The 920,104-nt window shown below is 60.5% G+C and carries 831 protein-coding genes, 8 tRNA genes, 3 rRNA genes, 1 other RNA gene and 3 pseudogenes (2 of these 846 cut by a window edge); 365 read left to right on the plus strand and 481 right to left on the minus strand.

Features of this window, described 5'->3' with window-relative positions; translation table 11 throughout:
* On the plus strand, positions 1–984 hold the 3' portion of the coding sequence (locus OQ248_RS03640) for a tripartite tricarboxylate transporter permease (RefSeq protein ID WP_265812049.1). 531 nt of this gene lie to the left of the window's left edge; the window shows 984 of its 1,515 coding nt (coding positions 532–1,515); its start codon lies beyond the left edge, outside the window; the stop codon is at positions 982–984.
* Complete coding sequence (locus OQ248_RS03645) at positions 977–2,011, plus strand: AbrB family transcriptional regulator (RefSeq protein ID WP_265812050.1); 1,035 nt, start codon at positions 977–979, stop codon at positions 2,009–2,011. The genes OQ248_RS03640 and OQ248_RS03645 overlap by 8 nt, the downstream gene beginning before the upstream one ends.
* 66 nt (positions 2,012–2,077) lie before the next feature.
* Here the strand turns inward: OQ248_RS03645 and OQ248_RS03650 are convergent, their stop codons facing one another.
* Complete coding sequence (locus tag OQ248_RS03650) at positions 2,078–2,518, minus strand: hypothetical protein (RefSeq protein ID WP_265812051.1); 441 nt, start codon at positions 2,516–2,518, stop codon at positions 2,078–2,080.
* 155 nt (positions 2,519–2,673) lie between these two features.
* On the minus strand, positions 2,674–3,369 hold the full coding sequence (gene ung, locus OQ248_RS03655; RefSeq protein ID WP_265812052.1) for a uracil-DNA glycosylase: 696 nt from the start codon (positions 3,367–3,369) through the stop codon (positions 2,674–2,676).
* A gap of 132 nt (positions 3,370–3,501) precedes the next feature.
* Here ung and OQ248_RS03660 point away from each other — a divergent pair, with 132 nt between their 5' ends.
* A complete protein-coding gene (locus OQ248_RS03660) occupies positions 3,502–4,614 on the plus strand; it encodes an enoyl-CoA hydratase/isomerase family protein (protein WP_265812053.1) in 1,113 nt (370 codons plus the stop codon).
* Positions 4,615–4,689: 75 nt separating this feature from the next.
* On the opposite strand, the gene OQ248_RS03665 is transcribed toward OQ248_RS03660, so the two are convergent.
* The 5 genes from OQ248_RS03665 to OQ248_RS03685 all read right to left on the minus strand — a co-directional run bounded on the left by OQ248_RS03665 (position 4,690) and on the right by OQ248_RS03685 (position 13,380).
* A complete protein-coding gene (locus OQ248_RS03665; RefSeq protein WP_265812054.1) occupies positions 4,690–10,242 on the minus strand; it encodes a calcium-binding protein in 5,553 nt (1,850 codons plus the stop codon).
* Between the two features lie 2 nt (positions 10,243–10,244).
* The gene (locus tag OQ248_RS03670; protein WP_265812055.1) at positions 10,245–11,105 is read right to left on the minus strand and encodes a hypothetical protein; all 861 of its coding nucleotides are present in this window, start codon (positions 11,103–11,105) and stop codon (positions 10,245–10,247) included.
* A gap of 46 nt (positions 11,106–11,151) precedes the next feature.
* Positions 11,152–12,351 carry a glycosyltransferase family 4 protein gene (locus tag OQ248_RS03675; protein ID WP_265812056.1) on the minus strand — a complete coding sequence of 400 codons (1,200 nt, stop codon included), beginning with the start codon at positions 12,349–12,351 and terminating at the stop codon, positions 11,152–11,154.
* A gap of 203 nt (positions 12,352–12,554) precedes the next feature.
* Positions 12,555–12,944 (minus strand): hypothetical protein, encoded by a 390-nt coding sequence (locus OQ248_RS03680; protein WP_085710220.1) that lies wholly within the window; start codon positions 12,942–12,944, stop codon positions 12,555–12,557.
* 178 nt (positions 12,945–13,122) lie between these two features.
* Positions 13,123–13,380 (minus strand): hypothetical protein, encoded by a 258-nt coding sequence (locus OQ248_RS03685; protein WP_265812057.1) that lies wholly within the window; start codon positions 13,378–13,380, stop codon positions 13,123–13,125.
* 207 nt (positions 13,381–13,587) lie between these two features.
* Here OQ248_RS03685 and OQ248_RS03690 point away from each other — a divergent pair, with 207 nt between their 5' ends.
* The 7 genes from OQ248_RS03690 to OQ248_RS03720 all read left to right on the plus strand — a co-directional run bounded on the left by OQ248_RS03690 (position 13,588) and on the right by OQ248_RS03720 (position 18,604).
* Positions 13,588–15,075 carry a sensor domain-containing diguanylate cyclase gene (locus OQ248_RS03690; RefSeq protein WP_265812058.1) on the plus strand — a complete coding sequence of 496 codons (1,488 nt, stop codon included), beginning with the start codon at positions 13,588–13,590 and terminating at the stop codon, positions 15,073–15,075.
* Positions 15,076–15,080: 5 nt separating this feature from the next.
* Positions 15,081–15,299 carry a cysteine-rich CWC family protein gene (locus tag OQ248_RS03695; protein WP_265812059.1) on the plus strand — a complete coding sequence of 73 codons (219 nt, stop codon included), beginning with the start codon at positions 15,081–15,083 and terminating at the stop codon, positions 15,297–15,299.
* 33 nt (positions 15,300–15,332) lie between these two features.
* Positions 15,333–16,025 (plus strand): pseudouridine synthase, encoded by a 693-nt coding sequence (locus OQ248_RS03700; RefSeq protein ID WP_265812060.1) that lies wholly within the window; start codon positions 15,333–15,335, stop codon positions 16,023–16,025.
* A 316-nt stretch (positions 16,026–16,341) separates the two neighbouring features.
* A complete protein-coding gene (locus OQ248_RS03705) occupies positions 16,342–17,229 on the plus strand; it encodes an alpha/beta hydrolase (protein WP_265812061.1) in 888 nt (295 codons plus the stop codon).
* A gap of 169 nt (positions 17,230–17,398) precedes the next feature.
* Positions 17,399–17,472, plus strand: a tRNA-Gly gene (locus OQ248_RS03710).
* A gap of 228 nt (positions 17,473–17,700) precedes the next feature.
* Positions 17,701–17,868 carry a hypothetical protein gene (locus tag OQ248_RS03715; RefSeq protein ID WP_265812062.1) on the plus strand — a complete coding sequence of 56 codons (168 nt, stop codon included), beginning with the start codon at positions 17,701–17,703 and terminating at the stop codon, positions 17,866–17,868.
* 319 nt (positions 17,869–18,187) lie between these two features.
* Positions 18,188–18,604 (plus strand): type II toxin-antitoxin system HicB family antitoxin, encoded by a 417-nt coding sequence (locus OQ248_RS03720; RefSeq protein WP_265812063.1) that lies wholly within the window; start codon positions 18,188–18,190, stop codon positions 18,602–18,604.
* 446 nt (positions 18,605–19,050) lie between these two features.
* On the opposite strand, the gene OQ248_RS03725 is transcribed toward OQ248_RS03720, so the two are convergent.
* The 3 genes and pseudogenes from OQ248_RS03725 to OQ248_RS29035 form a co-directional block, all read right to left on the minus strand.
* On the minus strand, positions 19,051–19,371 hold the full coding sequence (locus tag OQ248_RS03725) for a hypothetical protein (RefSeq protein WP_265812064.1): 321 nt from the start codon (positions 19,369–19,371) through the stop codon (positions 19,051–19,053).
* Between the two features lie 88 nt (positions 19,372–19,459).
* Entirely contained in the window at positions 19,460–19,660 is a 201-nt protein-coding gene (locus tag OQ248_RS03730) for a tail protein X (RefSeq protein WP_265815060.1), read from the minus strand.
* A pseudogene (locus OQ248_RS29035) lies at positions 19,640–19,897 on the minus strand (phage tail protein); the annotation flags it as partial. The gene OQ248_RS03730 and the pseudogene OQ248_RS29035, both read right to left, overlap by 21 nt.
* 124 nt (positions 19,898–20,021) lie before the next feature.
* Between OQ248_RS29035 and OQ248_RS03740 the strand changes: the two are divergent.
* Complete coding sequence (locus tag OQ248_RS03740) at positions 20,022–20,420, plus strand: hypothetical protein (protein ID WP_265812065.1); 399 nt, start codon at positions 20,022–20,024, stop codon at positions 20,418–20,420.
* An 80-nt stretch (positions 20,421–20,500) separates the two neighbouring features.
* On the opposite strand, the gene OQ248_RS03745 is transcribed toward OQ248_RS03740, so the two are convergent.
* Complete coding sequence (locus OQ248_RS03745; protein WP_265812066.1) at positions 20,501–20,869, minus strand: DUF6124 family protein; 369 nt, start codon at positions 20,867–20,869, stop codon at positions 20,501–20,503.
* Between the two features lie 518 nt (positions 20,870–21,387).
* On the opposite strand from OQ248_RS03745, the gene OQ248_RS03750 reads away from it, so the two are divergent.
* A complete protein-coding gene (locus tag OQ248_RS03750; protein ID WP_265812067.1) occupies positions 21,388–22,116 on the plus strand; it encodes a class I SAM-dependent methyltransferase in 729 nt (242 codons plus the stop codon).
* Positions 22,117–22,158: 42 nt separating this feature from the next.
* On the opposite strand, the gene tam is transcribed toward OQ248_RS03750, so the two are convergent.
* Both tam and OQ248_RS03760 read right to left on the minus strand, forming a co-directional pair.
* Positions 22,159–22,929 (minus strand): trans-aconitate 2-methyltransferase, encoded by a 771-nt coding sequence (gene tam, locus OQ248_RS03755; protein WP_265812068.1) that lies wholly within the window; start codon positions 22,927–22,929, stop codon positions 22,159–22,161.
* A 162-nt stretch (positions 22,930–23,091) separates the two neighbouring features.
* A complete protein-coding gene (locus tag OQ248_RS03760; RefSeq protein ID WP_265812069.1) occupies positions 23,092–24,177 on the minus strand; it encodes a type I restriction endonuclease in 1,086 nt (361 codons plus the stop codon).
* Between the two features lie 213 nt (positions 24,178–24,390).
* Between OQ248_RS03760 and OQ248_RS03765 the strand changes: the two genes are divergently transcribed.
* Complete coding sequence (locus OQ248_RS03765) at positions 24,391–24,801, plus strand: low affinity iron permease family protein (RefSeq protein ID WP_085710209.1); 411 nt, start codon at positions 24,391–24,393, stop codon at positions 24,799–24,801.
* A 46-nt stretch (positions 24,802–24,847) separates the two neighbouring features.
* Here the strand turns inward: OQ248_RS03765 and OQ248_RS03770 are convergent, their stop codons facing one another.
* The 8 genes from OQ248_RS03770 to OQ248_RS03805 all read right to left on the minus strand — a co-directional run bounded on the left by OQ248_RS03770 (position 24,848) and on the right by OQ248_RS03805 (position 30,670).
* On the minus strand, positions 24,848–25,351 hold the full coding sequence (locus tag OQ248_RS03770) for a DUF4142 domain-containing protein (RefSeq protein WP_085710208.1): 504 nt from the start codon (positions 25,349–25,351) through the stop codon (positions 24,848–24,850).
* Between the two features lie 75 nt (positions 25,352–25,426).
* Positions 25,427–25,582 carry a KGG domain-containing protein gene (locus OQ248_RS03775; protein WP_082302357.1) on the minus strand — a complete coding sequence of 52 codons (156 nt, stop codon included), beginning with the start codon at positions 25,580–25,582 and terminating at the stop codon, positions 25,427–25,429.
* Between the two features lie 117 nt (positions 25,583–25,699).
* Positions 25,700–27,049, minus strand: coding sequence for a diguanylate cyclase (locus tag OQ248_RS03780; protein ID WP_265812070.1), 1,350 nt, complete (start codon positions 27,047–27,049; stop codon positions 25,700–25,702).
* Between the two features lie 77 nt (positions 27,050–27,126).
* On the minus strand, positions 27,127–27,765 hold the full coding sequence (locus OQ248_RS03785; RefSeq protein ID WP_265812071.1) for a LysE family translocator: 639 nt from the start codon (positions 27,763–27,765) through the stop codon (positions 27,127–27,129).
* A gap of 60 nt (positions 27,766–27,825) precedes the next feature.
* The gene (gene fos, locus OQ248_RS03790) at positions 27,826–28,242 is read right to left on the minus strand and encodes a fosfomycin resistance glutathione transferase (RefSeq protein WP_265812072.1); all 417 of its coding nucleotides are present in this window, start codon (positions 28,240–28,242) and stop codon (positions 27,826–27,828) included.
* Between the two features lie 3 nt (positions 28,243–28,245).
* Entirely contained in the window at positions 28,246–28,965 is a 720-nt protein-coding gene (locus OQ248_RS03795) for a hypothetical protein (protein ID WP_265812073.1), read from the minus strand.
* A 35-nt stretch (positions 28,966–29,000) separates the two neighbouring features.
* On the minus strand, positions 29,001–29,738 hold the full coding sequence (locus tag OQ248_RS03800) for a hypothetical protein (protein WP_265812074.1): 738 nt from the start codon (positions 29,736–29,738) through the stop codon (positions 29,001–29,003).
* 20 nt (positions 29,739–29,758) lie between these two features.
* Positions 29,759–30,670: a LysR family transcriptional regulator gene (locus tag OQ248_RS03805; protein WP_265812075.1), complete on the minus strand. Its 912-nt coding sequence runs from the start codon at positions 30,668–30,670 to the stop codon at positions 29,759–29,761.
* Positions 30,671–30,748: 78 nt separating this feature from the next.
* Here OQ248_RS03805 and OQ248_RS03810 point away from each other — a divergent pair, with 78 nt between their 5' ends.
* From OQ248_RS03810 to OQ248_RS03820, 3 genes are all read left to right on the plus strand, one after another.
* Complete coding sequence (locus OQ248_RS03810) at positions 30,749–31,237, plus strand: DMT family transporter (RefSeq protein WP_265812076.1); 489 nt, start codon at positions 30,749–30,751, stop codon at positions 31,235–31,237.
* Positions 31,238–31,445: 208 nt separating this feature from the next.
* The gene (locus tag OQ248_RS03815; RefSeq protein ID WP_265812077.1) at positions 31,446–32,684 is read left to right on the plus strand and encodes an aminotransferase class I/II-fold pyridoxal phosphate-dependent enzyme; all 1,239 of its coding nucleotides are present in this window, start codon (positions 31,446–31,448) and stop codon (positions 32,682–32,684) included.
* A gap of 17 nt (positions 32,685–32,701) precedes the next feature.
* Positions 32,702–33,868 (plus strand): MFS transporter, encoded by a 1,167-nt coding sequence (locus OQ248_RS03820; protein WP_265812078.1) that lies wholly within the window; start codon positions 32,702–32,704, stop codon positions 33,866–33,868.
* Here OQ248_RS03820 and yiaY read toward each other — a convergent pair.
* The gene (gene yiaY, locus OQ248_RS03825; RefSeq protein WP_265812079.1) at positions 33,865–35,013 is read right to left on the minus strand and encodes an L-threonine dehydrogenase; all 1,149 of its coding nucleotides are present in this window, start codon (positions 35,011–35,013) and stop codon (positions 33,865–33,867) included. The two genes, OQ248_RS03820 and yiaY, sit on opposite strands and share 4 nt — an antisense overlap.
* Before the next feature lie 154 nt (positions 35,014–35,167).
* Between yiaY and OQ248_RS03830 the strand changes: the two genes are divergently transcribed.
* Positions 35,168–36,187, plus strand: a complete 1,020-nt coding sequence (locus tag OQ248_RS03830) for a DUF4917 family protein (protein ID WP_265812080.1) — start codon at positions 35,168–35,170, stop codon at positions 36,185–36,187.
* Here the strand turns inward: OQ248_RS03830 and OQ248_RS03835 are convergent, their stop codons facing one another.
* Complete coding sequence (locus tag OQ248_RS03835; RefSeq protein ID WP_085710196.1) at positions 36,188–36,730, minus strand: XRE family transcriptional regulator; 543 nt, start codon at positions 36,728–36,730, stop codon at positions 36,188–36,190.
* 108 nt (positions 36,731–36,838) lie between these two features.
* On the opposite strand from OQ248_RS03835, the gene OQ248_RS03840 reads away from it, so the two are divergent.
* Both OQ248_RS03840 and OQ248_RS03845 read left to right on the plus strand, forming a co-directional pair.
* On the plus strand, positions 36,839–37,621 hold the full coding sequence (locus OQ248_RS03840) for an aldolase (RefSeq protein ID WP_134825758.1): 783 nt from the start codon (positions 36,839–36,841) through the stop codon (positions 37,619–37,621).
* A gap of 26 nt (positions 37,622–37,647) precedes the next feature.
* Positions 37,648–38,529, plus strand: a complete 882-nt coding sequence (locus OQ248_RS03845; RefSeq protein ID WP_265812081.1) for a dihydrodipicolinate synthase family protein — start codon at positions 37,648–37,650, stop codon at positions 38,527–38,529.
* 62 nt (positions 38,530–38,591) lie between these two features.
* Here the strand turns inward: OQ248_RS03845 and OQ248_RS03850 are convergent, their stop codons facing one another.
* Positions 38,592–38,936: a YegP family protein gene (locus OQ248_RS03850; protein WP_248738066.1), complete on the minus strand. Its 345-nt coding sequence runs from the start codon at positions 38,934–38,936 to the stop codon at positions 38,592–38,594.
* Between the two features lie 22 nt (positions 38,937–38,958).
* Positions 38,959–39,540, minus strand: coding sequence for a DJ-1/PfpI family protein (locus tag OQ248_RS03855; protein WP_265812082.1), 582 nt, complete (start codon positions 39,538–39,540; stop codon positions 38,959–38,961).
* 169 nt (positions 39,541–39,709) lie between these two features.
* Between OQ248_RS03855 and OQ248_RS03860 the strand changes: the two genes are divergently transcribed.
* Positions 39,710–40,624: a DMT family transporter gene (locus tag OQ248_RS03860; RefSeq protein ID WP_248742805.1), complete on the plus strand. Its 915-nt coding sequence runs from the start codon at positions 39,710–39,712 to the stop codon at positions 40,622–40,624.
* On the opposite strand, the gene OQ248_RS03865 is transcribed toward OQ248_RS03860, so the two are convergent.
* The 4 genes from OQ248_RS03865 to OQ248_RS03880 all read right to left on the minus strand — a co-directional run bounded on the left by OQ248_RS03865 (position 40,614) and on the right by OQ248_RS03880 (position 44,101).
* Positions 40,614–41,846 carry an SAM-dependent methyltransferase gene (locus tag OQ248_RS03865; RefSeq protein WP_265812083.1) on the minus strand — a complete coding sequence of 411 codons (1,233 nt, stop codon included), beginning with the start codon at positions 41,844–41,846 and terminating at the stop codon, positions 40,614–40,616. The genes OQ248_RS03860 and OQ248_RS03865 overlap by 11 nt on opposite strands.
* A 312-nt stretch (positions 41,847–42,158) precedes the next feature.
* Positions 42,159–42,776 (minus strand): TPM domain-containing protein, encoded by a 618-nt coding sequence (locus OQ248_RS03870; RefSeq protein ID WP_265812084.1) that lies wholly within the window; start codon positions 42,774–42,776, stop codon positions 42,159–42,161.
* Positions 42,777–42,804: 28 nt separating this feature from the next.
* Entirely contained in the window at positions 42,805–43,479 is a 675-nt protein-coding gene (locus OQ248_RS03875; protein ID WP_265812085.1) for a YgcG family protein, read from the minus strand.
* A 13-nt stretch (positions 43,480–43,492) separates the two neighbouring features.
* Positions 43,493–44,101, minus strand: a complete 609-nt coding sequence (locus OQ248_RS03880) for a LemA family protein (RefSeq protein ID WP_265812086.1) — start codon at positions 44,099–44,101, stop codon at positions 43,493–43,495.
* Positions 44,102–44,361: 260 nt separating this feature from the next.
* Between OQ248_RS03880 and bglX the strand changes: the two genes are divergently transcribed.
* Positions 44,362–46,653 carry a beta-glucosidase BglX gene (gene bglX, locus OQ248_RS03885; protein ID WP_265812087.1) on the plus strand — a complete coding sequence of 764 codons (2,292 nt, stop codon included), beginning with the start codon at positions 44,362–44,364 and terminating at the stop codon, positions 46,651–46,653.
* A gap of 54 nt (positions 46,654–46,707) precedes the next feature.
* Here bglX and OQ248_RS03890 read toward each other — a convergent pair whose 3' ends face one another.
* The 5 genes from OQ248_RS03890 to OQ248_RS03910 form a co-directional block, all read right to left on the minus strand.
* Positions 46,708–47,865, minus strand: coding sequence for a phosphatidylserine/phosphatidylglycerophosphate/cardiolipin synthase family protein (locus OQ248_RS03890; RefSeq protein WP_265812088.1), 1,158 nt, complete (start codon positions 47,863–47,865; stop codon positions 46,708–46,710).
* Between the two features lies 1 nt (position 47,866).
* Positions 47,867–48,457, minus strand: coding sequence for a YceI family protein (locus OQ248_RS03895; RefSeq protein WP_134825748.1), 591 nt, complete (start codon positions 48,455–48,457; stop codon positions 47,867–47,869).
* 81 nt (positions 48,458–48,538) lie between these two features.
* Complete coding sequence (locus OQ248_RS03900; RefSeq protein ID WP_265812089.1) at positions 48,539–48,841, minus strand: amidase; 303 nt, start codon at positions 48,839–48,841, stop codon at positions 48,539–48,541.
* Positions 48,838–49,917 (minus strand): serine hydrolase, encoded by a 1,080-nt coding sequence (locus OQ248_RS03905; RefSeq protein ID WP_265812090.1) that lies wholly within the window; start codon positions 49,915–49,917, stop codon positions 48,838–48,840. Before OQ248_RS03905 ends, OQ248_RS03900 begins: the two co-directional genes overlap by 4 nt.
* A 31-nt stretch (positions 49,918–49,948) precedes the next feature.
* Positions 49,949–50,854: an acyl-CoA dehydrogenase family protein gene (locus OQ248_RS03910; RefSeq protein ID WP_265812091.1), complete on the minus strand. Its 906-nt coding sequence runs from the start codon at positions 50,852–50,854 to the stop codon at positions 49,949–49,951.
* Positions 50,855–51,007: 153 nt separating this feature from the next.
* Here OQ248_RS03910 and olsB point away from each other — a divergent pair, with 153 nt between their 5' ends.
* Together olsB and OQ248_RS03920 are read left to right on the plus strand one after the other, a co-directional pair.
* Positions 51,008–51,763 (plus strand): L-ornithine N(alpha)-acyltransferase, encoded by a 756-nt coding sequence (gene olsB, locus OQ248_RS03915; protein WP_085712985.1) that lies wholly within the window; start codon positions 51,008–51,010, stop codon positions 51,761–51,763.
* Positions 51,763–52,557, plus strand: a complete 795-nt coding sequence (locus tag OQ248_RS03920) for a lysophospholipid acyltransferase family protein (RefSeq protein ID WP_119427273.1) — start codon at positions 51,763–51,765, stop codon at positions 52,555–52,557. The genes olsB and OQ248_RS03920 overlap by 1 nt, the downstream gene beginning before the upstream one ends.
* A gap of 14 nt (positions 52,558–52,571) precedes the next feature.
* On the opposite strand, the gene OQ248_RS03925 is transcribed toward OQ248_RS03920, so the two are convergent.
* Positions 52,572–53,144, minus strand: a complete 573-nt coding sequence (locus tag OQ248_RS03925) for an ACP phosphodiesterase (protein ID WP_265812092.1) — start codon at positions 53,142–53,144, stop codon at positions 52,572–52,574.
* A gap of 171 nt (positions 53,145–53,315) precedes the next feature.
* On the opposite strand from OQ248_RS03925, the gene OQ248_RS03930 reads away from it, so the two are divergent.
* The 3 genes from OQ248_RS03930 to OQ248_RS03940 are packed head-to-tail and all read left to right on the plus strand — an operon-like array spanning position 53,316 to position 55,898.
* Complete coding sequence (locus OQ248_RS03930) at positions 53,316–53,618, plus strand: helix-turn-helix transcriptional regulator (RefSeq protein ID WP_007957866.1); 303 nt, start codon at positions 53,316–53,318, stop codon at positions 53,616–53,618.
* A gap of 34 nt (positions 53,619–53,652) precedes the next feature.
* Positions 53,653–54,816: an MFS transporter gene (locus OQ248_RS03935; RefSeq protein WP_119427271.1), complete on the plus strand. Its 1,164-nt coding sequence runs from the start codon at positions 53,653–53,655 to the stop codon at positions 54,814–54,816.
* A 32-nt stretch (positions 54,817–54,848) separates the two neighbouring features.
* Positions 54,849–55,898 carry an alkene reductase gene (locus OQ248_RS03940; RefSeq protein WP_119427270.1) on the plus strand — a complete coding sequence of 350 codons (1,050 nt, stop codon included), beginning with the start codon at positions 54,849–54,851 and terminating at the stop codon, positions 55,896–55,898.
* 240 nt (positions 55,899–56,138) lie between these two features.
* Here the strand turns inward: OQ248_RS03940 and emhR are convergent, their stop codons facing one another.
* Positions 56,139–56,771 carry an efflux system transcriptional repressor EmhR gene (gene emhR / locus OQ248_RS03945; protein ID WP_114881735.1) on the minus strand — a complete coding sequence of 211 codons (633 nt, stop codon included), beginning with the start codon at positions 56,769–56,771 and terminating at the stop codon, positions 56,139–56,141.
* A gap of 267 nt (positions 56,772–57,038) precedes the next feature.
* On the opposite strand from emhR, the gene emhA reads away from it, so the two are divergent.
* The 3 genes from emhA to emhC are packed head-to-tail and all read left to right on the plus strand — an operon-like array spanning position 57,039 to position 62,821.
* A complete protein-coding gene (gene emhA, locus OQ248_RS03950; RefSeq protein WP_265812093.1) occupies positions 57,039–58,196 on the plus strand; it encodes an efflux RND transporter periplasmic adaptor subunit EmhA in 1,158 nt (385 codons plus the stop codon).
* Positions 58,197–58,199: 3 nt separating this feature from the next.
* A complete protein-coding gene (gene emhB / locus OQ248_RS03955) occupies positions 58,200–61,364 on the plus strand; it encodes an efflux RND transporter permease subunit EmhB (RefSeq protein WP_265812094.1) in 3,165 nt (1,054 codons plus the stop codon).
* On the plus strand, positions 61,361–62,821 hold the full coding sequence (gene emhC / locus OQ248_RS03960; protein ID WP_085712977.1) for an efflux RND transporter outer membrane subunit EmhC: 1,461 nt from the start codon (positions 61,361–61,363) through the stop codon (positions 62,819–62,821). The genes emhB and emhC overlap by 4 nt, the downstream gene beginning before the upstream one ends.
* Before the next feature lie 62 nt (positions 62,822–62,883).
* On the opposite strand, the gene OQ248_RS03965 is transcribed toward emhC, so the two are convergent.
* The 4 genes from OQ248_RS03965 to OQ248_RS03980 all read right to left on the minus strand — a co-directional run bounded on the left by OQ248_RS03965 (position 62,884) and on the right by OQ248_RS03980 (position 66,861).
* A complete protein-coding gene (locus tag OQ248_RS03965) occupies positions 62,884–64,833 on the minus strand; it encodes a DUF692 family multinuclear iron-containing protein (RefSeq protein WP_265812095.1) in 1,950 nt (649 codons plus the stop codon).
* A gap of 15 nt (positions 64,834–64,848) precedes the next feature.
* Positions 64,849–65,913, minus strand: a complete 1,065-nt coding sequence (locus OQ248_RS03970) for an HEXXH motif-containing putative peptide modification protein (RefSeq protein WP_265812096.1) — start codon at positions 65,911–65,913, stop codon at positions 64,849–64,851.
* Between the two features lie 111 nt (positions 65,914–66,024).
* Positions 66,025–66,501 (minus strand): GNAT family N-acetyltransferase, encoded by a 477-nt coding sequence (locus OQ248_RS03975; RefSeq protein WP_265812097.1) that lies wholly within the window; start codon positions 66,499–66,501, stop codon positions 66,025–66,027.
* 99 nt (positions 66,502–66,600) lie between these two features.
* A complete protein-coding gene (locus tag OQ248_RS03980) occupies positions 66,601–66,861 on the minus strand; it encodes an Os1348 family RiPP precursor (RefSeq protein WP_265812098.1) in 261 nt (86 codons plus the stop codon).
* A 586-nt stretch (positions 66,862–67,447) separates the two neighbouring features.
* Here OQ248_RS03980 and OQ248_RS03985 point away from each other — a divergent pair.
* Both OQ248_RS03985 and OQ248_RS03990 read left to right on the plus strand, forming a co-directional pair.
* On the plus strand, positions 67,448–68,704 hold the full coding sequence (locus OQ248_RS03985) for an OprD family porin (protein ID WP_265812099.1): 1,257 nt from the start codon (positions 67,448–67,450) through the stop codon (positions 68,702–68,704).
* A gap of 177 nt (positions 68,705–68,881) precedes the next feature.
* A complete protein-coding gene (locus OQ248_RS03990; protein ID WP_265812100.1) occupies positions 68,882–69,688 on the plus strand; it encodes a methyltransferase domain-containing protein in 807 nt (268 codons plus the stop codon).
* Between the two features lie 51 nt (positions 69,689–69,739).
* Here OQ248_RS03990 and pcaC read toward each other — a convergent pair whose 3' ends face one another.
* The 11 genes from pcaC to pcaR form a co-directional block, all read right to left on the minus strand.
* Positions 69,740–70,132 (minus strand): 4-carboxymuconolactone decarboxylase, encoded by a 393-nt coding sequence (pcaC, locus tag OQ248_RS03995; protein ID WP_265812101.1) that lies wholly within the window; start codon positions 70,130–70,132, stop codon positions 69,740–69,742.
* A 10-nt stretch (positions 70,133–70,142) separates the two neighbouring features.
* Positions 70,143–70,934, minus strand: a complete 792-nt coding sequence (gene pcaD / locus OQ248_RS04000) for a 3-oxoadipate enol-lactonase (RefSeq protein WP_265812102.1) — start codon at positions 70,932–70,934, stop codon at positions 70,143–70,145.
* 12 nt (positions 70,935–70,946) lie between these two features.
* On the minus strand, positions 70,947–72,311 hold the full coding sequence (locus tag OQ248_RS04005) for a 3-carboxy-cis,cis-muconate cycloisomerase (protein ID WP_265812103.1): 1,365 nt from the start codon (positions 72,309–72,311) through the stop codon (positions 70,947–70,949).
* A gap of 46 nt (positions 72,312–72,357) precedes the next feature.
* Positions 72,358–73,653 (minus strand): MFS family transporter, encoded by a 1,296-nt coding sequence (locus OQ248_RS04010; RefSeq protein ID WP_114881728.1) that lies wholly within the window; start codon positions 73,651–73,653, stop codon positions 72,358–72,360.
* A gap of 193 nt (positions 73,654–73,846) precedes the next feature.
* Positions 73,847–74,413, minus strand: coding sequence for a protocatechuate 3,4-dioxygenase subunit alpha (pcaG, locus tag OQ248_RS04015; RefSeq protein ID WP_265812104.1), 567 nt, complete (start codon positions 74,411–74,413; stop codon positions 73,847–73,849).
* Between the two features lies 1 nt (position 74,414).
* A complete protein-coding gene (gene pcaH / locus OQ248_RS04020) occupies positions 74,415–75,119 on the minus strand; it encodes a protocatechuate 3,4-dioxygenase subunit beta (RefSeq protein WP_007957831.1) in 705 nt (234 codons plus the stop codon).
* Positions 75,120–75,155: 36 nt separating this feature from the next.
* Positions 75,156–76,361: a 3-oxoadipyl-CoA thiolase gene (gene pcaF, locus OQ248_RS04025; RefSeq protein ID WP_265812105.1), complete on the minus strand. Its 1,206-nt coding sequence runs from the start codon at positions 76,359–76,361 to the stop codon at positions 75,156–75,158.
* Positions 76,358–77,137, minus strand: coding sequence for a CoA-transferase subunit beta (locus OQ248_RS04030; protein ID WP_265812106.1), 780 nt, complete (start codon positions 77,135–77,137; stop codon positions 76,358–76,360). Before OQ248_RS04030 ends, pcaF begins: the two co-directional genes overlap by 4 nt.
* The gene (locus OQ248_RS04035) at positions 77,137–77,994 is read right to left on the minus strand and encodes a CoA transferase subunit A (RefSeq protein WP_003222404.1); all 858 of its coding nucleotides are present in this window, start codon (positions 77,992–77,994) and stop codon (positions 77,137–77,139) included. Before OQ248_RS04035 ends, OQ248_RS04030 begins: the two co-directional genes overlap by 1 nt.
* Before the next feature lie 187 nt (positions 77,995–78,181).
* On the minus strand, positions 78,182–79,528 hold the full coding sequence (locus OQ248_RS04040) for an MFS transporter (protein ID WP_265812107.1): 1,347 nt from the start codon (positions 79,526–79,528) through the stop codon (positions 78,182–78,184).
* 294 nt (positions 79,529–79,822) lie between these two features.
* A complete protein-coding gene (gene pcaR, locus OQ248_RS04045) occupies positions 79,823–80,665 on the minus strand; it encodes a pca regulon transcriptional regulator PcaR (RefSeq protein ID WP_007963153.1) in 843 nt (280 codons plus the stop codon).
* A gap of 644 nt (positions 80,666–81,309) precedes the next feature.
* Between pcaR and OQ248_RS04050 the strand changes: the two genes are divergently transcribed.
* Together OQ248_RS04050 and OQ248_RS04055 are read left to right on the plus strand one after the other, a co-directional pair.
* Positions 81,310–81,510, plus strand: coding sequence for a hypothetical protein (locus tag OQ248_RS04050; RefSeq protein WP_007957826.1), 201 nt, complete (start codon positions 81,310–81,312; stop codon positions 81,508–81,510).
* A 375-nt stretch (positions 81,511–81,885) separates the two neighbouring features.
* The gene (locus OQ248_RS04055) at positions 81,886–83,361 is read left to right on the plus strand and encodes an inorganic phosphate transporter (protein ID WP_085712967.1); all 1,476 of its coding nucleotides are present in this window, start codon (positions 81,886–81,888) and stop codon (positions 83,359–83,361) included.
* A gap of 657 nt (positions 83,362–84,018) precedes the next feature.
* On the opposite strand, the gene ccoM is transcribed toward OQ248_RS04055, so the two are convergent.
* The 3 genes from ccoM to OQ248_RS04065 all read right to left on the minus strand — a co-directional run bounded on the left by ccoM (position 84,019) and on the right by OQ248_RS04065 (position 84,927).
* Positions 84,019–84,135: a cytochrome c oxidase subunit CcoM gene (gene ccoM / locus OQ248_RS29010; protein WP_007959205.1), complete on the minus strand. Its 117-nt coding sequence runs from the start codon at positions 84,133–84,135 to the stop codon at positions 84,019–84,021.
* 147 nt (positions 84,136–84,282) lie between these two features.
* Positions 84,283–84,444: a hypothetical protein gene (locus OQ248_RS04060; protein ID WP_167443762.1), complete on the minus strand. Its 162-nt coding sequence runs from the start codon at positions 84,442–84,444 to the stop codon at positions 84,283–84,285.
* A gap of 141 nt (positions 84,445–84,585) precedes the next feature.
* Complete coding sequence (locus tag OQ248_RS04065; RefSeq protein ID WP_265812108.1) at positions 84,586–84,927, minus strand: aspartate-semialdehyde dehydrogenase; 342 nt, start codon at positions 84,925–84,927, stop codon at positions 84,586–84,588.
* A gap of 241 nt (positions 84,928–85,168) precedes the next feature.
* Here OQ248_RS04065 and rapA point away from each other — a divergent pair, with 241 nt between their 5' ends.
* Positions 85,169–88,015: an RNA polymerase-associated protein RapA gene (gene rapA, locus OQ248_RS04070; protein ID WP_265812109.1), complete on the plus strand. Its 2,847-nt coding sequence runs from the start codon at positions 85,169–85,171 to the stop codon at positions 88,013–88,015.
* Positions 88,016–88,082: 67 nt separating this feature from the next.
* Here the strand turns inward: rapA and OQ248_RS04075 are convergent, their stop codons facing one another.
* On the minus strand, positions 88,083–89,432 hold the full coding sequence (locus OQ248_RS04075) for an MFS transporter (RefSeq protein ID WP_347710544.1): 1,350 nt from the start codon (positions 89,430–89,432) through the stop codon (positions 88,083–88,085).
* A 302-nt stretch (positions 89,433–89,734) separates the two neighbouring features.
* Between OQ248_RS04075 and OQ248_RS04080 the strand changes: the two genes are divergently transcribed.
* A complete protein-coding gene (locus tag OQ248_RS04080; RefSeq protein ID WP_119427285.1) occupies positions 89,735–90,088 on the plus strand; it encodes a YkgJ family cysteine cluster protein in 354 nt (117 codons plus the stop codon).
* Between the two features lie 148 nt (positions 90,089–90,236).
* The gene (locus tag OQ248_RS04085; protein ID WP_265812111.1) at positions 90,237–92,519 is read left to right on the plus strand and encodes a bifunctional diguanylate cyclase/phosphodiesterase; all 2,283 of its coding nucleotides are present in this window, start codon (positions 90,237–90,239) and stop codon (positions 92,517–92,519) included.
* Here the strand turns inward: OQ248_RS04085 and OQ248_RS04090 are convergent.
* On the minus strand, positions 92,410–93,306 hold the full coding sequence (locus tag OQ248_RS04090; RefSeq protein WP_265812112.1) for an NAD(P)-dependent oxidoreductase: 897 nt from the start codon (positions 93,304–93,306) through the stop codon (positions 92,410–92,412). The genes OQ248_RS04085 and OQ248_RS04090 overlap by 110 nt on opposite strands.
* Before the next feature lie 197 nt (positions 93,307–93,503).
* Between OQ248_RS04090 and OQ248_RS04095 the strand changes: the two genes are divergently transcribed.
* Positions 93,504–95,705 (plus strand): hypothetical protein, encoded by a 2,202-nt coding sequence (locus tag OQ248_RS04095; protein WP_085712961.1) that lies wholly within the window; start codon positions 93,504–93,506, stop codon positions 95,703–95,705.
* A gap of 294 nt (positions 95,706–95,999) precedes the next feature.
* Here the strand turns inward: OQ248_RS04095 and OQ248_RS04100 are convergent, their stop codons facing one another.
* Complete coding sequence (locus OQ248_RS04100) at positions 96,000–96,305, minus strand: DUF2288 domain-containing protein (protein WP_265812113.1); 306 nt, start codon at positions 96,303–96,305, stop codon at positions 96,000–96,002.
* On the opposite strand from OQ248_RS04100, the gene OQ248_RS04105 reads away from it, so the two are divergent.
* From OQ248_RS04105 to OQ248_RS04150, 10 genes are all read left to right on the plus strand, one after another.
* Positions 96,304–96,645: a hypothetical protein gene (locus OQ248_RS04105; RefSeq protein WP_265812114.1), complete on the plus strand. Its 342-nt coding sequence runs from the start codon at positions 96,304–96,306 to the stop codon at positions 96,643–96,645. The genes OQ248_RS04100 and OQ248_RS04105 overlap by 2 nt on opposite strands.
* Positions 96,646–96,657: 12 nt before the next feature.
* A complete protein-coding gene (locus tag OQ248_RS04110) occupies positions 96,658–97,785 on the plus strand; it encodes a branched-chain amino acid ABC transporter substrate-binding protein (protein WP_085712959.1) in 1,128 nt (375 codons plus the stop codon).
* A 231-nt stretch (positions 97,786–98,016) separates the two neighbouring features.
* Positions 98,017–98,940 carry a high-affinity branched-chain amino acid ABC transporter permease LivH gene (gene livH, locus OQ248_RS04115; protein WP_085729918.1) on the plus strand — a complete coding sequence of 308 codons (924 nt, stop codon included), beginning with the start codon at positions 98,017–98,019 and terminating at the stop codon, positions 98,938–98,940.
* The gene (locus tag OQ248_RS04120; protein WP_085712957.1) at positions 98,937–100,193 is read left to right on the plus strand and encodes a high-affinity branched-chain amino acid ABC transporter permease LivM; all 1,257 of its coding nucleotides are present in this window, start codon (positions 98,937–98,939) and stop codon (positions 100,191–100,193) included. The genes livH and OQ248_RS04120 overlap by 4 nt, the downstream gene beginning before the upstream one ends.
* Positions 100,190–100,957: a high-affinity branched-chain amino acid ABC transporter ATP-binding protein LivG gene (gene livG, locus OQ248_RS04125; RefSeq protein WP_265812115.1), complete on the plus strand. Its 768-nt coding sequence runs from the start codon at positions 100,190–100,192 to the stop codon at positions 100,955–100,957. Before OQ248_RS04120 ends, livG begins: the two co-directional genes overlap by 4 nt.
* The gene (locus OQ248_RS04130; protein ID WP_003222380.1) at positions 100,958–101,659 is read left to right on the plus strand and encodes an ABC transporter ATP-binding protein; all 702 of its coding nucleotides are present in this window, start codon (positions 100,958–100,960) and stop codon (positions 101,657–101,659) included. It abuts the gene before it with no gap.
* A gap of 157 nt (positions 101,660–101,816) precedes the next feature.
* Positions 101,817–102,125, plus strand: a complete 309-nt coding sequence (locus OQ248_RS04135) for a DUF2282 domain-containing protein (RefSeq protein ID WP_085712955.1) — start codon at positions 101,817–101,819, stop codon at positions 102,123–102,125.
* A 25-nt stretch (positions 102,126–102,150) separates the two neighbouring features.
* Positions 102,151–103,038 (plus strand): DUF692 domain-containing protein, encoded by an 888-nt coding sequence (locus OQ248_RS04140; RefSeq protein ID WP_265812116.1) that lies wholly within the window; start codon positions 102,151–102,153, stop codon positions 103,036–103,038.
* The gene (locus tag OQ248_RS04145; RefSeq protein WP_265812117.1) at positions 103,035–103,793 is read left to right on the plus strand and encodes a DNA-binding domain-containing protein; all 759 of its coding nucleotides are present in this window, start codon (positions 103,035–103,037) and stop codon (positions 103,791–103,793) included. Before OQ248_RS04140 ends, OQ248_RS04145 begins: the two co-directional genes overlap by 4 nt.
* Positions 103,790–104,263, plus strand: coding sequence for a DoxX family protein (locus OQ248_RS04150; RefSeq protein ID WP_265812118.1), 474 nt, complete (start codon positions 103,790–103,792; stop codon positions 104,261–104,263). Before OQ248_RS04145 ends, OQ248_RS04150 begins: the two co-directional genes overlap by 4 nt.
* Here the strand turns inward: OQ248_RS04150 and OQ248_RS04155 are convergent.
* Complete coding sequence (locus tag OQ248_RS04155) at positions 104,254–105,168, minus strand: LysR family transcriptional regulator (protein ID WP_265812119.1); 915 nt, start codon at positions 105,166–105,168, stop codon at positions 104,254–104,256. The two genes, OQ248_RS04150 and OQ248_RS04155, sit on opposite strands and share 10 nt — an antisense overlap.
* A gap of 103 nt (positions 105,169–105,271) precedes the next feature.
* Here OQ248_RS04155 and OQ248_RS04160 point away from each other — a divergent pair, with 103 nt between their 5' ends.
* Positions 105,272–105,871 carry a short chain dehydrogenase gene (locus OQ248_RS04160; RefSeq protein WP_085712951.1) on the plus strand — a complete coding sequence of 200 codons (600 nt, stop codon included), beginning with the start codon at positions 105,272–105,274 and terminating at the stop codon, positions 105,869–105,871.
* Positions 105,872–105,914: 43 nt separating this feature from the next.
* Here OQ248_RS04160 and OQ248_RS04165 read toward each other — a convergent pair whose 3' ends face one another.
* On the minus strand, positions 105,915–106,274 hold the full coding sequence (locus tag OQ248_RS04165) for a hypothetical protein (protein ID WP_265812120.1): 360 nt from the start codon (positions 106,272–106,274) through the stop codon (positions 105,915–105,917).
* Positions 106,275–106,437: 163 nt separating this feature from the next.
* Between OQ248_RS04165 and OQ248_RS04170 the strand changes: the two genes are divergently transcribed.
* Together OQ248_RS04170 and OQ248_RS04175 are read left to right on the plus strand one after the other, a co-directional pair.
* Positions 106,438–107,091: a hypothetical protein gene (locus tag OQ248_RS04170; RefSeq protein ID WP_265812121.1), complete on the plus strand. Its 654-nt coding sequence runs from the start codon at positions 106,438–106,440 to the stop codon at positions 107,089–107,091.
* 95 nt (positions 107,092–107,186) lie between these two features.
* On the plus strand, positions 107,187–108,800 hold the full coding sequence (locus OQ248_RS04175; RefSeq protein WP_265812122.1) for an NAD(P)/FAD-dependent oxidoreductase: 1,614 nt from the start codon (positions 107,187–107,189) through the stop codon (positions 108,798–108,800).
* Positions 108,801–108,866: 66 nt separating this feature from the next.
* On the opposite strand, the gene OQ248_RS04180 is transcribed toward OQ248_RS04175, so the two are convergent.
* Positions 108,867–109,961: a PLP-dependent cysteine synthase family protein gene (locus OQ248_RS04180; RefSeq protein ID WP_119427240.1), complete on the minus strand. Its 1,095-nt coding sequence runs from the start codon at positions 109,959–109,961 to the stop codon at positions 108,867–108,869.
* A gap of 246 nt (positions 109,962–110,207) precedes the next feature.
* Here OQ248_RS04180 and nhaA point away from each other — a divergent pair, with 246 nt between their 5' ends.
* From nhaA to OQ248_RS04195, 3 genes are all read left to right on the plus strand, one after another.
* A complete protein-coding gene (nhaA, locus tag OQ248_RS04185; protein WP_085729906.1) occupies positions 110,208–111,395 on the plus strand; it encodes a Na+/H+ antiporter NhaA in 1,188 nt (395 codons plus the stop codon).
* Between the two features lie 121 nt (positions 111,396–111,516).
* Positions 111,517–112,713 carry an S-type pyocin domain-containing protein gene (locus OQ248_RS04190; RefSeq protein ID WP_265812123.1) on the plus strand — a complete coding sequence of 399 codons (1,197 nt, stop codon included), beginning with the start codon at positions 111,517–111,519 and terminating at the stop codon, positions 112,711–112,713.
* Positions 112,714–112,723: 10 nt separating this feature from the next.
* Positions 112,724–112,975 carry a pyocin S6 family toxin immunity protein gene (locus OQ248_RS04195; protein ID WP_265812124.1) on the plus strand — a complete coding sequence of 84 codons (252 nt, stop codon included), beginning with the start codon at positions 112,724–112,726 and terminating at the stop codon, positions 112,973–112,975.
* A 75-nt stretch (positions 112,976–113,050) separates the two neighbouring features.
* Here the strand turns inward: OQ248_RS04195 and OQ248_RS04200 are convergent, their stop codons facing one another.
* Positions 113,051–113,515, minus strand: coding sequence for a glycine zipper 2TM domain-containing protein (locus OQ248_RS04200; RefSeq protein ID WP_007969461.1), 465 nt, complete (start codon positions 113,513–113,515; stop codon positions 113,051–113,053).
* A gap of 168 nt (positions 113,516–113,683) precedes the next feature.
* On the opposite strand from OQ248_RS04200, the gene OQ248_RS04205 reads away from it, so the two are divergent.
* Complete coding sequence (locus tag OQ248_RS04205; RefSeq protein WP_085712943.1) at positions 113,684–113,920, plus strand: hypothetical protein; 237 nt, start codon at positions 113,684–113,686, stop codon at positions 113,918–113,920.
* A gap of 5 nt (positions 113,921–113,925) precedes the next feature.
* Here the strand turns inward: OQ248_RS04205 and pdxH are convergent, their stop codons facing one another.
* The 5 genes from pdxH to dinG form a co-directional block, all read right to left on the minus strand.
* Complete coding sequence (pdxH, locus tag OQ248_RS04210) at positions 113,926–114,573, minus strand: pyridoxamine 5'-phosphate oxidase (protein WP_265812125.1); 648 nt, start codon at positions 114,571–114,573, stop codon at positions 113,926–113,928.
* A gap of 24 nt (positions 114,574–114,597) precedes the next feature.
* Positions 114,598–115,689 carry an OmpA family protein gene (locus OQ248_RS04215; protein WP_265812126.1) on the minus strand — a complete coding sequence of 364 codons (1,092 nt, stop codon included), beginning with the start codon at positions 115,687–115,689 and terminating at the stop codon, positions 114,598–114,600.
* A 113-nt stretch (positions 115,690–115,802) separates the two neighbouring features.
* Entirely contained in the window at positions 115,803–116,948 is a 1,146-nt protein-coding gene (locus OQ248_RS04220; protein WP_265812127.1) for a serine hydrolase domain-containing protein, read from the minus strand.
* Positions 116,949–117,042: 94 nt separating this feature from the next.
* On the minus strand, positions 117,043–119,388 hold the full coding sequence (locus OQ248_RS04225) for a beta-galactosidase (protein WP_265812128.1): 2,346 nt from the start codon (positions 119,386–119,388) through the stop codon (positions 117,043–117,045).
* 95 nt (positions 119,389–119,483) lie between these two features.
* Positions 119,484–121,628 (minus strand): ATP-dependent DNA helicase DinG, encoded by a 2,145-nt coding sequence (dinG, locus tag OQ248_RS04230; protein ID WP_114881706.1) that lies wholly within the window; start codon positions 121,626–121,628, stop codon positions 119,484–119,486.
* Between the two features lie 99 nt (positions 121,629–121,727).
* Here dinG and OQ248_RS04235 point away from each other — a divergent pair, with 99 nt between their 5' ends.
* Positions 121,728–122,192, plus strand: coding sequence for a CopD family protein (locus tag OQ248_RS04235; RefSeq protein ID WP_265812129.1), 465 nt, complete (start codon positions 121,728–121,730; stop codon positions 122,190–122,192).
* 50 nt (positions 122,193–122,242) lie between these two features.
* Here OQ248_RS04235 and OQ248_RS04240 read toward each other — a convergent pair whose 3' ends face one another.
* The 4 genes from OQ248_RS04240 to OQ248_RS04255 all read right to left on the minus strand — a co-directional run bounded on the left by OQ248_RS04240 (position 122,243) and on the right by OQ248_RS04255 (position 124,942).
* On the minus strand, positions 122,243–123,001 hold the full coding sequence (locus OQ248_RS04240) for a collagen-like protein (protein ID WP_265812130.1): 759 nt from the start codon (positions 122,999–123,001) through the stop codon (positions 122,243–122,245).
* The gene (locus OQ248_RS04245; RefSeq protein ID WP_114881704.1) at positions 122,994–123,272 is read right to left on the minus strand and encodes a DUF1145 domain-containing protein; all 279 of its coding nucleotides are present in this window, start codon (positions 123,270–123,272) and stop codon (positions 122,994–122,996) included. The genes OQ248_RS04240 and OQ248_RS04245 overlap by 8 nt, the downstream gene beginning before the upstream one ends.
* Positions 123,273–123,435: 163 nt before the next feature.
* Positions 123,436–124,158, minus strand: coding sequence for an OmpA family protein (locus OQ248_RS04250; RefSeq protein WP_085712934.1), 723 nt, complete (start codon positions 124,156–124,158; stop codon positions 123,436–123,438).
* An 88-nt stretch (positions 124,159–124,246) separates the two neighbouring features.
* Positions 124,247–124,942 carry an OmpA family protein gene (locus OQ248_RS04255; protein ID WP_085712933.1) on the minus strand — a complete coding sequence of 232 codons (696 nt, stop codon included), beginning with the start codon at positions 124,940–124,942 and terminating at the stop codon, positions 124,247–124,249.
* Between the two features lie 199 nt (positions 124,943–125,141).
* On the opposite strand from OQ248_RS04255, the gene OQ248_RS04260 reads away from it, so the two are divergent.
* Genes OQ248_RS04260 through OQ248_RS04275 form a run of 4 tightly spaced genes read left to right on the plus strand, consistent with a single transcriptional unit; the run spans position 125,142 to position 126,859 of the window.
* Positions 125,142–125,639, plus strand: a complete 498-nt coding sequence (locus tag OQ248_RS04260) for a DUF6231 family protein (RefSeq protein WP_065261926.1) — start codon at positions 125,142–125,144, stop codon at positions 125,637–125,639.
* 4 nt (positions 125,640–125,643) lie between these two features.
* Positions 125,644–126,120: a YchJ family protein gene (locus OQ248_RS04265; protein ID WP_085712932.1), complete on the plus strand. Its 477-nt coding sequence runs from the start codon at positions 125,644–125,646 to the stop codon at positions 126,118–126,120.
* Positions 126,121–126,161: 41 nt separating this feature from the next.
* On the plus strand, positions 126,162–126,647 hold the full coding sequence (locus OQ248_RS04270; RefSeq protein WP_085712931.1) for an LEA type 2 family protein: 486 nt from the start codon (positions 126,162–126,164) through the stop codon (positions 126,645–126,647).
* Positions 126,648–126,652: 5 nt separating this feature from the next.
* Positions 126,653–126,859, plus strand: coding sequence for an SEC-C metal-binding domain-containing protein (locus tag OQ248_RS04275; RefSeq protein ID WP_265812131.1), 207 nt, complete (start codon positions 126,653–126,655; stop codon positions 126,857–126,859).
* A gap of 142 nt (positions 126,860–127,001) precedes the next feature.
* Here the strand turns inward: OQ248_RS04275 and OQ248_RS04280 are convergent, their stop codons facing one another.
* Positions 127,002–127,565: a cysteine hydrolase family protein gene (locus tag OQ248_RS04280; protein WP_265815062.1), complete on the minus strand. Its 564-nt coding sequence runs from the start codon at positions 127,563–127,565 to the stop codon at positions 127,002–127,004.
* Between the two features lie 139 nt (positions 127,566–127,704).
* On the opposite strand from OQ248_RS04280, the gene OQ248_RS04285 reads away from it, so the two are divergent.
* From OQ248_RS04285 to pdeM, 11 genes are all read left to right on the plus strand, one after another.
* Positions 127,705–128,349 carry a glutathione binding-like protein gene (locus OQ248_RS04285; RefSeq protein WP_119427228.1) on the plus strand — a complete coding sequence of 215 codons (645 nt, stop codon included), beginning with the start codon at positions 127,705–127,707 and terminating at the stop codon, positions 128,347–128,349.
* A gap of 144 nt (positions 128,350–128,493) precedes the next feature.
* The gene (locus OQ248_RS04290) at positions 128,494–130,944 is read left to right on the plus strand and encodes a penicillin acylase family protein (RefSeq protein ID WP_265812132.1); all 2,451 of its coding nucleotides are present in this window, start codon (positions 128,494–128,496) and stop codon (positions 130,942–130,944) included.
* A gap of 434 nt (positions 130,945–131,378) precedes the next feature.
* A complete protein-coding gene (locus OQ248_RS04295) occupies positions 131,379–132,413 on the plus strand; it encodes a ligase-associated DNA damage response exonuclease (protein WP_265812133.1) in 1,035 nt (344 codons plus the stop codon).
* Entirely contained in the window at positions 132,410–134,095 is a 1,686-nt protein-coding gene (locus OQ248_RS04300) for an ATP-dependent DNA ligase (protein ID WP_265812134.1), read from the plus strand. Before OQ248_RS04295 ends, OQ248_RS04300 begins: the two co-directional genes overlap by 4 nt.
* A 219-nt stretch (positions 134,096–134,314) precedes the next feature.
* Positions 134,315–135,097, plus strand: coding sequence for a transporter substrate-binding domain-containing protein (locus OQ248_RS04305; RefSeq protein WP_065259277.1), 783 nt, complete (start codon positions 134,315–134,317; stop codon positions 135,095–135,097).
* 57 nt (positions 135,098–135,154) lie between these two features.
* Positions 135,155–135,883 carry an ABC transporter permease gene (locus OQ248_RS04310; RefSeq protein WP_065259276.1) on the plus strand — a complete coding sequence of 243 codons (729 nt, stop codon included), beginning with the start codon at positions 135,155–135,157 and terminating at the stop codon, positions 135,881–135,883.
* Positions 135,880–136,590, plus strand: coding sequence for an ABC transporter permease (locus OQ248_RS04315; RefSeq protein WP_085712925.1), 711 nt, complete (start codon positions 135,880–135,882; stop codon positions 136,588–136,590). The genes OQ248_RS04310 and OQ248_RS04315 overlap by 4 nt, the downstream gene beginning before the upstream one ends.
* Positions 136,591–136,602: 12 nt before the next feature.
* Positions 136,603–137,721 (plus strand): succinylglutamate desuccinylase/aspartoacylase family protein, encoded by a 1,119-nt coding sequence (locus OQ248_RS04320; RefSeq protein ID WP_265812135.1) that lies wholly within the window; start codon positions 136,603–136,605, stop codon positions 137,719–137,721.
* Between the two features lie 13 nt (positions 137,722–137,734).
* A complete protein-coding gene (locus OQ248_RS04325; RefSeq protein ID WP_085712923.1) occupies positions 137,735–138,499 on the plus strand; it encodes an ATP-binding cassette domain-containing protein in 765 nt (254 codons plus the stop codon).
* Positions 138,500–138,558: 59 nt separating this feature from the next.
* Positions 138,559–141,045, plus strand: a complete 2,487-nt coding sequence (locus OQ248_RS04330; RefSeq protein ID WP_265812136.1) for a ligase-associated DNA damage response DEXH box helicase — start codon at positions 138,559–138,561, stop codon at positions 141,043–141,045.
* Positions 141,045–141,701 carry a ligase-associated DNA damage response endonuclease PdeM gene (gene pdeM, locus OQ248_RS04335; protein ID WP_265812137.1) on the plus strand — a complete coding sequence of 219 codons (657 nt, stop codon included), beginning with the start codon at positions 141,045–141,047 and terminating at the stop codon, positions 141,699–141,701. The genes OQ248_RS04330 and pdeM overlap by 1 nt, the downstream gene beginning before the upstream one ends.
* A 39-nt stretch (positions 141,702–141,740) precedes the next feature.
* Here the strand turns inward: pdeM and OQ248_RS04340 are convergent, their stop codons facing one another.
* Positions 141,741–141,950: a hypothetical protein gene (locus OQ248_RS04340; RefSeq protein WP_065259270.1), complete on the minus strand. Its 210-nt coding sequence runs from the start codon at positions 141,948–141,950 to the stop codon at positions 141,741–141,743.
* Positions 141,951–142,056: 106 nt separating this feature from the next.
* The gene (dcd, locus tag OQ248_RS04345; protein ID WP_007954988.1) at positions 142,057–142,623 is read right to left on the minus strand and encodes a dCTP deaminase; all 567 of its coding nucleotides are present in this window, start codon (positions 142,621–142,623) and stop codon (positions 142,057–142,059) included.
* A gap of 354 nt (positions 142,624–142,977) precedes the next feature.
* Here dcd and OQ248_RS04350 point away from each other — a divergent pair, with 354 nt between their 5' ends.
* Positions 142,978–143,187 (plus strand): cold-shock protein, encoded by a 210-nt coding sequence (locus OQ248_RS04350; RefSeq protein ID WP_002554837.1) that lies wholly within the window; start codon positions 142,978–142,980, stop codon positions 143,185–143,187.
* 120 nt (positions 143,188–143,307) lie between these two features.
* Here the strand turns inward: OQ248_RS04350 and OQ248_RS04355 are convergent, their stop codons facing one another.
* Positions 143,308–144,315: a DUF481 domain-containing protein gene (locus OQ248_RS04355; RefSeq protein ID WP_265812138.1), complete on the minus strand. Its 1,008-nt coding sequence runs from the start codon at positions 144,313–144,315 to the stop codon at positions 143,308–143,310.
* Positions 144,316–144,450: 135 nt separating this feature from the next.
* Here OQ248_RS04355 and OQ248_RS04360 point away from each other — a divergent pair, with 135 nt between their 5' ends.
* The 4 genes from OQ248_RS04360 to OQ248_RS04375 all read left to right on the plus strand — a co-directional run bounded on the left by OQ248_RS04360 (position 144,451) and on the right by OQ248_RS04375 (position 149,239).
* Entirely contained in the window at positions 144,451–144,834 is a 384-nt protein-coding gene (locus tag OQ248_RS04360) for an MGMT family protein (RefSeq protein WP_265812139.1), read from the plus strand.
* Between the two features lie 43 nt (positions 144,835–144,877).
* Positions 144,878–146,437 carry an AmpG family muropeptide MFS transporter gene (locus OQ248_RS04365; RefSeq protein WP_114881691.1) on the plus strand — a complete coding sequence of 520 codons (1,560 nt, stop codon included), beginning with the start codon at positions 144,878–144,880 and terminating at the stop codon, positions 146,435–146,437.
* A 115-nt stretch (positions 146,438–146,552) separates the two neighbouring features.
* Positions 146,553–148,268 carry a proline--tRNA ligase gene (locus OQ248_RS04370; RefSeq protein WP_265812140.1) on the plus strand — a complete coding sequence of 572 codons (1,716 nt, stop codon included), beginning with the start codon at positions 146,553–146,555 and terminating at the stop codon, positions 148,266–148,268.
* A gap of 17 nt (positions 148,269–148,285) precedes the next feature.
* On the plus strand, positions 148,286–149,239 hold the full coding sequence (locus tag OQ248_RS04375) for a hypothetical protein (RefSeq protein ID WP_085712916.1): 954 nt from the start codon (positions 148,286–148,288) through the stop codon (positions 149,237–149,239).
* 48 nt (positions 149,240–149,287) lie between these two features.
* Here the strand turns inward: OQ248_RS04375 and dinB are convergent, their stop codons facing one another.
* A complete protein-coding gene (gene dinB / locus OQ248_RS04380) occupies positions 149,288–150,349 on the minus strand; it encodes a DNA polymerase IV (RefSeq protein WP_114881690.1) in 1,062 nt (353 codons plus the stop codon).
* A gap of 280 nt (positions 150,350–150,629) precedes the next feature.
* Between dinB and OQ248_RS04385 the strand changes: the two genes are divergently transcribed.
* From OQ248_RS04385 to OQ248_RS04400, 4 genes are all read left to right on the plus strand, one after another.
* A tRNA-Met gene (locus tag OQ248_RS04385) sits at positions 150,630–150,706 on the plus strand.
* A gap of 279 nt (positions 150,707–150,985) precedes the next feature.
* A complete protein-coding gene (gene mprF, locus OQ248_RS04390) occupies positions 150,986–153,625 on the plus strand; it encodes a bifunctional lysylphosphatidylglycerol flippase/synthetase MprF (protein ID WP_085712914.1) in 2,640 nt (879 codons plus the stop codon).
* A complete protein-coding gene (locus OQ248_RS04395) occupies positions 153,625–154,917 on the plus strand; it encodes an AcvB/VirJ family lysyl-phosphatidylglycerol hydrolase (RefSeq protein WP_114881688.1) in 1,293 nt (430 codons plus the stop codon). Before mprF ends, OQ248_RS04395 begins: the two co-directional genes overlap by 1 nt.
* Positions 154,918–155,651: 734 nt before the next feature.
* Positions 155,652–155,984 (plus strand): DUF3077 domain-containing protein, encoded by a 333-nt coding sequence (locus OQ248_RS04400; protein ID WP_265812141.1) that lies wholly within the window; start codon positions 155,652–155,654, stop codon positions 155,982–155,984.
* A gap of 67 nt (positions 155,985–156,051) precedes the next feature.
* Here the strand turns inward: OQ248_RS04400 and OQ248_RS04405 are convergent, their stop codons facing one another.
* On the minus strand, positions 156,052–157,953 hold the full coding sequence (locus OQ248_RS04405) for a potassium transporter Kup (RefSeq protein ID WP_192552987.1): 1,902 nt from the start codon (positions 157,951–157,953) through the stop codon (positions 156,052–156,054).
* 449 nt (positions 157,954–158,402) lie between these two features.
* Between OQ248_RS04405 and rimO the strand changes: the two genes are divergently transcribed.
* The 6 genes from rimO (at position 158,403) to tsaA (ending at position 163,449) form a co-directional block, all read left to right on the plus strand.
* Complete coding sequence (gene rimO / locus OQ248_RS04410) at positions 158,403–159,740, plus strand: 30S ribosomal protein S12 methylthiotransferase RimO (protein WP_085712910.1); 1,338 nt, start codon at positions 158,403–158,405, stop codon at positions 159,738–159,740.
* A gap of 111 nt (positions 159,741–159,851) precedes the next feature.
* Positions 159,852–160,325, plus strand: coding sequence for a GNAT family N-acetyltransferase (locus OQ248_RS04415; protein WP_114881685.1), 474 nt, complete (start codon positions 159,852–159,854; stop codon positions 160,323–160,325).
* A 190-nt stretch (positions 160,326–160,515) separates the two neighbouring features.
* Positions 160,516–161,226 (plus strand): rRNA pseudouridine synthase, encoded by a 711-nt coding sequence (locus OQ248_RS04420; RefSeq protein ID WP_265812142.1) that lies wholly within the window; start codon positions 160,516–160,518, stop codon positions 161,224–161,226.
* A gap of 73 nt (positions 161,227–161,299) precedes the next feature.
* On the plus strand, positions 161,300–161,767 hold the full coding sequence (locus tag OQ248_RS04425; RefSeq protein ID WP_265812143.1) for a DUF1456 family protein: 468 nt from the start codon (positions 161,300–161,302) through the stop codon (positions 161,765–161,767).
* A 126-nt stretch (positions 161,768–161,893) separates the two neighbouring features.
* The gene (locus OQ248_RS04430) at positions 161,894–162,664 is read left to right on the plus strand and encodes an SDR family oxidoreductase (RefSeq protein WP_265812144.1); all 771 of its coding nucleotides are present in this window, start codon (positions 161,894–161,896) and stop codon (positions 162,662–162,664) included.
* A gap of 86 nt (positions 162,665–162,750) precedes the next feature.
* Complete coding sequence (tsaA, locus tag OQ248_RS04435) at positions 162,751–163,449, plus strand: tRNA (N6-threonylcarbamoyladenosine(37)-N6)-methyltransferase TrmO (protein WP_265812145.1); 699 nt, start codon at positions 162,751–162,753, stop codon at positions 163,447–163,449.
* A 157-nt stretch (positions 163,450–163,606) separates the two neighbouring features.
* Here tsaA and fpr read toward each other — a convergent pair whose 3' ends face one another.
* Complete coding sequence (gene fpr / locus OQ248_RS04440) at positions 163,607–164,386, minus strand: ferredoxin-NADP reductase (RefSeq protein WP_003222277.1); 780 nt, start codon at positions 164,384–164,386, stop codon at positions 163,607–163,609.
* Positions 164,387–164,530: 144 nt separating this feature from the next.
* Here fpr and OQ248_RS04445 point away from each other — a divergent pair, with 144 nt between their 5' ends.
* Positions 164,531–165,457 (plus strand): LysR family transcriptional regulator, encoded by a 927-nt coding sequence (locus OQ248_RS04445; protein ID WP_085712905.1) that lies wholly within the window; start codon positions 164,531–164,533, stop codon positions 165,455–165,457.
* Here OQ248_RS04445 and OQ248_RS04450 read toward each other — a convergent pair.
* The 3 genes from OQ248_RS04450 to OQ248_RS04460 all read right to left on the minus strand — a co-directional run bounded on the left by OQ248_RS04450 (position 165,454) and on the right by OQ248_RS04460 (position 167,514).
* Positions 165,454–165,816 (minus strand): diacylglycerol kinase, encoded by a 363-nt coding sequence (locus OQ248_RS04450; protein WP_003222276.1) that lies wholly within the window; start codon positions 165,814–165,816, stop codon positions 165,454–165,456. The two genes, OQ248_RS04445 and OQ248_RS04450, sit on opposite strands and share 4 nt — an antisense overlap.
* Positions 165,817–165,891: 75 nt before the next feature.
* Positions 165,892–166,542: a response regulator transcription factor ErdR gene (gene erdR / locus OQ248_RS04455; RefSeq protein WP_085647827.1), complete on the minus strand. Its 651-nt coding sequence runs from the start codon at positions 166,540–166,542 to the stop codon at positions 165,892–165,894.
* Positions 166,543–166,770: 228 nt separating this feature from the next.
* Positions 166,771–167,514, minus strand: a complete 744-nt coding sequence (locus OQ248_RS04460; protein WP_085712903.1) for a tRNA-uridine aminocarboxypropyltransferase — start codon at positions 167,512–167,514, stop codon at positions 166,771–166,773.
* Between the two features lie 189 nt (positions 167,515–167,703).
* On the opposite strand from OQ248_RS04460, the gene OQ248_RS04465 reads away from it, so the two are divergent.
* Complete coding sequence (locus tag OQ248_RS04465) at positions 167,704–168,129, plus strand: PA3611 family quorum-sensing-regulated virulence factor (RefSeq protein WP_119427211.1); 426 nt, start codon at positions 167,704–167,706, stop codon at positions 168,127–168,129.
* Here OQ248_RS04465 and OQ248_RS04470 read toward each other — a convergent pair whose 3' ends face one another.
* A complete protein-coding gene (locus OQ248_RS04470) occupies positions 168,130–168,324 on the minus strand; it encodes a hypothetical protein (RefSeq protein WP_085712901.1) in 195 nt (64 codons plus the stop codon).
* A gap of 354 nt (positions 168,325–168,678) precedes the next feature.
* Here OQ248_RS04470 and OQ248_RS04475 point away from each other — a divergent pair, with 354 nt between their 5' ends.
* On the plus strand, positions 168,679–169,797 hold the full coding sequence (locus OQ248_RS04475) for a TIGR00730 family Rossman fold protein (RefSeq protein ID WP_265812146.1): 1,119 nt from the start codon (positions 168,679–168,681) through the stop codon (positions 169,795–169,797).
* Positions 169,798–169,868: 71 nt separating this feature from the next.
* On the opposite strand, the gene recX is transcribed toward OQ248_RS04475, so the two are convergent.
* From recX to OQ248_RS04695, 44 genes are all read right to left on the minus strand, one after another.
* A complete protein-coding gene (gene recX, locus OQ248_RS04480) occupies positions 169,869–170,339 on the minus strand; it encodes a recombination regulator RecX (RefSeq protein WP_085712899.1) in 471 nt (156 codons plus the stop codon).
* A gap of 8 nt (positions 170,340–170,347) precedes the next feature.
* Positions 170,348–171,406: a recombinase RecA gene (gene recA / locus OQ248_RS04485; protein ID WP_085712898.1), complete on the minus strand. Its 1,059-nt coding sequence runs from the start codon at positions 171,404–171,406 to the stop codon at positions 170,348–170,350.
* An 83-nt stretch (positions 171,407–171,489) separates the two neighbouring features.
* Positions 171,490–171,990: a CinA family protein gene (locus OQ248_RS04490; protein WP_085712897.1), complete on the minus strand. Its 501-nt coding sequence runs from the start codon at positions 171,988–171,990 to the stop codon at positions 171,490–171,492.
* 68 nt (positions 171,991–172,058) lie between these two features.
* Positions 172,059–172,577, minus strand: coding sequence for a lysis system i-spanin subunit Rz (locus OQ248_RS04495; protein ID WP_265812147.1), 519 nt, complete (start codon positions 172,575–172,577; stop codon positions 172,059–172,061).
* Positions 172,556–173,122: a glycoside hydrolase family 19 protein gene (locus OQ248_RS04500; protein WP_265812148.1), complete on the minus strand. Its 567-nt coding sequence runs from the start codon at positions 173,120–173,122 to the stop codon at positions 172,556–172,558. Before OQ248_RS04500 ends, OQ248_RS04495 begins: the two co-directional genes overlap by 22 nt.
* Before the next feature lie 114 nt (positions 173,123–173,236).
* Complete coding sequence (locus tag OQ248_RS04505; RefSeq protein ID WP_265812149.1) at positions 173,237–173,683, minus strand: hypothetical protein; 447 nt, start codon at positions 173,681–173,683, stop codon at positions 173,237–173,239.
* Positions 173,684–174,577, minus strand: a complete 894-nt coding sequence (locus OQ248_RS04510) for a phage tail protein (RefSeq protein ID WP_265812150.1) — start codon at positions 174,575–174,577, stop codon at positions 173,684–173,686.
* A 22-nt stretch (positions 174,578–174,599) separates the two neighbouring features.
* Positions 174,600–175,166 (minus strand): tail fiber assembly protein, encoded by a 567-nt coding sequence (locus OQ248_RS04515; protein WP_265812151.1) that lies wholly within the window; start codon positions 175,164–175,166, stop codon positions 174,600–174,602.
* Between the two features lie 7 nt (positions 175,167–175,173).
* On the minus strand, positions 175,174–176,268 hold the full coding sequence (locus OQ248_RS04520; protein WP_265812152.1) for a phage tail protein: 1,095 nt from the start codon (positions 176,266–176,268) through the stop codon (positions 175,174–175,176).
* 129 nt (positions 176,269–176,397) lie between these two features.
* The gene (locus OQ248_RS04525; protein WP_265812153.1) at positions 176,398–176,913 is read right to left on the minus strand and encodes a phage tail protein; all 516 of its coding nucleotides are present in this window, start codon (positions 176,911–176,913) and stop codon (positions 176,398–176,400) included.
* Positions 176,910–178,067, minus strand: a complete 1,158-nt coding sequence (locus tag OQ248_RS04530) for a phage tail protein (RefSeq protein ID WP_265812154.1) — start codon at positions 178,065–178,067, stop codon at positions 176,910–176,912. The genes OQ248_RS04525 and OQ248_RS04530 overlap by 4 nt, the downstream gene beginning before the upstream one ends.
* 11 nt (positions 178,068–178,078) lie before the next feature.
* Complete coding sequence (locus OQ248_RS04535) at positions 178,079–178,678, minus strand: putative phage tail protein (RefSeq protein WP_265812155.1); 600 nt, start codon at positions 178,676–178,678, stop codon at positions 178,079–178,081.
* Positions 178,666–179,712: a baseplate J/gp47 family protein gene (locus OQ248_RS04540; protein ID WP_265812156.1), complete on the minus strand. Its 1,047-nt coding sequence runs from the start codon at positions 179,710–179,712 to the stop codon at positions 178,666–178,668. Before OQ248_RS04540 ends, OQ248_RS04535 begins: the two co-directional genes overlap by 13 nt.
* On the minus strand, positions 179,702–180,100 hold the full coding sequence (locus OQ248_RS04545; protein ID WP_096819584.1) for a phage GP46 family protein: 399 nt from the start codon (positions 180,098–180,100) through the stop codon (positions 179,702–179,704). Before OQ248_RS04545 ends, OQ248_RS04540 begins: the two co-directional genes overlap by 11 nt.
* Entirely contained in the window at positions 180,100–180,609 is a 510-nt protein-coding gene (locus OQ248_RS04550) for a phage baseplate assembly protein V (protein ID WP_265812157.1), read from the minus strand. Before OQ248_RS04550 ends, OQ248_RS04545 begins: the two co-directional genes overlap by 1 nt.
* A gap of 133 nt (positions 180,610–180,742) precedes the next feature.
* Complete coding sequence (locus OQ248_RS04555; protein ID WP_265812158.1) at positions 180,743–181,792, minus strand: phage baseplate assembly protein; 1,050 nt, start codon at positions 181,790–181,792, stop codon at positions 180,743–180,745.
* Positions 181,793–181,795: 3 nt separating this feature from the next.
* A complete protein-coding gene (locus OQ248_RS04560; RefSeq protein WP_169429098.1) occupies positions 181,796–183,031 on the minus strand; it encodes a DNA circularization N-terminal domain-containing protein in 1,236 nt (411 codons plus the stop codon).
* On the minus strand, positions 183,018–185,123 hold the full coding sequence (locus tag OQ248_RS04565) for a hypothetical protein (protein WP_265812159.1): 2,106 nt from the start codon (positions 185,121–185,123) through the stop codon (positions 183,018–183,020). Before OQ248_RS04565 ends, OQ248_RS04560 begins: the two co-directional genes overlap by 14 nt.
* A 145-nt stretch (positions 185,124–185,268) precedes the next feature.
* Positions 185,269–185,565, minus strand: coding sequence for a phage tail assembly protein (locus OQ248_RS04570; protein ID WP_003222226.1), 297 nt, complete (start codon positions 185,563–185,565; stop codon positions 185,269–185,271).
* The gene (locus OQ248_RS04575) at positions 185,562–185,909 is read right to left on the minus strand and encodes a phage tail tube protein (protein WP_007908779.1); all 348 of its coding nucleotides are present in this window, start codon (positions 185,907–185,909) and stop codon (positions 185,562–185,564) included. The genes OQ248_RS04570 and OQ248_RS04575 overlap by 4 nt, the downstream gene beginning before the upstream one ends.
* Positions 185,910–185,976: 67 nt before the next feature.
* Complete coding sequence (locus OQ248_RS04580; protein WP_265812160.1) at positions 185,977–187,473, minus strand: phage tail sheath subtilisin-like domain-containing protein; 1,497 nt, start codon at positions 187,471–187,473, stop codon at positions 185,977–185,979.
* Positions 187,473–187,652: a DUF2635 domain-containing protein gene (locus OQ248_RS04585; protein ID WP_007954893.1), complete on the minus strand. Its 180-nt coding sequence runs from the start codon at positions 187,650–187,652 to the stop codon at positions 187,473–187,475. Before OQ248_RS04585 ends, OQ248_RS04580 begins: the two co-directional genes overlap by 1 nt.
* Entirely contained in the window at positions 187,649–188,233 is a 585-nt protein-coding gene (locus OQ248_RS04590) for a hypothetical protein (protein WP_265812161.1), read from the minus strand. Before OQ248_RS04590 ends, OQ248_RS04585 begins: the two co-directional genes overlap by 4 nt.
* Positions 188,234–188,294: 61 nt before the next feature.
* Positions 188,295–189,323, minus strand: coding sequence for a phage late control D family protein (locus tag OQ248_RS04595; RefSeq protein WP_265812162.1), 1,029 nt, complete (start codon positions 189,321–189,323; stop codon positions 188,295–188,297).
* A gap of 9 nt (positions 189,324–189,332) precedes the next feature.
* Positions 189,333–189,545: a tail protein X gene (locus tag OQ248_RS04600; protein WP_265812163.1), complete on the minus strand. Its 213-nt coding sequence runs from the start codon at positions 189,543–189,545 to the stop codon at positions 189,333–189,335.
* Positions 189,538–189,921, minus strand: a complete 384-nt coding sequence (locus tag OQ248_RS04605; RefSeq protein WP_265812164.1) for a phage tail protein — start codon at positions 189,919–189,921, stop codon at positions 189,538–189,540. Before OQ248_RS04605 ends, OQ248_RS04600 begins: the two co-directional genes overlap by 8 nt.
* Positions 189,918–191,975, minus strand: a complete 2,058-nt coding sequence (locus OQ248_RS04610) for a phage tail tape measure protein (protein WP_265812165.1) — start codon at positions 191,973–191,975, stop codon at positions 189,918–189,920. Before OQ248_RS04610 ends, OQ248_RS04605 begins: the two co-directional genes overlap by 4 nt.
* A 260-nt stretch (positions 191,976–192,235) precedes the next feature.
* Complete coding sequence (locus OQ248_RS04615; RefSeq protein ID WP_119427187.1) at positions 192,236–192,817, minus strand: phage tail assembly protein; 582 nt, start codon at positions 192,815–192,817, stop codon at positions 192,236–192,238.
* A gap of 176 nt (positions 192,818–192,993) precedes the next feature.
* Positions 192,994–193,500, minus strand: a complete 507-nt coding sequence (locus OQ248_RS04620; RefSeq protein ID WP_085712871.1) for a phage major tail tube protein — start codon at positions 193,498–193,500, stop codon at positions 192,994–192,996.
* On the minus strand, positions 193,500–194,666 hold the full coding sequence (locus tag OQ248_RS04625; RefSeq protein ID WP_114881658.1) for a phage tail protein: 1,167 nt from the start codon (positions 194,664–194,666) through the stop codon (positions 193,500–193,502). Before OQ248_RS04625 ends, OQ248_RS04620 begins: the two co-directional genes overlap by 1 nt.
* A gap of 2 nt (positions 194,667–194,668) precedes the next feature.
* The gene (locus OQ248_RS04630; RefSeq protein WP_039771239.1) at positions 194,669–194,854 is read right to left on the minus strand and encodes a hypothetical protein; all 186 of its coding nucleotides are present in this window, start codon (positions 194,852–194,854) and stop codon (positions 194,669–194,671) included.
* Between the two features lie 101 nt (positions 194,855–194,955).
* Positions 194,956–195,471 carry a DUF4376 domain-containing protein gene (locus tag OQ248_RS04635; protein ID WP_265812166.1) on the minus strand — a complete coding sequence of 172 codons (516 nt, stop codon included), beginning with the start codon at positions 195,469–195,471 and terminating at the stop codon, positions 194,956–194,958.
* Between the two features lie 9 nt (positions 195,472–195,480).
* On the minus strand, positions 195,481–198,903 hold the full coding sequence (locus tag OQ248_RS04640) for a phage tail protein (RefSeq protein WP_265812167.1): 3,423 nt from the start codon (positions 198,901–198,903) through the stop codon (positions 195,481–195,483).
* On the minus strand, positions 198,904–199,539 hold the full coding sequence (locus tag OQ248_RS04645) for a phage tail protein I (RefSeq protein ID WP_085712868.1): 636 nt from the start codon (positions 199,537–199,539) through the stop codon (positions 198,904–198,906). It lies immediately after the preceding gene.
* Entirely contained in the window at positions 199,536–200,531 is a 996-nt protein-coding gene (locus tag OQ248_RS04650) for a baseplate J/gp47 family protein (RefSeq protein ID WP_265812168.1), read from the minus strand. Before OQ248_RS04650 ends, OQ248_RS04645 begins: the two co-directional genes overlap by 4 nt.
* Positions 200,528–200,860 carry a phage baseplate protein gene (locus OQ248_RS04655; RefSeq protein ID WP_221398820.1) on the minus strand — a complete coding sequence of 111 codons (333 nt, stop codon included), beginning with the start codon at positions 200,858–200,860 and terminating at the stop codon, positions 200,528–200,530. The genes OQ248_RS04650 and OQ248_RS04655 overlap by 4 nt, the downstream gene beginning before the upstream one ends.
* A gap of 14 nt (positions 200,861–200,874) precedes the next feature.
* Positions 200,875–201,483, minus strand: a complete 609-nt coding sequence (locus tag OQ248_RS04660) for a phage baseplate assembly protein V (protein WP_265812169.1) — start codon at positions 201,481–201,483, stop codon at positions 200,875–200,877.
* A gap of 3 nt (positions 201,484–201,486) precedes the next feature.
* Complete coding sequence (locus OQ248_RS04665; protein WP_265812170.1) at positions 201,487–202,008, minus strand: hypothetical protein; 522 nt, start codon at positions 202,006–202,008, stop codon at positions 201,487–201,489.
* A 73-nt stretch (positions 202,009–202,081) separates the two neighbouring features.
* Positions 202,082–202,420: a phage holin family protein gene (locus OQ248_RS04670; protein ID WP_064593815.1), complete on the minus strand. Its 339-nt coding sequence runs from the start codon at positions 202,418–202,420 to the stop codon at positions 202,082–202,084.
* A 143-nt stretch (positions 202,421–202,563) separates the two neighbouring features.
* Positions 202,564–202,986: a tail fiber assembly protein gene (locus OQ248_RS04675; RefSeq protein WP_265812171.1), complete on the minus strand. Its 423-nt coding sequence runs from the start codon at positions 202,984–202,986 to the stop codon at positions 202,564–202,566.
* 51 nt (positions 202,987–203,037) lie between these two features.
* Positions 203,038–203,460, minus strand: a complete 423-nt coding sequence (locus OQ248_RS04680; RefSeq protein ID WP_265812172.1) for a tail fiber assembly protein — start codon at positions 203,458–203,460, stop codon at positions 203,038–203,040.
* Between the two features lie 169 nt (positions 203,461–203,629).
* Positions 203,630–204,055: a tail fiber assembly protein gene (locus OQ248_RS04685; RefSeq protein ID WP_265812173.1), complete on the minus strand. Its 426-nt coding sequence runs from the start codon at positions 204,053–204,055 to the stop codon at positions 203,630–203,632.
* 203 nt (positions 204,056–204,258) lie between these two features.
* Positions 204,259–204,447, minus strand: coding sequence for a hypothetical protein (locus OQ248_RS04690; protein ID WP_134825654.1), 189 nt, complete (start codon positions 204,445–204,447; stop codon positions 204,259–204,261).
* Positions 204,448–204,596: 149 nt separating this feature from the next.
* Positions 204,597–205,331: an XRE family transcriptional regulator gene (locus tag OQ248_RS04695; RefSeq protein WP_085712860.1), complete on the minus strand. Its 735-nt coding sequence runs from the start codon at positions 205,329–205,331 to the stop codon at positions 204,597–204,599.
* A 210-nt stretch (positions 205,332–205,541) separates the two neighbouring features.
* Between OQ248_RS04695 and mutS the strand changes: the two genes are divergently transcribed.
* Positions 205,542–208,124 (plus strand): DNA mismatch repair protein MutS, encoded by a 2,583-nt coding sequence (mutS, locus tag OQ248_RS04700; RefSeq protein ID WP_265812174.1) that lies wholly within the window; start codon positions 205,542–205,544, stop codon positions 208,122–208,124.
* A gap of 163 nt (positions 208,125–208,287) precedes the next feature.
* Complete coding sequence (gene fdxA / locus OQ248_RS04705) at positions 208,288–208,611, plus strand: ferredoxin FdxA (RefSeq protein WP_007908827.1); 324 nt, start codon at positions 208,288–208,290, stop codon at positions 208,609–208,611.
* Positions 208,612–209,123: 512 nt separating this feature from the next.
* On the opposite strand, the gene rpoS is transcribed toward fdxA, so the two are convergent.
* From rpoS to OQ248_RS04745, 8 genes are all read right to left on the minus strand, one after another.
* Entirely contained in the window at positions 209,124–210,131 is a 1,008-nt protein-coding gene (gene rpoS / locus OQ248_RS04710) for an RNA polymerase sigma factor RpoS (protein WP_007954831.1), read from the minus strand.
* A gap of 106 nt (positions 210,132–210,237) precedes the next feature.
* On the minus strand, positions 210,238–211,119 hold the full coding sequence (locus tag OQ248_RS04715) for a peptidoglycan DD-metalloendopeptidase family protein (protein WP_265812175.1): 882 nt from the start codon (positions 211,117–211,119) through the stop codon (positions 210,238–210,240).
* Positions 211,120–211,330: 211 nt separating this feature from the next.
* On the minus strand, positions 211,331–211,966 hold the full coding sequence (locus OQ248_RS04720; RefSeq protein ID WP_169432601.1) for a protein-L-isoaspartate(D-aspartate) O-methyltransferase: 636 nt from the start codon (positions 211,964–211,966) through the stop codon (positions 211,331–211,333).
* Between the two features lie 41 nt (positions 211,967–212,007).
* Positions 212,008–212,757, minus strand: coding sequence for a 5'/3'-nucleotidase SurE (gene surE / locus OQ248_RS04725; RefSeq protein WP_265812176.1), 750 nt, complete (start codon positions 212,755–212,757; stop codon positions 212,008–212,010).
* Positions 212,745–213,803 (minus strand): tRNA pseudouridine(13) synthase TruD, encoded by a 1,059-nt coding sequence (gene truD / locus OQ248_RS04730; RefSeq protein WP_085712855.1) that lies wholly within the window; start codon positions 213,801–213,803, stop codon positions 212,745–212,747. Before truD ends, surE begins: the two co-directional genes overlap by 13 nt.
* Positions 213,800–214,273 (minus strand): 2-C-methyl-D-erythritol 2,4-cyclodiphosphate synthase, encoded by a 474-nt coding sequence (gene ispF / locus OQ248_RS04735; RefSeq protein ID WP_102717203.1) that lies wholly within the window; start codon positions 214,271–214,273, stop codon positions 213,800–213,802. Before ispF ends, truD begins: the two co-directional genes overlap by 4 nt.
* Positions 214,274–214,326: 53 nt before the next feature.
* Entirely contained in the window at positions 214,327–215,172 is an 846-nt protein-coding gene (gene fghA, locus OQ248_RS04740; RefSeq protein WP_265812177.1) for an S-formylglutathione hydrolase, read from the minus strand.
* Between the two features lie 55 nt (positions 215,173–215,227).
* The gene (locus OQ248_RS04745; RefSeq protein WP_265812178.1) at positions 215,228–216,340 is read right to left on the minus strand and encodes an S-(hydroxymethyl)glutathione dehydrogenase/class III alcohol dehydrogenase; all 1,113 of its coding nucleotides are present in this window, start codon (positions 216,338–216,340) and stop codon (positions 215,228–215,230) included.
* 116 nt (positions 216,341–216,456) lie between these two features.
* On the opposite strand from OQ248_RS04745, the gene OQ248_RS04750 reads away from it, so the two are divergent.
* Positions 216,457–217,353, plus strand: a complete 897-nt coding sequence (locus OQ248_RS04750) for a LysR substrate-binding domain-containing protein (RefSeq protein WP_085712852.1) — start codon at positions 216,457–216,459, stop codon at positions 217,351–217,353.
* Here the strand turns inward: OQ248_RS04750 and ispD are convergent.
* The 23 genes from ispD to rpsB form a co-directional block, all read right to left on the minus strand.
* Positions 217,350–218,057, minus strand: a complete 708-nt coding sequence (gene ispD / locus OQ248_RS04755) for a 2-C-methyl-D-erythritol 4-phosphate cytidylyltransferase (RefSeq protein ID WP_265812179.1) — start codon at positions 218,055–218,057, stop codon at positions 217,350–217,352. The two genes, OQ248_RS04750 and ispD, sit on opposite strands and share 4 nt — an antisense overlap.
* Positions 218,054–218,332, minus strand: a complete 279-nt coding sequence (ftsB, locus tag OQ248_RS04760; RefSeq protein WP_003222158.1) for a cell division protein FtsB — start codon at positions 218,330–218,332, stop codon at positions 218,054–218,056. Before ftsB ends, ispD begins: the two co-directional genes overlap by 4 nt.
* Before the next feature lie 171 nt (positions 218,333–218,503).
* Positions 218,504–219,793: a phosphopyruvate hydratase gene (gene eno / locus OQ248_RS04765; RefSeq protein ID WP_007954808.1), complete on the minus strand. Its 1,290-nt coding sequence runs from the start codon at positions 219,791–219,793 to the stop codon at positions 218,504–218,506.
* A gap of 156 nt (positions 219,794–219,949) precedes the next feature.
* Positions 219,950–220,795: a 3-deoxy-8-phosphooctulonate synthase gene (gene kdsA, locus OQ248_RS04770; protein WP_007954807.1), complete on the minus strand. Its 846-nt coding sequence runs from the start codon at positions 220,793–220,795 to the stop codon at positions 219,950–219,952.
* A 5-nt stretch (positions 220,796–220,800) separates the two neighbouring features.
* The gene (locus tag OQ248_RS04775) at positions 220,801–222,432 is read right to left on the minus strand and encodes a CTP synthase (protein ID WP_011332696.1); all 1,632 of its coding nucleotides are present in this window, start codon (positions 222,430–222,432) and stop codon (positions 220,801–220,803) included.
* Positions 222,433–222,706: 274 nt separating this feature from the next.
* Positions 222,707–224,035 (minus strand): tRNA lysidine(34) synthetase TilS, encoded by a 1,329-nt coding sequence (gene tilS, locus OQ248_RS04780; RefSeq protein ID WP_265812180.1) that lies wholly within the window; start codon positions 224,033–224,035, stop codon positions 222,707–222,709.
* 146 nt (positions 224,036–224,181) lie between these two features.
* Complete coding sequence (locus OQ248_RS04785) at positions 224,182–225,129, minus strand: acetyl-CoA carboxylase carboxyltransferase subunit alpha (protein WP_085712849.1); 948 nt, start codon at positions 225,127–225,129, stop codon at positions 224,182–224,184.
* A 140-nt stretch (positions 225,130–225,269) separates the two neighbouring features.
* The gene (dnaE, locus tag OQ248_RS04790) at positions 225,270–228,791 is read right to left on the minus strand and encodes a DNA polymerase III subunit alpha (protein ID WP_085712848.1); all 3,522 of its coding nucleotides are present in this window, start codon (positions 228,789–228,791) and stop codon (positions 225,270–225,272) included.
* Positions 228,792–228,867: 76 nt separating this feature from the next.
* Entirely contained in the window at positions 228,868–229,494 is a 627-nt protein-coding gene (rnhB, locus tag OQ248_RS04795; RefSeq protein WP_085712847.1) for a ribonuclease HII, read from the minus strand.
* A gap of 11 nt (positions 229,495–229,505) precedes the next feature.
* Positions 229,506–230,636 carry a lipid-A-disaccharide synthase gene (lpxB, locus tag OQ248_RS04800; protein ID WP_265812181.1) on the minus strand — a complete coding sequence of 377 codons (1,131 nt, stop codon included), beginning with the start codon at positions 230,634–230,636 and terminating at the stop codon, positions 229,506–229,508.
* A 2-nt stretch (positions 230,637–230,638) separates the two neighbouring features.
* Entirely contained in the window at positions 230,639–231,415 is a 777-nt protein-coding gene (gene lpxA, locus OQ248_RS04805; protein WP_085712845.1) for an acyl-ACP--UDP-N-acetylglucosamine O-acyltransferase, read from the minus strand.
* Entirely contained in the window at positions 231,412–231,852 is a 441-nt protein-coding gene (fabZ, locus tag OQ248_RS04810) for a 3-hydroxyacyl-ACP dehydratase FabZ (protein WP_003222142.1), read from the minus strand. The genes lpxA and fabZ overlap by 4 nt, the downstream gene beginning before the upstream one ends.
* Positions 231,853–231,958: 106 nt before the next feature.
* Positions 231,959–233,014, minus strand: coding sequence for a UDP-3-O-(3-hydroxymyristoyl)glucosamine N-acyltransferase (gene lpxD / locus OQ248_RS04815; RefSeq protein ID WP_265812182.1), 1,056 nt, complete (start codon positions 233,012–233,014; stop codon positions 231,959–231,961).
* 3 nt (positions 233,015–233,017) lie between these two features.
* A complete protein-coding gene (locus OQ248_RS04820; protein ID WP_003222140.1) occupies positions 233,018–233,521 on the minus strand; it encodes an OmpH family outer membrane protein in 504 nt (167 codons plus the stop codon).
* Between the two features lie 45 nt (positions 233,522–233,566).
* Positions 233,567–235,954, minus strand: coding sequence for an outer membrane protein assembly factor BamA (gene bamA / locus OQ248_RS04825; protein WP_114881640.1), 2,388 nt, complete (start codon positions 235,952–235,954; stop codon positions 233,567–233,569).
* Between the two features lie 74 nt (positions 235,955–236,028).
* Positions 236,029–237,381, minus strand: coding sequence for a sigma E protease regulator RseP (gene rseP / locus OQ248_RS04830; protein WP_085729810.1), 1,353 nt, complete (start codon positions 237,379–237,381; stop codon positions 236,029–236,031).
* Positions 237,382–237,434: 53 nt separating this feature from the next.
* Positions 237,435–238,625 (minus strand): 1-deoxy-D-xylulose-5-phosphate reductoisomerase, encoded by a 1,191-nt coding sequence (gene ispC, locus OQ248_RS04835; protein WP_114881639.1) that lies wholly within the window; start codon positions 238,623–238,625, stop codon positions 237,435–237,437.
* Positions 238,622–239,428 carry a phosphatidate cytidylyltransferase gene (locus OQ248_RS04840; protein WP_265812183.1) on the minus strand — a complete coding sequence of 269 codons (807 nt, stop codon included), beginning with the start codon at positions 239,426–239,428 and terminating at the stop codon, positions 238,622–238,624. Before OQ248_RS04840 ends, ispC begins: the two co-directional genes overlap by 4 nt.
* A complete protein-coding gene (gene uppS / locus OQ248_RS04845) occupies positions 239,428–240,183 on the minus strand; it encodes a polyprenyl diphosphate synthase (RefSeq protein WP_248744299.1) in 756 nt (251 codons plus the stop codon). The genes OQ248_RS04840 and uppS overlap by 1 nt, the downstream gene beginning before the upstream one ends.
* A gap of 14 nt (positions 240,184–240,197) precedes the next feature.
* Entirely contained in the window at positions 240,198–240,755 is a 558-nt protein-coding gene (gene frr / locus OQ248_RS04850; protein ID WP_085688727.1) for a ribosome recycling factor, read from the minus strand.
* Positions 240,752–241,495 carry a UMP kinase gene (gene pyrH / locus OQ248_RS04855; RefSeq protein ID WP_011332683.1) on the minus strand — a complete coding sequence of 248 codons (744 nt, stop codon included), beginning with the start codon at positions 241,493–241,495 and terminating at the stop codon, positions 240,752–240,754. Before pyrH ends, frr begins: the two co-directional genes overlap by 4 nt.
* A gap of 209 nt (positions 241,496–241,704) precedes the next feature.
* Entirely contained in the window at positions 241,705–242,568 is an 864-nt protein-coding gene (tsf, locus tag OQ248_RS04860; RefSeq protein ID WP_085712838.1) for a translation elongation factor Ts, read from the minus strand.
* Between the two features lie 203 nt (positions 242,569–242,771).
* Entirely contained in the window at positions 242,772–243,509 is a 738-nt protein-coding gene (gene rpsB, locus OQ248_RS04865) for a 30S ribosomal protein S2 (protein ID WP_003222119.1), read from the minus strand.
* 373 nt (positions 243,510–243,882) lie between these two features.
* Between rpsB and map the strand changes: the two genes are divergently transcribed.
* The 5 genes from map (at position 243,883) to OQ248_RS04890 (ending at position 250,489) form a co-directional block, all read left to right on the plus strand.
* On the plus strand, positions 243,883–244,665 hold the full coding sequence (gene map / locus OQ248_RS04870; protein WP_011332681.1) for a type I methionyl aminopeptidase: 783 nt from the start codon (positions 243,883–243,885) through the stop codon (positions 244,663–244,665).
* Positions 244,666–244,705: 40 nt separating this feature from the next.
* A complete protein-coding gene (locus OQ248_RS04875) occupies positions 244,706–247,408 on the plus strand; it encodes a [protein-PII] uridylyltransferase (RefSeq protein ID WP_085712837.1) in 2,703 nt (900 codons plus the stop codon).
* A gap of 43 nt (positions 247,409–247,451) precedes the next feature.
* Entirely contained in the window at positions 247,452–248,651 is a 1,200-nt protein-coding gene (gene dapC, locus OQ248_RS04880; RefSeq protein ID WP_265812184.1) for a succinyldiaminopimelate transaminase, read from the plus strand.
* A gap of 167 nt (positions 248,652–248,818) precedes the next feature.
* Entirely contained in the window at positions 248,819–249,547 is a 729-nt protein-coding gene (locus tag OQ248_RS04885; RefSeq protein ID WP_265812185.1) for a M12 family metallopeptidase, read from the plus strand.
* A 183-nt stretch (positions 249,548–249,730) separates the two neighbouring features.
* Complete coding sequence (locus OQ248_RS04890) at positions 249,731–250,489, plus strand: hypothetical protein (RefSeq protein WP_265812186.1); 759 nt, start codon at positions 249,731–249,733, stop codon at positions 250,487–250,489.
* A gap of 24 nt (positions 250,490–250,513) precedes the next feature.
* Here the strand turns inward: OQ248_RS04890 and OQ248_RS04895 are convergent, their stop codons facing one another.
* A complete protein-coding gene (locus OQ248_RS04895) occupies positions 250,514–252,145 on the minus strand; it encodes a Na+/H+ antiporter (RefSeq protein ID WP_265812187.1) in 1,632 nt (543 codons plus the stop codon).
* Between the two features lie 260 nt (positions 252,146–252,405).
* On the opposite strand from OQ248_RS04895, the gene OQ248_RS04900 reads away from it, so the two are divergent.
* The 4 genes from OQ248_RS04900 to OQ248_RS04915 all read left to right on the plus strand — a co-directional run bounded on the left by OQ248_RS04900 (position 252,406) and on the right by OQ248_RS04915 (position 255,495).
* A complete protein-coding gene (locus OQ248_RS04900; RefSeq protein ID WP_042607053.1) occupies positions 252,406–252,714 on the plus strand; it encodes an arsenate reductase in 309 nt (102 codons plus the stop codon).
* Between the two features lie 31 nt (positions 252,715–252,745).
* A complete protein-coding gene (gene dapD, locus OQ248_RS04905; protein ID WP_265812188.1) occupies positions 252,746–253,780 on the plus strand; it encodes a 2,3,4,5-tetrahydropyridine-2,6-dicarboxylate N-succinyltransferase in 1,035 nt (344 codons plus the stop codon).
* Between the two features lie 108 nt (positions 253,781–253,888).
* Positions 253,889–255,094 carry a cysteine desulfurase gene (locus OQ248_RS04910; RefSeq protein WP_265812189.1) on the plus strand — a complete coding sequence of 402 codons (1,206 nt, stop codon included), beginning with the start codon at positions 253,889–253,891 and terminating at the stop codon, positions 255,092–255,094.
* Positions 255,091–255,495: a SufE family protein gene (locus tag OQ248_RS04915; RefSeq protein ID WP_265812190.1), complete on the plus strand. Its 405-nt coding sequence runs from the start codon at positions 255,091–255,093 to the stop codon at positions 255,493–255,495. Before OQ248_RS04910 ends, OQ248_RS04915 begins: the two co-directional genes overlap by 4 nt.
* Positions 255,496–255,520: 25 nt before the next feature.
* Here OQ248_RS04915 and tcdA read toward each other — a convergent pair whose 3' ends face one another.
* Entirely contained in the window at positions 255,521–256,339 is an 819-nt protein-coding gene (gene tcdA / locus OQ248_RS04920; RefSeq protein ID WP_085702578.1) for a tRNA cyclic N6-threonylcarbamoyladenosine(37) synthase TcdA, read from the minus strand.
* Between the two features lie 273 nt (positions 256,340–256,612).
* On the opposite strand from tcdA, the gene OQ248_RS04925 reads away from it, so the two are divergent.
* The 4 genes from OQ248_RS04925 to OQ248_RS04940 all read left to right on the plus strand — a co-directional run bounded on the left by OQ248_RS04925 (position 256,613) and on the right by OQ248_RS04940 (position 261,831).
* Positions 256,613–259,204: a glycosyltransferase gene (locus OQ248_RS04925; RefSeq protein ID WP_265812191.1), complete on the plus strand. Its 2,592-nt coding sequence runs from the start codon at positions 256,613–256,615 to the stop codon at positions 259,202–259,204.
* Positions 259,205–259,416: 212 nt separating this feature from the next.
* Positions 259,417–260,568: a succinyl-diaminopimelate desuccinylase gene (gene dapE / locus OQ248_RS04930; RefSeq protein WP_265812192.1), complete on the plus strand. Its 1,152-nt coding sequence runs from the start codon at positions 259,417–259,419 to the stop codon at positions 260,566–260,568.
* Positions 260,568–261,377, plus strand: a complete 810-nt coding sequence (locus OQ248_RS04935; protein ID WP_265812193.1) for a putative RNA methyltransferase — start codon at positions 260,568–260,570, stop codon at positions 261,375–261,377. Before dapE ends, OQ248_RS04935 begins: the two co-directional genes overlap by 1 nt.
* Positions 261,378–261,453: 76 nt before the next feature.
* On the plus strand, positions 261,454–261,831 hold the full coding sequence (locus OQ248_RS04940) for a hypothetical protein (RefSeq protein WP_007954752.1): 378 nt from the start codon (positions 261,454–261,456) through the stop codon (positions 261,829–261,831).
* A gap of 138 nt (positions 261,832–261,969) precedes the next feature.
* Here the strand turns inward: OQ248_RS04940 and OQ248_RS04945 are convergent, their stop codons facing one another.
* Entirely contained in the window at positions 261,970–262,179 is a 210-nt protein-coding gene (locus OQ248_RS04945; RefSeq protein WP_007954750.1) for a cold-shock protein, read from the minus strand.
* 237 nt (positions 262,180–262,416) lie between these two features.
* Here OQ248_RS04945 and plsB point away from each other — a divergent pair, with 237 nt between their 5' ends.
* From plsB to OQ248_RS04960, 3 genes are read left to right on the plus strand one after another with little or no spacing between them, the layout of a single operon-like run.
* Complete coding sequence (plsB, locus tag OQ248_RS04950; RefSeq protein ID WP_265812194.1) at positions 262,417–264,921, plus strand: glycerol-3-phosphate 1-O-acyltransferase PlsB; 2,505 nt, start codon at positions 262,417–262,419, stop codon at positions 264,919–264,921.
* A 51-nt stretch (positions 264,922–264,972) separates the two neighbouring features.
* Positions 264,973–265,371, plus strand: a complete 399-nt coding sequence (locus tag OQ248_RS04955; protein ID WP_265812195.1) for a YbaY family lipoprotein — start codon at positions 264,973–264,975, stop codon at positions 265,369–265,371.
* Between the two features lie 25 nt (positions 265,372–265,396).
* Complete coding sequence (locus tag OQ248_RS04960) at positions 265,397–266,086, plus strand: DUF4197 domain-containing protein (protein WP_248744291.1); 690 nt, start codon at positions 265,397–265,399, stop codon at positions 266,084–266,086.
* Here the strand turns inward: OQ248_RS04960 and OQ248_RS04965 are convergent.
* The 3 genes from OQ248_RS04965 to OQ248_RS04975 form a co-directional block, all read right to left on the minus strand.
* Complete coding sequence (locus OQ248_RS04965; RefSeq protein ID WP_265812196.1) at positions 266,083–267,474, minus strand: Fic family protein; 1,392 nt, start codon at positions 267,472–267,474, stop codon at positions 266,083–266,085. The genes OQ248_RS04960 and OQ248_RS04965 overlap by 4 nt on opposite strands.
* Positions 267,475–267,963: 489 nt before the next feature.
* Complete coding sequence (locus OQ248_RS04970) at positions 267,964–271,032, minus strand: efflux RND transporter permease subunit (RefSeq protein WP_265812197.1); 3,069 nt, start codon at positions 271,030–271,032, stop codon at positions 267,964–267,966.
* Between the two features lie 6 nt (positions 271,033–271,038).
* Positions 271,039–272,139, minus strand: a complete 1,101-nt coding sequence (locus tag OQ248_RS04975) for an efflux RND transporter periplasmic adaptor subunit (protein WP_085712820.1) — start codon at positions 272,137–272,139, stop codon at positions 271,039–271,041.
* Positions 272,140–272,233: 94 nt separating this feature from the next.
* Here OQ248_RS04975 and OQ248_RS04980 point away from each other — a divergent pair, with 94 nt between their 5' ends.
* Positions 272,234–272,869, plus strand: a complete 636-nt coding sequence (locus OQ248_RS04980; RefSeq protein ID WP_114881558.1) for a TetR/AcrR family transcriptional regulator — start codon at positions 272,234–272,236, stop codon at positions 272,867–272,869.
* A gap of 45 nt (positions 272,870–272,914) precedes the next feature.
* On the opposite strand, the gene OQ248_RS04985 is transcribed toward OQ248_RS04980, so the two are convergent.
* Positions 272,915–273,694: a class I SAM-dependent methyltransferase gene (locus tag OQ248_RS04985; RefSeq protein WP_170931586.1), complete on the minus strand. Its 780-nt coding sequence runs from the start codon at positions 273,692–273,694 to the stop codon at positions 272,915–272,917.
* A 96-nt stretch (positions 273,695–273,790) separates the two neighbouring features.
* On the opposite strand from OQ248_RS04985, the gene OQ248_RS04990 reads away from it, so the two are divergent.
* On the plus strand, positions 273,791–274,405 hold the full coding sequence (locus tag OQ248_RS04990) for an energy transducer TonB (protein WP_265812198.1): 615 nt from the start codon (positions 273,791–273,793) through the stop codon (positions 274,403–274,405).
* 12 nt (positions 274,406–274,417) lie between these two features.
* On the opposite strand, the gene OQ248_RS04995 is transcribed toward OQ248_RS04990, so the two are convergent.
* The 6 genes from OQ248_RS04995 to ppc all read right to left on the minus strand — a co-directional run bounded on the left by OQ248_RS04995 (position 274,418) and on the right by ppc (position 280,973).
* Complete coding sequence (locus tag OQ248_RS04995) at positions 274,418–275,254, minus strand: isocitrate lyase/phosphoenolpyruvate mutase family protein (protein WP_265812199.1); 837 nt, start codon at positions 275,252–275,254, stop codon at positions 274,418–274,420.
* Positions 275,255–275,284: 30 nt separating this feature from the next.
* Positions 275,285–276,145, minus strand: a complete 861-nt coding sequence (locus tag OQ248_RS05000) for a DUF72 domain-containing protein (RefSeq protein WP_265812200.1) — start codon at positions 276,143–276,145, stop codon at positions 275,285–275,287.
* Positions 276,145–276,453, minus strand: a complete 309-nt coding sequence (locus OQ248_RS05005) for a hypothetical protein (RefSeq protein ID WP_085712814.1) — start codon at positions 276,451–276,453, stop codon at positions 276,145–276,147. The genes OQ248_RS05000 and OQ248_RS05005 overlap by 1 nt, the downstream gene beginning before the upstream one ends.
* Positions 276,454–276,626: 173 nt before the next feature.
* Positions 276,627–277,301, minus strand: coding sequence for a tRNA (adenosine(37)-N6)-threonylcarbamoyltransferase complex dimerization subunit type 1 TsaB (gene tsaB / locus OQ248_RS05010; protein WP_265812201.1), 675 nt, complete (start codon positions 277,299–277,301; stop codon positions 276,627–276,629).
* Positions 277,302–277,394: 93 nt separating this feature from the next.
* On the minus strand, positions 277,395–278,042 hold the full coding sequence (gene adk, locus OQ248_RS05015) for an adenylate kinase (RefSeq protein ID WP_085712812.1): 648 nt from the start codon (positions 278,040–278,042) through the stop codon (positions 277,395–277,397).
* A 300-nt stretch (positions 278,043–278,342) separates the two neighbouring features.
* On the minus strand, positions 278,343–280,973 hold the full coding sequence (gene ppc, locus OQ248_RS05020; protein WP_265812202.1) for a phosphoenolpyruvate carboxylase: 2,631 nt from the start codon (positions 280,971–280,973) through the stop codon (positions 278,343–278,345).
* Between the two features lie 213 nt (positions 280,974–281,186).
* Here ppc and OQ248_RS05025 point away from each other — a divergent pair, with 213 nt between their 5' ends.
* The 3 genes from OQ248_RS05025 (at position 281,187) to OQ248_RS05035 (ending at position 283,147) form a co-directional block, all read left to right on the plus strand.
* Complete coding sequence (locus OQ248_RS05025; RefSeq protein ID WP_085688799.1) at positions 281,187–281,531, plus strand: pilin assembly protein; 345 nt, start codon at positions 281,187–281,189, stop codon at positions 281,529–281,531.
* Between the two features lie 367 nt (positions 281,532–281,898).
* Positions 281,899–282,303, plus strand: a complete 405-nt coding sequence (locus OQ248_RS05030) for a DUF4398 domain-containing protein (protein ID WP_085697302.1) — start codon at positions 281,899–281,901, stop codon at positions 282,301–282,303.
* A gap of 55 nt (positions 282,304–282,358) precedes the next feature.
* A complete protein-coding gene (locus OQ248_RS05035) occupies positions 282,359–283,147 on the plus strand; it encodes an OmpA family protein (protein ID WP_085712811.1) in 789 nt (262 codons plus the stop codon).
* Between the two features lie 293 nt (positions 283,148–283,440).
* Here the strand turns inward: OQ248_RS05035 and OQ248_RS05040 are convergent, their stop codons facing one another.
* The 14 genes and pseudogenes from OQ248_RS05040 to OQ248_RS05105 all read right to left on the minus strand — a co-directional run bounded on the left by OQ248_RS05040 (position 283,441) and on the right by OQ248_RS05105 (position 299,036).
* Positions 283,441–283,770 (minus strand): hypothetical protein, encoded by a 330-nt coding sequence (locus OQ248_RS05040; protein WP_119427141.1) that lies wholly within the window; start codon positions 283,768–283,770, stop codon positions 283,441–283,443.
* Positions 283,767–284,672 (minus strand): alpha/beta hydrolase, encoded by a 906-nt coding sequence (locus tag OQ248_RS05045; protein WP_114881550.1) that lies wholly within the window; start codon positions 284,670–284,672, stop codon positions 283,767–283,769. The genes OQ248_RS05040 and OQ248_RS05045 overlap by 4 nt, the downstream gene beginning before the upstream one ends.
* A gap of 58 nt (positions 284,673–284,730) precedes the next feature.
* Positions 284,731–286,008, minus strand: coding sequence for a flavohemoglobin expression-modulating QEGLA motif protein (locus OQ248_RS05050; protein WP_085712808.1), 1,278 nt, complete (start codon positions 286,006–286,008; stop codon positions 284,731–284,733).
* Positions 286,009–286,041: 33 nt separating this feature from the next.
* Positions 286,042–286,596 (minus strand): hypothetical protein, encoded by a 555-nt coding sequence (locus tag OQ248_RS05055; protein WP_265812203.1) that lies wholly within the window; start codon positions 286,594–286,596, stop codon positions 286,042–286,044.
* Positions 286,597–286,751: 155 nt separating this feature from the next.
* Positions 286,752–287,456, minus strand: coding sequence for a TetR family transcriptional regulator (locus OQ248_RS05060; protein ID WP_011332647.1), 705 nt, complete (start codon positions 287,454–287,456; stop codon positions 286,752–286,754).
* A gap of 118 nt (positions 287,457–287,574) precedes the next feature.
* Positions 287,575–289,077, minus strand: a complete 1,503-nt coding sequence (lysS, locus tag OQ248_RS05065) for a lysine--tRNA ligase (RefSeq protein ID WP_119427139.1) — start codon at positions 289,075–289,077, stop codon at positions 287,575–287,577.
* Between the two features lie 68 nt (positions 289,078–289,145).
* Positions 289,146–290,241 (minus strand): peptide chain release factor 2 gene (gene prfB, locus OQ248_RS05070; RefSeq protein WP_114881547.1). Its coding sequence is split into 2 segments (ribosomal slippage): positions 289,146–290,168 and positions 290,170–290,241, totalling 1,095 coding nucleotides; the frame shifts between segments, so codons are not numbered across the junction.
* A gap of 257 nt (positions 290,242–290,498) precedes the next feature.
* Positions 290,499–291,577: pseudogene (locus OQ248_RS05075) on the minus strand (PleD family two-component system response regulator).
* 48 nt (positions 291,578–291,625) lie between these two features.
* The gene (locus OQ248_RS05080) at positions 291,626–292,636 is read right to left on the minus strand and encodes a chemotaxis response regulator protein-glutamate methylesterase (protein WP_265812204.1); all 1,011 of its coding nucleotides are present in this window, start codon (positions 292,634–292,636) and stop codon (positions 291,626–291,628) included.
* Positions 292,633–294,927: a hybrid sensor histidine kinase/response regulator gene (locus tag OQ248_RS05085; RefSeq protein ID WP_265812205.1), complete on the minus strand. Its 2,295-nt coding sequence runs from the start codon at positions 294,925–294,927 to the stop codon at positions 292,633–292,635. The genes OQ248_RS05080 and OQ248_RS05085 overlap by 4 nt, the downstream gene beginning before the upstream one ends.
* Entirely contained in the window at positions 294,924–295,607 is a 684-nt protein-coding gene (locus tag OQ248_RS05090; RefSeq protein ID WP_265812206.1) for a chemotaxis protein CheW, read from the minus strand. The genes OQ248_RS05085 and OQ248_RS05090 overlap by 4 nt, the downstream gene beginning before the upstream one ends.
* Positions 295,604–296,881 carry a CheR family methyltransferase gene (locus OQ248_RS05095; protein ID WP_265812207.1) on the minus strand — a complete coding sequence of 426 codons (1,278 nt, stop codon included), beginning with the start codon at positions 296,879–296,881 and terminating at the stop codon, positions 295,604–295,606. The genes OQ248_RS05090 and OQ248_RS05095 overlap by 4 nt, the downstream gene beginning before the upstream one ends.
* Positions 296,878–297,414 carry a chemotaxis protein CheW gene (locus OQ248_RS05100; protein ID WP_265812208.1) on the minus strand — a complete coding sequence of 179 codons (537 nt, stop codon included), beginning with the start codon at positions 297,412–297,414 and terminating at the stop codon, positions 296,878–296,880. The genes OQ248_RS05095 and OQ248_RS05100 overlap by 4 nt, the downstream gene beginning before the upstream one ends.
* Entirely contained in the window at positions 297,414–299,036 is a 1,623-nt protein-coding gene (locus OQ248_RS05105) for a methyl-accepting chemotaxis protein (protein ID WP_085712799.1), read from the minus strand. The genes OQ248_RS05100 and OQ248_RS05105 overlap by 1 nt, the downstream gene beginning before the upstream one ends.
* 528 nt (positions 299,037–299,564) lie before the next feature.
* Here OQ248_RS05105 and OQ248_RS05110 point away from each other — a divergent pair.
* The 7 genes from OQ248_RS05110 to OQ248_RS05140 all read left to right on the plus strand — a co-directional run bounded on the left by OQ248_RS05110 (position 299,565) and on the right by OQ248_RS05140 (position 309,715).
* Positions 299,565–300,080 (plus strand): Hcp family type VI secretion system effector, encoded by a 516-nt coding sequence (locus OQ248_RS05110; protein WP_007949952.1) that lies wholly within the window; start codon positions 299,565–299,567, stop codon positions 300,078–300,080.
* A gap of 128 nt (positions 300,081–300,208) precedes the next feature.
* Positions 300,209–302,287 (plus strand): type VI secretion system tip protein TssI/VgrG, encoded by a 2,079-nt coding sequence (gene tssI / locus OQ248_RS05115; RefSeq protein ID WP_265812209.1) that lies wholly within the window; start codon positions 300,209–300,211, stop codon positions 302,285–302,287.
* A gap of 2 nt (positions 302,288–302,289) precedes the next feature.
* Entirely contained in the window at positions 302,290–303,084 is a 795-nt protein-coding gene (locus tag OQ248_RS05120) for a DUF4123 domain-containing protein (protein ID WP_265812210.1), read from the plus strand.
* The gene (locus tag OQ248_RS05125) at positions 303,081–306,881 is read left to right on the plus strand and encodes a hypothetical protein (protein WP_265812211.1); all 3,801 of its coding nucleotides are present in this window, start codon (positions 303,081–303,083) and stop codon (positions 306,879–306,881) included. Before OQ248_RS05120 ends, OQ248_RS05125 begins: the two co-directional genes overlap by 4 nt.
* A gap of 164 nt (positions 306,882–307,045) precedes the next feature.
* Positions 307,046–307,945: a hypothetical protein gene (locus tag OQ248_RS05130; RefSeq protein WP_265815065.1), complete on the plus strand. Its 900-nt coding sequence runs from the start codon at positions 307,046–307,048 to the stop codon at positions 307,943–307,945.
* A gap of 281 nt (positions 307,946–308,226) precedes the next feature.
* On the plus strand, positions 308,227–308,937 hold the full coding sequence (locus OQ248_RS05135) for a hypothetical protein (protein ID WP_265812212.1): 711 nt from the start codon (positions 308,227–308,229) through the stop codon (positions 308,935–308,937).
* A 61-nt stretch (positions 308,938–308,998) separates the two neighbouring features.
* Positions 308,999–309,715 carry a permease gene (locus OQ248_RS05140; protein ID WP_265812213.1) on the plus strand — a complete coding sequence of 239 codons (717 nt, stop codon included), beginning with the start codon at positions 308,999–309,001 and terminating at the stop codon, positions 309,713–309,715.
* A gap of 262 nt (positions 309,716–309,977) precedes the next feature.
* Here OQ248_RS05140 and OQ248_RS05145 read toward each other — a convergent pair whose 3' ends face one another.
* Complete coding sequence (locus tag OQ248_RS05145) at positions 309,978–310,700, minus strand: tellurite resistance TerB family protein (protein ID WP_265812214.1); 723 nt, start codon at positions 310,698–310,700, stop codon at positions 309,978–309,980.
* Positions 310,701–310,876: 176 nt separating this feature from the next.
* Here OQ248_RS05145 and OQ248_RS05150 point away from each other — a divergent pair, with 176 nt between their 5' ends.
* From OQ248_RS05150 to OQ248_RS05185, 8 genes are all read left to right on the plus strand, one after another.
* Positions 310,877–311,791: a LysR family transcriptional regulator gene (locus tag OQ248_RS05150; RefSeq protein ID WP_065259672.1), complete on the plus strand. Its 915-nt coding sequence runs from the start codon at positions 310,877–310,879 to the stop codon at positions 311,789–311,791.
* 102 nt (positions 311,792–311,893) lie between these two features.
* Positions 311,894–313,381: a gamma-aminobutyraldehyde dehydrogenase gene (locus OQ248_RS05155; protein WP_265812215.1), complete on the plus strand. Its 1,488-nt coding sequence runs from the start codon at positions 311,894–311,896 to the stop codon at positions 313,379–313,381.
* Positions 313,382–313,463: 82 nt separating this feature from the next.
* Positions 313,464–314,615, plus strand: a complete 1,152-nt coding sequence (gene ydcS, locus OQ248_RS05160) for a putative ABC transporter substrate-binding protein YdcS (RefSeq protein WP_114881536.1) — start codon at positions 313,464–313,466, stop codon at positions 314,613–314,615.
* A 302-nt stretch (positions 314,616–314,917) separates the two neighbouring features.
* Complete coding sequence (locus OQ248_RS05165) at positions 314,918–315,955, plus strand: ABC transporter ATP-binding protein (protein ID WP_248738206.1); 1,038 nt, start codon at positions 314,918–314,920, stop codon at positions 315,953–315,955.
* A gap of 1 nt (position 315,956) precedes the next feature.
* Positions 315,957–316,892, plus strand: coding sequence for an ABC transporter permease (locus tag OQ248_RS05170; protein WP_007954664.1), 936 nt, complete (start codon positions 315,957–315,959; stop codon positions 316,890–316,892).
* On the plus strand, positions 316,882–317,691 hold the full coding sequence (locus OQ248_RS05175) for an ABC transporter permease (RefSeq protein ID WP_265812216.1): 810 nt from the start codon (positions 316,882–316,884) through the stop codon (positions 317,689–317,691). The genes OQ248_RS05170 and OQ248_RS05175 overlap by 11 nt, the downstream gene beginning before the upstream one ends.
* Before the next feature lie 50 nt (positions 317,692–317,741).
* A complete protein-coding gene (locus tag OQ248_RS05180; RefSeq protein ID WP_265812217.1) occupies positions 317,742–319,166 on the plus strand; it encodes a gamma-aminobutyraldehyde dehydrogenase in 1,425 nt (474 codons plus the stop codon).
* 146 nt (positions 319,167–319,312) lie between these two features.
* Positions 319,313–320,797, plus strand: a complete 1,485-nt coding sequence (locus OQ248_RS05185; RefSeq protein ID WP_248744473.1) for an amino acid permease — start codon at positions 319,313–319,315, stop codon at positions 320,795–320,797.
* A 76-nt stretch (positions 320,798–320,873) separates the two neighbouring features.
* On the opposite strand, the gene OQ248_RS05190 is transcribed toward OQ248_RS05185, so the two are convergent.
* Together OQ248_RS05190 and OQ248_RS05195 are read right to left on the minus strand one after the other, a co-directional pair.
* Positions 320,874–321,275, minus strand: coding sequence for a type II toxin-antitoxin system VapC family toxin (locus tag OQ248_RS05190; protein ID WP_179692533.1), 402 nt, complete (start codon positions 321,273–321,275; stop codon positions 320,874–320,876).
* A complete protein-coding gene (locus tag OQ248_RS05195) occupies positions 321,275–321,520 on the minus strand; it encodes an AbrB/MazE/SpoVT family DNA-binding domain-containing protein (RefSeq protein WP_065259664.1) in 246 nt (81 codons plus the stop codon). The genes OQ248_RS05190 and OQ248_RS05195 overlap by 1 nt, the downstream gene beginning before the upstream one ends.
* A 511-nt stretch (positions 321,521–322,031) precedes the next feature.
* Between OQ248_RS05195 and OQ248_RS05200 the strand changes: the two genes are divergently transcribed.
* On the plus strand, positions 322,032–322,544 hold the full coding sequence (locus tag OQ248_RS05200; RefSeq protein WP_265812218.1) for a Bro-N domain-containing protein: 513 nt from the start codon (positions 322,032–322,034) through the stop codon (positions 322,542–322,544).
* Between the two features lie 99 nt (positions 322,545–322,643).
* A complete protein-coding gene (locus OQ248_RS05205) occupies positions 322,644–322,847 on the plus strand; it encodes a hypothetical protein (RefSeq protein WP_265812219.1) in 204 nt (67 codons plus the stop codon).
* A 10-nt stretch (positions 322,848–322,857) separates the two neighbouring features.
* Here OQ248_RS05205 and OQ248_RS05210 read toward each other — a convergent pair whose 3' ends face one another.
* Entirely contained in the window at positions 322,858–323,043 is a 186-nt protein-coding gene (locus OQ248_RS05210) for a hypothetical protein (RefSeq protein ID WP_039769577.1), read from the minus strand.
* A gap of 403 nt (positions 323,044–323,446) precedes the next feature.
* Here OQ248_RS05210 and OQ248_RS05215 point away from each other — a divergent pair, with 403 nt between their 5' ends.
* Positions 323,447–325,075 carry a glucan biosynthesis protein D gene (locus OQ248_RS05215; protein WP_265812220.1) on the plus strand — a complete coding sequence of 543 codons (1,629 nt, stop codon included), beginning with the start codon at positions 323,447–323,449 and terminating at the stop codon, positions 325,073–325,075.
* A 121-nt stretch (positions 325,076–325,196) separates the two neighbouring features.
* Here the strand turns inward: OQ248_RS05215 and OQ248_RS05220 are convergent, their stop codons facing one another.
* From OQ248_RS05220 to OQ248_RS05235, 4 genes are all read right to left on the minus strand, one after another.
* Positions 325,197–325,730, minus strand: coding sequence for a GNAT family N-acetyltransferase (locus OQ248_RS05220; protein WP_265812221.1), 534 nt, complete (start codon positions 325,728–325,730; stop codon positions 325,197–325,199).
* A gap of 91 nt (positions 325,731–325,821) precedes the next feature.
* Complete coding sequence (locus tag OQ248_RS05225) at positions 325,822–326,928, minus strand: NADH:flavin oxidoreductase/NADH oxidase (RefSeq protein WP_265812222.1); 1,107 nt, start codon at positions 326,926–326,928, stop codon at positions 325,822–325,824.
* Positions 326,929–327,166: 238 nt separating this feature from the next.
* Positions 327,167–328,876 carry a single-stranded-DNA-specific exonuclease RecJ gene (recJ, locus tag OQ248_RS05230; RefSeq protein WP_265812223.1) on the minus strand — a complete coding sequence of 570 codons (1,710 nt, stop codon included), beginning with the start codon at positions 328,874–328,876 and terminating at the stop codon, positions 327,167–327,169.
* A gap of 54 nt (positions 328,877–328,930) precedes the next feature.
* Positions 328,931–329,473, minus strand: a complete 543-nt coding sequence (locus OQ248_RS05235) for a YaeQ family protein (protein ID WP_007954646.1) — start codon at positions 329,471–329,473, stop codon at positions 328,931–328,933.
* Between the two features lie 146 nt (positions 329,474–329,619).
* Here OQ248_RS05235 and OQ248_RS05240 point away from each other — a divergent pair, with 146 nt between their 5' ends.
* Together OQ248_RS05240 and OQ248_RS05245 are read left to right on the plus strand one after the other, a co-directional pair.
* A complete protein-coding gene (locus OQ248_RS05240; protein ID WP_265812224.1) occupies positions 329,620–330,819 on the plus strand; it encodes a CaiB/BaiF CoA-transferase family protein in 1,200 nt (399 codons plus the stop codon).
* Between the two features lie 13 nt (positions 330,820–330,832).
* A complete protein-coding gene (locus tag OQ248_RS05245; protein WP_265812225.1) occupies positions 330,833–331,726 on the plus strand; it encodes a TIGR02285 family protein in 894 nt (297 codons plus the stop codon).
* Between the two features lie 173 nt (positions 331,727–331,899).
* Here OQ248_RS05245 and OQ248_RS05250 read toward each other — a convergent pair whose 3' ends face one another.
* The 7 genes from OQ248_RS05250 to xerD all read right to left on the minus strand — a co-directional run bounded on the left by OQ248_RS05250 (position 331,900) and on the right by xerD (position 339,046).
* On the minus strand, positions 331,900–332,181 hold the full coding sequence (locus OQ248_RS05250) for a DUF3509 domain-containing protein (RefSeq protein ID WP_119429023.1): 282 nt from the start codon (positions 332,179–332,181) through the stop codon (positions 331,900–331,902).
* A gap of 164 nt (positions 332,182–332,345) precedes the next feature.
* Entirely contained in the window at positions 332,346–332,753 is a 408-nt protein-coding gene (locus OQ248_RS05255) for a DNA-binding protein (RefSeq protein WP_265812226.1), read from the minus strand.
* 118 nt (positions 332,754–332,871) lie between these two features.
* Entirely contained in the window at positions 332,872–334,245 is a 1,374-nt protein-coding gene (locus OQ248_RS05260; RefSeq protein WP_265815066.1) for a transporter substrate-binding domain-containing protein, read from the minus strand.
* Positions 334,246–334,364: 119 nt separating this feature from the next.
* Positions 334,365–335,774 (minus strand): threonine synthase, encoded by a 1,410-nt coding sequence (gene thrC, locus OQ248_RS05265; RefSeq protein WP_265812227.1) that lies wholly within the window; start codon positions 335,772–335,774, stop codon positions 334,365–334,367.
* A 66-nt stretch (positions 335,775–335,840) separates the two neighbouring features.
* The gene (locus tag OQ248_RS05270) at positions 335,841–337,145 is read right to left on the minus strand and encodes a homoserine dehydrogenase (protein ID WP_011332618.1); all 1,305 of its coding nucleotides are present in this window, start codon (positions 337,143–337,145) and stop codon (positions 335,841–335,843) included.
* A gap of 131 nt (positions 337,146–337,276) precedes the next feature.
* The gene (gene dsbC / locus OQ248_RS05275; RefSeq protein ID WP_085711641.1) at positions 337,277–338,008 is read right to left on the minus strand and encodes a bifunctional protein-disulfide isomerase/oxidoreductase DsbC; all 732 of its coding nucleotides are present in this window, start codon (positions 338,006–338,008) and stop codon (positions 337,277–337,279) included.
* Positions 338,009–338,149: 141 nt separating this feature from the next.
* Complete coding sequence (gene xerD, locus OQ248_RS05280; protein WP_265812228.1) at positions 338,150–339,046, minus strand: site-specific tyrosine recombinase XerD; 897 nt, start codon at positions 339,044–339,046, stop codon at positions 338,150–338,152.
* Positions 339,047–339,154: 108 nt separating this feature from the next.
* Here xerD and OQ248_RS05285 point away from each other — a divergent pair, with 108 nt between their 5' ends.
* A complete protein-coding gene (locus tag OQ248_RS05285; protein ID WP_265812229.1) occupies positions 339,155–340,966 on the plus strand; it encodes a sodium:proton antiporter in 1,812 nt (603 codons plus the stop codon).
* Positions 340,967–341,080: 114 nt separating this feature from the next.
* Here the strand turns inward: OQ248_RS05285 and OQ248_RS05290 are convergent, their stop codons facing one another.
* From OQ248_RS05290 to ffh, 6 genes are all read right to left on the minus strand, one after another.
* Complete coding sequence (locus OQ248_RS05290; protein ID WP_114881518.1) at positions 341,081–341,494, minus strand: acyl-CoA thioesterase; 414 nt, start codon at positions 341,492–341,494, stop codon at positions 341,081–341,083.
* A 91-nt stretch (positions 341,495–341,585) separates the two neighbouring features.
* On the minus strand, positions 341,586–341,936 hold the full coding sequence (gene rplS / locus OQ248_RS05295; protein WP_009047143.1) for a 50S ribosomal protein L19: 351 nt from the start codon (positions 341,934–341,936) through the stop codon (positions 341,586–341,588).
* Between the two features lie 45 nt (positions 341,937–341,981).
* Positions 341,982–342,734, minus strand: coding sequence for a tRNA (guanosine(37)-N1)-methyltransferase TrmD (trmD, locus tag OQ248_RS05300; RefSeq protein WP_085711645.1), 753 nt, complete (start codon positions 342,732–342,734; stop codon positions 341,982–341,984).
* Positions 342,735–342,736: 2 nt separating this feature from the next.
* Positions 342,737–343,273, minus strand: coding sequence for a ribosome maturation factor RimM (gene rimM / locus OQ248_RS05305; RefSeq protein WP_085711646.1), 537 nt, complete (start codon positions 343,271–343,273; stop codon positions 342,737–342,739).
* A 5-nt stretch (positions 343,274–343,278) separates the two neighbouring features.
* Positions 343,279–343,530 carry a 30S ribosomal protein S16 gene (rpsP, locus tag OQ248_RS05310; RefSeq protein ID WP_003198088.1) on the minus strand — a complete coding sequence of 84 codons (252 nt, stop codon included), beginning with the start codon at positions 343,528–343,530 and terminating at the stop codon, positions 343,279–343,281.
* A 248-nt stretch (positions 343,531–343,778) separates the two neighbouring features.
* The gene (ffh, locus tag OQ248_RS05315; protein WP_085711647.1) at positions 343,779–345,155 is read right to left on the minus strand and encodes a signal recognition particle protein; all 1,377 of its coding nucleotides are present in this window, start codon (positions 345,153–345,155) and stop codon (positions 343,779–343,781) included.
* A 209-nt stretch (positions 345,156–345,364) separates the two neighbouring features.
* On the opposite strand from ffh, the gene ccsA reads away from it, so the two are divergent.
* From ccsA to OQ248_RS05330, 3 genes are all read left to right on the plus strand, one after another.
* A complete protein-coding gene (gene ccsA / locus OQ248_RS05320) occupies positions 345,365–346,177 on the plus strand; it encodes a cytochrome c biogenesis protein CcsA (protein WP_085711648.1) in 813 nt (270 codons plus the stop codon).
* Between the two features lie 12 nt (positions 346,178–346,189).
* Complete coding sequence (locus OQ248_RS05325) at positions 346,190–347,431, plus strand: transporter associated domain-containing protein (RefSeq protein WP_265812230.1); 1,242 nt, start codon at positions 346,190–346,192, stop codon at positions 347,429–347,431.
* Positions 347,432–347,666: 235 nt separating this feature from the next.
* On the plus strand, positions 347,667–348,983 hold the full coding sequence (locus OQ248_RS05330) for an MFS transporter (protein WP_265812231.1): 1,317 nt from the start codon (positions 347,667–347,669) through the stop codon (positions 348,981–348,983).
* A gap of 46 nt (positions 348,984–349,029) precedes the next feature.
* On the opposite strand, the gene purT is transcribed toward OQ248_RS05330, so the two are convergent.
* The 5 genes from purT to OQ248_RS05355 form a co-directional block, all read right to left on the minus strand.
* The gene (purT, locus tag OQ248_RS05335; protein ID WP_114881514.1) at positions 349,030–350,211 is read right to left on the minus strand and encodes a formate-dependent phosphoribosylglycinamide formyltransferase; all 1,182 of its coding nucleotides are present in this window, start codon (positions 350,209–350,211) and stop codon (positions 349,030–349,032) included.
* Between the two features lie 100 nt (positions 350,212–350,311).
* Entirely contained in the window at positions 350,312–350,779 is a 468-nt protein-coding gene (locus OQ248_RS05340; protein WP_114881513.1) for a preQ0 transporter, read from the minus strand.
* A 219-nt stretch (positions 350,780–350,998) separates the two neighbouring features.
* On the minus strand, positions 350,999–351,211 hold the full coding sequence (locus OQ248_RS05345; protein ID WP_248744458.1) for a DUF1289 domain-containing protein: 213 nt from the start codon (positions 351,209–351,211) through the stop codon (positions 350,999–351,001).
* Positions 351,208–351,732: a gamma carbonic anhydrase family protein gene (locus OQ248_RS05350; protein ID WP_034154816.1), complete on the minus strand. Its 525-nt coding sequence runs from the start codon at positions 351,730–351,732 to the stop codon at positions 351,208–351,210. Before OQ248_RS05350 ends, OQ248_RS05345 begins: the two co-directional genes overlap by 4 nt.
* A 47-nt stretch (positions 351,733–351,779) precedes the next feature.
* Positions 351,780–352,379, minus strand: a complete 600-nt coding sequence (locus OQ248_RS05355; protein ID WP_119429034.1) for a CoA pyrophosphatase — start codon at positions 352,377–352,379, stop codon at positions 351,780–351,782.
* A 147-nt stretch (positions 352,380–352,526) separates the two neighbouring features.
* Here OQ248_RS05355 and OQ248_RS05360 point away from each other — a divergent pair, with 147 nt between their 5' ends.
* The 7 genes from OQ248_RS05360 (at position 352,527) to nagE (ending at position 361,186) form a co-directional block, all read left to right on the plus strand.
* Positions 352,527–353,078, plus strand: coding sequence for an NUDIX hydrolase (locus OQ248_RS05360; RefSeq protein ID WP_096819233.1), 552 nt, complete (start codon positions 352,527–352,529; stop codon positions 353,076–353,078).
* A 103-nt stretch (positions 353,079–353,181) separates the two neighbouring features.
* Entirely contained in the window at positions 353,182–353,697 is a 516-nt protein-coding gene (locus OQ248_RS05365) for a L,D-transpeptidase family protein (RefSeq protein ID WP_085711656.1), read from the plus strand.
* Positions 353,698–354,027: 330 nt separating this feature from the next.
* Complete coding sequence (locus OQ248_RS05370; protein ID WP_007954613.1) at positions 354,028–354,759, plus strand: GntR family transcriptional regulator; 732 nt, start codon at positions 354,028–354,030, stop codon at positions 354,757–354,759.
* A 29-nt stretch (positions 354,760–354,788) separates the two neighbouring features.
* Entirely contained in the window at positions 354,789–355,895 is a 1,107-nt protein-coding gene (gene nagA, locus OQ248_RS05375) for an N-acetylglucosamine-6-phosphate deacetylase (RefSeq protein ID WP_265812232.1), read from the plus strand.
* Complete coding sequence (locus OQ248_RS05380) at positions 355,876–356,898, plus strand: SIS domain-containing protein (RefSeq protein ID WP_265812233.1); 1,023 nt, start codon at positions 355,876–355,878, stop codon at positions 356,896–356,898. The genes nagA and OQ248_RS05380 overlap by 20 nt, the downstream gene beginning before the upstream one ends.
* A gap of 35 nt (positions 356,899–356,933) precedes the next feature.
* Positions 356,934–359,447 (plus strand): phosphoenolpyruvate--protein phosphotransferase, encoded by a 2,514-nt coding sequence (ptsP, locus tag OQ248_RS05385; protein ID WP_265812234.1) that lies wholly within the window; start codon positions 356,934–356,936, stop codon positions 359,445–359,447.
* A gap of 23 nt (positions 359,448–359,470) precedes the next feature.
* Positions 359,471–361,186, plus strand: coding sequence for an N-acetylglucosamine-specific PTS transporter subunit IIBC (gene nagE / locus OQ248_RS05390; RefSeq protein WP_265812235.1), 1,716 nt, complete (start codon positions 359,471–359,473; stop codon positions 361,184–361,186).
* Positions 361,187–361,798: 612 nt separating this feature from the next.
* On the opposite strand, the gene OQ248_RS05395 is transcribed toward nagE, so the two are convergent.
* Both OQ248_RS05395 and purL read right to left on the minus strand, forming a co-directional pair.
* Positions 361,799–362,110 (minus strand): YqfO family protein, encoded by a 312-nt coding sequence (locus OQ248_RS05395; protein WP_265812236.1) that lies wholly within the window; start codon positions 362,108–362,110, stop codon positions 361,799–361,801.
* Positions 362,111–362,115: 5 nt separating this feature from the next.
* Positions 362,116–366,012 (minus strand): phosphoribosylformylglycinamidine synthase, encoded by a 3,897-nt coding sequence (gene purL, locus OQ248_RS05400; RefSeq protein ID WP_265812237.1) that lies wholly within the window; start codon positions 366,010–366,012, stop codon positions 362,116–362,118.
* A 285-nt stretch (positions 366,013–366,297) separates the two neighbouring features.
* On the opposite strand from purL, the gene mltF reads away from it, so the two are divergent.
* Positions 366,298–367,758, plus strand: a complete 1,461-nt coding sequence (gene mltF, locus OQ248_RS05405; protein ID WP_085711664.1) for a membrane-bound lytic murein transglycosylase MltF — start codon at positions 366,298–366,300, stop codon at positions 367,756–367,758.
* A 143-nt stretch (positions 367,759–367,901) separates the two neighbouring features.
* Here mltF and pdxJ read toward each other — a convergent pair whose 3' ends face one another.
* From pdxJ to lptF, 8 genes are all read right to left on the minus strand, one after another.
* Positions 367,902–368,645: a pyridoxine 5'-phosphate synthase gene (pdxJ, locus tag OQ248_RS05410; protein ID WP_265812238.1), complete on the minus strand. Its 744-nt coding sequence runs from the start codon at positions 368,643–368,645 to the stop codon at positions 367,902–367,904.
* Between the two features lie 46 nt (positions 368,646–368,691).
* Entirely contained in the window at positions 368,692–369,381 is a 690-nt protein-coding gene (gene recO / locus OQ248_RS05415; RefSeq protein WP_265812239.1) for a DNA repair protein RecO, read from the minus strand.
* Between the two features lie 168 nt (positions 369,382–369,549).
* Positions 369,550–370,452 carry a GTPase Era gene (era, locus tag OQ248_RS05420; RefSeq protein ID WP_011332590.1) on the minus strand — a complete coding sequence of 301 codons (903 nt, stop codon included), beginning with the start codon at positions 370,450–370,452 and terminating at the stop codon, positions 369,550–369,552.
* Entirely contained in the window at positions 370,445–371,134 is a 690-nt protein-coding gene (rnc, locus tag OQ248_RS05425; protein ID WP_085711665.1) for a ribonuclease III, read from the minus strand. Before rnc ends, era begins: the two co-directional genes overlap by 8 nt.
* Positions 371,135–371,316: 182 nt before the next feature.
* On the minus strand, positions 371,317–372,171 hold the full coding sequence (gene lepB, locus OQ248_RS05430; RefSeq protein WP_065261873.1) for a signal peptidase I: 855 nt from the start codon (positions 372,169–372,171) through the stop codon (positions 371,317–371,319).
* Positions 372,172–372,180: 9 nt separating this feature from the next.
* On the minus strand, positions 372,181–373,977 hold the full coding sequence (lepA, locus tag OQ248_RS05435; protein ID WP_085711666.1) for a translation elongation factor 4: 1,797 nt from the start codon (positions 373,975–373,977) through the stop codon (positions 372,181–372,183).
* Positions 373,978–374,150: 173 nt separating this feature from the next.
* Positions 374,151–375,212, minus strand: coding sequence for an LPS export ABC transporter permease LptG (gene lptG / locus OQ248_RS05440; RefSeq protein ID WP_085711667.1), 1,062 nt, complete (start codon positions 375,210–375,212; stop codon positions 374,151–374,153).
* Complete coding sequence (gene lptF, locus OQ248_RS05445; protein ID WP_265812240.1) at positions 375,205–376,326, minus strand: LPS export ABC transporter permease LptF; 1,122 nt, start codon at positions 376,324–376,326, stop codon at positions 375,205–375,207. The genes lptG and lptF overlap by 8 nt, the downstream gene beginning before the upstream one ends.
* A 308-nt stretch (positions 376,327–376,634) precedes the next feature.
* On the opposite strand from lptF, the gene OQ248_RS05450 reads away from it, so the two are divergent.
* The 5 genes from OQ248_RS05450 (at position 376,635) to rlmF (ending at position 383,220) form a co-directional block, all read left to right on the plus strand.
* A complete protein-coding gene (locus OQ248_RS05450; protein WP_265812241.1) occupies positions 376,635–378,125 on the plus strand; it encodes a leucyl aminopeptidase in 1,491 nt (496 codons plus the stop codon).
* 60 nt (positions 378,126–378,185) lie between these two features.
* The gene (locus OQ248_RS05455; RefSeq protein WP_265812242.1) at positions 378,186–378,614 is read left to right on the plus strand and encodes a DNA polymerase III subunit chi; all 429 of its coding nucleotides are present in this window, start codon (positions 378,186–378,188) and stop codon (positions 378,612–378,614) included.
* An 8-nt stretch (positions 378,615–378,622) separates the two neighbouring features.
* Entirely contained in the window at positions 378,623–379,018 is a 396-nt protein-coding gene (locus tag OQ248_RS05460; RefSeq protein ID WP_265812243.1) for a DNA polymerase III subunit chi, read from the plus strand.
* Positions 379,019–379,217: 199 nt separating this feature from the next.
* On the plus strand, positions 379,218–382,064 hold the full coding sequence (locus OQ248_RS05465; RefSeq protein ID WP_134825574.1) for a valine--tRNA ligase: 2,847 nt from the start codon (positions 379,218–379,220) through the stop codon (positions 382,062–382,064).
* A 133-nt stretch (positions 382,065–382,197) separates the two neighbouring features.
* Positions 382,198–383,220 (plus strand): 23S rRNA (adenine(1618)-N(6))-methyltransferase RlmF, encoded by a 1,023-nt coding sequence (gene rlmF / locus OQ248_RS05470; protein ID WP_265812244.1) that lies wholly within the window; start codon positions 382,198–382,200, stop codon positions 383,218–383,220.
* A gap of 124 nt (positions 383,221–383,344) precedes the next feature.
* Here the strand turns inward: rlmF and OQ248_RS05475 are convergent, their stop codons facing one another.
* Positions 383,345–383,626 (minus strand): HU family DNA-binding protein, encoded by a 282-nt coding sequence (locus OQ248_RS05475; RefSeq protein ID WP_003221909.1) that lies wholly within the window; start codon positions 383,624–383,626, stop codon positions 383,345–383,347.
* 396 nt (positions 383,627–384,022) lie between these two features.
* On the opposite strand from OQ248_RS05475, the gene yejK reads away from it, so the two are divergent.
* Both yejK and OQ248_RS05485 read left to right on the plus strand, forming a co-directional pair.
* Positions 384,023–385,027, plus strand: a complete 1,005-nt coding sequence (yejK, locus tag OQ248_RS05480) for a nucleoid-associated protein YejK (RefSeq protein WP_007957356.1) — start codon at positions 384,023–384,025, stop codon at positions 385,025–385,027.
* Positions 385,027–385,377 (plus strand): glutaredoxin family protein, encoded by a 351-nt coding sequence (locus OQ248_RS05485; protein ID WP_085729721.1) that lies wholly within the window; start codon positions 385,027–385,029, stop codon positions 385,375–385,377. Before yejK ends, OQ248_RS05485 begins: the two co-directional genes overlap by 1 nt.
* 31 nt (positions 385,378–385,408) lie before the next feature.
* On the opposite strand, the gene OQ248_RS05490 is transcribed toward OQ248_RS05485, so the two are convergent.
* From OQ248_RS05490 to OQ248_RS05530, 9 genes are all read right to left on the minus strand, one after another.
* Positions 385,409–386,344, minus strand: coding sequence for a glutathione S-transferase family protein (locus OQ248_RS05490; protein WP_265812245.1), 936 nt, complete (start codon positions 386,342–386,344; stop codon positions 385,409–385,411).
* Positions 386,345–387,085: 741 nt separating this feature from the next.
* A complete protein-coding gene (locus tag OQ248_RS05495; RefSeq protein WP_265812246.1) occupies positions 387,086–387,388 on the minus strand; it encodes a GIY-YIG nuclease family protein in 303 nt (100 codons plus the stop codon).
* 39 nt (positions 387,389–387,427) lie between these two features.
* Positions 387,428–387,901: a nuclear transport factor 2 family protein gene (locus tag OQ248_RS05500; protein WP_265812247.1), complete on the minus strand. Its 474-nt coding sequence runs from the start codon at positions 387,899–387,901 to the stop codon at positions 387,428–387,430.
* Between the two features lie 101 nt (positions 387,902–388,002).
* Entirely contained in the window at positions 388,003–389,307 is a 1,305-nt protein-coding gene (locus OQ248_RS05505; RefSeq protein WP_265812248.1) for a CynX/NimT family MFS transporter, read from the minus strand.
* The gene (locus OQ248_RS05510; protein WP_265812249.1) at positions 389,297–389,956 is read right to left on the minus strand and encodes a FadR/GntR family transcriptional regulator; all 660 of its coding nucleotides are present in this window, start codon (positions 389,954–389,956) and stop codon (positions 389,297–389,299) included. Before OQ248_RS05510 ends, OQ248_RS05505 begins: the two co-directional genes overlap by 11 nt.
* A gap of 137 nt (positions 389,957–390,093) precedes the next feature.
* On the minus strand, positions 390,094–390,858 hold the full coding sequence (locus OQ248_RS05515) for an amino acid ABC transporter ATP-binding protein (RefSeq protein WP_003221897.1): 765 nt from the start codon (positions 390,856–390,858) through the stop codon (positions 390,094–390,096).
* An 11-nt stretch (positions 390,859–390,869) separates the two neighbouring features.
* Positions 390,870–391,967 carry an amino acid ABC transporter permease gene (locus OQ248_RS05520; protein ID WP_085729716.1) on the minus strand — a complete coding sequence of 366 codons (1,098 nt, stop codon included), beginning with the start codon at positions 391,965–391,967 and terminating at the stop codon, positions 390,870–390,872.
* A 10-nt stretch (positions 391,968–391,977) separates the two neighbouring features.
* Entirely contained in the window at positions 391,978–393,159 is a 1,182-nt protein-coding gene (locus tag OQ248_RS05525; RefSeq protein ID WP_085729715.1) for an amino acid ABC transporter permease, read from the minus strand.
* Positions 393,160–393,224: 65 nt separating this feature from the next.
* Complete coding sequence (locus OQ248_RS05530; RefSeq protein ID WP_265812250.1) at positions 393,225–394,256, minus strand: amino acid ABC transporter substrate-binding protein; 1,032 nt, start codon at positions 394,254–394,256, stop codon at positions 393,225–393,227.
* Between the two features lie 467 nt (positions 394,257–394,723).
* Between OQ248_RS05530 and OQ248_RS05535 the strand changes: the two genes are divergently transcribed.
* The 5 genes from OQ248_RS05535 to OQ248_RS05555 all read left to right on the plus strand — a co-directional run bounded on the left by OQ248_RS05535 (position 394,724) and on the right by OQ248_RS05555 (position 399,916).
* Positions 394,724–395,380: an alpha/beta fold hydrolase gene (locus OQ248_RS05535; protein WP_085711686.1), complete on the plus strand. Its 657-nt coding sequence runs from the start codon at positions 394,724–394,726 to the stop codon at positions 395,378–395,380.
* Between the two features lie 110 nt (positions 395,381–395,490).
* The gene (rhlB, locus tag OQ248_RS05540; RefSeq protein WP_085711687.1) at positions 395,491–396,969 is read left to right on the plus strand and encodes an ATP-dependent RNA helicase RhlB; all 1,479 of its coding nucleotides are present in this window, start codon (positions 395,491–395,493) and stop codon (positions 396,967–396,969) included.
* A 125-nt stretch (positions 396,970–397,094) separates the two neighbouring features.
* The gene (locus OQ248_RS05545; protein ID WP_265812251.1) at positions 397,095–398,039 is read left to right on the plus strand and encodes an ornithine cyclodeaminase family protein; all 945 of its coding nucleotides are present in this window, start codon (positions 397,095–397,097) and stop codon (positions 398,037–398,039) included.
* Positions 398,040–398,053: 14 nt separating this feature from the next.
* Positions 398,054–399,181, plus strand: a complete 1,128-nt coding sequence (locus OQ248_RS05550) for an FAD-binding oxidoreductase (RefSeq protein WP_265812252.1) — start codon at positions 398,054–398,056, stop codon at positions 399,179–399,181.
* A 93-nt stretch (positions 399,182–399,274) separates the two neighbouring features.
* On the plus strand, positions 399,275–399,916 hold the full coding sequence (locus tag OQ248_RS05555; protein WP_085711690.1) for a PAS domain-containing protein: 642 nt from the start codon (positions 399,275–399,277) through the stop codon (positions 399,914–399,916).
* 133 nt (positions 399,917–400,049) lie between these two features.
* On the opposite strand, the gene OQ248_RS05560 is transcribed toward OQ248_RS05555, so the two are convergent.
* The 6 genes from OQ248_RS05560 to OQ248_RS05585 all read right to left on the minus strand — a co-directional run bounded on the left by OQ248_RS05560 (position 400,050) and on the right by OQ248_RS05585 (position 405,148).
* Positions 400,050–400,826: an ABC transporter substrate-binding protein gene (locus OQ248_RS05560; RefSeq protein ID WP_265812253.1), complete on the minus strand. Its 777-nt coding sequence runs from the start codon at positions 400,824–400,826 to the stop codon at positions 400,050–400,052.
* A gap of 181 nt (positions 400,827–401,007) precedes the next feature.
* Positions 401,008–401,460, minus strand: coding sequence for a molybdopterin synthase catalytic subunit MoaE (moaE, locus tag OQ248_RS05565; RefSeq protein WP_085711692.1), 453 nt, complete (start codon positions 401,458–401,460; stop codon positions 401,008–401,010).
* Between the two features lie 3 nt (positions 401,461–401,463).
* Entirely contained in the window at positions 401,464–401,706 is a 243-nt protein-coding gene (gene moaD, locus OQ248_RS05570; RefSeq protein ID WP_265812254.1) for a molybdopterin converting factor subunit 1, read from the minus strand.
* Positions 401,703–402,176: a cyclic pyranopterin monophosphate synthase MoaC gene (gene moaC, locus OQ248_RS05575; protein WP_007957321.1), complete on the minus strand. Its 474-nt coding sequence runs from the start codon at positions 402,174–402,176 to the stop codon at positions 401,703–401,705. Before moaC ends, moaD begins: the two co-directional genes overlap by 4 nt.
* Before the next feature lie 102 nt (positions 402,177–402,278).
* Positions 402,279–403,673, minus strand: a complete 1,395-nt coding sequence (locus tag OQ248_RS05580; RefSeq protein ID WP_085711694.1) for a PhoH family protein — start codon at positions 403,671–403,673, stop codon at positions 402,279–402,281.
* 350 nt (positions 403,674–404,023) lie between these two features.
* A complete protein-coding gene (locus tag OQ248_RS05585) occupies positions 404,024–405,148 on the minus strand; it encodes a polysaccharide deacetylase family protein (protein ID WP_265812255.1) in 1,125 nt (374 codons plus the stop codon).
* Positions 405,149–405,287: 139 nt separating this feature from the next.
* On the opposite strand from OQ248_RS05585, the gene yaaA reads away from it, so the two are divergent.
* The 13 genes from yaaA (at position 405,288) to OQ248_RS05650 (ending at position 423,550) form a co-directional block, all read left to right on the plus strand.
* Complete coding sequence (gene yaaA / locus OQ248_RS05590; protein WP_265812256.1) at positions 405,288–406,067, plus strand: peroxide stress protein YaaA; 780 nt, start codon at positions 405,288–405,290, stop codon at positions 406,065–406,067.
* 810 nt (positions 406,068–406,877) lie between these two features.
* The gene (locus OQ248_RS05595) at positions 406,878–408,194 is read left to right on the plus strand and encodes a UDP-glucose/GDP-mannose dehydrogenase family protein (protein WP_085711697.1); all 1,317 of its coding nucleotides are present in this window, start codon (positions 406,878–406,880) and stop codon (positions 408,192–408,194) included.
* A gap of 83 nt (positions 408,195–408,277) precedes the next feature.
* On the plus strand, positions 408,278–409,759 hold the full coding sequence (gene alg8, locus OQ248_RS05600; RefSeq protein WP_162803455.1) for a mannuronan synthase: 1,482 nt from the start codon (positions 408,278–408,280) through the stop codon (positions 409,757–409,759).
* Positions 409,760–409,794: 35 nt separating this feature from the next.
* A complete protein-coding gene (locus OQ248_RS05605) occupies positions 409,795–410,964 on the plus strand; it encodes an alginate biosynthesis protein Alg44 (RefSeq protein ID WP_119429974.1) in 1,170 nt (389 codons plus the stop codon).
* A gap of 9 nt (positions 410,965–410,973) precedes the next feature.
* Positions 410,974–412,485 (plus strand): alginate biosynthesis TPR repeat lipoprotein AlgK, encoded by a 1,512-nt coding sequence (gene algK / locus OQ248_RS05610; RefSeq protein ID WP_279309473.1) that lies wholly within the window; start codon positions 410,974–410,976, stop codon positions 412,483–412,485.
* Entirely contained in the window at positions 412,482–413,963 is a 1,482-nt protein-coding gene (locus OQ248_RS05615; RefSeq protein WP_265812257.1) for an alginate export family protein, read from the plus strand. The genes algK and OQ248_RS05615 overlap by 4 nt, the downstream gene beginning before the upstream one ends.
* 26 nt (positions 413,964–413,989) lie before the next feature.
* Positions 413,990–415,576, plus strand: coding sequence for a mannuronan 5-epimerase AlgG (gene algG, locus OQ248_RS05620; protein ID WP_265812258.1), 1,587 nt, complete (start codon positions 413,990–413,992; stop codon positions 415,574–415,576).
* A gap of 10 nt (positions 415,577–415,586) precedes the next feature.
* A complete protein-coding gene (locus OQ248_RS05625; protein ID WP_248744431.1) occupies positions 415,587–417,038 on the plus strand; it encodes an alginate O-acetyltransferase in 1,452 nt (483 codons plus the stop codon).
* Between the two features lie 8 nt (positions 417,039–417,046).
* Positions 417,047–418,171 carry a mannuronate-specific alginate lyase gene (locus tag OQ248_RS05630; RefSeq protein ID WP_265812259.1) on the plus strand — a complete coding sequence of 375 codons (1,125 nt, stop codon included), beginning with the start codon at positions 417,047–417,049 and terminating at the stop codon, positions 418,169–418,171.
* A 348-nt stretch (positions 418,172–418,519) separates the two neighbouring features.
* Positions 418,520–420,085: an MBOAT family protein gene (locus OQ248_RS05635; RefSeq protein WP_265812260.1), complete on the plus strand. Its 1,566-nt coding sequence runs from the start codon at positions 418,520–418,522 to the stop codon at positions 420,083–420,085.
* Between the two features lie 10 nt (positions 420,086–420,095).
* A complete protein-coding gene (locus OQ248_RS05640; RefSeq protein ID WP_265812261.1) occupies positions 420,096–421,271 on the plus strand; it encodes an alginate O-acetyltransferase in 1,176 nt (391 codons plus the stop codon).
* Between the two features lie 14 nt (positions 421,272–421,285).
* Positions 421,286–421,942, plus strand: coding sequence for an alginate O-acetyltransferase AlgF (locus OQ248_RS05645; protein ID WP_265812262.1), 657 nt, complete (start codon positions 421,286–421,288; stop codon positions 421,940–421,942).
* A gap of 156 nt (positions 421,943–422,098) precedes the next feature.
* Positions 422,099–423,550: a mannose-1-phosphate guanylyltransferase/mannose-6-phosphate isomerase gene (locus OQ248_RS05650; protein WP_265812263.1), complete on the plus strand. Its 1,452-nt coding sequence runs from the start codon at positions 422,099–422,101 to the stop codon at positions 423,548–423,550.
* An 80-nt stretch (positions 423,551–423,630) separates the two neighbouring features.
* Here the strand turns inward: OQ248_RS05650 and OQ248_RS05655 are convergent, their stop codons facing one another.
* Positions 423,631–426,378 (minus strand): RHS repeat-associated core domain-containing protein, encoded by a 2,748-nt coding sequence (locus tag OQ248_RS05655; RefSeq protein WP_265812264.1) that lies wholly within the window; start codon positions 426,376–426,378, stop codon positions 423,631–423,633.
* 181 nt (positions 426,379–426,559) lie between these two features.
* On the opposite strand from OQ248_RS05655, the gene OQ248_RS05660 reads away from it, so the two are divergent.
* Positions 426,560–427,024: a multidrug transporter gene (locus tag OQ248_RS05660; RefSeq protein ID WP_265812265.1), complete on the plus strand. Its 465-nt coding sequence runs from the start codon at positions 426,560–426,562 to the stop codon at positions 427,022–427,024.
* A 35-nt stretch (positions 427,025–427,059) separates the two neighbouring features.
* Positions 427,060–427,884, plus strand: a complete 825-nt coding sequence (locus OQ248_RS05665; protein ID WP_265812266.1) for an SDR family oxidoreductase — start codon at positions 427,060–427,062, stop codon at positions 427,882–427,884.
* A 7-nt stretch (positions 427,885–427,891) separates the two neighbouring features.
* Here OQ248_RS05665 and OQ248_RS05670 read toward each other — a convergent pair whose 3' ends face one another.
* Positions 427,892–428,773, minus strand: a complete 882-nt coding sequence (locus tag OQ248_RS05670; protein WP_265815069.1) for a LysR family transcriptional regulator — start codon at positions 428,771–428,773, stop codon at positions 427,892–427,894.
* Positions 428,774–428,882: 109 nt separating this feature from the next.
* On the opposite strand from OQ248_RS05670, the gene OQ248_RS05675 reads away from it, so the two are divergent.
* Together OQ248_RS05675 and OQ248_RS05680 are read left to right on the plus strand one after the other, a co-directional pair.
* Positions 428,883–430,253 carry an MFS transporter gene (locus tag OQ248_RS05675; RefSeq protein ID WP_265812267.1) on the plus strand — a complete coding sequence of 457 codons (1,371 nt, stop codon included), beginning with the start codon at positions 428,883–428,885 and terminating at the stop codon, positions 430,251–430,253.
* Positions 430,250–430,648, plus strand: a complete 399-nt coding sequence (locus tag OQ248_RS05680) for a DUF4440 domain-containing protein (protein ID WP_265812268.1) — start codon at positions 430,250–430,252, stop codon at positions 430,646–430,648. Before OQ248_RS05675 ends, OQ248_RS05680 begins: the two co-directional genes overlap by 4 nt.
* Positions 430,649–430,692: 44 nt before the next feature.
* On the opposite strand, the gene OQ248_RS05685 is transcribed toward OQ248_RS05680, so the two are convergent.
* The 4 genes from OQ248_RS05685 to OQ248_RS05700 form a co-directional block, all read right to left on the minus strand.
* Complete coding sequence (locus OQ248_RS05685; RefSeq protein WP_265812269.1) at positions 430,693–431,556, minus strand: HlyD family secretion protein; 864 nt, start codon at positions 431,554–431,556, stop codon at positions 430,693–430,695.
* A 10-nt stretch (positions 431,557–431,566) separates the two neighbouring features.
* Positions 431,567–431,767, minus strand: coding sequence for a DUF1656 domain-containing protein (locus OQ248_RS05690; protein WP_003221811.1), 201 nt, complete (start codon positions 431,765–431,767; stop codon positions 431,567–431,569).
* Positions 431,757–433,949, minus strand: coding sequence for an FUSC family protein (locus tag OQ248_RS05695; protein ID WP_265812270.1), 2,193 nt, complete (start codon positions 433,947–433,949; stop codon positions 431,757–431,759). The genes OQ248_RS05690 and OQ248_RS05695 overlap by 11 nt, the downstream gene beginning before the upstream one ends.
* A gap of 139 nt (positions 433,950–434,088) precedes the next feature.
* Positions 434,089–435,588 (minus strand): efflux transporter outer membrane subunit, encoded by a 1,500-nt coding sequence (locus tag OQ248_RS05700; RefSeq protein ID WP_265812271.1) that lies wholly within the window; start codon positions 435,586–435,588, stop codon positions 434,089–434,091.
* 182 nt (positions 435,589–435,770) lie between these two features.
* Between OQ248_RS05700 and OQ248_RS05705 the strand changes: the two genes are divergently transcribed.
* From OQ248_RS05705 to OQ248_RS05715, 3 genes are all read left to right on the plus strand, one after another.
* Positions 435,771–436,739, plus strand: a complete 969-nt coding sequence (locus tag OQ248_RS05705) for a LysR family transcriptional regulator (protein ID WP_085711718.1) — start codon at positions 435,771–435,773, stop codon at positions 436,737–436,739.
* Between the two features lie 584 nt (positions 436,740–437,323).
* The gene (locus OQ248_RS05710) at positions 437,324–438,298 is read left to right on the plus strand and encodes a D-glycerate dehydrogenase (RefSeq protein WP_265812272.1); all 975 of its coding nucleotides are present in this window, start codon (positions 437,324–437,326) and stop codon (positions 438,296–438,298) included.
* Positions 438,299–438,433: 135 nt separating this feature from the next.
* A complete protein-coding gene (locus tag OQ248_RS05715; RefSeq protein WP_265812273.1) occupies positions 438,434–438,943 on the plus strand; it encodes a DUF2165 domain-containing protein in 510 nt (169 codons plus the stop codon).
* Between the two features lie 20 nt (positions 438,944–438,963).
* On the opposite strand, the gene OQ248_RS05720 is transcribed toward OQ248_RS05715, so the two are convergent.
* The gene (locus OQ248_RS05720; protein WP_265812274.1) at positions 438,964–439,866 is read right to left on the minus strand and encodes a DMT family transporter; all 903 of its coding nucleotides are present in this window, start codon (positions 439,864–439,866) and stop codon (positions 438,964–438,966) included.
* Between the two features lie 143 nt (positions 439,867–440,009).
* Here OQ248_RS05720 and OQ248_RS05725 point away from each other — a divergent pair, with 143 nt between their 5' ends.
* Positions 440,010–440,885, plus strand: coding sequence for an AraC family transcriptional regulator (locus OQ248_RS05725; protein WP_265815071.1), 876 nt, complete (start codon positions 440,010–440,012; stop codon positions 440,883–440,885).
* On the opposite strand, the gene OQ248_RS05730 is transcribed toward OQ248_RS05725, so the two are convergent.
* The 6 genes from OQ248_RS05730 to OQ248_RS05755 all read right to left on the minus strand — a co-directional run bounded on the left by OQ248_RS05730 (position 440,886) and on the right by OQ248_RS05755 (position 447,189).
* Positions 440,886–443,315, minus strand: a complete 2,430-nt coding sequence (locus tag OQ248_RS05730; protein WP_265812275.1) for a TonB-dependent receptor — start codon at positions 443,313–443,315, stop codon at positions 440,886–440,888. It abuts the gene before it with no gap.
* Positions 443,316–443,419: 104 nt separating this feature from the next.
* Positions 443,420–444,409, minus strand: coding sequence for a FecR family protein (locus OQ248_RS05735; RefSeq protein ID WP_265812276.1), 990 nt, complete (start codon positions 444,407–444,409; stop codon positions 443,420–443,422).
* Positions 444,406–444,972 (minus strand): RNA polymerase sigma factor, encoded by a 567-nt coding sequence (locus OQ248_RS05740; protein ID WP_119426751.1) that lies wholly within the window; start codon positions 444,970–444,972, stop codon positions 444,406–444,408. The genes OQ248_RS05735 and OQ248_RS05740 overlap by 4 nt, the downstream gene beginning before the upstream one ends.
* A gap of 1 nt (position 444,973) precedes the next feature.
* Positions 444,974–445,297, minus strand: coding sequence for a DUF3325 domain-containing protein (locus tag OQ248_RS05745; RefSeq protein ID WP_265812277.1), 324 nt, complete (start codon positions 445,295–445,297; stop codon positions 444,974–444,976).
* Positions 445,298–446,887, minus strand: a complete 1,590-nt coding sequence (locus tag OQ248_RS05750) for a PepSY-associated TM helix domain-containing protein (RefSeq protein WP_265812278.1) — start codon at positions 446,885–446,887, stop codon at positions 445,298–445,300.
* A complete protein-coding gene (locus OQ248_RS05755) occupies positions 446,884–447,189 on the minus strand; it encodes a DUF3649 domain-containing protein (protein ID WP_119426748.1) in 306 nt (101 codons plus the stop codon). Before OQ248_RS05755 ends, OQ248_RS05750 begins: the two co-directional genes overlap by 4 nt.
* Before the next feature lie 175 nt (positions 447,190–447,364).
* Between OQ248_RS05755 and OQ248_RS05760 the strand changes: the two genes are divergently transcribed.
* From OQ248_RS05760 to fecA, 3 genes are all read left to right on the plus strand, one after another.
* A complete protein-coding gene (locus OQ248_RS05760) occupies positions 447,365–447,853 on the plus strand; it encodes a sigma-70 family RNA polymerase sigma factor (protein WP_085730110.1) in 489 nt (162 codons plus the stop codon).
* Complete coding sequence (locus tag OQ248_RS05765) at positions 447,850–448,779, plus strand: DUF4880 domain-containing protein (RefSeq protein WP_265812279.1); 930 nt, start codon at positions 447,850–447,852, stop codon at positions 448,777–448,779. The genes OQ248_RS05760 and OQ248_RS05765 overlap by 4 nt, the downstream gene beginning before the upstream one ends.
* A gap of 92 nt (positions 448,780–448,871) precedes the next feature.
* Positions 448,872–451,205, plus strand: a complete 2,334-nt coding sequence (gene fecA / locus OQ248_RS05770) for a TonB-dependent Fe(3+) dicitrate receptor FecA (protein ID WP_265812280.1) — start codon at positions 448,872–448,874, stop codon at positions 451,203–451,205.
* Between the two features lie 116 nt (positions 451,206–451,321).
* Here the strand turns inward: fecA and OQ248_RS05775 are convergent, their stop codons facing one another.
* Both OQ248_RS05775 and OQ248_RS05780 read right to left on the minus strand, forming a co-directional pair.
* The gene (locus OQ248_RS05775; RefSeq protein WP_085711730.1) at positions 451,322–451,729 is read right to left on the minus strand and encodes an HPF/RaiA family ribosome-associated protein; all 408 of its coding nucleotides are present in this window, start codon (positions 451,727–451,729) and stop codon (positions 451,322–451,324) included.
* A gap of 200 nt (positions 451,730–451,929) precedes the next feature.
* Positions 451,930–452,877: a LysR substrate-binding domain-containing protein gene (locus OQ248_RS05780; RefSeq protein ID WP_085711731.1), complete on the minus strand. Its 948-nt coding sequence runs from the start codon at positions 452,875–452,877 to the stop codon at positions 451,930–451,932.
* 135 nt (positions 452,878–453,012) lie between these two features.
* Here OQ248_RS05780 and OQ248_RS05785 point away from each other — a divergent pair, with 135 nt between their 5' ends.
* The 3 genes from OQ248_RS05785 to OQ248_RS05795 all read left to right on the plus strand — a co-directional run bounded on the left by OQ248_RS05785 (position 453,013) and on the right by OQ248_RS05795 (position 456,271).
* A complete protein-coding gene (locus OQ248_RS05785; RefSeq protein WP_265812281.1) occupies positions 453,013–454,389 on the plus strand; it encodes an L-serine ammonia-lyase in 1,377 nt (458 codons plus the stop codon).
* A gap of 63 nt (positions 454,390–454,452) precedes the next feature.
* A complete protein-coding gene (locus OQ248_RS05790; RefSeq protein WP_119426743.1) occupies positions 454,453–455,754 on the plus strand; it encodes an HAAAP family serine/threonine permease in 1,302 nt (433 codons plus the stop codon).
* A gap of 199 nt (positions 455,755–455,953) precedes the next feature.
* Entirely contained in the window at positions 455,954–456,271 is a 318-nt protein-coding gene (locus OQ248_RS05795) for a DUF3509 domain-containing protein (protein WP_265812282.1), read from the plus strand.
* On the opposite strand, the gene OQ248_RS05800 is transcribed toward OQ248_RS05795, so the two are convergent.
* Positions 456,268–456,768 carry a phosphate-starvation-inducible PsiE family protein gene (locus tag OQ248_RS05800; RefSeq protein WP_003221775.1) on the minus strand — a complete coding sequence of 167 codons (501 nt, stop codon included), beginning with the start codon at positions 456,766–456,768 and terminating at the stop codon, positions 456,268–456,270. The genes OQ248_RS05795 and OQ248_RS05800 overlap by 4 nt on opposite strands.
* 293 nt (positions 456,769–457,061) lie before the next feature.
* On the opposite strand from OQ248_RS05800, the pseudogene OQ248_RS05805 reads away from it, so the two are divergent.
* A pseudogene (locus OQ248_RS05805) lies at positions 457,062–457,301 on the plus strand (YebG family protein); the annotation flags it as partial.
* 171 nt (positions 457,302–457,472) lie between these two features.
* On the opposite strand, the gene OQ248_RS05810 reads toward OQ248_RS05805, so the two are convergent.
* Complete coding sequence (locus OQ248_RS05810; protein ID WP_265812283.1) at positions 457,473–458,492, minus strand: Glu/Leu/Phe/Val dehydrogenase dimerization domain-containing protein; 1,020 nt, start codon at positions 458,490–458,492, stop codon at positions 457,473–457,475.
* 184 nt (positions 458,493–458,676) lie between these two features.
* On the opposite strand from OQ248_RS05810, the gene OQ248_RS05815 reads away from it, so the two are divergent.
* A complete protein-coding gene (locus OQ248_RS05815) occupies positions 458,677–459,480 on the plus strand; it encodes a transglutaminase family protein (protein WP_265812284.1) in 804 nt (267 codons plus the stop codon).
* Here OQ248_RS05815 and OQ248_RS05820 read toward each other — a convergent pair.
* The 4 genes from OQ248_RS05820 to hmgA form a co-directional block, all read right to left on the minus strand.
* Complete coding sequence (locus OQ248_RS05820) at positions 459,404–460,801, minus strand: aromatic acid/H+ symport family MFS transporter (RefSeq protein WP_265812285.1); 1,398 nt, start codon at positions 460,799–460,801, stop codon at positions 459,404–459,406. The two genes, OQ248_RS05815 and OQ248_RS05820, sit on opposite strands and share 77 nt — an antisense overlap.
* Before the next feature lie 81 nt (positions 460,802–460,882).
* Positions 460,883–461,521 (minus strand): maleylacetoacetate isomerase, encoded by a 639-nt coding sequence (gene maiA / locus OQ248_RS05825; protein ID WP_265812286.1) that lies wholly within the window; start codon positions 461,519–461,521, stop codon positions 460,883–460,885.
* 12 nt (positions 461,522–461,533) lie between these two features.
* The gene (fahA, locus tag OQ248_RS05830; RefSeq protein WP_265812287.1) at positions 461,534–462,838 is read right to left on the minus strand and encodes a fumarylacetoacetase; all 1,305 of its coding nucleotides are present in this window, start codon (positions 462,836–462,838) and stop codon (positions 461,534–461,536) included.
* Between the two features lie 3 nt (positions 462,839–462,841).
* Positions 462,842–464,137: a homogentisate 1,2-dioxygenase gene (hmgA, locus tag OQ248_RS05835; protein WP_265812288.1), complete on the minus strand. Its 1,296-nt coding sequence runs from the start codon at positions 464,135–464,137 to the stop codon at positions 462,842–462,844.
* Positions 464,138–464,300: 163 nt separating this feature from the next.
* Here hmgA and OQ248_RS05840 point away from each other — a divergent pair, with 163 nt between their 5' ends.
* Positions 464,301–465,083 carry an IclR family transcriptional regulator gene (locus OQ248_RS05840; protein ID WP_265812289.1) on the plus strand — a complete coding sequence of 261 codons (783 nt, stop codon included), beginning with the start codon at positions 464,301–464,303 and terminating at the stop codon, positions 465,081–465,083.
* Positions 465,084–465,101: 18 nt separating this feature from the next.
* On the opposite strand, the gene OQ248_RS05845 is transcribed toward OQ248_RS05840, so the two are convergent.
* The 9 genes from OQ248_RS05845 to OQ248_RS05885 all read right to left on the minus strand — a co-directional run bounded on the left by OQ248_RS05845 (position 465,102) and on the right by OQ248_RS05885 (position 478,017).
* Complete coding sequence (locus OQ248_RS05845; RefSeq protein WP_265812290.1) at positions 465,102–467,495, minus strand: DUF6543 domain-containing protein; 2,394 nt, start codon at positions 467,493–467,495, stop codon at positions 465,102–465,104.
* Between the two features lie 179 nt (positions 467,496–467,674).
* Entirely contained in the window at positions 467,675–470,218 is a 2,544-nt protein-coding gene (locus OQ248_RS05850) for a LuxR C-terminal-related transcriptional regulator (RefSeq protein WP_265812291.1), read from the minus strand.
* Positions 470,219–470,357: 139 nt separating this feature from the next.
* Positions 470,358–471,734 (minus strand): DUF1329 domain-containing protein, encoded by a 1,377-nt coding sequence (locus OQ248_RS05855; RefSeq protein ID WP_170931627.1) that lies wholly within the window; start codon positions 471,732–471,734, stop codon positions 470,358–470,360.
* A 14-nt stretch (positions 471,735–471,748) separates the two neighbouring features.
* Positions 471,749–473,542 (minus strand): DUF1302 domain-containing protein, encoded by a 1,794-nt coding sequence (locus tag OQ248_RS05860; protein WP_265812292.1) that lies wholly within the window; start codon positions 473,540–473,542, stop codon positions 471,749–471,751.
* A gap of 532 nt (positions 473,543–474,074) precedes the next feature.
* Complete coding sequence (locus tag OQ248_RS05865; RefSeq protein ID WP_265812293.1) at positions 474,075–474,986, minus strand: SDR family oxidoreductase; 912 nt, start codon at positions 474,984–474,986, stop codon at positions 474,075–474,077.
* Between the two features lie 152 nt (positions 474,987–475,138).
* On the minus strand, positions 475,139–476,041 hold the full coding sequence (locus OQ248_RS05870) for an alpha/beta hydrolase (RefSeq protein ID WP_265812294.1): 903 nt from the start codon (positions 476,039–476,041) through the stop codon (positions 475,139–475,141).
* On the minus strand, positions 476,041–476,823 hold the full coding sequence (locus OQ248_RS05875; protein WP_265812295.1) for a class II aldolase/adducin family protein: 783 nt from the start codon (positions 476,821–476,823) through the stop codon (positions 476,041–476,043). Before OQ248_RS05875 ends, OQ248_RS05870 begins: the two co-directional genes overlap by 1 nt.
* Positions 476,824–476,954: 131 nt before the next feature.
* Positions 476,955–477,641 (minus strand): LrgB family protein, encoded by a 687-nt coding sequence (locus tag OQ248_RS05880; protein WP_265812296.1) that lies wholly within the window; start codon positions 477,639–477,641, stop codon positions 476,955–476,957.
* On the minus strand, positions 477,631–478,017 hold the full coding sequence (locus OQ248_RS05885; protein ID WP_265812297.1) for a CidA/LrgA family protein: 387 nt from the start codon (positions 478,015–478,017) through the stop codon (positions 477,631–477,633). The genes OQ248_RS05880 and OQ248_RS05885 overlap by 11 nt, the downstream gene beginning before the upstream one ends.
* Positions 478,018–478,112: 95 nt before the next feature.
* Between OQ248_RS05885 and OQ248_RS05890 the strand changes: the two genes are divergently transcribed.
* Positions 478,113–479,000, plus strand: coding sequence for a LysR family transcriptional regulator (locus OQ248_RS05890; protein WP_265812298.1), 888 nt, complete (start codon positions 478,113–478,115; stop codon positions 478,998–479,000).
* Here OQ248_RS05890 and OQ248_RS05895 read toward each other — a convergent pair.
* On the minus strand, positions 478,990–479,445 hold the full coding sequence (locus OQ248_RS05895) for a flavodoxin (RefSeq protein ID WP_265812299.1): 456 nt from the start codon (positions 479,443–479,445) through the stop codon (positions 478,990–478,992). The genes OQ248_RS05890 and OQ248_RS05895 overlap by 11 nt on opposite strands.
* 153 nt (positions 479,446–479,598) lie before the next feature.
* On the opposite strand from OQ248_RS05895, the gene OQ248_RS05900 reads away from it, so the two are divergent.
* Together OQ248_RS05900 and OQ248_RS05905 are read left to right on the plus strand one after the other, a co-directional pair.
* Entirely contained in the window at positions 479,599–480,075 is a 477-nt protein-coding gene (locus tag OQ248_RS05900; RefSeq protein ID WP_265812300.1) for a PAS domain-containing protein, read from the plus strand.
* A 54-nt stretch (positions 480,076–480,129) separates the two neighbouring features.
* Complete coding sequence (locus tag OQ248_RS05905; protein WP_114881443.1) at positions 480,130–480,735, plus strand: hypothetical protein; 606 nt, start codon at positions 480,130–480,132, stop codon at positions 480,733–480,735.
* A gap of 3 nt (positions 480,736–480,738) precedes the next feature.
* On the opposite strand, the gene OQ248_RS05910 is transcribed toward OQ248_RS05905, so the two are convergent.
* Entirely contained in the window at positions 480,739–481,698 is a 960-nt protein-coding gene (locus tag OQ248_RS05910; protein WP_265812301.1) for a MerR family transcriptional regulator, read from the minus strand.
* Between the two features lie 221 nt (positions 481,699–481,919).
* Between OQ248_RS05910 and OQ248_RS05915 the strand changes: the two genes are divergently transcribed.
* The 6 genes from OQ248_RS05915 to OQ248_RS05940 all read left to right on the plus strand — a co-directional run bounded on the left by OQ248_RS05915 (position 481,920) and on the right by OQ248_RS05940 (position 484,907).
* Entirely contained in the window at positions 481,920–482,489 is a 570-nt protein-coding gene (locus tag OQ248_RS05915) for an antibiotic biosynthesis monooxygenase (protein ID WP_265812302.1), read from the plus strand.
* Positions 482,490–482,545: 56 nt separating this feature from the next.
* Positions 482,546–483,256 (plus strand): dihydromonapterin reductase, encoded by a 711-nt coding sequence (folM, locus tag OQ248_RS05920; RefSeq protein ID WP_265812303.1) that lies wholly within the window; start codon positions 482,546–482,548, stop codon positions 483,254–483,256.
* Positions 483,257–483,278: 22 nt separating this feature from the next.
* Positions 483,279–483,839, plus strand: coding sequence for a GTP cyclohydrolase I FolE (gene folE, locus OQ248_RS05925; RefSeq protein ID WP_085711759.1), 561 nt, complete (start codon positions 483,279–483,281; stop codon positions 483,837–483,839).
* On the plus strand, positions 483,840–484,211 hold the full coding sequence (gene folX / locus OQ248_RS05930) for a dihydroneopterin triphosphate 2'-epimerase (protein ID WP_007957207.1): 372 nt from the start codon (positions 483,840–483,842) through the stop codon (positions 484,209–484,211). It abuts the gene before it with no gap.
* Between the two features lie 68 nt (positions 484,212–484,279).
* Positions 484,280–484,576, plus strand: a complete 297-nt coding sequence (locus tag OQ248_RS05935; RefSeq protein WP_085711760.1) for a DUF1244 domain-containing protein — start codon at positions 484,280–484,282, stop codon at positions 484,574–484,576.
* Positions 484,569–484,907: a HopJ type III effector protein gene (locus OQ248_RS05940; protein WP_265812304.1), complete on the plus strand. Its 339-nt coding sequence runs from the start codon at positions 484,569–484,571 to the stop codon at positions 484,905–484,907. The genes OQ248_RS05935 and OQ248_RS05940 overlap by 8 nt, the downstream gene beginning before the upstream one ends.
* Positions 484,908–484,970: 63 nt before the next feature.
* On the opposite strand, the gene trxB is transcribed toward OQ248_RS05940, so the two are convergent.
* On the minus strand, positions 484,971–485,933 hold the full coding sequence (gene trxB, locus OQ248_RS05945; RefSeq protein WP_085711762.1) for a thioredoxin-disulfide reductase: 963 nt from the start codon (positions 485,931–485,933) through the stop codon (positions 484,971–484,973).
* Positions 485,934–486,245: 312 nt separating this feature from the next.
* Here trxB and cysZ point away from each other — a divergent pair, with 312 nt between their 5' ends.
* Both cysZ and OQ248_RS05955 read left to right on the plus strand, forming a co-directional pair.
* Positions 486,246–486,998, plus strand: a complete 753-nt coding sequence (gene cysZ / locus OQ248_RS05950) for a sulfate transporter CysZ (protein WP_114881439.1) — start codon at positions 486,246–486,248, stop codon at positions 486,996–486,998.
* A 42-nt stretch (positions 486,999–487,040) separates the two neighbouring features.
* The gene (locus OQ248_RS05955; protein WP_265812305.1) at positions 487,041–488,261 is read left to right on the plus strand and encodes a glycosyltransferase family 1 protein; all 1,221 of its coding nucleotides are present in this window, start codon (positions 487,041–487,043) and stop codon (positions 488,259–488,261) included.
* Here the strand turns inward: OQ248_RS05955 and OQ248_RS05960 are convergent.
* The 3 genes from OQ248_RS05960 to OQ248_RS05970 form a co-directional block, all read right to left on the minus strand.
* Positions 488,230–489,333, minus strand: coding sequence for an NADH:flavin oxidoreductase (locus OQ248_RS05960; RefSeq protein WP_265812306.1), 1,104 nt, complete (start codon positions 489,331–489,333; stop codon positions 488,230–488,232). The two genes, OQ248_RS05955 and OQ248_RS05960, sit on opposite strands and share 32 nt — an antisense overlap.
* 157 nt (positions 489,334–489,490) lie before the next feature.
* Positions 489,491–489,973, minus strand: a complete 483-nt coding sequence (locus tag OQ248_RS05965; RefSeq protein WP_007959082.1) for a glutathione peroxidase — start codon at positions 489,971–489,973, stop codon at positions 489,491–489,493.
* A gap of 122 nt (positions 489,974–490,095) precedes the next feature.
* On the minus strand, positions 490,096–490,581 hold the full coding sequence (locus OQ248_RS05970; RefSeq protein WP_085711766.1) for a peptidylprolyl isomerase: 486 nt from the start codon (positions 490,579–490,581) through the stop codon (positions 490,096–490,098).
* Here OQ248_RS05970 and OQ248_RS05975 point away from each other — a divergent pair.
* The 3 genes from OQ248_RS05975 to OQ248_RS05985 all read left to right on the plus strand — a co-directional run bounded on the left by OQ248_RS05975 (position 490,550) and on the right by OQ248_RS05985 (position 493,947).
* The gene (locus OQ248_RS05975; RefSeq protein WP_085711877.1) at positions 490,550–490,876 is read left to right on the plus strand and encodes a DUF3565 domain-containing protein; all 327 of its coding nucleotides are present in this window, start codon (positions 490,550–490,552) and stop codon (positions 490,874–490,876) included. The genes OQ248_RS05970 and OQ248_RS05975 overlap by 32 nt on opposite strands.
* Before the next feature lie 61 nt (positions 490,877–490,937).
* The gene (gene pta, locus OQ248_RS05980; protein WP_265812307.1) at positions 490,938–493,037 is read left to right on the plus strand and encodes a phosphate acetyltransferase; all 2,100 of its coding nucleotides are present in this window, start codon (positions 490,938–490,940) and stop codon (positions 493,035–493,037) included.
* A 4-nt stretch (positions 493,038–493,041) separates the two neighbouring features.
* The gene (locus OQ248_RS05985; RefSeq protein ID WP_085711768.1) at positions 493,042–493,947 is read left to right on the plus strand and encodes an acyltransferase; all 906 of its coding nucleotides are present in this window, start codon (positions 493,042–493,044) and stop codon (positions 493,945–493,947) included.
* Positions 493,948–494,481: 534 nt separating this feature from the next.
* Here the strand turns inward: OQ248_RS05985 and cysN are convergent.
* The 3 genes from cysN to OQ248_RS06000 all read right to left on the minus strand — a co-directional run bounded on the left by cysN (position 494,482) and on the right by OQ248_RS06000 (position 498,215).
* Complete coding sequence (gene cysN, locus OQ248_RS05990; RefSeq protein ID WP_248738299.1) at positions 494,482–496,380, minus strand: sulfate adenylyltransferase subunit CysN; 1,899 nt, start codon at positions 496,378–496,380, stop codon at positions 494,482–494,484.
* Positions 496,381–496,389: 9 nt separating this feature from the next.
* Positions 496,390–497,307: a sulfate adenylyltransferase subunit CysD gene (cysD, locus tag OQ248_RS05995; protein WP_007953546.1), complete on the minus strand. Its 918-nt coding sequence runs from the start codon at positions 497,305–497,307 to the stop codon at positions 496,390–496,392.
* Positions 497,308–497,456: 149 nt separating this feature from the next.
* On the minus strand, positions 497,457–498,215 hold the full coding sequence (locus OQ248_RS06000) for a Nif3-like dinuclear metal center hexameric protein (RefSeq protein ID WP_248738300.1): 759 nt from the start codon (positions 498,213–498,215) through the stop codon (positions 497,457–497,459).
* A 103-nt stretch (positions 498,216–498,318) separates the two neighbouring features.
* Here OQ248_RS06000 and algW point away from each other — a divergent pair, with 103 nt between their 5' ends.
* Positions 498,319–499,473, plus strand: a complete 1,155-nt coding sequence (algW, locus tag OQ248_RS06005; protein ID WP_085711771.1) for a Do family serine endopeptidase AlgW — start codon at positions 498,319–498,321, stop codon at positions 499,471–499,473.
* A gap of 49 nt (positions 499,474–499,522) precedes the next feature.
* Here algW and hisC read toward each other — a convergent pair whose 3' ends face one another.
* The 10 genes from hisC to OQ248_RS06055 form a co-directional block, all read right to left on the minus strand.
* Positions 499,523–500,575 carry a histidinol-phosphate transaminase gene (hisC, locus tag OQ248_RS06010; protein WP_265812308.1) on the minus strand — a complete coding sequence of 351 codons (1,053 nt, stop codon included), beginning with the start codon at positions 500,573–500,575 and terminating at the stop codon, positions 499,523–499,525.
* A gap of 2 nt (positions 500,576–500,577) precedes the next feature.
* Positions 500,578–501,903 carry a histidinol dehydrogenase gene (hisD, locus tag OQ248_RS06015; RefSeq protein WP_085711773.1) on the minus strand — a complete coding sequence of 442 codons (1,326 nt, stop codon included), beginning with the start codon at positions 501,901–501,903 and terminating at the stop codon, positions 500,578–500,580.
* Positions 501,904–502,028: 125 nt separating this feature from the next.
* Entirely contained in the window at positions 502,029–502,664 is a 636-nt protein-coding gene (gene hisG, locus OQ248_RS06020) for an ATP phosphoribosyltransferase (RefSeq protein WP_007953554.1), read from the minus strand.
* A 127-nt stretch (positions 502,665–502,791) separates the two neighbouring features.
* Positions 502,792–504,057, minus strand: coding sequence for a UDP-N-acetylglucosamine 1-carboxyvinyltransferase (gene murA, locus OQ248_RS06025; protein WP_265812309.1), 1,266 nt, complete (start codon positions 504,055–504,057; stop codon positions 502,792–502,794).
* A gap of 22 nt (positions 504,058–504,079) precedes the next feature.
* On the minus strand, positions 504,080–504,319 hold the full coding sequence (locus OQ248_RS06030) for a BolA family protein (RefSeq protein ID WP_007953556.1): 240 nt from the start codon (positions 504,317–504,319) through the stop codon (positions 504,080–504,082).
* A 115-nt stretch (positions 504,320–504,434) separates the two neighbouring features.
* Positions 504,435–504,740, minus strand: coding sequence for an STAS domain-containing protein (locus OQ248_RS06035; RefSeq protein WP_265812310.1), 306 nt, complete (start codon positions 504,738–504,740; stop codon positions 504,435–504,437).
* Complete coding sequence (locus tag OQ248_RS06040; protein ID WP_085711776.1) at positions 504,737–505,387, minus strand: ABC transporter substrate-binding protein; 651 nt, start codon at positions 505,385–505,387, stop codon at positions 504,737–504,739. The genes OQ248_RS06035 and OQ248_RS06040 overlap by 4 nt, the downstream gene beginning before the upstream one ends.
* Before the next feature lie 11 nt (positions 505,388–505,398).
* Entirely contained in the window at positions 505,399–505,866 is a 468-nt protein-coding gene (mlaD, locus tag OQ248_RS06045; protein ID WP_085711777.1) for an outer membrane lipid asymmetry maintenance protein MlaD, read from the minus strand.
* Complete coding sequence (gene mlaE / locus OQ248_RS06050) at positions 505,866–506,663, minus strand: lipid asymmetry maintenance ABC transporter permease subunit MlaE (protein WP_114881430.1); 798 nt, start codon at positions 506,661–506,663, stop codon at positions 505,866–505,868. The genes mlaD and mlaE overlap by 1 nt, the downstream gene beginning before the upstream one ends.
* Positions 506,663–507,472, minus strand: a complete 810-nt coding sequence (locus tag OQ248_RS06055) for an ATP-binding cassette domain-containing protein (protein ID WP_085711779.1) — start codon at positions 507,470–507,472, stop codon at positions 506,663–506,665. The genes mlaE and OQ248_RS06055 overlap by 1 nt, the downstream gene beginning before the upstream one ends.
* Before the next feature lie 275 nt (positions 507,473–507,747).
* Between OQ248_RS06055 and OQ248_RS06060 the strand changes: the two genes are divergently transcribed.
* The 10 genes from OQ248_RS06060 to OQ248_RS06105 all read left to right on the plus strand — a co-directional run bounded on the left by OQ248_RS06060 (position 507,748) and on the right by OQ248_RS06105 (position 514,774).
* Positions 507,748–508,722 carry a KpsF/GutQ family sugar-phosphate isomerase gene (locus tag OQ248_RS06060; RefSeq protein WP_085711780.1) on the plus strand — a complete coding sequence of 325 codons (975 nt, stop codon included), beginning with the start codon at positions 507,748–507,750 and terminating at the stop codon, positions 508,720–508,722.
* On the plus strand, positions 508,723–509,247 hold the full coding sequence (locus OQ248_RS06065; protein ID WP_039769294.1) for an HAD family hydrolase: 525 nt from the start codon (positions 508,723–508,725) through the stop codon (positions 509,245–509,247).
* An 8-nt stretch (positions 509,248–509,255) separates the two neighbouring features.
* Entirely contained in the window at positions 509,256–509,828 is a 573-nt protein-coding gene (gene lptC, locus OQ248_RS06070; RefSeq protein WP_119426705.1) for an LPS export ABC transporter periplasmic protein LptC, read from the plus strand.
* On the plus strand, positions 509,815–510,360 hold the full coding sequence (lptA, locus tag OQ248_RS06075; RefSeq protein ID WP_119426704.1) for a lipopolysaccharide transport periplasmic protein LptA: 546 nt from the start codon (positions 509,815–509,817) through the stop codon (positions 510,358–510,360). The genes lptC and lptA overlap by 14 nt, the downstream gene beginning before the upstream one ends.
* Positions 510,360–511,085 carry an LPS export ABC transporter ATP-binding protein gene (gene lptB / locus OQ248_RS06080; protein ID WP_007953572.1) on the plus strand — a complete coding sequence of 242 codons (726 nt, stop codon included), beginning with the start codon at positions 510,360–510,362 and terminating at the stop codon, positions 511,083–511,085. The genes lptA and lptB overlap by 1 nt, the downstream gene beginning before the upstream one ends.
* Before the next feature lie 186 nt (positions 511,086–511,271).
* Positions 511,272–512,765: an RNA polymerase factor sigma-54 gene (locus OQ248_RS06085; RefSeq protein ID WP_085711783.1), complete on the plus strand. Its 1,494-nt coding sequence runs from the start codon at positions 511,272–511,274 to the stop codon at positions 512,763–512,765.
* Positions 512,766–512,838: 73 nt separating this feature from the next.
* Positions 512,839–513,147, plus strand: a complete 309-nt coding sequence (raiA, locus tag OQ248_RS06090) for a ribosome-associated translation inhibitor RaiA (RefSeq protein ID WP_007953578.1) — start codon at positions 512,839–512,841, stop codon at positions 513,145–513,147.
* Positions 513,148–513,158: 11 nt separating this feature from the next.
* Entirely contained in the window at positions 513,159–513,623 is a 465-nt protein-coding gene (gene ptsN, locus OQ248_RS06095; RefSeq protein ID WP_085711784.1) for a PTS IIA-like nitrogen regulatory protein PtsN, read from the plus strand.
* A 2-nt stretch (positions 513,624–513,625) separates the two neighbouring features.
* The gene (gene rapZ / locus OQ248_RS06100; RefSeq protein WP_096818961.1) at positions 513,626–514,483 is read left to right on the plus strand and encodes an RNase adapter RapZ; all 858 of its coding nucleotides are present in this window, start codon (positions 513,626–513,628) and stop codon (positions 514,481–514,483) included.
* 15 nt (positions 514,484–514,498) lie between these two features.
* A complete protein-coding gene (locus OQ248_RS06105; RefSeq protein ID WP_265812311.1) occupies positions 514,499–514,774 on the plus strand; it encodes an HPr family phosphocarrier protein in 276 nt (91 codons plus the stop codon).
* Positions 514,775–514,814: 40 nt separating this feature from the next.
* Here OQ248_RS06105 and OQ248_RS06110 read toward each other — a convergent pair whose 3' ends face one another.
* The 6 genes from OQ248_RS06110 to pmbA form a co-directional block, all read right to left on the minus strand.
* On the minus strand, positions 514,815–515,708 hold the full coding sequence (locus tag OQ248_RS06110) for a ZIP family metal transporter (protein WP_265812312.1): 894 nt from the start codon (positions 515,706–515,708) through the stop codon (positions 514,815–514,817).
* Between the two features lie 30 nt (positions 515,709–515,738).
* The gene (locus tag OQ248_RS06115; RefSeq protein ID WP_096818954.1) at positions 515,739–516,350 is read right to left on the minus strand and encodes a superoxide dismutase; all 612 of its coding nucleotides are present in this window, start codon (positions 516,348–516,350) and stop codon (positions 515,739–515,741) included.
* A 1-nt stretch (position 516,351) separates the two neighbouring features.
* A complete protein-coding gene (locus OQ248_RS06120; RefSeq protein WP_085711789.1) occupies positions 516,352–516,792 on the minus strand; it encodes a hypothetical protein in 441 nt (146 codons plus the stop codon).
* A gap of 27 nt (positions 516,793–516,819) precedes the next feature.
* Positions 516,820–518,196, minus strand: coding sequence for a class II fumarate hydratase (locus tag OQ248_RS06125; RefSeq protein ID WP_265812313.1), 1,377 nt, complete (start codon positions 518,194–518,196; stop codon positions 516,820–516,822).
* Positions 518,177–518,584, minus strand: a complete 408-nt coding sequence (locus tag OQ248_RS06130) for a FagA protein (protein ID WP_085711791.1) — start codon at positions 518,582–518,584, stop codon at positions 518,177–518,179. Before OQ248_RS06130 ends, OQ248_RS06125 begins: the two co-directional genes overlap by 20 nt.
* 160 nt (positions 518,585–518,744) lie before the next feature.
* Positions 518,745–520,097 (minus strand): metalloprotease PmbA, encoded by a 1,353-nt coding sequence (pmbA, locus tag OQ248_RS06135; RefSeq protein WP_192552901.1) that lies wholly within the window; start codon positions 520,095–520,097, stop codon positions 518,745–518,747.
* 102 nt (positions 520,098–520,199) lie between these two features.
* Between pmbA and yjgA the strand changes: the two genes are divergently transcribed.
* Positions 520,200–520,724, plus strand: coding sequence for a ribosome biogenesis factor YjgA (gene yjgA, locus OQ248_RS06140; RefSeq protein ID WP_085729605.1), 525 nt, complete (start codon positions 520,200–520,202; stop codon positions 520,722–520,724).
* 51 nt (positions 520,725–520,775) lie between these two features.
* On the opposite strand, the gene tldD is transcribed toward yjgA, so the two are convergent.
* From tldD to mreB, 8 genes are all read right to left on the minus strand, one after another.
* Positions 520,776–522,218, minus strand: coding sequence for a metalloprotease TldD (gene tldD / locus OQ248_RS06145; RefSeq protein ID WP_265812314.1), 1,443 nt, complete (start codon positions 522,216–522,218; stop codon positions 520,776–520,778).
* A gap of 5 nt (positions 522,219–522,223) precedes the next feature.
* The gene (locus OQ248_RS06150; protein WP_192552900.1) at positions 522,224–523,084 is read right to left on the minus strand and encodes a carbon-nitrogen hydrolase family protein; all 861 of its coding nucleotides are present in this window, start codon (positions 523,082–523,084) and stop codon (positions 522,224–522,226) included.
* Positions 523,085–523,142: 58 nt separating this feature from the next.
* Entirely contained in the window at positions 523,143–526,946 is a 3,804-nt protein-coding gene (locus tag OQ248_RS06155; protein ID WP_265812315.1) for a YhdP family protein, read from the minus strand.
* A gap of 75 nt (positions 526,947–527,021) precedes the next feature.
* A complete protein-coding gene (gene rng, locus OQ248_RS06160; RefSeq protein ID WP_065260839.1) occupies positions 527,022–528,479 on the minus strand; it encodes a ribonuclease G in 1,458 nt (485 codons plus the stop codon).
* 58 nt (positions 528,480–528,537) lie between these two features.
* The gene (locus tag OQ248_RS06165; protein WP_265812316.1) at positions 528,538–529,134 is read right to left on the minus strand and encodes a Maf family protein; all 597 of its coding nucleotides are present in this window, start codon (positions 529,132–529,134) and stop codon (positions 528,538–528,540) included.
* Positions 529,135–529,196: 62 nt separating this feature from the next.
* Positions 529,197–529,688 (minus strand): rod shape-determining protein MreD, encoded by a 492-nt coding sequence (mreD, locus tag OQ248_RS06170; protein WP_265812317.1) that lies wholly within the window; start codon positions 529,686–529,688, stop codon positions 529,197–529,199.
* Positions 529,688–530,821 carry a rod shape-determining protein MreC gene (gene mreC, locus OQ248_RS06175; protein WP_265815072.1) on the minus strand — a complete coding sequence of 378 codons (1,134 nt, stop codon included), beginning with the start codon at positions 530,819–530,821 and terminating at the stop codon, positions 529,688–529,690. The genes mreD and mreC overlap by 1 nt, the downstream gene beginning before the upstream one ends.
* A gap of 141 nt (positions 530,822–530,962) precedes the next feature.
* Positions 530,963–532,000 (minus strand): rod shape-determining protein MreB, encoded by a 1,038-nt coding sequence (gene mreB, locus OQ248_RS06180; RefSeq protein WP_002555108.1) that lies wholly within the window; start codon positions 531,998–532,000, stop codon positions 530,963–530,965.
* 211 nt (positions 532,001–532,211) lie between these two features.
* Between mreB and gatC the strand changes: the two genes are divergently transcribed.
* The 6 genes from gatC (at position 532,212) to OQ248_RS06210 (ending at position 537,428) form a co-directional block, all read left to right on the plus strand.
* Positions 532,212–532,499 (plus strand): Asp-tRNA(Asn)/Glu-tRNA(Gln) amidotransferase subunit GatC, encoded by a 288-nt coding sequence (gatC, locus tag OQ248_RS06185; RefSeq protein WP_007953612.1) that lies wholly within the window; start codon positions 532,212–532,214, stop codon positions 532,497–532,499.
* Positions 532,500–532,515: 16 nt separating this feature from the next.
* Positions 532,516–533,967, plus strand: a complete 1,452-nt coding sequence (gene gatA, locus OQ248_RS06190; protein ID WP_265812318.1) for an Asp-tRNA(Asn)/Glu-tRNA(Gln) amidotransferase subunit GatA — start codon at positions 532,516–532,518, stop codon at positions 533,965–533,967.
* Positions 533,968–533,977: 10 nt separating this feature from the next.
* Positions 533,978–535,423: an Asp-tRNA(Asn)/Glu-tRNA(Gln) amidotransferase subunit GatB gene (gatB, locus tag OQ248_RS06195; protein WP_114881417.1), complete on the plus strand. Its 1,446-nt coding sequence runs from the start codon at positions 533,978–533,980 to the stop codon at positions 535,421–535,423.
* Positions 535,424–535,571: 148 nt separating this feature from the next.
* Positions 535,572–535,946 carry a septal ring lytic transglycosylase RlpA family protein gene (locus tag OQ248_RS06200; protein ID WP_248743966.1) on the plus strand — a complete coding sequence of 125 codons (375 nt, stop codon included), beginning with the start codon at positions 535,572–535,574 and terminating at the stop codon, positions 535,944–535,946.
* 46 nt (positions 535,947–535,992) lie between these two features.
* On the plus strand, positions 535,993–537,054 hold the full coding sequence (locus OQ248_RS06205) for a calcium/sodium antiporter (protein ID WP_265815073.1): 1,062 nt from the start codon (positions 535,993–535,995) through the stop codon (positions 537,052–537,054).
* Complete coding sequence (locus OQ248_RS06210; protein WP_265812319.1) at positions 537,051–537,428, plus strand: carboxymuconolactone decarboxylase family protein; 378 nt, start codon at positions 537,051–537,053, stop codon at positions 537,426–537,428. The genes OQ248_RS06205 and OQ248_RS06210 overlap by 4 nt, the downstream gene beginning before the upstream one ends.
* A gap of 7 nt (positions 537,429–537,435) precedes the next feature.
* Here OQ248_RS06210 and OQ248_RS06215 read toward each other — a convergent pair whose 3' ends face one another.
* From OQ248_RS06215 to kdgD, 5 genes are all read right to left on the minus strand, one after another.
* Positions 537,436–538,377 carry an AEC family transporter gene (locus OQ248_RS06215; protein WP_085711802.1) on the minus strand — a complete coding sequence of 314 codons (942 nt, stop codon included), beginning with the start codon at positions 538,375–538,377 and terminating at the stop codon, positions 537,436–537,438.
* A 305-nt stretch (positions 538,378–538,682) separates the two neighbouring features.
* Positions 538,683–540,236: a galactarate dehydratase gene (gene garD / locus OQ248_RS06220; protein ID WP_119426689.1), complete on the minus strand. Its 1,554-nt coding sequence runs from the start codon at positions 540,234–540,236 to the stop codon at positions 538,683–538,685.
* Between the two features lie 11 nt (positions 540,237–540,247).
* Positions 540,248–541,612, minus strand: coding sequence for an MFS transporter (locus OQ248_RS06225; protein WP_085711879.1), 1,365 nt, complete (start codon positions 541,610–541,612; stop codon positions 540,248–540,250).
* Between the two features lie 98 nt (positions 541,613–541,710).
* A complete protein-coding gene (locus OQ248_RS06230; RefSeq protein ID WP_265812320.1) occupies positions 541,711–543,150 on the minus strand; it encodes an aldehyde dehydrogenase family protein in 1,440 nt (479 codons plus the stop codon).
* Between the two features lie 61 nt (positions 543,151–543,211).
* Positions 543,212–544,123, minus strand: a complete 912-nt coding sequence (gene kdgD / locus OQ248_RS06235) for a 5-dehydro-4-deoxyglucarate dehydratase (RefSeq protein ID WP_265812321.1) — start codon at positions 544,121–544,123, stop codon at positions 543,212–543,214.
* Between the two features lie 236 nt (positions 544,124–544,359).
* Between kdgD and OQ248_RS06240 the strand changes: the two genes are divergently transcribed.
* From OQ248_RS06240 to OQ248_RS06250, 3 genes are all read left to right on the plus strand, one after another.
* Positions 544,360–545,658 (plus strand): phospholipase, encoded by a 1,299-nt coding sequence (locus tag OQ248_RS06240; RefSeq protein WP_265812322.1) that lies wholly within the window; start codon positions 544,360–544,362, stop codon positions 545,656–545,658.
* An 11-nt stretch (positions 545,659–545,669) separates the two neighbouring features.
* Positions 545,670–545,861 carry a hypothetical protein gene (locus OQ248_RS06245; RefSeq protein WP_119426685.1) on the plus strand — a complete coding sequence of 64 codons (192 nt, stop codon included), beginning with the start codon at positions 545,670–545,672 and terminating at the stop codon, positions 545,859–545,861.
* A gap of 102 nt (positions 545,862–545,963) precedes the next feature.
* A complete protein-coding gene (locus OQ248_RS06250; protein ID WP_096818914.1) occupies positions 545,964–546,338 on the plus strand; it encodes a hypothetical protein in 375 nt (124 codons plus the stop codon).
* Between the two features lie 4 nt (positions 546,339–546,342).
* Here OQ248_RS06250 and OQ248_RS06255 read toward each other — a convergent pair whose 3' ends face one another.
* The 4 genes from OQ248_RS06255 to OQ248_RS06270 all read right to left on the minus strand — a co-directional run bounded on the left by OQ248_RS06255 (position 546,343) and on the right by OQ248_RS06270 (position 550,834).
* Positions 546,343–547,089, minus strand: a complete 747-nt coding sequence (locus OQ248_RS06255; protein WP_085711808.1) for a FadR/GntR family transcriptional regulator — start codon at positions 547,087–547,089, stop codon at positions 546,343–546,345.
* Between the two features lie 105 nt (positions 547,090–547,194).
* Positions 547,195–548,922, minus strand: a complete 1,728-nt coding sequence (locus tag OQ248_RS06260; RefSeq protein ID WP_265812323.1) for an ABC transporter ATP-binding protein/permease — start codon at positions 548,920–548,922, stop codon at positions 547,195–547,197.
* A 96-nt stretch (positions 548,923–549,018) separates the two neighbouring features.
* Positions 549,019–549,579, minus strand: coding sequence for a response regulator transcription factor (locus OQ248_RS06265; RefSeq protein ID WP_003221630.1), 561 nt, complete (start codon positions 549,577–549,579; stop codon positions 549,019–549,021).
* The gene (locus OQ248_RS06270; RefSeq protein ID WP_007953651.1) at positions 549,572–550,834 is read right to left on the minus strand and encodes an ATP-binding protein; all 1,263 of its coding nucleotides are present in this window, start codon (positions 550,832–550,834) and stop codon (positions 549,572–549,574) included. Before OQ248_RS06270 ends, OQ248_RS06265 begins: the two co-directional genes overlap by 8 nt.
* Positions 550,835–551,060: 226 nt before the next feature.
* Here OQ248_RS06270 and OQ248_RS06275 point away from each other — a divergent pair, with 226 nt between their 5' ends.
* A complete protein-coding gene (locus OQ248_RS06275; protein WP_265812324.1) occupies positions 551,061–551,780 on the plus strand; it encodes an SIMPL domain-containing protein in 720 nt (239 codons plus the stop codon).
* A 186-nt stretch (positions 551,781–551,966) separates the two neighbouring features.
* On the opposite strand, the gene OQ248_RS06280 is transcribed toward OQ248_RS06275, so the two are convergent.
* The gene (locus tag OQ248_RS06280) at positions 551,967–552,326 is read right to left on the minus strand and encodes a DUF6124 family protein (RefSeq protein ID WP_265812325.1); all 360 of its coding nucleotides are present in this window, start codon (positions 552,324–552,326) and stop codon (positions 551,967–551,969) included.
* A gap of 913 nt (positions 552,327–553,239) precedes the next feature.
* Between OQ248_RS06280 and OQ248_RS06285 the strand changes: the two genes are divergently transcribed.
* The 9 genes from OQ248_RS06285 to OQ248_RS06325 all read left to right on the plus strand — a co-directional run bounded on the left by OQ248_RS06285 (position 553,240) and on the right by OQ248_RS06325 (position 565,864).
* Positions 553,240–554,841, plus strand: a complete 1,602-nt coding sequence (locus tag OQ248_RS06285; protein WP_265812326.1) for an ABC transporter substrate-binding protein — start codon at positions 553,240–553,242, stop codon at positions 554,839–554,841.
* A 260-nt stretch (positions 554,842–555,101) separates the two neighbouring features.
* Positions 555,102–556,724, plus strand: coding sequence for an ABC transporter substrate-binding protein (locus OQ248_RS06290; RefSeq protein ID WP_085711814.1), 1,623 nt, complete (start codon positions 555,102–555,104; stop codon positions 556,722–556,724).
* 295 nt (positions 556,725–557,019) lie between these two features.
* On the plus strand, positions 557,020–558,618 hold the full coding sequence (locus tag OQ248_RS06295; RefSeq protein WP_265812327.1) for an ABC transporter substrate-binding protein: 1,599 nt from the start codon (positions 557,020–557,022) through the stop codon (positions 558,616–558,618).
* 178 nt (positions 558,619–558,796) lie between these two features.
* A complete protein-coding gene (locus tag OQ248_RS06300) occupies positions 558,797–560,209 on the plus strand; it encodes an OprD family porin (RefSeq protein ID WP_085711816.1) in 1,413 nt (470 codons plus the stop codon).
* A gap of 78 nt (positions 560,210–560,287) precedes the next feature.
* The gene (locus OQ248_RS06305) at positions 560,288–561,883 is read left to right on the plus strand and encodes an ABC transporter substrate-binding protein (protein WP_134825477.1); all 1,596 of its coding nucleotides are present in this window, start codon (positions 560,288–560,290) and stop codon (positions 561,881–561,883) included.
* Positions 561,884–561,956: 73 nt separating this feature from the next.
* Entirely contained in the window at positions 561,957–562,967 is a 1,011-nt protein-coding gene (locus OQ248_RS06310) for an ABC transporter permease subunit (protein WP_119426677.1), read from the plus strand.
* Positions 562,968–562,978: 11 nt separating this feature from the next.
* Complete coding sequence (locus OQ248_RS06315; protein WP_085711819.1) at positions 562,979–563,905, plus strand: ABC transporter permease subunit; 927 nt, start codon at positions 562,979–562,981, stop codon at positions 563,903–563,905.
* Between the two features lie 10 nt (positions 563,906–563,915).
* Positions 563,916–564,884, plus strand: coding sequence for an ABC transporter ATP-binding protein (locus OQ248_RS06320; protein WP_085711820.1), 969 nt, complete (start codon positions 563,916–563,918; stop codon positions 564,882–564,884).
* Complete coding sequence (locus OQ248_RS06325; protein ID WP_114881404.1) at positions 564,884–565,864, plus strand: peptide ABC transporter ATP-binding protein; 981 nt, start codon at positions 564,884–564,886, stop codon at positions 565,862–565,864. The genes OQ248_RS06320 and OQ248_RS06325 overlap by 1 nt, the downstream gene beginning before the upstream one ends.
* A 106-nt stretch (positions 565,865–565,970) precedes the next feature.
* Here OQ248_RS06325 and OQ248_RS06330 read toward each other — a convergent pair whose 3' ends face one another.
* The 3 genes from OQ248_RS06330 to OQ248_RS06340 form a co-directional block, all read right to left on the minus strand.
* Complete coding sequence (locus OQ248_RS06330; protein ID WP_265812328.1) at positions 565,971–566,228, minus strand: hypothetical protein; 258 nt, start codon at positions 566,226–566,228, stop codon at positions 565,971–565,973.
* Between the two features lie 156 nt (positions 566,229–566,384).
* Entirely contained in the window at positions 566,385–567,620 is a 1,236-nt protein-coding gene (locus tag OQ248_RS06335; RefSeq protein WP_265812329.1) for an MFS transporter, read from the minus strand.
* A gap of 208 nt (positions 567,621–567,828) precedes the next feature.
* Positions 567,829–569,412 carry a peptide chain release factor 3 gene (locus OQ248_RS06340; protein WP_085608055.1) on the minus strand — a complete coding sequence of 528 codons (1,584 nt, stop codon included), beginning with the start codon at positions 569,410–569,412 and terminating at the stop codon, positions 567,829–567,831.
* Between the two features lie 357 nt (positions 569,413–569,769).
* Between OQ248_RS06340 and OQ248_RS06345 the strand changes: the two genes are divergently transcribed.
* The 4 genes from OQ248_RS06345 to OQ248_RS06360 are packed head-to-tail and all read left to right on the plus strand — an operon-like array spanning position 569,770 to position 573,195.
* On the plus strand, positions 569,770–570,459 hold the full coding sequence (locus OQ248_RS06345; RefSeq protein ID WP_170931630.1) for an ABC transporter permease: 690 nt from the start codon (positions 569,770–569,772) through the stop codon (positions 570,457–570,459).
* A 21-nt stretch (positions 570,460–570,480) separates the two neighbouring features.
* Complete coding sequence (locus tag OQ248_RS06350; RefSeq protein WP_265812330.1) at positions 570,481–571,374, plus strand: glycine betaine ABC transporter substrate-binding protein; 894 nt, start codon at positions 570,481–570,483, stop codon at positions 571,372–571,374.
* A 13-nt stretch (positions 571,375–571,387) separates the two neighbouring features.
* Complete coding sequence (locus OQ248_RS06355) at positions 571,388–572,041, plus strand: ABC transporter permease (RefSeq protein ID WP_085729571.1); 654 nt, start codon at positions 571,388–571,390, stop codon at positions 572,039–572,041.
* Positions 572,038–573,195 (plus strand): ABC transporter ATP-binding protein, encoded by a 1,158-nt coding sequence (locus OQ248_RS06360; protein WP_265812331.1) that lies wholly within the window; start codon positions 572,038–572,040, stop codon positions 573,193–573,195. The genes OQ248_RS06355 and OQ248_RS06360 overlap by 4 nt, the downstream gene beginning before the upstream one ends.
* A 53-nt stretch (positions 573,196–573,248) precedes the next feature.
* Here OQ248_RS06360 and OQ248_RS06365 read toward each other — a convergent pair whose 3' ends face one another.
* Together OQ248_RS06365 and OQ248_RS06370 are read right to left on the minus strand one after the other, a co-directional pair.
* Entirely contained in the window at positions 573,249–574,169 is a 921-nt protein-coding gene (locus OQ248_RS06365; protein ID WP_265812332.1) for a hypothetical protein, read from the minus strand.
* 96 nt (positions 574,170–574,265) lie between these two features.
* Positions 574,266–575,177, minus strand: a complete 912-nt coding sequence (locus OQ248_RS06370; protein ID WP_265812333.1) for a hypothetical protein — start codon at positions 575,175–575,177, stop codon at positions 574,266–574,268.
* A gap of 883 nt (positions 575,178–576,060) precedes the next feature.
* On the opposite strand from OQ248_RS06370, the gene OQ248_RS06375 reads away from it, so the two are divergent.
* On the plus strand, positions 576,061–577,224 hold the full coding sequence (locus tag OQ248_RS06375; RefSeq protein ID WP_039769212.1) for a type III PLP-dependent enzyme: 1,164 nt from the start codon (positions 576,061–576,063) through the stop codon (positions 577,222–577,224).
* 44 nt (positions 577,225–577,268) lie between these two features.
* Here OQ248_RS06375 and OQ248_RS06380 read toward each other — a convergent pair whose 3' ends face one another.
* From OQ248_RS06380 to OQ248_RS06395, 4 genes are all read right to left on the minus strand, one after another.
* On the minus strand, positions 577,269–578,180 hold the full coding sequence (locus OQ248_RS06380; protein ID WP_265812334.1) for a hypothetical protein: 912 nt from the start codon (positions 578,178–578,180) through the stop codon (positions 577,269–577,271).
* Between the two features lie 12 nt (positions 578,181–578,192).
* Positions 578,193–580,412 (minus strand): alpha-xenorhabdolysin family binary toxin subunit A, encoded by a 2,220-nt coding sequence (locus OQ248_RS06385; RefSeq protein ID WP_265812335.1) that lies wholly within the window; start codon positions 580,410–580,412, stop codon positions 578,193–578,195.
* A 234-nt stretch (positions 580,413–580,646) separates the two neighbouring features.
* Entirely contained in the window at positions 580,647–581,405 is a 759-nt protein-coding gene (locus OQ248_RS06390; protein ID WP_265812336.1) for a tetratricopeptide repeat protein, read from the minus strand.
* Complete coding sequence (locus OQ248_RS06395; protein ID WP_085729567.1) at positions 581,406–582,086, minus strand: Fe2+-dependent dioxygenase; 681 nt, start codon at positions 582,084–582,086, stop codon at positions 581,406–581,408.
* Positions 582,087–582,293: 207 nt separating this feature from the next.
* On the opposite strand from OQ248_RS06395, the gene OQ248_RS06400 reads away from it, so the two are divergent.
* Positions 582,294–584,612 (plus strand): TonB-dependent siderophore receptor, encoded by a 2,319-nt coding sequence (locus tag OQ248_RS06400; protein ID WP_265812337.1) that lies wholly within the window; start codon positions 582,294–582,296, stop codon positions 584,610–584,612.
* Positions 584,613–584,744: 132 nt separating this feature from the next.
* Complete coding sequence (locus tag OQ248_RS06405; protein WP_265812338.1) at positions 584,745–587,273, plus strand: sulfite reductase flavoprotein subunit alpha; 2,529 nt, start codon at positions 584,745–584,747, stop codon at positions 587,271–587,273.
* A 55-nt stretch (positions 587,274–587,328) separates the two neighbouring features.
* On the opposite strand, the gene OQ248_RS06410 is transcribed toward OQ248_RS06405, so the two are convergent.
* The 4 genes from OQ248_RS06410 to ptsP (OQ248_RS06425) are packed head-to-tail and all read right to left on the minus strand — an operon-like array spanning position 587,329 to position 594,477.
* Positions 587,329–588,870, minus strand: coding sequence for an alkaline phosphatase D family protein (locus tag OQ248_RS06410; protein ID WP_265812339.1), 1,542 nt, complete (start codon positions 588,868–588,870; stop codon positions 587,329–587,331).
* A 59-nt stretch (positions 588,871–588,929) separates the two neighbouring features.
* Entirely contained in the window at positions 588,930–590,663 is a 1,734-nt protein-coding gene (locus OQ248_RS06415) for a PTS fructose-like transporter subunit IIB (RefSeq protein ID WP_265812340.1), read from the minus strand.
* Between the two features lie 11 nt (positions 590,664–590,674).
* Positions 590,675–591,616, minus strand: coding sequence for a 1-phosphofructokinase (pfkB, locus tag OQ248_RS06420; RefSeq protein ID WP_265812341.1), 942 nt, complete (start codon positions 591,614–591,616; stop codon positions 590,675–590,677).
* Positions 591,616–594,477: a phosphoenolpyruvate--protein phosphotransferase gene (ptsP, locus tag OQ248_RS06425; protein WP_265812342.1), complete on the minus strand. Its 2,862-nt coding sequence runs from the start codon at positions 594,475–594,477 to the stop codon at positions 591,616–591,618. The genes pfkB and ptsP (OQ248_RS06425) overlap by 1 nt, the downstream gene beginning before the upstream one ends.
* A gap of 306 nt (positions 594,478–594,783) precedes the next feature.
* Here ptsP (OQ248_RS06425) and cra point away from each other — a divergent pair, with 306 nt between their 5' ends.
* Positions 594,784–595,779 (plus strand): catabolite repressor/activator, encoded by a 996-nt coding sequence (gene cra / locus OQ248_RS06430; protein ID WP_265812343.1) that lies wholly within the window; start codon positions 594,784–594,786, stop codon positions 595,777–595,779.
* Positions 595,780–595,782: 3 nt separating this feature from the next.
* Entirely contained in the window at positions 595,783–596,559 is a 777-nt protein-coding gene (locus OQ248_RS06435) for a TatD family hydrolase (RefSeq protein WP_265812344.1), read from the plus strand.
* On the opposite strand, the gene OQ248_RS06440 is transcribed toward OQ248_RS06435, so the two are convergent.
* The 5 genes from OQ248_RS06440 to OQ248_RS06460 form a co-directional block, all read right to left on the minus strand.
* Positions 596,560–596,949 (minus strand): hypothetical protein, encoded by a 390-nt coding sequence (locus OQ248_RS06440; RefSeq protein ID WP_134825462.1) that lies wholly within the window; start codon positions 596,947–596,949, stop codon positions 596,560–596,562.
* Between the two features lie 153 nt (positions 596,950–597,102).
* Complete coding sequence (locus OQ248_RS06445; RefSeq protein WP_265812345.1) at positions 597,103–599,133, minus strand: methyl-accepting chemotaxis protein; 2,031 nt, start codon at positions 599,131–599,133, stop codon at positions 597,103–597,105.
* Positions 599,134–599,317: 184 nt separating this feature from the next.
* A complete protein-coding gene (gene ampE / locus OQ248_RS06450; RefSeq protein ID WP_265812346.1) occupies positions 599,318–600,154 on the minus strand; it encodes a regulatory signaling modulator protein AmpE in 837 nt (278 codons plus the stop codon).
* Entirely contained in the window at positions 600,151–600,711 is a 561-nt protein-coding gene (ampD, locus tag OQ248_RS06455) for a 1,6-anhydro-N-acetylmuramyl-L-alanine amidase AmpD (protein ID WP_265812347.1), read from the minus strand. Before ampD ends, ampE begins: the two co-directional genes overlap by 4 nt.
* Positions 600,712–600,775: 64 nt before the next feature.
* Positions 600,776–602,965: a DUF1631 domain-containing protein gene (locus OQ248_RS06460; RefSeq protein WP_265812348.1), complete on the minus strand. Its 2,190-nt coding sequence runs from the start codon at positions 602,963–602,965 to the stop codon at positions 600,776–600,778.
* 254 nt (positions 602,966–603,219) lie between these two features.
* On the opposite strand from OQ248_RS06460, the gene nadC reads away from it, so the two are divergent.
* Positions 603,220–604,068, plus strand: a complete 849-nt coding sequence (gene nadC / locus OQ248_RS06465; protein ID WP_265812349.1) for a carboxylating nicotinate-nucleotide diphosphorylase — start codon at positions 603,220–603,222, stop codon at positions 604,066–604,068.
* 51 nt (positions 604,069–604,119) lie between these two features.
* Here the strand turns inward: nadC and OQ248_RS06470 are convergent, their stop codons facing one another.
* Positions 604,120–604,419 carry a DUF6388 family protein gene (locus tag OQ248_RS06470; RefSeq protein ID WP_085729552.1) on the minus strand — a complete coding sequence of 100 codons (300 nt, stop codon included), beginning with the start codon at positions 604,417–604,419 and terminating at the stop codon, positions 604,120–604,122.
* A gap of 276 nt (positions 604,420–604,695) precedes the next feature.
* Between OQ248_RS06470 and OQ248_RS06475 the strand changes: the two genes are divergently transcribed.
* Positions 604,696–605,199, plus strand: a complete 504-nt coding sequence (locus tag OQ248_RS06475; protein WP_265812350.1) for a hypothetical protein — start codon at positions 604,696–604,698, stop codon at positions 605,197–605,199.
* A gap of 7 nt (positions 605,200–605,206) precedes the next feature.
* Here the strand turns inward: OQ248_RS06475 and OQ248_RS06480 are convergent.
* From OQ248_RS06480 to rlmE, 16 genes are all read right to left on the minus strand, one after another.
* Positions 605,207–605,282 (minus strand) — tRNA-Thr (locus OQ248_RS06480).
* A 129-nt stretch (positions 605,283–605,411) separates the two neighbouring features.
* Entirely contained in the window at positions 605,412–607,517 is a 2,106-nt protein-coding gene (pnp, locus tag OQ248_RS06485) for a polyribonucleotide nucleotidyltransferase (RefSeq protein WP_007953735.1), read from the minus strand.
* A gap of 193 nt (positions 607,518–607,710) precedes the next feature.
* Positions 607,711–607,980 carry a 30S ribosomal protein S15 gene (gene rpsO, locus OQ248_RS06490; protein WP_085698397.1) on the minus strand — a complete coding sequence of 90 codons (270 nt, stop codon included), beginning with the start codon at positions 607,978–607,980 and terminating at the stop codon, positions 607,711–607,713.
* Positions 607,981–608,095: 115 nt separating this feature from the next.
* Complete coding sequence (gene truB / locus OQ248_RS06495) at positions 608,096–609,013, minus strand: tRNA pseudouridine(55) synthase TruB (RefSeq protein WP_007953739.1); 918 nt, start codon at positions 609,011–609,013, stop codon at positions 608,096–608,098.
* 4 nt (positions 609,014–609,017) lie between these two features.
* Positions 609,018–609,416: a 30S ribosome-binding factor RbfA gene (gene rbfA / locus OQ248_RS06500; RefSeq protein WP_119426654.1), complete on the minus strand. Its 399-nt coding sequence runs from the start codon at positions 609,414–609,416 to the stop codon at positions 609,018–609,020.
* Positions 609,417–609,576: 160 nt separating this feature from the next.
* A complete protein-coding gene (gene infB / locus OQ248_RS06505; RefSeq protein WP_085711845.1) occupies positions 609,577–612,096 on the minus strand; it encodes a translation initiation factor IF-2 in 2,520 nt (839 codons plus the stop codon).
* 27 nt (positions 612,097–612,123) lie between these two features.
* Positions 612,124–613,605 (minus strand): transcription termination factor NusA, encoded by a 1,482-nt coding sequence (gene nusA, locus OQ248_RS06510; RefSeq protein WP_003221546.1) that lies wholly within the window; start codon positions 613,603–613,605, stop codon positions 612,124–612,126.
* A gap of 47 nt (positions 613,606–613,652) precedes the next feature.
* The gene (gene rimP / locus OQ248_RS06515; protein ID WP_065260004.1) at positions 613,653–614,111 is read right to left on the minus strand and encodes a ribosome maturation factor RimP; all 459 of its coding nucleotides are present in this window, start codon (positions 614,109–614,111) and stop codon (positions 613,653–613,655) included.
* 138 nt (positions 614,112–614,249) lie between these two features.
* Positions 614,250–614,326, minus strand: a tRNA-Met gene (locus OQ248_RS06520).
* Between the two features lie 97 nt (positions 614,327–614,423).
* Positions 614,424–614,509 (minus strand) — tRNA-Leu (locus OQ248_RS06525).
* 22 nt (positions 614,510–614,531) lie between these two features.
* A complete protein-coding gene (gene secG / locus OQ248_RS06530) occupies positions 614,532–614,915 on the minus strand; it encodes a preprotein translocase subunit SecG (RefSeq protein ID WP_011332406.1) in 384 nt (127 codons plus the stop codon).
* A 4-nt stretch (positions 614,916–614,919) separates the two neighbouring features.
* Positions 614,920–615,675 (minus strand): triose-phosphate isomerase, encoded by a 756-nt coding sequence (tpiA, locus tag OQ248_RS06535; protein ID WP_119426653.1) that lies wholly within the window; start codon positions 615,673–615,675, stop codon positions 614,920–614,922.
* 65 nt (positions 615,676–615,740) lie between these two features.
* Positions 615,741–617,078, minus strand: a complete 1,338-nt coding sequence (gene glmM, locus OQ248_RS06540) for a phosphoglucosamine mutase (protein ID WP_119426652.1) — start codon at positions 617,076–617,078, stop codon at positions 615,741–615,743.
* 16 nt (positions 617,079–617,094) lie between these two features.
* Positions 617,095–617,946 carry a dihydropteroate synthase gene (folP, locus tag OQ248_RS06545; protein WP_265812351.1) on the minus strand — a complete coding sequence of 284 codons (852 nt, stop codon included), beginning with the start codon at positions 617,944–617,946 and terminating at the stop codon, positions 617,095–617,097.
* Positions 617,947–617,954: 8 nt separating this feature from the next.
* Complete coding sequence (ftsH, locus tag OQ248_RS06550; protein WP_085711849.1) at positions 617,955–619,865, minus strand: ATP-dependent zinc metalloprotease FtsH; 1,911 nt, start codon at positions 619,863–619,865, stop codon at positions 617,955–617,957.
* Positions 619,866–620,067: 202 nt separating this feature from the next.
* Positions 620,068–620,697 carry a 23S rRNA (uridine(2552)-2'-O)-methyltransferase RlmE gene (rlmE, locus tag OQ248_RS06555; protein ID WP_085711850.1) on the minus strand — a complete coding sequence of 210 codons (630 nt, stop codon included), beginning with the start codon at positions 620,695–620,697 and terminating at the stop codon, positions 620,068–620,070.
* 101 nt (positions 620,698–620,798) lie between these two features.
* Between rlmE and OQ248_RS06560 the strand changes: the two genes are divergently transcribed.
* Positions 620,799–621,107 carry a YhbY family RNA-binding protein gene (locus OQ248_RS06560; RefSeq protein ID WP_011332401.1) on the plus strand — a complete coding sequence of 103 codons (309 nt, stop codon included), beginning with the start codon at positions 620,799–620,801 and terminating at the stop codon, positions 621,105–621,107.
* Positions 621,108–621,116: 9 nt separating this feature from the next.
* On the opposite strand, the gene OQ248_RS06565 is transcribed toward OQ248_RS06560, so the two are convergent.
* The 4 genes from OQ248_RS06565 to carA form a co-directional block, all read right to left on the minus strand.
* Complete coding sequence (locus tag OQ248_RS06565) at positions 621,117–621,521, minus strand: MFS transporter (protein ID WP_265812352.1); 405 nt, start codon at positions 621,519–621,521, stop codon at positions 621,117–621,119.
* A 28-nt stretch (positions 621,522–621,549) separates the two neighbouring features.
* Positions 621,550–622,026: a transcription elongation factor GreA gene (gene greA, locus OQ248_RS06570; RefSeq protein ID WP_085711852.1), complete on the minus strand. Its 477-nt coding sequence runs from the start codon at positions 622,024–622,026 to the stop codon at positions 621,550–621,552.
* Positions 622,023–625,244, minus strand: a complete 3,222-nt coding sequence (carB, locus tag OQ248_RS06575; protein ID WP_085711853.1) for a carbamoyl-phosphate synthase large subunit — start codon at positions 625,242–625,244, stop codon at positions 622,023–622,025. Before carB ends, greA begins: the two co-directional genes overlap by 4 nt.
* 126 nt (positions 625,245–625,370) lie before the next feature.
* On the minus strand, positions 625,371–626,507 hold the full coding sequence (gene carA, locus OQ248_RS06580; protein ID WP_265812353.1) for a glutamine-hydrolyzing carbamoyl-phosphate synthase small subunit: 1,137 nt from the start codon (positions 626,505–626,507) through the stop codon (positions 625,371–625,373).
* A 288-nt stretch (positions 626,508–626,795) separates the two neighbouring features.
* Here carA and OQ248_RS06585 point away from each other — a divergent pair, with 288 nt between their 5' ends.
* Positions 626,796–628,211 carry a DNA cytosine methyltransferase gene (locus OQ248_RS06585; RefSeq protein ID WP_265812354.1) on the plus strand — a complete coding sequence of 472 codons (1,416 nt, stop codon included), beginning with the start codon at positions 626,796–626,798 and terminating at the stop codon, positions 628,209–628,211.
* Position 628,212: 1 nt separating this feature from the next.
* Here OQ248_RS06585 and OQ248_RS06590 read toward each other — a convergent pair whose 3' ends face one another.
* The 5 genes from OQ248_RS06590 to grpE all read right to left on the minus strand — a co-directional run bounded on the left by OQ248_RS06590 (position 628,213) and on the right by grpE (position 633,889).
* Positions 628,213–628,983 (minus strand): PmeII family type II restriction endonuclease, encoded by a 771-nt coding sequence (locus tag OQ248_RS06590; RefSeq protein WP_265812355.1) that lies wholly within the window; start codon positions 628,981–628,983, stop codon positions 628,213–628,215.
* A gap of 79 nt (positions 628,984–629,062) precedes the next feature.
* Entirely contained in the window at positions 629,063–629,869 is an 807-nt protein-coding gene (gene dapB, locus OQ248_RS06595; RefSeq protein WP_265812356.1) for a 4-hydroxy-tetrahydrodipicolinate reductase, read from the minus strand.
* Between the two features lie 9 nt (positions 629,870–629,878).
* Positions 629,879–631,003: a molecular chaperone DnaJ gene (gene dnaJ, locus OQ248_RS06600; protein ID WP_085711856.1), complete on the minus strand. Its 1,125-nt coding sequence runs from the start codon at positions 631,001–631,003 to the stop codon at positions 629,879–629,881.
* 297 nt (positions 631,004–631,300) lie between these two features.
* On the minus strand, positions 631,301–633,217 hold the full coding sequence (gene dnaK, locus OQ248_RS06605) for a molecular chaperone DnaK (protein ID WP_085711857.1): 1,917 nt from the start codon (positions 633,215–633,217) through the stop codon (positions 631,301–631,303).
* Positions 633,218–633,319: 102 nt separating this feature from the next.
* Positions 633,320–633,889: a nucleotide exchange factor GrpE gene (gene grpE / locus OQ248_RS06610; protein WP_085685597.1), complete on the minus strand. Its 570-nt coding sequence runs from the start codon at positions 633,887–633,889 to the stop codon at positions 633,320–633,322.
* A 240-nt stretch (positions 633,890–634,129) separates the two neighbouring features.
* Between grpE and recN the strand changes: the two genes are divergently transcribed.
* Entirely contained in the window at positions 634,130–635,803 is a 1,674-nt protein-coding gene (recN, locus tag OQ248_RS06615) for a DNA repair protein RecN (protein WP_265812357.1), read from the plus strand.
* A gap of 75 nt (positions 635,804–635,878) precedes the next feature.
* On the opposite strand, the gene fur is transcribed toward recN, so the two are convergent.
* Complete coding sequence (fur, locus tag OQ248_RS06620; RefSeq protein ID WP_064119476.1) at positions 635,879–636,283, minus strand: ferric iron uptake transcriptional regulator; 405 nt, start codon at positions 636,281–636,283, stop codon at positions 635,879–635,881.
* A 97-nt stretch (positions 636,284–636,380) separates the two neighbouring features.
* On the opposite strand from fur, the gene OQ248_RS06625 reads away from it, so the two are divergent.
* The gene (locus OQ248_RS06625; RefSeq protein ID WP_085711859.1) at positions 636,381–636,908 is read left to right on the plus strand and encodes an outer membrane protein assembly factor BamE; all 528 of its coding nucleotides are present in this window, start codon (positions 636,381–636,383) and stop codon (positions 636,906–636,908) included.
* 61 nt (positions 636,909–636,969) lie between these two features.
* Here the strand turns inward: OQ248_RS06625 and OQ248_RS06630 are convergent, their stop codons facing one another.
* From OQ248_RS06630 to OQ248_RS06640, 3 genes are read right to left on the minus strand one after another with little or no spacing between them, the layout of a single operon-like run.
* Positions 636,970–637,284, minus strand: coding sequence for an RnfH family protein (locus OQ248_RS06630; protein WP_085711860.1), 315 nt, complete (start codon positions 637,282–637,284; stop codon positions 636,970–636,972).
* Positions 637,277–637,711: a type II toxin-antitoxin system RatA family toxin gene (locus OQ248_RS06635; protein WP_003221509.1), complete on the minus strand. Its 435-nt coding sequence runs from the start codon at positions 637,709–637,711 to the stop codon at positions 637,277–637,279. Before OQ248_RS06635 ends, OQ248_RS06630 begins: the two co-directional genes overlap by 8 nt.
* Positions 637,712–637,718: 7 nt before the next feature.
* Positions 637,719–639,122 (minus strand): sodium-dependent transporter, encoded by a 1,404-nt coding sequence (locus OQ248_RS06640; protein WP_114881374.1) that lies wholly within the window; start codon positions 639,120–639,122, stop codon positions 637,719–637,721.
* A 119-nt stretch (positions 639,123–639,241) separates the two neighbouring features.
* On the opposite strand from OQ248_RS06640, the gene smpB reads away from it, so the two are divergent.
* A complete protein-coding gene (gene smpB / locus OQ248_RS06645) occupies positions 639,242–639,724 on the plus strand; it encodes an SsrA-binding protein SmpB (RefSeq protein WP_007953781.1) in 483 nt (160 codons plus the stop codon).
* A 50-nt stretch (positions 639,725–639,774) separates the two neighbouring features.
* Here the strand turns inward: smpB and OQ248_RS06650 are convergent, their stop codons facing one another.
* Positions 639,775–640,542, minus strand: a complete 768-nt coding sequence (locus OQ248_RS06650) for an FCD domain-containing protein (protein WP_265812358.1) — start codon at positions 640,540–640,542, stop codon at positions 639,775–639,777.
* A 261-nt stretch (positions 640,543–640,803) separates the two neighbouring features.
* On the opposite strand from OQ248_RS06650, the gene OQ248_RS06655 reads away from it, so the two are divergent.
* The 12 genes from OQ248_RS06655 (at position 640,804) to OQ248_RS06710 (ending at position 655,640) form a co-directional block, all read left to right on the plus strand.
* The gene (locus OQ248_RS06655) at positions 640,804–642,498 is read left to right on the plus strand and encodes a lactate permease LctP family transporter (RefSeq protein WP_265812359.1); all 1,695 of its coding nucleotides are present in this window, start codon (positions 640,804–640,806) and stop codon (positions 642,496–642,498) included.
* A 161-nt stretch (positions 642,499–642,659) separates the two neighbouring features.
* Complete coding sequence (locus tag OQ248_RS06660; protein WP_265812360.1) at positions 642,660–643,484, plus strand: (Fe-S)-binding protein; 825 nt, start codon at positions 642,660–642,662, stop codon at positions 643,482–643,484.
* Positions 643,481–644,935: a LutB/LldF family L-lactate oxidation iron-sulfur protein gene (locus OQ248_RS06665; RefSeq protein WP_096818796.1), complete on the plus strand. Its 1,455-nt coding sequence runs from the start codon at positions 643,481–643,483 to the stop codon at positions 644,933–644,935. Before OQ248_RS06660 ends, OQ248_RS06665 begins: the two co-directional genes overlap by 4 nt.
* Positions 644,935–645,606, plus strand: a complete 672-nt coding sequence (locus OQ248_RS06670) for a lactate utilization protein C (protein ID WP_265812361.1) — start codon at positions 644,935–644,937, stop codon at positions 645,604–645,606. The genes OQ248_RS06665 and OQ248_RS06670 overlap by 1 nt, the downstream gene beginning before the upstream one ends.
* Positions 645,603–648,425, plus strand: a complete 2,823-nt coding sequence (locus tag OQ248_RS06675) for an FAD-binding and (Fe-S)-binding domain-containing protein (protein ID WP_265812362.1) — start codon at positions 645,603–645,605, stop codon at positions 648,423–648,425. Before OQ248_RS06670 ends, OQ248_RS06675 begins: the two co-directional genes overlap by 4 nt.
* A gap of 130 nt (positions 648,426–648,555) precedes the next feature.
* Positions 648,556–648,834 (plus strand): hypothetical protein, encoded by a 279-nt coding sequence (locus OQ248_RS06680; RefSeq protein ID WP_085711868.1) that lies wholly within the window; start codon positions 648,556–648,558, stop codon positions 648,832–648,834.
* 95 nt (positions 648,835–648,929) lie between these two features.
* Positions 648,930–649,319: a transfer-messenger RNA gene (gene ssrA, locus OQ248_RS06685) on the plus strand.
* 67 nt (positions 649,320–649,386) lie between these two features.
* Positions 649,387–649,869, plus strand: a complete 483-nt coding sequence (locus OQ248_RS06690) for a cysteine hydrolase family protein (protein WP_265812363.1) — start codon at positions 649,387–649,389, stop codon at positions 649,867–649,869.
* 253 nt (positions 649,870–650,122) lie between these two features.
* Positions 650,123–652,495 carry an NERD domain-containing protein/DEAD/DEAH box helicase gene (locus OQ248_RS06695; protein ID WP_265812364.1) on the plus strand — a complete coding sequence of 791 codons (2,373 nt, stop codon included), beginning with the start codon at positions 650,123–650,125 and terminating at the stop codon, positions 652,493–652,495.
* A gap of 450 nt (positions 652,496–652,945) precedes the next feature.
* Positions 652,946–653,311: a hypothetical protein gene (locus OQ248_RS06700; RefSeq protein ID WP_114881365.1), complete on the plus strand. Its 366-nt coding sequence runs from the start codon at positions 652,946–652,948 to the stop codon at positions 653,309–653,311.
* A 235-nt stretch (positions 653,312–653,546) separates the two neighbouring features.
* Positions 653,547–654,134 carry a ribosomal protein S5-alanine N-acetyltransferase gene (gene rimJ, locus OQ248_RS06705; RefSeq protein ID WP_265812365.1) on the plus strand — a complete coding sequence of 196 codons (588 nt, stop codon included), beginning with the start codon at positions 653,547–653,549 and terminating at the stop codon, positions 654,132–654,134.
* 69 nt (positions 654,135–654,203) lie between these two features.
* Positions 654,204–655,640, plus strand: a complete 1,437-nt coding sequence (locus tag OQ248_RS06710; protein ID WP_265812366.1) for a glycosyltransferase family 39 protein — start codon at positions 654,204–654,206, stop codon at positions 655,638–655,640.
* Between the two features lie 64 nt (positions 655,641–655,704).
* On the opposite strand, the gene OQ248_RS06715 is transcribed toward OQ248_RS06710, so the two are convergent.
* Together OQ248_RS06715 and OQ248_RS06720 are read right to left on the minus strand one after the other, a co-directional pair.
* On the minus strand, positions 655,705–656,526 hold the full coding sequence (locus tag OQ248_RS06715) for a phosphatase PAP2 family protein (RefSeq protein WP_265812367.1): 822 nt from the start codon (positions 656,524–656,526) through the stop codon (positions 655,705–655,707).
* On the minus strand, positions 656,523–657,194 hold the full coding sequence (locus tag OQ248_RS06720; RefSeq protein ID WP_134825438.1) for a histidine phosphatase family protein: 672 nt from the start codon (positions 657,192–657,194) through the stop codon (positions 656,523–656,525). Before OQ248_RS06720 ends, OQ248_RS06715 begins: the two co-directional genes overlap by 4 nt.
* 254 nt (positions 657,195–657,448) lie before the next feature.
* Between OQ248_RS06720 and OQ248_RS06725 the strand changes: the two genes are divergently transcribed.
* Together OQ248_RS06725 and OQ248_RS06730 are read left to right on the plus strand one after the other, a co-directional pair.
* Positions 657,449–659,368: a methyl-accepting chemotaxis protein gene (locus OQ248_RS06725; RefSeq protein ID WP_265812368.1), complete on the plus strand. Its 1,920-nt coding sequence runs from the start codon at positions 657,449–657,451 to the stop codon at positions 659,366–659,368.
* Between the two features lie 469 nt (positions 659,369–659,837).
* Positions 659,838–660,221: a hypothetical protein gene (locus OQ248_RS06730; protein ID WP_265812369.1), complete on the plus strand. Its 384-nt coding sequence runs from the start codon at positions 659,838–659,840 to the stop codon at positions 660,219–660,221.
* A 109-nt stretch (positions 660,222–660,330) separates the two neighbouring features.
* Here OQ248_RS06730 and OQ248_RS06735 read toward each other — a convergent pair whose 3' ends face one another.
* From OQ248_RS06735 to OQ248_RS06760, 6 genes are all read right to left on the minus strand, one after another.
* Positions 660,331–661,704 (minus strand): DUF1329 domain-containing protein, encoded by a 1,374-nt coding sequence (locus OQ248_RS06735; RefSeq protein ID WP_265812370.1) that lies wholly within the window; start codon positions 661,702–661,704, stop codon positions 660,331–660,333.
* 144 nt (positions 661,705–661,848) lie between these two features.
* Entirely contained in the window at positions 661,849–663,807 is a 1,959-nt protein-coding gene (locus tag OQ248_RS06740) for a DUF1302 domain-containing protein (protein ID WP_265812371.1), read from the minus strand.
* Positions 663,808–663,852: 45 nt separating this feature from the next.
* Entirely contained in the window at positions 663,853–665,139 is a 1,287-nt protein-coding gene (locus tag OQ248_RS06745) for a phospholipase (RefSeq protein WP_265812372.1), read from the minus strand.
* A 255-nt stretch (positions 665,140–665,394) separates the two neighbouring features.
* Entirely contained in the window at positions 665,395–666,963 is a 1,569-nt protein-coding gene (locus OQ248_RS06750) for an FGGY-family carbohydrate kinase (protein WP_265812373.1), read from the minus strand.
* Between the two features lie 20 nt (positions 666,964–666,983).
* Positions 666,984–668,579 (minus strand): glycerol-3-phosphate dehydrogenase/oxidase, encoded by a 1,596-nt coding sequence (locus OQ248_RS06755; protein WP_265812374.1) that lies wholly within the window; start codon positions 668,577–668,579, stop codon positions 666,984–666,986.
* 5 nt (positions 668,580–668,584) lie between these two features.
* The gene (locus OQ248_RS06760) at positions 668,585–670,180 is read right to left on the minus strand and encodes an FAD-binding oxidoreductase (RefSeq protein WP_265812375.1); all 1,596 of its coding nucleotides are present in this window, start codon (positions 670,178–670,180) and stop codon (positions 668,585–668,587) included.
* 211 nt (positions 670,181–670,391) lie between these two features.
* On the opposite strand from OQ248_RS06760, the gene OQ248_RS06765 reads away from it, so the two are divergent.
* Complete coding sequence (locus OQ248_RS06765) at positions 670,392–671,420, plus strand: AraC family transcriptional regulator (RefSeq protein ID WP_134825428.1); 1,029 nt, start codon at positions 670,392–670,394, stop codon at positions 671,418–671,420.
* On the opposite strand, the gene OQ248_RS06770 is transcribed toward OQ248_RS06765, so the two are convergent.
* From OQ248_RS06770 to OQ248_RS06810, 9 genes are all read right to left on the minus strand, one after another.
* Positions 671,417–671,785: a glyoxalase superfamily protein gene (locus tag OQ248_RS06770; protein ID WP_085713218.1), complete on the minus strand. Its 369-nt coding sequence runs from the start codon at positions 671,783–671,785 to the stop codon at positions 671,417–671,419. The two genes, OQ248_RS06765 and OQ248_RS06770, sit on opposite strands and share 4 nt — an antisense overlap.
* A 117-nt stretch (positions 671,786–671,902) precedes the next feature.
* Positions 671,903–673,360, minus strand: coding sequence for a D-aminoacylase (locus tag OQ248_RS06775; RefSeq protein WP_265812376.1), 1,458 nt, complete (start codon positions 673,358–673,360; stop codon positions 671,903–671,905).
* 25 nt (positions 673,361–673,385) lie between these two features.
* A complete protein-coding gene (locus tag OQ248_RS06780; protein WP_265812377.1) occupies positions 673,386–674,024 on the minus strand; it encodes a YdcF family protein in 639 nt (212 codons plus the stop codon).
* Positions 674,021–674,728: an HAD family phosphatase gene (locus tag OQ248_RS06785; RefSeq protein ID WP_265812378.1), complete on the minus strand. Its 708-nt coding sequence runs from the start codon at positions 674,726–674,728 to the stop codon at positions 674,021–674,023. Before OQ248_RS06785 ends, OQ248_RS06780 begins: the two co-directional genes overlap by 4 nt.
* Positions 674,694–675,869 carry an MFS transporter gene (locus tag OQ248_RS06790; RefSeq protein WP_265812379.1) on the minus strand — a complete coding sequence of 392 codons (1,176 nt, stop codon included), beginning with the start codon at positions 675,867–675,869 and terminating at the stop codon, positions 674,694–674,696. The genes OQ248_RS06785 and OQ248_RS06790 overlap by 35 nt, the downstream gene beginning before the upstream one ends.
* Before the next feature lie 64 nt (positions 675,870–675,933).
* Entirely contained in the window at positions 675,934–677,655 is a 1,722-nt protein-coding gene (locus OQ248_RS06795; RefSeq protein WP_265812380.1) for a carbamoyltransferase C-terminal domain-containing protein, read from the minus strand.
* Between the two features lie 417 nt (positions 677,656–678,072).
* On the minus strand, positions 678,073–678,966 hold the full coding sequence (locus OQ248_RS06800; protein ID WP_265812381.1) for an NAD-dependent epimerase/dehydratase family protein: 894 nt from the start codon (positions 678,964–678,966) through the stop codon (positions 678,073–678,075).
* Between the two features lie 103 nt (positions 678,967–679,069).
* Positions 679,070–679,981: a LysR family transcriptional regulator gene (locus OQ248_RS06805; protein WP_007953823.1), complete on the minus strand. Its 912-nt coding sequence runs from the start codon at positions 679,979–679,981 to the stop codon at positions 679,070–679,072.
* A 60-nt stretch (positions 679,982–680,041) separates the two neighbouring features.
* Positions 680,042–680,632: an NAD(P)H-dependent oxidoreductase gene (locus OQ248_RS06810; RefSeq protein ID WP_265812382.1), complete on the minus strand. Its 591-nt coding sequence runs from the start codon at positions 680,630–680,632 to the stop codon at positions 680,042–680,044.
* A gap of 203 nt (positions 680,633–680,835) precedes the next feature.
* On the opposite strand from OQ248_RS06810, the gene OQ248_RS06815 reads away from it, so the two are divergent.
* Positions 680,836–681,150: a putative quinol monooxygenase gene (locus OQ248_RS06815; RefSeq protein WP_114881344.1), complete on the plus strand. Its 315-nt coding sequence runs from the start codon at positions 680,836–680,838 to the stop codon at positions 681,148–681,150.
* Here the strand turns inward: OQ248_RS06815 and OQ248_RS06820 are convergent.
* Complete coding sequence (locus OQ248_RS06820) at positions 681,140–681,904, minus strand: sulfite exporter TauE/SafE family protein (RefSeq protein ID WP_265812383.1); 765 nt, start codon at positions 681,902–681,904, stop codon at positions 681,140–681,142. The genes OQ248_RS06815 and OQ248_RS06820 overlap by 11 nt on opposite strands.
* A gap of 82 nt (positions 681,905–681,986) precedes the next feature.
* Between OQ248_RS06820 and OQ248_RS06825 the strand changes: the two genes are divergently transcribed.
* The 5 genes from OQ248_RS06825 (at position 681,987) to OQ248_RS06845 (ending at position 684,910) form a co-directional block, all read left to right on the plus strand.
* On the plus strand, positions 681,987–682,868 hold the full coding sequence (locus tag OQ248_RS06825) for a LysR substrate-binding domain-containing protein (protein WP_265812384.1): 882 nt from the start codon (positions 681,987–681,989) through the stop codon (positions 682,866–682,868).
* Between the two features lie 45 nt (positions 682,869–682,913).
* Positions 682,914–683,489, plus strand: coding sequence for an NAD(P)H-dependent oxidoreductase (locus OQ248_RS06830; RefSeq protein WP_265812385.1), 576 nt, complete (start codon positions 682,914–682,916; stop codon positions 683,487–683,489).
* 52 nt (positions 683,490–683,541) lie between these two features.
* Positions 683,542–683,919, plus strand: a complete 378-nt coding sequence (locus OQ248_RS06835) for a MerR family transcriptional regulator (protein WP_265812386.1) — start codon at positions 683,542–683,544, stop codon at positions 683,917–683,919.
* A gap of 146 nt (positions 683,920–684,065) precedes the next feature.
* A complete protein-coding gene (locus tag OQ248_RS06840) occupies positions 684,066–684,575 on the plus strand; it encodes a flavin reductase (protein WP_007953834.1) in 510 nt (169 codons plus the stop codon).
* Between the two features lie 59 nt (positions 684,576–684,634).
* A complete protein-coding gene (locus tag OQ248_RS06845; RefSeq protein ID WP_085713206.1) occupies positions 684,635–684,910 on the plus strand; it encodes a LysR family transcriptional regulator in 276 nt (91 codons plus the stop codon).
* A gap of 52 nt (positions 684,911–684,962) precedes the next feature.
* Here OQ248_RS06845 and OQ248_RS06850 read toward each other — a convergent pair whose 3' ends face one another.
* The 7 genes from OQ248_RS06850 to OQ248_RS06880 all read right to left on the minus strand — a co-directional run bounded on the left by OQ248_RS06850 (position 684,963) and on the right by OQ248_RS06880 (position 694,153).
* Entirely contained in the window at positions 684,963–685,520 is a 558-nt protein-coding gene (locus OQ248_RS06850; protein WP_265812387.1) for a chorismate lyase, read from the minus strand.
* A 75-nt stretch (positions 685,521–685,595) separates the two neighbouring features.
* Positions 685,596–685,961, minus strand: a complete 366-nt coding sequence (locus OQ248_RS06855) for a helix-turn-helix domain-containing protein (protein WP_085713204.1) — start codon at positions 685,959–685,961, stop codon at positions 685,596–685,598.
* 129 nt (positions 685,962–686,090) lie between these two features.
* The gene (locus tag OQ248_RS06860; RefSeq protein WP_265812388.1) at positions 686,091–687,569 is read right to left on the minus strand and encodes an efflux transporter outer membrane subunit; all 1,479 of its coding nucleotides are present in this window, start codon (positions 687,567–687,569) and stop codon (positions 686,091–686,093) included.
* Positions 687,570–687,578: 9 nt separating this feature from the next.
* The gene (locus OQ248_RS06865; RefSeq protein WP_248738386.1) at positions 687,579–690,656 is read right to left on the minus strand and encodes a MexW/MexI family multidrug efflux RND transporter permease subunit; all 3,078 of its coding nucleotides are present in this window, start codon (positions 690,654–690,656) and stop codon (positions 687,579–687,581) included.
* A complete protein-coding gene (locus OQ248_RS06870; protein ID WP_085713201.1) occupies positions 690,653–691,753 on the minus strand; it encodes an efflux RND transporter periplasmic adaptor subunit in 1,101 nt (366 codons plus the stop codon). Before OQ248_RS06870 ends, OQ248_RS06865 begins: the two co-directional genes overlap by 4 nt.
* A 136-nt stretch (positions 691,754–691,889) precedes the next feature.
* Positions 691,890–693,047 (minus strand): oxidoreductase, encoded by a 1,158-nt coding sequence (locus OQ248_RS06875; protein ID WP_114881338.1) that lies wholly within the window; start codon positions 693,045–693,047, stop codon positions 691,890–691,892.
* Between the two features lie 230 nt (positions 693,048–693,277).
* Positions 693,278–694,153: an NAD(P)-dependent oxidoreductase gene (locus OQ248_RS06880; protein ID WP_265812389.1), complete on the minus strand. Its 876-nt coding sequence runs from the start codon at positions 694,151–694,153 to the stop codon at positions 693,278–693,280.
* A gap of 155 nt (positions 694,154–694,308) precedes the next feature.
* Here OQ248_RS06880 and OQ248_RS06885 point away from each other — a divergent pair, with 155 nt between their 5' ends.
* On the plus strand, positions 694,309–695,445 hold the full coding sequence (locus OQ248_RS06885; RefSeq protein ID WP_265812390.1) for an LLM class flavin-dependent oxidoreductase: 1,137 nt from the start codon (positions 694,309–694,311) through the stop codon (positions 695,443–695,445).
* 100 nt (positions 695,446–695,545) lie between these two features.
* Here the strand turns inward: OQ248_RS06885 and rfbA are convergent, their stop codons facing one another.
* The 5 genes from rfbA to OQ248_RS06910 all read right to left on the minus strand — a co-directional run bounded on the left by rfbA (position 695,546) and on the right by OQ248_RS06910 (position 701,906).
* Positions 695,546–696,469, minus strand: coding sequence for a glucose-1-phosphate thymidylyltransferase RfbA (gene rfbA, locus OQ248_RS06890; RefSeq protein WP_085734075.1), 924 nt, complete (start codon positions 696,467–696,469; stop codon positions 695,546–695,548).
* Between the two features lie 42 nt (positions 696,470–696,511).
* Positions 696,512–697,594: a dTDP-glucose 4,6-dehydratase gene (rfbB, locus tag OQ248_RS06895; RefSeq protein WP_265812391.1), complete on the minus strand. Its 1,083-nt coding sequence runs from the start codon at positions 697,592–697,594 to the stop codon at positions 696,512–696,514.
* Positions 697,595–697,658: 64 nt separating this feature from the next.
* Positions 697,659–699,836: a prenyltransferase/squalene oxidase repeat-containing protein gene (locus OQ248_RS06900; RefSeq protein WP_265812392.1), complete on the minus strand. Its 2,178-nt coding sequence runs from the start codon at positions 699,834–699,836 to the stop codon at positions 697,659–697,661.
* A gap of 22 nt (positions 699,837–699,858) precedes the next feature.
* Positions 699,859–701,109, minus strand: coding sequence for a hypothetical protein (locus tag OQ248_RS06905; RefSeq protein ID WP_265812393.1), 1,251 nt, complete (start codon positions 701,107–701,109; stop codon positions 699,859–699,861).
* Positions 701,106–701,906 carry a DapH/DapD/GlmU-related protein gene (locus tag OQ248_RS06910; RefSeq protein ID WP_265812394.1) on the minus strand — a complete coding sequence of 267 codons (801 nt, stop codon included), beginning with the start codon at positions 701,904–701,906 and terminating at the stop codon, positions 701,106–701,108. The genes OQ248_RS06905 and OQ248_RS06910 overlap by 4 nt, the downstream gene beginning before the upstream one ends.
* Before the next feature lie 739 nt (positions 701,907–702,645).
* Here OQ248_RS06910 and OQ248_RS06915 point away from each other — a divergent pair.
* On the plus strand, positions 702,646–702,990 hold the full coding sequence (locus tag OQ248_RS06915; RefSeq protein WP_265812395.1) for a cupin domain-containing protein: 345 nt from the start codon (positions 702,646–702,648) through the stop codon (positions 702,988–702,990).
* Between the two features lie 76 nt (positions 702,991–703,066).
* Here the strand turns inward: OQ248_RS06915 and mmsB are convergent, their stop codons facing one another.
* Both mmsB and OQ248_RS06925 read right to left on the minus strand, forming a co-directional pair.
* Positions 703,067–703,954 carry a 3-hydroxyisobutyrate dehydrogenase gene (gene mmsB, locus OQ248_RS06920; RefSeq protein WP_085713193.1) on the minus strand — a complete coding sequence of 296 codons (888 nt, stop codon included), beginning with the start codon at positions 703,952–703,954 and terminating at the stop codon, positions 703,067–703,069.
* Between the two features lie 9 nt (positions 703,955–703,963).
* A complete protein-coding gene (locus tag OQ248_RS06925; RefSeq protein ID WP_011332335.1) occupies positions 703,964–705,490 on the minus strand; it encodes a CoA-acylating methylmalonate-semialdehyde dehydrogenase in 1,527 nt (508 codons plus the stop codon).
* Between the two features lie 149 nt (positions 705,491–705,639).
* On the opposite strand from OQ248_RS06925, the gene OQ248_RS06930 reads away from it, so the two are divergent.
* Positions 705,640–706,587 (plus strand): LysR family transcriptional regulator, encoded by a 948-nt coding sequence (locus OQ248_RS06930; protein ID WP_114881330.1) that lies wholly within the window; start codon positions 705,640–705,642, stop codon positions 706,585–706,587.
* Here the strand turns inward: OQ248_RS06930 and OQ248_RS06935 are convergent.
* The 13 genes from OQ248_RS06935 to OQ248_RS06995 form a co-directional block, all read right to left on the minus strand.
* A complete protein-coding gene (locus OQ248_RS06935; RefSeq protein ID WP_265812396.1) occupies positions 706,584–707,084 on the minus strand; it encodes an OmpA family protein in 501 nt (166 codons plus the stop codon). The two genes, OQ248_RS06930 and OQ248_RS06935, sit on opposite strands and share 4 nt — an antisense overlap.
* Entirely contained in the window at positions 707,084–708,352 is a 1,269-nt protein-coding gene (locus OQ248_RS06940; protein WP_265812397.1) for a diguanylate cyclase, read from the minus strand. Before OQ248_RS06940 ends, OQ248_RS06935 begins: the two co-directional genes overlap by 1 nt.
* A complete protein-coding gene (locus tag OQ248_RS06945) occupies positions 708,349–708,924 on the minus strand; it encodes a YfiR family protein (RefSeq protein WP_265812398.1) in 576 nt (191 codons plus the stop codon). Before OQ248_RS06945 ends, OQ248_RS06940 begins: the two co-directional genes overlap by 4 nt.
* Positions 708,925–709,043: 119 nt before the next feature.
* On the minus strand, positions 709,044–711,149 hold the full coding sequence (gene recD, locus OQ248_RS06950) for an exodeoxyribonuclease V subunit alpha (RefSeq protein WP_265812399.1): 2,106 nt from the start codon (positions 711,147–711,149) through the stop codon (positions 709,044–709,046).
* Positions 711,146–714,835 (minus strand): exodeoxyribonuclease V subunit beta, encoded by a 3,690-nt coding sequence (recB, locus tag OQ248_RS06955; protein WP_265812400.1) that lies wholly within the window; start codon positions 714,833–714,835, stop codon positions 711,146–711,148. The genes recD and recB overlap by 4 nt, the downstream gene beginning before the upstream one ends.
* A complete protein-coding gene (gene recC, locus OQ248_RS06960) occupies positions 714,832–718,284 on the minus strand; it encodes an exodeoxyribonuclease V subunit gamma (protein WP_265812401.1) in 3,453 nt (1,150 codons plus the stop codon). The genes recB and recC overlap by 4 nt, the downstream gene beginning before the upstream one ends.
* Positions 718,285–718,437: 153 nt before the next feature.
* A 5S ribosomal RNA gene (gene rrf / locus OQ248_RS06965) occupies positions 718,438–718,553 on the minus strand.
* Between the two features lie 149 nt (positions 718,554–718,702).
* Positions 718,703–721,593, minus strand: a 23S ribosomal RNA gene (locus tag OQ248_RS06970).
* 245 nt (positions 721,594–721,838) lie between these two features.
* A tRNA-Ala gene (locus OQ248_RS06975) sits at positions 721,839–721,914 on the minus strand.
* Positions 721,915–721,944: 30 nt separating this feature from the next.
* Positions 721,945–722,021: transfer RNA gene (locus OQ248_RS06980), tRNA-Ile, on the minus strand.
* Between the two features lie 81 nt (positions 722,022–722,102).
* A 16S ribosomal RNA gene (locus OQ248_RS06985) occupies positions 722,103–723,639 on the minus strand.
* Together the 16S, 23S and 5S rRNA genes with 2 tRNA genes alongside form the textbook arrangement of a ribosomal RNA operon.
* 633 nt (positions 723,640–724,272) lie before the next feature.
* The gene (locus OQ248_RS06990; protein ID WP_085711290.1) at positions 724,273–725,766 is read right to left on the minus strand and encodes a CoA-acylating methylmalonate-semialdehyde dehydrogenase; all 1,494 of its coding nucleotides are present in this window, start codon (positions 725,764–725,766) and stop codon (positions 724,273–724,275) included.
* Positions 725,767–725,842: 76 nt separating this feature from the next.
* Entirely contained in the window at positions 725,843–727,192 is a 1,350-nt protein-coding gene (locus OQ248_RS06995; RefSeq protein ID WP_265812402.1) for an aspartate aminotransferase family protein, read from the minus strand.
* Positions 727,193–727,331: 139 nt separating this feature from the next.
* Here OQ248_RS06995 and OQ248_RS07000 point away from each other — a divergent pair, with 139 nt between their 5' ends.
* The 6 genes from OQ248_RS07000 (at position 727,332) to OQ248_RS07025 (ending at position 733,718) form a co-directional block, all read left to right on the plus strand.
* On the plus strand, positions 727,332–728,252 hold the full coding sequence (locus OQ248_RS07000) for a LysR family transcriptional regulator (RefSeq protein ID WP_007958517.1): 921 nt from the start codon (positions 727,332–727,334) through the stop codon (positions 728,250–728,252).
* A gap of 94 nt (positions 728,253–728,346) precedes the next feature.
* On the plus strand, positions 728,347–728,997 hold the full coding sequence (locus OQ248_RS07005; protein ID WP_085711287.1) for a TetR/AcrR family transcriptional regulator: 651 nt from the start codon (positions 728,347–728,349) through the stop codon (positions 728,995–728,997).
* A 7-nt stretch (positions 728,998–729,004) separates the two neighbouring features.
* Positions 729,005–729,586, plus strand: a complete 582-nt coding sequence (locus OQ248_RS07010; RefSeq protein ID WP_265812403.1) for a YigZ family protein — start codon at positions 729,005–729,007, stop codon at positions 729,584–729,586.
* A 537-nt stretch (positions 729,587–730,123) separates the two neighbouring features.
* Positions 730,124–731,674, plus strand: coding sequence for an ABC transporter ATP-binding protein (locus OQ248_RS07015; RefSeq protein ID WP_265812404.1), 1,551 nt, complete (start codon positions 730,124–730,126; stop codon positions 731,672–731,674).
* Between the two features lie 11 nt (positions 731,675–731,685).
* Positions 731,686–732,792 carry an ABC transporter permease gene (locus tag OQ248_RS07020; protein ID WP_265812405.1) on the plus strand — a complete coding sequence of 369 codons (1,107 nt, stop codon included), beginning with the start codon at positions 731,686–731,688 and terminating at the stop codon, positions 732,790–732,792.
* The gene (locus OQ248_RS07025) at positions 732,792–733,718 is read left to right on the plus strand and encodes an ABC transporter permease (RefSeq protein ID WP_265812406.1); all 927 of its coding nucleotides are present in this window, start codon (positions 732,792–732,794) and stop codon (positions 733,716–733,718) included. Before OQ248_RS07020 ends, OQ248_RS07025 begins: the two co-directional genes overlap by 1 nt.
* Here OQ248_RS07025 and OQ248_RS07030 read toward each other — a convergent pair.
* The gene (locus OQ248_RS07030; protein ID WP_265812407.1) at positions 733,715–734,131 is read right to left on the minus strand and encodes a hypothetical protein; all 417 of its coding nucleotides are present in this window, start codon (positions 734,129–734,131) and stop codon (positions 733,715–733,717) included. The two genes, OQ248_RS07025 and OQ248_RS07030, sit on opposite strands and share 4 nt — an antisense overlap.
* Before the next feature lie 83 nt (positions 734,132–734,214).
* Here OQ248_RS07030 and OQ248_RS07035 point away from each other — a divergent pair, with 83 nt between their 5' ends.
* From OQ248_RS07035 to OQ248_RS07045, 3 genes are all read left to right on the plus strand, one after another.
* On the plus strand, positions 734,215–734,565 hold the full coding sequence (locus OQ248_RS07035) for a MerR family transcriptional regulator (protein WP_265812408.1): 351 nt from the start codon (positions 734,215–734,217) through the stop codon (positions 734,563–734,565).
* A gap of 35 nt (positions 734,566–734,600) precedes the next feature.
* On the plus strand, positions 734,601–735,287 hold the full coding sequence (locus OQ248_RS07040; RefSeq protein WP_265815074.1) for an SDR family oxidoreductase: 687 nt from the start codon (positions 734,601–734,603) through the stop codon (positions 735,285–735,287).
* Positions 735,288–735,470: 183 nt separating this feature from the next.
* Positions 735,471–736,829 carry an 8-oxoguanine deaminase gene (locus OQ248_RS07045; RefSeq protein ID WP_265812409.1) on the plus strand — a complete coding sequence of 453 codons (1,359 nt, stop codon included), beginning with the start codon at positions 735,471–735,473 and terminating at the stop codon, positions 736,827–736,829.
* Positions 736,830–736,888: 59 nt separating this feature from the next.
* On the opposite strand, the gene OQ248_RS07050 is transcribed toward OQ248_RS07045, so the two are convergent.
* Positions 736,889–737,980, minus strand: a complete 1,092-nt coding sequence (locus OQ248_RS07050) for a calcium:proton antiporter (protein WP_265812410.1) — start codon at positions 737,978–737,980, stop codon at positions 736,889–736,891.
* Positions 737,981–738,266: 286 nt separating this feature from the next.
* On the opposite strand from OQ248_RS07050, the gene OQ248_RS07055 reads away from it, so the two are divergent.
* From OQ248_RS07055 to OQ248_RS07065, 3 genes are all read left to right on the plus strand, one after another.
* Positions 738,267–739,340: a BMP family ABC transporter substrate-binding protein gene (locus OQ248_RS07055; RefSeq protein ID WP_265812411.1), complete on the plus strand. Its 1,074-nt coding sequence runs from the start codon at positions 738,267–738,269 to the stop codon at positions 739,338–739,340.
* Positions 739,341–739,471: 131 nt separating this feature from the next.
* Positions 739,472–740,437: a 2-oxoglutarate and iron-dependent oxygenase domain-containing protein gene (locus tag OQ248_RS07060; RefSeq protein ID WP_265812412.1), complete on the plus strand. Its 966-nt coding sequence runs from the start codon at positions 739,472–739,474 to the stop codon at positions 740,435–740,437.
* A gap of 80 nt (positions 740,438–740,517) precedes the next feature.
* On the plus strand, positions 740,518–741,471 hold the full coding sequence (locus OQ248_RS07065) for an adenosine deaminase (protein WP_011332312.1): 954 nt from the start codon (positions 740,518–740,520) through the stop codon (positions 741,469–741,471).
* Between the two features lie 48 nt (positions 741,472–741,519).
* Here the strand turns inward: OQ248_RS07065 and OQ248_RS07070 are convergent, their stop codons facing one another.
* From OQ248_RS07070 to OQ248_RS07080, 3 genes are all read right to left on the minus strand, one after another.
* Positions 741,520–742,899, minus strand: coding sequence for an MFS transporter (locus OQ248_RS07070; protein ID WP_265812413.1), 1,380 nt, complete (start codon positions 742,897–742,899; stop codon positions 741,520–741,522).
* 126 nt (positions 742,900–743,025) lie between these two features.
* Positions 743,026–743,760 carry a helix-turn-helix transcriptional regulator gene (locus tag OQ248_RS07075; RefSeq protein ID WP_265812414.1) on the minus strand — a complete coding sequence of 245 codons (735 nt, stop codon included), beginning with the start codon at positions 743,758–743,760 and terminating at the stop codon, positions 743,026–743,028.
* A 307-nt stretch (positions 743,761–744,067) separates the two neighbouring features.
* Positions 744,068–744,997: a LysR family transcriptional regulator gene (locus tag OQ248_RS07080; protein WP_265812415.1), complete on the minus strand. Its 930-nt coding sequence runs from the start codon at positions 744,995–744,997 to the stop codon at positions 744,068–744,070.
* Positions 744,998–745,113: 116 nt separating this feature from the next.
* Between OQ248_RS07080 and OQ248_RS07085 the strand changes: the two genes are divergently transcribed.
* The 3 genes from OQ248_RS07085 (at position 745,114) to OQ248_RS07095 (ending at position 746,793) form a co-directional block, all read left to right on the plus strand.
* On the plus strand, positions 745,114–745,407 hold the full coding sequence (locus OQ248_RS07085) for a putative quinol monooxygenase (RefSeq protein ID WP_265812416.1): 294 nt from the start codon (positions 745,114–745,116) through the stop codon (positions 745,405–745,407).
* A gap of 32 nt (positions 745,408–745,439) precedes the next feature.
* A complete protein-coding gene (locus OQ248_RS07090; RefSeq protein ID WP_265812417.1) occupies positions 745,440–746,453 on the plus strand; it encodes a zinc-binding alcohol dehydrogenase family protein in 1,014 nt (337 codons plus the stop codon).
* A gap of 166 nt (positions 746,454–746,619) precedes the next feature.
* A complete protein-coding gene (locus OQ248_RS07095; RefSeq protein WP_265812418.1) occupies positions 746,620–746,793 on the plus strand; it encodes a hypothetical protein in 174 nt (57 codons plus the stop codon).
* A gap of 11 nt (positions 746,794–746,804) precedes the next feature.
* Here the strand turns inward: OQ248_RS07095 and OQ248_RS07100 are convergent, their stop codons facing one another.
* Together OQ248_RS07100 and OQ248_RS07105 are read right to left on the minus strand one after the other, a co-directional pair.
* Positions 746,805–748,007: a multidrug effflux MFS transporter gene (locus tag OQ248_RS07100; protein WP_265812419.1), complete on the minus strand. Its 1,203-nt coding sequence runs from the start codon at positions 748,005–748,007 to the stop codon at positions 746,805–746,807.
* A 117-nt stretch (positions 748,008–748,124) separates the two neighbouring features.
* On the minus strand, positions 748,125–748,322 hold the full coding sequence (locus OQ248_RS07105; RefSeq protein WP_085711270.1) for a cation transporter: 198 nt from the start codon (positions 748,320–748,322) through the stop codon (positions 748,125–748,127).
* A 148-nt stretch (positions 748,323–748,470) separates the two neighbouring features.
* Between OQ248_RS07105 and OQ248_RS07110 the strand changes: the two genes are divergently transcribed.
* From OQ248_RS07110 to cueR, 3 genes are all read left to right on the plus strand, one after another.
* A complete protein-coding gene (locus OQ248_RS07110; protein WP_265812420.1) occupies positions 748,471–748,854 on the plus strand; it encodes a hypothetical protein in 384 nt (127 codons plus the stop codon).
* A gap of 110 nt (positions 748,855–748,964) precedes the next feature.
* A complete protein-coding gene (locus OQ248_RS07115) occupies positions 748,965–751,358 on the plus strand; it encodes a heavy metal translocating P-type ATPase (protein ID WP_265812421.1) in 2,394 nt (797 codons plus the stop codon).
* Positions 751,355–751,768, plus strand: a complete 414-nt coding sequence (cueR, locus tag OQ248_RS07120) for a Cu(I)-responsive transcriptional regulator (RefSeq protein ID WP_265812422.1) — start codon at positions 751,355–751,357, stop codon at positions 751,766–751,768. The genes OQ248_RS07115 and cueR overlap by 4 nt, the downstream gene beginning before the upstream one ends.
* Here the strand turns inward: cueR and OQ248_RS07125 are convergent.
* Together OQ248_RS07125 and OQ248_RS07130 are read right to left on the minus strand one after the other, a co-directional pair.
* Positions 751,722–752,939: an MFS transporter gene (locus OQ248_RS07125; RefSeq protein WP_265812423.1), complete on the minus strand. Its 1,218-nt coding sequence runs from the start codon at positions 752,937–752,939 to the stop codon at positions 751,722–751,724. The two genes, cueR and OQ248_RS07125, sit on opposite strands and share 47 nt — an antisense overlap.
* Before the next feature lie 56 nt (positions 752,940–752,995).
* Positions 752,996–753,892: a PA4780 family RIO1-like protein kinase gene (locus OQ248_RS07130; RefSeq protein ID WP_085711266.1), complete on the minus strand. Its 897-nt coding sequence runs from the start codon at positions 753,890–753,892 to the stop codon at positions 752,996–752,998.
* Positions 753,893–754,336: 444 nt separating this feature from the next.
* On the opposite strand from OQ248_RS07130, the gene OQ248_RS07135 reads away from it, so the two are divergent.
* Positions 754,337–756,283, plus strand: coding sequence for a methyl-accepting chemotaxis protein (locus tag OQ248_RS07135; RefSeq protein WP_265812424.1), 1,947 nt, complete (start codon positions 754,337–754,339; stop codon positions 756,281–756,283).
* A 230-nt stretch (positions 756,284–756,513) separates the two neighbouring features.
* On the opposite strand, the gene OQ248_RS07140 is transcribed toward OQ248_RS07135, so the two are convergent.
* Positions 756,514–757,791, minus strand: coding sequence for an acetyl-CoA C-acetyltransferase (locus tag OQ248_RS07140; RefSeq protein ID WP_085711264.1), 1,278 nt, complete (start codon positions 757,789–757,791; stop codon positions 756,514–756,516).
* A gap of 177 nt (positions 757,792–757,968) precedes the next feature.
* Here OQ248_RS07140 and OQ248_RS07145 point away from each other — a divergent pair, with 177 nt between their 5' ends.
* The 4 genes from OQ248_RS07145 (at position 757,969) to OQ248_RS07160 (ending at position 763,873) form a co-directional block, all read left to right on the plus strand.
* Positions 757,969–759,321 (plus strand): 3-oxoacyl-ACP reductase, encoded by a 1,353-nt coding sequence (locus OQ248_RS07145; RefSeq protein WP_265812425.1) that lies wholly within the window; start codon positions 757,969–757,971, stop codon positions 759,319–759,321.
* Between the two features lie 2 nt (positions 759,322–759,323).
* Positions 759,324–760,178 (plus strand): MaoC/PaaZ C-terminal domain-containing protein, encoded by an 855-nt coding sequence (locus OQ248_RS07150; RefSeq protein WP_265812426.1) that lies wholly within the window; start codon positions 759,324–759,326, stop codon positions 760,176–760,178.
* A gap of 348 nt (positions 760,179–760,526) precedes the next feature.
* Positions 760,527–762,068, plus strand: a complete 1,542-nt coding sequence (locus tag OQ248_RS07155) for a collagen-like triple helix repeat-containing protein (RefSeq protein ID WP_265812427.1) — start codon at positions 760,527–760,529, stop codon at positions 762,066–762,068.
* A 134-nt stretch (positions 762,069–762,202) separates the two neighbouring features.
* Positions 762,203–763,873, plus strand: a complete 1,671-nt coding sequence (locus OQ248_RS07160; protein ID WP_265812428.1) for a POTRA domain-containing protein — start codon at positions 762,203–762,205, stop codon at positions 763,871–763,873.
* Between the two features lie 81 nt (positions 763,874–763,954).
* Here OQ248_RS07160 and OQ248_RS07165 read toward each other — a convergent pair whose 3' ends face one another.
* The 3 genes from OQ248_RS07165 to OQ248_RS07175 form a co-directional block, all read right to left on the minus strand.
* Complete coding sequence (locus OQ248_RS07165) at positions 763,955–764,362, minus strand: response regulator (protein ID WP_085732763.1); 408 nt, start codon at positions 764,360–764,362, stop codon at positions 763,955–763,957.
* A gap of 63 nt (positions 764,363–764,425) precedes the next feature.
* Complete coding sequence (locus tag OQ248_RS07170) at positions 764,426–764,638, minus strand: Flp family type IVb pilin (protein ID WP_265812429.1); 213 nt, start codon at positions 764,636–764,638, stop codon at positions 764,426–764,428.
* Between the two features lie 117 nt (positions 764,639–764,755).
* Entirely contained in the window at positions 764,756–764,965 is a 210-nt protein-coding gene (locus OQ248_RS07175) for a Flp family type IVb pilin (protein WP_085711257.1), read from the minus strand.
* A 331-nt stretch (positions 764,966–765,296) separates the two neighbouring features.
* Between OQ248_RS07175 and cpaB the strand changes: the two genes are divergently transcribed.
* The 8 genes from cpaB to OQ248_RS07215 are packed head-to-tail and all read left to right on the plus strand — an operon-like array spanning position 765,297 to position 772,750.
* The gene (gene cpaB / locus OQ248_RS07180) at positions 765,297–766,238 is read left to right on the plus strand and encodes a Flp pilus assembly protein CpaB (RefSeq protein WP_265812430.1); all 942 of its coding nucleotides are present in this window, start codon (positions 765,297–765,299) and stop codon (positions 766,236–766,238) included.
* Positions 766,239–766,258: 20 nt separating this feature from the next.
* On the plus strand, positions 766,259–767,482 hold the full coding sequence (locus OQ248_RS07185) for a type II and III secretion system protein family protein (protein WP_265812431.1): 1,224 nt from the start codon (positions 766,259–766,261) through the stop codon (positions 767,480–767,482).
* Positions 767,479–768,669, plus strand: a complete 1,191-nt coding sequence (locus OQ248_RS07190) for a pilus assembly protein (protein WP_265812432.1) — start codon at positions 767,479–767,481, stop codon at positions 768,667–768,669. Before OQ248_RS07185 ends, OQ248_RS07190 begins: the two co-directional genes overlap by 4 nt.
* The gene (locus tag OQ248_RS07195) at positions 768,666–769,934 is read left to right on the plus strand and encodes a CpaF family protein (protein WP_265812433.1); all 1,269 of its coding nucleotides are present in this window, start codon (positions 768,666–768,668) and stop codon (positions 769,932–769,934) included. Before OQ248_RS07190 ends, OQ248_RS07195 begins: the two co-directional genes overlap by 4 nt.
* A gap of 18 nt (positions 769,935–769,952) precedes the next feature.
* On the plus strand, positions 769,953–770,837 hold the full coding sequence (locus OQ248_RS07200) for a type II secretion system F family protein (protein ID WP_265812434.1): 885 nt from the start codon (positions 769,953–769,955) through the stop codon (positions 770,835–770,837).
* A 1-nt stretch (position 770,838) separates the two neighbouring features.
* Positions 770,839–771,723 carry a type II secretion system F family protein gene (locus OQ248_RS07205; RefSeq protein ID WP_265812435.1) on the plus strand — a complete coding sequence of 295 codons (885 nt, stop codon included), beginning with the start codon at positions 770,839–770,841 and terminating at the stop codon, positions 771,721–771,723.
* Positions 771,724–771,738: 15 nt separating this feature from the next.
* Positions 771,739–772,461 (plus strand): tetratricopeptide repeat protein, encoded by a 723-nt coding sequence (locus OQ248_RS07210; RefSeq protein WP_265812436.1) that lies wholly within the window; start codon positions 771,739–771,741, stop codon positions 772,459–772,461.
* A 16-nt stretch (positions 772,462–772,477) separates the two neighbouring features.
* Complete coding sequence (locus OQ248_RS07215; RefSeq protein ID WP_085711249.1) at positions 772,478–772,750, plus strand: DUF3613 domain-containing protein; 273 nt, start codon at positions 772,478–772,480, stop codon at positions 772,748–772,750.
* A gap of 50 nt (positions 772,751–772,800) precedes the next feature.
* On the opposite strand, the gene OQ248_RS07220 is transcribed toward OQ248_RS07215, so the two are convergent.
* Together OQ248_RS07220 and OQ248_RS07225 are read right to left on the minus strand one after the other, a co-directional pair.
* The gene (locus OQ248_RS07220) at positions 772,801–773,577 is read right to left on the minus strand and encodes a response regulator transcription factor (protein ID WP_279309474.1); all 777 of its coding nucleotides are present in this window, start codon (positions 773,575–773,577) and stop codon (positions 772,801–772,803) included.
* A gap of 125 nt (positions 773,578–773,702) precedes the next feature.
* Positions 773,703–774,173, minus strand: coding sequence for a prepilin peptidase (locus OQ248_RS07225; protein ID WP_085711248.1), 471 nt, complete (start codon positions 774,171–774,173; stop codon positions 773,703–773,705).
* A gap of 75 nt (positions 774,174–774,248) precedes the next feature.
* On the opposite strand from OQ248_RS07225, the gene OQ248_RS07230 reads away from it, so the two are divergent.
* Both OQ248_RS07230 and OQ248_RS07235 read left to right on the plus strand, forming a co-directional pair.
* Positions 774,249–774,695 (plus strand): TadE/TadG family type IV pilus assembly protein, encoded by a 447-nt coding sequence (locus OQ248_RS07230; RefSeq protein WP_265812438.1) that lies wholly within the window; start codon positions 774,249–774,251, stop codon positions 774,693–774,695.
* Complete coding sequence (locus tag OQ248_RS07235) at positions 774,692–777,442, plus strand: ATP-binding protein (protein ID WP_265812439.1); 2,751 nt, start codon at positions 774,692–774,694, stop codon at positions 777,440–777,442. The genes OQ248_RS07230 and OQ248_RS07235 overlap by 4 nt, the downstream gene beginning before the upstream one ends.
* Here OQ248_RS07235 and OQ248_RS07240 read toward each other — a convergent pair.
* From OQ248_RS07240 to OQ248_RS07260, 5 genes are all read right to left on the minus strand, one after another.
* A complete protein-coding gene (locus OQ248_RS07240) occupies positions 777,439–779,436 on the minus strand; it encodes a pilus assembly protein TadG-related protein (RefSeq protein ID WP_265812440.1) in 1,998 nt (665 codons plus the stop codon). The two genes, OQ248_RS07235 and OQ248_RS07240, sit on opposite strands and share 4 nt — an antisense overlap.
* A gap of 146 nt (positions 779,437–779,582) precedes the next feature.
* Complete coding sequence (locus OQ248_RS07245) at positions 779,583–780,140, minus strand: DUF4136 domain-containing protein (protein WP_265812441.1); 558 nt, start codon at positions 780,138–780,140, stop codon at positions 779,583–779,585.
* Between the two features lie 54 nt (positions 780,141–780,194).
* The gene (locus tag OQ248_RS07250) at positions 780,195–780,806 is read right to left on the minus strand and encodes a DUF4136 domain-containing protein (RefSeq protein ID WP_265812442.1); all 612 of its coding nucleotides are present in this window, start codon (positions 780,804–780,806) and stop codon (positions 780,195–780,197) included.
* 12 nt (positions 780,807–780,818) lie between these two features.
* The gene (locus tag OQ248_RS07255; protein ID WP_248738456.1) at positions 780,819–781,568 is read right to left on the minus strand and encodes a methyltransferase; all 750 of its coding nucleotides are present in this window, start codon (positions 781,566–781,568) and stop codon (positions 780,819–780,821) included.
* Positions 781,568–781,870, minus strand: coding sequence for a MazG-like family protein (locus OQ248_RS07260; RefSeq protein ID WP_265812443.1), 303 nt, complete (start codon positions 781,868–781,870; stop codon positions 781,568–781,570). The genes OQ248_RS07255 and OQ248_RS07260 overlap by 1 nt, the downstream gene beginning before the upstream one ends.
* A gap of 145 nt (positions 781,871–782,015) precedes the next feature.
* Here OQ248_RS07260 and OQ248_RS07265 point away from each other — a divergent pair, with 145 nt between their 5' ends.
* The gene (locus OQ248_RS07265) at positions 782,016–782,309 is read left to right on the plus strand and encodes a hypothetical protein (protein WP_085711241.1); all 294 of its coding nucleotides are present in this window, start codon (positions 782,016–782,018) and stop codon (positions 782,307–782,309) included.
* 37 nt (positions 782,310–782,346) lie between these two features.
* Positions 782,347–783,696 (plus strand): MATE family efflux transporter, encoded by a 1,350-nt coding sequence (locus tag OQ248_RS07270; protein ID WP_265812444.1) that lies wholly within the window; start codon positions 782,347–782,349, stop codon positions 783,694–783,696.
* Here OQ248_RS07270 and OQ248_RS07275 read toward each other — a convergent pair.
* The 11 genes from OQ248_RS07275 to OQ248_RS07325 all read right to left on the minus strand — a co-directional run bounded on the left by OQ248_RS07275 (position 783,690) and on the right by OQ248_RS07325 (position 794,232).
* Positions 783,690–784,565, minus strand: a complete 876-nt coding sequence (locus tag OQ248_RS07275) for an alpha/beta hydrolase (protein ID WP_265812445.1) — start codon at positions 784,563–784,565, stop codon at positions 783,690–783,692. The two genes, OQ248_RS07270 and OQ248_RS07275, sit on opposite strands and share 7 nt — an antisense overlap.
* A 17-nt stretch (positions 784,566–784,582) precedes the next feature.
* Positions 784,583–785,377, minus strand: a complete 795-nt coding sequence (locus OQ248_RS07280; RefSeq protein ID WP_265812446.1) for a DUF4123 domain-containing protein — start codon at positions 785,375–785,377, stop codon at positions 784,583–784,585.
* Entirely contained in the window at positions 785,374–786,717 is a 1,344-nt protein-coding gene (locus tag OQ248_RS07285) for a contractile injection system protein, VgrG/Pvc8 family (RefSeq protein WP_265812447.1), read from the minus strand. The genes OQ248_RS07280 and OQ248_RS07285 overlap by 4 nt, the downstream gene beginning before the upstream one ends.
* 232 nt (positions 786,718–786,949) lie before the next feature.
* Positions 786,950–788,863: an arginine decarboxylase gene (gene speA, locus OQ248_RS07290; protein ID WP_114881280.1), complete on the minus strand. Its 1,914-nt coding sequence runs from the start codon at positions 788,861–788,863 to the stop codon at positions 786,950–786,952.
* 219 nt (positions 788,864–789,082) lie between these two features.
* The gene (locus OQ248_RS07295) at positions 789,083–789,454 is read right to left on the minus strand and encodes a translation initiation factor Sui1 (RefSeq protein ID WP_065260252.1); all 372 of its coding nucleotides are present in this window, start codon (positions 789,452–789,454) and stop codon (positions 789,083–789,085) included.
* Between the two features lie 187 nt (positions 789,455–789,641).
* Positions 789,642–790,199: an NUDIX hydrolase gene (locus OQ248_RS07300; RefSeq protein ID WP_114881278.1), complete on the minus strand. Its 558-nt coding sequence runs from the start codon at positions 790,197–790,199 to the stop codon at positions 789,642–789,644.
* 3 nt (positions 790,200–790,202) lie between these two features.
* Entirely contained in the window at positions 790,203–791,270 is a 1,068-nt protein-coding gene (locus tag OQ248_RS07305; RefSeq protein WP_085711234.1) for a DUF2333 family protein, read from the minus strand.
* Between the two features lie 136 nt (positions 791,271–791,406).
* Entirely contained in the window at positions 791,407–791,883 is a 477-nt protein-coding gene (locus OQ248_RS07310; protein WP_265812448.1) for a hypothetical protein, read from the minus strand.
* Complete coding sequence (locus OQ248_RS07315) at positions 791,880–792,386, minus strand: Hcp family type VI secretion system effector (RefSeq protein WP_265812449.1); 507 nt, start codon at positions 792,384–792,386, stop codon at positions 791,880–791,882. The genes OQ248_RS07310 and OQ248_RS07315 overlap by 4 nt, the downstream gene beginning before the upstream one ends.
* Entirely contained in the window at positions 792,365–793,084 is a 720-nt protein-coding gene (locus OQ248_RS07320) for a hypothetical protein (RefSeq protein WP_265812450.1), read from the minus strand. Before OQ248_RS07320 ends, OQ248_RS07315 begins: the two co-directional genes overlap by 22 nt.
* Positions 793,084–794,232, minus strand: coding sequence for a hypothetical protein (locus OQ248_RS07325; protein WP_265812451.1), 1,149 nt, complete (start codon positions 794,230–794,232; stop codon positions 793,084–793,086). The genes OQ248_RS07320 and OQ248_RS07325 overlap by 1 nt, the downstream gene beginning before the upstream one ends.
* A gap of 324 nt (positions 794,233–794,556) precedes the next feature.
* Between OQ248_RS07325 and gcbA the strand changes: the two genes are divergently transcribed.
* The 13 genes from gcbA (at position 794,557) to OQ248_RS07390 (ending at position 811,329) form a co-directional block, all read left to right on the plus strand.
* Complete coding sequence (gene gcbA / locus OQ248_RS07330; RefSeq protein WP_085711233.1) at positions 794,557–796,227, plus strand: diguanylate cyclase GcbA; 1,671 nt, start codon at positions 794,557–794,559, stop codon at positions 796,225–796,227.
* 51 nt (positions 796,228–796,278) lie between these two features.
* Entirely contained in the window at positions 796,279–798,225 is a 1,947-nt protein-coding gene (locus OQ248_RS07335; protein ID WP_265812452.1) for a methyl-accepting chemotaxis protein, read from the plus strand.
* Between the two features lie 174 nt (positions 798,226–798,399).
* Positions 798,400–798,855: a type II 3-dehydroquinate dehydratase gene (gene aroQ, locus OQ248_RS07340; protein WP_064585783.1), complete on the plus strand. Its 456-nt coding sequence runs from the start codon at positions 798,400–798,402 to the stop codon at positions 798,853–798,855.
* Positions 798,856–798,879: 24 nt separating this feature from the next.
* A complete protein-coding gene (accB, locus tag OQ248_RS07345) occupies positions 798,880–799,347 on the plus strand; it encodes an acetyl-CoA carboxylase biotin carboxyl carrier protein (protein WP_007951023.1) in 468 nt (155 codons plus the stop codon).
* Positions 799,348–799,364: 17 nt separating this feature from the next.
* Entirely contained in the window at positions 799,365–800,723 is a 1,359-nt protein-coding gene (gene accC, locus OQ248_RS07350; RefSeq protein ID WP_085711231.1) for an acetyl-CoA carboxylase biotin carboxylase subunit, read from the plus strand.
* Between the two features lie 166 nt (positions 800,724–800,889).
* Positions 800,890–801,768: a 50S ribosomal protein L11 methyltransferase gene (gene prmA / locus OQ248_RS07355; RefSeq protein WP_085732735.1), complete on the plus strand. Its 879-nt coding sequence runs from the start codon at positions 800,890–800,892 to the stop codon at positions 801,766–801,768.
* Positions 801,769–801,798: 30 nt separating this feature from the next.
* Positions 801,799–803,070: a DUF3426 domain-containing protein gene (locus OQ248_RS07360; RefSeq protein ID WP_265812453.1), complete on the plus strand. Its 1,272-nt coding sequence runs from the start codon at positions 801,799–801,801 to the stop codon at positions 803,068–803,070.
* Between the two features lie 185 nt (positions 803,071–803,255).
* Positions 803,256–804,266, plus strand: coding sequence for a tRNA dihydrouridine synthase DusB (dusB, locus tag OQ248_RS07365; protein WP_085711228.1), 1,011 nt, complete (start codon positions 803,256–803,258; stop codon positions 804,264–804,266).
* On the plus strand, positions 804,263–804,583 hold the full coding sequence (gene fis, locus OQ248_RS07370) for a DNA-binding transcriptional regulator Fis (protein ID WP_003186237.1): 321 nt from the start codon (positions 804,263–804,265) through the stop codon (positions 804,581–804,583). The genes dusB and fis overlap by 4 nt, the downstream gene beginning before the upstream one ends.
* Positions 804,584–804,665: 82 nt before the next feature.
* Positions 804,666–806,273: a bifunctional phosphoribosylaminoimidazolecarboxamide formyltransferase/IMP cyclohydrolase gene (gene purH, locus OQ248_RS07375; RefSeq protein WP_265812454.1), complete on the plus strand. Its 1,608-nt coding sequence runs from the start codon at positions 804,666–804,668 to the stop codon at positions 806,271–806,273.
* A 189-nt stretch (positions 806,274–806,462) separates the two neighbouring features.
* A complete protein-coding gene (gene purD / locus OQ248_RS07380; RefSeq protein WP_265812455.1) occupies positions 806,463–807,755 on the plus strand; it encodes a phosphoribosylamine--glycine ligase in 1,293 nt (430 codons plus the stop codon).
* 102 nt (positions 807,756–807,857) lie between these two features.
* The gene (locus OQ248_RS07385) at positions 807,858–810,635 is read left to right on the plus strand and encodes a hybrid sensor histidine kinase/response regulator (RefSeq protein ID WP_265812456.1); all 2,778 of its coding nucleotides are present in this window, start codon (positions 807,858–807,860) and stop codon (positions 810,633–810,635) included.
* A 97-nt stretch (positions 810,636–810,732) separates the two neighbouring features.
* Positions 810,733–811,329, plus strand: a complete 597-nt coding sequence (locus tag OQ248_RS07390; protein ID WP_085732729.1) for a MarC family protein — start codon at positions 810,733–810,735, stop codon at positions 811,327–811,329.
* A gap of 71 nt (positions 811,330–811,400) precedes the next feature.
* On the opposite strand, the gene OQ248_RS07395 is transcribed toward OQ248_RS07390, so the two are convergent.
* The 5 genes from OQ248_RS07395 to cobG all read right to left on the minus strand — a co-directional run bounded on the left by OQ248_RS07395 (position 811,401) and on the right by cobG (position 823,220).
* Entirely contained in the window at positions 811,401–818,564 is a 7,164-nt protein-coding gene (locus OQ248_RS07395; protein ID WP_265812457.1) for a TcdA/TcdB pore-forming domain-containing protein, read from the minus strand.
* 304 nt (positions 818,565–818,868) lie between these two features.
* Positions 818,869–820,572, minus strand: a complete 1,704-nt coding sequence (cobJ, locus tag OQ248_RS07400) for a precorrin-3B C(17)-methyltransferase (protein ID WP_265812458.1) — start codon at positions 820,570–820,572, stop codon at positions 818,869–818,871.
* The gene (locus OQ248_RS07405; protein WP_096819953.1) at positions 820,572–821,303 is read right to left on the minus strand and encodes a precorrin-2 C(20)-methyltransferase; all 732 of its coding nucleotides are present in this window, start codon (positions 821,301–821,303) and stop codon (positions 820,572–820,574) included. The genes cobJ and OQ248_RS07405 overlap by 1 nt, the downstream gene beginning before the upstream one ends.
* Positions 821,303–821,929, minus strand: a complete 627-nt coding sequence (locus OQ248_RS07410) for a precorrin-8X methylmutase (RefSeq protein ID WP_085609238.1) — start codon at positions 821,927–821,929, stop codon at positions 821,303–821,305. The genes OQ248_RS07405 and OQ248_RS07410 overlap by 1 nt, the downstream gene beginning before the upstream one ends.
* Positions 821,922–823,220 (minus strand): precorrin-3B synthase, encoded by a 1,299-nt coding sequence (gene cobG, locus OQ248_RS07415; RefSeq protein WP_279309475.1) that lies wholly within the window; start codon positions 823,218–823,220, stop codon positions 821,922–821,924. Before cobG ends, OQ248_RS07410 begins: the two co-directional genes overlap by 8 nt.
* A gap of 144 nt (positions 823,221–823,364) precedes the next feature.
* Between cobG and cbiE the strand changes: the two genes are divergently transcribed.
* The 26 genes from cbiE (at position 823,365) to OQ248_RS07545 (ending at position 849,654) form a co-directional block, all read left to right on the plus strand.
* The gene (cbiE, locus tag OQ248_RS07420) at positions 823,365–824,576 is read left to right on the plus strand and encodes a precorrin-6y C5,15-methyltransferase (decarboxylating) subunit CbiE (protein ID WP_265812459.1); all 1,212 of its coding nucleotides are present in this window, start codon (positions 823,365–823,367) and stop codon (positions 824,574–824,576) included.
* Entirely contained in the window at positions 824,569–825,666 is a 1,098-nt protein-coding gene (locus tag OQ248_RS07425; RefSeq protein WP_265812460.1) for a cobalt-precorrin-5B (C(1))-methyltransferase, read from the plus strand. The genes cbiE and OQ248_RS07425 overlap by 8 nt, the downstream gene beginning before the upstream one ends.
* On the plus strand, positions 825,663–826,391 hold the full coding sequence (locus OQ248_RS07430; RefSeq protein WP_265812461.1) for a cobalt-precorrin-6A reductase: 729 nt from the start codon (positions 825,663–825,665) through the stop codon (positions 826,389–826,391). Before OQ248_RS07425 ends, OQ248_RS07430 begins: the two co-directional genes overlap by 4 nt.
* 254 nt (positions 826,392–826,645) lie before the next feature.
* Positions 826,646–826,936 (plus strand): addiction module antidote protein, encoded by a 291-nt coding sequence (locus OQ248_RS07435; protein ID WP_265812462.1) that lies wholly within the window; start codon positions 826,646–826,648, stop codon positions 826,934–826,936.
* 97 nt (positions 826,937–827,033) lie between these two features.
* A complete protein-coding gene (locus OQ248_RS07440; protein WP_249482517.1) occupies positions 827,034–827,435 on the plus strand; it encodes a DUF2946 domain-containing protein in 402 nt (133 codons plus the stop codon).
* Between the two features lie 48 nt (positions 827,436–827,483).
* Positions 827,484–827,963: a copper chaperone PCu(A)C gene (locus tag OQ248_RS07445; RefSeq protein ID WP_085711213.1), complete on the plus strand. Its 480-nt coding sequence runs from the start codon at positions 827,484–827,486 to the stop codon at positions 827,961–827,963.
* 21 nt (positions 827,964–827,984) lie between these two features.
* On the plus strand, positions 827,985–828,425 hold the full coding sequence (locus tag OQ248_RS07450; protein ID WP_265812463.1) for a DUF2946 domain-containing protein: 441 nt from the start codon (positions 827,985–827,987) through the stop codon (positions 828,423–828,425).
* A gap of 84 nt (positions 828,426–828,509) precedes the next feature.
* Positions 828,510–830,630 (plus strand): TonB-dependent copper receptor, encoded by a 2,121-nt coding sequence (locus OQ248_RS07455; protein ID WP_265812464.1) that lies wholly within the window; start codon positions 828,510–828,512, stop codon positions 830,628–830,630.
* Between the two features lie 128 nt (positions 830,631–830,758).
* The gene (locus OQ248_RS07460; RefSeq protein WP_265812465.1) at positions 830,759–832,138 is read left to right on the plus strand and encodes a PepSY domain-containing protein; all 1,380 of its coding nucleotides are present in this window, start codon (positions 830,759–830,761) and stop codon (positions 832,136–832,138) included.
* A 161-nt stretch (positions 832,139–832,299) separates the two neighbouring features.
* Complete coding sequence (locus tag OQ248_RS07465) at positions 832,300–834,426, plus strand: TonB-dependent receptor (protein WP_265812466.1); 2,127 nt, start codon at positions 832,300–832,302, stop codon at positions 834,424–834,426.
* A gap of 222 nt (positions 834,427–834,648) precedes the next feature.
* Positions 834,649–835,437, plus strand: a complete 789-nt coding sequence (locus OQ248_RS07470) for an ABC transporter ATP-binding protein (RefSeq protein WP_265812467.1) — start codon at positions 834,649–834,651, stop codon at positions 835,435–835,437.
* Complete coding sequence (locus OQ248_RS07475; RefSeq protein ID WP_265812468.1) at positions 835,434–836,381, plus strand: ABC transporter substrate-binding protein; 948 nt, start codon at positions 835,434–835,436, stop codon at positions 836,379–836,381. The genes OQ248_RS07470 and OQ248_RS07475 overlap by 4 nt, the downstream gene beginning before the upstream one ends.
* Positions 836,378–837,388, plus strand: a complete 1,011-nt coding sequence (locus OQ248_RS07480) for an iron ABC transporter permease (protein WP_085609224.1) — start codon at positions 836,378–836,380, stop codon at positions 837,386–837,388. Before OQ248_RS07475 ends, OQ248_RS07480 begins: the two co-directional genes overlap by 4 nt.
* Before the next feature lie 45 nt (positions 837,389–837,433).
* Positions 837,434–837,733: a hypothetical protein gene (locus OQ248_RS07485; RefSeq protein ID WP_102620101.1), complete on the plus strand. Its 300-nt coding sequence runs from the start codon at positions 837,434–837,436 to the stop codon at positions 837,731–837,733.
* Between the two features lie 225 nt (positions 837,734–837,958).
* Complete coding sequence (gene urtA, locus OQ248_RS07490) at positions 837,959–839,224, plus strand: urea ABC transporter substrate-binding protein (RefSeq protein ID WP_265812469.1); 1,266 nt, start codon at positions 837,959–837,961, stop codon at positions 839,222–839,224.
* 216 nt (positions 839,225–839,440) lie between these two features.
* Positions 839,441–840,943, plus strand: coding sequence for an urea ABC transporter permease subunit UrtB (urtB, locus tag OQ248_RS07495; protein WP_265812470.1), 1,503 nt, complete (start codon positions 839,441–839,443; stop codon positions 840,941–840,943).
* Entirely contained in the window at positions 840,943–842,022 is a 1,080-nt protein-coding gene (urtC, locus tag OQ248_RS07500; protein WP_265812471.1) for an urea ABC transporter permease subunit UrtC, read from the plus strand. The genes urtB and urtC overlap by 1 nt, the downstream gene beginning before the upstream one ends.
* Positions 842,023–842,045: 23 nt before the next feature.
* Positions 842,046–842,888 carry an urea ABC transporter ATP-binding protein UrtD gene (urtD, locus tag OQ248_RS07505; RefSeq protein ID WP_170931617.1) on the plus strand — a complete coding sequence of 281 codons (843 nt, stop codon included), beginning with the start codon at positions 842,046–842,048 and terminating at the stop codon, positions 842,886–842,888.
* Between the two features lie 132 nt (positions 842,889–843,020).
* A complete protein-coding gene (gene urtE, locus OQ248_RS07510; RefSeq protein ID WP_085711201.1) occupies positions 843,021–843,719 on the plus strand; it encodes an urea ABC transporter ATP-binding subunit UrtE in 699 nt (232 codons plus the stop codon).
* Between the two features lie 30 nt (positions 843,720–843,749).
* Positions 843,750–844,589, plus strand: coding sequence for an urease accessory protein UreD (locus tag OQ248_RS07515; protein WP_265812472.1), 840 nt, complete (start codon positions 843,750–843,752; stop codon positions 844,587–844,589).
* Positions 844,590–844,814: 225 nt separating this feature from the next.
* Entirely contained in the window at positions 844,815–845,117 is a 303-nt protein-coding gene (gene ureA / locus OQ248_RS07520) for an urease subunit gamma (protein WP_039766748.1), read from the plus strand.
* A gap of 9 nt (positions 845,118–845,126) precedes the next feature.
* On the plus strand, positions 845,127–845,660 hold the full coding sequence (locus OQ248_RS07525) for a GNAT family N-acetyltransferase (RefSeq protein ID WP_265812473.1): 534 nt from the start codon (positions 845,127–845,129) through the stop codon (positions 845,658–845,660).
* Positions 845,661–845,665: 5 nt separating this feature from the next.
* A complete protein-coding gene (locus OQ248_RS07530) occupies positions 845,666–846,199 on the plus strand; it encodes a GNAT family N-acetyltransferase (RefSeq protein ID WP_265812474.1) in 534 nt (177 codons plus the stop codon).
* Positions 846,199–846,504: an urease subunit beta gene (locus OQ248_RS07535; protein WP_096819774.1), complete on the plus strand. Its 306-nt coding sequence runs from the start codon at positions 846,199–846,201 to the stop codon at positions 846,502–846,504. Before OQ248_RS07530 ends, OQ248_RS07535 begins: the two co-directional genes overlap by 1 nt.
* A gap of 149 nt (positions 846,505–846,653) precedes the next feature.
* Positions 846,654–848,354, plus strand: a complete 1,701-nt coding sequence (gene ureC, locus OQ248_RS07540; protein WP_265812475.1) for an urease subunit alpha — start codon at positions 846,654–846,656, stop codon at positions 848,352–848,354.
* A 172-nt stretch (positions 848,355–848,526) separates the two neighbouring features.
* Positions 848,527–849,654 (plus strand): HAMP domain-containing sensor histidine kinase, encoded by a 1,128-nt coding sequence (locus OQ248_RS07545; protein ID WP_265812476.1) that lies wholly within the window; start codon positions 848,527–848,529, stop codon positions 849,652–849,654.
* Positions 849,655–849,659: 5 nt separating this feature from the next.
* Here OQ248_RS07545 and OQ248_RS07550 read toward each other — a convergent pair whose 3' ends face one another.
* Both OQ248_RS07550 and OQ248_RS07555 read right to left on the minus strand, forming a co-directional pair.
* On the minus strand, positions 849,660–849,965 hold the full coding sequence (locus tag OQ248_RS07550) for a chaperone modulator CbpM (RefSeq protein WP_119429418.1): 306 nt from the start codon (positions 849,963–849,965) through the stop codon (positions 849,660–849,662).
* Positions 849,966–849,988: 23 nt separating this feature from the next.
* The gene (locus tag OQ248_RS07555; RefSeq protein ID WP_265812477.1) at positions 849,989–850,939 is read right to left on the minus strand and encodes a DnaJ C-terminal domain-containing protein; all 951 of its coding nucleotides are present in this window, start codon (positions 850,937–850,939) and stop codon (positions 849,989–849,991) included.
* Between the two features lie 292 nt (positions 850,940–851,231).
* Between OQ248_RS07555 and OQ248_RS07560 the strand changes: the two genes are divergently transcribed.
* Positions 851,232–852,506: an Hsp70 family protein gene (locus tag OQ248_RS07560; protein WP_265812478.1), complete on the plus strand. Its 1,275-nt coding sequence runs from the start codon at positions 851,232–851,234 to the stop codon at positions 852,504–852,506.
* A gap of 111 nt (positions 852,507–852,617) precedes the next feature.
* Here OQ248_RS07560 and OQ248_RS07565 read toward each other — a convergent pair whose 3' ends face one another.
* The 3 genes from OQ248_RS07565 to OQ248_RS07575 all read right to left on the minus strand — a co-directional run bounded on the left by OQ248_RS07565 (position 852,618) and on the right by OQ248_RS07575 (position 855,127).
* A complete protein-coding gene (locus OQ248_RS07565) occupies positions 852,618–853,631 on the minus strand; it encodes an AI-2E family transporter (protein ID WP_085711192.1) in 1,014 nt (337 codons plus the stop codon).
* A 332-nt stretch (positions 853,632–853,963) separates the two neighbouring features.
* Positions 853,964–854,269 (minus strand): PsiF family protein, encoded by a 306-nt coding sequence (locus OQ248_RS07570; RefSeq protein WP_065258819.1) that lies wholly within the window; start codon positions 854,267–854,269, stop codon positions 853,964–853,966.
* A gap of 63 nt (positions 854,270–854,332) precedes the next feature.
* Positions 854,333–855,127 (minus strand): helix-turn-helix transcriptional regulator, encoded by a 795-nt coding sequence (locus OQ248_RS07575; RefSeq protein ID WP_085711295.1) that lies wholly within the window; start codon positions 855,125–855,127, stop codon positions 854,333–854,335.
* A gap of 98 nt (positions 855,128–855,225) precedes the next feature.
* Between OQ248_RS07575 and OQ248_RS07580 the strand changes: the two genes are divergently transcribed.
* On the plus strand, positions 855,226–856,119 hold the full coding sequence (locus tag OQ248_RS07580; RefSeq protein ID WP_114881242.1) for a DMT family transporter: 894 nt from the start codon (positions 855,226–855,228) through the stop codon (positions 856,117–856,119).
* Here OQ248_RS07580 and OQ248_RS07585 read toward each other — a convergent pair.
* The 3 genes from OQ248_RS07585 to OQ248_RS07595 form a co-directional block, all read right to left on the minus strand.
* Positions 856,116–857,006 carry a triacylglycerol lipase gene (locus tag OQ248_RS07585; RefSeq protein WP_265812479.1) on the minus strand — a complete coding sequence of 297 codons (891 nt, stop codon included), beginning with the start codon at positions 857,004–857,006 and terminating at the stop codon, positions 856,116–856,118. The two genes, OQ248_RS07580 and OQ248_RS07585, sit on opposite strands and share 4 nt — an antisense overlap.
* A gap of 91 nt (positions 857,007–857,097) precedes the next feature.
* Entirely contained in the window at positions 857,098–857,403 is a 306-nt protein-coding gene (locus OQ248_RS07590) for a multidrug efflux SMR transporter (RefSeq protein ID WP_007950617.1), read from the minus strand.
* Positions 857,404–858,042, minus strand: a complete 639-nt coding sequence (locus OQ248_RS07595) for an NAD(P)H-dependent oxidoreductase (RefSeq protein ID WP_265812480.1) — start codon at positions 858,040–858,042, stop codon at positions 857,404–857,406.
* Positions 858,043–858,150: 108 nt separating this feature from the next.
* Between OQ248_RS07595 and OQ248_RS07600 the strand changes: the two genes are divergently transcribed.
* Both OQ248_RS07600 and OQ248_RS07605 read left to right on the plus strand, forming a co-directional pair.
* Entirely contained in the window at positions 858,151–859,080 is a 930-nt protein-coding gene (locus OQ248_RS07600) for a LysR substrate-binding domain-containing protein (protein ID WP_265812481.1), read from the plus strand.
* 90 nt (positions 859,081–859,170) lie between these two features.
* The gene (locus tag OQ248_RS07605; RefSeq protein ID WP_085711185.1) at positions 859,171–859,701 is read left to right on the plus strand and encodes a ferritin-like domain-containing protein; all 531 of its coding nucleotides are present in this window, start codon (positions 859,171–859,173) and stop codon (positions 859,699–859,701) included.
* A 101-nt stretch (positions 859,702–859,802) separates the two neighbouring features.
* On the opposite strand, the gene OQ248_RS07610 is transcribed toward OQ248_RS07605, so the two are convergent.
* Positions 859,803–861,878 (minus strand): AsmA family protein, encoded by a 2,076-nt coding sequence (locus tag OQ248_RS07610; RefSeq protein WP_265812482.1) that lies wholly within the window; start codon positions 861,876–861,878, stop codon positions 859,803–859,805.
* Positions 861,879–862,253: 375 nt separating this feature from the next.
* On the opposite strand from OQ248_RS07610, the gene OQ248_RS07615 reads away from it, so the two are divergent.
* The 7 genes from OQ248_RS07615 (at position 862,254) to OQ248_RS07645 (ending at position 867,496) form a co-directional block, all read left to right on the plus strand.
* Complete coding sequence (locus OQ248_RS07615; RefSeq protein ID WP_085711183.1) at positions 862,254–862,760, plus strand: hypothetical protein; 507 nt, start codon at positions 862,254–862,256, stop codon at positions 862,758–862,760.
* Between the two features lie 174 nt (positions 862,761–862,934).
* Positions 862,935–863,567 (plus strand): TetR family transcriptional regulator, encoded by a 633-nt coding sequence (locus tag OQ248_RS07620; RefSeq protein WP_007950628.1) that lies wholly within the window; start codon positions 862,935–862,937, stop codon positions 863,565–863,567.
* A gap of 204 nt (positions 863,568–863,771) precedes the next feature.
* Positions 863,772–864,272, plus strand: coding sequence for an urease accessory protein UreE (gene ureE / locus OQ248_RS07625; protein ID WP_265812483.1), 501 nt, complete (start codon positions 863,772–863,774; stop codon positions 864,270–864,272).
* A complete protein-coding gene (locus tag OQ248_RS07630; protein ID WP_265812484.1) occupies positions 864,269–864,943 on the plus strand; it encodes an urease accessory protein UreF in 675 nt (224 codons plus the stop codon). The genes ureE and OQ248_RS07630 overlap by 4 nt, the downstream gene beginning before the upstream one ends.
* A gap of 23 nt (positions 864,944–864,966) precedes the next feature.
* On the plus strand, positions 864,967–865,581 hold the full coding sequence (gene ureG, locus OQ248_RS07635) for an urease accessory protein UreG (protein ID WP_007950645.1): 615 nt from the start codon (positions 864,967–864,969) through the stop codon (positions 865,579–865,581).
* A 27-nt stretch (positions 865,582–865,608) separates the two neighbouring features.
* Positions 865,609–866,181 (plus strand): HupE/UreJ family protein, encoded by a 573-nt coding sequence (locus OQ248_RS07640; RefSeq protein WP_102620118.1) that lies wholly within the window; start codon positions 865,609–865,611, stop codon positions 866,179–866,181.
* Positions 866,182–866,362: 181 nt separating this feature from the next.
* A complete protein-coding gene (locus tag OQ248_RS07645) occupies positions 866,363–867,496 on the plus strand; it encodes an AGE family epimerase/isomerase (RefSeq protein WP_265812485.1) in 1,134 nt (377 codons plus the stop codon).
* A gap of 38 nt (positions 867,497–867,534) precedes the next feature.
* Here the strand turns inward: OQ248_RS07645 and OQ248_RS07650 are convergent, their stop codons facing one another.
* The 10 genes from OQ248_RS07650 to OQ248_RS07695 all read right to left on the minus strand — a co-directional run bounded on the left by OQ248_RS07650 (position 867,535) and on the right by OQ248_RS07695 (position 878,692).
* Positions 867,535–868,440 carry a cation diffusion facilitator family transporter gene (locus OQ248_RS07650; RefSeq protein WP_265812486.1) on the minus strand — a complete coding sequence of 302 codons (906 nt, stop codon included), beginning with the start codon at positions 868,438–868,440 and terminating at the stop codon, positions 867,535–867,537.
* A gap of 174 nt (positions 868,441–868,614) precedes the next feature.
* Positions 868,615–869,379: an SDR family oxidoreductase gene (locus OQ248_RS07655; protein WP_115076362.1), complete on the minus strand. Its 765-nt coding sequence runs from the start codon at positions 869,377–869,379 to the stop codon at positions 868,615–868,617.
* 757 nt (positions 869,380–870,136) lie between these two features.
* Positions 870,137–870,853, minus strand: coding sequence for an ABC transporter ATP-binding protein (locus tag OQ248_RS07660; RefSeq protein ID WP_007950655.1), 717 nt, complete (start codon positions 870,851–870,853; stop codon positions 870,137–870,139).
* Entirely contained in the window at positions 870,850–871,722 is an 873-nt protein-coding gene (locus tag OQ248_RS07665) for an ATP-binding cassette domain-containing protein (RefSeq protein WP_065258801.1), read from the minus strand. The genes OQ248_RS07660 and OQ248_RS07665 overlap by 4 nt, the downstream gene beginning before the upstream one ends.
* Entirely contained in the window at positions 871,719–873,020 is a 1,302-nt protein-coding gene (gene livM / locus OQ248_RS07670; RefSeq protein ID WP_085711177.1) for a high-affinity branched-chain amino acid ABC transporter permease LivM, read from the minus strand. Before livM ends, OQ248_RS07665 begins: the two co-directional genes overlap by 4 nt.
* 3 nt (positions 873,021–873,023) lie before the next feature.
* Positions 873,024–873,938 carry a branched-chain amino acid ABC transporter permease gene (locus tag OQ248_RS07675; protein ID WP_007950661.1) on the minus strand — a complete coding sequence of 305 codons (915 nt, stop codon included), beginning with the start codon at positions 873,936–873,938 and terminating at the stop codon, positions 873,024–873,026.
* Between the two features lie 145 nt (positions 873,939–874,083).
* Positions 874,084–875,217, minus strand: a complete 1,134-nt coding sequence (locus OQ248_RS07680; RefSeq protein ID WP_085711176.1) for an ABC transporter substrate-binding protein — start codon at positions 875,215–875,217, stop codon at positions 874,084–874,086.
* 364 nt (positions 875,218–875,581) lie between these two features.
* The gene (locus tag OQ248_RS07685; protein ID WP_265812487.1) at positions 875,582–876,865 is read right to left on the minus strand and encodes an FAD-binding oxidoreductase; all 1,284 of its coding nucleotides are present in this window, start codon (positions 876,863–876,865) and stop codon (positions 875,582–875,584) included.
* 173 nt (positions 876,866–877,038) lie between these two features.
* Positions 877,039–878,529, minus strand: a complete 1,491-nt coding sequence (locus tag OQ248_RS07690; protein ID WP_265812488.1) for an aldehyde dehydrogenase family protein — start codon at positions 878,527–878,529, stop codon at positions 877,039–877,041.
* Positions 878,530–878,539: 10 nt separating this feature from the next.
* Positions 878,540–878,692, minus strand: a complete 153-nt coding sequence (locus tag OQ248_RS07695) for a hypothetical protein (RefSeq protein WP_158593104.1) — start codon at positions 878,690–878,692, stop codon at positions 878,540–878,542.
* Here OQ248_RS07695 and OQ248_RS07700 point away from each other — a divergent pair.
* The 3 genes from OQ248_RS07700 (at position 878,691) to nadE (ending at position 881,759) form a co-directional block, all read left to right on the plus strand.
* Entirely contained in the window at positions 878,691–879,596 is a 906-nt protein-coding gene (locus OQ248_RS07700; protein WP_119429434.1) for a LysR family transcriptional regulator, read from the plus strand. The two genes, OQ248_RS07695 and OQ248_RS07700, sit on opposite strands and share 2 nt — an antisense overlap.
* A gap of 107 nt (positions 879,597–879,703) precedes the next feature.
* Positions 879,704–880,927 (plus strand): nicotinate phosphoribosyltransferase, encoded by a 1,224-nt coding sequence (pncB, locus tag OQ248_RS07705; protein WP_114881226.1) that lies wholly within the window; start codon positions 879,704–879,706, stop codon positions 880,925–880,927.
* A gap of 4 nt (positions 880,928–880,931) precedes the next feature.
* Positions 880,932–881,759, plus strand: a complete 828-nt coding sequence (nadE, locus tag OQ248_RS07710; protein WP_007950678.1) for an ammonia-dependent NAD(+) synthetase — start codon at positions 880,932–880,934, stop codon at positions 881,757–881,759.
* A 56-nt stretch (positions 881,760–881,815) separates the two neighbouring features.
* Here the strand turns inward: nadE and azu are convergent, their stop codons facing one another.
* Positions 881,816–882,262, minus strand: a complete 447-nt coding sequence (gene azu / locus OQ248_RS07715; protein WP_065258792.1) for an azurin — start codon at positions 882,260–882,262, stop codon at positions 881,816–881,818.
* Positions 882,263–882,601: 339 nt separating this feature from the next.
* On the opposite strand from azu, the gene OQ248_RS07720 reads away from it, so the two are divergent.
* Together OQ248_RS07720 and OQ248_RS07725 are read left to right on the plus strand one after the other, a co-directional pair.
* A complete protein-coding gene (locus tag OQ248_RS07720) occupies positions 882,602–883,189 on the plus strand; it encodes a TIGR00730 family Rossman fold protein (protein ID WP_192552781.1) in 588 nt (195 codons plus the stop codon).
* A 68-nt stretch (positions 883,190–883,257) separates the two neighbouring features.
* The gene (locus OQ248_RS07725; RefSeq protein ID WP_085701299.1) at positions 883,258–883,437 is read left to right on the plus strand and encodes a hypothetical protein; all 180 of its coding nucleotides are present in this window, start codon (positions 883,258–883,260) and stop codon (positions 883,435–883,437) included.
* Positions 883,438–883,506: 69 nt separating this feature from the next.
* Here the strand turns inward: OQ248_RS07725 and OQ248_RS07730 are convergent, their stop codons facing one another.
* The 4 genes from OQ248_RS07730 to OQ248_RS07745 form a co-directional block, all read right to left on the minus strand.
* Positions 883,507–884,400 (minus strand): transglutaminase family protein, encoded by an 894-nt coding sequence (locus OQ248_RS07730; RefSeq protein WP_265812489.1) that lies wholly within the window; start codon positions 884,398–884,400, stop codon positions 883,507–883,509.
* Positions 884,400–886,886, minus strand: a complete 2,487-nt coding sequence (locus OQ248_RS07735) for a circularly permuted type 2 ATP-grasp protein (protein WP_265812490.1) — start codon at positions 886,884–886,886, stop codon at positions 884,400–884,402. The genes OQ248_RS07730 and OQ248_RS07735 overlap by 1 nt, the downstream gene beginning before the upstream one ends.
* A gap of 88 nt (positions 886,887–886,974) precedes the next feature.
* Entirely contained in the window at positions 886,975–890,250 is a 3,276-nt protein-coding gene (locus tag OQ248_RS07740) for a transglutaminase family protein (RefSeq protein ID WP_265812491.1), read from the minus strand.
* A 211-nt stretch (positions 890,251–890,461) separates the two neighbouring features.
* The gene (locus tag OQ248_RS07745; RefSeq protein WP_085711167.1) at positions 890,462–892,774 is read right to left on the minus strand and encodes a YgiQ family radical SAM protein; all 2,313 of its coding nucleotides are present in this window, start codon (positions 892,772–892,774) and stop codon (positions 890,462–890,464) included.
* 161 nt (positions 892,775–892,935) lie between these two features.
* Here OQ248_RS07745 and OQ248_RS07750 point away from each other — a divergent pair, with 161 nt between their 5' ends.
* On the plus strand, positions 892,936–895,515 hold the full coding sequence (locus tag OQ248_RS07750; RefSeq protein WP_265812492.1) for a hypothetical protein: 2,580 nt from the start codon (positions 892,936–892,938) through the stop codon (positions 895,513–895,515).
* Positions 895,516–895,524: 9 nt separating this feature from the next.
* Here the strand turns inward: OQ248_RS07750 and dnaB are convergent, their stop codons facing one another.
* The 7 genes from dnaB to rnr all read right to left on the minus strand — a co-directional run bounded on the left by dnaB (position 895,525) and on the right by rnr (position 902,837).
* Positions 895,525–896,922 (minus strand): replicative DNA helicase, encoded by a 1,398-nt coding sequence (dnaB, locus tag OQ248_RS07755; RefSeq protein ID WP_085711165.1) that lies wholly within the window; start codon positions 896,920–896,922, stop codon positions 895,525–895,527.
* Positions 896,923–897,041: 119 nt separating this feature from the next.
* Positions 897,042–897,488, minus strand: a complete 447-nt coding sequence (rplI, locus tag OQ248_RS07760; protein WP_003186385.1) for a 50S ribosomal protein L9 — start codon at positions 897,486–897,488, stop codon at positions 897,042–897,044.
* 19 nt (positions 897,489–897,507) lie between these two features.
* The gene (locus OQ248_RS07765) at positions 897,508–898,398 is read right to left on the minus strand and encodes a hypothetical protein (RefSeq protein WP_085711164.1); all 891 of its coding nucleotides are present in this window, start codon (positions 898,396–898,398) and stop codon (positions 897,508–897,510) included.
* A 37-nt stretch (positions 898,399–898,435) separates the two neighbouring features.
* Entirely contained in the window at positions 898,436–898,666 is a 231-nt protein-coding gene (rpsR, locus tag OQ248_RS07770; RefSeq protein ID WP_002551829.1) for a 30S ribosomal protein S18, read from the minus strand.
* A 28-nt stretch (positions 898,667–898,694) separates the two neighbouring features.
* A complete protein-coding gene (rpsF, locus tag OQ248_RS07775) occupies positions 898,695–899,123 on the minus strand; it encodes a 30S ribosomal protein S6 (RefSeq protein WP_007950702.1) in 429 nt (142 codons plus the stop codon).
* Positions 899,124–899,442: 319 nt separating this feature from the next.
* A complete protein-coding gene (gene rlmB, locus OQ248_RS07780; protein ID WP_265812493.1) occupies positions 899,443–900,210 on the minus strand; it encodes a 23S rRNA (guanosine(2251)-2'-O)-methyltransferase RlmB in 768 nt (255 codons plus the stop codon).
* The gene (gene rnr / locus OQ248_RS07785) at positions 900,207–902,837 is read right to left on the minus strand and encodes a ribonuclease R (RefSeq protein WP_265812494.1); all 2,631 of its coding nucleotides are present in this window, start codon (positions 902,835–902,837) and stop codon (positions 900,207–900,209) included. The genes rlmB and rnr overlap by 4 nt, the downstream gene beginning before the upstream one ends.
* Before the next feature lie 225 nt (positions 902,838–903,062).
* On the opposite strand from rnr, the gene OQ248_RS07790 reads away from it, so the two are divergent.
* The 3 genes from OQ248_RS07790 (at position 903,063) to OQ248_RS07800 (ending at position 905,913) form a co-directional block, all read left to right on the plus strand.
* Positions 903,063–903,149, plus strand: a tRNA-Leu gene (locus OQ248_RS07790).
* Between the two features lie 188 nt (positions 903,150–903,337).
* A complete protein-coding gene (locus tag OQ248_RS07795) occupies positions 903,338–904,348 on the plus strand; it encodes an extracellular solute-binding protein (protein WP_134825291.1) in 1,011 nt (336 codons plus the stop codon).
* Positions 904,348–905,913, plus strand: coding sequence for an iron ABC transporter permease (locus OQ248_RS07800; RefSeq protein ID WP_265812495.1), 1,566 nt, complete (start codon positions 904,348–904,350; stop codon positions 905,911–905,913). Before OQ248_RS07795 ends, OQ248_RS07800 begins: the two co-directional genes overlap by 1 nt.
* 41 nt (positions 905,914–905,954) lie before the next feature.
* On the opposite strand, the gene OQ248_RS07805 is transcribed toward OQ248_RS07800, so the two are convergent.
* The 12 genes from OQ248_RS07805 to OQ248_RS07860 form a co-directional block, all read right to left on the minus strand.
* The gene (locus tag OQ248_RS07805) at positions 905,955–907,889 is read right to left on the minus strand and encodes a methyl-accepting chemotaxis protein (RefSeq protein ID WP_265812496.1); all 1,935 of its coding nucleotides are present in this window, start codon (positions 907,887–907,889) and stop codon (positions 905,955–905,957) included.
* A 140-nt stretch (positions 907,890–908,029) separates the two neighbouring features.
* Positions 908,030–909,319: an adenylosuccinate synthase gene (locus OQ248_RS07810; RefSeq protein WP_085711159.1), complete on the minus strand. Its 1,290-nt coding sequence runs from the start codon at positions 909,317–909,319 to the stop codon at positions 908,030–908,032.
* 54 nt (positions 909,320–909,373) lie between these two features.
* Complete coding sequence (locus tag OQ248_RS07815; RefSeq protein WP_265812497.1) at positions 909,374–910,561, minus strand: ATP phosphoribosyltransferase regulatory subunit; 1,188 nt, start codon at positions 910,559–910,561, stop codon at positions 909,374–909,376.
* A 313-nt stretch (positions 910,562–910,874) separates the two neighbouring features.
* On the minus strand, positions 910,875–911,744 hold the full coding sequence (gene hflC / locus OQ248_RS07820) for a protease modulator HflC (RefSeq protein ID WP_027611416.1): 870 nt from the start codon (positions 911,742–911,744) through the stop codon (positions 910,875–910,877).
* Complete coding sequence (hflK, locus tag OQ248_RS07825) at positions 911,744–912,916, minus strand: FtsH protease activity modulator HflK (protein WP_085711157.1); 1,173 nt, start codon at positions 912,914–912,916, stop codon at positions 911,744–911,746. Before hflK ends, hflC begins: the two co-directional genes overlap by 1 nt.
* Before the next feature lie 96 nt (positions 912,917–913,012).
* Entirely contained in the window at positions 913,013–914,314 is a 1,302-nt protein-coding gene (hflX, locus tag OQ248_RS07830; protein ID WP_064379099.1) for a ribosome rescue GTPase HflX, read from the minus strand.
* A gap of 12 nt (positions 914,315–914,326) precedes the next feature.
* Entirely contained in the window at positions 914,327–914,587 is a 261-nt protein-coding gene (gene hfq / locus OQ248_RS07835; RefSeq protein ID WP_007902656.1) for an RNA chaperone Hfq, read from the minus strand.
* A 93-nt stretch (positions 914,588–914,680) separates the two neighbouring features.
* Positions 914,681–915,652 (minus strand): tRNA (adenosine(37)-N6)-dimethylallyltransferase MiaA, encoded by a 972-nt coding sequence (gene miaA, locus OQ248_RS07840; protein WP_265812498.1) that lies wholly within the window; start codon positions 915,650–915,652, stop codon positions 914,681–914,683.
* Entirely contained in the window at positions 915,652–917,559 is a 1,908-nt protein-coding gene (gene mutL, locus OQ248_RS07845; protein ID WP_248738525.1) for a DNA mismatch repair endonuclease MutL, read from the minus strand. The genes miaA and mutL overlap by 1 nt, the downstream gene beginning before the upstream one ends.
* Positions 917,556–918,992, minus strand: a complete 1,437-nt coding sequence (locus OQ248_RS07850; protein WP_085711154.1) for an N-acetylmuramoyl-L-alanine amidase — start codon at positions 918,990–918,992, stop codon at positions 917,556–917,558. The genes mutL and OQ248_RS07850 overlap by 4 nt, the downstream gene beginning before the upstream one ends.
* On the minus strand, positions 918,993–919,463 hold the full coding sequence (tsaE, locus tag OQ248_RS07855) for a tRNA (adenosine(37)-N6)-threonylcarbamoyltransferase complex ATPase subunit type 1 TsaE (protein ID WP_119429449.1): 471 nt from the start codon (positions 919,461–919,463) through the stop codon (positions 918,993–918,995).
* A protein-coding gene (locus tag OQ248_RS07860; RefSeq protein ID WP_265812499.1) for an NAD(P)H-hydrate dehydratase crosses the window boundary here: on the minus strand, positions 919,451–920,104 show its final stretch. Its footprint extends 846 nt past the window's final position; the window shows 654 of its 1,500 coding nt (coding positions 847–1,500); its start codon lies off the right edge, out of view; its stop codon occupies positions 919,451–919,453. Before OQ248_RS07860 ends, tsaE begins: the two co-directional genes overlap by 13 nt.

Below are 920,104 nucleotides of genomic sequence, written 5' to 3' on the forward strand. Positions count from 1 at the left end.
GGTCTGTTCCTGTCCAGCGTCGGCATCGACGCCAACAGCGGTGTTTACCGCTTCACCGGCGACAACATTCACCTGACTGACGGCATTCAGTTCGTGGTGCTGGTACTGGGCCTGTTCTCGATCAGCGAAATCCTTCTGCTGCTGGAGAAAACCCATCGCGGTCAGGAAGCGGTGAAAGCCACCGGGCGGATGATGTTCAACTTCAAGGAAGCGGCGTCGGTGTTCGTGGTGAACATCCGTTGCGGCCTGCTCGGTTTCATCATGGGCGTATTGCCTGGCGCCGGCGCGACCCTCGCCAGTGCCGTGGCCTACATGACCGAGAAACGCATCGCCGGAGCCAGCGGCAAGTTCGGTCAGGGCGACGCGCGCGGCCTCGCTGCGCCGGAAACCGCCATCGGTGCCTCCGCTTGCGGCGCGCTGGTGCCGATGCTGACCCTCGGCGTTCCGGGTTCGGGCACCACCGCGGTGATGATCGGCGCCCTGTCGCTGTACAACATCACTCCGGGCCCGCTGCTGTTCCAGCAACAGCCGGACATCGTCTGGGGCCTGATCGCCTCGCTGTTCATCGCCAACATCATGCTGGTGATCCTGAACATCCCGATGATCCGCATCTTCACCCGCATCCTCGCTGTGCCGAACTGGGCGCTGGTGCCGGTGATCGCGATCATTACCGGGATCGGCGTGTACGCCGTGCATGCCACCACGTTCGACCTGTTCCTGATGGTCGGCATCGGCATATTCGGCTACATCCTGCGCAAACTGGATTTCCCGCTGTCGCCGGTCCTGCTGGGGTTCATCCTCGGTGGTCTGATGGAGCAGAACCTGCGTCGTGCGCTGTCAATCTCCAACGGTGCGCTGGAAATCCTCTGGTCGAGCCCGATCACCTTCGGCGTCTGGGTGCTGACCGCGATCATGTTGCTGATGCCGCTGCTGCGTATCTGGCGCAAACGTTCGGTCGCGCGGCGCGCAATTGCCGATGTTTGATCGGTCCTTCAAAACCTGGTGGGGAACCCCGCTGGTCGGTCTGCTGGGCGGTTTCATCGCCAGCCAGATCGGCTGGCCGCTGCCGTGGATGGTCGGCTCGTTGCTGGCGATCATCCTGGTGCGCTGCCTGACCCCGTGGCAACTCACCGAAATCCCTGGCGGCCGCAAGTGCGGCCAGTGGATCGTCGGGATCGGCATCGGTCTGCACTTCACCCCGCTGGTGATGGAGCAGGTGCTGAGCCACTTCGGCCTGATCTTTTTCGGGGCACTGGTCACCAGCCTGTCGGCTGTAGTCGGCGTGTGGCTGATGCGCCGCACCGGCGAGGATCGCGCCACGGCGTTTTTCTCCAGCATGCCCGGCGGATCCGGCGAGATGGTCAACCTCGGCGCACGCAACGGCGCGATGCTCAGCCATGTCGCGGCCGGGCAGAGTCTGCGGGTGCTGGTGGTGGTGCTGTGTGTGCCGGCGGCATTCAAATATCTGCTGGGCGATGGCGCCCCGATTTCTCACGCGGGCAGCGTCGACTGGCGCTGGCTGGCGATTCTTTTTCCGGCGGGCGGTTTGCTCGCGTGGCTCTGGCAACGTCTGCGCCAGCCCAATCCGTGGCTGTTCGGGCCGTTGCTGGTCAGCGCGGCGGTAAGCATCGGTTGGGATCTGCACATCGGCCTGCCCAACGGCGGCAGCCAGATCGGTCAGTGGCTGATCGGCAGCGGACTGGGCTGTCACTTCAACCGGCAGTTCTTCCGCCGAGCGCCGTCGTTCATGGGGCGAACTTTGATTGGCACGGCGCTGACCATGTTGATCGCGACACTGGCGGCGCTGGGACTGAGTGCAATGACCCATCTGGATCTGCGTTCGCTGACCCTGGGCATGATGCCCGGCGGAATCGCCGAGATGAGCCTGACGGCGGAAACCCTGCAACTGTCGGTGCCGCTGGTGACGGCGATGCAGGTGATGCGGTTGTTGTTCGTGTTGTTTCTGGCGGAACCGTTGTTCAAATACTGGAACCGGTCTTCACAAAACTAATAAAGCCCTGAACTGAACAGAGAGAAAAACGCCTCGACTTTCTCATATCGAGGCGTTTTTACGATATCAAACAGAAGAGATATCGAATTTACCCAGGAACACTTCAACCAACTCTCCCGTACCTTCTCGCTCCGCGACGAAACGGAATTCCGAGGCTTGAAACCTGACGAATGGCAAGAAACTAGTGAGTTGGATTTCACCGCTGACGGCATGGAACTGCTCGTTAGAACCTGCAGAGACATAATATCGAACAGGGATACCCGACGAACCCAATTGATAAGTTCCGCTTTGAATATCCGTGGGTAACGTAAAGATTAACCCACTGTAATAGCCAGGTTGCTCCACGAGAGCGGACACTTCAAAAGTCGGTCCCTCCATGCGGACATTCACGTAATCTGTATCGAATGTGCTTCGCGGATCCTCCGGAGGCCAGCGTCTTGTTTTCGCGAAAAGATTTCCGGTTCCCTTGGGCAACGCTTTGATTTGCTCAAATGTTAGCTCTGACATAGCAAACTCCTCCACTAATCGACGTCTGCACGCAACTGCATGCAGGTATTCAATTAGGCAGGGGCTCACGAACTCCGTCTACTGTCAGAAATAACAGGTTATCTACGCTATCGGACGAACGGCCCCTTCATTCGGGATATCCCTTGTGGATCAACTCACACAATGGAAGGCAGGCGCCACTCGATCGGCGCTTCGCCGTTCTGCTCGAGGAACTTGTTGGTGCGGCTGAAGTGCCCGCAGCCGAGAAAGCCGCGATAGGCCGACAGCGGCGACGGGTGCACCGAAGTCAGCACCAGATGCTTGGTGGCGTCGATCAGCTTCTGCTTGCTCTGGGCATGGGAGCCCCAGAGCATGAACACCAGATGCGGCTGCCGCTGGCTGACCACTTCGATGATCCGGTCTGTAAAGAACTGCCAGCCCTTGTCCTTGTGCGCGTTGGCATTGGCGCGCTCGACGGTCATGGTGGTGTTGAGCATCAACACGCCCTGATCGGCCCAGCTCTGCAGATAGCCATGGTTGGGGATGTCGATGTTCAGGTCGCGCTTCAACTCTTTATAGATGTTGACCAGCGACGGCGGCGCCGGCACGCCCGGTTGCACCGAGAAGCACAAGCCGTGGGCCTGGCCCGGGCCGTGGTACGGGTCCTGGCCGAGAATGACCACTTTCACCTTGTCCAGCGGCGTCGAGTTCAGTGCATTGAAAATCAGCGGTCCCGGCGGATAGATTTCCTTGCCGGCCGCCCGCTCCTGCTGCAGAAAATTGCGCAACTCTGCCATATAGGGCTGGTCGAACTCAGCACGCAGTGCCTCCTTCCAGCTCGGTTCGAGTTTGATACGGTCGTCAGCAGTCATGGTCATACCCGGCAAAAACAATGGGGCGAACCCTAGGAAAGCCGACCACGCTTGTCAATTGATCTGACGCAGATCCGGCACTTTCCCACACAGCGATCATACTGATCGTTCAAATTCCCGATCGAGGTCACGATGAATCTGCACTTCGAAGAACTGACCGGCACCGACGGCGCGCGTATCGGCGTAGCCACTCTGGATGCCGAGAAGTCGCTCAATGCGCTGTCCCTGCCGATGATCCATGCCCTGAGCGACAGACTGAACGCCTGGGCCAAGGATCCGCAAATCGTCTGCGTGCTGCTGCGCGGCAACGGCGCCAAGGCCTTCTGTGCCGGTGGCGAAGTGCGCAGTCTGGTGGAAGCCTGTCGCGCCCATCCCGGCGAAGTGCCGCCGCTGGCTGCGCAGTTTTTCAGCGCGGAATACCGTCTCGACTACAGCCTGCACACCTACCCGAAACCGTTGATCTGCTGGGGTCATGGTTATGTGCTCGGCGGCGGCATGGGCCTCTTGCAAGGTGCGCACATCCGGATCGTCACGCCGAGCAGTCGATTGGCAATGCCGGAAATCAGTATCGGCCTGTACCCGGATGTCGGTGCCAGTTGGTTTCTGTCGCGCCTGCCGGGCAAGCTCGGTTTGTTCCTGGGCCTGACCGGCGCGCACATGAATGGCCGCGATGCGCTCGATCTGGATCTGGCCGACCGCTTCCTGCTCGACGAACAGCAACAGGAACTGATCGATGGCCTGCTGCAACTGAACTGGCAGGAACAGACCGCGATGCAGCTCAACAGCTTGCTGAAGGCTTTGCAGCAGGAAGCTGTGGCGCAAATGCCTGAGGCGCAATGGCTGCCGCGCCGTCAGGCAATCGATGATCTGCTGGATGTCAGCGACGTGAGCTGCGCCTGGAAAGCCATCAGCCTGCAACGGGACAGCAACGACCTGTTGATTGCCCGGGCGGCGAAAACCATGAATGAAGGCTCGCCGCTGACCGCGCATCTGGTCTGGGAACAGATCGTCCGCGCCCGCCATCTGTCGCTGGCCGAAGTCTTTCAGATGGAATACACCCTGAGCCTCAATTGCTGCCGGCATCCGGAGTTCAGCGAAGGGGTTCGCGCGCGACTGATCGACAAGGATCACAAACCGCACTGGCATTGGCCGGACATCACACGGGTGCCGGAAGCTGTGGTCGAGGCGCACTTTCACAAGGTCTGGGAGGGGCGACATCCGTTGGCGGATCTGTCGCAGTACTAAAACCGATCGTTACCCGCGATGGCAGTCTCTGAGCTCTGTCGCGGGAAGCTCGAGTCCAACGCGAATTGGCTGCGATCAGGCATTCAACTGGTAAAACTCGATTATTTCCTTCATGGCCTGTACCGACTCTTCATCATTTTTCGACAAGATATCCTCTACATCCCGTAACGGAGGTAGAGGGTGTAAAAGCTCAGCGAATTGATTCGCCGTGTAGTCTTGAACGACTCCATCTTCTCCTTGAACGCTGATGAAGCTGATAGCAGCATCACCCCCTGAAAAGTGTCCGGAGACACGAATCTTTGGAGACACGCCATAACTGACTACGATGACGAGATCATCCTGCTCTCGGTGAAACTTGAGTTGATCAATCGACAGCCCGATTTCTGAAAAATCTATACCGTCAGTTCCCCCGCCTGCATTGATTACCAAGTCTCGCCCGAACCCATCGTATTTATACACATCATTACCCGCGCCACCGGACAAGGTGTCATTGCCAGCCCCGCCGTAGAGAACGTCATCGCCTGAACTGCCGCAGAGCAGATCATCTCCTTGCATTCCCCTTATTTCACCAGCCCCGCTGAGGGTGTCATTACCGCGACCACCCACGAGCGGCAGAAAATGATTGTCTCGGAAAGACTTGACCTGAGCAGCGCCTTGAACGTTGATGCCGTGATGATAAGTATCGGGTGCAATGCCTGATCGACTGACGAGGTCTTTGAAACTGATGCTCGATCCGTCGGAAAACCTCACTCTTTCAATTCCCGAACCACTGAGATCATTCGGACGGGGCAAAACGATTCGTACTTTTTGAGTTCCGCCCCATCCGATATCGAGTGTCGTATACAGCATCCGGGCCCGAGGCGGCTGGCGATAAACACTGCGTGGTGGAGCGGGTAACAACTCAATATTTACCGCTTCAATCAATACCGCCCCCCAGCTTAACTGCAACTTGGCCGGCTTCGCCTCATCCGGAAGTATGACGGTATCTATATCAAGCCCCCCGAACTCGTCACTCCATCCGGAAGACCCAACCTCAGGATTCAAAAACACCGGGGCAAGCACGTCCGCAATAAGGGTGGTTGCGCCATCATGCGCCTCAACGATGTAAGTGTCCGGACCGCTTTCGCCGTAAAGCCAATCCTCTCCCGGTCCACTGACCAAATAATCGCCCCCCGCAGCCCCAAGTAATGTGTCGTTGCCTGCGCCAGCCGATAGAAACGCACCCGGGATTCTGTCGTTAACCTCGCCATACTCAAGCACAGAACCGGCATAGGTCGCGATCAAGTCATCTCCTGCACCGCCATGAAAGAGATTTCCCACCTCGAGATTTACCCTGCCGCCAGCGTCACTACCATGAACAGTTTTATGTTTGATCGTTTGGGTAGTCGTACTCCAACGAAACGCTCTAAGAACAGTTTCATGACTTTCAAAACTTCCAGCGGGATAGACGTACCACCCCTGAATGGCGCCCGAGGAGTCTCTGTCTTCAACGACGGCGTCACCTGAATTTAACGAAAACCCCGAATAACTCGAGCCCGATGGATAGTACTCTGGCTTTTGTTTCGGCAATTGAGCCGTTTCAGTTTTTACAGGTTTGAACGTGGTTTTCGTTGCAGAGATTAAGGTCTTTTCACTAACTATGGCTTCAGCGGCAATAGCTCCCATCCACTCAGGTGTCCTGGAGAGAAATCCGGCTTCGACGTCATCACGGATCAGTTCGGCGCTAATGACATAACCACTTTCGTCGGTAGCAATATGACTTCTAACCCACACGCCCTGAGCGTTCAGTGCAAATCCTGATGCCTGCCTGTCCGCGGAGCGCTTCGCTTTCAGCTCCGAAAGATAAAGGCTGTCCCAGTCGGTGTGACGACCTGTCTGAACACTACCCATCTCAACAGACGCAGCTGCGTCAGATAAATGCTCGACTGCCATTCCATCATTCCGAGTGCCTGGCGCTTTTCCTCTTTCAGATACCGTAGTTATTGTCGCGAACGGCTCCGTAACATCCGCTGAATGAACTGTTAATTTGATTAAATCCTGAAAATCCAGGATCACCCCATCCTTGAACCTGAACGTCGAATCCATCCATTTTTCATGGTGACGAATCAGAATCGCGTCACCACCTCCATTCGACAGGCGCAATGCAGTGCCCGAATCGAGATTTACAATCTCGGCCTGCAAATTCTCCGCGGAAAATCCAGCGCCAAAACTTACGATATTGTTGCCACCTGTATCGGTAACGACATCCAGTCCATCCCCCACTCCGAAATAGAAAACATCGTTACCTTGCATCCCTTCCAGATAATCGTTGCCGGCGCCACCATCGAACACATTATCGCCAGGGCCGCCGCGTAAATGATCGATTCCCTCCCCGCCAACCAACGTGTCGTTTCCTCCACCGCCCAGCAAAGTGTCGTTGCCAGAACCGCCATCAAGATAATCAGCGCCATGTTCCGCTTCGGATGTTTGCTCGTAGTCACCCATCAAAAAGTCATCGTCGGCACCACCCAAAAGCGTATCGGCGCCCAAACCTCCCCAGAGCGTATCGTTTCCTGCATCACCTTGAATGTGGTCATCGTTGGTTCCGCCCGCTTTCAAGCCAGGCTCATCACCATCCAGAGCATCTGCACCTGATCCACCTATCAGAGTGTCAGAGCCACCCAGTCCACGGAGTGTGTCGTCTCCCTTACCGCCATCAAGATAATCATCACCGTGATAACGAACCGGGTGTTCATGGTAATCACCGACCAACTCGTCGTTACCGCCGCCACCGAAAAGCGAATCATCGGCACCGCCGCCCCAAAGGGTGTCATTTCCCTCGCCGCCATCCAGAAAATCACTTCCGAAAAAGTCTGCGGCATCACCCGCAACGCCTGGCAGCACCTCGTCATCACCTTTCAGGACATCATTGCCACTGCCACCGTACAACACGTCGCTACCACCGTTACCGGCAAGAAAGTCATCGCCGCTACCACCCACCAACAAATCGTTGCCATGATGCCTGCTGTCGAGACCGCCACCCCAATCCAGATTGTCGCCCAGCAAGGTGTCACTGCCACTCCCGCCAGCCAGCGTGTCATTACCTTCCCCGCCGGACAGCGTGTCGTCGTCACTGCCGCCATCAAGCAAGTCATCTCCCCAGCCGCCATTCATAAAGTCTTGGCCACCCTGGCCATAGAGAACATCGTTGCCGCCCTCCGAGGGACGACTCAATGAGGACTTGTCAAAGACAGTACGCATGCTGATAACGCCATCGACAAGTGGAACATCGACGCGTCTGACGCCCCAGCCTTGCTCATGTGATCCAGTCGTCTCATCACCGGATAAATTGTCATCACCAGCGCCCCCGATCAGCGTGTCCCGGCCGTTCCCACCGAGCAGCACATCTCGCGAAGCAGTGCCGACAAGCAGGTCATCACCCGGCCCGCCATCCAGCCAATCGCCACGGCTGGTCTTTCCCTTGGTTGCATCGGCAAAGGCCTTTTCCAGCGTCGACGGCTTGTCGCCGAATAAACGATCGTTACCTTCCTTGCCGAACAGTCGATCAGACCCGCCAAGTCCAACGATGAGGTCGTCTTTCGGTGATCCGTAAAGCAAATCGGCTTTGTTCCTCTGCTTGACGTTGGGCATAAGCAGGGCGTTGCCCAACTCATCATAAGAAGGTTGATCCCCACGAACATTCGGGTCGCTATCTTTAACTTTCCAGTCGCCTTGAAGGATCAGATCGGGAGCAGAGAACGTCTGGCCCTGGTAATCAGGAAGATCAATGCCGAGCATCCCCGGCGCGAAGTTCTTTACGACGATGAGGTCGTTCGGTCCGTATTTGATGTTCAGCGTGTTTTCGCCCAGATCTTCAATGAGCGTCAAAGTGATCGTTCGATCTTCCGTCAGCCAGATATTGCTGAGCGGAGCACTGCGCTCAAGGGCCGGGATTGGAAGTCCATTTATCAGCAGCGCGTCATCAACGTCCGCCTCAAAGATCTCGTCTATCCCATCTCCGCTGGAAAACTCATAGCGATCCTTCCCCGATCCACCGGCCAGAAAGTCATTGCCCCTGCCACCCACCAAAACATCATTACCCGCCATCCCGTACAACACGTCGTTCCCTTCGTCTCCTGTTATAGAGTCGTTCCCGCTACCCGCCTGGATAACGTCATTACCGGACAGCCCACTGATTGAATCGTTGCCGCCACCGCCGTAAAGATGATCGGTATTTGCCCCGCCACCGAATGATCGTCCGCCGTTATCACCAAACATGACCAGGGGGTTCGCGACGCCTGTGGTCATCGGCGCCTGTTTGCCCGACGCCAAATCCGAATAGGAAAAGGTCTGGACAGTGTTTCGACCGAATGACCCATTGGTTCGGGAAATCAGCCGGGCCAGCATTTCAGAGCGATCAGCAAGCCATTGTTCAGTGATGAAGCCCTCCCCCGTTTCGGGATCGTAAAGCTCCAGTCCGCGTCCGGAAAAACCATCGGATCGTTCGATCACGATTTCACTTAATTGCTGGAGAGAATTGCGTAACGCGACGCCGATGGGCGTTGCCTGGGCGGCCAACATGGCCCAGTCGCTGGCGCTGCCGTACTCGCCAATGGTTCTGGTAACGATGCTTTGAGATTGAGACGGAGAAAATGCGGAGAAAAATGTGTAAGCGCTGGAGGCGAAGGTTTCATCGGTGGTAGGCGTGGCGGCCGAATTTCCGTCGTATGTCCGCCTGAGCATGTCAAAGAAGTCATTCAGGTTATATCGCAATATCAGGCTGACAATAGGTGAAATGGGCGTACCTTTCACCACGTGCTGAATAAGCGGATTGATGCTGCCGCTGGCAAGAGCGATATTTATCTGTTCGGGCAGGACTGAAAACAGACTTTCGACGATATTCAGTCCGAAGTTTTTGATCACTGCCTGCAAGGCTATACCGTATGAATCCACGGCAAACAGAATATTCTTTAAGTCATCTAGCCTGTTGAACCTGGCAAGACCATGATTCCCTTTTATATGAGAATCCGGGTCACCGGCGGAGATCAATCGCCAGGTTTCATAGGGTTTTTCTCCACCCAACAGGCTGAAGCCGATTGTTCCAGACCATCCCGCATTACGACTGGTAGCCGTATCAATATCACCAACATCTTGACGAAATAATACTCTACCAATAGCGCTTGCATCGATTGCTGCAATTTGGCTTATGGTGGGCACAGTCCATGGCGCCAAACCATGTTCAACGGAGCCTTTTATCAGCGTATTCATGAGATTGACAGCCACCTGATTAGATGACTCTTGCATCTTATAATCACTGAATTTTCTATTTAGCCTTAACTCCCCCTGCCGCAGGGTATACGCTCGGATCAACGCAGAGTAAGCGCCCACTCCGCCATTTGCATCAATTGCCACATCGAGCCAAAGTTTGGCATCTTTAAAAATGCCCATTACGTTCTCATCGAACGCAGAACCGTCTAAAATCTTTTCATCCAGGATATTTGACAATGTGCGGTAAAGTGCAACACAGCTTCGCCCCTCCACTGCCATCGCAAAATACTCTTCCTCCTCGACATTGAATTCCATTCCCTCACAAAGATTTGCAGCCTGCAAAATTGCCGATTTTTCCGAATCACTGAATATATAGCTCATATTTACTTCCCTGTAATAATTGAATGTGAAAGATAGTCACTGACAGCCTTAAGCGCTTCTGGAGCACCCCGCAAACCCTCGGTACCCAAATGTATACGAGCATCCCCACCTGCAAAGTCGAAATGGTGCAACCCGACCGTACAATGCGTACGCAAACTCCCAAACTCCAAATTCTCCAGCTGCTCCTTATTCATTTTCAAAAGATAGGCTTTACTCAAACCGCTTGCAGAAGCTTTAGATTCTGGCGAATTTAAACCTTCACAATTTATCTTCCGTGGCGTTCCATCACGCCGACGCCAGTCGCGCATAACAAAAATTCGAACAGAGAATTCATTTTTGATACTGGGTGGAGGCGCGGTAAGCCAAAGTTCCAGGCCTGGATAATTTTTCAGCTTAACAATCAGTTCATCCGGCCAATTCACATGCCGCCCGCCCATATTGTGCGGTGCCGTGGTATCCCTTCTTGTGAAAAGCCTGGCGGTAACGTGGAAATGCGTCCAGCTGCTGGGTGGTTCTACCCCAAGAGTTTCATACACAGGTAACAGTTCTTTTCCCGTCCACCAGAATGACCCATCAAGAAGATCGGCAATACAGGAACCGTCGCTCCTTAATGTCGATCCAAAATGGAACCCGGGAATCCTTGTCCGGTCCAGCAGACTGCCGCCAAGGATAGGGACCTGCTCCATACCCGCCAGTTTCCTGCTGCACTCCCCCTGTTTTTTCTGATAAATCGCCCGCTTTTCTGCAGCCTCTTCCCACCGGATATAGAAATCAACCATCCAATAACAGATCGCTAGCAACAGTCCATATTTAACCGCCCGTCTGCACTGACGAAAAACTTCCTTGCGAGACATCTTCAGCATTTCAAATCTCCATTTTAAAATGATCACTCACGTCACTCGAGACAACTCACTTCATCAACTCATTGAACACTTCGAAGTAGCCGCTTACTCCTTTAACCACATCGAATTCGCTTGCTTTCAACCTCGCCGCGTCCTTCATAGACTCAAAGCCACCGAAAGACGTTAAAACCCTGCACACTGCCGAGGCGATTCCTTCAGCGTCAAAAAAGTCCACAAGTATTCCGTTAGCTCCACTCTCGATAATTTCCCGTACAGGAGCGGTATCTGAGCCGATGACAACACAGCCAGACGCCATTGCCTCCAATAGAGACCACGACAGTACAAACGGATATGTCAAATACACGTGAGCCTTTGAAAGACTCAGAACCGATCTATATGTTTGATAAGTCAACTTCCCCACAAAGTGAACCCGGGAAATATCAACATCCACTTCCGCGAGCATCTTGCTCCGCCAGTTCGGGTATCCAACGGGCATCCGTCCATAACTGACACCCTCTCCGCCTATTACAATAATTTGCGCATTCGGGCATATTTCCTGGATACGAGGAATGGCTCGCATAAAACTATGAAACCCACGATACGGTTCAAGATTTCTGGCGACATAAGTCACAACAGGCTGACCTGCTGTTATCGTGCACCCGTCAGACAAAGTTACGGACTTTAAATTTTCCGAATCAGCAACCTGAACAACACCTTCGTGAATGACGCGAATTTTAGACTGATATGCTTTCGGAAAAAGGCTGCGCTGCCATTGTGTAGGTGCAATGCCGACATTACATTGCTCGATATTCAAAAGATGCATCGAATTCAAGATTCCGAGCCTTGAAAACGCATCGATCGCACAAGGAAACTCGGGATCGAAATCAGAGTCCGCTCCTTGCGCTCGATAATAGTATTCGCACAAATGCACAAGAGGCACTTCCGGATACACATCCTTGACGAATAGCGTTTCTCCCCACCCTGGATGTGCGAGTATTACATCAGGCCGAAAACCTGCCTGATTAAGCCCCAACAATATTCTTTTAACTTGCTGCCCATCGGAAACAGCCTCTTCACACTTATGTAAACAAGCATGAGCGCCGTAAATATTTTTTCTTGATGGCCTATATCGATACAACTTCACACCAGCAACACCTGGCGCCGTATCGCGCCCAACTGCTACGACTACCAGACGCCTGTGCAATGCTTCCAACGCCACATGACGAAATTGACCGGGAAAATTTTGATGAATGATAAGAAGATTCATATCTGAGCAATATCCCGCGCTTACACACCTCCCTGAAATTGAAGTTTTTCAACATCAACGTATGCATACAAACGCTAACAAATGTTCAGAAATAAAACTGTAGGAGGGTTCCGAGAACCTATTAGGAGATGGTTCGATACACCTTATTGCCGAAAAACAGGCAAAAAAAAGCGGCGCTCAATGCGCCGCTTTTTTGCGGGGGGTTACCAGCGGTTACCGCGCCAGTGATCGCCGCGGTCATGGTTACCACGACCGCGGTGATCGTCCCAGCCGCCACGACGGTGGCCATCCCAGCGTCCGCGATCATCGCCGTGCCAGCGGCGGCTCTCGTAGTAGCGCGGGGCCGGTTGGTAGTACCGGGGCGCCGAGTAATAACGTGGCGCCGGTTGGTAATAGCGTGGTGCTGGCTGGTAGTAGCGCGGGGCTGAATAGTAGGTGCTGCCACCGCTGTAATAAGTGCCGCCACCTGTGTAGTAAGCCGGTGCGGGTGATGTGTAGACCTCTGACCTGTAATAGCTGTCTCCGTAGGAATAAGGGACGCAACCGGCAACGGAAAAAAGCAACGCGGCAAGCAGAAGAATTCGGCGATACATGGCGGCCTCCTGGACCGCGGGTAGCCACACCAGCGACGCTGGCAGGCGTCAGTCTTTCATTCGGCGACTGACGAGATATCTGACAGCGTTTTCCGAATCTGGTGCGTTTCTGTAACAAGTTGAAACATGTGAATTATGAAACCTTGTTCACGATAACGACGCCGCATTCAGCCGCTGATCAGTGGTGCCCACCATGATAGCCACCGCGATAACCTCGCCCGTAGCCTCGATACCCGTAACCGCCATAGTAGTAACGTGCGCCGCCGTAATAGCGCGGGCCGTAGTAGCCACCGTAGTAATAGGGCGAGTAATAGCCTGGATAGTAATAAGGCGCGGAGTAAACGTCGTAGCCGCCACCATAGTAGTAACAACCGGACAGCCCAAGCCCGAGCACTGCTCCAAGCAGCACCCGACGCAGCAATTTTGAAATACGCATGACGGCCTCCTGAAAGACCTGCGACAGCAGTCGGCACAGACCGGCTGACAAGAGTTTTGACTGGCAAACCGCAACCGAGTGCCAACTTCAAGCGCCCGTCGGATCAGCGGCGCAACAGGCTGCTCATTTCAGGCAAATATGCCGCAACCTTTTCCCCGCCACTGCCACTAGAATGCTGCCATCGGGCCACCGTCAACGGAATTGCCAATGCCGCTCAGATCTGCGTTTTACTCCCAACGTTCGCTGGTATTGACGCTGGTCGCCCTCCTCGGCGCAGGCTTCCTCGCCACCTCGCTGCTCAGCTACTACGCCTCGCGCGCCTCGATCCGCGACAACATCGTCAACACCGAACTGCCGCTGACCTCCGACACCGTTTATTCGGAAATCCAGAAAGACCTCGTCAGACCGATCCTGATTTCCTCGATGATGTCTCGCGACACCTTCATGCGCGACTGGGTGGTGAACGGCGAGAAAGACAGCGACCAGATGACCCGCTACCTCGACGAGGTCATGACCCACTACGGCGCCTACACCGCGTTCTTCGTCTCCAACAGCAGCCACACCTACTACCACGCCAAGGGCGTGCTCAAGCAGGTGAAGATCGACGAGCCACGCGACGCCTGGTACTTCCGCGTGCGCGACATGAAAGATCCCTACGAGATCAACGTCGACCCAGACCTGGCCAACAAAGACAACATGACCTTTTTCATCAACTACAAGGTCTTCGATTACAACGATCGCTTCATCGGCGCCGCTGGCGTGGGACTGACCGTGGATGCGGTGATCAAGCTGATCGACAAGTATCAGCAGCGCTATCAACGCAGCGTTTACTTCGTCGACACTTTCGGCCGACTGGTACTGACCGGCGCCGAAGGCGGGCCGGAAGGTGCGCGGGTCGGGAAAAGCCTGACGGATCTCGACAGCATGAAAGGTCTGGTCAGCCAGTTACCCAAGCCCCACAGCGGCAGTTACGAATATTCCGCCCACGGCCAGGGACATTTCCTCAACGTGCGGTTTATTCCGGAGCTGAACTGGTACCTGTTCGTCGATAAACGCGAAGACGGTGCACTGAGCGAGATTCGCCAGTCGCTGTACCTCAACCTGCTGATTTGCCTGCTGGTGACGCTGATCGTGCTGGCGCTGGTCAATCGCCTGATCAAACGCTATCAGGACAAGATCCACGCCCAGGCCACCCTCGACAGCCTCACCGAACTCCCCAACCGCCGGGGCTTCGACCTGCTCGCCGGGCAGGCCTTGCAGGAAGCCCATCGCGAGCCGAAACCGCTGACGGCGCTGCTGCTGGATCTGGATCACTTCAAGGTGTTGAACGACACCTACGGACACATGGCCGGCGATCAGGTTTTGATCGGTTTCGCCCGGGACCTGCAAAGCTGCCTGCGCCATTCCGACATCGTCTGCCGTTGGGGCGGTGAGGAATTTATCGTTCTGCTGAAGGACACTGACGGTGAGACCGGTCAGAAGATTGCCGAGAAGATCCGCCAGCACGTCGAACAGCATGAATATGCCTACAACGGTCACACCCTGAATCTGACGGTCAGCATCGGAGCCACCACCCTGCAACGGGATGACACCTTGCACAGCCTGCTGTCCCGGGCCGATCATGCGATGTACCGGGCCAAACAGACCGGCCGCAATCGCATCTGCGTGGAAATGCATCAATCGACCTATGCCTGAGCCCCATGAACAAACCTGACCTCTGCCCGGCCTGCGGCGCCCGCAACGACTGCACCCTGGCCGACCCGCGCACCGCTGACCGCGCCTGCTGGTGCTACGGCGTGTCCATTGACCCGGCAGTGCTCGAAGCCCTGCCGCCGGAACTGCGCGACAAGTCCTGTCTGTGCCCGCGTTGCGCCCGGGTCGAGGCGCAACTGCAAGCGGCCAAGCCATCGATCCCGTAAGATGCGCGCCCCGCTCCCTGCCGATTCCTGATCATGCGTGTCGATCGTTTCCTCAGTAACCTGCCCCGCTTCAACCGCAAGCAGGTTCGCCTGTTGCTGGTGGAAAAGCGCGTGCGCATTGACGGAAAAGTCGTCAGCGATCCCCACAGCGAAGTCCTGGAATTCAGCCGCGTCGAAGTCGACGACGAAGTGCTGCAAACGGGGAAACCGGCGCGCTACTTCATGCTGCACAAACCCCAGGGTTGCGTCAGCGCGACGCGCGATCCCGAGCATCCGACCGTGCTCGACCTGATCCATGAACCGGACAAGGACGACCTGCACATTGCCGGGCGTCTGGACTTCAACACCACCGGGCTGATGCTGATCACCAACGACGGCAGCTGGTCCCGGCGCCTGACTCAGCCCCAGACCAAACTTCCGAAGGTCTATTACGTCGAGACCGAGCAGGAGATCGGCCCGGAATATGCGATCAAGTTCGCCGAGGGGATCTACTTCGCCTTCGAGGACCTGACTACCCAACCGGCGCAGCTGGAGCTGCTCGGCCCGCGAACGGCGCGGTTGAGCATCGTCGAAGGTCGCTACCATCAGGTGAAGCGCATGTTCGGTCACTTCAACAACAAAGTGCTGCGCCTGCACCGCGAATCCATGGGCCTGCTGCACCTGGATAACGCGCTAAAACCGGGCGAATACCGCGCCCTGCGCACCGAAGAGATCCATTTGTTCTAAGCCGCCGACCGCTCAGCAGAAGTTGTCGAACAATTTACCAACGGCACTTGCGCGATCCGGATCCCCCTGCTTGAATCAGGACGTCGGCCAAATTGTGACCGATGAGTCACACATAACTTCTAAGAAACCTTTTGCCGGTAGAGAGCCCTCAGGGCTCCGCCTCAGCCGGCAAATTGCCCGCCAATAACAATACCCGTCGACCTGCCGTTCCGGATCGACATGGGCTCCAAAATTCCAGGCGTATGCCTACCTGTCACAAAGCTCGTGCAATCTCTATTTGCGCGCATACCCGCTTGCTTGCCAGGAGTCTTATGACATGAGGCCAGAAATCGCTGTGCTGGATATACAGGGTCAGTATCGGGTTTACACGGAGTTCTATCGCGCAGACGCCGCGGAAAAGACCATTATTCTGGTCAACGGCTCGATGGCCACGACTGCGTCGTTTGCACAGACCGTGAAAAATCTGCACCCGCAATTCAACGTGGTTTGCTACGACCAGCCCTACGCGGGCAGGTCGAAAGTCCACAATCGCCACGAGAAACATCTGACGAAAGAAGTCGAAGGTCTGATCCTGCTGGAGCTGATCGACCACTTCGCCGCCGAACATGTTTTGTCGTTTTCCTGGGGTGGCGCCGCGACCATGGTCGCTCTCGCGCACCAGCCCCGGCGCATCGAAAAAGCCGTGATCAGCTCGTTCTCTCCGGTGGTCAACGCGCACATGCTCGACTACCTGGAGCGCGGCGTCGAATGCCTCGGCAAACGCGACGGCGACCGGGTGGGCCACTTGGTCAACAACACCATCGGCAAGCACCTGCCGTCGTTGTTCAAGCGCTTCAACTATCGCCACGTGAGCAGTCTCGCCGAGCACGAATACGGGCAGATGCACTTTCACATCAGCAACGTGCTGAACAGTGATCGCCAGTGCTATCTGAACGCGGCGAAGAAGATCAACGTGCCGGTGCTGTTCATGAATGGCGAATGGGACGAATACACCGCCGCCGAAGACGCCCGGCTGTTCGGCAACCACGTGGCGCAAAGCACCTTCACCACCCTGCAGGCCACCGGGCACTTTCTCGACATGGAACACAAGTCCGCTTGCCGGGACAGCCAGAACGCCTTACTCGGTTTCCTGAAACCTGCACAGCAGCCTATCAGCCGAACGCGTCACCCGTTTACTCAGGATCACCATGCATTGGCCGTTTGAAACAGTGTCGTCGCGAGCAAGCCTGCGGGTCTGAGATAAAGCCGTCCTCCAGCCCGCAGCACTTGCCCGCGATTGACCGATCCGGCTCTGATTCAGGCTTTTCCGCTCGCCACACGCAAAGAAAACTTCAAATCCGTGGCCGAGTCTGGTACAAAGTCAGCCGCTCTGAGCGGGTGTCGTATAATGGCATTACTCCAGCTTCCCAAGCTGATAACGAGGGTTCGATTCCCTTCACCCGCTCCAATCGAATTCATGTCCTGCGTCGTGGTTTGACGGGGGATGAAAAAAACCGGCCTTGATGGCCGGTTTTTTTGTGTCTGGAGTTTGAGGTCAACTGCTTGTTCGGCAAAGAACAATTCAGAAACACACCGTTGATTGCAGTTACGCTATTCCTCCTTATGTTTAGCCGCCAGAGAAGCATATGAGGTATGACCTAATGGCTATGCTTGGGATAAATCACGGAGTAACCCCATGTTTTCCATGAAACCCGGCCCCCAAAAAGAGTACACGAGTCCATTCGCAGACTTCATTCGTAATGCGAAATCGGAAGAAAAGAAGCGCGTTTACAGTGAAGTGCTGACCGAAGCCACCAAAAAACAGAATGAAGTGATGCTGGCTGCGCGTGAAAAGCAAGCCTGATTACGTTAGTGGATATCCAAAATTGCCCGGCCAAGTGCCGGGCTTTTTCATTCTGACGTTGGCGTGGTTCTCAAGCTTTTGCACGAAAAAGAATACGAGAGTCTCGCGCGGATCATTACGGGGGAGAAATTCAGTAGACCGACGTAGATGGCCGTTTTTTGAGGCCTGATGTCTAATGACACGCAAGCTAGTTTTGAACCATTCAGAAACAACACGTTGATTGAATTCTCCCCGGCTGCGCTTACGCTCCTGACAATCAGGCACTCATGTCGTGAGCGCTCTTATATCGAAGCGTTTGGCCTCAAGGGAAATAATCCGCATGCTTTATCCAATCGCAATATCCCCCAGCGAAGGCGACACAACATGGGGTGTTGAAGTACCAGACTTCCCCGGTTGTTTCTCCGCCGGAAACGATCAGGACCATGCGTTGGAAATGGCCAAAGAGGGGATACAAACCCACATCGAGATTCTCGCTGAGAGCGGTGCCGTGATACCTGCCGCCAGCAAGGTCAGTAACCATGTTTCCGATCCGAGGTTTGAAAACTGCGTATGGGCGTTGGTGGATGTGGACATCAGTCAGTGCCTGGGGAGTACGCAAAAGATCAACATCACACTCCCAGGCTATTTGTTGAGCCGCATAGACCTTCACGTCAGCCAGCATCCGGAGGAAAAGAGTCGTTCCGCGTTTTTGGCTTCGGCTGCGTTGCGTATGTTGGCTCGAACCCGATGGATATGATCTGCACGGAAAACCTGCCATGAACAGCGATACCATCCGTAACCGAAAAGACCTGAACATTGCATTTGCTCGGATGGAAAAGCTCTGGGGGGGCTGAACCCGGATCGTCCGATGGAAATGAACTGGAAAACCTCGCAGTGCTTATCGAGCAATACGAGAACGAGCACTATCCAATGCCCACTGAAAAGAACGACATCCGAACGAACGACCAGTAATCCTGTAGGAGTCGCCATTGCATCAGGATCACCCCGAAATGGCCCACGACTAAAATTCATATCGGAAACAATGGCGAGGTTGACCGTGGCGCTGGCAGTGGCACCGATGTCGATCAGTTGGAGCCCTGCGCACCTTGAAGATTTATACGAAACAACCTTGTCCAATAAAAAGCCCGCACAAGGCGGGCTTAATAGGTTTCATCTTTTCTGCTAGCTACATGGCATTGCAGATCAGTCGGTTTTAACGATGGTCAGGCTGTCTTCTCCAACAGCAATAACACTGTTGCAAACGGGGCAAGCAAAAACGTCTGTATCAGGGACAGGCAACAGCTTGGTACAGGTAGGGCAGTTGCCGACCAGAAAGGATTCCCGAAAACCGAAAATCTTTGTAAAAACCGCAAACACCATCACCAATGCCAAAATCCAGCCGATCACTGGGATCAAAGCTAATAGAGCTATTACTGCAACGGAGACGACGAACCAGATGATGCGATGAGGGATTTCTTCTTTGATACTGCGTTTGACTTCTCTCAGTTCTGTCGACTTTTCCATGTAATAGCGCTCGCATTTTCCTAAAAATGACAAGTCTATCGGTGCCGGATTCATCTAGCAAATTGCTATCACAAATCCAGGCGACATTTCAGCCACACAGCATCACCTCACTGTCGTCGGGCGCCGGCAGATCCGGCAGCTCGATCACGATGCCGGCGCGATACGGTTGCGGCTCGTCGGCCATGCCCTGATTAGCATCCAGCACCGCCTCGACCGTTCCGTTCAGGTGAACATAAGCGTGGTAACACAGGGTGTCGAGCACGTCGCCATAGCCGGTGGTCAGCGTCAGCGGTAGCTGCTGCGCGCCGAGGCGGCGCAGAGTGTCTAGTTGCTTGATGCCACCTTTGAAGCCCGGAAAGATCGCGCCCTTGAGGGTGATCTTTTCTTCACCGATGCCCACTGAAAAGAACAACATCCGAACGAACGACCAGTAATCCTGTAGGAATCGCCGCACACAAACATGGCGTGATGCTCGCCATGTTTTCAGATGTTTCCCAGCGATCAGTTCTTGAGATTCCGCTAGCATTCGCACGCCCAAGAGGACGCTTGGGGTTAACGGACGTACTCAACAAGGACGACTCATGCTTTCTTCCGCACGCTTGGGCGATAAACACGTTTTTTCATTGCCAAGACATGGGGAGATGTAGTCCGTGTCCACGAATGCAAGTAAGCGACGCCCGCTCTATATCGTTATGCGGGTACTTATTCTGGTGGTGTTGACGTATCTGGTTGGGTACGTCGCAGTGCCACGCGTCGAGATTGATTTCTCGAAAGAAGGCACAGGGGATTTGAGGTTTGTGCTGAATACGCAAAATGAGATCTTTCACGGAAACCTTGCCCCCGGAGAGTCTACGGGCGGACCAGGGCATCTGTTTCCCGATGATGATTTTTTTATGGAATTTGATTGGCGTAATTCCGGGCAGAACCATTGCATCAGGATCACTCCGAAATGGCCCGCGACTAAAATTCATATCGGGAACAATGGCGAGGTTGACCGTAGCGCTGGCAGTGGCACTGATGTCGATCAGCTGAAGCCCTGCTCACCTTGAAGATTTATACGAGACAACCTTCGTAAAGAAAAACCGGCTCAATGAGCCGGTTTTTTTATGCCTGCCAGAACAGCTGCAATTCAGCTCTTCACCTCAATATGATCCAGCGCCTGATTCACTGCCAATTCCCCCAGCATCACGACTTGCGCGATCCCCAGCGCTGTCCTGCGATGGGACGGTTCGAGCACGGCGGCGAAGTTGCTGAGCATTTCGCTGGCCGAGCCCAGGGATTCGCTGGCGTTGGCCAGCAGGGATTCGGTGTTGTAGGCCGGGTTGGCGAAGTACATCGGTTCAGGCTGGTTGGTCGTGCCCATGACATGGGCGCCGGGGCAGAGATAGTGATCGAGGGCGCGGTTGGCGGCGTCGTTGAGTTTTCTGGAGTCGATTGAGGTGTAGGGGGACGTTGGGTCGGTTTCGACTTCAGGTGGGTTCGGAGTTGGTTTGAACATGATTTCATCTCTCAAAGTACAAGTTTGAGCTGACCCATTCGGTTCCACGCGAAAGGAGGCAGCTGTACGCAGGTTGGAACCCGGGGAGAGACAACCCGGCAGACCCGAAGGTCTCCCGCGCACAGCCGCCATAACAGAGTGCACACATTCAAGGTGCGCAGCATACGTCATGAATAACGATTGTACGTTCCAACTCTCCTCGGGGTTCCAATCCCGATCGCCGATTCATCAGCGACCCTCACAGGCTAGAGCCCGCACTTCCGACGGACAACCTGAAAACCTTGTGGGAAGGATCAGTAAACAGGACCCACTCTTTAAACATCCCGAATCGAAAAACCACGTTTACAGATCCCCAACACTCCCTCGGTTCTCACGCTCGTCACGACCCGCTAGCATTTCCCCATCACCCACCACCCTCCCCCTGCGCGGCCATCGACGAATACGCGCCATCACGTTTCGAGGGACTTCAGATCGTGGCCGTTGAGCCACCCGAATCAAATTCAAACGAGCACCAAACCATGACCCAGAACATCTACGACGACCCCGAATTTTTCCAGGGCTACAGCCAGATGAACCGCTCCATCGGCGGCCTCGATGCCGCGCCGGAATGGCCGGCGCTGAAAGCCTTGTTGCCCTCCCTGCACGGTTTGCGGGTGGTGGATCTGGGCTGCGGCTACGGCTGGTTCTGCCGCTGGGCCAGCGAACAGGGTGCAGCCGACGTGCTGGGGCTGGATGTCTCGGAGAAAATGCTCGAACGGGCGCAGGAAACCACCTCGGCCGCGAACATCCGCTACGAACGTGCCGACCTGGAACAGCTCGACTTGCCTGCGTGCACTTTCGATCTGGCCTACAGCTCACTGGCCCTGCACTACATCAAGGATCTCTCGGGGCTGTTCGCCAAGCTGCATGCGGCGCTTAAACCCGGTGCGCACTTCGTGTTTTCCATTGAGCACCCGATCTTCATGGCGCCGCGCAATCCGGGCTGGCTGATCGACAGCGAGGGCAACAAGCGCTGGCCGCTGGACAGCTATCAGATGGAGGGCGAACGGGTTACGAACTGGCTGGCGGACGGAGTGATCAAGCAGCATCGTACGGTCGGCACGCTACTCAACGCGTTGATTGGCGCAGGCTTCACGATTCAACACGTCAACGAATGGGGCCCGAGCGATGACGAAGTGGCCGCGCAACCGGCGCTCGCCGAAGAACGCGAGCGGCCGATGATGATGCTGGTCGCCGTACAGCGCTGACCGCAAAAAGAAAGGGCCGATCCCAATCGGCCCTTTTTCATTTCAACGTGTGGCGACGATGAACAACCGCGGAAACGGCAACAACACCGACCCATCCGCCAGCGCCGGATAAGCCTTCGCAACCTCCGCCAGATAGCGCGCCAGATACTCCGCCCGCTCCGCTTCCGTCAGCGGGCTGAGGAACGGAATCAAACCGCTGCCCTTGAACCACTCGACTACACCTGAAGCGCCGCCCGCCAGTTGATGGTGATAGGTGGTGCGCCACACATCGACCCGCGAGCAATGCGGACGCAGCATCGAAAAGTAAGCACTGGCATCCGCCATCTCGGTCCGCTGCCCCGCCGCACCGGCCAGTTTGCTGGCCCACGGCCCGCTGGCAGCCACTTCACGCATCAATCGATGGGACGGCTCGTTGAGGTTGTCCGGCATCTGAATCGCCAGACTGCCACCCTGCGCCAGCTTGCCCGCCAGCGCCGGCAACAACGCCCCGTGATCCGGCACCCACTGCAACACCGCGTTGGCGAAAATCACATCGAATGGCCCCGCATCCGCCCATTTATCAATGTCCGCCACCTCGAACCGCAACTGCGGCAGTCGCTTGCGCGCGGCGTCGATCATGTCCGGCGAACTGTCGAGGCCCTGCACGTTCGCCCCCGGGAAACGCTCCACCAGCAGCTCGGTCGAGTTGCCGGGGCCGCAACCGATATCGACCACGGAGCGCGCCTCCCGCGTGGGAATCGCCGCCAGCAGGTCTCGGGCCGGGCGGGTGCGTTCATCTTCGAAAGCGACGTATTGTTTGGCGGACCAGGTCATTGCGTTCTCCTGTCAGGACTTTTGCAGTGGTTCGCTACGATACATCGACTCCCTGTGCATTCCCTATCCGACTTAAGACGTGGCGGCATTGAGTATTTATTTTCGAGGACCTCGCTTCCATAAAAAAACCGGCCGATGGCCGGTTTTTTGAAAGACTCCGCACTAGTCGTAATAGCCAACTGTCTTCTTCAACTGCTCCGAATACTCGTAGATATCGTCTACCGAGCTAATGGGATGGCGAGTTTCGTTTTTCTCTTCGTCGAAAATGCCAATGTACTTTTGCGAACGATTGAAGTGCAGGCGACAAATCGGTTTCCGATTGTTGTCATCGAGCAAGATTCCGAAATAGCTCTGTGTGTCACGTTGTACGATTCGTTTGGCATCGACAATCGATCGAACGACCGCCCGAACGATGTGATAACCCTCGAGCTCTTCCAGAGTGGTCATGATCTTGTCGTCTGACTCATCACGAGGCTCGACCGGATCTGTTCCACTGGCTACCGTCGGAATAGATGCCAATGCCGGCTGGATCGCCCCACTCATGGCGGACTTGAGACGATCATTGATCTGATCATTCAGGAACTGTACGACTGCCTTTCTCGTCAGCTCATGAAACTGATCCCGCACCTTCTGCGTAATAACCCCGTCGTAGACTCGGGAAGCAAAAACTTTAACGAAGTCGTCATCCGGTTTGGTGACCTGCGAGGCGATGACCTTCTTGATCTGGCTGACGTATTTCAACTCACCTGCGGCATTGATGATCGACTCGACGTCGAATGCGGACTTGGTGAGCTTGATGAGTTCTGGCACCGAATACTCATCGATATCCAGAAGATCCAGTTCAAGGAAGGGCTTCTCATCCATCTTGTTCGGCGCATCCAGATCGGTGAAGAACTTGTAGACCTGGCCGTTGGTGAGGATGGAGATCCTGGCACTGGTGACGTGGAAATAACGGAACAGCTGCGAGGCGTGATTGATGTGCAAGGGTTCGCCGATCTTCTTGCACTCAATGAGGATCTGTACTTCTCCCTCTTTCATGATCGCGTAATCGATTTTTTCGCCCTTCTTCGTGCCGATGTCGCAGACAAACTCCGGCGTCACCTCTGTCGGGTCGAATACGTCGTAACCCAGAACAGTACTGATGAAGGGCATGACAAACGCATTTTTTGTCGCCTCTTCAGTCTGGATTGCAGCGCTCTGCAACCGGACTTTGGCGGCAAGACTGGCTAACTTTTCGAAGAATTCCATGAGCGGCCTCTGACTGGGTTTCTATCCGTGCACTCGCATGCTGGCAAATTGATTGCCATTTGATCGTAGACGCAAACCTAGACAATGAAAGTCTTCCAGCTAAAACCCTGATGCAGGGCAATCATTTCCCATCGACCGAAAGCATCGGCAAGCAGAATTTTCCTCCCTCCCCCGCTGTCTGAATTTCAAGCTCCCCCCACAAGGAACACCGCCATGAAATTCGCAAAGATTTCCCAGACGCTCGCACTCTGGGCCGGCAGTCCGAAGACGTTCATGGGGGCTTTGATTCTGATCGGGTTGTGGGGGTTGAGCGGGCCGATTTTTCATTTCAATGACACCTGGCAGCTGATCATCAACACCTCGACCACGATCATCACGTTCCTGATGGTGTTCCTGATCCAGAACACCCAGAACCGCGATACCGACATCCTGCATTTGAAGATCGACGAGTTGTTGCTGGTAACCAAAGAAGCGCAGAACGCGATGCTCGGGCTTGAGGCGCTGGATCTCAAACAACTTGAAGCGTTGCGCAAACACTACCGGGCATTGGGTGAAGGCGAGGTTTTCAACCTTGACGGGTTAGGTGAAAAGAGCAAACCGAAGCAGGACCTGAATGACTGCTGAGCAAAAAAAAACGGCGCCTTGAGCGCCGTTTTTGTTCGACCCGGTTTCAGCGACTGGCTTGCAGCGCTCGCGCCATTTCCAGATGGCTTTGCAGTTTCGGCAGGGTCTCGTCGGCGAAAGCCTTGATCTCCGGCACGTCGGTGGTCTGGGCTTCCTGCTGGATCTGTTCGATGGCTTCTTCCGTGGCCTTGACCTGGCTCGCGGCGTAAGCCTGATCGAAAGACGCCCCGTCCTTCACTTCCGGAATCAGCGCTTTGGCCTTGTCGGCGATTTCTTCACGGGGGGCGATGGGCAAATCCAGTTTTTTAGCGATTTTCGCCAGATGCTGGTTGGCCGTGGTGCGGTCGTTGATGACCACGATGGTGTAATCCTTGACCTCTTTGGATTCGGCCTTGCTGTGGGCCTGGCGACTGGCCTCGATGTCGGCCATGCCTTTGGCCGAGGCTTCGTTGATGAAGTCGGCGGGCGACTGGGCAAATGCGCTGCCGGCACTCAAGCCCAGCAGGGTGACAAAACTGATATTGCGTACTCGGGTGGCCATCCGGCTCATGGTCGCGCCCTCCTTCTCGGCAAATTCAAGCGGGAGCTTGCGCCCCCGCCTCTCAATCAAAACAACCTTCGCCGACTACTTCGATTTCTGAGCGGGCTTGCGGCCCATTTCAGTTTTAGGTTCTTTATCGACAGTCGTGGTGGTGGTTTTCCCACCCTTGCGACCGGCTTCAGAGGCCTTCGTTCGATCGTTGGCAAAGTTTCCCGAGTTCGAGTTTCTTGAGTTAGGCATGATTCTCTTCCTCTTGGTGTTGATCGTCAGCGAGCAGATGCCCGCCTGGATTGAGAATTCGCCAACCCCCAAAGGTTTAGAAAAGTTGCCGTTGCCGCGACGAACGGCGGCCGCCAGTCAGATATCCCGCGCCCGATGATTTTCCCGTTTGGCGGCGTACATGGCCTGATCGGCGTGGCGAAACAGTTGCTGCTCGTGATGACCATGTTCGGGAAAACGCGCGACGCCGATGCTCGGTTCGATGTGCAGGTTGTGCCCGTCGAGACGCATGGGTTGCACCAGCACCTGTCGGATTTTTTCCGCCACGCTGTCGGCATCGTCGGGGGCGTGGACGCTGTGCAGCAGCACTACGAATTCGTCACCGCCGATGCGCGCCACGGTGTCGGTCTCGCGCACGCAGCCCTTGAGGCGGTTGGCCACGGTCTGCAGGAGCATGTCGCCAACGCCGTGGCCGAAGGTGTCGTTGACCTGTTTGAAGCGATCCAGATCGACATACAGCAGCGCCATGTGCCCCGATGTTTCCCGAGCGCTGGCCAGTGCAGCCTTCAGTCGATCACGCAACAATTCGCGATTGGGCAATTGGGTCAATTGATCGTATTGCGCCATGCGCCGCAGGCGGGCGTGCAATTGCTGGCGTTCGATGGCGGTGGCGACCTGGGCGCAGACGTATTGCAGCAGTTCCTTGTCGCGCTCGGTGTAGCGTTCGCCGCCGGGTAGGCTTTTGACGATCAGCGCGCCGATGGTGCCGTTCTTCGAGTTCAACGGCACACCGAGCCAACACGGTGATTGCTGCCCTGCCACCAGCGCTTCAAACCCTGCCGGGGCCTGCGGGCAATCCGGGGTCAGCAGAATCGGCTGGCCGCTGCGGATGACCTCGGCGCACAGCCGACCGGTCACAGTGCCGGGTTGCTCCGGTTGCAACTCGTCATCGTCGACGTGATAGGGGAAATTCAGTTTTGCGCAGTGTTCGTCGTACAGCGCCACGGAAAAATTCAGCGCCGGCAACCACTCGCCGATGATCGTGTGGATGCGTTTGAACAGCGCCAGCAGATCCTCCGCCGCATGGGCCGCTTCGGAGATCGCATACAACGCGGCCTGACGGGACTCGGCCAGTTTGCGCTCGGTGATGTCCCGGGCCACGGCGATGCGCAGCTGATCGACTTCCGACCAGCGCGCCGACCAGAGGATGTGCACAAGGCTGCCGTCCTTGCGCACGTAACGGTTTTCGAAATTGTGCTTGGGCTCGCCGCCCATGATGTCCCTGGCGGCGGCCAGGGTGCGCTCACGGTCGGCGGGATAGACGTAGTCGATCATCGACTGGCCGATCAGCTCGTCAGGGGTGTAGCCGAGAATCCGCTCGCAGGCTGCGCTGACAAAAACGAAGCGACCTTGTTTGTCGACCGCGCAAACGGCGTCCAGCAACAGATCGATGTAACTCGCCAAGGGCGCAGAATTTCGGCTTTCCATGGTTCAGCGTGGGTGTCCGGGCAATGCAGCACTGATCAACCGTCCCTGACCTCGACCTCGCGTCCCAGCGATTTTTTTCAAGTCTTGCTCGGCATCAGCCCCGGCAACGCGTGCACCAGAGCATTGATGGCGAAACCGATGAACATTACCCCGCACAACCGGGTGATGGCCAGTTCATGGCGCTGATACAGCGTCCGCACCTGACGGGCGCCGACAACGCCAATGAGAATAGCGTAGGCGAGCAATCCGCCGAGGAAACTCAAAGCGATCAGCATCGGCAGCATCGACCAGTTGAGCAGTTCGGCGCGACTCGACAGCAGCGCGGTGAATGTCGCAACCGCCACCGGGTAGGCCTTGGGGTTGGTCAGGCCGAACAGGATGCCGTGCCAGAACGGCTGACGCGCCGCGCCCTGGGGTTGGTTGCCATTGCTGCGTTTGGCCCGCACTGCGCGCCAGCCGAGCCAGAACAGGTACAGACCGCTGAGTACACCGAGCACATCGAACGCGGTACTGCCGATTTCCCGGGCGCCGACAATCGCGATCAGCGCGGTGCTGCACCAGATCACATCGCCCAGCAGATGCCCGCACAGGAACCCCGCCCCGGCCCGACGACCGCGCGCGGCACCAATGCCGAACACCGCCAGCACACCCGGTCCCGGCGTGATGCCGTAGATGAAACCCGAGGCCAGCACGGCCATAAGCAACGATGGAGTCATGGAATACCTGCAAGCGCCGGAAAACGTGGCCGCCAGTCTATCCCAGCGGTTTGTGAATATTCACGACTCGTTGAAAAAACGCATCCCCGCGTAGGGCTTTTGCCGACACGCGGCCAGACGCGAGGCCAAATCGCCGACATGGGCTTCGAGCTTGTGCCCGTCCGGGTCGAGGAAGTAGAACGACGCACCTTCGCTGCGGTTGTCGCGCCATTCCTGCACGTTGGCGGCGCGAAGCTGTTGCACGAACAGCGGGAAATCCGCAGCGCCGAGGCTGAAGGCGTAGTGGGTGTAGTCGGCGGCGGGCTCGGGTTGGCGTTGCGCATCGAGGGACAGGCACAACCACAGGCCCGGGAGCGAGAGATAGGCACCGGCATCCCACGTGGCCTCGACTTGCAGCTTGAGGACGTCGCGGTAAAACGTGAGGCTGCGATCCAGGTCGCTGACGGCGAGGGTCAGGTGGTTGAGGCCGGTGAGCATCGGTCAGTAACCTCGCAGGTCTTCGGGGAGGGTGTATTGCTTGCCGTCGTAGGTCAGGGTGATTTGGGTGTTCTTCAGGTTGGTGGTTTTGGAAACGCACTCTTTGCCTGACTGGGTCGATGTGTACACCACGCCACTTGAGGACACGATCAGATCAGCGAAACCGTTATGGCTGGACGAGCCGATTTCCACGCTTCTGAGGATTTTCGTGTCCTTGGTGTCGCACTCACCGCCACCCTCGCCAAATTCCTTGCGAATGACCAGACCTTCGAGCACCGGTCTCAACTTGGCGCCTTCGCGTACATACAGCGCCAGATCGGTTTTCGCGTAGGGGTTGGCCCGAGAAAGCTGATCGGCAAACTTCGTACGCAGGCCAAATGCGCGAACGTCGGACGCCAGGCGGTAGCGAGCCGTGTCGATGGTCAGGTCCTCGAAACGGATGGCATCGGAGTTGTAGGCTCCAGGCTTGGCGTAAGTCGCCAACGGCTTGGCATTCGCGGCGTTGAGGAGCGACAACTCCAGATCGAACACGCCGTCGTGATCACCTTCGGAGTCGGACACGAATGTGGATTTTGCCGAGATCGCCTTGTCCGGGAAGGCCGGCCACACTTTGCAGCGTGACAGGGAGTGACCGTCGAATTTCTTTATCTCACAGGCGGCGTGGGCCTGAGTGGTGACGGCCAGAAAGCCGAGGGCGATGAAAAGTCGGGTTGGGGTGAGCATTGTTCTTCCTTGAAATAAGTCGCGTTGGTTCTGTATCACTCGATGGCCTGGAAACCTTTAGGCAATACGTAGGATTTTCCGTCGTAGCGAAGGGTTGTCAGCACAGGTTTACCGGCTGTGGTTTTTTCTTCACAAGTGTCTGGATCACCTTTTCCAACAACTCCCGTCGTCACCGATTTGACGATCAGATCGGCGTAACCATGAGAACTGGTCTTTCCAATTTCGATAGTGCGCAGGGTACTGGCACGTTCGCCCGCACAATTTCCATCCCATTCTCCGTTGTAGCGATACATCACAAGCCGATCCAGAACTGGCCGTAACGTGTCGCCCTCTTTCACGTAAAGGGACAGCGAAGTCTCATCCATGGGATTGACGCGGGAAGAGCCTTTGAAAACGACCCGTACACCAAAGGCCCGAATTTCAGGGGTCAATTTGTAGCGCGCGGTATCGAACTCCACACTTTCCAGCGCGAAGGCATCGGACAAGAATGCAGAAGGCTTGTAATAGGTGGCCAGAGGTTCTGAACCTTCGACCGAAACGACAGAAAGAGCAAGGTCGTAACTACCGACATCACCGGTTTTGCCATACACCGGATCCGGCTCGAATTTAGAAACAGCCTTGAGTGTCAATCCGGAATACGCCGGCCACTCTTTGCAAACAGAAAAATCCCGCTTGTTCGCCACCTGCGCAGGCACACAATCAGCCAACACCTGCCCCGCCATCAACGCCCCGCATAGCACCAGACACCCCATCACCCCAGACTTCACTGTCACGCCCCACTCCTTGATGTTTTTCAGCCGCGCACTATCCCCTCCCCGATCCGCCGATTCAACCAGTTCAACGCCTGATCCCCACCCCGCCGCTTGTGCCATGCCGAGACAAAGGTGAACGGTGCGATCTCGAACGGCGGTGGCACGACGATCAGCGCCTCCTCATCAATATCATTCAACGCCCGCGAAGCCACCGTGAGGATCAGATCCGTGCCACTGATGAACTGCGGCGCAACGCTCCAGTGCGGCAGGCTGACGGCGACGCGGCGGCGCTCGCGCAGGGCGGTCAGGGTACGTTCGATTTCCGGGGTGCCGCTGCCGCGCATTTCCAGCAAGACGTGGGGACGGGAAAGGTAGGTTGGCAGGTCGAGAACACCACCGGCGGGAAGGCTTTGACGATCCAGCAGGCAGACGTAGCGCTCTTCGAAAAGCGGCGTGCTGCACAACTCACCGGGCAATTCCGGGAGCACACCGGCAGCGAGATCAATATCGCCGTTGAGCAGCCCTTCGACCATGCCCTCGCGGCTGGCGTGGCTGATTTGCAGGTCGATGCCCGGTGCTTCGCGGCGCAACGTACGAATCAGGCCGGGCAGGATGATCGCCGCGCCATAGTCCGACATCGCAAGCCGAAAGGTCCGGCGGGCGCTGGCTGGGTCGAAGGCGTTCGGCGCCAGCAGCGATTGCACCTGAGCCAGGGCCTCGGCCAGAGGTGCAACCAGTTCCAACGCTCGGGCGGTAGGCACCAGCCCCGAACCGGCCCGCACCAGCAGCGGATCACCGAGCAAGTCGCGCAATCGGGCCAGCGCATGGCTGACCGCCGGTTGGCTCAAGTGCAGACGCTCGGCCGCACGGGTGACGTGCTGCTCGCCGAGCAAGGCGTCGAGGATCACCAGCAGGTTGAGATCGATGAGCCGAAGATCATTCATCTGATGCATGTTCCGCATGACAAAACAGAATTTAAATCTGCGCGACGAATACCCTAGAGTCCAGCAAAACCTTGCTGGAGAACGATCATGAGTACGTTGCAGTGGGCCGGTCTGTTGCTACTGGCGGCAGTGGCCGGGGCTGTCGTCCCGTTTCAAAGTGCAATCAATACCAATCTGGCCCGAGGGTTGGGCCATCCCTTGTGGGCGACGTTGGCGTCATTGCTGGTCAGCGTGCTGGTGTTGTTGCCGGTGATTATCGCGCTGCGCTTGCCATTGCCATCGCTGGCATTCATCGGCAAGGCGCCGCTGTGGATGTGGGCCGGTGGCGCGTTCGGGGTGTGTTTTGTGGCACTGGCAGTGGTGTTGGTGCCGAAACTCGGGGCATCGGGTTTTGTCGCGCTGGCATTGGCCGGACAGGTGCTGGCATCGATGGTGCTGGATCACTTCGGATTGTTCGGGCTGCTGGAGAAGCAACTCACGTTGCCCCGGGTATTTGGCGCGGTGTTGCTGATGGCGGGCGTGGTGCTGATCCAGTTTTCCCTGGCGCTGGAAAAAAGCGCCACCGCTGCTGGATAACAGGGCAAAGGTAAGCCCTTCACTACCAGGGTCGTCGGGCATTTCACCGCCTTACAACCCTGCGGGGTATCGCCCTACAAGCAAAACTCCAACAGCCCTCAGCGTTATCGGATACGGCCGATTCTGACCCGAAGTCGCGCTCTGTAAAGTCTGGCAACACACACAAATTGAAACACCCCATGGATTGCCATGCTCAAGGAGAGCTGCTTTGAACCATCTGCCCGATACCACCGCCCATACCTTCACCAACTACCGCAAAGTCATCGCGCTGGCCGACCACGACTGGGAGGCCGCCGAAGCCGGAAAAATCGCGGCCCTCAACGTCGAAGTCAAAGGCTGCAACCAGTTGCTCGATCAGCACGGGCGCCAGTTTCATCATTTCTGCACCACGTCCTATCTGGGCCTGGATCACCACCCCGCCCTGCTGGAAGGCGCCATCGCGGCATTACGTGAAACCGGCACACTGCGCGTAGCCAACTCGAAAAACCGCTGCAAACTGGCGCTGCTCGACCGATACGAAAGCGAACTGTCGCAATTGTTTGGCGCCGTGTGTCTGAGCACTCTGTCCTGCAGCGCCGCGAGTGCGGGGATCCTGCCGCTGCTGGCCAGCGGTGTGTTCACCCAGGGCCGTCCGCCGGTGATGGTGTTCGATCGTCTGGCTCACTATTCGATGAATCACCTGAAGGCCAGTTGCGCCGACGAAACCCAGGTATTGACCTGCCCCCACAACGACATGGATTTTCTCGAATCGGTGTGCCAGCGCCACACAACGGTCGTCTATATCGCCGACGGTGCCTACAGCATGGGTGGTGTGGCCAATCTGGACGGTCTGCTGTACCTGAAAGAACGTTACGGTCTGTTTCTATATCTCGATGATTCTCACGCGTTGTCGGCGGTCGGCAGCAATGGCGCCGGTCTTGTGCGGCCAAGAATGCCGACGCTGGATGAGGACTGCCTGATCGTCGCGTCACTGGCCAAATCGTTCGGGGCCAGCGGCGGGCTGGTGATGCTCGGGAATGAGCGGCAGCGGAAACTGATCCAGCGTTACGGCGGGCCGAGCAACTGGTCGCAAAGTCTCAATTGCGCGGCCATAGGTGCAGGCCTTGCCTCGATCCAGCTGCATCGCAGTGCAGAGCTGCGCGCGTTGCAGGTTCGGCTCCAGGCCAATATTCGCCTGTTCGACAGTCTGGTGAGCACCGAGCAGCACGGCAGCCCCATGGCCATTCGCCTGATTAACTGCGGCGAGGCCGCGCTGGCCACTCGCATCGCCATTGAACTGGCCGAACACGGCTTTTTCACCAGCGCCGTGTTTTTTCCGGTGGTGGCTCAAGGTAAAGCCGCGATCCGCGTGACCCTGCGCGCCGACATGGAATCGACACTGATCCATCAATTCTGTGATTTGATCACCGGACTGTTACTGACTCACCGCGGCCATCGCGACCGCTGAACCTTCACGGACGACTCATGAACCCCGGCCTCATCCTGCTCATTACCTGCTCCACCGTGTTCCTCGCCCAGTTGGGCATGAGCATTTACCTGCCGGCGTTGCCGCAGATCGCCGGGCATTTGCAAGTCGATGCAACGCAGGTTGCTTGGGGCTTGTCGCTGTACCTGATCGGCATGGCATTGCCGATGTTGCTCTGGGGCAGCCTTGCACAACGCGTCGGACGCAAACCGGTGCTGCTGGCGGCGCTGGGGATTTATGGGCTGGCGAATCTGGCGTTGCCGCTGGGTTCGACGCTGGAGTCGTTCCTGCTGTTGCGACTGGTTCAGGGGATCGGCGCCAGCGGTATTTCGGTGATGGCGCGGGTGCTGATCCGAGACAGTTTCCGGGGCGATCTGCTGGCGAAGGCGTTGTCGTGGATTTCGATTTCGTTTGTGGTCGCGCTCGGGATCGGGCAATACGCCGGCTCGCTGATCCAGGTGACGCTGGGCTGGCAGGCGATCTTCCATCTGCTGGGTGCGGTCAGCCTGTTGATGGCCGTGATTGTTTCGCGCCTGAGTTTTCCAGAACTTGTCGAAGCGCCTACAACCGCTTCGCCCTGGGCGGTCTATCGAATGATTCTGGTCCATCGAGCGTTTCTTCTACCGGCGCTCGCGGGCGGTCTGGGTTACGGCGTGATCATCGCGTTCAACAGCGCTGCTCCGTTGATTCTGCAAGGCCCGTTCAACTGGTCGACGACCGACTACGGACTGTTGGGCTGGCCGATCAGTGCGGCGTATTTTCTGGGGGCGCTGGCGGTCAATCGCTTTGTCTTGCGCACCGGTCAGCACTGGTTGATGGCATTGGGAGTGGGATTGGTGATGGCCGGAAGCGGGGTGATGCTGGCGGGCAGCCTGTTGGCCAGCGCCGTTGCCTGGCTGCTTTGGTTGCCTTACTGCGTCGCCGTGTTCGGCCAGTCGCTGAACTATCCGATCAGCCTGTCACGGGCCAACGATGGCGCGCCGATTGCCGGCGCTTACGCGATGGCCCTGAGCGGTTTCATTCATCAATTGATGGCCGCACTGATCGGCGCGGTGGCCAGCCTGCTGGCCGGTCCACACGCATGGCCGCTGTCGCTGCTGTGTTGCATTCTGGCGGCGGGCGCGGTGCTCTGCACGAGGTTCACGCCCGAGCGCCAGTCCGCTTAAAACGCGCTGCGGAAAATCTCCTCGATCTGCCGCTGATCCGCCGCCCGCGGGTTGGTGAAACCGCAGGCGTCTTTCAGGGCATTGGCGGCAAGAACAGGGATGTCGGTGCATTTGGCGCCGAGGTCACGCAAGCCGCCGGGGATGTCGACGTCTTTGGCCAGGCAGCGGATCGCGTCAATCGCGGCTTTTGCGCCCTCCTCCGGGCTGAAACCACGGATGTCAGCGCCCATGGCGTGGGCCACATCGGTGAGGCGATCGGCGCAGACCAGCGCGTTGAACGTCTGCACATGGGGCAGCAACACCGCGTTGCACACCCCGTGAGGCAGGTCGTAGAAACCGCCCAACTGGTGCGCCATCGCATGCACGTAGCCGAGCGAGGCATTGTTGAACGCCATGCCGGCGAGAAACTGCGCGTACGCCATGTTTTCCCGCGCCGCCAGATCGCTGCCGTCGCGTACCGCCAGACGCAGGTTGTTGCTGATCAGGGTCATCGCTTTCAGCGCGCAGGCATCGGTGATCGGGTTGGCGGCGGTGGACACGTAGGCTTCGATGGCATGGGTCAGCGCGTCCATGCCGGTGGCGGCGGTCAGGCTTTTCGGCATGGCGACCATCAGCGCCGGATCGTTGACCGACAGCAGCGGCGTGACATTACGGTCGACGATGGCCATTTTCACGTGGCGGGTTTCGTCGGTGATGATGCAGAAGCGGGTCATCTCGCTGGCCGTGCCGGCGGTGGTGTTGATGGCGATCAATGGCAGTTGCGGCTTGGCCGATTGATCGACTCCTTCGTAGTCACGGATCTGCCCGCCGTTGGTCGCACAAAGGGCGATGCCCTTGGCGCAGTCGTGGGGCGAGCCGCCGCCGAGTGACACGACGAAATCACAGCGGCTGTCCTTGAGCAGCGCCAGCCCGGCCTCGACATTGGTGATGCTCGGGTTGGGTTTGGCGCCGTCGAAGATCACCGAATCGATGTCCTGCATCGCCAGTTTCTCGGCGATCATCGTCGCCACGCCAGCCTTGGCCAGGCCGGCGTCGGTAACGATCAGCGCCTTGCGAAATCCGTAGTTGCGAATCGCATTCATGGCTTCGTCGAGGCAGCCGCTGCCCATGATGTTTACGGCGGGAATGAAAAAGGTGCTGCTCATGGCGCGTCTCCTGACAGGGGCCGGATCGACTCCTGCGATCCGGCGGATGCATACAGGATCGACCGATCGGTCACGGCAGATGTTGATCTGGCTCAATGCCCGCTCGTGATAAAGTCGCCGCCCATCTGCCCCTTGTTTTGAGACGTGCCCTGCAATGACCGATTTTCTGGATGTCGACGCCACCCTCGAAGACTGGAACGCGTTACGCGCCACCACTGACTTCAGCGGCTTGCTGGTGGGCAACGGCGCCAGCCGCGCGGTGTGGGACGATTTCGGCTATGACTCGCTGTTCGAAAACGCCCGCACGGTGGAAGAAAAGCCCCTGAGCCCGTCGGAACTGAGCGTGTTCGACGCCATGCAGACACGCAGTTTCGAGCAGGTGCTCGGCGCGCTGAAAACCACCAGCCGGGTCAACAAGGCACTGGCCGTCAGCTCGGCCGCACCGCGCAATCGCTACTACGCGATCAAGGAAGCGCTGATCAATGCCGTCCACGATTTGCACATTCCGTGGCGACTGGTCGAAGCGTCGACCCTGACGATCCTGAACCGCGAACTGGCCAGTTATCGAACGGTGTTCACCACCAATTACGACCTGCTCAACTACTGGGCGCTGCAACACCGGGGCGAGGCCATCGATGACCTGTTCAACGGCCCCGACGCGAGCTTCGATCTGTGCGAAAGCCACACTGAAAAACCGCGTCTGCTGTACCTGCACGGCGGCCTGCATCTGGTACGCAACCAGGACGGCAGCGCCCGCAAACTGACCGCGACCGAAGGCACGCTGCTCGGCAGTTTCGCGATCAACAACACCCTCAAGACCCTCGACGACGTGCCGCTGTTCGTCAACGAAGGTCCGAGCGCGGACAAGCTCAAGACCATCCGCAGCTCCGATTATCTGTCGTTCTGCTACGACCAGTTGCTCGAACATGGCGACAGCCTGTGCATCTTCGGCCACGCCCTGGGCGAGCAGGACAGCCACATCGTGCGTGCCCTGCGGCTGGCGAAACCGAAAACCGTGGCGATCTCGATCTACCCGCGCAGCGCGGCGTTCATCCAGCACCAGAAGCGGCATTACGCGAAGGTGTTCGAGGGCACGGGCGCCGAATTGCGGTTCTTTGATTCCAAAAGCCACGCGCTGGGGAATCCGAAGCTGTCGGTGCCCGTCGAAGTCTGATCACTCTTCGCTGCTGTGCACGACCACCAGCAGTTGTGCCTGCTCCTCGCCCACCGAGCGGATCCGGTGCGGTTTCTGCGCATTGAAGTGCAGCGCGTCGCCCCGTTCCAGCAGTACCCGTTCGTTCATGAAGTCCACTTCGACCCGGCCTTCATGGACGAACAGAAACTCCTCGCCCAGATGTTCCTTGAAGGTCTTGTCGGTGAATTCAGTCGGCGGATAGATGATGAACGGCAGCAAACTGCGCTCGCTGACCTGATGGGCCAGCACCGCATAGCCGGGGCTGTGATCGTTGGCCGCCAATGACTGGCGTTCGTGGCTGCGCACCAGGCTGTAGCTGTCGAGGCTGACGTTGTCTTCAGAGAACAGCTCCTCGACCTTCACATTCAGCGCTTTCGCCAGTTTCAACGCAGCGGCAATCGACGGCGTGTTCAACCCGCGCTCGACTTTCGACAGATAACTCTTGGTCATGCCGGATTTCTCGGCCAGTGCCTCAAGGGTTACGCCAAGTTTTTTTCTCAATAATTTCAAACGGATAGACATGCGAAGCGATTATTCCAGCAAAGGAAAGACGATTTGTCCTTGCCAATGACACAAAGTGTCATATAGCCTCTTAAGTGTCATCCATGGCAACCACCACAGGACACGGATATGGCGAAGACATTAGCACTACCCAAAGACCAACTGGTCAAGCAAGCGCTGACCCAGATGCAAAAAAGCCTGGCGGATAATACGTGGACGGACCGGCAAAAGCTGGCCCTGACCTGCCGGATCCTCTTCGAAAACGGCCACGATTCGGGCCTGGCCGGGCAGATTACCGCCCGTGGCCCGCAGCCGGGCACTTACTACACCCAGCAACTGGGGCTGGGGTTCGATGAAATCACCGCGAGTAATCTGCTGCTGGTCAACGAAGACCTGGAAGTGCTCGAAGGTCACGGCATGGCAAACCCCGCCAACCGTTTCCACAGCTGGGTGTACCGCGCCCGGCCGGATGTGAACTGCATCATCCACACTCACCCGACGCACATTGCCGCGCTGTCGATGCTGGAAGTACCGTTGCAGATTTCCCACATGGACCTGTGCCCGCTGTACGACGACTGCGCCTTCCTTGAAGGCTGGCCGGGCGTCCCGGTCGGTAACGAAGAAGGCGAACTGATTGCCGGGGCGTTGGGCGACAAACGGGCGATCCTGCTTTCCCACCACGGTCAGCTGTCCACCGGCACGACCATCGAGGAAGCCTGTGTCATCGCGCAATTGATCGAGCGCGCCGCCAAACTGCAATTGCTGGCCATGGCCGCCGGGACGATCAAACCGATCATTCCCGAACTGGGTCGCGAGGCCCATGACTGGGTCTCGAAACCCAAACGCCACGCCGCGGCCTTCAACTACTACGCCCGGCAGAACCTGCGCCAGCACGCCGATTGCCTGAACTGAATACCTCATCCTTGCGGAGCACTCTCATGTCCAACATTCACGGCATCATCGGCTACACCATCACCCCGTTCGGCGCCAACGGCGAAGGTCTTGACCTGCCGGCCCTCGGACGTTCGATCGACCGCCTGATCGCCGGCGGCGTCCACGCCATCGCGCCACTGGGCAGCACCGGCGAAGGCGCCTACTTGAGCGACGCTGAGTGGGACCAGGTCGCCGAATTCAGCATCAAACACGTGGCCAAACGGGTGCCGACCGTGGTCAGCGTATCCGACCTGACCACCGCCAAAGCGGTGCGTCGCGCACGCTTCGCCGAAGCCCATGGCGCCGATGTGGTGATGGTGCTGCCAGCCTCCTACTGGAAGCTGACCGAAGCGGAAATCCTCGCCCACTACCGCGCCATCGGCGACAGCATCGGCGTGCCGATCATGCTCTACAACAACCCGGCCACCAGCGGCACCGACATGTCGGTGGAGCTGATCCTGCGCATCGTCAACGGCGTGGAAAACGTGACCATGGTCAAGGAGAGCACCGGCGACATCCAGCGCATGCACAAGCTGCAACTGCTCGGCGAAGGCCGGGTGCCGTTCTACAACGGCTGCAACCCGCTGGCACTGGAAGCCTTTGCGGCCGGGGCCAAGGGCTGGTGCACGGCGGCGCCGAACCTGATTCCGCAACTCAACCTGGATCTGTACGAAGCCACGCTGGCGGGGGATCTGGGCAAGGCGCGGGAATTGTTCTACCGCCAGTTGCCGCTGCTGGATTTCATCCTCAAGGGTGGTTTGCCGGCGACGATCAAGGCCGGGCTGCGTGACACCGGGCTGGAAGTGGGTGATCCACGCCTGCCGGTGTTCCCGTTGAGCGAGGCCGGGCGCAATCAGTTGCAGGCCATTCTCAAAACCCTGCGCTGATCCTCAAGCACGACACAAACCCTGTGGGAGCGAGCTTGCTCCCACAGGGTTTTGTGCTGGATTCAAAGTACCGGCAGGGTTTTGTCCTTGATCACCTTCGTCGGCCCGTTGCTCTTCACGGCAGCGATACCTTTGGCACACGCGGCTTCCGATGAATAGGATTCGCTGCTGCCAATGATCTGGTGATTGGCCGCCTTGAGATTGAAGTACGGATGGCCGTCCTTCGTCGTTTTCTTCTCGTAGCGCTCATCCAGCGGACTGTTGCCCTGCACCGCCGCGATACCGTTTTCGGCGGCACTGTGAGAGGTGTACAACTCGCTGGTCAGAATGGTTTCGGCATTCGCCGCTTTCAGCACGAACCTGAACTGGCCGTTGCTGCTTTTGCTCAATTCATACCATCCGGACATGCTGCGTCTCCTTATCGATGGGTCACAGGGTGATTTTAGTCCCGAGTAGTCCCAGGAAACCGGCCAGCCATTTCGGATGCGCCGGCCAGGCAGGCGCGGTGGCCAGATTGCCGTGGACATGGCCGTCCGTGACCGGAATATCGATGTAGGTGCCGCCGGCCAGCCGCACTTCCGGGGCACAGGCCGGATAGGCGCTGCATTCGCGTCCTTCGAGAATCCCCGCCGCCGCCAGCAGTTGCGCGCCGTGACAGACGGCAGCAATCGGCTTGCCGGCCTTGTCGAAAGCCCTCACCAGTTCCAGAACCTTTTCGTTCAGCCGCAGGTACTCCGGCGCACGGCCACCGGGCACCAGCAACGCGTCGTAGTCCTTGGCATCGACCTTGGCGAAATCGAAGTTCAGGGCGAACTGGTGACCGGGTTTTTCGCTGTAAGTCTGATCGCCCTCGAAATCATGGATCGCGGTGCGCACGGTCTTGCCGGCGGCTTTGTCGGGGCACACGGCGTGGACGGTGTGACCGACCATTTGCAGGGCCTGGAACGGCACCATCACTTCGTAGTCTTCGACGTAATCGCCGACCAGCATCAGAATCTTTTTCGCGGCCATGGACAGGACTCCTCTGGTGAATGCACAGGAGTATTCAAAGTAGTCCAAGAGCCGCGCCAGCGTCCGCAAACTGTATGGATAACTCTGCGCCTGACTGTAACAGCACGATTGGCGCGCTTTGTGGCTAGATGAATGCACCTCCCTGCCACCTTCGAATCTGGTTGCCATCATGTCTTCGCGCGAAAACACCGGCATGGCCCTGGGCCTGCTCGGCGTTGTGATCTTCAGCCTTACCCTGCCCTTCACCCGCATCGTGGTGCAGGAACTGCATCCGTTGCTCAATGGCCTCGGCCGTGCGTTGTTCGCGGCAATTCCGGCGGCGTTGCTGCTGTTGTGGCGACGGGAAAAGTGGCCGACCTGGCAACAGGTCAAAGGCCTGAGCCTGGTGATCGCCGGGGTGATTCTCGGTTTCCCGGTGCTGTCGGCGTGGGCCATGCAAACCTTGCCGGCGTCCCACGGCGCGCTGGTCAACGGTTTGCAGCCACTGTGCGTGGCGCTGTATGCCGCGTGGCTGTCCCACGAGCGTCCATCGAAAGCCTTTTGGGCCTGCGCCGCGTTGGGCAGTGCGTTGGTGCTGGGTTATGCGTTGTACACCGGCGCCGGCAGCATTCAGGCCGGTGATTTGCTGATGCTGGGTGCGATTGCGGTGGGTGGTCTGGGATATGCCGAGGGCGGGCGTCTGGCCCGGGAGATGGGCGGCTGGCAGGTGATCTGCTGGGCGCTGGTGCTGTCGACGCCGTTGCTGATCGGCCCGGTGCTGTATCTGGCGTTGCAGCATCAGGGCGCGGTGTCGACGAAAACCTGGTGGGCCTTTGGGTACGTCGCGCTGTTCTCGCAATTCCTGGGTTTCTTCGCCTGGTACGCCGGGCTGGCCATGGGCGGCATTGCCCGGGTCAGTCAGATCCAGCTGTTGCAGATCTTCTTCACCATCGCGTTTTCCGCGCTGTTCTTCGGCGAACATGTGGAGCCGATCACCTGGCTGTTCGCCTGCGGGGTGATCGCGACGGTGATGCTCGGACGCAAGACGGCGGTGCGCCCGGCTCAACCGGGCACCCTACCAGCCGGGGTTCAGCTCAAGCCTTGAGCGGCAGCAAACCATCGGCGAGCAGCAGGGTTTCCAGACAATGCTCGCTGATGTGGTAGAACGCCTTGAGTTCCTGAATCTTCACCAGCAGCTGAGTCGGGTCCACCGGCTCGGCGCGCTTCACGGCGAGGATCATCTTGTTCTTGTTGGTGTGTTCCAGCGAGATGAACTCGAACACTTTGGTCTCGTAACCGCAGGCTTCGAGGAACAGCGCACGCAGGCTGTCGGTGACCATTTCCGCCTGCTGCCCGAGGTGCAAACCGTATTGCAGCATCGGCTTGAGCAGCGCCGGGCTCTGGATCTGCAGGCGAATCTGTTTGTGGCAGCACGGCGAGCACATGATGATCGCTGCGCCGGAACGGATGCCGGTGTGGATCGCATAGTCCGTGGCGATGTCGCAGGCATGCAGGGCGATCATCACCTCCAGCTCGCTCGGTGCCACGCTGCGCACATCACCGCATTTGAACACCAGCCCCGGGTGGTCGAGTTTCTGCGCGGCGGTGTTGCACAGGTTGACCATCTCTTCGCGCAGTTCGACGCCGGTGACCTCACCCTCGGCCTTCAGGGTGTTGCGCAAATAGTCATGAATGGCGAACGTCAGGTAACCCTTGCCCGAACCGAAATCCGCCACCCGCACCGGTTTGTCCAGGGCCAGCGGCGAGGACGTCAGGGCATGGCTGAAGACTTCGATGAACTTGTTGATCTGCTTCCACTTGCGCGACATCGCCGGGATCAGCTCGTATTGCGCATTGGTCACGCCCAGATCCTTGAGGAACGGACGGCTCAACTCAAGGAAGCGGTTTTTCTCGCGGTTATGCTCGGCGGACGGCACTTCACGCAATTGCTGGGGTTTGCTCATGAACAGCGAGCTCTTGCCCTTTTTGCTGTATTCGAGCTGGGCTTCGTCGGTCAGTGTCAGCAAATGCGCATTTTTGAACGATGCCGGCAACAACTCGGCAATCGTCGCCACGGCGTCTTCCAGCGGCAGATTCTTGGTGATGTCGCGGGTCTTGTAGCGATAAACGAACGACAGATTCGGCTGCGCCTTGACCGTCACCGGTTTGATGATGATCCGCTGCAGGTCCGCTTCTTCGCCGACGTACTTGGCCAGCACCAGTTTGATGAAACCGTTCTGTTCGAGGCTGGTTTGCAGCAGCTCGATGAACCGGGCGTGGTGATCGGGCGCCGGTTTGGCAGATGCGGAAGGAGCGGTAACGGACATGGGAAAAAGCGGCCTCGGACGGGCAAATCGGGAATGGGCGCTAGTTTAGGGGGGATGGGGATTGGGGACACGCTCTTATTTACCGAACGGCGTTTAAAAGCGGCCCTCACCCTAGCCCTCTCCCAGAGGTAGAGGGGACCGATTGGGGGATATTGAGGAGATACACCGACTTGAACGATTGGTTTTGAATCCATAATCGACTCGGTATTTCAGGTCGATGGATTGCGGCAGATAACTCGATCGGCTCCCTCTCCCCTCTGGGGAGAGGGCTGGGGTGAGGGGTGGCTCTCAAGCCAAACGCAAAAATCAAAGCTACCCCAACACCACCAACCGATTCGGCAATTCGTTCCTCACCTGCGTCACCGGCACATGCACCTTGAGCAACTCGCCGCACGCCTCGATGCAGGTCACGAATCCTTGCAACGTCTGACCCTGCCGCACCTGCTCGGTAAACGCCGCGACAATCGAATCCCAGCTCTTGTCGTCCAGCCGTCTGGAAATCCCTTCGTCCACCAGGATCTCCACATAGCGCTCGGCCTCGCAGACAAAAATCAGCATGCCGGTGCTGCCCACCGTGTGATGCAGGTTCTGTTCGAGAAACTGCCGACGCGCCAGGTTCGAGGCGCGCCAGTGCCGGACATGGCGCGGGATCAGATGAGTGGTGACCTTCGGCAGACGAAACACCAGGCACAGCACGACAAAACTGACCCACTGCACCAGCAACAGGCTGTGCATCGTCAGCCAGCCGGTCAGGTAATGCAGGACGCCCGGCACCACCAGCGCCAGCAGGCTGGCCCACAGCAACGGAATGTACGCGTAGTCATCGGCGCGGGCCGCAAGCACCGTCACCAGTTCGGCGTCGGTGTCGCGCTCGACCCGGGCGATGGCCTCGGCGACCTTGCGTTGTTCGTGTTCAGTCAGTAATGCCATGTCGTGAAGTGCCTGCTCGTTATTGTTATCACCAGCCGCCGGAGGAACCGCCCCCGCCTCCGGAGCCGCCCCGGCCGACGGGAAGGATACCGAGCATCTGGCAGACAAAAACAGTCAGGATGAACAACATCACCAGAAATACGAAAATTCCCGGGTGCCGCGAGACAAAGTCGTCCGAAGGATCGCCGGACGATTCGTACACGGTGGAAGGCTCGTCCAGCGGACTGCCGCCCAGCACCACCAGCATCGCCGCCACGCCATCGCTGATGCCTTTGCTGTAATTGCCGGCCTTGAACGCCGGCGTGATCACCTGATGAATGATCACTGAACTCTGGGCGTCGGTCAGGCGATCCTCCAGACCGTAGCCGACTTCGATGCGCAACTTGCGCTCGTCCCGGGCGACGATCAGCAAGGCGCCGTTGTTCTTGTCCTTCTGGCCGATGCCCCAGTGCCGGCCGAGTTCGACGCCGTAGTCCTCGATGGTGGCGCCTTGCAGGTTCGGCAAGGTCACGACCACCAGTTGCTCGCCGGTCGCCTGCTCGTGGGCCTGCAACTGCTGGCTCAATTGCGTGCGCACCGCCGGCTCGATCATCTGCGCATCGTCCACCACCCGCCCGGTCAGCGCCGGGAGGGTCAACTCGGCCCGGGCGCTGACGGCGAACAGCCACAGCATCAGCACCAGGCCCATCTTCAACGCACGCATGGGCATCACCGGCTCAGAACTTCACTTCCGGGGCCTTGTCCGCGCCGGGGCTGGTGGCTTCGAAGGTCTCACGGATCGGCAGGTCGCTGTACATCACGCTGTGCCACAGGCGACCGGGGAAGGTGCGAATTTCGGTGTTGTACTTCTGCACCGCCAGAATGAAATCCCGGCGGGCCACGGCGATGCGGTTTTCGGTGCCCTCAAGTTGCGATTGCAGGGCGAGGAAGTTCTGGTTGGCCTTGAGGTCCGGATAACGTTCGGACACCACCATCAACCGGCTCAAGGCACCGGTCAGCTGATCCTGGGCCTGCTGGAACTGCTTGAGTTTTTCCGGGTTGTCGAGGGTGCTGGCATCGACCTGGATCGACGTCGCCTTGGCCCGGGCCTCGACCACCGCCGTCAGCGTGGCCTCTTCATGCTTGGCATAGCCCTTCACGGTTTCCACCAGGTTGGGGATCAGGTCGGCGCGGCGCTGGTACTGGTTCTGCACCTGGCCCCAGGCGGCCTTGGCCTGTTCGTCGAGGGTCGGGATGTTGTTGATGCCGCAAGCGGTCAACAACGTGGCCAGCACCAGCAAGGTGGCGACCTGCAAACGCGAGCGGTAGACAGGACTGACATTCATCGTTCGGGAGCTCCCTTGCACATTTCATGAATGATCGCGCGTGAAACCTTCTGGACCGGCTCTTGGGGCATAATCGCCCGCGCCACTGGATTGCAGCGGGCCGATGGGCTAAAAAGAGGCCCTGCGCGATCACGTCGCCGAAACTGGCGCCGTACATTCGGCTGTCGTTTTTTGAATCAGCACCCGAACAACAATAGTCGCTCCCTAAATTTTGGCTGGCCGGCGTTGTAACGCCGTTTAGGCCCTTGAGAAAACTATTCATGAAGAAGCTGTGTTTGCTGGGCCTGTTCGTCAGCCTGGCCAGTCATCAGGTACTGGCCGCCACGACGCCGGTACCTCTGGAAAACAAGGACGCGTTCATCAGTAACCTGATGAAACAAATGACCCTCGACGAGAAGATCGGCCAGTTGCGCCTGATCAGCATCGGCCCGGAAATGCCCCGCGAACTGATCCGCAAAGAGATCGCCGCCGGCAACATCGGGGGCACGTTCAACTCGATCACCCGCCCGGAAAACCGTCCGATGCAGGACGCTGCCATGCGCAGCCGCCTGAAGATCCCGATGTTTTTCGCGTACGACGTGATCCACGGTCACCGTACGATTTTCCCGATTCCACTGGCCCTCGCGTCGAGCTGGGACATGGACGCCATCGGCCAGTCCGGGCGCATCGCCGCCAAAGAGGCGGCGTCCGACAGCCTCGACATCACCTTCGCGCCGATGGTCGACATCTCCCGCGACCCGCGCTGGGGCCGCAGCTCCGAAGGTTTCGGTGAAGACACCTACCTGACCTCGCGCATCGCCAAAGTCATGGTCAAGGCCTATCAGGGCGACACGCCGAGCGCGGCCGACAGCATCATGGCCAGCGTCAAGCACTTCGCCCTGTACGGCGCGGTCGAGGGTGGTCGCGACTACAACACCGTCGATATGAGCCCGGTGAAGATGTACCAGGATTACTTGCCGCCATACCGCGCTGCGATTGATGCCGGCGCCGGCGGCGTGATGGTCGCGCTGAACTCGATCAACGGCATCCCGGCCACCGCCAACACCTGGCTGATGAACGACCTGTTGCGCAAGGAATGGGGCTTCAAGGGCCTGGCGGTCAGCGACCACGGCGCGATCTTCGAACTGATCAAGCACGGCGTCGCCGCCGACGGTCGCGAAGCGGCGAAGCTGGCGATCAAGGCCGGCATCGACATGAGCATGAACGACACCCTGTACGGCAAAGAGCTGCCGGGGCTGCTCAAGTCCGGCGAGATCGAACAGAAAGACATCGACAACGCCGTGCGTGAAGTCCTCGCGGCCAAGTACGACATGGGCCTGTTCAAGGACCCGTACCTGCGCATCGGCAAGGCTGAAGACGACCCGGCGGACACCTACGCCGACAGCCGACTGCACCGTGCCGAAGCCCGCGAAGTGGCGCGTCGCAGCCTGGTGCTGCTGAAGAACCAGAACGAAACCCTGCCGCTGAAGAAAACCGCGAAAGTCGCCCTGGTCGGCCCGCTGGCCAAGGCGCCGATCGACATGATGGGCAGCTGGGCCGCCGCCGGTCGTCCGGCGCAATCGGTGACCCTGTTCGACGGCATGAGCAACGTGATCGGCGACAAGGCGAACCTGATCTACGCCCGTGGCGCCAACATCACCAGCGACAAGAAAGTCCTCGACTACCTGAACTTCCTCAACTTCGATGCGCCGGAAGTGGTCGATGACCCGCGCCCGGCCAACGTGCTGATCGACGAGGCGGTAAAAGCCGCGAAGGACGCTGACGTGGTGGTCGCAGCCGTGGGCGAATCCCGTGGCATGTCCCACGAATCGTCGAGCCGTACCGACCTGAACATCCCGGAAAACCAGCGCGAGCTGATCCGTGCCCTGAAAGCCACCGGCAAGCCGTTGGTGCTGGTGCTGATGAACGGCCGTCCGCTGACGATCCTTCAGGAGAAAGAACAGGCTGACGCGATTCTGGAAACCTGGTTCAGCGGCACCGAGGGCGGCAACGCCATCGCCGACGTGCTGTTCGGCGACTACAACCCGTCGGGCAAACTGCCGGTGACCTTCCCGCGTTCCGTGGGCCAGATCCCGACTTACTACAACCACCTGAGCATTGGCCGGCCGTTCACGCCGGGCAAACCGGGCAACTACACCTCGCAGTATTTCGATGACACGACCGGGCCGCTGTTCCCGTTCGGTTTCGGCCTGAGCTACACCGATTTCGCCCTGAGCGACATGGCGCTGTCGTCGACCACCCTGAACGCCACCGGCAAGCTCGACGCCAGTGTCACGGTGAAAAACACAGGCAAGCGTGACGGCGAAACTGTGGTGCAGCTGTACATCCAGGACGTCACCGGTTCGATGATCCGTCCGGTCAAGGAACTGAAGAACTTCCAGAAAATCATGCTCAAGGCCGGCGAGCAGAAGGTCGTGCACTTCACCATCAGCGAAGATGACCTGAAGTTCTATAACGCCCAGCTCAAGTACGCGGCAGAGCCTGGCAAGTTCAATGTGCAGATCGGCCTGGATTCCCAGGACGTGACGCAGCAGAGCTTTGAGTTGCTGTAACGGTTAAAGCTAACCGATCGTTCCCACGCTCCGCGTGGGAACGATCAACTGCGACTAGCCGCGTCTGTCCAGCAAGTTGACCACCACCCGATCCACCCAGCCCCAGATCCGCTGCTTCACCCGCCGCCACAACGGCCGGCGCTGCCATTCCTCCAGACTCACCTGCTGACTCAGGCCGAAGTCCTTCTCGAAACTCGCCACCACCGCTGCCGTCAGTGACGGATCCAGCGCCTCCAGATTCGCCTCAAGGTTGAAGCGCAGATTCCAGTGGTCGAAGTTGCACGAACCGATGCTCACCCAATCGTCCACCAGCACCATTTTCAGGTGCAGGAAACACGGCTGGTATTCGAAGATCTTCACTCCGGCCTTGAGCAGGCGCGGATAGTAGCGATGCCCGGCGTAGCGCACCGACGGATGATCGGTGCGCGGCCCGGTCAGCAGCAGGCGCACATCGAGGCCACGGGCGGCAGCCTTGCGCAGGGAGCGGCGGATTTTCCAGGTCGGCAGGAAGTACGGCGTGGCCAGCCAGATGCGCTTCTGGCCGCTGTTCAGGGCGCGGAACAGTGATTGCAAAATATCGCGATGCTGGCGGGCATCGGCATAGGCCACGCGGCCCATGCCCTCGCCCGTGTCGGGTACGCGCGGCAATCGCGGCAGGCCGAAATTCGCATGAGGTTTCCACGCGCGGCGATGGCGGTTGGCAATCCATTGGCGGTCGAACAGCAGTTGCCAGTCGAGCACCAGGGGGCCGGTGATGTGCACCATCACTTCGTGCCATTCGCTGGTGTCGTGGCCCGGCCGCCAGAACTCGTCGGTGAGCCCGGTGCCGCCGACCACCGCCAGACGCTGATCGACCAGCAGCAGCTTGCGGTGATCGCGATAGAAATTGCCGACCCAGCGCCGCCAGCTCAAACGATTGTAGAAACGCAGCTCGACGCCGGCGAGGGTCAGGCGCTGACGCAGGGTCAGAGTGAGCGCGAGGCTGCCGTAATCATCGAACAGGCAACGCACCCGCACGCCCCGCTCGGCCGCCAGCACCAGCGCCTGAATCACGGTTTCGGCGCAGGCGCCGGCCTCCACCAGATACAGCTCCAGTTCAATCTGCTCGCGAGCGCTGGCTATTTCCTCCAGCATGCGCGGGAAAAATTGCGGACCGTCGATCAACAGTTCGAAGCGATTGCCGTCCCGCCACGGGAACACTGCGCCGCGCATGTCAGCGCGCCGTGAAGATCAGCACCGCACCCACCGGCACCGACAGACTGATGGCCGACAGGCCGGCCATTTTGCGCAGGTTTTCCAGGCCCGGCAGCAGATCGAAATCCTCGGCGCTGATCACCAGCGGCTCCAGGGTCACCACTTGAAAGCGTCGGTCATCGAGACGCGTGGCGAGCAGTTCGGCAGGGTATTCATGCTGTTTGCCGTGCAGGTTGACGGTCAGCGGCAAACGTAACTCAAGTTGCGCGCCAGGGGCCAGATCGTTGATCGGGCGCAGGTCGATTTGCGTGGTGATGGTCGCCTCGGGGAATTGCTCGATCTGGAACAGCTCCTTGCGCATGCGCTCGTCGCGCAGCGGGATGCCGCTGTTGATCGAATCCAGCTCGACCTCGACTTCGGCGCGGCCATCGGGATCGACCTTGCCGTGCAACACCAGAAAGCGCTGCACTTCAGAAATATTGGCGTTTTTCGTGCTGACGAACGACAGCCGCGATGACTCGCCGTCCAGATACCAGTTGGCCTGGGCCGGCAGCGCGGCGGCGCCCAGCAGCAGGCCGGCGAAGGCGTTGCACAGAGAACGGTTGAACATTCAAGACTCGTGGGGCCGATAAACCTGCACGAACCTTAACTGCCTGAAGCCGGGATGCAAACCGGTAGTTGATTTTGCCGATCAGGGCTTGAGGCGACAGCCCTGGCGTTCGCCCTGCCATTGGGCGCTGTTGGTACGGCCCATGCCACTAGCGCTGACGAGTTTTTGCGTGCTGTCATCGGTCAATTCGCTGGGCAACCACTGCTTCACGTAGCCCCGGCAATATTCGGCGTCATTGTTCATCACGTAGCGGCACGAACAGTATTCCTTGGCGGTGTAGGCGCTGATGATGTCGGGGAAGGCCCACAGGTTTTCCCGTTCATGCCAGCCCCAGCCGAGCAGCACGACAAGCAACACCAGCAGGATGCGTCTGAACAGTTTCATGGCCGCACCGCCCCGAGCACGCGCTTGAGCAATTCGTTGTGGCGATAGCTGCCGTCGCGGTCATCGCCGTAGCGCACGATCACCAGTTTTTCACTCGGGATCACGTACAGCGCCTGGCCCCAATGGCCGAGGGCGGCGAAGGTGTCGGGCGGTGCGTCGGGCCACGGCGAGGGCGCGCCGTCCGCCGGGCGATTCAACCACCAGTGGCCGCCGGGCACGGCTTCGTCCTGATTAGCCTTGTAGCCGGCGAAGGGCTGGCGGTTGAACGCGACCCAATCCTTGGGCAACAACTGTCGGTCGTTCCAGCGTCCGTCCCGTTCCATCAGCAGGCCGATTCGCGCCAGATCCCGGGCCGTCAGGTAGGCATAGGAAGACGCGACGAAAGTGCCCGTGGCATCGGTTTCCCAGGTGGCGTGGCGGATGCCCAACGGATCGAAAAGCGCTGTCCATGGATAGTCCGGATAGCGCTGCGGGCCGACGATGGTTTTCAGCGCGGCGGCCAACAGATTGCTGTCGCCGCTGGAGTAGCGGAACGCCTGACCCGCTGGCGCGTAGCTGTCGTGATCGGCAGTGAAGGCGGCCATGTCGCGGTGGCCGCGGGTGTAGAGCATCGCCACCACCGAGGATTTCAGCGGGGCGTATTCGTAGTCTTCCTGCCAGTCGATGCCCGAGGCCCAGTGCAGCAGATCCTGGATTTTGATGGCCGGGTGTTTTTCCAGCACCGGGTAAAACTTCGCCGCCGGATCATCCAGCTTGAACAAGCCTTCGCCGTAGGCCACGCCAAACACCGTGGCCACCAGGCTTTTGCTGATCGACCAGGTCAGGTGCGGGGTGTCGGCGGTGGTCGCAGCGGCGTAGCGTTCGTAGATGAGCTGACCGTCGCGGATCACCAGCAAGGCGTCGGTGCGGATGCCTTTGCGGGTGTTGTCATCGCGGGTCGGGAAGGCATAAGCCTCCAGTGCTTCGACGGCCGAACCGGCGATTTTCGGACCGGTCGGCCATTGCTCGCCCGGCCATTGTTCGGCCTGAACCGTGAAGCTGATCAGCAGCAGAAACAGGGACAGGCCTTTGAACATGGTGAGGGCTCTGGGGATGAACCTGCCAAGACTAGCCGGCGTTCATGACAGATGTGTTTTGGCTTGCCGCCAACGCCTTGGCCAGCCGTTTGGCCCGCGCGCCCGCTGCCAGCTGCATCAACGCCTGATCGCGCTGCCACATCGCCGCCCACTCCGGATGACTGTCGCGCAATGCCTGATCGATCTCCGGCTTGAGCCCGTCGAACTGCGCAAACAAGCCACCGAGCAACACATGCCCCGCCGGATTGTTCGGCGGCTGCCGACTGACCTCCGCACACCCGGCCAATAGCGCCAGCAAGCGCAATTGCAGCGGCTGCGGCCAGCCACTGTCCTGACCGACGCCGTACAGCCATGCGGTCATTGCGCTCAACACGTAAACATCTTCAAGGGTGCGGAACGGTTTGACGTAAGCGTCCCAACCGTCCCCGGCGAGCAGTTCGCACAGAGCGTCGTCGAGATGCAGCCGACCATGGCTGATGTCCGGCATCAATGGCAGTGCCGGGAGTTTTTCCACCCGCACGCCGGATTCGCCGGGGTACACCACCGCCAGGCTCAGGCGCGGTGATTCGCCGGGTTGCTCACTGCGGGCCGCGATCAACAGCCAGTCCGCCGCGTCGCCGGCGGTGACGAAATCCTTTTGCCCGTTGAGGCGCAAATCTGTCAGCCGGGTCTGCATGTCCGCCGGCCGCAGGCTGCGCTGTTCGGTCGCACACAACGCGCCGAGGCTCGGCGGCGCGCTCGGCCAAAGCATCCGCAACGCCGCCTGATAACCCACCAGAAACGCCAGCCCCGGCGTCGCCATCCGCCGCCCTCCCGCCACCGCCAGTTCGAACGGCGTGACGCTGCCCAGTTGATGCAGCAGCGTGGCGAAACCCTCCGCCAGATCGGCAACGGCGGGCAGGCGTTCGCGACATTCAAGCAGGGTCGACCAGGTCATCAGAGGCTCCTCGTGGGCTGTCATATAAGCATCACCAAACATTCATGGCGATGACACCGGGGCTACATAGCCTGACTTTGCACAACACAGCTGCATAAAGAAAGTCGATCGGCTGTAACCCACGACGGGTTAAAGGCCCGTACGGAGATTCAAATGACTCAGATCGCCCGCATCAGCGACACCGGCAATGAACGCCGCCTGCAAGCCGAACGCCTGATCGGCGCCGAGGCCTTGCAGCAAGCCCAGGCCCTGCGTTTCAACGTGTTCAGCGGCGAGTTCAACGCCAAGCTGAAAGGCGCGGAACTGGGTCTGGACATGGATGACTATGATGTTCACTGCAGCCACATCGGCGTGCGTGACCTGAACACCGGCCGCCTGGTGGCGACCACCCGTTTGCTCGATCACACCGCCGCCAGCAGCCTGGGCAAGTTCTACAGCGAAGAAGAATTCAGCCTGCACGGCCTCGCCGGTCTGCAAGGCCCGATCCTGGAAATCGGCCGCACCTGCGTCGACCCGGCCTACCGCAACGGCGGCACCATCGCTGTGCTTTGGGGCGAACTGGCCGAAGTCCTCAATCAGGGCGGCTACAGCTACCTGATGGGTTGCGCGAGCATCCCGATGCAGGACGGCGGCGTACAGGCCCACGCGATCATGCAGCGCCTGCGCGAACGTTATCTGTGCACCGAACACCTGCGCGCCGAACCGAAGAATCCGCTGCCAACGCTGGATCTTCCTTCGAACGTGATCGCCGAAATGCCGCCGCTGCTCAAGGCCTACATGCGCCTGGGCGCGAAGATCTGCGGCGAGCCATGCTGGGACGAAGACTTCCAGGTCGCCGATGTGTTCATCCTGCTCAAGCGCGACGAACTCTGCCCGCGCTACGCCAAGCACTTCAAGGCGGCCGTGTGATGAGCCGGCTGCGGGTGTACGCGCGGATCGCACGGGTGCTGCTGGTGGTGACGCTGGGTTTGAGCATGGCCAGTGTCTTCGGGGTTTTCGAACGTCTGGGGCTGGCTCATTCGATGCAACGCCGGCAGCGCTGGTCGCGGTTTTTCATGGCGCGCCTAAGCAATGCCCTGCCCTTTCGCGTAACCGTGCACGGTGAGCTGCCGAAACAGCCGATGCTGTGGGTCAGCAACCATGTGTCGTGGACTGACATTCCGCTGCTCGGCATGCTCACGCCGCTGTCGTTTCTGTCCAAGGCCGAAGTGCGCACCTGGCCGGTGGCCGGCTGGCTGGCGGCGAAGGCCGGCAGCCTGTTCATTCGTCGCGGTTCGGGCGACAGCCAGTTGATCCGCAAGCAGATGACCCGTCACCTGCAAACCGATCATCCGCTGCTGATGTTCCCGGAAGGCACCACCACCGACGGCCGCTCGCTGCGCACCTTTCATGGTCGTCTGCTGTCGGCGGCGATTGATTCGGAAGTGATGCTGCAACCGGTGGCGATCCGTTATCTGCGCGATGGAGAGATCGACACGCTGGCACCGTTCATTGGCGACGATGATCTGCTGTCGCACCTGATGCGCCTTTTCAGCAACGATTGCGGCGATGTGGAAGTTCACCTGCTCAAGCCGATTGCCTGTCAGGGTCGGGAACGCGCGGCGCTGGCGTACGAAGCCCAGCAAGCGGTACAGAAAGCATTGTTCGGCGAGGTGGCCAAACCGGCCGAACCGCGTCGCGCAGGCGAACTGATCGCTGCCTGATCGTCCTCCTCTGCCTACAGCTGCTGGCCTGCGAAGTCCTGCAGCTGTGGGTAGAACAAGCGAAAGTCGTCACTGAGCGGTTCATACAAGCGCCGCAACTCCTGCATCGCCCCCGCCAGTTCTTCAGGCTTGCTCAGGCGCCGGGAAATCCCGCGCAGCACCTGTTCCAGCATTTCGAATTCCTGATACGAACCCAACCAGTCATTGGCCACCATGTGCGGGGCGATCTTCGCCAGGCGCTCGGGCAATTGCCGCTCGCTGGACAGCACGCGATAAACGTCCGTGGTGAATTGCCCCAACGGCCGGTCGGCATACAACGCCCAGTCCCGGGCCAGGCAATGGTCGAAAAACACGTCGAGGACGATGCCGGCGTAACGGCGGCGGGTCGTTGAAAAACGCGCCAATGAAGCGTCGACCAAAGGGTGGCGATCGGTGAACACGTCGATCTGACGATGCAAGGTAATTGCCGCTTCGATCTCAGGGTCGAACTGCCCTTGCAGCCGTCCTTTGACGAAATCGCCATACAGACTGCCGAGCAGTTGACCGGGGCGCTGGCCACCGAGGTGCAAATGTGCGAGATAGTTCATGGGCGCAGCTTAGCACCGCGCCCGCGTTTGTTTACACCTCACATATCGTTATAACCCGATATACCGATTTATGCGGTCGTCAGATCGAATTCATATTGGTATATCGCGAAATACCGATTTAAAGTTCGCCTCATCGCGATATAGCGCTACACACATCACGAGCAACCAGCCATGAACATTGACCTCGACGAAATAATAAAAGCCCTGGCACACCCAGTACGGCGAGACATCCTCAACTGGCTGAAAGACCCGAAAGCCCAGTTTCCGGAACAGATCCACAACCACGAGTACGGCATCTGCGCCGGGCAGATCGACCAACGCTGCGGCCTGTCGCAATCGACCGTCTCCGCCCACCTGGCCACCCTGCAACGGGCCGGGCTGATCAGCAGCCAGAAAGCCGGGCAGTGGCACTTTTTCAAACGCAACGAGGACGTGATCCAGGCGTTCCTCAGCACTCTCAGTAAAGAGCTCTGACCCTTAACGTCAGCCAGCCGAAAAGGACTAAATGATGCCCCTCTCGCTCCTCATACTCGCCCTGAGCGCCTTCGCCATCGGCACCACGGAATTCGTCATCATGGGCCTGTTGCCCGATGTGGCGGCGGATCTCGGCGTGTCGATCCCCGGCGCCGGCTGGCTGGTGACCGGTTACGCCCTGGGCGTGGCCATCGGTGCACCGTTCATGGCGATGGCCACCGCCAAACTGCCGCGCAAGGCTGCACTGGTGGCGCTGATGGGCATCTTCATTATCGGCAACCTGCTCTGCGCCATCGCCACTGACTACGAGGTGCTGATGTTCGCCCGAGTGGTCACCGCCCTGTGTCACGGTGCGTTCTTCGGCATCGGCTCGGTGGTGGCGGCCAACCTGGTGGCGCCGAACAAACGCGCTTCGGCCGTGGCCCTGATGTTCACCGGCCTGACCCTGGCCAACGTACTCGGCGTACCGCTGGGCACCGCCCTCGGTCAGGAAGCCGGCTGGCGCTCGACCTTCTGGGCAGTGACCGTGATCGGTGTGATCGCGCTGATCGGCCTGATCCGCTTCCTGCCGGCCAAGCGTGACGAAGAAAAACTCGACATGCGCGCCGAACTGGCCGCGCTCAAAGGCGCCGGGATCTGGCTGTCGCTGAGTATGACTGCATTGTTCGCCGCCTCGGTGTTCACTCTGTTCACTTACGTCGCACCGCTGCTGGGTGATGTCACCGGCGTCTCGCCCCGTGGCGTGACCTGGACCCTGATGTTGATCGGCCTGGGCCTGACCGTCGGCAACATCATCGGCGGCAAGATGGCCGACAAAGGCCTGGCCGCGACGCTGATCGGCGTGTTCATTGCCATGGCCGTGACCTCCACCGTCCTGACCTGGACCAGCATTGCGCTGATCCCTACCGAAATCACCCTGTTCCTCTGGGCCACCGCGTGTTTCGCCGCCGTGCCGGCCCTGCAAGTGAATGTCGTGACCTACGGCCAGGCCGCACCGAACCTGGTGTCGACCCTGAACATCGGCGCCTTCAACGTCGGCAACGCCCTCGGCGCCTGGGTCGGCGGCAGCGTCATCGCCCACGGCTACGGCCTCACCAGCGTTCCCCTTGCCGCTGCGGCGCTGGCGATCCTGGCCCTGCTGGTCACCCTGATCACATTCCGCCGGAACGGTAATCCCGAGCTGGCCACCGCTAACTGATTCACTCACTTACTTCACGAGGGTTGTATCTCATGGCAACAATTTTCGATCCGATCAAACTGGGCGACCTCGAGCTGTCCAACCGCATCATCATGGCGCCGCTGACCCGCTGCCGCGCCGACGAAGGCCGCGTACCGAACGCGCTGATGGCCGAATACTACGTACAACGCGCCTCTGCCGGCCTGATTCTCAGCGAAGCCACCTCGGTGACCCCGATGGGCGTCGGCTACCCGGACACCCCGGGCATCTGGTCCAACGATCAAGTGCGCGGCTGGACCAACGTGACCAAGGCCGTTCACGCAGCCGGCGGCAAGATCGTCCTGCAACTGTGGCACGTCGGGCGGATTTCCCACCCGTCGTACCTGAACGGCGAAACCCCGGTTGCACCGAGCGCCATCCAGCCTAAAGGCCACGTCAGCCTGGTTCGCCCTCTGGCCGACTTCCCGACGCCGCGCGCGCTGGAAACCGCTGAAATCGCTGACATCGTCGACGCCTACCGCGTCGGTGCGGAAAACGCCAAGGCCGCCGGTTTCGACGGCGTGGAAATCCACGGCGCCAACGGCTACCTGCTCGACCAGTTCCTGCAAAGCAGCACCAACCAGCGCACCGACAACTACGGCGGCTCCCTGGAAAACCGTGCCCGCCTGCTGCTGGAAGTGACCGACGCAGCGATCGAAGTCTGGGGAGCCGGACGTGTCGGCGTACACCTGGCACCACGCGCCGACTCCCATGACATGGGCGACGACAATCTGGCCGAGACCTTCACCTACGTCGCCCGCGAACTGGGCAAGCGTGGCATCGCCTTTATCTGCTCCCGCGAGAAAGAAGGCACCGACAGCCTCGGCCCACAACTGAAAGAAGCCTTCGGCGGCGCGTACATCGCCAACGAGCGCTTCACCAAGGACAGCGCCAACGCGTGGCTGGCCGAGGGCAAGGCTGACGCCGTGGCGTTCGGCATCCCGTTCATTGCCAACCCGGACCTGCCGGCCCGTTTGAAGGCCGACGCGCCGCTGAACCAACCGCACCCGGAAACCTTCTACGGCAAAGGCGCGGTCGGTTACCTCGACTACCCGACGCTGTAAGCCACACCGCAGAAACGCAAAAAGCCCCCGACTCGTGAGAATCGGGGGCTTTTTATTGGGCGCGGGGTTCGCGAATCGCTCACAGGTTTGACACAAAATCCCTACAAAATACGTAGTTCGCTACGTATCAACTCGATGGGTTGAGGTATATAAAAGCAATCCACTGCGGCGAGGCGAACGAACAGGGATCTTCATCCGCCTCCTTCATTGACATAACCTGATCCAATTACGCATTTTGTTTCATTTGCGCAGGCTGGGGCTCCAGCGCAGCATGTCCAGCCCTGTATCGACCCAGCGCTCGGCTTCGGCGTACAGCTCGAAGCTGTCCGGGGCCAGCAGCCACTGATACAGGATGCCATCGATAAAGGCGTGAATGCTGATGGCAGCGCGAGCGGTGTCGAGGTCCGCCGGCAGTTGCCCACGATTGACCGCATTACTCAATGTCAGCGCGATCCGCACATTGCAATCGAGGCTGGCGGTCCGGCGCTGTTGGCGCAGGTCGCACATTTCATCGGTGAATTCGCACTTATGAAACAGAATTTCGTTGATACGCCGGGTCTTCGGGTCCAGCGCAACTTGATGAAACAAATGAATCAGCAGCTTGCGCATGCAGCCCAGCGGGTCGGGTTCGTCCTCGCTTTCGCTGGCCTTGGCCAGTTCATCCAGCGGCTCGTGCAGCGTATCGAGCATCGCCTGCAGCAAATCGGCCTTGTTGCTGAAGTGCCAGTAGATGGCGCCACGCGTCACGCCGGCCAGGCTCGCGATATCGGAGAGCGTGGTGCGGGCCACTCCCCTCTCAAAGAAAGCTTTTTCGGCGGCTTCCAGAATCTGGCTTCGCGTTTCCTGAGCTTCCTCTTTGGTACGACGAACCATGGCAGTAAAACCTCAAACAGGATGTTTCAGGGATGGCTGAATATCCGCTGAATAAAAAGGGGTGGATCTCTCGCGGATCGACTCCCCCGGCCTACAATTTCAGACCTTGCGACGACTTTTGTAACCAGGTGGGTGCGCGGCAAAGGTATTTACAAACAACCATGAACGTAAGTATATTCCTTAGCAAGCTACTTATCCACCCGGCACCCATTTTTTACCCTTCCACACTTCTTGTGCGCTTTTCGCGCGCCTGACCCGAGGATCTTCATGCAATTCAAGCCAGCTGTTACCGCTCTGGTCACTGCCGTCGCCCTGGCATCGCTGCTCAGCGGATGTAAAAAGGAAGAGGCGGCTCCCGCCGCACCACCTCCTCAGGTCGGCGTCGTCACCCTGCAACCACAAGCCTTTACCCTGACGTCGGAACTTCCGGGCCGCACCAGTGCGTTCCGCATCGCTGAAGTCCGCCCACAGGTCAACGGCATCATTCTCAAGCGTCTGTTCAAGGAAGGCGGCGATGTCAAAGCCGGCCAGCAGCTGTATCAGATCGATCCGTCGGTCTATGAAGCGACCCTGAAAAGCGCCGAAGCCAACCTGCGTTCGACCAAGTCGATCTCCGATCGCTACAAGCAACTGGTCGACGAGCAGGCCGTGAGCCGTCAGGAATACGACACCGCCGTGTCCAACCGCCTGCAATCGGAAGCTTCGCTGCAGAGCGCGCAGATCAACGTGCGTTACACCAAGGTCTACGCGCCGATCTCCGGGCGTATCGGTCGTTCTTCGGTCACCGAAGGCGCGCTGGTCAGCAACGGCCAGACCGATGCGATGGCGACCATCCAGCAACTGGACCCGATCTACGTCGACGTGACGCAGTCCTCGGTCGAACTGCTGGAACTGCGTCGCGAACTGGAAAGCGGCCGTCTGCAGAAGGCCGGTGACAACGCCGCGGCGGTCAAGCTGACCCTGGAAGACGGCAGCCAGTACAAGCTCGACGGTAAGCTGGAATTTTCCGAAGTGTCGGTCGATCAGACCACCGGTTCCGTGACCCTGCGCGCCGTGTTCCCGAACCCGGATCACACCCTGTTGCCGGGCATGTTCGTCCACGCGCAATTGCAGGCCGGTGTGAACAGCGCCGCGATCCTTGCACCGCAGCAAGGCGTGACCCGCGATCTCAAAGGCACCCCGACCGCGCTGGTCGTCGGTGCGGACAACAAGGTCGAACTGCGTCAGCTCAAGGCCAGCCGCACCGTCGGCAGCCAGTGGCTGATCGAAGACGGTCTGAAAGCCGGCGATCGTCTGATCACCGAAGGGCTGCAATTCGTCAAACCGGGTGTTGAGGTCAAACCGACCGAAGCGACCAACGTCGGCAAGAAGAACCCGGCCCCCGCTCAGGCAGCTGACAAAGCCGCCGGCGGCAAAGGGGAGTAATCCATGTCAAAATTTTTCATCGACCGTCCGATTTTCGCCTGGGTAATTGCCCTGGTGATCATGCTGGTCGGGGCACTTTCGATCCTGAAGCTGCCGATCAACCAGTACCCGAGCATTGCGCCACCGGCCATTGCGATCTCCGTGACCTACCCGGGTGCTTCGGCACAGACGGTCCAGGACACCGTGGTCCAGGTGATCGAACAACAGCTCAACGGTATCGACAACCTGCGTTATGTGTCCTCGGAAAGTAACTCCGACGGCAGCATGACCATCACCGCGACCTTCGAGCAAGGCACCAACTCCGACACCGCGCAGGTCCAGGTCCAGAACAAGCTGAACCTGGCCACCCCGCTGTTGCCGCAGGAAGTGCAGCAACAGGGTATCCGTGTGACCAAGGCAGTGAAGAACTTCCTGCTGGTGATCGGCGTGGTATCGCGTGACGGCAGCATGAGCAAGGACGACCTGTCCAACTACATCGTGTCGAACATGCAGGACCCGATTTCGCGGACCGCCGGTGTCGGTGACTTCCAGGTCTTCGGTGCCCAGTATGCGATGCGCATCTGGCTCGACCCGGCCAAGTTGAACAACTTCAACCTGACCCCGGTCGACGTGAAAACCGCGATTGCGGCGCAGAACGTCCAGGTCTCGTCCGGTCAGCTCGGCGGCCTGCCAGCCGTGCAAGGCCAGCAGCTGAACGCCACGATCATCGGCAAGACCCGCCTGCAGACCGCCGAGCAGTTCAAAGAGATTCTGCTCAAGGTCAACAAGGACGGCTCGCAGGTTCGCCTCAAAGACGTCGCAGACGTCGGCCTCGGTGGCGAAAACTACGCCATCAGCGCCCAGTTCAACGGCAGCCCGGCTTCCGGTCTGGCGGTAAAACTGGCCAACGGCGCCAACGCCCTCGACACCGCCAAGGCACTGCGCAACACCATCGACAGCCTCAAGCCGTTCTTCCCGCAAGGGATGGAAGTGGTGTTTCCGTACGACACCACCCCCGTGGTGACCGAGTCGATCAAGGGTGTGGTTGAAACCCTGGTCGAAGCGATCGTGCTGGTGTTCCTGGTAATGTTCCTGTTCCTGCAGAACTTCCGCGCCACGGTCATCACCACGATGACCGTGCCGGTGGTATTGCTCGGTACGTTCGGCATCCTCGCGGCCGCCGGTTTCAGCATCAACACCCTGACCATGTTCGGCATGGTTCTGGCCATCGGCTTGCTGGTGGACGACGCCATCGTCGTGGTGGAAAACGTCGAGCGGGTGATGAGCGAAGAAGGCTTGTCACCCAAGGAAGCTACCAAGAAGTCCATGGGACAGATCCAGGGCGCCCTGGTCGGTATCGCCCTGGTGCTGTCGGCGGTACTGCTGCCTATGGCGTTCTTCGGTGGCTCCACCGGTGTGATCTACAAGCAGTTCTCGATCACCATCGTTTCGGCCATGGCGCTGTCGGTACTGGTTGCGCTGATTTTCACCCCGGCGCTGTGCGCCACCATGCTCAAGGCGATTCCGCACGGTGAACACGGCACCCCGAAAAAAGGTTTCTTTGGCTGGTTCAACCGTGGTTTCGACCGCAGCGTCAAAAGCTATGAGCGTGGCGTTGGCAACATCCTGCGTCACAAGGCCCCGTACCTGCTGGCTTACCTGATCATCGTCGTCGGCATGATCTGGCTGTTCCTGCGTATTCCATCTTCCTTCCTGCCGGAAGAAGACCAGGGCGTACTGTTCGCCCAGGTGCAGACCCCGGCCGGCTCCAGTGCCCAGCGCACTCAGGTGGTCGTGGATGAAATGCGCGAGTTCCTGCTGCGTCCGACCAAGGATGGCGGTGAAGGCGATGCCGTAGCGTCGGTGTTCACCGTAACCGGCTTCAACTTCGCCGGCCGTGGCCAGAGCTCGGGCATGGCGTTCATCATGCTCAAGCCGTGGCACGAACGGAACGCCGACAACAGCGTGTTCAAACTCGCCGCCCGCGCCCAGCAGCACTTCTTTACCTTCCGCGATGCGATGGTGTTTGCCTTCGCTCCGCCAGCGGTACTGGAGCTGGGCAACGCCACCGGTTTCGACGTGTTCCTGCAAGACCGTGCCGGTATCGGTCACGATCAGCTGATGGCCGCGCGCAACCAGTTCCTTGGCATGGCGGCGCAGAGCAAGGTGCTGTCGCAGGTGCGTCCGAACGGTCTGAACGACGAGCCGCAGTTCCAGCTGGAAATCGATGACGAGAAGGCCAGTGCACTGGGCATTACCATCGCCGACATCAACAACACCCTGTCGATTGCGCTGGGCAGTAGCTACGTCAACGACTTCATCGACCGCGGTCGGGTGAAGAAGGTGTACGTGCAGGGCCAGCCGGACTCCCGCATGAGCCCGGAGGACCTGAAGAAGTGGTACGTACGCAATGCCGCCGGCACCATGGTTCCGTTCTCCGCGTTTGCCAAGGGCGAGTGGATCTACGGTTCGCCGAAGCTGTCGCGTTACAACGGTGTGGAAGCAATCGAGATCCTCGGCGCCCCGGCGCCTGGCTACTCCACCGGTGAAGCCATGGCCGAGGTCGAGGCGATTGCCGCCAAGCTGCCAAAAGGTGTCGGTATCTCCTGGACCGGTCTGTCCTATGAAGAACGTCTGGCAGGCTCGCAAGCGCCGGCACTGTTCGCGCTGTCGCTGTTGATGGTGTTCCTGTGCCTGGCGGCCCTCTACGAGAGCTGGTCGATTCCGATCGCCGTCGTGCTCGTCGTACCGCTGGGGATCATCGGGGCATTGCTGGCGACCAGCCTGCGCGGTCTGTCCAACGACGTGTACTTCCTGGTAGGCCTGTTGACGACTATCGGTCTGGCGGCGAAAAACGCCATTCTGATCGTCGAATTCGCCAAGGAACTGCACGAACAGGGCAGCAGCCTGCGCGATGCCGCCATCGAAGCTTGCCGCATGCGTCTGCGTCCGATCATCATGACGTCCCTGGCGTTCATCCTCGGCGTGGTGCCTCTGGCGATTTCCACCGGGGCAGGCTCAGGTAGCCAGCACGCAATCGGCACTGTGGTGATTGGCGGTATGATCACTGCCACCGTACTGGCGATCTTCTGGGTCCCACTGTTCTTCGTCACTGTGTCGTCCATGGGTCAGCGCAAAATCGCTGGCGAGGATGACACCAAAGAAACTCCTAAAGAGGCTGGCCAATGAGCAAGTCGCTACTCTCCATCGCAGTCGCCGCCTTCGTGCTGAGCGGTTGCTCGCTGATACCGGATTATCAGCAGCCTGAAGCACCGGTGGCCGCGCAATTCCCGCAGGGCCCGGCGTACTCGCCGGCCCAGGCACCGGCGCAGGCCGCTGCCGAGCAGGGCTGGAAGCAGTTTTTCCATGACCCTGCCCTGCAACAGCTGATCCAGGTTGCCCTGGAAAACAACCGCGACCTGCGTGTCGCGGCGCTGAACATCGACGCCTACGCGGCTCAATACCGCATCCAGCGTGCCGACCTGTTCCCGGCCGTCTCGGCCAATGCCAGCGGCAGTCGTCAGCGGGTTCCGGCCCGTGCATCGCAGACCGGTGAAGCGAACATCACCAGTTCCTACACCGCCACCGTCGGCATCAGCGCCTACGAGCTCGACCTGTTCGGTCGGGTTCGCAGCCTGAGCGAGCAAGCGCTGCAACAATACTTCGCCACCGAAGAAGCGCGCCGCAGCACCCAGATCAGCCTGGTGGCCAGCGTGGCCAACGCCTATCTGACCTGGCAGGCCGACAAGGAACTGCTGAAGCTGACTCAAGACACCCTCGGTGCCTTCGAGGAAAGCTACAAGCTGACCAGCCGCAGCAACGAAGTCGGTGTGGCTTCGGCGCTGGACCTGGCGCAGTCGCGCACTTCGGTCGAGAACGCCCGCGCCCAACTGGCGCGTTATACCCGCCAGGTGGCCCAGGACGAAAACAGCCTGACCCTGCTGCTCGGCACCGGCGTGCCGGCCAACCTGCAAGCGGCCAAACCGCTGTCGGATGACCTGCTCAGCGATGTGCCGGCCGGTCTGCCGTCGGATCTGCTGCAACGTCGTCCGGACATCCTTCAGGCCGAATACAACCTGAAGGCCGCCAACGCCAACATCGGCGCGGCCCGTGCAGCATTCTTCCCGAGCATCAGCCTGACCGCCAACGCGGGCAGCCTGAGCCCGGACCTGTCCGGCCTGTTCAAGGGCGGTTCGGGTACGTGGCTGTTCCAGCCGCAGATAAACCTGCCGATCTTCAACGCCGGCAGCCTGCGCGCCAGCCTCGACTACGCCAAGATCCAGAAGGACATTGGCGTGGCGAACTACGAGAAGTCCATTCAAACGGCCTTCCAGGAAGTCGCCGACGGCCTGGCCGCGCGCCAGACCTACACCGAGCAGTTGCAGGCCCAGCGTGATTTCGTCGCCGCGAACCAGGACTACTACCGTCTGGCCGAGCGTCGCTATCGCATCGGCGTCGACAGCAACCTGACCTTCCTCGATGCCCAGCGTCAGCTGTTCAGCGCCCAACAGGCCCTGATCACCGACCGCCTTGCGCAACTGACCAGTGCGGTCAACCTGTACAAGGCACTGGGTGGTGGCTGGAATGCGCAAACCGCGCAGAACGAGCCGCTGAAAGAAGAAGCGCCGAAGATGAAGTTGTTCTGATCGTCTCGCGATAAACAAAAAGCCCACCATCCGGTGGGCTTTTTGTTGTCTGCACAACGCCTTCAGCCGCCGACACCGTTGAGCAGAAACACCGTTTCTTCCAGATAATCGAGCCCCAGGCGGTTTTCGAACATTTCATCGCGCAGCGCCGCCGTGGTGAAGCACCCAAGATTCAGGGCCGTAGCCACCAGTGAAAACGTCTGGCTCAGGTGTCCGGCATCCATCAGCGCCACCCGCAGCGCGCGGCTGAACTCGTACTTCCAGGCCAACCGCTCGACCCGCGCGGTGGACACGAATACCGCGGCCGCATCCTTCACCCAGGGTTGCCCGCCACTGGCCTCGTTGATCCAGGTACTAGGATCTTCCCGCGACAGCAACTCCAATCCGTGACGACGTACGGAGTAGTGATAAAGCCCCCGCTCAAAACCCTGCACATTCATCAGCACCGCATACACCTCTGTGGCTTGCAGCGAACCGCCGGAGGGTGAGGTTTTCTTCAGAAAATAGTCACCCATGCCGTTCGGCTCCATCGCCGTCACGCCCCAGGTGTAATAGAGCAGCAAGGACAATTGCGTCGGGCTCAACGGCTTGCCGCTGAACGCCCGAGAGGTACGCCGGGCGCACAACGAATCGAGCAGCGTCGTTTCGGCGAGAGTCTCGCCGGGCACCAGCAGCGGATTTTCCAGAGCGATGAAGGGATGAGAGTGATAGTCCTTGAAGGACGACGGTTGACGCTGTTGCGAGGCCTTCTGTTCCAGCTCGGCCTCAAGCTCGACGACGCTGACATAGGGTGTCTGCAAACCGGTACGGGTGCTGAGGTAAAACTCCAGCGCCGCTTCCCAGCGGGACCAGAGCCGGAGCGGCTGCCTCTGCGCCCCGTCCGGCGGGCCGTCTATCGTTTGCACAATCCCGTGACTCACCAGCGCCTGCAAAAAAGCCAGGTGACTGCCCTGCCCCGGGCTGTTCAAAATACCCGGCAGCATCAGCGCACTTTCCAGCGTGTGCGGAATCATGAAGTGGTTCAGCAGTGGCAACAAAGTCAGGCAGAACTCCAGACTCAGGCCCGACTGCCGATCACGCAGTACAAATGATGAAGGCCCGACACTGAACCATACGTTTTCCCTGAGTTTGAGCAGCGAGCCAGGCTCAAGGGCCGGGGTTTCCTGCACTGGCGGAGGCACGCGCCCCTGCCAGAACAGCACCCTCGGCTTGAGACGCTTGATGTCGCGAATCAGGACCTCCAGTTGCGCATCATCGGTTCTGTCGGCGATATCCCACTCCAGCGTCACCGCCCGGAGGGGAGACACCGCAAACAACTGCGTCAACAGATCCCAGTCCCGACGCGGATGCCCGGTGTGGATTTCAATCAACCGGTCCAGCGGCAACGAACGCAGATAGTCTTTCAGGTCATAACCCAGCGCTTTGGCGGTGGTGATGGCGCTGTCCAGATCCAGCAAAAACCCCGCATGGCTGCGTTGCACCACGCTGGAAATGAATTCGCCTTCCGGCTGCTCGTGGGCGTCGGCCAATGCAAACAGGCGAGGCGCGTTTTCCAGTACCAGCGGCGTCGCGGTCAGTGCTTGCAGCTCAAGGGCGTTGGCGACCACCGTGTCGGCCACTTCCGCCGCCAGGGTGGGCAAAATGAAGTGCTGGGTGTCACCACCGTGAAACCGCGACCAGGAAATGTGCTCCGCCAGCCAGGGTGAGCGGGTTCTGTCGCACAGCCGTCGGGTCATCTGCAGAAACTCGCGATCCATCGCGATGCCTACACTGCCCAGAGACAGGCTGGACGAATGCAGCAGACTGGGCGTCTGCTCCCCCACTTCAAGCAGGCGTGGCTCGAGGATGCTGTGGGTCGGTTGAAACTCCAGGTAATCGAAATACGGCAGACCTTCGGCGAGGATCCGTTCGAGGGCCGGATCGACTGCATGATCCGCCACCCGGTGACGGGGCAAGTGATACTCCAGCCCTACCCCGGCCTCGGGAAACCGCGAAGCATCAAACATCGTCATGATTGCCTCCCGGGCTCAGGCCGTCGCACCCAATACCGGTGGCGTCGTGGGCAATGGCGTCGCAGCGGCCAGCCGCCCGGCGTATTTGCACTCCATGGCCCGCACCTCGGCGGCAAGGTTTTCCAGCAACTGGCGCCCGTGGGGCGTGAAATCCTCACTGCCTTGAAGGTCCGGCAAGGCCCGGATCAGCCCCCGCAGGATGAACAGCAGACGGTTCTGTGCCCGCTGCAATTCCTCGTCGGAACGCGACCGCACCCGCTCCATGTACTTGACCAGCGCGATGTACACGTAAAACGCATGAAAGTAGCCATACAGGTCACGTTTCTGGCCCGACCACGGCAAGTTGAATGACGCTTCCTGCGAAGCATCGGGGTCGACAATCGCAGACACCTCGACGACGTGATAAAGCAACTGGTGAGTCGCCTCATGCACCAGGGATTCCTCAAGATCGAGGATCGAGTCGTCCCGGCTCGCCAGAAGGATGACGCCGGTGTAGCGCGAAGCCGAACAACTGCGAAAGGTACCGTCCGGCAGGTAGCAAATCGACTTGATCAGAGACTTCATCTGCTCACGGCAGGCCGGCCAGGTGTGTTCGATCCGCAACAGGGCAATCTTCACCACGTCAGCGAAGAACCGGCTGGAAACACTGCCGCGCTCCAGGCGCTTGCGGGTCGCCTCGTCTTCCGGAAACTCATAACTGGGCGGCGTGGCCTGCATGATCAGCGGGTCGGCGTCGAACCGGTAGACCGGCGGATCGTTCTGAACCATGCCCGACTTGCTTCGGGCCTTGACCCGGTCGAGCATGTCGGGGAATTCCAGCAATAGCTTTTCCAGTTCGGCAGTACTCTCTGACTTGCCGACCAGAACGTGATTGGTTGAACGAAACGCCTGCCCGGTCCATATCTGAAAAACCGGATCGTTGATAATCAAAGCCTGTTCACGGGGTGGCAGCAATACAAGTTCCACCGCCCGGTCGAAAAACACCGACAACCGCGATTCCCCGGAAAACAACTTGAACAGTTCGGCATATAAAACCATGAAGATGGTGAAACGATTGCGACTGACATGTTCAAGTAACATTTCAAATCTTGAATATCTGGCATCAGCAAGAAATGTGTTCCCTTTAAACAAGTCATCTACCGTCGAATCAAGTTCGCCGTGGTTTCCAATATCCATTTTTCAACCATCCTTTCAGGCAGGCGGCAATGGTTTCGCCATGGTCAGACTGGCGATGTCATAGCCCAATTGTTCATAAAGACCACGCGCCGGCAGGTTGCGGCCAAACACATGCAGACGCATTTCCTCGCAGCCGTTCTGGCGAGCCCAGGTTTCGGCGGCCAGCATCGATTGCCGGGCATGACCCTGACGGCGCTCGCCAGGCTCGATGTAGATATCCAGGATGAAGGCAATCGGCTTTGCACCGACATGCCTGCGGGCAATCCACAACTCTCCGATGCGTCGCCGGTTGTCCCTGATTACCCAGAGCTGATGGCTTTCGGTCAGCCTTCCCTTGTCCAGCAACTGTGCGAAAGCCGTGGCGGATCGGTGTGGGGCCTCTGCCTGACTCCACTCTCCCGAGGCGACCATGCCCTGGGCGTACTCCTCGACCGCCCTTTCGGTGAACGTCACAAAGTCCGCGTCGTCCATGGGAATCAAGGTGACTGACATACGTCGCTCACTCCCTGTGCAAACACTTTGCAATCGGGCCATTTGGCGCGCACAGAGCCGGATCGCCGCTCCACGACACGCCAAACAGCCCCCCGGGCATCAGTCCATCCGTGCCTGAATCTGTTGTTGCTGGTCAAATATTGCAGCCGCTCCCAGCTTGTCGCGAATACCCGCCCCGGCGGTGCCCAGTTTTGCCACATCAATACTCTTGACGGCGCCCAGTTCGGATGCGCTCAGATGCACACCGATGCCCTTGGCCGCGCCTTCAGCATCCTTGTGCAACTGTTCCGCAAAGTCCTTATCAATAAGGGCGCGACCGACCACCGTCGCGAGACGTTCCTGATTCACTTTTGCAGGCATGTTATCTCTCCTTGTTATCAATAATTAATCCTCTCGAGAGCGACAATTAACCTCCCTGCCCCTTTCGAGAATTTTGAATATAGCAATGCCTGTTTCCTTTGCCAGTTACAACACAACTTCCCGTTAAACCTTTTCACGATAAGCGATAACGCCAATTATTAAGTTGAATCCGCGATGACTTACATAACCATTACTGCAACCATTGCTGTAGGTAATTTCCTACCACCAAAGAAATAAGCACATCCACAATCGCCATTAATAGAACACCATCGAAACAACTCGTTAATACGAAACATAAACACGGGATTTCATTAAGAATGCGCTGAGAACGGAAAGTAAAACCATCGTCGATTAGCGTTCGATAATCGCACAAAACCCTGTTTACCCCGATTGAATACCCGTGCCGATCCCCCTCACCATTGCCCACACCAACAAAACCAATAAGAACAGGTTCACCCCCATGACCACGCGTCCTCCCCGCTCGGGCTGATCCCGCCCTTCGTTCCATCGAGTCCGTTTCTTGTCTGCAACTTCCGGTTGCGGCTGCGAACTGCTTCATCCCAAACAATTAGAGAGACCCGAGCCCATGACACGTTCTACAAAACCTTGCGCACTCAGTCTGATCGCCTTGGCATTGACCGGCATCGCTTTGCCTGTGGCCGCCGAAGAGACGGGGTTCATCGACGGGGCCAAGGCCGACCTGAACCTGCGCAACTTCTACATCAACCGCAATTTCACCAACCCGACCAAGGCCCAGGGCATGGCGCAGGAATGGACGCAGAGCTTCATCCTCGACGCCAAATCCGGTTTCACTCAGGGAACGGTCGGTTTCGGCATGGACGTATTGGGGTTGTACTCGGTGAAACTCGATGGCGGCAAAGGCACGGGGGGCACGCAACTGTTACCGCTGGATCATGACGGTCGCCCGGCGGACACCTTCGGCCGCACCAACGTGGCGTTCAAGGCCAGACTGTCGCAGACCGAAATCAAGGTCGGCGAATGGATGCCGGTACTGCCGATCCTGCGCTCGGACGACGGTCGCTCGCTGCCGCAGACCTTTCGCGGCGGGCAGATCACCTCGAAGGAAATCGACGGCCTGACCCTTTATGGCGGCCAGTTCCGCGCCAACAGCCCGCGCGACGACAGCAGCATGAGCGACATGTCGATGTTCGGCAAACCGGCGTTCACCTCGGATCGCTTCAACTTCCAGGGCGGCGAATACGCATTCAACGACAAGCGCACGCAGATCGGCCTGTGGAACGCCGAGCTCAAGGACATCTACAGCCAGCAATACGTCAACCTGATCCACAGCCAGCCGCTCGGCGACTGGACCCTGGGCGCCAATCTCGGTTTCTTCTACGGCAAGGACGACGGCAGCGCCCGGGCCGGCAAGCTCGACAACAAGACCTGGTCGGGGCTGTTCTCCGCGCGCTACGGCGGCAACACCTTTTACGTCGGCCTGCAGAAACTCACCGGCGACAGCAACTGGATGCGGGTCAACGGCACCAGCGGCGGGACCCTGGCCAACGACAGCTACAACTCAAGCTATGACAACGCTCAGGAACGCTCCTGGCAAATCCGCCACGACTACAATTTCGCTGCCCTCGGCATCCCCGGCCTGACCCTGATGAACCGCTACCTCAGCGGCGACAACGTGCACACCGGCACCATTACCGACGGCAAGGAATGGGGCCGCGAATCGGAACTGGGCTACACCGTGCAGAGCGGCACGCTGAAGAACCTGAATGTGCGTTGGCGCAACTCGACCATGCGCCGTGACTACAGCAACAACGAGTTCGACGAAAACCGGGTGATCGTCAGCTATCCGATCAATCTGCTCTAGAGGGCTGCGCCATCCGTCAGGATTCATGGATCGTCACCCATCGTTGAGTACAGTGGATGCACCTGAAGGACTCAGGCGCTCCACCCTTCCCGCTTCCGTTATCTGTTGATGTTGGTCCCCCGGGACTTGAGCCAGGCTGTCACCGGAAGACACTGCCGATCATCGGAGGACCACCTCATGATCACTCGAGTCAAACCGGCTCCCGATTGGGATGCCAGGGCGTATCAGCAGTTTTCCCGTCTCAGGCAACAACCGGTCGATGAACTGCTCGGCCGCGTCGATCTGCACAATCCTCAACGCATCTACGACCTCGGTTGCGGCACCGGGATTGCCACGAAGGTTCTGGCAGATCGCTGGCCCCGGGCAGATCTCAAGGGCATCGACAGTTCGCAAGACATGCTTCAGATCGCCCGCTGTCTGCCGATCAAGGCGCGCTGGCAACACGCCGAGTTGCAACACTGGAAACCCCGCAAGCCGGCCGACCTGCTGTTCGCCGCTGCCGTGCTGCATTTCATCAATGACCATCAAACGCTGTTGCCGGGATTGCTCCGCCACCTCAACCCCGGCGGATGCCTGGCGGCCCACATGCCGGACTGGCGCGATGCGCTGTGGTATCGCCTGATGCTCGATACCCTCGAGGATGCCGGCCCCGGTGGCCATCCGCTGGGCAGCCCGCAACTGCGCCAGCGCCTGGCGGCGCGGCCGTTGTTGTCACTGGAGGATTACTACCGTTTGCTCGCACCGCTGACCCGGTCGCTGGATATCTGGGAAACCGAGCAATTGCAGGTGGTCGACGGCAAGTCACCGGTTTATGACTGGGTGAAAGTGTCGGCGCTACGGCCGGTGATGCTGGGGCTGACGCCGGAGGAACAGGCGCGCTTCATCTATCACTACCTGATGCGGGTGCATGCGCATTATCCGCAGGAGGACGACGGGCATACGCTGTTTCCGTTCAAACGGATTTTCATTGTCGCCAAGGTGTGAAATTCAAAGGATCGCAGCCTTCCACAGGCTGCGATCCCTCGAATTCAACGATCACTCACGTGATTCGGTACCCAACTCATCCCACACCGATTCGGCCAGATGAAACGTCGCATTCGCCGCCGGAATCCCGCAGTAGATTGCGCTCTGCATGATCACTTCCTTGATCTCGCCACGGCTCACGCCATTGTTGGCCGCTGCGCGCAGGTGCAATTTGAGCTCACCCTCGCGGTTCATGCCGATCAGCATGGCGATGGTGATCAGGCTGCGGGTGTGGCGCGGCAGGCCCGGGCGGGTCCAGATGTCGCCCCAGGCGTGCCGGGTGATCATTTCCTGGAACTCCGAGTTGAACTCGGTCAGCGTGGTCAGGCTGCGATCGACATGGGCATCGCCGAGCACCGTGCGGCGCACTTGCATGCCGTCGTCATAACGTTGTTTTTCGTCCACGGAAATCTCCTCAGGCGGCCAGCAGGAATGTCAGCACGCGGTCGCTGAACGCGTCGCCGGCCTGAACGTTGGAAAGATGTGCGGCATAGAATTCGGCGTACTCGGCGCCGCGCACATGCTCCTGAATGAAGTGCCCGCCGGACGGTGGCGTCACTGCATCTTCCGAGCCGGCAATCACCAGCAACGGAACCGTGATCGACGCCAGTTGATCGCGGAAATCCGCATCGCGCACTGCCGCGCAGTTGGCGGCATAACCTTCAGGATTGGTGGCCGCGAGCATGTCGGTGATCTGCTTGGCCGCTGCCGGATTGGCCGCCGAGAAGTCCGGGGTAAACCAGCGGGCAATCGACGCATCGCGCAACGCGACCATTGCCGCCGGGCCGTCGCGCAGCACGGTTTCGATGCGCGGATTCCACACCGACGGATCGCCGATTTTCGCCGCCGTGTTGCAGACGATCAGTTTGTTAATGCGCTGGCCGGCGTTGATCCCCAGCCACTGCCCGATCAGGCCGCCCATGGACAGACCGCAGAAATGCGCACGTTCGATGTGCAGCGCATCCAGCAGCGCCAGCACGTCGCGGCCCAGTTGCTCGATGCTGTAAGGGTCCGGCGTCACCAGCGACTGGCCGTGACCACGGGTATCGAAGCGCAGCACGCGAAAGTGTTCGGTGAACGCTGGCATCTGCGCGTCCCACATGTGCAGGTCGGTGCCCAGCGAGTTGGACAGCACCAGCACCGGCGCATCGACCGGGCCCTCCAATGAGTAATGCAGTTCGCCATCGGCGAGTTGAACGAAAGCCACAGCCCTCTCCTTTCAATCAGACAATGCGTTGTGTTCGGCCAGCGCCCGCTCGACCCAGACCTGCGCCTGACCGAGGTAACGGGCGGGATCGAGCAGGTGATCCAGTTCGGTTGCGCTGAGCTCGGCGGTCACTTGCGGCTCGTCACCGAGCACCGCACGCAGATGGCGTTGTTCGGCCACCGCCCGTTTGCAGCATTGTTCGAGCAGATGATGCGCGGTGTCGCGGCCGACCCGTTGCGCGAGCACGATGCTCACCGCTTCGGCCAGCACCAGACCTTGGGTCAATTCCAGGTTGCGGCCCATGCGCGCGGCATCGACTTCAAGACCCTCAGCCAGCAGCCGCGCCTGTTGCAGCGCGCCCGACACCAGGCAGCAGATGTCCGGCAAGGTTTCCCACTCGGCGTGCCACAGACCGAGGCTGCGTTCGTGTTCCTGAGGCAAGGCGCTGAACAGCGTCGAGACCAGCCCCGGCACGCGGGTGGCTGCGCCAATCAACACCGCCGCGCCCACCGGGTTGCGCTTGTGCGGCATGGTCGAGGAACCGCCCTTGCCCGGCGCCGACGGTTCGAACACTTCCGCCGCTTCGGTCTGCATCAACAGGCTGATGTCGCGGCCGAGTTTGCCGAGGCTGCCGGCGATCAGAGCGAGCACTGCGCCGAACTCGACAATGCGATCACGCTGGGTGTGCCAGGGTTGTTCCGGCAGGGTCAGTTGCAGTTCTTCGGCCAGTGCGCAGGCAATCGGCAGCGCCTGTTCACCCAACGCCGCGAGGGTGCCGGACGCACCACCGAATTGCAGCACCAGCAGCCGTGGCTTGAGTTCGCGCAAACGCTGACGGCTGCGAGTGATCGCGCCAAGCCAACCGGCGATCTTCATACCGAGAGTGACCGGCGTTGCGTGTTGCAGCCAGGTACGTCCGGCCAGCGGCGTGGCGGCGTGGCGCTTGGCCTGGGTCGCGAGGGATTCGGCCAGTTGCGCCAACTCCCCTTCGATCAGCGCCAGCGCCTGACGCAATTGCAGCACCAGCCCGGAATCCATCACGTCCTGGCTGGTGGCACCCAGATGCACATAACGTTCGGCTTCAGCATCGGATGCCGCGATCCGCTTGCCCAATGCCTTGACCAGCGGAATCGCCGAATTACCCGCCGTGGCGATGGCTTCGCCCAAGGCTGCGAAATCAAACAACTCGGCGCGGCAGGCGTTTTCAATTGAGGCGACAGCACTGGCCGGAATCACCCCGACCCGCGCTTCGGCCCGGGCCAGCGCCGCTTCGAAGTCGAGCATAGCCTGCACCCGGCCCTGATCGCAGAACACCTCGCGCATTTCGCGGGCAGTGAAATAGGCATCGAACAATTGATTGCCCGGTCGCTGAGTCATAAACAGTCCTTGCCGGCGCGGGCCATCGCGGCCCGCGCACTTCGGTTTAGAGATCGTGGTGCAAATATGCGGCCTGTTTCGGCAGGCGCAGGCTGAACAGGAACGCCACCGCCATCATCACCGTGACGTACCAATAGAAGGCGTTTTCCATGCCCCCGGCCTTGAGGCTCAGAGCCACATATTCCGCCGAACCGCCGAAGATCGCGTTGGCCACCGCATAGGCCAGGCCGACGCCAAGGGCGCGGACTTCCGGCGGGAACATTTCGGCTTTCACCAGGCCGCTGATCGAGGTGTAGAAACTGACGATCGCCAGCGCCACGGTGATCAGCACAAAGGCCAGGAACGGGCTGCTGACGCTTTTCAGGCTCAGCAGGATCGGCACGGTGAACAGCGTACCGAGGGCGCCGAACCAGAGCATTGAGTTACGCCGGCCGATCTTGTCGGCGAGCATGCCGAACAGCGGCTGCATGCACATATATAAGAAGAGCGCGCCGGTCATGATGAAGCTCGCGGTCTTGGCGTGCATGCCGGCGGTGTTCACCAGGTACTTCTGCATGTACGTGGTGAAGGTGTAGAAAATCAGCGAGCCACCGGCGGTGTAACCCAGCACGGTGATAAACGCGGCTTTGTGATCGCGGAACAGCGCAGCGATGCTGCCGGCGTCCTTGTGTTCACGGGTTTCCTTGTTGGTGGTTTCTTTCAGGGTGCGACGCAGAAACAGCGAAATCAGCGCCGCCACCGCCCCGACCACGAATGGAATCCGCCAGCCGTAGGCCCGCAGTTCGTCTTCAGAAAGAAACTGCTGCAGGATCACCACCACCAGCACCGCCAGCAGTTGCCCGCCGATCAGCGTCACGTACTGGAACGAGGCGAAGAAACCGCGCTGGCCCTTGAGAGCGACTTCGCTCATGTACGTCGCCGTGGCGCCGTACTCGCCGCCCACCGACAAGCCTTGCAGCAGACGCGCGAACAGCAACAGCACCGGCGCCCAGACGCCGATGCTGTTGTAGGTCGGCAGACAGGCGATGAGCAACGAGCCGAAGCACATCATCAGAATCGAGATCAGCATCGAATTCTTGCGCCCGTGCTTGTCCGCTACCCGGCCGAAGATCCAGCCGCCGATCGGTCGCATCAGGAACCCGGCCGCGAACACGCCAGCGGTGTTGACCAGCTGCACCGTGGGGTTGTCCGAGGGGAAAAATGCCGGGGCGAAATAGATCGCGCAGAAGGCGTAGACGTAGAAGTCGAACCATTCGACGAGGTTGCCGGACGAGGCGCCGACAATCGCGAAGATACGCTTGCTGCGCTCTTCGCCGGTGTAATGAGAGGTGGTGGTTGTCATTGTTTTTCACTCGATAGGGACAGTGAGAGTCTAGACACACTTCGCAACAGTCCCGTTCCACAGATACTCAAGCGCTGCAAATCCCTGTGGGAGCGGGCTTGCCCGCGAAAGCGGTGGGTCAGCCAACTCAATGGCGACTGACACACCCTCTTCGCGAGCAAGCCCGCTCCCACAAGGGATGTGTGGTGGTGTTCTAGTAATCGAAGAAGACGGTTTCCGCGTCAGTGCCCTGCAGGATCACATTCCACTGATAGACACCCTCTGCATCCGGCTTCGCCAGCAACGTGCTGCGGCGCTCGGCCGGTACGCATTCGAGCAGCGGATCATTGACGTTCGCCGGATCGCCCTCGAAATAAATCCGCGTCAGCAAATGCTTCACCAGCCCGCGCGCAAACACCAGCAACACCAGATGCGGCGCCTGGGTCGTGCCTTTCAGGCCTTCGACCGTGCCCGGTTTGATCGTGGTGAAACGGAAACGCCCTTCGGCATCCACCGGTACCCGACCGAAACCTTCGAAATTCGGGTCCAGCGGTTTGGCCTGCTCGTCTTCCGGGTGATCGTATTTGCCGGCGGCGTTGGCCTGCCAGACTTCGAGCATGGCGTCGTTGACGACATCGCCGTTGCCGTCCACCACCTGCCCTGTGATCGCCACGCGCTGGCCGAGGGTCAGTTCATTGGCGAGGTTTTCACGGTTCAGCCAGGTCAGGCCGATGTGGTAATACGGCCCGACGGTGTGGGACGTGGTCGCAGTCAGGGTCATCTCATTTCTCCATCGGCGTGGCTTCGCGGCCGCGCAGCACGATGTCCCAGCGATAAGCGAGGGCGTAGGACGGAATGGTTTTTTCCAGATCGAAAGCGGCGATCAGGCGTTCCTTGGCCGAAGTGTCCGGCACGCAGTTGTAGATCGGGTCGTAGGGCAGCAGCGGATCGCCGGGGAAATACATCTGCGTGACCAGACGCGTCAGGATGCTCGGCCCGAACAGCGAGAAATGCACGTGCGCCGGGCGCCAGGCGTTGTGGTGGTTGCCCCACGGATAGGCGCCGGGCTTGATGGTCTGGAACTGATACCAGCCGTCGGCGTCGGTCACGGTACGGCCGGTACCGGTGAAATTCGGGTCCAGCGGTGCGTCGTGCAGATCACGGGCATGGTTGTAGCGGCCGGCGGCGTTGGCCTGCCAGATCTCCACCAGAATCCCCGGCACCGGCAGACCGTCTTCATCAAGCACACGGCCGTGAATGATGATCCGCTCACCCAGCGGTTCGCCCTGATGCTGGGCAGTCAGATCGTTGTCGGTGTCGGCCACTCGTTCGGCGCCGATGGTCGGGCCGGTGATTTCCGACAGCGAATGCGGCAGGAACACCAACGGCTTGGACGGCGAGCGCAGATTGGTGGATTGATAATTCGGGTGCAGGTATGGCGGCTGGGTGCCTTCCTGCGGGCGGCGGTAACCAGGCTTGTCAGTCATTTCGCTTTCCTCTGTTCTTGTTCGTCACGGCTTGCGTCAGACGCGTTCGATGGCCAGGGCCAGACCCTGGCCGACACCAACGCACATGGTCGCCAGACCTTTCTTGCCACCGGTCTTTTCCAGCTGATGCAGGGCGGTCAGCACCAGGCGCGCGCCGCTCATGCCCAACGGATGACCGAGGGCAATCGCGCCGCCGTTCGGGTTGACTTGGGCCGCGTCGTCCGCCAGTCCCAGTTCGCGTAATACCGCCAGACCTTGGCTGGCAAACGCTTCGTTGAGTTCGATCACATCGAAATCGCTAACTGCCACGCCAAGGCGTTCGGTGAGTTTGCGCACCGCCGGCACCGGGCCGATGCCCATCACCCGTGGTGCAACGCCGGCACTGGCCATCCCGAGCACTTTGGCGCGGGCGGTCAAACCGTGTTTTTTCACAGCTTCAGCCGAAGCCAGAATCAGCGCGGCGGCACCGTCATTCACACCCGACGCGTTGCCGGCGGTGACGGTCTTGTCCGGGCCATTGACCGGTTTCAGTCTGGTCAGGGCCTCAATTGTCGTATCGGCGCGAGGATGTTCGTCCTGGCTGACCACAGTTTCGCCTTTCTTGTGGGCGATCCGCACTTCGACGATTTCCTCGGCGAAGTAGCCGGCAGCCTGGGCGGCGGCCGTCCGTTGCTGACTGCGCAGGGCGAAAGCGTCCTGATCTTCGCGGGAAATTTCGTAATCGTCGGCGACGTTGTCGGCGGTCTGCGGCATTGCGTCGACGCCATACTGCGCCTTCATCAACGGGTTGATGAAACGCCAGCCGATGGTGGTGTCTTCCAGCTTCATGTTGCGCGAGAACGCCGCATCAGCCTTGCCCATCACGAACGGCGCGCGGGACATCGACTCGACGCCGCCGGCAATCGCCAGCTCCATTTCACCGCTGGCGATGGCGCGGAACGCCGTGCCGATGGCGTCCATGCCCGACGCGCAAAGGCGATTGAGGGTGACGCCGGGAACGCTCTCCGGCAGACCGGCCAGCAACAGCGCCATGCGCGCCACGTTGCGGTTGTCTTCGCCGGCCTGGTTGGCGCAGCCGAGGAACACTTCGTCGAGGGCGCTCCAGTCCACCGACGGGTTGCGTTCCATCAACGCCTTGATCGGCACGGCGGCCAGGTCGTCGGCGCGAACCGCCGCCAGACCACCACCGAATCGGCCGATGGGGGTACGAATCGCATCGCAGATATAAACGTCGCGCATCATGCTTCTCCCGGTGCCTGGCCGTGGGCCGCTGCGGTGCGGGCTTCTAGATCGCGCAAAGCGCTCAGCTCGACCTCGGTCGGTTCGGCAGTGGTGGCCACGCTGTCGGCAAAACGGATGGCCCAACCGGTGGCGGCGACCACTTGCTCGCGGGTCACGCCCGGGTGCAGTGCGGTGACCACGAACTCATTGGTGCCCTCTTCCGGTTCCATGATGCACAGGTCAGTGATGATGCCGACGGGACCCGCACCCGGCAGGCCCAGGCGTTTACGCGAATCGCCACCCTCGCCATGGCCGACCGAGGTGATGAAATCGAGCTTGTCGACAAACGAACGCGCCGACTGCTTGAGGATGATCAGCACGCTTTTCGCGGAACCGGCGATCTCCGGCGCACCACCGGCACCCGGCAGACGCACTTTCGGCTGATGGTAATCACCGACCACCGTGGTGTTGATGTTGCCGAAACGGTCGACCTGCGCCGCGCCGAGAAAACCGACGTCGATGCGCCCGCCCTGCAGCCAGTAGCGAAAAATCTCACCGGTCGGGACGACGGTGTCGGCGGTTTCCGCCAGCTCGCCGTCACCGATCGACAGTGGCAGTACGCTGGGTTTCGCGCCGATCGGGCCCGACTCGTAGATCAGCACGACGTCCGGCGAAGAGGTCAGCCGCGCCAGGTTGGCGGCTTTCGACGGCAGGCCGATGCCGACGAAGCACACCGAACCGTTCTTCAGGCGACGGGCCGCTGCAACGGTCATCATTTCATTGGTGGTGTAAGTCATTACTTGGCCTCCGAAGCAGCGGCCAACTTGGCCTGGAACTCGCTGAAGTCAGCGCAGCCATGGATGTATTCGTTGATCCACGCGGTAAACGTCTCACGGTCGCGGGCGATCGGGTCCCACGCCTGGTAGAAACGATTGTCACGCTCGGTGTAACCGTGGGCGTAGGACGGATGCGCGCCACCCGGTACGTGGCAAACTGCGCTCAAGGCCCAGGTCGGCAGTACGCAGGCGTTCATCGGCGCATTGAGGTTGTCGACAATTTCTTCGACGGTGACGATGCAGCGCTTGGCGGCCAGTGCGGCTTCTTTCTGCACGCCGAGGATGCCCCACAACAGCACGTTGCCCTGACGGTCGGCCTTCTGGGCGTGGATCACGGTCACGTCCGGGCGCACCGACGGCACCGCTGCCAGCACTTCACCGGTGAACGGGCACGTCACGGATTTGATCAGCGGGTTGACCTTCGGCAGGTCGGAACCGGCGTAGGCCCGCAGCACCGCGAACGGTAGGCCGGAGGCGCCGGCGACGTAGGCATTGGCCAGGTCGGCGTGGCTGTGCTCTTCGATTTCCAGCGCGTGTGGCCATTGTTTCTCGACCGCGTCGCGCAGACGGTGCAGCGAACCCACGCCAGGGTTGCCGCCCCAGGAGAAGATCAGCTTGCGTGCACAACCGGCGCCGATCAGCTGGTCGTAGATCAGGTCAGGCGTCATCCGCACCAGGGTCAGATCTTTCTTGCCCTGACGAATGATTTCATGACCCGCCGCCGTAGGGATCAGGTGAGTGAAGCCTTCGAGCGCGACGGTGTCGCCGTCGTTGACGAATTGCTTCACCGCGTCGTGCAGCGAAAGGATCTCAGCCATGGAGCGGGCTCCCGTTTTTGTAGTGGATCGCCAGTGATAAAAAGGCGCGAGGTTGTGCGCCGGAGTCACTGAAGATTAAGCCGCTGATTTTCGCCAAACAATCCGATAATCGACTGAGTGTTCGTTTATCGAACAGATTGTTATCAACCTAATGATCACCCCGAGTGCGGGGCGATCAACCCCGGTATCAGGTCGCGTCCGCGTGACTGACCAGGCCCTTGATCACCACCGCTGCCGTGGCCAGCCCCGCCGGGATCACCAGCGCCGTCAGCACCTGTTCGAAATTCCAGCCTAGGCCAAGCAGGGTCGCACCCATCCACGCCCCGAGAATCGCACCGAAGCGGCCGATCCCGAGCATCCACGACACCCCCGTCGCCCGGCCCTGGGTCGGATAAAACCGCGCGGCCAGCGACGGCATCGCCGATTGCGCACCGTTGACGCACATGCCCGCCACCAGCACCAGCGTCGCCAGCAGCGTAATGTTGCCCAGGCTCTGCCCAACCGCGTAGGCAAACACCCCGGCCAGCAGGTAGAAAATGCCGATGACCTTGTGCGGATTGAACCGGTCCATCGCCCAGCCTACGCCGACCGCGCTCAACACCCCGCCGAACTGGAACAACGCGCCGATGAAGGCCGCCTGCTCCATGCTCGCGCCACTGTCGCGCATGAGGGTCGGCAGCCAACTGGTCAGCAGGTAAACGATCACCAGGCCCATGAAGTAGGTCAGCCACAGCAGCAACGTGCCGACGCTGTAGGTGCCGGAGAAGATCACCGCGAACACGTTGCGGGCTTTTACGGTTTTCTGTTCCGGGACACTGAAACTCGCAGCCTGAGCGACGGTGGCCGGGTCAATCGGCGCGAGGGTCTTGCGCACTTTGTCGGTGCCACGATTACGCACCACCAGATAACGCGCCGATTCCGGCAGCCAGACCAGCAACACCACGGCGAGGATCAGCGGCAGAATCCCGCCGATCAGCAACAGGCTGTGCCAACCGAACGCCGGGATCAGCTTGGCCGAAATGAATCCGCCACCCGCCATGCCAAGGTTGAAGCCGCAGAACATGCTGGTCACCAGCAGCGACTTCTTGCGTTCCGGGGTGTACTCCGACAGCAGCGTGGTGGCGTTCGGCATGCCGGCGCCCAGCCCCAAACCAGTGAGGAAGCGCAGCACCAGCAATTGCTCGACGTTGGTGGCGTAGGCCGACGCCAGGCTGAAAGCGCCGAACAGAAATACCGCGCCGACCAGTACGACTTTTCGCCCGAAGCGGTCAGCCAACGGCCCGGAGCCAAGGGCGCCGAAGACCATGCCGATCAGCGCGGCGCTCATCACCGGGCCGAGACTGGCGCGATCAATTCCCCAGTCCTGGGACAGGGCCGGCGCGATGAAACCCATGGCCGCCGTGTCGAGGCCATCGAGGAACACAATCAGGAAACACAGAATCACCACCCGCCACTGATAGCGGGAGATCGGTTGAGCGTTGATGAAGGACTGCACGTCGAGGCAGTGACCTACAGCGGACTGAGGCTGGTTCATTATTTTTATTCCACGCAAAAAACGCAGTCGAACGGCGACCGGCCAAAGACTGGCACGGACACAAGCATATAAGGAGGGAATCGGGCGTTGCGCTAAAACCGGCAACAGGAACGGGAGCGGCGACAGTCGGGGAACGTGCGCATGGGAAGTTGCCTCTTGTCATTATTATGGGAGTCGACGATCCGGCGGGCTCATTCACAACAGCGCCGGATGACGCTGCCGCGACATTAATGATCCGGGGGTTTTAGCGTCAATTCGATAAACGCAACTCTGTGCGTTTATCGAACAGCTTCATCAGGCGAACAACTGCGCGCTGAGGTCACGACTGGCGCTCAGCAGCCCCGGCAGAAAGCGTTGTTCCAGTTCGGTACGGCTGACGCGACCGGCGTGTGTGCTGACGTTGAGCGCAGCCACCACCTGGCCGGAGGCGTCATACACCGGCACCGCAATCGAACGCAGGCCCTGTTCAAGCTCCTGATCGACGATGCACCAGCCCTGCTGCCGCACTTCCTGCAGACATTCGAGCAAGGACTCGGGGGTGTGCAGCGTGCGACTGGTCTTGGCCACCAGTTCGGCATGGTCGAGGTACTCGCGCAGCGACGTGTCGTCCAGCGCCGCCAGCAGGATCCGGCCCATGGACGTGCAATACGCCGGCAGCCGCCCGCCCACCGACAAGTCCACCGAAATCAGGCGCTGGGTGGTGGCCGAGCGCGCGATGTAAAGAATGTCGTCGCCTTCCAGCGTGGCCATGTTGCAGGCTTCGTGCAATTGTTCGCTCATACGGTCGAGGTACGGCTGGGCGGAGACTGCCAGCGGCGTCGAAGACAGATAGGCGTGACCGAGGGTCAGCACTTTGGGCAGCAACGAATACGTGCGCCCGTCGGTGGTGGCGTAGCCGAGTTTGATCAACGTATGCAGGCAGCGGCGTACGGCGGCGCGGGGGATTTCCGTACGGTGGCTGATCTGGGCGATGGTCAAGTGGCGCTTGCGCTCCTGAAACGCCTGGACCACGGCCAGGCCTCGGGCCAGGGAAGTCATGAAGTCCGGATCGCCGGTCAGGGCCTGGATGCGTTTGGCCGGCGAGGCGACGATCGGCGGCGCTACCGAGGTGAAGGAATTGCGCATTTGATCGTTCATGTCAGGTCCTTTTTTCTTGTTCGGATCAACGGCTATACAAGCGGCTCGCAGACAGATGCACAAGCGCCAGATCGCCAACACCGGGCGATTATCGAACCGTCGACCGATAATCGCAAACGCGCCCTCCAACCCGGATGAAGCGACTCTGTAAAGTTTCCAACGCGATATCACTCATGCGCCCGGCCCCCTTAGTTGATCGACTAAATGACGCCAGAAACACAACACCCGGAAACAACGACGCAACTACCGGTAAAAGTTGCGAGTCACAAAACAATCACACATCCGGAACCGTTTTTAACTTGGCAAAGATAGTCAATCCCGAATCGGCCGCTATAATGCACCTCAATGGCGTCGCACTTTTATTGGCCGTCGACGTCATTCGCTGAGGTAATGTCCATTGCCTTCAGCCCCGGCCAGCGCCTGATGATCATCACCCATGCACCGCCAGCGCGCTCGCTGAAACAGGAAACTGATGCTGCGTCAGTTTTAATCTGGTGCCGTAGCCGCCTGTAACATGGAAGTCTTGACCGCCCTGCCGATATTACCGCTGCCTGTCCAGGCCGCGTCTTGTTGGCGAACCGGTTCAATCGATTCGTTGCAGTGCGTTTCACCAGACATTTATCTCAACTCATACAGGTAGCACTGTGACGAAAGACGAACTGCGCGCGGAACTTGAGCGCCAGGAACAACGTTACAAGGAAGTTTACGGCGGGGAAGTCACCACCTACGCCGCTCAGCCGGAACCGGAACGCAAAGCCTGGCGTAAACGCCCGACCGTTCAGGATCAGGTCTTCCAGCAAGAACTGAAAAAAATGGAAGAGGAACTCAAAGCCGAAGAGCCTTGATGCCTTCCTTTGAGACTTTCGAGGGTAAGCGTACTCACCGGGTTACAAGCACGGTGGACTGACGATGCCTTGCGCGCCCGCTACCCGCGGGCAGCGGCCAACTCCCCTGTATTGCACAGGTCTGGAGCATGTCAGACACGTTTCTCAGATATTTCATACACGCTTCTGCCCCCTCCCGCCCCCCGGCCAATCCGCCGGATCTTCGCATTTTTATCAATCGAATCAAGGCCTTGCAAAACCCTCCAAAAAGCTTGGGTAATGCACCTTGATACAAATTAATTTGGCGAAGAAGGTTACCGATGAGCAGGTAGGGGATCGATTTCCAGTCTTTTCTGGCATAATCGCGCCCCCTTATGACCGGGTCAGAAAACCTTCATGATCGATTTATTCAGCGGACTGGATGCCTGGGTGCTTGTGAGCCTCCTGCTCGCCCTGACATTTGTCCTCGCCTTCGAGTTCATCAATGGATTTCATGACACCGCTAACGCGGTAGCCACTGTTATCTACACCAAAGCGATGCCGCCTCACCTGGCGGTGTTCTTCTCGGGCGTGTTCAACTTCCTCGGCGTATTGCTGGGCGGCGTCGGCGTGGCGTATGCCATCGTCCACCTGCTGCCGGTAGAACTGTTGATCAACGTGAACACCGGCCATGGTCTGGCAATGGTGTTCTCGCTGCTCGCCGCCGCCATCGCCTGGAACCTGGGCACCTGGTACTTCGGTATCCCGGCTTCCAGTTCCCACACCCTGATCGGTTCGATCCTCGGTGTCGGCCTGGCCAACGCCCTGATCAACGACATTCCGCTGGGTGATGGCGTGAACTGGCAGAAAGCGATCGATATCGGTGCTTCGCTGGTGTTCTCGCCGATGGCTGGCTTCCTGGTAGCCGCACTGGTGCTGATCGGCCTGAAGTGGTGGCGCCCGCTGTCGAAAATGCACAAGACCCCGGAACAACGCCGCAAGATCGACGACAAGAAGCATCCACCGTTCTGGAATCGCCTGGTCCTGGTGATGTCCGCCATGGCCATGAGCTTCGTGCACGGCTCCAACGATGGTCAGAAAGGCATCGGCCTGATCATGCTGGTCCTGATCGGTATCGTGCCTGCGCAGTTCGTGCTCGACCTGAACAGCACCACCTATCAGATCGAACGCACTCGCGACGCAACCCTGCACCTGAGCCAGTTCTACCAGCGCAACGCCGCCACCCTCGGCGAATTCCTGGCCCTGGGCAAAAGTGTCGAAGGCGACCTGCCGGAGAAATTCCGCTGCAATCCGCAGCAGACCGAACCGACCATTTCCGCCCTGCTCCACACCCTCAAAGGTGTATCGGACTACCACTCGCTGCCGGCGGAAAGCCGCATCGAAGTGCGCCGCTACCTGCTCTGCCTGGACGACACCGCGAAGAAAGTCGCCAAGCTCCCGGGCCTGGAAGCGCGTGAAAAAGCCGACCTGGACAAGCTGCGCAAAGACCTGACCACCACCACCGAATACGCCCCGTTCTGGGTGATTCTGGCGGTCGCCCTGGCCTTGGGCCTCGGCACCATGATCGGCTGGAAACGCGTGGTCCTGACCATCGGCGAGAAAATCGGCAAGCAAGGCATGACCTATGCCCAGGGCATGTCGGCACAGATCACCGCAGCGAGCATGATCGGCCTGGCCAACATCTTCAGCCTGCCGGTGTCCACCACCCACGTCCTGTCCTCGGGCGTGGCCGGCACCATGGTCGCCAACAAAAGCGGCCTGCAAGGCGGCACGGTGAAAACCATCCTGCTGGCCTGGGTCCTGACCCTGCCGGCCACCGTGGCCCTGTCGGCCGGCTTGTTCTGGCTGGCGTCGAAGGCGCTGGGCAGCTGATAGATCGTGGTAATGAAAAAGGCGTGATTCGAGAGGATCACGCCTTTTTTGTTGGTTTTAGAAAGGGAATACAGAGCGTGGAATGGTTAACATCAAAAGCGCCCTCACCCCAGCCCTCTCCCGGAGGGAGAGGGAGCCGACCGAGTTGATTGAGCAAGGTACGCCGACCTGAAATACCGAGTTGAACTCAGGCTAAAAACCAAAGCCCCGCAAAAGCTATATGCCCCCCCTCACCACTCAACACGATGAGCGTTAGCTCGAGTACCGCTTTTGACGTGCCGGCCCCTTCGGCAGGCTGAGTGGAGGGATTTATCCGGGGGTGGGGGTGGGCGCGTAGCGCCGTTCGACGAAGTCGAACACATCGAGAGGAGGTGCAGCGAAGCAAACCGGAGGCGATGCCCCCGGATGAATCCCGGAACGAAGGAACACCGAGCCTCAGCGAGGTGCCGAACGCCGGGGCCAAGCCTTTTGGTTACTTTTTGGCGTTTGAAAAAGTGACCCGCTGTAAGAGCGGAACCGCCAGTGGCAACACCCGCAGAAACGGATATTCACAAAGAACACCCAAAGCATGGTCGGCCCAAAGGCCGCCAAGAAGACAAAAAAAAGGGCAACCGAAGTTGCCCAAAATGCCTTGCGTGCTCATCAAACCCGGAAGAACTAAGGCTTCTTGCGCTTATTCGCATCCTTCCAGATAAAAAATCCAAACCCTGCAAAAAACAGAACCATGAGCCCAACCGTCAGAACCCCGGCAAACACCACGTTATCGAAAAACATGACTGGCCTCCTGGCCCCTGCTTTGCTGCGATGGAGCTAAGTTAACCAATCAGGCAGGCGCAGGAATTGACCGGGATCAATACCGGTCAAGGTGCGGAGCAAAGGAAGGGAAATAACTGACCTGCATCAACGGATACAGGGGGGAGATCAACGCTTTTTCGGTTTGTTTTTCGACTTTTTCTTCGGTTTTCCCAACGGCATGGCCTGTTCGAAGGCCTTGCGCACTTCATTCAGGCGTTTTTCGTTGAGGTCGTGAACCCGCTTGGCGCGTTCGGTGCTGAGGTCGATCAGTTTGTCGTCTTGGCTCATGGCGTTCGATGCATCGCTTGGACTGAATCACAACTGCCGGACCACCGACAGGACTGCGCCAATAATGCGGCCTCGCGCCGGCGCTGACCAGTCATCGACGTACAACAAATCGTGTATTCAAGACGCGGTGGTCGGGCGGCCTCAGATCTCGATGTCGACCCACAGGCCCTGACGCGGCTGGTCTTCCATCAGCGGCACCACCGGCACGGTGTTGTCGGCATTGAGTTCGGTGCCCGGCACGGCGAGGTGTTCTTCCGGATCTTCGTCGGCTTCGTGCCGGCGACGCTCACGCTCCTGCTGGCGGCGCTGCTCTTCGCGAAGCAGATAACCGTCCTCTTCAGGATCGCGCTTTTGCAGGTCGATGGTGCTTTCGTTGGAGCTTTCCTGCACCGGCACCACCGGGGGAATGTCCGGCCGCTGGCGGATCGGGTCCTGCTGGGATGTGATCGGCACGGCGCTCAGGGGGAGCATCGGTGGCAGCATATGAAGGGTCTCCTGTCAGCAGGCTATCGGCTGCGGCATCGGGGCCTTGAGCCATCGGTCGAAAACTTGTGACCGGGTTGGCACTCAATCGTGCCGCCAGCGCTCCTGAAACCGACGCATGACCTAATCTTCCCTCAGTCGGCCGTCGGCATTTAATAGCCGTACGCGACGCCTAATCCTTTGGCCTCAGGGCCTCATTCCGTTAAGATAGCCCGCTTTTTCAAGGTGGGAGTCAGGCAGCATGGCGCAGCAGTATCAACCGGGGCAACGCTGGATCAGTGACAGCGAAGCAGAGCTTGGTTTAGGCACCGTTCTGGCACAGGACGGCCGCTTGTTGACCGTGCTTTACCCGGCCACTGGCGAAACCCGCCAGTACGCGCTAAGGAATGCGCCTTTGACCCGCGTGCGATTTTCGCCGGGCGACTCCATCACTCACTTCGAAGGCTGGAAGATGACCGTGCGCGAAGTCGAGGATGCCGATGGCCTGCTCGTCTATCACGGCCTGAACGCCGAGAACGAAGCCGTCACCCTGCCGGAAACCCAGCTGTCGAACTTCATCCAGTTCCGTCTGGCCAGCGACCGTCTGTTCGCCGGGCAGATCGACCCGCTGTCGTGGTTCTCCCTGCGCTACCACACCCTGGAACACACCAGCCGCCAATTGCAGTCCTCGCTGTGGGGCCTGGGCGGCGTGCGTGCGCAGCCGATCGCGCACCAGTTGCACATTGCCCGTGAAGTCGCCGACCGCATCGCGCCACGGGTATTGCTGGCGGACGAAGTGGGCCTGGGCAAGACCATCGAAGCCGGCCTGGTGATTCATCGCCAGTTGCTCTCCGGCCGCGCCAATCGCGTGCTGATCCTGGTGCCGGAAAACCTCCAGCACCAATGGCTGGTGGAAATGCGCCGCCGCTTCAACCTGCAGGTTGCGCTGTTCGACGAAGAACGCTTCATCGAAAGCGATGCCTCCAACCCGTTCGAAGACACCCAGCTGGCCCTGGTGGCCCTGGAGTGGCTGGTCGAAGACGAAAAGGCCCAGGACGCGCTGTTCGCCGCCGGCTGGGACCTGATGGTGGTCGACGAAGCGCACCACCTGGTGTGGCACGAAGACAAGGTCAGCCCGGAATACTCCTTGGTCGAACAGCTTGCCGAGACGATCCCGGGCGTGCTGCTGCTCACCGCCACCCCGGAACAACTGGGTCAGGACAGCCACTTCGCCCGTCTGCGCCTGCTCGACCCGAACCGTTTTCATGACCTGGCCGCCTTCCGCGCCGAAAGCGAGAACTATCGCCCGGTGGCCGAAGCCGTTCAGGAGCTGCTGGACAAGGGCCGCCTCTCGGCCGAAGCGCACAAGACCATTCACGGCTTCCTCGGCAACGAAGGCGAAGCCCTGCTGACCGCCGTCAACGATGGCGACAGCGAAGCCAGCGCCCGCCTCGTGCGCGAACTGCTCGACCGCCACGGCACCGGCCGCGTGCTGTTTCGCAACACCCGCGCCGCCGTGCAAGGTTTCCCGGAGCGCAAGCTGCATCCGTACCCGCTGCCGTGCCCGGACGAATACCTCGAACTGCCGCTGGGCGATCACGCCGAGCTGTATCCGGAAGTCAGCTTCCAGGCTCAGCCGGACGCTACCGAAGAAGAACGCTGGTGGAAATTCGACCCACGTGTCGAGTGGCTGATCGATCAGCTGAAAATGCTCAAGCGCACCAAAGTGCTGGTGATCTGCGCCCACGCCGAAACCGCGATGGACCTGGAAGACGCCCTGCGCGTGCGTTCCGGCATCCCGACCACGGTGTTCCATGAAGGCATGAACATCCTCGAGCGTGACCGCGCCGCCGCCTACTTCGCCGACGAAGAGTTCGGCGCACAGGTGCTGATCTGCTCGGAAATCGGCAGTGAAGGTCGCAACTTCCAGTTCGCCCACCACCTGGTGCTGTTCGATCTGCCGTCGCACCCGGACCTGTTGGAGCAGCGGATCGGTCGTCTGGACCGGATCGGCCAGAAACACATCATCGAACTGCACGTGCCGTATCTGGAAACCAGCCCGCAAGAGCGCCTGTTCCAGTGGTATCACGAAGCACTGAACGCATTCCTCAATACCTGCCCGACCGGCAACGCCTTGCAGCATCAGTTCGGCCCGCGCCTGCTGCCGCTGCTCGAAGAAGCCGACGACGGCGAGTGGCAGACGCTGATCGACGAGGCGCGCACCGAGCGCGAGCGTCTGGAAGCCGAGCTGCACACCGGCCGCGACCGTCTGCTGGAGCTGAACTCCGGCGGCGCCGGCGAAGGTGACGCGCTGGTCGAGGACATCCTCGAGCAAGACGATCAGTTCGCCCTGCCGATCTATATGGAAACCCTGTTCGACGCGTTCGGCATCGACAGCGAAGACCACTCGGAAAACGCCCTGATCCTCAAGCCGAGCGAAAAGATGCTCGACGCCAGTTTCCCGCTGGGCGACGACGAAGGCGTGACCATCACCTACGATCGCAACCAGGCGCTGTCGCGCGAAGACATGCAGTTCATCACTTGGGAGCACCCGATGGTGCAGGGCGGCATGGACCTGGTGCTGTCCGGTTCGATGGGCAACACCGCCGTCGCGCTGATCAAAAACAAGGCGTTGAAGCCAGGCACCGTACTGCTGGAACTGCTCTACGTCAGCGAAGTGGTTGCGCCACGCTCGCTGCAACTGGGCCGTTACCTGCCGCCGGCCGCCCTGCGCTGCCTGCTCGATGCCAACGGCAACGACCTGTCGGCCCGTGTGGCATTCGAAACCCTGAACGACCAGCTGGAAAGCGTGCCGCGCGCCAGCGCCAACAAGTTCATCCAGGCTCAGCGCGATCAGTTGACGCCACGCATCAATGCCGGTGAAGACAAGGTCACCCCGCGTCACGCCGAGCGCGTGGCCGAGGCCCGCCGTCGTCTGGCAGCCGATACCGATGAAGAACTGGCGCGCCTGACCGCGTTGCAGGCGGTCAACCCGACCGTACGCGACAGCGAACTGGTGGCCCTGCGCAAACAGCGCGAGCAAGGCCTGGCCATGCTCGACAAGGCTGCGCTGCGACTCGAAGCAATCCGGGTGCTGGTCGCAGGCTAAACCGCCCTGCTACATCGCCAAAAACGAAAAGGCCCGCAGCGATGCGGGCCTTTTTGTTTGTCTGAAGTTACGCAGTCACCGCTGCGCCATCCGCCTCCACCACTGCCGACAACCCCTCCTTCATTCGCTTCGCATCCCGCACAAAGCACCGCGACGCCAGAAACAGAAACACCATCGTAAAGAACAGCGCCACCGGGATCAGGTACATCGCGTCATGCAGGCCGACAGCCTTGAACGCCTCGGTCATTTGCTCGGCCCCCGCCGAAATCATGGCCGACTTGGCAAAGTGATCCGACAAACCGCCCACCACCACCGGCCCCAGACCGCCGCCGAGCAGATACAACCCGGCAAAGAACAGCGCCATCGCCGTGGCCCGCAGGCGCGGTTCGACCACGTCCTGAATCGCCGTGTAGACACAGGTGTAGAAGTTATAGGCAAACAGCCAGCCGACACTGAACAGCGCGACAAACACACCGATCTCGATCCGTCCGGCATGCAGCGCCCAGGCGGTGCACACCGTCGAGATGATCAGACTGAACGCCGCAAACAACAGCCGGCCGCTAGCCACGCGCTGGTGAATCTTGTCGGCGATCCAGCCGCCCAGGGTCAGGCCGATCAATCCGGTCACCCCGACAATCATCCCGGTGGCCACCGCTGCCTCCTGCAATGGCATCAGGAAATAGCGCTGCAGCATCGGCACCAGAAACGAGTTGCAGGCATAGGTCGCAAAGTTGAAGCACAACCCCGCCAGCACCAGCCACAGGAACGTCGGCACCGCCAGCACCCGGCGGATCGGCTTGTCGACTTTCTCTTGCGACACCTGCACGGTTTCTGCCGCGCCGCGCTTGGGTTCCTTGATGAAGAACATGAACACCGCCAGCAGCAGCCCCGGCACGGCAGCGATGAAGAACGGCGCACGCCAGCTGTCGAACGCCTTGACCATCGCGCCGATGGTGAAAAACGCCAGCAGCAGCCCCAGCGGCAGGCCCAGCATGAAAATCCCCATGGCCCGCGCCCGACGGTGGGCCGGGAACAGGTCACCGATCAGCGAGTTGGCTGCGGGTGCGTAACTGGCCTCGCCGATGCCGATGCCCATGCGCACCAGCAGGAAACTCCAGAAACTGCCGACCAGACCGTTGACCGCCGTCAGCGCGCTCCAGGTCGCCAGCCCCCAGCCCATCAGTTTGCTGCGCGAGCCGGTGTCGGCCATGCGCCCCAGCGGCAGGCCGGCAATCGCATAGACAATGGTGAACGCAGTGCCGACGATCCCCAGCTGAAAGTCGCTGAGGTGCCATTCCATGCGGATCGGCTCGATGATGATCGCCGGGATGGTGCGATCGAAGAAATTGAACAGGTTGGCGAGGAACAACAGGAACAGAATGCGCCAGGCATTCGCCGCTTGGGTCGAGTTCTGCATGGGTCCGTCTCTTTTATTGTTATAGGGCTTCACTGCCGACGCATCCGAGCCCGGAACCTGCAATCTAGTCACGGCCGTCGGGGCTGTCTGTGATCATTCGCCAGCCTGATAGGGAGCCATGGCACTGTAACGAAACGTAAGCCCTTGAAAAGGCTCGAATCCCCCTAAAACCGGGGGTTTTGCGGAAAAATCCGGCAATGAAAAAATACTTTCGCGCCCCCCTTCCCAACGCCGTGGCAAAGCCTAGAATGGCCGCCGGATCCGTCCGGATCCAGCCGATCAATCCCTTTGATGCCCCTCCCATGTCCGATGTCAGTCCGTGTCTGAATTGCGGTGCCTGCTGTTCCCATTTTCGTGTGTCATTTTTCTGGGGTGAATGCGCATCCTCCGGCGGAACCGTGCCTGATGAACTGGTCACCCAGATCACGCCCAGCCGGGTCGCCATGATCGGTACCGACCGCAAGGCGCCGCGCTGCACCGCGCTGGAAGGCGAAGTCGGAAAGGCCGTGAGTTGCACGATCTACGACAAGCGCTCCAGCCCCTGCCGCGAGTTCGAGGCATCGTGGGAAAACGGCGAGCAGAACATTGATTGTGACAAGGCCCGCGCCCGTTTCGGCCTGCCGCCGTTGCAACCGCACTGGAACGAGGTCGCCTGAGCCTTAGCGCCAATCGCTATGGCGCTCATGCCAAAATCATTAGAACCAATGTGCCACCACGGCTTGCGCCCCGAAATCGGCCTCTATACTGCATTCATTCGCCTGCGTTGATGACGCAGTAAGGAAGCACTCAGAGACGGGGCATGCTATGGAGTGGCTTGGTTTGCAGTTTGTTGCCGAGCTGCCGGAGAGCGGGCAGGTCATCCTCAATTGCACACACAACCCCTTGCTGGTGCTGGTCGCCTATCTGGTGGCGTGCGCCGCGAGTTTCGCCACCCTCGACATGGCGGAACGCGTCGGCCATGCCGAAGACCCCGGATCGCGCCGGCTCTGGCGCTGGATCGGCGCCACTTGCCTGGCCGGCGGCATCTGGGCCATGCATTTCATCAGCATGCTGGCGTTCCAGACACCGATCGACATCCAGTACGACCTGGCCATTACCCTGTTCTCCCTGGTGATCGCCGTGCTCGCCTCCTGGCTGGCGATGCACACCCTCAGCGAACCGCAGCCCAGTCTGCTGCAATACTTCAAGACCGCCATCGTCATCGGCCTGGGCATTGCCGGCATGCATTACGTCGGCATGGCCGCCATGCAGTCCGCCGCCACCGCCTACTACGAGCCGACCCTGTTCGGTCTGTCGATCCTGATTGCCATCGGTGCCAGTTTCGCCGCGCTGTGGGTGGCCGGAAATTTGCGTGAAGGCAGCGGCCTGCACAACCAGATGCTCAAATACGTGGCCACCCTGATTCTCGGGGCCGGCATCATCAGCATGCACTTCACCGCCATGGCGGCGCTGCACTTGGTGCTGCCGGAGGGCAACATTCCCACCCTCAGGGCCGAAAACAGCCATCTGCAACTCGGGCTCACGGTTGCCTTCATCACACTGTTGATCCTCGGCAGTGCCATCAGCGCTGCACTGGCCGACAAGAAACTGCAGAACAAGGAGCAAGATCTGCGCCGGGTCAACATGTTGCTCAGCCAGCTCGATCAGGCGCGGATGTCGCTGCAACAGGCCGCCAATTACGACGCCCTGACCAACCTCATCAACCGTCGCGGCTTCAACCAGCTCTTTGCCGAAAAGCTCAGCCAGAAATCCACCGAGGGCGGCATGCTCGCGGTGATGTTTCTCGACATCGACCACTTCAAACGCATCAACGATAGCCTCGGCCATGATGCCGGTGACGAGTTGCTCAAGGTCATCGCCCAGCACATCAAAGGCTCGGTGCGCGGTCATGAAGACGTGGTCGCGCGTTTCGGCGGCGATGAGTTCTGCATCCTCATAGGCCTGCGTGACCGCGAAGAAGCCCGCAACCTGGCCCAGCGCATCATGCTCAAGATGAAGGAGCCGATCGAACTGGCCGGGCGGCGCATGGTGATGACCACCAGCATCGGCATCAGCCTGTTTCCCGAAGACGGCACCACCTGCGATGAACTGCTCAAGCACGCGGATCTGGCGCTTTATCAATCCAAGGGCGCAGGGCGCAACGGCGTGCACTTTTTCGATTCCAACCTGAAAAACCGCGCCAGCCTGGAACTGCAACTGGAGGAAGAACTGCGCCATGCCCTACGCGAAGAGAACGGGTTGATGCTGTATTACCAGCCGATCTTCGAACTGAAGACCGGCAAGGTCACCAAGCTCGAAGCACTGATTCGCTGGCAGCATCCGGTGCATGGCCTGCTGACCCCGGACCGTTTTATCGCCATCGCCGAAAACAACGGTCTGATCGCCGAACTCGACAACTGGGTGCTGCGCAAGGCCTGCGAAGACCTTGGCGAACTGTCGCGCCATGGCTGTGACGAATTGAAGATCGCCTGGAACTGCTCACCCCTGAATCTGGCCCGGGAAGAACTGGCCAATGAAATCGAACGCGCCTTGCGCAGCGCCGGGGTCGCCCCTGAACGCCTTGAGCTGGAGGTGACCGAAAACGCCCTGATGGGCAACATCGCCAATACGCTGGTGCTATTGCGGCAGATCCGCGCCCTGGGCGTGTCGCTGTCAATCGATGACTTCGGCACCGGTTATTCGTCCCTGGCCTATCTCAAACGACTGCCGCTCAACACCTTGAAGGTCGACCGCTCCTTCATCCTCGACATTCCCAAGGCCACCGCCGACATGGAAATCGTCCAGGCGATCATCGTCATGGCCCACACCCTGCACTTGCAGGTGGTCACCGAAGGCGTGGAAAGCCTGGAGCAATACGAATTCCTCGAGCGCTCCGGCTGCGACTTCATTCAGGGTTACCTGCTCAGCCGTCCGGTGCCGCTGCACGAACTGCGCCCGGTCCTCGAAGAGATCAATCAGCGCAAACACGCCCACTCGGTCAATCCGCTGACGCTGGCTCGCGGTACATTTTCACCAGTGTCGATGGATCTCTCTCCAAAAAGCCCTGCGCCCCATGCAGGCGCATCAGTTGTGCGGCCAATCCGCTGATCGGCGTGGCCGAGCCGACTTCACGGGAAAACTTCACCGCCGTATCGAGATCCTTGAGCAGCGTGCGCACATGCCATTTCACCGGTTCGAAACGGCTTTCGGCCATTTGCGGGGCGAGGATCTGCAGCGGCTTCGAATCGGCGAAACCACCGGCCAGCGCCTCGGCAATCAGGCTGGCGTCGACCCCGGACTGCTCGGCCAGCGCGACCACTTCGGCGATCACCAGCGCATTGCAGGCAACGATCATCTGGTTGCAGGCCTTGGTCACCTGGCCGGCACCAATGCCGCCCATGTGCGTGACGCGCTGACCGAGAGTGAGCAACACCGGGCGAACCCGATCAAGATCTGCGGCATCACCACCGACCATGATCGCCAGGCTGCCGGCCTCCGCACCGACGACGCCGCCGGACACCGGTGAGTCGAGCCAGGCCATGCCGTTCTTTTGCGCCAGTTCTGCTGCCATCTCGCGGGTCGCCGTCGGTTCAAGGCTGGAAAAGTCCACCAGCAGCTGACCGTTTCTTGCGCCTTCAGCAACACCGGCCGGACCAAACACCACCTCGCGAACCACCGCCGTATCGGCCAGGCAGAGCATCACCACGTCGGCCTGCCCGCACAGTTCGGCCGGGGTCGCGACTTGCCGGGCACCCGCCTCCACCAGCGGCGCGCACTTGTCCGGGTTGCGGTTCCACACCGTCAGCGGATAACCCGCCGCCAGCAGACGCCGGCACATCGGCAGCCCCATCAGTCCGATTCCGGCAAACCCCAACGAAGGTAGCGTTGACATCATTTAGCCTCCTTTTGATTAAAGATCGCCGAATAATGGCCGATCCATCATCAATCAGGAAAGGACTCCCCCGTGCGACACACAGGCAAAGACCCTGACGCACGGGCCAAATACGCGCAGCAAAAAGACGCGAGATTCCCATTCCGTGAGGCTCGACGACAGTGGTCGCCGAGCCAACCAGTCCAGGTAAATGGCGCACAATGACTTCTAAAAACAATCCGGCCACTGCGGTATCCGATCTGACCCTGAGCCCTGCGGCGAACAGCCCTGCCCCGATGAAGCCATTGCCTCCTTCGCGCCCTCTGGGCACCCAGCAATACCTGTACTTCACCGAAACCAACACCGACCGCATCCTCGATAACCTCGATGGCCTGCGTGACCTGGTGTTCCCGCGCCCGCCGCACCTGGAAGGTGACAACGAGCAGCACAACGACCAGGAATTCCCGTCGGTGTGCCTGATCGGCCTCGGTCGCTGCGGCTCCAACATCGCCCTCGACGTGGCGGAGCTGGTGTACAACGCGCGCAAGTTCTACCTCAACGAATTCAACAACGAAGACCGCGTGGCTGACCGCCGCCTGGCCTCCGACAAAGGCTACAGCCCGGCCCAGTGGATCAAGCAGAACCTGCGGATCGGCCCGAACAAGTCGACCAAACCGGTGTTCCTGGTCGAGCCGCTGGTGATGCTCGGCGACCTGGACAAGGACATTGCCGGACGCATCCGTTTCTCGCGAAAGGGCGAAAAGAGCGGCTTCCTGCGCGACTACAGCAAAATGAAGATCATGGACTTGTCCGAAGTCCACGCCGGTGGCGCCGGTAACGCGCCGATCCTCGGCCAGTACCTGGCGAAGATCATCCTGAACAAGGACACCCAGCGTTTCTCCAGCCCTGACTGGAAAATGATCCACTCGTACCTGATCGACAGCTGCGGCATCAAGGCCAACCAGTCGCGCCTGTACTTCTCGATCTTCAGTGCCGGCGGCGGTACCGGTTCGGGCATGGCCTCGGAATTCGGCCTGGCCCAGCAGCACTCGTACATGAACAAGACGTTCGACACCAAGCCGATGGACGAACATGACGGCAAGAGCGGTCATTCGTTCGTGTTCGAGCCGATCTTCACCAGCGGCATCTGCGTGCTGCCGAACATTTCCGACCACCGCAGCGAAATGTCCGAGGCGCTGCACATCAACGCCGGTCGCCTGCTGTGCAAATACCTTTCGGAAGAATGGGATTTCTCGTACAACTTCGCCAACGAAGACAGCAGCGAAGCCAGCGTCATGGGCCGTATTCGCCCATGGAACGCGATGATGCTGATCTCCAACGACATCATGCGTTACGCCGAAGAAAGCGATGACGGCAACATCCAGAACATTGATGTCAATGCGATGGAGAAGCACGCCAACCAGTACATCTCGCAGCAGATCTTCAACATTCTGACGGCCCAGGCCGTCACCACCGACTACGACCAGAACTATTTCCGTCGCGCCGGCATCGACATCGGCGAGACCATTCGCCTGGACGCCAACGACCTGTTCATGAGCCTGGCCGGCCCGGTGGCGATTGCCTACGCCGAATCCGTGGTGCCGGAAACGCCGCCGCCGAGCAGCGACAAGTTCAAGGTGTTCGACAAAGAGCCGCAGCGCCTGAACATCGACGACCTGTTCTTCCGCTCGATCGACCTGCCGCACTTCAACAAGGTCACCCAGGCGATCGAAGGCATCAGCCTGCTGCCGATCGAATCCAAGCGCTACCGCGCGTCGCTTGAGCAGTACAAGAATTCCGGCTACGACGCCGCCGCGCTGCACGACCTGCACTTCTTCAAGAACTGCTCGTCGGTGGTCTCGATCGTTTCGCTGCCGAAAGACTACAAGCTGTCGTACATGGACCTGAACCGGTTGAAGACCCACCTCAACAGCCTGTTCCCCAACACCACGCTCAAGCGTTACGCGCTGGTGATCGGTGCTTCGGCCAACCTGTCGCTGACCACCCTGATCGCCAAGAGCCCGTGCCTGTCGGACGACTTCCTGACCCTGATCGTGGCGTTCATCAAGCGTTGCTTCGCGAAGAATCCGTACCGTTTCGACGAGACCCTCGACAACTCGATCCTCGACTTCATCATCAATGAAGAATTCGACGAAGAACGTATCGATGACCTGCTCAACGAATTCGAGAACCCGGCGAAGATCCTCGATACCAACTGGTACGCGATCAAGCCGATGTACGAGAAGAAGTACCGCGAGCTGATCAACGACAAAGAGAAGTTTGTCTCGATCAACGACATTCGCCTGTCGCGCGACTGCGTGAAGAAGTCGATCAAATACCTGCGCGAGATCTATCGTCACCGGATCGGCAAGACCAAGGTCATTTCGCTGAATAACCATACTGGCAAGACTTACTCGGTCTGACACCGGACCGAGGCGACCCCATCGCGAGCAGGCTCGCTCCCACATTGGAATGCGTTTCCCTGTGGGAGCGAGCCTGCTCGCGATGAGGCCCTCGAATTCCCCGATTTATTCAGCCTTTCCAACATCCCGAAACAATTAAGCAGCCGTTAGGCTGCTTACTAAACTGTGCCCGTTACGTTTACGTCACCGTTATGCCACCCGCGCTTGTGGCATTTCTCTACGGCAACGTGCCATCACGCTACTCGGCTACACACTTTTCCTCGGCCATCATGCGCACCAACGAGGTGCACCCCCTCAGGCCGACGCCCTTTCCTGGACCAGAATCCACGGCCGGACCACCACCGCCCACATCTCGGGATCACGTTCGAAAATATCCAGCGCCCGCGTTTCAGACAGCTTGGCGACCTTGTCTTCGGCCAGCCAGGCAGCGACTTTCTCGCCCTGATCCGACGCCACGGCCTCGGCCACGGCGATCAAATCCAGGTCAGTGTCGACCCACAATAGGGCACCCTGGGCGTAGAAGCGCTCCAGCTCTTTCCAGGTAATAGATGCGGTTTCACCAAGCAGCTTGGCATAGAGGGTGCTAGGTTCTTGATTCATGGGACTGTCCGGAAAAGAAATCGGCGCGAATGATAACGTCGGTGGTCCGGCAGAAAAACCCGGTAGCAAAAGGCTGCACCGAACGAAAAGCGCAGGAAAGCCAAGGAATGCTGATGATTGGGGCATAAGCCCTCTGAAAGCCCCGCCGCAATTCTGTCTTTTTCTTTCATTAAAGCGACATCTCCAGAATTTGCCCCTGGGCGCCAGCTTCCCAGGCCAACAACCGGCGCTCTACACTGTACCGGTACAGTTGCCGGGGGCATTTCCGGAAGATATCGCGAAGATATCCAGCCCGGTTCTGCTGCTACGGCGTCAGGACTCTAAAAAAATACAACAGTAAGAGTGGAGCACTATGACTAAGGCTACTAAGCAGATTTCCAAACTGTTTGCCGCTATGGTACTGGCCGGGGTTGCCAGCCATTCGTTCGCAGCTGACACCATCAAGATCGGTATCGCCGGCCCTAAAACCGGCCCGGTAGCCCAGTACGGCGACATGCAGTTCAGTGGCGCCAAAATGGCCATCGAACAGATCAACGCCAAGGGCGGCGTCGACGGCAAGAAGCTCGAAGCCGTTGAATACGATGACGCTTGCGATCCGAAACAAGCGGTAGCCGTTGCGAACAAGGTCGTCAACGACGGCGTCAAGTTCGTGGTCGGTCACCTGTGCTCCAGCTCCACTCAGCCTGCTTCGGACGTTTACGAAGACGAAGGCGTGATCATGATCACCCCGGCTGCCACCAGCCCGGACATTACCAGCCGTGGTTACAAAATGGTGTTCCGCACCATCGGTCTGGACAGCGCCCAGGGCCCTGCCGCCGGTAACTACATTGCCGATCACGTGAAACCGAAAATCGTTGCTGTCCTGCACGACAAACAGCAATACGGTGAAGGCATCGCCACCGCCGTGAAGAAAACCCTTGAAGGCAAGGGCGTCAAGGTTGCCGTGTTCGAAGGCGTGAACGCCGGCGACAAAGACTTCTCCTCGATGATCTCCAAGCTCAAGCAAGCCAACGTCGACTTCGTCTACTACGGCGGCTACCACCCTGAGCTGGGCCTGATCCTGCGTCAGTCCCAGGAAAAAGGCCTGAAAGCCAAGTTCATGGGTCCGGAAGGCGTGGGTAACGACTCCATCTCGCAGATCGCCAAGGACGCGTCCGAAGGCCTGCTGGTGACCCTGCCGAAGTCCTTCGACCAGGATCCGGCCAACCAGAAACTGGCTGAAGACTTCAAGGCGAAGAAAGAAGACCCGAGCGGCCCGTTCGTGTTCCCGTCCTACTCGGCGGTTGAAGTGATTGCCCAGGGCATCACCGCTGCCAAATCCGAAGACCCTGCGAAAGTGGCGGCCGCCATTCACGCCGGCACCTTCAAGACCCCTACCGGCGACCTGAGCTTCGACGCCAAGGGCGACCTGAAGGACTTCAAATTCGTGGTCTACGAGTGGCACTTCGGCAAACCTAAAACCGAAGTTTCGCCTCAGTAAGGCGCTGCCTGACTGACTGCCAATAAAGCCCACGGCGTGCCGTGGGCTTTGTTTTACGAATGTATTGGGCCGCGCTGGCGTGATCCGCCAGTCTCCCCACCTGAAAATCTCAAAACCGTCATCAGCGGTTCGCTGGCAAAACCCGGATTCGAAGTGGATAAAGATCCACGGGGCCGGGCGGGAAAATGACTCCACCAGTGAAATGCGTATCAGGTTTTTAGGAGCGCTGTAATGCCTGACATCTATCACTTCTTCCAACAGCTGGTTAATGGCATGACCATTGGCAGCACGTATGCCCTGATCGCCATCGGCTATACGATGGTCTACGGCATCATTGGAATGATCAACTTCGCCCATGGCGAGGTGTACATGATCGGCTCCTACGTGGCATTCATCGCCATCGCCGGGCTGTCCATGATGGGACTCGACAGCGTTCCGCTGTTGATGACCGCCGCTTTTCTCGCAACCATCGTCGTGACCAGTGCCTACGGTTACAGCATCGAACGGGTCGCCTACCGCCCCTTGCGCGGCAGCAACCGTCTGATCCCGCTGATCTCCGCCATCGGTATGTCGATCTTCCTGCAGAACACGGTTCTGCTGGCGCAAGACTCCAAGGACAAATCCATCCCCAACCTGATCCCCGGCAACTTCTCCATCGGGCCAGGTGGCGCACATGAAGTGCTGATTTCCTACATGCAAATCGTGGTGTTCGTGGTGACCCTGGTCGCCATGCTCGGTCTGACGCTGTTCATCTCCCGCTCTCGCCTGGGCCGCGCCTGCCGCGCCTGTGCCGAAGACATCAAGATGGCCAACCTGCTGGGCATCAACACCAACAACATCATCGCCCTGACCTTCGTCATCGGTGCTGCGCTGGCGGCCATCGCGGCCGTGCTGCTGAGCATGCAATACGGCGTGATCAACCCGAACGCCGGTTTCCTCGTCGGCCTCAAGGCCTTCACCGCCGCGGTACTGGGCGGCATCGGCAGCATCCCCGGCGCCATGCTCGGCGGGCTGGTGCTCGGTGTGGCGGAAGCCTTTGGTGCCGATATCTTCGGCGACCAGTACAAGGACGTCGTGGCGTTCGGCCTGCTGGTTCTGGTGCTGTTGTTCCGGCCAACCGGCCTGTTGGGTCGTCCGGAGGTTGAGAAAGTATGACTAGGAATCTTAAACAGGCGCTGTTCAGCGCCCTGCTGGTGTGGGCGGTGGCCTACCCGGTACTCGGTCTGAAGCTGACCATCGTCGGCATCAACCTCGAAGTGCATGGCACCAGTACCTCGACACTGATCACCATCGCCGTCTGCTCGGTATTGATGTTCCTGCGCGTGCTGTTCGACCAGCAGATCGGCGCGGCGTGGAAATCCTCGCCGAGCCTGCCGAAGATGCCGGCCAAGGCCAGCAGCTTCCTGACCCTGCCGACCACCCAGCGCTGGATCATCATTGCGTTGATCATCGGTGCACTGGTCTGGCCGTTCTTCGGTTCTCGCGGCGCGGTGGATATCGCGACGCTGGTGCTGATCTACGTGATGCTCGGCCTGGGACTGAACATCGTGGTCGGCCTGGCAGGCCTGCTCGACCTCGGTTACGTCGGCTTCTATGCCGTCGGCGCCTACAGTTATGCGCTGCTGTCGCACTACTACGGCCTGAGCTTCTGGATCTGCCTGCCGATCGCCGGACTGATGGCGGCCACCTTCGGCTTCCTGCTCGGTTTCCCGGTCCTGCGTCTGCGCGGTGACTATCTGGCGATCGTGACGCTGGGCTTCGGTGAAATCATCCGTCTGTTCCTGCGTAACCTCACCGACATCACCGGCGGCCCGAACGGCATCAGCAACATCGAGAAGCCAACGTTCTTCGGTCTGACCTTCGAACGTAAAGCCGCCGAGGGTTTGCAGACGTTCCACGAATACTTCGGCCTGGAATACAACTCGATCAACAAGGTGATCTTCCTGTATCTGGTGGCGTTGTTCCTGGCGCTGTTCGCGCTGTTCGTCATCAACCGCCTGCTGCGCATGCCTCTGGGCCGTGCCTGGGAAGCGTTGCGCGAGGACGAGATCGCCTGCCGTGCATTGGGCCTGAACCCGACGCTCATCAAGCTCTCGGCATTCACCCTGGGCGCCTGCTTCGCCGGTTTCGCCGGCAGCTTCTTCGCCGCCCGTCAGGGTCTGGTGACGCCGGAGTCCTTCACCTTCATCGAGTCGGCGACCATTCTCGCCATCGTGGTGCTGGGCGGCATGGGCTCGCAGCTGGGTGTGGTACTGGCGGCGGTCGTGATGATCCTGCTGCCGGAAATGATGCGTGAGTTCAGTGAGTACCGCATGCTGATGTTCGGCGCCCTGATGGTGCTGATGATGATCTGGCGACCTCAAGGTCTGCTGCCCATGCAACGTCCTCACATGGAGCTGCGCAAATGAGCCGCGAGATCCTGAAAGTCGAAAATCTGAGCATGCGCTTCGGCGGCCTGCTGGCGGTCAACGGCGTGGCCCTGACCGTGAAAGAGAAACAAGTGGTGGCGCTGATCGGGCCTAACGGCGCGGGCAAGACCACCGTGTTCAACTGCCTGACCGGTTTCTACAAGCCGAGCGGCGGCAGCATCAAGCTCGATGGCGAGCCGATCGAAGGCCTGCCAGGCCACAAGATCGCCCTCAAGGGCGTGGTGCGCACCTTCCAGAACGTGCGGTTGTTCAAGGACATGACGGCGGTCGAGAACCTGTTGATCGCCCAGCACCGTCACCTAAACACCAACTTCCTGGCCGGTCTGTTCAAGACCCCGGCGTTCCGCAAAAGCGAGCGCGAGGCCATGCAGTACGCCGAGTACTGGCTGGACAAGGTCAACCTCAAGGAGTTCGCCAACCGTCCGGCCGGCACCCTGGCCTACGGTCAGCAGCGCCGTCTGGAAATCGCCCGCTGCATGATGACCCGTCCACGGATCCTCATGCTCGACGAACCGGCCGCCGGTCTGAACCCGAAGGAAACCGAAGACCTGAAGGCGCTGATCAGCGTGCTGCGTGAAGAGCACAACGTCACCGTGCTGCTGATCGAACACGACATGAAACTGGTCATGAGCATTTCCGACCACATCGTCGTGATCAACCAGGGCACGCCTCTGGCCGACGGCACGCCGGAACAGATCCGCGACAATCCTGAAGTGATCAAAGCCTACCTGGGGGAAGCGTAAATGCTGCAGTTCGAAAACGTTTCCACCTTCTACGGCAAGATCCAGGCCCTGCACAGCGTCAACGTCGAAGTCCGCCAGGGCGAGATCGTGACGCTGATCGGCGCCAACGGTGCCGGCAAGTCCACCCTGCTGATGACGCTCTGCGGTTCGCCGCAGGCCCACAGCGGCAGCATCCGTTACATGGGTGAGGAACTGGTCGGCCAGGACTCGTCGCAGATCATGCGCAAGAGCATCGCCGTGGTGCCGGAAGGTCGTCGGGTGTTTGCCCGTCTGACCGTCGAAGAAAACCTGTCCATGGGCGGCTTCTTCACCGACAAGGGCGACTATCAGGAACAGATGGACAAGGTTCTCGGACTTTTCCCACGCCTGAAAGAACGCTTCAACCAGCGCGGCGGCACCATGTCCGGCGGTGAACAGCAAATGCTCGCCATCGGCCGGGCGCTGATGAGCAAGCCGAAACTGCTGCTGCTCGACGAGCCGTCGCTGGGTCTGGCACCGATCATCATCCAGCAGATCTTCGACATCATCGAACAGCTGCGCAAGGACGGTGTGACGGTGTTCCTGGTCGAACAGAACGCCAACCAGGCGCTGAAAATCGCTGACCGTGCGTACGTTCTGGAGAACGGCCGGGTGGTGATGCAAGGCACCGGTGAAGCGCTGCTGACCGACCCGAAAGTGCGCGAGGCGTACCTCGGCGGTTGATGGATCGCTTCAAACAAAAAACGGCCTTCGGGCCGTTTTTTTTGAGCTTTGAAAATTATTTTCGCGATCGCTGTAACGCATCACCAGGTCGTTTCTCTAGAGGGGTAAGCAAGCGCACATCGCTTGTTCCAACCCAAGTTGAAACCGGAGAAACATCATGACTGCTACCACCCGCACCCTGTCCGCCACCGCCCTGGTTCTGGCCCTTGGTTCCGCCCTGAGCATGGCCGCCGTTTCGACCGTCCAGGCGGCCGACAACAGCAACATGGAAAAATGCTTCGGCGTGGCCATGAAAGGTCATAACGACTGCGCCGCCGGCGCCGGCACCACCTGCGCAGGCACGGCGAAAATGGATTACCAGGCCAACTCCTGGAAGTTCGTTCCGAAAGGCACTTGCACCACCACCGAAAGCAAGACTTCGCCGACCGGTTTCGGTCAGATGGAAGCCTTCAAGGCCAAGTCCTGATCCGGAGGCTGCCCGAGTGTCGATCATGATCACTTCCTGCGACCATGCCTTCCCCCGCACTCGGGCAGCCCTCACCGGGCTCCCGCCCCGTGCCGGGCTGGGGCTCAAGACCGGGCACTTTCGTGAAGTGCTCGGTTCTCTACCGGACATCGGCTTCTTCGAAGTCCACGCCGAAAACTACATGGTGGCCGGCGGCCCGTTTCATCATTTTCTGGGTTTGATCCGCGAGGCGTATCCGCTGTCACTGCATGGCGTCGGCTTGTCCATCGGTGCCGAAGGCCCGCTGGATGTCCAACACCTCAAACGCCTGAGCGCGCTGATCGAGCGTTATCAACCCCAATCCTTTTCCGAACACCTGGCCTGGTCGAGCCACGGCCCGGTGTTTCTCAATGATCTGTTGCCCCTGGCTTACGACACGCCGACGCTGAATCGCGTCTGCGATCACATCGACCAGGTGCAGAACACCCTTAAGCACCCGATGCTGCTGGAAAACCCGGCGACCTATCTGGCGTTCCAGCGCTCGACGATCGACGAAGCGGAGTTCATCCGTGAAGTCATCCGGCGCAGCGGCTGCGGTCTGTTGCTGGACGTGAACAACGTCTATGTCTCGTGCATCAACCATCAACGCGATCCCCTGGCCTACCTCGACGCACTGCCGCTGCATGCAGTTGGCGAGATCCATCTGGCGGGGTTTGCCGAAGATTCCGACAGCCTCGGCGATCGCCTGTTGATCGACGATCACGGCGCACCGATCGATCAGACCGTCTGGTCGCTGTACCGACAGGCGCTGGAACGCGTCGGCCCGGTGGCGACGCTGATCGAACGGGACAATCAGGTGCCGGCCTTCGACGTGCTGCTGGCCGAGGCGCAACAGGCCGACGCGCTTCTGCTTTGCGCAGGAGGTCGGCAATGAGCACCCAAGCCGTGTTCAGCGCCGCACTGCTCGATGTCGGCCTGCCCTGCCCCGACGGATTGTGCAGCGCCAACGGGGCCGATCCGGCCAGCCGATTCGCGGTGTACCGCAACAACGTGCAAGGCTCGTTGAGCAATGCACTGGCCGACAGTTATCCCGTGGTGAGGCAGTTGGTGGGAGAGGAATTCTTCCGCGCCATGGCCGGCGTTTTCATTCAAAACCACCCACCACGAAGCCCGCTGATGAGCGACTACGGCAGTGAACTGGCGGACTTCATCAGCGGATTCGAACCGGCGTCGAGCGTGCCTTACCTGGCCGATGTCGCGCGACTGGAACGCCTGCGCACGCACGCCTACCACTCCGCCGATATTGCGCCGCTCAGCCAGGATCGGATCGCTGCGGCCTTCGCGGATCAGGAAGGCCTGAGTCGCTTGCAAATCGGTCTGCATCCTTCGCTGCATGGGCTCGGTTCAGCCTTTGCGGTGGTGGATATCTGGGCCGCGCACCAGCAAGACGCCACGTTGGCCGGGATTGATCTGAATCAGGCCCAACACGCGCTGATCCTGCGCAACGGGCTGGAGGTCGAGGTGTTCGCCGTGGATCCCGGCGCCAGCCAGTTCATCGGCCAGCTAAAGGCCGGCCTGTCACTCACCCAGGCGCTGGAGTCCGCAGAAGCCTTCGACCTCAGCCAGACCCTGGCCCTGTTGATCAGCCGCCAGGCCATCACCCATTTACATCACAAGGTTTCGCCATGAACAGCCTCATTGCCCGCGCCATCGCGCTGCTGGAAAAAATCCCTCACAGCCTGATCGCCTTCATCGCGCGTTTTTCCATCGCGGCGGTGTTCTGGAAATCCGGGCAGACCAAGGTCGAGGGCCTGGCCATCGACCTGATCGACGGCACGCTCCAGATTGGCTGGCCACATCTGGCGGACTCGACGATTCCGCTGTTCCAGAGCGAATATCACGTCCCGCTGCTGTCACCGGAAATCGCCGCGCATATGGCGGCGTTCGCCGAACACTTTTTCCCGATCCTGATCCTCGTCGGCTTCGCCACGCGATTCTCGGCGCTGGCATTGCTGGGCATGACGCTGGTCATCGAGCTGTTCGTGTATCCCGACGCCTATCCGACTCACGGAACCTGGGCGGCAGTGTTGCTGTACCTGATGACCACCGGGCCGGGCAAATTGTCGATCGACTATCTGATCGCCCGGCGTTACCGCTGAAGCCGGTCGAGCGCCTCACCACTGCGCTTGAACCAGTCGATCAGATAATCCGCCAGCACTTGAGTGCGCTTCGGCAACCCGCCCTGATACGGATGCACCAGGTACATCGGCATGCGCCGGGTCTGAAAATCCCGCAGGAGCCAACGCAATCGGCCGTCAGCCAATTCCGTCTGCAACAGATAGGACGGCAGGCGGGCGATGCCGGCGCCAGCGAGTGCGGCTTTTTTCAGCAGGCTGTAGTGATTGCTGGCGAACGGCCCCGACACCCGCACCCGCAACAGCTCGTGCTGCTGGTGATACAACCACTCTTCGCGACCACCGTAGTGACTGTTGAGCAAACAACGATGTTCGGCCAGCGCCTGTGGTGTCGGCGGTTCGCCGAAACGCTCAAGATAGGCCGGACTGGCGCAGGTCATTTCCTGCCAGGCCAGCAAAGGCTTGGCCACCAGTCGCTCATCGTTGGCGACGTCGGTGCGGATCGCCAGATCAAAGCCATCGCGGGAGAGATCGCGGTAGCTGTTGTTCAGCTCCAGCTCGATCTGCACTTCGGGGTATTTCTGCGAAAACTCCAGCACCAGGCCGTCGAAGAAGATTTCCCCCAGCGACACCGGAACCGTCATACGCACGGGACCTGCCATATCGTCCTTCAAACGCGCCAATGCCTGACGCGCCCTTTCCACCTGGACTACAAGCGCCTGAGCCTGGGGCAACAGCGCCGCACCGGCCGCCGTCAGGCTCAGCCGACGTGTGGTGCGTTGCAGCAGCACCACGGAAAACTGCGCCTCCAGCTGACTGATGCGCTTGGACAATTGTCCCTTGCTGCACCCCAGTTGCTGCGCCGCCAAGGTAAAACTGCCGGCCTCGATCAACACCGCGAACGCCGCCAGATCATCCATCTCGCTCATGGATTGTTTCCATTTGAAAACCAAAGGTTGCCCATTAGCGCGCTTATCAGCGGAAAAAACCACTCTAGACTGAAATCTCGTTCAATCACTTGAGGCAAGCACGATGAAAATTCTGTTGATCGGTGCCGGCGGCACCATCGGTTCGGCCGTGGACAAAGAGCTGTCGCAGCGTCACGAAGTCATTCGCATCGGTCGCAGCAGCGGCGATTTCCAGGTGGATATCAGCGACAGCGCATCGATCCGCAAGCTGTTCGAAAAGACCGGCAAGTTCGACGCCCTGGTCTGCGCCGCCGGCAACGTGACCTTCGCCCCGCTGGGCGACATGAACGAAGACAGCTTCGCCCTCGGCCTGAAAGACAAGCTGATGGGCCAGGTCAATCTGCTGCTGATCGGCCGTGAATTCGCCAACGACGGCGCATCGTTCACCTTCACCACCGGCGTCCTCAGCCACGACCCGATCCGCAGCGGTGCTTCGGCGGCACTGGTCAACGGTGCACTGGACAGCTTCGTCCGTGCCGCCGCCATCGAGCTGCCACGGGGCCTGCGCGTGAACTCGATCAGCCCGACCGTGCTGGTGGAAGCCATGGGCAGCTATGCCCCGTACTTCCGCGGCTACAAGCCGGTTCCTGCGGCGGATGTGGCATTGGCCTACGCCAAAAGCGTCGAAGGTCTGCAGACAGGTCAGACATTTCACGTGGGCTGAAAAGCCTCGGCATGCGGCGCTGGGTCAGCGTCGCATCAAGGTTTTAATGCTCCAGCAGCGTCGGAAGCAGCTTGCTGGCGACCTCGCGGGGCACGCTTATCATCAGACTCGGGCCTTTGATTACCGATTGAATCGTTGCGCTCGACACTTGAACGCCGTTGATGGACAGCTGCAGGGGTTGATGCAGTCCCTCGGTCGTCACCCGCTGCAGGCGATGCTGCGCATCCGGGCTCAAGGTGACACTGAGCTCGACGACATGCGGATTCGGATCATCGATTCGTTTGAGCTCGAGGCTCATTTCGGAGAAATCCGTCTCCGATGAAAAAGCAATTTCTGCCGCCATCGACGGCCATGCAGCCATCATTGCCAGTACCGCCAATAGCACCCTGCCTGATCCTTTCATAAAAACCTCGCGCATCCAAAAGGCGGACAAGGTACGGCCAAATGTCCTTCGTCCCGACTTCCAAAGTTAAGCCAAATGTTTCCGCTACGTGGCAAATCCAACTCATGGTTGTGATAAGCGGTCAGCCTGCGTAACGTGGCGGCACTTGTCTGGAGAGCCGAAGATGCGTGTTGCCCGTTCCTTGATCGTTGTTGCCCTGCTCCCTCTGTTTGCCGCGTGCCAATTGTTCGACGGTGCGCGGACCAGCGCCTCCCACGTCGGCCAGACGCGGATGCAGGGCCAACTGACCGCTGCCGACGGCAAACTGGTGTTCCAGGCCTGCGGTGAACAACGCCAGTACGTGGTCAACGACATCGGTGGCACCAGCATTCTGCAAGAGGCCGCCACCCTGGCCGACCAGCAGGGCAAGCTGTTCGCCGACGTGCGCGGCAAGATCGCCGGTGACCGTCTCGACCTGACCCAGCTGTACCGCGTCGAACGCTCCGGCACCGCTTGCGATGACCCGAACTTCAAGCAACTGATCCTGCGCGCCGCCGGCCATGGCCCGGAATGGAACGTCAAGGTCAGCGGCAAAGGCATGGTCATCGACCGCGAAGGCCAGCCACCGCTCGCTGTGCCCTATGTCGAAGAGCAACTGGGCGACGGCCGTTTCAACCTCAGCAGTGAAGCCAACAACCAGCGCATCGAGCTGTGGGTGGCGCCGCTACGCTGCGTCGACAGCAACACCGGCAGCGTGCAGCACATGAGTGCCGAGTTGCGTATCGACGGCAAGGTGCAGCGCGGTTGCGGGTATTTCGGCGGTTCGCGCAACGACTGATCGTTTTACCCTCACGGGATCCGGCCGTTGCGGCTTATAATCGCTGCCTTCAAACGCCCTGGCGCAGTTGTGCGCCCCGCGAACCGGATCCTGTCATGTTACGAATCACCGAACTCAAGCTGCCGATCGACCATCCCGACGAAGACTTGCGCGCCGCCATCGTGCAACGCCTGGGCATCGCCAGCGATGACCTGCTCGACTTCACCTTGTTCAAGCGCAGCTACGATGCGCGCAAAAAGTCTTCCGAACTGTGCTTCATCTACACCATCGACCTCGAAGTGCGCGACGAGGCCAAAGTGCTGGGCAAGTTCGCCGATGACCGCAACGTCAACGTGGCGCCGGATGTCAGCTACAAATTCGTCGGCCAGGCGCCGAGCGACCTGAGCCAGCGTCCGATCGTGGTCGGTTTCGGCCCGTGCGGGATCTTCGCCGGCCTGCTGCTGGCGCAGATGGGCTTCAAGCCGATCATCCTCGAACGCGGCACCGAAGTGCGCCAGCGCACCAAGGACACCTGGGGCCTGTGGCGCAAAAGCGTACTCAACCCCGAGTCCAACGTGCAGTTCGGCGAAGGCGGTGCGGGCACGTTCTCCGACGGCAAGCTTTACAGCCAGATCAAGGATCCGAAATTCCTCGGCCGTAAAGTCTTGCACGAGTTCGTCAAGGCCGGCGCGCCGGAAGAAATCCTCTACGTCAGCAAGCCGCATATCGGTACGTTCCGTCTGACCGGCATGGTCGAAACCATGCGCGAAGAAATCCGCGCCCTGGGCGGCGAAGTGCGCTTCCAGGAACGCGTCACCGACGTGCTGATCGAAGACGGCCAACTGGTCGGCGTCGAACTGGCCAGCGGCGAAACCCTGCATTCGAAACACGTGATCCTGGCGCTGGGCCACAGTGCCCGTGACACGTTCCGCATGCTCCACAGCCGTGGCGTGTTCATGGAAGCCAAGCCGTTCTCGGTAGGTTTCCGCATCGAGCACCCGCAATCACTGATCGACCGCGCGCGACTGGGCAAATACGCCGGCCACCCCAAATTGGGAGCCGCCGACTACAAACTGGTGCACCACGCCAAGAACGGCCGTTCGGTCTACAGCTTCTGCATGTGCCCGGGCGGCACCGTGGTGGCGGCGACTTCCGAGCCGAACCGCGTGGTCACCAACGGCATGAGCCAGTACTCGCGTAACGAGCGCAACGCCAACTCCGGCATCGTCGTCGGCATCACCCCGGAAGTCGATTATCCGGGCGGCCCGCTGGCCGGGATCGAGTTGCAGGAGCATCTGGAATCCCACGCTTTCATCCTCGGCGGCAGCGATTACAAGGCGCCGGCGCAACTGGTCGGCGACTTCATCAACGGCACGCCGTCTACCGAGCTGGGCGAGGTTGAGCCTTCGTACAAGCCGGGCGTGGCGCTGGGCGATCTGGCCCTCGCGCTGCCGGACTTCGCCATTGAGGCGATCCGTGAGGCGCTGCCAGCGTTCGAGAAGCAGATTCGCGGTTATTCGCTGCACGATGCAGTGCTGACCGGGATCGAGACGCGGACTTCGTCACCTCTGCGGATCACACGCAACGAGTCGCTGCAGAGCATGAACGTCAAAGGTCTGTTCCCTGCCGGTGAAGGCGCGGGTTATGCGGGCGGGATTCTGTCGGCGGGCGTTGACGGGATTCGTATCGCGGAAGCTGTGGCGCGTGACATCCTGGGCCTCGAGGCCTGATACGCCTAACCTGAAACGATGCAAAAAACTGTGGGAGCGAATTCGCTCCCACAGTCGTATTCGGCGTCAGATATTGGCGCGCAGCACCGAGGCCGGCAGCGCTTCACCCCTCTCGGCACTCGCCGCCACAGCCGCCATCAATCCTTCCAGCTCATAGCCCTGCGCCTTGAGCCACGCCGGATCGTAATAGGTGTCTGCGTAGCGTTCGCCGCCATCGCACAGGATCGCCACGATCGACCCCGACTCCCCCGCCGCTTTCATCTGCTGCGCCGCCATCAGCGCGCCGATCAGGTTGGTGCCACTCGACCCGCCCACATGCCGGCCCAGACGCTGCGCCAGGTAATGCATGGCCGCCAGCGACAAGGCATCCGGCACCTTGACCATCGCATCGATCACCTTCGGCAGGAACGACGCCTCCACCCGAGGCCGGCCGATGCCTTCGATCCGCGAACCGTGGTCCAGACGCAGGCTGGCATCACCGGTCTGGTAAAAGTCGAAGAACACCGAACGCTCGGCATCGGCGCACAGCACGCGGGTGCAATGCTGGCGATAGCGCACGTAACGCCCGAGGGTCGCGGTGGTGCCGCCGGTGCCGGGGCTGGAAATCAGCCACGCCGGGCATGGGTGCTGCTCGTAGCGCATCTGCTGGAAGATCGACTCGGCGATGTTGTTGTTCGCCCGCCAGTCGGTGGCGCGTTCGGCGTAGGTGAACTGGTCGATGAAGTGCCCGTCGTGTTCGCGGGCCAGACGTTCGGATTCGGCGTAGATCTGGGTCGGATCGTCCACCAGATGACTTTTGCCACCATAGAAGGCGATCTGGGCGATCTTCTCCTTGGACGTGGTCGCCGGCATCACCGCAATGAACGGCAGCCCGAGCATCCGCGCAAAGTACGCTTCGGAAATCGCCGTCGAACCGCTGGACGCCTCGATCACCGGCGCGCCGGGCTTGAGCCAGCCGTTACACAAGGCGTAGAGAAACAGCGAACGGGCCAGCCGATGCTTGAGGCTGCCGGTGGGATGGCTGGATTCGTCCTTGAAGTACAACTCGATGCCCGGGAACCCCGGCAGCGGCAAGGGGATCAGGTGGGTATCAGCGCTGCGCTGGAAGTCAGCTTCGATGATCCGGATGGCTTCGCGGGCCCACTGTCGGTTGTCGCTCATGGCTGTTGTTCTCGTTGAATCGGGCAGAAGTGCCTTCACAGGCTTAGCTCCCAAGCTTAGGAAAAATCCCACCGCACTGACAGATACAGCTGAGCTTCAATACCTTTGGCAACTGCTAGGCTCTGCTGCAGGTCTGGCATGCGCCTTGTAACCATATATAACAAAAAAGAATATAACTTTTGTTTTAACAACTAACAGTACGGGTTAGGGTGTCCCACCTTTTGACTTTATCGATGGAGAGCGACCTTGCCTCTGCGTAGCACTTTCACGCGTTTCTTTCAGTTGGAAGCTGCCAGCGGTCTGTTACTGATCGCCGCGGCCATCCTGGCTCTAATCATCAACAACTCGCCGCTGTCGTGGCTGTACACCGGCCTGCTCGACACCCCGGTGGTGGCGCAGATCGGCGCGTTGAAAATCGCCAAACCCCTGCTGTTGTGGATCAACGACGGCCTGATGGCGCTGTTCTTCCTGCTCATCGGCCTGGAAGTGAAGCGCGAAGTGCTCGACGGCCAGCTGTCTAAACCGTCGCAGATCGTCCTGCCCGGCGCGGCGGCCATCGGCGGCATGCTGGTGCCGGCGCTGATCTACTGGTTCCTCAACCGCGACAATCCGGCCGCCCTCGACGGCTGGGCGATTCCGACCGCCACCGACATCGCCTTCGCCCTCGGCGTGCTGGCCTTGCTCGGCAAGCGGGTGCCGGTGTCGCTGAAGCTGTTCCTGATGACCCTGGCGATCATCGATGACCTTGGCGCCATCGTGATCATCGCGATCTTCTATTCCGGCGAACTCTCGACCCTGTCGCTGGGCCTGGCGGCGGCGTGCATTGCGGCGCTGGTGGCGATGAACCGGCTGGGGGTGGTCAAGCTCGGACCGTACATGATCATCGGCCTGATCCTGTGGGTCTGCGTGCTCAAGAGCGGTGTCCACGCGACGCTGGCCGGCGTGACCCTCGCGTTCTGCATCCCGCTGCGCACGAAAAACGCAGAGCCTTCGCCGCTGCTGACCCTGGAACATGCGCTGCACCCATGGGTGGCCTACGGCATCCTGCCGCTGTTCGCCTTCGCCAATGCCGGCCTGTCGCTGACCGGTGTGACCGCCGAAAGCTTCACCCACCACGTACCGATGGGCATCGCCGTCGGCCTGCTGCTGGGCAAGACCATCGGCGTGTTCGGCCTGACCTGGCTCGCCGTGAAAACCGGCATCGCCGCCCTGCCCCAGAACGCCAATTGGGGCCAGGTGCTGGGCGTGGCGATCCTCTGCGGGATCGGCTTCACCATGAGCCTGTTTGTCGGCTCGCTGGCCTTCGTGCCGGGTGCCAGTGAATACGCCGGAATGGACCGGATGGGCATTCTCACCGGCTCGGTGTTCGCAGCATTGATCGGTTATGCGGTGACCCTGGCGGCAAGCAGAAAGAACACCGCGCTACCTTCCTGATGCCGTAGCGAACAATCCCCACGTCTTTAGAGACGCGTCCTACAGCCACGATTTTTCTGCTTCGTTAACGTCGTGCAGCCCCTTTCGAGGGGCTGCCGATGCATGAACGAAAGGACAATCAGTGGCTGGTCAAAAGGACATTCCCCGGGTTCCTAACCCACCGGCAGGCGACGGCCATCACGTCACCTACCGCTACCTGACGGCCACCGAGCTGGCCGATCAGGACGAACGACAAAACAAGTACGACGCCATGCTGGCGAGACAGGACGCCTTCGAGCGCAGCCGCGAGGTCGCGGCGAACAAGCCTGAGTCGGTGCGTGCCGGCTGTGTGTTCGCCAAGTCCTGCAAGTTGCCGGACGCGATCATCGATTACTCGAATCCTTCGGGGATGGTGCCGACTGACAGCCTGAAAGATTACGGCGAGGTCGCCTGGCTCGGTGCTCGTGAAGTTGACGATGCAGGCCTGCTGAATCTTGAAACCATCAGCGGCAGCACGGTTTCACTCGAAATCGGCAGACTTGCACTCAGGGCACCGGCACTCGCGCTTCCAACGATCACGGCACTCGGGGCTGGCGGAGTTGCCTTACTCTCGGGCCTGGTCGCCGCGCTCTGGACGCCAACCCTCGGCGACAGCGCCCTCTACACCGAAGACCAGTTGCGCGCCCTCAAACAGGCTCGAACCCGCGTGCGCCTGCACGTCGAACAGCAGGCCGACGGCAGCCTCAAGGGTTACGGCTTCTACACCGGCAAGAACCGCGACTGGGAAATGGTCGATGTCGCGCAGTTCGCTGCTCGCGGTAACCGGTTTGTTGCAGACCTTGGCGAAGGCATCGAGCTGATCTGGACGCCCGCAGTGGACGGCTCCGACATCCTCGGCATCCCCGCGCTGGAGGCCGCTCCGCAAGCACCGCATATCTGGGTGTACCCACCGACGAAAGCGGCGGACGGGATTCTGGTGAATCCGGTTTATCCGCCGGAGTATCGGGATTTCATTTTGGTGTTTCCGGCGGATTCTGGAGTTAAGCCGTTATACATCGTTCTCAGCCAGCCCCCCGACCATGCTTATTACGGTCATCCAAAAACGCTACCAGCGTTCCCTGATGCAATCAGGGTGAAGTCCAAGTCATCGGTTCGAGGTGGAGGAAAGCGGCGAGCACGTTGGGTAGACCGTAAAGGCCGGATTTATGAGTGGGATTACAAAAGTAATGCAGTAGAAAAATACGACAAACTAGGAACCACACATTTGGGGGAGTTCAATCACCTTACAGGCGAGCAAATCGGTCCCGCAGAGCCAGATAGAAGAACCACTAAGAATTAAGGATAAAACCATGCTCTACCTTTCCATAACCGGCTTTTACCCAGATGACGTCCAAGACGACACACTGCAGTTCGAGTTAGATATCGACGGCAGCGAAATGAATGAAAAAGTTGCACAGCTCATTGAGTCCAAGCCCCTGAGCGAACTGGAGCCTGGCGAATTGTTACTGAGCAAAGATCAGGTAACGGCACTGGAGGCCCTTCTAAATGTCAGCTTCCCGAAGGGTCTGGAATATTTTATGGGCACCTGTGCCAAGTACTGACACTACAAGCCGGCAACAAACAAAAAACCCCGACCAGTCACCTGATCGGGGTTTTTCTTTACCGCTCGTTCCCGCTTAGTGCGAAACGCGGCTGGTCCCGCCGACAGTCGAAATCCGTACGCGCTCGCCGACGCGGAACACTTCATTCTCCTGCACTTGCTGCACGTAGGCGCGCATGCTGCCGTCGTCTTCGCGCACGGTGATTTCAACACCTTGAGTACGGGTCAGGCCTTCTTCGGTGGCGGAACCGATCAGGCCGCCGGCCACGGCACCGATAACGGCTGCAACGATGCTGCCTTTACCGCCGCCGATGGCGCTGCCGCCGACACCGCCGACCACTGCACCGGCTGCGCCGCCGATCGGGGTCTTGGTGCCTTCGATTTTCACCGGACGCAGGGATTCGATGGTGCCCATGCGAATCGTCTGCACGCGACGCGCTTCGTCACGGGAGTAGGAGTCACCGGTCAGGCTCGATTGGCAGCCGGTAAGCAACATCGCCATCGTGGAAAAGGAAGCAACCAGCAGAACAGACTTACGCATAGGATCAACTCCAAAGGACAGGTATTCATTAAACTCCGCAGCTTGACGCCTGTCACGGCGCCGCCCGGATAAATTTGGTTTCATTCAGGCCCGGTACAGGGCCTCCACGAACTCACCCAACAGTAGCGCCAAAATACAGAGCTTGCGCCGCCGACCCCAAGGATTTTCATGGATTACTTCATCATTGTCGTCACAACCGTCGCCGGTTTGTACTTCCACTGGTGGTTGTACGTACGGATCAAACGCTGGATGGACCGCGATCTGGCATTGTCGCTGGCCGGCAAGGATGAAGGCAAACGCGCCTACATGCTCGAACGGCTGGCGCAAGCCCGATCACAGAAGATCAGGCGTCGGGACCTGCCGAAGTGGCTTGAGGCCGCTGCGGCAGGCTATCCCGCTCGGTAGACTGCTTAAGGTGCCAGACGTTCAAGAATCCAGTCGGCGCCCTGCAAACGGTAGTTGAGGCGATCGTGCAGGCGGCTGGCGCGCCCCTGCCAGAACTCGATGCGCTCCGGCAGCAAACGGTAACCGCCCCAGTGTTCCGGGCAATCGGGCTGGGTGTCGGTGAAGCGTTGCTCGGTAGCCTTGAGCAAGTCTTCCAGCTCACTCCGGCCGTTGATCACCCGGCTCTGAGGGGAAGCCCAGGCACCCAGTCGGCTGCCCAACGGGCGCACCTGATAATAGGCGTTGGACTCCTGCGGCGTGACCTTCACCACTCGCCCTTCGATGCGCACCTGGCGCTCCAGGGTCGGCCAGAAGAACGTCATGGCCGCGAACGGATTCGCGGCCAGATGCTGGCCCTTGGCGCTTTCGTAGTTGGTGAAGAAGGTGAAGCCCTGCTCGTCCAGGCCCTTGAGCAGCAGAATGCGGCAGTGCGGACGCCCGTCCGCATCGACCGTGGCCAGGGTCATGGCGTTGGCCTCCACGGGCGCCTGCTCGGTTTTCACCGCGTCGGCGAACCACTGGTGGAACAGCGCAAAAGGCTCGGCCGGGGCTTGCGCCTCGGTCAGGCCGTCCCGGGTGTAATCACGACGCATATCTGCCAGAGCCTGGGTCATGGCGCATTCCTTTTCGTTAGCGGATCACTGTTTTGCCGCGTCGGTCGCCGCGACTTTCTTGTCGCTGGCGGCGGCTTTGGCTGGAGCGGTTTTCTTCGCCGGGGCCTTCTTCACGGGAGCCTTGGCTGCGGCCTTCTTGGCCGGTGCCTTTTTGGTGGCCGGGACAGCAGCCTTCTTCGCCGCAGGTGCCGGAGTCACAGGCTTGGCGACTGGCTTGACGTCCTGGGCAGCGACCATGGTCACCGGCTTCGGTGCCGGCATGTTGTACTTGCTCAGCAGCGCGACCATGGTGTTCTGCGGGGTCACCAGCAGTTCGACACGACGGTTCAGGGCACGACCTTCAACGCTGTCGTTGGCCGCACGCGGGGCATCGGCGCCCATGCCGCGCAGCATCAGGCGATCACGCTGCAAGCCGCTCAGGCGGAAGATTGCCGCCACCGACTGGGCACGTTCCTGGCTCAGTTTGGTGTTGTCTGCTGCGACACCGGCGTTGTCGCTATGGCCGAGCACCAGGACCGCGGTTTTCGGGTCGGCTTCGAGGATCTTGGCGATATTGGTGAACGGGCTCAGGGTCACCGGCAACAGCATGGCCGGGCGTTTCGGGTTGAACGAACCTTCAACCGGCGCGGTCACCACGAGGACGTTTTCACGGCGCTCGAATTGCAGGTTGCTGCCCTTGATCGCGTCACGCAGGCGCGGCTCGTAGTCGTCGAGCCAGGCCTGGGTCACTTTCGGGTCAGGCATCGGCACGGCTTTGGCGGTGTCCTGGGACTTGCCGCCGAACGGCCACCACCACTTGGTGCCGGTATCGGCATCAGCCTTGGCGACAACGGCAGGCGCGGCTTGCGGTTTGACTTCGGGCTTCACGTCGGCCTTGTCGGCCGAATCGTCGGAGCCGAACGGCCAGTACCAGTGGCTGCTGCTCTCGGTCTTGGCGACAGGGGCTGTAGCGGCGGGTTTCACCGGTGCAGGTGCAGGTGCCGGCTCCTTGGCCGCGACCTTGTCGGAGGAGCCGAACGGCCACCAGCTGCCGCCATCGGCGTCATTCTTGGGAGTCTGAGCGCAACCGGTGATCGCGAAACACAGGGCCAGAGCGAGAGTTTGTTTGGACGACATTGGAAACCCACAAAAATTAGTAATGGACAATCAGAGGACTTTCGCCCGGATAAACAGACGCTTTGAATCGAAAAGCCGAATGAGGTTCCGGCCCTGGAACCTCCAGTAACGTTTTACAGACAAGTGGCAAGTACCCGCGCCAGCTTCTGCGCGCGCGGATCCATCAAGACGTACGGCCCAAGGGTATTTGTCACAAATCCGAAGGCCACATCGTGCTCCGGATCAGCAAAACCGATGGAACCGCCCGCCCCCGGATGCCCGAACGCCCTTGGGCCGAGGCCATAGGTGGCGTTCGGCACATCAGGTTGATCGAGCATGCAACCGAGACCAAAACGGGTGCGGGTCAGCAAGGTCTTGTCCTCGCCGAGGCTGTGTTCACGAGTCAGTTCGTCGAGCATTTCGCTTTCCAGCAGGCTGCCGTCGAGCAGACCGGCGTAGAACCCGGCCAGGCTGCGCGCATTGCCGTGGCCGTTGGCCGCCGGTTGTTGCATGCGCCGCCATTCCGGCTTGTTGGTGCTGGTGAGCACCGACGGCGGATTGGTGAAGGCTCGGGTGGTCATGGCGGTGGGTTCACGCATCGTGACTTGCAGCAGGCGCTGGGCGGCGGCATCGCCGACATTGCCCTTGCCACGGGCGATATGCGCGACGCGGTAGAACTCTTCGTCGGCCAGGCCGACATGGAAATCCAGCCCCAGAGGTTTGGCGACTCGAGCCACAATGGATTCACCCGGCCCACGGCCGTCGGCCCGGCGCAGCAACTCGCCAACTAGCCAGCCGTAGGTGATCGCGGCATAACCGTGACCGGTGCCCGGTGTCCACCACGGCGCTTCGGCCGCGAGGGCGTCGACCATGGTTTGCCAGTCATACAGGGCTTCGGGGGCCAACAATTCGCGCAGGGCCGGCAGACCGGCCTGATGGCAAAGCAATTGGCGCAGGGTCACGGACTCCTTGCCGGCAGCGGCGAACTCCGGCCAGTAACGGGCGACCGGCGCATCGAGTTGCAACTTGCCTTCGGCCACCAGTTGCAGCGCAGTGACGGCCGTGAAGGTCTTGGTGCAGGAGAACAGGTTGGCGATGGTGTCGCTGTGCCAGGCTTCGCTGCCGTCCTTGTCGGCGGTGCCGGCCCAGAGGTCGAGGACGGTTTCCCCGCCGACCCGGATGCACAACGCGGCGCCACGTTCCTGGGGATCGTCGAACAGTGCCGCGAAGGCTTCGCGCACCGCTTCGAATTGAAGCTCGTAATGTCCCTGAATCTGCACCCGCAACTCCCCCGCGAAAACGCTCTACAAAGTGGCCCGCATTGTTCCAGCCCTTGAGGGTTTTGGGAACAGCGGCGGGCCGGGCGGTCCTGCCTTAATGACCGTTGCCGGAGTGCCCGCCGGTATGGCCGGCGCCCTGCCCCGGGCCTTTGCCGGCTTCGCCCTTGCGGCCGCCTTCGGTCTCGTGACCGGCCTTGTCCGCCGCCGCAGCGGCTTTCTCGGCTTCTTTGCCGAGTTGATCGAGGGTCGCCAGATTGCTCTTGCGCACGGTGTCGACGAAACCCTGATACGGCAAGTCAGTCACGCCCACCAGACCGAAGTGACCGTTTTCGCCATCGAGCAGACGCCCGGTCACCGGTTGATCGAGGTACTGGAACCAGTGCACGCCGACAATCGACGGCTCGCTCAACGCCTGTTTGAGGAAGTTGGCGTAGGCCGGGCCACGATCCTCTTCCTTGTTCAACGGCGTCACGCCGCCCCAGAACGGGCCGCGATCGGTGGAGCCGAAGTTGAATTCGGTGATCAGCACCGGTTTGTCGAGGCTGCGCAGGGCGGCGAAGTCATAACCGTCCTGCGGTTTCAGGGTGTACATGTTGAAGCTCAGCACGTCGCAATATTGCGCGCAGGAGGCCACGGCTTCCGGGGTGCTGATGGCGAAGCGACCGCCCAGCAACAACTGGTTCGGCGCGTGCCATTTCAGCGAGTCGGAAATGGTCTTGAAGTAGGTGTCGGCGAAGACCTTCTGGAAGTATTTGAAGTCCGCCTCGATTTCCGGGTGTTCCGGATTCGGCAACGGTGCCTCGAACCCCGGATCCTCCATCAATTCCCACGCCGGCAGATCGATACCCCAGGCCTTCGACAGCCCCGCCTGATTGCGGTACTTGTCGCGCAACTGCTTGAGGAACGCACGCTTGGCCGGTACGTCGGTGGTCATTTTCAACGTGCCGTAGGCCAGCGCGTAACGCGACTTCGGATCATCACCGGGACCGGCCCAGGCCAGTTCGTTGTCGGCGAAGTAGCCGATCAACCACGGATCGTCGCGGTGATCGCGGGCGGCAATCGCCACGGCGCGCTCGGTGGCCATGGCGAAACGCGGATCGAACGGGTCAGGCATGCCGCCCCACCAGTCGTTGCCGGTGCTGATGCTGGTGTAATCGCCGACGATCGACAACGGCAAGGTGTACGGCACGCGATCGGCGTCGCCCAGTTGCGGTGCGCTCCAGTTGCCGACGGTATTGAAGCCCCACGCCTGCAGGCGGTCCAGGGTATGACCGGTCCACTTCTGCTCGTCGATGGCGGCCTTGCATGGCGGCTCAGTCGCCGCCGGAGTTGCGCAAGGTTCGCCATAAAGGCGCTGCAGGTTGGCGCCATAGAAGTCGTACCAGCGTCCGTTGCCATAGCCACGGCCCTGATCGGCCCCGTTGCCGCCACGGTTGTCGCCCTCACCGAAGTGAATGGCCAGTGGCTCGTCGGGTTTGGGCAGGGACTCGAACATGTATTCGCGACCGGCCACGTAGGTCTGGTTGACCTCGGGGCTGACGGTGTTCACGCCCAGGGAATAGAACGGATGGCCCTCCGGCGTCACCAGATACCAGCGACCGTCGAGTTTTTCGGTGCGGAAGAAGCCGCTGGCCTTGAACGTCGGGCCTTTGTTCAAGCCGCCGAACTTGTCCAGCGACGACTTCTCGCGTTCGGCCAGCCAGGTTTTCAGCTGTTGCTGTTCCCTGGCGGCAGCGGATTTCAGTTGTTCGTCATTGGCGACTTTCTCCGGCCATTTGCTGCGGGTCGACTGACCGTAGGCATCCACCAGATTGCCGTAGGCGGCTTTGATCACCTCGCCCTCATCCTGCACGCCGAAGCGCTCCAGCAACAGGCTTTGCGCGGCTTTCGGCTGGTCCATCGACAAGCTGACGGATACCACCTGACTGCGATCCAGCTCACCGCTGCTGCTGGCCAGCAGGATGCGCTGCCCGTCGATGGTCATCGGCATCAACGGCCCGGCTTTCATGCCCTGGCTCAGCGGCGAAGTGGCGGTCAACGGTACGAGCAAGGTCTGCGCCGGGCCGGCCGGCAGATCAACGCGGCTGACCAGGGTCTTGCCGTCGTTGCTCTGGATCTGTACGTAAACGGTCACCGCCCAGTTCATCGCGCTCTGGATGCGCAGGCTCATCATCCCGGACTGCGACCAGTCCCAGGCACCGGTCTGCGGGGTCAGGCGCAAGGTCGGGCGCGCCACCGGGTTGAAGGTCACCCGACGCAACACTTCGCCCTCGGGCGTCTGCTCGGCGTTGGCTTGTGGCAGGTCGGCGTTTTCGGTCGCCACTTTCACCACATCGGCGGGGCGGACAAAGTTGAACAAGGTCTGCTGCCCGGCAGGTGCCGCCAGCAAAGGCGCAGCGAAAACCAGGGCAAAAAGGGCAGGCAACGAACGACGAATCATGAGAACGGATTTCTCCCTAACGACCAGCAATGGCCAATGGAAAAGCGATGGCGTAGAGATAGACAACGCGGCGGGCAAAACTGCCCACCGATGTCTCAGGATATTTCACGACGGAAAGGAGGCAACGCATTGAGGATCGCCTTGCCATAGCGCTGGGTGACCAGTCGCCGGTCCAGCAAGGTGATGGTGCCGCGGTCTTCTTCGGTACGCAGCAGGCGACCGCAGGCCTGAACCAGCTTCAGCGAGGCGTCGGGCACCGAGATTTCCATGAACGGATTACCGCCCCGGGCCTCGATCCACTCCGACAGCGCAGCCTCGACCGGATCGTCCGGCACCGAGAACGGAATCTTGGCAATCACCACGTGTTCGCAATAAGCCCCCGGCAAATCCACCCCTTCGGCGAAACTGGCGAGGCCGAACAGCACGCTGGAATCGCCGCCATCGACCCGCGCCTTGTGTTTGTTCAGGGTTTCCTGTTTCGACAGGTTGCCTTGAATGAACACTTGCTTGCGCCAGTCGCGGTCGAGGCCGTCGAACACGTCCTGCATCTGTTTGCGCGAAGAGAACAGCACCAGGCTGCCTCGCGAACCTTCGACCAGCTCCGGCAGATCGCGGATGATCGCGGCGGTGTGGGCGGCGGCATCTCGCGGGTCGGCCTTCAGGTCCGGCACCCGCAACACACCGGCATCGGCGTGATGGAACGGGCTCGGCACCACGGCGGTGACGGCTTTTTTCGGCAGGCCGGCACGCATGCGGAAACGGTCGAACGTGCCGAGGGCAGTCAATGTCGCCGAGGTCACCAGACAGCCATAGGCCACGTTCCACAGACTGCGGCGCAAGGTTTCGGCGGCCAGGATAGGGCTGGCGTTGACCTCGATGTCGAACAGCGAACCGCTTTCGGCCAGGGTCAGCCAGCGGGCCATCGGCGGGCTCTCTTCCGGGTCTTCGGCGGTGAACGCGGTCCACAGCTCCCAGTTGCCGGAGGCACGGGACAACAGGCTGCCGAACAGTGGATACCATTCTTCGGCCTGGTTGCTGGCGATGCCGATGTTGACCTCGCCGTCCATGCCTTCCTTGAGCAGGTCGGTCAGGCGGGTGAACAGGTCATTGAGACGGGCGTAGCCTTTCTTCAGCTCGATGCCCATCTCGCGCATGTGCTCGGGAATCACCCCGCCGATGAAACGATGGCGCGGGCGCTCGCGGCCTTCGACATCTTCGCCGGGCTTGAAGTCGGCGATCTGTTCGCAGGCGGTGAACATGAACTGCTGCTGGGTCTTGATCTCCCGCGCCAGCTCCGGCACCTGCTCGATCAGTTTGCCGAGATCGCCCGGCAGCGGATGCTGGGCCAGCAGTTTGGTGAGGTTCTTGGCGGTGGTTTCCAGCCAGTCGGCCGTTGAGCGCAGGCGCGTGTAATGGGCGAAGTGGCCGATGGCCTTGTCCGGCAGGTGATGGCCTTCGTCGAACACATAAATGGTGTCGCGCGGATCGGGCAACACTGCCCCGCCGCCCAGCGCCAGGTCGGCCAGCACCATGTCGTGGTTGGTGACGATCACGTCGACCTTGCCCATGCCTTCGCGGGCCTTGTAGAAGGCGCACTGGCCGAAGTTTGGGCAATGACGGTTGGTGCACTGGCTGTGATCGGTGGTCAGGCGCGCCCAGTCGGCGTCTTCCAGCGCGTTGGGCCAACTGTCGCGGTCGCCGTCCCATTTATTGCCGGCGAGCTTCTCGATCATGCTGGTGAACAGCTTCTGGCTGGCCTCGTCGACCTCGATCTTGAAGCCTTCTTCTTCGAACAACTGTGCCGTGGCAGTCTGCGCGTGGCCTTCCTGCAACAGCATGTCGAGCTTGGACAGGCACATGTAACGGCCACGGCCCTTGGCCAGGGCAAAGCTGAAATTCAGCCCGCTGTTGCGCATCAGGTCGGGCAAATCCTTGTAGACGATCTGCTCCTGCAGGGCGACGGTCGCGGTGGCGATCACCAGGCGCTTGCCGGCGAGTTTCGCCGTGGGGATCGCGGCCAGGCTGTAGGCCACGGTCTTGCCGGTACCGGTGCCGGCTTCCACCGCGACAATCGCGGGGTCGCCACTGCGCCGGCCTTCGTCGTCGGTATCGATATCCCCGAGGACCTTGGCGACTTCAGCGATCATCAGGCGCTGGCCGTAACGCGGCTTAAGGCTCTTGGCCTCTAGAAAACGCGAGTAGGCGCCCTGGATCGTGGTTTTGAGTTCAGTGCTGATCATTGAGTGTCGGGCGCAAAAAACGCTGGATAAATTTTCAGTGGTTCGGATCGGCCGCTATCATACCCCGCTAATCAATCCTGCGCAGATCGGAGTACCCCAATGACACCTTTTAGCCTCGTTTACCCCCTGCATGTCCTCGCCGCCCTGGTGTGGGTCGGCGGCATGTTTTTCGCCTGGATGGTGCTGCGCCCGGCCGCCGTGAAGGCTTTGGACGGTCCCGGACGACTGACCCTGTGGGTGGAAGTATTTCAAGGTTTTTTCCGCTGGGTGTGGGGTGCGGTGATTCTGCTGCCGGTGACCGGGGTCGGCATGTTGCATCTGCAGCACATCGGCTTCGAGACTGCGCCGAAGTATGTGCAGGTAATGATGGGGTTATACGTGGTGATGACCGCGCTGTTCATCCGGGTTCAGGGGCTGATGCTGCCGGAATTGCGCACGGCGGTTCAAGCGAAGGACTGGCCGGCGGGTGCGGCGGTGCTGGGGCGGATTCGCAAAGTGGTGGGGTTCAATCTGTTGGTCGGGGTATTGCTGGTAGCAATTGCCGCGGCGCGGCCGTCGTTCTGAAGTCATGCTGATCGTTCCCACTCAGTGGGAACGATCAGACAGGGAATGGCTTACAGGCGCTGAACCGTAACCGAACCCGCCGCACCGGCCGGCCCCGGTTGACCATCAACCCCCGGCTTGCCGCTCTTGCCGCCATCGGCGCGATACACCAGGCAGCCCTTGGACTTGCCACCGGCGCCCGGTTTGCCACCTGGCCCCGCCGCCCCGCCGGCACCACCGGCCACGTCGACCTTGATCAGCTCCGCCGGAAACTCCCGTGGCACTTCCAGGCGCACCAGCGCGCCCGGCGCACCCGGCTGGCCGTTGCTGCCATCACTGCCGTCGAAGCCGTGCCCGGCCTGGCCCCAGGTGCAGCCCGGTTCCTGACCGTTGGCCCCGTCGAGCCCGACGAAACCCGGCGCTCCGGTGCCGCCACGGGCATCGACGATCAGCCGTGGAGCCTCCAGCGTCTTGAATTGCAGGTTCAGGTTACGCCCGGCGCGAGCCGCTTTTTCATAAGTGCCCGGCGCGCCGTGGGCCGTGATGCGGCTACCGTCGGCAAACCGGGCGCGGATGACTTTCATGTCCAGCGCCTGTTCGCCCGGCACGATGGCAATACGCGCCTCATGGCCCAACTGCAGTTCGCCGACGCTCAGCTCGGTCACGTTCGAGGGCACCAGCAAGGTGCCGTAATCGGCGACCACCAGTTTTTCCAGCTGCAACGTGCTGGCCGTGTTGGGCAGACGCATCAGGGAGTTGGCTTCGACACTGACCACCTGGGCGCAGGCCAGGGGACTGATGAATGCAGCGAGCAGGCAGAGTTTACGCATGGGAAGCCTCCGGAGCGGCCGGGGCCGGGATGGTTTGCAGGTGGAAAACGCCGAACAGCAGGACACGGCCACGATCACGCCATGGGTGCGGCCGCCCCTTGAGGCTGGCGTTGCACAGCAGCACTTCCAGGAGGTGGATGGCCAGCAGCAGGACGCCAGCCAGATTGACCAGCAGATGCAACGGATGAACAAACGGCACCAGCTGATTGGCCAGTACCACGCAGCAGAACACCAGGGTCAACAATCGCCCCAGCCCACAGAACACCTTCATACGCTCCCCCGTGTTGCGAATTATTCTTTGGGCGCACAGTAACGGCTTCCGTACGGGATAAGCCAGAGGGGCAAATAAAAAAGTTCCGGGCACTCGTCGGATGGCTGCCGGCTCGACGTTGATCGTCGACCGACAGCTCTAGCCTGCGGACTACAGAAGAGTCCTAGCGATTGATGTGCAGTTCCACGCGGCGATTTTTCGCGCGCCCTTCTTCGGTCTCGTTGTCGGCGACCGGTTCACGCTCGCCGCGCCCTTCACTGGTGAGTTTTTCCGGCGCCAGCCCCTGGCTCAACAGATAGGCTGCCACGCTGCTCGCGCGACGTTCCGACAAAGCCTGGTTGTAGGCATCGGTGCCCTTGCTGTCGGTGTGGCCGATCACCTTGATGCTCACCACGTCGGCATTGCGCAACTTGTCCATCAGCGCATCAAGCTGGCTTTTCGCGGCCGGGGTCAGGTCGGACTTGTCGAACGCGAACAGCACGTTGCCGGCATCGCTCAGGGTGATGACTTCGGATTGCGGGGCCGGCTCGGCCGGTTTCTCGGTGACCGGGTATTGCGGCAGCGGACAGCCGCGATGATCGACCGGTGTGTTCGGTGGAGTGTCAGGGCAACGGTCGCGGCGGTCGAACACGCCATCGCCGTCTTCGTCGCCATCCTGGGCATAACAGATCAGCCCGCCGGTGAGGATACCCAGTGCCGCGCCACCTGCGGCCCAGCCACCGTTTTCAATGGCGCCGAGACCGCCGCCGACCAGTCCGCCAATGACGCTGCAGATCGGCCAGGTACGTTGATTGAGGGGGGCAGTGCCATCGCTGTGGGTAGCGCAGCCGGTCAACAGGCTGCCGGCCAGCAGCACCGGTAAGACGGACCGTGAGAGAACACTCATATGAAAGCTCCTGTGTCACCGGCCCATACCGGTTACACAGGAGTAAAGACCCGCATCCGCGACTGCACAAGCCGCGGATGCGAGGGCGTCAACGCTCGATTTTGATTTCCGTGCGGCGGTTCAACGCGCGGCCATCGGCGGTTTTGTTGTCCGCCACTGGCTGGCTTTCACCGGCACCGGTCACCGAAACGAAGCTTGAACGTGGCACACCATCATGGATCAGATATTCAACCACCGAGTGCGCGCGACGATCCGACAGTTTCTTGTTGTAGGCATCACTGCCCACGCTGTCGGTATGACCGGTCACGGTCAGCCGCGCCGTGCTCGATTCCTGCTTCAGGCGCGTGGCGACCTTGTCGAGCACCAGCTTGTCGGAAGGCGTCAGGGTGGCCTTGTCGAACTGGAAGTGCACATCGCGGATGACGATGGTTTCTTCCTTGACCACTACAGCTTCTTCAACCACAGGTGCAGGGGCCGGGAATGGGCAGCCGTCTGCGTCGACCTTGGTGCCGCGAGGCGTGTGCGGGCACTTGTCGCGACTGTCCGGCACACCGTCGCCGTCTTCATCGCCATCACCGTGCACCCAGCAATAGGCTGCCGCCGTACCGCCGACGAGTAATGCGCCATAGCCTGCCCATGCAGAGCTTTCCGTCGCGCCGAGACCCGCACCGACGACACCGCCGACTGCCGCACAGGTCGGCCAGTCGGTTTTCTGCAAACCTGCGCAACCAGTCAACACACTGGTTAGCAGAACCAAGGGTAATGCTGTCCGAACTATGCTCATCTAGTTTTCTCCTGAGGGATCGGCTTAGAACCGATTCAGGGAGTAAAGACCGGAGTTTTAATCTCCGCCAGCAATAGGCCACTGCTGTTTGCGAGCGTGTTCACAGGACTTCGAGGCATTTGCCGCAAACCCGCAGAACAGAGATCTAGGCCTCGACGCTCGGGCAGGCTAGTCTTGGCGATCTGATTGAGGAGCTTCGATGAACGTCGCGATTTCTTCCCGCACGCCACAGCAGGCACTGGCCGCTCTGCTCGACCGCTACGCCCCGGCACGTCTGCTGCTGATCGGCGCCAGCGAATTTCCGGCACTGGCCGCTTTCAAGGATGCGCACCCGGACACTTGCGTTGCTCACGCCGCGCCCGGTGCCTTGCCCGCAGACCTCGCTGCACAGCGCTTCGATCTGGCGCTGGTGGTCGATTGCCTAGAGCATCTGCCCAAGCGTGATGGCCTGAATCTGCTGGGCGGGATCCGCAACCTCAACGCCAGCCGCATCGCCGTGCTGGCCGACCTGCCGGCCAGCGGCTGGCAGGAAACCGATTTCTACTCTCTGGCTCTGCAGGCCAGCGAACGCTTCGCCCGGGATGAACAGGTGCTGACCCTGTTCACCTATGATCTGCTTGACTACAAACAAGTCCCCGACTGGCTCAACTCGCGGTTCTGGGCCAATCCGGAAAACTTCGGGAAATACTGGTGGTAATGCAATGAGTACAGCCATTTGCCCCTGCGGCAGCGGCAACCTGCTGGATGCCTGCTGCGGCCATTATCACGCCGGCCATCCGGCACCTTGCGCCGAAGCCCTGATGCGTTCGCGCTACAGCGCCTACGTGCTGGGCCTGATCGATTATCTGGTGGCGACCACCCTGCCCGCCCAGCAGGCCGGGCTGGATCGGCAGTCGATCAGCAACTGGAGTGCATCGAGCACCTGGCTTGGCCTCAACGTGGAAAGTTCGGAAGTCTTCGGCGGCCAGCCGGAACACGCCTTCGTCACCTTCACTGCACGCTGGCACGACAGTCAGGGTGAGCACAGTCACCGCGAGCGCTCCTCGTTCGTGCAGAACGGCGGGCGCTGGTACTTCATCGACCCGACCGTGCAGCTCAAGCTCGGGCGCAACGACAGCTGCCCTTGCGCCAGCGGGCAGAAGTTCAAGAAGTGTTGCGCGGGCTATTTCGGCGCGTGAGGTGAGTGGCGACTAGACTGGGCGCAAAAGGGAGTTCTGCGATGGTCGGTCAATGGCACACATTCAAAGCCTTCACGCTGCTGCTGTTTCTGGGGCTCGGCGGCTGTGCCTCATGGTTCGCCGACGACACCCTCGACCCCGCCGTGCACCTGGTGAAAGTCGAAGTGGTGCGCGCCAAACTGCTCGAGCAGAAATTCATCCTGCACTTTCGCATCGACAATCCCAATGACAGCGAGCTGACCGTGCGCGGACTGGAATACCGCGTACACCTGGCGGACATGCTGCTGGCCGAGGGCGAGCATGAGCACTGGATCACCGTCGGCGCCAAAAGCAGTGCTTTCTATAAGGTGCCGATCCGCACCAACCTGTGGCCGAAGGTCAAGGACGTGGTGAAAATGCTGAAGAATCCACACCAGCAGGTTCCCTACCGGCTGCAAGGCGAGATGGAAACCGGTTTATTCATCGCCCACTACGTGCACCTGGAGCGCAATGGCGTGATAATCCCCGCCGATTTGATTACGGAGTGACCCCGATGACCCAGCAACCTCATGTCCATGGCCCAGACTGCAACCACGATCATGACCATCACCACCATGATCACGACCATGGCCATGTCCACGGCCCGAACTGCGGCCACACCCACCAGGAACCGGTGCGCAATGCCCTGAAAGACGTCGGCCGCAACGACCCTTGCCCGTGCGGCAACGGCAAGAAATTCAAGAAGTGCCACGGCGCTTGATGTTTCAGGTGAATATTTTCTTCGCCTGATACACCGCCAATCGCGAGCAAGCTCGCTCCCACAGGGATCGCGTTCCATCAGGAGCAACTCGGTCGAATGTGGGAGCTGGCTTGCCAGCGATGAGGCCAGCAACTTCCCCCGATCAGTATAAGACTGCCGCAAGAATTTCAGCGCTGCTGACCACCGTCGCATACTCCCCATCCAGATTCCCCAGCGACATGGCATGCACCTCTTCAGCCGTACGCAGCGTGCCGAAATAATCGGCCTTGTCGAAGGTAAAGCACGCATCCTCCGCCACCCACGCCTCGAACCCCAGATTGCCCGCCGTGCGCGCCGTGGACTCCACCGAATTGTTCGTGACCACGCCGACGATGACCAATTGCCCGATCCCGGCCTCATGCAACTTCACTTCAAGCCCCGTCGCACAAAAGGCGTCCGGCACCTGTTTCCGGATCAGCCACTCGCCGTCCTGCGGCAAAAACCTTTCCTGAAATTCCACGCCTGACTGCTCGGGCCAGAACACCGAATCCGGCGAGCGCGACAGGTGCTGCACGTGAATCACTGGCCGCCCGCAGCGCCGCCAAAAAGTCAGCAGTTCGAGGATCCGTTCTTCGGCCAACGGATTATTCCGTCGCCCCAGACGCGGCTCCAGAATGCCTTTTTGCTGGTCGATGATGATCAGTGCAGCGTTGGCCTGAAGCTCCATGGCGATTTTTCTCACGCGCGGTCATTGAATTTCCCGTACTTGAGCATCACCTCCTGTCACTAAGCAAGCTATCGAACGCACACAGGACAACCTGAAGCCGGCGTTTACTGTCCGTACCCTTCCTGATTTGGAGCTTTCCATGATCGACCTGTATTACTGGACCACGCCCAACGGCCACAAGATTTCCCTGTTCCTCGAAGAGGCCGGCCTGCGCTACAACGTGCACCCGATCAACATCAGCCAGGGCGAGCAGTTCCAGCCGCACTTCCTGAAGATCGCGCCGAACAATCGCATTCCGGCCATCGTCGATCATGAGCCGGCCGATGGCGGCGAGCCGTTGTCGCTGTTCGAGTCCGGCGCCATCCTGCTGTACCTCGCGGAAAAGACCGGGAAGTTCCTGCCCAAGGATCTGCGTGGCCGTCAGGTGGCGCTGCAATGGCTGTTCTGGCAGATGGGCGGGCTGGGGCCGATGGCCGGGCAAAACCATCATTTCAGCCAGTTCGCTCCGGAAAAAATCCCCTACGCGATCAAGCGCTACATCGATGAAACCGCACGTTTGTACGGGGTGCTGGACAAGCAACTGGCCAACAATGAATTCGTTGCCGGCAGCGAGTACAGCATCGCCGACATGGCGATCTACCCGTGGATCGTCTCGCACAAATGGCAGAGTCAGAACCTCGAAGACTTCCCGAACGTGCTGCGCTGGTTCAACCACATCAAGGATCGCCCGGCGACCGTGAAGGCCTACGCGCTGGTGCAGAAGATCAATCCGCCGAAGGCTTGAGTGACCCGGCCTGATCGTTCCCGTTCGCGGGAACGATCAACGGGAAGAAATAACCGCTCGCCCCGCTTGCGCGGCCCCCTCCTGCTCACTAACGTAGCGGCTTTATTGCGCCCCCAGCCTCTACACCCCCGCAGGAGCTTTGCCATGGCCTCGCCAGCCCTTTCACATTTTCTTCCCCGGTTCGGCGTTGCCGCAGCAGTGACCGGTGTCCTGAGCCTCTCCGGTTGCCAGACCTGGAACGCTCAGGACTCCCTCCCGCCGACCTCCGGTGTACAGCCGCTCAAGGGCCTGGCGCAGAACGTTTCGGTACGCCGCAATGCCATGGGCATGCCGCTGATCGAAAGCAACAGCTTCCACGACGCCTTGTTCGCCCTCGGTTATGTGCACGCCAGCGACCGCATCAATCAGATGGTCACCCTGCGCCTGCTGGCCCAGGGGCGTCTGGCGGAAATGTCCGGCGCGTCGATGCTCGACGCCGACCGCTACATGCGCGCTGTCAACCTGAAGAAAAGCGCCGGCGAGCTGTACAAGGCCTCGTCGCCACGGCTCAAGCGCTTCTTCGAAGTCTATGCGCGGGGCGTCAACGCCTACCTGTTCCGCTACGCCGACAAGTTGCCGGGGGATCTGGCCTCCAGCGGCTACAAGCCTGAATACTGGAAACCGGAAGATTCGGCGCTGATCTTCTGCCTGCTGAACTTCAGCCAGTCGGCCAACCTGCCGGAAGAAATCGCTTCGCTGGTGCTGGCGCAGACCGTCACCACCGACAAGCTCGCCTGGCTGACCCCGTCCGCCCCCGACGAAAACCTGCCGGTGGCCGAAGCCGACAAGCTGCAAGGCATCAAGCTCAACGGGCAGATTCCGGGCCTGAGCGAGCTGAGCAACGCCAGCGAACAACTGGCCGCAATGAACCTGCTCGGCGCCAGCACTTCGAACAACTGGGCGATTGCCCCGCAACGCAGCCGCAGCGGCAAGAGCCTGCTGGCCAGCGACAGTCATGGCCCGCTGGCCGCGCCGTCGCTGTGGAGTTTCGTGCAGATTCACGCGCCGAAATACCAGGCCGCCGGTGTGACCGTGGCCGGTCTGCCGATGGTGCTCGGTGGTTTCAACGGCAAAGTGGCGTGGAGCGCGACCAGCGTCTTCGGCGACAACCAGGACCTGTTCCTGGAAAAAATCCGACGCCAGGGCAGCAACCTGACCTACGAGGTCAACGGCAAATGGCAGCCACTGGGCGTGCGCAACGAAACCTATTTCGTCAAAGGCCAGCGGCCGATTCGTGAAGCGGTGTACGAAACCCGCCACGGCGCATTGCTCAACAGTGCTCAGGCCGCTGTACAGGGTGCTGGCTTCGGTCTGGCGTTGCAGACGCCGAGCTTCACCGACGACAAATCCCTCGATGCGTTTTTCGATCTGAGCCGCGCGCAAACCGCTGAACGCGCCTCGGACGCCAGCCGGGAAATCCGTGCCATCGCGCTGAACCTGGTGTTTGCCGACGCCAGCAATATCGGCTGGCAGGTCACCGGGCGCTTCCCGAACCGCCGCGAAGGCGAAGGCCTGCTGCCGTCGCCGGGCTGGGACGGTCGCTACGACTGGGACGGTTACGCCGACCCGATGCTGCACCCGTACGATCAGGATCCGGCGCAGGGCTGGCTCGGCACCGCCAACCAGCGGGTCATCCCTCACGGCTACGGCATGCAACTGTCCAACTCCTGGGCCGCACCGGAGCGTGGCGAGCGCCTCGCGGAACTGGCCGGCAGCGGTAAACAGGACGGTCGCAGCATGATCGCCATGCAGTACGACCAGACCACCACCTTCGCCGCCAAGCTGAAGAAGATGTTCGAATCCCCGGGCATGGCGCAGCCGCTGAAACAGGCGATCGACGCCCTGCCGGAAGCCGACCGCAGCAAGGCCCGCGAGGCCTACACCCGCTTGATGGCGTTCGACGGCAAGCTCAGCCCGACCTCCGCCGATGCGGCGATCTACGAGTTGTTCCTGCAGGAAAGCATGAAGCAGATCTTCCTCGACGAACTCGGCCCGCAGAACAGCCCGGCGTGGAAAGCGTTTATCGCCAACGGCGACTTGTCCTACTCGGCGCAGGCCGATCACTTGCTGGGCCGTGAGGACAGTCCATTCTGGGACGACGCCCGCACCCCGCAGAAAGAAGACAAACCGACCATCCTCGCCCGCAGCCTGGCAGCGGCGATCAGCGCCGGCGACAGCCAACTGGGCGGCGACCGCAAAGCCTGGCAGTGGGGCAAATTGCACCGCTACGAATGGAAAAACGCCAACGGCCAGACCGTTCGCGGTCCGATCGCTGCGGGTGGTGACCACACCACTCTGAACACGGCGGCGTTTGCCTGGGGTCAGGACTTCAACACCACCCGGGCGCCGTCGATGCGTTTCATCGTCGATTTCAGCCAGAGCGAACCGCTGATGGGCCAGAACGGCACGGGGCAATCGGGTAACCCGGCCAGTCCGAACTACCTCAACGGGATCGATCCCTGGCTGAAGGGCCAGTACATCGGTTTGCCGATGCAGCCGCAGAACTTTGAGCGGGTGTATGGGAAGACGCGGTTGACGCTGACTCCCGGGAAATAGGATTAAAGATCAAGAGCCCCCTCACCCTAACCCTCTCCCGGAGGGAGAGGGGACCGATTGGGGGATGCTTCAGCCTTACATCGACCTGAAAGTGTCTCACCGAATCCATAATCGACTCGCTTTCACAGGTCGATGCACCTCGCCAGACACCTCCGTAGGCTCCCTCTCCCCCGGGAGAGGGGACTGACCGTGGGATATTTGAGAAGTACACCGACGTGAAAGATCTCAGCGAATCCATAGTCGATTAGATCTTACAGGTCGATGTACCTTCGCCAGACATCTCGGTCGGCTCCCTCTCCCCCCGGGAGAGGGCTGGGGTGAGGGCTGGATCTCCCCGCCAACAAATTTCTTCCGTCCTACTCCCGCAAAATCAATCGAACTTCTGACTTCGCGCAAACCTCATAGCTAACAAGTCCCTCCATTCCGGTAACGCCATGGACCTTGTTATCGCCCGCCCCGAAGGCCTGTACTGCCCCGCCGGGGACTTCTATATCGATCCGTGGCGCCCGGTCGAGCGCGCGGTGATCACCCATGCCCACGGCGATCACGCCCGCACCGGCAACGCACACTATCTGGCGGCCAGCGCCGGCGAAGGGATTCTGCGTGCGCGTCTGGGTCAGGACATCAACCTGCAATCACTTGAGTACGGCCGGCGCCTGACCCACCACGGTGTCACCTTGAGTTTTCATCCTGCCGGACACGTTCTGGGCTCGGCTCAGGTGCGACTCGAATACGGCGGCGAAGTCTGGGTCGCCTCCGGCGACTACAAAATCGAACCCGACGGCACCTGCGCGCCCTTCGAACCGGTGCGCTGCCACACCTTCATCACCGAATCGACCTTCGGCCTGCCGATCTACCGCTGGCAGCCGCAGGCGCAGGTGTTCGGCGAGATCAATCAGTGGTGGCAGGCGAATATCGAAGCCGGCAAAACCAGCGTGATGTTCTGCTACTCCTTCGGCAAGGCCCAGCGCATCCTCCACGGCATCGACGAAACCCTCGGCCCGATCCTCAGCCACGGCGCGGTGGAACCGCTGAACCGGGTCTACCGTGAGGCCGGGGTGTATCTGCCGCCGACGATCTACGCCGGCGACGTGAAGAAAAACGATCCTTTGATGCGTCAGGCGCTGGTCATCGCCCCGCCTTCGGCGGGTGGCAGCAGCTGGATGCGGCGTTTCGGCGACTACAGCGACAGCTTCGCCAGCGGCTGGATGCGCTTGCGTGGCACCCGTCGGCGGCGCGGCGTGGATCGTGGTTTCGTGCTCTCGGATCACGCCGACTGGCCCGGCCTGCTGTGGGCCATCGAGCAGACCGGCGCCGAACGGGTGATGGTTACGCACGGCTCCATCGGTGTGCTGGTCCGCCACCTGCGCGAACAAGGCCTGGACGCTCAAGGCTTCAACACCGAATACGGCGATGATGAACAGGACAACCTCGCCGTCGAACCCATCGTCGCCGAGGTGCAGCCATGAAAGACTTCGCCGGGTTGTACGCTGAACTCGACGCCACCACCTCCAGCAACGCCAAACTCGCGGCCATGCAGGCCTATTTCGCCCAGGCGGAACCGCAAGATGCCGCGTGGGCGGTGTACTTTTTGTCCGGCGGACGGCCTCGGCAACTGGTGCCGGTGCGGATCCTGCGCGAACTCGCCGTCGAAGTGTCCGGACTCACGCCATGGCTGTTCGAGGAAAGCTATCAAGCAGTCGGCGATCTGGCGGAAACCATCTCGCTGGTTTTACCGGAAAACCCGCACACCTCCGAAGCCGGCCTCGCCGAATGGATCGAGCACAAGCTGTTGCCGCTGCGTGGTGAAACTCCGGAATACCTTGCTCGTCAGTTGCCAGCGCTGTGGGCGCAACTGGATCGGCCGAGCCTGATGCTGTGCATCAAACTGATCACCGGCAGTTTCCGCGTCGGTGTCTCCAAATTGCTGGTGACTCGTGCGCTGGCCTCCATGGCCGGGCTGGACAGCAAACGCGTGGCGCAACGGCTGGTGGGTTACACCGACTTGTCCAACCGGCCGGACGCCGCCAGCTACCTGAAACTCATCGCCCCGGAGTCCAGCGACGAACACGCCCAGCGTGGCGGCCAGCCGTATCCGTTCTTTCTCGCCCACGGCCTGTCGCAACCGGTCGAGCAGTTCGAAGACTTGCTCGGCCCGGCCAGCAACTGGCAGGTGGAGTGGAAGTGGGATGGCATCCGCGCGCAGGTGGTCAAGCGTGACGGGCGGTTGTGGATCTGGTCCCGTGGCGAGGAACTGGTAACCGAACGCTTTCCCGAACTCGACTCGCTGGTTGAAGGTTTGCCTGACGGTACGGTGATCGACGGCGAAATCGTGGTCTGGAAAAACACCCGGCCTGACGCCGAAACCTTTGATCCGGACTCGACAGCGCCACCAGCGGTGCAACCTTTCGCCCTGCTCCAGCAACGGATCGGTCGCAAGACACTCGACCGGAAAATCCTCGAAGACGTACCCGTGGTGGTTCTCGCCTACGACCTTTTGGAGTGGCAGGGCGAAGACTGGCGCAACCAGCCGCAGATCAAACGGCGTGAACAACTGGAACAGGTCATCGCCCGCTGCAACAACCCGGTACTGCTGCCCTCCCCGGTGCTGACCGGCAGCGACTGGTTCGACCTCGCCCGGCAGCGCGAAGCTTCCCGGCGGCTGGGGGTCGAGGGCATGATGCTCAAGGCCCGCGACGCGATGTACGGTGTCGGGCGCACCAAGGACATGGGCGTGTGGTGGAAGTGGAAGGTCGACCCGTTCAGTGTCGACGCGGTGCTGATTTACGCCCAGCGCGGCCATGGCCGGCGCGCCAGCCTGTACAGCGATTACACCTTTGCGGTGTGGGACGGGCCGCCCGGTTCCAGCGCCCGCGCCCTGGTGCCGTTCGCCAAGGCTTATTCCGGCCTGACCGACGAGGAAATGCGCGAGGTCGACAGCATCGTGCGCAAGACCACCGTGGAAAAGTTCGGCCCGGTCAGCAGCGTGACGCCAAGCCTGGTGTTCGAACTGGGTTTCGAAGGCATCGCCCTGTCGCGCCGGCACAAGAGCGGCATCGCCGTGCGCTTCCCGCGCATGCTGCGCTGGCGCCAGGACAAGACCGTGGAAGAAGCCGACAACCTGGCGACCTTGCAGAATCTACTGGTCTGATCCCTGCCCCGGAAAAGCCCTTCCTGCGCTAGAAGAGTGCATCCGATTTTCCGTGCCCGTTTTCGGGCATTCCTCCCGCTGCGCCCTCCCTTCCTACACCTTTTAAAACACTTGTTCGGGACTCTGGTTCGGAAATTGCTACTTTCTATAAGTCGTAAGCGTTCCAGTAACAATAATTCTGCGCCACAAGCGCTCATATTGGTTCTTAGGGATTGAATAATGAAAAAAGCATTGCTGACCCTTTCTGCACTGGCGTTGTGCATGGCCGCCGGCTCCGCGCTGGCCAAGGAATACAAAGAGCTGCGTTTTGGCGTCGATCCTTCCTACGCACCGTTCGAGTCGAAAGCGGCCGACGGCAGCCTGGTGGGCTTTGACATCGATCTGGGCAACGCGATCTGCGCCGAGCTGAAGGTCAAGTGCAAGTGGGTCGAAAGCGACTTCGACGGCATGATTCCGGGCCTCAACGCCAATAAATTCGACGGTGTGATCTCGTCGATGACGGTAACACCGGCCCGTGAAAAGGCCATCGACTTCTCCAGCGAGCTGTTCTCCGGCCCGACTGCCTACGTATTCAAGAAGGGTTCCGGCCTGACCGATGACGTCGCTTCGCTGAAGGGCAAATCCGTCGGTTACGAGCAAGGCACCATCCAGGAAGCCTACGCCAAGGCCGTGCTGGAGAAGGCCGGGGTGAAAATCCAGGCCTACGCCAACCAGGACCAGGTCTACGCCGACCTGAAAAACGGCCGCCTCGACGCCTCGATCCAGGACATGCTGCAAGCCGAACTGGGCTTTTTGAAGTCGCCGGACGGTGCCGCGTACGAAGTCAGCAAGCCGGTTGACAGCGAATTGCTGCCAGCCAAAACCGCTGTCGGTATTAAGAAAGGTAACAAAGAGCTGAAGGCGCTTTTAGATAAAGGTATCAAAGCGTTACACGACGATGGCAAATACGCCGAGATTCAAAAGAAACACTTTGGCGATCTGAATCTGTACAGCGGCAAATAATGCACCGGCGCCCATCCTTCGATGGGCGCCTTTTTCATCCGCTCAGGTTGCTGATTTATGTTCGAAAACCTCTTACAAAATCTGGGGCTCTCCGCCTTCAGCCTCAAGGGCTTCGGTCCGTTGCTGTTGGAAGGCACCTGGATGACCATCAAATTGTCGGCGTTGTCGCTGCTGGTGGCCGTGTTGCTCGGCCTGCTGGGCGCCAGTGCCAAACTGTCCAAATCAAAACTGCTGCGCCTGCCTGCCCAGCTCTACACCACGCTGATTCGCGGGGTGCCGGACCTGGTGCTGATGCTGTTGATCTTCTACAGCCTGCAAACCTGGCTGACCGCGCTGACCGACGTCATGGAGTGGGATTACATTGAAATCGACTCCTTCACGGCCGGCGTGATCACTCTGGGCTTCATTTATGGCGCGTACTTCACCGAAACCTTCCGCGGCGCGATCCTCGCCGTGCCACGGGGTCAGGTTGAAGCCGCCACGGCCTACGGCCTAAAACGCGGCCAGCGCTTTCGCTTCGTGGTGTTCCCGCAAATGATGCGCTTCGCCCTGCCGGGCATCGGCAACAACTGGATGGTGATGCTCAAGGCCACCGCGCTGGTGTCGATCATCGGCCTGGCGGATCTGGTCAAGGCCGCCCAGGATGCCGGCAAAAGCTCCTATCAACTGTTCTACTTCCTGGTACTCGCCGCCTTGATCTATTTGCTGATCACCAGTGCCTCGAACGTCATCCTGCGCTGGCTCGAACGTCGCTACGCCGCCGGTGCCCGGGAGGCCGTACGATGATCGAACTCCTGCAGGAATACTGGAAACCCTTCCTTTATACCGACGGCAACAACATCACCGGGCTGGCCATGACCCTGTGGTTGCTCAGTGCGTCGATCTTCATTGGTTTCATCGTGTCGATCCCGCTGTCGATTGCCCGGGTTTCCCCGCACTTCTACATTCGCTGGCCGGTGCAGTTCTACACTTACCTGTTCCGGGGCACGCCGCTCTATATCCAGCTGCTGATCTGCTACACCGGGATCTACAGCCTGGCCGCCGTGCGCGCCCAGCCGATGCTCGATGCATTCTTTCGCGATGCGATGAACTGCACGATCCTCGCCTTCGCCCTCAACACCTGCGCCTACACCACGGAGATTTTCGCCGGGGCGATCCGCAGCATGAACCACGGCGAAGTCGAAGCGGCCAAGGCCTACGGCCTGACCGGCTGGAAGCTGTATGCCTACGTGATCATGCCGTCGGCGCTGCGTCGCTCGCTGCCGTATTACAGCAACGAAGTGATCCTGATGCTGCACTCGACCACCGTGGCGTTCACCGCAACGATCCCGGACATCCTGAAAGTCGCGCGGGACGCCAACTCGGCGACCTACCTGACCTTCCAGTCGTTCGGCATCGCCGCGCTGATCTACCTGACCATCACCTTTGCGCTGGTCGGCCTGTTCCGTCTTGCCGAACGCCGATGGCTGGCCTTCCTCGGGCCGACTCACTAGGACCTCTCTGCAATGCGCCACCAGATACATGACCTGCTGGCCCCGCTGCCGGGGACCGCACGACAGATCCACAGCTTTCACTTCGGCCCGGACAAGGCCAAAGGCAAAATCTATATCCAGTCCTCGCTGCACGCCGACGAACTGCCCGGCATGCTGGTGGCCTGGCACCTCAAGCAGCGTCTGGCGGAGCTGGAAGCCGCCGGGCGCCTGATCAGCGAAATCGTGCTGGTGCCGGTGGCCAACCCGGTCGGCCTCGAACAAGTGCTGATGGACGTGCCGCTGGGCCGCTACGAACTGGAGAGCGGGCAGAATTTCAACCGCTGGTTCGTCGACCTCAGCGAAGAGATCGGCAACGAAATCGAATCGCAACTGTGCGACGACCCGCAGCGCAACCTCGAACTGATCCGCACCAGCCTGCGCAGCGCCCTCGCCCGCCATACCGCCACGACTCAGCTGCAATCCCAGCGTCTGACCCTGCAACGGCTGGCCTGTGACGCGGACATGGTGCTGGACCTGCACTGCGATTTCGAATCCGTGGTTCATCTCTACACCACGCCCGAGGCCTGGCCCCAGGTCGAGCCGCTGGCGCGCTACATCGAATCACAGGCGAGCCTGCTGGCCACCGACTCCGGCGGTCAGTCGTTCGACGAATGCTTCACCCTGTTGTGGTGGCAATTGAAGGAGCGCTTCGGCGAGCACTTCGAGATCCCCCTCGGCAGTTTCTCGGTGACGGTCGAGCTGCGCGGCCAGGGCGACGTCAGCCATCCCGTGGCCAGTCGTGACTGCCAGGCGCTGCTCGATTACCTGACTCACTTCGGCGCCATCGCCGGCGCCTCGAAACCGCTGCCGGAGCTGCCATTCCCGGCCACTCCGCTGGCAGGCGTCGAACCTGTCACCACGCCGGTCGGCGGCCTGCTGGTGTACACCGCCACGCCCGGGCAGCATCTGGAAGCCGGGCAGCAAATCGCCGAAATCATCGACCCGATCAACGATCGGGTCACGCCAGTCCATTGCACCGCTTCCGGTCTGCTCTATGCCCGCTCACTGCGGCGCATGGCCACGGCCGGTATGGTGATCGCCCACATCGCGGGCGCCGAAGCCTATCGCAGCGGCTATTTACTTTCGCCTTGAGGATGCCTGTCCCATGTACAAACTGACCGTAGAAGGCCTGCATAAAAGCTATGGCGACCATCAGGTGCTCAAAGGCGTTTCGCTCAAAGCCAAAACCGGTGACGTGATCAGCCTGATCGGCGCCAGCGGCTCGGGCAAAAGCACCTTTTTGCGCTGCATCAACTTCCTCGAACAACCCAACGACGGCGCCATGAGCCTCGACGGCCAGGCGATCCGGATGGTCACCGACCGCCACGGCATGCACGTCGCCGACGCAGAGGAACTGCAACGCTTGCGCACTCGCCTCGCCATGGTGTTTCAGCATTTCAACCTGTGGAGCCACATGACCGTGCTGGAAAACATCACCATGGCCCCGCGCCGGGTGCTGGGTTGCAGCAAGGCCGAGGCCGATGATCGCGCCCGGCGTTATCTGGACAAGGTCGGCCTGCCGGCCCGGGTCGCCGATCAGTATCCGGCGTTCCTTTCCGGTGGCCAGCAACAACGGGTGGCCATCGCCCGGGCCCTGGCCATGGAGCCGGAAGTCATGCTGTTCGACGAACCGACCTCGGCGCTCGACCCGGAACTGGTCGGCGAAGTGCTCAAGGTGATTCAGGGCCTGGCCGAAGAAGGCCGGACCATGATCATGGTCACCCACGAAATGAGTTTTGCGCGCAAGGTGTCGAGTCAGGTGCTGTTTCTGCACCAAGGGCTGGTGGAAGAAGAAGGCGCGCCGGAAGACGTGCTGGGCAATCCGAAAAGCGAACGCCTGAAGCAATTCCTCAGCGGCAATCTCAAGTAAAACTATTGCCCGGCCGGCGCGGTCACTGAAGGAACACCTTCAGAGCACACGTCGCCGGCATGGGCACTTCCACCGACTTCGCCAGACACTGGTTCAGCGCCCGAGGCTGGAAGCCATTCGCCTTTCAGAAGCAGGTGTGGACGGCGGTCAAGCGTGGCGAGTCGGGACTGCTGCACGCCAGCACCGGCGCCGGTAAAACCTACGCGGTGTGGTTTGCCGCGCTCGATCGCTTTGCCCGCTCCGGGCCTGCCGCAGAGACAACCCGCAAACGCCCGCCGCCTGCCGAACCGTTGACCGTCTTGTGGATCACACCGATGCGGGCACTGGCCGCCGACACCGCGCGTGCCCTGCAAACACCGCTGGACGATCTGCACATCCCCTGGAGCGTCGGCCTGCGCACCGGTGACACCGGCAGCAGCGAACGCGCCCGGCAAAACCGGCGTCTGCCGACCACGCTGATCACCACCCCGGAAAGCCTGACCCTGATGCTCGCCCGCGCCGACGCGCAAATGGCGCTGTCGACCTTGCGCATGGTCGTGGTCGATGAATGGCACGAATTGCTTGGCAACAAACGCGGCGTGCAACTGCAACTGGCCCTCGCCCGCCTGCGGCGCTGGCATCCGGGGCTGATCGTCTGGGGTGTTTCCGCGACGCTTGGCAATCAATCCCACGCCGAACAGGTGTTGATCCCACAGGGCGGTGGCGTGAGTGTTCAGGGGCAAAGCGAAAAAACGCTACGGGTCGATACCTTACTCCCACCGCAGATCGAGCGTTTTCCCTGGGCCGGGCATATCGGTCTGAAGATGTTGCCGCAAGTGGTTGTCGAACTGGACGTCTGCGCCAGCAGCCTGGTGTTCACCAACACCCGGGCGCAGTCGGAAATCTGGTATCAGGCCTTGCTGGAAGCGCGGCCGGACTGGGCCGGGTTGATTGCCTTGCACCACAGCTCGCTGTCCCGCGAGACCCGGGACTGGGTCGAGCAGGCGTTGAAGAATGGTCAGCTCAAAGCGGTGGTCTGCACTTCGAGTCTGGATCTTGGAGTGGACTTTCTACCGGTGGAGCGGGTACTGCAAATCGGTTCAGCCAAAGGCGTGGCGCGTCTGATGCAGCGTGCCGGGCGCTCCGGACATGCACCTGGGCGAGAGTCACGGGTGACGCTGGTGCCGACTAACAGCCTGGAGCTGATCGAAGCGGCCGCCGCCCGCGATGCCGTGGCGCAGCAGCGGATTGAGCCGCGACTGTCACCGCACAAACCGCTGGATGTGCTGGTCCAGCATCTGGTCAGCATCGCCCTGGGCGGTGGTTTTATTCCCGATGAGCTGTACGAAGAAGTCCGTGGTGCCTGGGCTTATCGCGACCTGACGCTGGCGGAATGGGCCTGGGCGCTGGCATTCGTACGCCATGGCGGGATGTCGCTGACGGCGTACCCGGACTACCGCCGGGTCGAGCCGGATGAGCACGGAATCTGGCGCGTCCCCGATGCCCGGTTGGCCCGGCGGCACCGGATGAGCATCGGCACCATCGTCAGCGACGCCAGCATTCATCTGAAATTCTGGAGCAAGGGCGGAGGCGGCAAGCAACTGGGCAGCGTCGAGGAAGGCTTCATCGCTCGCCTCAAACCCGGTGATGGTTTCCTGTTCGCCGGACGCTTGCTGGAACTGGTGCGGGTGGAAAACATGACCGCCTACGTCAAACGCAGCACCGCGAAAAAAGCCGCCGTGCCGCGCTGGAATGGCGGGCGCATGCCGCTGTCCAGCGAACTGGCTGAAGCGGTGGTCACACGGTTCAGCGCCGCAGCACTCGGTGAGTTTGCCGGCCCGGAAATGCAGGCCTTGCGCCCGCTGCTGGAAACGCAGATGAGCTGGTCGGGCCTGCCGACGGCCGACAGCCTTTTGGTCGAGGTGCTGAAATCCCGCGAAGGCTGGCATCTTTTCCTATACCCGTTCGCCGGACGTCAGGTGCATCTGGGGCTGGCCAGTCTGCTGGCGTGGCGGGTCAGCCAGCGCCTGCCTGTGACCTTCTCGATAGCGGTCAATGATTACGGACTGGAATTGCTCAGTGCCACGCCGGTTGACTGGTCTGTGCAACTGGATGGCGCCCTGCTCAGTCCCGAGGATTTGTTGAAGGATGTGCTCGCCAGTCTCAACGCGGGCGAGCTGGCGTTGCGCAGATTTCGGGAAATCGCCCGGATTGCGGGCCTGGTATTCGCCGGTTACCCCGGCGCGCCAAAAAGTACCCGTCAGGTGCAGGCCTCCAGTGGGCTGTTCTTCGAAGTATTCAAACAATACGACGCCGACAATCTATTGCTGGCGCAGGCCGGGGAAGAAGTCTTACGGGAAGAACTGGATATTCGTCGACTGGAACAGACCTTGGAGCGAATCAACCGGATGAAACTGGACATGCACCTGATCAAACGTCCTACACCGCTCGGCTTCCCGCTGCTGGTGGAACGCATGCGCGAAAGCATGAGTTCGGAAAAACTCGCCGACCGCATCCGGCGCATGGTCGGCGATCTGGAGAAAACCGCTGACAAGGGTCAATCCTGATGGGCGCGCCCTACCCTGTGCATCTGGCGGGCGAAGAACTCTGGCTGTTGCCGGAAAAGGCGCTGTATTGGCCGGCGCAACAGGCGCTGCTGATTGCTGATGTGCATTTTGGCAAGGCTGCCGCTTACCGGCGCCTGGGGCAGCCGGTGCCGCAGGGCACCACGGCGAGCAACATTGCAGTGATCGAGGAGTTGCTGGCCAGGCTGCCGTGTCGGCAACTGATCTTCCTCGGTGATTTTTTGCATGGCCCCGGCTCCCACGCCACCGGCACCTTGCAGGCATTGGCGCAGTGGCGGGCGCGTCATGCCGATCTCCCGATCACGCTGATTCGCGGCAATCACGATAAACGTGCCGGCGATCCGCCGCAGGCGCTGAATATCCGGGTGGTGCCGGAGCCGTTACTGCTTGGGCCCTTCGCGCTGCAGCACGAACCCGATCCGCACCCTGAACAGCATGTCCTCGCCGGGCACGTGCATCCGGTTTATCGATTGAACGGCAAGGGGCGCCAGCGTCTGCGGCTGGCGTGTTTCAGTCTGGGAGAACGCATCAGCCTGCTGCCGGCGTTCGGTGCCTTCACCGGCGGTTATCCGGTGGAGAAGGAAGACAGCTGTCGGATCTTTGTCATTGGAGACAACGAAATATGGCCCGTGAGCTGAAGTCCTGTTCAGGATTCAGTCGACGGGCCATACATTCAATCACGCGACGGGCGCAGGTGGTGGTTTGTCCGGGAGCGTAGGCTCGCCGGGCTCGGTCGGTTCTTCGTTGGGGGTGTCGGGATCAGGCTGGTGAGGAATTCCGCCAGCCAGAGTGACGGGCGGGTGTGCCAACAAGGACCAGGCCAATACGCCAACCTGATTGGGCTCGAGCCTTGCCAGTTCGGCAGTGATTTGCGGATCGATCTTCATGGAGCACTCCTCGGCGAAGGCCCGTCCCTCTGTTCGCGAAACGGGCAGTACACCCCATAGAGTGTCTACCCGCCGAAGAATTCCCGGTAACTGCCGGATGGACGGCTCAGGTGCGCGGCAGGGTCACGCCACGCTGGCCCTGGTACTTGCCCGCACGGTCCTTGTAGGAGACTTCGCATTCCTCGTCGGACTCCAGGAACAGCATCTGCGCCACACCTTCGTTGGCGTAGATCTTCGCCGGCAGGTTGGTGGTGTTGGAGAACTCCAGGGTCACCTGGCCTTCCCACTCAGGCTCGAGCGGAGTGACGTTGACGATGATGCCGCAACGGGCGTAGGTGCTTTTGCCCAGGCAGATGGTCAGCACATTGCGTGGAATACGGAAGTATTCAACGGTCGTGGCCAGGGCGAAGGAGTTCGGCGGGATGATGCAGACATCGCTGTGGACATCGACGAAGCTGCCGGCGTCGAAGTTCTTCGGATCGACGATGGCCGAGTTGATGTTGGTGAACACCTTGAAATGGTTGGTGCAACGCACATCGTAGCCGTAGCTCGACACACCGTAGGAGATCACCCGGCTGTCGTCGCTGCCACGTACCTGGCGCTCGACGAACGGTTCGATCATGCCGTGTTCCTGCGCCATGCGGCGAATCCACTTGTCCGATTTGATGCTCATGGCGGGGTGTCCTGAATAGCGAGGTGGAAAAAATCTGTCCGGCATCTTACCGGGCGCGCCGCCGGGTTCAAAGTCCAGGGTGCAAATCTCGCCGAACATGCAGGAAATACGCGGCTTCGCGACGAACCGTCACACCGCCGATCCTTAAAACGGAGAAACCTTCGCAAGAAGCATTGGCACGTTCCGGAAAAAGGGTTAAGGTGGCGCCACTGTGCTGCTTGTGTCACTGAGAATCTCTACACGATATGTTGAATTTCGATCCAACCATCTACAAGAATTTTTCCTGCTCTTTGCACTCAGTCTCGGCCAGGGTTCTTCCTGAGTCGCAGTTATCTTTGTTCAAGGAGTTACACCATGTCTAATCGCCAAACCGGTACCGTTAAGTGGTTCAACGATGAAAAAGGCTTCGGCTTCATCACTCCACAATCCGGTGACGACCTGTTCGTTCACTTCAAAGCTATCCAGTCCGACGGCTTCAAAAGCCTGAAAGAAGGCCAACAGGTTTCTTTCATCGCTACCCGCGGTCAGAAAGGCATGCAAGCTGAAGAAGTACAAGTTATCTAACTTGTAGCTTCCTGGCTAAGAAGCCCCGCCCTCAAAAGCGGGGCTTTTTTGTGGGTGCCTGTTTTGTACAGGCAAAAAAAAACGCAGCCCGACAAAGGCTGCGTTTTTTTGTGTGCGGCGTTACCAGGCCACGCCAAACCCGGCGGTGTAGCGGGTCTTGTTCAGATCCGCATCCTTGGTGCCACTGATGATGTCACGCTCGGCCTTGAGGTTGAGCGAGGCCCAGTCCGTCACCTTGTAGCGCAGGCCCACTTCCGAATCCAGGGCATAGTTGGCAACGTCCGACAGCGGCTTGCCAATCTCGCCGGTGGTGAAGAACTGCACCTTCTTGCCGATCAGGTAGCGGTTGTAGTCCCACTTCATGGCAACGGAATAGAAGTTGTCCGTGCCGCCGTCGCTGTACTCGTAATCGGTGCGGTTGAGCAGCGAGCCGAGGGAGAACGCGCCGAGCTCGTCATCCCAGAACTGATAGCCCGGACCGGTACCGACCACCCGCTGGCGTGACAGCTCTTCGACGTAATCACGTTTGTAGTTCAACCGTCCCTGCCAGAACCACTTGTCAGTCAGGAAGCGGTCCAGTGCATATTCGGCGCGCCAGTTGTTGGTGGTCACCACCTCATCCTGGACTTCACGGTTGTACTCGCCCTCGGCGGTATGACGCCAACGGCCATGGCGCGCCGAGGTCTTGAAGCCGATGTCGTAGTCATTGGTGTCTTTTTCGGCACGCTGATAATCCAGGGCCAGATCGACATTGCCCTTCCACACCAGATCCTCGACCACGGGTTTTGGCTTGAGAATCTGCTGAATGCTCGCCAGCTCGACGGTTTTCGGTGCCTCGCCGTTGGCCAGGGTGACCTTGCCATCGCCAGCGGCAGTCAGCGACTTGGCCTTCTCGCCGCTGTAGGCGTCCTGTTTGACCAGCAGTTCCTGATCGCTTTCCAGGGTCTTCACCTGTTTCCAGTCGATGGTGACCGCGCCGGCGTACTGGGTCTGGACCAGCAACTTGCCGCCGTCGAACAGGGTGATTTTGCCGCTCAGCTTGTCTCCGTTCTTCAACCAGACGGTATCGGCAAGTAAGGGCGTGGACGCACTGAAGACAGCAAGGCACAACAGGGTTCTGGACAACATAAGCGAATCGGAAGCTCGGGTTTGCGAAAAAAGGGGCGGCATTATCCGTAGGAATAATCCTCTGACAAGGAGTGACCCGGCTATTTCTGTTGAGTTCATTTCTCAATTGCCCGATCACGGATTAACCTTTAATCCATGAATCGACCCTGTTCAGGAACGGCGCGCGTGACAGACCCGATACAAGCCTGCGAAAACGATCCGCAAATCCGACGCACGGCACTCTACTCGACCCTTGCCCAGGTACCTGAGGGCAAGGTGGTCAGCTATGGTCAGTTGGCCGAACTGGCCGGGTTGGGGCGCGCCGCCCGCTGGGTCGGCCGCACTCTGAGCCAGTTGCCGGGCGACACCAAGCTGCCCTGGCACCGCGTACTCGGTGCCGGCGGTCGGATCAGCCTGCCGGCAGGCAGCCCTTCGGGTGATGAGCAGCGGGCACGATTGCGTATGGAGGGCGTTACGATCCTGAACAATCGTGTGGATATTCGGCGCCATGGCTGGCGTCCGGTAGAGCACAGCGGTTAGAGTGCGCGCTTTGTTTTCGCAATCTTGAGGCAGACTTCAGCCCATGCCCCGTAAAACCTGGCGCGCCGCGCTCGCCGCCTATGCCAGTCCTTCGACGCTCGTGCTGTTGTTGCTGGGTTTCGCCGCCGGCCTGCCGTACATGCTGGTGTTCTCGACACTTTCGGTCTGGCTGCGTGAAGCCGGTGTAGCCCGCGAGACGATCGGCTATGCCAGCCTGATCGGTCTGGCCTATGCCTTCAAATGGGTCTGGTCGCCGCTGCTCGACCAGTGGCGCCTGCCGTTGCTCGGCAAACTCGGCCGACGCCGTTCGTGGCTGGTGCTTGCGCAATCGCTGGTGATCCTCGGCCTGATCGGCATGGGCTTCTGCGACCCGCAGAAACACTTGTCCTGGCTGATCGCCATTGCCGTGATCGTCGCCTTCGCTTCCGCCACCCAGGACATCGCCGTCGACGCCTATCGACTGGAAATCGCCGAGGACAACCGCCAGGCCGCCCTCGCCGCCAGTTACATGTCTGGCTATCGGGTCGCAGCCCTGCTGGCAACGGCTGGCGCACTGTTCTTCGCCGAAGGTTTCGGTTCCACCGGTTTCAACTATCAACACTCCGCCTGGACCGGCACTTACGCGCTGTTCGGCGCCTTGATGGTGCCTGCGCTGATCACCACCCTGCTGATGCGCGAGCCGCCAGTGCCGCTGCGTACCCAGTTGCAGGCCGGGCGCTACACCTTCATGCACCAGCTGATGTCGGTGTTCGTGCTGATCGTCCTGCTGGTTTCCGTACCGGCCATGTTCACCCAGCTCTACAACACCGATTTCGCCAGCGTGCTGTTCGGCACCATGAGCCCGCTGGACCTGCTGCTGGAAGACCGCGCATTCCTGCGCGCCATCCTCTACACCCTGCTGACCGGCCTGTGCCTGTCGACCATGGGTCGCCGTGGCCTGGCGCCAGTGCTGACGCCGGTCAACGACTTCATCCTGCGCTACCGCTGGCAGGCCCTGCTGCTGCTCGGCCTGATCGCCACCTATCGCATGTCGGACACTGTGATGGGCGTGATGGCCAACGTGTTCTACATCGACCAGGGCTTCACCAAGGACCAGATCGCCAGCGTCAGCAAGATCTTCGGGCTGATCATGACCCTTGTGGGCGCCGGCATGGGCGGCCTGTTGATCGTGCGCTTCGGGATTCTGCCGATCCTGTTCATCGGCGGTGCAGCGTCGGCAGCCACCAACCTGCTGTTCGTGATGCTGGCGGACATGGGCCCGAACCTGCAGATGCTGGTGGTGACCATTTCCCTCGACAACTTCAGCTCGGGCATGGCCACTTCGGCGTTCGTCGCCTATCTGTCGAGCCTGACCAACCTGAAGTTCTCAGCGACCCAGTACGCCCTCCTCAGCTCGATCATGCTGTTGCTGCCACGCCTCATCGGCGGCTACTCCGGGGTCATGGTGGAGAAGTTCGGCTATCACAACTTCTTCATCATCACGGCGGCGCTCGGCGTGCCGACCTTGGTACTGATCGCCCTGCACTGGTTCCAGGAGAGTCGTCGCGAAGGCCCGACACCGACACCGGAACCCGTGTCGACACCCGTCGCCGAAGAGTCGTAAGACATCTCGCACCCGGCGGGAGGGTTTCCGCCGGGCCTGCACTTCTGTACGTCGGCAACTCTCGCCGGTACACTGCTCCGTCATTTCCAGTCATAGCAACCGACAACGGCCAACCATGCGCACCAGTCAATTTTTGCTCGCCACACAGAAAGAAACGCCTTCCGACGCGGTCGTCATCAGCCATCAGCTGATGCTGCGCGCCGGCATGATCCGCAAACTCGCCTCGGGCCTGTACACCTGGCTGCCGATGGGCCTGCGGGTAATGCGCAAGGTGGAAGCCATCGTTCGCGAAGAGATGAACGCCGCCGGCTCTCTGGAAGTGTTGATGCCGAGCACCCAACCGGCCGAGCTGTGGCAGGAATCGGGGCGCTGGGAAGAATACGGCCCTGAGCTGCTGCGCATCAAAGACCGTCACGGTCGCGACTTCTGCGCGGGCCCGACCCACGAAGAAGTGATCACCGATCTGATGCGCAACGAGTTGAGCAGCTACAAGCAGCTGCCGATCAACCTGTACCAGATCCAGACCAAGTTCCGTGACGAAATCCGCCCACGCTTCGGCTTGATGCGCGGCCGTGAATTCATCATGAAGGACGCGTACTCGTTCCACGCCGACCAGGCATCGCTGCAGGTCACCTATGACCGCATGCACGAGGCGTACTGCAACGTGTTCACCCGTCTGGGCCTGAAATTCCGTCCGGTCGAAGCCGACAACGGTTCCATCGGCGGTGCCGGCTCCCACGAATTCCACGTGCTGGCCGAGTCCGGCGAAGACGATATCGTCTTCAGCAACGGCTCCGACTACGCCGCAAACATCGAGAAAGCCGAAGCCGTACCGCGTGAAACCTCCCGCGCTGCGCCGGCCGAAGAACTGCGTCTGGTCGACACTCCGGACACCAAGACCATCGCGGCCCTGGTGGAAAAATTCGGTCTGCCGATCGAAAAGACCATCAAGACCCTGATCGTACACGCCGAGGAAGAAGGCAAGCTGATCGCCCTGATCATCCGTGGCGACCACGAGCTGAACGAAATCAAGGCTGCCAATCAGCCAGGCGTCGCCAGCCCGCTGGTCATGGCGTCCGATGCAGAGCTGCGTGACGCCATCGGCGCCGGCGCCGGTTCCCTCGGCCCGCTGAACCTGCCGCTGCCGATCATCATCGACCGTTCGGTCGAGCTGATGAGCGACTTCGGCATCGGTGCCAACATCGACGACAAGCACTACTTCGGCGTGAACTGGGAGCGTGACCTGCCGGTTCCGACCGTGGCCGACCTGCGCAACGTCGTGGCCGGCGACCCGAGCCCGGACGGCAAGGGCACCCTGGAAATCAAGCGCGGCATCGAAGTCGGACACATCTTCCAGCTGGGCAACAAGTACAGCAAGGCGATGAAGTGCGAAGTGCTGGGCGAGAACGGCAAGCCTGTGACCCTGGAAATGGGTTGCTACGGCATCGGCGTGTCCCGTGTGGTGGCTGCGGCCATCGAGCAGAACAACGACGAGAACGGCATCATCTGGAGCGACGCCCTGGCGCCATTCCAGATCGCCCTGGTACCGCTGCGCTATGAAACCGAGCAGGTGCGCGAAGCCACCGACAAGCTGTACGCGGAACTGACCGCGGCCGGCTTCGAAGTGCTGCTGGACGATCGCGACAAGAAAACCAGCCCGGGCATCAAGTTCGCGGACATGGAGCTGATCGGCATTCCGCACCGGATCGTGGTCAGCGACCGTGGCCTCGCCGAAGGCAACCTGGAATACAAGAGCCGTACCGAAGGCCAGGCGCAAGCGCTGCCGGTTGCCGACGTACTGTCCTTCCTGCAGGCCCGTATCCGCCGCTGAAACCAGATAGAGTCCTCATGTTCAAGCGAAACACCTTAGGCCTCGGTGGTGCCGCCCTGTGCGGCACCCTGCTGGTCAGCGGCTGTGCCAATCACATGTCACAGCGCAGCGAGCACGAAGAGCGGGTCGAGCGAAAGCTGCTCGATCACAGCCTGCAGATCGATGTCGGTGAGCCTAAGGTGCTTGAGCTGCCGCAGAGACGCGTAAAGATCAACGAGCAGAAAACCTTCGAAGTCACTGAATACGAAGTGACCCGTCGTTATGACCGCTACACGCCTTACCAGCCCTGGCGCGAAATCTACGAGATTCCGCTGGGTGCCGTGGCGGTGGTGGCCGGCGTCGGGGCCAACGTGGTCAACGTGTTCGCCTTCGGCACCCTGCCGGACAGCGTGACCAAGGACTGGCTGAGCTACGGGTTCGCCGGGCTCAACCCGTTCATGAACGTGCAGTCCCACGGTCGTGCACAGCAGAACCTGGCCGGTATCGATGAAGTCCAGCGCGACAAGCGCATGGAGTATTCGAGCCTGCCGTGGAGCGAGCGTCCGGTGCAGGTCAAGGCCGGCAAGCAGACCTTCGACATGACCACCGACCGCAACGGCGTGCTGCGCCTGAACCTGCTGGACAGTCCGTTCGCCGAAAACGATCTGAACCATGTCGGCAAACTGCAGATCAGTGTCGAGGACGCCAAGGATGACGTGCATTCCGACTCGTCCCTGACGATTAGCAGTCACTTGCGTGGCAAGCTGCTGGAAGCCCACGGCCTGATATACGACGATCTGGAAGACGACGAAGTGAGCCAGTGGGTGCACCGGGTCAAACGTCTTTCGGAACTGGGTCTGGAAGAAGAAGCCAGCGAGCTGGAACAGAGCCTGATCGAGCTGACACGCAACGATCCCGAGTTGCAGGCCGAGTTCCTCAAGTCGCTGACCAAGGATGCCGGGCGACTGGTGGCGGACCCCGGTCCGAACTGACAACGCTTATAGAAGAGCCCGAACCCGTTTCGGGCTTTTTTATATGCGCTATCGCTCGAACAACTCCATCTGCTCGAACCCGCCGCGCAAATCCTCAAGCCGAACCCCCACCCCAAGCAGCCGCACCGGTTTGCCACCCCGATTGAACGCCTGCGTCAACATCAACTGATAACTGCCCAGATCCCGCCCTGCCCCGGCCTGCTCCAACGTGGTCTGGGTGAAGTCATGGAATTTCACTTTGACAAACGGCTTGCCCGGCCGGTAGCTGCTGTCGATCCGCGCCATGCGGGTTTTCAGGGTTTCCAGCAATTCAGGAAGCTTGTCCAGACAACTACGCAGATCCGGCAGATCCACGTCGTAGGTGTTTTCCACACTGATCGACTGACGACGGCTGTCGTTATGCACCTGCCGTTCATCTATCCCACGGGCCAGGCTCCAGAGTCGCTCGCCAAAACTGCCGAATTCGCGCACCAGAGCCAACTTGTCCCACTCGCGCAGTTGCGAGCAGTCGTTGATGCCAAGCTTGCCCAGTTTGTCCGCAGTGACCTTGCCGACGCCGTGCAACTTGCTCACCGGCAGACCACTGACGAAGTCTTCGACCTGATCCGGGGTGATGACAAACAGGCCGTTGGGTTTTTTCCAGTCGCTGGCGATCTTGGCCAGAAACTTGTTCGGCGCCACCCCGGCCGAGACCGTGATGTGCAATTGATTGGAAACCCGGCGCCGGATGTCCTGGGCGATCCGCGTGGCGCTGCCACCGAAATGCGCACTGTCCGAGACATCGAGGTAGGCTTCGTCCAGCGACAGCGGTTCGATCAGGTCGGTGTAATCGCGAAAGATCGTGTGAATTTCCTTTGATGCCTCGCGGTAGGCATCCATCCGCGGCTTGACGATGGTCAGGTCCGGGCACAGTTTCAAGGCATGCCCGGAGGACATCGCCGACCGCACGCCGTAAGCCCGCGCCTCATAGTTGCAGGTGGCGATCACCCCGCGCCGGTCCGCCGAACCACCCACCGCCAGCGGTTTGCCGGCCAGACGCGGATCGTCACGCATCTCGATGGCGGCGTAGAAACAGTCACAGTCGATGTGGATGATTTTTCGCTGGGTCATGACAGAAAAGGAAACGTGGCAAGCCGGATAGGCAGTATCTCACTGACACCTGTATATAGCACCAGTGGTATGAAGCTTCTTTTCCAGAGGTAGGAAAGGTCCGTTGAATTTATTTTCTCAATCGGAAATCGCTGACCAATAGAGCTGAAACCCGCGTCCTGCCTGACCTGCGGCCCCGCCAGCGGCCTCGAAAAATAGCTAACCAATTGAACCAGAACAGATTTTATCCGGATTCAAGGTTGACACCCCGGCGATCCTCTGTAGAATGCCGCCACACAGACGCGGGATGGAGCAGTCTGGTAGCTCGTCGGGCTCATAACCCGAAGGTCGTCGGTTCAAATCCGGCTCCCGCAACCAAACATCAAAAAAGGCTGCTCGAAAGAGTGGCCTTTTTTGTATCTGTGGAAAAAGTCCTTTCGCAACAATGATCTGTCATCGTGCAGTGAACCGCTCAGGATCTTCAGACCCGCCGAGTTGCGACTATGCTTGAGTCGCAGGCAAGAGGTCTGCAATCCGAGACCTGCCCTCGCCGATACCCGACGAGAGGCGTAGTATTTTGTGATTATTTTTTTCTACAGGGATTGGTAACTTGGCTGGATACCCCCATCCTGTCGCGCACAATCCAAGAGGTGATTGATGCGCGCCAACTCGTCTGATCCACAAGACACCCTCACCGTGAATCCATCGATCAAGCCCGAGCGCATGCGCTTGCTGGATCGAATCAGCAAATACCGGCAACCGATTGGTCTGGCGGTCACTTTGCTGTTGTTCGCTATCGCGCTGATTGCCTGTCGCCATCTGCTCAGCGAACTCGACCTCTATGCCTTGCACGACTCGATTCTCGACGTGCCGAAGCCGGCCCTGCTGGGCGCTTTCGGCGCGACTGTCGTCGGCTTCATCATTCTGCTGGGCTACGAATGGTCGGCCAGCCGCTATGCCGGCGTGACCATCCCGCCGCGCACGCTGGCACTCGGTGGCTTCACGGCATTCGCGATCGGCAACGCCATCGGCCTGTCGATGCTGTCCGGCGGCTCGGTGCGTTACCGTTTATACGCACGGCTTGGCCTGGGCGCTTCGGAAGTCGCGCACATGACCCTGTTTGCCAGCCTGTCGCTGGGATGCGCCCTGCCACCGCTGGCGGCGCTGGCCACACTGAGTGACCTTCCAGCCGCTTCCCAGGCGCTGGGCCTGTCCGAAGGACTGTTGGCCACGATTGCCTCTGCCGTGCTGTTGCTCGGCGCGATCCTGGCCATGGGCATTTATCGTCGGCGTCTGCCGGAACAGCCTTACCGCGACAATCTGCTGGTCAAGGTCGGTCGCCGCACCCTGCGCCTGCCGGGCCGCCGCCTGACATTCCTGCAACTGGTCATCACCGCCCTCGACGTCGCCGCTGCCGCCACCGTGTTGTACATGTTGCTGCCGGAAGCACCGCCATTCGGCGCATTCCTGCTGGTGTACCTGCTGGCCTTGGCTGCCGGCGTGCTCAGCCATGTACCGGGCGGTGTCGGGGTTTTCGAAGCGATTCTGCTGGCCGCCTTCGCCGACAAGCTCGGCGCAGCACCGCTGGCCGCCGCCCTGCTGCTCTATCGCATGATCTATGTGGTGCTGCCATTGCTGGTGGCCTGCGTACTGCTGCTGATCAATGAAGGTCAGCGGCTGTTCCAGACCCAGACCATGCGCGCCGCTTCCGGTCTGGCTGCACCGATCCTCGCGGTGCTGGTGTTCCTGTCCGGTGTTGTGCTGCTGTTCTCCGGCGCCACCCCTGAAATCGACACGCGTCTGGAACACATCGCCTACCTGATTCCCCATCGTCTGGTCGATGCCTCGCACTTCGGCGCCAGCCTGATCGGCGTGCTGTGCCTGATGCTCGCCCAGGGCCTGCGCCGCCGACTGTCGGCGGCGTGGATGCTGACCACCATCCTGCTGCTGGTGGGTGCCCTGCTCTCACTGCTCAAGGGTTTCGACTGGGAAGAAGCCACGTTGATGACTCTCACGGCAGCGCTGCTGGGGGTCTTCCGTCGTTCGTTCTATCGCCCGAGCCGTCTGACCGAAGTGCCGTTCTCGCCGCTGTATCTGGTGGCGAGCCTGTGCGTACTCGGTGCTTCGACCTGGCTGCTGCTGTTCGCCTACCAGGACGTGCCGTACAGCCATCAGCTGTGGTGGCAGTTCACCCTCGACGCCGATGCCCCGCGCGGTCTGCGTTCGCTGCTCGGCGCTGCGGTGCTGTTGCTGGTGATCGCCCTGACCTGGCTGCTGCGCACCGCCCGCCCGGTGATTCATCTGCCGACCCCGGACGAACTGGAACGCGCCTCCAAGGTGCTGATGGCCTCCTCGCAACCGGACGGCGGCCTGGCCCTGACCGGTGACAAGGCGCTGCTGTTTCACCCCAACGACGAGGCCTTCCTGATGTACGCCCGTCGCGGCCGCAGTCTGGTGGCGCTGTACGATCCGATCGGCCCCGGCCAGCAACGGGCGGAAATGATCTGGCAGTTCCGTGACCTGTGTGACATCCACCATGCCCGTCCCGTGTTCTATCAGGTGCGCGCCGAGAACCTGCCCTACTACATGGACATCGGTCTGACCGCGATCAAGCTCGGTGAAGAAGCCCGGGTCGATCTGCATCGCTTTGACCTGGATGCCAAGGGCAAGGAGATGAAGGACCTGCGCTACACCTGGAACCGTGGTACCCGCGACGGTCTGTCGCTGGAGATCTTCGAGCCGGGCCAGGCGCCGATGGATGAGCTCAAGGTGATTTCCGATGCCTGGCTGACCGGCAAGAACGTACGCGAGAAAGGCTTCTCCCTTGGCCGTTTCAGCGACGATTACCTGAAGCATTTCCGCATCGCGGTGATTCGCTTCGAAGGCCGCCCGGTGGCGTTCGCCAACCTGCTCGAGACTTACAGCCATGACCTGGCCAGCCTCGACCTGATGCGCTCGCACCCGGACGCCCCCAAGCTGACCATGGAGTTTTTGATGGTCGGCCTGATTCAACATTATAAGAGTCACGGATACGCGCGTTTCAGCCTGGGCATGGTGCCGTTGTCGGGGTTGCAACCCCGTCGTGGTGCACCGCTGACCCAACGTCTGGGCTCGATGGTTTTCCGCCGTGGTGAGCAGCTGTACAACTTCCAAGGCTTGCGCCGCTTCAAAGACAAGTTCCAGCCTGACTGGGAACCCCGTTATATGGCAGTGCCCGCCGGACTCGATCCGCTGGTGGCACTGGCCGATACTGCTGCCCTGATCGCGGGCGGCTTGACTGGATTGGTGAAACGCTGATGATTCAACGCTCCCTGAAGTACATCCTGGCCGCGCTGATTGTGCTGGCCGTGATTGCCGGCGGCGGTTACTGGTACCTCAAACGCCCGGCACCGGAACCGACCCTCGAACAGCTCACGCCGGCTGACGGCACCGTCATGACACGGGTCATTCCCGGCACCAAGCCCAAGGCCCAGGTGCTGGTGGCGGTCGAGGACGACAAGAAACTCACCGACAATCAGCTGACCACCCTGAGCCGCAGCGCCTCGGCGCAGATCGTCCAGGTGATTCTGCCCAAGGACTGCCTGCTGCAGAGCCGCGCACTGCAAAGCGGTCTGCGCGAACTGAACGGCCCGGCGACCCTGGTCAGCGGCATCGGCCCTGGCGCGGTGCTGGCCTGGCGCTGGCTGTCGGAACAGAAGGACGACAAGGCCCAGGCCGTGTCGGTCGACCTGGCGCTGGAAAAAGGCGGCTGCACTCACCTGCTGCCAAAATCCGCCGCCCACGGCCACTGGCTGGTGGCCTGGAACGACAACCCGGACGACACCAGCGCCGGTTTCGTGCGCGATCAACCGAATGCCGAAACCAGCATCAGCGACTACGACATCAACCTGCCGCAAGTGCTGAACAACGAACTGCGCAAGATCCTCGTCGGTGGCGACAAGGCCAACGGCGGCCTGCAGATCCCGGTGGTGGAAGTCCCGGCCGGCCAGGCCAAGGACACCGTGACCCTGTTCCTGTCCGGTGACGGCGGCTGGCGCGACCTCGACCGCGACGTGGCCGGTGAAATGGCCAAGATCGGCTATCCGGTGGTCGGCATCGATACCCTGCGTTACTACTGGCAGCACAAGAGCCCGGAACAGAGCGCACTGGACCTGACCGAACTGATGCAGCACTACCGTCAGAAATGGGGCACCAAACGCTTCATCCTGACCGGTTACTCGTTCGGCGCCGACGTCCTGCCGGCCATCTACAACCGCCTGCCGGAAACCGAGCAGCAGCGCGTCGACGCAATCATCCTGCTGGCCTTCGCCCGCACCGGCAGCTTCGAAATCGAAGTCGAAGGCTGGCTCGGCAACGCCGGTAAAGAAGCCGCCACCGGCCCGGAAATGGCCAAACTGCCACCGGCCAAGGTCGTGTGCATCTACGGTGAAGAAGAGAAGGATGAAAGCGGCTGCACCGACAAGACCGCGGTGGGCGAAGCGGTGAAACTGCCTGGCGGCCACCACTTCGACGAGAACTACCCGGCGCTGGCCAAGCGTCTGGTGGATCTGATCGAGAAGCGTCAGAGCAAGGATCAGCCGGCAGAGTGATCTGAGGCGCTCCAATGAAAAGCCCCCGCAACCTCACGGTTGCGGGGGCTTTTTCATTCTCGGAGCTCCCACAGAGAACCATACAGAACTCAGCTGACTGTCAGCGCTTCCTGGACATACCTCGCCCGCATGTCGTCATGGCTAATCGCTTGAGCCGGATTGAAATTGATCAATCGTGCCTCGGCTACCTCTTCAACCCGGAGATTCTCGCGTTCATCCAGCCTTTCTTGTTTCAAGCATTTCTTCATGAACACCCTTCTCCAAGATGTCGCCTTTCACTCGAACTGCCCTCAGTCCTGGGACAAAGGACAGTTGCCAAGCGAAGCTAATTAAAGAATCAACACCTGCTTAGCGCATTGATTCTGTCCGACGCATAGTTTCGCTTACTTCCGGTGGCGCAATATCAGATGACGTCCGAGTACCTTGTAGGCAAACTCCTAATCTCGTGTTTGGGCACTTTGCCGCCCTGTTGCACTGTTTTTTGACGGGATACTCTCCGGAGGTCGCTGACCCTTTCAGCGATCGGGTGTGGTAACCCGGATAAACCAGCGCAACAGCGCCCCATTCACAATCACAGGCACTTTCATGCCTGTGATTTCGGTTTATGGCAGCTGTGCGTGGGACGCCTCCGGGCGTGCCGGTTTCCTTGGTTCCCGGTTTACCACCCTGCGTACAGCTGCCTCCCTTTCGTGTGGTAACGGAAGTTGCAGCTCCTCGAACCAAGGAGTAACACCATGACCGAAACGAAATCGTTTACACCCACAGACCTTACAACCATCGGCTTCACCTCCTTTCTCTACGGCTCTGGCTCCGATCAAGCGTTTTTCAATGTCCGCTCTGGCGTCCCCATCGTCGAAGCCCTGTCACAGGCTTCAGATCTGTTGTTCCTCGCCAAATCCTTCGCCGAGGATGCCGCCTACGATAAAGAAAACGACCGCCACGCCTGGGCTGCGCATTACCTGACAATCATGGGCAAGGCCTTGATGGATGATGTGACGAAATCCCTGATGCCACGAGCAGCGCGGACAAAAACCGAGTCTGAAGCAGAATTGCCAGAAAGCATCTAAAGGCACAGAAACGAAAAAGCCCCTGCCAACCAAAAGGCTGACGGGGGCTTTTCATTCAAGGCAGGACCTACATCTCCACCTGCGTCCCCAACTCGATCACCCGGTTCAGCGGCAGATTGAAGAACCGCAGGTTGCCGTTGGCATTCTTCAACATGAACGCAAACAGCGCCTCGCGCCAACGGGCCATGCCTTCGAGTTTCGAGGCGATGACCGTTTCGCGGCTGAGGAAGTAGGTGGTGCGCATCGGGCTGAAGTCGAGGTCGTCCAGATGGCACAGCTTCAGCGCCTGCGGCACGTCCGGTTCGTCGGTGAAGCCGAAGTGCAGGATCACCCGGAAGAAGCCTTCGCCGTGGGCTTCGACTTCGAAGCGTCGCGATGGCGGGACGCGCGGGATGTCTTCGTACACCACAGTCAGCAGCACAACCTGCTCGTGCAAGACCTGGTTGTGCAGCAGGTTGTGCAACAGCGCGTGTGGCACGGCGTCGGAGCGGGCGGTGAGGAACACAGCCGTGCCCTGAACGCGGTGTGGCGGCTGCACGCGGATACTGCTGATGAAGATCGGCAGCGGCAGAGCGCCTTCGTCCAGACGTTCGACCAGCAACTGCTTGCCGCGCTTCCAGGTGGTCATGAGGATGAACAAGGCGATACCGGCGACCACCGGAAACGCACCACCCTGGACGATCTTCGGTACGTTGGCGGCGAAGTACAGCCCGTCCACCAGCAGGAAACCGATCAGCACCGGCACGGCCAGCACCGGCGGCCATTTCCACAGCAACAGCATGACCGCCGACACCAGAATGGTGGTCATCAGCATCGTCCCGGTCACCGCCACGCCGTAGGCCGAGGCCAGGGCGCCGGAGGACTCGAAGCCCAGCACCAGCAGGACCACGCCGACCATCAGCGTCCAGTTCACCGCACCGATGTAGATCTGCCCCTGCTCATCGCTGGAGGTGTGCTGGATGTACATGCGCGGAATGTAGCCGAGCTGGATCGCCTGACGGGTCAGGGAGAACGCACCGGAAATAACCGCTTGCGAGGCGATCACCGTGGCCAGGGTCGACAGGCCCACCAGCGGAATCAACGCCCAGCTTGGCGCCAGCAGGTAGAACGGGTTGCGCGCGGCTTCCGGGTTGTCCAGCAGCAAGGCGCCCTGACCGAAGTAATTGAGCACCAGCGCCGGCAGCACCAGCAGGAACCACGCCCGGGCGATCGGCTTGCGACCGAAGTGGCCCATGTCGGCGTACAGCGCTTCGGCACCGGTCAGCGCCAGCACCACGGCGCCGAGAATCGCCACGCCCATGCCGGCGTGCACCATGAAGAAACGGATGGCCCAGATCGGGTTCAGCGCCTTCAGCACTTCCGGGGAATGGCTGATGCCGTACACGCCGAGGGCGCCGAGCACCAGGAACCAGGTGACCATGATCGGCCCGAAGAGAATGCCGATCCGCGCCGTACCATGACGCTGGATCAGGAACAGGCCCACCAGCACCACCAGCGACAGCGGCACGACCCAGTGGTCGATACCATCGAACGCCAGACCCAGACCTTCAATGGCCGAGAGTACGGAGATCGCCGGGGTGATCATGCTGTCGCCGTAGAACAGCGCCGCACCGATCAGGCCGCAGACCACCAGCAGCGAACGCAACTTCCTGCGCTCCCCCGCCGCCCGTCGCGCCAGCGCGGTCAGTGCCATGATCCCGCCTTCGCCCTGGTTGTCGGCGCGCAGGACGAACATCATGTACTTGATCGAGACGACCCAGATCAGCGACCAGAAGATCAGCGACAGAATGCCCAGCACTCCGTCGTGATTGACCGGTACGCCGTAACCGCCGGAAAACACTTCTTTGAGGGTGTACAACGGGCTCGTGCCGATGTCGCCGTAAACTACCCCGACTGCCGCGACCAGCATGCTCAGCGGTTTTGCAGCCGAATGCTCGGCGCCCGCCGCCTGACTACTTGCCTGACCCATCCAACACTCCTGATTTCCAGACCGGCTTCTTTGAACGAAGCACTATGCTTTTTGATGCAGCATGCGCTGTTTTACCTGTTGTTACAGTCGTTTTGTTGACTGTAAAAAATTGGTAAAGCCCAACGGCGCGAAGCATAGCGCAGCACTCGTCGTATTTCCCTGCATAAAGCTGGTCAAGTGCGCTGCTCATCGCTAGAATTGCGCACTTTTTGATCAGAGGCGCACGAAACGTCCTGTCTCGCGAATCACTGCTGCTTTTTGACGGCGCCTGTTGTCGCCATGCTGCGTTGCCGCTTCTCGCCATAGCGCGCTATGACTCGGCGCGGCGCCTTGCCTGGCAACAACAGGCACTCGTCAAAAAACAGCGGATTCACGAGACAGGACGTAAAGCGCCCGTCCGTCGGCTTCCGCCATCAGGCAAGCGACGTCACAAAACACCGAGGTTAGACATGTCCACCACTCCTGCGCCGGCCAATCCAAAGGTTGGCTTCGTATCTCTGGGTTGCCCGAAAGCACTGGTCGACTCCGAGCGCATCCTGACCCAGCTGCGCATGGAAGGCTATGACGTGGTGTCCACCTATCAGGACGCCGACGTGGTCGTGGTCAACACCTGTGGCTTCATCGATTCGGCCAAGGCCGAATCGCTGGAAGTCATCGGCGAAGCGATCAAGGAAAACGGCAAGGTCATCGTGACCGGCTGCATGGGCGTGGAAGAAGGCAACATCCGTGACGTGCACCCGAGCGTGCTGGCCGTCACCGGTCCGCAGCAGTACGAGCAAGTGGTCAACGCCGTGCACGAAGTCGTGCCGCCGAAACAGGATCACAACCCGCTGATCGACCTGGTGCCGCCGCAAGGCATCAAGCTGACGCCGCGCCACTACGCGTACCTGAAGATTTCCGAAGGCTGCAACCACAGCTGCAGCTTCTGCATCATCCCGTCGATGCGCGGCAAACTGGTCAGCCGTCCGGTCGGCGACGTGCTCGACGAAGCCCAGCGTCTGGTCAAATCCGGCGTGAAGGAGCTGCTGGTGATCTCCCAGGACACCAGCGCCTACGGCGTTGACGTCAAGTACCGCACCGGTTTCTGGAACGGCGCGCCGGTGAAGACCCGCATGACCGAACTGTGCGAAGCGCTGAGCACCCTCGGCGTCTGGGTCCGTCTGCACTACGTTTACCCGTACCCGCACGTCGACGAACTGATCCCGCTGATGGCCGCCGGCAAGATCCTGCCGTACCTGGACATCCCGTTCCAGCACGCCAGCCCGAAAGTCCTGAAATCGATGAAACGCCCGGCGTTCGAAGACAAGACCCTGGCGCGGATCAAGAACTGGCGCGAAATCTGCCCGGACCTGATCATCCGTTCGACCTTCATCGTCGGCTTCCCCGGCGAAACCGAAGAAGACTTCCAGTACCTGCTGGACTGGCTGACCGAAGCCCAGCTCGACCGCGTCGGCTGCTTCCAGTACTCGCCGGTCGAAGGCGCGCCGGCCAATGACCTGAACCTCGACATCGTCCCGGACGACGTCAAGCAGGATCGTTGGGAGCGCTTCATGGCGCACCAGCAGGAAATCAGCTCGGCCCGCCTGCAAATGCGCATCGGCCGTGAAATCGAAGTGCTGGTGGACGAAGTCGACGAACAAGGTGCGGTCGGCCGCTGCTTCTTCGACGCCCCGGAAATCGACGGCAACGTATTCATCGACAACGGCAGCAACCTCAAGCCGGGCGACAAGGTCTGGTGCAAGGTGACCGACGCCGACGAATACGACCTCTGGGCCGAACAGATCTAAACGCGAAAAATACGAAAAGCCCCGCTCTCTTTTACGAGATGCGGGGCTTTTTTACGGCTATCGTTTGTGAGGGGAAGGACTCCCTCATTAATGACAAAGAGGCTATCGGGCATGCGCCACCATTCGGTCATTCACACGCCGAAACTCAGTGATTATCAGGAACTGACCCGGGTCTGGGAGGCCTCGGTTCGCGCAACCCATGATTTCCTGCCGGACAGCTACATCGAGCTGCTGCGCAATCTGGTGCTGACCCGCTACCTCGATGCGGTGATGCTGATCTGCACCAGGGACAGCCATCAGCGCATCACCGGGTTTGCCGGCGTGGCGGCGGGCAAAATCGAAATGCTGTTCATCGACCCCGAGCATCGCGGCCAGGGCCTGGGCAAGAAGCTGCTCAATTATGCGATGCAGCACCTGAACGCCGATGAACTGGACGTCAACGAGCAGAACCCGCAGGCCCTGGGCTTTTACTTCAAACAGGGGTTCGAGGTGATCGGCCGGTCGGAAGTCGATGGCATGGGCCAGCCTTATCCGTTGCTGCACATGCGGTTGCGCCAGAACCAGCAACGCTCGCAACACGGCTGACACGACAGAAATCGGCTGTGGGAGCGAGCCTGCTCGCGATGGCGGTCTGTCATCCGACATTGATATCGAGACTAAAGGCCTCTTCGCGAGCAGGCTCGCTCCCACAAAAAGCCAAGCGGTAAAAATCGTTCCGGGCTTAACCGGCGCCAGGCAGGTACAATGCCCACCCCTTTTTTGTTACGGCCCTGTCATGACTGACCCGATTCGCCTCTCCAAACGCCTCATCGAACTGGTCGGTTGCTCCCGCCGGGAGGCCGAGCTGTTCATCGAGGGCGGCTGGGTCACCGTGGACGGCGAAGTCATCGACGAGCCGCAGTTCAAGGTCGGCGACCAGAAAGTCGAGCTCGACAAGGACGCCAAGGCCACCGCGCCGGAGCCGGTGACCATTCTGCTCAACGTGCCGGCGGGCATGGATGTCGACACCGCGATGCAGTCGCTGAGCGCCGACACCCTCAGCGAAGAACACCGCTACGGCAAGCGTCCGCTGCGCGGGCATTTCCTGCGCCTGACCGCCAGCGCCGACCTGCAACCCAAGGCCAGCGGCCTGCTGGTGTTCACCCAGGACTGGAAGGTGCTGCGCAAGCTCACCGCCGACGCGGCCAAGATCGAGCAGGAATACGTGGTCGAAGTCGAAGGCGACATGGTCGCCCACGGCCTCAATCGCCTGCAGCACGGCCTCACCCACAAGGGCAAGGAACTGCCGCCGGTCAAGGCCAGCTGGCAGAACGAAAACCGCCTGCGCTTCGCCATGAAGAACCCGCAGCCGGGCATCATCGCTCAATTCTGCGAAGCGGTCGGGCTGAAGGTCGTCGGCGTCCGCCGTATCCGCATCGGCGGCGTATCGATCGGCAAAGTGCCGGCCGGCCAATGGCGCTACCTGTCCGGCAAAGAGAAGTTCTAAGGCCTCCGTTGCCGCCACACATTCCGGCATCGCGCCTGCGCGGTGCCCACAGCGAACGATCAGGATTGCAAACATGGTTCATAACGACGTACTGCGCAGCGTGCGCTACATGCTCGACATCAGCGACAAGAAAGTCGTCGAAATCATCAAACTCGGTGGCATGGACGTCACGTTGGCTGATGTCGTGACGTATCTCGACAAGAAAGAAGAAGACGATGAAGGTTTCGTGCGCTGCCCGGACGAAGTCATCGCGCACTTCCTCGACGGTCTGGTGATCTTCAAGCGCGGCAAGGACGAAAGCCGTCCGCCGCAGCCCATCGAAGTGCCGGTAACCAACAACATCATCCTGAAAAAGCTGCGCGTGGCCTTCGAACTGAAAGAAGACGACATGCACGCGATCCTCAAGTCTGCCGATTTCCCGGTATCCAAGCCTGAGCTGAGCGCACTTTTCCGCAAGGTCGGCCACACCAACTACCGCCCGTGCGGCGACCAGTTGCTGCGCAATTTCCTCAAGGGGCTGACGCTGCGCATTCGCGGCTGACCTTGAAAAAACGGCGACTTCGGTCGCCGTTTTCATGCATGGCCCTTCATTCCCTCGAAAAATAGTGGCTCCGCTTTTCGCGGCCGGCGACTAGGGTGTACTGAACCCTAGCCCTCAGGATTCGCCATGCACCCGTATTTCTCCCTGCAAGGCCGCACTGCCCTGGTGACCGGCGGCACCCGTGGTATCGGCAAAATGATCGCCAAGGCCTTTGTCGAGGCCGGCGCCCGCGTGTACGTCTGTTCCCGTGACGCTGAAGCCTGTCATCAGACCGCTGAAGAACTCGGTGCCCTGGGCGCTTGCGAGGGCGTGGCGGCGAATCTGGCGACTGAAGAAGGCGTAAAAGAGCTGGCGGAGCGACTGGGCGAGCAGATCACCCATCTGGACATTCTGGTGAACAATGCCGGCACCACCTGGGGCGCGCCGCTGGAGAGCTACCCGGTCAAGGGCTGGGAGAAGGTCATGCAGCTCAACGTGACCTCGGTGTTCAGTTGCATCCAGCAGTTTCTGCCGCTGCTGCGCAAGGCCGGTTCGGCAGCCAATCCGGCGCGGATCATCAATATCGGCTCGGTGGCCGGGATCTGTTCCTTCGGCGAGCAGGCCTACGCTTATGGGCCGAGCAAAGCGGCGCTGCACCAACTGTCGCGCATTCTTGCCCGGGAACTGGTGAGCCAGCACATCAACGTCAACGTGATTGCGCCGGGACGCTTCCCGAGCAAGATGACCCAGCACATCGGCAGCGACCAGCAGGCACTGGCCGAAGACACCGCGCTGATCCCCATGAAACGCTGGGGACGCGAGGAAGAGATGGCGGCGCTGGCGATCAGCCTGGCGAGTACCGCCGGGGCCTACATGACCGGCAACATCATTCCGCTGGATGGCGGGTTTAGCCTGTAGATACGCGAAGAGGCCAGATCTGTCAGCACCAGACTTGAAGCCTGCCGGGTTATCATGCCCGCCCTGCTCCGTTTCGAATGCAAACCATGACTTACAGCGTCTCCCCCATCGGCTTCGTCCGCTCCTGCTTCAAGGAGAAGTTCGCCATCCCGCGTCAGCCGCAACTGGCCCCCGCCGCCCGTGGCGTGCTGGAGCTGGTGGCACCGTTCGACCAGGGCGATGCAGTGCAAGGACTGGAGCAGGTCAGTCACGTCTGGCTGCTGTTCCTGTTCCATCAGGCGCTGGAAGACAAGCCGCGCCTCAAGGTCCGCCCTCCCCGTCTGGGTGGCAACAAGTCCATGGGGGTGTTTGCCACCCGCGCCACGCATCGGCCAAACGGCATCGGTCAGTCGGTGGTGAAACTGGACAAGGTCGAGGCCGATCGCCTGTTCATCTCCGGCATCGACCTGCTGGACGGCACGCCGATTCTCGATATCAAACCCTACGTGCCTTACGCCGATATCATCGCTGACGCCTCCAACAGCATCGCCAATGCCGCGCCGCAACTGATCGACGTGCAGTGGGCGGACGCGGCGCTGCAACAGGCGCACACGCACGCTCAGCGCCTTGCCGAGCCTTTGGTCGAGTTGATCGAGCAATGCCTGGCCCAGGATCCGCGTCCGGCCTACCAGACACCCGCACCGGAGCGTGAATACGGCGCGCAGTTCTGGGATCTGGACGTGCGCTGGCATTACCCGGCACCGGAGCAGATCCGCGTCCTGGAAGTCATCCCCGCCGAAGCGTGATCCCCGGAAACGAAAAAGCCCGCGCTGCCTTCTCAGGCAACGCGGGCTTTCTTGTGTGGGAGAGAGCTTGCTCGCGAAGGCGGCGTGTCAGTCAACATAACTGCTGAATGTTCTACCTTATTCGCGAGCAAGCTCGCTCCCACAGATTTGAATGTGCTTACTTCTCGACGAACGCTCGCTCGATCAGGTAGTCACCCGGCTCACGCATACGCGCCGAGATCTTCAGGCCGAAGCTGTCGAGCACTTCGCTGGTCTCGTCGAGCATGCTCGGGCTGCCGCAGATCATCGCGCGGTCGTCCTGCGGGTTGATCGGTGGCAGACCGATGTCGCTGAACAGCTTGCCGCTGCGCATCAGGTCGGTCAGACGGCCCTGATTCTCGAACGGCTCGCGAGTCACGGTCGGGTAGTAGATCAGCTTGTCACGCAGCGCCTCGCCGAAGAACTCGTTCTGCGGCAGGTGCTCGGTGATGAATTCGCGGTAGGCGACTTCGTTGACGTAACGAACACCGTGAACCAGGATCACTTTCTCGAAGCGCTCGTAGGTTTCAGGGTCCTGAATTACGCTCATGAACGGCGCCAGACCGGTGCCTGTGCTCAGCAGGTACAGGTGCTTGCCCGGGTTCAGGTCGTCCAGGACGAGGGTGCCGGTAGGCTTCTTCGAGATGATGATCTCGTCGCCTTCCTTCAGGTGCTGCAGCTGCGAGGTCAGCGGACCATCAGGCACCTTGATGCTGAAGAACTCGAGATGCTCTTCCCAGTTCGGGCTGGCGATCGAGTAAGCACGCATAAGCGGGCGGCCGTTTGGCTGTTGCAGGCCGATCATCACGAACTGACCGTTCTCGAAGCGCAGGCCCGGATCGCGGGTGCACTTGAAGCTGAACAGAGTGTCGTTCCAGTGATGAACACTGAGGACACGCTCGTGGTTCATGTTGCTCATGTACGTGGGACTCCTGGAGATTGATCTGCGCTTGCCCGGCTCGCGTTGAAGGATGCCGACGGTGCGCAATTGCATCGCATTCTAATAGCGCCGACAATATCTGTTAACTGGATTATTAAGATAAGGGTTATCGGTTATATCGATATGCGATTTACTCTTCGTCAACTGCAAGTCTTCGTCGCTGTCGCCCAGCAGGAGAGCGTGTCCCGTGCTGCGGGTCTGCTCAACCTGTCGCAATCGGCCGCCAGCACTTCCATCACCGAACTGGAGCGTCAATCCAGCTGCCAGCTGTTCGATCGCGCCGGCAAACGCCTGAGCCTCAACGCCCTCGGCAAACAATTGTTGCCGCAAGCGGTGGCCATGCTCGATCAGGCCAAGGAAATCGAGGACCTGCTAAACGGCAAATCCGGTTTCGGTTCGCTGTCGGTGGGCGCGACCCTGACCATCGGCAATTACCTGGCCACCCTGCTGATCGGCGGCTTCATGCAGCGTCATCCGGAAAGCCAGGTGAAGCTGCACGTGCAGAACACTGCCAATATCGTGCAACAAGTGGCGCATTACGAAATTGATCTGGGTCTAATCGAAGGCGATTGCAGTCACCCGGACATCGAAGTGCAGAGCTGGGTCGAGGATGAACTGGTGGTGTTCTGCGCCCCGCAACATCCATTGGCCAAACGCGGCAGTGCGACCATGGAGGAGTTGACCCACGAAGCGTGGATTCTGCGCGAACAAGGTTCAGGCACCCGCCTGACCTTCGATCAGGCCATGCGTCACCATCGCAGTGCGCTGAATATTCGTCTGGAGCTGGAACACACGGAAGCGATCAAGCGCGCCGTGGAATCGGGTCTGGGGATTGGCTGCATCTCGCGTCTGGCGCTGCGAGATGCTTTCCGGCGCGGCAGTCTGGTGCCGGTGGAGACGCCGGATCTGGATCTGGCGCGGCAGTTCTACTTCATCTGGCATAAACAGAAGTACCAGACTTCCGCCATGCGCGAGTTTCTCGACCTGTGCCGCGCCTTCACCGCCGGGGTCCAGCGCAGCGACGAGATCGTCCTGCCGACAATCGCTTAAAGCAGAATCACCGCCCATACCAGGGCAATCATGCTCAGTGCCACGAATTGCGCGGCGCTGCCCATGTCCTTGGCGTTCTTGGACAGCGGGTGCAGTTCCAGGGAAATGCGGTCGATGGCCGCCTCCACCGCAGAGTTCAACAGCTCGACGATCAGCGCCAGCAGACACACGGCAATCAGCAACGCCTGCTCGACACGGCTGACATTCAGGAAGAACGTCAGTGGAATCAACACCACGTTAAGCAGCACCAGCTGACGGAACGCCGCTTCGCCGGTGAAGGCTGCGCGCAGGCCGTCCAGCGAGTAACCGGATGCGTTGAGGATGCGTTTCAGGCCCGTCTGGCCCTTGAAAGGTGACATAAAGTAAACAACCGACCAAAAAGAAGTGGGGAAGCTAGTTCAACGAAAGTCAAAAAAGCGTGAAGACGCCAGCCTTTACTGGCTTGGAATTGACTCAAGTTGTTGCAAGAGTAAAGCCGCCTGAGTGCGAGTCCGCACGTTCAACTTGCGAAAGATCGCCGTGACGTGGGCCTTGATGGTCGCTTCCGACACACTCAACTCATAGGCAATCTGCTTGTTGAGCAGGCCTTCACAGACCATGGTCAACACCCGGAACTGCTGGGGCGTCAGGCTCGCCAGGCCATCGCTTGCGGCTTTGGCTTCATCCGAAACGCTGACGGCTTCGAACGCCTGTGGCGGCCAGAATACGTCGCCGTCCAGCACTTTGCGCACCGCTTCCTGAATCACGCTCAAGTCGCTCGACTTGGGAATGAAACCGCTGGCACCGAACTCCCGCGACTTGACCATCACCGAAGCTTCTTCCTGCGCCGAAACCATCACCACCGGAATCTGCGGGTACTGCCCGCGCAACATCACCAGCCCGGAAAACCCGAAAGCGCCCGGCATGTTCAGGTCCAGCAGCACCAGATCCCAGTCGGCCTTCTCGGTCAGGCGGGCTTCCAGCTCGGCGATGCTCGCCACTTCCACCATTCGTACATCCGGACCAAGGCCCATCGTCACCGCTTGATGCAGTGCGCTACGAAAAAGAGGGTGATCATCGGCAATCAGGATGTCGTATGTGGCCATTTTTCAAATGATCCTGTTTTTGATGGCAGACCCGATGCATTCGGGGCTCACCAAGGCAAATCAAGATGCCGGCGCTTGTGCAGCGGCATCCACAGGGGCACGTTCAACGCCAATCACGGACAAAACGGCGTTTCAAACCTTGGCCGCACCCCAATCGGCGCCAAGCATGCCCAGCGAAGCCGGGGTGGTCAAGCAACACGGCCACTGCTTTAGCAGTATGGGCCAGGATCAGGCCGGCACCGGCTGCGGGTTGGCTATAAAAGGCAGCAACTCGGCATGGGCCGGTGTCGACACATTCACTTCAAGCTGCTGCTTGGCGCCCAGGTAATGCTGGCTGAACACATCGAAATAGGCGTCCAGCGCGGAGGCGGCATCCGTATCACCCGCCAGTTCCAGACACAGCGCCGCCACTTCGGCGGTGCACAAGTGCTCGCTGCGGGTCGAACGGCGCAGGCGATAGCGCGACAGTTTGTCGGGCAACAGACTGAGGATCGGCAGGCGATCGAAGTACGGGCTTTTGCGGAAGATCTTGCGCGCCTCGGTCCAGGTCGCGTCCAGCAGAATGAACAGCGGACGCTTGCTGCTATCGAGATCCACGGTGTTGGTGACCCGCGAAGGCTCTACATACTCGCCGGGAAACACCAGATAAGGCTGCCATTGCGGGTCGTTCAGCAGCGCCAGCAGTTGCTCGTCGGGTTCGGTTCGCGACCAGATGAAGGCGTGATTGTCCCGCACGATGTCGGCGATCAGCCAACCGGTGTTGCTTGGCTTGAACACTTCCTTGCCGGTCATGATCAGGCAGACACCGGAGCGGGTTTCCACGGTCGGCCGCCAGGCGCACAGGCAATGACTGATGATTACCCGGCAGTCGCGGCAACGTTCGGAGCGAAAACCACGGGCCTGAATCGGCTTGATGCCCTCGTCCTCGCGCTGATCGCGCAGGCGGGCCACGGCGTTGGGGGCATGGTTCATTGCGGGCGACGCCGACTGACAGGAAAACTCGACACGAACAACTCTCGGCAAGGCAATAAAGGCCGGCAGTTTATCAGAGCAGCGGGCACAAGCCTGTACCCTCCCGACCGGCTCCCCTATAATTCGCCGCCACTGAACGCACAGCCCCGGGGCTGGTCGAACCACCAGTCACTGAATCAGGAGAGTTTCATGCTGCGCCTTATCGTTCCTACCGCAGCCATTGCGCTGGCGTTGTCCTTCAGCGCACAGGCTGCGTCCCTGAAAGAGCAGAACCTGAACAAAGAGCTGCAAAACGTCGCCGCACAAAGCAGCGTCGGTACACCACGGGCGATCAACGAAGACATCCTCGATCAGGGTTACACCGTTGAAGGCACCACGCTGATCAACCACCTGAGCGTCCAGGCAAGCCATGCCGACAAGATGCGCGCCGATCCCAAGGCCGTGTACTTCCAGCTGGGGGCTTCGGTCTGCAACAACCCGTCGTACCGCAAGCTGATGGCCAAGGGCGCCGTGATGCGCTATGACTTCAGCGAAGTGAAGACCAACCGGGCAATCGGTTCGGCCAGCTATCAGGAATCGGACTGCCCGAAAGCAGGCCCGGCGAAGAAGAAGTAATCAACGAGAATTGGCGCGCCGCTGTTCATCCTCGGCGCGCAGTTCGGCCAGCAAGGCCTGCAGATAGCGCGAGCGGCGCTCCCCTCCCGAAAGACGTCGGCAGCACTCCTCTTCGAGACTGACATGATTGGTCTCGGCCGATGCCTTCAACATTCGATACAGCTGCGTATCGATCTCCAGAATGACTCTGGTCATGTGTCCCGCCTCCTTGCCACCCGCAAATCCTTGAATCGCGTGCACCTTGCGTACGCTCGCTGACGCAAAGTTGTCGTACGGCGCCTTTAACTTAGTAAATCAGAGCATTTTGCCCTCGGTGCGCCATCGGACGAGCGGTGAAAGCACTTCGCAAAACCACAATAAGCAGTTGCCAGGCAAGACTTTGTGGCGCAATGCTCAATGAGCGAGAAATGCTTTGAGGGTCTAGATTCAAAGTATTCCCGATCATTTTATCAACGGCAGGAAAGGAGCTGCCGGACGTTTGTTTTTCTTGCAGCGCGGCACTGACGCCGCACGTCAGGGCCGAAGGCTCTGTGCAGAAGGAGAAGTTGCATGCCTTACCAACCGAATGACCTGCTCAGCCGTCATTTTCAGGAAAGCGGCCACGACCTTACCGGCAAGGTCGAAGAACAACTCAACCTGGTTTCCCCCAACAGCCCGAACATTCCCATCTACCGCGACATGATCCTGACCGTGCTGCGCATGGCCCAGGAGGATCACAACCGCTGGAATGCCAAGATCACCCTGCAAGCCCTGCGGGAGCTGGAACAGGCGTTTCGCACGCTCGAACAGTTCAAGGGCCGGCGCAAGGTCACCGTATTCGGCTCGGCGCGCACGCCCGTCGAGCATCCGCTGTACGCCATGGCCCGAGAACTGGGCGCAGCCCTGGCCCGCTCAGACATGATGGTCATCACCGGTGCCGGTGGTGGAATCATGGCCGCCGCCCATGAAGGAGCCGGCCGCGATCACAGCCTGGGATTCAACATCACCCTACCCTTCGAACAGCACGCCAACCCTACCGTGGACGGCACCGGGAACCTGCTGCCGTTCCACTTTTTCTTTACGCGCAAACTGTTCTTCGTCAAGGAGGCCGATGCACTGGTGCTGTGCCCTGGCGGTTTCGGTACGCTGGACGAAGCGCTGGAAGTGCTGACCCTGATCCAGACCGGCAAGAGCCCGCTGGTGCCGGTGGTGCTGCTGGACGCGCCGGGCGGCACGTTCTGGCAAGGGGCGCTGGATTTCATTCGCCAGCAACTGGAGGACAACCGTTACATCCTGCCAACTGACCTGAAACTGATGCGCCTGGTCTACAGCGCTGAAGAGGCGGTGGAACAGATCAATCAGTTCTACGGCAACTTCCACTCCAGCCGCTGGCTCAAACGGCAGTTCGTGATTCGGATGAACCACAAGCTCAGCGACCGGGCCCTGGACCACATGCAGGAAGCCTTCGCCGATCTGTGCCTGAGCGACCGGTTCCATCAACACGCCTATAGCGCTGAGGAACACGACGAGGTGCAATTCAGCCATCTGGCGCGATTGTCCTTCGCCTTCAACGCCCGGGACCATGGGCGCCTGCGAGAACTGGTGGACTTCATCAACCTGCCGGAAAACTGGGCCCAATCCAGACCACAAACGGCGCAACCCTCCCGAGAACCGTCAAAGGTAATCTGAAGGCAAAAAAAAGCGGCCCGCTATCGAAATAGCGGGCCGCTTTTTATTTTTTGATTGAAGCTGGAACCGATTTAATCGTCCATCCCTCTGCCGCTGAACAAGCGGTTGATCATCTCCATCGAGAACCCCCGATACGCCAGAAACCGGCCTTGTCTGGCTCGTTCCTTGGCGTCTGCGGGAAGCTGCCCGGAGAATTTCCGTTGCCAGGTGTCTGTCAGTTGCTCTTGCCAGTTGATACCGCTCTCACGCAAGGCAAGTTCGATATCGGCACGCTGCAGGCCACGCTGGCTCAGTTCTTCACGAATCCGTAACGGGCCGTAACCTGAACGGGCGCGGTAAGAAACAAAGCTTTCCAGATACCGGGCTTCGGAAAGCAGCCCTTCTTCCGTCAATCGGTCGAGGGCTGTTTCGATCATTTCGGGTGGAGCGCCGCGCTGACGCAGTTTACGCGTCAGCTCGACTCGACCATGCTCGCGACGTGCGAGCAGGTCCATTGCGGTTCGCCGCACCGCGACGAGGGTATCGAGTACGGCGGTTGTCATCGGTGCAATCAGATATCAGCGTCAGCCAGGTCGTCTTCGGTCTCGGTGACCGCAGAAGCCTTGGAGTCGGCAATCACAGCTGGCGACAGCAGTTTGTCACGCAGTTGCTTCTCGAGCTTCGCCGCGACTTCCGGGTTGTCTGCCAGGAACTTGGCCGAGTTGGCCTTGCCCTGACCGATCTTGGTGCCTTCGTAGGCATACCAGGCGCCGGACTTCTCGACGAAACCGTGCAGCACGCCCAGGTCGATCATCTCGCCGTTCAGGTAGATACCCTTGCCGTAGAGAATCTGGAACTCGGCCTGACGGAACGGCGAAGCCACCTTGTTCTTCACGACCTTGACGCGGGTTTCGCTGCCGACCACTTCGTCGCCTTCCTTCACCGCGCCGGTACGGCGGATGTCGAGACGAACCGAAGCGTAGAACTTCAGCGCGTTACCACCGGTGGTGGTTTCCGGGCTGCCGAACATCACGCCGATCTTCATGCGGATCTGGTTGATGAAGATCACCAGGCAGTTGGCGTTCTTGATGTTACCGGTGATTTTACGCAGCGCCTGGGACATCAGACGGGCTTGCAGGCCCACGTGCATGTCACCCATTTCGCCTTCGATTTCAGCCTTCGGTACCAGTGCCGCCACGGAGTCGACGATGATCACGTCAACGGCGTTGGAGCGCACCAGCATGTCGGTGATTTCCAGGGCCTGTTCGCCGGTGTCCGGCTGGGAAACCAGCAGGTCGTCGACATTGACGCCCAGCTTGCCGGCGTACTCAGGGTCGAGGGCGTGTTCGGCGTCGACGAATGCGCAGGTCGCGCCGGCCTTCTGGGCTTGGGCGATCACGGACAGCGTCAGTGTGGTTTTACCGGAAGATTCAGGACCGTAGATTTCAACAATACGACCTTTTGGCAGGCCGCCGATGCCGAGCGCGATGTCCAGACCCAGAGAGCCGGTGGAAATGGCCGGGATCGCCTGACGGTCCTGATCGCCCATACGCATTACGGCACCCTTGCCGAATTGACGTTCGATCTGACCCAGGGCCGCAGCCAAGGCTTTCTTCTTGTTGTCGTCCATTAAAGTCCTCACGTAATCAATAAGGCCTGACGGCCAACACCTGTATAAGTAGCCAGTATTATTCCACAGCGTTCGCGGATCGCCTACCCCTGATTTTCGATTTCTCGTGCCGCTAGTCGCAGCAGGCCCTCTAGCGCGGCCTTCACCGTTTGTCGGCGGACTTCGTCGCGGTTGCCGGGGAAGTGTTGCACCTCGCTGGAAACCGCGTCGCCGACACCCCAGGCCAGCCACACCGTGCCCACCGGCTTGTTCGGCGAGCCGCCGTCCGGCCCGGCGATACCACTGACCGCCACGGCAAACCGGGCACGACTGTGTTTCTGCGCACCGCGCACCATCGCCTCGACCACCTCGCGACTGACCGCACCCACCGTCCCGAACAGTTCGGCGGGCACATTCAGTTGCTGGGTTTTCTGGCGGTTGGAGTAGGTCACATAACCGGCCTCGAACCAGGCGGAGCTCCCCGGGATCCGGGTAATCGCTTCAGCGATGCCGCCGCCGGTGCAGGACTCGGCCGTGGTGACGTGGGCATTGAGCAACTGCAGGCGTCGGCCAAGTTCGGCCGCCAGTTGGGTGAGGTCTTTCACGGCACTCTCCGGATCGGGTGGAATGCCTACCACCGTACACGAGCCGGTTGCGCTTTCAATACACAGACTCATTCAAAATGTGCAGGCGCCAACGCTCTGATATAGGCCTGACAGGCCTGCAGGGCAATCAGTCCGCGATCGCCTTCGCCGGTGATGGCGACAATTCGTTGAGCATGCGCCGGGTCAAGTCGGGCGCGTACGGTTGCATGATCCACGCCGCCGGTGCCGGAGGCGGCTGGCACGCCGCAGCCTTGGGCAGCGTCGCCTGCGTCGATGAGGACTGACAGGCGCAGATCAGCAGTGGCAAGGCGATCGCGCAGGCGATCCTGATCACGTTGGGCATCGCTGAGTGCTCGATAGTGGGTTTGTTCACTGGCCGCGAGCCGTTGCTCCAGGGCCAGACGCTTGTCCTGCTCGGCCTGTTGCGCCGTGGCAGCAGTCTGAGTCAGTTGGTTGAGGGTTTCGGCATGCCGTCGGGCCTGCTCGGCCAGTTGGCGACCGTAGCGCCAGTCCTGGAACTGCCAGGCCAGTGCGGCAGCCCCCAGAACCAGCAATACAACACCGGTTACACGCCAGGAGATGGACATAGCACCGCCCTCGCCCGCGCCCAGAGATCCAGGCGATCCTGCAAGCCGTTCAATCCGCCGTTGATTCGACGGGTGATGGTGTTGAACTGATCGCGGTCCGCCAGTTCGTTCAGACCGTTCAGCTCCCAGAACCACGCGGCGGACTCCGCCGCCCATTGCGGTTGCTCGAGCAATTCAGGCAACGACAACAGACGCTCATCGCCAAACAGCCCGAGACTGCACTGGCGATAGTTGGTGCGGCCGGTGATCTGGATCAGCCCGCGACCGCGATACTTCTGTCCGTCACCATCGGCTTCCGGCGTGTTGCCCAGGCGCAGGGCCAGCGTCCCCGTGTCGTACTTGCTCAGATACTGGTTGTCGCCCAGTTCGCGCACGTAGCGCAGTTGCCCGGACTCATGGCCGACCTGAGCGAGAAACGCAGCGACGCGCTTGGGCGTATCGATGCGATGACGCGCCATGGCGTCGTTGAGCGGTGAAACAAAAACGCCCGCTTGGGAGCGGGCGTTGGGCATGATGTTGCTGAGGTTGTTTTCAGTGATTTGCATAATGCTTGATCCTCCCTGGATGTGCTGCGATTGAATCATGACTGGAGACCAGGGCCTGCCAGCCATTTCTTTCCGGAGTTTTCTGCGCCAGCATCCTTGTGAAATACAGAGGGCTCAAAGTGCCGTTGCCAACCAGCGCGGCGCCACCGGACGATGCTCGCTGAACGGGAAAAACGAAGCCTGTGGCCAGTCCCGCAGCGCGCGCCGAAACACTTGCAGCTCGGCATATTGCTCGGTGGTCAGCGTGGTGCCCCCGCCGTCCTCCAACTCATCGCGGTCGCGGGCCACCAGGCCATCGGTGGCTGCCAGTTGTGCGGTTCGCCAATTGCGTTCGGTTTCGCCCGCCTGTTCTGCCGAAGGAGGCGGCGGATCGACCAGTATCGGATAACCGGTTTGCGCATCCACACCGATGACTTTCGCAGTGACCGCCAGTTGCTGGAGCAATGAAATCCAGTAGGCCTTGGGAATTTCGATGACGTCGTCCGGAATGTCCGACGAATTGATTCCCGGCACATAAACCCCTCGGGTACGTGCACTGAATAAAACGTTGAAGTCGTTCATTTAATAGCCCTTGGCAAAATAAAATACGGTCCAGCCAGCCGCGACCTGGTTGAGCGCGTTGCGTACTTTCAAGCGAACGCCTTGTTTGGTGGCCGAGCCGCCGATAACAATGACCATGGCGCCGTCACCGCCAACATGAGTGGCGACACACGAGAAAAACGCATTCGGGAAGGAAATCGGGAAACTGACCCACATTTCACCATTGGCATCGGTAGTACCGAATCCCCATTGATCGATGTTTCCACTGGCATGTTTCTGGTATCCAGGGTTACCAGACCAGCCGGAAAACAGCGCGGCATATTTCAGACTGGCCGTGCCGTAAACCGTCCAGATACCGTTCTCTTTGACAACGTTGGCACTCTCGCCGCTGTTCATCACAATCGAGCTCAGATAGGCGCCTTGCGGACTTATTTGCGTATTGCCCATGCAGGCAATGGTGATCGCTGCGTTGCTGCGACAGTGAAAGCCGATCGTCGCGCCGTTGGGCAAGTTGAGGATGTCCGGCAAGGTCACGGTGTATGCCGAGTTGCCGCCCAGGCCGATTGAACATCCGACATCCGCGGCCGTCAGTTGTGTGGCCGCAGACACACCGCGCGCGCCGGCATAGTTGCCAAGTGCGCGCTGGACAAACTCGGACGTCGCCGCAGAACGACTGACATCGAATGGCGCAGCCGTCTGGAACAGTTGAGAGCTGCGAAGTGCCCCCAGCAATTGCGTATTTGACGCCTCGCTCGGCGTCAGACCGCCGGCACGCACAACACCCAGAATTTCCTGTGTAACACCGTTGCCCCAACTGGCTGGAATCAACGATCCCGGTTTACCTGTGACCAGGTCTTCATCAACAAACCGGCCATTGACCAGGCCGGCGCTCGGGACGCTGTTTGGATAGTCCATTGCACTTCTCCCTGTGTGGAAATCAGATGTTCACCGTTGTGCCGGGCACAACGGGCCAGGTGATTTCCTCGGGGAAACCAGTCTGTTTTTCGATACGGTTCAGTTCCACGCTGTAGAGCTTCCATTCGAGCAACTGCAGTTGCTCTTCGTGGCTGGCGTCGCCGATGTCTTCGGCGTATTGCAGGGGCGCAATGCGCAGGACAGCGTCACGCAGCAGCGCGTCACGCGTCTCGCCGGCCTGTTGGCTGATACTGGCCAGACGGACTTGCGCATCCAGTTGCCAGGCGTTGTCGCGCCACACATGGAACTCTCCGGGCCAGGGTTGCGCCGTCAGGGTGTCGGGCAACTCGCCCAACTCATTCCAGATCTGTTGCGCGCCGCCGTCCTTGCGATAGACCAGACCACGTCGGTCAATCACCTCTCGCGGTACTCCATTGATCAACGCCCAGGCGTGACCGCTTTCCAGTTCAGGCAATTCGAACGATAACTGGACTGCGTTACTGGGCAGTTGAATACCGATACCTGGCGTCACGAAAAACTCGACAGGCCCGGACAAGGCGCCCGAGCCATCAAACAGATAATTGAACATAGGTACCTCAGATGAGTTTGATACGGCCGGGATAGGCGATGTTGCGCGGGCGGGACTTGAAGGCCAGCAGCAGGGTATTGGCAGCATCACGCTGGTAAGTCGTATTGGCAGGGAAAATGGGGCCGCCATTGAGTAGCCCGGATACGTATTGCGGCTCTTCACGGGTTTCGGCACCGAAGCCGGTCAGACTGTCCGACCAATACGCTCCGACCGCACCGCTGCCATTTGCGCCTTGGGCGTAGGAGTGAATCGAACCGCCCTGAAAGGAACCCATGGCCCGTGCCGCGTCCACGCCCCGGCCCTCGTCCAGCACTCGCAGAAACTCGCCTCGCCCTTCCGGGCCGCGGAAGGTCGCCGCGCCGTCGCCCGAAGTCCATTTACCTTCGTTGCCTGCACGCGCCGCTTCAGTGCCCAGCATTCCGGAGAGCTGGGCGTGATCCCACAGCCACGGCCACTCGACACGCTTCATGACGGTGCCGTTGAGCGCTCCGTAACCACCAGGGCTGAGCGACATGGTTGTCTCGAAAAACGGCCGGCCAAGGGGGGTGTTGTCGAAGCGACCGACTGGCCACCAACTACCAGCGCCGTCGCTGCGCAAATGCCACCAGTCACCGCCGCCCATCAGCACCAGAAACGGATAACCGCTCGCAGACAAATGCGTGTGAAAACGGATCCGGTCGGTTCCGGATGCCTGCACCACCATTCGATTGCCGCTGTTGTCGACACGACGAACAATCACGTCGCGCACACCCAGTCCGACAGTGGCGCCGGGCAAGGTGATCGTCGTGGCACCGGGGCTGCCATCGATCAGTACCAGACCGAGTTCCTGATCAATCAGTGCCTTCGAAGCGGCAAGCCGTGTCACCACCGAACGCATTGGGCTGGCGGCACCGATGATCGATTGAATGGCTTTGAACAACTGGCCGGTATCGACCTCGTTGGCCGTCATTCCGGCACCGTCGATCACGTTGAGAATTTCTTGTGTAACGCTGTTGCCCCACACCGCCGGAATTAAAGAACCCGGCGTGCCTGCCACCGGGTTTTCGTCGACGAAGCGGCCGTCGACCAGGCCGACGCTGGGGACGCTTTTTGGATAATCCATGGGATGTTCGTTCCTCTGTCATGACAAATGAAACGTTGCAGCGCGAAGGCTTTCGCAACGGCGCAAACGCTTCTGTTCCTGAAAATAAAAAGCCCACGGCGACGTGGGCTTGGGTGAGGCGGGATGCGATTACGGGTTGGTGTTGTCCGTCAGTCCACGAATGGCCAGCAGCACTTCGTCCGTGGCGGCACGCGCCTGTTCCAGCTGATTTTTGCTGGCGTACTCACGGATCCGGGTCTTGGCCTTCAGGCGCAAGGTGCGCAGGGTCAGCAGGCTGTCGCTGACCTGAGCGCCCTTGTCGAGGATCTGCTCGGCCGCCTGTTTCGCAGACCTGCCTTTGGCGACCCACGCGGCCACGGACAGCGGCACTTCCTTCTTCGGATAACCGGCGTCCTGAAAGGCCTGAGCGTCAAGGACTGCCTGGGCATACTCCAACGCCTTGAGCGGGTCACCGGCCAACACGCTGCGTGCACTGTCGGCGGCAGCATCGACCCGGGCACAGAGGCGTGCGGTTTCCTGTTGTTCCAGCAGCGCGACTTTCTCAGGGTTGACGACCCATTGTTCACCGTCCCAGTCATGGGTGGCGGACGGCTGCGCAGGACGCAACTCTCCATCGATCTGATGCAGTTCCTGAATGACGATCATCGAATGAGCTCCCACGACAGCTGAACGTTCACAGCTTCGCTAAAGTTGATCGGAATACCGGCGTTGTAATCGGTCACCGGATGGCTCTTGATGCCCATGCTCAGCAACAGCTCATCGCTGTCGGCGCTGGCCTGTGCCAGGTTGTGTTCGGCCTGATAGGACTGCCAGAGCGAGCGCACATTGGCGTGATCGAAACTGGCGGTCAGTGTCGAAACCGTGACGTCATTGACGATGTTGTTGGTGAAGATGACGCACGGTTGTGCGGTGGCAGGATTCCAGCCTCCGGCATTATTGGAAACGCCTGTGGATACGGGCGAAAGGTAGCTGTAGTTGCCGCCGGCCCATCCAGTCGAAGGAAACGCAACCGTCGTAACAGCGGTCGACGATGGCGTCGGGTTACCCACCACCAGCCGCGCAGCGCGGGCATGAGGATCCAGCGGCAGAAACACGGCTCCCGTGCCGTTGAGCGTTTGCGCCCAGGTCAGGCGTGCCCGGTTATAGATCGCACGCACAACCGGTACCGAGCCCGGTGCACCCGTAACCACCCAGGCCAGGCACATGTCCAGCACCGAACTCTGGAAACCACCGCCGGCAGCACCATTGACCGTGCCCTTCAGAGTGTCGGGCGCCACGTCGTAAATCGTCCCGCGCTGCATGTAGAACGTCAGTGCACCACTCACCACCTGCGCCCGCAGAAAGTAACCCGAACTCGGCAACAGATCGGCGCTGCTCCAGGCCTGAGTGGTGAACGTCCGCGAACGTCCCAACTGCCCCGCCACCACTTCCTGACCGATGCTGACGTAAACACCCGCCGGCACCGACACCCGACCGCCACTGGTCGAGGCGGCAGCCGGCGTGATCGGCATCCGCGCATCCGTAGTGGCAACGGTTGGCAACGGCAACGCCGCCAGCGGCAGCGCCAGATCCTGATTCCAGCCCTTGGCCGTCACCGTCTGAATCGCCTGCAGCAACTGATCGTATTTCTTCTCGTCCGGGGTCAGATCCCCGGCCTTGATCACGTTGAGAATTTCCTGCGTGACACCGTTACCCCAGTCCGCCGGAATCAACGATCCCGGCGTCCCGGTCAGAGGGTTTTCATCGATAAATTTCCCATTCACCAGACCGGCGCTGGGCACACTCTTCGGATAATCCATTGCGTTATTCCCTAGTCATAGTTGATGTGCACCTTGGTATGCGCCGGCGCCGCCCGGTGAATCAGGCACTCGAGCGCCGAACCCGGATTCACGCCGAAGCGTTCGCCCCAGTAACTCGCGCCAAAGCGCCGGCCGAGCAGCAGGCGGCCGCCGGTGTTGAGCGTCCACATGAACTGCGCTTCCCAGGTGCCCCAATGCGCCGCGCCGAAGCGCGAACGGCCCATGCGCGGGGCTTCGAGTTCGGTGATGGTGGCGTTGGGGTAACCCTGGCTTTTGGCGATTTCCAGGTAGTAGCCGACGGCCTGGCTGCCGACCGCGAGCAAGCGGCGGCGCACGGCCAGGCGACGGTCATCGAACAGCGGTGTGGCGCCGAGGCACGGATCGGGCAGGTTCATCACCTGCTCCCAGTCCGGCACCAGTTCGCTGACGCCGGCCGGGTCCATTTCGTTGAGCAGGTCGGCAGCGCGGACATCGAGACGTGCCAGTTCGGCAGCGACGCCTTGCAGCACCTCATCCAGCTCCGGCACCCGCTCCGGGTCCCATGCCGGGCCGCTGGGCAGCAAGGCGCGCAGTTGCGCCTGGTATTGCGCGGCGGATCTTATGCCCCCCATACGCAACCTCCGAAGGTGAGCAGTTCGCTTTGACCGGCAGGCACGTCAGCGGCCGGCGCGGTCAAGGTGTGATCGTACTCACCGCCGGCGCTGCTGATGGCTTCGCGAATATGGCTGATCAGCAACGGCACACCCAGGTCGGCTTCACGGTTGTGCAGGTCGCGCAGCTGCGCTTCGACGGCGGCGCGCACGGCGGTGGTGTCCGGGTTGACGCTCTTGAAGCGGTACACCACCGGCACTTGAATCGGTCGCTGCACATGCACTTCCGCCGTCACCGGTCGCAGCGGTTCGATGTAGTCCTGGACTTCCGCCAGTTGCTCGTCGTTGGGCACCGGTTGCGGATCTTCATCACGCATGATGAACACCGTCACCGTGCCCGGCCCGAGCAGGCCACCACGGCACCAGGCGCGAGTTACGCCAGGCACTTCCAGCGCCCAGGTTTCGTAGTCGCTGGCCGAGCCGCCGTGGGGGATGACGCGATAGGAACGGATCACCCGCGAACGCAGCGACTCCAGACTCTCCCGCGCTACGCCGCCGCTAAGGCCTGGCGCCAGCACGACAAAACTGTTGCCGACCACGCCGGTCACCGGCTGCACCGGAGTCAGCGCCAGTCCGGCATCGGCATTGCCTAGGCTGCCGGCCTCCAGCGCCGCGATGGTGGTGGTGTTGCTGCCATTGACGGTGGTGCGCGCGATGGTGACTTTGTAGGTACGGCCATCGCTCGATTGCAGCAACGTATCAACGTCCAGCACAGCGCCCGCGGTCGCGGTAAAACTGACGCTGCCGGTGGCGACTTGCGCCGGTTTGCGCGGCTGGTTCAAGCGCAGTGCAGCGATGCGTTCCAGGGTCGATTCGTCGGCGGTGTCGGGCAGGATCTGCTCGGCAATCCAGTCAAGGTAGCCATACAGACCATAAGCGGCACCACCGACGGTGCGGGCCAGGACTTGCGCATCGGACTGGCGCAGCGAATCGCCGGCCAGGTCGCTTTGGGTGCGCTTGATCAGCACCGGCAGCGAAGGGGTTTCAAACGGCATAGATCACCTGCCAACTGTTATCGGGGTTGATGTCCAGGCGTTCGCCGTCGGCCAGGGTCAGGACCGTGCGCAGGTTCAGGCGCTGGGCATCGAGGCGTTCGCTGATGATGTCGATGGCGCTGCAGTGGCCGTCATCGATCAGCCATTGCAGGGCTTCGCGGGCATAGAACTCGGCGTCCATCTGGGTCTGCCGGGTCAGCTTGACCCTGCGCAGCAGCCACAGCCGCGAGCCGATGCGATCGTCGGCCACGGTAGGAAAGGTGTCGCCCCACCAGCCGTAACGCTCCTCGTCGTCAAGAGCATCGTCGTCGGCCGCACGGCGCCAGGAGAACAGGCTGATCAGCACTGAACGGGTCAGCGCGGCGTGAAGGTTCTGACTGAAAAGCATCACTGACCTCCCGCCGGCACGCCGGTCTGGCCGCTGCCACCCTGCACGCCGCCATGCACGTGCTTGATCTGGCTGATGCCGCCGGCCAACTGATCACCTTTGGAAACGATCTTGCCGGTCTGGTTGATCACCGGTGTGTCGAAGTTCACGGCGGTGCTGGCGCGGATGTTGAGGGTGGAGGTTTCGATATCGATGATCCGCCCACGCCTGAAGTGGATCTTGTCGCCTTCGTCGGTGTAGATCGCCACTTCGCCGGCCGCCAGCGATTGCAGGCGATAACGGCGGTCAGCGACCACCAGCGCGATGGCGTGGGAACGGTCGCCGCCAAGAAAGGTGACGACGCCTTCGGCACCGGCCAGCGGGTGGCTGGTGAAGCCGTAGGGTTCGAAGTGCTCCATGTCGTCGTTCACTTCACCGGCGGTAAGGCGCATTTGCAGCGATTGCAGCTTGGAGGCCGAACTGGCGAGCACGACAGTGCCGCGCGCCAGCAGGCGTGTCAGTAGGCTCATAGGGTTTTCCTTGGAATGTCAGCCCGCCGCCCACCTGTGGGAGCGAGCCTGCTCGCGATGGCGATCTGGCAGACACTTCTGCACTGACAGGTCTACCGCTATCGCGAGCAGGCTCGCCCCCACAGAGGCGATGTCAGGCTGGTGGCTTTTTCGGTGGGGTCGGATTGGCGTCGAAGGTATGCGGTGGCGCCACTTGCAGGGTGGTCACCGAACCTTGCGCCGACAGCGAGTACGTCACCTTGGAAATCAGCATGTCTTCATCGAACCCGAGCACCGGATCCTTGACCCGCACCAGGGTGTTGTGACGCCACAGGTCACCGTTGGACTGACGCCAGCCCTGTACCTGATAAGTCGTGGTCAGCGCCCGGCCCATACGCGTCGCGCTCTCCCATTGCGCCCGTTGCTGGGCCAGTTCGAACGTCAGTTGCGAGCCTTCGTTGATGATCGTGGTACGCCGGCGTTTGAAACTCAGGTCGGCCGCTGTCGATTCCACTTCGCTGGCCGCCGCCCCGCTCTTCTTGTCGTTGCCCTTCTGCTGACCGATCACCCGGTACTCGGAAAACACCTGGCTGAAATCCATCGGCGCATTGGCCGAAAGAATGTTCTTGCCCAGCTCCAGCGCGTCACTGGCGCGACCGGCACTGCCGGGTTTGGCGAGTACCAGCCGGCCTTCGGCGTCATCGGTGGAAAACACCCGGTACAGCGAGAGCAGACGATCGATCGACTGAAACACCGTTTCACCCGGGACGATCGTGTGTTTGCTCAGACGTGCAGTCTCGGGAATCTCGTTGACCACAAACTGCGAGTATTCCCCGGCCAAGGCCTGGACGATGTTCAACAGCGATTGATCCTGCCATTGGCCAGGGATGTTTCGCGCCGCACAATCCACCAGATCCTGGGTCTTGGAACTGCCTTCGATGCTCAGGCTGATCTGCCGCCCGTCATAACTGATCGGGGCCTTGAACACATAACCGGTGAGCACCAGATCCTGGCCGATCCGCACTTCGCACGGGTCGCCGGCCTTGATCCGCTGATCCACGGTCTGCCCCGGCCATTGCCAGGTGATGTCGAGTTTGAAGGTGCGGAACTGGCGCTCCAGGTCCGCGGTGATCTCCACGCTTTTCCAGCCACCATATTCCATGCTGTCGACGGTCAGCGTCACGCGGTTGTCAGTCTCGTTCATGACTCACTCCCTGGAAACCTTGACTTCGTTGGGTGAGAAGCTCGGATGAGACAGACCATTGCGCTGAATGACCTCGGTCACCCGAGTGGCGTCGCCAAACTGCTTGTAGGCCACGACCAGCGCCGGAAAGGTTTCCTGGAAGGTTTTGCTGACCAGTCGCACACCGGACGAAGCCACGGCCTTGAGGTGCGCGATCAGCGCTTCCTTTACGTCGGCGATGGCCTGATAGTGCGCGGGATCGGCCTTGTCCTGAGCCTTTTGCAGCGCTTCGATCAGCTCTTTTTGCAGCGCTTGCAGATCGTCGGTGACCGGCACTTCCTGACGGCTGACCGGCTGTTTCGACTGTTGGTCCAGCGAAGGCGTCGACGACAGTTTCACCGGCGTCGACGCCACCGGCATCGAGGCTACCCATTGCGCCGCTTTGACGATCAGGGTGTCCTGCACCAGATTGGCCAGGGCCTGCGCCGCAGCGGTGGTGTCCTTGCCGGTGGTGATCTTCGGGGCGTCGGCCTTGCGGATGGCTTCGATCTGTTGGGACACGTCGGCAATCACGCCACGGTAGCCCTCCTTCGCGAATGCCTTCAGCTCTTTGATATCGCCGAGCAAGCCCTTGAACTCCGCAGCCACTTCCTTGGGCAGTTCCTTGACGGCCCTGACCAGTTCGGTGATCTGCTTGTATTGCGCGATCAGCGGCTTGAGTTGCTCCTTGATCACGTCATACACACCGGTGAGGCTGTTGCGCAGGTTGGCGATGCCGATCCGCGCCGCCTTGATCAGGGTCATCGCCTGTTCAAAGCGCGCCACCGCCGAACCGAGCAAACCGTCGGCCTTGATCAGCAGGACTTTCTGCGTGCTGACCGTCGCCGTCGGAAACGGCAGCGGCCGGTCCGGGTAGAACTTCAGGGTGAAGGTCACCATCCCGCCGTCCTGGCGGGTGTGGGTCATGTCGCACTCGCCGACCTTGACCTGCAAGCGGCCCAGCCACGGATGCACCAGCTCGCCGCTGCCCTGCTCCAGGGCCTGGAGCAGCTTGTCGCGCTGCTCCAGGCAATCGGCACCGATGATGAACGCCGTCAGGTCGTGGGTCTTGGCCTGCTGGCCGAGATCCTCGAAAAACGGCAGGTCGCGTTGCGGGTATTCGTGCAACTGCCCTTTGCGACCGACCGGGGTTTTCGCCTGGTCGATCCAGAAGCCGACACCGCGAAAGGATGCCGGCAACAAACGGTCACGCCAGTTCATTGGAACCTCCTGCCGATAGCGAGCGATAGCCGATGCGCGAACTGAGCGCCAGCCCCGGTTGATTGGTTTGCGGTTGATCGGTGCGCAGCCCCGCCGGTGCATTTTCGAAGCGGACCGTCAGGCCGCCTTCGAGTTGCGTGCGGTTGTTGGCGGCGCTTTGCTGGATCAGGGCGCTGGAGGATTGCGGCAAAGGACTGGCCATCGCTGACGAGCCGGAAGCGGCCGCCGGGGATTGCCCGGTGATCGTCGCCACAACGCCGGAAAAATTGCCATTGAGCAATTCCCGGATCGGTGCGACGACACTCTGCAGCCTTGCCCACAGTTCGCTGAACCAGCCGAGGACCGGCTCCCAGGCTTGCTTGATCGACTCCATCGGCGATTGACTGAACAGCGCGCCGAAGGTGCTCGTGACGGATTGCGTATCCGTGGTCAACAATGCCCACAAACCGGAAAAGTACCCGGTCACGCCATTCCAGGCTGCGGTTGCCGATTCCACGGGCAACACGTCGAACACGCTGCGCAGATTATTCTGCAGCTCGACCATCGAAGCCCGCAGGACATCCCAGAGCGCCGAGAACACTCCAGCCACCGGTTGCCAGGCAGTTTCAATCATCGCGACCGGGGATTGTGTGAAGATCGATTTGACCTGTTCCCACTGCGTCGCTGCATTTGCCGCCACGCCACCGACCAGATCACCGAGCAGATTCTTGACCGGCTCCCAGACCTGAGTCATCGCCTGCATGGGCGACCAGGTGAACTGCGCCTTGAGCTGTTCGACTCCCGCTGCGGCACTGGCCATCGCGCGGTCGTAGAAATCACCGACGACGCTGCCGGCCGTTGCCAACGCTTTATTCATCACCTCACGAGGCGAGAAATAGAAGGTCTCCTTGAGTTTCTCGATGCCCGCCGTGGCACTCGCGATTGCTCGACTGCAGAAATCGCTGACGACGTTACTGGCTGTAGCCAACGCTTTGTCCATCACCTCACGAGGCGAGAAATAGAACGTCTCCTTGAGTTTTTCGATCCCTGCCGTTGCGCTCGTGATCGCTCGATTGCAGAAATCGCTGACGACGCTACTGGCTGTTGCCAATGCTTTGTCCATCACCTCACGGGGCGAAAAGTAAAATCTCGCCTTGAGTTTCTCGATGCCTGCCGTGGCACTGGCGATTGCTTGCGAGCAAAAATCACTGACTACCGTACTGGCCGTTGCCAGTGCTTTCTCCATCGCCTCTCGAGGCGAAAAGGAAAACCTCGCCTTGAGTTTTTCGATGCCCGCCTCGGCACTTGCCACCGTATCGTTGAAGAAGCTCACTACGCTGTCGAGGCCGGCAAAAAACAGTTGGCGTGTTTCATCCCATGCTTTGTGAAACGATGCCGCCATCAAGTCCAGAACCTCGCTGACTTTCGCGATCCCGGCATCGAACGCATCACCGGTGGCAGTCCAGAACTTGCTGAAGACCCCGGAAATCGAAGCCCAGTTATTGCTGATTAGACGCGCGCCAATCACGATGACCGCCACCGCCGCAGCAATAGCCGCAGCAATCAGGCCGATCGGTGAAGTCAGGATCCCCAACACCGCGACAAGCCCCATCGCACCCACTGTCACCACCGTGAACGCCACGGCCGCAGCCGCCAGTCCCTCGACGAGGTACGGGTTGTTCGCGACGAACTGGCCAACCGAGGTGATCACGGGCGTCAACGCCGTGACGATGCCGTTGACGGCCGGCAGCAGCGCCTGACCGATATTCAGCGAAACCTTGTCCAGCGCCTCGTTGAACTTATTGAGGTTGGCGGAGGTTTCGCCCTGGACGATCTTGGGGACTTTCAGCCCCTTGTTCGCCCGGACTTTTTTCGCCAGTGCATCCTGCGCTTCGATGGCCTTTTTGATGCCGTCCTGAAACGGCTTGAGCAGGCCACCTTCGGCGATGAAACCGGCGACGTCCAGCGGCTCGAGGCCGCTGTCTTCCATGCTTTTCTTGAATGCTGCGACCTTGCCGCGCAGCCCCTTCATCTCGGTCTCCATTTTTTCGGCGCCCTTGAGCACCACGAGCATGTTGACCGTGACGGGGAAGTTCTGCGGGATCAGGCTCAATTGTGTATTAGCCATCACTGCACCTGCTGCATCGCATTGATCCGTTGCGCGTGCTCCAGCGATTCGCGAAGCACATCCAGTGGCCTGGCCATCATCTGTTCGGGGTCAACCTTCCAGAACCAGGCCAGGTCATAGGCGACCGAAATCAGGTCGGTGATGGCTCCGACGCCGCACTCATGAAAAAACTCGCAACGGCCCAGCTCAACGCGTTGAGGTCAGCCAGGTCCAGCTGGTTGACCGACGACGGAGGAATGCCGGCGCACACGGCGATGTATTTGGCCGCCACGTCCATGTCGAGGCTGACCTCTTCGCTCTTGTCGATCTTGTACGGCAGCGCCTTGATCGCTCGCACCTCCTGCACCGTTGGACGGCGCAGGACGAGTTCGGTCAGGGGCTCGCCGTGAGCTTCGATCGCAACTTGAAGCTTCACGGCGCCGCTCATTGCCAGGTCCCCTTGATGCCTTCGAATTTCAGTTCGATGGTGGCGTCATCGCCTTTGGAGACTGGTTCTTCGACCAGGTAGGCACCGGCCAGTACGTAGACTTTGCCGTTGCTGAATTCGCAGGTGACGGTGATGTCGGTGCCTTCGATCAGCTTCTTCAGCGGGAAGTCGGCGGTGTGCAACGCGGTCACCTTGAACGATGGCGCGATGTCGGTTTCCTTGTAGAAACCAGGTACGACGGTTTCGCGTTTGACGGCCATCAGCGGGGCTTCGCAGCCGCCGTTGATGGTCAGTTGTGCACCGTCGACCTTGACGTAGCAGGTGCCTGCAATCAGTTGACCCATGGTGTTACTCCCTTCAAATAAAAAGCCCACGCAAGGTGGGCTGGATTCACAGATTCAAACGGGCCGATCAGGCAACGTCGTCGTACTGCAGACGGAACTGGTTGAGCAGTGCGAACACGCGCAGACCGTTGATGTAATCAGGCGGGAACAGCACGTTCACGCGGCTCGGGTCCTGCACGTCGCGCTCGACGATCAGGTGCTCGGCGAACAGCTCGGCGTTTTCCACGTGGCCTTCCAGTTCGAGCTTGGCGTACTGGGCGATCAGCTCACCGCGGATGGTCGCCGGGGTAACGATCGGCTGGCCGGCGCCGAAGCGGCTGCCGTCGGAGGCCAGTTTGTGACGACCGTACTTGCTGGTGATCACGCTTTGCAGACGACGCACGATGAACGCCGACTGGTGCATGGTTTCGCTGTCCAGGTACGAGTTGTCGGCCTGGCCGTAAGCGTTCTTCTGATAGGTGGTGATCGAGCGCTGGATGCGCACGTAGCCGCCTTCGTAGTACGCGGTGGCGATGCCGTAGTTGAGCAGCGACTGACGCTCGGTCAGGGTGAAGCGCTCGCTGGCCGGAGCCGGATCGACGCCCGGCAGGCTGCCGCTCTGGGTCGGACGGCTGGCGTCGGCAGAGATGAACACCGAAGTACGTGCAGCCAGTGCAGCGGCTTGTACCCACACCGGTTGCGGAACGCCCGGCTCCAGCGCCTGAATGGTCATGTGCTGGTCGTTGCGTGCCTGACCGGCTGCCACCAGAGTGCCGACGGTGCCGCGCTTGGCGCTGTAGACGTGACCGAACAGTTGCTTGGCCCAGGACCAGCGACCGGTGCTGTCGTCCATCACCGCTTGCCAGGTGTTGAGGGTGGCCAGGTCGGACCATGGCAGTGCGATGAATTCGAACGGCTCGTCACCCAGTGCGGCAACGGCCGCCACTTGATCCGGCACACCGACGCCGCCGGTCATGGCGGTGATGGCGGTGGTCAGGCCGGCCGGGGTTTCTTCGCCGTTGCTTTTGCCCAGGCGATTGAATTGCAGGCTGATGTCGTTGCCGCTCTCGCCGGTCCATTTGGCGTTCAGGGTTACCACGCCTTCGGCAGCCGCAGCGCTCACCGGCAGATCGGCGGTGGCATTGATTTTCTGTGCCAGGGCGGTGGCCGCCTGGGCAGCGGTGGCACCGTTGACCACGGTAGCCTGCACACGCGCACCGCCGACATACAGGTTGAGCAAACCAGCCTGAGTCGCGGTGCCGGTCAGGGTCAGCACGCCTTTGGCGATGGCGCCGGTGGCGTTGTGCAGCGGCAGGCACCAGATCTCACCGATCGGGTCGGCCTTGCGGAAGGTCTCATACATCGACGCCAGCATCGAACCCTGGCCGCCAATGCTCTTGGCCAGTGCCACGCTGGAAACCAGCACCAGTTTGCCGACTTCGCTCGGGGCGATGTTGTCGTTGACCTGCGCCACGATCAGGCGGCGCATGGACGAGGACGCGCTATTGGCGGCCGAGTTGTCCATTTCGGCATAGAACAGCGGTACACGAATGTCCGCAGGAATGTTGCTGAATCCGATCGCCATTATTTGGCTCCCTTTTGTTTAGCTGTTGCGGTTTTGAGGGTGATATCGCCGTCGGCCAGACGCCGGCGCCACCAGGCGCTGTCCAGCACTTCACGGCCTTCCAGTGGCAGCAGGTCGCCTGCTTCCGGGTCCGGCACGGCACGGCCGGCGGCCGGCACTACGGTGATGCGGTTGCTCATGGGGTTACGTCTCCAGAGAAAGTCATTTCCACGCGCCCGTCAGGGCCGGGATGTTTCAGGTTGGGATCGGCCGGGTCGATCGCATCGACCCGCACGGTGACCCCGGTAAAGGACGACAAACCGTCCAGTTCGCGTTCGTGCCAACTCTCCGCAGGCTGACTTGGCAGATTGCGGCCCAGCTGGAACTCGGCAAAAAATCGCAGCCGGTAAAACGCGCGGCTGCTGTTGATCGAGACCGTTTCGCCGCCGTCATAAACGATGGCGCTGTAGTCCGAACCGGGTTTGAAACCCACCAGCGCACGCCACAGTTCGGCGCGCAGGTCGTGCAACAGATCCAGCGCTTTTGTGGCATCCGTGGCGTCGAGCACCAGGACGATTTCGAAACGGTCGCGGATCGGCTGGCTGGCGGAGTTCTGTGCGGTGCTGGCGCTGGCCAGGTCGGCCAGCGGTAAAACGTGGGCCGACGGTGTCGACAGATCCGGGTTACCTTGCAGCATCGCCAGGTCGACACCTGTCGCGATATGGCCGGCAAGGCTTGGGCATTGCGCACGCAGCTGCGTGAGGATCGGGGAGATCTTCATGGGGAGCGTTCCAGGTTTTGGGAGTGACCACCGTGAGGGGTGTGGTGGTGAGATCGGGGGATCAGTCCTTGGCTTTTGCCTCGGGATCCCGGCCGTTTGCTTCGATCAGGCAGCGATAGCTTTCTTCGGGCTTGCCGCTGGCAGTCACCTTCTCGATCGACCAGCGACCGCGCATGAAGTCCGGCCAGGTGTCATCGAGCACCAACAGGCCTTCGGCAACCAGCAGCGGATCGCCCGGGCACGTGACCTTCAGCTTGTATTTCTCGCGCAGCATCTTGCGCACTTCGGCTTCGCCGATGGCTTTGGCTTCTTCCACACTGGCCTGCTTCTGACGAACGACCTTGTAGGGCGCCGAGCCGGTTTTGACCTCCACCTGTTTGCCGGCATTGGGGTCCCAACAACAGACTTTACAACCCTGATTCTGGGTGCGGGCGGTCTCTTCCAGCGTGGCGCTGATGAAGGCGTGATCGCCCGGCCGATTGTTGTGGGTCACCGACAGCCTCACATTCGGTATCACCTGACCCGACAGGTTTTTGAGCTGCGCCGGTTTCGCCAGTACGTAGAGGTCGTTGAACGGTTTGGCCACCGCGTCGTACTTCTTCGCCAGTCGTGTGATGAAGCCCATGTCGGTTTCGTTCGACTGGTCGACATGAGCGATCCTGATCAGCGCCAGTTCGGGATCGACGCGCGGCGAGAAACCGTGCGGCTCGACCAGTTTGCGAAACAGCCCGCCAAGCGTCGTGGGGCCATGACTGGCCGTGCGCCGTTCCTTGAATCCGGTTTCGTCCTTGCCGCTGAAAGGCGCGGCTGTCGCGACCAGCGTCAGGCGCAGCGGGAACAGCGTCGGTGTCAGTCGAGTGACCTTGAACTGGCCCTTTTCGACCAGCCCGGTCTCCAGATACCCCACCCGCAGGCCGATGGTTCCGCCCAGGGTCGGCAAGCCTTCAAGGCCTTCCAGGTCGAGTACCAGCGTCAGTTGATCGGACTCCATCCCCGCGGCATCGATGTGTTCCCAACTGATCAGGCGCTGGTTCAGCAGGTCCTTGTTGGCGCCGTAGATTTCAATCGCCGGTGTAAATCCCTGTGCCATGCCGCCTCCTTAATCCCAGGCCAGAACCGGTCTGATCGCCGCCGGTTTGCTATCGAGTTCCGGGAGTGTCACCCAGACACCCGCCGACAGGATCGGACCGTGTTCGGCCAGTGTCGGGTTGAGTTTCCACAGGGCTTCTTCGGCGCTGTCATCGCTGCGACCGGTTTCGCGGTACAACAACAGATTCACCGAATCGCCGGCCACGCTTCGTACCTTACGCATTGTTGAACTCCGTCAATACGATCACCCACTTGACCACCATCGCGGTGCCGTCATCGATGACCTCGCTCTGGTTTTCGTCGATGCTGGTGATCCGCCACAAACCCCAGTTGCGACCAATGCCGTCAATCAACGGAAGCGGTGCTCTCAACGCTTGCAGCGCCCGCAGCTCATCGAGCCGGTCCATCGCCACGGCATACATCGAGGTGCCGCCAATGGTCAGGGTTTCGGGCTTCTGCCCTGTCTGATGGGCTTTGGGCTTGCTGTTGAGGATCTGCAGCTCGGTCCAGCCGCCATCGGATTTTCGCGACAGCGTGCTGTACGCAAAATCCCGGGACAGTCCGAAGATGAAACTGCCCAGTGCCATTTGTTGTTTCATCGGGCGACTCCATCGGTCAGGGCTGCGTCACGGCGAGTGGCGAGCGGGTTGTTGGTCAACAGCGGCAGGAACTGGCCGTGGAACTGCCCGCTCAGTTGCTGCCCGATGATCGTGCGAATCTGCTCGGCAGTATCCGGTGCCGGGCAGGTGACCTGGATCAGTGGGGAGAAGGTGACTTGCTGGTTTTGACTTTGGGTGGGAGCGTTGACCAGGTTTTTCGCGACATCTCCCGGCGCAGCGAGTTTGTCGGCTGGCGGGTCTGCGAGTGCTTCTCCCACCAATGAGCCGAAATATCCACCCGCGATACTCCCGATGGCAGTACCGAAACCTGGAAGAATAAACGAGCCGACCAGAGCGCCAATGGCTGTCCCCGCCAGCTCACCTTTTGCGCTTCCCACCGCTTTTTCATCGCCTTCACGCACGCCTTTGAGCCCTGTGTAAGCGGCGTGCGCCACCATTAACGGGACAGCGACCTTACCCACCAAAGGTGCCATCCGGGACAGCATCGGCATGACCTTGGGTCCGAAGCTCCGCACTGCAGGCAAGACCCTGGCAGACGCACGTTTGATCGAAGGCATGACCTTCATCGCTGCACCGCGCAGTCGACTGCCCAGGCTTTGACGAACAGCGGGCGTGCGGGGCCGGGCACCTTTCGCAGAGGCTTTGGCCTGCTTGCCCTGACCCGACTTGCGAGCCGATCGTTTCTTTTTGCGACCGCCGCCGTTGTCATCGTCACCGGTGATCAAATCGCCGACTTCGGACGGTAAACGTGCTGCGGCCAGGCGCAGAAGTCTCGTGGAGACCGCATCAAGCACGGCCGACACGCCGGTTTTCAGAGCGCCCGCCACGAACGGCGTGGCAGCCACACCCAGCAATGTCAGTGCAGCGGTGACAAACGGGAAAGTTTCGGCGGCTGCGCTCAGTCCATTGACCACCGCAGTGAGCCCGATGGCGAAGCCGTCCGTCACCGGGGCCAATGCATTGCCGACTGCCGTGGACAGCCGGTTGAGACTCGCATCCAGCGCATTCCAGCGTCCCTGCGATGTATTGCCATAAGCCTCAGCGGTTTTTCCCGCCGAGTCTGCATACAGGGACTTGTCAGCAACCAGCTTGAACGCCGTTTGAACATCCTCAGGTTTCTTCAACAACTCGAGGATTGCATCGTTATTGCCAAACAGCGTATTAGTCAGCGAAGCCTGTTTCTCTTCAGGCTGTTGCTTGAGTTGTTCCAGAACCAGCTTGATCGTTTCGGGTGCATCGCCACTCAATCCACGCGCTAGCGACTCCGGGTTCAGACCTATGTCGGCCCAGGCCGAACGCTGCGCCGACGATGCGGACTCTCCCTTGCCCAGAACCGTCGTGAAATTCTTCAGCGCCGCTGCGGCATCTGTCTTGCTGGCGCCGCTGTTGAGGAACGCCGCCGCCAGTGCAGCCACTTGCTCGGGTGTCATCCCGACAGCCTTGGCACCCTCACCGGCGCTTTGAACAACGGAGCCGATGTCGGCGGCTTTGACGTTCAGGCCACTGTTGCCAAGGTAGTTGGTCGCGTCTGCCAGACTCTGGCTCTGCACCCGATCAAGCTTCAAGGCGGTGCGCCAGCCCGACAACATTTCGCCAGCCGCCTTGACATCGATCCTGAAGGCCGAGGCATTGATGGCCGCATCACGGGAGAAGTCCTGTAACGCCTCCGTTTTCTGCTCGCCCTGCAGGCCATCACTGATGCCGGACCGCAGCCCTGCGAGCTGCACTTGCAGCAGATCCGCGCCAGTAACCCCGCTGGGGGCAACCCGTTTGTCACTGGCGATTTCCAGGTTCTTTTCCGAGAATGCCTGAAGTGATTCGTTGCTCAGGTGCAGCAGCTGATTAAACTCAACCAGTGCCGTCTCGTTGGCCATCGCCGATTGCAGTGTTTTCGGTGGTGGGCGCTGCTCGATTTCCGCCTTGAGTTTTGACTTCGGCTCACTATTGGCGGCTGGCGGTGCCGTGACGACCTTGAACAACGACTGCTGGCTGACCAGCAGTTCCCGCAGCTTGATCTGTTCCTGCGTGAGCAAGCGAATATCCACGCTGGCCAGGGACAGCGCCAGGTTCAGATCCTGCAGCGATTTGCCGGGGTTGGCCGTGAGTGCGTCCGCCGTATTGCCACTCTCACCGGCGTTCACGAGCGCATATCTGCTCTGTGCCATGCCGCTCTACTCCTGTTTCACGCCAAGGCGAGTGATCGCTATGTCGTAGCGGCGCAACGCCTTTTCGGCGTCCCACTCCAGAATTTCCGCCTCACTTACCGGGTAAATGAGTGGCACGATATCGAGGATTACTTCGATGTCGCGTTCTGAAAGAAGGCCGCCGGCTGGTTTAAAAAATCGTCGATGCGCACCTGCAATTGCGTCCAGTCAGGGACGCTCATCAGAGCCAGATCGGGGATCATCAGGCCGGTGCAATGGGCGGTGATGAACTCGGCGCGTTCCTTGGCCGTTTTCAGTTTCTTCATCACCTTGGTGGCCCGCAGCGCCGGCATTTCCAGGCTCAGCGAGGTCACGGTGCGGCCGGTCACGGCGAGCGGCTGCAGCAGTTGCACCTGGTCGGGATCGTCGGATTTTTCCGCGTCTTCGACCTGGTCGAGAAAGTACGACGCCGGACGGGTCGACATCTCGTGTACGTACTGCGCAATGGTCACGTAGTCCGGACGCTTGAGCTGGTCGAGCTCCTTGACCGACAGCCCGGTGGCCAGCAGCGCCAGTTCGAAGAACTGATCGTCTTCGTCATCGCCGGCGCGTTCCAGCGCTTCTTTCTGGGCGGCGTAGAAGAGGGGCTTGAGCTGGATCGATTCGATCTGCGAGCCGTCGTCACCGGTGATCGGCGACAGCAGGTCATGCTTGGGTGGCATCCACGACATGAATGAATTCCTTGGTGATTCTTGAGGGGGTGTTGCAGTCCCTTGTGGGAGCGGCGGTGCGACGATTCGACTTGCCCGCGATGAGGTCGGCACATTCAACAATGATGTTGATTGATCCACCGCCATCGCGGGCAAGCCCGCTCCCACAGGGTTTGTGCACGGTCTGCCAAAAAGGCTTACGGCATCAGTACCGCACGACGGGCATCACCGAGGATGTCGACGCCGTTGAGCACGAACTTCTGGGTGCGCACGTCGATGTCGATCACCGGGATGCCGTTTTCCAGGCGGGTGTAGGTGCGGCAGGAGAGCTCCAGGGTGGTCTTGGGTTTCTCGCCCATTTTGATCGTGCCCTCATCGAGGATCTTCAGCTTGCCGCCCACGGTGTGGTAGGTGAACCAGGTGTTGCCGTCCTGATCCTGACCGGCTTCGCGCACGTTCAGCAGGATGTCTTCGCCCAGCTTCACACCCAGTGCAAGCATGATTTCCGGGCCGGTGCCCTGCAGGATCAGCTTGGCGCCGAGGGCCTTGGCGCTCTTGGCCATTTCCTCGACGATGAAGCGGCCGCCGGTCATGTTTTCCACGTCGAATTCGATCTTCGGCGGAGTGAATTCCTCCACGGTCGCCGACAGCGGCAGGCCTTGCAGGGTGGCCGCGATGGCCTGGCGATTACGGTTGGTAAACATTAGAGAACGTCCTCCAGGAACTGCTCGATGATTTCATCGCGGGCGTTGAGTTGATAAACCATGTGTTCGTTCGGCGCGTAGCGGCCGTAGTCGATGACCACGTACCAGGTGCCGTTCTTGTACTTCTCGACGCTGTTGAGTTCCGGGTGCAGGTAGACGCTGCCGCCGGGAATGGTTTCGTCGGCGACCAGGGTCTGCAGCCAGTCGTTGATGCGTTTGACTTCCTGATCCATGAACGACTTGGTCAGGTTCTTGGCCATGGCTTTCTGGCCGGCCTTCACCAGCTTGCGGCTGATGGCATCTTCCAGACCGACGTAGCTGATGAACTTGCCGGTGATCGAGCGGTTGCCCAGCAGCGAGAAGCCGCCAAGGATGGTGCGGGCGTAATAGCTGACGCCGTAGCGGTTGAGCAGATCGCCTTCGGTGGAGGTGTCGAGGATGTTGTACTCAACGACCCGGGACACGTCTTCGGCGTAGGTCACCTGGTTGCCCGGGCTTTCCCATTGCTTGACCTTGGCCAGTGCGGCAATCGCCAGACTGGATGGTGCGAGGAAGACGTTTTTCTTCGCGGCTTTCGAGTAAACAGCCGGCATGTTATGCACCACCAGGCAACGGTCGAAACCGAGGTCAGCGCCGCCCAGTTCCTGGCTGTAAGTCACCTGGTCAGCGACCGAAGCGTCCTTGCCGTCCAGCACCACACGGGCCTTGATGCGCTTGCCGAACGAGGCAAACTCGCTGGCCACCGCCTTGGTGCCGGTGAAGCCCGGCGCGCCAATAATGGTCAGGTCTTCCGGGACGCTGCCCAGTGCCGCCAGACCGAGTTTGCGGCCAGTGGCTGGCTCTATGCCGCCGATCACTGCGTTGACGGTGTCGGCCGGGGTCGCGCCCGCCTCGACGATCACCACGTACACCGGCACCTTGACCACTTTGAGGATCTGGTAAACCGCGTGGTACAGGGTGCCCTCTTCCGCGCCGGTCGGATCGAGCAGCGCGTGGGTGGTGAAGCTGTTGATGCGAAACGGTGCGTTGCGCGGAATCAGCGGATCGGCTTTCGGCGCGGTGCCGACCAGACCGATGACGTTGTCACCCAGGCCACCCATGGCCTCGGGGGATTCGGTGGCATTGACGGTAATGCCGTTGTGCTCGAAGTTCAGAACCTCAGCCATATTCAGTCAGCCTTCTTGGCAGCGGCCTTCACGGCCTTGGTGGTAGGTGTTTTCAGCTCCAGTCGACCGGCGCTGTGCAGGGCACTGGCCTCGACATCGAGCAGATCGAGTTCCTGGCCGACGCTCGACCAGTGCCCACCGCCGGTGGGGAATGGAACGAGCACGGTGTAGGTTTGGCGGGTTGCCATTTTTCGTTTCTCCATAAACGGGAAAGCCCCTCAAAGGGAGGGGCTTGGCGGGTGTTGATTGTTTGTTTGGGGGAAAGAAAACGCCCCGGGGTGCGGGGCGTTTATTTGAGATCTGCGGTATCGGGCGACGATGAATCCGGCCAGCCTTCGGCAAGCATTTCGTCGTGGTACTCGCCTGCCTCGATTGCGCGTAACAATGTCAGTTCGCGGTCAAAACAGGCCTGTACGTGCGCCCGCACGGCTTTCGCAATTTCGATAATCTGCGCAGCGCCAATCTCGACGAATCCCTTCGCTGTTTTGAAATTGCAGCGGTATTCAGGATCGAGAATGGCTGAGAGCCCGGTGCTTGCGATCAGCGCCTGGCTGTCGCGAGTTGTCTCGATCAGCAGCTCGCCAACCGACACGCCAGAGGCTTCCCGGCGGAATCGCTCGGCAGCAATGACGTCTTCTTTTGAGACCGGGATATTTCCGGTTTTTGAAGCGATATAGGCCAGATAGCGGTCATCGTCATCCGTAACGACGCCCTGGTTTGGCCAATACGCCTCATCTTGCGGCTCTGCAAAAACCGCCGTCACGGCAAGCTGGTGCTCGTCCGTAAATTGGACATAGATGCTCATAGGTCAGCCTTAAAATGTATATGCCGAGATGTTGATGCTAAAGGTTGCGATACCCACATTCGCCGTCAGGGTGTGATACAGCGTCTGAGGACTTGTCAGCGGCAGAAGCGGAAAAGGACTTTGAGGGCCGCCGTTTGCAGCGCCCGAGGGATTGCAAGCGAACTGTACGGAGCCCACACCATTTTCACCGCCCAAGGTTCCATAGGTATTGGCACCAGCCGAGGCGTTGGAAAGCCCAATGAAGCCTTGACACTGTTTTGCATTCATCGGAACAGCGGAAGCCACCGAGAACGGCGTATAGCTGGACCTGCCGCCCTGTGTCGACAACACTTCCTTGCCATTACCGGAGAACATTCGGCTTTCCTGATAACCATTCGGAAACTGGCCGCTGGCGTTCGTTGGCCACACCCCGATCAGCGCCGAGTAGGTGTAACCCGCTGGTGGAGCCGATCCACCGTACATAACAGGCGCCACAGCCGACGTGCAGTTCCACGCCATCACGCCCTGGGCCTCGGTTACCGGGTTGTAGAAGGCATAGAGGGCCACATAGCCATTGACTGGCGCGGCCCCTGCATCCATGGCCCCGAGGCCCTTGGCTGCCGACGCCAGATCAACCAACTGGCTGAAGTTTCGCAGGGTGCGCGTCTTGCCATTGGCATTGCCGACAACAACCTCCGCCACCTTGATCGTTCCGGACGACGACGCGACCGAAATCTGCATCTTGTCGCCACGCATGCTCCCTACAAGCGGGCCATTGCTGGAGGCGGTTTCAATGGCAGCTGCGAGTGCGGCGATATCGATCGTTCCCTGATTGACCGGTGCGTTCCAGGCTTTGATGCACCACATGACGCTGATGTTTCGTGGGCGAGTACCAACAAGGTTGCCACGCTCAAACATCAACGGTGTGTCTAAAAAGGACTTCCCAGGGTTGTCAGCCGTGCTGACGGTAATGCCGGTTCCCGGATACATGGCCTTGTTGACCACGTCGCCACCAACGTATGAATGAGCATTTTCGCTAAGGGTCGGGCCCAGCGTGAATGCAACTGTGGTGTCTTGCAGCGCCTTGAGATCAGGAGTTGTCGCGTCAGTCGCCAATAGCGTTGCCTTCTGGAAACTTCCGAGCTCCCGTCCAGCGTCCACTCCTCGTCCATGATCCCAACCTCGCAGGAACTCACCGCGAAACTCTGGCAGGCGGAAATTGCCCGCGCCTTCGTCCCCTTTGTTGAACTTTGTTCCGAGATACGCCGCCAGATCCGGATAGGTCGCAGTGCTCTGCACACTGCCATCCAGTTCCAGATAGCCGGCAGGAACGACACCCGTTGGAAACGACAGAACAGCACCCACCGGAACAGAAGATTTAAGCTGCGAGACTTCCTTGGCCAGTGCGGCTACGTCGATGCTGCCCTGATTGATCGGCGCGTTCCAGGCCTTGATGCACCACATGACGGCGAGGTTTCGAGGACGGGTTTCAGTGCCGCCTTTTTCCGCTGCAGGACCGTGAATGCTTGAGGTCAGCGTTGCCCCCAACACCCCGGCTCCCGCTGGCCTGGAGATCGGCGCCAGGTTGCTGAAGCTACCTACCAGATTGCCAGCAATGGGATTAGGCACGCCTCCGGCATCGGCAGTCAGAACCGTGTGGTAGTGATCGACCATCGACTGGCCTTGACTCGTACCGATCCCGCGGCCTGCATCCACTCCGCGCCCGTGATCCCAACCTCGCAGGAATTCACCGCGCGATTCAGGCAAGCGGAAGTTTCCTGAGCCCTCATCACCCTTGTTGAACCTGGTACCAAGATTCGCCGCCAGATCCGGATAAGTCGCAATGCTCTGCACACTGCCATCCAGCTCAAGAAACCCGGGAGGCACGATCCCCGTCGGGAACGCCATGACAGCGCCCACCGGAACGGCCGAACCTAGCCGAGAAACTTCCTTGACCAGTGCCGCTACATCGATATTTCCCTGATTGACCGGGGCGTTCCAGGCTTTGATGCACCACATGACGGCCACGTTGCGGGGGCGGGTTTCAGTATCTCCGGTGTTGACCGTGGTATGTGTATTCAGCATCTGACCGGCATCACCAGTATTGGTACCCGATATAAATGCACCTGGGGATACACCGGCCTGGGTACCGTTAACGGTACCGCTCTGCCAACCACCTGCTGGATCCATGGTCGCTGCGACGCTATCAAAATATCGGTGGTTGTGTGCCTTGAACGCTTCGGTTTGCGCAGTACCAAGCACTCGGCCCGCATCCACCCCCCGCCCATGATCCCAACCGCGCAAAAATTCCCCGCGCGCTTCCGGCAACCGGAAATTCCCGACACCCTCATCGCCCTTGTTGAACTTGCCGCCCAGATAGGCGCTCAAGTCCGGGTAAGTCGCGCTGCTCCTGACGCTGTTGTCCAGCTCGAGAAAACCCGGCGGCGCTGTATCGACCGGGAACGCCACAATCGAACCCACCGGCAAAGCGGATGCCTTGGCAATCAGCGCTTCGACTTCAGCCTTGGTGTAGGAGTCCTTGATGCCGAAACCGGCCAGCGTGTCAGGATTCGAGCCGGCCGTCGCGCGGCCATATTCATCGACGCTCAGACTCTTGTAAGTCCCGGCGGCAATCCCGGTGCGCCCTGCGAGCATCTTGAATGTCAGCGCAGTGGTGCCGAGGGTGATCGGCGCGTTCGTGGTCAGGTGCCACAGCGAATCACCGTTGAGCGTGCCCTCTTCCACCATCACCGTCAGGCCCGGGGTGACCTTGGCGCTGACGTTGGCATCGTTGGCCCGAACCCAGTCACCATTGGCGACGATCCACAGGCCGTTGTCCTTGGCCAGGGTCTGATTCGGCAGCAATACGCGGTCGCCGGCAATCACCGCCACACCGTCGATCTGCTGCGCACCGTTCAACACCACGTTGGCGGTGGCGGCGACGCGCACCGATTGCTTGCCATCGAGTTTGCCGAGTTCTTCGGCGAGGTAGCTCATGACCCACGCACGAGTGGCCTTGACCACGGTGTCGTCGATCAGCAGCGTCACCAGCGAGGCATTGCTGGTCTCGAAAATCGAGCGGATGTAGAACTCTTTGCCCGAGCCGGACGTGGCCAGTACCGGTTTGAACGACTCCGGGTATTTGACGATGGCATAGAGAATGCCGGTGTCGGTCCACAGCCCGGCTTCGCGCACATACCAGCCGCCGACGTCCGGCGGGATGGTGACTTCGGCGAGCAGCCAGCTCGGATTTTTCTCGTCCTGGAACAGCGCGTTGAGTGGTCCGCGCCAGACTTCGCGTTTCAGCGCAGTAGCTGTCGCGGCCGGGTTGTAGACCGCGCCACCGCCATCGCCGACGGAAATCTGCGTCAGCTTGATCGGCACGCCCGCCGCCTTGCAGGCGGTTTCGTAGGCAATCCCTGCGTTGGTGAGCAGGGTGTAATAGTCAGCCATTCAGGCCCCCTGAGGATAAATAGTGGATGTTTCGACGGTGTAGAGACCGGCCGCCATGAAGGCTTCACCGGAGGTTTCGAGGCCTTCGAGGAACACCGGATAGACCGTGGTCAGTTCGCCGCAGAAGGTCGCGGCGCCAATCACATGAGAGCCGAAGGCGCTGAGGCCGACCGACACCGACAGCACGTCCCGTTCGCTCTTGGCATCGGCCAGACGTCGGTCGAGACGGGCATCGATTTCTTCGCTGTAGGGTTGTTCGCTGAAGGCCCGCACGGAAAAACTGTAGGGTTCGCCGGGCGGTGTCTGTTCGTACCAGGCGCGGACTTCAGGCCTCAGTTGCAATCCCTTGGCGGCGTTTTCCAGTGCTTTGCGGGTACCGGCCTGACGCGCGGTGGGCCAGGCCAGTTCGACGGTCAGGCGCTTTTCCGCCTCCGGTGCGTCGGTGCTCCATTCGGCCACGCCGCGATCCGCTGCGAGATACGGCAGGAACGCGACCGGTGTTTCGCTCGGGTTCATCAATTCGGGAAACGGCGGCACGATGCGGTCCAGCAAGGTGCCGAAACCGATGTCGAGCGCCCGTTCCAGTGCCGAGCTGTTGGCCGGCAGCAGGGTCGGACGCGGTGTCTGGTCCGTCATAGCGTCTGCACCTCGACCTCGACCGCCGTGCAGTACGGCGCTTGAAACGCGCTACACACGATGGGTGTCAGCGGTTCAAGAATCTGCAACTGCACGGCGCCGGCACTGTGCAGCGTGTAGTCGATCCAGCTCGGGTCGACCCGGCCTTCCAGACGATGGCAACTGTCGGCGTAGGCCTGCAAATGCTGCTCGGCGGCGACTTTGGTCAGGCCCGAATCCGGGCCGGAATTGATCTTCGCCACCACGCGGATCTTGTAGCGCTGAATATCGGCGCCCTTGACCGTGACCTTGTCGGTTTCCGGGCAGACATCGGGCCGGGCGAAGTGTTGGCGCACGCCGTCGAGCAATGCGGCGGACGGTGTGCCGTCGGCGTCGCGGGACAGCACAGTCACCTGCACTTCTCCGGGGGCCGTGCGACGGCCATTGCCATCCTTGACCTGTGCGGCGAGGCCGTCCGGGGCGAAGCTGTAGGTGACGTCGACGACGCCGGCATCGGTGGATTCGACTTTCACCACCGGCCGTTCACCGAGGGTGAAGACTTCGCGGCGGTACTGCATCCGCGAACCCGCCGCCGGGGCATGGGGCGCCAGGTAGTAGCGCAACCGGGCGTCATCGTCGCTTTCGTAAATCGCCGGCACCGGCGGGAACGCCGCCGGGTCGCCCGGGTCGAGCAACTGTCGCTCCAGGCCCATGTCCGCCAGCCGCGCATCGAGGTTGCTGCCGGAGGCCCACCACGCCAGCATCTGCTTGATCCGGGCGTTGTATTTGCGTTCGTGGCTTTGCAGGCGAACGCAAAACGCTTCGAGCGCCATCGTCAGCAATTCGCTCTCGTTTTGCAGGCTGGTCTTGAGTTTCGCAGCACTCTGCGGCGAACGGGTACCGACGTACTCGAGGACGAAGGTCTTGAACTCGGCCAGCAAATCCTCGAAGGCCTCGACCTTGATCAGCGAAGGTTCGGCCAGCTGGTTCTGGCCAGGGATCAACATGCTCATGTCACGACCTCGAAAGTCTGTTGGCGGTTTTTCCAGGTCCCGGCGAAACGCAGCAGCAGGCCGGCGCCCTGTCGGGTGGCGACGATCACGCCGGGCTGGAAATCGCCGATGCCGTTCTGCGGGTTGTAGAACGCCTGCGCAGCGTGGCTCTGGGCCAGAAGCAGGACGTCATCGCCGAGGTTCTGCCCCAGCAGCGTGGGGATCAACGAACCATAAAGGGGCCTTTTTTGCCGGGTGCCCAGCGGCGTGGTCAGGGCTCGTGTCGCGCGCTGCACGAATTGCAGCCAGTCGTCGACGGTGGCCCCGCTGTCTCTATCGATTCCGATCATGGGAGGCTCTTGATTCAGGGGCTGATGACGCGACCCTGGTGATCCACCAGCGGGCCGCTGAAGTGCACGCCCGAGGCGTCGATGGTCAGGCCGGTGGCGCCCAGTTGCAGATTGATCGCTTGCGGCGTCATCGCCAGCCGCGCCGGGCCGATACTCAGCTCAAGCGCTTCGCGAGTGCCGCTGAACGCGGCCGGACCGTTTTGCCAATGCAGGGTATGCGTGGCGTCGTCGTAACCGCTTTCACTGCCATCGACATGCACCCGACGCGTCAGCGTGGGGATGGTCGCAACGGGTGGAAAGCGGTCACTGTTCAAGCCGAACAACGCCACGCTTTGCGCACCGCTTTCGCCGCTGCCGTAGTTGAACAGCAGACACTGCTCGCCCACGCTGGGTATCCGCGATTCGCTCTGGGCGCCGGCGCTCGGGTTGAAGAACTTGATCGCCGGCGTGAGCAATCCACCGTGGCTGACCTTGCAGGTGTTGCTCGCAGCGTCGACCTCCTGACAGAGGCCGATACGGCAAAAACTCTCGGCGCGCCGGTGCAGGTCTTCGATCTCCGCTTCCATCTCCGCCAGGCGTTCGATGATCGGGCCCAGCTGCATGCGCAGTAACGCGTCGAACATCGGTCAGGCCTCCAGCGAGGTGTATTGGTCGGGGTCGTCGATGTCGCTGACTTCCCAGGTGCGGGCGAATTTCGGGGTGCCGAGCGGATCGTCGAGCAAGGTCGGACCGAGGTAGAGGGTCTGGTTGAAAGTCAGGGTCCAAGCCTTGTTGGGCTGATCGGCGCGAATCGCCAGTGACGGCAAACCATCAAGATTCACAGGTAGATCGCACTGATCGCCGGGCAGGCCCCAGCGGTTATCGGTGATCAGGTTTTTCAGGGCGGCGATCAGGTCACACGCGGCAAACGCGGTGGCGGAAACCGCCGGAATGACCTGCAGCGACAGCGTCAGCACATGGGCTATTCGCCCGTTGACAGCGCGTTCTCCCGGTGCATTGCGTTCGATGTCGATCAGCACCCAGGCCTTGTCGCCGGGGGCCGTGAAGTCATCGTGAGTGCCGACTTGCACGTTCAGGTCGGCGTTGTTGCGCAAGGCTGTCGCCATTGCCGTGAACAGCTGCGAAGGCTGCTGAACGGGTGTGGGCATGCTTGACCTCCTTTTCTGATGTCCACGCGAAGTCCCGCCGCACAAGGTGCAGCGAGGCAGGAAAGTGAAAGATTTACTGTGAGTCGCGGGGCGGTATCTCGCAGACGCCGATGCGCTTGGCGGCCCAGCGTTCATAAAGACCGATGGCCACGTCAGCGCCGGCCATTGCCGTCAGGCAACCGATCGCACACGCGGCCCAGATGGACATACCGGCGGCATACAGCAGCATGATCGCCGACACCCCGCAGATAACGCAGGCCCCGGAACGCAACGCCAGACGCCTGATCAGCGCCCAGCCACGCGCGCCCTCCTTGTCGGCACGCCACATTTCGCCGGATACACCGCCCACCAGGGCGAGCAGGATGACCAGCCAGATCGGCATGTCCGCCAACGCTTGTTGCTCGTTTGTCATGTCACGCCTCCGTGGGTGATTGATGAGTGATGTGTGTTGGGTTCAATCGTTTTCTCTTGAGGTAGGCATTCCAAAAAGCCCGGCAATCAGCCAGGCTTTTCAGTAATGCATTCCTGGAGCCGGGACTTGATCGGCGCTGCGAATCAGAAAGGAGCAACCGGCCAAATGATCTGCGGAAATACGGCGTTGTTTTTCACTTCACTCAAGGCGACGAAATACTGCTTGAAGGCAACCAGTGCCGCTTCATCAGCCGGGGTGGCAACTCCCAGATCCAGTTTGTATTGCAGAGGGTTGAAGTCGAGCCAGCGCTCTGCCTCGTCAAAATGCAGTTGCATGCGACCGTTGGTGAAAATCTCCTGCTCTGCGGCAGTTGTCTCAAAGTACTCTTCGCCGGCAGGCCCCCACTGCATCTTCATCCCCGGTTGTACAGCGTCGTTACCGGTGATGTCTCGCCACACGGAACCCGGTTCGGCAGCCGGTCTGGCAGGCGCCTCCCCCTCAATGTCCAGAACCTGAAGAACGACGGTGTAACCCGACGCAGTCAATGTCAGTGCGTATCGATTCATTGCAATTTCCTTATCAGCGGTTCTAAAGCAAACCCGGCTAGTGGATGTCTGTCAGTACGGAGCCACAGGCCAGACAATGTTCGCCGGGTAACCCGGTTGCTTGTCGATGTCGCTGACAGCGATGGAGTAGACCTTGTGAGCCAGCAACCTGGCCTCGTCATCAGCGGAGGCCACGCCGGTGTCTACTTTGAACTGCAGGGAGTTGAGCAGCAGCCAGTTGGCGGCCACGTTCAGCAGTTGCCATTTGTTCATCTGCGCCTTGTCGATGAGTTCCTGCTCGGTCGGCGGTGGCGGCACATAGGCGGCAAAGGTCCAGACACCGTCGGTTTTGGTGGCGACCCAGCCCAGTTGCACTTCAGGGTGATCAGTCACTTCTGCCCAGATAATGCTTGGGTGAAACATCTGCGTGATGTCACCGTCGGTTTCAAAAAACTCGACAATTCGATCCTGATCAACACGTCCATATCGGCGCATGATTTTTCCTTTTTTCCGCGTTATTCAATAAGTGATTTATCGATGTGCAATGCACCGTTGAACGGGTGATGCACTGGGTATCGATGCTGGTGCCTCAGGCAGGCATTCCAAAAAAGCCCGGCGCAATGGCCGGGCTTTTCAGTAATTCGCTCTCGAGAGTGGTGCTGAATCAGAAAGGCGCTACCGGCCAGGTCACCGTGTATGGGTAACCCGATTGTGTTTTCACTTCACAGACCGCTACGTAGTACTGCTTGTAAGCCAGCAGAGAGTTTTCCTCCTCCGGTGTGGCAATGCCCATATCCAGTTTGTATTGCAGCGGGTTGAGCATCAGCCAGCCTTCTGCGGCTCCCAGCAAGGAGCGAACGCGAGTGGCAACGATTTCGACTTGATCCTGGTAGGTTGGCTCGGAGAAGGCCCAACCATTCACCGTGTACTCAGCTTTCCACCCGATTTGAATGGGCGTGTCGACGCTGGTCTCGACCCAGAAGCCCGATGCTCCTGGCGGGATCGATGGCATTTGCTCGGCATCCACAAATTGCAAAACCTTTGCAAAGGGGATCAGGTTGTTCGTTTCGATCAAGACATAACGAATCATTAATTCTTCCTTGTTGCTGATGATCAGCTCGGTTGTTTTCGAACTCTGCGAACCGGTGGTGCAAGTGACCATTTCAGGCAGGCATTCCAAAAAGCCCGGCGCAATGGCCGGGCTTTTCAGTAATGCGCTCCTTCGCCTTCCTTCAATCCTGTGTACGTGAAGGAAGCTGACTTTTCGGCGCTACTGGCGCGGTACGAGTCCGTTCAAATTGTTTTTCCGACCGCGGTCCCTGCCCGCCGGATAACTGCTTCTGGTGCTTTACGCTGCACACCCGGGTCAGTTGCCAACCCTCTGAACCGTTGAGGCCGGTTCATCGCTGCCTGTTCTTGTGGAACTAAAGAGCTGTTGTTGCCAGCCGCTTTGTCGAGCGGCTTGGTGGCAAGAATATGCATGCATGCATATCCAGTCAATGCGCAAATGCATTTATTTATGCATAAGAATTGCGCAGATGCATGAAAGCCCCGCCAATCAAGGGTTTGTCCGGTTTTCTACAGGCGAAAAAAAACCCGCCGTGGGCGGGTTTTATCTGAGAGAGGGATCGTTACCGGGCGTACATGCCCCACCAGAAGACATGACCGAGGATGACGATCTGCTCTTCCTGCATATCCTGGAAGCTGTAGTCCTCGTCCGGATGCTCGTCGCGATTGAAGCTGCGCAGGCGGATACCGGTTGGCAGGCGATAGAGCTGTTTCACCCGCAACTGACCGTTATGGTTGATCGCGTAAAGGTCGCCATCGATGATGTCGCCGATCCCGCACTTGCCCGCGTTCACACCGACGGTGGCGCCGTCACGCAGCACCGGCAACATACTGTTGCCCCGCACGGTCACGCATTTGGCCTGGTCGAACTGAACGCCGTTATGGCGCAGGCTGCGCTTGCCGAAGCGCAGGCTGGAGCGCTCGCTCTCTTCGATGACGAATCTTCCTGATCCAGCAGCCAATTCAACCTCGCGAAGGAAGGGCACCGACACCTCGTCGTCATCGACGGGCGTGTCATCGTCCCACAGGCTTATGTCCTTGAGTTCGGAATGCAACTCCTCGCGCCCGCCGCCCGCGACCGGCGCAACATCCGCGCGCCCGCGCAACTGATCGGTACTCACGGCGAAGTACTCGGCGATCTTGGAGATGTGCTTATCCGAAGGATCGACGATCTTCCCGCTGAGAATCCGCGAGAGAGTGGATTGAGGCACGCCGGTGCGACGGTGGAGCTCCGTGGGGGAGATCCCGTGCTGATCGAGCAGTGCTCTTAAGACGGAGGATACGTTGCGTTTTTGCATAACGCGCATAGTGCTTGAAGTTTTTCGGGAAGACAAATGCTGATTTGCATAAATCGTGCATAGTCGACCTTTTTACGCCAGATAGATGTCACCCGGCCGCGATGCCTGCGTCCGACAGACTGCCCATGGTAACCTTGCGCCCATCGCGGAAAAGCCCGGCGACTGCCCCGCTTTTGCCCCACACCTTCCAACGAGTTACCTGACAATCCGATGAATAAAGCCGTCTCCGACCTGTCCTCCCACACCCCGATGATGCAGCAGTACTGGCGCCTGAAGAATCAGCACCCGGACCAGCTGATGTTCTACCGCATGGGCGACTTCTACGAGATCTTCTACGAAGACGCGAAGAAGGCGGCCAAGTTGCTGGACATTACCCTGACCGCTCGCGGGCAGTCGGCGGGTCAGGCGATTCCGATGTGCGGGATTCCGTATCACGCGGCGGAAGGTTATCTGGCGAAACTGGTCAAGCTCGGCGAGTCGGTCGTGATCTGCGAACAGGTCGGCGACCCGGCCACCAGCAAGGGCCCGGTCGAGCGTCAGGTGGTGCGGATCATCACCCCGGGCACAGTCAGCGATGAGGCATTGCTGGATGAGCGTCGCGACAACCTGATCGCGGCAGTGCTGGGCGATGAGCGTCTGTTCGGCCTGGCGGTGCTGGACATCACCAGCGGCAACTTCACCGTGCTGGAGATCAAGGGCTGGGAAAACCTGCTGGCGGAGCTGGAGCGGGTCAACCCGGTCGAGTTGCTGATCCCGGATGACTGGCCGAAGGACCTACCGGCGGAAAAACGCCGTGGCGTTCGTCGCCGTGCGCCGTGGGACTTCGAGCGCGACTCGGCGCTGAAAAGTCTTTGCCAGCAATTCTCGACCCAGGATCTCAAAGGCTTCGGCTGCGAAACGTTGACCCTGGCCATCGGCGCTGCCGGTTGCCTGCTGGCGTATGCCAAGGAAACCCAGCGCACCGCCCTGCCCCACCTGCGCAGCCTGCGCCACGAACGTCTGGACGATACCGTGGTGCTGGACGGCGCCAGCCGCCGCAACCTGGAACTCGACACCAACCTGGCCGGTGGCCGCGACAACACCCTGCAATCGGTGGTCGACCGTTGCCAGACCGCCATGGGCAGCCGTTTGCTGACCCGCTGGCTGAACCGCCCGCTGCGCGATCTGACCGTGCTGTTGGCTCGCCAGAGTTCGATCACTTGCCTGCTCGATCGCTATCGCTTTGAAAGCCTGCAACCGCAGCTCAAGGAAATCGGCGACATCGAGCGGATTCTGGCGCGGATCGGTCTGCGCAATGCCCGTCCTCGCGACCTCGCTCGCCTGCGTGACGCACTCGGGGCCCTGCCTGCACTGCAAGTGGCGATGACCGACCTGGAAGCGCCACACCTGCAACGCCTGGCCACCACCACCAGCACTTACCCGGAACTGGCGGCGCTGCTGGAAAAAGCCATTATCGACAACCCGCCGGCAGTGATCCGTGACGGCGGTGTGCTGAAAACCGGTTACGACAGCGAGCTCGACGAGCTGCAATCACTGAGCGAAAACGCCGGTCAGTTCCTGATCGATCTGGAAGCCCGGGAAAAGGCCCGCACCGGCCTGGCCAACCTGAAAGTCGGCTACAACCGCATCCACGGCTACTTCATCGAACTACCGAGCAAGCAGGCCGAATCGGCACCGGCGGACTACATCCGTCGTCAGACCCTCAAGGGCGCCGAGCGCTTCATCACGCCAGAGCTGAAAGAATTCGAAGACAAGGCGCTGTCGGCCAAAAGCCGTGCCCTGGCTCGCGAGAAGATGCTTTACGAAGCGCTGCTGGAAGACCTGATCAGCCAGTTGCCGCCATTGCAGGACACCGCTGGCGCACTGGCTGAACTGGATGTGTTGAGCAACCTCGCCGAGCGTGCTCTGAATCTCGATCTGAATTGCCCGACCTTCGTCAACGAACCCTGCATGCGCATCACCCAGGGTCGTCACCCGGTGGTCGAGCAAGTGCTGACCACGCCGTTCGTGGCCAACGATCTGAGCCTGGACGACAACACCCGGATGCTGGTGATCACCGGCCCGAACATGGGCGGTAAATCCACCTATATGCGCCAGACTGCATTGATCGTGCTGCTGGCTCACATCGGCAGCTTCGTGCCGGCAGCCAGTTGCGAACTGTCGCTGGTGGACCGGATTTTCACCCGGATCGGCTCCAGCGACGACCTGGCCGGCGGACGCTCGACCTTCATGGTGGAAATGAGCGAAACCGCCAACATCCTGCACAACGCCACCGAGCGCAGCCTGGTGTTGATGGACGAGGTCGGTCGCGGCACCAGCACCTTCGACGGTTTGTCGCTGGCATGGGCGGCGGCCGAGCGACTGGCACATTTGCGTGCCTATACTCTATTTGCAACGCACTATTTCGAACTGACCGTGTTGCCGGAAGCCGAGCCTCTGGTGGCCAACGTGCATCTCAACGCTACCGAGCACAACGAACGCATCGTGTTCCTGCACCATGTGTTGCCGGGGCCGGCCAGCCAGAGTTATGGCCTGGCAGTGGCACAACTGGCCGGTGTACCGAGCGAAGTCATCGTGCGCGCACGCGAGCATCTGAGCCGCCTGGAAGACACCGCACTGCCCCATGAGGCGCCAAAGCCTGCCGTCAAAGGCAAACCGGCGACGCCGCAGCAAAGCGACATGTTTGCCAGCCTGCCGCACCCGGTACTGGATGAACTGGCCAAACTGGATCTCGATGACGTGACGCCGCGTCGGGCGCTCGAAATGTTATATGCACTTAAGAACCGGATCTAAGCACCGAAGAACCGGATATAACGCAAACGGCTTCAAGCTGTTAGAATCTCGCGCGGTTCGGGATGCTGCTGGCTATTAGCCTGGCTGGCAGACATCGCTCCCGAACCTGGCGACCCCAACCGTGAAGGGGCAACGCTGCCGCCGCCTGAGGAGAAAATTAGAAATGACCTTCGTCGTCACCGACAACTGCATCAAGTGCAAGTACACCGACTGCGTAGAAGTCTGTCCGGTGGACTGCTTTTACGAAGGCCCGAACTTCCTGGTGATTCACCCGGATGAGTGCATCGACTGCGCCCTGTGCGAACCGGAATGTCCGGCCGTCGCGATTTTCTCCGAGGACGAAGTTCCGGAAGAAATGCAGGAGTTCATTCAGCTGAACGTTGAGCTGGCCGAGATCTGGCCGAACATCACCGAGAAGAAAGAATCGCTGCCGGACGCCGAAGAGTGGGATGGCGTCAAAGGCAAGATCAAAGACCTCGAACGCTGATCTGTCCCGCGTTTGAAGAAAAGGCCCCTTGCGGGCCTTTTTGTTTTTCCGGGTTTTGCTTTTCTTCGGGCAAAAAAAAGGGGCGGTTTGACCCGCCCACATTTTTTCCCTATTCCCTGTGTTCCTTTTCATCGTCCTGATGAATCGCGTCCTGCGATGTCCATTCCCTTCCTCCTTGAAGGGCGTGTCTATCCGTCGACACAACCCAGATACTAAAGAGTTCCCCATTTCGGGCAACCGGTCCGTTCCGGTAAAACCTCCTGTCATAAGCATTTAATGTTTATAAATATCTATATAAATCAAAAACTTATCCATGACCTCCCAGCCCAATGGATGTCTTCCGCAGTGTAAAAATAACGAACACTTACGAAAGAGTAAGCCAGGGCTTACACCGCGAGACTACAAACCTGGGAAACGACGACCGGTCGTCAGGTTCCAGGCCGCTCGCCAGAGCCAGACAACAAAAAGCCCCGAACCAGTCGGGGCTTTTTGCGGGCGATCATGCAGGAGGCTTACTGAAACAGCGACTCGCTCGACAGGCCGTTTTTCTCGAGGATCTCACGCAGGCGCTTGAGGCCTTCCACCTGGATCTGTCTCACCCGTTCCCGGGTCAGGCCGATCTCCAGGCCTACATCTTCCAGCGTGCTGCTCTCGTGACCGCGCAGGCCGAAGCGGCGGACCACCACTTCGCGTTGCTTGTCGGTCAGCTCCGATAGCCATTGATCGATGCTCTGCGACAGATCGTCGTCCTGCAGCAGTTCGCATGGATCGGTCGGACGGTCATCCGTAAGGGTGTCCAGCAGGGTTTTATCCGAATCCGGACCCAGCGAGACGTCGACCGAAGAAACCCGCTCGTTCAGGCCCAGCATGCGCTTGACCTCGCCCACCGGTTTTTCCAGCAGGTTGGCGATTTCTTCGGGTGAAGGTTCGTGATCGAGCTTTTGCGTCAGCTCCCGTGCGGCCCGCAGGTACACGTTGAGCTCCTTGACCACATGGATCGGCAGCCGGATGGTCCGGGTCTGATTCATGATTGCGCGCTCGATGGTCTGACGGATCCACCAGGTCGCGTAGGTCGAGAAGCGGAAGCCGCGCTCGGGATCGAACTTTTCCACCGCGCGGATCAGCCCGAGGTTGCCCTCTTCGATCAGATCCAGCAGCGACAGCCCCCGATTGACGTAACGCCGGGCGATCTTGACCACCAGCCGCAGGTTACTTTCAATCATGCGCTTGCGCCCGGCAGGATCGCCACTTTGCGACAGACGCGCAAAATGAACTTCTTCCTCCGGGGAGAGCAATGGGGAAAAGCCGATTTCGTTGAGGTACAGCTGCGTGGCATCGAGTGCCCGAGTGTAGTCGATGTACTTGTGTTGCTTAAGTGAAGCGGAGTGTTTGGATTTGGCACGAACGGAAGGTGGAGCAGCCCCTTCATCATTCGACATCGAATCCGAATCGATGCCGGTCTCCATCAGGAGAACCTCATCGTCGATGTCAAACTCCGGCACTTCTTTACTGAGAGCCATTGTTATAGTCCTTTGGTGAGTTCGACCCCAAGCTCAAGCGACGCCTTTATCCTTGGCAACGCTGGAGCCTGTCCCCTCTACGCGACGGAACAGGCTGGTCTGCAAATCAACGTCTTGGCAGGAACTGCAGCGGATCTACAGGTTTACCTTGTCGGCGAATCTCAAAATGCAGTTTCACCCGGTCTGTACCCGTTGACCCCATTTCGGCAATTGTCTGTCCGACTTTGACCTGCTGCCCCTCCCGTACCAACAGCCGACGGTTGTGTCCGTAAGCACTGACGTAGGTTTCGCTGTGTTTGATGATGACCAATTCGCCGTAGCCCCTTAAGCCACTCCCGGCGTAAACCACCGTCCCATCAGACGCAGCTAAAACAGGCTGTCCCAAATCTCCGGCGATATCAATTCCTTTATTCAAACTACCGTTTGAAGAGAATTTACCAATCAGAATGCCATTAGATGGCCATCCCCAGCCGGTCGGGGCCGGGCCCGGTGGAGGCAATGGAGCCGGTGCCGGCTTGTTGGCGACGGACGGTACAACGGTCGTGACAGCCGCCCCGGAACCCGTGGTTGTGGTGGTCGTGGTGCCATTCGCCTGGCGCCGGATTATCGTGGTTTTGCTCGACGAGGACGGCGCCGAACCGCTGTTGCTCACCACCGCTGTCGACGTTGAACCCGGGCGTCCATCGAAGCGAATCGTCTGACCCGGGTGAATCGTGTACGGCGTAGGAATATTGTTCCGGGCAGCGAGGGCTTTGTAGTCCCAGCCGTAGCGAAACGCGATGGAAAACAGCGTGTCACCCGGACGGACTACATACTGTCCGGTCGTCACTGTAGGACGCTGGGCGACCGCATTGTTGCGATCGACGACCCGAACGTTGTTCGATTTGGTGCTGGAGCAACCGACCAGCAAGGTGCTCAAGACAAGGCCAGTCACCAGGCGCTGAAAGCTCGTGTTACCCATACGCTGCGCAATGACTGTGAGACTCACCCGCCGCTCCCTTTGTGGTGGCTGAAAAATGTGGAATGCCGATTTCGGCGTGTAACTTCGCAAGTATAACGGGCGAATCCGGCTTTACCTTTAATGAAGCGTTATCGCTCGGCGCACACGTTTGCTTATGGACGATGAATTCTGTTTAAACAATCGGTGCCGCTGTAAGACAGATGCACTCGCAAGGAATTCAGCGCCGAAAAACAAATGCTCAGGCCAGCGGCCCATTGAGCAATGGCACGAAACGCACCGCCCCGAGAACGTGTCGGGAGAAGCCGTTTTCTTCGCGCACGATCAACATCAATTGCTGAACTTCGCCTGAGCCGACCGGGATGACCATCCGCCCGCCCGGTGCCAACTGATCGAGCAGCGCCTGGGGAACATCGGTCGCCACCGCCGTAACGATGATGCCGTTGTACGGCGCCAGCGCAGGCCAGCCTTCCCAGCCATCGCCCCAGCGGAACACCACGTTGCGCAGGTTGAGCTCGACCAGGCGTTCCTTGGCCCGGTCCTGCAGCACCTTGATCCGCTCGACGGAGAACACCCGTTCAACCAGTTGCGACAACACTGCGGTCTGGTAACCGGAACCGGTGCCGATCTCCAGCACCTTGTCCAGCGGCCCCGCCTCGAGCAGCAACTCGCTCATGCGCGCGACCATATAAGGCTGGGAGATAGTCTGGTTGTGGCCGATCGGCAGCGCGGTGTCTTCATAGGCACGGTGCGCCAGCGCTTCGTCGACGAAGAGATGGCGCGGCGTGCGGCGGATCACTTCCAGCACGTTCGCGTTGGACAGTCCTTCTTCATACAAACGCTGAATCAGGCGTTCACGGGTGCGCTGGGAGGTCATCCCGATGCCGCTGCGCAACCGGTCGTCTTGTTCACGAGCCATCAGTTGAGCCCCTCCAGCCAGCCGTCGAGACTCCTGAAAGCATCATTGAAGGTGCGATCGAGCTGCAACGGAGTGATGGAAACGTAGCCCTGCATCACCGCATGGAAATCGGTACCCGGCCCGCCGTCCTCTGCATCGCCGGCAGCGGCGATCCAGTAACCGGCCTTGCCACGGGGATCGACCACTTTCATCGGCGCTGCCGCACGGGCGCGATGGCCCAGGCGCGTCAGCTGAATGCCGCGAATGTGATCGATGGGCAGATTGGGAATGTTCACGTTCAGTACCGTGCGCGGTGGCAGATCGAGCCCGGCGTGGGCCTCGACCAGTTTGCGCGCAAAGTAGGCAGCGGTGGGCAGATTGTCCACCTGCCGGGAAGCCAGCGAGAAGGCAAACGATGGGCGCTCGAGAAAACGACCTTCGAGCGCCGCCGCCACTGTCCCGGAATACAACACATCGTCGCCCAGGTTGGCGCCGAGGTTGATGCCCGAAGCCACCATGTCCGGTTCGCGCTCCAGCAAACCGTTGAGCCCCAGGTGTACGCAGTCGGTCGGCGTGCCGTTGAGACTGATGAAACCGTTGGCCAGGTATTGCGGGTGCAGCGGACGATCCAGCGTCAGCGAACTGCTGGCACCGCTCTTGTCCTGTTCCGGGGCGATAACCACGCATTCGGTGTAATCCGCCAGCGCAGCATAAAGCGCGGCAAGACCGGGCGCAGTCACCCCATCGTCGTTAGAAATCAGAATACGCATGGGCTGTCCGTCTGCCCCACCGGCACCAGATCAACGAGTTCGCGCACCAATACGGTGGCGAAGCATCCGGCCGGGAGGACGAATTCCAGTTGCAGAATGTCAGGCTCGGGATAATGCCACGTCAACCCGCCAATGGGCAGCCGCAGGATACGACGTTCGTGGCTCATACCGGCATTAATCAACCAATCGCGCAGATCCGCCTCGCGTGCGGCAATAGCCTGCTCCAGATCATGGACAGCACCGGCGGCCGGTGAGTCACCTTCGCCCCACTGCGGGCCGGTCGGATGCAGATCGAGAATCGCCAGGCGCGGGTCGCTGCACTCGGCAACACCCGCCGGGAAAAAGCTGCGGCTGTCAGTGAACGCCAGCAGATCGCCAACCTGGGCGCGCTGCCAGGTGCCATCGGCAACACGCGCCGCCAGCACCTGGTTGAACAGAAAACTGCGTGCGGTCGACAGCAGGCGCGAACGCACATTGCGCTGCTCCGGCAAAGCCTTGCGCGCCGCCCATGAACGGGCATCGACGACGTTGCCACCGTCATGGCCGAAACGCTGGGCGCCGAAGTAGTTCGGGATGCCTTGTTTGGCAATCAGTTGCAGACGCTCGTCGATGGCGGCCTTGTCGCCATTGAACTGGGTCAAGCGCAAGGTGAAACCGTTGGCCGAATGCGCGCCGCGTTGCAGCTTGCGCTTGTGGCGCGTGGTCTTGAGGATCTTCAGCGTGTCGTTTTCCGCCGCCGACAGGTCCGGGTCAGCCTTGCCCGGCAATTGAACGCTGAACCACTGGCGGGTCAGCGCCTGACGGTCTTTGAGACCGGCATAGCTGACCGTGCGCAACGGCACGCCGGCCGCCTTGGCGATGCGGCGTGCCGCTTCTTCGGTGTTCAAACCGCGCTTTTCCACCCAGATCCACAGGTGCTCGCCATCACCGCTGAACGGAATGTCGAGGACTTCATCGACCTGGAAATCTTCGGCGATGGCTTTCAGTACCGCGGTGCCGAGGGCGTCGCCATAGGCCCGCGGGCCGAGCAGTTGCAGTTCGTTCATGCGCGCAGCAACAAGGCAACGGAATGCACGGCGATGCCTTCTTCGCGACCGACGAAGCCAAGCTTCTCGGTAGTGGTGGCTTTCACGTTCACTTGATCCAGTTCTACTTGCAGATCCGCGGCAATCAGCGCGCGCATCGATTCGATATGGGGGGCCATTTTCGGGGCCTGGGCAACGATCGTGTTGTCGACGTTGCCGACTTTCCAGCCTTTGGCGTGAATCAGGCTGACCACATGACGCAACAGCGCACGGCTGTCGGCGCCCTTGAATTGCGGGTCGGTGTCCGGGAAATGCTTGCCGATATCACCCAGCGCCGCCGCGCCGAGCAAGGCATCGCTCAAGGCATGCAGCAGGACGTCACCGTCGGAGTGAGCGAGCAGCCCGAAGCCGTGTGCGATTCGCACGCCACCCAGAGTAATGAAATCGCCTTCAGCGAAACGGTGCACATCATAGCCGTGGCCAATACGCATAAAAAAACGCCCCGAATTTTGTCAGGGCGTGATTCTACCTGCTTTGTCAGGCGTTAGGCGCCTAGAGCGCGTGCGTGATGCTGCAAGTGGTCGTCTATGAAGCTGGCGATGAAGAAATAGCTGTGGTCGTAGCCAGGTTGCAGCCGCAACGTCAGCGGATGACCCGCCTGTTTTGCCGCTTGTTGCAGAGCTTCGGGCTTGAGCTGGGTGGCGAGGAAGTCGTCGCGGTCACCCTGATCGACCAGCAATGGCAGTTTCTCGTCGGCCTCGGCGATCAGCGCACAGGCATCCCACTCGCGCCACTTCGAACGGTCTTCGCCCAGATAACGGGAGAACGCCTTCTGACCCCACGGGCAATCCATCGGATTGTTGATCGGCGAAAACGCCGACACCGACAGGTAACGCCCCGGATTGCGCAAGGCACAGACCAGTGCACCGTGACCGCCCATGGAGTGGCCGCTGATGCTGCGTTTGTCCGACGCCGGGAAATGCGCTTCAACCAGTGAGGGCAATTCCTGCACGACGTAGTCATGCATCCGATAGTGCCGCGACCACGGTTCCTGCGTGGCATTCAGGTAGAACCCGGCACCGAGGCCGAAATCCCACGCGCCATCAGGGTCACCCGGTACATCGGCGCCACGAGGGCTGGTGTCCGGCGCCACGATGATCAACCCCAGTTCGGCTGCCATGCGCATGGCGCCGGCCTTCTGCATGAAATTCTCGTCCGTGCAGGTCAGGCCCGACAGCCAGTACAGCACCGGCAGCTTGCCGCCCTGCTCTGCCTGCGGCGGCAGGTACACGGCAAACACCATGTCGCAGCCCAGCACATCGGAGCGATGGCGATAGCGCTTGTGCCAGCCGCCGAAACTCTTCTGACAGGAGATGTTTTCCAGACTCATGTAGGACTCCTACGCAGCCACGGCTGCGCATTGGCAGCCGTGGCATCGCGATTGATCAGAAATGAATGACGGTGCGGATGCTCTTGCCTTCGTGCATCAGGTCGAAGGCCTTGTTGATGTCTTCCAGGCCCATGGTGTGGGTGATGAAGGTGTCCAGCGGGATTTCGCCGGTCTGAGCCATGTCGACATAGCTTGGCAACTCGGTACGACCACGCACGCCACCGAACGCCGAGCCGCGCCAGACGCGACCGGTCACCAGCTGGAACGGACGGGTGGCGATTTCCTGGCCGGCACCGGCCACGCCGATGATGACCGACTCGCCCCAACCTTTATGGCAGCACTCCAGGGCCGCACGCATCAGTTGCACGTTGCCGATGCATTCGAAGGAGAAGTCGACGCCGCCGTCGGTCATGTCGACGATCACTTCCTGGATCGGACGATCGAAATCTTTCGGGTTCACACAGTCGGTAGCACCCAGTTGCCTGGCGATTTCGAACTTGGCCGGGTTGATATCGATGGCGATGATGCGCGAGGCCTTGGCCTTCACCGCACCAATCACGGCCGACAGGCCAATGCCGCCGAGACCGAAGATGGCCACGGTGTCACCCGGTTTGACCTTGGCGGTGTTGATCACTGCACCGATACCGGTGGTCACGCCGCAACCGAGCAGGCAGACCTTTTCCAGCGGCGCGTCCTTGGAGATCTTGGCCACGGAGATTTCAGGCAGCACGGTGTACTCGGAGAAGGTCGAGGTACCCATGTAGTGGAAAATCGTTTGGCCCTTGTAGGAAAAGCGCGAAGTACCGTCCGGCATCAGACCTTTACCCTGAGTGGCGCGAATCGCCTGACACAGATTGGTCTTGCCCGACTTACAGAATTTGCACTGGCCGCACTCCGGGGTGTACAGCGGGATCACGTGGTCGCCGACGGCCACCGAGGTCACGCCTTCGCCGATCGCTTCAACGATGGCGCCGCCTTCGTGACCGAGGATCGACGGGAAGATACCTTCCGGGTCAGCGCCGGACAGGGTGTAGGCGTCAGTGTGGCAAACCCCGGAAGCCACCACGCGCAGCAACACTTCACCGGCCTTGGGCATGGCGACATCGACTTCTACGATTTCCAGCGGCTTCTTGGCCTCGAAGGCAACGGCGGCGCGCGACTTGATCATGCTGACTCTCCAGTGAATCCATTGAATAAAAAAACAGACTGGCAGTGTAGTCCAGCGCCGATTGATGAATAATCAGGACAAAAGCAAAACATTATTGCCATACAGGGATAATCCCGATGTCCGAAAACCGCTGGGAAGGCATCGACGAGTTCGTTGCCGTTGCCGAATGCAGCCAGTTCACCGCGGCTGCCGAACGCCTGGGCGTTTCCTCCTCGCACATCAGTCGACAAATCGTACGGCTGGAAGAACGTTTGCAGACACGTCTGCTCTACCGCAGTACCCGGCGCGTCACGCTGACAGAAGCCGGCCAGACGTTCCTGCAACATTGTCAGCGCCTGCAGGACGGCCGCGAAGAAGCATTGCGTGCCGTCGGCGATCTGACCAGCGAGCCCAAAGGCATGCTGCGCATGACCTGTGCCGTGGCTTATGGCGAGCGGTTTATCGTGCCGCTGGTGACCCGGTTCATGGGGCACTACCCGCAACTGCGCATCGATATCGAACTGACCAACCGGCAACTGGATCTGGTGCACGAAGGCCTGGACCTGGCGATTCGTCTCGGGCGTCTTCAGGACTCCCGCTTGGTGGCGACCCGCCTGGCCCCACGGCGCATGTACCTCTGCGCATCGCCGTCCTACCTCGAACGGTACGGTCGGCCACACAGTTTGTCGGAACTGAGCCGGCACAATTGCCTGATCGGCAGCTCGGATATCTGGCAGCTGGAACAGAACGGGCGAGAATTTTCCCAGCGGGTACAGGGAAACTGGCGCTGCAACAGTGGGCAAGCGGTGCTGGATGCGGCGCTGCAAGGCGTGGGTTTGTGTCAGCTGCCGGACTATTACGTGCTGGAGCACCTGCACAGCGGTGCATTGATCTCACTGCTGGAGGCGCATCAACCGCCGAATACGGCGGTGTGGGCGTTGTATCCACAACAACGGCATCTGTCGCCGAAGGTGCGCAAACTGGTGGATTTTCTCAAGGAAGGTCTGGCCGAACGACCGGAGTACCGGATTTAACGACGGTTGGCCCAGCGCTGGCGCAACCATTCCAAGTCTTCCGGGCGGGTGACTTTCAGGTTATCCGCACGGCCCTCGATCAGACGCGGCGCCATGCCGGCCCACTCCATCGCCGAGGCTTCATCGGTGATCACCGCGTCGGCCACCAGACTGTCCGCCAGCGCGCGGTGCAGTGCACCGAGACGGAACATCTGCGGCGTATAGGCCTGCCAGATCACGCTGCGATCCACGGTTTCCACCACACGACCGTGCTTGTCGACCCGCTTGAGAGTGTCGCGTGCCGGCACGGCCAACAGGCCACCGACCGCATCGTTTGCCAGTTCAGCAAGCAATTTGTCGAGATCGTCACGGCTCAGATTAGGCCGTGCCGCATCGTGCACCAGCACCCAATCCTCATCGTCGGCACCTTGCGCGTGCAGATGCAGCAAGGCGTTGAGCACCGAACCGGAACGCTCGGCGGCGCCATCGACCCGTTGAATGCGCGGATCGCTGGCGCTGGCCAGGTTCGGCCAATAAGGATCATCGACAGCAAGACTGACCACCAGCCCCTTGAGGCTCGGGTGATCGAGGAAACAGCCGAGGCTGTGTTCAAGAATTGTGCGCCCACCCAGTTGCAGGTATTGCTTGGGACGGTCCGCGGCCATACGGGCACCGACGCCCGCAGCAGGAATCACGGCCCAGAAGGCCGGCAGGGAATCGATCATTGGGCCAACTGGTAAAGGGTTTCGCCGTCCTTGACCATGCCCAGTTCGTGACGAGCCCGCTCTTCAACGGTCTCCATGCCTTTCTTCAACTCGCTGACTTCAGCGTCCATCACCCGGTTGCGCTCCAGCAGGGCTTCGTTCTCGGCGTGTTGATCAGCGATCTGCTGATTCAGTTCGGCGACCTGCGCCAGACTGCCATTGCCCACCCACAGGCGGTACTGCAGACCGGCCAGCAGCAAGAGCAAGACGAGAAACAACCAGTAAGGACTGCGCATCGAATATCAGGTATCCAGTGAAAAAAGACAGCCACGCAAAAACTTTGAAGCATCTGATAGCACGAAGCCTGGAATATCCAGGCTTGTGCATATAAGGCATCAGATTAGTGGCAAATCCATCGCTGTCACGACTTTTCCGACACAATCCGGTGTCTTTTTACCATCTACAACTTAACCGCGAAACTCGGAGCGACCGTTGTACTTGGCTTTGCCATTCAACTGCTCTTCGATACGCAGCAGTTGGTTGTACTTGGAAACGCGGTCAGAACGGCACAGCGAACCGGTCTTGATCTGGCCAGCCGAAGTGCCCACGGCCAGGTCGGCGATGGTCGAATCTTCGGTTTCGCCCGAACGGTGCGAGATCACGGCGGTGTAACCGGCAGCCTTGGCCATCTGGATGGCTTCCAGGGTTTCGGTCAGGGTGCCGATCTGGTTGAACTTGATCAGGATCGAGTTGGCGATCTTTTTATCGATGCCTTCTTTCAGGATCTTGGTGTTGGTCACGAACAGGTCGTCGCCAACCAGTTGGGTCTTCTCGCCGATCTTGTCGGTGAGGATCTTCCAGCCAGCCCAGTCGGACTCGTCCAGACCGTCTTCGATGGAGATGATCGGGTAACGCTCGGTCAGGCCTTTCAGGTAGTCGGCGAAACCTTCAGCGGTGAACACCTGGCCTTCGCCGGACAGGTTGTACTTGCCGTCTTCGAAGAATTCGCTGGCCGCGCAGTCAAGGGCCAGGGTCACGTCGGTGCCCAGCTTGTAACCGGCGTTGGCAACGGCTTCGGAGATCACTTTCAGTGCATCTTCGTTGGAAGCCAGGTTCGGCGCGAAACCGCCTTCGTCACCGACGGCAGTGCTCAGGCCACGAGCTTTCAGCACAGCTTTCAGGTGATGGAAAATCTCGGTGCCCATGCGCAGACCTTCCGAGAAAGACTTGGCGCCAACCGGCTGAACCATGAATTCCTGGATGTCGACGTTGTTGTCGGCGTGTTCGCCACCGTTGATGATGTTCATCATCGGAACCGGCATCGAGTACACACCCGGGGTGCCGTTCAGGTTGGCGATGTGTGCGTACAGTGGCAGGTCCTGATCCTGTGCAGCCGCCTTGGCCGCAGCCAGGGAGACGGCGAGGATGGCGTTGGCGCCCAGGGTTGCCTTGTTTTCGGTACCGTCGAGCTTGATCATCGCGTGGTCCAGGGCTTTCTGGTCGCTCGGGTCGGTGCCCAGCAGCAGATCGCGGATCGGACCGTTGATGTTGGCTACCGCCTTGAGCACGCCCTTGCCCAGGTAACGGCTCTTGTCGCCATCACGCAGCTCGAGCGCTTCACGCGAGCCAGTGGATGCACCGGACGGCGCGCAAGCGCTGCCGATGATGCCGTTGTCGAGAAGCACGTCCGCTTCCACGGTGGGATTGCCACGGGAGTCGAGAACTTCACGACCTTTGATGTCGACGATTTTTGCCATTGTTGTAAACACTCCAAAGTTGACGAAAACGACGCAGCTAGAGGAAATCTTTTGACCGTCGGCAAGTGGTGTACAGCGGGCAGCTTGCAGACGACAACGCTCATACCCGGGGGCATGAGCGACAAATCGTGCGGTACTTTACCGGAGAATTGAGGTTTACGCGGTTTCTACCGTCGGAAAACTCTTCACCAGTTCGTCCAGGGCTTTGAGCTGGGCCAGGAATGGCTCCAGTTTGTCCAGACGCAAGGCGCAAGGGCCGTCGCATTTGGCATTGTCCGGATCCGGGTGCGCTTCGAGGAACAGACCCGCCAGCGACTGGCTCATGCCCGCCTTGGCCAGGTCGGTGACCTGGGCGCGGCGACCGCCGGCGGAGTCGGAACGACCGCCAGGCATTTGCAGCGAATGGGTCACGTCGAAGAATACCGGGTACTCGAACTGCTTCATGATGCCGAAGCCGAGCATGTCCACCACGAGGTTGTTGTAGCCGAAACTCGAACCACGCTCGCAGAGGATCAATTGATCGTTACCCGCTTCCACGCACTTGTTCAGGATGTGTTTCATTTCCTGAGGCGCGAGGAACTGGGCTTTCTTGATGTTGATGACGGCATTGGTCTTGGCCATTGCGACGACCAGATCGGTCTGGCGCGACAGGAAGGCCGGCAGCTGGATGATGTCGCAGACCTCGGCGACGACCGCGGCCTGGTCAGGCTCGTGGACGTCGGTGATGATCGGCACGCCGAAAGCTTGTTTGATGTCCTGGAAGATGCGCATGCCCTCTTCCAGGCCTGGACCGCGATAGGAGGTCACAGAAGAACGGTTGGCCTTGTCGAAGCTGGCCTTGAACACGTAAGGGATACCGAGCTTTTCGGTGACCTTCACGTACTCTTCGCAAACCTGCATGGCCATGTCACGGCTTTCCAGCACGTTCATGCCGCCGAACAGCACCATGGGTTTGTCGTTGGCAATCTCGATGTCGCCGACGCGGATGATCTTCTGTGCCATCGGGGTTACGCCTTCTTCTGGTGTTGAGCCAACGCTGCTTTCACGAAACCGCTGAACAGCGGGTGACCGTCACGCGGAGTCGAGGTGAATTCCGGGTGGAACTGGCAAGCGACGAACCATGGATGATCCGGAGCTTCGACCACTTCGACCAGCGCAGCATCGGAAGAACGACCGGAAATCTTCAGGCCGGCCTCGATGATTTGCGGCAGCAGGTTGTTGTTCACTTCGTAACGGTGACGGTGACGCTCGACAATCACATCCTTGCCGTAGCAGTCGTGCACCTTGGAGCCGGCTTCGAGCAGGCATTCCTGAGCGCCGAGGCGCATGGTGCCGCCCAGGTCGGACGCTTCGGTACGCACTTCAACGGCGCCGGTGGCGTCTTCCCACTCGGTGATCAGACCGACAACCGGATGGCCGCTGGCACGATCGAACTCGGTGGAGTTGGCGTCTTTCCAGCCCAGCACGTTACGGGCGAACTCGATGACCGCCACTTGCATGCCCAGGCAGATACCCAGGTATGGAACTTTGTTTTCGCGAGCGTATTGAACGGCAGTGATCTTGCCTTCCACGCCACGCAGACCGAAGCCGCCCGGTACGAGGATCGCGTCAACGCCTTCCAGCAGCGCAGTGCCCTGATTTTCGATGTCTTCGGAATCGATGTAGCGCAGGTTGACCTTGGTGCGGTTGGTGATGCCGGCGTGACTCATCGCTTCGATCAGCGACTTGTAGGCGTCCAGCAGCTCCATGTACTTGCCGACCATCGCGATGGTGACTTCGTGCTCAGGGTTCAGCTTGGCATCGACGACCTTTTCCCATTCGGACAGGTCGGCGCCATTGCATTGCAGGCCGAAACGCTCGACGACGAAATCGTCCAGACCCTGGGCGTGCAGCACGGCCGGGATCTTGTAGATGGTATCGACGTCTTCCAGGGAGATCACCGCACGCTCTTCAACGTTGGTGAACAGCGCGATCTTGCGACGCGACGACACGTCCACCGGATGGTCGGAGCGGCAGATCAGCACGTCTGGCTGCAGGCCGATCGAACGCAGCTCTTTTACGGAGTGCTGGGTCGGTTTGGTCTTGGTTTCGCCAGCGGTGGCGATGTACGGAACCAGGGTCAGGTGCATCAACATCGCGCGCTTGGAACCGACTTCCACACGCAGCTGGCGGATGGCTTCGAGGAACGGTTGCGATTCGATGTCGCCAACGGTACCGCCGATTTCCACCAGGGCCACGTCGGCATCGCCGGCACCCTTGATGATGCGACGCTTGATTTCGTCGGTGATGTGCGGAATCACCTGGATGGTTGCACCCAGGTAGTCACCACGGCGCTCTTTGCGCAGCACGTGCTCGTAGACACGGCCGGTGGTGAAGTTGTTGTTCTGGGTCATGGTCGTGCGGATGAACCGCTCGTAGTGGCCCAGATCCAGGTCGGTCTCGGCGCCGTCGTGGGTGACGAACACTTCACCGTGCTGGAACGGGCTCATGGTGCCCGGGTCGACGTTGATGTACGGATCCAGCTTCAGCATGGTGACCTTAAGCCCCCGCGCCTCCAGGATGGCCGCCAATGAAGCCGATGCAATGCCTTTCCCCAAAGAAGAAACAACACCGCCCGTGACGAATATGTAGCGCGTCATGAAAAACCCTAGAAGTCTGCGTTAAAGCGGTCCGAGCCGCCGGGGAAAGCGAAGGAAGGCCGAAGCCCCCGATCACCTGCATTAATCACAGTGCACCTTTCAAAAAAACCGCCGCGTTGGGACAGACCGGAAGTGAAAACACCGGTACGTTGCTCGCTACACATTTTTTGGAATCGCCCAGCAAAGACTGCTTGGTAATCGGCAACTCCTGCAATTCAGGCGAATCCACAGAAGTTGTATCAAGAAGGGAGCGTAGTCTACCGGAATGCCCCCTTCATCTCAAACCTTGATCTTCGTCAGAAGGCTGCCAATGCAATCGCCAGCCCTCCAGTGCATTGCCATCGAGCCCCGGCAGGTTCGCCACGGCGAGCAATTCTTCACCGCGAAACAGCAGCGGCAATCTGCCACGCACAAAGGCCGGCACCGCGCGCTCATTGAGCAGGCGCTTGAGATCGCGATGTCCGCGATCCGCCAGATGCATCACCTCGCCGCCCTGCCGATAGCGGATCCGCAGCGGCCCTGCGGGAGTCTGACCGCTGAACATGACACGCCCGTTATCGGGCAAGCGTAGCGCCAGCGACGTCTCGCGCCAGTCGCCGCTGACCACCGGCGTGCGCAGCCAATGGCCGCTGAGCCACCACAGACGACCGGCGCTGCGGTGCAACTCGCCATCTGCCAGACGCCAGACCGGAGCGGCATCGTGACCGGCATCGCGCAGATCGATCCAACCCGACCAATGGTCGGTATCCGGCAGTCGGGTGAGCGGTTCAAGCCAGTGACTGAGTGCATTGCGCTGGCGCGCATCGGACAACCCGGCGATGACCGCGAACTCAAGCGATGGCAATCCCGACCATTCGAACTCCCTGGGCAAGCTCGCTTGAGCCAGATCGATCTGCGCCAGTTCATCGAGCAAACCTTGCGCCTCCCGCAAATGCGCCCCACTGCGGGCCATGCTGGCGTGTGCCTGCGGCCAGCGACCGGTCAGCAGCGGCATGACCTGATGGCGCAGATAGTTGCGCGAGAACTGTCGATCCTGATTCGACGGATCCTCCACCCAACGCAGACCATGATCCCGCGCATAGGCTTCCAGTTCGGCACGCGGGATATCGAGCAACGGCCGAACCAGACTGCCCTGCCCCAACGCTCGTTGCGCCGGCATGCCGGACAGGCCGCGCACTCCGGCGCCACGCAGCAACCGGAACAACAGCGTTTCAGCCTGATCGTCGCGATGCTGTCCGGTCAGCAGCACATCATCGGCCTGAGCCGCCGCACTGAACGCCGCATAGCGCGCATCCCGTGCCGCGCGCTCTACACTCGCCCCCGGCTGCACCTGCACACGCACCACTTGCAACGGCACCGACAGTTCGTCGCAGACATCCTGACAATGCGCCGGCCACGCATCGGCCGCAGCCTGAAGGCCGTGATGAACATGAATGGCGCTTAGCGCCGGAAGGGATTCGGTTTTGGCGAGATTGGCCAGGAGGTGCAGCAGAACGGTGGAGTCGAGGCCACCGGAGAAGGCGATGCGCCAATGGGAAGCACCGAGCCAGGGCTTGAGATTGCGCAAAAGCCTGGAAGGCAAATCAATCGAGGGCTGACCCATTTTTCTACCTTTTCACAAACCAAAAGTGGGAGCGGGCTTGCTCGCGAAAGCGTTGAAACAGCCAACACAGTTGTTGAATGTTACATCGCATTCGCGGGCAAGCCCGCTCCCACAGTGTTTTGCATCGATGGCCGAAACGGCTCGACTTAGAGACCGTAGCTCATCAGACGATCGTAACGACGCTTGAGCAGCGCTTCGTTGTCGAGCTTCTTCAGCATCGCCAGTTGCGAGCTCAGCTCGGCACGGATCGAGGCAGCAGCAGCCGCCGGATCGCGGTGAGCGCCGCCCAGAGGCTCGCCGATCACTTTGTCGACGATGCCCAGACCTTTCAGACGCTCGGCGGTAATGCCCATCGCTTCAGCGGCATCCGGCGCCTTTTCTGCGGTTTTCCACAGAATCGAAGCGCAACCTTCCGGCGAGATCACCGCGTAGGTCGAGTACTGCAGCATGTTCAGCTGATCGCAGACACCGATTGCCAGTGCGCCGCCGGAACCACCTTCACCGATAACGGTGGCGATGATCGGGGTTTTCAGACGAGCCATGACGCGCAGGTTCCAGGCAATTGCTTCGCTCTGGTTGCGCTCTTCGGCGTCGATGCCAGGGTAGGCGCCCGGAGTGTCGATGAAGGTCAGGATCGGCATCTTGAAGCGCTCGGCCATCTCCATCAGGCGGCAAGCCTTGCGGTAGCCTTCCGGGCGCGGCATGCCGAAGTTGCGGCGTACCTTTTCGCGTACTTCACGGCCTTTCTGGTGACCGATCACCATCACTGGCTGGTCTTCCAGACGTGCCACGCCGCCCACAATGGCCGCGTCGTCGGAGAAGTGACGGTCACCGTGCAGTTCGTCGAACTCGGTGAAGATGTGCTCGATGTAGTCCAGGGTGTATGGACGTTTCGGGTGACGTGCCAGACGTGCGATCTGCCAGCTGGTCAGCTTGCCGAAGATGTCTTCGGTGAGCGTCTTGCTCTTGTCCTGCAGGCGGGAGATCTCATCGCCGATATTCAGCGAATTGTCATTACCGACCAAGCGCAACTCTTCGATCTTGGCTTGCAGGTCGGCGATCGGCTGTTCGAAATCCAGGAAATTCGGGTTCATAGGCGTCCGTCTTGGGTCGTGTCCCAAGTGAGCTTGGGGCCGGCCGGTTGTCTATTCGCGCCCTACCTTAAGGGAGAGGCGCGCTGAGGTCGAGATTAAAAATTCAGGTTGTGGGCAGGCGGTTCGGTCTCACCTGCCGGTCAACGGTATTGGAGGAAGACGTTGTCTCGCCCGAACTGGTCACGCAGGGCTTGAATCAAGGCATCCGCCGGGTCGATCCGCCAGGTCTCGCCAAACTGCAGCAAGGTCTTCGCATCCGGGCTGGTGTATTCCATGGTGATCGGGCACGCCCCGCGATGACGCTTGAGCAAATCCCCCAACCAGCGTAGCTGATCGCCTTTCAGGTCCTGGGTCTGCAGCTTCAGGCGCAGGCTCTCGGCCAGATTGGTGCGCGCATCTTCCATGCTCATCACCCGCTTGACCCTCAGGCGCAGGCCGCCGGAGAAGTCATCGTTGCTGACCTCGCCTTCGACCACCACCATCGCATCGGTCTGCAGCAGTGATTGCGCGGAGTGGAACGCATCGGCAAACAGCGACGCCTCGATCCGCCCGGAGCGGTCGTCGAGGGTGATGAAACCCATCTTGTCGCCCTTTTTGTTCTTCATCACTCGCAGGGCAATGATCATCCCCGCCACGGTCTGGGTGTCCCGGGCCGGTTTCAGGTCGATGATGCGCTGGCGGGCGAAACGGCGGATTTCGCCTTCGTATTCGTCGATCGGGTGGCCGGTCAGGTACAGGCCGAGGGTGTCTTTTTCACCCTTGAGGCGTTCCTTGAGCGTCAGCTCCTTGGCCTTGCGATGCAGCGCGTAAACGTCTGCGTCTTCCTCGACGAACAACCCGCCGAACAGGTCGGCGTGACCACTGTCGCGGGTGCGTGCAGTCTGTTCGGCCGACTTGATCGCCTCTTCCATCGCCGCCAGCAGCACAGCGCGGTTGCGGTCGATGTTGGCCTGATAAGCCTTCTGCTCGTCATGGAAGTACGGGCCGAGGCGATCCAGCGCACCGCTGCGGATCAAGCCGTCCAGCGTACGCTTGTTGATGCGCTTGAGGTCGACCCGGGCGCAGAAGTCGAACAGATCCTTGAACGGACCGGCCTGACGCGCTTCGGTAATCGCTTCCACCGGACCTTCGCCGACGCCTTTGATCGCGCCCAGGCCGTACACGATGCGGCCCTCGTCGTTCACCGTGAACTTGAACTCCGAAGTGTTCACGTCCGGCGCGTCGAGGCGCAGCTTCATCGTGCGCACTTCCTCGATCAAGGTCACGACCTTGTCGGTGTTGTGCATGTCCGCCGACAGTACCGCGGCCATGAACGGCGCCGGGTAGTGAGCCTTCAGCCAGGCGGTCTGGTACGACACCAGGCCGTAGGCGGCGGAGTGGGATTTGTTGAAGCCGTAACCAGCGAATTTCTCCACCAGGTCGAAAATGTTACCGGCAAGATCCGCGTCGATATTGTTCGACGCACAACCCTCAATGAAACCGCCACGTTGCTTGGCCATTTCCTCGGGTTTCTTCTTACCCATCGCCCGACGCAGCATGTCCGCACCACCAAGGGTGTAACCGGCCATGACCTGGGCGATCTGCATCACCTGTTCCTGATACAGGATGATGCCGTACGTCGGTGCCAGTACCGGCTGCAAGCCTTCGTACTGGTAATCCGGGTGCGGATACGCAAGCTCCGCGCGACCGTGCTTGCGGTTGATGAAGTCATCCACCATGCCGGACTGCAGCGGCCCCGGACGGAACAGGGCCACCAGTGCGATAAGGTCTTCGAGGCAGTCGGGCTTGAGCTTTTTGATCAGCTCTTTCATGCCACGGGATTCAAGCTGGAACACCGCAGTGGTTTCAGCTTTTTGCAGCAACTGATAGGTTGGCTTGTCATCCAGCGGGATGAACGCGATATCCAGCGGCGGCTCGTTGACCTTGGCGCGGTCGCGGTTGATGGTTTTCAGCGCCCAGTCGATGATCGTCAGGGTGCGCAGGCCGAGGAAGTCGAACTTCACCAGACCGGCCGCCTCCACGTCGTCCTTGTCGAACTGGGTCACCAGACCGTCGCCGGCCTCGTCGCAATAGATCGGCGAGAAGTCGGTCAGCTTGGTCGGCGCAATCACCACGCCACCGGCGTGTTTACCGACGTTACGCACCACGCCTTCGAGTTTGCGCGCCATCTCCCAGATTTCTGCAGCTTCTTCATCGACCTTGATGAAGTCGCGCAGGATTTCTTCCTGCTCGTAGGCTTTTTCCAGGGTCATGCCGACTTCGAACGGAATCATCTTCGACAGACGATCCGCCAGACCGAACGACTTGCCCTGGGCCCGCGCCACGTCCCGCACCACAGCCTTGGCCGCCATGGAACCGAAGGTGATGATCTGGCTTACGGCGTTGCGGCCGTATTTTTCGGCCACGTAGTCGATTACCCGGTCGCGGCCGTCCATGCAGAAGTCGACGTCGAAGTCAGGCATGGATACCCGTTCCGGGTTAAGGAAACGTTCGAAAAGAAGGTCGTATTCCAGCGGATCGAGGTCGGTGATCTTCTGCACATAGGCCACCAGCGATCCGGCACCCGACCCCCGGCCCGGGCCCACCGGCACGCCGTTGTTCTTGGCCCACTGGATAAAGTCCATCACGATCAGGAAGTAACCGGGGAATCCCATCTGGATGATGATATCCAGCTCGAAATTCAGCCGGTCGACATAGACCTGGCGCTTGGCCTCGTAATCTTCGGTGGTGTCCTTGGGCAGCAGCACGCTGAGGCGCTCGTCCAGACCATCGAACGATACCTTGCGGAAATACTCGTCGATGGTCATGCCATCGGGAATCGGATAGTCCGGCAGGAAGTGCTTGCCCAGCTTCACGTCAATGTTGCAGCGCTTGGCGATTTCGACGGTGTTTTCCACCGCGTCGGGCAGGTCGCTGAACAGCTCGGCCATTTCCTCGGCGCTTTTCAGGTACTGCTGATCGCTGTAATTCTTCGAACGACGCGGATCGTCGAGGGCCCGGCCCTCACCGATGCAGACGCGGGTTTCGTGGGCGGCGAAGTCTTCCTGCTTGATGAAGCGCACATCGTTGGTGGCGACCAGCGGCGCACCGAGTTTCTCGGCCAGGGCCACAGCACCGTGCAGTTGCTCTTCGTCGTTCGGGCGATTGGTACGCTGGATTTCCAGATAGAAACGATCCGGGAAGACCGACATCCACTCACGGGTCAGGACTTCGGCCTCGGCGGGGTTGCCGCCGATCATCGCCATGCCGATCTCGCCTTCTTTCGCGGCGGACAGCATGATCAGGCCTTCGTTGGCCTCGGCCACCCACTCGCGCTCGATGATGATCATGCCGTTGCGCTGACCATCGATGAAGCCACGGGAAATCAGCTCGGTCAGGTTGCGATAGCCCAGGGCGTTCATGACCAGCAGGCTGATCCGGCTCAGCGGACCATCCGGATCCTTGTTCGACAGCCACAGGTCGGCGCCGCAGATCGGCTTGATCCCCGCGCCCATGGTGTTTTTATAGAATTTGACCAGCGAACACATGTTGTTCTGGTCGGTAACCGCAACGGCCGGCATGCCCATGCCGGTCAGGGCCTTGACCAGCGGCTTGATCCGCACCAGCCCGTCGACCAGGGAGTATTCAGTGTGCAGGCGTAGATGAACGAATGAAGCCGGCATAGTGATCCTGTCCAGTTACATAGAGACAACAAGGCCCGGATTGTACCGGGCCCCGAATAAAACATCAGCCTCGCCGCTAAACCTGCGTGAGACCTTCAAGCGCCTCGTAAGCCTGCCGCACGGGGGCAAACGAACGCCGGTGAATCGGCGTCGGCCCGAGGCGCACCAGCGCTTCCAGATGAACGGGCGTCGGATAGCCTTTATGGCCGCCGATGCCGTAACCCGGGTAGATCAACTCGAACGCCGCCATTTCGCGGTCGCGACTGACCTTGGCCAGAATCGATGCGGCGGCGATGGCCGGGACCTTGCTATCGCCCTTGACCACCGCTTCGGAACGCATCGGCAGTTTCGGGCAGCGGTTGCCGTCGATCATCGCCAGTTTCGGCTGGATATGCAGACCCGCAACGGCGCGCTGCATCGCCAGCATGGTGGCGTGCAGGATGTTCAGTTCGTCGATTTCTTCGACTTCGGCGCGGGCGATGCACCAGCTCAACGCCTTTTCGCAGATTTCGTCGTAGAGCTTTTCACGCTTGGCTTCGGTCAGCTTTTTCGAGTCGTTGAGACCAAGAATCGGCCGGTTCGGATCGAGGATGACTGCTGCCGTGACGACCGCGCCGCACAAAGGGCCGCGACCGACTTCATCAACGCCGGCCACCAATTCTTCGACTTCGGCGACCAGGGTGAAATCCAGGCCCATCTGCATGCTTGTCTTGCTCATCGAGTTTGACCGATCAAGTTCAGAACGGCGTCAGCCGCCTGATTGGAGGCGTCCAGGCGCAGGGTGCGGTGGATCTCATCGAAGCCGCGAGTCTGTTCTTCACCGCCGTCGATCAGCGGCGACAGGGTCTGGGCCAGTGCCTCGACCGTAGCATCATCCTGCAACAATTCCGGCACCAGCAACCGCTGGGCCAGCAGGTTCGGCAGGGAGACGTACGGGCTCTTGACCATGCGTTTGAGAATCCAGAACGTCAGCGGCGCAAGACGATAGGCCACGACCATCGGGCGCTTGTAGAGCAGCGCCTCAAGGGTCGCCGTGCCCGACGCGATCAGGACCGCGTTGCACGCTGCCAGCGCCAGATGGGACTTGCCGTCTAGCAGGGTCACCGGCAGGTCGCGACCGGCCAGCAGCTCTTCGAGCTGGGCCCGACGCTCCGGGTTGGCACATGGAATGACGAAGCACAAACCCGGACGCATGGCGCGCAGGCGTTCGGCGGTATCGAGAAACAGCGCGCCCAGACGACTGACTTCGCCGCCCCGGCTGCCCGGCATCAAAGCCACCAGCGGACCGTCAGGCAAACCCAGTTCGGCTCGCGCAGCGGCGCGATCGGCTTCCAGTGGAATGGTATCGGCCAACGTATGGCCGACGAACCGCACCGGTACGCCCTTCTCTTCATAAAACCTGGCTTCGAACGGCAGCAGCGTGAGCATCAGGTCGCAGCCTTCGCGGATCTTCAACACGCGCTTCTGCCGCCACGCCCATACCGACGGGCTGACGTAGTGCACGGTCTTGATTCCGGCCTGACGCAGCTTGAGTTCGATGTTGAGGTTGAAATCCGGCGCATCGATGCCGATGAACACATCCGGCTTCTGGGCGATCAGGGTGGCGATCAGGTCTTTGCGGCGCTTGAGCAGCTCACGCAGCCGACCGAGAACCTCGACCAACCCCATGACCGACAGGCGCTCCATGGGGAAATAGGAATTCAGGCCTTCGGCCTGCATCAGGGGGCCACCGACGCCGATAAACTCGACCGCCGGATGCTGTGCCTTGAGGGCACGCATCAGACCGGCGCCCAGAATATCGCCGGAAGCCTCACCCGCCACCAGCGCAATACGCAGATTGGCCATGATCAGCGAGTGATGCCGCGAGACGACGACTGGATGGAGTCACGGAACACCGCAACTTCCGGGAACTGGGCGGCGGGCTCGGCCAGTTCGGCCAGCGCTTGCTCGACAGTCAGCCCCTGGCGATAAACGGTTTTGTAGGCGCGGCGCAGGGCGTGAATCGCATCCTCGCTGAAACCACGACGACGCATGCCTTCAAAATTCATGCTGCGAGCTTCAGCCGGGTTGCCGAACACCGTAACGAACGCCGGGACGTCCTTGCCGATGGCCGTTCCCATGCCGGAAAAGCTGTGGGCACCGATGTGGCAATACTGATGCACCAGCGTGAAGCCGGACAGGATCGCCCAATCCTCGACATGCACGTGGCCGGCCAGTGCCGTGTTGTTGACCAGAATGCAATGGTTGCCGATGACACTGTCGTGACCGATGTGGGCGTAAGCCATGATCAGGTTGTGATCGCCCAGGGTGGTTTCCGAGCGATCCTGAACCGTGCCACGGTGAATCGTCACGCCTTCACGGATAACGTTATGGTCACCGATCACCAGACGGGTCTCTTCACCCTTGTACTTGAGATCCGGCGTGTCTTCGCCTACCGAGGAAAACTGGTAGATGCGATTGTGCTTGCCGATTCGGGTCGGACCTTTAAGGATCACGTGTGGCCCGATCACTGTTCCCTCGCCGATTTCCACACCTGCGCCGATGATCGACCACGGGCCGACCTCGACACCCTCGGCCAGTACGGCCGAAGGATCGATGATTGCGCGAGGGTCAATCAAACTCATAGCTTGCGTTCCGCACAGATGATTTCAGCGGAGCAGACCGGCTTGCCATCGACCGAAGCCTGGCATTCGAACTTCCAGATCTGACGCTTGCAGCTGATGAACTTGGCTTCGAGGATCAACTGGTCACCCGGCAGCACCGGCTGACGGAAACGCAGTTTGTCGGAACCGACGAAATAGTAGAGGGTGCCATCGGCCGGTTTCACATCGAGCATCTTGAAACCGAGGATCCCGGCAGCCTGAGCCATTGCTTCAATGATCAACACGCCCGGCATGATCGGGTGCGCAGGAAAGTGGCCATTGAAGAACGGTTCGTTGATGCTGACATTCTTGTAGGCGCGAATGCGCTTGCCTTCCGTATCCAGTTCCACCACCCGGTCCACCAGCAGGAACGGGTAACGGTGAGGCAGGTATTCGCGAATCTCGTTGATGTCCATCATTTCGGGGGGAAGCCTATGTAAAGATTGGGAGCGCGACTGACGCGCACTCCTCTAGCAAATCAAGGAGGCAGTCCAGAGGCTGTGCACACTTGATATGGAAATGGTATCAGCCTTCAGATGAAGCGTTACCGCCAGGGGTCACTTCCCCTGCCTGCTTTTCCAGCTGTCGCAAGCGTCGCGCGATGTCATCGAGCTGACGGATGCGTGCCGCGCTTTTGCGCCACTCGGCAGCCGGCTGCATGGCCGTACCGGAAGAATAGGCGCCCGGCTCGGTAATCGAGTGAGTCACCATGGTCATCCCGGTCAGGAATACGTTGTCGCAAATATCGATGTGCCCTACCAGGCCGACACCACCGGCGAGCATGCAGTGCTTGCCGATCTTGGTGCTGCCGGAAATCCCCACGCACGCGGCCATGGCAGTGTGATCACCGACCTGAACGTTGTGGGCGATCTGAATCTGGTTGTCGAGCTTGACGCCGTTGCCGATCACGGTATCGGCCAACGCACCGCGGTCGATGGCGGTGTTCACGCCGATCTCCACATCGTCGCCGATGGTCACGCCACCGATCTGGGCGATTTTCTGCCAGATGCCTTTCTCGTTGGCAAAGCCGAAGCCCTCACCACCAAGCACAGCACCTGACTGAATCACCACTCGCTTGCCGATACGTACGTCGTGATACAGCGTGACACGCGGAGCCAGCCAGCCGCCTTCGCCGATTTCGCTGCGGGCACCGACAACGCAATGTGCGCCGAGCGTCACGCCCGCCCCGATCCGTGCACCTGCCTCGATCACCACAAAGGGACCGATGCTGGCAGTCGGATCGACCACGGCATCCGGAGCGATCACTGCCGACGGATGGATACCGGCTGCAGCTTTCGGCTTCGGATCGAACAGGTGAGAAATGCGTGCGTAAGCCAGATAAGGATCCGGCACCACCAACACATTCCCGGCATAACCTTCGGCATCAGCCGCCTTGAGCAGCAATGCCGCCGCTTGCGAGCCGGCCAGGTATTTGCGGTATTGAGGGTTTGCCAGAAAGCTCAACTGAGCTGGGCCAGCCTCCTGCAAGGTGGCTAGCCCAGTAATTTGCTTCTCGGGATCGCCACTCAGGGTGGCACCGAGGAACTCGGCCAACTGGCCGAGCTTGATAGTCACGGTCATGGGTTACTTCAGCTGATTCATGCGCTCGATAACCTGGCGCGTGATGTCGTACTGAGGTTTGACATCGATCACTGCGCCACGCTCGAACACCAGGTCAAAACCACCTTTCTTGATGACTTCTTCCACTGCGCTATCCAGTTTCGGCTTGAGCTGCTTGAGCATTTCACGGTCAGCAACAGCTTTGGCTTCGTTCAGTTCCTTGGACTGGAACTGGAAGTCACGGGCCTTTTGCTTGAATTCCAGCTCCAGACGCTCACGCTCGCCCTGCTGCATCTTGTCGCCGCCAGCCATCAGACGATCCTGGATACCCTTGGCGCTGCTTTCCAGCGTCTTCAGTTTGGTCAGTTGAGGACCGAACTTCTTCTCGGCATCCACGGCGTACTTCTTGGCCGCATCGGACTCCAGCAGAGCCATCTGATAGTTCAGAACAGCGATTTTCATGTCGGCAAATGCCGGGCCTGCCACCAGTACGGAGGCCAGGAGAACCAATTGAGTCAACTTACGCACGATGCACTCCTACAAAATCCATTGTCGTTATCTTGGGTCAGACGCTTAGAACGTCTGGCCGAGGGAGAATTGGAACACTTGAGTTTCAGCGTTATCCGGTTTCTTGATCGGTGTGGCCAACGCGAAGCTCAAAGGACCCAGTGCGGTAACCCAGGTCACGCCGACACCGACGGAACTGGCCATGTTGCTCAGGCTGATGTCGTTGCACTGTGTATTGGCCTTGGAACCATCGGCGTTTGTGGTCGACTTGCAAGTCGAGTCGAACACGTTACCGACGTCCCAGAATACCGATGTACGCAACGAACGCTGATCCTTCACGAACGGCAGCGGGAACAGCACCTCGACACCACCCTGGATCAACACGTTACCACCGAATGGCAGCGGATCCTGATCCGGGTCGGCAAGCGTACCGGCGTTACCGGTAACCGCCTGACCGCGGCTCGGCGTACTGCGCGGACCCAGGGTACTGTCTTTGAAACCACGTACCGAGTTGAAACCACCAGCATAGTAGTTTTCATAGAACGGCAAGCCGTCCGTCGAACCGTAACCGTCGCCATAACCCAGCTCGGTGTGCAGACGCAGGGTGTAGTTTTCGGTCAGTGGCTGGAACAGCTGGCCACGGTAATCCAGTTTGTAGAACGACAGGTCACTGCCAGGAATCGTCGTTTCCAGGGTCAGGCTCTGCGAACGGCCGCGGGTTGGCAGCACGCCTTTGTTCAGAGTGGACTCGGACCAGCCGGCCGATGCCTTGAAGTTCAGGTACTGGTCGCCTTCGCGCTTAACGAAGTCGAAAATTTCGTCAACGGTGTAGGTACCGGTCTTGATCTTGTCCTGTTGAGCGGACAGGCCGAAGGTCAGGCGCGAAGTCTCGCTGATCGGATAACCGACGTTCACGCCGGCGCCCAGGCTGTCTACCGCATAGCTTGCTACGTCGACGTCGAGGTCTTTGTAGTCGGTGGTGCGATAGAACGCGTTGTAACCCAGACTCACGCCATCGGCGGTCCAGTAGGGGTCAACGTAGCCGAAGTTGTAACGGCTCTGGTATTGGCTACGGGTCAGGCCGACGCTGACGCGGTTACCGGTACCGAGGAAGTTGTTCTGGGTGATCGAGCCACCGAGGATCAGACCGGCACTCTGGGCAAAACCGACGCTGGCAGTGATCGAACCGGAAGCCTGCTCTTCAACCGCATAGTTCACGTCAACCTGGTCGTCGACGCCCGGAACAGCCGGAGTCTCGACGTTCACTTCCTTGAAGAAGCCCAGACGTTCAAGACGAGTCTTGGACTGGTCGATCAGGTAGGTCGAAGCCCAGCCACCTTCCATCTGACGCATTTCACGGCGCAGCACTTCGTCTTCGGACTTGGTGTTGCCACGGAAGTTGATGCGGTTGACATAGGCTCGCTTGCCCGGATCGACAGCGAACAGGATGTCCACGGTGTGGTCGTCATCGTGCGGCTGCGGAACGCCATTGACGTTGGCGAAGGTGTAGCCCTCGTTACCCAGACGACGGGTGATCAGTTCCGAGGTGGTGGTCATCAGCTTGCGCGAGAACACCTGGCCTTTTTGCACCAGCAGCAGCGACTTGACCTGGTCTTCAGGGACTTTCAGGTCACCACTGAGCTTGACGTCACGAACGGTGTACTTCTCGCCTTCGTTGACGTTGACGGTGATGTAGACGTGCTTCTTGTCCGGGGTGATGGACACCTGGGTCGAAGCGATATCCATGTTGATATAGCCGCGGTCCAGGTAGTAGGAACGCAGACGTTCCAGGTCACCGGAAAGCTTTTCACGGGCGTACTTGTCATCGTTCTTGAAGAACGACAGCCAGTTGGTGGTCTTCAGTTCGAACAGGTCGGTCAGGTCTTCCTCAGGGAAAACCGTATTGCCCACCACGTTGATGTGCTGAATGGCAGCGACGGTGCCTTCGTTGATCTTCACTTTCAGGCCGACACGGTTGCGCGGCTGCGATACCACTTCGGTATCGACGGTGGCCGAGTAACGACCTTGCGCAACGTACTGGCGTTGCAGCTCGTTACGCACGCCTTCGAGGGTCGCACGCTGGAAGATCTCGCCTTCGGCCAGACCGGATTGCTTGAGGCCCTTCATCAGGTCTTCGGTGGAGATCGCCTTGTTGCCTTCGATCTCGATGCTCGCGACCGATGGACGTTCAACGACCGTGATCACCAGAACGTTGCCTTCGCGGCCCAGCTGGATATCTTGAAAGAAACCGGTTTTGAACAACGCACGAGTGGATTCCACCAGGCGACGATCATCCGCCTGCTCGCCGACGTTCAACGGCAAGGCACCAAAGACGCTACCCGCGGAGACCCGCTGGAGGCCATTGACGCGAATATCAGAGATAGTGAAGGACTCGGCGTGAACTTCGGCGATCATCAATACGGTGAGAACCGCAGTTAGCAGCAGACGTTTCATGAAGTCCTTTCTTATTCCAACTGGCAATAAACAAACTGCCGCAAAATGCGGCAGATTCGCAATTCAGCGAAGCGTTACAGTCGACCCAGATCGTTGACCAGAGCAAGCAACATCACCCCGACCACCAAACTGATACCGATCTGTATCCCCCAACCTTGCACCCGATCCGACAAGGGACGACCACGCGCCCACTCGATCAGATAAAACAACAAATGCCCCCCATCCAGTACAGGAATAGGCAGCAAATTCAGAACCCCCAGGCTAATACTCAGATAAGCAAGGAAATTCAGGAAATCAGCAACGCCCGACTGGGCAGAAGCGCCCGCCACTTTAGCAATGGTTATCGGTCCACTCAAGTTTTTTACCGAGAGCTCGCCGAACAGCATTTTCTTCAGTGAATCCAGCGTCAGCACGCTCATGGTCCAGGTACGACGGGCGCCCTCGCCAATCGCGGCCAAAGGACCATAACTGACCTCGCGGATCATCTCCGGTGGCCAGTCGACAGCTTTCACTCCCGCCCCCAGATAACCACTTGGTGACTTGCTTTCGCCGCGCGCCGCCAGCGTCACGGGGACGTCGATTTGAGCACCGTCGCGCTCGACGTGCAGCATGATTTTGGTATCAGGACGCGTACGAACGGTGTCGACCACTTGTTGCCAGTCATCCAGCGCCTTGCCGTCCAGTGCCAGCAGACGGTCACCGGTCTTCAACCCGGCTGCCTGGGCCGGGCCTTTCGGATCGAGCTCAGCGAGAATCGGCGGCAACGCTGGACGCCATGGGCGGATACCCAGAGAGCGAATCGGATCCGGCTCGTCAGCACCCTTGAGCCAGTGATCCAGCGCAAGCTCACGCGGCGAATCAGCCGTAGAGCCCTGCTCACGCACCAATACCTGCAAGGAACCGCTTTCCCCCAGGCGACGTACCAGTTGCAGATTGACCGCTGCCCAGCCCGAAGTCGGCTCGCCGTCGATGGCAACGATTTCCTGACCTGCATTCAGACCGGCTTTCGCAGCGATACTGCCGGACTCGACAGCACCGATGACGGGACGTACCTGTTCGCTGCCGAGCATGGCCAGCACCCAGAAGAACACCATGGCCAGCAGGAAGTTGGCGACCGGGCCAGCAGCCACGATAGCAATACGCTGACGAACGGACTTGCGATTGAAAGACAAATGAAGCTGATCAGCGGGCACTTCACCTTCACGCTCATCGAGCATCTTGACGTAGCCACCCAACGGAATGGCAGCAACGACAAATTCTGTCCCCTGCTTGTCATGCCAGCGCAGCAACGGCATGCCGAAGCCCACGGAAAAACGCAGGACCTTGACGCCACAGCGACGCGCGACCCAGAAGTGGCCGAATTCGTGAAAGGTGACCAGCACACCCAGGGCGATCAGGGTGCCGGCAATCATATAGAGCGCGCTCATCTACTTTCTCCGCAATCCTGTTCTATGCCGCGTGAAGCCATGTACCGCAGGGTCTATCGACCGTGACGAGTCAGCCACTGCCCGGCGAGCGTACGTGCTGCCGCGTCCGCCGTGAACACCGCATCGAGATCATTCAGAGCAACCACCGGCTCGAGGTTCAAGACCTCCTCGATGATACTCGCGATTTCGAGGTAGCGAACCCGCCCGTCGAGAAACGCCGCCACCGCGACTTCATTCGCGGCATTGAGCATGGCAGGTGCACTGTTGCCGGCCTCGGCCGCCTGACGGGCGAGCCGCAGGCACGGGAAGCGCTCTTCATCGGGCGCTTCGAAGTCCAGGCGCGCGATGGCAAACAGGTCCAGTGGCGCCACGCCCGAATCAATGCGTTCAGGCCAGGCCAGCGCATTGGCGATCGGCGTACGCATGTCGGGATTACCCAGCTGCGCCAATACCGAGCCATCTACGTAGTCGACCAGAGAGTGAATCACGCTCTGTGGATGGATCACCACTTCGACTTGCGACGGCCGGGCATCGAACAGCCAGCAGGCTTCGATCAGTTCGAGCCCCTTGTTCATCATGCTGGCCGAATCCACGGAAATCTTGCGACCCATGGACCAGTTAGGATGGGCACAGGCCTGGTCGGGAGAAACATGCGCCAGTTCGGCCATCGGCGTCTGCCGGAAAGGACCACCCGAGGCTGTCAGCAAAATCCGACGCACACCGACATTGCTCAAACCACGAGCGAAATCCTGCGGCATACACTGGAAAATCGCGTTGTGCTCACTGTCGATGGGCAGCAGGACCGAACCGCTCTTGCGCACAGCCTCCATGAACAAGGCGCCGGACATGACCAACGCCTCCTTGTTCGCCAGGAGAATTTTCTTGCCCGCCTCGACAGCGGCGAGGGTCGGTCGCAGACCGGCGGCGCCGACGATGGCCGCCATCACGGCATCCACCTCAGGGGCTGCCGCGACCTGACACAAACCTTCCTCACCCACCAGCACCCGGGTCGACAGGCCGGCGGCACGCAAATCGTCCTGCAAACCACGGGCTGCCGCGACTTCCGGCACCACAGCGAACTGCGGCACATGGCGTACGCACAAGGCAAACAGCTCGCTCAGACGCGTAAAGCCACTGAGCGCAAACACCTGATAACGCTCAGGGTGACGAGCGATGACATCCAGAGTGCTCAGACCGATCGAGCCGGTTGCCCCCAGAACAGTGACCTGTTGTGGGCGGCTCACGGTGCAGCCATCCACAACAGCACGGCGAATACCGGGATCGCGGCCGTCAAGCTGTCAATGCGATCCAGTATGCCGCCATGACCCGGCAGCAGATTGCTGCTGTCCTTGATACCGGACTGACGCTTGAACATGCTTTCAGTCAGATCGCCCACCACCGAGATGAACACGATCAGCGCAGCACCAATCAGGCCTTTGAACAGTTGCGCCACTGTCCAGTCACGAAACAGAGCGACCAGCGTGGTGATGACGAGGCTCAGCGCCAGGCCGCCATACACGCCTTCCCAGCTTTTGCCCGGGCTGACTTGCGGGGCCAGCTTGCGCTTGCCGAATGCACGTCCGGAAAAGTAGGCCCCGATATCGGCGCCCCAGACCAGCACCATCACCGCCATGATTAACCAGTTACCCAGCGGATACTGCTTGATCTGAACCAGCCCTTGCCAGGCCGGCAGGAGAATCAGCAGGCCGATCACCAGTTTGCTGGCGGCACTGGCCCAGCGCTCGCTGGAGCGCGGATAGGTCAGCACCAGCCAGGTCGCTACTACCCACCAGATCACCGAAGCACCGAGCACCCAGGGCGCCAGCCCCGGCAGGATGTACATGACGAACAGCATCAGCGCGACGACTGCCGCATAACCAACGCGAAACGATTGCGCGGTGAAACCGGCCAGGCGCGCCCATTCCCAGGCACCCAGACTGACAACCAGGCCGATGAACAGCGCAAAACCGGAACCCTCGAGCAGGAAAAATCCGCCCAGTGCGATCGGCAGCAGGATCAGCGCAGTGATGATTCGTTGTTTAAGCATTAAACCCGGGCTCCAGCTTCGATCTGCTCGCTCGTTTTACCGAAACGGCGCTGACGCGAAGCGAAATCGGCCAGCGCATTACGCATGGCATCGTGTTTGAAGTCCGGCCAGAACAGGTCGGAGAAGTACAACTCGGCATAGGCCAGTTGCCACAGCAGGAAGTTGCTGATGCGGTGCTCGCCGCCAGTGCGGATGCACAGATCCGGCAGCGGCAGGTCACCGGTCGCCAGACAGGTTTGCAGCAGACCCGGGGTGATGTCTTCCGGCCGCAGGTGCCCGGCCTGAACTTCACGAGCCAGGCGCTGCGCAGCTTGCGCGATATCCCACTGACCGCCGTAGTTGGCGGCGATCTGCAGGATGAAGCGATTGGCACCCGCAGTCATTGCCTCAGCTTCACGCATGGCGGCCTGAAGCTCAGGATGAAACCGCGAACGGTCACCAATGATGCGCAGGCTGATGTTGTTGTCATTGAGGCGCTTGGCCTCACGACGCAGCGCCTTGAAGAACAGATCCATCAGGGCACTGACCTCATCGGCCGGGCGCTGCCAGTTTTCACTGGAGAAGGCGAACAGCGTCAACACCTCGACCCCGGCCTCGGCACACACCTCGATCACCGCCCGCACAGCGTCTACACCCGCTTTATGCCCGGCGACACCCGGCATAAAGCGTTTTTTCGCCCAGCGATTGTTGCCATCCATGATGATCGCGACATGGCGCGGCACCGCGGACGGCGCAGTCTGCTTGGTCTTTTCCATTTAAAGCTCGACCCTTATACGGCCATCAGATCCGCTTCTTTTTCCTTGGTAGCCGCGTCGATATCAGCTTCAGCCTTGTCGGTCAGCTTCTGGATATCAGCCGCCGCACGGCGCTCTTCGTCTTCGCTGATTTCCTTGTCCTTGACCAGCTTTTTCAAGTCACCCAGTGCATCACGGCGAATGTTGCGCACGGCAACGCGAGCATCTTCAGCCGCTGCGCGCGCCTGTTTGGTGAAGCCCTTACGGGTTTCTTCGGTCAGCGCCGGCATGGAAACCAGCAGCAGCTCGCCAAGGTTGGTCGGATTGAGGTTCAGACCGGCGTTCATGATCGCCTTGTCGACCGCCGTGAGCATGTTGCGCTCGAACGGCACGACCTGCAGGGTCCGGGAGTCTTTCACCGTTACGTTCGCGACACCGCTCAAAGGGGTATCTGCACCGTAGTAAGGCACCATCACGCTACCCAGAATGCTCGGGTGAGCCTTGCCGGTACGAATCTGGCCGAATGCATGACTCAGCGACTCGATCGACTTCTTCATGCGCTCTTGGGCGTCTTTCTTGATTTCGTTGATCATTGTTGAACTTCCTCGATCAGGGTTCCTTCAGCGCCGCCGTGCACGATGTTCAGCAGGGCGCCGGGCTTGTTCATGTTGAATACGCGCAATGGCATCTTGTGATCGCGGCACAGGCAGATGGCCGTCAGATCCATTACGCCCAGCTTGCGATCCAGTACTTCATCGTAAGTCAGATGATCGAACTTCTCGGCATGCGGGTCTTTGAACGGGTCGGCGGTGTAGACGCCATCGACCTTGGTTGCCTTGAGCACGACGTCCGCGTCGATCTCGATGGCACGCAGGCAGGCTGCCGAATCCGTGGTAAAGAACGGATTGCCGGTACCGGCCGCGAAAATCACCACGTCCTTGGAGTTCAGGTGGCGCATGGCCTTGCGACGATCATAGTGATCGGTCACACCGACCATGGAAATGGCCGACATCACGATGGCCGAGATATTGGCACGTTCCAGCGCATCGCGCATGGCCAGGGCGTTCATCACAGTGGCCAGCATGCCCATGTGGTCGCCAGTGACCCGATCCATGCCGGCCTTGCTCAGCGCTTCACCGCGGAACAGGTTGCCGCCGCCGATCACCAGACCGACCTGAACGCCGATGCCGACCAGCTGGCCGACTTCCAGCGCCATGCGGTCAAGCACTTTCGGATCGATCCCGAACTCTTCCGAGCCCATCAGGGCCTCGCCGCTAAGCTTGAGTAGAATGCGTTTATAGCGAGCCTGATAACCACTGCCCTGCTGAGCCATTGCGAATCTCTCCTGCGGCGTATTTAAAAATTCTTTGCGAGCTGTTTGCAGCTGCGTTCACTCTAGCGTGGCGCTGCTTCAGCGCCATCGGAACATGGCTTTGTAAGTCAGTTCCAAGGGGAAACCAATTAAAAATTGGTAACCCTATCTGAAAAGAGGCTGCGCGCGTGAGCGGGCAGCCTCTTTCGGGCGACAGTTGAAAAACCGTCTTACTGCTTGGCGGCAGCCACTTGAGCGGCAACTTCGGCAGCGAAGTCATCAACTGGCTTCTCGATGCCTTCGCCTACTTTGAAGTAGGTGAAGGAAACGATTTCGGCACCGGCTTTCTTCGCCAGCTCGCCAACCTTGACTTCAGGGTTCATGACGAAAGCTTGCTCTTTCAGCGAGGCTTCGGCTTTGAACTTGGTGATACGACCGTTGATCATGTTCTCAACGATGTTTTCCGGCTTGCCGGCGATCTTGTCGGCATTCAGCTGCAGGAATACGTTCTTCTCCCGCTCGATGGCCTCGGCGGAGATTTCCGACGCGTCCAGGAACTCCGGGTTCGAAGCTGCAACGTGCATGGCGATGTTCTTGGCCAGGTCGACGTCGCCGCCTTTCAGAACAACCACTGCACCAATCTTGTTGCCGTGCAGGTAAGCGCCTACAACGTCACCCTCAACACGCGCCAGACGACGGATGTTGACGTTTTCGCCACACTTGGCAACCAGGGCTTCACGAGCAGCTTCACGCGAAGCGATCAGCGGTGCCGCGTCGGTCAGTTTCTGAGCGAAGGCTTCTTCGAGGCTTTCGCTGACGAAGTTCTTGAAGTCGTCCTGCAGGGCCAGGAAGTCGGTCTGCGAGTTCACTTCCAGCAGAACGGCGGATTTGCCGTCAGCCTTGACAGCGATGGCGCCTTCAGCGGCAACGTTGCCGGCTTTCTTGGCAGCCTTGATCGCGCCCGAAGCACGCATGTCATCAATGGCTTTTTCGATGTCGCCGCCAGCCTTTTCCAGGGCTTTCTTGCAATCCATCATGCCTTCGCCGGTACGCTCGCGCAGTTCTTTGACCAACGCTGCAGTAATTGCTGCCATTTTCAAATTCCTCTTGGATAGGTTTTCAACCATTCCACCCGATCGAACGGGCGTTCAATTCTTCCCGAACCACCTTGTAGCCGCTGCACGTTACAGATACAGGGCGAGCGCTGCCACAAGTGGGCGCCAACAGATGGTTTTCGAGGTGGCAAAAAGGGGGCCAAGCCCCCTTTTTGCTTACTGAGTCAACGCCAGGGCGTCAATTACTCAGCTGCAGCCTGAGTTTCTTCAGCTGCGAATTCAACAGTACCGCCAGCAACGTTGTTGCGACCACGGATAACTGCGTCAGCCATCGAACCCATGTACAGCTGGATAGCGCGGATTGCGTCATCGTTGCCTGGGATGATGTAGTCAACGCCTTCCGGGCTGCTGTTGGTATCGACAACGCCGATGACCGGGATGCCCAGCTTGTTGGCTTCGGTGATCGCGATGCGCTCGTGGTCAACGTCGATCACGAACAGTGCGTCTGGCAGACCGCCCATGTCCTTGATGCCGCCCAGGGAGCGATCCAGTTTCTCAAGATCACGGGAGCGCATCAGCGCTTCTTTCTTGGTCAGCTTGGCGAAAGTACCGTCTTCGGCTTGTACTTCAAGGTCACGCAGACGCTTGATGGAAGCACGGATGGTCTTGAAGTTGGTCAGCATGCCGCCCAACCAGCGGTGATCGACGTACGGCGAACCGCAACGTGCTGCTTCTTCAGCAACGATCTTGCCAGCGGAACGCTTGGTGCCGACGAACAGAATCTTGTTTTTGCCCTGGGCCAGACGCTCTACGAAAGTCAGAGCTTCGTTGAACATTGGCAGGGTTTTTTCAAGGTTGATGATGTGAATCTTGTTACGCGCGCCGAAAATGTACTTGCCCATTTTCGGATTCCAGTAACGGGTTTGGTGACCGAAGTGCACACCGGCCTTCAGCATATCGCGCATATTGACTTGGGACATGATAGTTCCTTGATAAGTCGGGTTGGGCCTCCACGTATCCCAATGACCAACCCCTGATCCGAGGATCAAAGGCACCCAGGTCATCGTGTCGACACGTGTGTGGGTTAATGCTCCCGGGGCTATCCCCGGAAAGCGGCGCATTTTATACCACAGCAAGGCCGCAAACGGAACCCGGAATCTTTAATCCCGTCAGGGACATGGATGCCGGCCCCTTGGAATCGGCCTTGCGCGCACTATTGTATAGAGAGAAGCGATGCACGCAGGCGCGGATTTGCGCCTTTGGTCTGTTAGAATCGCGTTTTTCAGGGCTGCCAGGCGAAAACCGCCGCCCTGTCCGTATCAGCAAGCGCCGTCGAGCGCAGAGAGAGCCTGTATGACCGTCACCCTCAAAACTCCCGAGGACATCGCTGGCATGCGTGTCGCCGGCAAACTGGCCGCCGATGTGCTGGAAATGATTGCCGAACACGTCAAGCCGGGCGTGACCACCGATGAGCTGAACCAGATCTGCCACGACTATATCGTCGACGTGCAGAAAGCCATCCCTGCCCCGCTCAACTACAAGGGCTACCCGAAGTCGATCTGCACCTCGATCAACCACGTGGTCTGCCACGGCATCCCGAACGACAAGCCGTTGAAAAACGGCGACACCCTGAACATCGATGTCACGGTGATCAAGGACGGCTACCACGGCGACACCAGCCGCATGTTCCACGTCGGCACCGTACCGGTCTGGGCCGAGCGTCTGTCCCAGGTCACCCAGGAATGCATGTACAAGGCGATCGAGATCGTCAAACCCGGCTGCCGCCTCGGCGACATCGGCGAGATCATCCAGAAGCACGCTGAAAAGAACGGTTTCTCCGTGGTGCGCGAATTCTGCGGTCACGGCATCGGCAAGGTGTTCCACGAAGAGCCGCAGATCCTGCACTACGGCCGCGCCGGCACCGGCATGGAACTGAAGGCCGGCATGACCTTCACCATCGAGCCGATGATCAACCAGGGCAAGGCCGACACCAAGGTACTGGGCGACGGCTGGACCGCGATCACCAAGGACCGCAAGCTGTCGGCACAGTGGGAACACACTTTGCTTGTCACCGACACCGGCTACGAGATCTTCACCCTGCGCAGCGACGACACCATTCCGCGCATCTCGGCCTGATCCAGACACCGTTCCCAGCCTATAGAAGGAAAGCCAATCGATGCCGCAGGTGGATCCCGAACTCTTCGACCGCGGCCAGTTCCAGGCTGAACTGGCCCTGAAAGCGAGTCCCATCGCGGCGTTCAAGAAGGCGATCCGCCAGGCCCGCGAAGTGCTCGATGCACGCTTTCGCAGCGGCCGCGACATCCGGCGGCTGATCGAGGATCGCGCCTGGTTCGTCGACAACATCCTGCAAAAGGCCTGGGACCAGTTCAACTGGAGCGAAGACGCCGACATCGCGCTGGTCGCGGTCGGCGGCTACGGTCGCGGTGAGCTGCACCCCTATTCCGACATCGACCTGCTGATCCTGCTGGACAGCGCCGACCACGAAATCTTCCGTGATTCCATCGAGCGCTTTCTGACGCTGTTGTGGGACATCGGCCTGGAAGTCGGTCAGAGCGTTCGCTCGGTGGACGAGTGCGCCGAAGAGGCCCGCGCCGACCTGACGGTGGTCACCAACCTGATGGAAAGCCGCACCATTTGCGGCCCCGAGCGTTTGCGCCAGCGTATGCTCGATGTCACCAGCACCGCCCACATGTGGCCGAGCAAGGAATTCTTCCTGGCCAAACGCTCCGAGCAGAAGGCCCGCCACCACAAATACAACGACACTGAATACAACCTGGAACCCAACGTCAAAGGCTCGCCCGGCGGACTACGGGATATCCAGACAATTCTGTGGGTTGCCCGGCGTCAGTACGGCACCCTGAACCTGCGCGCCCTGGCCGGCGAAGGTTTCCTGGTCGAGAGTGAAAACGCCCTGCTGGCGTCGTCCCAGGAATTCCTCTGGAAAGTACGCTACGCCCTGCACATGCTGGCTGGCCGCTCCGAAGACCGCCTGCTGTTCGATCACCAGCGCACCATTGCGGGGCTGCTGGGATTTGAAGGTGACGACGCCAAGCAGGCCGTCGAAAACTTCATGCAGCAGTACTTCCGCGTGGTGATGAGCATCGCCCAGCTCAGCGACCTGATCATCCAGCACTTCGAGGAAGTCATCCTCGCCCCGGAAGACGAAGCGCCGCCGCAGCCGATCAACTCGCGCTTCCAGCTGCACGACGGTTACATCGAGGCACGCAACGACAACGTATTCCGCCGCACGCCGTTCGCCATGCTCGAGATCTTCGTGCTGATGGCCCAGCAGCCGGAAATCAAGGGCGTACGCGCCGACACCATTCGCCTGCTGCGGGAAAACCGTCACCTGATCGACGACAACTTCCGCAACGACATCCGCAACACCAGCCTGTTCATCGAGCTGTTCAAGTGCAAGATCGGCATCCACCGCAATCTTCGACGAATGAACCGCTACGGCATTCTCGGGCGCTACCTGCCGGAATTCGGTTTCATCGTCGGGCAGATGCAGCACGACCTGTTCCACATCTATACGGTCGATGCCCACACGCTGAACCTGATCAAACACCTGCGCAAATTGCAGTACTCACAGGTATCGGAAAAATTCCCGCTGGCCGCCAAGCTCATGGCCAAACTGCCGAAGCCCGAACTGATCTATATGGCGGGCCTGTACCACGACATCGGCAAGGGCCGGCACGGCGACCACTCGGATATCGGCGCAGTGGATGCCGAGGCGTTCTGCCAGCGCCATCAACTGCCAGTGTGGGACAGCCGCCTGATCGTCTGGCTGGTGCAGAACCATCTGGTGATGTCGACCACCGCCCAGCGCAAGGACTTGTCCGACCCGCAGGTGATCCATGACTTCGCCCAGATCGTCGGCGACGAAACCCGCCTCGACTACCTGTACGTGCTGACCGTCGCCGACATCAACGCGACCAACCCGACCCTGTGGAACTCCTGGCGCGCCAGCCTGTTGCGCCAGCTCTACACCGAGACCAAGCGCGCCCTGCGTCGCGGACTGGAGAACCCGGTGGATCGCGAAGAACAGATCCGCCAGACCCAGAGCGCAGCGCTGGACATTCTGGTGCGCGGCGGCACCGATCCGGACGACGTCGAGCAATTGTGGGCGCAACTGGGCGACGACTATTTCCTGCGTCACACCGCCGGCGACGTGGCCTGGCACAGCGATGCGATCCTCCAGCAGCCAGCCGACGGCGGCCCGCTGGTGCTGATCAAGGAAACCACCCAGCGCGAATTCGAGGGCGGTACGCAGATCTTCATCTATGCCCCGGACCAGCACGATTTCTTTGCCGTGACCGTGGCTGCGATGGACCAGCTCAACCTGAACATTCACGACGCCCGGGTCATCACGTCCAGCAGCCAGTTCACCCTCGACACCTATATCGTGCTCGACACCGATGGCGATTCGATCGGCGACAATCCACTGCGGATCAAGCAGATCCGTGACGGCCTGACCGAAGCCTTGCGCAACCCGGACGACTACCCGACCATCATCCAGCGTCGGGTGCCGCGCCAGCTCAAGCACTTTGCGTTCGCACCACAGGTGACGATCCACAACGACGCCCAGCGTCCGGTGACGGTGCTGGAACTCACCGCCCCCGACCGCCCGGGCCTGCTGGCCCGGATCGGCGGGATTTTCCTGGAGTTCGATCTGTCGCTGCAGAACGCCAAGATCGCCACCCTGGGCGAGCGGGTGGAAGACGTGTTCTTCATCACCGACGCCCACAATCAGCCGCTGTCCGATCCGCTGCTGTGCAGCCGTTTGCAGGATGCCATCGTCGAGCAGCTCAGCGTCAATCAGGAACCCGATATCAAACTGTCGCGTATCAGCATTTGATTACGCGCCCGGATTCAACCGCTTTGCACGAGACCCCGCACCGATGAACAACGCTCTGACCCAGTTGCAGCCCTACCCGTTCGAAAAGCTCCGCGCCCTGCTCGGCAGCGTCACGCCGAACCCGGACAAGCGCCCGATCGCGCTGTCCATCGGCGAGCCGAAACACCGTTCGCCAAGCTTTGTCGCCGAAGCGCTGGCCAACAACCTGGATCAGATGGCGGTGTACCCGACCACTCTCGGCATCCCTGCCCTTCGCGAAGCCATCGCCGCCTGGTGCGAGCGTCGTTTCAACGTGCCGAGCGGCTGGATCGACCCGGCGCGCAACGTGCTGCCGGTCAACGGCACCCGTGAAGCGCTGTTCGCGTTTACCCAGACCGTGGTCAACCGTGGCGACGACGCGCTGGTGGTCAGCCCGAACCCGTTCTATCAGATCTACGAAGGCGCGGCGTTCCTCGCCGGGGCCAAGCCGCACTACCTGCCATGCCTGGATGAAAACGGCTTCAACCCGGACTTCGACGCGGTATCGCCGGACATCTGGAAACGCTGCCAGATCCTGTTCCTGTGCTCGCCGGGCAACCCGACCGGCGCGTTGATTCCGGTCGACGTGCTGAAAAAACTGATCGCCCTGGCCGACGAATACGACTTCGTGATCGCCGCCGACGAGTGCTACAGCGAACTGTACTTCGACGAACAGACGCCACCGCCAGGCCTGCTCAGCGCCTGCGCCGAACTGGGTCGCAAGGACTTCAAACGCTGCGTGGTGTTCCATAGCCTGTCCAAGCGCTCGAACCTGCCGGGCCTGCGTTCCGGTTTCGTTGCCGGAGATGCCGACATCCTCAAGGGTTTCCTGCTGTATCGCACCTACCACGGTTGCGCGATGCCGGTTCAGACCCAACTGGCCAGCGTTGCCGCGTGGAACGATGAAGTGCATGTGCGCGCCAACCGTGCGCTGTATCGCGAGAAGTTCGACGCCGTGCTGGCCATCCTGAGCCCAGTGATGGATGTGCAGCGTCCGGATGGCAGCTTCTACCTGTGGCCGAATGTGCAAGGCGATGACGCCGCGTTCTGCCGCGATCTGTTTACCGAAGAGCACGTCACTGTGGTGCCGGGTTCGTACTTGTCCCGGGATGTCGACGGGGTCAACCCGGGGGCCGGGCGCGTACGCATGGCGCTGGTCGCACCTCTGGCGGAGTGCGTGGAAGCGGCCGAGCGTATCCGTGACTTCGTACTGCGTCACAAGTAACGCCTGAACGCCCGTGCCGGGCAATCCGGCAAGGGCGCCTCATACATCGGGTTACAGATCCTCCAACTATTTATCTCACCTACCCTCCGGCCAGACGTTAGTCTTGAGCCGCGCCCATCTCTGCGCCCAGACAAACTCAAAACTTAAACTTCAAGGAAGAAGTGCAAATGAACGATCTGCTGGATTGCCAACTCATTCAATGGCCCGATGATCAAGCCGCTTATACGGCAGCCATCAATGAAAACCCTGCCAATGCCGGTACAAGCTCCGGAACTCGACGTAAACGCTCCGTCGTTAACTATTCGAAACTATGGGCCAACGGCCGAACCTTGAAAGTTGCCTTCATGGATTCACCGGATGCCGACCACAAGAACAGGATTATCGCTGCGGCCAGGCAATGGCTGCCGCACATCAACCTGAAGTTTGAATTTGTCGACGACTTGAAAGGCGACATCCGGATTGCAACAAAAAACAATAACAACAGTTCGATGCTGGGCACCGACGCTCTATTGATTCACCCCGACCACCCCACCATGAATCTTGGAGTCAAACCGGAACATGAAGACTTCGAGGTAATCGTGATCCACGAATTCGGCCACGCATTAGGTGCAATGCATGAACATCAGCACCCAAGGGCGAATATTCCGTGGGATAAGCCAAAGGTCTACGAGTTCTACAAGAGTCGGGAAATGAACCCGCTCACCGAGGAGCAAGTCGACAGGAACCTGTTCGCATCCTTCGACACACTGGACGCGATCTACACCTCCTACGACCGGAAATCGATCATGCATCATCCGGTGGCAAATACATTGACGATGGGGAACTGGGAGGTACCGATCAACCGCCGGATCAGTAGAAAAGACAAACGACTGATGCGATTGCTTTATCCAAAATAAACAACTGTTGTCGACACACAAATTTCGCCAGGCGCAACACCTGGCGAACTTTCAATATCACGCAACACAACCCGACTTCATTAACCCCGCACTCTCCCTTAACTTTCACCATCCTGTTATCCGGCTCAACTTTCTCGGAATAAATAACAGCCTATGGAATCAACATCAGCACGGACACTTAGCATGAACCCCGCAACACTTTGCCTTACAGAAAAAACGGTTTCGTTCCAACGCGCTTATGAAGTCGCGATCAACGAGAACCCAGCCAATGAAAAAACTTCGGCATCCACTCGTAAAAAACGAGCCGTCGGGAAACACGGTTACTTCTGGGCACCAGGCCGGACCTTGCGCATCGCGTTCCTGAGTGGTGATCAAGCGTTCAAGGATGCCGTCAAAGCTGCGGCCAACAACTGGCTGCCCCATATCAACCTGACATTCGATTTTGTCGAGGGCGAGTCAGGGGATATCCGTATCAGCAGCGAACCCGGCATTTACTGGTCGATGATCGGAACCAACGCGCTGCTGATCGAAGCAGAAGAGCCCACCATGAGGCTGTCCCCGGAGCACCGCCTCGCCCCGGCAGTGTTCGCCGCCAATGTCATGCATGAGTTCGGACATGCCCTGGGCGCCGAACATGAGCACCTGCATCCCGAGTCGAACATCCCTTGGAACAAGCCTGCGGTCTACGCTGCACACTGGGTGGACGAAAACGCCGACGAAGACGACTACGCCCGCCGATCTGTCGATGCACGGTACTTCAACCTGCTCGACGCGAGCGATTTCGACTACTCGCCTTACGATCCGAAATCGATCATGCATTACGCCGTGCGCCAGAAATGGACCCACGGCGACTTCAAGATCGATCTGAATCTGGTGCTCAGCGATAAGGACAAGGCGTTCATGGCGAAGGCCTATCCCTACCCCGCTGCACAAACGGCGTAATCAGCACGGGGCAGGTCAATGCGATTACTTGACCTGCCCCAGATTCGCCTCACTCAAATCCAGCTCGCCCAACACCTCCCGCAACACGTCATCGCCGATCTGGTGCTGACGGCTCAGGCTGTACAACTCAAGGCGTTGCGCGCGCAGCGCCTTGAGACGCAGGCGGCGTTCAAGCAGGTCCATCTGGAATGCCAGCGCCTGGGCTTCGGCCGAGTCGTTGAACACCTCCAGTTGATGGCGATACTCGGACATGATTCGCGCCTTGAGCTCGGCCGACAGCGCCGCTTGCGCAGCGTCCTGCGGATTGACCTCTTCGACCTCCAGCGCATGGATCGCCGCTTCGGCGGTCTTGCGCCAGGCGTCGCGGACCTCCTGGCGACGCTTGTCGTCGGGGCTTTTCTGGATCCCGCGCAGCAGTAACGGCAAGGCGATGCAGGCTGCCACCAGCGACATCAGGATCACACCGGCGGCGATGAAGATCAGCAGATCACGTTCGGGAAAGGCCTCGTTGCCCATCAGCATCGGCACCGACATTACGCCCGCCAGGGTCACCGCACCGCGCACCCCGCCGACGGTCAGCAGCCAGCAGGATCGGGCGGTGGGCACTTGAGTCAATTCACCCTTGCCGCGCAAACGGCGCAGCAGCACGGACAGACGCCAGATGCTTTGTACCCAGATGAAGCGCAGCAGCACCAAGGCAAGGAATATCGCCACCACGTCGAGGCAACGATAAAGCAGCGTCGGCCACAATGAGGTTTCGTGGCTGACCACCGCCTTGATGATGTCCGGCAATTGCAGACCGAGCAGCAGGAAGATCAAACCGTTGAAGGCAAACTCCAGCAACGACCAGACACTGCGGTTGAGCAAGCGGGTGCTGGTCTGACGCGGCAGCAGGTCGAGCCAGCTCTGCATCATCCCCGCCGCCACCGCCGAGAGAATGCCCGACGCGCCGAGCCGTTCGGCCAGCACATAAGCGGCAAACGGCAGCAGCAACATGAACACCACGTGGGTCGCCGGATCGTCCCAGCCCCGGGCGATCATCCATGCGCGCAAACGGCCCACCAGCCAGCTCAGCGCGACACCGACCGCCAACCCGCCCACCGCCACCAGCACAAACGTCAGGCTCGCATTGGCCAACGAGAATGCACCGGTAACCGCCGCCACCAGAGCGAACTTGAAGGTCACCAGACCCGAAGCATCATTCATCAACGCTTCGCCTTGCAGCATGTGCATCAGCGGTGTCGGCAAGCGGTTCTGCGAAATCGCAGACACCGCCACGGCGTCGGTGGGCGACAGCACCGCCGCCAGCGCGAAGGCCACCGGCAATGGAATCGTCGGCAACAGCCAGTGAATGAAATAGCCGGCACCGACCACGGTAAACAGCACCAACCCGACCGCCAGCGTCAGCACCGGCCCGCGCAGGCGCCACAATTCGCGCTTGGGCATGCGCCAGCCATCGGAGAACAACAGCGGCGGCAGGAACAAAAACAGGAACAGCTCGGGATCCAGAGCCACATGCAGGCCAAGTGTTGGCCAGGCCAGCAAGGCCCCGGCGGCAATTTGCACCAAAGGCAGCGGCAACGGGATGACCCGTCCGACCAGACGCGAAACGCTGACCAGCATCAGCAGGATCAGGACGGTATAAGCGGTTTGCATAAAGCGGAAATCCCGGACAATCGACAGCGTTGAACTGCCATATTAGCCGCTTAGGCTGTGGCTGACCGTTGCACCTATGTCGCACATCGGTGGACGGCGGCCAGTGACAATGGGACAAACCCCGGCCAGCGGCGACGCCGAAACCGTCCGGTCGTGGCATAATCCGTCACCTTTTCTTTCCGGCAACCTGTAAAGGGGGCGATTCCTTGACCGTTTCAAGCAAAACGTTGCACCTTTTCGGCATCAAAGCCTGCGACACCATGAAGAAGGCGCGCACCTGGCTCGATGAACACGCTGTCAGCTACGACTTCCACGACTACAAAACCGCCGGCATCGACCGTGAACACCTGACCCAATGGTGTGACGAACACGGCTGGCAAACGGTGTTGAACCGCGCAGGCACGACCTTTCGCAAGCTCGACGACGAACGCAAAGCCGATCTCGACCAGTCGAAAGCCATCGAACTGATGCTCGCTCAACCCTCGATGATCAAGCGCCCGGTGCTCGATCTCGGTGACCGAACCCTGATTGGCTTCAAGCCAGATATCTACGCGGCCGCGCTCAAGTAAGCAGCCCGTCACTTTTTGTAGAGGTATTCACATGTCCAACTCCCTGTTCAGTATCGCCTTCGGCGTCGGCACCCAGAACCGTCAAGGCGCATGGCTGGAAGTGTTCTACGCCCAGCCGCTGCTCAATCCTTCGGCCGAACTGGTCGCTGCCGTTGCACCGATCCTCGGTTACACCGAAGGCAACCAGGCCATCAGCTTCACCACCGCACAGGCCGCACAACTGGCTGAAGCCGTGAAAAGCATCGACGCCGTCCAGGGCAAACTGCTGACCCGTCTGGCCGAAAGCCACAAGCCGCTGGTTGCCACCCTGCTGGCTGAAGACGCTCAACTGAGCTCCACCCCTGAGGCGTACCTGAAGCTGCACCTGCTGTCCCATCGTCTGGTCAAGCCGCACGGCGTGAGCCTGGCCGGGATTTTCCCGTTGCTGCCGAACGTAGCCTGGACCAGCCAGGGCGCCATCGACCTGAGCGAACTGGCCGAGCTGCAACTCGAAGCCCGTCTGCGCGGCGAGCTGCTGGAAGTGTTCTCGGTGGACAAGTTCCCGAAAATGACCGACTACGTGGTTCCGGCCGGCGTGCGTATCGCTGACGCCGCACGTCTGCGTCTGGGCGCCTACGTGGGCGAAGGCACCACCGTGATGCACGAAGGTTTCATCAACTTCAACGCCGGCACCGAAGGCCCGGGCATGATCGAAGGCCGCGTCTCCGCTGGCGTGTTCGTCGGCAAGGGTTCGGACCTGGGCGGCGGTTGCTCGACCATGGGCACCCTGTCGGGCGGCGGCAACATCGTGATCAAGGTCGGCGAAGGCTGCCTGATCGGCGCCAACGCCGGTATCGGTATCCCGTTGGGCGACCGCAACACCGTCGAGTCGGGCCTGTACGTGACCGCCGGCACCAAGGTGGCGCTGCTGGACGAAAACAACAACCTGGTCAAAGTGGTCAAGGCCCGTGAACTGGCCGGCCAGACCGACCTGCTGTTCCGCCGCAATTCGGAAACCGGCGCTGTGGAATGCAAGACCCACAAATCGGCGATCGAACTGAACGAAGCGCTGCACGCTCACAACTAAGCAGCACATTGATAACCTGTGGGAGCGAGCCTGCTCGCGAAGCTTTTTGGCGTCCTCAAGGACGCCTTCGCGAGCAGGCTCGCTCCCACAGGGTCAGGCGTATACCACATGATGATTCCCTCCCCCTGGCGCGCCGATTTCCCGGCCATCGCCGCCCTGCAACGGCAAGACCAGACCTATCTGGACAACGCCGCCACCACACAAAAACCCCAGGCTCTGCTCGACGCGCTGGCGCATTACTACGCCAATGGCGCGGCCAACGTGCACCGTGCGCAACACTTGCCCGGCGCTCACGCCACGCAGGCGTTCGAGGACAGTCGCCTGAAGGTCGCCCAGTGGCTGAATGCCGGTGACAGCGGGCAGATCATCTTCACCCACGGCGCCACCAGCGCGCTGAATCTCCTGGCTTATGGCCTGGAACATCTTTTCCATCCGGGCGATGAAATTGTCATCAGCGCCCTGGAGCATCACGCCAACCTGCTGCCGTGGCAGCAACTGGCACAACGTCGCGACCTGAAACTGGTGATCCTGCCGCTGGACGATGACGGTGTGATCGACCTCGCCGCCGCCGTTCACCTGATCGGTCCGCGCACCCGCCTGCTGGCGGTCAGCCAGTTGTCCAATGTGCTCGGCGCCTGGCAACCGTTGCCGGCGCTGTTGGCGATGGCCAGGGCGCAAAACGCGCTGACGGTGGTTGATGGCGCTCAAGGCGTGGTCCACGGCCGCCATGACGTGCAGGCACTGGGTTGCGACTTTTATGTGTTTTCCAGCCACAAGCTTTACGGCCCCGATGGCCTCGGCGTGCTGTTCGGGCGCAACGAAGCGCTCGAACAACTGCGTCCGTGGCAGTTCGGCGGCGAAATGGTACTGGAAGCCAATTATCACGAATCCCGTTTCCGCCCTGCTCCGCTGGGTTTCGAAGCCGGAACGCCGCCGATTGCCAGCGTGATCGGCCTCGGCGCAACCCTCGACTACCTCGCCGGTCTGGATCTGGACGCCGTGTCCGCCCACGAAGCCGCGCTGCACGACTACCTGTTGCGTGGCCTCGCCGCTCGCAATGGCATTCGCCTGCTGGGCAAACCACAACTGGCGCTGGCCAGTTTTGTCGTCGAAGGCGTGCACAACGCCGATCTCGCGCATTTGCTGACCGAACAGGGCATCGCCGTGCGTGCCGGTCACCACTGCGCGATGCCGCTTCTCAAGCACTTCGAACTGGCCGGGGCGATTCGTGTGTCGCTGGCGCTCTATAACGACTCCGAAGATCTGGAGCGCTTCTTTGAAGCGCTGGATCAGGCGCTGGAGTTGTTGCGATGAGCCTGCCGGTCGAGGCTGCCGAAGCCCTGCAAACCTTTCAGAACGCCGCCGGCTGGGAACAACGGGCGCGTTTTCTGATGCAGTTTGGTGATCGCCTGCCGCCGTTGAGCGATGGGGACAAGTGCGAGGCCAACCGGGTGCATGGCTGTGAGAGTCAGGTGTGGCTGGTCGGCGAGTTGCGCGATGGCCACTGGCAGTTCGCGGCAAGCAGCGATGCGCGGATGATTCGCGGATTGGTGGCGTTGTTGCTGTTGCGGGTCAACGGTTTGACCGCCGGGGAGTTGCAGCAGGTGGATCTGCCAGACTGGTTCAATCAACTGGGGTTGTCGCGACAGCTGTCGCCATCGCGCAGCAATGGCCTGAATGCCGTGTTGCAGCGGATGAACGAGCTGGCGCAGTAAAAGGGCTGCTGCGCAGCCCTCTGCTTCAGGCCTGAGGCTTGACCCGATCCGCCGGGCGCCGGACGCCTGCGACAATCTTGTCCACAGCCTTGGTCGCCGCGACCATACCGAACGTCGCCGTTACCATCATCACCGCGCCAAACCCGCCGGCGCAGTCCAGCTTCACGCCGTCGCCGACAAAACTCTTCTGCAGGCAAATGCTGCCGTCCGGTTTCGGATAGCGCAGCTGTTCGGTGGAGAACACGCACGGCACGCTGTAGTGACGGGTCACGGTGCGCGAAAAGCCATAGTCGCGGCGCAATGTCGAGCGCACTTTCGAAGCCAGCGGATCGTTGAAGGTGCGGTTGAGGTCGCAGACCTGAATCAGCGTCGGATCGATCTGCCCGCCGGCGCCACCGGTGGTGATGATCTGGATCTTGCGGCGCTTGCACCAGGCGATCAGCGCGGCCTTGGCGTTGACCGCATCGATGCAGTCGATCACGCAGTCGATGTTCGGCGTGATGTATTCGGCCATGGTGTCGCGGGTGACGAAGTCCGCCACGGCGTGCACCTTGCAGTCCGGGTTGATCCCGCGCAGACGTTCGGCCATCACCTCGACCTTGGGTTTGCCGACGGTGCTGTCCAGCGCGTGCAACTGCCGGTTGGCGTTGCTGACGCAGACATCGTCGAGGTCGAACAGGGAAATCTCGCCCACCCCGCAACGGGCCATGGCTTCCGCCGCCCAGGAACCGACGCCGCCAACGCCGACAATCGCCACGTGGGCGGCGCGCAGACGCTCCATCCCTTCAATGCCATACAAACGGGCGATGCCTGCAAAGCGCGGATCTTCTGTACTCATGACCATTACCCCAAAAACCGGCGCGCATTATAGGGCCGTCGGCGGCCAAGAGCACCTTTGCGCTATGAACGGCGAACCTGCCTGCTTTAATTAAAGCTGCACGTAACAAAGATTTGCCTTACATGCTGAAACGAAAGAACTTAAGTCGGGTTGGATTGCCCAACGTCCGGCATTTCCCTGTCTGTTGTAGGACTCGGCGAACTGCCGGTGTAGGATGCGCGCCCTCAGGCGTCAACCAGCCGACCCTTCGTTCCACAGACCTTGGAACCCGACACAGCTATGTCATCGCGTAAATTTGGACTCAACCTGGTGGTGGTTCTGGCAATCGCCGCCCTGTTCACCGGTTTCTGGGCGCTGATCAACCGCCCCGTCTCCGCGCCGAACTGGCCGGAGCAGATCTCCGGTTTCTCCTATTCACCGTTCCAGCAAGGACAGTTCCCGCAGAAGGATCAGTATCCGACTGACGACGAAATGCGCCGCGACCTTGAGATCATGAGCAAGCTGACGGACAACATCCGCATCTACTCGGTCGACGGTTCCCTGCAAGACATCCCGAAACTGGCTGAAGAATTCGGCCTGCGCGTGACCCTGGGGATCTGGATCAGCCCCGACCAGGAACGCAACGAACGGGAAATCACCCGTGCCATCGAACTGGCCAACACCTCACGCAGCGTGGTTCGTGTGGTGGTCGGTAACGAAGCGATCTTCCGCAAGGAAATCACCGCCAAAGAACTCAGCGTGCTGCTCGACCGCGTGCGTGCTGCGGTGAAAGTGCCGGTGACCACCTCCGAACAGTGGCACGTCTGGGAAGAACACCCGGAACTGGCCAAGCACGTCGACCTGATCGCCGCGCACGTTTTGCCTTACTGGGAATTCATTCCGGTGGACAAGGCCGGGCAGTTCGTTTTCGACCGCGCCCGCGACCTGAAAAAGATGTTCCCGAAAAAGCCGCTGCTGCTGTCCGAAGTGGGCTGGCCGAGCAACGGCCGCATGCGCGGTGGCGCCGATGCGTCGCCGGCGGATCAGGCGATCTACCTGCGCACGCTGGTCAACAAACTCAACCGCCAGGGCTTCAACTACTTCGTGATCGAAGCATTTGACCAGCCGTGGAAGGCCAGCGACGAAGGTTCGGTCGGCGCCTACTGGGGCGTGTTCAACGCCGCGCGCCAGCAGAAATTCAACTTCGAAGGCCCGGTGGTGGCGATCCCGCAATGGCGCGTGCTGGCCATCGGTTCGGTGGTACTGGCGCTGTTGTCGCTGACCCTGCTGATGATTGACGGCTCGGCCCTTCGTCAGCGCGGCCGTACATTCCTGACCTTTATCGCGTTCCTCTGCGGTTCGGTGCTGGTGTGGATCGGTTACGACTACAGTCAGCAATACAGCACGTGGTTCAGCCTGACGGTGGGTTTCCTGCTGGCGCTCGGTGCGCTCGGGGTGTTCATCGTGCTGTTGACCGAGGCCCACGAACTGGCGGAGGCGGTGTGGATTCACAAGCGTCGCCGTGAATTCCTGCCGGTGGTCGGCGATTCGGACTACCGCCCGAAAGTCTCGATCCACGTGCCTTGCTACAACGAGCCGCCGGAGATGGTCAAACAGACCCTCAACGCCCTGGCCAACCTCGATTACCCGGACTTCGAAGTCCTGATCATCGACAACAACACCAAGGACCCGGCGGTCTGGGAGCCGGTGCGCGACTACTGCGAAACCCTCGGCCCGCGCTTCAAGTTCTTCCACGTTTCGCCCCTGGCCGGTTTCAAGGGCGGCGCGCTGAACTATCTGATCCCGCACACCGCCAAGGACGCCGAAGTGATCGCGGTGATCGACTCCGACTACTGCGTGCATCCGAACTGGCTCAAGCACATGGTGCCGCACTTCGCCGACCCGAAAATCGCCGTGGTGCAGTCGCCGCAGGACTACCGTGACCAGAACGAAAGCACCTTCAAGAAGCTCTGCTACGCCGAATACAAAGGTTTCTTCCACATCGGCATGGTCACCCGCAACGACCGCGACGCGATCATCCAGCACGGCACCATGACCATGACCCGGCGTTCGGTTCTGGAAGAACTGGGCTGGGCCGACTGGTGCATCTGTGAAGACGCCGAACTCGGTCTGCGCGTATTCGAGAAAGGCCTGTCGGCGGCGTATTACCACGACAGTTACGGCAAGGGCCTGATGCCGGACACCTTCATCGACTTCAAGAAACAGCGTTTCCGCTGGGCCTACGGTGCGATCCAGATCATCAAGCGCCACACCCGCAGCCTGCTGCGCGGCAAAGACACCGAACTGACTCGCGGCCAGCGTTACCACTTCCTCGCGGGCTGGCTGCCGTGGGTGGCCGACGGCATGAACATCTTCTTCACCGTCGGCGCGCTGTTGTGGTCGGCGGCGATGATCATCGTGCCTCAACGGGTCGACCCGCCGCTGCTGATCTTCGCGATCCCGCCGCTGGCGCTGTTCGTGTTCAAGGTCGGCAAGATCATCTTCCTGTACCGTCGCGCCGTGGGCGTGAACCTCAAGGATGCGTTCTGCGCGGCACTGGCCGGCCTGGCGTTGTCGCACACCATCGCCAAGGCGGTGCTGTACGGCTTCTTCACCAGCAGCATTCCGTTCTTCCGCACGCCGAAAAACGCCGACAACCATGGCTTCTGGGTGGCGATTTCCGAGGCCCGGGAAGAGCTGTTCATCATGCTGCTGTTGTGGGGCGCGGCGCTGGGGATTTACCTGGTGCAGGGCATTCCGAGCAACGACATGCGTTTCTGGGTGGCAATGCTGCTGGTGCAGTCGCTGCCGTACGTGGCGGCGCTGATCATGGCGTTCCTGTCGTCGCTGCCGAAACCTTCGGCGGCACCTGAACCGGCACCTGTCGTCTAATTCCTCGACGAAGCACTAAACGGCGGCCAATGGTCGCCGTTTTGCTTTAAGATAACCGCCATTTTGCAGGGCCAAGGCCCCGATGGCCTGCCACCAGACCTGTGGGAGCGAGCTTGCTCGCGATGAGTCCGTCACATTCAACACTTATGTTGAACAGGACATCGTCATCGCGAGCAAGCTCGCTCCCACATTTACAGCATCCGGAGTTTTCCATGACGGCCCACGCCGACCTTTCGCCGACCCTCCAACTCGCCATCGACCTGATCCGCCGTCCGTCCGTGACGCCGGTCGACGCCGATTGCCAGAAGCAGATGATGCAGCGCCTGGGCGATGCCGGTTTCACCCTTGAGCCGATGCGCATCGAAGATGTGGATAACTTCTGGGCGACTCACGGCAAAAACGACGGCCCGGTGCTGTGCTTCGCCGGCCACACCGACGTGGTGCCGACCGGTCCGGTGACCGCCTGGCAGATCGACCCGTTCAACGCGGTGATCGACGAACACGGCATGCTTTGCGGCCGTGGCGCGGCAGACATGAAAGGCAGCCTGGCCTCGATGACTGTGGCAGCCGAGCGCTTTGTCGCCGACTACCCGGATCACAAGGGCAAGGTCGCGTTCCTGATCACCAGCGACGAAGAAGGCCCGGCGCATCACGGCACCAAGGCTGTGGTCGAGCGTCTGGCAGCCCGTAACGAGCGTCTGGACTGGTGCATCGTCGGCGAGCCATCGAGCACCACGCTGGTGGGCGATGTGGTGAAGAACGGTCGTCGCGGCTCCCTCGGCGCCAGACTGACCGTGCGCGGCGTGCAGGGCCACGTGGCCTATCCGCACCTGGCGAAGAACCCGATCCACCTCGCTGCCCCGGCCCTGGCCGAGCTGGCCGCCGAGCACTGGGATCACGGCAACGACTTCTTCCCGCCGACCAGCTTCCAGATTTCCAACGTCAATTCCGGCACCGGCGCGACCAACGTGATTCCGGGCGATCTGGTGGCGTTGTTCAACTTCCGTTTCTCCACCGAATCGACCGTCGAAGGCCTGCAGAAACGCGTCGCCGACATCCTCGACAAGCACGGCCTGGACTGGCACATCGACTGGGCGCTGTCCGGTCTGCCGTTCCTCACCGAGCCGGGCGCGCTGCTCGATGCAGTGTCGTCGAGCATCAAGCAGATCACCGGTCGCGAGACCAAGGCGTCCACCAGCGGCGGCACCTCCGATGGCCGTTTCATCGCGACCATGGGTACGCAGGTTGTTGAACTGGGCCCGGTCAATGCGACCATCCACCAGGTCAACGAGCGCGTGCTGGCGGCCGATCTCGACGTGCTGACCGAGATCTACTACCAGACCCTGATCAAGTTGCTCGCCTGATGCTTGCGTGTCCGATCTGCAATGAACCGCTGAACGCGGTGGACAACGGCGTGGTCTGCCCCGCCGGCCACCGCTTCGACCGTGCGCGTCAGGGTTACCTGAACCTGCTGCCGGTGCAGCACAAGAACAGCCGCGATCCCGGCGACAATCAGGCGATGGTCGAGGCCCGCCGCGACTTCCTGAACGCCGGCCACTATGCGCCGGTGGCCAAGCGCCTGGCGGAACTGGCGGCCAGTTATGCGCCGGCCCGCTGGGTCGATATCGGTTGTGGCGAGGGCTATTACACCGCGCAGATCGCCGAGGCTTTGCCCGATGCTGACGGTTACGCGCTGGATATCTCGAAGGAAGCGGTCAAACGCGCCTGCAAACGCAATCCTTCGCTGACGTGGTTGATTGCGAGCATGGCCCGTGTGCCTTTGGCTTCCGGCAGTTGCCAGTTTCTGGCCAGCGTCTTCAGTCCGCTGGACTGGGAAGAGGCCAAGCGCCTGCTCAGCGTCGGCGGTGGCCTGATGAAAGTCGGCCCGACCAGCGGCCATCTGATGGAGCTGCGCGAACGCCTGTACGACGAAGTGCGCGAATACACCGACGACAAGCACCTGGCCCTGGTGCCGGAAGGCATGGCGCTGGCGCACAGTGAAACCCTCGAGTTCAAGCTGACGCTGGACAAGCCCGAGGATCGTGCCAACCTGCTGGCGATGACACCCCACGGCTGGCGCGCCAGTGCCGAGCGCCGTGCGGCGGTGATCGAGCAGACCGAGCCGTTCGTGACCACCGTGTCGATGCGCTACGATTATTTCGTTCTTCAATAACTTTTGGACTCGGGCAAGCAGCCCGGGGCCGGCTAAATCCGCGAATGGATTTTTCAGACCCGCAGTGAGGATATCCATGCGCCAACCGGACATCGAGATTTACCTGAAAGACGCCGACGTCGACCACAAGGCCATTTCCGCCTGGCTGGGCGCCGCCCTTGGCCCGTGCAGCGACTGGGTACAGAAAGGTCAGACCTACAAGTGCAAGGCCGGCAACATCCCGGTGACCTGGCTGCCGAAAGCCGTGGGCAAGTGGAACAGCCTGTACCTGGAAAGCGACCAGACGCCATGGGACGACGACATCGCCTGCGCCCGTGCAGCGTTTGCCGCGCTGAACGTCGAAGTGCGCTGCGCGCCGGGGACGTGGGTCGAGGAAGAAGGTGAGGAAACGGCGGATCGCTGGATCCGGATCAGCGCCGACGGTGAAGAAGAGATCACCTGGAAAACTGCGTAAAACCAGCAGCACAGAACCCATGTGGGAGCGGGCTTGCTCGCGAATGCGGTGTGTCAGTCGATATCAATGCTGACTGACACATCGCATTCGCGAGCAAGCCCGCTCCCACAATGATTTTCGGTGTTCTGAAGATTTGCGTTACAGGCCTACAACATCCTCGGCCTGCAACCCCTTCTGCCCTTCCACCACCGCATATTCAACCTGCTGACCTTCGGTCAGCGAACGGTGGCCTTCACCGCGGATCGCGCGGTAGTGCACGAACACGTCCACCCCGTCTTCGCGCTGAATGAAGCCGTAGCCCTTGGCGTCGTTGAACCACTTCACGTTGCCGGTTTCACGTGTTGCCATCTGTTCATACTCCTTTTTTATTATTGAACAGGCTTTTCGCAGGAAAGCCTTTGCGGAACGTCAGCCTGCGTCCGACGTCCATAAAAGGGCCCCGGCGACAGACCGCCGAGTATATGACAGGCGGCAAAACTCTCAACAGGAGATTACTTCGCCGCTTTTTTGCCGATTTTCGAGTAATCCGGCAAACTGTCGACCGCCCGAGCAAACGCTCGGTTTATCCACTCACGCAGAAGCCGTATGACCCGTTCCCCGTTCCGCCGTCTTGTGTTTGGCACCTTGCGCCGACTGTTGTATCTCTGGGTTCGCTCCGAGACGATCAACCAGTCGTCCTTCACCCTCAACCTCGACCGCAGTCGTCCGGTGTTCTACGTCCTGCAAAACCCATCGCTCACCGATCTGGCGGTGGTCGACACCGAGTGCACCAAGGCCGGTCTGCCGCGCCCGGTGTTGCCAGTGTCCGTGGGTTCACTGATCGAACCGGCGGCGTTCTTCTACCTGACGCCGGACCCGGACTGGCTCGGCCGCCAGGACAAGCGCGGCGCACCGCCGACCCTGACCCGACTGGTCAGCGCCCTCAGTCAGAATGCCGCCGAAGATGCGCAGATCATTCCGGTCAGCGTGTTCTGGGGCCAGTCGCCGGATAGCGAAAACAGCCCGTGGAAACTGCTGTTCGCCGACAGCTGGGCCGTCACCGGGCGCCTGCGTCGGCTGCTGAGCATCATGATTCTGGGGCGCAAGACCCGCGTGCAATTCTCCGCGCCGATCCACCTGCGCGAACTGATCGAACACAACAAGGGCCACGAGCGCACCGTGCGCATGGCTCAGCGAATCCTGCGGGTGCACTTCCGCAATCTCAAGGCTGCGGTAATCGGCCCGGACATTTCCCACCGCCGTAACCTCGTCAAAGGTCTGCTCAACCAGCCGCTGGTCAGGCAAGCGATCCTCGATGAAGCCGAGCGCGAAAACATCTCCCCGGAAAAAGCCAAGGCCCAGGCCCTGCGCTACGGCAACGAGATCGCCTCGGACTACACCTACACCGCGATCCGCTTTCTGGAAGTGGTGCTGAGCTGGTTCTGGAACAAGATCTACGACGGGATCAAGGTCAATCACATCGAAGGCGTGCAGAAGGTTGCCCAAGGTCACGAAGTGATCTACGTGCCGTGCCACCGCAGTCACATCGACTATCTCTTGCTGTCGTACTTGCTGTTTCGTAACGGCCTGACCCCGCCGCACATTGCCGCCGGGATCAACCTCAACATGCCGGTGATCGGCAGTCTGCTGCGTCGTGGCGGTGCGTTCTTCATGCGCCGCACGTTCAAGGGCAACCCGCTGTACACCTCGGTGTTCAACGAATACCTGCATACCCTGTTCACCAAGGGTTTCCCGGTCGAGTACTTCGTCGAGGGCGGCCGCTCGCGTACCGGGCGCATGCTGCAACCGAAAACCGGGATGCTGGCGATCACCATGCGCAGCTTTCTGCGGTCCTCGCGGATGCCGATCGTGTTCGTGCCGGTGTACATCGGCTACGAGCGCGTGCTTGAAGGGCGGACTTACCTCGGTGAACTGCGTGGCGCGAGCAAGAAGAAAGAATCGATTTTCGACATCTTTAAAGTCATCGGCGCGCTCAAGCAGCGCTTCGGCCAGGTGGCGGTGAACTTCGGCGAACCGATCAAACTCGCGGAGTTCCTCGACAGTGAGCAGCCGGGCTGGCGCCAGCAGGAGCTGGGCCCGCAGTTCAAACCGGCGTGGCTCAACGAAACCACCAATCGCCTCGGCGAAAAAGTCGCGCAGCACCTGAACGAAGCGGCGGCGATCAACCCGGTCAACCTGGTGGCGCTGGCGTTGCTGTCGACCACTCGTCTGGCACTGGATGATCGGGCCATGGCGCGGGTGCTGGATCTGTATCTGGCGCTGTTGCGCAAGGTTCCGTACTCGCCGCACACCACGTTGCCGGAGGGTGATGGCCGGGCGTTGATCGAGCATGTGAAGGACATGGATCTGCTGTCCGAACAGAACGATGCGCTGGGCAAGATTCTCTATCTGGACGAACAGAACGCCGTCCTGATGACCTACTACCGCAACAACGTGCTGCACATCTTCGCCCTGCCGGCGTTGCTCGCGAGTTTCTTCCAGAGCACTTCGCGCATGAGCCGCGAGCAGATCCTGCGCTACACCCGTGCGCTGTATCCGTATCTGCAGGCGGAGTTGTTCATCCGCTGGAACCTGGACGAACTGGATGCGGTGATCGATCAGTGGCTGGAGGCGTTCGTCGAACAAGGCCTGCTGCGTTTCGAGAAAGACGTGTACCTGCGCCCGGCGCCGAGCTCACGGCATTTCGTGCTTCTGACTCTGCTGTCGAAGAGCATCGCCCAGACCCTGCAGCGCTTCTACATGACCGTATCGTTGTTGCTCAACGCCGGCCAGAACACCATCAGCGCTGAGGAACTGGAAGACCTGTGCACGGTCATGGCCCAGCGTCTGTCGATCCTGCATGGACTGAACGCGCCGGAGTTCTTCGACAAGAGCCTGTTCCGCCACTTCATCCAGACGATGCTCGATCTTGACGTTCTGCGTCGCGACGAAGCGGGCAAGTTGAGTTATCACGAACTGCTTGGAGAACTGGCCGAAGGTGCGGCGAAACGGGTGTTGCCTGCGGAAATTCGATTGTCGATCCGTCAGGTGGCGTTGCATCGCAGTGAAGATGCGGCCGATCAGCCCGCCACCCCTGCGCAGAGCGACTAAATTCCTACAGGCGCCAGGCTTCTTCTGGCGCCGTCGATATGGAGATATCCGATGAAAAAACTATCCCTGCTGGCCGCAGCCACTTTGCTCAGCGCCTGCCAATCGACCTCGCCAGCCGGCAAGGCCAGCCTCGACGGCGAAGTGTTCTACCTGCAACGCATCGCCCTGCCACCAAGCGCGACCTTGAGTGTAAGCCTGCAGGACGTTTCGCTGGCCGATGCGCCGGCTGTCGTGCTCGATGAACAGAAAGGCCCGATCAAGGGACAAGTGCCGCTGCCGTTCCATTTGAGCTACGATCCGGCACAGGTCAAACCCGGCCACCGCTACTCGGTCAGCGCACGCATCGAGGTTAACGGCGAGCTGATGTTCATCACCACCGAAAACCATGCCGTGCAGCTTGATGGCAAGGATCCGCAGCCACTGAAGATCCGCGTCGACGCCGCCCGCTAACGCTCTTATGAACAAGGAAGCCTTGATGCTCCGCCCTACCCTTCGCTTCGCCGGCCTGTGTGCGGGCCTGATGATCTCCGCCAGCGCCATGGCCCTGTCCCTCAGCGACCTGTCGCAAGGCGACGCCACCGGCGGCCTCAAGGATGCCCTGACCCAGGGTGCGCAACTGGCCGTCAAACAACTCGGCACCCCCGGTGGCTTCAGCAATAACCCGGACGTAAAAATCGAACTGCCGGGCAAACTCGGCAAAGTCGCCGGCAAGATGAAAGCGTTCGGCATGGGCGCCCAGGTCGATGAACTGGAAACCGCCATGAACAAGGCCGCGGAAACCGCCGTGACCCAGGCTCAGCCGATCCTGGTCGACGCCGTGAAGAAAATGAGCGTGGCCGACGCCAAAGGCATCCTCAGCGGTGGCAGCGACTCCGCCACCCAATACCTGGACAAATCCAGCCGCGAACAAATCCGCGCCAAGTTCCTGCCGATCGTCAAACAGGCGACCGACAAGGTAGGCGTAGCACAGAAGTACAACTCGTTCGCCGGCCAGGCTGCGACGTTGGGTGTGGTCGACGCGAAGAGCGCCAACATCGAAAGCTACGTCACCGAACAAGCGCTGAACGGCCTGTTCGAGATGATTGGCAAACAGGAAGAAACCATCCGCAAGAACCCGGCCGCTGCGGCGACGAGTCTGGCGAAGAAGGTGTTTGGCAGCCTCTAGGCCAACGCTGCACGGGAGCGAGACAACTCGCTTCCGTCCTTCAACACACTGGCTGGACTGCGTAAAAAGAACACCCACTCGCTGCCCATTTTCCTTTTCTCGAAGACCTGTAATTCGACCAGTCCATTCAGGGCCGACATCGCAGTGCTGCAAGAACAACCCAAGTGTTCCCTCACGTTGCTCGCCGTAAACTCCTTCGCCACTCCGCTCTTGGCCACCTGATACAGCGCCCGCTGCCTTGGCGTCAGCCGCTCGAAAAAACCCGACGCCATCAGCCAGCGCTCAAAGTCTTCCGTGAACGCCAGGCTTTTGCGGTAGACATCCGTGAAGCGACTGACCGCACGCTGAATCACCGAACACTGAAACTCGATGAAATACGTCAGATCCAGTTCATCGGCCTCGCTATGCAAATACGACCGTCCGTACTTCACCGGCGCATTGCGCAGCAAAGGACTGATCGCAATGTAGCGAAATGCCGAAAACTCGTGCTTGAACATGAACCAGTAGAACAACGCCCTCGCAACCCGTCCGTTGCCATCGCGAAACGGATGTTCGTAGCCCAGAGAAAAATGCAGCGTGATCGCCTTGATCAACGGGTGCAGGTAGTCCTTTTCTTGAGGTGAACCGAGTGGCTGATTGATCCAGCGCATGAGCCTCTGCAAACGCATCACCAGCCCGACAGCGGGCGGCGGTGTATGCACCGTGTTGCCCTCGCCATCCTGTACCACCACTTCATCGTTCGTCCTGAACAAACCGGGACTGTATTGCGCGTCATCGATCCCCTCGACGCCCACCCGATGCATTGCCGCAATCAAGTCGACGCTCAAGGGTTGATAACGGTTTTCCCAGGCGAAATTCATCATCCTGTAATTGCCCATGACCATGCGTTCATCCGGCGTGCGGGGCTGCCGTTGATACTTGAGCATGTCCTTGGCAACTCGCGTGGTCGTTGCCGCACCTTCCAACTGGCTGCTGGCGATCACTTCGTCTTCGATCAGATCATTGAGCAAATAACTGAAATGCGACCGTTCGCCAATCTGCCCGGTCATGCATTCCAGCGAAGCGGAAGTCGTCTGCAGATCGACGGCCGAAAGGGTTTTCCGGGCCGATGGCGTCAGCAAATACTTGCCCCACTGCGGCGGCTCACCCAATGGCAGGAGATTGATGTACTGCGCAGCCCTCGCCCTCTTCACCAACGCCCAACACAAACGAGCGTCCAGCCCCGGCGCCCAGCGATAGCGCAAATCCTCGAGAGACAAATAACGCCCCCGATCATCGAGAGGCTTGAGCAGCGCCAGATAATCCCCCAGATGCTGCTTGTGCGGCGCCCGCGCCAACAAGTCGAACACCGGATCGGACCGTCCTTTCAATACTGGCGGCTTCTTCATGAAAAACCTCTCGACCACTCATAAAAACAGAGAACCGAGTACAACACCCAGACCAGACGGCCTCAATATCAGAAAATTCTGAAAAAGCTGTAAGAGACACCGCAGCATGCGGCACAGCCGCCCCACTCAACACGATGAGCGTTAGCTCGAGTACCGCTTTTGACGTGCCGGCCCCATCGGCAGGCTGAGTGGAGGGATTTATCCGGGGGTAGGCGCGAAGCGCCGTTCGACGAAGTCGAACACATCGAGAGGAGGTGCAGCGAAGCAAACCGGAGGCGATGCCCCCGGATGAATCCCGGAACGAAGGAACACCGAGCCAAAGCGAGGTGCCGTACGCCGGGGCCAAGCCTTTTGCTTACTTTTCGGCGTTTGGAAAAGTGAGCCGCTGTAAGAGCGGAACCGCCAGCGGCAACACCCGAAGCAACGGATATTCACAAAGAACACCCAGAGCCTGGTCGGCCCAAAGGCCGCCACGCTCAACAAAGCAAATCAACCGTCCCGACGAACCCTGAACCAAGCCGCATACAACGCCGGCAAAAACAAAAGCGTCAAAGCAGTCGCCACAATCAACCCGCCCATGATCGCCACCGCCATCGGCCCGAAAAACACACTGCGTGAAAGCGGAATCATCGCCAGCACCGCCGCCAACGCCGTCAACACAATCGGCCGGAACCGGCGCACGGTCGCCTCAATGATCGCCTGCCAAGGCTTCAGGCCCGCCGCAATATCCTGCTCGATCTGATCCACCAGAATCACCGAGTTGCGCATGATCATCCCCGACAGCGCAATCGTCCCCAGCATCGCCACAAACCCGAACGGCTGACGGAACACCAGCAGAAACAGCGTCACCCCGATCAGCCCCAGCGGCGCCGTCAGAAACACCATCGCCGTGCGCGAGAAACTGCGCAACTGCACCATCAGCAAGGTCAGGACCACGACAATGAACATCGGCACGCCGGCGTTCACCGACTTCTGCCCGCGCTCGGAATCTTCTACGGTGCCGCCGACGTCCAGCAGATAACCGTCAGGCAATTCGGCACGGATCGGATCGAGGGTCGGCTGGATCTGTTTCACCAGCGTTGCCGGTTGCTCCTTGCCATAGATATCGGCCCGCACCGTCACAGTCGGCAGTCGGTTGCGATGCCAGATGATGCCTTCCTCGAAGCCATATTCCAGCGTGGCAATCTGCGACAGCGCGACGCTGCGACCGTTGTCGGTCGGCACCGCCAGACTCGGCAGCAGCGACAGTTCGGTGCGCTCATGCACGGTGCCGCGCAGGAGGATTTCGATCAGTTCGTTGTCTTCGCGGTACTGGCTGACACTGGAACCGGTCAGCGAGCTCTGAAGGAATTTCGCCAGGTTCGCCGTGCTGACGCCCAGGGCCCGGGCGCGATCCTGATCGATGTTCAGATACACGACCTTGCTCGGCTCTTCCCAGTCCAGATGCACGTTCACTACGTGCGGATTCTCGCGCACCTTGGCCGCGACTTTCCGGGCCAGCGCACGGACCTCTTCGATGTGCTCGCCCGTGACGCGGAACTGCACCGGATAGCCAACCGGCGGGCCGTTCTCCAGTCGCGTGACCCGTGAGCGCAGGGCCGGGAATTGTTCGTTGAGGGTATCGATCAGCCACGTCCGCAGCGCTTCACGCTCCTCGATGGTTTTCGCCAACACCACGAACTGGGCAAAGCTCGCTGCCGGCAGTTGCTGATCCAGCGGCAGATAGAAACGTGGTGAGCCAGTACCGACGTAGGCCACGTAATTGTCGATGCCGGCGTGATCCTTGAGCATCGCTTCCAGTCGCTTGACCTCTGCGGTGGTGTTGGCCAGCGAAGCGCCTTCCGCCAGTTTCAGATCAACCATCAGCTCCAGTCGGTTGGAGGCCGGGAAGAACTGCTGCGGGACGAACTTGAACAACATCACCGAAGCGACAAACAGCCCCACCGTCAGCACGATCACCGTTTTACGCCGACGCACGCACCACTCCACCAGACGTCGAACCCGCTGATAAAACGGTGTGGCATAAGGATCCGGCTGACCGTCACCACTGCCGTGTTTGGCCGCGTGAATTTTCGCCAGGTCCGGCAGGAGTTTTTCCCCGAGGTACGGCACAAACATCACCGCCGCCACCCACGAAGCCAGCAACGCGATGGTGACGACCTGAAAGATCGAGCGGGTGTATTCACCGGTGCCGGACTGCGCGGTGGCAATCGGCAGGAACCCTGCGGCGGTGATCAGCGTACCGGTGAGCATCGGGAATGCGGTGCTGGTCCAGGCGTAACTGGCCGCCTTGATCCGGTCGAAGCCCTGCTCCATTTTGATCGCCATCATTTCCACGGCGATGATCGCGTCGTCCACCAGCAAGCCCAGCGCCAGCACCAGCGCGCCGAGGGAAATCTTGTGCAGCCCTATGCCGAGGTAATACATGCAGGCGAAGGTCATCGCCAGCACCAGCGGAATGGTCAGCGCCACCACCATGCCGGTGCGCACGCCAAGGGAGAAGAAGCTCACCAGCAACACGATGGCCAGCGCTTCGACCAACACCTGGACGAACTCGCCGACTCCACTTTTCACCGCCGCCGGCTGATCGGACACCTTGCGCAGCTGCATGCCGGCCGGGAGGTTTTTCTGGAGGCGGGAGAATTCGGTTTCCAGGGCCTTGCCCAGCACCAGAATGTCGCCGCCGTCCTTCATCGCTACCGCCAGCCCGATCGCGTCTTCGCCCATGAAGCGCATGCGTGGCGCCGGCGGATCGTTGAAACCGCGCCGCACGTCGGCGACATCGGAGATGCGGAAGGTACGATCACCGACCCGGATCGGGAAGTTCCGGATCTCGTCGACTGTCTGAAAATTCCCCGAAACCCGTAGCTGTAATCGCTCGCTGCCGGTCTCGAAGAAGCCGGCGGTGGACACCGCGTTCTGCTCTTCCAGCGCCTGCTGGACTGCCGCCAGCGGCAAGCCGAGGGTGGCGAGTTTGACGTTGGACAGCTCGACCCAGATCTTCTCGTCCTGCAGCCCGAGCAAGTCGACCTTGCCCACGTCCTTGACCCGTTGCAGCTGGATCTGGATGCGGTCGGCGTAATCCTTGAGCACGGCGTAGTCGAAACCGTCGCCGGTCAGGGCGTAAATATTGCCGAACGTGGTGCCGAATTCATCGTTGAAGAACGGGCCCTGAATGCCCGGCGGCAAAGTCTGGCGGATATCGCCGACCTTCTTGCGCACCTGATACCAGAGGTCCGGGATCTCCACCGAATGCATCGAGTCGCGGGCGATGAAGGTGACCTGTGATTCACCGGGACGGGAGAACGAAACAATGCGTTCGTACTCACCGGTTTCCATCAGTTTCTTTTCGATGCGCTCGGTGACCTGGCGCGAGACTTCCTGCGCTGTGGCGCCGGGCCAGCGGGTCTGGATGACCATGGCCTTGAAGGTGAACGGCGGGTCTTCACTCTGGCCGAGTTTGGTGTAGGACAAGGCGCCGACGATGGCCAGCAAAAGCATCAGGAACAGTACGATCTGGCGATTACGCAGCGCCCATTCGGAAAGGTTGAAGCGCATCGGGACTTACTCCTTGTCCGCCAGATTGACCACACGGTTGGAGCGATCCACGGGACGCACCTGCTGCCCTTCCAGCAGCACATGCACGCCGGCGGCCACGACCCAGTCGCTGGCGTTGAGGCCTTCGAGCACCGGCACGGTTTTCTCGCCGAACGGGCCGATGCGCACGGGCGTCTTTTTCAAGGTGTTGTTGGCGCTGACGACCCAGACGTAGGTCGCGCCGTTTTCAGCGGTCAGGGCCGAGAGCGGCACCGACAGCGGGATCACGTCGGCGGTCTGGACGAACACCCGGGCGCTCTGGCCGAGTTCGACAGGCACGTTGCCGGCGGTGAAGGCGATGCGGGCGGCGAAGGTTCGGGATTTCGGATCGGCCGCTGGCGACAGTTCACGGATTTTGCCGGCGAAGCGCTGGTTCGGTTGCGTCCACAGCTCCACGGACACAGGCTGGCCGACCTTGAACCGGCCGAAGCTTTGCTCCGGCAGGCTGATCGACACTTCGCGTTCGCCATCGGTGGCGAGGGTGAATACGGTCTGCCCGGCGGCGACCACTTGCCCGACTTCCACCGAACGCTTGGCGACCACACCGTCCTGAGGCGCGCGCAATACGGCGTAACTGGCTTGATTGGTCGAGACGTTGAATTCGGCTTTGATCTGTTTGAGGCGGGCCTCACCGGAGCGGTAGAGGTTTTCGGCATTGTCGTAGGCCGAGCGGCTGACCATCTGCCGTTCCATCAGGGTCTTGTAGCGGTCACGCTCGGCGCGCACCAGATTCAGATTGGCTTCGGCGGCGGTGACCTGGGCGCGGGTGGCTTCCAGTTGCAGGCGTACGTCCTGCGGATCGAGTTCGGCCAGGGGTTGATCGGCCTTCACGCGCTGGCCTTCCTCGACCAGTCGTCGGCTGACTTTGCCGCCAATGCGGAACGCCAGATCCGGTTCATAGCGGGCGCGAACCTCGCCCGGATAACTTTCCATCGCCTGCGCCGAAGGCTCTGGCTGTACCACCATGGCCGGTCGCACGCTGACTGGCGTCACCTCTTCCTTGCCACATGCCGACAATAAAAACGCCAGAGTGACTGGCACCGCAAAGGACAACGCATGGCGGAACATGGTGAAGGACCTTTCGCTAAGGAGGCTTGGAATATTTATACTGGCCGGTATGTTATTAATAGCAAACTCACCAGTCCAGTATTAAAAGCGAAGAATGTCGAACAATCTTTCAGCTCCAAACGGCCCCGGCCGCCCGAAGGATCCGGCCAAGCGCCAGGCGATTCTCGAAGCGGCGAAAATCCTGTTCCTGAGTCACGGCTATGCCAACACCAGCATGGACGCGGTGGCCGCCGAGGCTGGCGTGTCGAAGCTGACGGTCTATAGCCATTTCAATGACAAGGAGACGCTGTTTTCCGCCGCCGTCGTGGCCAAATGCGAGGAGCAATTGCCGCCGCTGTTCTTCGAATTGCCGGACGGCATCGCGGTGGAAAATGTGTTGCTGAACATTGCCAGAGGCTTTCACCACCTGATCAACAGCGATGAGTCGGTGAACCTGCATCGCCTGATCATGGCGCTGGGCAGTCAGGATCCGAAGCTGTCGCTGATCTTCTTCGAGGCCGGCCCGCAGCGCATGGTGCAAGGCATGGAGCGACTTCTGCGGCGGATCGATGAAACTGGTGCGCTGCGCATCGACAACCCGCACAACGCCGCCGAGCATTTCTTCTGCCTGATCAAGGGCGCGGGGAATTTCCGGTTGCTGTATGGCTGCGGTGAACCACTGACCGGCGAGGCGGCGGAAAGCCATGTGCAGGAAGTGGTCGAGCTGTTCATGCGGGCCTATCGACCCTGAAAATAAAAATCCCACGCCATGCGTGGGATTTTCTTATGCGACGGCTCAGGCCTTGAGCGCTTTCTTCGGGTAGATGTCGTAGCGGCTGGATTTGCCATCCAGCGCATGGCTCGGCTTCGGCCCTTCGATGCACGGCGCCTTGCGCGGGCGCTTGACCACCACCCGGTGCGTGGCCAGCGCCAATGCCGCTTCAAGCAGGGCCGGTGCATCCGGATCGTCGCCCACCAGCGGGCGGAACAGGCGCATTTCCTTCTTCACCAAGGCGGTTTTCTCGCGGTGCGGGAACATCGGGTCGAGGTAGATCACCTGCGGCGGCTCGCCTTCCCAGTTGCGCATCACATCGATGGAGTTGCCTTTGAGCAGGGTCATCCGCGCCACGATCGGTGCCACGTCGAAATCTTCCGCCGCCCGGGCCAGGCCATCTTCCAGCAGCGCGCCGATCAGCGGTTGACGCTCGATCAGGCTCATCTCGCAGCCCAGGCTCGCCAGCACGAACGCATCCTTCCCGAGCCCCGCCGTGGCATCCAGCACCCGCGGACGCACGCCCTGGGCGATACCGACCGCCTTGGCGATCATCTGTCCACTGCCACCACCGTACAACCGACGATGGGCCGCACCGCCCTCGACGAAGTCGACCCGCACCGGGCCCGGCGCATCCGGCCCCAGTTGTTGCAGCTGCAAGCCCTGCTCGCCGACCTGCAAGGCAAACTCGCCGTCGGCCACCTGCAACGGCAGATTCAGGCGCTGCGCCCACTGCTCGGCCTGCGCTTCGAACGTCGGGCCGAGGGCTTCGACATGGATGCGGCAGGCCGCAGGTTGCTCAATCATGGAAAACACGCTCAAAAAAGTTAAGGATCGGCAAAAACCGCCGATAACCCAATCAACGCGCATTTTGCCAGAGCTGAGCGTCGACCGAAAAAAATGTCAGGCATTCTTCCCACATCGATTGGCTACATTTCGCCCACAGGCGATTTCAGCCGTCATAACACTCAAGCATTGGGCGGCGTCAGCCACCTGTGGCAGGATTTCTTTGCCCAGGCACTGGCCGAACAATCGAGTGATGTGGTGCCGGCCTGCGGGACATTCCCACCGGTCGATCTGGAAAGCCCTGAAGAACCGACTGTCGGCAGCGAACTGCACGCCCACATCATCGACCAGCGCGAATGCGATGTAGTGGAAACCCAGGTACGCCCACCCGAGCCGCTGTTCCTGCCGATTGCCGAAATCGATATGACACTGGCCGAGCCGTACCCACCGTTCCCGCCGGAAGACATCAAGACTCAGCAAAAGCAGCAGGACTTCGACAGCAGCTGGGTTCGTCCTGTCGTGATCAACAACGGCCAGCCGATTCCGGAACCGGGCCCTGCCCCGCAGAAAAAGCCGCTGTACCTGCCGATCGCCGAGTTCGACCTGGATCTGCTGCAACCTTACCCGCCGTTCCCGCCGGAAGAGATCGTCGAACAGCAGAAAGCCCTGGACTTCGATAACGGCTGGGTACGCCCGATCGTTCAGCAGAACCTGCGCATCGCCGCCTGATCCCGCCTCGCTTCAATCCTTGAAGAATTGATTGGCCTTGGCGTACGGCATCGAACGCGAAGTGAAACCGAACGTGCCCGATTGCTGGATTTCCTCGGCAGCCCGGAAGAATTCGCCAAACGCCGCCAGCGCCAGCGCCGAGCCGGTACTGATGCGCTTCACACCCATTTCTTCCAGTTGCAGCACGGTCAGTTTCAGGCTACCGGACATCAACACGTTGACCGGTTTCGGCGCCACTGCGCGCACCACCGCCAATACTTCTTCAGCCGTCCTCAAACCCGGAGCATAGAGCACGTCGGCCCCTGCTTCGGCGAACGCCTGCAGGCGGCGAATGGTGTCATTTATATCCGGATTGCCGTGCAGGTAGTTTTCCGCGCGGGCCGTCAGGGTGAAGGGAAACGGTAAGGTTCGAACAGCGGCAACGGCGGCTTCGACCCGTGCCACGGCGTGTTCGAAACAGTAGATCGGAGCGTCCGGACGGCCAGTGGCATCTTCGATCGAGCCACCCACGGCGCCCGCTTCGGCGGCGCGCAGCAGGCTTTGCGCCGACTCGGCCGGAGCGTCGGCAAAACCGTTTTCCAGATCCACCGCCACGGGCAGATCCGTGGCTGCAGCAATTGCCCGAACATTATTCAGGGTTTCTTCGAGACCAAGCGCGCCATCGGGTTTGCCCTGGGAAAACGCATAACCGGCACTGGTGGTCGCCAACGCTTGGTAGCCCAGACTGGCAAGCATCTTCGCGGAACCGGCATCCCACGGATTGGGAATCACGAAAATCCCGGGACGTTCATGCAAGGCTTTGAAGGCTTCGGCTTTACGGACTTGTTCTTTGCGGGCTTGGGCGTCCATCGGCAGGCTCCTGGGCAGAAAAAATCCGCCTCAGAGCAAACCAAGTTGCTCGGCGGCGGGTTCTCTGTATAGCTCAGGCAGCGATGGCAGGCCAGGCAAACGTTGCATCAGCTGTGCATGGAATCGCTGCGCGAGTTTGGCCGCCAGGATGTTATCGGCGGTGTGCAGAAAGATGTAAGGCGTGCGGCCCTCTTCGATCCACTCGGCAATCTTCGCCACCCACGGCACCAGGAACGGATCGTTGGCCTCAAGCTCGGGATGGCCGATGAAGCGCACCTGCGGGAATTGGGTGAACGCTGCCGGGCGGGTTGGCACGCGGGGCTTTTTCGATTGAGCGTGGATTACCGAAGACTCGGTGGACAGGCAACTGAACAGCGCGCGCGGATCGAGGCAGATGCGCTCCACACCGCGATCCAGCAGCAGGCGATTGAGCAGGCGTTCACTTTCGCCCTTGGCGAAGAACTGCTCATGGCGCACTTCCACCGCCAGCGGTCGATCAAACGCGTCGATGAAGGCTGCGAGCTCTGGCAAACGTTGTGGAGTGAAGCTTTTCGACAGTTGCAGCCACAGTGGCGATACGCGTTCGCCGAGCGGGCCAAGCAGCTGGATGAAGGTTTCGGCGGCGGTCAGTTGATCGCGCAAGTCACCGTCGTGGCTGATGTCGCCGGGGAATTTGGCGGTGAAGCGAAAGTGTTCGGGCATGACCTCGGCCCAACGCTGCACGGTGGCCGGCGACGGACTGGCGTAGAAAGTCGTATTGCCTTCCACGGCGTTGAACACTTGCGAATAGAGACCGAGGAAATCGGAGGTCTTGGCGTCTACCGGATACAGATACTCGCGCCAGGCGTTTTCACTCCAGGACGGGCAACCGAGGTAGTAAGGCAGATCCATCAGATGTACAGATCGAGGCCCAGCACGTCTGCGTCCCAATCGACAAAACCGGCGGTGCTCAGGTAGCTGGCCAGGGCCATGGCCACGCTTTTCTTCATCGCACGGTGATAAATCATGTCTTGTTGGCGGGCGGGCAGATTGCTCAGGCGTTGCGCGGAGGCCTTGGCGGCGCGGGCAGCCAGTTGCGCTTCGGTGGGGAATTCCAGCTCGCCTTCAATATCCTCGACGGATTCATCCAGCGCCGGATTGCCTTTGCGAGGCTTGCGCTTGATGGGGTAGGAATGAGTGGAAACGCCGTCTATACGCATAAAGTCATGCTCGGTATCGATGATGGCAATTTAGCGGCACCTGACCGACTTAGCAAATCGCCGAGTGATAACTAGAACACATAAAAGACAAAAGGTTTAAAGCGCGGGGTTGGAAACGGACGATTGGCAGGCATTTGCAAGACCCTGCGGCGAATGCCACAGGGTCGAAATCATCAGCGGGCTTTCGGCGTGGCGACTTTATCGCGCAGGTAAACCGGCTGGGCGTCGTCGGCCGGAATCGACTCGCCACGTTCCCAGGCGAATCGCGCCAGCGTCAGCAGATCTTCGGCGTGGGGCAACATGCCCGCATCGGAACCGCTCAGGCTGACAGCGATGCGTTCGCCGTAGCCCCAACCGGTGCCGGCTCCGAACCAGTCGCCAGCCGCATCGTCCGGCAGCGCGGCGACTTCCGGCGGCAGCACCGCCTCGGTGCCGACCAGACGCATCTCCCCGGCCGTCTCGCGGTAGCAGCCCCAATACACTTCATCCATGCGCGCATCGATGGCCGCTGCGACCTGGCTCACGCCGTGTTCGCGATAAGCGCGTTGCGCGAGTACCGCGAGGTTCGACACCGGCAATACCGGACGATCCAGCGCGAACGCCAGGCCTTGCACCACGCCGATGGCGATCCGCACACCGGTGAATGCGCCCGGGCCGCGACCGAAGGCAATCGCGTCCACCGCTTGCAGCGTGGTGCCGGCGTCGGCCAGCAATTGCTGGATCATCGGCAGCAGTTTCTGCGCGTGCAGGCGCGGGATCACCTCGTAATGGCTCGTGACCTTGCCGTCATGCAGCAAGGCAACGGAGCAAGCTTCAGTCGCGGTGTCCAGGGCCAGCAAGGTGCTCATCGATGTGTCCGTAAATCAGGTGGGGAAAAGTGCGCCAGTATAAACAACTACGGCCCGCAAGCGGGCCGTGGATGATGCAGCGGATCAGGTTTTTCAGCTCAGAGCTTCAAGAACCTTGGCGGTGATCGCTTCAACCGAACCGACACCCGGGATGTGGCTGTACTTCGGCTTGCCGTTGGCGGCCGACAGCTTCTGGTAGAAATCCACCAGCGGTTTGGTCTGCGAGTGATAGACCGACAGGCGATGACGCACGGTTTCTTCGGTGTCGTCCTTGCGCTGCACCAGTTCTTCACCGGTGATGTCGTCTTTACCGGCAATCTTCGGCGGGTTGTAGACGATGTGGTACACGCGGCCGCTGGCCTCGTGAACGCGACGGCCAGCGATACGCTGAACGATTTCTTCGTCTTCAACGGCGATTTCAACCACGGCATCCAGCTCGACACCGGCGGTCACCAGCGCTTCAGCCTGAGGAATGGTGCGCGGGAAACCGTCGAACAGGAAACCGTTGGCGCAGTCAGCCTGAGCGATGCGGTCCTTTACCAGTGCGATGATCAGGTCATCCGACACCAGGCCGCCGGCATCCATGATGCTCTTGGCCTTGATGCCCAGCTCGGTGCCGGCCTTGACCGCAGCACGCAGCATGTCGCCGGTGGAGATTTGCGGAATGCCGAATTTCTCGGTGATGAACTTAGCCTGAGTACCTTTACCGGCCCCGGGAGCTCCCAGCAGAATGACGCGCATTAGATGTGCTCCTCAATTTTTTTATAAAAAGCTTTTGCAAAACAACGGATTCGCCTCATGGGGCGAAATCCTGGAAATAGGGTCGTGACCGCCCAAACGGCCAGAGGCTGACCAAGATACACAGCAGGCTGCGCCCACACAAGACGCCAAAAGTCGGAGAAACCGGCGCCTGCCGCGACCTTGCGACGCGGTTCCCCAAGTCGCAACCCCATCATTAACTGTCGCTTGCCCGCATTTTTCCCACGCTCGATAAACGGCACCCGACGTTTGCCCCGGGTGCCCCGCCCCACGCAGAAAACCTTAGCCGGTATTTCGCAAACCGGCGGCAATCCCCGCCACAGACACCAGCAACGCCTGTTCTACCGGGCTGTCCTGCTCGACGTTCGACTGTCGCGAACGCGCCAGCAGTTCGGCCTGCAATAGATGCAGCGGGTCGAGATAGGTGTTGCGCAGGCGGATGAATTCCAGGGTGTCCGGGCTATGTGCCAGCAGTTGCGACTGACCGGTCAGGCCGAGGACCACGGAACATGCCTGCGACAATAGGTCGCGTAAGTGCACACCCAAAGGTAACAAGTCCGACTCCACCAGTCGCTCGTCGTAGGACAGCGCAATGTCGGCGTCGGCCTTGGCCAGGACCATTTCCAGCATGTCGATGCGGGTGCGGAAAAACGGCCACTGCTCGCGCATCTGCCCCAGCAGCTCGCCTTCGCCGCGCTCCAGCGCCTTGCTCAGCGCCGTTTCCCAGCCGAGCCACGCAGGCAGCATCAAACGCGTCTGGGTCCAGCCGAAGATCCACGGAATCGCCCGCAGGCTTTCGATGCCGCCGGCGCGACGCTTGGCCGGACGGCTGCCCAACGGCAAACGTCCCAGCTCCTGCTCGGGTGTCGACTGGCGGAAATACTCGACGAATTGCGGATTTTCCCGGACCACGGCGCGATAGGCCGCCACACCGTCAGCGGCCAATTCGTCCATCAGATGACGCCATTCGGGTGTCGGTGGCGGCGGTGGCAGCAGGGTCGCTTCGAGCACGGCAGCCAGATAGAGATTGAGGTTTTGCTCGGCGATGTCCGGCAGGCCGAATTTGAATCGAATCATTTCCCCCTGCTCGGTGGTGCGGAAGCGTCCAGCCACCGAACCCGGCGGCTGCGACAGAATCGCCGCGTGAGCCGGGCCGCCGCCACGGCCCACGGTGCCACCGCGACCGTGGAACAGCAGCAGTTCGACTTGCTGCTCGCGGCAGATTTCCACCAGCCGCTCCTGAGCCCGATATTGCGCCCAGGCCGCTGCGGTGGTGCCGGCGTCCTTGGCCGAGTCGGAATAACCGATCATCACTTCCTGCGGGCCTTGCAGACGTGCGCGATAACCCGGCAGCAGCAACAGACGCTCGATCACCGGGCCGGCGTTATCGAGGTCCGCCAGGGTCTCGAACAACGGCACCACGCGCATCGGCCGCAGAACACCAGAGTCCTTCAGCAGCAGTTGCACCGCGAGCACATCCGAGGCGGCACCGGCCATGGAGATCACATAGGAACCCAGCGAAGCCCCCGGCGCGGCGGCGATTTCCTTGCAGGTGGCGAGCACTTCGGCGGTGTCTGCCGAAGGCTTGAAATGCGCCGGCAGCAGCGGTCGTCGGTTCTGCAGTTCGCGGGTCAGGAAGCTGATGCGCTGTTCTTCATCCCAGTCTTCATAGCGACCAAGGCCGAGGTAGTCAGTAATTTCGGTCATCGCTGCGGTGTGTCGCGACGAGTCCTGACGCACATCGAGGCGCACCAGGAACAGGCCGAAGGTCACGGCCCGACGCAGGCAATCGAGTAACGGTCCGTCGGCGATCACACCCATGCCGCACTCGTGCAGCGAGTGGTAGCACAGCTCCAGCGGATCGAGCAGATCGCGATTGTTGTGCAGCACATCGGCCGGTGCCGGGGTGGTTGCGGTCAGCGATGCATGAGCCCAGTTGCGTGTGGCGCGCAGGCGTTCACGCAATTGCTTGAGCACCGCGCGATAGGGTTCGGCGCTGTCGCCGGCCTTGGCCTTGAGCGCGTCGCTGGCTTGCTGCATCGACAGTTCGGCGGCCAAGTGATCGACATCACGCAGGTAAAGATCCGCCGCCATCCAGCGCGCCAGCAACAGCACTTCGCGGGTCACGGCAGCGGTCACGTTCGGGTTGCCATCGCGGTCACCACCCATCCACGAAGCGAAGCGGATCGGCGCGGCTTCCAGCGGCAATCGCAGGCCCGTGGCCGCAAACAGTGCCTGATCGGCCTTGCGCATATGGTTGGGAATCGCCTGCCACAGCGAATGCTCGATCACCGCAAACCCCCACTTGGCTTCGTCCACCGGGGTCGGTCGGGTGCGGCGAATTTCTTCGGTGTGCCAGGCTTCGGCGATCAGGCGTTGCAGGGTGTTGTGGATCTGCTCGCGCTCGGCGCTGGTCAGGTCGCGGTGATCTTGGGCGGCCAGTTGCGCGGCGATCGCGTCGTACTTCTGGATCAGCGTGCGCCGGGCCACTTCGGTGGGGTGCGCGGTCAGCACCAGTTCGATTTCCAGTCGTGATAACTGCCGGGCAAGGGAGTCGGCGCTGTGCCCTTCCTCGCGCAAACGGGCGAGCAATTCCGGCAGCACACGGGACTCGAACGGTGCGGCTTGCGACTCTTCGCGGCGATGAATGAGCTGGTACTGCTCGGCGATGTTCGCCAGGTTGAGAAACTGGTTGAACGCCCGCGCCACCGGCAGCAATTCGTCTTCGCTCAGCTGATTGAGGCTGGCGCTGAGTTCGGCATCCATCGAGCCGCGCCGGTCAGCCTTGGCGCCCTTGCGGATCTGCTCGATCTTGTCGAGAAACGCCTCGCCGTACTGGTCACGGATGGTGTTGCCCAACAGCTCACCGAGCAGGTGAACGTCTTCGCGCAAGCGTGCATCAATATCGGTCATCAGCATCTCTCCAGCAGTAATCGGTGACGGATCGCAAGTGAGTGGATGAACAGAGAGTGCCGCTCTGCAACGCTTCTTACAAGCAGACGACGAAGGGACTTTAAACCTTGCGCCCTGAAGCTAGTCTCAACAGTAAGCCCCACAACGGCTGCCGCCGCCTGACGGCGGACACTCACCCAGACCTGCCACGAGCAGGTGCGACATGAGGTCATCATGAAAATCCGTGAACTCGCCCAGCATTGGGAAGAAACCGCCAAGGGTCGCCTGACCGATACCGGCTACACGATTCATCTGGATGTGGAGGCCGCCGCGCGCCTGGCGGCGATTGCCGAGATGTACCCCAAACGCCATGCCGAAGAACTGCTCGGCGAACTGATCGGCGCGGCGCTTGAAGAGTTCGAGGCGAGCCTGCCGTATGTGAAAGGTTCGACCGTGGTTGCCACCGACGAGGAAGGCGATCCGCTGTATGAAGATGTCGGCCCGACCCCGCGTTTTCTCGCGCTGTCGCGGCGTCATCTGCACGACTTGTCGACCGCAGCCGGCAAGCAAAAACACTGACACAACATAAATCGAAACGTGGGAGCGAGCTTGCTCGCGAAAGCGGTTTGTCAGGCACTGTAGTGGTGACTGATCCGACGCTATCGCGAGCAGGCTCGCTCCCACATTGACTGTATTCAAACTCAAAAATCACACGCCTTATTACTCCCGCGCGTACCACTCTCCCCCGCCAAAGTTCCCGGTTTAGAGCCCTGTCCATTCGGTCAGAATATTTTTTGGCGATGAGCCATCTTTTCTGAACTTTTAAAAAAAGCCTTCGGTCGGAACAGGTAACCACGCCTGGAACGAGCGTTTCAAAACGCACTTGCACATGACGGTTGCGGCTCCGCTACCAGGATGGATTTCGAAGCTTCCAAGGAGTTAACCAATGGAGTTGAAGACCATGAAGACCCAAACCTCGTTCTCCCACCTGCGCGGTCTGAAACTGGCCGCCCTGGCTATCGGCACCAGCTTCGTGCTGGCCGGTTGTGCCGGTAATCCACCGACCGAGCAATACGCGGTGACTCAATCGGCCGTCAACAGCGCGGTCAGCGCCGGCGGTACCGAGTTCGCCGCCGTGGAAATGAAGCAGGCGCAGGACAAGCTCAAACAAGCCGAAATCGCCATGCACGACAAGAAGTATGACGAGGCTCGCACGCTGGCCGAGCAAGCCGAGTGGGATGCCCGTGTTGCCGAACGCAAGGCTCAGGCGATGAAAGCCGAACAGGCTGTGAAGGATTCCCAGAAAGGTGTTCAGGAACTGCGTCAGGAAAGTCAGCGCACCGTGCAGTAAGCGCGCATCCCGACCGCAAGGCTGAATCTCTTATCGATAGAAAGGACGAACGATTATGCGTAAACAACTGATGATCCCCGCTCTCCTGGCCGCAAGCGTTGCCCTGGCTGCCTGCTCGACGCCACCGAACCCGAACCTGGAACAGGCGCGCACCAACTACGCCGGCCTGCAGGCCAACCCACAGGCGAGCAAGGTGGCGGCACTGGAAACCAAGGACGCCAGCGATTACCTGGACAAGGCTGACAAGGCCTATCTGGACAAGGAAAACGCGGCCAAGGTCGACCAACTGGCCTACCTGACCAACCAGCGCGTGGAAGTGGCCAAGCAGACCATCGCCCTGCGCACCGCTGAAAACAACCTGAAGAACGCCGCTGCCCAACGTGCCCAGGCCCGTCTGGATGCCCGTGATCAACAGATCAAACAGCTGCAGGACAGCCTCAACGCCAAGCAGACCGATCGCGGTACGCTGGTGACCTTCGGTGACGTGCTGTTCGCCACCAACAAGGCCGACCTGAAATCCAGCGGTCTGGTGAACATCAACAAACTGGCACAGTTCCTCCAGGAAAACCCGGACCGCAAAGTGATCGTCGAGGGCTACACCGACAGCACCGGCGCCGCTTCGTACAACCAGTCGCTGTCCGAGCGTCGTGCGACCTCGGTGCAGGTTGCGCTGATCAAGATGGGCGTCGATCCGTCGCGCATCGTGGTGCAGGGCTACGGCAAGGAATACCCGGTCGCGGATAACGGCAGCGTCTCGGGCCGTGCGATGAACCGTCGGGTGGAAGTGACCATTTCCAACGACAACCAGCCGGTGATGCCGCGTTCGGCGGTTAGCTCGAACTAAGCGTCACGCGGTAACGAAAAAAGCCCCGCCTGAATTGATCAGGCGGGGCTTTTTCTGTTTGAGGTGTTCGGCCTGCAATGGGTGGGGGTAGCTGAGATCGCAGCCCCTCACCCCAGCCCTCTCCCTGAGGGAGAGGGAGCCGATAGAGAGATGCTCTAGAAATACGTCGACCTGACGGTGATTTACCGAATCCATAATCGACACGTTTTTTCAGGTCGATGTATAGCGCAAGACAACTCGGTCAGTCCCCTCTCCCTCTGGGAGAGGGTTAGGGTGAGGGGGCGCCGGCGGAATCACTCTTCGAGCTTCTGCGGGGTTTCCTGCCCCATGCAGCGCACAGCCTTTTTCTGCGCGTTGATCAGCACCCCGGTCAGCCCTTTCTGTTCGGTGTCGAACAGCACCAGCACGCCATCGATGCACTGCGCCACTTGCGGCGCCGGGTCCAGGGAGACTTTGTAATCTTCGCCGGGAATGGTCTTGAGCATGGTGAATTCGTTGAGCAGCAACGCATCCTCGGGTTTGGCGAAGTGCAGGTAGCCGTAGTACCACAGGGCGCCGACGGTGCCGAGGATGCTGCAGATACCGGTGATGATCAGCGGGATGGCGTTGCGTTCTTCACTCATTGCGGACTCTCGTTTTCAGAATTCGGAGGTTGCGGGTAATTCGGGACTTCGCCGAGGCGGCGTAGGCCGTTGAAATGCTCGGGATCGTCAAGGTAACGCAGCATGACCTGACGCCACACCGGATCGCCGAAGGTCTGCACATGGCCACCGCGAGTCAATTGCAGGACCCGGGGCGGCGGCGCAGCTTGATACAGACGGATGCCATTGGAAAGTGGCACCAGCGGATCGTCGATGCTGTGGAAGATCAGTTTCGGCACGCCTTTGAGCTGCGGCATCGAGTTGATCGCACTGTCGCTGTCCGGCACCAGCCACGACAGCGGCACCTGGAATGGCCAGGTCATCCACGACGTGCTGAGGGCGTATTGGCCGACGCTGCGGTAACTGGCCGGAACCCCGTCGAGCACAAAGGCCTTGAGCTGTTTTTGTCTTTCCGGATGTTGCACCAGCCAATGCACCGCCATCGAACCGCCGAGACTCTGGCCGAGCAGGATCAACGGCTTGCCTTTGACTTCCGGCGCCTTGTCCAGCCAGGCAAATGCGGCGTCGATGTCCTGATAGATCGCCGGCAGGCTCGGCTTGCCCTCGGACAGACCGTATCCGCGATAGTCCACCAGCAGCACCTGATAGCCGTTTTTCGGCAACCACCAACTGCCGCCCAGATGCATCGGCAGGTTGCCGCCGTTACCGTGCAGGTGCAACACCGTGCCCTTGACCTCGACGCCGGGTTTGGCCGGCAGCCACCAGGCGTTCAGCTTGAGGCCGTCGGCGGTGGTCAGGGTGACGGTGCGGTATTCGAGTTTGGCCTTTTCCGGGGTGAATATCTGGCCCGGCTCGGGGTAGAACAGCAAAGAGCTGCAACCGCCGAGGGTCAGGAGCAGGCAGAGGATGCCGAGGATTCTCATCCGGTGAAACCTCGCAAGGTTCGGATTCCCGCGCGCAGCGCGGGAATGATCAATGGGCCTACAGGATGTTGGAGTAATCGGCCTCGATCCGGTCCAGGCTCAAGTGATTGAGGAAGTTGGAGAAGCACATCCACGCCGACAACGCGTTCATGTCACGGAACTGGTCCGGCAGGTATTTGGGCGGTACCACCAGGCCTTCATCCACCAGTTGCCGCAGGGTTCGCATGTCCTCCAGCGTGGTCTTGCCACAGAACAACAGCGGAACCTGCTCGAGCTTGCCCTTGCGCACGGCCAACTGAATGTAGTTGTAAACCATGATGAAGCCCTTGAGGTAGGACAAGTCTTTGGTGAATGGCAGACCGGTCGGCGTCGATCCACGGAACACCCGACTGGCGTTGCCGTAGCTTTCCGCCATTTCGAAGCCCTGCTCACGGAAGAACTCGAAAATCTGCAGGAAGTCCGCGCCCTCCTCCACCATATGAATGGCGCGTGTGCGGTTGGTCAGCTTGCGCAGGCGGCTCGGGTAGGAGGCGAAGGTGATGATTTCCATCAGGATCGCCAGACCTTCCTGAGTCACCGTCGACGAGGGCGGGCCCTTGGACAGGAAGGTGCAGATCGGCTGGTTCAAACCGTTGAGCGTGGTACCGACGTGCACCAGGCCTTCGTGGACCTCCAGCGCGCGCACGTCGCGGTCATTGAACATCGCATCGGTGCGGATCTTGATGTAGTCGGCGCCCGCCGCCGCGTCGGCGACGATACCGTCGGACTCGAACACGCGGATGGTTTCCTCGGCCTCGCCGAACACCTTGTTCAGGCGTGTTTGCAGCAAGTGCACGGCGTCCTTGGCGGTGAGGATTTTCGGTTCGTCCTTCAGGTCGCCACGGCCGTCGATGTTGTTCAGGTAGTCGGACATCATCAGGCCGAGGTCGGCCAGGGTCGGGTCACCGGCGTGGAACGCATCGGACGCAGCGCCATACAGTTCCTGGGAAATCAGGCCGAAATCCTCGGTGCCGCGCGCTTCGAGCATGCGCACCACCATCCGGTATTCCTTGCACATGCGGCGCATGATCTGGCCGACCGGGTTGAACTGGCCGAGCTGGCGGGTGATGTCGCGCTCGATGTTCTGGAATTCCAGCTTGACCTTGCTCGAATCGAAGGACAGCGGCCGGTTGAGGTAGTAGTCGCGATCCACCGCCGGCAATTCCTTGCCTTTGGCCTTGAGGAACCCCTTGCGAATGTTCTCGTCCCACTTGACTGCGTCAAGGACGCGAATCGGCGTCTGCGCCAGCACAATGCGATCGGACAGCGTGCGTATCGTCTGCTGGTAATCGTCCACCCGAAACTCCTGTAGAAAACGTGACGAACTGAATTATTTGGCCTTGGCCTGATGCTGGTAGCGCGCCGCTTCGACGAAAACGTCGGAATTGGCCGGGTCGTCGAGGTAAGCAAAGACCTTATCCAGCGGACTGTCGACCTGCACGCCTTGACCGTCATCGGTCGGGAAGCCCTGGCCGTCGAGGGTTTTCTGCGCGATGGCCTGGTTGATCTGTTCGAGATCGAGGTTGTAGATCACCAGTTCATGTTTGTCGGTGATCTCGAAACCGGCGATGGTGAAGTGCCCGCCATATTGCGCCGGCACCTTCGCTGACAGATACCAGCGGTTGCCATGACGCGACACAGTGAATGGGTAGGCTTCCCGCTCATGGGGACGGGCCTTGAACCATGTGACCGCCTGATAGCGGTCATTGCCCAGGCGCGTGAGTTCCAGACTCATCGGCTCGCCCCAGGCATTGGTGCTCGCCCATTCGCCGAGCAGGCCCTTGGGCGCCGGCTCACGGGCAGGCAGCGGATCCTTGAAGGTCACCAGACAACCGCTGAGCAGCAGGAACGACAGCGCGATCAACGCGCCACGCCAGGCTTTCATTCAACACTCCCTAGAACCTGAAACACCTTCCCCTGTGGGAGCGGGCTTGCTCGCGAAAGCGGTTTCACATTCAACACTTCAGTTGACTGACCCACCGTATTCGTCGGATCGCCGCCCGGAGCAAGCCCGCTCCCACAGAGAACCTCCATCGGCTATCAGACCGACGCGAGTACCAGATGCATATAGCGCGTCAGAATGCCGAGCATGTCCTCTTCGGCCAAAGGCTCGGCGTCGTTGAGCAGGCCCTGATATTCCATCCGTCCGATAATCGCCGTCAACACCTTGGCATCCTGCTGCGGTTCGCGCGAGCCCAGCACCTGGAACAACTGGCAGGTGCCCTGCAACAGAATCTGCTGATGGGAACGTACCAGTTCCGCCAGACGCGGATTGAGCAGCGCTTCCTGACGGAACGCCTGTTCGGCCATCAAATGCTCGCGGCGGTTGACCAGTTGCCGGTGCACGTAGTCGGCCATCAGCCGGGCGATATCGTCGGCCAGTTGCGAGCGCGACTCCGGGCTGCCGTCGCCGCTGACCACCATTTCGCGCAACAGGCCTTCGTTGTTGATCCACAGCTTGGCCATGTAGGCCGCGCTGCGTTCGACGTATTGGGCGAAGGTATCGGTGAGCAGGTCATCGATGTCCTTGAAGTAATAGGTGGTGGCCGACAACGGCACACCGGCCTCGGCCGCCACCGCACGGTGACGCACGGCGCGCACGCCATCGCGCACGACAATGCGCATCGCCGCATCGAGAATGTCCTGCCGACGCTGCTCGCTGCCCTGTCGGCTGGCCTTGCGGCCCTGGTACTGAACACTTTCAGCGACCGCAGTGGCGATACCCGCTGCACCCTCTTGAGCCATTGCACCGATCACGACAGGACTTCCTCTGTTGTTTTTTTCAAAAGTAACCATTTGATACGTTTGTACCAGACAGGCAATAAAAAGCCGCCCATTTCAGGCGGCTTTTTTATTGAAACACTTACGCTTGCGGCCGCATGTGCGGGAACAGGATCACGTCGCGGATCGACGGCGAGTTGGTCAGCAACATCACCAGACGGTCGATACCGATACCTTCACCGGCCGTTGGCGGCATGCCGTACTCCAGCGCGCGAACGAAGTCGGCGTCGTAGTGCATGGCTTCGTCGTCGCCGGCGTCCTTGTCGGCCACCTGCGCCATGAAGCGCTCGGCCTGGTCTTCCGCGTCGTTCAACTCGGAGTAGGCGTTGGCGATTTCACGGCCGCCGATGAACAGCTCGAAGCGGTCGGTGACGTTCGGGTTGTCGTCGTTGCGACGGGCCAGCGGCGACACTTCGAACGGGTACTGGGTAATGAAGTGCGGCTGTTCCAGCTTGTGCTCGACCAGCTCTTCGAAAATCATCACCTGCAGCTTGCCCAGACCTTCGAAGCCCAGCACCTTGGCGCCGGCCTTCTTGGCGATGTCGCGCGCCTTGTCGATGTCGTTCAGGTCATCGGCGGTCAGCTCAGGGTTGTACTTGAGGATCGAGTCGAACACCGACAGGCGTACGAACGGCTCGCCGAAGTGGAACACCTTGTCGCCGTACGGCACGTCGGTGCTGCCCAGAACCAGCTGCGCCAGCTCACGGAACAGTTCTTCGGTCAGGTCCATGTTGTCTTCGTAGTCGGCGTAAGCCTGGTAGAACTCCAACATGGTGAATTCAGGGTTGTGACGAGTCGAAACGCCTTCGTTACGGAAGTTGCGGTTGATCTCGAACACTTTCTCGAAGCCGCCAACCACCAGACGCTTCAGGTACAGCTCCGGCGCGATACGCAGGAACATTTCCATGTCCAGCGCGTTGTGGTGGGTTTCGAACGGCTTGGCGGCGGCGCCGCCAGGAATGGTCTGCAGCATCGGCGTTTCGACTTCGAGGAAGTCGCGCTTCATCAGGAAGCTGCGGATGTGCGCGATCACTTGCGAACGAACGCGGAAGGTCTGGCGCACGTCTTCGTTGACGATCAGGTCAACGTAACGCTGACGGTAGCGCTGTTCGGTGTCAGTCAGGCCGTGGTGCTTGTCCGGCAGCGGGCGCAGGGATTTGGTCAGCAGGCGCACGCTGGTCATCTCGACGTACAGGTCGCCCTTGCCGGAACGGGCCAGGGTGCCTTCGGCGGCGATGATGTCGCCCATGTCCCAGGTTTTCACCGCGGCCAGGGTTTCTTCAGACAGGGTCTTGCGGTTGACGTAGACCTGGATGCGACCGGTCATGTCCTGGATCACCATGAACGAGCCACGGTTGAGCATGATGCGACCTGCAACCTTGACCGGGATCGCAGCCTCTGCCAGCTCTTCCTTGGTCTTGTCCGCGTACTGTTTCTGCAATGCTTCGCAGTAGTTGTCGCGGCGGAAGTCGTTCGGGAAGGCATTGCCCTTGGCGCGCTCGGCAGCAAGCTTTTCCTTGCGCAGGGCGATCAGGGAGTTTTCTTCCTGTTGCAGGGCTTGCGAATCGAGTTGTTGGTCGCTCATGTCTTTAAATTTTCCATCACAGGTTCGTTGCCCCCGCCGGTGACGGGGGACTTGAGGTCGGGTGAAGCTTACAGCCCCGATTTCAGGCTGGCTTCCAGGTATTCGTCGATGTCGCCGTCGAGCACCTTGTCGCAGTCACTGCGTTCGATGTTGGTGCGCAGATCCTTGATCCGCGAGGCATCGAGCACGTACGAACGGATCTGGTGACCCCAGCCGATATCCGACTTGGTGTCTTCCAGCGCCTGGGACGCCGCGTTGCGCTTTTGCATTTCCTGCTCGTACAACTTGGCCCGCAGCATTTTCATGGCGGTGTCCTTGTTGGCGTGCTGGGAACGTTCATTCTGGCAGCTGACCACGGTGTTGGTCGGTACGTGGGTGATACGTACGGCCGAGTCGGTGGTGTTTACGTGCTGACCACCGGCACCGGAGGAACGATAGGTGTCGATCCGCAAGTCTGCCGGGTTGATTTCGATTTCCACCTTGTCGTCGATCTCTGGCGAGACGAAAACCGCGGAGAACGAGGTGTGGCGACGGTTGCCGGAGTCGAACGGGCTCTTGCGCACCAGACGGTGCACGCCGATCTCGGTGCGCAGCCAGCCAAAGGCGTATTCGCCCTTGATGTGCACGGTAGCACCCTTGATCCCGGCGACTTCACCGGCCGACAGCTCCATGATGGTCGCGTCGAAACCGCGTTTGTCGGCCCAGCGCAGGTACATGCGCAGCAGGATGTTGGCCCAGTCCTGGGCTTCGGTGCCGCCGGAACCGGCCTGGATGTCCAGGTAGGCGTTGTTCGGGTCCATCTCGCCGCTGAACATGCGACGGAATTCGAGTTTGGCCAGGGACTCTTCGAGACCTTGAAGGACTTCGACGACGTCGTTCACGGCGCCTTCGTCGTTCTCTTCGACGGCCATGTCGAGCAGCTCGCGGGAATCGGCCAGGCCGGTGGCCAGCTCGTCCAGGGTGTCGACGATCTGCGCCAGCGCCGAGCGCTCGCGGCCCAGTTCCTGGGCGTATTCAGGTTTGTTCCAGACTGCAGGATCTTCAAGCTCGCGATTGACTTCGATCAGACGCTCATGCTTTTGATCGTAGTCAAAGATACCCCCGAATAGATTCGGAGCGCTCGGACAGGTCCTTGATGGTGTTCAGGATCGGGTTGATTTCCATGACGGGCAGCACTCGTTGGCGAACTTTTGAAAGCCGGCGAGTATAACGTAATCAAGCTGTCACGGCAGCCCGTCTGGCGGCTTCGGGGGGAATGGCTTGAGGTTTTCTGTCTGGGTTGAGATTGCCTGCCCTCACCCTAGCCCTCTCCCAGAGGGAGAGGGGACCGATCGGGGGATATTCGAGAGATACCCCGACGTGAAATAGTTTTACTGAATCCGGAACTGCCGAGCTTGCAGATCCATAATCGACGCGGTCGATCAGGTCGATGTATGACGCCAGACACCTCGGTCGGCCCCCTCTCCCTGTGGGAGAGGGCTGGGGTGAGGGCGAGCCATTACTCGATTCCCACCTGGTTGCGCCCGTTGTTCTTCGCCAGATACAGGCCACGGTCCGCCGCCGAGATCAGCAACCGGCAGTCGCTGCCCGCCTCCGGCACCATGGTCGCCAGGCCGATGCTGATGGTCAGGCTCGCCCCTTCGGCCGGAGCATTGTGCGGAATCTTCAGCGCCGCCACGGTCTGACGCAGCTTCTCCGCCACCAGCCGCGCACCGCCCGGCGAGGTGTTGGGCAGCACCAGCGCAAACTCTTCGCCGCCATAACGCGCCGGCAGGTCGGACGGCCGGGCGCTGGCCTCGCGGATCGCCGTGGCGACCTTGCGCAGGGCTTCATCGCCCTCGACGTGACCGAAGGTGTCGTTGTAGGACTTGAAGTAATCGACGTCGATCATCAGCAACGACAACTGGCTCTGGTCGCGCAGCGAGCGACGCCATTCCAGCTCCAGGTACTCGTCGAAGTGCCGGCGGTTGGACAGCCCGGTCAGGCCATCGGAGTTCATCAGGCGTTGCAGCACCAGGTTGGTGTCGAGCAATTGCTGCTGGCTGACCCGCAACGCACGATAGGCCGCGTCCCGTTGCAACAGAGTCATGTAGGAGCGCGAGTGATAGCGGATGCGCGCCACCAGCTCGATGTTGTCCGGCAGTTTCACCAGGTAATCGTTGGCCCCGGCCGAGAACGCCGCGCTCTTGATCAGCGGGTCCTCCTTGGTCGACAGGACGATGATCGGAATGTCCTTGGTCGCCGGGTGATTGCGGTATTCGCGCACCAGGCTCAAGCCGTCGAGGCCGGGCATCACCAGATCCTGCAGGATCACCGTCGGCTTGATCCGCACGGCGTGGGCCACGGCCTGATGCGGGTCGGAGCAGAAGTGAAAGTCGATGTTCTCTTCATTCGACAGCCCGCGGCGCACGGCTTCGCCGATCATCGCCTGATCGTCCACCAACAACACCATGGCGGCGTTCTCGTCGGTTTTGATGTCATCGATCTGTAAGTCATTCATGGGCGGTCACCTGAGTGCTGCGGGGGCCTGGATTGCGGAGTAATGCGTTCATTTGGGGAAAATCTCCAGCAATCGTGGCGCTATCTTTTCCAGTGGACGGATTTCTACGGCTGCATCGATGGCCGCGGCGGCCTTGGGCATGCCGTACACCGCACTGCTTTGCTGATCCTGCGCGATGGTCAGGTAACCCTGTTGGCGCATGAGCTTAAGCCCTTGAGCCCCGTCGCGTCCCATCCCGGTCAATAAAACCCCTACGGCGTCACCGTTCCAGTAATTGGCGACGCTTTCGAAAAACACGTCGATCGAGGGGCGGTAGATCTCGTTGACCGGCTCGGCGGTGTAGGCCAGCGTGCCGTTCTTGAGTAACCGGATGTGATGATTGGTGCCGGCCAGCAACACCGCGCCGGCCTGCGGCGGCTCGCCTTCCCGGGCCAGGCGTACGTCGAGGCCGCTGGCGCTGGCCAGCCATTCGGCCATGCCGGCGGCGAACACCTGATCGACATGCTGCACCAGCACGATGGCCGCAGAAAAGTTGCGTGGCAGGCCTTTGAGCAAGACTTCAAGCGCCGCCGGGCCGCCCGCTGACGAGCCGATCGCCACCAGACGCTGGCACGACCCGGAATTGCGCGGTGTTGTCTGGGCCGGGCGGGCGCGAGCGGTTTTCTCGCCGATCAGCCAGCCGATATTCAGAATCTTGCGCAACAGTGGCGCGGCCGCCTGCTGCGCATTGCCGGCGCCAAGGGCCGGGGTGTCGACCACATCCAGCGCGCCGTGGCCCATGGCCTCGAACACCCGGTGCACATTCTGCTGGCGGTCGACCGTGACAATGACGATGGCGCAGGGGCTCTCGGCCATGATGCGGCGGGTGGCCTCGACGCCATCCATCACCGGCATGATCAGGTCCATCAGGATCAGGTCCGGGGTGTTCTCCGCGCACAGCCGCACCGCTTCGGCGCCGTTGTTGGCGACCCACACCACCTGATGCGCCGGCTCGAAGGCCAGCGCCCGGCGCAGGGCCTCCACCGCCAGGGGCATGTCGTTGACGATTGCGATCTTCATGCCCGCGCTCCTCCGATGAGCTCAACCACTGCGTCGAGCAGGGCATCGTCATGAAAACTGGCCTTGGCCAGATAATAGTCCGCCCCGGCATCCAGTCCACGGCGCCGGTCTTCTTCGCGGTCCTTGTAGGACACCACCATCACCGGCAGTGATTGCAGGCGATTGTCGCGGCGCAGCAGCGTCACCAGTTCGATGCCGTCCATGCGTGGCATGTCGATGTCGGTGATCAGCAGATCGAAATCCTCGGAGCGCAAGGCGTTCCAGCCGTCCATGCCGTCTACCGCGACGGCGACGTCGTAGCCACGATTGAGCAGCAACTTGCGTTGCAGCTCGCGCACGGTGAGCGAGTCATCAACCACCAGAATCCGTTTGCGCGCGGCTTCTGCGGCCTGATTGCCATGGCGGGCGATGCGTTCCAGACGCCCGGTGTTCAGCAACTTGTCCACCGAGCGCAGCATGTCTTCGACGTCGACGATCAACACCACCGAACCGTCGTCGAGCAAGGCCCCGGCAGAAATGTCCTGCACCTTGCCCAGCCGCTCGTCCAGCGGCAGCACCACCAGCGTGCGCTCGCCGATGAAGCGTTCGACCGCAACGCCGTAGATCGCATCGCGCTCGCGGATCACCACGACCTTCAGCGTGTCGCCGCTGTTCTGGCTTGCCGGGCGCTGCAGCAACTGACTGGCCGCGACGAGCCCCACATGCCGGCCCTCGTGCCAGAAGTGCTGGCGGCCCTCGACCTGCACGATATCGTCCGGCGCCAGATCGCACATGCGCTCGATGTGCGCCAGCGGGAAGGCGTAGGCCTCGTCGCCGACTTCCACCACCAGACTGCGAACCACCGACAGGGTCAGCGGCACTTCGAGATGGAAGCGACTGCCCTCGCCCGCCGTTTGCTCCAGCACCACCGCACCGCGCAACTGGCGGACCATGTGCTGAACGGCATCGAGGCCGACGCCACGACCGGACACCTCGGTGACCTTGTCCCGCAGACTGAAACCCGGCAGGAACAGGAACGTCAGCAGCTCTTCTTCGCTCAGCTGAGCGGCGGTTTCCGCCGGCGACAACTGACGTTCGACGATGCTGCGGCGGACCTTTTCCAGATCCACACCGTTGCCGTCATCGCTCAACTCCAGCACCAGCAGCCCGGCCTGGTGCGAGGCGCGCAGTCGGATCAACCCTTCCTCGGGCTTGCCTTTGAGCAGACGTTCTGCCGGTGTTTCGATGCCGTGATCGACCGCGTTACGCAGCAGATGGGTCAGCGGGGCTTCGAGTTTTTCCAGCACGTCGCGATCAACCTGGGTTTTCTCGCCTTCGATCTCCAGCCGTACCTGCTTGCCAAGGCTGCGACCGAGGTCGCGCACCATCCGTACCTGACCGGACAGCACGTCGGCAAACGGCCGCATGCGGCAGGCCAGCGCGGTGTCGTAGAGCACTTGCGCGCGCTGACTCGCTTGCCAGGCAAACTCGTCGAGTTCGGCGTTTTTCTCCGCCAGCAATTGTTGGGATTCAGCGAGCAGTCGCCGCGCATCCTCCAGCGCCTCTTGAGCTTCGAGGCTCAGGGCATGCTCCTTGAGATGCACGTTGAGACTTTCCAGCGCCCGCAGGCCGTTGTTCTGCATGCGCTTGAGGCGCTGCATCGTGGCCAGGTGCGGTTTGAGACGCTGGGTTTCCACCAGGGATTTACTCGACAGATCGAGCAGGCTGTTCAGGCGTTCGGCGGTGACCCGCAGCACCCGCTCGCCACCTTCGGTGGTGCGTTTGCTCTTGCGTAGCGCAGGCTCTGGCTCGGCCACCTCGACGAGGATTTCAACGGGCGCCTGTTCAGCCACTGGCGGTGGCTGAAGCTGCAACTCGGCCATCGGTGGTGCGCTCGGAGCGGCGGCCACCACGGCCGGCGCCGCCGGATCGAGCAAACCACCCATCAACACCACGTAAGCCTCAATGTCCGCCGGTTGCGGGCCATTGGCCGGGGTGGCGATGCGCATCAGCAAATCGGTGCCCTGCAACAACGCATCGATATGCTCCGGGCGCAGGAACAGCCGCCCTTCCTGCGCGCTGACCAGACAATCTTCCATCACGTGGGCAACGCTGACGCCGCTGTCGATGCCGACGATCCGCGCCGCACCTTTCAACGAGTGCGCCGCCCGCATGCACGACTCAAGCTGATCGGCCTGGGTCGGATTGCGTTCCAGCGCCAGCAGCCCGGCACTCAGGACCTGGGTCTGGGCTTCGGCTTCAAGGCTGAACAGCTCCAGCAGGGAGGCGTCGCGCATTTGCTCGGGGGTCATGTGAGGCTCCGGGAGACGGCGGACAACAACTGTTCTTCATCCAGCCAACGCAGGCTGCGACCTTTGAATGGCAACACGCCTCGAGTGTATTTGGCACTGGCCTGCACCCCGGAACGCGACGCGGCATCGAGGATTCGTTCGTCGATGGCGTGAATCCCGTCGACTTCGTCCACCGGCACCACCACCGGCCCGCCCTTGGCGGCGATGATCAGCATGCGCGGCATGATCCGTGCGCCGGTCGCCGGAGCGGCGTTACCGTCGAGGTCGAGCAGTTCGACCAACGACAGGCACGCCACCAGCGCGCCGCGCACGTTCGCCACGCCGAGCAAGGCCCGGGACCGCTGGTGCGGCAGGGAGTGAATCGCCTGCAACGGCGCGACCTCCACCAGACTGCGGGTGGCCAGTCCGAGCCATTCTTCGCCAAGACGGAACATCAGCAGCGAACGGGTTTTCAGCTCGGTTTCAACCTGGCTCGCCACCGGGTCGCGCTCGTCCTGCTGCAACGCATAACGGTCGAGCAGGCGCGTGGCGGCAGCGGAATACACCGAGCAATTGCGGCAATGAATGTGTTCTTCCAGCAGCGGGCAAGACTTGTCGCCGTGGATGCCGATGCGGTTCCAGCAATCGTCGATGGCCCGGGCGTCTTCGTGGGTGACGTTCAAGGTGTCGGACGGGATCATCGTTTACGCTCACTGTCGGCGGTGCGGCCGCTGCGGGCGGCGCGCTCCTGCAATCGTCTGGCACCGGCCGTGTCACCCTGGGCCTGCAGCAACGCGGCCAGGTGCATCAAGGCTTCGGGATGTTGCGGTTCGAGGTACAAGGCTTTGCGATAGTAACTCTGGGCTTCGAGAGCAGAGCCGGCGACATCACTGAGCAGCCCGAGCCAGTAAAACACCTGAGCCACCGGTTCATGACTGCGCAAATACTGTTCGCACGCGGCACGGGCCTCGGCGCTTTTGCCTTCGTTGGCCAGGGCGGCAATGTTGGCCAGCAGGGTCGCCGCGTCGGGATTCGGGCTTTTGGCGGTGGCGGGCAACGGCGTCACAGCGGCAAACGGGCGATTGCGCACCGGCGGCGGTGGCGTGCTGCGAACCGGTTGGCGCACGGGCAACGGGGTCGGGATAGCGACCGGCATCGGCAGCGGTTCGGGCTGCGGATCGCTGTGGCGACTGAACGCGAAAGACTGCGGGATGCCGATCGAACGCATGCCCAGCCGCCCGAGCAGACTGCCCTCGGCGGGGCCGATAAACAGCACGCCGTCGACGTGGGTCAGGCGCTTGAGCACGGCGAATACCTGTTGCTGGGTCGGCTGATCGAAATAGATCAACAGGTTGCGGCAGAACACGAAATCGAACGGCGGCTCGTTGACCAGCAATGCGGGATCAAGCACGTTGCCCACTTGCAGACGCACCTGCTCGCGGACGATTTCATTCACCCGATAGCCCTCGTTCTCGGCGAAAAAATGCCGCTCGCGAAAGTCCAGTTCCTGACCGCGAAACGAGTTCTTGCCGTACAACGCCCGCCGCGCCTTGTCCACCGACAGGGGGCTGACATCCATGCCATCGACCTTGAACTGATGGGGCTTGAGGCCCGCATCGAGCAACGCCATGGCAATCGAATAGGGTTCTTCACCGGTGGAGCACGGCAGGCTGAGAATGCGCAGCGCCCGCATGTTGTTCAGTTCGGCCAGGCGTTTGCGCGCCAGTTTCCCCAAGGTGGCGAAGGATTCCGGGTAACGGAAAAACCAGGTTTCGGGGACGATCACCGCCTCGATCAGCGCCTGCTGTTCGTCCCGCGAGCCTTGCAAGGTCTGCCAGTACTCGTCGGCCGTGACCATCTGCGCCAGGATGATGCGCTGGCGCACCGCCCGCTCGATGATTGCCGGCCCTACCGAAGCGACGTCGAGCCCGATGCGTTCCTTGAGGAAATCGAAGAAGCGCTGGTCGCTGCTCATGGCAGATCCTCAAGCCGTGCCGGATCCAGCGGCGGCGTCGGGAACAGCAGCGGGCGCACGGTATCGTCGAGCAAATCGTTGACCCGCACCCATTGCACCAAGCCCCGGGCGTCTTCACGCACCGGACCGAGGTACGGCGCCTGACGATTGTCGAGGCCGTAAGGCTGGAAGTCATCCGGGTTGCAACGCAGGGTGTCGGTGGCCTGTTCCAGGATCAACCCGAGCCATTGCGAGGGTTGCGAATCGTCGGCGCGATAATGCACCAGCACCAGTCGTGTGCTGGTGCGCGCTTCGGCTGGTTGGCCGAACGTCAGGGCACTGAGGTCGATCACCGGCACCACCGAACCGCGATAGGCGAACACTCCCGCCACCCAGTGCGGCGCCCGGGCAATCGGCTTCAGCGGCAGGCGCGGCAGCACTTCCGCCACCTCCGTGGCGCGCAGAGCGTAGCGTTCGTTGCCGATGCGAAACAGCAGGAACAACGCCTGCTTCGCCACCGGTGCAGCGCTGCGTTTGGCGATGATTTCGCTCATCAGACTTTGAATCGCGAAACGCCGCTGCGCAGGCCCACGGCCACCTGGCTCAGTTCGTCGATGGCGAAACTGGCCTGACGCAACGACTCGACCGTCTGGCTGCTGGCATCCCCCAGTTGCACCAGCGCGTGGTTGATCTGCTCGGCACCGGTGGCCTGGGCCTGCATGCCTTCGTTGACCATCAACACTCGCGGCGCCAGCGCCTGCACCTGATGGATGATCTGCGACAGTTGCTCGCCGACCTGCTGCACTTCGGCCATGCCGCGACGCACTTCTTCGGAGAACTTGTCCATGCCCATCACCCCGGCGGACACCGCCGACTGAATCTCGCGGACCATCTGCTCGATGTCGTAAGTCGCAACAGCCGTCTGATCCGCCAGACGCCGCACTTCGGTGGCGACCACGGCAAAACCGCGACCGTACTCGCCGGCCTTCTCCGCTTCGATTGCGGCGTTCAGGGACAGCAGGTTGGTCTGGTCGGCGACCTTGACGATGGTCACGACGACCTGATTGATGTTGCCGGCCTTCTCGTTGAGGATCGCCAGTTTGGCGTTGACCAGATCCGCCGCGCCCATCACCGAGTGCATGGTGTCTTCCATGCGCGCCAGGCCTTGTTGCCCGGAACCGGCGAGCACCGAAGCCTGATCGGCAGCGGTGGAGACTTCGGTCATGGTGCGTACGAGGTCGCGGGAGGTCGCCGCGATCTCGCGGGACGTTGCGCCGATTTCGGTGGTGGTGGCGGCAGTTTCGGTGGCGGTGGCCTGCTGCTGTTTGGAGGTAGCGGCAATCTCGGTCACCGAGGTGGTGACCTGCACCGACGAGCGCTGGGCCTGAGACACCAGCGAGGTGAGCTCGGTCATCATGTCGTTGAAGCCGGTTTCCACGGCGTTGAATTCGTCCTTGCGGCCCAGGTTCAGGCGCGAACTCAGATCGCCGGTGCGCATGGTGTCGAGAATCCGCACGAGCAGGTTCATCGGGGCCATGATCGCGCGCATCAGCAGAAGACCGCACAGGCCGGCGGCCAGCACGGCCACCAGCAGGGAGATGCCCATGCTGACTTTCGCCGCCGCGACCGCGTCGTCGATGTTGTTCATGGCTTCATCGGCAACGGCCTTGTTCTCGCGAATGATGTCGTTGAGTTTCATGCGGCCGGCGGTCCAGGCCGGGGTCAGCTGTTCATTGAACAACTTCGCGGCCGCGTCCTCCTGATTTCGCACATGCAGGTCGAGCACCTGCGCCTGAATCTTGTTGTAGTTGAGCACGTCCTGCTTGAACACGGTGTACTCGGCCCGGTCCTCGGCAGTGGTGACGGTGCTTTCGTAGTTGCCCATCTGCTCGTTGAGACGCGCTTCGAAAGACTTGAAGTCCGCGGCGTCTTCGGCACTGATTCCCTGGCCTTTTTTCAGGCCCAGCAACTCCTGGGTCTGCAGATAGCTGTCGACCCAGGCACTGCGAATCATCGAGCTGAAATACACACCCGGCACTGCGTCCTGACGCACGCTCTGCTCGCCGGCTTCGATCTTCAACAACCGTGAATACGAGACGACCACCATCAACAGCATGATGGCGATAATCACCGCAAAGCTCGCCAAAATGCGTTGGCGCAACGTCCAGTTCTTCACAGTCAGTCCTCGGGGCCAGATCGAAATTGCGGGGGAGTATAGCTGAGGGCGGTGTTTCATTTATAAGACGGTTTGCCGCGCTCGCGCCGCCCGAGCGTAAACGGGACGGGCTCTGGATAAGGACTTTCAAGGAATCGCGGGGCAACGTGCCAGTGGCGCAATGGCAAAAAGGGGCGATGGATTGGCCATTTCTGCAACGGAGAGGTCTGGCACTGACATAGCCATGTGCCATGGTGCGCAACTTCTTGCGCACTTGTTTCGCAAAATCTCCGCCTGATTCCGCTACAGCCCCCGGGTTCCGTCGCCTGTAGCCAAGTGCGCAACTTCTTGCACACCACTGCGCAAGAAGTTGCGCACTTTTGGCCTTAAATTGGCATGAAACATCTTGAAACATGCACTAAACAGCAGTTTCACCCCCGTATCACGGAGACTTTGGAAAACCTGGCACGGTCCTTGATATAGCTTTGGCACCCACCGGGCGATTTCGCCTCCCGGGCACCCTAACTTTATCCGCAAGGAGCACCTCCCATGGCAACACCAGCGTACATGTCGGTTACCGGCGAAAAACAAGGCCTGATCACTGCCGGCGCCTTCACTGCCGATTCCGTTGGCAACACCTACCAGGAAGGCCACGAAGACCAGGTCATGGTTCAGGCTTTCACCCACGACGTGATCATCCCGCGTGACCCGCAATCCGGTCAGCCAACCGGTCAGCGCGTGCATAAGCCAGTTGTGATCACCAAGGTCTACGACAAGGCTTCGCCGCTGCTGCAAGCCGCTCTGACCTCCGGCGAGCGCATGAGCGAAATCGTTATCCAGTGGTACCGCACTTCGGCTCAAGGTACCCAAGAGCACTACTACACCACCAAACTGGAAGACGCGATCATCGTCGCCATCAACAACAAAATGCACAACTGCCAGGATCCAGGCAACGCGCACTTCACCCACCTGGAAGAAGTGCAGTTCACCTACCGCAAAATCACCTGGACCCACGAAGTATCCGGTACTTCGGGTTCCGATGACTGGCGTGCTCCAGTCGTTTAATTACGGCTGATCGTTTCAAGCATCGGCCAGCTCTGCTGGTCGATGTTGTTTACGCCCCTCCAGAATTTCGCGCGCGTTGACCGCTCTTGCGGTTGACGGGCGCCGCTGTACAGCACGAGGAACAAGGGATGTTCGCGCCGGCCAATGAAACCCACTTTGCCCTGACCATCGAAGGGCTTTCCACCGATTTCCAGGTGTTTACCCTCACCGGTCGGGAAGCCATCAGCCAGCCGTTTGCCTTCGAGGTGGAGCTGGTCAGTGAGCAGCCGTCGCTGGACCTCGAAACCCTGCTGCACAAACCGGCCTTCCTGCAGCTGTCGCCCGACGGCAGCGGCATCCACGGCCTGATCGACCGCGCCGCACAAGGCGATTCCGGCAAGCGCCTGACGCGCTATTCCGTGACCCTGCGCCCGCAGCTTTCGTACCTGGCGCACCGGATCAACCAGCGGATCTTCCAGAACCTCAGCGTGCCGAAAATCATCGGCAAGATCCTCGAAGAACACGGCATCCAGGGCAACGCCTATGAATTCCAGACCGGCTCGATCTACCCCGAGCGCCTCTACTGCGTGCAGTACGACGAGTCGGATCTGCATTTCATCCAGCGCCTGTGCGAAGAAGAAGGCATTCACTACCACTTCCAGCACAGCGCCACGGCGCACAAGCTGGTGTTCGGCGACGACCAGACGGTGTTCCACAAACTGGCGCCGGTGGCCTATCAGCAGGACTCCGGCATGGTCGCCAGCGACCCGGTGATCAAGCGTTTCGACCTGCGCCTGGAAACCCGCACCAGCCGCACCACCCGCCGCGACTACGACTTCGAAAAACCGCGGATCACCCTCGAAAGCGAAAACCGTGGCGACGCCCTGCCCGACCTCGAGGACTACGACTACCCGGGCCGTTTCGTCGACCGCGAGCGCGGCAAGCACCTGGCCAAACGCGCCCTTGAGCGCCACCGCGCCGACTTCCAGCTCGCCGAAGGCAAGAGCGACCAGCCGCTGCTGGTCAGCGGCCATTTCCTCGCGCTGAAGGAACACCCGAAGGCCAAGTGGAATGACCTGTGGCTGCTCACCGAGGTCCACCACGAAGGCAAGCAACCGCAAGTGCTGGAAGAGTCCGTCACCAGCGACACCACCGCACTGAAAGACGACTTCCATCAGGGCTACCGCAACCGCTTCCAGGCCACCCCGTGGGACGTGCCGAACCGCCCGCCCCTGCGCCACCCGAAACCGCGCATCCTCGGCAGCCAGAGCGCCGTGGTCACCGGCCCGCAAGGCCAGGAAATCCACTGCGACGAATACGGCCGGGTGAAAGTCCAGTTCCACTGGGACCGCGACGGCCTGGCCGACGACAAGACCAGTTGCTGGCTGCGCGTCTCCAGCGCCTGGGCCGGCGCCCAGTACGGCGGCATCGCCATCCCGCGTATCGGCATGGAAGTGCTGGTGACCTTCCTCGAAGGCGACCCCGATCAACCGTTGATCAGCGGCTGCCTGTACCACAAGGAAAACACCGTCCCCTACGCGCTGCCGGCAAACAAGACGCGCACCACCTTCAAGACCCTGAGCTCGATGGGTGGCGGCGGCTTCAACGAACTGCGCATCGAAGACAAGAAAGGCCAGGAACAGATCTTCCTCCACGCCCAGCGCGACTGGGACGAGAACATCGAACACGACCAGAAAATCCGCGTCGGCAACGAACGCCACGACGTCGTGGAAAAGAACAGCTACACGGAATTCAAGGCCGAAGAACACCACACCGTCTACGCAGACCGCAAAGTCGAAACCCGCGCCAACGACCACCTCACCGTAGGCGTGAACCAGCACATCAAGATCGGCACCGGGCAATTCATCGACGCCGGGCAGGAAATTCACCTCAGCAGCGGGATGAAGGTGGTGCTGGAAGCTGGCGCTGAACTGACGCTGGTCGGTGGCGGCAGCTTCATCAAGATCGATGGCGGCGGCGTGACCATGAGCGGGCCGGCGATCAACATCAACTCGGGTGGTGGACCGGGGAGCGGCACGGGGGCGGCGCCGTTGATGCCGGGGCCGTTGAAGCAGGCGGATACGGATAAGCCAGGCATGCTTTTGCAGCAGCGTCTGCGTGAAAATGTGCCCATTGTTGAACTGTGCCAAAAACCCAAAGGTGGGACGCCAATGGAATGCCCATTGACAGATTGCCCCTGCAGGAAAGCCTTGATGGCGGGAGCATAGACATGAGTATTTCGGTATTGCTGGAACGCACGGACGACCTATTGGAAAAACTCTACCAACAGTTGCCCGATCCTAATCCAACCCTTTTGTTCGATTCGACTGAGCTGCAAGCGTACTCGGAACAAAGTCCGATCTGGCTTGAGTCGACATCCAGCGCTTTCATTATCGAACAAATGCGCGAGTCGCCTTCAGCATGGCCAGGGCTGATCATAGAAAGCCAGGCATCCGATGAAAATCTGTTGGCACACCTTCGGCATATTCTGTTTATACGTTTCGACACCGAGCGCAAAGGGGTGCTTCGCTATTCCAACCCAAGAACAGCGAGCTATTTCTTTACCGTTAAGAACGAGACGACGCCCTGCACCTGGATGGGTCCTATCAACCGGATGAGCTGGTATGGCGGTACATGGTACGACTTGGCAAACAACTCACTTCACTGGTTCAGTGTAGAGAATGGGAATACGCGGGACTGGAAAAAAAACGACGGTCTGAACTCTCTGCATCTTGATGTGCTTCATGAACAAGCCTTGCAGCGGCAACAGAAAGAACATTTTGTCTATGTGTGGTGGCACAAGCAGAGCGACGCATCGCTGGCTGAGGCAGCCCAATTCCTGGATGAAGGCATCGCAGATGGTTTCATAGAACCGCAAGAGTTGAACAAATACTTATCGCTACGTGCCAGTTACCCGAACACACAAACTCCAATGATTCCCAAGTGTGGTAGTGGCGAAGATCGCCTGGGCCTTCTGCAGCAATATCTAAGTAGCAATTTCGAGGACAAGGAGTCTCTGACATGAGTAAACCCGTTGGGAGTTTAAGCTCTGGTCCGGCTTGCGAAACATCCAAGGTGATCGTCCAAGTCATAGGCAAGGACCATCCTGCGACTCAGAGAGTAGTGTTGTGTGATCCTGCCGACAAAGTTCAGAAGGCACAGACGGAACCGCAGGAAAAAGAAATTTGCAGTAGCGTTTTGCATGTATGGAATTGCACCGGTGAAGCCAAACGGAAACTCTGGCTGGAAATCGACTCGACGCAGGGTAAACCCATCCGGTTGCCCCTGCTTGCTGATGTTCGATCAACCCCACGCGAATCTGACGTTCAGTGGAACCAACTCGTACCCGTTCTACCTTTCGTTTCGCTTCCCGGCTCAAAAAGTGCGTATGACCACGGCACACCAGTGCTGGCTCGGGCAGGGTTCATCTATGTCTTCTACAAAGGCAAACTATGGCGTGAACTGGAGGTTCGAATCCTTGAAGGGAAAACGACATATCACGACGTGGACATTGCTCACTACCGGCAAGAAAAGACATTTAAAACAGGTGAACGAAAAGTCACTGGGGTAGCGCTGGAAGATATTTGGATACCTTCTCTCTGGAACAATCAGAGAGTGCTAGATCTACAGATGTGCTTTTCTGAAATACAACTACACGCCGCTCGCCTGCAACGTTTTGAGGAAGATAGCCGTTTGCGCAGCCAACGCTGCAAGAACCCGCAAAATCTGACTTGCTCCAACAAGAGCTTTAAAGACCTGTACACCGGTAAGCCCGATGGCAAGGCTATGCTTGAGGCATTTTCAAATTTCAATGTTCACAACTACGCCAATAGCACCGCAGCGGCGCAGGCCACCGTCGTCAAACGCAATCTCGAAAGCGGTTGTTTTCCAGTCAGCGTGGCAGCACCTCAACGATCGCGCGAGCCAGGCTATGAAGGACTACTCGATCATCCTGGCCGCTATCTGTGTGATCTCTCTGGACAATTCCCTGTTACAGCTAGCCAGAAAGCCAAAACGTTCCTCCAAGCGTGTACCAAAGGCACATCAGAAAATAACGATCCAGTGCAGCGTACCGAACTGCTCGAGTTGAGTGCGGTAGCTGATGCATTAGTTGCATCAATGCCGGCACCAGCCGCCTCTGACAACAAGGAGGCGCCTCCCGACGTATGGATAGCCCAAGCCAGCGTTGCAGATACGCTAACCAAGGCAAGACAACGGCAAATCTGTGGTGTACTGCTGGAAGATCCACGCTACCGGCTCAGACATCTGAAGAGTCGTTTGGAAACCCATCAGGAACTGCTAAAACTTTGCGCACGTCATGCGACCCAACAAGCCAACCATGCCAGTGCCCTGCTCATACAACAGCTGGTAGTACCCCGTAATCTACAAGGCAAATCTAACCCGTTGCATGCGAGCCTTGAAAAAGTTGGCGGTACTGGAAAGCAGCGAATCAATCAGTGCACCGCTGTTCTGGAACGAACGATGGTCTGGCAGCACATGAATAGTGCTCAGAATCTACTGACTGAAAGCTTGCAACAGGACGTTACACAACAAACCCTGGCCGATCATCTGAGCCTTGATGGCTTTGACTACTTGTCTGCTCTGTTCGTCATCAGCCAAACGATTGCTGCACTTGCGGCCCCCCCCTCGCGTCTTGATCCTCTGGCGCCAAGCGGTGACGTAGTCGATGCCGTAAGCGGTGTAACTCTGTACAGCCCTAAAGCCACACCGGGGCAACAGTGGTTGGCTACTTTGGCCAATAGCGCCGAAACGCCGTTACACCTAATGTTCTGGCCTGAATGCGATATGGAACGCGCCTGCAAACCCTATCAAGTGCCGCAGCCGGAAAAAAACAAAGGGGATGGAAAGTACCGCGCTTCTGAGCTAGCGAAGCTTGAGAACAAAGTCCCACCCGCTGCTGCCCAGCTAACCACGATGGATGCCGATATCGTGGCCAACCTTTTGGCGGGCGCCAGCCTCGATAGTTTTCTGATAACTAGCGGCAAGAATATCAGTAGCGCGCTTCTCGGCATCTACGACACGCTTCAATCGGCCGTGGAAAATGCGCTTGCCGCCACCCTGCCGTCGCGGGAGGCGTTCAATCAGGCGTCAGCCGATGCCGATGCAAGTAATGACGCCCGAAACCGGGCAAATGATCGGATGCAAAAGACACGTGACCGATTGGCAGAACGCGCGCGCCCCGTCAATGTGAAGCTGCACGCACGAGGAGTGGAGCAGCTTCGCAGTATGATGCCGAACACATTCGGTCCCGCCTACTTCATGCGTCGAGGAGCCGTCACGCAAAGCTATTATCTCTTTGGTCTGGAAGATCTTCCTACCCGCGAGTCCGTACCCGTAACGTACTACGGAGAGTTTTTGGACAATAAAGGGAAACTTCTAGGCAGTACCGATCGAACGCGTCTGCCTGAAACCGGCGTCTTAAGCTCCGAACATTTGGTGCTGGCAATCCCGCGCAATCATAGTACTGCACAGTTAGTCAGAAACATGAACCAGCAACTTACGGCTGCCCAGCTTTCCAATACGGCATCCGATGCCGCGAATGCGCGGGTCGTACAGACCGGATCCGCTCTCACTGATGCCGTGAACCAACACAGAACTCGCAATAATGCCCCTGTATTCCGCATTTTAAATTCACGCCCATTCTCAATAGCAGTACTGATGCTTGAAATGTGGAATGTGAATGCAGAGTTGCAAGGCAGGGAAGCCGCTAGCAGGGAGAAGAATAAAAACCGAGTCCGATTGGGGGTTTTGGCGGCAGGAATGGACCTGATCATTGCGATGGAGTCATTGACCGTAAAACTGGTTGGAACCCAATCCGCGCTCGCGTTAGCCCGAAAACCGATTTACGACTTGGCAGACAGCAATGTAAAAAAGTGGATCGGCAAAGCCCTGACTGAACGACTAACACAAAAAATCACGGCTCGATTGATCACACAATCATTCTCGGGAATCATTTTTGCTGGCATAAGCATTTACGATGCCTGGTATGCCTGGCAATGGAATGACAACGCGATGTATGGATACTTGCTGATGGCTGGCGGTGCTGCAGCTGGAGTGGTTGCCGGAATGGCAACGGGTGCGGCGAGTGCGGGTCCGGTGCTCGGACTGACCCCTTTGGGTTGGCTGGCACTCTTGCTCATTGGCACTGGAGCAGGCTTGGTACTTTGGCTCAGTAGCACTCCACTGGAGGATTGGCTCCTGAACGGCCCTTTTGCATCGAAGGGTGAGGAAAACGCCAAGCATCTTAAAGACCCGCAAGAGGCTTTTTATCGATTGATCGGGTTACTTTCCGGTATCGGAATTTCGGTGAAGCCAAACACGCTTTTTGATCCCAACGCAAAACTTGACATACATTCGGAAAATCCTTTTGAAGTCCGTAATGCCAATACAGTGATTCGTATCGAAAGCAGACTGCCCGGACTTATCGGAAGCATAGGCAACATTGGCATTCAGGCCGAGTGTCGAATTCGTGAAGTAGTGACTACCAATTTTCGAGGATCACCATTATCAACTCAGAAAAACGTATCTGGCAGCCCTCCTGTTTATAAAGCGCAGCGTGTATACATGGATGCGCTGGAACTGTACGTTGACACTCCAGAAATGATCACCACACCCAAAAAGTCGACAGGGTACGAATGGGCCGTACGTGCACAGTTCGTTCTAAAAAATCAGTCTGAAACACGTTACTTTCCAGCACCCAGTGTAAAAGACCCTACTCGTTTTAGCGCAGCATATGCCAAGGCAGACTTCAACAAAACCAACCGCCCATTCTGGGCCGACGAGCAGACGAACAAGGCCTGAACATGTCAAAAGACGCTGAACCGCAGCTTTACTACTCTGAAGAAGCTTACCGGGCAGACCGCATCCCCGTGCAAGCAGACTCAGCGAAGCGAAGCCCCCTTCACAAACTAACCGGCACGCGCTTGCCTTGGGGTCACACGCAAGATGTGGTTCCAGAAAACATAATGGAAGATCCAAAACCAGAAAGTATGCGTTTTTGGGAGCAATGGGAGAAAGAAAAGGCAGAGATGAAAGCGAATGGGAAATACGTGCCACGCCCATTCGAAGATGTGGAGCTGCACTGTAAATATGATCATGAGCGGTTCCGTTTTGCTCAATTGCCCTTTCGATCTCAGTTCTGGCTCTCGCTCAGAACCTTTTGCAAGTGGGGGATGATCATTCTCCTCCCATTATGTTTTCTGATTGATTCGCTATTTGAAATGGACTCATCTGAATTCAACATAAGAGAGCTCACAAACAACTCCATTACATTACTCATTATAAAAATATTACTCCCACCTTGGATAATTAGCAGCATCATTGTCAATTACTTCCCGAAAGTCTGGTTTCGACCTCCCAAAGGGCCGCTATGGGAATTGAATCGTGTTACAGGACAGGTGACGATTTTCAATTGCGCGCGTGCAAAAATACAAAATAAAACCGCTGACATGGTTGCACCATTTCACGAATTCGATGCCTATATCGTAACGTCACCAGATCGCCAAGGATTGCCCACGAATGGGTTACAACTCGCTCATCGCTATAGTAATACCACCATTAATCTGAGCGCCCTGATAACCCCTGACAATACGACACAAAGACCCTGTGCGCTCTGGGATTTCTTGCAAAATTTTATGGACACCCAACGTCCACTGCCTGAAATCCCGATGTATGAACCCTATCGAAACTCGGATCCAACGACTTTTGAACATGATAAAAAAAATGGTCGACCAGCGCGTTATTGGATCGATATGGACAACGATACTTTCAAAGCAAAAGTTAAGGAAATGCTTGAAAAAATCGACACCATAGATACATTTGCTCGCCCGAACCTTATGGCAAAAGCAGTCAAATACATTGATTAGACATTGTTTGGTCAGGGAAGATATTGGACAGATGGTGACAGATCTACTTCCTGAAAAAAGCTGTCATCATTTCCATACAACGAAAACTCTGCATCAGAAAATCCAGAAACAACATCTACACTTCAGAATCGTCACCAACTGAAACTCGATAAAGAAGACGCCGAAGATCAGAAACACACCCGTATTAGCCCATTGAATAGTAGCACTCTGATCGTACAAAACTGGGTAGCCGCAAAGATGCCGCAGTGCCCCCGTTAATTAATTAAAGAAAACCACAAACAATGGAATTAAAAAACGACACGACCCCTTCAGAAAAACCATTAAAAAATCAGGAAAAAACCCTGATGAAATGGACGATAAAAGCCAAACCCCGGGATACAACCAACATGGACATCGGCATGGCAATTATTATAGCCATCGGTGTAGCGGCGATAATAAATGGTATCCACGAGTCTTATATCCTCAACCTATCAGAAGAAAATGGCTCCATTTTCCTGAATCTTCATGCTGGTACAATCTGGACTTTGGCAGCCACCTACCTTTGGATTCTTGTCGTTCATCAAAAAAAGACATATACCTATACTATTACCGAAACAGTGGGAACCGAGGAATCTTCAGTAAACTTTCCAAAGTCTGCTCATGCCGTATTCAAGGCCATATCGGCGCTTTTTTTCATAATTATTATCGCAACCATTATCTATAGCCCTTCATCGGCTTTAATACTCGCAGCCCCTGCAGGGATGGCCTTGATAGCAGCAAAATTTTTTCTTACCTGGAATAACACTCCGAAAATAGAAGAATCATCCGAATGGAAAGAATACAAGTTCGTCACCATCGATAAAAAAAGACGTTTAATCGTAGCTCAATACACCGACATCATGATCGGCTTCGAGGCCAGGCTTCCCGAAAGCTTATTTGCAGAATACTTATCAACACTTAAAAAACTACTTCCGAAAGATGCAGTTTTTGCGGAAAAAGATTGGATGTGGTGAACTACCAAACCGAAACATCGAAACCTGCGCGATGATCTGGCCGTAGCGGAATAATACGAACATGACAAAACCCTGTGACAACTCATTCAACCAGATTTCATGCAGAGCCTTTGAAGAAGAATCAAGTGCACATGAACGCATCCTTATGGAATGGTCGACAAAAACAATAAAATCTCCACCTAAGGAAATCATGAAAGCACAACTTTGGCTTTTTGCTGGCGCGACGCTAATGAATATTTTTGTAACGGCCATCACTTGGAATAACCTGCCACAATATACGCTTGGACTTTTGTCGATGTATATATTTTCGTACGCACTGACCATTTACTTCATATTTATATTACGCCAAAAAACAGTATTCAATTACTCCATCACAGAGAATCATGGAAAAGTCGAACATTATCGGCACTACCCAGAATCTTCCGGAACCATTTTCAAAAGCCTCGCTATTTTTATAATATTATTTTTCTCAGGCGTTGCGATTTATACAGGGTCCTTGGCCTTTATGATCGGCCCGGCAGCTATTGCTCTTGGAGCGGCAAAATCCCTTCTCGGCTGGAAAAACAAAATAACCAACTCGCGCAGCTCCCCTTGGACGGAATATAATTTTGTAACTATAGATCGGTCCAGGCTCATGATAATCATCCATAGAACCAACCAATCAGTGGGATTCGAAGCACGCTTCCAAAAAACGGCTACATTCGATCGTTACTTGAGAACTTTGAAAGCAGTACTACCAAGCAGCGCCATATTCACAGAAAAAAATTGGCAATGGTAATTATTGAAATAACTTATAATCACACTGACTACTTATCTAAATATATAAAAGATAGAAAGGTGACAGATCCATTTTCTAACAAATGGATCTGTCACCTTTTCCTTGATCCGAGAGCACCGTTGCCGCTGCCCACTTATACTTACCTGGGTTTCAGTGGCGGCATGCCCCAGGTGCTCTCATGGTAAATGACGCCGGGTGGACCATTTATGGCTGCGGTCATGACGTTCTGGAACCTGCCTAACCGCCTCGTCGAATTCACAACCTAAAAAGTTGCCTGACGCACCTGCCTCTCCAACTCCACCTTCAACCCCGGCTCAAGCTTCAACTGCCGCGCCAGTTCGTCCAGATAGCTCTTCTCCATGAAGTTCTCCTCATCCACCATCATCACGCTCGCCACGTACATCTCGGCGGCCATCTCCGGCGTGCTTGCCGCGCGGGCGACGTCGGTGGGGTCGAGGGGTTTGTTGAGTTCGGCGTGGAGCCAGTGTTTGAGTTCCTGATCGTTGTCGAGTTTGGTGAATTCGCCTTCGATCAGTTGGCGTTCGCGGTCATCGATGTGGCCATCGGCCTTGGCGGCGGCGACCAGGGCTTTGAGGATGGCCTGGCTGTGTTGTTCGACTTGCGCCGGTGGCAGGCGATCGAGGGTTTGCGGTTCGCTTTGCGGAGCTGTGCCTTTTTGCGCGTTCCAGTTGCCGTAGGCTTTGTAGGCGATCACGCCCAGTGCGGCGAGGCCGCCGTAAATAGCGACTTTACCGCCAACCTTGCGGGCTTTTTTGCTGCCCAGCAGCAGGCCCATGGCGCCGGCCGCCAGGGCACCGCCGCCGGCGCCTGACAGCAAGCCGCCAAGTGCGCCATTACTGGAAGATCCGCCCAGCAAGCCGCCCAGACCACCGGCAGCCGGTTTGTTCTGCGCCCCGCCCGCCTTGTTCTGCAGCAGTTCCTGGCCGGATTTGAGGAGTTGATCGAGCAATCCACGGGTGTTCATGTTCCGCCTCCAAACAGGGGTTATCCGGATCAATAAGGCCCTCAGCCTAGTTCGAAAGTGCCCGTCACTTGGGTGCGAGTGTGCTTCCAGATGTTGCCTGGCCTCCCGCAGCCCTTCGCGAAAATAGATATACACTCGAGGCAATCTATAAAAACCGCCCACCGGGTAAACCTTCCATGATGACCTTGCGTCAGATCCGCCATTTCATCGCCGTGGCCGAGACCGGCTCGATCTCCGCCGCCGCGCAAACCGCGTTCATTTCCCAATCGACCCTGACCCTGGCCATCCAGCAACTGGAGGAAGAAATCGGCGTCAGCCTGTTCAACCGCCACGCCAAGGGCATGACCCTTACTCATCAGGGACATCAATTCCTACGCCAGGCGCACCTGATTCTGGCCACCGTGGACAACGCCAAACGCAGCCTGCAACAAAGCACCGATCAGGTCGCCGGGCAGTTGATCGTCGGGGTGACCAGTCTGGTGGCAGGTTATTACCTGGCGGATTTGCTCACCCGTTTCCAGCGCGCCTATCCCAATGTCGAGATCCGGGTGATGGAGGACGAGCGGCCATACATCGAGCATTTGCTGGTCAGCGGCGAGATCGATGTCGGTGTACTGATCCTCTCCAACCTCGAAGACCGCCACGCGTTGCAGACCGAAGTGCTGACCCATTCGCCGCACCGCTTGTGGCTGCCGGCCCAGCATCCGTTGCTGGAACACGACAGCATCAACCTCGCCGACGTTGCCCGGGAGCCGTTGATTCAACTGAACGTCGACGAGATGGATCGCAACGCTCAACGCCTTTGGCGTGGCGCCGGACTGCAACCGAAGATCACCCTCAGAACCGCGTCCACCGAGGCCGTGCGAAGTCTGGTAGCGGCGGGATTGGGCGTTTCGATCCAGCCCGACATGACGTACCGACCGTGGTCGCTGGAAGGCGACATCATCGAGGCCCGGCCAATTGCCGACCTCAGCCAGACCCTCGACGTCGGTCTGGCCTGGCGTCGCGGCACCGCACGCCCCGCGTTGGTCGATCCGTTCCTGACCGTGGCCCGCGAACAGCCTCACGGCGGACGCAAGCCATCTATTTAATCGAATGCCACCTTCAGTATTTAGAATTTGTCGACCCCGGAGCCGCGCACTAGTCTTGCTGCATCTATAAGACGGTCGGCTCCCGGATCCACGGGAGCAAAGATGACCACACAAGAAATGAGATCACGGAAAATGGCTGGCGCGCAGACCCACATGCACACCGCGTTGCTGATCGACGGCGAACTGGTCGCCGGTCAGGGTTTTGTCGAGCCGATCCTCAACCCGGCCACCGGCGAAGTCCTGACCCAGATCGCCGAAGCCAGCACCGAGCAAGTCGAAGCCGCCATCCTCGCCGCCCACCGCGCCTTTGCCGAGTGGTCGCGCACCACCCCGCAACAACGCTCGAACCTGCTGCTGGAAATCGCCAACGCCGTCGAAAAGCACGCCGACCACCTCGCCCGCCTCGAAGCCCTGAACTGCGGCAAGCCGCTGCACCTGGCCCGGCAGGACGACTTGACCGCGACCGTCGATGTGTTCCGCTTCTTTGCCGGCGCCGTGCGCTGCCAGACCGGCCAGCTCAGCGGCGAATACGTGCCGGGCTACACCAGCATGGTGCGCCGCGATCCGATTGGCGTCGTCGCGTCGATTGCGCCGTGGAACTACCCGATCATGATGGCCGCGTGGAAAATCGCCCCGGCCCTCGCCGCCGGCAATACGCTGGTGTTCAAGCCGTCCGAACATACGCCGCTGTCGATCCTGGCGCTGGCTCCGGCACTGGCCGAGATCCTGCCGCGTGGGGTGATCAACATTGTCTGCGGTGGCGGCGAAGGCGTTGGCAGTCATCTGGTCGGCCACCCAAAAGTACGCATGGTGTCGCTGACCGGCGACATCGTCACCGGCCAGAAAATCCTCCAGGCCGCCGCCAAAACCCTCAAGCGCACGCACCTCGAACTCGGCGGCAAGGCCCCAGTAATCGTGTGCAACGATGCCGATCTCAAAGCCGTGGTCGAAGGCGTTCGCACTTATGGCTATTACAACGCCGGGCAGGACTGCACCGCCGCGTGCCGGATCTACGCCCAGGCAGGAATTCACGACAAATTGGTCGCCGAACTCGGCGCGGCGGTCAGCAGCCTGCGCTTCGCCGGCAAACGCGACGCCGACAACGAGATAGGGCCGCTGATCAGCACCCGCCAGCGCGACCGGGTGGCCAGTTTCGTCGAGCGCGCCCTCGGTCAGCCGCACATCGAACGGGTGACCGGCGCAGCGGTGCATTCCGGCGCCGGGTTCTTCTATCAGCCAACCCTGCTGGCCGGTTGCAAACAGAGCGATGAAATCGTCCAGCGCGAAGTGTTCGGCCCGGTGGTGACCGTGACCCGCTTCGATGAACTGGCGCAAGCGGTGGACTGGGCCAACGACTCGGAATACGGCCTCGCCTCGTCGGTGTGGACCCAGAACCTGGACAAGGCGATGCAGGTCGCCGCGCGCCTGCAATACGGCTGCACCTGGATCAACAGCCATTTCATGCTGGTCAGCGAAATGCCCCACGGCGGCCTGAAACGCTCCGGTTACGGCAAAGACTTATCCAGCGATTCGCTACAGGACTACAGCGTGGTGCGGCACATCATGGCCCGCCACGGCCAGCATCTCTGACTACGCTAATAACAAGCCGCTGACGGCATGCTCCACCGCGTTCACAACTGCCCCGACCATAATTTAAAGAAGAGGGTTCACCATGTTCGTGCACAAGACCGCACTGCTCAGTGCAATCACCACGGCCCTGCTGGCCAGCGCCAGCCTGCAGGCCGCCGAGCCGCTGAAAGCCGTCGGCGCCGGCGAAGGCCAGCTGGATATCGTCGCCTGGCCCGGCTACATCGAACGCGGTGAAAGCGACAAGGCCTACGACTGGGTGACCGGTTTCGAGAAGGAAACCGGCTGCAAGGTCAATGTGAAAACCGCCGCCACCTCCGACGAAATGGTCAGCCTGATGGCCAAGGGCGGTTACGACCTGGTGACCGCGTCGGGCGATGCCTCGCTGCGGTTGATCGTCGGCAAGCGTGTGCAACCGATCAACACCGCGTTGATCCCGAACTGGAAATCCCTCGACCCGCGCCTGAAAGACGCGCCGTGGTACGTGGTCAACAAACAAACCTACGGCACCCCGTACCAGTGGGGCCCGAACGTGTTGATGTACAACACCAACGTGTTCAAGACCGCGCCGACCAGCTGGAACGTGGTGTTCGAGGAACAGAACCTGCCCGACGGCAAGCCGAACAAGGGCCGCGTGCAGGCCTACGACGGCCCGATCTACATCGCCGATGCGGCGTTGTACCTGAAATCCACCAAGCCTGAGCTGGGGATCAAGGATCCGTACCAGCTCACCGAAGATCAGTACAAAGCCGTGCTGGAATTGTTGCGCGCCCAGCAGAAGCTGATCCACCGCTACTGGCACGACACCACGGTGCAGATGAGCGACTTCAAGAACGAAGGCGTGGTCGCGTCCAGCGCCTGGCCGTATCAGGTCAACGGCCTGATCAACGACAAACAGCCAATCGCCTCCACCGTGCCGAAAGAAGGCGCCACCGGTTGGGCCGACACCACCATGCTGCACGCCGAGGCCAAGCACCCGAACTGCGCTTACAAGTGGATGGACTGGTCGCTGCAGCCGAAAGTCCAGGGTGATGTGGCGGCGTGGTTCGGCTCGTTGCCGGCGGTTCCGGCGGCGTGTCAGGGCAGTGAGTTGCTCGGTGCTGAAGGCTGCAAGACCAACGGGTTTGATCAGTTCGACAAGATCGCCTTCTGGAAAACCCCGCAGGCTGAGGGTGGGAAGTTTGTGCCGTATAGCCGGTGGACGCAGGACTACATTGCGATTATGGGCGGTAGGTAACTCTCTATAACAACGCGGTCTGCCCCCTTTCCCCCTCGCCCCCCTTGGGGGAGAGGGTTGGGCGGGCGGCGTGCCGATGAGGGGGTGGCTTTTGACTTTGCTTTTGAAATTGGAGCAATGCCTGAAATAGCTGCCCTCACCCCCCGCCCTCTCCCGGAGGGAGAGGGAGCCTAAAGCGGACCGCGTCAGACCTACCCAAAAGTGGTGAGCCAACACCGGCATACACCGCCAAACGATCCAGTTTTTTCAGAAGTCCAGGCAGGGCCGCTGCGACGGCCCTCGCCTTTTTGGAGCACCGCACCATGACGCTTGCAGTCCAGTTCACCAACGTTTCCCGGCAGTTCGGCGAGGTGAAGGCCGTTGACCGGGTTTCCATCGATATCCAGGACGGCGAGTTCTTTTCCATGCTCGGCCCTTCCGGTTCGGGCAAGACCACATGCCTGCGCCTGATCGCCGGGTTCGAGCAACCGAGCGCGGGTTCGATCCGCATTCACGGCGCCGAAGCCGCCGGTCTGCCGCCCTATCAACGCGACGTCAACACGGTATTTCAGGATTACGCGCTGTTCCCGCACATGAACGTGCTGGACAACGTCGCCTACGGATTGAAAGTCAAAGGTGTGAGCAAGACCGAACGCCACAAACGCGCCGAAGAAGCCTTGGACATGGTCGCCCTCGGCGGCTACGGCGCGCGCAAACCGGTGCAGTTGTCCGGCGGCCAGCGCCAGCGTGTCGCCCTCGCCCGCGCCCTGGTCAATCGTCCGCGAGTGCTGTTGCTGGATGAGCCGTTGGGCGCCCTCGATCTGAAGCTGCGCGAGCAGATGCAGAGCGAACTGAAGAAGCTGCAACGCCAGCTCGGCATCACTTTCATCTTCGTCACTCACGATCAAACTGAAGCGCTGTCGATGTCCGACCGCGTGGCCGTGTTCAACAAGGGTCGCATCGAGCAGGTCGACACCCCACGCAATCTGTACATGAAACCCACCACGACTTTCGTCGCCGAATTTGTCGGCACTTCGAACGTGATTCGCGGTGATCTGGCGCGTCAGCTCAGCGGTCATCCGCAGCCGTTTTCGATTCGTCCGGAACACGTGCGTTTCGCCGAAGGCCCGTTGGCCAGCCATGAAATCGAAGTCAGTGGTCTGCTCCACGACATCCAGTATCAGGGCAGCGCCACGCGCTATGAACTGACCCTGGAAAACGGCCAGACCCTGAGCATCAGCCACGCCAACAATCAATGGATCGACAGCAGCGCGCAGCACCAGACCGGCCAGCGCATCAGCGCTCGCTGGGCGCGGGAAGCGATGATTCCGTTGCACGACACCGTCGCGAGCGGGGTGTGACATGACCGCTCTCGCCCTCCCTCAATCGGCGCCGCTGCGCAGGTTTTCCAACCTGCTCTACCGCAAGCCGAACCTGTACCTGTCGATGCTGCTGGTGCCGCCGCTGCTGTGGTTCGGCGCGATCTATCTGGGCTCGCTGCTGGTGCTGTTGTGGCAAGGTTTCTACACCTTCGACGACTTCACCATGGCGGTCACGCCCGACCTGACTCTGGCCAATTTCGCCGCACTGTTTCAGCCGTCGAACTTCGACATCATCCTGCGCACCCTGAGCATGGCCGTCGTGGTGTCGATCGCCAGCGCCATCGTCGCGTTCCCGATTGCCTACTACATGGCGCGCTACACCACCGGCAAGACCAAGGCGTTTTTCTACATCGCGGTGATGATGCCGATGTGGGCCAGTTACATCGTCAAGGCCTACGCCTGGACGCTGCTGCTGGCCAAGGGCGGTGTCGCGCAGTGGTTCGTGCAGCACCTGGGGCTGGAGCCGGTTCTGCAGTTCATTCTGGGGATTCCCGGGGTCGGCGGCAGCACCTTGTCGACCTCGCACCTGGGCCGGTTCATGGTGTTCGTCTACATCTGGCTGCCGTTCATGATCCTGCCGATCCAGGCCTCGCTGGAGCGCCTGCCGCCGTCGTTGCTGCAAGCCTCCGCCGACCTCGGGGCCAAGCCACGTCAGACCTTCATGCAGGTGATTCTGCCGCTGTCGGTGCCGGGGATTGCCGCAGGTTCCATCTTCACGTTTTCGCTGACCCTGGGCGACTTCATCGTGCCGCAACTGGTGGGCCCGCCGGGCTACTTCGTCGGCAGCATGGTCTACGCGCAGCAAGGCGCGATCGGCAACATGCCGATGGCTGCGGCGTTCACGCTGGTGCCGATCGTGCTGATCGCCATCTACCTGTCCATCGTCAAACGACTGGGGGCCTTCGATGCACTCTGAAAAGGCCTCAACTGGCTTAAAAATCGCAGCCTGGGGCGGGCTGGTGTTCCTGCACTTCCCGATCCTGATCATCTTCCTCTACGCCTTCAACACCGAAGACGCGGCGTTCAGCTTTCCACCGAAAGGCTTCACGCTGCACTGGTTCAGCGTGGCGTTTTCCCGGCCAGACGTGCTGGAAGCGATCAAGCTGTCGTTGCAGATCGCGGCCATCGCCACGCTGATCGCCATGGTGCTCGGCACGCTGGCTTCGGCGGCGTTGTACCGTCGGGACTTCTTCGGCAAACAGGGCATTTCGCTGATGCTGATCCTGCCGATTGCGCTGCCGGGGATCATCACCGGGATCGCGCTGCTGGCGACCTTCAAGACGTTGGGGATCGAGCCGGGGATGTTCACCATCATCGTCGGCCACGCGACCTTTTGCGTGGTGATCGTCTACAACAACGTCATCGCCCGTTTGCGCCGCACTTCGCACAGCCTGATCGAAGCGTCGATGGATCTCGGCGCCGACGGCTGGCAAACCTTCCGCTACATCATCCTGCCGAACCTCGGCTCGGCGTTGCTCGCCGGCGGCATGCTCGCGTTTGCGCTGTCGTTCGATGAAATCATCGTCACCACCTTCACCGCTGGCCATGAACGCACCTTGCCGCTGTGGTTGCTCAACCAGTTGAGCCGCCCACGGGACGTGCCGGTGACCAACGTCGTGGCGATGCTCGTGATGCTGGTGACCATGCTGCCGATCCTCGGCGCCTACTACCTGACCCGGGGTGGCGAGAGCGTGGCCGGCAGCGGCGGCAAATGATTTCCCTGACCTTTCCCACCCTGAATTTGCAGTAGAAAGAGGACAACAACATGCAAACCAAACTCTTGATCAACGGCCAACTGGTCAACGGCGAAGGCCCGGCGCAACCGGTACTCAACCCGGCGCGCGGCGAAGTGCTGGTGGAAATCAACGAAGCCACCGAGGCCCAGGTCGATGCCGCGGTGCGCGCTGCCGACAGTGCCTTCGCCGAATGGTCGCAGACCACGCCGAAAGACCGTTCGCTGCTGCTGCTGAAACTCGCCGACGCCATCGAAGCCCACGGCGAAGAACTGGCCAAACTGGAATCGGACAACTGCGGCAAACCCTATAGCGCCGCGCTGAACGACGAGATCCCAGCGATTGCCGACGTGTTCCGTTTCTTCGCCGGTGCCAGCCGTTGCATGAGCGGTTCAGCCGGCGGCGAATATCTGCCCGGCCACACCTCGATGATCCGCCGCGACCCGGTGGGCGTGATCGCCTCCATCGCGCCGTGGAACTACCCGCTGATGATGGTCGCCTGGAAAATCGCCCCGGCCCTCGCCGCCGGTAATACCGTGGTGCTCAAGCCGTCGGAACAAACCCCGCTGACTGCGTTGCGTCTGGCCGAACTGGCGTCGGAAATTTTCCCGGCCGGCGTGCTCAATCTGGTGTTCGGGCGTGGGCCGAGCGTGGGCAGTCCGCTGGTGACCCATCCGAAAGTGCGCATGGTGTCGCTGACCGGTTCCATCGCCACCGGCTCGAACATCATTTTCAGCACTGCCGACAGCGTCAAACGCATGCACATGGAACTGGGCGGCAAGGCCCCGGTGATCATCTTCGACGACGCTGATATCGACGCGGCGGTCGAAGGCATTCGTACCTTCGGTTTCTACAACGCCGGCCAGGACTGCACTGCCGCGTGCCGGATCTACGCCCAGCAAGGCATCTACGACAAGTTCGTCGAAAAACTCGGCGCGGCGGTCAGCAGCATCAAGTACGGCTTGCAGGATGACCCGTCGACCGAACTGGGGCCGCTGATCACTGCCCAGCATCGCGACCGGGTGGCCGGGTTTGTCGAGCGCGCTGTCGCGCAATCGCACATCCGCTTGATCACCGGCGGCAAGGCTGTGGAAGGCAATGGCTTCTTCTTCGAACCGACCGTGCTGGCCGATGCACAGCAGGACGACGAAATCGTCCGTCGCGAAGTGTTCGGGCCGGTGGTGTCGGTGACCAAGTTCACCGATGAAGCCCAGGCGCTGGAATGGGCCAACGATTCGGACTACGGCCTGGCGTCCTCGGTATGGACGGCGGATGTAGGACGCGCCCATCGACTGTCCGCGCGGTTGCAGTACGGCTGCACTTGGGTGAATACGCACTTCATGCTCGTCAGCGAAATGCCCCACGGCGGTCAGAAACTGTCCGGCTACGGCAAGGACATGTCCATGTACGGGCTGGAGGACTACACCACGGTTCGGCATGTGATGTTCAAACACTAAAAGTATCCCCCCCGGCTTCAAGGCAGAAACCGGTCATCCGCATCACCAGGCATTCAAAACAATAACTACCGATCCGGGCGGCGCTCACCAAGCCCCGCCACGGTTTCGGCCATCCGAAATCTGCCGATTTCACGGAGCAAACACACATGAGTGCATCACCCGATCTCTCAGCCGCCGTTGCCGACAGCGATGCCGAACAACTGCGCCAACTGGGCTACACCTCCAACTTCAACCGCAGCATGAGCCTGTGGGAAAACTTCGCGCTGGGCTTCACTTATCTTTCACCGGTCGTAGGGGTTTATACCCTGTTCGGCCTGTGCCTGGCCGCCGGCGGTCCACCGATGTTCTGGGCCTATTTGCTGGTCGGCTGCGGGCAATTACTGGTGTGCCTGATCTTCGGCGAAGTGGTTTCGCAGTTCCCGATTTCCGGTGGCGTTTATCCTTGGGCGCGGCGGCTGGTGGGCAAGAAATGGGCATGGATGGTCGGCTGGATCTACTCCATCGCCCTGTGCGTGACCATCGCCGCCGTGGCGGTCGGCGCCGGCCCGTACCTCGCCGCCATGCTGGGTTTTGAGCCGAGCAACAACACCAACATCGTCATCGCCCTGGTGCTGACACTGTTCGCCACCTTGGTGAACCTTAGCGGCACCAAAGTGCTGGCGCGGATCGCCATGTTCGGCTTCCTCTGCGAACTGGTGGGCGCAGTGATCGTCGGCGTGTACCTGCTGATTTTCGAGCGTCATCAGCCGATCAGCGTGCTGTTCAACACCTTCGATATCAGCGTCGACGGCTCCTACCTGCCGGCGTTCCTTACCGCGTCGCTGGCGGGGATGTTCCTCTACTACGGCTTCGAAGCCTGCGGCGACGTCGCTGAAGAAACCCCGAACCCGAGCAAGAAAATCCCGGTGGCCATGCGCATGACCATCTACATCGGCGGCATCGCCGCGATGTTCGCTTGCCTGGCACTGATCCTCGCCGTGCCGGACATGCAGGCGGTGATCAACGGCACCGACAAGGACCCGGTCACCACCATCCTCAACAACGCCTTCGGCCCGGTCGGTTCGAAAGTGGTGATGGGCGTGGTGATGATTTCCTTCATCTCCTGCGTCATCAGCCTGCAAGCGGCGGCGAGTCGTCTGCTGTATTCCTACGCTCGTGATGAAATGGTCATCGGCAGCCGACTGCTGAAAAAGATTTCTCCTACGACCCAGGTGCCGGTTGCTGCGCTGTTCGTGTCCGGCGTCCTGCCTGGCCTGATCATCGCCCTCGGCTTCTTCCTGCAAGACGCCGTAGCCACTATCGTCAGCTTCGCCGCCATCGGCATCTACCTCGCATTCCAGATGATCGTCCTCGCCGCCCTGTACGCCCGCAGCAAAGGCTGGAAACCCAGCGGCAAATTCACCCTCGGCGCCTGGGGCTGGCCGGTGAACATCGGCGCGCTGGTGTACGGCGTCGGCGCAATCATCAACATGGCCTGGCCACGCACGCCGGATGCAGCGTGGTACATCAACTACGCGATGGTGCTAAGCACGGTGATCGTGATTGGACTGGGGTTGGTTTATATGTGGATTGGCAAGCCGTATGACCATGGGAAGGCGCCGGCTGGGGATGCGTGGAAGGTGAGTCGCTAAACACAATCGCCCCGGAAGTTCAGATACTTCCGGGGCGATATACGAAATCCAGGTTACTTAAAAACGCACCTACAGATCAGGAAGGTGTAATCAACTCGACGGAGGGGAAGTAATTGCGGTAGCGCTTAGAGTCACGTGTCAACAACGGCAGTTTTTTTACAGCTGCATGAGCACCAATGAAAAAGTCCGCCAACACATTGTGTTTTCCTCCGCCTACCTTTCGATAACGAACGAACGCTTTACCAGCCAAAAAGAGCGCAGGTCGCGGGATTTCCTGCATGACTAAGCCGAGCTGATTAACCACCCCATCCAGGGCTTCAAACGTTGAAAACGTCTGGGATAACTCTGCATAGACGATCGGGTTAATGACCAACTCATGAATTAGCGACTGAGCGCGAAGTTGCTGGATAGACCAGTCAGCCCAAGCTGGGTCGTCCTCCAAAACGTCAATCAACACATTGGTATCAACCAACACCATTAATCATCACCCCGAAGCAACGCCATCAAATCATCGGTCCGCCATTTGATATCGGCTTTGCCACGAACAGCATCAAATCGATCCGGAATTTTCGCTTTGCCTGCATCGGGCTTCGCACTGTGCAATACCACCTCTCCCTGCTCATTGACACTGAACTCAATCGCCGAGCCCGGCGTGAGATGCAAGGCATCACGGATTGGCTTGGGAATCGTCACTTGGCCCTTACTCGTCATGGTTGTCGTCATGTCATGCTCCTTGAGTATTACTCGCCACACCAACGTAATACTTGGTTTCGGGATCTGCAACCGCCGCTGATCGTAGGACTATTCCGACCGATTTAAAGGACGACAGCGCAGTGCTTTAAAGCGTTTTGCTCTGACGATAAACAGCTGCCATAGGTAGCAGTGACCCGCCCTGAAACAAGCGGTAACTGGAAACCGAATATTGGATCGTCGGGAAGAAGACCTGAGGTTCGTTCCGTGGACTCGAATGAATATAGGAAAATTTGTGGCTCAGGGGCCGCCTCTCTGCAGAACATGCAAAAACAGGAATTTCCTACAGACGCTGCCTTCGAGAAAGATCTTCGATTCCTACAACAAGCGTCGATTAACCGGGCTTGGCACCATAGGCACCTGACCGATACGCTTCTTTTCGGCAGCGAAGTCAGCAGCCCGGTGTCGAAGCCGGAACAAAATCAAAATGGCGCAACCGCACTCATACGAGTGGCGGCTCTATTCTCAATATTGGAGTCGACGAATGCCCAATCAAACTCAAAATCCCTCTAAAGATCATCCTTACTTCATCCCCACCGTATTCACCCGCCACAACCGCTTCCTCCACGCCCTTCTGCTCGATCACCAAGCCTGGTTTTGCGCTCAGGATCTGGGCCGCATGATGGGTCATCCCTTGAACTCACGCGTCACGCTCAAACTCGACCCCGACCAACGCCGCACCGTCCGCCTGCGCAAGTACGGCAAAGTCGTGGAGACACCGATGGTCAGCGAATCCGGCATGTACGCGCTGCTCGTCCATCATTTCATTCCGGAAAACCGCAACCTGCGGCAATGGCTGAGCAATGAGGTGATTCCCATTTTGCGAGAAACCAGCTCAGCGATAGCGGAAAACTGCCCGAGCCTGAGCTCCGTGCATTGGGCCGGCGTCACCGTGCCGCTGCTGCACTGGCAACAACAGGCCTGGGTGAAATGGCGTGATATACCGGAATTAGTGTTTGGTCAGCAGCCCTATCAGGTATCGGGGAGATGTAGCTGACGGCCTCACTTGGGCCAATGAAAAAGGGGCGGACTCCAGAGTCCGCCCCTTCAATGCTCACGATCTACCTCGACCAATTTCTGAACGAGTCCCTAGCAGATGCACAACGTCATCCCTGCAGTACCGCCCATTCTGGAAATCATCCCGAGCGACGAGGGTTTTGCTGAAGACTACCTGCAAAAACTCGTCAAACAATGCGCGGTTGCCGAGCATCTGCACGCAATCCATGTCGGCATCACCGATGCTGACGCGGGTAAGTTGATTGATCTGGCCACCGTGAAGGCCAAATGGCTTTCACGGTGAACCTCCTGCTTCAAAACCGCGAAACACTCCTCATCGCATCCACCAGATACCGCATCGCAATCCGGTCGCTTTCCGACAACTCCCGGTAACGCTCCACCAGTTTCAGTTCGTCAGGACTGAGCCGGCGTCTTCGCCGGACGTTGGTGAGGCAGGGAAAGATGCCCAACATTTCGGTGATGCCTTGTCCTTTTGCCATGGACGTTGTCCTTTTCCAGTACGTCAGAATTATTCCAAAACCGCATCGCCCTGCTCCCTCAAGCAGCGATTTGAGTCCTGCCGGTCGGGTTAGTCGTGACCGGCCATGCCCATAGAATAGAAATTAAATCGGCGCTGAAAAGCGGTTTTTAGAGTAATTAGTCGAAAAAAGCAGATATGCCCTGTAAATCAGAAAAGGCTGTGGGATAAGTAACCGTAACGTCTTGTTTCATTGAGACGCTGTCGCCGTGTAATCAATGAATTTTGCAAAATCAGCGAACGGATTAAGCTAGCGCGCATCTGTTACTAGTCCGTAGCGTTTGGCCGAAGGCTTGTCCGAACCGTAATTTCTGATCCAGTACGTGCCAGGAACGGCGCGGGATTGTCCACGACAGGTTGTATCTATGCACCGCAGGAATTTGCTCAAAGCGTCCATGGCCATTGCGGCCTACACCGGCCTTTCCGCCTCCGGCCTGCTCGCCGCGCGCGCCTGGGCCGCCTCTGGCGGTGCCGCCGACGGTGAAGCCCAGGCCTTCGACTTCGAAACGCTGAAGCGCCAGGCCAAGCAACTGGCCGGCAGCGCGTATCAGGACACCAAACAGGTGCTGCCGCCGACCCTGGCGACCATGACCCCGCAGAACTTCAACGCGATCCGCTACGACGGCGAACACTCGCTGTGGAAGGAGAACAAGGGTCAGCTCGATGTGCAGTTCTTCCACGTCGGCATGGGTTTCCGTCAGCCGGTGCGCATGTACAGCGTAGATCCCAAGTCCCGTACGGCTCGCGAGGTGCATTTCCGCCCTCAGCTGTTCAACTATGAAAACACCTCGGTCGACACCCAGCAGCTCAAGGGCGACCTGGGTTTTGCCGGCTTCAAGCTGTTCAAGGCACCGGAGCTGGATCGCCATGACGTGGTGTCGTTCCTCGGCGCCAGCTACTTCCGCGCCGTGGATGCCACTGGCCAATATGGCCTCTCCGCCCGCGGCCTGGCCGTCGACACCTACGCCAAGAAGCGCGAAGAATTCCCTGACTTCACCAAGTTCTGGTTCGAGACCCCGGATCAGAACGCGACCCGCTTTGTGGTCTACGCCCTGCTCGACTCGCCGAGCGCCACCGGAGCCTATCGTTTCGACATCGATTGCCAGGCCGAGCGCGTGGTGATGGAAGTCGACGCCCACATCAACGCCCGCACCGCCATCGAACAACTGGGCATCGCGCCGATGACCAGCATGTTCAGCTGCGGTACCCACGAGCGCCGGATGTGCGACACCATCCACCCGCAGATCCACGACTCGGATCGTCTGGCCATGTGGCGCGGCAACGGCGAGTGGATCTGCCGCCCGTTGAACAACCCGGCGACCCTGCAATTCAACGCCTTCGCCGACACCGATCCAAAAGGTTTCGGTCTGGTGCAGACCGATCACGAATTCGCCAATTATCAGGACACCGTCGACTGGTACAGCAAGCGCCCGAGCCTGTGGGTAGAACCTACAACCGCATGGGGCGAAGGCTCCATCGATCTGCTGGAAATTCCCACAACCGGCGAAACCCTCGACAACATCGTCGCGTTCTGGACGCCGAAAAAACCAGTGGCCGCCGGCGATTCGCTGAACTACGGCTACAAGCTCTACTGGAGCGCCCTGCCGCCGGTCGGTACGCCGCTGGCACGGGTGCATGCGACCCGTTCGGGCATGGGTGGATTCGTCGAAGGCTGGGCACCCGGCGAGCATTACCCGCCGGTCTGGGCCCGTCGTTTCGCCGTGGACTTCACCGGTGGCGGTCTGGATCGCCTGCCGCAGGGCACCGGGATCGAACCGGTGGTCACCTGTTCCAACGGCAAGGTGCAGGATTTCAGCGTACTGGTGCTGGATGACATCAAGGGTTACCGGATCCTGTTCGACTGGTACCCGACCAACGACAGCGTCGATCCCGTGGAACTGCGCCTGTTCATCCGTACCAACGACCGCACGCTGAGCGAAACCTGGTTGTACCAGTACTTCCCGCCGGCGCCGGACAAGCGTAAGTACCCTTGATGATTCTCTGGCGTCAGATCGGGCCTCATCGCTGGCAAGCCAGCTCCCACATGGGTATCGATTGATCACAGAGCTTGTGTACAACAGAAAACCTGTGGGAGCGAGCTTGCTCGCGATGGCGTCAGTCCAGGCGACAGTAAAAGTGGATATCGTGAGGTTCGAGTGCAAACAACTCGGGATCCGGTTGCTTCAATAACCGGCAACCCTGGTGCTGGTAGAACTCCACGGTATTGCGCGACTCGGTCGCCGAGACGTACAACGCCTCGGCGCCGACCTCTCGGCCATGCTCGCAAGCCAGGGCAAACAAGCGCCCGCCCAATCCCTGCCCGCGCCAGTCACGGCTGATGTGCAGGAACTTCAACTGCCGCATCTTCAGGCCCTGATTGTGAATAACCCGGTTATCCACAACCACCGCCGCCACCATTGTCTCGCCATCGAAAAGTCCGTGTAGCCAACCGCCGCTGCGCCAACACTTTTCCAATACCCGCGCATTCTCCTCCGCCTCCCCTTCGGGCCATCCGCGCATGTCAAAACGCGCCAGATACAGAATCAGCTCAGCGTTTTCCACGCGATAACATTCCTCAACCAACTCACTGCGGTCGATCAGCGCCAGCAGCGGCAAGTCCGATTCAGTCAGCACTCGTTCGATCAACATTGCAGTCCATTCCCTTGCGATTCCGGACGGCAGACAAGAAAAAACCCGCCGGTTCAATGGCGGGTTTTATAGGCTTTGCGGCAGGTCGGAATCAATCCCGCAAATCAGACTCGTGAATCGGCTGATCCCGATGGGTCGCACGTTGATACTGCGCCGGCCACACAGCTTTGCGGCCGCCCAGGTCATCATCGGCATGCAGCGGCCAGTACGGATCACGCAGCAGCTCTCGGGCGAGGAAGATGATGTCGGCCTGACAGGTTCGCAGGATGTGCTCGGCCTGGGCCGGTTCGGTAATCATTCCCACGGTGCCGGTGGCGATGCCTGACTCCTTGCGCACCCGTTCGGCGAAGCGCGTCTGATAACCCGGCCCCACGGGGATTTCGGCGTTGACCGCCGTGCCCCCCGAAGACACATCGATCAGGTCAGCCCCCAAGGCTTTCAGGCGTCTCGCCAGCTCCACGGTTTCATCGGGGTTCCAACCGTCTTCCACCCAGTCGGTGGCCGACAGGCGGACGAACACAGGGAGTTCTTCCGGCCATACGGCACGTACCGCCTCGGTCACTTGCAGCACCAGACGAATGCGGTTTTCGAACGAACCGCCGTACTGATCGCGGCGCTGGTTGCTCAGTGGTGAAAGAAACTGGTGCAGCAGATAACCATGCGCCGCATGCACTTCGACCACACTGAAACCGGCGGTCAGCGCACGTTTGGCCGCGGCCACGAAATCCTGAATGACTTGGGCGATCTGCCCCTCATCCAGCTGTTTCGGCTGGGTGTGCTGCGGGTCAAAGGCAATCGGCGAAGGACCGACCGGGGTCCAGCCGCCGTCATCCGGTTTGACGCTGCCGTGCTTGCCGATCCATGGCCGATGGGTGCTGGCCTTGCGCCCGGCGTGGGCCAGTTGAATGCCGGCCACTGCGCCCTGCGCATTGATGAATCGGGTGATGCGTTGCAGCGGTGCGATCTGTTCGTCGTTCCACAGGCCCAGGTCTTCGGCGGTGATCCGCCCGTCAGCCGTGATCGCCGTGGCTTCGGTAAATACCAGGCCCGCGCCCCCCACGGCACGGCTGCCGAGGTGCACAAGATGCCAGTCGTTGGCCAGGCCATCGACGCTGGAGTACTGGCACATGGGCGACACGGCAATGCGGTTGGGCAGGGTCAGTTGGCGAAGGGTAAAAGGTTCAAGCAGCAGACTCATGGGGCACCTCTCAAATCAGTGGGCAGGCTCCAGGGTTCTGTTTGAAAAGTCGACGAGTGACATTAAAAAGGTGCAGCACCCGCCCCCGCGGGCAAAAAATTCGACAAGACGTCACAAGGCCAATCAAGCAGTGCTTAGAGCCTAGTCGACATCCGGGGATGAGGGAGGGTTCAGAGTGATTCTGTGTGTGTAAGTCCGCTGTCGTCGGAACGCCGCCCGGAGCAAGCTCGCGAAAGGGTCAACGCGGTTCGATATGCGCAATCATCAATTGCACGGTTTCATTGCCGCGAAACTCGTTGAGATCGAGCTTGTAGGCCAGTTCGACCCATTTGATCGTCGGGTTCGGCCAGATATCGCGATCGATGCCGAAGGCGATGCCATCAAGCTTCACCGAACCGCATTCGGTTTTCAGCACCACTTTGAGGTGCCGCTCGCCGACCACTCGCTGCTCGACCAACTGAAACACGCCGTGAAACAGCGGCTCCGGGAAATGCTGGCCCCACGGCCCGGCGTGACGTAAAGCGCGGGCCAGTTCCAGATGAAATTCTTCGACCGCCAGCGTACCGTCCGACAGCAGGCGCCCGGTCAGATCTTCTTCACGAAGTTGCCTACGCACCTCGGCGTCGAAGGCCTCGGCAAACAACGGAAAATTCTCCTGCGGCAAGGTCAGGCCGGCCGCCATCGCGTGGCCGCCGTACTTGCTGATCAAATCCGGATGCTGCGCCGCCACCACGCTCAGCGCATCACGGATATGGAAACCCTGCACCGAACGCCCCGAGCCCTTGAGCAAACCGTCGCCAGCATCGGCGAACGCGATGGTCGGGCGGAAATAACGCTCTTTCATCCGCGAAGCCAGAATACCGATCACACCCTGGTGCCATTCCGGATCGAACAGGCACAACCCGAACGGCATCGACTCGACCGGCAAGTCCTTGAGCTGGGCCAGCGCCTCGCGCTGCATGCCCTGCTCGATGGATTTGCGATCCTGGTTCATGCCGTCCAGTTGCGCGGCCATTTCCCGTGCCAGCGCAGCGTCTTGAGTCAGCAGGCACTCGATGCCCAGGCTCATGTCATCCAGACGCCCCGCCGCGTTCAGGCGCGGGCCGACGATGAAACCGAGGTCGGTCGACGTAATGCGCGAGGCTTCACGCTTGGCCACTTCCAGTATCGCCTTTATCCCCGGCCGCGCACGCCCGGCGCGAATCCGCTCCAGACCCTGATGCACCAGAATCCGGTTGTTGGCATCCAGCGGCACCACGTCGGCAACGCTACCCAGCGCCACCAGATCCAGCAGTTCGCCGATGTTCGGTTGTGGTTTGCTCTCGTACCAGCCAAGGCTGCGCAGGCGCGCGCGCAAGGCCATCAATACATAGAAAATCACTCCGACCCCGGCCAGCGCCTTGCTCGGGAACTCGCAGCCGGGCTGGTTCGGGTTGACCAGCGCATCGGCCTGCGGCAGTTCATCGCCGGGCAAGTGGTGATCGGTGATCAAAACCTTCAGACCGTGACGCTTCGCGGCCGCCACACCTTCGACGCTGGAAATACCGTTGTCGACGGTGATCAACAGTTGCGGCTCGCGGGTCATCGCGACTTCGACGATTTCCGGGGTCAGACCATAGCCGTATTCAAAGCGGTTCGGCACCAGATAATCGACGTGCGCCGCGCCCAGCAGGCGCAAGCCAAGCACGCCCACGGTGCTGGCCGTCGCGCCGTCGGCGTCGAAGTCGCCGACGATCAGAATCCGTTGACGCTGCTCCAGCGCCGTCACCAGCAGGTCCACCGCCGCATCGATCCCCTTGAGCTGCTGGAACGGAATCAACCGCGCCAGGCTCTTGTCCAGCTCCGCCTCGGACTGCACGCCCCGCGCCGCGTACAGGCGGGTCAGCAGGGGTGGCAGTTCACCAAGAAACGGCAGAGTGGCGGGCAACGGGCGAGGATCGATACGCATGGGGTGACAGAAGCTTCTCTTGAATACGTGGGATTTTTCGGGAGTAACGCGGACTTAGCCGCGCTCGCCTTGCAGCCAGGTGAGCTGGACTTCGTGCTGGCCGCGATCATCGGTGACGAAGATCGTGCCTTCACTGATCATCACGTCCCACTTGATGACGCGGGGCATGTCCTGGGCCAGGGTTTCCAGCACTTCCTGAGGAACAGCGGCAATGTTGACGTTCTTCAGGTTTTTGATCGCCGGGATCACCTTGCCTTCCCAGACGCGCAGACTGCCGTAGGCCAGCAGGCTGGTGCGCTCGGTGCGACGGGAGCACCAGGTCAGGCGATCCGCGTCCGGCTGGCCGACTTCGATCCAGTGCAGGACGCGGTCATCCAGGCTCTTTTCCCACAACGCAGGTTCATCGACGTCCGACAGACCACGACCGAACGACAGCTGCTCGTTGTACCAGAGCGCGTAGGCCAACAGGCGTACGGTCATGCGTTCTTCGGTTTCCGAAGGGTGACGGGCGATGGTCTGCTTCACGTTCTCGTAGACGCTGCGGTCTAGATCGGTGAGGTTCAGTTCGAATTTGTAGGTAGTGGACGGCTGGGCCATGAACGGGCTTCTTGATACGAGGAAAGTCGGCAAGTCTAACCGATGCTGTAGGCAATCCACGAATTGATGGCGATCAACCTTGCGCGACTGACAGCCGGCTATGTTAAAACGCAGTATCTGCTCAGCCTTGTCCTACAGGATTTCGCATGCCGTTCGCCAACAAACCACTCAGCGGTCTGAAAGTCATTGAATTGGGTACCTTGATTGCCGGGCCGTTTGCCTCGCGCATTTGCGGCGAGTTCGGTGCCGAAGTGATCAAGATCGAATCGCCGGACGGCGGTGATCCGCTGCGCAAGTGGCGCAAATTGTATGAAGGCACCTCGTTGTGGTGGTTCGTCCAGGCCCGCAACAAAAAGTCCCTGACGCTGAACCTCAAACACCCCGACGGTCTGGCGATCCTGAAAAAGCTGCTGGGCGAAGCCGACATCCTGATCGAGAACTTCCGCCCCGGCGTGCTGGAAAAACTCGGCCTGAGCTGGGAAACCCTGCACGCACTGAACCCGAAACTGGTGATGGTGCGCCTGTCCGGTTTCGGTCAGACCGGACCGATGAAGGATCAGCCAGGTTTCGGTGCGGTCGGCGAATCCATGGGCGGCCTGCGCTATATCACTGGCTTCGAGGACCGGCCACCAGTGCGTACCGGAATTTCCATCGGCGATTCGATTGCCGCCCTGTGGGGTGTGATCGGCGCGTTGATGGCCCTGCGTCATCGCGAGGTCGACGGCGGGCTTGGCCAGGTCGTTGATGTGGCGCTCTACGAAGCGATCTTCGCCATGATGGAAAGCATGGTGCCGGAGTTCGATGTGTTCGGCTTCATTCGCGAGCGTACCGGCAACATCATGCCGGGGATCACGCCCTCCTCGATCCACACCAGCGCCGACGGCAAACACGTGCAGATCGGCGCCAACGGCGATGCGATCTTCAAGCGTTTCATGCTGATCATCGGTCGCGAGGATCTGGCCAATGACCCGACACTGGCGAGCAATGACGGGCGCGACACCCGCCGTGACGAGTTGTACGGCGTGATCGATCGCTGGGTCAATTCGCTGCCGCTGCAAACCGTGCTGGACCTGTTGAATCAGGCCGAAGTCCCGGCCAGCCGGATCTTCAGCGCCGAAGACATGTTCAACGATCCGCAGTACCTGGCCCGGGAAATGTTCCTGCAGGCCAAACTGCCGGACGGCAAACCTTTCAAGATGCCGGGCATCGTGCCGAAACTCTCTGAGACACCCGGCACGTCCGAATGGGTCGGACCGCAGCTCGGTGAACACAATGCGCAGGTACTCCACGATCTTGGCTACGACGAGAAGCAGATCGCCCGGCTGCGCGAAGACGGAGCCATTTGAGCTGAAGCGCCTGATGCCCTCGGCCTCGAACCGCGCCCATCACTGGTGGACGTGGCGGTTGTTCGGCCTGCTATTCTTGCTGGCGTTGCCAGCATGGGCACAGGCCAAGCCAACGCTGATCTGGCTGCTGCGTGACCTGCCGCCGCTGACCATTCTCGAAGGTCCGAAAAAGGGCCAGGGCGTCATCGATCAACTGATGCCGATGCTGATAGCCGGCATGCCGCAATACGAACACACCCTGATGCGGGTCAACCGTGCCCGGGGCCTCCAGATGCTCCATGAACATCCGTTTGCCTGCGATCCGTCGCTGCTCTGGAACAGGGAGCGAGCACAGTGGATCGCGTTCTCCATCCCTGCTTTCCGCGCAGTCAGTAATGGTCTGGTGGTTCGCCGCAAAGATCGCGAAATGCTGGAGCCTTTTCTGGTCGAGGAACAAGTCGATCTGTCGGCGTACCTGGCCAACGGCGAGAGAAAAGTCGGGGTGGTGGCCGAACGAAGTTACGGTGAATACGTCGACAATCTGCTGCGTCAGGCACCGATTGGCTCGCTGACGCCGCACTATGGCAACGATGCTCTCAGCAGCCTGCTTTCGATGCAGCGACTGGGTCGACTGCAAGCCGTACTGGGTTACTGGCCGGAAATCCGTTATCAGGCGCGTCAGGTTCAGATCGCCGAAGACGAGCTGGAGTTTTTCCCCGTTCACGGTGCGGAAAAGTACATCTCGAGCCATGTCGGCTGCACCGATACCACCCAGGGTCGCCAGGCAATCCGCGAAATCGATCAACTGCTGCGCACCCTGCCCCACGAACACCTGAACCAGCTCTACGCCCAGTGGCTCGACCCTGAAATGCGCCCGGACTACCTGGAGCAGGCACGGATGTTCTTCCAGCAGCAGGCCGCGCAGTAAACACCGGGCAAAAGAAACCCCGAGAAGTGGGGAGACGACTCGGGGTTAAACGTGGTCTGTATCAAAGACCCGTAGCAGCAAGCGACAAGCACCGGAGCACAATGCTTGATCCTGCTGTTATGGGGTCTGACTGACCTGGGCGCAGGAAGGTTCCCACAAAAGTCCCATCAGTTTCAGAGCAGCGGGCGCTTGTCGCGGGCAACGTTGCGCAAGGCAGCGATCACACAGGGTTCCAGCCGGCCTTCGGCGATCAGGATGTCTCGATGCAAGCCATCGACCACATCCGTCAGTTGGCGCTTGTCGCTCAGCTGCGCCCGATTGAATTCACGTTCCACCACAATGGCGCCACTGCCGTTCTTCAGTGTCACCAGGCATTCGCCCTGCAGACCGCGAGGGGTCAGCGTTACCTGATACGGGCTCAGAGCCTCACCGAGCAATAGACTGATACTTTCCATCTCGATCTCCACTCAATAGTCCGAAAACACAGTGCCTGGGGCGTGTCCACAGTAAATGACCACCGGCCCGAGAAGAAAGTTCTGCATATCGGCGGCCTCTGCGGGAGCGTCACCGACCTGTCGGAGCATGCATGGAGAAGATGACAGAAAAATAACCGATGGTTTCAGGCGCTGACCGAACGTCGGGGCGACGACAGATAGCGGTCGAGCAGATTGCGCATCAGCACCGCCGAAACCGGCGTGTACAGTCGGCCCAGCAGCTGCATCCCGCTCTCCTCCAATAAAGATTCCAGATCGGCCAGTACGCTGGGAGCCACCACCCCCAGCAGAATCAACGCTCGAGCGTCCCGTCGGGCAACCAGATGGTTGATCAGTGCCAGCCCCTCACCACTTTTGAGCTGCGGATTGCAAATGGCGATATCGACAGCCCCCCGACGATCCAGCGAGCGCTTTGCCGCTCCCAGCGAAGGCGCGGTCAACACGTCGTAGATTCCAATGGCATTGAGCATCTGGTGCAACGCCATCAGCTGAAACGGATCGGGTTCGAGAAGCAGGATTTTGAGCGAGCGCATTGGACGACCTCTTGCACGACAATCGCGGTTTCTCGCCGCAGTGGCTTGTCACTCTAGGGCAGTCGTCCTAAGCCTCCCATCAGAAAAGTAGCCAGGTTTTATAGGACATTTCCGATCTTCAACGCAGACATCGACACCCGCTATCGGTCTGCCTCTGAATGATGTCCGTCCAGCCCCCCAACAATCCGCGCAGCGCCCCATCAGCGCCATAAAAAGGGACCGTCCACTGATAGACCTGCCGAGAACCGCCCTTGAACATCAGCTGCCGTCTGCTGAAGCGCGTCTTACGGGTGCGCAGTTGCACCATGAACTCATCATGAAGCATCAATGCGGTGGCCTGCGGAAGCACGTCGAGCTCACACAGCGTCCGCCCCTGTGCCTGTTCAAAACGCACGCCAAGCGCCTCTTCATAACTGCGATTGCACATGATCAGGCGCCCCTGCAGGTCACGCACGAACACCGGATCCGGCATGGCATCGATCAACGCATGCTGAAAGGCCAGTTGATCGCCCAGATCCTCCTCCACCTCACGTCGCTGCTTGATCTCGACAGCGAGCCGCCGACTCCATAGCAGCGAAAACAGGCCGAACACGCCGAGCACGCCCATGCCCCAGCATCCCCACTCGAGCATTCGCGTCCCGAGCGAAGGCGACGGAGCGGGAGAAATGCCGTCCAGCCATTTCAGGCGCATTGCACGCAATTCGGCTGCCGAAAAGGCTCCAAGGGCTTTGTTGAGAATGCTCAGCAACTCAGGCAAGCCCTTGCGCACGGCCAGATGATCTGCCTCCCACTTGCCCTCCACCAGACCTCCGACCTTCAGCAGACCCGATGGAAACAACTGCGCACCAATCTCGTTTTCGATCGTGGCGTAAGCCTCGCCACTCTCCACCACCGCCCGGGCCTCGGCGTAGGTCTTGACCGAGCGTATTTCGATCAGCGGATGGTCGCGCCGGATACTGTCCTCCAATGCATGCCTGGCCGGCAGCACCAGAACCCGCTTCTCCAGCTCTTCAAGCGACTGCACCGCTGGCTCACCTGCACGCCCGACGAACACCCAGCCTGCACCGCCGAAGGCATGACTGAAATCGAGAAACTGCCTGCGCTCCTCGTTCATCGCCAGCGTGGTACTGATGTCGGCGACGCCACTTTCGAGCCGCTCCAGCATGTGGTTGGTGGAGAACGACTCCTGATGCACGAACTGCAAACCGGTCATGGCGCTGATGTGCTTGAGCACATCGTTGTTCAGGCCGCTCCAATGACCGTGTTCGTCCTGAAACAGATACAAGGGATACTGCACCGAGGCGACTGTCACCGTGGGGTTTTCACGAATCCACTGTTGCTCTTGCGCGTCCAGCTCAATGGGCTGGATGTTCAACTCTGCCCCTTCTGAATGCATCGTCAGATGGGCCGCCTCCGCCAATTGCAGCAGCCCCGACAACCCCCAAAAAAACAACCAGCACAACGCCGGCTTCCATCCTGAATAAAACCGCATTGCCACATCCTTCGTCATCGACTCGCCCGTCCTTCGTGGGCGAAACACGCGCAGTGTGGCATGCAAAAACAAGAAAGCCCGTCAGGAGACGGGCTTCAAAATGTGACAGCTTTCAGGGCTTAAAGCGGCTTGCCGCGATTGCCATGCTGGCTGACAAAGGCTTGCACGGCTTTCAGCTCGTTTGCCAGAACGGTGCAGCGCTCTTCTCTCTCAAACAAATCAGAAAGATGTGCAGGTAGTTCGAGAGCTTTTCCTACACCGGCTTTCTCCACCGCGTCCGGGAACTTGACCGGATGCGCCGTACCCAGGATCACCATCGGGATATCCAGGCTGCGACGGCATTCACGAGCGGCTTTCACGCCGATGGCGGTGTGCGGATCCAGCACTTCACCGGTCTGCTCGTAGACTTCGGCGATGGTTTCGCAGGTTTGCGCATCGTCCACGGCCAGCGAGTCGAACAGTTTGCGGGCTTCGGTCCAGCGTTCCTGTTCGACGCTGAAACCGCCGCCCTGCTTGAACGAGTCCATCAGGCCGGCAATCGCCGCGCCGTTGCGACCGTGCAGGTCGAACAGCAGACGTTCGAAGTTCGACGAGACCATGATGTCCATCGACGGCGACAACGTGGCGTGCAGGGTTTCCTTGACGTACTGGTTGCCGCTCATGAAGCGGTGCAGGATGTCGTTGCGGTTGGTGGCGACGATCAACTGGTTGATCGGCAGGCCCATGTTGCGTGCCAGGTAACCGGCGAAGATGTCGCCGAAGTTGCCGGTCGGCACCGAGAACGACACCGAACGTGCCGGGCCGCCCAATTGCAGGGCTGCGTGGAAGTAGTAAACGATCTGGGCCATGATCCGCGCCCAGTTGATCGAGTTCACTGCCACCAGACGGGTGCCCTTGAGGAAGCTCTGGTCGGCGAAGCTGGCCTTGACCATTTCCTGGCAGTCATCGAAGTTGCCTTCGATGGCGATGTTGTGGATGTTCTCGCCGAGGATGGTGGTCATCTGCCGACGCTGCACTTCGGACACACGGTTGTGCGGGTGCAGGATGAAAATGTCGACGTTTTCGCAGTGCTTGCAGCCTTCGATGGCGGCCGAACCGGTATCACCGGAAGTGGCGCCGACGATTACCACGCGCTCGCCGCGTTTTTCCAGCACGTAGTCGAGCAGACGGCCGAGCAGTTGCAGGGCGAAGTCCTTGAACGCCAGGGTCGGGCCGTGGAACAGTTCCATGACCCATTCGTTGCCGTTGAGCTGGCGCAGCGGTGCGACGGCGCTGTGAGCGAACACACCGTAGGTTTCTTCAAGAATCTTTTTGAAATCGGCGTCCGGAATGCTGCCGGTAACGAACGGGCGCATGACGCGAAATGCCAGCTCGTGATACGGCAGGCCGGCCCAGGAAGCGATTTCTTCCTGGGTGAAACGTGGCAGGTTTTCCGGAACGTACAGACCGCCGTCGGTGGCGAGACCGGCCAGCAGGACGTCTTCGAAATTCAGGGCCGGTGCCTGGCCGCGGGTACTGATGTAACGCATGACTGACTCCAATGGACAGTGTTCACAACACCGGGCCCGCAGACGGGCCCGGTGAAGGAGATCGGCTTAGTTCAGGTGCTCGACACGGATCCGCACGACCGGACCGACAACACCCGCCAGGGCTTCGAGGGCGGCGATCGCATCGTTGATGTGCTGCTCCAGTACGCGGTGGGTCAGCAGGATCATCGGCACCAGGCCGTCGTGTTCCTCGACTTCCTTCTGCATGATCGACTCGATGTTGATGCCGCGCTCCGAGAGGATGCTCGCCACCTGAGCGAGTACGCCCGGGTGGTCCTTGGCCTGGATGCGCAGGTAGTAGGCGCTTTCGCAGGCTTCGATCGGCAGGATCGGATGGGCCGACAGCGAGTCCGGCTGGAAGGCCAGGTGCGGCACGCGGTTTTCCGGGTCGGAGGTCATGGCGCGAACCACGTCCACCAGGTCGGCAATCACCGACGATGCGGTCGGCTCCATGCCGGCGCCGGCGCCGTAGAACAGGGTCGAACCGGCAGCATCGCCGTTGACCATTACCGCGTTCATTACGCCGTTGACGTTGGCGATCAGACGATCGGCCGGGATCAGCGTCGGGTGTACGCGCAGCTCGATACCGGCGGCGGTGCTGCGTGCCACGCCCAGGTGCTTGATGCGGTAGCCCAGCGCTTCGGCGTAGTTCACGTCGGCGGTGGTCAGCTTGGTGATGCCTTCGGTGTAGGCCTTGTCGAACTGCAGCGGCACACCGAACGCGATGGACGCCAGGATCGTCAGCTTGTGCGCTGCGTCGATGCCTTCGACGTCGAAGGTCGGATCGGCTTCGGCGTAACCCAGCGCCTGCGCTTCGGCCAGCACGTCTTCGAAGGTGCGACCCTTCTCGCGCATTTCGGTGAGGATGAAGTTGCCGGTGCCGTTGATGATCCCGGCGACCCAGTTGATACGGTTGGCGGACAGGCCTTCACGGATCGCCTTGATCACCGGAATGCCGCCGGCTACCGCCGCTTCGAACGCCACGATCACGCCTTTCTCGCGGGCCTTGGCGAAAATTTCATTACCGTGAACGGCAATCAGAGCCTTGTTCGCGGTGACCACATGCTTGCCATTCTCGATGGCCTTGAGTACCAGCTCGCGGGCAACGGTGTAGCCGCCCATCAGCTCTATGACGATGTCGATCTCAGGGTTCGTGGCCACTTCGAAGACATCGTTGGTAATCGCAATACCGGTCGTCTGGAACTGAGGCTTTGGCGTGCGCATGGCAATTTGTGCCACTTCGATTCCACGCCCGGCACGACGAGCGATTTCCTCGGCGTTGCGCTGAAGTACGTTGAAGGTTCCGCCACCGACGGTCCCTAACCCACAGATGCCTACTTTGACCGGTTTCACTGTGAACTCCCCATAAAACGGCCGACGCGAGGCCGGCCGTGAAAACAACCGCGCAATCGCGGCTCTCTATTGATGACCCGGCCATGTTGCCGCCGGGCCACGCTCGTCACGCCTTGGCGCGACGATGCGAATTACTTCGCGCCCAGCGCCAGTTTGGCGACTTGTGGCGCAGGCTGGTAGCCCGGAATGACTTGTCCGTCAGCCAAAACGATGGCCGGCGTGCCGTTCACGCCGATCGACTGACCGAGGGCGAACTGTTTGGAAACCGGGTTCTCGCACTTGGCAGCCTTGATTTCCTTGCCATCGACCATCTTGTCCATGGCGGCCTTCTTGTCTTTCGAGCACCACACGGCTTGCAGTTGCTCGTCACCCGGCGAGCCCAGGCCCTGACGCGGGAACGCCACGTAACGCACTTCGATGCCGCGCTTGTTCAGCTCAGGCACTTCGGCGTGCAGCTTGTGGCAGTACGGGCAAGTGGTGTCAGTGAACACGGTGATGTGCGACTTGGTCTCGCCCACGGCCGGGTAAACCACGGTCTCGGCGACCGGAATGCCGTTGATCAATTTGGAAATGCCCAGGCGTTCGGTCTTCTCGGTCAGGTTGACCGGTTTGCCGTCCTTGAGCTGGAACATGTAGCCCTGAACGATGTACTGGCCGTCGGCGCTGGCATACAGCACGCGACTGCCCTTGAGCTTGACTTCGTAAAGGCCCGGCAGCGGGCTGGCGGTGATGGTGTCCACCGGAACGTCGAGCTGGAGGTTTTCCAGGCTCTGGCGGATGGCTTTGTCGGCCGCATCATCGGCGACGGCAAAGGTGCTGACCAACGCAATGGCTGCGGCGGCGAAAATCTGGGTCAGACGCATGTGAACTCCTGAAGGCGGACAAATGGAACGATCAGAACGCCCGTGCCGGAACACCGGGTCATAACCGTCCATCGTGCAAACCGGCAAAGCCTACCACATAAGGCTCCCGTGGCCGAATGCGCCTGTCGCAAGGCAGAACGCTCAGCCACGCGGGTGATGTCTGGCGTGCAGATCCTGCAACCGCGCCCGGGCGACGTGCGTGTAGATCTGCGTGGTCGACAGGTCGCTGTGGCCCAACAGCATCTGCACCACGCGCAAGTCGGCGCCATGGTTGAGCAGGTGCGTCGCGAAGGCGTGACGCAGTGTGTGCGGCGACAGCGATTTGCCGATCCCGGCAACCTTGGCCTGATGCTTGATGCGGTGCCAGAAGGTCTGGCGAGTCATCTGCTCGCCGCGCTGGCTTGGAAACAGCACATCACTCGGGCGCCCGCCCAGCAACTCGCCGCGACCATCGCGCAGGTAGCGCTCGACCCAGACAATCGCTTCCTCGCCCATCGGCACTAGCCGCTCCTTGCTGCCCTTGCCCATCACCCGCAACACGCCCTGCCGCAGGTTGACCTGCTCCAGGGTCAGGCTGATCAGCTCGGTCACCCGCAACCCACAGGCGTAAAGGACTTCGAGCATGGCACGGTCGCGCTGGCCGATGGCTTCGCTCAAATCCGGTGCCTTCAGCAGCGCTTCCACGTCGGCTTCCGACAGTGATTTGGGCAACGGCCGGCCCAGTTGCGGCATGTCGACGCGCAAGGTTGGATCGACCGAGATCAGTTTTTCTCGCAGCAAATAGCGATAAAAGCCACGCACGCCCGAGAGAAATCTCGCGGTGGAACGGGGTTTGTAGTTCTGCTCCAGACGCCAGGTCAGGTGATCAAGGATCAACTCGCGACCCGCGTTGATCAGCTCGAGGTTTTTCTCCTGCAGCCAGCCGTTGAACAGCGCCAGATCGCTGCGGTAGGCATCGCGAGTGTTATCGGACAGGCCTTTCTCCAGCCACAGGGCATCGAGGAATTGGTCAATCAGCGGGTGGTCGATGGCAGGCATGGGCACTCTGGGCGCGCCGGCAAAAGCACGACGCGCAAATAAACAGTGAACGGTTGAAAGGCTCGCTAGTCTTTCATAGCCCGCTATTTCAAGGAACAGGGAGCTTCAATGAACGAGCAGCAAATTCTCTTGGCCTTCGGCGGTATCGGTGCTGCCGCTCTGGGCTGTCAATGGCTGGCGTGGCGGCTGAAGTTGCCGGCGATTCTGTTTCTGCTGTTGACCGGCATTCTCGCCGGCCCCGTGCTGGGCTGGCTCGACCCACAGGAAATGTTCGGTCCGCTGCTGATGCCGCTGGTGTCGCTGGCAGTGGCGCTGATCCTGTTCGAGGGCAGCCTGACCCTGCACCTGTCGGAGTGGCGCGAGATCGGCAGCGTCGTGCATCGGCTGGTGACCCTCGGTGCGCTCTCGACCTGGATAGTGATTGCGGTGGCGACTCACTGGCTGCTGGGTTTCGACTGGCTGCTCGCCATCCTGTTCGGCAGCCTGACCCTGGTGACCGGCCCGACCGTGATCGTGCCGATGCTGCGCGTGGTACGACCGAAGGCTTCGATCGCCAACATCCTGCGCTGGGAAGGGATTGTGATCGACCCGATCGGCGCGCTGCTCGCGGTGGTGGTCTACAGCTTCATCATTGCCCGCACCGAAGGCCATGGCCTGGAACAGAGCCTGCTCACCTTCGGCGGGGTGATTGTCTGCGGCAGCGCGTTCGGCATCGCCGGTGGCTGGCTGCTCGGCACGATTATTCGACGCCAATGGCTGCCGGAGTATTTGCACAATCTGGCATCGCTCGCCGCCGTGCTGGGGATATTCATCGCCGCCAACCAGACCATGCACGAATCCGGGCTGCTGGCGGTGACGCTGATGGGCATGTGGCTGGCGAACATGAAGGGCGTGGATGTGCGGCACATCCTGCACTTCAAGGAAAACCTCAGCGTGCTGCTGATTTCCGGGTTGTTCATTCTGCTGGCGGCTCGGCTGGACCTGCACGCGCTGATCGGTCTCGGGCCACTGGTGCTGATTTTGTTACTGGTGATCCAGCTGATCGCCCGCCCGCTGAACGTAGTCTTGAGTACCGCCGGTTCGAGCCTGAGTTGGCGTGAGCGTGCATTGTTGTGCTGGATCGCCCCGCGCGGGATCGTCGCGGCGGCAGTCTCGGCGATCTTTGCGATTCGCCTGGATGAAGCAGGCCATGAAGGCGCGCTGTTGCTGGTGCCGCTGACCTTCGCCGTGATCATCGGCACCGTCGTGCTGCAAAGTGCGACCGCCCGACCACTGGCGCGCCTGTTGAAGGTGGCGGAACCGGCACCCAGCGGTTTCCTGATCGTTGGTGCAAACGGCCCGGCGCGCCTGCTCGGCAAGTCCCTGCAACAACTGGGCAGCCGGGTACTGCTCACCGATTCGAGCTGGGAAAACATTCGGGCAGCGCGCATGGAGGGCTTGCCGACCTACTTCGGCAATCCGGCCTCGCAGCACGCGGATGCGCATCTGGATCTGGTGGGACTGGGACATTTGCTGGCGCTGTCACCGTCCGGCGAACTCAATACGCTGGCAGCCATGCGCTTTCGACATGACTTTGGCCATCAACGCCTGTTCGGACTGGCCAGTGGTCATGAAAGCCGGCGCAGCGACAAGCACCGCGCCAGCCTGGAACATCGCGGCAATCAACTGGGGAGCGAGGCGCTCACTTACGCCAGGCTGGCCAGCCAGTTGGGCCAGGGCGCCGATCTGTATAGCACGACGCTGACGGACGGGTTTGGCTGGGACGATTACCGGGCGCTGCATGGCAACCGCGCGACACTGCTCTTCATGCGCGATGACAGCGGTTGGGTGCATGTGGTGACGCCGGAGACCGTGCTGAAACCGGGGCCGGGGTGGACGTTGCTGGCGTTGATTCAGCCTGAGATCAGCGGCGGCGCATAAACCCAATCGCGGGCAAGCCCGCTCCCACAAGGTTCGTGTCGATCACAGAAATTGTGTCCGGCACAGAACCTGTGGGAGCGGGCTTGCCCGCGAATGCTGCGGCTCGGTGCCGGGTCAGGCCGCGAAACCTGGCAACACGGGCACTGGCCGCTTGTCATCATCAATGGCAACGAAGCTGAACTGCCCGTGAATGGCTTTCTCACGCCCGTCGCAGCTCATGCTTTCAACGAACACTTCCACCTCGACCTTGAGGCTGGTGTTGCCGACCTTGATCACCCGCCCGACCAGCTCGACGATGGAACCTGCCGGGATCGCATGGTTGAAATCGATCCGGTCGGTGGAGACCGTCACCAGCGGCAGACGGCAGAAACGCGTGGCGGTGATGAACGACACTTCATCCATCCAGGCCAGGGCGGTGCCGCCGAACAGGGTGTTGTGGTGATTGGTGGTCGGCGGGAAGACCGCCTTGGTCACGCGGGTCACCGAGAGTTCGGTGCGGCGTTCGATTTCTTGCTCGCGAGATGTCATGGATACGGCCTGAAGCAATGGTGCTGTGGATAAATTGCGGACAACAAAAAAGCAGCCCGTAGGCTGCTTTTTTCTGCATCGGAAGCTGGACTTAAGCCAGTTTTTCCTTGATGCGAGCTGCTTTACCCGACAGGTCGCGCAGGTAGTACAGCTTGGCTTTACGTACGTCACCGCGACGTTTGACAGCCATGCTGTCGATCTGCGGGGAGTAGGTCTGGAAAGTACGTTCTACGCCAACACCGTTGGAGATTTTACGAACGGTGAACGCACTGTTCACGCCGCGGTTACGCTTGGCGATTACAACGCCTTCGAACGCTTGCAGACGGGAACGATCGCCTTCCTTCACTTTCACCTGAACGACAATGGTGTCGCCCGGGGCAAAGGCTGGGATCTCTTTGGTCATCTGCTCTGCTTCGAGTGCAAGGATGATTTTGTTGGTCATGCTGTGCTCCTAAGGTAAATCGTCGGATCTACCATCGATACGTTGTTAACTATCGTCCCGCTCGCGGATGTATTCCTCGAGCAGCTTCTTCTCTTCTCCAGAAAGCGAGCGGCTTTCCAGAAGATCGGCGCGTCGTTCATAGGTCCGACCAAGGGACTGCTGTAAACGCCAACGCCGGATGTGTGCGTGATTGCCACTTAGCAATACGTCGGGAACACGCTGATCCGCATACACCTCCGGTCGGGTGTAGTGCGGGCAATCCAGCAAACCATCCGTGAAGGAATCTTCCTCCGCGGAGTCCGCATGCCCTAAAGCTCCGGGCAGCAGTCGTGTAACCGCATCTATCAGGACCATCGCCGGCAGCTCGCCGCCAGACAGGACATAGTCCCCAATCGACCACTCTTCATCGACATGAGCATCAATAAAACGCTCGTCAATGCCTTCATAGCGACCGGCAATCAGGATCAATGCATCCGATTTAGCCAGTTCGCGTACCGCCGACTGAGTCAGTTGACGGCCTTGGGGGGACAGGTAAATCACCTTCGCCGCCTCCCCGGCTGCTGCCTTGGCCTGAACCAGAGCATCTTCCAGGGGCTTGATCTTCATCACCATGCCCGGACCACCGCCAAACGGGCGATCGTCCACAGTGTGATGCCGATCCGTCGTGTAATCCCGCGGATTCCAACAGGTCAGCTGCAAGAGCCCCTGTTTGACCGCTCGACTGGTGATGCCGTAGTCGCCGATGGCGGAAAACATCTCGGGAAACAAACTGATCACTTCTACGCGCAAGTTAGCCACGCTTAGAAGTCCGCGTCCCAATCCACCTTCATCTCGCCCGCTGCAAGGTCGACTGCCAACACGCATTGCTCCGTATAGGGCAACAGGCGTTCGCGATCATCCAGGCTGCCAGCGCAAGGCTTGACTACCATTACATCATTGGCGCCGGTTTCCAGAAGATGATCGATTTTCCCGAGCAATTGCCCAAGTGTGTCGATAACCTTCAGACCTTCCAGCTGGTACCAGTAGTACTCGCCTTCGGTCAATTCAGCGAACAGGCTGCGCGGCACGCAGATCTCGTAACCGGCCAGAAGACGAGCTTCTTCACGATCATCAAGACCCTTGAGCTTTGCGACCAGGAACTTGTCGCTCCCACGTCCACTGACCAGCTCGACCTGTTTGACATTACCTTCGCGCTTGAGCGTCCAGGTTTTGTACTGCAACAGGTTTTCAGTCGGATCAGTAAAGGAATAAACCTTCACTTCGCCGCGAACGCCGTGAACAGAATAAATTTTGCCAATAACGATCAAATCATCGGCAACAGCAGGCGTCGCGTTCATATTGCTCAGGCCGCAGCCTTAGCCGATTCCTTCAGCAACTGAGCAACACGCTCAGAAGGCTGTGCACCAACGCTCAGCCAGTAGGCTACGCGCTCTTGGTTCACGGACAGACGAACTTCCTGACCACGGGCAACAGGGTTGAAGAAACCAACCTGTTCTTTGTGGGAACCGTCACGCGGGTTGCGGGAGTCGGTTACGGTCAGGTGGTAAAACGGGCGCTTTTTGGAGCCGCCAAGGGCAAGACGGATTGTTAGCATGTGAACATCGTTCCTGTAGTCGGTGCTGCAAATCTAAATGCACAGCGGGCATGGGTGCCCGAAAGGCCGCATATTCTAAGGAATATCCGGACTTTTGCAAATGACTTTTTCCGGCGCCTATGGCATGCCGTGCTGATTTGCGGTAGAGCCGTCAATGAAAACGGCCAGTCAGCTCCCGCCGTATGCGGGTTTGCTGTGGATCCCGCATCCATGCGGGACTGCGCCGGTGCGACGACCGGCGAGTTCTTTTACAGTTTTGGCATGCCGCCGCCGGGCAGCATTCCGCCCATGCCGCGCATCATTTTCGCCATTCCGCCCTTGGCGGAGAATTTCTTCATCATCTTCTGCATCTGCTTGTGCTGCTTGATCAAGCGACCGATGTCCTGCACCTGCGTGCCGGAGCCCATGGCGATCCGGCGCTTGCGCGAACCGCTGATCAGCTCGGGATCGCGGCGCTCGGCCGGGGTCATGGAATTGATGATGGCTTCCATCTGCTTGAACTGCTTCTCTGCCGCACTCTGGGCGTTGCCCATCTGCGACAGGTTGACGCCACCGATGCTCGGCAGCTTGTCCATGAGGCCGCCGAGGCCGCCCATGTTCTTCATCTGTTGCAGCTGATCGCGGAAGTCTTCGAGGTCGAAGCCCTTGCCCTTCTTCAGCTTCTTGGCCAGTTTGTCGGCCTTGTCCTTGTCGAGGGTCGCTTCAGCCTGTTCGATCAGGCTGAGCACGTCGCCCATGCCGAGGATCCGCGAAGCGATACGCTCAGGGTGGAACGGGTCGAGGGCTTCGGTCTTCTCGCCCATACCGATGAACTTGATCGGCTTGCCGGTGATGGCACGCACGGACAGTGCGGCACCGCCACGGGCGTCACCGTCGACCTTGGTCAGGATCACGCCGGTCAGCGGCAGTGCATCGCCGAAGGCCTTGGCCGTGTTGGCGGCGTCCTGACCGGTCATGGCGTCAACCACGAACAGGGTTTCGACCGGATTGATCGCGGCGTGCAGCGCCTTGATCTCGCCCATCATCTCTTCGTCGATGTGCAGACGACCGGCGGTATCGACGATGACCACGTCGATGAATTTCAGTTTTGCTTCTTTAATAGCCGCGTTGGCGATGTCGACCGGTTTCTGGCTCAGGTCGGACGGAAAGAACGTCACGCCGATGTCGTTGGCCAGGGTTTCCAGCTGTTTGATAGCAGCAGGACGATAGATGTCCGCCGACACGACCATGACCGACTTCTTCTTGCGCTCTTTAAGGAAGCGCGCCAGTTTGCCGGCGGTAGTGGTTTTACCGGCACCCTGCAGACCGGCCATCAGGATGACGGCAGGCGGCACGGCACTCAGGTTCAAGTCTTCGTTGGCCGCGCCCATCAGGCTTTCGAGTTCGGCCTGGACGATCTTCACGAACGCCTGGCCCGGCGTCAGGCTGCGCGACACCTCGGTGCCGACAGCGCGTTCCTTGACCGAATTGACGAAGTCCTTGACCACCGGCAGGGCAACGTCGGCTTCGAGCAACGCCATGCGCACTTCACGCAGGGTGTCTTTGATGTTGTCTTCGGTCAGTTTCGCCTTGCCGGTGACATGGCGCAGCGTCTGCGAGAGACGGTCGGTTAAGTTTTCAAACATTGCGCGATCCTTTCAGGCCCTGTGTAGACCGGGATAATGGCGGCCCGGACCGGAATCAACATGTACTCGGCGAGCCTGCGGCGTGGGCAGGTCGCGGATTATAGCGAAGACTGCGTCTGGCGGACACCTCGCTGTCAGCTTGCCGGTCTTTCGTGCGATGACCGTTCTATGCCAAACTCAGCGCCTTTCGGGCTTGCCTAACAGGATTTATGCTCCCCTTGTCACCGAGTTTGCTGACCACCCTCGCCGCCGCCCTTCTCTATGCCGCTGCGACCCTTTATCAGGGCACCCGCCTGGCCACCGGCGCCAAGGCCAACAAGCGCCTGCTGGTCACGCTTGGCGTGCTCGCCGTGCTGGCCCACAGTGCCAGCCTGCTGACTCACCTGCTGACGCCGATCGGTCTGGGCCTGGACTTCTTCAGTGCGTCGAGCCTGATTGCCGCAGCGGTCATCGCCCTGACCCTGCTGGCCTGCTCGCGGATCCCGGTGGAAAACCTGCTGGTCCTGCTGTTCCCGCTGGGGGCGATCACCGTGTTACTGGCGCAGTTTGCGCCGACCGGCACCGTGCAGATCATCGACGAAGAGCCGGGCATCCTCGCGCACATCCTGCTGTCGATCCTTGCCTACGGCATGTTCACCATCGCCGTGTTCCAGGCGTTGTTGCTGCTGGTGCAGGATCACCAACTCAAGAACAAGCACCCGTCCGGGCTGATCAAGAACTTCCCGCCGCTGCAAACCATGGAAAGCCTGCTGTTCGGCTTCCTCTGGGCCGGCTGGACGCTGCTGTCGCTGTCGCTGATTTCCGGCTGGCTGTTCGTCGAGAACCTGTTTGCCCAGCACCTGGTGCACAAGACCCTGCTCGCCTGCCTGGCCTGGATCGTGTTCAGCGTGCTGTTGTGGGGCCGCAACCGCCTGGGCTGGCGCGGCCACAAAGCGATCCGCTGGACCCTCGCCGGTTTCTGCCTGCTGATGTTGGCGTATTTCGGCAGCAAACTGGTCCGTGAATACATCCTGCACATCTGACGGGCGGCATAAATGGACGGTTTGCCCATAGGGCCGATGCTCGCGGTATTTGTCCTGCTGATTCTCTGGTCGGGGTTGTTTACCGCCATCGAAGTGGCGCAACAGCATCTGCTGGCACAACGCACCGCGTCGCGTGCCAGTGACAAGCCACTGGCAAAACTCAGCTTTCCGCTCGACAGCCTGATCCTGTGCAACACCCTGTGCCGCGCGCTCGCCGTGGTGCTTGCCACGCTGCTGGCGATTTTCCTCTGTGAAGAAAACGGTCCCTGGGCAGCCACCCTGGGTGCCGGCGCCGTATTGCTGGTGTTTGCCGACTATTTCCCGCGTACCCTCGCCCAACGTTATCCGGACGCCGTGCTGTCATTCGGCAACACGTTGCTGGCAGTACCGCTGAAAGTGATCTATCCGCTCGCATGGCTGCTGAGCAGCATCAGTGGTTTGCTGTTGCGTCCGCTGGTGCGCAAGCCTCAGGTCGTGCAGCAGAGCGAAGACGACGTCCCGCCGGAACGCCATGACGACCCGGAACATCCGTCACGCACGCACCCGGTTTCCGGTATCCACGCGCTGGACAACATCACGGTCAACGACATCCTGGTGCCGCGCAGTGACGTCGACGGCATCAATCTTGACGATCCGATCGAAGAGATCATCGAACAGTTGCGCCACAACAAACGCACGCGCCTGCCGGTCTTCCACAGTGACATCAACCAGGTCGAGGCGGTCCTCAATACCCGGCAGGTCCGTCATTTGCTCGACGATCACAGCCTGACCCGCGAAGCCTTGCTGGCCGCCAGTTACGAGCCGTACTTCGTCCCGGAAAGCACACCGCTGCAATTACAACTGCTGAACTTCCACAAGCAGCAGCGTCGCCTGGGCATGGTGGTGGACGAATACGGCGAAGTGCTGGGGATCGTCACCCTGGAAGACATTCTCGAAGAAATCGTCGGAGAATTCGAAAGCGAGCACAGCCTCGACAACCCGCACATCCATCCGCAGGCCGACGGGCGCATGGTAATCGATGGCGCCGCCTCGATCCGCGAGCTGAACAAATGCCTGGGCTGGCATCTGCCCAGCGACGGCCCGCGAACCCTGAATGGCCTGGTGACCGAAGCGCTGGAAACCATTCCGGAAAGCGCGGTGTGCCTGAAGATCGGCCGCTATCGCCTGGAGATCCTCGAAACCGAGGAAAACCGCGTGAGCAAAGTGCTCATCTGGCACACCACCTCGGCACCGGCACTCACTCCCGTCCGCTAGCTCGCCCCTTGTTCAATCGTTAGCCACCTTCCTATAATCGCGGTGCTTACCCAAGCCCCGCCGAACCCCGTGCTTACCCCGCACCCGACAGGTTCCGGCCGGTTCATCGCCGCTTTCCGCATCACACCGACGACTGTTCCTACCTGAAACAGCGCTCGCGCCCTATCCCACATCCCCGGGTAGTCGACCATAATAATTCGCTCCAACGGAGCTCATGACTGTCAGGGATCACCGCATGACGACCAGTACCGCTTACAGCGACACCGCGCCGACCCAACCGACCAATTCCGCCACCCGAGTGGCCACCGCGAGCTTCATCGGCACGGCCATCGAGTTCTACGACTTCTACGTCTATGCCACCGCCGCCGCACTGGTAATCGGGCCGGTATTCTTTCCGCAGACGTCCGGCACAGCGCAGATGCTCTCTGCATTCCTCACCTTCGGTATCGCCTTTCTCGCCCGCCCGCTGGGTTCGGCGCTGTTCGGGCATTTCGGCGACCGGATCGGGCGCAAGTCCACACTGGTGGCCTCCCTACTGCTGATGGGTGTCTGCACCACGCTGATCGGCGTGCTGCCGGGTTACGACAGCATCGGGGCGTGGGCGCCGATCCTGTTGTGTGTGCTGCGCTTCGGTCAGGGTCTCGGACTGGGCGGTGAATGGGGCGGCGCGGCATTGTTGGCCACCGAAAACGCGCCGAAAGGCAAACGCGCCTGGTTCGGCATGTTCCCTCAGCTTGGCCCTTCGATCGGTTTTCTGGCAGCCAACGGCCTGTTCCTGACCCTGGCCATGACGCTCAATGACGAACAGTTTCGCAGTTGGGGCTGGCGGATACCGTTCCTGCTCAGTGCGGTACTGGTGATGGTCGGGCTGTACGTGCGCCTCAAACTCCACGAAACGCCAGTGTTCGCCAACGCCATCGCCCGCCAGGAGCGAGTGAAAGTGCCGCTGGTCGAGCTGTTCAGCCAATACTGGGCACCGACGCTGCTGGGTGCTGCCGCCATGGTCGTCTGCTATGCGCTGTTCTACATCTCGACGGTGTTTTCCCTGAGCTACGGCGTGTCGACGCTGGGCTACAGCCGCGAGACATTCCTCGGTCTGCTGTGCTTCGCCGTGTTGTTCATGGCAGCCGCGACACCGTTGTCGGCCTGGGCCAGTGATCGTTATGGACGTAAGCCGGTGCTGATCGTCGGCGGTGTGCTGGCGATTCTTTCCGGATTTCTGATGGAGCCGTTGCTGACTCAGGGCTCGACCTGGGGCGTGGCGCTGTTCCTGTGCATCGAGCTGTTCCTGATGGGCGTGACGTTCGCCCCGATGGGCGCGCTGCTGCCGGAACTGTTTCCGACACACGTGCGGTATACCGGTGCATCTGCAGCCTACAACCTCGGCGGCATCGTTGGAGCCTCGGCGGCGCCGTTCTTTGCGCAGAAACTGGTGGCGATGGGTGGTTTGAGTTATGTCGGCGGGTATGTGTCGGGGGCGGCGGTGCTGAGCTTGATCGCCGTGCTGTGCCTGAAGGAAACGCGCCATAACGACCTGAATCAGGTGTCGTAGGCGCAAAGATCGCTCCCGCACGGGCGGGAGCGATCAGACAGCGGGATTACAGCTCTACAACGACCGCCTGGGAAGCACGGGTCGCCTTGGCACGAGCGGCCTCGATCGACTCATCACGCGCCAGTGCCACGCCCATGCGGCGCTGGCCGTTGACTTCAGGCTTGCCAAACAGACGCAGCGCGGTATCCGGCTCGCTCAGCGCAGCGCCAAGATTGGCGAATGCGGTCTGGGTCGACTGACCTTCCACCAGAATCACCGCCGAAGCCGATGGGCCGAACTGACGGATCAGCGGCACCGGCAAACCAAGGATTGCCCGGGCGTGCAGGGCGAACTGTGACAGATCCTGGGAAATCAGGGTCACCAGACCAGTGTCGTGCGGGCGCGGCGACACTTCGCTGAACCACACCTGATCGCCCTTGATGAACAGCTCGACGCCGAACAGGCCACGGCCACCCAACGCCTCGGTCACGGCTTTGGCAACGCGCTCGGACTCAGCCAGAGCAATCGGGCTCATGGCTTGTGGCTGCCAGGATTCCTGGTAGTCGCCCTTCTCCTGACGGTGACCGACCGGTGCACAGAACGTGGTACCACCGATATGACGCACGGTCAGCAGGGTGATTTCGTAGTCGAAATCGATGAAGCCTTCAATGATCACGCGACCTTTACCGGCACGACCGCCTTCTTGTGCGTAGTCCCAGGCTTTCTGCACGTCATCGGCGCTGCGCAGCAGGCTCTGGCCTTTGCCCGACGAGCTCATTACTGGCTTGACGACACACGGGAAACCCAGGTCTTCAACGGCTTTGCTGTAGTCCTCGAAGGTGTCGGCGAAGTGGTACGGCGAAGTCGGCAGATCCAGCTCTTCGGCGGCCAGACGACGGATGCCTTCGCGGTTCATGGTCAGTTGCGCGGCGCGCGCGGTCGGGATCACGGTGAAGCCTTCGGCTTCCAGTTCGACCAGAGTGGCAGTGGCGATGGCTTCGATTTCCGGCACGATGAAGTGCGGCTTCTCGGCTTCGATCACCGCACGCAGGGCGGCGCCGTCGAGCATGTTGATCACGTGGCTGCGATGGGCGACCTGCATGGCCGGCGCATTGGCGTAACGGTCAACGGCGATCACTTCAACGCCCAGGCGTTGCAGCTCGATCACCACTTCCTTGCCCAACTCACCACAGCCACACAGCAATACGCGGGTCGCGGTCGGCGACAATGGAGTTCCGATACGGGTCATCTCAGGTCCTCAAAGAAGCGGATCATCGAGGAAAGCAACGCCAGACGCGCTTTCCATGGGGAGAAAGCGCGGCATTTTACATGAACCTGAGGGTTTGGCTTCAGCCGGCGACAGCCTGTTTGCGTTCGCGCCAGGCCATGATCAGCCAGACCGCCGTCACACCGGCGAACTTCGAGGCCAGGGCGGTGATGATCACCGGCGGTGTCAGCAGGTCGATCATGCCAAAGAAGATGAAGGTGTCGAGGGGAATGCTCAGCGCCGAACTGATCCACAGACGATCACGCAACGGACGCTTGGTGATGCTGAACACCAGCCAGTCGATGCACTCGGACACCGCGAACGCCGTGGCACTGGCCAGCGCAATCGATGGATCGGAGGTGACATAGGACAGCACCAGCGCCGCCAGCATCGCCACAATCGCGCCGTGGCCAAAACGGATCTGAACCATGTCGCGCAGCACGAACACCAGCCCGCCCCAGGCCGACCAGATGATGTCCAGGTGCGGCGCGGTGGAGAAAGCGAAGTTGATCAGCACGACGCTACTGATGTAGGCGATGAGGAAAATCATGGGGAGCGACCTGTCAATTTGGCGCACAGGTTACTGGACCCGAAGATCAAGAGCCACCCCCTCACCCCGGCCCTCTCCCCCAAGGGGGCGAGGGGGAAAGGGAGCAGATCGGGGGCTTTTCAAATCTTGAGTTCGACTCGGTATTTCAGGCCGATGTAGATCGGAAGAACAGCTCGGTCAGTCCCCTCTCTCTTCGGGAGAGGGCATTTTAAAGGTTGATTACGACTTCGAAGAAGGCAACATCCAAATCAAACCACTCGCCTTAGCCCGCTCATGGCACAACCCCAGTACCACCCGCCGCTCGTCGTTGGTCATCCGGCTCCAGCGGGTGATTTCCTCGACCGTGCGCTGACAACCGGTGCAAATGTCATCCTCGTCCAGCGCACAAATGCTCACACACGGCGAGGCGACGGGTCTTTCCGGGGTTGTCATTCTTCCTGCTCGACCAGATCGCGCGCATAGCGCTGGGAGTTATGCACATAGTGCGCGGCGCTGGCTTCGAGCATCTTTTTCTGCGGCTCGGTCAGTTCGCGCACCACCTTGCCCGGCGAGCCCATCACCAGCGAACCATCGGGAATTTCCTTGCCTTCACCGATCAGCGAATTGGCGCCGATGATGCAGTTCTTGCCGATCTTCGCGCCGTTGAGGATGACGGCGTTGATGCCGATCAGGCTGTAGTCGCCGACCGTGCAGCCGTGGAGCATGGCGTTGTGGCCGATGGTCACGCCGGTGCCGATGGTCAGCGGAAAGCCCATGTCGGTGTGCATCACCGTGCCATCCTGCACGTTGCTGTTCTTGCCGATCAGGATCAGTTCGTTATCGCCGCGCAGCACGGCGTTGAACCAGACGTTGGCGCCCTCTTCCAGCTTGACCTTGCCCACCAGCACGGCGTTGGGGGCGACCCAGCTCTGCGGATGGGTTTCGACGCGGGCGTCGCCCAGGCGATATTTCATCTTGTTTTCCTCAGGGCTCACGATGGCTGGCCATTCGAACGATGGCTTCAGGTATTGATAAAGCTTTTCGGCGGTCGATGCAGGCTGATTCTGGCGTCATAGAGCAGGTTGATCAACTCGACGATCATGATCGCCGTCAGCCCCCAGATCTTGTATTCGCCGTAACGATAGCTCGGTACGTACCAACTGCGACCCTGATAGTCGATGCGGTGGGTGTGTTCGCGCGGATCCTTGCGGAAGAATTCCAGGGGCACACTGAACACCGCAGCGATCTCGGCATCATTGGCCTGATATTCGACAAAATCGGGAATCACCCCGACATACGGCGTGACCTTGATGCCATGCAGGGAAATCAGCGGGCTGAGCGGGCCGATCACTTCGACCAGGCCGGGCGGCAGGCCGATTTCCTCTTCGGCTTCACGCAGGGCGGTGAAGATCAGGTCCGGGTCTTCCGGGTCACGCCGTCCGCCAGGGAAGGCGACTTCGCCACCATGGGTCGAGAGCCCGCTGGCACGCAGGGTGAGGACAAGCTCGGGTTCGTCACTGCGAGTAATCGGCACCAGGACGGCGGCCTCGGGGAAACGCGTGTCGGTCTCCAGCGTGCGCGGCGTGTGATTGCTTACCCGGTGCAGTAGCTCGTCCAGCATAAGTGTTCTCGATCTGTGCCTTGCCCTGCATCATGCACCAATCAATGCGGCCGCCCAAGCCCCGAACAGGGGTCATGTCGCGAAACGACAACTTGCCGACTGACACCGCTGCACGCCAAGATAGGCGCAGCATTCAGGAACCCCAGCATGAAATTTTGCAGCCAGTGCGGCAACCCGGTGACCCAGCGCATTCCCGAAGGCGACTCGCGGCTGCGATTTGTCTGCGACAGCTGTCAGACCATTCACTACCAGAACCCCAATATCGTGGCCGGCTGTGTGGCGACCTGGGGCAGTAAAGTCCTGCTCTGCCGCCGCGCCATCGAACCACGCCTCGGTTACTGGACGCTGCCCGCCGGGTTCATGGAGAACGGCGAGACCATCGAGCAGGCCGCCATCCGCGAAACCGCCGAAGAAGCCTGCGCCCGGGTACGCAACCTGAGCATCTACACCCTGATCGACGTGCCACACATCAGCCAGGTACATGTGTTCTTTCGCGCCGAACTCGCAGATCTGGATTTTTCCGCCGGCCCCGAAAGCCTCGAAGTGCAACTGTTCGACGAAGCGCAGATTCCATGGGACGAGCTGGCTTTCCGCACAGTGGGCCGTACCTTAGAATGCTTCTTCGCTGACCGCCGCGCCGAGACTTACCCCGTGCGCTCGGAATCGATTCCGCCGCTCGCTCAGCCGGCCATCACTTGATTTCAGCGCCAGCCGGCCGATAACCCGCGTGCGCAGCCCGCGACAGCGCCTGCATAAGATCTATAAATAAATTATCTGCATCACCTTCTGGGGAATCGTTTCAATGCGCTGGTTGCTTGCCCTGTTTTGCCTGTCGTTCGTCACCGTCTCCCAAGCGTCGTTCGTGACCACCGTGACGCCTTCGAACACCCCGCTCATCGAAAAAATACTGGTACTCAAATCGGCTCATCAACTGCAGTTGATCGCCGACGGCAAACCGCTCAAGAGCTATCGCATTTCCCTGGGCAAGGGCGCGAAGAAAGGTCCGAAACTGATTGAAGGCGACAAGCGCACACCCGAAGGTTTCTATTGGATCGACTGGCGCAAGACCAGCGACAAATTCAACCTGTCGATGCACATCTCCTACCCGAACATCAGCGACTCCGCCCGCGCCCGCCGCGAAGGCGTCGAGCCTGGCGGCATGATCATGATCCACGGCACGCCGGACTCCGCAGAGAACCCGGAAAACCTGTTCCACACCCTCGACTGGACCGACGGCTGCATCGCCATGCGCAACGTCGACATGCGCGAAGTCTGGAACCTGGTGCCGGACGGCACGATGATCGAAATCCGCCCCTGATTCTGTCACCAGGGCACCTGCTCTCTCCGGGCCGCGAAGCGGCCCTTTCCCCTGACCATTGGTCGCCCGCAAAAAAATAAATGCAAAAGATCGCAGCCTGCGGCAACGCCGGAACGGTGATACCACTTTCACCCACTGGAACTGCCGCAGACTGCGATCTTTTGCGTTCCAGCACCCACCTCTAATACCACTTGAAACCACCCGTTCTCAAACACCCGATCCAAAAGGCCTACAGGCCTTTCCGCTGCGTTGACATGGTATTCAAGTGGTATTAGTTTTCGCCGAAACAGCGAGCGACAACAATCCAATATCAGCTCCGGAAGTGCCTGCATGAACGATCTCCACGCCCTGCGCCCTGACGACTCCCAGCCGACGCCGCTGTACCTGCAACTGGCGCGCAACCTGGAAGCGGCGATTCATGCCGGCCAGTGGAAAGCCGAACAGGCGATGCCGTCGGAGCGCAATCTCAGCGAAATGCTGGGGATTTCCCGAGTCACCGCGCGCAAAGCGCTGGAAGTCCTGCTCGATCAAGGTTTGATCCGCCGCCTGCAAGGCTCCGGCACCTTCATCACTCCGCGCCTTGAACAACCGCTGTCACGTCTGTCGGGCTTCAGCGAAATGCTCCGTCTCAAGGGTTTCGTGCCCAGCTCGCAATGGCTCGAGCGGGAAATCACCCTGCCCACCCACGAAGAATTGATCCGCCTCGGCCTGTCGCCGAACGACAAGGTCGCGCGCATGAAACGCCTGCGCAAGGCCGACGACACGGTGATGGCCATCGAGATGAGCACCCTGCCCGCCTCGATCATGCCCAAGCCGCAAGTGGTGGGCGATTCCCTCTACGAACACCTCGACAGCATCGGCAAGCCGATCGTGCGCGCCTTACAGCACATCCAGGCGATCAACGCCTCGGACGAGTTCGCCGCGCTGGTCGGCATCGCCCCCGGCACCGCGATGCTGCTGATGACCCGGGTCGGCTACCTGGAAGACAACACGCCGATCGAAGTCACCGACACCTATTGCCGCAACGACTACTACGACTTTGTTGCAGAGCTGCGCCGCTGACCGGCAGCCAGGCCAAACGAGAGAAGCGAATGTCCGAAGACAACATCCTCACCGCTGACGGCTGGATTCGCGGCCGGCTGATCCACGAACACGGCAGAGTCGTGTCCATCGAAGGCGTGCCCTGCGATCCGGCGGACAACGACCTGCCTTACCTGCTACCGGGTTTCATCGACCTGCACGTTCACGGCGGTGGCGGCAAAGACATCATGGAAGGCACCAGCGCCTTCGAGACCATCACCCGGACCCACGTGCGTTTCGGCACCACCTCGCTGTTGGCCACCACCATGACCGCGCCGAGTGCCGAGATTGCCAGCGTGCTCAAGGATGTCGGCGAATTCTGTGAGCAGCGTCCGAAAGACGCCGCCCGGGTCCTCGGCGTTCACCTCGAAGGTCCGTACATCAATCCCGGCAAACTCGGTGCGCAGCCGAACTTCGCCCACACCGCATTGATGGCCGAAGTCGAAGAGTATCTGGCACTGGCGCCGATCCGGGTGATCACCATCGCCCCGGAAATCGCCGGTCACGACGGTTTGATTCGTGAACTGAGCCGCCGTGGCATCCGCATGCAGATCGGCCACACCCTCGGCAGTTACGAGGAAGGCGTCGCTGCTCTCGAAGCCGGCGCCACCAGTTTCACTCACCTGTACAACGCCATGAGCCCGCTGCATCACCGCGAACCGGGCATCGTCGGTGCCGCCCTCGCCCACGCCAAATTCGCCGAGCTGATTCCGGACTTGCTGCACGTACACCCCGGCGCGATCCGCGTGGCCCTGCGTTCGATCCCGTGCCTGTACTGCGTCACCGATTCGACCGCCGCCGCCGGCATGCCCGACGGCGAGTACAAGCTCGGCAGCCACACCGTCACCAAATGCCTGGGCGGCGTGCGCCTGCCGGACGGCACGCTGGCCGGTAGCACCCTGACCATGGATCAGGCTTTGCGCAATCTGGTGAAGATCGGTCTGCCGATCGCCGAGGCCTCGCAACGTCTTTCGCAATTCCCCGCCGACTACCTCGGCATCACCGAACGCGGGCGCCTTGCACCTGGCGCCTGGGCCGACTGCGTGCGGCTGGATCGCTCACTCACACTGACCGCCGTCATGGTCGAAGGAGAAGACATTGACTTCAAAAATGCTTGAGGAGGCGCTGTCCTCGTTCGAGGCCGTGCAAGCCCAACTGCAACAGCTCGATGCTTCGATGATCGAGATCGCCGGGCGCCTGCGCCGTCAGCCGCCGCAAGTGGCGATGACTGTCGCCCGTGGCAGTTCCGATCATGCGGCGAGCTACTTCGCCTACCTGACCATGCAGCAACTGGGGATTCCGGTGGCGTCGCTGCCGATGTCGGTGGTGACCATGCAACAGGCGCCGTTGAAGGTCAGCGGTCAGGTCGCGTTCGCGTTTTCCCAATCGGGGCAGAGCCCGGATCTGGTCAACAGCCTGCGTCTGCTGCGCAAGCGCGGCGCCTTGAGTGTGTCGATGGTCAACGCCTCCGACTCGCCGCTGGAGGCCGCATGCGAGTTCAGCCTGCCGCTGCTGGCCGGCACCGAAAGCAGCGTCGCCGCGACCAAGAGTTTCATCGCCACCCTCAGCGCCAGTGCCCGCCTGATCGCGCACTGGAAAGAAGACAGCGAATTGCTGGAGGCGCATAACGCCTTGCCTGCCGGCTTGCGCGAAGCCGCGCAACAGGACTGGAGCCTGGCCATCGACGCCCTGCGCGATTGCGAACGTCTGATGGTGATCGGCCGTGGCGCCGGTTTTGCCATCGCCCAGGAAGCCGCGCTGAAATTCAAGGAAACCTCGGCCATCCAGGCCGAAGCCTTCAGCAGCGCCGAAGTGCGTCACGGCCCGATGGCCCTGATCGACGCCAACTACCCTTTGCTGGTGTTTGCCCCACGCGGCGCCGAGCAGGCCGGTCTGCTGAGCCTGGCGGCGGAAATGCGTCAGCGTGGTGCCCGTGTACTGCTGGCGGCGCCGGATGATGTGCTCGAACGCGACCTGACCCTGAGCCGTGCCGAACACCCGGCACTCGACCCGATCCTGGCGATCCAGAGTTTCTATGTGATGGCCGCCAACCTGGCCGTGGCCCGTGGCATGGACCCGGATCAGCCGCGCCACCTGAGCAAAGTCACCCGTACGCACTGAGTCCGAACCGAACGTTTTCCTGATGAGACCGAGCCATGCACAACAACAATAAAGAGCTGACTTTAAGCGCCCCGCTCAGCGGCCCGGTGCTCACGCTCGCCAAAGTTCCGGACGCGGTGTTCGCCAGCGGCGCGATGGGCGACGGCATTGCCATCGATCCGCTGAACGACACCCTGTACTCGCCTTGCGCCGGCGTGGTGATCCATGTCGCCCGCACCGGCCACGCCCTGACCGTGCGTGCCGACAACGGCGCGGAAATCCTCCTGCACCTGGGGCTCGACACCGTCGAGTTGCAGGGCGAAGGTTTCTCGATGCTGGTCAAGGAAGGCACCCGGGTCAGCAGTGGCCAGCCATTGCTGCGCTATGACCTGGACAAGGTCGGCCGTCAGTGCAAAAGCCTGGTCAGCCTGTTGATCCTGACCAACAGCCAGGACTTTCAGGCGCGGCCCATCACTCTGAAAACGGTGAAGGTCGGCGAACCGCTGCTGCACATCGTCGCCCGTCACGGCACGGCGGCGAACGCGGAAGAATCCGGTGGCCCTGAAGTTCACGGTCATGTGCGGGTCGCTCATCGTGGCGGTCTGCATGCTCGTCCGGCGGCGTTGATTCGCCAGACGGCACAAGGTTTCAAGAGTCAGTCGCAGCTGCATTTCGCCGGCAAGTCGGCACCGTGCAACAGCCTCATCGGTTTGATGGGCCTGGCGATTGGCGAGCAGGACGAAGTGCAAGTCAGTTGCCAGGGTTCCGATGCGCAAGCGGCGCTGCAAGCCTTGCTCAACGCAATGGCCACCGCCCTGCCCGACGATCACCACGCTGCCGCGCCGGTTGTTTCTGCACCACGCAATCGCCCGGCCGAGGCCGGCGTGTTGCACGGTGTGTGCGCTGCACCGGGTCTGGTCGGCGGGCCGTTGTTTCGCCTGAACGCGATCAGCCTGCCGGCGGACGCCGGCAATCATCAGCCCGAGCAACAATTGCAGATCCTCGACACGGCGCTGAATCAGGTTCGCAGCGAAATCAACGGCACCCTCGCCCAGGCGAAAAAACAGCGTAATGCCGACGAAGAAGCAATCTTCGCCGCGCACTTGGCGCTGCTGGAAGACCCGGCCCTGCTCGACGCCGCACAGCAATCGATTGAAACCGGCACTGCGGCGACTCACGCCTGGAGCCAGTCCATCGACACGCAATGCGAAGTGCTGCAAAACACCGGCAGCCCGTTGCTCGCCGAGCGTGCCAACGATCTGCGCGATTTGAAACAACGGGTTCTGCGCGCCCTGCTCGGCGAAGCCTGGCATTACGAAGTGCCGGCCGGCGCCATCGTCGCCGCCCACGAATTGACCCCCTCGGACCTGCTGCAACTGAGCGCGCAAGGTGTCGCCGGGCTGTGCATGGCCGAGGGTGGTGCAACGTCACACGTGGCGATTCTGGCCCGTGGCAAAGGCCTGCCGTGCATGGTCGCACTGGGCTCGGCGCTGCTCGATCAAACGCAAGGCCAATCGGTGGTGCTCGACGCCGACGGCGGACGCCTCGAACTGACACCGAACACCGAGCGTCTGGCCGAAGTCCAACAAGCGCAAATCGACCGTCAGCAACGTCGCGATGCACAGCAAGCCAAAGCCCATCTGCCGGCCCAAACCCGCAATGGCGTGGCCATCGAAGTGGTCGCCAACGTCGCCTCCAGCCATGAAGCGGCGGATGCGTTTGCCAATGGCGCCGATGGCGTCGGCCTGCTGCGCACCGAGTTCCTGTTCGTTGATCGCCACACCGCTCCGGACGTCGAAGAGCAACGCGCCGCCTATCAAGCGGTGATCGATGCCATGGGCGACAAATCGGTGATCATCCGCACCATTGACGTCGGTGGCGACAAACAGCTCGACTATCTGCCGCTGCCAGTGGAGGCCAACCCGGTGCTCGGTCTGCGCGGTATTCGCCTGGCCCAGGCCCGTCCGGAAATCCTCGATCAGCAACTGCGTGCCCTGCTGCAAATGAGTCCATTACAGCGCTGCCGGATCCTGCTGCCGATGGTCACCGAGGTCGACGAACTGCTGCACATCCGCCAGCGGGTCGATGCGTTGTGTCTGGAACTGGGCATCAATCAACGTCCGGAAATCGGCGTGATGATCGAAGTCCCGGCCGCCGCGCTACAAGCCGAACAATTGGCCGAACACGCGGACTTCCTGTCCATCGGCACCAACGACCTGTCGCAATACACCCTGGCCATGGACCGCGACCACGCCGGCCTCGCCGCACGGGTCGATGCCTTGCATCCGGCGCTGCTGCGCCTGATCGCCATGACCTGCGAAGGCGCGGCGGTGCATAAACGTTGGGTCGGCGTCTGTGGCGCCCTGGCTTCGGATCCGCTGGCGACGCCGGTGTTGATCGGCCTGGGCGTGACCGAACTCTCGGTGAGCCCGGTACAAATTGGTGAAATCAAGGATCGCGTGCGCCAGTTGCACGAAGCCGAATGCCAACGCCTCGCCCGGGACTTGCTCAAGCTGAGCAGCGCCGCCGCGGTGCGTCATGCCTGTCATCAACATTGGCCTCTGCGCTAACAAAAACAACAAGGACAAACGCCATGTACCAACTCTTCATCGAAGGCTTGCAACGCCTCGGCCGGGCGCTGATGCTGCCGATCGCGATCCTGCCGATTGCCGGCCTGCTGCTGCGCCTGGGCGATACCGACCTCTTGAACATCGCGATCATCCACGACGCCGGTCAGGTGATCTTCGCCAACCTGGCGATGATCTTCGCAATCGGCATCGCGGTCGGTTTCGCCAAGGATAACAACGGCACCGCCGGCCTGGCCGGGGTGATCGGTTACCTGGTGATGATCTCCACGCTGAAGGTACTCGACGCCAGCATCAACATGGGCATGCTCGCCGGGATCGTCAGCGGCCTGATGGCCGGCGCGCTGTACAACCGCTTCAAGGACATCAAACTGCCGGAATACCTCGCGTTCTTCGGCGGCCGGCGTTTCGTGCCGATCGTCACTGGTTTTGCCGCAGTGGGCCTGGGCGTGGTGTTCGGCTACATCTGGCCGCCGATCCAGCACGGCATCAACAGCTTCGGCAGCCTGATGATGGAAAGCGGCAGCTTCGGCGCCTTCGTCTTCGGCGTATTCAACCGCCTGCTGATCGTCACCGGCCTGCACCACATCCTCAACAACATGGCGTGGTTCGTGTTCGGCAACTTCACGGACCCGACCACCGGCGCCCTCGTCACCGGCGACCTGTCGCGTTACTTCGCCGGCGATCCGAAAGGCGGCCAGTTCATGACCGGCATGTTCCCGATGATGATCTTCGGCCTCCCCGCCGCCTGCCTGGCAATGTACCGCAACGCCCTGCCGGAACGGCGCAAGGTGATGGGCGGGATCTTCCTGTCGATGGCCCTGACCTCGTTCCTGACCGGCGTCACCGAGCCAATCGAATTCGCCTTCATGTTCCTCGCACCGCTGCTGTATCTGGTGCATGCGCTGCTGACCGGCCTGTCGATGGCGATCACCAACGCGCTGAACATTCATCTGGGCTTCACCTTCTCCGGCGGTTTCATCGACATGGTGCTCGGCTGGGGCAAGTCCACCAATGGCTGGCTGGTGATTCCGGTGGGCCTGGCCTATGCGGTCATCTACTACGCGGTGTTCGATTTCTGTATCCGCCGCTTCAACCTGAAGACTCCGGGGCGTGAAGACGTTGCCACCGCCGACAAAGCGGTTCTTGCCGAAAACGAGCGTGCCGGCGCATACATCAAGGCACTCGGTGGCGCAGAGAATCTGGTGACTGTTGGCGCATGCACCACGCGTCTGCGACTGGAAATGGTCGATCGCAACAAAGCCTCCGATGCCGATTTGAAAGCGCTGGGCGCCATGGCCGTTGTGCGTCCGGGCAAGGGTGGGAGTTTGCAGGTGGTTGTCGGGCCAATGGCCGACAGCATTGCCGACGAAATCCGCTTGGCGATGCCCGCATTGGGCCAGGCCGTAGTGGCTGCTCCTGTTGCGGTCATCGAAACCAGCGAACCGATTGCAGTCGCCACACCGCTGGCACAGCAATGGCTGAGCGCCCTGGGCGGCAGCGACAACGTGCTGCAACTGGACTGTATCGCCATGAGCCGGATTCGCCTGCAACTGGCCGATGGCAAGGCGCTGTCGGAAAGCCGATTGAAAGAGCTTGGATGTCTGGGTGTGAGCGCGCTGGAAGATGGCGTGTGGCACTTGCTGGTGGGCGAGCGGGCGCAGAGCTTGAGTGCGGCGTTGGAGGGGTTGGTTAATCGGAGTGAGGTGAGTGCGAAGGTTTAGGGCTACCACTGAATCGATGGGTGAGAGGTGATTTGACGCATCTTTGTACGGACTCAGAATCCCCCTCACCCTAACCCTCTCCCAAAGGGAGAGGGGACTGACCGAGTTGTTTTGGGGAGGTACGCCGACGTGAAATACCGAGGTGAACTCGGGTTTTAAAACGTATGCAACTCCTCTCCAGCTTTGATCTTTTAGCTTTGGCTTTGGCTTTGGCTTCCACCACTCAACACAATGAGCGTTAGCTCGAGTAAGGCTCTTGATCTTTTGGCCCCATCGGCAGGCTGAGTGGAGGGATTTATCCGGGGGTGGGAGCGCAGCGACCGTGCGGCGCAGCCGCATGCATCGAGAGGAGGTGCAGCGAAGCAAACCGTAGGCGATGCCCCCGGATGAATCCCGGAACGAAGGAACGCCGAGCCACAGCGAGGCGCCGAACGCAGGGGCAAGCCTTTTTGGTTACTTTTGAGGCGTTTGTCAAAAGTGACCCGCCGTAAGGGCGGAACCATAATCCGCAACACCCGAAGAAACGGATATTCACCCAATCCCAAACCCCAAAAACCAAAAAACCCGCTGAAATCACTCTCAGCGGGTTTTCATTTCAGCAGCCAAGGAAGATCAAAAATCCTCCAACCGCCAAACCTCATAAGCCGGCGTCTCGTAAGGATGGCTGGCCTTCAAAGCCCCCACCACCCCACGAATCAACTCATCACCAACGACAAGCTCAACCTTCCACTCCTCGACCCGCTCAACCCGCCCCGCCTCACCAATGAACGGCTGACTGCCGTCCAGAGGTCGAAACTGGCCCAGACCAAGCACCTGCCACGCACAGTGGTCATAGTCACCGATCCGCCCGCCACCGGCAGCGAATACAGCGTCCTTGACCACCTCGACATGACTGTCGGGAACAAAAAAAGCGAGCTTGTACACAGCGCTTAGTTCACCCACACACGAGCGTTACGGAACATGCGCATCCAAGGAGCGTCTTCGTTCCAGTCTTCCGAACGCCACGAGTTCTGCACGGCACGGAACACACGCTCCGGGTGCGGCATCATGATCGTTACGCGACCATCGCGGCTGGTGAGGCCGGTGATCCCGCGCGGCGAGCCGTTCGGGTTGGCCGGGTAGGCTTCGGTGACCTTGCCGTGGTTGTCGACGAAACGCATCGCCACGCAACCGGACAGATCGGCTTCGAGCAGTGCCTCTTCGCTTTCGAATTCGGCATGGCCTTCACCGTGAGCGATGGCGATCGGCATGCGCGAACCGGCCATGCCCTGCAGGAAGATCGAGTTCGATTCCTGGATCTGCACCATCGCCACGCGCGCTTCGAACTGCTCGGAGCGGTTGCGCACGAAGTGCGGCCAGAACTCGCTGCCCGGGATCAGCTCGTGCAGGTTGGACATCATCTGGCAACCGTTGCACACGCCGAGGGTGAAGCTGTCGTTACGCTCGAAGAAGCCCTGGAACGCATCGCGGGCACGGCTGTTGAACAGCGCGGACTTGGCCCAGCCTTCACCGGCGCCGAGTACGTCGCCGTAGGAGAAACCACCGCAGGCCACCAGACCTTTGAACTCGTTCAGGTCGACACGGCCGGCCAGAATGTCGCTCATATGCACGTCGATCGCGTTGAAACCGGCGCGATCAAACGCCGCCGCCATTTCCACCTGACCGTTGACGCCCTGCTCACGCAGCACGGCAACCTGTGGGCGAATGCCTTTCTTGATGTAAGGCGCGGCGATGTCCTGGTTGACGTCGTAGCTCAGCTTGACGCTCAGGCCCGGATTGTCTTCTTCCAGCAGGACGTCGAATTCCTGTTGGGCGCAGTCGGCGTTGTCGCGCAGACGCTGGATCTGGTAGCTGGTCTCGGCCCACTGACGCTGCAGCAGACGACGCTGGCCTTCGAACACGGTGTCACCGTTGAAGGTGATGTTGATCTGGCCGTTGTTGATCGGCTGACCGATCACGGAAACGCAGTCGCCCAGACCGGCCGCGCTGAATTGCGCGAGGATGTCCGGGGTGGCGTCCTGGCGAACCTGAATCACCGCACCCAGTTCTTCGTTGAACAGGATGGCGGCGATTTCAGCGGCGTTTTCCGCAACGCTGTCGAGGTTCAGGCTCAGGCCGCAGTGGCCAGCGAAGGCCATTTCCACCACGGAGGTCAGCAGACCACCGTCGGAGCGGTCGTGGTACGCCAGCAGGTGACCGTCGGAGTTGAGACCCTGGATCACGGCGAAGAAGGCTTTCAGGTCTTCGGCGTCGTCGACGTCCGGAGCCTGTTTGCCAAGCTTGCCGTGAACCTGCGCGAGGATCGAGGCGCCCATGCGGTTCTGGCCGCGGCCGAGGTCGATCAGGATCAGGTCGGTGGTGCCCTTGTCCATGCGCAGTTCCGGGGTCAGGGTCTGACGGATGTCAGCCACTGGCGCGAAACCGGTCACGATCAGGGACATCGGCGAGGTCACGGTCTTGTCTTCGCCGTTGTCGTTCCAGCGAGTGGCCATGGACATGGAGTCCTTGCCCACCGGAATGGTCAGGCCCAGCTCTGGGCACAGTTCCATGCCGACCGCTTTCACGGTGTCGTACAGACGCGCGTCTTCACCCGGGTGGCCAGCAGCGGACATCCAGTTCGCCGACAGTTTGATGTCGGAGAGCTTGTTGATGCGCGAGGCCGCAATGTTGGTCAGGGTTTCGCCGATGGCCATGCGGCCCGACGCCGGAGCGTCCAGCAGCGCCAGCGGAGTGCGCTCGCCCATCGCCATCGCTTCACCGGTGTAGACGTCGAAGCTGGTGGCGGTGACGGCCACGTCGGCCACCGGAACCTGCCATGGGCCGACCATCTGGTCACGGGCCACGAGGCCGGTGATGGTGCGGTCGCCGATGGTGATCAGGAAGCTTTTGCTCGCCACGGCCGGGTGATGCAGGACGCGCTCGATGGAGTCGGCGATGTCGAGGTTCGACGGATCGAAGTCATCGCCCAGCTCGGCTTCGCGAACCACCGAACGGTGCATGCGCGGCGCCTTGCCCAGCAACACTTCCAGTGGCATGTCCACAGGGTTGTTGCCGAAGTGGCTATCCGTGACAGTAAGCTGCGGCTCGGCGGTGGCTTCACCGACGACGGCAAACGGGCAACGCTCGCGTTCGCAGATGGCCTTGAAGCGCTCGAAGTCGGCCGGGCCGACTGCCAGAACGTAACGCTCCTGGGATTCGTTGGACCAGATTTCGTGCGGGGCCATGCCCGGCTCGTCGTTTGGAATGTTGCGCAGTTCGAAACGGCCACCGCGGTCGCCGTCGTTGACCAGCTCCGGGAAGGCGTTGGACAGACCGCCCGCGCCCACGTCGTGGATAAAGCTGATCGGGTTCTTGTCGCCGAGCTGCCAGCAACGGTCGATGACTTCCTGGCAGCGACGCTCCATTTCAGGGTTTTCACGCTGAACCGAAGCGAAGTCCAGATCCGCCGAGCTGGTGCCGGTGGCCATGGAGGAGGCAGCGCCGCCGCCCAGACCGATCAGCATCGCCGGGCCGCCGAGGACGATCAGCTTGGAGCCGACGACGATCTCGCCTTTCTTGACGTGCTCTTCACGGATGTTGCCCATGCCGCCAGCCAGCATGATCGGCTTGTGGTAACCGCGAACTTCATCACCGTGCGGAGTGGTGATCGACTGTTCGAAGGTACGGAAGTAGCCGGTCAGGGCCGGACGACCGAATTCGTTGTTGAACGCGGCGCCGCCCAGCGGGCCTTCGATCATGATGTCCAGCGCGTTGACGATGCGCTCAGGCTTGCCGTACGGCACTTCCCACGGCTGTTCGAAGCCCGGGATCTGCAGGTTCGACACGGTGAAACCGGTCAGACCGGCCTTCGGCTTGGCGCCACGGCCGGTTGCGCCTTCGTCGCGGATCTCGCCGCCGGAACCGGTGGACGCGCCCGGGAACGGAGCGATCGCGGTCGGGTGGTTGTGGGTTTCGACCTTCATCAGGATGTGCACCGGCTCCTGCACCGCGCCGTACTGGCGGGTTTCCGGATCCGGGAAGAAGCGGCCGGCAACGTTGCCGACGATCACCGAAGCGTTGTCCTTGTAAGCGGACAGCACGCCTTCGCTGTGCATCTGATAGGTGTTCTTGATCATGCCGAACAGGCTTTTTTCCTGGCTCTCGCCGTCAATATCCCAACTGGCGTTGAAGATCTTGTGACGGCAGTGCTCGGAGTTGGCCTGGGCGAACATCATCAGTTCGATGTCGTGCGGGTTGCGCTTGAGACCGTTGAAGGCGTTGACCAGATAGTCGATCTCGTCTTCGGCCAGGGCCAGGCCCAGCTCGACGTTGGCCTTCTCCAGCGCGGCGCGGCCACCGCCAAGGATGTCGATGGCGGTCAGCGGCTTCGGTTCGGCGTGGCTGAACAGACCGGCAGCCTGTTCGAGGTTGCCCAGAACGATCTGGGTCATGCGGTCATGCAGTACGTCCGCGATCTGCTGCGCCTGAGCGTCGCTGAACTGACCGGCCACATAGAACGCGATACCGCGCTCCAGGCGCTGGATCTTGCTCAGGCCGCAATTGCGGGCGATGTCGCTGGCCTTGCTCGACCATGGCGAGATGGTGCCGAAACGCGGCAACACCAGGAACAGACGACCGGTCGGCTCTTGAACCGGAACGCTTGGACCGTACTTCAGAAGGCGCGCAAGCACCTGCTGTTCGTCGCCGGTCAGGACGCCGGTGACTTCGGCGAAGTGAGCGAATTCAGCATACAGGCCACTGACAGCTGGAACCTTCTGGCTCAGTTGCTCAAGGAGTTTGCTGTGGCGAAAGGCAGAAAGGGCAGGAGCGCCGCGCAGGATCAACATCTTCGGGACAGCCTCGGGAAGGGGTGTGCTTTGAGGCCGTGCATTCTAGCCTAAACCGCCCTCAACATCACCCGAAACGCTACGCACGGTTGCACTCGGACCTCAATCTGTGTTTCTGCCTCTGAAGTCAGATTTGGAGCCTGCGGGACAACAGCTTATTTTTTCTGTCACAAAATGCTGTCCGGCCCCATTCCTGCGGGGTTGCGGGCGCTTTTTCAATCGCTAGCAGACTACCCCTCCACTGTCGAGATATGGCGCCCGTTGCGCTTTGCGTATACTGCGCACATGTTTTCCCCAACGGCTTTGCGTCCGCGGTACGCCAAATGGCTGATCGCTACCGGACTCTTCCTGATGCTCAGTGGCTGTGTTGATAAACCCAACACACTCGAGCGCGTAAAGGAGGATGGTGTGCTGCGGGTGATCACCCGTAACAGCCCCGCCACCTACTTTCAGGATCGCAGCGGCGAGACCGGCTTCGAATACGAGCTGGTGAAGCGCTTCGCCGACGATTTGGGGGTGGAGCTGAAGATCGAGACCGCCGACAACCTCGACGACCTGTTCGACCAGATCGGCAAGCCCAACGGCCCGGTACTGGCTGCCGCGGGTCTGGTCAGCAGTGAACAGCGCAAGAAGCAGGTGCGCTTCTCCCATTCCTACCTCGAAGTCACCCCGCAGATCATCTATCGCAACGGCCAGTCCCGGCCGACCGACGCCAGTGAACTGGTCGGCAAAAAGATCATGGTGCTCAAGGGCAGCACCCACGCCGACCAGCTCGCCGAGCTGAAACAGAAATATCCCGGGATCGAATACGAAGAGTCCGACGCCGTCGAGGTGGTCGACCTGCTGCGCATGGTCGATGAAGGCCAGATCGACCTGACCCTGGTCGATTCCAACGAAGTGGCGATGAACCAGGTGTACTTCACCAACATCCGCGTCGCCTTCGACCTCGGCGATGCCCGCAGCCAGAGCTGGGCCGTGGCCGCCGGTGAAGACAACAGCCTGCTCAACGAGATCAACAGTTATCTGGACAAGGTGCAGAAGAACGGCACCCTGCAACGCCTGAAGGACCGCTACTATGGCCACGTCGACGTCCTCGGCTACATGGGCGCCACGACCTTCGCCCAGCATTTGCAGCAGCGCCTGCCCAAGTACGAACAGCACTTCAAGACCTACGCCAAGAAAGAGAAAGTCGACTGGCGCCTGCTCGCGGCCATCGGTTATCAGGAATCGCTGTGGCAACCGGCCGTCACTTCGAAGACCGGCGTGCGCGGCCTGATGATGCTGACCCAGAACACTGCACAGGCCATGGGCGTGTCCAACCGCCTCGATCCGAAGCAGAGCATCATGGGCGGCGCGAAGTACCTGGCCTACATGAAGGATCAACTGGATGACTCGATCCAGGAGCCGGATCGTACGTGGTTTGCACTGGCTGCCTACAACGTCGGCAGCGGTCACCTGGATGACGCGCGCAAACTGGCGTCCCGGGAAGGCCTGAATCCGGACAAGTGGCTGGATGTGAAGAAGATGCTGCCACGCCTGTCGCAGAAGCAGTGGTACAGCAAGACCCGCTATGGCTACGCCCGTGGCGGCGAACCGGTGCATTTCGTGGCGAACATCCGTCGCTACTACGACATCCTGACCTGGGTGACCCAGCCGCAGCTTGAGGGCGATCAGGTCGCCGAAGGCAATCTGCATGTGCCGGGGATCGACAAGTCCAAACCGGCGCAGGAAAACCCGCCACTTTAGTCCAGCCACCCCTAAATCAAATGTGGGGGCGGTGATGCGGCAATCCGACTTGCTCGCGAAAGCGGTTCAACATTCAACGACTACGTTGGCTGTCAGATTGCTTTCGCGAGCAAGCCCGCTCCCACATTATTTTGTGTAGATGTTTAGGCCTTTGCGGCTGCCAGAATCAACGCCTTCATCTCCGAAACCGCCGACTTGAAGCCGACGAACAACGCATGCGCCACCAGCGCGTGACCGATGTTCAGTTCGTTGATGCCCTTGATCGCCGCCACGGCTTCAACGTTGTGATAGTGCAGACCGTGACCGGCATTGACGATCAGGCCCTGGGCCAGACCAAACGCCACGCCGTCCGCCACACGCTTGAGCTCTTCAGCCACTTCGGTCGGCGTTTCGGCATCAGCGTAACGCCCGGTGTGCAGCTCGATAGCTGGAGCGCCGACCCGTTTCGAGGCAGCGATCTGCCGCTCGTCAGCGTCGATGAACAGCGACACTTCGCTGCCGATCGTCGACAGACGCTCCACCGCAGCCTTGATCCGCTCCTCCTGCCCCGCCACGTCCAGACCGCCTTCGGTGGTCAGCTCCTGACGGGTTTCCGGTACCAGGCAGATGTGCGCCGGACGGATGCGCTCGGCGAACGCCATCATTTCTTCGGTGACGCCCATTTCGAAGTTCATGCGGGTTTGCAGCACATCCTTGAGCAACAGTACGTCGCGCTCCTGGATATGGCGACGGTCCTCACGCAGGTGCACGGTGATGCCGTCGGCGCCCGCCTCTTCCGCGTCCAGCGCAGCCTTGACCGGATCCGGATAGCGTGTGCCCCGAGCCTGACGCAGGGTGGCGACGTGGTCGATGTTCACGCCAAGAAGAATGCGATTGCTGGTGGTCACGGATGCGCTCCTGAAGGGAAAGATTCGGCGCACAGCATACACGGGGCTACGGTTTGCGAAACAGCTCGCGACTGACGAGGGGGCGACCGCCAAGGTGAACAGCAAGTGCCTGGCGCATCAAGCGTTTGGCGGCGGACAACGCGCCCGGGGCCGACCAGTCCGCTTCAGCCATGGCCAGCAGTTCGGTGCCGTTGAACAAACCGGGTTGCAGCAGGTAGACCCGCTCGAGTCCGGCGTCCACTTGCAAGCGATAGAGGCCGTCCGCAGCGATGGGCTCGTCATTGATATCGGTGCTCAGGGAGAAGCCATAACCGAGGTCGTCGAGCAGGCGCCATTCGAAGGAACGCAGCAGAGGTTCCAGTGGCCGGCCTTCGGCGAGGGCCAGCAGCGTGGCGGCGTAATGATCGAACACCGCCGGATGTGGATCCTCGGCCGGCAGCAGGCGGATCAGCAATTCGTTGAGATAGAGACCGCTGAACAGCGCCTCGCCAACCATCCAGGTCGCGTTACCAACACTCTCCATACGCCCGACGTTCTTCAACTCGCCCTTGCCGCGAAATTCCACTTCCAGCGGCACGAATGGTCGCGCCAGCGTTCCGGCCTTGCCCCGCGCGCTGCGCAACACTGCCCGCAGCCGACCTTGCGGCGTGAGGAAGTCCACCAATGCACTGGTTTCGCGGTAGGCGCGGGAGTGCAGGACGTAGGCGGGTTGGGCGGGAGGTGGGCTTTGCGACATTGAATTCTCGATGACGAAATGCAGTTTTAAACACAACCCAAAACTACTGTGGGAGCGGGCTTGCTCGCGAAAGCGGTGAATCAGTCAAAGTATATGTCGACTGATACTGCGCATTCGCGGGCAAGCCCGCTCCCACAGGGGGTTCTTTGATGTCGCAAAAAACCGGTGTTACAGGTCGCCGTAACCCAGCGAACGCAGCGCGCGCTCGTCATCGGACCAGCCGCCTTTCACCTTGACCCACAGGTTGAGCATGATCTTGGAGTCGAACAGTAGCTCCATGTCCTTGCGCGCCTCGGTGCCGATGCGCTTGATGCGCTCGCCCTTGTCGCCAATGATGATTTTTTTCTGGCCGTCACGCTCGACGAGGATCAACGCATGGATGTGCAGTGTTGCACCCTGCTGCTTGAACTCTTCGATTTCCACGGTGATCTGGTATGGCAGTTCGGCGCCGAGCTGGCGCATGATCTTCTCGCGAACCAGTTCGGCTGCTAGGAAGCGGCTGCTGCGGTCGGTGATCTGGTCTTCCGGGAAGAAGTGATCGTTCTCCGGCAGGTGATCGGCGATGACCTTTTCCAGCGCGTCGAGGTTGTGCCCCTGTTGCGCCGAGATCGGAATGATCTGCGCGTTCGGCAGCTGTTCCTGCAACCAGGACAGGTGCGGCATCAGCTCGGCCTTGTCCTCGATGCGGTCGGTCTTGTTCAGTGCGACGATCAGCGGGCCGGTCACGTACTGCACGCGCTCCAGGACCATCTGGTCTTCTTCGGTCCACTTGGTGCGGTCGACCACGAAGATCACCACGTCAACGTCTTTCAACGCTGCCGAGGCGGTCTTGTTCATGTAGCGGTTCAGGGCCTTTTCACCGCCCTTGTGCATGCCGGGGGTGTCGACGTAGATCGCCTGCACGTCGCCTTCGGTCTTGATCCCGAGCATGTTGTGGCGAGTGGTCTGCGGCTTGCGCGAGGTGATCGCGAGCTTCTGGCCGAGGATGTGGTTCAGCAGCGTGGACTTGCCCACGTTCGGACGGCCGACGATGGCAACGTAGCCACAGCGAGTTGCGTTTGTATCAGTCATTGCCATTCTCCACACCCAGGGCAATCAGTGCTGCGGCGGCCGCTACCTGTTCGGCAATGCGACGGCTCACACCCTGACCCCGGCTTTTTTCATTCAATAGGACAACTTCGCACTCGACGAAGAAGGTACGGCAGTGCGGCTCGCCCTGGATATCCACGACTTCGTAGCGTGGCAGCTCGCAGCCGCGCGATTGCAGGAATTCCTGCAGGCGGGTCTTCGGATCCTTGTTGGTGTCAACCAGCGTCAGACCTTCGAACTCGCCGGCCAGCCAGGCCAGGACGCGCTCGCGGGCGACTTCCATGCCGGCATCGAGATAGATCGCGCCGATCAGCGCTTCCAGGGCATCGGCCAGAATCGACTCGCGACGGAAACCGCCGCTTTTCAGCTCACCGGAACCAAGACGCAGGTATTCGCCCAGATCGAAACCACGGGCCAATACTGCCAGGGTCTCGCCTTTCACCAGACGTGCGCGCAGACGCGACAACTGGCCTTCGCGGGCCAGCGGGAAGCGCTCGAACAGGGCTTCACCGGCGACGAAGTTGAGGATCGCATCGCCGAGGAACTCCAGGCGCTCGTTGTTGCGTCCGGCAAAACTGCGGTGCGTGAGGGCCAGGACCATCAGTTCCTGGTCCTTGAAGGTGTAACCGAGCTGACGCTCGAGACGGCTGAGAGAAACGCTCACGGTTTGACCACGCTGAGTTCGTGGCTGGATTCCACCGCCATCGCCGGGATACGGCGCAGGCCTGGGACAATTAACGCTGTGTTCAAAAATGACGTCCTGAATATCGTGGCTTCATGCCCCGGAGCCGGTTGTGCCGACGCCAGAAATGCATTCGGCGCTGTGGTCAACAGCGCCGTGATTGTTTACTTGATCAGGCCGACCCGCGAGAAATTCGGCAGGTGGCTGAGTTTCGGTTCCGGCCAGCTCATCCAGACCGCGAAGGCCTTGCCGACGATGTTCTGGTCGGGAACCATGCCCAGCAGATCCTTGGGAATGTTCGGGTCATCCCAGTAGCGACTGTCGTTCGAGTTGTCGCGGTTGTCGCCCATCATGAAGTAGTGCCCGGCCGGCACGGTCCAGGTATGGTCCGGCGTGGCGCGGTAGCGGCTCATTTCCTTGCGGATCAGGTGCTCGGCGGCGCCGAGTTTTTCTTTGTAGAGCTCCGCGCTGCCGAGGGTGCCCGGCTCGGAGCCGACCAGTTGCTCGGCAATCGACTCGCCATTGACGAACAGACGCTTGTCGGCGGTGTAACGCACCGTGTCGCCCGGCAGGCCAACCACACGCTTGATGTAGTTGACGTTCGGGTCGCTCGGGTAGCGGAACACCATCACGTCGCCGCGTTGCGGATCACCGACTTCGATGACTTTCTTGTCGATCACCGGCAGGCGGATCCCGTAAGAAAACTTGTTCACCAGAATGAAGTCGCCGACGTCCAGGGTCGGTTTCATCGAGCCGGACGGAATCTGGAACGGTTCCACCAGGAACGAACGCAGCACCAGCACGATGAACAGCACCGGGAAGAACGACTTGCCGTATTCGACCAGCAGCGGCTCCTTGTTCAGCTTCTCCACCACCAGCACATCAGGCTGGCTGACGCTGCCCTGATAGGAAGCGATGGCGGCGCGCCGACGCGGTGCCAGGATCAACAGATCGAGCAACGCCAACAGGCCGCAGACGAACACGGCGATAACCAGCAACAGCGGGAAATTTAGTGACATAGGACCTGACTATTCCAACCTGAGCACAGCAAGGAAGGCTTCTTGTGGAATTTCCACGTTGCCGACCTGCTTCATGCGTTTCTTACCGGCCTTTTGCTTCTCGAGCAGTTTCTTCTTACGACTGACGTCACCGCCGTAGCATTTGGCCAATACGTTCTTTCTGAGCGCCTTGACGGTTGTCCGGGCGACGATCTGACCGCCAATGGCGGCCTGGATGGCCACGTCGAACATCTGACGAGGAATCAGTTCTTTCATCTTCTCGGTCAGCTGGCGACCTTTGAAGTGCGAATTGTCACGGTGCACGATCAACGCCAGGGCATCGACCTTGTCGCCGTTGATCAGCACGTCCAGTTTCACCAGATTAGCCGATTGGTAACGATCGAAATGGTAGTCCAGCGAAGCATAGCCGCGGCTGGTGGATTTCAGACGGTCGAAGAAGTCGAGGACCACTTCGTTCATCGGCAGGTCGTAGGTCACCTGGACCTGATTGCCGAGGAACAGCATGTCGACCTGGACACCGCGTTTTTCGATGCACAGGGTGATGACGTTGCCCAGGTGCTCCTGCGGCACCAGGATGTTGGCCCGCACGATCGGCTCGCGCATGTCTTCGATGGACGACACGTCCGGCAGCTTCGACGGGTTGTCGACGTAAATCGTTTCACCGGTTTTCAGCACCAGTTCGAAGATTACCGTCGGCGCCGTGGTGATCAGGTCCAGGTCGTATTCGCGCTCCAGGCGCTCCTGGATGATTTCCATGTGCAGCATGCCGAGGAAGCCGCAACGGAAGCCGAAGCCCAGGGCGTCGGAGCTTTCCGGGGTGTACTGCAGCGACGAGTCGTTCAGGGTCAGCTTCTGCAGCGCTTCGCGGAAATCCTCGAAGTCGTCGGAGCTGACCGGGAACAGACCGGCGTAAACCTGTGGCTGGATGCGTTTGAAGCCTGGCAGCACTTCAACGTCCGGGGTGGAGCTGAGGGTCAGTGTGTCACCGACCGGCGCACCGTGAATGTCCTTGATGCTGGCGATGATGAAGCCCACTTCGCCGGCCTTCAGGTCAGCGGTGGCGGTGTGTTTCGGGTTGAAAACACCGACGCTGTCGACCAGGTGCACCTTGCCGGTGGACTTCACCAGGATCTTGTCGCCCTTCTTCACGCGGCCATGACGCACGCGTACCAGGGAGACAACGCCCAGGTAGTTGTCGAACCAGGAGTCGATGATCAACGCTTGCAGCGGATCTTCGATGTTGCCGGTCGGCGCAGGAATGGTGGCGACCAGACGCTCGAGCACTTCGTCGACACCCAGGCCGGTCTTGGCGCTGCAGGTGACGGCGTCGGTGGCGTCGATGCCGATGATCTTTTCGATCTCGTCCTTGACGCGGTCAGGCTCGGCCTGCGGCAGGTCGATCTTGTTCAGTACCGGCATGACCTCCAGGCCCTGCTCGATCGCGGTGTAGCAGTTGGCCACGGACTGGGCTTCTACGCCCTGACCCGCGTCGACCACCAGCAAGGCACCTTCACACGCGGCCAGGGAACGGCTGACTTCGTAGGTGAAGTCGACGTGGCCCGGGGTGTCAATAAAGTTCAGCTGGTAGGTAACGCCGTCTTTGGCCTTGTAATAGAGGGTAACGCTGTGGGCCTTGATGGTGATCCCGCGTTCGCGCTCCAGCTCCATGGAATCCAGTACCTGGGCTTCCATTTCACGCTCGGCCAGGCCACCGCACATCTGGATGAATCGGTCAGCCAGCGTCGACTTGCCATGGTCAATGTGGGCGATGATGGAGAAATTGCGGATATGACTCAAATCACTCACGGATCAACACTCAAAAAGGCTGCAGGCTTGGCCCGCCGAAAAATAGCCGGGAATTGTACCTGATACACGGCGCAAGCGTCACGTTCGCCTGTCACCCGGATTGCATGCAAAAACGCCCCGGTCTGGCGACCGGGGCGTTTTTCAAGGTTGAAGCCAGGGTGAAACCTTGTTCATCAACCGGCTCGACGCAGCAACCAGACACCCGCCAGTGCACAGACGCCGGCCGGTACCAGCACCGCGAACAGCGGCGAGAAGCCGAACACCAGGCTGGATGGACCCAGCAGATCCTGGACGATCCGGAAGGTGAACCCCACCAGCACACCGGTGAACACTCGCTGCCCCAGGGTCACCGAACGCAACGGGCCGAAAATGAAGGAGATCGCCATCAGCACCAGCGCAGCGGTCACCAGCGGCTGCAACACCTTGACCCAAAACGCCAGCCAGTAACGGCCATTGCTCAGCCCCTGATCCGCCAGGTAATGGATATAACCCCACAGGCCGCTGATCGACAGCGCTTCCGGTGCCATGACCACGGTGTTCAACAGTTCCGGACTGATGGAAACATCCCAGTCTTCTGTCGGTTTGTTGACGACTTCGGTGCTGCGCTCGTGGAACAGCGTGGTAGTGATATCGGTGAGCTGCCAGCGTTTGCCATCGAACTCGGCGCGCTTGGCGAAGCTCGAACTCTGCAGGTGACGCTCCTTGTCGAAGTGATAGCGGGTCACGCCATACAGCAGGCCATCGGGTTGAACGGCGTTGATATGGATGAACTCGTCACCCTGACGGTGCCACATGCCGTGCTTGGCGCTCTGCGCGTCGCCGCTGCCCTGTGCCAGCGAGCGATTGGCCTGGGCCATGCTCTCGGTGGCCGGGGCAACGTATTCACCGATCAGCACGCCGGCCAGCATCAGCACCAGCATCGGCTTCATCACCGCCCAGACGATGCGCCCGATGGACACACCTGCCGCGCGCATCACGGTCAGTTCACTGCTGCTTGCCAGACTACCTAGGCCGATCAAACAGCCGATCAGCGCCGCCATCGGCAGCATGTCGTAGAGCCGGCGCGGTGCGGTCAGCAATACAAAGCTCAGCACATCGACCAGTGTGTAGGTTTCGCTGACGTCACCCATCTCGTCGATGAAGGCAAACAGGGTGGCCAGGCCAAGAATGATCGCCAGCACCGCGATGATCGCGATGAATACGCTGCTGCCGATGTAGCGGTCGAGTTTAACCACGGGCCACCTCCAGCGCAGCGCTGCGACGGCTGGCCATTTTCAGGCGCAGCGGTTCCCAGTACAGCAGGCCGATACCGATGGCCAGGAAGATCGCATGCACCCACCACAGACCCAGGCTCGCCGGAATCTTGCCTTTTTCGAGGGCGCCGCGGGCGGCAATCAGGATGGTCAGGTAAGCCATATAAAGAAGAATCGCCGGCAGCAACTTGAGGAAGCGCCCCTGGCGCGGATTGACCCGCGACAGCGGCACCGCCATCAGGGTCACGATAAATACCAGCAGCGGCAGCGACAGGCGCCATTGCAGTTCGGTTTTCGCACGGATGTCATCGCTGGCCATCAGGGTCGAGGTCGGCATTGCGTCACGATCGGTGACTTCCTCGCTGACATCCGGCTTTGGCAGCAGCACGCCATAGGTTTCGTAATGGATGGCACGGTAGTTGGCCAGTCCCGGGCTGCCGTCGTAGCGGTAGCCGTTGTGCAGGATCAGGTAACGGTTGCCGTCAGGACGGACTTCCTGCCTGCCTTTTTCGGCCACCAGCACGGAAATCCCGCGATCCGCCTGATTGGCGCCGAGGTTTTTCTGCGAGATGAACACGCTGCCCAGGTTGACCCGGTCATCGCTCAGGGTTTCGGTGTAGGTCACCCGCGTGCCGTCGCGCAACGCCTGGAAACGGCCCGGCTCCAGGGTATCGAACTCGGTCAGGGCGTCCTGCTTGTTCAGCAGCAGCTGGAACTGGTTGGCGCCTTGCGGGGCCAGGCTCAGGCTGAGCCAGGCCACCACCAGTGCCACCAGCGTGGCCGGGAACAGCGTCATGCGGAACAGGCGCTGCTGGCTCATGCCAGTGGCCGACAGCACGGTCATTTCGCTTTCCAGATACAACCGGCCGTACGCCAGAAGGATCCCGAGGAACAGGCCCAGTGGCAGGATCAACTGCATGAAACCCGGCAGACGGTAGCCCATGATCAGGAACAGCGATCCCGGATCGAGCTGGCCCGCAGCGGCCTGGGCAAGGTATTTGATGAAGCGACCGCTCATGATGATGACCAGCAGCACGGCGCTTACCGCACTCAGGGTCAACAGGACTTCGCGGGACAGATAACGGAAGACGATCAAACCAGACACTCCAGGGTTGTCAGGCTAAGGCGGCCAAACAAGCAAACGTATCGACAGGCCCGCAAGGCAGAGCCGTCGAAAAAAGATGCGGCATTATCCTGTGATTGAGGGCGCCTGTCACTGCGCACACTCACGCAAGCGTGCAATCCGTTGAAGATCGTACAACCGAGGGTTGTCAGGCGCGGTGAGCGAGGTTCAAACTGCCGCCTCTGTCGCAGGCACTGGCCTGCGCCTCTTCTCTCTATAAGCAGGCGACGGCGGACACCGCCGAACGCCTGCGTGTTGACCATTCATTCAGGGATCCGGACATGGAACTGGTTGTAAAAAGCGTTAGCCCAGAAACGTTGAAAACCGCCACCCTGGTGGTTGCCGTCGGCGAAGGCCGCAAACTCGGCGTCGCGGCCAAGCAGGTCGACGAACTGAGCGGCGGCGCCATCAGCGCTGTTCTCAAGCGTGGCGACCTGGCCGGCAAGGTCGGTCAGAGCCTGTTGCTGCACAGCCTGCCAAACCTGAAAGCCGAGCGCGTGCTGCTGGTCGGCGTGGGCAAGGATGAAGAACTGGGCGACCGCCCGTTCCGCAAGATCGTTGCCGGCATCCTCAACACCCTCAAGGGCCTGGGCGGCAGCGATGCCGTTCTGGCGCTGGATGAAATCATCGTCAAGGCCCGCGACAGCTACGGCAAGACCCGCCTGCTGGCCGAGACCCTGGTCGATGGCGAATACACCTTCGACCAGTTCAAGAGCCAGAAAGCCGAACCCCGCGCCCTGAAGAAAATCACCCTGCTGACCATCAAGGCTGCACAAGCCGAAGTACAGCGCGCCGTGAACCACGCCACCGCAATCGCCAACGGCATGGCCTTCACCCGCAACCTGGGCAACCTGCCGCCGAACATCTGCCACCCGACCTTCCTCGGCGAGCAAGCCAAGGACCTGGGCAAAGAGTTCAAGGATCTGAAAGTCGAAGTCCTCGACGAGAAGAAGATCAAATCCCTGGGCATGGGTTCGTTCTACGCCGTCGGCCAGGGCAGCGCCCAGCCGCCACGCCTGATCGTCATGCAATACAACGGTGGCAAGAAATCCGAGAAGCCGTACGCGCTGGTCGGTAAAGGCATCACCTTCGACACCGGCGGCATCAGCCTGAAGCCGGGCGCCGGCATGGACGAAATGAAGTACGACATGGGCGGCGCCGCCAGCGTGTTCGGCACCCTGCGCGCCGTGCTGGAATTGAAGCTGCCGATCAATCTGGTATGCATCCTGGCCTGCGCCGAGAACATGCCGAGCGGCACCGCTTCGCGTCCAGGCGACATCGTCACCACCATGAGCGGCCAGACCGTGGAAATCCTCAACACCGACGCCGAAGGCCGTCTGGTGCTGTGCGACGCCCTGACCTACTCCGAGCGCTTCAAGCCGCAGGCAGTGATCGACATCGCCACCCTGACCGGTGCCTGCGTGGTTGCCCTGGGCGCCCACACGTCGGGCCTGCTGGGCAACAACGACGAGCTGATCGAGCAACTGCTGAGCGCCGGCAAGGCTGCCGACGACCGCGCCTGGCAATTGCCGCTGTTCGATGAGTATCAAGAACAACTGGACAGCCCGTTCGCCGACATCGCCAACATTGGCGGGCCGAAGGCCGGCACCATCACGGCTGCGTGCTTCCTGTCGCGCTTCACCAAGAACCTGAACTGGGCGCACCTCGACATCGCGGGCACCGCGTGGACCAGCGGCGGCAAGGACAAGGGCGCCACTGGCCGTCCGGTTCCTCTGCTGACCCAGTACCTGCTGGATCGCGCCAAGGCCTGAAACCGATGACGGCAAGCGCCGCCCCTTTCGTGGGGCGGCGCTTGCTGCTCAGGAACTGCAATGACCAAAGTCGACTTCTACATCCTGCCCAGTGCCGATCCTTCGGCTCGTCTGGATTTTGCCTGCAAGCTCACCGAGAAAGCCTGGCGCATGGGCCACCGCATCTACCTGCATTGCAGCGATGCCACCCAGCGTGATGACCTCGATGCGCGACTGTGGGCGTTCAAGGGCGAAACCTTCGTGCCTCACGGCCCCGCCGAAAGCGAACCGGAAGGTTTGATCGTGCTTGGACTGGGGGATGACTGCGGCCAGCATCAGGATTTGCTCGTCAACCTCGACCTGAAAGTCCCGGCCTTCGCCAGCAAGTTCGCCCGTGTGGCGGAAGTGGTGGTGGAAGATCCGGTGATCCGCGCAGCTGCGCGGGAGAGTTTCCGTTTCTACCGGGAACAGGGCTATCCTCTGCAAGACCACCGTTTACAGCGACTCTGAGTACGCCGATGGACACTCCAAAACCGCTGCAAAAACCCGCGCACCTGCTGGATGACCTCGAGTCGATCCGCCAGTTGCTCGGCGATGACAACCTGCAACCGCCGCTTTTGACCGACACGGTCGATGATGGCGAACAGGAACAGATTCCGATGCTGTTCGACTCGGTCGCCACCGAGCCACCGGCCGTCGAACCGCCACCAGCCCCCGTCGCGAAACCCGCCACCGCGCCCGTCGCCCCCGTGGATAAAGGCCCCGACGCGCTGCTGCACCTGGACAGCGAACTGCGCGCCGCCGCGCAACTGATCATGCAGGACGTGATCGACGACTTCGCCCCGCACATCGAAAATGAAATCAAACGTCGCCTCGATGCGCGGATGGAACGGCTTCTCGCTCAGTACGAATAATTCCCCTATCTCCTGTGAGAGCTGGCTTGCCGGCGATAGCATCACTGCGGCTTTCCTGAAAAACCGTGGCGCCCGCATCACTTGCAAGCCAGCTCCTACAATTAAGCCTCCACCCGGCCTCCCCCGCTCGCCCTGCGCCCCATGCCCCGCTATACTTCCCGGCTTTTCCTGAATAAATGCCAATAGGGTCCCGCCGCGCATGGATAAGACCTACCAGCCGCACGCCATTGAAACTTCCTGGTACAACACCTGGGAGTCCGAGAACTACTTCGCCCCGCAAGGCGCGGGCGACTCCTACACCATCATGATCCCGCCGCCGAACGTCACCGGCAGCCTGCACATGGGTCACGGTTTCAACAACGCGATCATGGACGCCCTGATCCGTTTCCGCCGCATGCAGGGTCGCAACACCCTGTGGCAACCGGGCACCGACCACGCCGGTATCGCCACGCAGATGCTGGTGGAGCGTCAACTCGAAGCCCAGGGCCAGAACCGCCACGATCTTGGCCGGGAAAAATTCCTCGAGAAAGTCTGGGAGTGGAAGGATCAGTCCGGCGGCAACATCAGCCGTCAGATCCGCCGCCTCGGCTCGTCCGTGGACTGGAGCCGCGAGCGCTTCACCATGGACGACGGCCTCTCGGAAGCCGTTAAAGAAGCGTTCGTGCGCCTGCACGAAGACGGCCTGATCTATCGCGGCAAGCGCCTGGTCAACTGGGACACCAAGCTGCACACGGCGATTTCCGACCTCGAAGTGGAAAACCACGACGAGAAAGGTTTCCTGTGGAACCTGAAGTACCCGCTGGCCGACGGCGCGAAAACCGCTGAAGGCAACGACTTCCTGATCGTCGCGACCACCCGTCCGGAAACCATGCTCGGCGACTCCGCCGTCGCGGTGAACCCGAACGACGAGCGCTACAAAGCCCTGATCGGCAAATTTGTCGAGCTGCCGCTGGTCGGCCGCCGCATCCCGATCATCGCCGACGATTACTGCGATCCTGAATTCGGCACCGGCTGCGTGAAAATCACCCCGGCCCACGATTTCAACGACTACGAAGTCGGCAAGCGCCACAACCTGCCGCTGCTGAACATCTTCGACAAGAACGCCAACGTGCTGCCTGCGGCCCAGGTGTTCAACCTCGACGGCACGCTGAACGACAGCATCGACGGCAAGATTCCGGCGGAGTACGCCGGTCTTGAGCGCTTCGAAGCACGCAAGCAGATCGTGGCCGCGTTCGACGCCGCCGGCCTGCTGGTCAGCGTCGACGATCACAACCTGAAAGTGCCGAAGGGCGACCGCTCCGGCACCGTCATCGAGCCGTGGCTGACCGACCAGTGGTACGTGTCCACCAAACCGCTGGCCGAGCCTGCGATTGCCGCCGTTGAAGACGGCCGTATCCAGTTCGTGCCGAAGCAGTACGAAAACATGTACTTCTCCTGGATGCGCGACATCCAGGACTGGTGCATCAGCCGTCAGCTGTGGTGGGGCCACCGGATCCCGGCCTGGTACGACGAGTCGGGCAAGGTTTACGTCGGTCGCGACGAAGCCGAAGTGCGCGCCAAGCACAACCTCGGCCCGGACGTTGCGCTGCAACAGGACAACGACGTACTCGACACCTGGTTCAGTTCGGGCCTGTGGACCTTCTCCACACTGGGCTGGCCGGAAAAGACCGAGTTCCTGAAAAAATTCCACTCCACCGACGTGCTGGTGACGGGCTTCGACATCATTTTCTTCTGGGTTGCCCGGATGATCATGCTGACGATGCACCTGATCAAGAACGAGGACGGCACGCCGCAGGTTCCGTTCAAGACCGTTTATGTGCACGGTCTGGTGCGTGATGGCCAGGGCCAGAAGATGTCCAAGTCCAAGGGCAACGTCCTGGACCCGCTGGACATCATCGACGGCATCGAGCTCGAAACCCTGGTGCAGAAACGCACCTCTGGTCTGATGCAGCCGAAACTGGCGAAGAAGATCGAGAAACAGACCCGCGAAGAGTTCGCCGACGGCATCGCCAGCTACGGCACCGACGCCCTGCGTTTCACCTTCTGCTCGCTGGCGTCCACCGGTCGCGACATCAAGTTCGACATGGGCCGCGTCGAAGGCTATCGCAACTTCTGCAACAAGATCTGGAACGCCGCGCGTTATGTTCTGGACAAGGGCGAAGACTGCGGCCAGAACGGCGAAGCCTACGAGCTGTCGCTGGCGGATCGCTGGATCATCTCGCAACTGCAACGCACCGAAGCCGAAGTGACCCGCCAACTGGATCAGTTCCGTTTCGACCTGGCGGCACAAGCGCTGTACGAGTTCATCTGGAACCAGTACTGCGACTGGTACCTGGAATTGTCCAAGCCTGTACTGTGGGACGAAAACGCGCCGGTCGAGCGTCAGCGCGGCACTCGTCGCACGCTGGTTCGCGTACTGGAAGTGGCGCTGCGTCTGGCGCATCCGTTCATGCCGTTCATCACTGAAGAAATCTGGCAGCGCATCGCGCCGCTGGCCGGCATTCAGGGCAAGACGATCATGCTGCAAGCGTGGCCGGTGGCCAACGAAGAGCGCATCGATCCGGCGGCCGAAGACGACATCGAATGGCTCAAGGGCCTGATGCTCGGCACGCGCAACATCCGTGGCGAAATGAACATCGGCCCGGGCAAGCCGTTGCCGATCTACCTGAAAAACGTCACCGCTGAAGACCAGCGTCGCCTGACCGAGAACGAAGCGTTGCTGAAGAAGCTGGCGCGCCTGGAATCGATCACCGTACTGGCGGCCGGCGAAGAAGCGCCGCTGTCCGCCACCGCGCTGGTTGGCGAGATGGAAGTGCTGGTGCCGATGGCCGGCCTGATCGACAAGAACGCCGAACTGGCGCGTCTGGACAAGGAAATCCTGCGTCTGCAGGGCGAAGTCCAGCGGGTCGGCGGCAAGCTGTCCAACGCCGGTTTCGTTGACAAGGCTCCAGCCGAAGTCATCGAGAAGGAGCGCGCCAAACTGGCCGAAGCCGAACAGGCTCTGGGCAAACTGGCCGAGCAGCACGCGCGGATTGCCAGCCTGTAACGGCAAATCGCACTGAAAAAGGGAGGCCCGCAACGGCCTCCCTTTTTTGTGCCCGGCACTTTTCCGGCCAACAACTCGGCTCCCTGTGGGACAATAGCCGCCACTTTCAGCCCTACCCGAATCGACCACGCCCATGAACGCCCCACGTACACCGAAACCTGCGCGCAAGAAGCCTGACTCCGCCACCCCGGCCAAGCCCGTGGAGCCGCGTAAAGAGGCCAGCCTGCACCCGCGCAATCGCCATCAGGGTCGTTACGACTTCCCGGCGCTGATCAAGACCACGCCGGAACTGGCGAAGTTCGTGATCACCAACCCGTACGGCAAGGAAAGCATCGACTTCGCCAGTCCCGATGCGGTACGTGTGTTCAACCGGGCGTTGCTCAAGTCGTTCTACGGCATTCAGCATTGGGACATCCCGGCCGATTACCTCTGCCCGCCGGTGCCGGGGCGTGCCGACTACATCCACTTCCTGGCCGACCTGCTGGCCAGCAACAATGACGGCGTGGTTCCGCGCGGTGCCATCGTCAATGTGCTGGATATCGGCATGGGCGCCAACTGCGTGTACCCGCTGATCGGTAACAGCGAATACCGCTGGCACTTCCTCGGCTCGGAAATCGACCCGACGGCCGTGGCCGCCGCCAGGGCCATTGTCCAGTCCAACGATCTGAGCAAAGTCATCAAGCTGCGCCAGCAAGAAAACCGCAAGCACATCCTGATCGACCTGCTGGAGCCCGGCGAGCGCTTTGACCTGACCATGTGCAACCCACCATTCCACGCGTCGATGGAAGAGGCCACCAAGGGCAGCGAGCGTAAATGGCGGGCTTTGGGCAAGGCCGACCCGAAGCGCAAGCTGCCGGTGCTGAACTTCGGCGGCCAGTCGGCCGAACTGTGGTGTGAAGGAGGCGAAGCGCGTTTCGTGACGCAACTGATCGCCGAAAGCGCGACCCTTGCGCACAAGGTGTTGTGGTTCAGCACTCTGGTCTCGAAAGCTTCGAACCTGCCCGCCATCGAGATAGCGCTGAAGAAGGCCGGCGCGCTGGAAAGCCAGGTAGTGGAGATGTCCCAGGGGCAGAAGCAGAGCCGCTTTGTCGCCTGGACTTTCCAGACCAAGTCCGAGCAGCAGATCTGGCGGCGTGAGCGCTGGGTGCGCAAGTAATACGTTTCAACCGGGGCGGCGTTTGAGTGCAAAGCGGCCGCCACTACTGCTGAAACACAATCGGCAGGCACAAAAAAACCGTGCCCGGATCACTCCGGCGCACGGTTTTTTTTATCGCTGCGTCTTACTTGTTCACAGCGTCGGTCAGGCCTTTGGCCACAACCAGCTTGATCACTTTCTTGGCAGGGATTTCGATGGCAGCGCCAGTCGATGGGTTACGGCCAGTGCGGGCAGGACGCTCGGTCACTTTCAGCTTGCCGATACCTGGCAAGGTGATTTCGCCGCCGTTTTCCAGCTGATCAGCAACGATTTGGCCCAGTTGGTCCAGAGCGTTACGCGCGGTGGTTTTCGGCGCGTCGATAGCTTCAGCGATGTCGGCGATCAGTTGGTCTTTAGTAAGAGCCATGTAGTGTTCCTTCCCTATCAAATTCATATGGATTGCAGAGTGCAGTGTCAGCCATCGAGCCCGATCTTCTGGATCTGGCACCCTCGGCGATAACCACGACGAGTCGGGGTTATAGATGCCGAAATCAGGGTTTGGTTCGACCTGACAAATGCTGAATGCACGCTTAACGCAGTGACTACGCGTAAGACCGGGCAAAACTAGCACAGAGACAAGGAAATATCCGCCTCTAGCTAGCCAAATGGTCAGGTTTATTGCGCTAAATCGGTAAATAAATGCATACGCGCCGCCCCATGACCCCGAATTGCCCTTCAACCCGCGCCAAAACCAGTGGTTGCGGTACACTGAGCGCTTTTTCGGGGGAGCCCGCCCTCCTCCCTTTCACTTGCCGAGAAGCCCATGCCGATCCGTCATTGCATCGTCCACCTGATCGACAAAAAACCCGATGGCACGCCCGCAGTCCTGCACGCCCGTGACTCTGAACTGGCCGAGTCCGCTGCCATCGAGAACATGCTCGCCGACCTCAACGAGAGCTATAACGCCAAACAGGGCAAAGCCTGGGGTTTGTTTCATCCGGAGTCCGGTGCGTTCCCGTTCAGCGGCTGGCTGAAGGAATACATGGAGGGTGGCAAGGACTTCACCGCGTTCAGCAAAGTCGCGGTCGAGCACCTGCAAAAGCTGATGGAAGAGTCGAACCTGTCGGTAGGCGGCCACGTACTGTTCGCCCATTACCAGCAAGGCATGACCGATTATCTGGCCATCGCCCTGCTGCACCACAGCGAAGGCGTGGCGGTAACCGATCAACTGGACGTGACCCCGTCGCGCCACCTGGACCTCGGCCAGTTGCACCTGGCGGCGCGGATCAACGTCTCCGAGTGGCAGAACAACAAACAGTCCAAGCAGTACATCTCGTTCATCAAGGGCAAGAACGGCAAGAAGGTCTCGGAGTACTTCCGCGACTTCATCGGCTGCCAGGAAGGCGTCGACGGACCGGGCGAGACCCGCACGCTGCTCAAGGCCTTCAGCGACTTCGTCGAGAGCGAAGACCTGCCGGAAGATTCCGCCCGCGAGAAGACCAAGACCCTGGTCGACTACGCCAGCAGCCAGGCCAAGCTCGGCGAGCCGATGGGCCTGGAAGAACTGTCGGAGCTGATCGACGAAGAACGCCCGAAGGCCTTCTACGATCACATCCGCAACAAGGATTACGGTCTGTCGCCGGAAATCCCGGCGGATAAACGCACACTCAACCAGTTCCGTCGTTTCACCGGCCGCGCCGAAGGCCTGTCGATCAGCTTCGAAGCGCACCTGCTGGGCTCGAAGATCGAATACGACGAAGAGGCCGGCACCCTGGTCATCAAAGGTTTGCCCACCTCGCTCACCGACCAGTTGAAGCGCCGTAACTGATGCTCGGCAATGTGCTGAAGAAGGTTGCGCTGGTGTTGCTGGTGGTCGTGGTCTACCAGAATTGGGGCAAGATCGAACGGGTGTTCAACCCCTCGCAGATGGCGTCCGAGCAGGTCCGCGCCAACGCCAAAGTGGTTCTGTACACCACCGACTGGTGCGGTTACTGCAAGCAGACCAAGCGTTTTCTCGATCAGAAAGGCATTCCGTTCAAGGAATTCGACATCGAGAAGGACGCTGAGGCACGCAAGGCGTACGAAGCGCTGGGCGGGCGCGGGATCCCGCTGATCGACGTCAATGGCACGTTGATTCGCGGATTTGATCCGGACGACATTCTCGCCGCACTGAAATGAACGAGGGAGCCAACCGGCTCCCTCGTTTGTTTCAGCGTTTCTCGATTCGAAAACCGAACCGCGGGAAGTGCACATGCACCACGCCACCGCGCTCGTCTTCGCGGCGCAGGATCAGTTCTTCACGACCGGCAAATACCAGCTCGCCGGCAACCGGATCAACGCCGTAGTCAGTGGCTGCGATCACGACTTGCTGGCCCGCTGCAAAACCGTTCGGATCGACAGACTGCTCGTCAGGCAATGCCGCTGGCGTCGAATCGCGCGCAATCTCCAGCGCCTCTTCGGAACTCATCGCACTGGCCGCACCGTGACCGAAGCCCAGCACCCGCCCAAGCCACGCAGACACCGCCGGGTAGTCATCCACCAACGGCGCCGTCACATGCGTAGCCTTGAGGAACCACAGCGGATGCGCCATAGCGAAGTCGGCAATCGATGGCTCGCCGAACAGGAAGTCACCCTCCTCGCGCTGCAACTGCTGCTCCAGGCGCGCCATGATGGTCGGCCACTGATGTTTGGCCTGCTCGGCCGACAGCTTGGTTGCGCTGCCACCGCTGAACAGTCCGGCACGATCGGCGAGGAACGCCTTGATGGCTTCCGGCGGCAACTTGCCGAAACGCACTGCCACCGATTCCGGCTGAAACACCAGGCTCACTGCGTGCTGGAACACCACAGAATCGGCCCAGGTGGCGAAACTGGCGGCGATCATTTCCTGCCCTTCCGGGAAGAACGAAGGCTGGGCCTTTTCCTGCTCCAGACGACGGGCGATCAGCGCAGTGTCGCAATAGATATCGGCGCCAATCTGCAGCACCGGGGTCTTGCGGTAACCACCGGTCAGGGCAGTCAGGTCAGGCTTGGGCATCACCGGCGAGATGTGCACCGAACGCCAGGACAAGCCCTTGAAACCCAGCAGCAGCCGGGCCTTTTCGGCGAATGGAGAGGTCGGGTAATGATGGAGGATCAACTCGGACATGCTCGGCTCCGCCGCACAGAAAGTGAATCAGCAGCTTAGCGCGCAATTCGTTCGCAGCCTACGGATCCGGCTGATGGGAACTGATCAGTCAGGTTGATAAAGCACTGGAGAGTTCTCGAAAAAAACCGTCTCAGCCGAAACCGAGACGGTTTTCCCACTGCAATGGCCTTACATCAGGTCATCGAAGTGATCTCGCAGGAACTCGTAAAAGCGAAACGCTTTGAACGACCTCCATACGAGGCTCAGAGTACGCAGCAAAAGCTTCATACGTTTTGGCCTCCGGTTGGGGGCCAAACCTCCAGCGTGCTTACCGGACCACGTACGCCTTCGGAATACACGCCAATGTATCCAATGAGGCGGCCGGTTGTGATCCCTCTGAAAGATCATTCCGGCACGGGAGCAACCCCATGTCAGAGGGCATGAAACCGTTACGTCGATCAGCCAGACCTCAAAAGCTGCATTGGCATGCGAGCGGACGAATAGTAATCGGATTGCTATATCGTCATTTAAACAAATGAGCTCAAAACCGCATTCTCTGGAATGGTTGTATCTAGGCTTGCCTGGTGACGCAAAGACGAATACTCTTGGCCTGCGCCAGTGTATCCAGTGAGATGCAGTAAACCTCGGCCGCAAACCGAGGTTTACCGAAAAAGCCGCCTACCAAGGCGGTTTTTTCTTGCCTGTCGTTTATGCAACGTGCCGCCTCTACGGAAGGGATATCTACAAGGCTTGAAGCCTTATTCAGTCCGGCCGATAAGACGCTACCAGACATTCCTTCGCACTCTTCCTGAGCTTCTTGATCAACCGCTCCTGACGCAACGCATCACTCTTGTCACGGCAACGCTCGGTATAGACCAGCGCCATCGCCGGGCTCGATAGAAAGAATCGCGCACCCTTGCCGCTCTGGTGCTTGGCGAAACGGCGCACGGGATCATCGCTGATCCCGCAGTACAGCGAACCGTTGGCGGCACGAACGAGGTAGACGAACCAGGACTTGCTCACTGGAACGCCGGCTTCGGGAGGATTTTCGCTGAGGCTGGTCACGGGGCAATTCAGGCGTAAGGGAGACAGGCGGCGATCTTATCAGCGACTCGCCTGAAATGCCTTCAACCCTTTCAGCGCCTGGGTGCGGACGGCGTTGCGCACCAGTGGCGTCCAGCCCAGCAGCAGGCCCTTGAAGCCCAGTGCCTGGCGAGACCAGCGCCACAGGTCGAAGTGGTCGTGGTGTTCGCAGATCTTGCCGTCGCGGAAGACGAAGCGTGCCTGGATGTCGTTGATCACGACGTTGCCGGTCTGGCTGAACAGGTAAGTCGCCACCCAGTGGGCGCCGCCGCTGCGCTCGTCGGCGCGGACGTTGTCGAAGGTCAGGGAGAAGTCCTTAGCCCGTGTGGTGAGCATGCGCCACATGTCACCGGCATCACGGCCGCGCAGCTCGCCGAAGACCGGGTCGCTGAACACCGCGTCGTCGGTGTAGCAGGCCGCCATGGCCTCGGCGTCGAGGCGCTGGAAAGCCTGGTAGAAACGGGTGATCAGGGCGCTGTTGGCTTCTTCGCTCATGGGCAATCTCCAGGAAATGTACAGATTGCCAGCACGATAATCCGCAAACGCCCGAAACACTATCGGCATTCGCATTCCGAATACCGACAGTGTCGTGCGCATCAGACCTTTTCGCTTTCCACCTGCACGTACAACGCGCGCCCGGCACCGAGCCCGGCAAGGATCGCACCGGCACCGATGATGCCGAAGATCCAGCCCACGGCGTTCCAGCCGCCGGTCCAGTCGTGCACCACGCCGACCGCGAACGGCCCCATGGACGCGAGGGTGTAACCGAAGCCCTGGGACATGCTCGACAGGTTCGCCGCGACGTGGGAGTCCCGCGAGCGCAGCACGATCAGGGTCAGCGCCAGGCTGAACGTCCCGCCCTGCCCCAGGCCCAGCAGGATCGCCCAGCCCCACAGGCCTTCGATCGGCGCATAGAGGCAACCGAACAGGCCGCCGAGGGTCAGCGCCATCACCACCACGATCGCCAGTCGCTGATCCTTGCCGCGCGTGGCCAGCCACGGCGCCGCCAGCGAACTGGCGAGCTGGATGATCACCGAACCGGACAGCACCAGACCGGCCTGGGTCGGCGTAAGCCCGCGCCCGATCAGGATCGACGGCAACCAGCCGAACACGATGTAGGCCAGCGACGATTGCAGGCCCATGTACAAGGTCACCTGCCAGGCCAGCGGATCACGCAGCAGCCCGCGCACCCGATAGGCAACGTTATGCGCCCCCTGCTTCTGACCGATCTGCGGCAGCCAGAACACCGCCGCGACCAACGCCGGAATCACCCAGAAGCCGAGGCCCATGGCCCAGCTGTGGTCGAAGTGCTCGCTTAACGGCACGGTCGAGCCCGCCGCCATCGCCGCGCCCAGGCACAGGGCCATGGTGTAGACACCGGTCATGGTGCCGGCATGCCTGGCGAAGTCACGCTTGACGATGCCCGGTAGCAGCACGCCGATGATGCCGATACTCGCGCCGCCCAGAACGCTGCCGGCAAACAGACCGATTTCACCGAAGTTGCTGCGCAGGATGATGCCACCAGCCAGTGTCAGAAGAATCCCCAGCACCACCCGCTCGGCACCGAAGCGTCGCGCCAGCACCGGAGCCAACGGGGCGAACAGACCGAGGCAAAGCACCGGCAACGTCGTCAGCAACCCCGCCTGAGCGGCAGACAAACCAAGGCTTTTCGACACTTCACTGAGCAGCGGTGCCATGCTCGACAGCGCCGGACGCAGGTTCAACGCCACCAGAATCAGACCCAGCAGCAACAGCCACGGGCGCCGCACCAACGGATGACTTTGCTGCACCTGCTCGTCATCGGCCTCGGCATCGATCAGCAACTCCTCCAGTTCGGCGGTGCGCTTGGGGGCGTTGGAGGCTTCAGGGCGGGACATGGTTTTCTCGGTTTCAGGGTTCATTGATCAGTTGCCTCGACAGGGCTTTGGCCCGTTCCGGATCACGCTGTTCGACGGCCTCGAACAGGGCGATGTGCAAATCGAAGACTTCCTGTCGACGAGGGACGATGTTCAGGGTCTGACGCAGTTGCGCGCCGACGATGCTGGAAAAGTAGCGATACAGCTCGCTGAGGGTCGGGTTGTGCGCGGCGTCCACCAGACGGCGGTGGAACACCAGGTCACAGGCGATGTAGCTGTCTAGGTCACCGTGATAGTGGCTGCCGGCAACGCCAAGCGCCTCGCGCAACCCCGCCAGATCCTCATCGGTGCGGCGCAACGCCGCCAGGCCGATGGCCTCGACTTCAAGGATGTGCCGGGTTTCCCGGGCCTGATCCAGCGAACATCGGGACAGCGCCTTGAGCGTGTCCATCGGATCGACCACCGCCCGTAGATAGCTGCCGTCACCCTGGCGGATTTCGATCAACCCGGAGAACGCCAATACCCGCATCGCCTCGCGCACGGTATTGCGGCTGATGCCCAGTTCGGCGCACAGCTCGGGTTCGGTCGGCAAACGCTGACCGACCTGCCAGGTGCCGTCGGTGATGCGCTGACGCAATTGATCCAGGGCCTGGTCGACCAGGGAACGCTTAATCAACAAAGAGTTTTCAGACATGGAATTCGCCCTGTCATCCAATCATGGGATGAATTTGCTGACAGGGTAGTCAGATTTTTCAAACAGGGCAACCGGCAAAATCCGGGCAAAAATAAACCCGGAGCTGAGTCCGGGTTTATTTCAATGCCTGAATCGGATCAATGCAGAATCTGACTCAGGAACAACTTGGTCCGATCATTCTGCGGATTGTCGAAGAAGTCGTTCGGTGCCGCCTGCTCGACGATTTCGCCCTTGTCCATGAAGATCACGCGGTTGGCCACGGTGCGGGCGAAGCCCATTTCGTGGGTTACGCAAAGCATGGTCATGCCGTCTTCGGCCAGGCCGATCATGGTGTCGAGAACCTCCTTCACCATTTCCGGGTCGAGTGCCGAGGTCGGTTCGTCGAACAGCATGATTTTCGGTTTCATGCACAGCGCACGGGCGATCGCCACACGCTGCTGCTGACCGCCGGACAGTTGCCCCGGGAACTTGTGCGCCTGCTCCGGAATGCGTACGCGCTCCAGATAGTGCATGGCGATTTCCTCGGCTTTGCGCTTGGGCATCTTGCGCACCCACATCGGCGCCAACGTGCAGTTCTGCAGAATGGTCAGGTGCGGGAACAAATTGAAGTGCTGGAACACCATGCCGACTTCACGGCGGATCGCTTCGATCTGCTTGAGGTCGTTGGTCAGTTCCACGCCATCGACCACGATGCGGCCCTGCTGGTGTTCTTCCAGACGGTTCAGGCAGCGGATGGTGGTGGACTTGCCGGAACCCGACGGGCCGCACAGCACGATACGTTCGCCCTGTTTGACGTTGAGGTTGATGTCTTTCAGCACGTGGAACTGGCCGTACCACTTGTTCACGCCCTGCATCTGAATGATGCCTTCAGGGCCCACTGGCTTTTTGATTGCTTCGCTCATCGAAAAAACTCCTAACGCTTGTGGCCAGTGTCGAGCTTGCGTTCCAGGTGCATGGAATAGCGCGACATGCCAAAACAGAAAATCCAGAACACCAGGGCGGCGAACACGTAGCCTTCGGTGGCCATGCCCAGCCATTTCGGATCGGCAGCGGCTTGCTTGACGCTGTTGAGCAGGTCAAAGAGGCCGATGATGATCACCAGGCTGGTGTCCTTGAACAGCGCGATGAAGGTGTTGACGATGCCGGGAATCACCAGCTTCAGGGCCTGCGGCAGAATCACCAGGCCCATGGCGCGCCAGTAACCGAGGCCCATCGCGGCCGCGGCTTCGTACTGACCTTTGGGGATCGCTTGCAGACCGCCACGCACCACTTCGGCAACGTAGGCCGACTGGAACAGGATCACGCCGATCAGTGCCCGCAGCAGCTTGTCAAAGTTCATGCCTTCGGGCAGGAACAGCGGCAGCATCACCGAAGACATGAACAGCACGGTGATCAGCGGCACGCCGCGCCAGAACTCGATGAACGTCACGCAGACCACACGAATGGCCGGCATGTTCGAACGTCGTCCCAAGGCCAGCATAATCCCCAGCGGCAGCGCGCCGGCGATACCGACGGTGGCGATCACCAGAGTCAGCATCAGGCCGCCCCACTGGCTGGTGGCAACGGCGCTCAGGCCGAACACGCCGCCATGCAGCAGGCACCAGGCAACGATCGGATAGATCACCAGGAAGCTCAGCCCGTACACCGCCTTACGCGGCACACGCTTGATGAACAGCGGCGCCACGCCGATGACTGCCAGCCACACGGTCAGGTCCACGCGCCAGCGCAGGTCCGCCGGGTAGTAGCCGTACATGAACTGGCCGAAACGCTGCTCGATGAACACCCAGCAGGCGCCTGCCTTGGTGCAGTCGGCGCGGGTGGTGCCGACCCAGTTGGCATCGAAGATCGCCCAGCTGAGCAGTGGCGGAATCACCAGGTAAATCAGATAGAACGCAAACAGGGTCAACAGGGTGTTGAGCCAGCTGGAGAACATGTTCGCGCGGATCCACGCCATCGGGCCGAAGACCTTGGCCGGCGGTGGCATGTCGGGTTTGAAAGTATGAGTACTCATGCGCTATTCCTTACCGCTCGATCAGCGCAATGCGCTTGTTGTACCAGTTCATCAGCAAGGAAATGCTGATACTGATCGCCAGGTACACGCTCATGGTGATGGCAATGACTTCGATCGCCTGGCCGGTCTGGTTCAGCACGGTGCCGGCGAACAGCGAAACCATTTCCGGGTAACCGATACCGGCCGCCAGCGAGGAGTTCTTCGCCAGGTTCAGGTATTGGCTGGTCAGCGGCGGAATGATCACCCGCAGCGCTTGCGGAATGATCACCTTGCGCAGGGTCGGGCCGTTGCGCAGGCCGAGGGAACGCGCCGCTTCGGTCTGGCCGTGGCTGACCGACTTGATCCCCGAACGCACGATCTCGGCGATGAACGCCGCGGTGTACACGGTCAGGGCCAGGGTCAGGGCCAGCAGTTCCGGGATCAGTACCCAGCCGCCGACGAAGTTGAAGCCTTGCAGCTTCGGCATTTCCCAATGCAGCGGCGCGCCGAAGATCAGCGCGCACAGCGTCGGGATCACCAGGAACATCGCCAGGCCGACCCAGAACTTGTGGAACGGCTCGCCGGTTTCCTCGAAACGTTTGGTGGCCCAACGGCTCATCAGCACGATGGCAACGATGGCCACCACGATGCTGACCACGAACGCCCAGAAGCCGTCGGCCATTTGCGCGGCCGGCATGTTCAGGCCACGGCTGCTGACGAAGAAGGTGTCGCCGAAGTTGTGACTGTTGCGCGGCCCCGGCATGGTCAGGAACACCGCGAAATACCAGAACAGGATTTGCAGCAGCGGCGGAATGTTGCGGAAGACTTCCACATACACGGTCGCCAGTTTGCTGATGATCCAGTTCGGCGACAGCCGCGCCACACCGATGATGAACCCCAGCAAAGTCGCCAGGATCACGCCGATGAAGGTCACCAGCAAAGTGTTGAGCAGGCCGATCACGAACACGCGGGCATAGCTGTCCGCTTCGGTGTAGGAGATCAGGTGTTGAGCGATGCCGAACCCGGCACTGCGCTCCAGAAAGCTGAACCCGGACGTGATGCCCCGGTGCTGCAGGTTGGTCTGGGTGTTGTCGAACAGATACCAGCCCATGGCGACCACCGCCACGACGGTGATGATCTGGAATAGCCACGCACGCACACGCGGATCGCTGAGGCTGAACCTCTGCTTTGGTGCGCCGATTGAATTTTGCATGAAGTGCCCCGCAAGAAATGGAACAGAACATCACCCGGCGGTTGGCCCGCCGGGTGATAGAACCATCAGCGCACTGGTGGTGCGTACTGAATGCCGCCGTTGTTCCACAGCGCGTTCAGGCCACGGTCGATTTCCAGCGGAGTGCTCTTGCCGAGGTTTTTCTCGAAGATTTCGCCGTAGTTACCCACCTGGGAAACGATTTTCACCACCCAGTCCTTCGGCAGTTTCAGGTCCTTGCCGTACTCGCCGTCGCCACCCAGCAGACGGGCAACGTCCGGGTTCTTGGTGGACTTGGCTTCATCGAGTACGTTTTTCGAAGTTATGCCGGCCTCTTCAGCGTTGAGCAGCGCGTAGCCGACCCAGCGCACGATGGCCAGCCACTCGTCGTCGCCGTTACGCACGACCGGGCCCAGAGGTTCCTTGGAAATGGTTTCCGGCAGAACCACGTAGTCCTTCGGCGAAGCCAGCTTGCTGCGCTGGGCGAACAGCTGGGACTTGTCGGAGGTCAGCACGTCGCAACGACCGGATTCCAGCGACTTGGCGCTTTCATCGGAGGTGTCGAAAGTGATCGGGGTGTACTTCAGGCCATTGGCGCGGAAGTAGTCGGAGACGTTCAGCTCGGTAGTGGTACCGGCTTGAATGCAGATGGTCGCGCCGTCGAGTTCCTTGGCACTTTTCACGCCCAGCTTGTTGTTGGCCAGGAAGCCCACGCCGTCGTAGTAAGTGATGAAGCCAGGGAATTTCAGGCCCATGCCCGCGTCACGGGAGCTGGTCATGGTGGTGTTGCGCGACAGGATGTCGATCTCGCCGGACTGCAGCGCGGTGAAGCGCTCCTTGGCGTTCAACTGACTGAACTTGACCTTGGTCGCATCGCCGAACACGGCAGCGGCCACGGCACGGCAGACGTCGGCGTCGATGCCGAGAATCTTGCCGGTCGAATCCGGTACGGAGAAGCCTGGCAGACCGTCGCTCACGCCACACTGCACGAAACCTTTCTTCTGTACCGCATCCAGGGTTGCACCCGCCTGAGCGAACCCGCTGACACCCAGTACTGCAGCAGCAGTCACGATCGCCAGCGTGGATTTCAACATCTTCATTCAAACCTCCAGTTTTGCTCTTGTTGTGTCGGAGCTTGAGTCCAGTCGCACCCTTTTGAGGCGTTGTTGACCCGTGTTGGCTTTTTATGGGGTCAACCGACGCAGGACCTTCGCTATGAGTCTAGTAGGAGAAAATCCACATCATGGACAACTCACTTCTCACCAGTCGGCCGAACGGGCGGTAGCCCTTTCACGTTCGCGAAGCCCGTTGCGGCCATTGGCGAACATCCATCACCGGATTCTTTGCTATCCCGTCGCCGGGCGTTCACTGATAGTGTTACCGCCAGGCGCGAGATCGATTGCACGACTACCTCATAGCAAAGCCCGTACCACACCGCTCGCTGAAGCGATTGAGCGACAGGTCAATAGCAAAACTTGTAGCCTTGCGACATCTTCTTAACGGATCAACCGGGCGCGCACCCCAATCACGCACTTAATGAGAGCGCCCGCACATTTTTGGAGCAGCCATGACCGAGCCCTTGATTCTTCAGCCTGTTAAGGCAGCCGACGCCTGCGTGATCTGGCTGCACGGCCTCGGCGCCGACCGCTATGACTTCCTGCCGGTGGCCGAGGCCCTGCAGGAAAGCCTGCTGAGCACGCGCTTCGTACTGCCTCAGGCGCCGACCCGCCCGGTGACCATAAATGGCGGATATGCCATGCCGAGCTGGTATGACATCAAGGCCATGAGCCCGGCACGGGCCATCGATCGCGATGAGCTGGAAGCATCCGCCGATCACGTCATCGAATTGATCGAACAACAGCGCGCCAGCGGAATAGACGCTTCGCGGATTTTCCTCGCCGGTTTTTCCCAGGGCGGCGCCGTGGTCTACCACACCGCTTTTCTGAAATGGCAGGGACCGCTGGGCGGCGTGCTGGCGTTGTCGACCTACGCGCCGACCTTCAGTGACGAACTGGAGCTGTCCGCCAGCCAGCAACGGATTCCGGCACTGGCGCTGCACGGCCAGTTCGACAACGTGGTGCAGAACTCCATGGGCCGCACGGCGTATGAGTATCTGAAGGCCCATGGTGTCACCGTGACATGGCAGGAATACCCAATGGAGCACGAAGTGTTACCCGAAGAAATTCGCGACATCGGCGTGTGGCTGAGCGAACGTCTGCGCTGATCGTCCGGGGCTCGATTTTCCGGTGGTCGGGCCCCTTTGATCATCCCACTACGCCGCGCCCGTTTCTTGCATTACACTGGCCGGCGTACATTCCTTAACCAATTGATGAGATGACCGTGCTCAAAGCACTCAAGAAGATGTTCGGTAAAAGCGAGGCTGAGCAGCTCGCGCCCGCTCCCAGTGCGCCGTCGCACGCCCCCGGCCATCGCAGCGATGGCAAACAGGCCGACCGCCAGGCTCCCGTAGCCACACCGAAACGCGAACCGAAAACCGACCCTGTCGCCGCTCCGGTCACTGAACCGGCCCGCAGCGAAGCACCCAAACCGGCCAAGCCACGCCGCGAACCGAAGCCCAAGGCGCCGGTGATTCCCTGGAAACTCGAAGATTTCGTCGTCGAGCCACAGGAAGGCAAGACCCGTTTCCACGATTTCAAGCTCGCCCCGGAACTGATGCACGCCATCCACGACCTGGGTTTCCCGTATTGCACGCCGATCCAGGCCCAGGTGCTGGGTTTCACCCTCGCCGGCAAAGACGCCATCGGCCGCGCCCAGACCGGCACCGGCAAGACCGCCGCGTTCCTGATCTCGATCATCACCCAGCTGTTGCAGACCCCGCCGCCGAAAGAGCGCTACATGGGCGAGCCTCGGGCGCTGATCATCGCACCGACCCGTGAGCTGGTGGTGCAGATCGCCAAGGACGCCGCCGACCTGACCAAGTACACCGGCCTCAACGTCATGACGTTCGTCGGCGGCATGGACTTCGACAAGCAGCTCAAGCACCTCGAAGCCCGCCACTGCGACATCCTCGTCGCGACCCCGGGCCGTCTGCTCGACTTCAACCAGCGCGGCGACGTGCATCTGGACATGGTCGAAGTGATGGTGCTGGACGAAGCCGACCGCATGCTCGACATGGGTTTCATCCCGCAGGTACGGCAGATCATTCGCCAGACCCCGCCGAAAAGCGAACGCCAGACCCTGCTGTTCTCCGCGACCTTCACCGATGACGTGATGAACCTCGCCAAGCAGTGGACCACCGATCCTGCCATCGTCGAAATCGAGGTCACCAACGTGGCCAACGAAAACGTCGAACAGCACATCTATGCGGTGGCCGGTGCCGACAAATACAAACTGCTCTTCAACCTGGTCAACGACAACGGCTGGGAGCGGGTCATCGTGTTCGCCAACCGCAAGGACGAAGTGCGCCGCATCGAGGAACGCCTGGTGCGCGACGGCATCAACGCCGCGCAACTGTCCGGCGACGTGCCGCAGCACAAACGGATCAAGACCCTGGAAGGTTTCCGTGAAGGCAGGATCCGCGTATTGGTCGCCACCGACGTGGCCGGTCGCGGCATCCACATCGACGGTATCAGCCATGTGATCAACTTCACCCTGCCGGAAGTGCCGGACGACTACGTGCACCGCATCGGCCGTACCGGTCGCGCGGGCGCCGATGGCGTTTCGATCAGCTTCGCCGGTGAAGACGACTCCTATCAGTTGCCGTCCATCGAAGAAAAACTCGGTCGCAAGATCAGCTGTGAAACCCCGCCGACCCATCTGTTGCGGGCAGTTGAGCGCAAGCGTCCACAGTAAGCGACGCCATAAAGAGAAGCGCAGCCGGCAACGGACTGCGCTTTTTTTTTCGCCCGGATATTGTCCAATAAAACTAAAAGTCCATAATGGACAAATTAGTTTAGAAACAGTCTCCGGAGTCCGACATGTCCAGTACGCCGTACGTGATTGATCAAACCCAGGCCCGTGAGCTTCTGGCCCGGATCGATGTGCCGCAGATCCTGCGCAAGCTGTTCCGCGATCTGGCGGCCGGGCATGCGGTGCAACCGGCGCAGCAACTGGTGGAATTTCCCCAGGGCGCCGGAGACTTCATCAACTATCTGGGCGTACTGGCCGAAGACGGCGTGTACGGGGTCAAGACTTCGCCCTACATCGTTCGCGAGCAAGGCCCGTTGGTGACGGCGTGGACGCTGCTGATGTCGATGCAGACCGGCCAGCCGCTACTGCTCTGCGATGCCGGCGAGTTGACCACCGCCCGCACTGCGGCAACCACAGCTGTTGCGGTCGATGCCCTGGCCCCTTCGAACGCAAAACGCCTGGCAATTATCGGCAGCGGCAAGGTCGCCCAGGCACACCTGCATTACGCCAGGAATCTGCGCGACTGGCAGAGCATCAACGTGTACTCGCCCTCCTTGAGCGAAGACGGGGCAACCGCCAGCCTGCTGCAAGCCCTTGATCCGCGCGTGCAAATCACCGACAGCCGCGAAACCGCCATTGCCGACGCCGACGTGATCATGCTCTGCACCTCGTCCGCCGGCCCCGTGATCGACCCGGCAACCCTGAGCAAACCGGCGCTGATCACCTCGATCAGCACCAATGCACCGCGCGCCCACGAAGTACCGCCGCAGAGCCTCAACGACATGCAAGTGTTCTGCGACTATCGTCTGACCACGCCGGGTTCGGCCGGCGAGATGCTGATCGCCAGCGAGCAGCATGGCTGGGACAACCACGCGATCATCGGTGACCTCGCGGACCTGCTCAGCGAAAAAGTGCAGCGTCCGGATTACAACCGTCACGTGTTCTTCCGCTCCATCGGCCTGGGCCTGGAAGACATCGCCCTGGCCAACGCCGTCTATCAATTGCAGCGCTGACACCGGAGATTTTCATGAGTCATGCAGATTTCATCATCATCGGCGGCGGAATTGCCGGCGCGTCCACCGGTTTCTGGCTGTCGCAGCACGGCAAGGTCGTGGTGCTGGAACGTGAATCGCACCCGGCCTATCACTCCACCGGACGTTCGGCCGCGCTGTTCACCGCCGCTTATGGCACCCCGCAGGTTCGGGCGCTGACCCAGGCCAGCCGGGCGTTTTTCGATCACCCGCCCAGTGGCTTCTGCGAACATCCGCTGCTGACCCCGCGTGGCGAGATGACCGTGGATTTCACCGGTGACGCCGCCGAACTGAACAATCAATACCTCAGCGCCAAAGCCACGGTGCCCGAGATGCAACTGCTCAGCGCCGAGGAAGCCTGCGCGCGATTGCCGATTCTGCGTCGGGAAAAAGTCCACGGCGCGATCTACGACCCGACCGCCAGCGACATCGACACCGATGCGCTGCACCAAGGCTATCTGCGCGGCATTCGCCGCAACAACGGGCAAGTCCTGACCGATTGCGAAGTGCTCGGGCTGAACCGTGATGCCGACGGCATCTGGCAAGTGCAGACCAACGGCCAGACGTTCAGCGCGCCCATCGTGATCAACGCGGCAGGAGCCTGGGCCGACAAGATCGGAGCCCTCGCCGGTGCGCGGCCGCTGGGCCTGCAACCGAAACGCCGCGCCGCGTTCATCTTCGCCGGCCCCGAAGGCGTGGACATTCATCACTGGCCGATGCTGGTCAGTCTCGACGAATCCTTCTACATGAAGCCCGACGCCGGGATGTTCCTCGGCTCACCGGCCAATGCCGACCCGGTCGAACCGCACGATGTGCAGCCCGAAGAACTGGACATCGCCATGGGCATCTATCAGATCGAAGAAGCGACGACCCTGACCATCCGCCGCCCGACCCGCACCTGGGCCGGCCTGCGCAGTTTCGTCGCCGATGGCGACTTGCTGTCCGGGTTCGATCCGCAGGTGCCGGGGCTGTTCTGGGTTGCGGCCCAGGGCGGCTACGGCATCCAGACCTCGCCGGCCATGGGCATGGCCAGCGCAGCGCTGGTGCGCGGTGAGTCGCTGCCCGAACACCTCAAGCAGTTCGGCCTGAACGCCGCCATGCTTTCCCCTGCCCGCCTGTCCTGACCGCCCACCCGGATGACTCGCCCAACGGATTGCGGCACACTCGCAACGCCCCCGGACCACGGGGGCGTTGACGTTGCCTGGAGCTCCACAGCTATGACCGCCCCCGAACAAACGCCCGAGCCGAATGACGCCGCGCTGGATAACTACCACGCCATCGCCGATGCCATCGCCACGCTGTTCTTTCCCCACGCCGAAGTGGTGCTGCATGACCTGCGCACGCAGAAGGTCGACTACATCGCCAACAACCTGTCGAAACGGGTGATCGGTGATGAATCGTCGCTGGAAGACATGCTCAGCGACGACGTCAGCGAACGGAACATCGGTCCGTACGAAAAGCTCAACTGGGACGGCCAGAAGATTCGCAGCCTGAGCACCGTGCTGCGCGACAGCGAAGGGCGTCCGCTGGCGGTGCTGTGCATCAACCTGAATATTTCACTGTTCGAGAACGCCAAGGCTGCGCTGGACCTGTTCCTCTCGCCGAGCAAACTGATCCCGCAACCGGACTCGCTGTTTCGCGATGACTGGCAGGAGCGGATCAACACTTTCCTGCACGCCTGGCTGCGCGAACGGCAACTGAGCCTGAACCTGCTGACCCGCGATCACAAACGCGAACTGGTGCTGGCACTGCACGCCGAGGGAGCGTTCAAGGGCAAGAGCGCCTCGAACTATGTGGCCAATGTGCTGAACATGGGGCGGGCGACGGTGTACAAGCATTTGAAGGAATTGAAGGGCTGAGATCTGGCGGCTCTATTGGCTGGTCTGGCCCCATCGCCAGCAGGCTGGCTCCCACATTGGATGTCTGTGAACACAATATATATGTTCGGTACAGACCCCTTGTGGGAGCCAGCCTGCTGGCGATGGCGGACTATCAGTCGCCGTAGATGTCCGACTTGAAGTACTTCTCGGAAATCTTCTGATACTCGCCACTGGCGCGAATGCCGTCGATGGCGGTATTCAGCTGGCTGACCAGTTCGGTGTTGCCCTTGCGCACCGCGATCCCGGCGCCCTCGCCCACGTATTTCGGATCCTTCAGTTCCGGCCCGACAAAGGCGTAACCCTTGCCGCGTGGCATCGACAGGAAGTCGGTCAGCGGAATGGTGTCGGCAAAAATCGCGTCGAGACGACCGGCCGCCAGGTCCATGTAGATTTCTTCGTTGTTGCTATAGCGCTTGACGTTGATGCCTTTGGGCTCGAACACCTCGGTGGCATAACGGTCGGTGGTGGTCGCACGCTGCACGCCGACGGTCTTGCCCTTGAGGCTGGCGTACTGGTCATCGACGGTCGCGCCTTCCTTCATCACCAGCCGCGACGAGGTGAAATAGTACTTGTGGGTGAAGTCCACGGACTTCTTGCGATCCTCGTTGATGGTCATGGACGACAGCGCCATGTCGATTTTCTTCACTTTCAGGGAAGGAATCAGACCGTCGAACTCGCCCTCGACCCACACGCACTTGACTTGCATCTGCGCGCACAGGGCATTGCCGATGTCGTAGTCGAAACCGACGATTTCACCCTGGTCAGTCTTTGAGGCGAAGGGCGGATACGCCGCTTCGATACCGATGCGCAGGGTTTTCTCGGCGGCAAACACGCTGCTGCACGCCAACAGGCTCAGCGCCAGACCGGTGATGAGGGGGAGTTTCTTCATGTTCGTTCTCTCGCGGGTTGTTGTTGGTTTGGCAAGACAGAAGAAAGAGCTGAAACGGGAAACGCTTTATTTGTACTTGTAAATCCATACTGGACTTTTACGTACAAACCGTCAATTGGACAAACGCCATCGGCGTCAGCCGATGGTCGGGAGTCGAGGGGAGATTGATTGGGGAGAGGCGTTACTGCTTCCAGCGATCCGCCGCCGCATGATCGCTGTCACGACCTTCGACCCAGCGCGGGCCGTCGCTGGTGTTTTCTTTCTTCCAGAACGGTGCACGGGTTTTCAGGTAATCCATGACAAAGGCGCAGGCGTCGAATGCCGCCTGACGATGGGCGCTGGCGGCTCCGACAAACACGATCGGCTCGCCCGGCTCCAGCGCGCCGATGCGGTGCAGCACTTCCAGCTTCAACAGCGGCCAGCGCTGTTCGGCCTCGACGGCGATCTTGCCCAGAGCCTTTTCGGTCATGCCCGGATAGTGCTCGAGGAACATCCCGGCAACATCGAGCCCATCGTTGAAGTCGCGCACGTAACCGACAAAACTCACCACCGCGCCGACGCCGACATTGGCCGCGTGCATCGCGTTGACTTCAGCGCCGGGATCGAACGCGGTGGACTGCACACGAATCGCCATGTCTCAGCCTCCGGTCACGGTGGGGAAAAACGCCACTTCGTCGCCATCGACCACCGGCTCGTCGAGCTGGCACAGGTCTTCGTTGCGCGCGCACATCAGGTTCTGTTCGCTCAGCACCTCGGCGCCGTCACGCTTGGCGAGCAATGCACGTACGTCTTCCACCGTGGCGAAATCGCCCTCGACCTTCACCGAATCCACGCCCATCGCCTCGCGGTAACGGGCAAAAAACTTCACGGTCAGGTTCATGGCTGCTCCGCCTGGAAATGCCCGCTCTTGCCGCCGACCTTCTCCAGCAGACGTACACTTTCGATGGTCATGCCGCGATCCACGGCCTTGCACATGTCATAGATCGTCAGCGCGGCGACGCTGGCGGCGGTCAGCGCTTCCATCTCGACGCCGGTCTGCCCGGACAGTTTGCAACGGGCCACGATGCGCACGGCGTCGTCGCCTTCAGCGCTGAGTTCGACCTTGACGCCGGTGAGCATCAGCGGATGGCACAGGGGAATCAGGTCACTGGTTTTCTTCGCCGCCTGAATGCCGGCGATGCGCGCCACGGCGAACACGTCGCCCTTGGGATGGCCGCCGCTGACGATCATCTGCAGGGTGTCGGGCAGCATGCGCACCAGCGCTTGGGCCGTCGCCTCGCGGAACGTCACGGCTTTTTCGGTGACGTCGACCATGTTGGCGCGACCTTGGGAATCGAGATGAGTCAGCACGGGGTTACTCCTGATCAGGAGCGCCGATTGTAAACCCGAGGGTCAGAATTGCGCACACAAAAAACCGGGCGACTTTGCAGTCGCCCGGTTCCATTTGGCGGGTTACAGATGGGATTCGGCGTATTCGGCCAGAATCGAGCGAGGCACCCCTTGCAGGGTGATGTGCACACCGTTGGGGAAATCCTTGAAACGTTCGGTCAGGTAGGTCAGCCCGGAACTGGTCGCGGACAGGTAAGGGGTATCGATCTGTGCCAGGTTGCCCAGGCACACCACTTTGGAACCGGCGCCGGCCCGGGTGATGATGGTTTTCATCTGGTGCGGCGTGAGGTTCTGGCATTCGTCGATCAGGATCAGGCTCTGCTGGAAGCTGCGACCGCGAATGTAGTTGAGCGATTTGAACTGCAACGGCACTTTGCTGAGGATGTAGTCGACGCTGCCATGGGTGTTTTCGTCATCCATGTGCAAGGCTTCGAGGTTGTCGGTAATGGCGCCGAGCCAAGGCTCCATTTTTTCCGCCTCGGTGCCGGGCAGGAAGCCGATTTCCTGATCCAGGCCCTGCACGCTGCGGGTGGCAATGATGCGGCGATAGCGCTTGCTGACCATGGTCTGCTCGATCGCAGCGGCCAGCGCCAGGATGGTCTTGCCGGAACCGGCGGCGCCGGACAGGTTGACCAGGTGAATGTCCGGGTCGAGCAAAGCGTACAGCGCCAGGCTCTGATAGATATCACGTGGCTTGAGGCCCCAGGCTTCCTGATGCAACAGTGGTTCCTGGTGCAGATCGAGGATCAGCAGACGGTCCTCTTCAATCTCCTTGATCCAGCCGACGAAGCCCTGCTCATCGATGATGAACTCGTTGATGTGCACGGCCGGCAGGTTGTCGATCAGTTGCACCTGGTGCCAGGTGCGGCCATGGTCCTGACGGGTTTCGACCTTGCTCACGCGGTCCCAGAAGGAGCCGGTCATGTTGTGGTAGCCGTTGGGCAGCAGGGACACGTCATCGACCAACTGGTCGGTGCTGTAGTCCTCGGCGTCGATCCCGCAGGCCCGGGCCTTGAGGCGCATGTTGATGTCTTTGGTGACCAGCACCACAGGTTTCTTCGGATCGCGGGTGTGCAGATCGATCAACTGGTTGATGATTTTGTTGTCGTTCAGGTGCTCGGGCAGAATCAGGTTCGACTCTGCCTGTTTGCTCATCAGAATTGACAGCAACCCTTTAGGCCCGCCCTTTCCGCGCTGGATCGGCACCCCTTGCTCGACGTCTTCGGGCGAGGCATCGCCCAACGTCTTGTCGATCAGCCGGATCGCCTGGCGGCATTCGGCGGCCACGCTGTGATGCCCGCTCTTGAGCTTGTCCAGCTCTTCAAGCACGGTCATCGGGATCGCAACGTGGTGTTCTTCGAAATTCAGCAGGGCGTTTGGATCGTGAATCAGTACGTTGGTATCGAGTACATAAAGGATTGGCTGGTTGGAGGAAGGGCTACGTCCGTGATCATCCATACTCGGTCACCTTTGTGGGAGCCATTCGACGCAATACCTGGGCGGTGCTGCGCCTCGAAGTGACTGCCGAATCCACCTGCGAAGCTTTTGTTCGGAATAGCAGGTGAATTGCACACAAAATGGGTCTTGGAAGACGCCACCTGTGTTGCAGGTTTCGGCGGTCTGACTTCGTAATACTCCAAAACCCGTGACAGAAAAAAGCACTTTGACGCTTTTTTGAAGTTTATTTTGCAAAGTGACGAAAAGCCCTTGGCGGACCGCCGCGCCCCCGTTAGAGTCGGAAGTCCGCCTGCATCGAATCCTGCAAAAAAATTACCCCAAGCCCAATGTTTCCGGGCTCTTGCCGTTTGTCAGCGAAAAGCGTCCTGACAGTCTTCCCAGCCGATGCCGCTTTGCGCGGTCTGCGTGATCAGCCACGGCAACGCGGTCTTCACCGCATCCTGTTTCATGTTGAAATTGATCACTCCGTGTCGCCACAACAGCATCAGGGTCAGCACCCGCTGTGCGCTCGGATTACCCTTGAGTTTGCCGGCGCCGTCCTGGGCATCGATGTCCCACAGCGCCACTTGCAGGCCCTGATTGCGCAAAAAACTGCCGGCATCACTGCGGCGCTGCCCCTCCGGTGGACGGAACAGCGGCACGTAGTTTTCCGGCAGCTTGCTCTTCACCAGATCGCTGCTGCGGCGCACCGAGTCCTGCCAGTCCTGCCAGTGGCTGTGGGAGCGGAATTCCCAGCCCTGCACGCCCACGCAGAGTTTCGAGAATTCCGCCTGCAGGTTGTTCACCGAGCGATCCGCCAGCCGCGCCTGCACATCCTTGCCCAGCAAAAAGAAGGTGCCGCTCAGACTGGATTTGCGCAGGTAGTCGGCGATCCAGTCGGTGTTGTCCGGCTGCAGGTTGGCGGCGCTGTCGAAACTCAACAGGAACAAGCGGTCATGCATGTCGTCGCCGTTGCGCTCGTAGTCACCGAAATGATCGACTTCACTGATGGTCTGCGGCGACAGCGCCGCCTTGCGCAGCAGTTCATCCAGATACTGCTGATGGAAGATCCGGCTCGGTTCGGCCCACTTGGTGTAATAGCTTTCCTCGCTGACCACGAACTTGGCCGCCTGCTCGCGCAGGGTCGGCAGGTCTTCGACGAGGAAGCAGAAGGAAGCGTCCTGATCGCAGCTCTGCTGGGCGTAGTTGTAGCTGGTCAGCAAGCGCTGCCACAGACGCTCGCGCAGGCTGTTGATCGCCTCCAGATTGACCGTGCGCAGCCCCAGACGCTGGGCCAGCGCGGCCTCATCCAGTGCTTCACTGCCCAGCAGGCCCCGGGCGAACATCAAGACTTCCGCCCGGGAAGCGACGTCGAACAGGGTCGGGTTGTCGAGCTTCTCCGGCCAGGTGCTGCGATCGAGCGTGGCAATATCGCCCGGCGCCGCAACGGCTCCGAAGCTCAACAGCCACACGGTGAATAAAAGAACAATGCGCAAAGGGGTGTCTCCATAACAAAACCCGCGCGGCACTATAGCCGATCCGGCTGGCGAACCGCCGATCACCTATGGACCTGATAGCTGGAGTCATCCGTCCCAACCCCCTAGAATCGCCCCCACGATTAAAGGAGACGACTTCATGCTGATGGTGATTTCCCCCGCCAAGACCCTCGATTACGAAACACCGCCGGCGATCCAGCGCTTCACCCAGCCGCAATACCTCGACCATTCCCAGGAGCTGATCCAGCAGTTGCGCGAACTGACGCCTGCCCAGATCAGCGAACTGATGCACGTTTCCGACAAGATCGGCGGTCTCAATGCTGCACGCTTTGGAAGCTGGACACCGGCGTTCACCCCGGCCAACGCCAAGCAGGCACTGCTGGCCTTCAAGGGTGACGTCTACACCGGGCTCGACGCCCAGAGCTTCAGCGAAGCCGATTTCGATTACGCGCAACAGCACCTGCGCATGCTCTCCGGCCTTTACGGCCTGCTGCGCCCGCTCGACCTGATGCAGCCGTATCGCCTGGAAATGGGCACCAAACTGGCCAACGCCCGGGGCAAGGACTTGTACGCGTTCTGGGGCACGCGCATCAGTGAATGGCTAAACGAAGCGCTGGCCGATCAGGGCGATGGCGTGCTGCTGAACCTGGCCTCCAACGAGTACTTCTCGGCGGTCAAGCGCACGGCCCTGAACGCGCGGATCATCAACACCGAGTTCAAGGACCTGAAGAACGGCCAGTACAAGATCATCAGCTTCTACGCCAAAAAGGCTCGAGGCCTGATGAGCCGCTTCGTGATCCAGGAACGCATCAACGATCCGGCGGCCCTCAAACAGTTCGATGTGCAGGGCTATCGCTTTAGCGCCGAGCAATCAAAACCGGACAATCTGGTGTTTCTGCGCGATCACGCACCCGAATAAAGCATGCCCATTGCACGACTCTTTATATAAAGAGTCGTGCACCTCGCACGACGTCAAAAAAACCTCTCGTCTTTTCGCCGATTTCCTGGCGCCATAAAAACATCACCCCCATTTCTATCTTTTCTTTCACTCGACAGTTGTCATTTTTTTCAGTAGTGGCACCCAAATTTTTTCCGGGTAGTGGCACAAAACCATCTAACGCGATTATCTGCCTATTAATAAAGGGCGAAATGGAAAGTGCTATCAATATGAGAGCAGTGCCATCTTTCTCAATATTTCAAAAAATTTCAGATTTCGCGATGAGCGGACAGGAACTATGTCCAAATGCATAGCTCATACCACCGGTAACGATTCTCGCCGAATATGTACGAGATAACTTACGCAGAGATCAAAACCATGTAACCAAGTTGTCACAGCAACTTGCCTGAATGGATAACAACTCTGGACAACTAGCGAAGGACAGGAGATACGCACCATCAATATCCCCTACAAGGCCAAGGCCGCGCCCCTATAAACGTGCTCGCCTGAGCACCCAACCGCCCGATCTACAGGCCTGCGCCTGACATCGGGCGCGCAATACGAGATTGCACAAGAGTCCTCTTGCCAGAGGATCCGCTGCATAACAGGGCATGTCACAACAATAAGGCCTGGTTGCGCACATCTTGAGTGCACTTATTTAGACACTCGAAACTTAGTATGCCTGCACACGGCATTGTGACGCCTGCAAGTCACACTTTCGAGTGCACTAAGACCGCTGAACACCATTAACTCCGGCCCTCTAACGGCCTGATATATACAGAGGTAATTGCGATGCGCATCAGCATATTTGGTTTGGGTTACGTCGGTGCAGTCTGTGCCGGTTGCCTGTCTGCACGGGGCCATGACGTGGTTGGCGTCGATGTTGCCAAAGACAAGATCGACATGATCAACGCTGGCAAATCCCCCATTGTCGAACCGGGCCTGGGCGAGTTGCTGGCGCAAGGGATCGAGACCGGTCGTCTGCGCGGTACGACCAACTTCGCCGAAGCGATTCGCGACACCGACCTGTCGATGATCTGCGTCGGCACGCCGAGCAAGAAGAACGGCGACCTGGAACTGAACTACATCGAAGCGGTGTGCCGCGAGATCGGTTTTGTCCTGCGTGAAAAATCCACCCGCCACACCATCGTGGTGCGCAGCACCGTACTGCCGGGCACCGTGGCCAACGTGGTGATCCCGATTCTCGAAGACTGCTCCGGCAAGAAAGCCGGCGTCGATTTCGGCGTGGCGGTCAACCCTGAGTTCCTGCGTGAGTCCACCGCGATCGCCGACTACGACCTGCCACCGATGACCGTCATCGGCGAGTTCGACAAGGCCTCGGGCGACGTTCTGCAATCGCTGTACGAAGAACTCGACGCACCGATCATCCGCAAGGACATCGCCGTCGCAGAGATGATCAAGTACACCTGCAACGTCTGGCACGCGACCAAAGTGACCTTCGCCAACGAGATCGGCAACATCGCCAAAGCGGTGGGCGTCGATGGCCGTGAAGTGATGGACGTGGTCTGCCAGGACAAGACCCTCAACCTGTCCCAGTACTACATGCGTCCGGGCTTCGCCTTCGGCGGCTCGTGCCTGCCAAAGGACGTACGCGCCCTGACCTACCGCGCCGGCTCCCTGGACGTGGAAGCGCCGCTGCTCAACTCGCTGATGCGCAGCAACGAATCGCAAGTGCAGAACGCCTTCGACATCGTTGAGAGCCACGACAAGCGCAAAGTCGCCCTCCTCGGCCTGAGCTTCAAGGCCGGCACCGACGACCTGCGCGAAAGCCCGCTGGTGGAACTGGCCGAGATGCTGATCGGCAAGGGTTACGACCTGAGCATCTACGACAGCAACGTCCAGTACGCCCGTGTCCACGGCGCGAACAAGGATTACATCGAGTCGAAAATCCCCCACGTGTCGTCCCTGCTCAATGCGGACTTCGACTCGGTGATCGACAACTCCGACGTGATCATCCTCGGCAACCGCGACGAGAAGTTCCGCTCCCTGGCTCAACAGGCACCGCACGGCAAACAGGTCATCGACCTGGTCGGTTTCATGGCCAAGGCCACCGATGCCGGCACCCGCACCGAAGGGATCTGCTGGTAACGCAGCAGCAAGCCTCGAGCTTCAAGCCGCCCGCCGTGAATCGGCGGGCGGCCTGAAGCCCCCATCACCTTCGGATGACGGTCATGTCCAAGCTCAAACATTTTTTTCTGCAATCCGCCGGCTGGCTTTTGTTTCTGAGCCTGCTGATGGGCCTGGCCCTGATGCTGCCCGAGTCCACGTTCGACTCCGAGTCGAAGGACTTCATTTTCCTGATTGGCGCCGTGGGTATCTGGCGCTACTCGATGGGTGCCACGCACTTTGTGCGCGGCATGATTTTTCTCTACATCGTCTACCCGCACCTGCGCCGCAAGGTTCGCAAGCTGGGCAAGGCGGCAGACCCGTCCCATGTGTTTCTGATGGTCACCAGTTTCCGCATCGACGCGTTGACCACCGCGCAGGTCTACAGCTCGGTGATCCGCGAAGCCATTGACTGCGAACTGCCGACCACCGTGGTCTGCTCCATCGTCGAAATGTCCGATGAACTGCTGGTCAAGGCACTGTGGGCGCGGATGAATCCGCCGGACCGGGTCAAGCTCGACTTCGTGCGCATTCCCGGCACTGGCAAACGCGATGGCCTGGCCTACGGCTTCCGTGCGATCTCCCGCCACCTGCCGGATGACCGCGCCGTGGTGGCCGTGATCGACGGCGACACCGTGCTCGCCGAAGGCGTGGTGCGCAAGACCGTGCCGTGGTTCCAGATGTTCGGCAATGTCGGCGGCCTGACCACCAACGAATTCTGCGAAGTGCGCGGCGGCTACATCATGAGCGAGTGGCACAAGCTGCGTTTCGCCCAGCGCCACATCAACATGTGTTCGATGGCCCTGTCCAAGCGCGTGCTGACCATGACCGGCCGGATGTCGGTGTTTCGTGCCTCCGTAGTGACCAACCCGGACTTCATCGCCGACGTCGAAAGCGACTCGCTGCAACACTGGCGTCTTGGCCGCTTCAAGTTCCTGACCGGCGACGACAAGTCGAGCTGGTTCAGCCTGATGCGCCTGGGCTACGACACCTTCTACGTGCCGGACGCCGCGATCAACACCGTTGAGCACCCGCCGGAAAAAAGCTTCATCAAGGCCAGCCGCAAACTGATGTTCCGCTGGTACGGCAACAACCTGCGGCAGAACTCGCGAGCCCTGGGCCTGGGTGTGAAACGCCTCGGCGCCTTCACCTCGGTGGTGCTGTTCGACCAGCGCGTATCGATGTGGACCTCGCTGCTGGGCCTGACCGTGGCGATCATCGCCAGCTTCAAGTACGGCGGCGCGTTCATCCTCGCGTACCTGCTGTGGATCGGCATCACCCGCCTGATTCTGACGCTGCTGCTGTCGTGCTCCGGTCACCGCATCGGCCCGGCCTACCCGGTGATTCTCTATTACAACCAGATCGTCGGTGCGCTGGTGAAGATCTACGTGTTCTTCCGCCTCGACCAGCAATCCTGGACTCGCCAGCCCACTTCCCTGACCCGTGATCTCGCCAGCTTTCAACGTTGGTTCAACACCTGGTCGTCTCGGACCATGACCTTCTCCGCCGGCAGCATTTTCGTCGCCGTGCTGCTGATGATGGTCTGACCTGCCCCTCTTGAATTAACAAGGAAATCGCCCCCATGAATACCGCCGTCAACGTCAACGTAGTGCATGAATCCGAAGCCCAGCGCCAGCACGCCCGGGTGAAAATCCCGGCCAAGCTGCGGTTCTTCGGCCCTGACCGCACACCGGTCGAAGCGCGGGTCATCGACCTGTCCGCCGGTGGTCTGGCATTCAACGCCGGGCAACTGCCGCTGACCGTCGGCCAGGTGTACAAGGCGCGCCTGCAATTCGTCATCGACAACCTCGGCATCGCCATGGACGTTGAACTGCAAGTGCGCTCCTACGACCGCCAGACCGGCCGCGCCGGTTGCCAGTTCCAGAACCTTGAACCGCAGGACATTTCCACCCTGCGCCACCTGATCACTTCGCATCTGGCCGGCGACATCGTCAGCATTGGCGAAGTGCTGGCGACCCTGCAGCGCGACAACTTCACCAAGGCACGCAAAACCAAGGACAGCGGCCACGGCATGACCCCGTTCGGGCGTCTGAAAGCGGTGACCTTCAGCGCCGGTATCTTCGCGATCGGCCTCGTGGCGGCGGGTTTCGTTTTCAAATCGGTGTACAGCATGTACTTCGTCAGCCACGCCCAGGCCGGTCTGGTCAGCGTGCCGGGCATGAACATCACCATGCCCCGCGACGGCACCGTGCAGAGCCTGGTGAAGTCCGACGGCGTTGCCGCCAAGGGCGCACCGCTGGCAACGTTCAGCACCAGCATGCTCGACGTGCTCAAGGGCCATCTGGATGAAGATCAGCTGCAACCGGCCAAGGTTGAAGAACTGTTCGGCAAGCAGATGACCGGCACCCTGACTTCGCCGTGCGATTGCACCGTCGCCCAGCAACTGGTGGCTGACGGTCAGTACGCGAGCAAGGGCGACGTGATTTTCACCCTGGTACCACGCAACACCCAGGCCACCGTCGATGCACGCTTCTCCTATCGCCAGTTCGGCGACGTGCGTCCGGGTACTCCGGTGAGCTTCCAGATCGCCGGCGAAGACAAGACCCGCACCGGCAAGATCATCAGCAGCACCAGCCTGAAGAGCGCCGACCTGTCCTCCGACATCCGCGTGCAGATCCAGCCGGACGAGCCGCTGGACAGCACCTTCGCCGGCCGCCCGGTGGAAGTTAACAGCGACCGTGGCCCGAACCTGAACTGGCTGATCGACAAAGCCATGGCTGCCGGTCTTTAAGTCGAGGACATGCCTGTGACCATTCCACCTACTCTGAAAACTCCGCAAACCCTGTGGGAGCGAGCCTGCTCGCGATGGGATCTACGCGGTTTGTCTGATGTACCGAGTTGCCCGCATCGCCAGCAGGCTGGCTCCCACATGGGATTGGTGGTGTGCTCTTTGGCGCTGGCAGTGAGTCTGGCCGGTTGCGCCGGCCTGCCCGACCAGCGTCTGGCCAACGAAGCGCTGAAGCGCGGCGACACTGCGACCGCCGCGCAGAACTACCGTGCGCTGGCCGACCTGGGTTACAGCGAAGCTCAGGTGGGTCTGGCCGACATCCAGGTCGACAGCCGCGACCCTGCGCAGATCAAACAGGCCGAGGCGACCTATCGCGCAGCGGCCGATGTGTCGCCGCGTGCCCAGGCCCGACTCGGTCGCTTGCTGGTAGCCAAGCCCGGCTCCACCGAAGCCGAGCATCACGAAGCCGAAACCCTGCTGAAGAAGGCCGCTGCCAACGGCGAAGGCAATACGTTGATCCCGCTGGCGATGCTCTACCTGCAATACCCGCACAGCTTCCCGAACATCAACGCCCAGCAACAGATCGACCAGTGGCGCAAATCCGGTTACCCGGAAGCCGGCCTGGCGCAGGTGCTGCTGTATCGCACCCAGGGCACCTACGACCAGCATCTGGATGACGTGGAAAAGATCTGCAAGGCCGCGCTGCACACCACCGACATCTGCTACGTCGAACTGGCCACGGTCTATCAGAAACGTGCCCAGCCAGACCGGCAAGCCGAGCTGATCAAGCAAATGCAGGCCGGTTACAGCCGTGGCAGCGTCACGGCCCAGCGCGTGGACTCCGTTGCCCGTGTGCTCGCCGATTCGACCCTCGGCAAGACCGACGAAAAAACCGCGCAGTCGTTGCTTGAGCCCATCGCACCGGGCTACCCGGCCTCGTGGGTGACGCTGGCGCAACTGCTCTACGACTTCCCGGAACTGGGCGACGTCGACCAGATGATGAAGTACCTGGACAACGGCCGCGCCGCCGACCAGCCCCGCGCCGAATTGTTGCTGGGCAAGCTCTATTACGAAGGCAAACTGGTGCCGGCCGACGCGAAAGTCGCCGAGGAACATTTCCAGAAAGCCGTCGGACGCGAAGTCGCCGCCGATTACTACCTCGGCCAGATCTACCGCCGTGGCTACCTGGGCAAGGTCTATCCGCAGAAGGCCCTCGACCATCTGCTGACCGCTGCGCGCAACGGCCAGAACAGCGCCGACTTCGCCATCGCCCAACTGTTTTCCCAAGGCAAGGGCACCCAGCCTGACCCACTCAATGCCTACGTGTTCAGCCAATTGGCCAAGGCCCAGAACACGCCGCAAGCCGATGAACTGGCGACCACCCTCGCGGCGCAATTGCCCCCCGAGCGCCTGGCCGAAGCCCAGCGCCTGTTGCAACAGGAACAGGCCAGCCGTGGCGCCCTGAATCAGAACACGCTGCAACTGCACGCCCTGCAAGAAGAAGACGGCGAGGAAAAATTATGAAGTTGAATCCATTCGTGAAGGCCGGCATTGGCCTTACGTTCGCGCTGATCTGGTCTTGCCCGACACTGGCCGCGATCACTGAAACCAAGAACTTCGGCCTCGAAGTAAAAATCACCGGCCAGTCCGAAGACGACCGTGATCTCGGCACCGCACCCGGTGGCGACGTCAACGGCGTCGGCCTGGATCTGCGCCCATGGATCTACGGCGAAAGCGGCGCGTGGAGTGCCTACGCCATGGGCCAGGCCGTGACCTCGACCGACATCATCGAGACCGACACCCTGCAACAGTCCGACGGCGCCGAAACCACCGACAGCGGTGATCGCAAGACCAAGAAGAACTACCTGGCGATGCGTGAATTCTGGGTCGGCTACAGCGGTCTGACACCCTACCCCGGCGAGATCCTCAAGTTCGGTCGCCAGCGCCTGCGCAACGACGACGGCCAGTGGCGCGACACCAACATCGAAGCGCTGAACTGGACCTTCGACACCACTCTGTTGCGCGCCAACGCCGGTGTCGCCGAACGCTTCAGCGAATACCGCACCGACCTGAAAGAGCTGGCGCCGAAAGACAAGGATCGCCTGCACGCCTACGCCGATGCGGCGTATCAGTGGACACCGGGCAACTGGGTCGGCATTCGCGGCCATCACACCCACGATAACGGCAAACTCGATTACGCCGAGCCGGGCGTGCCCCGCGACACCCTCGACAAAACCCAGAACGGCGACATCAGCTGGCTCGGCCTGACCGCCGACAGCGACGCCTACAACTGGCGCAACACCAACACCGTCAACTACTGGGGCAGCATCACCGGCATGAGCGGCGACCGCGATACGGTCAACCCGCTGAACGCCGACGGTACCCGCCCGGCGCAAGCCAAGCGCAGCGAAGACATCAACGGCTGGGCCACCGACATCGGCGTGCGCCTGCGCCTCGATCCCCAATGGCAGGTCGGTGCAGCCTATGCCCGCGCCAGCGCCGACTACCAACAGAACGGTCTTGAGAGCAACCGCTCGAACTACACCGGTACTCGCTCGCGGGTACACCGCTTCGGTGAAGCGTTCCGTGGCGAAATGAACAACATGCAGACCTCCACTTTGTTCGGTTCCTGGATGCTCAACGACCAGTACGACGCCAGCCTGATCTACCACAAGTTCTGGCGCGTGGACGGCAACAAACCGGTGGGCAGCAACGGCATCAACGCTGTGGAAAACAACACCGACGACGTGACCGGCGCAATCCTCTCCAGCACCTCGCTGCCACTGCAGGACGGCAACAAGGATCTGGGCCAGGAAATGGATCTGGTGGTCACCAAGTACTTCAAGCAAGGCCTGCTGCCGGCGGCGTTGAGCCAGTCGATCGACGAGCCTTCGGCGCTGGTGCGTTTCCGTGGCGGCGTGTTCAAGCCGGGTGACGCCTATGGCAGCCAGGTCGATTCGTACATGCACCGCGCGTTCATCGACGTGATCTGGCGCTTCTGATGCAAACCGCGAAGGGAGTGCCCGACATGAACAACCCAAGGAAAGGCTCGCTCAGCCTGTTGGCCGGCGCAATGCTGCTGGCCTCGACTGGCGCCTTCGCCACGGTCGAACCGGCGGCCCCTCAACCAGGCAAGCCGGTCACCATCGCCAAGGAGCTGCAACAGGCCAAGACCTACACCGTCAGCAGCGCGCCAACCGAGGCGCTGGAACTGGCCAAGCCGAAACTGCCCGACCTCTCCGGCTTCACCGCCGAGGCCGCTGCCGCGAAGATCGTGCGCAGCAAACCGGGCAAGATCAGCGTGCGCCGGATGATGCAGGAAGACGCCCTGAAGGACTTCATCGGCGGCGACAACAAGATGGCCGAATGGGTAGTGCGTCAGCACGGCATCCCGCAGGCGATCTTCGTCGACGACGGCTACATGAACCTCAAGGAACTGGCGCAGAAACTGCCCAAGCAGTACTTCAGCGAAACCTCGCCGGGCGTGTACCTGGCCAAATTGCCAATCGTGGTCGGTCGCAAAGGCATCCTCGAAATCGACGGCCAGACCCAGGAATTGCGCCTGTCCCAGGAGGCCGGTTCGTTCCTGGTCAATGACGGCCAGTTGTTCGTGCGTGACACCAAAGTCACCGGCTGGCGCGAGAAGGACAACGGTCCGGCAACGTTCCGTTCGCCGAAGGAATTCCGCCCGTTCCTGCTGGCCTGGGGCGGCACCGAGACCTACATCGTCAACAGCAAGATGGCCAGTTTCGGCTACGCCAACAGTAAGTCCTACGGCGTGAGTATTTCCCAGTACACGCCGAACATGGCCAAGGTGCTCAAGCGTCCCGAACCGACCGGCTGGATCGTCGGCTCCGAGTTCTCGGACATGTGGTACGGCTTCTACTGCTACGAGACCCGCGACTTCGTGGTCAAGGGCAACACCTACAAGGACAACATCGTCTACGGCATCGACCCCCACGACCGTTCCCACGGTCTGATCATTGCCGAGAACACCGTCCACGGGACGAAGAAGAAGCACGGGATCATCATTTCCCGTGAGGTGAACGACAGCTTCATCTTCAACAACAAAAGCTACGACAACCACCTCTCGGGGCTGGTGATCGACCGTAACAGCGTGAACAACATCGTCGCCTACAACGAGATCTACAAGAACCACACCGACGGCATCACGCTTTACGAGTCAGCCGACAATTTGCTGTGGGGCAACAAGGTCATCAGCAACAAGCGCCACGGCATCCGCATTCGTAACAGCGTGAACATCCGCCTCTACGAAAACATCGCCATGGCCAACGGCCTGACCGGCGTCTACGGCCACATCAAGGACCTGACCGACACCGACCGCGACATCAAGCTCGACCCGTTCGACGCCCAGGTTTCGCTGATCGTGGTCGGGGGCGAACTGGCAGCCAACGGCAGCGGCCCGATGGCCATCGACTCGCCGCTGAGCGTCGAGCTGTACCGCGTGTCGATGCTGGCGCCGACCAAATCCAGTGGCATCAGCTTCAACGGCGTCCTGGGTGACCGTCAGGATGAAATTCTCGACCTGCTGGTGCGCCAGCAGAAAGCCGTGCTGATCGACCCTGTCGAACGCCAGACCGAATTGCAGGACTGAGGATAATTTTATGCACCCACACCTGATCAAATTACTCAGCCTGTCGGCCCTGACCGTGGGCATTCTGGCGGCCAGCAACGGCGCCCGCGCGGATGAAGTCCAGGCACCGAAATTCACGGCCGAACCGTGCTGCAGCCTGTGCCCGGCAGCGCATGATGCGAAGAACTACACCACCCGTTACCAGCAGAACTTCACCACCCTGGTGCAGGCGCAGGGCGACTGGCTGTTCCGGACCCAGGAAGACCTGCGCACCGAGTTCAACACCACCCCGGCCGGCTACAAACGCCTGCAACAGTTGCACGATGCGTTCAAGGCCAAAGGCGTCGAACTGGTGATCGTCTACCAGCCGACCCGTGGCCTGGTGAACCGCAACAAGCTCAACCCGGCGGAAAAAGCCGCGTTCGATTACGAGAAGGCGCTGGGCAACTACAAGACCATGCTCGGCCGTTTCGCGCAGATGGGTTACGTGGTGCCGGACCTGTCGCCGCTGACCAACGAATCGCTGCCCGACACCCTGCCCGCCCACGATTTCTACTTCCGTGGCGACCAGCACTGGACGCCGTACGGTGCGCAGCGCACGGCGAAAATCGTCGCCGAGAAGGTCAAGCAGATCCCGGCCTTCGCCGACATTCCCAAGCGTGAATTCGAGACCAAACGTTCCGGGCGCATGGGCAAGACCGGCACCCTGCACAACATGGCCGGGCAGCTGTGCGGCACCAGTTACGCGATCCAGTACATGGACCAGTTCACCACCGAGCCGAAAGGTGAGGCCGGTGACGGCGACCTGTTCGGCGATTCCGGTAATCCGCAGATCACCCTGGTCGGTACTTCCCACAGCGGCAAGAACTACAACTTCGCCGGCTTCCTCGAAGAAGCCATCGGCGCAGACATTCTCAACGTCGCCTTCCCCGGCGGCGGTCTGGAAGGTTCGATGTTGCAGTACCTGGGCAGCGACGAATTCCAGAAGACGCCGCCGAAAATCCTCATCTGGGAGTTCTCGCCGCTGTATCGCCTCGACCAGGAAACCATCTATCGCCAGATGATGTCCCTGCTCGACAACGGCTGCGAAGGCAAAGACACGCAAATGTCCGCCAGCACCACGCTCAAGCCCGGCGGCAAACAGGAACTGCTGGTCAACAGCAAGAACCTGAACCTGCAGAACAGCGGCCATCAGGTCGACATCCGTTTCGCCGACCCCTCGGTGAAAAAACTGCAAGCCACCCTCTGGTACATGAACGGTCGCCACGAGGACATCAAGATCGAAAAACCGGAAACCTCCGACACCGACGGTCGTTTCGCCTTTGAGTTGCGCACGGACGAAGACTGGGCCTCGCAGAACCTGCTGGCGGTCGAAGTCCAGGGCCCGGATGCGGGCACCGCGCCACAGAAAGTCGAAGCGAAAATCTGCAAACGCAACGTATTCCCGGGTGCTGGGCAACAAACCGCTCAGGTCGGGCAATGAGGTCTGCCATGCGAAACCGAACGATCAAACACCTGCTTGCGCCTTCCCTGCTGACCCTGGCGATGTTCGCCGGGGCCACTCAGGCCGCCGCGCCACTGCGTCCGCCTCAGGGCTACTTCGCCGCCGTGGATAAATTCAAGACCGGCGACAAGAGCGAAGGCTGTGATGCGATGCCGGCGCCCTACACCGGGCCGCTGCAATTTCGCAGCAAATACGAAGGCTCGGACAAGGCCCGCGCCACGCTGAACGTGCAGTCGGAAAAAGCCTTTCGCGACACCACCAAAGACATCACCACGCTGGAGCGCGGCACCGCCAAGCGGGTGATGCAGTTCATGCGCGACGGTCGCCCGGAACAGCTCGATTGCACGCTGAACTGGCTGGCTACTTGGGCTCGGGCGGATGCATTGATGTCCAAGGACTTCAACCACACCGGCAAGTCGATGCGCAAATGGGCGCTAGGCAGCATGGCCTCTTCGTACATTCGCCTGAAGTTCTCCGACTCCCATCCGCTGGCCCAGCACCAGCAGGAAGCCCAACTGATCGAAGCCTGGTTCAGCAAGATGGCCGATCAGGTGGTCAGCGACTGGGACAACCTGCCGCTGGAAAAAACCAACAACCACTCGTACTGGGCCGCCTGGTCGGTGATGGCGACGTCCATCGCTACCAACCGCCGCGACCTGTTCGATTGGGCGGTCAAGGAATACAAGGTCGGCGTCAATCAGATCGACGCCGACGGCTACCTGCCCAACGAACTCAAGCGCCAGCAACGCGCCCTCGCCTATCACAACTACGCCCTGCCGCCGCTGGCGATGATTGCCAGTTTCGCTCAGGTCAACGGTGTGGATCTGCGTCAGGAAAACAACGGCGCGCTGAAACGCCTGGGCGACCGGGTGCTGGCCGGGGTGAAAGATCCCGAGGACTTCGAGAAGAAGAACGGCAAGGAACAGGACATGACCGATTTGAAAGAGGACATGAAGTTCGCCTGGCTTGAACCGTTCTGCAGCCTCTACACCTGTTCGCCGGATGTGCTGGAGAAGAAGCACGGGATGCAGCCGTTCAAGACGTTTCGACTGGGTGGCGACCTGACCAAGGTCTATGACCCTTCACACGAAAAGGGCAACAAGGGGTCATGAGAAGCGAAAGGCAAAAGCCCCCTCACCCTAGCCCTCTCCCGGAGGGAGAGGGGACTGACCGAGGTGCTTTTGAGAGTTACGCCGACCTGAGCTACCGAGTTGTTCTCAGGTTTTGAAAGCGACTGAGACAAGGCGCCATTGGCTGCACAGAAGTACCAAGTCGATCTCCATTTTTGAAAGCCATGGAGATCAGGCTCCCTCTCCCTCCGGGAGAGGGCGGGGGGTGAGGGCTGCGGTCGCAAGGCCACCCACAACCTTCGAAGAAACATCGTTTCACCCCTCCAACACCACGGGGGGTTTGGGGGGGCTTTGGCCCTTGACTGTTGGTTCAAACATGGAGAGATCGGGATGGTATTTTCATCCAACGTGTTCCTGTTTCTGTTCTTGCCGATCTTTCTCGGCTTGTACTACCTGAGCGGGCAACGCTATCGCAATCTGCTGCTGCTGATCGCCAGCTACGTGTTCTATGCGTGGTGGCGAGTGGACTTCCTGGCGCTGTTCGCCGGCGTCACCCTGTGGAACTACTGGATCGGCCTGAAAGTCGGCGCCGCCGGCGTGCGCACCAGACCGGCCCAGCGCTGGCTGCTGCTCGGCGTGGCGGTGGACCTGTGCATCCTCGGCTACTTCAAGTACGCCAACTTCGGCGTCGACAGCATCAACGCGATGATGACGTCGGTCGGTCTCGAACCGTTCATCCTGACCCACGTGCTGCTGCCGATCGGTATCTCGTTCTACATCTTCGAGTCGATCAGCTACATCATCGACGTCTACCGCGGCGACACCCCGGCCACCCGCAACCTGATCGACTTCGCGGCGTTCGTGGCGATCTTCCCGCACCTGATCGCCGGCCCGGTCCTGCGTTTCCGTGACCTGGCCGACCAGTTCAACAACCGCACCCACACCCTCGACAAGTTCTCCGAGGGCTGCACCCGGTTCATGCAGGGTTTCATCAAGAAAGTGTTCATCGCCGACACCCTGGCCGTGGTCGCCGACCATTGTTTCGCCCTGCAAAACCCGACCACGGGCGATGCCTGGCTCGGCGCGCTGGCCTACACCGCGCAGCTGTATTTCGACTTCTCCGGTTACAGCGACATGGCCATCGGCCTGGGCCTGATGATGGGTTTCCGCTTCATGGAAAACTTCAAGCAGCCGTACATCAGCCAGTCGATCACCGAGTTCTGGCGCCGCTGGCACATCAGCCTGTCGACCTGGCTGCGCGACTACCTCTACATCACCCTCGGCGGCAACCGCAAAGGCACGCTGATGACCTATCGCAACCTGTTCCTGACCATGCTCCTCGGTGGTCTGTGGCACGGTGCGAACATCACCTACATCGTCTGGGGTGCGTGGCACGGCATGTGGCTGGCGATCGAAAAAATGCTCGGTCTCAACACCTCGCCGCGCAGCCTCAACCCGATCCGCTGGGCGCTGACTTTCCTGCTGGTGGTCATGGGCTGGGTGATCTTCCGCGCCGAGAACCTGCACGTCGCCGGGCGCATGTACGGCGCGATGTTCAGCTTCGGCGACTGGTCGCTGTCGGAACTCAATCAGGCCAGCCTCACCGGTCTGCAAGTGGCGACTCTGGTTGTGGCTTACGTGACGCTGGCGTTCTTCGGCCTGCGTGATCTGTACACCAGCAAGCCTCCGGTCAAGACCAAACCTGTGGTCAACGTCGAGTCCGATGGCCCTGCCGCAGCAACCCCGGGCCTGATCAAGGCTGCCCCCGGCGAAAACCCGGCGAGCATCCACGAACCCGGCTACACCGTCGGCGTCGACGCCCAGGTGCAACCGGCGTACTGGACGGCGGACTGGTCGCGCTACGTGATGCGCGGGCTGATCCTGCTGCTGTTCATCGCCTCGATTCTCAAACTCTCGGCGCAAAGCTTCTCGCCGTTCCTTTACTTCCAGTTCTGAGGGATCTGACATGACCCGCTCATTACGCATCTTCTACATCGCGCTGTTTCTGGTGACCCTGCTGGTGCTCGGTCTGTGGTCGGTGCGCAGCTTCTTCGGCTTCAGCACCAACGCCGACGCGACAGTGCTCAACGGCCGCTGGACCAAAGCCGTGGAAACCCACTACGACGATGAATTCCCGATCAAGCGTCTGGGTACCAATCTCTGGGCCGCGCTGGATTTCAAACTGTTCAATGAAGGTCGTCCGGGCGTGGTGCTCGGTCGCGATCAGTGGTTGTACAGCGATGAGGAATTCAACCCGATCGTCAACGAAGAGCTGAACCTGCAAGGCAACTACGCGCTGGTCGAAGGCGTGCGCCAGACCCTGAAAGAGAAAGGCGTGAAACTGGTGATGGCGATCGTGCCGGCCAAGGTTCGCCTGTACCCGGAACACCTGGGTGAAGTGAAACCGGCGAGCATCCACGCCAACCTTTATCAGGACTTCCACGCCCGTGTCGCGGCCGACAAGATTCTCGCCCCCGACCTGCTCGGCCCGCTGCAAAAGGCCAAGCAGAACGGTCAGCAAGTGTTCCTGCGCACCGACACCCACTGGACCCCGGAAGGCGCGGAAATCGCCGCCAACACCCTGGCGAAAACCATCGCCGACAAGTTCCCGCTCAGCGGCGAGCCGCAGCGTTTCGTCACCACGCCCGCCGAGAAGGTCACGCACAAGGGCGACCTGCGTCTGTTCCTGCCGTTGGATCCGCTGTTCGAAAACCTGATGCCGGCGCAAGAGCCGCTGCAAAAGCGCAACACCGTGGCCGCCGCCGAGCAGCCTGCCGGTGACGACGCGCTGTTCGCCAACAGCGAAGTGCCGGTCGCGCTGATCGGTACCAGCTACAGCGCCAATCCCAACTGGAACTTCGTCGGTGCGCTCAAGCAAGCGCTGCACAGCGACGTCGTCAACTACGCAGAAGACGGCCACGGTCCGATCCTGCCGATGCTCAGCTACCTGAAAAGCGATGACTTCAAGAACAGCCCGCCACAGGTGCTGATCTGGGAGTTTCCTGAACGATATCTGCCTGTGAACAACGAAATCGGCGACGCCGACCCGCAGTGGGTCGCAGAGCTTAAACAAGCCGGCGCGCGCCAACAAAACGTAGCGGTAAACACTAAATCCGAGACGCCCGATCGGGCGCAAAACTGAAAGAGAGGTACACCATGACTTTCACTACAACTCCTCGTCGTCTCGCCAAACGCATTGCTCTGGTCGCTGGCCTCAGCATGCTGTCGGTCCAGGCCTTTGCCGGTGGCGACGCCGCGCTGTACGGCCCGACCGCACCGAAAGGCTCGACCTTCGTGCGGGTCTACAACGCCAGCAACGCCGAAGTCAGCGCCACCGTCGGCAGTACCAATCTGAGCGACGTCGCACCGCTGGCCAGCAGCGACTTCAGCTTCATGCCGGGCGGTGACTACAGCGCCAAGGTCGGCAGCCAGACCCTGCCGGTGAAACTCGCCGGTGACCACTACTACACGCTAGTCAACAACGCCTCCGGCGCGCCGCAACTGATCGAAGAACCGCCGTTCAAGAACAAGCAGAAATCCCTGGTGCGCGTGCAGAACCTCAGCGACAAACCGCTGACCCTGAAGACCGCCGACGGCAAGACCGACGTGGTGCCGAACGTGGCCGCCAAGGGCCGTGGCGAGCGTGAAATCAACCCGGTGAAAGTCAGCCTCGCGCTGTACGAGGGCGACAAGAAAGTCGGCGACGTGAAACCGGTTGCGCTGGAGCGCGGTGAGGCAGCCGTGCTGTATGTCACCGGCAACGGCAGCAATCTGTCGCCAGTCTGGGTGAAGCGCCCGGTGTCGACTCGCTAAGCAACTTTTGAACTGACGCAATTCCCCTTTGTGGGAGCGAGCTTGCTCGCGAACGCGGTCCGACATTCACAAGATGTGTCGACTGATACGCCGCCTTCGCGAGCAAGCTCGCTCCCACAGGGGCTCTAACCCAATCGATTTTATGGAGTAAACAATATGATTCCGGTGATCTTGTCAGGTGGTAGCGGTTCACGTCTTTGGCCGCTTTCGCGCAAGCAGTTTCCCAAGCAGTTCCTCGCCCTGACCGGCGAACACACACTGTTCCAGCAAACCCTCGAGCGTCTGGTGTTCGAAGGCATGGACACCCCGATCGTGGTCTGCAACAAGGATCACCGCTTCATCGTCAACGAACAGCTGAGCAACCGAAACCTCGAATGCCAGCGCATCCTGATGGAACCGTTCGGTCGCAACACCGCGCCGGCCGTGGCGCTGACCGCGATGATGCTGGTCAATGAAGGTCGCGACGAACTGATGCTGGTGCTGCCGGCCGACCACGTTCTCGAAGACCAGAAAGCCCTGCAACGTGCGCTGGCCCTGGCCACCGTCGCTGCCGAAAACGGCGAGATGGTACTGTTCGGCGTGCCAGCCACCAGACCGGAAACCGGTTACGGCTACATCAAGTCCACCGGCGATTCGCTGCTGCCGGAAGGCGTGAGCCGCGTTTCGCACTTCGTGGAAAAACCCGACGTCAAACGCGCCACCGAATACGTCGAGTCCGGCGGTTACTACTGGAACAGCGGCATGTTCCTGTTCCGTGCCAGCCGCTTCCTCGAAGAACTGAAAAAGCACGATCCGGACATCTACGACACCTGCCTGCTGACCCTGGAGCGCAGCACTCAGGATCCGGACACCATCACCTTCGACGAAGCCACCTTCGCCTGCTGCCCGGACAACTCCATCGACTACTCCGTGATGGAAAAAACCCAGCGCGCCTGCGTGGTGCCGCTGTCGGCAGGCTGGAGCGATGTCGGCTGCTGGTCGTCGCTGTGGGAAGTCAACGAGAAGGACGCCAACGGCAACGTCAGCAAGGGCGATGTGGTGATCCAGGACAGCAAGAACTGCATGATCCACGGCAACGGCAAACTGGTGTCGGTGATCGGTCTGGAAAACATCGTCGTGGTCGAAACCAAGGACGCCATGATGATCGCCCACAAGGACAAGGTCCAAGGCGTCAAGCAGATGGTCAATACGCTCAACGAGCAGGGCCGCAGCGAAACCCAGAACCACTGCGAGGTCTACCGTCCGTGGGGTTCCTACGACTCGGTGGACATGGGTGGTCGCTTCCAGGTCAAGCACATCTCGGTCAAACCGGGTGCGTGCCTGTCGCTGCAGATGCACCACCACCGCGCCGAACACTGGATCGTGGTCAGCGGCACGGCCGAAGTGACCTGCGACGAGAACGTGTTCCTGCTCTGCGAAAACCAGTCGACCTACATCCCGATCGCCTCGGTCCATCGCCTGCGCAACCCGGGCAAGATCCCGCTGGAAATCATCGAAGTGCAGTCGGGCTCGTATCTGGGTGAAGACGATATCGAGCGCTTCGAGGATATCTACGGTCGCTCGACCCCGATCGAACGTGGCGTGTCGGTGAAAACCATCGCGCAGTAAGCGTTCCGCAAACACAAGAAGCCCTCGCCCAGCCCGCTGCGTCCCCTATCCGCAGGAGGCCGTGCGGGGGTTTCTTGCCTCTAGCCATGGTGCGAACCGCGACGGGAACGGTGCATGTACATCGCTTCGGGCTCTACAGACTGCGCCTCCCCTTGCACTGTGGAAGAAGGCGAGGCAAACCCGGCTTGGAACAGCTGTTGTGCCCAAACGCTTGGGGTCGCCGGTTGTTCGTCAAACAGCGTCCGGGGTGGTTGGGAAAAGCTCTGAGCGAGGGACGTCAGCCCCCCCTCCGGAGCATGCTCGACAACGGGCTTCGCCACGCTGGCCGCAGAGATCAGCATTCGGTACTGAATGCGTGTCTGCGCCTCCGACGCCTCCATGACATTTCCCATTGCAACGCCCGCCGCCCCCACCACCTGCAACGCTGGATGAGCCGAATGCATCAGTATTTGCCCACCGACCCTGAAAGTGCTGGCCACCGCACCCCGTCTGCTGGCCAGGACTTGCGGATCTTCAACCGGGCTGTTGAAGGCGACAGACATCGGGCCCATGACGCGACTCGTCACAGCCTCCCCCACCACCTGGGTCATGACAGAAGACAGCAACTCTCCCGAGTGATACAGCACCGCGCCGGAAGGTGACGCGGTACGGGTTCGGGCAGCGGCAATCACATGGGCCTGATGCGTGTTGAGCAGTGAATCACTTCTTGCGCCAAGCTCGGTCAATGCCACGGGGATTTCACGGCGGTAAGCCTGAACATCCGGGTTCGGATCATGCTCGAAATGACGCCGAACAGCCTGCATTCCTGCGGCTTGAACCGGATGGACCAGCCCTTGGTCCGCCAGGTCGTAGTAAACCCGGTCAACACCCGTCACTTCCGGATCGCGGCCATCAGGGTCTCTGTAAACCACCGGACTGTTACGCATCGCTCGAAACCGGTTATGCCCATCGACTGCATCCGCAGGGTCAGGATTCAGCCAGCGCTGCAGCCATGGGATGTAATAACGAAAGCCGTAGTAGTACAGCCCGGTGGCATCACGTTCCTTGCCTGAGTAACGGACGAATTTGTAGCTGAGTTCGCCGTCCTGCCAGGCCCTGGTACCGAAAGGGTGAAACGTTTCCCGGCTGATCATCGCACCGTCATCGGCGGTTTCCAGACTGACCGAATCCAGGTGATCGACATGTTGGTATCGATACCGATTGTTGACTCCCGAAGGCGGCTGGCGCTCCCAGTGCTGTACTTGAGCGTTGTCGGCAATGATGACTTGCAACCGTTCACCGGTACCGATGTGGGTGCGCAACTCCAGTCCAGGTAAATAGCGCACATCAGCAACCAGGATGCGGGCATTGGTCAACAAAAAGCGAATCTTGCGCACCCGCTGACTGCTGCCATCGTAGAGATAGACCTCTTGGTCGTTGACCTCGGAGTCACGCTCCACCGGGCTGACCGATTGCAGCTGATTGCGCAGGTTCCAGCTCAGCAGCCGCCCCGGTTCCAGTTGCAACAGGTTGCCTCTGCGGTCGTAGGCCGCTTCGATTTGCGGATCGCCGGGAATGACGTCCGTGTAAGGTAAAGAGCGGTTGCTGTAACTCGCCGGTCGCAGTTTGCGCCCGTGGCTTTGTGGTCCGACATGAATCAGCTTGCGCAGGTTGCCGCCGGAATCATACTCGTAAGTCTGCTGATAATTCCTGATCGCCGCCGGATCGATGCGCCCCATCGATTGCGGGCCCTGATTGACAGCGCCGGCTTCCCAGCCGGATGCCTTGATCAACTGGTAAAGACTGTCGTACTCAAAGCGACTGACCGGTTCGATGCGCTGATTGGCGAAGTAACGGATCGGCAACGCCTTGTCTTCGATACTCAGGACATTGCGCATGCGGTCGTATTCATAACGCAGGTTCTGCAGCACGAGACCGTGGGCGTCTTCGGTCCGCAGGCCCGACAGGCGATCGTCTTCGGGGCGATAGGTCCGGGTGGTTTGGACACCGTTGCCGGCAGTTTGCCGAGTGACGTTGCCTTGCGCGTTGTAGCGGATGTCAGTGACGACGACCCGCTCAGGCTCCCCCTTCAACTGCAATCGGCGCTCGTGCAAGCGGCCATCGACGGTCAGCGCGAATGCATGCCGGTTGTCTCGAGCATCCGTCTGCGCCAGCACATCGCCCAGCGCACCATGGCGCCACCGCGATGTCGCACCCGCGCCGGGTTCCAGCAGCGGTGCACGATCCGCCTCCTGCTCCGGCCAGTCTGGTGTCAGCGGATCCAGAGTGAAGTGGCGGGTGTCCTCGGTGCAGGGGCCGCTGATTGCAAACGCGCTGAACAGCACGCTGCCCGCCGGATGGTCATGACGAATCAGCTGACCGAAGTGATTTCGCGACTGATCCCCGCTGCCGGGATGACCGTAGGTATGGCGCTCGACACAGCGCCGACGCTCGCCTGTGCCTGCTTCGAACATCGCGACGGGGCGCAGCAAATTGTCGTGCTCGATCTCGCGCAGCGTCTGACGGCTGTCCCAACCGAGCACCGTTTGCGTAGCGAGCCCCTTCAACTCGATTTGCGTGCCTGCATCGACGCTGTCCGAACGAATCACCTTGGCGTCCAGAGCGAATATCTGCGTCAGATTGGCCGGCGTCAACAGGTCGCCGGTTTGTGACAGCCAAAGTCGCGGATCCCACTGTTTCACCGCACGTCCTGCCGGATCGTGAAGCGTGCGGTTGATCCGGGACTCGACAGGTCCGTCCTCGATGTCTCGACAATAGTCGACCGTGCGGACCGGCAAACCGCGCGGGTCGACCACAGACATCCTTGGCGTATTGAAGTGCAAGCTCATGGAGCGCGCTCCCCGCGCGACAGGCGTTCGTTGTGCCTCTGGCATCTGAGCAGGCACAACGCGGGTCGGCTACTGTCAGAAATTACAGTTCCGACCGACGGCGCCTTCGCTGAATCCGTGAATGTCCATTCCCGCGCCCCTTCGGTAGGATGGTCATCACGAGTTCAAGGAGCGTTCGCACATGTTCATCGGCGTCTTGCTGGTCATCACCTGGCTGATCCTGCTGTTGCGCTACCCGGCCAAGGCCTTGCCGGTGTCCATGGCTGCCGCGGTCGGCCTCGGGCTGGTGGCAATGTGGGTGGTGTGGCTGGACAACCGCGAGATCAAGCAACTGGCGCGGCTCGAGTTGCGCATCACCTATGCACCCGGGCAATGCCCGGCGGACCGTCCGCTGCAACTTAAGATGAACAACGGCAACGACGTGCCGCTGACCGAACTGCGCTGGCGCATCGCAGCGTACGCGCCGGGCGACACCGTGAATCTGGCCGACAATCAATACGCCGCCCCACGTTATCGCGGCCCCGGCGAACTGCAGGCCGGCGGCAATTGGGAAGACTGCTTGCCGATGCCGCCGCTACGTCCCGGTTATCGCCCGCAAACCCTGGAGTTTCGCGCCGAGCGATTGCAGGGTAGTTTCTCCGACTGATCCCCTCCCCTCACACTTTGCACAAGGAATGCGCCATGCCCGTTGCGTTGATTACCGGTTGTTCCAGCGGCATCGGCCGCGCCCTCGCCGATGCCTTCAAAAGCGCTGGCTACGAAGTCTGGGCCAGTGCGCGCAAGGCTGAAGATGTCGCCGCGCTCAGCGCGGCCGGATTCACAGCAGTGCAGCTCGACGTCAATGACAACGCAGCGCTGGAGCAACTCGCCGAGCGGATCAACCAGCAACACGGCGGCCTCGATGTGCTGATCAACAATGCCGGTTACGGCGCCATGGGGCCGTTGCTCGACGGCGGCGTGGCGGCCATGCAGCGTCAGTTCGAAACCAACGTGTTTTCGATTGTCGGCGTGACCCGCGCGCTGTTCCCGGTGCTGCGCCGGGCGAAAGGCCTGGTGGTGAATGTCGGCAGTGTTTCCGGGGTTCTGGTCACACCGTTCGCTGGTGCGTATTGCGCGTCGAAAGCGGCGGTGCATGCGCTGAGCGATGCGTTGCGCATGGAACTCGCACCGTTCGGCATTCGCGTGATGGAAGTGCAGCCCGGAGCGATTCAGTCCAGCTTCGCCAAGAATGCCGGGCAGGAGGCCGAGCAATTGATCAACGAACAATCGCCGTGGTTTCCGTTGCGTGAAGGTATTCGGGCACGGGCCAAGGCCTCGCAGGACAAACCGACGCCGGCCAGCGAATTTGCTGCGGAGTTGCTCAAGGCAGTGCAGCAAAGCAAACCGCCACGGCTGATCCGCATCGGTAATGGCAGTCGGGCGTTGCCGTTGCTGGCGACGTTGTTGCCGAAAGGGTTGCTGGAGTCGACGTTGATGAAGCGCTTTGGCTTGCGCGGACAACTCTGAGACCGGGTCAGCCCCACCCTTTCATGAAATCAATGAACGCCCGCACCTTCAGCGGCAGGTGCCGGGTGTCCGGGTAGAGCGCGTACACGCCTTGTTGGGCGAAGCGGTAATCCGGCAACAATCGTTGTAACCGCCCGGTGTCGAGGTCTTCCTGAATCAGCCACTGCGGCAGAATCGCAACGCCCTGCCCGGTCAGCGCAAAGGCACGCAGGGTCGCCGAGTTGTCGGCGACGATGGCGGTGGTTCCCGGTTTTGGCTGGTAGAGATGCTCGGTGCCGGCCGGGTCCGTGACCGTCATTTCCGGCACTCGCCCGTGCCCCAGGGTCGGCATCGATTCCAGCACCGCCAGCGTGTTGACCGGCGCAAATCGCTCGACCAGCCCCGGCGCCGCCACGGCAAACACTTCGAACGTCGACAACTGCACCGCCCGCAGATTGGAGTCGTGCATGCGGCCCAGGCGGATCGCCATGTCAAAACGTTCGGAGATCAGATCGGCATGGGTCGAGGACGTGGACAAGTGAATGTTCAGTTGCGGCTGCTGTTGTCGAAACACCTCCAGCGCCGGCACCACCTGAGCCAGCGCGAACTCCACGGTCGTGGTGATACGCAGGGTGCCCTTGAGCTGTGAGTGCTCCGAGCGAGCCTCTTCGATGGCCAGCCGCGCTTCGTCGAGGGTGCGCAGACAGCGTCGGTAAAAGCGCTCACCGGCATCGGTCAGGGCCAGTTGCCGCGTGTTGCGGGTGAGCAAGGTAACGCCCAACTCTTCTTCCAGCCGCTTGAGGTTGAAACTCACCACCGCCCGCGTCTGCCCCAGCGTATCGGCGGCGGCGGTCAGCGAACCGGCCTCGACCACGGCTTTGAAGGTATCGAATCGATCCAGGCTGACCATGCTCATCGCGTCCACTGTCAAAATAATTTTGACAAACTAGCAGCCAAACCAGCGTATTTCTATCGACGCAAGCGCCCTACCCTGCACGCTTCATCACAGGGAAGCTGCCATGGCCTATCGCTCGAAAGTCGCGCTGGTGTATTTGCTGGGCTTCGCCCTCGACCTGCTGAACATGTTCGCCGCGAGCATCGCCTACCCGGACATCGCTGCGCAGTTGCACGCCTCGGTGACCCAATTGGCGTGGATCACCAACGCCTACATGCTCGGGCTGACGCTGATCATTCCGATGAGCGTGTGGCTGGCGGCACGGGTGGGCGAACGGCGGCTGATCCTCGGTTCGTTGCTGATGTTCGGGGTCGCCTCCGGGCTCATCGCTCAGGCGAGCTCGATTGAAAGCCTGATCGGCTGGCGGCTGCTGCAGGGGTTGGGAGGCGGGTTGCTGCTGCCGGTCGGTCAGGCGCTGGCCTATCGAGAGTTTCCTCCAACACAGCGCGCGCACTTCACCGGTGTGGTTCTGCTGGTGGCGCTGATGGTGCCGGCCCTGTCACCGGCGGCGGGCGGTTTGATCGTCGAAGCGTTGTCGTGGCGCTGGATTTTCTACCTGAACCTGCCGATGGCGCTCGTGGCTTTCGGATTGGGCCTGCTCTGGTTGAAACCGGATCAGGCAACCAGTGAACGCCCGACACTGGATGCTCGAGGCCTGCTGCTGGCCGTGTCGGCCCTGAGTCTGTTGTTGATCGCCGTCAGTCTGGCGAGCGCCCCCGCAACCCGACATATTGCGGGCGGTGTCCTGCTGCTCAGCGTCATCACGTTGTGGATTTACCTGCGCGATGGCTGGAACAAACCGGGTGCAGTCCTTGATCTGCAACTGATCAAGAACCCGTCACTGCGACTGGCAATGCTGATCTACCTGTTCGTGCCCGGCATCTTTACCGGCACCAACATGATTGCCGTGTTGTACCTGCACGATCTCGGTTTCGGCGCAGCACAAACCGGAGCGCTGATGCTGTCCTGGGCGGCCGCCTCGGGCGTGGCGATCATGCTGGGCAAACGCAGCTTCAACCGGATCGGCCCCAAGCCATTGCTGATTGCCGGGATGCTGCTGCAATGCCTGGGCATTGTCGTGCTGATGCAGATCGACCACCCCGCCAGCGTCCCGTTGATTTTCGCCTACGCCCTGATGGGGCTGGGCGGCAGTCTGTGCAGCGTCACTGCGCAGACCCTGGCGTTTGTCGGCATCACGCCGGAAAAAATGGGCCACTCCAGCGCCCTGTGGAACATCAATCGCCAGCTCGGTTTCTGCCTTGGCGCGGCGCTGCTCAGCTCATTGCTGGGCGCGTTGGGCACCAACGGTTTCCAATACTGCTTTCTCGCCGCCGCGTTGCTGACGCTGTTGCCGATGGTCGCGGTACTGCGTTTCGATTCAACGAAAGTGCTCGCCCTGCTGAACTCACCTGCCCTTCAGGAACAATCCACATGACTGACTACACCGCTTATTTTGACGAAGTGATCCAGGCCCATGAGGCCATCGAACGATGGTTTGCCGTAGAGGAAGAAGAAGCTGCACTGGAACGATTGCTGACGCGTTTTTCGCCACGGTTTTCCATGGTCACGCCACTGGGGCGCGTGCTGGATCTGGAGGCGTTACGTGCGTTGTTTCAAATGGCGGGCGGCAAGAAGAACGGGTTCAGGATCGAGCTTGGCGAGCTTCGAGGGATTGCCCTGCATGAACGCGGTGCGACGGTGAGTTATCGCGAGCAACAGAGCGATACGAGTGGGTTGCACACGGATCGACGTTCAACCGTAGTGTTTGAAAAAACCGAATCCGGGCGGGTGATCTGGCGGCATCTGCACGAGACGTTTTGCCAAGGCTGAAACCGCCCGGTCATGGCGAGGGAGCCTGCTCCCTCGCCAACGAATTACTCGACAGTATCCTGCTTCACAACAACGGTGCAGGTAATCCCCGCCGCCAGCAGCACACCTTCCGGCACTTCATCGATGTGAATCCGCACCGGCACCCGCTGGGCCAGGCGTACCCAGTTGAAGGTCGGGTTCACATCGGCGATCAGCTCGCGGCTTTCCGGGTTGTCGCGGTCGTAGATGCCGCGGGAAATGCTTTCCACATGACCCTTGAGGACTTCGCCGCTCATCAGTTGCATGTCGGCTTTGTCGCCAACCCGCACGTGAGGCAGTTTGGTTTCTTCGAAGAAGCCATAGACCCAGAACGAGTTCATGTCGACCACCGCCATTTTCGCTTCGCCGATACGCGCGTAGTCGCCGCGATGGACGTTGAGGTTGGTCACGTAGCCGTCAACCGCCGCCCGCACTTCGGTGCGTTTGAGGTTGAGTTCAGCCGCTTCAAGTTGCGCCTGAGCCTGTTGATAATCGGCGAGCGCGGAGTCTGCGATGTTGCTGGCGTCGTCGCGGTTTTCCCTGGAGATCACCAGGTTGTCGAGGTCGGCGCGGCGATGGGCGTTGACCTTGCGCATCTCCCACGTGGCCTTGCGCGAAGCCACCAGCGACTGCGCCTGTTTCACCGCGAGGCGGTAGTGCTCAGGGTCGATCTGCATCAGCAGATCACCTTTTTTCACCAATTGGTTGTCACGTACCGGCACGTCGACCACTTCACCGGTGACGTCGGCGGCAACGTTGATGATATCGGCGCGCACCCGCCCGTCGCGGGTCCACGGGGTGTTCATGTAGTGCTCCCACAACGTGCGGCCGATCCACAGCGCCAGGGCCAGCACCAGCAGGGTCGCGAGCAGGCTGAAAAACTTTTTCATCAGAACGTTCTCAACGGTAGACAGTCAGCGCCATCGCGCCGAACAGACAGGTAAACAGGCTCAGGCGCAGCAGCGCCGGGTGCCAGAAGAAGCGGTACAGATCGAACCCCGAAAGGAACCGGTCCAGCGCCCAGGCCAGTGCTGCAGCAACGAAAAACATCAGAGTCATGGTCGGCATGTACACGCCGTGGAAGGCGATTTCACGAGGCATGGGCAAGTCCTTCGGGCTTGGCGATGGCATGGGCAGCAAGGGGCGATTGCGGGTCGAGCAACGAGGTGCGGATGAAGTGCAGGTAGCTTTTCACCCGCCGCAGTGCCGAGGTATCGAAGTGCGGCGCAAACGGCTCGTCGGTGGCGGCGACACGGCTGATTGCGTGATCGACGGCGACCAGTGCGCGTTCCAGATTGCTCGCATTCGGTTGCAGGAACAGCCGCACCAGCGAGCGTCCCATGACCCGGATCGCCTGGCGCCACGGCTGGGACTCGGCATAGGCCGGGTGCACCGGCAGGATCGCCTGTTCCTTGCGCAGCTCGATGATCGCGTGGCCGACTTCCAGCACCACGAACATCCAGCGCAGCAGGTTTTTCTGCACTTGCGGTTGACCGGCCGCCAGACCATAAGCCTGATGCATCAGGTCGCGGGTACGGCTTTCGAAGCTCGACGCCAGGCCCTTGAGTTTGCCGCTGATCGCGTACACCACTTGCCCGCGCAAATCCTGCTCCAGACGCTGCCATAACCAGCGGCTGTTCGGCGGCAGGATGATCGCCCCCGCCGCCGCACAAACCAACATGCCCATGACCATGGCGATGTAGTCGTTGATGAAGGTGTAGGGGTTGTAGATCGTCAGGTTGTCCGGAACCGAACCGGTGCTGAAAAAGATCAGTAGCCCCAGGCCGACACCGGCGTATTGCGGCCGCGAGGCGAGGAACGAACCGAGCACGATCACCGGTGCGAGCATCACGCACAGCAGCGGAAAACCATCGATCCACGGGAAGATGAAAAACATCTCGACGAAGCCGATCAACGCCCCGAGGAACGTACCGCAGGCCATCTGGAACGCCATGCGTTTCGGGTTCGGTGTGGCGGCCGACAGGCCCACGGTGGCGGCGGCGATCAGGGTCATGGTCGCGCCGCTCGGCCACGCCGTGGCGACCCAGTAACTGCCGAGCACGACCAGGATGAACGCGGCACGAATCCCCGAAGCTGCTGCGGCCCACCAACTGGTTTGCGGGGTGAACGGCTCGTCCCAGCGCTCGCGTTCGTGGCTGTGATCGGCCAGCGACGCGTGGGTCTGTGCATAACCGTGCAGGTCATCGACGAAGCGATAGAGCAGTTCGTACGCGGTGTGGAAATCCAGCAGCTCGGCCTCGCTCGGCGCGCTCTCCTGGAACGCCGCCCGCAGACTGCGCACCCGCGTCGGCAAACCTTCCTTGTAAGCTGTCAGCGCCGTCACCAGACGCGCCGCATCCGGGCTGGTCAGGGCCCGGCCGCTGAAGCCGTCGAGCACTTCGGCCAGATCCTGCAGGCCCGGTTTGATCGCCGCCACGACATGCTCTTCGTCATTGACGCGCAGACGCTCGAGCAACTGGTGCAAGGCGTTGAACCGGGTGGTGATGCCCATGAACTCGCTGTTCAGGCGACTGAGCCGGCCGTTGCGCCGACGCATGTGCGGGTCTTCGAACACCGTCACGCTGCGCAGCCCTTCTAGCCCCACCGCTTCGGCGATGAAGCGCACGTTGCTGGCCTCGAACGACTCCGGTTTGCTGCGCCCGCGCAGACCATCGGTAACGAACAGGGCAAACACACCGAAGCGCTGATACAAGGCGTTGCGCATCGCCGCACTGGCGGTCTGCGGCAGGATCGCGGCGCTGACCAGGGTCGAGCAGAGAATCCCCAGCGAAATCTCCAGCACCCGCCACACCGCCGCCATGAACGCGCCATCGGGATGGGCGAGCGCCGGCAAGCCGACCATCGCTGCCGTGTACCCGGCCAGCACAAAACCGTAGGCGCGGAAGTTGCGGCAACGGGCGGCGCCGGCCGAGCAGATGCCGACCCAGATCGCCAGCGAGCCGAGGAACAGTTCGGTGTTCTGGGCGAACAGCGAAATCAGCGTGACCATCATCGCCGACCCGGCCAGGGTGCCGAGGAAGCGATAGAAACTCTTGGCGAACACCTGGCCGCTCTGCGGCTGCATGACGATGAACACAGTGATCATCGCCGTGCGCGGTTGCGGCAATTCCAGGCGCATCGCCAGCCACAGGGTCAGGAACGCGGCGATCAACACCTTGAAGATGTAGACCCAGGTCACGCCGTCGCTGCGCGCCCAGTCGAAGAAACCCCGGCGCCATTCCAGGGAGTAGAGCCAGCGCAAAGGTGCGGGCAGGTGAGTCATTTGGTCTTGCTCAAAAAGTCAGTCGAACCGGAGAAACTGTGGGAGCGGGCTTGCTCGCGAATGCGCTGTGTCAGACAACAAATAGGCTGCCTGACACTCCCTCTTCGCGAGCAAGCCCGCTCCCACAGGGGTTGTGTGTTCAACGAAGGAGAACCGGGGTTTTCGGTGCGGCGGTCTGTTCGGCAGTCGGCACGTCTTTACCCGCACCAAGACCACCACCCAATGCCGTCACCAGTTCCGCATGGGCACTCAAGCGCGCCGCCTGTACCTGCTGCTGAACCTGTTGCTGTTTGAACAGCAGGGTCTGGGCGTTGAGCACGTTGAGGTAATCGGTAAGTCCGCGCTGGTAGGCGATCATCGCGATGTCGTAAGTTTTCTGCGCCGTGGCCACGGACTCGGCGGCGAAGGTCTGCTGCTTGTCCATCGACTCGCGGCGGATCAACTGGTCGGAGATGTTCTTCAGCGCATTGACCAGAGTCTGGTTGTAATGCGCGACGGCGATGTCATAACCCGCCGACGCTTCACCGAGTTCGGCGCGCAGTCGCCCGCCGTCGAAGATCGGCAGCGAGATCGCCGGCCCGACGTTGTAGTTGAGCTTCTTGCCGGTCAAAAACTCCAGTGCTCCGCCGCCGGTGGCCATGTAGCCGAGGCTGCCGACCAGATCGACGTTGGGATAGAACCCGGCATGCGCGACATCGATCCCGCGCGCCTGCGCCGCCACTTGCCAGCGACTGGCGACCACGTCCGGACGCTGGCCAAGCAGCTCGGCAGGCAATGCCGATGGCAACTTCAACGCGGCACCAAGCGACAGGGTCGGACGCTGCACCTGCGCACCAGCACCCGGCCCTTTGCCGGCCAATGCCGCGATCTGGTTGCAGCTCAGGGCGATTTCTTCGTCCAGTGCATCCAGTTGCCGATGGGTTTCCGGCAACGGGGTTTCGGCCTGACTGACTTCGAAGTGCGTGCCGATCCCGCCGTTCAGGCGCTTCTGCGCCAGTTCGAGAATCTGCTGTTGCTGCTTGAGCGTCGCTGCGACGATGTCGCGCTGGGCGTAATGCAGCGACAGTTCGATGTAGGCGCGCACGATGTTGTTCTGCAACTCGAGCTGCGCCTGACGCGCCTCGGCAGCGCTCATGTGCGCAAGGTCTACCGCACGTTCGGTGCTGTTGCTTTCACGGCCCCAGAGGTCGAGGGCGTAACTGAAACCCAGCGCGGCGTTGTTGTCCCAGGTCGTGGTATTGGCCAGCTCACCGGGGCCGTAGAACTGATCGGTAGGCCAGTTGTGGCGCTTGAGGGTCGACTCGCCATTGATCTGCAACGACTCGGCGGCTTCGGCGACACCGGCCATGGACCGGGCCTGACGCACTCGCGCGGCGGCCATGGCCATGGTCGGGCTGCCTTGCACGGCCAAATCGATCCAGCGATTGAGTTGCGGGTCGCCGTAGGCTTGCCACCATTGGGCGGTGGGCCAGTTTGCGTCACGGGCGGCGTGGGCGATGGCCTCGTCGGTGGCCAGTTCATTGGCCTCCAGAGCCTTGCCCTGCGGGGCAATCCCTCCAGTTCCGATGCAGCCGCTGAGACCTAACGAAATAGCCAGAACACTGAGCGGCAAAAGCGCTCTGTTGATGCGACGCGGCACTGCTGCGAATTCCTGAGGTGGGGGATGTTTCGAGGTGGGCGCAATTCTAGGGGGCGCCCTGAACGGCGATAAGCTGGGTTTTCTGCGAATCTTTGTTACGGTTAACGAGATAATCCCTTGGTCGGGGGTCTCAGCCCCTGAAACTTCGTGTCACAATTTGCCATCTCCCTTGAGAGCACCCCATGGACACTTTGCAAAACATGCGCGCCTTCAGTTGTGTAGCCGAAGCGGGCAGCTTCACCGCCGCCGCCGTGCAACTCGACACCACCACCGCCAACGTCTCGCGCGCGGTCTCCAACCTTGAGGCTCACCTGCAAACCCGTCTGCTGAACCGCACGACCCGGCGCATCGCGCTCACCGAGGCCGGCAAGCGCTACTTGCTGCGCTGCGAGCAGATCCTCGCCTACGTCGAAGAGGCCGAAGCCGAAGCCAGCGAAGCCCACGCGCGCCCGGCCGGTCAGTTGAAAGTGCACACCATGACCGGCATCGGCCAGCACTTCGTGATCGACGCCATCGCCCGCTACCGCAAGACCCACCCGGACGTGACCTTCGACCTGACCATGGCCAACCGCGTGCCGGACCTGCTGGACGAAGGCTACGACGTGTCCATCGTCCTCGCCCGCGAACTGCCGGACTCGGGCTTCGTCTCGCAACGCCTGGGCATCACCTACAGCATCGTCTGCGCCTCCCCGGCCTACGTGAAAGCCAATGGCTGCGCGCAAAAACCCAGCGACCTGCTGAACCACGCCTGCCTGCGTCTGGTGAGCCCGGTGATCCCCCTGGAAAAATGGGCCTTCGACGGCCCGGAAGGCCAGGAAATGGTCACCATCAACAGCTCGCCCTTCCTGGTGAACTCCGCCGACGCGATGAAAACCGCGATCACCAGCGGGATGGGTGTCGGCGTGTTGCCGGTGTACGCCGCGATCGAAGGTTTGCGCAATGGCTCGCTGGTTCGGGTAATGCCGAACTACCGCTCGCAGGAACTGAACCTGTATGCGATCTATCCGTCGCGGCAGTATCTGGATGCGAAGATCAAGACTTGGGTCGAGTATCTGCGCGGGTCGTTGCCGGAGATTCTGGCGGGGCATCAGGCGGAATTGGCGGCTTATGAGATGAGTGGGAGTCTGGCGGGGGTTCGGGTTGCAAATTGAGTTGGTCCTCCTGAAATTGGTGTGATGTTGAGAGCGCCACCCCTCACCCTAACCCTCTCCCCGAGGAGAGGGGACTGACCGAGTTGTTTGGGAGAGGTGCGCCGACGTGAACGACCGAGTCGATCTCAAGAAAAAAAAGCACACATTCCGCTTCTGCTTTGGCTTTCCACCACTCAACACAATGAGCGTTAGCTCGAGTACCGCTCTTGACGTGCCGGCCCCTTCGGCAGGCTGAGTGGAGGGATTCATCCGGGGGTGGGCGCGCAGCGCCGTTCGACGAAGTCGAACACACCGAGAGGAGGTGCAGCGAAGCAAACCGGAGGCGGTGCCCCCGGATGAGTCCCGGAACGAAGGAACACCGAGCCAAAGCGAGGTGCCGAACGCCGGGGCCAAGACCTTTGGTTACTTTGGGGCGTTTGCCAAAGTGACTCGCCGTCAGGGCGAAACCGCCAGCCGCAACACCCGCAAAAACGGATATTCACCCAAAACCCCAAAAGCCTGGTCGGCCCAGAGGCCGCCAAGACAACCCAAAACAGAAATGTTAGCTTGCTTGGCAATAAAGCCCCGAAGCCGAGCCCATAGCGATGAAAAAAACAGTTTTGGCCTTCAGCCGCATCACCCCACCCATGATCGAACGCCTGCAACAGGACTTCGACGTCATCGTCCCCAACCCGAAAAACGGCGACATCAACGCCCAGTTCAACGAAGCCCTGCCCCACGCCCACGGCCTGATCGGCGTCGGTCGCAAACTCGGCAAGGCTCAACTGGAAAACGCCGCGAAACTTGAAGTGGTCTCCAGCGTCTCGGTCGGCTACGACAACTACGACCTCGCCTACTTCAACGAGCGCGGGATCATGCTCACCAACACCCCGGACGTCCTGACCGAAAGCACCGCGGACCTGGCCTTCGCCCTGATCATGAGCAGTGCCCGCCGCGTCGCCGAACTGGACGCCTGGACCAAGGCCGGTCAATGGCAGGCCAGCGTCGGCGCGCCGCTGTTCGGTTGCGACGTACACGGCAAGACCCTGGGCATCGTCGGCATGGGCAACATCGGCGCCGCCGTCGCCCGTCGCGGACGCTTCGGCTTCAACATGCCGATCCTCTACAGCGGCAACAGCCGCAAGACCGGACTGGAACAGGAACTCGGCGCGCAATTTCGCAGCCTTGACCAACTGCTGGCCGAAGCCGATTTCGTCTGCCTGGTGGTCCCACTCAGCGACAAGACCCGCCACCTGATCAGCCATCGCGAACTGGCACTGATGAAGCCCGAGGCAATTCTGGTGAACATCTCTCGTGGCCCGGTAGTCGATGAACCAGCACTGATCGAAGCCCTGCAAAACAACCGCATTCGCGGCGCCGGCCTTGACGTCTACGAGAAAGAACCGCTGGCCGAATCACCGCTGTTCCAGCTGAAAAACGCTGTGACCTTGCCGCACATCGGTTCGGCCACGAATGAAACCCGTGAGGCCATGGCCAATCGGGCGCTGTCCAATCTGCGCAGCGCCCTGCTTGGCGAGCGGCCGCAGGACCTGGTCAATCCGCAAGTCTGGCGCGGATAAAAAATCGGGCAAGTGCTATTTAGCACTTGCCCGATTACTTATACGGCACACATAACTTGCAACTGAGCCGAACAACAAAACAGGCACCGCCGCTATAGACTCTCCAGAAATTAAAACTTATGGAGAGCACCCACCTTGAATAGCCTGACCACCGACCAACTTGTCCGCTACAGCAAAGTCATACTCATGGCTTACATCAGCTTCTTCGGGATCCTCGTGATGTACAGCAACTTCACCGACTACCCGTCAAACTATGAATATGTCGGACACATCCTCAGCATGGACACCACACAGGTCAACGAAAACATACGATATCGGGCAATCACCTCACCCATGCTGCACCACCGAATTTACTGGCTGATCATTACCCTCGAAGTGATTTACACCGTTTGTTGCCTGCTGGGCACTTATCACCTTTATCGAAAAATCAACGAATCGGCGGAAGCTTTCCACGAAGCCAAGAAACTCTCGATCATTGGTTTGATGATCGCCATGTTCGTTTATTACGTCTGCCTGCAAACCATCGGCGTTGAATGGTTCGACATGGACACTTCGCAAACATGGAATGCCAAGGACTGGGCCCGGCATATAGTCGATTTCATATTTCCGTTATTGATTTATCTCGTTATAAAAGTTGAGCGCTGAACATTCAGCGCTCATGTGCATCAGGCCAGTTTGCCTTGAGTCGGCAGTATCGGTGCGCGGGGTTTGCGAAACACCAGCACGTTGCCCAGCATGACCAGCACCAACCCGGCCAACGCCGGCGCCGTCCACTGGTAGCCTTCGGCAAACGCCGAAACGTTCAACGCCACCACCGGGAACAGCACTGTGCAATAGGCCGCTCGTTCCGGCCCCATGCGACCGACCAACGTCAGATACGCGGTGAAACCGATTACCGAACCCGGGATCACCAGATACAGCAGCGCGCCAATGTAGCGCGACGTCCATTCCATTTCGAACGGAATGCCTTTGACCAGGCACCACACCGACAGCATCGCCGCGCCGTAGGCCATGCCCCAGGCATTGGTGGTCAGCGGCTTGAGGCCGGCCTTCTGTTGCAGGCTCGACAACATGTTGCCCGCCGAGAAACACAGGGTGCCGCAAAGCGCCAGACCGAGACCCAGCAGGGTTTGCGGGCTGGCGTGATGCCCGGCCAGTTCCGGCCAGAACAACAGGCCCAGGCCAAACAGCCCCAGCGCCCCGCCCATCAGCACATTGCGCGCAATACGTTGGCCGAAGAACACTCGCGCATTCAGGGCGTTCCACAAGGTCGCGGTGGAAAACACCACGGCCACCAGACCGCTGGGGATCCATTGGCTGGCGGTCAGGAAACACATGAAGTTGACGCAGAACAGGCACAAACCCTGCGCCACACAGATCAGATGCCCGCGCCGGTTCATCGGTTGCAGACGGCGGCTGAGCAGCAATAGCGCGAACAACACCAGCGCGGCGAGGCCGAAGCGATAGACGATCGACACCGGAATCGCCACCACGCCCAGTTGCCACTTGAGGGCGATCCAGGTGGTGCCCCAGATCAGTACGGTCAACAAATACAACGACAGGTTCATGGCAGACACTCCTTGATTGGGCTTCAGTGTCCGTCCCTGCCATCTTCCAGCGCTTGCATAAACTTGCGCTTTTATCGGCGCGCAGGCTGGCAGCGCGAAATCTACGGAGTAGGATGCAAGGCGTTGAAGAGAACCGACTGACTATGGCCGCCATCGACACCCTGCAAGTCTTTCAAGCGTTAAATAGCTCGCCGAACGCACGTCTTGTGCACAGCGCCGAGCTGGGTGACGGCTTGTCTGCCGCTTTGTGGACCAACCACCACGATGCGCAGGACTATGAAGCGCCGAGCCATCACACCCTGTCCTGCTACATCGCCGGCGGCACCGGTACATTCCGTCGCGATCAACCCGGACAGAAAGGCGGGCCGGACAAACTGTGCATCCTGCCCGCCGATCATGAGTCGGGCTGGGTGATCAACGGTGATATCCGTCTGGCGCATCTGTATTTCAGCGCCGAACAATTTGCCCTGGGGTGCGTCACGCTGCTGGATCGCGAGCCCCGGGAAATGCAGTTGCGCGAGCAGACTTTTCTCGAAGATCCGCAACAGGCCCAGCGGTTTCGCCAGCTACTCACCCTCAATTGGGACGAACCCGGCGAGCGCTTGCTGACCAGCAGCCTGGCCCACGAATTGATCAGCCATACCTTGCTCAGCCAGGTCGGCGTACGTGAGGGTTTGCGTCTCAAGGGTGGTTTGGCGCCGCACCAGCGCCGGCAACTGGTGGAGTTCATCGACAGCCAACTGGCCGAACCGATCAGCCTCGGGCAACTGGCGGGGTTGTGTGCGTTGTCGGAATACCACTTTGCGCGGATGTTCCGGGTGAGCTTCGGCTTGCCGCCGCATCAGTATGTGCTGGCGCGGCGCCTGAGCCGGGCACGGGAGTTGTTGCGCGGGACGGCGTTGCCGTTGGGGGAGATTGCGCTGGCGTGCGGATTTGCCAGTGCCAGCCACTTCACCAACCGCTTCCGCCAGGTGCTGGGTGGAACGCCCGGCGAGTATCGCCAGGCGTTTTTGCGCTGATCAGAACTCCAGCGTGCTGGACAACGAAATCTGCCGCGAATCGCCCATCGACACGAAGAACCGGCTGGCCGCCGAAGTGTAGTAAGTGCGGTCGAACAGGTTCTTCACGTTGAGCTGGAACTTGACCTTCTGCCCTTCCACTTTGGTGTCGTAGGTGGCGAACGCATCGGCCACGGTGTAGCTCGGCAGCTCGAAATCATTCACTGCGTTACCCGCCCGCTCACCGACATACCGCGCGCCCGCGCCGACCCGAAGTTGATCGCCGCCGATCACGCTGCCGAAGTCGTAGACCGCCGACAGCGAGCCGGTATTTTTTGCCACGTTCTGCAGCTTGTTGCCTTTGTAGTCCGGATCTTCCGTGACCTCGGCATCGGTGTAGGCGTAGCTGCCGATCATGCTCCAGCGGTCGCTGAGCTGGCCGGTCAGGTCCACTTCCAGACCACGGGAACGCACTTCACCGGCAGCGCTGTAAATCGTGGTCGGGCCTTCGGCGTTGGCCACCAGCACGTTGCGTTTCTTGATGTCGAACAGGGCGATGTTGCCGGTGATGCGTCCCGGAATATCGAGGCGCGCACCCAGCTCCCAGGACTTGGCTTCTTCCGGCGCGATGCTGCCGTCGAGCACGGTGCTGCTGCCGCTCAACGGGGCGATGGTCGAGTTCGGTTTGAACGACTCGGTGTAGCTGCCATAGAACGACAGTTCGTCGGTGTAGCGATACACCAGGCCTGCGCGCGGCACCCACTTCTGCCCGTTGCTGTCGGTGTTGGCCTTGAACGGCACGCCTTTGCCGGCGTACTGGTCGTACTCCTGGAAACGCCCACCAGCCACCAGAATCCACTGATCGTTGAGGTGGATCGAGTCCTGCAGGAACACCGAATCGCTGCGCAGCAGATCGGTCTGCGCGCTGTCCGCCGGGCTGACGGTGGAGCCGGCGACTTCACGACCGTACACCGGATTGACGTAACTGAAGGTGCTCAGGCTTTTCTGGCGGATCAGGTCCGCGCGGTAGATCTTGCGGTACTCGTCGTCGACGCCGAACACCAGGTCATGTTGCATGCCCAGCACGTTGACCTTGCCTTCGAGGCTGGCGGTGGTGAAACGGTCGGTGCTGATCGCGCCCTGGGTGCCGTCCATGCTGCGGGTCAGGGTGCCTTTCTTGGTGTCGATCGCCGTCACGCGGACCTGGCTGGCGTCGTAGGTTTCGCGGTTCCAGCTGTAGCCGAAGTGGGCTTTCCAGTCGTCGTTGAGTTCGTGGTCCGCCTCAAAGTGGTAGAGATCCGAGCGACCTTCCATGTCGTTGAACTTCTCGTCGAGACGTTCGTTGCGCGAGATGTCCAGCGGGTGATTGGTGCGTGGGTCGATCAGCGTGCCACGGTCGAACGGCGTCAGGAATTCCCGATGCTCATACGCGAACAACAGCTTGGTGCGCTCGCCGTACCAGGCCAGCGACGGCGCGATCAGGCTTTCACGGTGGGTACCGAAGTTGCGCCAGTAGTCTTCATCTTCATGGTCCAGCACCATGCGATAAGCCAGACCGGAATCGCCCAGTGCACCGGTGCTGTCGAAGGAACCGCCGCTGCCGTTCTTGCCGTCGCCGTAGGTCGAGCCGCGCAGGGTCAAGGCGTTGTACTGGGTCAGTTCAGGCTTCTTGCTGACCATGTTGACCACGCCACCCGGGTCCTGAATCCCGTACAGCAGCGAGGCCGGGCCCTTGAGCACTTCGACGCGATCCACGGTGGCGTTCATCCCTCGGCCCTGCACCACCGGCATGCCGTCGCGCATGATCGAGCCGTTGCGGTTGTCGCCGAAGCCACGGGTCATCACCGAATCCTGGGTGCTGCCCAAAGTGTTGCCCTGGGTGATGCCGCTGACGTTGGCCAGTGCATCATCGAGATTGCGCGGTGCCTGGTCGCGAATGACCTGGGCCGGGATCACGTTGACGGTCTGCGGGATTTCCTGGAGCGAGGCCGAGGAGCGCATCACCGAACTGGTTTCCGGTGGCTGGTAGCTCATCGGTTGATCGATGACCGAGGTGATGTTCGTCGCGCCGAGGTTCAACGCGCCTGCGGTCGGTTGCGGTTCGAGGGCCAGGGTATGGCTGTCGGTGCGGCGGAAGGTCAGGCCGGAACCGTTGAGCAATCGTTGCAGTGCCTGTTCGGCGCTCATCTGCCCGTTGACCGCCGGTGCATTGAGGCCGTACGGCGCTTCGACGGTGTAGACCACGCTCTGGCCGGTCACGCGACTGAAATCGCTCAAGGCCTGCGGCAGCGGTTTGGCAGCCAGGGAAAAACTGAACTGTTTCTGTGGCTGACTGCTGTTGCTTTCAGCGGCCTGCGCCACGCTCATCGGCAGTAACGCCAACGCCGCAAAACTCAGCGCCGAGGCGCCGAACCACTGTTTGACCGAACCCGATTTTGCCCTGGACTTCATTGCTCATGACCTGTGTAGAACCGCAACGGATGCGAATGACTCGCAGTTTCAGTCACTACACGGATGGCGTCGGGATTTACCTCACCACAATTTTGAAAATATTTTCAGCGCAGGATAATCAGCTTGCCCAACACCTGATGCTGCTCGAATCCCAGAACCCCTTGCAGTGAATTCAACACCGCTTGCGGATCCTTGCTCGGGAAACTCCCGCTGACCTTGCGCGCGCCCAGTTCGTCATTCAGCAACACGATCCGCCCCGGGTAATACCGCCGCAGATCCTGCACCACATCGGCCAGTGTCGATTTGTAGTAAGTCAACCAGCCCTGACGCCAGGCCAGTTGCGCCTCGCTGTCCACGGCGTGCAGTTTTTGCGCTGAACCTTCGCCATACGCCACTTGCTGGCCGGCGGTGAGAATCTGTTGTTCGGCGTCTCTTGCCGCCGTTACACCGACGCGTCCGGACAACACGGTGACCTGGGCACCATGAGGTTGCAGGCGCACTTCGAACTGCGTGCCGAGCACCCGCGCCTGGCCCTTCTCGGCCTCGACCACGAACGGCTCGCCGGTGTGGGTCACGCTGAAAAATCCGGCGCCCCGACGCAGTTGAACATGCCGCTCGCCGTGACTGAAATCCACGGCGATGGCGCTGTCGGCGTCCAATGTCACTTGCGATTGATCGGCGAGGGTCACCGTGCGGATCTCACCCGGCGCCGAAACATAATCAGCGCCCAGATCTTCAATCCAGCGCTGCGGCTGCCAACCGGTGCCGAGGCTGATCATCAACAACAGGCAGGCCGCCATTGCCAGCGCTCCGGCCCAACGTCGAACCTGTGGACGGCGCGGCCGGTCCATCGCATTCAGATAGCCCTGCAAGGCGAACGCCTCTTCATCGGCCAGTGTGCGGGCCGGTCCTTCGCTCAATTCCCAGATGACTTGCGCCTGGGCGTAAGCCTCGGCGTGGGCGGGATCGGCATGCAGCCATTGGCTGAAGGTCAGTTGATCGCCGGTGCTGGGGCGGTCGTGCAACAGGCTCAACCAGGCAAAAGCCGCCTGTTCCTGAGCAGGCGTCGGCGTGACGCGGTCGGTGTGATTCACGGTGCTTTCCCTGGCAGGCGTGGCGCGGGTTCGCGCAGGCTGGCCTTGCAGGCCTCGAGGGCGCGCATCATATGTTTTTCCACGGCGCTTTGGGACAGGCCCATGGCTTTGGCGATCTCGGCGTACTTGCGCCCGTGGATGCGATTGAGCAAAAAAATCTGCCGCGTGCGCTCAGGCAACGCGCGCAAAGCCGCTTCGACATGGCGCAGATCGTTGCCCGCCTCGAGCGCGGCTTGCGGTTCGCTGGCGCTGCTGTCCGGTTCATCCGGCTGCCAGCCTTCGTTGACCCGAACCCGCGTGCCTTCGCTGCGCAAATGATCGATGGCGATGTTGCCGGCGCAACGCAACAGATAGGTGCTGAGTTCTTCGACCTGCACCAACGGCCGGCGCCAGAAACGCAGGAACAGATCCTGCACTAGGTCTGCCGCGGTCGCCCGACAGCCGACACGGCGGTTCACCAAAGCTTCCATTTGCGAGCGCTGGGACAGAAACACCTGCAGAAAATGTGCACGAGCGCCGTGGGGTTCGTCGTCGCGGGACTCGGGCGGATGGCTGATCAGCATGTCAGTTCAAGGCCCATGCGACCGGGCTGGCGAGCAGGCTCAGCGCGGCCATGGTCAATGCCAGGCGCGGGCGATAAGGCAACAACAGAACCAGTGCCAATGCGCTGAGCATCAACACAGCGAACCAGTCGACCAGACCGAAGCTCCAGCCATTGCCGGCAACCGCAGCCCATAACGACAGCCCGAGCAGAAGCCATCCACCAAGGCTCAGTCCGCGACGACGCCCTGTTGAAGGTTTGCCACCGAGCAGTTCGTCATGGTGCCGGGGCATCGCCAGGCACAGCGCTGTGAAACCGGAATAACAAAGCAAAAGCGCCAACAACATTCAATTTGTCCCTTGTTCGAGGGAGATGGGTCGGGGGGATTCACGGCGTGTTTTTTTTACAGCAACAACCTGCCTGCCGCGTTGCATTTTCCATGCGGCCCACAGAAGGAACAGGCCGGTGACCAGGCACGTCAGGTCAAAACCGGCCATGGCCCAGTCGTGCCGGATCAACGTCACGCCGAGGTGCTGCGAGGTGCTCAGCGCATTGAGCACTGGCAACGTTCCAAACAGCAGCGCTGCCAGCGACAGCTGCTCGATCCAGGCCTGGTGTCCCGGACGCAACAACGCATGCACCACACTTAAACCCCAGACAATAAAAAACGCGTTTACCTCCCAGCCTGCCCGGCCGGCGAGACCGACCGGCAACAGTCGATTGGCCCAGAAGAACGCCGCCACTGCCGCCACCAGCCCGACCATACCGGCAATGTTCAAGATTTCCACCAGCCGCAGCTCGAAGGGCATCACGCCGCTCTTCGCGTGTTTGAGCTGACGCTTGCCGAGCCAGATCACCAGCCCGGTGCCGATCATCGCTGTACCGGCCAGCCCGCAGAAGAAATACAGCCAGCGCAGCACAGGTGTGGCGAACTTGCCCATGTGTAAACCGTAGAAGCTACCGGCAATCGCCATCGGCAACGCTTTCTCCGGCGTGCTGCCGAGCAGTTGCCCGGTGACGGCGTTGAAAGTCATGTCGTTGCCGTACTCGTACACGACCTGATCGCCACTGGCCCGGGACAACACGGCCGATGCATTGGCATCACCTGGATTGTTCACGGTCACGTACGCGATATGGCCTCCGGGCCAATGCTCATCGGCTCGCACCAGCAGCGGCGTCAGAGACGGGAGAATTGCCGGCTGACCGGAGCGTTCAGGAGTGGGTGTTTCGGGAAACACTTCCTCGAAAAACGCGCTGAAGTTGTTGCCGTAAGTCGCCAGAATGCTGGCCGGCATCACCATCGACATGAAGATCACCAGACTGCTGTAGGTGATCATCAGGTGAAACGGCAGCACCAGAACCCCCACCGCGTTGTGCCCATCGAGCCATGAACGCTGGCCCTTGCGCGGGCGGAAGGTGAAGAAGTCTTTGAAGATTTTCTTGTGGGTGATGATCCCGGTGATGAGCGCGATGAACATCACCATCGCAGCGGCGGTGGCGAGCCAGCGGCCCCACGGGTAAGGCATTTGCAGCTGAAAGTGGAAACGATAGAAGAACTCGCCGCCCATGCTTTCCCGAGGCTGCACTTCGGCGCCGGTTTGCGCATCGAGCGTCTTGCGGATGAATTTGCCGCGCTCGCCGGGTTGAGCTGGCGATTGCTGCCAGCGCACGTTCAGGCCGGGGTCACGAGCATCGGGCAGACCAATGACCCAGCGTGACGCGTCGGGTGCATGTTGTTGCAGATAGTGTTGGGCCAGGGTCAGGCTCGCCTCGGCATTCAACGGGCGTGACGGTATTTCCGGTTGCATCCAGTGGCTGGTCTCGTCTTTGAAATACGCCAGGGTCCCGGTCAGGAAAATCGCGAACAACAGCCAGCCGAAGACCAGCCCGGTCCAGGTGTGCAGCCAGGCCATCGCCTGGCGGAAACCCTCTTTCATGCGTAACCCAGCCCCCGCGCGGCGCCGGAGATCGTCGCCAGAATCACGCTGGGCACCAGCAAGCCGACCCACGCCGACCATGCACTGCGACAGGCGAAACACCAGAGCACGGCCACCAGATAGACCAGGAACGAGACGGTCATGCCGGTGATGACCGCTTCGGCGCGGTTCAGCGGTAGCCACAGGGTCAGCGTGACACTGGCCAGCGCCGCGACCAGATAGCCGCCAAACACCGCCGCGAGCACCCGCGACGTGACGGCCAGACGATAGGACATGGGGAGTGCGGCGAGTTTGGCTTTCATGTTTCGGCCCTGAAACGGTTAACGCCCGGCCAACGAGCCGAGACGACAGACAATCGATATTAATGATAAATATTCTCATACGCAAAAGAGTCTGATTGCCGGCACGCATTCACACCCCTACAATGCGAACCATTCTTGTTCTCTAACGCATCCGCATGCGCCCGGAGTGATGCCGTTGTCGTCCGCCCATCCCGTCGAATCGCTGTACCAGGCCCATCACAGCTGGCTCACCGGCTGGCTGCGGCGCAAACTCGGCTGCCCGGACAGCGCCGCCGATCTGGCCCAGGACACCTTTATCCGGGTGCTGACCGCCCGCGAGCCGCCGGTGATCATCGAGCCGCGCGCATTCCTCACCACCCTGGCCAAGCGTGTGTTATTCAACCATTACCGCCGCCAGGATCTGGAACGCGCCTACCTCGACACCCTGGCGCAGATGCCGGAAGTGGTCGCGCCTTCGGAAGAAGAGAAAGCGATCATCCTGCAAACCCTGATGGAGCTGGACCAGTTGCTCGACGGTCTGCCGCGCGCAGTCAAACGTGCCTTTCTGCTGGCGCAGGTGGATGGCCTGACCTATCCACAGATCGCCGCTGAGCTGGGCATCTCCGTGGCCACGGTCAAACGTCATCTGAACAAGGCAGCGATGCGCTGCTACTTCGCCCTGTGAACCCGCCGATGGATTTTTCATCGCAGGTCGCCGAGCAGGCCGTGCATTGGTTGCTGGAAATGCAGCAGGGCCCGCTGGACCCGCGCCAGCAACAAGCCTGGCAACAGTGGATCGACGCCCACAGCGAACACCGCCGCGCCTGGGAACACATGCAGCGGGTCAATTCGCGGTTGCGGGGTTTGTCGTCGCCACTGGCTCATGCCGCGTTGAACGCGCAGAAGTCCGGCAGCCGGCGTCAGGCGCTGAAGCTGTTGCTGATTCTCGGCGCAGGTTCGGCGGTCACCTGGGGGATGCGCGAGCACAATCCGTTGCCATCGCTGCTGGCCGATTACCGCAGCCCGGTCGGTCAACGGCGCAAGATTTCGCTCGGCGCCGGCGGACAGTTGCAGCTCAACACCGCGAGTGCGGCGGATGTCCGGGGCGACGGTCTGATCCGCCTGCTCGAAGGCGAAATGCTGCTGACCGCCACTCAATCCTTCGAAGTGCAAACCGCCCAAGGCCTGCTGAAAACCCAAGGGGCACGGATCAATGTGCGGCAGTTTGCCGACCGCACGCAGATCGCACTGTTTGAAGGTCGGGTCGAGTTGAGCACACAGGGTCGCGCACCGATGTTGCTGCCGGTCGCCCGGCAATTGAGTTTCAGCGCCACCTCTGTCGGCGAAGCCAAACCGCTGGACGCCAACAGCGGCGCCTGGGCCGACGGCATGCTGGTGGCCGCGCACATGCGCCTGGGTGACTTCCTCGACGAACTCGGCCGCTATCGTCGCGGGCAACTGCATTGCGATACGAAAGTGGCTGACCTGCTGATCTCCGGGACTTATCCACTGGACGACAGCGAGCGGATTCTCGATCTGCTGGAAATCAGCCTGCCGGTAAAAGTGAAGCGCTTTACCCGCTACTGGGTGACGGTCGAAGCCAAGGTTTGATCAACCGCAAAAAATAAATGAGCCGTTTTTCAGATCTGGCGTGACAGAGAAGGAAAGCCCCCCTTGATTCAACCTTCTCAGGAACGTCCTCCATGCACCCCACTCGCCTCACGCCGCTGGCCCGAACCCTGCGCAATATTGTCCTCGGCGCCAGTCTGAGCTTCAGCGCGCTGCCCCTTGCGCAGGCTGCCGAGACCAAGGCTTACCACATCGCCCCGTCGTCGCTGGAAAACGCCCTCAACCAGTTCGGCCGTGAAGCCGGTGTGCTGATCTCGTTCGGCTCGCAAGTCACCAGCGGCGTGCAGAGCCGTGGACTGGAAGGCAACTACACAGCGGAACAAGGTCTGAACGCACTGCTCGAAGGCACCGGCCTGCAAGCCCGCGCCGAAGGTGGCAACGCCTTCAGCCTGCAACCGTCGAGCGATACGGCGCTGGAGCTGGACACCTCGAAAGTGGTCGGCGACTGGCTGGGTGAAGCCGCGCAGGTCAACGTCTTCGAACATCCCGGTGCCCGTGACGTAATCCGCCGAGAAGAATTCGAACGTCAGGGCGCAACTCAGGCCCGCGACGTGCTCAACCGAATTCCCGGGGTCAATGCCCCGGAAAACAACGGCACCGGCAGCCACGACATGGCGCTGAACTTCGGCATTCGGGGCCTCAACCCGCGCCTGGCTGCACGTTCGACCGTTTTGATGGACGGCATCCCGGTGCCGTTCGCACCTTACGGTCAGCCGCAGTTGTCCTTCGCGCCGATCAGCATGGGCAACATGGATGCCGTGGACGTGGTGCGTGGTGGCGGCGCCGTGCGTTACGGCCCGCAGAACGTCGGCGGCGTGGTCAACTTCGTGACCCGGGCGATTCCGGACGCGCCGACCGTCAAGGGCGGCTTCCAGACCGAAACCAGCCCATCGTCCAGCCATGACGGCTTCAAGACCAGCGCCAACCTGCTGGCCGGCGGCACCAACGAGAACGGACTGGGCGGTGCGCTGCTGTACTCCGGCACCCGAGGTGGCGACTGGCGCGAACACAGCGACACGGAAATCGACGACCTGATCCTCAAGGGCAAATACCAGCTCGACGAAGCCAACAGCTTCAACGCCATGGCCCAGTATTACGAAGGCAAGGCCGACATGCCCGGCGGTCTGAATGTCGCCGACTACGATGCCGATCCGTACCAGTCGACTCGGCCGAAAGACCAGTTCTGGGGTCGTCGCACGATGTTCAATTTCGGTTACCGCTATCAGGAAGATCGCCGCGAATTCACCGCCAACACCTTCTTCACCAAGACCCTGCGCAGCGGTTATCTGGATCAGGGCACGTTCCTGTCGCTGTCGCCGCGCGAATACTGGGTTCGCGGTCTGGAAACCCGTTTCGCCCAAGGTTTCGACCTCGGCCCGACCAGCCATGAAGTCGGCGTCGGCTATCGCTACATCAATGAAGCCGGCCACGAATTGCGCTATCGCACACCGATCAGCAGCAACGAATACCCGACCACCAACAGCCGCAACGACCGCGACACCCGTGGCGGCACTGAAGCCAATGCGTTCTTCGTCGATGACCGGATCGACATCGGCAAGTGGACGATCACGCCGGGCGTGCGCTACGAGATGATCGAGTCGCAGCAGACCAACAACCTGACCAACGTCAAATACAAGGGCGACTACAACACCGCACTGCCGGCGTTGAACGTGCTGTATCACCTGACCGACAACTGGAATCTGTACGCCAACACCGAAGGTTCGTTCGGCAGCGTGCAATACAGCCAGATGCCCAACCGCGTGAGCAGCGGCGAAGTGAAACCGGAGAAGGCCCGCACCTGGGAACTCGGCACCCGCTACGACAACGGTGCGCTGCGCGCGGAAATCGGCGCGTTCCTGATCAACTTCGACAACCAGTACGAAAGCAACCAGACCAATGATTCGGTGATCGCCCGTGGTGAAACCCGCCATCAGGGCATCGAGACCAGCGTCAACTACGCCCTCGATGACTTGAGCCCGGCGCTGGCCGGCTTCGATGTCTACGCCACTTACGCCTATGTCGACGCGACCATCCGCGAAGACGGGCCGAACAAGGGCAACCGTGTGCCGTTCTCGTCGAAGCACAAAGGCACGATCGGCGTCGGTTACACCGAAGGGCCGTGGAAGCTCAACCTGGACAGCAGCTTCCAGAGCGACCAGTTCGCCGACAATGCCAACACTTCGAAGGAAAGCGCCGATGGCAGCACCGGCAAGATCCCGGGCTACATGCTGTTCAGCAGCCGCGCCGGGTATGACTTCGGCCCGCAGCTGTCGGACCTGAACGTGGCAGTGGGGGTGAAGAACATCTTCAACACCCAGTACTTCACCCGCTCGTTCGATGACAACAACAAGGGCAAATACGTGGGTGAGCCGCGCACGGTGTATGTGCAGACCTCCGTTGCCTTCTGATAACAACATGCACCTTGCCCTCTCCCCAAAGGAGAGGGGTTTCAAACCCGCCACAAACAAAAACGGGCCTGCAATTGCAGGCCCGTTCTCATTGGGTGACTTATAAAATCAGCGCATCAACTGTTGATCGCTGCCTGTTCGTTTTCCAGAAATTCTTCCTCCAGCAACCGGTCATTCGCCTTTCTTTCGAACGGCACCACAGCGGCTCGCGGTTTGCCCCGCAGTTTGCCAAACAGGTGCTCCAGCGCGTGCTCCAGTTTTTCGGCTGCACCATCGATCGCCTGTTCCAGCGAATCGGCTTTGTGGGTGACGGAAATCGGTTGATGGCCTTTTGGCCGCGCCTCCAGCTGGCAGCGCAAATCATGGGGACCCGGTTTGTCACCGTTCTCGTCGCTCAGATGGACTTCGACACGGGTCAGGTCTTCCTCATAACGGTCGAGCGTGCTCTCAATTGTGGTTCGTACCCACTCCTCCAGTCGTTTGCTGCTTTGAATATGGTTGTCGCTGTTGACTTGGATTTGCATAGTTCATCCCTTATTTCAGCTAGCTCGCAAGAGGCCTTGAACAGGATTTCGTGACCTCTTGATTACAACAATCGGCCCGTGTGACGAACATTTCAACCCCTGAAAAAAGATAAATATTCATACGCAAAAAAAGCCGGACAACCGAGTGAAGCGCTGGTAAGGTCGGGAGTTGGGTCGCCCTGTCACCCTGAAAAATCTGCTCACAATTGGCCATCACCCAACGGGTGCAGACCACGAAAAATCTCCGCCTCTTCCACCAGCCAGTCATGCACCGCGCGCACGCCCGGATGGCTCAGCGCCCCCGGCGCATAGAGCAATACATAGCGTTTGTGATTGGGCACCGAAATTCCGAACGGTACGATCAATGTCCCCCGCTCCAGTTCGTCGTTGAGCAGCGTACGCCGGGCAATCGCCACGCCCATGCCGGCAATCGCCGCTTCGATGGTCAGGTGGTTGCGGTTGAACGTGTGCCCGCGCCGTACGTCGGCACCCTCGAAACCGACAGCGTTGAGATAGAACTCCCACTCCGCATACTCATAACTGCCGCGCCACGCGGTGATGTCGTGCAGCAACGGGAAATGCACCAGATCCGCCGGCCCATGCAGCGGTGGCCGCCCTCGCAGCAGGCCCGGCGCGCACACCGGGAAAATCTGCTCGTCGAGCAAGGCTGTGGATAACAGGCCCGGATAACTGCCGTCGTTCAAGTCGATGGCCAGGTCGAAATCCCCTTCATGTAACGGCACGCTGCTGTCTTCGGCCACCAGCCGCAGCTGGATGTCCGGGTAACGCTGTTGCAGGCGCGGCAGACGCGGGGTCAGCCATTTGCTGAGGAACGACGGAATCGAGCGTACCCGCAAAATCCCGCTGATCATCCCCGCATCGAGACGACGCAATTCCGCATCGATGCTGCCGTAAGCCTCGTTGACCGTGATCGCCAGTCGCTGCCCTTCCGCACTCAGCTCCACACCCCGTGCGCGACGGTGAAACAGGCGAAAGCCCAGGCGCTCTTCCAGTTGTCGGATTTGTTGGCTGACCGCCCCCGGCGTGATGTGCAGTTCTTCGGCACAACGGGTGAATGACAGGTGCCGCGCGGCACAGGAAAACACCTGCAGCCAGACGTAAGTCTGGGCATGCAATTGACGGCTCATGGTTTAGTCCTGCTAAAGGCTTACTTAGGAAGTTTCGTTAGTCACGCTGAAGCGAGGTAGGCAGTATCGCCGACATTGCGCTTGTCCTACAAAAAATGGCGGCGATTCCTACTCCATTGCTTGTAAGGCTTTAGCATGGCTATCAGTGTTTTCGATCTATTCAAAGTCGGCATCGGTCCGTCCAGCTCCCACACCGTCGGCCCGATGCGCGCCGCCGCGACCTTCGCCCAGGCCCTGATCGACCAGCATTTGCTGCTGGATGTGAAGCGGGTCGAAATTCGTTTGTATGGCTCGCTCTCGGCCACCGGCGTCGGTCACGCCACTGACCGCGCAACGGTCATGGGCCTGATGGGTGAATGGCCGGACAGCATCGATCCGTCGACCATCGACCCGCGCATCCAGCAACTGCGGGAAACCGGCCAACTCTGCCTCGCCGGGAAGAGAGACATTGCCTTCAACTGGCAACACGATCTCCTGCTGCTGGACGAGAGCCTGCCCTACCACCCCAACGCCATGTCGCTGACAGCCTTTGGCGAATCTGCCGAGCTGTTCACGCAAACGTACTACTCGGTCGGCGGCGGTTTCATCATCGAAGCGGCCGAAGCCGAATCCGGCGTAGCACCGGCAAGTGACGTCGAGTTGCCCTACGACTTTTCCAGCGCCGTCGAACTGCTGGCGCTGTGCAAGCAGCACAACCTGCGGGTTTCCGAACTGATGATGGCCAACGAACGGGCCTGGCGCAGCGACGCCGAGATCCGTCAGGGCCTGCTGCATATCTGGTCGGTGATGCGCGAATGTGTCGAGCAAGGTTTGCGTCACGAAGGCGTGCTGCCTGGTGGTCTGAATGTTCCGCGCCGTGCGGCGAAATTGCACCGCAGCCTGCTGGAAATCGGCAAACCGAACGTCATCAGTTCGACCCTGTCGGCGATGGAGTGGGTCAACCTGTTCGCCCTTGCCGTCAACGAAGAAAACGCCGCCGGCGGGCGCATGGTCACCGCGCCGACCAACGGTGCCGCCGGGATCATCCCGGCCGTCCTGCACTACTACATGAAATTCAATCCGGACGCGTCGGACGATGACGTGGTCGCATTCTTTCTGGGCGCGGCCGCCGTCGGCATCCTGTGCAAGAAAAACGCTTCGATCTCCGGCGCCGAAGTCGGCTGCCAGGGCGAAGTCGGCTCCGCTTGTGCGATGGCCGCTGCGGGCCTCGCCGATGTTCTGGGAGCCACGCCGGAGCAACTGGAAAACGCCGCCGAAATCGGCCTGGAACACAACCTCGGCCTGACCTGCGATCCGGTCGGCGGCCTCGTGCAGGTGCCCTGCATCGAGCGCAACGCTATCGCTGCGGTGAAGGCGATCAACGCTACGCAAATGGCTCTGCGCGGCGATGGCAAACACTTCATCTCCCTCGACCGGGTGATCCGCACCATGCGCGATACCGGCGCCGACATGCATGACAAATACAAAGAGACTTCACGGGGCGGCCTGGCCGTGAGCTGGGTGGAGTGCTGAGGAGCGCTCCCTGACCGCCCGTAACACGTGAGCCCGAGCAAGAATAATAACGAGGCAAAAACGATGACCGATGTACGCACACCTGCTGCCGAAAATCCTGCTGTAGACCGCACACGCAATAACGAAACCGCCCACAAGGGCTGGAGCAAATTCGACACCACCTGGATGCTCGGCCTGTACGGCACCGCCATCGGTGCCGGTACGCTGTTCCTGCCGATCAACGCCGGGGTCGGCGGCTTCTGGCCGTTGCTGATCCTGGCGTTGCTCGCATTCCCGATGACCTTCTTCGCGCACCGTGGCCTGACCCGCTTCGTGCTGTCGGGCCGCTCCGGTGACATCACCGAAGTGGTGGAGGAACACTTCGGCATCGGCGCCGGCAAGCTGATCACGCTGCTGTATTTCTTCGCGATCTTCCCGATCCTGCTGGTGTACAGCGTGGCGCTGACCAACACCCTGAGCAGCTTCCTCGAACATCAACTGCACATCGCCCCGCCACCGCGCGCGGTGTTGTCACTGGCGTTGATTCTCGGTTTGATGGCCATTGTGCGTTGCGGTCAAAGCGTCATCGTCAAAGCCATGAGCGTGCTGGTGTATCCATTCGTCGCCGCGTTGCTGCTGCTCGGCATCAGCCTGATTCCGAACTGGAACGGCGCATTCTTCGCCAGCGCCCAGGAACCGATGGAAATGTCGGTATTCCTCAAGACCCTGTGGCTGGCGATTCCGGTGATGGTGTTCTCGTTCAACCATTCGCCGATCATTTCCGCCTTCGCCGTCGAGCAGAAACAACGCTACGGCGACCAGGCCGAACGCAAGAGCAGCGGCATCCTCGCCATGGCCCACGGCATGATGGTGGTGACGGTGATGTTCTTCTGCTTCAGCTGCGTGCTGGCACTGTCGCCGGCGGATCTGGCAGCGGCCAAGGCGCAGAACATTTCGATCCTGTCGTACCTGGCCAATCACTTCCAGACGCCGGTCATCGCCTACGCCGCGCCGCTGATTGCGCTGGTGGCGATCACCAAATCCTTCCTCGGCCATTACATCGGCGCCAGCGAAGGCTTCCAGGGCATGATCGTCAAAAGCCTGCGCGGTCGTGGCCGGGTGATGTCGGCCAGCTGGCTGAATCGTGCGACCGCGCTGTTCATGATCCTCAGCTGCTGGGCCGTGGCGACTTTCAACCCGAGCATCCTCGGCATGATCGAAACCCTCGGCGGGCCAGTGATTGCCTGCCTGTTGTTCCTGATGCCGATGTACGCGATCCGCCGTGTGCCAGCCTTGCGCCAGTATTCGGGCCAGGTGTCCAACGTGTTCGTGGTGCTGATCGGCCTGATTGCACTGTCGGCGATCATCTACTCGGTTCTGCCCTGAAACGGGCCGTAAACGAAAAAGGCGAGCCATGGGCTCGCCTTCTTTTTGGCCGGTTTCATTGTTCGACAATTTTCCCGGCATGTCCCTTGCTACATCGTTGAAGGAGACAAGACCACGGAAGGGCCGACGGTCAGGTTTGGCGAACCAACCCGATCAAGGCCGGTCAACAACTGCACGTTCAATCAGGCGGTGACGCATCATGGACAATCCTTTTCAGATCATTACCGATGCTTTCGCGCCGGACTATCAGATCAACCTGAGCATTCAGGGCCTCGACGGCAGCATCATGCTGACCCTTTCCAACAGCGGCCGGATCGTCGCCAAACGGATGATCAGCGCCGAACAGCGCAACGACCCCAAACGCCTGAAACGACTGGTGCAAAGCATCCAGTTCGGCATCGCCATCGAACAGGGCCACAGCGCCATGGCGATCCTCGAAGCCATGACCCGTGGCGACGGGCTCAACCCGCCACCGCGGCAGATCAAGGGCCAGCATCGACCCTCGATCGGTCTTTAAAGCTCGCCCTTTTCGATCTCCGGGTGTTCGCCGGAGCCCGCACCGAGCTTGCGTTGCGGCTTCTCGATTTTCACCGAAGGGAATTGCGAAGAGGCGTAACGCACTACCAGGATCGAGAACGCCAGCAGCAGAATCCCGCCACACAGGTAGATGATGCCCATGTCCGGCGGATTGTGGTGCGAGACGTTGGAAATCAGCAGGCGCGTCAGTGCGGTGATCGCCACGTAGATCAGGAAACGCACCGGCATGTGGTTGGTCTTGAAATAAATCCCGACCATCGCCCCCAGTTCCAGATAGATGAACAGCAACAGAATGTCATCGATCTTGATGTGCCCTTCCTCGAGCATCCCGAGAAACTCCATCACCGCCGCCCAGGCGGTCACCGCACCAATGGCGAACAGCGCCAGGTAGTGGAAGGTCTCGACGAACAGGTTGCCCAGGGACTCGGCCAGTTGATGCACGTTTTGCCGCAGTTTCTCGGCCCAGTTGATTTTCACGATGAAGGTTCCTTAGCCCGGTTCGAGCGGATGTTGCGCATTGGACGTGACGGTTATTGCACACGTACTCATATGCATGCAGAAAAGAGGCCACGCCATCATGGCGAGGCGCCGCGAAACCTGCGCCGTGGCGTTTGGTCGCACCTGTGCATGACCGTCGGGCTGACAAAATCCGAATCCGGTCTACATTAAAAAGCCACTACCCAAAGCGCAGGGATTCGCTTATCCTTTTCGCTGTATATAGATACAGTAGTCGCAAAGACAACTTAATGTGAAGGCATGTGAGGTGGTGAATGGCCGTCGAAGTGGTATACCGCAGCAGCCGAGATCTGGAGCGCTTGTTCATGGATAAAGCCGAAGCTGACCGTCATGACAAAATGCTCGAACTGGCCGAACTGTTGGCCGAAGTGCTGGAAAAAGCCGTTCCTTCGTTGAGCGAGCAGCAAGTGGAAGAAGTCGGGATCTACATGGCGAAGAACCGCGATGTGTTTGCCCGGGCGTTCAAGAGCCAGCCTGATGCCCTGTCGGAGCTGATCAACGCACCGGCCGCACCGGTTGTAGCAACCGAGACGGCAGACGCAGCCGAACCGGCAGAAGCCCCAGCCAAACCCGCCAAGGCGGCGAAGGCTGCAAAGTAAGCGACACTTGAATTGAATAGCCCCTGAGTTGAACGACTCAGGGGCTTTTTCATGCCCGGACAAATCTCAGCGATACAACACTTTCTCCGCCAGTTCATCCGCCACCCGCGCCGGCGAACGTTTTTCTGCCTGGGCGTGGGCAAACACTTCGGTCAGTCGCGAACTGATTTTCGACAGGTGCGCGGTGATGGTCGTGAGTTCTTCGCCACGGTGCTTGAGGGATACGTAGATCAAGCCACCGGCATTGATCACGTAATCCGGCGCATACAGGATGCCACGCCGTTCCAGCTGATCGGCCACATCCAGATGCGTCAGTTGATTGTTGGCCGACCCCGCCACCGCCGAGCAGCGCAACTGGGTGACCGTGTGGCTGTTGAGCACACCGCCCAAACCGCACGGCGCAAGAATGTCGCACGGCGTGCTGAGTAGAGCGTCGTTGGCAATCGGATGGGCGTTGAGCTGCTCCATCGCCAGTTGCACCTTGCCATGGTCAATGTCGCTGACCAACAGTTCGGCCCCCGCTGCGTGCAACTGCTCCGCGAGCGCAAAGCCGACATTGCCCAGCCCCTGAATCGCCACGCGCAAACCTTCGAGGTTGTCGCTGCCCAGCCGCGCCATGGCGGTAGCGCGGATGCCAGTGAACACGCCCATTGCCGCGTGCGGCGCCGGGTCGCCGGCGGACGTGGTGCTGGTGACATGCTGAGTCTGCTGGGCGATGCAGTCCATGTCCGCCACCGACGTGCCGCTGTCGATGGCGGTGATGTAGCGGCCGTCGAGTTGCTCGATGCAACGACCGAAGGCTTCGAACAGCGCGCCACGGTTTTCCACATGGGCCGGCCGTACGATCACGGCGACGCCGCCGCCCTGGGCCAGACCGGCCAGCGCGGCTTTGTAACTCATGCCCTGGGCCAGGCGTATGGCGTCCGCGACGGCGGACTCGTCGTTCGGATAGGCAAGATAACGACACCCGCCCAGGGCTGGCCCGAGGCGACTGTTATGGATGGCAATGACCGCCTTCAATCCGGAGACCGGATCAACGCTAAGGTGCAGCGATTCCAGGCGAGTGCTTTGCATGAGAGCGAACATCGGCAGGCTCCCGAATCACTTCTGGTAGTCGCCAGTATAGGCTTGCGCCCAAAAATTGCTGAAGCGCACGGGAATAAGGCCCGACAGCGACCAATGCGTTGCGGCATAACCCGATGGCAGAGCGGCGCGGCACTGGACGAATGTCAGAGACGGGGCTAAAACGAGGCATTCTCCGGAGATTTTGATGAGTCCGCGCCAACGTTTTTTCGAGTGTCTGCACCGTTCACCGCCTGCGCTGCTGGAGGCAGCGTTGTGGATGGCCGCCGAGCACGATAAGCACGTCGATCCCGATGCGCTGTTGCAGGACTTCATCGCGCTGCAGCAACGGGTCAGCTTTGGTTTGCCGTTGTTGCCAGTCAGCGAGCTGGCGCAACCGATGTTGCGGCGCATGGTCGAGCTGGGCTTCGCGCAAGACGATTTTGCGCCAGTGCGCCCGCAGGCGGCGCTGCTGAACAAGGTGTTACAGACCCGCCGCGGTCAACCACTGGCTCTGGCGTTGATTGCTCTGGAACTGGCCCGAGGCCTGGAGATTCCGCTGGTGGGCGTGAACTTCCCCGGGCATTTCCTGCTGAAGGTTCCCGGCGCCGATCACCTGCTTGATCCGTGCGGTGGACGGCGCCTGTATCCGAACGATTGTCGCGAACTGCTGCATCGCCAATACGGCCACCAGATGCAACTCAAGGCCGAACACCTGCTGACCGCCACACCACTGCAAATGCTGCAACGTCTGTCACGCAATCTGCGTCAGTTGCATTTGACCCACGATGACTACATCGCGGCGCTGATTGATGCCGAGCGAGTGCTCGAACTGGGCAATGCCAGCGTCGCCGACTACCTGGCCCGGGCCAGTCTGTATCAACGTCTCGACTGCCCGAACGCCGAGCGCTTCGATCTGGAGCATGCGCTATTGCTCAGTGACGACCCGATTCAGCGGCTTCGCCTGACGGAACGGCTGGGGCATCTGCCGCCCAATTCGGTGGTGCACTGACTGACGCCGCCGAAGGCGAACGCACCTGAATGATCAGCAACGCCGCAATCACCGCCGGAATCGCGCAGAAGAAGAAAATCTGCTCCACCGGAATGTGCATCGCCAGCAACAGGCTGCCGAACAACGGCCCGAGAATCGATCCGAATCGTCCGACACCCAACGCCCAACCAGTGCCGGTGGCGCGCACGTGGGCTGGATAGAAATTGCTGGCGAACGCATTCAGCGTCAATTGCCCGCCGATGATGCAGAACCCCGCCGCAAACACACAGGCCACCAGATAGCGCGGATTGTCGTGATTCAGGCCCAACAGAATCGTGCACAGCGCCGCACCGGCCAGTACCCCGGACAGCAGACGCACCTTGCGTTTCATACGGTCGGCGAACCAAGCCATGCAGATCGCCCCCAGCGTACCGGCGAACAGGAACATCGACGTCACCAGGTTCGCTTCATTGAGCTTCAGGCCACTTTCCAGCAGCAGCGACGGCAGCCAGCTGATCATGAAATACAGCAGAATCAAGCTGACGAAAAACGTCGCCCAGATCAGCAGGGTCGGACGCGCATAGCCGTTGCGGAACAATTCCACCACGGTCAGTTTGCTGCCCTGCTCGCGCTCGTTCTGCTCGACCGATGCAGCAGGCGGTTGCCAGTCCGGCAGCATTCGCGCGGTGACCTTGCGCAGGCGCGCATACGGCGGTGCGTCACGCAGCAGTCGTGGCAAGGACTCCGGCAACATCCACCAGAGAAACGGGAACAACAGCAGCGGCGTGACACCGCCGGCGAGGAACACCGCCTGCCAGCCGAATCGATCAATGAACCCGGCCGCAACAAAACCACCCGCCGCCCCGCCGAACGAGAAGCCGCAGGCCGCGAGCGTCACCATCAGCGTGCGCAGGCGCGGTGGCGAATATTCCGACATCAACGCCATGGCGCTGGGCATTGCGCCGCCCATGCCGATGCCGCAGATGAAGCGCGCGATCATCAGGGTGTTCAGGGAATTGGCGAACACCATCAGCACCGTGAGGCTGGCGTAGATCAGTACACAGGCGAGCAGAATCCGCCGCACACCGAAACGGTCGGCCAGCGGCGTCACGGCCAGCGAACCGAGAGTCAGGCCCAGCAGGTTGGCGCTGAACACCGGGCCGAACGCGGACTTCTCCAGACCCCAGTCCTGCGCCAACGCCGGTACCACGTAACCGAGCACCTGGGCGTCATAGCCGTCAGTGACCAGCAGCAAGGCGAGAAGAATCAGGAGCAACCACTGAAAGCGGGACACAGGACGGGCGTCGAGTGCCGCCCGGAAGCTGGCAATCTGGTTGTGCATCGCAAGGTACCTGTTTTGTTTTTATGTTTTTTTGCGGGTAACCCGAATGGCTCCCGTGCGCTGCACGGGAGCCATCAAATGCTACTTCGGCGTGTCCGGCTGATTCGCCGGATGCGCCGCAATGAATGCCGGATGTTCAGCGGCCAACGCGGCCACCCGACGAATCCGTGGAAAAGCCTCCAGCGAAACGTTGAAACGCTCGGCCGCGTACAGCTGCGGAATCAGGTACACGTCAGCCACGCACGGCCACTCGCCGAAACAGAAGCCGCTGTCGCCGATCAACTGCTCCAGTGTCGCCAGCCCCTGACTGATCCAGTGGCCGATCCATTCGTTCACCTGCGTTTCGTCATGGCCCAGACCGCGCAGGCGATTGAGCACGCTGACGTTGTGCAGCGGATGTACGTCGCAGCCGATCACCGCCGCCACGCCGCGCACCTGGGCGCGGGCAACGAGGTCTTCGGGCAGCAACGGCACTTGTGGATAACGCTCTTCCAGGTACTCGATGATGGCCGGCGACTGAATCAGCAGCTTGCCGTCGTCAGTGCGCAGCGCTGGCACGCGGCCCTGGGGATTGATCGCCAGGTACGCCGGTTGTCGATGTTCGCCACCGGGCGGTGCGATCAGGTTGACCGGCAGCGCCTGATAGTCGAGGCCCTTGAGTGCCAGCGCGATCCGCACCCGGTATGACGAGGTGGAACGGTAATAGGTATAGAGATCCATGAGCCGCTCCTGTCAGCGTGCCGCCAGCACGGTGCCACGGCATTCGCCGAAACCGATGGAGGCAAAACCTTCGCGGGCGCAGCGAGCGCGCAGGATGATTTCGTCACCGTCTTCAAGGAACTTGCGCACTTCGCCGGAGGCCAGCTCGATTGGCTTTTTACCGCCCTCGGTGATTTCCAGCAGGCTGCCGAACTGGCCGTTTTCAGGGCCGGACAACGTGCCCGAACCGAACAGGTCACCGGCCTGCAACTGGCAGCCGTTGACGCTGTGATGCGCGACCATTTGCGCGACGGTCCAGTACATGTAGCGGGTGTTGCTCAGAGTCAGGCGATGGGCCGGCAGGTTCTGCTCACGCATTTTCTCGGTGAGTAGCAACACCTCCAGCTCGATGTCGAAACCACCGCCATCCTGATCGCGCTTGTCGAGCAGGTACGGCAGCGGCTGTGGATCGCCTTGCGGACGCGCCGGTTGCGCGGTACGGAATGGCGCCAGCGCTTCGGCGGTCACCACCCATGGCGAGACGCTGGTGATGAAGCTCTTGGACAGGAACGGGCCGAGCGGCTGGTATTCCCACGCCTGGATGTCACGGGCCGACCAGTCGTTGAGCAGACAGAAACCGGCGATGTGTTCTGCGGCATCGCCAATGGCAATTGGCTCGCCCATCTCGTTGCCCTGACCGATCCAGATGCCCAGCTCCAGTTCATAGTCCAGACGCGCGCAAGGGCCGAAGGTCGGTTCGGTCGCACCGGCCGGCAAGGTCTGGCCTTTCGGACGGCGGACGTCGGTGCCGGAAGCACGCACGGTGGACGCACGACCGTGGTAGCCGATCGGCACGTGTTTGTAGTTCGGCAGCAGCGGGTTGTCCGGGCGGAACAGTTTGCCGACATTCTGCGCATGCTCGATGCCGACGTAGAAGTCGGTGTAGTCACTGATGCGCGCCGGCAGGTGCAGCTGGCAATCGGCAGCCAGCGGCAGCAGTTTCGCGCCCTGGGCTTCGATGTTGCCGCGAAGGGTGCTGCCTTCGCTGAACAGTTCCAGCAGTCGTTCGCGCAAGGCAACGCGAGCGTCGCGGCCGAGTTCGAAGAAGGCGTTCAACTGACCGCCGTGCATGGCTTCGACTGCACTGCGCGCGACGCCGTCGAACAGCCCGGCCTCCAGCGCCACTTGCAGATCGAAGATGTGTTCGCCAATCGCCACGCCCGCGCGCGGTGCCGAGCCATTGAAGCTGAACACACCCAGCGGCAGGTTCTGCAACGGGAAATCGGTGTGGCCATTGGCCGAAGCGACCCAACTGCGGGTGATGGAATTCTGAGTCATGGGTTATCTCCGGGTCGGGTCGAACGTGGCGGGCAGCGTGGCCCAGCAGGCGTCGTAAGTGGATTGCAGTTGCGGGCAGTCGAGGGCGAAGCGGCTTGGGCGCAGCACCTGGCTGGTCTCGAACATGAAGGCCATGGTGTTGTCGATCTTCGCCGGTTTCAGGTCCGCGTTGATGGCTTTGGTGCAGGTCTCGCCGTCCGGTCCGTGAGCGCTCATGCAGCTGTGCAGGGACGCACCGCCGGGCACGAAACCTTCGGCCTTGGCGTCGTATTCGCCCTGGATCAGGCCCATGAATTCGTTCATCAGGTTGCGGTGGAACCACGGCGGACGGAAGGTGTTCTCGGCCACCATCCAGCGCGGCGGGAAGATCACGAAATCTAGATTGGCCAGGCCGTGGACGCTGGTCGGCGAGGTCAGCACAGTGAAGATCGACGGGTCCGGGTGATCGAAACTGACGGTGCCGATGGTATTGAAGCGGCGCAGGTCATATTTGTACGGCACGTTGTTGCCGTGCCAGGCGACCACGTTCAGCGGCGAGTGATTGAGTTCGGTGCCCCACAACTGGCCGAGGAATTTCTGCACCAGTGTGGTCGGTTGTTGCAGGTTTTCGTAGGCGGCAACCGGGGTCAGGAAATCCCGTGGATTGGCCAGACCGTTGCTGCCGATCGGCCCCAGATCCGGCAGGCGCAGCGGCGCACCGTGGTTCTCGGCGATATAACCGCGCGCCTGCGCATCGAGCAATTCGACGCGGAATTTCAGGCCCCGTGGCAACACGGCAATTTCCAGTGGTGCCACTTCCAGCACACCGAGTTCGGTGGCGATACGCAGGCGCCCCAATTGCGGCACCAGCAGCAGCTCACCGTCGGCGTTGAAGAACACCCGCTCCATCGAACGGTTGGCACAGTAGTGGTAGATGCTGATGCCGGCCGGTTTTTCGGCAGCGGAATTGGCCGCCATGCTCACCAGTCCGTCGATGAAGTCGGTCGGCTCGGCCGGGATATCCAGCGGGTTCCAGCGCAGGCGATTGGGGGTGACTTCACCCAACGGACCGCCCGCCAGTTGCCGCTCCAGTTTGGCGAATGCCGGGTGATTGGCCGACGGCTGGATCCGGTACATCCAGGTACGCCGCGCTTCGCTGCGGGTCATGGTGAACGCGGTGCCGGAGAACAGTTCGGTGTACAGACCGTAAGGGGCTTTCTGCGGGGAGTTCTGGCCGACGGGCAGTGCGCCGGGCAACGCTTCGGAGCTGAATTCGTTGCCGAAACCGGACTGGTAAGCCAGGGCTGAATCGAGGTTCATGGAGCCTCCTGAACAGGGAGTCGGCATGGCCGGACGCTCTGGGTCGGAGGTCTTGGCACGCCGGGGTTATTTTTATCGTAATTCAATTACGCATAACGTAATTTGCTCGCTATCCAGCGTCAAGCTATAAAGACGCCCATTCGTTCCGGGACACGGCAGCACCATGGAAAAAACCAGCGACAGCAACGGCAAACAGAAAGTCCGCTCCGCCGAAGTCGGCACCGACATCCTCAAGGCCCTGGCCGAGTTGTCGCCCTCCACTTCGCTGTCGCGCCTGGCCGAACATGTGCAGATGCCCGCGAGCAAGGTTCACCGCTATCTGCAGGCATTGATCGCCAGTGGTTTCGCCGAACAGAACACCGCCACCAACCATTACGGTCTCGGCCGCGAAGCGTTGCGTGTGGGTCTGGCCGCACTCAACAGTATGGACGTGCTGAAAGTCGCCGCCCTGCCGCTGTCCGAACTGCGCGACGAACTCAACGAAACCTGTTTCCTCGCCGTGTGGGGCAATCAGGGCGCGACCGTGGTGCACATCGAGCCGGCGGTGCGTGCGGTGACCGTGGTGACGCAACTGGGCTCGGTGCTGCCGCTGCTCAGCTCCTCCACCGGACTGGTCTTCGGCGCCTACCTGCCACACCGGGAAACCGACGAATTGCGCGAACAGGAAATCGCCGTCGGCGGCCATCCGCTGGCGGACGAAAAGGCCTATTCGGCGTTGTGCGAACAGATCCGCGAACGCGGTCTGCATCATGTGCACGGTTTGCTGATGCCCGGCGTCGACGCCCTCTCGGCACCGGTGTTCAACGCCCTCGGGCAGATCGCGGCGGTGTTGACCATCGTCGGCCCGACGTCGCTGTTCCACGCCGACGAAAACGGCCCGGCGGCGCAGCGGTTGCTGGCTGCGACGCGGGCCGTGAGTTGGCGGATGGGGTTTGACGCCCGCTAGTCGGATGACTTCAATCGGTTACAGCAACAGCGTCTGGCTATCGCTGGCCGACTCTTCTTTCAGGATATCTTCGAGCAGTTCCTGAAAGCGGTCGTAGCCAAGGCTCTGACCAGTGGCCGAAGCGACCAGACCGATGACGGTGTTGGCGTCTCCCAGAAGCTGAATCAGGGTCTTCTGAGCCTTGGTCGCTTCTTTCCCGCCGGGAACCAGAGAAGCCAGATCCAGCAACGCATCCTTGAAATGGTTGAACGCCGTTGCTCGATCTCCGTACTTGTAAGCCTGGGCGCCCTCAAGAACATTTTTGGTGATCTGCACGGCCGAGAGTGCCAGCCCCACCGGTGGAATGACCATGCTGACGACGGTTGCCGCAAGGACAGCGGTGTCATAAACCAGCTTGCCGATGATTTCGCCGAGGCTGGTTGTTTGAGCGTCCACATCGGAAATAATCCGCTCTATGCGGGCATTGTAACTTGCCCGCAATGACTGCACACGGCTGTTCATCTCAAGCACGGGCGGGCTTTCGGAGATGTTCTTGAACTCGATGTTATTGACGAAAGTCCCGATGATCGGTTGCTCGATGTATTTGACCCGCTCATAGATATATTGGCCGAGACCATTTTCCTTGATCGACGCAAAAAGCTGGTTCATCGGGCGATAGTGGACACCGTCTGGGGCGTTGGGCGTGTAAAGAATCTCAGTGATTCTCCCGCCCTCTACCAACCTGAAAACGTAGACGCCTTCAATCAGACAGCGCTTTAAATGCAGTTTGAATACTGCACTGTGTTGCACGCTGGTTACCGTTTCTCCAAAAGGAGGAAACGATGGATCCGAGGCCTTGTCCAGCCCTGCGATCAAACTATTCAACTGCTCAGCCAACCCACTGGACATCTCGCCGGAAAAATGGCTGGACAATACCGCCCGGTACATTTCGGCTTGCTGCGTTCTGAAATGTACTTCCCGCTTCAGCTCATACTCCGGATGTTTATTGTTCAGATAAACCGTACGCAACATGGCAATGTACTTTTCTCCCGGCCGCAAAGTGCGGGACCAACTTGCCAAATGACGGATATCAAGATTACGCAGTGCTGGATGGCCCGCATTTACTCGAAATCGCGGAAAAACGCCTACCAGTTCGCCATCGCTTTCATGCGCATAGAACGGCGTCTCTTTGATAATGATCCGGGACAACGTAACTTCTTTACCTTGCTCCAGCTCGACAATAATCTCATCCGGATTGACTGCGACGATTTCCCCGGATGCTTTTAGCAAGTCTTCAATGTTCTGTTTTATGAGATCGCGGCAAAAAGTCTCATAAGGAACAATGCCGGCTTCGCGCGTGTTGACGGTATAGAGGGCTTTCAACTCCGTATTCAACCGAGCGTAACGCTGACGAAGATCGGCATTCGCTTTTCGGTAACCTGCCGGTTGTACAAGACTCTCCTGGGCCAGGTCCCAGGAAACCTGATAGAAAACCGCCTCTGCAAAAATCCCTTCCGGTGCTTCGGGCCATTCGTAAAAGGTTGCGCCTTTCCAGGCACTCGGCAGTTGCTGAAGCTGTTTCACGTACTTCGACAATGCCACCCTTTCTTGAGGGTGCGCCTGGGACGTCAGATAGCTCACTCCCTCATCAGTCCTGACCCAGCCGGCCACCTGAAACTCGAGTTCGCGAATATTGGGGAACACGTACCAATCCCTGCCACCTGGCGAGCCTGGGGCGTACAAGGCGCAGGCGCCATAGGGGTTGCTCTTTTGCTGGAAAACCATCAGATCCCTGAAACCAAATCGGTAACCTTTCAACACGAACGCCGATGCCGAAATACTGCGGTCACCCTGCTGGAAGCGTTCGACCATTTCCATGCTCGGCTGATTGAGGTGTCCCTGCAAAGTCGCCGAGAACGCGCTGAAAGCGATGCGGGTTGCCAGGGCCCCCAACAATGCGATTTGCACACCGTAATCATCAAAGGATTTTCGAAGCGCTTCGAAGTAATCCGAACGGATATCGATACCAGACAACCAGTTTTCCAGGCGAGCTTGAGTCAAGCCTGAAGGAATTTGACCTTCGAACTTCATTTCAGAGCGGTTGTTCTGATCATGCAGACCGAACAATGCCAGCTCCAGTAACGAACGTTTATCCTCTTGAACCAGCGTGCGACCGGCCATCTGAACCCTGAAGCGGGAAATAACGCTGACACTCTCTGGATCAATCCGAGCACCCAATGCACTGTTCGTCCATTCCAGAACACGTGCGGATGCGTAGCTCTTCAAGGATGCCGACTTTCCCAGCAGTCGCCTGAGTTCCGCCTCCTGCTCAGTCATTTGCTGCTTCAGGTATTCATACTTCTGTTGATTGTTCGAGCTGGTGTTTGCGAGCCATTGCGGGCGAAAATCGAAAGTATCTTTTAAATCGTTCATTGCGAGTTCCTTGCAGCATCAAAAGCTAAATGACACAGTGTCATTTATTCATTGCAACAAAGTTAACGCCCCACAAACCCGACTAAAACAAGCGACCCGTTACTTCACATTTTGAATATTTAATAATTATCTCCGAGAAGAAACCGAACAAATAAATCAGCCCTCTGCTGTAACGCCCACTACACATCCAGACCCAGCTTTTTTGCACTGGCTACCGCTTGTGTTCTGCGCTCGACACCCAACTTCCCGTGTATACGCCTGGCATGAGTCTTTACTGTATGTAAGGAAATAAATAGCTGATCTGCAATCTGTTGATTGGAATACCCTTTGGCAATCAGTCTCAAAACTTCCAGTTCTCGCTGACTGAGCAATGCACCACTGTTCGAACTGACTGCACAAGGTGTCTCGGCAGCGCTGTCAGCCAGTTCCGGCCGGCGCATTTTCAGTTCATGCAGTGCCTGATGCAGTCCATGCAGGCTGGCCATTTCACAGCCCGCCTGCAAATGCGATCTGGCCAACAATTCGTCACCCCATGCGAACGCCACCTCGGCCAATGCCAGGTGCAAGTCGGTTTCCAGAGAAAGCATTTTGCAATGCCGGGCGATTCCCAGAAGCTGCTGGAGGCGCACTACGGAACCATGAGCTTTGTGCAATCCAGCCTGGGCGAGGATAAGCAGGTACTCGATACGCGGAATCAGCTCCAGAGTCGCAGGCGGAGCCTGTAATGCACCGGGTCCCTGATAGTGTCGCAGCAAGCGGGTCATGGCCTCGCAAACTAGTTCGTTACGCCCTTGCTGCAGCCAGAAAAGACTGCTGGCGTGCAACAATGCACCGCGATAGACCGTGTCCGGAATCTGCCGTAATTGCATCAGCCGCTCGGCATCGCGCAGATACACGAAAGCCTGTTCGTAGTCCGCCTGGTTGGCGGCCAATTGCGCCAGCCCGATGAAACCATACAGCACGCGCTTGTCATGGTTGCGCTTGCAGTCCTCCAGGCCGACCTGGAAAAACGCTGCGGCACGAGTCTCCAAACCCTGACTCAATGCCAGCCGCCCTCGGCGTAACGCGATTCTTCCCAGCAATGGTGTCGGCCGGTTCGGTTGCTTGCCAAGCAAATCATGAACATTGGCCAGAAGACTTTCAGCCCGAGACGCTGTGCCGCGCTGCTCCAGCAATTGCGCATGATCGAGCTCAAGCAGTGCCTCGAAAACCAGCGAACCTTGCGCTCGTGCCAGACACAGCGCCTGGCGGTTACAGGCGTGCGCAACGTCGAGTTCGCCTCTTAAAAGTGCTTGTTGGGTCAATCCGGACAAACACAGTGCCCGAGCGATCCAGCTGTCCGCATCCAGCACTTCCAATGCTTGAGAGAAATGCTCTTGAGCAGCCTCCATCCGCCCCTCGAGATGCGCCAGCCAACCGCTCAACGCCTGGAAGCGTGCAATCAGCTGACACTCACCCTGTGCAGAGGATTGCGGCAGGAAAAACGAAAGACGCGCAATACACCGCGCCGCCTGTTCAAAGCGACCGGCAAACAGCAACGCCGCCGTCATCAATCCGACCAGCTGTGGCGAACTCATTGTCAGCTCACCGCCCTGGATTTCATGCAGCCGCAACAACAGCACCACCGTCTGCTCTTCGAACAGATGCTCGAAGCTGAAGTGCTGCAACAGACTGATGGCCGCTTCATGTTCTTCGGCCAGGAGAGCCTGTTCAAAAGCCGAGCGCCAGTCATTCGCGGCAGCGAACCACTGGCAGGCCCGACGATGCCAGGAGCGCCCCGATGGCCACTGCTCTTCGCGAATGACGTGCGACAGTGACGGGAAAACCTGCAGCCAGTCGGCCGAATCGTTCCAGGGCTCGATAAAGCAACCGAGCACTTGCAGCGTGCGCAAGTACCGGGCGCCCTCTCCGGCACCAAACAGGTGTTCACAGAGCTCGGCATTGAATCGCGGCAGATGCGCGAGCACTCTCCAGGCTTCGGCGAGTTCCGGGCTCAGCCCGCTGAACAGTTCGTGTTGCAGGTAGTCCAGCAAGGTGTCCATGCGTTGCTGCGGTAACGTCTTTTGCGACCAGTCGCATTTTTGCATCAACAGCATCCGCACCCCGGCGCACCAGCCGCCACACCGCTGGAAGATGCGTCCGGCCACACTGTCGGCCTGGGCTGGCGGCAAGTGACGCAACACTTGGGCGATTTCGTCCCGGGTCAGCGCCAGCGTCGCGCCTTCACATTCGTACAAGGCATCATCGAGCAGCAGACGCGGCCAGTTGCAGAGCGGACGCCGCCGGGTACCGATCCACCATGTCAGGGCCGGACTGCTGATCGCCAGCATTCGGTCGAGCAGAGCATCCAGCGAAGGCTGCGGATTCCGGCAGTAATCGTCGATCAACACCCAGGTTGCCGAGGACCGTCGCGCCAGTTCATAAAGCAACGAAGCCTCGTCCGAGGCCGTCAGTCCCATCGCACGGGCAAGCCGTTCGCAAAACTCGCCGACGCTCAAGGACGCCCCTGCCAACGGCAACCAGCAGACGGTGCAATTAACCGGGGCTTGCAGCAGGCACTCGGTGAGCAGCGCGGTTTTACCGCTGCCGGCCGGCGCGCAGATCAGTTTGACCCGGGCCGTCGAATCGAACAGTGCCTCGCAAAGGCGCGGGCGTGGCAGATGATGGGGAGACAGTCTCGGGAGAAAATCCGGTCTATCCAGACGGGGTGTCATGGCGGTCATCGGGGGCGCCTTTTTATCGTTGTACGCTCACCCTAGCCCTCTCCCCGACGCTTGTTGACGAGTATTCAGTACGCTGATTGCAGCTCATAAAAAAGGCGACCGCCCGGTCGCCTTTTGTCTTGCCGGTGTATCGAAAACCCTAGCGCACACCCTCGGCACGCAAGGCTGAAGGGGTGAAGTCGGCGACCTTGGCTTCGAAGCCGAATTCGAAGCTGTGCTTCTCCTCGTTCTTCATCCCGAGAGCGATGTAGCGGCCGGCGATGATGTCGTAGAGCGCTTCAAGCGTGTAGGCCTGAGCCTGATGATCGTAGTAGTACTGGGCGTGCCCTTCGGCCACTCGCCACAGCTGCCCGCGACCGTCGTAGTGATCGACCAGCGCCACTTGCCAGCTGTCCTCGTCGATGTACATGTGGCGCTTGGCGTAGATGTGCCGCTCACTCGGTTTGACCGTACCGATCACTTCCCAGACCCGGTGCAATTCATAACGGGTCAGGTCCTGATTGATGTGCCCGGCCTTGACGATGTCGTCGTACTTGAGCTTCGGCGAATCGAGTTTGTAACTGTTGTATGGAATGTACATTTCCTTCTTGCCGACCAGTTTCCAGTCGTAACGATCCGGGGCGCCGGAGAACATGTCGAAGTTGTCCGAAGTCCGCAGGCCATCGGCGGCAGTACCAGGCCCGTCATACGCCACCTGCGGCGCACGGCGAACCCGACGTTGGCCGGCGTTGTAAATCCAGGCCAGACGCGGTTCCTTCACCTGATCGAGGGTTTCGTGCACCAGCAACACGTTGCCGGCCAGGCGCGCCGGCGCGGTCACTGACTGCTTGAAGAAGGTCAGTACGTTGGCTGCCTGCTGCGGGTCCAGGTCCTTCATCAACTGCGGCACGGCGATCTCTTCCTCGAAGCGGATCGGCGTGTAGCTGCCATTGGTCTGCGGTGTCACCTGGGTGATGATCCGCCGCAGATTGCCGCCGTGATAACGGGTGATGTGGTTCCACAACACCTCGACACCGTTCTTCGGAATCGGGAAGGCGTAGTAACGGTTGCCGGTGAAATTGGCCAGGCCGTTGCCGTCATTGATCGTGGTCACGTTCAACGCGCTGCGCTTGGCCGATTCGTAGATTTCCGGCGGCACGGCGACGGTGCGGTGGGTCGGGTAGACCGGAATCTTGTAGGTTTCCGGGTAGCGTTTGAACATCGCCACCTGCCCCTCGGAAAGTTTGGCCTTGTACTGGTCGACGTTGGCGGCGGTGATGGTGAACAGCGGTTTTTCATTGGCGAACGGGTCGGCAAGAAAGCCCTTGCTGTCCACCGCTCCGGCGTTTTTTGGAATGCCGCCGGTCCAGGCCGGAATCGAGCCGTCGGCGTTCCCGGCCTTCTCGGCGCCGAGCGGCGTCAGGCTGGTGCCGAGCTTGTCGGCCTCTTGCGGCGACACTGCCGCGATCACGTTGGCGGCCAGCAGACTCAAGGCCAGGACACCGCATTGCAGAATCATCTTGCGCATGGATTTCATCCTTCTCGGGCAGATCAGAAGTTCACGCCGAAGCTCAGGGCCACGAAGTCACGGTCGGTGAGGACGTTGTAATCGCCGCCAAAAAAATCGGTGTAACTGAGGCTGGCGGTGTAGGTGTTGCGGTAGTCGGCATCGACGCCGACGCTGATGGCCTTGGCACCCTCGTTGAACAGCCCGTTGGGGCCATAACCGGAGACGTCGTGGGACCAGGACAGATTGGGCTTGAGGTTGATCCCGCCGATCACGTTGGCGTAATCGAGGATGGCCCGGGCGCGGTAACCCCAAGAGGTCGAGGTAACGAAGCCGCCGGTGTCACCGCCGAAACCATACTGGCCGTACACCGAGTCACGGCCATAACGCAGCTTGCTGCGCGACTCCAGACCGCCGACCCGCACCACCGCCGCCTCGCCGACCACGGTCAGGCGTTCGGCGCCCAGCACCTGATCGAAGAAGTGCGTGAGGGTGCTCTGCAGCTGCGTCACTTCCTTGCGCCGGTAACCTTTGTTGTCGGCGCCCGGTGAAGTGGTCAACGGCGAGGCTGCGCCGCCGGCAATCGGGTTGAGCAAGGCCAGGGTCAGGTCGTTGGTGTTGACCTGCACCGGGGCGTTGGGCCGGTAGCTGAGCTCGCCAGTCCATGCGGTGCCGGTGGGCAGAGTGGTGGCAAAACTTGCGCCATACAGGCGGATGTCTTCCGGGTATTCGAGGTAATACTGACCGCGCCCGAGCATCACGCTTTGCGCCAGCCCGGAACCGCTGCCGGGGGCCAGGCGGTTGGCGGTGCTGACCATCCCCGGCAGTGCCGACAGGGTCGACAGCCCGGCGGTGGTGGTGCCGACCGTGGGTGTGCGGCTGTGGTAATTCATGAAGTACAGGCCATATTCGGTATCGTCGCCGAGCCAGCGCAACGCCGTCCCCCACTGCCCGGAGTCCCGCGCATCGCGGTCACCGCCACGGGGCACGACCACGCCTTCGCGAGTGACCTGGATGGGTTGCCCGAAGGCAGCGGCCAGCGGCGCCAGCGGAGCAATCGCCGGGCTGCCGACGGTGTAACCGTTGTTGCAACCGTCTGCCGCCACGTCGACACCGAAGAAGGTGCCGCAGTTATCGAGAACGGTCTGGTCCCATTCCAGTTGATAGAAGCCTTCGACCGAAAGCTTGTCCGTCAGGCTCTGGGAGCCGAACAGCATGTTCACCGGAATCAGGCCTTCCTTGATCTCCGCGCCGGGCCGACGGAACGCCGAGACGTCGATCGGGTTGATGCTGTTGATCGAGTTGCCGATGAAGGTACTTTCGCCCCAGCTTACCACCTGTTTGCCGGCGCGCACGGTGCCCGGCAGATCGGCGATGGAGTAGTTGTGATAGACGAACGCATCGAGAATCTGCCCGCCGGAAGACTTGGCGCCTTCCTTGCGGCCCTTGTCGCTGATCGGCTTGAACTCGCGGTCTTCGTCCTTGAGCTCGAAGTCGTACCAGTACTTGCCACGCACGAACACACCGGTGTCGCCGTACTTCAATTCAAGGTCGTGGATGCCCTTGAAGATCTTGGAAAACGTCTCGCCCTTCTTGAAGTTCAGGCGCCCGTCATCACCGGTCGAAGACTGGCCCGTGCCGCCATTGACCGTACCGACCAGCGACTTGTCCGCATCGCGCATGCCCCAGCTCGCGCCGACCGACAGCGACGAGTCGAACGTGCCTTCGATTTCACCGATGTTGAAATCCACGGCATGGGCCTGGGCCCAGCAACCTAAGGCCACCGCAGCGGCCAGCGCCTGCGGTTTGAAGATGGCGCGCATTGTTGTTTTTGTCATGCGTCTTCCCCGGTGAGTGACAGAAGGCCCCACCCTACTGCCGCCACACGGGGACGATAAGCGCACCAAGGAGGTATTCGCGCTGTCGCTCGAAAGGATGAATCCCTACCTGGGACGGGGCTTTGCGCAGGACATGAACCGGCTGGATAACCCATGATCAACGCAACGGATGATCCCCACCTCGGAGCACCCCACTGTTGCATGCCCCGTAACAGTGCATGTCCGGAATCGCTATTTTTCCTTTGGCCTCAGGCGCTTATTCTGAACGGGCTTTAACGGCGGACCGCCACGAAGCAAAAAGTCCGCGACCGAGTCGTCGGCAACCGATTTCTGATGGATTGAAGCGTTTTTCGCTCCATCGCCCAGGTGTTCACTGACGTTGATTTGTAGCTCCTTGATCCAACGTCTTACCTTGGCCGCTGCGTTTGCAGCGGCCTTTTTTATGGGCGGTGTTTTTTGCGGGAACTCGAAGGGGGGATATTCGGCGGGAGCGGCAGGACCCGGACGAGTCCTGCCAGACGACGCAAAGGCGTCAGAGCGAATACTTCTGCAGATTCGCCATCATTTCTTTCAGCGCTTCGATATTGTCTTTCGGATGCGCCGCGCCTTCGAAATCACAGATCTGCTGCCAGTGCGCCGCGACATCTTCCGGCGAGAACCCTGCGCGCGGATCGAACCCGGCCCCCAGGCTGCGTTCCCAGCGCACCTTGCCCATCCAGCCGCCGCCGACTTCGAACAGGCCTGCGGTTTCCTGGCATTGCGCGCTGGCCAGGTACACCACCAACGGGCTGACCAGTTCCGGTTTGAGTTGTTCGAACACTTGCGGCGGGATCAGGCCTTCGGTCATGCGTGTGCCGCCGGTTGGGGCAATGGCGTTGACCAGGATGTTGTTCTTGCGACCTTCGATGGCCAGGGTGCGCGTCAGGCCGTAGAGACCGAGTTTGGCCATGCCGTAGTTGGACTGGCCGAAGTTGCCGTAGATGCCCGAGGTCGATGCGGTGAAGATCACCCGGCCGTAGTTCTGCTCGCGCAAGTGCGGCCACGCGGCGCGGGTCACTTTGTAGGCGCCTTCGACGTGGACGCGGTAGACCAGATCCCAGTCGGCGTCCTCCATCTTGTGGAAGGTCTTGTCGCGCAGGATGCCGGCGTTGTTGACCACCACATCGACACGACCGAATACATCGAGGGCGTTCTGCACCAGTTTGTCGCCGTCGGTCACCGAGTCATGGTTGGCCTCGGCAATGCCGCCGGCCTCGCGGATTTCCGCCACCACGCGGTCGGCGGCCGAAGCGTTGGCGCCTTCGCCCTGGGTCGAGCCGCCGAGGTCGTTGACCAGCACTTTGGCGCCCTGTTTGGCGAACAGCAAAGCATGAGCGCGCCCCAGGCCACCACCGGCTCCGGTGACGATCACGACTTTATCTTCGAAACGCACAGACTCATTCATCGAGGCAACTCCAGCAGGCCTGAGGGACAGTGTCCCCGAGTGTCAGGCACAGAGCGCGCGGTCACAACGAACACGGTTGAGGCTGAATGGTGCGCGATAAGGCTGGGGGATGATGAAACCGTGCAGAGGCGCAACGCGCCCCCGCCCGTCGATCAGGAGCACGCCACCTTGCGCGGCGGCAGCACGAAGTGATCACGAAATTCCAGGTAGTGCTTGAGCACCTGCACCGGCGCTTCGCTTTGCGGGTAATGACCAATGCCCGGCAATAGCACGGTGTCCGCATCGGGGATCAACTCGCGATAACGTTCGACCATGTGCGCGCCGGAGATCGGATCGACTTCGCCATCGATCACCCGCAACGGCACCTCGCCGCGCTGCATCGCTGCGACCCAGCGATCACGCTGCACCCGGCGTTCCGGAATGTAGGTGATCAACTTGTGCATGATGCGCGGCCCGCGATTGCATTCGACCAGGCTCCAGAAGTCGTCCATTTCACTTTCACTGGGCCGGGTGTCCGGGCCGAAGATCTGCCGGAAGCTTTTCACCAGTGCATCGCGGGTAAATGCCCGGCCGATCATCCAGCCCAGCGGGCTGAGCAGCAGTTTTTGCGCCAGCAGCGGACGATGGGTTTCCGGGAACAGTCCGCCGTTGAGGAACACACAACTGGCGACTTCGATTTTCTCTTCGTAATGCCGGGCCAGCAGTTCCTGGGCAACGCTGTCGCCGTAGTCATGGGCAAGGAGATGCACCGGTTGCTCGACCTGAAGATGAGCGAGCAAAGCCTGTTGCAGATCAGCTTGCTCCAGCAGGCTGTAGGTGTGGTTCAACGGTTTGGCCGAGTCGCCGAAGCCGAGCATGTCGCAGGCGATCACCCTAAAGCGCTGGGCCAGCGGCTGCCAGAGGTAATGCCAGTCCCAGCTGGCCGTCGGGAAGCCGTGGATCAACAGCAGCGGTTCGCCCTGCCCGGCCGTCCAGTAACGGATCGGCTGGCCACGGAAGACAAACGACTGGCTGCGTTTGCGCCAGGCACTCAGAGGAATCTCGGCGAGAGGCATTAGAGTTTATACCCCGGATCTTGTTTATCGAGTTTGCGCAGCAGCGCCGGCCAGGCCAGCGCGCCGCCCATGCCTTGAGCACTTTTGGTGACGCCGGCGATCATCGCCTTGGCGCCCGCCAGAATCTGCGGTTCGATGGCGATCAGTTCGGCACCGCCGGTCTGCGCCATGACCTGAATGTCGCAGGCGCGTTGAAAGGTGAACATCATCAGGAACGTATCGGCGATGGTGCCGCCACAGGTCAGCAGACCGTGGTTGTGCAGCATCAGGAAATTGCAGTCGCCCAAGTCGGCCTGTAATCGCGCCTTCTCCTCATGGTTGAGGGCCACGCCTTCGTAGGCGTGAAAGGCCAGGCTCGACAGCACGAACAACGATTGCTGACTGATCGGCAACACGCCCTGTTTCTGCGCCGACACCGCAACGCCGGAAGCGGTGTGGGTGTGCAGCACGCAGGCCACATCATGGCGCACTTCGTGGACGGCACTGTGAATGGTGTAGCCGGCAGGGTTGATCTCGTAGGGGCTGTCCATGAGTTTGTTGCCGGCCTGATCGACCTTCACCAGGCTGGACGCGGTGATCTCATGGAACATCATCCCGAACGGATTGATCAGGAAATCTTCAGTGCCGGGCACCTTGGCCGAGATGTGGGTGAAGATCAGATCATCCCAGCCATGCAGGGCGACCAGTCGATAGCAGGCGGCGAGATCGACCCGGGTCTGCCACTCCGCGGCACTGACCTGATCTTTGACATTCAAGGAAGAAGGGACGGGGGCTACGCTCACTGTATGCACCTCTGTTTTTGTTTTTTTCGGCAGGTGTCAGCAGTCTAGTCAGCCCCGGGGTTTCGCGTAGTTGCATTGGCAGCCAGCTTGATGACTGAGCGAGTCAGCTGCGCAAACTGCTTGGATCCATGTCAAAGCAACGACGCCAACAAAGGTGCGACGAACAGATTGAGCAGCCCGGTGAGCACCATCACCAGCCCCGCCACCGAGCCTTCTTCACCGCCCACTTCATGGGCGCGACTGACGCCCGCACCATGGGCGCCAACGCCAAACAACGCACCACGTGCCAGGGCACTGCGCAGCGGCAGCCACTTGAGCAACACCCCGCCGAGCATCGCGCCGAACACCCCGGTGAACATCACGAACACCGCTGTCAATTCAGGCACCCCGCCGAGATCCTGCGCCAGCGGCATGGCAAACGGTGTGGTGATCGAGCGCGGCACCAGTGACAGCGTCACCGAACTGTCCAGCGCCAAAGCCCTGGCCAGACCGAACGAGGTGGCAATCGATGCGGCACTGCCGGCCAGCATGCCCAGCAACAACGCCGACCAGTGCCGCACCAGCAAACGTCGCTGTTGCCAGATCGGCACCGCAAACGCGACGGTGACCGGACCGAGCACCAGCATCAGCCAATGGGTGTTGCTGGAGTATTCCGCATAAGCGGTATGCAACGGCACCGCGAGTGCCAGCAACAGCGCGGGGACCAGAATCAATGGCGACAGCACATAACGCCCGGTACGGCGGTACAGCCAGCGACTGAACAGGTAGGCCAGCAAGGTGAACGCCAGCCAGAACATCGGCATCAATTCAAGCTTCATGGGACCGCCTCAGGCGCACGGCCAGTTCCACGGTGAACGCGGTCACCAGCATCACCATCAGCGTACTGGCGGCGATCACCAGCAGGATCCGCCAGCCGTCGTCACGCAGCAATGCGCCGTAATCCAGCAGGCTCATCAGCGCCGGAATGAAGAACAGCAGCATCTCGGCCATCAGCAGTCCCGCGCCCATTTGCAACGCCGCCGGTTTGACCCAGCCGAATGCAAAAGCCAGCAGCAACAGTGCCATGCCGATCACGCCGCCGGGGATCGGCCACGCCAGCCACGTCGCCAATTGGCAGCCGAGCAGGTAGAGACCGAGCAGCACGGCCAGTTCGGCCAGCAGGCGAGAGAGATATTTGAGGGTTGAGGCTTTCATCGGTGGGCTCCTTTCAGGGGCCTATTTTACGAAGCCGACTGCCATCTCCGAAGCGAATTGTTAGACTCAAAGCCATTCCAATTCGGAATCAGGCCATGGAATTCAAACAGCTCAAAAGCTTCGTCGAAGTCATGCGTCAGGGCGGTTTCACTCAGGCGGCGAAAACCCTGCACATCAGCCAGTCCGCCGTGAGCAAGCAGATCGCCCAGCTCGAACAGAGCCTCGGCACTCCGCTGCTCGATCGCCTGGGCTCGCAGTTGCGCCTGACCGCCGCCGGCAGCGTGGTGCTGCAACGGGCCGAAGGCATGCTGCGCCTGCGCGATGAATTGCTCACGGAACTGGATGATCTCAGTCATCTGGCGCGGGGCGAGTTGCGCCTCGGTTTGCCCTTGCTGGGCAGCGATGCACTGTTTGCCGGGCTGTTCGCCGAATACCGACGGCGTTACCCGAACATCAGCGTGCAATTGCTCGAAGGCGGCAGCCGCAATGTCGAACAGGCGGTGCTGAGCGGGGAACTGGAGCTGGGCGGCAGTCTGCTGCCGAAAGATCCGCAGTTCGACTTCCAGCCGTTCTGCGATGAGCCGCTCGATGCGCTGCTGCCGGTGGATCACCCGTTGGCGACGAAAGGTGAAATCGGTCTGGAGGAACTGGCCGACACGCCGTTCCTGCTGTATCAGCGCAGTTTCGTGCTCAATGACCGTTTGCTTCAGGCGTGCCAGCAGATGGGCTTCACCCCGAAGGAAGGTGGCCGTAGCGGTCAGGCGGATTTTCTCGCGGCACTGGTGGCCGCCGGGCAAGGCGTGGTGCTGCTGCCTAGCGTGGTGGCCCGCGGTCTGGTGCGGCCAGGCGTGGTGCGCCTGACCTTGAACGCGCCGGACTACCTGCGCTGGGACATCGCCTTCATCTGGCGCCGGGGCGCCTATCTGTCGAAGGCTGCGCAGGCCTGGCTCGCACTGCTGCGCGAACGCGCGATCAGCCTTTGAGCGTGGCGATCAACTGCTCGAGCCAAGGTTCTGCATCAGTTTCCGGAGTGACGCTTTCGCTGGCGTCGATGCGCAGCATGTCCTGCACTTCACGCACGCCCAGCTCACCGAACAACTCACGCATCTGCTCACCACCGCCGCAGAACGTGTCGCCGTAACTGGCGTCGCCCAAGGCGATCACCGCGCCAGGCAAACCGCGCCAGGCCGCCGGCAACTGGTCGCGGATGCTCGAATACAGCGGTTGCAGGTTGTCCGGCAACTCGCCCATGCCGGTGGTCGAAGTCACGGCGAGCAAGGCCTCGGGGCCAAAGCTCTGGAGATCGGCGAGGCTGGCGCGCGAGTTGTAGAAGGTTTCAAAACCGGCGGCTTTCAGCAGACTCTGCGCGTGGCGAGCGACTTCTTCGGCCGTGCCGTACACCGAGCCGGAGAGGATGGCGACTTTCATCAATCTGATCCTGAAACTGAAAAAAAGAGCGGCGATAGTAACAGCCACCGACGCAATGTTGCGATTGGCTCTCGATAAGCGCTGATGGCCAGTAGACAGCGCTGATTGATCTTCTAGAATGCCTGCCACCGACAACCTTGAAAGGATTCAAAGATGATCAATGCCAGCCTGCTGCAAATGGTGATCAACGCGTCGAATGATGGAATCGTGGTGGCCGAGCGAGAAGGCAAGGAAGACAACATCCTGATTTACGTGAACCCGGCTTTTGAACGCCTGACGGGTTACACCAGTGAAGAGATCCTGTATCAGGATTGCCGTTTTCTGCAGGCCGGAGACCGGAACCAGGAAAATCTGCCTCTGATTCGCGAAGCTTTGCGCAATAACGGTTCGTGTCGGGAAATCATCCGTAATTATCGCAAGGACGGCACGCCGTTCTGGAACGAACTGTCGCTGTCGACGGTAAAAAACGCTGATGATGGACAGACCTACTTCGTTGGCGTGCAAAAGGACGTCACCGTTCAGGTCAAGGCACAGCAGCGAGTGGCGCAGCTGGAAGCCCAGGTCGCGGCTCTGGAGGCAGAACTGGCGGCCGTGAAAGCGACGAACGGCGCAAACAAAACTGCGAACTAAGTGTCATTAACTACAATCACCAATGACTTTGTAATTATTTATTTCGAGCTAGCCATGCAACGCGACGCCCTCCTGACCCAGGATGAGCTGGATTTCATCCAGACCATGCAACACAACCCGCAGCTCAATGTGCGGGATGCGACGTCGAGTCTGCTGGTCAATGGTGGTTCGCAGATCCGTGATCTGCTCACGCGCCTGGCGGCCCATGAGCAAGTCACCATCCAGGCCAACTTCGAAAACCAGCAGATGACCTTTCCGCTGCATCTGGTGGAAGACGAATTCCATGCCCTGCATTTGCGCCTGGGTGTGCCGAGCATCTATGAGGACGGGCCGATGGTTCGCCCGTGGCGTCTGGCCCTTGAAGAACCGGTAGCGCTGGAGAATGCCAAAGGCCAGCCGGGCATGTTGTGGGTTCACGAGGTTTCGCATAAAGGCGTGTTGCTGGAAGTGCGCAACAAGACCAAGCCGCCGAAGCATTTCGCCCTGTGGTTCAGCCCTTCAGGCTATGAGCGGATTTCCCTGCGCGGCACCTTCGAACGGGAAACCGAAAGCGGTTTCTTCGCATACGACCTGAGCCAGAGCGACGCTGACGAAACCGAGCGGCTGCGCCAGTTCATCCTTCAGCAACATCGTCTGACCCACCCTGCCCTGCACACCTGAGCCTCAGGTATCCAGCGTCCCCGCGAGAAACTGGTTCAGACGCTGGCGCATGGTTGACCCTTCATTGCCCAGACAGCCCACCGATGATCCGGCCAGGCTGTCCTGCGCCAGATCCGACGCATCGCCCGCCAGCATCAGCTGACAATCCAGGCTCAGGGCCAGGCGGTTCAGACGCCGGGGCAATTCGGCAGTCGGAGCGTGATTGGAAAACAGCACCAGCGCCTGGGGTTTGATCTTTTCGCAAACCAGTGTCAGCTCATCGAACGGCTGGCCGGTGGTCAACACCCGAACGCCTGCATCGTTGCCACTGAGAAACAGTGCCGCCACCAGCAGCTCGAGCTCGCGGCATTGCCCGGCCAGGGCACTGACAATCACCTTGCGCGGATGCGAGCCACGCAACACAACGATGCGCTGCAGTACCCGCGCCCTCAGGAAACCGTCGAGGAACAGCCACTCGCTGGTTTGCCCGAATGAGTCCTGGCGCTGCAACAGCTGCAGCCACAGCGGCATCAGGATGTCCTGGAACACCACAGGCAGCGTGTAGGAAGAGAAAATCTGCCCGTAGACCCGATCCAGTTCCTGGTCATCGAACGAACTGACCGCCCGCTGAACCTGCTCCTGCCATTGCAGGTAGTCGGCCTGCACCAGGTCATCGGTAATGATGTGTGCCAACGCCTTCATCGGCTCGGTCTTGGCCAGGATCCTGCCGACCTTGCTCACCGAGACACCACGATCGATCCAGTCGACGATACTGCGAACGCGCTCGATATCGGTCATCGAATACAACCGGTGCCCACTTTCGGTGCGTGTCGGCTGGATCAGACCATAACGCCGCTCCCATGCACGCAGCGTGACCGGATTGACGCCGGTCAGACGCGCCACCTCGCGTATGGGGAAAAGCTCCTCGCGCTCAAGCGCAACAGAGGCCTGCGAGGCAAGGCGAACGTCAGTAATGACAGGCATGTGTGCGGACACGTCCTTGTTGGCGTTGTTAGCGAAGTTGGATCCCATTCTACTCTGGATGCCCCTTGTCGGTTCAAGCGATGAAATGGGACGAACGTCTATGGTTTCGTCACAATAATCAGGAATAATCCTTGCTTGTCGAAAGCGCAGCCCTCTACCCCGGCGCTGCGTCAGGCGAAACTCCTACCCGGAGCGACGCATATGCAATTCGGAGATACACAATGTCTACTTCCCCCGTCACGCTGATGGTCGCCCGTCGCGTCGCCGATGGTCGCTATCAGGACCTGATCGCCTGGCTGCGCGAAGGCGAACAACTGGCCACCGACTTTCCCGGCTACCTGGGTTCCGGCGTACTGGCTCCACCTCCCGGCGACGATGAGTTCCAGATCATTTTCCGCTTTGTTGACGAACAGACTCTGCACGCCTGGGAGCACTCGGCATCGCGTACCGCCTGGCTGGCCCGTGGCAGTGATCTGTTTGCCCACCCGACCGAACATCGAGTCAGCGGTATCGAAGGCTGGTTCGGTGCAGCCGGCGTGCGCCCTCCGCGCTGGAAACAGGCCGTGGCCATCTGGCTGGCGTTCTTCCCGGTGTCGCTGCTGTTCAATTTCGTGCTGGGCCCGCTGCTCGTTGAAATGAGCCTGTTGCCGAGGGTCTTCATCAGCACGCTGTGCCTGACGCCGTTGATGGTCTATTTCTTCATTCCTCTGTCCACGCGCCTGCTGGCCGGCTGGCTCAACAGTTCCCCGGCCCGCCCACTGCCTGGCGCGGCGTCCACGCAAAATCGCTGAAACCATCGCTCGCGTCGCTGTTATAGTTTTTGCTCTGACCTCGACGCGAGCCGTTCATGACTTCTTCCGCAGCCCCCATTCTCATCACTGGCGCCGGCCAGCGCGTCGGGCTGCATTGCGCGCAGCGGCTGCTGGAAGACGGCCATCGGGTCATCTTCACCTACCGCAGCGAACGTCCCGGTGTGAAAACGTTAAGGGATCTGGGGGCCATCGGGGTATTCGCGGATTTTTCCAGTGAGGCCTCGATCCTCGCTTTCATCGCTGAACTGAAGACCCACACCGACAGCCTGCGGGCCATCGTGCACAACGCCTCCGAATGGCTGGCGGAAAACGGCGACGGTGAAGCCGAAGCCTTCACCCGGATGTTCAACATCCACATGCTGGCGCCGTACCTGATCAATCTGCATTGCGCTGATTTGCTGCAACGTGCGAGCCCCGCCGACATCATCCACATCAGCGATGACGTCACGCGCAAGGGCAGCAGCAAACATATCGGCTATTGCGCCAGCAAGGCCGGGCTCGACAGCCTCACGCTGTCCTTCGCCGCGCGCTACGCGCCGTCAATCAAGGTCAACGGCATTGCACCGGCCCTGCTATTGTTCAATCCCGACGACGACGCGGCATACCGCGCCAAGGCGCTGGCCAAGTCCGCGCTGGGCATCGAGCCGGGCAGCGAAGTGATCTATCAGAGCCTGCGCTATCTGCTCGACAACCCTTATGTCACCGGCACCACCCTGACCGTCAACGGCGGGCGGCACGTCAAGTAAAACGCCCCCGCGAGGATGCTCCATGACCCGTTCCCTGCCCGAAAACTACCGCGAGATCCTCATCGGCCTCGGTGAAGATCCCGACCGTGAAGGCTTGCTCGATACGCCGGTGCGCGCGGCCAAGGCCATGCAGTATCTGTGTCACGGCTATGAACAGAGCGTCGACGAGATCGTCAACGGAGCGCTGTTCGCTTCCGACAGCGACGAGATGATCATCGTCGCCGACATCGAGCTCTACTCGTTGTGCGAACATCACCTGCTGCCCTTCATCGGCAAGGCCCATGTGGCTTATATTCCGACGGGCAAGGTGCTGGGACTGTCGAAGATCGCACGGCTGGTGGACATGTTCGCCCGCCGCCTGCAGATCCAGGAAAACCTGACCCGCCAGATCGCCGAGGCGGTCCAGCAAGTCACCGATGCCGCCGGTGTCGCGGTGGTCATCGAAGCCCGACACATGTGCATGATGATGCGCGGTGTCGAGAAACAGAATTCGACCATGAACACCTCGGTCATGCTCGGCGCCTTCCGCGAGTCGAGCAACACCCGTCAGGAGTTCCTGCAATTGATTGGACGGAGCAAGTAAATGCCACAACTTCAACCGGGAATGGCGCGCATCCGGGTCAAGGATCTGCGCCTGCGCACCTTTATCGGGATCAACGAGGACGAAATCCTCAACAAGCAGGATGTGCTGATCAACCTGACCATCCTGTACGCCGCGCAGGAAGCGGTGCGTGACAACGACATCGACCACGCGCTGAACTACCGCACCATCACCAAGGCGATCATCGCCCACGTGGAGGGCAACCGCTTCGCGCTGCTCGAACGCTTGACCCAGGAGCTGCTGGATCTGGTGATGGCCAATGAATCGGTGCTGTACGCCGAGGTCGAAGTCGACAAGCCGCACGCGTTGCGTTTTGCCGAGTCGGTGTCGATCACCCTCGCCGCCAGCCGCTGAGTGCGTCTGGCGCTTAAAGCGTCAGACTTTTATCATCCGCGCCACGATTTGACTGCACAGAGCCCATCATGACCGAGCAACAACGCCTCGAACTCGAAGCCGCCGCCTTCCGCCGGCTGGTCGCCCACCTGGACAGCCGCAAGGATGTGCAGAACATCGACCTGATGAACCTCTCCGGGTTCTGCCGCAATTGCCTGTCGAAGTGGTACAAGGCCGCCGCCGACGAGCGCCAGATCGAGGTCAGCCTCGACGATGCCCGGGAAGTGGTTTACGGCATGCCGTACGCCGAGTGGAAAGCCCAATATCAGCAAGAAGCCAGCGCCGAACAACAAGCGGCGTTCGCCAAAGGAAAACCCAATGAGTGATCTGAACACCCTGCGCGCCAGCCTCAAGAGCGGCGAACACGTTTTTGCCGACACCCTGGCGTTCATCGCCGCCGGCTACGACTACCAGCCTCAGGCGTTCAACAACGGCGGCGTGGAAAACGCGGCCGGGCAGAACGAAGGTTCGTGCAAGACGTTGGGTCTGGCGCTGCTGGAAGGCTTGAGCAATGAAGAAGCGCTGCTGGCGTTCGGCGAACACTACCGTTCGGTTGTGGCAACGCCTGAAGGCAGTGATCACGGCAATATCCGTGCGCTGATCCAGCACGGCCTGGCCGGCGTGAAGTTCGAAGCGCAGCCGCTGACTCGCCGGTGATTCCCTAGCGGATCGCAGGTACAAAAAAACCGGCCAATTGGCCGGTTTTTTATGTCTGCGATCTTAGAACGAAGCGTTTTGCAGATCGTCCAGGTAACGCTCGGTGTCCAGTGCCGCCATGCAGCCGGCGCCGGCCGAGGTGATGGCCTGACGGTAAACGTGGTCGGCCACGTCGCCGGCAGCGAAGATGCCTTCGACGCTGGTCGCGGTGGCGTTGCCTTCACGGCCGCCCTGAACGACGAGGTAGCCGTCTTTCAGCTCCAGCTGACCTTCGAACAGCGAGGTGTTCGGGGTGTGGCCGATCGCGATGAACACGCCGTCGACCTTGATTTCGTCGAAGCTGCCGTCGTTGTTCTTCAGACGCGCACCGGTCACGCCCATGTTGTCGCCCAGCACTTCGTCCAGGGTTGCGTTCAGTTTCAGCTCGATCTTGCCTTCGGCCACACGGGCGTTGAGCTTGTCGATCAGGATCTTCTCGGCGCGGAAGGTTTCGCGACGGTGGATCAGGGTGACCTTGCTGGCGATGTTGGCCAGGTACAGGGCTTCTTCGACAGCGGTGTTGCCGCCACCGACCACGGCAACCGGCTTGTTGCGATAGAAGAAACCGTCGCAGGTCGCGCAGGCCGAAACGCCTTTGCCCATGAACGCCTCTTCCGACGGCAGGCCCAGGTAACGAGCGCTGGCGCCGGTGGCGATGATCAGGGCGTCGCAGGTGTAGGTGCCGCTGTCGCCGGTCAGGCTGTACGGTTTGGAAGCGAAGTCCACGGCGTTGATGTGATCGAAGACGATCTCGGTTTCAAAACGCTCGGCGTGCTCGCGCATGCGCTCCATCAGCACCGGACCGGTCAGGCCGTGGACGTCGCCCGGCCAGTTGTCGACTTCGGTGGTGGTGGTCAGTTGACCGCCGGCCTGCATGCCGGTGATCAGCAGCGGCTTGAGGTTGGCACGGGCAGCGTAGACAGCAGCGCTGTAACCGGCAGGGCCGGAACCGAGAATGATCACTCGCGAATGACGGACTTCAGACATGAACCTGTCTCCTGTTGACCGGCCGATACATCAGGCGCGGACGCCGGACTGCCGGCGAGAATAAAAAAGGACTGTGGATAACCTTGGGGAAGGCGTGAGCTCGACAGTCCTGTAAAAAGTTGGGTGCAGCGTATCGAGGGGGGCAAGATTAAGGAAATACGGTTTAACAATCCAGCTCATAGGTGGTCTCTATGCCGACACACTGACGAGATGGACGTCTTTGTTACAGTGAATGTCGATCCCGCTGCCGCGCTTTCACAGGTTATGCAAAGCCGGTAAGGTCGGCGCGTTTTCCCTTGCTCGGAGCACCCTATGCCCGCCCCTGTCCTCTCCGGCCCGCAATACCTGCGCGAAGGCCTGAAACTGGTTCTAAGCCCAGGCCTGCGCCTGTTCGTGCTGCTGCCGCTGGCGATCAACCTGGTGCTGTTCGTCGGATTGATCTATTTCGCCGGCCACCAGTTCAGCCTGTGGGTCGATTCCCTGATGCCGTCGCTCCCCGACTGGCTGAGTTTCCTGAGCTACATCCTGTGGCCGTTGTTCGTGGTGCTGGTGGCGTTGATGGTGTTCTTCACTTTCACCATGCTCGCCAACGTGATCGCCGCGCCGTTCAACGGATTTCTCGCGGAAAAAGTCGAAGTCGTGGTGCGCGGCACCGACGATTTCCCGGCCTTCAGCTGGGGCGAACTGATTGCAATGATCCCGCGCACCCTCGCCCGGGAAATGCGCAAACTGGGCTACTTTCTGCCCCGGGCCATCGGCCTGTTCATCCTGTCGTTCATCCCGATGGTGAACATTATCGCCGCGCCGCTGTGGCTGCTGTTCGGTGTATGGATGATGGCGATCCAGTACATCGACTACCCGGCGGACAACCACAAACTGGGCTGGAACGAGATGCTCGCCTGGCTGCGCCAGAAGCGCTGGCAAAGCATGAGTTTTGGCGGCATCGTCTACCTGGCGCTGCTGATCCCGGTGGTGAACATCCTGATGATGCCCGCTGCCGTGGCCGGGGCGACGTTGTTCTGGGTGCGCGAGCGCGGTGCCGAAAACCTCGTGACACAACGCTGAGCGCACGTCACAAATCCATCATCCGAACGTCACAAGCGCGACATGGCCTCAGCCGACACTGAGGCCATGACGACAGCTCTACACATCACCCTGATCAGCGAAACCTTCCCACCGGAAATCAACGGCGTGGCCAATACCCTTGGCCGCTTGTGCGACGGTTTGCGCGCGCGCGGGCATCGGGTGGAACTGGTGCGGCCGCGTCAGGGTGACGATCCGCAGCGCACTGAAGACGATGCGCTGCTGTTGTGCCGGGGCTGGCCACTGCCGGGTTATCCGGGGTTGCAGTGGGGTCAGTCGTCGATGCACAAGTTGCTGCGCCGCTGGACACGCCAGCGCCCGGACGTGCTGTACATCGCCACCGAAGGTCCCCTCGGTTTGTCGGCACTGCGCGCGGCACGTCGTCTGGGCATCGCCGTGGTCAGCGGCTTTCACACTAATTTCCAGCAGTACACCAACCAGTACGGTCTCGGCCTGCTGACGCGTTTGCTGACGCATTATCTGCGCTGGTTTCACAATCGTTCGGCGCTGACCCTGGTGCCGAGCGTCAGCCAGCGACTGGAACTGGAACGGCGGCATTTCGATCGTCTGGCGCTGCTGTCACGAGGGGTCGACAGTCAGTTGTTCCACCCGACCAAACGCCTGAACGCATTGCGTGAGCAATGGGGATTGAGTGAGCAGGACATCGCCGTGATTCACGTAGGACGCCTGGCGCCGGAAAAGAATCTTGGTCTGCTCAAGCGCTGCTTCGAAAAGCTCGCCAGTGCTTATCCACAGCGCAATCTGAAACTGATCATCGTCGGTGACGGACCGCAACGGGTGGCACTGGAAAAGGAATTGCCCGACGCAATCTTCTGCGGCTCACAACGCGGCGAAGCATTGGCGGCGCACTACGCGTCCGGCGATCTGTTCCTGTTTCCGAGCATGACCGAGACCTTCGGCAACGTCGTTCTGGAAGCTCTGGCGTCAGGCCTTGGCGTGGTGGCCTACGATCAGGCGGCGGCTGCGCAGCATATTCGCCACGGCTACAACGGCGTGCTGGCGATGCCGGGGGATGAAGAAGCGTTTTGCGATGCAGCGCAGTGGCTGCTGGAAGAGGATGAAACCTTGCGCTGCGTCAGATTAAATGCCCGCCAACATGCCAGTCGTCAAGGCTGGGCGGCCATCATCGAGCAGTTTGAAAACCATCTGCAGGGAGCTTGCCGCGACCTGCGCGACAAGCCCCCCACTGCAATCAAACCAGCGTCATCAACGCCTCACGGCTGAACGGCAGAATGTCCTGCTCGCGGCCTTCGCGCACTTTCTGCGCCCAGTCAGGATCGACCAGCAACGCACGGCCCACGGCCACCAGATCGAACTCGTCGTTGTTCAGGCGCTCCAGCAGTTTTTCCAGGCTGGCCGGTTGCGCCACCTTGTCGGTGTTGACCATGAACTGCAGGAACTCGCCATCGAGGCCGACGCTGCCGACGGTGATGGTCGGTTTGCCGGTCAGCTTGCGGGTCCAGCCCGCCAGGTTCAGATCGGAACCGTCGAATTCCGCCTCCCAGAAACGGCGCGTCGAGCAGTGGAAAATGTCCACACCGGCGTCGGACAACGGCTTGAGAAACTCGCCCAGCGCCTCCGGGGTTTGCACCAGACGTGCGGTGTAGTCCTGCTGCTTCCACTGCGAGAAACGGAAGATGATCGGGAAGCCCTCGCCCACTGCAGCGCGCACAGCCTGGATCAGTTCGATGGCGAAACGCGAACGGTTGGCCAGGCTGCCGCCGTATTCGTCGGTGCGCTGGTTGCTGCCTTCCCAGAAGAACTGGTCGATCAGGTAACCGTGGGCGCCGTGGATCTCCACGCCGTCCATGCCGATGCTCTTGGCATCTTTGGCAGCCTGTGCGAAGGCTGCAATCACGTCCTGGATGTCCTGCCTGGTCATACCGTGTACCACGACCTGACCGTCCTTGAGTTTCTCGGTCGGGCCATAACCCGGGACGCTGGCATCCGGCTCGGTACCGATACGACGAACGCTGCCGACGTGCCACAGTTGCGGGACGATCTTGCCGCCCTCGGCGTGCACCGCGTCGACGACTTTCTTCCAGCCGGCCAGTGCTGCTTCGCCGAAGAACTGCGGCACATTCGGGTAGCCGTTGGAGGCTTGGTGGCCGACGGTGGTGCCTTCGGTAATGATCAGGCCGACACCGGCCGCCGCGCGACGACGGTAGTACTCGATCACTTTGGAATTGGGTACGCCGCCCGGAGAGAACGAACGGGTCATCGGCGCCATGACCACACGGGTCGGCAGTTCGAGGGTGCCGAGCTGGAACGGTTTGAACAAGGCTTGAACAGGCATGGGAGGCTCCACGAAAAATTGATCGGCGGGCATTGAATTTATATGACGGCGATAATATGCGGAGTTCCAACAGTGTCATAGCACTATTGATCTGAATGATTAAGGGTCAAAAGGCAGGCAAAAAAAATCGCAGCTCGATGGCTGCGATTTTCTCGTTTCAGCTCAGGGCTTTTTCAATCGCCGTGATCACCGAAGGATCATCCGGCGCCGTGCGCGGCGAGAAGCGGGCCAGTACACGACCGTCCTTGCCGAGCAGGAATTTCTCGAAATTCCAGGTAATATCGCCGGGAAATTCGGCGCCCTCGCCCGCCAGCAGACGGTAGAGCTGATGGCGATCGTGGCCGTTGACTTCGAGCTTCTTCGACAACGGAAAACTCACGCCATAGTTGAGGCTGCAGAATTCCTGGATCTCCTGCTCGCTGCCCGGTTCCTGGCCGGCAAACTGGTTGCACGGCAGGCCCAGCACGCTGAAGCCTTTGCCCTTGTATTGCTGATAGAGGTTTTCCAGCGCCGCGTACTGTGGGGTCAAGCCGCATTTGGAGGCGACGTTGACCACCAGCACGACTTGGCCCTTGAAGGGTGCCAGCGGTAGCTCCTGACCATCCAGGGCTGTCAACTTAAGGTCGTGAAAAGCACTCATGACGAACTCCAGATTCCCGTGTTCTACTCGAAACAGCCACTTGGCGAGACTACCAAGGACAGCCGCGGACTAAAAAGGCGCCCTCGGGCGCCTCTCCAGTTCTCTGAGCTTAGCGCAGAAAATCAGTGGTGATGACCACCTTCGCCATGGACGTGACCATGAGCGACTTCTTCCTGGCTGGCGTCACGGATGGCAACGACCTTCACTTTGAAGTTCAGGCGCTGACCGGCCAGCGGGTGGTTGCCGTCGACGGTGACGTCGTCGCCGTCCAGATCACGGATGGTGACGATCTGCATCTGGCCATCCGGCGCCGAAGCGTGGAACTGCATGCCGACTTCCAGCTCGTCGACGCCTTCGAACATGCTGCGGCTCAGGGTGCTGACCAGCTCGGCCGAATACTCGCCGTAGGCATCTTCCGGCTCGACGGAAACTTCCAGCTCGTTGCCGACTTCCTTGCCTTCCAGGGCTTTTTCCAGGCCCGGGATGATGTTGCCTGCGCCATGCAGGTAAACCAGCGGAGCGCCGCCGGCGGAGCTGTCGATGACCTCACCAGCGTCGTTGGTCAGGGTATAGTCGATGGAGACAGCCTTATTGGCGGCGATCAGCATGGGGCGAGACCTTTTGCATAAGAATATAGAAAGGCCAAGTTTAGCGAAGCAATCGCTCGAAAGCGAACACAACCCTGACAAACGGGATTCGACGATCACAGGCTTCCATCAGGACGAGGACGGTCACTGGGTGGCCGAGCTCTCCTGCGGCCACACCCAGCATCTGCGCCACCAGCCGCCCTGGCAGTCGCGGGCATGGGTGCTGGACGCAACGCAACGTATTGAAAAAATAGGCCAACCCTTTGCTTGCGGTTGGTGCGCTCAAGGCGCGGTTAGCGCTAACCTTGACGCCTGAAAAACCGGTGGAAGGCCAGCCATAGGCCCACGCCCTTGCCATGCACCCTTAGAGAATCCGCATGCAAACTTTTTTTATCGCGCCCACCGATTTTGGTGTGGGTCTGACCTCCATCAGCCTCGGGCTGGTGCGGACGCTGGAACGGGCCGGGCTGAAAGTCGGCTTCTTCAAACCGATTGCCCAGCCGCATCCGGGTGATACCGGCCCTGAGCGCTCCACCGAACTGGTGGCCCGCACCCACGGCCTGAAACCGCCGCAGCCGCTGGGTCTGGCTCACGTCGAGCGGATGCTCGGCGACGGTCAGCTCGACGAGTTGCTCGAAGAAATCATCGCGCTCTACCAGCAGGCCGCCATCGGCAAGGACGTACTGGTCGTCGAAGGTATGGTGCCGACTCGCAGCGCCAGCTATGCCGCGCGGGTCAACCTGCACCTGGCCAAGAGCCTGGATGCCGAAGTGATTCTGGTCTCGGCGCCGGAAAACGAAGTGCTCACCGAACTGTCCGGCCGCGTCGAATTGCAGGCGCAACTGTTCGGTGGGCCGAAAGACCCGAAAGTCCTCGGCGTGATCCTCAACAAGGTCAAGACCGACGAAAGCATGGACGCCTTCGCAGCGCGCCTGAAAGAGCATTCGCCGTTGCTGCGCAGCGGTGATTTCCGCCTGCTCGGCTGCATTCCGTTCCAGCCGGAACTCAACGCCCCGCGCACCCGCGACGTCGCCGACCTGATGGGCGCCCAGGTGCTCAACGCCGGCGACTACGAAACCCGGCGCATGACCAGAACCATCATTTGTGCGCGCACCATGCGTAACACCGTGGATCTGCTCAAGCCCGGCGTGCTGGTGGTAACTCCGGGCGATCGCGACGACATCATCCTCGCCGTCAGCCTCGCGGCCATCAATGGCGTACCGCTGGCCGGCCTGTTGCTGACCAGCGACACCCTGCCGGATCCGCGCATCATGGACCTGTGCCGTGGCGCACTGCAGGCCGGTTTGCCGGTGTTGTCGGTGAGCACCGGCTCCTATGACACCGCCAACCTGCTCAACGGCCTGAACAAGGAAATCCCCGTCGATGACCGCGAACGCGCGGAGATCATCACCGATTTCGTCGCCAGTCATCTGGATGCCAACTGGCTGCATCAGCGCTGCGGTACGCCGCGGGAAATGCGCCTGTCGCCGGCCGTATTCCGTTATCAATTGATTCAACGCGCCCAGGCCGCCAACAAGCGCATCGTCTTGCCCGAAGGCAGCGAACCGTTCACCGTGCAAGCGGCGGCGATCTGTCAGGAACGCGGAATCGCCCGTTGTGTGTTGCTGGCCAAACCGGCAGACGTCGAAGCCGTCGCCCGGGCCCAGGGCATCGTGTTGCCGCCGGGGCTGGAAATTCTCGATCCGGATCTGATTCGCGAGCGCTACGTCGAACCGATGGTGGCCTTGCGCAAGAGCAAGAGTCTCAACGCGCCGATGGCCGAGCAGCAGCTGGAAGACACCGTTGTGATCGGCACCATGATGCTGGCGCTGGATGAGGTCGATGGGCTGGTTTCCGGCGTCATCAACACCACCGCCAACACCATCCGCCCCGCCCTGCAATTGATCAAGACGGCGCCGGGCTGCACCCTGGTGTCGTCGGTGTTCTTCATGCTGTTCCCCGAAGAAGTGCTGGTCTATGGCGACTGCGTGATGAACCCGCACCCGAGCGCCGCCGAGCTGGCGGAGATTGCCCTGCAAAGTGCCGATTCGGCCGCCGCGTTCGGCATCACCCCGCGCGTGGCGATGATCAGCTACTCCAGCGGCGAATCCGCCACCGGCGAGGACGTCGAGAAAGTCCGCGAAGCCACCCTGCTCGCTCACGAACAACAGCACTCGCTGCTGATCGACGGGCCGCTGCAGTACGACGCCGCCGCTAACGAAACCGTAGCCCGGCAACTGGCGCCGAACAGCCAGGTCGCCGGCCGCGCCACGGTGTTCGTGTTCCCCGACCTGAACACCGGCAACACCACCCACAAAGCCGTGCAACGCAGCGCCGATTGCGTGAGCCTCGGCCCGATGCTGCAAGGCCTGCGCAAACCGGTGAACGACCTGCCGCGCGGCGCGCAGGTCGACGACATCGTCTACACCATCGCCCTGACTGCGATTCAGGCTGCCAACCGACCTCTGGATATCTGACCCGATGCTGGCTTTTCTCCCTGCCACCCTGCGCGGCGTGATCGCCGCGCTGCTGTTGGCGCTGAACACGATCCTGCTGTGCTCGTTCCTGTTTCTCGTGGCGCTGATCAAAGTGCTGCCGTTCGACCTCGCACGCCGCGCCTCGCGCTGGCTGATGAGCCACACCCACGAAGCCTGGATCAGCAACAACAAAGGCTGGATGAACCTGGTACGCCGCACCCGCTGGCACCTCAGCGGCCTACAAGGCCTGGACTATCAACACTCGTACCTGATCACCAGCAACCACCAGAGCTGGGTCGACATTCTGGTACTGCAATACGTGCTGAACCGACGCATCCAGCCACTGAAATTCTTCCTCAAGCAGGAACTGATCTGGGTGCCGATCATCGGTCTGGCGTGGTGGACACTGGGCTTTCCGTTCATGAAACGCTACTCGAAAGCCTATCTGGAAAAACACCCGGAAAAGAAAGGCAAAGACCTGGAAACCACCCGCAAGACCTGCGCGAAATTCCGTGACAACCCGGTGGGCATCTTCAACTTCGTCGAAGGCACGCGCTTCACCGAAGGCAAGCACGCGCAGCAGCAATCACCGTTCAAATACCTGCTCAAACCCAAGGCCGGCGGCATTGCATTCGTGCTGGATGCGATGGGTGAACAACTGGAATCGATCGTCAACGTGACCATCCACTATCCGGGCGGACGTCCAGGCTTCTGGGACCTGCTGTGCGGCAACGTGCGGGACGTGGTGGTGCATTTTGAAGAACTGAAAATCCCGCCGCAGTTCATCGGCAAAAACTACGACCAGGACGGCGAGTACCGCCTGCAATTCCAGGGCTGGATCAACCAGCTGTGGCAGGACAAGGATGCGTTGCTGGAACAGATGCATCGCGAGTATCCGAACCAACGCTGATAACCCTGAGGGAGCCTCTGACAGAACAGGCCGGCTGTCAGGCCGCCATCGCCAGCAGGCTGGCTCCCACAGAAAAGCAGTTCGCTATTGGCTTTTCGCTTCCCACCACTCAACACGATGAGCGTTAGCTCGAGCAAAGCTTTTGACGTGCCGGCCCCTTCGGCAGGCTGAGAGGAGGGATTTATCCGGGGGTGGGCGCGAAGCGCCGTTTGGCGAAGCCAAACACATCGAGAGGAGGTGCAGCGAAGCAAACCGGAGGCGATGCCCCCGGATGAATCCCGGAACGAAGGAACACCGAGCCAAAGCGAGGTGCCGAACGCCGGGGCCCAGCGTTTTTGGTTACTTTTTAGGCGCTTGTAAAAAGTGACCCGCTGTAAGAGCGGAACCGCCAGCGGCAACACCCGCAGAAACGGATATTCACCCAAACCCCAGGAGCCAGGCCGGCCCAAAGGCCGCCACTGCCAGCAGGTCAACCGCAAAAGAAAAGCCCGCCGATGATCACTCATCGACGGGCTTTTTATTGGCAGCTAACGCTTAAATCGCACCACGCTTACGCAGCAGATCCAGCACTTGCTTCACACCCTCTTCCAGCGACAGCGACTGGGTATCGATCACCAGATCAGCATCCAGCGGCACGTCATACGGGAAAGACTCACCCGGAATATTGTCGCCACCGGCAGCGTACAACCCTTGCGGATCACGCTCTGCGCAAACAGTCGGCGAAGCCTGGACATAGACCGTCAGCAGACGCTCCTTGCCAATCAGATCCTTGGCCTGCTCACGACCTTCAGCACTCGGCGCCACGAACGCAGCAAGCGTCAGCAGACCTGCTTCGTTGAACTGACGCGCCACATGCGCGGCACGACGCCAGTTCTCGGTGCGACCGGCACGATCCTGCGGCAGACCTTTGTTGAGGTCGTGACGCAGGTTCTGGCCATCGAGTACAAACACCGCACGACCGAGGTCGAACAGCTTGCGCTCGACCGCGTACGCCAGCGTGCTTTTACCCGCGCCCGACAGGCCGCTGAACAGCACGGTGGCCGGTTGCTGACCGAAACGCTGGGCGCGCTCGGTGGTCGCGACATGAGCCAGCTTGCCGTGATGGGTGGCCGTGCCATGAGCCAGCGGTTGGGCGACGATCATGCCGGCGCCGACGGTGCCGTTGGTCAAACGGTCGATGACGATGAATGCGCCGGTAGTGCGGTTGCTGTCGTAACCGTCGAGAGCGATCGGCGCATCGAGCGCGATCTTCACCTTGCCGATTTCGTTGAGCTGCAACGCGCTCGCCGGGCCTTCTTCGAGAGTGTTGACGTCGACCTTGTTGACGATGCTGGCGATGGAGCCCGGCACGTAACTGGTGGCACGCTTGATGTCGTACTTCTTGCCTGGCAGCATCGGCTCTTCAGCCATCCACACCAGCATCGCTTCGAAGCTGTCGGTCACCGGCGGAACGTTGTCGGCGTGTACCAGCAGGTCACCACGGGAGATGTCGATCTCGTCTTCCATGGTCAGCGTCACCGCCTGACCCGGGCCTGCATGCTCCAGCTCACCTTCGAAGGTGACGATGGATTTCACGCGGCTGCTCTTGCCCGACGGCAGGACCACGACCTCGTCGCCCTTCTTGACGATGCCGCTGGCCAAGGTACCGGCGAAACCGCGGAAGTTCAGGTTCGGACGGTTGACGTACTGCACCGGGAAACGCAGATCGGTGAAGTTGCGGTCGCCCGCCACTTCCACGGTCTCGAGGATTTCCATCAGCGACTGGCCGGTGTACCACGGCGAGCGCTCGGACTTGTTCACCACGTTGTCGCCCTTCAGAGCGGACATCGGCACGAAGTGCATGCTGGTCGGCTTCATCTTCAAGCCTTCGGCGAACTTCAGGTAGTCGGCCTTGATCGACTCGAACACGCCCTGATCGAAGCCCTTCAAGTCCATCTTGTTGATGGCGACAACGATGTGCTTGATGCCCAGCAACGAGGCGATGAAGCTGTGGCGACGGGTCTGGGTCTGCACGCCGTAACGGGCGTCGACCAGGATGATCGCCAGGTCACAGGTGGACGCACCGGTGGCCATGTTGCGGGTGTACTGCTCATGGCCGGGGGTGTCGGCGATGATGAATTTGCGCTTGGCGGTGGAGAAATAGCGGTAGGCGACATCGATGGTGATGCCCTGCTCACGCTCGGCCTGCAGGCCGTCGACCAGCAATGCCAGGTCGATGTCGTCACCGGTGGTGCCGACTTTCTTCGAATCGCGGGTAATGGCTTCGAGGTGATCTTCGTAGATCATCTTCGAGTCGTGCAGCAGGCGCCCGATCAGGGTGCTCTTGCCGTCATCGACGTTACCGCAGGTCAAAAAGCGCAGCAGCTCTTTACGTTCGTGCTGGCCCAGGTAGGCGAGGATGTCCTCGCTGATCAAATCAGATGCGTGCGACATGACAGCCCCTTAGAAATAGCCTTGACGTTTCTTGTCTTCCATCGAGCCGGCGCCATCGTGGTCGATGACACGGCCCTGGCGCTCGGAAGTTCGCGTCAGGAGCATTTCCTGAATGATGTCCGTCAGGCTTTCGGCCTCGGACTCCACCGCGCCCGTCAACGGGTAGCAGCCAAGGGTACGGAAACGCACTTTCTTTTTGACGATGCGCGCCTTGTCCTCGTCGGACAGGTGCTCGAGGATGCGCTCGTCGTCGATCATGATCAGCGTGCCGTTCTTCTCGATCACTTCGCGTTCGGCGGCGAAGTACAGCGGCACGATCGGGATGCCTTCGAGGTAGATGTACTGCCAGATGTCCAGTTCGGTCCAGTTCGACAACGGGAACACACGAATGGATTCGCCCTTGTTGACCTTGCCGTTGTAGACGTTCCACAGCTCCGGACGCTGGTTCTTCGGATCCCAGCGGTGTTTGCTGTCGCGGAACGAGTAGACGCGCTCCTTGGCGCGTGACTTCTCTTCATCGCGACGGGCACCGCCGAAAGCGGCGTCGAAACCATGCTTGTCGAGTGCCTGCTTCAGGCCCTCGGTCTTCATGATGTCGGTGTGTTTGGCGCTGCCGTGGGTGAACGGATTGATGCCCTGCGCAACGCCATCCGGGTTGACGTGGGTGATCAGGTCCAGGCCCAGCTCCTCGACCATCTTGTCGCGGAACTTGTACATCTCCTGGAATTTCCAGCGGGTGTCGACGTGCATCACCGGAAACGGCAGTTTGCCCGGGAAGAACGCCTTGCGTGCCAGATGCAGCATCACGGCGGAGTCTTTACCGATGGAGTACAGCATCACCGGGTTGTCGAACTCGGCGGCCACCTCGCGGATGATGTGGATGCTTTCCGCCTCCAGCTGTTTCAGATGCGTCAGTTTGTCGACCATGGCTACTCACGAAAGCTTTCTTATGAACGGCCAGCGGGCCGTGTTCGAGCGGGGAATCCTAGCACAGCGCCCTTCTTCTAATCAGGGCGCGGACTAGAACGAAAGAGCATATGAATATGCCCGCCCGTTCGGGTGCTTTCAGGGGAAAGTCAGATCGGATTCGGGCAGTCGATGAAGATGTGTTCGAGCGCGAATCGCTTCGCCAGATAATCGCCCAGCGCCTGCACGCCGTAGCGTTCGGTGGCGTGGTGGCCGGCAGCGATGAAGCTGATGTCGTTTTCCCGGGCACTGTGGAACGTCTGTTCGGAGGCCTCGCCACTGATGAACAGATCGACGCCGGCGGCGATGGCATTGTCGATGTAACCCTGGCCGCCGCCGGTGCACCAGCCGACCCGACGAATCATCGCGCTACCCTCGATCAGCAGCGGCTCACGGCCCATGCGTTCCTGCACACGACGGGCGAAATCGCGGGCGGTCACCGGTTCATCCAGCGAACCGACCAGCCCGACGATCTTCAGGTTGTCCGGGTCCAACGGCCCTTCGACTGTGATGTCGAGCTGCCGGGCCAGTTGCACGTTGTTGCCGACGTCCGGGTGCAGATCCAGCGGCAGGTGATAGGCCAGCAGACTGATGTCGTGTTTGAGCAGGGTCTTCAAGCGGCGCTGCTTCATGCCGGTGATGCACGGGTTCTCGCCCTTCCAGAAGTAACCGTGATGCACCAGCACCAGATCGGCCTCGGCCTCGACGGCGGCATCGAGCAATGCCTGGCTGGCGGTGACGCCGCTGACGATGCGCATCACCTGCGGACGGCCCTCGACCTGCAGGCCGTTGGGGCAATAATCGGCAATTTTCGCACTGCCGAGGTAGCGGTCGGCTTCTTCGACCAGGGTACTGAGGGCAACGGCCATGAAAGACTCCTGAAAATCCCGTTCAGAGGCGCGCGCGGCCTCGTATAATGCGCGACATTATGGGCGGTCTGACCCCGCCTGCAACTTTTCCAGGACGTGCTTAATGCTCAAGGCGCTGCGTTTTTTCGGCTGGCCGCTGTTGGCCGGTGTGCTTATCGCTCTGTTGATTATTCAGCGTTACCCGCAGTGGGTCGGGCTTCCGAGCCTCGACGTCAACCTGCAACAGGCTCCACAGACCACCAGCGTGCAACAGGGGCCGGTGTCCTACGCCGACGCGGTAGTGATTGCCGCGCCATCGGTGGTCAACCTCTACACCACCAAAGTCATCAACAAACCGGCGCATCCGCTATTCGAGGATCCGCAGTTCCGCCGCTTCTTCGGTGACAACTCGCCGAAACAGAAGCGCATGGAGTCGAGCCTCGGCTCCGGCGTGATCATGAGCCCGGAAGGCTACATCCTGACCAACAACCACGTCACCACTGGCGCCGACCAGATTGTCGTGGCGCTCAAGGATGGCCGTGAAACCCTGGCCCGGGTCATCGGCAGCGACCCGGAAACCGATCTGGCAGTCCTGAAGATCGACCTGAAGAACCTGCCGGCGATCACCGTCGGTCGCTCCGACAACATCCGCATCGGCGACGTCGCACTGGCCATCGGCAACCCGTTCGGGGTGGGCCAGACCGTGACCATGGGCATCATCAGCGCCACCGGCCGCAACCAGCTGGGCCTGAACAACTACGAAGACTTCATCCAGACCGACGCAGCGATCAACCCGGGCAACTCCGGCGGCGCACTGGTGGATGCCAACGGCAACCTCACCGGCATCAACACGGCGATCTTCTCCAAGTCCGGTGGTTCGCAAGGGATCGGTTTTGCGATCCCGGTGAAGCTGGCGATGGAAGTGATGAAGTCGATCATCGAGCACGGTCAGGTGATTCGTGGCTGGCTGGGAATCGAAGTGCAGCCGCTGACTCAAGAACTGGCGGAGTCGTTTGGCCTGTCCGGGCGTCCGGGGATCGTGGTAGCGGGGATTTTCCGCGACGGTCCGGCACAGAAGGCCGGCCTGCAACTGGGCGACGTGATCCTCAGCATCGACGGCGAACCGGCCGGCGATGGCCGCAAGTCGATGAACCAGGTGGCGCGGATCAAGCCGACCGACAAGGTCACGATTCAAGTGATGCGCAATGGCAAGGAATTGAAGCTGACTGCCGAGATCGGTCTGCGTCCGCCACCGGCGCCAGTGAAAGAAGAAGAGTAAGTACAAAAAAAGATGGGAGCACATTCGCTCCCATCTTTTTATCGGCCAGTCAGAGTTCGCCGAGACCGTCGATCAACGCCTGATTCTGCTCCGGCGTACCGATCGAGATCCGCAGGAACTGGGCAATCCGCTCCTGCTTGAAGTGGCGCACGATCACACCCTGCTCACGCAGTTTGGCCGCCAGCCCTGCCGCATCATGTTGCGGATGCCGGGCGAAGATGAAGTTGGCCGCTGACGGCAGCACTTCAAAACCCTTGGCCTGCAACTGCGCAACCACCCATTCGCGACTCTCGATGACCAGCGCACAGGTCTTGTCGAAGTATTCGCGATCCTCGAACGCTGCCGCAGCACCGACATTGGCCATGCGATCGATCGGGTAGGAGTTGAAGCTGTTCTTGACCCGCTCCAGCGCCTCGATCAGGTCCGGATGGCCGACCGCCAGACCGACCCGCAGGCCCGCCAGTGAACGCGACTTAGACAGGGTCTGGGTCACCAGCAGGTTCGGATAACGGTCCACCAGGCTGATCGCGGTTTCGCCGCCGAAGTCGATGTAGGCTTCGTCAACCACCACCACCGAATCCGGGCTGGCCTTGAGGATCTGCTCGACCGCTTCCAGCGCCAGCAGGCAACCGGTCGGCGCGTTCGGATTGGGGAAGATGATCCCGCCGTTCGGTTTGGCGTAGTCCGCCGGGTTGATCCGGAACTGCGCGTCCAGCGGCACCGCATCGAACTTGATGCCATAGAGGCCGCAGTAGACCGGATAGAAGCTGTAGCTGATATCCGGGAACAGCAGCGGCTGATCGTGCTGCAGCAGGCCGTGGAAGATGTGCGCCAGCACTTCGTCCGAACCGTTGCCGAGGAACACTTGGTTACTCTGCACGCCGTAGTACTTGGCGACGGCGTTTTTCAACAGGTCGCTGTTCGGATCCGGGTACAGGCGCAGGTTGTCGTTGAGTTCGGTCTGCATCGCGGCCAGGGCTTTTGGCGACGGGCCGTACGGGTTTTCGTTGGTGTTGAGTTTGACCAGGCGGGTCAGCTTCGGCTGCTCGCCCGGCACGTAAGGCACCAGATCCTTGACGAACGGGCTCCAGAATTTACTCATGTTCAGTTCCCCTTCACTTCGTCTTTGATGCGGTATTCGGCGCTGCGAGCGTGAGCACTCAGCGATTCACCACGGGCCAGAATCGATGCGGTCTTGCCCAGTTCGGAAGCACCGGCCTCGGAGCAGAAGATGATCGAGGAACGTTTCTGGAAGTCGTACACACCCAGCGGCGAGGAGAAACGCGCGGTGCCGGACGTCGGCAGCACGTGGTTCGGACCTGCGCAGTAGTCGCCCAGCGCTTCGGAGGTGTGGCGGCCCATGAAGATCGCGCCGGCGTGGCGGATCTGCGGCAGCCAGGCCTGCGGATCCGCGACCGACAGTTCAAGGTGCTCCGGCGCGATGCGGTTGGCGACTTCGATGGCCTGGGCCATGTCGCGCACGTGAATCAGGGCGCCACGGCCATTGATCGAGGTTTCGATGATGGTCGCGCGATCCATGGTCGGCAGTAGTTTGTCGATGCTCGCGGCGACCTTGTCGAGGAACTCGGCGTCCGGGCTGACCAGAATCGCCTGGGCGTCTTCGTCGTGTTCGGCCTGGGAGAACAGGTCCATGGCGATCCAGTCCGGATCGGTCTGGCCGTCGCACACCACGAGGATTTCCGACGGGCCGGCGATCATGTCGATGCCGACCTGACCGAACACGTGACGCTTGGCAGTCGCCACATAGATGTTGCCCGGGCCGACGACCTTGTCCACTTGCGGCACGCTTTCAGTACCGTAGGCCAACGCCGCAACGGCTTGCGCGCCACCGATAGTGAACACCCGGTCGACACCGGCGATGCACGCTGCCGCCAGCACCAGCTCGTTGACTTCACCGCGCGGGGTCGGCACCACCATGACCACTTCGGTCACGCCGGCGACCTTGGCCGGAATCGCGTTCATCAACACCGACGACGGGTACGACGCCTTGCCACCCGGCACGTACAGGCCGGCGCGGTCCAGCGGCGTGACTTTCTGGCCCAGCACCGTGCCGTCGGCTTCGGTGTAGCTCCAGGAGTCCTGCTTCTGTTTTTCGTGGTAGCTGCGAACGCGGGCGGCGGCTTTTTCCAGCGCTTCGCGTTGCGCCACGGTGATGCGGGTCAAAGCCAGCTCCAGACGCTCGCGCGGCAGGATCAGGTCTGCCATGGAGGCGACTTCGAGGCCGTCGAACTTCTGGGTGAACTCGACCAGCGCCGCGTCACCGCGCTCGCGCACAGCCTTGATGATGTCCAGCACCCGCTGATTGACCGAGTCGTCAGACACACTTTCCCAGCTCAGCAGATGATCCAGATGATGCGCGAAATCCGGGTCAGCAGCGTTGAGTCGGCGAATTGCAGTCGGTGCGGTCATAGCGAGAGCCTCATAGGAATGGCAAAAACTCAGGCGCCCTAACTTAGCAGTCGTTTCCGCTTGGGCACCTGAGATTCTGGCTATGAGGCGGATAGACGGGCGCGACTCAACGTCGCGCAGGTACATCAGCCGCGGTGTCGAGACTCCACTGCCTTGCGCAGTGTGTCGATCAACGCCTGGATTCGGGCGTGTTGCATTTTCATCGAAGCTTTATTGACCACCAGACGCGAGCTGATCGTGGCGATCAGTTCCTGGGGTTCGAGACCGTTGGCACGCAGGGTGTTGCCGGTGTCGACCACGTCGATGATCTTGTCGGCCAGACCGATCAGCGGTGCCAGTTCCATCGAGCCGTACAGCTTGATGATGTCGACCTGACGGCCCTGTTCGGCGTAGTAGCGCTTGGCAACGTTGACGAATTTGGTCGCAACGCGCAGACGGCCCTTGGGCTCGACGGCGCCGACCTTGCCGGCGGTCATCAGCTTGCACTGGGCAATCTGCAGGTCCAGCGGTTCGTACAGGCCTTGCCCCGTGTATTCCATCAGCACGTCTTTACCGGCAACGCCGAGGTCGGCCGCGCCATGCTCGACATAGGTCGGCACGTCGGTGGCGCGCACGATCAACAGGCGTACGTCTTCCTGGGTCGTGGGAATGATCAGCTTGCGGCTTTTGTCCGGATTCTCGGTCGGCACGATGCCCGCTTCGGCGAGAAGCGGCAGGGTGTCGTCAAGGATGCGGCCCTTGGACAGTGCGATGGTCAACATGGGAAACGTCAGTCCTTATCAAGGTACTCATGTCCGGTCGCAATCGGCGCCGGACATACATCGAGGGCGTTACCACCCCCGATCAAAACGAATTCAACGGACACTTCCCTGTGTCCCGATGCAGCGACTAGCCCGGAACGCGACGGATCTTGGCGCCGAGCATCTGCAGTTTTTCCTCGATGCACTCGTAACCACGGTCGATGTGGTAGATGCGGTCGATCAGGGTATCGCCTTCGGCCATCAGGGCCGAGATCACCAGGCTGGCCGAAGCCCGCAGGTCGGTTGCCATCACTGGCGCGCCCTTGAGGATTTCAGTGCCGGTGACGATGGCCGTGTTGCCTTCGACCTGGATCTTGGCGCCCATGCGGTGCAGTTCGTAGACGTGCATGAAACGGTTTTCGAAGATCGTCTCGATCACGGCACCAGTGCCTTCGGCAATGGCGTTGAGCGAGATGAACTGCGCCTGCATGTCGGTCGGGAACGCCGGGTACGGCGCGGTGCGCACGTTGACCGCTTTCGGGCGCTTGCCGTGCATGTTCAGTTCGATCCAGTCTTCACCGCTGGTGACTTCGGCGCCGGCTTCGCGGAGCTTTTCCAGAACGGCTTCGAGGATGGTCGGATCGGTGTCCTTGACCTTCACACGGCCACCGGTGACCGCTGCGGCCACCAGATAGGTGCCGGTTTCGATACGGTCAGGCATGACCTTGTAGAAGGCCGAACCCAGACGCTCGACGCCATCGATGGTGATGGTGTCGGTGCCGGCACCGGATACCTTGGCACCCATGGCATTCAGGAAGTTCGCCAGGTCGACCACTTCAGGTTCGCGGGCGGCGTTCTGCAGCACGCTGCGGCCTTTGGCCAGAGCGGCAGCCATCATGATGTTCTCGGTACCGGTCACGCTGACGGTATCGAAAAAGAAGTTTGCACCGCGCAGGCCACCTTCCGGTGCCTTGGCCTTGATGTAGCCGCCTTCGACGTCGATGATCGCACCCATGGCTTCGAGGCCGCGGATGTGCAGATCGACCGGACGCGAGCCGATGGCGCAACCGCCAGGCAGGGCGACTTCGGCTTCACCGAAACGGGCAACCATCGGGCCAAGCACCAGGATCGACGCGCGCATGGTTTTCACCAGCTCGTACGGAGCGACCAGGGTCTTGATGGTGCGCGGGTCGATTTCGACGCTGAGCTTCTCGTCGATCACAGGCTCGATGCCCATGCGACCGAACAGCTCGATCATGGTGGTGATGTCGTGCAGGTGCGGCAGGTTGCCGACGGTGACCGGGCCATCGCACAGCAGGGTGGCGGCCAGGATCGGCAGGGCGGAGTTCTTCGCCCCGGAAATGCGGATCTCGCCATCAAGACGAGCGCCACCGGTAATAATCAATTTATCCATAACAATCTCGACGCCCTAGGGCTCAGGTGCGCTCGGCCCAGGCCGCGCTGCTGAAAAATTTCATAGTGACCGCGTGGATGCTGCCATCGGCGATCCATGGGTTCAAATGGGCATAGATGCTTTGCTGACGCTTGACCGGGCTCAACGCCGCCAGTTCATCACTAATCACGTTCAGCTGAAAGTTGCAGCCTTCGCCTTCAACTTCCACCTGCGTTCCTGGCAGCTTTCCTTCAAGGAAGCTCTTCACTTCTACGGCCTGCATGCTCAACCTCAATCGGCGCCCTGTGCGCACGGGTCGGACATCATACAAAAAAGCCCCGCGCCTGCGAACCCCGCTGCGCAGGACTCTGACGGGGGGCTTCTTTATAGATGCGGGTTCAGGGTTGCGCCAACAGCTCGGTCAGCTCGCTGACCTGAGCAATTTCACGCATGTCTTCAGGCATCCCGCGGATGCTGACCGCCTTGCCGGCGGCTTTCGCATCGCGAATGAAGCACAGCAGCAACGACAGGCCGACGCTGCTGGACTTTTCCACCGCCGAGCAATCGATCACCAATGCCGGGGCATTGCACGATTTGATCAGCGCCCGGCCCTGTTCCCGAAGGGAAGGACCGGTGCGGTAATCCAGCACACCGGTGAGCTGCAGCTGACTGGCTTCGTCCAGACGAATGGCCGACTCGGTCATTGGGCAGGCTTCTCTTGTTTCTCGGCAGTCTGCTTGGCCTTGGCCACTTCGCCGGCCCAGCCGTTGATGGTCTTGTCCAGGTCGTTGCCGTTACGCTGCATCGCGTCGGCGAACTGGTCACGGAACAGCTTGCCGATGTTGATGCCGTTGATGATCACGTTGCGCAGTTTCCACTCGCCGTTGATCTTCTCAAGCGTGTACTGAACCGGATAGATCGCGCCGTTGTTGCCCTTGACGGTCATGCCGACGCTGGTGCGGTCGCCCGACTCATCCTTCGGCGCATCGACGGTGATGCCCTGGTTGTTGTATTCCAGCAAGGCATTGCCATAGAACTGGAACAGGCCGCGCTTGAAGTTTTCCTGGAAGGTCTGCATCTGCGCCGGGGTGGCCTTGCGCGAGTACTTGACCGTCATGATGCTTTTGGAAATGCCTTCGGCATCCACCACCGGACCCACGATGGTGTTCAGCGCGGTGTAGAAGTCCTGCGGATCCTGCTTGTACTTCTCTTTATTGGCCGCCAGATCGGCGAGCATCCGGTTGGTGGTGTCCTGAACCAGATCGTGCGCCGACTGCCCAGGCGCAGCGTTTGCCAGCAGTGGCAGTGTCGCGAGCAACACCAACAGGCCACGTCGCAAGGTAGAGATCATTCAAAAGCTCCTCATTTGGCGTCTTTGCTAACGGTATTGAGCAGGAATTTACCGATCAGGTCTTCCAGCACCAGAGACGACTGGGTGTCGTGAATGGTTCCACCATCCTTGAGCCGGGTTTCTTCCCCGCCCACGCTGATGCCGATGTACTTCTCGCCCAAAAGGCCAGCGGTCAGAATAGACGCTGTGGAGTCGGTCGGCAGGTTGTCGACCTTTTTATCCACCAGCAGGGTCACCCGGCCGGTAAAGCTGTCGCGGTCCAGATCGATCGCCGTGACCTTGCCGATGGTCACACCGGCCATGGTCACTTTGGCTCTGACCGTCAGACCGGCGATATTGTCGAAGTAGGCATAAAGCTTGTAGGTATCGGTGGTCGAAGTCGGAGACAGGCCACTGACCCGCAGGGCAAGCAGCAACAAGGCCAGGATCCCTGCCAGCAGGAACAGGCCGACACCGATTTCCAGGGTGCGGTTTTGCATCAGAAATCTCCAAACATCAAAGCGGTCAGAATAAAGTCCAGGCCGAGCACTGCCAGCGAGGCGAATACTACGGTCTTGGTGGTGGCACGACTGATTCCCTCGGAAGTGGGCTCACAGTCATAGCCTTGGAATACGGCGATCCAGGTCACGACAAAGGCGAAAACGATGCTTTTGATCACGCCGTTGAGCACGTCGCTGGAGAAGTTCACGCTGTTCTGCATGTTCGCCCAGTAGGAGCCTTCATAGACGCCCAGCCAGTCGACCGCGACCCAGGAACCGCCCCAGATGCCGACCACGCTGAAGATCATCGCCAGCACCGGCAGGGAAATGAAACCGGCCCACAGACGCGGAGCGATGATGTACTTGAGCGGATCGACACCGATCATTTCCAGGCTGGACAACTGCTCGGTGGACTTCATGTTGCCGATTTCCGCCGTCAGCGCCGAACCGGCACGACCGGCGAACAGCAACGCCGTCACCACCGGGCCCAGCTCACGCAGCAAGGTCAAGGCAACCATCTGCCCCACCGCCTGCTCCGAGCCATAGCTCGACAGGATGTTGAAACCCTGCAGCGCCAGCACCATGCCGATGAATATCCCCGAAACGACGATAATCACCAGCGACATCACGCCGACCGAATGCAGCTGTTTGACCAGCAGGCCGAAACCGCCGCCTATGCCACCACGCCCCAGCAAGGCATGAAACAGGAACAGCGTCGCCCGTCCGAATACCGCGACGGCATCGATAGCCGATTCGCCGAACCGACGTACGCGTTCTATTAATGAGATTCTGCGCATCAACGTTTCCCCAGAAGATCTGCGCGGTAATCCGTCGCTGGAAAGTGATACGGAACCGGACCATCGGGATCGCCGGTCATGAACTGACGGATACGCGGCTCATCCGAGTTCATCAACTCGTCCGGCGTACCCTGCCCCAGCACCTGACCATCGCCCACCACATAGATGTAATCGGCAATGCTCGCGGTTTCGGCGAGATCGTGGGAAACCACGATACTGGTGATCCCCAACGCATCGTTCAGCAGGCGGATCAGGCGCACCAGAACGCCCATGGCGATCGGGTCCTGGCCGACGAACGGTTCGTCGTACATAAGAATCTGCGGATCAAGCGCAATCGCCCGGGCCAGAGCCACGCGGCGCTTCATGCCGCCGGACAGCTCATCGGGCATCAGCTCGATGGCGCCCCGCAGACCGACCGCCTGCAATTTCAGCAGCACGATGTCGCGGATCATCTCTTCCGGCAACTGGGTATGAACGCGCAGGGGAAAGGCGACGTTCTCGAACACATCGAGATCGGTGAACAGCGCGCCGCTCTGAAACAGCACGCCCATGTGCTTGCGCGCATCGAACAGATCGCTGCGCGACAGCTTCGGCAGGTTCTGGCCGTTGACCCAGACTTCGCCCTGCGATGGCCGCAACTGGGCACCCATCAGGCGCAGCAGCGTGGTCTTGCCACACCCGGAAGGCCCCATGATGCCGGTGACCTTGCCGCGCGGGATGCGGATATCGACGTTATTGAAAATGCTCCGCGCACCGCGCTTGAAGGAGACTCCCTTCAGCTCGACCGCGTAGGCGTTATCGGCACTCATCTAAACTCCTTGCGATGCAGCCTCTCACTCGGACGCCTGGCTTTCTGGAGAAAGCCCTTACATCCCGGGCAGGCCGAACTGGCGGCGAACTATATCACTGCAAAGGGCAAGCGCCCAAGGCCTCTCCCCGGCCACGTTCAGCGATATGACAGGCCCGAGGCTTCTATAAAAGGGTTTTAGTAACCGGGAATGACAAAGCACGACGAACTTGCGTGAGGCTTTTCAACATAACCGCTATAATCGCCGCCTTTTCATCGGGCTATACGATTTCTGACATGAGCCAAACCAGCGACCTGATTCAATCGGCACAACGCACCATCCGCCTCGAAGTGGAAGCCGTACAAGGCTTGTTGCCCCATATCGACGCCGATTTCGTACGCGCTTGCGAGATGATTCTGGCCAGCAAGGGCCGTGTAGTGGTGGTCGGCATGGGCAAGTCCGGGCACATCGGCAACAAGATTGCCGCGACCCTGGCCAGCACCGGCACCCCGGCGTTTTTCGTACACCCGGCCGAAGCCAGTCATGGCGACATGGGCATGATCACCCGTGACGACGTGATCCTGGCCCTGTCGAATTCCGGCTCCACCAACGAAATCGTCACGCTGCTGCCGCTGATCAAGCGCCTGGGCATCCAGCTGATCAGCGTGACCGGCAACCCGCAATCGCCTCTGGCTAAAGCGGCAGAGGTCAATCTCAACGTTCACGTCGAGCACGAAGCCTGCCCGCTGAACCTGGCGCCGACTTCCTCGACCACCGCTGCACTGGTCATGGGCGATGCCCTGGCCGTGGCGTTGCTGGAAGCCCGCGGCTTCACGGCCGAAGATTTCGCCTTTTCCCACCCGGGTGGTGCACTGGGTCGTCGCCTGCTGCTGAAAGTGGAAAACGTCATGCACGCAGGTCAGGAGCTGCCGCAGGTACAACGCGGCACCCTGCTCAAGGACGCACTGATGGAAATGACCCGCAAGGGTCTGGGCATGACCGTCATTCTCGAGGCCGACGGCAAGCTTGCCGGAATCTTCACCGACGGCGACCTGCGCCGCACACTGGATCGCAGCATTGATATACACAGCGCGACCATCGATCAGGTGATGACGGTGCACGGCAAGACCGCCCGCGCCGAGATGCTGGCCGCCGAAGCCCTGAAAATCATGGAAGACCATCGAATCAACGCGCTTGTCGTCGTGGATGAGGACGATCGCCCGATCGGCGCCTTCAACCTCTCCGACCTGCTGCGCGCAGGAGTGATGTAAATGAGCACCGATCTGCTGCAACGCGGCAAAGCCATCAAACTGGCGGTTTTCGACGTCGACGGCGTCCTCACCGACGGACGCCTGTACTTCCTTGAAGACGGCAGCGAGTTCAAGACTTTCAATACCCTCGACGGCCAGGGCATCAAAATGCTGATGAACGCGGGCGTACAGACCGCCATCATCAGCGGTCGCAAGACCCCGGTGGTCGAGCGTCGGGCGAAGAACCTGGGAATTCCGCACCTGTTTCAGGGCCGTGAAGACAAACTCGTCGTCCTCGACGGCCTTCTCGAGCAACTGGGCCTAAGCTATGAACAGGTCGCCTATCTCGGTGACGACCTGCCCGATCTGCCGGTGATCCGCCGGGTGGGACTTGGCATGGCGGTGGCCAACGCGGCCCCCTTTGTGCGCGAGCATGCCCATGGCGTTACCCAGGCCCGTGGTGGCGAGGGTGCCGCCCGTGAATTCTGCGAACTGATCCTGCGCGCCCAAGGCAGCCTCGACGCCGCCAACAACGCGTACCTGTGAGTCAAACCATGTTTAGCAAAAAGTTTCGCAACATCCTGCTGTTCGGTTGCATCGCCGCCATTTTCGGTGCGGTCGGCTACTGGAACATCAGCCCGGAACGCTTCCTCGACAAGCCTCCTGTCTCGGCAGAAGAGAGCCCGATCGACTGGTACGCGACCAACACCCACACCTTGCAATACCTGGAAGACGGCAAGGTGCAGTATGAAATGACTTCCGACAAGGCCGAGCACGTCAAGGCGACCGACATTACACTGGTCACCAAACCCGACCTGAACATGTATCGCGGCACCGACTTCCCGTGGCACGTGACCAGCGAGCGCGGTGAAGTGAACTCCGGCGGCACCGAGGTCGAGCTGATCGACTCGGTTCGCGTCAAGCGCACCGATGAAAAGAAACGCGACACCCTGATCACCAGCACCCGAATGACGGTGTTCCCTCAGCAGCAATATGCGCAGACCCAGCAACCCGTTAGAATCGACGGCGCTGGCGGTGTATCGACCGGCGTGGGAATGAAAGCGTATTTGAAGGAAAGCAGGATACACCTGCTATCGAACGTAAGAGGACAGTATGAGGCTCGTTAAAACCCTCCCTATTTTGCTCAGTCTGGGCGCAGCACTGGGAAGCGTGAGCGCCTGGGCTCTGCCGAACGATCAAGAGCAGCCAATCCGCATTCAGGCCGACGATGCCCAGCTGGACGACAAGAATGGCGTTGCCACTTACAAAGGTGCGGTGATCATCACCCAGGGTTCGATGATCGTCAAAGGCGACACTGTAACGCTGACGCGCAACCCGGCCGGCGAGATCGACGTGGTGACTTCGGTAGGCAACCTGGCCTATTTCGAACAACTGCAAACCGCTGGCGACACAAAACCCGTCCAGGGTTGGGGCGTGACCATTCAGTACCACGCGCAGCAAAACCGTGTCGTACTGATCGACAAGGCCAAGGTCATCGACAAGGACAACAACACCACTCAAGGCGAGAAGATCGTCTATGACACGGTGAAAAAGCTGGCCAGCGCAGGTCGCGCCACCGGCAACAAGGTCACCGAAGCGCGTCCGCGCATCGACATGGTGATCCAGCCGAAGAAGAAAACCGACGAGAAAACCCAGTAATGGCAACCCTGAAAGCTCAGCACCTGGCCAAGGCCTACAAAAGCCGCCAGGTCGTGCGCGATGTCAGCCTGTCGATCGACAGCGGCCAGATCGTGGGCCTGCTCGGCCCCAACGGCGCCGGCAAGACCACCTGCTTCTACATGATTGTCGGCCTGGTGCAGGCCGATCAGGGCCGCGTGCTGATCGACGACCTGGACGTCAGCCACCAGCCGATGCACGGCCGCGCCAAGGCCGGTATCGGCTATCTGCCGCAGGAAGCCTCGATCTTCCGCAAGCTGTCGGTGGCCGACAACATCATGGCCATCCTCGAGACCCGACAGGAGCTCGACAAGGCCGGCCGTCGCAAGGAGCTGGAAAGCCTGCTGCAGGAATTCCACATCAGCCACATCCGCGACAACCTCGGCATGAGCCTGTCCGGTGGCGAGCGTCGCCGGGTGGAAATCGCCCGCGCACTGGCCACCGCACCGAAATTCATCTTGCTCGACGAACCGTTCGCCGGTGTCGACCCGATCTCCGTGGGCGACATCAAGCAGATCATTCACCATCTCAAGGCCAAGGGCATCGGTGTACTGATCACCGACCACAACGTCCGCGAGACGCTGGACATCTGCGAAACGGCGTACATCGTCAATGACGGCCAACTGATCGCCGAAGGCGACTCCGCGACCATCCTCGCCAACGATCTGGTGAAGGAAGTGTATCTGGGTCACGAGTTCCGCCTGTAAGCGCGACAGCGTTCGACCAGCCGTCCGGGTGCTGTAACGTTGAAGCGCATTTTTATACGCTTTTATTGTTACAGCGCTCTAGGCAAACACGACAGTTTCAGGCATATAATTTGCTTAAGTTTGGCGCCTCGGCGCCCTGTAGTGGATGGCGCAAAGCGCCGGCGAATAAGGTGTTAAGCCCCTGCCATGAAACCATCGCTAGTCTTGAGAATGGGCCAGCAGCTGACGATGACACCGCAGCTGCAACAGGCCATCCGCCTGCTCCAATTGTCGACCCTGGATCTGCAACAGGAAATCCAGGAGGCTCTGGAATCCAATCCGATGCTCGAACGCCAGGAAGACGGCGACGACTTCGACAATTCCGACCCGCTGGCCGACAACGCCGAACAGAAGCCCAATACCGAGATCCAGGAACCCTCCTACCAGGAAACCGCGCCGACGGTCGACAATCTCGAGGACGGCGAATGGAACGAGCGAATCCCCAACGAACTGCCTGTCGACACCGCCTGGGAAGACGTCTACCAGACCAGCGCCAGCAGCCTGCCGAGCAGCGATGACGACGAGTGGGATTTCACCACCCGCACCTCCGCCGGCGAAAGCCTGCAAAGCCACCTGCTGTGGCAGTTGAACCTGGCGCCGATGTCCGACACCGATCGCCTGATCGCCGTGACCCTGATCGATTGCATCAACAATCAGGGCTACCTCGACGAAACCCTCGAAGAAATCCTCGACGCCTTCGATCCGGAGCTCGACATCGAGCTGGACGAGATCGAAGCCGTCCTGCACCGCATCCAGCAATTCGAACCCGCCGGCATCGGCGCACGCAACCTGGGCGAATGCCTTCTGTTGCAATTGCGCCAGCTCTCGGCCAAGACCCCTTGGCTGGCCGAAGCCAAGCGCCTGGTCACCGATTACATCGACCTGCTCGGCAGCCGCGACTACAGCCAGCTGATGCGGCGCATGAAGCTCAAGGAAGATGAACTGCGCCAGGTCATCGAACTGGTCCAGAGCCTCAACCCGCGCCCCGGCTCACAGATCGAATCCACTGAAGCCGAATACGTGGTGCCTGACGTGATCGTGCGCAAGGACAACGAGCGCTGGCTGGTCGAGCTGAACCAGGAGTCGGTGCCGCGCCTGCGGGTCAACGCCCAGTACGCCGGTTTCGTGCGTCGCGCCGACACCAGCGCCGACAATACCTTCATGCGCAACCAGTTGCAGGAAGCCCGCTGGTTCATCAAGAGCCTGCAGAGCCGCAACGAAACCCTGATGAAAGTGGCCACCCAGATCGTCGAGCATCAGCGCGGCTTCCTGGAGTACGGCGACGAAGCGATGAAACCGCTCGTGCTGCATGACATCGCCGAGGCGGTAGGCATGCACGAGTCGACGATTTCCCGGGTGACCACACAGAAATTCATGCATACCCCCCGGGGCATATATGAACTGAAATACTTTTTCTCCAGCCACGTCAGCACCTCCGAAGGCGGCGAATGCTCGTCCACGGCGATCCGCGCGATCATCAAGAAACTGGTCGCCGCGGAAAATCAGAAAAAGCCGTTGAGTGACAGCAAGATCGCTGGTTTACTGGAGGCACAAGGCATTCAGGTGGCTCGCCGCACCGTCGCCAAGTACCGCGAATCCCTCGGGATCGCGCCTTCGAGCGAACGCAAGCGGTTGATGTAAGCCACGTTACAGCGTTCCAGTGGCAGGCTCTTCGGCCTGCCGCTTTATGCACTGGCAACGAAGGAGAAGCTGTATGCAAGTCAACATCAGTGGACACCAACTGGAAGTTACCCAACCTCTCCGTGAATACGTTGAGCAGAAGCTCAAGAGGCTTGAGGGACATTTCGACAAGATCACCAACGTGCAAGTCACGATGTGCGTCGAAAAGCTGAAGCAGAAAATCGAAGCCACGCTGCATATTCCCGGCAACGAGGTCGTCGCAAACGCGGAACATACCGACATGTACGCAGCGATCGACGCGCTGACCGACAAGCTTGATAAACAACTCAAAAAGCATAAGGAAAAGACCCAGAGCCTGCTTCAGGGCGCTACCGGTCGATAACCCCCACCCCCATGATCCGACTTGAAAGCATCCTGACCCCCGGCCGTTCCCTGGTGAACGTGCCGGGCGGCAGTAAAAAGAAAGCCCTCGAACAAATTGCCAACCTGATCGCCCGGGAAAAACCGGATCTGGAGATGCAAGATGTCTTCGAGGCGCTGATTGCCCGTGAAAAACTCGGTTCGACCGGTTTTGGCAACGGCATCGCCATTCCCCATTGCCGCCTCAAGGGTTGTGAATCACCCATCAGCGCCTTGATGCACCTTGAAGCACCTATCGATTTCGATGCCATCGATGGCGCACCGGTGGACCTGCTGTTCGTGCTGCTGGTCCCGGAAGCTGCCACCGATGCACACCTGGAACTGCTGCGCCAGATCGCCAGCATGCTCGATCGCAAGGAAGTACGCGAAAAACTGCGTCGCGCCACCACCAACGAAGCCTTGTATCAGGTTGTCCTGGACGAGCAAAACGGGCACTAAACATGCGCTTGATCATCGTCAGTGGCCGCTCCGGCTCGGGCAAAAGCACGGCCCTGGATGTCCTTGAGGACAACGGCTACTACTGCATCGACAATCTGCCGGCCGGCCTGCTGCCGGAGCTGGCGGAACGCGCACTGATTCATACGGAACTGTCTCAGCCACTGGTCGCGGTATCGATCGATGCACGCAACCTGCCAAGCCACCTTTCGCGCTTTCCGGAGTTGCTCGAGGAAGTCCGCAGCCGGCACATCCAGTGCGACGTTCTGTATCTGGATGCCGATGAAGAAACCCTGCTCAAGCGCTTCTCGGAAACCCGTCGCCGTCACCCGCTGAGCAGTGCCAACCGCTCGCTGGCTGAAGCCATCAACGATGAAACCGCCCTGCTGGGCCCGATCGCCGACCTGGCCGACCTGAAGGTCAATACCACCAATCTGAACCTGTACCAGTTGCGCGACACCATCAAGCTGCGGCTGTTGAACCAGCCGGAGCCCGGTACGGCGTTTCTGGTGGAGTCGTTCGGTTTCAAACGCGGCATGCCGGTGGATGCGGATCTGGTGTTCGATGTACGCTGCCTGCCCAACCCGTACTGGAAACCGGAATTACGTGCGCAATCCGGGCTCGATGAGCCGGTGGCCGAATATCTGGCGGCACAGCCGGAAGTCGAAGAGATGTTCCAGGACATCTACGCCTACCTGTTCAAGTGGTTGCCGCGCTTCGCTGCGAGCAATCGTGCCTACGTGACCATTGCCATTGGCTGCACCGGCGGACACCACCGTTCCGTCTACCTGACCGAACGCCTGGGTCAGGCCCTGCAGAAAACCCTGAAGAACGTCCAGGTTCGCCACCGCGACCTCAGCTAAAGGATTCACACCGCGATGCCTGCTCTGGAAATCGAAATCATCAACAAGCTGGGCCTGCATGCCCGGGCGTCGGCAAAGTTCGTTGGCGTGGCGGGGCAGTTTCCCGACTGCACGATCAGAGTGGGTCGCACCCCGGAAACCACGGTAGATGGCAAAAGCATCATGGCAATGATGATGCTCGCTGCCGGCAAGGGCACCAAAATCTTCCTGAGCACCGAAGGGCATCAGGAACAGGAAGCCCTGGATGCCTTGGTGGCACTGATCAACAACTACTTCGACGAAGGCGGTTGAAAGCCTTTGGTGGCGAGGGAGCAAGCTTCCCTCCCCCCTCTCATCCCAACGCCGTGTCCATCACCATCATCAGGCAGAAGCCGATTAACAATCCCATGCTCGCCAGTTTTTCGTGACCATTGCGTCGCGACTCCGGAATTACTTCGTGGGTCACCACCAGTAACATTGCTCCGGCCGCCAGCGCCAGCCCCAGGGGCAACAACAATTCCGCCAGGCTGACCAGCCACGCACACAGCAGTGCGAACACCGGTTCGACCAGACCTGACGCCGCCCCGATCAGAAACGCCTTGACCCGTGACATCCCGGCCCCGGCCAACACCAGCGCAATCACCAGACCTTCCGGCACATCCTGCAAGGCGATCCCCATCGCCAGGCTGTCGGCGTCCGGCATGCCGCCGCCCGCGGAGACGCCGACGGCCATGCCTTCCGGAATGTTATGGGCAATGATGGCAAACACGAACAGCCAGATTCGCGGCGGAATAACCGGATGCTCGACGGTGCCGATGAGCATTTCCGGTGAAGCGCCGGACAGCCTGCGGTCCACCAGATACAGAGCGAAAGCACCGAGCATGATGCCGAAACAGATCAGGCCACTGGAGCCCCAAGGGCTCAGGCCAAGGCTTTCTGCGGCGGCAATCCCCGGCACGATCAGCGAAAACGCGGTCGCCGCCAGCATCACGCCGGCGCCAAACCCCAGCAGCGTGTCGCCCAGCGCCTGCGGCATATTGCGAATCACCAGCACCGGAACCGCCCCCAGTGCCGTGCCGAGCGCGCAGATCGCACCACCTTGCAATGCCCGGGACAGCTTCGGTTCCAGGTTCAGCCATTCCAGCCCGTGAGCCACCAGCAAGCTCATGCCCGCCAACAGCAGCAGCGACCCGAATGCGTAACGAAACATACGTCCACTTCCGATCGCCAGTGTTTCAGTGCCCATAGTCAGCCTTGGATTGTTTTTATAGGAGACTTAAACCAGCGCAGCCTGATAACGCGCAGCGACTTCAGGCCAGTTGATCACGTTGTAGAACGCGCTGATGTATTCCGGGCGGCGGTTCTGATAACGCAGGTAGTAGGCGTGTTCCCACACGTCGAGGCCGAGAATCGGCGTATTGCCGCCCATCAGCGGGCTGTCCTGGTTGCCGCTGCTTTCCACCACCAGTTTTTTGTCTGGGGTCACGCTGAGCCAGGCCCAGCCGCTGCCGAAACGGGTCAGCGCGGCTTTGGTGAAAGCATCCTTGAAGCTGTCGAGGCCGCCCAGTTGCTCATCGATCGCCCTGGCCAGCGCACCGTCCGGCTTGCCGCCACCGCCGGGCACCATCACTTCCCAGAACAGCGAATGGTTGGCGTGACCGCCGCCCTGATTGATCACTGCCGCACGCAGTTTTTCCGGCAGTTGCTGAACGCTGGCCACCAGTTTTTCCACCGGCCACTCGGCGTATTCCGTGCCCTCGACCGCGGCGTTCAGATTGTTGATGTAGGTCTGGTGATGCTTTGTGTAATGAATCTCCATGGTCTGCGCATCGATGTGCGGTTCCAGTGCGTCGTAGGCGTAAGGCAAGGCTGGCAGGGTAAAAGCCATTTCAGTGGACTCCATGGTGATGTTGGGCAGGCACGCGGCGCGCATTGCCGGTATCCGGGTGCAGCAAGCGCTGGGTGCGCGGGTATTCGCCGTGTTCGCTGATGAAATTGAGCAGTTCGACATAGGTCTTGCTGCTCTGGCGCAATGCCGCCTCACGCAGGGCCGGGCGCAGGCGCTCGTCCTGCATGGTCTGCAACAGGCGTTGATGGATCGCGCACAGGTATTCGGCGCTCTCCTCCGGCTGGTTCAGACGCAGATGCAGATCGGCGAGGTTGTGATGGGAAATGACACAGGCCGCCACCGCTTCGTCGGCATCGGCCCAGCGCTCGAACAGCACTTGCGCCAGGGCCAGCGCTTGCAGATAAGCCTCGCGGGCGTCGATCAACTCGCCCAGCATGAAGCAGCGATTGGCCCGTTCGATCGTACGTTTCCAGTGCTCCATGATGAGCCTCCAAAGCGATTGCGGTGTTTACACGCCGCCGGCGGTGAGTTTCTCGGGATTGAGCAACTCTTCCAGCTGGCTGCGCGACAGATCGGTGTGTTCCAGCGCGACGTCGATTACCGGGCGACCCTGTTTGTAGGCCTGCTTGGCGATTTCGGCGGCTTTCTGGTAACCGATGATCGGGTTGAGCGCGGTGACCAGAATCGGGTTGCGCGACAGCGCTTCCTTGAGCCGCGATTCGTTGACCTTGAAGCTGGCAATCGCCTTGTCACCCAGCAGACGGCTGGAATTGGCCAGCAACTCGATACTGCTCAACAGGTTCTGAGCGATGATCGGCAGCATCACGTTCAGTTCGAAATTGCCCGACTGACCGGCGATGGTGATCACCGAATCGTTGCCAATGACCTGCGCCGCCACCATCGCAGTGGCTTCCGGAATCACCGGATTGACCTTGCCCGGCATGATCGACGAGCCCGGTTGCAGGCCTTCCAGCTCGATTTCGCCAAGGCCGGCAAGCGGGCCGGAGTTCATCCAGCGCAGGTCGTTGGCGATTTTCATCAACGACACGGCGGTAGCCTTGAGCTGGCCCGACACGGCCACGGCGGTGTCCTGCGAACCGATCAGCGCGAACAGGTCCTTGCCCGGGGTGAACTGCACGTTGGTCAGTTGGCTCAACTGACGGCTGAAACGCGCAGCGAATTCCGGATGCGCATTGATTCCGGTGCCGACCGCCGTACCGCCCTGGGCCAGGGATTGCAGGCTTGGCAGCAAGTCCTGCAAATGACCGATGTTGGCCTTGAGCTGCTGCGCCCAACCGTTGAGTACCTGGCTCATGCGAACCGGCATGGCGTCCATCAAGTGAGTACGGCCGGTCTTGACGTGGTGATGCACCTGCTCGGCCTTGCGCTCGATCACTTGCACCAGATGCAGCAGCGCCGGCAACAGTTGTTCGTGCAAGGCGAGCGCGGCGCTGACGTGGATGGTGGTCGGGATGATGTCGTTGCTGCTCTGCCCGCAGTTGACGTGATCGTTGGCATTCACTGGCTCGTCGAGCAGGCGGCTGGCCAGGGTGGCAATCACTTCGTTGGCGTTCATGTTGGAGCTGGTGCCGGAACCGGTCTGGAAGATATCCACCGGGAAATGCTGCATGAAGTCGCCTTCAAGCAGCCCCTGGGCCGCGTCGCTGATGGCTTTGCCTTGCGCGGCGCTGAGCTGATTGAGTTCGACGTTGGCCCGGGCGGCAGCGGCTTTTGCCAGGATCAGCGCGCGGATGAACTGGGTCGGCATCGGCTTGCCGCTGATCGGGAAGTTATCCACTGCGCGCTGGGTCTGCGCGCCGTAGAGAGCGTCCACCGGCACCTGCAGTTCGCCCATGCTGTCGCGCTCAATACGTGTCTTGGTCATCTGAAAATCCTTGCACCAGTTCAATAAGAGGAATGGAGGGTTGCAACTCGCAAGTGGCGAGCTGCCAGGTGTAGCTCTGCCAGCGTTTGAGCCGGCATTTGCACAGCGACAGGCGCTCCATTTCACGCAATGGGCGCCAGGCCTGATCGAGACAGAGACTGCGCCAGTGCCACGGCAATGCGATGTCGGTGGCCGTGTCGAGCAGCAGACGGAAAGAGGTTTCAGCGACGGTCCAGGGCGAGGTCGCCGTGCAGCAGGCCAGATACCGGCCTTCGGCCAGGTAGTGTTCGATCAGACGTGGTTCGTCGGGATCCATGGCGCAACGGATCTGGCGACTCATCCAGCGCCAGCTTTCGAGGTACGGCTGCTCGTGCAAGGCAGAACTCATGATCCTGGGCTCATCCGATAATGAGATTTATTATTAGATGATAATGAGAACCAAAACAAGAGTAGCTTTTTTAGCCGCCCCGACCCGCTCAAAAAAATTCCGGACACAAAAAAGGCGCGCCACCCAATCGGGGGGCGCGCCTTTTTGTATTGGCCCGGGCTTAGCTGCCGGCGACAGTCATCCGCTCGATCAACACCGAACCGGTGCGAATGTTGCTGCGCAGTTCCAGATCGTTACCGACCGCGACGATCTGCTTGAACATGTCCCGCATGTTGCCGGCGATGGTCACTTCCTGCACCGCGAACTGAATTTCACCGTTCTCGACCCAGAAACCCGCCGCACCGCGCGAGTAATCGCCTGTCACCATGTTCAGGCCATGACCCATCAACTCGGTGACCAGCAGGCCACGGCCCATGCGCCGCAGCAGTGCGGCCTGATCTTCATCACCATGGGTGACAAACAGGTTGTGCACCCCGCCGGCGTTGGCGGTGCTCGGCATGCCGAGTTTGCGCCCGGAATAAGTGCCGAGGATGTACGACACCAACTCGCCCTTCTCGACGAACGGTTTGGCATAGGTCGCCAGACCGTCACCGTCATACGACGCACTGCCCATGGCACGCATCAGGTGCGGACGCTCGTCGATGGTCAGCCACTCCGGAAACAGCTTCTGCCCCAGCGTACCTTCCAGGAACGACGACTTGCGATACAGGCTGCCGCCGGAAATCGCCGACAGGAAGCTGCCGAACAATCCGCCCGCCAGCTCCGCCGAAAACAGCACCGGGACTTCGCAGGTCGGCACCGGGCGCGCACCCAGACGGCTCGCCGCCCGTTGTGCGGCACGCTGGCCAATGCTCACCGGATCCGCCAGCAAGCTACCCTGGCGGTTCACGTCATACCAATAATCGCGCTGCATCTGGCCATCGGCCTCGGCGATCATCACGCAGCTCAGGCTATGCCGGGTCGACGCATAACCGCCGATAAAACCGTGGCTGTTGCCGTATACGCGGCAGCCCTGATGAGTGCTCAACGTGGTGCCATCGGCGTTCTTGATGCGCGCATCGGCGTCGAACGCCGCGGCTTCGCAGAGCAATGCTTTCTCGATGGCCTGTTCCGGGGTGATGTCCCATTGGTGGAACAGGTCGAAATCCTGAATATCCCTGGCCATCAGCGCGGCATCGGCCAGTCCCGAGGCTTCGTCTTCGGAGGTGTGTTTGGCAATCGCCAACGCCGCAGCAACGGTTTCGCGAATCGCATCCGGTCCGGTGGCGGAAGTGCTGGCCGAGCCCTTGCGCTGGCCGACATACAAGGTGATGCCAAAGCCCTGATCGCGGTTGAACTCGACCGTTTCGACTTCACGTTGACGCACGGAGGTCGACAGGCCCTGCTCCAGCGACACCGCCACTTCGCACGCGCTGGCACCCTGGCGCTTGGCTTCGGCGATGATCTGCTCGACCTGTTCCTGCAGTGCCGGCAATGCCTGTGGGCCGACGCTTTCAACTGCACTCATGCTCATCTCCACTCAAATTCTGCTTTCGGCTGGGGCCTTCGAGCGACCGGGCCGGACAAGCGGCCCCCGACTGGTTATCATGGCGGCGTTTCTTTGCGGACTGCCACCATGGTTGATTCTTACGACGACTCCCTCGATACGGGAGAAAAAAGCAAATCCCAGGTCAAACGCGAGCTGCATGCTCTGGTTGACCTTGGCGAGCGCCTTACAACGCTCAAGCCTGACTTGCAGGCGAAACTGCCATTGACCGACGCTTTGCGCCGGGCCCTGGCCGATGCGCCCAAGCACACCGCGAACATCGCGCGTAAACGGCACTTGCAGTTCATCGGCAAACTGATGCGCGATCAGGACACTGACGCGATTCTCACCTTGCTCGATCAACTCGATGCCTCTACCCGTCAGTACAACGAGCGTTTCCACAACCTCGAACGCTGGCGTGACCGCCTGATCGGCGGTGACGATGCCGTGCTGGAGAAATTCGTCGTCGAGTACCCGGACGCCGACCGCCAGCAACTGCGTTCCCTGATCCGTCAGGCCCAGCACGAGGTTGCGCATAACAAGCCTCCTGCCTCGAGCCGTAAAATCTTCAAGTACATCCGTGAGCTGGACGAGACTCAACGCGGTCTGCGTTGATATTCGCCACCGGGTGGCCGCACCGCGCGCCACCCGAAGCTCCATCCCTTCTTACGCGCCCGTGCCACCCACGGTGATCGCATCGATTTTCAGCGTCGGTTGACCCACGCCCACTGGCACCGACTGCCCGTCCTTGCCGCACGTGCCCACACCGCTGTCCAGTGCCAGATCGTTGCCGACCATCGACACCCGGCTCATCGCTTCCGGGCCGTTGCCGATCAACGTCGCGCCTTTGACCGGCGCAGTGATCTTGCCGTCTTCGATCAGATAAGCCTCACTGGTGGAGAACACGAACTTGCCGCTGGTGATGTCCACCTGGCCGCCACCAAGGTTGGCGCAGTAGATGCCCTTCTTCACCGACGCGATGATTTCCGCCGGATCGCTCTGGCCGCCAAGCATGTAGGTGTTGGTCATCCGCGGCATCGGCAGGTGTGCGTAGGACTCACGACGACCGTTGCCGGTGCGGGCCACGCCCATCAGACGCGCATTGAGCTTGTCCTGCATGTAGCCCTTGAGCACGCCGTTTTCGATCAGCGTGGTGCACTCGGTCGGCGTGCCTTCGTCGTCGACGCTCAGGGAACCGCGACGACCGGCCAGCGTGCCGTCATCGACGATGGTGCAGAGTTTCGAGGCAACCATCTCACCCATGCGCCCGCTGTAGGCCGAACTGCCCTTGCGGTTGAAGTCACCCTCCAGACCGTGGCCGACCGCTTCGTGCAGCAGCACGCCGGACCAGCCCGAGCCCAGAACGACCGGCAAGGTACCGGCCGGGGCCGGAATCGCTTCCAGATTCACCAATGCCTGACGCAGCGCCTCGCGGGCGTAACCCATGGCACGGTCTTCGGCGAGGAAATAACGGTAGTCGGTACGCCCGCCGCCACCATGGCCGCCACGTTCGCGACGGCCGTTCTGCTCGACGATCACGCTGACATTGAAACGCACCAGCGGACGCACATCGGCCGCCAGGCCGCCGTCGGACGAAGCTACCAGAATCCGCTCCCAGACCCCGGCCATGCTCACGCTGACCTGCTGGATACGCGGGTCGAGGGCGCGGGTCGCGACGTCGATGCGCTTGAGCAGTTCGACTTTTTCGGCGCGGCTCAGCACTTCCAGCGGGTTGTCCGGTGCGTAAAGCTGAGCGACATCCTGAGTGCTGAACGCCTGCACCTTACCGTTCTGCCCGGCGCGGGAAATCGAACGGGCTGCACGGGCCGCCGCGCCGAGGGCTTCAAGGGTGATCGCGTTGCTGTAGGCAAAACCGGTTTTTTCCCCGGACTGTGCACGCACGCCGACACCCTGGTCGAGGTTGAAACTGCCTTCCTTGACGATGCCGTCTTCCAGCGACCAGGACTCGGAAATCTGCCCCTGGAAATACAGGTCGGCCGCATCGATCCCTGGACCCGCCAGATCACCGAGCACGCCTTGCAGGCTCTCGATCGTCACGCCGCCGGGCGCCAACAGGTGATCACTGACTGAGGACAACAACTCGCTCATAGGTTTTACGCCTTAAATTCGTGTTCTGAAGCAGGTCGCTGTGCGCCCTGCGAAAAAAACCGCCGATGACCGGTCACCGGCATTCGCGCCCGGATGGACGCCTGTTCGTCGCTGTCGCGCTCGGCCAGCAATACGGCTTCGCCTTGTTCCTGCTGCGCCAGAACGCGGCCCCACGGATCGATAATCGCCCCGTGGCCAAAGGTTTCTCGCGGCCCCGGATGCGTCCCGCCCTGGGCCGCCGCCAACACGTAGCACTGGGTTTCAATCGCCCGTGCCCGGATCAACACGTCCCAGTGCGCCGCCCCCGTCACCGCGGTGAAGGCCGACGGTGCGGTAATCAGTTCAGCCCCGGCCGCACGCAATTCGCTGTACAGCTCCGGGAAGCGCAGGTCGTAGCACACCGTCAGGCCGAGCCGGCCGACCGGCGTGTCCGCCACAACCACGTTACTGCCATAAGCATAGTCATCGGATTCGCGGTAACGCCCACGATTGTCCGCCACGTCCACATCGAACAGATGCAACTTGTCATAGCGGGCAACGATTTCGCCCTGATCGTCCACCAGCAACGAGCAGGCATTTGATTTCGCTTCGGGTTGCCCCGCCGGCGGCAACGGCAAGGTGCCGGCCACTATCCATAACTTGAGGTCGCGGGCGGTCTGTTTCAACCACGGCAGGATCGGACCCTCACCAAGTGCTTCGGCGCGGCCGATATCGGCGATGTCGCGACGCCCCATGGCGGCGAAGTTTTCCGGCAGCACCGCCAGCTTCGCGCCAGCGTTGGCCGCTTGTTCGAGCAAACGCCGGGCATCGCGCAGATTGGCCAGCACGTCACTCTGGCTGACCATTTGAATCACCGCAAAAGACATGGCGAACTCCGCAAGAGGTAGGCAGCCATGCTACTCCATCGGTTTATAGCCTGGCTGATCAAAAAGGCTTGTCGAAGGTGATTTTCGGCTCTTTCCACGGGCCTTTGACGGTGTATTTGACGCTGGCAAACCGCGCCACGCGGTCACCGATCAGTTTGTCGATCAGGAACAGCGCGCCGCCGACCGCAGGAGCACCGACGATCAACGCGGCGATCGGCAGGTTGTTGGTCACCGGCAGGGTCACCAGCAATTTGGCGTCGACCTGATCGCCGACCAGATCCAGCGTGCCGTTCAGCTCAATGTTGCTCGACGGCCCAGTCAGTTTGATCGGCTCCTGCGTCACATACACGCCGTTGTTCGCCGCCAGCAATCCCTTGACCCGGTCATAGCTCAAGCCTTTGCCGAAAAGGTCGGAGAAGTCGAGGCGCAGGCGACGACCAATGGAGTTGAAGTTGAGCAGACCGAACACCCGCAGCGCCTGGGCGCCGCCCTCGACCTCGACGAACTGGCCCTTGTTCAGCGACGCATCGAGCGTGCCGGAGAAGCGCTTGGTCGCCAGCCATGCCGGCGAGCCCGGCCAGCGGCCATCGACATCCATATGGAATTCTTCACTGGTCACGCTCGGCGCAAAGCCCCAGCCCTTGAGCACATCGGCGAGATTCTTGCCGCCGATCCGGCCCTTGTACCAACTGCTCGTGGCACCGGGCGTCCCCTCCCAGCCACCGCTGCCCTGCAACAGAATGCCTTTGAGGCCCATGTCCAGATTGTTCAGGGCGATACCTTTGGCCGTCGGCCGGACTTTCAGCGACCAGCCACCGACCAGGTCCTGGCCCTGGAACAACTGATTAATGGTGATATCCAGCGCCGGGATCTTGGTCGGATCCACCGAGGCCAGCGGGTCAGGCGCGTTCTCGTCGGCCTGCACCGTCGGGTCCGGCGCCGGCAGTCGAACGTATTGCAGGTTCACCACAATCGGTGCTGCCTTGGCGTCTGGAATGGCTGCGGTGCCTTTGGCCTGCTGACTGTCGAGGGCCAGGGCCCAGGTGCCGGGCTTGCGATCCAGTTGCACCGCTGCCTGATCCAGCGTAGTGCCGAAGGCTGTCAGTTTGCCGACCTTGAAGTCCGCGCTGCTGAGCAGTTGCTTGGCGCTGCCGCCCGGATCCTGACCGGCGTACTTGTCCACCAGATCCTGCCAGGGTTTGACATCCAGCTCCGACAGCACGCCGCGTATGCGCAAGCCTTTGTTGCCCGGCAATACCGCTTCGCCGGCGCCGAGGAACAGCTCGCCACGGCCATCGGCGAAATTGCTCGGTGGCGCGGCGAAGGTGAAGTTGGCCAGTTGATCGTAATTGACCCAGTAACGCCGCTCCTGCCCTTGCAGCGTCATGCGGAACACCGTGTCACGCCCGACATCGGCGGTCATGCCGAACGGCGCAGGCAGATCCACCGCCACGCCCTTCATGCTGGAACTGACCATCAACTGACTATCGGCACCGTCCAGATTCACTTGCAACTGGTAAGGAATCGTCCCGGACACCGGCAATGGCTGAGTCACGCCGAGCCAGTCGGTGAGTTTCTTGACCTCGACCTGCCCCGACGCTGCCACTCGGGTCTTGAGCTTGCCGGGGCCGCCGTCTGCAAATATCTGCGCAGTGACCGGTTTTTCGAAGGCCCGCGCACTGATGTTCTGCCCGCTCAAACCCTTGGCGCTGTCGAAGCGGAAGTCGCCCTTGAGCTGGCTCAGTTCGAGCTTCGGCTCGGCCAATTTCAGCCGTGCGTTGGCGGTCTTGAAGTCCACGAGGATCTTCGGCTGATCGCCCTTGGCCAACGGCACGTCCAGTTTGAGTTTGCCTTGCAGGTCGCCCTCGCCTTCCCAGCCGGCGAAGGTGTCGGCGGTGCCGATCGGCGCTTCCTGGAGAATCTTCAAGCCATCGCCCAGGCCGCCGGCAAACCCGCCGTCGAGGAACATATGGCTGTGCTCGCCACTCGGCACATGGGGAATATTGACGAAGACGTCGCTGACCTGGGTGTCGAGCAACTGCCCCTTGCTGGCGACAATCCGCACACCGCTATCCTCGATGAACACATCGCCGCTGACCTTGCTCACGTGCGGCCAGCCTGGCTGGAACGCCAGTTCGGCGTCATGCACCTTGAAGAACAGGCTGATGCTGCGGTCCGCATCTGCGGCGCCTTTGTTCAGGGAACCCTGATACTGGAAGAACCCTTGATCCACCGCCCCTTTGAGAATCGCCGTGCGCAGCCATTCGTCGAGGGCCGGGCTCAGGACTTCCGGCAGGTATTTGGCGGTGTAGCGACCGTCGCCGTCCACCAGGCCGACCCGCAGGTCCATGTAGTCTTCCTGGGTGTGGTCGAAATGCAGGCGGATCAGGAAGTCGCCGGCAATCTTGCCCTCTTCGCCGAGCACCTTCAGGTACGGCGCGATCAGGGTGAAGCCTTCCTTGTCGAGCTTCCAGGTCAACCGGGCGTTGGCCTGAATGTATTGCCATGGTTTGGCGAAGATCGGATCGAGGTGCAGGACGAAGTCCTTGCTGTCCATGCGCAGCTCACCGCCGCCGAGGTTGCCGGTCAGGCTGCCGCTGACATTCCGTGCAGCCGGCGCGCCGTGATAGGCGTCGAAACCGACCTGATCGAGGTTGGCGGCGAAGCTGAATTTGCTGTCGTCGGTGGCGTTCGGGCGGAAATCCAGCAGTACGTTGCGCAAGCCACCGGTCACTTTCAGATGCTCGACTACGGTGGCAAAGCCTTGTGGCAGCGGGCCCAGTGCATTGAGTAACGGAGTGATCGGCGTCAGATCGAGGCGATCGGCCTGCAGGTGCCAGAGCTCGTCAACATTGTCGGTGGCGGCTGTCTGCTTGACCTGGACGCGGGACTCCCAACGGGTCTCGCCAAAATTCATCGCCAGCGAATCGAGGGTGACGGTTGCGCCCTCTGCACTGCGCTGAAAGTAACCGTTGAGGGCCAGGTTGTTGATCCGGATCGGCTTGCGCTCGGCGTAGGCACCGTTGAGTTGCGGGGCGTTGAGGCGGATGGCGGCGCTTTGCAGCGCGCCCTCGCTCCAGTTGACCCAGAGCTCGCCGCCGGCCTTGATCTCGGAGAAATTCCATTGCTGGGTCAGGCGCTCGGGTAGCCATTTCGCCCAGTCGCTTTGCGGCAGACTGATGTAGCCTTCGACCGCGCTGTCCTGCAACTGGCTGGCACGAATCCGCGTACGCAGGCTCAGTGCGACGGGTTGCCCGTCGGGCAAGGTCAACCGCGCGTCGAGGCGCTGGCGGTTGAGGCCGGTCTTGAGATTGAGTCCGACATAGGTAAAGGTCAGCGGCGCCTGCTCCAGCGGCTGCAACGTCACCTGACTGTCGAGCACCGACAATTGCTGGACCATTTGCATGCGGTTGAACAGTTGCTCGGGATCCATGGGCTGATCCTTCTGCACCGGCAAGCCTTCGAGCGCCCATTGGCCGTCCTCACCCTCCTTGAGGCTGATCTTCAGACCATTGAGTTCAAGATGCGCGATACGTACTTCCCGGGCCAACAGACTGGCCCACAGGTCCGGCACTGCGCGCACGTGATCCAGACGCAAAGCATTGGCACCGCTGCCGACAATGACGTCACGGGCCAACAGGATCGGCGCAAAGCCGCTCCAGTTGCCTTCCAGCTCACCGATCTGCAACGGCATGCCCAGGGCGGTACTGGCCTTGTCTTCGATGTCGGCGCGATATTCGGCCACCAGTGGCGTGAGTTCCCGGCCGAGGCTGACGTACAACGCCATCAACACCAGAACCAACGCGCACAGGCCCAGACCCCAGCGAGTCAGTGCAGCCAAAATGCGTGTCAGACGGTCCATGTCAGTTGGCTCCCATGGCAAAAATACTGCAAAAAGCTGAGGCCAGCCGTTTCAGGAAAAAGGTGACGCAGGGGATCAGAGCAGCACCACGTCATATTGTTCCTGGGAATACATGGTTTCCACCTGGAAGCGTATGGTGCGCCCGATAAACCCTTCAAGCTCGGCGACGTTACCGGACTCTTCATCGAGCAGCCGGTCGACGACTTTCTGGTTCGCCAGTACGCGATAACCCTCGGCCTGATAGGCCCGGGCTTCGCGCAGGATCTCGCGGAAAATCTCGTAGCAAATGGTTTCCGGCGTCTTCAGCTTGCCGCGTCCCTGACAACTGCTGCAAGGCTCGCACAGCACCTGCTCCAGGCTTTCGCGAGTCCGTTTGCGGGTCATCTGCACCAGACCCAGTTCGGTGATGCCGATGATGTTGGTCTTGGCGTGATCGCGCTCCAGCTGTTTTTCCAGGGTTCGCAGAACCTGACGCTGGTGCTCTTCATCTTCCATGTCGATGAAGTCGATGATGATGATCCCGCCCAGATTGCGCAGACGCATCTGCCGGGCAATCGCGGTGGCGGCTTCGAGGTTGGTCTTGAAGATGGTTTCTTCAAGGTTGCGATGCCCGACGAACGCCCCGGTGTTGACGTCGATGGTGGTCATGGCTTCTGCCGGGTCCACCACCAGATAACCGCCGGACTTCAGCGGCACCTTGCGCTCGAGGGCTTTCTGGATTTCGTCTTCGACGCCGTACAGGTCGAAAATCGGCCGTTCACCCGGGTAGTGTTCCAGACGATCGGCGATTTCAGGCATCAGTTCGGCGACGAACTGCGTGGTTTTCTGGAAGGTTTCCCGGGAGTCGATGCGGATCTTCTCGATCTTCGGGCTGACCAGATCCCGCAGGGTGCGCAGAGCCAGGCCAAGGTCTTCGTAGATCACGCTCGGTGCGCCAATGGTCTTGATCTGTTCGTTGATCTGATCCCACAAGCGTCGCAGGTAGCGGATGTCCATCAGGATTTCATCGGCCCCGGCACCTTCGGCGGCGGTGCGCAGGATAAAACCGCCGGCCTCCTTGATGCCTTCTTTGGCCACACAATCGCTGACCACCTGTTTCAGACGCTCGCGCTCGGCTTCGTCTTCGATCTTCAGGGAAATGCCGACGTGGGCGGTGCGCGGCATGTACACCAGGTAACGCGAAGGGATCGACAGCTGAGTGGTCAGACGCGCCCCTTTGGAGCCGATCGGGTCCTTGGTAACTTGCACCACCAGACTCTGGCCTTCATGCACCAGCGCGCTGATGCTTTCCACGGCCGGGCCTTCGCGCAGGGAAATTTCCGAAGCGTGGATGAATGCCGCACGATCCAGGCCGATGTCGACGAAGGCCGCCTGCATGCCCGGCAATACCCGCACGACCTTGCCTTTATAGATGTTGCCGACGATCCCGCGTTTTTGCGTGCGCTCGACGTGCACTTCTTGCAGCACACCGTTTTCGACCACCGCCACGCGCGATTCCATCGGCGTGATGTTGATCAGAATCTCTTCACTCATGGCAGGGTCTCGTTCAGGCATGTTCACGATAATGGCCGCATCTTGTTCCGTTCGACGCTTACTGCGCACTCAGGTTTTGCCAACAGGGTATGCCGAAATGGCCGAGCAGTTCTGCGCTTTCGCACACCGGCAAACCGACCACGGCTGAATAGCTGCCGTTGAGACCGGCGACGAACACCGCGCCCAGTCCCTGAATGCCGTAACCGCCGGCCTTGTCCCGAGGCTCGCCGCTGGCCCAGTAGGCGGCGGCTTCTTCGCGGCTGATCGCCCGGAACCGTACCAGACTGCGCACCACTTGCGACTCGCAGCGCTCACCGTCGAGCACGGCGATGGCGGTCAGCACTTCGTGCTCCTTGCCGGACAACATCATCAGCATGGCGCATGCATCGGCTTCGTCCACCGGTTTACCGAGAATTTTGCCGTCCAGCACCACAGCGGTATCGGCGCCCAACACGCAAAACGGTTTATCGCTGACGACAGAGCGCCGCCCGGTCTCGGCCTTGCCGCGCGCCAGGCGTTCGACATAGGCCGATGGGGATTCATTGGCGAAAGGGGTTTCATCGATATCCGCACTGATGGCGGTGAACGGAACGCCGATCTGCGTGAGCAATTCACGCCGACGCGGCGATCCGGAGGCGAGGTAAAGCGGCTTCATCCAAACATCTCCCTGTTGAGTGCCCTGCCTCATGGCACCGGTGGGGCCCATGCCTGACCGAATCAGTTGATTTTGTAGCGCCGGCGCAATCCACGCAAAGCGAAGCTGACCCAAGGCCAGAGCAAGGCACTGGTCAGTGCCGGCAGGACCAGCGCCAGGGTTGGCTGACGGTTGCCGGTCAGGGCACTGAGCCAGAGTTGTACGAGTTGTGCGAGGCCGAAGATCACCAGGATCACCAGGCTTTGCTGCCACATCGGGAACATCCGCAGACGCTGCTGCAACGACAGCACCAGAAACGTGACCAGGGTCAGGATCAAGGCGTTCTGTCCCAGCAGCGTGCCGTACAGCACGTCTTCAGCCAGCCCGAGGCAAAACGCGGTGACCATGCCGACCTTTTGCGGCAGGGCCAATGCCCAGAATGCCAGGAGCAGTGCCAGCCACAGCGGGCGCAGGATTTCCATGAATTGCGGGAGCGGCGACACGCTGAGCAGCATGCCGATCAGAAATGTCAGCCAGACGATCCAGCCGTTTCGGGAGGCTTTGACACCGACCATTATTCTCGTCCCCCAGTGGTGGCCGGCGCAGTGACAGGCGGTTTGGTGGCCGGCCGTGCACTGGCGGGCTGAGCGGCCGGCGGCTTGCTGGCGGCCGGCGTCGCTGCGGGTGGTTTGGCTGGCGGCTTGCTCGCGGCGGGTTTGGCCGGCGTAGCAGCAGCGGGTGCAGCGGCAGGCGTGCCCGACGCAGCAGGAGCCTGAGCCGGTGTATTCACCGTTTTCGGCACTGTGGCCGGAATGACCGGGCCACCGCCAAACGCATCAAGATTTTCCTGAGCCTGCGCCGCATCGTTGGCACGCTCTTCAGCCGTACGGTTGTCGCTGAACACCAGCAACAGGTAGCGGCTGCGGTTCAGCGCGGCAGTCGGCACGGCGCGGACAATGGCGAATGGCTGGCCGGAATCGTGGATCACTTCCTTGACCGTCGCCACCGGATAACCGGCCGGGAAGCGCTGCCCCAGACCGGAGCTGACCAGCAGATCGCCTTCCTTGACGTCGGCGGTGTCGGCCACATGCCGCAGCTCCAGACGCTCAGGGTTACCGGTGCCGCTGGCAATCGCCCGCAAACCGTTACGGTTCACCTGTACAGGAATGCTGTGGGTCGAGTCGGTCAGCAGCAAGACACGGGAGGTGTACGGCATCAGCTCGACCACCTGCCCCATCAAGCCACGCGCATCAAGCACCGGCTGACCTAGCACCACACCGTCGCGCTCACCTTTATTGATGATGATGCGATGGGTGAAGGGATTCGGGTCCATGCCGATCAGTTCGGCCACTTCGACCTTCTCGTTGACCAGCGCGGAGGAATTGAGCAACTCGCGCAGACGGACGTTCTGCTCGGTGAGGGCGGCAAGCTTCTGCATGCGGCCCTGCAACAGCAGGTTCTCGGTCTTGAGTTTTTCGTTTTCGGCGACCAGCTCGGTGCGGCTGCCGAACTGACTGGCGACACCTTCCCACAGCCTGCCGGGCAGGTCAGTGATCCAGTAAGCGTCCATCAGCACCAGCGACATCTGGCTGCGGGCAGGCTTGAGCAGGCTGAAACGGGCATCGACCACCATCAGCGCGACCGACAGCACGGCCAGCACCAACAAGCGCACGCCCAGTGAGGGGCCCTTGGCGAAAAGCGGTTTAATAGGCCGCTCCTCCCAGGCAAATGTTCTGTTTATTCATACGGCATCAAACCGGCCTGGATGAAGACTGACAGAAGATAAACGCCAACAGGCAGCACTGCAAAGTGCTGCCTGCGCGCTCACCCACGTATTGCACCCGGCGACTTATTCGCTGGAGAGCAGGTCCATGGTGTGTTTGTCCATCATTTCCAGTGCACGGCCACCGCCGCGAGCCACGCAGGTCAGCGGATCTTCGGCAACGATCACCGGCAGACCGGTTTCCTGGGCCAGCAACTTGTCGAGGTCACGCAGCAGCGCGCCACCACCGGTCAGCACCAGGCCACGCTCGGCGATGTCGGAAGCCAGTTCCGGCGGCGATTGCTCCAGGGCGCTTTTCACGGCCTGAACGATAGTAGCCAGCGACTCTTGCAGAGCTTCCAGCACTTCGTTGGAGTTCAAGGTGAATGCGCGTGGAACGCCTTCGGCCAGGTTGCGACCGCGAACGTCGACTTCGCGAACTTCGCCGCCCGGGTAGGCCGTGCCGATTTCCTGCTTGATGCGCTCTGCAGTCGACTCGCCGATCAGGCTGCCGTAGTTGCGGCGCACGTAGGTGATGATCGCTTCGTCGAAGCGGTCGCCGCCAACACGTACGGATTCGGCATAGACCACGCCGTTCAGGGAGATCAGCGCGATTTCGGTGGTACCGCCACCGATATCCACGACCATCGAGCCGCGAGCTTCTTCAACCGGCAGGCCGGCACCGATCGCAGCAGCCATCGGCTCTTCGATCAGGAACACTTCACGAGCACCGGCGCCAAGGGCCGATTCACGGATGGCGCGACGCTCAACCTGGGTGGACTTGCATGGAACGCAGATCAGCACACGAGGGCTGGGCTGCAGGAAGCTGTTTTCGTGAACCTTGTTGATAAAGTATTGCAGCATCTTTTCGCAGACGCTGAAGTCGGCGATCACGCCGTCCTTCATCGGACGAATGGCAGCAATGTTGCCCGGCGTACGGCCAAGCATGCGCTTCGCTTCGGTGCCGACAGCAACGACACTTTTCTGGTTACCGTGTGTCCGAATGGCCACAACCGATGGCTCATTCAGGACGATACCGCGCTCGCGCACGTAAATAAGGGTGTTGGCAGTGCCCAGGTCAATGGAAAGATCGCTGGAAAACATGCCACGCAGTTTCTTGAACATGGGAAAGGGACCCTAGGCAACGCGTGGGTAAAAAAGTGCGGCAAACTCTAACAACGACAGGGATTTTGGGCAAGGCGCCAATATGTTAAATTGGCCGCTTTTCTGTGCACCAAGCCCCACAATCGCGGCCTTATGACCGTAGAAGTGCGGTAGTGTTCCGACAATCTAACACACGGACGCCGTCCGTCCTGTTTTCCACTGGAGAAACCCGATGGCGCTAGAACGCTCCGACGTGGAAAAAATCGCTCATCTGGCCAGCCTTGGCCTGAATGACGCCGATCTTCCACACATCACTTCGGCCCTCAACAGCATTCTCGGGCTGGTCGACGAAATGCAGGCGGTCAATACCGACGGTATCGAGCCGCTGGCCCACCCGCTGGAAGCCAGTCAGCGCCTGCGCGCCGACGTCGTGACCGAAAGCAATAACCGCGAGGCTTATCAGTCCATCGCACCAGCGGTCGAAAACGGCCTGTATCTGGTTCCGAAAGTCATCGACTAAAGGGAAAGAGCCTGCAATGCATCAAATGACTCTGGCCGAGATCGCCCGCGGTCTCGCCGATAAAAAGTTTTCCTCCGAAGAGCTGACCAAAGTCCTGCTGGCGCGCATTACCCAGCTCGATCCGCAGCTCAACAGCTTCATCAGCCTCACCGAAGAGCTGGCCCTCGAGCAGGCGAAAGCCGCCGACGCGCGCCGGGCCAACGGTGAAAGCGGCGCGCTGCTGGGTGCGCCGATCGCCCACAAAGACCTGTTCTGCACCCAGGGCATCCGCACCAGCTGCGGCTCGAAGATGCTCGACAACTTCAAGGCCCCGTACGACGCCACTGTGGTGTCGAAGCTGGCTGCCGCCGGCACCGTGACACTGGGCAAGACCAACATGGACGAATTCGCCATGGGTTCGGCCAACGAGTCGAGCTGGTACGGCGCGGTGAAGAACCCGTGGAACCTGGAACACGTACCGGGCGGTTCGTCCGGTGGTTCGGCGGCGGCGGTTGCCGCTCGTCTGTTGCCAGCCGCTACGGCCACCGACACCGGCGGTTCGATCCGCCAGCCGGCCGCGTTCACCAACCTCACCGGCCTGAAACCGACCTACGGTCGTGTTTCGCGCTGGGGCATGATCGCTTACGCCTCCAGCCTCGATCAGGGCGGCCCGCTGGCTCGCACCGCCGAAGACTGCGCGATTTTGTTGCAAGGTATGGCTGGCTTCGATCCGAACGACTCCACCAGCATCGATGAACCGGTGCCGGACTACGCCGCAGGTCTGAATGGCTCGCTGCAAGGTCTGCGCATCGGCGTGCCGAAGGAATACTTCGGGGCCGGTCTCGATCCGCGCATCGCCGACCTGATCCAGAACAGCATCAAGGAGCTGCAGAAGCTCGGTGCCGTGATCAAGGAAATCAGCCTGCCGAACATGCAGCACGCGATTCCTGCGTACTACGTGATCGCTCCGGCAGAAGCGTCCTCCAACCTGTCGCGCTTCGACGGCGTGCGCTTCGGCCATCGCTGTGAAGATCCGAAGAACCTGGAAGACCTGTACAAGCGCTCCCGTGGCGAAGGCTTCGGTGCCGAAGTACAGCGCCGGATCATGGTCGGTGCCTACGCGCTGTCCGCCGGTTACTACGACGCCTACTACCTGAAAGCGCAGAAGATCCGTCGCCTGGTGAAGAACGACTTCATGGCGGCCTTTAATGAAGTCGACATCATCCTCGGCCCGACCACGCCAAACCCGGCCTGGAAACTCGGCGCCAAGAACAGCGACCCGGTCGCTGCCTACCTGGAAGACGTCTACACCATCACCGCCAACCTCGCGGGCCTGCCGGGCCTGTCGATGCCGGCCGGTTTCGTCGACGGTCTGCCGGTCGGCGTGCAACTGCTCGCTCCGTATTTCCAGGAAGGCCGTTTGCTCAATGTTGCGCACCAGTATCAGTTGAACACTGACTGGCACACCCGCACCCCAACCGGCTTCTGAGGAGACACACATGCAATGGGAAGTCGTGATCGGGCTGGAGATTCACACCCAGCTCACCACCCGGTCGAAAATCTTTTCCGGTAGTTCCACCCAGTTCGGTTCCGAGCCGAACACCCAGGCCAGCCTGATCGACCTGGGCATGCCCGGCGTGCTGCCGGTGCTCAACCAGGAAGCCGTGCGCATGGCGGTGATGTTCGGTCTGGCGATTGACGCCGAGATCGGTCAGCACAACGTGTTCGCCCGCAAGAACTACTTCTACCCGGACCTGCCGAAGGGCTACCAGATCAGCCAGATGGAATTGCCGATCGTCGGCAAGGGCCACCTGGACATCGCCCTGGAAGACGGCACGGTCAAACGCGTCGGCATTACCCGCGCGCACCTGGAAGAAGACGCCGGCAAGAGCCTGCACGAAGAATTCAGCGGCGCCACCGGCATCGACCTGAACCGTGCCGGCACGCCGCTGCTGGAAATCGTTTCCGAGCCTGACATGCGCAGCGCCAAGGAAGCCGTGGCCTACGTCAAGGCAATCCACGCGCTAGTGCGTTACCTGGGCATCTGCGACGGCAACATGGCCGAAGGCTCGCTGCGTTGCGACTGCAACGTGTCGGTGCGTCCGAAAGGCCAGGTTGAGTTCGGCACGCGCTGCGAGATCAAGAACGTCAACTCGTTCCGCTTCATCGAGAAGGCGATCAACTCCGAGATCCAGCGTCAGATCGACCTGATCGAAGACGGCGGCAAAGTGATCCAGCAGACCCGTCTGTACGATCCGAACAAGGACGAAACCCGTCCGATGCGCAGCAAGGAAGAAGCCAACGACTACCGTTACTTCCCTGATCCGGACCTGCTGCCGGTGGTCATCGAGGACTCGTTCCTCAATGACGTGCGCGCCACCCTGCCGGAACTGCCCCCGCAGAAGCGCGAGCGCTTCCAGAGTGCCTTCGGCCTGTCGGCCTACGACGCCAACGTGCTGGCCACCAGCCGTGAGCAGGCGGACTACTTCGAGAAAGTCGCGAGCATTGGCGGCGACGCCAAACTGGCGGCGAACTGGGTGATGGTCGAGTTGGGTAGCCTGCTCAACAAGCAGAACCTGGACATCGAGGATTCACCGGTTTCCGCCGAGCAACTGGGTGGCATGCTGTTGCGCATCAAGGACAACACCATCTCCGGCAAGATCGCCAAGGTGGTGTTCGAAGCGATGGCCAACGGTGAAGGCAGTGCGGACGAGATCATTGAAAAACGCGGCCTGAAGCAGGTTACCGACACCGGCGCCATCTCGGCGGTGCTGGACGAAATGCTCGCGGCCAACGCCGAGCAGGTCGAGCAATACCGTGCGGCAGACGAAGCCAAGCGCGGCAAGATGTTCGGTTTCTTCGTCGGTCAGGCCATGAAAGCCTCCAAGGGCAAGGCCAACCCGCAGCAAGTGAACGAACTGCTGAAAAGCAAGCTCGAAGGCTGACCACAATGGAGCCAGATCCAAAGCCTGGCTCCATTCCCTGTGGGAGCGGGCTTGCCCGCGATAGTGCAGCTTCAGACACCGCAAAGGTGCCTGCCAGACTGCCATCGCGAGCAAGCTCGCTCCCACATTGTTATTTGGGAGCTTTCGAATGAAACGTCTGCTCGGCGCCTGCGCCCTGCTCTCTCTGCTGGCCGGTTGCGCCAGCACCGATGTCATCGACCCGCACGGTTACGACCAGACCGGCGTCGCCTCCTATTACGGAGCCAAACACCACGGTAAACGCACCGCCAGCGGCGAAGCGTTCAACCAGAATTCCCTGACCGCCGCCCATCGCCAGTTGCCGTTCGGCACCCGGGTGAAGGTCACCAACCTGAAAAACGACAAATCCTGCGTGGTGCGTATCAACGACCGCGGGCCACACACCCGTGGGCGCATCATTGATGTGTCGCGGGAAGCCGCCGAACGCCTCGGCATGATTGGCAGTGGCACGGCACGGGTTCGCGTGCAGGCCCTCGACGACTGATGGAGCGCCCGCCATTTTCGGATTGACCGATTTACCGCTGATCAACGTGATCGAACTGCTCTGCGGGCTGTTCCTGCTGATCGCCGGTGCCGAACTGATGGTGCGCGCCGCCGTCCGCCTGGCCGCGCGCCTGCATGTGCGGCCGCTGATCATCGGTCTGACCATCGTCGCCCTCGGCAGCAGCGCCCCGCAGATGGCAGTCAGTCTGCAAGCGACCCTGACGCACAACCCCGACATCGCGGTCGGCAGCGTGATCGGCAGCAGCATTTTCAACATCCTCGTGACCCTTGGCCTGTCGGCGCTGATCATCCCATTGCGCGTCTCACGGCAACTGGTGCGCCTCGACATCCCGCTGATGATCGGCGCCAGCCTGCTGGTGTTCGTGCTGGCCTGGAACGAAGAGATCGGACGTTTCGACGGCCTCCTGCTGCTGGCGGCTCTGGGGTTGTACCTCGGCTTGCTGCTGCGCCAGTCGCGGCACTCGGGCCGGCCACATTCCGATCATCCTCAGACTCAGCCGGCCTCATGGTTCACCAGTCTGCTGATGATCGTCGCCGGTCTCGCCATGCTGGTGTTCGCCGGGCATTTGCTGCTGGGTGCCGCTGTCGCAGTAGCCACCGATCTCGGATTCTCCGAACGGGTGATCGGCCTGACCGTGGTCGCTGTCGGCACCTCGCTGCCGGAGCTCGCCACCTCGTTGATCGCCGCATTACGCGGTCAGCGGGACATTGCCGTGGGCAACGTGATCGGCGCCAACCTGTTCAACCTGCTCGGGGTCCTGGGCATCACGGCGTTGATCGCCCCGACACCACTGTCGGTGTCGCCCAACGCGCTGGATTTCGACCTGCCGGTGATGCTCGGCGTCGCCACGCTGTGCCTGCCGGTGTTCTATTCCGGCTACCGCGTGACCCGGGCCGAAGGCTTGTTGCTGCTCGGCTTGTACCTGGCGTATGGGCTGCATGTGGTGTCGTTCACCACCGGCATGCCACTGGCCGGCAAGCTCGAACGGTTGATGCTGTTTTATGTCCTGCCGACGCTGCTGACGTTTCTGTTTTTCACGTCCGTGCGCGCCTGGCGCCGCCAACACCACAAGAGGGATGTGCCATGACCGAATCGAAGAAATCCGGGGTCGAAATCCGCCGCCAGGTAATGGGCGATGCGTTCGTCGACCGCGCCCTGGGCAATGCCACCGAATTCACGCAACCGCTGCAGGACTTCGTCAACGAACATGCCTGGGGCGGTGTGTGGAATCGCGAAGTTCTGCCGCTGAAGACCCGCAGCCTGATCACCCTCGCCGCGCTGACCGCGTTGAAGTGCCCGCAGGAATTGAAGGGCCACGTGCGCGGCGCGTTGAACAATGGCTGCACGGTCGACGAGATCCGCGAGGCGCTGCTGCATTGCGCGGTGTATGCCGGGGTGCCGGCGGCGATCGATGCGTTTCGGGCGGCTCAGGAAGTGATCGACAGCTACCAGCCAGGCTGAAAAATCATTAGATCCAACCGCCCCACTGCAAAAGAAAGATCCCGACGTTGGTGGTCACTGCCGCCATCAACGTGGTCAACACGATGATCGCCGCCGCCAGTTCATGATTACCCTGGGCCGCCCGGGCCATGACAAAACTGGCGGCTGCCGTCGGGCTGCCGAAGTACAGAAACAGAATCCCCAGCTCCGCCCCGCGAAAGCCCCATAGCCATGCGCCCAGCGTGGCGAACACCGGCAGGCCGATCATCTTCACCAGACTGGAACTGAGCGCCATGCTCCCGCTCTTGCGCAGCGCCGCCAGCGACAGCGTACCGCCGATGCAGATCAACGCCAGTGGCAGCGTGGTTTGCGCCAGGTACTGGCCGGACGTCTCCAGCCAGCCCGGCAAGCCGATCTTGAACCAGGCAAACGGCGCCGCCGCGATCACGCTGATGATCAGCGGATTGCTGAACACGCTTTTGCAGATGCTCCACGGATCGGACTTGATCACCGGGCTGTACACCGCCAGCACAATGGTCGACAGCGTGTTGTAGAACAGGATCACCAGCGCCGCGAGAATCGCCCCGAGCGAAATCCCGTAGTCGCCATACATGCTCGCGGCCAGTGCCAGACCGATCACCCCGTTGTTGCCGCGAAACGCACCTTGCGTGTAGATGCCACGATCCTCGCGCGGGCAGCGGAGAATCGCCCAGCCCCAGGCCAGGGCAAAACTGGCCAGCGTAGCGACGGCGAAGTAGATCAGCAGCGCCGGTTGCAGCGCGGCGTGCAGGTCGGCATGGAGGATGCCGAGAAACAGCAGCGCCGGCATGCTGACGTTGAACACCAGCGACGAGGCTGTGTGGATGAAGTTGTCGTTGATCCAGTCGATGCGCTTGAGCAACACCCCGAGAAACAGCATGGCAAACACCGGCGCGGTGATGTTCAGGGTTTCGAGGAAGATTGCCAGCATGCCGGGGAGCCTTGAAGGTGAGCGTCGTTAGGGGGCTAATGATAAGCCACTTTGGGCTGCTTGCCCCTCAAAAGCCAAAAGCCCCTCACCCCAGCCCTCTCCCGGAGGGAGAGGGAGCCGAATGGGGGGATATTCAAGTGGTCCGCCGACCTGAACTGACTTTGCCGAATCCATAATCAACGCGGTATTTCAGGTCGACGCATAGCGCAAAATAACTCGGTCGGCCCCCTCTCCCCCCGGGAGAGGGTTGGGGTGAGGGCATGGCCAGTGCCGACACCACACCCCTCAAGCCGAATACTCAACGATCAAGTAATCGGCGCCGGATTGAACAACGTAATGTCGTTATGCAGCTTGTGCTTTTCCGCCCACGTCTGCTGCTTGCCGCTCGCCACATCCAGATAGTAGTGGAACAACTCCCAGCCCAACTCCTCGATGGACGCGCGTCCGGTAGCGATGCGCCCGGCATCGATGTCGATCAGGTCTGGCCAGCGCTGCGCCAGTTCGGTCCGGGTCGAGACCTTCACCACCGGCGCCATGGCCAGACCATAAGGCGTGCCACGCCCGGTGGTGAACACATGCAGGTTCATCCCCGCCGCCAGTTGTAACGTGCCGCAGACAAAGTCGCTGGCCGGCGTCGCACAGAAAATCAAACCCTTCTGCTTGAAGCGCTCCCCCGGACCCAGCACGCCGCTGATCGCGCTGCTGCCGGATTTGACGATCGAGCCCAAGGACTTCTCGACAATGTTCGACAACCCGCCCTTCTTGTTGCCCGGCGTGGTGTTGGCGCTGCGATCCGCCTCACCCTTGGCCAGATAACGGTCGTACCAGTCCATCTCGCGCACCAGTTCTTCGGCAACGGTTTTGCTCTGGGCCCGGGAGGTCAGCAGGTAGATCGCATCACGCACTTCGGTGACTTCGGAAAACATCACCGTCGCCCCCGCCCGCAGCAACAAGTCCGAGGCATAACCCAGCGCCGGGTTGGCGGTGATCCCGGAAAACGCATCACTGCCGCCGCATTGCATGCCGAGGATCAGTTCGGACGCCGGCACGGTTTCCCGGCGACGCTGGTCGAGCTTCTTCAGGCGGGTTTCGGCCAGTTCCATGATCTGCTCGATCATCTCGGTGAAACCGTGACTGGAATCCTGCAAGCGATACAGCCATGGCTCGCTCAGATCCACCGACGCATCGTCCTCGTGCATCACCTGCCCGGCCTGCAATTTCTCGCAGCCCAGACTGATCACCAGCGCCTCGCCACCGAGGTTCGGGTTGCGCGCCAGATTGCGCACGGTGCGGATCGGGATATAGGCATCGGTGGCCGTGATGGCCACGCCGCAACCGTAACTGTGGGTCAGCGCCACCACGTCATCGACGTGCGGGTACTTCGGCAACAGCTCATCCTTGATCCGCTTTACCGCGTGATCCAGCACCCCGGTGACGCATTGCACGGTGGTAGTGATCCCGAGGATGTTGCGCGTGCCGACAGTTCCGTCGGCGTTGCGATAACCCTCGAACGTGAAGCCTTCCAGCGGAGCCTGGGCGGCCGGCACATCGGTGGACAGCGGCAGGCTGTCCAGCGGTGGCGCGGTCGGCATGCGCAGTTGATCTTCCTTGACCCAACTGCCACGGGGAATCGGCTGCAACGCATAACCGATGATCTGGCCGTAGCGAATCACCGTGCCGCCCTCGGGGATGTCCACGAGGCTGACCTTGTGACTCTGCGGCACAAAATCCACCGTCACCAGGCCATCGGCGAAGGCGGTGCCGGCCGGAACGCCCTGGTCATTGACCACGACCACTACGTTGTCCCGCTCGTGCAGGCGGATGTAGCGCGGCGAGTCGGAATGTTCAATCAACTGCATGGCGCCGCTCCTCAGGAATGCGCTTGAGACAATTTACCGGTGGCTTCGGAACCGCCATTGGTTGGCGGCTCTTTCAGTACCACACGTTTGATCGGGCCGACGATCACCAGGTAGCTGAACACCGCTACCAGTGCGTTGGCGCCGACAAACACCAGCGCCCACTTGAACGAACCGGTGGAGCTGATGATGTAGCCGATGACGATCGGCGTAGTGATCGAGGCAATGTTGCCGAAGGTGTTGAACAGCCCGCCGCTCAGGCCGGCGATCTGTTTCGGCGAAGTGTCGGAGACCACCGCCCAGCCCAGCGCGCCCACGCCTTTGCCGAAGAATGCCAGGGCCATGAAGCCGACCACCATCCATTCCACCTCGACATAGTTGCACGCGACGATGCTGCTCGAAACCAGCAGGCCGGCGATGATCGGCGCCTTGCGGGCGAAGGTCAGCGAGTGGCCCTTGCGCAGCAGGTAATCGGAAATCACCCCGCCGAGGACGCCACCGATAAAACCGCAGATCGCCGGCAACGAGGCGATGAAACCGGCCTTGAGGATGGTCATGCCGCGTTCCTGCACCAGGTACACCGGGAACCAGGTCAGGAAGAAATAGGTGATGCCGTTGATGCAGTACTGGCCCAGGTACACGCCGAGCATCATGCGGTTGGTCAGCAACTGACGGATGTAATCCCATTTCGGGCCGTCAGCCTTTTTGCCTTGCTTCTGGTCCATGTCGACCATGCCGCCGTTGTCGGCGATGAACTTCACTTCCGCTTCGTTGGCCATCGGGTGCTGGCGCGGGCTGTGGATAACCTTCAGCCAGATCAGCGAGAACAGGATGCCGAACACGCCCATGACAATGAACACGTGTTCCCAGCCGAAGGCATAGACGATCCAGCCCATCAGCGGCGCGAACAGCACGGTGGCGAAGTACTGCGCCGAGTTGAAGATCGCCGAAGCAGTGCCGCGTTCGGCGGTCGGGAACCAGGCAGCGACGATGCGTGCGTTGCCGGGGAACGACGGCGCTTCGGCCAGACCGACCAGGAAGCGCAGCATGAACAGCGCCACGATGGCCGTGGACATGCCGAACTCACCGACAAAGCCTTGCAGCACGGTGAACAGCGACCAGGTGAAAATGCTCAGGGCATAGACTTTTTTCGAGCCGAAACGATCGAGCAGCCAGCCGCCGGGGATTTGCCCGGCCACGTAGGCCCAACCGAATGCAGAGAAGATATAGCCGAGGGTGACCGCGTCGATGCCGAGGTCTTTTTGCAAACTGGAACCGGCGATCGCGATGGTGGCGCGGTCGGCGTAGTTGATCGTGGTCACCAGAAACAGCATGAGCAGAATCAAATAGCGGACGTGAGTCGGCTTGGACGATTGCATGTAGATGTACTCCCACTGATTATTTTTATGCGGGTAAAACATTCTTTGGTCTTGTGCCGCGCAGGGCCTTGGCAATAACCCTGCGCGGGTGCAGCGACTTACGAACCGATGTAGGCGGTTTTCACCACGGTGTAGAACTCTTGCGCATAGCGGCCTTGCTCACGTGAACCATAGGATGAACCCTTACGGCCCCCGAACGGAACGTGGTAATCGACGCCGGCGGTCGGCAGATTGACCATCACCATCCCGGCCTGGGAATGACGCTTGAAGTGGTTGGCGTACTTCAGCGACGTCGTGGCGATGCCCGCCGACAGGCCGAACTCGGTGTCGTTGGCCATGGCCAGCGCGGCGTCGTAGTCGGCGACGCGGACGATGTTGGCCACCGGGCCGAAGATCTCTTCGCGGCTGATGCGCATCGACGCTTCGCTGTCGGCAAACAGGGTCGGCGCGAGGAAATAACCCTCGGTGTCGCAGGTCACCAGACCACCGCCGCTGACTACGCGAGCACCTTCGGACTGGCCGATGTCGATGTATTTCAGGTCCTGCTCAAGCTGCGCTTGCGAGACTACCGGACCGATGTCGGTGCCGGCCTTCAGCGCGTGGCCGACCTTGATCGACTTCATGCGCTCGGCCATGGCTTCGACGAACTTGTCGTGAATCCCGGCAGTGACGATCAAACGGCTCGACGCGGTGCAACGCTGGCCGGTGGAGTAGAACGCGCTCTGCACCGACAGCTCCACCGCCTGCTTGAGGTCGGCGTCGTCGAGAATGATCTGCGGGTTCTTGCCGCCCATCTCCAGTTGCACCTTGGCCTGGCGCGACACGCAGTTGACCGCGATCTGACGGCCCACACCGACAGAGCCGGTGAAGCTGATGCCGTCGACTTTCGGGCTGTTGACCAGCGCTTCACCCACCACACGACCGCTACCCATCACCAGGTTGAACACGCCGGCCGGGAAGCCTGCGCGGGAGATGATTTCGGCCAGCGCCCAGGCGCAACCCGGCACCAGATCTGCCGGCTTCAACACCACGCAGTTGCCGTAGGCCAGGGCCGGGGCGATTTTCCACGACGGAATCGCAATCGGGAAATTCCACGGAGTGATCAGACCGACCACGCCGAGGGCTTCGCGGGTGACTTCAACGTTGACGCCCGGACGCACCGACGGCACGTAGTCGCCGGACAGGCGCAGGCATTCACCAGCGAAGAACTTGAAGATGTTGCCGGCGCGGGTCACTTCGCCGATGGCTTCCGGCAGGGTCTTGCCCTCCTCCCGGGCCAGCAGGGTGCCGAGTTCTTCGCGGCGGGCGAGGATTTCGGTGCCGACCTTGTCCAGCGAGTCGTGGCGAGCCTGAATGCCCGAAGTCGACCACGCCGGGAACGCAGCGCGCGCGGCGTCGATGGCGGCGTTGACCTGAGCCAGGTCAGCCTTGGCGTAGTCGCCGATGGTGTCGCTCAGCTCGGACGGGTTGATGTTGACCGAGTAATCATTGCCGGCGACCCATTCACCGTTGATGTAGTTGTCATAGCGCTTGGTCACGAATCATTCTCCTGACGCAAAAGGCCGCTGATTGCTCAGCGGCCTTGTTTATAGGGTTGTGTTACTGCGCACCTTGCTTGTCGATCAGCGCGGCGAGCATTTCGTACTCTTCTCGGGTCAGGTCGGTCAGCGGCGCCCGCACCGGGCCTGCGTCATAGCCGGCGATCCTGGCGCCTGCCTTGACGATGCTCACGGCGTAACCGGCCTTGCGGTTGCGGATGTCCAGGTACGGCAGGAAGAAGTCGTCGATGATCTTGCCGACGGTGGCGTGATCTTCGCGGGCAATCGCGTGGTAGAAGTCCATCGCGGTTTTCGGGATGAAGTTGAACACCGCCGACGAGTAGACCGGCACGCCCAGTGCCTTGTAGGCCGCGGCATAGACTTCTGCGGTCGGCAGACCACCGAGGTAGCTGAAGCGATCACCGAGGCGACGACGGATCGACACCATCAGCTCGATATCACCCAGACCGTCCTTGTAACCGATCAGGTTCGGGCAGCGCTCGGCCAGACGTTCCAGCAGCGGCGCGGTCAGGCGGCAGACGTTGCGGTTGTAGACCACCACACCGATGTTCACCGATTTGCACACCGCTTCAACGTGGGCGGCAACGCCGTCCTGGCTGGCTTCGGTCAGGTAATGCGGCAGCAACAACAGACCTTTGGCGCCCAGACGTTCGGCTTCCTGAGCGTATTCGATGGCCTGGCGGGTCGAACCACCGACACCGGCGAGGATCGGCACGCTGCTGGCGCAGGTGTCGACGGCAGTCTTGATGATTTCCGAGTATTCGCTGGCGGCCAAGGAGAAGAACTCACCGGTGCCACCGGCGGCGAACAGGGCCGAAGCACCGTACGGGGCCAGCCATTCCAGGCGTTTGATGTAGCCCGCGCGGTTGAAATCGCCCTGGGCATTGAAATCGGTGACCGGGAACGACAGCAGGCCGGCGGAGAGGATGGACTTCAGTTCTTGTGGATTCATTATTCGAACACCCTGGTAGCAACGTTTTTTTGTGAGTGGACCGTTCAGCCTTCGCCGAAGTTGTAGGTCATCGTACAACTTAAAAGATAACCGTCAACTGCATTTCATCGCTGGGGGGCATTTTTTGTCGGACAAGATTTCTTTTTGACGTAGGAGTTTTCTCGACTAGGCTCTATTTAACTGTATATACATACAGTTAAATAAGAACTCACCGACGACATATCAAGGAGAAAGAAATGTCCGGTCTACAACCCAAATGCCTTGAACAACCCACACCGGTCATCGCCCGTTTCGATGATCTTTTTACCCCAGGCGGCATCGACTTCAGTGCCGAAAACCCGCATCTGGTGCTGCACATTGCCGACTCCCACAGCGATGTCGAACCCTCCCCCGCACTGACCGGCAAAGCCATGAAAGTCAAACCGCCGCTGCGCTTCGAAGGCGCGGAACACACGGCGATCGGCGATAACACACGGCTGCGCTTCGTTGAAAATGCCGAGCCGGTGCTTGCGCAAAACGTGCCCTTGCATCTGCCGAACGGATTGGCGCTGACCTATGGCCAGGTGCTCTCGCTGGGAGGCGATTTCTACGGAGTCGCCGGCCGGCCGATCAACGAAGGTGCGACTCCGGCGGATCGTCTTCAGCGCTTTTCAGCGGCGTTCGACACCCTCGCCGCCCTGCCCGCCTCTCGGGCCGAAGCGCCGCAAATTCTGGCGATCATGCAAAAAGAGATCGACGCCGTTAAACAGGCGATCAAGGACGGCAAACCACCCCACGAAGCCTATGACGCGCTGGGAGATACGTTGTCGGAAGAGTGGAACAAAATCACCGGTGGCGGCAGTTTCGTCTCGGCGCTGTTTCCGCTCGGTCGCTACCTGAAACTGGCGGCGAACAATGCCGATCATTTCGGCGAATGGGCCCGTCAGGCCTACATCGCCGGGCACACCGTCGCCCTGCAAACGGCCGCAGCCGCCCACGCCAGTCAGGACGAACTGCAACTGGAACGGGCCTATGCGATGAATGCGTTCGCCGACCATTACCTCACCGACCTGTTCTCCTCCGGTCATTTGCGGGTGCCACGCAAGGCCATGGCTGCCGTCGTAACGCCGAGCGATCTGGGCTCGCTCATCACTCGCTTCATGCATGACGAAGACAGCAAGTTCGGCCTCAAGGTGCGCAACGGACATGGCGAGCAATGGCGCGCGTTCGGTGACAAGCGCTACTTCGACGCCACGGACGCTGACAATCGCAATCAGGTGAATCTGGCGGTGCAGGATTCGGCGGACGAGGTGTATGCCGCGTATTCAGGCGGCAACGTGCCGACCACCTTCAACGCACTGCAACGGCTGCCGGATCTGACTGCCGTGATGAACCTGGCCAACAACTTCTCGCCACTGTTCCGCCTTCAAGGCAACAAAGTCCTGCGGCGCAAGGACGTGAACAACCTCAACGACACCGCCACCGTCGACGACTGGTGGGGCTGGAGCACTTACCTGCTGCTCAAGGACTATCACCCGACCGGCAACACGAATTAAGGAGCGATTCGATGAGCATCAAATTGAAACTGGAACTGGCCTCGGGCCAATCGTTGAAAGGTGCGCCGCTGCAATTGCTGCGCGACGGCGTGGCCATCGCCCGGACGTCGGTGGACGCTCAGGGGCACGCAACATTCGACGTCAGGCCCGGCCCGGGAAAACTGGCGGTCAGGGTCGATCGTTCGATTCTGCCCAAGAGCTGAAATGCCCGGACAAGATTGCCCCGGCGCGTCTCACCGATTCGCCAGGTAAAGTGCGACGACTGCCGCGAAGGATCGCGGCAGATCTTTCAAGGAGAACGAGCCATGACGTTTGCCGCTGCACACCTTCCGCAATTCCCCGATCACGCCAGCGACTCGATCATCCTGCGGCTGTCGACGCTGGATGACGATTTGATCGTTCAGGTACCCGATGGCCAGAACACACCGCCAAACTGGGATGTGTACCCGATCCTCGGCGATGATCCGGAAGAGCCTGAATGGCTGGGCTTGTCGGAGCCGACCGGCGTCTGGGATGACGCACTGGACGACATGGTCGGCCTGACCGGAATCGAACTGAGCATCCCGAGATTCGAGCTGGAAAAGTACCTGAACAGCACCGTCGAACTGCGCTACAAGTTCGCCGATGAGTCCAGTCTGGAGCCTTGCTCGGAGCCACTGAGACTCTACGTCGAAGCCTGATTCCTCAACCCTGTGCCTGCGCCTCTTCATGGGCCTGACGCAGCCGTTCGCGGCTGTTGGTCAGGTGCAGGCGCATGGCCGCGCGTGCGGCATCGGCATCCTGGCGGGCGATGGCCTCGTAGATTTCCTCGTGCTCGCGGCTCAGGCGATTCATGTAGTGCTGCTGATCATCATGGGCCAGACGCGCCGAATTCAGCCGCGTGCGCGGAATGATGCTGGTGCCCAGGTGGGTCATGATGTCGGTGAAGTAGCGGTTGCCGGTGGACAGGGCGATTTGCAGGTGGAACTGGAAATCCGACGCCACTGCATCGCTGGCATGGGCCACGCTTTCGTTCAGCGCATCGAGGGCGGCGCGCATCGCGGCCAGTTGCTCGGCGCTGCGACGCTGTGCGGCAAGGCCGGCAGATTCAACTTCCAGACTGATACGGAATTCGAGAATTGCCAGCACGTCACGTAGAGTGACCACGGTGGCCGGGTCGATCCGGAAACCGCTCGGGCTCGGCGTGTCGAGCACGAAGGTGCCGATGCCGTGGCGGGTTTCCACCTGCCCTGCAGCCTGCAGCCGGGAAATCGCCTCGCGCACCACGGTGCGGCTGACACCATGAGCCTCCATGATCGCCGACTCGGTGGGCAACTTGTCGCCACGCTTGAGCAGACCGTCGCGGATCTGCTCGGTCAGCACCGTCACCAGTTCCTGTGCCAGGCTGCGGCGCTTGCGAGGGAGGCGCGGGGTGTCGATCGGGGTTTCCATGGTCTGCGTTTGTCTCGAAAATTCGGTAAGAGGGGCATCATAGCCCAAGGGAGTTGTACGATCACCGTCCTCTGTGGGAGCAGGCTCCCACAGATTCGGTACACATCAGGCCGTGACGGTCTGCTCGACCAGATGCCCGCTGTCGATCCGCACATGCCGTGGATGGAAGCGCTTGAGGCTGCTGCGATGGCCTACGCTGACGATGCTCAGGCCCGGCAACTGATCGATCAGGGCCTGATACAGCGTGGCTTCGTCTTCTTCGTCCATCGCCGACGTCGCTTCGTCCATGTACAGCCAGTGCGGTGCGTAGAGCAGCGCACGGGCGAAGGCCAGACGTTGCTGCTCACCTGGCGACAACATGCGCTGCCAGTGGTTGGCTTCTTCCAGACGTGCCACCAGATGCGGCAGACGGCAGGTTTCCAGCACTTGTGCATAACGCTCTGGTGCGTAGGTGTCGCCCGGTTGTGGATAACTCAAGGCGTCACGCAGGGTGCCGATCGGCAGATACGGCTTCTGTGGCAGGAACAGATAACGCGATGCCGGCAGGCGAATGCTGCCGTGTCCGGCTGGCCACAAATGCCCCATCGCCCGGAACAGGGTGGATTTACCGCTGCCGGAGCGGCCACTGAGCATCACCCGGTCGCCCGGTTCTACGGTCATCGTGGCACTGGTCAGCAGATGACGACCATCGGCCAGATCGAGCCCGAGGTTGTGCACCTTCAATTCGCTGCCCTGGTTCTGCACGTCGATGGCCGGTGCACGCTCTTCGTTGCTGGTCATGGCCTGATGGAAGCTCAGCAGACGATCGCACGTGGCGCGCCAGGAAGCGAGGTTCTGGTAAGCACTGATGAACCAGCTGAAACTCTCCTGAACGTTGCCGAATGCCGAGCTGATCTGCATGAGTTCACCGAGCTCGATCTTGCCGGCGAGGTAACGCGGCGAGGCGACGATGAATGGGAAAATGATCGCGGCCTGGCTGTAACCGGCCGTGAAAAACGTCAGGCGCTTGGAGACTTTCATGATGTCCCAGAAGTTGTGCCAGACATTGCCGAAGCGGCCGCTCAAGCGACGATTCTCATTCGGTTCGCCGTTGTACAGAGCAATGCTTTCGGCATTTTCCCGAATCCGCACCATGGAAAAACGCAGGTCGGCTTCGAAGCGTTGTTGTTGGTTATTCAGACCGATCAGTCGTCGACCGATTAAATGCGTCAACCAGCTACCGACCACTGCATAAACCAGAACGCACCAGAACATGTAGCCGGGAATAGTGATGCCATAAACTTCAATACTGCCCGACACGCCCCACAAAATAATCGAAAACGACACCAGGCTGACGACATTGCGTAGCAGCCCGATACCCAGCTCAAGGGTATTGGAGGTGAAATTGTTGAGGTCTTCGGAAATCCGCTGGTCCGGGTTATCGGTGTAACCACCCTGCTCCAACTGGTAGTAATTCTTGTCGGCGAGCCAACGGGAAAAATGCTTTTCAGTAAGCCAGGCTCGCCAGCGGATCGTCAGCATCTGAGTCAGGTAGAGCCGATACACCGCACCGACAATCGCGACTGCAGCAATCGCGCAGAAGTACAGGATCAGATGCCAGAACGCCGCTTCATCTTTCTTTTGCAGCGCATTATAGAAATCCTTGTACCAAGTGTTGAACCACACCGAGATGCCCACGCTGAGCAGCGAGAGTGCAATCACGGCAATCAGCAGCGTCCAGGCCTTGCCCTTCTCTTCACTGCGCCAGTAAGGCGTGGTCATGGCCCACACCTTGCGAAAAAACTGCCCGCGCACAGCATCGTTGACCGCGGAATATTCAGCGTTCTGATTCATGGATAAGGCTCGATAAAGAAAAGAACAGACACGCACCGATCATAGTTGATCGGTGCGCTTTATCGCGAGGGCTGGCGATGGCCGTTCAGCGCAGGTTCAGCGACGAACCGGGCGCTTTTGCAGCTTGCGCTGCAGGGTACGGCGGTGCATGCCCAGGGCGCGGGCAGTGGCGGAGATGTTGCCTTCGTGCTCGGTCAGCACGCGCTGGATGTGTTCCCACTGCAGGCGATCCACCGACATCGGGTTTTCCGGCACCAGGCTGTCGAGGTCGGCGTGTTCGGACAGCAGCGCCGCCAGCACGTCGTCGGCGTCCGCCGGTTTGCACAGGTAGTTGCAGGCACCGCGCTTGATCGCTTCGACCGCGGTGGCAATGCTCGAGTAACCGGTGAGGATCACCACGCGCATTTCCGGGTCCAGCTCCAGCAGCTTGGGCAGCAAGACCAGACCGGAATCGCCGTCCATTTTCAGGTCCAGCGCCGCATAGTCCGGCAGATCGGCCTGGGCGATGGTCAGGCCTTCCTCGGCGGAACCGGCGGTGCTGACGCGAAAACCACGGCGAGCCATGGCACGAGCCATCACCCGGGTAAAGGTCGCGTCGTCATCGACCAGCAGCAAATGCGGCAGTTCTTCGCCTTCGACTTGGATTTCGTCACTCATGTTGCTCTCCTCGGGCGCCGTGGGGCAGGCGCAGCTCGGTGAGCGTGCCGCCTTCCTCATGACTATAGAGTTTCACTGAGCCGCCGGCGCGTGTCACGCTGGCCTTGCTCAAAAACAGGCCCAGGCCGAAACCTTTGCCCTTGGTGGTAAAAAACGGTTTGCCGATCTGTTCGGCGATGGCCAGCGGCACACCGGCGCCGTGGTCGCGAATGCTGATGGTCAGGTCTTCGGCGGTCCAGTCCAGGGTCACCTGAAGATTTTCCGGACAGGCATCGGCGGCGTTGTTCAGCAGATTCAGCAAGGCCTGGGTCAGATCCGGCGGAGGTGCCACACGTGGCAACGGCCCCTGGCCCAGACGCTGGAAGCGATAACTGGCTTCGGGGCGCATCAGGTGCCAGCGGTTGAGCGCCTCGTCGAGCCATTCGGTGACATCCTGCATCTCCACCGCCATCCGGCGATTGGCCTCGGCGGCGCGCACCAGTTGTTGCAGGGTTTCCTTGCAGAGCTTGACCTGATCCTTGAGCACCTTCAGGTCTTCCTGAAGCATCGGATCGTGATGATCCTGCTGCATTTCATTGAGCAACACGCTCATGGTCGCCAGCGGCGTACCCAGCTCATGAGCGGCACCGGCGGCCTGAGTCGCCACCGCCAGCAACTGCTGGTCGCGCAGGCCTTCTTCACGGCGGATCGCCCGCAACTCTTCCTGGCGGCGCAGCTCTTCGGCCATCCTCGCGGCGAAGAATGTGATGACCGCCGCCGCAAGGGCGAAGCTCAGCCACATGCCGTAGATCTGCAGATTCTCCCGGGCCACCGGCAGGGTTTCCAGCGGATAGAAATGCGTCAGCATCAAGGTGTACAAGGCCAGCGCAATGCCCGACAGCACCACCGAATAACGCCACGGCAGCGTCACCGCTGCGATGGTCAGCGGCACCAGATAATAGGAAACGAACGGGTTGGTCGAACCACCGGAGAAATACAGCAAGGCGCTGTGGATAACCAGGTCGCAGGCCAGTTGCAGCGCATATTCGAGCTCGGTGACCGGCCACGAAGTGCGCAGGCGCACGGCGGTGAACACACACAGCAGAATCGAACAGCCGAGGGTCATCACCAGTTGCACCCACGGCAACGGCAACAATTCCAGCCAGTAGGCCAGGCCCACGGAACCGGCCTGCGCGGCGAGCACCAGGGTGCGGATGAAAGTCAGCCGCCAGAGGTTCTGGCGAGTGGCGGAAGTCAGTTGTACGGGGGCGAGCATGAGCTCTCCTGATGAGCGCTCCAGGCGGATCGCACGGAGTATAACCAAGGCGCGGGCTTGAGAGGCGAAAGTGCGGCAAACGACCACATGGCAAAAAGCGGCGCGGCGGCTATAAGGCCCATCTGTATAGAAGTTGTAACTGGGCGAACCGGATCATAAAAGCTAGAGTCTGATGGTTTCACGCAGGCCCCCGAACCATCACCTGCGCCCTCATCAAGGAGCTTTCATGCACACATTTCGCCGCAGCGCCGCCCTTCTCGCCCTCACCGTCGGCAGCGTCGCCAGCCTTCCGGCTCTGGCCGCCGATGAGCTGCACTACAACCAGATTTCCCTGCGCGCCGAAGTCAGCCAGGAAGTGGCCCGCGACCTGATGATCGTGACCCTCTACACCGAAGAACAGAACACCGACCCTGCCAAACTCGCCGCCGACGTCAGCACTACCATGAACAAGGCCCTGGCCCAGGCCAAACAGGTGAAAGACATCACCCTGCGCCAGGGCAGCCGCAACAGCTACCCGATCTACGACACCAAGGGCCAGAAAATCACCGGCTGGCGCGAACGCGCCGAACTGCGCCTGGAAAGCACCGACTTCGCCGCCCTGTCCAAACTCACCGGCGAGTTGCTGACCGACCTGAAAATGGGCGGCATGGACTTCGCCATCGCCGACCCGACCCGCAAGGCCAGCGAAGACAAACTGCTGAAAGAAGCCGTCACCGCCTTCAAGGGCCGCGCCCAACTGGCCACCGACGCCCTGGGCGGCAAGGGCTACAAAATCGTCAACCTGAACCTCAACAGCAACGGCTACCCGCAACCGTACATGCGCGCCCCGATGATGATGAAAGCGGCCGCTGGCATGGACGCTGCGCCAGTGACGCCTGAAGTCGAAGCAGGCACCAGCCAGGTCAGCTTGACGGCCGATGGCTCGATCGAAGTGTTGATGCAGTGATTGAGTGACGGCGGAATGAAGAACCGGTGATCAGTGATGATCGCCGGTTTTTTTGTGCCCGGGATTTGAGTTGTCAGCTCTGTCGTCATCGCTGGCAAGCCAGCTCCCACCGGTTCTACGGATTTATTGAAATCGCGCACGACCCTGTGGGAGCGGGCTTGCCCGCGATGAACGATGACTCGGTCGTCAGGCTCGCGGATCAACCCGATCCAGCGCCCGGTTCACCGCCAGCTCGGCCAGCATGATGATCTGCTGGATCCCGAGCGCGGTACTGCGTTGCGGGCCGCTGAGTTCGTTTGCGAAATTGCTGGCGATGGTACTGGCCGACGCCAGGGACTCGCAGGCATTGGCCAGCAGACTTTCGGTGTCGACGTTGGGAGTGACCATGTACATCGTGCTCGGGCGCGGTTTGGAAGGGTTGGGGCAAAGATAGAAATCGAGGGCGCGCTTGATGGCTTCGCGGTTGCGGGCGAGGTCTTCGGCGCGCATGGCTTCTTCGAGGGGGGTGGGTGATTCGAGGGGTGGGTCGGGGACAACCTTGTTCATTGATAACCTCCTTGCTGACTTTAAGCCACCAGATGCCGTTCTCACGCGGCGAAGAGGTGGCAGCTATGTGCGGGGTGAGAAACCGGGCAAGGAGATTCCGGCCAGACCAAAGTCTGCCCGCACACAGCCGCCATAAATCAATTACAGGCAGCAGAGAGCTGGCGGCAATTATGGTCGGACTGACGTTTGAATAACACTCGCTTGCCTGGGTTCTCACACCCAATCACAGAGTTTTCTGCGACAACCGAAGACTAGAGAGCGTGCTTCCGACGGACAACCTGAAAACCTTGTGGGAAGGGTCCTGCGATGTTGTTGAGATTTAAACAGTTTCAAAAGCTGCCCTCACCCTAACCCTCTCCCGGAGGGAGAGGGGACTGACCGTGGTGTTTGGGAGAGGTACGCCGACGTGCGATATCGAAGGTGAATTCAAAATCTGAAAAGCACACAAACCGCTCTAGCTGTTGCCCCACCACCACTCAACAGGATGAGCGTTAGCTCGGCTGCAGCTCTTGATCTTGATCCACGGGCGACGTCGGAAGGCTGAGTGGAGGGATTTATCCGGGGGTGGGAGCGCAGCGACCGTTTGGCGAAGCCAAACACATCGAGAGGAGGTGCAGCGAAGCAAACCGTAGGCGATGCCCCCCGGATGAATCCCGGAGCGAAGGAACCCCGAGCCTCAGCGAGCGGGCCGAACGTAGGAGCAAGCGTTTTTGGTTACTTTTTAGGCGTTTGTAAAAAGTGACCCGCCGTAAGGGCGGAACCATAAGAAGCCGTTACCGCAGCAACGGATATGTACCTAATCCCCCAGATATACCGAGACAGACACCTAACCTAGAAAAACGATATTTCCGCGCCCACCAAAACCCCAGCTAACCTCCCCCGCCACAACCACTTCCAGACCAGCGGGCCAGATATGCATAGATTCACCCTTAAACCAGTTCTAATAACCCTGGCTCTGACCGCCATAACCCCAATCGCCAACGCAGCAACAACCCTCGTCTACTGCTCCGAAGCCAGCCCCGCAGGCTTCGACCCCAGCCAATACACCAGCGGTACCGACTTCGACGCCTCCGCCGAAACCGTCTTCAACCGCCTCACCCAATTCAAACGCGGTGGCACCGAAGTCGAACCCGGCCTGGCCACAAGCTGGGACGTAACCCCGGACGGCCTCCAGTACACCTTCCACCTGCGCCAGAACGTAAAATTCCACACCACGGATTACTTCACCCCCACCCGCACCTTCAACGCCGACGACGTACTGTTCACCTTCCAGCGCCTGCTCGACCCGGACAACGCCTTTCGCAAGGCCTATCCCGCCGAGTCCCCGTACTTCACCGACATGGACCTGAACACCACGATCAAATCCGTGGAAAAACTCGACGAACACACCGTGCGCTTCAACCTGAACAACGTCGACGCCGCGTTCGTGCAAAACCTCGCCATGAGCTTCGCCTCGGTGCAATCCGCCGAATACGCCGCGCAGTTGCTCAAGGAAGGCAAGGCAGCAGACATCAACCAGAAACCGGTCGGCACCGGCCCGTTCGTGTTCAAGCGTTACCAGAAGGACTCGCAGATCCGCTACGCGGCGAACAAGGACTACTGGAAACCCGAAGATGTGAAAATCGACAACCTGGTGTTCTCGATCACCCCGGACGCCGCCGTCCGCCTGCAGAAGCTCAAGACCGGCGAATGCCAGGTCAGCGGCTACCCGCGCCCGGCCGACATCGAAGTGATGGAAAAAGACCCGAACCTGCGCGTGTTGAAGCAGGCCGGCTTCAACCTCGGCTTCCTCGCCTACAACACCACCCATCCCCCGCTGGACCAGCTCAAGGTGCGTCAGGCACTGGACATGGCGATCGACAAACCGGCGATCATCAAGGCGGTTTACCAGAGTGCCGGGCAACTGGCGCAGAACGCCCTGCCACCCGCGCAATGGTCCTATGACCCGAATATCAAGGACGCACCGTACGACCCCGTAAAAGCCAAGGCGCTACTCAAGGAAGCCGGGGTTGCACCGGGTACAACCATCAACCTCTGGGCGATGACCGTGCAGCGTGCGTCCAACCCCAATGCGCGGATGTCGGCACAAATGATCCAGCAGGATTGGGAGAAAATCGGTATCAAGGCCAACATCGTCAGCTATGAATGGGGCGAGTACATCAAGCGCGCCAAGAATGGCGAACACGACGCGATGATCTACGGCTGGACCGGTGACAACGGCGACCCGGACAACTGGCTGGGCGTGCTTTACAGCTGCGCGGCGGTGAAAGGCAGCAACTACGCCAAGTGGTGCGATCCGGCCTACGACAAACTGGTGCAGCAGGCCAAGGTGTCCACCGATAAATCGCAACGGGTAAAACTGTATCAACAGGCGCAACTGATCCTGAAACAGCAGGTGCCGATCACGCCGATCGCCAACTCCACGGTGTTCCAGCCACTGCGCAAGGAAGTCACCGACTTCAAGATCAGCCCGTTCGGTCTAACCCCCTTCTATGGCGTGGGTATAAATAAGTAACACCCGGCCCCAAGGCGGCGCGCAAATCGTGACCAATGCACCGTTTTGGGGCTTCATTTGCACCGTAAAAACCGACCGCAAACGGTCAAATGCGTCAGAAGTTATACAGATGCGACATTAAGGTACGTTCGTGCCACCGTTTGATGCCGCCGGGCGCTCTGGATCTTGCATTGGGTATGGGCCCTGCATAAGTATCCGCAGGCACGACTCACGAGGTCGTACCTCAATATTAAAAAATGACAACAAATCATGAGGCCAACATGCTTAAACACGCGGTCATTCCGTTTTTAGTCGGCGCAGGCTTGTTAGCCTCCGCACCTTTCGCTTCCGCTGCGACTAACCTGGTGTTCTGCTCCGAAGGCAGCCCGGCCGGTTTCGACCCAGGCCAATACACCACCGGAACCGACTTCGACGCCTCAGCCGAAACCATGTTCAACCGTCTGACCCAGTTCGAGCGTGGCGGCACCGCCGTTGTTCCTGGGCTGGCGACCAGCTGGGACATTTCCCCGGACGGCCTGACCTACACCTTCCACCTGCGTGAAGGCGTGAAGTTCCACACCACCCCGTATTTCAAGCCGACTCGTGAGTTCAACGCCGACGACGTGCTGTTCACCTTCAATCGCATGATTAACAAGGATGACCCGTTCCGTAAGGCGTACCCGACCGAATTCCCGTACTTCACCGACATGGGGATGGATACCAACATCACCAAGATCGATAAAGTCGACGACCACACCGTCAAGTTCACTCTGAAAGAAGTCGACGCCGCGTTCATCCAGAACATGGCCATGAGCTTCGCTTCGGTTCAGTCCGCCGAGTACGCAGCGCAGCTGCTGAAGGAAGGCAAGGCTGCCGACATCAATCAGAAGCCGATCGGCACTGGTCCGTTCGTATTCAAGAGCTACCAGAAAGACTCCAACATCCGCTACACCGGGAACAAGGACTACTGGAAGCCTGAAGACGTGAAGATCGACAACCTGATCTTCGCCATCACCACCGACCCGTCGGTACGTATCCAGAAGCTGAAGAAGAACGAGTGCCAGGTCACTCTGTTCCCGCGTCCGGCCGACCTCGCCGCACTGAAAGCCGATCCTGCGTTGAAGATGCCTGACCAGGCCGGTTTCAACCTGGGCTACATCGCCTACAACGTGATGGACAAGGTCAAGGGCAGCAACGAAGCCAACCCGCTGGCCGACCTGCGCGTTCGCCAGGCGCTGGACATGGCCGTCAACAAGCCACAGATCATCGACTCGGTTTACCAGGGCGCAGGCCAGCTGGCCGTCAACGCCATGCCGCCGACCCAGTGGTCCTACGACACCACCATCAAGGACGCCAAATACGATCCCGAGAAAGCCAAGCAGCTGCTCAAGGAAGCCGGCGTCAAGGAAGGCACCGAGATCGTCCTGTGGGCGATGCCGGTTCAGCGTCCGTACAACCCGAACGCCAAACTGATGGCCGAAATGCTCCAGTCCGACTGGAAGAAGATCGGTCTGAACGTGAAGATCACCAGCTACGAGTGGGGCGAGTACATCAAGCGTTCCAAAGGTGGCGAGAACCAGGCCATGATCATTGGCTGGAGCGGTGACAATGGTGACCCGGACAACTGGCTCAACGTGCTGTTTGGTTGCGACTCGCTGAGCGGCAACAACTTCTCCAAATGGTGCGACAAGAAATTCGACGGCCTCGTGAAAGAAGCCAAGCGCACCACTGACCAGGCCAAGCGCACCGAACTCTACAAAGAGGCGCAGCACGTCCTCAAAGATGCAGTCCCTATGACACCTATCGCTCACTCGACGGTGTATCAACCCATGCGCGCCAACGTGCAGGACTTCAAGATCAGCCCGTTCGGCTTGAACTCCTTCTACGGCGTCAGCATCAAGTAAAAAACGCAGCGGCGACGTTTTCAGCGTCGCCGCTGCTTTTTTCTGCCGAATAGTCAGGAATTTGCCTACATCCTTTTCCACTTGGTCTTACCAGGTTGGTTTAGGACGTGTCGCCTTTTCCTACGAGTCTTTAGGACTCAGCGCATTTACTGCCAGACCTGCGGCCCCTACCGTCAGGTTCTGACCAGTGACTGCGTGGGCTATCGGTTTGCTGTGGGTTTGAGCTCAATGCAGCCACAACTTCCCTGGAAGGGATCGCGGCGCATTGAAAAACACTGAGAAAAGAGGGAGCGTCATGCGCCACACCTTGGTTTTTTCCGCATTGCTGGGCGCCGGCCTGTTGGCCGCCACGTCCGCGAGTTTTGCCGCCAGCGACAGCCTGGTGTTCTGCTCCGAAGGCAGCCCGGCCGGTTTCGATACCGCGCAATACACGACCGCGACCGATAACGACGCCGCCGAACCGCTGTACAACCGTCTGGCCGAGTTCGAAAAAGGCGCGACCAATGTCGTACCGGGCCTGGCAACGAGCTGGGATATTTCCGAGGATGGCCTCAAGTACACCTTTCACCTGCGTGAAGGGGTGAAATTTCATACAACGGCGTACTTCAAACCTACCCGCGACTTCAACGCCGACGACGTGCTGTTCACGTTTAACCGCATGCTCGATCCGCAACAGCCTTTCCGTAAGGCTTATCCGACCGAGTTCCCGTATTTCAACGGGATGAGCCTGAACAAGAACATCGCCAAGGTCGAAAAGACCGGGCCGCTGACCGTGCAGTTCACGCTCAACAGCGTCGACGCCGCGTTCATCCAGAACATCGCCATGAGCTTCGCCGCCATTCTGTCCGCCGAATACGCCGACAAGCTGCTGGCCGAAGGCAAGCCGAGCGATATCAACCAGAAGCCGATCGGCACTGGCCCGTTCGTGTTCAAGAGCTATCAGAAAGACTCGAACATCCGCTACACCGGCAACCCTCATTACTGGGATCAGAGCCGGGTGAAGCTGAAGAACCTGATTTTCGCGATCAATACCGACGCTTCGGTGCGCGTGCAGAAGCTCAAGGCTGGCGAGTGCCAGGTCACTCTGCATCCGCGCCCGGCCGATGTGCCGGCACTGAAAAACGACCCGAAACTGCAACTGATCGAAAAGCCGGGCTTCAACCTCGGCTACATCGCCTACAACGTGCGCCACAAACCGTTCGACCAGCTCGAAGTGCGTCAGGCGCTGGACATGGCGGTGAATAAACAGGGGATTCTCAACGCTGTTTACCAGGGTGCCGGTCAACTGGCGGTCAACGCCATGCCGCCGACCCAATGGTCCTACGACACCAGCATCAAGGACGCCGCCTACAACCCGGAAAAAGCCAAGGAACTGCTCAAGGCTGCGGGCGTCAAGGAAGGCACCGAGATCACCCTGTGGGCCATGCCGGTGCAGCGCCCGTACAACCCGAACGCCAAACTGATGGCCGAAATGCTCCAGGCAGACTGGGCGAAAATCGGTCTGAAAGTGAAGATCGTCAGCTACGAATGGGGCGAGTACATCAAGCGCACCAAGAATGGCGAACACGATGTCAGCCTGATCGGCTGGACCGGTGACAACGGGGACCCGGACAACTGGCTCGGCACGCTGTATAGCTGCGACGCCATTGGCGGCAACAACTATTCCATGTGGTGCGACCCGGCTTACGACAAGCTGATCAAAGAGGCCAAGGTCGTCACCGACCGCGACCAGCGCACCGTGCTCTACAAACAGGCCCAGCAGTTGCTCAAGCAGCAAGTGCCGATCACGCCTGTCGCCCACTCGACGGTCAACCAGCCGCTGAGCGCCAGGGTTGAAGGATTCAAGGTCAGTCCCTTCGGCCGCAACGTGTTTTCGGGTGTCAGCATCGATTAAACCCATAACCGATTAGCCGCAATGCTGAGGAGGCTGTCTACCTCCTCACGCAAGCGCTTTGCCGAAATTTGCCGATCAGGCCTTTTGCAAACGTTTGCGATGTGTGAATGAGTTCTAAAACCAAAAACCGGCCCAACAAAAAAAGCCGGCATAAAAAGAAAGTAAAGGAGCTTCACCCATGAAACTGAGCAGCACCGCGATACTGGCCTTGGCCATCAGCAGCATCACCGCCACGGCGTTTGCCGAGGAGCAGAGCCAGGCGTTCACCCCGGTGACCGTCAACGAGAAAAGCGCCCAGGCTGACGCCACCGGCTTCCTCGAAGGCTCCAAAGTCAGCGGCACGACCCGTAACTGGTACGCCAACGAGCAACTGAAGCGCGGCGGCAAGTTCACTTACCGCAAGGACGGCGTTGCCACCCCGACCGATCGTCGTATCAACTGGGTACAGGGCACCATCGTCAACTTCACCTCCGGTTTCACTCAGGGCACCGTGGGTGTCAGCACTGAAGTAGCCGCCTACAACGCCGTGGCCCTGGAGCGTGATCGCAAGGCCCTGGCCTCCAACAACGGTGGTGCACCGGGTTCGCGTCCAGGCGCGGGCAACAACCGTACCCTGACCAAGGAAGGCGGTGACGCTGAAGGTCAGTGGAGCAAACTGGGCCTGGCCAACGTCAAGTTCCGCGTTTCCAACACCACCCTGACCGCCGGTCGCCAGAACTTCAGCACGCCAATCGTCGACACCATCGGCAACCGTGCACTGCCTTCGAGCTTTGAAGGTGTGAGCCTGCACAGCGAAGAGCTGAACAACCTGTCGTTCGACGCCGGCAGCTTCGACCGCGTATCGCCGCGCACCGAAGAGAGCCTGTCGAAATTCCGCACCGAGTACAGCGCCAACGGCGCCGAAACCGATCGCGTGAGCATCGTCGGCCTGAACTACCAGCCGCTGCAGAGCCTGAAGACCAGCCTGTACGCCTCCAAGGCTGAAGACTTCTGGAACCAGTACTACTTCGGCGCCACCCACGAACTGGGTGACAGCAACGTCGTGAGCCTGACCACCGGCCTGAACTACTACAAGACCGTCGATACCGGCAAGAAAGAGATGGGCAACATCGACAACGACACCTACTCGCTGTCGTTCGGCCTGACTCACCAGGCCCACAGCCTGACCTTCTCGTACCAGGCGATCAACGGTGACGAATACTTCGACTACCTGCACGAAACCAACGGCATCTACCTGGCCAACTCCCTGCTGTCCGACTTCAACGGCCCGAACGAGAAATCCTTCCAGGTCGCCTACGGTCTGAACATGGCCGAATACGGCGTGCCAGGCCTGAAGTTCAACATTTACCAGGCCCGCGGCTGGGGCATCGACGGTACTCACTACACCGGCACTGCGTATGACGTACGCAGCATGGACGGCGAGCATCACTACGAATACGGCATCGGTGCCACTTACGCGGTACAGAGCGGCCCGCTCAAGGCGACCACCGTGCGTGCCACCTACACTGCTCACCGCGCCAGCGAAAACCAGGCTGACGGCAGCATCAACGAGTTCCGTCTCGTGACCACCGTACCGTTCAACATTCTGTAAAAACGCGTGCCGACGGCTGACTCAGTGACGAGTCGGCCGTTCGGCTTTTTGTCTTCAACCGATTGCAGAGGGTTATCGATGAAAATGCTTCCCCTACGTGCGGCCGTCGCTGCCGCCCTGTTGAGCGCCGCCATCGGCGTCTCGGCCAAACCCTTGGTGGTCTGCACCGAAGCCAGTCCGGAAGGCTTCGATATGGTCCAGTACACGACTGCAGTCACTGCCGACGCGGTGGCCGAAACCATTTTCAACCGCCTGGCCGACTTCAAGCCCGGCACCACTGAAGTGATCCCGGCACTCGCCGAGTCCTGGGACATCAGCGACGACGGCCTGACCTACACGTTCCATCTGCGCAAAGGCGTCAAGTTTCACACCACCGAATATTTCAAGCCGACCCGCGACCTGAACGCCGACGACGTGGTCTGGAGTTTCCAGCGTCAGCTGGACCCGAATCATCCGTGGCACAAGCTGTCGAGCGTGGGCTTCCCGTACTTTGAAAGCATGGGCTTCAAGGAACTGCTCAAGAGCGTCGAGAAAGTCGACGACAACACCGTCAAGTTCACCCTGACCCGCCGCGAAGCGCCGTTCCTGGCCGACATCGCCATGGCGTTCTCCTCGATCTACCCGGCCGAATACGCCGACCAGTTGCTCAAGTCCGGCAAGACCGGCGACCTGAACAACAAGCCGGTCGGCACCGGCCCGTTCGTTTTCCAGCGCTACAACAAGGACGCTCAGGTTCGCTTCAAGGCCAACCCGGACTACTTCCGTGGCAAGCCGCCGGCCGATGCGTTGATCCTGGCCATCGCCACCGACAACAACGTGCGCCTGCAGAAGCTCAAGGCCAACGAGTGCCAGATCGCGCTATATCCGAAACCGGATGACATCCCGAGCATCAAGAAAGACGACAAGCTGAAAGTCGATGAAATGGACGCGATGACCGTCTCGTACATCGCCATGAACACCCAGCACAAATACATCAGCGACGTGCGGGTGCGTAAAGCGATCGACATCGCCTTCGACAAGGAAGCCTATGTCAACGCCCTGTTCGGCAAGGGCAACGCGACCGTTGCGGTCAACCCGTACCCGCCGACCCTGCTGGGCTACAACCACGAGCTGAAAAACCCGCCACGTGACCTCGACGCAGCGCGCAAACTGCTCAAGGAAGCCGGTGTGCCGGAAGGCACCGTGTTTACCCTGTTTACCCGCAACGGCGGCGGCCCGACCAACCCGAACCCGATGCTCGGTGCGCAAATGATGCAGGCTGACCTGGCGAAAGTCGGGATCAAGATCGACATCCGCGTGATGGAATGGGGCGAAATGCTCAAGCGCGCCAAGGCCGGCGAACACGATATGGTGTCGGCCGGATGGGCGGGCGACAACGGCGACCCGGATAACTTCCTGACGCCTATGCTCAGTTGCGAGGCCGCCAAGAACGGCGAAAACTACGCCCGCTGGTGCAACGAGAAATTCCAGACCCTGCTCGACGAAGCACGGGCTAAAGTAGATCCGGCCGAACGCGCCAAACTGTATGAAGAAGCCCAGGCCATCTTCAATCAGGACCAACCGTGGATCAGCATGGCCCACACCCGGATGTTCACCGCAATGCGCAACAACGTAGAGGGTTATCACATCAGCCCTCTCACAACCAATAACTTCGCCACCACCCAGGTGAAGTAGATAAGAAACTCCCGGCCTCCCTGACCCCAGGGTCGCCGGGCACGCCTAACCGGCTGATGAGGTACCACACAAGATGTTTAGTTTTATTGCCCGCCGACTGGGGTTGTTGATCCCCACGTTTTTCGGCATCACCTTGCTGACTTTCGCGTTGATTCGCATGATTCCCGGCGACCCCGTGGAAGTGATGATGGGCGAACGTCGGGTCGACCCCGAAATGCACGCTCAGGCAATGGAACGCCTCGGTCTGAACAAACCGCTGTACGCCCAGTACCTGGACTACATCGGCAAACTGGCCCACGGCGATCTCGGCGAATCCCTGCGCACCCGTGAGAGCGTATGGACCGAGTTCACCTCCCTCTTCCCGGCGACCCTGGAACTGTCCATGGCCGCCCTGTTGTTCGCCGGCGTCCTGGGCCTACTGGCCGGGGTGATCGCGGCCCTCAAGCGAGGATCCCTGTTCGACCACGGGGTGATGGGCATCTCCCTGGCGGGGTATTCGATGCCGATCTTCTGGTGGGGCCTGATTCTCATCATGTTCTTCTCGGTGAGCCTGGGCTGGACCCCGGTTTCCGGGCGGATCGACCTGCTCTATGACATTGAGCCACGCACCGGTTTCATGCTGATCGACACCCTGCTCGCCAATGACACCGGCGCTTTCCTGGATGCCCTGCATCACCTGATCCTGCCGGCCATCGTCCTCGGCACCATTCCGCTGGCGGTGATCGCACGGATGACCCGTTCGTCGATGCTCGAAGTGCTGCGTGAAGACTACATCCGTACCGCCAAGGCCAAAGGCCTGTCGCCGTCGCGCGTGGTGTTCGTGCACGGTCTGCGCAACGCCCTGATCCCGGTGCTGACCGTGGTCGGCCTGCAAGTCGGCACCCTGCTGGCCGGTGCGGTACTGACCGAGACCATCTTCTCGTGGCCCGGCATCGGCAAATGGCTGATCGAAGCCATCGGCGCCCGGGACTATCCGGTCGTGCAGAACGGCATTCTGTTGATCGCCTGCCTGGTGATCCTGGTCAACTTCGTGGTGGACATCCTCTACGGCTTTGCCAACCCACGCATCCGTCATCAGCGCTGAGGTCAATACCCATGAGCACTCCAACATCCTCAGTAGTCACCGCTGCACCTGGCGCGGATCAAAGTCTGCTGTACCCGTCGCCGTACAAAGAATTCTGGCAAGCCTTCGCCAAGAACAAGGGCGCCGTTGCCGGCCTGCTGTTCATGCTGCTGGTGATTTTCTGCGCGATCTTCGCGCCGTGGGTCGCCCCGCATAACCCGAGCGAGCAATACCGTGACTTCCTGCTGACGCCACCGGCGTGGCTCGAAGGCGGGCAGATGCAGTTCCTGCTCGGCACCGATGAACTGGGTCGCGACCTGCTGTCGCGTCTGATCCAGGGTTCGCGCCTGTCGCTGCTGATCGGTCTGTCGTCGGTGGTGATGTCGCTGATTCCGGGGATCCTGCTGGGTCTGTTCGCCGGTTTCTTCCCGAAAGTGGTCGGCCCGACCATCATGCGTCTGATGGACATCATGCTGGCCCTGCCGTCGCTGCTGCTGGCCGTGGCGATCGTCGCCATCCTCGGCCCGGGCCTGATCAACACCGTGATCGCGATTGCCGTGGTTTCGCTGCCGTCCTACGTGCGTCTGACCCGTGCTGCGGTGATGGGCGAACTGAACCGCGACTACGTGACCGCTGCGCGTCTGGCCGGTGCCGGCCTGCCACGCCTGATGTTCATCACCGTGCTGCCGAACTGCATGGCACCGCTGATCGTTCAGGCCACCCTGAGCTTCTCTTCGGCGATCCTCGACGCCGCCGCCCTGGGCTTCCTCGGCCTCGGCGTCCAGCCGCCAACCCCTGAGTGGGGCACCATGCTGGCCTCGGCCCGCGACTACATCGAACGCGCCTGGTGGGTCGTGAGTCTGCCGGGTCTGACCATTTTGCTCAGCGTGCTGGCAATCAACTTGATGGGCGACGGCCTGCGCGATGCGCTGGACCCGAAACTCAAGAACGCCGCCTGAGGAGATTCCCATGTCACTGCTAGAAATCAAGAATCTCAACGTTCGCTTCGGCGACAAGAACGCCACACCGGTGGTCGACGGCCTCGACCTCAAGGTCGACAAGGGCGAAGTCCTGGCCATCGTCGGCGAATCGGGTTCCGGCAAGTCCGTGACCATGATGGCGCTGATGGGCCTGATCGAACACCCGGGGATCGTCACTGCCGACTCCCTGAGCTTCGACGGCAAAGACATGCTCAAACTGAGCAATCGCCAGCGTCGGCAGATTGTCGGTAAAGACCTGTCGATGGTGTTCCAGGATCCGATGACCGCGTTGAACCCGAGCTACACCGTCGGTTTCCAGATCGAGGAAGTGCTGCGCCTGCACCTGAAAATGTCCGGCAAGGCCGCCCGCAAGCGCGCCATCGAACTGCTGGAAAAGGTTGAAATCCCCGGCGCTTCGAGCCGTATGGACGCCTATCCGCACCAACTGTCCGGCGGCATGAGCCAGCGTGTGGCAATTGCCATGGCGATTGCCGGCGAACCGAAACTGCTGATCGCCGACGAGCCGACCACCGCACTCGACGTAACGATCCAGGCGCAGATCATGGACCTGCTGCTGGCGTTGCAGAAAGAGCAGAACATGGGTCTGGTGCTGATCACCCACGACCTCGCCGTGGTGGCCGAAACCGCCCAGCGCGTCTGCGTGATGTACGCCGGCCAGGCCGTTGAAGTCGGTCAGGTGCCGCAACTGTTCGACATCCCGGCGCACCCGTACAGCGAAGCGCTGCTCAAGGCGATTCCGGAACACAGCCAGGGTGCCGAGCGTCTGGCGACACTGCCGGGTATCGTTCCGGGCCGTTACGACCGTCCGCAAGGCTGCCTGCTGTCGCCGCGCTGCCCGTACGTGCAGGACAGCTGCCGCGCGCAGCGTCCGACCCTTGATCCGAAAAGCCACAGCCTCGCCCGCTGCTTCTATCCGTTGAACCAGGAGGTGGCGTAATGGCCGTCGTACTTACCGCCCGCGACCTGACCCGTCACTACGAAGTCTCCCGTGGCCTGTTCAAGGGCCACGCGACCGTGCGTGCCCTCAATGGTGTGTCGTTCGAACTGGAAGCCGGCAAGACCCTCGCCGTAGTAGGCGAATCGGGCTGCGGCAAATCCACCCTCGCCCGTGCCCTGACCCTGATCGAGGAGCCGTCATCCGGTTCCCTGAAAATCGCAGGCCAGGAAGTGGCCGGCGCCGACAAGGCCCAGCGCAAGCAACTGCGCAAAGACGTGCAGATGGTGTTCCAGAGCCCGTACGCGTCGTTGAACCCTCGGCAGAAGATCGGTGATCAACTGGCCGAGCCGCTGCTGATCAACACCAACCTGTCGGCCGCCGAACGTCGCGAACGAGTCCAGGCGATGATGAAGCAGGTCGGCCTGCGTCCCGAGCACTACCAGCGTTATCCGCACATGTTCTCCGGCGGTCAGCGTCAGCGTATCGCGCTGGCCCGCGCCATGATGCTGCAACCGAAAGTGCTGGTGGCGGACGAACCGACTTCGGCACTGGACGTGTCGATCCAGGCGCAGGTGCTGAACCTGTTCATGGACATGCAGCAGGAGTTCAACACCGGTTACGTGTTCATCTCGCACAACCTGGCGGTGGTGCAGCACGTGGCCGATGACGTGATGGTGATGTACCTCGGGCGTCCGGTGGAAATCGGTCCGAAGCACGACATCTATGCCCGTCCTTTGCACCCGTACACCCAGGCGCTGCTGTCGGCGACTCCGACCATCCACCCGGATCCGGACAAGCCGAAAATCAAGATCGTCGGCGAGCTGCCCAACCCGCTGAACCCGCCACCGGGCTGCGCGTTCCACAAGCGCTGCCCGTACGCGACCGAACGTTGCAGCGCGGAAGAGCCGGCCCTGCGCCAGCTCGACACGCGTCAGGTAGCGTGCCACTACGCCGAGCAGTTCCTCGACGGCGCGGCATAAAAAACCCGCCCTGTTGCCGGGGCGGGTCGTTAAAGCGTTGACCAAACCTCTTCTTTCTCGATTGCGCATCAGTCGCGGAAGAAGAGGTTTTCTTTTGTCTGCGATTCTATGTCTGGCTGTCGCCATCGTCCGGATCATCGGTGTCCGGCTCGTCGGTGGTCGAGTCGTCATCGTCCTTGCTGCCACCCTGGTCCTGATCACCGGGTTCGGATTCGGACTTGGCGAGCATGACCACACCCGCGTGCCCCTGAGCCGCATTGAAACCCTGCGCAGGCGCCGCGTTGCTCGCCCACGCCGCCGTGGTGCCAAGCGTCAGCATCACCAAAACCTTAAGCAACAACACTATGCGTTGAAAAATGCTCATAAGCGTTTCCATCCTTTCGTGGTTGAAGCCAGAGTGCCGGTCCGGCGCTGAATAAAATCTAGTTCCGATCAGCCGGGTTCACCAGATAGGACGCTAACCAATGCCCGGAAATGCCATGGCTGGACAGACCGCTTTCGAATAACCCCCATAACCGGATCAGCTAAGCGAGGCGGCCTTGCGGGTTTGCACGGGCTGGCTGGCCGAGACGCGCATACGGGTCGCCAGACAAACCAGCGGGACCGACATCAAAGCCAGCACCGCACTGGCTACCCAGACACTGTGACCACCGAACTGCCCGTACAACTGACCGCTGAGCACCGGCGACAGCAGCGCACTCGCGCTCCAGGCCATGAAGAACAGCCCGAAATACTGGCCGCTTTTGCCGCGTTGCGCATGCTGCATGACCAGCACATTCAGCGGCGGCATGAACAGCGCCTCCCCCAGCGTCCAGACCACCGTCGATAGGCAGGCATAAAACAGCCCGGAACCCAGTGGCAGCATGCCAAGCCCTAGCGCCAGCAACACGCAACCGGCGATCAAGGGGCGGCGCGAGCCCCAGCGTTCGCCCCAATGCGAGATTGGGATCTGCAACGCCACGACAAGGACAGCGTTGATTGCGAACTGCCAGCCGATGGCTTCGGTACTCAAGCGATAGTAGTCGCGCAGATAGTTGCCGAGGGTGCTGTAAACGGTGTCGAACGCCATGCCGAGCAGGAAGGTCGCCGCCAGCAGCCAGAGGAATGGCTTGTCGCGATACGGCAGGCCGGAGCCGGCCTGCGTCTCTGGCGTTTCGTCCGGGATCAGCACCGTGCGCCGCCAGGTCGTGCGGACAAACCAGAGCAGCGCCACCAGCGTCAGCGCCGAGCTGATGAAGAACACCCAGCGAAAATCCGTCTGCGCCAACACACCGCCCGCTATACCGGCGGCGGCCATCCCGAGATTTCGCGCAATACGACTCAAGGCCTGGGCCCGTGGGCGCTGGGCAACCTCGCAATACTCCATGATCAGGCGTTGATGCAGCGTACGAATCGCGCCGTCGATCGTGCCGCTGAGCAGCAGCAACACGGCCAGCAACCACATCTGCGTCACCAGCCCGAGCCCGAGCAGTACCCACGCCGAAACGAAGAACAGCGCCGCCGTCAGCCGCGCGGTGCGGATATGGTCGCTGAGCAAACCGCCCAGCATCGAACCGATCAACAGCCCGCCGCCATACGCCGCCAACAGCCAGCCGACGGTCTCGATGGCGAAGCCCAGCTCCTGACGCAGATACAAGGCCATGAACAGCTTGACCATGCTGCTCAGGCGATTGATGAACAACAGCGCCGCGAGTACCCAGGCCATCGTGGAGAAGTAACCATCGAATCGCAGCAAATGAATGAGCCGACCGGTCATTCCGTTGATCCTTCAAAAAGCTCGCTTTGGGCTTTGAACACTAGACCTCGTCGCCCGGATTGTCGCGGCTAAAAACGCCGCTGCGGTAAAAGCAGACACAAACCACAAGCGTTCGGGAAAGAACCTACAACGGCTGTCACCACCACCGCCCGGGCAATAAAAAGCCCCGAGGCTCGCGCCTCAGGGCTTTGGATGTTGCAGTCAGCGCTTAGTGATGCTCACGGGTCGCACGGAATTTCACGTCCGGCCAGCGCTCTTCCATCAGGGCCAGGTTGACCCGGGTCGGAGCGAGGTAGGTCAGGTGACCGCCGCCGTCCAGCGCCAGGTTTTCCACAGCCTTGTTGGAGAATTCCTCCAGCTTCTTCTTGTCGCTGCATTCGATCCAGCGCGCGGAGTACACGGTGATCGGCTCGTAGGAGCACTCGACCTTGTATTCCTCTTTCAGGCGGCTGGCGACCACATCGAACTGCAGCACACCGACGGCGCCGAGGATGATGTCGTTGCTGCGCTCCGGGAAGAACACCTGGGTCGCGCCTTCTTCGGCCAGCTGTTGCAGGCCCTGGCGCAGTTGCTTGGATTTCAGCGGATCACGCAGGCGTACGCGGCGGAACAGTTCCGGGGCGAAGTGCGGGATACCGGTGAAGCCCAGGGTTTCGCCTTCGCTGAAGGTGTCGCCGATCTGAATGGTGCCGTGGTTGTGCAGACCGATGATGTCGCCGGCGTACGCTTCTTCCAGCTGTTCACGCTCGGAGGAGAAGAACGTCAGGGCGTCGCCGATGCGCACGTCTTTGCCGGTACGCACGTGGCGCATCTTCATGCCTTTTTCGTACTTGCCGGAGCAGATACGCATGAAGGCAATGCGGTCGCGGTGTTTCGGGTCCATGTTCGCCTGGATCTTGAAGATGAAGCCCGAGAACTTCTCTTCCACCGGCTCCACGGTGCGCTCGTTGGCCACCCGTGGCAGCGGACGCGGTGCCCAGTCGACCACGGCGTCGAGGACGTGATCGACACCGAAGTTGCCCAGTGCGGTACCGAAGAACACCGGGGTCAGTTGACCGTCGATGAACTCCTGCTGGTTGAACTCGTGGCAGGCGCCCTGCACCAGTTCCAGCTGTTCGAGGAAGCGGTCGTACTCGTCACCCAGGTGGGCGCGGGCTTCGTCGGAATCGAGCTTCTCGATGATCTTGGTTTCGGTACGTTCGTGGCCGTGGCCGGCGGTGTAGACAATGATGTAGTCGTCGGCCAGGTGGTACACACCCTTGAAGTCGCGGTAGCAACCGATCGGCCAGGTGATCGGCGCTGCCTTGATCTTCAGGACGGCTTCGATTTCGTCGAGCAGTTCGATCGGGTCGCGGATGTCACGGTCGAGTTTGTTGATGAAGCTGACGATCGGCGTGTCACGCAGACGGCAGACGTCCATCAGGGCGATGGTACGTGGCTCAACACCCTTACCGCCGTCGAGAACCATCAGGGCCGAGTCCACCGCGGTCAGGGTGCGGTAGGTGTCTTCGGAGAAGTCTTCGTGGCCCGGGGTGTCGAGCAGGTTGATCATGTGTTCGCGATACGGGAACTGCATGACCGACGTGGTAATGGAAATACCCCGCTGCTTCTCCATCTCCATCCAGTCGGATGTCGCATGGCGGTCGGATTTACGGGATTTCACCGTACCGGCCACTGCAATCGCCTTGCCCATCAACAGGAGCTTTTCGGTGATCGTGGTTTTACCGGCATCGGGGTGGGAAATAATGGCGAAAGTGCGGCGTTTCGCGACTTCGGCGGCCTGTCTGGTCATGGGAAATCGCCTGGCGGTGATTCAAAAAAGGGCCGCGATTATAGCCCAAGTCAAGACAATAACCGAACCGTTGAGCACATTAAGGGTGGCCAAATGCTGCCTCAGATGGGAACCTTTTAAAGCACGGAGACGTCCATCCCCTGTTACGACTTTTCGTCAGGGGCTGAAAAATCAGCAAGTTAGCCTGACGAGGCTGCGCTCATGGCTCGCTTTCAGACCGCTTTTCGCCGGTGCTGGGGGAGCTGCTTCTCGCGAACGTTCACTCCCGGCAGCCAGGCATGGCATGCCACTCGGGACAGCGTCCGCCGACTATAAAAAAGGAGTCCGCCTGTGGCTATCCGCTATGGCAAAGGGCTGATGGGAGGTGCGGTGGTGATCGCGCTCCTGGCCCTGCTGGTCCACTGGATCGGCATCAACACGATCGAACACTACCGCGACGATTTGTTGTTTTACCTGCAAGCTCATCTGATTCTCGTCCTCGCTTCAATGCTGGCCGCCCTTGTCGTGGGCATCCCCGCCGGTATCTTCCTGAGCCGCCCGACCATGGTCGGCCGCGCCGAACGCTTCATGCAGATCTTCAACATCGGCAACACCGTGCCGCCGCTGGCGGTGCTCGCGATTGCCCTGGGGATTCTCGGCATCGGCAGCGGTCCGGCGATTTTCGCCTTGTTCCTCGCCTCGCTTTTACCGATTGTGCGCAACACCTACGAAGGCCTGAAAAACGTCCAGGGCTCGCTGAAAGAAGCCGCCACCGGCATCGGCATGACCCCGCGCCAGGTGTTGTGGCAGGTCGAGTTGCCCAACGCCGTGCCGATCATCGTCGGCGGTGTGCGGGTGGCCCTGGCGATCAACGTCGGTACGGCGCCGCTGGCGTTCCTGATCGGCGCCAACAGCCTCGGCAGCCTGATCTTTCCCGGCATCGCCCTGAACAATCAGCCGCAACTGTTGCTCGGCGCCGCGTGCACCGCGCTGCTGGCCCTGCTGCTCGATGGCGTGGTCACCCTCGCCAGCCGTCTCTGGCTGGAACGCGGTTTGCGCCCGTCTTAAGGCTTCGGCAAAGGAATATTCATGAAACGACTTAGCTTGATCTTGGGCTGCGCTCTGCTGTTCGCAGGATTTGCCCAGGCGGCGGAAAAGCCGCTCATTCGCCTCGGCGCCCGGGTATTCACCGAGCAGACCCTGCTTGCGGAAATCACCGCCCAATACCTGCGCAGCAAAGGCTACGACGCGCAGATCACCGGCGGACTGGGCAGCAACCTGGCCCGCAGCGCCCACGAAAGCGGGCAGCTGGACATGCTCTGGGAATACACCGGGGTGTCGCTGGTGGCCTACAACCATGTCACCGAAAAACTCGACAGCGAACAGTCCTACGCCCGGGTCAAAGAACTCGACGCGAAAAAAGGTCTGGTCTGGCTGACGCCGTCGAAATTCAGCAACACCTACGCCCTCGCTCTTCCGAAGAAAGTGGCCGAGGAATATCCACAGATCAGCAAAATCAGCCAGTTGAATGACGTACTGCGCGCTGAAGCCAAGACCAATCATCTGGTGGCGCTGGACACCGAATTCGCCAACCGCTCCGACGGTCTGGACGGCATGGTCAAGCTCTACGACATGAACCTGACCCGTAAAAACATCCGGCAGATGGACGCAGGGCTGGTGTACACCGCGCTGCGCAACGGCCAGGTGTTTGCCGGTCTGGTCTACACCACCGACGGTCGCCTCAATGCTTTCGGCTTGAAGCTGCTGGAAGACGACAAGCATTACTTCCCGGACTACACCGCCGCGCCCGTCGTGCGTCAGGCCTACCTCGACGCCCACCCGCAACTGGCAGAACAACTCAAGCCACTGGCCGAACTGTTCGACGACGAAACCATGCGTCAGCTCAACGCACGGGTCGATGTCGATCATGAAAGCCCGTCGAAAGTCGCTGCCGATTTCCTGCGCCAGCACCCACTGAACTGAAGGAGGAGAAGTCATGGAATTCCTGAACGCCTTTTCCCACCTCGACTGGCAGCAGGTGATGCACCTGACCTGGCAGCACATCACCCTGGTCGGCATCGCCGTCAGCCTGGCGATTCTTATCGGCGTGCCGCTGGGCATTCTGATGACGCGTTTCCCGAGCCTCGCCGGCCCATTGCAGGCCAGCGCCACGGTGCTGCTGACCGTGCCGTCGATTGCCCTGTTCGGCCTGCTGCTGCCGTTCTACTCGAAATTCGGCCAGGGCCTCGGCCCGATGCCGGCGATCACCGCCGTGTTCCTTTATTCACTGCTGCCGATCATGCGCAACACCTACCTCGCCCTGACCGGCGTAGAGCCGGGCATTCGCGAAGCTGCACGCGGCATCGGCATGACCTTCGGCCAGCGCCTGCGCATGGTCGAGCTCCCGATCGCGGTGCCGGTGATTCTTGCCGGCGTGCGCACCGCCGTGGTGATGAACATCGGCGTGATGACCATCGCCGCGACAATCGGCGCCGGCGGCCTCGGCGTGCTGATCCTCGCCTCCATCAGCCGCAGTGACATGTCGATGCTGATCGTCGGCGCGCTGCTGGTCAGTCTTCTGGCGATTTTCGCCGACCTGTTTTTGCAGTGGCTGCAACGCTCTTTGACTCCAAAAGGATTACTCAAATGATCGAACTTCAAAACCTCAGCAAGACCTTCCAAAGCAACGGCAAAGATGTGAAAGCCGTGGACTCGGTAAGCCTGACCGTCAATGAAGGTGAAATCTGCGTGTTCCTCGGGCCATCGGGTTGCGGCAAAAGCACCACGCTGAAAATGATCAACCGCCTGATCAGACCGACCTCGGGCAAGATCCTGATCAACGGCGAAGACACCACCGACCTCGACGAAGTGACCCTGCGTCGCAACATCGGCTACGTGATCCAGCAGATCGGCCTGTTCCCGAACATGACCATCGAAGAGAACATCGTGGTGGTGCCGAAACTGCTCGGCTGGGACAAACAGAAATGCCACGACCGCGCCCGCGAACTGATGAGCATGATCAAGCTTGAGCCCAAGCAATATCTGCATCGTTATCCCCGGGAACTGTCCGGCGGCCAGCAGCAACGGATCGGCGTGATCCGCGCACTGGCGGCGGATGCGCCGCTGCTGCTGATGGACGAACCGTTCGGTGCGGTGGACCCGATCAACCGCGAGATGATCCAGAACGAGTTCTTCGAGATGCAGCGGGCACTGAACAAGACCGTGATCATGGTCAGCCACGATATTGATGAGGCGATCAAACTCGGCGACAAGATCGCCATCTTCCGCGCCGGCAAGCTGCTGCAGATCGACCACCCGGACACCCTGCTCGCCCATCCGGCGGACGACTTTGTCAGCAACTTCGTCGGCCAGGACAGCACCCTCAAGCGCCTGCTGCTGGTGAAGGCGGAAGACGCAGCGGACAACGCTCCGTCCGTGAGCCCGGAAACCCCGGTGGCCGATGCGCTGGAGTTGATGGACGAGCATGACCGTCGCTACGTGGTGGTCACCTGTGCCGAGAACAAGGCACTGGGTTATGTGCGACGTCGTGATCTGCATCGTCAGACCGGCAGTTGTGCGCAATTCCTGCGCGAGTTCAACGCCACGGCTGCATACGACGAGCATTTGCGCATCCTGTTGTCGCGCATGTACGAGTTCAACCGGGCGTGGTTGCCGGTGATGGATGCCGAGCGAGTGTTCCTCGGCGAGGTTACCCAGGAGTCGATTGCCGAGTATCTGAGCTCGGGCAAATCCCGTGGGGGCAAGACCAGCATTGTGTCGCCGGCGGAAGTTGCGCTGGCGTGAAGAACGGGCTGTAAAAAGGGCGGTGCTTGTGGGTAAGCACCGCCCTTTTTTGCTCAGGAGGAAATGGCCTGATCGGCTGCAATGAATTCAAATTTCGCATCAGCCGCTGGCGTCTGGGGAAGTGTCATCCGGATCATTGGAATCCAGATGCCGGTTTGCGTCTTGAAATCACGCTGGTCGTATTGCGCCCCGGCCTTACCCGCCTCATTGAGATAGAACACTGCTTCTATTGGCACGGTGGTACCCAGGTTCTGCCCCCACTTCTCAATACGAAACTCATTCTGTGTATTGAACGCAAAGGTCCCCCCCTGTCCTTGCGCCTTGACCGCCTCATTGAAAGCTACGGTTGCCGCCTGGTTCAAATCATCGCGTACATCAAATCCGCAAAGCGATCCATATTTCGCCGACTGACTGTTGTAGAGCGCGATGTATTGCGCGGCAGTCTTAATATTCTGCGATTGGCACGGAACGCTAGTAGCGTATCCCGGATACTGCCCACACCCTTTATCCCCGCGATGATCCGTGGCGCCATCCACAGGAAAAAAGCACAAAATCTCCGGTTCAAACTTACCAAAGGGTTTAAAGAAATAAGGATAAAAAATAAAGCCATTATTGTACCCAAACACCAACTTGTTAAATTTTGCATCCTTACGTAGCCAAGAGAAAGAAACGCCTGTGGAACTCGGGTTTGGATTCCAGAAATGGTATTGCGTGGAATGCAGGGTCGCACGCAACAATACCCCTGTACACAGGAAAGCCGGTGCTGAGGGGTTATTTCTACACATGTTCAACGTGTTGTTGTAGGCCTCCGTCAAATAAGCCGCAATCTGCGGCCCTGTACCTGCCCCCTGTATCCCGACTTCTGAGGACTGCACGGCCGGTGTACTTTTTGCGGAGTCGACTCTCGGCGCAGGAGCGTGATTTGCACACCCTGAAAGCAGCAGCACAAACAACAAAACCACTATTCGTTTCATCGTACTCACCTTCTCAAAGTCATGAACATTGCGTTGGCATGAAGCACGGTGTTGTGAAAAAGACGGCGCCAGTGGATAAGCGCCATCTATTTTTGGTCAGGAGGAAATGGCCTGATCGACGGCGATGAAATCAAACTTCGCATCAACTGCCGGTGTTTGGGGGAGTGTTATCCGGATCATTGGAACCCAGATGCCGGTCTGCGTCTTGTAATCACGCTGGTCGTATTGCGCAGCAGGTTTGCCGGTGTCGTTGAGGTAGAAAATAGCCATGATCGGCAATACCGGGCCTTTACCCTGTCCCCAGTTTTCCAGTCGGAATTCGTTTTGTGTATTGAAGGCAAACGTCCCGCCTTGCCCTTGAGCCTTGACGGCTTCATTGAAAGCTTCCGTGGCCTTTTCATTCAGGACATCGCGAACATCAAATCCGCACAGGTATCCATATTTGTTCGGCTGGCTGTTGTAGTGGGCAATGTATTGCGCAGCTGTATTTATACTCTGCCCCTGACATGGATAACTGCTAGGGACGCCAGGCGTTTCTCCGCAGCCACTGTTGGTGCGTGAAGTTGTGGCACCATCGACTGGAAAGAAACACAGGATTTCCGGTGAAATCTTTCCGGCGGGTTTATAGAAATATGGGTTAAAAATAAAACCATTGTTGTAGCCGAACACCAGCTTGCTGAACTTGGCGTCCTTGCTCAGCCAGGAAAATGAAACACCTGTGGAGTTCGGGTTCGGGTCCCAGAAATGGAAGGCAGTAGAGTGCTGTGTCGCTCGCAGCATCACACCGCTGCACAGAAACTTCGGTGCTCGGGGATTGGCTCGGCACATGGAGATAGAAACATTATTGTAGTACTCGGTTAAATAAGACGCCGTCTCGGGTCCGGTATAGGACTGTGTTATTCCAGAACTGGCTTGTGCATTTTTGTCGGGGGTGACATTCGGTGAAAGATCATGAGTCACGCACCCCGAAAGTAACAATATAGCCAGCCACACTAATATCCTGTTCATTTTCCCCGCCTCCAGAAATCATAAGCCGAACCCCGACCCTGAACTTTTTCGCGCAAAAAAATGCACTTTCAAATTCAGATTTCGGAATAACATCTAAACGAGCTCAGCTTGACGACCGTGCAATTACCCTAATAACAATTCAGGAATAAAGCACCTGTCAGAACTGACAGTAGTTGACAGGCCAGCCATATTTTTTCGAGATTAAAACAGGTGAGGCTATAGCCAGACTGCGATTGAATGCCTGTTCGGCCAGCAGCAGCGGATCGACATGATCCGCGCGCTGGCCGAGGCGGTGGTCTGATCAAGATCCAAAAGAATGTTCGATAGCGGTTTTTTTTCGACCACCGGATCCTGGAAGCCGCGTTTTGTACTCCGCTCATGACCCGACAAGAAATATCAACACCCCGGGTGGGCGAACTCGACCGAAACTGTCAGCCACAGCCAGCAAATCCCCCCTCAGCTGCCCTTCTCGCTGCCAACGTCGCCGATGTTGAAGTGATCGTACTTAGCAATGACTTGGCACACATCAGCATCGAACGTGCAGGTATTTTTAACACCTGAAAATTATTGTGGAACATCTGACCGTCATCTCGGTCGGCTACAAAGAGTGATATCCGCTACGCACGTCAGAAGCGTGCAAAAACGCGACATTTTTAGTTGATCTCAGGCCCCTCACGCCCTAAAGTTCGCGCCGAACGTCCATGCTGGAAACGATCCATCCGGCTCAAGTACTGACGACGAGACAGCAAGGCCAAGGGCAACGACCCATGGCCTTTTTGCTTTCGGCGACATGCCTTGGGAAGTAGGCGAACCAAAGTGGGGATACGGAGGACGTTCATTTGCACCCATTGATAATTTTAGTTTGCCAGTAGGAGTTCCCAGCATGTCGATCCAGGTCGAAGACTATTTCGCACGCGAAACCTTTCAGAAAATGAAGGCGTTCGCCGACAAACAGGAAACCCCGTTCGTGGTGATCGACACCGCGATGATCGCCCAGGCCTACGATGACCTGCGCGCCGGTTTCGAATTCGCCAAGGTCTACTACGCGGTCAAAGCCAACCCGGCCGTCGAGATCATCGACCTGCTCAAAGAGAAAGGCTCGAGTTTCGACATCGCCTCGATCTATGAGCTGGATAAAGTGCTGAGCCGTGGCGTCAGCCCGGACCAGATCAGCTACGGCAACACCATCAAGAAATCCAAGGACATTCGCTACTTCTATGAGAAGGGCGTGCGCCTGTTCGCCACCGACTCCGAAGCCGACCTGCGCAACATCGCCAAGGCTGCGCCGGGCGCCAAAGTCTATGTGCGCATCCTGACCGAAGGCTCGACCACGGCCGACTGGCCACTGTCGCGCAAGTTCGGCTGCCAGACCGACATGGCCATGGACCTGCTGATCCTCGCCCGCGACCTGGGTCTGGTGCCGTACGGCATCTCGTTCCACGTCGGTTCGCAACAGCGCGACATCAGCGTCTGGGACGCCGCGATCGCCAAGGTCAAAGTGATCTTCGAGCGCCTGAAGGAAGAAGACGGCATCCACCTGAAGTTGATCAACATGGGCGGCGGCTTCCCGGCCAACTACATCACACGCACCAACAGCCTGGAAACCTACGCCGAAGAAATCATCCGCTTCCTGAAGGAAGACTTCGGTGATGATCTGCCGGAAATCATTCTGGAGCCGGGCCGTTCGCTGATCGCCAACGCCGGTATCCTGGTCAGTGAAGTGGTACTGGTTGCGCGTAAATCCCGCACCGCCGTCGAGCGTTGGGTTTACACCGATGTGGGCAAGTTCTCCGGCCTGATCGAAACCATGGACGAAGCCATCAAGTTCCCGATCTGGACCGAAAAGAAAGGCGAGATGGAAGAAGTCGTGATCGCCGGCCCGACCTGCGACAGCGCCGACATCATGTACGAAAACTACAAGTACGGCCTGCCGCTGAACCTGGCGATCGGTGATCGTCTGTACTGGCTGTCGACCGGTGCGTACACCACCAGTTACAGCGCCGTAGAGTTCAATGGCTTCCCGCCGCTGAAGTCGTTCTATGTGTAAATGAAGCTTTAACTGAAAAGGCCCATGCTTGCATGGGCCTTTTTTTATTTACGCAGCCAAATCTCTAGATGATTGATCATAGACATGAACTCGTCAGCCCCCTCCTTCGTGGCGGCGAGCTGGAAATTCAACTCTCCGAGTTTCGTCACGCGCTCTGCTCTTAACAGCTCATAAAATACCGTGTCGATGCGCAATCCTGTTTCCTCCAGAAACACACTGATTTGCGAGCTTATGGAAGCCACGCCGCCGAACAACGCGGCAATATCGGCTTTGTATTCTGCGGCCCTGACGAGTGGATCCGTTGAAGACCAAGCGAAGTCCCAAACCGGCGTCGTGCGAGCTTCGAGGAATAACTCCTCGACCACTGCCGGCTGGGTATGACACTGACACGAGCGATGATCCATCGCCCTGACAAACACCGATTTGAGCCCGAACGACTCGTCATGTATCTCGGCGATGGTGTATTTCAGTTGGCGTATCGCCGCCCTGAGCGAAGAAAACCGAAGCGCCAGCTCGTGAACAAGGTCCGTTACATCGGTGGGGGGAAACAACTTCCAGGTGGGCGAACTGGACAAACTGTACAGCTTGAAATCCACTTGGCTGAGCGGCTCATTCCTTGAGGTGTTCCGGGTGATTTCCAGCGTTTCGGCGGTGAACGTATCGAGATCCGCGACGTAAGCGCTGCATAGGCGCCGAGCCCCTTCGGTGCGCTGCCAGAACTCCTGCAAATAACGCGCATTGAAACTGGCATTGTTCAAACGCGAATCGCTGGCCAGTACCGCCAGTTGATGACCATTGGCTCTGCGGCGTTCAAACACCACAGGAATGTTGTTGAAGGTTGGATGAAGAGAACCCAGGAAGTTTGTGTATCGGTCCAGTGTCCGTCGTTGCGCTGTGGAGAACTCATAGGCAAGTGTATTCATGACTGATCGGGAGGCGGTGAGTACGACACCCACCACCTCGACTCCTTACTGCTGAACAGTTTTCAAATACTGCCGGACGTCGGCAATCCGGGCGATGGCGGAAGCCGTCCGTTGCTCGACAGGTTGCGACTTGTCCTGTTTGAAGTCTCGGGCGAAGGACTCGAATACGGCCACCAGATTCGAGAATTCATTCACGTAACTCCAGCGCTCCTCGTCCAGTTGGTCGAGGACTTGCACCAGGTGAATCTTTCCATCGATCCGGGCAATCTCGTTGATGTGCTTCTTCAACTGCGCCTTCAGATCAGCCGCTTTTTCCTTGAGTTGGTTGTAAGCCGCCAGCATGTTCAGATAAGAGATCGCCTCACCAATACCCGAGATCATTTTTTTCAAGGTATCAATGGCGAACAACGCGACTTGAACCTGCGGTGGTGCCAGCCCCAATGCTTTCAGGTTATCCAGCGTCAGCTGGGCTTCCTTACCGATTTTCTCCACCCCGGCTTTCGCGATCAGCTCCAGCGCTTCGGATACCGATTTCATCTGCTTTTCAAAATCGACGACTTTTTCTTCCGACTTGACTTTCAACGCCTCAGTGAAGGCCCGGTCCTGCTGCAGTGTCACGATCCATTGCGCCGAAGCCGATCGGTCATACGCGGTACTCAAGCCACTGTGCGTCATCTTCAAATCGTCCGCGTGTTCGGAGACTTTCATCGATACATTCTTGAGTTCGCTTTCCATTTCCTCACGAATTTCATCTGCATCTTCCGGATAATCGATCAGTTCGGTCTGAGCTGTCTTCAGCTTGTTCTGCGCACGCTCCAGACTGATCCCTGTTGCCTGGGCCCGATTACGAAGTTCGAATGTGGCTTTCTGGATAGCCACCGTCAGCCCATTCATTGTGCGAACGGTGCCCGGCAGATAATTGAACTGCTCACCCAGCATTTGCGCAGTGACATTGCTTGTTTGAACGGCTGCAGCGTGGGAACGCAAAGCTGCGATATCAAACTCCGAACTCGGTTGACGATTATTTAGCGAAAACATCGTTGTTTTGCTCCTGAATACTGCAAAGCTGCTTCCATACTCTTTATCTGCCGCAGCAAACACGCCCAACAACTGATCGGAACTCACCTTGATCTGCTCCCACGGATCAATAATGCCGAGTATCTGGTTCTTGAACTTCCTCAAGGAAGTTGCTTCCTGCAGCAGATCAACTTCTTTGACAGATGCAGTGATATAGGTACTCAGTGCATTCCAGACCAGCATCAGGTTTTGCGTGGCGACTTCCGCTTCGATCGCTACATAGCTAAGGTTCTGCAAATCATCGCGTACTTTGTTCAGGGAACTCAGCGTCTGGTTTTTGCTGGCCATTACCTGGTTGGAAGTTTGTTGCTCTGCCTTCAACCGGTTTCGCTCCTTGCGGATTTTTTCGGCCTTGACGCCCTGATAGATGCCGAGAATCAAACCACCGATATTCAGTGTCGCTGCCGACTTGATCGCTTCCTGAACCAGCTGATCATATTGCTTGTTCAGTTCATCGATTTCTTTCGAGCGCTGGTCGATTTCGCCCTGCAGGGCCTGGATGTCTGCCTGATAGGTATTGCGAGACACAAACTCCAGTCGCAGCTTGATCTCTGGCAGCACGATCTCGCGCATATCAGCGCCAAAACCGTCGAGTTCAGTTCTGACGTGCTCGGCCTTCGCGTGGCACTGCATGACCTTTGCCAGCATGTCGTTGAGGTAGGCCTTGATTTCAGGAACATCACCGGACGGCAAGCCCAGATCTGGAAGACCCGGAATCGTGCGTTTCAGCTCCAGATACTCTTCCGGCGTTTTGATATCGTATTCCTCCAGGTATCTGGAGGCTTTCAGGTCTTCGTAGATCTCAACTATTCCTTTGCCTGTGCGAATAATGCTGCCGGCAAAAATCTTGAGATCGGTGCCTGTGAGCATGATTTTTTCACGCAACGGCGACCAGCGCTTGGCATGGTCGTAGGTGTAGGTGAATGTCCGCAGAAAGTCCGTTGCCTTGAGCCCGACACCTCCTGCATCCCCGGCGCCATAGTTCAAATAGGCAACGACATCCGCCAGTCGAACGGGAAGCGACAGCCCCAGCACTTCATACTTGCGCAGGCTGATGATCTGTTCTTTGGTTAATTGAATACCGGTTTCCCGATTGTATTCTTCACCCTCACCGAGCGAAGCACTTACAAACACCCGAGGCGCATTTTCGGCGGCCTCGACAATTTTGCTGTCCATCTTGAATTCCATAAGAGACTCCTTGTCTTCTTCGGATATTAAATAAAATCATATTGGATATTCGATACCATCAAGCGAGTCATTCCAACTTGAGCATCGATATCGCAAAACAACCTTAGGGCAGCAAGATAACAACCAACAAGATCCTAAATATTAGAATTCAAGACAACACCATCACTCACCCGCACGACTAGCTGACAACAGCCCAATCAACTGTATAAAAACAACCCACTGAAGAATAAATAATTACAAACCAGCCAGCTCTGCCAGCCGCAACTTATAAGCATCGGCCATCGCACGGATTTGCGGATGTTGTGCATTCAACAAAGACACACTGGCGACTCGCAGGAAATTCAGATTACCGACGGCCAATGCTTTCTCCAGCCAGACCAGCGCGTCATCAACGCGCCCCTCATCCGCCAGCACCGCCGCATGACTGAACTGTCCGCGAAAATCCCCGCCCTCGGCCGAGCGTCGATACCAGTCACGGGCCGCTTCCAGATTCGCCGGGCACACTTGCCCTTCTTCCAGATAACGCCCGAACAGGTTCATCGACTTGGCATGCCCGGCTTCGGCCGCGCACTGATACAGCGCCATGGCCTGAAGATGATCAACCACTACACCGCGCCCGGTCGCCAGCAGATTGGCGAGGTTGTACATCGCCCAGTCCAGCCCGGCGTCCGCTGCAACGCGATAATGCCTGGCGGCAACCGCCGCGTCGGCCGCACAACCCCATCCATGTTCATGGCAGCGACCGAGCATGTTGCGCGCCATCAGATGACCTTGCCCGGCGGCGATTTCAAACCAGCGCAATGCCAGCGGCTGATCCTGAGCAATCCCATGACCATCGAGCAGAATCTGCCCGAGCAGCGCCTGAGCTTCGAGCACACCTTCTCCCGCCGCCATCAGAATCGCCTGAGCCGCGCGAGCCGGACTTTCTTCGAGCATGGCGGTGAGCCGTTCGCCGTCGAGGACTTCTTCGCGACGTAACCGAAAGTCCGCCACTTACACCTCGACCCAGCGACGCAGCAGGTTGTGATAAGTGCCGGTGAGGCGGATCAGCGAAGGGTGATCGGGCATGTCCTGGGTGAGTTGCTGGATCGCGCCGTCCATCTCGAACAGCAACGCACGCTGGCTGTCTTCACGCACCAGACTTTGTGTCCAGAAGAACGACGCATAACGTGCGCCGCGCGTGACGGCGTTGACCTTGTGCAAGCTGGTGCCGGGGTACAGCACCATGTCGCCGGCGGGCAGTTTCACGCGCTGGGTGCCATAGGTGTCCTGGATCTCCAGCTCGCCGCCGTCGTAATCCTCGGGCTCACTGAAGAACAACGTGGCCGACAGATCCGTGCGCACCCTCTCGATGCTGCCCTTGGGCTGACGCACGGCGTTGTCGATGTGGAAATCAAAACTGCCACCCGCCGTGTAGCAGTTGAGTAACGGCGGAAATACTTTGTGCGGCAGCGCAGCCGACATGAACAGCGGATTTTTCCACAGGCGTTCAAGCATCGCGGCGCCAATTTCCTTGGCCAGCGGATGACCTTCGGGCAGCTGCAGATTGTGCTTGGCCTTGGCCGATTGATAGCCGGCGGTGATCTTGCCATCGGCCCAGTCAGCCTGTTCCAGAGCCTCGCGGATGCGCCGCACTTCGTCTTTCTCGAACAGAGCGGGGATGTGCAGCAGCATGTCGAAGTCACCTGATGGCAAAGAGGCGGCAATGGTATTGATTCTTATTGGCTGTGTAAAACCCGCTAGACGAATGAATCGGCAAAAACCGTAAGGTTAAATTGTAAAGAATGTAAATTCGTCGCGAATAACAATGTTTCGCAATTGATACGAATACCTGTTTACCCTATATTCCGCCGCCTCAAATCCTTGGGGAGGGGAATAAAAATGTCACGTCAACACGCACAATTACCCGTCAGCTCACCACGTCTGCTCGCCTCTGCCATCGGCGTCGCACTGACCGCAGGCTCCGCAGGCCACATGGTGTTCGCGGCCGAAAAGACCGACAGCAAAGCCTCCGGCAATGCCATTGCCCTGGACGCCACCGCCATCACCGGCGAAGCCCAGGACTCGACGTCCTACCAGGTCGAGAAGGCCTCCTCGCCCAAGTACACCGCGCCGCTGGTCGACACACCGCGCTCGGTTACCGTTATTCCGCAACAAGTCCTCAAGGACACCGGCGCCCTGAACATGCAGGATGCGCTGCGCACCGTACCGGGCATCACTTTTGGTGCCGGTGAAGGTGGCAACCCACAGGGCGACCGTCCGTTCATCCGTGGTTTCGATGCCCAGGGCGACACCTATCTCGACGGCGTGCGCGACACCGGCTCCCAGAGCCGCGAGATCTTCGCCGTGGAAAACATTGAAGTCAGCAAGGGCCCGAACTCCGCCATCGGCGGTCGCGGCGCGGCTGGCGGCAGCATCAACCTGGTGAGCAAGAAAGCACACTTGGGCAATTCCTTCGACGGTGGTTTCACCTGGGGCTCCGACCAGACCCAGCGCTACACCCTCGACGGCAACTACCAGTTCAGCGACACCGCTGCCGGCCGTCTGAACCTGATGAGCCACGAAAGCAACGTCGCCGGTCGCGACAGCGTCGACTACGACCGTTGGGGCATCGCGCCGTCCCTGGCCTTCGGCCTGGGCACCGACACCCGCGTCAACCTCGACTACTACCATCTCGAAAGCAACGACACCCCGGACTCGGGCATCCCGTACACCATTCCCAAGGCTGGCTCGGCGGCACGTACCAAGTCCAACCCGGACAAACCGTACTCGGGTGGCGATCACAGCAACTTCTACGGTCTGGACGGTCGCGACTTCCGCAAGGGCCGCACCGACACCGCGACCTTCGCCATCGAGCACGACCTGAGCGACTCGCTGACCATCAAGAACACCCTGCGTCACGGCACCAGCATGCAGGACTACATCCTGACCCAGCCGGACGACAGCAAGGGCAACGTCAACAACGGCAGCGTCTGGCGTCGTGCGAACACTCGCGTGAGCAACACCGAGACCACCACCAACCAGACTGACCTGTTCGGCAACTTCTACGTTGCCGGCTTCAAGAACAGCTTCTCCACCGGTGTCGAATACACCCGTGAGGAAAGCAGCAAATCCTCGTACAACGTCAACACCGACACCACGCCGCGCACCAGCGCCGCGACCACCAACTGCACCCCGTCGATGATCGGCGCGTCGAGCGGCTACAACTGCACCTCGCTGTCGAACCCGAACCCGAACGATCCGTGGAACGGCGCGATCTCGCGCAACTATGCCGGTACCGACACCCAGTCCGATACCTACGCGCTGTATGTGTTCGACACTCTGGAACTGTCCTCGCAATGGCTGGTGAACATGGGCCTGCGTTACGACCACTTCGAAACCGGCTACCACACCTACACCAACGCTGGCACCACCACCGCCAAAGGCGCTGACACCAGCGAGTTCGTCACCGGTCAGTTCGGCATCGTCTACAAACCGGCAGAGAACGGCAGCATCTATGCGTCCTACGCCACCTCCGCCACGCCACCGGGCAACACCCTCGGCGAAGGCATGGACGGCAACCCGCTGGGCGGCACCACCGATCGCAGCGGCAACCTGCTCAAGAGCGACATGGAGCCGGAAACCACCAAGAACTACGAAATCGGCACCAAGTGGGATCTGCTGAACGATCGCCTGTCGCTGACCGCCGACATCTTCCGCACCGAGAAAGAAAACGCTCGTGTCCAGGTTGATACCACCTCGTACGAAAACGCCGGCAAGACTCGTGTACAAGGTATCGAGTTGTCTGCCAGCGGCAAGATCACCGACAAGTGGCAAGTGTTCGCCGGTTACGCCTACATGGACAGCGAACAGGTTGATGGCGGCCCGCTGAACCGTGCCACCGACGGCAACGAACTGCCTAACACGCCGAAAAACAGCGCCAGCCTGTGGACCACTTACCAGGTCACGCCGAAGCTGACCATCGGTGGCGGTGCGTTCTACGTGGATGACGTGTACGGCAGCGTGGCCAACACCACCATGGTCGATTCCTATGTTCGCTACGACGCAATGGCCGCGTACAAGCTGAGCAAAAACGTCGACCTGCAATTGAACGTGCAGAACCTGACCAACGAAACCTACTACGACAAAGCCTTCTCGACTCACTTCGCCAACCAGGCGGCGGGCCGCACGGCATTGCTGAGCACCAACTTCCACTTCTGATCGAAGAGGGACGTCTCGAGCCCCGTTCATTCACTTGAACGGGGCTTTTGTGCGTAATAAAGAACGTTTCTCGATAACCCACGGCATAATGCACGCCGTGAACACCACTTTCGAACGGACAAGGCTAGCGACGTGTTGAAGAAAACCCTGTTCCAGTTGCACTGGTTTTTTGGCATCACTGCCGGGCTGGTGCTGGCCCTGATGGGCATCACCGGCGCTGCCTATTCGTTTCAGGACGAGATCCTGAAAGCCCTCAACCCCTCCGTGCTGCAGGTGGAGAAACAGGTCGCCGGCGTCCTGCCGCCCGCCGATCTGGTGGCGCAGATCGAAGCTGCCTCGGGCAAGAAAGTCTCGATGCTCTCGGTCGAAACCGAAAGCGGCACCGCCGGGCGCGTCTGGTTCACCCCGCCGAAAGGCGAGCGCCGTGGCGAGATGCGTTACTTCGATCCCTACACCGCCGAGTTCAAGGGCGAGGCCACCGGTCAGGACTTCTTCGGCCTGATGCTGCAACTACACCGGTTCCTCGCCATGGGCGATACCGGCCGCAACATCACCGGCGCCTGCACTCTGATGCTGCTGTTCTTCTGCCTGTCAGGCCTCTATCTGCGCTGGCCGCGTCAGTGGAACAGCTGGCGCGTCTGGCTGACCCTGGACTGGAAGAAAAAGGGCCGCAGCTTCAACTGGGACCTGCACTCGGTGTTCGGCACCTGGTGCATGCTGGTCTACCTGCTGCTGGCGCTGACCGGACTGTCCTGGTCCTACGAGTGGTACAACAAAGGCCTGACGAAATTGCTGTCGGATGCGCCGCAAAACGAGCGCGTGCGCGGCGGTCGTGGCCCGGCTCCCGAAGGTCCGGCGCCGACTGCCGATTACGCAGCCATGTGGATCAGCATCTACAGCGCAGCAGGTCCAGGCCTCGCCTCCTACAACATCCGCATGCCGCCCGTGGCCGGCCAACCGGCGACCGTGTTCTACCTGCTCGACAACTCGCCCCACGAGCGCGCGCTGAACCAGATCACCCTCGACCCGGCCACCGGCGTCGTCAAACGGGTCGACCGCTACGCCGACAAGAGCTTCAAGGCGCAATTGCTGACCAGCATTTATGCGCTGCACGTCGGCAGCTATTTCGGTCTGGTCGGGCGAATCATCGTGACCGTCGCGGCGGTACTGATGCCGCTGTTTTTCATCACTGGCTGGCTGTTGTACCTGGATCGCCGACGCAAGAAAAAGCAGATCAAGGATGCCCGTCAGGGTCTCGAACAACCGGCCGGCGATGGCCCGACGTGGCTGATCGGCTTCGCCAGCCAGAGTGGTTTTGCCGAGCAACTGGCGTGGCAGACCGCCGGCCAGTTGCAGGCTGCCGGCCTGCCGGTGAAGGTGCAGCCGCTGGCGAATGTCAGCGAGCAGGATCTGCAGGAATCGGACAACGCACTGTTCGTGGTCAGCACCTTCGGCGATGGCGAGGCACCGGACAGCGCCCGCGGTTTCGAACGCAAAGTGCTGACCCGAACCTCGGCTCTCAACAACCTCAACTACTCGGTGCTCGGTCTCGGCGACCGCCAGTATCAGCACTTCTGCGGTTTCGCCCGGCGCCTGCATCAATGGCTGGGGGAGCATGGCGGCAAGACCCTGTTCGCCCCGGTGGAAGTCGATAGCGGCGACCCTTACGCGCTGCGGCACTGGCAGACCCAGCTCGGCCTGATCACCGGCCAGGTGCCGGTCGACACCTGGCAGGCACCGAGCTACGGCAACTGGACGCTGGTCCGTCGCGAGTTGATGAACCCTGACAGCAGCGGTTCACCGGTGTTTCTGCTGGGACTCTCCGCACCGGATACCAGCAGCTGGCTGGCCGGCGACCTGGTGGAAGTACTGCCGCGCAACTGCCCGTGGGCCATCGAACATTTCCTCGACGGCCTCGGCATTCGTGGCGAGACCAGCGTGAAGGTCAACGGCCTGGAAGAGTCGCTGGAAGTGGCCCTCGCCACCCGCCAGTTGCCCGAACACCGCGCCCATCTGGTAGGCCTGCACGCTCAGGCGCTGGTGGATGCGATGGTGCCGCTGGCGATGCGCGAATACTCGATCGCTTCGATTGCCGCCGACGGCGTGCTGGAACTGATCGTGCGTCAGGAACAGCACAGCGACGGCACCCTCGGCATCGGCTCCGGTTGGCTGACCGAGCACGCTCCGGTGGGCGGCAGCATCAGCCTGCGGGTGCGGCGCAACAGCGGTTTCCACCTGCCGAACCAGCCTGTGCCGATGATCCTGCTGGGCAACGGCACCGGCCTTGCCGGTTTGCGCAGCCTGCTCAAGGCGCGGATTGCCGACGGGCAGCAGCGCCAATGGCTGTTGTTCGGCGAGCGCAATCGGGAACACGATTTCCTCTGTCGCGCAGAACTCGAAGAGTGGTTGATCAATGGCGATCTGGCACGACTGGACCTGGCGTTCTCCCGGGATCAGGCCGAGAAGATCTACGTGCAGGACCGCTTGCGCGAATCGGCGGGTGAACTGAAGAAGTGGCTGGCGGACGGTGCCGTGATCTACATCTGCGGCAGCCTGCAAGGGATGGCGTCAGGCGTCGACCTGGCGCTGCATGACATCCTTGGCGCCGAAGAAGTCGAACGCCTGATCGAACAGGGTCGCTATCGTCGCGACGTTTACTGACCATAAATAACAACTGTGGGAGCAAGTTCGCTCCCACAGTTTGTTTACGCTGAACTCAGGTCGGCAGCAACTTCTGCTCAAACACCGCCACCCCGTTCAGATCCCGCAACACCACGCTCATCTCCCCGCTCTGCCCCTCGATATTCACCTCGCCAAAAAACTGGAACCCGGCAAACGGCGAGGCGTTTTGCGTCGGCGGTGCTTTCTGGAACACCACTTCCGGACCAAAAGTCTTGTCCAGCGGATTGGGCCCAAAACTCCCGGCATTCAGAGGCCCTGCGACAAACTCCCAGAACGGTTCGAAATCCTGGAACGCCGCGCGATCCGGGTGATAGTGATGCGCCGCGCAGTAATGCACATCCGCTGTCAGGAACACGAAGTTGCGCACCTGATGTTTACGCAGGAACCCAAGCAATTCGGCCACTTCCAGCTCGCGCCCCTGAGCCGGACCAGGATCGCCGTTGGCCACAGCTTCCCAACGCGGCACGCCGGGGCTGACTTCACCGTCCGGCACGCCCAGACCGATCGGCATGTCGGCCGCGATGACTTTCCACTGGGCTTTCGAGGCCTTCAATCCGCGCTTGAGCCAGTTCAGTTGCTCACGCCCGAGGAACGGTTTTTCCGCGCCGAGATTGTCGTCGTTGGCGCCGCGATAGCTGCGCATGTCGAGCACGAATACATCGAGCATCGGCCCGTAGCTCAGCTTGCGATAAATCCGCCCGCCACCGTCTGCTGCCTGACGGCGCATCGGCGAATATTCGAGCCAGGCCTGACGCGCGCGCCCGACCAGGGTGTGGATATCTTTTTCCTGGTAACGCTCGTCGAGCTGCTTGCCCGGCGACCAGTTGTTGACCACTTCATGGTCGTCCCACTGCCAGATCTGCGGCACTTCGGCGTTGAAACGACGGATGTTTTCATCCATCAGGTTGTAGCGATAGTTGCCGCGATAATCGTCGAGGGTCTGGGCGACCTTGCTCTTGGCTTCTGTGGTGAGGTTGCGCCACACGCGGCCACCTTCGGTGGTGAGTTGCGCTGGCACCGGGCCGTCGGCGTAGATGGTGTCGCCGCTGTGGATAAAGAAGTCCGGCAGGCGCAAACGCATGGATTCGTAGATGCGCATGCCGCCGATATCCGGGTTGATGCCAAAGCCCTGGCCGACCGTGTCGCCGCTCCAGACGAATCGGATATTGCGCCGCGCCGTCGGTGCACTGCGCAGGTGGCCGAGCCACGGCTCACTGGCGACGCCGGTCTGGGCGTCCTTAAAATACACGCGATAGAAAATCGCCTGATCGACGGGCAATCCGGTGAGTTCGACGCGGGCGGTGAAATCGCTGCTGGCATCGGCCAGCGCGGAGATGACGCGTCGAGGATGGCGGAACTGACTGCGGGTGTCCCACTCCACCACCATCCGCGCCGGGCGGTCGCTGCGGCTCCAGATCATCGCCCGGTCGCCTTGCAGGTCGCCGGACTGCACGCCGTCGGTGAGTTGCGGTCGATCCTTGACCGAAGCAATGACTGCCGGGGCCAGCCCCGGCATCAGCAAACCGGCGCCGACCACTTGCATCACGCGCCGGCGACCGAGGTTGAAATCGCTCATGCTGTTCTCCCTGAAAAAAGGAAAACTTAACCATCACCAGATGAAGCGGGTGTGACACCTCAGGCGTTGGCCGGCTCCAGCGCCAGCTCGACCGCTTCCGGCCGCTTGACCAACGCATACACCACCGCCGTCAGCAAACTGCCCGCAACGATGGCCAGCAGGTACAGCAGCGCATGGTTGATCGCATTCGGGATCGCCAGCACAAACAGACCACCGTGGGGCGCCATCAGCTTGCAGCCGAAGTACATCGACAGCGCACCGGTCAGCGCACCGCCGGCAATGCTCGCCGGGATCACCCGCAACGGGTCTTTCGCGGCAAACGGAATCGCCCCTTCGGAGATGAAGCACAAGCCCAGTACCAACGCCGCTTTACCCGCCTCGCGCTCGGTCTGGGCAAACTTGCGCCGGGCGATGAAGGTGGCGATGCCCAGACCGATCGGCGGCACCATGCCGGCGGCCATGGTCGCGGCCATCGGTGCATAGCTCTGCGAGGCCAGCAGCCCCACCGAGAACGCATACGCAGCCTTGTTGATCGGCCCGCCGAGGTCGACGCACATCATGCCGCCCAGCAGCACACCGAGCAGGATCGCGTTGGTGGTGCCCATGCTGTCGAGAAAATGCGTGAGCGCCGCGAGCATCCCGGCCACCGGTTTGCCGACCACGTAAATCATCACCAGCCCGGTGATCAGGCTGGCGAACAGCGGGATGATCAGAATCGGCTTCAGCGCTTCCAGACTTTGCGGCAATGCCACATAACGACTGATCAGCTTCGCCGCATAACCGGCGATGAAACCGGCGACGATCCCGCCGATGAAGCCGGCGCCTAAAGTACTCGCCAGCAAACCACCGATCATCCCCGGCGCCAGCCCCGGACGGTCGGCAATCGAGTAGGCGATGTAACCGGCCAGCAACGGCACCATCAATTTGAACGCGGTCTCGCCACCGATCTGCATCAGCGCCGCCGCCAGCGTGCCTTCTTCCTTGAACGCGGTGATGCCGAACACGAACGACAAAGCGATCATCAAGCCGCCCGCCACCACCATCGGCAACATGAACGACACACCGGTCAGCAGGTGTTTGTAGACGCCGGTTTTCTCTTGTTTGGCCGGAGCCTTGCCGTCGCTCGCAGCGCTTTCCTGCTTGCCTTCGGCCAGGGCTTTTTTCAGTGTGGCTTCGGATTGCTTCAAGGCGATCCCGGTGCCGCAGCGGTAGATCTTTTTGCCAGCGAAACGCTCGGTGGCGACTTCGATATCCGCCGCGAGTAGCACCACGTCGGCCTCGGCAATCGCCGTAGCGCTCAGGGGATTTTTGGCCCCTACCGAACCCTGGGTTTCTACCTGAAACTCATAGCCCAGACGCTTGGCCGTCTGCTGCAGCGCTTCGGCAGCCATGAAGGTGTGGGCCACGCCGGTCGGGCATGCAGTGACGGCGACGATGCGCGGCACGCGTTGCTCGACGGCAGCCGGGGCAACTTCGCCGGCGACATGGATTTCGGCTTCTTCGGCACCGCGACGCAGCACCGCTTCGACATCCTGCAACGCTTGCGCCGGCGCGATGCGGAATACGCGCTTGCCGATGAAACGCGTCATGTCGATGTCGCCGGTGGCCACCAGCAACACCCATTCCGCCGCCTCGATGGTGGCCGCCGACAAGGCGCGTTCCGGATGCGCCGCATCCACCACTTCGACGCTGGTACTCCAGCCCTGACGCTGGGCCGCGGCATCCAGCAGCCGGGCGCACAGCACACTGGTGACCATGCCGTTCGGGCAGGCCGTGACAATGGCTAACTTCATGACAAACCCTCTTATTGTTCTGTCAGGGGGCGCACGCGCACGCCCTGTTCGAGCTGCGTCAGTTGCGCAGCATCGTGAATACCGAAACCGATCTGGGTCACCGCCTGCGCCGCAATCGCCGTGGCCGTGCGCAGGGTCTGTTCCGGCGTGTCGGCGCTGAGCAGACCGTGGAGCATGCCGGCCAGCAAAGAATCGCCGGCACCGACCGTGCTGGCGACGCTGACCTTCGGCGGCGTGGCATGCAACGCCGAGCCGACGCTGAACCAGTTCACACCGTCGGCACCGTGGGAAATCACCACATGCTCGATGCCTTGAGCGTGTAAACGACTGGCCGCTTCTGCCTCTGCGACGTGGGACAGCACTTCACACCCCAGCGCGTCGGCCAGTTCTTCGGTGTTCGGTTTGATCAGCCACGGGCCGGCCTTGAGTGCGGTGCGCAACGCTTCGCCGCTGGTGTCCAGTGCCACCTTCAGGCCCAGGGCTTTCAGGCGCTCGATCAACGCGCGCAACCACTTCGCACTGACCCCGCGCGGCAGACTGCCGGCCACCACCACAGCGTCATGCCCCGGCGCAATCTGCACCAGCCGATCCAGCAACGCCTGTTGCGCCACCACGCCGACCACCGGGCCCGGGCCGTTGATGTCGGTGATTCGTCCGTCCTGTTCCGCGACCTTGATATTGCTGCGGGTCTCGCCCGGAACGCGGATGAAGGCGTCGACGAAGCCGCGTTTGGCGAACAGGTTTTCGAACGCCTGCAGATTGTCTTCACCGAGAAAGCCGCTGACCGTCAGCTGATGACCGAGATCGGCGAGCACCTGCGCGACGTTCACGCCTTTACCGGCGGCATGGGTGTGCATCTCGTCGCTGCGATTGACCTGACCGGGTTCCAGACGCGACAACTGCACCGTGAGGTCCAGCGCCGGATTGAGGGTCAGGGTAAGAATCTTGGCCATTACAGGGCCTCCACTAATGCGCGCACTTCGTTGGCGCTGCCCACGGCCAGGGCTTGTTGAGCTAGGGTTTGCGTCTGGGTTAGGCTGAGTTCGCGGATGCGCGCCTTGACCTCGGCGATGCTGCGTCCGGAGACGCTCAATTCATCCACACCGAGGCCGACCAGCACCGGCACCGCCAGCGGATCTGCCGCCAGCTCGCCGCACACACCGACCCATTTGCCATGGGCATGGGCCGCGCGCACGGTGATGTCGATCAGTTGCAGCACCGCCGGGTGCAGGCCGTCTGCCTGGGCGGACAGGGTCGGATGACCACGGTCGATGGCCAGGGTGTATTGGGTCAGGTCGTTGGTGCCGACGCTGAAGAAGTCCACCTCTTTGGCCAGCACCGGCGCCAGCAAGGCTGCGGACGGCACTTCGATCATGATCCCCAATTGCAGGTCGGCGACTGGGATTTCCAGGCGCAGGCGTTCGGTCATGTCGCGCGCCTGACGCCACTCTTCAACACTGCCGACCATCGGGAACATGATGCGCAGCGGACGGTTGTCCGCCGAACGCAGCAAGGCGCGCAACTGCGCTTCCATGATCTGCGGACGCTGCAAGGTCAGGCGAATACCGCGCACACCGAGGAACGGGTTTTCTTCCTTGGCAATCGGCCAATACGGCAGCGGTTTGTCACCGCCGACGTCGAGGGTACGCACCACCAGCGGCCGACCGGCGAGGCCGTCGAGGACGCGACGGTATTCGGCTTCCTGAGTCGCCTCGTCCGGCGCCTGCGGGTGAGCCATGAAAATCAGCTCGGTGCGCAGCAGACCGATGCCTTCGGCGCCCTGCTCGACTGCACTGGCGACGCCGGCGCTCTCGCCGATGTTGGCGAACACTTCCACGGCGTGGCCGTCGGTGGTGTGCGCCGGTTGATGACGTTGTTCGGCGGCGGCTTTCAGGCGTTGTTCGCGGGTGTCGCGTTCTTCGCTGGCGCGTTGCAAGGTAGCGGCATCGGCATCGACATGCAGGCGACCGCGCTGGCCGTCGAGCAGCAACGGCGTGCCCGGTTTCAGCAGCAACACCGCTGCGCCCGCACCGACCAGTGCCGGAATCCCCAGAGCACGAGCCACGATGGCGCTGTGAGCGGTGGCGCCACCCCGGGCGGTGAGAATCCCCGCGACCCGCGCCGGATCAAGCCGCGCCACGTCGGACGGGCCGACCTCATCCATCACCAGAATGTACGGTTGCTCAGGCTCGGCAGGCGTCTGCACGCCGCACAGTTGCGCCAGCACCCGACGCCCGATGTCGCGCAGATCGGCGGCACGTTCGGCGAGCAAGGCGTCCTGCAACGCTTCCTGTTGTTTTGCGGCGGCCTCGATCACCGCCATCCATGCCGCTTCGGCGCTCTCGCCTTGCTTGAGGCGGGTGTCGACTTCATCGGTGAGTTCCGGGTCGTCGAGCATTTCCTGATGGGTGATGAAAATCTCGCGGATCGCCTTGGCCTTGCTGCGTTCAATCAGACCTTGAATGTCCTGACGTACATCGGCCAGCGCTTGCTTGAGGCGTTCACGTTCGATGGAAGCGGACTCGCCACGCAACGGGTAATCGATGGTTTGCTGGACCTGAATGTGTGCCGGGCCGATGGCAATGCCGGGGGCGGCGGGAATCGCTTGCAGCAGGCTACCGGAGGCCGGGGCGCTCAAGACTTCGGCGATATCGTCAATGATTTCGCGCTGCTGACTCACGGCCGGCAACGGTTCGACTTCTTCGCCGAGGCCTTCTTCGATGGCCGCCAGCAAGGCCGGCAAGGCATCGGCAGCGATGCTCGGCTCGGCGATGATTTCCAGCACCTGACCACGACGGGCACCGAGGCTCAGCAGTTTGCTCAGGCTCTTCACCGATACGGCGCTGTCCTGACCGTCGACGACGCGGACACGGATTTCACCGTCAAAACTTTTCGCCAGTTGCGCGAGGATCTTCGCCGGCCGCGCATGCAAGCCATGGGCGTTGGCCAGTGCGATACGCGCACTCGGCCAGTCGGCCGGCAATTCGCCGCCGAGCACTTCGAGGACTTTGCGGCTGCTGGTGGCACGGCCCAGTTCATGGCCGCGACCTTCGATCAGCAATGCACACAAACGCTCGAGCAACGCCTGATGCGCTTCGCCGAGGCTGGCCAGGCAAAACAGACCGCTGAGGGGCTGGCCGAGGTAACGCATCGGTTTGTCCGGCGTGACGAACGCCAGCCCTGGACGCTTCACGGTCTGCTCGCTGTGCAGCCACCACAGGCCATCGCCCAGCGGCAGCGCTTCGACCTGCTGCAATACACCGGCAAAACCGTTGCTCACGCAATCAGCCTGACGCAGCAGGCGCGCCCCGCGCCAGACCAGTTCTTCGAAATCGTCGGCAGATACGCCGAGGCCGATCATCTGCGCGTCCAGCGCCAGTTCCTGTGGCGCGCCCTGCAGCAGTTTCAGCAGCGCTTCGGGCGAACTGGCGCGGCGCAGGGCCTGGCCCAGATCGGTCTCGCCGAGAGCGCGGGTCAGCAATTGCAGCAGGCGCAGGTGCTCGTCGGATTTGGCCGCGATGCCGATGGCCAGATAGACGATCTGGCCATCGCCCCAGTCCACGCCGTCGGGAAACTGCATCAGCCGCACGCCGGTAGCAAATACCTGGTCACGGGTTTCGGGCGTGCCATGGGGGATCGCAATCCCCTGACCGAGAAAGGTCGAGCCCTGGGCTTCCCGCGCCTGCAATCCGGCCAGGTAACCGTCGGCGACCAGACCATCAGCGACCAGATGACTGGCCAGCAATTGCAAAGCGGCGGGTTTATCCACAGCCGATTGGCCCATGGATATCTGCTCTACAGTGAGCTCGAGCATGCGATCTCCTTTTTGACGCGTTGGTGCGCCAGGTATTGTTTTGAATGGTTGCAGCTTAGGCGCTTGTAGGCTTCCCTTTCAGGAGGCAGTTTTGGCGGTTTCACGGCAGAACCGGCCAAAGGCGTCTAAAACGTAGAAAATACGCCTGCTGAAACGTTTAATCTAGATTGATCGGCACGTTACTCGATAATGTCTCATCCTTGAAGTCCAACTTGTCGGATGCGCTGCGACAATGGTCGCCTGCCTGAATCGGGTAGGATTGGCGAAAATGTGGCGGCAAGCTCGAAAAAACAAGGAAATCCCGGGTTGAAACTCAGTGATATCGCGCGGTTGGCCGGAGTGTCCGTGACCACCGCCAGCTACGTCATCAACGGCAAGGCCGAACAGCAACGGATCAGCACCGCGACCGTCGAGCGGGTGCGGGCGGTGGTCGATCAGCACGGCTTTACTCCCAATCCACAGGCGGCCGGGCTGCGCAGTCGGCACACCCGGACCCTGGGTTTTATCCTGCCGGATCTGGAAAACCCCAGCTACGCGCGGATCGCCAAGTTGCTGGAACAAGGTGCCCGGGCGCGGGGCTATCAGTTGTTGATCGCCAGCTCCGACGATGCGCCGGACAGCGAACGGCAATTGCTGCAGCTGTTCCGCGCCCGACGCTGCGATGCGTTGATCGTCGCCAGTTGCCTGCCGGCCGGTGACGACAGCTACCGCCAGTTGCAGGCCAAGGGCTTGCCGGTCATCGCCATCGACCGGGTGATGGACCCCGAGCATTTCTGCTCGGTGGTCAGCGACGACCGCGAAGCCAGCCTGCACCTGACCGAAAGCCTGCTCGACCCGCAGCCGAAACAGATCGTGCTGCTGGGCGCTCGCCCGGAACTGAGCATCAGCCAGGAACGTGCCGCCGGCTTCAAACAGGCCCTCACCGGCTTCAAGGGCGAAGTGCTGATCGAACACGCCGAGTCCTTCAGCCGCGAGTGCGGCAAGCAATTGATGGAAGAACTCCTGCAACGCCTCGGGCATTTGCCGGATGCGCTGGTGACCACGTCCTACGTACTGTTGCAGGGTGTGTTCGACGCTCTGCATGACTTCCCGCTGAAAAACCGCCCGTTGCGTCTCGGCACGTTTGGCGACACCCAGTTGCTGGACTTCCTGCCACTGCCGGTCAACGCCATGGCCCAGCAGCACCAGTTGATCGCCGACAAGGCACTGGAACTGGCGCTGGCGGCGGTCGAGCAATCGGATTACCAGCCTGGCGTGCAGGCCATCGCCCGTACCTTCAAGCAGCGTATTCACCGGGACTGAGCCGTGGAGCTGATCGACAGCCACACCCATCTGGACTTCCCCGACTTCGACGCCGACCGTGCGGCGTTGCTGGCGGAAAGCCGTGCCCTCGGGGTGCGGCGGATGGTGGTGCTCGGGGTCTACGAGGGGAACTGGCAGCGGGTGTGGGATCTGGTGCAAAGCGATCCAGAGCTGTACGCGGCTTTCGGCCTGCACCCGGTGTATCTCGATCAGCATCGACCGGAAGACTTGCTTGCCCTGGGCGACTGGCTGACACGGCTGCGCGGTCATCGACAACTGTGTGCTGTCGGCGAAATCGGACTGGATTACTTCATCGAAACCCTCGACCGCGAACGCCAGCAGACGCTGTTCGACGCGCAACTGCAACTGGCAGCGGATTTCGGGTTACCGGCGTTGATTCATGTGCGGCGCAGCCACGCGGCGGTGATTGCCACACTCAAGCGCTTCAGGCTCAAGCGCGGGGGCATCATCCATGCCTTTGCCGGCAGCCGTGAAGAAGCGCGGGAATACATCAAACTCGGTTTCAAACTGGGTCTCGGCGGCGCGCCGACCTGGCCCCAGGCGTTGCGCATGCATCGTGTACTGGCGGATTTACCGCTGGGCTCGGTGGTACTGGAAACCGACTCACCGGACATGGCGCCCGCCATGTACCCCGGCGTGCGCAATACTCCGGCGCATCTGCCGGCGATCTGCAACGCGCTGGCGGGATTGATGAGTATCAGTGCAGAACAACTTGCCGAGGCCAGCACCGCCAACTGCTGTGAAGTGTTCGGCTGGTAGTCAGTCGCCGTGGGCTTTCGCCGCATCGAGAATCAAGGTCATGTGCTGACGGTGGCGAACAAAACGTGCCAGCGCGAAGTACACGAAAATCACGATCAGTGAAGCATTCAACTGTTCAGTCACACTGAGCAGTCCCACCCATTCCATCACCAGCGCCACCAGCAACGCAGTACACACCGTCACCGATGCACTGAAGCGCAACAGGCCCAGTGAATCCAGGGATTTGAAGCGTCTGATCTGTTTCGGGCAGCGCAGCTCCAGGGTTTTCTGGCAGTGAGCGCAGGTGAACGGTTCATTGATCGCGATGGCATTCAGTTGCCAGGGTTTGAGCAAAAGCGTGGTCTGGCAATGGGCACAGCGGCCCTGGACTCCCAGGGTTGCAACAGACATGTGTGGCCTCCTCCAAACGGTCAGTTGATATGATCTTGATCCATTGAAGACGAAAAATCAGAGCCCGGAGGAAATCAGGAAATTGCTTACAAACGTAAGCAAAGAAGTACTACAAATTATTCCGACATACCTGCCTCCGGAGAGGCAGGCTGCTTAAACCCGGAAGGCGCTGATCAACTGCTTCAACTCAACCACCTGCGCCGACAGGGCCCGACTGGCATTTTCGGTCTGATAAGCACCTTCGGCCGTGCGCTCGCCGGCGCGGTTGATCTCGACGATATTCTGGTCGATGTCATGGGCGACGGCCGTCTGCTGCTCAACGGCAGCGGCGATCTGCTGGTTCTGATCGACGATCATGCCTACCGCACCGAGGATGTTTTCCAGCGCCTGCTGGACCTTTTCCGACTGCCCGACGGTGCCGCTGGCCATCGAGTGACTGACGCCCATGGCTTTCACCGCTGCACCGACCCCGCCGTGGAGTTTGGCGATCATCTGCTCGATTTCTTCGGTCGATTGCTGGGTGCGTTTGGCCAGCGTCCGCACTTCGTCCGCCACCACCGCAAAACCCCGGCCCTGCTCACCGGCCCGCGCCGCCTCGATCGCCGCGTTGAGGGCCAGCAGATTGGTCTGCTCGGCGATACTCTTGATCACCTCCAGCACGCTGCTGATCGACTGACTGTCGCTGGCCAACTGATTGATCACCCGCACCGACTGATCGATCTCGCTGGCCAGTGCCGCGATACTGCCCTGCTGCGACTCCACCAGGCCACGTCCGCTGATGGTTTCGTCATTGACGCTGTGGGCGCTGCTCACCGCAGCCGCCGCACTGCGCGCGACTTCCTGAGAGGTCGCCGACATCTGGTTCATGGCCGTGGCCACTTGCTCAATCTGGGTGCGCTGACCGGCCACGGCCTGGTTGCTTTGCGCCGAGACATCTTCCACTTGTCCGGCCTGACGCTCGACTTCGCCGACCGTATGGCCGACCCGCTCGATCAGGTCGTGGATCTTGCGCACCGTGCCATTGAACACTTCGCCCAGTTCGCCCAGTTCATCGCGGCTATGGGCCACGAAGTTGACCGTCATGTCTCCGGCCGCGACTTTGTCCATCATCGCGCCAAGACGTTTTAGCGTATTGCGGGTCGAGGCATAGAAGCCGCCGTAGAGGTAGAAAATCAGCACGAACACCACAGACAGCGCCACGGCCTGCAACACCATGTGCGTGCGGTTCTGCGTCAGGCGTTGTTGTAATTGGGTATCGAGAAATTTCAGGGTGGCTTCGTTGAGCTGATACGTGCGGTCCATCAGCCCGGTGACCTGATCGTAAAAAGCCTGCCACGGCGCATCGAGGGTCTCGGCGACCACTACTTGCTCTTCGAAGATTTCGCTGGCCTGCTTCAGCGTGGCCTTGCTGGCGTCGGCCGCAGCACTCAGCGTATCCCGCGCGGCTTTGCTCGAGCCCAGCGCGTCCTGCAGTTTCAGCCCGTACTCGCCCTGAAGCTTTTCGATCTGGGCAAGCAGTTCGTCGAAGCGGGTGCTGGAGGAGCTGTTGAGAAAACCCTGCCCCAACGAGAAAGAGCCCATGGCCCGGCCTTCGCCAAGAGTCTGAGTGATGGCTGGCGTAATCGCGGTGACCAGTTCGCTGAGTTGGCGGATATCGCTCTGGTTGTCTCGGCTCAGGCCGGCCTGACTGGCGACGATCTGGCTGAAAATCTGCGCACTGCCCAGCAGTTTGCCGATCAGCGCACTTTTGCTTTGCAGGGAGTTCTCCGCTTGCTGGGCCTTGAACGCGGCGATCATTTCATCGCGCTTGGCATCGAAGACCTTGATTTGCTCCGGGTCGTCGGTCATGGCCGTCAGCCCTTGCAGGCGCGCTAGAACGTTTTGCTCAAGACTGGTGATTTGCGACTCGACATTGCCGGCCTTGCCCGACTGGCCGAGGGTGACGTTGATCTGCACCAGGTTGTTCAGGGTTTCCAGATCCCGACGCAGGGTCAGGCTGCTGCCCAGCAGGTCGAGGCTTTGCAACTCCACCCGGGTGCCCTGGAATTCGCGATAGGAATCGCGCACCAGATAGAAGTTGGTCACCAGCATCGGTACCAGGAACAGCACGCTGATCAAGCTGAACTTCATGCCGAAGCTCAGGCGGTTCATCAGCGAGACGGCGGGATAGAGCAAGCTCTTCACTGGAAGTCTCCCTTGGTTTTTTCTTGTTTTTATTGGCAGGCGCGAAGCGACAGCAGATAGCCACTATCGGACGCTATCTCTGTATAGCTCAAATCGAAGGGAGGTTTTGTAACTTAAGGTTAACGGCAGAGGATCGCCCGAACGCGGGCTGCGTTCGGGCGAGATTTTGATCTTCAGGCAGGCATCAGTGGACCAGGACGGTCCAAAGGGCAAACCCGGCGTACCACAACACCGCTGCACGCAGCAGCAGTTCCCACAGGCAATCGAGGGTGTTGATGCCTTCCGGGCCAACGGCGGCGGGCGGAATTTCTCCGGCGGCCAGGCCGACTCTGTTGATCAATTGCGCGGCGCTGATGTTCCAGTTCAACAGCTCATGCAGCATGATCCGGCTGACCGCGACGAAGTTGCCGACCAGAGCCAGACTCGCCGCCAGCAGGCGCACCGGCACCCAGTCGAACGCATGCCGCAGCTGCCCTGCCCGCTCGGCCAGTGCCGGGTTCTGTGCGTTTTCCTCCGCCAGCGCCAGCAGGCGATAGCTGAGCGCGGCAACCGGACCAAGCAGGAAGTACCAGAAAATCACCGCAAAAAAGCTCTGGTAGGCCTGCCACAGCAGATGCTGCTGCACCTGTTCAAGGAGTTGCTCGCCACTCTCGGCGCAGATATCCAGATCGCGCTTGGCCACGTGAGCGGCGGCTTGCAAGTCTTCCCGACGCCAGGCATCACGGAACGGGCCGAGACCGCCGAGCAGATCACCGCGCCCCAGGCTGTAAATCACCACCAGCAAATGCACCGGCAGAGCCAGCAGGCCGTAGGCAACCGGCTCCAGCACCAGCAGCAACAACCCCAGCAATGCCACCGGCAGCAGCACCAGAATGACCAGCACCAGCCACGGCCGTTTTGCCAGGTTGCCGCTTTCAAGCTTGTGCAGTTCGCGGATCCATCCGCCATCGCGTTGAACCCGATGGCGCAGGGCCGAGAACTTCTCGATCCATACCGCCAGCAGTAACACCAGAAAACTCATTGTCCTTCCTCTTGTGCCAGGGCGGCGCGGTAGCGTGCCCAGTCGAATGCGGGTCCAGGGTCGGTCTTGCGTCCGGGTGCGATGTCGCTGTGTCCGCAGATACGTTCGACAGTGATCGCTGGAAACGCTTTTTGCAAATGCCGGGTCAGCACGACCAACGCCTGATACTGCGCATCGGTGAATGGCAGATCATCGGTGCCTTCGAGTTCGATGCCCACGGAAAAATCGTTACAGGTTTCCCGCCCTTCGAACACCGACACGCCGGCATGCCAGGCACGCTCAAGACAGGAGACAAACTGGGTGACCTTGCCGTCACGTTCGATCAGGAAATGCGCGGAGACGCGCAAATCGGCGATCCCTGCAAAATAGGGATGCTCCGTGACATCCAGACGATTCTGGAAAAATTCCTGCACCTTGCCGGTGGCGAACTGCGCCGGCGGCAGGCTGATGTTGTGGATGACCAACAGGGAGACTTCGCCCGCCGGGCGTTCATTGAAGTTGGGCGAGGGGCAGACCTGCACCCCGTGACACCACCCGCTTGCGGGATCCAACTGCATACCGATTCCTTCAACGCCGACTGTGTTGGCGCCCAGTATGCCGTGATCGGCCCCCGGCGCGCGATCACTTGCCGCGATTGAGCCGTCGCAGATTGCCGAGCACCGACTCCAGCGCGCGGTCGAAGAGCAAGGTGTCGTCCAGCGCCCGCACTGTCCCGCGACGGAACTCCATGGCCAGGGCGATGCGGTTGCGCTCCTGCACCTTCATTCCGGTGCGGTCGACAAACACATACTTGCCGGTCGCCTCGATGATTGCCGCCAGTTTGCAGCGCAAGGTGTGCTCTTCATCCTCTTCGAACGCCACCCAGCTGCCCAGGCGCAACTGGTCGACCTGACGCAAACTGGCGTCATCGGCCGGCAAACGCTCCGGGCCCAACATCGGATGACCTTCGTCGGCGGTCTGCAGAACGATGGCCTGAGACACCTGGATCATCGGCGGCGATTCGGCCTGATCCGGCTCGGCGGAAGGCTGAAGCAAACGAACGTGCAACGCTTCCAGCGCACTGAAAAACTCGCTGGTGGCGAACGGATCGAACGCCGAACTGCTCAGCCCGTCACGCAGCGATTTGAGCAGTCCCGGCACCAGCGACAGCAAGCGCAGGCCCGACCCGGCATCCTCGTGACGCTGCACGCTCCAGATCAACTGCTCCATGGTCTGCACGTCGGCCTGCCATTCGGCGGACTGATCGCCGTGCTTGAGGCACGTCAGCAGCAAGACTTTGCTCCAGGCCGCCTCGACGAAGGTCACCACCGTCGGCGGCAGGACTTTGCCGAGCATCGCCTGGTTCAACGCCTGTTCGACACGCAGGCGGGCCAGTTCGGTCTTCGCCCGGCCCTCTTCGGCATCGCGCAGACGCTGCTCAAGCAGTTCGCTGCGGCGGCGCTCGTCGCTGGTGAAGGTGAGGAAGTCCGCCAGCAACTCGGAGAAAATCGCCGGGTCATCGACGAAATCCGCCAGCAAGCGCTGCACCACTTGCTCGATACGCAGATAGAGGCTGTCGCGCGCATCACCGTCGCATTCACCCCAGCCCATGGCTGCCTCGGCGATTTCATTGAGCAGGCGTCGTGCCGGATGGCTGCTGCGACTGAAAAAACTCTTGTCGATCACCGCGACTTTCAACATCGGGATCTGCAACCGGGCGATCAGCGCCTTGAGCGAATCCGGCAGGTTGCGGTCGTCAAGAATGCAGTCGAACACCATGGCGACCAGGTTGATCACATCCTCGTCCGCACCGCCGACGATCCGCGACTTGCCGCTTTTCACGCTGACCCGGGTCAGCAGTTGTTCAAGCTGATTGCGCAGATCGAAGTCTTCCTGCCCCGCCAGCGCCGGCACGTACTGCTGCAAGTGCGAGAGCAGACGCAGCAGGTCGCGGGTGGAAATCGGCTGGGTCGCCGCACTCGGTTCAAGGGTCGGCGCGACACTACCGCGCACGTGCAACAGCAACTCCTGAAGTGCGGTGAAAACTTCCTGCACGCCCGCGTCCGCCGGCGATTGATCGTGCTCGTCGAACTCGCTGTGCGCGCTGGCCGAGGCGTGATCCCTGGCCCGGCGGGCCGGTGCAGGCTTCAGCTCGGGCAACACCCCGGTGGCGACCAACAGTTGGTTGGCCTCCGCGAAGAGTTGGTCGGTGTCGGCCAGCACATAGCGCTCGAACAGTTTGAGCAGGATCAGCTTGACCTTGATCTCCACGCCCAGGTTGCGTCCGGCCTGGAGGAAATACTCACACAGCATCGCCGGACCCAGCGGGTTGTGTTGATCGTCCAGGGATTTGCCGAGCAGCGCATTGAATCGCGCGGTCAATTGATCAAGGGCGAAACCGTCGCGATTCAGTACGCGCCCCACCATCGTTTCGATCGCAACGCTGCGCTCCATGTCGTCGGTGCGCGCCGTGGTGTCCTCGTACTGCAACGCGTGAGGCACGACGTTCGGTACGGGATCATATTGAGTGAGGCCGACGAAGGCCTCGAAGAATTGTTCGAGAAAGCCGCGCTCGATGTTCTTGCGCTTGAGGCGCAGGTCGCGCATGGCTTCGAAAAAGATGTTCTGTTCGACGTCGTTGCGCGCCCGGTCGGCCATTTCGAACAGGGTATCGTCGGCGTTATCGAACAGTTCCTGCAGGCCATTGCGCAAGCGCTGTGCAGCCTTGTCGCGAACCTGAAGCAGAATCACAGGCAGGCGGGCGAGCGGCGAGTGAGTCGCCTGATCGGTAGCGGCCTTGTGCAAAGGCACTACGTTCCCGTCGTTGTGCATCCAAGCCTCCTGAAACGGTGATTTGCCGACGTCAAAGTCATGGCGTCAAATGCAAGGCGGATTATCTTGCAAAAGTTGTCTCCGGCGCCAGAGCCGTCAGGGTTTCCCCTATACGCGATACCTTCCAGTGACCACGCCGGAATCGGGTTTGCTCAAAGAAAATCGACCGGATGCAGCGCTACGTAGCCGTTCTCGCCTTGGGTTGGCCGACGCCATGCCCCTATAATCGGGCCACTTAGTTTGTGGAGCCCGTTATGCCGAATCTACGTCTCGCCGATTTGACCGCCGAAATCGAAGCCAACGTGCGCCGTGCGTTGCTCGAAGACATCGGCAGCGGCGACATCACCGCGCAACTGATCCCGGCCGAACGCCTGGCCAAAGCCACCATCATCACCCGTGACGCCGCCGTGATTTGCGGCTCAGCCTGGGTCGATACGGTGTTCCGTCAGCTCGATCCTCGGGTGGCGGTGCACTGGCAAGTGCGCGATGGCGAACGGGTTTCGCCGAACCAGCCGCTGTTTCACCTGGAGGGCCCGGCCCGTTCCCTGCTGACCGGTGAACGCAGTGCCCTGAACTTCCTGCAGTTGCTGTCCGGCGTAGCCACCCGTGCGCAATACCTCGCGGATTTCGTCGCCGAAACCGACGTGAAACTGCTCGACACCCGCAAGACTCTGCCGGGCCTGCGTCTGGCGCAGAAATACGCGGTCACCTGCGGTGGCTGCCATAACCACCGCATCGGTCTGTACGACGCGTTCCTGATCAAGGAAAACCATATTGCCGCCAGCGGCGGAATCCCGCAGGCCATTGCTGCCGCGCACAAGATCGCGCCGGGCAAACCGGTGGAAATCGAAGTGGAAAGCCTGGATGAACTGAAGGAAGCGCTGGCGGCCGGCGCCGACATCATCATGCTCGACGAACTGAGCCTCGACGACATGCGCGAAGCCGTGCGCCTGAACGGCGGCAAGGCGAAGCTGGAAGCCAGCGGCGGCATCAACGAAAGCACGTTGCTGCCGATTGCCCAGACCGGGGTGGATTACATCTCGATCGGTGCGATGACCAAGGATGTGAAGGCCGTGGACCTGTCGATGCGCCTGAGCCTCTGAATCGAGCGCGCAATAAAAAACGCCAGCCCTTTCTAGGCTGGCGTTTTTGTTTCAGACCACCAGATTGTTCATCTCGCAGTACTCTTCCCAATCGACACCCAGCACTTCGGCCGCCTCCTTGTGCAGCTCCAGGCGCTTGGCCTCGAACTCTTCAGGGCTGCTGGTGTACTTGAGCGTCAGTTCCCACGGCTGCAAACCCTGGGCCTCGGCTTCGTCTTCGAACGCCCACTGGATCTGGTCCTTCTGCTCATCGGGACTCAGGTCCTTGATCTCGTCCATCAACTCCGGCGCATCAAGTTTGTACTTCTCCAGCGCTTGTTCGTGGCGTTGCTCTTGGGTCAATTCAGTCATGGCGTTCTCGCTGATCGTAAGAATGGAAGATGGATCTGGATCATCAAGGATCTCTCTGACGCGGATTGTCCGGCCTTCGGAACCATTCGGGATCATCTGAAAACTGCTGGGCGATGCTCATGCAGACAGCGAATATAGGACGTTTGGCGAGCGAATTACACGGGTCTTTACATCTCTCCCACAAAAAGTTGACCTGCGGAACATAAACCGGATTTCCAAGTCATAGCGATGTGCCATATCGGCACTCACCTTCGCTGTTCACAAGGAAACCCAGTGATGCGCAGCTTTTCGAAGATTTCTTCTGTTGTGTCCGCCGCCGCGTTGACCGCCCTGCTGGGCACCCTGGCCCTGCCGGCCAGCGCAATGGCCGTTGAACTGAGTAGCAGCAGCCCTTCCTATGGCGACCAGATCTCCGCCATTCACAACGATTTCGGCAAAGACGTGGTGATCAAAAGCGGTATCGGTGTCGAAGACCTGAAAAAGATGCGCGACACCGTCAGCGACCAGTCGCGTCAGATCGAAGAACTCAAGCGCAGCAGCGGTTCCAGCTCAAGCTCCAGCGGCAGAGAGATTGATGATCTGAAGAACAAGGTCAAGGAACAGGACCGCCAGATCGATACGCTGAGCCGTCAGGTCGACGACCTCAAGCGTAACAGCGGCTCCAGTTCCAGTTCGAACAACAGCGAAATCTCCAGCCTGAAGCAGAAGCTCAACGATCAGGATCGCGCGATGGATCAGCTCAAACGCACCGTCGAGGAGTTGAGCCGCAAGGTGAAATAAGGGGAAGTGGTGCCCGAGACAGGAATCGAACCTGCGACCTTCGCGTTACGAGTGCGCTGCTCTACCGGCTGAGCTACACGGGCGGTGGGCTAAACCTAGCACCGGTATTGAAGGTCGGCAACTTCGCAGAATGACTCGATATTTCGCAGGCAAAAAAATGCCCCGCCGTTTTCACGGCGGGGCATTTTTATTGCGCTAATGCTGCGGGGTGATTAAACGCCCGAAGCCTTGGCCGCTGCCACGTCTTTGATGGACAGCTTGATACGGCCGCGGTTGTCCACGTCCAGTACCAGCACTTCCACTTCCTGGCCTTCTTTCAGGATGTCGGTCACTTTCTCTACGCGAGCGTCGCTCAGCATCGAGATGTGAACCAGACCGTCCTTGCCCGGCAGGATGTTGACGAATGCGCCGAAGTCGACGATGCGCTCAACCTTGCCGACGTAGATCTTGCCGATCTCGGCTTCTGCGGTGATGCCCAGAACGCGCTGACGTGCTGCTTCAGCTGCTTCCTTGGTTTCGCCGAAGATCTTGATCGAACCGTCGTCTTCGATGTCGATCGAAGCCTTGGTTTCTTCGCAGATCGCACGGATGGTCGCGCCGCCTTTACCGATAACGTCACGGATCTTGTCGGTGTCGATCTTCATCGCGATCATGGTCGGAGCGTTGGCCGACAGCTCGGTACGCGACTGACCGATGATCTGGTTCATCTGGCCGAGGATGTTCAGGCGCGCTTCCAGGGCCTGGCCCAGAGCGATTTCCATGATCTCTTCGGTGATGCCCTTGATCTTGATGTCCATCTGCAGCGCGGTGACGCCTTTGGCGGTACCGGCTACTTTGAAGTCCATGTCGCCCAGGTGGTCCTCGTCACCCAGAATGTCGGTCAGGACGGCGAATTTCTCGCCTTCTTTAACCAGACCCATGGCGATACCGGCAACCGGAGCCTTCATCGGAACACCAGCGTCCATCAGGGCCAGGGAAGCGCCGCAAACGGAAGCCATCGAGCTCGAACCGTTGGATTCGGTGATTTCCGAAACCACACGGATGGTGTACGGGAACACGTCAGCGGCAGGCAGCATGGCCGAAACCGAACGACGGGCCAGACGGCCGTGACCGATTTCGCGACGACCGGCGCCACCCATGCGACCACACTCGCCCACCGAGAACGGAGGGAAGTTGTAGTGCAGCATGAACGGGTCTTTTTTCTCGCCTTCCAGAGTGTCCAGCAGTTGTGCGTCACGGGCGGTGCCCAGAGTCGCGACTACCAGAGCCTGGGTTTCGCCACGGGTGAACAGTGCCGAACCGTGGGTCTTCGGCAGAACGCCGACTTCGATGTTCAGCGGACGTACGGTGCGGGTGTCGCGACCGTCGATACGTGGCTTGCCGTTAACGATGTTTTCGCGAACGGTGCGGTATTCGATTTCGCCGAATGCAGCTTTGACGTCGGAAGCCGAAGGCTGGCCTTCTTCGCCGGACAGCTTGGCAACGACCTGGTCACGCAGCTCGCCCAGACGCGCATAACGGTCGGCCTTGATGGTGATGGTGTAAGCCTGGGAGATCGCTTCGCCGAACTCGGAACGGATGGCGGCCAGCAGCTCGGTAGCTTCCGGAGCCGGTGCCCAGGTCCAGGTTGGCTTGGCCGCTTCGGCAGCCAGTTCTTTGACTGCGTTGATCACGACCTGGAACTCGTCGTGAGCAAACAGTACCGCGCCCAGCATCTGGTCTTCGGTCAGCTCTTTGGCTTCCGATTCAACCATCAGTACGGCGTCCGAAGTACCGGCAACGACCATGTCCAGGCTCGAGGCAGCTTGCTGCTCGTAGGTCGGGTTCAGCAGGTAGCCGGTGCTTTCGTGGAAAGCAACGCGGGCGGCGCCGATCGGGCCGTCGAACGGAATGCCCGAGATCGCCAGGGCAGCCGAGGTACCGATCATCGCAGCGATGTCCGGATCGGTCTTCTTGCTGGTGGAAACGACGGTGCAGACAACCTGCACTTCGTTCATGAAGCCTTCAGGGAACAGCGGACGGATCGGACGGTCGATCAGTCGGGAAGTCAGGGTTTCTTTCTCGGAAGGACGGCCTTCACGCTTGAAGAAACCGCCAGGGATCTTGCCGGCAGCGTAAGTCTTTTCCTGGTAGTGAACGGACAGAGGGAAGAAACCCTTGCCCGGATCGGCTTGCTTGGCACCGACTACGGTCACCAATACGCTGACGTCGTCGTCAACGGTGACCAATACTGCGCCGGAGGCCTGACGGGCAATACGGCCAGTCTCGAGGGTAACGGTCGACTGACCGAACTGGAATTTTTTGATTACCGGGTTCACGGTGTCCTACCTTCTTTGTGGCTCTTGGGGGAACTGGTTTCTTGCGAAATTCTTGGGCAACGTCGGGAATCGGCCCGCTGATTGTCCGGGTAAAACGGTAGTTCAGATAAAACTTGAGGCTGGGAGCCTGCCATGCGCCAGCGGGAAACCCGTTGACGCACGACAGACAACCAACCTCTAGCGCAATCGCTGATTAGCGACGCAGACCCAGGCGAGCGATCAGAGCGCTGTAACGGCTCAGGTCCTTGCCTTTCAGGTAGTCCAGCAGCTTGCGACGCTGGTTAACCATGCGGATCAGACCACGACGGGAGTGGTGGTCTTTACCGTTGGCCTTGAAGTGACCTTGCAGTTTGTTGATGTTGGCGGTCAGCAGTGCAACTTGCACTTCTGGCGAACCAGTGTCACCAACAGCTTGCTGGTAGTCAGCTACGATTTGGGCTTTTTCTTGAACGTCGAGAGCCATGAGGCAATCCTTTTATCAGGAAACCGTTACAAAAACGGTTTCAACAGGCCAGGGACAAATCCCTGTATCTATAAATGAGTAGTGACCGTGCCTGTTAACAGCCACACTCGTTCGGTCATTCTGACCGAATCAGTCGACGCGGCGCGATGCGCCCGTCTTCGCTCACTTCACCGATACCGATGAAGCGACCGTTATGATCCTGTACCCGCACCATGCCGAACTTCGGAGCATCCGGGGCACGTACCGGCTGGCCGTTGAGCCAGTAGAACGCGCTCGCTTCCGAGAACTGCAGCAGTGGCCAATCCTGCAGGCCGCTGTCCGATGGCATCAGGAAGCGGTCGACCGCTTCGTTGCCGCCTTCGGCATGTACCGCTTCGAGCTCTTCGAGGGTCACGGTCTGCGCCAGGGTGAAAGGCCCGGCCTGGGTACGGCGCAATTCAGCGACGTACGCACCACAACCGAGTTGCTCACCGATATCCTCCACCAGGGTACGAATATAGGTGCCCTTGCTGCAATCCACCGCAAGACGCGCAGTATCGCCTTCGAAGGCCAGCAATTCCAAGCGCGCAATAGTAACAGAACGCGGTTCGCGCTCCACTACTTCGCCTGCACGGGCCAACTTGTACAGCGGCTGGCCATCACGCTTGAGAGCCGAGTACATCGGCGGTATCTGACTGATTTGACCGCGAAATTTCGGCAGGACCGCTTCAATGTCGGCCTGACCAACGGTCACCGGGCGCTCCTGCAAAACCTCGCCCTCGGCGTCTGCCGTGGTGGTGGTCTTGCCCAGTTGCGCCAGGGTTTCGTAACCCTTGTCGGAATCGAGCAGGTACTGCGAGAACTTGGTTGCTTCGCCAAAGCACAGCGGCAGCACGCCGGTGGCCAGCGGGTCGAGACTGCCGGTGTGACCGGCCTTCTCGGCGTTGAGCAGCCAGCGAACCTTCTGCAACGCGGCGTTGGAGGTGAACCCCAGCGGCTTGTCGAGCAGGATGATGCCACTGACGTTACGACGGATACGTTTGACCTGAGCCACCGAGTTACTCCTTGGTGTCTTCGGGTGCAGCAGTTTCGTGCTGACTGTCTTCGGCCACCGCGCGCTCGATCAGAGCCGACAGGTGTGCACCACGGGCGACACTCTCGTCGTAGTGGAAATGCAATTGCGGCACGCTGCGCAGTTTCATTTCGCGCCCCAGCTGCATGCGCAGGAAGCCGGCGGCAGCGTTGAGCACCTTGATGGTCTGTGCGATATCGGCAGCGCCTTCCTGCCCCATCACGGTGATGAAGATCTTCGCGTGACCCACGTCACGGCTGACATCGACAGCGGTAATGGTGACCAGGCCGACACGCGGATCTTTGACTTCACGACGGATCAGCTGGGCCAGCTCGCGCTGCATCTGATCGCCGATACGTTGGGTACGGCTGTATTCTTTTGCCATGATTTGTTACCTGTTACTGCCCTGCGGTGAAACCCGCAAGGTCTGAAAGCGGCAAACGCCCGGCCTGACAAAAAGCCAGACCGGGCGTTGCGTTTAGAGTCCTGACGCCGTACCGCGCATTTTCATGCGACGGCCGGACGTGGCCCTTGAAGTGCGCGAGTCAGAGGCTGCGAGCAACCTGAACCTTCTCGAAGACTTCGATCTTGTCACCGACCTTGACGTCGTTGTAGCTCTTCACGCCGATACCGCACTCCATGCCGGCACGTACTTCGGAAGCGTCATCCTTGAAGCGGCGCAGGGATTCCAGCTCGCCTTCGAAGATCACGATGTCTTCACGCAGTACGCGGATCGGACGGTTACGGTGAACAGTACCCTCGATCACCATGCAGCCGGCGATGGCGCCGAACTTAGGCGAACGGAACACGTCACGGACTTCGGCCACACCGAGGATGTTCTCGCGAACATCGCTGCCAAGCATACCGGTCAGGGCTTTCTTGACGTCTTCGATGATGTCGTAAATCACGTTGTAATAACGCATGTCCAGACCTTCCTGCTCGACGATCTTCCGTGCGCCGGCATCGGCACGCACGTTGAAGCCGAACAGTACAGCGTTGGAAGCCAGTGCCAGGTTGGCGTCGGATTCGGTGATACCACCGACACCGCCACCGACCACGCGCACTTGCACTTCGTCGTTGCCCAGGCCGTTCAGAGCGCCCTGCAGTGCTTCCAGCGAACCACGGACGTCGGATTTGAGGACGATGTTGAGCGTCTTCTTCTCTTCCTGACCCATGCTTTCGAAGATGTTTTCCAGCTTGCCGGCGTGAGCGCGAGCCAGTTTGACTTCGCGGAACTTGCCTTGACGGAACAGAGCCACTTCACGGGCTTTCTTCTCGTCGGCAACCACGCTCATCTCGTCGCCAGCATCAGGCGTACCGTCCAGGCCGAGGATCTCGACCGGAATGGCCGGGCCCGCTTCCTTGATCGGCTTGCCGTTCTCGTCGAGCATGGCGCGCACGCGGCCATAGTTCGAGCCGACCAGCACCATGTCGCCTTGACGCAGCGTACCGTCCTGAACCAGAACAGTCGCTACCGGGCCACGGCCCTTGTCCAGACGCGACTCAACCACGACGCCACGGCCAGGAGCCGATGGGGTTGCAGTCAGCTCGAGAACTTCGGCTTGCAGCAACACCGCCTCAAGCAGTTCGTCGACGCCGGTACCCATTTTCGCCGAGACCGGAACGAATGGAGTGTCACCACCCCAGTCTTCGGAGGTCACGCCGTGGGCCGACAGTTCGCTACGGATGCGATCGAGATCAGCGCCCGGCTTGTCGATCTTGTTCACCGCAACCACCAGAGGAACGCCAGCCGCCTGAGCATGCTGAACAGCTTCGATGGTTTGTGGCATCACGCCGTCGTCCGCCGCAACCACCAGGATCACGATGTCGGTCGCCTTGGCACCACGGGCACGCATTGCGGTAAACGCGGCGTGACCCGGGGTGTCGAGGAAGGTGACCATGCCGCGTTCGGTTTCAACGTGGTAGGCACCGATGTGCTGGGTGATACCACCGGCTTCGCCAGCGGCTACCTTCGCACGACGGATGTAGTCGAGCAGCGAGGTCTTGCCGTGGTCAACGTGACCCATTACGGTCACGACCGGCGCACGAGGAACAGCCTCACCTTCAAACTTCAGGGACTCGGCCAGGGAATCTTCCAGGGCGGTGTCGCTGACCAGGGTCACTTTGTGGCCCAGCTCTTCGGCTACCAACTGAGCAGTTTCCTGATCAAGCACCTGGTTGATGGTCGCTGGAGTACCCAGTTTGAACATGAACTTGATGATTTCAGCAGCCTTCACCGACATCTGCTGAGCGAGATCGCCAACAGTGATGGTTTCGCCGATCTTCACTTCACGCACGACAGGGCCGGTCGGGCTCTGGAAACCGTGGGCGTTGCGTTTCTTCAGCTTGGCCTTGCCGCGACCGCCGCGACGGAAGCCATCGCTTTCTTCGTCGGTAGTGCGTGGCGCCACACGTGGAGCCGGTGCCTTTTCCTTGACCGAAGCGCGATGCGGAGCGTTCTTGCGCTCGCCATCGCCGCTGCCGCGACGGTTGTTGTCGTCGGCGCGTGGCTTGTCCGGACGGCGCTGTTCGTCACGCTTGCGAGTGTCGGCAGCTGGCGCAGCAGCCACAACCGGTGCAGCTTCGCGCACGGGTTCAGCGGCTGGCGCAGGCGCAGCAACAGGCTCGGCGGAAGCGGTCGGTGCAGCAGCAGGCTGGCGACGCGCTTCTTCTTCGGCGCGAACACGGGCTTCTTCTTCAGCCTTTTGACGGGCAGCATTTTCTACTGCGCGACGCTCATCCAGTTCACGCTTGCGCTCGGCTTCGATTTCTTCCGGGCTACGCTGTACGAAAACTTTCTTCTTGCGGACTTCAACGCTGATGCTTTTGCTGCCAGCCACACGCAGGGTGCTGGTGGTTTTACGCTGCAGCGTGATCTTGCGTGGTTCTTCCACTTTCGCCTTGTGGCTGCTCTTCAAGTGAGTCAGCAGGGATTGCTTCTCACTGTCAGTCACATGTTCTTCGGCGGCGGTGTGCGGCAGACCTGCCTCACGCATCTGCTGCAACAGGCGCTCTACCGGTGTTTTGACCTCATCGGCCAGTTGTTTCACCGTGACTTGCGTCATGCATTTCTCTCCTCAGGCCGCGCCTAATTACTCGAACCAGTGGGCTCGGGCGGCCATGATCAACTTGCCGGCACGATCATCGTCAATGCCGTCGATGTCGAGCAGGTCGTCAATAGACTGCTCGGCCAGGTCTTCGCGGGTAATTACGCCGCGCACCGCCAGTTCCATCGCCAAATCCTTGTCCATACCCTCAAGCGAGAGCAGGTCTTCGGCCGGATGGGCGTCTGCCAGCTTTTCCTCAGTAGCGATGGCTTTGGTCAACAAGCGATCCTTGGCACGAGCGCGAAGCTCGTTGACGATGTCTTCGTCAAAGCCGTCGATGTTGAGCATTTCTTCCAACGGTACGTAGGCAATCTCTTCCAGGCTGGTGAAGCCTTCGTCGACCAGCACCTGAGCCAGCTCTTCGTCGACTTCCAGCTCGTCGATGAAGTTGCGCAGGATGTCGCCGGTTTCCGCTTGTTGCTTAGCCTGGATGTCCGATTCGGTCATCACGTTCAGGGTCCAGCCAGTCAGCTGGCTCGCCAGACGCACGTTCTGACCACCACGACCGATGGCCTGAGCCAGATTGTCTGCGCCAACGGCGATGTCCATGGCGTGGGCATCTTCGTCAACGATGATGGCCGCCACTTCTGCCGGCGACATGGCATTGATCACGAACTGCGCCGGGTTGTCGTCCCACAGGACGATGTCGACACGCTCGCCACCCAACTCGCCCGACACGGCCTGGACACGCGAACCGCGCATACCGATGCACGCGCCCTGCGGGTCGATGCGTTTGTCCTTGGAGCGGACGGCGATCTTGGCGCGCGAACCCGGATCACGGGAAGCGGCCATGACTTCGATGAGGCCTTCAGCGATTTCCGGCACTTCGATACGGAACAGCTCGATCAGCATTTCCGGCGCGGTACGCGACAGGATCAGCTGCGGGCCACGGTTCTCGGTGCGGATTTCCTTGAGCAGCGCACGCAGACGCACGCCAACACGGAAGGTTTCGCGAGAGATGATGTCTTCACGGGCCAGCAACGCCTCAGCGTTATTACCCAGGTCGACGATCACGTTGTCGCGGGTCACTTTTTTCACGGTGCCGGAGATGATTTCTCCCAGGCGCTCGCGATAAGCGTCGACCACTTGAGCGCGCTCGGCTTCGCGCACTTTCTGCACGATGACCTGCTTGGCGGTCTGCGCAGCAATGCGGCCGAATTCGATGGATTCGATCTTTTCTTCGACGACGTCACCGACCTTGGCACCAGGATGCGTTTCAGCAACCTTGCTAGGCCAGGTTTCGATGGCCGGATCATCGAGATCATTCTCTTCGACGACCGTCCAGCGACGGAAAGTTTCGTAAGAACCGGTGTGGCGATTGATTTCCACACGCAGATCAACTTCGTCTTCAAAACGCTTTTTGGTAGCAGTGGCCAGAGCCAGCTCCAGCGCTTCAAAAATTACGCTTGCCGGTACGCCCTTTTCATTGGATACCGACTCAACAACCAGCAGTACTTCTTTGCTCATCGTACGCCTCGCCTTTCGCAAGCCATTGGATCCGCGGGATCCGCGTCTCAGTCAAAACTGGGAATAATGTTGGCCTTGTCGATCATATCGATCGGCAACAGGAACTCATGGTCATCTACCTGCACCACGACATCCTGTTCTTCTACACCGCGCAGAAGGCCCTGAAAGTTGCGTCGTCCTTCAAAAGGCGAGCGCAGCCTGATCTTTACTTGTTCACCGGCAAATTTGGCAAACTGCTCAAGAGTGAACAGTGGGCGTTCCATGCCAGGCGAGGAAACTTCAAGGGTGTATTCAACGGAGATCGGATCTTCAACATCCAGCACACCGCTGATCTGACGGCTGACGATGGCGCAATCGTCCACCAGTACGCCGCCTTCCTTATCGATATAAACGCGCAACATTGAGTGACGACCTTGAGCCGAGAACTCAATACCCCAGCATTCATAGCCCAGGGCCACGACCACCGGGGCCAACAAGGCCTGCAACTCTTCTAGCTTGCTCGACACCTGAACCCCCTCGTGCATGTATGTGCATGCTTTGCAAAATAAAAAAATGGGCGAAACGCCCATCCTTGAAACGCCGTCGAACAGCGGCGTTGAAAGTGTCCAGCTAACAAAAAGCCCCTTAAAAGGGGCTCCTTAAACTGGTTGCGGGGGCCGGATTTGAACCGACGACCTTCGGGTTATGAGCCCGACGAGCTACCAGACTGCTCCACCCCGCGACAAAGCTGGGGCGGAAGTATACGACCGATCCCCAGTAGGGTCAATGTAACCTTCCACCTGCAAGAAAGCCCGCAACAGCGGGCTCTCCTGACTAATTGGTACCGAGAAGGGGACTCGAACCCCTACACCCTATGGGCACAACCACCTCAAGGTTGCGTGTCTACCAATTCCACCACCTCGGCAATACTACGTTTGAAACCCTTCTTACTTCTGCTCTTGAGCTGGAGGTACGTCAGTCGCTGGAGTAGCCGACTTTTGCTCTTGAAGCACCGGGACATCATCAGAAGCCGGTTGTTGCTTTGGAACTTCCAACACTGCCGGATTTGGCAAACCTGCTTGAGTCAGCTGATGAGCCTTCTCTTTAGCAAAGTATCCTAACCCCAAGCTGGTTATGAAGAAACCGGCGGCAAGTATAGCAGTAAACTTACTAAGAAAGGTAGAGGAACCTTGGCTTCCGAACACAGTATTTGAAGCACCTGCTCCGAAAGACGCGCCAGCGTCCGCACCCTTACCCTGCTGCAGCAAAACCAGAGCAACTACGCCCAATGCACCCAGCAGATGAAAAACGACTACGACTGTTTCCAGCATTTTTTCAGTTTCCCGCGGCGCGACAGATCGCACCGAACTCATCTGCATTCAGGGAAGCTCCACCAATGAGCCCCCCATCGATATCCGGCATGCCGAACAGTTCGACCGCATTGGCCGCCTTCACGCTGCCGCCGTATAGAAGCCGCACATTTCGTGCGACCTCAGAATTCTCTGCCGCCAACTGCTCGCGAATGGCTTTATGCACATCCTGAGCCTGCTGCGGCGTTGCAGTCAGCCCGGTACCAATGGCCCAGACCGGCTCGTAAGCGATCACTGCATTGGCAAAAGCACCGACACCCAGCTCCTCGATGATGCTGCCCAGCTGACGCCCGACAACCTCAAGAGTCTTTCCGGCTTCGCGTTGCTCCAGGGTTTCCCCTACACACAACACCGGAATCAAGCCACATGCCTGTGCCGCTGCGAACTTGCGATTCAGCATTCCGTCTCGCTCGCCCATGATCTGGCGGCGTTCGGAGTGCCCGACAAGCACCAAGGAACAACCTGCATCCACCAACTGACTCGGTGCAATTTCACCGGTCAACGCACCTTGCATCGATTCCACCGCAGAGTTCTGCGCGCCGACCGAAATCGACTTTCCTTTCAAGCCATCAATCACTTGATTGATATGCAGGCAAGGCGGGAATACCGCGACATCAACACCGCTTGGCAAGGCCAGATGACGAAGGCCATTGATCAGCTCAGCGACGCTGGCGCGGGTACCGTGCATCTTCCAGTTACCAGCTACCATAGGGCGACGCATGCTGTACCTCGTCGGTCAAAGTGGGCGCAGATGTTACCCAACACAATCATGGCTGGCAAGCCGTATCAGGCAGAAACTTCAGTTACCAGTTTTGCCAGTTCTTCGGCATAGCTGCGAACTTGGGTTTCGTCCTCGCCTTCGACCATGACACGCACCAGAGGCTCTGTCCCGGACTTGCGCAGAAGCACACGCCCACGACCCGCCATCGCCTCGGTCACACGCTTGCTGGCTTCCTTGACAGCCGGATGATCGAGCGGGCTGTCGCCACCGCCGAAACGGACATTGATCAACACCTGAGGGCACTTGCGCAACGCCTGACGAGTTTGCGCCAGACCTTCGTTTCGGGTTTTCAGCGCCATCAACACCTGCAGGGCTGCGATGATCGCATCACCTGTCGTGGTGTGGTTGAAGCAGACGACATGCCCCGAGTTCTCGCCACCCACCAGCCAATCGCGCTCAAGCAGCTCGGCAATCACATAACGGTCGCCGACATTTGCACGCACGAACGGAATACCGAGATCCGCCAGCGCCAGCTCCAGGCCAAGGTTGCTCATCAGCGTACCGACCACGCCTCCCTGCAATTTGCCACGCTCATGCAGGTCGCGCGCAATAATGAAGATCAGCTCGTCACCATCAACAATTGCACCCGTGTGATCAACCATCAGTACCCGGTCGCCATCGCCGTCAAATGCGATACCCAGGTCGGCATGCTCGGCAAGTACCGCAGCCTGCAGCTGCCCCATGTGCGTCGAGCCGCAGTTGTCGTTGATGTTCAGACCGTTTGGCTGGGCGGACAACACCACAACTTCGGCACCCAGCTCGCGGAATACACTTGGCGCGACTTTATAGGTCGCTCCGTGTGCGCAATCGATCACGATCTTGAGACCGGCAAAACTGGTGTTGGTCGGCACACTGCTCTTGCAGAACTCGATGTATCGGCCGGACGCGTCATTGATTCGCGATACCTTGCCGATCTTGCTCGACTCGACAACAGTCATCGGCGCATCGAGCAACTCCTCGATCATCAGCTCCAGCTCATCCGGCAACTTGGTGCCGCGACCGGAGAAAAACTTGATGCCGTTATCGTCGTGAGGATTGTGCGATGCACTGATCACGATTCCAGCTTCTGCCTGGAAAGTACGCGACAGGTAGGCGATAGCCGGCGTCGGCATCGGACCGAGCAGCATCACATCAGCACCCGCCGACGTCAGGCCAGCTTCCAGCGCCGACTCGAACATATAACCGGAGATTCGTGTGTCCTTGCCAACAAGTACCTTGCAGGCACCCATCTTCCGGAATGCCATGCCCGCAGCCCAGCCGAGCTTGAGCATGAAGTCAGGCGTAATCGGATATTCACCGACACGACCACGAATGCCGTCGGTACCAAAGTATTTCTTGCTCATAAGTGCTCCATCATTCTTATTCGGCTGATTCCACGGCCGCGATCATCCGCACAACATCCACCGTCTCCGCCACGTCATGGACGCGCAATATACGCGCCCCCTTGACGGACGCCAGCGCCGCCAGGGCCAAACCACCATGCAGACGCTCGCCCACAGGACGATTCAGAGCCTGCCCAATCATGCTTTTTCGCGAGACACCAACCAGCAGAGGTCGCCCCAATGAATGAAGGGCATCCATATGCTTGAACAAGCTTAGATTGTGCTGCAGGGTTTTGGCGAAGCCGAAGCCAGGATCAAGAATGATCCGCTCGGCAGGAATGCCGACCGAAGCACATCGCTCCATACGCTCGGCGAGAAACTCACTCACTTCCCGGGTGACATCCTGATATTGCGGATTGTCCTGCATGTCACCTGGTTCACCCAGCATGTGCATCAGACAGACCGGCAACCCGGTGGCTGCAGCGGCATCCAGTGCACCGTCACGCTGCAGCGATCTAACGTCATTGATCAACCCGGCACCCAGTCGCGCAGTTTCCCGCATGACCGCCGGAGTCGACGTATCGACCGAAATGATCACATCCAGCTCACGATTGATCAGCTCCACGATCGGCGCCACACGCTCCAGCTCTTCGAGTGGCGAAACCGCTCGCGCACCAGGCCGAGTGGACTCTCCGCCAACATCGATCAGCGTCGCACCGGCCAAAACCATTGCCTCGGCATGACGCAGGGCCGCGTCAAGCTGGCTGTATCGGCCACCATCGGAGAAGGAGTCGGGAGTGACATTGAGAATGCCCATGACATGTGTCCGGGCCAAATCAAGAACCCGGTTGCCGCAAGGCAACCGGGTCAGGGACTGTACAGAAGTCATTTCAAACCTTAAACGTCAGCAGCCGGACCGCCAATCGGTGTTTCCGGACGCTCATCCTGAACCACCGGAGGAGGCGTGCCAGTGCCGGTGCCACCCGACCAGTCACGAGGTTCGCGAGGCGTGCGACCCGCCATGATGTCGTCGATCTGTTCGGCATCGATCGTCTCGTACTTCATCAAGGCATCTGCCATGGCATCGAGCTTGTCGCGATTGTCGGTCAGGATCTGCTTGGCGGTGCCGTAGCACTGATCGATGATGCTGCGCACTTCCGAGTCGATCAGCTTGGCCGTTTCGCCCGAGAAGCTGGCGTTCTGACCGCCACCGCCACGACCGAGGAACACCTCACCTTCTTCTTCCGCATACATCAACGGACCGAGTTTTTCAGACAGGCCCCACTTGGTCACCATGTTCCGTGCAATCTGGCTGGCACGCATGATGTCGTTAGAGGCGCCGGTAGTCACCCCGTCGAAGCCCAGTGTCATTTCTTCGGCGATACGGCCGCCGTACAGCGAGCAGATCTGGCTGATCAGTGCGCGCTTGGACAGGCTGTAACGATCTTCTTCCGGCAGGAACATGGTCACACCCAACGCGCGACCGCGCGGGATGATCGACACTTTGTAGACCGGATCATGCTCGGGCACAACGCGACCGACGATAGCGTGACCCGCTTCGTGGTAGGCCGTGTTCTGCTTTTCTTTCTCGGACATGACCATGGATTTGCGCTCGGCGCCCATCATGATCTTGTCTTTGGCCAGCTCGAACTCTTTCATCTCGACGATGCGCTTGCCGGCACGGGCAGCGAACAGCGAAGCTTCGTTGACCAGGTTGGCAAGATCGGCACCGGAGAAACCCGGAGTACCCCGTGCGATAACGGCCGGAGCGACGTCGTCACCCATTGGCACTTTACGCATGTGCACCTTGAGGATCTGCTCGCGACCACGGATGTCCGGCAGACCGACCACCACCTGACGGTCGAAACGACCCGGACGCAGCAGGGCCGGGTCCAGCACGTCAGGACGGTTGGTTGCAGCGATGACGATGATGCCGTCATTCATTTCGAAGCCGTCCATCTCCACCAGCAACTGGTTGAGGGTCTGCTCGCGCTCGTCGTGACCGCCACCCATGCCCGCGCCACGATGGCGACCAACGGCGTCGATCTCGTCGATGAAGATAATGCAGGGTGCGTGTTTCTTGGCCTGTTCGAACATGTCGCGAACACGGCTGGCACCGACACCGACGAACATTTCGACGAAGTCGGAACCGGAAATGGTGAAGAACGGCACCTTGGCTTCGCCGGCAATTGCCTTGGCCAGCAAGGTCTTACCGGTGCCCGGAGGACCAACCATCAGCACGCCGCGAGGAATGCGGCCGCCCAGGCGCTGGAACTTGCCCGGATCACGGAGGAACTCGACCAGTTCGCCAACTTCTTCCTTGGCTTCGTCGCAACCGGCAACGTCAGCCAGGGTGGTTTTCACCTGATCTTCGGACAGCAGACGCGCCTTGCTCTTGCCAAAGCTCATCGGCCCGCCCTTGCCGCCCGCACCGCCCTGCATCTGGCGCATGAAGAACATGAACACCGCGATGATCACCAGGATCGGGAAGCTGGCTACCAGAAGCTGGGTCCAGATGCTTTGCTGCTCAGGCTGCTTGCCTTCGACCACGACGTGATTGTCGACCAGGTCGCCGATCAGGCCGTTGTCCTGGATTGCCGGACGAATGGTCTTGAAGCTGTCGCCATCGTTGCGCTTGCCGGTAATCACGTAGCCGTCGACGGCCACGCGCTCGACCTTGCCATCCTTGACCTGCTGGATGAAGTCGGAATAGTTGAGGGTCTGCGGCTCGTTAGGGCTGGAGAAGTTGTTCATCACCGTCACCAGGACAGCCGCGATGATCAACCACAGGATCAGATTCTTTGCCATATCGTTCAATTAACTACCCTCTGAAGCAAGCTCCGCTACTGGCGCGCGCTTCGCATGATATTCACCGGCCTAACTTACTACATTACCTACAGCTCTGGCAGGCGCCGTCTGTAACCCTTTGTGAAACACTTTCTACACAATATTCGCTTATGCACGCGGGGCGAAATACGAAAAACCTATCACCCCGCCAAAAAACCTTGTTTTACTCGCTGCGACCGCGATAACCCCAAGCCAGCATGTATTGCTCGCGGGAACTGTCGCGGGAAGAGTCCGGCTTGATCATCTGGACCTTGTCGAATTTCCGACGAGCGTCCTTCAGGTAAACATCGAACCCTTCACCCTGAAAAATCTTGATCAGGAAATTGCCGCCCGGCTTGAGAATCCGCTCCGCCAGGTCAAGCGCCAGCTCGCAAAGAAACATGGCTTTCGGCATATCTACGGCAGGCGTACCACTCATATTGGGGGCCATATCGGAAATCACAAGGTCCACCTGTGAATTACCCACCGCCTCAAGGATTTGAGCGAGCACTTCATCCTGAGTGAAATCCCCCTGAATGAAGGTCACGTCAGGAATACTGTCCATTTCCAGGATGTCCGAGGCGATCAGACGCCCCTGGCCACCGATCAGTCGACTGGTGACCTGAGACCAGCCGCCGGGCGCCGCGCCAAGATCGACCACGCTCATGCCTGGGCGGATCAGCTTGTATTTCTCCTGGACTTCCAGAAGCTTGTAACTCGCACGCGAGCGGTAGCCATCCTTCTGCGCCTGTTTCACATAAGGATCGTTGACATGTCGTTTCAGCCAACCAAGGCTTGTCTTGGAACGCGCCATTGGGCACCTCGTTGATTAGGGTCGTGATTAATTGGGCGGATCCACGAGCCCTCGGGTAAAATGGCCGCCATTTTACAGAATCCAGACGAAAGGGTCAGATTATGCCGCTCACTCCAGAGCAGAAGAAACAGTACAAATCCATTGGCCACCACCTCAAACCAGTTTTGACGGTGGCTGACAACGGTTTGACTGAGGGTGTTTTAGCCGAACTCGAACGCGCATTGGCGGATCACGAGCTGATCAAGATCAAGCTCAACATTCTCGATCGCGAGGCGCGCCTGGCGTCCGTTGCAGAGCTGTGCAAGGTCGGCAAGGCCGATCTGGTTCAGGTCATCGGCAAGATGGCACTGATTTATCGCAAGAACTTCAGCGTCAACAAGCAGCTGTCGAACGTCCATCGCTTCAAGTGATGACAAGGGTCAAGGGTGTGCTTCGCGCACCCTGCCACTCCACCCTGGCACCGGCTGCATCACCAGAACCAGCCCGGAAAAGCCCAGAACAAGATAGCTGAACACCTGCCAGCGCTGCGCATCCGGCCAGCCGACTCGCACTGCGACATACATCGCACTTGCATACAACGCCATCAGCAGCACTTGCCCGCGAAAATCTCGCCATAGACTGGCAAGGCCTTCGGTCCGTACCAGCACCAAAGCCTGAAAAACCACGCACACGGCAGCAAAACCCACCACCGGCATTTCAAACGCACTGGCGACTTCGTCGATCAGCAGCGGCGCCAGACCAATCTGGCCCAGCACCGGCCGCAGACCGAGGTGCACCAGCCATAAACCGCCGACCCACAACATCTGGGTCAGCTGCCAGAGCATGGCGCCCGCCTGCAGCGGGCGCCCTGTTTCAGATGTGACGGACTTCGACAATCTCATACTCGATATCGCCGCCTGGCGTTTTCACGACGACCGTGTCGCCCTCTTCCTTGGCAATCAAGGCGCGGGCGATCGGCGAGCCGACCGAAATCTTGCCGAGCTTGATGTCCGCCTCGTCTTCACCAACGATCTGGTAAGTCACGCTTTCATCGGTCTCGACGTTGGCGATCTCGACGGTAGTGCCGAAAATCACTTTGCCGGTGTGCGGAATGGTCGTCACATCAATGATCACGGCATTCTGCATGCGACCTTCGATGTCACGGATCCGCGCCTCGACCATGCCCTGCTGTTCGCGGGCGGCATGGTATTCGGCGTTTTCCTTCAAGTCACCCAACTCGCGGGCCGTACCGATGTCCTGGCTGAGCTTCGGACGAACGACCTTGGTCAGATGAGCATGTTCTTCTTCCAGGGCTTTCGCGCCCTGGACGGTCATTGGGTATTTATTCATGCCTTCAATCCTGCGTGTAGATCCTGCAAGCGGCGCACGGTCTTCTCGGGACCGAACTTCAGCGCTTCGCAGATGGCTTCGCCAGCAGCAATGGTGGTGGTGCAGTAGATCTTGTGCTGCAAGGCGTTACGACGAATGGAGTAAGAGTCGGCGATCGACTGACGACCTTCGGTGGTGTTGATGATCAGCGTGACTTCGTCATTCTTGATCATGTCGACCACGTGCGGACGACCCTCGGTCACCTTGTTCACACGACGCACTTTCAGACCTGCAGCCTCGATCAGCTTGGCAGTGCCGGCAGTGGCGACCACTTCGAAGCCCAAGTTGATCAGATCACGCGCCACACCTGCAACCAGCGGCTTGTCGTCATCACGTACGCTGATGAATGCGGTACCGCCGGTCGGCAGCACTTCGCTCGCGCCCATCTGGGCTTTGGCAAAGGCTTCGCCGAAGGTGTCGCCGACGCCCATCACTTCACCGGTGGACTTCATCTCCGGGCCGAGGATCGGGTCAACGCCAGGGAATTTGGCGAACGGGAACACCGCCTCTTTCACGCTGTAGAAGTTCGGGATGATTTCCTTGGTGAAGCCGATTTCCTTCAGGGTTTTACCAGCCATCACGCGAGCCGCGATCATGGCCAGGGAAACACCGATGCACTTCGACACGAACGGTACGGTACGGGAAGCACGCGGGTTGACTTCGATGACGTAGATGTCTTCGCCTTGCAGGGCCAGCTGAACGTTCATCAGGCCGACCACGCCCAGCTCCAGGGCCATTTTCTTGACCTGCTCGCGCATCTCGTCCTGGATGTGCGCCGGCAGCGAGTACGGCGGCAGCGAGCACGCGGAGTCACCGGAGTGAACGCCCGCCTGTTCGATGTGCTGCATGATCGCGCCGATCACTACGTCCTTGCCGTCGCAGACCGCATCCACGTCCATCTCGATGGCGCAGTTGAGGAAGTGGTCGAGCAGCACCGGGCTGTCGTTCGACACTTGCACCGCGTCACGCAGGTAACGCTTGAGCTCTTCTTCCTTGTAGACGATCTCCATCGCACGGCCGCCCAGTACGTAGGACGGACGCACCACCAGCGGGTAACCGATCTTCGCGGCAGCGCGAACGGCTTCGTCTTCGCTACGCACGGTGGCGTTTGGCGGCTGACGCAGGTTCAGGCGCTCGACCATCTGCTGGAAGCGCTCACGGTCTTCGGCACGGTCGATAGCGTCAGGGCTGGTGCCGATGATCGGCACGCCGGCCGCTTCGAGGGCGCGAGCCAGTTTCAGCGGAGTCTGGCCACCGTACTGGACGATCACACCTTTCGGCTTCTCGACACGGCAGATTTCCAGCACGTCTTCCAGGGTCACCGGCTCGAAATACAGACGGTCGGAAGTGTCGTAGTCAGTGGAAACGGTTTCCGGGTTGCAGTTGACCATGATGGTTTCGTAGCCGTCTTCGCGCAGGGCGAGAGCGGCGTGTACGCAGCAGTAGTCGAACTCGATGCCCTGGCCGATACGGTTCGGACCACCACCCAGAATCATGATCTTGTCGCGGCCGGACGGCGCGGCTTCGCACTCTTCCTCGTAAGTCGAGTACAGGTAAGCGGTGTCGGTGGCAAACTCGGCGGCGCAGGTATCGACGCGCTTGTAGACCGGGAACACTTCCAGCTTTTGACGGTGAGTGCGCAGGTTCTTCTCGGTCACGCCCAGCAGCTTGGCCAGACGCTGGTCGGAGAAACCTTTACGCTTGAGCTTGAACATCAGGTCGCGGTCGATAGCGGACAGACCCAGGGTCTTGACCTTCTCTTCGTCCTTGATCAGATCTTCGATCTGCACCAGGAACCACGGGTCGATCATGTTCATGCCGAAGATTTCTTCGACAGTCATGCCGGCGCGGAAAGCGTCCGCCACGTACCAGATACGCTCGGCGCCCGGCACGGTCAGTTCGCGCTTGAGCACGCTCATGCTTTCCGGGTTGCTCAGGTCGACTTTCTCGTCCAGACCGCAAACGCCGACTTCCAGACCGCGCAGGGCTTTCTGCAGGGATTCCTGGAAGGTACGGCCGATGGCCATGACTTCACCAACCGACTTCATTTGAGTGGTCAGGCGTGCGTCAGCGTTGGCGAACTTCTCGAAGGCGAAGCGTGGCAGCTTGGTCACGACGTAGTCGATGGACGGCTCGAAGGACGCCGGGGTCTTGCCGCCGGTGATGTCGTTCGACAGCTCGTCGAGGGTGTAGCCGACTGCCAGTTTGGCCGCGACCTTGGCAATCGGGAAACCGGTGGCTTTCGAAGCCAGGGCCGACGAACGCGATACACGCGGGTTCATTTCGATCACGACCATGCGGCCGGTGTCCGGGCAGATACCGAACTGAACGTTGGAACCGCCGGTCTCGACGCCGATCTCGCGCAGTACCGCCAGCGAGGCGTTACGCAGGATCTGGTATTCCTTGTCGGTCAGGGTCTGAGCCGGGGCAACAGTGATCGAGTCACCGGTGTGCACGCCCATCGGGTCGAAGTTTTCGATGGAGCAGACGATGATGCAGTTGTCCTTTTTGTCGCGGACAACTTCCATTTCATATTCTTTCCAGCCGATCAGCGATTCGTCGATCAGCAGTTCCTTGGTCGGCGACAGGTCCAGACCACGGGCGCAGATTTCTTCGAACTCTTCACGGTTGTAAGCGATACCGCCACCGGTGCCGCCCATGGTGAAGGACGGACGGATGATGCACGGGAAGCCCAGGCGCTCAAGCACCGCGTTGGCTTCTTCCATGCTGTGGGCGATACCGGAACGCGGGCATTCCAGGCCGATGGCTTTCATCGCCTTGTCGAAACGCGAACGGTCTTCAGCCTTGTCGATGGTGTCGGCGTTGGCGCCGATCATCTCTACGCCGAACTTCTCCAGAACGCCTTCGCGCTCCAGGTCCAGGGCGCAGTTCAGAGCAGTCTGGCCACCCATGGTTGGCAGCACCGCATCCGGACGCTCTTTTTCGATGATCTTGGCAACGGTCTGCCACTTGATCGGCTCGATGTAGGTGGCGTCCGCCATGTCCGGGTCGGTCATGATGGTGGCCGGGTTGGAGTTCACCAGGATGACGCGGTAACCCTCTTCGCGCAGGGCTTTGCAAGCCTGGGCGCCGGAGTAGTCGAATTCGCAGGCCTGGCCGATAACGATCGGGCCAGCGCCGAGAATCAGGATGCTTTTAATGTCTGTACGTTTTGGCATGGGTTTGTCACTCAAATCCGCAGGTCAGTCGGCAAGCCGTCTTGATCGATTTCTGAAGTCCCGAGGGGGCCGCCGGTTCCGGGGCCGCCCTCGAGGGGCTTCTCGCTACAGTCTCAAGGCGAGCGCTTAGCGTCGCTTGGCCATCTCGTTGATGAAGCGGTCAAACAGAGGGGCCACATCGTTCGGGCCCGGGCTCGCTTCAGGGTGACCCTGGAAGCTGAACGCGCTCTTGTCGGTGCGCTCGATGCCTTGCAGGGTGCCGTCGAACAGCGATTTGTGGATCGCGCGGACGTTGGCTGGCAGGGTCGCTTCGTCAACCGCAAAACCGTGGTTCTGGCTGGTGATCATCACGACGCCAGTGTCCAGATCCTGAACCGGGTGGTTGGCACCGTGGTGACCGTGGCCCATTTTCAGGGTCTTGGCGCCGGAGGCCAGGGCCAGCAGCTGGTGACCGAGGCAGATGCCGAACACCGGAGTTTCGGTTTCCAGCACTTCCTTGATCGCCTTGATCGCGTAGTCGCAAGGCTCTGGATCGCCAGGGCCGTTGGACAGGAACACGCCATCCGGATTCAGGGCCAGCACGTCGGCAGCCGGGGTTTGCGCCGGCACCACGGTCACGCGGCAACCGCGCTCGACCAGCATGCGCAGGATGTTGACCTTGACGCCGTAGTCATAGGCGACCACGTGGTAAGGCAGCTCGGAGGCTTCGATGGTCGCGTGGCTGTCGGTCTTCAGATCCCAGACAGTGGAGCGCCATTCGTATTGGGTCTTGGTGCTGACGACTTTCGCCAGGTCCATGCCCTTCAGGCCCGGGAAGCCTTGCGCAGCGGCGATGGCCGCTTCTTCGGAGATGTTGTCGCCGGCCATGATGCAGCCGTTCTGTGCGCCTTTTTCACGCAGGATGCGGGTCAGGCGACGGGTGTCGATACCAGCGATTGCCACAACGTTGTTGGCTTTCAGGTAGTCGGACAGGGACATCGTGTTACGCCAGTTGCTCGCTACCAGCGGCAGGTCACGGATGACCAGGCCAGCGGACCAGACGCGATTGGACTCGGCGTCCTCCGGCGTGGTGCCGGTGTTGCCGATGTGCGGGTAAGTCAGGGTAACGATCTGTTGGGCGTAGGAAGGATCGGTAAGGATTTCCTGATAGCCGGTCATTGCGGTGTTGAACACCACCTCACCAACGGTCTGACCGTCGGCTCCAATGGCTTCGCCGCGAAAAATGCTGCCATCAGCAAGGGCGAGTATGGCTGGCTTAGTCAAGAAGACCTCCCGTAAATAACGCATGAAAGGGCAATCGCAGGTTGTAAAAAAGCGGAGTGACGTATGGACACGTCACCCCGCTTCTTCACTGAATTATTCTGCGCGCTTTTAGTGGACACACTAAAGCTGTAGCTTACAGCAAAGACCTAAAACCCGAAAGGGCTGAACCGCTACAAACCCGTCACCCCAAAGGCTGGCGGTATGCCACCACGCCACAGGGACGGTTGACACGACCTAGACCCTGTCTAGAATAGGTACCCATCCTAAGTTTCGAAAAAGAAACACTGAATGAGTACCCATATCAGCATTGCTGACGCCGCCTTACTACTTAACGTCAGTACGCAGCGAGTCAGAACCCTTTGCCGTAGCGGCGCAATCCAGTCCGGAAAAATCGGTAAAACCTGGATCGTCGATCAAGCCAGCTTAAAGAATTACGGGCTCCGAACCGCACATATGATTGCAGAAGACCATCCCGCCTACCCCGTACAAGCATCATCAAACGCGCGCAGACCAATCGCACTGAGCTTTTTCTCTGGGGCCATGGGCCTTGATCTTGGCCTTGAAAAAGCCGGGTTCGATATTCGTCTTGCCTGCGAATCGAACAAACATTGCCGACAGACCATCGCGCTTAACAGACCCAATACCGCGCTGCTTGGCGATATAAACGACTGCACCATGGAACAGGTGTTAGAAGCAGCACAAGTCACTCACCAAGAGGTGGATCTCATTGTCGGAGGGCCGCCCTGCCAGGCTTTCAGTACAGCAGGCAAACGCAAGGCGTTCAACGATGATCGCGGTAACGCATTCCTCAAATACATCGACCTTGCCATAGAAATTCGCCCACGCTTCATTGTCATAGAGAATGTACGCGGCCTACTTTCCTGCCCAATGGATCACCGGCCACACAATCAACGTGGTACTGATTTTCCTGATTTATCCCTCGACGAAATGAAAGGCGGAGCGCTCAATTTCGTCATAAGCGTGCTCAAACGCGCGGGCTACAAATGCACCTTTAACTTGTACAACTCGGCAAATTTCGGAACACCGCAGATTCGCGAGCGAGTCATCATCGTATGCTCTCGCGATGGCAAAGAGGCGCCATTTCTCACGCCAACTCACTCTGAAGATGGCTCTCATAGCCTGCCGAAATGGAACAGCTTCCGCAGCGCGGTCAAAGGCCTAGAGCAGCATACCCACCTAAACTTTCCAGAAAAACGACTTAAATATTACCGCATGCTCAAAGCCGGAGAGAACTGGCGCAGCCTTACGCCGATTTTGCAACAAGAAGCACTTGGAAAATCGTATTTTTCAGGCGGCGGCAAAACCGGGTTTCTACGACGTCTTCACTGGGAAAAACCGTCGCCAACTTTAGTGACTCACCCAGCGATGCCAGCAACTGACCTCGCACACCCGGAAGAAGATCGACCACTGTCGATCCAGGAATATAAACGTATCCAAGAATTTCCAGATGACTGGCAATTGGCCGGCCCCCTAATTGAACAATATAAGCAAGTAGGCAATGCAGTGCCTGTTAGCCTCGGGTATGCGGTAGGAAAGCTAATCCGCGAACTTCTAAACGGAAACAACCTAACACCACCTAAAGATTTTCGCTTTTCGCGCTATCAGGCAACGTCGCATACTGACTGGTTACAACTGTTCGAACAACAGAAACAGAAGCACCAGTTCAGTCTGGAGCTTGCTTGACTTACAGGTGGGCGGGCTTGCGCCTGCTCACCTTCGGCTGCTCGATTGATGAGTTTAGCTGAACTAGACGATCCCATCGAATGGCCCCCTCCTCGTCGCAAAACTCGATAGTAAATTCCCTAGTAAACTTATTAACCATCTGAGCGTAAGACGCTTGGAACTCGGCATTGCGCTCCTGAGCCTGATACCCCAAAGGCTCAATTAGCTCAACATATAGATTTTCATCCCCAGAAATAAACTCCCAGAACCGCTGCCCACAAAGCTTGCTGTAGTCCCCCTTGTCCGGCTTATTGTCTCGACCATAGCAACAGCCGTTTACCGCAACGATATTCAGTCCAGATTGACTGGTTCGCAAAGTGCGTTGCGCTGTTTTGAAGTTGGAGCGCATTTGAGCAATTTGCGAGCTATTACCCCAGTTAGGGCCGGACTTAATCGCCACCAAGTGACGACGGCCGCTTTTGTCAAATTCCAGATCAACGCCCGCAACGGCCGATTTCCAACCACCGTAAGTTTTGCCATTAATAAATATCGCCAACCCCTCCAGCCAATCTCCAAACAACGTCTCCTCATTGGAGGAGACGTGCGCATCGAGAATCCCGCGGACAATTTGCTCTGCTGTCTGTACGTTTTTTGCTTTAAACATGTAGGGATTTTTACGCTTGAGGACATCTTTAAGCCTCAACAACGACAGGCTATCTAAGCGCTTCTGATGAAATATGCCGATATTCTCTTCAACATATTTAGCCACGTCGGCCAGATCTAAGGGTCGCATCCGCCACATTCCCTATTCGAATGAAATTTTAGGCAAAACAAAGGCGCTTTACGCGCCTTAGTTTTTAAGAAGCAGTAGCTTACTTCAAATCGAGCACGTCCTGCATGTCGTAAAGACCCGGTTCACGAGCATCCAGCCACAGCGCTGCACGCACCGCACCCTTGGCGAATGTCATGCGGCTCGAAGCCTTGTGGGTGATTTCCAGACGCTCGCCCTCGCAGGCAAACAGCACCGTGTGATCGCCCACCACATCACCGCCGCGAACAGTGGCGAAACCGATGGTTTCACGTTCACGCGCACCGGTGTGACCTTCGCGACCATAGACCGCGACCTTCTGCAGATCACGATCCAGCGCACTGGCGATCACTTCACCCATGCGCAGGGCCGTGCCCGATGGCGCATCGATCTTGTGACGGTGATGGGTTTCGATGATTTCGATGTCTGCGTCATCACCCAACACCCGCGCAGCCATGTCGAGCAGTTTCAGCGACAGGTTGACGCCAACACTGAAGTTAGCCGCGAACACGATCGGAATATCCTTGCCCGCCTCGGCCAGCAACTGCTTCTGGGCAGCATCCAGCCCGGTCGTGCCGATCACCATCGCCTTGCCGGCCTTGCGGCAGAAGGCCAGGTTTTTCAGCATGACTTCCGGCAGGGTGAAGTCGATCAAGACATCGAACTCTTCTGCGACCGATTCCAGATTTCCGGACAACGGCACGCCGATTCGACCGAGCGAAGCCAGCTCACCGGCATCCACCCCGATCAGCGTACTGCCAGGGCGAACGATGGCCGCCGTCAAACCGGTCAGCGGCGCGCGCTGCTGCACGGCCTCGACCAGAATCTTGCCCATGCGCCCGGCGGCGCCCATCACAGCTATACGTCGCATGCCGACTCCTTACAGATCGCCGAAGAAGCGCTTCACGCCATCGAACCAACCGGTGGTTTTCGGCGAGTGGCTGTTGTCATCCGCCAGAGAGCTGCGGAACTCTTCGAGCAATTCACGCTGACGACGGTTCAGATTGACCGGGGTCTCGACTGCCACACGGCACATCAGATCACCTGCACCGCCACCACGCACCGGCGCCACGCCCTTGCCGCGCACGCGGAACTGCTTGCCGGTCTGAGTCCCTTCCGGAATCTTCAGCTTGACGCGACCGTCGAGGGTCGGGATTTCCAGCTCGCCACCCAGCGCCGCATCGACAAAGCTGATCGGCACTTCGCAGAACAGGTGCTTGCCGTCACGCTGGAAGATCGCGTGCTCGCGCACGTTGATCACCACATACAGGTCGCCGGTCGGGCCACCCTGAGTGCCCGCCTCGCCTTCGCCGGACAGACGAATGCGGTCACCGGTATCGACACCGGCCGGCACTTTGACGGAGAGGGTTTTGTATTCTTCGACGCGACCGTCACCGTGGCAGGAGTCGCACGGATCGGAAATGATCTTGCCCTGGCCATGGCAGCGCGGGCAGGTCTGTTGTACGGAGAAGAAGCCTTGCTGCATGCGCACCTGGCCGATGCCGCCGCACGTCGGGCACGTCGATGGCGACGAACCTTTCTTGGCACCCGAACCATCGCATGGTTTGCAGTTCACCAGTGTCGGAACGCGGATATTCACGGTGGTACCACGCACCGCTTCTTCCAGGTTCAGCTCCAGGGTGTAGCGCAAGTCGCTGCCACGCTGGGCGCCGCCACGGGAACCACCGCGACCGCCACCGAAGAAGTCACTGAAGACATCACCGAAAATATCGGAGAAGTTCTGACCGCCGAAACCGGCACCGCCGCCACCCATGCTTGGGTCGACACCGGCATGGCCGTACTGATCGTACGCCGCGCGCTTGCTGGAATCGGACAATACTTCGTAGGCCTCATTGGCCTCTTTGAACAGCTCTTCCGATGCTTTGTCATCGGGATTACGGTCCGGGTGATGCTTCATCGCCAGACGGCGATAGGCCTTTTTCAGGTCTGCTTCGCTTGAGCCGCGCTCAACACCCAACACTTCGTAATAGTCACGCTTAGCCATAAGTTCTTCATACTCTTGAGGACGTTCGGCAAACCCCTCCTGAGCTTCGCCAAACTCGTTGAGCCCCAATACAGGCCCGGACCCAACTCACGTCAATTCAACGATCCTGGTCTTTGATTCATGCGGTACTTGCGGCGCGAAAAGCAGGAGCATTTCCGGCCATACCGCCAACACGCGAAGCTTGTCGCATGCTGTAAAAATTCGCGTAGTCCAGATACGCCAACGCGGGAGCAAGCTCCCGCGCGGCGACATCCTACCAGTCAGTGCCCAAAGGCAGTCAACCGGCCGACCAACAACTTACTTGTGGTCTTTGACTTCTTCGAACTCGGCATCGACAACATCGTCAGCCTTTTCAGCTTTCTCTGCGTGCGGTGCCGCGCCTTCGGCAGGCTGAGCCTGTTCGGCGTACATCTTCTGAGCAACCGGCGCAGAGACCTTCGACAGTTCTTCAACCTTGGCGTCGATGGCAGCCTTGTCGTCGCCTTTGACGGCGGCTTCCAGGGCAACCACAGCGGCTTCGATTGCAGTCTTCTCTTCTGCAGTCACTTTGTCGCCAGCGTCAGCGATCATCTTGCGAGTCGAGTGAACCAGTGCATCACCCTGGTTACGGGCAGCGGCCAGCTCTTCGAACTTGCGGTCTTCCTCGGCGTTCAGCTCGGCGTCGCGCACCATCTTCTGGATTTCTTCATCCGACAGACCGGAGTTGGCCTTGATGGTGATCTTCTGCTCTTTGCCGGTCGCCTTGTCTTTCGCACCGACGTGCAGGATGCCGTTGGCGTCGATGTCGAAGGTCACTTCGATCTGTGGCACACCGCGTGGCGCTGGTGGAATCTCGGCCAGGTCGAACTTGCCCAGGGACTTGTTCTGTGCGGCTTGCTTGCGCTCACCTTGCAGGACGTGAATGGTCACGGCGCCCTGGTTGTCGTCGGCAGTCGAGAACACTTGCGATTTCTTGGTAGGAATCGTGGTGTTTTTCTCGATCAGCGCGGTCATCACGCCGCCCATGGTTTCGATACCCAGGGTCAGCGGGCTGACGTCGAGCAGCAGAACGTCTTTCACGTCACCGGCCAGAACAGCGCCCTGGATGGCAGCACCCATGGCAACGGCTTCGTCCGGGTTCACGTCTTTACGAGCTTCTTTACCGAAGAAATCGGTAACAGCCTTCTGCACCAGAGGCATACGAGTCTGGCCACCGACCAGAATCACGTCGTCAATTTTGCTGGCGTCGATGCCGGCGTCTTTCAGAGCGATGCGGCATGGCTCGATGGTGCGGTTCACCAGATCTTCAACCAGCGACTCGAGCTTGGCACGAGAGATCTTCACGTTCAGGTGCTTAGGACCGGTCGCATCTGCTGTGATGTACGGCAGGTTGACGTCGGTCGACTGCGAGGAAGACAGCTCGATCTTGGCTTTCTCGGCGGCTTCTTTCAGACGCTGCAGGGCCAGTGGATCGTTCTTCAGGTCCATGCCGGACTCTTTCTTGAACTCGTCGACGAGGTAGTCGATCAGGCGCATGTCGAAGTCTTCACCACCCAGGAAGGTATCACCGTTGGTGGCCAGTACTTCGAACTGGTGCTCGCCGTCAACTTCAGCGATTTCGATCACGGAAACGTCGAAGGTACCACCACCCAGGTCGTAAACGATCACGGTGTGATCGCCCTTGGCCTTGTCCATACCGTAAGCCAGAGCAGCTGCGGTTGGTTCGTTGATGATACGTTTTACGTCCAGACCGGCGATGCGACCGGCATCTTTGGTCGCCTGACGCTGGCTGTCGTTGAAGTAGGCCGGAACGGTGATCACCGCTTCGGTCACGGCTTCGCCGAGGTAGTCTTCGGCGGTCTTCTTCATCTTCTTCAGGACTTCGGCGCTGATTTGCGGCGGAGCCATCTGCTTGCCGGAAGCCTCGACCCAAGCGTCACCATTGTTGGCCTTGACGATCTTGTAAGGCACCAGCTTGATGTCTTTCTGCACGACTTCTTCGTCGAAGCGGCGGCCGATCAGACGCTTCACCGCGAACAGTGTGTTGTGCGGGTTGGTCACAGCCTGACGCTTGGCGGACTGGCCGACCAGGATTTCGCCATCGTTGGCGTAAGCGATGATCGACGGCGTGGTACGCGCGCCTTCGGCGTTTTCAATAACTTTGGCTACGCCGTTTTCCAGCACGGAGACGCAGGAGTTGGTAGTCCCCAGGTCGATACCGATAATTTTGCCCATGTTCACTCTCCCGAAACTTTGGATTTGGTTGCCGCAGCAGTGGTGGCTAACTGCGGTAATACTTAAACGCTTGACTTCTAAATGGGGGCCTTGCGGCTAATTTCAAGCCTTCTCGTCAATCGAAGGCGAAACTGGCGCCGGCGCCTTGCTGACCACGACCATCGCCGGACGCAGCAGGCGACCGTTGAGCTGGTAGCCCTTCTGGAACACTTTCAGAACGCTGTTCGGTTCCAGGTCAGCACTTTCCTGCATGGCCATTGCCTGATGTTCCACGGCGTTGAACGGCTCGCCTTCCTGCGGACTTACGGCTACAAGCTGATAGCGCTTGAGGGTGTCCTGGAACATTTTCAGTGTCAGCTCGATACCTTCGCGCATCGGACGGATGCTTTCGTCGTCCGGGCTCGACAGCTCGAGGCCGCGCTCCAGGCTGTCGACGATCGGCAGCAGGTCGCCGGCGAATTTTTCCAGTGCAAATTTGTGAGCCTTTTCGACGTCCTGCTCGGCACGGCGGCGGACGTTCTGCAGATCGGCAGCTACGCGCAGAGATTGATCCTGCGCGGCGGCCAATTGCTCTTCGAGCACTTGTACACGGGTCGCCAGGTCATCACCCGAAGCCTCGGGCGCCTGATTGGCTTCTGGATTTTGCGTATCTACTGTCTGTTCGTCAGCCATAGAATTCTCCTTTCAATATCGTCCGCGAGTTCGATTCGCGCTTCTGCCCCGGTATATGGGGCCGCAAAATCAGGCTTCAAGGGCTGACAATGATTAACCCTACAAAAAAGTGCTGCATTGTCATTCCCGGGCGCGATAAGCATTTGATCGGATCAAGCCAATCGAGCTAAGCGAGGGCATTGTCAGGCTGAAACAAAACACTGTATAAATAACCAGACCTAAAGCCTGGGAGCGGCCTTTATGCTGGTGCACCTGTCCGTACACAACTACGCCATCGTTGAACATCTCGATCTCGAACTCGATCGCGGGATGAGCGTGATTACCGGGGAAACCGGCGCCGGCAAGTCGATCATGCTCGACGCCCTCGGCCTGACCCTGGGTGATCGCGCCGACAGCGGCGTGGTGCGCCCGGGCGCCGACAAGGCCGACATCCTGGCGACCTTCGACCTGGCTGACATCCCAGAAGCCAGCGCCTGGCTGGCCGAGCGCGACCTGGAAATCGACGGCCCGTGCATCCTGCGCCGGGTCATCACCTCGGAAGGCCGCTCCCGTGGCTATATCAACGGCACGCCCTGCCCGCTCGGTGATCTCAAGGCCCTCGGCGAGCTGCTGATCGACATCCACAGCCAGCACGAACACCAATCCCTGCTCAAGACGGATACCCACCGGCGCCTGCTCGACGAGTACGCCGGCGCCACCGATCTGGCCCGACAGGTACAACTAGCCGCCCAGCGCTGGCGCCAGACCCGCCAGGAGCTGGAGCGCCTTTCCAACTCCGGCGACGAACAGCGCGCACGTCATCAACTGCTCAGCTATCAGCTCGAAGAACTGGAAAACCTCGGTCTCGGCGAGAACGAACTGGAAGATCTGGAGCAGGAACACAAGAACCTGACCAACGCCGAAACCCTGCTGGGCATCTGCCGGCAAGTGGTCGAACAATGCAGCGAAAGCGATTCCGGCAATGTACTGAACGCGCTGACCGCCAGCCTCAATCGCCTGTCCAGCGTGAACAACTCGATCGGCGCCCTGGGCGAAGCCAGCAGCCTGCTGACCAGCGCGCAGATCCAGGTCGAAGAGGCCGTCGGCGAGCTCAACCGTTTCCTCGACAACTTCGATGCCGATCCGGCGCGCCTGCAGTATCTGGAAGAACGTCTGGACGCCATTTACACCCTGGCACGCAAACACCGGATCCAGCCGACCGAAGTCGCCGAGATGCAGCAAAAACTGCTGGATGAAATCGAAACCCTGAATGCCAACGACGAATCCATCGAGCGACTGAGCGAAGAGCTTGCTTCGTATGCCCGTCATTATCAGGAAAAGGCTCGCGAGCTGAGCGATCTGCGCCATCAGGCTGCAGGCAGCCTGGCCAGCGCAGTGGAACAGGAGATTCAACGCCTGGGCATGCCTGGCGGGCGTTTCACCATCGAACTGCGCCCCAACGCCAGCGGTGAGCTCCTGCCCAACGGACTCGAACAGGTCGAACTGCTGGTCAGCGCCAACCCTGGCCAGCCATTAAAGGCATTGGCCAAAGTGGCCTCCGGCGGCGAACTCTCGCGGATCAGTCTGGCGATTCAGGTCATCACCGCCCAGACCTCACGCGTGCCGACGCTGGTATTCGACGAAGTGGACGTCGGCATCGGCGGCCCGACGGCCGAGATTGTCGGCCAGTTGCTGCGACGCCTGGGCGAACGCGGTCAGGTCCTGACCGTTACGCACTTGCCGCAAGTGGCCGCGCAAGGCCATCAGCATTTATTCGTGCACAAAGTGCGAGGCGATCAGGCAACTCACACCGCCGTCTCGAAGCTGAGCAAAAATGACCGTATAGAAGAAGTCGCACGGATGCTCGGCGGCATTGATCTGACCAAAGAGTCTCTGGCGCACGCCAAGAAGATGGTCGTTACCGCAAAGGTTTAAGCACGACAGAAAGCACGAAGGCGACCCTTGGGTCGCCTTCGTTCGTTTCGCGAACCTGAAATTCGCGCGACATGCTTACTTTTTCTTGCGGACGTACAGCACCAGGTTGTGATCCACCAACTCGACACCGTGCTCTTCGGCAATTGCCTTCTGGAGCTTTTCGATTTCGATGCTGACGAATTCGACAACCTCACCGGTTTCCACGTTGACCATATGGTCGTGGTGGCCACCGTCGGCCAATTCGAATACCGCGTGGCCACCGTCGAAGTTGTGACGGACCACGAGGCCAGCCGCTTCGAACTGGGTCAGAACACGGTAGACCGTGGCCAGACCGACGTCCTCGCCAGCTTCCATCAACGCCTTGTAGACGTCCTCGGCACTCATGTGACGCTGCTCGGTAGAGTCGAGCATTTGCAGGATCTTGACCCGTGGCAGGGTCACTTTGAGGCCGGCTTTGCGTAGTTCGCTATTTTCAACCATGGTCAGCTTTCTCGCGATGCTGCTTCGCAGCTTCTCTTAATGCGGGTATGATCGGCGTTTACGTTGTCCCAGCCAAGATAGTGGAAGTCGCCCACCGATGCAAAACACCAAGCTCTTGCTAACCAGTTTCACCTTTGTGGGACTGCTCGCACTCGCCGGTTGTTCATTCCCCGGGGTTTACAAAATCGACATCCAGCAGGGCAATGTCGTCACGCAGGACATGATAGACCAGTTACGCCCGGGAATGACCCGGCCGCAAGTACGGTTTATCATGGGCAACCCTCTGCTTGTCGACACGTTCCATGCCGATCGCTGGGATTATCTGTACAGCCTGCAACCTGGTGGCGGTGAACGCCAGCAGGAACGCATGAGTGTCATTTTCGACTCTAACGACCGCCTTGTCAGCCTGTCCGGTGACTTCATGCCGGGCGTGAGCCGTGACGAAGCCATTCTCGGCAAGGACAGTGGCACCAGCGTGACCGCTCCTGCCGAAAACGCCGAGAAGCCAAAACCGGAAAAACCGGTCAAGCCAGGTTCCTTGCTGGATCAGATCCAGAAGGACGTCGATGGTGTGGAAACCGTTCCGGTTCCGACACCAGAGCCGCTGGATACCTCGCCGCAATAATTTGCGACGCAATAAAAAACCCGGAAATCCCGGGTTTTTTATTGCCTGCAGATCGGCGCAATCACTGTTTTCCGGCTTTAGCCTCGGCAGCCTTGGCGGCCCGCAATCGGCGCACCTCTTTCGGATCAGCCAGCAGCGGTCGGTAGATTTCGAGGCGATCCCCCGCCTGAACAACCCGCACATCCGGATCGGCAATCACTTTGCCGAAAATCCCGACCGGACAACCCGCCAGATCCAGCTCGGGAAAGTCGGCATCGATGCCGCTGGCCGACAGCGCAGCACGCACCGTCGAACCTTCTGCCACGCTGATCGTACGCAACACCTGACGATCAACCGCCGCGTACACCACTTCTATTTCGATCACCGGCTCAACCATGCATCTGCTTGGCGCGCTGGCAGAATGCATCTACCAGCGTGTTGGCTGCCTGATTGAACAGCGGCCCGAGTGTGGCGCGCACCAGCGGGCCGGCATAATCGAAGGACAGATCGAGACTGATCTTGCAGGCTTTCTCGTTCAGCGCCTTGAACACCCAGACCCCGTGCAATTGATTGAACGGGCCTTCTTCAAGGTTCATCTCGATCGACTGCCCCGGCACCAGGGTATTGCGCGTCACGAAGTGCTGGCTGAGTCCACCCTTGGCCACACCGACGCTGGCACGCATGTGTTCAGGCGAGCTTTCCAGGACCTCCGCGGACGAACACCACGGTAGAAACTCCGGATAACGCGCCACGTCATTGACCAGGTCATAGAGAAATTGCGCCGGATAAGGCAGCAGCGCTGATCGTTGAATATGTGTCGTCATGTAAGCGTCACTTCCAGAGCTGGGTGGCAAACACTACAAGAATGCCGATGGGCGCCACATAGCGCATCAAGAACAGAGACAGGGCGAACAGCGCCGGGCTGCGAATCGACAATTCGTCACGCACCGCTTCACGCCCCATCACCCAACCGGCAAACAGCACAAAGCACAGCCCGCCGAGCGGCAGCATGATCCGCGAGGTGAAGAAGTCGATCACACCAAAGAAGTCCAGACCGCCTGCGGCACCCCATTGGTAGAGATGGAACATCCCGCCTTCGTTCACGAAAAATTTCGCTTCCTTCCAGATATTGAAGGAAAACACCGTGCCCAGACCGACAAACCAGCAGGTGAACGCCAACCAGAATGTCACCCACGCACGACTGATTTTAGTCCGTTCGACCAGATAGGCGACCATCGGCTCCAGCAGGGAAATCGCCGAACTCCAGGCAGCAATCGCCACCAGAACGAAGAACACCACGCCCATCAACTGGCCGAACAGCACGTTACCGAAAGCAAATGGCAGGCTGACGAACATCAGGCCCGGACCTTCGCTAGGGTTCAAACCGCCGGCGAACACAATCGGAAACAATGCCAGACCGGCCACCAGCGAAACGAAGGTATCGAGCAGCGCCACACCCACGACGGTGCCGGACAGCGAGGCTTCCTTGGTCATGTAGGCGCCGTAGATCATGATCGAGCCCACACCCACACTCAGAGAGAAGAAGGCGTGACCCATCGCCGGCAGCAAGCCATCAAGGACCTTCTCCGGGTGGAAGTCGAACATGAAATGCACGCCTTCCATGAAATGCCCGGTAGTCATGCTGTAGCCCAGCAGGACGAGGACCATCACAAACAACAGCGGCATCATGATCCGCAAGCTGCGTTCAAGCCCGGCGACCACGCCTTTGGCGATAACCACCGCCGACAGCAGCATGAACACCGTGTGCCACAGCGTGATGCGCCATGGGTCGGCGATGACATTACCGAAGTAGGCTCCCACCTGATCGGCCGTCGCCCCCTGGAAATCCCCACGCCCCATATCGATGATGTAGTCCAGCGACCAACCGCCGACCACACTGTAGAAAGACAGGATCAGCAACGCCGTGATCATCCCGGCGAACGCGCCCCACGACCACTTGCCCGAGTGTCCGGCTTCGAGTGCCAGCACCTTGAGAGCGTTGGCCGGACTCTGGCGTGCACGTCGGCCGATCAGGGTTTCGGCGAGCATCACCGGAATGCCGATCAGGGCGATACAGGCCAGAAACATCAGCACAAAGGCGCCGCCACCGTAGACCCCGACCATGTAGGGGAACTTCCAGATGCTGCCCAATCCCACGGCCGAACCGGTCGCGGCGAATATGAAAACCCAGCGGCTAGCCCAACTGCCGTGGACAGAAACCTTGTCTGTCGACATCGTTTATCACGCCCAAGCGTTAGAAAAAGAGGCCGCATTGTCCGGGATTCACTCAACCTGCTCAAGCACGCAGCATCACCGTAGCCGACAGCCGTTTATCTCCATATAATGCCGCCCCTATGGCTAAACAGAAGAAACACCCAACAGGGACCATCGCGCAGAACAAAAAGGCGCGACACGATTACTTCATCGAGCACAAGTTCGAGGCTGGTCTGGTCCTGGCCGGCTGGGAAGTAAAAAGTCTGCGGGCAAGCAAGCTGCAACTGGTCGACAGTTACGTCCTGCTCAAGGACGGCGAAGCCTGGCTGCTCGGCAGTCACATCACGCCGTTGATGACTGCCAGCACCCACGTCATCGCCGACCCGGTCCGCACCCGCAAGCTGCTGCTCAACCGCCGCGAGCTGGACAAGCTGGCCGCCGCCGTGCAGCAGAAGGGTTACGCCTGCGTGTGCCTGTCCTGGTACTGGAGCAAGCACATGGTCAAGTGCGAAATCGCTCTGGGCAAGGGCAAGAAGGAATACGACAAGCGTGACACCGAGCGCGAACGCGATGCCGGTCGCGAATTGCAGCGTGCGGTGCGCAACAAGGGCAAGGAAGACTGATTCTTCTGCCTGAATGAACGTTCCCGCGCTCGGCACGGGAACGGTCATGCTTACATCCCCTTGCGCCGCTCAGCCCGAGCCATGCGCTGTACTTCCTGACGCACTTCTTCCAGCACTTCCTGCACATACAGAATGTGTCGGCTGGAAACCTCTCGTGCCTGCTCCGCACGCCCTTCGATAATCGCCTGATACAGTTCCCGATGCTGCGTGATCAGCATGTCGCGGGTTTCCGTGCGCTGTTTGTACATGCCGCCGATGTTGGTCACCACGTTGCGCTTGAGCAGGTCGAACAGCCCGCGAATGGTGTGCAGCAACACAGCGTTGTGGCTGGCCTCGGCGATTGCCAGATGAAATTTCGCGTCCGCCGCCCCCTCCTCCGCCCGACTCACTTCGTCATGGCGCGAGTAGCAATCCTGTAGTTCTTCGAACGCTACAGTCAGTCGCTCGCGATCCACATCCGTGGCACGCAATGCTGCGTAATAGGCACACGATGCCTCCAGCGTGTGGCGAAATTCCAGCAGATCGCGCTGGGCTTCAGGATTGCTTTCCAGCAATTGCAGCAACGGATCGCTGAAGGTCGAACCCAGGCTTTCCACCACGTAATTGCCGCCGCCCTGCTTGCTGACCAGCAGCCCCTTGGCCGCCAGTTTCTGGATCGCCTCGCGCAACGAAGGCCGGGACACGCCGAACTGCTCCGCCAATGCGCGCTCGGCCGGCAGGCGCTCGCCAGACTTCAGCGTGCCCTCGAGGATCATCCCCTCGAGCCGCTCGACAATATCGTCAGACAAACGGCGCTGACGTATCTGATCAAACCCCATCACTCAATTCTCCACGAGCCCGACCACTCGCCGGGCTCTCTATTCTGGCCTATCGGCGCCTTGCCGACACCTGCCAGATGAAACGCCCCGGACCGGATCAGATCGAGTCTGCACCGGTGATTCGACGAAAGTTTCAGGGCGGCAAATTGACACACCGACATCAAGGCTTTTACCCTAGCCAACAGCGATTGTAAATTGGTCTTACCAATTAACCAAGAACGCTGACAGTGCCTGACCAACAACAATTAGGGGCCACCCCATATGCAAACCTGGCAACAGCTCTACAGCCCGCTCGGCAGTCTCGGCGTGTCCGCACTCGCGGCCGTCATCCCCATCGTTTTCTTCTTCCTCGCCCTGGCGGTGTTCCGCCTCAAAGGTCATGTCGCCGGCAGCATCACGCTGGCCTTGGCGATTCTTGTGGCGATTTTTGCGTTCCAGATGCCGGTGGACATGGCGCTCGCCGCCGCCGGGTATGGTTTCGCCTATGGTCTTTGGCCGATTGCCTGGATCATTGTCGCGGCGGTGTTCCTGTACAAACTGACGGTCAAGAGTGGTCAGTTCGAAGTCATCCGCAGTTCGGTGCTGTCGATCACCAATGACCAGCGTCTGCAGGTGCTGCTGATCGGTTTCTGCTTCGGAGCCTTCCTCGAAGGTGCAGCCGGTTTCGGTGCGCCGGTTGCGATTACCGCCGCGCTGCTCGTAGGACTGGGCTTCAACCCGCTGTACGCCGCCGGCCTGTGCCTGATTGCCAACACCGCGCCGGTCGCGTTCGGTGCCTTGGGGATTCCGATCATCGTCGCCGGGCAAGTCACCGGCATCGACGCGTTCAAGATCGGCGCCATGACCGGCCGCCAACTGCCGCTGCTGTCGCTGTTCGTGCCGTTCTGGCTGGTGTTCATGATGGACGGCCTGCGCGGCGTGCGTGAAACCTGGCCAGCCGCACTGGTTGCCGGCCTGAGCTTCGCCGTGACCCAATACTTCACGTCGAACTTCATCGGCCCGGAACTGCCGGACATCACCTCGGCCCTGGCCAGCCTGATCGCGCTGACGCTGTTCCTGAAAGTCTGGCAACCAAAACGCACTGCGGGCGCACAGATTGCCGGTGCAACGTCGAACGTCGCGGTCACTGCCAGCGTCGGCGGTTTCGGCCAGAAACGCACTACCATCGAATCCCCCTACAGCCTCGGGGAAATCTTCAAGGCCTGGTCACCGTTCCTGATCCTCACCGTACTGGTCACCATCTGGACCCTCAAACCGTTCAAGGCGATGTTTGCCGCTGGTGGTTCGATGTACGCCTGGGTGTTCAACTTCGCGATCCCACACCTGGATCAACTGGTGATCAAGACTGCACCGATCGTCGCCACGCCGACAGCCATTCCGGCGGTGTTCAAATTCGACCCGATTTCCGCCACCGGCACAGCGATTTTCTTCTCCGCGCTGATCTCGATGGTCATCCTGAAGATCAATTTCAAAACTGGTCTGACCACTTTGAAAGAGACCTTCTACGAACTGCGCTGGCCAATTTTGTCGATCGGCATGGTGCTGGCGTTTGCCTTCGTGACCAACTATTCCGGCATGTCTTCGACCATGGCTCTGGTGCTGGCCGCGACCGGCGCAGCGTTCCCGTTCTTCTCGCCGTTCCTCGGTTGGCTGGGCGTGTTCCTCACCGGTTCCGATACGTCGTCCAACGCGCTGTTCAGCTCGCTGCAAGCGACCACCGCGCACCAGATCGGGGTCAACGACACCTTGCTGGTGGCGGCGAATACCAGCGGCGGCGTGACCGGCAAAATGATTTCGCCGCAGTCGATTGCCGTGGCCTGCGCCGCGACCGGGCTGGTGGGCAAGGAATCCGATCTGTTCCGCTTCACCCTCAAGCACAGCCTATTCTTTGCAACGATTGTCGGCCTGATCACTTTGGCTCAGGCCTACTGGTTCACCGGCATGCTGGTGCACTGATAACGACAAGAAGACTACAAGAAGCATGGAAATAACCGACGCCGGTTCGTGATTCCGGCGTCAGCAATTCACGACCCGGTCTGTAAGGCTGCTGAAAGCAACACGCTCTATATTCGGCAGCCTCACAGACGGATAACCGGGCCCACCCGGAGACACGCCTGATGAGCGAGCTTTTTTACAACGCAGTGCCCAACGCCACTCGCGTCGCACCGCCACTGCCCGAACCCCGCCAATACCCGAGCGAGAAACCGTCGCGGGTCTACCTGTTCGGCACCTGCATGGTGGACCTGTTCTACCCGGAAGCCGGGATGGACGCGATCCACTTGCTGGAGCGCGAAGGGATTCGGGTCGAGTACCCGCAAGGGCAGAGCTGCTGCGGACAACCGGCCTACACCTCGGGTTACACCGAGCAGGCGCGGACAGTGGCGCGCTCGCAACTGGCGCTGTTTGCCGGGGATTATCCGGTGGTGGTCCCGTCGGGCTCCTGCGCGGGAATGATCCGTGAGCATTACGCCGACTTGTTCAAGGACGAGCCGGAAACGTTGAAACAGGTTGAGGCCCTTGCGGCCCGCACCTATGAGTTGGCCGAGTTCCTGCTGTTCGTCTGCAAGGTGCAGCTAAAGGACAGCGGTGAGCCGGTGAAAGTGGCGCTGCACACCTCGTGTTCTGCGCGACGGGAAATGAACACCCACCTGCACGGCCGCGAGTTGTTGGCGCAGTTGAGCAACGTGGAACGGGTCAACCACGATCACGAAAGCGAATGCTGTGGCTTCGGTGGGACATTCAGCGTCCGTATGCCAGACATTTCCGGCGCGATGGTGGCCGACAAGACCCGGGCGTTGAAGGAATCCGGCGCGCATCAGGTACTCAGTGCCGATTGCGGCTGCTTGATGAACATCAACGGCTCGCTGGAAAAACAGAAGGAAGCGCTGCGCGGGCAACATCTGGCGAGCTTCCTCTGGCAACGAACCGGAGGTGCCCGATGAGCACTTCCACGATTATTCCTACGGTTGCCGTAGAAGAAGATTTCCGCACCCGGGCGCACAACGCCCTGGGCGATTCGCAGTTGCGGAACAACTTCCGCACCGCGATGGATTCACTGATGACCAAGCGGGCAGCGGCTTTCAGCGATGCCCACGAAAGAGAACACCTGCGCGAACTGGGCAATGCGATCCGTGCCCGCGCACTCTCCAAGTTGCCCGACCTGCTCGAGCAACTGGAACAGAACCTGACCCGCAACGGTGTGACAGTGCACTGGGCGGAAACGGTGGACGAGGCCAATGGCATCGTCCTTTCGATCATCCGCGCTCACGAGGCGCGGCAAGTGATCAAGGGCAAATCGATGGTCAGCGAAGAGATGGAGATGAACCATTTCCTCGAGGCTCGGGACATTGAATGTCTGGAGTCCGACATGGGGGAGTACATCGTCCAGCTCGACCACGAGAAGCCTTCACACATAATCATGCCGGCAATCCACAAGAATGCCGGTCAGGTCGCGTCCTTGTTCCACGACAAACTTGGCGTGGAATACACCAAGGACGTTGACCAACTCATTCAGATCGGTCGCAGGGTCCTGCGGCAGAAATTCTTCGAAGCGGACATCGGCGTCTCCGGCGTCAACTTCGCCGTGGCCGAAACCGGCACCCTGCTGCTGGTGGAAAACGAAGGCAACGGGCGCATGACCACCACCGTGCCGCCGGTGCACATCGCCGTCACTGGCATCGAAAAAGTCGTGGAAAACCTGCGCGACGTGGTGCCGCTGCTGTCATTGCTGACCCGCTCGGCGCTGGGCATTCCGATCACCACCTACGTCAACATGATCTCCGGCCCGCGCAAGGAACACGAACTCGACGGCCCGCAGGAAGTGCATCTGGTGCTGCTCGACAACGGTCGTAGCCAGGCCTTTGCCGACAGCGAACTGCGCCAGACTTTGAATTGCATACGCTGCGGCGCCTGCATGAATCATTGCCCGGTCTACACCCGCGTCGGCGGCCACACCTACGGCGAGGTTTACCCCGGCCCGATCGGCAAAATCATCACTCCGCACATGGTCGGCCTGGCGAAAGTCCCGGATCACCCGAGCGCCTCGTCGTTGTGCGGCGCCTGCGGTGAAGTGTGTCCGGTAAAAATTCCTATCCCCGCACTGCTGCGCCGCCTACGTGAAGAGAACGTCAAAGCCCCCGACAGTCCTCATCAAGTGATGCGCGGCCAGGGCAGCAAGTATTCGCGCAAGGAACGCTTTATCTGGAACGCCTGGGCGAAGCTCAACAGCTCGCCGACTTTGTATCGATTGTTTGCGTTTTTCGCCACGCGCCTGCGGGCCCTGACGCCGAACAACGTCGGTCCGTGGACGCAGAACCACAGCGCTCCGAAACCCGCCGCCCGCTCACTGCATGACATGGCTCGCGAGCATCTGGCCAAACAAGGAGACCGTTGATGAGCGCCAAGCAAAACATCCTCGGCAAGTTGCGCAAAAGTCTGACTGGCACCACTCCGATCACCGACAACTTCGATGTCGATCTGGTGACCCAGCCTTACACCTACAGCGCCGAACAACGGATCCCGCAACTGCGCAAACTGATGGAAGCGGTGCACACCGAAATCCATCTGACGTCTGCCGAAGCATGGCCGGCGCTGCTGGCGCAATTGCTGCGCGACCGTCAGTTGCCGAGCCTGCTGATCGCACCGACTACACCTCACGGGCAGCGCATCACACAGCACTGGGCGAACAATCCTGATCTGCCGACGCTGAAATCCTACGACCGCCCGATGGAAGACTGGAAAGCCGAGCTGTTCAACGACACCCCGGCCAGCCTCACCGGCACCCTCGGCGCCATCGCTGCTACCGGCAGCCTGATTCTCTGGCCGACCCGCGAAGAACCACGGCTGATGAGCCTGGTACCGCCGGTGCATTTCGCCCTGCTCAAGGCCAGTCAGATCCGCGACAACTTTTATCAGGTGCAACAGGAATTCGAGTGGGCCCAAGGCATGCCGACCAACGCGCTGCTGGTGTCCGGCCCGTCGAAAACCGCCGACATCGAACAAGTGCTGGCCTACGGCGCCCACGGCCCGAAAGACCTGGTGGTGTTGATCCTGGAGGACCAATGACCTTACCGGCGACTTTCCTGCGCGATGCGCAGCAACTGATTCCGGCCGAGCGCCGCTTCGACGATCCATTGTCGACCCTGGCCTTCGGCACCGATGCCAGTTTCTATCGACTGATTCCACAACTGGTGATCCGCGTCGAATCCGAAGATGAAGTGGTGGCGCTGCTGAAACTGGCCCAGCGCGATCAAGTCCCGGTGACCTTCCGCGCCGCCGGCACCAGCCTGTCCGGCCAGGCGATCAGCGACTCGGTGCTGATCGTGCTTGGGGATAACTGGAACGCCCGGGAGATTCGAGGCCAAGGCACGCAAATCCGCCTGCAACCGGGCGTGATCGGCGCCCAGGCCAACGCCTGGCTCGCGCCATTCGGACGCAAGATCGGTCCGGACCCGGCGTCAATCAACGCCTGCAAGATCGGCGGCATCGTCGCCAACAACGCCAGCGGCATGTGCTGCGGCACCGCGCAAAACACCTACCACACACTGGCCGGGATTCGTCTGGTGCTCGCCGATGGCACGCGCTTGGACACCGAAGACGCCGCCAGCGTCGCGGCATTCCGCACAAGCCACGGCGAGTTGCTGGAACGCTTGGCGACATTAGGCCGCGAGACCCGCGCCAATGCCGAACTCGCCGCACGAATCCGCCACAAATACCGTCTGAAAAATACCACCGGCCTGTCGCTCAATGCCCTGGTGGATTTCGATGAGCCTGTGGATATCTTGAGTCACTTGCTGGTGGGCTCCGAAGGCACCCTCGGTTTCATCAGCGCGGTGACTTACGACACGGTGATCGACCACCCGAACAAGGCCTCGGCGCTGATCGTGTTCCCCGACGTGGAAACCTGCTGCAACGCCGTCACCGTGCTGAAAAGCCAACCGGTGTCCGCCGTGGAACTGCTCGACCGCCGCAGTCTGCGCTCGGTGCAGGACAAACCCGGCATGCCGGATTTCGTACAGCACCTGTCGAACAATGCCTGCGCGTTGTTGATCGAATCCCGCGCTGCCTCTTCCACTTTGCTGCAAGAGCAACTGGCGCAGATCATGGCGTCGCTCAACGGTTTCCCGGTGGAAAAACAGGTCGACTTCACCGAAGACCCGGTCGAGAACGCCCGCCTCTGGGCCATCCGCAAGGACACCTTCCCCGCCGTCGGCGCCGTGCGCAAGACCGGCACTACGGTGATCATCGAGGACGTCACCTTCCCGGTGGAACAACTGGCGATCGGCGTGAACCGTCTGATCGAGCTGTTCGACAAACATCACTACGACGAAGCGATCCTTTTCGGACACGCACTGGAAGGCAATCTGCACTTTGTCTTCACCCAAGGCTTCAACAGCCCGGAAGAAGTCGCACGCTATCAGGCGTTCATGGACGACGTGGCGCAACTGGTGGCCGTGGAGTTCGGCGGTTCGCTGAAGGCCGAACACGGCACCGGGCGCAACATGGCGCCGTTTGTCGAGCTGGAATGGGGCAGCGACGCCTATCAATTGATGTGGCAGCTCAAGCGCCTGCTCGACCCTCAGGGCATTCTCAACCCGGGCGTGGTGCTCAGCGAAGATCCGCAGATCCACCTCAAGCACCTGAAGCCGCTGCCTGCCGCCGACGAGATTGTGGATAAGTGCATCGAGTGCGGTTTCTGCGAGCCGGTTTGTCCATCAAAGGGCCTGACCCTGAGCCCACGTCAGCGCATCGTGATCTGGCGCGACATTCAGGCGCGTAAACGTGCCGGGATTGACACCACCGAACTGGAAAAAGCCTACGAGTACCAAGGCATCGACACCTGCGCTGCGACCGGTTTGTGCGCGCAACGTTGCCCTGTAGGCATCAACACCGGTGAGCTGGTGAAAAAGCTCCGCGCCCGCAACGCCACGCATGCGAAAGCCGCCAACTGGATCGAAGGAAATTTCGCCACCACTCTGCAAGGGGCGCGCTTCACCCTGCACGTGGCCAATGGGGCGCGAATGTTGTTGGGAGCGCCACGCCTGGCGAAGCTTTCGGCAACACTGACGCGCTTGTCCAAAGGCCAAGTGCCGCAGTGGACCAACGCGATGCCGCAGCCGGAAAAAGCCATTCGCCTCAGTCCGACAGTCTCGGACGAACGCCCGCGCGTGGTGTATCTGGCAGCCTGCGTGTCACGGGTGATGGGACCGGCGGCGGGCGACAAGGAGCAAATGTCGCTGTACGACAAAACCCGTGGCCTGCTGGAAAAGGCCGGTTATCAGGTGGTGTTCCCGGACAATCTGGACAACCTCTGCTGCGGCCAGCCGTTCGCCTCCAAAGGCTACGCCGAACAGGCCGAGCACAAGCGTCAGGAACTGATCGGTGCCTTGCTGCACGCCAGCCGTGGCGGGCTCGATCCGATTTATTGCGATACCAGCCCCTGCACCTTGCGACTGGTGCAGGATGTGGGAAATGTTCGCCTGGATCTGTATGACCCTGTGCGTTTTATCCGTACGCATCTGATGGATCGTCTGGATTTCACCCCGCAGGAAGCACCGATTGCCGTGCATGTGACATGCAGCACTCAGCACCTGGGGGAAAGCCAGGCGTTGATCGATTTGGCGCGCAAGTGCAGCAAGAACGTGGTGATCCCGGAAGGCATTCATTGCTGCGGATTTGCCGGCGACAAGGGCTTCACCACACCAGAGCTGAACAGCCATTCCCTGCGCACCCTCAAGGATGCGGTGCAGCATTGCAGCGAAGGGATTTCCACCAGCCGCACCTGTGAGATCGGTCTGACGCAACATGGCGGCATCGACTACCACGGACTGGTCTATCTGGTGGATCGAGTGACCCGGGCCAAACCCCGTGAAACCGCCACCTGAAGAAAAATAGAACCCCTGCGAACGAGAACAGTCCACAGAACAGGCCCCGAACAATCGGGGCTTTTCCTCCATTCGGTTGCCCGTCCTGACGGCCAGCGAAGTCGGGATCCCTCAGTTCAAGGAGATTCATATGAAACGTTCTGTACTGTTAGGTCTGTTCGTTACTGCCTCGATGATGGCTTCCACGTCCTTTGCTGCAGACAAGCCTGCCGACCTGTGCGATGCCAACATCCAGACCATCAACAATGCCAAGGGGCAGCTGTCATCGTCGCCCGAACTGAGTCAGCGTGCTGAAACCAGCGTGCAAAAGGCTCAGGCGCTCAAGGCCCAGGGCAAGATCGATGACTGTGTTGCGGAAACCTCGCAAACCATTCTGGAACTGCGCAAATCCACCGGCACCAACAATTGATCCAGGCCCGGCCAACCTTCGGGTTGGCCTTGCGAGCCGTTTGGCGTACACTGCGCGTGCTTGTTGCTCGAACAGATGTACCGGGCAATGAGTTCGGGGCCGTTTAGGATTCGACGCCGGTTGCGAAACTCTAGGTGCATGCCGACTTGGTAACAGAAGTCGTAAATCCACTGTTGCAACTTCTTATAGTTGCCAATGACGACCAATACGGTGCTGCTCTCGCTGCTTAATTGCAGCTGACATGCACTCCTGGTGCCTTCGGGCCCAGCAATCATCAGGGGATGTCTGTAAACCCGAAATGATTGTCATATAGAACAGAATCGCCGTGCAGTACGTTGTGGACGAAGCGGCTAAAACTTACACAACTCGCCCAAAGCACCCTGCCCGTCGGGTCGCTGAGGGTTAACTTAATAGACACGGCTACGCATGTAGTACCGACAGCGGAGTACTGGCGGACGGGGGTTCAAATCCCCCCGGCTCCACCAACTCTCAACGACAAGGCCCGCCAAGTGCGGGCCTTGTCGCATCTGGGGATTTATATCCGGAGAGCTCATGCGCCAGGCACTGCTGATCATCGACGTACAGCCCTGCTTTTCCCCGCCGCAATGGCTGGTCGAAGGCATCCGGTCGCTCATCGGCACGCTGCCCAGCGTCGCCACCGTTGAACGTCACGACGAAAGCCGCACACCTTTCCAGCGCCAGCTCGGCTGGAACCCGGCGGCGGACGATGACAGCCTGATTGCTGCGGATCGTATTTTCATCAAGTACGGTTATGCGCCGTCGCCGGACACGATCGACTATCTGAAAAGCTTGAATCTGGATCGTGTGCTGGTCTGTGGTCTGCAGACCGAGACCTGTTGTCTCGCTGCCGGTTTTGCGCTGTTTGATGCTGGGTTGCAGCCGACGTTGCTCACGGATCTGACGATGGGTTCGTCGCTGGATCGTTCGGGTGGGCTGGGTGTGCGGTTGTGGGAACATCATTTCAAGCACACGTTGACGTCGAGTGAACTTCGCTCCTGCCTACAGGCATCCTAGGAAGTTTCCTGCAGCACGCGTCGATTCTAATGTACTGGTTCAAGATGCTTCCGAGCGCTAGTCTTCGCGCTCCGCTGCGAGCCGGCAGATGGTTTACCAAAGGAATTCGCCGGAAGCCTGAAACCCTAGAGCGTTGTCATGAAAAAGACATTCGACGCCAAATGAAAAAGGGGAGGCAGAATGATTTCATTCAAAATAAATCTGCCCCCCCTTTCACTGAAAACTTTAAACGGACTTAGTATTTCCCTCATCCATGGCAAGATTCTTTCCAACACTCGACCATACGGAATTCCGCAGTGAAGGCGAATGCACGCTCTTTCAGGAACTAGCCGCACTTGACGATGGGTTCGTCGTCATCCACTCGCTACCTTGGCTACGCGGCAGGACCAAGCGGGTGTACTCGCAGCAGTTGCAGGAATACCTACGGGTCTCATCAGACAGGAAGCACCTGTCCGGCGAGGTGGACTTTGTGATCTTGCATGCGGATCTAGGCATTCTTTGTATCGAGACAAAGTCGGGGATGTACCAGCCCTCGGGAGTTCGATTCATTCATGAGCGCGACAGATATGAAATCGACCCCCTGAATCAGGTCAAGGACAACGCTTTCGTCCTCCTTGAGATGTTGAAGTCGCAGCAAATGAACTGCCCTGTAGGATACGCGGTGCACTTCCCAGACTTCGACCTCGAGAGCTCGCAAATCGCTAGCGCCTACGTACCGCTCAATCGGCAACTGGCCGATGGTATTCTAATCTTGCAAAAGCATCGTCGGGACATGCCCGCGCGCATCATTCAGTTGATGACGCATTGGAAGACCGCACTGAACTATGGCAGCCAAGCAAGTTTCAGCCATGAGATTGAACAATTCCTGGAATCAGTCTGGCCGCAGGAAATGAGGGAAGGGGCTCTCGGCCGCAAGATCGTAGCTGACGGCGAGTTGTGGCTTCAATTAGACAAAAAACAGGCGAATCAAGTAGCGTCGTGCGTCAACTCTGATCGGAGACTGATCGCAGGGTTCTCGGGTAGTGGCAAGACGCTAATCGCACGGTCTCTTGCCGAGCAGCTTGTTGCGCGGAATCTCAAAGTACTCGTCCTTCTAAAAAACCGTCAGATCACGAACAAGGTAGCTGCCCAATTGAGCAAATTGGGCCGGGCGGTTACGGTTCAAACCTTCCATTCCTATTGCGAATCCCTAGGCACTTGTAACAATAAAAGCAGCAATGGCAATCTCAACTATGACGAGCATCACCTGGCCCTACATGGCGCGGTAGACAACCAGTACGAAGCGTTAATCGTCGACGAGGCCCAAGCGCTCAACGAGGCCGATCACTTGGCGCTACGCGACCATTTCGCCAACGCTCGCAAGTTCGTTTTTGCAGATGAGCTCCAGGTACTTCCCGGTATCGAAAAGGGCAGTTCCTATCAGTTTCTGGAAGAAACCTATAGCGAGCGATTCTTCTTTCTGGCAACGGTCTACCGGAATCCCGGAGTCATCACTCAAACGATGATGGAGATACTACCGCCACGACATGAGGTGAATAACCCTCGTCCTATATCCGTAGAGGAATTGTCTAGAAGCATTACCTGGGATGTCTCCAAGAAGCTCAAGACCATGATGGCGGATCTTTCTAAAGCTGGAGTAACGAGGGAGGACTTGATCGTCCTCAGCCAGTTCTCCTCATCGCTTGAGGGTATCGATGCTCCATGCTCTACGATCTCGGCGTATCGCGGTATGGAGACGGCCGTCGTGATCGTTATAGCGGGCTTTGAAATGGACGACATCACGTTGGCTTGCGCTCTCGGGCGGGCCACCACGCGAGCCTATATCATCGTGCCTGTCGAAATGCTCGTGGGTCAGAAAAGCGTAAAGTCCGATTTCCTGCGCAAGGGCTTAGAGAAGATTAATCGCACGTCGGTGCTCGACCAGGACTCTCGCGCCGTTACCCCACGATTGATCGTCAACCGAATACAGAAATACGCAGGCACGGTCGGAAGACACGAGATCTTCGGCGAAGTATTCAGTTACGCAAGCCGATGGAGGCGATGGATATACGAAGGAGGTGACAAGTGGAGCAATCGCGGTGTTCAGCTATGGGGCTGGTGGGTTTCGTTGACGACAGATCTTTCTATTGCTGGCATTAGCGACGTGCGTAATGACCTGACAGAAGGCAGGCTCAGGTACTGCACCGAATGCACAACGATGACACCGCATGATACGTATGGTTCTTGTCTGACTTGCATCGCCTCCCCATTGGACGATCTCGTTGTCTCTGAGATCGTTCTGCTGGCAACTCAACTGGGCATCGCTCAATCAAATTTGCGTGGGCAATCTCTGATTAACGTAGCAACGCTGGTCGGCAATTTCCAGTTTCCGCATTTTGATGACATGGTGCGTGGAATTACTAAAGTTCCTGTCCTATACCTCGCCACTACAATTGTCGAATTTCAAATGCGAAACGAATCGACCTACGCCACCAAATCCCAGATAGTCCGGTGGCTACGAGAAGTATTGGATGACCGCGATTTGAATGAGTCCATTGAGAGTCTTGCGGGCCGTACGATTAGTAGTCTCTGCGCGCAGAAACTGATGGTGAAGATCGACACGGGCACCTACCGACTAAGAGTGTAATGGCCCCTGTTTATAAAAATACTCGAATGGCAGCTTTAGCCGTCAGCGGACGAATGACATTTGAGTCGTTAGTAAAAAAGCCCCCGATCAAAGGTGACAAGGCCCGCCAAGTACGGGCCTTGTCACCTTTGATCGGGGGCTTTTTTACTAACGACTCAAATGTCATTCGTCCGCTGACGGCTAAAGCTGCCATTCGAGTATTTTTATAAACAGGGGCCATTACACTCTTAGTCGGTAGGTGCCCGTGTCGATCTTCACCATCAGTTTCTGCGCGCAGAGACTACTAATCGTACGGCCCGCAAGACTCTCAATGGACTCATTCAAATCGCGGTCATCCAATACTTCTCGTAGCCACCTTTCTTCAGACCGAAGGCCAGCGGCTCGCAACAAATAGGTGAACGGCACTACCCCGCCGAAGCGCAAGGATCACCCCTCACATGGAGTCCGGTCATGAAAAAAGATACCCCCGATCCATCCGAAAATTCCCCGGTTGCCGAGTCCAGGACGATCTCGACTTCCGAACGCCCTATTACCGTTGCCCGCAGGCGCAATTCTCGGCTTCTTCCGGTTGATCAGATCTTCAGCGTGCGTCCCGACGTCGACCTGGTCACGCTGTTGACCCACGCCAGCCAGAATCTCGCGGCGCTCAATATGATGGCGCATGATCTCGTCCATCGACCGGATGAGGTGCAACGGGCGCGGATCGTTGCGATGCATCAGTTGGCGGGGTTGGCGGAGATGCTGGTCAGCAGCGCCCTGAGCAAACTTGACCCACTGCAGCAGGCGGCCGATTCGAAGCCAGTCATCTGCCACTGATTCTCTTGAAAGGGCCGAAATCAGGGGACCAGGCGTCTTGAGCGAAGGTGCAGCGAGATGAATTTTTCTTCACTGCCCCGCTTTCGCCAAAGCTGTAAAGTCCGCTCGCTCATTCAAGAAACTACGGTTCGCCCGCTCTCCTGCGGGCTTTTTTTGCCCGGGATTTGGCCACGCGTTTGTATTTTCCCGCCCACCGCGCAATTCTGGTGATCAACACCGATCCCCGGAGCCCCCAATGCCGCTGTTGACCCTCCCCTGCCAACGCCTCACGCTCGCGGTGCTCTCCCCGGACCAAGCGCCTCTGGAAAGCGATTTCTACCAACGCAACCAACGCCATCTCGCCCCGTGGTCACCGATCCGCACCACCGACTACTTCTCCACCGAACAAATCCGCCGACGCCTTGAAGTCCAGGCCAGCGCTTTCGATGCCGGACTGGCGGTGCACATGGCGCTGCTGACTCCGGACGGCGAGCAAATGATCGGCGCCTGCAATTTCAGCGGGATCATTCGTGGTGCGTTCCAGGCGTGTTATCTGGGTTATCACATCGATGCGGCCCATCAGGGGCAGGGTTTGATGCAAGAAGCGCTGGAGTCCGCCATCGCCTATATGTTCGAGACCCAGAACCTGCACCGGATCATGGCCAATTACATTCCCGGCAATGAACGCAGTGCGCGGCTGCTTGAGCGCCTGGGGTTCGAGAAAGAAGGCTACGCCAAGGCCTACCTGAACATCGCCGGGCGCTGGCAGGATCATGTGCTGACGGCGCTGGTCAATCCGGCATTCGAAGCGCCGGATCAGCGCTGGTCGCGACGACTCGCGTGAGTTTCACAATTTGTTAAGCATTGACGAAGTATGCTCTCGCCTCTCGCCCCTTCCGGTTAACTGAAACCTATGTCGTCGCGTGCCGTCACTTCCCTGTTCCTGCTTGCCGCCCTGCTGTTTTTCTTCGCGTTGGGTAACCATCAATTGCAAGGCTCCACCGAGGCCCGCGTCGCCGGCATCGCCATGGAGATGCATCTGGACGATGACTGGGTGACGCCCCGTCTGTTCGGTGAACCGTTTCTGGAAAAACCGCCCCTGAGTCTGTGGCTGGATGCCGGCGCCATGCGCGTGTTCGGTGTTTCGCCGTGGGCGGTGCGGCTGGCGTCGGCGGTGGCCGGTCTGCTCAGCGTGATGATTCTGTACGGCATGCTGCGGCGCTTCGGACGGCCGAAAGCGATTGCGTGGACCGCGGGAATCCTGCTGGCAACCATGGCCAGTTACTGGAGCAACGTGCGCGGGGTCGGCGAGGATGCGTTGCTCGCACTCGGCGTGACCACGGCGTTGCTGGCATTTTTCCAGGCGCAACGCGCTTCGACGCCGGCTAATTCGTTGCTGTTTGTGGTCGGGATTGCGATCGCCACGCTCAGTAAAGGCGTGCTCGGTCTGGCGATGCCGGGGGTGGTGATTTTCGCTTACCTGCTGGCGGACAACCTGATGGACAAGCGCTTCAAGCTGACCGAGTGGTTGCGGCCCGGTTTGCTGACCGCGCTCGGGCTGATTCCGCTGCTGATCTGGCTCGCGGTGCTGTATCAGCACGGCGGCGCCCAGGCCGTCAGAGAAGTCTTGCTGACCAACAGCGTCGGGCGTTTCAGCGGTTCCTTCGTCGAAGCCGGGCACTATGAGCCGTTCTACTACTACATCGCCAAACTGCCCGAAGCGTTCCTGCCCTGGAACATTCTGGTGTACCTGGGGCTGTGGCACTTCCGCAAACAATTGAAGGCCAATCGTTACCTGCTGTTTTTCAGCCTGTGGATCGTTGCGCAGTTCATCATGCTGACCCTGGCGTCGAGCAAGCGCACGGTGTACCTGATGTCGATGACGCCGGCAGCAGCGGTGATTGCGGCGGAATATGCAGGCGTACTGTTCGACAGGTTGAAGGACCGAAACACCGGGTTTGTCGGATGGATCGCCCGTCATCGTCAGGCATTGGCGGCCGGTATCCTGACGGTGGTGATCGCCAGCTACCTCGGTGCCGCGCAATGGGCACTGCCGAAGGCGGACAAGGAATTGTCGTTCCTGCCACTGACCGAACATATCCAGAGCCTGCAAGCCAGCGGCCATCAGGTCGCGCTGTTCCAGGCCAACGAACGGGTTGGCGGCGCCAGCGTGTTCTACACCCAGAGCGTCCTCAAGGGGCTGGATACCGATGCGCAACTGAAGGATTACCTCAGTGCCTCGCCTTCGAACATCGCGGTGATGTCGGGGGACAGCGAGCCCGCCGCCCCGTTGAAAGTCCTCAAGACCATGATGGTCGGGCGCCAGGCGTACTACTTTGTAGGCTACTGATACAGCGATGCACAAACGAAAAACCCGCCGGAGATGGCGGGTTTTTCATTTCAATCGCGACGCTTCAGAGAGCTGCCTCAGGCTGTGCACTGAACACCTGTCGCTCACGCTTGCTCAACACCGGCAACTCCAGACGAGCCCGTCCATAAAACGCCAGCGCCGTCAGCAAACACGCCAGCCAGACGAAGATACCGGCCCAGAACGTGTGGGACATGTAGTGCCAGCCCTGCAGGACGCGAGTGGTGCCGTAGACGAAACCGAGCAGCAGCGAGCTCCACAACAAGGGGCTGGAGAAGCGCCACTGATAACGCCGCGCGACAAAATACAGCGCCAGCATGGTGAAGCCGCCGGACGCATGTCCGCCCGGCCAGCAACGGCCGTCACCGGCTTCATGGAACAGCTGGAAATTGTTGTACCACTCGATGTGCGCCATCTTGCCGCCGTACAGCGTCGTCTCGATCGGGCAGTAAACGCTGGTGTGGGCCTTGAGGAAGTGAATCACGCCGGTACACACCGCGAAGGCCACCACCACAAACAGAAAATCCCGGCGATGGTCAGCGGCAAAGCGCAGCACAGGCGCCACTTTGCTGCGCTCGAGAAACCCGGCGAGGCGCGGGCGCTTCTGCGGATTGACCAGCGGCCAGACCACCGACAGCATCGCGCCGATCAGGGCAATTTCAGCGGTCCAGTTCGGAATGATCCGCGCCCACTTGTGGGTCAGCTTTTCAAAGAAGTGAATCTTGTCGAGGGGGAAGGTATGGGTCAGCGGATCGAACAGCAGATTACTGAAAGCGATGTCGATGTTCGTCATGTCGAACATCAGAAACACCACAGCAGCACAAAACAGCGGGATACCGAAGTTGTAAGCGTAAAAGCGAGCACTCATCGGGTGGACACCGTGCGCCAGTCGGAGGCCTCGATGAAGCCAAGCATTTTCGGAGCCGCCGGGTTTGCAGCGGAAACGAACAGCGAAGAACCATAACCGAGGGTCGAGGCCGGCACCTTGAGGTCTTTTTCCAGTTGCGCCATGCATTCGCTGTGGGTGACCAGGATCAGGTTGCGCCCCGGAACCTTGTGCGCGAGCGCATCCTGCAACATGCGACCCTTGCAACTGATCAGCCAGTCTTCGCCGGTCGTCGCGTGGTTGAACATGTAACCGGCGGTCTGCACGGTGCGGGTCATCGGGCTGTTGTAGATGTCGGCATGGTTCAGGCCCAGGTGTTCGAACTGTGCGCCGACGGCGACCGCGACACTGCGCGAACGGTCGGTGATGCCGTCATTGCCGCTCAGGCATGGCGCCGGAGAGTGATCGCAGCGCTCGACATGACGCACCAGCACGATCATGTCGCCCTTGGCCCAACCGGCCGCCAACGCCTGCGCACCGGCCACGTTGCCGTGGGCCAGATCAGGCACCGCCGCCGGGGCAAGCAGCCACAGGGTCAATGGCACCACCAGCGCCAAGGTTGCCAGAACAACCCCGGCGTTCCGAAAACGGGCCAAACCGCTCAGGTCGATCGAGCGTTTGACGCCGAACAGACTCAGTCTCAATTCCACAAAAAACCGCCTCGCCAGCTCGTAGCACTGTCATTTGATCCGGCGAAGGTACAGAGGCCCCCGTGGGCAGCCAGTGAAAGTCATGTGAAAAAAGTCTTGGGATCCCTTGTTACAAATTCCGTCGGACAAAATCCTTTCAGCTCTCGGATTTGCGGCCGATACAGTCCTGCTAACACCCTTGCTGGCTCAAAAAAACAACAATCTTCCAGCCTGACCGACGATCAAGACGCACAACGTTTTCTGGAGGAATTGTGATGAATAGCTGGTTCGGCAACATCAGCGTGAACCTCAAACTGGGGCTGGGTTTCGGTCTCGTCCTGGCCCTGACCTGCATCCTTGCCCTGACCGGCTGGACCAGCCTCGGCGGCCTGATTGACCGCAGCAACTGGATGAGCGACATCACCCAGCTGAACGCCGGCCTGACCAAGCTGCGCGTGGTGCGCCTGCAATACATGCTGACCAACGGCGATGAAACCGCCGCGCAGAACGTGCAGACCACCCTCGACGGTTTCGCTGCACAGCAACAAGCGCTGATCGGCAAGTTCAAGAGCCCGGAGAACGTCAAGCTGCTCAAGGAGCAGGCGGCGACCATCGCCGAGTACCAGACGTCCCTGAACAAGATGCGCAACGCCTACCGCACCGGCAACACCGCGCGCGACACCATGGCCGCCAATGCCGAGACCGCGTACAACCTGATCGAGTCGATCAGCAACCGCGTGCAGCAAATGCCGCTGAGCGATACACGTTTCGAACAGTTCCAGGCCATCACCGAAGCCAAGGAAGCGTTCATCCTGGCGCGCTATGAAGTGCGCGGCTACACCGCCACCGCCAATGCCGACACCGAGCAGAAAGCCGTCGGCCAACTGGATGTGGCCATCGCCAGCCTGAAACAGCTGAGCGTGCATTTCTCCAGCACCCAGCAAGACACCCTGCGTCAGCTGGAAACCGCGCTGACCAACTACCGCAGCGCCCTGCAGGCGTTCAAGAACGCCAACAGCGAATCGGTGCAGGCACGCAAGGAAATGACCGATCAGGGCGCCACCATCGTGACCCTGAGCGAGCAGATGTATCAGATCCAGCTCGACCGTCGTGACATGGAAAGCGCTCAAGCCCGCACCCTGCAACTGATCAGCACTCTGCTGGCGTTGCTGGTGGGCGTCATTGCTGCGTTCATCATCACCCGCCAGATCACCCGTCCGCTGCAGGAAACCATGGCTGTGGTCGACCGCATCGCCAGCGGCGATCTGAGCCACAACGTGATCGTCACCCGCCGCGACGAACTCGGCGTGCTGCAACAAGGCATCGCGCGCATGGGCGTGACCCTGCGCGACCTGATCAGCGGCATCCGCGACGGCGTGACCCAGATCGCCAGCGCCGCCGAAGAGCTGTCGGCCGTGACCGAACAGACCAGCGCCGGTGTGAACAGCCAGAAGGTCGAGACCGATCAGGTGGCCACCGCGATGCACGAGATGACTGCCACCGTGCAGGAAGTCGCGCGCAACGCCGAAGAAGCCTCGCAAGCCGCAGCTGCCGCTGACGGTGAAGCCCGCGAAGGCGACAAAGTGGTGAACGAAGCCATCGCCCAGATCGAGCGTCTGGCCAGCGAAGTGGTGCGCTCCACCGAAGCCATGAGCGTGCTGCAACAGGAAAGCGACAAGATCGGCAGCGTCATGGACGTGATCAAGGCCGTGGCCGAACAGACCAACCTGCTGGCCCTCAACGCCGCCATCGAAGCCGCCCGTGCCGGTGAAGCCGGTCGTGGTTTTGCCGTGGTCGCCGACGAAGTCCGTGGCCTGGCCCAGCGCACCCAGAAATCCACCGAGGAAATCGAAGGCCTGGTGGCCGGTCTGCAAAACGGCACTCAGCAAGTCTCGGCCGTGATGAACAACAGCCGCGCCCTGACCGACAGCAGCGTCGCCCTGACCCGCAAGGCGGGCTCATCCCTGGAAAACATCACCCGCACGGTGTCGAACATCCAGTCGATGAACCAGCAGATCGCCGCAGCCGCCGAACAGCAAAGCGCCGTGGCCGAAGAAATCAGCCGCAGCATCATCAACGTCCGCGACGTGTCGGAGCAGACGGCGGCGGCGAGTGATGAGACGGCCAAGTCCAGCGTTGAACTGGCGCGGTTGGGTGGGCAGTTGCAGCAGATGGTTAGCCATTTCCGCGTGTAAATCCTGCACACGAAAGCCGATGTACAAAGAAGGGCAGCTGAAAGGCTGCCCTTCTTTTTTGTCCTGAAATTGCCAACTTCAGGAAGTGGATGACGAGTTCTGAAACGTAATTACACGCGGTTTGCGTTGGGTGTTTAAGGACACGCGGTGATACGTCCCGAAGCCCACAAAACCTTGCGCCGTTGCCTACGGCTACGCCAGAATCCGCCGGCTTGTGCGCCTTGGGCTGGCTGCGTAATTTGATTGCGTCACTGATTTCCAGTGATCGAACTTAGCGGTTCGGAATGTCCCCTACGGTTGCACATGTCGAATCCAGTCAGGCGCCAGCCTGCACTTGATGGTGGCTGTGCGCATGGCACCTTCGGGTGCGCCGGGTTTTGGGTGACTTTCCGGTCCGCTAACTTGCGCACAGCTGCCACCCTTTCGCTTAGCGGCGAAAAGGTGCGGCCTAACCAGAGGTTAGTCACCCATGTTCAAGGTAACGCCAAACCCACCGCTCACCGAACCCACAATCATCCCGGATCCGGCATCTCCCTACGAATGCCCCGGTTCGAAGCGCTTCAACGAAGCCGCCGAACGCGCCCTCGATTATCACCTGGGCCCACTCAGCGCCCACATCATGGCCGCGCCCTACAAACCCAACACTCTCTACCAGACTCACCCCGAAGCCGACACCGAATCCCTGCTGGTGGACGCCAGCGAATCCCTCGGCTCCGCCACCGTCATGCTCAACAATCATGTGGCGCTGGTCGAGGGCAGCCACCGCAAGACCCTGCAAGGCATCGCCCAGATCGTGATGATCGCCGAAATGGCCGTTAACCGTGCGCTGGACAAGGTTGTGCCGACTGATTGATACGTGATGTGGCGAGTGCGGTGCACTCGCCATTTTTTTGCTGATCCGAAACCATCCCTCCCTCTTCCACAGTGTGGTGAGGGAAGGAAATGCAGCTAAGTCAAATCACTCACCGCGTCCCCCGCTGCCGCAACGCCGACGGCATGAAATACGAATCCTCCGGCACCGGTTGCGAGAAGTCGACGGTGGAGGCCTCTTCGTTATCCAGGTTTTGCACGTAGTACCGGCGGGCCTGCAAGTCGTGGAAGACGTCGAGTGCGCTCCAGGTGGTGGGCAGGTCGTAGAAGTTTTTCAGGTAGGCCATCGACACGCGCCACAACTCCCCTCGCCCGTCGTACTGATCCACCAGGGCGGCGCCCCAGCTGTCTTCGTCGAGGAACAGCACTCGCTTGGAATAGACATGCCGCGCACCCGGTTTGAGTGTGCCTTCCACCACCCAGACCCGGTGCAGCTCGTAGCGGGTGTATTGCGGGTTGAGGTGGCCGGGGGTGAGCAGTTGGGCGTATTTCACGTCGGGGCTGCCGACTTTGTAGTTGTTGTAGGGGATGTAGATTTCCTGTTTGCCCTTGAGCTTCCAGTCGAAGCGGTCGGGGGAGCCGTTGAACAGGTCGGTGTCGTCGGCGGTGCGCAGGCCATCGGAGGAGGCGATCGGCGTGTCGTACGCCAGGTTCGGCGCACGGCGCACGCGGCGTTGGCCGGCGTCGTAGATCCAGGCCTGGCGCGGGTCCTTGAGTTGGTCCAGCGTCTCGTGCACCAGCGCGGCACCACCGGCGAGGCGCGCCGGGCTTTTCACGAAGGCGAGGTAGTAGAACAGGATGTTTTTCAGGTCGGCGAACTGGCCGCCCGGGCGGTAGTAGTTGAAGAAGCCTTCCTGCTGCGAAGTCACCAGCGCGAAGCTGCCGTTGCGCTGCACCGGTGCTTCGGAGGCACGACGGACCACGTAGATACCGCGATAGCGAGTGATGTGGTTCCACAGCACTTCGACCCCGTCCTTGGGCACCGGGAACGGCACGCCGCCATAGGCATCGGCGAACCCGCTGCCGCCCTCCAGCAGCTTGGCCGAGGTCGCATTTTTCAGGGTGTTGTCATACAGCCATTGCGGCGCCGAGCCGGACCGGCGCGAGGGGTAGACCGGCATCTGGAAGGTGTCGGGGTAGCTGTTGAACAGGGCGATCTGACCCGGACTGAGATGCGCCTTGTATTGGTCGAGGTTGGCCTTGGTGATGGTGAACAGCGGTTTGTCCGCTGCGTACGGATCGGGGTGATGCTGGCCGGGTTTGTAGCCGGCCGGCGCCTGGGTGATGCCGCCGGTCCAGGCCGGAATGGTGCCGGCAGCGTTGCCGGCGCGCTCCGCGCCCATGGGGGTCAGCGAGGTTTTCAGTTGTTCGGCCTGCTGGGGCGAGATGGCGGCCAGTGCACTGCCGGTGGCCAGGCCGAGGACGAGCGCCAACGTGGTTTTGGTCAATCGTGAAGCTTGAAACATGATCGTTCTCCGAAGTGGCAAGACGCCGCGTATCGCCAGTGGGAGCGGGCTTGCTCGCGAATGCGCCGTGCCAGTCGCCAACAACTTGAATGACATACCGCATTCGCGAGCAAGCCCGCTCCCACATTGGTCTGCGCGCTGTGATTAAAGGAAATACTTGAGGTTGAACCCGACGTTGTCGCGGTCGCGAATGCCGTTGTTCTGCCCGCCGCCCCAGAACTCGGTGTACTGCAGTTCGGCTTCGAGCTTGTTCTGGTAGTTGGCCTTGACCCCCAGGGTGTAGGCCTTGCGCCCGTCGATGGCGTTACCGGCCTGGTAGCTGTTGCCCTTGAAATCGTCCTTGTAGACGACGTAGGGCGAGACGTTGATCCCGGCGTACACGTCGTTCCAGGTGCCGTTGAACATCACCGTGTAGCTGTAGGAATTGCGGTTGACCTGATCGTCGCGATCACCGCCAGACACGTAAGAAGTGTTGCCGGTGCCGGCGTAGTAACGGGTGCTGCCGTCGTAGGCGGTGTATTGCAGGCTGCTGCCGCGCAGGTGCTCGGAGGCCAGTTCGAAGATGCCGAACATCGAGTCGAACGACAGCGTCGGGCCGAAGTTGTAGATGCTGCCCAGCGAGGTGTTGAACGCTTCCACCCGCTCGGCGTTGTTGATCTGGCTGTCGAGGGTGACCATTTGCCCGCCGACGTTGATGGCCTTGCCGGACACCGCCGCCGCAGCGCCGTTGGCCAGGTCGCCGATCAAATCATTGGTGGCGGCGATGCCGATGGGCAGGTTCGGCCGATAGGCCAGTTCACCGAACACCGAGGCATTGCCCAGCGTGGTGTTGAAGCTGAAACCGTACATGCGGATGTCTTCGGCGTAGCGCCGATGGGCCTGGATGTTGCCCATCACATCGGCAGTCGCCAGACCGCTGGCGAGGGCCCCGGCCTGGCTGCCGGCCACGCTGGAAAGCATGTTGGTCAGGGCATTCATGTCGATGCCCTTGTAACCACCGAGGTCGGCGGCGATGGTCGGTTCCTTGGCGTGGTAGTTGACCATGTACAGGCCGAACTCGGTGCTGTTGAGTTCTTCGGCGATGTAGCGAAAGGCAAAGCCGAACTGGCCGTCGTTGCGCGCGTTGTAGTCCTTGCCGATGGACGCCACCTTGAGGGTGTTGCCGTAGGCCGGGGTCACGCCGTTGGCGTAGAGGCCGGTGGACTTCAGCGCCGGGCCCAGCATCGGGTTGTTGCCCAATGCGCTGTACAGACCGATGACGTTGCCGAACCCCGGCACCGGCGTGTCGAGGGCAGTGCCGCTGAAGTTGTTGTAGGCGGTGTTGCCGCCGTCGGCGAACAGGTCGGTCTGCGAGTAGAAGGTGCCGACCGGATCGATGCGGGTTTCTTTCCAGTTGGTCTGGTAGAAGCTCTCCATCGTCAGGCTGTCGGTCAGGCCGATGTTGAAGCTGACCGCCTCCACCGGCATCAGCACTTCCTTGACCTCGGCACCGGGCAAGCGGTACTTGGCGGCGTCCACCGGGTTGGTGGTGTTGATCCCGCCGCGATAGAAAATCCCCTCGCCCCAGTTGAACACCTGACGCCCCACCCGCGCCGTGACGGGCATTTGCGCAACGTCCCAGCTGCCGTGGACGTAGGCGTCGAGCATCTCGATCCGGCTGCCGGCGATGTCGCGGGTCTGGCTGGTGAAACGGTCGTCCTGGGGATAACTCTGGCTCGGCTGCGACGGGCTGTTGTTGTGGTAGTAGTCGTTGCGCTTGTCCATCAACTGGGTGTCGTAGAACGCTGTGCCGCGCAGGAACATCCCGTAGTTCTGGTAGTTGGCTTCCAGCTCCGAGGTGATCTTGTACACCTCGGAAACCAGCCCCGTGTCGAAGTTGCGATTGCCGTCGTTGGTGTTGACGTCATCGTTGTTCTTGTCCCGGCCCTGCACCCGCCACAAGCGGCCATAGGACAAGGTCGTGTCGAGCGAGCCGGTGACCTGATTGTCCAGCACGCTGAACTCGGCGGCCTGCACCGCGTCGACTGCGCAGAGTTGCAGCAGCCCTGCCAAACCGACACCGGGGAGCGCTACGCCAGACAGGCGCAATCGAGTGTTGATCATCTGTTCCTCCTTCCCTGTTCTTATTGTTGTGTGTTGCCGCGATGCTTATGGCGCCAGCCCCGCACGGACATAAATCCGGCTGTGGGCGCCGAAATGGCCGAGCAATTTGAGCAGTTGTTGATTGAGTTCCGGGTGCTCGAAGGTCTCGCGCTGCAACTGATTGCCCGCGCTGAAATCGCTGGTGACCGGCGCCGTTTCCAGCCACTGGCCGATGGCTTCATCGAAGGCGGCAGAGTCGTCGACCGACTCGGCACTCACCACTTCGCGCAAATAGTCCACGGAGTACGGCGGGTAATGCGCGTCCCCGGCGGCATCGGCGTAAGCATCGAGCATCGGATGCGGCTGACCGGCGCGCAGCACGCGACGCAGCCAGGTCGACTGGTATTTCTCGACTTCCATGTGGCGGGTCGCGACCCGTTCGATGGACGCCTGTTTGTCCTCCGCAAAACCGGCCAGCGCCTTGCCTTCCAGCAGCAGAAGGCTCGGCAGTTCGACGCCGGGCAACGGCTTGGCGTGATACGGCTGGGTCAGGTCCTGAACGTGGTGCAGGCCCCAGCCGAGAAAGCGGTAACCCCAGTAGGAATGACCCGTGGCAAACGCCAGTCGCGCCAGCCCCATGTATTGATACGCGCGCCAGTCGGGCCAGCTGCGCTCGAGAAATCCGGCGGCCGCGTACACCACCGGGCTCTCATGGAAGAAGCCCATGTGGAACGGCGCCTGGGAGCTGTACTGGAAGCGCGCATCGCCAAACGGCTGTGGACCGAAGCCGTACAACGCGGCGACTTCACCGGGGTTGTCGCTGAATAGATTGATGTCGTGGCCGTAGTCCGGCTCATCGGCGGCGCTGGCCAGCACGGCGAGGGGCGCGACTTTTTCGTGATCGGCCACGCGAATGAAACGCTGACGGTTCCACGGCGAAAGCGTCTGCTCGACCATGACCTGATCGGCTTGCAGATGCTCGCGCTCGGGCAGGTCCTTGCCCGGCAACGGCTGGATGACCATCGCCAGATGAATCAGCGGATTGATCCGCAGCGCGGTGAGGAAGTCGTGGCGCAGATTTTCGCTCGGCGCGGCGGGCAACTTGAGGTTGTCGGGGCGCGGCGGGTATTGCTTGAAGTGTTCGCGGGCGAAGCGTTCCTGCTCATCGAGTAACGCGACGATGGCCGGGTATTGCTCGGATAGAAACCGCTCCAGCGGTTCGACCTCGACGGGCGACGCATCGCGCAACGCCGGCAGATCCTGCAACGCCAGGTAACTGCCCACCGTATGGTTCGACCAGCCCCACGCCGTCGGGGCCATTGCGCAAAGCAGCAGGAGGGAGATCAGCTTCATTGCTTCTGGTTCTTGTTATGTGTGCAGTGGAGATCGAGCCTAACAATCGACCCCGCCCCTGACACTGTCCGATCTCACCAGAAAAGTTCTCCGATAGCGCCACGTGCATGGCGCAAAAAAGCGCCTCCGTCTCCTGTGGGAGGGGGCTTGGTCCGGGCGGCGTTCCGACGAAAGCGGTGGGTCATTGAAACAATCGGTGACTGATACTCCGCCTTCGCGAGCAAGCCCGCTCCCACAAGGGAATGTGCAGTTTTTCTAGGCCGGATAACCGGTGATCTTGCGGATGCTCTGGTACAACGGCTTGAGCTGCCGGTACATGCGCAGATACACGTCCTTGTACAGGCGCTCATAGACCTTTTGCGCCTCGGGCTGCGGCATGAACACCGCGCCGACCCGGGTCATCGCCGCAATCGCCGTAGGGAAATCAGCATGCAGCCCAAGCCCCACCGCACAGCAGATCGCCGCGCCCAGACCGGACGCTTCATAGACATGCGGACGCTCCGCCGGCAGGCCGAAAATGTTCGCCGTCAGTTGCATCGCTGCATCACTTTGCGAGCCACCGCCGGCCACTCGTAAACGGGTGACGGAGATCTTCGAGCGCTTTTCGATTTTCTCCATGCCCTGACGCAAGGCATACGCCAGGCCTTCGAGGATTGCCCGATAGATATGCGCGCGGGTGTGCACGTCACCGAAGCCGATCATCGCGCCTTTGGCTTCCACACCCGGTTCGCGAATCCCCGGTGACCAGTACGGCTGCAACATCAATCCCATCGAGCCCGGCGGCACCGCCTCGACCAGCGCATCGAACAGTCGCTCGGGCTCGATGCCCTGCTCTTTGGCCTGCTGCATTTCCCGCAGGCCGAACTCGTTCTTGAACCAGCTGACCATCCAGTAGCCGCGGTAAATCATCACCTCGCAGTTGTACTGATCCGGCACTGCCGACGGGTAAGGCGGAATCAACGGGACGATTTCCAGATAGCGCGAACGGGTGCTGGTGATGGTCGCGGTGGTGCCGTAAGACAGGCACACCGTGCCCGAGTCGACGACACCGGAACCGAGCACTTCACAAGCCTTGTCGGCGCCCGCCGCGATCAGCGGAATGCCTTCCGGAATCCCAGTGTGAAGACTCGCTTCGGCGCTGATATGGCCGAGGGTTTCACCGGGCTTGTGCAAGGTCGGCAGTTGCTCGGGACGCACCGCCAGCGCCTGCCATTTCCAGTCACGGGTTGCGGCCCAGCGCAGGCGTTTGAAGTCGAACGGCAGGTAACCGACGCAACAGCCCACCGAGTCGACAAAACGCCCGCAGAGGCGATGCGTTAGGAACCCCGAGAGCAACAGAAACTTGTGGGTCGCCGCCCACACGTCAGGCTGATGGCGGGCGATCCAGTTGGCCTCGGCCTGGGCGCGAAAGTAATCCACTGTGGCCTGCGCGCCAGCCAGTTTGAACAACCAGCCCCACGGCCCCTTGATTCCGCCTTCGACTTCGCTCTGACGCTGATCGAGCCAGAGAATCGCCGGGCGCAGCGGCTTGCCCTGAGCGTCGACGTTGATCACCGTGCCGCGCTGAGAGGTCAGGGAAACGCCGGCGATCTGCGAACGATCGATGCTGGTTTGCGCCCACACCTGCTGGCAGGCCTCGCCCAGTTTCGCCCAGTAATATTCCGGATCCTGTTCGGCCCAGCCCGGTTGCGTCGAGTAATAGGCCTGCAATTCAACCTTGCCCTTGCCGAGCAGATTGCCCTGCAAATCGAAGAGCAGCGCGCGCACGCTCTGGGTGCCATTGTCGATGGCCAGCAGGTAACGCTTGTTCGGGTGGTTGTCCATGGAGCTCTCTTCGAGGGGCATCACTGCGCGATTTCCGGCAGGCCGTGATGGCGTTGCCATAACGCCTGATAGCGTTGCTGTTCCTGTTGCCAGCGTTCGTCGTCCCAGCCCAGTCGTGGCTGGCAGAGTCGGCGGATGGCCGGGAAATATTCCGCGCCGCCATGGGGCAGCAACAGGCCGAGACGGGTACGGCGCAGCAGCAGGTCGTCCAGGTGCAGGACCATTTCCGCCTCGCAGGCGAAGGCCAGTTCGGCCCACAAGGTGTCGGTGGCGCCGACTGTTTCATGGCCCAATTCGGCGAGCAGTTGCGCCAGCCTGGGCAGGTCCCGGCCATGCCGTCCGGCCAGACGTCGCCACTGGCCGGGGCTGAGACCGGGGATCGCCAGTGGCGGCACGGCGGCAAATACCGGCGCGGCATCGTCATCGAAAGAGCGGCCGAGCATGTCGGCGCACGCCTTGAGCACTTCGATGGCTTGCGGGCGGAACGTCGTGAGTTTGCCGCCGGCCAACGTGACGCAACCCGGCTCCTGCCACAGCACATGCTCACGGGTTTCGTTCGACGGTTTGTCTTGATGCTCACCCGCTGCACTGCCCACCACCGGGCGCACGCCGGACCAGGTTGAAAGTACGTCGGCGGCTGTCACTTCAGCACCGGGAAACTGCTGTCGGCAAGCGGCCAGCAGATAGTCGAGTTCCTCTGCGCTGATGCTCGCGCTCTGGTCCAGATTCTCGCGGTGATCGAGGTCGGTGGTGCCGACCACCGTGGCGCCTTCCCACGGGAAAACGAACACCGGCCGCCGATCCTGCTCGTGCATAAACGTAAAGGCCTGCGCCACCGGCAAGCGCCAGCCCGGCAGCAGCAAATGACTGCCACGCAACGGGCGCAGCTGGCGGGGCGCCTCGGGTGGGCGCAAGCGTTCAGCCCAGGCGCCGGTAGCCACCGCCAGCACACCACACCGCAATTGCAGCGATGCGCCGGCCTCGCAGTCCTCGACCTGAACTCCGCACACCCGCCCGTTTTCCCGCAGCAGATGTTCGACACGCATGCCGTTGAGCACCACCGCGCCATCGGCCCGCGCTTCGCTCAACACGCGCATTACCAGCCGCGCGTCATCGGTCAGCGCATCGACAAAACAGGTGCCGCCCAGAAGGTCGTTTTCTTTCACGCCCGGCGCCAGAAATCGCAGTTGCTGCTCGTCATGGAAACGATGATCCCGGCGCCCGGCCAATGCGTCATAGACCGACAACAAACCACCCAGCACCCGAGGCCCGGGGAAGCCGCCGCGATAGTGCGGCATCATGAAACTCATCGGTTCCACCAGCCCCGGCGCTTCGTCGAGCAGACGCTGGCGTTCGCGCACCGAATCCCGGGTCAGCCGCCACTGGCCCTTGGCGATATAGCGCAAACCGCCATGGACCATTTTCGAAGATCGACTGGACGTGCCCCAGGCGAAATCACGTTGCTCCAGTAGCAGGCAACGCCAGCCACGGCGCGCGGCCTCACGCAGGATGCCGGCGCCACTGATACCGCCGCCGATCACGATCAAATCCCAGTTCTCAGCCGCCAGTGTCGGCAGGACTTGCTGGCGCCAATCGGCGTTCCAGTCCGCGCTCATGGCGGTCACTCCTGCAACAGCGTGCCGGGGTTCAGGCGCCCGGCCGGGTCGAAGTGCCGGCTCAGCGCCTGCAAGGTGTCCATCGCCAGCGCGCCCTTTTCGCGCCGCAGGTATGGCGCGTGATCCTTGCCCACGCCGTGCTGATGGCTGATGGTGCCGTGGTTGTCGACGATGGTCTGGCTGGCCGCGTGCTTGAGTGATTTCCAGCGGGCCAGCGTCGCGGGATAGTCCGCCGCCGGGCGAAACACGTAAGTGGTGTAGATGCTCGAACCTTCGCCGTAGACGTGGGACAGATGCGTGAACACATGCACCCGTTCGCCCTCGGCCGCCAAGGCATCCCGCAGGCTGTTTTCGATCCGGTTGAGCAGATTGTCGACGTTGCTCCAGTCGGTGGCGGTTTCCAGGGTGTCGACCACGTAACCGGCGTTCCACAGGTTCTCCCGCAGATACGGAAAACGAAAGCGATTCTGCGCCCACTTCTTGCCCAGCAGCGTGCCGGTGAACACACCGCCGAACGCCTTCAGGTGCTGGCGGGCCTGACTCAGGGACAACGCATTCTGCTTGCGATTGCCGGTCACGCCGAAGGTCAGCAGGCACTTGCCTTGCCCGGCGCCGCGCAGGTTCAGGTACTTCTCCAGCCAGGCAATTTGTTGCGGATGGCCGGCCAGTGCCAATTGGGTTTCAGTCTCCACTGCGTTGGACAGGCGCAGCATCGACAGAGGCACCCGCGCCTGGGCCAGTTGCCGAATGGCTTGCAGCGCCTTGCTCCAGCTGGGCAGAAACACGCCGTAGAAACGCTCATCGACCGGCAGCGCGCAGACCCTCACCTTGACCTCGGAAATGATCCCGAAACGCCCCTCGCAACCCAGCACCACTTCGCGCAGATCCGGGCCGGCCGCCGAGGCCGGGAAGGTCGGGATCTGCAGCGGCCCGGAAAAGGTTTCCAGCGTTCCGCCGGCGAACAGTTGCTCGATCCGCCCATAGCGCAACGACTGCTGACCACTGGAACGACTGGCCACCCACCCGCCCAGCGTCGACAGCTCCCACGACTGCGGGAAGTGCCCCAGCGTGTAGCCACGGGCGCGCAATTGACTCTCTACCTGCGGACCACTGGCGCCGGGGCCGAAAGTCGCCAGCAGGCTTTGTTCGTCGAGATCGAGCAGGCGGCTCATCCGCGCCAGCGACACCGTCACTACAGGCCGCGCGGAGTCCGGCGGATTGATGTGCCCGGCCACCGATGTGCCGCCGCCGTAGGGAATCAGGCACAGGTCCTGCGCCTGGGCGAGCGCCAGCAACTGGCGGATGTGTTCGGCGGTTTCCGGGAACGCCACGGCGTCGGGATAGTTGCCCAGCGCGCCTTCACGCAACGCCAGCCAGTCCGGCAGGCTCTGGCCCCGGGCATGCAGCAGACGGTCATGGGCATCGATGCTGTACAAGGCGTGTTCCGCCAGCCGCGAGACCGGCACCCGGGCCAACGCCGCTTCAAGCGTCGCGTCGGGCAGCGCGCGTCCCTCCCCCAGTCGCTCATGGAGAAAACTTGCGCCCTGGGCCGGCAGTTCGACCACCGTGGTTGCATCTCCCCAGCCGTTCCAGCGTCGCATGCGTGTGTCCTTCTGTGCAGTCTGATCAGTGAGATTTCAGGCCCTCATACTAGTCAGCCGGCCGAAAGTGTCACGGTCGCATCCGGCCAGTTCGAGTAGCCAATTGAGTCAAACGTCGCGCAAGCGTCAGCCATTTACTTTAGTCGTGGATTCAAATTACCTTTCAGGGCGCTCATCCGCCCGTGGCGGCCTCGATCAAGGGAATTCGGTCATGCAATCGCTCGGCTTCACCTCTGTTCCGCCCCTGCTCAAATACCTGCGTCATGCCGAACATCTGGGTCTGGCCATCGAGCCTGCGTTGGCGGCGGCCGGGTTGCAGGCGCAGCAGTTGAGCGACAACAGCCTGCGCCTGCCGGGTGAAACCCATGAACGGTTGCTCGACTACTTTTGCGAACACTCGGGCGATCCGTTGTTTGGCCTCAACGCGGCGAATTTCGTGCTGCCCAATTCCTGGAGCGTGCTGGGTTACATCACCATGAATTGCGCGACACTGGGCGACGCCATGAGCCGCATCATGCCGTTCGAGAAACTGGTGGGCGACATGGGCGTCAGCCGCGCCGAGGTGCAGGACAGCCACGTGCACCTGATCTGGAGCTGCCGCTTCGAACGCCCGCGGATCCGCCGGCATCTGGTGGAAAACGTGCTCGGCTCCTGGCTGCAATACGCACGCTGGATCGCCGACACCCAGTTGTCGCCGGCCGCTGTGTGGCTGGAGCACTCACGCCCGGCGGACACGACGCTGGAGCAGTACGAACAGTTTTTCGAATGCCCGGTGCTGTTCGATCAGCCGTATTCAGCGTTGATCGTGCCGTTGCCGTATTTGCAGTTGCCGTTGCGCCAGGCCGATGCGCATTTGCTGCGCACCCTGGAAGAACACGCGCAGAGCCTGATGGCGACGCTGGAGGATGCGTCGCTGGAGCAGCGGGTCAAAAGCATCCTGCGCCAGTTGCTCAAGGAAGGTCTGCCGCGCAAGGAACAGGTGGCCGAACATCTCGCCGTGTCCGTGCGCACGCTGCAACGCCAGTTGCATCAGGCCGGCACGTCGTATCAGCAGATCCTCGATGACTTGCGCCAGGAGCTGGCCGAGCATTACCTGCTCAACAGCACCTTGCCGATTCAGGACATCGCGCAGTATCTGGGCTTCACCGAACCGCGCTCGTTTCACCGCACCTTCAAGAGCCGGCGCGGGATGCCGCCCGGCGAGTTTCGGCAGACTCACCGGGTATCGAACGACAGTTAGAGGCTGATCGCGTTGGTGAACACCAGGCGATTGCCGAACGGGTCGGCGATGGTCATGTCCTGGCTGCCCCACGGCATGGCCTGAATGCCCGGGTGCGAGAACTTGTAGTTCTTGGCGACCAACTGCTGCTGAAACGCTTCCAGCTCATCGGTCTCGATCCGCAGGGCCGAACCCGGTGTTGCATCACCATGATGCTCGGAAAGATGCAGCACACATTCGCCCCGGGAGACTTGCAGATACAACGGAAAACCGGGTTCGAAACGATGCTGCCAATCGATCTTGAAACCGAGGAAGTCGACATAGAACTCCAAGGCCTTGGCTTCATCGAAAATCCGCAGGATCGGGGTGGTTTTGCCGAAGCTCATGGGGTGCTCCCTGACTGATTGGCCCCGCAGTGTAGCCGGGGTAGATGTCAGCAATTCGGCTTGGTGACGGCTTTCTTTAATCGCAATGTGCCATCACTGTGACGTAATCCGCGAAACTCAGTGAAAGTTGTCACGCAGATCACCTTCACGCGCAAGAAACCGCCCTGCCCTTTGCCCGTTGGCCTGCCCCTCGCGATAACTCAGCACGCCGTTGATCCACACGCCATCAATGCCTTGCGCGGCACGTTGCGGGTCGCTGAAGTCCGCCACGTCATGCACGGTTGCCGGGTCGAACAACACCAGATCCGCCCAGTGTCCTTCGCGAATTTCGCCCCTATCCTTCAAACCGAAGCGTGCCGCCGACAGACCGGTCATCTTGTGTACGGCGGTGTGCAGCGGAAACAGGCCGACGTCGCGACTGAAATGGCCGAGCACCCGTGGGAAAGCGCCCCACAGGCGCGGATGGGGGAACGGGTCTTCCGGCAGGCCGTCGGAGCCGACCATCGTCAGCGGATGGGCGAGGATGCGGCGCACGTCCTTCTCGTCCATGCCGTAATACACCGCGCCCGCCGGTTGCAGGCGTCTGGCGGCATCGAGCAGTGGCATCGTCCATTCGGCCGCGATGGCGGTCAGGTCTCGACCGCTGACTTCCGGGTGCGGCGTCGACCAGGTGATGGTGATGCGGTGAGCGTCGGTGACCTGCTTCAGATCCAGCGTCGAAGAACTCGCCGCGTAGGGGTAGCAATCACAGCCGACCGGGTGGGTTTTTGCCGCCTCTTCCAGCGACGCGAGCAACTGCGGGCTGCGCCCCCAGTTGCCCACGCCGGCACACTTGAGGTGGGAAACGATCACCGGCGAACGGGCGTGGCGGCCGATGCGAAAGGCTTCGTCCATGGCCTCCAGCACCGGTTCGAACTCACTGCGCAGATGGGTGGTGTACACGGCGCCGAACGCGCTCAACTCTTCCGTCAGTTGCATGACTTCATCGGTGGACGCCGAGAACGCGCTCGCATACGCCAGACCTGTGGATAAACCAAGGGCGCCCGCTTCCAGGCTTTCACGCAACTGCTCGCGCATCGCGGCGATTTCAGCGTCGGTCGCCGTGCGAAACAGATCATCGAGGTGATTGCTGCGCAGCGCCGTATGCCCGACCAGTGCCGCGACGTTCAGCGTGGTGTTGGCCGCTTCGACCGCCGCACGGTAGTCGCTGAAACGCGGATAGACGAAGGCGGCGGCCGTGCCGAGCAGGTTCATCGGATCCGGTGGATCGCCCTTGAGACTGACCGGTGCGGCGCTGATGCCGCAGTTGCCGACGATCACCGTGGTCACGCCCTGGCTGAGCTTGGGCAGCATCTGCGGCTGGCGGATCACCACGGTGTCATCGTGGGTGTGCACGTCGATGAAGCCCGGCGCCAGCACGCGGCCGCCGGCGTCGATCTCTTTGGTGGCGCGGGCATCGCCCAGATCGCCGATGCGCGCGATGCGGCCATCGAGGATTGCCACGTCAGCGGCGTAACCGGGAGTGTTGCTGCCGTCGATGACCAGGGCGTTGCGAATCAGTGTGTCGTACAGCATGTCAGTCTCCGGCGGCAGCGCGGCGTCAGTGTCTGCCTTTGATCAAATGGTGATCGAATCCCTGTTCGATCAGGCAGCGCCAGGCTACCTCGACGTCCTCGGGAATCACCTGCTCGGCCTGAAAGCCCAGCGAAGGGTAAACCATGATCCGGTGGATATCCCCGACCATTTCGTCGATCAGCCCCAGGACCCCGATCAGGTTGCTGACCTCACCCGGAAAACCGAACGACGGCGCATCCACCCAGGCCTCAAGCCCTGGCCATTGAACGGGCAAGGTCAGCGCCACACGCCGGATCGAATTCGGCTTGGTCAGGAAGGTCGCCCGGCGTACGTCCGGGAACAACTCCCTGGCAAACGCGATGTTCTCGGCGAAGTTGGTGGCACGGGATTCGAGGGTGAATTGATCCGGCGAAACACCTTGAATCATGGCCCGTTGCGCAAAAATATCGGCTTCGGTGCGTTCCCACAAATGCTTCGTCCAGTTGCCGGTGTTGCCGGTGAACAACAGATGCGGGGCGACGCCTTTTTTCAACAACTGACAGGCGTAATCGCAGACCCGCAGGTCGTAGGAGCCGCACACCACGATCAGCTCACACTCACTGTGCTGGCGCCCTGCTCTGAGGAAATTCCACAGGACGGTCGCGTGTCGCAAGGTCGGTGTCATGAGCGTGCGAACCTCTGGGCAACCTGCCCGCTGATAAACAATCCACCGTCAGCATAGAGGTGCGCATCCACCCCGCCCTGCGAGATCGGGAGCGCCGTGAAATCTGCGTACGTCCGCAGTGCCCCGTGAGCGCTCAGCGTCGGATCGTCGCCGATGCCGATGCATAGCGCGCCGCTGCTGACCGCCGACTGCACACCGCTGACGGAGTCTTCGAAGACCAGGCATTCATCGCTCTGACGCTCCAGTCGCGCGGCGGCCAGGCGATAGGGATCGGGTGCCGGTTTGCCACTGCGCACATCGTCGCGGCAGATGATGCAGTCGAAAAGCGACGTCAGGTCGTGTTGCTGCAGGACGTGGTCGACGCGCGCTCGCCAGCTGCTGGTCACCAGCGCCAGCGGCGCCCGCCCACTCAATTGGTCGATGAACGCAGCGACGCCCGGCACCAGCGCGCAGATCGAAACCTCTTCGATGGCATCGACTTCTTGCTTGATGGTCACGCGCTGCTGCTCGTCAAACTGACCAAACAGGGCCTGCAGGGTGTAACCGCCCGGGCGGCCGTGAATGTGATCGTCGATGAAGGCTTGATCGACCGTCACACCGTACTTGCGCGCCACCGTGGTCCAGGCCAGTTCGATGACCTGGCGTGACTGGATCAGCACGCCATCCATATCAAAGCAGACGGCTGTAAACGTTCGTTGTGTCATCGGTTGCACTTCGCATTTTCTGGTGAGCAATGAATGCCAGCACGGTCCCCATCAGGGCAAACAGCGCCATGACATACCAGGACCATTGTGGCTGCGTCTCGTACAGATACCCGGCAAAGGGTGTGGCCAAACCCATGGGCAAGGCAACTGCCAGCGAATAATAGACACCCTGGGTAAACACCTGGATATCCGCCGGGGCATGGTCGCGAATGCAGCGCATGATCGCCGAGTGGTACGCCGCGAAACTCAAGGCGTGCAGGCATTGCCCCAACAGGATCACCGGCACCGCATCGCTGTCGGAAAACAGCGCCCAGCGCGCCGCCGCGCAGACACTGGAAAACATCACGATGGACAACGGCGAACAGAACGACAGGACTTTGTTGGAGAACGCGAAATAAGTGATTTCCGCGATCACCGCCACTGACCAGAACACCCCGATGGCGGTTGAAGAATAGCCCTTCACGCCCCAGCCGATCGACGCCGTGGAAAAGTACAGCGTGTGACTCAGTTGAATGAAACTGGCGGCGGCAATCGCAATCAGCAGGCCTTTCTGGGCAAACAGCGCCTTCCAGTCGGGGCGTTTCGTCACACGCTCGGGTGGTTGCAGATGCGCCAGCGTGACCTGACGCTTCAGCCACAGGCACGCCAGCGCGGTGAGCAACATGCACGCGGCAATCACCACCGGCACCCACGACTGGCTGTACTGCGCAAACAACAGTCCGCCGAGGGTCGATGTCAGGATAAAGGCCGAAGAGCCCACCGCGCGGACCCAGCCATAGTTCTGCAGGGCTTGCTTGTCACGCTTGAGCAGATAGGACTCGGACAGCGGCAACACCACCATCCACAGCCCGCCGAACAGAATGCTCAGGCACACGAATCCCCACAGGTGCACCGGCATGAAATAGAACAGCAACGTACACAACGCTGCCGAGAAACCGAGAAACGCCGCGAGCCGAAGCTGGTCCACGCGCCAGTCGGCCACGTAGGTGATCAACACTCCGGTCACCACCTGGGGCCAATAGACCGCCGCGATCAGCAAGCCAATCTGGCTGGCGCTGAAACCCAGCGAATTCAGCCAGGTCGGCCAGAACGGATAGATGATCCCTTCTGCCGCAAAGAACCCGAAAAAGATCAGATACATGAATCAACCATACGCTCGATACTCCTGAGCAGGGCTCCAGCGGAGCCCTGTAACCATCCTTGCGTTATTCGAAGCGTTGCTGGGTGAAGCTGTTTTTGCCTTTGCGCCAGACAATCAGCGATTCACTCATCACCACCAGATCGACCATCCCTTCTTTCAACGCATCCAGCGCATCCTGAGGCGAACACACGATCGGCTCTTCATGGCGGTTGAACGAGGTGTTGATCAACGCCGCCTGACCGGTGCGCTCATGCCAGGCATTCAACAGACGATGCATGAACGCATCGCGCTCCGGGCGAATGATCTGCGGCCGCGCCGTGCCATCGATGTGCACCACCGCCGGACTGGCTTCGCTGAACTGCGGATGACAATCGTAGGTCATGGTCATGGTGTCTGCCGCGACTTGATCCTCATCCCAGCCGACGTAGCAGGCCGCTGCCTGTTCAATGGCGGTGACCGGGCCGAACGGCATGAACTCGGTGCGGTGCATGCGTTTGTTCAGCCAGTCGTTCACTTCGCCATCCTGCGCGTGATAGACGATGCTGCGGTTGCACAGCGAGCGCGGGCCGAACTCCATCTTGCCCTTGAACATGCCCAGCACCTGGTTTTCCATCAGTGCGTCGGTCAGCACGTCGATGATGTTCGACGGGGTGTGATAACCGAGTTCAGGGTAGTCGCGATGGATCAGGTTGATGTTCTGCGAAACGCTGCGCGAATCAGGGCCGAGGGTCATTACCGGGTTCTTGAAGCGGGTGCCGTTCTCCAGGTACGCCGCCCCGACGGCCGCGGCCAGTGCCAGCCCGCCATCGCCCATGCACGGCAGCACATAGACGTTTTTCACGCCGGGAATCTCGCGCAGGCGCTGGTTGAGTTTGACGTTGCCAAACACACCGCCGGCCAGGCACAGGTTGGTGCTGCCGCGTTGCGCCAGGTGATGTTTGACGACTGCCACCAGCAAGTCTTCGGAGTGGCGCTGCACGGCGGCGGCGATGTCCTCGGGGGTTTCCCGGGAGAACAGGGTTTCCAGTGATTCGCTGTAGTTGTTGTAGGACGGCACGAACAGGTCACCGCAACTCGCCTTGATGCGCCCGTCTTCGAAACGGATCATCTGCTGCATCACCCCCAGCAACTTCTGCGGATCACCGAACGCGGCCAGGCCCGTGACCTTGCCTTCATGCCGGTTGGGTTTGTAGCCCAGCAAGTGGGTGATCCGGCCGTAGAAGTAACCCAGGCTGTCGATGCTGGTTTCGCGTTGCAACACCGTGGTTTCGGTCGGGCTGTACCAGGTGACGGTCAGCGACTGGAAGTCGCCACGCCCGTCACAGGTCAGGGTCAAGGCCTCATCGAACGGCGAGCAGACATAGGCACCGAGCCCGTGGCACTCGTGGTGATCGATGTAGTACGCCTTGCCGAGCAAGCCATTGGCAGCGATGTACTGGTCGAATTCGGCGCGCTTCTCTTTGTCGTTGCGGACTTCATCGGTGACACGCTGGCGGAACTGCGCCAGGCCCTCGGGGTTGTTGCGGACCTCGTCGACGATCCGGTCGAAATACAGCTCCAGGTGTTTATCGGCGTTGAAACCGGCATTCCATCCGTAAGCCACGTAGTCGACATCTTCCAGCGACACGCCGGCCTGGCTCAACACAAACTCGATGGATTTGGCGGGCCAGATCTTGTGGTCCTTGATGCGGGTGAAACGCTCTTCGCTGACCGCCGAGAGAATCTGACCATCGCGTACCAGGCAAGCGCCCGACAAATCGTTATTGGTAATGCCCAAAATGACCATAACTACTCCTTGTTCTTGCCAATTTCGCGGATGAGTTTGCCCGTGACCGAAGAGCGCAATGCTTCGGCCAGGGCGCTTGGCGCCGTATCATGAACCGTGAGGAGGCGAAATCGTCTGGTTCGCCCGGGATATGCCTTTACGTGCAGGCAGCAGAGGTGCGTATTGCCATCGCAAATTCCTTTTTGCAGAAAAATTCCACGGGCGTTACCCACCGACCTGGCCTCATGGCCAGACAACCAGTGGGTGCCCGCTATCCTACAAACCGGCCAGTTGCGTTGGCCATGTCTGTGCGGGGATCAGACTAGTAGGAAATGTCTGAACGTTTCGATGAGCCTCGACACCCTGTCCTTCTTTTCCGGGGCACAAAAAAACCTGTGGGAGCCGGTTGGCTCCCACAGGTTCAAGTGTGGTGTGGGCTCACACCATTTCGTTGCGAATCCACTCGACCACTGACGTGCGCTTCGGCGCCCAGCCCAGCAATTCGCGGGCGTGTTTGCCGCGTACCCGGCTGTTGGAGCCGAGGCCGTAGTTGGCCATTTCGTAGCCCCATTCGGCTTCGGCGTCTTTCAGCGGCCAGTCTTGTGGCTCGCCCAGATTCAGGGCCACGGCCATGGCGGTGGTCATGTCGATGAACGACGCTTCACCGCTTTCGACGAAGTAGAACGTGCCCGGGACGTTTTTGGTCAGGGCCAGCAGGTACAGCGCCACCACGTCTTCGATGTGCACATTGGACCAGATATTCTGCCCGGTGCCGACGTGACGCACTACGCCACTTTTGCGTGCCTGTTTCAGCAGGCGCGGCAGTTGCACGCTGTCGCGATTGACGCCCAGGCTGTGGCCGTAGATGAGGGTGTTGCAGATGACGGCCGAGTTCACGCCGTCCTTCGCTGCCGCGAGGATCAGGTTGTCGATGGCGACACGTGCAGCCTTGTCGACGGTCGGCTCCGGCAGGTTGTCTTCGAAGTAGATGACGTCGCTGGATTTGCCGCCCGAGGCATCACCGACGATGCTCGAACCGCTGGTGTGCAGGAACACTTTGTTCGAGCCGCGCAGGGCATCGAGCAAGGCTTCGACCGCGCCGCGATGGTCGCTGCTGGCGGCGTTGATCACGGCGTCGGCGGCGCGGGCCTGTTCGGTCAGCAGTGCCTTGTCGTCAAGGGTGCCGATCACCGGGGTGATGCCCAGTGCTTTCAGCTCATTGGCCTGTTCGGCGCTGCGCACCAGACCGGTAACCGTGTGGCCGGCCTGGATCAGACCGGTGGCGATGGAGCCGCCGATAAAACCGGCAGCGCCGGTGACGAATACGTTCATGGAGAAACTCCCTGCGTGAATAAGTGATGCAACGAGTATCGACCGGCGAGCCCGGTGGAAAAACCCGCCCACAACCAAATCACTGTTGCGCAGGGATCACGAATCAGCCTTTGAAATCAGCACTGGCGTAAGCCGCCAGTTTGCTCTGGATGAAATCCAGGAAGCACTGGATGCGCAGCGCCAGCTGCGAGTTGCGGTAGTACACCGCGTTGATCGGCTGGCGATAACCGCTGTTGAATTCCGCCAGCAACACCTTGAGGCGCCCGGCGCGAATATCGTCGATGGTCATGAAATGCGAGAGGCAGGCAATGCCCTGGCCTTCCAGCGCCAGATGCCGGACCGTCTCGCCGCTGGAGGCGCTGATCGCCGGGGTGATCGGCCAGCGGTCGCCGTGCACGTAGCGCAACGGCCACTGGTTGAGGCCTTCGTTCTGGGTGAAGCCGAGCAAGGTGTGTTCGCTCAGATCGGCGACCTGGAGCGGCGCACCGTGTTTTTCCAGATAGGCAGGACTGGCGACGATCAGCAGCGGACTGCAGCCCAGCGACCGGGCATGCAACGTCGAATCGGCAAGGGTGCCGATGCGGATGGCGACGTCAGTGCTTTGTTCCAGCAGGTCAATGATCAGATCGTTGCTGTTGAGTTCGAGCTGGATGTCCGGGTACAGCCGACGGAATTCGTCGATGTACGGCACGATGGCGTGGAGCATGAACGGCGACGCGGCGTTGATGCGCAGCCGTCCTGACGGGGTTTGCTGACGCGAGGAGAGGCGCTCTTCGAGCTGGTCCATCTGGTCGAGGATCAGCTTGGCCTGTTCGAAGAAATACTTGCCCTCCTCGGTCAGGTCCATGCGCCGCGTGGTGCGGTTGATCAGCGTGGTGTCGAGCTTGGCTTCCAGCCGCGACAGCGTGCGGCTGACCGCCGACGGCGTCTGTCCGACCTGCTCGGCGGCGGCGGAGATCGAACCGCATTCGATCACGCAGACGAAAATCTGCAACTCATCGGATCTGGCTTTCACGGGTGTCCTCGAATCGAAAGGCCTGCTGCACAGGCTCAGGCCTTCGATAGTAGCCGAGCGTCAGGCCTTGAGGCCAAACACCTCGCTCAGATGCTGCTCGTAACGTGCCACATCCGCTTCAATGTTCGGGCGTTTCATCACGTCCACACAGAGGAACGTCGGCAGGCCGGTCATGCCGAGGAACTCGTTGGCCTTGTGGAACGGGAAGTAAACGGCGTCCACGCCTTTGGCTTCGAAGAAGTCGGTCGGGTCATCGAACGCCTGCTGCGGCGCGTTCCAGGTCAGCGACAGCATGTACTGCTTGCCGTGGATCAGACCGCCGCTGCCGTACTTCTGCGAGGAGTCGGAACGGGTGCGGCCATCGCTGGCGTAGAGGCTGCCGTGGCCTTCAGTGAACACTTCGTCGATGTACTTTTTCACGGTCCACGGCGCGCCCATCCACCAGCCCGGCATCTGATAAATGATCACGTCGGCCCAGAGGAATTTGGCGACTTCTTCGGCGATGTCGTAACCCTCGTCAATGAAGGTGGTCTTGACGTCGACACCGCCGCGATCCAGCACGCTCAGCGCCGCTTCGTGCAGGGTGGTGTTGTAGCGACCGTCGGAGTGGGCGAATTTTTTACCACCGTTGAGCAACAGCACTTTTTTCATGGGACAGCCTCGATCGGATGCCGATGCACAGCGCAGAGCGCCGGATGGACAAGGGGAGAAAATTGGATGGCGGCAGATTAGCGATGCGTCTCGCGCGGAATAAGCATCGATTGCGCAAAATTCATTTGAGTAAAACGCACGAATCGATTGCCGATTGTTGCCGTAGGATTGGCCGCCATCTGAATCTGAATGGAGTTTTTGCGATGAGCGAACGCCAGGGTTTCATCCTGCACGCCAAGACCCGCCCGGAAAAAGCCGAGGCCTTCGAAGCGTTTTTCCGCGCTTATGTCGAGCCGAGCCGCGCAGAACCCGGCTGCATCGAGTACCACATGCTGCGCGACAAGGAAGACCCGACCCTGTTCATCTTCTACGAGATCTGGGAAAGCCAGGCGCATCTGGACGTGCACTCGAACCTGCCGCACATGCAGCAGTTTCTCGCGCAGCGCATGGAGTATCTGGAGCGGGATTTCGACATCCGCCCGATCGAGATGCTCAGCGATTCGTCCGCTAGCCGCTGATCAAGAGATGGGCGCCGAGCGCGCCCAGACCGATGAAGAAAACGCGCTTGAACAACACCGCGCTGATGCGCTGACGCAGCCATTGCCCGAGCAGCATGCCAAGCATCGCCGGGATCAGCGCCAGCAGCGAAGCGCTCAATTCCGCGCCGCCGAGTGACCCGCGCCAGAGCAATCCGCCGGCCAGCGCCAGGGTCGACACGGTGAAGGACAGGCCCAGCGCCTGCACCAGTTCATCGCGGCTCAAACCCAGTGCCTGTAGATACGGCACCGCCGGAATCACGAATACGCCGGTGGCCGAAGTGATGACGCCGGTGATCACCCCACACAGCGGCGCCAGCCACGCCTCATGGCGGCGACTGACACTCTGCGTCGGCAGGAACAATCCGCTCAACGCATAAAGCAACAACGCCGCGCCGAGCCCGCGCACCACCCAATGCCCGCCCGCCATGCCGATCCACAGGGTGCCGATGGCCGTGCCGAGAAAGATCGCCAGCAGCATCGGCCACAAGCGTTTCACCAGCCCGCGCAAATGCCCGCCGAACGCCAGTTGCCAGAGGTTGGTCAAGGTCGCCGGAATGATCAGCAACGCCGCAGCCTGCGACGGCACCATAGCCAGACCGAGCAAGCCCATGGCGACGGTGGGCAGGCCGAGGCCGATCACGCCTTTCACCAGACCGGCGAGGACGAAGGTCATCAGCACCAGCAAAGACAGGGCCAGACCGAGGTTTTGATAGAAATCTGCGAGTGCGTTCATGGCGATACTGTGCGCCTGCGCGGATGAACTGAAAATCTGTCATACACTGAGGCAGCCTCTCTCTCAGCAAGAGTCACCCGCCATGCATTTCGACCTCACCGACCTGCGCCTGTACCTGCACATTATCGACAGCGGCAACATCACCGCCGGCGCCGCACGAAGTCATCTTTCACTGGCGGCGGCCAGTGCGCGGATCCGGGCGATGGAAGCCTCGTTGGGCACAGAGTTCCTTGAGCGTGGGCGCCGTGGCGTCACACCGACACCGGCCGGTAAAGCGTTGGCGCAACATGCGCGAGTGTTGCTGCAACAGGCCGACCGCTTGCAACAGGATCTGGCCGAATACGCCCGCGGCGTCAAAGGCCAGGTGCGTCTGCTGTGCAACACCACGGCACTCAGCGAATACCTGCCGGAGGTGCTGGCGGATTTCCTGCGTGGGCATCCCAATCTCGACATCGATCTGCAGGAGTTGCCCAGCGCCCGCATCACCCATGCCTTGCGCCAGGGGGCGGCGGATCTGGGCATTGTGTCCGACGCGATCGACACCACCGACTTGCAGACCCGAGCGTTTCGCGACGACCCACTGGTATTGATTCTGCCTCTGGAACATCCACTGTCTGACGCGACCGATGTCAGCTTCAGCGACGCCCTGCGCCATGACTTTATCGGTCTGCATGCCGACAGCGCGCTGGCGGTGTACCTGGAAGAACAGGCCCTGCACAGCGGCTCACGAATGCAGATCCGCATCCGCGCCGATGGTTTCGGCGGCGTGATGCGCATGGTGGCCCGAGGTGCTGGTCTGGGCATAGTGCCGCTGGCGGCGGTTCAACGTGCCGCGCCGCAAACCTTCAAGACCGTGCCTATGAGTGAAGCGTGGGCCAGGCGCAAACTGTTGCTGTGCGCCCGCAACTTCGCCGCACTCCCCGCCTACGCCCGCGCCTTGCTGGACGCCTTGACTCTGCCCTGAGGGGCAGACTTTACGCTTGAGGTTTCTTCTTCAGGGACAGTGATTATGGGCAAGCGAATCCTGCTGATTCTCGGCCATCCATCCAGCGACAGTTTCTGCGCCGCACTGGCCGGACACTACCTGGCCTCGGCCCGCGAGGCCGGGCACGAGGTGCGACAACTGTCCCTCGGCCAGCTCGATTTCGACCCGGTCCTGCGCGAGGGTTACAGCCGAGCTCAGACACTTGAAACGGATCTGCTCCAGGCCCAGGCCGACATCCTTTGGGCCGAACACCTGACGCTGGTGTACCCGATCTGGTGGGGCGGGATTCCGGCGATTCTCAAAGGCTTTTTCGACCGGGTCCTGCTCCCGGGTTTCGCGTTCAAATACCGCCAGGGCAAAGCGTTTCCCGACAAACTCCTGCGCGGTCGCAGCGCCCATTTGCTGGTGACCATGGACACGCCGCCCTGGTATTACCGCTGGATCTATCGCATGCCCGGCCTGCACGAAGTGCGCAAGAACACATTGGCGTTCTGCGGTATCGAACCCCGTCGCACGTTGACCTTCGGGCCGATACTCGGCGCCAGCGACCGTCAACGTGAAACCTGGCTGAAGCAGGCCGGATCGATTGCCCGTCGTTGAGTTTTCCGTTATTGCTGCGCATGTCCGCTGACGGAGAAAAAGGGATTTGCACATGTACATCGGCCAGGCCGCACAACGTTCGGGAACCACGATCAAGACCATCCGCCATTACGAGTCGATCGGCCTGCTGCCCGAGGCCCGGCGCCAGGGCAAATACCGGGTTTACGATCCGCAGACAGTCGAGCTGCTGAGCTTTATCAAATGCGCGCAGGCGCTGGGTTTTCGCCTCAGGGAATTGCAGGCGATTTTTGCCGGCCAACCGGAATTGTCGCCCTACGAAAAGGCCCGCCGCGCGATTGCCGGCAAGCAGCAGGATATCGCAGCGCAACTCCTCACACTCACCCGACAGCAAGAGGAACTGAGCGCGCTGGAGGCCAGCCTTGAACACGCGCAACAGCAATGCCTGTCGAGCGTACCGACTGCAAAATAAGCACACGGAATAGTTTTCAAGGTACGAATACATACGTACTATATCGCCAGAGCGAACGTGTTGCCCGATACCCGTTTTCGCACAACGACAACGGACAAGGAAGAACGGATCGGCTCCATTAAACCTACATGGAATGAGGTGACGCGATGGTTGATTCAACGGAGTTTCGTAATGCAATGGCGATGCTGGGGAGTGCCGTCACCATCGTCACGACCGATGGCCCTGCGGGGCGTTTCGGCTTTACCGCCTCGGCGGTGTGCAGCGTGACGGATTCACCGCCGACGCTGCTGGTGTGCGTCAATCGCTCGTCGTCCAATCACGAGCATTTCAAGACCAATGGCGTGCTGTGCGTGAACGTCCTGACCGGCGACCACCAGTCGACATCAGGGGCATTCGCCAATCGGCAGTTGAGCATGCAGGAGCGTTTTTCCAGCGTGAACTGCCAGACCCTCAAGACCGGTTCGCCAGTGATCGAAGAAGCGCTGGTCAGCCTCGATTGCCGGGTCAGCAAGGTCGACGAGGTCGGCACTCACAGCATTTTCTACTGTGAAATCCTCGAGCTGCAGCAACACAGCGAGGCCACGGAAGGCCTGGTCTATTTCAACCGCAGTTACTACCGCCTGAACGACGAACTGCGCCTGGCACCCGAGCAGTGATCCAGACACCCGCCGGCCTCGGCTGACCCCAGCCGGTGGGTCATGACAGGGATGTAACCATGCTATTCAATGAAGACAACTTCGCGGATATCGACCTGAACCTGATCATCATTTTCCTGGTGCTGTTCCGCGAACGCAGCGTGTCACGCACGGCCGAGCGCCTGCACGTCAAACAACCCGCCATCAGCGGATCGCTGGCACGACTGCGCAAGCGGTTCGATGATCCTCTGTTTCTACGCTCATCCAGAACCATGCGCCCGACCTCGAAAGCCGAGGAACTGGCGCAGGCCCTGACGCCGGCGATCAAGCAGATCGAAGCGGTGATCCGGCTCTGAACAAACGGCGAAAAAAAACCTGCGGGCGTTCGCTCCCGCAGGTTTTTTTTTGTCAGGCCGATTTGCGCGCCTGAGCGTACTCGACCCGGGCCCAGAACGCCGGCAGGAAGCACTCGCTGACCAGCAGCGCCGAGCCATTGCGGGTGAAGCGCGAACGCCGGGCCAGCAGACGTTTGGCCTGCGGCGCGTAGCGCTGGGACAGCGCCGCCAACGGCGCGCCGGCGGGCAGCAAGGCGCACTGGAAGGGTTCGCGCAGGGTCTGCTCCGACGTGTAGAGAATCTCGGCCAGCGGCCGACGACCGTAGCCGTTCAGATCCGACCAGTCACCGTTCAGCGCCGGCATACTGGTCAGGCTGCGCGCGGTGACGCAGGCCTCGCCATCCAGTTTCATCACCACCTCGCGCACCCAGCCGATGGTCATCGGCGGCACGTTCAGCGCTTGCGCTTCTTCTGGATTGAGCGGGCCATGGGACTGCTCGACCACTTCGATTGAATAGTCGCCCATGGCTTTCAGACGCGGGGTCAAGGCCCCGGGCAAAAATAGCCAGTGATGCTCGGAGCCGGTCAAATCCGACAGGGGTCGCGACGACCAGTAATGACTTGTATCCATACCCGCACACACCTTCCTGGTGATGGTGAATTGATTGGTTGCCGTGGAAGGCCAACCCTTCACCGGCGGTGTCTGTCACTCGGTTCCGTTTTCTTCGGTCACTTCGTGTTTGCTGATCACGCTGATGGTCTGTTCATCGGTCTTGACCGCCGACAGCAGCGAGTCGAGCAGGCCAGGGAAACGCACGTCCATGTCTTCACGACGCAAGGACAGCAGGTTTTCCCGACCGTAAGGGCGTTGCCAAATCAGACCGCTGTCGCGCAGGACCCGCCAGTGGTGAGTCATGGTCGACTTCGATGCGCCCTTGAGGATCCGGCCGCATGGATGTTCCTGGCCATCGGACAACACTTTCAACACGGTCAGGCGTAGCGGGCTTCCCAATGCGTTCAGCACATTTTCCAGAAGGATCTGATCCTGATTGGGATGATTCGGGACGTTCATAGGTAGGTACCCTTGATGATATAGGCGGGAAAAATCCGTCTTGTATTCGTCTATACGAGAACAGTAAGACTATACACAAGATGCTTTTTTCCCGCGACAGCCGCCCCAAAGGCGGCGTCCCGGAAAACACTACAGAGCACCGCTCTGTGCCGTCTCCAGCGCGGGTGCCTGGAACCCGCCGCCCAGCGCGGGTGCCTGGAACCCGCCGCCCAGCGCGGCCATCAACGAAACCGAGCTGTCGATGTGCTTGCTGTTGAGGAAGGCCAGGCGCATTTCGTCCTGAATCAATTGTTGCTCGATGTTCAGCGCATCGAGGAAGGTGTCTTCCCCTGCCTTATAGCGCGACTGCGACAGATCGTAAGACGACTGGGCAATCGAACAGGCATCGCGCTGCACGACGATCTGCTGCTCGAAGGAACGCAGCTGCGTCACCGAAATCGCCACCTCATGCAGCGCCGAATTCAGCACCCGGTTGTACTGGGCGATGGAGCTGTCGAGTTCGGCGTTGCCGGCCTTCAGGTCCGAGCGCAGGCGCCCGGCATCGAAGATCGGCAGCGACACCGTCGGCGCCACATTCCAGAACTTGCTGACCCCGGCGAACATCGCATCACCGATCAAGGCATGGGAACCTGCCGCCGCCACCAGATTGATGTTCGGGTAGAACGAGGTCTTCACCGCCGCGACGTTTTTGGTCTCGGCCTCCACTCGCCAGCGTGCAGCGACGATGTCCGGACGACGGCCGAGCAACTGCGCAGGCAACTGCGCCGGCAATGCCACCACACTGGCCTGCAGATTCGATGGCCGCTCAAGGGTGTGCGCACGATCGACGCCCTTGCCGATCAGCGCCGACAGTTGCAGCCGGGCGATTTCGATGTCTTCGTTGGCGCCGATCAGGGTCGACTCCGAACGCGCCTTGAGGCTCTGCACCTGTTTGAGTTGCGAGAGGTTGTCGAGCCCCGAGCCGTAGCGCGAATCCGTCAGTTCCACCAGCTTGCTCAAGCGTTCGAGATCGCGCTGATTCAGCTCCGACACTTGCCAGGCATACGCCAGCTGGTTGTAGGCCTTGGCCACGTTGACCGCCAGAATCAATCGCGACGATTGCAGATCGACTTCCGCCGCTCGTGCGCTGTTGAGCGCCGATTCCCAGGCGGCACGCTGACCACCCCAGAGGTCGAAGGTGTAGCTGAAGTTCACCGCCAGATTGCGTGCGGTGAAGTACTTTTCACCCTCGCCGCTGTAGTCCTCGAAGCGTGACAGCCGACCGCGAGTGACACCCGCCGACGCGTCCATTTCCGGGTATCGCTCGGCATCGCGCAGATCGAGAAATGCGTTGGCCTTGGCCACCCGGGCAGCGACTTCCTGCAAGTCCGGGTTGCTGGCATACGCCTCTTCGATCAACGCGCCCAGGCGTGGATCGCCCAGCGATGTCCACCAGTCCGCACGGGGCCATTGGGCCGGCGGCAATTTGTCTTTCAGGCTGTCGGACGGCGCATCGCCGAGCGCCAGCAATTTGCCCTGATGATCGATCCCGGCGTAGTTCACACAACCCGCCGCCAACAGGATGGACGCCGCCAGGGGCGCCAGCATCAAACGTGTAATCGAATACATGTCACGTCCTCACAGGATGGGTTGCGGCACACCGGCCGGTTCGGCTTCGGGTGCATGGCTCGGCTGCTTGATCGAACTGAGCAGCGTGTACACCGACGGCAGAATGAACAGGGTGAACAAGGTGCCGATCAGCATCCCCACCACAATCACCAGGCCCAGGCCGAAGCGGCTGTTGGCGCCGGCACCGCTGGCGAACAACAGGGGCGCGAGGCCGACCACCATCGCTGCGGTGGTCATCAGGATCGGCCGCAGACGCACCTGCGCGGCGTGCTGGATCGCTTGCACGCGGTCCATGCCTTGCTGGCGCTGCAACTCGTTGGCAAACGCGACCATCAGGATCCCGTGCTTACTGATCAGACCGATCAGTGTGATCAGGCCGATCTGGGTGTAGATGTTCATCGAGGTCATGCCCAGCGCCAGCGGCACCAGGGCCCCGCAGATCGACAGCGGCACGCTGATCAGAATGATGAACGGGTCGCGGAAGCTCTCGTACTGCACGCTCAGCACCAGGTAGATGATCACCAGGGCCAGGCCGAAGGTGAACGCCAGGCTGTTGCCTTCCTGTACGTATTGGCGGGCGTCGGACTGCCAGTCGAAACTGAAGCCTGCCGGGAAGCCTTCCGATTGTTTTTGCAGGAAGCCCACCGCATCACCCAACGTCACGCCCGGCGCCGGAATGGCCTGGAACGTAGCAGAGTTCTGCTGGTTGAACTGGGTCAGGCGATTCGGCTCGACCTTGACGCTGAGGGTGGCCAGCGTCGACAGCGGCACCGGATTGCCCTTCTGGTCCTTCACGTAATACAGCTTCAGGGTTTCCGGGGTCAGGCGATCTGCCGACACCGACTGCGGAATCACGTCGTAGGAGCGACCGTGGAACGAGAACCGGTTGACGTACTTCTCGCCGATCAGGCTGTTGAGCGTCTCGCCGATGTCCTGCATGCGGATGCCGAGGGCGTTGGCCTTGGCCCGGTCGACCTGGATTTCCACCACCGGGTTGTTGAAGTCCAGATCGCTGTCGACCACCGCGAACAGACCGCTGGCTTGCGCTGCCTGCTTGAGCTGGTCCATCACGTTGTACAGCGCCAGATAATCCTGATCGCTGCGGATCACCATCTGCACCGGCAGACCACCGGTAGAGCCCGGCAACGGCGGCATCTGGAACACGAAAATGCTCGTGCCTTCGATCTGGTTCACCCGCGCCTGCAAGTCAGGCTGGATGGTGTTGGCATCGCGGCCGCGTTTTTCCCAGTCCACCAGGTTGATCCCGCCGACGCTGTTGGACAGACCATCGGATCCATTCGCCACCCAGTTGCTGTAACCCTCGGGGATTTCGTTGAAGGTCTTGTACAGCTCGTGGGCGTAAGCTTCGAGGTAATTCAGGTTGGCATGCTGCGGCGCCTTGATCGCGGTCAGCAGGATGTTCTGGTCTTCCAGCGGCGCCAGTTCGGTCTGCGCCGAGCGATAGAGGAACGGCAGGCTGAAGAAGATCACCAGCGCCACGCTCAGGCTGATCCAGCGACGTGCCAGCGAACCGCCGAGCAGCGCGCCATAACGACGGGACAGGTACTGGAAGAAACGATCCGCCTTGACCGCCATGAAGCCTTCGCTGGTTTTCGCGTCGAGCAGACGGGTACTCATGATCGGCGACAGGGTCAGTGCGACGATGCCGGAAATCACCACGGCGCCGGCCAGGGTCAGTGCGAACTCCTTGAACAGCGTGCCGGTGAGGCCGCCCATCAGACCGATCGGCGCGTACACCGCCGCCAGAGTGAAAGTCATCGCCACCACCGGCCCGGCCACTTCCCGGGCGCCGATCAGCGCCGCTTCGAACGGGCTCTTGCCCTCTTCGATGTGGCGGTGAACGTTTTCCACCACGACGATGGCGTCGTCCACCACCAGCCCGATGGCGAGCACCATGGCGAGCAAGGTCAGCAGGTTGAGGCTGAAGCCGAACATCTGCATCAGCATCGCCGCGCCAAGCATCGACAGCGGAATCGTCACCAGCGGAATCAGCACGGTGCGGAACGTGCCCAGGCACAGGTAAATCACCAGCACCACGATCACCAGCGCTTCGAGCAGGGTATAGCTCACCTCGTCGATCGACGACTGAATGAAGTGCGCCACTTCGAACGGGATCTGCACGGTCACGCCCGGTGGCAGGGTTTCCTGGATCTGCGGCAGCAATTCGCGCACACGCTTCACGATCACCAGCGGGTTGCCGGTCGGTGCGGCGTCCAGACCGAGGAACAACGCCGGAACGTCGCTCATCGCGCCGCTGGTGTCGGTGGAGGCTGCGTTCAGTTCCACAGTGCCGACGTCACGTACACGGATGATGTGGCCGTTGTCGTTGCGCAGCACCATGTCGCGGAAGTCTTCAACGCTGTTCAGGTCAGTGTTGACCCGCAGGTTGCTGACCACGTACAGGCCTTTGACCTGACCCGGTGCTGCCTGGAAGTTGTTGCCTTCGATGGCCGCCGAAACGTCCTGCCCGGTCATGCCGTAGCCGGCCAGACGCTGCGGATCGAGCCACAGGCGCATGGACAGTTTCTGCTCGCCCATGATGTTGATCTTGGCCACGCCTTCGATGCCGGCGAACATCGGCTCGACGACGCGGGAGATGTAGTCGGACATCTCCGGAATGGTCAGGTTGGAGCTGGCGAACGCGACGTAGGCCACGCTGGTGAAACCGCCGGAAGTACGTTCAACCACAGGGTCGTAGGCGTCCTTCGGCAAGCGATATTTGATCTGGTTGACCTTGGCCATGACCTCGGTCAGCGCCGCGATGGAATCACTGTTCAGTGCCATGCGGATCGTCACCTGGCTGCGACCCTGGGTCGAGGCCGACGACAGATAGTCGATGCCCTCGACCGAGGCCACGGCCTGGCTGATCGGTTGGGTGACGAAGCCCTGCATCAGCTCCGAAGAGGCGCCGGGATACTGGGTGGTGACCGTGATGGTCGACGTTTCCAGCATCGGGTATTGACGGATCGGCAGGTTCATCAGCGCACGCACCCCGAACAGCAGGATCAGCGTGCTGACCACCACGGCCAGCACCGGGCGGCGAAGAAAGAGGTCGGTGAAATTCATTTTTCCAGCCCACTGAGTTTAAGAGCAATCGTGTCCGGCACGCCTTCCACCGCCACACCGTCGTGGAGCTTGAGCTGACCGGATGTCACCACCTGCACGCCTTCGATCAGGCCCTTGTCGACCACCGCCCAACCGTTGCGACGCTCGCCGACCTTGATGCTTTCACGCTTGACCTTCTGCACGCCGGTCTCGTCGGTGTAGACCGAGAACACGCTCTCGCCATAGGCGTTGTAGGTGATCGCGGTTTCAGGGATCAGCAGCTCGGCGGTCTGCGGCAGGGTCACCGAGACCCGTGCATACATGCCGGGACGCAGGCGTTTCTGCGTGTCGGTGATGACCGCTTGTACGTTGATGGTGTGGGACTGGTTGATCTGCGGATCGACCGCGACGATCTTGCCGGCGAAGGTCACGTCACCCCAGGCATCGACCTTGGCCTGCACGGTCTGACCCAGTTGCACTTGCGAGCCATCGCGCTCGGCGAGGGTGAAGTTGACGCGCAGCAGGCCCGGATCCGTCAGGGTCGCCACCGCGCTGCCGGCTTGCAGGTATTGGCCCAGGTGCGCCTGGCGAATGCCGAGGGTGCCGGCGAACGGCGCACGAATGTGCCGCTGGGCGATCTGCGCCTGCATGCGTTCCATGTCGCCCTTGGCCGCGTCGTATTGAGCGCGGGCACTGTCGAAGGCGCGACGGCTTTCGGCGCCGGTCTTGGCCAGCTCCTGGACCCGGGCAAACTGCGCCTTGGCCGATTCGTACTCGCCTTTCAGGCGCACCAGTTCGCCTTGCTCGGGTGCGTCGTTGAGCTTGAGCAGCACTTGCCCCGCCTTCACTTCATCGCCGGACTCGAAATCGATGTCCACCACTTTGCCGCTGACTTCGGCCGACACCAGCACCTGACGCTGCGCCTCGAGTTTGCCGATGGCTTCGAGGTAGTAGGTGTACGGTTGTTTCTTGACCACGGCCAGACCGACCCGGGTGCTGGGGATTCGTTGCTCGGCCGCGGCCGGTGGCGGCGACCAGAAACGCCAGCCCAGCGCGGCGGAAAGAACCACCACCAGAACAATAAAGATCAGCGACTTGATAATATTTCGAGCAAGCATGTGGCACTCCCTTGACTCTTTGCTGCGAGCACAAAAGTTTGAGATTTAAGAAAATAAAGGTGCAACTTGAAACGGGCGCGTTATTGATCCCTGTGAACATTCACTGATAACGCACCCGTTTTTTATTTACCGGCTATTACGCCGCGGCCAGTACGTTGGTCTTATCCAGGTAATACTTGCCGATACCGTGCAAGTTCAAAGGCGACAGGGTGAAGTGCTTCGAACCGGTATGAATATCGCGGAAGCAACGTTCCAGGAAGTGCGACTTGTAGACGGCTTTGGAACCGGCCATCGAGTAGAGCTGGTTGACTGCATTGACCGAGTTTTCAGTCAGCACCGAGGCTGCCAGTCCGACACGGGCGCTGACCGGTTCGCCGATGGTTTCACCACGGCTGATCACCTGGTGGATCGCATCTTCCAGCAGCAGTTGCGCGGTGTGGACCGAAGAAATGGCGCGACCGGTCTTCTCGAAGATCACCCCTTCCAGGCCCGGGTCGGTATTGACCGCACGGTCGTTGCGGAAGTGATCCACCGCCGCCCGGGCCACGCCCAGCACGGTGGACATCGCCGCGAGGGTGCCGAACTCGTAGTAACCGGTGGCGTAGGCCCGGGAGCTGCGCGCTTCGGGGGATTTCTTCAGGGTTTCGACGTCCAGCGAATACGACTTGTGGACGATGACGTTGGAGCACTGGAAGTGATGGCTGCCGGTGCCGCGCATGCCCAGGGTGTCCCAGGTCGGCAGGACGGTGCATTGGCTGGCTGGGACGAAGAACATCCGCACTTCAGGGGTGGTGTTGTTCTCGGTGCCTTTGACGGTGGCGGTGCAGACCAGCCAGTCGGCGTGGGCCGAGCCACTGGCAAACGCCCATTTGCCGCTCAGCAGGTAGTCATCGCCCATTGGCAGCGCTTCGCCGCCGGAGTGGATGGCGCCGATCACGAAACCGTCGCAGTGGTTGTAGATCGCTTCGGAAGTGGCTTCCGGCAGGTAGTCCGAGAGGCGCCCCATCGCCACCTGCACCGCCAGTTGCCAGGACAGCGAAGCGTCGTAGCGGGCAAATTCCAGCACCAGCGCGGAGGTGGTCTGGATATCGACCTGGGAACCGCCGAACGCTCGGGACACCGACGTACGGCCAAAACCGTCCTTGAAGAATCGGGACATCACATCCTTGTGCGTCGCATTGGTCTGCTCGCTGTAATCGCGGTGCTGAACAATCAGCGGGTTCAGTGCACGCACCTTCTCGAGCCATTCATTGGATTCGGAGGGAAGGCTGTTCCATTGCATTAGATTTTTCATAACGGCTCCTAGCTATTATTTATTTACGATCAGCAGACGAAAAAACAGACGAACTTTTATTGTTGTTAAACCCCGATAAAAATGTACGTCTACAGTCGTACATTTGACAAGCATTATTCTCAGACTTCTTTAACTTTTCAGTGAAAGGTAAATAGCTGTCCGACAATAATTAACGGCGCAAGATGCCACCCGAACTTGCAAAGCAAGTTACGGCGTTTAAATCTGTTTGATTACTTTACGCCGGCACGCCGGTCACCGACCCGCGACAGCGATGCCCAGTCCTGATCCGCCTGACCATGGGCCATGCCGTCCAGCAAGTTGTCCTTCAACACACTGGCAAACGGCAGCGGTATCTGGGCAGCCTCCCCGGCCTCCAGCACCAGACGGACGTCCTTCAATCCCAACGACAATTTGAAGCCGGCCGGCTCGAATGTGTCATCGGCCATCTGCTTGCCGTAACCCTGATAGACCGGAACGGGGAACAGCGTCGAGGTGATCATGTCGATGAATGCGGCACGGCTGATGCCGTAGCCACCGGCCAGGGTCGAGGCTTCGGCCAGGGATTCGATCGCCGAAGCGACCATCAGGTTGGCCGACAGTTTGGCGGCGCACGCCACGTCGGCGGCTTCACCGAAGTGCCAGGTCTTGCGTCCCAGCACATCGAACAGCGGCTGCACCCGGGCCAAGGCTTCGGCAGGCCCGGAGGCGAGGATATTCAGATTGCCGGCGGCCGCCACATCGACTCGCCCCAGTACCGGAGCCGAGACGTAATCGACGCCACGGGATTCATGCAGTGCCGACAGCTCCCGGGCCAGTGCCACGGAAACAGTGGACATGTTGATGTGAACGCTACCGGCCTGAAGTCCTTCCAACGCCCCGGAATCGAGAAACACCGAGCGGATCGCCGAGTCATCACCGAGCATCGAAATCAGCACCTCGGCCCGCGCTGCCAGCGCGGGTGTATCGACAGCTTCAGCGCCGGCGGTGATCAGTGCTTCAAGCGGTGCCGACGAGCGATTCCACACGCGGACCCGATGCCCGGCCTTCAGCAGGTTCAGCACCATCGGCGCACCCATCGTGCCCAGACCGATAAATCCCAGTTCCATGTCGCATTCCTCTCTCGATGAGGTCTTCAAATCCGTTTGTAAAATGACCCGCGATTGCGATTGTACGTGTACAGGCGTACATTTCAAGTGCCACGTTGATTCATTCTTCGCGGCGAGGGTTTCAAACGTACCTTTACCCAAGGCAAGGAGGCTTTATGCAATTCGGGATCTACACCGTTGGCGACGTCACACAGGACCCTACCAACGCCCGTACCCCCAGTGAATCCGAGCGCATCCAGGCCACCCTGCAAATTGCGCAGAAGGCCGAAGACATCGGACTGGACGTGTTCGCCACCGGCGAGCACCACAATCCCCCGTTCATCACCTCCTCTCCCACCACGCTGCTGGCCTACATCGCAGCGAAAACCCGACGCATCATACTTTCGACATCCACCACCCTGATCAGCACCAACGATCCGGTGCGTCTGGCCGAAGAATATTCGCTGCTGCAAAACCTCTGCGGCGGACGCATGGACCTGATGCTCGGCCGTGGCAACACCGCGCCGGTCTATCCCTGGTTCGGCAAAAGCATCGCCGACGCCCTGCCCCTGGCGATGGAAAACTATCGCCTGCTGCACCGGCTCTGGCGCGAGGAAGACATCAACTGGAGCGGACGCTTTCGCACGCCGCTGAACCACTTCACGTCGATCCCGCGACCGCTGGACGACCTGCCGCCCTTCGTCTGGCACGGCTCGATCCGCACCCCGGAAATCGCCGAACAGGCGGCCTATTACGGCGACGGTTTTTTCGCCAGCCACATCCTCTGGCCCCGGGAACATTTCATGGCGCTGGTGGAGTTCTACCGCGCGCGTTTTGCCCATTACGGCCATGGCACACCGGAGCAGGCGATTGTCGGCCTCGGCGGGCACATCTTCATGCGTCGCAACTCCCAGGATGCTCGTCGGGAGTTCCGCCCTTACTTCGACAACGCGCCGGTGTACGGCCACGGTCCGTCCCTGGAAGAGTTCATGGAAATGACCCCGCTGGCCGTCGGCAGCCCTCAGGAAATCATCGACAAGACCCTGACCTTCCGCGAGCACTTCGGCGACTATCAGCGCCAGTTGTTCCTGTTCGACCACGGCGGTATTCCGCTGAAGACCGTGCTGGAACAACTCGACATGTTCGGCAAGGAAGTCTTGCCGGTGCTGCGTGAAGAAACCCGCAAACGCCGCTCGCCACTGGCGGCCGACGCGCCGACTCACGCCAATCGCCTGGCCCGTTTGCAAACCCCGTCGGCCGATCCACGCGCTACGGTCAAAGCTGCACAACTCGACAGCGTGACCGGCCACTAAACCTGTAGGAGCGAGCTTGCTCGCGAAGGGGGCGTCACATTCAACAACATCGTTGACTGAAAGACCGCTTTCGCGAGCAAGCCCGCTCCCACACTTGATATCAGGCAGCGCCTTTCAACGGGCGCTGCGCGTCCATCGAAACCACCACATCATCGTTGATCAGCCGTGCCAGATACTGACCGTAACCGGTCTTGCTCATGCTGCCCGCGTGCACCAGCAACTGCGCGTCGTCGATCCAGCCCTTGTTGTAGGCGATCTCTTCGAGGCAGGCGATTTTCAGGCCCTGACGTTTCTCGATGGCCTGCACGAAATTGCCGGCTTCCATCAACGCATCGTGGGTGCCGGTGTCGAGCCAGGCCATGCCACGGCCCATCACCGATACGTTTAATTTGCCACGCTGCAGGTAGACGTTGTTGACGTCGGTAATTTCCAGCTCACCACGCGGCGACGGCTTGATGTCGGCGGCAATCTGCAGCACTTCGTTGTCGTAGAAATACAGGCCGGTGACCGCGTAGTTGGACTTCGGATCGCTCGGTTTCTCGCAGATGCTCAGGGCCTTGCCGGCGGCATCGAATTCCACCACGCCAAAGCGCTCGGGGTCGGCCACGTAGTAGCCGAACACCGTGGCGCCCTCGTCGCGAGACGCGGCTTGCAGCAAGGTCTCACCGAAACCGGCGCCGTAGAAAATGTTGTCGCCGAGCACCAGACAAACGTTGTCTTCACCGACGAACTCACGACCGATGATGAACGCCTGAGCGAGGCCGTCCGGGCTCGGCTGAACCGCGTAACTGAGGCTCAGACCCAACTGGCTGCCGTCGCCGAGCATGCGCTGGAAGCCCGGCAGATCTTCCGGGGTGGAGATGATCAGGATCTCGCGGATTTCCGCCAGCATCAGCACCGACAGCGGGTAGTAGATCATCGGTTTGTCATACACCGGCAGCGACTGTTTCGAGACGCCCAGGGTGATCGGGTGCAGACGCGAACCGGCGCCGCCCGCCAGCAAAATTCCTTTGTACTTGGCCATGCTTTTTTCCTTTCAAGCAGTGAGATTTGAATGACTGAGTGTTCAGGCCACGAGGGCTTCGTTGCGTTGCTCGCCGAGACGCTCCAGTGCGTAGGCACCGGACATCACCCGCACCCACCAGGCGCGGTTGTCGAGGTACCAGTCGACGGTTTTCTTCATGCCGCTTTCGAAGGTTTCCTGCGGGGTCCAGCCGAGCGTCGCGTGGATTTTTCCAGCATCGACGGCGTAGCGTTTGTCGTGGCCCGGACGATCCTTGACGAAGGTGATCAGGTCACGGAAGTGCGCGATGCCCGCCGGTTTTTCTGCACCGCGCGCTTCGAGCAGATCGCACAGGGTTTGCACGACTTCGAGGTTGGTCTTCTCGTTGTGGCCGCCGATGTTGTAGGTCTGCCCTACTTCGCCACGGGTCACCACCGCATACAGGGCGCGGGCGTGATCCTCGACGAACAGCCAGTCGCGGATCTGCGCGCCATCGCCGTACACCGGCAGCGGCTTGCCTTGCAGCGCATTGAGAATGACGTGAGGAATCAGTTTTTCCGGGAAGTGATACGGCCCGTAATTGTTCGAGCAATTGCTCATCACCACCGGCAAGCCGTAGGTGCGATGCCAGGCGCGGACCAGATGATCGGAACCGGCCTTGGTCGCCGAATACGGCGAGCTTGGCGCATACGGCGTACGCTCGGTGAACGCCGGATCTTCGGGTTCCAGGTCGCCATACACTTCATCGGTGGAAATGTGATGGAAACGGAACGCCGACTGACGCGCCGCGTCCAGCCGGTTCCAGTAACCACGCGCAGCTTCGAGCATCGTGTAAGTGCCAACGATGTTGGTTTCGATGAAGGCTTGCGGGCCATCGATCGAGCGGTCCACGTGGGACTCGGCGGCCAGGTGCATCACCGCATCCGGTTGCAGGCGCGCGAACAATTCGTCCAGCGCCGGCTTGTCGCAGATGTCCACCTGACAGAACCGATAACGCGGCGAGTCGGACACATCGGCCAGCGACTCGAGATTGCCGGCGTAGGTCAGTTTGTCGACGTTGATCACTTCGCATACGGTCTCTTCGATCAGAAACCGCACCACGGCCGAGCCAATGAAGCCCGCGCCCCCTGTCACTAAAATTTTCATCAGCGCCTCCCCTGGCAAAATGATGATTTGACGTCCTTCGATGCTGCCCGCCGTCATGTGCGGGTCAGTTCAACAATGCCACCCAGTACTGCGACAGACCTTGTTCGAGAATCAGCAGCGTCTGGATGCAGACAAAGCTTTCGTCAGTGGTCGCCGAGGTCGCGTTGAGCGGGCCGAATCCACCGTCCTGCTTCTGATGGGAAGCGATCCAGTCTTTCGATTCCTGCAAATACGTCGGCTGGGCGTCGAGCAGAAACATTGCCGCGATGGCCATGTAAGTGCCCACCAGACTGACTGCTTTGCCCGGCCGGTAATGGAACGATCCGTTGGCCAGTTGCAGCTTTTGCAGCCAGGCGACGGTCTGTTCGGCATCGACGATGCGCCGGTTGAGAATGAACAGCGTCGACACCACGCGGTACACCGAAAACGCGTCCGGCGGATACCCGGGCTTGTTGGCGAAACCGCCGTCGGCCGAGCGGCAGCGCAGGGCAAACGCCATCACGCCCTGCTCGTCCGGCGCCTTGGCTTCCAGCGCATGCAGCGACAGCACTGCCAGGTTGGTGTGCCAGATGTCCGAGCCGAAACCCGGCACATCACCGAACCCGCCATCGGGGTTCTGGCAAGCTTGCAGGTAACGCACGCAACCGCCGATATCGTTCGGCAGTGCGCCCAGCACTCGCAGCGACAACACCGCACAGTAGGTCGCGAACACGTCACTCAGATGCCCCGGCTGCTCGGCAAATCCACCGTCGGTGTTTTGCGAAGCCCTGATGCAATCGATCAGGCTGGCCTTGTTTTCGATTTGCAGGCCCAGGGCGTGCAAGTCCGAAATTACGTGCAGCCCGGAAAACACCTGCCACGTTTTGTCGGCCCGGAAACCCAGCGGCGCGGTTTCGGCGGTCAGCCCGTAAGGCGTTTCGTTAGACGCCCGGGCCTTGGCCAGCCAGGCGAGATAACGCTGCAGATCGACATTGATGGTCGGCACGCCATTCGGGTGAATGCGCTGGACGTCGCCACCGCCGTCGATCACTTGCAGCTCACGGTTTACCAGCGCTGCATCGTCATGATGAGCAACGGCAGCAGCCGGCTCGATGGCCTGCAAGGCGTGTGCAGCGGCAAGCTGGGTTTTCAGGCTCTTCAGGTGCAGCGGCAGGTACGTCAGGTTGCCGATGCTGAAGATCCCCGGCTGACGCGGCGGCGCCCAGAATTGCCGGATGAACGGCACGGTCGGGTCATCGGGCGTCGACCAGAAATAGCCCTTGCCCATGAACAGTCCGCCATTGCGGGTGTCGTGAAACTCCAGCAAAGCAGCCGTCACCGAAGCCCGATCAGCTTCGCTCGGGCCAGACGGCAAGGCCTGGATCGCCTGCAACAGCAACGCGACGTCATAGGCGGTTTTGATCGGGAATGGCGACTCGTGATTTTTGTACGAGGTGTGCCAGTCGCAACGCACTTTGCCGTTGATCCCGACCCGGTCCCAGTACCCGCCGTAGGCCGGATCGCGGAACAGTGCCAGGGTCTGCAGCAGGAACGAACGGGCCAGGTTCGACAACGCGTTGTCGTCCCGCACATCGGCCAGTTGCGCCAGCACCAGGCTGACTTGAGCACGCACGGCGCAACGGGTCAGCGCCACATCGACACAGGATTGGCTGTCGCTGCCGGCCACCCGGCCGATCAGGTTTTCTGCATGAATCTGCAGGTGCCCGACCAGTCCCAGGCCCAACGGCTCGTTGCCGATGCGCGCCAGCAAGGCTGTGGCGCTGATGTCCAGATCGATCGAGGTCGCCAGCTCCAGCGGCGTCGACCAGTCGCTGCTGTACAGGCCGGCAACCGTGGAACGGGCGTAAAGCGCTTCAACCTTTTCCAGCATGCCGTGGATCACGGCATCGTTCGCCGCGTCCTGCGGCACTCGACGCTGATAGGCAATCAGCGCAGCCAATGCGTCCAGTTGCAGTGCCAGCGTCCGGCAACGTCCCGAACCGTGGGGCGTCCAGTAACGGTCGGCCAGTTCGTGAAAACCGGCGTTCGGCGCATCGTACAAATGCATCAGCCCGTCGTGGGCAAAACGCAATTGAACATCGTCACCGTGGTCGGCCTGGTAGAGCGTGGCCGCTACCTGGTCCTGCAACTGCTTGTCAGTGGAAATCGCGACTTCGCCACTGGCATCGGTGACAGCAAAAAAACCGCCGTACTCAATGTCCTTGAGGCCTTGATCAAATACAAACTGCGGATGCAGCGGCATGGTAAATCCCTCTTCCTTGAGGTTAAGCGGCTTTGCTTGCGGTCAGCGACACAACGCTGCCCTGGCACAACTCGATGATGCGCGTCGCGGCGCGGGCGGCACCTTCGCCGTCCGGTGCGGCCACCTGGCGATGAGGCGCGTAGTAGGCCGAAGCGCGGGTGTCCTTCTCCAGTTCGCCTTGAATCAGTTCGACGATGGCGTCGCGATCGTGACCCAGATGCGTCGGGAAACCGAGCAGCTCCAGACGGCGCAGGGCTTCGAGTTCGTGGTATTCGGATTTGGACGGCAGCACGAACAGGGTCGGAATCTGCAGTGCGGCGATTTCCGTCACGGTGATCCAGCCCGGCGCCGAAATCAGCAGACTGGCTTCGCGCAGCAGGCCCATCCAGTCCGGGTAATACGGCACGCAAACCACGCCGTCCTGGGCCTGGATATCCTGACGGCCAAGCAACACCAGCTTCAATTCCGGATTGCGTTCGCGCAGGACCTTGAAGCTGTCGAGGTAGGCGGCGAGCAGCGCATCCTTGTTCTGCGCAAACATCGTGGTGCCGCTGATCGAGGCAACCACGAACGGCGCATCACCGAGGTTCAATTGCTCGCGCACGTTCAAGCCGCTCTGCACATTGATGTCGCGGATCATCGGCCCGACAAAATGAGCCTTACCACTGTTCAGTGCTTCAGCCACCGGCGTGCCCTGATCGAGTGAAGCCACGTACGGCTTGTCGGTCAGCACCAGTTGGCTCTGATTGATCATCCAGTTGAACTGGCTGTGCAACGCGGTGCGGGCCCGGGCCATTTCCAGCGCGTTGACCTCGAACCCGCCGTCGGCCAGGTCGTGATCCTGGAGCTGGCAGAGGGTGAAGTCATAACGCTCGGTCACGAACACCAGCGGCGTGCCACTGAAAATCGCGGCCAGGCAGGCGGCCATGTTGTAGTCCGACACCAGGGCGGTCGGCTTGTACTCGTCGATCAGGGCCAGGTAAGACAGAATCCGCTCGCCAGACAGAAAGGTATTGGCGATATAACCGCCGATGTAATTATTCCAGTCGAGTTCTTTCGACAAGTTGCTCTTTTTCGAGTAATCGACAAGACGACCGGCAATATCCACTACTTCGACGCCGGACTTTTCGAACATCGGCGTGAAGGTCGGCTGCAAAGAAGCCAGTGCCACGGTCAATGGCATGTCCGGACGTTGCTTTTTAATCGCCTGAGCGATCGAAAGCGCGCGCATGTTGTGGCCTGAACCGGTCGGATTGGGGGCAAATAAAATCATTCTTGAATCTCCATTAGTTGAACAACGCCATGAACCACAGTGTTTTCCAATACATCCCTTATCACCACCGAGTACGGTTTTATTACTGCACCGTCACCGATACTCAGTGGACCTACCAAGATGGCGCCCTCGCCAATTACGCAACGACTTCCAATGCGCACAGGTGCCTCCTCCCAGGGCAGTGAGCGGAACGAATGATCATGAGTGGACGCAACAATCGTGACGCCTTCGGCCAGCTCGCTGAAGGCACCGATGGTCACTCCGCCGGCCGCTTCGATAACCACGCCCGGCGCCAGTCGGGCGCCAGTACCCAGTTCGATGCCGCCCAGTTGCGACATGCCGCCCTGGCGGCTGCTGCGCCCGATCAGAATGCAGTCCCGGGCGATGTCCACCGAAGCACCGCCGCGCAATTCGGCATCGATCAAGGCTTCATCGCTGATGTCCCAGGTCGCGGTGTCGGGGTTCAACGCCTTGAGGCGCGGCACCGACTGCGTGGAGCGATCAAGCATCGACGGCAAGCCCTGACGCGCCCGGTCCCGGACTTTGGCCAGCACTGGCGCCGGGCTCGGCAGACCGTCTTCGACGACTGTGCGCTGGGCGATGACCCGCGCCGGGCGGCCGACCACGATGGCATCGGCCGGTACATCCGCCGTCACCAGCGCCCCGGCTGCGATCACCGCTCCCGCACCAATGGAAACCCCGGCGGTCACGGTGGCCTTGGCGCCCAGCCAGACATTTTCGGCAATGTGTACCGGTGCTTGCGCAGTGCCCAGGCAACGTGCGCCAGTGGCAAACATGCTGGACGCGCCAACTGAAGTGAACTGCAGATCACACTTGAATCCGATGAAACAATCATCGGCGACCTGAACGTTTTGCAGGCGGCTGCCAGCACGAATCCAGACATGCCGGCCCAACTCACTCGCGTTATCCACGGTCGTCGAAACTTCAACTACATTTATGTCGTCCACAATAAAGCCTCATTCCATTGATGCCGGGCACATAAAAATTCGATAGGTGTGCGTGTCCCGCAGAAATAATTCCGCCGCAGCACAAATAATAATTAACTGTTTATTTAGGGCTTCCATTCAAAGCACGCACGACATTGCGTCTGCGCAACTTATTAACTGACCGGTTCATTCAATTGTCGTTATTCATTAACAACAGGTAGAAGTTCACGCTTGTACCGAAGGCCAAGTCAGTTTCATGTGAAGAAAAGCCGATTCAAGTCTGTCCGTGACTCTGGTGTAGCTCCATTAGGGTGGGATTGTCCTTTAGTACGAATGTTATAGTACAGACGATTTTGTTTTGCAATAGGTGCCAGAATGGTTATCTCGTTTTGGTCTAAAAATTTATTGAACTTTTATGGTGCGCGCTTGTATTAAAACCGTCATATATGCACAGCATTGGTGCAAATGGCGGTTTTATCGGGTTTTCCCGCTCAGCGCTAACGGGCATCTGGAGGTCGAACCCAGACATTCCGACGGTGCTCACCCACGTTACGGTGGCGGCTCAAACTGCCTTTGACCTGGAGCCGTCATGCCCGCACCCATCACCGTTTTGCGCGACACCCACCCGCTGCCCGTACTCGACGCCTGCAAATGGGAAAAGCTCGAGGGCGACCCGCACACCGTCAACCTCAACGCCTACACCAGCGAAGACGGCAGCAAGATCATGGGCACCTGGATCTGCACGCCGGGCAAGTGGCGTGTGGATTACGTGAAGTGGGAGTACTGCCATTTCCAGGAAGGCTACTGCGTCATCACCCCGGACGGCATGGACCCGATTCATCTGCGTGCCGGGGACATCTTCGTCGTCGAGCCCGGCATGAAAGGCACCTGGGAAGTGGTCGAGACCGTGCGCAAGTATTTCGTGTTCGCCTGATACAAAAAAGCCGGGAAACCACCCGACGTGATTTCCCGGCAATACAGACCTGTGCCGAGCACAGGCCTGACGACATTTACTGCGGCTTGCGATAGCTGTTGATGATCGCCGAGAAGTCCTTGCCACCTTCCCCGCGCTGACTCATCGCCTGATACAACTGCTGCGCCACCGCGCCGAGCACCACCGGCTGATGAGCCTGACGCGCCGCTTCAGTGGCCAGCCCCAGATCCTTGAGCATCAGCTCGGCGCCGAAGCCACCGGTGTAACCACGCGAGGCCGGCGCCGTTTCGACGATGCCCGGCCACGGGTTGTACATCTCAGAACTCCAGCAACGACCGGTCGAGCTGTTGATGATCCCGGCGAGCACACCGGTATCGATCCCCAGCGCATCGCCGAGGGCCATCGCCTCGCTGACGCCGACCATCGAAATGGCAAGCAACAGGTTGTTGCAGATCTTGGCGATCTGCCCGGTGCCGACTTCACCGCAATGCACGATGTTGCGACCCATCTGCGCCAGCACCGGTTGCAGGGTGGCGAACAGTTCCGGGGTGGCGCCGACCATGAAGGTCAATGTACCTGCGGTGGCGCCGCCGGTGCCGCCGGACACCGGTGCATCGGCCATCGCCACGCCTTGCTTGGCAGCGGCGGCTGCCACGTCGCGCGCAGTCTGCGGATCGATGGTGCTGCAATCCACCGCCGGCACACCTTTGCCGATCCCGGCCAGCACACCGTCTTCACCGAGCCAGACGCTGCGTACATGTACGGCGGCCGGCAACATGGTGATCACCAGCTCCGCGTCTTCGGCGGCCTCACGGGCCGAGGCGCGGATGGTGCCGCCCAGTTGCTCGAGTTCCGCCAGCACGGTCTTGTTCAGATCCACCAGATTCAGCGAATGCCCGGCCTTGATCAGGTTGCGCGCCATCGGCGCGCCCATGTTGCCCAGACCGATAAATGCGATTTTCATGACCATTCCTCAGCGCAGGTTGATGGTGGTGTTCACGCCGTCGTTGACGCTGTCGTCATCGAACCAGCGCGCCGTGACCGTTTTGGTCTGGGTGTAGAACTGCACCACTTGCTTGCCGTATGGGCCGAGGTCGCCAAGTTTCGAACCTCGCGAACCGGTGAAGCTGAAGAACGGCACCGGCACCGGAATCGGGATGTTGATGCCGACCTGGCCGACGTCGATTTCGGTCTGGAATTTACGCGCCGCCGCGCCGCTCTGGGTGAACAGGCCGGTGCCGTTGCCGAACGGGTTGGCATTGACCAGCGCAATGGCCTGATCGAGGGTGTCGACTTCCAGCACCACCAGCACCGGGCCGAAGATTTCCTGGGTGTAGATCTGCATGTCAGTGGTCACCCCGGAGAACAGGGTCGGGCCGACGAAGTTGCCTTTCTCGTAGCCCGGCACGCTGATGTCGCGACCGTCCAGCTCGAGTTTCGCGCCTTCCTTGATGCCGCTTTCGATCAGATCGAGAATCCGCGCCTTGGCCTTTTTCGAAATGACCGGGCCGACATCGGTGCCCGGCTCGTTGCCGGCGTTGACCTTGAGTTTCTGCGCCAGCGCTTTCAGATCCGGCAGCCACTGTTTGGCCGCGCCCACCAGCACCACCACCGAAGTGGCCATGCAACGCTGACCGGCCGCACCGAAACCGGCGCCGACCAGGGCATTGAGCGCTTGCTCGCGATTGGCGTCCGGCAGCACCACGGCATGGTTCTTCGCGCCCATCATCGATTGCACACGCTTGCCGTGCTTGCCGGCCAGGTCATAAACGTGGGTGCCGACGGCGGTCGAACCGACGAACGAAACCGCCTTGATGTCCTTGTGGGTGCACAGGCCATCAACTACATCCTTGCCACCGTGCACCACGTTCAATACGCCGGCCGGAATACCGGCTTCGATGGCCAGTTCCACCAGCAGCATGGTTGACAGCGGATCCTGTTCGGACGGTTTGAGCACGAAGGTGTTGCCGCAGGCGATGGCCATCGGGAACATCCACAGCGGAATCATTGCCGGGAAGTTGAACGGCGTGATGCCGGCGCAAACGCCGATCGGCTGGCGCAAGGTATAGGTGTCGACACCGCCGGCCACGTTTTCGGCGAACTCGCCCATTTGCAGGCTGCCGATGGAGCACGCGTGCTCGACCACTTCCAGGCCACGAAAAATATCGCCCTCGGCATCGGCAATGGTCTTGCCCTGCTCGGCGCTCAGTACCACGGCGATACGTTTGGAGTGTTCGCGGATCAGCGCCTGCAGCTTGAGCATGATGCGCATGCGTGCGCCGATCGGGGTGAGCTTCCAGGTCTGGAAGGCGCGCTGGGCGGCGCTGACGGCAGCGTCGACTTCAGCGGCGGTGGCAAACGGGACTTTGGCCAGCACCTGCTGGGTCGCCGGGTTGACGATGTCGTGCCACTCGGTGGTCTGCGACTCGACCCACTCGCCGTCGATCAGCAGCTTGACCTTCTGGATCGTGGTTTCGTTGGGCGTAAGCGATGCGTTCATGCTGGTCTCCAGAAATTGTTTTTATCTTGGGAGCCAAGGCGAAAGGTTCGCCTTGAGATGAGGCGTGTGTCGCGAATTGGTTGTCGGACTGTTTTTGGAGTATAGATGTGCAAACTTCTAATAAGAACGCACATATAAGCCCGTCCATCATGCAAAAAAACATCACATCTTTAGGCTCGCTGAACTGGGACGACCTCAAGTTTTTCCTCGAAGTCGCCCGTACCCGCAAGGCCAGCACCGCGGCCAAACGTCTGGCGGTGGACTACACAACCGTGTCGCGGCGGATCAGTTCGCTGGAAGCGGCTTTGGGCACATTGCTGTTCGAGAAATCCCGCACCAGCGGTTTCGTACTGACCGCCGAAGGCCAGCGTCTGCTGAGCTACGCCGAGTCGATCGAAAGTACGCTGCACATGGCCTGCGAGCAGGTGTCCGGCTCCGGCGTCGCGCTGTCGGGGCATGTGCGGATGGGCTGCACCGAGGGTTTCGGCAGCTTCTTCATCACCCCGCAACTGAGCCACTTCGTCGACGCCTACCCGGCGATCTCAGTGGACATCCTGCCGTTGCCGCACTTCATCAGCCTGTCCAAACGCGAAGCCGACATCGTCATCGCCCTCGAACGCCCGGAGCACGGGCCGTACGTGTGCTGCAAACTCTGCGACTACCGCCTGCAGCTCTACGCGACCCAGGAATACCTCGACAAACACCCACCGATCCGCCGCCCCGCCGACCTGGGCAAGCATCAATTCATCAGTTATGTGGATGACCTGGCGTTCAGCTCGGAGTTGCTGTATCTGGCGAACGTGGTGCCCGGCGCTAGCGCGAATTTGCGCAGCACAAGCGTGATCGCGCAATTCGTGGCGGCGCAGCAGGGGCGTTCGCTGGCAATTCTGCCGTGTTTCCTCGCGGCCCAGGACCCGCGCCTGTTGCCGGTGTTGCCGGAGGAAATCGACATCACCCGGCAGTTCTGGATGTACTGCCGGGAGGATTTGCGCAAGTTGAAGCGGATAACCCTTTTGTGGGATTACATCCGTGAGGTGACCGAGCGCAATCAGGCGCTGTTGATGGGGCAGACCCGGGAGATGCAGTTTGCCGACTAGTCGGCGCTGACCACGATCGACACCCGGCGATTTTCGGTGCGGCCGGCGGCGGTGTCGTTGGAGGCCACCGGTTCGCGGCTGCCAAGGCCTTGCAGCTGGATGTTCTCTTCCTTCATGCCGACCGTAGTCAGCACTTTGCCCACACTTTTTGCCCGGCGCAGAGACAGCTGCTGGTTGTAGGCTTCCTTGCCCGAAGCGTCGGTGTGACCATCCACGCGAACCCGCTCGATACCGACACCGAGCAGGGCCTTACCGATACGCTCGACGATCTCGGTACTTTGCTTGTTCAGGCTTTCGATGTCGCTGCCAAACAGCACTTTGCCCGACAGGCCGAACTCCCAGCCGTCGTCGGTCAGTTCAAAGCCTTGCTGCTTGAGCACGGCAATCTGCGCCGGCGTCAGGCCTTTTTGCGGAGTGGTCTGGCAACCGGTCAGAGCCAGCATGGCGGTCAGTAACAGGGTGGAAATCAGTCGAAAGGACATTGAGAACACGGGCATCAGCTCCTGGTTTGAACGGGATCGACCGGGTGCTCCGACCCGGCCGTGAATTGGGCGCCGCGGGACAGGCGCTTGGCTTGATACATCGCGGCGTCGGCCGCATCGAGCAAGGTGCCGGGCGTGGCGCCATGGTCGGGGTAAACCGCAATGCCGATACTGAGCGAGGTCACCACACTGGTGTCGCCCGGCAGTGCAATCGGGGTGTCCATGCTGGCGAGAATCTTGTCGGCAATTCGCTCGGCGTCTTCGGTCTTGTGCAACGGTGTCAGCAGAACGGCAAACTCATCGCCGCCCAGACGCGCCACCTGATCCTCTTCGCGCAGCTGCGCCCGCACCCGGTTCGCTACCGCCACCAGCACCGCATCGCCGGCCGCATGGCCAAAATTGTCATTGATTTCCTTGAAACGATCACTGTCGAGAAACAGCACCGCCACGCGCTCGTTGAGTTTGTTGGCGCTGCGCAATGCACGAATCAGGCGCCCTTCGAAAAACGCCCGGTTGGGCAGTCCCGTGAGGCTGTCGTGAGTGGCCTGGTGGGCAAGGGTTTCGTTCTCGTTTTGCAGGTGGGTCTGCCACGACTCAAGCTCATCGAGCAAAGCGTTGAAGTCGTTGCCGAGGTTGTGGAGCTCGGCGATTTTCGCCGGAGGTACGCGCCGGTCCAGTGCCCGTTCGCTGCGGGCGGCGTGAGCCACTCCCGCCAGGCTGTGCAGTGGGCCGATGATCCCGCGCAACTGACGGCGCGCCAGAAATAGCGCGACCCAGGCGCTGATCGCCGTGCAGAGAATGATGCCCGCCAGACCGCTCAACAGAAACTGCATCAGGCTGCCGCCGTGACCGATCAACAGGATCCGGCCGATCTCGCGATCCTGGTGCAGGATCGGCAGACTGATCGGCTTTTCCAGCACTATCCGCGTGATCTGCATTTCCAGCCCGGAAAACAAACCGTTTTCCGGGCGCTGCCATCGCGCCAGCAACTGACCCTGGCTGTCCAGCACCTGCGCGTCCGCCACCTCTTCGGTCGAGGCGATCAACGCCAGCGCCTCCGTCGCGGCAGGCTTGTCGTTGAACACCACCGCCGCTTCCACGGTGTAACTGATCGAACGAGCGATCAGGTGCAGGTTGTGATCGGCATAGACCCGCAGCGCCAAAACGCCAAGCAGGGTCAGGGACACACTGGCCATCGCCACGGCAACCAGCGCCACGATCAAATGCCCGCGACCGATGACCGAACCCAGGGTCGGACGCCCTGTGGATTTGTCGCGTCTCATGGAGCCGCCGGCTTGCGGCGCGACAACTGCAGCACGCTCGGATGAATGCGCACGCCGCTGCGGGCGACGGAGTCGAGATTGACCTCGAACGACACCTGCTCATCACCGACCCGCAGGCAGAACAGACTGCCGACCGTGCATTGATCGCCGCCCTCGCTGATGCTCAATACCGGGTGACCGATCAGCGAAGCGAACAATCGGCTGCGCTCATCGGCGGTGAGCTTGCCGATATACACCGCATCGCACTCGCTGACGATGGACGGGTTGTCGGCCAGGAGGCGACGCACCGTGACAGGCCGGCCCGTAGCCTGGGTCGTGCCTTTCAGCAGATCGTCGGTGTATTCGGTGGGACCGACGATGCACAGGCGCAACTGCGCAGGCTCGACCGGCCAACGGGCGTAACTGAGGATGCCAAGGACTACCTGAGTGACGGATTTGGCCCGTTGTTCAGCCATACCGACCGGTGTTTGCGGCTGGGCAGCAACCCCGCCTGTGAGCAAACAGAGCAGAACGGCAAGCAACGCTCGCTTGCTGCCAACTACGCGCTCTGTCGCCCAGACAGCCAGCTTCATGCAGGGATTCTCTTGGATCGTTACGAAATGATGCCGCAACGATAGCACAGCGTTGGAACGCCAGCGATACAGCCCCCTCTGACCGGTCGGTCAGATAACGCCGGCAATCACTGGCAACTTCACCCTCGAAGCGCCGCGCCTTCCTCCAGTTCCAGCATCAAACCGCTCAAGCGCTTGACCTTGCGCTGCACCGCTTCCTCGAATACCCCGGCTCGCGGTTCGATCAAGGTGAACCAGTGTTTGGCTCGGGTAATGCCGGTGTAGATCAGCTCTTTGGTCAATACCGGATTCAGGGCGTCGGGAAGGATCAACGCGGTATGGGCAAATTCCGAGCCTTGCGACTTGTGCACCGTCATGGCGTACACGGTTTCAACATCATTGAGCCGGCTCGGCAACACAAACCGCACTCCACCGCGCCCATCGTTACGCGGAAACGCCACCCGCAGCACCGGTTCGCCGGCGTTCGGCCCATCTCGTTCGGGCAGTTTGAGAGCGATGCCGATATCACCGTTCATCAGCCCCAGGCCATAGTCATTGCGGGTCATCAGGACCGGACGGCCTTCATACCACTGCTGGTCGCTGTCGATCAGCCGCGCCTTGAGCAGTGCTTCGGTGATACGCAGGTTCAGCCCCTCGACACCCCACGGTCCTTTGCGCACGGCGCACAGTAACTGGAACGTATCGAACGCCTGCAAGACTGCTCGCGCCCAATCGAGCCAACCGGGATGCTCAAGAGGTGCACCGGAAGGCGGGCGCTGATTGCGCAAGACGCTCAGGTAATGCCGATAACCGTGAGGGCCCTCGCCATGCCCGTCCAGAACAAGGCGTTCCAGTGCATGGTCATGCTCTCCCTTGAGCGCCAGCGAATAAACGTCGTCACGGCTTCGCGCTGCCAGCAAGTGGCGTGCCTCGTCCGGCCGTTGCTGATTCACCCGGCGCGCAAGCTGGCCGATGCCACTGCCCTCGCCGAAACGCCGCGAGTGACGCAACATCACCACTTGCTGCGCCAGCGGGTGCGTACCGTCCGTGTCTTCGTGCAAACCGGCGTCATGCAAGGACTCCCCGCTCACGGACTCCAGCCACTGACGTGTCTGCGGACTGTACCAACCCGCCTCGGCATCACGGCACAGATCCCCCAGCACCGCACCGGCCTCGACAGAGGCCAGTTGATCCTTGTCGCCCAGCAACACCAGACGAGCATGTGACGGCAACGCATCAAGCAGGTTGGCCATCATTTCCAGATCGATCATGGATGCTTCATCGACCACCAGCACATCCAGTGGCAGGCGGTTGCCCGCGTGATGGCGAAAGTGCCGAGTGCCGGGACGACTGCCGAGCAGGCGGTGAACGGTAGTCACCTCGGAAGGAATCTTCTCCCGAACGGCTTCGGCAACCTCCAGCGATTGCACTTGCTGGCTGATGGACTCGGTCAGCCGCGCTGCCGCTTTACCCGTAGGCGCGGCCAGGCGAATACGCAGCGGCTGGCTGGCTTCGACGGCGGGAGCCTGAAGCAAGGCCAGCAAACGCACGACCGTGGTGGTCTTGCCGGTGCCCGGCCCGCCCGTGACGATGCTGAAGGCACCTCGGGTCGCCAGTGCACAGGCGAGTTTCTGCCAGTCGATCGCACCGGATGTCTTTGCCGACCCGAATAACTCGTCCAGTCGCTGCGACAGATCGCCCGGCGCCGGTTCATGCTCTGCCAAACGTTGGCGCAGTGCCATGTCGATACGTCGTTCATAGGTCCAGTACCGGCGCAGGTACAGGCGCTTACCGGACAGCACCAGAGGGCATTGCCGTGCAGACTCACTCTCGTCGGCAGCCAGCGCCACCAGAGGGCTGCCGGCCAGCACTTTGCACCAGTGCGCGCCGTCAAGGGATTCAAGCAATTTCGATGGCAACAACACACCGGATTGCGCATCACCCTCAGGTGGCAGGGACAAGGCAAAGTCAGGAGCCTTGAGGGTTTCAAACAAATCCAGGCACACATGACCATGACCGAGCTGGTGACTGGTCAAAGCCGCGGCAAGCAGAACCAGCGGGTCGACGTCTGGCACCAACTCATGAAGAAACGTCACGAATGCCTTGTCCAGTGCCCGCAGCCACCCTCGCTCTACCCAGTGGGTCAGTAACTGCAGCAAGTCCTCGGCCTGCATCAGGGGCGTCAGGCGAGCAAGACTATCTGCATCCAGCGCAATCGGCGACAAGTGCGCGAAGGTGCGGCTCATAGCAATTCTCCCTGTTCCCATACCGGCTCGGATTTCGGTTCCGGTTTGCCCTGGAACATCCGGTCCAGACGCTCGATCAGCTCCCGTGGCGGCCGCGCGAAATACACGCCACCGCTGTCTGCCCGGGTACCGCGCAAGAACAGATACAGCGCACCGCCCACATGGCGGTCGTAATCATAATCGGCGAGGCGGGCTTTGAGCTGGCGATGCAGTGCCAGCAGGTACAGCACGTATTGCAGGTCGTAGCGGTTTTCCAGAATCGACTGCTCCATGGCCTGCTCGGTGTAGGCGGCATCATCGACGCCCAGCCAGTTGGATTTGTAGTCCGCCACGTAGTAACGACCATCATGCTCAAAGGTCAGGTCGATGAAGCCTTTGAACATGCCGTTGAGTTGCACGGCCTCGGCGGCCACCCTGGCAACGCCGTTGTGGGTGAACTTGCGCACCTGCTCGTCGAGTCTGATGACATCGACCTTGTGGCTGGCGAACCAGAACTCCATCTCGACCCGATACTGTTTCAGTTGCTCCAGCACGACTGCAGGTCGACCGGCGCCTGCCGGCATCGGCGATTTGAGCAGATGCTGCAACCAGTCGCTGAGAGTCGTGATCCAGCCTTCCCAGCCACGACGATTGCAGCGCCGGGCGATCGCGTCTTCCAGCGACTCGCGCGAAACCGCGAAACCTTCATCACCTGCCCATTCGAGCAGTCCGTGGAGAAACGTCCCCGGATTCGGCCCTCGGGGGAAACGATGAATCTCGGCGCCTCCCGGAATGATCTCGCGGGGGGCATCAGGCTCGAGGCGCTCGTCGTCGAACAGTTTCTGCGCCTGGGGACTGTCCGGTGCTTCATCACTGCCTACGCTCAGCACATCACTGATGCGCAATGCGCTATAGGAGGCGATCCACCAGTTTTCGCTGGCCTTGCGTTTGGGGATCAACGTGGCACTTGGGGTCGCTTCATTGCGTGGTGGCTGGTAGCGCTCGCTGGTTGCCAGTGGCATTTCCACGACGCTCAGCGCTGGGCAATGTTGCTGCAAATCGTCGAGCCAGCGGGTCAGACCGCTGGACTCGCTCAGTGATTCGCCACCACCCAGCAGATAGCCAAATGCTGAAAGATGCAGGACCGAGCTGCTGTTATTGCCGCGTTTAAGGTCCGTCACACCAAGCCAGCACGCATGTTGTGCCCGGGTCAGGGCGACGTAGAGCAAACGCAGATCCTCCGCCAGACGCTCATTGTCGGCCAGGGCAATCAGCTCGGCATCCGGTTTCAGACTGACCTGAGCCTTGCCGGATGCATCGTGGTAATGCAACGGCAGCCGGCTGCCATCCACGGGTTTGGCCGAGCAGATGAAGGGCAGAAACACCAACGGATACTCAAGCCCCTTGGACTTGTGGATCGTCACGACCTTGACCAGTTGCTCGTCGCTTTCAAGGCGCAGGATCTGCTCCTCACCCGCCTGACCGGACAACGCAAGATGCTCGGCCAAGTGCCGGATCAGCGCCTGCTCGCCATCCAGTTCGGAGGCTGCCTGCTGCAACAACTCCGACAGGTGCAACAGGTTAGTCAGCACCCGCTCACCATCACTGCGAGCAATCAGGGTTTGCGGTAGATGAAAGTCATGAAGAAATCGCCGTAACATCGGCAGCACGCCTTGTTTGCGCCAGATCTCACGATAGGCCCGGAACTGCATGACTCGTTCTTCCCAGACCAGTTCATCCTGATTCAGGCGTTCGAGCTCTGCCAACGGCAGATTCAAGGTAATGCAGGCCAGGGCTGCCTTTAGCGAGCGCTCGACATCCGGCTCGGCACAGGCCTTGAGCCAGGCCAGCAGGTCATGGGCCTCCTGGGCCGCGAAGACTGAATCCTTGTCCGACAGATAGACGCTGCGCACCCCACGGGCGGCAAGCTCACCGCGTATTGCTTGAGCCTCCTTGCCATCGCGCACCAGAATTGCGATGTCCGCCGGCTGCAGCCCTCGAAAATCCTTGCCGTCCTGCGCGAAACCCGCGCTACCGGCTTGTCCGCCATTGAGCAAGGCAGTGATTTCACTGGCGCAGGCCGCCGCCAGCTGCTGGCGGTAGACCGCACCGGAGACTGGCTGCTCGGTAGATAAACGCCAGATGTTCAGCGCCGGAACGTCTTGCCCGGAAATCTGTAAATACTCCTTGCGCCCCTGAGCATCTACGGGCTGAAACGGCACCGGGTTGTCACCGCCTTTCTCTCGAAACAGAAACGCACCGCGTCCCTGTTCACGGGACTCGGCGCGCTCGAACACCTGGTTTACTGCGCGGACCATCCCATGGCTCGAGCGGAAGTTCGTACCCAGCGTATGCAGTCGCCCTGCGGTGGCTATTCGCGCGCGCAGGTAGGTGTAGATGTCCGCGCCACGAAAGGCATAGATCGCCTGCTTCGGATCACCGATCAGAAACAGCCCGGTCTCGGGGATGTTTTCCTCAATGCGATAGATGTTCTCGAAGATCCGGTACTGCACCGGATCCGTGTCCTGGAATTCATCAATCAAAGCGACCGGAAACTGCTCACGGATAAGCGTGGCGAGGCGCTCGCCGCCTTCGGATCGCAACGCGGCGTCAAGGCGCAACAGCATGTCATCGAAGCCCATTTCGGCACGTCTGCGCTTCTCGTCCTCAAAGCGCGCACCTACCCATTTGGCGGCGTGCTGCAACACAGCAGCGTCAGGCGTCGGCAGCCCGTCGAGACTCGACTTGAGCCTCGACATCGCGTCCAGTCCCGGATGACTCGGGGGCTCGCCTTTCCAGGCTTCGGCCATGCCGTCCGGCGTCAGCCGGGTAAATCCGGTACCGATATCCAGTTGTTCCAGTGACTCATCTTCCGCCCAGGCGTTGAGCTTCTCGAACCAGGGCTCGAAGTAGCGGGCTTGCATCTTGCGCCCGTCGACCGTCTTGCTGGCGACGCCCTGATGACAAATGGCGAGCAACTCATCCGCCCACTGCTGCCAGGGCTTTTTCAATTCAACCAATGCTGAGCGACGCTCCTGCAGGCACTCGTCGATCAGATCGGCCGGAGATCTGTCTTCCTTGCCGTCACGTTCAGTGCCGAAGAGAGCACGTACACGAGGCAACAGGGCGGCCGGACCTCCCCAGTTAGTACGAACCCAATTCAGGGCATCTCCCTGCATCGGATAGCAGAACAGGCGCCAGTAATCGCGGAGCACTTCGCCGAGCAGATCGCTGTGATCGGTTTCCAGAGTCTGGGTAAACAGGCTGCCGCTGTCGAACGCATGTTCGCGCAGCATTCGCTGACACCAGCTGTGGATCGTCGAGACCGCCGCCTCGTCCATCCATTGCGCGGCGATGTCCAGGCGGTTAGCACAACCGGGCCATTGTTGAGGCTCGAACTGCGCGCGCAGCTCATCGATCAACGTATCAGGAGGCGGCGTCTCATCACGGAAGAAGCGTGCGGCCTCTGCCAGACGTGTGCGGATGCGCTCGCGCAACTCCTTGGTTGCCGCATCGGTGAAGGTCACTACTAGAATCTGCGGTGGCAGCAGCTCGCGACCGAAGCCACTCGCTTCGCCTCCATGACCAAGGATCAGGCGCAGATACAACGCGGAGATGGTGAACGTCTTGCCAGTACCCGCGCTGGCCTCGATCAGTTGACTGCCCTTCAATGGAAACGCCAGGGCAAGTGGCTGCTGTGTACTCATGAACGTACCCCCTCGCTGGCCAATGATTGCCAGGGGGCTTCGAGCACCGGGCGGTATAGAGCGTTACACCAATCGGGGAATGTCTCCTCGGCCAGCAACGCATCGTAATCCGGGAACTGCCGCGCCAATGCGGGGCTTTCGCGTCTCTCGCCTTCGCTGGTCTGACCATCACCTTCATAGGCTTTGCGTGCAGCGGCTTCGGCCTTCAGCGGGTCGCTCTGGCCCAGCCATGCAAAAGCAGTTTTCACCGCAACCGGAAGTGGCTGGCGCATTCCTGCTTGCCAGGCGAGCAGCAGGTCTTCGAGTACCCGCCACGCCCGATCCTGTTCCATCGGTTCAAGCAAGAGAGTGTCATCACTGGCGACCAGTGCTGTGGTCAAGGAAAGCCCACTCGCACAAGCGACCAGATGATCGACCCACGGTTTGATCAGACGGTGCCATTTGCGGCTTTTGATCGAGCCGATACTGTTGGGAATCGTCGTCACCGACAGCACACCGCCATCGTCGCGTTGATGCAAACCTCCAAGCCATCCTTCCAGACGTAATCCCTGCCATTCAAGATTGATCGGGAGCGCACTGGTCAGCGGAGTAGGCCAAAGCGTCAGCAGTTGTTGATAGCGGTGCAGCAAGTCGGGAAGCGGTTCGATCAGCTCTCGTTGCAGGCACTCTCCGAATCCCGCCATGGGCAGCAGCCCGCTGTTTTGCAGGCGCCTAGCCTGAGCCTCAAGCGCCTGTTCAACGCTCTCCGGATACCTCAAGGCCGCGTCGAGCAAGCTGCTGCTGAGGGTGTATCGCTGCAAGGCATCCAGCACAAAGGGCTCTTCATCGGCTTGAGGTACTTGTGCCGCTTCGAAGTAAACCTTCAAGCGTTGAGTGAAAAAGTGCCGAACCGGGTTACGCAGAAAATCCTGCAGCAGCGCAAGGCCGAGCGGCTCATCCTGGACATGGGGTTCAAGCATTCCTTTCACTTCATCAGGCTCATGACGTTGATGCAGCACCTGCCATTCATTGGCATAGCTGAACAGCTCATCACCTTCATGGAAGTAACGTGAACTGAATGGCTGCAACGGGTGTTCCTGGGTCATGGCATGCAACAAATCCGCACGTTCATCAGTTGTTCGCCAACCATTGGCGAGATGATCGCGCAACTGACCGATCAGCACCGAGGGTGGCCGTTCACTGTTGTCACGAATGCTGCGTCCAACCCAACTGATGTAGAGCTCATGGCGAGCAGACAGCAATGCTTCGAGCAACAGATAGCGATCATCTTCACGGCGGGAGCGATCTCCCGGCCGGTAATCGCTGCCCATCAGGTCGAAGTCCAGCGGTGGTTGTGCCCGGGGATAATCGCCATCGTTCATGCCCAGAAGGCAAACCAGCTTGAAGGGAATTGCCCGCATCGGCATCAAGGTACAAAAATTCACCGCACCGGCCAGAAACCGTTGAGACAAGCGCCCTTGATCCAGCCCGGCCAGCCAGGCCTCGCGAACAACGGTCAGCGGCAACTCATCTTCCAGTCCGACAGATTCACAGGTCTCCAGCCATGTTTCGCGCAGATCCTCAAGTTGAGTCAGCAAGTATTCGTCATGCTCATTGCTCGCTTTGAAAAACAACTGCATCAGTACCTGTAGCCGACTCCCCCACTCTTGAGGTTTCGCAGGCTTCAGCAATTGCTGGTGCGAGTACTCCAAGGCATCCAGCAAGGCGGACAACGGACCGATCAGCGCGGCATCGAGGCCGCCAATTTCGTCGTATGGCTCAATGCCCGCGCAGGCACTGGAATCACCAACCGCATATCCGAGGAGCATCCGCTTCAGTCCGAATCGCCAGCTGTTCTGCTCCAGTTCATTTGGCAATCCCAGTCCGGCACGTTGTTCAGCGTCCATCCCCCAACGCACCCCGGCGCCTTCGATCCAGCGATGCAGTGTCGGCAAGTCCCGCTCCTCCACCCCGAACCGTACACGTAACGCCGGCACATCGAGCAAGTCGAGTATTTCACTGACGGGGAAACGACTGTCGGGCAGTTTGAGCAGATGTTCGACGGCAATCAGCAATGGGTCGCGACCGCGTTGCCCCTGGTCGGCCAGCGTGAAAGGAATGAACCGTGGATCATGACGATCCAGCTGTCCGAACACTGCACGGACGTGCGGCGCATAACTGTCGATGTCGGGCACCATCACGATTACATCACGGGGGCGCAGTTCGGGATTGGCGCTGAATCGAGCCAGGAGCTGATCGTGGAGAATCTCGACTTCACGTTGTGCACTATGTGCAATGTGGAATCGAATTGACTGGTCTTGCTTGAGGTCGACATCGGGCCAGAGCTCACGTGTTTCGCTGAGCGGGCGCAGTTCTAGAATGTCATCCTGCAGTTGATTGAGCATGTTTTGCGGGACTGATTCGCTGAACAGATCGATACGACCATTGCGAAATGCCGCGCGATAGCTGCCGGGGTCGTCATAGCTGTCGAGCAGATTGATGTAGTCACGACCTTGCTTGCCCCAGGCGGCAAGCAGCGGATGGGCGTGTTGATGCAGTGACTCTGGATCCAGCACTGCGGGCATGCCGCTCTTGCGAGCCTGACGCTTGTATTGATGACGCAACAGATCCTTGTCGGCAACGATATCGGCCCAATGATAACGGCAAGGATTGTGTACGCAGAGCAGGACCTGGCTGAAACGGGCCAGCCCAGCCAATGCTTCGAGTACTTGTGCAGGCAGTGAGGAAATTCCGAAAACGATTACCCGTGACGGCAAGCCTGTCGGTGTTTTTTCAAGGTTGTTGATGCACTCGATGAATCGCTGGTGCACGCCAGCCCGACTTTGAGCCATGCCTTGCTCACCGACATCTTCAAGCAATGCACGCCATAGCTCTGCCTGCCAGCAACTGGTGCTGGGCAGCGGTTTCACCTCCCCCCTGACATTTCGTAGCTGATGACGCCCCTCGGCCCAATCCTCGAGCCAGTCGGCACGGTACACCTGATACTGATCGAACAGATCCGCCAGTCGCTCGGACAACTGGTAGCGCTTGCGCAAGTCGGTGTCATGGGTCAGGAAACGTTGCAGGGGTTCGAAATGCGGCAGGTCGATGACCTGCGGTAACAGGCGCATCAGCCTCCAGGTCAGAGGGGCCTTGTCGAGCAGGGACTTGGCCGGGATCTCATCTGGCCCAAGAACCATGCGGTAAAGCTGCCACATGAAACTACCCGGCAACTGCACATCAATTGCCGCAGCAATACCGCAGCCACCCAAGTCATCCTCTTCAGGATCCTCAGCCAGTGCCAGCTTGAGCCATTGGGCGATACCGTTGCTCTGCACGAGCGCAATTTCGTTCTCCAAGGGAGCCAGCGGATAACGCCGCATGATGCTGATCACAAGGCTGCGCAGCTCGTCCAGGCTGTTGCTCTGAACCACCATGAATGCAGCGTTGAGGGACTGTGTGTCCGGCATAAGGCTTCCTTGGAAAAATACAAAAGCTAGGGCTGAACCTTAGCATTCTCGACTGGCGAGGGCAGCCGTAAGGCGTCCGAGAATGCTGTACGAACTTTCCTGCGGACAAAACAAAACCCCAACTGCTTTCGCAATTGGGGTTTCGGAATTTAATCTTGACGATGACCTACTCTCACATGGGGAAACCCCACACTACCATCGGCGATGCATCGTTTCACTTCTGAGTTCGGGATGGGATCAGGTGGTTCCAACGCTCTATGGTCGTCAAGAAATTCGGGTACTGACTCGTGACCGGATGGCCTCGCTTCAGCAAATTGGGTATGGGATAGTTTTCGGTGTTTTGTGAACTCGAACTTTCGGTTCTTGCGTCTTCACACACCGCAATCTGGCCTTTCGACTCAAATTGCTTGGGTGTTATATGGTCAAGCCTCACGGGCAATTAGTATTGGTTAGCTCAACGCCTCACAGCGCTTACACACCCAACCTATCAACGTCGTAGTCTTCGACGGCCCTTCAGGGAACTCAAGGTTCCAGTGAGATCTCATCTTGAGGCAAGTTTCCCGCTTAGATGCTTTCAGCGGTTATCTTTTCCGAACATAGCTACCCGGCAATGCCACTGGCGTGACAACCGGAACACCAGAGGTTCGTCCACTCCGGTCCTCTCGTACTAGGAGCAGCCCCTCTCAAATCTCAAACGTCCACGGCAGATAGGGACCGAACTGTCTCACGACGTTCTAAACCCAGCTCGCGTACCACTTTAAATGGCGAACAGCCATACCCTTGGGACCGGCTTCAGCCCCAGGATGTGATGAGCCGACATCGAGGTGCCAAACACCGCCGTCGATATGAACTCTTGGGCGGTATCAGCCTGTTATCCCCGGAGTACCTTTTATCCGTTGAGCGATGGCCCTTCCATACAGAACCACCGGATCACTAAGACCTACTTTCGTACCTGCTCGACGTGTCTGTCTCGCAGTCAAGCGCGCTTTTGCCTTTATACTCTACGACCGATTTCCGACCGGTCTGAGCGCACCTTCGTACTCCTCCGTTACTCTTTAGGAGGAGACCGCCCCAGTCAAACTACCCACCATACACTGTCCTCGATCCGGATAACGGACCTGAGTTAGAACCTCAAAGTTGCCAGGGTGGTATTTCAAGGATGGCTCCACGCGAACTGGCGTCCACGCTTCAAAGCCTCCCACCTATCCTACACAAGCAAATTCAAAGTCCAGTGCAAAGCTATAGTAAAGGTTCACGGGGTCTTTCCGTCTAGCCGCGGATACACTGCATCTTCACAGCGATTTCAATTTCACTGAGTCTCGGGTGGAGACAGCGCCGCCATCGTTACGCCATTCGTGCAGGTCGGAACTTACCCGACAAGGAATTTCGCTACCTTAGGACCGTTATAGTTACGGCCGCCGTTTACCGGGGCTTCGATCAAGAGCTTCGCGTTAGCTAACCCCATCAATTAACCTTCCGGCACCGGGCAGGCGTCACACCCTATACGTCCACTTTCGTGTTTGCAGAGTGCTGTGTTTTTAATAAACAGTCGCAGCGGCCTGGTATCTTCGACCGGCATGGGCTTACGGAGCAAGTCCTTCACCCTCACCGGCGCACCTTCTCCCGAAGTTACGGTGCCATTTTGCCTAGTTCCTTCACCCGAGTTCTCTCAAGCGCCTTGGTATTCTCTACCCAACCACCTGTGTCGGTTTGGGGTACGGTTCCTGGTTATCTGAAGCTTAGAAGCTTTTCTTGGAAGCATGGCATCAACCACTTCGTCGCCTAAAGGCAACTCGTCATCAGCTCTCGGCCTTAAGATCCCGGATTTACCTAAGATCTCAGCCTACCACCTTAAACTTGGACAACCAACGCCAAGCTGGCCTAGCCTTCTCCGTCCCTCCATCGCAATAACCAGAAGTACAGGAATATTAACCTGTTTTCCATCGACTACGCTTTTCAGCCTCGCCTTAGGGACCGACTAACCCTGCGTCGATTAACGTTGCGCAGGAAACCTTGGTCTTTCGGCGTGGGTGTTTTTCACACCCATTGTCGTTACTCATGTCAGCATTCGCACTTCTGATACCTCCAGCAAGCTTCTCAACTCACCTTCACAGGCTTACAGAACGCTCCTCTACCGCATCACTTACGTGATACCCGTAGCTTCGGTGTATGGTTTGAGCCCCGTTACATCTTCCGCGCAGGCCGACTCGACTAGTGAGCTATTACGCTTTCTTTAAAGGGTGGCTGCTTCTAAGCCAACCTCCTAGCTGTCTAAGCCTTCCCACATCGTTTCCCACTTAACCATAACTTTGGGACCTTAGCTGACGGTCTGGGTTGTTTCCCTTTTCACGACGGACGTTAGCACCCGCCGTGTGTCTCCCATGCTCGGCACTTGTAGGTATTCGGAGTTTGCATCGGTTTGGTAAGTCGGGATGACCCCCTAGCCGAAACAGTGCTCTACCCCCTACAGTGATACATGAGGCGCTACCTAAATAGCTTTCGAGGAGAACCAGCTATCTCCGAGCTTGATTAGCCTTTCACTCCGATCCACAGGTCATCCGCTAACTTTTCAACGGTAGTCGGTTCGGTCCTCCAGTCAGTGTTACCTAACCTTCAACCTGCCCATGGATAGATCGCCCGGTTTCGGGTCTATTCCCAGCGACTAGACGCCCTATTAAGACTCGCTTTCGCTACGCCTCCCCTATTCGGTTAAGCTCGCCACTGAAAATAAGTCGCTGACCCATTATACAAAAGGTACGCAGTCACAGAACAAAGTCTGCTCCCACTGCTTGTACGCATACGGTTTCAGGATCTATTTCACTCCCCTCTCCGGGGTTCTTTTCGCCTTTCCCTCACGGTACTAGTTCACTATCGGTCAGTCAGTAGTATTTAGCCTTGGAGGATGGTCCCCCCATATTCAGACAAAGTTTCTCGTGCTCCGTCCTACTCGATTTCATGACTAAGAGATTTTCGCGTACAGGGCTATCACCCACTATGGCCGCACTTTCCAGAGCGTTCCGCTAATCTCAAAGCCACTTAAGGGCTAGTCCCCGTTCGCTCGCCACTACTAAGGGAATCTCGGTTGATTTCTTTTCCTCAGGGTACTTAGATGTTTCAGTTCCCCTGGTTCGCCTCTTGCACCTATGTATTCAGTGCAAGATAACCATCTTGTGATGGCTGGGTTCCCCCATTCAGACATCTCCGGATCAAAGTCTGTTTGCCGACTCCCCGAAGCTTTTCGCAGGCTACCACGTCTTTCATCGCCTCTGACTGCCAAGGCATCCACCGTATGCGCTTCTTCACTTGACCATATAACCCCAAGCAATCTGGTTATACTGTGAAGACGACATTCGCCGAAAATTCGAATTTCTCAACTAAGAGAACTCACAAATTTTACCTTAGCCTGATCCGTTACCAGTGAAAGTAACGTTCAGTCTATCTTTCTATCACATACCCAAATTTTTAAAGAACGAACTAGTCAAAGACTAGAAATCAACATTCACCATCAAATCGATGGAATGCTCATTTCTAAGCTCTTACTTCAGAAGCAGTAGTGGTGGAGCCAAGCGGGATCGAACCGCTGACCTCCTGCGTGCAAGGCAGGCGCTCTCCCAGCTGAGCTATGGCCCCGTATTTCTACAGGCGTTTCCCACACAAAATTGGTGGGTCTGGGCAGATTCGAACTGCCGACCTCACCCTTATCAGGGGTGCGCTCTAACCAACTGAGCTACAGACCCAATTTCGGGCTGCTTCTTTCGTCTTCTTCAATGAATCAAGCAATTCGTGTGGGAACTTATGGAGCAGCTGATGTCGTCGATTAAGGAGGTGATCCAGCCGCAGGTTCCCCTACGGCTACCTTGTTACGACTTCACCCCAGTCATGAATCACACCGTGGTAACCGTCCTCCCGAAGGTTAGACTAGCTACTTCTGGTGCAACCCACTCCCATGGTGTGACGGGCGGTGTGTACAAGGCCCGGGAACGTATTCACCGCGACATTCTGATTCGCGATTACTAGCGATTCCGACTTCACGCAGTCGAGTTGCAGACTGCGATCCGGACTACGATCGGTTTTATGGGATTAGCTCCACCTCGCGGCTTGGCAACCCTTTGTACCGACCATTGTAGCACGTGTGTAGCCCAGGCCGTAAGGGCCATGATGACTTGACGTCATCCCCACCTTCCTCCGGTTTGTCACCGGCAGTCTCCTTAGAGTGCCCACCATAACGTGCTGGTAACTAAGGACAAGGGTTGCGCTCGTTACGGGACTTAACCCAACATCTCACGACACGAGCTGACGACAGCCATGCAGCACCTGTCTCAATGTTCCCGAAGGCACCAATCCATCTCTGGAAAGTTCATTGGATGTCAAGGCCTGGTAAGGTTCTTCGCGTTGCTTCGAATTAAACCACATGCTCCACCGCTTGTGCGGGCCCCCGTCAATTCATTTGAGTTTTAACCTTGCGGCCGTACTCCCCAGGCGGTCAACTTAATGCGTTAGCTGCGCCACTAAGAGCTCAAGGCTCCCAACGGCTAGTTGACATCGTTTACGGCGTGGACTACCAGGGTATCTAATCCTGTTTGCTCCCCACGCTTTCGCACCTCAGTGTCAGTATCAGTCCAGGTGGTCGCCTTCGCCACTGGTGTTCCTTCCTATATCTACGCATTTCACCGCTACACAGGAAATTCCACCACCCTCTACCATACTCTAGCTCGCCAGTTTTGGATGCAGTTCCCAGGTTGAGCCCGGGGATTTCACATCCAACTTAACGAACCACCTACGCGCGCTTTACGCCCAGTAATTCCGATTAACGCTTGCACCCTCTGTATTACCGCGGCTGCTGGCACAGAGTTAGCCGGTGCTTATTCTGTCGGTAACGTCAAAATTGCAGAGTATTAATCTACAACCCTTCCTCCCAACTTAAAGTGCTTTACAATCCGAAGACCTTCTTCACACACGCGGCATGGCTGGATCAGGCTTTCGCCCATTGTCCAATATTCCCCACTGCTGCCTCCCGTAGGAGTCTGGACCGTGTCTCAGTTCCAGTGTGACTGATCATCCTCTCAGACCAGTTACGGATCGTCGCCTTGGTGAGCCATTACCTCACCAACTAGCTAATCCGACCTAGGCTCATCTGATAGCGCAAGGCCCGAAGGTCCCCTGCTTTCTCCCGTAGGACGTATGCGGTATTAGCGTTCCTTTCGAAACGTTGTCCCCCACTACCAGGCAGATTCCTAGGCATTACTCACCCGTCCGCCGCTGAATCCAGGAGCAAGCTCCCTTCATCCGCTCGACTTGCATGTGTTAGGCCTGCCGCCAGCGTTCAATCTGAGCCATGATCAAACTCTTCAGTTCAAACATCTTTGGGTTTTTAAGAAACCCTAAACTTGGCTCAGCAATCGTTGGTTACATCTTTGATTTCTCGCGGAGTAACTTGTGATGCTGATAATCTTGTTGACTATCAGTCTGACTCCACAAGCACCCACACGAATTGCTTGATTCAGTTGTTAAAGAGCGGTTGGTCAAGATCTTTCGTCTCAACCGAGGCGCGCATTCTACAGCAGCCTCATTTGCTGTCAAGTGATTATTTTCAGAAGTTTTCGAAGATTTCTTCAACAACTTCAACCACTTGCGCTTCCGATCTCTCGTTAGCGGGAGGCGAATTCTACAGCGTTACACGCTGCTGTCAACACCTCTTTTTCTCCACTTTCGATCGAGAAGACCGAACCGTTGAAAGCACCAGAAGAACCGGCATTTCCAACTCCTTCCAGGCTTCGATGATCTGAAGCAACTCGCTATCGAAACCTACATAACTCATTGAATATCAAGGAGTTTTCCGTTTCGACTGCGCCGGAAGTGGGGCGAATTATAGAGACTCAGAATCTGCCGTCAACCCCTATTTTCATAAATCTGTCACATCGGTCAAAAAAGCCCGAAAACAAGAAGGCCGACCTTAAAAGGTCGGCCTTCTGTGCACAGCCCTTCTACTTACAAGCTAGGGAATGCGAATTGCGAGGCTTCATGACTCGCACGCTGCGGCCAGCGCTGGGTGATCGCCTTGCGACGGGTGTAGAAGCGCACACCATCCGGACCATAGGCATGCAGGTCACCGAACAGCGAACGCTTCCAGCCGCCGAAGCTGTGGTAAGCCACAGGCACCGGCAGCGGCACGTTGACACCGACCATGCCGACTTCGATCTCGTCGCAGAACAGACGCGCCGCTTCACCGTCACGAGTGAAGATGCAGGTGCCGTTGCCGTATTCGTGATCGTTGATCAGTTGCATTGCCTCTTCCAGGCTATTCACCCGGACGATGCAGAGTACCGGCCCGAAGATCTCTTCTTTATAGATGCGCATCTCAGGGGTGACGTTGTCGAACAGACAGCCACCGAGGAAGAAGCCTTCTTCGTGACCGGCAACACTCAGACCACGACCATCGACCACCAGGGTCGCGCCCGCCGCCACGCCGTCTTCAACATAACCGCTGACCTTGTCGCGCGCCTGACCGGTGACCAGCGGCCCCATGTCCAGACCGCAAGAAGTGCCGGCACCGATTTTCAAAGCCTTGATCTGTGGAACCAGTTTGGCCACCAGTGCATCGGCTACCTGGTCACCCACACACACCGCTACCGAAATCGCCATGCAGCGCTCGCCGCAGGAACCGTAAGCCGCGCCCATCAGTGCACTGACCGCATTGTCCAGATCCGCATCCGGCATCAGCACCGCGTGGTTCTTCGCGCCGCCCAGTGCCTGAACGCGTTTGCCGCGCTTGGTGCCTTCGGCATAGATGTATTCGGCAATCGGCGTCGAGCCCACGAAGCTCAGCGCTTTGACTTCCGGTGCTTCGATCAGCGCGTCCACCGCAGTCTTGTCACCGTGCACCACGCTCAGCACGCCTTTCGGCAGGCCGGCTTCCAGCAGCAGTTGAGCGATCAGCAGGGTCGAGCTCGGATCACGCTCGGACGGCTTGAGAATGAAGCAGTTGCCGCAGACGATCGCCAGCGGATACATCCACAGCGGCACCATGGCCGGGAAGTTGAACGGGGTAATCCCGGCCACTACGCCCAGCGGCTGGAAGTCCGACCAGGCATCGATGTTCGGGCCGACATTGCGGCTGTACTCGCCCTTGAGGATTTCCGGCGCTGCGCAGGCGAACTCGACGTTCTCGATACCGCGCTTCAGTTCACCGGCAGCGTCTTCCAAGGTCTTGCCGTGTTCTTCACTGATCAATTGCGAGATGCGTGCTTCGTTCTGCTCCAGCAGTTGCTTGAAGCGGAACATCACCTGGGCACGTTTGGCCGGTGGAGTGTTGCGCCAGGCCGGGAACGCAGCCTTGGCGGCATCGATGGCTTTCTGGATGGTTTCCTGGCTGGCCAGCGGCAGCTTGTGGATCGCCTGACCGGTGGACGGGTTGAACACATCAACCGCGCGACCGTTCTCGGTCACCAGTTCGCCATTGATCAAATGCGGGATAACGCTCATCGAAAACTCCTGAATTCTTGTGCGCAGACGCCCGCAAGGAGCGCCTGCTATTTACGTAGCTATATAGAAGGAAAAATCAGTCGAGCTTGTTCAGCACTTCGCCGACCGCGTCGAACAGACGATCAAGGTCTTGCGGCTTGCTGTTGAAGGTTGGGCCGAACTGCAGGGTGTCGCCGCCGAAGCGCACGTAGAACCCGGCTTTCCACAACGCCATGCCAGCTTCGAATGGACGCACGATGGCGTCGCCGTCACGGCCCGCGATCTGGATCGCACCGGCCAGGCCGTAATTACGAATGTCGATGACGTTCTTCGCGCCTTTCAGGCCATGCAGGGCATTTTCGAAATGCGGTGCGACTTCGGCCACGCTCTGTACCAGGTTTTCCTTTTGCAGCAGGTCGAGTGCTGCCAGGCCAGCGGCGCAAGCCACCGGGTGCGCGGAATAGGTGTAGCCGTGCGGGAATTCCACGGCGTATTCCGGGGTCGGCTGGTTCATGAAGGTCTGGTAGATCTCGGAGCTGGCAATCACCGCGCCCATCGGAATCGCGCCGTTGGTGACTTGCTTGGCGATGCACATCAGGTCCGGGGTCACGCCGAAGGTGGTAGCGCCGAACATGGTGCCGGTACGGCCGAAACCGGTGATCACTTCGTCGAACACCAGCAGAATGTTGTGCTGATCGCAGATCTCGCGCAGACGCTTCAGATAACCCTGTGGTGGAACCAGTACGCCAGCGGAACCGGCCAGAGGCTCAACGAACACCGCAGCGATGTTCGAAGCATCGTGCAGCTCGATCAGTTTCAGCAGCTCATCCGCCAGGGCGATACCGCCCTGCTCCGGCATGCCACGGGAGAAGGCATTGCTCGCCAGCAGAGTGTGCGGCAGGTGATCGACATCCATCATCGCCTGACCGAACAGCTTGCGGTTGCCGTTGACGCCGCCGAGGCTGGTGCCGGCGATGTTCACGCCGTGGTAGCCACGGGCACGGCCGATCATTTTGGTTTTGGTCGACTGGCCTTTCAGACGCCAGTAGGCACGGATCATCTTCACCGCGGTATCGGCGCACTCGGAGCCGGAGTCCGTGAAGAACACGTGGTTCAGGTTGCCCGGGGTCAGGTCAGTGATTTTCTCGGCCAGCTGGAACGACAGCGGGTGGCCGTACTGGAAGCCCGGCGAGTAATCGAGGGTGCCCAACTGCTTGGCCACCGCTTCCTGGATTTCCTTGCGGGTATGCCCGGCGCCGCAGGTCCACAGACCGGACAGCGAGTCGTACACCTTACGGCCCTTGTCGTCGATCAGCCAGCTGCCTTCGGCACCAACGATCAGACGCGGGTCGCGCTGGAAATTGCGGTTGGCGGTGTAGGGCATCCAGTGCGCGTCCAGCTTCAGTTGGCTGGCCAGTGGCGACGACGCGTTTTCAGGCATGTTCATCGGGCAAAACCTCGCAGGGCAATAAGCTTCAGGGAGATAAAAGTCGTTGTTGCAGCTAAGTTGCCACGCCGATAAAGTCGGTGAAATCCAACTTTTCTAACCTTCAGTTAGAACCTTGCTAAACAATGAGAACAACAAGATGAGCAGCCGCCGCCCCGATCCGCTGGCCCAGGTCAGCGACTTTGATATTCGCCTGCTGCGGATTTTTCGCAGCGTGGTGGAGTGCGGTGGCTTCTCGGCGGCGGAAACCGTGCTTGGTATCGGACGCTCAGCAATCAGCCAGCAGATGAGCGACCTGGAGCAACGCCTCGGCCTGCGCCTGTGCCAGCGCGGCCGTGCCGGTTTCTCCCTGACCGAAGAAGGCCGCGAGGTCTATCAATCGGCGTTGCAGCTTCTAAGTGCGCTGGAAAGTTTCCGCACCGAGGTCAACGGCCTGCACCAGCACTTGCGCGGCGAACTGATCATCGGCCTGACCGACAACCTCGTCACCCTGCCCCACATGCGCATCACCCACGCGCTCGCGCAGTTGAAGGAGCGCGGGCCGGACGTGCAGATCCAGATCCGCATGATCGCTCCCAACGAAGTCGAACAAGGCGTGCTCGACGGGCGCCTGCATGTCGGCGTGGTGCCGCAGGCCAGTGCGCTGTCCGGGCTGGAGTATCAGCCGTTGTACAGCGAACGCTCGCTGCTCTATTGCGCGGTGGGCCATCCGCTGTTTTACGTCGATGACAAACAACTGGACGACGAACGCCTGAACAGTCAGGACGCCATCGCGCCGACCTTCCGTTTGCCGGCGGAGATCCAGGCGCATTATCAGGCACTCAATTGCACCGCCAGCGCCTCCGACCGCGAGGGTATGGCATTCCTGATTCTGACCGGACGTTACATCGGTTATCTGCCAGATCACTACGCCAGTCTCTGGGTGCAACAGGGACGGCTGCGTGCGCTCAAAGCCAGCACGCGGTTCTATGACTTGAGCCTGGCCTCGGTCACCCGCAAGGGCCGGCGTCCGCATCTGGTGCTCGAAAGTTTTCTCGAAAGCCTCGCCGCCACCCGCTGATGACCGGCGTTTTATTGCCCGGGGCTTGTCGCAGGCCGATGGTTGCGCTATCAACGCAACTGGTTGCACCCCACAGACAAACCCGGAAGTGCCTATGACCTTTGAAGTCCCCGCTCACGGCGGCAAACCTGCCAGCCGCATTCGTCAGAAGAACGAAGAGACCATCATCAAAGCCGCCGAAGACGAGTTCGCCCGTCACGGGTTCAAAGGCACCAGCATGAACACCATCGCCACCAAGGCCGGGTTGCCCAAGGCGAATCTGCATTACTACTTCACCAACAAGCTAGGGTTGTACGTGGCGGTGCTGAGCAACATCCTCGAGCTGTGGGACAGTACCTTCAACACCCTGACGGCCGAGGACGATCCGGCCGAAGCGCTGACCCGCTACATCCGCGCAAAAATGGAGTTTTCCCGCCGTCAGCCACAAGCGTCACGAATCTTCGCGATGGAAGTGATCAGCGGCGGCGAATGCCTCACCGAATATTTCAACCAGGACTACCGCGCCTGGTTCCAGGGCCGGGCCGCCGTGTTCCAGGCGTGGATCGACGCCGGCAAGATGGACCCGGTGGATCCGGTGCACCTGATCTTCCTGTTGTGGGGCAGCACCCAGCATTACGCCGACTTTGCCACACAGATCTGCCGTGTCAGCGGTCGCAGCAAGTTGACCAAACAAGACATGGAAGACGCCGGCAACAACCTGATCCGCATCATTCTCAAAGGCTGCGGCCTCACTCCTTCTTTATAAGACGTTTATGCCATTCACCCTCAGCGACTTTTGCGAATTCCGCGAAGAGATTCGCAAAAGCCGTTTCATCACCTTCGCCGCACCGATCGGCAGCCCTGCCGAGGCGCAAGCCTTCATCGAGCAACACAGCGACTTGAACGCCTCGCACAACTGCTGGGCGTGGAAACTCGGTGATCAGTACCGCAGCAATGACGACGGCGAACCCGGCGGCACTGCCGGACGGCCGATTCTCGCGGCCATCGAGGCGCAGGACTGTGATCAGGTCGCGGTGCTGGTGATCCGCTGGTACGGCGGCATCCAACTGGGCACCGGCGGCCTGGCCCGGGCCTATGGCGGCGGCGCCAACAAGTGCCTGCAAGCCGCGCCGAAAATCGAATTGATCAGCCGCGTGCCCCTGCGTTGTGCCTGCGCATTTGCCGAACTGGCACTGGTGAAGTTGCGAGTGGCGGATCTCGGCGGTCTGGTGGTGGAGGAAAACTTCACCGCCAATGGCGTCGAATTACAGTTGGCGGTGGGTGAGGCGCAGATTCCATTGCTGCAAAACCAGCTGGCAGACCTCAGCCGTGGACGCATCCTGCTCCAGCACTGAACACCTGCAATATTTCGGGGCACGAGCAAATCCCTATATTCCAGAGAGTTGCCCACATCACCTGTGCACCCGACTGTGGATAACCTGAGCACACACCGCTGTAACCCTTCTGTCACGTGGCTTTGCGCGATTTGTACACTTTTCGCCCAAAGCACATGAAAAAAGTTTAATTCCAAGCAAAAACAATCAGTTAGATCTGTTTATCGCCATTGGGAGATAGCACCGGTGCGCTTATGCCAAGGTTGTCCGATTGCGCACAAATACTGTGGAGCAACCTGTGGATAACCCGTTCATGACTCCCGTAGCCACAGGTGCAGCTTGGCTCCGGCGGGATTGCTCGTTTTTTAACCAGAATTTCACGAGCAAAACTGGAGCCTGATCAAAGGCTTTGCGCTGAATTGGTGCCGCGAAACGGAGCAGTTCTGCCTTCGTGGCTCTACGAGAAGGGTTGCCGCTCAAGCGCTTGACGGGTTCCTGACCCAATGGCCAGGAAATTGCTTTATCCACAGGCACAACTCCAAGCGACCCGAGCCTGTCATGCCAAACCCGACGTCCACCCCGCGCCTGCAATTGCGCCGCATCAGCAAACGTTATCCCGGCTGCCTCGCCAATGACACCATCGACCTGTGCATCGCCCCCGGTGAAATCCACGCGCTGCTAGGTGAAAACGGCGCGGGCAAAAGCACGCTGATGAAGATCATCTACGGCGTCACCCAGCCCGACTCGGGCGAAATGCTCTGGCAAGGGCAACCGGTGAACATGCGCAACCCGGCGCAGGCCCGGCAGTTGGGCATCGGCATGGTGTTCCAGCATTTCTCGCTGTTCGAAACCCTGACCGTGGCGCAGAACATTGCGCTGGCGATGGGCCCGGCCGCCGGAACGCCGAAACAGCTTGAACCGAAAATCCGCGAAGTGTCCCACCTTTATGGCATGGCGCTGGAACCGGAACGACTTGTCCACAGCCTGTCGATCGGCGAACGCCAGCGGGTGGAGATCGTGCGTTGCCTGATGCAGGACATTCGCCTGCTGATTCTCGACGAACCGACCTCGGTGCTCACGCCGCAGGAAGCCGACGATCTGTTCATCACCCTGCGTCGGCTCGCGACCGAGGGCTGCAGCATTCTGTTCATCAGCCACAAACTCGGCGAGGTACGCGCCTTGTGTCACAGCGCCACGGTATTGCGCGGTGGTCGGGTGGCAGGGCATTGCGTACCCGCGCAATGTTCCGACCAACAACTGGCGCAATTGATGGTCGGCGAGTCGGCGGTGCTGATCGGTGAGTACCCGAAGGTCAGGGGCGGTGCGACATTCCTGCAGGTCAGCGGATTGAATTGGCACAACCCGGATCCGTTCGGCTGTTCGTTGACCGACATCGACTTGCAGGTGCGCAGCGGCGAAATCGTCGGCATCGCTGGCGTTGCGGGCAACGGTCAGGACGAGTTACTGGCATTGCTCGGCGGCGAGCAGACTCTGCCACGCAACGTCGCAGCCACTATTCGTTTCGGTGAACACGCGGTGGCCGATCTGCGCCCGGATGCACGGCGCAGACTCGGTCTCGCATTCGTCCCCGCCGAGCGTCTCGGTCACGGCGCGGTGCCGGAGTTGAGCCTGGCGGACAACGCCCTGCTCACAGCCTTTCAACAAGGCTTGGTCAGTCACGGGCTGATCGAGCACCGCAACGTCGAGTCTCTCGCCGAAAAGATCATCCAGCGCTTCGGCGTGAAAACCCCGGACACCCAAACCAGCGCTCGCAGTTTGTCCGGCGGCAACCTGCAGAAATTCATCCTCGGCCGGGAAATCCTCCAGCAGCCGAAACTGCTGATCGCCGCGCACCCGACCTGGGGCGTGGACGTCGGCGCGGCAGCGGTCATTCATCGCGCCCTGATCGCCCTGCGCGATGCCGGCGCGGCGATCCTGGTGATTTCCGAAGACCTCGACGAACTGTTCCAAATCAGCGACCGCCTCGGCGCGCTCTGCGGCGGGCGGATGTCGGCGCTGCAAGACACGGCGCAAACCCGAATCAGCGATGTCGGTGGCTGGATGGCCGGCCAGTTCCACAGCCCTCAACCTCAACCCGCTGCGGTTTAACGGAGTTTTTCATGCTGCTTTCTCTCGAACCCCGTGGCCGCCAATCGTGCCTGATGCTGTGGTGCTCGCCGCTGTTGGCGGCGGTGCTGACCCTCGGCTGTGGCTCGCTGCTGTTCATCGCCCTCGGCCACGATCCGCTGCAAACCTTGCACACCTTGCTGATCGCGCCGGTCAGCGACTTGTATGGCGTGTCCGAATTATTGGTCAAGGCGTTGCCGATCCTGCTCTGCGCCCTGGGCCTGGCGGTGGCCTATCAGGCGCGGATCTGGAACATCGGCGCCGAAGGCCAGTTGTTACTCGGTGCATTGGCCGGCAGTGCACTGGCAGTGAACATCATCGACATGCAAAGCCGCTGGGCACTGGTGCTGATCCTGCTCACCGGCACCCTCGCCGGCGCCGCATGGGCCGGGTTGACCGCCTGGCTGCGCACGCGCTTCAACGCCAATGAAATCCTCACCAGCATCATGCTCAATTACATCGCGCTGAACCTGCTGCTGTTCTGCGTCCACGGGCCGTTGAAGGACCCGGCCGGTTACAACTTTCCCGAGTCGGCGATGTTCGGCGACGCCAGCCGCCTGCCGTTGTTGATGGAGGATGGTCGAGTTCACGCCGGGGTGTATTTCGCTCTGCTGGCGCTGGTGGCAGTGTGGGTCTTGTTGCAGAAAAGCTTTGTCGGCTTTCAGATCAAAGTGCTCGGGCTGGATAAGCGCGCGGCAGGATTTGCCGGGTATCGCGAGAAACGCCTGATCTGGCTCGCGCTGTTGATCAGCGGAGGATTGGCGGGACTTGCCGGTGTTTGCGAAGTCACCGGGCCGATCGGGCAACTGGTGCCGCAGGTCTCGCCAGGCTATGGCTATGCGGCGATCACCGTGGCGTTTCTCGGGCGGCTCAACCCCATCGGCATTCTGTTTTCCAGCCTGTTGATGGCGCTGCTGTACATCGGCGGAGAAAGCGCACAGATGACGCTGAACCTGCCGCAGGCGATCACCCAGTTGTTCCAGGGAATGATGCTGTTTTTCCTGCTGGCCTGTGACGTGTTGATCCTCTATCGGCCACGCCTGAACCTGCGCTGGGTGCGGCGCACTTCAACCACCGCCGTAACCGCCGGAGCGCTGTGATGGATATCGATCTGCTGAGCAATGTTTTCTACGCCATGGTGCGTTGCGGCACACCGCTGCTGCTGGTGGCGCTGGGTGAACTGATCTGCGAGAAGAGCGGCGTGCTCAACCTCGGTCAGGAAGGCATGATGCTGTTCGGTGCGGTGATCGGTTTCATCGTCGCCTTCAACACCGGCAACCTGTGGCTCGGCGTGGTGCTGGCGATGCTTGCGGGGATGTTGCTGTCGTCGCTGTTTGCGTTGGTGGCACTGGTGTTCAACGCCAATCAGGTGGCGACCGGGCTGGCGCTGACGATTTTTGGCGTGGGGCTGTCGACCTTTGTCGGCGCGGCGTGGGTCGGCAAACCGCTGGCGGGGTTCGAGCCGCTGGCGATTCCATACTTGAGCGAAATCCCGCTGATCGGCCGCATGCTGTTTGCTCAGGATCTGCTGGTGTATCTGTCGTTCGCGCTGTTTGCGCTGGTGGCCTGGGTGATCGTGAAAAGCCGTATCGGTCTGATCATCCAGGCGGTCGGAGAAAACCCGGACGCCGCGAGTGCCATGGGCTTGCCGGTGCTGACGGTGCGCACATTGGCGGTGCTGTTCGGCGGTGCGATGGCCGGGCTGGCCGGGGCTTATCTGTCATTGGCATACACGCCGATGTGGGCGGAGAACATGACCGCCGGACGCGGCTGGATCGCGCTGGCGCTGGTGGTGTTCGCCAGTTGGCGGGTGTGGCGGTTGCTGCTCGGCGCGTATCTATTCGGCCTCGCCAGCATCCTGCACCTGGTGGCGCAGGGGTTGGGGCTGGCGATTCCATCGAGTCTGCTGGCGATGCTGCCGTATGTGGCGACCATTCTGGTACTGGTGTTGTTGTCGCGGGATGCAGTGCGTACGCGGTTGTATGCGCCGGTGTCACTGGGACAGCCGTGGCAGGCCGGACATTAAGCCGTGACGGCCCGCGACAGCGACCGAACAGGCAACGCCTGAGCAATGCCCCACGCCACTTCGAGAACCAGGAAACCCACCACCAACGAACTGGCGCCGTGGGCCAGGGCATACGTCATCCACGCCGCGAACAGAAATCGCGTCACCGCGTCATAGCGCCCATAAACCGGCTGCGGATCACGAATCCGCAGCACCGACCACATGCACACCACCGAACCGAACAAATTCGCCATCAACAGATGCGCAGGTTCGAACGCCGGCAACTCACCAGGCAATTTCAGCGCCTGACTCAACGCCGTCAACAACCCATGCAACACAGCAAAACTCCATGGCGTGACAAACGCCACTGTCACGATCAAGTCATACCAGGCACTGCCACGCACCACGTTGCGATACTGCGTTGAAGTCCACATCATCCTTGCTCCGAAAATTCTGGGAGCAATCACGGTAAAGCCTGGAGTATGCTCCAGGGTCAAACACTTTCGAGACCTGCAAGATGCGCATTGGGGAGTTGGCCCAGGCCTGCGATGTCAGCCGTGACACGCTGCGTTTTTACGAGGAACGCGGACTGATCGCGGCGCAGCGCAGCGCCAACGGTTATCGCGACTATCCGCCGGAGATGGTGCAACTGGTGCTGTACATCAAGACGGCGCAACGTCTGGGCTTTACCCTTGGCGAGATCGGCAACAGCGTTGGCGCGTTGTGGCACTCGCCGAACCCCGACACCACCGTCGCGCAACTGCTGCAAGACAAGCTCAAGCTGGTCGAAACCCGCATGGCCGAACTCGACGAGCTGCGCCAGGAATTGCAGCAACGGCTCGGTCAACGCTGTCCATTGAACCCGTGATCTTTCAACTTTCAAGGAAGCCCATCATGTCCGCATTGAATCCTGCCAAGCACGCACTGATCATCGGCGCCTCCCGGGGCCTGGGCCTGGGTCTGGTGAAAACCCTGCTGGCCGATGGCTGGCAAGTCACCGCCACGGTTCGCAACCCTGCGAACGCCGAGGCGCTGAAAGCACTGGGCAACGTGCAGATCGAAAAACTCGACATGGACGACCAGCAAGCGGTGATCGCCCTGAGCCAGCAACTCAAGGGCGAGACCTTCGACCTGCTGTTCGTCAACGCCGGGGTCAAGGGCCCTGACGTGCAGACCCCGGGCGGCGCGACGCTGGCGGAAGTCGGCCAGTTGTTCTTCACCAACGCCGTGGCGCCGATCAATCTCGCCCAGCGCTTCGTCGGGCAGATCCGCGACGGCAGCGGCGTGCTGGCGTTCATGAGCTCGGTACTGGGCAGCGTGACCATGCCCGACGCGCCTGAACTGGCGCTGTACAAGGCCAGTAAAGCGGCACTGAACTCGATGACCAACAGCTTCGTCACGCAGTTGGGCGAGCAGAAACTCACCGTGCTGTCGCTGCATCCGGGCTGGGTGAAAACCGACATGGGCGGCGAAGGCGCCGATATCGACGTAGAGACCAGCACCCGTGGCCTGGTAGATCAGGTGGACGCATTTGCCGGCAAGGGCGGCCATCACTTCGTGAACTACAAGGGTGAAACCATTCCCTGGTAAGCACTGGACCCTGTGGGAGCCTGCTCCCACAGGGTTATCCCGGTGTCTGGTCGGGTTGGGCTTGCCCGTCGCAACATTTTGTTCGAAACTCCGCACCTCGTCCTTCGCGGCGACCCTGGATCAGCAGACAGGGCAACACTGAGCTGGCAACCCTGAACCCAACTTTCAGAGGAGCCGGCCACAATGCCTGCGACCCGTATCTGGTTAAAAAATCCCCTCGCCATTTTCACGGCCAACGGCCTCGATGCCCGTGGCGGCCTGGTGCTGCAAGACGGTGTGATCACCGAAGTGCTCGGCGCCGGCCAGCAACCTTCCGCCCCATGCAATGAAGTGTTCGACGCCCGTGAGCACGTGATCCTGCCGGGTCTGATCAACACCCATCACCACTTCTATCAAACCCTGACCCGCGCCTGGGCGCCGGTGGTCAATCAGCCGTTGTTCCCGTGGCTGAAAACCCTGTACCCGGTGTGGGCGCGCCTGACGCCTGAAAAACTCGCCCTCGCCACCAAAGTCGCACTGGCCGAGTTGCTGCTGTCGGGCTGCACCACCGCTGCCGATCACCATTACCTGTTCCCGGACGGCCTGGAAAACGCCATCGACGTGCAAGTCGAAACCGTGCGCGAACTGGGCATGCGCGCCATGCTCACTCGTGGCTCGATGAGCCTCGGCGAGAAGGACGGCGGCCTGCCTCCGCAACAGACGGTGCAGGAAGGCCAGGTGATTCTCGACGACAGCCAGCGGCTGATTCACGAGTACCACGAACGTGGTGACGGCGCGCAAATCCAGATCGCCCTGGCCCCGTGCTCGCCGTTCTCGGTGACCCCGGAAATCATGTCCGCCAGCGCCGATCTGGCGAACAAACTCGATGTGCGCCTGCACACTCACCTTGCCGAAACCCTCGACGAAGAAGATTTCTGCCTGCAACGCTTCGGCCTGCGCACCGTGGATTATCTGGACAGCGTCGGATGGCTCGGCCCGCGCACGTGGCTGGCCCACGGCATCCACTTCAACCCTGACGAAATCGCCCGTCTCGGCGCGGCCGGCACCGGCATCTGCCATTGCCCGAGCTCGAACATGCGCCTGGCCTCCGGCATCTGCCCGAGCATCGAACTGACCGATGCCGGCGCGTTGTTCGGTATCGGTGTGGATGGCTCGGCGTCCAACGATGCATCGAACATGATCCTCGAAGCGCGTCAGGCCCTGTACATCCAGCGCCTGCGTTATGGCGCCGAGAAGATCACCCCGGAGCGTGTGCTGGGTTGGGCGACCAAGGGTTCGGCGAGCCTGCTGGGACGCACCGACATCGGTGAACTGGCGGTGGGCAAGCAGGCGGATCTGGCGTTGTTCAAGCTGGATGAGCTGCGCTTCTCCGGGAGTCATGATCCGATTTCGGCATTGCTGTTGTGCGGCGCGGACCGTGCGGATCGCGTGATGGTCGGCGGCAAGTGGCGTGTGGTTGACGGACAGGTTGAAGGGCTAGATCTCAAAGGTTTGATTGCCGACCACAGCCAGGCGGCGCGGCAGTTGATCGCCGGTACCTGATCCAAGCGGAAGTCTGAATGTGGGAGCAAGCCCGCTCCCACATTTGTTTTGTGATCGGCTCAAAGTCCGAGCAGCGACAACATGATGAACGTCGCAAACAACACAAAGTGCGTCATGCCCTCAATGGCATTGGTCTCCCCGTCATTGAGGTTGATCGCGCTGACGATCAGTGTGATGAAGATCATCACCGTCTGCACCGGCGTCATCGCCATCTGAAACGGCTGACCGGTGTAGAGCGCCATCGCTTCCATCACCGGCACGGTCAGAATCACCGTCGATAACGAAGCGCCCATCGCAATGTTGACCACCGACTGCATGCGGTTGGCCAACGCTGCGCGCAATGCGGTCAAAATCTCCGGTGCCGCCGAAATCGCCGCCACCAGAATCGCTGTGATCACCGGCGGTGCCCCCGTCCCTTCCAGGCCCAGATCGAGAGTCTTGGACATCACTTCGGCCAGTGCGCCGATCACCACCACACCGAACACCAGAATGGCAATCGACAGCGGCAGATTGACCTTCTCCGGTTCCTCCTCCGGCGGCTGTTTCCTGCGGCGTTTATCCGGGTAGCTGTAGCTGAAAAAGTAACTGTGTGGCCCGACCTGCATGCGCAGGAACAGCGCGTAAAGCACCACCATCGCGCCGATGGTGAACGCCGAATAGATTTTCCAGTTGGCCTCGGGAATGAACTCCGGCACCACCATCGACACGCCCATGGCGGTAAGAATCATCACGCTGTAACTGCGGGCAGAATCGTCGTTGTAGGACTGCTCGCCATGCTTGATCCCGCCCATCAGCGCGGCGAGGCCGAGGATGCCGTTGATGTCGAGCATCACTGCCGAATAGATCGTGTCGCGCACCAGCGTGGCGGAGGCTTCGTTGCTCATCATGATCGCCAGGATCACCACTTCCACCAGCACGGCGGCGAGGGTCAGGATCATCGTGCCGTACGGGTCGCCGACTTTTTCCGCGAGCAGTTCGGCCTGATGGGCGACGCGCATCGACGCGGCGACGATGAACGCGATCAGCACCAGCCCGGCCGTCAGCGCGACGACCTGGCCGCTGTGCAGCAACCAGTGCTCCAGCGGATACGCAACGAAGGCCGCGATCAGGGCCAGCAGCAGAAAGCTTTCTTGCTTGAGGATCGTGAGCATGGCGGGCCTTCGGTTGCCGGGGTCGAATGAGTTACTGACTGCGAAGCGGCGCTGATGGTTCGTTACACCTTAGCGCACCAGCCGATGGCAGCTTTGTCTACGCCTGCACTTTTATTGGCCTTTGCGGCCTCTTCGCGAGCAAGCCCGCTCCCACATGGGAACGCGGCCCTCTGTGGGAGCGGGCTTGCTCGCGAAGGCCTCGCCGCGATTTCGACTCGATTTGTTGTCCGCTTGGTCAGCCTTTTGCATTGCCCTCCCCACACACAACAAAAGGGAGTTCGCGTTCATGCAAAAACGTTCATTGCAGAAACTGCTGTGCATCGCCATGGGCCTCGGCCTCAGCCTGGGCGCCAGTGCCGCCGATCCACTGAAAGTCGGTTTCGTCTACATCGGCCCCATCGGCGACCACGGCTGGACGTATCAGCATGAACAGGGGCGCAAGGCGCTGGCGGAAAAACTCGGCACGCAGATCACCACCAACTACGTGGAAAACGTCGCCGAAGGTGCCGACGCCGAGCGGGTGATCCGCAACATGGCCAAGGACAACTACGACCTGATCTTCACCACCTCTTTCGGCTACATGAACCCGACGGTGAAAGTCGCCAAACAGTTTCCCAAGGTGACCTTCGAACACGCCACCGGCTACAAGCAGGACAAGAACCTCGGCACCTATCTGGCGCGCACCTACGAGGGCCGTTATGTCGGCGGTTTCCTCGCGGCGAAAATGACCAAGACCAAGAAGATCGGCTACGTCGCCTCGTTCCCGATCCCGGAAGTGATCCGCGACATCAACGCCATCCAGCTGGCCCTGAACAAGTACAACCCCGGCACCGAGATCAAGGTTGTGTGGGTCAACTCGTGGTTCGATCCGGGTAAAGAGGCCGACGCCGCCAATGCGCTGATCGATCAGGGCGTGGACGTGGTGTTCCAGCACACCGACAGCCCGGCGCCGATCCAGGCCGCCGAACGACGTGGCGTCTATGCTGTGGGCTACGCTTCCGACATGGCGCACTTCGGCCCGAAAGCGGTGCTGACTTCGATCGTCAACGACTGGGCACCGCACTACATTCAGGCGACCCAGAACGTGATCGATCACAACTGGAAATCCCAGGACTACTGGGGCGGGTTGAAGGAAGGCACGGTCGAACTGCCGATCAGCGATCTGGTGCCGGCGCCGGTGAAGGCCGAAGCCGAGCAGATCATCGCCGACATCAAGAGCGGCACCTTGCAACCGTTCACCGGGCCGATCAAGGATCAGGCCGGGGTCGAGAAAATCCCGGCGGGCAAGAGCGCGACCAACGTGGAACTGGCGTCGATGAATTACTACGTCGAAGGTATGAAGGCCGAGATGCCGAAGTAACGCCTGCCCACCATAAAACCCTGTGGGAGCCAGCCTGCTGGCGATAGTGCACTTTCAGTCGATACCGTTCTGGCCTCATCGCCAGCAGGCTGGCTCCCACACTGGATCTCACATGACTCCAAGGATTGTGCATGAACAGCCTTCCAATCATCGACATCTCCCCGCTCTACTCCAACGACCACAACGCCTGGCCCGCCGTCGCCGAACAGATCGACCACGCCTGCCGCGAATGGGGCTTCTTCTACATCAAGGGCCATCCGATTCCGGCGCAGCGCATTGAATCCCTGCTCGATCACGCCCGGCACTTCTTCGCGCTGCCAACGGCGGAAAAACTCAAGATCGACATCACCCGGACCGTCCATCATCGCGGCTACGGCGCCATCGCCACTGAACAACTCGACCCGGACAAACCCAGCGATCTGAAGGAAACCTTCGACATGGGCCTGCACCTGCCGGCCGATCATCCCGACGTGCTGGCGGAAAAACCCTTGCGTGGCCCCAACCGTCATCCGGCCATTCCCGGCTGGGAGACGCTGATGGAACAGCACTACCGCGACATGCAGGCCCTGGCGCAAACCCTGTTGCGGGCCATGACATTGGCACTCGGCATCGGACGTGATTTCTTCGATACACGCTTCAACGAACCGGTCAGCGTGCTGCGAATGATCCACTACCCGCCGCGCCACACCGCCAGTTCCGCCGAACAGCAAGGTGCCGGAGCACATACCGATTACGGCTGCATCACGCTGCTGTATCAGGACACCGCCGGCGGTTTGCAGGTGAAAAACGTCAAAGGCCTGTGGATCGACGCACCGCCAATTGAGGGCACCTTCGTGGTCAACCTCGGCGACATGATGGCGCGCTGGAGCAACGACCGTTATCGCTCGACTCCGCATCGGGTCATCAGCCCGCTCGGCGTGGATCGCTATTCGATGCCGTTCTTCGCCGAACCGCACCCGGACACCCGCATCGAGTGCCTGCCCGGTTGCCAGGACGACCGACATCCGGCGAAATATCCGACCACCACCTGCGCCGAATTCCTGCTGTCGCGCTTCGCCGATACCTACGCCTACCGACGGGAGCAGGAAGCGGTGTGATGGATCGGTTGGTCAGGTTTTGCCAATTGTTTCGGCGCGCATCTGTAGAATGCCGTCATTGCACCTGATGAGAAAAGAATATGTACGACTGGCTCAACGCCCTGCCCAAGGCTGAACTGCACCTGCACCTCGAAGGCTCGCTGGAGCCCGAGCTGCTGTTCGCCCTGGCTGAACGCAACAAGATCGCCCTGCCGTGGAGCGACGTCGAAACCCTGCGCAAGGCCTACGCCTTCAACAACCTGCAGGAATTCCTCGACCTGTATTACCAGGGCGCCGACGTGCTGCGCACCTCCCAGGATTTCTACGACCTGACCTGGGCCTACCTGCTGCGCTGCAAAGAACAGAACGTGATTCACACCGAACCGTTCTTCGATCCGCAGACCCACACCGACCGTGGCATCCCGTTCGAAGTGGTGCTCAACGGCATCGCCGCCGCCCTGAAGGATGGCGAGCAGCAACTAGGGATCACCAGCGGTTTGATCCTGAGTTTCCTGCGCCACCTGAGCGAAGACGAAGCGCAGAAAACCCTCGACCAGGCGCTGCCATTCCGTGATGCGTTTGTCGCGGTAGGTCTGGACAGCTCCGAAATGGGTCACCCGCCGAGCAAGTTCCAGCGTGTGTTCGACCGTGCCCGTCACGAGGGCTTCCTGACCGTTGCCCATGCCGGCGAAGAAGGCCCGCCGGAGTACATCTGGGAAGCCATCGATCTGCTGAAGATCCAGCGTATCGACCATGGTGTGCGCGCCATCGAAGACGAGCGCTTGATGCAGCGGATCATCGACGAGCAGATCCCGCTGACGGTATGCCCGCTGTCGAACACCAAACTCTGCGTGTTCGATCACATGTCGCAGCACAACATCCTCGACATGCTCGAGCGCGGCGTGAAGGTCACGGTGAACTCCGATGACCCGGCGTACTTCGGCGGTTATGTCACCGAAAACTTCCATGCGTTGCATGAACATCTGGGCATGACCCAGGATCAGGCCAAGCGCCTGGCGCAGAACAGCCTGGATGCGCGGCTGGTGAAGCCGTAACAGCAGAAAGCCGTTCGAACACGCCCGTGTTCGAACGGCTTTCCGGTCTCAGCGCGCAACCGCTTCAGTTAACTCCTCCAGCGTCTTGCCCCGCGTCTCCATCCCGAACAGCCACACCACCCCCGCCGCCACCGCGAAGCACAACGCCCCCAGCGCAAACACCCCGCCTTGCCCGGTAATCGGAAACACCAGCCCGGTGACCAACGGCCCGAGCAGCGAACCCACGCGACCGATGGCCGAGGCGAACCCCGAGCCCGTCGCCCGCGCCGATGTCGGGTACAACTCCGGCGTGTAGGTGTAGAGCACCGCCCACATGCCGAACAGGAAAAACTGCATCAACAGGCCCGTGCCGATCAGCAACCCGACATTGCCGCCGAACACCGCACTCTGGCCGTACAGAAACGCCATCACCCCGCCGCCGAGCAACGTGACGATGCACACCGGTTTGCGTCCCCAACGCTCCACCAGCCAGGCCGCCATCAGGAAGCCGGGAATCCCGCCGAGGGAAATCAGCACCGTGTAATACACCGACTGAGTCACCGCAAACCCTGACTGTTGCAGCAACGCGCTGAGCCAGGAGGTCAGGCCGTAGAACCCGAGCAGCGCAAAGAACCACAGGCTCCAGATCATCATCGTGCGCTGACGGTACAGCGGCGACCAGATCTGCCCGAGGGCCGACAGGAAGTTACCCGGTGGCGTGATCACCCGAGGCAGGCGAACCGGCTCCGGCAACGCAGCCCCGCCCAGCGACTTCCGCACCCGATCCTCGATCCCGCACAACACCTTATCCGCCGCTTCATGCTTGCCGGCCTGCTCCAGCCAGCGTGGCGACTCGGGAATGAAAAAGCGGATCGCCAGCACAAACACCGCCGGCACCGCCAGCACCAGAAAGATGTCACGCCAGCCAATCAACGGCAGCAGGAAATACGACAGCACACCGGCAGCGACAAACCCCAACGGCCAGAAGCCGTCCATCAAGGCAATGTAGCGCCCGCGACGCTTGGCCGGTATCAGCTCCGACAGCATCGACTGGGCAATCGGAAACTCCATGCCCATGCCGATTCCCAGCAGGATGCGGAACAGCGTCAGGCTCTCGACCGTTTGCGCCGTGGAGCACAGGTAACTGGCCAGCCCCCACAACACGATGCTCCACTGAAACACCGGTTTGCGACCGAAACGATCGGCCAGCAGCCCGGAAAGTGACGCCCCCAGCACCATGCCGAAAAAGCTCGAACTGGCCAGCAGACCGGCTTCGGCGCTGCTCAGGCCGAATTCGGTTTTGATCGAGCCGAGCAGGAAGGTCATCATCGCCAGATCCATGGAGTCGAAGAAAAACGCCAGGGCGATGATGATGAAAATGATCCGGTGATAACCGCTGACCGGCAGGCGTTCCAGTCGATCCGCCGCGCTGAAGCTTCCCGTGTCCATGCCACCTCCTCCATCCGAAATGTCTGCGGATCGAGTGTGCGCGATAGCCGTTCAGCCTTTGTGCCAGATGCGACCTGTTCGCAGCCGTAGGCGACGCCAGTCATCCGGGCAGTGGAGCGAAGCGCTCTACAGCGCCATTTCCAGCTCGGTCTCCCGAGCGAATCGATGAATTTCCCGCTGTCCCGCCGCCGTCAGTTGCAGGGCGCGGGAGTCGTTGGGCAGCGTCAGCCAGCCGGACTGCATGAACAGCTGCAACAACGCCGCACCCAGCGAGCCACCCATGTGCGGGCGCCGCTCGCTCCAGTCCGGGCACGCACAGGCGACCTGTGCGTTACGGTGGGCCAGCGCCTGGATGAAGACCCCGCGACTGGCCAATTGTGTCGCCCCCTTGTGGGTGACCACCACCCGATGTTCGAGCTGTTCGATCCAGCCGGAATCGAGCAGGCGCTGGTACAGGTCGGCCGCCAGCGTACCGCCCAGATGGTCGTCGCAAAAACGCGCACGCAGCAGGGAAGAGGGTGCGGACTGGGGTCTGGCGATGGGGGTGGCGCGTTTGAAGACATCGGGAATTTCCCGCGGGGCACTGGCGAGCGTGGCGCTGGCCAAAGCCTCGATGGCCGCACCGATTTCCGGAGCCGCCAGGCGAAAGAAGCGCTTGCGCCCGCGAGCCTCGACCTTCAACAGACCGCCAGCGGACAAGCGCCCCAAATGCGCACTGGCCGATGAGGGCGACAGCCCCGCCAGCAGCGCCAGTTCCTCGGTCTGCCGGGCCGAACCATCCATCAGCGCCCACATCATCGCGCTGCGTTTGGGATCGGCCAGCAAAGTGGCGATCTGGCTGATGCAAGGTGCATGTTCCATGTATTCACTCCCTGTTGAATCGTATCGTCTACTGCTCAGAGACATCTTGACCAGTAATCAGTCGTCGGCCAAGCCGCGCAAAAACGCCTTGATCCGAGGCAAGGCAACACACTGCCACCCGGTATTCGCAGTACTCGACACGACCGTCACCGTTACCCGGCCGGTGTCTGTCCGATCATGCCTGTGCCTGCGTGCGGGTGCAGGCTTCAGGCGAGCGCTAGTATAAGCGGGTTGCCCGCAGCGTCCTGCGCCGGAGCAGGTCCATCTGGTGATTGTTCCTGACAGAAATTTCGCTTTTTGCCTGCGACTAATGATCAACCTGCGAAAAAGCGGGAAATCGGCTACTCAATTCCGCGCAACGGCTGGCGAGCATCTCCCTCAACAGGTTCACCGGCTTACTCAATTGTGCGCGATGGGCGCACAGCAGATTCAGCGGAGCCCGCTCACAGAGCAGGCCGGGCAGCAGTACTTTCAGCCGCCCCGCGAGCACATCGCCGGCCACATCCAGCCAGGATTTGTAGGCGATGCCCGCCCCCGCGACGGCCCATAACCGCACCACATCGGCGTCATCGCTGAAGCGGTCGCCACTGACGGTCAGGCCGACTTCGCGTTTGCCGTCATGAAAACTCCAGTGGTCGTGCACCCGACTTCCCAGCATGTACAACAGGCAATTGTGCTGCGCGAGCTGCTCCAGTTGAGTCGGCTCGCCATGTTTCGCCAGATAGCCGGGAGAGGCGCAAAGTACCCGTCGGTTCTGCGCGGCGATGGGCAACGCGACCAGACTGGAGTCTTCCGGTTCGCCGTAGCGCAAGGCGATGTCCACCGGCTGGCGAAACAGGTCGGCGATGCGGTCGCCCAGCAGCAGACGCACGGTCAGTTTCGGGTGCTCGCGCTGAAACTCATCGAGCCACGGCAACAGAAGATTGCGGCCGAAATCCGAGGGTGCCGACAACTGCAGAATCCCGCTGACCTGATCCTGACCGCTGGCCAGCAGACGACGCCCTTCATCCAGGTTGCTCAACGCCGCCCGGGCGTATTCGAGGAAGCCTTCGCCCTCGGACGTCAGCCGCAGACTGCGGGTGGAGCGCGCCAGAAGCCGTGCGCCGAGCTGTTGCTCGATACGCTTGAGCGCCGCGCTGGCCACGGCAGCGGACATGTCCATCACCCGGGCCGCCGCCGACAGGCTGCCCAGATCCGCCGCCCGGACAAACAACTGCAAGTCATCGAAACGCAGCATTCCAGCCTCGATTATCAAAAAAAAATTGAAAGAGACTGCTCTTTTAGCCGGTTTTATCCTGCGTAGAAATAGCCAATCATGCCTCCCATCGAATTCTTCCCGTTCCGGAGTCGACCATGTCCCAGCCCTTCACCGCTATCGCCACCCTGATCGCCAAACCTGGCCAGCAGGACGCCCTCGAACAGCACTTGCGTGCACTGATTGAACCGACCCGCGCCGAAGCCGGTTGTGGCCAATACGACCTGCACCAGGACCTGGCCAATCCGCTGGCCTTCTACATGATCGAACAGTGGGCCAGCGACGAAGCCCTGCAGGCCCACGACGACAGTGCGCATATCCAGCATTTCCGCAGCAAGGCCGAGGCGTTCCTCGAACACTTCGAGCTCAAGCGTCTGCGCGCCATCGCCTGAATCCTTCCTTCAAGCACTTTTCGGAGTCATCCATGAAAGCCATCGCCTATTACGCCTCCCTGCCGATCAGCGACGAAAAATCCCTGCAAGACATCGAGCTGCCGGAGCCGGTAGCCGGCCCGCGCGACCTGCTGGTGGAAGTCAAAGCGATTTCGGTCAACCCGGTCGACACCAAGGTTCGCCAGAACGTCGCGCCGGAGGGCGGCGCGGCCAAGGTGCTGGGCTGGGACGTGGCCGGTGTGGTCAAGTCAGTCGGCAGCGAAGTGACGCTGTTCAAGGCCGGCGACAAGGTGTTCTACGCCGGCTCCATCGCCCGTGCCGGCGGCAACAGCGAACTGCACGTGGTGGATGAGCGAATTGTCGGCCACATGCCGAAAAGCCTCGGCTTCGCCGAAGCCGCCGCCCTGCCGCTGACCGCCATCACCGCGTGGGAGCTGTTGTTCGAACGCCTGCAAATCCGCGAAGGCAACACTGACGAAGGTCAGAGCCTGTTGATCGTCGGCGCAGCCGGTGGCGTGGGCTCGATCCTGACCCAACTGGCCGCCCGATTGACCGGGCTCAAAGTGATCGGCACCGCCTCCCGCCCGCAAACCCGCGACTGGGTGACCGAGCTGGGCGCCGACCTGGTGATCGATCACAGCCAGCCGTTGAGCGAAGAACTGACGCGCGCCGGCTTGGGCCACGTGACCCACGTCGCCAGCCTGACCCAGACCGATCAGCACCTGGACCAACTGGTCGAGGCCCTGGCGCCGCAGGGCAAACTGGCGCTGATCGATGATCCGAAGTCGCTGGACGTGACCAAGCTCAAGCGCAAGAGCCTGTCGCTGCACTGGGAGTTCATGTACACCCGCTCGCTGTTCGAGACGCCGGACATGATCGAACAGCACAAACTGCTCAACCGGGTGGCCGACCTGATCGATGCCGGGACGTTGAAGACCACGGTGGGTGAACACTTCGGCAAGATCAACGCGAGCAACCTGCGCCGTGCCCATGAATTGCTGGAAAGCGGCAAGGCCAAGGGGAAAATTGTTTTAGAAAGTTTCTAAAACGCCGGAGGCCGCAGCCTTCGTCAGCGCCAGAAGTGGCTGACTCGGGGGCTGCGGTCGCTTTTTGCCGTCAGTCAGATGCTTGACCCTTGTCACAATTGCGATCGTATTCGGGTCTACAATCGAAACCTCTGCGATGCAATCTTTTACGTACGGGAGGTCAGCAATGAAGATCCTGATAAAAGAAGTGGCAAAGTCCCAATGGCAAGTTCGCCTTGACCAGCACGCCGTGACATTCCGCAGTGAAGCCGAAGCCCTCGCCTTCACCCGCACCCTCGAAGCGCGTCTGCACGCGCCCCATCAGATTCCCGACATTCCCCAGCAACGCGCTGTCGGCTGAGTTTCTTCCGTTCAGACTTCGGCCTGCGCCTTTGCCAGCGCCCGTGCATTCTGCATGCGCCGGGTGAGCATCGCCGCGCTGACCACCAACAGACCGCACAGGCTGATGACCATGGCCATCGGCACGGCGGTGCCGTCGTGCAAGACCCCCACCAGCGCCGAGGCGCCGGCGGCGACGCTGAATTGCATGCACCCGAGCAATGCCGAAGCACTGCCGGCACGAGCGCCCTGGCCGTTCATCGCACTCGCCGCCGCGTTTGGGCTGATGCAGCCAAGACTGGCCACGCAAATGAACAATGGAATCAGCAGCGGCCACAGGGCCTCAGTGTGCAGGGCGCTGACCCCGAGCAATGCCAGCCCGGCACCGAAGTAGACCCAGACTGCCCGCGACAACAGAAACGCCGGGCCGCGCTTGGCCAACAGTCGCGCATTGACCTGCGCCACCAGAATGAAGCCCGCCGCGTTGGTGCCGAACAGCCAGCCGAAATGCTCGGCCGGAACGCCGTACAGCTTGATGAAAATGAAGGGTGAGCCGGCAATGTAGGCAAACATCCCGGCGATGGCGATACCACCGGTCAGGGCATGGCCCATGTAGATCGGGTCGGTCAGCAGTCGACCATACTGCCGCAGCGCACCGGACAGTGGCTGGCGCGGAACATGGGCCGGCAGACTTTCCGGCAGACCGAGAGCGACCGCCAGCCCCGCCATGGCACTGAAGCCGGTCAGCACCAGGAAGATCGACTGCCAACCCGTGGTGTTGACCAGCAGGCCGCCGAGCATCGGCGCGAGGATCGGTGCCAGCCCCATCACCAGCATCAGTTGCGAAAAGACCTTCGCCGATCCCACGGCGTCGCATTTGTCGGCGACCACCGCCCGGCCAATCACCATTCCCGCACAACCGCCCAGTGCCTGAACGAACCGCGCACCGATCAGCCATTCCAGATTCGGCGCATAAGCGCAGGCCAATGACGCCAGGGTGAACAGCACAAGGCCCGTGAGCAATGGAATCCGCCGCCCGAAACGGTCCGCCACCGGCCCGTAGGCCAGTTGGCCGATGGACAAGCCAAAGAAGTAAGCCGACAGCGTCAGCTGGACGTGTTTCTCATCGGTGCCGAACGCCAGCGCCATGGTGGGAAACGCGGGGAGATAGAAGTCGATCGCCAGCGGACCGAAAGCGGTCAAGGCACCGAGAATCAGAATGGTACGGAAGTTCATCAGGCGTCCAGGTTTGGCAGGCAGTTGGGCGGGCACTTTGGTTAAGAGTGCAGCCCGACAGTCTAGCCGCGCGAGGACGCCTTGAACAATCCGGTAGCTCGCTAACTATTAAAAAGTTCAGGCGAGTCGGATGGCGTAGCCTTCTTCGCTGATCGCCTCGATCACTTGTTCGGCGCTCAACGCACTTTCGACACCGACTTCCTTCGCCGCCAGATCGACCCGCACGCTGGCCGCCGGATCCTTGCTCTGCACCGCCTGGGTAACGGCCTTGACGCAGTGACCGCAAGACATGCCTTCAACACTGAACACTTGCATGGAATGACTCCTTTGAGTGAGGTTGCCGGCAGTGTCGAGCTTGCCACGATGGCAAGGTCAAGTTCTGCAAACAACTGCCGGGCTGGCAATCGGCGCCGCGCTCGGCCAAGCTGCGTGCATCCATGACATCAATTCAGGAGATTCAGCCATGCGCTGGTCAGCTTTCAGCCTGTTTGGCCTACTCAGCTTCTTTGCCTGCCTGCCCCAGGCCAACGCGATCGGCGAGGATTACGCCGTTCTGATCATCTCCCGCGAGCGTCTGGAAGTGCCGACCTCCTGCGAGATCGGCGTGTACATTCAGGATCAGTTCGCCGGGCGGCTGCTTCAGGAGCAGTCCACCTCGTTCAACCTGCCCCACGGCACGTTCTCCATTCGTCTGAAGCTGGAACCGGGCCAGGTCCCGGGTTGCCAGCCGGGCATGCTGGCACCGCCGGCGCAGGAGATCTCGCTCAAGGCCGGGGATGTGGTGAAGTACCGGATCGCGGCAAACGCCAAAGGGTTGTACCTGCGGCCGGCCGCGCTCGAATACTGAGCGAATCGAAAATGGGGGGAGCAGGCTGGCTCCCCCCATTTTTTTCGCGCTTGACCTTGCCAGCATGGCAAGGTTGATCCTGTAGGCATCCACTACAGGGAGTACGACCGATGTCCGATTCCATCACGTTCGATCTGCCCATCAGCGGCATGACCTGCGCCAGTTGCGCCGGCCGCGTCGAGCGCGCCTTGAGCAAAGTCAGCGGCGCCAGTGCCGTCAGCGTCAACCTCGCCACCGAACAGGCCCGGGTACAGGCGCCCGGCGACAGCCTGCCGGCGCTGATGGAAGCGGTTGAGCGCGCCGGTTACAGCGTGCCGCAGCAAACCGTGGAATTGAACATCGACGGCATGACCTGCGCCTCCTGCGTCGGTCGTGTCGAACGCGCGCTGAACAAGGTTGCGGGGGTGAAAAGTGTCAGCGTCAATCTCGCCAACGAACGCGCCCACCTCGAGCTGCTCGGCGCAGTCGACCCACAAACCCTGATCGCCGCCGTAAGCAAGGCCGGTTATTCGGCCAGCCTCTTCGAACTGGAGCACCCTCAAACCGACAATCGCCAGCAACGCCTGAACCACGAGCGTTGGGCGCTGATCTGCGCCATCGCCCTCGCCTTGCCGCTGGTGTTGCCGATGCTGCTGCAACCGTTCGGCATCCACTGGATGCTCCCGGCCTGGGCGCAATTCGCCCTCGCCACTCCGGTGCAATTCATCTTCGGTGCACGTTTTTATGTGGCCGCGTGGAAAGCCGTGCGCGCCGGGGCTGGCAACATGGACTTGCTGGTGGCCCTGGGCACCAGCGCCGGTTATGGTCTGAGTCTCTATGAATGGGCCACTGCCACCGAGGGCATGCCGCACCTGTATTTCGAAGCCTCTGCGGTGGTCATCGCGCTGGTGCTGCTCGGCAAATACCTGGAAAGCCGCGCCAAACGCCAGACCGCCAGCGCCATCCGCGCCCTGGAAGCCTTGCGGCCTGAGCGGGCGATTCAAGTCATCGATGGCCGCGAACAGGACGTTGCCATCAGCGCCCTGCGCCTCGGCGATCTCGTAATGGTCAAACCCGGCGAACGTTTCCCGGTGGACGGCGAAGTGCTGGAAGGTCAGAGCCACGCTGACGAAGCACTGATCAGCGGCGAAAGCCTGCCGGTGCCCAAGCAGCCGGGCGACAAGGTCACCGGCGGCGCGATCAACGGCGAAGGCCGCCTGCTGGTGCGCACCACGGCGCTCGGTGCGGAAAGCGTGCTGGCGCGGATCATCCGTCTGGTGGAAGACGCTCAGGCCGCAAAGGCGCCGATCCAGAAACTGGTGGATAAAGTCAGTCAGGTGTTCGTGCCGACGGTTCTGCTGCTGGCCCTCGCCACGCTGATTGGCTGGTGGCTGTACGGCGCGCCGCTGGAAACCGCGCTGATCAACGCCGTCGCGGTGCTGGTGATCGCCTGCCCCTGCGCTCTTGGTCTGGCGACACCGACCGCGATCATGGCCGGCACCGGCGTGGCCGCGCGCCACGGGATTCTGATCAAGGATGCCGAGGCACTGGAACGTGCCCATGAAGTCAGCGCCGTGGTGTTCGACAAAACCGGTACCCTGACCTCCGGCACCCCACGCATCGCGCATTTAAGTGCGATCGACGGTGACGAAGATGCCCTGCTGACAGCGGCCGGCGCGCTGCAACGCGGCAGTGAACATCCACTGGCCAAAGCGGTGCTGGATGTCTGTGCCGAACGCCATCTGACAGTGCCGGATGTCAGCGACAGCCAGTCCCTGACCGGTCGCGGCATCGCCGGCCATCTCGACGGTCGGCGCCTGGCGCTGGGCAATCGTCGGCTGCTGGAGGAAACCGGTCTGGACGCCGGCACGCTGGCGGAGTCCGCCCAGGTCTGGGAAACCGAAGGCCGGACACTGTCCTGGCTGATCGAACAAAACCCCGTTCCCCGCGTACTCGGTCTGTTCGCCTTCGGCGACACCCTCAAGCCCGGCGCGCTGCATGCCGTACAGCAACTCGCAGCACGAAATATCCACAGCCACCTGCTGACCGGTGACAACCGTGGCAGCGCCCGCGTCGTCGCCGAAGCGCTGGGCATCGAAAACGTCCACGCCGAAGTGCTGCCCGCGGACAAGGCCGCCACCGTCGCCGAGCTGAAGAAAACCGGTGTCGTGGCCATGGTCGGCGACGGCATCAACGACGCCCCCGCGCTGGCCGCTGCCGATATCGGCATCGCCATGGGCGGCGGCACCGACGTGGCCATGCACGCCGCCGGCATCACCCTGATGCGTGGCGATCCGCGACTGGTGCCGGCAGCGCTGGAGATCAGCCGCAAGACTTACGCGAAGATCCGCCAGAACCTGTTCTGGGCCTTCGTCTACAACCTGATCGGCATTCCGCTGGCGGCGTTCGGCTTGCTCAATCCGGTGCTGGCCGGCGCGGCGATGGCCCTGTCGAGCGTCAGCGTGGTGAGCAATGCGCTACTGTTGAAAACCTGGAAACCCGAGGATCTGGAGGACAACCGATGAACATCGGCCAAGCGGCCCGCCACAGTGGCCTGAGTGCGAAGATGATCCGTTATTACGAGTCGATCGGCCTGCTCAAGGCAGCCCATCGCACCGACAGCGGCTATCGCGTCTACGGCGACGATGACCTGCACACACTGGCCTTCATCAAGCGCTCCCGGGACCTGGGGTTTTCGCTGGAGGAAGTCGGCAAGCTCCTGACCCTCTGGCAGGACCGCCAGCGCGCCAGCGCCGATGTGAAGGCCCTGGCCCGCCAGCATATCGACGAGCTGAATCAGAAGATTCGCGAACTCGGCGAGCTGCGCGACACCCTGCAGGACCTGGTCGAGCACTGCAACGGCGACCATCGCCCGGACTGCCCGATCCTCAAGGAACTGGCGTCTGGCTGCTGCGCGCAACCTGCCCGCGTCTGAGCAACAGGATCTTCATCGACAGCACAGTGACGAGGGGAATGCCGTGGAACAACAGCACCACGGCACCCGGCACCCACCATTCATAGAACGGCGCGGCGATCAGCATGCCGACACCGAACCCGGTCATCTGCAACAGCGTCAGAAAGCTGAAGATCGGCAGACGCAGGGGCTCAGGCTCCCGTTGCAGCCGTGACATCAGGCCGACTTCCGAGAACCCATCGCCCAATCCGGCCGGCAGCGAAAACAGCAACAGCCCGACGACGCTGTGCTGCTGGAACATCAGGATGAAGCCACAGGACATCAACAGCACGCCGCCGAAATAGCGGCGCTCCAGATGAATGTTTTCCGAGCCGTTCAAGCGACTGGCGATCCGCGCGCCCAGCAGTTTGCCGACGGCCCACACCGCCAGCATCAGGCCCAGCGTGGTGCTGGCTGAATCCGGCGTCAGCAGTCTGGAAATGATCGGGAAACCGACGTTGTGAGCAGCGCTACCAAGGGTGTCAGCCATGGTCACCGCCAGCATCGCGGCCACCACCGGAGCGCTGCGCAGGCCTTGCAGCAAAGCCGACCATTCACCCTGTTTAGCGCTGGATTCGAGCACCGGCTCCGGTGCGCTGAACCGCAGCGGCGCAATCAACACTGCCGCCAACAGATAGGTCACCGCGTTCAGCGCGAACACCGTATCAAAACCAAATCCCGCGACCATCAACCCCGACACCAGACTGCCGCCGACCATCGCCATGGAAGAGGCGGACGTGATCCACGCATTGGTCTTGAGCAACTGCGCCGGCTCGATCAATCGCGGCAACTGGCTGTTGAGGCCGATGGCGAACATCGAATTGCCAAAACCCAGACCGAACGCGATCAACGGCAACAGCGATGCCTGCTGGCCGACCGGCACGATCAGCAGCAACCCCAGCACAGCGGCGCGCAGCAGATCGAAGGCAATCAAGGGCCAGCGACCACTGCATCGGCGATAGAACGCGGTGCCGATCAGGCTGGCGAAAATCCCGCCGCCCACGCGACTGGCCAGGAAGACCCCGACGCTCATGGCACTGTTGCTCAGCAGGTAGACATAAGTGGCCAGCGCCACCATGTTCAGGAAAGCGCCGAAATCGGAAATCAATCGGGCCGTGATGATCAGCCGGGCATTGCGGGAGGTGGTGGTCACAATCAATCCTTGAATGTGTAAAACCCGGCCGAAGCCGGGTTTTCTTTTTCAGATGCTCACTGCATCCACGGTGGCGGAGGCGGTTCGTCGGATTTGCCTTTCGGCGCATCCTCTGCCGCGCGGATCGCTTGCTTGCGCTCCTCGTCCAGACGCGCCGCTTCGATCTCGCGCAGCACCCCGCCGACATCGGCCAGGTCCTCGGGATCGTCGAACTCGCCGGTCAGCACGCTGGCCGGGTGCAACGTACCCGCTTCATACAACGCCCACATTTCCTTGGCGTATCGGGTTTTCTTCAGCTCCGGGGCGAAGCGGCCGAAGTACGACGCCATGTTGCCGACGTCACGTTCGAGCATGCTGAACGCGTGGTTGTTGCCGGCGGCGTCCACCGCTTGCGGCAGGTCGATGATGACCGGCCCGGTCGGTGTCAGCAGCACGTTGAACTCCGAGAGGTCACCGTGCACCAGACCGGTACACAACATCAGCACGATCTGCGAAATCAGGAACGCGTGATATTCGCGGGCCTGATCCGGCTCCAGCACTACGTCGTTCAGACGCGGCGCGGCATCGCCGTATTCATCGGCCACCAGCTCCATCAGCAGCACGCCTTCGAGGAAGTCGTACGGCTTGGGCACCCGCACCCCGGCATTGGCCAGACGGAACAGCGCCGCGACTTCGGCGTTCTGCCAGGCGTCTTCCGCTTCCTTGCGCCCGAACTTGGACCCCTTGGCCATCGCCCGGGCCTGTCGGCTGTTGCGAACCTTGCGGCCTTCCTGGTACTCGGCCGCCTGGCGGAAACTGCGTTTGTTCGCCTCCTTGTAGACCTTTGCGCAACGTAACTGATTGCCGCAGCGCACCACATAAACAGCTGCTTCTTTGCCACTCATCAGTGGACGCAGCACTTCGTCGACCAGACCGTCCTCGATCAGGGGTTCAATGCGTTTTGGAGTCTTCATCAGCTTTTATTGTGGGTCCTTTATTGCCAAACACGCGAATGTCACTCGTTATACGGCAATCCCCGCATCACGGGGAAGGGTTGCCGACCTGTGAAGCTGTGGATGCACACACTGTGCCGGATCAAATACGTCAATCCACCATTCCTGTATCGACCGCTGCGAATCATAGCCGAGCCTGTCGAACTTGTTGGCGCAAGGACTTGAGGGCATTTGCGACAGAATCTGACATCCGGTCGCACTCGCTTCGTAAGATTTTTCCCCTCTAGCCTCAATTTCCCTCTTCGGCAGCCGAATTCCTCAGAGACAGAGGAATTTGTCCGACAATCGTTCAAAAAAACTTCGATGTCGCACTCAAGGAAAAGAGTGGCAAACAACGTTTTTCGGCTGCCAAAAAACCGCGAGTCATCTGCACTGCGTGGGCCTACAAGAAAATCTGGAGCGCGGATGAACATCAAACAGAAGTTGACCTGGGCGTTTGCAATCATCGCCTGCTTGCCCGTGGTGCTGGTCGCCACCCTGGTGGTACTGAACCTGCGCAGCGATGCCCGGGAAGGATTTGTCGACAGCAGCGGGCGCGAGATCCGACAGGTCAGCAATGCCATGCAGCTGTTCTTCGACGGCATCAGCCAGAACGTCGACTACCTGGCGGCGCAACCGCTGGTCCAGAGCGCCGATGGCAGCGTAAGAAGCCGCATGAGCGCCAACGCCGACGACACACGCGACGGTGAAATCGACAAGCAGCTGTTTGCCCTGTTCGAAAGCCTGGCCAAATCCCACCCGGCCTATTCCTATGTCTCCTATGGCCTGAACAGCGGTGGCTACGCGTTCTGGCCGGGCGATCCGAAAATGTCCAACTACGATCCGCGCACACGTCCGTGGTACAAGACCGCCATGGCCAACCCGGGCAAGACCCTGCGCACCGAAGCCTACTACTGGGCCGGCGACGATGCGGTGCTGGTCAGCACCGTGCGCGCGGTAGCCAATCAGCTGGGCGCCCAGGGCGGCGTGGTCAACATCGACGTTTCGCTCAAGCAGCTCACTGAAATCGTCAAACAGATCAAGCTGGGCGAAACCGGCTACCTGATGCTGATGGAAAACACCGGCACGGTGCTGGTCGATCCGAAGCAGCCCGAGCACAACTTCAAACGCCTCGACAGTCTCGGCGAGGGCTACGCGCAACTGGCCAAGGCCGGCAAGGGCCTGGTGGAAGTCGAGCTCAACGGCGAGCGCTACATGGCCAACGTCTGGCCGTCGGAACAGCTGGGCTGGACCTTCATCGGCCTGATCAAACAGAACGACGTAATGAGCTCGGCTACCCAGTTGACCTGGCTGATCGCAATCATCGCGGCGGTGCTGGCGGTGATCTTCGCCGTGGTCGGCGCCAGTTTCGCCAGCCTGATCGTGCGGCCGATCCGCAGCGTGGCCAGCGGTCTGGAAGGCATCGCCCAGGGCGAAGGTGACCTGACCAAGAACCTCGACATCCGTGGCAGCGACGAAACCGCGCAACTGGCCAACTGGTTCAATCAGTTCCTCACCGCGATCCGCAGCCTGATCCAGCACATCGGCGGTGCCGCCGGGAAAATCCTCGCCACTTCGCAGAGTTCGACCCGGGTTTCCGGCGACATGGCAGAAGCCGCCGGACGCCAGCGTGAAGCCGTGGACATGGTCTCGACCGCATTCCATGAAATGGTCGCCACCGCCAACGAAGTCGCCCGCTCGTGCAGCCAGGCCGCGGAGTCGGCCGACAGCGGCCAGCGCCAGGCCCGCGAAGGTCAGCAGCAGATCGATGCGGCGGTGCACAGCGTCGATCAACTGAGCCAGGAGCTGGAACAGTCGGCGCAGTCGATGCAGCAACTGGAACGCGACAGCAACGACATCCAGTCGATCCTCGGCACCATCCGCTCCATCGCCGAACAGACCAACCTGCTGGCACTCAACGCGGCCATCGAAGCGGCGCGGGCCGGTGAGCAGGGACGTGGTTTTGCGGTGGTAGCCGATGAGGTTCGCGCGCTGGCCAAACGCACGGCGGATTCGACGGCGGAAATCGACGGGCTGCTGGGCAATCTCGCCAAGCGCACCAGCGCCGTGACCCAGCAGATGCGCGCCAGCCTCGATGTGTCGCAGCAATCGGTGGCACGGATCGGCGAGGCGCGGGAAAGCTTTGGTCAGATCCGCGAATCGGTGGATGTGATTCGCGACATGAACACCCAAATCGCCACGGCGGCGGAAGAGCAGCATCAGGTGGCCGAAGACATCAATCGGCATATCAGCCAGATTCATGGTGATGCGCAGTTGGTGGCGGAACTGGCGAATTCGGCGCGGCTGGATTCGCAGAGTCTGGCGGGGTTGTCGAATGAGCTGGATGGGTTGGTGCGCAGGTTCCGGACTTGAGATTGGGGGGCAGCCTGAAAAGCGCCCTCACCCCAGCCCTCTCCCGGGGGGAGAGGGAGCCGACCGAGGTGTCTTGCGTCATACATCGACCTGAAAGATCGAGTCGATTACGGATTCAACAACGTTCTTTCAGGTCGGCGTACTTCTGAAGCATCCCCCAATCAGTCCCCTCTCCCTCCGGGCGGTCCGACGTTTCGGGAGGGTTAGGGTGAGGGAAAGCTTTTGCTCTTCTAGCGCTCGATGATGGCAGTCACCCCCTGCCCCCCCGCCGCACAAATCGAAATCAACCCTCGCCCCCGCCCCGCCGCATCGAGCAACTTCGCCAGGTTCGCCACAATCCGCCCGCCCGTCGCGGCAAACGGGTGCCCCGCCGCCAGCGAGCTGCCCTTGACGTTCAAACGGCTGCGATCAATCGAGCCCAACGGCGCATCCAGCCCCAATCGGGTCTTGCAGTACTCCGGATCCTCCCAGGCCTTCAATGTGCACAACACCTGCGCGGCAAATGCCTCGTGGATTTCGTAGTAGTCGAAATCCTGCAAGGTCAGCCCATTGCGCGCCAGCAAGCGTGGCACCGCATACACCGGAGCCATCAGCAGCCCTTCGGCGCCGTTGACGAAATCCACCGCCGCCGCTTCGCCGTCGCGCAGATACGCGAGGATCGGCAAGCCACGTTCCTTGGCCCATTCTTCGCTACCGAGCAACACCACCGACGCGCCATCGGTCAGCGGTGTGGAGTTACCGGCGGTCAGCGTGCCCTTGGCGCTTTTCTCGAAGGCCGGCTTCAGGGTCGCGAGTTTTTCCAGGGTCAGGTCCGGGCGCAGGTTGTTGTCGCGGGTCAGGCCGAGGAACGGCGTCATCAGGTCGTTGTGCCAGCCTTCGCTGTAGGACGCGGCGAGTTTGTGGTGGCTTTCGAGGGCCAGTTGATCCTGCTCCTCGCGAGGGATGTTCCAGGTCTGCGCCATCAGCTCGCAGTGCTGGCCCATCGACAGGCCGGTGCGCGGTTCGCCGTTGCGCGGGAATTCGGGGATCAGGTGTTTCGGACGCAATTGCAGGAAAGTCTTGAGTTTGTCGCCGGTGGTCTTGGCGCGGTTGGCTTGCAGGAGGATTTTGCGCAGGCCTTCGCTGACGCTGATCGGCGCGTCCGACGTGGTGTCGACACCGCCGGCAATGCCGCAATCGATCTGGCCGAGAGCGATCTTGTTCGCCACCAGCAGCGCCGCTTCCAGACCGGTACCGCAGGCCTGCTGGATGTCATAGGCCGGAGTGGCCGGTGACAGACGCGAGCCGAGCACACATTCGCGGGTCAGGTTCATATCCCGTGACAATTTCAGCACCGCCCCCGCGACCACTTCACCCATGCGCTGGCCGTGCAGGTTGTAGCGTTCGATCAGGCCTTCCAGGGCAGCGGTGAGCATCACCTGATTGCTCGCGGTGGCGTACGGGCCGTTGGAACGGGCGAACGGAATGCGGTTGCCACCAATGATCGCGACGCGGCGCAGCTGACTCATGAAAAACTCCTTGTGAAATATCCAGTCTGAAAATCGGGCACTGAAAATCCCGCCGGGCCCCAAAAACACCGGGGGCAAACTACTCTGCTGTTCTAGCGTAGGCCTAAATGTGTGGATCGAACGATTGATTGCCCTTCGCAGTCCACACTTTGAACCCCATCTTCTGGAGAGCGTTCCATGTCTGACCGCTATATCGACTTCGCCAACTCGTCCATCGGCCACCGTCTGGTCGGGGCCCTGGGCCTGCCGTCGCCGGTGCGGCTGGAACGCTGGCAGGCCGGGCGCCTGCGGCCGGTGGAGGGCGCGCTGCTGATCGGCGGCGGGCCGCTGGCCGAACGGGTCAGCGCCTTCGCCAACCGGCTGACCGATGCCATTTACCGCTACGGCGACCAGCCTGCGTCCGCCACCCAATGGATTCCCGGCCATGGCCCGAAGCTCAAGGCTGTAGTGTTCGACGCCAGCGATCTGCAGCACACCGACCAGCTCAAGCAACTGCGCGAGTTCTTCCAGCCGCTGATGAAGAACCTCGACAACAGCGCGCATCTGGTGATCCTCGGTCGCGCCCCGGAAACCCTGCGTGAACCGTTTGCCGCCAGTGCTCAACGGGCACTTGAAGGTTTCTCCCGTTCGCTGGCCAAGGAGTTGCGCAGCGGCGGCACGCTGCAATTGATCTACGTGGGCGAAGGCGCCGAAGATCAGCTTGAAGGGCCGCTGCGGTTTTTCCTCTCGCCGAAAAGTGCATTCGTTTCCGGGCAAGTGATTCGCCTGAATCCTTGCGCCACACCGGTAACCGACTGGACGCGCCCATTGGCCGGGCGCAAGGCGCTGGTCACCGGCGCGGCTCGCGGCATCGGCGCCTCCATCGCCGAAACCCTGGCCCGTGACGGCGCCGAAGTGATCCTGCTTGACGTACCGCCAGCGAAAACCGATCTGGAAGCCCTGGCCGCGCGCCTCGGCGGCCGTGCCATCACCCTCGACATCTGCGCCGAAGACGCTGCCGCGCAACTGATCGAACAGTTGCCGGACGGGCTCGACGTTCTGGTGCACAACGCCGGCATCACCCGCGACAAGACCCTGGCCAACATGACGCCCGAGTTCTGGGACGCGGTGCTGGCGGTCAACCTCAACGCGCCGCAAGTGCTGACCAAGGCCCTGCTCGACAGCGGCACCTTGCGTGATAACGCGCGAGTGATTCTGCTGGCCTCCATCAGCGGCATTGCCGGCAATCGCGGGCAGACCAATTACGCGGCGAGCAAGGCCGGACTGATCGGACTGGCCCAGGCCTGGGCACCAACGCTGCTGGAACGCGGCATCAGCATCAACGCCGTGGCGCCAGGTTTCATCGAAACCCAAATGACCGCGCACATTCCGTTCGGCCTGCGCGAAGCCGGACGACGCATGAGTTCGCTGGGCCAGGGTGGCCTGCCGCAAGACGTCGCCGAAGCCGTGGCTTGGCTGGCGCAACCGGGCACTGGCGCGTTCACCGGGCAGGCGCTACGGGTCTGTGGACAAAGTGTTCTGGGGGCTTAGGCATGAGCATCGAATGGCACACGCTGCACCGCGAGCCGAGCCTGCCCGGGCTGTATGTCCGGGCGGCGACCCGGCGCAAAATTACCGGCACCACGCTGCCCGACAGCGGCTTGCGCTGCTGGGTCGACGTCGATGGCAAACGTCTGGCGGCCTATCGCAAGGTCTGCGGTTTTGCCGATGACGGACTGCTGCCGCCGACGTATCCACACGTCCTGGCGTTTGCGTTGCAGATGCAACTGCTTACGGCCAAGGACTTTCCGTTTCCGTTGCTGGGATTGATCCATCTGAGCAACCGCATTCGCGTGCTGCGGCCGATGGGCGGGATCAGTCGGGCGCAGGTCAGCGTTCGGGTGCACAACCTGCAACCCCATCCGAAAGGCGCGACGTTCGACCTGCTGACCACTCTCGACGATCAGCTCGGCCCGCTATGGGAAGCCGAAAGCCGGATGCTCTGTCGCGGCGTGAAACTCGATGGCCAAGCGCTTGAACAAACCTGGGAACCCGCGCTGCCACTGATGCAGGTGGCGCACTGGAAAGCCCCGGCAGACATCGGCCGGCAGTACGCCAAAGTCTCCGGCGACTACAACCCGATCCACCTGAGCGCGGCCAGTGCAAAGCTGTTCGGTTTCCCTACCGCCATTGCCCACGGCCTGTGGAACAAGGCCCGTACGCTGGCGGCACTGACGGATCACCTGCCCCGGGCCAATCTGGAAGTCACCGTGCATTTTCGCAAGCCTGTACGCCTGCCGAGCGAGGTGTCATTGTTCGCAAGCGCTGCAGGATCCAGCGGTGAATTGCGTCTGATCGGCGCCGGGGATCTGGAACACATGGTCGGCAACTGGCAACCGATTGCCTGAATCGATACGCCGCTTCGGCCGCTCTCCCGTCCCTGGCGGGAGGCGGATTACAGCGGAGCAACATGATTAATTGTGTATATAACTTAAGTTTTTACGCCCGCCACCCGTCCGCAAGTCAAATATCAAGCCTTGATTTTCAAGGCTTTTTTTTGCGCGTTTATATCCTCGGCATTAGTCGTTAAGCAGCACGTTCACCAATCTATATAAAGGCGTTAATACCAACTCGAGAATGGTGTGGATCCAGCCTTGCGATTGATATGGGCACAACGGGCGAAGGCATTGCCGGCGGCAGAATCGGCGGGCCATCGAAGACAACGAACGTTGTGACAGGTGCAAGGAATTACCATCATGAAAACTCAAGTGTGGTGCAAATCGGCAACAGCGCTGGCATTGATCCTCTCCCTCGGCCTGGCCGGCTGCAGCAGCGGTGGTGGCGGTCATCACAGCAGCTCCAGCAGCTCGACTCCGGACAGTTCCACCGCCGGCACTGGCGGAACAAGCGGCAGCGGCGGTACGACCGGGACCGGCGGCACTGCAGGAACGGGCGGAACGGGCGGCACCGGCACCACCGACCCGACCAATCCGACTAATCCAACCAACCCGACGGATCCGACCAACCCCACCAACCCGAGCACACCGCAGGCACTGGTCACCTCGACGCTGGTGCAGGATGTCGGCAGCACTGTTGCCGGTGTCGGTAGCGGTGTCGGTCAGGTCGGTGACTCCCTCAGTGGTGTGCCCGTGGTCGGCGGTGTGGTGCAAAGCGCTGCCAAAACCGCCGGCAACGTGGTGACTACGCTGGGCGATGGCGTGGCCAACGGTCTCGGCAAACTCGGCACCACCGACAACGGCCTGGGTGTCACCGCCTCGGCGGTCGGCGGCGTGGTGCAGGATGTCGGCAACGGCGTATCGGACCTGAGCGGCAAACTGGCCACCGCCACCGGCAGCGTTCCCGTGGTCGGCGGCGTGGTGACCAAAGTTGCGCCGTTGCTCAACGGGGTAGGTGAAAAAGTCACCATGCTCGGCGACACCCTGAGCACGGCCACAACCACCGGCCCACTCGGTTCGGTGACCAAAGACGTCGGCAACGGCCTCGTACCGGTGATCGCCATGGTCGAAAGCACCACCGACAAACTTGGCAGCGCCACCGGACTGGGTAATCCCGTGAACGGCCTGCTGCAGAAAGTCGGCAGCACCGTCGACGGCGTGGGCGACAACGTCACCGCGGCCGGTAACGGCAACGCCCTGACCGACACCGTCGGCGGCGCCCTGAGCAATGTCGGCACTGCCGTGGGCAAGGCCGGCGGGCTGGTGGACAACGGCACCGGATCGGGCACCGGCGTGGGTGGCGGGCTCGGCAACAATGGCTTGCTGCAGACCGTCGGCGGCGCGGTGTCAAACGTCGGCACCGGACTGGCAACTGGCAACGGCGCACTCGGCGCACCTGGCGGCGTATTGGCTTCGGTCGGCAATACCGTGGCTTCGCTCAACACCGTACTGGGTGGTTCGGGCACACCGATCACTGCACCCACTACACCACTGGCCACGCTGGGTGGCACTGTCGGTGGCGGACTCGCGCCAGTCACCAGCGCCGTCACCAACCTGACCCAGAACGTCGGCAGCGCCACCGGGCTCGGTACTCCGGTGGCCGGCATCACCAGCCAGGTCGGCGGTGCGGTGGGTAATCTCGGTGGCGCCATCGCCGCCACCAACAACCCGGTCACCACCGCCGTCGGTGGCCTGGTCAGCAACGTGGGCGGTACCGTGGCGGCGGTCGGTGGGCTGGTCAACGGTGGCGCATCCACCGGTGGTACCGGCACTGGCACCGCTGGCGGTCTGGGCGGCGTACTCGGTGGCCTGACTGGCGCACTGGGCGGCAACAAACGCTGAATTGCACCTGGCCGATTCGACGGCCGAACCTACAGCGCCTACGCTTGGTTGAGGGCGGAAGACTCCCGCGAGTCTTCCGCTTTTTTTCTTAGGAAAACCCTGCCCGGTGCTGCGGTTTGAACATGGAGTGTCCTATGCGCGTTATGGCATCCCTGCTGTTGCTCAGTCTCAGTTCCACCGCCCTCGCCGACACCCTGCCCAGCTTTCTCAACAGTAACGAAACCATCCGCAATCTGCCGGTGCCGAACCTGCCTGCCGACGCCTACCGGCCGAGCGCAGCTCCGCTGCAAGTCCCGGAACCCGGTGCCGCAGCGGCCGAGCCGTTGATGATGGGCACGAAGATCAACCTGAAAACCGTGCAGATCGAAGGCGGCACGATCTACCCGCTCAACGAACTGGCAGAGATCTACAAGCCTCTGATCGGCCATGAGTCCAGCCTTGCCGACCTGATCGAAGCCACCCGCAACATCACCCGACGCTACCAGAACGACGGTTATCTGCTGTCCTACGCCTTCCTGCCGAAACAGAATTTCGATAACGGTGTGGCGCGCGTAGTGCTGGTGGAAGGCTATGTGCGGGATGTGCAGGTGCAGGGCGACGTGGGCCGGGTCAAGGGACTGCTCGACAGACTGGCGGCGAAAATCCAGGCAGAACGTCCTCTGACCCGCAAGACATTCGAACGCTACACCACCCTGATGACCCGCATTCCCGGCGTCACGATCCAGGCCCAGGTGCCACCGCCGGGGACCACCGACGGTGCGACCACGCTGGTCGCCCAGGCCAGCCGCAAACCCTTCACCAGTTCCTTGAGCACCACCGAAGACAACCGCAAGGGCACGCAGGCCCTGCTCGGTGTGAGCAGCAACTCGCAGACGTCGATGGGCGAACAGCTGACGCTCAGCGGGCTGTTTCCACCGGGAAAGGATCACGAGCATTACTACCGTCTGGACTACAGCCAGTTCCTCGACGCCGAAGGCACGCAACTGAACCTGTCCGCCTCGCGCTACCGTGCCGACCCCGGCACCAACGTCGCGCTGGACAATGGCCTGGAGCTCAAGCCCCACCGCGAGAATGACCGCTACTCGGTCGGCTTCAGCCTGCCGCTGATTGCCGCCTCGAACGAACTGCTGACCGCCGGCGCGCGCCTGTACGCGGTCAACGACAAGACCCGCTATAACGTGATCGGCTATCCGTTGAGTGTCGAAGAGCGTACCGACATCCGCGCCCTCGCCTTCGAAAGCGACTGGCGCAAGGCCGACGCCCGCCAGTTGAGGATTCTCAGCGGCGGCGTCTATCAAGGGCTGGACAGCATGGGCGCGCACACCAACAACAGCGCCATCGATCTCAATTTCCTGCGCCTGCGCCTTTCCGGGGTGCAGAGCGACAAGTTCTTCGATAACTGGCAAGGCGTGCTGTCCGGCGCGCTGTACTGGACCGACGACACCCTGCCCGACAGCGAGCGCGCGGTGTTTGGCGGGCAGAACTTCGGCCGTGGCTACCCGGACGATCAGGCGTCCGGCGACAAGGGCTGGGGCGTGGCTTACGAGATCAACTACAGCTTCAACCGCGACGGCAACTGGGTGCGCATCCTGCAACCCTATGTCGTGCTCGACCGTTCCCGCAGCTGGTTCAACCAGTTGCCGGTGCAGGCCAACAGCCTGTCATCGGCAGCCGTGGGCCTCAGGTTTGGCGATGCCAGGTACTACAACATCGCCCTGGAAGCGGCCAAACCCATGTCGGATGAAGCGCTGGATACCTACAACCGCCGGCCGCGCTACAGCATCAGCTTCAGCTATCAGCTGTAGCCATCGGGCGCCGGATTGAAGTTCTTTTGCAGTGACCGTCAGCCTAGAGACCACTGACGGTCACTGCAGCGGCTTCAAGATTCAGGAAACATTGACCCTGGGCTTGGGAAACAGGTTGTCGAGGGTTTCCAGCAGCCGCACGTGATAGATCGGCTTGCGGAACAGGTCCAGCACCTGCAGGCGCAGCATGTCACTGACGTCTTCCATGTCCGCATGCCCCGACGTCACGATCACCGGCAGGTGCTGGCGCGAGGTGTGTTCGCGCAGGCGTTTGATCAGCGACATGCCGCTTTCCTCCGGCATGCGCAGATCGGTGATCACCAGGGCGATGTCGGGATGGCGGGTCAGATGGTGCAGGGCGAGCTTCACCGAGGTCGCGGTATGACAGACGAAGCCCTCGCCCTCCAGCAACTCCGCCAACTCGAGCAATGCGTCCTCTTCATCGTCAACCAGAAGCAACTGTTGGCGGGGCAGTGAAGAAGCAGTCATTGGTCAATCCCTGAGAAACTGAAGGTGGAACCGAGTGTAGTGCGAGATTTGCCACCCATCGAGTCAGGGCAACTGCGTCGGCGCAGTCTGTGCCGTACCGCCAAGGGCCACGAGGATGTTGTTGAAGATTGCCAGCACCTTGGTGCCTACCGGCGTTACAAATACCACAACCACAATGGCGACCATCGCCACCACAATTGCATACTCGATAGCCGACGCCGCTTCGGTGCTTGCCAGGAACGACCGGGCACGCATCATCAGGTATTCGAAGAACATGGACATTCTCCTTCATGCCCGGGATTTTCCGGGCACCGGAAAGCCAATGATCGGAGCAATGCCTGAACGCTCCTGCTCAGCAGCAGACAGGCATCGACAGAGGGAGAGAGCGTCCGGTCAAGGAATGCCGGGCTTGGTCGGGGCAGTGCCGCCGAGCGAGGTCAGGATCGCGCTGAAAATATTGAAGACCTTGGTGCCCATCGGTGTCACGAACACCACGACCACCACCGCCACCATCGCTACCACGATCGCGTACTCGATAGCCGAAGCCCCTTCCTCACTCTTGAAAAACAAACGGGCTCTGGCCAGCAGATAATCGAGAATCATACGTCCACTCCTTTGCGCCCATGGCGCCGATGTCGCGACAGCGGCAAAGCTTCCACCGTGCTATCTGAGCATTGTCAACAAAGCCCCCGTCAACAACTGTAAGAACGGATTAATCACAAAGGATTAACCGCTTCGTCGTTCCCCGGATTTCGACTGCTAATTGGCCAACACTCATACTTTCGTAGGTTATTTGCCGGCCAGTAATGGCGTTTTGGCTTGTTTCAGCTAGCGTGGAAATAGCGAAATAGTTGGATGTTCATAGCTGCCTGATTGCGATGTTCCCTTGGTTGGAAGTGCGGGCTGGTAGTGCAGCAGGAAAGGGAGAGCCGTCATGAACAGTCGTGTCACCATGGGTCTTGCCGCCGTGCTTCTGCTGGGGGCCATCGTCGTCGGCTACTGGGGCCTGGTCCTCAGCCGGCAACCGGCGCCGGTTGCCGAGGCACCGGCGCCTGCGGTGGTCACCGTGGAAAAGACTGTCGCCGCCGCCGAAGACCAGACCCGCCAGCCAGTGGTGGTGCTGGTGCATGATGCCCCGCCGTTCACCCCCCTCACCGCCGCCGACCTGGCCATCGAAAAACTGCGCAGCGCCCCCGCCGGCAGCCTGAGTGCCATCGATCAGGCCGTGGGCCGCACGCCATGGCGTCACCTGAGTGCCGGCACCTGGCTCAACGCTGAAAGCTTCGAAGCGGGTGGCGCGCTGGCGCGCATGATCCACAGCGACGAGCGCGCGCTGGCGGTGTCGGTCGATGAAGTGATCGGTGCCGCCGGGCAACTGATGCCCGGCGATTACGTCGATGTGTTGCTGTACCTGCGCCAGGACGCCAGCAACCCGCAGCAGTCGGCGCAGATTGTAGTACCGGCGATGCGCGTACTCGGCGTCGGCGAACAGTACGGCCTGACCAACGACGGTCAGCCGACCACACCCGCGCTGAGCACCGACGACAAGCTCAAACAGGATCAGCGCCGGATCACTGCGCGCACCGTGGTGCTGGCGGTACCGGAACAACTGCTGAGCCGGATGATGCTCGCCACCCAGGTCGGCACCTTGCGCCTGGCCGTGCGCAGCAGTGAGGAACAGCGTCTGGCCAAATACTGGGCCGGCGAAAACCAGGTACCGGACAAACTGGTCGCCGCCAACAGCCAACTCTTCCAGTTCACCCAGCTGGCCCTCGGCAGTGCGCCGAAAGTCCCGTCCAGCGGCGAGCACAGCGGCGCAGTGCGGCCGGCGGTGGAAGTGATTCGCGGCAATCAGATCACCCAACAGAATCCATGACAGAGCAAGGATCCAAGTGCATGCAGAGTCGTTTCTGGCCGACCTTCAATCCCCTGCTCCGGGCCTTACTGTTGACGGCACTGTCGATCAACGCCGCCCAGGCCGCCACCGGCAACTGTTCGGCCCTGAGCCGCTTGCCGCCGGTAATCGAAGTCAATGAAGGCTGGCAAAAGGATCTGCAATCGCCGGTGGCAATCACCCGCCTGGCCATTGGCGATCCGAAAATCGCTGACGTGCACGCCACCGGCAACTCGTCGTTCCTGCTCACGGGTGTAGCCCCCGGTGCCACCAGCCTGATGGTCTGGACCGGCTGCTCCAGCGAACCGCGCCAGAGCATGGTATTTGTCCAGGGTGCCGCCACGAACGCCCTCACCGGCGCCGGTCCGTTGCCTTCAGATGACGCGCAGCTGCCTTCGCAGGTCCAGACCGATATTCGCTTCGTCGAAGTCAGCCGTACCAAGCTCAAACAGGCCTCGGCCAAGCTGATCGGCACCCGCGGCAACTTCCTGTTCGGCTCCCCCGGGACACTGCCGCCCATCGATGGTGTGCCGCAGCCGCGACTGCCGGTGGATAACTCACTGTTCAACTTCTCGTGGATCGGCGGCAATACCATGGCGATCATCAACGCCCTTGAAGGCAGCGGCTTCGCCTACACCCTCGCGCGGCCAAGCCTGGTGGCGCTGAACGGGCAGAGCGCGAGCTTCCTCGCCGGTGGCCAGATCCCGATCCCGGTCCCCAGCGCCGGCAGCGACAGCGTGTCCATCGAATACAAGGAGTTCGGCATCCGCCTGACCCTGACGCCCACGATCATCAGCCACGACCGCATTGCCCTGAAAGTCGCGCCGGAAGTCAGCGAACTGGACTTCAGCAATGCGGTGCAGATCGCCGGCACCACGGTGCCGGCGCTGACCATCCGCCGCACCGACACCAGCATTTCCCTCGCCGATGGCGAGAGCTTTGTCATCAGCGGCCTGATCAGCACCACCAACAGTTCCCAGGTCGACAAGTTTCCGGGGCTCGGCGATATCCCGGTGCTCGGGGCGTTTTTCAAAAGCTCGCAGATCAAACGCGAAGAGCGCGAGCTGCTGATGATCGTCACCCCCCATCTGGTGCGCCCACTGTCGGCGGAAGCGCAACTGCCGTCGCTGCCGGGAGAAAAACTGCGCAACTACGACCCGAACTTCTATCGCATGTTCTTCATGGAAAACGGCAACTTCGACAAGCGCAGCGGGTTGTCCCAATGAGCCAGAGCCTGAGCCAGACCTTTCTCGCCATCACCCGCAACACCACTGATCTGGAGTGGCTGCAAAGTGCGCTCGCGCCGCTGGGGCAAGTGGTCAGCGCCGGTACGGGCAGCCTCGATGAATTGCTCGCGCTGGTGGATGTCACCTTCGCCAGCCTGGTGTTCGTCGGCCTCGACCGTGAACACGTGGTGGCCCAGAGCGCGCTGATCGAAGGTGCGCTGGAAGCCAAGCCGATGCTGGCGATCGTCGCCCTCGGCGACGGCATGGACAATCAGTTGGTGCTCAACGCCATGCGCGCCGGGGCACGGGATTTTGTCGCCTACGGTTCGCGCTCCAGCGAAGTGGCCGGGCTGGTGCGCCGCCTGAGCAAACGCATGCCGCCGGTGACCCACAACACGCAACTGGGTGGCCTGACGGTACTGTACGGTGTGCAGAGCAGTTCCGACGGCGCGCTGTTGTCCAACCATATGGCGCTGGTGGTGCAAAAGAGCGGGCAACAGACGCTGCTGCTGGATCTCGGCCTGCCCCGTGGTGACAGCCTGGCGCTGCTGGGGCTGGAGAGCTCGTTCCACTTCGGCGATGCCTTGCGCCACCTGCGCAGACTCGACGCGACGCTGATCGACAGCGCCTTCACCAGCGCCGAATCCGGGCTGCGGATTCTCGCGTACGCCGACAATGACGAACCGCTGGAAAGCACCAGCGCCGCCGAGCTGTACATGCTGCTCAGCGCCTTGCGCCAGCACTTCCAGCACATTGTCGTGAACCTCACCGGCCAGCCTGACAGCGAAGCCTTGCGCACCTTTGTCAGCCATTGCGACAAGCTGATCTGGTACACCGACCAGAACGTGCTCAATTGCCGGCGCAACCTGGCAATGTTCAACCTGTGGCGGGAAAAAGGCATGAAGCTCGATCACGGACGGCTGTTGGTCGACCGCTATCTGAGCAACGTCGCGCCGGATGCGGACACCCTCGGCAAGACCTTCAATCTGGAAGTGATCGCCGTGCTGGCCCTGAGTCCGGAACTGCGTCTGAATGCCAAGAATCAGGGCGTCAGCCTGTTTGAACTGGCTCCCCGGGAAAAACTCACCCAGAGCCTGCGGGCGCTTGGCGAACGACTGGCCAAACGCTCCGAAGGCCTGGCCAAACCCAAGGTCACCTGGTTCGACCGATTGCGGGGCAGCTCATGAGTCCGGAAAAACTTTTCGGTGCCCCGGCTCGCGGTCAGTCGGGCAACACCGACCACGAAGGCCTGAAACTGGTCCTGCATCGCTACATCATCGATGCCATCGAAGAGTCCGGGAAAAACCTGCTGGAAGGTTCACGGCAGTTGCTGGCGCAGTTTGTCACCGACAAGGTCGCCGAATACATCGCTCGTCTGCACCTGGCGATTTCCCGCTACGAGATGGAGCGGCTGGCGGAAGAAATCGTCGATGAACTGACCGGTTTCGGCCCGCTGGAAGTGTTGCTGCGCGACAGCGCCGTGACCGAGATCCTGGTCAACGGCCCACACCGGGTATTCGTCGAGCGCGACGGTGTGCTGCATCAGAGTGACCTGCGCTTCATCGATGCGCACCACGTCGAACGGGTCATGCAGCGCATTCTCGCGCCGCTCGGACGACGGCTCGACGAGTCGTCGCCGATGGTCGATGCGCGCCTGCCCGACGGCAGCCGGGTCAACGCAATCATCCCGCCGATCGCCCTTGACGGGCCGTGTCTGTCGATTCGAAAGTTCCGCAAGGACATGCTCAAGAGCAGCGACCTGATCGCCATGCAGACCATCGACCTGGCGATCTTCGATTGCCTGCAGGAAGCGGTGGGCAAGCGCTGCAACATCCTGATCAGCGGCGGCACCGGTACCGGCAAGACCACGTTGTTGAACATTCTCAGTCAGTTGATCAACCCTCACGAACGGCTGGTGACCATCGAGGACGTCGCCGAACTGCAGCTCGGCCACCCGCACGTGGTGCGCCTGGAAACCCGGCCGCCGAACGCCGAGGGTCATGGCGAGGTCAAGGCCAGCGACCTGATCCGCAACGCCCTGCGGATGCGCCCGGACCGGATCATTCTCGGCGAGATCCGTGGCGTCGAAGTGCTCGACGTGCTGACGGCGATGAACACCGGCCACGACGGTTCGATGAGCACGGTCCACGCCAACAATGCCCAGGATGCGTTGCTGCGTCTGGAAACCCTGGTCGGCCTGACCGGTCGCACGGTGGCCGAGCGCACGTTGCGGCAAATGATCTGTGCCGCGCTCGACATGATCATCCAGTTGACCCGCATGCCCGACGGCCGCCGCTGCGTGAGCGAGGTGGTGGAAGTGGTCGGCGTGCGCGAAGACATCTACGTCACCAACACCTTGTTCCGCCTCGATCGACGCACCGGGTTCGGCTTCCTTCGCGAAGCGGTCAACCCGGCCGGCGACAAGTTGCGGCACGAGTCGAGCCTGGGCTGAGCGCATGGAGCTTTCGTCATGATGGGGCCGGTGATTCTCATCGTCATTTGCCTGATGCTGCTGGGGCTGTCGATTCGCCTGTTCCTGCATGGCGTGCGCAAAACCGCCAACGAACGGGTGCTCACGCGACTGGCCGCCGGGCAACCGCAGACAGCGCCCGGCAAAACTACTTGGACGGGACTCGAACGCATGTTCCTGCGGGCCGGCCTGGGCCGCCCCGGCGAGCGTCTGGGGTTGTGGCTGGCGTTATGGGCCATCGCGATAATGCTGGGTTACCTGACCGCCGAGTGGATCGGCCTGCTGATCATGATGCTGGCGCCGCCCCTGGTGTTGCGCCTGTACATCGCGTGGCTGTATCGCCGCCGGCTCAACCGCATGATCGAGCAACTGCCGCAACTGCTGGACCACACCGTGCGCAGCCTCAAATCCGGACGCACCCTGAACGATGCCGTGCTGGGTGGCATCGACTCCAGCGAGGATCCGCTGAAGACCGCAATGGGCCGGGTCCAGCGCAACGTGCAACTGGGGGTGAACCTGCCGGATGCGGTGAGCGACTTTGCCGAGCTCTACGAACAGGACGAACTGCGCATGTTCGCCCTAGGCCTGAAGGTCAATCACCGCTACGGCGGCAATGCCAGCGAACTGCTGGAAAACCTGATCAAACTGATCCGCGAACGCGATCAGGGTGCCCGCCAGCTGCGCGCCCTGACCGGCGAAACCCGCTTGACCGCGTGGGTGCTGGGATCGCTGCCGGTGATCATCGTCAGCTACTTCATGCTGACCAATCCCGGTTACATGCTCGGCATGTGGAAAGACCCCGGCGGCCAGACCATGCTGATCATCGCGGTGGTGTTGCAGGTCATCGGCAGTCTGGCGCTGTGGCGCATGTTGAGGAGTGTCTGAGATGGTGATCCTGGCCAGTCTCATGCTGCTGCTCGGGGCGTTCTTGCTGGTCGGCAACCATTTGCTGACCGAACGTCGCCGGGTACGTCAGGTCAACCAGCGCCTGCAGGGCCATCTGGTGCGCGAGAGCCGTTTGCGCACCTTGTTGCGAGCGCTGGGCAACAGCCGGTTCGGCCAGCGTTCGGTGAGCATGGACAGCGAAACCCAGACCCTGCTCAACCGTCTCGGCTGGCGCCGGGCCAGCGAGCGCTCGCTGTTTGCCGCCTGCCAGATCGGCACGCCGTTACTGGCATTGGGCATCGGTGTGTTTCTGCAGGAAGTGTTCTTTCCCCAGGCGCCCAAGGGCTGGCTGGTGCCGATGTTCGCCACCGGTCTGGGCTACCTGCTGCCCAAGCGCCTGCTGGCCTATGCCGCCGCCCGGCGGCAGAAAATCATTTCGGTGGAGGTTTCGACGTTCATTCCTCTGCTGCGCATCCTGTTCGAGTCCGGCATGGCGGTCGAACAGGCATTGCGTGTGTTGAGCATCGAGGGGCAGAAGCTGCTGCCGGAACTGACCAGCGAATTGCGCCTGATCCTGGCCCGCGTCGATTCGGGGCTGGAGCTGGGCCAGGAGCTGAACAAGGCAGCGGTGATGCTGGCGGTGGATGAATTCACCGACACCTGCGTGATCCTGCAACAACTGATTCAACAGGGCGGCGGCGCGATGAAATCGCTGCTGGCGCTCAAGCAACTGCTGGATGACCGCCGCCTGACGCGTTTGCAGGAATACATCTCGAAGATGTCGGCGAAGATGTCGGTGGTCATGATGCTGTTCCTGTTTCCGGCCTTGCTGATCGTACTGGCGGGCCCCGGATTTACCGCAATCACCCGGGCGTTTGCGTCCTGACATGGAGAGCGTTTGATGAAAGCACTGATGGTGGTGGCAAGCCTGTTGCTGCTGGGCGGTTGCGCAACCGATGGTCAGGCGCCGTGGACCGCCATGCTGGCGCCGACCAATTGCAGCAAGCTGAGCGCCGAGCAGGAGCTGTCTCTGAATCTGGTGGACGATCTGGCCAACGACGGCAAGCTGCACGCCAGCCTGGCCAACCTGCAGGGCCTGCCCGACAACCTTGTAGAGGTGCGTCTGCGCAAGGCCAAGGTCTATCGTCTGCTGGGGCGCAGCGAAGCCGAACCGCTGTATCGCGGCCTGCTCGGCACTTGCCTGAGTGCCGACGCCGAACACGGTCTGGGTCAGCTGTATGCCGCACGCGGCGATAACGGCCAGGCGCAGGCTCATCTGCAACGGGCCGTTCGACTGGCGCCGACCAATGAAAACATCCACAACGACCTGGGAGTGGTGTACCTCAATCAGCTGCGGCTCGAAGATGCGCGCTTCGAGTTCCTCACGGCCATCGAGCTCAAGCAGAACAATCAATTGGCGACGCTGAACCTGATCACCCTGCTGATCTACCAGAACAACTGGCAACAGGCCGCCGAAATCGTCAGTCGCGCGCATCTGACGCCGGAACAGTTCACCGACGCTCAGGAGCGGGCGGAAAAACTCAAGTCCCCGATCAAGGCAAAACCTGCCACCGGCAATCAGGTCGCAGTGGCGGCCGACCCGCAACCGGCGACGATCAAGTGAACCTCAGGGAGGCCACATGAACATCTGCAAAACACTGTGCTGCATGAGTCTGTTGAGCCTGCCGCTCGGCGCACTGGCCATCGACGCCGGCCCCGCCTCGGCCCAGCAGCAGGAAACCGAAGGCTGGCTGTTACTGCAAAGCCGCAACAAAGCCGCCTCCCCCGATCCGCAGGCCGCCACGGCGACCGAGCGTGAGCTGGCCATGCAGCGCTGGCTGAAGAAATACAAATATGACATCCCCGATTTCTATGACCCCGACGCCGGGGGCAAGATCGAGAGGAAGAACTGACTGAAGGTGTCGACGCTCCTGGCCGCACGATGGCGGCCAGGCACAACGGACTAGTGCGCGGTCACCCGCTGCCGCAACGCCGCCGCACTCGGCGACAAGGCCAGTGCCAGTTGGGTGCGGTTGTGCATGTGGGTCAGGCGCAGCACCTGCGAGACGTAAAGCTTGACGGTGTTTTCAGTGATGCCCAGTTCGCAGGCGATCTGGTAGTTGGTCTGCCCCTTGCCCACCAGACGCGCCACGTCCAGTTGCCGCGGCGACAGCTGATTGAAGATGGCCGGGATCTCCAGCGCGTCGGTGTCACCCGGTGCCTGCTCACTGACGGGAGCCGGCCCGCGGCGCACCTTGTCCAGGTCCTGGTACAGATCGTCGATGGACGACGACAGGTCCTGCAGTTTCTGATTCAGGTGCCCCAATTGCAGGGTTTTCTGCCGCTCCTGCAGCACCGCCTCCTGGCGCTGCAGACCTTCGAGCAGTTCGTCCAGGTTGACGGGTTTCTGGTAGTAGTCGGCAATCCCGGCGCGCAACGCCTTGATCACATCCTGCTTGTCGGCACGGCCGGTGAGCATGATCGCCTCGAACACCCGCGCCTTGCCGGCCTGTCGCTGCAACTCCTGCACCAACTGGATGCCGTCGAGGTCCGGCATATGCAGATCGCACAGCACCAGACCGATCGCCGGATCCTCGGCAAAACGCTCGACGGCCTCTTTGCCGGACCCGCAGGGGACACAGCGATAGCCGTTGCTCTCGAGAAACTCACAGAGTTCCTCGACGATCAGCGCCTGATCATCGACAACGAGGACTTTTACCGCAGATGTAAGCTTGTTCACGTGCCACTCCATGCCCGGGCCAAAACTGACCATTCCTGTACTGTCAGCCGTTGGCCGTATAACCAGTACCTTTGAAAGTAGACGCACTTTCCGACTATGTACATAAGACTAGTGGCGTTTGGCGACTAATGGATCCAAGGTAGTACAAGGAGGAAACCGATCAGCACGAACGGCGCAAATGGCAGCTTTTTTGACATGGATGGCGCCATATATCGAAGACGATGCCTAAGCCCTTGACTCATATGCAGCCAGACTCTTGGCGCCAGCAGGATCCAGACGACGCTTGCGACGCCGGCGCCGATAAAAATCCCGAGCAACGACAGACCGTCCGTCGCAAGGCCGAGAGCTGTCATTAATTTCACATCGCCGGCCCCCATGCGCCCCATGAAATACCCCGGCAGGGTGAATGCCAGCGCCACCAGACAGGCCCAGCCGCCCTGCTCCGCTGCGGCCCCCGTCCAGGTCGTTCCGAAATACAGCAGATAAACCAGTGCCAGGGCGCCAACGCCCAACGTCATGGCATTGGCGATCCTCCGTTGGCGGGCATCCTGGGCCGCACACAAGGTCAACCAGATCAGAAGAACAAGGCTTTGCATCCGGTAAAAACCGTCCGTTTTGGCTGAATGATTCTATGCTGATACTACGCAGTGACTGTCAGGGTAGACGCACGGATGAAAACCGGCTCTCGGAAGGCGCAAAAAGGCGCGGTGGCGATCGAATTCGCCCTGGTGTTCGTGATCTTTTTCGCGGTGTTTTACGGCCTGGTCAGCTATGCCCTGCCGTTCGTGCTGATGCAGACGTTCAATCAGGCCACGGCCGAAGCGGTACGGCGCAGCGTGGCGGTCGACCCCACGACGCCCAACTACTCGACAGTTGTCGTCAACACCGCCAATGCCGCCCTGACCCAGCAGTTTTCAGGCCTGCCCAGCGCCCTGAACGTGGTGGTCGGCGTGGACACGTCAGCGATCTATGACACGACGCAGGGTACGATCACCGTCAGCGTCAATTACCCCGTCAGCAAACTCAATCAGGTCATTCCGTTTCTGGTGTTGCCGGGCGTCGGCGCCGTCCCCAGCCTGCCCACCAACCTGACCGCCAGCTCGAGCCTGAAATTTTGACGTCCGGGGACAATCTGTTCGGCCGCCTGCTCAAGCGCGCGCCGCTGGCCGGCGACCTGCCGGACGTGCTCGGCTCCCCCGCGACGGGCCTGCACCTGTACCTCGATGGCGAAGGCGCCGTGTTGCAGATGGCCGGCCCCTTGCGCCTGTTGCTGGCACAGCAGATGCCCCATGACAAACCGCTGCCACTGCACGATTTACTGCTGCCCCACAGCACCCTCGCGATCGAAGGCCGGCCACAGGAATGGCAAGGGCTGCTGCTGGACCTGGATTTCCCCGGCCTGGGCGAACAGACCCTGCACCTGCGCGGCTGGGCCCAGCCTCTGGGCAACGGCTGGCTGCTGCAACTGATCGACATTGCCGACCTCTTGTCCGAACGCCGGCAAGCGCATCAACGCGAGGCGTGCCACGGGATTGCCGAGCAGATCAGCAAACAGTTGCGCAGTTGCAGCCTGGGACGACTGCCGGTGGTCGTCAGCGATCAACTGCAGATCATCGCTCAGCGCTGGCAGATCCCCTGTGTGGCGCTCGCCTTGCTCAATGAGCAGGAACAGGTGTGGCAGGTTCACTGCCAGTTCCACGCCCACGATGCACCCGCGCTGTGGCACGACGGCCAGCGCCTCGGTACGCCGCTGGACAGCCTCAATGGCACCGGCCCGCAACGCCTCGGCGCACATTACGGCCAGTATGAACATTCACGGGTGCAGGGGCTGTTCGGCAATGCCGAGGGGTTCGCCGTGCCCTACAGCGATGATCGAGGCGTCATGGCGTGGCTGCTCTGCGGCTTTTATGCGGTGGACAAGACCGCGCCGTATCTGACCGACCGTGACTGGCTGATGCTGGCCGGCGCACTGGCGGGGCCGTTGCTCGGGCGTTTGCGTGAACAGCAGCATCAACTGCAACTGGAACGCCTCGAGTCGTTGCAGACATTACTGGGCACCGGCTGGTGGGAATTCGGCAGCGCTGGCGAACACATTCAGCTGGCCCCGACGCTGGCCGCCACCCTGCAACAGGACAGCTCGACGCTGACCCTGGAACACTGGCTGAACCTGATCCACCCCGCTGACCGCGAAGAAGTGCGCAGCCGCCTGCAGGCCCTGCAGATGCACGGAGAAATCCTCGATCTATGCGTGCGCCTGCATCCTCACGATGCCAGTCAGACGCCGGCGTGGTATCGCCTTCAGGGGCAGGTCAGCGGCACCGGCGATCACCGCCGGCTGGCGGGCTTCATGCTGGACATCAGCGACATCAAGAACCAGCAGCAACTGGCCGCTGCGGCCCATGCGCGACTGGACAATCTGATCGCCAGCTCACCGGCGGTCATCTATGTCCAGCACTACGTCGAAGGCGCATTGCTGCCGGCGTTTTTCAGCGCCAGTCTGCAACCGCTGCTGGGCTGGAGCCTGGAAGACTGCGATGCCGGTGCGTTGGTGGAGCGGATCCACCCGGATGACCGGGCGCTGTATTTCGAACGCACCCGGCAGCTGTTGCGCGAAGGCTCGGTACGCGCCCGCTATCGCCTTCGCGACAGTCGCGGTGATTATCACTGGCTGCTCGACGAAGCCCGCCTGCTGCGCAACGACCTCGGGTTGCCGCTGGAGGCCGTTGGACTCTGGCTGGACGTTACCGAGGCCACGCTGGCCACCGAACAGGTCAGGCAGAGTGAAGAGCGCTACCGGATTCTGGTGGAAGACTCGCCGGCGATGATCTGCCGTTATCGCCCGGACCTGATCCTGACCTTCGGCAACCAGCCGCTGGCGAAGTATCTGGAATGCGCGCCCGAAGAATTGCCCGGGGTCAATCTGGGCAGCTGGATGTCGGACGTACAACGCGCAGACTTCGTCGAGCGTCTGGCGTTGTTGACCCCGGGGTCCCCCGTCAGCACCGCCGAAATCAACCTGCAATTGCCGGGGCGCGAGCATGCGTGGTGGGTGTGGTCGGATCGCGGCGTGTTCGATGAGCGCGGGAAACTGATCGAAGTGCAAGCCGTTGGCCGCGACAACACCGAAGTGCGCCGCTCCCAGCAGCAACTCACCCAGAGCGCGAAAATGGCCACCCTCGGCGAAATGGCCACCGGTCTCGCCCATGAAATCAATCAGCCGCTGAACGTCATGCGCATGGCCATCGTCAACGTGCAGAAGCGTCTGAGCAACGGCGATGTGCAGATCGACTACCTGACCGACAAACTCAACCGCATCGACGCTCAGGTCCAGCGTGCCGCAAAAGTGGTTGACCACATGCGGGTGTTCGGCCGCCGTTCGGAAATCGAACAACAGCTGTTCAACCCGGCCAGCGCCATCGAAGGCACGCTGTCGCTGCTGGCCGAAGGCATGCGCGGCAAAGGCGTGGATTTGCGCATCAGTGAAACCCCGTTCGAGGTTCAGGTGCGCGGTTACGTCGATCAGCTGGAGCAGGTGCTGATCAACCTGATGGTCAATGCCCGGGATGCGTTGCTGGGCAAGCGCGAGTCGGAGTCAGGATTCAAACCGTGGATTTCGATCTACGCCGAACGGGATGAAGAAAAGGTGCGCCTGTGGGTGGAAGACAACGGCGGTGGCATCGATCCGCGTCTGCTGGAGCGGATTTTCGAACCGTTCTTCACCACCAAACCGGTGGGCGTCGGCACCGGTCTGGGGTTGTCGGTGAGTTACGGGATTATCGAAAACATGGGCGGCCATCTCAGCGTTCGCAACTCGGCAGAAGGTGCGCGGTTCTGCATTGAGCTGCCGATCGCCCCCGATGACTAGATGACGAGATAGGCCTTGCCGGTCTGGCCACAGGTCATGTTGGCGCCGACGTCCACGTCCATCAGATTGATGCCCAGCCCGTTGAGCAAGTTGTTCAGCAGCGGGTCGAGCAATGGGCTGACCAGATTGGTGATCAGCGGTTGCAGGATTGTCGTGACACCGCTGATCAGGCTGGCAACGCCGGTGATGATCGCCCCCAGCGGGTTGCTGCCCTGGGGTTTGTAGACGATCAGGTTGATCCCCGCCAGCGTGCTCGCCAGGCTGTTGACGATATTGCTGGTGGGCGCAGCGGAAATCACGCTCGGCGGTAGCTTCAGGTTGGGTGGCGTGGGGAACGGCGTGCCACTGGAAAACACCAGATCCTGAGTGTTCTGCGCCACGCTGGTGTTGACCATGATCGCGATGCCGCCGGCGCCGTATTGCACGTGGGTGCTTTCGTCACAACTGCCGATCCCCAGAATCTTGTGACAGGTCACGGTGCCCAGATCCACCAGCGGCAGCGGGGTGACCGTCGGTTCGGCAGATGAAGAAAAGGCGTTAGTCGGATCAATCTTGCCCACCTTGAGATCGGCAACAGAGGTAATGGTATGGGCCGTCAGGCTCTTGGTCCCGGTGCTGCCGGTGGGGCAGCTGTAATCGGTGACGTAACTGATGGCGCCGCCGGCATCGAGGCTGATGTCGATTTCCGGCGAAGGCAGCAGCAATGGGTCCAGTTGCTGGCAACCGGCGCCGAGCAGGCACCCCACCGAATTCAGGGTGGCAACCAGGTTCAGACTGAGCAACGCATTGAGTGTCGGGGTCAGGGTTCCGACCAGTCCCAGCACGGCGTTGGTCAGCCCGGCCACCCCGGACAACACCGGCAGATTCACCGAGAGCATCGTACGAATCTGCGCAGTGCGCACATAAATCCGGTTCGGCCCGGTGGGGTTGGCCTTGGCCAGTGCCGGATCACCGATGGCGGAAAACTGCGGCGGCTCGACGACCTTGACCCGCACCGTGACATTCGCCAGCCCCAGCACGCTGATCGGCAGGGTGGCGGCCACCGCGCTGTTGCTGTTGGCCAGCTGGATCACGCCCTGGATCAGTTGCAGCAGTTGCAGATTGGCGTCGAGCCCGGCCGCCGTGGTGCCGGTCTGCAGCTGCAGGATATCGCCCAGCTTGAGTGGCGCGGCATTGATCGCCGCCACTTGCAGTTGCCCCAGCGCGGTAATCACGTCGGCGGTTGCGCCATTGAGCTGGACCACCGTAATCGCGGCCTGGATCAATTGCGTTACCGTGGTCTGGGTATTGAGCAACTGGGTGTAATTGCCGGCGGCGACGTTGAGGTTGATCGCCAGTTGATTCAGATAACTGAGCAGGTTGATGTCGGTGTTGAGCAGACCGTTCCAGCCCACCGCCGTCAGATTCACACTGCCGCCCAGCAAGCCGGAGACCAGTGGATTGAGGATGCTCGACTGGGCGGTGCTGATGTTGGCCAGGTTGCTGCGGATATTCAGCTGGGCCACGGTGGGCTGGGGTTGTGCGGCCACCGCCGAGGCATAGAGCACGGTGTTCAGGCTCAGCGGTGTGCCACTGAAAAGTGACTGCACGCCGCCGGCGAAACTGGTGGTCACGGTGTGGTTGGCCGCAACCTTGACCGCCACCGCCTGGGTGGCATCCACGCTGAACGTACGCAAACCGCTGGAAGCCGTCACCAAGGTGCCGCAGTCGACCACCAGCACGTTGTTCACATCCGTGACAAAACCGTTGCGTGTCGCACTTTGCCCCGCGTAACTGGCCGCTGTGAGGCCCGGCAGGCAATTGCCGCCACGGCTGACCGCTTCCAGCGCCGCGTTATCCACCAGCCGCTGCAATTTGCGCTGTTCCATGTACAGACGGCCGGTGTCCACCACCAGCAACATCAGGATCAGCGCGAGACTGAGGGTCGCGGACGCCATCAAGCCGATGGCTCCGCGCTGTCGGGCGGGGCCGCGACACTGCGAAAGACGCGACATGGCGCACTCCTTTACCGGCGCACGGGCCGGGCGCAAGCTCCATTGGTGGAGTCAGTGTAGACCCGGCGCAACGACACTGCTGGCAACGCGCCAGCCACTTCTCCATAAAAAACGGGAGCCATTGGCTCCCGTTTTTGTGCGCAGGCTCAGCGCGGAGGGTAGTTCGACAGAATCCGCGTCACCGTTTCATGGATGGCGCTGCTGCGATCCGCCGGATTCGGCGTGCGACTGAGCATCTGTTCATCGCTGCCGCGCCACACCAGTTTGCCGTCCTTGCCGTCGAGCAGGTCGATCTGGATCGTGGCGACCTTGTAGGTGATGTTGCGGGTTTCGTTGTACATCGGTGCGCCCCAGTAACCGTTCCACGGGCCACCCCAACCGCCGCCATAGTTGGTGGTGACCTGTTGCTGGCGATCCTCGACGATCAGGTAGGTCTGCACATTCAAGTCACCCTTGGTGCCCGCAGCGGCCGGGCGCAGGCCGCGCTGGTCGAGTTGATCGGCGACGGACTGGCGAATCCGCTGTTCGGTCAGGTCGCTCTTGATCCGTGGGTCGTCGGGGCGGTATTGCAGGGCGGGTTCTTTCCAGCTCCAGCTGCGGTAGGCGGCAAAGTCGCGGCTGGCGTCGAAGTCATGATTGACCTGGTTGGCGGCGCAGGCACTGAGCAGCGCGGCCACGGCCAGTAAAACAAAACGGCGGAACATGGTTTTTCTCCGGTGGAAAACATGAACCTGAGGGAGCTTCCGGTTCACGGGAAGCTAACTGGGAGGATACGCCGACATGGCCTTTTCGACAGCCTCGCGGATCGCATCGGCCCGGTCACTCTGGTTGCCCTGGGTGCCGGTTTCGGCGCTGGCACTCCAGACCGGCTGACCGGTACCGGCGTCGAACAGATCGACCCGCACCACCACGACCTGCTCCTGATAAGTGCGCACGATCGGCACCGTGTTGTACATCCCGTAACCCCGGCCGTAACGGTCATAGCCGCCGTATCCACCGTAGTAACCATAATCGTCCTGGACCTGGCGCAAGCGGGTTTCCAGACTCAGGTTGGCACTGACAAACAGGTCGGCCGGGCGATTGTCATGCAGCGGGCGCAAGCCGCGCTGGTCCAGGGCATTGCTCACCGCCTCGGCCACTTGCGCCGAATCCGCCCACGCGGTGCCTGGAGGCAAGTGCCCATTGAGCCACGCCCAGCTGCGATAGCGCCCATAATCCCGTGGCGGCGCGGGATAAGCGCTGCGATCGAAAGTGGTCGCGGCTTGCGGTGGTGCCGGCGGCAATGGCCGCGACTGCGCCACATAGGGGTTGCTGCCCTGGCACGCGGCCAACCCCAGACAGATCAGCAGTAACCCTGAATGACCTTTCATTTCACGCTCCGATCAGATCGGCCGGCAGATCCAGTGCAAGTAGCGCCCAAGCCCGGCGAAGCTTGGGTGACGACGGTGGGCGAGCTCCATCTCGAGCAAATCAATCAACTCGGCGCGGGCCTGGAACTCCACCGGCATGTAATCGTGGAAAACCCGGATCCCGCTCTGGGTTTCGACCTGCCACAACCCGTCGAGTTGCGTGGCCAGTTCCCGTGGATCGAGCGGCTGCTGCGGGGTCAGGCTCTGCTTCTCGCCAGCCATGTCGTTCCTGCGCATTTTCTTGAAATGGCCTTTGAGCAGGTTGCGATAGACCAGCGCATCACGGTTGTAGAACGCCAGCGACAACCAGCCACCGGGTTTGGTCAGTTGATGCAGCACCGGCAGGATCGCGTGGGGTTCGGCGAGCCATTCAAGCACCGCGTGGCAGATCACCACGTCATAGGGTTCGGTGAGTTGCCCGAGCAGTTCCTGCCACGGTGCCTGAATGAACGTTGCAGTCTGCCCGGCCTCGGCGAAACGCTGACGCGCGCCTTCGAGCATCGGTTCAGCCGGCTCGGTAAAGGTCACCTCGTGCCCGCGCTCGGCCAGCCACAACGACATGTGGCCCAGGCCGCCACCGATGTCCAGCACCCGCAACGGACGATCCGGCAAGGCTTCGGCAAGATCGGCCTGCAACACCGCGAGGCGGATCGCGCCTTTGGCGCCGCCGTAGATCTTCTCGGCGAAACGGGTCGCCAACTGATCGAAATGACGGTCGCTCATCAGCTGAACCGCCGTTCGCTGTCGGCGAGCTTGCTGCGTACCACTTCATTCATGTCCAGCCCCAGCTCGCTGCACAGCAGCAACAGATAGAGGACGATGTCGCCGACTTCCTGGCCGGCGTGGGCCAGCTTGTCCGCCGGCAATTCGCGGGACTGCTCTTCGGTCAGCCACTGGAAAATTTCCACCAGCTCGGACATTTCCACACTGGCGGCCATGGCCAGGTTTTTCGGGCTGTGAAATTGCCGCCAGTCATTGCGGTCGCGAATGGCGTGCAGGCGTTCGGTCAGTTCAACAAGGTTCATCGGGCTCTCCTGAAGGCGTATAGCTTCGGGGGGATGCTGCGCGAAGGCAAGGGGCAGCCACCACCCGGCAAACCCTCTATGCTTGCAGGGAACTCGGCCGCCCCCGGCGCGGCCCAAGGCTCAGCTCTTTCATCAGGATGCAAACATGCAGGTAGAAAGCTTTTTCGAATGGCTGGGCCAGGCGCTCGGCTCGATCATCCGCTTCATCGTCGACGGCCTGAGCGGCCTGTTCAACGTGCTGAGCCATGCTGGCGGCAACTTCGTCGACGGACTGGCGAAGGCCCTGGGCATGGACACTTCGATCATTAGCATCATCGCGCTGATCGTCGGCCTGATGCTGCTGTGGTCGGCAATCCGCGCGTTCATGAATGCGTCGATCATTGCCGGGATCATCTGGCTGCTGCTGGGATTGTGGCTGCTGAGCTGGATCATTCACTGACACCTCCCGCTACAATGCCGCTCCCCAAGGAGCCCGCATGTCCAACCTGATCGCCGACTGGCGCGACCGCCCGACCCATCGCCGGGTCTGGGCCCTCGCCGCCCCCATGATCCTTTCCAATATTTCCGTGCCGCTGGTGGCGCTGGTCGACAGCACCGTCATCGGCCACCTGCCCCATGCCCACCAACTCGGCGCCGTAGCGGTGGGCGCGAGCCTGTACACCGTGCTGGCCTGGGCCATGGGCTTCCTGCGCATGGGCACCACCGGGTTCGCCGCGCAGGCGGCCGGGCGCAGCGATGGTGCGGCACTGCGGCAGATCCTGCTGCAAGGTTTGTTGCTGGCGATGGGGCTGGCGTTGCTGCTGGGAGCGGTGGGGGTGCCGCTGAGCGGCATCGCCCTGCACTTCATGCAGCCATCGCCGGAGCTCAATCAGCTGACCCGTGATTTCTTCCACACCCGCCTGTTTGGCCTGCCGGCGGCGCTGGCCAGTTATGCGCTGGTCGGCTGGTTCCTCGGCACCCAGAACGCCCGGGCGCCGCTGGCGATTCTGCTGACCACCAACCTGATCAACATCGTGCTGAACCTGTGGTTCGTGATTGGTCTGGACTGGGGCGTGGTCGGTTCGGCCCGGGCCTCGGTGGTCGCCGAATGGTGCGGCGCCCTGCTCGGCCTGGCACTCACCCGCAAGGCCTTGCGCGCTTACCCCGGGCATATCGTCTGGGCGGCATTGAAGGTGTGGCAGAGCTGGCGGCCGCTGCTGGGGGTCAACCGCGACATTTTCATCCGCAGCCTGGCGCTGCAATCGGTGTTTTTCCTGATCACCGTGCAAGGCGCACGGTTGGGCGATGCCACAGTCGCGGCCAATGCGCTGCTGCTCAACGGCCTGCTGTTGACCGCCCATGCGCTGGACGGACTGGCCCACGCGGTCGAGGCTTTGTGCGGGCATGCCATCGGCGCTCGCGATCGTCTTGCGTTACGTCGTTCGCTGGTAGTGGCCGGCGGCTGGTCGTTGCTGGCGAGCCTGGGTTTTGCTGCGTTGTTTCTGTTCGCCGGGCACTTGTTCATCGAAATGCAGACCGACATCCAGAGCGTGCGCGAAACCGCGTTCATCTATCTGCCCTATCTCGCCGTGCTGCCGTTGATTGCGGTGTGGAGCTACTTGCTCGACGGTCTGTTCATCGGCGCCACCCGTGCCCGGGAAATGCGCAATGGCATGCTGTTGACGGTCGCTCTGCTGCTGCCCTTCGCCTGGGTGCTGAGCGGGCTGGGCAATCATGGCCTGTGGATATCTTTCCTGCTGTTCATGGTGCTGCGCAGCCTGACCCTGGGCACATTGGCGTGGCGGTTGCGGCGCAACGATGGCTGGTTTGCCGGCGCCGCTCACTGAGGCGGCGTGTGCCGGATAAAAGCGACAACCTGATCCAGTACCGGCGCCAGCCAACGTAATGGCCGAGACATTGTGGCCACCAGCGTCGCGTGGTTGGGCCGGGTGTAGTACAAATCCTGCACCGGCACGCCGGCCTCGCGCAGTGTTCGCGCGAGCCCGCCGGTATTTCGGGTCGGATCGACCAGACTGTCGCGGCTCGCGGCAATCAACAGCGCCGGTGGCGCGCCATGGCTGACATGCCGGATCGGCTGCGATTGCGGCGGTGAGTCCGGCCAGAAAAACACCGGACGCACCTCGGGATTCTTGATCGGCAGAAAGTCGTAAGGCCCGGCCAGACCGATCCAGCCACTCAGGTCGGCGGGGGACATCCCGACCGCGCCCAGCAGGCGTGAATCCAGCGCCAGCATCGATGCGTTGTAGGCCCCGGAGCTGTGTCCCATCAGGTACAGCCGCCGGGGATTGCCGGAAAATTCATGGACGTGGGCCTTGGTCCACGCAACGGCACGGGCTCCGTCCTCGAGAAACAACGGGTAACGCACCTGCGGGTACAACCGATAGTCCGCCACCACTGTCACGATGCCCCGGGAGGCCAGCGCCTCGCCGACAAACCGGTAATCGCCACGGTCGCCACTGTTCCAGCTGCCGCCATAGAAAAACACCACCACCGGGGCGTCTTCGAGCAGATGGCGCGGCACATAGACATCAAGCTTCTGACGCGGCTCTTCTCCGTAAGCGATGTCTGCGGTTTTGACGTAGCTGTCCGCAGGCGTCAGATCGTTGAGCATTTTCAGCGGCGAACAACCACTGAGCAGCAACAGCAGAAAACCAGCGGGGACCGCGCAAAACCAATGCCGTAAAGAGTGGGCCATGCGCGCGAAACCTCGTCTCAGGGTGAGTTGTTCTGCCAACGGCGACGCAGATGATCGAGGCGCTCTTGCTGGGTCAATCCTTGTGGCGGTTGCAGCAGTTCTGCGCGCGGATGCAGCAAGCGTAGCCACAACCAGTCGTCCAGCACGGCCCGCTCGCTGAAACCCAATGTCAGGCCTTGTTCAACGTGGGAGGACAGCGTGCGGTAATCGGTTCCCGTCGATTGGCTCCAGCGCCAGATGTGCTGTTCCAGCAGGCAGCGATGCAGGCGCTCGCGCTGAAGACGGGTCAGCCCCTGTTCAATCTCCAGTGGCTCTACGTCCAGGCCCGGGTTGCGCAGCTGTTGCCAGCCCAGGCTGCCGCTCGCCCGATCAGCCCAGGTACCGCCGAACCAGCGCAGCCAGTTGATCGGCCCGAGCCAGCAGCTCAGCTGACGAGCATCGCAGGCGTCGAAAAAGTAGCTGGCTGTCTGCCGGTCGTAGTAGTTGAGCAGCGCGCGATGGTTCAGGCCCACAGAAACTGTCAGCATTCGCTGTAAATGCGCACGCAGCGATTCGATCGTGGCATCGCTGCCCAGCAACAGCCCGCACCAGGTATGCGGATCGGTGTGACTCAACGCCGACAGCACCGGGCAATCGCGCAGATCGATCAACAACGGCCCTTGCTCGCATACGGGCTGAAATTCCGTACCGTCAAACAGCCGCAAACTCGGCAAGCCATCGAACCCCTGGCGCAACACGCTCACCGCCTGCGGTGCATGCATGACATCCAGCAACAGCCATTGCGCACGCTGCCCCGGTGTCTTGGCGCTCATCGTCCATCGCCAGGGCTGAGTCCGGCGACCAGCCGGCAGCTGCAGACCGACTCCCGACAGTGCCGGTAGCTACCGCCACCCGGCATCAGGCACAACAGCAACAAAGGCTCGCGCGCACTCAGCCATGGTGCCAGGCCTTCACTTGCCAGGGTGTCGGGCAGCGGCGGCGGTTCATCATCCTCATCGCTCTCGGCGGTTGCCGTCGGCTGTAGAACACCACTGATCACCGGCTGCTCGGGATCGCCTTCGATAAAGCTCACGACCACCTCAACGCCTTCATGCAATGACGTCAATGCCGCGTCCGCCAACGCAGGTGCCAAAGGCAGCCAACAGTGGCTGGGTGTCGCGCCTTCGCCCTGATAGAGCCAGTCGAACTGCACCGCGACCGGGCGCGAGCGATCAGGCTGAGGTTCATCGACGGCCACCACCCAGGCCCGCTGAAGACTGCCCATGCTCAACACCGGGCGCTCGACGACCGGCCCGCACGCCTGCAGGCCGTCGACGGCACGGATCCGACAGCTGTAGGGCGGTTCAAGCATCTGATCGGCCCGGTGCTCGATTCGCGTCAACAGCCAGTGCGTGTCGCACTCGGCAAACGGCCGCGGGGACAGATTCAGCCACCGACCGCTACGCAAGGTTGGTACGTCCGAATGCCCCTGCGCCGTTCGGGAACGCACGGCAGCTTCAGAGGCCCCACCGGCTTGCTCTCGAATCAGCCAGCGGCGCACCGCCGGTGCCGACGCGTGAGCATCGAATGGCACCTCCCCCGCTCGCGGTAACCGCGCCGGGTTGTCGCCAAACACCAGACAATGGCTCTCGCGCCCATGCTCGAAGTGATAGTGGATCCGCGACTGTGCGCACAAGCGCTGCACCAGTTGCAGATCCGATTCGCCGTATTGAGTGAAAAACGTGCGGGACGGATGATCGGCCTGTAATTCGAACCGGCGCTGGTGACCGCTGATGCCGTGCTCTCTGAGCACCTGATCGAGAATCTGCGGCACCGACCGGCCGCTGAAAATACGCTGGCTATGGCGCAGACCCAGACAACTCAGCTTCGGGCCCAGCCGCGCCCGGCACAACCTGGCGCCATGGCCATGTTCGTGCTGGACGAGACTCTGCAATTGTCCGTGCACCCCATTGCCATGAGGCCCGAAGCACAGGCGCGCCGAGCGATACAACAGACCGGCAAGGTCGAGATGAGGATCGTCGATCACCAGATCGATTTCGAACGCAAAAGGCTCGCTGATCGCCTCGCAACCGGTAAAGGCCAGGACTTCGAGGGGGGCGGACAGACCCGCGACATCGAGACGAAACGACGACTCGTCGACTGGATCGAACATGGGCGATTCTCTACAGGAGGGGCGGCCGGGGATTCTCGCCGAGAGCCATGGCCGAGTAGAGAGCCGAAGTACAAATTAGGAAATGGCCTACGCGAAAAGCAGACGACATCACTTTTCTTGTGAGGATGAAGGTCATTTCGCTGGCAGAAAAAGAGAAGTCGCATCAAGTCATCTGAAACTTCCGCTGCGTGCGGAACAATTTCAGACAACCTGATGGATTCGGAACCTGCCGTCAGGAAGACAGGTAGGAGGAACGGGTCAGACCCAGGCGCAATGCATCGAGGAACTGGGTGCGCTCGCTGGCGCTGATACGGGCACTGGCGCACTTGTCGCGGTAGTGGGTCATCAGCTCTTCCGGCGACAGGTGCACATAACGCAGCATGTCTTCGATGGTGTCGTGGGTCTCGATCCCGGCGTGGTACACGCTGCCGTCGGCGTTCTGGTAGATGTTCACCGAGTCGGTGTCACCGAACAGGTTGTGCATGTCGCCGAGGATTTCCTGATAGGCGCCGACCAGGAACACGCCCAGCAGGTAGTCTTCACCTTCGTTCAGCCCGTGCACCGGCAGGCTGGTCTCGATGCTCTGCTCGTCGACGTACTGGTTGATCTTGCCGTCGGAGTCGCAGGTCAGGTCCTGCAGTACCGCGCGACGCAGCGGCTCTTCGTCGAGACGGTGCAGCGGGATGATCGGCAGGACCTGATCGATCGCCCAGGTGTCCGGCAGGCTCTGGAATACCGAGAAGTTGCAGATGTACTTGTCGGCCAGCTTGTCGTTGAGTTCGTCCAGCACCTGACGGTGCGAACGCTGACGGGCCTTCAGCGAGTTGTGCAGGCGACGGCACACGGCGAAGTAGCACTGCTCGGCCAGGGCTTTCTCGGCCAGGGTCAGCTTGCCGTCAGCGTACTGGGCCGCCACGTCGCTCATGTAGTGAGTGGCGCGCCAGTAGGTTTCGGTGACCATTTCGATGTCGGTCGGGCCGAGCAGGTCAACCAGCCACTGTACGGTTTCCGGCAGCGCTTCCTTGTTCTCGATCTGCGGCACGTCGTCGTTGTGTTTCTCGACGTCGGTCACCTGCACCACCAGCATCGCGTGGTGGGCGGTCAGCGAACGGCCGCTTTCGGAGAAGATATGCGGATGCGGCAGGCTCTGCGCGTCGCAGAACTCCTTGAGCATGCCGACCACGACACCGGCGTAGTCATCCATGTCGTAATTGATCGAACTGGCGTTGCGCGAGTGAGTACCGTCGTAGTCGACGCCCAGACCGCCGCCGACGTCGATGTGATCGACCGGCAGACCGAGGTTGCGCAGCTCGCCGTAGTAACGGATCGCTTCCTTGAAGCCATGCTGGTAGTCGGCCAGGTTGGCGATCTGCGAACCCATGTGGAAGTGCAGCAGACGGATGCCCTGATCCAGACCCGCCGCGCGGAAACGCTCGACCACCGACAGCAGTTGCGCCGCCGACAGACCGAACTTGGATTTCTCGCCGCCGGTATCCGCCCACTTCGACGAGGCCAGCGACGACAGACGCACACGCAGGCCGACCTGTGGCTTGACCCGCAGCGATGCGGCTTCTTCGATCACCAGACCGACTTCGGACTCTTTCTCGATCACGATGAACACGTTGTGGCCGAGCTTCTGGCCCATCAGCGCCAGACGGATGAACTCGCGGTCCTTGTAACCGTTGCAGACGATGGTGCCGCCCTTCGGCGCCAGCGCCAGTACCGCCAGCAGCTCAGGCTTGGAGCCGGCTTCCAGGCCGATGGAAACGTTCTGGGTGGCGATGATGTTTTCGATCACCGCTTCCTGCTGGTTGACCTTGATCGGGTACAGCGCGGTGTATTTGCTCTGGTATTCCAGACGCTCGATGTTCGAGTCGAAAGCACCGGTCAGCTGACGCACGCGGTCTTGCAGGATGTCGGGGAAACGCACCAGCAGCGGCAACGACAGGCCGCTCTTGCGCAACTGGTCGACTTGTTCGAACAGGTCGATAGGCGAGCTGCTCGGGCCGTTCGGACGAACTTCGACGCGACCGGCGTCATTGATCGCGAAATACCCGGCCCCCCAATGGCGAATCCCGTAAACACTGCGGCTGTCCGCAACTGTCCATTGGCTGCCATCGTCTTTGCGTGTGCGTCGTACGGACATCGAAGTCCCCTATAAAGAAGTCATAGTGCGTCGCCTGATTGCAGGCCGGCGCAGTCTAAAGAATGAAAATGACGGTTCGTCAGCGGGGCGGTAGACCGCGCTGACAGCGTTGAGTTTAGAAACCGGTCATGAACAGGCTCTGTGAAAACCATGGAGACGACGCCGGGACTGATGACAATCAGAGCCGGATCAAGCCGCTGGTGGTTTTCACAGAGGCTGCTAGCCGCCGGACTTCTTCGCCTTGAAACCGTGCTTGACCAACTCGGCCAAGAGTAGCTCGACATGGTCGCCCTGGATCTCGATGACCCCGTCTTTCAACGCACCGCCGGTGCCGCAACGCTTCTTCAGCGTTGTCGCCAGCTCTTTGAGTGCGTCTTCGGCCAGGGGCACGCCGGTGATGGTGGTCACCGTCTTGCCGCCACGGCCCTTGCTCTCGCGGCGCACGCGGGCAATGCCGTCGCCGGCCGGGATCACGGTTTGTCTGCAGATACAGGCGTCCACCGGTTTGCTGCATTCCGGGCAATGACGACCTGCGTCGGTGGAAAATACCAGGCCGCCCAGGGCGGCGAAGGATGCGGCTTTTTTGGCCACCGGCAATCCTCTCGGGAGGACAAAGACTGATCGCAGCCTTGGGCAAGGCTATCGACCGCGAAGCCCCACTCAGGCAGGGGCAGCGCTACTGCACCGGTTGCTCCTGTAAAGCAGGCCGGCACAGCTTGAAAAGGTCGCGCAGTGTAACGGCAAAAACGCCGATTGCTAAGTGCCAATCGGCGCCAATTTATGAGTTCTTTGCGACGTCGCTTCGTTGAGCCTTCAGATAGCGCTTCAAGGCTGCCAGAGAGTCCGGGCAATAAGGCTTTTGCTCGATTTCCAGCATCACCTGATCGACCGGAATGAAGCGTGCTTCGAGCACCTCTTCCGGCTGCAGGATCAGCGGCCCGTCCCACACCGCCGAGAACGCCGAACACCACAGGCGGTTGCCGGGGTCCTCGAAGTAGAAATGGTCGTGGGCGGTCAGTTCGACGCCGCTTACCCCAAGCTCTTCTTCCAGTTCACGGGCCGCCGACTCTGCATAGGTCTCGTTTGCCTGCACCATGCCGCCCGCCGCCACGTCCCAGTAGCCTGGATAAATGGCTTTGCTCAGGGTCCGCCGATGGACACAGAGTTCACCGGCAGAGTTGAACAGCATGATGTAGGTGCCACGCCCGATCAGCCCGCGCTCGCGCAGATCGGAGCGGACGAGGGATCCGAGCAGGTTGTCCTGCTCGTCGACCCAGGCGATCTGTTCGGCATCCGAGGCGGCGCGGTGGGCCGCCTCTCTGGCGTTGTCGCTCATGACTCAGCCTTGATTGAGCAGTTGACGAAGATCGATCACGGCGGCGTTGGCCCGGGAAATATAGTTGGCCATCACCAGCGAGTGGTTGGCCAGAATGCCGAAACCGCTGCCATTGAGAATCATCGGGCTCCAGACGGTTTCCTGGGAAGCCTCCAGCTCACGGATGATCTGGCGCACGCTGACCGTGGCGTTCTTCTTCGCCAGTACGTCGGCGAAATCGACTTCGATGGCGCGCAGCAGGTGCGACAGCGCCCAGGCCTGACCACGGGCTTCATAGAACACGTTGTCGATTTGCATCCACGGGGTCTCGACGACTTCCTCGTCGACCTGCGGCACTTCACCCACCGCCGGGACTTCGGTTTTCAGCGCTGTGTTCAGTTTGACGCGACCGACACTGGCCGACAGCCGTTGCGACAGCGACCCGAGACGCGTCCCGACGTCGCCCAGCCAGTTGTTCAGGTTGTCGGCGCGGGCGTAGAACAGCGCATTCTTTTGCGTCGGGTCAGACAGGCGTGCCTGATAACGGCTCAGGGAGTTGATGCCTTCCTGGTATTCCGACTCGCTGGACGGCAGGATCCAGCTCTTGTTGTCGAAGTTGAAGCGCGGCTCGGCCTTGGCCAGATCGGCGTCTTCAGCCGATTGCGACTGCGAACGGGCGAAGTCCTTGCGCAAGGCACGGGTCAAGTCGCGCACCTGGACCAGCACGCCATATTCCCAGCTCGGCATGTTGTCCATCCACAGGCCCGGCGGGAAGCGGTCGTTGGAAATGTAGCCGCCAGGCTTGTTCAGCAGGGTGCCGGCGACGGTCTTGAGGGTTTCGACGGTGGTGTAGCCGACCACCATCTGCTTGCCTTCCTTCTCGGCAGCCAGTTGGGCGTTCTGCGCCACAGGGAACAGGGCCGGTTCTTCGCTCCAGTACCAGCCCAGAGCGATGGTCACCAACAGGTAAATACCGACCAGCGTGGCCAGCGCGCGGCTGAACAGCAGGCCGCCCACATAGCTGCGGGCGGCGGATTTCGGCTCGGCGGCACGTTCGGGCGCGCTGCCCGCGCGATTCTTCCAGTCCAGCATGGCGATATCCTTTCAATCTTGGGTTCAACGGTTCGACAGCAACCATACAACAACGTGCCTCGACCCGGCACCCACGATTGGGCATCGAATTGAAACAACCGGACACCGCCGGTGAGCGAAAGGATAGACGCACGCTTCAGATGTTGAAGATCCTCATTGCAATCTGCCGGGCATCGTCCGCCATAAAAAGATGGGCAATGCCTACGGCATCGGTTCGGCGCTGGATGGGAACCCCGTCAACCGTTGCAATGTACGGCTGCTGTGCCAGGGGCTCGCCGGTCATGCTCTCGACCAGACGATAGATTCGCGGAATCCGGACTGGCTGGGGCGGAGGATTGTTCATCAGATCGAGCACCGCCTGATCGAAGGCAACGTCGGCGACCGGCCAGTCGCCGTCCTCTGTGTCACCCGTGAGCAACAGCCATTCGCCCTGTTCGATCTGCTCCAGCACCTCGCTGTCCAGATCGACCACAAGGCCGGCCCGCAACTGATCCAGGCCATTGATCGGTTGCCGGTCGAGCAACGCCTTGCATACCCGCTCCAGTGCCTGATCGACCGGATAAACCTGTCGGCGTTCGAGCTGGGTAACGTGTGATCGATGAATCAGCCTCATGCCTGGCCCTCGCTCTGCCATTCATCGGAGCCCATCGTCCGGCTGATCTCGTGCCGCCAGTAAATGCGTCGATAGCTGAACTGGACTTTTTCCCGTTGCGTCAGGTGGGAAACGCCCGGGTCCTGACAGTCCGGCATAAAGACCTCGGTGCTGACGATCTGCGCGTCCTCCAGTTCAACCGTATAGAAATGCTCCTGAATGCCATGGGCCGATGTGCGATACATCTCCACACAACACTTGCTCAGCAGCTCACCCGTACACATTGCCATCTGGATCAGCGGCGACGACTTGTCGATCACTTTGGTAATGACCAGAGGCTTGTGCAGCCGCCGCCCGGCACCCGATCCCTTGGGCAGGAGAATGCCATGACTGAAGGCCTGAACCATGATCTTGTCTTCCCTCCCGCTCTGGTAGCTGTTGCCCACCGACGGTTCGGTGAAGGCACCGGCGCTGATCAAGCCCTGACGGCTGCCGTAGATCGTCATGAAAGCGGGGGTTGGCATGGTATTGCTCCTTGTTTGGGTTGAGGCGGGGGAAAGGGATGAGGTACTTCATCGACGTGTTCCATACCCTCGAATCGCCAGGGTTTGCTGAGTTCCAGAGTGATGAGATAGCGTTCCTGGTCGGGGTGTCTGGAATCGGCGAATCGTCCAATGAACAACATCACTTCGTACTGGTCGCCGGCCCTCCAGTAAGAGGTTCCGCTCATTTCTCCCGGTCTGAGATAGGCACGCCACTCCGGGGTGTCCTCAATGGTGGGACTCCACGGAGTCCCCACCGGCCTCCACCCTTTCGCGCACCATTGGGCTTGCAGATCGAGAACGACCTTCAAGGCATCATCGATCAACAAGGGTTCGATCTGGGGAGACATGCGGATATCACCGACCAGGTGGCCCTTGAACGTGAACGTAAAGAACCGCGCCGGCGGCGTTTCGAACCCGTACTGCGGATCGACAAATCGCAGGCGCGCAGCTGTCCTGGAAGCGCCACCCCAGACGCGCCTGCCAACATGGCCCCATATAGCGAGGGGTGCGGTCGAATGGTCACGCATGTATTCATAGGTTCCGCCTATGGACATGGCGATGACGGAGTCGCCCCACAATGGCTGCGTCAACTGGCGTGCGGCAGCCACGGCCAGAACAGCACAAAGCATCAGCCATGCCCAACAACGCCATCTGGACAGAAAGGATCGCAAATGCATCAAGCATCCTCCATGGCAGCGATCTCACGGATGGATTGCGCCAGTGCGTCCCTGTTGCTGTCATTGAGCATCTGGTGAAAACGGGCTGCCGCCCGCAGGACAAACTCCATTCGCTGATCGATGTCGGACAGGTCCGCCAGCGGGTTTCGGCCAAAATCGATGGTGCGGCCGTCATCGACTCGCTGACATTGACTGGTGAGGGTCAGCTCGATGGCCTGGGCCACGCCGGAAGGGAAGCCGGTCACGTAGGAAAAGTGGTTGCCCCGCAACAACATCACTAATTGGCGGTTTTCGTAGATGCTCGGCTGGAGAATGTTTCGCTGCTCGTGCCAGGCCAGAAACTCCACGCTTGAAGCAATGTTTCCCGTATCAATAGCCTCGAAGGCTTCCAAGATCTGTTCAAACATCTTCCCAAACCGGAGCGTTTTCTGACCTACGGGCCAAAGCACGGGAAACTTCGCGTGCCCATAAATTCGTTCGCGTGCCCTCAGGCACTTCTTCAACTCCGCCAACCCACGCACCGCATAAAACCGATGCAGCGGATAGACATCCAGAAACAACGTGGTATTGCCCATCGCCATCATGTCGTACACACGCCGGAACTGCTGCTGCACCAACGACAGCTCTTCACCCGGTAAGCGCAGATCCAGCGCAGGCACGGGATTGCGGTTCCTCGCCTCTTCGTAGTCACTCAAGGCCTCGGCCTGCCCGGGGATTCTCGCCGGGGTCAGCAGTCCAGACTCGCGGCGCCCGTCCCGCAATCGCTGCCGTGCCTCGTGCTCCTGACGAATCAGTTCGATGCTGTCGGCCGCATGCAGCAACCCGCAGCCCACCTGCTTCGAAGCAAACGCTGCAAGACCTGCCCACTGGAATCGCGCGTCATGCAGCCACAGCCGGGCATAGGCGGCGTTGATCGCCCGGTTGCGTTGCACCGGATCGGCAATCAGCACGCCATCGGGGGCGACAACGGCTTCGGCTTCCTGCTGAAAGCGGCGCCAGATGCACTGGCACGTCAGCACGGGTACCTCAGTCACCCGCATCTTCTCGCCATACAACGTTTCTTCGTTGCATTCACAATCTGCAACTGGCCGGGTGCTGTGATTCAGACGTTGGTTATCGCTGGTGTGCTCGTTGAAACACTGGCTCATATTCGGGGAATTTTTTGTAGGGGTTTCCCTGACCCTACCAGTCCGAAACTCTGTCGAAACCGGCCTGGAGAAAAATCAGAATGTCCTGACAGAAGAAGACCGCCAGGCACAAGGAAGCCTCCTCAAAAGCCTTGGGAAACATCCTGAAGAACCCTGTTCACGGGTATTTGAGCGACGACAGAGTCCGAAACGAAACCAAACGGTCAGAAACTGAATAGTGACGTACCGCAGATTATTGACGTACGACACTCATGTAAGGGAAAAGAGGTGCTAGCATAGAGCCACCAGTCGATCTCAGCATGCACCCTAACTAGTAGTCAGGATATGACCGAGCCAGAAGACCCCAGCCGTGAGCGCCTCAAGCACCACTTTGCCCAGCGGGTAATTCATCAGGCACGTCAGATTCTTGAGATATGGCAGCGCCTGCAACGCAGTGAGTGGTCCACTGCCGACCTCGCCGAACTGAGCGAGGCCAATTTGCGCCTGCTGCGTTTTGCCGAGCGCTTCGAACAGCCCGAGCACACCCAACTGGCTCACCACATCAGCCAGTCGCTGGAAGCGGTGGATGCCAATCGCGGGCGCCTGAGCAGCGGCCTGATCACCGACCTCAACCGTTTGATGCAGCGCTTGTCGCGTACCGGCCTGCGCCATGGCGATCAGCTCGACCAGACCTTTCTGCCGCCCCTGCGCAAACCGATCTACGTGATGCTTCAGGATCACGACCGCGCCGAACGACTGGCCAAACAACTGGAATTCTTCGGTCTCAGCGCCCAGGCGCTGGACAGTGTGTCGGCGTTTCGCTCCTCAATGGTCGAGCGGCTGCCGGCCGCCATTGTCATGGACGTGGACTTCAGCGGCGCCGGCGTTGGCCTGAAACTCGCGGCCGAAGCCCAGCAAGGTCTGGAAGAGCCGTTGCCGCTGCTGTTCTTCAGCCTGCACGAAACCGACACCCCGACCCGCCTCGCCGCCGTGCGCGCCGGCGGTCAGGAGTTCCTCACCGGCACCCTCGAAGCCTCGAGCCTGCTGGAGAAAATCGAAGTCCTGACCTGCGTCGCTCAGTACGAGCCTTATAAAGTGCTGATCATCGACGACTCCCGCGCCCAGGCGATGCACACCGAACGCCTGCTCAACAGTGCCGGGATCGTCACCCGCACGCTGATCGAGCCGATTCAGGCGATGGCCGAGCTGGCGGACTTCCAGCCGGACCTGATCATCCTCGACATGTACATGCCGGCCTGTACCGGGACCGAACTGGCCAAGGTCATCCGTCACAACGACCGTTATGTCAGCGTGCCGATCATTTACCTGTCGGCCGAAGACGACCTCGACAAGCAGCTCGACGCCATGAGCGAGGGCGGTGACGACTTCCTGACCAAACCGATCAAGCCGCGCCACCTGATCACCACGGTACGCAACCGCGCGGCGCGGGCACGCAACCTCAAGGCACGGATGGTGCGCGACAGCCTCACCGGCCTCTACAACCACACACACATCCTGCAACTGCTCGAAGACTGCTCGTTCCGCGCCCGCCGCGAAAACAAGCCGCTGAGTTTTGCGATGCTCGACATCGACCACTTCAAACGGGTCAATGACAGCCACGGCCATCCCATGGGCGACCGGGTGATCAAGAGCCTGGCGCTGTTCCTCAAGCAACGTCTGCGCAAGACCGATTTCATCGGCCGTTATGGCGGCGAAGAATTCGCCATCGTCATGCCCGACACCGATATAGAAGCTGCACACAAAGTGCTCGACGAAATCCGCCAGCGCTTCGCCGAAATCCATTACCCGGCCCAGCCGCAGGATCTGTGGTGCACGTTCAGCGCCGGGGTGGTGGAAATGCACGACGACTCCGACAGCCTGATGATGGCCAGCCAGGCCGACGAGGCGCTGTACCGCGCCAAGGGTGAAGGCCGCAATCGGGTGCAGACCGCGCGGGACTCAAAGCAAAGTGCCACTTTTTCACCGGAATCCACCGATTCGGTCATAACCTTGTAACAGAACCGCAATAAATTCAGGCGCTTACCATTACTGCCGTTGGTAGCCGTCATGCGCCTGAAGTTGCTCACCAATCTCAACACGCTGTTGCTGGTCGCCGTCTGCGTGGCCCTCGGCGCCACGCTGTGGTGGTCGCAGAAAGCCCTCGAACGCCCGTATCTGTTGATGGAGCGCTACCTCGGGCTGTCCCAGCAATTTCAGAATGAAGTCGCGCGCAACGTCGAGGACTACCTCGGCAGTGGCGATGCCCTGCGCCTGAGCAGCGCCAGCCAGGCCATCGACAGCCTGCAGAAAGAACTCGGCGAACTGCCACCGACGCTGGCCGAGACACTGCGCCCGAGCCTGTCGGGCCTCGAAGAATTCAGCAAGACCGACCTGCTCGCCGCCGGCAAACTGGCCGGCGATCCGCAAGCCTTGCTGCTGCAGGCCGAACGGGAACTGAGTGCCAGCCTCGATCAGCTCAGCACTTATGCCGGCGGCAACGTGGCGTACCTGACACCGTTGCTCGCCGCCTCTCAGCACTTGGGCAAACTGTCGCTGGCCAGGGACAAACTGGTCAGCAGCGGGCGCAGTGAACTGGCTGCCGATGTCGAACGCGAGGTCACCAACATCCGCACCCAGGCCCAGGCAATCGATGCCCTGCCCCTGCTCGGCGTGGTCACCAGCAGCGAATCCGGCAGCGACGATTTCGCCTCGATGATGGGTATCGAAAGCACTGAAAAGGCAGTCGCCGAAGACGCCGGCGTAGGCCTCAAACGCGACCTCAACAGTTTGCTCAATCGTTACCCGGCAGAGCTGGCACGCACCCGCGACCAGATCCAGAAACGCACCGACCTCAGCACCGCGACCCACCAGAAAATCGCTGCAGTGCAACAAGCCATCGCCGGACTCGAACCGGTGGTACGCGCCCAGCACGGCCAGATCCAGAGCGAAGTGCGCCTGATGCAAGGCGTGATGATCGGCCTGATCCTGTTGATCGCCCTGCTGATAGATACCCTTCAGCGACGCCTGGCCCGCACCCTGACCAACCTCGCCCCGGCGCTGTCGACCTGGGCTGAAGGCGACTTCAGCCGCGACATCCATCTGGGCAAGACCAACCGCGAATTGCACGACATCGAAGCCTCGCTCAATCGTCTGCGTGCCTATCTGGTGGATCTGGTCGGGACCATTCGCGGCAATGCCGAACAAGTGGCGGGCAGCAGCCGCACCCTGGCGGAACTGAGCAACGACTTGCACAGCGGCGCCGAGCATCAGGCCGGCGATACCGCACTGATCCGTGACTCTCTGAGCGAACTGGAAGCGACCATCCAGCAAGTGGCCGGCGATGCGCGTCAGGCTGCGGACGCCAGCCATCACGCGGGACAGGCTGTCGAACATGGGCAAAAAGTCATCGGCCTGAGCCTCACCGGCCTGCATGCACTGGTAGAAGAAGTGCAAGGCAACGCGCAGATGATCGAGCATCTGGCGGAAGAGTCAGCGACCATCGGCGGCGTGTTGACGGTGATCCGTTCGATTGCCGATCAGACCAACCTGCTGGCGCTCAACGCGGCGATCGAGGCCGCCCGCGCCGGGGAAATGGGTCGTGGTTTTGCCGTGGTGGCCGAAGAAGTCCGCTCACTGGCGCAACGCACCGCCGGCGCGACAGCAGAAATCCAGACCTTGATCGCCGGCCTGCAAACCGCCGCCCGACAATCGGTCGAAGGCATGCGCGCCCAGGTCGAACACGCCGAAGCCACGGCCAATCAGGCGCAATCGGCGGACGGTGCGCTGGACAAGATCGTCGGCGCAATCCAGACCATTTCCGCCACGGCAGTGCGCATTGCCGATGTCACCGCGCAGCAAAGCGGCGCGGTCAGCGAAATCCGCGATCACAGCGAACGGATTCACCAATTGGGTGGGGATAACCTGCTGCGCATCGGTGAAGGACGCGAACAGGGGGAGAATCTGCTGGTATTGGGCGGGCAACTGCATACAGCGGTTCAGGCTTTCCGCGTCTGATCACGATTGTGCCGGGTTTGGCGGTGTGAATGACCGGATCTGATCACTCAGTCACATATTTCGCGCAAACATCGGAGATCGTGCTGGCTATTGCAGAGAACTGGACAGTCACAAAGTCTTTGCGGCATAGTCGCCGGGTTCTGACGAGGCTCACCCATAACAAGGAACACGCAGATGGCAACGCTACTGGTGCTGCACGGCCCCAACCTGAACCTGCTCGGCACCCGGGAACCCGGGACCTACGGGTCGACGACCCTGGCGCAGATCAATCAGGATCTGGAACGCCGCGCCCGCGAAGCCGGCCATCATCTGCTGCACCTGCAAAGCAATGCCGAGTACGAATTGATCGACCGTATCCATGCCGCGCGCGGCGAAGGCGTGGACTTCATTCTTATCAATCCGGCAGCTTTTACGCACACAAGTGTCGCATTACGTGACGCGCTGCTGGGAGTGAGCATCCCATTCATCGAAGTGCATTTGTCCAACGTGCACAAACGCGAACCTTTCCGCCATCACTCTTACTTCTCCGACGTAGCGGTGGGAGTGATCTGCGGCCTTGGCGCCAGCGGTTACCGACTGGCCCTGGAGGCTGCACTAGAGCAGCTTGAACAACAAGCTATACGCCCCTGACCGACCCTTGGGAGTTGATGATTCATGGATATCCGTAAAGTTAAGAAACTGATCGAATTGCTGGAAGAGTCCGGCATCGACGAGCTCGAGATCAAGGAAGGCGAAGAGTCCGTACGCATCAGCCGTCACAGCAAGACCCCGGCGCAGCAGTACTACGCTCCGGCTCCGATGCAGGCTCCGGCCGCTGCACCTGCCGCCGCTGCCGCTCCGGTTGCTGCTGCAGCCGCTCCAGCTGCCGCTGCTGCTCCAGCGCTGAACGGCACCGTTGCCCGTTCGCCGATGGTCGGCACCTTCTATCGCAAATCTTCACCAACCTCGCCGTCCTTCGTTGAAGTCGGCCAGACCGTGAAGAAAGGCGACACCCTGTGCATCGTCGAAGCCATGAAGATGATGAACCACATCGAAGCTGAAACCAGCGGTGTGATCGAGTCCATCCTCGTCGAAGACGGCCAGCCGGTTGAGTACGACCAACCGCTGTTCACCATCGTTTGAACTGCGGAGAGCCTTTGATGACTGCGAAGTTGGAAAAAGTTCTGATCGCTAACCGCGGTGAGATCGCCCTGCGGATTCTGCGTGCCTGCAAAGAGATGGGCATCAAGACCGTCGCCGTTTACTCCAAGGCCGACAAAGAGCTGATGCACCTGGGTCTGGCAGACGAATCCGTCTGCATCGGCCCGGCTTCTGCCGCGCACTCCTACCTGCACATCCCGGCAATCATCGCGGCCGCTGAAGTGACTGGCGCTACCGCCATTCACCCAGGCTACGGTTTCCTCGCGGAAAACGCCGACTTTGCCGAGCAGGTCGAGAACTCCGGCTTCGCTTTCATCGGCCCGAAAGCCGAGACCATTCGCCTGATGGGCGACAAGGTATCGGCCAAGCACGCGATGATCGAAGCGGGCGTTCCAACCGTTCCGGGTTCCGACGGCCCTCTGCCGGAAGACGAAGAAACGGCGCTGCGCATCGGTCGCGAAGTCGGCTATCCGGTGATCATCAAGGCCGCCGGCGGCGGTGGTGGTCGCGGCATGCGCGTGGTGCACAAGGAAGAAGACCTGATCGCCTCGGCGAAACTGACCCGCTCCGAAGCTGGCGCGGCCTTCGGCAACCCGATGGTTTATCTGGAAAAATTCCTGACCAACCCGCGTCACGTCGAAGTGCAGGTTCTGTCCGACGGCCAGGGCAACGCCATCCATCTGGGCGACCGCGATTGCTCGCTGCAACGCCGTCACCAGAAAGTTCTCGAAGAAGCGCCGGCACCGGGCATCGACGAGAACGCGCGCAAGGAAGTCCTCGCTCGCTGCGTCAAGGCGTGCATCGACATCGGCTACCGTGGCGCCGGCACCTTCGAGTTCCTGTACGAGAACGGTCGTTTTTACTTCATCGAAATGAACACCCGTGTTCAGGTGGAGCACCCGGTTTCGGAAATGGTCACCGGTATCGACATCGTCAAGGAGATGCTCAGCATCGCCGCTGGCAACAAGCTGTCGTTCACTCAGGATGACGTGGTTATCCGCGGTCACTCGCTGGAATGCCGGATCAACGCTGAAGATCCAAAGACCTTCATGCCGAGCCCGGGTACGGTCAAGCATTTCCACGCACCAGGCGGCAACGGCGTTCGCGTCGATTCGCACCTGTACAGCGGTTATGCGGTTCCGCCGAACTACGACTCGCTGATCGGCAAGCTGATCACTTACGGCGCCACCCGCGACGAAGCCATGGCCCGCATGCGCAATGCCCTGGACGAAATCGTGGTTGACGGGATCAAGACCAACATCCCGCTGCACCGTGATCTGACCCGCGACGAAGGCTTCTGCAAAGGGGGCGTGAACATTCACTACCTCGAGCACAAGCTGGCTGGCGACAAGCACTAAGCTCAAGCCTGCACATGACAAGGCCGCCTTCAGGCGGCCTTGTTGTTTCTGCAGGTTTCATCTGCTCACACATTCCCCGCTCCCACAAAACCGTCGCGCTCGCGTAAACTTGCGCGCTTCTCGCAGGCCGCTAGGCTGCAATCAATCTTTTTCACAGGTGCCCGCCATGCCTTGGCTGCAAGTCCGTCTCGCCATCAGCCCAGAACAAGCCGAAACCTACGAAGACGCTTTCCTTGAAGTGGGCGCCGTTTCGGTGACCTTCATGGACGCCGAAGATCAGCCGATCTTCGAACCGGAACTCAATACCACCCCGCTGTGGGCGCACACCCACCTGCTGGCCCTGTTCGAGGGCGGCACCGAAGCCGCCCCGGTACTCGCCCATCTGGAACTGCTGACCGGCAGCCCGCTGCCCGAGCATCACAGCGAAGTCATCGAAGACCAGGACTGGGAACGCAGCTGGATGGACGGTTTCCAGCCAATGCAATTCGGCCAGCGCCTGTGGATCGTGCCGAGCTGGCACGCCGCGCCGCAACCTGACGCCGTCAACCTGCTACTGGATCCGGGCCTGGCCTTCGGCACCGGCACCCACCCGACCACCGCCCTGTGCCTGGAATGGCTCGACGGCCAGGATCTGAAAGATTGCAACGTGCTCGACTTCGGCTGTGGCTCGGGGATTCTGGCCATCGCCGCCCTGCTGCTCGGCGCGAAAGAAGCGGTCGGCACCGACATTGATGTGCAGGCGCTTGAAGCTTCCCGCGACAACGCCGGTCGCAACGGCATTGCCGACGAGCTGTTCCCGCTGTACCTGCCGGAGGATCTGCCACAGGTCAAAGCCGACGTGCTGGTGGCCAACATCCTGGCCGGCCCGCTGGTTTCCCTGGCACCGCAACTGTCTGGCCTGGTCAAGTCCGGCGGCCGTCTGGCGCTGTCCGGGATCCTCGCCGAACAGGGCGAAGAAGTCGCCGCCGCCTACGCGCAGGACTTCGATCTTGACCCGATCGCCAATCGCGACGGCTGGGTGCGCATCACTGGCCGTCGGCGCTAGAATGACCGCCTGCTCAATCCGGATCGCCGCATGACCGACAGCTTCGTCACCCAGTGCCCGCATTGCCAAACCAGTTTCCGCGTCAGCCACACTCAATTGAGCGTGGCCCGCGGGGTGGTTCGTTGCGGCTCCTGCCTGCAAGTGTTCAACGCCGCCAAACAGCTGCTTGAGCAACGTGCAGGCAAAGAGACAGTCACGCCGGTAGCGCCAGCCATTGTCGAACCGGCACCGGCTGCCGAAGCACCGGTTGTCGCGAAACAACCCGAGCCAATCGAACCACCCGAACCTCGCGCCATCAGCCAGAAGCAGTGGAGCGCGGCCGAGCTCGATCTCGACAGCCTTGATCTGGACGAAGAACTGGCCCGCCTCGAGCAGCGGGAAATCCAGCCGACTACCGAATTCGGCCGTCCACGCGAAGAATCTCTCAGCGCGCGTCGCGACAGTCACGAGCCGGAAGACGAACATTGGTCGGACAGCCTGTTCAGCGAACCGGCGGACGAGCGGACCATCGAGCCTGAACACACAGCCGAAACGGTCGACTTCGAACCGGCAAAACCGGAACGCACCGAGCCTTCGCTGTCGCTGGAACCGGTAGACCTCGACGACGAGCCTCCCATTCCGCAACTGCGCCTGCACGATCCGATCGATCCTTCTGCCCGCCATGAGCGCCTGTCGGCCAGTGAAGACGTCGATGACGATCTGCCTGCAATGGAACCTCCACGCAAAAAGCGCGAACGTGACGAACCCGGCGTGCGCGCCGAGGTTCTGCAGGACCTGACCGACGATCCGTTGCAGCTGGACTGGCAAAAGCGCCGCTCGCCCTGGGGCCGACGCCTGCTGTGGCTGGTGCTGGTGCTGCTCGCCGCCGCCGGTCTCGCCGGCCAGTACATCGCCTATCACTTCGACGAACTGGCTCGCCAGGATCAATACCGCCCATGGTTCCAGCAACTGTGCCCGCAAGTCGGCTGCACGGTGCCGTCCAAGGTCGATATCGCCAAGATCAAGAGCAGCAACCTGGTGGTGCGCAGCCACCCGGAATTCAGCGGTGCGCTGGTGGTGGACGCGATCATTTATAACCGCGCCCCGTTCTCGCAACCGTTTCCGCTGCTGGAGCTGCGCTTTGCCGACCTCAACGGTCACCTGATCGCCAGTCGCCGATTCAAACCCGGTGAATACCTCAACGGCGATCTTGAGGGTATGGCGGAAATGCCGCCGCAGACGCCCATCCACATCGCGCTGGACATCCTCGATCCGGGGCCGAAAGCGGTGAACTACAGTCTGAGTTTCCACTCCCCCGAGTAGAACACTTCATCGCTCCAGGATTGACGGCAGTTTTCTGACTTTGCCCTGCACGACCAAACCGCAGGCAATAACGAAATGACTGTTCAGATTTTGTTCAATTCAGCCTTTATCCAGTCATCGAGAGCGGGTATCATGCCAACCCTTTTTCGAACTCTCATGATCCGGCCCCACTTCAGGGAAGTCCTATGTCGGCGGTACGCATCGGCCCATATACATTGCAGAACGGCTTGATCCTCGCCCCCATGGCGGGTGTCACCGACCAGCCCTTTCGTCAGTTGTGCAAGCGTTTGGGCGCAGGGCTTGTAGTCTCGGAAATGGTCACCAGCGACATGAGCCTGTGGAACACCCGCAAGTCGCGCATGCGCATGATCCACGAAGGCGATCCCGAGCCACGCTCGGTGCAGATCGCCGGTGGCGATGCGCAGATGCTGGCGGATGCGGCACGGGCCAACGTCGAACTGGGCGCACAGATTATTGATATCAACATGGGTTGCCCGGCGAAAAAGGTCTGCAACAAGGCCGCCGGCTCCGCGTTGTTGAAGGATGAGGCACTGGTTACCGAGATCCTGCATGCCGTGGTGGCTGCGGTTGATGTGCCGGTAACCCTGAAGATCCGCACCGGATGGGATCGCGACAACAAGAACGGCCTGACGGTGGCGAAGATCGCCGAGCAGGCCGGGATCACGGCGCTGGCGGTGCATGGCCGCACCCGCGCCGACCTGTACACCGGCGAGGCCGAGTACGACACCATTGCCGCGATCAAGCAGGCGGTGTCGATTCCGGTCTTTGCCAACGGCGACATCGTATCGCCGGAAAAGGCCCGCTACGTGCTCGACGCGACCGGTGCCGATGGCCTGTTGATCGGCCGGGCTGCCCAGGGGCGGCCGTGGATTTTTCGTGAGATCGAACACTTCCTGCGTACCGGTGAAAAACTGCCGGCGCCGGAGCTGTCCGAGGTGGAACGCATTCTGCTTGAGCATCTGGCTGCCCTCCACGCCTTTTATGGGGACGTGATGGGCGTACGCATTGCCCGAAAGCATGTGGGCTGGTATCTCGCAACCTTGCCGGGCGCCAAGGAGTTTCGCGCCCGTTTCAATCGTTTGGATGGTACGGAAACACAATGCGCCAACGTTCGGGAGTTCTTCGCCGAACGTTACAAGAGCCTGACAGGGGACGGAGAAGGGGTGGCCGCATGACGATGATGACCGAGACTTTAGTGAGTGGAACAACACCCGTGAGCGACAACGTGAATTTGAAACAGCACCTCAATACCCCGAGCGAAGAAGGCCAGACCCTTCGCGGGAGTGTCGAGAAGGCGCTGCACAATTATTTCGCCCACCTTGAGGGCGCAGCCGTCACGGACGTGTACAACCTGGTGCTCTCCGAAGTCGAGGCTCCCCTGCTCGAAAGCGTGATGAACTACGTCAAGGGCAACCAGACCAAGGCCAGCGAGCTGCTCGGACTCAACCGAGGCACGCTGCGCAAGAAACTCAAGCAGTACGATCTGCTGTAAGCATTCAATCCAACCAGAAAGGCGCCCGCGTAAAACCGGTCGCCTTTTTTGCTGACTTCCCTTGCTTTTGATGGAAATTGAGATGACCGACCAGACTACCCGCCTGCCGATCCGCCGCGCCTTGATCAGTGTTTCCGACAAGACCGGGATCCTCGAATTCGCCAGGGAGCTGGAAGCCCTGGGCGTGGAAATCCTTTCCACCGGCGGGACCTTCAAACTGCTGCAGGACAACGGCGTGGCCGCAGTGGAAGTCGCGGATTACACCGGTTTCGCAGAAATGATGGACGGTCGGGTGAAAACCCTGCACCCGAAAATCCACGGCGGGATCCTCGGTCGTCGCGGTACCGATGACGCCATCATGAACGAGCACGGCATCAAGCCGATCGATCTGGTAGCCGTCAACCTGTACCCGTTCGAAGCCACCATCAGCAAGCCAGGCTGCGACCTGCCGACCGCCATCGAGAACATCGACATCGGCGGCCCGACCATGGTCCGTTCGGCGGCGAAAAACCACAAAGACGTGGCCATCGTGGTGAATGCCAGCGATTACGCCAACGTCCTGGAAAACCTCAAGGCCGGCGGCCTGACCTACGCTCAGCGTTTCGACCTGATGCTCAAGGCGTTCGAACACACCGCTGCCTACGACGGCATGATCGCCAACTACATGGGCACCGTGAACCAGGCTGCTGGCACCCTCAGCACTGAAGGTCGCAGCGAATTCCCGCGCACCTTCAACAGCCAGTTCATCAAGGCCCAGGAAATGCGCTACGGCGAGAACCCGCACCAGAGCGCGGCGTTCTACGTTGAAGCCAAGCCTGCCGAAGTCGGCATCGCCACTGCCACCCAGCTGCAAGGCAAAGAACTGTCGTACAACAACGTGGCCGACACCGACGCCGCGCTGGAGTGCGTGAAGAGCTTCGTCAAACCGGCGTGCGTGATCGTCAAGCACGCCAACCCGTGCGGCGTGGCCGTAAGCCCGGACGCTGAAGGCGGCATCCGTCAGGCCTACGAACTGGCCTACGCCACCGACACCGAATCGGCGTTCGGCGGCATCATCGCCTTCAACCGTGAACTGGATGCCGAGACCGCCAAGGCGATCGTCGAGCGTCAGTTCGTTGAAGTGATCATCGCCCCGAGCGTCAGCGAAGAAGCCCGTGCCATCGTTGCTGCCAAGGCCAATGTGCGCCTGTTGGCCTGCGGCGAGTGGTCGGCGGATCGCGTTCCGGCCTGGGACTACAAGCGCGTCAACGGCGGCCTGCTGGTCCAGAGCCGCGACATCGGCATGATCGGCGCCGACGACCTGAAAGTGGTGACCAAGCGCGCACCGACCGAACAGGAAATCCACGACCTGATCTTCGCCTGGAAAGTGGCCAAGTTCGTCAAATCCAACGCCATCGTCTACGCCAAGAACCGTCAGACCATCGGTGTCGGCGCCGGCCAGATGAGCCGCGTGAACTCGGCGCGTATCGCCGCGATCAAGGCTGAGCACGCCGGTCTGCAAGTGGCTGGTTCGGTGATGGCTTCGGACGCGTTCTTCCCGTTCCGCGACGGTCTGGACAATGCGGCCAAGGTCGGTATCACTGCGGTTATCCAGCCGGGTGGTTCGATGCGTGATGCCGAGGTGATTGCTGCTGCTGATGAAGCGGGCATCGCCATGGTGTTCACCGGAATGCGTCATTTCCGCCACTAATCAGACAACGGCCGCACTGAAGCCGGCATCTGCTGCGTTGGAGCCGACCTCGATGATGCTCATTGCCAAAAGGCAACTCCGCTCACCGAGGTCGACTCCGCCTTGCATCTACCGACTTCATTGCGACCTCCTGGAGCGTGAAGCGCTTCAGGTTCTAAAACAGAATTAGCGTCATCCGAGGTTTTTGAAATGAATGTTTTGATCATTGGCAGCGGTGGCCGCGAACACGCCCTGGCCTGGAAAGTGGCTCAGGATCCGCGCGTGCAGAAGGTTTTCGTCGCCCCGGGCAACGCCGGTACCGCGATTGAAGCCAAGTGCGAAAACGTCGCCATCGACGTGCTGGCCCTCGAGCAACTGGCTGACTTCGCCGAGAAGAACGTCTCCCTGACCATCGTCGGCCCGGAAGTACCGCTGGTTGCCGGCGTCGTCGACCTGTTCCGCTCCCGTGGCCTGGACTGCTTCGGTCCGACCGCCGGTGCTGCGCAGCTGGAAGGCTCTAAAGCCTTCACCAAGGACTTCCTGGCCCGCCACAAGATCCCGACTGCCGACTACCAGAACTTCACCGAGATCGAGCCGGCCCTGGCTTATCTGCGTGAAAAAGGCGCGCCGATCGTGATCAAGGCCGACGGCCTGGCCGCCGGCAAAGGCGTGATCGTCGCCATGACCCTGGCCGAAGCCGAAGACGCCGTGCGCGACATGCTCGCCGGCAACGCCTTCGGCGACGCCGGTTCCCGCGTCGTGATCGAAGAGTTCCTCGACGGCGAAGAAGCCAGCTTCATCGTCATGGTCGACGGCAAGAACGTCCTGCCGATGGCCACCAGCCAGGACCACAAACGCGTCGGCGACGGCGACAGCGGCCCGAACACCGGCGGCATGGGTGCTTACTCCCCGGCTCCGGTGGTCACCGCCGACGTGCACCAGCGCGTGATGGATCTGGTGATCTGGCCGACCGTGCGCGGCATGGCTGACGAAGGCAATGTCTACACCGGTTTCCTGTACGCCGGTCTGATGATCGACAAGGCCGGCAATCCGAAGGTCATCGAGTTCAACTGCCGTTTCGGCGATCCGGAAACCCAACCGGTGATGCTGCGCCTGCAGTCGAGCCTCGTACTGCTGGTTGAAGCGGCCCTGGCCCAGGCACTGGATAAAGTCGAAGCGCAGTGGGATCCACGTCCAAGCGTCGGCATCGTGCTGGCGGCCGGCGGTTACCCGGGCGACTACGCCAAGGGCACGCCGATCAACGGTCTGGACGCAGCCGCCGCACTGGAAGGCAAGGTCTTCCACGCCGGCACCGCGCTCAAGGACGGCAACGTGGTGACGGCCGGTGGTCGGGTGCTCTGCGCCACCGCCATGGGCGCCAGCGTGGGTGCTGCCCAGGAGCAGGCCTACAAACTGGCCAAGGCCATCGACTGGGAAGGCTGCTTCTACCGCACCGACATCGGCTACCGTGCCATTGCCCGTGAACGCGGCGAATCTCAGTAATAAGCTACGCTGTGTTTCCGGCAGGGGCTCATCGCCCTTGCCGGACTGTTCCGACGCTGCGCATCGTTATATTCTGGCATCAACCTTCGAAGGGATTTCGCCGTGCGCTGGCTCAGGATTGCCATAGGTTTCACCGTCACACTGTTGACCTTGCTCTGCATGCTCCCGGCCCAGGCCGCGCAAGGCAGTGGCTGGTCGGTATTGCTCGACGATCAGGGCAACCTCCAGCTGAGCGACATCCGCTCCGCCCGCTACACCAATCAATTCAGCCCCATCGAGCTTGACCGCCTCACCGCGGCCGAACCCGACGGCGCGTTGTGGCTGCGCTTCAGACTGGCCCCCGGCAAGCACGAACAAGTGCTGCGCATCTTCGCCCCCGACCTGTCGCACCTCAACCTGTACGTGCTCGACGGCGACCGGCTGATCGAACAGCGGGAAACCGGCACCACCCAGGCTCAGGTCGAACGGCCGCTGCCCAGCAGCGACTTCCTGTTGCCGTTGCCGCAAAGTGACAAGTCCCTCGACGTCTATCTGCGACTGGTCTCCGACCACCAGTTACGCCCGTACATCACCCTGCAATCGGCGGTGATGGGCGCGGCCAACCATAACCAGACGCTGATCTACGGTTTGCTGTTCGGCTGCCTCGCCATGCTGATCCTGCACAACCTGATCCGCTACGCCTACACCCGTTCGCGCAGCAGCCTGTGGCTGGCGGTGTGTGAAGGCCTGCTGAGCCTGAGCCTGTTGCTGTTGCTCAACCTGGCCGGCCCCTGGCTGCCGAACTGGCATGCGATCCAGACCCCTGGCGCCTACCTGGCCCTGCTGCTGACCGCACCGGCCGGCCTGATGTTCGCCTACCGTTTCTTCGCCCCGCTCGGCCCTCATCCGCTGAACAAGCTGCTGCTGGGCGACATCCTGTTCATCGTGATCTGCAGCCTGCTGCTGTTGTTCGTCAACACCCTGCCGCTGAACATCATCACCTACGCGCTGGTGGCCCTGGCCGGGTTGAGCATGTTGCTGGTGGCGTTCTATCACTGGCAGAAAGGCTACCGCCCTGCCCGCTTGTTCGTTGCCGCGATGGTGGTGTTCAACATCGGTACGCTGATCATCCTCCCGGCACTGCTGGGGCTGACCCTGGTGGCGCCGCAAGGCCTGATCATGACCCTGATGGGTTTCATCTGCATCAGTGGCCTGCTGATGAGCATTGCCCTCGGCGAGCGCCAGCGCAGCATCACCGAAAGCCGTTTCAGCATCAGCCGCGACCTTGCCGCGAGCAACGCCGAGATCAATGCCAAGGCCGAATTCCTGGCCAAGATCAGCCACGAGATCCGCACGCCGATGAACGGCGTACTGGGCATGACCGAACTGCTGCTCGGCACACCGCTGTCGGTCAAGCAGCGCGACTACGTGCAGACCATCCACAGCGCCGGCAACGAACTGCTGACCCTGATCAACGAGATCCTCGACATTTCCCGGCTCGAGTCCGGGCAGATCGAGCTGGACGACGTGCAGTTCGACCTCAACGCATTGATCGACGACTGCCTGAGCATCTACCGCGCCAAGGCCGAACAGCAGAACGTCGAACTGATCAGCTTCATCCAGCCACAAGTGCCACGGGTCATCAGCGGTGACCCGACGCGTCTGCGCCAGACGCTGCTGAGCCTGCTGGAAAACGCCCTGAAGAAAACCGAAGAAGGCGAAGTGCTGGTGGTCGTCGCCCTCGATGAGCGCAGCAGCAAACCGCGGCTGCGCATTGCCGTGCAGGACAGCGGCCAGCCGATGGACCAGGAAGAACGCGACGCGCTGATGCATGCCGAGCTGCACAGCAAGCACTTCCTCTCGGCCAACCGGCTGGGCGGCAATCTCGGGCTGGTGATCGCACGGCAACTGATTCGTCTGATGCAGGGCGAGTTCGGCATCAAGAGCGGCGCCACCCAGGGCAGCACGCTGTGGCTGACCCTGCCGCTGGACCCTGACCGCCTGGAGCATCCGACCTCCGATCTCGACAGTCCGCTGCAGGGTGCGCGGGTATTGGTGGTCGACGACAACGACACCTGCCGCAAAGTGCTGGTGCAGCAGTGCAGCGCCTGGGGCCTGAACGTCAGCGCTGTACCGTCAGGCAAGGAAGCGCTGGCCCTGCTGCGCACCAAGGCGCACCTGCGGGATTACTTCGACGTGGTCCTGCTGGACCAGAACATGCCCGGCATGACCGGCATGCAACTGGCCGCCAAGATCAAGGAAGACCCGAGCCTGAACCACGACATCCTGCTGATCATGCTCACCGGCATCAGCAATGCGCCGAGCAAGATCATCGCGCGCAATTCGGGGATCAAACGCATCCTGGCCAAACCGGTGGCCGGCTACACCCTCAAGACCACGCTGGCCGACGAACTGAACCAGCGCAACCGAGGCCAGGCCGTATTCCAGCCACAACCGAGCGGCCCGGCCACGGCCGTCAAGGTCCCGAGCGATTTCCGCATTCTGGTCGCCGAAGACAACACGATTTCCACCAAAGTGATTCGCGGCATGCTCGGCAAACTCAACCTGCAACCGGACACCGCCAGCAATGGCGAAGAAGCCTTGCAGGCCATGAAGACCCAGCGCTACGACCTGGTGTTGATGGATTGCGAAATGCCGATCCTCGATGGCTTCTCCGCCACCCAGCAACTGCGGGCCTGGGAAGTCGGCAATCAGCGCATCCGTACGCCGATCGTCGCGCTGACCGCACACATCCTCGCCGAACACAAGGAGCGTGCGCGCCAGGCCGGCATGGACGGACACATGGCCAAACCGGTGGAACTGTCGCAACTGCGCGAGCTGATCGAGCACTGGGTGGCCCAGCGTGATCAGCAAAATCGCACGACAGCACGAACGCCCTGATCTCGGCGAGCGCTCACCTTCTCGGCGGATCTTGCCGTGATGACGCCAGATCCGCCTGATAGACTCCGTTCAACTTCCGCCCGCGCGAGTTTTAACCATGCTCCATGTGTTGTTCAGCGTTTACCTGAAGATGCTGGTGCTCTACAGCCCGTTCTTCGTGTTGTCCTGCTTCATCAGCCTGACCCGGGGTTATTCGCGCAAGGAACAACGGCGCCTGGCCTGGAAAGTGGCGATCGCCACCCTGGTATCGAGCGTGTTGCTGTACCTGTTCGGGCGGGTGATCTTCGACGTGTTCGGCATCACCGTGGATGCCTTCCGCATCGGGGCCGGCAGCGTGCTGTTCATCTCGGCGCTGGGCATGGCCCAGGGCAAGTCGGCGGTGCAGGCCGACAATGTGCAGCAGGACGTGACCATCGTCCCGTTGACCATCCCGCTGACGGTCGGCCCTGGCACCATCGGTGCGCTGCTCGTGATGGGCGTCAGTCAGCCGCACTGGGATGACAAGCTCATCGCGATCATGAGCATCGCCCTCGCCAGCTTCACGGTGGGAGTGGTGTTGTACCTGTCGAACCGCATCGAGCGTATTCTCGGCGATCAGGGTTTGCAGATTGTCAGTCGACTGATGGGGCTGTTTGTTTGTGCTTTGGCCGCGCAGATCATCTTCACCGGCGTCAAAGGCTATCTGGTGCCGTGATGCCAAAGTACAAAATGCCGCCGATACACTGATCGGCGGCATTTTTGGTCACAATCGAGTCAACGGATGGATCACCCGTTCATTTGGATCAACGCCTTCATTTCCACGTGGCCTTTGTCGACCTGATCAGTTTCGATCTTGCGCATCAACTGATCGACTCGAAACCGGTGGTCGACCTTCCCGATACTGATAAGGACTTCCATCTGCATGGCCGATTCATCGTCCAGGGGATCGACACTGCGCACAATCAGACAGTGAGAGTCGTCCGGATCGATCAACACCAACTGTCCGTCCTTCACCGATAGCATCAGTCGTTCGTTCGCAGACAGTTCGAGCATCAGGACAGGCAGGCTCGACAGCTGGATGTCCGGGGATTGCTGGCATTCGATCACGATGCAATCCAGACGCAGCCAGTCCTCGTCGGTCAAGCGACAGGACTGCCCTGATGAGCCAAACGTCAGCAGCAGCTTTTCAACACCCTGCGGCACTACCGCCCGCGAGCCCGGAAAATCACTGCCGGATGCAATCCACATGACCTCTTGATCCCGTTGAGTCAGACAGTCGCCCATCCAGTGCGAAACTGACGGGGCCGGGTCAAATTTCGGAGTAAAGATCAAGTTATCCACGGAGTCGTACATCAACGGTTCCGATCCGCTCTTGATTCCCAGAAACGCGGGCCACACGCCGTCGAGTGGTTTGATAGCGTCAAACAATTGATCGGACTCGGGAACATAGTACCGATAACGCCCATCCTTCTCTCCGACCGGCATGAACGTGGCGTGAGGGATTGCAGAAATCAGCGCTTGCAAACGACTGCGCAGCTGGACGTCGTTTGAATGATTGACGTCGGACCAATGACTCTCCACGCCAAGAATCCTGGCTGGCTGGCCATCGAACAGTTCCAGATTCACACCGTCCCGGGTTTGCGCCAGCAACCCTTGACCCTGGACTTCGACCTCTGAAAACTGCCACTGAGCCGCGACGGGCTGCGCCTTCGGCAGGTGCTCCGGATTCAACAGTCGCGAACCTTTGGCAAACGCTGCCCGCGCCATTTTGAAATCGACAAGCGTCTGGCGATAAAGCTTGCCCGCCACGCCATCGAACACCCAGGCCGCCTTTGCATCCGGCGTCATGGCGAGCAAAGTCAGCTCCCCGACTGCACCGATGTCCGCCAGCAGCATCTGCCCGGCGATACACCACACCGCCAGGAACCCGGGGCTGGAAGTACGGGCCAGGCCAATGACCGCAAACGGCGAGGCCTTGTGTGATTCAGCCAGCGCAGGTAATGCGTCGAGCCAGTCCGGATTCAATTCGAACCAGCGCTGTCCGACGCCAATGAACCGCAGAACACCCTCCCTGTCGACCTCGAACAGACGCCCATCCTCTTTGGTCGCAATGTAACGCCCTGAGGTAGAAGTCATCTCGACGACATGGCTTTCAATAATGTCGTCAACCGTGTCCCAATCATCTGTCCGGCTCAGGGCAACACGAATGAGCGTTCCATCTTTCCGGTCATAAATAATCGCGTCTTGATTATCCGCCTGATCCCACATCAGCATCGTCCGCTGCGTGACATCGAAATCATGAAGAACGTATCGGCTGTCATGCAGCCGAAGCCATCCGGCGTACGCAAAACCGCTGTAGTCAAAACAACGCAAGCCAATGAACGGTGCAGCTTTCCAGGAACTCGACGACATGGACATTTCGGCAGACTCATCACGATACGGTTCGGGTCGCATGAGCTGGCTCAAAGGCTGTTTCCAGTACTCCAGTGTCCTTTGAAGCAGATCATCAGAGTTTTCCCTGGCAATGAACTGAGTGAATGTCAGCTCTTGTCCGCGAATCAGATACTCCAGCGAATAGCCGGTTTTGCCGGACCCGGTGATTTCCTGAACGACACGCAGCTCTCCACTGACCGTGCCTTCGAAACCAATGATTTTTGAGCCCTGCACAGGATTCATCAGGCGATAGCGATGATTGACCGTTCCGGAGATGGCATCGACGCGCCAGATTGTCGGATGATCGGGATGGTAGAACCACGCATGCTCTCCGATGACGGCGCCGAGAACGATGCCTGTATTCACGGCGTCCGGCAGATTGCGCGGGTGCAGGATGCGATCCAGAACGGCGTCGTAGTACCCGGTGGTCAGGACAGATTTGTTCGATGCGGTCAGGGGTACAGCAAAACCGGAAACCGGAATGCGTGGCGACGCCAGTCGATTCGCGCGACGCAGCCCCTTGAGCCTCTCCAGAACGGCTGCAGATCGCATATCCCCCGCTGACGATCCGATTTCGACACCGACACCCTTTTCACTCGTTTGCGAGACCGAATGACTTTCCAGGTCAATACGAACCAACAACAACGTGTTATCCCTGCTTCGATCCACCTGAAACAGCTCGCCATCCTTGAGCCGTACAAAACCTTCAAAGCCTTCGATCCGGATGCCATCGACGATCAGTACAGTGCCCTCGAACCTGAGCTGCTGCTCACTGGCCCAAGGTGCAGCCACCACCCAATCGGCTTTAGCACGCGGTCCAAACGCCTCAGGAAACGGTCCGTCTACGAGAGGCGGAGGATTGAGGGTAACCGACACGACACCCGGGCTGAGTGTCAGTTGGACTTGCCCGGAATGAGCGGTGATTTCATAGGAAATCAGGTTTTTCCACTCGTCCGGCAACTGAGGCACGACCAATTGACGGCAATGTTGATTCAGGCTGACGCTGATCACTGTCGGCTTGTTGAACGGATGCAGTTTGTAGAGGACATGAGGGAACGGGGCCGTGGAAAAAAACTGAAACCGCTGCTCGCCCCGCTCATCGAACTCCAGACGCTCCTTCCAGCCATCGATGATATTGGGATAGGACGTGCGCAGTCCGCCGCTGTCTTGGGTAACCGGTAATGAATAGTCCCCGTAATCCCAAAACCGCTGATAAGCCTTCAAGCGTTCGAACACATCCTCGTCGGGAGAAAAACCAGACGAGCCCAATTGATACTCATATCCGTAGTAACAGATTGGGGTGCAGGGCAATACGACTGCATCGACCTGTTTCTGCCTGTCGATTCTCAGCGTTGAAGGGAGGCGCAGTGCTTCGCGGATATCGATTGCCCGGTGCCGTTCCTGGTCTCTGGCATCGAAGGAAGGCAGTCCCAGCTTCTGGAAAACAGTCGGAAAAAACTTCTGGCTGTCGAACACCACGCTGGCCCGTCGCAGATCCAGCTCAGTAATGACCGCTTCGGGTTCGAACCTCAGGACACCCTCCTCGATTGTGTGCCCTGCATCCGTGTAGGCTTCATTGATCAGAAACAAGTGCCGTCCGACCGCTCTGGCCTTGTCACTGATTTGTCCCAGGTTGCTGGCAATGGCCGCCGCACCGATACCGATGCCCAACAAAGGCACTGACAGCACAGCGGCTACCGACCCCACCGTACCGCTAACAGCCAGTGCGGCAATATCCAGACCCAACGCCGCCACATTGAATGTGAGCTGCGTGGCGAGCCGGGAGCGTTGCTCCTCGTTGGTCGCCACCGTCAGGCCATGAATATCGAAGCCGATGTTGACTGCCGAGAAACCGAGCCCCACTGTCGACGCCGCGCGCCCCAGCAGCCGCGAGGCCAGTGACGCGTGGCCCGCAGCGAGCGCCTTTTCACTGGCCGCCACTTGTCGCACGAGACTGACCATTTGCAGCGTATCGGTCACCACCCCGAAACCCAGCTGCGCATAGCTCACGTACACCTGGACCTGCAAGGCGATCGACAGTGCGGGGATCTCCCCCGTCTGACGCTGATATTCCCGATTACGCATTTCGGTAATGATGGCCTGGATCGCGAACGCAAAACTCAAGCGGCTGCCGCCGTCTGCCTCCGACGCGCCTTGTGCCGGGCCGGCAACCGCTTTCGCCAGGCGTTTGATGTGTCGTGCGATTTTGATGAAGCGTGAATCGGCGGTGCTGACGTCAATCGAGACCTTGGGATTGTTACCGTCAACCATGGTCAGCGTGTAGTGCTTGTTCGACGACTCCTGAACCGTTTCAAGCAATGGAAGGTATTGCTCCCCCAGCTTTTTTTCACTGCGCAAACGCCGGGCCGCGTCTTCGAACTGTTCTGCCTGGTGGCGTGCGTCGAGTTGCGCCAGGCCTTCTCCCATCCGTACGTTTTCCGAAAGCGAGCGCATGCGTGCCGATGCCTGTGCATCCCATACGGAAACCGCGGGACCGGAGGCGATCTGTTCACTCTTCAGAAAGTCGCTCACTGGCAGTTTCGAAGGCAATACCTTGTCGATAATCACCTTCGTGTCCAACCCGGTTACGGTGAATCTGAGGTCTACTGCACCGTCCAGGCCATAGAGCCTGGACAAATGAGCATCACTGGCGAGGTGACCTTGTATGCCCTGCCGGAGTTGATCTGTCCGGGAGAAACCGAAAATTGCGAAATTGGGATCGAAAAAGCGATAGGCGGGTTTCCCGTCCTCCAGAATCCTGGCCACCAGCAAGGCGTGTTTGCCGGTATCGAGCAGGTACACGGCTGATCCGGTTTCCCCCTCAAGATTCTGGACAATGGTGTCCAGCTCAAGTACTCCCTGCGAATGCCCGAACTCAGTCGGGACGACAGCTGACAACTCATCCAGCGCAGCAAACATGAGCCGGGATCCAGCGTCTTCGGGGGTGAGACTGGCGTTGGCAATCCGGCCTATCAACGCACGCTCGGCCTTGTCCCCGAGACCAAGCGCCCCGGCCATCAGCAACGCGAGCGGATAGCAACGGCGACCGGGGTCATCGACGCCCATTCTCAGCAGGTCCTGGGGAACCTGCCGTGCCGAAACAGCACCGTTCTTGAAAAAACGTTCTCGGATCTGCGCGGCGCTTTTGAGGATTTTCGTCTGATAGTCACGACGCGCGGTACTGTTGATTTGCGCAATGCGCTGCCCCCACTGATACAAAGTCAGTGGCTCGGCCAGTGCGCGTACTTTCAATTCGCCGGCCGTTTCACCGACTGGAGCACCTCCCTGACCAAGCCCTGCCTCAAAAGCGGGAGCCTTTCGCTCATGGAGAATCTTTTCAATAGTGTTGTAGCGTTTGAAAAAACCGTCATCGGCAGTTTCCCGAGCCACTTCCAGTACCTTTTGCCAGGCATCGGAAAAGCCCTCGGCATCCACACGCGAAGCAGAGAACAACCCACCGATGACAACCCTCTGCAAAGGACTCACTTGATCGAGTGCAAACGATCCATGGGCCAGCCGAGTCAGAAAATCATTGAAATTGCCTCCGGACTGCTCACCGTTGGCAACAGGTATGGCACTGTCAGGTTGCGCGAGGATTTGCTGTCGAATATCAAAACCCAGGTCGATGCGGTTGCCGACATCGATTTCACCACTGAGTTTGTCACGCATCGCCCTGATGAAGGGTTCGCCCAGATCATTCATCAACTTTTGCAATACATCAGTCAAGAACACCGGCTTGCCCTCAATGACCGGCCAGCCTTGCTTGAATGTCATACGTTGCTCCTTGAGCAACTCCGTCAGGTTGGCACCATAACGTGACCTGAGTTTTCCCTCCTTCCACTTTCCGTGTTCTTTCGTTAGCCATTCTTCTGGATCGTCATTAACGGTCCAGCCGGAGATCATTTCTTCTTCGGTGCTGACGCTATACCCTTCAATCAACTTCAGACGACTACGGATATCAACAGCATGATCGGGTAACAGATTATTCTCTATGTAACCATCCAGTCCCAACGCAGCGGCACCCGGTCCGGTCAGCGTAATCGTTCCACGTGCACCGATCCGGATTCCGTCCTGATAATAAGTAAAAATGGCGCTGACCAGGTCTTTTACGTCATAACTTCCCGACTTTAAAAAACGCCCCTCCTCGTTCCTTTTATTAGCGACTTCAAGAATGATATCGAACACGCGACTATCGTCCGTTGCAGCAATCTTCCCAACAGAAAGGCGGCGTTCTATTTCATACAGGCAGTCATAGTTCTCACGAATCATCTCCATATAGGACAGGATCATTCCACTACGCTGATGTACCAGAAAATGCGCGTTCATTTCGCCAGAGGACACAGCACCGAATGCGGTGCCCAGTCGCAAGGCATCCTGCGGCACCAGGCTGGCTGGAGGAATAGAGAAAATTCGCAAAACACCGGGTTTCTCTTTCGCAAATGCAAGCAACTTGTCTTTATGTTCCGCAGGAATCCTGTCGGTTCTGTCTTTATAGCGAAGCCGATCCCGGCCAGGCATCAAAGTGTCATCTTCATTGAGCAGTAACTGTAAGACACCCACCTTCGCCTCATCACTGAACGCACTGATGTCCACCCCGCCCAGCCGTTCGACAAGCGGTGGCAAATAGTCCATGTCACTGTAGCGGCCTCCTTCCAGAAACCCGGCCTGTAACCTGACGACATCGCTGGCTGCCGCAAAATTTCCGCGCATGCCGACTTCCCGCTCATAGACATCCTGCAGAAAATGCCCGGCAAACTCGTGCCGTACATCACGCAAACTCAGGTTCTTTCCTGCCATCGCCAGATGCGTGTCCAGGCATTTCTTGCGAAACGCCTCCAGTACCGCGCGATCCTTGCCATAAGCGCTGACCATCAACCGGATTCGGGCCTCATCCCTGCGCCCGCCCCAATTTGGCTGATTGATGTAATCCCACATCTGGAGTTTCAGCACGCGTGCGCGATCTTCAATCATTTGCGCCAGTTGCGAAGGCTTGCTGACTTGATCTCCTCCGGATTCCATCGCATGTGCCCGGGCGCTTTCGAGAATGACACGGTTCATCTCGAAGGCGAGCAACGCATCGCTGTCGTACCAGAGATTGAAACGATAATCCTCAGGGCCCAGAACGGCGCGCCAGATATTCATGTAGTCGCGCTGAATGTTGCCGACTTCACTGCCTCCCACCCAGACGAAATGCATGATTTTCGGCGTGGGAAGAGCGACATCGGACAGCATGGAAACTGTTTCGGAAAGCCTCGACACAAAGCTTTTCACGCCAGCATGTACCCGTTCGATGACCGGCGAGGCCGGTCCCTCCATTCGCCCGAGCAACAGTTCGAAGGTTTCCAGAAAAAGTTTTGCCGGCAACTGCTTTTCGGCGAGCGGAGCCGTTGCATTGGCAGATTGATAATAGCGTTCAAGCGCTGAGTATTCGGTACTTGTCGAATACTCGGTGAATGCTGACTTTATTGCATCAAACTCGTTGACCGAGGAAAAACCTAAAAAACCTGGCAAATCCACAACAACACACTCCATGAAATTCCATTTAATCCGAAACATCAAACAACCGGGCACGCACGCCAACCCAACCAATTAAAGGTCGATACTGACAACTCACACGACTATTGAAACGGGGAGACAGGCTAGAACCAAAACAGCCAACACATCAAACACAAAAAAACTCAAACAGTTTCCGTTGAAACATAAAGCTGTAAAACCTTAAAACAACTGACAATATTCCAGATCTAAATACAGACATAAAAAAGGCCACGAACATTAAGTTCGTGGCCTTTTTTCATAACGACGCAAATGCAGTTTGAAACAGTCAACCCGGCGGCTTTTCACCGTACCAGCGCGGCGTATATACCCACTCACCACCTTCGGCACGAGCAAAGGTGCAGGTAGTGGAAGAACCAATAAGCACCATCGTGCGCATGTCCACCTGGTCCGGTGCCAATGCGCCAAGTGTCGTCATCCGCAGCGTCTGCCCCGGACGACCGATATCACGACCCAGCACCACCGGTGTTTGCGGCGCACGGTGCTGCGCGACGATTTCCAGCGCGCGCCCCAGTTGCCACGGACGGGCGCGAGAGATCGGGTTGTAGAACGCCAGCGCCAGATCGGCCTCGGCAGCCAGATCCAGACGCTTTTCGATGATCGACCACGGCTTGAGGTTGTCCGACAGCGACATCACGCAGAAGTCGTGGCCAAGCGGTGCACCGGCCTGAGCGGCGGTGGCAAGCGACGCCGAAACACCCGGCAGGATTTCCAGATCGACGCTGTGCCACGCCGGATCCGTCGACTCGTGCAACGCTTCAAGCACCGCCGCCGCCATGGCGAACACGCCCGGATCGCCGGACGAAACCACGATCACCGAACGACCCTGAGCGGCCAGTCTGAAGGCATGGCGAGCACGCTGCATTTCTTCGCGGTTGTCAGTGCAATGCTGCACCTGATCGTCGCGGAACGGGCCGGCCATACGCACGTAAGTTTCATAACCCAGCACGTCAGTGGCTCGGGCCAGCTCGGCTTTCACCGCCGGCACCATCAACTCTGCCGCGCCCGGCCCGAGACCGATGACAGCCAGGCGCCCACGCGGACGACCAACCTGTGAAACATCTAGCGGCTGTTCGGCCACGGCGATGGCAATGTCGTGGGAGGTTGAAATGATTCGAGCGTGGGGAACTGCATCGCGAGCCAGCTCACCGGGGTCATTCGCCGGCGCGACAAAGCGCAGCGGTACCGCCAGCTCAAGTGCTGCTTCACGCAATACCGGACTGGCCATCTGGACGTCTGCTGCCACCAGACAGGCCAGCGATTGAATCGCCACACCGGACTGGAGCAACGCATCGCGAATGGAACCCGGAAGGTCAGTCACTACTGAACCGACCGCAACCGCCACGCTGCGCGGATAAATCAGCAACTCACTGGAACTCGCCACGCGGGCATCACTGCCGACATGAATCGAGCGCGACGCCTGTGGATCTTCCGGCAACTGCGCCTGAGCCAGCCAGGGTGCGGCACCGTCGATGCGCACGCTGTGACCGGCGAGCAGATCGGAGACAAAGCGTTTGCCCTGCTCAAGATCGCCGAGGGCATAACCGCCGGGCGGGTTGAGCAGACAGGTGCCGAAGCGCAATTCGCCACTGGTGGTGATCGCCGCCGCCACTTCAAGCGCAGCCGCGATCTCGCGGGCCATGACATTCACCCCACCCAGACCGCCGAGCAGCGGCACTACGGCGCTGCCGTCTTCAGCCACGGCGAGCACCGGCGGCTCCACGCCTTTCTCCAGCAACAGCGGCGCCAGTGTGCGAATGACGATACCCGCCGCACACAGGGCAATGATCGGCGTGTCCTGTTGATACAACTCGCGCAGGGTTGCGCCGAACTCGCTGTAAGTCAGGTCGGCGCCTTCGACGCGCCCTTTCAGTCCGTGAACCTGCGCGGCCGGATAGACCTGTTGAAGACGACGGGCCGTGGCCAGCGCGCCCTGGCCGAGAATGACGATGGCCGGTGTGGAATGAGTCATCAGCCTTGCCACCGTTCGCCGGGAACAATGATCAGCGAGAAGTACGGCGACGACATCGGCTCGACCTCATCCAGCGGCACGATCTTCTGGTTGGCCATGGTCGCGCGTTCGACGTACAGCGCACGCTCGGCCAGGCCCAGTTCTGCCAATACGTCGCGCACTTTCGGAAAGTTGCGCCCCAGCTTCATGATCACTGCCGCATCGGCATCCGCCAGACGACGCTTGAGCTCGTCATGTGGCAACACGCCGGACAACACCGACAGGCTCTGATTGCGATACACCAGCGGCGCACCCAGTACCGAAGCACCACCGAGCATCGAGCAAACGCCCGGTACCACTTCGGCTTCGTAACGGCTGGCGAGGCGATCATGCAGGTACATGTAGGAGCCGTAGAAGAACGGGTCACCTTCGCAGATCACCGCCACGTCGCGACCGGCATCCAGATGCGCAGCCACTTCCTCGGCAGCGTCATCGTAGAAATCGCTGATCACTTGCTCGTAGGACAGCGGCGCCGGCAGCACTTCGGTGGTCACCGGATACACCAGCGGCAGCAGGTTCTGCGCATCCTGCAGGTGCGCTTCGATGATGCCGAACGCGTTGCCCTTCTTGCCCTTGGCCACGAAATACGCCACCACCGGCGACTCGCGCAGCAGGCGCAGGGCCTTGACGGTAATCAGTTCAGGATCACCGGGGCCGACGCCCAGGCCGATCAAACGTCCTTTGGCCTGCATCATTCGATCTCCGTAGCGAGGGCATTGACCGCAGCGGCGGCCATGGCACTGCCGCCGAGGCGGCCCTGCATGATCACGAACGGCACGCCACGGCTGTTGGCGGCCAGCTCGGCCTTGGATTCAGCCGCGCCGACGAAGCCCACGGGGAAGCCGAGGATCAGCGCCGGTTTCGGAGCGCCGGCGTCGAGCATTTCCAGCAAATAGAACAGCGCGGTCGGCGCATTGCCGATCACCACCACACTGCCTTCCAGATGCGGACGCCACAGTTCCAGAGCGGCAGCAGAGCGAGTATTGCCCAGCTCGCGCGCCAGCTCCGGCACGCTGTCGTCGCGCAGGGTGCAGATCACCTCGTTGTTGGCCGGCAAGCGCGCACGGGTTACGCCTTCGGAAACCATCCGCGCATCGCACAGGATCGGCGCACCGGCAGCCAGCGCATCGCGTCCGGCCTTGCCCGCGCCTTCGGAGAATTGCAGCCCGTCGATGGCCTCGACCATGCCGCAGGCGTGGATTACCCGCACCGCGAGTTTTTCCAGGTCGGCCGGGATGCGAGCCAGGTTGGCCTCGCTGCGAATGATCGCGAAGGAGTTGCGATAGATCTCCTGACCGTCGCGGATGTAATCAAGCATCAAGGGGGCTCCGTGAGCGGGCGGCGAGCAGGGTCGCGGCCGCTTCGATAGTAAGGTTGTGAGCGTGCAGCGCGCCGAAACCGGGCATCGCTGCATCGCGAAAATAGAGATCGTAGTGACCGGGGCCGACCGCCAGCAGAGTGACTGCTGAACGGTGCGCGGCGGCGCAGGAACGCGGGCAGCCGGACAGGTGCACATCCACGGCGTGTGGCAACAGCTTAGCCAGCAGGCGGGCATCGTGTTTGGTGTCGGCCAGGCCTTTGCCGCAGCCGTTGGAGCCGGTGCAGGCGATCAGGTGCGACAGCGGGTCGACAATCTGGGTCAGCAGGTTCAACTTGCTCAGTGCATCGAGCACTTGAGCGGCATCCGCCTCACGCACATTGGGCAACAACAGACTCTGCCAAGGGGTGAAACGCAGGCTGCCATCGCCAAAGGTTCTGGCCAATTGTGCGGCGCCACGCAGCATGTCCGGATCGAGGCGGCCGAGCGCCGGTGCGGCACCGACATAGACCAGACCTGCGGTTTGCTGAGGATGAACGCCGAGGTGCGAGCCTTCCAGTACCGCTTCACGTTGCCAGTCGCCGACGATTTGCAGATTGATCCGCTGACCGAGCTTTTCCAGGAACACCGGCACCGGACATTCATCCAGCAGATGGCGCATTCGCGTCTGTTCTGGCCGGGCCAATTCAAGGAACAGCTCCAGCACCGCCACCACCAGCGCATGCCCGTCCGCAAGCGCCACAACAGCCAGCGGCCGATCCGTCGGGCAACCCGCCAGACCGAACGCCAAAAGCGTATCGCCGCGTTCCTCGAATGCCGACAACCACAGATCATGGGGATGCTCGAGCATCGCCAGCGCTTCACCGCCGTCCAGTTGCACGGCGAACTTGGCGCTCAGCTCATGGAAACGCGGATGGCTTTGCAGGGTCTCGAGGATCTGTCCGGCCAGTGGGCGGGTATCGAAGCGCATCTGCCGGTCGACGCCGGCGGCCGGGCTGAGCATCAGGTTGCGCACATCGTCGCCCGCTGCGGTTCGCGGCCCGAGACCGGCGGCCAGCAGACTGTCGATCAGCGCGCCGGACTGCTCGCCGATGCCGCGGATCTGCAGATTGCCACGGTTGGTCGCCTCGATCGCGCCACCGGCAAATCGCTCGGCGGCATTGGCCACCGCATCGGCCTGATCGGCCGTGATCGAACCGCCATCGAGCTTGATCCGGCAGATCCCGCCATCCAGCGCCTGGACGATACGCAGCAACCCCGGACAGGCCGAGGGGCGTATGGCGTTGGACATCGGGCGTTCGTTCAAGGGCTGGCAGCTCAGTGGGAAAGGCGCTTCGCGGGCGAAGGCGCGGTATTATGCCTGCTTTGTCCGACGGCATGAAAAGTCTGCCCGTCGGAACGACGCGTTTGCGGACACTTTTTTGAGGGGCTACAGATGTCACCCTGGCTGACAGTAGTAGGAATCGGTGAAGACGGCTTCAAGGGCCTGGGCAAGAATGCCCGGCGCGCCCTGATGGGCGCTTCGCGGATCATCGGCGGTCAGCGTCAGCTGGATCTGTTGCCGGTGTGCATCCGTGGCGAGCGTCAGTTGTGGCCGAGCCCGTTTTCCCTGGCCCCGGTTCTTGAGCGCCGTGGCGAAGCGGTGTGCGTGCTGGCCAGCGGTGATCCGATGTTTTACGGCGTTGGCGCGAGTCTGGCGCGGCAGGTGCCAGGGGCCGAGATGCTGGTTTTGCCATCGCCATCCTCTTGCTCACTGGCGGCCGCCCGACTGGGCTGGCCGCTGCAGGACGTCAGCGTGTTGTCGCTGGTGGCTCGTCCGCTTGCGGCCCTCAACGCCCAACTGTTTAGCGGCGTGCGCCTGTTGCTGCTGAGCAATGACGGTCAAAGCCCGGCTGCCGTTGCAGCATTGCTGCGCGAGCGAGGGTTTGGCCCCAGTCGCCTGAGCGTTCTGGAGCATCTGGGCGGCAGCGCCGAGCGCCGGATCGACGGCACCGCCAACGACTGGAACGATCCGCTCATTGCCGACCTCAACGTGATCGCCATCGAGTGCCTCGCCGATTCGCAGACACCGCGCCTGTCGCGCCTTGCCGGCCTGCCGGATTCGGCCTTCAAACATGACGGCCAACTGACCAAGCGCGACGTGCGCGCCATCACCCTCGCCCGCCTCGCCCCGACACCGGGCGAACTGCTGTGGGACGTCGGCGCCGGCAGCGGCTCGATCGGCATCGAGTGGATGCGCGCTCACCCAAGCTGTCGCGCCCTGGCCATCGAGGCTGACGACGGTCGACAACAGTTGATTGAACACAACCGTGACACGCTGGGTGTTCCCGGCCTGCAACTGATTCGCGGCAGTGCCCCGCAGGCCCTCGCCGGTCTGGAACGTCCGGACGCGATTTTCATCGGCGGCGGCGTGACCCGTGAAGGCGTGCTGGAAACCTGCTGGGAACAACTCAAACCCGGTGGCCGACTGGTCGCCAACGCGGTGACCCTGCAAAGCGAAATGACCTTGATGAGCTGGCGCGAACGCCATGGCGGCGAGCTGACCCGCATCCACATTGCCCAGGCGCAGCCGCTGGGCGAGTTCGACACCTGGCGCCAGGCCTTGCCGATCACCCTGCTCGATCTGGTCAAACCCCTCGATGCGTGACGAAACCGCCGAACAACCCGCGCCCCTGCGCAGCGGCCTGACCACCGGCAGCTGCGCCACGGCCACCAGCCTCGCGGCCGCGCGCCTGCTGCTCGGCGGAGTGGTGGCTGACGCCGTGCAAATCGTGTTGCCCAAGGGCAAGCAGGTGCAGATGCGTCTGGAGTTCTGCAGGCTGACGGACGGCGGTGCCGAAGCGGGAACGATCAAGGACGCCGGCGACGATCCGGACGTGACGCACGGCGCCCTGCTCTACTCCCGCGTGCAGTTGATGGCCGAGCCGGGCATCCGCTTCATCGCCGGCAAAGGCGTCGGCACCGTCACTCGGCCGGGGCTGGTGCTGGGCGTCGGCGAGCCGGCGATCAACCCGGTGCCGCGCAAGATGATCAGCGATCACCTGACGCTGCTCGCCGAAGAATCCGGCTATCGCGGCGGCTTCGAGGTGACGGTCAACGTCGAGGGCGGCGAAGCCCTGGCATTGAAAACCATGAACCCGCGCCTGGGCATTCTCGGCGGTCTGTCGATCCTCGGCACCAGCGGCATCGTCCGGCCGTTTTCCTGCGCGGCGTATATCGCCTCGATCCATCAAGGCATCGACGTGGCGAAAACCAACGGCTACCTGCACATCGCCGCCTGCACCGGCAACGCCAGCGAAGACACCATGCGCCGGGTCTACAACCTGCCGGAAATCGCCCTGATCGAAATGGGCGACTTCGTCGGCGCGGTGCTCAAGCACCTGCGCAAAGTGCCTGTGGATAAACTCAGCCTGTGCGGCGGCTTCGGCAAGATCAGCAAACTGGCAGCCGGGCACATGGACCTGCACTCACGCCATTCGAGCATTGACCTGCCGCAACTGGCTGAATGGGCGGCAGCGATTGGTGCCGACGATGCGTTGCAGCAAGCCATTCGCGGGGCGAACACCAGCCAGCAAGCGTTGGCGATGGCCAGTGCGGCGGGTGTTGCCCTCGGTGATGAAGTTTGCCGTCATGCCCTGGAATTCGCCCGCAGCGTGGTGCCGGCGCAGGTGCAGGTCGAGGTGTTTGCGATTGATCGTCAGGGCGGCATCGTCGGCCATGCGGGGGCTTTTGCATGAAACGGATTCTGTTGCTGGGCGGCGTGACTGAGGCGCTGGCCATCGCGCGCACGTTGGGGCCGGAACACATTTACAGCCTGGCTGGCGTTGGCCGTGTGCCGACCGATCTGACGTGTCAGGTGCGCGTCGGCGGCTACGGCGGTGCCGAAGGTCTGGCGCAGTTCATTCGCGATGAAGGCATCGATCTGCTGCTCGACGCGACCCATCCGTATGCCGCACAAATCAGCCACAACGCCGCCACCGCTGCACACCTCACCGGTATCCCCTGCTGGGCCCTGCGCCGCCCGGCGTGGCAACCACAACCGGGCGATGACTGGCGCGAAGTCGCCGACTGGGCCGAACTGATCACCGCCCTCGCCCCCTTCCGCCGCCCCTTGTTCACCCTCGGCCGCGAACCGCTGCAACATCTCGACGAAATCCCCGCGCACCAGTTCTGGACCCTGCGCGCCCTCGACGTCTACCCCGGCAACGAACGCTGCGAAGTCATCGGCGCCCGTGGGCCATTTCTGCTGGAGGATGAGCGAGCGCTGTTCGAACGGCGGCAGATCGACGTGCTGATCAGCAAGAACAGCGGCAGCACCGCGACCGAGCCGAAGCTGGACGTGGCGCGGGCGCTTGGGGTGCCGGTGATGGTGTTGAAGCGGCCGGTGTTGGCGGGGGTTGATCGGGAATTTTCGACGGTTGCTGAAGCCATCAGCGCACTCACCATCAACTTACAGCCCTGAGCCTTTTACGCTCTGGAGTACGCCATCGCGGGCAAGCCCGCTCCCACAGTGGTTAATGCCGATCACAAAACTGATGTCCAACGCTAATCCTGTGGGAGCGGGCTTGCCCGCGATGGCGTCGGCTCTCAAAGCGAAAAACTTGAGTCCTACCAATCAATCGGACGCTACGCACAACAACTTAAAGCCCAACCGACTATCTGCATCAGCCTCCCGAGAATACGTTTGCAACATCACTACCTCTGGACGCGATTCCAATGCTCGAAAAATTCACCCGCTTCGACGCTGCAGAATTTCTGAAAACACCCGAGGAAATGGCGGCCTACCTGGACGCTTGTTTTGACGAAGATGCTGGCGACGGCGTTCTTATCCGTGCAGCACTTAATGACATCGCCCGCGCCCAAGGCATGACCCAGGTTGCACGAGATGCAGGCTTGGGTCGCGAAAGCCTTTATAAAGCGCTGAGCAGCACTGGAAATCCGGAATTCGCGTCTATCATGAAAGTCATGAAGGCACTGGGTTTGCGGTTACATGCAGTAGCAGGTTGAATCCTCTGCGACACCAAACCGCACGACGCTTTTTTACTTATCGGCCCTGATCAGGCTAAATAGCCGCGCCTGATCGCCCACCCTACGGACTTGTCCCATGAACCGACACCGGCTCGCATTTGCCTGGATCGCCTGCTTCGCAGTGCTGTTCAACATGCTCGCCATGCCGTTGACGGGAGCGATGGCGCAGGCGGCGCAGACGCCGGCCGAGCAGTTGCTGTGGAGCAGTTTCTGCACCGGCAGCGGGACGAAGATGGTGGCGATCGACATCGGCAGCCTTGATCAGAAAGCACCGCAGAGCGGTGACAATCATTCGACCATGCAGCATTGCTGGTGCTGTTCCGGATCGGCGCCCGTGGTGGCGTTGCCGGGGCATTCGCCGCAGCTGTATTTCGCCCGGTACGAAAGCAATCGCAGCGTGGCGCCCGCCGTGCTGCAAACTCCGACACCGCGCCAGCAATGGCCGAGCCTCAATCCCCGCGCGTCCCCTCTGGTTTGATTTGTTCCCGCATTTGACCTGCGTTTCAAATCGTTCTGGAGAACTGCCATGTTGAACAAATTCATCGTCATCGCTGCGCTGTTGCTGCCGGCGTGCTTCGCCCATGCCCACGAATACAAGGCCGGCGAGCTGGAAATCGCCCACCCGTGGTCGCAGGAGCTGCCGCCGAATGCGCCGACGGTTGCCGCGTATTTCATCATTCACAACGGTGGCAAAACCGCTGACCGCCTGCTGAGTGTCGACTCGCCCATCGCTTCAAAAGCCGAGCTGCACGAACACGTGATGCAGGGTGATCTGATGAAGATGCAACAGGTGCCGAACGTGGCCATCCCGGCCGGCGAGAACGTGACTTTCGCACCGATGGCCTATCACGTGATGCTGATGAATCCGACCGACCGCAGTCTGCTGACCGACGGCAAGCGCTTCCCGCTGACGATGCACTTCGAGAAGGCCGGTGACGTGACCGTCGAAGTCGCCGTGCAGAAGAAACCACCGCAGGACATGCCGGAACACGCGCACGCCCAATAACCGTTCCGGCAGACTCCGCCCGTGCGCCCGCGCAGCGCCAGGGCATCCATGCAACGCCGTCAGACCGGACACCTGACACGCGGCAGCTGGATCGCCCTGTTCGCCATGTTGATGATCTTCATCGGCCCGCTGATTTCTCAGTCGATGCCGATGGATCAGCACGCCTCGACATCCATGCAAATGAGCATGTCGATGGACATGGCGGGCATGGATCATTCCGCGCATGAGGCCAAACCCTCGGCCGAACACTGCCCGCCGCAATCCTCGCACCATGTGCTGTGGGAAAAGTGCGGCTATTGCAGCCTGCTGTTCAACTGCCCGGCGCTGACCGGTGGCGGCACGTTTGCCACGTTCAGCATCCCCCACGTCAATACGTTCACCACGCCCTCCCCGCGTCTGGGCCATGCCCGGCAGACCTTCTTCCCTGGCGCCCGCAGCCGCGCCCCGCCCGTCGCAGCGTAAACACCCACTTCTGATTGCACACGGTTGAGAAGACAGCTTCAGGCTGCCGGCCGTGTCGTTTACGACTGTTTGATGGAAATTGTCATGTCCAGGTTTTCTGCTGTCCCACGCTCGGGTTCTGCCCCGGCGTCCTTCGCCCTGAACGAATCGCGCATCCGTTTCAGGCACGCTACCGCCGTCCTTTGCGGCGTCCTGCTGTCCCCGCTGGTCCACGCCGATGAACATGCCGGCCACACCGAAGAACTGAGCCCGACGGTGATCACCGCCATCGCCCCGAGCTCGCCGCTGACCATCGTCACCAACCCGAAAGACCCGCGCCAACCGGTGCCGGCCAGCGATGGCGGCGACTACCTGAAGACCATTCCCGGCTTCGCCCTGGTGCGCAACGGCGGCACCAATGGTGATCCGGTACTGCGCGGGATGTTCGGTTCGCGCCTGAACATTCTCACCAACGGCAGCATGATGCTCGGCGCCTGCCCCGGCCGGATGGACGCGCCGACCTCGTACATCTCGCCCGAGACCTACGACAAACTCACCGTGATCAAAGGCCCGCAAACCGTGCTCTACGGGCCGGGTGCATCCGCCGGCACGATCCTCTTCGACCGTGAGCCGGAAAGCTTCGGCGAACTCGGCACACGGGTGAATGCCAGCGTGCTGGCGGGCTCCAACGGACGCTTCGACAAAGTCGTCGATGCAGCGGCCGGCGGCCCGTTGGGCTACGTGCGGGTAATCGGCAACACCGCGCACTCCGACGACTACCGCGACGGCAATAACGACACCGTTGCCTCGCGCTATGACAAGTGGAACGGCGACGTGGCGCTGGGCTGGACCCCGGACGCCGACACTCTGATCGAACTGACCGCCGGCAAGGGCGACGGCGAAGCGCGCTACGCCGGACGCGGCATGGACGGCTCGCAGTTCCTGCGCGAAAGCCTCGGCCTGCGTTTCGAGAAATCCAACATCACCGACGTGCTGGAGAAGCTCGAAGCGCAGGTCTACTACAACTACGCCGACCACGTGATGGACAACTACACCCTGCGCACGCCTTCCGGCACCGGGATGATGGCAGGCCCCATGGCGTCCAACGTCGACCGCCGCACCCTCGGCGCGCGGATCAAGGCCACCTGGCGCTGGGCCGATATCCAGCTGATCACCGGTCTCGATGCGCAGACCAACGAACACCGTCAGCGCAGCGGCATGGGCATCGATACCTACAAGGATCAGCCATACACCAAGGACGCCGATTTCCATAACTACGGCGTGTTCAGCGAGATGACCTGGTACGCCGCCGACCGCGACCGGCTGATCACCGGTGCCCGGATCGACCGTGCCTCGGCCAAGGATTATCGGCAGACCACCGGCTCGGGAATGATGTCCCGGCCGAACCCGACCGCCGGCGATACCCGCGCCGACACCCTGCCGAGCGGCTTCGTGCGTTACGAGCATGACCTGGCCGACAGCCCGACCACGCTCTACGCCGGCCTCGGCCACGCGCAACGGTTCCCGGATTACTGGGAGCTGTTTTCGCCCAAGTCCGGCCCGGCGGGTTCGGTCAATGCGTTCGATTCGATCAAACCGGAAAAGACCACCCAGCTCGACTTCGGCGTGAACTACAAGGACGCCGACCTCGAAGCCTGGGCCTCGGGCTACATCGGCGTGGTGCGCGACTACATCCTGTTCGACTACACCCCGACGATGATGGGCATGAGCACCTCCCGCGCCGAGAACATCGACGCGCGGATCATGGGCGGTGAACTCGGTGCCGCCTACAAGCTCACCGACAACTGGAAAGCCGATGCGACCCTGGCCTACGCCTGGGGCAAGAACAGCAGCGACGGCAAGGCCCTGCCGCAGATGCCGCCGCTGGATGCACGTTTCGGCCTGACCTACAGCGAAGACAACTGGAGCGCCGGCGCACTGTGGAGGGTGGTTGCCGCGCAAAACCGGATCGACCAGAACAAGGGCAACGTGGTCGGCAAGGATTACGACAAGAGTTCGGGCTTCGGCGTGTTCTCGCTCAACGGTGCCTACCGGATCAACAAGAACTGGAAGGTCAGTACGGGCGTCGACAACCTGTTCGGCAAGGCTTACGCCGAACACCTCAACCTGGCGGGCAACGCCGGGTTCGGCTACCCGGCCAACGACCCGCAAGCCATCAACGAGCCGGGGCGCACGCTCTGGACCAAGGTGGACATGAGTTTCTAAAAGCATCGCCAGCAGGCTGGCTCCCACATGGATCGAGTTGTACCACTGGGAGCTAGCCCTGCTAGCGATAGGTTGCGCAGCAACCGCAACAGACAACTAGAAGATCCAAGCCAAGCGGAGCACTCGTGATGAAACAGCCCAAACCGAATTTCTACAACCTGGCCTGGCGTTGGCATTTTTATGCCGGATTGTTCGTCGCGCCTTTCATGGTGATGCTGGCCCTGACCGGCATCATTTACCTGTTCAAGCCGCAGCTCGATTCGCTGATGTACAGCAGCCTGCTGAACGTCCCGGCCGGGCATCACACCGTACCGGCCGATGACCTGCTGCAAAAGGTCAAAAGCGCTTATCCACAGGGCCAGGTCACCCAGTACCTGCCACCCGCGAACGCCGAGCGCAGCGCGCAATTCGTGGTGAAGAATGCCGGCCAGGAGCTGAACGTATTCGTCGACCCGTACCACGGCGATATCCTTGGCGAGCAGGATGCCAAGCAGAACCTGCAGGCGCTCGCCCGGGCCATCCACGGCGAATTGATGATCGGCACCGTCGGTGACCGACTGATCGAACTCGCCGCCGGCTGGGGCGTGGTGCTGGTGGTGTCCGGGGTTTTCCTGTGGTGGCCGCGCGGTCAGGCCGCGGGGATTCTGTGGCCACGGCTGAACAGTCGCGGTCGCGTTCTGTGGCGTGACCTGCACGCAGTCACCGGTTTCTGGGGCGCCGCATTGCTGCTGGTGATGCTGCTCAGCGGCATGACCTGGACCGGCTTCTGGGGCAAGCAGTACGCCCAGGTGTGGAACGTGTTCCCGGCGGCGATGTGGAATAACGTGCCGACCTCCGACGTCGAGGCCGGCAGCCTCAATAACGCCGCCCGCCAGACCGTACCGTGGGCCATGGAAAATACGCCGATGCCGATGTCCGGCGACCACGCCGAACACATGGCCCACGGCGGCATGCAACACGGCCCCGCCGCACCGATCATCAGCCTGCAGGACGTGCAGAACATCGCCGTCGAGCGCAAGGTCGAGCCGGGCTACAGCATCACCCTGCCGACCACCGCCACTGGCGTATTCACCATCGCGGTGTTCGCCGACGACCCGCGCAACGATGCCACGCTGCATGTCGATCAGTACACCGGCAAGGTCTTGGCCGATGTGCGATTCGAGCACTACGGCGCCGTGGCCCGGGCCACGGAAATCGGCGTGATGCTCCATGAAGGCAAGATGTTCGGCACCTTCAACCAGATCATCGTGCTGCTGATCTGCCTGATGATTCTGCTCAGCGCCATCAGCGGCGTGGTGATCTGGTGGAAGCGCCGGCCACAGGGCAAGTTCGGCGTACCGCCGCTGCGCCACGATCTGCCGAAATGGAAAACCGGGGTGGCGATCATGCTGGTGCTGGCGGTGGTGTTTCCGCTGGTGGGGGCATCGCTGGTGGTGGTGTGGTTGCTGGATCGACTGCTGCTGTCGCGTCTGGGCCGGCAAACTGAATCTGCCTCAACTTCATCATGAAACAGGCGAGATGCGCGACCTAGACAGATCTTTAAACTGCCGGGGCTTAAACTCCGGCAATTTTTAGTGTTACTGTATAACACTAATTGCTGCTCTGCCCGCAGCCATGCATTGTCATGAGCCTGCGGGCTTTTCATTTGAAGAAGTGATCCACCGCCCCGATGAACAAGTACCTCTTGTCCAGCCTCTGTCTGTTCGCCCTGAACAACAGCGCCCATGCCGACAGCGCGCCGCTGACGTTGCCCACCGGCACCATCACCGCCCTGGCCAATGACGACCAGAACGTCAGCCTGACCACGCCGACCAGCGCCGGCTCGCGTCTGAACCTCAGCGCCATGGAAACCCCGGCCAGCGTCGAAAGCCTGAGCGGCGAGCAGGTCCGCGCCCGTGGTGATCGCAGCGTGCAGGACGCGGTGTCGCGCAGCACCGGCATCAGCCGAACCGGTACGCCGGGCGATGGCGGCACTTCGTTGCAGGCCCGGGGTTTTACCGGGCAGAGTTCGGTGATGCAGTTGTATGACGGCAACCGCATGTACACCGGCATGGGCACCGTGACGTTCCCGGTCGACACCTGGTCGGTGGAGCGCGTCGATGTGCTGCGCGGTCCGGCTTCGGTGCTGTATGGCGAAGGCGCGACCGGTGCGGTGGTCAACGTGATCCCGAAGAAGCCGTTCGAAGGCGAAATCGAAAACCATGTGCGTGTCGGCTACGGCTCGTTCGACCGCCAGCAGCAGGCGTTCGACAGCGGCGGTTCACTGACCGACACCCTGAGCTATCGCCTCAACCTCAATCGCCTGCGCAGCAACGGCTGGGTCGATCGCGGCGACTCGTCCAGCGACTTCATCAGCGCCGCCCTGCACTGGCAGGCCACGGACGACCTGACCTTCACCCTCGCCCACGATTACGGCGACCAGCGCCCGCAGAACTACTTCGGCACTCCGTTGATCAACGGCCAGTTGAAGGACAGCCTGCGCAACAAGAACTACAACGTGCGCGACGACAAGCAGCACTACAACGATCAATGGACGCGCCTGACCACGGACTGGCAGATCAACGATGCAGTCAGCGCCAGCAACGAACTCTATTACCTCAAAGCCCAGCGCCGCTGGCAGAACGCCGAGAACTACAACTTCGACGCCGGCAGCCAGCAACTCAGCCGCAGCGGCTACTTCGGTATCGGCCACAAGCAGGAACAGGTCGGCGACCGTCAGACCTTCACCTTCAAGCATTCGCTGTTCGGCCTCGACAGCCAGACCGTGACCGGTGTTGATTACAACCGCATCCGTTTTCAGCTCAACAGCAACTCGCCGTTCAACGACGTGTTGCCGAACGGCCAGCCGCTGGATCTGTATCACCCGCAACCTGGCTATTTCGAGAGCGCGAACCCGTACCGCGATCAATTCGACAGCACCACAAAGCAGATGTCGGTGTTCGCCGAAAACCGCACGCAACTGAGCGAGCGCTGGTCGCTGGTGACCGGTGTACGCCGCGACTATGTGCACGTGGATCGCACCAATCTGATCGACGACAGCCAGAGCAACAAGACCCTGACCGGCAACAACTGGAAGGCCGGTCTGGTGTTCGCGCTGACCCAGGACACCTCGTTCTACGGTCAGGTCGCCACCAGTACCGACGGTATCGGCGGTTTGATTTCCCTGAGCCCGAGCCAGCAGCAATATGACCTGTCCACCGCCCGGCAGACCGAGATCGGCATGAAGCAGCTGTTCTGGGATCAGCGTGGCGAGTTCACTCTGGCGGCGTATCGCATCGTGAAGAAGAAGCTGCTGACCGACGATCCGGGCAATCCGACGCTCAAGCAGCAGGTCGGCCAGCAGTCGTCGAACGGCCTGGAAGCCAGCCTCGATCTGCAACTGCCGAACGCCTGGCAACTGCAAGCCAACGCCGCCATCGTCAAAGCCAAGTACGATGATTTCGAAGAGGTGGTCGGCGGCGTACCGGTGTCGCGCAATGGCAATCGCCCGGTGGACGTGCCACGGCGCACGGCGAATCTGTGGCTGAGCAAGGCGCTGACCGATGACCTGAAGGCCGGTGCCGGTGTGCGTTATGTCGATGCGCGTTATGCCGACATGGCCAACCGCAACGAGCTGCCGAGCTACACCGTGATCGATGCGACGCTGTCGTGGAAAGCCCTGCGTAACACCACACTGGGCTTGCAGGTGAACAATCTGTTTGACCGGACGTACGCGCAAAGCCAATACAATGAGGGCCAGCAGTGGATTCTGGGTGAGCCTCGTTCGTTCTTTGTCACGGCTGACTACACCTTTTGACTCACGGGCCCCGCCCTCACCCTAACCCTCTCCCGGAGGGAGAGGGGACTGACCGAGGTGTTTGGGCAAGTTACACCGACGTGAAGGACCGAGCCGAACTCAGGATTTGAAGAGCATAAAGATCGGCTCCCTTCCCCCCTCGCCCCCTCTGGGGGAGAGGGTTGGGGTGAGGGGATGGATTTAACAGACAGACATAACCTTAGAAACCACACTAAACCTCACATGACCTCACTGACCCTCACCGATCTCGCCTGGTCCCCTCTGGGCCACGGCCACTGCCATCACCAGTTCCAGCTGCGTGACGCTTCGTTGCAAGTGGCCGCCGGTGAGTTCGTCGGGCTGATCGGGCCCAATGGCAGCGGCAAGACCAGCCTGTTGCGCTGCGCCTATCGCTTCAGTCAGCCGGAGCACGGTGAGGTCAGACTCGAGCACCACAACGTCTGGAAGCAATCCTCGCGCTGGTGCGCGCAACGCATCGCCGTGGTGCTGCAGGAATTCCCCGATGCCTTCGGCCTGACCGTCGAAGAAGTGGTCGCCATGGGCCGCACGCCGCACAAGGGCCTGTTCGACGGCGACACGCTGGAAGACCGCAATCTCGCCACCCAGGCCCTCAAATCCGTGGGCCTCGATGGCTTCGAAGATCACGCGTTCGCCACGCTGTCCGGCGGTGAAAAACAGCGTGTCATCCTCGCCCGCGCCCTGACCCAGCAACCGCAACTGCTGATCCTCGACGAGCCGACCAACCACCTCGACCCGCGTTATCAGCTGGAACTGCTGCAACTGGTCAAGCGCTTGCAGATCGGAACCCTGGCGAGCATCCACGACCTGAACCTGGCCGCCGCGTTCTGCGACCGGTTGTATGTGATCAACCACGGTCGCATCGTCGCCAGCGGCACGCCGCAAGAAGTGCTCACTGTTGAATTGCTGCGCGACGTGTTCGGCGTCGAAGCATTGATCGATCCACACCCCCTCCACGGCTACCCGCGAATCACCTGGATTACCCGACCATGACTGTGCGCCCCCTGCTTTGCCTCGCTCTGTTGCTGGGCACGACCCAAGCCTTCGCCGAGGCCACGAAGTACCCGCTGACGATCCACAGCTGCAACCGCGAAGTGACCTTCAAGGAAGCGCCGAAACACGCGGTCAGCCACGACATCAACATGACCCAGATGATGCTCGCCCTCGGCCTCAAGTCGAAGATGGCCGGCTACAGCGGCGTCAGTGGCTGGAAGTCGGTGACGCCGGAAATGCAGTCGCTGCTCGACGGTTTGCCGGAACTGGCAGCCAAGTACCCGTCGGTGGAAACCCTGCTCAACGCCAACGTCGATTTCTTCTTCGCCGGCTGGGATTACGGCATGCGCGTCGGTGGCGATCTCACGCCGCAAACCCTGCAACCGTTGGGCATCAACGTCTATGAACTGACCGAGTCCTGCGCCTTCGTGATGAAGCGCCCGGCCGCCACGCTGGAAGACACTTACAACGACCTGCGCAACCTCGGAAAGATCTTCGACGTGCAAGACCGTGCCAACGCACTGATCGCCGACATGCAAAGCCAGGTCGCGGAAATCCGCAAAGACCTGCCCGCCGAAAAACCGCGAGTGTTCCTGTACGACAGCGGCGAAGACCGCGCCATGACTTCCGGCCGTCTCGGCATGCCGCAAGCGCTGATCGACGCCGCCGGCGGGCGCAACATTCTCGATGACGTCGAAGCGAGCTGGACCCGGGTCAACTGGGAAACCGTGGTCGAACGCAATCCGCAGGTAATCGTCATCGTCGACTACAGCGAAATCACCGCCGAGCAGAAGATTGAATTTCTGCTGAAGAACAAGGCGCTGCAATCGGTGGACGCGATCAAGAACCAGCGCTTCATCGTCATCCCCTACGTGCAGGCCACGCCGGGGATCGACAACGTGCTGGCCGTTGAAACCCTGGCCAAAGGGTTCCACGGCGAATGATCAATCGTCGTTACGGCTGGCTGCTGATCGCCCTCGGCGCGGTACTGCTGGTGTCGTGCGTGGTGTCGCTGGGCTTCGGCCCGGCGCGGGTGCCGGTGGACGTGGTGTGGCGGATTCTGCTGCACAAGTTGTTCGGCCTCGGCGTACCGGACTGGAGCGCCGGCCAGGAACACATCGTCTGGCTGATCCGCGTGCCGCGCATGTTGCTCGGTGCATTGGTCGGCGCCGGGCTGGCGTTGATCGGCGCGGTGCTGCAAGCAGTGACACGTAATCCGCTGGCCGATCCGCACCTGCTCGGTGTCACTTCCGGCGCCACCCTCGGCGCAGTGATCGTGGTGCTGCACGTCGGTGAAATCGTCGGCCTGCTGACCTTGCCGATTGCCGCATTCATCGGCGCGCTGTTGAGCATGTTTCTGGTGCTGGGCATCGCCAATCGTCAGGGTCGGCTGGACAGTGATCGCCTGCTGCTGTGTGGCGTGGCGGTGTCGTTCGTGATGATGGCGATCGCCAATCTGCTGCTGTTCATGGGCGATCACCGGGCCAGTTCGGCAGTCATGTTCTGGATGCTCGGCGGCCTCGGTCTGGCGCGCTGGGAATTGCTCGCGGTGCCGGCGCTCAGCGTCCTGCTCGGGCTGATTCTGCTGATCGGCATGGCCCGTCCGCTGAACGCGTTGATGGCCGGCGAACAGACTGCGGTCACCCTCGGCCTGAATGCGCGGGCGGTGCGTCTGCGGGTGTTCGTGATTGCTTCGCTGATGACCGGGGTGCTGGTGTCGATCAGCGGCTCCATCGGTTTTGTCGGGCTGATGGTGCCGCACATCGCCCGGCGCCTGATCGGTGCAGAACATCGGCGCCTGCTGCCGGTGTGCGTGTTGCTCGGCAGTGTGTTTCTGGTGTGGGTCGATGTCGCCGCCCGCACGCTGATCGCTCCCGAAGACCTGCCCATCGGCGTCGCCACCGCGGCCCTCGGCGGACTGTTCTTCATCGGCCTGATGCGCCGCCGCTGAGCCTGCCTTAAACTGCGCGCCCGATTTATTCTCAGGATGAGCGTCATGTTGAAAGCAGCTGTTGTCGCGTTGCTGTTTGTGGGATCCAGCGCGGTGCTGGCAGATACGACCGTCGATGTCTCGAAGATCTACGGCAAGATCCAGTTCGTCAACTCGTACCCGGATTACAAAGTAAAGATCGATAACTCCTGGCCAGATCTGAAAGTGAAGCAAGTCACTCAGTGGCCAGACTCGGTGGGCAAATGGCAGATCGTTGATCAGTATCCCGATTACAAGATTCAGATCGTCGACTCTTACCCTGATTTCACCATCAAGTACGTGGACTCCTGGCCTGGCGTGAACTGACCTGTCACGCATCCCCGCTGCCGCCTCGCGGCAGCACCACAATGAAGCACTTCCCTGCACCATACCCTGCCGCCTGTCCCCTCCTGGTGCGCCGCCCCTGCGCAAAACCGCTCTGAACCGACCTTTTGCTGCCCGATCCCGACCGGGCACAGCCCTTGCAAAACAGCCTTCAGTCGTTCGCATCTGCCAACCATAAAAAACTTTAACGTTCGTGGAGATCGCACAATGAAGCGTCGCAGTTTGATCAAGGCTTTCACACTCACGGCATCCATTGCCGCGATGGGCATGACCTGGACGGTACAGGCCGCCGAGACCATCAAGGTCGGGATTCTGCATTCGTTGTCCGGCACCATGGCGATCTCCGAAACCTCACTCAAGGACATGGCGTTGATGACCATCGACGAGATCAACGCCAAGGGCGGCGTGAACGGCAAAATGCTGGAACCGGTGGTGGTCGACCCGGCGTCGAACTGGCCGCTGTTCGCGGAAAAAGGCCGGCAACTGCTGACTCAGGACAAGGTGGCGGTGGTGTTCGGTTGCTGGACCTCGGTGTCGCGCAAATCGGTGCTGCCGGTGTTCGAAGAACTCAACGGTCTGCTGTTCTACCCGGTGCAGTACGAAGGCGAAGAAATGTCGCCGAACGTGTTCTACACCGGCGCCGCGCCGAACCAGCAAGCGATCCCGGCGGTTGAGTACCTGATGAGCGAAGAAGGCGGCGGCGCCAAGCGCTACTTCCTGCTCGGCACCGACTACGTCTACCCGCGCACCACCAACAAGATCCTGCGTTCGTTCCTGCATTCCAAAGGCGTAGCGGACAAGGACATCGAAGAGGTCTACACCCCGTTCGGCCATAGCGACTATCAAACCATTGTCGCCAACATCAAAAAATTCTCGGCCGGCGGCAAGACCGCTGTGATCTCCACCGTGAACGGCGACTCCAACGTGCCGTTCTACAAAGAGCTGGCCAACCAGGGCCTGAAGGCCACCGACGTACCGGTGGTTGCGTTCTCGGTGGGCGAAGAAGAACTGCGCGGCATCGACACCAAACCGCTGGTGGGAAACCTCGCGGCGTGGAACTACTTCGAATCGGTCGAGAATCCGGTGAACAAGAAGTTCGTCGATGACTGGAAAGCCTACGCGAAGAAACACAACCTGCCGGGCGCCGACAAAGCCGTGACCAACGACCCGATGGAAGCCACTTACGTCGGCATCCACATGTGGGCGCAGGCGGCGGAGAAAGCCAAATCCACCGACGTCGACAAGGTCCGCGAAGCCCTCGCCGGCCAGACCTTCGCCGCGCCGTCCGGTTACACCCTGACCATGGACAAGACCAATCACCACCTGCACAAACCGGTGATGATCGGTGAGATCCAGGCCGACGGTCAGTTCAACGTGGTGTGGCAGACCGAAGGGCCGATTCGTGCGCAGCCTTGGAGCCCGTTTATTCCGGGGAATGACAAGAAGCCGGAGTATGCGGTCAAGAGCAACTGAGGCGGATTCAGACCTTGAGGCGGACTTGAGACCTTCCCCCTCACCCCAGCCCTCTCCCTCAGGGAGAGGGGGAAAGGGAGCAGATCTCCATCGTTTTCAAAGCCTGAGTTCGACTCGAATCTGAAGGTTGCAGCACATCGCTCAAACACCTCGGTCAGTCCCCTCTCCCTCCGGGAGAGGGTTAGGGTGAGGGGGCGGTTGAACAGGACACCATCAATGCCGACTGCCATCTACCGCTTTATCTGCGCCATCGCACTGCTGCTGCCGATGGCCGCTCATGCAGGCGACGCCGAAGACTTCGTCGCCGCCAATCCGACGCAGCAAGCCAAACTGCTGGAAGCCTGGGCCGCGCAGCCCGACCCGGCCCGTGTCGAACTGATCAACGCCCTGCAAAAAGGCGAACTGACTGTCGACAGCCAACCCAAAACCCTGCGCCTGAACAACCGCCTGCGGGGTCTGATCGACACCGCGCTGGCCAGCCACCAATTGCTCGCCGCCGACGCCAAAACCCGTCTGACTGCCGCGCAGCAATTGCAGAAAAGCGCCAAACCGGCGCAGCTGAAATTCCTCGACCGGCAACTGGCTGGCGAACAAGACGAAAGCGTCCACGCCGCCCTGAGCCTGGCGCTGGCCAATCTGCAACTGGTCGACACTGACCCGTCAGTGCGCCTCGCGGCCGTGCGTCTGCTCGGTGAAACCGGCGATCCGCTGGCCCGCACACGCCTCGAAGGTTTGCTCGAAACCGGCGTCGAGGCTGATGCCAATGTGCGCACCGCCGCCGAAACCAGCCTCGCCCAGGTCAAGCGCAAATTGCTGATCGGCGAACTGCTAGGCCAGGCCTTCAGCGGCATGTCCCTCGGTTCGATTCTGCTGCTCGCGGCACTCGGTCTGGCGATCACCTTCGGCCTGCTGGGCGTGATCAACATGGCCCACGGCGAGATGCTGATGCTCGGTGCCTACTCCACTTATGTCGTGCAGTTGATGTTCCAGCGCTACGCACCGCAGGCCATCGAGTTCTATCCGCTGATCGCGCTGCCGGTAGCGTTCTTCGTCACGGCCGCCATCGGTATGGCCCTGGAGCGCACGGTGATCCGTCATCTCTACGGCCGCCCGCTGGAAACCCTGCTCGCGACCTGGGGCATCAGCCTGATGCTGATTCAGCTGGTGCGTCTGGTGTTCGGTGCGCAGAACGTTGAAGTGGCGAACCCGGCATGGTTGTCCGGCGGGATTCAGGTGTTGCCGAATCTGGTGCTGCCGTACAACCGCATCGTGATCATAGCCTTCGCCCTGTTTGTGGTGGTGCTGACCTGGCTGCTGCTGAACAAGACACGCCTCGGTCTGAACGTGCGCGCCGTCACCCAGAACCGCAACATGGCCGCCTGCTGCGGCGTGCCCACCGGGCGTGTCGACATGCTCGCCTTCGGTCTCGGCTCGGGCATCGCCGGGCTCGGCGGCGTGGCGCTGAGCCAGATCGGCAACGTCGGCCCGGACCTCGGCCAGAGCTACATCATCGACTCGTTCCTGGTGGTGGTGCTCGGCGGCGCCGGCCAACTGGCCGGCAGCGTGTTCGCCGCCTTCGGCCTGGGCATCGCCAACAAGATTCTCGAACCGCAGATCGGTGCGGTGCTCGGCAAGATCCTGATCCTCGCGCTGATCATTCTGTTCATCCAGAAACGTCCGCAAGGCCTCTTCGCACTGAAAGGACGGGTGATCGACTGATGAATCAGCCATTGATGCTTACGGCCACACAAAAGGCCGGCCCCAAAGTCACCCTCGCTGTCGGTGCCGTCGTTCTCGCGCTACTGATCGCCCTGCCGCTGCTGTCGCTGTTGCCTTCGGACAGTGCGCTGTACGTTTCGGCCTACACCCTGACGCTGGTCGGCAAGATTCTCTGCTACGCCATTGTCGCCCTGGCGCTGGATCTGGTCTGGGGTTACGCCGGTTTGCTGTCGCTGGGCCACGGTCTGTTCTTCGCCCTCGGCGGTTATGCGATGGGCATGTACCTGATGCGTCAGGCCGCCGGTGACGGCTTGCCGGCGTTCATGACGTTCCTGTCGTGGACCGAGTTGCCGTGGTACTGGAGCGGCACCGGCAACTTCCTCTGGGCCATGTGCCTGGTGGTGCTGGCGCCGGGTTTGCTGGCGCTGGTGTTCGGTTTTTTCGCCTTCCGCTCGCGGATCAAGGGCGTGTATTTCTCGATCATGACCCAGGCCCTGACCTTCGCCGGGATGCTGCTGTTTTTCCGCAACGAGACCGGGTTCGGCGGCAACAACGGCTTCACCAATTTCCGCACGATCCTCGGTTTCGGCATCACCGAACCGGGTACTCGCGCGGTGCTGTTTCTGGCGACGGTGCTGTTGCTGGTGGCGAGCCTGTTCATCGGCTGGCGGCTGGCGCGCAGCAAGTTCGGCCGGGTGCTGACCGCGTTGCGCGATGCGGAAAACCGTCTGATGTTCTGCGGCTACGACCCGCGCGGTTTCAAGCTGTTCGTCTGGGTGTTGAGCGCGGTGCTCTGTGGCCTGGCCGGTGCGTTGTACGTGCCGCAAGTGGGGATCATCAACCCCAGCGAAATGTCGCCGACCAACTCGATCGAAGCCGCGGTGTGGGTGGCCCTTGGCGGGCGCGGCACGCTGATCGGCCCGCTGCTGGGCGCCGGAGTGGTCAACGGCATGAAGAGCTGGTTCACCGTGGCCTTCCCCGAATACTGGCTGTTCTTTCTCGGCGCGCTGTTCATCGTCGTGACGTTGTACCTGCCCAAAGGCGTGATCGGTCTGCTGAAGAAACGAGGTGAATCATGAGAGTCACGGCGAGCGCTGAATTCATGCTGGAACCGGCGTTTTTCCCGGTGGAGCCCAACAAGGACGAAGGCACCAGCCGCGACTCGATCGGCCTCGGGCAACGCGTCGGTCCGGGTCTCGACACCCGTCACGGCACGATCCTGACCCTGGAAGACATCAGCGTCAGCTTCGACGGCTTCCGGGCGCTGAACGCTCTTAACCTGTACATCGGCGTCGGTGAACTGCGCTGCATCATCGGCCCCAACGGCGCGGGCAAGACCACGCTGATGGACGTGATTACCGGCAAGACCCGTCCGAGCCACGGCAAGGCGTGGTTCGGCGAAACCCTCGACCTGACGCAGATGAGCGAAGTGCAGATCGCCCAGGCCGGCATCGGTCGCAAATTCCAGAAACCCACGGTTTTCGAAGCGCTGAGCGTGTTCGAGAACCTGGAACTGGCGCAGAAAACCGACAAGTCGGTGTGGGCCAGTCTGCGGGCGAAGTTGAGCGGCGAACAGAAAGACCGGATCAGCGAAGTGCTCGACACCATTCGCCTGACCACCTCGGTCAACCGCCCGGCGGGGCTGCTGTCTCACGGGCAAAAACAGTTTCTGGAAATCGGCATGTTGCTGATGCAGGACCCGCAACTGCTGCTGCTCGATGAGCCAGTAGCGGGCATGACCGACGCCGAAACCGAGTTCACCGCCGAGCTGTTCAAGTCGCTCGCCGGCAAGCACTCGCTGATGGTGGTGGAACACGACATGGGCTTCGTCGGCTCGATTGCCGATCACGTCACCGTGTTGCATCAGGGCAGCGTGCTGGCCGAGGGATCGCTGGAACAGGTGCAGGACAACGAGCGCGTGATCGAGGTTTATCTCGGCCGTTAGCCTGTCAATACACACCCCATGTGGGAGCGAGCCTGCTCGCGATAGCGATTTATCCAACAACACATCTGCTGCCTGATCTACCGTCATCGCGAGCAGGCTCGCTCCCACGGGGGATTTGAGGAGAGGCTGAACATGCTGCAAGTCGACAAGCTGCACCAGTACTACGGCGGAAGCCACATCCTGCGCGGCCTGAGCTTTGACGTGAAGGTCGGCGAAGTGACCTGCCTGCTCGGCCGCAACGGCGTGGGCAAGACCACGCTGCTCAAATGCCTGATGGGCCTGCTGCCGGCCAAGGAAGGCGCGGTGAACTGGGAAGGTAAACCGATCACCACGTACAAGCCGCATCAACGGGTACACGCCGGGATCGCCTATGTGCCCCAGGGCCGGGAGATCTTCGGCCGGCTGACCGTGGAAGAAAACCTGCTGATGGGCCTGTCGCGTTTCCCCGGCAGCGAAGCCAAAGAGGTTCCGGCGTTCATCTACGAGCTGTTCCCGGTGCTGCTGCAAATGAAACAGCGGCGCGGCGGCGACCTGTCCGGCGGCCAGCAACAACAACTCGCCATCGGGCGCGCATTGGCCAGCCGTCCACGGCTGCTGATCCTCGACGAACCCACCGAGGGCATCCAGCCGTCGGTGATCAAAGAAATCGGCGCAGTGATCAAGAAGCTCGCCGCCCGTGGCGACATGGCGATTCTGCTGGTGGAGCAGTTCTACGATTTCGCCGCCGAACTGGCCGATCAGTACCTGGTGATGTCCCGGGGCGAGATCGTGCAGCAGGGTCGTGGAGAAAATATGGAAAGCGAGGGTGTGCGCGGGCTGGTTACGATCTAATCTGTAGCGTCCTAACGATAATCAGAAAACATGAACTTACCTTTAGCGACTGCCCTGTTTACCCCGAGCTGGCATGCCGAGCTTGAGCTGGCCTACGCCCGCTTCGGCGATTGCACGCGCCCTGCCCGACGCCGGCACCTCGGCCCGCTGCGGGTGCAAAAGCATCTCTACGCCGAAGGGCCCGAGGTCTGCCAGCACATCATCGTTCACCCGCCGGGCGGCATTGCCGGCGGTGACCGGCTGAACATCAGCGCCCGCGTTGAACAGGATGCCTGGGCACAGATCACCAGCCCCGGCGCGGCCAAGTGGTATCGCGCGGCGTGCCCCGCCTATCAGTCGCTGAACCTGCATGTCGCCAACGGCGCGACACTGGAATGGCTGCCTCAGGAAACCATCGTCTACAGCGCCGCCCAGGCGCAACTCTCGACCTCGATCGAGCTTGAAGGCGATGCGCGGCTGTTCTACTGGGACGTGGTGGCCCTCGGGCGCCCGGCCAGTGGCGAGCGTTTCGACCTCGGGCATTTTCAGGCGCATCTGGATATTCGCCGCGATGGCCGGTTGCTGTGGCATGAACGCCAGCGCATCGTCGGTGATGATGGTCTGCTTGATTCGCCGATCGGGCTGGATGGCCATCCGGTGTTTGCGACATTGCTGGTGACCGGCGAAATCGACGCCGAACTGCTGGAGCGCTGCCGCTCGCTGGGGCATGAGGTGCGCGGGGATCTGACGCAATTGCCGGGGTTGCTGGTTGCGCGCTGCCTGGCCAGTGAAGCGTTGCTGGCGCGAGCGTGGCTTATTGAATTGTGGCGCTTGTTGCGGCCGAAATTGATGGGACGCGAGGCAGTACCGCCAAGAATATGGAACACCTGAAAACCAGCCCTCACCCCCCGCCCTCTCCCGGAGGGAGAGGGAGCCTGACCGAGGTGCCTGAAAAGAATTTGTTAACTCAAAAATGTTGCTGACTGAACTGGCCATAACAAACAACTGAGATCAGTCCCCTCTCCCTCGGGAGAGGGCTAGGGTGAGGGGGCGGTTCCAACTGACACCCCACTCACCGAAAGAACCACACAAATCTGCCCAAATGGATTTAAAACGATGGACCTGACCCCACGCGAGAAAGACAAGCTGCTGATCTTCACCGCCGGCCTCGTGGCCGAGCGGCGACTAGCCCGTGGCGTGAAGCTCAACTACCCGGAAGCCATGGCCTACATCTCGGCGGCGCTGCTCGAAGGCGCCCGGGACGGCCAGACCGTGGCCGAGCTGATGCACTACGGCACCACCCTGCTGACCCGCGATCAAGTGATGGAAGGCATCCCGGAAATGATCCCGGAGATCCAGGTCGAAGCGACGTTTCCCGACGGCACCAAACTGGTGACCGTCCACCAACCGATCGTCTGAGGCCGCGCCATGACTTACACCATCCGCGATGCCCTGCACGCCGACCTGCCGGCGATCCGCGACATCTACAACGACGCCGTGCTCAACACCACGGCGATCTGGAATGAATCCGCCGTCGATCTGGGCAACCGTCAGGCGTGGTTCAGCGCGCGCCAGGCCCAGGGTTATCCGATCCTGGTGATCGTCGACGCCGACAATACCACCCTCGGCTACGCTTCGTTCGGTGACTGGCGGCCGTTCGACGGCTTCCGCCACACCGTCGAGCACTCGGTCTACGTGCGTAGCGACCAGCGCGGTAACGGCCTCGGCCCGAAGTTGATGACCGCGCTGATCGAACGCGCGAAAACCTGCGGCAAGCACGTCATGGTCGCCGCCATCGAGAGCGGCAACGCCGCGTCGATCCGCCTGCACGAGCGCGCCGGTTTCATCACCACCGGGCAGATGCCGCAGGTCGGTACCAAGTTCGGCCGCTGGCTCGACCTGACCTTCATGCAACTGACCCTCAATCCTGGCGCGGAGCCGCCGCCCGCCAACAAGGAGTGACACCGATGAACCCCGCCCAACTGCGACGCGTCAATGCCGAAAGTTTTGCCCACTATCGTCAGGGCCTGATCGAGCTGCTGCTGGACGCTGTGGGTTATGGCGCCAGCGTCGGCTTCATGGCCGATCTGGATGCAACTCAGGCCCGCACCTATTTCGATGAAGTGCAGGACAACCTGAACAAGGGCAACGTCTTGCTGTGGGTGGTGGTCAAGGACGAACAGGTGCAGGCCAGCGTGCAACTGGGCCTGTGCCAGAAGGCCAACGGCCTGAACCGCGCCGAAGTGCAGAAACTGCTGGTGCGCGAACAGGCCCGCCGGCGCGGCCTCGGCCAGCAGTTGATGGAAGCGCTGGAACTGACGGCCCGCCAGTACAAGCGCGGCATGCTTTACCTCGACACCGAGGCCGGCTCCCCCGCCGAAGATTTCTACAAGGCCCTGGGTTACACCCGCGCCGGGGAAATCCCCGATTACGCCTGCGACCCGAACGGCACCTATCGCCCGACGGCCCTCTATTACAAAGTCCTGCAAGGAGCGAACTGATGATTCCCGGCGAATACCGGATCCAGCCCGGCGATATCGAACTCAACGTCGGTCGCCGCACGATCAGCCTGAAAGTGGCGAACAGCGGCGACCGACCGATCCAGGTCGGCTCGCACTACCACTTTTTCGAAACCAACGACGCCCTGACCTTCGACCGCGCCGCCAGCCGTGGCATGCGCCTGAACATCCCGGCGGGCACCGCCGTGCGCTTCGAGCCGGGCCAGAGCCGCGAGGTGGAACTGGTGGATTACGCCGGGCATCGGCGGGTGTTCGGGTTTGCCGGGCGGGTCATGGGTGACCTCTGAATTTTGCAGTGCCCCCATCGCGAGCAGGCTCGCTCCCACATTAAACCGAGTTCCTCCAGCTGGAATCCGATCCCCTGTGGGAGCGAGCCTGCTCGCGAAAGTGAGCGCAGCGAACGATCTCAAAACCAATTGAATTCCAAGGCGAACACATGAAGATCTCGCGTCAAGCCTACGCCGACATGTTCGGCCCCACCGTCGGCGACAAGGTGCGCCTGGCCGACACCGAGCTGTGGATCGAAGTCGAACAGGACTTCACCACCTACGGCGAAGAAGTGAAATTCGGCGGCGGTAAAGTGATCCGCGACGGCCAGGGCCAGAGCCAGTTGCTGGCCGCCGAAGTGGTCGACACGCTGATCACCAACGCGTTGATCATCGACCACTGGGGCATCGTCAAGGCCGACGTCGGCCTCAAGAACGGGCGCATCGCCGCCATCGGCAAGGCCGGCAATCCGGACGTGCAGCCCGGCGTGACCATCGCCATCGGCGCCAGTACCGAAGTGATTGCCGGCGAAGGCATGATCCTCACCGCCGGCGGCATCGACACCCACATCCACTTCATCTGCCCGCAGCAGATCGAAGAAGCGCTGATGAGCGGTGTCACCACCATGATCGGCGGCGGCACCGGGCCGGCCACCGGCACCAATGCCACGACCTGCACGTCCGGGCCGTGGCACCTGGCGCGGATGCTTCAGGCGGCGGATGCGTTCCCGATGAACATCGGCCTCACCGGCAAGGGCAACGCCAGCCTGCCGGAGCCGCTGATCGAGCAGGTCAAGGCCGGTGCCATCGGCCTCAAGCTGCACGAAGACTGGGGCACCACGCCGGCGAGCATCGACAACTGCCTGAGCGTCGCCGACCAGTACGACGTGCAGGTGGCGATCCACACCGACACCCTCAACGAGTCCGGTTTCGTCGAAACCACCCTCGGCGCGTTCAAGGGTCGCACCATCCACACCTATCACACCGAAGGTGCCGGCGGCGGCCATGCGCCGGACATCATCAAGGCCTGCGGTTTCGCCAACGTGCTGCCGAGTTCGACCAACCCGACGCGGCCGTTCACCCGCAACACCATCGACGAACACCTCGACATGCTGATGGTCTGCCACCACCTCGATCCGAGCATCGCTGAAGACGTGGCGTTCGCCGAAAGCCGCATCCGCCGTGAAACCATAGCCGCCGAAGACATCCTCCACGACCTCGGCGCGTTCTCGATGATCAGCTCCGACAGCCAGGCCATGGGCCGCGTCGGTGAAGTCATCACGCGCACCTGGCAGACCGCCGACAAGATGAAAAAGCAGCGCGGCCCGTTGCTTCAGGACGGCGAAGGCAACGACAACTTCCGCGCCAAGCGCTACATCGCCAAGTACACGATCAACCCGGCGATCACTCATGGCATCAGCCATGAAGTGGGTTCGGTGGAAGTCGGCAAGTGGGCGGATCTGGTGCTGTGGCGCCCGGCGTTCTTCGGCGTGAAACCGACGCTGATCCTCAAGGGCGGCGCCATTGCCGCGAGCCTGATGGGCGATGCCAACGCCTCGATCCCGACCCCACAACCGGTGCACTACCGCCCGATGTTCGCCAGCTACGGTGGCTCGCTGCACGCCACCAGCCTGACCTTCATCAGCCAGGCGGCGCAGGAATCCGGGCTGCCCGAAGCCTTGGGCTTGAAGAAGAAAATCGCCGTGGTCAAAGGTTGCCGCGACGTGCAGAAAACCGACCTGATCCACAACGATTACCTGCCGAACATCGACGTCGACCCGCAGACCTATCAGGTCAAGGCCGACGGCGTATTGCTCTGGTGCGAACCGGCCGAGACCCTGCCGATGGCCCAGCGTTACTTTCTGTTCTAGGTTCACCGACACACGGAAAAGGCCTCGGGCTCGCGCATGACGCGCGGACCGAGGCCTTTTCCGTGTCGATCGATTGTCTGAGGATGGCGGAACTCTCGAACGGTCGTGTGATTCTCGCCAGACGGACTACGCTTCGAGACGCACACTGCAATTCCCGTTCAGGTAATCCTTCATGCGTCTTTCCGGATTCATCGAAACCCATGTTGATGCAATCGTCGGTGAATGGGAAAAATTCGCCCGGACCATCACCCCCGCAGCCGACTTTCTCGACGGCCCGGCCCTGCGCGACCATGCCCGGTCGATCCTGCTGGCCGCTGCGCGCGACATGAGTAAACCCCAGACGCCCCGCGAGCAGGCGGCCAAGGCCAAAGGCGAAGGTCCGGAGAAGACTCCCAGCCTGGACAAGGCGGGTGCCAGCCACGGTGAACTGCGCCACACGGTGGGCTTTGATCTGGTCCAGATGACGTCCGAATTTCGGCATCTGCGTGCCTGTGTGATCCGGCTGTGGATTACCCATCTGAAATCACCGGACATGGCCGCTTTCCAGGACATGATCCGCTTCAACGAAGCCATCGATGAAGCCCTCGCCGAATCGACCGCAGCCTACGCCGAACAGGTCAATCGCTCGCGGGACATATTCCTCGCGATCCTCGGTCACGACCTGCGCGCACCGCTGCAAGCGGTCAGCATGTCGACCGAGTTGCTGATGCGTAAAACCACCCTTGAAGGCGATGCGCTGACCTGCGCGTTGAATATCAAACAAGGCGCGCGGCACATGGCGGCGATGGTCAGCGACCTGCTGGAACTGGTGCGCAGCCGTCTGGGCAAGAACCTGCCGATCGAAACGGCGCTGATGGATCTGGCCGACACGGCGCGGGCAGCCATCGCCGAAGCCTGTGCCGGTAACCCGGAGTGTGATCCGACATTGAAGATCGAGGGCGACACCCGGGGCATGTGGGATGGCGCAAGACTCGACCAACTGCTGCAAAACCTGATCGGCAATGCCTTGCAACACGGGTCTGAGCCGCGGGAGGTGATAGTGACGCTGACGGGAAAAGCGGATCATGTGCTCCTGACCGTGCACAACTACGGCGACCCCATCCCCGAAGAAGCCATCGGTACCATTTTCGACCCCTTGGTACGCAGCTCCGACGAAGAACTCGGCCAGCCATCGACCAGCCTCGGTCTGGGCCTGTTCATCGTCAAGGAAGTGGTGACCGCCCACGGCGGGACGATCGAAGTCAGCTCAAGCGAAACCGAAGGGACGCTGTTCAGCGTGATGCTGCCAAGGAAGAGCTGAAGCGGTCACTCGACCACCAGCCGCCCCAACCGCTGACGCAGCATGCGGTTCTCGGCCCGCAGCTCCTGCACTTCTTCCAGCAGGTCCAGCGCCAGGGCGACGCCTTCCCATTCCAGCTCCAGGTCGCGCCGCAGCTTGGCGGCGCGTTTGGCCAGTGCCAGTTCGTAGTCGGTGAAGCGCCATTCCCGGGGCTGCGCGCCCTGAGGTTCGAGGATGCCGTGTTCGACGATTTCGATCACGTAGACGTCCGACAGGTCGGCCGCCTCACAGAATTCTGCCATGTCCAGTTGAACGATCAGGGGGCTGCTCATGATGGGCTACTCCGTCGTCAGTATCAGAAGTTCTCTCGCGGATTGAAGGCGGCCTTCTTCGCCAGTTCTTGCCACAGCGCCTTGACGTCATCGCCGGCGGCTTTCGGCATCACGGTCTTGAGCTGGACGAACAGGTAACCGCGTTCGCCGGCCTTGTTCTGCAGACCGTGGCCCTTGGCGCGCATGCGCTGGCCGTTCTGGCTGCCGGCCGGCACCTTGAGGTTGATCTTGCCGGTCAAGGTCGGCACCGCCACTTCGGTGCCCAGCGCCAGTTCCCACGGCGCCAGCGGCAGAGTGATGATCAGGTTTTCGCCTTCGACATCGAATTTCGGGTGCGGCGCGAAACGAATTGTCAGGTACAGATCGCCGTTGGCGCCGCCACCGATGCCCGGCGCACCCTGGCCCTTGAGGCGGATGCGCTCGCCGTCGGTCACGCCCGCCGGGATCTTCACGTTCAGGCTCTTGCTGGTGTTACTGACGTGCTGGCCGCTGGCGTTGTATTGCGGCACCTGGAAGCTGATCTTTTTCGATTCGTTCGACAGGGTTTCTTCCAGGAAAATCGGCAGTTCCAGTTCCACGTCTTGCCCTCGGCGCCCGGCGCTGCGGGATTGCCGGCCAGCGCCGCCACCGAAACCGGGGCCGCGATTGCCAAAGATCGAACTGAAGAAGTCCGAGAAATCACCCGTTTCGCCACCACCGCCGCCGAAGCCGCCACGGCTCTGCCAGCCCGGTGGGCCCTGGAACGGCTGACCGTGCTGGCCGTAGCGACGCAGGTCGTCGTATTCGGCGCGCTTGTCGGCGCTTTTCAGCGCTTCATAGGCTTCCGAGGCGTCCTTGAACTTGGCCTCGGCGTCTTTTTCCTTGCTGACATCGGGGTGGTATTTGCGCGCGAGCTTGCGATAGGCAGCCTTGATTGCCTTGTCGTCAGCCGTCGGCTCCACGCCGAGTATCTTGTAATAGTCTTTGAAGTCCATCGAAGGAATCACCATCCGTTATCGATTTCGCGCCGTTGCCAGCATGCGCCGATTCGCGCAAGGCCGGTTGACCGATCTCAAGGTTGTGACCGGGTGGCGCAGCAGAAGTTTATCGGCAGTGGACGGCGGTTCTTGCGACCGCCGGTGTGTCTGCCGGCCCATGCCAGCAAGTTTGGGGCAAAGCGCCGACTTTCAAGCAAGCTTAGACGCGAAATAGCGGATGACCGGCCTTCGAATCTGTCGCGCACTGACATACACTGCGCGGCCGTTTTTTTGACCGGAACCGAAAGACATGAAAGACGCCTCTCCAGCCCGTGCCTGCGGCATCGACTTTGGCACGTCCAACTCCACCGTCGGCTGGCTGCGCCCCGGCATGGAAACGATGATCGCGCTGGAAGACGACAAGATCACCCTGCCGTCGGTGGTCTTCTTCAACATCGAAGAACGCCGCCCGGTCTACGGTCGCCTCGCGCTGCACGAATACCTGGAAGGCTATGAAGGCCGGCTGATGCGCTCGCTCAAGAGCCTGCTCGGTTCCAAGCTGATCAAGCACGACACCAGCGTCCTCGGCACCGCGATGCCGTTCAAGGACCTGCTCGGGCTGTTCATCGGCCAGCTCAAGAGCCGTGCCGAAGCCGCCGCCGGTCGTGAGTTCGAGCAGGTGGTGCTGGGTCGCCCGGTGTTCTTCGTCGACGACGATCCGCTGGCCGACCAGGAAGCCGAAGACACCCTGGTGGAAGTGGCGCGCAAGCTCGGTTTCAAGGACGTTTCGTTCCAGTACGAGCCGATCGCTGCGGCCTTCGACTACGAGTCGACCATCGAAAAGGAAGAGCTGGTACTGATCGTCGACATCGGCGGTGGTACGTCGGACTTCTCGCTGGTGCGCCTGTCGCCAGAGCGTCGGGGCATGGATAACCGTCACGACGACATCCTCGCCACCGGCGGCGTGCACATCGGCGGGACCGACTTCGACAAGCAATTGAGCCTGCAAGGCCTGATGCCGCTGTTCGGCTACGGCAGCCGCATGAAGAGCGGCGCGTTCATGCCGACCAGCCACCACATGAACCTGGCGACCTGGCACACCATCAACTCGGTGTACTCGCAGAAGTCGACCCTGGCCCTGGGCAGCATGCGCTATGACATCGAGGACACCGGTGGCATCGACCGTCTGTTCAAACTGATCGAACAGCGCGCCGGGCACTGGCTGGCGATGGAAGTGGAAGAAACCAAGATTCATCTGACCCACAACGACAGCCGCCACGTGCCGCTGGACCGGATCGAATCCGGACTGAACGTCGAGTTGACCCGCGCCCTGTTCGAATCGGCCATCGAGGCGCAGCTTGAGCGCGTGCGTAGCAGCGTCACACAACTGCTGGCGGACGCCAATGTGGCGGTGGGTCAGGTCGATACGGTGTTCTTCACCGGCGGTTCCAGCGGTATTCCGGCGCTGCGCAACAGCGTTTCGGCGATGCTGCCGAACGCGCGGCATGTGGAAGGGAATATCTTTGGCAGCATCGGCAGCGGTCTGGCGATTGAGGCCATGAAGCGTTATGGCTCGATGAACTGATCCAAAAGCGGCGGTGCGCCCTTCGCGAGCAAGCCCGCTCCCACAGGTTCAGTGTGATCCTGTGGGAGCGGGCTTGCTCGCGAAAGGGCCTCTGACGCTATAAAGTCTGAATCAAACCATCCCGCCCAGCTTCAACTCACTCTTCAGATACGCGTAATAAATCGGCCCCGCCACCACCCCCGGCAGGCCGAACGCGGCCTCGAACACCAGCATCGCCAGCAGCAACTCCCAGGACTTGGCACTGATCTGCCCGCCGACGATGCGCGCGTTGAGGAAGTATTCGAGCTTGTGGATAAAGATCAGGTAGCCCAGCGCGGCAACCGCCACCCAGATCGACAGCGACAGGCCGACGATGGTGATCAGCGTGTTCGACATCAGGTTGCCGATCACCGGCAAAAGACCGAGCAGGAACGTCAGCACGATCAGGGTCTTGGTCAGCGGCAGCTTGATCCCGAACAGCGGCAGGATCACCGCCAGGAAGATCCCGGTGAAGAAGGTGTTGAGCAGGGAAATCTTGATCTGCGCGAAGACAATGTTGCGAAACGCCTGAACCAGCAGGTGCAGACGGTCGAACAGTGCGGCCGCCAGCGGCTTGCGTTTGGTGACATCCGGCACGCGCTGCAGGGCGATGATCGCGCCGAGCACCATGCCGATCAGCAAGGTCACGAACATGTGCGCCGCGTCCTTGCCCACCAGTTGCAGCTCGGACAGATGCTTGCTCGCCCACTCACCGATGGCCACACGGAACTCGGCGGCGCTGGCGGGCAAGTAGCTGTCGAGAAACGGCGGCAGTTGCCCGCGCGCACGGTCAACCACACCCATGAATTTGTCGAGGGAAGCCCCGGGATTTTCCGCCTCGTGCAGCAGGAAACTGATGGCCCCGGCAAAGATCAGCGCCAGCACACTCACCACCAGCGTGCCCAGCAATGCCACCGCCAACCACCGTGCGCGGCGGCCTTCGATAAGCCGTTGCAGTTGCGGAGTGAGCATGTTGACCAGCTCGAACACCAACAAACCGGCCAAAAGACTGGGCAACAGACGCAACGGCAGCACCAGCAGCAAACCGCCGAAAATGATGATGCAACTGACCCAGAACACAACATGACGCTCAGAAAACGTTGGCATACAGCCTCAAAACGAACGGCGTAAAAGGATTGGCAGTCTGCCAGCGATCCTTGGGGAGCACTAGGGATATGCGGTGTTTGTGGGTTTCGGGCTTGGCTTGATAACCAGCCCTCACCCTAGCCCTCTCCCGGAGGGAGAGGGAACCGATCGCGTCGATTTAGAGAACTTCAGCAACCTGACAGTCCAAGTCGATTCAGGATTCAGCACCGCACGTTCAGGTCGGCGCAAATACCAGCCATCCCCGAATCGGTCCCCTCTCCTTCTGGGAGAGGGTTAGGGTGAGGGCCAGACCTGAGGCCGAACACATCTGCCAGTCACCACTCAAACCCGCTTTATTTCTTCTTCAGGCAATCACTCATGAACGCCTTGCGCGCATCGCCCGTCAGCGCCTTGGTCTTGGCATCGGCATTACAGGTTTTCATCTTTTCCTGCTGCGGAGTCAGGGTCTTGGCGTCATTGGCCGCTGGCGCTGCCTTCAGGCAAGTGCTCATGAAGGCTTTGCGCTCGTCGCCCTTGAGGCTCTTGGCCGTGGCGTCGGCGTTGCAGGTGGTCATCTTGTTCTGTTGCGCCGTGGCGGCAAAACCCTGGGAGCACAGCAGCAGACCGATCATCAACAAAGGGACACGCAGCATCTTCATGGAGTTTTCTCCTTGTCGCCGCATCGATGGATACGGCCTCCGGCTGAGTGTAGTCAAAGCTTGTTACACCTTCCTGCTCTCCAGGTGACTGCGCCGGTATTGCTCCGGCGTACACCCGGCCTGACGGGCGAACATGGCGATGAACGCCGAGCCGCTGCTGTAACCGAGATCGAAGGCGATTTCCTGCACGCTGCGCGAACTCTCCAGCGCCTCGATGGCGGCGAGATAGCGCAAGCGCTGGCGCCACTCGCCGAAACTCATCCCCAACTCACGCACGAATTGCCGGGCCAGGGTGCGCTCGCTGACATGCACCTGCGCCGCCCAGTGCGCCAGCGGCTCGTTGTTGCCGGGCTCGGCCTGCAGGGTTTCGAGGATGGTCAGCAAACCGGGGCTGCTGGCATAGGGCAGATAACATTGATGAACCGGCGCCTGGCGCAGTTGATCCACCAGTACCTGAGCCAGGCGCTGGTCGGCGTCGAACGCGGGGATCTTCACATCCCGGGCGGCGAAGTCCTTGAGGATCGCCTTGAGAATATCGCTGATTGCCAGCGTGCAAGCCTGCGCCGGCAAGTCCGCGCAGACCTCGGGCGCCAGGCACACCGCCCGATAATTCACCGGCTGATGGCTGTAGAAACTGTGCTCGACCTGCGGTGGCACCCACACCGCGTATTGCGGCGGCGACATGAAGCGGCTGCCGTCGACATCCATGTGCAGCACGCCGTGGGCTGCGTATTCCAGGGTGCCCCACGGGTGGCGGTGCGGCGCGGCGTATTCGTGGGCGTTGAAGTCGGCGTAGCGGAAGTACACCGCCGACGGCAATTCGCTGAAATCCAGCAGATCGATGTGTTTACTGTTCATGCTGTCCGGAATCAGGGGCGGGTTGTCCGGTTCGCAGTATAGGCCTGCATCCAGACAGGGGATAATCACCGTTCATCAACGTACTGGTTTCTCCTCCCATGCAATACGCGTTTCCCCTGCTGGCGATTTTCATCTGGGCCGGCAACACCGTGATCAACAAACTCGCGGTCGGTGCGATCTTCCCCGCCGAAATCGGCTTCTATCGCTGGCTGCTCGCCGGCCTGCTGTTCACCCCGTTCATGCTCAAGAAGGTAATTGAACACTGGCCGCAGATCCGCCCGAACCTGGGCAAGATCTTCATCCTCGGCGTGCTGGGCATGGCGGTCTACCAGAGCCTGGCTTACTTCGCGGCGACCATGACCAGCGCCACCAACATGGGCATCATCCTGTCGCTGATGCCGTTGATGTCGCTGGCCATGGCAATCATCAGCCTCGGTCAGCGCCTGACCGCCGGTGCTCTGGTCGGTGCGGTGCTGTCATTCGCCGGGGTGCTGGTGGTGGTGTCGTCCGGCAGCCTCGGTGCGTTGCTGCAACACGGGGTGAACCTGGGTGACGCGATGATGCTGATCGCCACCCTCGCCTATGCGATCTACAGCACCCTGCTGAAAAAATGGCAGCTGCGCCTGCCGCCGCTGGTGTTGCTGTACCTGCAGGTGCTGGTGGCGGTGGTGGTGTTGTTTCCGTTGTACGCCATGTCGCCGAAAACCGGCCTGACCCTGCAGAACATTCCGCTGGTGCTGTACGCGTGCCTGCTGGCCTCGATGCTCGCGCCGCTGGCGTGGATGCAGGCCGTGCAGCGTTTGGGACCGAGCCGGACCACGCTGTTCTTCAACCTGCTGCCGTTGATCACCGCGCTGATTGCAGCGGTGGTGCTGAAGGAACAACTGGCGATGTATCACCTGGTCGGTGGCTTGCTGACGCTGGGCGGGGTGATTCTTTCCGAGCGCTGGACCACAGTTCTCGGTCGCTCCCGCACTCCGAGCGCGGCCTAAACCCCGGCGGCTTTCAACCGCGCCGCATGCTCGACGAACAGCCGCACCGGGTCCGCCCCTTTGCCGACCAGCCCCAGCGACTGGTTGACGATGTCGAAGTGATCCATCGGGTAGTCATCGCCGATGACCGTACCGAGGTGCGAGCTGTAGCGTCCGACCATGCCGTCGCACTGCCCCGGCTCGCGCACGAAGGTTTTGGCGAACAACCGACAGCTGCGGTTGGTGCCGTCGAACAGGTTGCCGCCACGGTCGGTCTTGCCCGGCTGCAAGGTGCCGGACCATGAGTAATAACGCACCCCGTTGACCTCCTCTGGCCCGTGCCCGCCCCACGTATCAGGCAGGCCCTGTGGATAACGCTGGTTGAACAGCGCCACGCCTTCGGTGGTCAGGGAGTTGTGCGAGGCGTGGATATCCACCGGCAGTTTCGGCCCGTGGTAACCGGTTTCCATAAGTGCCATCAGCCAGCCGACAAAGCGCAACAGCGCCTCGAGGATGCGACCCCGGGCGCTGTCCGCCGGATAGTGCTTCGCCAGATAGTCGGCCAGCTCCGAACCATGATTGGGCCCGGCCACCGAGGTCACCGATGCCACCAGATCCGGGCGTTTGGCTGCCGCATAACGCGCCGTCAACGAGCCCTGGCTATGGCCGAACAGATTGACCCTGGCCGCACCGGTCTCGCGCAGGATTTCATCGATCCGCGCCAGTAACTGTTCGCCGCGCACCTCGGTGGAATTGAGCGGCGACACCTGCACCGCAATCACCGTCGCCCCACCCCGGCGCAACGCTTTGATGATCCCGTACCAGTACGGGTACAGCACCAGACGGATGAAACCGAGCATTCCCGGCACCAGCACCAGTGGATAACGTGTGGCCGATTCCTGCGACATGGGCAGACATCCCTGTGGTCGGTGGGTGGATGCATGACGTGCAAAACGCCCGCCAAGCATCCTCCTCGATGATGACAAGTCCACGACCAGCCTACTTCAGCCCCACCACCCCCGCCACAATCAGCCCTACCGACAACAATTTCACCAGTGTCAGGCTCTCGCCCAGCAGCGCGAAACCGAGAAACACCGTGCCGAGCGAGCCGATGGCGGTCCAGATCGGATAGGCGATGCTCACCGGCAGCTCGCGCATGGCCAGGGTCAGGAAATAAATCCCGCCCACCGCCGCGACCACGGTAATCAGCGACGGCCACAGCCGGGTGAAACCCTCGGCGTACTTCATGCCCATGGCGAAGGTGACCTCGAACCCGGCCGCGATCAGCAGAAACAGCCAGGCCACTTAGAACTCCCGGGCCAGGTCGAGCAAGCGCTGCTCGGCCTCGGCCACTGACACCGCAAAGGTGCGTTCGGCGGATTCTTCGCCCTCGGCCGCGACCACCGTGACGTCGTTGATGCCGATGAACCCCAGTGCCGTGCGCAGCCACGGATCGGCGTGGTTCAGCGCCTCCAGCTCGCCGCCCGGGCCGAATCCAAAACCGCCGCGACTGGTGACGATCAGCGCTTTCTTGCCCTTCAGCAGCGGCGTGTATTGGGCTACGCCGTTGTCCAGGGTGTGGTCGAACGTCAGGCCCAGACGCACGATCTGATCGACCCAGGCCTTGAGGCCGCTGGGCACGTTGAAGTTGTACATCGGCGTGGAAATCAGCAGCAGGTCGTGATCGAACAACTCGCCCACCAGTTGATCGCTGAGGGCCAGATCGGCCTGTATCGACAGCGGCCGGGCTTCGGGCTCCGGATAAAACGCTGCGGCGACAAACGCCTCGTTGACCGCCGGAATCAGTGCACGCCCAACCTCGCGGCGGGTGACTTGCGCCTGCGGATGACGGACTTGCCAGGCACTGAGAAAACTTTCCGCCAGGCGCCGCGAATGGGAACGCTCACCGCGTGGACTGGCATGGATCGCAAGAATCTTGCTCATCTGAAACTCCTTGGGACTAGACTTGAGTGACTGTGTGGCGCCAGATTGCAGGCAGCACTTCTTTACCTCAAATGAGCAAAAATCAGTCTGGATGAATTTATTTCATCCATGGAGTTTTCCATGTTCGCTTCACTGCCACTGACCGCCCTGCGCGCCTTTGAATCCGCTTCACGGCTGTTGAGCTTCAAGGCGGCCGCCGAAGAACTGGCGGTGACGCCGACGGCGATTTCCCATCAGATCCGTTCGCTGGAGGACTGGCTCGGCGTGGCGCTGTTCGAACGCCTGCCGCGTCAGGTGCGCCTGACCGAGGGCGGCGAGCGGCTGTTCCGCAGCCTGCACGGCGCGCTATTGGAAGTGGCACAAAGCGTCGACACCCTGCGCCCGCAACGCAGCGGCAGCAGCCTGACGCTGTCGACCACCGCCGCCTTCGCCGCGCTGTGGCTGGTGCCGCGACTGGGGCGGTTTTATGCGAAACACCCGAACATCAATGTGCGGCTGGACACCCACTGCGAAGTGATCGATCTGCATCAGGACGCCAGCGTCGATCTGGTGCTGCGCTACAGCCTCGACGATTACCCGAACCTCTACGGGTTGTGTCTGTTCGATGAATCGTTCGGCGTGTACGGCTCGCCGGAGCAGGTGGCGCTGGCCGCCCGTCGCACGCCATCGCTGATCAGCGTGCACTGGCATAACTCGAAGTTGTACGCCCATGGCTGGGAAGCGTGGTGCGGCAAGTCCGGCGAGAACTGGATGAATCAGCATCCGGTGATCCGTGAATACGACGAAGAGCACTACGCCCTGCAAGCGGCCATCGCCGGGCAAGGGCTAGTGCTGGCAAGCAATATTCTGGTGTCGGAGAGCGTCGCCAGCGGGCTGCTGGTACCGTTCAAGGGCGAGGTTCAGGTCGATGGCGCGGGCTACAGCGCACTGTGCGTGCCGGGGCGCGAGCGGCATCCGCCGGTGCGGGCATTCTTCGCCTGGTTGCAGGAAGAGGCGCAGTTGTCAGGGCTGGCGCCAAGATCCGCGAAAAATACATAAAACTTTTTGCAGCGCGCATCACTCACAACCTGGGTAGCGATCACGTCGACAGAACGTGGCGCCAATCGGATTAGCCTCCAGGAGACTGAAATGAGTGACCTGCATTTGTCTGATGTTCAAACCCTGCGCGAGCGCGCACGACAACACGTCGAAAACGGCGCAGTGACCGAAAGCTACAGCGCCAATCGAGAAGAAGTGCTGCGTCTGCTCAACGAATCGCTGGCCACCGAACTGGTCTGCGTCTTGCGCTACAAGCGCCACTACTTCATGGCCAACGGCCTGAAAGCCAATGTTGCCGCCGACGAGTTTCTCGAACACGCCACTCAGGAAGCGGCTCACGCCGACCGCCTCGCCGAGCGCATCGTGCAACTGGGCGGCGAGCCCGAGTTCAACCCGGATCTGCTGTCGAAGATGTCCCACGCGCAATACGTGGCGGGCAAAACCCTGAAGGAAATGGTCTACGAAGACCTGGTGGCCGAACGGATCGCCATCGACAGCTATCGCGAAATCATTCAGTACATCGGCGAAAAGGATCCGACCACGCGCCGGATCTTCGAAGATATTCTGGCTCAGGAAGAAGAGCATGCCGATGACATGGCGGACATCCTGAAAGACCTCTGATTCCTCCAGATCCAATCGCGGGCAAGCCCGCTCCCACAGGTTTTCGCTGAACCTATGGGAGCGGACTTGCCCGCGATAGCTTTCTGATAAACGCTAAAGAATCATTTGGTGGGTTTGACGGTCACGGGTGCCTTGCCCGCCTTCATCTGCTCCAGCAACGGCGCGCACTGGTTCGGCTCGCCACCGCTCGGCGCCACCAGCGCCAGCAGCCCCGCCGCCGGTGCGGCGATCACGCCCAGCGCCACCATGCCGGCACCGCGCAGCATCAGCGGCACCGCTTTCACACCGGCATCCGGCTTGATGAACTTGCCGCGCACGTACAACGGTGAACGCAGGGAAATCAGACGCCAGCCTTTGGATTCCGGCGTCACAGTCAGGTCCAGTTGCTCGGTGGCCATGTTCGCGGTGCCGTCGATGTAGATGATCGCGTTCTCGGTATCGAACACGAACAGCCGCGTGGTCGCCAGGCCGGTCTTGATGTCGAAGTCCGCCGCCGCGCAGTTGATCTTCACTTCCTTGTCGCCGAAGACCTTGCCGACCACGTAGTTGCCGACGTTGAGTCCCGCCAGCTCCATCAGTTCACGACTGATGGCGCCGTCGTTGATCAGCATCTTCAGATTGCCGTTGGCGCCGCCCAGCAGTTTGGCCACCGAGTTGCCGCGACCGCTGATGTCGGCATCGCCGTTGAGCTCGCCGAAACTGGTCTTCATCGGCTCGAAGGTCGGGAACAGCTGCTTGAGCTTGAACTTGCGCGCGGTCAGCTTCGCCCGGCCTTCCAGCGGCTCGGTGCGACCATTGAGTCGGATCTGCGCATCAAGGTTGCCGCCGGCCACGCCGAAGCGCAGCGGTTCCAGGCTCAGTTCGCCGTCATTGAGCTTGAGGTGGGTATAGAGGTCGGTAAACGGCAGCTTCTCACTGTGGACGATGCGTTTGCCGGTGAATTCGACGTCGGCGTCCATCGCCCGCCAGCGGTCGGTCTTGAACTCCTCCACCGGCAGAACCTTGTCCGCCGGTTGCTTGCTCTCGCCACCACGGGCCTTTTGCTTGTCGTTGGAATCCGCGCCAATCAGCGGCGCGAGGTCGGCGAACAGCAGTTGATTGGACAGCAACGCCCCGCTGAGTTTGGGCCGTGGCTGGCTGGCGACGTAGGCGAGGTCGCCGTGAATGTCGCTGCCGCCGATCTTGCCGTTGAACTGCTCGTAGCGGAACTGCGCGCCGTCCGGTTCATGCAGCTTGGCAATCAGATGACCGTCGGTGGAATACGGCGGCGTGTCCGGCAGGGTCACGCCGGTCAGCGGATAGAGATTGCCGAGGCTGGCGCCCGCCAGTTTCAGGCGCAGGTCGAGGGCGCCGAGGTTGAGCGGATCGGTCAGGGTGCCGGCGAGTTCGATGCTGGTGTCGCCGATCTTCGCCTGGGCCTGCAGCGGGAACGGTTTGGCTGCGTCCTGCAGGGCCAGCAGGCCGCCGACCTTGCCTTGTCCGGTGAGTTTCTGACCGTGGTACTGGCCGGTGACTTTTAGTGCAAAAGCGTAATCCTGCGGTGCGCCGCCCTTTTCCAGCGCGGTTTTCGCCGCTTTGTCGCCGACGATTTCGCTGAAGGGAATCGGCTTGCCCAGCGGATCGATCAGCAAATCGAGATTGGTCTTGAGGGTCTGGTCGTCCAAGGTGACGTGCCCCTTGTCGAAACCGATGGCGCCGATGTCCACCACCCAGTTCGACGGTTCCGCATTCGGGTCCTTGGGATCGAATTTGAACGTCCAGTTGGCGCGGCCGTCGGCCAGACGCTGCAATTGCGCGTTGGGTTCGGTCAGGTCAATGCGCGGGATCGTCACCCGTTGCGCCAGCAAGGCCAGAGGCGAGATGCGCAGCTCGACTTTTTTGAGGGTGACCATCTGCGGCTGCTTCGACCAGTCCGGGTTGCCCAGGGTCAGATCTTCGGCCACCACATGCGGCCACGGCACCCAGGCGCGCCAACCGCCCTCGTCGAGTTCGCGCCGCCAGACCACCGACAGGTTGCCGTTGATGGCGAACGGTCGATGCAACTCTTCCGAAACTTTGGCATTGAGCGGCGGTTTGATCCGGTTCCAGTCGAAGAACACGATGATCAGGACCAGCACCGCCAGCAACAGCACGAGGGTGGCGAAGGTCCAGGCGAAGATTTTACGGGTGCGCGTCATGCACAAAGCTCCTGAAAACGACTGCGGATCGACGCCGCTGATACAACGAGCCTTGCAAGGCCCTCATGAAGTCTACGACTGACAAACCGCCCGCAGGTTTAATCGAAAGCCCCATCGGGGCCAAAAAACGGTGGCCATTCTGACCGATCGGTCGAATCGGCGTTACCGGCCCCGCACTTTTGCGGGGCGCAAGTGGGTGGAAAATACCCACTGCAGTGCAAAACCGCCCGTCTGAAACGCCCGAGCTAGAGCCTCCCAAGCGAACAATCAATTCTGTTGATTATTACCATTGTGTTTATGAACTTTTATATCGACTTATCGAGAGTAGCATTGGCTTCGTACCCACTTTATCGCCCTCCCAAGGAGCAACCCATCATGAAACGCCAACTTCTGTTCAGTCTTACCCTCTCGATGCTGGCCAGCACCGCTTTCGCTCTGCCAGCTGCCGATCAGGCTACCCCGCAAGTGAAATCCAGCCACTCGGTGTTCAGCCAGACTGTCGCGGCTGACGGTTCGGACCGCACTCCACAAGGCCAGACCCTGGCTGAAAACGGTCGTAACCGTCTGGAAGAAAAAGGTCTGGTTCAAGATGGCTATGACAAAACCCCACAAGGTCAAACCTTAGCCGAAGGTGGCCGTGATCGTCTGGAAGAGAAAGGCCTGGTTCAGGACGGTTACGACAAGACTCCACAAGGTCAAACTCTGGCCTCCGATGGCTACGACAAGACCCCACAAGGTCAGACTCTCGCCTCCGACGGCTACGACAAGACCCCACAAGGTCAGACCCTGGCTTCCGATGGCTACGATAAAACCCCACAAGGTCAAACTCTGGCCGAAGGTGGTGGTGACCGTGTGATCGAACGCAACAGCGCTTTGAGCTAAGCCCGTGGCGGCCTGGAAAAAAAGCCCAATCCCCGGATTGGGCTTTTGACTTTTCAGAGGCCGGCATAAAAGAAGTCGAGATTTCCCTGCTCCCTCTCCCCGCTGCCGTTCGACGCCGACAAAGCCGATTTGCTAGAGTGCGGCGCTTGTCTTGCCTAAGAACACACCCTTGCGATGCTGCCCCGCGCCGAACAGAAACAACAGACCCGCAACGCCCTGATGGACGCTGCCCGCCACTTGATGGAAAGCGGCCGAGGATTCGGCAGCCTGAGCCTGCGTGAAGTGACGAAAACCGCCGGCATCGTGCCCACCGGTTTCTACCGGCATTTCGCCGACATGGACGAACTCGGCCTGGTACTGGTCAGCGAAGTCGGCCAGACCTTCCGCGAAACCATCCGCCTGGTGCGCCACAACGAATTCGTCATGGGCGGCATCATCGATGCCTCGGTGCGGATTTTCCTCGACGTGGTCAGTGCCAACCGTTCGCAATTCCTGTTTCTGGCCCGCGAGCAATACGGTGGATCGCTGCCGGTGCGTCAGGCGATTGGCCGTTTGCGGGAGGACATCAGCTCCGACCTGGCAGCGGACCTGGCCTTGATGCCCAAACTCCAGCACCTCAATCGCGAGGGACTGAGCGTGATGGCCGACCTGATCGTCAAATCGGTGTTCGCCACCCTGCCGGACATCATCGACCCGCCGGCCGAAGCCCTGCCCGAACATCTGACGCCCCAGGCGAAGATCACCCAGCAGTTGCGCTTCATCTTTATCGGGTTGAAGCACTGGCAAGGGCTCGGCAGTACCGAGTGAGAAAGCAAAAAATCGCAGCCTGAAGCTGCGATTTTTTTTGCGCCGCAAATTGGTGCATGTAAAAAACTTCATGCACCAAAACACCTCACAATCCTGCAACATCTTGAAACATCCGCTAGTCTCCGACAGGGTTTTCCTACGTCTCGTCCGATTGGCAAGCCCCTTGCTCTAGCCTGAGCATTGTTCTTAGCAGGAAGCTTTCCGATGCTGGTGATTCATCGCAGAATCGACCCACAACCCGTCTGGGCCGCCGAGTTGCACCTGATCTTCGAAGCCAGGAGCAAAAGCCGCCTGCGCTGTTTCAGTGCCGAAGGCGAAGACGTCGGACTGTTTCTGGAGCGCGGCCAGCCGCCGCTGCATGACGGCGAATGCCTGCAGGCTGAAGATGGCCGGATCGTCCGGGTCTGCGCCCGCCCCGAACAACTGCTGCACGTCACCTGCGCCAATGCCTTCGAACTGACCCGCGCGGCCTATCACCTGGGCAATCGCCATGTGGCGCTGCAAGTCGGTGACGGCTGGTTGCGCCTGCTCGACGATTACGTACTCAAAGCCATGCTTGAGCAACTCGGTGCGCAGGTCGAATCCATCGAAGCCCCGTTCCAGCCGGAATACGGCGCCTACGGTGGCGGCCATCACCATTCGCGGCACGGTGAAGAAGATTTCAACTACGCGCCGAAACTGCATCAGTTCGGCGTCCGTTTGTGAACCCGGCCTGGGCGCTGTTGCGCCTGGCCAGTCCGCAACTGCCGATTGGCGGCTACAGCTATTCCCAGGGTCTGGAGATGGCTGTGGATAACGGCCGAGTGAATAACCCGGACAGCGCCCGGCGCTGGATCAGCGATCAATTGCTGCTCAACCTCGCCCGGTTCGAGGCTCCCCTGCTACTCGCCCATTGCCAGGCCGCCGCGGATGAAAACTGGGATGACCTGCTGCGTATCTGCGAAAGCCACCGCGCCAGCCGCGAAACCCGCGAGCTGCATCTGGAGAGCCGGCAGATGGGCTACTCGTTGCAGCAATTGCTCAACGGCTTGCCGGAACTCGATCAGGCCGCGCGGGACTTTCTCGAACACTGCGCCGAACCGCACCTGGCCCTGTGCTGGGCACTGGCGGCCCGCGCCTGGCAAATCAGCCCGCAGGACGCCCTCGCCGCCTGGCTGTGGAGCTGGCTGGAAAACCAGCTCGCGGTGCTGATGAAAACCCTGCCGCTGGGCCAGCAAGCCGCCCAGCGCCTGACCAGCGAACTGCTGCCGCTGTTGCAACAGGCCCAGCAGGACGCCACCCGAATCAATCCCGAACACCTCGGCAGCGCCGCGTTCGGTCTGTCCCTGGCGTGCATGGCCCACGAGCGCCAGTACAGCCGCCTGTTCCGTTCCTAGGGCCTTTCAGTCTGGAGAATCACATGAACACACAACCTCTGCGCGTCGGCATCGGCGGCCCGGTCGGTTCCGGCAAAACCGCGTTGACCCTGGCCCTGTGCCTGGCGCTGCGCGAGCGCTACAACCTGGCGGTGGTGACCAACGACATCTACACCCGTGAAGACGCCGACTTTCTGGTGCGCAACGAAGCCCTGGCGCCGGAACGCATCATCGGCGTGGAAACCGGCGGCTGCCCGCACACGGCGATCCGCGAAGACGCGTCGATCAACCTCGAAGCGGTGGATCAACTGAACCGGCGCTTTCCGGGGCTGGACCTGATTCTGGTGGAGTCCGGTGGCGACAACCTTTCCGCGACCTTCAGCCCGGAACTGTCCGACCTGACCATCTACGTGATCGACGTGTCGGCCGGCGACAAGCTGCCGCGCAAGGGCGGGCCCGGCATCTGCAAATCCGACCTGCTGGTGATCAACAAGATCGACCTCGCACCGCTGGTCGGGGCCTCGCTGGAGATGATGAACAGCGACACCCAACGCATGCGCAACGGCAAGCCGTTCGTGTTCAGCAACCAGAAAACCGGTCAGGGCCTGGAAGACATCATTGCCTTCATCGAACGCCAGGGCCTGCTGACTGCAGCCTGATTCACTGATCAACAAGGAAGCTTCTCCATGACACTCAAACGCATTCTCGGCGCCGTCGCACTCCTGCTGACTCCGGCACTGGCCTTCGCTCACCCCGGCCATGGCGACTCTGGCCTGGTGGCCGGTATCAGCCACCCGATCGGCGGCCTCGACCATTTGCTGGCGATGGTGGCCGTCGGCCTGTGGGCGGCGCAGCAGCAAGGCGCGGCGCGCTGGGCGCTGCCGTGCACATTTGTCGGCACCATGCTGATCGGCGGCCTGCTCGGCTTTGAAGGGCTGGAGTTGCCGGCGCTGGAAAGCGGGATTGCCGCGTCGGTGCTGGCGCTGGGCCTGGCGGTGGCGCTGGCGGTGCGTCCGCCATTGGTGATGGCGGTGGCGGCGACGGCGCTGTTTGCGCTGTTCCATGGCGTGGCCCACGGTCTGGAGTTGCCGGATATGTCGAGCCCGTGGGCGTATGCCGCCGGTTTCGTGGTCGCGACAGCTGCCCTGCATGCAACGGGTTATGCGGTCGTGCGTTTTCTGCCTCAGGCTGCCGCGCCGCTGGTGCGACTGGCCGGAGCCGCTTCGGCGGTGACCGGCGCGTGGTTGCTGGCCGGATGATTTCTATCGCCTGATCAGGCCTCTTCGCGAGCAAGCTCGCTCCCACAATGGATTTGCAGTGTAAACAAAACCTGTGGGAGCCAGCCTGCTGGCGATAGCGGACTGACAGACACCGCGTCTCATCACGCCGTTGCTCTGCTACCATGTCGCGCAATCGCCCCTGCCGTGACGACGTCCGCCCATGCCCCACGCTTCCCGCTCCGCCTCCCTGCCTGAATTGACCACCCTGTTCGGTGAAGTGCAACAGCACTTTCTGGACGTGATCGTGCCCCTCTGGCAAGGATCGGGCTGGAACGCTGACATGGCGCTGCCTTACGAGGCGCTGGACGCCGCACATCAGCCACTGCTACCGCAGCGCTATCGGGCCATGGCCTGTGCACGGCAGCTGTACCTGTTTTCCAGCCTGATCGGGGTTGTGGATAACGCCGAAGTCCGCGCGGCCGCGCTGTTCCGCTCCCTGCAACGGCACTTCCACGATGCCGAGTTCGGCGGCTGGTTCTACAGCATCGACCCGCAGGGCAAACCGCTGGATCAGCGCAAGGATCTCTACACCCACGCCTTCATCCTGTTCGCCTGCGCGCACTATTGGGACAAGTCTCGCGAACCGTTGGTGGAATCGACCCTGAACGCTGCACTGGAAGTCATCGGCCGACGTTTCGCCACCGGTGACGGCCTCTACGAAGCCTGCCTCGAACGCGACTGGATCACCCTGGAAACCGGCCCGCTGCAAAACCCGCTGATGCACCTGGCCGAAGCTTTCCTGGCCACTTTGGCCGTGCGCGAGGATGGGCAGGTCAAGCAGGCGCTGAGCGAGTTATGCACAGCCATGCACAAGCACTTCGTCGATCCGCAGGCCGGTGTGCTGATGGAAAAACCGCTGGGAGCTGTGGATAACTGGTATGAGCCGGGCCATCAGTTCGAGTGGTATTTCCTGCTGGAGTCTTCGCCCCTGCTGCGCGGCTCGAAACTGCATGCCGCGCTGGACCGGGCCTTTGCCTTCACCGAGCAGTACGGCGTGGTGCAATCGTCCGGTGCCGTGCGGGCCATGCTCGATCTGAATATGGACGGGCGGCCGAAAGATTCGACCCAGCGCATCTGGGCCCAGGCCGAATACCTGCGCGCCCTGACCTTGCGCCCGGGCAGCGAAGCCGTCGTGCTGCGCCAGTTGCAGGCATTGCAGCAGCGCTTCTTGCATGCCGGTGGCTGGCATGAATGCCGCGACGAGCAGGGCGAGGTCAGCCGCAAGGACATGCCGTCGACCACGCCGTATCACTTGGCGACCTGCTATCGCGGCCTCGCCGACTATATGAGCTGACAGCAGTGGCGAGGGAGCAACTCCCTCGCCACACAACATCAGGCAATCCACTTCCTGTCGCCGGTGAAGCTGATGGTCAGCCAGCGCGCCGCGTCCGGTTTGCCCAGCTTCGCGGAAATCTGCTCGCGCAGCACATCCAGCTCGCCGACGCTCTGCAACCGGTAATCCGCCGGCAACACCACATGAATCTCGATGAACCGCGCCCGCCCGTGCTTCTGCACGTAGGACACGTAATCGTCGAAACCATGCTCGACCTTCGCCGCCTCCATCACCTCGCGCACCTGCTCATCCAGCGTGTCCGGCGCAATGCCGAGCACATCACGCAGCGCCGGACCGAGGATCTTGAAGGCCGGCGGCAGCATGGTCAGGGCCAGCACGATCAGGATCAGCGGGTCGACGAACTTCGCCCATTCGCCATAGCCCTGGGACTTGAGCAGCAGCGCCGCGAGGAAACTGATCAACAGGCCCACCGACAGCATCGCGTCCACCAGCCAGCTGATGTTGTCGAACTGGATCAGGCTCGATTTGAGCTTGCGATTGCGGTGGCGCACGTAGAAAAAGTAGGCGAACTCGACAACGGTAAACACCGCCGCGTAGATGATCACCAGACCCAGTTCGATCTCACGACCGCCATTGATGATGCCGAACACGCCATTGAGAAACGCGTAGATCGCAATCAGCAGCAGGAAGCTGCCCTCGATCAGCAGCACCATCGGCTCCAGGTGCCAGAAACCGAACTGGAAGCGCTGGTTGCTTTGCTTGGCGATCAGCTTCGCGGTGATCAGCATCAGGACTTTGATGAACGTGGCAATCAGCGAAAAAAAGCCATCGAACAGGATGGACTGGGAACCCGAAACAAAACCGGTGGCGATCCCGGCGATCGACACGGCGAACATCAGAAGGGTCGATTGTTTGAGCAGCGACTGCTCACCTCGGTTACTCACTTTGACTCCTCGAAAAACCTTGAAAACCGCAGGGTGCGGTGGGGTTGTTGAGGGATGAGTCTACCTTACTGCCAGATTTTGGCCGATTTGCCCTCTTCGCCAGCGTGCTGGCTCCCAAATTAAAATGCAATCAATGTGGGAGCCGGCCCGCTGGCGATGGGCCGTTAAGCGGTCTTAAACCTTGTTGCGCTCGATGGCAAAACCCGCCCAGGTCTGGCTCACCGGCATCAGTTCCAGGCTGTTGATATTGATGTGCGCCGGGGCATTCAACACCCAGAAAATCGTCTCGGCGATGTCCTGCGGCTGGATCGGCTCGGCACCGGCGTAGGTCGCGTCGTAACGCGCCTGATCACCGGCGAAACGCACCAGCGAGAACTCGCTCTCGCACAGGCCCGGCTCGATGTTGCTGACGCGCACACCGGTGCCCTGCAAGTCGCAACGCAGGTTCAGCGAGAACTGCTTCACGAACGCCTTGGTCGCGCCGTAAACGTGGCTGCCCGGGTACGGGTAGTTACCGGCGATGGAACCGAGGTTGACGATGCCGGCGCCGCGACCGTGGGCGATCAGGCGTGGCAGCAACAGGCGAGTGCTGTACATCAGGCCTTTGACGTTGGTGTCGACCATGGTGTCCCAATCGTCGAGGTCGCACTTCGGTGCAGGGTCTACGCCCAGCGCCAGCCCGGCGTTGTTGATAAGTCCACGCAGTTTGGCGAAGGATGGCGGCAGGTTGGCAATCGCCTCCTCCATTGCCTTGCGATCACGTACGTCCAGCACCAGGCCATGCACTTCGGTCTGCTTCGACAGCTCGGCGCAGAGCGCGTTGAGGCGTTCTTCACGACGACCGGTCAGCACCAGTTTCCAGCCGGCCTCGGCAAAACGACGGGCGCAGGCTTCACCAAAACCGGACGTCGCGCCGGTGATAAACAGGGTGTTGGACATCGTGTTCTCCTTGCTTCGGCCACCCGGGGCAGCCATTGGAATAGAAAATCAGCAGGCAGCATGCCCGGCCCGGCATTCACGAGCAACCACCGGCTGGCGTGCATTTCTGCTCATAAATTGATCAACCCTCGCAACGCCTTGAATAGCGTGGCCTGTAGCCACATGCACGCATGTTATCCACAAGCCCTTCCACAGTTTCCGGGGGCAAGTGGAAAAGCGCAAAGCCGCGCCACACAAGGCTTTGCGCGGCAAAAGCAAAGTTTTTCGCTTGACCCTGATCCGCCGATTGTGCCGGGCAAGGCATTCTGCACGACCGACCAGTCACCACCGTGATTGCGCAGGGCCAGTAATCACGGCCCTCAGCGCAGTCTTTCCAGAGTTTAATCACAGACTTATCCACAGGCTTGCCCACATGCATTCGTCTGTTTTGCCATGGCCATAAAAAGGTTGACAAACGGGTCTCCAGCAACCGGGAAAAGCCCTGATCAAAAAACAACCGCACGCCTGCAAGCCACGGTTTTAAAGGTTCTCAGCCAGCTACTCCCACGTTATTCACAGCCGGCTCCACAGCAAACGGGGACAAGTCAAAACTGTGGAAAAACAGCCATTTGCAGCGTCTATATGTCGCGCTTTGGCAGGTTGGTGATTTTGTTTTCCACAATTTCGGGAATGGCGTGGATCGTGATCGATTCTGGATACAAAAAAGCCCCGGGACTCGCGTCTCGGGGCTCTGTATCGCTGTGGAAAACCTGAGAACTCAGTGCCCGCCGAGATAGGCGTTACGCACCTCCTCGTTCACCAGCAGTTCCTTGCCGGTGCCCGTCAGGCGGATCTCGCCGTTGACCATCACGTACGCCCGGTCGGACAGTTTCAACGCGTGGTTGGCGTTCTGCTCGACGAGGAAAATGGTCATGCCGGTTTTCGCCAGTTCCCGCAGGGTGGCGAAGATCTGTTTCACCACGATCGGCGCCAGCCCCAGGCTCGGCTCATCCAGCAGCAACAGCTTGGGACGGCTCATCAGGGCCCGGGCGATGGCCAGCATCTGCTGCTCGCCGCCGGACATGGTCATTGCCCGTTGGGTGCGACGCTCTTCGAGCCGCGGGAACAGCTCGAACATGCGCTGCATGTCTTCCTTGGCGTACTTGTCGCCAATCGGGATGGTGCCCATCAGCAGGTTTTCCTCGACGGTCATGTCGGGGAACACCCGCCGCCCTTCCGGCGACTGCGCGATGCCGTTGGAGGCAATGTAATGCGATGACTTGTGGGTAATGTCCACGCCCTGATAGAGGATCTGCCCGCCCGCCGCCCGTGGCTGGCCGAAGATAGACATCAGCAGCGTCGACTTGCCCGCACCGTTGGAGCCGATCAGGCTGACGGTTTCCCCTTCGTTGATCTGCAGCGAGACGCCTTTGAGGGCCTGGATCGGGCCGTAGAACACGTCCAGATCCTTGAGTTCGAGGATGGGTTGCGTCATACGACTTCCTCTTCGTCGGCGCCCAGGTAAGCCGCAATCACCTTCGGATCGTGGCGGATATCGTCCGGACCGCCTTCGGCGATGACGATGCCGTGGTCCAGCACCACGATGTGATCGGAAATGCTCATTACCATGCCCATGTCGTGTTCGATCAGCACCACGGTCAGATCGTGCTCGTCGCGCAGCAGCCGGATCATCGCGCTCAGCGCTTCGGTTTCCTGAGGGTTGAGGCCGGCGGCCGGTTCGTCGAGGCAGATGATCTGCGGCCGCGTGCACATGGCCCGGGCGATCTCCAGACGGCGTTGCTGGCCGTAGGACAGTTCACCGGCCAGACGGTTGGCGCAGTCCACCAGGTCCACCACTTCCAGCCAGTAGAACGCGCAGTCCAGCGCATCGCTTTCGGCCTTGCGATAGCCCTTGGTGTTGAGGATGCCGGCCAGCATGTTGCGGTTGACCCACATGTGCTGGGCCACCAGCAGGTTTTCCAGCACCGACATTTCCTTGAACAGGCGAATGTTCTGGAACGTCCGGGCCAGGCCCGCGCGGTTCACCAGGTGAGTGCCGCCGAACATCTTGTAGTACAGGCGACTGGCAAAGTTTTTCGGCGAGACGAAGTCGGTCGGTTTGAACGATTCGCCCAGCAGCTTGATGACGTTGGTCTGCTGGCCGCGCACGTTGAGTTCGATCTTGCCGCCGGAGGCTTTATAGAACCCGGTCAGGCAGTTGAACACCGTGGTCTTGCCGGCGCCGTTGGGACCGATCAGGGCGAAGATCGAATTGCGTTTGACCTTCAGGCTGACGTCGCTCAAGGCCTTGATGCCACCGAAGTGCATCATCAGTTTTTCAACAGAGAGTACGACTTCACTCATGGCGCAGTCCTCTCATAGTGAATGGCACCTTTGCGTGGAGTGACCCCGGTACGGCTGATGCGGATCAGCCCGCGCGGTCGCCAGATCATCATCAACACCATCAGGATCCCGAACAGCAGCACGCGGTATTCGGCGAAGCCGCGCAGCAATTCCGGGGCGACCGTCAGCACGAACGCTGCGATCACCACACCGATGGTCGAGCCCATGCCGCCGAGCACGACGATGGCGAGGATCAGCGCAGATTCGAAGAAGGTGAACGAGGTCGGATTGACGAAGCCTTGGTAAGTGGCGAAGAACACACCCGCCAGACCCGCCGTGGACGCACCGATGGTGAACGCCGAGAGCTTGACCAGCACGTGGTTGAGGCCCATCGAGCGGCAGGCGATCTCGTCTTCACGCAGGGCTTCCCAGGCGCGGCCGACCGGCATCTTCACCAGACGGTGCTTGATGTACAGCACGGCCAGCACCACCAGGAACAGCACCGCGTAGATGAAGTAATACTTCACGTCCGGGTTGTAGGCGATGCCGAAGAACTCGTGGAACGGCACCCCGCCATCCTTCGCCCGCTTGCCGAACTCCAGGCCGAAGAAGGTCGGCAGTGGCGCCGGCATGCCGTTCGGGCCGCCGGTCAGGGACAGCCAGTTGTTGAGGATCAGACGGATGATTTCACCGAAACCGAGGGTCACGATCGCCAGGTAGTCACCGTGCAGGCGCAGCACCGGGAAACCGAGGATGCAACCGGCAAGGCCGGCGGTGATCGCCGCCAGCGGTAGCACCGTCCAGAAACCCAGCCCGAGGTACTGATAACCGAGCGCCAGACCGTAGGCACCGATGGCGTAGAACGCCACGTAACCGAGGTCGAGCAGGCCCGCCAGACCGACCACGATGTTCAATCCCAGCCCCAGCAGCACGTAGATCAGTCCGAGGATGACCACGCCCAGCAGGTAGGAGTTGGAAACAAACGGCACGATCACCGCCAGCACGATCAGCAGCGGGATGATCCAGCGCAGCCTGGATTTGTGATCGGCGGGCAGCACGTGCACGCCGGAGCCTGTGCTTTCGAATCCTTCGAGGATTTTCAGGCCCTTGGGGGTTTGCAGGAACAAGCTCAAGGCAAAGCGGCCAGCCATGACGATGGCAATGATCCACGCCACGCGGGTCGCTTCGAGGTTGAAGCTGTAGCCGTCGAGTACCACACCGACAATCGGCCCGAACACGATCAGGGCGATCAGACCGGCGAGAATCGCCTCAACCAGGCTTTTTTTGACATCAATGGATTTTGTAGTGGTTGAAGACATCGCTTACACCTTCGACACAAGAGGACGGCCCAGCAGGCCTTGAGGCCGGAAGACCAGAACAAGTACGAGCAGCGAGAAGCTGAACACGTCTTTGTAGTCGGAGTTGACCAGGCCCGAGAACAGCGACTCGGAGATCCCGAGGATGATCCCGCCCAACATGGCGCCAGGCAGCGAGCCGATCCCGCCGAGCACCGCGGCGGTGAACGCCTTGATGCCGATGACGAAGCCTGCGTAGAAGTCGAACGTGCCGTAGTTCATGGTGATCAGCACGCCGGCCAGGGCCGCCATCGCTGCACCGATGATGAACACGTAGGAAATCACCCGGTCGGTATTGATCCCCAGGATCGAGGCCATTTTGCGGTCTTGCTGGGTGGCGCGGCACATGCGGCCGAGCTTGGTGTACTTGATCACGTAGGTCAGCAGGCCCATCCCGACGAACGCCGCGACGAGAATGAAGATCTTGGTGTAGGTCAGCTGGACGAAGCCCGAGCCGACATCGATGCGCCAGGCGCCGGTGAGCAGCGTCGGAACACCCTGTTGACGGGCGCCCTGGCTGATCTGGGCATAGTTTTGCAGGATCAGGGAGATACCGATGGCGCTGATCAGCGGTGCCAGTCGGGTGGAGTTGCGCAGTGGTTTGTAGGCGATGCGTTCGATGACCCAGCCATACACCCCCGTGACGACGATGGTGAAGACCAGTGTGCCGAGCATCAGCAGCGGGAAGGATTCGATACCGAAGTAAGCCAGCAGAGCCAGACTGATTGCCGCGAGGTAAGCGGAAATCATGTAAACCTCGCCGTGGGCGAAGTTGATCATGCCGATGATGCCGTAGACCATTGTGTAGCCGATGGCGATCAGGCCATAGACCGACCCGAGGGTCAGGCCGTTGACCAGTTGCTGCAGGAAAATACCATCCATAACGCAATCTCACGCAGTGAGAACCTGCACACCCGGGGGCGCGCGGTTCTTCTAGGAAAAATACAGATTTACGTCGGAGCAATGTCAGCCACGACCGGACTGCCCCCACAGAAGTTCTGCGGAGGTCAGCCGATCGCGTCAGCCCTTACTTCTGCTTTTCCAGCTGGTGATATTTGCCGGTCGCGTCCCACTGGTAGACCACGTAGTCGGAGACTTTCAGGTCGCCCTTGGCGTCCCAGGTCTTCTCGCCCATCACGGTTTTCACAGGGTTGGCTTTCAGCCATTTGGCAGCGTCTTCGCCCTTGTTGGACTTGGCGCCGTTGAAGCCGGCAGCCAGGGCCTGGATCGAGGCGTAGGCGTACAGGGTGTAGCCCTCAGGCTCGGTGCCGGCCTTGCGGAAGGCATCCACGACAGTCTTGCTTTCCGGCAGCAGGCGCGGGTCGGCGCCGAAGGTCATCAGCACGCCGTCGACGTATTGCGGGCCACCGGCGGTGGTCACCAGTTCGTCGGTCACGATGCCGTCGTCAGACATGAACTTCACGTCTTTCAGGCCTTCGGTACGTAGTTGCTTGACCAGTGGACCGGCTTCCGGGTGCAGGCCGCCGAAGTAGACCACGTCGGCACCGGCCGCGCGGATCTTGGTGACCACGGCGCTGAAGTCTTTCTCGCCACGGGTCAGACCTTCGTACAGCACCGGCTTCACGCCGCGTTTTTCCAGCTGTGCCTTGGTCGCATCGGCCAGGCCCTGACCGTAGGTGTCCTTGTCGTGCAGCACGGCCACTTTCTTGCCCTTGAGCACGTCGACGATGTAGTCGCCGGCGACGATGCCTTGCTGGTCGTCACGGCCGCACATACGGAACATGGCGCTCAGGCCGCGCTCGGTCACTTGCGGGTTGGTGGAACCCGGGGTGATCGCGATGATGCCGGCCTCGTCGTAGATCTCCGACGCAGGAATGGTGGAAGACGAGCAGAAGTGGCCGACCACACCGGCGACTTTCTGGTTGGTGAGGTCCTTGGCGACCGTCACCGCCTGTTTCGGTTCGCAGGCGTCATCGCCTTTGACCAGGACGATTTTCTCCCCGTTGACGCCGCCCGCCGCGTTGACCGCATCGGCCGCCGCTTGTGCCCCCTTCATGTACTGCTCGCCAAATGCCGCGTTGGCGCCAGTCATGGGGCCCGCCACACCGATTTTCACATCAGCTTGTGCAAACGCAGAAACACCCAGCGCAGTAGCCACTGCGAGGGCCAGAAAGCCTTTCTTGTAAAACGTCTGGGACATGAGGTGGTGCTCCAAGGTTTTTTTTAGTTGGCACTGCGACTTCACTGGATTGCTCAGAGCAAGGGCCGTGCCATCGGTTTTTTATTCTTCAAAAAGTCGCTGCTTTCTTGTTTTTTCGACTGTTTCGTTCCCATTTTCATTGGGCGTGCAACCGTCTAAACCGCGGAAGGTGAAACCATTTGTTTTTTCAGGCGCAACCCGCACGCGCCATCATTGCAACCGCGGCGCCAAACGACGTGCAACCAGCCTGTAACAGCCCGCGTCACCGAACTGCACACTGCTGGTGCGGGACTGCTACAACCCGCACCATTACAGGCTAGTCGCTACATCGAAAAGCGCCGCTTCCGGCAACATATTTCAACACTCAGATGACGATGCGCAGGCACTGGCCCGCGTGATACAGCGAGAACCCGGCCTCGTACAGGCAACTGCGCAGGCCAACGCCTGTCAGGGGCTGCATCGGTGCAAAGGGAATCGGCAAGGCCTGAGGATTTCCGTTACACAAGTAGTCGGCGAAGGCTTTGCCGACCACGGTGCCGGTGGTCACGCCACGGCCGTTGTAACCGGTGACGGCCACCAATCCGGGGGCTGGCTCGAACAGACGCATCAAGTGATCGGGGGTGAACGCGATGCGCCCGGTCCAGGTGCATTCCCACTCCACGGGTTTGAGATTGGGGAAGTAATGCTGCTGCACCCGGTCGGCCCAGGCCTTGAGGAACCAGGTCGGTTTCTGATTGCCGTTACCGAGACTGCCCAGCAACAGTCGCCCGTCCTTGTCGCGGCGGATACTGCTGAGCACCTGGCGGGTATCCCAGGAGCCCTGCCCGCCCGGAAGGATTTCCTGAGCCGCATCTTCGGTGAGCGGCACCGAGGCGACCTGATAGTAGTAACCGGGAAAGAAATTGCGTTTGAGTTCGGTCCAGTCGCCTTCGGTGTAGGCGTTGGAGGCAATGACCACTTGCTCGGCTTGCACCGAGCCCTGCCCGGTCTGCACCGACCATTGCTGGCCCTGACGTTCAAGGCGGGTGACCGGGGAATGATCGAACATCTGCCCGCCGAGCCCAGACACGGCTTTCGCCAGCCCGGTGACATACGCCATCGGATTGAGCGTGCCGGCACGTCGGTCCAGCAGCGCAGCGGCAATCTTTTGCGTACCGGTCGCCTGTTCACAGGCTTTGCCGGTCAGCAGTTCGACCGGCGCACCGCGGCGTTTCCACTGTTCTTCGCGACTGCGCAGATCCGCCTCGCCCTTGGCATTGTGCGCCATATGCAGGGTGCCTTCGCGGCGCAACTGGCAATCGATGTTGTATTTATCCACAAGGCTGAACACCAGCGCCGGGGCCGCACCGAGCATGCGGTTGAGCTGGCTGCCGACCGCCTCGCCGAATCCGGCTTCGATCTCGTCCGGCGGGATCCACATCCCGGCGTTGACCAGCCCGACATTGCGCCCGGAACCACCCTGCCCGGCGCGATGAGCTTCGAGCACGCAGACGCTTTTGCCCTTCTCCAACAGATGCAGCGCCGCCGACAGCCCGGTAAACCCGGCGCCGATCACACAGACATCGACTTTGACCTCGCCCCTGAGCGCCGGGTTATCCGGTCGTTGCGGCGTGAGTTTTTCCCACAGACATTCTTCGCGTAACGGCATTGCCAGACTCCAACAGAAACCTAACAAACACACAGTTCAACAATGTGGGAGCGAGCCTGCTCCGGACGACGCTCCGACGAAAGCGGCGTTTCAGCCAACTTTAATGTCGACTGAACCACCGCATTCGCGGGCAAGCCCGCTCCCACAAGGGGATCTCCATTTGACCGAAGGGATCAGTCGAATGTGATGCCCTGCGCCAGCGGCAACTCCAGCGAGTAGTTCACGGTGTTGGTCTGGCGGCGCATGTAGGCGCGCCAAGCATCCGAGCCCGACTCGCGACCGCCACCGGTTTCCTTTTCACCGCCAAACGCGCCGCCGATTTCCGCGCCACTCGGGCCGATGTTGACGTTGGCGATGCCGCAGTCGCTGCCGACTGCCGACATGAATTTCTCGGCCTCGCGCACATCAGTGGTGAAGATGCACGACGACAGGCCTTGCGGCACGGCATTGTTCAGGCGCAGCGCCTCGTCGAAATCGCTGTAGCCGACCACGTACAGGATCGGTGCGAAGGTTTCGCTGCACACCACATCGCTCTGCTCCGGCATTTCAACGATGGCCGGCGACACGTAGTAGGCGTTGGGGAACTGGTCTTCCAGTTGGCGCTTGCCACCGAACACCCGGCCGCCCTCGCTCAGCGCTTGTTCCAGCGCGTCCTGCATGTTTTCGAAGCTGTGTTTGTCGATCAGCGGGCCGATCAGGTTGCCTTCCAGCGGGTGACCGATCCGCACCTTGGAGTACGCGGCTTTCAGGCGGGTGACGATTTCTTCTTTCACCGACTCATGGGCGATCAGGCGACGCAACGTGGTGCAACGCTGACCGGCAGTGCCGACGGCGCTGAACAGGATGGCGCGCACGGCCATGTCCAGATCGGCGCTCGGGCCGAGGATCATCGCGTTGTTGCCGCCCAGTTCGAGAATGCTGCGGGCAAAGCGTGCCGCGACTTTCGGCGCCACTTCGCGGCCCATGCGGGAGCTGCCGGTGGCGCTGATCAGCGCGACACGCGGGTCATCCACCAGCGCTTCGCCGGCATCGCGGCCACCGATGATCACCTGGCTCAGATGCGCCGGGGCATCGCTGAAATTCTTCAGTACGCGCTCGAACAGCGCCTGGCAGGCCAGTGCGGTCAACGGCGTTTTTTCCGACGGTTTCCACACCACCGGGTTGCCGCAGACCAGCGCCAGCGTGGTGTTCCACGCCCACACCGCGACCGGGAAATTGAACGCACTGATCACGCCGACCACGCCCAGCGGGTGCCAGGTTTCACGCATGTGGTGGCCCGGGCGCTCGGAGGCGATGGTCAAACCGTACAACTGACGGGACAGGCCGACGGCGAAGTCGCAGATGTCGATCATCTCCTGCACTTCACCGAGGCCTTCCTGGGTGATCTTGCCCGCTTCCCACGACACCAGCTCACCGAGGTCGGCCTTGTATTCACGCAGGACTTCGCCGAATTGGCGCACCAGCTCGCCGCGACGCGGCGCCGGCACCTTGCGCCATTGTTCGAACGCATGATCTGCGCGACTGATGTGCTGCTCGACTTCGGCCGGGCCTTCCCAGTTCACGGCGCCGATGCGGCTGCCGTCGATGGGCGAATGCACCGGCACTTTGCCGTTCTGGTACAGGGCCGGGTTCACACCAAGACGATCAAGCAATGCGGCAACCATGGGGCACTCCTCAAGCAAAAAACTGAATGTGTGCGGTCGCGCCTTCACGACCGGGCAGGCCTTTAGTTGTAGCTTCAGGAAGGCCATGCAACAAACGACCTTTACGCGAGATATCATTCCGTTTATTCATGCTGCGCAGAAAGACAAGAAAAGGATCGCCCATGCTGAACAAACGCCACTTGCCGTCGATCACCGCGCTGCAGTGCTTCGAGGCCGTGACCCGGCACCTGAGTTTCACCCGGGCCGCCGAGGAACTGAACCTGACCCAGAGCGCTGTCAGCAAGCAGGTGGCGCAGCTCGAAGAATTGCTGCAGCACTTGTTGTTCCGTCGGGTACGCCGCCGTTTGCAGATGACCCCGGCCGGCGATCTGTACCTGGTGGAAGTCAGAAAAATCCTGACCCAGGTCGAGATGTCGACCCATTACCTGCGTTCCTACGGCGGCGAGACCGAAGTCCTGCGCGTCTCCACACCCTCGACCTTCGGCGCCCGCTGGCTGGTGCCGCGCCTCAAGGGCTGGCGCCTGCGCCATCCGTCGATTCATCTGGACCTGTGCAACGAGCAGGAGGCCGATGACTTGCTGCAAGGGCGCAGCGACCTGGCGTTCTATTTCGGCCAGGGTTCACGCCCCGGCACCGAGTGCCTGAAGCTGTTCGGCGAAGAGCTGGTTCCGGTGTGCGCGCCCGGCAGCCTGCCGGACACGCCGTTGACTGATCCAACGCAACTCACCGATCTGGTGCTGCTGCAGAATGCTTCGCGCCCGCAAGCGTGGCACGACTGGTTCGACAGCCAGGGCCATCAGACCGAGCACAGCTACCACGGCCCGCGCTTCGAAACCTTTTATATGTGCATCCGCGCGGCGCAGGTCGGCTGCGGCGTAGCGTTGCTGCCGAGGTTTCTGGTGGAAGAGGAATTGGCCGACGGCAAACTGGTCATTCCCTGGCAGCATGCAATGCCCAGCACCGACGCGTATTACCTGGCCTACCCGGAACACGCGGCGGAAGTGCCCAAGGTGCGGGATTTCGTGAAGTGGATGCTGGAGCAGATCGACAGTCCTGACGCGGTCTGAGGGCCGGTGCCGGGATAAAAATCGCTGGCAATCCACACCCCGGATATGCGCCACTAGCGCCATTGATTGATACCGCGCCAACGCGCGGCCCGCCTGGAGACCCCGTTATGAGCGAGAGTGTGTTTGCCGATCGCATCGTGCAGAACCTGCTCGACACCGACTTCTACAAACTGACGATGATGCAGGCGGTGCTGCACAACTACCCCAACGTCGAAGTCGAATGGGAGTTCCGTTGCCGTAACAGTGAAGATCTGCGCCCGTATCTGGCGGAGATCCGCTTCCAGGTCGAGCGTCTGGCCGAGTTGAGCCTGAGCGCCGATCAGTTGAGTTTTCTCGAGCGCATCTCGTTCCTCAAACCGGATTTTTTGCGGTTTCTCGGTCTGTTCCGCTTCAACCTGCGTTACCTTCACACCGGAATCGAGAACGGCGAGTTGTTCATCCGCCTGCGCGGGCCGTGGCTGCATGTGATTCTGTTCGAAGTGCCACTGCTGGCGATCGTCAGCGAAGTGCGCAACCGCTATCGCTACCGCGAAACCGTGCTGGAACAGGCCCGCGAGCAGCTGTACCGCAAGTTCGACTGGCTGACCGCCAACGCCTCGTCTGAAGAGTTGTCGCAGTTGCAGGTCGCCGATTTCGGCACACGCCGGCGTTTTTCCTACCGTGTGCAGGAAGAAGTGGTGAACGTGCTCAAGCATGATTTCCCCGGACGTTTCGTCGGCACCAGCAATGTGCACCTGTCCCGCGAACTGGACATGAAACCCCTGGGCACCATGGCTCACGAGTGGATCATGGCGCATCAGCAACTCGGCCCGCGTCTGATCGACAGCCAGATCGCCGCCCTCGATTGCTGGGTCCGCGAGTACCGCGGCTTGTTGGGGATCGCCCTGACCGACTGCATCACCACCGACGCGTTCCTCGGCGATTTCGATCTGTTCTTCGCCAAGCTGTTCGATGGCTTGCGTCACGACTCCGGGGATCCGGTGCAGTGGGGCGAAAAATGCATCGCCCACTATCACAAGCTCGGCATCGACCCGATGAGCAAGACCCTGGTGTTCTCCGACAGCCTGACGCTGCCCAAGTCGCTGGAGATCTTCCGGGCGCTGCGCGGTCGGATCAATGTCAGCTTCGGCATCGGCACCAACCTGACCTGTGACATTCCGGGTGTCGAACCGATGAGCATCGTGCTTAAAATGACCGCCTGCAACGGCCAACCGGTGGCGAAGATCTCCGACGAGCCGGGCAAGACCCACTGCAAAGACCCGAATTTCGTCGCCTATTTGCGACACGTTTTCCAGGTTCCTGCCGTTTCCAGCCTTTCTAGCAAGGAGTGAATTCATGCAAGCCGTACAGCGTGAGATTGCTGAACAGCTCAACGTTCAGCCGCCGTTCGCCGATTACCAGGCCCTTGAAGCGGAAGTCGCCCGACGCATCACCTTCATCCAGGATTGCCTGACCAGTTCCGGGCTCAAGACCCTGGTGCTGGGCATCAGCGGCGGTGTCGATTCGCTGACCGCCGGTCTTTTGGCCCAGCGCGCCATGCGTGAACTGCGCGAGCGCACCGGAGACGAGGCCTACAAGTTCATCGCCGTGCGCCTGCCGTACGACGTGCAGTTCGATGAACACGACGCCCAGGCCTCGGTGGACTTCATCGCCCCGGACGAGCGCCACACCGTCAACATCGGCCCGGCAGTAAAATCCCTGGCCAGCGAAGTCGCAGCCTTCGAAGGCAAGCACGCGGTGTCGGTGGATTTCGTGCTCGGCAACACCAAGGCGCGGATGCGCATGGTCGCCCAGTACACCATCGCCGGCGCGGCCCACGGCCTGGTGATCGGCACCGACCACGCGGCGGAAGCGGTGATGGGTTTCTTCACCAAGTTCGGTGACGGCGCCTGCGATCTGGCACCACTGAGCGGTCTGGTGAAAAACCAGGTCCGGGCCATCGCCCGCAGCTTCGGCGCACCGGAATCGCTGGTGGAAAAAGTGCCGACGGCGGATCTGGAAGACCTGTCGCCGGGCAAGCCGGATGAAGCGTCCCACGGCGTGACTTACGCCGAGATCGATGCCTTCCTGCACGGCGAGCCGGTGCGTCAGGAAGCGTTCGACATCATCGTCAACACCTACAAAAAGACCCATCACAAGCGGGTCATGCCGTTTGCGCCTTGAATTTCAGGCATAAAAAAAGCGTCCCTCGGGACGCTTTTTTTTGGACTGCGGTTTTCTTACTTCACAACCACTGTGCCTTTCATCATCGAGATGTGGCCAGGGAACGAGCAGAAGAAGCCGTAATCGGTGCCGGCTGCCAGTTTCGATACATCGATGGTCAGCGAGTCTTTTTCGCCGGCGCCGATGATCTTGGTGTGGGCGATAACGCGCTCGTCACCGTCCTTCAGGTAGTTCTTGTCGATGCCGGCGGCCAGGCCGTCGGTGGCGATCGGCTGCATGTCAGCGGTCTTGCTGACCACCAGGTTGTGGCCCATGACGTTCTTCGGCAGGCTGCCGGAGTGGGTCAATTCGACGGTGAAGGTCTTGCAGCTCTTGTCGATCACGATCTCCTTGGTGTTGAAGGACATCTGGTCGGTGGAGTCAACGGTGGTTTTGCACTCGGCAGCCATCAATTGGCTGCTGGCCAGCGCCAGCAGGGATACCGCAACAACTTTGGAAAACATGGTGAATCTCCAAGGCAGGGTTAACAAAAACACGAATGGTGGAAAGACTGCCTGAAATCTTCGCAAGTTCCTATGACTTGAGTCAAAAATTGTATACAACTTTCAGGCTATGACACTCATCGAAACAATCTAACAGCCAGACGTTTGGCCGGGACGTATCTTCAGGGCTCAACTCAACTGGAGCATCAGTCATGTCCTTCAACAGCCTGTTGTGCAGTCTGCTCGCCGCCTACGCCTGTGGCGCCAGCGGCACCTGTGAAACCCCGAAACGCGAAGTCTAGCCCTTGGATCGAGGCGTGCCAGCCATTACCCTGTGACGGATTGACCCAGGAGGAAGGCATGTCTCTCACATCCGTTTGTGTATTTTGCGGTGCCAACGCCGGCACCACCCCGGCGTACACCGAAGCCGCCATCGCCCTCGGCACCGCCATTGCCGAGCGCAAGCTGAAGCTGGTTTACGGCGGTGGCGCCGTGGGTTTGATGGGGATTGTCGCGGACGCCGCACTGGCCGCCGGCGGCGAAGTGATCGGCATCATTCCGCAGAGCCTGATGGACAAGGAAATCGGTCACAAGAATCTGACGCGCCTGGAAGTGGTCGACGGCATGCACGCGCGCAAGGCACGCATGGCCGAACTCAGCGATGCGTTCATCGCCCTGCCCGGTGGCCTCGGCACGCTTGAAGAGCTGTTCGAAGTCTGGACCTGGGGCCAGCTCGGTTACCATGGCAAGCCGCTGGGCCTGCTGGAAGTGAACGGCTTCTACAGCAAACTCACGGCATTTCTCGATCACATCGTCGGCGAAGGCTTCGTTCGCGCACCGCACCGTGACATGCTGCAAGTGAGTGAATCGCCGCAAACGCTGCTCGATGCCCTTGACCAGTGGCAGCCAACCGTCACGCCAAAGTGGGTCGACCAGAAACCCGGTTAACCCCCGGGCACCGATACAGGGCAGAATACGCGCCGCTCAACCTCACCTTCGACCCCAGAGGATCGCCCATGGCCAAACCCAATTACTCCTTCGCCAAGCGTCAGCGTGACCTGGCCAAGGAACAGAAGAAAGAGGAAAAGCTTCAGCGCAAGAAACAGATGGCTGAAGAAGCGGCACTGAACCCTGACGGTGAAGTGGCGACCGATGATGATGTCGAGGCACCGAAAGACCAGGCACCCGAGGCCTGAGCAATACCGCAGGACCACTGAACGCAAAACCGGCAGGAACGGGCTCGCCCGCCCCTGCCGTGTGCTTCGTCACTCATTCAGTGGCATCACCGTGACCCGCACCTCCGGATCATGGCTCCCCCCTCCCAGAATCACCCCGCGCAACGGCGACACATCGGAGAAATCCCGGCCCCAGGCCAGGGTGATGTGCTCCAGTGCCGGTTGCACATTGTTGGTCGGATCGAAATCCACCCAGCCCAGCACCGGACAAAACACCGACACCCAGGCATGGGACGCATCGGCGCCGATCAGTCGCGGTTGCCCCGGTGGCGGCCGTGTCAGCAGATAACCGCTGATGTAGCGCGCCGCCAGCCCTCGGGAACGCACGCAGGCCAGCATCAGGTGGGCGAAGTCCTGACAGACCCCGCGCCGCCGCTCCAGCACCTCGACCAGCGGCGTCGCGACTTGCGTCGCCTCGGCATCGAAGGTGAACTCGTCGAAGATCTTTTCCATCAACGCCTGCACGCCCAGCAGCAGCGGTCGTCCGGGCGGGAAACAGCTTTCGGAAAACTCGACGAAACTGCGCTTCAAGTGAACGTAGGGTGACTGAAACCGGTAACGACACGCCTCCAGAAGCTCAGCGGACAACGGCTGACTGCTGTAGGTCAGCGCATTACGGGTCTGCTCCCAGGCCGGGGACAGATTGAAATCGAGCGCCGGCCGCGCCAGCACCTCGACCGTCAGCCGTGCATTGACCTGCAATTCATCATGAGGCCGCTCAAACGCCAGGCGCGTCAGCGGATTGCCGAACACGTCCTGCTCGTCACGACGCGTGGTCGGATCCGGGCTGATCAGCAATTGCTGCTCGGTGCAACGCTGCCAGGCGCATTCGCGAGGCCACAGGTGCGCAAGCTGCTGTGCCAGGGAGACCGGGCTGTCGTAGTGATAGCAGGTGTCGTGAAGGATCTGGTAGTGGGCATTCATCAGACGGACACCGTACGCTGGCTGACATCATCGACATGGGCGAAATGGCGCAGGGCCAGACGATCGGAGACCTGGCCGCTGGCGTCGGCGATGTCTTGCAGCAGATCCGCCAACCCTTCGAGCGCGGCACGCACGCTGGATTCGCCGAACAATGGATTTTCCAGGCAACCCAGATCGAAGCGCGCCAGACGTTCGACCAGTGCTGGCAACCCGGCCTCCCTCGGCACACCAAAATCATCGTTCAGACGCTTGAGGGTGCGCGTCACCAGTTTCAACTGGAACAGCACCGCATGGGGGTTCTGCTCGTCCAGCAACAACAGGTCGAGCACCGGGATCAATTGCGCCACCGCCAGATAACGCGAGCGATAGGTGATGCTGCTGTTGCCCAGCTCCAGCAACCATTCCAGCCCCGCTTGATCGAACGCCCCGGCGCCACGCAGGAAACCGGCGAGGCTGCTGCTGAGAAATTGCAGGCGTTCGATCCGCCGGCCAATCATCAGAAAGCGCCAGCCTTCGTCGCGGGTCATGTCGTCGAGGGCAAACCCGGACAGCGCCGCCAGCGACATCACCAGCCGGTTGAGAAAATCCAGCAACTCGCCGAAGTCCGGCTCGTCGGTGTCCAGCTCCGTCGCCTCGCGCTGCAATTCCACCAACGCCTGCCAGTTCTCCCGCGAGAGCTTGCCGCGCACCTGCGACGCCGCCCACTGCAAGCGTTGCAGGTTGGAACGCAGGCTGAACGACCAGTCCTCGCCAAGCAAGGCCGCGAGCAAGCGCTCTGGCAGCTCGCCTTCGTCCGGCAGCAGCATCAGCCGCTCGCCGAGCGCCACGGCAGCCTGCAGGGCCTGCGGGTCATCGCCGTCGACGTAGCGCGCCAGCATGATCCGCAACAGCCGCGCGCTGTCGTCGCAGCGCTCGCAGTAACGGCCGAACCAGAACAGGTTTTCCACCACCCGCGACGGCAGGTACGGATCGCGGCGTACCAGATCGTGCACACCGATATTGCGCTGGGTCTTCCATTGCTCACCGCTTGGCGGCCGGTCGCCCAGCACCCAGGTGTCCTTGCTCGCGCCACCGCGCTGCATCGACACCACTTCGGCATCGGCCTCGGCCGCCACCCGGGTCAGGCCGCCGGGCAACACCCGATAACCGTCATGACTGGCCACCGCATACATGCGCATGCCGATGGCACGAGGCTGCAACTGGCCGCCCTCGGGTTGCCAGATCGGTGCGTGGGACAGTTGCGCAAGTTCTTGCGCGACATAGGCATAAGGCCGGGCCTGCATGCGCTCGGCGAGGCTCCGGCGCTGCTTTTCACTCAGATCACGCCCGAAAACGGGGGCGAAGCTCTGGGAGGGAAAGGCCGGTTTGATCAGCAACTCTGGCAGTTTCTCCAACGCCTGGGCCAGCACCGGCGCCTCACCGCACCACCAGGTAGCGATGGAAGGCAGGATCAGCTCTTCACCGAACAGGTACTGATTGATCTTCGGCAAAAAGCCCAGCAGCCCTGGCGATTCCAGCACACCGCTGCCCAGCGCATTGGCCACCAGCACCCGGCCCTGACGCACGGCCTCGAGCAATCCGGGAACGCCCAGCGCCGAATCCGTACGCAGTTCCAGCGGATCGCAGAAATCATCGTCGAGCCGGCGCATGATCGCGTGAACCCGACGCAGGCCACTGAGGGTTTTCAGGTAGACCGTGGCATCACGTACCGTCAGGTCGCCGCCCTCCACCAGCGGATAACCGAGCTGGCGCGCCAGATAAAGATGTTCGAAATAGCTTTCGTTGAAACGTCCCGGGGTCAGCAACACCACCAGCGGCGCGTCATCGTCGCAGGGGGCCTGACGGGCCAGGGTTTCCTGCAAGGTGCGGAAGAACCCGGCCAGGTGCTGCACCTTCAGATCCCGGTACAACTCGGGGAAGGCCCGGGACACGATGGTGCGGTTTTCCAGTGCATAACCGGCACCCGACGGTGCCTGGGTACGATCCGCCGTCACCCACCAGCGCCCGTCCGGCGTGCGCGCCAGATCCACGGCATACAGATGCAGAAAGGCCCCGTCCGGGGGCGCAATGCCCTGACAGGGCCAGAGAAAGTTGTTGTGACCGAATACCAGTTCCGCCGGCAGCAGCCCTTCGCGGATCAACTGCTGCGGGCCATACAGATCTGCCAGCACCGCATTGAGCAGGCGAGCACGCTGGACGATCCCGGCCGACAGTTGTTGCCACTCATCGTCTGCGATCACATGGGGCAGCAGATCCAGCTCCCACGGACGATCCGCGCCCTTGGGGTCGGCATACACGTTGTAGGTGACACCGTTTTCCTGAATCTGCCGGGTCAGCAGCGCCTGACGCTGCACCAGTTGCGCCGGGGTGCTGCGCTGCAATTGGTCGAACAGTCGCTGCCAGTGCGGACGCACCGCTCCGCCGGCGTCGAGCAGTTCGTGGTAAGTGCCCGCCGTGAGCGGGTAGCGGTCAAGCAGGTCAGGCATGGAAAGCTCGGCAGCCGGCAAGGAACGGTCAGACTAACGCAGGCACATGACGCCCGGATATACGAAAAATCCGGGGGTCGTGTACGAATCAAAAGCGTCGTAAATCGAGTGTCATCGGGAACTCGTCGGAGATAGTCAGATTCGGTATCGGAAGTTTCCCCGGCGTGTGTCCGATGCGGAAGAAACGCGCCATGCGCCGGCTCTCCGCTTCGTTGGCGTTGACCGGCAACGTCTCGTAATTGCGCCCGCCCGGATGGGCGACGTGGTACTGGCAGCCGCCCAGCGAGCGCTGCATCCAGGTGTCGAGCAGGTCGAACACCAGCGGCGCGTGCACCGGGATCGTCGGTTGCAAACAGTTGGCCGGTTGCCAGGCACGAAAACGCACACCGGCGACAAACTCGCCCACCCGCCCGGTCGATTGCAGCGGCACCGGAATGCCGTTGCAGGTCAGCAGGTAACGCTGGGGCGGCAGCCCCGTGAGCTTGACCTGCAAACGCTCCAGCGAGGAGTCGACGTAACGCACCGTGCCGCCCGCCGCGCCCTCCTCGCCCAGCACATGCCAGGGTTCAAGGGCCTGACGCAATTCCAGCTCGATGCCGTTGACGGCGTAATCGCCGACCTTGGGAAAGCGAAACTCCAGATGCGCCGCAAACCATTCGGCACGCAGCGGATAGCCGGCATTGTTGAGTTCGACGATGACGTCGGCAAAGTCCTGTTCGATGAAATGCGGCAGCAGGAAACGGTCATGCAACTCGGTGCCCCAGCGCGCCAGCTTCGGCGGGGCATAAGGCTCGCGCCAGAATCGCGCCACCAGTGCCCGCAGCAACAACTGCTGAGCCAGGCTCATGCGCGCATGGGGCGGCATTTCGAACGCACGTAACTCCAGCAGGCCGAGACGCCCGGTGGCGCCATCCGGTGAATACAACTTGTCGATACAGAACTCGGCGCGGTGGGTGTTGCCGGTGACGTCGATCAGCAGATTGCGCAACAAGCGATCCACCCGCCATGGCGGGCATTCTTCTCCCGGTGCCGGCATTTGCGCGAAGGCGATTTCCAGCTCATACAGCGCATCGTTGCGCGCTTCATCGACTCGCGGCGCCTGGGAGGTCGGGCCGATAAACAGTCCGGAAAACAAGTAGGACAGCGACGGATGGTTGTGCCAGTAGCTGATCAGGCTGCGCAGCAGATCCGGGCGGCGCAGGAACGGGGAGTCCGCCGGCGTCGCCCCGCCGAGCACGAAATGGTTGCCGCCGCCGGTGCCGGTATGGCGCCCGTCGATCATGAATTTCTCGGTGGACAGTCGGGTCTGACGCGCCTCTTCGTACAGGAACTCCGTGCGCTCGACCAATTCGTCCCATGTCGCGGAAGGCTGGACGTTGACCTCGATCACGCCGGGATCCGGCGTGATGCGGAAGTTGCTCAAGCGCGGATCGCTCGGCGGCTCGTAGCCCTCCAGCAGCACCGGACAATGCAGTTCCTCGGCAGTGGCTTCGATGGCGGCCACCAGTTCCAGATAGTCCTCGACCCGCTCCAGCGGCGGCATGAACAGATACAAGCGGCCTTCCCGGGCCTCTGCGCAGAGCGCAGTGCGGGTCAGCCAGTCGGCGGACTCGTCGATTTTCGGCACCCGTTCGTCCGCCGCAGCTGGCGCGTCGTGTCGATTGAGTTGATCGGTGCCGGGCAGCTCGGGGAAGTCCTGATTCGGATCGTTCGGATGAATGAACGGATACTCCGCCGCTTTCACCCAGGGCTGCGAACCCAATGGCAGGCGATAGCCGAGCGGTGAATCCCCCGGCACCAATCGGCAATGTTCATCGCGCAGATACCAGCGCCCGCTCTGCCATTGATCACCCTTGGCGGTGCGCGCCAGTGGCAGCACCTGGCCGATGACCTTGTCCAGCCCCTGACTGAACACCTTGCGCAGCCGCGCACGTTCCAGCGGCTCCTCCAGACGCGAGTCTTCGGCGCTGACATTGCTCGGCAACGCGCCCTCGCGCCAAAGGTAGTAGAAATTGTCCTCATAGGCCGGGAACACAAAGCGTGTCGGCAGTTTCAGGCGCTCGGCGACGCTGGCCAGAAAACGGCCGGCCAGTTCGCCCGTGGCACCGTAATCCTGTTGCTCATCGGCGATCAATGCGTTGTTGTGCCAGATCGGCACACCGTCGCGGCGCCAGTAACAATTCAGCGACCAGCGCGGCAGTTGCTCGCCCGGATACCACTTGCCCTGGCCGAAATGCACCAGCCCTTTTGGCGCGTAGTGCTTGCGCATGCGCTGAAACAGCTCGGCAGAGAGCCGGCGCTTGTCCGGGCCCAGCGCGGCGGTGTTCCATTCGGCACCGTCCGGGTCGTCGATGGACACGAAGGTCGGTTCGCCGCCCATGGTCAGGCGCACATCGCCTTCCAGCAAGTCGGCATCGATCTGCCGGCCCAGCGCCTGGATCGCCAGCCACTGTTCATCGGTGTAGGGTTTGGTGACGCGCGGCGCTTCCCAGATTCGCTCAACCGACATTTCGTGGCTGAACTCACACTCGCAAGGTTCCACCAGACCACTGATCGGCGCCGCCGAGGACGGATCGGGACTGCTGGCCAACGGGATATGCCCTTCTCCGGCGAACAGCCCCGATGTCGCATCGAGGCCGATCCAACCGGCACCGGGCAAGTACACCTCACACCACGCATGCAGATCGGTGAAGTCCACTTCGGTGCCGGAGGGGCCGTCGAGGCTTTTCACATCGGCGGTCAGTTGAATCAGGTAACCGGAGACGAAACGCGCCGCCAGTCCGAGGTTGCGCAGCAGTTGCACCAGCAGCCATGCCGAATCGCGGCAGGAGCCGGAGGCTTGTTCAAGCGTGTGCTCCGGAGTCTGTACGCCCGGCTCCATGCGAATCAGGTAATTGATGTCCTCGCTCAGGCGCTGGTTGAGCGCCACCAGGAAGTCCACTGCCGGCAACGGCGTGCGGTCGATGGCGTCCAGGTAGGCCTTGAATTTCGGCGTCAGCGGCAGGGTTTCGAGGTAAGGCGCCAGCTCCTTGCGTTCATCGGCGGCGTAGGCGAAGGGGATTTTCTCGGCGTAGGGCTCGAGGAAAAAATCGAACGGGTTGAACACCGCCATCTCGGCCAGCAGGTCGACCTCGATCCGCAGTTCGGCGGTTTTCTCGGGAAACACCAGTCGGGCGAGGTAGTTGCCCTGGGGATCCTGCTGCCAGTTGATGAAATGCTGCTCGGGCGAGACTTTCAGCGAATAAGACAGAATCCGCGTGCGGCTGTGGGCAGCCGGGCGCAGACGCACGATCTGCGGGCCGAGCTCGACAGCGCGGTCGTAGCGGTAATGCGTGACGTGATGCAATGCGACATGAATCGACACGGCGTGCCTCCTGCGAGCCCAAGCGTATTCGAAAGCGCGCAAGACTTATGCCATGCAGAGGCCTCGGCGCTTTCCCGGAATGCTCAGGGCAGTACAGCACCAAAATCGGGCGACGCGGTGAATTGCTTTGGCTCAGTTGCACGCAAATGTTGCGAGGCACAATGCAGAACGCCAACCCGAAGGTTGGCGTTCTGTTCACATCAACAACGATTTAGCGCGGTACGACCGGCTTGCGAGCCGGCTTCGGCCCTTTGCCTTTCGCGGCTTCCTTGCGCTCTTTGGCGGCCTGCTGGTTGCGGGCGAATGCCGCGGCCTTGGCCTGTTCACGCTTGTCCCACGGATTGCCGCCGTCGCTGGCGCGCGGTGGCAGACCGTTGTGCTGGGTGAGGATTTTGGTGGTCTTCTCTTTCACGTCCTTCGCCACTTTATGGCTGCCGGCCGGCGTCGAGTTCTTGCGACGGGCACTCTGGTAGCTGTCGGTGGCCGGCTGATGTGTAGGGATCAACTGGTGCTTGCCCGGCCCGATCAGGTCGGCGCGGCCCATGCGGATCAGCGCTTCACGCAGCATCGGCCAGCCTTTCGGGTCGTGATAACGCAGGAACGCCTTGTGCAGACGACGCTGCTCCTCGCTCTTGACGATGGTCACGCCGTCGCTCTTGTAAGTGACCTTGCGCAGCGGGTTCTTGCCCGAGTGGTACATCGCGGTGGCGGTGGCCATCGGCGACGGATAGAACGCCTGCACCTGGTCGGCCCGGAAGCCGTTGCCCTTGAGCCACAGGGCCAGGTTCATCATGTCTTCGTCGGTGGTGCCCGGGTGCGCGGCAATGAAATACGGAATCAGGTACTGCTCTTTCCCCGCTTCCTTGGTGTACTTCTCGAACATGCGCTTGAAGCGATCGTAGGTGCCGATCCCCGGTTTCATCATCTGGTTGAGCGGACCTTCCTCGGTGTGTTCCGGGGCGATCTTCAGGTAACCGCCGACGTGGTGAGTCACCAGTTCCTTGACGTACTCCGGCGACTCGACCGCGAGGTCGTAACGCAGGCCGGAGGCGATCAGGATCTTCTTCACACCCGGCAACGCACGGGCGCTGCGGTACAGCTGGATCAGCGACGAGTGGTCGGTGTTCAGGTTCGGGCAGATGCCCGGGAACACGCAGGACGGCTTGCGGCACGCGGATTCGATTTCCGGGCTCTTGCAGGCGATGCGGTACATGTTCGCGGTCGGGCCGCCGAGGTCGGAAATGACGCCGGTGAAACCCGGCACCTTGTCGCGGATCTCTTCGATTTCACGAATGATCGACTCTTCGGAACGGTTCTGGATGATCCGGCCTTCGTGCTCGGTGATCGAGCAGAAGGTGCAACCGCCGAAGCAGCCACGCATGATGTTCACCGAGAAGCGGATCATGTCGTAGGCCGGGATCTTTTCCTTGCCGTACGCAGGATGCGGAACACGTGCGTAAGGCATGCCGAACACGTAGTCCATTTCTTCAGTGGTCATCGGAATCGGCGGCGGGTTGAACCAGACGTCGATCTCGCCATGCTTCTGCACCAGCGCACGGGCGTTACCCGGGTTGGTTTCCAGGTGCAGCACACGGTTGGCGTGGGCGTACAGGACCGGGTCGTTACGCACCTTTTCCATCGACGGCAGGCGGATCACGGTCTTGTCGCGGGTCATCTTCGGGCTGGCCAGGATCTGCACGACCTTGGCTTCTTCCGGGTCATCAACCGGGCCCTTCTCCTGCTCGATCGCGCAAGCCTGAGTGTCCTGGGTGTTGACGTACGGGTTGATGATCTTGTCGATCTTGCCCGGACGGTCGATGCGCGTGGAATCGACTTCGTACCAGCCCGCCGGCGTGTCACGACGGATGAACGCGGTGCCGCGCACATCGGTGATGTCTTCGATCTTGTGACCGTAAGACAGACGCTGGGCGACTTCGACAATCGCGCGTTCGGCGTTGCCGTACAGCAGGATGTCGGCGCTGGCGTCGATCAGGATCGAGTTGCGCACACGATCCTGCCAGTAGTCGTAGTGGGCGATGCGGCGCAGGGAGGCTTCGATGCCGCCGAGCACGATCGGCACATGCTTGTAGGCTTCCTTGCAGCGCTGGCTGTAGACCAGGCTCGCGCGATCCGGACGCTTGCCGGCCATGCCACCCGGGGTGTAGGCGTCGTCGGAACGGATTTTCTTGTCCGCGGTGTAGCGGTTGATCATCGAGTCCATGTTGCCGGCCGCGACGCCGAAGAACAGGTTCGGCTCACCGAGCTTCATGAAGTCGTCTTTGGACTGCCAGTTCGGCTGGGCAATGATCCCGACGCGGAAGCCCTGGGACTCCAGCAGCCGGCCGATGATCGCCATGCCGAACGACGGGTGATCGACGTAGGCATCACCCGTAACGATGATGATGTCGCAGGAATCCCAGCCGAGCTGATCCATCTCCTCCCTGCTCATCGGCAGGAATGGCGCTGGCCCGAAACATTCGGCCCAATATTTTGGATAGTCAAATAACGGCTTGGCTGCTTGCATGTCGATAACCGGTGTTGGCTTTCATTGAATTTCGCGGGCGCGGAATATAGCACAAATTTTGACCAATTCCGACGGCCGTGGTCGGTTTCTCTCCCCTTTGTCCCGCCTGCCACACACCGGTTCCAAAAGATGCCCTTCAACTTATTCAAGGATGAATACTGATGCCTGCAAAACCTCCGTCAAAAGGCGTAACCACCGTCGAGGTGCATAACCCGCCTTTGCGACCAACCCATGACCATCTGCCACGGCACGACGCCTCGCAAACCATCCGTCCTGTCGAGCACAGTCTCATCAATGGAAGGACATCGGGCAGAATCCCGGACAGCACAGACCCGGACATGATCTCTCCAGCGCCTTCGGTGAGCGTCAGCGAAACTCATTCATACCCGCCCGCAATACCCACACCGTCTTTACTTGATGCCTACAGGGTTGCCCCGAACACCCGATTGCCGGTCGCCGACGCATCAGGATTCAGAAGGTTCAAGGGCCGACAGTTCGTCGATCTGTACGATGGCAGCATCCTGCAGATCAGCCTGGATCCCGACACTGCTCTCTACCGGGCCAGACTGGGAAGCGAATCAAGGCCCTCCGGGCCGATTCTCTTCCATGATCCCCACAGCAACCGATGGCACCCGCTGATCGACTTCGAAAAGAGCCCACTCCCGCTCTCTGCCAGCCGGCTGGAGACCTTCAGGACGCCTCTGGACTTCTCCGGAGCAGAACCGGACAGCGACGGTCTGCATGGTTTCGAAGGCAAGCGCTACGTCATCATAGAGAACCATGCCCATCAGGTGATGCGCGACGTTGACGCTTCATCTCCCAAGCGCAATGTCTGGCGCGTCGTCAATCCGAAGGACCCGGTCGCCGCCGACAGCGAAAATATCTATCGCGCAAGCCGATCCGGCGAAACACTGGCCATCACCCGCAATGCCGATGGCATCTGGACGACAAGTCTGGATGGACTCAAGGGAGGCATGCGCCGCACCGCACAGACCCAGGACAACAAAGCCTATTTGCTTCAACGGTATGAGCCCGTCAGAAACGCCTTCGAGGCGCTGGTCGCGTCCAACAAGCGCTATGGAGAACTCTGGGACAGCGCCCGATATCTTCCCGAGGGAAGCCAGGCCGAGAAGGAAGCGCTGATCAAGCTTGAAGTGCATGTCATCAAGCACACAAGAATGCAGGCCGAATACGCCAAGTCACTGATCGACAACAAAGACTGGTTGATCCTGCTGAAGGCCGGCGGACTCTACAAAAGCGAACTGCATACTCTTCAATTGAACAGAGTCGACTATTTCAACAAATTGATCGCCGTCATGGATCGCAGGGTCTATCCGACCGTGCATGCGATAACGGTCGAGTCGCTGAAGAACAACTTTGCCCATCTCAACAAAAAGCTGAAGATCATGGACGATCGTCAGATTGTGATGGATCAGGTTCGCAAAGCCGACCGTAGTGCAACATCCGAACTGGATGACTTGAACCATGGTGTACCCACCGTAGACCAGATCCATTCCAGCCAATACAACATCTGCCTGCGCCTGATTTCCGACGACCCCGAAAACCCGCCACCTTTCGGTATGCGCAGTGCCATGGGCATGCACTTGCTGAAAAAGGACTTGAACGAAGTCTCTGGCTACTCCGAACCGCTGGCACTGCAATTGACGCTGGAAAACATAAGGGGCGACAGAGCCGGATTCGAATCCCTGGATACTTCAGCGGACCCGGTAAAGGCGGGATACGTCAGCCAGGCGCTGTCCTTGATGGATACGTTCGAAACGAAAATCGACAACCGCCTGAACGCAATCCATGAACAGGTCGACAGCAACAGCCAGTTACCTCTTTACGACCAGGATATCGATTTCGATTTTCTTCCGGAGCAGCCCGCTGGAGAGACCGAGGCGACTGCCCCGCGAAAACTGTTCCGGACACGCCATCATGGCACTTACCGGGTTCTGGTCGGAGTGCAGGACACCGCAGCGGATGGCAGCGTTACGCTCAAGGTTCCCGATCTTTTCAAGCCACATGAGCCACCTCAACGCTACGAAAAAATCGAAGGTGAGTGGCGCCAGATTCGCCCTGCCGCCACTCTCACGCCCGGACCACAACTTGTGAACAACGCGACTGAAAGTCTTGCACGCGTGGATGAACATGTTACCCAGGCCCGGCTTATGGAGGCCCGCAAAGCCAATCCGACCAATATCGTCGAATTTCTGGGCGCAGAAACGGATCGTTTCAGGGATCTGGCGCAACGTCTGGAGGCCACCGGCCGGGTAGCAGAGGACGCCGAGTCAAGCGGATTGATCAGCCGGCTCAGAAGCGCCGCGGCATCAATGGAGGCCGAAGGACAATCCATTCTGATACGGATGTACAAAAACAAGGATGTGCTGGATGTACTGCGCCTGAACTTCCTGCTCGATCACTCACAGCTGAAAATAGTGAAAACGGTAGATCGCAGACAAACGGGCAAGGGAAGGGACAAGTCGTTCCTCGATGTCTACTCGATCAACGAACGTTCAGATAATGCGCCGTTGTGGGAGGCCCACTTTCACTACGACAGGCAAGATCGCGCGGCGCTGGACTACACGCTCAAGGGTGCACACTTGAAAACCCTGGAACAAAGCAGGCTCGGCAGCGCGTTTCAACAGCGCGAAGAACAGGCTGGCCGCTCCCACCAACGGATCTGGCGGGAGCTCATCAGCCCAAGGGTTGCCCAAAAACTGTTTGATCACCAGAAGTGATCAACCGCGCTATTCGTCGTCGTCGAAGTTATAGCTGCCCGGCGCAAGGTTCTCGAAGCGCGTGTACTTGCCGATGAAGGCCAGGCGGATAAAGCCGATCGGGCCGTTCCGCTGTTTGCCGATGATGATTTCGGCGATGCCTTTATGCTCGGTTTCCGGGTGATACACCTCGTCCCGGTACACGAACATGATGACGTCGGCGTCCTGCTCGATCGCTCCGGATTCCCGCAAGTCGGAGTTCACCGGGCGCTTGTTGGGACGTTGTTCCAGGGAACGGTTGAGCTGCGACAGAGCCACCACCGGACAGTTGAATTCCTTGGCCAGGGCCTTCAGGGATCGGGAGATCTCGGAAATTTCGTTGGTCCGGTTGTCACCGCTGGAGCCCGGGATCTGCATCAGCTGCAGGTAGTCGATCATGATCAGGCCGATGTCACCGTGCTCGCGCACCAGACGCCGGGTCCGGGCACGCATTTCCGACGGGCTGATGCCGGCGGTGTCATCGATGAACAGCTTGCGGTCGTTGAGCAGATTGACCGCCGAGGTCAGGCGCGGCCAGTCGTCGTCTTCCAGCTGACCGGAACGCACCTTGGTCTGGTCGATGCGGCCGAGGGACGACAGCATACGCATGATCAGCGATTCGCCTGGCATCTCGAGGGAGTACACCAGCACCACCTTGTCGCTGCGCAACACGGCGTTTTCCACCAGGTTCATCGCGAAAGTCGTCTTACCCATGGACGGACGACCGGCGACGATGATCAAGTCGGCCGGTTGCAGGCCGCTGGTCTTCTCGTCGAGGTCGGTATAGCCGGTGGACAGGCCGGTGATCGAGTCGGCGGTGTTGAACAAGGTGTCGATGCGGTCGATGGCTTTGGTCAACAGGTCATTCACACCCACCGGGCCGCCGGTTTTTGGCCGGGCCTCGGCAATCGCGAAGATCTGCCGCTCCGCTTCGTCGAGGATTTCCTCGGCGGTGCGACCTTCAGGGTTGAAGGCGCTGTCGGCAATTTCGGTGCTGATGCCGATCAGCTGACGCAACGTCGCACGCTGGCGGACGATCTGCGCATAGGCCTTGATGTTGGCGACGGACGGCGTGTTTTTCGCCAGTTCACCGAGGTAACCCAGACCGCCGACTTGCGAGGTCTGACCTTCCTTGTCCAGTTGCTCGGCAAGGGTCACGACGTCGATCGGCGAGTTCTGATCGGCCAGCTTGGCGATCGCACGGAAAATCAGACGGTGGTCATGCCGGTAGAAATCGCCGTCGGAGACTTGATCGAGCACGCGTTCCCAGGCGTTGTTGTCCAGCATCAGACCACCGAGCACGGCCTGTTCGGCCTCGATGGAATGCGGCGGCACCTTCAGCGCGGCGGTTTGCAGATCGTATTGCTCGGGAGCGGAGATTTCGTTCATGGCCACTTTTAATTCAGGAAAAGCAGGGATTGCAGAAAGACAAAGGGCACGACCTGTAGACAGGATCGTGCCCGATGTTAACCGTCTGGCGAACAAGCCGCCAGTCGATCAGGTGTTGCTTAAGCTGCTACCACGACAACGCGTACGGTGGCTTCAACTTCGGCGTGCAGGTGCACAGCCACGTCGAATTCACCCACGTTGCGGATGGTGCCGTTCGGCAGACGAACTTCGCTTTTCGCAACTTCAACGCCGGAGGCGGTCAGTGCGTCAGCGATGTCGTGAGTACCGATCGAACCGAACAGCTTGCCTTCGTCGCCAGCGGTGGCAGTGATGGTCACTTCCAGCTCGGCCAGTTGGGCAGCACGGCTTTCAGCCGATGCTTTACGGTCGGCAGCGGCTTTTTCCAGCTCAGCGCGACGCTCTTCGAACGCAGCCAGGTTGGCAGCGGTCGCAGCGGTAGCTTTGCCGAAAGGCAGCAGGTAGTTACGGCCGTAACCGGCCTTAACGTTTACTTTGTCGCCCAGGTTGCCCAGGTTGGCGATTTTTTCCAGAAGGATCAGTTGCATGTGGAAATCCTCTTAACTTTTAACCTTCACCGTTCGCGTTATCGGTGTCTTTCGACACGTGACGACCGCGAAAATCAATCAGGCTGTCGACAATGGCCAAGACCACAAGCAACGGACCGAGCAAGTGCATGAAAGGCACGAGCGTGACGTATATCCCCACCAGCCAGAAACCGGCCAGCCGTTTCTGCGCCACCAGCCCGTGAACCAGGGCCAGACCGGCGAAGAACAGCGGCACGCTGCACAACGGCAACAGAACCAGTGCGTGCAGACCGAAGAACGGTGCCACACACATGACGGCCAGAAGCGACAGCGCAACGCCTTTCGGCAGTCGGATGGCGCGAAACTCGCGACCGAAACCGCCGGGGTTATACAACAACGCCTGCCAGTAGCGCCCAAGAATCAGGCACAGCACGCTAAAGACCTGCAACGACACCGCTGTCGAAATGATCGACAGTGGAACCGCCAATCCCGTGAGAATCGCCTTCTGATCTGCCGAGAATTTCTCGTAGACCTCACCCATCGCCAGCGGCAAGACTTGTTCAAACGTCTGCGCCAGCGCTTCGGTGAAGGAACCGAAAACGGTCCCCAGGCTCACGGCAATCAACAATCCCACGGCCACGCTGACCAGCAGCACGCGATTCCAGGTGTGTTCGGCGCGTAAAACCAGCGCCAGACCGCAAGCCCCGAGCAGCACAATCAGTGCCGTCGGGTCTTTGAGGTAGTGCCAGCTCACCAACGCTGACAACACTCCCACACCCAGGACGCTCAAGGCGTCCGAACCGCGCCGCAGGAGCACAAGGCAACCTGCAGCGGCACTCAACCAGAACAACAGCGGCAATGCCGCAGATCCGGCCACGACCAGCGTGGCCTGCATACGCCCCCGCATGATGAATTCAGCCAAGGCACGCATGCATTCGATCCCTTACTTACTTGTCGACTACCCGGTCTCAGCGGCCGTGGCTGTCGGTGTAGGCCAGCAGGGCCAGGAAGCGGGCGCGCTTGATAGCGGTGGCCAGCTGACGCTGATAACGAGCTTTGGTACCGGTGATGCGGCTTGGAACGATTTTGCCGGTCTCGGATACGTAGGCTTTCAGAGTGTTGAGATCTTTGTAGTCGATCTCCTTCACGTCTTCAGCGGTGAAGCGGCAGAATTTACGACGACGGAAGAAACGTGCCATTTGATAGGCTCCTTAAAAGGTCCGTGGATTACTCGTCAGCGTTATCGCTGTTGTCGCTGTCGCTATCGCTGTCATCGCCATCGGCGCTGCCATCGTGCTCAGGACGTTCGCGACGCTCACGGCGCTCACTGCGGTTTTCTTCAGCCTTGAGCATCTCGGACTGGCCGGTAACGGCTTCGTCGCGACGGATGACCAGGTTACGGATCACAGCATCGTTGTAGCGGAAGTTGTCTTCCAGCTCGGCCAGGGCCTTGCCGGTGCACTCAACGTTCAGCATCACGTAGTGAGCCTTGTGAACATTGTTGATTGCGTAGGCCAGTTGACGACGGCCCCAGTCTTCCAGACGGTGGATTTTGCCGCCGTCTTCTTCGATCAGCTTGGTGTAACGCTCAACCATGCCGCCGACTTGCTCGCTCTGGTCAGGGTGGACCAGAAAGATGATTTCGTAATGACGCATGAATGCTCCTTACGGGTTGTAGCCTGCCGCTCAAAAACGGTCAGACAAGGAGTGAATGACACTTATGGACTTGCCGGCGCGGGGCACATGGGTGCCTGCCGTCACAGCAAGGGGCGCAATTGTAGAGAAGGGACAGAAGAGGTGCAAGGCAATTGGTGATTATTTGAACAGCTCGTTCACATCACCGATCAGCACCATTGCGCAGAACCAATGTGGAAGCGGGCTTGCTCGCGAATGCGGCATCACATCCAACATCATTGCTGAATGACACACCGCTTTCGCGAGCAAGCCCGCTCCCACATTTGAATCGCCGTGAGGCTTAAGCCTTTTTGGCAGCCGCCTTGGCCTTTGCACCGCGCTGGCGCTGAGCCTCGAACAGGCACACGCCGGTCGCAACCGATACGTTGAGACTGCTGACGCTACCGGCCATCGGCAGGTTCACCAGGTAGTCGCAATGTTCACGGGTCAGGCGACGCATGCCTTTGCCTTCGGCGCCCATGATCAGGATGGTCGGGCCGGTCAGGTCCTGGTCGTAGATGCTGACCTCGGCCTCACCCGCCGTGCCGACAATCCACAGACCGCGTTGCTGAAGCTTTTCCAGGGTGCGCGCAAGGTTGGTCACGGCCACCAGCGGAATCACTTCCGCCGCGCCGCAGGCCACTTTACGCACGACCGGCGTCAGGGTGGCCGACTTGTCTTTCGGCACGATGACCGCCAGCGCACCGGCAGCATCCGCCGAACGCAGGCAGGCGCCGAGGTTGTGCGGATCGGTCACGCCGTCGAGCACCAACAGCAGCGGCGCGCCTTCGGTGCGGTCGAGCAGCTCGTCGAGCATCGCTTCGCCCCAGACCTGGCTCGGACTGACGTCCGCCACCACGCCCTGGTGCACGCCTTCGACCCAGGCGTCCATTTCGCGGCGCTCGGCCTGACCGATCTGGACGCGGTTTTCGTTGGCCAGCTCGATCAGTGTCTGCACCCGCGGATCGTTGCGGCTTTCAGCCAGCCAGATCTGCTTGACGCGTTTAGGGTGGTGACGCAGCAACGCTTCTACCGCGTGAACGCCGTAGATTTTTTCCAACTGACTCATGACTTCGCCTTCGGTTTACGTGCTCCGCCGCTTTTGGCTGGAGCAGAACCCGCTTTTGGCGGGCCCTTGCGGTGTTTGCTCGGTTTGCCTGGCTTGCCGCCGGAGGCCTTTTCAGGCGCCGACCGTCCGGTCTTTCCCCCGGACGCCGCTTTACCACCGTTTTTGGCGTCGGCCAGCAAGGCCTTCTTCATTTCACGGCTTTTGCGCAGCTCGGCGTTTTTCGCCACGGCATCGCTCGGGCGATAAGCCTCAGCGACCTTTTCCTTGGCCGGACGACGGCTGGCGGTTTTGGCCGGAGCCTTTTCTTCCACAGCCTTGGCCGCTGGAGCAGCGGTTTCGGTGCCACGCTTCTTGCGGCCGATTGGTGCGCTGATGGTTTTTTCGGCCATCTCGAAGTCGATCTTGCGCTCGTCGAGATCGACGCGCATGACGCGCACTTCAACGGTATCGCCAAGACGGAAGCTGCGACCGGTGCGCTCGCCCGCCAGGCGGTGATGCACAGGGTCGAAGTGGTAGTAATCGCCCGGCAGCGCCGTCACATGCACCAGACCTTCGACGTAGATATCGGTCAGTTCGACGAACAGGCCAAAACCGGTCACGGCAGTGATCACGCCCGGGAACGATTCGCCCACGCGGTCTTTCATGAACTCGCACTTGAGCCAGTTCACCACGTCGCGGGTCGCTTCGTCGGCACGACGCTCGCTCATCGAGCACTGCTCGCCGAGTTGCTCCAGGGCCGCTTCGTCGTACGGATAGATGCGCGCCTTCGGAATGGTCATCGCACCGGCACGGCGAACGTGCGGGGTGTCCTGTTTCGAATGGATCACGCTGCGGATCGCGCGGTGCGTGAGCAGGTCCGGGTAACGACGGATCGGCGAGGTGAAGTGGGTGTAGGCTTCGTAATTCAGGCCGAAGTGGCCTTCGTTCTGGGCGCTGTACACCGCCTGGCTCAGGGAGCGCAGCATCACGGTCTGGATCAGGTGGAAATCCGGACGATCCTTGATGCTGGCCAGCAGGGCCTGATAGTCCTTCGGCGTCGGGCCGTCCTTGCCTTTGTGCAGGGACAGGCCGAGCTCGCCGAGGAACGCGCGCAGTTTTTCCAGACGCTCCGGTGGCGGACCGTCGTGGACGCGGTACAGCGCAGGGATTTCGTGCTTTTTCAGGAATTCGGCGGTAGCCACGTTGGCCGCCAGCATGCATTCCTCGATCAGCTTGTGCGCGTCGTTACGGGTGGTCGGGCGGATTTCGGCAATCTTGCGCTCGGAACCGAAGATGATCCGGGTTTCCTGCGTTTCGAAATCGATCGCGCCACGCACGTGACGGGCGGCCAGCAACACTTTGTACAGCGCGTAGAGCTGCTTCAGATGCGGCAGGACGTCGGTGTATTCGCCGCGAAGCTTGCGCCCTTCGGTGGCTTTCGGCGTTTCCAGCATCGCGCTGACCTTGTTGTAGGTCAGACGGGCGTGGGAGTGGATCACTGCCTCATAGAAGCAGTAGTCGGTCATTTCGCCGGACTTGGAGATGGTCATCTCGCAAACCATGGCCAGACGATCGACGTGCGGGTTCAGCGAGCACAGGCCGTTGGAGAGCTGCTCCGGCAGCATCGGCACCACGCGCTCGGGGAAGTAAACCGAGTTGCCGCGCACCTGGGCTTCGTTGTCCAGGGCTGAGCCGATCTTCACGTAGCTGGAAACGTCGGCAATCGCCACGTACAACTTCCAGCCGCCGGAGAACAGGCGCAACTTGCCTGGCTTGGATTCGCAGTAGACCGCGTCGTCGAAGTCGCGGGCGTCCTCACCGTCGATAGTGACGAACGGCAGATGGCGCAGGTCGACACGCTTCTCTTTGTCTTTCTCTTCGACCTCCGGCTTGAGCTTGCCGGCTTCCTTCAGAACGGCTTCAGGCCAGACGTGCGGAATGTCGTAGGTGCGCAGGGCGACATCGATTTCCATGCCCGGCGCCATGTAGTTGCCGACGACTTCGATCACATCGCCTTGCGGCTGGAAGCGCGGAGTCGGCCAGTGGGTGATTTTCACCTCGACGAACTGACCAATCTGGGCGTTGGCGTTGCGACCCGGGGTCACCAGCACTTCCTGCTGGATCTTCGGGTTGTCCGCGACCACAAAGCCGATGCCGCCCTCTTCGAAGTAACGGCCGACGATGCTTTCGTGGGCACGGGACACCACTTCGACGATCACGCCTTCGCGACGGCCGCGACGGTCCAGGCCGGACACACGGGCCAAAGCACGGTCACCGTCGAACACCAGACGCATTTGCGCCGGGCTCATGAACAGGTCGTCGGAGCCGTCGTCCGGCACCAGGAAGCCGAAGCCGTCGCGGTGACCGCTGATGCGGCCGAGGATCAGGTCGAGCTTGTCCACCGGCGCATAAGTGCCACGGCGGGTGTAGATCAGTTGAGCGTCGCGCTCCATGGCGCGCAGGCGGCGGCGCAGGGCTTCGATCTGGTCTTCTGTGGTCAGACCAAATTCTTCCACCAGTTGCTCGCGGGCAGCAGGCGAACCCCGATCAGCAAGGTGCTGAAGGATCAGTTCGCGGCTGGGAATAGGGTTTTCATATTTTTCCGCTTCACGAGCGGCCTCGGGATCGAGGGACTGCCAATCGGCCATTAGAGAGTTTTCACCTTGTCTATATGCGGGTTAGTTTGGCATAGGCGCCATCAAACGGGAAATTTCCGACTCTATAAGGCGCGTCTGGAGCCTTGTATCGACGTCTGAAAGGCGTTTTGAACACCGCTGGTAAAAAAAACCATTTTTTTTGCTGGCAGGGGTTTACAGTTAAAAAGGCGCTCCGTATAGTGCGCGCCATCGACGACGTACAGACGCTGTCGAGATGCCCAGGTGGTGAAATTGGTAGACACGCCAGCTTCAGGTGCTGGTGACCTTACGGTCGTGGAAGTTCGAGTCTTCTTCTGGGCACCAATTCAAATTCAAGGTCACGATCTTGAATCTCACAAAAACCCGCGAAAGCGGGTTTTTGCGTTTCTGGCTTCCTGAAAAACTAAAGCCGCCCTACCAAACCCTTATCCTGCTCGCAAGGAGCATTTGAGAAACGATATCGTTTATCATTGTTGCAAGTTTTTGCAATGCGACAGTGAGGAACCCTGCGAATGATGTTTCGAAATACCCTGCGCCGCGGCTTGACCTTCACCCTGCTCGGCCTGGCACTCGCCACTCCCCTCACCCAGGCTGCCGATACGGTTTCCCTGACTCTCTACAACGGTCAACACAAGGAAGTCGGCGACGCGATCGCCAAGGCCTTCGAAGCCAAGACCGGTATTCACGTCAATGTGCGCAAGGGCAGCAGCAACCAGCTCGCCAGCCAGATTATCGAAGAAGGCGACCGCTCCCCGGCCGACGTCATCTACACCGAAGAGTCCCCGCCACTGAACAACCTCGGCGAACTCGGCCTGCTGGCCAAGTCCGACGATGCCACTCTGGCAGTCCTGCCGAAAAAATACGTCGCCGGCAATGGCACCTGGATCGGCGTCACCGCACGGGTTCGTGTAGTCGCCTTCAACCCGAAGCTGGTTGATGAGAAAGACCTGCCCAAATCGGTACTGGATTTCGCCGATCCGCAGTGGCAAGGCAAGGTCGGCTTCGTGCCCACCAGCGGTGCCTTTCAGGAACAGGCCGTCGCCATCATCAAAAAGCATGGTCGTGAAGCCGCCGAAGAATGGCTGACCGGCCTGCGTGCCTTCGGCAAGACCTACAGCAACAACATGGTTGCCCTCAAGGCTGTGGAAAACGGCGAAGTCGCCACCGTACTGGTGAACAACTACTACTGGTTCGCCCTGCAACGGGAGAAAGGCAAGCTTGATTCCAAGCTGCACTACTTCACCGGTGGCGACGTGGGCGGCTTGATCACCGTCTCCAGCGCCGCGGTGCTGAAGTCCAGCAAACATCCCAAAGAAGCCCAGCAGTTTCTCGCCTACATGGCCAGCGAAGAAGGCCAGCGCGTGATCACCCAGACGACTGCCGAGTATCCGCTGCACAACGGCATGGAATCGGATCGCGGCCTCAAGCCTTTCAGTGAACTGGAAGCGCCGGACGTCACGCCGGCCGATCTGGGCAATGCCGAAGAAGCGCTGGATCTGGAACGCGAAGTTGGCCTGAACTGATGAGCGCCTCGTTATCCGCCCCCGCCACGCGCGGGGGTTACGTGCCACGGCGCAAGCGGCCGTCGATCTGGCTGGTGCTGCCGGTGTTGCTGCTGGTGGTGATGAGCCTGTTGCCTCTTGCCTACGTCGGGCTCAAAGCCTGGCAGGCGGGCTGGTCCGAGGCGCTGCATTTGCTGTGGCGCCCTTACGTGTTCGGCCTGCTGCGCAACACGCTGGCACTGATGGTCGGCGTAACCGTGACTTGCGGCGTGATCGGTCTGTCGCTGGCGTGGTTGCTGGAACGCAGCAACCTGCCGGGCCGGCGTTTGTGGGGCGTGATTCTGTGTTTGCCGTTTGCGGTACCGGCATTCGTCAGCAGTTTTACCTGGGTATCGCTCAGCGCGCAGTTCGAAGGACTCGGCGGGGCGATCCTGGTGATGAGCCTGTCGAAATACCCACTGATCTTTCTTCCGGTAGCAGCCACCCTGCGCAATCTCGACCCTTCCCTTGAAGAGTCGGCAAGAACACTGGGACAGAATCGCTGGGGCGTGTTTTTCCGCGTCACCCTGCCCCTGCTCTGGCCTTCGCTGCTGGCCGGTTCGCTGCTGATTGCGTTGCACATGCTGGTGGAATTCGGCGCACTGTCGATCATTGGCCTGCAAACCTTCACCACCGCGATCTATCAGCAATTCGAGCTGGAATTCAGCAATGCCAATGCCGCAATGCTGTCCGCGGTGCTGCTGGCGCTGTGCCTGATGCTGCTATGGCTGGAACTGCGGGTGCGTGGCAAGGGACGTCACGTGCGAACCGGCCAGGGTGCGGCGCGCCGGGCCGAGCAAGTGCAACTGGGACCCTGGGCAATTGCCGGTCAGTTGTATTGCCTGATACTGGCGATTGTCGGCAGCGGGATTCCACTGGGGATGCTGGCGTACTGGCTCGCCGTGGGTTCGTCTGCCGCGTTCCCGGTGGCGGCAATCACTGAAGCGCTGCTGTCGTCGCTGGCGCTGTCGCTGGGTGGCGCGGGACTGTGTCTGCTACTGGCTGTACCGGTCGGATTGCTGGTAGTGCGCTACAAAGGCCAACTGGCGATCTGGGCCGAGCGTCTGCCCTATCTGCTGCACGCGCTGCCGGGGCTGGTGATCGCCCTGACGCTAGTGTATTTCGCCCTGCATTACGTGCCGGCGCTGTATCAGACATCCATGTTGTTGCTGATCGCCTATGCACTGCTGTTCCTGCCACTGGCTCAGGCGCCAATCCGCACAGCGCTGAACAAGGCAGCACCCCAACTGGAAGAAGCCGCCCGCACACTGGGTGCGTCGTCGTTCACGGCGTTCTGCCGAGTGACCCTGCCGATCATTTTCCCGGCACTGGGCGCGGCGTTCGCGCTGGTGTTTCTGGATGCCATGAAGGAACTGACGGCGACGCTGCTGCTGAGTCCGACCGGGCTCAACACCTTGGCAACCGAGGTGTGGGCACACACCGCGAATGTCGAGTTCGCAGCCGCAGCACCTTATGCAGCGTTGTTGATCGTGGTGTCGGGGCTGCCCGTCTACCTGCTGACAACCCGGATGTATTTGAGCCGATAAAAAAATCGCAGCCGAAGCTGCGATTTTTTTTGCCCGCACTATCAGGCCCGAAACTGCCCCAGGCTGGCCTTGAGCTGCGCCGCCAGACCATCCAGCACCTTGCCGCTGGCGGTGGTCTCGACCACCGCCTGAGCGGCTTTCTCCGCCTGGGCATGAATCGTCTCGACCCGACCACGCACGGCCTGCGCGCCCTGAGCCTGATGCGCAGCAGCCTGAGTCGCCAGACCAATCGCCGCATGCACCTGCTCGACCGACGCCTGCACAGACTGCTGCAACCGCGCGCTGTCACGCAGCACCAGCAAACCTTCGCTGGCCTGACGCCCGGCCTGACCAATCGCCTCAACCGCCTCACGGGCGCCCTGCTGCAAGGCCACGATGTGCGCCTGAATGTCGCCGGTGGAGCTTTGGGTCTTGCTCGCCAGCGCCCGGACTTCGTCTGCCACCACCGCAAAACCGCGACCGGTCTCACCGGCCCGGGCCGCTTCGATGGCGGCGTTGAGCGCCAGCAGGTTGGTCTGCTCGGCGATGCCGTGAATCACGGTCAGCACCACTTCGATCTGCTCACTCTGCTGCGCCAGTCGCTCGATGACTTTCGCCCCGGTGTCGACCTGCCCCGCCAGCGCCTCGATCAGGCTGCCGACCTTGGCCGACGTGCGGGTGTTCTCGTCGGTGGCCTGACGAATATCCACAACCTGCTTCAGCGCCGCCTGCATCGCATGGCTTTCCGACTGCGCCTCATCAGCCATTTGCGACAGCGCGCGCAGGCTTTCGGCGACTTCATCGCGCTGCATCCCGGCAGCCGCATCGGCACCCGCATTGCGCAGGGTCATCGCGCCGATTTCCACACCGGTGCGCTGGGCCACATCCCCGGCCTCGCGCACGATCGGTTGCAACTTATCCACAAAGCGATTGACCGCCGAAGCCATGTCGCCGATTTCGTCCTTGCTGTTGATCTGCACCCGCTTGGTCAGATCGCCCTCGCCTGCCGCCAGGTCATCCATGGCAGCGTTGAGCATCTTCAAGCGATTGACCACACGGTGGCCGAGCACGACCGCCAACAGCAACAGCACGCCGGCGCCGACCAGCGCCAGTCCCATACCGATACGCCAGCGCAGCGTGGCAGCGGCGTCCTGTACAGTGTTGGTCGTGTTGGCTTTCATCTCGGCGGCGGTGGACTGCGCCGACTGCAGGCGCGCACGCATGGCCGTGGCGCTGTCGGCGGCGGCGCCCTTGAGGCTGTCGCCGACCAGTTGATCACTGCTGGCGATCAGCGCCGAGAAGCGCTGATCGAGTGCCGCCAGATCGGTGTCCACCGAGGCCGTCGAGACGCCCATCAGCACCTTGCCGATCTCCACGCCGTTGGGATTGATCGAGGCTTCGAGGTAGTAGACCGAAGGATCGTTCTTCGCCGCATCCAGCACCTTATCCAGCGCCCGCTCGCCCTGGCCTTTTTCCAGAAGGGCCTTGTTGATCGGGTTTTCGCGGTTGAGATAGCGCGTCAGATGCTGGCCGGTGGCGTCGTCGTAAACCACGAACAGCACGTTGGGATTGCGCTGGGCCCGGCGGGCGAATTCGGAAAGGGTCGGCACGTCGCTGTCCCACATCGCGCGAGGCGCTACGGAGGCAAGCAACTGGGCCATGTCGTTGGCCGAGTCCTTCAAGTCTTTTTCCAGAGTCGTACGCAGCTGCGCCTGCTCTTCCTTCAGACGCGAGGACAGGCCGGCAGTCAAACGCTGGCGAGTATTGGTGGATAAGGTATCGAGGCTCGACGTGACTTCACGCCCGGCCTGCTCCAGCTCACCGGAGAGCTTCTGGCTGTCGGCGCCCAGGCGAGTGCCAAGGTCGGCTTCCAGCGCGGTGACGGTGCTCCGCGTCAGGGCAACGGCCCCCAACACCTGCACCAAAAGGGCGATACCAAGGGTAACGAATACGGGCCGCAACAAACGGCTTTGTAACAGTGAGAGAACGGCCGACACTGTGAATCCCTCTACTTCTGACGCCATTAATTTGATGGCACTCTTGTAGACAGATTCACAGCAAAGGTCATGCCGTCCAACAGGCATAAACGACAAAGGCCCCGATGAAGGGGCCTTTGTGTTTTTACATCAACGACTTATCAAGCGAACGGATGACGCAGAACGATGGTTTCGTTGCGGTCCGGGCCCGTCGAAATAATGTCGATCGGCGCGCCAATCAATTCTTCAACGCGTTTGATGTAGGCACGAGCGTTGGCCGGCAGCTCTTCCAGGGTCTTGGCACCCACGGTCGATTCGGTCCAGCCCGGCACTTCTTCGTACACAGGCTGCAGGCCTACGTAGCTGTCAGCGTCAGTCGGCGCGACAGCGTTGCCTTGCGCGTCTTTGTAGCCGGTGCAGATGTTGATGGTTTCCAGGCCGTCGAGTACGTCCAGCTTGGTCAGGCAGATGCCCGAGATGCTGTTCACATCGATAGCGCGACGCAGGATAACGGCGTCGAACCAGCCGCAACGACGGGCACGGCCGGTGGTCGCACCGAACTCGTGACCCTGCTTGGCCAGGTGCGCGCCGACTTCGTCGAACAGCTCGGTCGGGAACGGACCCGAACCTACGCGAGTGGTGTAAGCCTTGGTGATGCCCAGGATGTAGTCCAGGAACATCGGGCCAACGCCCGAACCGGTCGCCACGCCGCCGGCGGTGGTGTTGGAGCTGGTCACGTACGGATAGGTACCGTGGTCGATGTCGAGCAACGAACCCTGGGCGCCTTCGAACATGATGTCTTTGCCGGCGCGACGCAGGTCGTGCAGCTCGGCAGTGACGTCCAGCATCAGCGGCTTGAGCAGCTCGGCGTATTCCTTGCACTCGGCCAAGGTCTTTTCGAACTCGATGGCCGGTTCTTTGTAGTAACCGACCAGCATGAAGTTGTGGTAGTCCACCAGTTCACGCAGCTTGTCCTCGAAGCGCGGCATGTTGAGCAGGTCGCCCACACGCAGGCCACGACGTGCAACCTTGTCTTCGTAAGCCGGGCCGATGCCGCGACCGGTGGTGCCGATCTTCAGCTCGCCACGGGCCTTTTCACGGGCCTGGTCCAGCGCCACGTGGAAGGACAGAATCAGCGGGCAGGACGGGCTGATACGCAGGCGCTCGCGCACCGGTACGCCTTTCTCTTCCAGCTTGGTGATCTCGCGCAGCAGGGCGTCAGGTGCAACCACCACGCCGTTGCCGATCAGGCACTGCACGCCTTCGCGCAGCACGCCCGACGGGATCAGGTGCAGAACGGTTTTTTCACCGTCGATCACCAGTGTGTGGCCAGCGTTGTGGCCACCTTGGTAGCGCACTACGGCGGCAGCATGTTCGGTCAGCAGATCAACGATCTTGCCTTTGCCCTCATCACCCCACTGGGTGCCCAGGACTACGACATTCTTACCCATAACACTTGTCCTCATTCGCGCAAACTTGGTGCCGGCGGTGGCCGGCAGGAAAACTCAAGAAGCCAGTGGCGATACTTGCCAAAGCCCGTTCTGCTGGATCAATTGCCGGTCGCAGTCCGCATCACGGGCGGCGGCCAAAGGTTGTCCAGGCAATGCCTGAACGACACGCTGACCCTCACTGCGCAACTGGCAAACCTGCTGCCAGAGTGCCGCATCCGTACTGTCAGGCATCCAGATACCGCCAGACGGTAGCTCGACCTCAGCACGCCCCAGGGTCACCAGGGTTTTCAAATCGGTGGAAAAGCCGGTTGCCGGACGGGCGCGACCGAAGTCGGCGCCGATGTCGTCATAGCGACCGCCCTGAGCGATGGACTGGCCGACACCCGGCACGAACACCGCGAACACCACACCGGTGTGGTAGTGGTAACCGCGCAGCTCGCCCAGATCGAAGTACAGCGGCAACTCCGGGAAGCGCACCGACAGTCGCTCGGCAATCGCCAGCAAATCTTCCAGCGCCGCCAGTACCGGCGCCGGCGCATTGGCCAGACGCTCTCGGGCAGCGCTCAATACTTCACGGCCGCCGCACAGGTCAACCAGCGCACGCAGCATGCCGGACAGATCGGTCGGCAGGCCTTCGGTCAGGGTAATGACCTCGTCGATGGCCTTGCGTTGCAACGCATCGAACAGCTGCTGCTCGACTTCACCCGACAGACCGGCCGCCTGGGCCAGACCACGGTAGATGCCGACATGTCCCAGATCCATGTGCACGTCCGGCACATCGGCCAGTTGCAGCATGGCCAGCATCAGGCTGATGACTTCAACGTCGCTGCTCGGGCTGGCATCGCCGTACAACTCGGCGCCCAACTGGATCGGGCTGCGCGAGGACGACAAGGCACGCGGCTGGGCATGCAGCACGCTGCCGGCGTAGCACAGACGGCTCGGGCCTTCGCGACGCAGGGTGTGCGCATCGATGCGCGCCACTTGCGGCGTGATGTCGGCACGAAAACCCATCTGCCGGCCCGATTGCGGGTCGATGACCTTGAAGGTACGCAGATCCAGGTCCTGGCCCGCGCCGGTCAGCAGGGATTCCAGGTACTCGATATGGGGAGTCACGACAAACTCGTAACCCCAGCTCTGGAACAGATCCAACACCTGACGACGCGCGACTTCAATGCGCGCCGCTTCCGGTGGCAGTACTTCTTCGATGCCATCTGGCAGCAGCCAGCGGTCTACCGTTGCCATTACGCCATTCCCCTTAGATCCGGGCGGCCAGCCCGAGGGCGAGCCTTGAGTGAAGCAGAAAATGACCGGCCCGTTCAAAACGCACGCGCATGAACGACGCGGCGAAAGGCCTGTTACCGGCTTCGCCCATCACTTTCCTCGAAAAACTGTCGGGTCATTCAACCCGATCTTCTGCAACAAAAACAGCAATCAAACGTGCAGACGCAAAAAAGCCGGGAATTTCCCGGCTGCCGCATCATACACACGTTTTCCGAAAGGATCACCCCGCCCGAGGTTTTAGCCGCCGGGCGGAATGATTCAGGTCAACGTCGTATCAAGGCTTGGACTTTTCCAGGTAACGGAAGAAGTCGCTGCTTGGGTCGAGGACCATGACGTCGGATTTGTTCGCGAAGCTTTCACGGTAGGCACGCAGGCTGCGGTAGAAACCGTAGAACTCCTGATCCTGACCGTAGGCCTTGGAGTAGATCGCAGCGGCCTGGGCATCACCGTCACCGCGAATCTCTTCGGATTCACGATAGGCTTCAGCCAGCAGCACGCGGCGTTGACGATCGGCGTCGGCACGGATGCCCTCGGCCAGCTCGTTACCCTTGGCGCGGTGCTCGCGAGCTTCACGCTCACGCTCGGTGCTCATACGTTCGAACACGCTGCGGTTCACTTCTTTCGGCAGATCGATGGCTTTGACCCGGACATCGACGACTTCGATACCCAGTTCCTTTTCCGCCATCTTGTTCAGCGACGCCGTGATGTCGGCCATCAGCGCATCGCGCTCACCGGACACCACTTCGTGCAGGGTACGTTTACCGAACTGGTCACGCAGGCCCGATTCCAGACGACGGGACAGACGCTCGTCGGCGATCTGCTTGAGGCCGGAAGTCGCGGTGTAGAAGCGCTCGGCATCTTTCACGCGCCACTTGGCGTAGGCATCGACCATCACGGCTTTCTTTTCCAGGGTCAGGAAGCGTTGCGTCGGTGCATCCAGCGTCATCAGACGTGCGTCGAATTTACGCACCTGGTTAACGTAAGGCACCTTCACATGCAGACCCGGCTGAACATCGGCCTGAACCACGCGACCGAACTGCAGCAGCACCGCACGCTCGGTCTGAGCCACGATGTAGAAGCAGTTCCAGCCAACCAGTACCACAACAACGCCAACGATCAGGGCGATCAGCGATTTATTGCTCATCAGCGGGTCTCCCTTGTACGTGTCTGCGGCAGGTCAGTGACATGCGGCACGACATCCGTGTTGTTGCTGGCGGCGGCTGAACCGGTGACCGGTGCACTGCTGCCCGAACTGTTCTGAATCATCTTGTCCAGCGGCAGGTAAAGCAGGTTGCTCTGGCCGTTCTTGTTGCCGGTCACGAGCACCTTGCTGGTGCTGCTGAAGACTTCCTGCATGGTATCCAGGTACAGACGCTGACGAGTGACCTCGGGCGCCTTGCGATACTCGGCAACCAGCTTGGTGAAGCGATCGGCCTCACCCTTGGCGCGAGAAACCGTTTCGTCACGGTAACCGTTGGCATCTTCAAGGATGCGCTGGGCCTGACCACGGGCTTCCGGCACCACGCCGTTGGCGTAGGTTTCAGCCTGGTTGCGCGAACGCTGCTCGTCTTCACGGGCGCGGATCACGTCATCGAAGGCTTCCTGCACTTCACGCGGTGCCGCTGCGCTCTGTACGTTGACCTGGGTAACGGTGATACCGGTGCGATAGGTATCGAGGAAACGTTGCAGACGTTCCTTGATCTCGCTGGCCATCAGCTCACGACCTTCGGTCAGCACCTGGTCCATCGCGGTGGAACCCACCACATGGCGCAGCGCACTGTCGGTCGCGTGCTGCAGGCTGATCTCCGGCTGGTCGACGTTCAGCACGAAGTCCTGCAGGTTGCTGATCTTGTACTGCACGGTCAGCGGCACTTCGACGATGTTCTCGTCTTCGGTCAGCATCTGGCCCTGTTTGGTGTAGGCACGCTCGCGCGTGACGTTTTCCATGTACTTCTTGTCGATCGGCGGGAAGTAGATGTTCAGACCCGGGCCGACAGTCTCGTAGTACTTGCCGAAGCGCAGCACCACGGCCTGCTCCTGTTCGTCCACCACGTAAACCGCGCTGTACAGCCATACAGCCGCCAGCACGACGAGGCCGATGCCGAGCAGGCCGCCGAAGCCGCCACTCTTGCCCGAACCCCCACCGTCATCACCACCCCGTTTCTTACCACCACCGAACAACCCGTTCAGGCTTTCCTGCAGCTTTCGGAAGGCCTCGTCGAGATCTGGTGGTCCCTTGCGGTCGCCGTTATTGCGGCGCTTGCCACCCCAAGGATCCTGATTGTTCGAGTTGCCACCCGGCTCATTCCAAGCCATAGCGCTCTCCATCTGATAAAGCAAAGACGCACCCACGGCGCGCCGACCAATGCTACAGAATGCCTGCCGTTGCGGCACAACCGCTTTTTCAGGCTTTTATTGCAAAGTGTGTTGCTCGATGAACTCCGTCGGCACAACGCCTTCACGACTGACCAGTCGATTGAGCTCCGAGCGCGGCAATCGAATGGCCAGCAAGCTGACACCTTCTTCGTCGTATTCTTCTTTCTGTACCGCGCCCAGTTCGAAGAACTGTGCACGCAGACGCGCAAACCGCTGGGGCAGACGCAAGGTTCCGACAAACAAATCACTGCCCAGCAATTCGGCAATGGCTTGCTCAAGCAATTCCAGACCAGTGCCATCACGCGCCGACAACCAGACCCGTTGAGGCTTGCCGTTCTCGTCGCGCTGGATTTGTGGCTCAACGCCTTCAAGCAAATCGAGTTTGTTATAGACCTCGAGGATCGGCAAGTCCTGGGCACCAATCTCGCCCAGCACCACCATCACCTGCTCGATCTGCAACATGCGATCCGGTTCGGCCGCATCGATCACGTGCAACAGCAGGTCGGAATTGCTCGACTCTTCGAGCGTAGACCGAAATGCCTCGACCAGCTTGTGCGGCAAATGACGAATGAAACCCACGGTGTCGGCCAGAACGATCGGCCCGAGGTCGTCCAGTTCCAGACGGCGCAGGGTCGGGTCCAGCGTGGCGAACAACTGGTCGGCCGCATAGACCTCGGATTTCGTCACGTTATTGAACAGCGTGGATTTGCCGGCGTTGGTGTATCCCACCAGAGACACGGTAGGGATATCCGCACGTGAACGGCCGCGACGCGACTGTTCGCGCTGACTGCGCACTTTTTCCAGCCGCCCCTTGATCTGGCGCAGGCGAACCCGCAGCAGACGTCGGTCGGTTTCGAGCTGGGTTTCACCCGGGCCGCGCATGCCGATACCGCCACCCTGACGCTCAAGGTGAGTCCAGCCGCGGACCAGCCGGGTGCTCATGTGGTCAAGCTGGGCCAGTTCTACCTGGAGCTTGCCCTCATGGGTACGGGCGCGTTGGGCGAAAATATCGAGAATCAGACCGGTACGGTCGATCACGCGACACTCGAACACACGTTCGAGGTTACGTTCCTGACTGGGCGTAAGGGTGTGATTGAAGATGACCAGATCGGCTTCTTCGGCGTGTACCAGGTCGCGAAGTTCCTCGACCTTGCCGCTGCCGATCAGGTATTTGGCGGTTGGCCGATGACGCGGTACGTTGAAAAACGCAACGGTCTCGGCGCCTGCCGAATTTGCCAGTTCCTGAAACTCCTGCGGATCTTCGCGCGCCTCAGGGTCCTGTCCATCCAAGTGAACGAGGATGACTCGCTCACCACCACCGTGGCGCTCAAAGAACAAAGGAGACTCCTATCAGGCGTTACCTGGCTCAGCGTCACCTGCTTCGGATTCGGTTGCGCTTGGCAGACGAATTGGACGAACCGGCACGACTGTAGAGATAGCGTGTTTGTAGACCATCTGGCTGACGGTGTTCTTCAGCAGGATAACGAACTGGTCGAACGATTCGATCGTGCCTTGCAGTTTGATACCGTTGACCAGGTAGATGGAAACCCCAACTTTCTCTTTACGTAAAGTATTCAAGTAAGGGTCTTGTAGCGAATGCCCTTTTGACATGTGCCGCACTCCTTTAAGGATTCAATATAAAAAATAGGTAATCAGATGGCTTTTGCCGCCACACCCCCAAGGATAGACGGCAATTGCAAGGACTCAGCTCAATATGGAGATGGTCCCAAGGTATTTCAAGGTGCGTGGCAGATTGTCGCAATCCAGACTGTCGAGCCAGTGCAAATCGTCCCAGCTGCGCAGCCAGGTAAACTGGCGTTTGGCCAATTGGCGCGTGGCGATGATGCCCCGCTCCTGCATTTCGGCCGCCGTCAGCTTGCCATCCAGGTAATCCCAGACTTGGCGGTAGCCTACCGCACGTATAGACGGCAACCCGGCATGCAGGTCACTTCTATTACGCAGGGCTACGACCTCGTCGATGAATCCCTGTTCCAGCATATTTGTGAATCTTTGTTTAATGCGGTCATGCAGTACCTGACGATTTGCCGGAGCAATGGCCAAGTTCGCGACAGTATAGGGCAATTGTTGCCGTCCCGATGCCGCCGCTTCGGTACTTTGTACAGATTGTTTCAGCCGCAGTTCAGTCATGCTCTGACCGCTGACCCGATAAACTTCCAGCGCACGACTCAGGCGTTGTGGATCGTTCGGGTGAATGCGCGCCGCCGATTCCGGATCGATTGCTGCCAGTTGATCGTGCAGGGCTTGCCAGCCATGGCGTGCAGCCTCTTCTTCGATCTGCGCACGAACCTCGGGATCCGCCGCCGGCATATCGGCCAGACCTTCGACCAAAGCCTTGTAATAGAGCATCGTGCCGCCCACCAGCAGCGGAATTTTTCCGCGTGCGGTGATTTCGGCCATCGCCTGCAAGGCGTCGCGGCGGAAATCCGCAGCTGAATAAGCCTCGGCCGGGTCGAGAATGTCGATCAGGCGGTGTGGATACTCGGCCAGCAGCTCTTTCGATGGCTTGGCGGTGCCGATGTCCATGCCGCGATAGACCAGCGCCGAATCGACGCTGATCAGCTCGCACGGCAGCACCTTGGTCAGCTCGATGGCCAGGTCGGTCTTGCCCGCAGCGGTCGGGCCCATCAGGAAAATCGCTGGAGGAAGCTGGCTCATCAACGACCGCGCAGGAACAGTTTGTCCAGATCGTCCAGGCCCAGCTGGGTCCAGGTCGGTCGGCCATGGTTGCATTGACCGCTGCGCTCGGTGTTTTCCATGTCGCGCAACAGACCGTTCATTTCCGGCAAGGCCAGGCGGCGGTTGGCGCGGATCGCGCCGTGGCAGGCCATGGTGCCGAGCAGTTCATTCAGATGCGCCTGAATCCGGTCGCTGGTGCCGTACTCCATCAGGTCCGACAGCACGTCGCCCACCAGACGGTTGGCCTCGGCCTGCTTGAGCAAGGCAGGAATCTGCCGGATCGCCAGAGTTTCCGGGCCCAGACGCTGCAATTCGAATCCGAGACGCTGGAACCACGCCGCATGCTCTTCGGCACAATCGGCCTCGCGCTGACTCACCGCCAGCGACTCCGGCACCAGCAACGGCTGGCCGCTCAAACCTTCACTGGCCATGGCGATCTTCAAACGCTCGTACATGATCCGCTCGTGAGCGGCGTGCATGTCCACCAAAACCAGGCCATGAGCATTCTCGGACAGAATGTAGATGCCCTTGAGCTGCGCCAGTGCGTAACCCAGTGGAGGAATGTCTTCCTGACCGGCCGGCAACGCGTTGGCATTTGCCTCGGGCAGCGGCGCGAAAAACTCGCGATACGCGGCCTGGGCCTCGGCAGCCGGGACGGCAGGTTGCGGACGTGGCGTGTATTGATACTGATAGGCGCCGCCAGTGCTTGCGCCCGACGAGGTATTGAACGCCGGTTGTGCTTGCGGTTGCTCCAGCAACGCATTGGCCGCCAGGCGCATCTCACCCTGTGGGCCGAACTCGCCGGCCTCGAGACCGGTTGGCCGCACGACTGCGGTGGTGACCGAGCCGGCAAGCTGATCTTCCGGGCGCACATCGCCCAGCGCACGATGCAGCGTGCCATAAAGGAAGTCATGCACCATGCGCCCGTCACGGAAGCGCACTTCGTGTTTGGTCGGGTGCACGTTGACGTCGACCGCTGCAGGGTCGACTTCGAAAAACAGCGCAAACGTCGGATGCCGGCCGTTGAACAGCACATCGCGATAAGCCTGACGCACCGCGTGAGCCACCAGCTTGTCGCGCACCGCACGGCCGTTGACGAAGAAATATTGTAAGTCCGCCTGACTGCGGTTGAAGGTCGGCAGACCGACCCAACCCCACAGGTGCAAGCCATTGCGCTCGATTTCGATCGGCAAGGCCTGCTCCAGGAAGCCCGAACCGCAGATCGCCGCCACACGCCGGGCGCGGGCCGCATCATCGTGGGCCTCGTGCAGGCTGAGGATGGTCTTGCCGTTGTGACGCAAATGGAACGCCACATCGAAACGCGCCAGCGCCAGACGCTTGATCACTTCCTGCAGGTGATCGAATTCGGTTTTTTCGGTCTTGAGGAATTTGCGCCGTGCCGGGGTGTTGAAGAACAGGTCGCGGACTTCCACCGAGGTGCCGACCGGGTGCGCCGCAGGCTGAACGCGGGGCGCCATGTCCCGGCCTTCGGTTTCGACTTGCCAGGCCTGATCGGCGTCGCGGGTGCGGGAGGTCAGGGTCAGACGCGCTACGGAGCTGATCGACGCCAGCGCTTCGCCCCGGAAACCCAGGCTCATCACCTGTTCGAGGTCTTCAAGGTTGCGGATTTTGCTGGTGGCGTGACGGGCCAGGGCCAGCGGCAGGTCATCGGCGGAAATGCCGCTGCCATCGTCGCGCACCCGCAGCAGCTTGACGCCACCCTGCTCGACATCGACGTCGATTCGTTTGGCGCCGGAGTCGAGGCTGTTTTCCAGCAACTCCTTGATCACCGAGGCCGGGCGCTCAACCACCTCGCCGGCGGCGATCTGGTTCGCCAGCCGAGGGCTGAGCAGTTCGATGCGCGCTGCGTTCAGAACCTGATTCATTCTTTGGACGCCAGTTCGGTACCCGGAATGGTCAGGTGCTGACCGACCTTCAGCTCATCGCTGCTGAGGTTGTTGGCACTGCGCAGGGTCGCTGCCGATACCTGATAACGCACCGCGATCATGGCCAGGGTTTCGCCGGGGCTGACCCGATGATCACGCGGGCCCTGAGCGATCTTGCCCGAATCACGCAGCCACGCAATGTAAGTGCCCGGTGGCGGGTTCTGCTGGAAGAACTGACGCACGCCGCTGCTGATCGAACGCGCCAGCGCCTGCTGGTGGCTCGACGCCGAAAGCTTGTTCGCTTCGTTGGCGTTGGAGATAAAGCCGGTTTCCACCAGGATCGACGGGATGTCCGGCGACTTCAGCACCATGAACCCGGCCTGTTCCACGCGTTGCTTGTGCAGCGGCGTGACGCGGCCGATGTTGGTCAGGACCTTCTGGCCGACATTGAGGCTGGAGGTCAGCGAGGCAGTCATCGACAGGTCGAGCAGAACGCCGGCGAGCATCCGGTCCTTGTCGTCGAGGCTGACGTTGCCGGCACCACCGATCAGGTCGGAACGGTTTTCGCTGTCGGCCAGCCAACGGGCGGTTTCCGAGGTGGCACCGCGATCAGACAGGGCAAACACCGAAGCCCCGAAGGCCGCCGCCGATGGCGCCGCGTCGGCGTGGATCGAGACGAACAGGTCGGCGCCTTTCTTGCGGGCGATTTCGGTACGGCCACGCAGCGGGATGAAGTAGTCACCGGTACGGGTCAGTTCGGCGCGGAAGCCTTTCATACCGTTGACCTGACGCTGCAACTCACGGGCGATCTGCAGCACCACATCTTTCTCGCGCTGACCGCGAGAGCCGGACGCACCCGGGTCTTCGCCACCGTGACCGGCATCGATCACCACAATAATGTCGCGCTTGCCGGCCGGTGCCGGTGGCAATTTGATCGCAGGCTCGGCCGGGGTTACCGGAACGGCCGGAACAGTGGCGACCGTCGGTGCCGGCGCAGGGGTTGGCGGCGGCGCGGCATCGGCCGGGTTATCGAACAGGTCGACCACCAGACGGTTGCCATACTGCGCGTTCGGCGCCAGCGAGAAGCTTTTCGGGGTAACAGCTTTCTTCAGGTCGATGACCACCCGCAGATCGGTCGGCGTACGCTGGGCCGAGCGCATGGCGGTGATCGGGGTGTTGGCGGTGGAGACTTTCAACGGCGCGCCAAGAGTGGCGCCATTGATGTCGATCACCAGTCGATCCGGTGCCGTAAGGGTGAAGACGCTGTGCTGCACCGGACCGGTCAGGTCGAACACCAGGCGCGTGTTGTCCGGCGCCCGCCACAGGCGCACGCTGTTGACCTTCGTCTCGGCCACAGCGTTGACGGTTACTGCCATCAACATCAGTCCAGCGGCAGCCACCAACGCGCGAAAGCGCATACCTAACCCCATCATTTATTTGGATTCCAACGCCAAAGCGGCACACCAGGCCTCGCCACGCGAGCCCTGGGACAAAATAGTCAGCGAACGCCCGCTGTCTTGCGGGCTAATGGTAATGGTCAGGTCAGGCTTTGGCAAAAAGCCTGCACCTTTATCGGGCCACTCGATCAGGCACAGGGCGTCGTCTTCGAAATAGTCGCGGATGCCGAGAAACTCCAGCTCTTCCGGATCGACCAGACGATATAGATCAAAGTGGAAGGCGCGGACGTCACCGATCTCGTAGGGTTCGACCAGCGTGAAGGTCGGACTCTTTACCGCACCGACATGCCCCAGCCCGCGAATGATGCCCCGCGACAGCGTGGTTTTGCCCATGCCGAGGTTGCCTTCGAGAAAAATCAGACCATGGCCGCCGGTCACCCGGGCGATCCGTGCGCCAAAGTCGCTCATCGCCTGTTCATCGGCCAGGTACAGGGTTACTTCAGACACGGTGCATGCTCCTCCAACAACTGACGAATGGCTGGAATCAGATCACTGGCCGCCAGCCCACGGCCGAATTTACCTTGTTGCGCCCCGGCGTTGGCGTGCAGCCAGACGGCCAGGCACGCTGCGTCGAACGCATTCATGCCCTGCGCCAGCAACGCACCGACCAGACCGGCCAGCACATCGCCAAGGCCCACAGTGGCCATGGCCGGATGGCCTTGATGACACAACGCCAGACGCCCGTCGGGATGAGCGATCAGACTGCCTGCACCCTTGAGCACCACAACCGCTGTGTATTTTTTGCTCAATGCCGATGCGGCGGCCGGCCTATCAGCCTGCACCTCGGCAGTGCTGATCCCCAACAGTCGCGCCGCCTCCCCCGGATGCGGTGTAATCACGCAATCCTTGGGCAAACTGACGAAACCGGAGGCCAGCAGATTCAATGCATCGGCATCCCACACTTGCGGCAGTGGCGCATTGGCGGCGGCCGACAGCAGCGCCCGGCCCCAACTCGCCTGTCCCAGCCCCGGGCCGACCACCAATACGGACACCTTTTCCAGCAGCGCCATCAGTTGATTGGCCGACGAGGTGCCCAACGCCATGGCTTCCGGAACCCGGCTCAACGCCGCCGGAACATGTTCCGGACG

The sequence above is a fragment of the Pseudomonas sp. COW5 genome, from assembly GCF_026240005.1.
GTDB classification, from domain to species: domain Bacteria; phylum Pseudomonadota; class Gammaproteobacteria; order Pseudomonadales; family Pseudomonadaceae; genus Aquipseudomonas; species Aquipseudomonas kribbensis.

What these genes read in the sequence shown, in the direction of transcription:
- OQ248_RS04415 (WP_114881685.1), top strand. Translation starts at nt 159,852, where the DNA reads ATGCGCCACCATTCGGTCATTCACACGCCGAAACTCAGTGATTATCAG.
- OQ248_RS07680 (WP_085711176.1), bottom strand. Translation starts at nt 875,217, where the DNA reads ATGTCCCAGACGTTTTACAAGAAAGGCTTTCTGGCCCTCGCAGTGGCT.
- cueR (WP_265812422.1), top strand. Translation starts at nt 751,355, where the DNA reads ATGAACATCGGCCAAGCGGCCCGCCACAGTGGCCTGAGTGCGAAGATG.
- OQ248_RS06870 (WP_085713201.1), bottom strand. Translation starts at nt 691,753, where the DNA reads ATGCTTGCTCGAAATATTATCAAGTCGCTGATCTTTATTGTTCTGGTG.
- OQ248_RS06260 (WP_265812323.1), bottom strand. Translation starts at nt 548,922, where the DNA reads ATGAATCAGAACGCTGAATATTCCGCGGTCAACGATGCTGTGCGCGGG.
- OQ248_RS05455 (WP_265812242.1), top strand. Translation starts at nt 378,186, where the DNA reads ATGACCAAAGTCGACTTCTACATCCTGCCCAGTGCCGATCCTTCGGCT.
- OQ248_RS05640 (WP_265812261.1), top strand. Translation starts at nt 420,096, where the DNA reads ATGACCCGCTCATTACGCATCTTCTACATCGCGCTGTTTCTGGTGACC.
- ppc (WP_265812202.1), bottom strand. Translation starts at nt 280,973, where the DNA reads ATGACCGATATTGATGCACGCTTGCGCGAAGACGTTCACCTGCTCGGT.
- OQ248_RS04095 (WP_085712961.1), top strand. Translation starts at nt 93,504, where the DNA reads ATGACTTCTAAAAACAATCCGGCCACTGCGGTATCCGATCTGACCCTG.
- OQ248_RS06860 (WP_265812388.1), bottom strand. Translation starts at nt 687,569, where the DNA reads ATGTATTCGATTACACGTTTGATGCTGGCGCCCCTGGCGGCGTCCATC.
- OQ248_RS05915 (WP_265812302.1), top strand. Translation starts at nt 481,920, where the DNA reads ATGTCTACTTCCCCCGTCACGCTGATGGTCGCCCGTCGCGTCGCCGAT.
- OQ248_RS06780 (WP_265812377.1), bottom strand. Translation starts at nt 674,024, where the DNA reads ATGACACCGACCTTGCGACACGCGACCGTCCTGTGGAATTTCCTCAGA.
- dnaJ (WP_085711856.1), bottom strand. Translation starts at nt 631,003, where the DNA reads ATGGCTAAGCGTGACTATTACGAAGTGTTGGGTGTTGAGCGCGGCTCA.
- OQ248_RS05475 (WP_003221909.1), bottom strand. Translation starts at nt 383,626, where the DNA reads ATGGCTCTTACTAAAGACCAACTGATCGCCGACATCGCTGAAGCTATC.
- OQ248_RS06650 (WP_265812358.1), bottom strand. Translation starts at nt 640,542, where the DNA reads ATGGGGTTTGATCAGATACGTCAGCGCCGTTTGTCTGACGATATTGTC.
- OQ248_RS05200 (WP_265812218.1), top strand. Translation starts at nt 322,032, where the DNA reads ATGCCCAATCAAACTCAAAATCCCTCTAAAGATCATCCTTACTTCATC.
- OQ248_RS05785 (WP_265812281.1), top strand. Translation starts at nt 453,013, where the DNA reads ATGGCTATCAGTGTTTTCGATCTATTCAAAGTCGGCATCGGTCCGTCC.
- OQ248_RS04675 (WP_265812171.1), bottom strand. Translation starts at nt 202,986, where the DNA reads ATGAATCGATACGCACTGACATTGACTGCGTCGGGTTACACCGTCGTT.
- OQ248_RS06370 (WP_265812333.1), bottom strand. Translation starts at nt 575,177, where the DNA reads ATGAACAGGATATTAGTGTGGCTGGCTATATTGTTACTTTCGGGGTGC.
- OQ248_RS06835 (WP_265812386.1), top strand. Translation starts at nt 683,542, where the DNA reads ATGTACATCGGCCAGGCCGCACAACGTTCGGGAACCACGATCAAGACC.
- rpsR (WP_002551829.1), bottom strand. Translation starts at nt 898,666, where the DNA reads ATGGCACGTTTCTTCCGTCGTCGTAAATTCTGCCGCTTCACCGCTGAA.
- OQ248_RS05095 (WP_265812207.1), bottom strand. Translation starts at nt 296,881, where the DNA reads ATGAGCAGCGACCAGCGCTTCTTCGATTTCCTCAAGGAACGCATCGGG.
- OQ248_RS05260 (WP_265815066.1), bottom strand. Translation starts at nt 334,245, where the DNA reads ATGCGGTTTTATTCAGGATGGAAGCCGGCGTTGTGCTGGTTGTTTTTT.
- OQ248_RS06565 (WP_265812352.1), bottom strand. Translation starts at nt 621,521, where the DNA reads ATGCTCTGGCAGCTGACCCAGATGTTGTGGGTCGGCGGTTTATGGCTG.
- OQ248_RS05515 (WP_003221897.1), bottom strand. Translation starts at nt 390,858, where the DNA reads ATGAGCGAAGCAATCAAAAAGCCAGTGGGCCCTGAAGGCATCATTCAG.
- OQ248_RS07075 (WP_265812414.1), bottom strand. Translation starts at nt 743,760, where the DNA reads ATGGAACATGCACCTTGCATCAGCCAGATCGCCACTTTGCTGGCCGAT.
- OQ248_RS06655 (WP_265812359.1), top strand. Translation starts at nt 640,804, where the DNA reads ATGCAAACCTGGCAACAGCTCTACAGCCCGCTCGGCAGTCTCGGCGTG.
- hmgA (WP_265812288.1), bottom strand. Translation starts at nt 464,137, where the DNA reads ATGAACCTCGATTCAGCCCTGGCTTACCAGTCCGGTTTCGGCAACGAA.
- fecA (WP_265812280.1), top strand. Translation starts at nt 448,872, where the DNA reads ATGCACCCCACTCGCCTCACGCCGCTGGCCCGAACCCTGCGCAATATT.
- OQ248_RS07070 (WP_265812413.1), bottom strand. Translation starts at nt 742,899, where the DNA reads ATGGACACGGGAAGCTTCAGCGCGGCGGATCGACTGGAACGCCTGCCG.
- OQ248_RS04945 (WP_007954750.1), bottom strand. Translation starts at nt 262,179, where the DNA reads ATGGCAACACGTGAAACCGGCAACGTGAAGTGGTTCAACGACGCCAAG.
- OQ248_RS03705 (WP_265812061.1), top strand. Translation starts at nt 16,342, where the DNA reads ATGAGGCCAGAAATCGCTGTGCTGGATATACAGGGTCAGTATCGGGTT.
- OQ248_RS04875 (WP_085712837.1), top strand. Translation starts at nt 244,706, where the DNA reads ATGCCGCAGGTGGATCCCGAACTCTTCGACCGCGGCCAGTTCCAGGCT.
- fis (WP_003186237.1), top strand. Translation starts at nt 804,263, where the DNA reads ATGACGATGATGACCGAGACTTTAGTGAGTGGAACAACACCCGTGAGC.
- OQ248_RS05150 (WP_065259672.1), top strand. Translation starts at nt 310,877, where the DNA reads ATGATGACCTTGCGTCAGATCCGCCATTTCATCGCCGTGGCCGAGACC.
- OQ248_RS03765 (WP_085710209.1), top strand. Translation starts at nt 24,391, where the DNA reads ATGAAATTCGCAAAGATTTCCCAGACGCTCGCACTCTGGGCCGGCAGT.
- OQ248_RS07525 (WP_265812473.1), top strand. Translation starts at nt 845,127, where the DNA reads ATGACTTACACCATCCGCGATGCCCTGCACGCCGACCTGCCGGCGATC.
- OQ248_RS05505 (WP_265812248.1), bottom strand. Translation starts at nt 389,307, where the DNA reads ATGAACCCTGAAACCGAGAAAACCATGTCCCGCCCTGAAGCCTCCAAC.
- cysN (WP_248738299.1), bottom strand. Translation starts at nt 496,380, where the DNA reads ATGTCGCACGCATCTGATTTGATCAGCGAGGACATCCTCGCCTACCTG.
- OQ248_RS06085 (WP_085711783.1), top strand. Translation starts at nt 511,272, where the DNA reads ATGAAACCATCGCTAGTCTTGAGAATGGGCCAGCAGCTGACGATGACA.
- algW (WP_085711771.1), top strand. Translation starts at nt 498,319, where the DNA reads ATGCTCAAGGCGCTGCGTTTTTTCGGCTGGCCGCTGTTGGCCGGTGTG.
- mlaE (WP_114881430.1), bottom strand. Translation starts at nt 506,663, where the DNA reads ATGCGCAGAATCTCATTAATAGAACGCGTACGTCGGTTCGGCGAATCG.
- OQ248_RS07550 (WP_119429418.1), bottom strand. Translation starts at nt 849,965, where the DNA reads ATGAGCAGCCCCCTGATCGTTCAACTGGACATGGCAGAATTCTGTGAG.
- OQ248_RS05625 (WP_248744431.1), top strand. Translation starts at nt 415,587, where the DNA reads ATGCACCCACACCTGATCAAATTACTCAGCCTGTCGGCCCTGACCGTG.
- dnaB (WP_085711165.1), bottom strand. Translation starts at nt 896,922, where the DNA reads ATGAACGAAATCTCCGCTCCCGAGCAATACGATCTGCAAACCGCCGCG.
- ccoM (WP_007959205.1), bottom strand. Translation starts at nt 84,135, where the DNA reads ATGTTTTTCGATAACGTGGTGTTTGCCGGGGTTCTGACGGTTGGGCTC.
- OQ248_RS05155 (WP_265812215.1), top strand. Translation starts at nt 311,894, where the DNA reads ATGACCACACAAGAAATGAGATCACGGAAAATGGCTGGCGCGCAGACC.
- tssI (WP_265812209.1), top strand. Translation starts at nt 300,209, where the DNA reads ATGTTCGCGCCGGCCAATGAAACCCACTTTGCCCTGACCATCGAAGGG.
- urtD (WP_170931617.1), top strand. Translation starts at nt 842,046, where the DNA reads ATGCTGGAACCGGCGTTTTTCCCGGTGGAGCCCAACAAGGACGAAGGC.
- OQ248_RS07270 (WP_265812444.1), top strand. Translation starts at nt 782,347, where the DNA reads ATGTCCAACCTGATCGCCGACTGGCGCGACCGCCCGACCCATCGCCGG.
- OQ248_RS04935 (WP_265812193.1), top strand. Translation starts at nt 260,568, where the DNA reads ATGCTTGCGTGTCCGATCTGCAATGAACCGCTGAACGCGGTGGACAAC.
- OQ248_RS06130 (WP_085711791.1), bottom strand. Translation starts at nt 518,584, where the DNA reads ATGAGTTCTGCCTTGCACGAGCAGCCGTACCTCGAAAGCTGGCGCTGG.
- fahA (WP_265812287.1), bottom strand. Translation starts at nt 462,838, where the DNA reads ATGACTCAGAATTCCATCACCCGCAGTTGGGTCGCTTCGGCCAATGGC.
- OQ248_RS06695 (WP_265812364.1), top strand. Translation starts at nt 650,123, where the DNA reads ATGGCAAGATTCTTTCCAACACTCGACCATACGGAATTCCGCAGTGAA.
- OQ248_RS06345 (WP_170931630.1), top strand. Translation starts at nt 569,770, where the DNA reads ATGGGAGGTGCGGTGGTGATCGCGCTCCTGGCCCTGCTGGTCCACTGG.
- livM (WP_085711177.1), bottom strand. Translation starts at nt 873,020, where the DNA reads ATGTCTTCAACCACTACAAAATCCATTGATGTCAAAAAAAGCCTGGTT.
- OQ248_RS07535 (WP_096819774.1), top strand. Translation starts at nt 846,199, where the DNA reads ATGATTCCCGGCGAATACCGGATCCAGCCCGGCGATATCGAACTCAAC.
- OQ248_RS05025 (WP_085688799.1), top strand. Translation starts at nt 281,187, where the DNA reads ATGAAAATCCGTGAACTCGCCCAGCATTGGGAAGAAACCGCCAAGGGT.
- OQ248_RS03670 (WP_265812055.1), bottom strand. Translation starts at nt 11,105, where the DNA reads ATGCTGAAGATGTCTCGCAAGGAAGTTTTTCGTCAGTGCAGACGGGCG.
- tilS (WP_265812180.1), bottom strand. Translation starts at nt 224,035, where the DNA reads ATGGGTCAGCCCTCGATTGATTTGCCTTCCAGGCTTTTGCGCAATCTC.
- OQ248_RS07580 (WP_114881242.1), top strand. Translation starts at nt 855,226, where the DNA reads ATGCAATACGCGTTTCCCCTGCTGGCGATTTTCATCTGGGCCGGCAAC.
- OQ248_RS06165 (WP_265812316.1), bottom strand. Translation starts at nt 529,134, where the DNA reads ATGAAGCCGCTTTACCTCGCCTCCGGATCGCCGCGTCGGCGTGAATTG.
- dnaE (WP_085712848.1), bottom strand. Translation starts at nt 228,791, where the DNA reads ATGCCGGCTTCATTCGTTCATCTACGCCTGCACACTGAATACTCCCTG.
- OQ248_RS07725 (WP_085701299.1), top strand. Translation starts at nt 883,258, where the DNA reads ATGGCCAAACCCAATTACTCCTTCGCCAAGCGTCAGCGTGACCTGGCC.
- carB (WP_085711853.1), bottom strand. Translation starts at nt 625,244, where the DNA reads ATGCCAAAACGTACAGACATTAAAAGCATCCTGATTCTCGGCGCTGGC.
- OQ248_RS05560 (WP_265812253.1), bottom strand. Translation starts at nt 400,826, where the DNA reads ATGAAGAAACTCCCCCTCATCACCGGTCTGGCGCTGAGCCTGTTGGCG.
- dnaK (WP_085711857.1), bottom strand. Translation starts at nt 633,217, where the DNA reads ATGGGCAAAATTATCGGTATCGACCTGGGGACTACCAACTCCTGCGTC.
- OQ248_RS06300 (WP_085711816.1), top strand. Translation starts at nt 558,797, where the DNA reads ATGAAACTGAGCAGCACCGCGATACTGGCCTTGGCCATCAGCAGCATC.
- OQ248_RS04980 (WP_114881558.1), top strand. Translation starts at nt 272,234, where the DNA reads ATGTCGAACAATCTTTCAGCTCCAAACGGCCCCGGCCGCCCGAAGGAT.
- OQ248_RS05370 (WP_007954613.1), top strand. Translation starts at nt 354,028, where the DNA reads ATGAACGATCTCCACGCCCTGCGCCCTGACGACTCCCAGCCGACGCCG.
- OQ248_RS06640 (WP_114881374.1), bottom strand. Translation starts at nt 639,122, where the DNA reads ATGTCGACAGACAAGGTTTCTGTCCACGGCAGTTGGGCTAGCCGCTGG.
- OQ248_RS05345 (WP_248744458.1), bottom strand. Translation starts at nt 351,211, where the DNA reads ATGACAACCCCGGAAAGACCCGTCGCCTCGCCGTGTGTGAGCATTTGT.
- dapB (WP_265812356.1), bottom strand. Translation starts at nt 629,869, where the DNA reads ATGCGACGTATAGCTGTGATGGGCGCCGCCGGGCGCATGGGCAAGATT.
- OQ248_RS04375 (WP_085712916.1), top strand. Translation starts at nt 148,286, where the DNA reads ATGTTCAAGCGAAACACCTTAGGCCTCGGTGGTGCCGCCCTGTGCGGC.
- OQ248_RS07455 (WP_265812464.1), top strand. Translation starts at nt 828,510, where the DNA reads ATGTCCAGGTTTTCTGCTGTCCCACGCTCGGGTTCTGCCCCGGCGTCC.
- OQ248_RS04340 (WP_065259270.1), bottom strand. Translation starts at nt 141,950, where the DNA reads ATGAAGATCGATCCGCAAATCACTGCCGAACTGGCAAGGCTCGAGCCC.
- OQ248_RS07030 (WP_265812407.1), bottom strand. Translation starts at nt 734,131, where the DNA reads ATGTGGACTTCAACGCAGTATCGCAACGTGGTGCGTGGCAGTGCCTGG.
- lpxB (WP_265812181.1), bottom strand. Translation starts at nt 230,636, where the DNA reads ATGGCCAATCTGCGTATTGCGCTGGTGGCGGGTGAGGCTTCCGGCGAT.
- OQ248_RS06335 (WP_265812329.1), bottom strand. Translation starts at nt 567,620, where the DNA reads ATGACCGGTCGGCTCATTCATTTGCTGCGATTCGATGGTTACTTCTCC.
- OQ248_RS04530 (WP_265812154.1), bottom strand. Translation starts at nt 178,067, where the DNA reads ATGGATTATCCGAAGAGTGTGCCCAGCGCCGGTCTGGTGAATGGGAAA.
- OQ248_RS06785 (WP_265812378.1), bottom strand. Translation starts at nt 674,728, where the DNA reads ATGACACAACGAACGTTTACAGCCGTCTGCTTTGATATGGATGGCGTG.
- OQ248_RS04100 (WP_265812113.1), bottom strand. Translation starts at nt 96,305, where the DNA reads ATGAATCAAGAACCTAGCACCCTCTATGCCAAGCTGCTTGGTGAAACC.
- folM (WP_265812303.1), top strand. Translation starts at nt 482,546, where the DNA reads ATGACTTCTTCCGCAGCCCCCATTCTCATCACTGGCGCCGGCCAGCGC.
- adk (WP_085712812.1), bottom strand. Translation starts at nt 278,042, where the DNA reads ATGCGCGTCATTCTGCTGGGAGCTCCCGGGGCCGGTAAAGGTACTCAG.
- cobG (WP_279309475.1), bottom strand. Translation starts at nt 823,220, where the DNA reads ATGTCCAACGCCATACGCCCCTCGGCCTGTCCGGGGTTGCTGCGTATC.
- OQ248_RS06765 (WP_134825428.1), top strand. Translation starts at nt 670,392, where the DNA reads ATGCAATCGCTCGGCTTCACCTCTGTTCCGCCCCTGCTCAAATACCTG.
- OQ248_RS07265 (WP_085711241.1), top strand. Translation starts at nt 782,016, where the DNA reads ATGCAGGTAGAAAGCTTTTTCGAATGGCTGGGCCAGGCGCTCGGCTCG.
- OQ248_RS05750 (WP_265812278.1), bottom strand. Translation starts at nt 446,887, where the DNA reads ATGAAAGAGGGTTTCCGCCAGGCGATGGCCTGGCTGCACACCTGGACC.
- OQ248_RS07685 (WP_265812487.1), bottom strand. Translation starts at nt 876,865, where the DNA reads ATGCCGTTACGCGAAGAATGTCTGTGGGAAAAACTCACGCCGCAACGA.
- hfq (WP_007902656.1), bottom strand. Translation starts at nt 914,587, where the DNA reads ATGTCAAAAGGGCATTCGCTACAAGACCCTTACTTGAATACTTTACGT.
- OQ248_RS05690 (WP_003221811.1), bottom strand. Translation starts at nt 431,767, where the DNA reads ATGCCTCGTGAAATCGCCTTCCACGGCGTGTACATGCCGACCATGACT.
- OQ248_RS06750 (WP_265812373.1), bottom strand. Translation starts at nt 666,963, where the DNA reads ATGGACAACCACCCGAACAAGCGTTACCTGCTGGCCATCGACAATGGC.
- OQ248_RS05595 (WP_085711697.1), top strand. Translation starts at nt 406,878, where the DNA reads ATGCGCATCAGCATATTTGGTTTGGGTTACGTCGGTGCAGTCTGTGCC.
- OQ248_RS05790 (WP_119426743.1), top strand. Translation starts at nt 454,453, where the DNA reads ATGACCGATGTACGCACACCTGCTGCCGAAAATCCTGCTGTAGACCGC.
- dapE (WP_265812192.1), top strand. Translation starts at nt 259,417, where the DNA reads ATGACGGCCCACGCCGACCTTTCGCCGACCCTCCAACTCGCCATCGAC.
- OQ248_RS06825 (WP_265812384.1), top strand. Translation starts at nt 681,987, where the DNA reads ATGCATTTCGACCTCACCGACCTGCGCCTGTACCTGCACATTATCGAC.
- OQ248_RS06775 (WP_265812376.1), bottom strand. Translation starts at nt 673,360, where the DNA reads ATGCTGTACGACACACTGATTCGCAACGCCCTGGTCATCGACGGCAGC.
- OQ248_RS05220 (WP_265812221.1), bottom strand. Translation starts at nt 325,730, where the DNA reads ATGTTGATCGAACGAGTGCTGACTGAATCGGACTTGCCGCTGCTGGCG.
- OQ248_RS05290 (WP_114881518.1), bottom strand. Translation starts at nt 341,494, where the DNA reads ATGACATCTCGCGAGCAAGAAATCGAACGCCGCACCGAACTCTCGGTG.
- azu (WP_065258792.1), bottom strand. Translation starts at nt 882,262, where the DNA reads ATGTTTTCCAAAGTTGTTGCGGTATCCCTGCTGGCGCTGGCCAGCAGC.
- OQ248_RS06105 (WP_265812311.1), top strand. Translation starts at nt 514,499, where the DNA reads ATGCCTGCTCTGGAAATCGAAATCATCAACAAGCTGGGCCTGCATGCC.
- OQ248_RS04145 (WP_265812117.1), top strand. Translation starts at nt 103,035, where the DNA reads ATGAGCACCCAAGCCGTGTTCAGCGCCGCACTGCTCGATGTCGGCCTG.
- algK (WP_279309473.1), top strand. Translation starts at nt 410,974, where the DNA reads ATGCCTGTGACCATTCCACCTACTCTGAAAACTCCGCAAACCCTGTGG.
- OQ248_RS04630 (WP_039771239.1), bottom strand. Translation starts at nt 194,854, where the DNA reads ATGGCAACCCGCCAAACCTACACCGTGCTCGTTCCATTCCCCACCGGC.
- plsB (WP_265812194.1), top strand. Translation starts at nt 262,417, where the DNA reads ATGACCCGTTCCCCGTTCCGCCGTCTTGTGTTTGGCACCTTGCGCCGA.
- OQ248_RS05955 (WP_265812305.1), top strand. Translation starts at nt 487,041, where the DNA reads ATGGCCTCAGCCGACACTGAGGCCATGACGACAGCTCTACACATCACC.
- OQ248_RS07610 (WP_265812482.1), bottom strand. Translation starts at nt 861,878, where the DNA reads ATGACGCGCACCCGTAAAATCTTCGCCTGGACCTTCGCCACCCTCGTG.
- OQ248_RS07425 (WP_265812460.1), top strand. Translation starts at nt 824,569, where the DNA reads ATGCGTGACGAAACCGCCGAACAACCCGCGCCCCTGCGCAGCGGCCTG.
- cysZ (WP_114881439.1), top strand. Translation starts at nt 486,246, where the DNA reads ATGCCCGCCCCTGTCCTCTCCGGCCCGCAATACCTGCGCGAAGGCCTG.
- OQ248_RS03890 (WP_265812088.1), bottom strand. Translation starts at nt 47,865, where the DNA reads ATGCGCGGCGCAGTGTTCCCGTGGCGGGACGGCAATCGCTTCGAACTG.
- dsbC (WP_085711641.1), bottom strand. Translation starts at nt 338,008, where the DNA reads ATGCGTCTGACCCAGATTTTCGCCGCCGCAGCCATTGCGTTGGTCAGC.
- lpxA (WP_085712845.1), bottom strand. Translation starts at nt 231,415, where the DNA reads ATGAGTTTGATTGACCCTCGCGCAATCATCGATCCTTCGGCCGTACTG.
- OQ248_RS04915 (WP_265812190.1), top strand. Translation starts at nt 255,091, where the DNA reads ATGAGCCTGCCGGTCGAGGCTGCCGAAGCCCTGCAAACCTTTCAGAAC.
- OQ248_RS07485 (WP_102620101.1), top strand. Translation starts at nt 837,434, where the DNA reads ATGTTGAAAGCAGCTGTTGTCGCGTTGCTGTTTGTGGGATCCAGCGCG.
- OQ248_RS06290 (WP_085711814.1), top strand. Translation starts at nt 555,102, where the DNA reads ATGCTTAAACACGCGGTCATTCCGTTTTTAGTCGGCGCAGGCTTGTTA.
- pcaH (WP_007957831.1), bottom strand. Translation starts at nt 75,119, where the DNA reads ATGACTGACAAGCCTGGTTACCGCCGCCCGCAGGAAGGCACCCAGCCG.
- rimJ (WP_265812365.1), top strand. Translation starts at nt 653,547, where the DNA reads ATGCCGCTGTTGACCCTCCCCTGCCAACGCCTCACGCTCGCGGTGCTC.
- OQ248_RS04520 (WP_265812152.1), bottom strand. Translation starts at nt 176,268, where the DNA reads ATGGATTATCCAAAAAGCGTCCCCAGCGTCGGCCTGGTCGACGGCCGC.
- OQ248_RS06395 (WP_085729567.1), bottom strand. Translation starts at nt 582,086, where the DNA reads ATGCTGCTGCACATCCCCGCTCTGTTCGAGAAAGACGAAGTGCGGCGC.
- OQ248_RS03695 (WP_265812059.1), top strand. Translation starts at nt 15,081, where the DNA reads ATGAACAAACCTGACCTCTGCCCGGCCTGCGGCGCCCGCAACGACTGC.
- rimO (WP_085712910.1), top strand. Translation starts at nt 158,403, where the DNA reads ATGTCCACCACTCCTGCGCCGGCCAATCCAAAGGTTGGCTTCGTATCT.
- OQ248_RS04960 (WP_248744291.1), top strand. Translation starts at nt 265,397, where the DNA reads ATGCTCCGCCCTACCCTTCGCTTCGCCGGCCTGTGTGCGGGCCTGATG.
- OQ248_RS04235 (WP_265812129.1), top strand. Translation starts at nt 121,728, where the DNA reads ATGACACCTTTTAGCCTCGTTTACCCCCTGCATGTCCTCGCCGCCCTG.
- OQ248_RS07170 (WP_265812429.1), bottom strand. Translation starts at nt 764,638, where the DNA reads ATGTTCTTCGAATACCTGATGATGCGTGCCCGGTCGTTCCTGGCAAGC.
- era (WP_011332590.1), bottom strand. Translation starts at nt 370,452, where the DNA reads ATGACTGATACAAACGCAACTCGCTGTGGCTACGTTGCCATCGTCGGC.
- OQ248_RS07135 (WP_265812424.1), top strand. Translation starts at nt 754,337, where the DNA reads ATGAACATCAAACAGAAGTTGACCTGGGCGTTTGCAATCATCGCCTGC.
- urtB (WP_265812470.1), top strand. Translation starts at nt 839,441, where the DNA reads ATGCCGACTGCCATCTACCGCTTTATCTGCGCCATCGCACTGCTGCTG.
- OQ248_RS05145 (WP_265812214.1), bottom strand. Translation starts at nt 310,700, where the DNA reads ATGAACACCCGTGGATTGCTCGATCAACTCCTCAAATCCGGCCAGGAA.
- OQ248_RS06925 (WP_011332335.1), bottom strand. Translation starts at nt 705,490, where the DNA reads ATGAACGCATCGCTTACGCCCAACGAAACCACGATCCAGAAGGTCAAG.
- fdxA (WP_007908827.1), top strand. Translation starts at nt 208,288, where the DNA reads ATGACCTTCGTCGTCACCGACAACTGCATCAAGTGCAAGTACACCGAC.
- OQ248_RS05360 (WP_096819233.1), top strand. Translation starts at nt 352,527, where the DNA reads ATGAAATTTTGCAGCCAGTGCGGCAACCCGGTGACCCAGCGCATTCCC.
- OQ248_RS04255 (WP_085712933.1), bottom strand. Translation starts at nt 124,942, where the DNA reads ATGAGCATAGTTCGGACAGCATTACCCTTGGTTCTGCTAACCAGTGTG.
- OQ248_RS04130 (WP_003222380.1), top strand. Translation starts at nt 100,958, where the DNA reads ATGCTGCAGTTCGAAAACGTTTCCACCTTCTACGGCAAGATCCAGGCC.
- OQ248_RS04155 (WP_265812119.1), bottom strand. Translation starts at nt 105,168, where the DNA reads ATGAGCGAGATGGATGATCTGGCGGCGTTCGCGGTGTTGATCGAGGCC.
- OQ248_RS04105 (WP_265812114.1), top strand. Translation starts at nt 96,304, where the DNA reads ATGGGACTGTCCGGAAAAGAAATCGGCGCGAATGATAACGTCGGTGGT.
- OQ248_RS03775 (WP_082302357.1), bottom strand. Translation starts at nt 25,582, where the DNA reads ATGCCTAACTCAAGAAACTCGAACTCGGGAAACTTTGCCAACGATCGA.
- OQ248_RS03860 (WP_248742805.1), top strand. Translation starts at nt 39,710, where the DNA reads ATGTCTTCGCGCGAAAACACCGGCATGGCCCTGGGCCTGCTCGGCGTT.
- OQ248_RS06880 (WP_265812389.1), bottom strand. Translation starts at nt 694,153, where the DNA reads ATGGAACTGGGATTTATCGGTCTGGGCACGATGGGTGCGCCGATGGTG.
- OQ248_RS06040 (WP_085711776.1), bottom strand. Translation starts at nt 505,387, where the DNA reads ATGATCTCTACCTTGCGACGTGGCCTGTTGGTGTTGCTCGCGACACTG.
- OQ248_RS05960 (WP_265812306.1), bottom strand. Translation starts at nt 489,333, where the DNA reads ATGCCTGTTCAAGCCTTGTTCAAACCGTTCCAGCTCGGCACCCTCGAA.
- OQ248_RS05630 (WP_265812259.1), top strand. Translation starts at nt 417,047, where the DNA reads ATGCGAAACCGAACGATCAAACACCTGCTTGCGCCTTCCCTGCTGACC.
- OQ248_RS03720 (WP_265812063.1), top strand. Translation starts at nt 18,188, where the DNA reads ATGCTTTATCCAATCGCAATATCCCCCAGCGAAGGCGACACAACATGG.
- OQ248_RS04030 (WP_265812106.1), bottom strand. Translation starts at nt 77,137, where the DNA reads ATGACTTACACCACCAATGAAATGATGACCGTTGCAGCGGCCCGTCGC.
- OQ248_RS03925 (WP_265812092.1), bottom strand. Translation starts at nt 53,144, where the DNA reads ATGAACTATCTCGCACATTTGCACCTCGGTGGCCAGCGCCCCGGTCAA.
- OQ248_RS05890 (WP_265812298.1), top strand. Translation starts at nt 478,113, where the DNA reads ATGGAATTCAAACAGCTCAAAAGCTTCGTCGAAGTCATGCGTCAGGGC.
- OQ248_RS03750 (WP_265812067.1), top strand. Translation starts at nt 21,388, where the DNA reads ATGACCCAGAACATCTACGACGACCCCGAATTTTTCCAGGGCTACAGC.
- OQ248_RS07565 (WP_085711192.1), bottom strand. Translation starts at nt 853,631, where the DNA reads ATGCCAACGTTTTCTGAGCGTCATGTTGTGTTCTGGGTCAGTTGCATC.
- OQ248_RS03785 (WP_265812071.1), bottom strand. Translation starts at nt 27,765, where the DNA reads ATGACTCCATCGTTGCTTATGGCCGTGCTGGCCTCGGGTTTCATCTAC.
- OQ248_RS03650 (WP_265812051.1), bottom strand. Translation starts at nt 2,518, where the DNA reads ATGTCAGAGCTAACATTTGAGCAAATCAAAGCGTTGCCCAAGGGAACC.
- OQ248_RS04690 (WP_134825654.1), bottom strand. Translation starts at nt 204,447, where the DNA reads ATGCATATTCTTGCCACCAAGCCGCTCGACAAAGCGGCTGGCAACAAC.
- eno (WP_007954808.1), bottom strand. Translation starts at nt 219,793, where the DNA reads ATGGCAAAAATCGTCGACATCAAAGGTCGTGAAGTTCTCGACTCCCGT.
- OQ248_RS05090 (WP_265812206.1), bottom strand. Translation starts at nt 295,607, where the DNA reads ATGATCCCGTCCGACACCTTGAACGTCACCCACGAAGACGCCCGGGCC.
- OQ248_RS07645 (WP_265812485.1), top strand. Translation starts at nt 866,363, where the DNA reads ATGCCCCACGCTTCCCGCTCCGCCTCCCTGCCTGAATTGACCACCCTG.
- OQ248_RS07110 (WP_265812420.1), top strand. Translation starts at nt 748,471, where the DNA reads ATGCGCTGGTCAGCTTTCAGCCTGTTTGGCCTACTCAGCTTCTTTGCC.
- OQ248_RS05555 (WP_085711690.1), top strand. Translation starts at nt 399,275, where the DNA reads ATGACCGCCCCCGAACAAACGCCCGAGCCGAATGACGCCGCGCTGGAT.
- OQ248_RS03715 (WP_265812062.1), top strand. Translation starts at nt 17,701, where the DNA reads ATGTTTTCCATGAAACCCGGCCCCCAAAAAGAGTACACGAGTCCATTC.
- ampE (WP_265812346.1), bottom strand. Translation starts at nt 600,154, where the DNA reads ATGAGTTTTCTGGTGTTACTGCTGGCGGTATGGATCGAGAAGTTCTCG.
- OQ248_RS04585 (WP_007954893.1), bottom strand. Translation starts at nt 187,652, where the DNA reads ATGAGCAACCGCATCACCGTAGTGCCGGCCGCCGGCCGTGCCGTGCCG.
- OQ248_RS05000 (WP_265812200.1), bottom strand. Translation starts at nt 276,145, where the DNA reads ATGGATCTGCCTTACTACCTCGGTTGCCCGTCCTGGAGTGAAAACGCC.
- OQ248_RS07195 (WP_265812433.1), top strand. Translation starts at nt 768,666, where the DNA reads ATGAGTCCGGAAAAACTTTTCGGTGCCCCGGCTCGCGGTCAGTCGGGC.
- OQ248_RS04580 (WP_265812160.1), bottom strand. Translation starts at nt 187,473, where the DNA reads ATGGCGATCGGATTCAGCAACATTCCTGCGGACATTCGTGTACCGCTG.
- nagA (WP_265812232.1), top strand. Translation starts at nt 354,789, where the DNA reads ATGTCCGAAGACAACATCCTCACCGCTGACGGCTGGATTCGCGGCCGG.
- OQ248_RS05225 (WP_265812222.1), bottom strand. Translation starts at nt 326,928, where the DNA reads ATGAGTCTGCTGCTTGAACCTTTTACCCTTCGCCAACTGACCCTGCCC.
- OQ248_RS05865 (WP_265812293.1), bottom strand. Translation starts at nt 474,986, where the DNA reads ATGAATGAGTCTGTGCGTTTCGAAGATAAAGTCGTGATCGTCACCGGA.
- OQ248_RS06725 (WP_265812368.1), top strand. Translation starts at nt 657,449, where the DNA reads ATGAATAGCTGGTTCGGCAACATCAGCGTGAACCTCAAACTGGGGCTG.
- OQ248_RS05490 (WP_265812245.1), bottom strand. Translation starts at nt 386,344, where the DNA reads ATGTCCGAGTTGATCCTCCATCATTACCCGACCTCTCCATTCGCCGAA.
- OQ248_RS04295 (WP_265812133.1), top strand. Translation starts at nt 131,379, where the DNA reads ATGGACCTTGTTATCGCCCGCCCCGAAGGCCTGTACTGCCCCGCCGGG.
- OQ248_RS07315 (WP_265812449.1), bottom strand. Translation starts at nt 792,386, where the DNA reads ATGCCAACCCCCGCTTTCATGACGATCTACGGCAGCCGTCAGGGCTTG.
- OQ248_RS06850 (WP_265812387.1), bottom strand. Translation starts at nt 685,520, where the DNA reads ATGGATACAAGTCATTACTGGTCGTCGCGACCCCTGTCGGATTTGACC.
- OQ248_RS04605 (WP_265812164.1), bottom strand. Translation starts at nt 189,921, where the DNA reads ATGAAACAACAAATGGCACTGGGCAGTTTCATCTTCGGACTGTCCCGG.
- mreD (WP_265812317.1), bottom strand. Translation starts at nt 529,688, where the DNA reads ATGGTCGGTGTCAAAGCCTCCCGAAACGGCTGGATCGTCTGGCTGACA.
- dinG (WP_114881706.1), bottom strand. Translation starts at nt 121,628, where the DNA reads ATGATCAGCACTGAACTCAAAACCACGATCCAGGGCGCCTACTCGCGT.
- xerD (WP_265812228.1), bottom strand. Translation starts at nt 339,046, where the DNA reads ATGCCTGCCATCGACCACCCGCTGATTGACCAATTCCTCGATGCCCTG.
- OQ248_RS05695 (WP_265812270.1), bottom strand. Translation starts at nt 433,949, where the DNA reads ATGACTCACCTGCCCGCACCTTTGCGCTGGCTCTACTCCCTGGAATGG.
- OQ248_RS05355 (WP_119429034.1), bottom strand. Translation starts at nt 352,379, where the DNA reads ATGCTGGACGAGCTACTGCACCGGGTAAGCAATCACACGCCGCGCACG.
- pncB (WP_114881226.1), top strand. Translation starts at nt 879,704, where the DNA reads ATGAGCGAGAGTGTGTTTGCCGATCGCATCGTGCAGAACCTGCTCGAC.
- ureC (WP_265812475.1), top strand. Translation starts at nt 846,654, where the DNA reads ATGAAGATCTCGCGTCAAGCCTACGCCGACATGTTCGGCCCCACCGTC.
- OQ248_RS04615 (WP_119427187.1), bottom strand. Translation starts at nt 192,817, where the DNA reads ATGTCGTGGATGCCACCCAAGCATGACCTGCTGTCGCCGATCACCGGT.
- OQ248_RS05125 (WP_265812211.1), top strand. Translation starts at nt 303,081, where the DNA reads ATGAGTAAACCCGTTGGGAGTTTAAGCTCTGGTCCGGCTTGCGAAACA.
- OQ248_RS06625 (WP_085711859.1), top strand. Translation starts at nt 636,381, where the DNA reads ATGCAAAACACCAAGCTCTTGCTAACCAGTTTCACCTTTGTGGGACTG.
- OQ248_RS06305 (WP_134825477.1), top strand. Translation starts at nt 560,288, where the DNA reads ATGAAAATGCTTCCCCTACGTGCGGCCGTCGCTGCCGCCCTGTTGAGC.
- OQ248_RS04900 (WP_042607053.1), top strand. Translation starts at nt 252,406, where the DNA reads ATGAAGAAGGCGCGCACCTGGCTCGATGAACACGCTGTCAGCTACGAC.
- OQ248_RS04445 (WP_085712905.1), top strand. Translation starts at nt 164,531, where the DNA reads ATGCGATTTACTCTTCGTCAACTGCAAGTCTTCGTCGCTGTCGCCCAG.
- OQ248_RS04325 (WP_085712923.1), top strand. Translation starts at nt 137,735, where the DNA reads ATGTACAAACTGACCGTAGAAGGCCTGCATAAAAGCTATGGCGACCAT.
- cysD (WP_007953546.1), bottom strand. Translation starts at nt 497,307, where the DNA reads ATGGTCGACAAACTGACGCATCTGAAACAGCTGGAGGCGGAAAGCATC.
- surE (WP_265812176.1), bottom strand. Translation starts at nt 212,757, where the DNA reads ATGCGTATTCTGATTTCTAACGACGATGGGGTGACTGCGCCCGGTCTT.
- rlmB (WP_265812493.1), bottom strand. Translation starts at nt 900,210, where the DNA reads ATGAGTCAGTTGGAAAAAATCTACGGCGTTCACGCGGTAGAAGCGTTG.
- OQ248_RS03935 (WP_119427271.1), top strand. Translation starts at nt 53,653, where the DNA reads ATGCCCCTCTCGCTCCTCATACTCGCCCTGAGCGCCTTCGCCATCGGC.
- OQ248_RS06065 (WP_039769294.1), top strand. Translation starts at nt 508,723, where the DNA reads ATGAGCACCGATCTGCTGCAACGCGGCAAAGCCATCAAACTGGCGGTT.
- alg8 (WP_162803455.1), top strand. Translation starts at nt 408,278, where the DNA reads ATGTCCAAGCTCAAACATTTTTTTCTGCAATCCGCCGGCTGGCTTTTG.
- OQ248_RS06410 (WP_265812339.1), bottom strand. Translation starts at nt 588,870, where the DNA reads ATGAGCGATTTCAACCTCGGTCGCCGGCGCGTGATGCAAGTGGTCGGC.
- OQ248_RS07665 (WP_065258801.1), bottom strand. Translation starts at nt 871,722, where the DNA reads ATGAGTGAAGTCGTACTCTCTGTTGAAAAACTGATGATGCACTTCGGT.
- OQ248_RS04720 (WP_169432601.1), bottom strand. Translation starts at nt 211,966, where the DNA reads ATGACCTCCCAGCGCACCCGTGAACGCCTGATTCAGCGTTTGTATGAA.
- OQ248_RS04350 (WP_002554837.1), top strand. Translation starts at nt 142,978, where the DNA reads ATGTCTAATCGCCAAACCGGTACCGTTAAGTGGTTCAACGATGAAAAA.
- OQ248_RS05745 (WP_265812277.1), bottom strand. Translation starts at nt 445,297, where the DNA reads ATGTTGTTGGCGCTTTTGCTTTGTTATTCCGGTTTCACAGCGCTGTGC.
- OQ248_RS04555 (WP_265812158.1), bottom strand. Translation starts at nt 181,792, where the DNA reads ATGAACGAGACTGACAACCGCGTGACGCTGACCGTCGACAGCATGGAA.
- uppS (WP_248744299.1), bottom strand. Translation starts at nt 240,183, where the DNA reads ATGGAAAAGACCAAGCAGACTGCGCCGTCCGCGGTGCCGCGCCATGTC.
- OQ248_RS06995 (WP_265812402.1), bottom strand. Translation starts at nt 727,192, where the DNA reads ATGAACATGCCTGAAAACGCGTCGTCGCCACTGGCCAGCCAACTGAAG.
- OQ248_RS04010 (WP_114881728.1), bottom strand. Translation starts at nt 73,653, where the DNA reads ATGACAACCACCACCTCTCATTACACCGGCGAAGAGCGCAGCAAGCGT.
- OQ248_RS05910 (WP_265812301.1), bottom strand. Translation starts at nt 481,698, where the DNA reads ATGCCTGTCATTACTGACGTTCGCCTTGCCTCGCAGGCCTCTGTTGCG.
- OQ248_RS04135 (WP_085712955.1), top strand. Translation starts at nt 101,817, where the DNA reads ATGACTGCTACCACCCGCACCCTGTCCGCCACCGCCCTGGTTCTGGCC.
- OQ248_RS05185 (WP_248744473.1), top strand. Translation starts at nt 319,313, where the DNA reads ATGAGTGCATCACCCGATCTCTCAGCCGCCGTTGCCGACAGCGATGCC.
- rlmE (WP_085711850.1), bottom strand. Translation starts at nt 620,697, where the DNA reads ATGGCGCGTTCCAAGACAAGCCTTGGTTGGCTGAAACGACATGTCAAC.
- OQ248_RS04170 (WP_265812121.1), top strand. Translation starts at nt 106,438, where the DNA reads ATGCGTGTTGCCCGTTCCTTGATCGTTGTTGCCCTGCTCCCTCTGTTT.
- OQ248_RS06715 (WP_265812367.1), bottom strand. Translation starts at nt 656,526, where the DNA reads ATGAGTGCTCGCTTTTACGCTTACAACTTCGGTATCCCGCTGTTTTGT.
- OQ248_RS03875 (WP_265812085.1), bottom strand. Translation starts at nt 43,479, where the DNA reads ATGCGTGCGTTGAAGATGGGCCTGGTGCTGATGCTGTGGCTGTTCGCC.
- tsaA (WP_265812145.1), top strand. Translation starts at nt 162,751, where the DNA reads ATGACTTACAGCGTCTCCCCCATCGGCTTCGTCCGCTCCTGCTTCAAG.
- OQ248_RS03965 (WP_265812095.1), bottom strand. Translation starts at nt 64,833, where the DNA reads ATGACGATGTTTGATGCTTCGCGGTTTCCCGAGGCCGGGGTAGGGCTG.
- OQ248_RS07005 (WP_085711287.1), top strand. Translation starts at nt 728,347, where the DNA reads ATGACCTTTGAAGTCCCCGCTCACGGCGGCAAACCTGCCAGCCGCATT.
- folX (WP_007957207.1), top strand. Translation starts at nt 483,840, where the DNA reads ATGCCACAACTTCAACCGGGAATGGCGCGCATCCGGGTCAAGGATCTG.
- OQ248_RS04475 (WP_265812146.1), top strand. Translation starts at nt 168,679, where the DNA reads ATGCCTTACCAACCGAATGACCTGCTCAGCCGTCATTTTCAGGAAAGC.
- urtA (WP_265812469.1), top strand. Translation starts at nt 837,959, where the DNA reads ATGAAGCGTCGCAGTTTGATCAAGGCTTTCACACTCACGGCATCCATT.
- OQ248_RS04315 (WP_085712925.1), top strand. Translation starts at nt 135,880, where the DNA reads ATGATCGAACTCCTGCAGGAATACTGGAAACCCTTCCTTTATACCGAC.
- rseP (WP_085729810.1), bottom strand. Translation starts at nt 237,381, where the DNA reads ATGAGCGCGCTCTATATGATTGCCGGCACCCTGATCGCCCTGGGTGTG.
- smpB (WP_007953781.1), top strand. Translation starts at nt 639,242, where the DNA reads ATGGCTAAACAGAAGAAACACCCAACAGGGACCATCGCGCAGAACAAA.
- OQ248_RS07720 (WP_192552781.1), top strand. Translation starts at nt 882,602, where the DNA reads ATGTCTCTCACATCCGTTTGTGTATTTTGCGGTGCCAACGCCGGCACC.
- OQ248_RS03805 (WP_265812075.1), bottom strand. Translation starts at nt 30,670, where the DNA reads ATGCATCAGATGAATGATCTTCGGCTCATCGATCTCAACCTGCTGGTG.
- OQ248_RS06150 (WP_192552900.1), bottom strand. Translation starts at nt 523,084, where the DNA reads ATGTCTTTTGCGGTGATTCAAATGGTCAGCCAGAGTGACGTGCTGGCC.
- nagE (WP_265812235.1), top strand. Translation starts at nt 359,471, where the DNA reads ATGTACCAACTCTTCATCGAAGGCTTGCAACGCCTCGGCCGGGCGCTG.
- OQ248_RS07360 (WP_265812453.1), top strand. Translation starts at nt 801,799, where the DNA reads ATGACCGACAGCTTCGTCACCCAGTGCCCGCATTGCCAAACCAGTTTC.
- prmA (WP_085732735.1), top strand. Translation starts at nt 800,890, where the DNA reads ATGCCTTGGCTGCAAGTCCGTCTCGCCATCAGCCCAGAACAAGCCGAA.
- OQ248_RS04150 (WP_265812118.1), top strand. Translation starts at nt 103,790, where the DNA reads ATGAACAGCCTCATTGCCCGCGCCATCGCGCTGCTGGAAAAAATCCCT.
- OQ248_RS07035 (WP_265812408.1), top strand. Translation starts at nt 734,215, where the DNA reads ATGCGCATTGGGGAGTTGGCCCAGGCCTGCGATGTCAGCCGTGACACG.
- OQ248_RS06740 (WP_265812371.1), bottom strand. Translation starts at nt 663,807, where the DNA reads ATGATCAACACTCGATTGCGCCTGTCTGGCGTAGCGCTCCCCGGTGTC.
- OQ248_RS04430 (WP_265812144.1), top strand. Translation starts at nt 161,894, where the DNA reads ATGCACCCGTATTTCTCCCTGCAAGGCCGCACTGCCCTGGTGACCGGC.
- OQ248_RS06460 (WP_265812348.1), bottom strand. Translation starts at nt 602,965, where the DNA reads ATGCACAACGACGGGAACGTAGTGCCTTTGCACAAGGCCGCTACCGAT.
- OQ248_RS06055 (WP_085711779.1), bottom strand. Translation starts at nt 507,472, where the DNA reads ATGAGTGCCGATAACGCCTACGCGGTCGAGCTGAAGGGAGTCTCCTTC.
- OQ248_RS03810 (WP_265812076.1), top strand. Translation starts at nt 30,749, where the DNA reads ATGAGTACGTTGCAGTGGGCCGGTCTGTTGCTACTGGCGGCAGTGGCC.
- OQ248_RS04240 (WP_265812130.1), bottom strand. Translation starts at nt 123,001, where the DNA reads ATGCGTAAACTCTGCCTGCTCGCTGCATTCATCAGTCCCCTGGCCTGC.
- OQ248_RS05650 (WP_265812263.1), top strand. Translation starts at nt 422,099, where the DNA reads ATGATTCCGGTGATCTTGTCAGGTGGTAGCGGTTCACGTCTTTGGCCG.
- ccsA (WP_085711648.1), top strand. Translation starts at nt 345,365, where the DNA reads ATGCTCCCCTTGTCACCGAGTTTGCTGACCACCCTCGCCGCCGCCCTT.
- OQ248_RS03820 (WP_265812078.1), top strand. Translation starts at nt 32,702, where the DNA reads ATGAACCCCGGCCTCATCCTGCTCATTACCTGCTCCACCGTGTTCCTC.
- OQ248_RS06800 (WP_265812381.1), bottom strand. Translation starts at nt 678,966, where the DNA reads ATGAACGTATTCGTCACCGGCGCTGCCGGTTTTATCGGCGGCTCCATC.
- OQ248_RS06840 (WP_007953834.1), top strand. Translation starts at nt 684,066, where the DNA reads ATGGTTGATTCAACGGAGTTTCGTAATGCAATGGCGATGCTGGGGAGT.
- OQ248_RS07475 (WP_265812468.1), top strand. Translation starts at nt 835,434, where the DNA reads ATGACTGTGCGCCCCCTGCTTTGCCTCGCTCTGTTGCTGGGCACGACC.
- OQ248_RS05970 (WP_085711766.1), bottom strand. Translation starts at nt 490,581, where the DNA reads ATGCTGATCGCCGCCAATAAGGCTGTCTCCATCGACTATACCCTGACC.
- OQ248_RS04465 (WP_119427211.1), top strand. Translation starts at nt 167,704, where the DNA reads ATGCTGCGCCTTATCGTTCCTACCGCAGCCATTGCGCTGGCGTTGTCC.
- OQ248_RS04360 (WP_265812139.1), top strand. Translation starts at nt 144,451, where the DNA reads ATGAATCGACCCTGTTCAGGAACGGCGCGCGTGACAGACCCGATACAA.
- urtC (WP_265812471.1), top strand. Translation starts at nt 840,943, where the DNA reads ATGAATCAGCCATTGATGCTTACGGCCACACAAAAGGCCGGCCCCAAA.
- OQ248_RS05815 (WP_265812284.1), top strand. Translation starts at nt 458,677, where the DNA reads ATGAGTCCGCGCCAACGTTTTTTCGAGTGTCTGCACCGTTCACCGCCT.
- dapC (WP_265812184.1), top strand. Translation starts at nt 247,452, where the DNA reads ATGAACAACGCTCTGACCCAGTTGCAGCCCTACCCGTTCGAAAAGCTC.
- recO (WP_265812239.1), bottom strand. Translation starts at nt 369,381, where the DNA reads ATGTCGCAAAGCCCACCTCCCGCCCAACCCGCCTACGTCCTGCACTCC.
- OQ248_RS06250 (WP_096818914.1), top strand. Translation starts at nt 545,964, where the DNA reads ATGACGTTTGCCGCTGCACACCTTCCGCAATTCCCCGATCACGCCAGC.
- OQ248_RS03745 (WP_265812066.1), bottom strand. Translation starts at nt 20,869, where the DNA reads ATGTTCAAACCAACTCCGAACCCACCTGAAGTCGAAACCGACCCAACG.
- OQ248_RS07160 (WP_265812428.1), top strand. Translation starts at nt 762,203, where the DNA reads ATGCGCGTTATGGCATCCCTGCTGTTGCTCAGTCTCAGTTCCACCGCC.
- rpsB (WP_003222119.1), bottom strand. Translation starts at nt 243,509, where the DNA reads ATGTCCCAAGTCAATATGCGCGATATGCTGAAGGCCGGTGTGCACTTC.
- gcbA (WP_085711233.1), top strand. Translation starts at nt 794,557, where the DNA reads ATGACCGAGCCAGAAGACCCCAGCCGTGAGCGCCTCAAGCACCACTTT.
- OQ248_RS05810 (WP_265812283.1), bottom strand. Translation starts at nt 458,492, where the DNA reads ATGTTCGCTCTCATGCAAAGCACTCGCCTGGAATCGCTGCACCTTAGC.
- tsaB (WP_265812201.1), bottom strand. Translation starts at nt 277,301, where the DNA reads ATGAGCACCTTGCTGGCCCTGGACACCGCGACTGAAGCTTGCTCCGTT.
- OQ248_RS07245 (WP_265812441.1), bottom strand. Translation starts at nt 780,140, where the DNA reads ATGTTCCGCCGTTTTGTTTTACTGGCCGTGGCCGCGCTGCTCAGTGCC.
- tldD (WP_265812314.1), bottom strand. Translation starts at nt 522,218, where the DNA reads ATGAGCGAGTTGTTGTCCTCAGTCAGTGATCACCTGTTGGCGCCCGGC.
- OQ248_RS07285 (WP_265812447.1), bottom strand. Translation starts at nt 786,717, where the DNA reads ATGTTCGATCCAGTCGACGAGTCGTCGTTTCGTCTCGATGTCGCGGGT.
- OQ248_RS06310 (WP_119426677.1), top strand. Translation starts at nt 561,957, where the DNA reads ATGTTTAGTTTTATTGCCCGCCGACTGGGGTTGTTGATCCCCACGTTT.
- OQ248_RS03910 (WP_265812091.1), bottom strand. Translation starts at nt 50,854, where the DNA reads ATGACCTGGTCGACCCTGCTTGAATGTCGCGAACGCCTGCCCGCCGTT.
- OQ248_RS04450 (WP_003222276.1), bottom strand. Translation starts at nt 165,816, where the DNA reads ATGTCACCTTTCAAGGGCCAGACGGGCCTGAAACGCATCCTCAACGCA.
- OQ248_RS07800 (WP_265812495.1), top strand. Translation starts at nt 904,348, where the DNA reads ATGAGCGCCTCGTTATCCGCCCCCGCCACGCGCGGGGGTTACGTGCCA.
- dapD (WP_265812188.1), top strand. Translation starts at nt 252,746, where the DNA reads ATGTCCAACTCCCTGTTCAGTATCGCCTTCGGCGTCGGCACCCAGAAC.
- OQ248_RS07310 (WP_265812448.1), bottom strand. Translation starts at nt 791,883, where the DNA reads ATGAGGCTGATTCATCGATCACACGTTACCCAGCTCGAACGCCGACAG.
- tcdA (WP_085702578.1), bottom strand. Translation starts at nt 256,339, where the DNA reads ATGGTCATGAGTACAGAAGATCCGCGCTTTGCAGGCATCGCCCGTTTG.
- OQ248_RS07055 (WP_265812411.1), top strand. Translation starts at nt 738,267, where the DNA reads ATGCAAAAACGTTCATTGCAGAAACTGCTGTGCATCGCCATGGGCCTC.
- OQ248_RS05285 (WP_265812229.1), top strand. Translation starts at nt 339,155, where the DNA reads ATGAACGAGCAGCAAATTCTCTTGGCCTTCGGCGGTATCGGTGCTGCC.
- OQ248_RS05530 (WP_265812250.1), bottom strand. Translation starts at nt 394,256, where the DNA reads ATGAAGATGTTGAAATCCACGCTGGCGATCGTGACTGCTGCTGCAGTA.
- OQ248_RS04355 (WP_265812138.1), bottom strand. Translation starts at nt 144,315, where the DNA reads ATGTTGTCCAGAACCCTGTTGTGCCTTGCTGTCTTCAGTGCGTCCACG.
- OQ248_RS04460 (WP_085712903.1), bottom strand. Translation starts at nt 167,514, where the DNA reads ATGAACCATGCCCCCAACGCCGTGGCCCGCCTGCGCGATCAGCGCGAG.
- OQ248_RS06355 (WP_085729571.1), top strand. Translation starts at nt 571,388, where the DNA reads ATGGAATTCCTGAACGCCTTTTCCCACCTCGACTGGCAGCAGGTGATG.
- OQ248_RS07815 (WP_265812497.1), bottom strand. Translation starts at nt 910,561, where the DNA reads ATGGCAACGGTAGACCGCTGGCTGCTGCCAGATGGCATCGAAGAAGTA.
- ptsP (WP_265812234.1), top strand. Translation starts at nt 356,934, where the DNA reads ATGCACAACAACAATAAAGAGCTGACTTTAAGCGCCCCGCTCAGCGGC.
- OQ248_RS07090 (WP_265812417.1), top strand. Translation starts at nt 745,440, where the DNA reads ATGAAAGCCATCGCCTATTACGCCTCCCTGCCGATCAGCGACGAAAAA.
- OQ248_RS03835 (WP_085710196.1), bottom strand. Translation starts at nt 36,730, where the DNA reads ATGTCTATCCGTTTGAAATTATTGAGAAAAAAACTTGGCGTAACCCTT.
- OQ248_RS05905 (WP_114881443.1), top strand. Translation starts at nt 480,130, where the DNA reads ATGCAACGCGACGCCCTCCTGACCCAGGATGAGCTGGATTTCATCCAG.
- OQ248_RS05005 (WP_085712814.1), bottom strand. Translation starts at nt 276,453, where the DNA reads ATGCGTATAGACGGCGTTTCCACTCATTCCTACCCCATCAAGCGCAAG.
- gatC (WP_007953612.1), top strand. Translation starts at nt 532,212, where the DNA reads ATGGCGCTAGAACGCTCCGACGTGGAAAAAATCGCTCATCTGGCCAGC.
- infB (WP_085711845.1), bottom strand. Translation starts at nt 612,096, where the DNA reads ATGACGCAAGTCACGGTGAAACAACTGGCCGATGAGGTCAAAACACCG.
- OQ248_RS06665 (WP_096818796.1), top strand. Translation starts at nt 643,481, where the DNA reads ATGAGCACTTCCACGATTATTCCTACGGTTGCCGTAGAAGAAGATTTC.
- OQ248_RS06315 (WP_085711819.1), top strand. Translation starts at nt 562,979, where the DNA reads ATGAGCACTCCAACATCCTCAGTAGTCACCGCTGCACCTGGCGCGGAT.
- OQ248_RS04425 (WP_265812143.1), top strand. Translation starts at nt 161,300, where the DNA reads ATGGTTCATAACGACGTACTGCGCAGCGTGCGCTACATGCTCGACATC.
- OQ248_RS07595 (WP_265812480.1), bottom strand. Translation starts at nt 858,042, where the DNA reads ATGAGCAAGATTCTTGCGATCCATGCCAGTCCACGCGGTGAGCGTTCC.
- livH (WP_085729918.1), top strand. Translation starts at nt 98,017, where the DNA reads ATGCCTGACATCTATCACTTCTTCCAACAGCTGGTTAATGGCATGACC.
- OQ248_RS07690 (WP_265812488.1), bottom strand. Translation starts at nt 878,529, where the DNA reads ATGGTTGCCGCATTGCTTGATCGTCTTGGTGTGAACCCGGCCCTGTAC.
- olsB (WP_085712985.1), top strand. Translation starts at nt 51,008, where the DNA reads ATGACTCAGATCGCCCGCATCAGCGACACCGGCAATGAACGCCGCCTG.
- OQ248_RS07750 (WP_265812492.1), top strand. Translation starts at nt 892,936, where the DNA reads ATGCCTGCAAAACCTCCGTCAAAAGGCGTAACCACCGTCGAGGTGCAT.
- OQ248_RS06745 (WP_265812372.1), bottom strand. Translation starts at nt 665,139, where the DNA reads ATGAAGCTGATCTCCCTCCTGCTGCTTTGCGCAATGGCCCCGACGGCG.
- OQ248_RS07175 (WP_085711257.1), bottom strand. Translation starts at nt 764,965, where the DNA reads ATGATTCTCGATTATCTGCTGGCCAGAGCCCGTTTGTTTTTCAAGAGT.
- OQ248_RS04625 (WP_114881658.1), bottom strand. Translation starts at nt 194,666, where the DNA reads ATGGCTGAGGTTCTGAACTTCGAGCACAACGGCATTACCGTCAATGCC.
- OQ248_RS05860 (WP_265812292.1), bottom strand. Translation starts at nt 473,542, where the DNA reads ATGACAAAAACAACAATGCGCGCCATCTTCAAACCGCAGGCGCTGGCC.
- OQ248_RS06280 (WP_265812325.1), bottom strand. Translation starts at nt 552,326, where the DNA reads ATGAACAAGGTTGTCCCCGACCCACCCCTCGAATCACCCACCCCCCTC.
- OQ248_RS05205 (WP_265812219.1), top strand. Translation starts at nt 322,644, where the DNA reads ATGCACAACGTCATCCCTGCAGTACCGCCCATTCTGGAAATCATCCCG.
- pdxH (WP_265812125.1), bottom strand. Translation starts at nt 114,573, where the DNA reads ATGACCCAGGCTCTGGCAGATATGCGTCGTGATTACACCCGGGACGGC.
- urtE (WP_085711201.1), top strand. Translation starts at nt 843,021, where the DNA reads ATGCTGCAAGTCGACAAGCTGCACCAGTACTACGGCGGAAGCCACATC.
- OQ248_RS04055 (WP_085712967.1), top strand. Translation starts at nt 81,886, where the DNA reads ATGATCGATTTATTCAGCGGACTGGATGCCTGGGTGCTTGTGAGCCTC.
- cpaB (WP_265812430.1), top strand. Translation starts at nt 765,297, where the DNA reads ATGAACAGTCGTGTCACCATGGGTCTTGCCGCCGTGCTTCTGCTGGGG.
- bamA (WP_114881640.1), bottom strand. Translation starts at nt 235,954, where the DNA reads ATGAAACGTCTGCTGCTAACTGCGGTTCTCACCGTATTGATGATCGCC.
- OQ248_RS07140 (WP_085711264.1), bottom strand. Translation starts at nt 757,791, where the DNA reads ATGAGTCAGCTGCGCCGCGTCGCGATCATTGGTGGCAACCGCATTCCG.
- OQ248_RS06670 (WP_265812361.1), top strand. Translation starts at nt 644,935, where the DNA reads ATGAGCGCCAAGCAAAACATCCTCGGCAAGTTGCGCAAAAGTCTGACT.
- OQ248_RS04285 (WP_119427228.1), top strand. Translation starts at nt 127,705, where the DNA reads ATGATCGACCTGTATTACTGGACCACGCCCAACGGCCACAAGATTTCC.
- OQ248_RS04330 (WP_265812136.1), top strand. Translation starts at nt 138,559, where the DNA reads ATGGGCACTTCCACCGACTTCGCCAGACACTGGTTCAGCGCCCGAGGC.
- OQ248_RS05245 (WP_265812225.1), top strand. Translation starts at nt 330,833, where the DNA reads ATGCCCTCGGCCTCGAACCGCGCCCATCACTGGTGGACGTGGCGGTTG.
- OQ248_RS04990 (WP_265812198.1), top strand. Translation starts at nt 273,791, where the DNA reads ATGTCAGGCATTCTTCCCACATCGATTGGCTACATTTCGCCCACAGGC.
- rplI (WP_003186385.1), bottom strand. Translation starts at nt 897,488, where the DNA reads ATGCAACTGATCCTTCTGGAAAAAATCGCCAACCTGGGCAACCTGGGC.
- pfkB (WP_265812341.1), bottom strand. Translation starts at nt 591,616, where the DNA reads ATGGCCAAGATTCTTACCCTGACCCTCAATCCGGCGCTGGACCTCACG.
- yjgA (WP_085729605.1), top strand. Translation starts at nt 520,200, where the DNA reads ATGGTTGATTCTTACGACGACTCCCTCGATACGGGAGAAAAAAGCAAA.
- secG (WP_011332406.1), bottom strand. Translation starts at nt 614,915, where the DNA reads ATGCTGGAAACAGTCGTAGTCGTTTTTCATCTGCTGGGTGCATTGGGC.
- recX (WP_085712899.1), bottom strand. Translation starts at nt 170,339, where the DNA reads ATGACAACCGCCGTACTCGATACCCTCGTCGCGGTGCGGCGAACCGCA.
- OQ248_RS04075 (WP_347710544.1), bottom strand. Translation starts at nt 89,432, where the DNA reads ATGCAGAACTCGACCCAAGCGGCGAATGCCTGGCGCATTCTGTTCCTG.
- OQ248_RS06845 (WP_085713206.1), top strand. Translation starts at nt 684,635, where the DNA reads ATGCTATTCAATGAAGACAACTTCGCGGATATCGACCTGAACCTGATC.
- OQ248_RS06690 (WP_265812363.1), top strand. Translation starts at nt 649,387, where the DNA reads ATGCGCCAGGCACTGCTGATCATCGACGTACAGCCCTGCTTTTCCCCG.
- OQ248_RS06215 (WP_085711802.1), bottom strand. Translation starts at nt 538,377, where the DNA reads ATGCTGGCAATCTTCCTCGAAACCCTGAACATCACCGCGCCGGTGTTT.
- OQ248_RS07000 (WP_007958517.1), top strand. Translation starts at nt 727,332, where the DNA reads ATGAGCAGCCGCCGCCCCGATCCGCTGGCCCAGGTCAGCGACTTTGAT.
- grpE (WP_085685597.1), bottom strand. Translation starts at nt 633,889, where the DNA reads ATGGCTGACGAACAGACAGTAGATACGCAAAATCCAGAAGCCAATCAG.
- OQ248_RS04270 (WP_085712931.1), top strand. Translation starts at nt 126,162, where the DNA reads ATGGTCGGTCAATGGCACACATTCAAAGCCTTCACGCTGCTGCTGTTT.
- OQ248_RS05460 (WP_265812243.1), top strand. Translation starts at nt 378,623, where the DNA reads ATGGACACTCCAAAACCGCTGCAAAAACCCGCGCACCTGCTGGATGAC.
- OQ248_RS03660 (WP_265812053.1), top strand. Translation starts at nt 3,502, where the DNA reads ATGAATCTGCACTTCGAAGAACTGACCGGCACCGACGGCGCGCGTATC.
- rpsO (WP_085698397.1), bottom strand. Translation starts at nt 607,980, where the DNA reads ATGGCTCTCGACGTTCAAGAAAAAGCCCAAATCGTAGCTGACTACCAG.
- OQ248_RS05900 (WP_265812300.1), top strand. Translation starts at nt 479,599, where the DNA reads ATGATCAATGCCAGCCTGCTGCAAATGGTGATCAACGCGTCGAATGAT.
- OQ248_RS06375 (WP_039769212.1), top strand. Translation starts at nt 576,061, where the DNA reads ATGTCGATCCAGGTCGAAGACTATTTCGCACGCGAAACCTTTCAGAAA.
- OQ248_RS05780 (WP_085711731.1), bottom strand. Translation starts at nt 452,877, where the DNA reads ATGAGCCGTCAATTGCATGCCCAGACTTACGTCTGGCTGCAGGTGTTT.
- OQ248_RS07050 (WP_265812410.1), bottom strand. Translation starts at nt 737,980, where the DNA reads ATGCTCACGATCCTCAAGCAAGAAAGCTTTCTGCTGCTGGCCCTGATC.
- OQ248_RS04890 (WP_265812186.1), top strand. Translation starts at nt 249,731, where the DNA reads ATGAACCCCGCAACACTTTGCCTTACAGAAAAAACGGTTTCGTTCCAA.
- hisG (WP_007953554.1), bottom strand. Translation starts at nt 502,664, where the DNA reads ATGTTGACCATCGCACTGTCCAAGGGCCGCATCCTTGACGACACCCTG.
- ispF (WP_102717203.1), bottom strand. Translation starts at nt 214,273, where the DNA reads ATGCGTATTGGCCACGGCTATGATGTGCACCGTTTCGCTGAAGGCGAT.
- OQ248_RS04645 (WP_085712868.1), bottom strand. Translation starts at nt 199,539, where the DNA reads ATGACGGACCAGACACCGCGTCCGACCCTGCTGCCGGCCAACAGCTCG.
- mreB (WP_002555108.1), bottom strand. Translation starts at nt 532,000, where the DNA reads ATGTTCAAGAAACTGCGTGGCATGTTTTCCAGCGATCTTTCCATTGAC.
- hisD (WP_085711773.1), bottom strand. Translation starts at nt 501,903, where the DNA reads ATGACCGCACCGACTGCAATTCGCCGACTCAACGCTGCTGACCCGGAT.
- OQ248_RS06325 (WP_114881404.1), top strand. Translation starts at nt 564,884, where the DNA reads ATGGCCGTCGTACTTACCGCCCGCGACCTGACCCGTCACTACGAAGTC.
- OQ248_RS04310 (WP_065259276.1), top strand. Translation starts at nt 135,155, where the DNA reads ATGTTCGAAAACCTCTTACAAAATCTGGGGCTCTCCGCCTTCAGCCTC.
- OQ248_RS06945 (WP_265812398.1), bottom strand. Translation starts at nt 708,924, where the DNA reads ATGAAGCTGGCTGTCTGGGCGACAGAGCGCGTAGTTGGCAGCAAGCGA.
- OQ248_RS05100 (WP_265812208.1), bottom strand. Translation starts at nt 297,414, where the DNA reads ATGAGCGAAATCATCGCCAAACGCAGCGCTGCACCGGTGGCGAAGCAG.
- OQ248_RS04840 (WP_265812183.1), bottom strand. Translation starts at nt 239,428, where the DNA reads ATGCTTAAACAACGAATCATCACTGCGCTGATCCTGCTGCCGATCGCA.
- OQ248_RS05040 (WP_119427141.1), bottom strand. Translation starts at nt 283,770, where the DNA reads ATGAGTGAAGAACGCAACGCCATCCCGCTGATCATCACCGGTATCTGC.
- OQ248_RS07545 (WP_265812476.1), top strand. Translation starts at nt 848,527, where the DNA reads ATGCGTCTTTCCGGATTCATCGAAACCCATGTTGATGCAATCGTCGGT.
- OQ248_RS03985 (WP_265812099.1), top strand. Translation starts at nt 67,448, where the DNA reads ATGACACGTTCTACAAAACCTTGCGCACTCAGTCTGATCGCCTTGGCA.
- fabZ (WP_003222142.1), bottom strand. Translation starts at nt 231,852, where the DNA reads ATGATGGACATCAACGAGATTCGCGAATACCTGCCTCACCGTTACCCG.
- OQ248_RS06820 (WP_265812383.1), bottom strand. Translation starts at nt 681,904, where the DNA reads ATGAACGCACTCGCAGATTTCTATCAAAACCTCGGTCTGGCCCTGTCT.
- OQ248_RS06905 (WP_265812393.1), bottom strand. Translation starts at nt 701,109, where the DNA reads ATGATTTTATTTGCCCCCAATCCGACCGGTTCAGGCCACAACATGCGC.
- OQ248_RS06930 (WP_114881330.1), top strand. Translation starts at nt 705,640, where the DNA reads ATGCAAAAAAACATCACATCTTTAGGCTCGCTGAACTGGGACGACCTC.
- emhR (WP_114881735.1), bottom strand. Translation starts at nt 56,771, where the DNA reads ATGGTTCGTCGTACCAAAGAGGAAGCTCAGGAAACGCGAAGCCAGATT.
- OQ248_RS04785 (WP_085712849.1), bottom strand. Translation starts at nt 225,129, where the DNA reads ATGAACCCGAATTTCCTGGATTTCGAACAGCCGATCGCCGACCTGCAA.
- emhA (WP_265812093.1), top strand. Translation starts at nt 57,039, where the DNA reads ATGCAATTCAAGCCAGCTGTTACCGCTCTGGTCACTGCCGTCGCCCTG.
- OQ248_RS06275 (WP_265812324.1), top strand. Translation starts at nt 551,061, where the DNA reads ATGCACACATTTCGCCGCAGCGCCGCCCTTCTCGCCCTCACCGTCGGC.
- OQ248_RS05330 (WP_265812231.1), top strand. Translation starts at nt 347,667, where the DNA reads ATGACGACCAGTACCGCTTACAGCGACACCGCGCCGACCCAACCGACC.
- OQ248_RS07150 (WP_265812426.1), top strand. Translation starts at nt 759,324, where the DNA reads ATGAGCATCGAATGGCACACGCTGCACCGCGAGCCGAGCCTGCCCGGG.
- yaaA (WP_265812256.1), top strand. Translation starts at nt 405,288, where the DNA reads ATGCTGATGGTGATTTCCCCCGCCAAGACCCTCGATTACGAAACACCG.
- OQ248_RS03795 (WP_265812073.1), bottom strand. Translation starts at nt 28,965, where the DNA reads ATGCTCACCCCAACCCGACTTTTCATCGCCCTCGGCTTTCTGGCCGTC.
- OQ248_RS07620 (WP_007950628.1), top strand. Translation starts at nt 862,935, where the DNA reads ATGCTGCCCCGCGCCGAACAGAAACAACAGACCCGCAACGCCCTGATG.
- OQ248_RS06815 (WP_114881344.1), top strand. Translation starts at nt 680,836, where the DNA reads ATGAGCGAACGCCAGGGTTTCATCCTGCACGCCAAGACCCGCCCGGAA.
- OQ248_RS04925 (WP_265812191.1), top strand. Translation starts at nt 256,613, where the DNA reads ATGTCATCGCGTAAATTTGGACTCAACCTGGTGGTGGTTCTGGCAATC.
- OQ248_RS03930 (WP_007957866.1), top strand. Translation starts at nt 53,316, where the DNA reads ATGAACATTGACCTCGACGAAATAATAAAAGCCCTGGCACACCCAGTA.
- OQ248_RS05940 (WP_265812304.1), top strand. Translation starts at nt 484,569, where the DNA reads ATGAGTGATCTGAACACCCTGCGCGCCAGCCTCAAGAGCGGCGAACAC.
- OQ248_RS05965 (WP_007959082.1), bottom strand. Translation starts at nt 489,973, where the DNA reads ATGAGTGCTTTTCACGACCTTAAGTTGACAGCCCTGGATGGTCAGGAG.
- OQ248_RS07675 (WP_007950661.1), bottom strand. Translation starts at nt 873,938, where the DNA reads ATGGATGGTATTTTCCTGCAGCAACTGGTCAACGGCCTGACCCTCGGG.
- recD (WP_265812399.1), bottom strand. Translation starts at nt 711,149, where the DNA reads ATGAGCCGCACCTTCGCGCACTTGTCGCCGATTGCGCTGGATGCAGAT.
- OQ248_RS07260 (WP_265812443.1), bottom strand. Translation starts at nt 781,870, where the DNA reads ATGAACCTTGTTGAACTGACCGAACGCCTGCACGCCATTCGCGACCGC.
- OQ248_RS04660 (WP_265812169.1), bottom strand. Translation starts at nt 201,483, where the DNA reads ATGTTCGACGCGTTACTGCGCATGCAGCTGGGCCCGATCATCGAACGC.
- OQ248_RS04305 (WP_065259277.1), top strand. Translation starts at nt 134,315, where the DNA reads ATGAAAAAAGCATTGCTGACCCTTTCTGCACTGGCGTTGTGCATGGCC.
- OQ248_RS05175 (WP_265812216.1), top strand. Translation starts at nt 316,882, where the DNA reads ATGCACTCTGAAAAGGCCTCAACTGGCTTAAAAATCGCAGCCTGGGGC.
- OQ248_RS07700 (WP_119429434.1), top strand. Translation starts at nt 878,691, where the DNA reads ATGCTGAACAAACGCCACTTGCCGTCGATCACCGCGCTGCAGTGCTTC.
- OQ248_RS07280 (WP_265812446.1), bottom strand. Translation starts at nt 785,377, where the DNA reads ATGAGCGCCAAGACACCGGGGCAGCGTGCGCAATGGCTGTTGCTGGAT.
- OQ248_RS07190 (WP_265812432.1), top strand. Translation starts at nt 767,479, where the DNA reads ATGAGCCAGAGCCTGAGCCAGACCTTTCTCGCCATCACCCGCAACACC.
- rnr (WP_265812494.1), bottom strand. Translation starts at nt 902,837, where the DNA reads ATGGCCGATTGGCAGTCCCTCGATCCCGAGGCCGCTCGTGAAGCGGAA.
- OQ248_RS05705 (WP_085711718.1), top strand. Translation starts at nt 435,771, where the DNA reads ATGGACACTTTGCAAAACATGCGCGCCTTCAGTTGTGTAGCCGAAGCG.
- nadC (WP_265812349.1), top strand. Translation starts at nt 603,220, where the DNA reads ATGCCGAATCTACGTCTCGCCGATTTGACCGCCGAAATCGAAGCCAAC.
- lpxD (WP_265812182.1), bottom strand. Translation starts at nt 233,014, where the DNA reads ATGACCGTGACTATCAAGCTCGGCCAGTTGGCCGAGTTCCTCGGTGCC.
- recA (WP_085712898.1), bottom strand. Translation starts at nt 171,406, where the DNA reads ATGGACGACAACAAGAAGAAAGCCTTGGCTGCGGCCCTGGGTCAGATC.
- OQ248_RS06680 (WP_085711868.1), top strand. Translation starts at nt 648,556, where the DNA reads ATGAAACGTTCTGTACTGTTAGGTCTGTTCGTTACTGCCTCGATGATG.
- OQ248_RS04510 (WP_265812150.1), bottom strand. Translation starts at nt 174,577, where the DNA reads ATGGACTATCCAAACAGCGTCCCGAGCGCCGGCCTGGTCAATGGCCGG.
- OQ248_RS04745 (WP_265812178.1), bottom strand. Translation starts at nt 216,340, where the DNA reads ATGATCAAGTCGCGCGCCGCCGTTGCCTTCGAGGCCAAGAAGCCGCTG.
- OQ248_RS04620 (WP_085712871.1), bottom strand. Translation starts at nt 193,500, where the DNA reads ATGTTTACCAACCGTAATCGCCAGGCCATCGCGGCCACCCTGCAAGGC.
- OQ248_RS05165 (WP_248738206.1), top strand. Translation starts at nt 314,918, where the DNA reads ATGACGCTTGCAGTCCAGTTCACCAACGTTTCCCGGCAGTTCGGCGAG.
- dcd (WP_007954988.1), bottom strand. Translation starts at nt 142,623, where the DNA reads ATGAGCATCAAATCGGACAAGTGGATTCGCCGCATGGCGCAGGAACAC.
- OQ248_RS04500 (WP_265812148.1), bottom strand. Translation starts at nt 173,122, where the DNA reads ATGCAAATCACTGAAAACAACCTCAGCAACATCATGCCCAACGCCCGC.
- fos (WP_265812072.1), bottom strand. Translation starts at nt 28,242, where the DNA reads ATGCTCACCGGCCTCAACCACCTGACCCTCGCCGTCAGCGACCTGGAT.
- OQ248_RS06330 (WP_265812328.1), bottom strand. Translation starts at nt 566,228, where the DNA reads ATGAGCATTTTTCAACGCATAGTGTTGTTGCTTAAGGTTTTGGTGATG.
- OQ248_RS04940 (WP_007954752.1), top strand. Translation starts at nt 261,454, where the DNA reads ATGCGCCAACCGGACATCGAGATTTACCTGAAAGACGCCGACGTCGAC.
- purD (WP_265812455.1), top strand. Translation starts at nt 806,463, where the DNA reads ATGAATGTTTTGATCATTGGCAGCGGTGGCCGCGAACACGCCCTGGCC.
- OQ248_RS06120 (WP_085711789.1), bottom strand. Translation starts at nt 516,792, where the DNA reads ATGGAGCACTGGAAACGTACGATCGAACGGGCCAATCGCTGCTTCATG.
- OQ248_RS04085 (WP_265812111.1), top strand. Translation starts at nt 90,237, where the DNA reads ATGGAGTGGCTTGGTTTGCAGTTTGTTGCCGAGCTGCCGGAGAGCGGG.
- OQ248_RS05110 (WP_007949952.1), top strand. Translation starts at nt 299,565, where the DNA reads ATGGCAACACCAGCGTACATGTCGGTTACCGGCGAAAAACAAGGCCTG.
- OQ248_RS04970 (WP_265812197.1), bottom strand. Translation starts at nt 271,032, where the DNA reads ATGCGCTTCAACCTTTCCGAATGGGCGCTGCGTAATCGCCAGATCGTA.
- OQ248_RS07560 (WP_265812478.1), top strand. Translation starts at nt 851,232, where the DNA reads ATGAAAGACGCCTCTCCAGCCCGTGCCTGCGGCATCGACTTTGGCACG.
- OQ248_RS05465 (WP_134825574.1), top strand. Translation starts at nt 379,218, where the DNA reads ATGGATAAGACCTACCAGCCGCACGCCATTGAAACTTCCTGGTACAAC.
- OQ248_RS03725 (WP_265812064.1), bottom strand. Translation starts at nt 19,371, where the DNA reads ATGGAAAAGTCGACAGAACTGAGAGAAGTCAAACGCAGTATCAAAGAA.
- OQ248_RS05085 (WP_265812205.1), bottom strand. Translation starts at nt 294,927, where the DNA reads ATGACCCCCGAGCAAATGCGCGACGCCTCCCTGCTGGAGCTGTTCAGC.
- OQ248_RS06660 (WP_265812360.1), top strand. Translation starts at nt 642,660, where the DNA reads ATGAGCGAGCTTTTTTACAACGCAGTGCCCAACGCCACTCGCGTCGCA.
- OQ248_RS06590 (WP_265812355.1), bottom strand. Translation starts at nt 628,983, where the DNA reads ATGCGACCCTTAGATCTGGCCGACGTGGCTAAATATGTTGAAGAGAAT.
- OQ248_RS05795 (WP_265812282.1), top strand. Translation starts at nt 455,954, where the DNA reads ATGGACAATCCTTTTCAGATCATTACCGATGCTTTCGCGCCGGACTAT.
- OQ248_RS06770 (WP_085713218.1), bottom strand. Translation starts at nt 671,785, where the DNA reads ATGAGCTTCGGCAAAACCACCCCGATCCTGCGGATTTTCGATGAAGCC.
- OQ248_RS05170 (WP_007954664.1), top strand. Translation starts at nt 315,957, where the DNA reads ATGACCGCTCTCGCCCTCCCTCAATCGGCGCCGCTGCGCAGGTTTTCC.
- OQ248_RS04420 (WP_265812142.1), top strand. Translation starts at nt 160,516, where the DNA reads ATGACTGACCCGATTCGCCTCTCCAAACGCCTCATCGAACTGGTCGGT.
- moaD (WP_265812254.1), bottom strand. Translation starts at nt 401,706, where the DNA reads ATGAACCTGACCGTGAAGTTTTTTGCCCGTTACCGCGAGGCGATGGGC.
- rapZ (WP_096818961.1), top strand. Translation starts at nt 513,626, where the DNA reads ATGCGCTTGATCATCGTCAGTGGCCGCTCCGGCTCGGGCAAAAGCACG.
- OQ248_RS04365 (WP_114881691.1), top strand. Translation starts at nt 144,878, where the DNA reads ATGCCCCGTAAAACCTGGCGCGCCGCGCTCGCCGCCTATGCCAGTCCT.
- OQ248_RS05135 (WP_265812212.1), top strand. Translation starts at nt 308,227, where the DNA reads ATGGAATTAAAAAACGACACGACCCCTTCAGAAAAACCATTAAAAAAT.
- OQ248_RS03990 (WP_265812100.1), top strand. Translation starts at nt 68,882, where the DNA reads ATGATCACTCGAGTCAAACCGGCTCCCGATTGGGATGCCAGGGCGTAT.
- OQ248_RS06470 (WP_085729552.1), bottom strand. Translation starts at nt 604,419, where the DNA reads ATGACTGAATTGACCCAAGAGCAACGCCACGAACAAGCGCTGGAGAAG.
- OQ248_RS05215 (WP_265812220.1), top strand. Translation starts at nt 323,447, where the DNA reads ATGCACCGCAGGAATTTGCTCAAAGCGTCCATGGCCATTGCGGCCTAC.
- OQ248_RS05045 (WP_114881550.1), bottom strand. Translation starts at nt 284,672, where the DNA reads ATGAGAATCCTCGGCATCCTCTGCCTGCTCCTGACCCTCGGCGGTTGC.
- OQ248_RS07080 (WP_265812415.1), bottom strand. Translation starts at nt 744,997, where the DNA reads ATGCTGCGTTTCGATGACTTGCAGTTGTTTGTCCGGGCGGCGGATCTG.
- OQ248_RS04180 (WP_119427240.1), bottom strand. Translation starts at nt 109,961, where the DNA reads ATGAGCGACAACCGACAGTGGGCCCGCGAAGCCATCCGGATCATCGAA.
- OQ248_RS07810 (WP_085711159.1), bottom strand. Translation starts at nt 909,319, where the DNA reads ATGGGTAAGAATGTCGTAGTCCTGGGCACCCAGTGGGGTGATGAGGGC.
- OQ248_RS07465 (WP_265812466.1), top strand. Translation starts at nt 832,300, where the DNA reads ATGAACAAGTACCTCTTGTCCAGCCTCTGTCTGTTCGCCCTGAACAAC.
- mlaD (WP_085711777.1), bottom strand. Translation starts at nt 505,866, where the DNA reads ATGCAAAACCGCACCCTGGAAATCGGTGTCGGCCTGTTCCTGCTGGCA.
- OQ248_RS05985 (WP_085711768.1), top strand. Translation starts at nt 493,042, where the DNA reads ATGCTGGCTTTTCTCCCTGCCACCCTGCGCGGCGTGATCGCCGCGCTG.
- OQ248_RS05680 (WP_265812268.1), top strand. Translation starts at nt 430,250, where the DNA reads ATGACTGACTACACCGCTTATTTTGACGAAGTGATCCAGGCCCATGAG.
- OQ248_RS06155 (WP_265812315.1), bottom strand. Translation starts at nt 526,946, where the DNA reads ATGGACCGTCTGACACGCATTTTGGCTGCACTGACTCGCTGGGGTCTG.
- OQ248_RS05535 (WP_085711686.1), top strand. Translation starts at nt 394,724, where the DNA reads ATGACCGAGCCCTTGATTCTTCAGCCTGTTAAGGCAGCCGACGCCTGC.
- OQ248_RS05485 (WP_085729721.1), top strand. Translation starts at nt 385,027, where the DNA reads ATGCTCGGCAATGTGCTGAAGAAGGTTGCGCTGGTGTTGCTGGTGGTC.
- ureE (WP_265812483.1), top strand. Translation starts at nt 863,772, where the DNA reads ATGCTGGTGATTCATCGCAGAATCGACCCACAACCCGTCTGGGCCGCC.
- speA (WP_114881280.1), bottom strand. Translation starts at nt 788,863, where the DNA reads ATGTCCGTACGACGCACACGCAAAGACGATGGCAGCCAATGGACAGTT.
- maiA (WP_265812286.1), bottom strand. Translation starts at nt 461,521, where the DNA reads ATGGATCTCTATACCTATTACCGTTCCACCTCGTCATACCGGGTGCGG.
- rpsF (WP_007950702.1), bottom strand. Translation starts at nt 899,123, where the DNA reads ATGCGTCATTACGAAATCATCTTTCTGGTCCACCCTGACCAGAGCGAG.
- OQ248_RS07585 (WP_265812479.1), bottom strand. Translation starts at nt 857,006, where the DNA reads ATGTCGCAGGAATCGGCCACACGTTATCCACTGGTGCTGGTGCCGGGA.
- OQ248_RS04535 (WP_265812155.1), bottom strand. Translation starts at nt 178,678, where the DNA reads ATGGGGGGCATAAGATCCGCCGCGCAATACCAGGCGCAACTGCGCGCC.
- OQ248_RS07605 (WP_085711185.1), top strand. Translation starts at nt 859,171, where the DNA reads ATGAGTGACCTGCATTTGTCTGATGTTCAAACCCTGCGCGAGCGCGCA.
- dinB (WP_114881690.1), bottom strand. Translation starts at nt 150,349, where the DNA reads ATGACCCAGCGAAAAATCATCCACATCGACTGTGACTGTTTCTACGCC.
- OQ248_RS05655 (WP_265812264.1), bottom strand. Translation starts at nt 426,378, where the DNA reads ATGAGCTTGCACTTCAATACGCCAAGGATGTCTGTGGTCGACCCGCGC.
- rfbB (WP_265812391.1), bottom strand. Translation starts at nt 697,594, where the DNA reads ATGAAAATTTTAGTGACAGGGGGCGCGGGCTTCATTGGCTCGGCCGTG.
- OQ248_RS07335 (WP_265812452.1), top strand. Translation starts at nt 796,279, where the DNA reads ATGCGCCTGAAGTTGCTCACCAATCTCAACACGCTGTTGCTGGTCGCC.
- OQ248_RS06585 (WP_265812354.1), top strand. Translation starts at nt 626,796, where the DNA reads ATGAGTACCCATATCAGCATTGCTGACGCCGCCTTACTACTTAACGTC.
- tpiA (WP_119426653.1), bottom strand. Translation starts at nt 615,675, where the DNA reads ATGCGTCGCCCTATGGTAGCTGGTAACTGGAAGATGCACGGTACCCGC.
- ffh (WP_085711647.1), bottom strand. Translation starts at nt 345,155, where the DNA reads ATGTTTGAAAACTTAACCGACCGTCTCTCGCAGACGCTGCGCCATGTC.
- OQ248_RS03840 (WP_134825758.1), top strand. Translation starts at nt 36,839, where the DNA reads ATGGCGAAGACATTAGCACTACCCAAAGACCAACTGGTCAAGCAAGCG.
- OQ248_RS07020 (WP_265812405.1), top strand. Translation starts at nt 731,686, where the DNA reads ATGCTGCTTTCTCTCGAACCCCGTGGCCGCCAATCGTGCCTGATGCTG.
- recB (WP_265812400.1), bottom strand. Translation starts at nt 714,835, where the DNA reads ATGAGTACACAGCAGCCACTTGCCCTGGCGTTTCCATTGAAGGGCAGT.
- ureA (WP_039766748.1), top strand. Translation starts at nt 844,815, where the DNA reads ATGGACCTGACCCCACGCGAGAAAGACAAGCTGCTGATCTTCACCGCC.
- OQ248_RS05195 (WP_065259664.1), bottom strand. Translation starts at nt 321,520, where the DNA reads ATGACGACAACCATGACGAGTAAGGGCCAAGTGACGATTCCCAAGCCA.
- OQ248_RS04640 (WP_265812167.1), bottom strand. Translation starts at nt 198,903, where the DNA reads ATGGCTGACTATTACACCCTGCTCACCAACGCAGGGATTGCCTACGAA.
- OQ248_RS06830 (WP_265812385.1), top strand. Translation starts at nt 682,914, where the DNA reads ATGGGCAAGCGAATCCTGCTGATTCTCGGCCATCCATCCAGCGACAGT.
- OQ248_RS03665 (WP_265812054.1), bottom strand. Translation starts at nt 10,242, where the DNA reads ATGAGCTATATATTCAGTGATTCGGAAAAATCGGCAATTTTGCAGGCT.
- OQ248_RS04120 (WP_085712957.1), top strand. Translation starts at nt 98,937, where the DNA reads ATGACTAGGAATCTTAAACAGGCGCTGTTCAGCGCCCTGCTGGTGTGG.
- OQ248_RS05545 (WP_265812251.1), top strand. Translation starts at nt 397,095, where the DNA reads ATGTCCAGTACGCCGTACGTGATTGATCAAACCCAGGCCCGTGAGCTT.
- OQ248_RS04955 (WP_265812195.1), top strand. Translation starts at nt 264,973, where the DNA reads ATGAAAAAACTATCCCTGCTGGCCGCAGCCACTTTGCTCAGCGCCTGC.
- OQ248_RS07105 (WP_085711270.1), bottom strand. Translation starts at nt 748,322, where the DNA reads ATGCAAGTGTTCAGTGTTGAAGGCATGTCTTGCGGTCACTGCGTCAAG.
- rhlB (WP_085711687.1), top strand. Translation starts at nt 395,491, where the DNA reads ATGACCGTGCTCAAAGCACTCAAGAAGATGTTCGGTAAAAGCGAGGCT.
- OQ248_RS06910 (WP_265812394.1), bottom strand. Translation starts at nt 701,906, where the DNA reads ATGTTTGCCACTGGCGCACGTTGCCTGGGCACTGCGCAAGCACCGGTA.
- OQ248_RS07555 (WP_265812477.1), bottom strand. Translation starts at nt 850,939, where the DNA reads ATGGACTTCAAAGACTATTACAAGATACTCGGCGTGGAGCCGACGGCT.
- OQ248_RS04275 (WP_265812131.1), top strand. Translation starts at nt 126,653, where the DNA reads ATGACCCAGCAACCTCATGTCCATGGCCCAGACTGCAACCACGATCAT.
- recN (WP_265812357.1), top strand. Translation starts at nt 634,130, where the DNA reads ATGCTGGTGCACCTGTCCGTACACAACTACGCCATCGTTGAACATCTC.
- ftsH (WP_085711849.1), bottom strand. Translation starts at nt 619,865, where the DNA reads ATGGCAAAGAATCTGATCCTGTGGTTGATCATCGCGGCTGTCCTGGTG.
- rpoS (WP_007954831.1), bottom strand. Translation starts at nt 210,131, where the DNA reads ATGGCTCTCAGTAAAGAAGTGCCGGAGTTTGACATCGACGATGAGGTT.
- OQ248_RS07025 (WP_265812406.1), top strand. Translation starts at nt 732,792, where the DNA reads ATGGATATCGATCTGCTGAGCAATGTTTTCTACGCCATGGTGCGTTGC.
- lepB (WP_065261873.1), bottom strand. Translation starts at nt 372,171, where the DNA reads ATGTCACTAAATTTCCCGCTGTTGCTGGTTATCGCCGTGTTCGTCTGC.
- OQ248_RS04670 (WP_064593815.1), bottom strand. Translation starts at nt 202,420, where the DNA reads ATGACAAACGAGCAACAAGCGTTGGCGGACATGCCGATCTGGCTGGTC.
- OQ248_RS04570 (WP_003222226.1), bottom strand. Translation starts at nt 185,565, where the DNA reads ATGAGCGGCGCCGTGAAGCTTCAAGTTGCGATCGAAGCTCACGGCGAG.
- OQ248_RS07045 (WP_265812409.1), top strand. Translation starts at nt 735,471, where the DNA reads ATGCCTGCGACCCGTATCTGGTTAAAAAATCCCCTCGCCATTTTCACG.
- OQ248_RS04775 (WP_011332696.1), bottom strand. Translation starts at nt 222,432, where the DNA reads ATGACGCGCTACATATTCGTCACGGGCGGTGTTGTTTCTTCTTTGGGG.
- OQ248_RS07145 (WP_265812425.1), top strand. Translation starts at nt 757,969, where the DNA reads ATGTCTGACCGCTATATCGACTTCGCCAACTCGTCCATCGGCCACCGT.
- OQ248_RS07615 (WP_085711183.1), top strand. Translation starts at nt 862,254, where the DNA reads ATGAAACGCCAACTTCTGTTCAGTCTTACCCTCTCGATGCTGGCCAGC.
- OQ248_RS05615 (WP_265812257.1), top strand. Translation starts at nt 412,482, where the DNA reads ATGAAGTTGAATCCATTCGTGAAGGCCGGCATTGGCCTTACGTTCGCG.
- OQ248_RS04165 (WP_265812120.1), bottom strand. Translation starts at nt 106,274, where the DNA reads ATGAAAGGATCAGGCAGGGTGCTATTGGCGGTACTGGCAATGATGGCT.
- OQ248_RS04035 (WP_003222404.1), bottom strand. Translation starts at nt 77,994, where the DNA reads ATGGCTGAGATCCTTTCGCTGCACGACGCGGTGAAGCAATTCGTCAAC.
- OQ248_RS06855 (WP_085713204.1), bottom strand. Translation starts at nt 685,961, where the DNA reads ATGAACGTCCCGAATCATCCCAATCAGGATCAGATCCTTCTGGAAAAT.
- OQ248_RS03845 (WP_265812081.1), top strand. Translation starts at nt 37,648, where the DNA reads ATGTCCAACATTCACGGCATCATCGGCTACACCATCACCCCGTTCGGC.
- OQ248_RS05250 (WP_119429023.1), bottom strand. Translation starts at nt 332,181, where the DNA reads ATGGAAAGTATCAGTCTATTGCTCGGTGAGGCTCTGAGCCCGTATCAG.
- recC (WP_265812401.1), bottom strand. Translation starts at nt 718,284, where the DNA reads ATGCCGGACACACAGTCCCTCAACGCTGCATTCATGGTGGTTCAGAGC.
- OQ248_RS04370 (WP_265812140.1), top strand. Translation starts at nt 146,553, where the DNA reads ATGCGCACCAGTCAATTTTTGCTCGCCACACAGAAAGAAACGCCTTCC.
- OQ248_RS05550 (WP_265812252.1), top strand. Translation starts at nt 398,054, where the DNA reads ATGAGTCATGCAGATTTCATCATCATCGGCGGCGGAATTGCCGGCGCG.
- OQ248_RS07735 (WP_265812490.1), bottom strand. Translation starts at nt 886,886, where the DNA reads ATGCCTGACCTGCTTGACCGCTACCCGCTCACGGCGGGCACTTACCAC.
- rplS (WP_009047143.1), bottom strand. Translation starts at nt 341,936, where the DNA reads ATGACCAACAAAATCATCCTTGCACTCGAAGCAGAGCAGATGACCAAA.
- OQ248_RS06990 (WP_085711290.1), bottom strand. Translation starts at nt 725,766, where the DNA reads ATGAGCGTTATCCCGCATTTGATCAATGGCGAACTGGTGACCGAGAAC.
- folE (WP_085711759.1), top strand. Translation starts at nt 483,279, where the DNA reads ATGACCCGTTCCCTGCCCGAAAACTACCGCGAGATCCTCATCGGCCTC.
- OQ248_RS04575 (WP_007908779.1), bottom strand. Translation starts at nt 185,909, where the DNA reads ATGGGTCAACTGATTGCAGGCACCTGCTACGTCAAGGTCGACGGTGCA.
- OQ248_RS06210 (WP_265812319.1), top strand. Translation starts at nt 537,051, where the DNA reads ATGACCGAATCGAAGAAATCCGGGGTCGAAATCCGCCGCCAGGTAATG.
- nusA (WP_003221546.1), bottom strand. Translation starts at nt 613,605, where the DNA reads ATGAGCAAAGAAGTACTGCTGGTTGTTGAGTCGGTATCCAATGAAAAG.
- OQ248_RS07250 (WP_265812442.1), bottom strand. Translation starts at nt 780,806, where the DNA reads ATGAAAGGTCATTCAGGGTTACTGCTGATCTGTCTGGGGTTGGCCGCG.
- cbiE (WP_265812459.1), top strand. Translation starts at nt 823,365, where the DNA reads ATGTCACCCTGGCTGACAGTAGTAGGAATCGGTGAAGACGGCTTCAAG.
- OQ248_RS06110 (WP_265812312.1), bottom strand. Translation starts at nt 515,708, where the DNA reads ATGGGCACTGAAACACTGGCGATCGGAAGTGGACGTATGTTTCGTTAC.
- emhC (WP_085712977.1), top strand. Translation starts at nt 61,361, where the DNA reads ATGAGCAAGTCGCTACTCTCCATCGCAGTCGCCGCCTTCGTGCTGAGC.
- OQ248_RS07240 (WP_265812440.1), bottom strand. Translation starts at nt 779,436, where the DNA reads ATGTCGCGTCTTTCGCAGTGTCGCGGCCCCGCCCGACAGCGCGGAGCC.
- OQ248_RS04395 (WP_114881688.1), top strand. Translation starts at nt 153,625, where the DNA reads ATGATTCAACGCTCCCTGAAGTACATCCTGGCCGCGCTGATTGTGCTG.
- OQ248_RS04750 (WP_085712852.1), top strand. Translation starts at nt 216,457, where the DNA reads ATGTCCGAAAACCGCTGGGAAGGCATCGACGAGTTCGTTGCCGTTGCC.
- pcaG (WP_265812104.1), bottom strand. Translation starts at nt 74,413, where the DNA reads ATGACCCTGACTGCGACCACGTCCCACACCGTCGGGCCGTATTACCAC.
- OQ248_RS06440 (WP_134825462.1), bottom strand. Translation starts at nt 596,949, where the DNA reads ATGTCTGTTGCAACCCTGGGAGTCCAGGGCCGCTGTGCCCATTGCCAG.
- OQ248_RS03690 (WP_265812058.1), top strand. Translation starts at nt 13,588, where the DNA reads ATGCCGCTCAGATCTGCGTTTTACTCCCAACGTTCGCTGGTATTGACG.
- OQ248_RS07095 (WP_265812418.1), top strand. Translation starts at nt 746,620, where the DNA reads ATGAAGATCCTGATAAAAGAAGTGGCAAAGTCCCAATGGCAAGTTCGC.
- purT (WP_114881514.1), bottom strand. Translation starts at nt 350,211, where the DNA reads ATGACCCGTATCGGAACTCCATTGTCGCCGACCGCGACCCGCGTATTG.
- OQ248_RS05850 (WP_265812291.1), bottom strand. Translation starts at nt 470,218, where the DNA reads ATGACCGCCATGACACCCCGTCTGGATAGACCGGATTTTCTCCCGAGA.
- OQ248_RS06560 (WP_011332401.1), top strand. Translation starts at nt 620,799, where the DNA reads ATGCCGCTCACTCCAGAGCAGAAGAAACAGTACAAATCCATTGGCCAC.
- OQ248_RS05670 (WP_265815069.1), bottom strand. Translation starts at nt 428,773, where the DNA reads ATGGTCAGCCTGGATCGATTCGATACCTTCAAAGCCGTGGTCGAGGCC.
- lptA (WP_119426704.1), top strand. Translation starts at nt 509,815, where the DNA reads ATGAGGCTCGTTAAAACCCTCCCTATTTTGCTCAGTCTGGGCGCAGCA.
- accC (WP_085711231.1), top strand. Translation starts at nt 799,365, where the DNA reads ATGACTGCGAAGTTGGAAAAAGTTCTGATCGCTAACCGCGGTGAGATC.
- OQ248_RS07205 (WP_265812435.1), top strand. Translation starts at nt 770,839, where the DNA reads ATGGTGATCCTGGCCAGTCTCATGCTGCTGCTCGGGGCGTTCTTGCTG.
- OQ248_RS06730 (WP_265812369.1), top strand. Translation starts at nt 659,838, where the DNA reads ATGTTCAAGGTAACGCCAAACCCACCGCTCACCGAACCCACAATCATC.
- OQ248_RS05660 (WP_265812265.1), top strand. Translation starts at nt 426,560, where the DNA reads ATGTTCATCGGCGTCTTGCTGGTCATCACCTGGCTGATCCTGCTGTTG.
- OQ248_RS04280 (WP_265815062.1), bottom strand. Translation starts at nt 127,565, where the DNA reads ATGGAGCTTCAGGCCAACGCTGCACTGATCATCATCGACCAGCAAAAA.
- algG (WP_265812258.1), top strand. Translation starts at nt 413,990, where the DNA reads ATGAACAACCCAAGGAAAGGCTCGCTCAGCCTGTTGGCCGGCGCAATG.
- ampD (WP_265812347.1), bottom strand. Translation starts at nt 600,711, where the DNA reads ATGCAGTTGGATCCCGCAAGCGGGTGGTGTCACGGGGTGCAGGTCTGC.
- OQ248_RS07085 (WP_265812416.1), top strand. Translation starts at nt 745,114, where the DNA reads ATGTCCCAGCCCTTCACCGCTATCGCCACCCTGATCGCCAAACCTGGC.
- ptsP (WP_265812342.1), bottom strand. Translation starts at nt 594,477, where the DNA reads ATGCTCGAGCTCACTGTAGAGCAGATATCCATGGGCCAATCGGCTGTG.
- OQ248_RS05120 (WP_265812210.1), top strand. Translation starts at nt 302,290, where the DNA reads ATGAGTATTTCGGTATTGCTGGAACGCACGGACGACCTATTGGAAAAA.
- ydcS (WP_114881536.1), top strand. Translation starts at nt 313,464, where the DNA reads ATGTTCGTGCACAAGACCGCACTGCTCAGTGCAATCACCACGGCCCTG.
- OQ248_RS04975 (WP_085712820.1), bottom strand. Translation starts at nt 272,139, where the DNA reads ATGTTCCGCCATGCGTTGTCCTTTGCGGTGCCAGTCACTCTGGCGTTT.
- OQ248_RS06255 (WP_085711808.1), bottom strand. Translation starts at nt 547,089, where the DNA reads ATGGAAACCCCGATCGACACCCCGCGCCTCCCTCGCAAGCGCCGCAGC.
- OQ248_RS06675 (WP_265812362.1), top strand. Translation starts at nt 645,603, where the DNA reads ATGACCTTACCGGCGACTTTCCTGCGCGATGCGCAGCAACTGATTCCG.
- rfbA (WP_085734075.1), bottom strand. Translation starts at nt 696,469, where the DNA reads ATGGCCAAGTACAAAGGAATTTTGCTGGCGGGCGGCGCCGGTTCGCGT.
- OQ248_RS05190 (WP_179692533.1), bottom strand. Translation starts at nt 321,275, where the DNA reads ATGGTGTTGGTTGATACCAATGTGTTGATTGACGTTTTGGAGGACGAC.
- OQ248_RS03980 (WP_265812098.1), bottom strand. Translation starts at nt 66,861, where the DNA reads ATGCCTGCAAAAGTGAATCAGGAACGTCTCGCGACGGTGGTCGGTCGC.
- purL (WP_265812237.1), bottom strand. Translation starts at nt 366,012, where the DNA reads ATGTTGATCCTGCGCGGCGCTCCTGCCCTTTCTGCCTTTCGCCACAGC.
- OQ248_RS06795 (WP_265812380.1), bottom strand. Translation starts at nt 677,655, where the DNA reads ATGGTCATTTTGGGCATTACCAATAACGATTTGTCGGGCGCTTGCCTG.
- OQ248_RS04505 (WP_265812149.1), bottom strand. Translation starts at nt 173,683, where the DNA reads ATGAACGACTTCAACGTTTTATTCAGTGCACGTACCCGAGGGGTTTAT.
- OQ248_RS06200 (WP_248743966.1), top strand. Translation starts at nt 535,572, where the DNA reads ATGAAACGTCTGCTCGGCGCCTGCGCCCTGCTCTCTCTGCTGGCCGGT.
- OQ248_RS05755 (WP_119426748.1), bottom strand. Translation starts at nt 447,189, where the DNA reads ATGAAAGCCAAACTCGCCGCACTCCCCATGTCCTATCGTCTGGCCGTC.
- OQ248_RS07300 (WP_114881278.1), bottom strand. Translation starts at nt 790,199, where the DNA reads ATGAGCGACAACGCCAGAGAGGCGGCCCACCGCGCCGCCTCGGATGCC.
- OQ248_RS06035 (WP_265812310.1), bottom strand. Translation starts at nt 504,740, where the DNA reads ATGACCGAGTCGGCCATTCGTCTGGACGAAGCCAGTCAGCTGCAGCTC.
- rimM (WP_085711646.1), bottom strand. Translation starts at nt 343,273, where the DNA reads ATGAACGCGACGCCTGCTGTTGCCGATGATTTGATCGTTATTGGCAAA.
- OQ248_RS04260 (WP_065261926.1), top strand. Translation starts at nt 125,142, where the DNA reads ATGAACGTCGCGATTTCTTCCCGCACGCCACAGCAGGCACTGGCCGCT.
- OQ248_RS07210 (WP_265812436.1), top strand. Translation starts at nt 771,739, where the DNA reads ATGAAAGCACTGATGGTGGTGGCAAGCCTGTTGCTGCTGGGCGGTTGC.
- OQ248_RS04895 (WP_265812187.1), bottom strand. Translation starts at nt 252,145, where the DNA reads ATGCAAACCGCTTATACCGTCCTGATCCTGCTGATGCTGGTCAGCGTT.
- OQ248_RS06365 (WP_265812332.1), bottom strand. Translation starts at nt 574,169, where the DNA reads ATGAAACGAATAGTGGTTTTGTTGTTTGTGCTGCTGCTTTCAGGGTGT.
- OQ248_RS07255 (WP_248738456.1), bottom strand. Translation starts at nt 781,568, where the DNA reads ATGAGCGACCGTCATTTCGATCAGTTGGCGACCCGTTTCGCCGAGAAG.
- OQ248_RS06350 (WP_265812330.1), top strand. Translation starts at nt 570,481, where the DNA reads ATGAAACGACTTAGCTTGATCTTGGGCTGCGCTCTGCTGTTCGCAGGA.
- mltF (WP_085711664.1), top strand. Translation starts at nt 366,298, where the DNA reads ATGTTTTCCCCAACGGCTTTGCGTCCGCGGTACGCCAAATGGCTGATC.
- OQ248_RS07275 (WP_265812445.1), bottom strand. Translation starts at nt 784,565, where the DNA reads ATGGCCCACTCTTTACGGCATTGGTTTTGCGCGGTCCCCGCTGGTTTT.
- accB (WP_007951023.1), top strand. Translation starts at nt 798,880, where the DNA reads ATGGATATCCGTAAAGTTAAGAAACTGATCGAATTGCTGGAAGAGTCC.
- OQ248_RS07460 (WP_265812465.1), top strand. Translation starts at nt 830,759, where the DNA reads ATGAAACAGCCCAAACCGAATTTCTACAACCTGGCCTGGCGTTGGCAT.
- tsf (WP_085712838.1), bottom strand. Translation starts at nt 242,568, where the DNA reads ATGGCAGCAATTACTGCAGCGTTGGTCAAAGAACTGCGCGAGCGTACC.
- OQ248_RS06415 (WP_265812340.1), bottom strand. Translation starts at nt 590,663, where the DNA reads ATGAAGTTAGCCATTGTCACGGCCTGCCCGAACGGCATGGTCACCAGT.
- OQ248_RS05645 (WP_265812262.1), top strand. Translation starts at nt 421,286, where the DNA reads ATGACTTTCACTACAACTCCTCGTCGTCTCGCCAAACGCATTGCTCTG.
- OQ248_RS07060 (WP_265812412.1), top strand. Translation starts at nt 739,472, where the DNA reads ATGAACAGCCTTCCAATCATCGACATCTCCCCGCTCTACTCCAACGAC.
- OQ248_RS04910 (WP_265812189.1), top strand. Translation starts at nt 253,889, where the DNA reads ATGATGATTCCCTCCCCCTGGCGCGCCGATTTCCCGGCCATCGCCGCC.
- OQ248_RS07440 (WP_249482517.1), top strand. Translation starts at nt 827,034, where the DNA reads ATGAACCGACACCGGCTCGCATTTGCCTGGATCGCCTGCTTCGCAGTG.
- miaA (WP_265812498.1), bottom strand. Translation starts at nt 915,652, where the DNA reads ATGAGCCAGCTTCCTCCAGCGATTTTCCTGATGGGCCCGACCGCTGCG.
- livG (WP_265812115.1), top strand. Translation starts at nt 100,190, where the DNA reads ATGAGCCGCGAGATCCTGAAAGTCGAAAATCTGAGCATGCGCTTCGGC.
- OQ248_RS04545 (WP_096819584.1), bottom strand. Translation starts at nt 180,100, where the DNA reads ATGCTTTTCAGTCAGAACCTTCACGCCGCGCTGACCCGTTCAGTGCTG.
- OQ248_RS07390 (WP_085732729.1), top strand. Translation starts at nt 810,733, where the DNA reads ATGCTCCATGTGTTGTTCAGCGTTTACCTGAAGATGCTGGTGCTCTAC.
- OQ248_RS04405 (WP_192552987.1), bottom strand. Translation starts at nt 157,953, where the DNA reads ATGGGTCAGGCAAGTAGTCAGGCGGCGGGCGCCGAGCATTCGGCTGCA.
- OQ248_RS07410 (WP_085609238.1), bottom strand. Translation starts at nt 821,929, where the DNA reads ATGCTTGATTACATCCGCGACGGTCAGGAGATCTATCGCAACTCCTTC.
- OQ248_RS03855 (WP_265812082.1), bottom strand. Translation starts at nt 39,540, where the DNA reads ATGGCCGCGAAAAAGATTCTGATGCTGGTCGGCGATTACGTCGAAGAC.
- OQ248_RS05720 (WP_265812274.1), bottom strand. Translation starts at nt 439,866, where the DNA reads ATGAACCTGTCGTTGTATTTGTTGACCGTACTGATCTGGGGCACCACC.
- OQ248_RS06935 (WP_265812396.1), bottom strand. Translation starts at nt 707,084, where the DNA reads ATGCCCGTGTTCTCAATGTCCTTTCGACTGATTTCCACCCTGTTACTG.
- ureG (WP_007950645.1), top strand. Translation starts at nt 864,967, where the DNA reads ATGAACACACAACCTCTGCGCGTCGGCATCGGCGGCCCGGTCGGTTCC.
- OQ248_RS05140 (WP_265812213.1), top strand. Translation starts at nt 308,999, where the DNA reads ATGACAAAACCCTGTGACAACTCATTCAACCAGATTTCATGCAGAGCC.
- OQ248_RS04175 (WP_265812122.1), top strand. Translation starts at nt 107,187, where the DNA reads ATGTTACGAATCACCGAACTCAAGCTGCCGATCGACCATCCCGACGAA.
- OQ248_RS07065 (WP_011332312.1), top strand. Translation starts at nt 740,518, where the DNA reads ATGTACGACTGGCTCAACGCCCTGCCCAAGGCTGAACTGCACCTGCAC.
- emhB (WP_265812094.1), top strand. Translation starts at nt 58,200, where the DNA reads ATGTCAAAATTTTTCATCGACCGTCCGATTTTCGCCTGGGTAATTGCC.
- fur (WP_064119476.1), bottom strand. Translation starts at nt 636,283, where the DNA reads ATGGTTGAAAATAGCGAACTACGCAAAGCCGGCCTCAAAGTGACCCTG.
- OQ248_RS03940 (WP_119427270.1), top strand. Translation starts at nt 54,849, where the DNA reads ATGGCAACAATTTTCGATCCGATCAAACTGGGCGACCTCGAGCTGTCC.
- OQ248_RS05210 (WP_039769577.1), bottom strand. Translation starts at nt 323,043, where the DNA reads ATGGCAAAAGGACAAGGCATCACCGAAATGTTGGGCATCTTTCCCTGC.
- OQ248_RS03905 (WP_265812090.1), bottom strand. Translation starts at nt 49,917, where the DNA reads ATGTTCAAAGGCCTGTCCCTGTTTCTGCTGCTGATCAGCTTCACGGTT.
- OQ248_RS04540 (WP_265812156.1), bottom strand. Translation starts at nt 179,712, where the DNA reads ATGCCGTTTGAAACCCCTTCGCTGCCGGTGCTGATCAAGCGCACCCAA.
- pta (WP_265812307.1), top strand. Translation starts at nt 490,938, where the DNA reads ATGCAAACTTTTTTTATCGCGCCCACCGATTTTGGTGTGGGTCTGACC.
- OQ248_RS05510 (WP_265812249.1), bottom strand. Translation starts at nt 389,956, where the DNA reads ATGTCTGAAAACTCTTTGTTGATTAAGCGTTCCCTGGTCGACCAGGCC.
- OQ248_RS04635 (WP_265812166.1), bottom strand. Translation starts at nt 195,471, where the DNA reads ATGAGCATCTATGTCCAATTTACGGACGAGCACCAGCTTGCCGTGACG.
- OQ248_RS04090 (WP_265812112.1), bottom strand. Translation starts at nt 93,306, where the DNA reads ATGATGTCAACGCTACCTTCGTTGGGGTTTGCCGGAATCGGACTGATG.
- OQ248_RS04685 (WP_265812173.1), bottom strand. Translation starts at nt 204,055, where the DNA reads ATGATTCGTTATGTCTTGATCGAAACGAACAACCTGATCCCCTTTGCA.
- OQ248_RS05820 (WP_265812285.1), bottom strand. Translation starts at nt 460,801, where the DNA reads ATGCACAACCAGATTGCCAGCTTCCGGGCGGCACTCGACGCCCGTCCT.
- OQ248_RS03870 (WP_265812084.1), bottom strand. Translation starts at nt 42,776, where the DNA reads ATGGCATTACTGACTGAACACGAACAACGCAAGGTCGCCGAGGCCATC.
- OQ248_RS07795 (WP_134825291.1), top strand. Translation starts at nt 903,338, where the DNA reads ATGATGTTTCGAAATACCCTGCGCCGCGGCTTGACCTTCACCCTGCTC.
- ptsN (WP_085711784.1), top strand. Translation starts at nt 513,159, where the DNA reads ATGATCCGACTTGAAAGCATCCTGACCCCCGGCCGTTCCCTGGTGAAC.
- frr (WP_085688727.1), bottom strand. Translation starts at nt 240,755, where the DNA reads ATGATCAACGAAATCAAGAAAGACGCCCAAGAGCGCATGAAGAAGTCG.
- OQ248_RS04515 (WP_265812151.1), bottom strand. Translation starts at nt 175,166, where the DNA reads ATGTTCAATTATCTGTTTGATGGCTCGGGCGCCTTGTCCGGGCCTGTC.
- OQ248_RS07230 (WP_265812438.1), top strand. Translation starts at nt 774,249, where the DNA reads ATGAAAACCGGCTCTCGGAAGGCGCAAAAAGGCGCGGTGGCGATCGAA.
- truD (WP_085712855.1), bottom strand. Translation starts at nt 213,803, where the DNA reads ATGAACGAACTGCAACTGCTCGGCCCGCGGGCCTATGGCGACGCCCTC.
- OQ248_RS06810 (WP_265812382.1), bottom strand. Translation starts at nt 680,632, where the DNA reads ATGAAAAAAGTGCTGTTGCTCAACGGTGGTAAAAAATTCGCCCACTCC.
- OQ248_RS06885 (WP_265812390.1), top strand. Translation starts at nt 694,309, where the DNA reads ATGCAATTCGGGATCTACACCGTTGGCGACGTCACACAGGACCCTACC.
- OQ248_RS05635 (WP_265812260.1), top strand. Translation starts at nt 418,520, where the DNA reads ATGGTATTTTCATCCAACGTGTTCCTGTTTCTGTTCTTGCCGATCTTT.
- OQ248_RS03675 (WP_265812056.1), bottom strand. Translation starts at nt 12,351, where the DNA reads ATGAATCTTCTTATCATTCATCAAAATTTTCCCGGTCAATTTCGTCAT.
- rng (WP_065260839.1), bottom strand. Translation starts at nt 528,479, where the DNA reads ATGAGTGAAGAGATTCTGATCAACATCACGCCGATGGAATCGCGCGTG.
- OQ248_RS04300 (WP_265812134.1), top strand. Translation starts at nt 132,410, where the DNA reads ATGAAAGACTTCGCCGGGTTGTACGCTGAACTCGACGCCACCACCTCC.
- OQ248_RS05130 (WP_265815065.1), top strand. Translation starts at nt 307,046, where the DNA reads ATGGAAGATCCAAAACCAGAAAGTATGCGTTTTTGGGAGCAATGGGAG.
- fpr (WP_003222277.1), bottom strand. Translation starts at nt 164,386, where the DNA reads ATGAGCAACATGAACCACGAGCGTGTCCTCAGTGTTCATCACTGGAAC.
- OQ248_RS07200 (WP_265812434.1), top strand. Translation starts at nt 769,953, where the DNA reads ATGATGGGGCCGGTGATTCTCATCGTCATTTGCCTGATGCTGCTGGGG.
- OQ248_RS05580 (WP_085711694.1), bottom strand. Translation starts at nt 403,673, where the DNA reads ATGGATGATCACGGACGTAGCCCTTCCTCCAACCAGCCAATCCTTTAT.
- hflK (WP_085711157.1), bottom strand. Translation starts at nt 912,916, where the DNA reads ATGGCTTGGAATGAGCCGGGTGGCAACTCGAACAATCAGGATCCTTGG.
- pcaR (WP_007963153.1), bottom strand. Translation starts at nt 80,665, where the DNA reads ATGAACGATCAAATGCGCAATTCCTTCACCTCGGTAGCGCCGCCGATC.
- OQ248_RS06225 (WP_085711879.1), bottom strand. Translation starts at nt 541,612, where the DNA reads ATGCAATCGTCCAAGCCGACTCACGTCCGCTATTTGATTCTGCTCATG.
- OQ248_RS05885 (WP_265812297.1), bottom strand. Translation starts at nt 478,017, where the DNA reads ATGAAAGCCTCAACCCTCAAATATCTCTCTCGCCTGCTGGCCGAACTG.
- OQ248_RS07320 (WP_265812450.1), bottom strand. Translation starts at nt 793,084, where the DNA reads ATGCATTTGCGATCCTTTCTGTCCAGATGGCGTTGTTGGGCATGGCTG.
- OQ248_RS07570 (WP_065258819.1), bottom strand. Translation starts at nt 854,269, where the DNA reads ATGAAGATGCTGCGTGTCCCTTTGTTGATGATCGGTCTGCTGCTGTGC.
- OQ248_RS06245 (WP_119426685.1), top strand. Translation starts at nt 545,670, where the DNA reads ATGAGCATCAAATTGAAACTGGAACTGGCCTCGGGCCAATCGTTGAAA.
- OQ248_RS06630 (WP_085711860.1), bottom strand. Translation starts at nt 637,284, where the DNA reads ATGGTTGAGCCGGTGATCGAAATAGAAGTGGTGTACGCGGCGGTTGAT.
- OQ248_RS06115 (WP_096818954.1), bottom strand. Translation starts at nt 516,350, where the DNA reads ATGGCTTTTACCCTGCCAGCCTTGCCTTACGCCTACGACGCACTGGAA.
- OQ248_RS06240 (WP_265812322.1), top strand. Translation starts at nt 544,360, where the DNA reads ATGTCCGGTCTACAACCCAAATGCCTTGAACAACCCACACCGGTCATC.
- OQ248_RS07695 (WP_158593104.1), bottom strand. Translation starts at nt 878,692, where the DNA reads ATGGGCGATCCTTTTCTTGTCTTTCTGCGCAGCATGAATAAACGGAAT.
- OQ248_RS03900 (WP_265812089.1), bottom strand. Translation starts at nt 48,841, where the DNA reads ATGAAACTGTTCAGACGCATCCTGCTGGTGTTGCTTGTCGTGCTGCTC.
- tam (WP_265812068.1), bottom strand. Translation starts at nt 22,929, where the DNA reads ATGACCTGGTCCGCCAAACAATACGTCGCTTTCGAAGATGAACGCACC.
- OQ248_RS07185 (WP_265812431.1), top strand. Translation starts at nt 766,259, where the DNA reads ATGCAGAGTCGTTTCTGGCCGACCTTCAATCCCCTGCTCCGGGCCTTA.
- OQ248_RS07010 (WP_265812403.1), top strand. Translation starts at nt 729,005, where the DNA reads ATGCCATTCACCCTCAGCGACTTTTGCGAATTCCGCGAAGAGATTCGC.
- OQ248_RS04550 (WP_265812157.1), bottom strand. Translation starts at nt 180,609, where the DNA reads ATGAGCCTACTGACACGCCTGCTGGCGCGCGGCACTGTCGTGCTCGCC.
- OQ248_RS05240 (WP_265812224.1), top strand. Translation starts at nt 329,620, where the DNA reads ATGCCGTTCGCCAACAAACCACTCAGCGGTCTGAAAGTCATTGAATTG.
- OQ248_RS03780 (WP_265812070.1), bottom strand. Translation starts at nt 27,049, where the DNA reads ATGGAAAGCCGAAATTCTGCGCCCTTGGCGAGTTACATCGATCTGTTG.
- OQ248_RS04250 (WP_085712934.1), bottom strand. Translation starts at nt 124,158, where the DNA reads ATGAGTGTTCTCTCACGGTCCGTCTTACCGGTGCTGCTGGCCGGCAGC.
- kdsA (WP_007954807.1), bottom strand. Translation starts at nt 220,795, where the DNA reads ATGGCACAGAAGATCATCCGCGTCGGCGACATCGAGATTGCCAACGAC.
- OQ248_RS03680 (WP_085710220.1), bottom strand. Translation starts at nt 12,944, where the DNA reads ATGTATCGCCGAATTCTTCTGCTTGCCGCGTTGCTTTTTTCCGTTGCC.
- OQ248_RS04885 (WP_265812185.1), top strand. Translation starts at nt 248,819, where the DNA reads ATGAACGATCTGCTGGATTGCCAACTCATTCAATGGCCCGATGATCAA.
- ftsB (WP_003222158.1), bottom strand. Translation starts at nt 218,332, where the DNA reads ATGCGCAGTCCTTACTGGTTGTTTCTCGTCTTGCTCTTGCTGCTGGCC.
- OQ248_RS07155 (WP_265812427.1), top strand. Translation starts at nt 760,527, where the DNA reads ATGAAAACTCAAGTGTGGTGCAAATCGGCAACAGCGCTGGCATTGATC.
- folP (WP_265812351.1), bottom strand. Translation starts at nt 617,946, where the DNA reads ATGACTTCTGTACAGTCCCTGACCCGGTTGCCTTGCGGCAACCGGGTT.
- pcaF (WP_265812105.1), bottom strand. Translation starts at nt 76,361, where the DNA reads ATGATGCGCGACGTTTATATCTGCGATGCGATTCGTACCCCCATCGGC.
- OQ248_RS06125 (WP_265812313.1), bottom strand. Translation starts at nt 518,196, where the DNA reads ATGACCAAGACACGTATTGAGCGCGACAGCATGGGCGAACTGCAGGTG.
- ung (WP_265812052.1), bottom strand. Translation starts at nt 3,369, where the DNA reads ATGACTGCTGACGACCGTATCAAACTCGAACCGAGCTGGAAGGAGGCA.
- OQ248_RS04655 (WP_221398820.1), bottom strand. Translation starts at nt 200,860, where the DNA reads ATGATCGGAATCGATAGAGACAGCGGGGCCACCGTCGACGACTGGCTG.
- gatA (WP_265812318.1), top strand. Translation starts at nt 532,516, where the DNA reads ATGCATCAAATGACTCTGGCCGAGATCGCCCGCGGTCTCGCCGATAAA.
- OQ248_RS06875 (WP_114881338.1), bottom strand. Translation starts at nt 693,047, where the DNA reads ATGAAAAATCTAATGCAATGGAACAGCCTTCCCTCCGAATCCAATGAA.
- OQ248_RS05080 (WP_265812204.1), bottom strand. Translation starts at nt 292,636, where the DNA reads ATGAAGATCGCAATCGTCAACGACATGCCCCTGGCGGTGGAGGCCCTG.
- OQ248_RS05060 (WP_011332647.1), bottom strand. Translation starts at nt 287,456, where the DNA reads ATGGCTCAAGAGGGTGCAGCGGGTATCGCCACTGCGGTCGCTGAAAGT.
- OQ248_RS06915 (WP_265812395.1), top strand. Translation starts at nt 702,646, where the DNA reads ATGCCCGCACCCATCACCGTTTTGCGCGACACCCACCCGCTGCCCGTA.
- OQ248_RS04110 (WP_085712959.1), top strand. Translation starts at nt 96,658, where the DNA reads ATGACTAAGGCTACTAAGCAGATTTCCAAACTGTTTGCCGCTATGGTA.
- erdR (WP_085647827.1), bottom strand. Translation starts at nt 166,542, where the DNA reads ATGGCCACATACGACATCCTGATTGCCGATGATCACCCTCTTTTTCGT.
- OQ248_RS05325 (WP_265812230.1), top strand. Translation starts at nt 346,190, where the DNA reads ATGGACGGTTTGCCCATAGGGCCGATGCTCGCGGTATTTGTCCTGCTG.
- OQ248_RS05255 (WP_265812226.1), bottom strand. Translation starts at nt 332,753, where the DNA reads ATGCGCTCGCTCAAAATCCTGCTTCTCGAACCCGATCCGTTTCAGCTG.
- OQ248_RS07165 (WP_085732763.1), bottom strand. Translation starts at nt 764,362, where the DNA reads ATGACTGCTTCTTCACTGCCCCGCCAACAGTTGCTTCTGGTTGACGAT.
- OQ248_RS07305 (WP_085711234.1), bottom strand. Translation starts at nt 791,270, where the DNA reads ATGCTGGACTGGAAGAATCGCGCGGGCAGCGCGCCCGAACGTGCCGCC.
- OQ248_RS05055 (WP_265812203.1), bottom strand. Translation starts at nt 286,596, where the DNA reads ATGAAAGCCTGGCGTGGCGCGTTGATCGCGCTGTCGTTCCTGCTGCTC.
- OQ248_RS07600 (WP_265812481.1), top strand. Translation starts at nt 858,151, where the DNA reads ATGGAGTTTTCCATGTTCGCTTCACTGCCACTGACCGCCCTGCGCGCC.
- OQ248_RS04140 (WP_265812116.1), top strand. Translation starts at nt 102,151, where the DNA reads ATGATCACTTCCTGCGACCATGCCTTCCCCCGCACTCGGGCAGCCCTC.
- OQ248_RS06000 (WP_248738300.1), bottom strand. Translation starts at nt 498,215, where the DNA reads ATGGCCGTTGCCCTCAGTACCCTGGTCGAAGAAGCCGACCGCTACCTC.
- OQ248_RS05870 (WP_265812294.1), bottom strand. Translation starts at nt 476,041, where the DNA reads ATGCCTCTCGCCGAGATTCCTCTGAGTGCCTGGCGCAAACGCAGCCAG.
- OQ248_RS04590 (WP_265812161.1), bottom strand. Translation starts at nt 188,233, where the DNA reads ATGAAGATCTCCCCGATCCTCACGCAGCTGCGTGCGCAATGCCCAAGC.
- OQ248_RS07435 (WP_265812462.1), top strand. Translation starts at nt 826,646, where the DNA reads ATGCTCGAAAAATTCACCCGCTTCGACGCTGCAGAATTTCTGAAAACA.
- OQ248_RS04060 (WP_167443762.1), bottom strand. Translation starts at nt 84,444, where the DNA reads ATGAGCCAAGACGACAAACTGATCGACCTCAGCACCGAACGCGCCAAG.
- OQ248_RS04225 (WP_265812128.1), bottom strand. Translation starts at nt 119,388, where the DNA reads ATGATTCGTCGTTCGTTGCCTGCCCTTTTTGCCCTGGTTTTCGCTGCG.
- recJ (WP_265812223.1), bottom strand. Translation starts at nt 328,876, where the DNA reads ATGCGTATCGATCCTCGCCCGTTGCCCGCCACTCTGCCGTTTCTTGGT.
- trxB (WP_085711762.1), bottom strand. Translation starts at nt 485,933, where the DNA reads ATGTCTGAAGTCCGTCATTCGCGAGTGATCATTCTCGGTTCCGGCCCT.
- OQ248_RS04495 (WP_265812147.1), bottom strand. Translation starts at nt 172,577, where the DNA reads ATGTCCATCTCCTGGCGTGTAACCGGTGTTGTATTGCTGGTTCTGGGG.
- OQ248_RS04245 (WP_114881704.1), bottom strand. Translation starts at nt 123,272, where the DNA reads ATGAAGGTGTTCTGTGGGCTGGGGCGATTGTTGACCCTGGTGTTCTGC.
- OQ248_RS06360 (WP_265812331.1), top strand. Translation starts at nt 572,038, where the DNA reads ATGATCGAACTTCAAAACCTCAGCAAGACCTTCCAAAGCAACGGCAAA.
- OQ248_RS06940 (WP_265812397.1), bottom strand. Translation starts at nt 708,352, where the DNA reads ATGAGACGCGACAAATCCACAGGGCGTCCGACCCTGGGTTCGGTCATC.
- OQ248_RS03975 (WP_265812097.1), bottom strand. Translation starts at nt 66,501, where the DNA reads ATGTCAGTCACCTTGATTCCCATGGACGACGCGGACTTTGTGACGTTC.
- OQ248_RS05500 (WP_265812247.1), bottom strand. Translation starts at nt 387,901, where the DNA reads ATGAGCGAAGAAGCCAACAGCGCCCTGATCACCCGTTTCTACCAGGCT.
- OQ248_RS06320 (WP_085711820.1), top strand. Translation starts at nt 563,916, where the DNA reads ATGTCACTGCTAGAAATCAAGAATCTCAACGTTCGCTTCGGCGACAAG.
- OQ248_RS05675 (WP_265812267.1), top strand. Translation starts at nt 428,883, where the DNA reads ATGGCCTATCGCTCGAAAGTCGCGCTGGTGTATTTGCTGGGCTTCGCC.
- OQ248_RS05665 (WP_265812266.1), top strand. Translation starts at nt 427,060, where the DNA reads ATGCCCGTTGCGTTGATTACCGGTTGTTCCAGCGGCATCGGCCGCGCC.
- rpsP (WP_003198088.1), bottom strand. Translation starts at nt 343,530, where the DNA reads ATGCTAACAATCCGTCTTGCCCTTGGCGGCTCCAAAAAGCGCCCGTTT.
- thrC (WP_265812227.1), bottom strand. Translation starts at nt 335,774, where the DNA reads ATGCGTTACATCAGTACCCGCGGCCAGGCACCGGCCCTGAATTTCGAA.
- ispD (WP_265812179.1), bottom strand. Translation starts at nt 218,057, where the DNA reads ATGATCGATTCCCTGCCGGCCTTCTGGGCCGTGATTCCTGCTGCGGGC.
- OQ248_RS05725 (WP_265815071.1), top strand. Translation starts at nt 440,010, where the DNA reads ATGGCCGCCATCGACACCCTGCAAGTCTTTCAAGCGTTAAATAGCTCG.
- OQ248_RS04665 (WP_265812170.1), bottom strand. Translation starts at nt 202,008, where the DNA reads ATGCCCACACCCGTTCAGCAGCCTTCGCAGCTGTTCACGGCAATGGCG.
- OQ248_RS06755 (WP_265812374.1), bottom strand. Translation starts at nt 668,579, where the DNA reads ATGAGCGCGGACTGGAACGCCGATTGGCGCCAGCAAGTCCTGCCGACA.
- murA (WP_265812309.1), bottom strand. Translation starts at nt 504,057, where the DNA reads ATGGATAAATTGATTATTACCGGTGGCGCTCGTCTTGATGGCGAGATC.
- OQ248_RS07470 (WP_265812467.1), top strand. Translation starts at nt 834,649, where the DNA reads ATGACCTCACTGACCCTCACCGATCTCGCCTGGTCCCCTCTGGGCCAC.
- nadE (WP_007950678.1), top strand. Translation starts at nt 880,932, where the DNA reads ATGCAAGCCGTACAGCGTGAGATTGCTGAACAGCTCAACGTTCAGCCG.
- OQ248_RS04205 (WP_085712943.1), top strand. Translation starts at nt 113,684, where the DNA reads ATGGATTACTTCATCATTGTCGTCACAACCGTCGCCGGTTTGTACTTC.
- OQ248_RS05740 (WP_119426751.1), bottom strand. Translation starts at nt 444,972, where the DNA reads ATGCTGATCAGCCATCCGCCCGAGTCCCGCGACGACGAACCCCACGGC.
- mutS (WP_265812174.1), top strand. Translation starts at nt 205,542, where the DNA reads ATGAATAAAGCCGTCTCCGACCTGTCCTCCCACACCCCGATGATGCAG.
- OQ248_RS05685 (WP_265812269.1), bottom strand. Translation starts at nt 431,556, where the DNA reads ATGAAAAAGTTTTTCAGCCTGCTCGCGACCCTGCTGGTGCTGGCCCTG.
- OQ248_RS04040 (WP_265812107.1), bottom strand. Translation starts at nt 79,528, where the DNA reads ATGAACCAGCCTCAGTCCGCTGTAGGTCACTGCCTCGACGTGCAGTCC.
- OQ248_RS05035 (WP_085712811.1), top strand. Translation starts at nt 282,359, where the DNA reads ATGCGTAAACAACTGATGATCCCCGCTCTCCTGGCCGCAAGCGTTGCC.
- OQ248_RS07215 (WP_085711249.1), top strand. Translation starts at nt 772,478, where the DNA reads ATGAACATCTGCAAAACACTGTGCTGCATGAGTCTGTTGAGCCTGCCG.
- OQ248_RS03850 (WP_248738066.1), bottom strand. Translation starts at nt 38,936, where the DNA reads ATGTCCGGATGGTATGAATTGAGCAAAAGCAGCAACGGCCAGTTCAGG.
- OQ248_RS05030 (WP_085697302.1), top strand. Translation starts at nt 281,899, where the DNA reads ATGGAGTTGAAGACCATGAAGACCCAAACCTCGTTCTCCCACCTGCGC.
- OQ248_RS04290 (WP_265812132.1), top strand. Translation starts at nt 128,494, where the DNA reads ATGGCCTCGCCAGCCCTTTCACATTTTCTTCCCCGGTTCGGCGTTGCC.
- OQ248_RS06700 (WP_114881365.1), top strand. Translation starts at nt 652,946, where the DNA reads ATGAAAAAAGATACCCCCGATCCATCCGAAAATTCCCCGGTTGCCGAG.
- OQ248_RS07100 (WP_265812419.1), bottom strand. Translation starts at nt 748,007, where the DNA reads ATGAACTTCCGTACCATTCTGATTCTCGGTGCCTTGACCGCTTTCGGT.
- aroQ (WP_064585783.1), top strand. Translation starts at nt 798,400, where the DNA reads ATGGCAACGCTACTGGTGCTGCACGGCCCCAACCTGAACCTGCTCGGC.
- rlmF (WP_265812244.1), top strand. Translation starts at nt 382,198, where the DNA reads ATGAACGCCCCACGTACACCGAAACCTGCGCGCAAGAAGCCTGACTCC.
- OQ248_RS05710 (WP_265812272.1), top strand. Translation starts at nt 437,324, where the DNA reads ATGAAAAAAACAGTTTTGGCCTTCAGCCGCATCACCCCACCCATGATC.
- OQ248_RS05350 (WP_034154816.1), bottom strand. Translation starts at nt 351,732, where the DNA reads ATGAAATATCGCCTGGGCGACGCCCGCGTCGAAACCCATCCGCAGAGC.
- OQ248_RS03920 (WP_119427273.1), top strand. Translation starts at nt 51,763, where the DNA reads ATGAGCCGGCTGCGGGTGTACGCGCGGATCGCACGGGTGCTGCTGGTG.
- rnhB (WP_085712847.1), bottom strand. Translation starts at nt 229,494, where the DNA reads ATGCAGATGGGCCTGGATTTCACCCTGGTCGCCGAAGTCGAAGAATTG.
- dusB (WP_085711228.1), top strand. Translation starts at nt 803,256, where the DNA reads ATGTCGGCGGTACGCATCGGCCCATATACATTGCAGAACGGCTTGATC.
- OQ248_RS04005 (WP_265812103.1), bottom strand. Translation starts at nt 72,311, where the DNA reads ATGACTCAGCGACCGGGCAATCAATTGTTCGATGCCTATTTCACTGCC.
- OQ248_RS07430 (WP_265812461.1), top strand. Translation starts at nt 825,663, where the DNA reads ATGAAACGGATTCTGTTGCTGGGCGGCGTGACTGAGGCGCTGGCCATC.
- OQ248_RS06270 (WP_007953651.1), bottom strand. Translation starts at nt 550,834, where the DNA reads ATGCTCGCCCCCGTACAACTGACTTCCGCCACTCGCCAGAACCTCTGG.
- OQ248_RS07640 (WP_102620118.1), top strand. Translation starts at nt 865,609, where the DNA reads ATGACACTCAAACGCATTCTCGGCGCCGTCGCACTCCTGCTGACTCCG.
- OQ248_RS06030 (WP_007953556.1), bottom strand. Translation starts at nt 504,319, where the DNA reads ATGCAGGCCGTAGAAGTGAAGAGCTTCCTTGAAGGAAAGCTGCCAGGA.
- OQ248_RS06400 (WP_265812337.1), top strand. Translation starts at nt 582,294, where the DNA reads ATGTCACGTCAACACGCACAATTACCCGTCAGCTCACCACGTCTGCTC.
- OQ248_RS07445 (WP_085711213.1), top strand. Translation starts at nt 827,484, where the DNA reads ATGTTGAACAAATTCATCGTCATCGCTGCGCTGTTGCTGCCGGCGTGC.
- OQ248_RS04525 (WP_265812153.1), bottom strand. Translation starts at nt 176,913, where the DNA reads ATGATCGTCATTCAGGAACTGCATCAGATCGATGGAGAGTTGCGTCCT.
- pdeM (WP_265812137.1), top strand. Translation starts at nt 141,045, where the DNA reads ATGGGCGCGCCCTACCCTGTGCATCTGGCGGGCGAAGAACTCTGGCTG.
- OQ248_RS06385 (WP_265812335.1), bottom strand. Translation starts at nt 580,412, where the DNA reads ATGGAATTCAAGATGGACAGCAAAATTGTCGAGGCCGCCGAAAATGCG.
- OQ248_RS07480 (WP_085609224.1), top strand. Translation starts at nt 836,378, where the DNA reads ATGATCAATCGTCGTTACGGCTGGCTGCTGATCGCCCTCGGCGCGGTA.
- OQ248_RS07575 (WP_085711295.1), bottom strand. Translation starts at nt 855,127, where the DNA reads ATGAACAGTAAACACATCGATCTGCTGGATTTCAGCGAATTGCCGTCG.
- lysS (WP_119427139.1), bottom strand. Translation starts at nt 289,077, where the DNA reads ATGAGCGACCAACAACTCGATTCGCAAGCCCTGCAACAGGAAGAAAAC.
- OQ248_RS07405 (WP_096819953.1), bottom strand. Translation starts at nt 821,303, where the DNA reads ATGCAGGCCAAAGGACGTTTGATCGGCCTGGGCGTCGGCCCCGGTGAT.
- OQ248_RS06340 (WP_085608055.1), bottom strand. Translation starts at nt 569,412, where the DNA reads ATGACCAGACAGGCCGCCGAAGTCGCGAAACGCCGCACTTTCGCCATT.
- fghA (WP_265812177.1), bottom strand. Translation starts at nt 215,172, where the DNA reads ATGAGTCTGGAAAACATCTCCTGTCAGAAGAGTTTCGGCGGCTGGCAC.
- OQ248_RS05840 (WP_265812289.1), top strand. Translation starts at nt 464,301, where the DNA reads ATGGAAAAAACCAGCGACAGCAACGGCAAACAGAAAGTCCGCTCCGCC.
- hisC (WP_265812308.1), bottom strand. Translation starts at nt 500,575, where the DNA reads ATGAGTAAATTCTGGAGCCCGTTCGTCAAGGATCTGGTGCCTTACGTG.
- OQ248_RS05525 (WP_085729715.1), bottom strand. Translation starts at nt 393,159, where the DNA reads ATGCAAAATTCAATCGGCGCACCAAAGCAGAGGTTCAGCCTCAGCGAT.
- OQ248_RS04215 (WP_265812126.1), bottom strand. Translation starts at nt 115,689, where the DNA reads ATGTCGTCCAAACAAACTCTCGCTCTGGCCCTGTGTTTCGCGATCACC.
- OQ248_RS04065 (WP_265812108.1), bottom strand. Translation starts at nt 84,927, where the DNA reads ATGCTGCCACCGATGCTCCCCCTGAGCGCCGTGCCGATCACATCCCAG.
- OQ248_RS03685 (WP_265812057.1), bottom strand. Translation starts at nt 13,380, where the DNA reads ATGCGTATTTCAAAATTGCTGCGTCGGGTGCTGCTTGGAGCAGTGCTC.
- OQ248_RS03830 (WP_265812080.1), top strand. Translation starts at nt 35,168, where the DNA reads ATGACCGATTTTCTGGATGTCGACGCCACCCTCGAAGACTGGAACGCG.
- cobJ (WP_265812458.1), bottom strand. Translation starts at nt 820,572, where the DNA reads ATGACTCATTCCACACCGGCCATCGTCATTCTCGGCCAGGGCGCGCTG.
- OQ248_RS04695 (WP_085712860.1), bottom strand. Translation starts at nt 205,331, where the DNA reads ATGCAAAAACGCAACGTATCCTCCGTCTTAAGAGCACTGCTCGATCAG.
- OQ248_RS05975 (WP_085711877.1), top strand. Translation starts at nt 490,550, where the DNA reads ATGGAGACAGCCTTATTGGCGGCGATCAGCATGGGGCGAGACCTTTTG.
- OQ248_RS04560 (WP_169429098.1), bottom strand. Translation starts at nt 183,031, where the DNA reads ATGAACTGGCGTGACCGTTTGTTGCCGGCATCCTTTCGCGGTGTCGGC.
- OQ248_RS05180 (WP_265812217.1), top strand. Translation starts at nt 317,742, where the DNA reads ATGCAAACCAAACTCTTGATCAACGGCCAACTGGTCAACGGCGAAGGC.
- OQ248_RS05450 (WP_265812241.1), top strand. Translation starts at nt 376,635, where the DNA reads ATGGAACTGGTTGTAAAAAGCGTTAGCCCAGAAACGTTGAAAACCGCC.
- raiA (WP_007953578.1), top strand. Translation starts at nt 512,839, where the DNA reads ATGCAAGTCAACATCAGTGGACACCAACTGGAAGTTACCCAACCTCTC.
- OQ248_RS03880 (WP_265812086.1), bottom strand. Translation starts at nt 44,101, where the DNA reads ATGAATGTCAGTCCTGTCTACCGCTCGCGTTTGCAGGTCGCCACCTTG.
- OQ248_RS05775 (WP_085711730.1), bottom strand. Translation starts at nt 451,729, where the DNA reads ATGCAAATCCAAGTCAACAGCGACAACCATATTCAAAGCAGCAAACGA.
- OQ248_RS04965 (WP_265812196.1), bottom strand. Translation starts at nt 267,474, where the DNA reads ATGAAGAAGCCGCCAGTATTGAAAGGACGGTCCGATCCGGTGTTCGAC.
- OQ248_RS07745 (WP_085711167.1), bottom strand. Translation starts at nt 892,774, where the DNA reads ATGCAAGCAGCCAAGCCGTTATTTGACTATCCAAAATATTGGGCCGAA.
- lptB (WP_007953572.1), top strand. Translation starts at nt 510,360, where the DNA reads ATGGCAACCCTGAAAGCTCAGCACCTGGCCAAGGCCTACAAAAGCCGC.
- OQ248_RS04080 (WP_119427285.1), top strand. Translation starts at nt 89,735, where the DNA reads ATGTCCGATGTCAGTCCGTGTCTGAATTGCGGTGCCTGCTGTTCCCAT.
- OQ248_RS06295 (WP_265812327.1), top strand. Translation starts at nt 557,020, where the DNA reads ATGCGCCACACCTTGGTTTTTTCCGCATTGCTGGGCGCCGGCCTGTTG.
- OQ248_RS03895 (WP_134825748.1), bottom strand. Translation starts at nt 48,457, where the DNA reads ATGTTCAACCGTTCTCTGTGCAACGCCTTCGCCGGCCTGCTGCTGGGC.
- OQ248_RS06265 (WP_003221630.1), bottom strand. Translation starts at nt 549,579, where the DNA reads ATGAGTGACGAAATCCAAGTCGAAGGCGAAGAACTGCCGCATTTGCTG.
- OQ248_RS07115 (WP_265812421.1), top strand. Translation starts at nt 748,965, where the DNA reads ATGTCCGATTCCATCACGTTCGATCTGCCCATCAGCGGCATGACCTGC.
- OQ248_RS05895 (WP_265812299.1), bottom strand. Translation starts at nt 479,445, where the DNA reads ATGAAAGTCGCCATCCTCTCCGGCTCGGTGTACGGCACGGCCGAAGAA.
- OQ248_RS06475 (WP_265812350.1), top strand. Translation starts at nt 604,696, where the DNA reads ATGCGCAGCTTTTCGAAGATTTCTTCTGTTGTGTCCGCCGCCGCGTTG.
- OQ248_RS05845 (WP_265812290.1), bottom strand. Translation starts at nt 467,495, where the DNA reads ATGAACGATTTAAAAGATACTTTCGATTTTCGCCCGCAATGGCTCGCA.
- glmM (WP_119426652.1), bottom strand. Translation starts at nt 617,078, where the DNA reads ATGAGCAAGAAATACTTTGGTACCGACGGCATTCGTGGTCGTGTCGGT.
- OQ248_RS07850 (WP_085711154.1), bottom strand. Translation starts at nt 918,992, where the DNA reads ATGATGGGGTTAGGTATGCGCTTTCGCGCGTTGGTGGCTGCCGCTGGA.
- OQ248_RS04680 (WP_265812172.1), bottom strand. Translation starts at nt 203,460, where the DNA reads ATGCGCCGATATGGACGTGTTGATCAGGATCGAATTGTCGAGTTTTTT.
- OQ248_RS05235 (WP_007954646.1), bottom strand. Translation starts at nt 329,473, where the DNA reads ATGGCCCAGCCGTCCACTACCTACAAATTCGAACTGAACCTCACCGAT.
- OQ248_RS04195 (WP_265812124.1), top strand. Translation starts at nt 112,724, where the DNA reads ATGCTCTACCTTTCCATAACCGGCTTTTACCCAGATGACGTCCAAGAC.
- OQ248_RS03970 (WP_265812096.1), bottom strand. Translation starts at nt 65,913, where the DNA reads ATGTTACTTGAACATGTCAGTCGCAATCGTTTCACCATCTTCATGGTT.
- OQ248_RS07730 (WP_265812489.1), bottom strand. Translation starts at nt 884,400, where the DNA reads ATGAATGCCCACTACCAGATCCTTCACGACACCTGCTATCACTACGAC.
- OQ248_RS04470 (WP_085712901.1), bottom strand. Translation starts at nt 168,324, where the DNA reads ATGACCAGAGTCATTCTGGAGATCGATACGCAGCTGTATCGAATGTTG.
- OQ248_RS03700 (WP_265812060.1), top strand. Translation starts at nt 15,333, where the DNA reads ATGCGTGTCGATCGTTTCCTCAGTAACCTGCCCCGCTTCAACCGCAAG.
- yiaY (WP_265812079.1), bottom strand. Translation starts at nt 35,013, where the DNA reads ATGAGCAGCACCTTTTTCATTCCCGCCGTAAACATCATGGGCAGCGGC.
- OQ248_RS06060 (WP_085711780.1), top strand. Translation starts at nt 507,748, where the DNA reads ATGAGCCAAACCAGCGACCTGATTCAATCGGCACAACGCACCATCCGC.
- OQ248_RS05520 (WP_085729716.1), bottom strand. Translation starts at nt 391,967, where the DNA reads ATGAGTACTCATACTTTCAAACCCGACATGCCACCGCCGGCCAAGGTC.
- OQ248_RS06760 (WP_265812375.1), bottom strand. Translation starts at nt 670,180, where the DNA reads ATGCGACGCTGGAACGGCTGGGGAGATGCAACCACGGTGGTCGAACTG.
- garD (WP_119426689.1), bottom strand. Translation starts at nt 540,236, where the DNA reads ATGCAGTTGATTGAACATTCCGACTCGCCGCGCTACATCCGCCTGCAC.
- moaE (WP_085711692.1), bottom strand. Translation starts at nt 401,460, where the DNA reads ATGGCGATTCGTGTGCAGTCCACCGCGTTCGATCCCGGCGCTGAAGTC.
- OQ248_RS03760 (WP_265812069.1), bottom strand. Translation starts at nt 24,177, where the DNA reads ATGGAATTCTTCGAAAAGTTAGCCAGTCTTGCCGCCAAAGTCCGGTTG.
- greA (WP_085711852.1), bottom strand. Translation starts at nt 622,026, where the DNA reads ATGAATAAATACCCAATGACCGTCCAGGGCGCGAAAGCCCTGGAAGAA.
- OQ248_RS04160 (WP_085712951.1), top strand. Translation starts at nt 105,272, where the DNA reads ATGAAAATTCTGTTGATCGGTGCCGGCGGCACCATCGGTTCGGCCGTG.
- OQ248_RS07655 (WP_115076362.1), bottom strand. Translation starts at nt 869,379, where the DNA reads ATGTCCAACACCCTGTTTATCACCGGCGCGACGTCCGGTTTTGGTGAA.
- OQ248_RS06735 (WP_265812370.1), bottom strand. Translation starts at nt 661,704, where the DNA reads ATGTTTCAAGCTTCACGATTGACCAAAACCACGTTGGCGCTCGTCCTC.
- OQ248_RS06635 (WP_003221509.1), bottom strand. Translation starts at nt 637,711, where the DNA reads ATGACGACACATATTCAACGATCAGCGCTGCTGCCTTATCCGGCGCAA.
- OQ248_RS05730 (WP_265812275.1), bottom strand. Translation starts at nt 443,315, where the DNA reads ATGAAGTCCAGGGCAAAATCGGGTTCGGTCAAACAGTGGTTCGGCGCC.
- OQ248_RS07225 (WP_085711248.1), bottom strand. Translation starts at nt 774,173, where the DNA reads ATGCAAAGCCTTGTTCTTCTGATCTGGTTGACCTTGTGTGCGGCCCAG.
- OQ248_RS03865 (WP_265812083.1), bottom strand. Translation starts at nt 41,846, where the DNA reads ATGTCCGTTACCGCTCCTTCCGCATCTGCCAAACCGGCGCCCGATCAC.
- OQ248_RS05365 (WP_085711656.1), top strand. Translation starts at nt 353,182, where the DNA reads ATGCGCTGGTTGCTTGCCCTGTTTTGCCTGTCGTTCGTCACCGTCTCC.
- OQ248_RS04400 (WP_265812141.1), top strand. Translation starts at nt 155,652, where the DNA reads ATGACCGAAACGAAATCGTTTACACCCACAGACCTTACAACCATCGGC.
- OQ248_RS04200 (WP_007969461.1), bottom strand. Translation starts at nt 113,515, where the DNA reads ATGCGTAAGTCTGTTCTGCTGGTTGCTTCCTTTTCCACGATGGCGATG.
- OQ248_RS07660 (WP_007950655.1), bottom strand. Translation starts at nt 870,853, where the DNA reads ATGACGCAACCCATCCTCGAACTCAAGGATCTGGACGTGTTCTACGGC.
- OQ248_RS05935 (WP_085711760.1), top strand. Translation starts at nt 484,280, where the DNA reads ATGACCGAGCAACAACGCCTCGAACTCGAAGCCGCCGCCTTCCGCCGG.
- OQ248_RS04600 (WP_265812163.1), bottom strand. Translation starts at nt 189,545, where the DNA reads ATGCGTAAGGTACGAAGCGTGGCCGGCGATTCGGTGAATCTGTTGTTG.
- rapA (WP_265812109.1), top strand. Translation starts at nt 85,169, where the DNA reads ATGGCGCAGCAGTATCAACCGGGGCAACGCTGGATCAGTGACAGCGAA.
- OQ248_RS05605 (WP_119429974.1), top strand. Translation starts at nt 409,795, where the DNA reads ATGAATACCGCCGTCAACGTCAACGTAGTGCATGAATCCGAAGCCCAG.
- OQ248_RS07325 (WP_265812451.1), bottom strand. Translation starts at nt 794,232, where the DNA reads ATGAGCCAGTGTTTCAACGAGCACACCAGCGATAACCAACGTCTGAAT.
- purH (WP_265812454.1), top strand. Translation starts at nt 804,666, where the DNA reads ATGACCGACCAGACTACCCGCCTGCCGATCCGCCGCGCCTTGATCAGT.
- pyrH (WP_011332683.1), bottom strand. Translation starts at nt 241,495, where the DNA reads ATGGCTCAGCAGGGCAGTGGTTATCAGGCTCGCTATAAACGCATTCTA.
- OQ248_RS03645 (WP_265812050.1), top strand. Translation starts at nt 977, where the DNA reads ATGTTTGATCGGTCCTTCAAAACCTGGTGGGGAACCCCGCTGGTCGGT.
- OQ248_RS05880 (WP_265812296.1), bottom strand. Translation starts at nt 477,641, where the DNA reads ATGAAGCTTGAATTGATGCCGATGTTCTGGCTGGCGTTCACCTTGCTG.
- OQ248_RS04595 (WP_265812162.1), bottom strand. Translation starts at nt 189,323, where the DNA reads ATGGCACAGGGATTTACACCGGCGATTGAAATCTACGGCGCCAACAAG.
- OQ248_RS03770 (WP_085710208.1), bottom strand. Translation starts at nt 25,351, where the DNA reads ATGAGCCGGATGGCCACCCGAGTACGCAATATCAGTTTTGTCACCCTG.
- OQ248_RS04265 (WP_085712932.1), top strand. Translation starts at nt 125,644, where the DNA reads ATGAGTACAGCCATTTGCCCCTGCGGCAGCGGCAACCTGCTGGATGCC.
- OQ248_RS04320 (WP_265812135.1), top strand. Translation starts at nt 136,603, where the DNA reads ATGCGCCACCAGATACATGACCTGCTGGCCCCGCTGCCGGGGACCGCA.
- gatB (WP_114881417.1), top strand. Translation starts at nt 533,978, where the DNA reads ATGCAATGGGAAGTCGTGATCGGGCTGGAGATTCACACCCAGCTCACC.
- kdgD (WP_265812321.1), bottom strand. Translation starts at nt 544,123, where the DNA reads ATGAATCCACAAGAACTGAAGTCCATCCTCTCCGCCGGCCTGCTGTCG.
- map (WP_011332681.1), top strand. Translation starts at nt 243,883, where the DNA reads ATGACCGTCACCCTCAAAACTCCCGAGGACATCGCTGGCATGCGTGTC.
- mmsB (WP_085713193.1), bottom strand. Translation starts at nt 703,954, where the DNA reads ATGAAAATCGCATTTATCGGTCTGGGCAACATGGGCGCGCCGATGGCG.
- hflC (WP_027611416.1), bottom strand. Translation starts at nt 911,744, where the DNA reads ATGAGCAATAAATCGCTGATCGCCCTGATCGTTGGCGTTGTTGTGGTA.
- rbfA (WP_119426654.1), bottom strand. Translation starts at nt 609,416, where the DNA reads ATGGCAAAAGAATACAGCCGTACCCAACGTATCGGCGATCAGATGCAG.
- OQ248_RS07530 (WP_265812474.1), top strand. Translation starts at nt 845,666, where the DNA reads ATGAACCCCGCCCAACTGCGACGCGTCAATGCCGAAAGTTTTGCCCAC.
- OQ248_RS05340 (WP_114881513.1), bottom strand. Translation starts at nt 350,779, where the DNA reads ATGATTTTCCTCATCGCCTACATCAGTAGCGTCGTGCTGATCAACTTC.
- yejK (WP_007957356.1), top strand. Translation starts at nt 384,023, where the DNA reads ATGCCGATCCGTCATTGCATCGTCCACCTGATCGACAAAAAACCCGAT.
- OQ248_RS05855 (WP_170931627.1), bottom strand. Translation starts at nt 471,734, where the DNA reads ATGAAATCCATGCGCAAGATGATTCTGCAATGCGGTGTCCTGGCCTTG.
- bglX (WP_265812087.1), top strand. Translation starts at nt 44,362, where the DNA reads ATGAAGAAGCTGTGTTTGCTGGGCCTGTTCGTCAGCCTGGCCAGTCAT.
- OQ248_RS06285 (WP_265812326.1), top strand. Translation starts at nt 553,240, where the DNA reads ATGCATAGATTCACCCTTAAACCAGTTCTAATAACCCTGGCTCTGACC.
- OQ248_RS07130 (WP_085711266.1), bottom strand. Translation starts at nt 753,892, where the DNA reads ATGAAGACTCCAAAACGCATTGAACCCCTGATCGAGGACGGTCTGGTC.
- mprF (WP_085712914.1), top strand. Translation starts at nt 150,986, where the DNA reads ATGCGCGCCAACTCGTCTGATCCACAAGACACCCTCACCGTGAATCCA.
- lptC (WP_119426705.1), top strand. Translation starts at nt 509,256, where the DNA reads ATGTTTAGCAAAAAGTTTCGCAACATCCTGCTGTTCGGTTGCATCGCC.
- OQ248_RS06790 (WP_265812379.1), bottom strand. Translation starts at nt 675,869, where the DNA reads ATGTATCTGATCTTTTTCGGGTTCTTTGCGGCAGAAGGGATCATCTAT.
- pmbA (WP_192552901.1), bottom strand. Translation starts at nt 520,097, where the DNA reads ATGAGCATGAGTGCAGTTGAAAGCGTCGGCCCACAGGCATTGCCGGCA.
- OQ248_RS07765 (WP_085711164.1), bottom strand. Translation starts at nt 898,398, where the DNA reads ATGCGTGCCTTGGCTGAATTCATCATGCGGGGGCGTATGCAGGCCACG.
- OQ248_RS06865 (WP_248738386.1), bottom strand. Translation starts at nt 690,656, where the DNA reads ATGAATTTCACCGACCTCTTTCTTCGCCGCCCGGTGCTGGCCGTGGTG.
- OQ248_RS07515 (WP_265812472.1), top strand. Translation starts at nt 843,750, where the DNA reads ATGAACTTACCTTTAGCGACTGCCCTGTTTACCCCGAGCTGGCATGCC.
- OQ248_RS07015 (WP_265812404.1), top strand. Translation starts at nt 730,124, where the DNA reads ATGCCAAACCCGACGTCCACCCCGCGCCTGCAATTGCGCCGCATCAGC.
- OQ248_RS04995 (WP_265812199.1), bottom strand. Translation starts at nt 275,254, where the DNA reads ATGGACGCCCAAGCCCGCAAAGAACAAGTCCGTAAAGCCGAAGCCTTC.
- OQ248_RS06900 (WP_265812392.1), bottom strand. Translation starts at nt 699,836, where the DNA reads ATGCCGCTGCATCCGCAGTTTGTATTTGATCAAGGCCTCAAGGACATT.
- mutL (WP_248738525.1), bottom strand. Translation starts at nt 917,559, where the DNA reads ATGAATCAGGTTCTGAACGCAGCGCGCATCGAACTGCTCAGCCCTCGG.
- OQ248_RS04650 (WP_265812168.1), bottom strand. Translation starts at nt 200,531, where the DNA reads ATGAGCATGTTGATCCCTGGCCAGAACCAGCTGGCCGAACCTTCGCTG.
- OQ248_RS06710 (WP_265812366.1), top strand. Translation starts at nt 654,204, where the DNA reads ATGTCGTCGCGTGCCGTCACTTCCCTGTTCCTGCTTGCCGCCCTGCTG.